Raw genomic sequence first — 900,781 nt, 5'->3', positions numbered from 1 at the left:
GCAAGATGGAAGGGCTGGGCGCCGGGGAAATCCTCCTCACCAGCATGGATCAGGATGGCGTGAAGAGCGGCTACGACCTGGGCGTGACCCGTGCCATCAGCGAAGCGGTACGCGTGCCGGTGATCGCCTCCGGTGGTGTCGGCAACCTGCAGCACCTGGCCGATGGCATCCTCGAAGGCAAGGCCGATGCCGTGCTGGCCGCGAGCATCTTCCATTTCGGCGAGTACACCGTGCCGGAAGCCAAGGCCTATCTGGCCAGCCGCGGCATCGTCGTACGCTGATTGCCGCCACGTCGACCTGCCCGCAGCGCAAAGCTGCGGGCGAGTCGACGGCAAAGTGCCAGCGATCCAGCTAGCATTAATCATCATCTCTAAAACCCTGCCTCTCTGCCCCTGGTGGAGGGTCACCCTTTGTCGAACATCTTCGACACGGAGTCTTCATGTTCCTTGTTCGATTCGTGACTATTTTCGTCCTGTCCTGTGGTCTCAGCCTTGCGCGTGCCGAGCCGCTGGTGCTGCTCACGGAAAACATGCCGCCCTTCAACATGTCGGTCTCCGGCACCAACTACGCCCGTGACGACGGGATCACGGGTATCAGCTCCGACATCCTGCGCGCGGTATGCGAGCGTGCCGAGGTCGAGTGCCAGCAGATCCTGCGTTTCCCTTGGCAGCGCGTGTACCAGCAGACACTGGACGATGCGGGTTACGGGGTGTTTTCCACCGCGCGTACCGCCGAGCGTGAGGGGCTGTTCAAATGGGTTGGGCCCATCTCCAGGTACGACTGGGTGCTGTTCGCCAAGGGCGATAGCCCGATCCAGCTGGCCAGCATCGAAGACGCGCGGCGTTATCGGATCGGTGGCTACAAGGGCGATGCCAAGACCCAGTTCCTGCTGGACAGGGGCCTGGAGGTCACGACCGCGCTGCGTGATGCGGAAAACGTCAGGAAGCTCGACAAAGGTCAGATCGATCTGTGGATCGCTTCCAGCCAGGCTGGGCCGCTTACCGCCCGTCAGGAAGGCGTCGAGAACCTCAAGGTGGTTCAGCACCTGAACTCGGTCGACCTCTATCTTGCGCTGAATCTGCAGACGCCGGACGAGCTGGTGCAGAAGTTGCAGAAGGCATTGGAGTCGCTGCGTGCGGAAGGTGCACTGAAGAGTATCGAAGCGCGCTATTGAGGCAATCGGCCAGTAATCGCTGGGCCGGGGAGGGCATGGCGGTTATCCTGATGCAGTCTGCCTTATTCACAGAAAGAGAAACGCCATGCTCAAACGCCTGCTGATCGCAATGGCCGGCACCCTTGTGGTGCTGTCTGGCGCTGCGCGCGCCGAAGTGGACCCCGACTACAGCGTGGTTCTGCTGACCGAGAACTTCCCGCCCTACAACATGGCCATCAATGGCAAGAACTTCGCCCAGGAAGACAATATCGACGGTATCGCCGTGGATATCATCAAGGAGATGTTCAAGCGTGCGGGCGTCAAGTACAGCCTGACGCTGCGCTTCCCCTGGGATCGGATCTACAACCTGGCGCTGGAAAAACCGGGCTACGGCGTGTTCGTCGCCGCCCGCCTGCCCGAGCGCGAGGAGCTGTTCAAGTGGGTGGGGCCGATCGGCCCGGACGATTGGGTCCTGCTGGCCAAGGGCGACAACCCGATCAGCCTGACCAGCCTGGACCAGGCCAAGAAGTACCGCATCGGCGCGTACAAGGGCGATGCCATCTCCGAGTACCTGACCGAGAAGGGCGTCGAGCACAGCACCTCGTTGCGTGATCAGGAAAATGCTCGCAAGCTGATGGCCGGACAGATCGACCTCTGGGCCACGGGTGATCCCGCCGGGCGCTACCTGGCCAAGCAGGAAGGTATCTCCGGTCTGAGGACTGTCCTGCGTTTCGACAGTGCCGAGCTGTATCTGGCGCTGAACAAGGATATCCCCGACGAGATCGTCAGCAAGCTGCAGGCTGCGCTGGAGCAGATGCGCGCCGAAGGCTTCGTCGACGACATTCTCAACAGTTACCTGTAAGCACCGAACATGCGTCCGGCCACGAACCGGGCGCTCGCCATGGATGGCAGAGCCACTGAGTGCCAATGACCGGGCTCGGTCCCATGCAAGGATGTCGCTAGCCATAACCAAAAATCATGCGAGCGGTACGTCTTATGCTGAAAACTCTGAAGAAAAGCCTGTTTGTCGCCCTGTTTCTCGCTTGCGGTTCCGTGCATGCGGAACTCCCGCAGGATTACAAGGTGGTGCTGCTGACCGAGAATTTCCCGCCCTTCAACATGGCGGTGGACGACAAGAACTTCGCCCGTGACGACGGCATCGACGGCATCAGTGCCGACATCGTGCGCGAGATGTTCAAGCGCGCCGGTATCGAGTACACCCTGACCCTGCGCTTCCCCTGGGATCGCCTCTACCGCCTGACCCTGGACAAGCCCAACTACGGCCTGTTCTCCACCACCTACACGCCCGAGCGTCAGCCGCTGTTCAAGTGGGTCGGCCCGATCGCCAAGACCGGCTGGGTACTGCTCGCCGCGCCGGGTAACGACATCAAGGTGTCGAGCCTCAAGGATGCCGCCAAGTACCGCGTCGGCGCGTACAAGAACGATGCGGTCAGCCAGCACCTGGAGAGCGAGGGCCTGCAGCCGATCAACGCCCTGCGTGATCAGGAGAACGTGAAGAAGCTGGTGCGCGGGCAGATCGACCTGTGGGCCACCACCGATCCGGTGGGCCGCTACCTGGCCAAGCAGGAAGATGTCAGCGGCCTCAACACCGTGCTGCGCTTCAACGATGCCGAGTTGTACCTGGCGCTGAACAAGGACACGCCCGACGAGGTCATCGAACGCTTGCAGAAGGCACTCGACGAACTGCGCAACGAAGGCTTCATCGACGATATCACCAACAGCTATCTGTAAGCCGGCCGGCTCGGGCGGTCGTGCGCACCGCCCGCTACCTGCGCCTGACGGTCGCTGTTTCCGGCAGCAATGAAAACGCCGCAGTTTCGCGAGAAACTGCGGCGTTCTTGCATCACGATCCGCTTCAGTCGCCGCGGGTGACGCTCAGCCCCTTGAGCAGGTTGAGTGCCTGGCTCAGCTGGTAGTCCTGATCCTGCGGGCGGTCCGTGCGCGCGGCCTGTGCGCCCCGGCTCGGGCGGTCCGCGCCGCCATTGCCGTTGCCCAGGTGGCCTTGCAGGTCGGCTTCCTTGACGCCTTCGTTGTCCTGCTCGCGGGTGAGCTTGGCGCGTGCCACCTCGATGTCCGGGATGATGCCCTGAGCCTGGATCGAGCGGCCGTTCGGGGTGAAGTACAGCGCGGTGGTGAGCTTCAGCGCGCGATCATTGTTCAGCGGCAGCACCGTCTGTACCGAGCCCTTGCCGAAGCTGTCGGTGCCCATCAGCACGGCACGCTTGTGGTCCTGCAGGGCGCCGGCGACGATTTCCGATGCCGAGGCGCTGCCGCCGTTGATCAGCACCACCAGCGGCACGCCCTCGCTGGCATCGGCCGGGTCGGCATTGAAGCGCAGTTCGGAGTTGGCCAGACGGCCCTCGGTGTAGACGATCAGCCCGTTCTTGAGGAAATGGTCGGCCACTTCCACGGCCGCCTGCAGCACGCCGCCGGGGTTGTTGCGCAGGTCCATGACCAGGCCGCGCAGCTTCTTGTTGCCGTTTTCCTTGCGCAGCTTGCTCAGGGCCTTGCCGACTTCCTCGCCGGTGTTGACCTGGAACTGCGAGATGCGCAGGTAGCCGTAGCCGTCCTCGAGCATCTGGCTCTTCACGCTGCGTACCTTGATCACGGCGCGGGTCAGGGTCAGATCGAACGGCCGGCCGCCGTCGCGTACCAGGGTCAGTTCGATCTTGCTGCCGGCCTTGCCGCGCATCTTCTCTACCGCTTCCATCATCGACAGGCCCTTGGTCGGCTGGCCGTCGATCTTGACGATCAGGTCGCCGGCCTCGATGCCGGCCGTGGACGCAGGGGTGTCGTCGATGGGCGAGACCACCTTGACGAAGCCGTCTTCCATGCCGACCTCGATGCCCAGGCCGCCGAATTCGCCGCTGGTGCTTTCCTGCAGCTCGGCGAATGCCTCGGGTTCGAGATAGGCCGAGTGCGGGTCGAGGTTGCTGAGCATGCCCTTGATGGCGTTCTCCAGCAGCGTCTTGTCGCTGACCGGCTCGACGTAGGCAGCCTTGATGCGGTCCATCACCTCGGCGAAGGTGCGCAGTTCATCCAGGGGCAGCGGCGCCTTGCTGCTCGCCGCCGCCGGCGCGGGGGCAGGCTCGGCAGCCTGCAGGGCTGGAACGCCGAGCAGCAGGCCAAGGGCCAGGGCCAGGCAGGTGGGGCGAAAGCGATGAGACATTAAGACAACTCCTAAATGGATGAAGCGCTTATCCCTGCGCGCGGCACCACTGTGCCGGATCACTCGGGCGACCGTTCTGGCGAATGGCGAAGTACAGCGCCGATGTTTCCTGGCCACCGCTCTTGCCAACGGTGGCGATGGGGTCGCCGGCCTTGACCACGTCCCCTGCATTCCTGAGCAGGCTCTGATTATGGCCGTACAGGCTCAGATAACCATTGCCGTGATCGAGAATGACCAACAGGCCGGCGCCACGCAACCAGTCGGCGAACACCACGCGGCCACCATGCACGGCGCGCACCTGGCTGCCGGCGGGTGCGCCGATCAGCACGCCGTCCCACTTAGTACGAGCGTCGCCGCCGCGTGGGGTTCCGTAGCGTGCTACCAAACGGCCATCGACGGGCCATGGCAGTTTGCCGCGAGCGCTGGAAAAGGGGCCGCCGTAGGTGGCGCCGGACGTGACCACGGGGCCGCTGACGGAGCTGTCCGACCGGGCCTGCTGAGCGACCAGGGCGCGCTTGCGTGCCTCTTCCGCTTCGCGGGCCTGGCGCGCCAGGGTTTCCTCGATGGTCTTGAGCACGCGGCCAAGCTCCGCCTGCTCCTGCTGACGGGCCTTGAGTCGCTGGTCGCGGTTGGCGAACTCGCTGTTGAGCTTGGCCAGCGCCTGCTGGCGCTGCTTGCGCACGTCGGCGAGCTTGGCGTGGCGCTCATCCAGGCCGGCTTTCTGCGTCTGCAGCTGAGCCTGGTGGCTGGCGATTTCCTGTTCGACGTTGGCCAGCTGGCGCAGGGTCTCGTTGAATGCCGAGAGCTGTTCGAGGCGGGCGTGGCTGAGGTAGTCGTAATAGGTCAGGGTGCGCGAGAACTTTTCCGGGTTCTGCTGGTTGAGCAGCAGCTTGACGTACTCCTGGCGCCCGCTCTGGTAGGCGGCCCGCGCCTGGATGGCAATCAGTCGCTGCTGCTCAGTGCGCGCGCTCTGGAGTTTTTTTTTCTCCTGATCCAGGCGCTGGATTTCCTGCTCGCTGTCCTTGAGCTCGTGCTGCAGGTCCTTGACCTGACCTTCCAGCTCGCCCATCTCGGTTTCGGTCTTCTTCAGCTGCTGCTGGACGCCGGATTTCTCCTGCTGCAGTTTTTCCAGCATCTTCTTCAGTTCGGCGACATCCTGGCGCGCGGCTTCCAGCTGGCGCTGGGTATCGGCGCGCTGATCGGCGAAGGCGGGTGCGATCAGGCTGCTGAGCAGGATCAGGGCAAGAATGCGAAGCATGGACGGGGCGGCACCGGAAGGTGAATTGAGGCTGAGGCCTAGTATGCCCGCGCCGCCGGGCAAAAAAAACGCCCCAGGCCTCATGGCGCGGGGCGTTTCTTGTTTTCTGTCGACCAGCGCCGCTTCACGCAGTCTGCGCCTGGCCGACGAGCGTGACGTGCAGCGGCCCGTGGCCTGCGTGCTAGTCGAGTTCGACGATGCTCTTGCCGGTCATCTCCGCCGGCTGCTCGAGGCCCATCAGCTTCAGCAGGGTGGGCGCCACGTCAGCCAGCACGCCGCCTTCGCGGATGCGCGCCGGGCGCTTGCCGACGTAGATGAACGGCACGGGCTCGCAGGTGTGGGCCGTGTGCGCCTGGCCGGTGCACTCGTCTTCCATCTGCTCGACGTTGCCGTGGTCGGCGGTGATCAGCGCTTCGCCGCCGACCTTCTCCAGCGCCTCGGCAATGCGGCCGACGCAGCTGTCCAGGGTCTCCACGGCCTTGACCGCAGCCTCGAACACGCCGGTATGGCCGACCATGTCGCCGTTGGCGTAGTTGACGATGATCACGTCGAAACGCTGATTCTCGATGGCGTCGACGATCCTGTCGGTCACTTCCGGCGCGCTCATTTCCGGCTTGAGGTCGTAAGTGGCGACGTCCGGGGAGGGGATGAGGATGCGCTCTTCGCCCTCGAACGGCTCTTCACGGCCGCCGGAGAAGAAGAAGGTGACGTGGGCGTATTTCTCGGTTTCGGCGATGCGCAGCTGGGTCTTGCCGTTCTTCGCCAGGTACTCGCCGAGCACGTTGGTCAGTGCTTCCGGCGCGAATGCCGCAGGCGCCGGGATGCTCGCCGCGTACTGGGTGAGCATGACGAAACCGACCTGTGGCGCGCGCTTGCGCTCGAATTCCTTGAAACCGGGCTCGACGAAGGCGCGGGTCAGCTCGCGCGCACGGTCGGCGCGGAAGTTCATGAACACCACGGCGTCGCCGTCTTCGACCTGTACCGCGTCGCCGATGGTGGTGGCCTTGACGAACTCGTCGCTCTCGCCCCGTGCGTAGGCAGCCTGCAGGCCTGCCACGGCATCGGCGGCGCTGAACTGGCCGGCACCGTCGACGATCAGCTTGTAGGCCTGCTCCACGCGGTCCCAGCGGTTGTCGCGGTCCATGGCGAAGTAGCGGCCCGTGAGGCTGGCGATGCGGCCCTTGCCGAGGCGGGCGAAGGCGGCGTCGAGCAGCTCGATGGACGGCTGCGCGCTCTTCGGCGGGGTGTCGCGACCGTCGAGGAAGGCGTGCAGGTAGATCTTCTCGGCGCCACGCTTGGCGGCCAGTTCGGCCATGGCGACGATGTGATCCTGATGGCTGTGCACGCCACCATCGGAGAGCAGGCCGAGGATGTGCACGGCCTTGCCGGCGGCAACGGCCTTGTCCACGGCCTGATTGATCGTGGCGTTGTCGAAGAACTCGCCGTCGCGGATGGCCTTGGTCACGCGGGTGAAGTCCTGGTACACCACGCGCCCGGCACCGAGGTTCATGTGGCCGACCTCGGAGTTGCCCATCTGCCCATCCGGCAGACCGACGTCCATGCCGCTGCCCGAGACCAGGCCGTGCGGGAAGGTGGCGCGCAGGCGATCGTAGACCGGCGTATTGGCAGCGTGGATGGCGTTGTACTCGGGGTTGTCGCTGTGACCGAAGCCGTCGAGGATGATCAGAACCAAGGGTTTGGGCGTGGCGCTCATAAAGCTGGCTCGCTCTGGGTCGATGGACGGGAAACAAGCCGGACATTCTACGGCCAAGCGCCTGGCGCGTCACTGCCGGACGGGGTTTGGCCGACCTGTGGGGCTGTGTATACTGGCCGGCATTTTACCGTCCTGGGCCCTATAGATGTTCGCCAACCTGATTGAATTCATCATTAACCACTATGTGCTGAGCGGATTGTTCGCCGTTCTGCTGGTGCTGCTGATCGTCACCGAAATGCGCAAGGGCGGTCAGAGCCTGTCGAGCCGCGAGCTGACCGCGCTGGTCAACTCCGACAAGGGCGTGGTGCTCGATGTGCGGGCCCAGAAGGAATTCTCCGCCGGGCATATCGTCGACGCGCTGCACATCCCCTACGACAAGGTGACTGCACGCATCGCCGAGCTGGAAAAACACAAGGCCAGGACCATCGTCGTCGTCGACGCTGCTGGCCAGCACGCCGGCACCATCGCCCGCGAGCTGCAGAAGGCCGGCTACACCGCTGCCAAGCTGTCCGGCGGCATCGCGACCTGGCGCGCCGACAACCTGCCGCTGGTGAAGTGACATGAGCACGGTGGTCATCTACTCCAGCGACTGGTGTCCCTACTGCATGCGGGCCAAGCAACTGCTGGCCAGCAAAGGGGTGGATTTCGAAGAGATTCGTGTCGACGGCCAGCCGGCCGTGCGCGCGGAGATGACCCGCAAGGCCGGACGCACCTCGGTGCCGCAAATCTGGATCGGCAGCACCCATGTCGGTGGCTGTGACGATCTCTATGCCCTGGAGCGCGCCGGCAAGCTCGACGCCCTGCTGCAGAGCCCCGTTTGAAACCGCAACGTTAAGGAAGGCAAACGCCATGACCGAGCAAGCCAACAGCGGCGCCGCCGCTGCCGAGTCGCAAAACCCGCAGTTCTCTCTGCAGCGCATCTACGTCAAGGATCTGTCCTTCGAAGCGCCGAAGAGCCCGGAAATCTTCCGCCAGGAGTGGACGCCGAGCATCGGCCTGGACCTGAACACGCGGCAGAAGGCCCTGGAAGGCGAATTCCACGAAGTGGTGCTGACCCTGTCGGTGACCGTCAAGAACGGTGAAGAAGTGGCCTTCATCGCCGAAGTGCAGCAGGCCGGTATCTTCCTGATCAAGGGCCTGGACGCCGCGTCCATGAGCCACACCCTCGGCGCCTTCTGCCCGAACATCCTGTTCCCTTACGCTCGCGAAGCGCTGGACAGCCTGGTGACCCGTGGTTCGTTCCCGGCACTGATGCTCTCTCCGGTCAACTTCGATGCCCTGTACGCCCAGGAACTGCAGCGCATGCAGCAGGAAGGCCAGGCCGAGACCACTGCCCACTGAGGCGAGCGGCTCGGATGAAAAAAGCGCCCTCAGGGGCGCTTTTTCTTTATCCGCTTCATTCGCTGTCGGCGAAGCCGTTCTGGCGCCAGGCCTCGTAGACGGTCACCGCCACGGTGTTGGACAGGTTCAGGCTGCGGCAGCCGGCGCGCATCGGCAGGCGCACGCGTCGCTCCACCGGCAGAACGTTACGCACCTCTTCCGGCAGGCCCCGGCTTTCCGGGCCGAACAGGAAGGCGTCGCCGGGCTGGTAGGCGACCTCGTGGAACGGCTGCGAGCCCTTGGTGGTAAAGGCGAACACGCGCGGCTGGCCGATGCTGTCCAGGCAGCTCTGCAGATCGGCGTGGCGTTCGAGCGTGGCGTATTCGTGGTAATCCAGCCCGGCGCGGCGCAGGCGCTTGTCGTCCAGCTCGAAACCCAGTGGTTCGATCAGGTGCAACCGACAGCCGCTGTTGGCGCACAGCCTGATAATGTTGCCGGTATTGGGCGGGATTTCCGGTTGAAAGAGGATGACGTGGAACATGCAGCACTCCGAGCACTGGGATGAGCGCCATTCTACGCCGCCTGAGGATCCACGGCCGCGTTTGCGCTGGCGTTTCATGGCCTCGGTGATGCTCATCGCCTTTCTCGTCGGCAGCATGATCGGCCGCGCGTTCGACCCGCCCCGCTTGCGTATCGAGCAGGTCGAGCCCTGGGAGCAGGGGGTGCAGCTCTGGTTCAACCGCGAGCCGCAGGCGCTGGCCGAGCACGCCGACGGTGCGCTGAGGTATCGCTTCGAGGATGCCTATGGACGTGTCCGCGAGGGGCGCCTGAGCTTGCCGCTGGGCTTGGTGAACTGGCGCGTGGAGCGCGACGGGCGGGACCTGCTGCTGGTACTGGTGTCGCCCCGTCCGCTGGACGGGGAGTGGCGCGGTGCGCAGGAGGATGGACGCTGGCGCGTGCAGCTTGCGCTGCGTCCCAGATAAAGAAGGGGATTCCCCGGCCTGCCTGTACCAAGGTCCCCGAAACGGGTAACGCCGTGCCCATGGATGAGCGGCGGCGGACTGCCATGACGCGGCGTTCGCGTCGAATAAAGAGGGGATTCCCCGGCCTGCCTGTACCAAGGTCCCCGAAACGGGTGACGCCGTGCCCGTGGATGAGCGGCGGCGTACTGCGGTGACGCGGCGTCCGCGTCGAATAAAGAAGGGGATTCCCCGGCCTGCCTGTACCAAGGCCCCCAAAACCTGGATTGCCTTAGCCTATGCAGGGCGTGTGCCAGTTTTCTTACATGGGCGTGAAGCCCTTGTTTCCTGGGGTTTGCGGCGCACTGGGGAGCGCAGAAGGGCGGTCTTTGCGGGTGCTGTGCACCAGCGTGCAGCGTGATGCACCGGTGGCGCACCACGCTGTGAGTGGGGCAGGCAGGCCCGGCTGCGCGGGGGAGGCTGGTCGTTGCGACGCAGCAGGCGCAGGCCGGGCGGTGCTCAGCGGGGCAGCAGCCTGAGCGTGCCCTGGCTGTTGGCCGTCATGTCCGCTTCGCTCAGGTGCTGCGGCCGGTAGACGCCCAGTACATGGCCGGCGGCCTGGTCGGCGTAGTGCGGGTCGAACGGCACGCCGCTCTGGCCCACGGGGTTGCTGCCGAGTGCCGTGCTGGCATCGGCCAGGTCGACCAGACGGCGGGTCGAGGGGCCGTAGACCACTTGCCAGGGGGCCGGACCGATCTTGTGCGAGAGGTTGTTCGGCACCTCGTGGCTGCCCGGGGCGGCATACGGGCCGGCATTCAGCAGCCAGGCCAGTGGCTGCTGCTGGCCCAGCGGGTGCGTGTGGGTCAGGGTATGGGCGCGTCCCCATTGCCAGGCGGCAGGATCATCACCGAACTGCTCGCGCAGGTGTGCCAGGCTGGCGCGCCAGGCGTCGGCGACGATCTGCGCACGGGTTTCCTCGCCGCTGCCACCCTGGCGATGCCACCAGGGCGACGTCGCATCGGCGGTCAGGCGCGGCAGGGCGACGTCGAGCACGCGGCTTTGCAGCAGGCTGTCGAAGAAGGCGTCGCCCAGCTCATCGGCCATGGCCTCGTGAGCCAGCTGATAGAGCAGCTGGTTGAACAGGGTGGCGCTCACCGAGTCCAGCGGATGCTCGCCGTTCCAGTCGGCGAGGGCCTGCACCATGGCCTGCTCCTGCTCGCCCTGGGCGGCGGCGCGCAGCTCGTCGAGGATCGGCGTCAGCACGCGCATGGGGTAGTCGGTGCCGGTATCGAGTTGCAGGGCCTGGCTGTTGTGCAGGTCCCACTTCACCGAGGCGTCGCTCAGCCGCTGATTGAGGCGCTGGCCGCGGTCGGGCAGGTTGTAGTACCCGGGAATCTCGATGCCGCTGGCCGGCACCGGCTGGTAGTTGGCCGAGACGATATAGCCGCGTGCCGGGTTCTCTTCCTGCGGGTTGGCGCTGAAGGGGTGGTAGTCGAGCTTGTCCGCCTCGGCGCTGGCACCGTCGAGAATGAAGGTCGGGTTGACCCCGGCCGGGCGCAGCGGCAGCTTGGCGGCCGCCCACCAGCCGATGTCACCGGCGGCATTGGCCCAGACCACGTTGAGGCCGGGCGCTTCGATCTTCTCGGCGGCGGCGCGGGCCTTGTCCAGGGTATTGGCACGGTTCAACTGGTAGAAGGCGTCGAGGATCGGGTTGTCGGTCTCCAGGAAGGCCCACCACATGGCGATTGGCGTGCTGCCGCTGGTCTGGCCCAGGGCATCGTTGATGATCGGTCCGTGCGGCGAGCGGCGCAGGGTGAGCTGCACGGGCGCAGCATTCTTGACCTGGATGGTTTCCGTGCGCTGCTCCAGGTCGACCCAGCGGCCCTGGTACCAGACCTGGTTGGGGTTGTCCGGGTTGACGCGCTCGGCGATCAGGTCGAGGTCGTCGTTCTGGAACATGGTCAGGCTCCAGGCGAAGTCCCGGTTGTGGCCGAGCATGGCACTGGGGATCAGCGCATGGTGGTAACCGTAGAGTTCGTAGCCGGGCGCCTGCAGATGCGCCTCGTACCACACCGCCGGCAGCGAGAAGCGAATGTGCGGATCGCCGGCCAGCAGGGGTTTGCCGCTGGCGGTGCGGCTGCCGGACACGGCCCAGGCGTTGCTGCCTTCGAACTGCGGCAGGCCGCTGTCGGCCAGGACCGTGTCGCTGAGCTGGGCGAGGGCGGAGAGGTCCTTCCAGTCGCCGGCGCTCAGGGTGCTGCCGACTACACCGTCCGGGTGCCAGTCGAGATCGAAGACCTTGAGGTAATCCGTGCCCAGGCTGTCGCGCACGTGGCTCATCAGGGGCTCGGTGCGCAGCGCAGCGGCGAAGCTGTAGGCCATGTAGCCGGCGACGCTCAGGGTGTCGGCGACGGTGAAGGGGCGCGGCTCGATGCCCAGCAGGTCGAATTCCACCGGTAGCGGGCGGCTGGCCTGGTACTGGTTGATGCCATCGAGGTAGTTCTGCAGGGCCTGCACGGACGGGCTGTCGGCGTCCAGGCGGGTGGCATAGGTATCGGCGTGGCGACCCAGCTCCAGGGAGCGGAACAGGCGGTCGGTAGGCACAAGCTTCTCACCCAGCACTTCGGCCAGTTCGCCACGGGCCAGACGCCGCAGCAGCTCCATCTGGAACAGGCGGTCCTGGGCGTGCACGTAGCCCAGGGCGCGATACAGGTCGGCCTCGTTCTCGGCACGGATGTGCGGGACACCCAGTTCGTCGTAGTTGACCGTGACCGGGGCGTGCAGCTCGCTGAGCACCAGCTCGCCATCGCGCTGCGGTTGCTTGTCGTGCAGGTACCAGGTCAGGCCGCCCGCTGCGGCGGCAACGAGCAGGGCAAGGGCGGTCAGGGAGCGTTTCATCGAGCGGTCCTTGTTGTTATGGGAGATGCGTCGGGCTGCATTCTGCGCAGAAGCCGTGGCGACAACATTGACCAGATGCTGCAGCGATGAAAGTCTATGGTCAATTCATGCCGAGGAGCCAGCATGGTCACCCACGAGTTCGTCGCCCTGACCCATTCGTCGACGTTGCGCCGCCTGCTCTACGAGGCCCTGACGGCACTTGGGCTCGATCCGACCCACACCTATCGGCAGGCATATGCCGGTGTGGCCCTGGCCGCGCCGCTGCTGGAAGCGCGTGAGGATCACGACAACGCGCCGCGCTTCTGGCAGGCGCTGGAGGGTATCACCGGCGATGCCGACATCGGCCTGCACCTGGGGGAAATGATGCAGCCACGGCCGATGGACGTGGTCGGCTACCTGCTCCTGGCCGCCCGTGATCTGCGCCAGGGGCTGCAGGCCTTCGTGCGTTTCCAGCACATCCTCTCCGGTGGTTTCGCCGCGCGGCTGGAGGAGGAGGGCGAGCAGGTGCGCCTGGTGATCGACCTCAACTACCGCGAGGTCGGCTCGTTGCGTCAGCAGATGGAATGCCTGGCGGTGTTGCTGATGAAGATGCTCGCCGCTGCCAGCGGTGAACTGCCGCTGCTCGGCGTCGACTTTCGTCACCGCGCGCCACGCAGGCTGGGCGAGCATCGGCGCCTGCTCGGCGTCGAACCGCGCTTCGCGCAGGTGCACGATGCGCTGATCCTGCCCCGTGCGCTGCTCGCGCGACCGTCGCGCAGCGCCAGCCCACGCTTGTTCGAGGTGCTCAGCGAGGAAGCCGAGAAGCAACTGGCCGGGTTGGTGGAGAACCAGCTGCTGGCACGGGTGCGCTACTGGCTGGAGCTCAATATCGGCGCCACGACCTGCACGCTGCAGGCGTGCGCGCAGGCCCTGGGCAGCAACCGCAGTGCCTTGCAGCGAGCGCTGAGCGAGCAGGGCAGCAGCTTTCGGCTGCTGCACGATGAAGTGCGGCGGTTGTGTGCGTTGCGCCTGCTGGATCAGGGCCTGAGCGTGCGAGAGGTCGCACGGGCCTGCGGCTTCGCCGAACTGTCACCGTTCTACCGGGCCTTCCGCCGCTGGCAGGGCGGCACACCACGCGGTCGAGGCTGATGACGGGCGCTTGAGGCGCTGATGCAAGCTGGCTTGCCGGTCGACGTTCTGGTGGCGGCGTAACCCAGCCTGCGGGTCAGTCTTTGTTTGCCTCGGCCCATTCGCAGAAGCACCCGACCGCCAGGGTGTTGCTGGCGTCGACCTTGCGCCCGGCCTCCAGGGCTTCGAGTATGGGCTCGATGAAGCTGTTGCTGGAGTTGCACACCAGCCCTTCGCTGTAGGGGCCGAAGTAGGCCAGCTGGCCCTCGCGGTCCCAGATCGCCACCGCCGGGCTGGCGGGCAGCTCGGCGCTGCCAGGCATCTCGTCGATCGGTTGCAGCGCCGCCAGTTCGGCGGGCAGGCGACCCTGGCTGCCGGGCTTCTGTACCACGTGGAACTGTACGCCTCTGGGGGCGTAGTGCTCGATCAGCTCGGCCAGGTGCTGCTGGTTGCCGACGTTGCAGGGGCAGGCCGGGTCCCAGAAGTGCACCAGGCGAATCTCGCCAGGGCCGGACAGCGCTGCGGGCAGTTGCAGTGCGGCGCCGGAGAACACCGCCGCGCGCTCGTCGAAGGTGCGCAGGTAGCGGGTCTCGAACCAGCGATAGGCCAGCAGCAGGCCGACCAGGCAGGCCAGGACGAACAGGGCGACGAGCAGGTTCTTGCGTGACAGGCGAGGCATGGTGCGGATCGCGACGAAAAAAGGGCGTGTAGCTTGCCACGATGCGCCGGGCAGCTGAATATCGCAGCATTCGAGGAGATGTCGACGGGATCGCCCCTGGCAACCTGCAACTTACGGAAAGCCTCATGTCTGAGCCGTTTCAACCCGAACAACTGCGCCCCCTGCTGCGACCCTTGGCCGCAGCGCGCCTGGACCTGCCGGCGCTGCAGGCCTACCGCAGCTTCTATGGCCTGGATCTGGGCGGTCGCTACGCCGGGCTGGACAGTCGGCTCGGCAGCTTCAATGCCGCCGGCTATCAGATTGCCGTGCAACTCTGGGCGCCGGCCGAGCCGCGTGCGACCGTACTGCTGTTGCATGGCTACTACGACCACATGGGGCTCTATCGCCATGTGATCGATTGGGCGCTGGCCATGAATTTCGCCGTGCTGGCCTGCGACCTGCCCGGTCATGGCCTGTCCAGCGGGGCGCGGGCCAGCATCGGCGACTTCGCCGAGTACCAGCAGGTGCTCGCCGGTCTGTTCGAGCAGGCCGCCGAACTGGACCTGCCGCAGCCCTGGCACCTGTGTGGGCAGAGCACGGGTGGGGCGATTGCGCTGGACTACCTGTTGGCCGACGGCAAGCGGCCGGAGCTGGGCCAGAGCATTCTGCTCGCACCGCTGGTGCGGCCGCGTGCCTGGGGCTGGTCGAAGCTCAGCTACCGTCTGCTCAGCCCGTTCGTGCGCGAGATTCCGCGGCGCTTCAGCGACAACTCCAGCGACGCGACCTTCATCGACTTCGTGCACAACCTCGACCCCTTGCAGCCGCGCAGCCTGCCGACCTCCTGGGTCGGCGCGCTCACCCAGTGGGTGCCGCGCATCGAGGCGGCCGGGCGCAGCCAGTACAGCCCGCTGATCGTGCAGGGCGAGCAGGACATGACGGTGGACTGGCACTACAACCTCGGGATTCTGCAGGACAAGTTCCAGCAGCCGAGCATCCTGCGCCTGCCCGAAGCGCGTCATCACCTGGCCAACGAGAGCGAGGCGTTGCGGAAACGCTACTTCGACTTTCTCCGCGAGCGCCTGGCCTAGATGCCCTGCGGCGCCGGCTCCAGGTCGGCGCTGCTCATGCCCACGGCAAGGCCGGCGCGCAGGGCCTTGAGGGCGGCCTGGTAGTAGGCCTTGCCCGCTGCCGACTGGGCGAACTCGACGAACTGCTCCAGTTCGGGATCGCTCAGGTCGCGATAGACGTGCAGCAGGGTGTTGTCCAGGTCCTGCTCGATCTGCCCCATCAGCCGTTCCCGCTGGCCGTTGAGCAGGCCTTGCGCCTGAGCGCCGCCGAGCAGGCCGGGGATCATCTGGCTGAGACTGTCGGCCGCCACGCCGGCGAGCGCCAGGCTGACCTCGGCTCCGGCTTCCTTGGCCGGCAGTGCCTGGGCCAGGTGGCGGATCAGCAGGCGGCGGGTGGCGTCGGCCTCGGTGCGCGGCAGGCCGTTGGCGTACTTGGCCAGCTGATCGCTGCGCGTGGCCAGTTGTTCGGCGGCGACGATCTTGCGCCCCAGTTCGCCCTGGAAGAAGGTCAGCGCCGGTTGCGGGTCGGCCAGCTCCATGCGCAGGGCATGCTGGGCGCGCTGATCGATGGCAGTGGCGGCGAAGCGGCGGTTGCTGTTGTCCACCAGCGCCTGATAGACCGCTGGCGGCAGGGTGCTGCGGTAGCGTTGCTGGGCGGCATCGAGGGCCTGGTTGAAGTGTTCACGCTGTTGCGGCCAGCCGGCGGCCTGGTACAGGCGCAGATGTTCATCGGCCAGGGCCGGCAGAGCCAGGCCGATCAGCAACAGGGCAAACAAAACGCGCATCGAGAAACTCCTTGGCAAACTATCCTGGCCGGCTGCATGGCCCTGCGGCCGGCTATTTTCGGTGGCTGGCGGGGGCTTGTCGAGCTATGTCTGGCGGGCCATCCGGCGCTGTACAATCGCCGCCATGAACGACATCGACCTGCAACACCGCTTTGCCAACCTCATCGACGACCTCGCCAGCCAGGGCTGGTCGTTGCGGGAGCTTTTCGCCCCTGAGGTTCTGACCCGCGAACTGGCCGCAGAGTGCCGTAAGCGTGAGCGCCGTGGTGAGCTGAGTGCTGCCAGCGTCGGTCGTGGTGACGCCCAGCAGGTGCAGGAAGGCATCCGCGGGGATCGTATCCAGTGGCTGGAGCCGGGGCAGAGCGCCGCGTGCGACCAGTATCTGCAACTGATGGACGAGCTGCGCCTGACCCTCAACCGGGAGTTGTTCCTCGGGCTCGAGGACTTCGAGTGCCACTTCGCCTGTTATGAACCGGGGGCTTTCTACCTGCGCCATCTCGACCGCTTCCGTGACGACGATCGGCGCACGGTGTCGGCGGCGTTCTACCTCAATGACGACTGGCAGGTCGAGCAGGGTGGCGCGCTGCGCCTGTACCTGCATGACGGCCGTGAGCATGACGTCATGCCGCAGGCCGGCACCCTGGCGCTGTTTCTGTCCGGTGACATGCCCCATGAGGTGCTGCCGGCCAGCCGTGAACGCCTGTCGCTGACCGGCTGGTTCAGGCGCCGCAGCACCGACGTGCTCTGAGTCGACGGGCCGCCAGGCGGGTCCCCTGGCGGGGCGCAGCGGCTTGCCGGGGCGTTCAGTGTCCCCAGACCTTGATGGTGCCGTTGATGTCGCGCAGGTCGCGCACGGCGACGTTGCCGATGCTGTTGTCGCCGATGTACAGGTCGCTGGCCACGCGGGCGCGGATCACCAGTTTGCCCAGCGGGCCGAGTTGCTGGTTGATCGCGGTCAGGTTGGGCAGCTTCAGCTGCAGCTGGCTCTGGCCGCCGCTGCCCTTGACCACATCCACTTCCAGGGTCGGCACCTCGATGCCCAGGGCCGGAATGCTGGCGCCAAGCTGGGCCGGGCCGAGGATGTAGCCGTCGCAATCGACAGGGGTGAGGCAGCCGTTGTCGATCTTCACGTTGCGCAGCGACAGGCTGCCGCCGTCGTCCTGCCAGCGTACTTCGTCGATGCGCGCCATCAGGTCGAGGCGGATGGTGATGCCGGCCTGGCCGCTGATCTGGCTCAGGCTCTCGTCCTCCAGTGCGCGCAGGTCGGCCTGGGCGAAAGGGGCAAACAATGCCGCGTGACACAGCAGCGGCAGGACAAGCGTACGAAGTGCGATGGACATGAACGGGAACCTCCCTGGTTGGCCGCGCAAGTCTGGTGTGGCGCCGCCTGCCGCGCCATGGGTGAGCGCCGTTTCCCGCCGAAGGATAGGCCCTTACGTCCTGTGGGCAGCGGCGTGCAGGCAGTTTGCCAGACGCCTCGGTCTGGGCTGACAAGGGTGTTACTGCTGGTTACTCTGGTGGCAGCAAAGGAGAGAGTCGATGCAGAAGATCCTGGTCAGTCGCTGCCTGCTCGGGCATCGCGTGCGCTATGACGGAGGTGCCCATGGCCCTTTCGATCAGTTGCAGCGATGGCTGGACGAGGGGCGGGTCGTGGCGTTGTGTCCGGAGGTGGCGGGTGGCCTGCCGACCCCGCGCGCACCGGCGGAAATCCGTGGCGGTCGAGGCGGTGCGGTGCTGGACGGTGAGCTGGCGGTGCTGACCGTCGAGGGCGAGGATGTCACCGCCGCGTTCGTCGACGGGGCCGAGCAGGCGCTGGCGCTGGTGCGTGAGCATGGCATCCGCCTGGCCCTGCTCAAGGCGCGGAGCCCGTCGTGCGGCAACCTGGAGAACTATGACGGCAGCTTCAGCGGCGTGCGGGTGGCGGGGGAAGGCGTCACGGCGGCCTTGCTGAAGCGCGCCGGGGTGAAGGTATTCAATGAAACGCAGCTGGACGAGGCGAGGGCCGAGCTGGTGCGGCTGGAGGCGTCCCGCTAGCCCGGGCCGGCGTGGCGTGCGCGCAATGAAAAAGGGAGGCCGAGGCCTCCCTTCTTGCTGGCTGCGGCGTGCTTAGAACAGTACGCGGCTGCGGATGGTGCCGTTGACGTGCTGCAGTTTTTCCAGCGCCAGGTCGGAGTACTCGGCGTCGACGTCGATCACCACGTAGCCGACCTTCTCGTTGGTCTGCAGGAACTGGCCGGAGATGTTGATGCCGTTGTCGGCGAACACCTTGTTGATTTCGCTCATCACGCCAGGGACGTTCTCGTGGATGTGCAGCAGGCGGTGCTTGCCCGGGTGTGCCGGCAGGGCCACTTCAGGGAAGTTGACCGAGGACACCGAGGTGCCGTTGTCGCTGTACTTGACCAGCTTCTCGGCGACTTCCAGGCCGATGTTGGCCTGCGCCTCGGCGGTGGAACCACCGATGTGCGGGGTCAGGATCACGCGGTCCAGGCCACGCAGCGGGCTGGCGAACTCCTCGTCGTTGGACTTGGGCTCGACCGGGAACACGTCGATGGCGGCGCCGATCAGGTGCTCGTCCTTGATGGCATTGGCCAGATGGTCCAGCTCGACCACGGTGCCGCGTGCCGCGTTGATCAGGATGCCGCCCTTCTTCATGGCGCGGATTTCCTTCTCGCCGATCATCCACTGGGTGGAAGGCAGTTCCGGCACGTGCAGCGAGACGATGTCGCACAGGCCCAGCAGCTCGTACAGATCGCCGATCTGCGTGGCGTTGCCCAGCGGCAGCTTGGTCACGGTGTCGTAGAAGAACACCTGCATGCCCAGTGCCTCGGCGAGGACCGAGAGCTGGGTGCCGATGGAGCCGTAGCCGACGATCCCCAGCTTCTTGCCACGGATTTCGAAGGAGTTGGCCGCCGACTTGATCCAGCCACCGCGATGGCAGGAGGCATTCTTCTCGGGGATGCCGCGCAGCAGCAGGATGGCCTCGGCCAGCACCAGTTCGGCGACCGAGCGGGTGTTGGAATAGGGGGCGTTGAACACGGCGATACCGCGCTCGCGGGCCGCGTCCAGGTCGACCTGGTTGGTGCCGATGCAGAAGCAGCCGACGGCGACCAGTTTCTTCGCACAGTCGAAGACCTCGGCGGTCAGCTGGGTGCGTGAACGGATCCCGATGAAGTGGGCGTCGGCGATCTTCTCTTTCAGCTCCTCACCCGACAGGGCCGTCTTGAGGTACTCGATGTTGGTGTAGCCGGCGGCCTTCAACGTGTCCACGGCGTTCTGGTGAACGCCTTCGAGAAGAAGGAACTTGATCTTGCTCTTGTCGAGAGAGGTCTTGCTCATCGGAGTACCTGTTGTCCCACGGGATGTTTTCAGGGAAGGGCTGAGAGGCTCAGCCAACGCCCGCGGATCGCTGCGTCGCTCGATTCACGGGGGACGTATGCTAGCATGTTCGCCATTTTCAATGCTCGGTTGCGACCTGAATGGTTCTCAGGGCGACCATGAATCCTTTGCGAGTTCACGTGATGACTACCGCGGCCCAGATCGAAGAACTGAAGACGCTGGTCGAGTCCGGCAAGGTGCTGACCGATGCCGACGCGCTGCAGACCTACGGCAAGGACTGGACCAAGCAGTACACCCCAGCCCCTTCGGCCATCGTGTTTCCCAAGACCACCGAGCAGGTCCAGGCCATCGTGCGCTGGGCCAATCAGCACAGGATTGCCCTGGTCCCGTCCGGTGGCCGTACCGGCCTGTCCGCCGCCGCCGTGGCCGCCCATGGCGAAGTGGTGGTGTCCTTCGACTACATGAACCGCATCGTCGAATTCAACGAGTACGACCGCACCGTGGTCTGCCAGCCGGGCGTGGTGACCAAGCAATTGCAGCTGTTCGCCGAGGAACAGGGCCTGTACTACCCGGTGGACTTCGCCTCCTCGGGTTCCAGCCAGATTGGCGGCAACATCGGCACCAATGCCGGCGGTATCAAGGTGATTCGCTACGGCATGACGCGCAACTGGGTCGCCGGCCTGAAGGTCGTCACCGGTAGCGGCGAGCTGCTCGAACTCAACCGTGACCTGATCAAGAACGCCACCGGTTACGACTTGCGCCAGCTGTTCATCGGCGCCGAGGGCACCCTGGGCTTCGTCGTCGAAGCCACCATGCGCCTGGAGCGCGCGCCGAAGAACCTCACCGCGATGGTCCTCGGCACATCCGACTTCGACTCGATCATGCCGGTGCTGCATGCCTTCCAGGGCAAGCTCGACCTGACCGCGTTCGAGTTCTTCTCCGACAAGTGTCTGGACAAGATCCTCGCCCGTGGCGACGTGCCGGCGCCGTTCGAGAGTCGCACGCCGTTCTATGCCCTGCTGGAGTTCGAGGCGCTCAACGAGGACGTGGCCAACGGGGCCCTGGCCACCTTCGAGCATTGCGTCGAGCAGGGCTGGGTCCTCGACGGCGTGATGAGCCAGAGCCAGCAGCAGCTGGAAAACCTGTGGAAGCTGCGCGAGTACATCTCCGAGACCATCAGCCACTTCACGCCGTACAAGAACGACATCTCCGTCACGGTCGGCCAGGTGCCGTCGTTCCTCAGGGACATCGACGACATCGTCTCGGCCAACTACCCGGACTTCGACGTGCTCTGGTACGGCCATATCGGCGACGGCAACCTGCACCTGAACATCCTCAAGCCCGAGGCGCTGGGCAAGGAAGACTTCTTCGCCAGGTGCGCGGTGGTCAACAAGTGGGTGTTCGAGATCGTCGAGAAGTACAACGGCTCGATCAGCGCCGAGCACGGCGTCGGCATGACCAAGCGCGATTACCTGCAGTACAGCCGTTCCGAGGCGGAAATCGCCTGCATGAAGGCGATCAAGGCGGTGTTCGATCCCAACGGGATCATGAACCCCGGCAAGATCTTCGCCTGACCCGAACGCCCATCCACACGATGGGCGTTTTCGTATGCCGTGCAGGCCGCCCCGAGCTTGGTTAATGTACGACCTCTGGCCACAAGCCAGGCATCCACGAACAACAACACACAGGAGTCGGTGATGAGCTATCAGCACCAGTACGTCGACGGAACCACCGTCCACTTTCCCCTTGGCAAGGTCGTCTGCATCGGCCGCAACTACGCGGAGCACGCCAGGGAGCTGAACAACCCGGTACCCAGCGAACCGCTGCTGTTCATCAAGCCGGGCTCCTGCGTGGTTCCTCTCGACGATGGCTTCAGCATCCCCGAGGAACGTGGTTCGGTGCACTATGAGGCGGAGATCGCCGTGCTGATCGGCAAGCCTCTGTCGAAGAAGCCGGATGCCGAGGAAGTGCGCGATGCGATCAGCGGTTTCGCCCCGGCACTGGACCTGACCCTGCGTGACGTCCAGGCCAAGCTCAAGGAGAAAGGTTACCCCTGGGAAATCGCCAAGAGCTTCGACGGTGCCTGCGTGCTGGCGCCGTTCGTGCCGGGCGACGCCCTTGAGGACCTGGCCGACATCGGCATTCGCCTGGAGATCAACGGCGAGACCCGTCAGGACGGCAACAGCCGTGACATGCTCAACCCCATTCTGTCGATGATCCAGCACATGGCCGGGCACTTCTCCCTGCAGCCGGGCGATGTGATCCTGACCGGTACGCCGGTTGGTGTCGGCGCGCTGAACAAGGGGGACGAGCTGGTGCTGGAGCTGGTCGGTCACAGTCGTTTCACCAGCCGCGTGCTATAAGGCTTCGGCACGCACTGTCGAGCCGGGTCCCGCTGCGGCCCGCTCGCCAGTGCGAGAGCAGGTTGCGCCCTGGCTGGTGCAACTTCTGGCGACAGTGGACGTCGTATCGTTCCCATGCAGTCGAGTAGTCGCCGATGTCCTCATCCTTCCCGCGTATTCGCCGCCAGGGCCTTTGCCTGGCGGCCCTGGCGTTCGTGGCGCTAGGCGCTCTGGTACTCACCCAGCATTGGGATGATCGTGCCCGGCTCTGGCTGCAGGAGCGCTCCACGCCCCTGGTCGATCGCCTGGCCAGCGTGTGGCTGCCGGGCTACCGCGCGGTGATCCAGGCCAAGGCCCTGAGCGGCCTGGACAAGGATGAGACCTCCGGGCTGACCTACAACCCGGTGACCAGGACCCTGTTCACCGTCACGGGCAAGCATCCCCTGCTGGTGGAGCTGTCGCTCCAGGGCGAGATTCTGCGGCGCATCGAGCTGAAAGGCTTCGCCAACCCGGAAGGCGTCGAGGTGATGGACAACGGCCTGATGGGCATCGTCGACGAACGTCGCCGCCAGCTCACCACCTTCACCCTGAAGGACGATGATCTGGCGCTCGATGCCGCCGGTCTTGCCGGCTTCGATCTGGGCTTCGCCGATGCCGGCAACAAGGGCTTCGAAGGGCTGGGCTGGGATTCGCGCAGCCACAGCGTGATCCTGGGCAAGGAGCGTGGGCCGCTGGGCCTGTTCAGCCTGCCGTTCCCGGGCGAGGACGGCAGCGTCGGGGCGCTGCAGCCCCTGGCGGCGCAACATCTCGGGCTGCGCGACATCTCCTCGCTGAGCGTCGACGGGCGGACCGGTCATCTGCTGGTGCTGTCCGACGAGTCGCGCATGCTGCTGGAAGTGGATCGTGCCGGCAGGCCGGTCAGCTTTCTCAGCCTCAATGGCGGCCTCAACGGGCTGGAGGACGGGATCGAGCAGGCCGAGGGCGTGGCCATGGACGAGGAAGGCAACATCTATATCGTCGCCGAACCCAACCTGTTCTACGTATTCAGCAAGCCCACCGCGAAGGCGGGCTGAGCGGGGTGGCGGATTAAGCTTGGCTTAAGCGCCGATTCAGTCTGGCTTCAGCTAGCGGCACTAGTCTGACCCCGTCACTTACGAACAACGAGGTTCACGCCATGAAACGTACCGCTCTCGCCCTGATGGTCCTGCCGCTGCTCAGCACTGCCGCTTTCGCCACTGGCTACACCGGCCCCGGCGCCACGCCGCAGGTCACTACCGTATCCGCCGCGCTGCAGGCTGCCGACGATACCCAGGTGGTGCTGGAAGGCCAGATCGTCAAGCGCCTGCAGGACGAGCTCTATGAATTCAAGGACGCCACCGGCACCATTCAGGTCGAGATCGACGACGAAGACTGGCCGGCCCAGAAGGTCTCGGAAACCGCCAAGGTGCGCCTGACCGGTGAAGTCGACAAGGACTTCAACAGCCGTGAGATCGACGTCGACCGGGTCGAGCTGATCAACTGATCGTGACGTTCTGCATGCCCGCCGCAGCAATGCTGTGGCGGGCTTTTCCGTGGTCGTAAGAGAAAACCGCCATGCGCCGCCTGCTTTCCATCAACCCCTGGCTCTACCTGCTGCTGTTCATCCTGCTGGGCGGTGCCGTGCTGGCCCAGCAGTACCGGCTGTTCGAGCGCGCCTGGTTCTCGGTGCAGGAATGGCAGCATGGCGCGCAGTGGCGCGAGCAGTCGCTGTGGCTCGGCGACTACCGGGTGGTGATCGAGGCCAGGCCCATCGCCGATATCCGCGACGTCTCGGCACTGACCTACGATCCGGACCGGAGCAGCCTGTTCAGCGTCACCAACAAGCCGGCCAGGGTGATCGAGCTGAACCTGCAGGGCGAGCTCCTGCGCACGATCGACCTAGAGGGGTTCGGCGATCCCGAGGCCATCGAGTACGTGGGGCCAGGCACCTACGTGATCGCCGACGAGCGCGAGCAGCGTCTGGTCAAGGTGCGGATCGACGATGACACCGCTGTGCTCGACGCCGCCGACTTCCAGCAGCTGTCACTGGGCATCGGGCGCAACGGCAACAAGGGCTTCGAGGGGCTGGCCTACGACGCGCAGGGCCAGCGTTTGCTGGTGGCCAAGGAGCGTGATCCGGTGCGGATCTTCGAAGTACTGGGTTTCCCGCACATCGACGAGAGCAAGCCGCTGGCGTTGCAGGTCAACACCGACCCGAAACGCGATGCGCGCCTGTTCGTCCGTGACCTGTCGAGCCTGGATTTCGATTCGGCCACCGGCCACCTGCTGGCCCTGTCCGACGAATCGCGGCTGGTGATCGAACTGAATGCGGCAGGTGAGCCGGTCAGCACCCTGTCGTTGCTGCGCGGCCAGCATGGCCTGCAGCACGGCGTGCCGCAGGCCGAGGGCATCGCTTCGGACCAGGCGGGCAATCTCTACCTGATCAGCGAGCCCAATCTCTTCTACCTGTTCAGGAAGCCGGCAGACTAGGCGCTCTGGTCGTCCGTCTCGGCGCCGGGTGCGTTGTTCTGCACGGACTCGATGCCGCCTTTGCAGGCCGAGGCGCTGCTGTACATCTGGCTTTGCCCGACGACCTGGCCGTTGGTGGCCTTGAGCACGAAATAGTGTTTGTCGTTACTCGAGATCTTGGTCTCGAACGCCCCTTCGCGCTGGGCATTCTTCTTGACCGAGTCGATGCCGTTGAGTGCCGAGTCCTTGGCCTTGTACATCTCGCTGCTGAGAATGACCTGGCCATTGCCGGCCAGCAGATTGAAATAGAACTGGCCGTCTTTGGCCTTCTTCAGTTCGAACTTTCCAGACATGCGTATCTTCCTCTGGGAACCGGTGACATACCGTGGGTGTTGCACTGTGCAGAGCAAGCCTAGCCCAGTTCCCGCGATATGCGCGGATCGCTCGCGGTCGACAGGCTCAGTGCGAGTGGCTCTTGCCCACGTGGGTGTGGCCGTCATCCGGCAGCGGCTGCACGCCGCCGCTGGCGTTGAGCTGGCGCAGGATGCCGCAGTCCTCGGCCTCCTGCGGGCCGTTGCAGCGGTCACGCAGCTCGCTCAACTGGTCGCGCAGCGCGAGCAGGCTGTTGATGCGCGCTTCGACGTGCTCGATGTGTTCGTCCACCAGGCTGTTGATGCCGGCGCAGCTCTCGTGGGGCAGGTCGCGCAGGGACAGCAGGCGCTGGATCTCGTCCAGCGTCATGTCCAGCGTACGGCAGTTGCGGATGAACACCAGGCGCTCGAGGTGTTCGCTGCCGTACAGGCGATAGTTGCCTTCGCTCCGCGCGGGTGCCGGCAACAGGCCCTCGCGCTCGTAGTAGCGGACCGTCTCGACCTGGCAGCCGGCCTTCTTCGCCAATTCGCCAATCTTCATGCGCAAGCCTCCTTTGGGGGTTGACCCTATAGTGACTACAGGGTGTGTACTCGGCAACACTCACTTGAAGGAGAGTTGCCATGAGTCGTTGTTGCGACCATTCGCCCGAACCGTCACCCGTTCGTCACGAGCACGAGCACGACCACGATCATGCCGGGCATGAGCACGGCGCCGCGCAGTCGTCGTTCACCGACGAGCCGCTGACCGGGGCGGTCAATACGCGCATCCGCATCGAGCAGATGGATTGCCCCACGGAAGAACGCCTGATCCGCGATGCGCTGGGGCGTCTGCCCGGTGTGGCGGGGCTGCAGTTCAACCTGCTGCAGCGGGTGCTGACCGTCAGTCATGACGACGGTGCGCTGGCCCAGGTGTTGCCGGCCATTCGCGGCCTGGGCTTCACCCCGCAGCTGGAAGAGGACGATGCCGCGCAGGCAGCGGCCGCCGAGCCCGTGAAGAAGTCCGCCTGGCCGCTGCTGCTGGCTGCTGTCGCGGCGACCGCCTCGGAGGGCGTGCACTTCGCGACGCTGGGGCCTGACTGGCTGGTGGCGCTGCTGGCCATCACCGCCATCGGCCTGTGTGGCCTGACCACCTACAAGAAGGGCTGGATCGCCCTGAAGAACCGCAACCTCAACATCAATGCGCTGATGAGCATCGCCGTGACCGGTGCGGTGCTCATCGGCCAATGGCCCGAGGCGGCAATGGTGATGGTGCTGTTCACCCTGGCCGAGCTGATCGAGGCGCGCTCGCTGGACCGGGCGCGCAACGCCATTCGCGGGTTGATGGACCTGGCCCCGCCACGCGCCACGGTCAGGCAGGCCGACGGTAGCTGGCAGGAGGTGGACGTGCAGGGCATCGCCGTGGATGCGCTGGTGCGCGTGCGCCCCGGCGAGCGCATCAGCCTCGACGGTGAGGTGGTCGGCGGCAGCTCGACGGTCAACCAGGCGCCGATCACCGGAGAAAGCCTGCCGGTGGAGAAGCGCGTGGGCGATCCGCTGTTCGCTGGCACCATCAACGAAGCCGGTTCGCTGGAGTTCCGCGTAACGGCGGCGGCGCGCGATACCACGCTGGCGCGCATCATCCATGCGGTGGAGGAGGCGCAGGGCTCGCGTGCACCGACCCAGCGCTTCGTCGACCAGTTCTCGCGCATCTACACCCCGGCGGTCTTCGTCTTCGCCCTGGCGGTCGCGGTGCTGCCGCCGCTGGTCATCGGCGGCGCCTGGCTCGACTGGATCTACCGCGCCCTGGTGTTGCTGGTGGTGGCCTGCCCCTGTGCGCTGGTGATCTCCACCCCGGTGACCATCGTCAGCGGTCTGGCCGCCGCCGCGCGCAAGGGCATCCTGGTCAAGGGCGGCGTGTACCTGGAGAACGGCCGTCATCTGGCCATGCTGGCGCTGGACAAGACCGGCACCCTGACCCACGGCAAGCCGGTGCAGACCGACAGCCTTCATCTCCTGGAGGCGGAGCAGCCGCTGCACGCCGTGTGGGCGGCGAGCCTGGCTGCACGTTCCGATCACCCGGTGTCGCGGGCGCTGGCCCTGCATGCCGAGGAGCAGGGGCGGGTGCTGCGCGAGGTCGAGGCGTTCGCGGCACTGCCGGGGCGGGGCACCCAGGGGGTGGTCGACGGTACCCTGCTGTACCTGGGCAATCACCGTCTGGTCGAAGACCTCGGGCTCTGCTCGGCGCAGCTGGAAGAGCGCCTGGAAACCCTGGAACGGCAGGGCAAGAGCGTGGTGGTGCTGTGCGACGAGCAGCGCGCGCTGATGCTCTTCGCCGTGGCCGATACCGTGCGCCAGAGCAGCCGCGAGGCGGTCGGTGAGCTGCACGAACTGGGCGTGCGTACCTGCATGCTCACCGGCGACAACGCCCATACGGCCGCCGCCATCGCCGAGCAGGTGGGTGTCGATGAGGCGCGTGGCGACCTGCTGCCGGCGGACAAGCTGGCCTGGGTCGAGGCGCGGCAGGCGCAGGGCAAGGTGGTCGGCATGGTCGGCGACGGCATCAACGACGCACCGGCGCTGGCCAGGGCGGAGATTGGCTTCGCCATGGGTGCCGCTGGAACCGATACCGCCATCGAGACGGCGGATGTCGCCCTGATGGACGACGATCTGCGCAAGATTCCCGCATTCGTCCGCCTGTCGCGGCAGACTCACGCGATCCTGCTGCAGAACATCGTGCTGGCGCTGGGTATCAAGGCGATCTTCCTGGGCATGACCCTGGCGGGCGAGGCGACCATGTGGATGGCGGTGTTCGCCGACATGGGGGTGAGCCTGATGGTGGTGTTCAACGGCCTGCGCCTGCTGCGCAAATGAGGGCATCGAGGATGAACGAGAACTGGCAACTGGCCGTCGACGAGGCCTTCGCCCAGGCCCTGGCCGCCCTGGCCGACGCGCGGGCTGCCGAGGCACTGCCCTGGCTGGAGCGTGCGCATGTCCTGACCCAGCGTTGTCCCTGGCTGCATGCCCGTGCGCACTGGCTGATGCTGCGCGCCGGTTGGCAGCTGGGTGATGTGCGCGAGGTGCTGGGGCAGCTGCCGCGTATCCTGGCGGCGTTGCTGTTCTCGCGCCTCTGGGTGCCGCTCGGCAACAGCGGGCGGGCGCGGGTAAGTGCCTTCAAGCCGATGCCTCTCAGCGAAGAGCTGCGCCGCCTGCTCGATCAGGCGACGCCGTAGCCCGGATGCAATCCGGGTGTTTCCGATGCGTCTGCCCCGGATGTCATGCGGGCCACGATTGACGCAACTGCTGGCGCCTCAGGGCTTGAGTGTCTTCACGCCTTCGGCCGTGCCGAGCAGCAGCAGGTCGGCCGGGCGGGCGGCGAACAGGCCATTGGTGACCACGCCGACGATGGCGTTGATATCGGCTTCCAGCTTCACCGGATCGGTGATCGACATGTTGTGCACGTCGAGGATGATGTTGCCGTTGTCGGTCAGCACGCCCTCGCGGTACACCGGGTCGCCGCCCAGCTTGACCAGCTCGCGGGCCACGTGGCTGCGCGCCATGGGGATGACTTCCACCGGCAGCGGGAAGGCGCCCAGCACCGGCACCAGCTTGCTGGCGTCGGCGATGCAGATGAAGGTCTTGGCCACGGCAGCGACGATCTTCTCGCGGGTCAGGGCGGCGCCACCGCCCTTGATCAGGTTGAGGTGCTCGTCGCTCTCGTCGGCGCCGTCGACGTAGAACTCCAGGTCACTGACGGCGTTGAGGTCGTAGACCGGGATGCCGTGACCCTTCAGGCGGGCAGCGGTGGCTTCCGAGCTGGCCACGGCGCCGTCGAAGTCCATCTTGTGCTTGGCCAGTGCGTCGATGAAGAAGTTGGCGGTGGAGCCGGTGCCGACGCCGACGATGCTCTTGCTGTCGAGGCGGGGAAGAATGTGGTCGACGGCGGCCTGGGCCACGGCCTGTTTCAGCTGATCCTGGTTCATCGCGGGTCTGTGCCTGGGAGTGAGGGAGACTTGAGGCGCGAATTATAGCCGCAAGTGCTGCGCCGACGGGGGCAAAACCCGCGTGTTTCGTATGGTCGCCCGGCGCGGCGCTGGGGTAGACTCGGCAGTCCCTTCCCAAGCCCGAACGCCTGCGAAATCGCCATGCTCGAACAGTACGTGAAGAAGACCCTCACCTCGCGCGTCTATGACGTCGCGGTGGAAACCCCGCTGCAACCCGCCCGTCAGCTCAGCGAGCGACTGGGCAGCCAGATTCTGCTCAAGCGCGAGGATCTGCAGCCGGTGTACTCGTTCAAGATTCGTGGCGCCTACAACAAGCTGGCGCAGCTGTCGCCGGAGGAGCTGGCACGCGGCGTGGTCACCGCCTCGGCAGGCAACCATGCGCAGGGCCTGGCCCTGGCCGCCAAGCACCTGGGCGTCAAGGCCACCATCGTCATGCCGCGCACCACGCCGGAACTGAAGGTGCAGGGTGTGCGCTCGCGGGGCGGCAAGGTGGTGCTGCACGGCGACGCCTTCCCCGAGGCGCTGGCACATTCGCTGAAGCTGGTGGAGGAGAAGGGCTACACCTATATCCATCCCTACGACGACCCGCTGGTGATTGCCGGGCAGGGCACCGTGGCCATGGAGGTGCTGCGTCAGCACCAGGGGCATATCGATGCCATCTTCGTACCGGTCGGCGGCGGCGGCCTGATCGCCGGTATCGCGGCCTACGTGAAGTACCTGCGCCCGGAGATCAAGGTGATCGGCGTCGAGCCGGACGACTCCAACTGCCTGCAGGCGGCGCTGGCTGCCGGCGAGCGCGTGGTGCTGCCGACGGTCGGGCTGTTCGCCGATGGTGTGGCGGTGGCGCAGATCGGCCAGCACACCTTCGACATCTGCAAGGATCACGTCGATGAGGTGATCACCGTCAGCACCGACGAGATCTGTGCGGCGATCAAGGACATCTACGACGATACCCGCTCGATCACCGAGCCTGCCGGTGCGCTGGCCGTGGCCGGGATCAAGAAGTACGTCGAGCGGGAGGGCGCCAAGGGGGCGGTGCTGGTGGGCATCGACTCCGGCGCCAACGTCAACTTCGACCGCCTGCGCCACGTCGCCGAGCGCGCCGAGCTGGGCGAGAAGCGCGAGGCGATCATCGCCGTGACCATCCCCGAGCAGCCGGGCAGTTTCAAGGCCTTCTGCGAGGCGGTGGGCAAGCGCCAGATCACCGAGTTCAACTACCGCTATCACACCGACCGCGAGGCGCACATCTTCGTCGGCGTGCAGACCCATCCGGAGAACGATCCGCGCCAGGCGCTGGTCGAGGGCCTGCGTGCGCAGGGCTTCCCGGTGCTGGACCTGACCGACAACGAACTGGCCAAGCTGCACATCCGCCACATGGTCGGCGGTCATTCGGCCGGGGTGAGCAACGAGATGGTGCTGCGCTTCGAGTTCCCCGAGCGGCCGGGCGCGCTGTTCAACTTCCTGCAGAAGCTGGGTGGGCGCTGGAACATCTCGATGTTCCACTATCGCAACCATGGCGCCGCCGACGGTCGCGTGGTGGCTGGCCTGCAGGTGCCTGACGATGAGCGGCACCTGGTTCCGGCAGCCCTGGACGCCATCGGCTATCCCTACTGGGACGAGAGCGAAAACCCCGCTTATCGCCTGTTTCTCGGCTGATACTTTCGAACCCGTAGGGCGGGGGTAACCCGCCGGAGCGCGTTGGCGGGTTGCACCCGCCCTACCTAAAAAGGAAGCCTCGATGGAGCACTATCTGCTGGTTCGTATTCTTCACAGCGCCCCTGGCGTGTTGCTGCTGCTCGGCCTGATCGCGCACGCGTTCATGCTGTTCAAGGCGCAGCGTGGCGCTGATGCCGCCGTGCTGGCGCGCAAGCTGCGCGTGACCCTGCTGTTCAGCCTGCCTGCCTTTGCCGTGCTGGCGCTGAGCCTGCCGCTCAGTGGCTACTGGCTGGTGGACACCGCCGGCTGGCCGCTGGGGCAGACCTGGCTGCTGCTGGGTAGCATCCTCTATGGCGTGATGATGCTGCTCGGCTTGCTGCTGGCCCGACGCCTGGCCGCCTGGCGCGCGCTGGGCGATGCGCCGGCGCCCACTTCGCTGAAGCGCCTGTGCCTGATCTATGCCGGGCTGATTCTCGTGCTGCTGATCGCCATCATGGCGCTGATGGGCGCCAAGCCCGTCTGAGCAGAGTGGCCCGGACTGCATCCGGGCTACACGACAGCGGCTGGCGATGGCCTGCGTAGGAGCGGCTGCAGCCGCGAAGCCAGCTTCAGCCCGTACTCAGCGCAGCGAGATCACCGGCCAGCCACGCTCGCTGGCGGTGGCGCGCAGCACGTCGTCCGGGTCCACGGCCACCGGGTTGGCCACGGCCTCCAGCAGCGGCAGGTCGTTGCGCGAATCGCTGTAGAAATAGGCGCCGTCCAGGCTGTGGCCCGTCTCGCTCAGCCAGGCGTTCAAGCGGGTCACCTTGCCGCCCTGGTAGCAGGGGGTGCCGGTGATCTGGCCGGTGTAGCGCCCGTCCTGCATGCCGCACTCGGTGGCGATCAGGGTGTCCACGCCCAGGCGCTCGGCGATGGGCGCGGTGACGAAGCGGTTGGTGGCGGTGATGATCACCAGCTTGTCACCGGCGGCGCGGTGTTCGGCCAGCAATGCCTCGCCCTTGGCCAGGATGATCGGCTCGATCACTTCGGCCATGAACTCGCGGTGCCATTGCGCCAGTTGTGCCATGTCGCTGCGCCCGAGAATCGCCTGGCTGAAGTTCTGGTAGGCCACCACGTCCAGCTTGCCGGCACAGTAGTCGGCATAGAACGCGTCGTTGCGTGCCAGGTACTCGGCTGCATCGACCAGGCCGCGCTGGCAGACGAATTCGCCCCAGCTATGGTCGCTGTCACCGGCCAGCAGGGTGTTGTCGAGATCGAAAAGGGCCAAACGCACGATTCTGTACCTGTTCTGCAAAGGGATTAGGGGCGTCTGCAGCCTGCGGCGCTCGTCCCGGTCGGGTCGGAACCTGGCGAAAAGTGTGCATGTACCGCTGGTACACAGCCTCTTTTCGACGGGCTTCGCCATGCCTGACGGCGCTCGCGGCCTCGCGAACACCCGCGTGGGGCGCGCCAGAATAGCCGCTTTGGCCGGGCTTTCCCACTGCCGCCAAACCCGCGTTGCTGCTGGACTCGGCTTTGTGGAACAATGCCGGAACTTGCGTGTACGAGGTTGCTTGCCGTGATCGACTCTGATGGTTTTCGCCCGAATGTCGGCATCATCCTGACCAATGATGTCGGCCAGGTGCTCTGGGCCAGGCGCATCAATCAGGATGCCTGGCAGTTTCCGCAAGGCGGCATCAATGATCGCGAATCGCCCGAAGAGGCGTTGTACCGCGAACTCAATGAAGAAGTCGGGCTCGAAGAGCAGGATGTGAAGATCCTCGCCTGCACCCGAGGCTGGTTGCGTTATCGTCTACCGCAGCGCCTGGTGCGCACGCACAGCCAGCCCCTGTGCATCGGGCAGAAGCAGAAGTGGTTCCTGCTGCGCCTGACCGGTGCCGAGGAGCGCGTACGCATGGACCTGACCGGCAAGCCCGAATTCGATGGCTGGCGCTGGGTCAGCTACTGGTACCCGCTGGGCCAGGTGGTCACATTCAAGCGCGAGGTCTATCGCCGCGCGCTCAAGGAACTCGCCCCGCGCCTGATCGTGCGCGACTGATACGGACCCCAATCGAGCATGCTCAATACGCTGCGCAAGATCGTCCAGGAAGTGAACGCCGCCAAGGATCTCAAGGCGGCGTTGTCGATCATCGTGCAGCGGGTCAAGGAAGCGATGGGCAGCCAGGTCTGCTCGGTCTATCTGCTCGACCCGGAAAGCAATCGCTTCGTCCTGATGTCCACCGAGGGCCTCAACAAGCGCTCCATCGGCAAGGTCAGCATGGCGCCCAACGAAGGCCTGGTCGGCCTCGTTGGTACCCGTGAGGAGCCGCTGAACCTCGAAGACGCCGCCAGCCACCCGCGTTATCGCTACTTCGCCGAAACCGGCGAGGAACGCTTCGCCTCCTTCCTCGGTGCGCCGATCATCCACCATCGCCGGGTCATGGGCGTACTGGTGGTGCAGCAGAAGGAGCGTCGCCAGTTCGACGAAGGCGAAGAAGCCTTCCTGGTGACCATGAGCGCCCAGCTCGCCGGCGTGATCGCCCACGCCGAGGCCACCGGCTCGATTCGCGGCCTGGGGCGCCAGGGCAAGGGCGTGCAGGAGGCCAAGTTCGTCGGCGTGCCGGGTGCGCCGGGGGCAGCGGTGGGGACCGCTGTCGTGGTGCTGCCCCCGGCCGATCTGAATGTGGTCCCGGACCGCAATGTCGATGACATCGACGCCGAACTGGCCTTGTTCGACAAGGCGCTGGGCTGGGTGCGCGAGGACATGCAGGAGCTGTCCGAGAAGCTCGCGACCCAGTTGCGCAAGGAAGAACGCGCGCTGTTCGATGTCTACCTGATGATGCTCGATGACGCCGCCCTGGGTAACGAGGTGCGCAAGGTCATCAAGAGTGGCCAGTGGGCGCAGGGCGCCCTGCGCCAGGTGGTGCTCGACCACGTCAAGCGCTTCGAGCTGATGGACGACGCCTACCTGCGTGAGCGCGCCTCCGACGTGCGCGATCTGGGCCGGCGTCTGCTCGCCTACCTGCAGGAAGAGCGCAAGACCTCGCTGGTCTACCCCGACAACACCATTCTGGTCAGCGAGGAGCTGTCGCCGGCGATGCTCGGCGAAGTGCCGGAAGGCAAGCTGGCTGGCCTGATCTCGGTGACCGGCTCTGGCAACTCCCATGTCGCCATCTTCGCTCGCGCCATGGGCATTCCCACGGTCATGGGCGTGGTCGACCTGCCGTATTCGAAGATCGACGGCATCAAGCTGATCGTCGATGGCTACCACGGTGAAGTCTTCACCAACCCCAGCGAGCTGCTGAGCAAGCAGTACGCCGATGTGGTCGAGGAGGAGCGTCAGCTCACCGAAGGGCTCGATGCCCTGCGCGCGCTGCCCTGCGAAACCCTCGACGGCCAGCGCATGCCGCTGTGGGTCAACACCGGCCTGCTCGCCGACGTCGCCCGTGCCCAGCAGCGCGGGGCCGAGGGTGTGGGCCTGTATCGCACCGAAGTGCCGTTCATGATCAACGAGCGCTTCCCCAGCGAGAAGGAGCAACTGGCCACTTACCGTGAGCAGTTGCAGGCCTTCCACCCGCTGCCGGTGACCATGCGCACCCTGGATATCGGCGGTGACAAGGCGCTGTCCTATTTCCCGATCAAGGAAGAGAACCCCTTCCTTGGCTGGCGTGGCATCCGCGTGACCCTCGACCACCCGGAAATCTTCCTGGTGCAGACGCGTGCCATGCTCAAGGCCAGCGAGGGGCTGAACAACCTGCGCATCCTGCTGCCGATGATCTCCGGCACGCAGGAGCTGGAAGAGGCCCTGCACCTGATCCACCGTGCCTGGGGCGAGGTCCGTGACGAGGGCACCGACGTGCCGTTGCCGCCCATCGGCCTGATGATCGAGATTCCCGCCGCCGTCTACCAGACGCGCGAGCTGGCGCGCCAGGTGGACTTCCTCTCGGTCGGCTCCAACGACCTGACCCAGTACCTGCTGGCGGTCGACCGCAACAACCCGCGGGTGGCCGATCTCTACGACTTCCTCCACCCGGCGGTGCTGCAGGCTTTGCAGAAGGTGGTCAACGATGCGCATACCGAGGGCAAGCCGGTGAGCATCTGCGGCGAGATGGCCGGTGACCCGGCAGCGGCGGTGCTGCTGCTGGCCATGGGCTTCGACTCGCTGTCGATGAACGCCACCAACCTGCCCAAGGTGAAATGGCTGCTGCGCCAGATCACCCAGAGCAAGGCCAGGGAACTGCTGGGCCAGGTGATGAGCATGGACAACCCGCACCTGATCTACAGCACCCTGCACCTGGCGCTGCGCAACCTCGGTCTGGGTCGGGTGATCAACCCGGCGTCCAACATCCAGGCCTGAGGTGTACCTGGCCGCTATCTGGGCCAAGCATGTCTACCGGAGCGGGAAAGTCCGCCTCTCCCGGCCCCTGCCAGCGTTTTAGAGCCTGTAGCGCCTGCTGCCACCCTTCAGCTCCCGCGACCATCAGGCCATCGAGGTGCGCCTGCAGCAAGCGGTCAACGTGCTGTAGCCTGGGGTGAGTTGATAGAGCCATCGCGCTGAGCCCAATAGAAGGACGCATCGCCGGTATGGCGTTGCACAAGCGGCACAATGGCTTCAGCGACAAGAGGTTCACAGTTCATGACAATGATCACAGGTGTAGTGGTATCTAGACTTACGAACGCGCGATGGCGGTTGCTGGCAGCTTCTCTCTGGCATGGCTGAGGGCAAACAGCCTAGGCAAAGCTGACAGAAAATCTCCTTGCTGTTACGCACTCAGGATTGGCTCTCTTCCACCAAAGTGTCCATCGCGTAGGCGTTGAAGATAAGTGTCCATTGCTCGCCGTCGTGGTAGGCCGCGCCATACACGCCAGCCATCAGCATGACGCCATCGCCCACAGAGAGGTGGCCGGCACACACCTTGATTTCAGCAGGCAGCTCGGCATTCTTGACCTTTCCGTCTTCGATGTACCACAGCCCGTAGTCACTGGTGCACCAGACCTTGCCGGCATGCCACACCATGTCATTAAAGGGGAGCGACATATGCCCGCGCTCCAGCATGGTCCACTGGTCCCCACGCCCTTTGAATACCGTGCCGGATTGTGCGCCGATATACACGAAGCCATCACCGGCACAGCAGATTGACTCTAATCTCATATTGGAAGGGAAGGGGATGGGGCGCCACTGCTTTCCATCGCAGTGCCACACACGCCCCTTACCGCCGATGATATAGATGTCGTCATGGGCGAAGCCGTCTATATCCGAAAGTGTCATCTCGAAGATAGCATCTAAATACTCATCCTCAGTTGGGTTAATGGGAATAGGAAGATTGAATCCGAGGGACTCCCACTGGTTGCGCCCGACTCGACGGCAAACAGAATGAAAACCTCCGACGACATACAGATAACCTTGGATTGTCCTGACTCGTGTAACCCCGCCTCGAAGTGGCCCCTCTTTGCTCTTGGGTATCATGTCTTGCATCTCGGCAACGCCACCGCCAATGGCATAAACATGCCCAGAGGCATCGACACCTATAAACTGTTCTGCAGGAATAAGAGTTGCACCTGCATGCACACGTGCAAAACCATTCAGTGTTGCATGGCTTGAGCGTTTGTCTTCAGGCTTGTTCAGCCAAAAAGTCAGGATTCTTTTCTCAACTGTCTCTTGCTGGGTCGGGCCTGCATTGACGCCTTGCTCTTCATTTCGCAGGGTTAAATAAAAGGCATTTCTGTTCCTTACTACACAGTCTGTAATTGTGTAGCCATACACGTTCTTGCTATATGACTCTTTATTTATGAACATTTCAGTAATCGCTTAGTCTGTGTCGGTTTCCGGGTCGGTAGTGGTTGCACCGCCTGGCGCTCTTTCAGCACCACTGGCACCAGAGACGGCAGGCATTTCAACTTTGCACTTGTCGTCATAGTAAGCGTCCAGCTGGGCCGGTAAACAATCAGGGTCGCACTTTGGCTCTGGGAATGTGCTTAGTGCTGATATCGCCATTGCGACCAATAAAAAACGCGGCATCCCCCGCGTGACGGGCAACGAGTGAAGGTATAACGGGCGTGTCCATGGACAGGGTTGAGTCAGGCATATCACTTTGCTTCCAGTCGGGAACCTTGCGCGGTGGCTATGAGCCCTGGCCTTCACTCTTTTCCAGGGCGATCAGTGTTTGCATGACACTGAAATGGACGATGGTCTGCCATTCGCCATTTTCCTTGAAGACGGCGCCGTAAAGACCTGCCAGTAGCAGCACGCCTTCACCGACGGAGAGGTTGCCTGCACAGGCCGATACCTCGTAGGGCACATCGGCGCGCCTGACCTGGCCATTGGTAATGGTCCACAAGCCATAATCGTTGGTGCACCAGACCTGATCTTCGTACCAGACCATATCCTTGATGGGCAGGTCAGTACCGATGCCGCCGATATTCTTCCAGTGGTTGTCGCGGCCCATGAAGATGCCGTTATAGGTGGCGATATAGACGTTGCCATCGCCACCACAACAGACAGCGCTGGTGGGGAAATTGCTGGGAAAGGGAATCTGCCGCCAATCCTGGCCGTTGAAGTGCCAGACATCGCCCAGGCCGCCGACGGCATAGATATCGTTTTCGCCCCAGCCGTCGAAGTCTTCAAAGCCCCGGCTGGTGCCTTTTTCATTGGGAATCATTTGGCTGAACGACTGCCATTGGCCTTTATCGATACGTTTTCCAATAGCCCGCCCTCCACCACAGGCATAGAGATAGCCATCCAACGCCTTTAGTCTGGCAATATGGCCGCGTTTGAAATTGCCGTCAGCCCCCTTTTTTTGTGAAAGACCAAACGAAGACAAGGGTTTATCCTCGTAAGCCGACCCACTGCCAATCACAAAACATTGGTTGTCAAGTGATGGAAAGGTAGAAAACTGCTCAATCATGACCGCTTGGCTCAAGGGTTTCTGGGCAGCACCAATTACCATGGGTTGCCAGTTTTGCATGTATCCGACGTCTCCCCCGATTTGAGTAGCGCCAAGCTTTAGAGTCCAATCCCAGTACCCAGGAGATTGGACATGAAGAAGCGCTTCACTGAAGAGCAAATCATTGGCTTCCTGCGCGAAGCCGAGGCCGGACTGCCGATCAAGGAGCTGTGTCGTCGGCACGGCTTTTCAGAGGCCAGCTACTACCTTTGGCGCAGCAAGTTCGGCGGGATGAGCGTGTCGGATGCCAAGCGCCTGAAGGAGTTGGAAAGCGAAAACGCCCGACTGAAGAAAATGCTCGCCGAATCGATGCTGGAAATCGAAGTTACCCGCGAGGCGTTGCGAAAAAAGTGGTGAGCGCACCCTCCCGTCGAGAGCTGGTGCGCCACATGACGGCACGTGGCTTGAGTGAGCGTCGGGCGCTTCAGGTGATCCGCATGAGCGCCAGTGCATTGCGCTACCAGCCGAGACCGGATCGCAACCAGAGCCTACGTGAGCGCATTGTGGCCCTAGCGCATCGGCATCGTCGCTATGGCGCCGCGATGATCTATTTAAAGCTGCGCCAGGCTGGCGAAGTGGTTAACCACAAGCGGGTGGAGCGGCTGTATGCCGAAGCCCGCTTGCAGGTGAAACGACGTAAGCGCAAGAAGATCCCGATTGCGGATCGACAACCGCTGGGACGGCCACGTGCAGCTAACCAGGTCTGGTCGATGGACTTTGTGTTTGACCGCACGGCTGAAGGGCGTGTCATCAAGAGCCTGACTGTAGTGGATGACGCCACCCATGAGGCTGTTGCCATCGTGCCGGAGCGAGCCATAGGCGGGCACTCGTTGACGCGCATTTTGGATCGCCTGGCCATGTCACGCGGGCTGCCCAAAGCCATCCGCACGAACAATGGCAAGGAGTTCTGTGGTCGCGCCATGCTGACCTGGGCTTATCAGCGTGGTGTGAAGTTGTTCCTGATTGAGCCAGGAAAACCCAATCAAAACGCCTACATCGAATCGTTTAATGGACGCTTTCGTGATGAGTGCTTGAACGAGCACTGGTTCACCAGCCTGCCGCACGCCAAGGTAGTGATTGAGTCCTGGCGACGGGAATACAACGAAGAGCGACCGAAGAAAGGACTTGGAGGATTAACCCCATCCACCTATGCCGAGCAACTGGCCTCAAAAGCCATTACATTGATTCAGGACTCTAACGCCAGCTGCTACTGAAGACGGGGAGACGTCGGCTGGTCTCGTCATCCAGCCAGGGGCGGCTGCGCTTGGGTTTGCTCGGGTCGAGGCGGTACTTGGCGATGCGCCGGCCGAAGGGGTCGTAGTCGTAGCCCCAGTGTTCGGTATGGGTGAAGCGGCCTTGGCGGCGGGTGAGGGTGGCCCGGCTCAGTTGGTGTTCGGCGTCCCACTGGAACTGTCGCTCGGTGTGCGGGCCGGACTTCTTCTCGATGCAGTTGCCCCAGGTGTCGTAGACGTAGCGATGCTCCTGCCAGACGCGCAGGCGGTTGGGTTTGTTTTCCCCCCAGGTGCTGGGGTCAGCCTGGGCCTCGGCGGGGCTGAGCAGCGGGTTGAAGTCGGGGTTGTCGAGGTTGGCCTGGACGTAGGCGGACCACTGTTCTTCGGTCCAGGTGGTCTGCTTGAGCCGGGCTTCCTGCTGCTGGGCCTGCTCGGGGGCCATCAGGTTGTGCGCCGGGTCGAAGGCGAACACTTCACTGGCCTGCGGTGCCTGGGCGCTGAGCAGGCGGCCGAGGGCATCGTAGCCGTAGCGGGTCGAGCCGTTGCGGCGGTCGTCGATGCCCAGCAGTTGTCCGGCCAGATCGTACTGGTAGCGACGGGCGATACGTTGGCCCTGGCTGGTCTGTTGGGCGCCGTGTCCGGTCAGCGGACTGGCGGGCTGTTGCAGCGGACGCTCAGTGAGACATGGTTGCTTTAAGAGGTTTTATATCTTCTCTCAAATTTTTCATAAATAGATTGGCTGTTGAGGATTTTTGCTGACCAGTTTTCAAGTGAAATTGCCTCATCATAATCAGAGGAAGATATAAATACAACAAAGTCACTTTCTGCGTTAGAGAAAAGTCCCTCGTTTCTTAGTTTGAGTAAAGAGTTGAGTAGGCACTGATGGGCACTTTTCTTAAAAGCTGAGTGAGTATCTGTTAGGCACGCTACTTCAGCGGCAGAGCTTAGTTCGTCACATATATCATCGAACAGCTCTCCCCTCCAAGCTTCATATGCCCACTCACCGATATACCATTTGTAGCCGGCCTTCTCTGATGGGGTGGTCACTGCTTCTCTAGAGATTTTTTCTTCATGTTTTTTTTGTGTGTTGGCGGTTGGTAGTACTGTATAGCAGTCTGCGTCTGTATAAATGGCGAAGGCATATATTTTTTCTTGAGATAAATTTTTTACTATATCTAGATAAGCGTCTTTCACTGCATTGCTAATTTTTTGTTCCAGGTTGTTCCAATTCATGGTTTGGGCCTTTGTGGTGAGGGTCTCGTTTTAAATGAATACTTCATTTCCAATTTTTTGTAGCTCTTCAAACATGCTTCCTTTGCCACAGTCACTTTTAGGGTCTATTCCTTTTGACTGAAGTATCTTGTGAGCTTCTTCAAGTTTCTTAGCAACGGCTTCAGCATTTTCAATCGAGTGGCCTTCGTTTGGTGCCCACATTAGTGCTCCAACATCATGAACAGGGTCAATGCCATACATGTCAACAATGGCGCGACTTCTCTCTAATGCAGCTTTCATTTTTGGGAGATGGTCAAAGTCACCTTTGAAAATAATATGATGGCCATGTGGTCGCACCATGCCGCTAGGTTTTGGGATACCTGCTTTGATTAGTAGGGTTCCCCAGCAGCTAAGTCCAAACGGATCCAGCCATCCTATTGGATTAGGCGCATACTGGTAGTTATTAACCCCACCCAGCAACCCAATCGGATCCTGGCTGACAAACCGCCCGCAATCCGGATCGTAATACCTGAAGCGGTTGTAGTGCAGCCCGGTTTCCCCGTCAAAGTACTGACCCTGAAAGCGCAGGTTTTGTTCGACGGGCTCGGCTTGTTCCGCCCAGTGCTGGCTGAGGGTATTGCCGTCTGCGCTGGCAACCAGGCGGGGAGGGTGCTCGATTTTCGTCGTGTTGCCCCAGGCCTTGTAGGTGGCAGCCCAGGCAATATGCCCGGAGCGGTCGGTCAGCTCTCTTGGCGTGCCGAGGTGGTCGGTGTGGTAGTAGAACATCTCCACCGGGCCGGTTGCGGGCCGAGGCGGCTGTTCGGCCTGGCAGATGGCGTTGGCGACCTTGCGCGGTAGCTTGTCGAGCGTGGCCTGCCAGTGTTCGGGGTATTGCTCCTTGAGCGCCAGGTACTCGGCCGGCAGGACGCTGGGCTCCTGGGGCGCGGGTACGGCGCTGCGCACCAGTGCCAGAGGCACGAAGCTGTTGGGTTCATAGACGTATAACTGCTGCTTGTTCCCCTGGCGCTCCAGTAGCAAGCGGTTGCCGTCCCAGGCGTAGTGGCTGGTCTCGTCATCCAGCCAGGGGCGGCTGCGCTTGGGTTTGCTCGGGTCGAGGCGGTACTTGGCGATGCGCCGGCCGAAGGGGTCGTAGTCGTAGCCCCAGTGTTCGGTATGGGTGAAGCGGCCCTGGCGGCGGGTGATGGTGGCCCGGCTCAGTTGGTGTTCGGCGTCCCACTGGAACTGTCGCTCGGTGTGCGGGCCGGACTTCTTCTCGATGCAGTTGCCCCAGTTGTCGTAGACGTAGCGATTCTCCTGCCAGACGCGCAGGCGGTTGGGTTTGTTTTCCCCCCAGGTGCTGGGGTCGGCCTGGGCCTCGGCGGGGCTGAGCAGCGGGTTGAACGTGGGCTTGTCTAGGTTGGCCTGGACGTAGGCGGACCACTGTTCTTCGGTCCAGGTGGTCTGCTTGAGCCGGGCTTCCTGCTGCTGGGCCTGCTCGGGGGCCATCAGGTTGTGCGCCGGGTCGAAGGCGAACACTTCACTGGCCTGCGGTGCCTGGGCGCTGAGCAGGCGGCCGAGGGCATCGTAGCCGTAGCGGGTCGAGCCGTTGCGGCGGTCGTCGATGCCCAGCAGTTGTCCGGCCAGATCGTACTGGTAGCGACGGGCGATACGTTGGCCCTGGCTGGTCTGTTGGGCGCCGTGACCGGCATGGGGGCTGGCGGCCTGCTCCTGCAACTGGCTCTGGCTGCGCAACAGCCGGCCCAGTGGGTCGAGCTCGTAGTGGCTGTATAGAACACCCTGGCTGCGGCCGATTTCACGGTGCAGGGCATCACGTTCGAAATCACAGATCACCTCGAAGTCGAGGTTGATCTGGTGCGCGTGACCACTGCCATAGGTCAGTGTGTTGAGCTGGCGGCCATCGGGCAGGGTGGTGGTTTCCCGGTTGCCGAGCAGGTCGTAGGCGTGGCGCAGCTCGCTGCGCTGGCCGCCCCGGCTGTAGAGGGTTTCGCGGGCCAGTTGGCCGCTCTGGTTGTAGAACAGCTCGATGCGTGCCTGGCGGTTGCGCGCGCGGGTCAGTTGCCCGGCGGCGTCGTACTGGTAGCGGCTGTGGGCCACCTGCGGCTTGCCGTCGGTACCGGGCTTGTAGCTGACCTTGTCCAGCAGGCGGCCCATGGCGTCGCGCTGGTAGCGCGTGCGCAGCAGCGGGCCGTTGCCTCGGCCCAGGTGAGGGCTGCCGAGGGGCACGCCGTCGGCGCTCTCGAGCAGGTGGCCGGCTGCGTCGTAGCGGTAATCGATACGGCGGCCATCGAATCCCTGTTCGGCCAACAGCTGGTCGAGCACGTCCCAGGCAAAGTGGTAGACCGCGTTGTTTTCGTTGTGCAGGCGAATCAGCCGGCCGTGCACGTCGTATTCGTAGCGCAGGCTATGGCCGAGGGCATCGATGCGCTGCAGCGGCCGGCCTTCGGCGTCGAGCTGGTAGCGGGTGACGCGGCCCAGCGGGTCATGGTGGGCAACAAGCCGGCCCAGCGGGTCGTAGGCGAAGCGTTCGGTGGCGCCATCGGCGTGGCGCACGCTGCTCAGGCGATCAAGGCGGTTGAGGCGGGTGTAACCGTACTGGGTGTTGTGGCCGAGGGCGTCGGTCACGCTGGCCAGGCGCCCATGGGCGTCATAGCTGTACTGGGTGCGGTTGCCGGAGCAGTCGGTGTAGGCCAGCAGGCGGCCCTGGGCGTCGTGCTCCAGGTACTTTTGCCCCCCTCGGGCGTCGATGACCGTGGTGGGTAATCCACGGGCGTCCAGCTTGTACTCGGTGAGCGCGCCGTTGGCGTCGCTGACGGCGGTCAGGTTGCCACGCGTGTCGTAGCGGTACTGGGTGGTGCGTCCGAGTGGGTCACTGATGGACAGGGGCTTGCGCCAGCGCTCGTCCCAGCGCAGCTGGTAGCGGGCGCCGTCGGGCTGGGTCACGGCGAGCAGGTTGCCCTGGGCGTCGTACTGATAGCGAGTGACCCGACCGCTTGGGTCGGTGTGGCTGAGCAGGTGGCCGTAGACATCGCGCTGGAAGCGGGTACTGCCCCCGGCGGCGTCGATCTGTTCGATCAGATGATGGTCGGCGTCGTACAGGTAGTGTTGTTCGCGGCCGCTGGCGTCGGTGACGCGGTTGCGCCTCGCCACGGGGTCGTAGGCGAAGTCCCAGCGCTCGCCCTGGTTGGTGGTATTGCGCAGCACACGCCCCTTGGGGCTGTACTGGTCCCACTCGTAGCGTGAAACCAGGCCGCCGGGCTCGGCATGCTCGACCATGATGTGGTTGCGCCAGGCGAAGGTACGGCCAGGCTGGCCATCCGCGTCGCGCACCTCGATCAGGTCGCCGTCCTGGCTGTAGCGGTACTCGACCAGCCAGCGCTGCCGGGCGCTAGGGTAGTGGCCGCTGGCTTCGGGCTCACCCAGCAGTTCTACGACATGGCTCAGGCGCGGTTGCCGTGGCCGGGTGTGATCGAAGATAAAGCCGATACGCCGGCCGCTGCTGGTGTCGAGGTGGCGGGGCAGGCCATCGTCGCTGTAGTGCAGGCGCAGGTGGTTGTGGTTGGGGTCGATCATCCCCAGCAGGCAGAGGCTGCGGGCTTGCGGCGGCTGCTCGCGCGGGTCGCTCGGGGTGCGTGCCGGCAGGGGGGGCTGGTCTTCGTGGCGGCTGTCCAGCAGGTGCTGCCAGGCCTTGGCCTCGCGCTGCTCACGCTGGGCCTCCTGCTCCTGGAGGGCCTGCAGGTTGGCCTGCTCGCGCGGGCCCAGGCCGAAGATCAGGCGCAGGCCGTCCGGGCCGATCAGCTCGTACTGGTTGCGCTGGTTGCGCTGCAGGGTGGTGTGTTCGTACTTGGAGAAGAAGCGCTCGCCCACCGCCAGGCTGGGAAAGCGGGTGCGCCGGCCCTGCAGATCGATGAACGCGAGGCCGTCGGGCAGGGTTTCGAGGCGAAAGGCAATCGGCAGGCTCCAGCCCTGGCCAAGCCAGCCGACGTGGGCATTGCTGGACACGTAGGTGCGTTGCCAGGCCAGGGGCAGAGGTGCTTCGAGTACGAAGTCCAGGTCGCTCGGGCCTTCGAGCAGCTTGACGCCATAGATGGCATTGACGGGTTTGCCTTCGAGTGAGCAACCAAGGCAGTTGGGGTGAGCCTTGCCGTCTTCCTTTCCGGTAAGGCCATCTTTTTTACTGCCGTTGCCGTCATTGCCATCATCATCCCCCGAGCCCTTTGTCGGCTTGGCTGGTGGAGTGGCGCCGTCCGGCTTGCCTTCGGGCTTGTCGTGGGCCGAAGGTGCCTTGGCTTCACGGCGCTTGGCGGCCCCGACCTTCAGGCGCTCGTAGAGGTCGCCGATGCGTTCGCTGGACTTGCCCAGCAGTTGGCCCATCTTGCTCGCGGCGCCCCCGGCCCCGCGAGTAACCAGCACGATGGCGGCGCTCTCGGCCACGTGAACCTTGGCGGCGCCGATGGCTTCGCCTATCTGGGCGGCCATGGGCTTAGGGTCGGCGAGCATGTTGCTCAGCACATCGCGGGCCGAGCAGGCCATGTCGTCCAGCTGTTCCATCAGCCAGTCTTTGATGATGGCCTTGATGTCCTCGAAGCCGAGGTCGCTCAGCTCAGCGATGGCCTCGAAGGCGTCGGTGGTCCAGGCAACGGCGCCGTCATAGGCATCCGTCGCGGCCTCCTTGGCATCTGTTGCGATGGTGCCTATGTCGTTTTCCGACAGGTAGTCCCAGGAGTCGCTGGCCCAGCCGCCTACGGCGCTTGCACCGCCTTTGATGCTTTCCCAGTAGCCGCTGCCCTTCTCTTTGATCATGTCGGCCATGGCCAGGTCGTGGGCGTTGCTGTAGTTCTGCAGAAAACTCAGTGGGCTGTTGGTGAACTCGCCGGCCAGGCGCTCGGCCAGGGCGTCGATCAGTCCGGCGAACTCGGCCGAGCACTCGGCGTTGGGGCCGGGTTGCACGCCGCAGTTGATGGCGCCGGTGCACGGGGTGATGGCCGGGCCGTTGATGGTGCCCAGGTGGCCGTGGCTGGTAGAGAAGCCACCTTCGACGGGGTTGTCGTTGAGGAACTCGACGGGGGTGAAGAACTTGCCGCTGTCGATGGCGACCGAGCGTTCGAGAAACAGGTTGGCCTGGTTGCCGTAGGTGCGTTCGGCCACCAGCTCGGAGACCGCGAAGCTGACCGCTGGCACGCTGGGCACCATGCGCTGGCCGAAAGGGGTGGCGGCCAGGGTCGGTGAGACGACGGCGGCAAAATGCTTGGGCGTACGTTCGGCCTTGAGCGGATCACCCATGGCGCACCTCCGTGGCCACGCCGTTGGTCGCAGCGCAATAGAGGTTGATGCGGGTCAGTCGCGGGTCGTAAGGCACGATGGTGTGAAAGCGCAGGGTCATGTGTCTGTGATCAAGGTCGAGCAACACCGTGTCCAGCGACATTGGCTGGGCCTGGCGCGAGCCGTCCTGGTAGCGGCAAACGGCAGTTGCCTCGTAGGGCGGGATGCTCAGTTCCAGTGGGCCGTCGGGCCGAATGCCGGCCAGGCGAATCGGGTCGCCGGCTTTGAGAAAACGTGCCGGCTGCTGGTCTGCCGGCGCGGTGTTCCAGTAGCGCAGGTCCATGTCGAGCGGGATGTTGGGGGCAACCTCCTGCTGCCAGCGTTCGTCATAGGTGCCGGCATATTGCAGGCGTGCCGGCACATGGGCTGGCAGGGGGCCGAACCCGTCGGGCCTGACCGGCTGCGCGAACTCGCGCAGGGGCGCGTCCCAGGCCTCTATCTGCGCGGCCCGGTAGCACTGTGCGGTGTCGGCCTTGCGGGCGTCGAGGAAGCCACAGCCCACGGGGTTATCGGGGAAGTACTGGCCTTCCGCATAGTGCGGCAGGTCGCCGATGCAGCCACCGAAGGCGTTCTCGTACAGCAGCGCCACGCCTTCGGTGGGCTCGGGTTCGCTCAGGCTCCAGCCACTTAGGGTGCGGTGTTGCCAGTGGCGCGGGCCATGGATGCGCAGGCGTTTTTCCAGTGTGCCGACCTGCAGCGAGGCATACCACATCGGCAGCGGGCCGTCTTGCGGCGGGCGCACGGTGCCCAGCACCAGCACGTCGGTGGTGGGCTTGTAGGGAATCAGGTCGCTCGGGTACAGCAGCGAGGAGCGCTCGGGCTGATCGCGCCAGATATCGTGCAGGCTCAGCGCTGGCTGCTGCTCCAGCGCCTCCAGGCGACCCTCGGTGTTCCAGGCCAACGTCACCTTGCTCGACAGGCAGTGGTAGCGATTGCCATGAAAGAAACGGTGCTCGAATCCCTGTGTGGGAAACGAGGACTGGCTGACTATGACCGTCATGCTATCCCTGCCTTAGTTGAGGTCGATCTTCTTGGCGTCTACGTCGACCAGTTCCGTGCCGTTGACCGCGATCTTCAAACCTTCGATGGTGATGGTGCCGTTGTCCTCCAGGACAATCTTGGACTTGCCCACCTGCAGCAGAATGCTCTTCTCGTCCATGACCAGGGTGCTGTTGCCGCCGGCGGTCTGGGTATAGACGTCGCCCACCGTGGCCGTATGGTTCTTCAGTGTGTTGTCGGTACGGCTGAGGCCCACGTTGCTGACCATCATCATGCCGACGTTGAGGTTGTAGGCCGCGCCGATGTTGACCATCTTGCCCAGTCCGACGTTCTGCAGGCTGGCCAGGCTGATGGTCTCGGTCTTGTTGCGTCCCACCTGGATCGACCAGCTCTTGCCGATCCTGTCGGTCTCGTTGCCGTCCACTGTCTTGGTACGGTTGCCGTGCACGCTGATCTTTTCGTTGCCATCGACCGTTTCGGTACGATTCTTGTGCACGGTGATGGTTTCGTGGCCATCCACCGTCTCGGTACGGTTCTTGTGGATGTCGATGGTCTCGTTGCCGTCGACTTCCTCCTTGCGGTTGCCGTGCACGGTGATGGTCTCGTCACGGTCGACCGTCTCGGTGCGGTCGCGCTTGATGTGACTGGTCTCGTCGCGGTCGATGGTCTTGCTGCGGTCGTTGCCGACCCAGTGCGTCTCGTCGTGCTCGACTTCGATGTCCTGGTTCTTCTCCGCGTGGATCCACAGCTGCTCTTCGCCCTTCTTGTCCTCGAAGCGCAGGGCGTTGGCGTTCTCGTAGCCGCCGCCGAGGCTCGAACGGGTCAGGAAGCCCGACTGCGTGGCGTTGCCCGGCAGCTGCCACGGCGGCATCTGGAAGGCGTTGTACAGCCGGCTGGTGATCACCGGGCGGTCGGGGTCGCCGTTGAGGTAGTCGACCAGCACTTCCTGGCCGATGCGCGGGATCTGGATACCGCCGAAGTTCGAGCCCGCCCAGGGCGAAGACACGCGAATCCAGCACGAGCTGTTCTCGTCCTTGCTGCAGTAGCGGTTCCACGGGAACGACACCTTCACCCGGGCGAACTCGTCGGTGTAGATTTCCTGGCCCTGCGGGCCGGTCACCGTGGCGGTGTCGGGGCCGCTGGTCTGCGGCTTGGGCGTCAGCCGCTGGGGGCGGAACGGCTGGTTCGAGGGATGGGTCTCGACCTGGATGCGCAGCTCCAGCTCGTCGGAGCTGTGGGTGGCTTCGTAGTCGTTGTCGGTGAACTGGTAGTGCGCCGCGACGATCAGGTATTCGCGGTTCTGCGCCGCGTCGGGGTGCTTCTCCAGGCTGAACAGGTAGCCCGGCGCCAGCCCGCGCGCAAAACCGGTGGCCTGGCCGCGCAGGTGGCTGCTCTGCAGCTCTTCGGTGCGCACCCGGGCATAGGCCTCGCCCTCGGACAGGTTGGTGTAGCCGCCGGGGTAGTCGAAGATCTCGTAGCTGCCGTGGGCATGCCCGGGCGACTGGTCGCGGCGGACCGCGAGGTCCGAGCGCGGCATGGTGAAGTTGTAGTCGTGGGTCATGTACTGGCCCGGCTTGAGCGCGCCCCCGGCGGACCAGACGTCCAGGTGGTCCTGGCCTGGGTAGGCCACGTCCGGGGTGAACGGCAGGCTGGCGTAACCCGGGTAGGGGTTGCACAGGCCGATGTCGTCGCTGATCACCATCACGTGTTCGCCGGCGCTGTGCTCGAACCAGAACCAGATGCCCTCGTTCTCCAGCATGCGCATGACGAAGTTGGCGTCGCTCTCGCGGTACTGCACGCAGTACTCCCAGAGGCGGTAGTTGCGCGTGAGCATGTAGCGGGTGGGGAAGGGGTACTGGCCGAGCACCTGCTTGACCATGTCCGGGGCGGTCATGTTCTGGAAGATGCGGTAGTCGCTGCGCCGCGTGCCGTACCACAGCCAGGGCTTGAGCAGAGCCTGGTAGAGGTAGTGGCGACCGTGCTTGCCGACCTGGGCGAACTGCATGCACTGGCCGTTCAGGTGGCGCCTGGCGCCGCCGGCCAGCTCCATCTCCAGGGTCACCGGCGTGCCCAGAATGGCCTGCGGGTCGAAGCTCTTCTGCTCGCTCTTGAGCAGCAGCGTCAGTTCGAACAGCCGGGAAATTTCCTCATGCCCGCGCAGCGAGGAAAAACGCAGCGCACTACCAAACACCGTGGTGACGTTGAACGCACGATTCACAATACGACTCCCTATGTGTACATATCCCTTTGATGCGTCACCCTCAGCCTTGGCTGAAACGCTGGCGGCCGACAGCGCGAACTCTGCCGGGCTTGGCTGGTGGGCGACAACTCGCCGGGTGGCTGAACAGGATTTGGCTCACAAATTGGCGGCGGTTTTTCCGTAATTCGAGAATCCTGTCTACAAGTCCGCAGCCTCCGCGGAACCCGGCGAGCCAGCGGCCGCCGGGCAGGGTTGCCGGGCGCTATGAACACGCACGGCTGCTGTGTTGTTTCAGGCACCTGCTGCGGGCGTCCGGACCTCGAAGTGGTAGGTGAACTCCTGTTGCTGTGCACCCAGTGCGATCAACGCCAGTTCGCTGTCCTCGGCCAGGCTCTGCAGGTAACGGCGGCTGATGACCGGGAGTACGTGCTGGGTGAGGATCGCATCGATCATGCGTCCTCCCGACTCGACTTCGGTGCAGCGGCGAATGATCAGCTCCACCGCGTCGTCGCTGTACTGGAAGGGGATGCCGTGCTGCTGCTCGATCCTGCGTTTGATGCGATCGAGTTGCAGGCGCACGATGCTGGCCATGTTGCCGTCGCTGAGCGGGTAGTAGGGGATGACGTTGAGGCGACCGAGGAAGGCCGGCGGGAACACCTTCAGCAGGGGCTCGCGCAGGGCGTTGGTCAGTGCCTCGGGCTCCGGCGAAAGCTCGGGGTCGCGGGTCAGGCTCATCACCAGGTCGGTGCCGACGTTGGACGTGAGCAGGATGACGGTATTGCGAAAGTCGATCTGGCGGCCTTCGCCGTCTTCCATCCAGCCTTTGTCGAAGACCTGGAAGAACAGTTCGTGCACGTCCGGGTGGGCTTTCTCGACCTCGTCGAGCAGCACGACCGAGTAGGGCTTGCGGCGCACGGCCTCGGTGAGGATGCCGCCCTCGCCATAGCCCACGTAGCCGGGCGGGGCACCCTTGAGGCTGGAGACGGTATGCGCCTCCTGGAACTCGCTCATGTTGATGGTGATCAGGTTCTGTTCGCCGCCATAAAGTGCTTCGGCCAGGGTCAGGGCGGTTTCCGTCTTGCCCACGCCGGAGGGGCCGACGAGCATGAACACGCCGATCGGTTTGTCCGGGTTGTCCAGGTGCGCGCGCGCGGTCTGGATGCGGCGGGCGATCAGCTCCAGGGCGTGCTGCTGGCCAATCACGCGGCGCTGCAGGGTGTCGGCCAGGCCGAGTACGGCGCTGATTTCGTCGCGCAGCATGCGTCCGACCGGAATCCCGGTCCAGTCGGCCACCACCGAGGCAATGGCGGCGTGGTCCACGGCCGGCAGGATCAGCGGGTTGTCACCCTGCAAGGCGGCCAGCTCGCTCTGCAGCTGGCGGTGTTCGTCGAGCAGCGCCTGGCGCTGGCTGTCGTCGAGGTCGCCATCGCGCAGCTGCGTGCGCACGTCGAGCAGGCGCTCGGCGGTGTGCCGTTCCTGCTCCCAGCGGCCTTGCAGCTGTTGCTGCAACTGCTGTTCATGTTGCAGGCGCTCGTGGCAGATGCGGCTGCGCTCGCCGATGTCCAGGCCCATGCTGCCTTCGCGGGCGATGATGGCCTGCTCGGTCTCGAGCATCTCGATGCGGCGCTGGCACTGTTCCAGTTCGGCCGGCACGGTGTGCTGGCTGATCGCCACGCGGGCGCAGGCGGTGTCGAGCAGGCTGATGGCCTTGTCGGGCAGTTGCCGCGCGGGGATGTAGCGATGCGATAGCTGCACGGCCGCCGCGAGGGCCTCGTCGAGCAGCAGTACCTGGTGGTGCTTCTCCAGGGCGCCGGCAATGCCGCGAACCATGGCGATGGCTTTGGCCTCGTCGGGTTCCTCGACCTGGATGACCTGGAAGCGGCGGGTGAGCGCGGGGTCTTTCTCGATGTACTTGCGGTACTCGCTCCAGGTGGTGGCGCCCAGGGTGCGCAGGGTGCCACGGGCCAGCGCCGGCTTGAGCAGGTTGGCCGCATCGCCGGTACCGGCGGCGCCGCCGGCACCGATCAGGGTGTGGATTTCGTCGATAAACAGGATGATCGGCTTGGGGCTGGCCTGGACTTCGTCTATGACCTGGCGCAGGCGTTGTTCGAACTCGCCTTTCATGCTGGCACCGGCCTGCAGCAGGCCGATGTCCAGCATCAGCAGCGCTACCTCGCGCAGTTGCGGCGGCACGTCGCCGCTGGCCAGGCGCAGGGCGAAGCCTTCGGCCACGGCAGTCTTGCCGACGCCGGCTTCACCGGTGAGCAGGGGGTTGTTCTGGCGGCGCCGGATCAGGATATCGATGACCTGGCGAATCTCGTCGTCGCGCCCGGTGACCGGGTCGATCTCGCCGTTGCGGGCGCGCTCGGTAAGGTCGACGGCGAAGCGCTTCAGGGCGTCCTGCCTGCCCTGGCTGGCCAGGGCGTTGCTGGCCTCGCCGGGCTCACCGGCCAGGTGGCTGCCATCGCTGCTGCTCAGGCCGTCTTCGGCCGAACCGCGCAGCAGGCGCGGCAGGTCTTCGCTCAGGGTATCGGCGCTGAGCCTGGCCAGTTCCGGTGAAATGGCGGTGAAGATGCTGCGCAGGTTGGGCGTCTTGAGGATGCCGAGCAGCAGTGCGCCACCGCGCACCTGGTTCTCTTGCAGCAACAAGGTGGCGTAGACCCAGCCGCGCTCCACGGCGTTTTCCACGTGCTCGGACAGGTCGCTGATGGAGGTGGCGCCGTTGGGCAGCCGGTCCAGAGCGCGTACGACGTCCGCTTCGAGGCGTGCCGGGTCGAGCTGGTAGTGCGCGATGATGCGCTGCAGGTCGCCATCGTTCAGCTGCAGCAGCTGGTGCAGCCAGTGCACCAGTTCGACGTACGGGTTACCCCGCAGCTTGCAGAACACTGTGGCGCCTTCGATGGCCTTGTACAGAACCGGGTTGAGCTTGCCGAACAGGGCGGCGCGGCTGATCTCGCTCATTGTGCGTTGGCCTCGACTTGGGGGGCGGCCGGCGGCGCGACGCGCAGAGCCGTGGAGGTGAAGGGGCGCTTGGCCTGGTCCTGGGCGTCGGTGACCGGCGTTGCCTGGATCGGGGTGATTTCCCAGGTTCCGGCCTCGCGGGTAAGGGCGTAGGCGAGCGGGTGGCCGTCTTGCATGACCGGCTCCAGGCCCTTGCGGTTGAGGGCGTAGAGGCTCACCTCATAGGCGCTCGGGTCCCCGACCGCATCGAGTTCGGAGGGCACCAGGCGCGCATAGTTGAGCGTCGGCGAGCCGGCCAGGCGACCCAGTACGCGCTCGCCCAGGTAGGCATCGGCTAGCAGCGGATAGTAGACCGGAGCCGACGGCGTGCTGACGTCGACCACGTGGAGGAAGCTGTAGCGCTGCCAGTCGGTGACCGAGAACAGTCCCTTGCCGGGGCCGCTGAACGCCAGATAGCGCTTCTTCGGCATACTCAGCTCGAGCAGTCGCGTATGTTCCATGTCCAGTCGTGGCAGGTCGCCCCAGAGGCTCTGGGTGGCGTTGAAGCGCTTGTAGCGGTACAGCACCGAGGCGGCCTCTTCGCCGTGTATCAGGTAGTCCGGCGTGTTGTGGGCAGACGCCCTGTAGGTCGTGCCGGACTTGGAGGTCTTGCTGCTGAAGGAGTCGCTGATCTGCGAAACCGAAGGCCGTTCGAGGTTCCAGATACTGTCGAGGGCGAAGGCCATGCTTCCGTCGACTTCCGCCTGGCTGGGAAGGGTGAAACCGAGTGCGGCCAGCGGGAGCAGGTAACGGGTCAGGATGCCGAAGCGCTTCATGGTTGGGGTCTCGTTGAGGTGGTGGGATGCGGCGCATGTCGTGCGGCGCGCCGGGGAGGGTTGAGTAACAGGTCGTCGCGGTCGCCGGCGGCGCCACCGTTGCCCAGCCAGGTGGTCTGGCCGAGCTGGCCGGCTGCGCCCAGGCGGGTGCTGGGGACATCCGTCGCGCGCAGCACGAGGCGGACATCCCAGGCAAATTCGATACCGATGTAGCTGTACAGCCAGTCGAGCAGCTGCGGGTAGTTGCGTCCTTCGGGCAGGAAGTGCCGGTAGTTCTCCAGGCTCATCGGCCCCAGGCGCAGGCGAAAGCTGTGCTGCTTGTCGAGCACGGCCTTGCCGGCGACGGTGTTGACGCCGAGCTGGGCCATGCTGTGTCGGTGCAACTGGGTGCGCTGGTCCCGTGGTAACGGCAACCAGTGCGGGGTGAACTCCTCGAGGCGCACGGCAACGCCGAAGTAGTTGCCGAGAATGCGTTCGAGGCTCTCGGTGTTGCGCACCTGGCGCGACAGGTGCCCGGCGTGGCTCCAGCGAGCGTGATCGTGCACGCTGTCGCGCTGGCGCTGGCCGGGCAGACCGTGATGTACCAGGCTGGCGACATAGCGGGTGAAGTCGTCGTTCTCGCGGTCGAGGCTGACGGTGGATTGCGCCGACGACCAGGCGCGATAGAACAGCTGGATCAGGCGATGGTGAAAGATGTCGGCGAAGGCCGCCAGGGTATCGTCGCCGTGATGGTTGGCTCGCTCCATGGCGTACTCGGTCATGCCCAGCGGCAGGGGGCCGTTGGGGCCGAACAGGCCGAAACTGAGAATGCGCAGCTTGGTCAGGGCCTGCCCGTTGTCCACATCGGCCAGGGTCGCGGGGGCGAAGGCCGTGGAGGGTGCCTGGCCGAGGCGAACCGGGTCCTGGCTGGGGCGACGCGAGCGTCCCAGGCGGGGTCGCTCCGGGTGCAGTGACTCGATCCGGCGCAAGGTGGCAAACAGGTCGAACGCATACGGTCGCTCGGCCAGCAGCTGCCAGAACTGCGCGGTCTCTTCGGTTCTGCTCATAGCGTGGGCCTTGTCCCGAAGCGTGGTGCCCAGTGGCCGATGCGTCCGCGCTGGGCGCTGTCCAGGCGGGTTTCGATAAAGCTGTTGAGGCTGACGTGACGGCTCAGGTAGCGCTCCAGGACCGCGCCGAACAAGTAGGAACTGCCGCCGGCGAACAGGGCTTCGTCGATGACCAGATCGATGGCCGCCCCACGGCCGTAGATCAGCGGCCCTGCGCCGGGCAGGCGACGGGTAACGGGGGTGACCCGGGAGCTGATCAGGCCCTTGACCTGTTGTGCGGTGGCCGGGTCGCCAAGCGCGGTATAGAGCATCAGCAGTTCGCGCAGCGCTTCGGCACCCTGCTGGGTATTGAGGTCGTTGAGCGACTGGTAGCCAAGGCTCAGCTGGCTGATCAGACGCCAGACCAGCTCGCCGTCGACGACTGCCGAGCGGGGTCTGGTCGGGCCCTTGAGGATGCGCACGGCCGAAACCGGCAGGGAGCCGAGCGGCAGCAGGTCGTAGGTGTTGCCGATTGACATCAGTAGCGGCAGGTCGCGGTTGGTCACTGTCATTTCCACGCCCAGCTGGCGCAGCGTGCCGGCGTAAGGCGCCTCGTGCTGGTCGACCAGGCTGAGGAACACTTCCGAGCCGATGTAGGTGCTGCGGGCACCTCGGCGCTGGGCGGTGTCCGATGGCAGGCGCGGTTCGCGTCGCAGCGAGAAGTAGGCACCGTGGCTGCTACGGTCTTGCGCCACGCAACTGTAGAACGGGCGGAACTCGGCCTCTCGGGCATTGTCCTGGCCAAAGCCCTCGGCGCGCGCGACGCTGTACACCTCGTAGTCCAGGGGGCGGGTGCGGTCGGCCACCACGTGGAATTCGCTGCGGTTGTCGGCAATCGGTACGCGGTCGGAACGCATGTCGATCAGATTGATCGCCGGGGTGCAGAACAGTGCGAAGTGCTCGGGGCCGACCAGGCTTTCGTACTCGCTGGCATCCTCGCCAAGCAGGATGGCCAGCTCGAAACCGTCGGCACCGGGGCGTTGCGCCAGGGCATTGCGCAGGCCGTCGATCGCGACGAAATGGTAGCGTGAGGGAAACGCGAAGTACTCGTGCAGCAGGCGATAGCCCTGAAAACCCCGGCTGTCGTAAGGCAGCAACGCTTCCTCATCGGTCATGCCCTGCGGTTGCAGGGCCGTGCCCGGTAGCACGCTCCAGCTGGTGGCGCCGTGCGGGCGTACGGCGACCGCCAGCGTGTGTTCGCAGAGCAGTTCGTAGAGATGCGAGGCGAGGTGGCCGGCGTCACGCAGGTGCAACGACAGTCGGTCCAGTCCGGCGATGCTGCTCTTCGTATTGCCGCCGACCTCGAAGCGCAGATGCAGCATCGATTTGACTGGCTTGCGGGCGGTCGAGCGGGGCATGCGGATGTCGCTGCTGGCGCCCTCGAAGCGGGCGGCGGCCAGGGTCAGGGGCCAGAGTTCGACCTGATGCGCGGTGCGGAACTCGCAGCGGGTCTTGCGCGTGTCCTGGCTGGGCTCCTGCAGGCGCGTGCCCCGGGAGACGACGAAGCCGTTTTCCTGGTTGGCGCTCATTTCGCCCGGCGTGAACTGCACGATGCACATCGCCGGGGTCGGTGCCAGGTAATTGGGGTAGATGACTTCCAGCAGGCGTTGGGAGAAGCGCGGGAACTCCGCGTCCATTTTCAGCTGAATGCGCGCGGTGAGAAAACAGAAGCCCTCGAGCAGCCGCTCCACGTAGGGGTCGGCGACCTCCATGTCGCGCATGCCCAGGCGTGCGGCGACCTTGGGATACTGTTGGGCGAACTCGGCCCCGAGCTCCTGCATGTAGGCCAGTTCGCCGTTGTAGTAGTCCAGCAGCCTGGGATCCATGGTCAACTCTCCGAGCGGTTTTCCAGAGAGACCTGGCCGCACTCCAGGTCCAGATGGGTGTGCAGCAGGAGCTCCAGCGGATAGGGCTCGCACCAGAGCTGGCCCTTGATCTCCAGCGACAGGCGATTGTGCGAGGCCTGGCCGGCTGCGTCCGGCAGGGCGCGGATGCGCAGCGAGTCTGGCAGTATCCGGGGCTCGAAAGTACTGATGGCGCGGTGCAACTCGCTTTCCAGATTCTGCCAGTCGGTGTTGTCCAGGTGCCGACCAGAGAGCGCCGGTACGCCGAAGTTGAGCACGGAATGCTGTGCTCGTTCGGCGCCCAGGAACTCGGTGTTCGACTCGATATTGATGGTGTTCAGCAGCCAGGACAGATCGCGCAGGACGCTCTTGCGATAGGCGCTCTTGCTGATGCTGCGTGCCTGTGGCGACTCGTCGCGGCGCAGCGGTTCCTGATCGGTCAGGCGATCGAGCAGGGCAGGCATCAGTGGCCGGCCACTGGCGGTCTTGTTCATGCCGTTGGCGCTCATGCTGCGCTGGCCCGAGTGGTGATCCGGCGCACGCCGAGCAGCGGGTGTTCGCCAGCCGAGCTGACCAGCATGCGCTGGCCCAGACCGGCCCAGAGGTCCTCTTCCAGCGCCTGCCACTCGGTCAGACTGGAAAGCGCCAAGGCATCGTTGCCCTGGGCGTGGCTCAACGGATAGCGGCTGGGAATGAGTACCGGGTGCTGGTCGCCGTTGACGAGTGTCAGGCGTGCCGGCGTCCAGACCAGGTCACGCAGGTCCGTGGGGGCGTCGAGTTCGAGTGTGCGGATATCCTCGAAGGCAATCCAGTAGTAGTGGCCGTTGAGGAACGCCTCGAGGACCGGGCCAAGGCGTGAGTCGGCGTCGGCGAGCCATTGCACCGGCTCGTCGTCGATGAGGAAAGGGGTCTCGGGCGCCTGTTCGAAGGCCTGGGCCTGCAGTGCAGCCGCCTGCGCCGAATCGCCCTGGGCGCGACTGGTCAGCGATTGCGACAACGTCTGCAGCCACGCTGCGGGCTCACCAATGGTGCTTGGGCTCAATTCGCCCTGCAGTACGCGCTCGCGAATGCGCTCGCAGCGGATCGCCTCGCGATAGGCCTGGGCCATGGCGATGGCTTCCGGGGTCAACTGGGCGGCGGTCTGCAGTTGGCCGACTGCCCGCTCCCACTCGCCCATGACCATGCACAACTGGGCATAGTGCACGCGTAGCCTGGCGTCGCCGGGGGCCTGGCGCAGCGTCTGGATCAGGCGGCTGGCCTGTTCGGCCAGGGGAACTCGGAACAGGTCGGGATCGGTCGATTGGTTCATGGGTTCACCTCCTCTTCGAGGCTCTGGGGCGGCAGCGTCGTGCGCTGGTCACTAAGGCAAATGTGGCCCTGGCCTGTGTGCGTCGTGCGGACGGCCAGGGCCAGGCTTGCGAATCCGTTCATGGGGCTGTGCCCCGCCGGAGGACGCTCGCTGCGCGGCGTTCTCCGGAGCCGCGAGGGGTCAGCCCTCTTTGTTGCCCTTGACGTCCCAGGCACCGGTAACCGATGCACCCATGGAACCGTCGGTGTTCTGCTCTTTGACCTCTACGGTGATCATGCCGTAGGAGATCGCGACGCTTTCGGTGATGCGCGCGTCATTGCTGGAGCCTGCCGGACCGGCATGAGTGATCAGGCACTCGGTCAGGGTGACGCGCATGTATTCCTGCGAGCCATCGCCGACCTTGCAGCAGGACAGCTCGACCTTCGGTATGTGCTTGCCCGCCGCGCAGTACTTCATCAGGTTCGGAGTGGCTTTATCCACGTAGTGGGTGAAGGTCAGCGGCGCGAAACTCGCCTTGCCCACGCCGCTACCTCCGCCTGTGAAGGCCGATGCAGCCTGGGTGATGCCATAATTCAGATCAATGACGTCGATCCAGCCGGAATGCTTGGAGTCCTTGGACTCACCGGGAATACCGTCGATTTTGATGTAGACATCTTGGCGTGAAGACATTTATGTAGTCCTTTTGGATTGTGCATCTGAGATGATCTGAAAAGACATATATCGAAGAGTGTGCCTCAATGGCTATGAATGTTTTCGAGAGACTCTTTTCATGCGTTTTAAACTATGTAGGGGCTCTATTGCTAACTAAGGATAGCGACTGCTATGGCTACGATTACTATCGTAAAACCCAGTGCTTTTACATAGTGGGGGTGTAAGACTAGCTGTCGGTCGGGGGCGAGTCTTATTAAAGGGTATGCACGGTAAAATGCACTGATTTTTTGGGCGCATTTTTCGGAGAATACGAATATTATTAAACCTAGGAATACTAGTAGTGCTACGACGATAATAAGCATGTTAGGCCCTCTCGTTAAAGTGCCCAGCGGGTTACGTTGTGTGAGACGCTGATATCCACGCCACCATAGTCTGTGCCGAAAAATGATGTAATCAATGGCCCGTTTGGGATCTTCATTCCTCCGCCAAGTTTTAAGCCGGCACCTGCTTCAAGTGACGCGCCACCGATATAGCCGTAGCCTTCGAAGTCGCGGCAGGTTATATCGCCGTCCATCATGAATGTAATGGGGCGAGAGGTGGCGCGAAAAGCGGGTAGTCCGACCCCAATACCCAGTACATATACAGTGTATAGTGCGGTTTCGTTGCTATCTATATCCTTGATGTAAATGTTAAATACCCCGCCGCCAACTATGACGTGGCCTACGGCTCCTCCCGTAGCTAAAGTGGCCTCAAAGGTTTTCATGTTCGTATCCTTGTGTGAGAAATGCACATCCTAATGATCTTGGGTGTAGTGCTCTAGTGTTTGTGGTTGGTGGAATGAAGTTTGGGGCCTCGGCCTTGGGGAGTTTTGTCGTTTGCTAAGTTGCTGGGGGCTGCTCTTAAATATATCGCTGAATGGATGTTCAGTTGTGCTCGGGGCGGTTGAGCCCTGTTGTTAGATGTGTCTGCCAGGCCCGTGGCCTCTGTAGGAGTGCCTATGGCTTATGCTTTGGTCGCTCCCTCTCTCTTGCAATTTGCGGCTGACCGAGAGTTGGAAGAGCCTGTGCTTGCCGGCCGCCTTTGCTGGCAGGCTTGTGCATGCCAAGGGCGGCTTTATGATCATCAGGCTCTGCCGTACGTCCTTCGACTTACTCTTTGTTTTGCTTGACGTCCCAGGTGCCAGTTACCGAGGCGCCCATGGAGCCGTCGGTGTTCTGCTCTTTGACCTCTACGGTGATCATGCCGTAGGAGATCGCGACGCTTTCGGTGATGCGCGCGTCATTGGTGGAGCCTGCCGGACCGGCATGAGTGATCAGGCACTCGGTCAGAGTGACGCGCATGTATTCCTGCGAGCCATCGCCGACCTTGCAGCAGGACAGCTCGACCTTCGGTACGTGCTTGCCCGCGGCGCAGTACTTCATCAGGTTCGGAGTGGCTTTATCCACGTAGTGGGTGAAGGTCAGCGGCGCGAAGTCCGCCTTGCCCACACCGCTACCGCCACCGGAGAAGGCGGAGGAGGATTGTGAAACGCCGTAGCCCAAATTAATTACATCGATCCAGCCGGAGTGCTTGGAATCCTTGGACTCACCGGGGATGCCGTCGATCTTGATGTAGATATCCTGTTTTGAAGCCATGAGTGTTACCTCTCAAGTTGTGGTGGTTGTTTACCTAAACTGCAGGTATGAGTTCCGGTCGTTGCGAGTGCCGCCAGAAATCTGTAGGCCATGCGTTGGCCAGTTTGATCATTACGACACGAAGAAATTGTGTGCATCTTAGTGTGTCGATCTGGAAGTGTCGGGGTGTTCTGTGGGACGCTCTGGGTTGCCAGAGATTGTCGTCCTGCAGTGAGCGTGTACATACATGGAGAGGCAGTTCACGTGATGATTGAATTTCTTCAGTCTCCAGAAGGCCTCTTGATACGCGCACTCTTCGCCTTGCGGACCAGCAGGGCCACCGTGATTAGCAGCATGATCAGAAAGGCATGATTTCCAAGTAACTGGAAGGTGCCCCAGGCCAACGCTGCCAGTGCGATACAGATAATCAGGAATGTCGCGTTTTTTAGCATCGTACGCACCTCTTGGCCTGAAGCCAGAAACTCCCAGTGAATAGATGTTCCTTGTGCAGTGCCTGCAGGCTGTTTGTATAAGATGAGGCAAGTCCCTCGAAATGCAGAATGCCTTGCTAGAACCTGTTGAAAAGATCGGAAATATGAGCGCCGCAGCAGAGTGAGCCCTCGCTGGCCACGGCAATATAGCCAATGGTTGAATCACTCTATACAGAGAAGACCAGGAGTGCCGGCCCGTAGGTCGTGGGGGCATGTGCCGGCGCGAGCGGGCCGGGCGGCAAACGTATTGCTTACTGATCGAGAGCGCAGGCATGGGATGATTCGCAGGTACCGGTTTTCAGGTTTCCAAGCAATCTATGATCAGTGCGAACAGCTGACAACGGCGTAGGTGAGCGGGTCAGGTCCCCGGCGTGCTGTAGTTCGATTCCCGAATGTTCCCTCGGGCAGGTTCTTGATGTGGACTGCGGTCCAATCACGTAGGTGAAAAGAGAAGCGACTGGTCGCCTGCGAAGAACCAGATGTGGTCCTCGTATGAATTGTTCCGGGTCGTTGCATTGGCATTGCTCAATTCCCTATGAGTTAAACTTCTTCTTCCATGAAGGCAACTTTCAAGCTGCCTAACGGCTAGCGTTCAGTTAGTAGCCCGTGTAACTTCTCACATTGCGAGTGGGCCGGGAGTTGAACGAGTCGGCACTTTTACATTCTTTCCGTGCTTCTGTCGTTATTGGCCCGTCACCGGAGATATCCCGATAACGGACCGACGTTCGGATCAGGCCGAGGCGTTCTTCACCGATGGCAGCTTCGAGACCAGGCGCAGCGACACGGTCAGGCCTTCGAGCTGGTAGTGCGGACGCAGGAAGAACTTGGAGGTGTAGTAGCCTGGGTTGTCCTGCACTTCCTCGACATGCACCTCGGCGGCTGCCAGCGGTTTGCGCGCCTTGGTCTCCTGCGAGGAGTTGGCAGGGTCGCCGTCGACGTAGTGCATGATCCAGTCGTTGAGCCAGCGCTGCATGTCTTCGCGTTCACGGAAGGAGCCGATCTTGTCGCGCACGATGCATTTGAGATAGTGAGCGAAGCGGCAGCAGGCGAACAGGTAGGGCAGGCGTGCCGCCAGGTTGGCGTTGGCCGTGGCGTCCGGATCGTAATACTCCGATGGCTTCTGCAGGGACTGCGCGCCGATGAAGGCGGCCATGTCCGAGTTCTTGCGGTGGATCAGTGGCATGAAGCCGTTCTTGGCCAGCTCGGCCTCGCGGCGGTCGGAGATGGCGATTTCCGTCGGGCATTTCATGTCGACGCCGCCATCATCGGCCGGGAAGGTATGGGTCGGCAGGCCGTCGACCGCGCCGCCGGATTCCACGCCACGGATGGAGGTGCACCAGCCGTAGTACTTGAAGGAGCGGTTGATGTTGACCGCCATGGCATAGGCCGAGTTGGCCCAGCAGTAGCCGCTGTGATCGGAGCCGTCGGTATCTTCCTCGAAGTCGAACTCGTCGACCGGGTTGGTGCGCACGCCATAGGGCAGGCGGGCGAGGAAGCGCGGCATGGCCAGGCCGATGTAGCGCGAGTCTTCGGAGGCGCGCAGGCTGCGCCAGCCGGCATACTCGGTGTTCTCGAAGATCTTGGTCAGGTCGCGCGGGTTGGCCAGTTCCTGCCAGGACTCCATCTGCATCACCGAGGGGGCCGCGCCGGCAATGAACGGGCAGTGTGAGGCCGCGGCGATCTTCGACATTTCCCCCAGCAGCTCGACGTCTGGCGGGGTGTGGTCGAAGTGGAAGTCGCCGACGATGCAGCCATAGGGCGAGCCGCCCAACTGGTCGTATTCCTGCTCGTAGATCTTCTTGAAGATGGGGCTTTGGTCCCAGCCGATGCCCTTGTGGCGACGCAGGGTGCGGTGCAGCTCCTTCTTGGTGATCGGCAGGACGCGGATCTTCAGCATCTCGTCCACCTCGGTGTTGTTCACCAGGTGGTGCAGGCCGCGCCAGGCGCTCTCGAGCTGCTGGAACTCGGCATGGTGGATGATGCTGTTGACCTGCTCGGAGAGCTTGCGGTCGATCTCGGCGATGATCGCCTCGATGGAGTTGTAGGCGTCGTTGCTGATGGTGACGGAGTTGGCCAGCGCCTGTTCGGCGAGGGTGCGCACGGCAACCTGGACAGCCTCCTTGGCTTCATCGCTCTTGGGCTTGAACTCTTTCTGCAGCAGCGCGGAGAACTCGTCTCCCTGCTGTTCCTGGATCGCCTGGGGGCTGGTGACTTGGGTGGCGCTCATGATCGACTCTCCCTGTTTCAGTCTTCGAGGCTGTCTTGGTTGGTGCTGACCGACTGGGTGCGCGGAGCGTTGGCAAGGCTCTTGAGCAGCTCCGGATTCTTCAGCGCCTTGCCGATCAGTTCCTCGGCACCGGTCTTGCCATCCATGTAGGTGAGCAGGTTGTTCAGTTGGGTGCGGGCCTCGAGCAGTTGTTTGAGCGGCTCGACTTTCTGCGCGATCGCGCCTGGGGAAAAGTCCTCCATGCTCTCGAAGGTGATGTCCACCGCAAGGTTGCCGTCGCCGGTCAGGGTGTTGGGGACGACGAAGGCCACGCGCGGCTGGATCGACTTCATGCGCTCATCGAAATTGTCGATGTCGATCTCCAGGAACTTGCGGTCACCGACGGCCGGCATCGAGTCTTTGGGGCGCCCGGCAAGATCGGCCAGCACGCCCATGACGAAGGGCAACTGGATCTTCTTGTCGGAGCCGTAGAGCTCCACGTCGTACTCGATCTGGACTCGGGGCGCGCGGTTGCGTGCAATGAATTTCTGGCTGCTGCTCTTGTTGCTCATCGTTCAATTCGCTCTGTGGTCATAAGGGGGCGTCTAGTTGTCCTTCGACAGGCCGGCGATGCGCTCTGCCTCCTGCAGGCCGGCCGGGGCGAGGTCACGCAGGATGGTCAGGAAGTCGGCGCCGATCATGTTGCGTGCTCGCCTGATCAGCAGTGGCGCGGGGTTGGCCGGTTCGCTGCGCTCGAGGTAGTCGCACACCGCATCGAGCATGGCGATGGCCTGCTCGCGGCTACCGGCGGCACCCGTGTCGGCAGTCGCCCATGGGCCCTTCGGCTCCTGAGGGGGGGCGCTCGACAGCGAGTCGGTTGTCGGGTCGTTCATGACAGCCCTGGGGCACAGCGGCTCGAGCAGTGCCAGCAGGGGCGAGAAGTCCGGGGCATGGGCGCTCCCCAGGCACTGCCCCAGCTGCTGTTGCAGCGAGATGATGCGCGCCTTGATCGACGGCAGTGCTGCGAGTGCTGCGTTGCCTGTGGTCAGTTCGTCCTGCAGGAACTTGGGCAGTTGTTCGCGCTTGAAGGGCTCCTTGCCATCCTCGCGCGCCTGGGCAATGCGCTCGAGGACGCCCAGTTTCAGTCGACCCAGCTGGCGACTGGGAACTTCCGTGTCGCGCAGGTCCCCCAGCAGGCCGCTGCCGGCCGCGAGGGCGGCCAGGGCGTTGCTGCGTGGAAGCAGGTCTTCCTCCCCGTCTTCGCTGAGTGACGGGTGGGCGCAGTGCCAGTAGCGCTCGAGCATCGCCTCGACCAGTTCGAGCCCCTGCAGGGTGCCCTGCGGACCGGCGATGTGGGTCAGGGCGCGGGTAATGGTCACCGCCAGGCGGAAGTCCTTGCTTCTGCCCAGCAGGTGTTGCGCGGCCTGGAGAGCCTTGGGCCAGTCGGGCTGCTGCGCGGGAATCAGCGTTTCGCCATATTGCTGCTCCGGCTGCCCCTCGAGGTCACGCTCGAGGGCGAGAAAGTCACCGTCATAGTCGAGAGCACTGCCTTGTGGCAGGTCGTCCGTGACCGGGGTGAGCAGGGCGTCGATATCTATCTGCATGTGACTGTACGTTGGTTGAGGTTGAGCGGATGTGTCACTGACCTTGGGCTTGGGTGAAGACCGGCCCCCATAGCGGATGACCCTGCTCGGCGCTGTCGAGCTGGAACGATGGGTCTATCTGCAGTGCTCGCTCGAAGGCGAACCTGCATTGCTTGGGGCGCTGCGTGACGCAATAGCTGAAAGCCAGGTACTTGAGTGACTGCAGCTGGATCGGCTGGTCGCCGGCCCATACTTCAGGGGTGAGAAACTGCTGCTCCGCCATGTAGTAGTGGCCGCCCTGATAGAGGCGAATGCCCTCCTCGAGCGTCTGCTGCGCACGCACCTGTTCAGGACTTGGCGGTGGCGGTGGCGGCGGTGGCTCCTTGGTGGCGCAGCCGCTCAGCAGAGTCAGCAGGAGCAGGTAGGGCAGTCTTGGGGCGATCGAGTTGGTCATTACTCATTCCATCTATAAGAAGAAACCAGCTACAGGCTCACTGGAAGCTGTGTTGCAGTGTCACGGACTGTCCTTCGGACAGACGAATTTGCCGGCGGTGGCTGGGGAATCCGGGGTTGCGAATTTCCACTGCATGGGTGCCGGCTGGCAGCTCCAGCCTGAGCAGTGGTGGTGTCACCCCCTTCTTCTTGCCGTCGATCCAGACCTCGCCCCAGGGCAGGATGGCAATCGACAGCGTGCCGCTGGCCGCGGTCTCCGGCTTGCTGTCACGGACAGGTTGCCGGGGGCGTTGCGCCTGGGTGCGTGTCGGTGCCTGTTCGCGCTCAATGCGTGGTGCTGCCGGCTCGGGGCGCTTCGCGGCGGGCTCGGCTGGCGGCGTGTAGCGCTCGACGTTGCTGGCGAGTGGCTCGGGCTGCAGCGCTGCCTGCACGGCTGGTCGCGGCGTATCCTGCAGGGCGGGCGGCGGCGTTTCGGTTGGCGTTTCGCGGGTGGCGAGAGGGCTTGGCGGTTGCGCCGGCTCTGGTTGCTCGCGGGTTGGTCGGGTTGTGCTGCTGCTGAGGCTGGCCGGTGCGTTGCTGGGGGCCTTCGCACTGTCCTCGGTGGCAGGCTGCCAAAGCAGCAGCGCAGCGCCTGCACAAACGGCGATGACGGCTGCGGCGATGCCTGCAATCAGCATGGGGCGGCGCCTGCCTTGCGACGGCTCGCTAGCGGCGGCGCTAGTGATCGGGGCAGGTTCCGGTTGTGAGGTGTTGGACGGCACGGAAATGGAGCCGCCGCTGCTGCGGGCGCTGGCGCCGCTGAGCAGGCCATCCAGTTCGGGCATCTTGCTGCGTGGTTGTGACGGGCTGTGGTTTTCCCTGGGCGCCGGCTCGCCGAAGGGGTCGGGTAGGCTCGGGGCACCGTGGCTGGGCAGTTGTTTGCGCAGCTTGAGCATCTCCTCGGCCGAAAGAATGACAGTCTTGGCGTCGTCGGCGCCGTGCCCGGCAGGAGCTGGCATGGCGGGCTGCAGGCCGGTGCTGGCCAGGCTTTGCGGACGGCTCTGTCCGTTGATGCCAAGGAGCGTGCGCAGTGCCTGTATCGACTGTGGACGGTCGCCGGGCTGCAGTGCCAGGGTCTGGTCGATAGCGCGCAGAAAGTCTTCGCTGTAACCGGCGAGTGGTTTTCCGGCCAGTGGCTCGAGGGTGTCTTTCATCAGGCGCGACACCGAGGCGGCAGGGGCGCTACCGGTGACGGCCAGGTACAGCAGCGCGCCCAGCGCGTAGGCGTCCGTCCAGGGGCCCTGCGGCGTGGCCGCGTTTTCGGCGTACTGTTCGATGGGGGTGTAGCCGGGCTTGACGATGACCGTCGGCGAGTTGTCGGTGCTGCCGAGCACGCGCCTGGCCGAGCCGAGGTCGAGCAGTACCGGCGAGCCGTCGGGGCGGACAATGATGTTGTCCGGGGCGACGTCGCGGTGATAGATGTCGTGCTGGTGCAGCATCTCCAGCACGTCGAGAATCGGGCTGATCATGTTGCGCAGCCAGTCCTCGCTGTACTGGCCGTGGTGCTCTCTGAGGATGTGCCGCAGTGTATGGCCCCCATACAGCGGCATGGCCATGTAGGCAGTGCCGTTGCCCTCCCAGAAGCGCAGGACCTCGACCAGTGAAGGGTGCTTGAAGCGAGCGAGCAAACGGGCTTCGTCGATGAAGCTGTGCAGGCCGGTGTCGAAGGCTGGACGGTGGCGCTCCGAGCGCAATTCGATGCGCGACTGGGTGCTGCGGCTGGCAAAGGCCGAGGGGATATATTCCTTGATTGCCACCGGGCGCTGCAGGCGCGTGTCGTGGGCGGCGTAGACGATACTGAAACCGCCTTCCCCGACGACCTCGGACAGCTCGAACTCGTGAAGTCGGGTTCCCCTGGGCAACGCCATCGCGGGAGCCGAGCGATTCGATGGCGCCGTGGGTGACAGAGTGGGGGAGGTGTTCGCCGTAGCGTCCATGCTAAGTCTTTCTCTACAAATCCAGTGGAGAGCGCTCGTTGCCACGACAAGCCAGAGGCAGTCGTTCAGCGGCCGGCCAATCCTAGGCGATGCTCAGGTGTGCGCAAGAGTCTCGCACTGGCTTTGGGTTTAGAAATGAGAGCTTGGTTCCCCTGCGTCGGAGGATTTTTCTTTTTTCGAGAAGCAGGTCTCGTTTTCGTGTGGCGGGTGTGGTGTGGGCAGGTGCGCGCAGACCGTTGCAGGCGGTAGAAGTTCGTCTCTTGATGCTGAAAAGTGAGAATTGATACCGGGTTGATTGTCCCGCAATGCTCGTTTTGAGAAGGGTGTCCCGCTGTTGTGTTGGTGGGGGCTTTCCTTGAAGCGCATTGCCCTATGATGCGCCGGCTTTAATATGCTGTTCGCGCTTTCAGTATGGATGCTGCTTCGCTGCTTGCCGTTGTGGAGAGAGTGGTTTTCATACGATTTTCACGATGGTTTGCTCGGGAGGAGCTGCGTCAAATGCGAGGGTCTGCGCTCGAACTTTATGTCTATTCCCAGGATGGCCAGGCTCCTGCTGTGCCGATGGAGCGAGTCGTCGAGCAAGGGCTAGAGGTGACGATCGGGCGTGGTCCGGGCAATCACTTGGTGCTGCAGGACCCCGAGCGACTGATTTCCCGTTTCCAGGCACGTGTGACCTGGGAACGCGATGACTCGGTCAGGGTCGAGAACGTCAGTGCAAGCAGCTTGATCATGGTAGACGAGCAGGTGTTGCCGCCGGGGCAGGTGGCCTCCATGCGCACCTCCCAGCGCGCGGTGTTCGGTCGTTTCGTCCTCGGCCTGCGTGCCGTCGAGGCGCAGACTGCACCGCTGCCACAACCCCTGGCGATTCCCGACGATTTCGATGTCTTCGCCTTGCCTGTGAAGCCGGATGCAGGAGCGGTGTCGGAAGGCGATGCGCTGGACGACCTGGTGGCCAGGGAGCGGGCAAGCATTATCGACGAGCTGCCGCTGAGTGGCGAGATTGCCATGCCGGCAGCAAAGGCCGCAGCCCTCCTGGATTCTGCTGCGGTCAAGGGGCAGCAGCCTGATGCCTGCCTCGACCCTCTGGCTTTGCTCGACGGCGTCGGCGCTGGTCAGACCTCGGGAGGCGCCGGCAGCCTGCCGCTGGATCATGGCCTGGAGGTCGATGGGCTGTTTCATCTGCCCGTGAGCGCAGAGCCGCATGCCACGCCGGCTACGAGCAACTCACTGCTCGAGGGGCTCGCCAGCGGCGTGGCGCCTGTGCCTGCCGAGCGTGCTCCCGAACCTGTTGCCCCTTCGTCGCGGGCCCCCGACATTCCTGCACCTGCACCTGCACCTGCACCTGCACCTGCACCTGCACCTGCACCTGCTGACATCTGGCCGGAACTGAACGCGCCTGTCGACGCCCCGCCGGTAGCGGCGGAGCCGGTGGCGACAATCATGCCCGCACCCGCACCCGCACCCGCACCCGCACCCGCACCCGCACCCGCACCAAGCGTCTTCGCGACTGGCGCTGACGAGGCACCGGCGTGTGCCTCGGGCGCGGCCCTGATGGCGGCCTTCGCTCGCGGTTGCGGTATCCCTGAGCAATCCCTGCCGCCGATGTCCGAAGCGTTCATGGAGAACCTCGGCAGTGTGTTCTTCGCCATGACCTCCGGGACAGTGCGCCTGGTTCAGGCGCGCTCGGCCGCCAAGCATGAGATGCGGGCGGGGGTGACGATTATTGCCACCGAGGGCAACAACCCACTGAAGTTCTCGCCCGATGGCCGCGCGGCCATTTCCCAGCTGCTGGGCAATCGTTTTCACGGTTTCATGGCGCCGGTTCGCGCCATCGAGGATGCATTCGACGACCTGGCTGCGCATCAGGTGGCGCTGCTGGCCGGGGCGCGCAGCGCGATGTATGACCTGGCTGGACGCTTCAGCCCGGAGCGGCTGGAGAAACGCTGCGGGCAGCCTGGCGCCCTGCAGACGATTCTGCCGGTACTGCGTCGCTCCAGCTTGTGGGAGGCCTATGCCAAGAGTTTCGCCGATATCGCCGGTGAGGCGCGCGAGGAGCTGGAAACCCTGCTCGAGGATGCCTTCGCCCGGGCCTACGAGCAGGAAATCGAGCGCATCTACTCCGGGAGGGCGTCGTGAGTATCTACGCGACGCCTCAGGGCAAGCGCATCGAATTCGCTACGTTGTCGCGGCGCGGCGCTCGCGAGCAGAACGAAGATGCCTGTGGCTACTGGACGTCCGAGCAGGGTGCTTGTTTCGTGGTGTCCGATGGAGCTGGCGGTCACGGCGGCGGCGAGATGGCCTCCGAGACCGCGGTGCGTACGGTGCTCAGTGCGTTCTCCAGTGCGCCGAGCCTTGCACCGGCGAGTATCGAAGGGGTAGTCGCCCAGGCCGATTCGGCGATTCGCTACGGTCAGCGCCTGGCGACGCCGCTGCGCAGCATGAGCGCGACCGTGACTGCGCTGTTCTTCGACGAGCGCGCCGTCTGGGCGCAGTGGGCTCATCTGGGCGATACCCGTCTGTACCTGTTTCGTCGGCGTGGCTGCCAGCAGCTGACCAAGGATCACAGCGTGGTTCAGAACCTGATCGATGCTGGCATGCTGGCACGCGAAGAAGCGCATGAGCACGCCGACCGCAACCTGCTGTTCGCTGCCCTTGGCGCTGGCGAGACGCTGTTGGCCAAGGCCCTGGAGACGCCGTTCGAAGTCAAAGAGGGCGATGCCTTCCTGATCTGTACCGACGGTTTCTGGGGTGGGCTGCCGGAGGCCAGCATGAGTGAGTCGCTGCTGCACGCCAATGCCGCCGAGGAGTGGCTGGTGCGTATGGAAAAACTCATTGTCGATCAGGAGCTGAGCGGCCAGGACAACTACAGCGCCCTGGCCGTGTGGATCGGCAATCCGAACGACGTAACCGCGTACTGGGAGGGCCACGATGCCGGTCTCTTGCAATAACCCGTTCCTGCGCGTCGGTCTTGCGGCTTGCGCAGCGCTGCTGCTGGTTGGCTGCTCATCGTCATCGCAGAAGGAAGACGAGGGGCTAGCGGTTCGCCTCGAACTGTCGGCGGTGGACGGGCTCAACCCGGACATCAACGGCCGTCCCTCACCAGTGCAGGTGCGTCTGTATCGCCTGCTGCGCACCGAGGCGTTCGCGGGGGCCGACTACTTCGCCCTGGCCGAGCGCGACAAGGCAGTACTCGGGCATGACCTGCTGCAACGCGAGTCCCTGATGATCGAGCCCGGCAAGACCGAGGTGCGCGAGTACGTGGTCGATGACGACGTTGTGGCCGTGGGAGTGACCGCGGCCTATCGCGACCTCGAGTCCAGCGTCTGGCGCCAGTTGATCGTGTTGCGCGAGAACGATAGCTCCTGGTTCAGCCTGCCGTCGTTTTTGCGCTGGTCAATGCCTTCGGCGGATTACTCGATACGCCTCGACGCCCAACGCGTCGAGCTTGTGGCACCGGGTGACAGGTAGTCGTCCGTAACGTCGTTTCCTCGCTCCAGGAGAGAGCTAGATGAATCCATTCCAGCGGGTTGTATGGGCAGAAGGGATGTTTCTGCGCCCGCAACACTTTCAGCAACAGGAACGTTACCTCGAGTTCTATTCGCACAGTCGGGGCATGGCCTGCGAGCCTTACTTCTGGGGTGTGCGCGTCCTCAAGTTCGACCTGGCGGCGCTGGCCGTCGGCAAGCTCGCGCTCACCGAGGCAGCGGGGCTGCTGCCCGACGGCACGCCGTTTGCGTTCCCCTTGCAGAGTCTGTGCCCCGAGCCGCTGGACTTCCCCGAGGGAGTGGTGGAGCAGGTGGTCTATCTGGCGCTGCCGCTACGTCGGCAGGGTACCGAGGAGGTGCTGTTCGAGGAGCGTCCGCGCTCGTTGGCGCGCTACCTGGTCAATGACGCGCTGGTGGCCGATGTGAACTCGGTGGCTGGCGAAGACGCCGAGTTGCAGTTGGGTGAGCCGCGACTGCGGCTGATGCTCGAGCGCGACATGACCGATGCTTGGCTGGGGGTCGGGGTGGCGCGGGTCATCGAACGTCGTGGTGATCGCCAGGTGGTGCTGGACAGAAGCTATATCCCGGCGATGGTATCGTGTCACGCCGATACGGGCGTGCTGTCGATGCTCAACGAGGCGCATGGGCTGGTCAGTCAGCGCGCCGATGCCCTGGCCCAGCGACTGATGCAGCCAGGACGCGGGGGCGTTTCGGAGGTCAGTGAGTTCCTCCTGCTGCAACTGCTCAACCGCGTCGAACCAGTGCTGGCCCACATGCGTGCGGTGCCAGGCACTCACCCCGAGCGTTTCTATCTGCTCCTGGCGCAGCTGGCCAGCGAGCTGGCGACGTTCATGGAGCGCAGCCGGCGTCCGGCGGACTGGCCGGTGTACGACCACGACAACCTGCAACTGTGTCTGCCGCCTCTGATGATGGCCATTCGCAGTGCGCTGTCCTCGGTGCTGGAGCAGAACGCTGTGCAAATCGAGCTGCTCGAACGCAGCCACGGCGTGCGGGTCGGCCAGATCGCCGACGGCGCGTTACTCAAGAATGCCCAGTTCGTGCTGGCTGTGCACTCGAGTCTGTCGGCTGACACCCTGCGCGCGAACTTCAAGACACAGGTCAAGATCGGCCCGGCCGACCGCATCCGCGACCTGGTCAACCTGCACCTGCCGGGCATTGCCTTGCAGGCGCTGCCGATCGCGCCGCGGCAGATTCCCTACAACGCCGGCTACCACTACTTCGAGATCGATACCGGAAGCGACCTGTGGAGCCAGTTGCAGGCCTCCAGGGCGCTGGCGTTGCACATCGCTGGCGACTTCCCCGATCTTCAACTCGAATGCTGGGCGATCCGTCGCTGAGTACCCCGATTCTCCTACGAAGCCGATGACTCATGGTCGAGCCTAACTCTTTCAACCCGCTGTCCGAGCAAGATCGGACGTTCGTGATGCCCAGCCCCGGTGGCGCTGCTCCGGGCGCTGCGGCCAATCCCGCCGGCGGCGTCGCGAGCTCTTTTCCCGCTGCGGAAATCCACAGCGGCGGCAACCCGCTGCTGGCGGCTGCCAACCCGCTGATCAACCTGATCTACCAGATCCGTACGCTGGTGCACAATGCCGAGCCTGCGCGCCTGCGCGATTTCCTGGTGCAGGAAATCCGCAACTTCGAGGCGCGTGCGCGGCACGAAGGCATCGCCAACGAAACGGTGCTGACGGCGCGCTACTGTCTGTGCACGGTACTCGACGAGACGGCCGCGCAGACGCCCTGGGGCGCCTCGGGCGTATGGTCGCGCAACAGCCTGCTGGTGTCCTTTCACAACGAGACCTGGGGTGGCGAGAAATTCTTCCAGCTGCTGGGGCGGCTAACCCAGTCGCCGCGACAATACTGCGACCTGCTGGAGTTGATGTATTACTGCATCTCGCTCGGTTTCCGCGGCCGTTTCAGCATCATCGAGAACGGCCAGACCCAGCTCGAGACCCTGCGCTGGCGCCTGGCGGAAATGATTCGCGAGGTGCGGGGCGAGCGCGACAAGCCGCTCTCGGTGCACTGGCGTGGTGTCAACCGCAAGCCGCCTGCGGTGTGGAAGGTGCTGCCGGTGTGGGTCTCGGCTCTGGGCGCGGTGCTTCTGGCCGCGCTGATCTACATGCTGATTTCCTTCTATTTGGCCGACCGCTCTGACCGTTCGTTCATCGCGATCAATGCGCTCAAGCTGCCACAGACCCCGGTGGTGGTACGCAGCACGCAGCCGCCGCTGCGCTTCTCGCACATTCTCGAGCCGGAAATCCGTGCGGGCCTGGTCTCCGTCCAGGAGACGCCGGACAAGAGCACGGTGTCGATTCTCGGCGACGGTCTGTTCGACTCCGGCAGCCCGAACATCCGCCCGCGTTTCAACGACATCCTGCGGCGTATCGCCGAGGCGCTGGATACCGTCAACGGCCGGGTAGAGGTGGTCGGTCATAGCGACAACGTGCCGATCCGGACCGTGCGCTTTCCCTCCAACTGGCACCTGTCGATGGCGCGTGCGGAAAACGTCGCCGAGATGCTCAAGAGCAACATCCGCCATACCGGGCGGGTCACGGCGCAGGGACGGGGCTCGGCCGAGCCGGTGATGCCCAACGACACGCCTGCCCACCGTGCACTCAACCGCAGGGTCGAGGTCACGGTATTTGCCTCCGCCGCTGACCTGCACCGAGAGATTCGATAATGATGCGCCGGCTGTTCCACCTTCTTTTCAATCGTTACGTGTTCGTGGCGCTGGGGCTGATTGCCCTGGTGCTGCTGATCTGGTTCATCGGCCCGCTGTTCGCCTTCGCCCAGTGGCGACCGCTAGAACCCGTGGAGGTGCGGCTCTGGGTGATCGGTGTGATCCTCGGGTTGCTTGCCTTGCGGCTGCTGATCGGTGTCTGGCGGCGCCAGCAGCTCAACGTGCGCCTGCTCAACGCCATTGCCAGTGCGCGCGAGAGCAAGAGTGGCGAACCGCAGCCCGGCGATGCGGCCTTGCAAGAGCTGCGCGGCAATTTCGAACAGGCCCTGGACCGACTCAAGCAGGTGCGCTTCAACGAGCAGAAGCCGGGCTGGTTCTCTGGCCTGCGGCGCACCTTTGTCTACCAGATTCCCTGGTACGTCTTCATCGGCGCACCGGGCTCGGGCAAGACCACCGCCCTGGTCAACAGCGGCCTGCGCTTCCCGCTGGCTGACGAGTTTGGCAAGGGCAGCATCAAGGGCGTCGGCGGGACCCGCAACTGTGACTGGTGGTTCTCCGACGAGGCTGTGCTGCTCGACACCGCTGGACGTTATGCCACCCATGAGAGCGACGCGCAGGCGGACAAGGCCGAGTGGGAAGGTTTCCTGGCGTTGCTGAAGAAGTTCCGCCCGCGTCAGCCGCTCAACGGTGCATTGCTGACCATCTCCGTGTCGGACCTGCTCAGCGAGAGTGAGGCTGATCGCCAGCGCCATGCGGCGCGGTTGCGCGCACGCCTGGCCGAGCTGCACGGTGTGCTGGGGATCGACTTCCCGGTGTACGTACTGGTGACCAAGGCCGACCTGCTCGGCGGTTTCAACGAATACTTCAATGCCATGGGCAAGGAAGAGCGTGCCCAGGTCTGGGGCGTGACGCTGCCCTACGCCACTGGCAGCAAGCCGCAGGGCGAGGCTCTGGGGCAGACGCTGCAGAACGAGCTGGAACTCCTCTCGCATCGTCTGTTCGACGGCCTGCCTGAGCAGCTGCTCAATGAACAGGACACCTCGCGCCGGGCCTGCGCCTATGCCTTACCGCAACATTTTCACGGACTTATTCCGGTGCTGCGGCAGATGCTTCAGGATGTCTTCAGCGAGAGCCGCTTCGCCCAGCACGCCATGTTGCGTGGTCTGTATTTCACCAGTGGGACGCAGGAGGGCACGCCGTTCGACCGTGTGCTCGGCGGACTGAGTCGCAGCCTGGGCTTCGATGCCCGGATCGCTCTGCATGCCACGCAAGGCGCGTCGGGCAAGAGTTACTTCCTGCAGGACCTGCTGCGTAAGGTGATCTTTCCCGAGGCCTACCTGGCCGGGCGCAACGAGCGGGCCGAGCGTCGCGAGCGCATGCTCGGCATCGCCGGGCACTGTGCGGTGCTGCTGGCGCTGGGCCTGGCCATCGGTGCCTGGGCCTTCAGCACGGGCAACAACACCCGCTACATCAACCTGGTGGACCAGCGCACCGAGAACATGGCCGAGCGGCTGCAGGTCATGGCCGTCTCTGAAGGCGAGAGCCTGCTCGAACTGGTACCGGTGCTGAGCGAGTTGAACGCCCTCGCCGCCGGCCCGGACTTCCCCGCCAGCGCGCCGCCGTTGTCCTACACCTATGGCCTCTACCAGGGCGACAAGCTCGACGCCGCGGTGCAGATCGCCTACCAGGCGGCGCTGGAGCGAGCACTGCTGCCGCGCATCGTGCGGCGTCTCGAAGCGCTGTTGCAGGACACCCCAGACGGCAACCTCGAACTGGGCTACGAGACGCTCAAGGCCTACCTGATGCTCAACGACCCCTCGCGCTATGACAGCGAGGCGCTGGAAGCCTTCGTGCGCACGGAGTGGCAGCACAGCCTGCCGGAGTCGGTGTCCAACGACCAGCGTGACCAGCTGTTCGCCCACCTGCACAACCTGCTCGCGGGCAAGACCGTTTCCTCGCCCTACCCGATGAACGAGGACCTGGTGCAGCGCAAGCGCGAGCAACTGGCTGCCTTCTCGCCGGCGCAGCGTGCCTACGGCCGGCTCAAGCTGCGTCTTATGAGCGACAGTGCCGGCGAGTTCAGCATCGCCGATGCGGGCGGGCCGCAGGCGACTCTGGTATTCGCCCGGGCGAGCGGCAAGCCGCTGACTCAGGGAATTCCTGCGCTCTTCACGCGTGATGGCTACCACAAGCGTTTTCTGCCCGAGGCGGCCACGGTGCTCAACCTGTTGGAGCGGGAAGAGGACTGGGTACTCGGCCGTCTGCAACGCTCGCTGGACGACCAGGCCACGGACCTGGTCAAGGGCGCCGCGATGCATGACGTCAAGCGCCTCTACCTGCACGAGTACGTGCGCCTGTGGGATGCCTACCTGGCCGACATTCGCCTGGTCGATACCCTGTCGATGAACCAGAGCATGGACGTGGCGCGCATCCTCTCCGCGCCGGATTCGCCCCTGGCGCAGTTCCTGCGCGCGGTATCACGGGAAACCACCCTGTTGAAGAAGGAGACCGCCACCAACCAGCAGTACTCGCTGGTCGGCCAGGCCTCCAATCGAGTCAAGGCTGCCGCCGCCGACCTCGAGCGGGTGTTCGGGCCTTCGGAAATCACCCGGCCGAATGCTGGCAACATCCAGCTCGAGCGCATCGTCGACGATCACTTCGAGCCGATCCGCCGCCTGGTCACCAGCGATGGTGGCAGTATGCCTATCCAGTCGGTGCTGCGCCTGTTCAACGAGATGTACATGAGCCTCTCGAGCACCGATGCGGCACTGCGCAACGGCGTGGTCGCCTCGGCCGGCATGGCGCAAGGCAGCGACGCCCTGACGCGCATCCGCGCCGAGGCCGCCTACCTGCCGATTCCGCTGCGCGGGATGATCGAAGAGCTGGCCGACTCCAGCAGTTCACAGTCCGGTGGCAGCTCCGCGCGTCTGCTGGCCGGGCAGATCGACAAGTCACTGGGGGCGTTCTGCCGCCAGGCCACCGGCGGGCGCTATCCATTCCGCCGTTCCTCGGCCGAGGACGTGACCCTGGCCGACTTCTCGCGGCTGTTCACCTACGGCGGCCTGTTCGATCGCTTCTTCCAGGACAACCTGGCAGCCAATACCGATATGTCCGGCAATACCTGGGTGCTGCGCCAGCCGGGCGGGGTGGAAACTCCGCTACCGGCGTTCCAGCGTGCCGCGCGGATTCGCGATGTGTTCTTCCCCTCCGGTACCCGCAACCCGGAGCTGTCGTTCTCGTTCCGGGTGCTGGAGATGGATGCCCGGATCAGCCGGCTGACGCTCGATTTCGACGGCCAGGTGTTCCATTACTCGCACGGCCCGCAGATACCGCAACAGGTGACCTGGCCAGGGCCGCGTGGCAGCAACCAGGTGCGCCTGGAGCTTAGCGGCCAGTCCGCACCGATCTACCTGGTGAAAAACGGTCCCTGGGCGGCCATGCGTCTGTTCGACGAGGGCGAGGTGCGCCAGGGTTCCGGGCCGGAGCGTTTCGTCGACACCCTGATGATCCAGGGCCACAAGGTGGTGCTCGAGGTGACCGCCAGCAGTGTGCAGAACCCGTTCCGCCTGCGTGAGCTGGCCAGCTTCTCCTGCCCGGGGCGTGCCGGATGACGGCGCTGGGCTTCTTCGGCAAGCTGCCGGCGGTGGGCGATTTCGTCAATCGGGGTATTGATCGGGCGCAGATGAAGGCCGTCGATGCCTGGCTGCAGCTGGGCCTGACCGAGCTGGCACAGCGTGATGCGCAGTGGCTCGATCATTATCTCATCGCGCCGGTGTGGTGCTTTGCCGTGCCGGCCGGCCAGTGGAGCGAGGCGGCGCACTATGGGGCGCTCATGGCCAGCGTCGACCGTGTCGGACGATATTTTCCGCTACTGGTGATCGGTGATCGCCGCGAGCTGCTGGCCGACCGCCAGGCCTTGCATGGGCACCTGCGGGCGCTGGCCGGAGCGATGCCCGAGGTGCTCTGGGAGCGGCTGACACCGGAGGTTTTTGTCGAGCGCCTGCAGCACTTGGCGGATCGCGAGCCTGGCGGTGTCCGGGCGTTGCCGTCGGCGCTGCAGCGTTTCAACCCCGAAGGCGAGTTGTCGGCCTGGTGGACAGAGGCTAGTCCGGAGCAGCCTGGACGCGAGCTCAGTCATGTTGGCAGGCCTGATGCCGGGCTGCTGCGTCAGCTGTTCTCGGCTGCCGAGTGAGCCGTCAGGCCCTGCCTGAGCGGGGCCGACGGCTCAGCGTGGTCGAACGAGGCGAGCGGGATGCTCGATAAGAGGCGCAAGGAGCACGCATAGGCACCCTTCGTGGTTCAGGCCCTCAGGGCGTCTCCGAACATGAAGCGATGCAGGTGCTGCCACGGGTGCCGGTGGCGTTGCCTCGATCCACAAAGCGCATGGTGGGCATAGGGCCGGGGCCGTCTGTATGGCCTGGGTACTTACAATCGGCTTATCACTCGTGGGAAAACTCACTGACGCGTTTGAGTCCTGGTTTTCTACGGCTATTTCGCGGTTGTCTCGACGTCGTGGACCTGACGTGACTTGAAACCGGACAGCAGCAGGCGCCGAGCGCAGTTGCCGTCGCCTGGCCGCGCTAAGGGTAACCGATCATGATGTGGGGCGCTGCAGGTGCACCTCGCCCTGCTGCACGCCCTGCGGGCCGAACGTGCGCTCGCTGATCTGCCAGTGGCCGTCGCGGGCCAGTTGCAGGACGGTGCTGGCCCGGGTGCCATAGGTCGCGCTGGTAATGAAGATGCTGGATAGCAGGCGTTCGGTCTCCAGGCCGACACCGGTTTGCGGCAGCAGGTGCTCGGGGGGCTGGCGAGCGTCGCCCAGCAGTTGCAGCAGTGCCTCGCGGTGAGGGTTGGCCAGGCGCTCACGCAGGGCTTCCCGCGCCCGCAGCAGCTTGGGCCAGGGCGTGTCGAGGCCAGCATTGCACAGGCCGTAGATACCTGGCTCCAGGCGCCTTGGTCGGCCCTCTTGCGAGTTCAGGTACCAGAGCTGGTCGAGCTCGCCCAGCAGCAGATTGAAGCCAGCGTAGTGGTGAGCCTGTTTGGCCACCTCCTGCAGATAGGCTTCGGGGGGAGACTGGCCGCGCAGGTAGTCGGCGGTCAGTTCGCCGCGTGAGCGCGGGCCGATCTTCTGGCCAGGGTCGCGGATATTGGTCAGGGCGGCGAAGCGGCCCTCGGCGGTGATGCCCAGCCAGGTCCCGCCGGCCTGCAGATCGCGCCCGGCGAATACGCCCGGGGCCTCCTGCCATTCACTCAGCGCGGCGCTGGGGCGCGCGTAGAATTCGTCGCGATTGGCTGCCAGGCGCAAGGGCATGGCGCCCTGCGGTTGCCAGGCGAAGACGATCAGGCACATGAGAATTCCTCTGATGGCAGAGCCTGGCAGGCTAGCGAGCCGGGGGGAAAGCGGCAACCGTTCCGTCGATCCGTGTGCCGCTGAGTGGGCATTTCCGCTACCATGCCGCTTTGTTTTCGGGGGTGTCGATGGAACTGCTGCTCTACCTGGTGCTCGGTGCAGCCGCCGGTGTGCTGGCCGGCCTGTTCGGCGTGGGCGGCGGCCTGATCATCGTGCCGGTACTGGTATTCAGCTTCAGTTCACAGGGCATGGCGCCGGAGATCCTCACCCACCTGGCGGTCGGCACGTCCCTGGCGACCATCGTCTTCACCTCGATCAACTCGCTGCTGGCGCATCACCGCATGGGTGCCGTGCGCTGGCCGCTGTTTCGCTGGCTGACCGGCGGCATTCTGCTGGGGGCGGCGCTGGGGGCCATGACCGCTGCGCTGATCCAGGGGCCGCTGCTGCAGAAGATCATCGGTACCTTCGCCATCGTCATCGCCGTGCAGATGGTGCTGGACCTGAAACCCAAGGCCAGCGGCGGTGTCCCAGGCAAGCCCACGCTGACGGTGGCGGGCGGGGTGATCGGCTGGGCTTCGGCGATCTTCGGTATCGGCGGTGGTTCGCTGACCGTGCCGTTCCTGGTCTGGCGCAGCGTGCCGATGCAGCAGGCCGTGGCGACTTCGGCGGCCTGTGGCCTGCCGATCGCCATCGCCGGGGCGCTGAGCTTCGTCTACACCGGCTGGAACGAAGCGGATCTGCCGCAGTGGAGCCTGGGCTTCGTCTATCTCCCGGCCTTGCTGGGGATCGCCGTGACCAGCATGTTCTTTGCCCGTATCGGCGCGCGCCTGGCTCATCGCCTGTCGCCGCGTCTGCTCAAGCGACTGTTTGCCCTGCTGCTGTTCAGCGTGGGCCTGAGTTTTCTCATCTAAGGAGTCCTGGATGCTGCCTTATCCGCAGATCGACCCGGTGGCCATCGCCCTCGGTCCCCTGAAAATCCACTGGTACGGCCTGATGTACCTGATCGGCATCGGTGGCGCCTGGTGGCTGGCCTCGCGTCGTCTGGCACGCTTCGACGCGAGCTGGAACAAGGACAAGCTGTCCGACCTGGTGTTCTGGGTGGCCATGGGGGTGATCCTCGGCGGACGCCTCGGCTACGTGCTGTTCTACGACCTGTCGGCCTACCTCGCCGAGCCGGCGAAGATCCTGCGGGTCTGGGAGGGTGGCATGTCCTTCCATGGCGGCCTGATCGGGGTGATGCTGGCGACCTGGTGGTTCGGCAAGCGCAACGGCAAGAGTTTCTTCGAGCTGATGGACTTCATCGCGCCGCTGGTGCCGATCGGCCTCGGTGCCGGGCGCATCGGCAACTTCATCAACGCCGAGCTGTGGGGCAAGGCCAGTGACGTGCCCTGGGCGATGATCTTCCCCACCGATCCGCAACAGTTGGCGCGCCACCCGTCGCAGCTGTACCAGTTCGCCCTGGAAGGCGTGGCGCTGTTCGTCATCCTCTGGTTCTACTCGCGCAAGCCGCGTCCTACCATGGCCGTATCCGGGATGTTCGCCGCCTGCTACGGGGTGTTCCGCTTCATCGTCGAGTTCGTCCGCGTGCCGGATGCCCAGCTCGGCTACCTGGCCTGGGGCTGGCTGACCATGGGCCAGATCCTCTGCCTGCCGATGATTCTCGGCGGCATCGGCCTGATCGCCTACGCCTACAAGCGCCAGCCCGTACAAGGAGCCGCCTGATGAAACAGTACCTCGACCTGATGCGCCACGTGCGTGAGCACGGCACCTTCAAGGAAGACCGTACCGGCACGGGCACCTACAGCGTGTTCGGCTACCAGATGCGTTTCGACCTGGCCGACGGCTTTCCCATCGTCACCACCAAGAAGTGCCACCTGCGCTCGATCATCCACGAGCTGTTGTGGTTCCTCCAGGGCGACACCAACATCAAGTACCTCAAGGACAACGGCGTCAGCATCTGGGACGAGTGGGCCGACGAGAACGGCAACCTCGGCCCGGTCTACGGCTACCAGTGGCGCAGCTGGCCGGCGCCCAATGGCGAGTCCATCGACCAGATCAGCAAGCTGGTCGAGATGATCCGCAGCAACCCGGACTCTCGCCGCCTGATCGTCTCGGCCTGGAACCCGGCGCTGGTCGAGCAGATGGCGCTGCCGCCCTGTCATGCGCTGTTCCAGTTCTACGTCGCCGACGGCAAGCTGTCCTGCCAGCTCTACCAGCGCTCGGCGGACATCTTCCTCGGCGTGCCCTTCAACATCGCCAGCTATGCCCTGCTGACGCTGATGGTGGCGCAGGTCTGCGGCCTGCAGCCGGGCGAGTTCATCTGGACCGGCGGTGACTGCCACCTGTACGCCAACCATATCGAACAGACCGACCTGCAGCTGACCCGTCAGCCGCTGCCGCTGCCGAGCATGAAGCTGAACCCCGAGGTCCGGGACCTGCTGGCGTTCAGGTTCGAGGACTTCGAACTGGTCGGTTATGAGGCCCATCCGCACATCAAGGCGCCGGTCGCGGTCTGAGGCAGGCCCGCAGGCGGGGGCAATTTGCTACCCTTTTCCCTCAACGAGTGAAAAGGGAGTCCCCCGTGAGCCGCATCGCACTGGCCCTGCTGCTGATCTGCAGTTGTTTGACGAGTCACGCCGAGACCACGCCGCTGCGGGTCGGCATCACCGAAGTGCCACCGTTCGTGATCAAGCACGACGACGGCAGCTGGAGTGGCATCAGCATCGACCTGTGGAATGCCATCGCCGAAAAGAACGGCTATGCCTTCCAGTACGAGGCGATGCCCTTCGATCGCCTGCTCGACAGTCTCGAGCAGAGCAAGGTCGATGTCGTGGTCGGGGCGATGACCATGACCCCCGAGCGCGAGGCGCGCTTCGACTTCACCCATCCGTTCTACTTCACCGGCCTCGCCATCGCGGTGCCGGCCACCGCCTCGGCGGGCTGGTGGACGACCTTCAAGCGCCTGTTCTCCTGGCGGTTCATCAGCGTGGTGCTGGGCCTGGCTGCCGTGCTGATGCTGGTGGGGGCGTTGATCTGGTTCTTCGAGCGCCGGCGCAACCGCGAGCAGTTCCCCGAGGAGCCGGTGCGCGGCCTGGGCGATGGCTTCTGGTGGGCTGCCGTGACCATGACCACCGTCGGTTACGGCGACAAGTCGCCGGTGACGCTGGGCGGCCGGCTGGTCGCGGTGGTGTGGATGTTCGCCGCACTGATCATGGTCTCGACCTTTACCGCCGCAATGACCACGGCCCTGACCGTGAGCAATCTGCAGGGCGCCATCCAGGGCCCTGGCGACCTGCAAGGCGCGCATGTCGCCAGCGTGCAGCGCACGGCCAGCTCGCACTGGCTGCAGGAGCAGCGCATTCGCCAGAGCGACTACCCGAGCCTGAGCAAGGCGCTGCAGGCCGTGCAGCAGGGCGAGGCCGACGCCATCGTCTACGACAAACCCATCCTGCAATACCGCAATCGCGAGCTGGTCGGTGCGCGCCTGCAAGTGCTGCCCGGCACCTTCGAGAACCAGAGCTACGGCTTTCTGGTGCGCAGCGGCAGCCCGCTGCGCGAGCCGATCAGCCGCGCGGTGCTGGGCATCATGGATGATCCGCAATGGCCGCGAACGGTGAGCGACTACCTGGGCGAGGAACTCTGAGGCGGCACCTCAGGCGTCGCCTGGGGTTCGGTCTGCAGCGGGAAGCGTCGCGCGATCTCGTCGATGATTTCGCGCGGTCCGCTGATCCTCCATTCCAGCCAGTTGTCCCACTCCAGCCTCAGCTCATCCAGGCCCCGGCGCAGGCGGTAGCTGTCGTAGTCGATGCCCTTGTCGAAGGCCAGCGGGCTGTACTGCGCCACCTGCCGCCAGCCCTCTGCCTTCAGGCTGTCGAGAATGCGGTCGCCGAGTTCGCTGTCGATCATCTCCACCGAGACGTGATCGGTCGTGTCCACCGGCGTGCGCTCGAGCCGTCTGCGCTGCAGCCAGCGACGCAGCGTGGTGAGGACGTTCAGGCTCTTCATGCCTCGGCCAGTTGCGCGGCCAGTCGCTGCACCTGCTCCTGGCGTTCGGCGTCCTCCAGGCGTGCGCCGGGGTTGAGCGACGACCATTGCGGGTGGGCGCGTGCGACGCTGAGCGGGGCGGGCAGCTTGCCCTGGCGCCAGAGGTTTTCCTGCGGGGCGCCGAGGGTGATGGCGTCCATGGCGGCGTGGCCGCGCCGGTCCAGCGCGGCCAGCAGCTGTTGCTGGCGCAGGGCGAGCAGGCGCAGCACGGCGTCGTCGACGGTCAGTTCGCGCTGGCCCTGCAACTTGCCTTTCAGGCGTTGCCCGTAGTTGCGCAGGGTCTGCGCACTGCCACCGATCAGCGCACCCAGTGCCGCCGCTGCGCCGAGGGTCAGGCCGCCGACCAGCAGGTCGACCCCGACCCCGGTCGCGGCGCCTGCGGCCATGCCGCCGCCGACCTTGATGCCGAGCTGCCTGAGGGTTTCCGGGTTGAACAGGTCGTCACCCCAGCGGCCGTCGAGCAGGGGCAGGTCCGCGGCCTTGGCATCGTCGCGGCGGAAGGCGTACAGGCGCAGCAGCGCCTCGACGCAGCGCTGCTCACGCTGGCGGATGGCGTCACGCAGTTCGGCGATGGCGCCTTGCTCCAGCAGCGGCTGGGCGGCAACGCTGCGCCGGCAGGCGGCGCAGTCGATCAGCAACTCGGCGACCACGCGCTTGCCGGCCTGGCGGCGGGCCTGGCGCTGTACCTGGTGATCCTCGATCAGGCGCTGCAGTTGCACCCGCGAACGCTCCAGCAGCAGGGCCAGGCTTTCGTACAGGCGGCGCTCGCCGTCTTCGGGGGGCGCCACGCTGTCGAAGGCCACCAGCGCATGCAGGCCGAGACGCGCCAGGGCCTCGCGCCACTCGCCTTCGCGGTGCTGGCTGCTGGCGACGAAATTGAGCACGGGCAGCAGCGGGCGCCCGCACATGGTCAGCACGGCCAGTTCGTCGCGGTACTTGGCCAGCACCGGCTCGCGCACATCGATCACGTACAGCCCGGCATCGCAGGCCATGAGCTGGCGCAGCACCTTGGCTTCCTGCTCGTAGCGCTGGCGCGCCTCGCTGCCCTCCAGGAAACGGCTCAGGCGCGCCGGGCCGTCGAGGCGTTCGCCAGGGCGATCGAGACGTTCCAGGTAGTCGAGCAGGGCGATGGCATCTTCCAGGCCTGGGGTGTCGTACAGCTCCAGCAGGGCCTGGCCGTCCACCGACAGGCGCGCGCCTTCGACGTGGCGCGTGGTGCTGGCGCATGGCGAGACCTCGCCGAAGTCGACGTCACGGGTCAGGGTGCGCAGCAGCGAGGTCTTGCCGACGTTGGTGTGGCCGACCAGGGCGAGTTTCAGCGGTGGGCTCATGGCGCGGCCTCGGTCGGGGATACGGACTGTAGGGTGGATGATGCTTCACCCATCCACCACGGCGATTGGTGGATGAAAAAAGCGTCATCCACCCTACGTCGAGCCTGTTCAATCATGCCCGCTCTCCAGCCAGTTCAGTGGAGCGCTGTCGCCATGCTGCAGGCCCAGTCTGTCGAGGGCCTGGTGCCAGTCGGCCAGGCGCGCGCTGTCCAGGCTCGCGCCGGGCGCGGGCGAGAGCAGCCAGATGCGCGTGGCGGCCGCGCAGCGCGCCAGTTCGCCGAGCAGCGCCAGGCTGCCGCGATCCGGTGAGCGCTGCGGGTCGCAGGCGATGACCAGGCGCTCGGGCGGGAAGCGGGTCAGCTGTTCGAGCAACTGGCGGCGCTGCTCGCGGCTGTCGATCACCCCGGCATCGGCGACGCCACTGGGCAGTTGCAGCGGCGGCCAGCTGCGCCGTTCATCCAGCTCCAGGCCCAGCAGCAACGCGCCACTGCCGGCTTGCGGGTTGGCGCCGGCTTGCGGCTGGTGCAGGGTGGCCGGCGCCAGGTCGCAGACGCCGAGGCGCTCGCTGTCCGGCTGCAGGCGTTGGCGCAGCAGGTCGTAGCCGGGCAGGTCGAGTGCCAGGCGCAGCGCTGCCTTGCCGCCGAGCCAGCGCCACAGGCACAGCAACGTCAGCAGCAGGCGTGGCAACAGGCCGTAGACCAGCAGCACGCCGATCAGCCAGCCGGCCCAGCTCTGTCGGGCGACCTCGCTGGCGATGGCAGCGTCGCCGCTGGCGCGAATCAGTGCGACGTCGGGCAGGCTGAAGCCGAGCAGGGCCGGCAGCGCGCCGATGGCCTGGGTCATGGCGATGAAGCTGTCGCCGCCGAGGATGGTGGTTTCCCAGACGAAGCCGTAGCGCCGTGTGGCGAGCAGCAGCAGTGCGCTGCCCAGGGCGGCGAGCATGGCCAGCGTCCACAGGCCGTTGCTCAGCAGGCCCAGGCCCCAGCGGGTCAGGCGCTGGCGCTGCAGCATCAGCAACAGGGCCGGCGCCAGGTGGGCGGCACTGGCATCGCGGGCCAGCTTGTCGCTGAGCCAGAGCCACAGGCGGCCGAGGGCGCCGGGGTGGTCGCGGGTCAGCAGCAGGCCGATCAGCCAGCCGAGCAGCATCAGCAGGTCGAGGCCGAGCAGGCTGCCCAGGGCCCAGAACACGTTGACCGGCTGGCGTCCGTCGCCCAGCGCCGCGAAGGCCAGGCCGGCTCCGCTGAACAGCGCCAGCAGCGCCAGCAGCAGGCCCGCCAGGCGTGCGCCCTGCAGCCAGTGCTGCAGGGCTTGCCACTGACCATCGCGACGGGCCAGGAGCAGGGCCCGCTGCTGGATACGCGTGGCCAGATCGCCGTGCTCGGCGCGGGCCAGGCGATTGGCCTCGGCATCTTCGAGCGGGCCGGCGTGTTCCTCGCGCAGGCGGATCGTCTCGCTGAGCCAGAGGCGTTGAAAGGCGGTGGGGGAGGAGGCGTCAGTCACGCGGCGTCTCGTCGTGCGGATCAGAGCTTGAGGATAACCCCTGATCCGCCCCCGTGCGAATCAGCGCTGTTCGCGCAGGCGTACGGCGATATCCGGTTGGTCGATGAACAGGCCATCGATGCCGGTGGCGAGGAAGGTGCGCAGCTCGGCGTCGATGTCGCCGCGTGCGGTCGGATCGCTGCCATTGCGCAGGTCTGCCGGCAGGAAGGCGTTCTCGGCGCGGAAGGTATAGGGGTGGACCTTGAGCCTGGCGGCATGGGCGTCGCTCACCAGGCTGGTCGGCGTGGTCAGGTTGCCGGCTGCATCACGCGGGATGATCATGCCTTTCTCCGGACCGATGCCGCTGGCGTAGCGGGCGATGGCTTTCAGGCCCTTGGGCGTGATCATCTGCGCATAGCTGAGGTCGGTGCCGAGTGCCTGCTGGTCGTAGGGCTGGCCGTCCGTCCACAGCAGCTGGATCAGGCGGATCGAGGTCATGCGGCTGAGGGTCTTGAGGTTCTCCACCTCGAAGGACTGGATGTACACCGGCGCCTTGGCGCTGGCGTAGCCGTTGCGCTTGAGCACGGCCAGCAGCGGTTTCTCCATGGCCAGGCCGAGTTGCTGGAAGTGGGTGGGGTGCTTGGTTTCCGGGTACAGGCCGATCACCCGTTGCTGGCTGAGCTGCAGGCTCTTCACCAGGTCGATGATTTCCTGCAGGGTCGGGATTTCGAACTGGCCGTCGAAGCGCGTATTGCCCGGACGGACCTGCGGGATGCGCTCGATGGCGCGCAGCGTCTTCAGCTCGGCCAGGGTGAAGTCCTCGCTGAACCAGCCTTCCAGGCTGACGCCGTCGACCGTCTGGGTGCGCTTGCGTGCCGCGAACTCGGGGCGCTGGGCGACATCGGTGGTCAGGCCCAGCTCATTGTCATGGCGCGCCACCAGTTGCCCGTCGCGGGTCATCACCAGGTCCGGCTCGACATAATCGGCGCCTTGCAGCACGGCCAGGGCGTAGGCGGCCAGGGTGTGTTCGGGCACGTAACCGCTGGCGCCACGGTGCGCGATCACCAGCGGCTTGCGCGCAGCATGCGCGTGCTGTGGCTGTGTGCCGGGTTGGCGCTGGGCCCAGTCGATGGCGTTCTGCACGGTGTCGGCCTGCACCGGCAGTGCAGCGCTCAGCAGTCCTGCGCACAGCAGTCCTGTGCGCAACAGGTTCGATATCATCGCGGCATCTCCTTGCTCGGGTGGGAGCGCAAAGCCTGGCGCATGGACGATGACGATTCGGCGACAAACCGATGGCCGGTTGCCCGGGCTGTGAGCTGCTCGTCACTTGGTCGCTCTGCTATGCTCGCCGTCATGAACAAGACACTCCCCCTTTCGCTGATCGCCGCCCTCGCGCACAACCGCGTCATCGGCCGCGACAACCAACTGCCCTGGCACCTGCCGGCGGACCTCAAGCACTTCAAGGCACTGACCCTGGGCAAGCCGATCATCATGGGCCGCAAGACCTGGGACTCGCTTGGCCGGCCCTTGCCGGGGCGCCTCAACATCGTCGTCAGTCGCCAGCCGGGCTTGCGTCTGGAAGGTGCCGAGGTGTTCGCCTCCCTGGAAGAGGCAATCGCCCGTGCCGACGCCTGGGCCCGTGAAGAGGATGCCGAAGAGTTGATGCTGATCGGCGGCGCGCAGCTCTACGAGCTGGGCCTGGCGCGGGCCGACCGCCTGTACCTGACGCGGGTCGGCCTCGATCCCGAGGGCGATGCCTTCTTCCCCGAGGTTGACCAGACGCACTGGCACATGAGCTCCAGCGTGGAGCACCCGGCCAGTGCCGAGACACCCTTCTACGCCTTCGAGGTGTGGGAACGTCGCGACACACAATAACGACACCGCCGGCCGTCCCTGCCACCCGCTTCCCGCGTGCGGCGCGACGGCCACCGCCTTGCCTCTGCCATCACCTCTTTCGTGCACCCTGATGCAGGTTTTTCGATGACTGAGCAATCGCCCGTCGATGAGCGCCCGAGCGCCGTCGCCGCACTCTTCGTTCGCCACCCGTTGTGGGAGGATGCCCTGGCGCTGCTGTTCGGCACCGCCCTGGTGGCCCTGGGGATCACCTTCTACGCCCATGCCGGTTTGCTGACCGGCGGGACGGTGGGCATCGCCTTCCTGGCCAACTACCAGGCCGGCTGGCCCTTCGGCCTGGTGTTCTGTCTGGTGAACCTGCCGTTCTACCTGCTGGGCATCTGGCGCATGGGCTGGGGCTTCACCCTGCGTACCGGCTGTGCGGTGCTGCTGGTTTCGCTGCTGGCGGAGCTGACCCCGCACTGGGTCGCCTTCGCCGCGCTCGATGCCATCTACGCCGCCCTGTTCGGTGGCGCCGCCATGGGCCTGGGCCTGCTCATGCTGTTCCGCCACCGCGCCAGCCTGGGCGGGGTGAACATCCTCGCGCTGTATCTGCAGGAGCGTTTCGGCCTGCGGGCAGGGGCGGTGCAGATGGGCATCGACGCCAGCATCGTGCTGGCGTCTATCTTCGTGGTCTCGCCGGACAAGGTGCTGCTGTCGGTGCTGGGCGCGGTGATGCTCAACCTGGTGCTGGCGATCAATCACCGTGCCGACCGCTACGTTGGCGTGAGTTGAGTGGCTCGACGAACGAGGGGCTGCCTCGCAGGAGGCAGCCCCTCGTCGGGCGTCGCGGGCGCGACGGTCACTGCACGTCGGTGAACTGGATGATTTCCACCCAGTAGCCGTCCGGGTCCTTGATGAAGGCGATGTCGCGCATGCGGCCGTCGGTCAGGCGTTTCTGGAAGTCCACGCCGAGCTCTTCGAAGCGCTGGCAGGCAGCCTTGATGTCCGGTACCGACACGCACAGGTGGCCGAAACCGCGCGGGTCGCTGTTGCCGCTGTGGTAGGCGAACTCCGGGTCCTGCTCGGTGCCGTGGTTGTAGGTCAGCTCCAGCACGCCGGGGATGGACTTGCGCCATTGGTGGCGCGCGGCCGGGTCGGCCGGGATCTGCGACTTGTCGGCAATCAGCGCGAGGAAGTACAGGCTGAACTCGGCTTCGGGGAAGTCCTTCTTCTCCAGCAGGGTGAAGCCCAGCACACGGGTGTAGAAGTCCAGCGACTTCTGCAGGTCCTTCACGCGGATCATGGTGTGGTTGTAGACGAAGTCGGCGGTGGCGACGTCGGGCTTGGCGGTCACGCCAGGGATGGCGTTGAGCTCGTCGAGGGTCATGAAAATCTCCATCGAGACATTGAAAAAGCGCTACCTGCCTAGATGGTCTCGGCAGCGGCGTTTTTCAAGGGGCCTTTGGGTGGTGGTGGTCGGTGGGACGGTGGACGGGTGAAGCGTCGTCCACCCTACGCCGGCATGCGGGGGTATCAGACCTGCAGGGTGATCAGCTCGGCCCTTACCCGGCCGCCTTCGATATGCAGGATGCCCACGCCAATGGGCAGCTTGAAACGCCGTGGTCCGGCGCTGCCCGGGTTGAGGTAGAGCACGCCGTCGCGCGTCTCCTGCAGGGGCTTGTGCGAGTGGCCGGCGATGACCACGTTGATGTCCTGCTCAGCCGGGTCGACATCCAGCTGCTTGAGGTCGTGCCGCATGTGCAGCCGGACACCACCGAAGTCCAGCGTCAGCTGATCGGCGATGGTGTCGGCCCAGGCGTCCTGGTCGTTGTTGCCGCGCACCACCGACAGCGGCGCGATGCGCTCCAGCTCGGCCAGGATGTGCGGCCCGCCGATATCGCCGGCGTGCAGCAGATGGTCGACACCCAGCAGCGCGGCCAGCGCCTCGGGGCGCAGCAGGTTGTGGGTGTCGGCGATCAGGCCGATGCGCATGGCGGGCTCCTGAGCAGGGTGCAGGCATCAGCTTGCTGGCGAACGAGCGCAGATGCAAAACCTTGGGCAAGAAAAAGCCCGGCAGCAAGGCCGTAGTGCTGTTCCTTTAAGAGTTGGTCGGACGCGATAGTCCCCTCGCCCCTTTGGGGAGAGGGTTAGGGCGGGCCGCGTTCGGAGAGGGGGAAACTGGCAGTTTTGCGGCATTTTCAGCCCTCTCCCCCAGCCCCTCTCCCATAAATGGGAGAGGGGAGCCAAACCTGTGCAACCTCAAATGAACAACGCTGCGCCAGGAAGGCCGGGCTTTTCATGTCGCAACGCGGGGTCAGCCGTCGAGCAGCGCCTTGTTGCGCACTGCGCCCTTGTCGGCGCTGGTGGCGAGCAGGGCGTAGGCCTTGAGGGCGGTGGTCACCTTGCGCGCACGGGGTGCGGCCGGCTTCCAGCCTTTCTGGTCCTGTTCGCTGCGGCGCTTGGCCAGCTCTTCATCGGATACCAGCAGGTTGATGCTGCGGTTGGGGATGTCGATGAGGATCTTGTCGCCGTCCTGCACCAGGCCGATGGCGCCGCCCGAAGCCGCTTCCGGCGAGGCGTGGCCGATGGACAGGCCGCTGGTGCCGCCGGAGAAACGGCCGTCGGTGAGCAGGGCACAGGCCTTGCCCAGGCCCTTGGACTTCAGGTAGCTGGTCGGGTACAGCATTTCCTGCATGCCCGGGCCACCTTTCGGGCCTTCGTAGCGGATGATGACGATGTCGCCGGCCTTCACCTCGTCGGCGAGGATGCCTTTCACCGCGCTGTCCTGGCTCTCGAACACCTTGGCGGTGCCTTCGAAGACATGGATCGACTCATCGACGCCGGCGGTCTTCACCACGCAGCCGTCGAGGGCGATGTTGCCGTACAGCACGGCCAGGCCGCCTTCCTGCGAGTAGGCGTGCTCGACACTGCGAATGCAGCCTTCGGCGCGGTCGTCGTCGAGGCTGTCCCAGCGGGTCGACTGGCTGAACGCGGTCTGGGTGGGGATGCCTGCCGGGCCCGCCTTGAAGAAGTGGTGCACCGCCTCGTCCTGGGTCTGGGTGATGTCCCACTGGGCGATGGCCTCGGCCATGTTCGGGCTGTGCACGGTGTGCACGTCGGTGTGCAGCAGGCCGCCACGGGCCAGCTCACCGAGGATGGAGAAGATGCCACCGGCACGGTGCACGTCTTCCATGTGGTACTTCTGGATGTTCGGCGCCACCTTGCACAGCTGCGGGACCTTGCGCGACAGACGGTCGATGTCGCGCAGGTCGAAGGCCACTTCGCCTTCCTGGGCGGCGGCCAGCAGGTGCAGGATGGTGTTGGTCGAACCGCCCATGGCGATGTCGAGCATCATGGCGTTCTCGAACGCCTTGAAGTTGGCGATGTTGCGCGGCAGCACCGACTCGTCGCCTTCGCCGTAGTAACGCTGGCACAGCTCGACGGCCAGGCGCCCGGCGCGCAGGAACAGCTGCTCGCGGTCGCTGTGGGTGGCCAGGGTGGAACCGTTGCCCGGCAGGGACAGGCCCAGGGCTTCGGTCAGGCAGTTCATCGAGTTGGCGGTGAACATGCCGGAGCAGCTGCCGCAGGTCGGGCAGGCGCTGCGTTCGTACTCGGCGACCTTCTCGTCGGATGCGCTGGAGTCGGCGGCGATGACCATGGCGTCGACCAGGTCCAGGCCGTGGCTGGCCAGCTTGGTCTTGCCGGCTTCCATCGGGCCGCCGGAGACGAACACCACCGGGATGTTCAGGCGCAGGGCGGCCATCAGCATGCCGGGGGTGATCTTGTCGCAGTTGCTGATGCAGACGATGGCGTCGGCGCAGTGGGCGTTGACCATGTACTCCACGGAGTCGGCGATGATCTCGCGGCTCGGCAGCGAATAGAGCATGCCGTCGTGGCCCATGGCGATGCCGTCGTCCACGGCGATGGTGTTGAATTCCTTGGCCACGCCGCCGGCTTTCTCGATCTCGCGGGCGACCAGCTGGCCGAGGTCCTTCAGGTGCACGTGGCCGGGCACGAACTGGGTGAAGGAGTTGGCGATGGCGATGATCGGTTTCTTGAAGTCTTCGTCCTTCATCCCGGTGGCGCGCCACAGGGCGCGGGCGCCGGCCATGTTGCGGCCGTGGGTGGAGGTCTTCGAGCGGTAATCAGGCATGGTCGGGTCCTGCGGCTAATTCGGAGGTGTGTGCGGTGAGCGTCGTCGGGCAGCTGATCGCCGCATGTAGGGGGGCTGCATGACGAGACGGGATCACCTCTCGCGCGGCCGGGGCTCACGGGCCCGCCGGTGATGCCGGCGAGCAATCGCTCGATTCTACGCCCGCCGAGGCAGACGGGCAAAGGCCGCTCAGCCGCGTTCGTTGCGCAGGATGCAGGCGGGAATCTGCTCCAGGGCCACTTCGCGGTCGACCGCCCCCAGTTTCCTGGCTTCCTTGGGCATGCCGTAGACCACGCAAGTGGCTTCGTCCTGGCCGTAGGTGATGGCGCCGGCCTCGTGCATCTCGCGCAGGCCGCGGGCGCCGTCGTCGCCCATGCCGGTCATGATGATGCCGGTGGCGTTGGCGCCGGCGGCGCGGGCGGTGGAGCGAAACAGCACGTCCACCGAGGGCTTGTGGCGGCTGACGGGCGGGCCGTCGACCACTTCGACCACGTACTGGGCGCCGCTGCGCTTGAGCAGCATGTGGCGCCCGCCGGGGGCGATCAGGGCGCGACCGGGCATGACCCGGTCGCCGTTGCGGGCTTCGCGGACCTCGATCTGGCACAGGCCGTTGAGGCGCTCGGCGAAGGCGGCGGTGAAGCGCTCGGGCATGTGCTGGACGATGACGATGCCGGGGCAGACCCGTGGCAGCGCCGTGAGCACGTGTTCCAGGGCCTGGGTGCCGCCGGTCGAGGTGCCGATGGCGATGATGCGCTCGGTGGTGCGGGTCATGGCGCCGCTGCTGGCGGCAGGCAGGATGGCATCGGCGTTGAGCTTGGGCTGCACCGCCGGCGCTGCCGGGCCGAGGCGCTTGAGGTGGGCCTGGGCCGCCGCACGGATGGCGCCGACCAGCTCTTCGGTGGCTTCGATGAGGAACTGGCGCAGCCCGGCCTGCGGCTTGGTGACGATGGCCACCGCCCCGGCGGCCATGGCCTCCATGGTGGTGGCGGCACCCTTCTCCGTCAGGGTGGAGCAGATCACCACCGGGGTCGGGCGCTCGGCCATCAGTTTCTTCAGGAAAGAGATGCCGTCCATGCGCGGCATCTCCACGTCCAGCACGATCACGTCGGGCCAGTTGCGCTGCATCTTGTCCATGGCGAACAGCGGGTCGGCGGCGGCACCGATGACTTCGATGCCCGTGTGTTCGGCAAGGCCGGCGCTCAGTACCTGGCGGACGACTGCGGAGTCGTCGACGATCAACACCTTGGTGTTCTTCATGGCGTGGGGGCCTCGTAGCGCCGGGTGGCGATCTGTTGGGACGTGGGGCAACGCAGTGCGATGTGCCCGCTGCAGACATCGAAAATCAGGTTGCGGTAGCCATCGCCACCAGCATGCCGTTCATGGCATTTCAGGCCGTGGGCGGCGAGCAGCTCCAGGCCGGCGCGCACGTTGCTCTGGCCGATGTTGCGCTGGCACAGCTCGCCGAACATGTTGCCGCCACCGAACAGGCTGATGCGGTAGTCCTGCGGCTGGCTGCCGCTGGCGCGGATCTTCTCCAGCAGCAGGTGCAGTGCCTCGTCGGCGTAGCGCCCATCGAGCCGGCTGCCGGGGTGGCGGCGGCTGGGCAGCATGTAGTGGCACATGCCGCCGATGCGTTCGCCGCGGTGCCACAGCACCAGCGACACACAGGAACCGAGCAGCGTGCGGATGCGCGTGCGACGGTCGCCGAAGTACAGGTCACCTGGCTGCAGGAGCACTTCGATGACGCCGTCCGGGTTATGCATGGGGTTTGCGATAGATCGAGGGGCGCAGCGACTGCAACTCGTCGCTGATGCCGTGCAGGCTTTCGGAGTGGCTGACGAAGAAGTAGCCACCGGGACGCAGCCGTGCGCAGAGACGTTGCACCACCTGGCGCTTGGTCGGCGGGTCGAAGTAGATCATCACGTTGCGCAGGAAGATTACATCGAACACACCGACATCCGGCAGGGCGTTGTTGAGGTTGATCTGGCGGAAGCCGATGCGCCGCTTCAATGCCGGCTCCAGGGTGAACATGCCGCTGTGGCTGCCGGTGCCGCGCAGGCAGTGGCGATGCAGCAGCTCGCGGGGGATGCCGCTGGCGTCCTCTTCCGGATAGATGCCGGTGCGTGCCTTGTCGAGGATGCGCGTGCTGATGTCCGACGCGAGGATCTCCCAGGGCCGCGACGGCAGGCAGTCGGCCAGCAGCAGGGCCAGGGTGTAGGGCTCCTCGCCGCTGGAGCAGGCGGCGCTCCAGACGCGCAGCGGCTGGCTGCTGCGCAGGTCGTCCTGCAGGCGCTCACGGAGGAATTCGAAGTGCTTCGGCTCGCGGAAGAAGTAGGTTTCGTTGGTGGTCAGCAGGTCGACTGCGGTTTGCAGCTCGGCCTTGTCCTTCATCAGCAGCTGGAAGTAGTCACCATAGCTGTTCAGTTCGAAATGGCGCAGGCGCTTGCTCAGGCGTCCGGCCACCAGCTGGCGCTTGGCGTCGCTCATGGCGATGCCGGCGATCTCGTGGATCATGTCGCGAAACTGCTGGAATTCGCGGTTGTTCAGGCTCAGGGCTGTCATGGCGCCGCTCCAGGGTCAGGCCGGTTCGGGTTGTGCGGCGGCAGTGGCGAGCTGGCGCAGGTCGGCGAGCGAGAGAATCCGGCCGATGTCCAGCAGCACCACCAGGCGCTCGTCGAGCTTGCCCATGCCGAGCAGGAAGTCGGTGGGGATATGGCTGCCGAAGCTGGGCGCGGGCTCGATGTCCTGCTCGGGAATCTCCAGCACCGCGTTGACCGCCTCGACGACGATGCCGATGACCTGCTGCATCTGCTCGCGCACCACCTCCAGGATGACAATGCAGCTGCGTCGTCCGATCTGGGTCTGCTGCTGACCGAAGCGCTGGCGCAGGTCCATGATCGGCACCACGCCGCCACGCAGGTTGATCACGCCGAGGATGCTCGCCGGCATCAGCGGCACCGGGGTCAGGCGGCCGTACTCGATGATCTCGCGGACGTTGCGCGTGCCGACGGCGAAGAGTTCCTCGCCGAGGCTGAAGGTCAGGTATTGCTGGGTGGTGTCTGGCGCCGTGGCCGGGTTGAAACTGGGCATGGGTCGCTCCTCGGGCACCCGCAGGTGCCCGGCTGGGGGCTAGGACTGGAAGCGAATGAAGCCGCTGGGGATCATCTGCTCGAGCAGCTCGCTACCGGCTTCGCTGGCGCTGCGGCTGCGCGCCGGCTGGCGAGGGGCGAGGAGCGGGGCGCGGGCGGCCGAGACCTTGAAGAAGTCCATCAGTTGCTGCAGCTGTTCGGCCTGGCCACTCATTTCCTCGGCGGTGGCGGCCAGTTCCTCGGCGGCGGAGGCGGATTGCTGGGTGATGTCGCTGAGCTGGGTCATCGCGCAGTTGATCTGGCCGACGCCGGCGCTCTGTTCCTCGGAGGCGGCGGCGATTTCCTGGACCAGGTCGGAGGTCTTGCCGATCGACGGCAGCATCTGGTCGAGCAGGCTACCGGCGCGTTCGGCCAGTGACACGCTGCTCTTGGCCACTTCGCTGATCTCCTGCGCGGCCACCTGGCTGCGCTCGGCCAGCTTGCGCACCTCGGCGGCGACCACCGCGAAGCCCTTGCCGTGCTCGCCGGCGCGGGCGGCCTCGATGGCGGCGTTGAGGGCCAGCAGGTTGGTCTGGTAGGCGATGTCGTCGACGATGCCGATCTTCTCGGCGATGGTCTTCATCGCCGCCACGGTGTCGCGCACGGCCTGGCCACCTTCGTCGGCCTCGCGCGCGGCCTTGCCGGCCATGCCATCGGTGACCCTGGCGTTCTCGGTGTTCTGCGCGATGGAGGCGGACATCTGCTCCATCGAGGCGCTGGTTTCCTCCACCGATGCGGCCTGTTCGGAAGCGCCCTGGCTCATGCTCTGGGCCGTGGCGGAAATCTGTTCGGAGGCACTGGTGAGGGCGTCGGCATTGCTGCGCACTTCGCCGATGATCTGCGCCAGTTTCTCGCTCATGCCCTTGATCGCGGCCAGCATGCTGCTGGTGTCGCCGTCCCGGGTGCTGACCTCGGTGTTGAGGTCGCCGGCGGCGATGCGGCTGACCACTTCCACCGCGTAGGCCGGTTCACCGCCGAGCTGACGCAGCAGGTTGCGGGTGATGAAACCACCGAACAGGCCGATGACCAGCAGGGTGGCCAGCGAGACGACGATGGCGATCCAGGTGGCGTGCTGCAGGCTGGCCTGGGCCTGTTGGCTACCGTCGTTGGCCATGGTGATGTTGTAGTCGCGGTGCTTGTCGATGGCGCTGCGCAGCGGGTCGATGACCGCGTGCTGCAATTCGAGCATGGATTCGCGCGCGGCCTCGTCCTTGTGCTGGCGCGACAGGGCCAGCGCCTTGTCGATGCCCTGGAGGAGGTTGTCGATGCCCTGATGCTCGGTGTCGAAGAGCTGCTGGTCCTGCTCGTCGCTGATGGTCGCAGCGTAGTCGTCGAGGGCGGCCTGGATGTCGCCACGGTTGCCGGCGATGAGCTTGTCCACGGCATCCATGGCCTGGTCGTCGGCGCTCAGTACATGTTCGTAGACCAGTTGCACCTGCATGTTCACCGCCGTGCCGAGCTTGGCCAGGGCGGTAATGGCGGGCACCGAGTTGACGTTGCCGAAGTTGGCGGCGTTGAACACCTGGTTCATCTGCTGGTAGGACACACCCGACAGCAGCAGGATGCCGAGCAGGGCCGAGAGAACCAGGAGAGTCATTTTCTTGCTGATGGTCATGGCAGGGCTCCTGCGCGTCAGCGCACGTCTGCAGCGGGGGAAAGGGATTCGTTGCGCAGGCCGGCCATGGCCGCGATCTGCTCGACCGAGAGCACCTGTTCCATGCGCAGCAGGGTGATGAAACGTTCGTCCAGGCGCGCCATGTCCTCGATGAACTCGCTGCGCACGCGGCTGCCGAAGGCCGGGGCCTGACGCAGGGCGTCGGCCTCGATCTCGACCACGGCGCTGACGGCATCGACCAGCGCGCCCATCAGGTGGGTCTCGTCCTCGTCGAGGATCTCCACGATGACGATGCAGGTGCGTGCGCCGAGCGGGCTCAGGCCATGGCCGAAGCGATCGGCGAGGTCGATGATCGGCACGATGGCGCCGCGCAGGTTGATCACGCCGCGCACCAGGCTGGGCATCATCGGCACCTGGGTGACCTGGTCGTACTCGAGAATCTCGCGCACGTAGCGGCTGGCCACCGCGTACATGTCCTGCTGTACGCGGAAGGTCAGGTACTGGCGCTGCTGTTGTGCGCAGCCGTCAGGCGTGTCCAGAGGCAGATCGACGAGGGCACCCATGGCTCAGCTCCCGTAGCGGACGAAGCCGCTCTCTTCGTCGTCCGCCACCACCGCTGCGCGCGTCGGCGCGGCACTCAGCGGGCGACCGAGTGTGGTCACCCCGGCGCTGGCGCGGCTGGCCAGGTGGAAGAACTGCATCAGTTGCTGCAGCTGGACGGACTGGCCGTTCATCTCCTCCGCCGTGGCGGCCAGCTCTTCCGAGGCGGCGGCGTTCTGCTGGGTGATGTCGCTGAGCTGGGTCATCGCCGAGGTGATCTGGTTGACCCCGGTGCTCTGCTCTTCGGAGGCGGCGGTGATTTCCTGGACCAGGTCGGAGGTCTTGGCGATCGATGGCAGCATCTGGTCGAGCAGGTTGCCGGCCTGTTCGGCCAGCGACACGCTGCTCTTGGCCACTTCGCTGATTTCCTGCGCGGCCACCTGGCTGCGCTCGGCCAGCTTGCGCACCTCGGCGGCGACCACCGCGAAGCCCTTGCCGTGTTCGCCGGCACGGGCGGCCTCGATGGCGGCGTTGAGGGCCAGCAGGTTGGTCTGGTAGGCGATGTCGTCGACGATGCCGATCTTCTCGGCGATGGTCTTCATCGCCGCCACGGTGTCACGTACCGCCTGGCCACCCTCGCTGGCTTCGCAGGAGGCCTTGCCGGCCATGCCGTCGGTGACCTTGGCGTTCTCGGTGTTCTGCGCGATGGAGGCGGACATCTGCTCCATCGCCGCGCTGGTTTCCTCGACCGAGGCGGCCTGGCTGGAGGCGGCGTGGCTGAGGGTCTGGGCGGTGGCGGAGATTTCCTCGGCGGCGCCGCTGAGGGTCGCGGTGGAGAGGTGCACCTGGCCGATGATGTCGCTGAGTTTCTCCACGGTGCTGTTGAGCGAATGCTGCAGGTCGTGCAGATGGCCCTGGAACTGGCCGTGCATGGTGCGGGTCAGGTCGCCTTCGGCGAGGCCGGCGATGACCTGCATGGCTTCGTTCAGCGGCACGATGATCGCTTCCAGCGTGCTGTTGATGCCGTCGACGATGCGGCGGAAGTCGCCCTGATGACGGCTGGCGTCGGCGCGGGTGTCGAGCTGGCCGTGCTGCGCCGCCTGGCTGAGCATCTGGGTGTCTTCGATCAGCGCCTGGACATTGGCGCGCAGGGTCTCGATGGTGTCGTTGATGAAGGCCTTCTTGCCGGGGAACTGCTCCAGCGGCGCGCTCAGGTCGCCTTCGCCGAAGGCCTTGATGCAGGCCATGGCCTTCTTCTTCACGCTGATGTGGCCGGCGACCATGGCGTTGATGCCCTGGGCGATCTCGGCGTAGCTGCCGGTGAAGCGTGTGGCGTCGATGACCACGTCGATGTCGCCCTTGTCGTGCTCGTCGGACATGTGCCGCATCTCGCTCATCAGGCCGGTGAGGTTGCCGCGCAGGGTCTCGATGGTGTCGTTGATGAAGGCCTTCTTGCCGGGGAATTGCTCCAGCGATGCGCTCAGATCGCCCTCGGCGAAGGCCTGGACGCAGGCCATGGCCTTCTTCTTCACGCTGATGTGGCCGGCGACCATGGCGTTGATGCCCTGGGCGATCTCGGCGTAGCTGCCGGTGAAGCGCGAGGCGTCGATGACCACGTCGATGTCGCCCTTGTCGTGCTCGTCGGACATGTGCCGCATCTCGCTCATCAGGCCGGTGAGGTTGCGCCGCAGGGTCTCGATGGTGTCGTTGATGAAGGCTTTCTTGCCGGGGAACTGCTCCAGCGGTGCGCGCAGGTCGCCCTCGGCGATGGCACGGACGCAGGTCATGGCCTTCTTCTTAACGTCGATATGGCTGGCGACCAGCGCGTTGATCGCCACGGCGATCTCGCGGTACACCCCCGGTCGCTGGCTGTCGAGGACGGCGTCGATGTCGCCGCGGGCATGCTCGTCGGTCACGCGGCTCAGCTCCGTGAGCAGCGCGGCGAGCTGTTCGCCGGTCTGCTGCTGGCTGTGCAGGAGCGAGCCACGCGCTGCCTGGGGCTGGTTCGTGCGGGGCAGTTCCCCCTGCGCCAGCTGCTCGGCGAGGTCATGCAGTGCACGCGGTTCGCCGCCGAGCTGCAGCTGCAGCGCACGGTTGAGCTGCCAGCCCTGGAACGCCAGGGCGGCGCCTGCGAGCAGGGCAATGCCCAGGGCCAGGTAGGCGTTCAGCGCTGGCAGGGCCAGCAGGGTCAGTGCGATCAGCGCTGTTGCGACTAGCGCCGCGATACGGGTTGCCAGGTTCATAGCACAGTACTCCTGAGGTTGCCGGAGGGGGAAAGGGTGCGGCTGCTGCCGCCTTGGCTGACTTGCGAGAGCAGGCCGGGGATATCGAGGATCAGCGCCACGGCGCCGCTGCCGAGGATGGTGAAACCGCTCAGCGCCGGGACCTGGCAGAACACCTTGCCCAGCGGCTTGATCACGGTCTGGAACTCGCCCAGCAACTGGTCCACCACCAGGCCGGCGCGAATCCCGGCGTAGCTGATCACCACCACGTTCTCGCGCCGGGGCGGCTGGCTCTGGTCCTCGAACAGCTGGCGCAGGCGGATGAAGGGCAGGACGTCGCCACGCAGGTCGAGGTGCTCCTGGCCGGCGAGCTGTTCGCTGGGCAGTTCGATGCATTCTTCGACCATGTCCAGCGGGATGACGTAGCTGGCCTGGCCGACACCGATGAGGAAGCCGTCGATGATCGCCAGGGTCAGCGGCAGGCGGATGCGCACGCAGGTGCCCTGGCCCAGGGCGCTGTCGAGCTCGACGCTGCCACGCAGGGCGGTGATGTTGCGCTTGACCACGTCCATGCCGACGCCGCGCCCGGAGAGGTTGCTGATCTGCTCGGCGGTGGAGAAGCCCGGCTCGAAGATCAGGTTGAAGATCTCCTTGTCGCTGAGCTGCTGGCCTTCGCCGATCAGGCCGCGTTGGCTGGCCTTGGCGAGAATCTTCTGCGGGTCGAGACCGCCGCCGTCGTCGGACACCTCGATGACGATGCCACCGGCCTCGTGGTAGGCATTCAGGCGCACCACGCCTTGCAGCGGCTTGCCGGCGGCCTGGCGCACCTCGGCCGGTTCGATACCGTGGTCCATGGCGTTGCGCACCAGGTGGGTGAGCGGGTCGCCGATCTTCTCGACCACGGTCTTGTCCAGCTCGGTGTCGCCGCCGCTGACCTGCAGGACGATGTCCTTGCCCAGTTCCCTGGAAACGTCGCGGACCACGCGCTGGAAGCGATTGAAGGTGGCGCCGATCTGCACCATGCGCAGGGTCAGCGTGCTGTCGCGCACTTCCTCGACCAGCCGCGACAACGTTTCGGCGGATTCGCACATGCCGGCCAGGCCACTGCGCTGGGCCAGCATGCGGGTGTTGGCGCCGGCGATGATCAGCTCGCCGACCAGGTTGATCAGTTGGTCCAGCTTGGCTGCGTCGACCCGGATCAGGTTGGTGTCACCGTTTGCGCGTGGGGCTTCCTTGCTGGCCACGGCGCGGCTTTCGCCGGCGCCGGACGCGGGAATGGCCGCTTGGTGCGTTGCCGGCGCCACGGCGCTGGAGCCATTGGCCTGCTCCAGCAGTGCAGCGTCAAAGCTTGTGCAACGCACCAGGCGTTCAACTTGCAGGGCGCCTTCGGCGGCGCGTAGTTCCAGCAGCTCTTGCAGCGCCGTCAGCGGCGCGCCGGGCGGCAGGATACGGATGCTGCCGTCTTCGCGGACGAAGTCGAAGGCACCCTCGATGGCTTGCGCCTCGGCGGCGCTGGAGAAGGCCAGTTCCAGGCCCAGGTAGCAGCTTTCCGGGTCCATCTCGTCCAGCACCGGCAGATGCTCGAGCACCGGCTCGACATGCACGATGTTGCCCAGGGTCTCCAGGTAGCGAACGAAGGCCAGCGGATCCATGCCGTTGCGCAGGGTGTCCTGGCCGAAGCGCAGCGACAGGTGCCAGTGGCCGTTGCCGCTGGCCTCCACGGTCTCCTGGGACTGCGCGGCGGCGGCGGGGGTCGTCTCGGCCTGGTTGTCGAGGTAGCGGCGCAGGGCCTGGACCAGTTCGGCCTCGCGGGCGTGGTGTGCCGCCGCCAGCTCGGCCAGGTCGCGGCCCTCGGCGAGGTGACCGATCAGCCCGGCCAGGTGGTCACCGACCTGCAGCATGAGGGCGATGAGTTCGCCGTCGAAGCGCACTTCGCCGGCGCGGACGCGGTCGAGGACGCTCTCGGCGACATGGGTGAAGGCGACGATGGAGTCGAAGCCGAACAGCCCCGAGGACCCCTTGATGGTATGCGCGGCGCGGAAGATGGCATTGATCAGTTCGGCGTCGTCCGGCGTCTGCTCGATCTGCAGCAGGGCATCTTCCATCTGCTGCAGCAGCTCCTGGCTTTCGGCGATGAAGGTGCCGATCACGCTGTCGAGGTTCATCAGTGGTTCTCCTCTGCGAGCAGCGTCGTGCCCAGGCCACTGAGCCGGAGCAGTTCCGAGATGGCCGGGCTGACGCCACGGAAGTGCAGGTCGATGTCCATGCGGCGTGCCTGCTCGCGGGTGGCCAGCAGCAGCTGCAGGCCGGCGCAGTCGAATTCCTCGACGCCGCTGAGGTCGATCTCCAGGGCGATGGCGCCCTGCAGGGCCGAGCTGAGACGGGGCTTGGTGTCGGCGGCGGTGTAGATGCTCAGGGCGCCGTCGAGTACCAGTTGGCGGGTGTCAGTGGCTGGGGACGTGGCGTGCATGGCACACCTCCTGACTCAGGGCAGGATCAGTTTGGAAACGGCGGTCAGCATCTGCGCCGGCTGGAAGGGCTTGACCACCCAGGCCTTGGCGCCGGCCGCCTGGCCTTCGCTCTTCTTGGCATCGCCGGCTTCGGTGGTGAGCATGATCACCGGGGTGAACTTGTAGCTGGCCAGCGTCTTGACGTTCTTCAGGAAGGTGATGCCGTCCATGTTCGGCATGTTCACGTCGCTGATGATCAGGTGCACCTTGCGCCCGTCGAGCTTGGTCAGCGCATCCTTGCCATCGACCCCTTCGATGATGTCGTAGCCGGCGTTCTTCAGGGTCATGCCGACCACCTGGCGGATCGAGGCGGAGTCGTCGACGATGAGAATGGTCTTGGCCATGGGGAAGTCCTCAGAAGAAGGTGATGTCGGAAGCGCTGGCGGCGGACGTGCCGTGACGGCCGCTGTGGATGGCGTGCTGTTCGGGCGTGGTGTAGGTGTGCGAGAGGTCGTCCAGCCAGCCGCTGGCGTCGACCTGGCCGCTTGCATCGACCAGGCGCAGGCCGAGTTTCTCGATGTCGTCGCGCATGTGGCCGAGCATCTGGCTGACGCGGTCCTGGAACTGCAGCGCGACCAGCACCTCGGAGATTTCCTCGCCGACCGCCTGGTTCTGGCTGTGCAGGGTGTTGCCGTGCTCGACCAGGCGCGTGGCGCCGTGGCGGAAATCCTCGATGACCTGGCGGATCAGCTGGCTGGCGCTTTCCAGGGTGCTGGCGTCGCGGCTGGCGTGTTCGTTGGAGACGTGCAGGGTGTGTTCGATGGCGGTGCTGACGTTCTCGATGGTCTCGCCGATGCGCTTGCCGGTTTCCTCCGAGAGGGTCGAGAGCTTGCGCACCTCGTCGGCGACCACGGCGAAGCCACGTCCGGCCTCGCCGGCGCGGGCGGCCTCGATGGCGGCGTTGAGGGCCAGCAGGTTGGTCTGCTTGGCGACGTCGCCGACTTCCTGGGCCATGGTGCGCAGCTGGGTGGTGTAGCCGCTGAGGCGGACCACTTCGGCGAGCAGGGTTTCCTTGCTGTCCAGGGCCTGGCGCAACTGGCTGACGATGTCTTCCAGTTCGTGTTCGCTGCCGGCCAGCAGCTTCAGCAGCGCTTCGTCGTCGCTCGGCGCATCTACGCCGACCACGGCGCTGATGCGCTGCGCCAGGTGGGTGAAGCGTTCGCTCAGGGCTTCGATGGCGGTCTGGGTGTGGAGGCGGGCGGCTTCGATCTGCTGCGACCAGATGGGCGCGATGTTGCGGCACAGCTCCGCCAGGCCATGCACGTGGCGTTCGGCTTCCCGGGCCTGGCCGACGGCGATGGCGCTCTCCTGGACCTCAGAGAGGGTCCGCGCCTGCGCGCTGGCCTGGCGGCGCAGGCTGACATGCACCACGACACCCGGTAGCAGGGCGGCGACCAGCCAGTAGTGGCTGGGTACTTGCGTCGCCAGCCAGACCAGCGACAGGCTGCAGAGGCTGACGAGGACGGTGGTAATCCAGCTGGCTTGGGTGGTGGTCTGAGCGTTCACGTTCACACTCCATCGAGCAACGGGAGCGGGTATTGGCTACCCGTTCATGGCTGTCAGGATGGTCTGTGAAGGGCTATCCGGGCATCGTCTGATTCCGGTGATGGCATAAGGCTATTCCGGTTTCTTGTAGGAATTTTCCTACCTCGACAGCTGCTCCGTCAGGGCGAAGCGGATGATGTCGGCATTGCAGCTGAAGCCCATCTTCTCCATCAGGCGGGTCTTGTGGGTGCTGACGGTCTTGTTGCTGATCGACAGGTGTTCGGCGATCTGGTTGACGCCCAGGCCATCGGCGAGCAGGCGCAGGATCTGGAATTCCCGGTCCGACAGGCTGTGCAGGCCACTGTTGCGCTCCTCGGCGTTGGCGAAGGCCAGCTGTTCGGCGATGCGCGGGTCGAGATAGCGCCCGCCGTTGGCCACCTTGTTGATGGCCGCGAGCAGGGTTTCGGCGTCGTGGTCCTTGGTCAGGTAGCCGCTGGCGCCCGCACGCAGGGCGCGCTGGGCGATCTGCGCTTCGTTGTGCATGCTCAGCACCAGGATCGGCAGCCTGGTGTAGTGCCCGTGGATCCGCGCGATGAGGTCTTCGCCGCTGATGCCGGGCATGCTCATGTCCAGCAGGACCAGGTCGACCTCGGTGCTGCGCAGGCGCTCGAGCACCTGGCCGCCGTTCTCCGCTTCCGCGACCACCTGCAGGCGGCTGTCGAATTCGATCAGCTGCTTGAGCCCGTTGCGCATGATGGTGTGGTCGTCCGCGATCATGATGCGGGTCATGAGTCCTCCTTGGCCGGCGTGATGGGCAGGCTGGCCTGTACCGTGGTGCCTTGTCCGGGATGGCTGAAGATCACCACTTCGCCGCCGAGGCTGGTGCCGCGTTCGCGCATGCCGGCGAGGCCCAGTGAGCGGGTGTTGACGGCCGACGGGTCGAAGCCGCGCCCGTTGTCGGTGATATCCAGCTGGTAGACGTCGTCGAGCCGTTCCAGACTCACCACCGCCCGGCTCGCGCCGGAATGGCGGGCGACGTTGTTCAGCGCTTCCTGCACGATGCGGAAGGCGGTGGTCGCCTGGTCATCGCTGAGGGCCGGTTCGTCGCTGTGCGTGGTCAGCTCGCACTCGATCCGGGTGTGCTGGCGGAATTCGCTGGTCAACCACTCCAGGGCCGGGTACAGGCCCATGTTGAGCACCGCCGGGCGCAGGCTGGTGGCGATGGAGCGCACCACCTGAATGGTTCGGTCACAGAGCTGCATCAGCCCGTCGACGGCATTGTCGAGACCGGGCGCCTTGGCGCCGAACTGCAGGTGCAGCATGGAAATGCCCATGCGCAAGGCCGTCAGGTGCTGGCCGAGTTCGTCATGGATTTCCTGGGCGATCAGCTTGCGTTCTTCCTCCCGGGCCGACTCCCGGCGGGTGGTCAGGTCGCGCAGCTGCTGGTTGCTCTGCGCCAGGCGCCGTTCGGCCTTGCGGATGTTGGTGATGTCCCTGGCCAGCGAGAGCACGCTGGTGATGGCGCCTGAAGCGTTGCGCTCGGGCACCAGTTGCACCAGGTAGTGGTGTTGCAGGTCGGCGGGGCCGTCGATGCCGTGAATCAGCTCCTCCTCGAGCGAGTCGCCGCTGAGGGCGACCTCGCGCACCAGGTCGGCCATGATGTCGACCTGGGAATTGTCACCGAAGGCATCGCGCGCGGGACGCCCGCGCGCCTCCACCAGCGGCAGCCGGCACAGGGCTTCGAGGGCCGGGTTGGCGTAGATCAGGCGGAAGTCCGGGGTCAGTCGGCCGACGGCGTCGTGGGTGTTCTCGATCAGCGCGCGGAACTGGCGTTCGTTGTGCAGCAGGGTGTCGGCCAGGCGCTGCTGTTCGGTGAGGTCATGCAGGAGTGCCAGGCAGTAGCCCCGGCGATCGTAGTAGAAACGGTTGAACCTCACCGAGACGTGGTAGCGCGTGCCATCCACGGGGTGGCTCAGCTCCAGCTGCACCGGGCCCTGGCCCTGCATCAGCTCGCGCAGCTCGTCATCCGAGTGCAGGGCCAGGGGCACCAGCGCCTGGCCGATGCTCTGTCCCATCAGGTACTCGCGGCGTTGGCCGAGCAGGCGAGTGGCGGCGTCGTTGAGGTAGCAGATGTTCAGGCCGTCATCGAGCAGCAGCGCACCGTCGGTGGTGTAGTCGAGGGCGAAGCTGAGCAGGTAGGCCTGCTCGGCACGCTCCTGCGTGGACCGCGTCGGGGTAAAGCGGACCAGGAAGTGATCGATGCCGCTGTCCGCCTGCGACACCCAGCAGACGCTGGTGTGCAGCCACTTGTAGGCGCCCTCCTGGCTGTGCAGGCGCAGCTCGCCGCAGGGGATGTCGAGCTGCTGGCGACGGGCACGCTCCAGTGCGTAGTCGAAGGTGTCGCGGTCCTGTGGATGCAGCCACTGCGTCAGCGGCTTGTTGCCGTGCTCGCCGATCAGTGCCTGCAACGCCGGGTTGCTGTACTGCAGGCAGCCACGGACATCGAGCAGACCCAGGCCGAGAGGGGCGGACTGCCAGGCCGCGCTGAGCAGGGACTCTTCCGAGTGCTTGTCCTTCAAGGCGTTCCTCCAATGAGCGACCTGTCCAGTATGGGTCAGTTTCTCGATGAAGGTGTGCCAGGCAGGGCCAGGCTGCGCGGCCGGGGCATTCAGCCCGGGATGTACGCAGCCTGGCGTGGCTCGCCGGGGCTCAATGCGGTATCTCGATGCCGCGCATGCGCTCCGCACGCCGGCGCAGCAGTTCGATGGTGACCAGCAGAGCGATGGAGACCAGGATCAGCAGGGTGGCGATGGCCAGGATGCTCGGGTTGATCTGCTCGCGCAGGCCGGAGAACATCTGCCGGGGGATGGTGCGCTGCTGCGGGCCGGCCATGAACAGGATCACCACCACTTCGTCGAAGGAGGTGATGAAGGCGAACAGCGCGCCACTGATCACGCCGGGGCGGATCAGCGGCATGATCACGTCGAAGAACACGCGCACGGGCCGGGCGCCCAGGTTCAGCGCCGCCCGCGCCAGGCTGTAGTCGAAGCCGGTGAGCGTGGCCGTCACGGTGATGATGACGAAGGGCGTGCCCAACGCCGCGTGCGCCAGGATCACGCCCAGGTAGCCGCCTGCCAGCCCCAGGTCGGAATAGAAGAAGAACATGCCGGCCGCGGTGATGATCAGCGGCACGATCATCGGCGACAGCAGCAGGGCAGTGACGAAGCGCCTGAAGGGCATCTCGTCACGCGCCAGGCCCACCGCCGCACAGGTGCCCAGCACCGTGGCGAGGAGGGTCGAGAAGATGCCGATGATGAAGCTGTTCTTGATCGCCAGCAGCCATTTCGGGTCGCTGAATATCTCCCGGTACCAGCGCAGCGAATAGGCCTCCGGGTCGAGGGTGAGCATGCCTTCGGTGAAGCTGAAGAACGGCTCGGCGTTGAACGACAGCGGCACGATCACCAGGATCGGCAGGATCAGGAACAGCAGCACCAGCCAGGAGCCGGCCTTGAGCAGCCAGGTGCCGAGGTGGTGCCAGAAGCCGTAGTAGGCGGGGGTCTTCATCGCGTCCTCATCCCAACTTGATATTGCTGGCGCCGACGAAACGGTCGTACACCCAGTACAGCAGCAGGATCAGCCCGAGCAGCAGCGAGCCGAGCGCGGCCGCCAGCTCCCAGTTGTTCGAGCGCTGCATGTGGAAGGCGATGATGTTGCTGATCATCTGCCCGTCGGTGCCGCCGACCAGGGCCGGGGTGATGTAGTAGCCCACCGAGATGATGAACACCAGCAACGCGCCTGCGCTGAGGCCGGGCAGGGTCATCGGGAAGTAGATGCGCACGAACGCGGGGATCGGCTTGTCGCCGAGGCTCAGGGCCGCGCGCAGGTAGCTGGGGTCGATGCCGCGCATGACGCTGTACAGCGGCAGGATCATGAACGGCAGCAGGATATGGGTCATCGCCACCACCGTGGCGAACGAGGTGTAGAGCATCTCGATGGGCTGGTCGACCAGACCGAGCCCCACGAGGAAGGAGTTGATCACGCCGTTGGTCTGCAGCAGGGCTATCCACGAGGTGGTGCGTACCAGCAGCGAGGTCCAGAACGGCAGCAGCACCAGCACCAGCAGCAGGTTGGCGCGGTTCGACGGCAGCCCCGCCAGGTAGTAGGCCAGCGGGTAGCCGAGCAGGGCGCAGAGCAGGGTGATCACCAGCGCCATGTTCAGGGTCTTGGAGTACAGCTGCAGGTAGATCTGCGTGTCCTGGCGCACCTGGATGCCCGTCTCCGGGTCCAGCTCCAGGTCGAGGGCCGTCAGGTAGTAGTCGTAGGTGTAGACTTTGCCGGCGCGCGCGATGGCGTACCACAGCTCGGGTTTGGCCCAGTTGCGATGGGCCTGCATCAGGGTCTTCACGCCCTGGCTCGGCAGCGCGTCGGCGTCGAGGCGCCCGACCCGGCGGGCACTGGATTTGACCACGCTGGACATGCCGGCGTAGGCGCGGTTGAACTCTTCGGCGAGCTTGCCCGACAGGCGCTGCTGGTTGAGCGCATGCAGTTCGCCGACGAAGACCTGCAGGGTCTGCTCGTCCGGCAGCTGCTGGTGATCGTCCCAGCGCTGCAGTTCGGTCAGGGTCTGTGGAATCAGTTCGGCCACGGTCGGGTGGTACACGCTGCGCCACAGCATGGTGCCGATCGGGGCGACGAAGGTGACGATGATGAACAGCAGCAGCGGCGCCACGAAGAGGAACGCGGTGAGGCGTTTCCGGCGACGGGCGCTGGCGGCTTGGCCGGCTTCGCTGGTGGTCAGGGATGACAAGGCATTACTCCGATTTCAGCATCTCTCCCGTTGCGGCGAGGCGCCGTGGCAAGGGCCCCAGCCGCGAGCGACGCGGCTGGAACCCTCCCACGAAAGCTCCGGGGAGAGCAGGGGCTGGCGCTTACTTCAGCAGCCACTCGTTGAACTTCTCGCCCAGCGACTCACCGTAGTCGGCCCAGAACTCGGAGCCGGCCTGGATGCCCTGATCCAGGTGCGCGGTCGGCAGGTGCGGCGCGGCGCTCTGGTCAGCCAGCGGCATGGACGACTTGCGGGTCGGGCCATAGGCCACGTCCGGCATGCCGGCCAGCGGCTTGGAACCGGTGGCGAACTTGATGAACTCCATGGCCAGGTCCTTCTTCTTCGAACCCTTGACGATGGCCCAGGCGTCGAGGTCGTAGACGTGGCCATCCCAGACGATCTCGAAGGGTTTCTTCTCCTGCACGATGGCGTCGTAGAAGCGGCCGTTGGCCGACTGCACCAGCACCGCGCCGCCGTCGTTGAGCAGTTGCGGCGCCTGCGACCAGGAATCGAACCAGACGATGTCCTTCTTGATGCTGTCGAGCTTGGCGAAGGCGCGTTGCTGGCCTTCCGGCGTCGCCAGCACTTCGTAGACGTCCTTCGGTGCCACGCCATCCGCCATCAGCGCCCACTCCATGTTCACCTGCGGGCGTTTGCGCATGGCGCGCTTGCCGGGAATCTTGCCGGTGTCGAAGAAGTCGCCGATGCTCGTGGCCTTGGTGCCACCGATGGTGTTGTCGTTGTAGGCGAACACCACCGACCAGACGATGTTGCCCACCGCGCACTCGCTGGCGAGGGCTTCCGGGATGAAGTCCTGGTCGGCCGGGGTGCCGTCGATGCCGGCCGGCAGCACGCTGTGGTCGACGGTCTCCAGCAGGCCTTCGGAGCAGGCGCGCTCGAGGTCGATCACCTCGAAGTCGACCACATCCCACTGGATGTTGCCGGACTCGACCTGAGCCTTGATCTCGGCGACACCGCCGGAGTAGTCCTCGAACAGTACCTTGACCCCGGACTCGGCCTGGTAGGGATCGATGACGTGCTTCTTCTGCGCCGCCCCGTAGGCACCGCCCCAGGACACCACGGTGAGGCTGTCCTGGGCGGTGGCGTTGCCGGCGGTGAGCCCCAGTGCCGCCACCAGGGCGAAGGTGGAAACGCTGGTAGTCAGTGATCTAGCCATTGCTGTGCTCCATTTGCTTCTACTAGTTGTGGGTGGGGACTGCAGATCGATCCAGCGCCTGGCTGTCTTCCGGCAGCCAGGTCAGGGCGACCTCTTCCTGAGTGCTCAGTTGCGGGGCTGAACTGTCGTTCAGGTTCTTCACCACCAGCTCGCTGCCGCTGGCGGTCTCGAAGTGGTAGCGAATGTATTCGCCGACGTAGTGGCGGGTGATGAAGCGCGCCTTGACCTGGTTACCACCGCCGCCGAGGCGGTCGATGAAACTGAGCTTCTCCGGGCGCACGGACACCGTGGTGGCCTGGCCGACCTCGCTGCAGTTGGCCTTGAGCGTGCTGACCAGGCCGCCGTCGTCGAGGCGCACCTGCACGCGATCGTCAGCGACCGCCTCGATCACCCCGGACAGTTTGTTGCTCTCGCCGATGAAGTCGGCGACGAACAGGTTGGCCGGGCGCTCGTACAGCACGTGGGGGGCTGCGCACTGCTGCACCACGCCGTTGTTGAACACGGCGATGCGGTCGCTCATGGTCAGTGCTTCGGTCTGGTCGTGGGTCACGTAGATCACGGTGAAACCGAGCTGCTCATGCAGGCGCTTGATCTCGTACTGCATCTGCTCGCGCAGCTTCTTGTCCAGCGCGCCGAGCGGCTCGTCCATCAGCACGATGTCCGGCGCGAAGATCAGCGCGCGGGCCAGTGCCACGCGCTGGCGCTGGCCGCCGGAGAGCTGGCCGGGATAGCGGCCGCCGAAGGCCTGCAGCTCGACCAGGGCCAGGTACTGCTCGACCTTGGCGCGAATCTCGTCCTTGGGCAGCTTGCGGATCTTCAGCGGGTAGGCGAGGTTCTCGCGGATGGTCATGTGCGGGAACAGCGCGTACTGCTGGAAGACCATGCCGATGTTGCGGTCGTAGGGCGCGATGCTGGTGACGTTGCGGCCGTTGATCAGGATCTCGCCGCTGGTCACGTCTTCGAAACCGGCGAGCATCATCAGGCAGGTGGTCTTGCCCGATCCGGAAGGGCCGAGCAGGGTGATGAACTCGCCCTTGGCCACGTTGAGGTTGAAGTCCTTGACCACCAGGGTCTTGTGATCGTAGGTCTTCTTGACGTTGGTGAATCGCAGGAACGCTTCGTTCCCAGCTTGCGCAGTCATAGTCCTCCCCATTGCCCGCAATATGGAGCCAGCTCGTGACCGAGGCTCCAACACCTGAGTCGATTCGTCCCTGTCGTGTGGGGCGATCGTTATGTCGATAACCAAAAGCAATAAGCAAGCCAGCCGATGAACGGTCATCTGCTAGCGCTCTGCCATGCAGGTTGAAGACTAGCTCAGGCAGCGCAACACGCGAGGAAGGTGTGGGGAGAGGTAACAGCGTGGGGAGGAGGGGGCACCTGCCGAAACGCACTCGGCAGGTGCAGGTTGCTCAACTGTTGGGCAGCAGGCGAACGGTCAGGCTCTTGATGTAGCGGGTCTCGGCGATGGCCAGGTGCACCGGGTGGTCGGGCCCCTGGGCGCCGCGCTCGAGCAGCTGGATATTGCGATCCAGGTGGCGTGCGCTGGTCAGCAGGATGTTCTGCAGGTGGTCTTCGTCGAGGTGCATCGAGCAACTGGCGCTGACCAGGATGCCGTCCTTGTTGAGCATGCGCATGGCCGTTTCGTTGAGGCGGCGATAGGCGGCCTCGCCGTTCTTGATGTCCTTCTTGCGCTTGATGAAGGCGGGCGGGTCGGCGATCACCACGTCGAAGCGTTCTTCGGCGGCCTTCAGTTCACGCAGGGCGGCGAAGGCATCGCCCTCGACGCAGGTGACGTTCTCGCCCACGCCGTTGAGTGCGGCGTTGCGCTCGACACCGTCGAGGGCGAACCCCGAGGCGTCGACGCAGAACACTTCGCTGGCGCCGAAGGCGGCGGCCTGCACGCCCCAGCCGCCGATGTAGCTGAACAGGTCGAGCACGCGCTTGCCCTTCACGTAGGGCGCCAGGCGCGCGCGGTTCATGCGGTGGTCGTAGAACCAGCCGGTTTTCTGCCCGTCGATCACCGGGGCTTCGAACTTCACCCCGTTCTCTTCCAGCGCGACCCACTCCGGCACCTCGCCGTAGACGGTCTCGACGTAGCGCTGCAGGCCTTCGGCGTCACGCGCGCTGGAGTCGTTCTTGAACAGGATGCCGCTGGGCTTGAGCACCTGGATCAGCGCGGCGACGACGTCGTCCTTGTGCGCTTCCATGGTCGCCGAGGCCAGTTGCACCACGAGGATGTCGAAGAAACGGTCGACCACCAGGCCCGGCAGCAGGTCGGAGTCGCCGTAGACCAGGCGGTAGCAGGGTTTGTCGAACAGGCGCTCGCGCAGGCTCAGGGCGACGTTGAGGCGATGCACCAGCAGCGACTTGTCCAGCACGTGCTTGACGTCGCGCGACAGCAGGCGGGCGCAGATCAGGTTGTTCGGGCTCATCGCGACGATGCCCAGCGGCTTGCCGCCGGCCGCTTCGAGGATGGCCTGGTCGCCGGCGGCGAACCCGTGCAGCGGGGTGGCGGCGACGTCGATCTCGTTGCTGTAGACCCACAGGTGGCCGGCGCGCAGGCGTCGGTCGGCGTTGGCTTTCAGGCGCAGGCTGGGCAGGGAGGGCATGAGTTCGGGCTCCGCAGATAAAAGAGCGGAATTATAGCGGGTTGCGCCTGCGCCCGCTGTTTACAAAAGTCTGCTGCTGGCCGAGTCGGGCTTTGGCTAAACTGTGGCGTACTTCTCACTTCGTACGTGCGTACCATGGCCTTCGAACTCTCCGCCGAACAGATCCAGCAAGCCCTGCAGGGCATCAGTGTGCCGCCGCAGCCGCAGATCATGGTGGATCTGCAGATGGAGCAGATCATGCCCAACCCCGATCTGCGCACCATCGCCAAGCTGATCAGCCAGGACCCGGGGCTGTCCGGTGCGCTGCTGAAGATCGTCAACTCGGCGCATTTCGGCCTGTCCAACCGCATCGCCTCGATCCAGCAGGCGGTCAACCTGCTCGGTTGCAACACGGTGATCAATCTGATCAACGCGCAATCGATCAAGGGCGAGCTGACCGATGAGGCGATTCTGGTGCTCAACCGCTTCTGGGACAGTGCCCAGGACGTGGCCATGACCTGCCTGACGCTGGCCAAGCGCCTCGGCTACCAGTCGCCCGACGAGGCCTACAGCCTGGGTCTGTTCCACGATTGCGGCATCCCGTTGATGCTCAAGCGCTTCCCCAACTACATGGAAGTGCTGGAGGAGGCCTACGCCAGTGCCAGCGACGAACGCCGGGTGGTGGATACCGAGAACCGCATGCTCACCACCAACCATGCCGTGGTGGGTTACTTCACCGCACGCTCCTGGCGCTTGCCGGAGCACCTCTGCGAAGTCATCGCCAACCACCACAACGCGCTGTCGATCTTCAGCGACGAATCCTCGCGCGATGCGCAGCTCAAGACGCTGCTGGGCATCCTCAAGATGGCCGAGCACATCTGCGAGTCGCACCGTGTGCTTGGCGGGCAGGCCGTCGACCTGGAGTGGCAGTACATCTCGCAGCCAATCCTGGAATACGTGGGCCTGTCCGAGTACGACTTCGAGAACCTGCGCGAGAGCATTCGCGACCTGGCGGTGATGTAGCCAGGCGCGCCATGGCGGGCGGGCAGCGCCGCTCGCCGTGGCGCGCTACCGTTCTGCCTGTCGCTCCTGCTAAGGTGGCGCACCGCCGTTGTCCTGTCCTGCTGCCATGCCCGAACTGCCAGAAGTCGAAACCACCCGTCGCGGCATTGCGCCGTACCTCGAAGGCCAGCGCGTCACGCGCGTCATCGTGCGCGAGCGCCGTCTGCGCTGGCCCATCCCCGAAGACCTGGACGTGCGGCTGTCCGGCCAGCGCATCGAGTGCGTCGAGCGGCGCGCCAAGTACCTGCTGATCAAGGCCGAAGTCGGCAGCCTGATCAGCCACCTGGGCATGTCAGGCAGCTTGCGCCTGGTCGAGTGCGGCCTGGCCGCGGCCAAGCACGAGCACGTGGATATCGAGCTGGAGTCGGGCCTGGCCCTGCGTTACACCGACCCGCGTCGTTTCGGCGCGCTGCTGTGGAGCGACGACCCGTTGCGCCACGAGCTGCTCAGCAAGCTCGGCCCCGAACCGCTGGGCGGTCTGTTCGACGGTGAGCGCCTGTTCCAGCTTTCACGCGGGCGCAGCATGGCGGTCAAGCCCTTCATCATGGACAACGCCGTGGTGGTCGGGGTGGGCAACATCTACGCCACCGAGGCCCTGTTCGCCGCCGGTATCGATCCACGGCGCGAGGCCGGGGCGATCTCGCGGGCGCGCTACCTGCGCCTGGCCGAGGAGATCAAGCGCATTCTCGCCCACGCCATCGAGCGTGGCGGCACCACCCTGCGTGACTTCGTCGGCGGCGACGGCCAGCCTGGCTACTTCCAGCAGGAGCTGTTCGCCTACGGGCGCGCTGGCGAGTTCTGCAAGGTCTGTGGCAGCACCCTGCGCGAGGTGAAACTGGGCCAGCGCGCCAGCGTGTACTGCCCCAAGTGTCAGCGCTGAGACGCTGACGGCGGCCCGCCGGATAGCCTGCGGCGGGTAGCCTGATACCCAGAACAAGAACAAGAGGTCGATCGATGTCCGCTAACTACCTGCCGCCCAACCCGGCTGCCGAATGGCTGGGACGCAGCGTGCTGAAACTCCTGGGCTGGCGTATCGAGGGGGCGCTGCCGAAACTCGACAAGTTCGTCGCCATCGGTGCCCACCACACGTCCAACTGGGACTTCGTGATCTTCATCGCACTGAAATTCGTGCTGCGCCTCAACGCCCGCTGGTTCGGCAAGCACAGCATCTTTCGCTGGCCGTTCGGTGGCCTGATGCGCGCCTGGGGCGGTATCGCCATCCGCCGCGAGCGCCAGCTGAACACCGTCGAGCAGGCCGTACAGGCCTTTCGCGAGCATGACGAGTTCATCCTGGTGCTCTCGCCCGAGGGCACGCGCAAGAAGGTCGAACGCTGGAAGATGGGCTTCTACCACATCGCCCAAGGGGCTGGCGTACCCATCGTCCTGGCGGCGCTGGATTACCAGCATCGCCGCGTGGTGATCGGCCCGACCTTTCAGCCCAGCGGCGACGAAAAGGCCGATCTGGCAGCCATGCTGGCGTTCTTCCGGCCTTATGTACCGAAAAAGCCGGAGTACGCGTTTCATGGCGATTGACGTCCGTCACGCTGACAATTGCCAATGGGCTGTTATAGTTACTGGCACTTTCCCGAAAAACCTGAAGGATCGATCCATGAAAGCGTTCCGCACAACCGCTGCTGTCCTGGCGCTGACCTCTGGCCTGCTGGCGCTGCCGGCGCAGGCGGAAGTGGTTCAGCAGAACGTCAGCGGCGACCCGATCTACTCCGTGGAAGCCCCGAAGGGCTATGCCATGGTCGGTGACCTGGTCATCGCCCGCCCGCTGCTGATCGGCGCCACCGCCATCGGCGCCGCGGCCTTCATCGTCAGCCTGCCGTTCACCGCACTGGGCGGCAACGTCGGTGAAGCCGCACAGTCCCTGGTGGTCGAGCCGGGCAAAGAGGCGTTCGTACGCTGCCTCGGCTGCACCAGCAGTGGCTACAAGCGCGACTGAACCGCTTTAGGCTCCTGTACGCGGCCCCTCGCCTCGGTTTCGAGGCGAGGGGCCGTTTGCGTTTGTACACCGCTAAAAGGATGGAACGGTGCCGATGAAGTACCTGCGCTGGGTGATGCTGTGTCTGCTGGTCGTGGGCTTGATCGCCTCGTTCTGGTTCAGCCAGGGGTGGTTGCAGTTGTGCGCCGGCCTGGCGGTGTTTCTGTTCGGCATGCAGTGCCTGGAGGAGGGCCTGCGCCAACTGGCCGGCAGCAAGCTGGAGCAGATCCTCGCGCGCAGCACCTCCACGTCTTTCAAGAGCCTGTTGTTCGGCATCGGTGGCACGCTGCTGCTGCAGTCCAGCACCCTGGTGTCGCTGCTCACCATCGCCTTCATCAGCACCGGGCTGATCCAGCTGGCCGGCGGCATCGCCATCCTGTTCGGCGCCAACCTGGGCGCCACCAGCGGCATCTGGCTGCTGGCGCTGGCCGGGCAGAACCTCAGCCTCAGTCCCCTGGCGCTGCCGCTGCTGGTCTTCGGCGTGCTGGCCGGTTTCTTCGGCACCCGGAGCAAGGCGGCAGGGCGCATCGTGCTGGGCATTGCCTTCATCTTCCTCGGTATCGACCAGATCAAGGACGGCTTCGCCAGTTTCGGTGACCTGGACATGACCGGCATGCAGGCGGGCGGGCTGGCAGGCGCACTGCTGTTCACGGCCATCGGCATGGCCATCACCGTGGTGCTGCAGTCCAGCCACGCGACCCTGATGCTGACACTGGCGGCCCTGGCCAGTGGTCAGCTGGAGCTGGGGCAGAGCCTGGCCATCGCCATCGGCTCGAATGTCGGCAGCAGCGTGACCACGGCGTTCGTCGGCTCCCTGGGCGGCAACCGCAGCGGCCAGCGCCTGGCCCTGGCCCATGTGCTGTTCAACATCACCACCGGGACACTGGCGTTCTGCCTGCTCGGGCCGTTGACCTGGTTGGTGCACGCTCTGGCCGAACCGCTGGGGCTGGGTGACAACAGCCTGATCCAGCTGGCGATGTTCCACACCCTCTTCAACGCCATGGGCGTCGCCCTGTTCTGGCCATTGCAGGAGCGCCTGGCGCGCGTCCTGATTCGCTGGTTGCCGGAACGCGCCGAGCCTCAGGTACTGATCACCGAGCTGCTGCCCGAGCAGGTCGTCGAGCCCCAGCGCACCCAGGCCCGCTACCTCAGCGAGCGCGCACTGGACTCGGTCGAGGCCGCTTCCGGGGCCGTGGTGCAGGAGCTGGGGCACCTCGGGCGCCTGAGCCTGGAGGTGATCTGCCACGCCCTCTACCTGCCCGTGGACCAGCTGGCGCGCTCGCGGGCCGACGAGCAGCTGCTGCAGGCCAAGCCCTCGCACGCCGGCTTCGATGCCGAACACCTCTACCAGTTTCATATCAAGGGCGTTTACGGCGACCTGCTGAGCTTCATGGGGCGCATGGAACTGCCGATGGACGAGGCGCACCAGCAGTTCTGGGTGAGCTGTCAGCTGGCCGCGTTGCAACTGGTGGATGCGGTCAAGGATGCCAAGCACCTGCAGAAGAACCTGGGGCACTACCTCGATGCGCCGCCATCGGCGGTGCGCGATGCCTACGTGGAACTGCGGCGCCACCTGCTGACGACCCTGCATGAGGTGCGCGAACTGGCGCGCAGCGATCTGCCCGAGGATGTCTGGCAGTCACGCCTGCGCTGGCTCGACGAGCAGGCGGCGGGTTTCGATGCGGGCTTCCGCCAGCGGCTGTTCGCCGATGTGCGCAGCGGACGCCTGGATGGCCTGCAGACCAGCTCGCTGATGAACGACCTGGGCTATGCCAGCCGCATCTTCCAGAGCCTGCGCAACGTGCTCATGCTTGGCAGCGAGCAGGCGCTGTTCCGCGAGCTGCGCCAGTTCGGCGACGAGCAGGAAAGCCTGATCAAGCTCTCGTAGCGGCCCGCCCCTCGCACAGCGCATGGGCTCCGTGCGAGGGGCTTCAGTCGCGCTGGCGCCTGCGCTTACTCGCTCGCCGGCACCAGCGCCTCACCGATCCCGCGCGGGTCGCTGGCCGCCTGGACGGCGCCACTCACCTTGTTCCAGAACAGCACTTGCTGGTTGCCGTACTGCCGGTCCAGGCGCTTGAGCTGGTAGCCGCGTTTCTGCAGCTCGGCGATCTGCTCGGCGCTGAAGGTGTCCGGCTCGTGCTCGATCACATCGGGCAGGAACTGGTGGTGGTAGCGGGCCACGGCCGGCCAGCGCTCGATGGGCTGATCGTCCAGGTACTCCAGCATCGACAGCAGCACCATGCTGGGGATGCGGCTGCCGCCGGGGGTGCCGAAGGCGGTGAATTCGTCGTTGCTCTCGAGGAAGCTCGGGCTCATCGAGGACAGCGGGCGCTTGCCGCCGGCGATCGCGTTGACCTCGCTGCCGGCCAGGCCATAGGCATTCGAGCCCTGCACGTCGGCGGCGAAATCGTCCATTTCATCGTTGAGCAACACGCCCGTGCCGGGCACGGTGAAGGCGGCGCCGAACGGCAGGTTGACCGACAGGGTGGCGGCAACCGAGTTGCCCTGTGCGTCGAGTACGGCGAAGTGCGTGGTGTGGTCGCCTTCATGCCAGGTGCCGGCCGGTGGCAGGGCGGAGCTCGGTGTGGCCTGCTCAGGGTCGATGCTGCCGGCCAGCACGGCGAGGTGGCCGGGCGAGAGCATCTCCTGCAGCGGGTTCTTGACGAAATCCGGGTCGCCCAGCAGGGCGCGATCACGGTACGCCCGGCGCAGGGCCTCGACCACGTAGTGCACGCGCTGCACCGGTTCGGCCTCCTGCCAGGGCAGTTGCTGGAGTATCGCCAGGCTCTGGGCCAGCGCCACGCCGCCTGCCGAGGGGGGCGGCGCGCTGATCAGCTCGTGGCCGTCCTCGAGGCGAAAGCGCAGCGGCTCGCGGCGCGCCACGCGGTACTCGCGCAGGTCGTCGAGCGTCCAGATACCGCCGGCCTGGCGTACGCCTGCGGCGAGGCGCTCGGCAATCGGGCCCTGGTAGAAACCGGCGCGGCCGTGATCGGCCAGGGCCTGGAGGGTGACGGCCAGGTCCGCCTGGCGCAGCAGCTGGCCTTCGGCGGGCACTTCGCCCTGGTCGAGGAACAGCTTCGCGCTTTCCGCATCGTCACGCAGCGCGGCCAGGCGCCAGGTGGCCCGTTCGCGGTAGACGCGGTCCACGGCAAAGCCTTCCCTGGCCAGGCGAATGGCCGGTGCCAGGCTGGTTTTCAGCGGCAGGCGCCCGTGATGCTCGGCCAGCTCCACCAGGGCGGCCGGCAAGCCGGGAATGGCGGCGGCCAGTGCGCCATTGAGCGACAGCTCGCGCTGCACCTTGCCGTCACGCACGTAGAGGTCCGCCTTGGCCTCCAGCGGCGCCCGTTCGCGTGCATCGATGAAGTCGTAGCGGGGCGTGTCGCCTGCGCTGCGCAGGAGGAAGAAACCACCGCCGCCCAGGCCGGAGCCGTAGGGTTCGACCACGGCCAGCGCAGCGCTGGCGGCGACGGCAGCATCGAAGGCGTTGCCGCCGGCGTCGAGTATCTGCTTGGCGGCCGCGGTGGCGGCCGGGTGAGCGGTGGCAATGGCGGGCTGGTGCGGTGCTGCCTGGGCCAGCAGGCTGGCGCCGAGCAGCAGGGTCGATAGCAGGAGGTTGCGCAACATGCGATCTACCGGGGCGGCTGAAGGAGGCTGCAAGCTTAGCAGCCCTGGCCTGGCGATGGGCGATGCGCAGCCGCCACGGACGGCCTGTCGCCTCCCGGGCGGGGAGGAGGGATCAGGCCTTGCCGGTGATGATGCGGTACTTCTGCATCAGCTCATCCTTGCTCTCGACGTTGTTCTCGTCGAGCGGGATGCAGTCGACCGGGCACACCTGCTGGCACTGGGGCTCGTCGTAGTGACCGACGCACTCGGTGCACAGGTTGGGATCGATCACGTAGATCTCCTCACCCTGGGAAATGGCGCCGTTGGGGCACTCGGGTTCGCAGACGTCGCAGTTGATGCAGTCGTCGGTGATGATCAGGGACATGAAAACAACTCCTGTCGAGGCGACGCCGCGACACTGGCAGACAACGATGAGGCGAATTGTGCCGGATCGCTGCGTCTTGTGCCATTAGCTCGGCCGGTTGGGCGCTTGGCGTCCCTCTTCCGTTTACAGGAGAGGGGCGGGGGAGAGGGTAGGGAACGTGGCGCCGCTTTGCCCCTCTCTCATGAATGGGAGAGGGGCATCCGACAGGCGTGAACGGCCGGCGCTTATTGCTTGCGGAAGCGCTCGTTCAGGGCGTCGGCGACGGCCGGATGGACGAACTTGCTGATGTCGCCACCGAGCGCGGCGATCTCGCGGACCAGGGTCGAGGAGATGAAGGAGTACTTTTCCGACGGGGTCAGGAACAGGCTCTCGACATCCGGCGCCAGTTGCCGGTTCATGTTGGCCAGCTGGAACTCATACTCGAAGTCCGACACGGCGCGCAGGCCGCGCAGGAACACGTTGGCACCCTGTTCCTTGACGAAGTGCGCAAGCAGGCTGGAGAAGCCCACGACTTCCACGTTGGGCAGGTGGCTGGTGACCTCGCGGGCCAGCTCCACGCGTTGTTCCAGCGGGAACAGCGGGTTCTTCTTGGGGCTGGCGGCGACGGCGATGATGACGTGATCGAACAGGCGCGCAGCGCGTTCGACCAGATCACCGTGGCCCTTGGTGATGGGGTCGAAGGTGCCGGGGTATAACACTCGATTCATCGGGACGTCCTGGCGGGTCGAAAAGGAGTCGGATGGTAGCGCAGCGCATCCCGGCGGCCAAGCCGCAGGGATGCGCCGTCTGTTCCTGACTCAGGGGCGGTGCGTCTAGCTCGGGCTTTTCAGGCGCTCGGCCAGGAGCGTCGCCAGTTTCGCCGTGAGCCCGTAGATCGACAGCTGCGGGTTGGCACCGATGCTGGTGGGGAACAGCGAGCCGTCATGGACCGACAGGTTGGCCAGCTGGTGGTGCCGGCCGAGGCTGTCCACCACCGCCGTCTGCGGGTCTTCACCCATGGCGCAGCCGCCCATCACGTGGGCGCTGCCCAGGCGCGTGCGGTACAGCGCCAGGTCGAGGTTTTCGATCATCTCCCGGGCCTCGCGCCAGGTGCTGACGAAGCGCGCATCGGCATGGGTCGGCATCACCGCCTTGGCGCCGGCGGCGAACTGGATCTCGGCCATGGTCAGGAAGGCCCGGCGCACACCGTCCCAGGTGTAGTCGGTCATCTGGTAGTCGAGCACCGGGCTGCCGTCGCCGCGCAGTTCCACGCGCCCTTCGGCGCTGTCCGGGTGGAAGCCGTCACGCAGCAGGGCGAGCATCACGTTGGTGTAGGGCAACTGCTCCATGCGCAGGGCATTCTCGCGGCCGAATTCGCCGAGCAGGGTGCTGGTCAACGCCGGTTGCAGCGGCGGCACTTCCAGTTTGTAGGACAGGCGCCCGGTGGTGCCGTCGTCCCACTGGAAGTGATCGGAATAGAGCGACTGGGGCGCGCCGTAGAAGGGGTTGATCACCTGCTCGAACTGCGCGGTGGAGAAGTTCACCAGGTGCAGGTAGGTACGGCGGCCGATGCGCTGGTGCGGGTCCGGCGCTGCGGAACGCAGCAGGATGCCGGGGGTGTTGATGCCGCCGCCGGCCAGCACGTAGTGCCGCGCCTTGACGCGGATGCGCTTGCCGTTGGGCGCCACGCAGCGCGCATCCATGCCCAGGCAGTCGAGGCCGACCACCTGATCGCCTTCGATCACCAGCTTGTCGGCGCGGGCCAGGTAGAGCAGCTCGCCGCCTGCCTCGAGGGTAGCGGGGATGGTGGTGACCAGCATCGACTGCTTGGCGTTGGTCGGGCAGCCCATGCCGCAGTAGCCGAGGTTCCAGCAGCCGCGCACGTTGCGCGGGATCACCGCCCAGTGATAGCCGAGCTTGTCGCAACCGGTGCGGATCACCTCGTTGTTGGCATTCGGCGGTACCACCCAGGGTGCTACCCCCAGGCGCTGCTCCATCTTCTCGAACCAGGGCGCCATCGACTCGACGTCATGGCCTTGCACGCCATGGGCTTCGGCCCAGTGCGCCAGGGTCTGCGCGGGCGTGCGGAAACTGCTGGTCCAGTTGATCAGCGTGGTGCCCCCGACGGCGCGGCCTTGCAGGATGGTGACGGCGCCATCCTTGCTCATGCGACCGATGCCCTCCTGATAGAGCGTCGGGTAGGCCTCGGCTTCCTGCATCTTGAAGTCATCGCTGGTCTTCAGCGGGCCTTCTTCGATCAGCAGCACCTTGTAGCCGGCGGCGCTGAGGATCTCCGCCGTGGTCCCGCCGCCGGCACCGCTGCCGACGATGGCGACATCCGCCTCCAGCGTCAGGTCGTTTTCCAGACGCGAGCCATCATGGGTTTTCCAGCCTTTGGCCAGGCCTTGCTTGAACAAATCGGGTACGGGCATCGTTTTTCCTCGGGGCACCGAAACCTGCTGTGCGATCCGCGTGCGGCGTCAGCTCCTCGCCCGTGACTTGGCGTACTTCAGTACGGCCTCGCCACGTGCTGCGAGCCTTCCTTGCACTCGAATCGCTCGCTGCGGTTTCAGAGGCATCATTCTGATAATGGCGGTTGGCTGAATTCAGACGGTGGGCGGGCCGGGATAGCCGCAGTGCACCCAGGACTCCGGCCGGCCATACCAGGCCATCATCACCAGTTGCAGCAGCGAGGCATGGCCCATGCGCAACAGGCTCAGGCTGCTGTTCTGCCAGCGTTCGAGGAAGTGCCGCACATCGTCGGCACTGGCGTTCTCCCAGCTGCCCCAGATCCCGGTCAGCGGGCCGCGGGTGATGGTCAGTGCCAGCACGTCGAACAGCTGCACGGTGAGCTTCTGCATCTCTGGGGAGAAGTGCGCCAGGCCGTTGTCGATGCTGCGCAAGGTGCCCTCGACGGCCTGCGGCATGCGTTCGCTGGCGACGGCGCCGTCGAGCATGACCGGGATCAGTGCCTTGAGAAACGGCAGGTCGCTGCTGCGCAGGATCAGGTAGCCGCTGGCCGGCGTGCCGGCCGAGCAACCGCTGAGCGTGGCGGTGAGTCCGGCCGTGCCGAGCAGCGCCGTGCCCATCAGGCCGACCTTGAGCAGGCTGCGCCGCGACAGCTGCGGCGCGTCTGGAGTGGTGTCGTTCATTGTTGTTATCACCAGGCGTAGAGCGGGCCGGGCCCGCGTTGATCAGCGCACGAACAGTTTGTAGACCAGCTTCTGGATCGACTTGCCATAGGGCGGGTAGATCAGGCGCGCCGCGTTGAAGCGTTGCTTGATGAACACCCCCTTGGCCTTGCTGAACGTCAGGAACCCTTCGTGGCCGTGGTAGTGGCCCATGCCCGACGGGCCGATGCCGCCGAACGGCATGTCGTCCTGGGCCACGTGCAGCAGGGTGTCGTTCAGGCACACGCCACCGGAATGGGTTTCGTGCAGCACGCGCTGCTGCTCGTGCTTGTCGTAGCCGAAGTAGTACAGCGCCAGCGGACGGGGCCGCGCGTTGACGTAGGCGAAGGCATCTTCCAGGCGGTCGTATGGCACCACCGGCAGCAGCGGGCCGAAGATCTCGTCCTGCATCAGCTTCATCTCGTCGTTGACGTCCAGTACCAGGCTCTGCGGCAGGCGCCGGCCCTGGGCTTCGGGGTAGAGCGGGACGATGCGTGCGCCCTTGGCCTCGGCGTCCTGCAGGTAGCCGTTGAGGCGTGCCAGCTGGCGCTCGTTGATGATCGCCGTGTAGTCCGGGTTGTCCTGCAGCTGCGGGTAGAAGCGCTGCACCACCTCGCGGTAGGCGCTGACGAAGCCTTCGATGCGGTCACGCGGTACCAGCACATAGTCCGGGGCCACGCAGGTCTGTCCGGCGTTGAGGGTCTTGCCGAAGGCGATGCGCTCGGCGGCGTCTGCCAGCGGCACCTCGGCCGATACGATGGCCGGCGACTTGCCGCCCAGCTCCAGGGTCACCGGGGTGAGGTTTTCCGCGGCAGCACGCATCACGTGCTTGCCGATGCTGGTGGCGCCGGTGAACAGCAGGTGGTCGAACGGCAACCTGGAGAAGGCCACGCCCACCTCGGCCTCGCCCAGGGCGACGCTGACCAGGTCCTCGGGGAAGATGCGCGCCAGCAGGTCCTTGATCAGTTGCGAGGTGGCCGGGGTGGACTCGCTCATCTTGATCATCACCCGGTTGCCGGCGGCCAGGGCGGCGGTCAACGGGCCGATGGCCAGGAACAGCGGGTAGTTCCACGGCACGATGATGCCGGCCACGCCCAGTGGCTGGTAGATGACCTTGGCCGAGGCCGGCAAGAACTGCATGCCGACGCTGCGGCGCGACGGCTTCATCCACTTGCGGATGCGCCGGGTCGCGTAGTCGATGCCATGCAGGCTCGGCATCAGCTCGGCGAGCAAGGTCTCGTCAGCGGAACGGTTGCTGAAGTCTTCGGAGATCGCCGCGACCAGGGCGTCCTGCTGCTGGACCAGCAGCTCGCGCAGGGTCTTGAGCCACTGGATGCGCTGCTCGGCTGACGGCATGGGGTTGGCGCCGAAGGCAGAGCGTTGCAGGGCAAAGGTGTTTTCCAGCTGGTTGATCTGCTGTTGGCTGTGCTGCAGGTAGGCGATGTCGGCGACCATGGGGATTCTCCTCGACGTTCCAGCTGGGCGTGGTTGCACGCTCCGATTCGACTGAACTGGATTTTTAGAGCAATTACTCTAATGTGTCAAATAGGATGCCGCGTGACGCTGTCCGCTGCACCCTAACCAAAGGTCAGCGAAAGCCTGCCGGTTGCACCGGGGGTAACACTTCGCCGGTTTCTGCCTGTACCTTTGCCTCTTTTCGACGTCGAGACCGAGCTGCGAGATGGCGCCACCCAAGACCCGCGATCGCATCGTTGCCGAGAGCCTGGCCCTGTTCAACAGCCAGGGCGAGCGCAATGTCACCACCAACCACATCGCCGCGCACCTGGGGATTTCGCCGGGCAATCTGTATTACCACTTTCGCAACAAGCAGGTGATCATCGCCGAGCTGTTCGCCCAGTACGAAGCCCAGGTCGACAGCTTTCTGCGCCTGCCCGAGCAGCGCGCGCTGACGGTGGACGACAAGACCTTCTATCTGGAGGCGCTGCTGGCGGCGATGTGGCACTACCGCTTCCTGCATCGCGACCTGGAGCACCTGCTGGAGTCCGACGCCGAGCTGGCCGAGCGTTACCGCGCCTTCGCCCGGCGTTGCCTGGTTGGCGCGCAGTCCATCTACCAGGGGTTCGTCGACGCCGGCATCCTGCTGATGACCCCGGCGCAGATCGAGGCGCTGACGCTCAACAGCTGGATCATCATGACCTCCTGGGTGCGCTTTCTCTGCACCGCTGGCGCCAACCCGGACAACCTCAGCCAGGACATGCTGCGCCGTGGCATCTATCAGGTGCTGGCGCTGGAAGGCGGCTACATAGCGCCCTCCGCACGCGAGGCGGTCGAGGCGCTGTACGGTCGTCTGCATGTGCCGCTGGAGCAGGTGCTGGGCTGATTGCCACTCGTCTCCGGTCTCGGCAGGAGGGGCTACGTCTGCGCATGCCGCGCAGGGGCGGCGCCGGTCGCGATCATTCGAGGCTCGCCAGCCACTGTGGGATACGCCGCTCCAGGTAATACACCGGCTTGCGCGGGCTGCCTTCGACGAAGCCGACATGGCCGCCCCTGGCGTGCAGTTCGAACTCGGTGCCGGGCGCCAGCTCGCTGGCTTCGGGCAGGCTGTGGCGGAAGATGAAAGGGTCGTCCGCGGCCTGGATCAGCAGGGCAGGGGTGCGGATCGCGCCGAGGTAGAAACGGCTCGACGCGCGGCGGTAGTAGTCGTGGGCGTCGGCGAAGCCATGCAGCGGCGCGGTGATACGGCCGTCGAAGTCCCAGAAGGTGCGCATGCCGTCCAGCGGTCCCAGCCGTTCCAGTACCGACAGGCGCTCGCCCTGGCCCTGCTCGGCGAACAGGCGCTGCTTGTTGTTCACGTAGGCGACCATCTCGCGCATGAAGTGCGCCTGGTACACCCGCGAGAAGCCCAGGCCGATGCGGTCCGCGCACTGGTCCAGGCGAAACGGCACGGACACCGCCACGGCGCCGCGCAACAGGCTCTGCGCGCCGCTTTCCCCCAGGTACTTGAGCAGCACGTTGCCACCCAGCGAGTAGCCGACCGCATACAGCGCTGCCATCGGCCGTTGCGCACGCAGATGGGCCACTGTCGCGGCCAGGTCCTCGCTGGCCCCGGAGTGGTAGCCGCGTGGCAGCAGGTTGGGTTCGCCTGAGCAGCCGCGCCAGTTCAGCGCCACGCTGGCCCAGCCGCGTGCAGCCAGGGTCTGCTGCAGGCCCAGCACGTACAGTGAGTCGGAGCTGCCGGTCAGGCCGTGCAGCACCAGTACCAGCGGCGCGTGGGCGTCGTGCGGGCCATGCCAGTCGAGGTCGAGGAAGTCGCCGTCGTCCAGCCACAGACGCTCACGCCGGCGCTGCAATTGCGGCGGCTTGCGGCAGAAGGGGTTCCACAGCGTCTGCAGGTGCGGGCCGGGGAGCCACCAGGCGGGCTGGAAGGGCGTCATGGAACTGTCCTGTCGGGGGATGGTGTTTTTACCCATATACCGCCGTGTTGGTGGATGTAAAAGGCAACATCCACCCTGCATGGCGTTCAGCGTGGCCTGGTCGGGTGGATGGCGCTTGCCTCGCCAGCACTCACACCAGGCAGGTCACTGTGCGCTGCGTTGCCACAGCGCATAGTGCACCTGGCCGGTGTGTTTCTCGCGGTGCAGGCGCCAATTGCCGGGCAGGCCCAGGGTCGAGGGCGCCGTCTCGCTTTCGGTATAGATCCAGGCGTCAGCGGCCAGCCAGCCCTGCGTTTCCAGCAGCGTGCAGGCAGCTTGCAGCAGGTCCTTGTGGAACGGCGGGTCGAGCAGGACGATGTCGAAGCATCGCGGGGCCGGGCGCGCCAGCAGCTGCAGGGCATCGCCCAGCTGGATCTCGCCGGCGCTGCACTGCAGGGTCGCCAGGTGTCCGCGCAGGGCGTTCACCGACGCCGGGTTGAGATCGCAGGCCAGGCCGCTGGCGGCGCCACGCGACAGCGCTTCGAGCAGCAGGGCGCCGCTGCCGGCGAAGGGGTCGAGCACGTGGGCGCCCTCGACATAGGGTGCCAGCCAGTTGAACAGGGTCTCGCGCACCCGGTCCGGGGTCGGGCGCAGGCCCGGCCCGTCGGGAAAGGCGAAGCGCCGCGAGCGCCACTCGCCGCCGATGATGCGCAACTGGCCCTGGCCGCCATGGGCATTGCCGGGCGCCTTCTGCGGGGTACGGCCGCGCATCAGTGCGGCACCGTGCTGGGCAGCTCGCTGGGGCGCTCGGTGGGCGGCGGCAGTTCCTTCTGCGGCACGCTCGGGCCGGCAGTGACCACCACCAGCGCGGCGGGGTCGAGGTGCCTGGCCATCGCGGCCTTCACCTGCTCGGTGGTCAGACCCTGCACGTCACGCATGAAGTCGTCCAGGTAGCTCAGCGGCAGGTCATAGAAGCCCATCGAGGCCAGTTGCCCGACGATGTCGGCGTTGCTCGCGGTGGACAGCGGGAAGCTGCCGGCCAGCTCGCGCTTGGCGTTGTCCAGTTCCTGCTGGGTCGGGCCCTCGCGCAGGTAGTCGGCGAGCAGCTGTTTGACCAGCGCCAGGGTGCCTTCGCTGAGTTCGGCGCGGGTCTGCAGGTTGATCATGAACGGCCCGCGCGCCTGCATGGCGCTGAAGCCGGAATAGACACCGTAGGTCAGGCCGCGTTTTTCGCGCACTTCGCTCATCAGGCGGGTGCCGAAGCCACCGCCGCCGAAGATCTGGTTGCCCAGGTACAGGGCGGCGTAGTCCGGATCGCGGCGGTCGATGCCGAGCTGGGCCAGCATCAGGTGCGTCTGGTTGGACGGGTACTCGATGTGGCTGCTGCCGGGCTTGGGCGTTTGCGGCTGGGCGATCGCGGCCAGCGCCGGACCCTGCGGCAGGGCGGCGGAGACCTGGCTGGCGATGGCTTCGGCCTCGCTGCGCGACAGGTCGCCGACCAGGGCGATCACCGCGTTGCCAGGGGTGTATGCGCGGGCGTGGAAGGCCTGCAGCTGCTGGCGGGTGATCGCCGGGATCGACTGCGGCGTGCCATCGCTCGGGTGTGCATAGGGATGCTTGCCGTACAGGTGCTCGAACAGTTCCAGGCTGGCCAGCTTGCCGGGGTTCTGCTTCTGGTACTCGAAGCCGGCGAGCAGCTGGTTCTTGATGCGCGCCAGCGAGTCGGCCGGGAAGGTCGGCTTGCCCAGCACCTGGCTGAACAGCGCCAGGGCCGGCTCGCGCTGCTCGCGGGCGCTGAGGCTGCGCAGGCTGGCCACGGCCATGTCGCGGTAGGAGCCGTTGCCGAAGTCGGCACCGAGGCCCTCGAAGCCGGCGGCGATGGCGCCGACATCCTTGCCTGGCACGCCCTCGTTGAGCATGGCATTGGTCAGGGCCGCCAGGCCCGGCACGTCGCCATCCTGGCTGCTGCCAGCGGCGAAGGTCAGGCGCAGGTCGAACATCGGTAGCTCATGGGCTTCGACGAACAGCACCTTGGCGCCTTGCGCGGTGTTCCAGGTCTGGATGTCCAGCGTGCGCCGGGTCGGTGCCTGGTTGTCGAGGGCCGCCAGTGATTGCAGCTTGGCGCCTTCGCCGGTGGCTGCCGGCGTGCCGACGACGCTGCAGGCACCCAGTGCCAGGGCGGTGGACAGGGCCAGGCCGAGCAGGCCCAGGCGGCGGTGCTCAGTCTTCATGACGGGACTCCTGGTTACGGGACGCTTCGGGCAGGACGTGGGCGACGCTCAGGCGGTCGTGGACGAAGAAGGTGCGGGCAGCCTGCTGGATGTCGGCCGGGGTCACGGCTTCCAGCTCGGCCAGTTCCTGGTCGATCAGCTTCCAGGACAGGCCGACGGTCTCCAGCTGGCCGATGCTGGTGGCCTGGCTGGTGATCGAATCGCGCTCATAGACCAGGCCGGCTATGACCTGGGCGCGCACCCGGGCCAGCTCGGCGGCGGATGGCGGCGTCTTCTTCAGTGCTTCCAGCTCGCGCCACAGGCCCGCTTCGGCCTGCTCCAGGGTCTTGCCTTTCTGCACGTTGGGCGTGGCCGTGAGGACGAACAGGCTGTCGCCACGGGTGAAGGCGTTGTACCAGGCGCTGGCGCCGGAGACGAGTTCCTCGCCACGTTCCAGGCGTGTGGACAGGCGTGCGCTGTAGCCGCCGTCGAGCAGGGCCGCCGCCAGGCGCAGGGCGTAGACCTGGCGCGGCGTCGCGGTGGTGGCCAGGCTGGGCACGTTGAAGCCCATCATCAGGTTCGGCAGTTGGGTCTTGAGGTAGAGCGTGGTGCGTCGTTCGCCGGCGGCCTGCAGCTCCAGCGGCAGCTTGGCCTTGGGCACCTCGCGGCGCGGGATGGCGGCGAAGTAGCGCTGGGCCAGGCTCTTCACCTGATCGACGCTGACGTCGCCGACCACCACCAGGGTGGCGTTGTTCGGCGCGTACCACTGGCGGTACCAGGCGCGCAGTTCGTCGATGTGCATGCGCTCCAGGTCTGCCATCCAGCCGATGGTGGGGATGCTGTAGCCGCTGGCCGGGTAGGCCATGGCCTTGAACAGCTCGAAGGCCTTGGACGAGGGACGGTCGTCGGTGCGCAGGCGGCGTTCCTCCTTGATCACCTCGATTTCCTTGTCGAACTCGTTGGCCGGCAGCTGCAGGCTGGCCAGACGGTCGGCCTCCAGCTCCAGCGCCACGCCCAGACGGTCGCTGGCCAGGACCTGGTAGTAGGCGGTGTAGTCGTCGCTGGTGAAGGCGTTCTCTTCCGCCCCCAGGTCGCGCAGCACCTGCGAGGCCTCGCCCGGGCCGAGCTTGGCGCTGCCCTTGAACATCATGTGCTCCAGGGCATGGGACAGGCCGGTGGAGCCAGGCGTCTCGTAGCTGGAACCGACCTTGTACCAGAGCTGGGAGACCACCACGGGGGCGCGGTGGTCTTCGCGCACGATGACCTTGAGGCCATTGTCGAGACTGAATTCGTGGGTGGGTTGAGCGGGTGAGGCGAAGGCCACCATTGGCGCGCAAAGGGCGCCGAACAGCAGGCCGAGGGAACGGCGGGCAATGGCATTCATCGAGAGTCTGACCTGTCGGATAGCCTGGGCGGTCGTACCGCCAGCGGGCGAAGAGGTGCTAGGATACCCCATCCTTTTCCGGGGCGGCGCAGCAAGGCTTTGCAGCCTGTGAGCGAACGCTCCCTTGAGATGCAAGCGACCCATGTTTGGTTCCAATGACGACAAGAAGTCGCCGGCCGATGCCGGCGCGCAGAACCCGCCTGTGACCGAAGAAAAGAAATCCCTGTTCAGCTGGTGGCGCAAGAAGCCCGCCGCGTCGACGCCTGAGTCGGCGCCCGAGCCTGTGCCGGGCGTGGCTGACGAGGCCGCGAATGTGCCTGCCGCCGGGGTGCAGGAGACGCCTGCGCCGCGCCTCGACACACTCCCCGAGCCGCAGCCCGAGGCCCCGGCGCCTGTCGTCGGAGCCGCGCCGGTGGTGCCGAGTCCTGCTCCGGCACCTGCCCCGGTTGTCGAGGCGGCGCCGAGCCCGGCTGCTGTCCCGGTCGCCGAGCCCGCGCCGAACTCGGCCATCGCGGCAGTGCCCGAGCCGGTCGCAGTCGCCGAACCGGCTGCAGCGGAAGTGCAGGCGCCCGCCGCGCCGGTTGCTGCCACCCAGGACAAGCCGGGCTTCTTCGCTCGCCTCAAACAGGGCCTGTCCAAGACCAGCGCCAGCCTGGGCGAGGGCATGGCCAGCCTGTTCCTTGGCAAGAAGGCCATCGACGACGACCTGCTCGACGACCTGGAAACCCGCCTGCTCACCGCCGACGTCGGCGTCGAGGCGACCACCGCGATCATCGGCAACCTGACCAAGCGCGTGGCGCGCAAGGAGCTGGCCGACAGCGGCGCGCTGTACAAGGCGCTGCAGGAAGAGCTGGTGACCCTGCTCAAGCCGGTCGAACAACCGCTACAGATCGACAGTGCCAAGCAGCCCTACGTGATCCTCGTGGTCGGCGTGAACGGCGTCGGCAAGACCACCACCATCGGCAAGCTGGCCAAGAAGCTGCAGCTCGACGGCAAGAAGGTCATGCTCGCCGCTGGCGATACCTTCCGCGCCGCTGCCGTGGAGCAGCTGCAGGTCTGGGGTGAGCGCAACAACATCGCGGTGATCGCCCAGCACACCGGTGCCGACTCGGCTTCGGTGATCTTCGACGCGGTCCAGGCGGCCAAGTCGCGTGGCGTCGACGTGCTGATCGCCGACACCGCCGGGCGCCTGCACACCAAGGACAACCTGATGGAAGAGCTGAAGAAGGTCCGTCGGGTGATCGGTAAGCTGGACGACACGGCGCCGCACGAAGTGCTGCTGGTGCTCGACGCCGGCACCGGACAGAACGCCATCAGCCAGGCCAAGCAGTTCAATCAGACTGTGAACCTCACCGGTCTGGCGTTGACCAAGCTCGACGGCACTGCCAAGGGCGGGGTCATCTTCGCCCTGGCCAAGCAGTTCGGCCTGCCGATCCGCTACATCGGCGTGGGTGAAGGCATCGACGACCTGCGCCCGTTCCAGGCCCAGGACTTCGTCCAGGCACTCTTCGAGGAGCGTGAACGCGGATGATCCGATTCGAGCAGGTCGCCAAGCGTTATCCCAATGGCCATGTCGGGCTGCACGAACTGACCTTCCGCGTTCGCCCCGGCGAGTTTCTCTTCGTCACCGGCCACTCCGGCGCCGGCAAGAGCACGCTGCTGCGCCTGCTGCTGGCGATGGAACGGCCCACCAGCGGCAAGCTGCTGCTGGCCGGGCAGGACCTGTCGACCATCACCAACGCGCAGATTCCCTTCCTGCGCCGACAGATCGGTGTGGTGTTCCAGAACCACCAGCTGCTGTTCGACCGCACGGTGTACGACAACGTCGCCCTGCCGCTGCAGATTCTCGGCTTGTCCAAGCCCGACATCGCCAGGCGCGTCGGCTCGGCGCTGGAGCGGGTCAGCCTCAGCGACAAGGCCGCCCAGGCACCGGGTGACCTGTCCACCGGTCAGCAGCAGCGCGTCGGCATCGCCCGCGCCATCGTCCATCGCCCGGCACTGCTGCTGGCGGACGAACCCACCGGCAACCTCGACCCGCGCCTGGCCGCCGAGATCATGGGCGTGTTCGAAGACATCAATCAGCTGGGCACCACGGTGCTGATCGCCAGCCACGACCTGGCGCTGATCGCGCGCATGCGCCAGCGCATGCTCACCCTGCAACGTGGCCGCCTGATCGGCGATGGGGAGGCAGCCTGATGAGCGCGTCGAAGATGCCCACGCCGCAACCGGCCGAACGCGTCGGCGCGGCGCCGCGCAACAAGGTGGCGGCCCGTCCGGCGGACGAGCCGGATTTCCGTACCCTGTTCCACGCCTGGCTGGAAAGCCACCGCGCCAGCATCGTCGACAGCCTGCGCCGCCTGGCGCGCCAGCCCATCGGCAGTTTCTTCACCTGCCTGGTGATGGCCGTGGCGCTGAGCATGCCCATGGGCTTGTCGCTGCTGCTGGACAACGTCGAGAAACTCGGCGGCTCCTGGCAGCGTGCGGCGCAGATTTCCCTGTTCCTCGAGCTGTCCGCCAGTGAGCGTGAAGGCGAGGCGCTGCGCGAGCAGATCACGGCGATGGACGATGTCGCCGACGTCGAGTGGATCAGTCGTGAGCAGGCGCTGGAAGAGTTCCAGCAGCTTTCCGGCCTCGGTCAGGCGCTCAAGGAGCTGCCGGAGAACCCGTTGCCGGGTGTGGTGCTGGTCACGCCCAAGGAGGTCGACAAGGCCAAGCTGGAAGCCCTGCGCCAGCGCCTGGCCGAACTGCCCAAGGTGGAACAGGCGCAGCTGGACCTGGTCTGGGTCGAACGCCTGACCGCGATTCTCAAGCTGGGCGACCGCTTCGTCTTCGGCCTCAGCGTGCTGCTGATCCTGGCGCTGCTGCTGGTGATCGGCAACACCATCCGCCTGCACATCGAGAACCGCCGCGCCGAGATCGAAGTGATCAAGCTGGTCGGCGGCACCGACGGTTACGTGCGTCGCCCCTTCCTCTACATGGGCGCGCTGTACGGTTTCGGTGCCGGTGTCTTCGCCTGGCTGCTGCTGGCCTTCGGGCTGGATTGGCTGAACGATGCTGTAGTACGTTTGGCCGGCCTTTACGGTAGCGATTTCGCGCTGGGTGGCGTACCTTCGGGCGACGGCTTTTCGCTGCTGCTGGGCGCCGTGCTGTTGGGCTATATTGGCGCCTGGCTGGCGGTAGCGCGGCATCTGAACGAGCTGGCACCGCGTTGATGGGCTTGCCCGGCAAGCTGAACGCCAGCTGACAAGTCATTGTTTTGGTTGATATTGACTATCTGTCAGGGAACTTATCCACAGGCCCTGCATCAGATAGCGCAGTGCTACACTGCACGAGTTTCGTGAATCGGAGGATTCGAATGTCCACTTCCTTGCAACCTGTTCATGCTCTGGTTCCAGGCGCCAACCTGGAAGCATACGTGCATGCGGTCAACAGCATTCCGCTGCTGACGCCCGAGCAGGAGCGTGAACTGGCCGAAAATCTCTACTACCAGCAGGATCTCGAGGCCGCCCGCCAGATGGTGCTGGCCCACCTGCGTTTCGTGGTGCACATCGCGCGCAGCTACTCCGGTTACGGTCTGGCCCAGGCCGACCTGATCCAGGAGGGCAACGTCGGCCTGATGAAGGCGGTCAAGCGCTTCAACCCGGAAATGGGCGTGCGCCTGGTGTCCTTCGCCGTGCACTGGATCCGTGCGGAAATCCACGAGTTCATCCTGAAGAACTGGCGCATCGTCAAAGTGGCCACCACCAAGGCCCAACGCAAGCTGTTCTTCAACCTGCGCAGCCAGAAGAAGCGTCTGGCCTGGCTGAACAACGATGAAGTGACCGCCGTGGCCGAGAGCCTGGGCGTCGAGCCGCACGAAGTGCGCGAGATGGAAAGCCGCCTGACCGGTCAGGACATGGCCTTCGATCCGGCCGCCGATGCCGACGACGACAGCGCCTACCAGTCGCCCGCGCACTATCTGGAAGACCATCGCTACGACCCGGCCCGCCAGCTCGAGGACGCCGACTGGAGCGACAGCTCCAGCAGCAACCTGCACGAAGCGCTGGAAAGCCTGGACGAGCGCAGCCGTGACATTCTCTACCAGCGCTGGCTGGCCGAGGAGAAGGCGACGCTGCATGACCTGGCCGCCAAGTACAATGTGTCGGCCGAGCGTATTCGCCAGCTGGAGAAGAACGCCATGAACAAGCTCAAGGGCTGTATCGCCGCCTGAGCCTGTCGAGCCAACGAGAAGCCGCACCTGGGTGCGGCTTTTTTCTGCCTGGAGCCATCGTGTGAACAAGCCACCCCTGAGAGCACAGCACGGGCTCCTGTTCATCGTCGTGGCCGTGCTGTTCTTCGCCTGGGGCGCCTGGCTGATGCGCAACACCGAGGTCCAGCCGGTTGCCAACCTGCAGACCTGGCGCGACGCGTTCCTGCAGCCTCTGGCGGACGATCATCTGCAACTGGCGGACCTGCAGCGTCTGGCCCCCGGCGAGCTGTGGCTGGAACCGCGCCTGGATGGTGCGCGTCTGAGCTACCGTGCCAGGCTTCAGGGAGAGGAGGGTGAATGGTCGCTGCAGGCCGTGCTGGCGTTGAGCGACAGCCAGCGTGACAGCCTGATGGCGGCGCAAGGGTTGCGCCCGGGCGACGCCGAGCAGGTATTGCCCGCTGTGCTCGTCGAGCAGATGGCGCGTTTCTCCATCGCCAGTCTGAACCTTGGCGCCCCGTCGTCACTGGCCAGCGAACGCCTGGCTGCCAGCCTGGGGCAGCCGCGTCTCAGCCTGGAGCTGGCAGAGGGACAAGCCTGGATCTACCCGCAGTGGGGGCTGACGGTGCACCTGCGTGGTGACGACATCGCGCTGCTGCATGCGCTGCCGCGCAAGGCCTTTCGCAGCCGCTAGGGCGCTTTACAGCCAGCCTGGCCACCAGTGCGGATACCTGGGCTTGAGCTGGTTGAGGTAGTGGCCGCCCCCCAGCTGGTTCATCTGCTGGCGGATCCAGGCGGAGCGACGCAGGATGTAGCCATCCGGGCGGCCCGCGCTCCAGCGCAGCGGGTTGGGCAGCACGGCGGCCAGTTGGCTGGCCTGCTGGCGATTAAGGTAGGGCGCGCCGACGCCGAAGTGCTGCTGCGCGGCGGCCTCGGCGCCGAAGACGCCGTCACCCCATTCCACGCTGTTGAGGTACACCTCGAGAATGCGCTCTTTCGACCAGAGCAGCTCGATCAGCGCGGTGAACCAGGCTTCCAGGCCCTTGCGCAGCCAGCTGCGGCCGGACCAGAGGAACAGATTCTTCGCCACCTGCTGACTCAGCGTGCTGGCGCCGCGCAACGAGCCGCCATTCTGGTTGTGCTGCAGGGCGGCCTGGATGGCGCCGAGATCGAAGCCCCAGTGGTTGGCGAACTTCTGGTCTTCCGCGGCGATCACCGCCATCTTCAGGCTGTCCGGCAGCTCGTTCCATGGCCGCCACTGGCGCTTGAGTTCGAGGGGCTGCTCGCTGCCCCAGGACTCGATCTTGCGTTCGATCATCAGGGCCGTGCCGGGTGGCGGCACCCAGCGCAGGGCGAGCACCAGCAGCACGCTGGCCAGGATCAGCCAGAGCAGGAGTTTCAGCAGGCGGCGGGTCAGTGCTCGGAGCATGAGGCTTCGCAGTTATGAAATCAGCCGCTATTAAAACAAAAAATCGCCGGGAGCGATTTTTGACGTCGCTCCGCGACGGCCCGAAGGGTCGCCGCCAGGGATGGCAGGCCACAAAAAATCGCCTGGAGCGATTTTTGACGTCGCCCCGCGACGGCCCGAAGGGTCGCCGCCAGGGATGGCAGGCAACAAAAAGCGCTGGAGGACCCCCAACGCGCACAGGATCAGCCGCGGGTGTGACAATAACAACCACTGCGCCCGCCGGCGCAGTGGTTAAACTGCGTCCACGTCGACCTCATCAGGAGTTTCCATGGCCCGCCTCTGGTTGCTGTTATCCGCTTTCGCCGGCTTTACCGGTGTCGCCCTGGGTGCCTTCGCGGCTCATGGCCTGAAACACAAGCTGACGCCCGACTACCTGGCGGTGTTCCAGACGGGGACGCATTACCAACTGGTGCATGCGCTGGCGCTGTTCGGTGTCGGCCTGCTGGCCCTGCATGTGCCGGGACGCCTGGTCAATCTGGCCGGCACGGCGTTCGCCGTGGGCATCGTGCTGTTCTCGGGCAGCCTCTACGGGCTCACCCTCAGTGGCATCGGCAAGCTGGGCATGATCACCCCGTTCGGTGGTGTGGCCTTCCTCGTCGGCTGGCTGTGTCTGGGGCTGAGCGCCTGGAAAATGACCTGACCCTGGCGTCAGATGGCAGGGTCTGTTGCCGTTTCGGCGCGAGCCGCGTTGCTGCGCCAAATTGCGCCAGGCTAGGCGCGGGATGCAGGCAATGGTTGTTCCCTTGGCAAATCCCGTAACGACGCATGGCGCAATTTGCCGCGCAACCCGAAGGGACGGGCCAGTTTTTGTGCGGCGCGTCGTTGCTCGACGACTCGCTTGGACGACCAAGCTTCGCGTCTCGCGCCTAGCTCCGCGCAAAAACTGGCTCCGTCGCGGCCGCGCGCGAAGCGGCAACAGACCCTATGACGAATGGCGCCTTTTAGCCTTGGTAGCGGCTGGCTATCGGGCTAGAATGCCGGCCCTCTTTCTAGTTATGACCGAGCCGTCATGCGCATTCAATTGAATGGTGAACCCTTCGAACTGCCGGAAAACCAGAGCGTCGCCGACCTGTTGGTTCGCCTCGATCTGACCGGCCGTCGCGTGGCGGTCGAGCTCAACCTGGACATCGTTCCACGCAGCCAGCACGACAGCACGCCGCTCGCCGAAGGCGACCAGGTGGAAGTGGTGCACGCCATCGGCGGCGGTTGATCCCTCTGAGGAGTTTCCCATGAGCCAAGTTCGCAGCGACAAGCCCTTCGTACTGGCCGGTCGTACCTTCCAGTCGCGTCTGCTGGTCGGCACCGGCAAGTACAAGGATATGGACGAAACCCGTGATGCCATCGCCGCTTCCGGCGCCGAGATCGTCACCGTGGCGGTGCGCCGTACCAACATCGGCCAGAATCCGGGTGAGCCGAACCTGCTCGACGTGATCAGCCCCGACAAGTACACCATCCTGCCCAATACCGCCGGCTGCTTTGATGCGGTCGAGGCCGTGCGCACCTGCCGCCTGGCGCGCGAGCTGCTCGATGGCCACAACCTGGTGAAGCTGGAAGTCCTGGCTGACCAGAAGACCCTGTTCCCCAATGTCATCGAAACCATCAAGGCCGCCGAAGTGCTGGTCAAGGACGGCTTCGACGTGATGGTGTACACCAGCGACGACCCGATCATCGCCCGCCAACTGGCCGAGATCGGCTGCATCGCGGTGATGCCGCTGGCCGGCCTGATCGGCTCTGGCCTGGGCATCTGCAACCCGTACAACCTGCGCATCATCCTCGAGGAGGCCAAGGTGCCGGTGCTGGTCGATGCCGGTGTGGGCACGGCCTCCGATGCCGCCATTGCCATGGAGCTGGGCTGCGAGGGCGTGCTGCTCAACAGCGCCATCGCTCACGCGCAGGACCCGATCCTCATGGCGCGCGCCATGCAGCATGCGGTCGAAGCCGGTCGTCTGGCCTACCTGGCCGGGCGCATGCCGAAGAAACTCTATGCCAGCGCCTCATCCCCGCTGGATGGCCTGATCAAGTAAGGACGATTGACTGCGCGTCGGCCCCGCCGCGTCAAAACAGGCTCGGAACGCCGCTTGCGGCTGACGCACTTTCCAGTGCGGCCGTGAAGCGAGTAACGCTCATGTGCTTCGGCACCGTCGTCCGCGACGCCGAGCGTTCCTTGCCTGTTCCGTCGAAGGCAGTGCAGGCCTTGCATGGCTCCGGCCCGCGAAATCGTAAAGCATTCTAGAAGAGCACAGCATGACTGACACCCAACAGCCCGAACTGACCGAAGACGGTCGCCAGCGCCGTACCATCAAGAGTTTCGTGATGCGTGCCGGGCGCATGACCGAAGGCCAGCAGCGCGGCCTGGACAAGGGCTGGCCGCTGTTCGGCCTGGAGCTGGAAGACGGCCTGCGCGATTTCGACCAGGTCTTCGGCCGCAGCGCGCCGCGCACCTTCGAGATCGGTTTCGGCATGGGCCACTCCACCCTGGAAATGGCTGCGGCTGCGCCGGAGCATGACTTCATCGGCGTCGAAGTGCACAAGCCGGGCGTGGGCGCACTGCTCAACGGGGTGATGACGCAGAACCTGAGCAACCTGCGCGTCTACAGCTGCGATGCCCTGGAAGTGCTGCGCGACTGCGTGGCCGATGCCAGCCTGGATCGCGTGCTGCTGTTCTTCCCCGACCCGTGGCACAAGGCCCGTCACCACAAGCGCCGCATCGTCCAGCCGGCCTTCGCCGAACTGGTCCGCAGCAAGTTGAAGGTCGGCGGGGTGCTGCACATGGCCACGGACTGGGAGAACTATGCTGAGCACATGCTCGAGGTGATGAACGCCGCGCCTGGTTATCGCAACCTGGCCGCCGATGGCACCTACGTGCCACGCCCCGAGGAGCGCCCGGTGACCAAGTTCGAGCGCCGCGGCGAGCGTCTCGGGCATGGCGTGTGGGACCTCAAGTTCCAGCGTCAGGAGTAAGACCACGCTGCTTGCGATTGACCGGCAGGATGCACGATTAGATCGGGACAACCCGACGGCCAGGATGGCGCCTCACCTCAGAACACAACAACGATAAGCACGCTCACAGAGGGCGTGCAGGTATTGGCGACGCCGCTGTCATGGTGTCGCGAGGAGAGCATTGTGTTGAGATCGGTTTCCCTTCTTCTGCTGACTGCCCTGGCATTTCAGGCGCAGGCCAAGATCGATGCCAGCCAGGCAGCCCGCCTGGGGCAGGACCTGACCCCGCTGGGTGGCGAGCGCGCAGGCAATGCCAGCGGCACCATCCCCGCCTGGACCGGTGGCCTGGCCACGCCGCCTGCGGGCTACCGGCCGGGCATGCATCACCCTGATCCCTATGCCGACGACAAACTGCTGTACCGCGTCGACAGCCAGAACCTGGCGCAATACGAGCAACTGCTGCCGGTTGGCCTGAAGACGCTGCTGCAGCAGAACCCCAGCTTCTACCTGCGGGTGTTCCCGACCCGTCGCAGCGCGGCGGCGCCCCAGCGGATCTACGACGCGACGCGTTTCAATGCGCTCAACGCCGAACTGATCTCCGGTGGCAACGGTGTGCAGGGCGCTGCGGCCGGCGTGCCCTTCCCGTTGCCGCAGAACGGCCAGGAAGCCATCTGGAACCACATCATGCGCTACCGTGGCGACCAGATCAGCATGGCCACCAACCAGGCCGCCGTGCTCGCCAATGGCAGCTACAACCTGCTCAAGCTCGAGCGTGACATCTACTTCCTCTATGGGCGCGATGGCGTTGCCCCGCAGGACCTGGACAACACCCTGTTCTACTACAAGTACAAGGTGGTGGCGCCGGCCAAGCTGGCCGGCTCTGCCCTGGTGGTGCAGGAGACCCTCGACCAGGTCCTGGCCATTCGCAAGGCCTGGCGTTTCAACCGTGGCGAGCGCCGCGTACGGCGCCTGCCGATGCTCGCCTACGACACCCTGCAGCCGGACACCAACGGCATGGCCACCGCCGACCAGGTGGACTCCTACAACGGTGCGCCGGATCGCTACGAATGGCAGCTGCTGGGCAAGCGCGAGATGCTGATGCCCTACAACAGCTATGCCGTGCACCAGCGCGGTATTCCCTACGCCGACATCCTGCAGTCCAAGCACGTCAACCCGGAGCTGCTGCGCTATGAGCTGCACCGCGTCTGGGTGGTGGAAGCCGAGCTGCGCAAGGGCTTCAGCCATCCCTACGGCAAGCGTCGTTTCTATCTGGACGAGGACAGCTGGCAGATTCTCGCCGTCGACCTGTATGACCGCAGTGGCGCGTTGATCGGCCTGCAGGAGGCGCACCCGATCAGCTACTACGACGTGCCGATGTTCGGCTCGACCCTGGAAACCATCTACGACCTCAAGGGTGGGCGCTACTTCGCCGACGGCCTCGACAACAACGAGCCGATGTACGACTTCAATGCCAAGTTGAGCCCGCGCGACTTCACCCCGCAGGCCCTGCGCCGCGAAGGCAACTGAAGCCGCCTCAGGGGCGCGACCAGGCCATCGTCAGCTGCGCCTGGCCGGTGTGCGGGTCGTGCCCCTGAGCGATCACCTCGAAGCCGGCGCGACGGTAGAAGGCGGTTGCCCGCCCGTTGGCCTGGTAGACATCCAGCTCGAGCCGCGTGCGCTCGGCCATGACGGCCTCCAGCAACTGCAGGCCCAGACCGCAGGCCTGCTGCTCCGGGCTGACGAACAGCGCCGCGAGGCGCCCTTCATGCACGGATGCAAAGGCCAGGGGCGTGCCGCCCTGTTCCAGCACCAGTGTTTCGGCCTGCGGCAGATAGTGCTCGCGCATCGCGCCGAGCTGATCGCGCCAGAATGCCTCGGGCACGAAGTCGTGGGCCTGTAGCGAGGCGCTCAGCCAGATGTCGAGCAGCGCGTCGCAGTCAGTGTTCAGGTAGGGGCGGATCATGATGACGTCCTTGTCGGGTCGAGTGCTGTGTATGGCGCCGCCGCCGGTGGTCGCTCACCGGCACTGGCGTGAGCCGGGCTAGTTGCGATCGGCGAGGATGCCGATGACCACGAAGATCAGAATCAGCACCGGTGCCAGGGTGAAGTTGTTGAAGTACGTCAGGCCCTTGGTCAGCCAGGGCGTGAGGAAGATGATCGCCAGGCCGTAGCCGACTGCGCAGAAGATCACGAACAGCAGGGTTCGCAGGACGAAATTGAGATTGCCGATGGTGCGCTGGACCCAGGCATTGATCAGCGGGCCGAACAGCACCAGCAGGGTGGCCATGATGGCCAGGGAGATGTCGCTGAGGTGGCTGCGACTCCAGCGTGACAGGGTGACGATCAGGTCCAGTAGCAGATCCATGCAGGCTCCTTGGTAACGGTCGGTGCAGCACTGCCGGTGGCTGCACGAGCGAAGCGCACAAGCCTACCGGATTGCGGCCCTGCAGTGGGTGATCTAGGCCAGGAACAGCTGCAGCAGGTCGTTGAGAAACAGCTGGCCCCTGGCCGTGGCGACCAGGCGCCTGTCGTCGGCCTGCAGCAGGCCCAGGCGTTCGCCCTCGCGCCGTGCGCCGTCGAGCTGTGCGAGTGGCAGGCCGGTGCGCTGGCTGAACAGCTCGACAGGCGCGCCCTCGGTCAGGCGCAGCACGTTCATCAGGAACTCGAACGGCAGCTCCTCGGCATCCAGCACGCGTTCGCCGGCCTGGTAGGCCTTGCTCGGGTCGAGGTAGTCCTTGGGCAGGCGCGTCTTCCAGGTTCGCAGGATGCGCCCGTCCGGTGTGCTCCGCTTGGCGTGGGCGCCGGCGCCGATGCCGAGAAAGTCACCGAAGGTCCAGTAGTTGAGGTTGTGCCGTGCCTGCCGCCCGGGACGGGCATAGGCGGAGACCTCGTACTGGGCGTAGTCCTCGGCGGCCAGCAGGGCCTGGCCGGCTTCCTGGATGTCCCACAGCAGGTCGTCCTCGGGCAGCTGCGGCGGCTGGCTCCAGAACACCGTGTTCGGCTCCATGGTCAGCTGGTACCAGGACAGGTGCGTCGGGGCCTGGGCGATGGCCGTGCGCAGGTCGAACAGGGCGTCCTCGATGCTTTGCTCGGGCAGGCCGTGCATCAGGTCGAGGTTGAAGTTGTCGAAGCCGGCGGCGCGCGCCATGTCGGCGGCGCGAATCGCCTCGTCGCCATTGTGGATACGGCCCAGTGCCTTGAGCTTGGCCTCCTGGAAACTCTGCACGCCGATCGACAGGCGATTGATACCGAGGCTGCGGTAGCCCTTGAACTTGGCCTGCTCGAAGGTGCCCGGATTGGCTTCCAGGGTGATCTCGATGTCGTCGGCGAAGGCGATGCGTCGCTCGACGCCCTCCAGCAAGCGCCCCAGCGCCCGGTCGGAGAACAGGCTGGGCGTGCCACCGCCGAAGAAGATCGAGGTCAGCGGTCGGCCATGGGCATGCTGCAGATCGCTGTCGAGATCGGCGAGCAGCGCGTCGACGTACTCCTCTTCCGGCAGGGTCGGCCCGGCCGCGTGGGAGTTGAAGTCGCAATAGGGACATTTGCGCACGCACCACGGGATGTGGATGTAGAGCGCCAGAGGCGGCAGCTCGAAGCCGCAAGCCGCAAGCTGCAAGCTGTCAGCGTTCTTGCTTGCGGCTTGTGGCTTGTCGCTTGCACCTTTCATAGCCCCAGGCGCTGCTTGAACAGTGCCATGGCGCGGGCGCGGTGGCTCAGGCGGTTCTTCTGTTCGGCTGGCAGTTCGGCGCTGGAGCAGCCGCTTTCCGGCACCCAGAACAGCGGGTCGTAGCCGAAGCCGTGTTCGCCGCGTGCCTCGTGCAGGATGCTGCCGTGCCACAGGCCTTCGCAGAGGATCGGCAGCGGGTCGTCGGCATGGCGCACCAGGGCCAGGGCGCAGACGAACTGCGCGCCGCGCTGGGCATCCGGCACGTCTTTCAGGGCGTCGAGCAGCTTGGCGTTGTTCGCCGCATCGCCCTTGCCATCGGCGTAGCGCGCGGAGTAGATGCCGGGCGCGCCCCCCAGGTAATCCACCGCCAGGCCGGAGTCGTCGGCCAGCGCCGGCAGGCCGGAGATGCGTGCGGCGTTGCGCGCCTTGAGGATGGCGTTCTCGACGAACGACAGGCCGGTTTCCTCCGGCTCGACCTGGCTGAATTCGCCGATCGAGCGCACGCGCACGGCGTCGCCGAGCATGGCCTGCAGCTCCTTGAGCTTGCCGGCGTTGTGACTGGCCAGTACCAGTTCCTTGAAGCCATTCACGGGGTCAGTCATCCGGGAACATTTCCTGGTTGAAGGTGATGCGGTGTGCGTCGTCGCCCTGACGCACGTTCAGGGTGAAGCTCAGCACTTCGCGCGTCTTGAACGGGAACTGCGCCAGGTAGTAGATGGCGTCGCCCTCGCTGACCTGACGGAAGCTCAGCGCGGTGCTCTTGCCCAGCAGGTCCTTCACCTCGCCGGCGACCACGGCGGTGCTGGCCTTGCCGGCCTTGAGCACGGCGACGTTGATCACGCCCTGGGTCTTGCTGCGGGTCAGGCCGGCGGCTGCGGCGATGTCCGGTTGGATGAAGCTGGAGTTGAAGACGCTGTAGTGGACGTCGAGATCGCCGAAGCTCTGCTTGCGTTCTGCGGCAGCCGGCAAGGCCAGGCACAGGGCGATCAGGAAGGGGATGATGCGGCGCATGGTGTTCTCCTCGTTCAGACCGCGACGCGGCGGGCGGCAGGCTCCGCACCGCTGATGCGATAGATGCCGATCTCGCCCAGCAGGTTGGGCCAGGCGCGGCTTGCAAGGCCATGGCGGTGTTCGCGGTCCACCGCCAGGCGTTCTTCCACACGTGCTCCTTGAGCATGGCACAGGCGCTCGAAGTCTTCGAAGGTGCAGAAGTGAATGTTCGGTGTGTTGTACCAGGTGTAGGGCAGGAAGTCCGAAACCGGCATGCGACCTTTTGTCGTCAGGTACCAGCGGCAGCGCCAGTGGCCGAAGTTGGGGAAGGTGATGATGCAGGTCTTGCCGACACGCAGCATCTCGGCCAGCACTTTGTCCGGGTAGTGCAGCGCCTGCAGCGACTGAGTCATCACCACCACGTCGAAGCTGTTGCTGGCGAAGTTGCCGAGCCCCAGGTCGAGGTTCTGCTCGATGACGTTGACGCCGCGCTCGATGCACAGGGCGATCTTGTCCGGGTCGATCTCCAGGCCGTAGCCGGAAACCTGCTTGTTGTCGCGCAGCCAGGCGAGCAGCTCGCCGTCGCCGCAGCCCAGGTCGAGCACGCGGCTGCCCGGGGCGATCCACTCCTGGATGATGTCCAGATCCGCTCGCATGCTCATACCTCGATTCGCTTCATGTAACTGCCGAACGCCTGCAGGTAGCGCGGGATCGGCATGAGGAAGGCGTCATGGCCTTGCGGGGCGTCGATCTCCAGGTAGCAGACGTTCTTCTTCGCCGCCGTCAGGGCGTCGACGATTTCCCGCGAGCGGGCGGGGGAGAAGCGCCAGTCGGTGGTGAAGGACATCAGGCAGAAATCCGCCTTGGCCACGGCCAGGGTCTGCGCCAGGTCGCCATCCTGGGCGGCGGCCGGGTCGAAGTAGTCCAGCGCCTTGGTCATCAGTAGGTAGGTGTTGGCGTCGAAGCGGCCGGAGAACTCCTCGCCCTGGTAGCGCAGGTAGCTCTCGACCTGGAACTCGACGCTGTGGAAGTCGTAGTTGAGCTTCTCGCTCTTCAGGCCACGGCCGAATTTCTCGCCCATGGCGTCATCGGACAGGTAGGTGATGTGGCCGACCATCCGTGCCAGCATCAGGCCGCGCTTGGGAATCACGCCCTGCTCCTGGAAATGGCCGCCATGGAACTCCGGGTCGGTGAGGATGGCCTGGCGCGCTACTTCGTTGAAGGCGATGTTCTGCGCCGACAGCTTGGGTGCCGAGGCGATGGCCAGGCAGTGACGCACGCGCTCCGGGTAGCTGATGGTCCACTGCATGGCCTGCATGCCACCGAGGCTGCCACCGATCACGGCGGCCCAGCGCTCGATGCCGAGCTGGTCGGCCAGGCGTGCCTGGCTGTGCACCCAGTCTTCCACGGTCATCACCGGGAAGTCGGCGCCGTAGGGTTTGCCGGTGGCCGGGTTGGCGCTGCCGGGGCCGGTGGAACCGTTGCAGCCGCCGAGGTTGTTGAGGCTGACGACGAAGAACTTGCGGGTGTCGATGGGCTTGCCGGGGCCGATGCAGCTGTCCCACCAGCCGGGTTTGCGGTCGTCCGGGCTGTGGTAGCCGGCGGCGTGATGGTGGCCGGACAGGGCATGGCAGATCAGCACGGCATTGCTGCGTGCGGCGTTGAGTTCGCCATAGGTTTCGACGACCAGTTCGTACTCGGTCAGGCTGCGGCCGCAGGCCAGGGCCAATGGTTCGCTGAACTTGAACACCTGGGGACTGACCAGGCCGACGGAATCTTCGGGAAAGGCAGTGGGCATGGAGTCGCTGCTAAGGAATCGGAGGAGGGCGCCAGTCTAAAGAGCGAGGCTGACAGCGGCAAGCGAGCGGGCACTCCAGCTGCGCGCCACGCCACGCCCAGGGGTGCGGCGCGGAGTGAACGGCCAGCGCGTGTCGTCGTGGCTTGCCGGGTCAGCGGCGTACCGCGGTTGGCAGGTTCACCACCTTGCCCTGGCGCTGCACGGGCGCCGGACGCCGCAGGATGCGCAGCATGTCGGCAGCCTGGGCCAGTTGCTGCTCCAGCTCGTCCTTGTAGCGCGCCAGTTGCTGGCTGCGCTTGCGCGTCTGCTGGGTTTCCTGGGCCAGTGCCTTGAGCCGCAGCATGTGGCTTTCCAGCATCTGCTTGTGTTCCAGCGTGTGCTGCATCAGCGGCATCAGGGCGTCGGCCGCCCAATGTTCGGCATCCCGGCGCAGGCGCTGGTGCAGGCCGATCACTTCCTGCGCCAGGGTGGCGAAGAAGCGGCGGGTGAGGCTGCGCTGCTCGGTCAGCAGCGTCTTGACGTGCAGGCGGAACTGGTCGCCCTTGGCCTGCAGCTTGTTCAGCTCGCGCAGGTAGCGCTGGATCTTGAACTGCGGCGCATCGACACCGTTCAGCGGGTTGTCTTCGTTGTGCCGGCGGTAGATGGCGGCGACCATCTTGTTGGCCATCTCGGCCTCGTGCTGCAGGTTGTGCAGGTCGTGCTCCACGCTGCGGAAGAAGTGCAGGATGGCCTGGTTGATGCCCAGGGTGGTCCAGCTGCCGGTGAGGTTGCGGCGCACCGCGCCGAGGTGCTCGTCCAGGCGTTCGCTGCGCGCGGCGTGGCGCAGCAGCTGGCCCTGGCGGTTGAGCAGGCGCTGGTTGGTCTTCAGACCGAGCAGGCGCTTGTGATGCAGGGTGTGGTCTTCCTTGGTCTTGGCGGTCAGCTCGAACAGCAGCTGGCCATTGTCCTGCTGGTGGTTGCCGAGCAGGGCGAGCTGTTCGCTGACCTTCTCCAGGCGCAGGTTGAGCACGTGCTGGCTGTTGTTCAGCAGGGCCAGGACCTGGCGTACCACATGGTCCTCGATCAGGCGCTCCTTCTGCGCCACGATGCGCTCGCAGAGCAGGGTCTCCAGCTGCGTCATCTGGCTGCGGGCCAGCAGCTCCTCGTCCTTGCGCACCTTGGCCAGCAGCGCCTGCTTGGCCGAGAGTGGCAGCACGTCCTGCTGGGCGATGCCCAGTTGCTTGGCGGTTGCGCTCTGGATCTGGCTGATGGCGTTCTGCACGAAGGCCTCGCCGGCCAGGTCGTCCCACAGCACGTCGATCTTGTTCAGGACGGCGAACAGGCAGGTCTGGGTGTCTTCATCGAGCTGGCGGATATGCTGCTGCCAGATGCTCATGTCGCTGGCCGTGACGCCGCTGTCGGCGGCCAGCAGGAAGATGATCGCCTGGGCGTTGGGCAGCATCGACAGGGTCAGTTCCGGCTCGCTGCCCAGGGCGTTCAGGCCGGGGGTGTCGAGAATGCGCAGGCCCTGGCGCAGCAGCGGGTGGTCGAAGTTGACCATGGCGTGACGCCAGGCCGGCACCAGCACCTGGCCGCGCTTGCCGGTGCCTTCGAGCATGTCCGGGTGGAAGCCGAGCTGGATCGCCTGTTCCACCGGCATGGGCTTGGTCTTGGCCACCTGGCTGAAGGCCAGGGCCATGTTGGCTGGGTCGCTGGTGTCCAGCGGGATGTTCACCCAGTGCCGGGGAATGCGCTTGAACTGCGCGACGCTGGCGGAGGCCGTGCGTGTTTCGATCGGCAGCAGGCGGATGTAGGGGCGTTCCGAACGGGGGTCGAAGAACAGCTCGGTGGGGCACATGGTGGTGCGCCCGGCGTGCGAGGGCAGCATGCGCTGGCCGTACTCGGAGAAGAACAGGCTGTTGATCAGCTCGGTCTTGCCGCGGGAGAACTCACCGACGAAGGCCAGGGTGATGTGATCGGTGCGCAGGATCTTCAGCGCGCGCTCGAGCTTGGCCTGAACGGCGTCGGAGTTGAGGCGGTTCTGTTCCAGCCAGCTGCGATAGCGTGTGATCTCGCGCATCAGCTCGCGCTTCCAGGCAACGTAGGCGTCGACCTGTTGGCTGAGACGTTCCATGCTCATCCTGGCTCTCCTGTCGCAAGGGCAGCGGCTTGCCGGTTAAGGGGTTGAGTGGCTACGCGCTCACCGTCGTCGTGACGGGGCGCGGGTTGGCCGCCAGGACGCACGGCATTCGCAAGAATATTCTGCATTATGCGAGACGCGAAGCTGGCGTCAATTGCCTGCCTGTCAGTCCCGCCTTATGGTCGGGTATGGGGGCTGAGCGGTCATTTTCAGGCGCGCTGCAGTCCCGGCAGGGGCGGCAGGCTTTTCGGGGCATGGATACGCAGGCGCTTCTGACGGTTGAGCTCGCCGCTTTCCAGGCTCACCTGGTTCTTGGCAACACCGAAGGCCTTGGCCAGGAACGCCTGCAGCTGCGCGTTGGCCTTGCCCTCCACCGGCGGCGCGGTCAGGCGGATCTTCAGCCGCTCACCATGCAGCCCGGCGAACTCGTCCTTGCTCGCCTTGGGCTGCAGGTGACAGTCGAGGATCAGGTCCTCGCCGTCCCAGCGGAAATAGCTCACCGCCTCAGAGGAACGGGCTGAGCATCGGCGGCAGGCCGGTGTAGGCTGCCAGGCTGCCGATGATGAAGCGGTCCGCGAGGTTGATCGCGATGAACGCGAAGATCGGCGAGATGTCCAGGCCGCCGAGGTTCGGCAGCAGGCGGCGGAAGGGCGCCAGCAGCGGCTCGCAGATCTGGTTCACCAGCTGGGCGCCGGGGTTGTAGCTGCCCGGTGCGACCCAGGAGAGGATCACGCTGACGATCAGGGCGAAGAAGAACACCTTGAGGAACAGCGAGGTCACGCCGATCACCGACCACACCAGCAGCTGCAGGATGAAGCCGCCGACGTTGTAGCCCATCAGGGTCAGGGTGACCACCATCAGGACCAGCTGGACCAGGATGGCCAGGACCAGCGAGGCCAGGTCCAGCCCGGAGAAGCCGGGGATGATCCGGCGCAGTGGCGTCAGCAGCGGCTGGGTGGCCTTGACCACGAACTGGCTCAGCGGGTTGTAGAAGTCGGCCCTGACCAGCTGCAGGATGAAACGCAGCAGCACGATCAGCAGGTACAGGCTGCCGAGGGTCTGGATGATGTAGATCAGCGCTTCGATGAGTCCGGACATGCTGTCTCCTTATTGACCGAGCTGTTCGGCCAGTTCGGCGGAACGGTGGGCGGCGGCATTGAGTGCCTGTTGCACCAGCGCTTCGAAGCCGCCGGCCTGGAAGGTTTTGATCGCCGCTTCGGTGGTGCCGTTCGGCGAGGTGACGCGGCGGCGCAGCTCGGCTGCGTCGACATCGCTCTCGCTGGCCATGCGCGCGGCGCCCAGTGCGGTCTGGATGCTCAGCTGCGCGGCGGTCTCGCGCGGCAGGCCGAGCTGCTCGCCGGCAGCGGTCATCGCCTCGATCAGCAGGAAGAAATAGGCCGGGCCGCTGCCGGAGACGGCAGTCACGGCGTCGAGCTGGCCTTCCTCGTCCAGCCACAGGGCCAGGCCCACGGCGCTCAGGACCTGCTCCGCCTGCGCCTTCTGCGCGCTGCTCACTCGGGGGTTGGCGAACAGGCCGGAAACGCCCTGGCGCAGCAGGGCCGGCGTATTGGGCATGCAGCGCACCAGCGGGCGTTCGCCCAGCCAGCCTTCCAGGCTGGCGCAACTGATGCCGGCGGCGATGGAGATGATCACCTGGTTGGGCGCGAGGTGTGGCGCCAGGTCCAGGCAGACCGCTTTCATGACCTGCGGCTTGACCGCCAGCACGATCAGGTCGGCGCCGGCGATGGCCTCGGCGTTGTTGCCGAAAGTGGCGATGCCGTGTGCCTGTTGCAGGCGCTCACGCTGCTCGGTGCCCGGTTCGCTGGCACGGATGGCGCTGGCCTCCACTCCCTGGGCGCGCAGGCCGCCAATCAGGCTGGCGGCCATGTTGCCGGCGCCGACGAAGGTGATGATCGGGTTGCTCATTGCAGGAATTCCTTCATTCAGTGAGTGGGCTGGCCGTAGTCGCGGGCGCCGAACAGGGCGGTGCCGATGCGTACCCAGGTGGCGCCTTCGGCGATGGCGGCCTCCAGGTCATGGCTCATGCCCATGGACAGGGTGTCGAGGTTCAGCGCCAGGTCGTCGCGCAACTGGCGCAGGCGAGCGAAGGCGGTGTGTTGCGCGGCGATATCGTCGGTGGCTTCGGGAATCGCCATCAGCCCGCGCAACCTGAGGTTGGGCAGGGCGCTGATGGCCCTGGCCAGCTCCGGCAGTTCCTCGGGGCTGCAGCCGGATTTGCTGGCCTCGAGGCTGACGTTGACCTGCAGGCAGATGTTCAGCGCGGGCAGGTGCGCCGGGCGCTGGTCGGACAGGCGTTGGGCGATTTTCAGGCGATCCACCGAATGTACCCAGTCGAAATGCTCGGCGATGGGCCGGGTCTTGTTCGACTGAATGGGGCCGATGAAGTGCCAGATCAAGGGCAGGTCGCTCAATGCGGCCTGTTTTTCCAGGGCTTCCTGCAGGTAGTTCTCGCCAAAATCGTGCAGGCCGGCGGCATGGGCCTCGCGAACGGCGTCCGCGGGCTTGGTCTTGCTCACCGCCAGCAGGCCGATATCCTGCAAATTGCGCTGCGAGGCTTGCGCCGCCTCACGGATGCGCGCACCGACCTTTGCAATATTCTCTGCTATCGTGGACATTACTTGCGCTCTATCAGCCCTGCCGTTCGAGAGGGTGTCTACACGTCGCTGTGCCCGGCCATGCCGCGCTGGAATCAGCCGAAAAATGCTCATGTACGGCTCGTACGTGCCACTTTTCGCCTGATTGCACCCCGCCTGACCGCTGCGTGCTGCCGTGTGAACACCGTCCAATGGGTCGCGGCATTCTACCTGCTTGCTTGTAATTGGGGAGTCCCATGGATATCACTGAGCTGCTTGCCTTCAGCGCCAAGCAAGGCGCGTCGGATTTGCACCTCTCGGCCGGTCTGCCGCCGATGATCCGCGTAGACGGCGATGTTCGCCGCATCAACCTGCCGCCGCTGGATCACAAGCAGGTGCATGCGCTGATCTACGACATCATGAATGACAAGCAGCGCAAGGATTTCGAAGAGTTCCTCGAGACCGACTTCTCCTTCGAAGTGCCTGGCGTCGCGCGTTTCCGGGTCAACGCCTTCAACCAGAACCGTGGCGCCGGCGCGGTGTTCCGTACCATTCCGTCCAAGGTCTTGACCATGGAAGACCTCGGCATGGGCGACGTGTTCCGCAAGATCACCGACGTGCCGCGCGGCCTGGTGCTGGTCACCGGCCCGACCGGTTCGGGCAAGTCGACCACCCTGGCGGCGATGCTCGACTACCTCAACAGCAACAAGTATCACCACATCCTCACCATCGAAGACCCGATCGAATTCGTTCACGAGTCGAAGAAGTGCCTGGTCAACCAGCGCGAGGTGCACCGCGATACCCACGGCTTCTCCGAAGCCCTGCGCTCGGCACTGCGGGAAGACCCGGACATCATCCTGGTCGGTGAGATGCGTGACCTGGAGACCATCCGCCTGGCGCTGACCGCCGCGGAAACCGGTCACCTGGTCTTCGGCACCCTGCACACCACCTCCGCCGCCAAGACCATCGACCGGGTGGTCGACGTGTTCCCGGCCGAGGAGAAGTCGATGGTTCGCTCGATGCTCTCCGAATCGCTGCAGGCGGTGATCTCGCAGACCCTGCTGAAGAAGATCGGCGGTGGTCGTGTGGCCGCTCACGAAATCATGATCGGTACGCCGGCCATCCGTAACCTGATCCGTGAGGACAAGGTCGCGCAGATGTACTCGGCGATCCAGACCGGTGGTGCGTTGGGCATGCAGACCCTCGATGCCTGCCTCAAGACCCTGGTCAGCAAGGGCTTGGTCAGCCGCGACAGTGCGCGGGAAAAGGCCAAGACCCCGGAAAACTTCTAAACCGTTCGGCCGGCGCGTGTGGAGCACGCCCGCATGCGCCGCTGAGTGCCGAACAGTGCGTGTGGATTTGCGAGAGCGACGATGGAATTCGAAAAACTGCTGCGCCTGATGGTCGAAAAAGGTGGTTCCGACCTGTTCATCACTGCCGGCGTGCCGCCGTCGATGAAGGTCAACGGCAAGATCATGCCCGTGACCAAGAACCCCATGTCGCCGGAGCAGACTCGCGAAACCGTGCTCGGCGTGATGAACGAGGCGCAACGCCGCGATTTCGCCGAGAACCACGAGTGCAACTTCGCCATCAGCGCGCGCGGCATCGGTCGTTTCCGCGTCAGTGCCTTCTACCAGCGCAACCTGGTGGGCATGGTGCTGCGTCGCATCGAGACCAACATCCCCACCATCGATGACCTCAAGCTGCCGGAAATCCTCAAGAAGCTGGCGCTGACCAAGCGCGGCCTGGTGCTGTTCGTCGGTGCGACCGGTACCGGTAAGTCCACCTCGCTGGCGGCGATGATCGGCTACCGCAACAAGAACAGCAGCGGCCACATCATCTCCATCGAAGACCCGATCGAGTACATCCACCAGCACCAGAACTGCATCGTCACCCAGCGCGAGGTCGGCATCGACACCGAGTCCTTCGAGGTGGCGCTGAAGAACACCCTGCGTCAGGCGCCGGACGTGATCCTCATCGGTGAGGTGCGTACCCGCGAGACCATGGACCACGCCGTGGCATTCGCCGAGACCGGCCACCTGTGCCTGGCGACCCTGCACGCCAACAACGCCAACCAGGCGCTGGACCGCATCATCAACTTCTTCCCGGCGGACCGGCAGAACCAGGTGTGGATGGACCTGTCGCTCAACCTCAAGGCCATCGTCGCCCAGCAGCTGGTGCCGACTCCGGATGGCAAGGGCCGCCGCGCGGTGATCGAGGTGCTGATCAACACCCCGCTGGCTGCCGACCTGATCCGCAAGGGTGAGGTGCACGAGCTCAAGGGCCTGATGAAACGCTCCACCGAGCAGGGCATGCAGACCTTCGACCAGGCGCTGTACAACCTCTACACCCAGGGCGAGATCACCTACGAGGATGCCTTGCTCTACGCCGACTCGGCGAACGACCTGCGCCTGATGATCAAGCTCGGTTCGGAGACCGATGGCGACCACCTCACCAGCATGGCCAAGGGCCTGGAGCTGGAGGTCAGCGAGGAAGATCCGGGGCGTCGCTTCCGCTGATGCCTGAGAGGGGACGCAAGGCGTCCCCTTCGTTCATCCGGGCAATGCGTTTGCCCTTCCTGCCGGCCAGCACCCGTGCCTGGCCATCGCGCTGGGCACCGGCGCGCGCCTCGCTCATCAACTGCGGGATCAGCGGGCCTTCGGGCAGGTTCTTCCAGAACCTCAGCGGCAAGTGCTGCTGCATGGCCGTGCGATTGAGCCGCGCCGGGTTGAAGGTGCTGCCGTAATAGGCGCGCCACAGCGCCTGACCACTGTCATCGGGTTGCTGCGCCCAATCCTGCCATTGGGCCGGACAGTGCCGCTCGTGCTGCAGGCGCTGGCCATCCCAGTACACGCCGTCACGTGGCGTCGCGATCAGCCAGCTGTGCTTGCCCAGGCGTTCGGCGAAATGGCCGCTGGCCGCGGCGAGGATGTCGTGAGCGGGCTCGAACCAGGCGACGAAGTCCGGCGCAGCGGGGGCCACGCATGGCTGGAAGCGCACGAAGGCATGCAGGTGATGGGCTTCGCGGCGCACGGCCTTGAGGCGACGGTGCAGCTCGCTGCCGTCGGGGTCGCCGGCCAGCACGGCGCTGCGCTCACCCTGGACGAAGCGCCAGAGTACGCGGTAGAGCAGGCTCCAGCGCTCATCGCCGCGATACTGCGCGGCGGTCTCCAGCAGTTCCAGCAGCTCGGGCGATACGCGCAGGCGTCCGCTGGGTTCCTGCGTCCGCTCGGCAGGCTGGTCGAACAGGCCGGGGGCCGCCTCGTCGTCCTGCCATTGCAGCTGATGCGGCGCCAGGCCTTGCAGCAGGGCACGGCGCGCCACCTGGCGCCAGGTGGCGAAGGTGCCGTCGAAGCGCAGGCAGTGCATCACCACAGCGCCATCTGCGCCGGGGTATCGCGCAGCTGCTGGCGCAGCACCACGGACTCGTGCTCGCCACGCGGCGGCCGGTAATCCTGGGTGACGATGAACGGCTTGGCCTTCTCCAGCACGCAGCGCAGGCGGGTCAGGTCTTCGAAGCGGATGCGTCGTTCCCGCCTCAGCGCCCCCAGGCGGCGCGCGCTCAGCACGCCGATGCCCGGGACGCGGGCGATCAGGGTTTCGTCGGCGCGGTTGAGGTCGACGGGAAACTGCTCGCGGTTGGCCAGTGCCCAGGCCAGCTTGGGGTCGATGTCCAGCGCCAGGTTGCCGGGGCCGTCGAGCAGCTCGGTGGCGCTGAAGCCGTAGCCGCGCATGAGGAAGTCGGCCTGGTACAGGCGGTGTTCGCGCAGCAGTGGCGGGGCTTCGAACGGCACGCTCCCGGGGCTCTGCGGAATCGGGCTGAAGGCCGAGTAGTAGACGCGGCGCAGGCGGTAGTCGTGGTACAGGCTCTGGGCGTTGTGCAGGATGGTGCTGTCATCGGTGGCGTCGGCGCCGACGATCATCTGCGTGCTCTGCCCGGCCGGGGCGAAGCGCGGTGCCCGCCGTTCTTCCCGTGCTTCGCGTTCGCCCTGGTGGATGTTGTGCATGGCCTGGTGAATGCTGCCGACGTTCTTCTCCGGGGCCAGGCGGACCAGGCTGGTTTCGGTGGGCAGCTCGATGTTGACGCTGAGGCGGTCGGCATACAGGCCGGCCTCGGCGATCAGCTCCGGCGCAGCGTCGGGAATGGTCTTGAGGTGGATGTAGCCACGGAACTGGTGCTGTTCGCGCAGCAGCCTGGCGACGCGGATCAGCTGCTCCATGGTGTAGTCGGCCGAGCGGATGATGCCGGAGCTGAGGAACAGGCCGCTGATGCAGTTGCGCTTGTAGAAGTCGAGGGTCAGGGTGACCACTTCCTCGGGGGTGAAGCGCGCACGTGGCACGTCGCTGGAGCGGCGATTGATGCAGTACTGGCAGTCGTACAGGCAGAAATTGGTCAGCAGGACCTTGAGCAGCGCCACGCAGCGGCCATCCGGCGTGTAGCTGTGGCAGATGCCCATGCCGTTGGTCGAGCCGATGCCGTCCTTGCCCCTGGAACTGCGCTTGGGTGCGCCGCTGCTGGCGCAGGAGGCGTCGTACTTGGCGGCGTCGGCGAGGATGGTGAGTTTTTCGATCAGTTGCATGGCGGGCGATATCGATACTGTTTTTTTATACAGTATATGGGCGCCGTACAGCTATCAAGCAGTTCGTCCTGTTGCCTTGTCGTGGCAGGCATGCAACCTTCGCCTGGCGCGCAGCGTCTGAATCGTATCTCGCACAAGGAGTTCCTCATGCAACGACAGGACACGCACAGCAAGCTGATCGGCTACCTGCTGTGGATCTTCGGTTTCCTCGGTTCGCACCGTTTCTACTACGGCAAGCCGGTCACCGGCACCATCTGGTTCTTCACCCTCGGCCTGTTCTTCATCGGCTGGATCATCGACCTGTTCCTGATCCCCTCGATGGACCGCGAGGCCGACCTGCGCTTCACCGCCGGCGACACCGACTACAACGTGGCCTGGATCCTGCTGACCTTCCTTGGTGTGTTCGGCGTGCATCGCATGTACCAGGGCAAGTGGATCACCGGGATCATCTACCTGTTCACCGGCGGTCTGTTCCTGATCGGCGTGCTCTACGATTTCTGGACGCTGAACACGCAGGTCTCGCTGAAGAACGCGCAGCGCGCTTGAGCGGCAGAGGCCGGCGCTATGCACGGTCTGCTCCCTCTCAAGCAAACGTCAGAGGGGAGACGGTTCCGTAGCCCGGATGCAATCCGGGGAAATGAAAAGGGCATCCTGTGGGATGCCCTTTTTTCGTGACTCGGCGGGATCAGTCGTCGCTGTCGTCGTCGTCCCCGCCGTCGACCTTCATGCCCAGCTCCTTGATCTTGCGGGTTAGGGTGTTGCGACCCCAGCCCAGCAGCAGTGCGGCATCCCGACGGCGGCCGGCGGTGTGCTTGAGGGCTGTCTCGATCATGATGCGCTCGAAGGCCGGTACCGCGGTGTCGAGCAGGTTGGACTGGCCACGGGCCAGGGCCTGGTCGGCCCACAGGCGCAGCGCCTGCTCCCAGTTGGTGACGGGCGCGGCATCCTGCGGTTGGGTCAGCAGCTCCGGCGGCAGGTCGTCGACATGCACCTCGCGGCCCGAGGCCATCACCGTGATCCAGCGGCAGGTGTTCTCCAGCTGGCGCACGTTGCCCGGCCAGGGCAGGTGCTTGAGGTAGTCCTCGGTTTCGCTCTTGAGCAGCTTGGGCTCCACTGCCAGTTCCTGCGCGGCGCGGGCGAGGAAGTGGTTGGCCAGGGTCGGGATGTCCTCGCGGCGGTCGGCCAGGCGCGGGATGTGGATGCGAATGACGTTGAGGCGGTGGAACAGGTCTTCACGGAACTTGCCGGCCTGCACCAGGGTTTCCAGGTTCTGGTGGGTCGCGGCGATGATGCGCACGTCCACCTTCACCGGGGTGTGGCCGCCGACGCGGTAGAACTCGCCATCGGCCAGTACGCGCAACAGGCGCGTCTGGGTGTCGGCCGGCATGTCGCCGATCTCGTCGAGGAACAGGGTGCCGCCGTCGGCCTGCTCGAAGCGTCCACGGCGCTGGTTGGCCGCACCGGTGAAGGCGCCTTTCTCGTGGCCGAACAGCTCGGACTCCATCAGGTCCTTGGGGATCGCCGCCATGTTCAGGGCGATGAAGGGCGCTGCGGCGCGCGGGCTGTGGCGGTGCAGGGCATGTGCGACCAGCTCCTTGCCGGTCCCGGACTCGCCGTTGATCAGCACGGTGATGTTGGAGTGGGACAGCCGGCCAATCGCACGGAACACCTCCTGCATCGCCGGCGCCTCGCCGATGATCTCGGGTGTGCGCGCCTGGGCGGCGGGGGCGGCCAGGCTCTGCTGTTCCTGGGCATGCTGGAAGGCGCGCTTGACCAGCGACACGGCCTCGTCGACGTCGAACGGCTTGGGCAGGTACTCGAAGGCGCCGCCCTGGTAGCTGGCCACCGCGCTGTCCAGGTCGGAGTGCGCGGTCATGATGATCACCGGCAGGCGTGGATACAGCTCGCGAATGCGCGCCAGCAGGTCGAGGCCACTGGCGCCGGGCATGCGGATGTCGGAGATGATCACGTCCGGCTGCTGGCGGGTCAGGCGGGCGAGGACACCGTCGGCACTGTCGAAACTCTGGGTGGTCATGCCTTCCTGTTGCAGGGCCTTTTCCAGTACCCAGCGGATGGAACGATCGTCGTCGACAATCCAGACGGTTTCACTGCGGCTCATGGCGTGGGCGCTCCTTGTTCCAGCGGCAGGAAGATCGAGAATACGGTGTGGCCGGGATAGCTCTCGCATTCGATCAGGCCTTGATGCTGGCTGATGATGTTCTGGGTGATGGCCAGGCCCAGGCCGGTGCCGTCGGCGCGGCCACTGACCATGGGATAGAAGATGGTTTCCTGCAGCTCCGGCGGAATGCCGGGGCCGTTGTCGATGATCTCCACCTTGACCACCAGGCGGTGGCGGGTGTGGCCGATGGTGAACTGGCGCAGGGTGCGGGTGCGCAGGCTGATGCGCCCAAGGCCCATGTCGTGCTTCTGCCCGGCGATCGCCTGCATGGCGTTGCGCACGATGTTGAGCACGGCCTGGATCATCTGCTCACGATCGATGAGCAGGTCGGGAATGCTCGGGTCGTAGTCGCGCACCAGGGTGATGCCGCCCTGGCTTTCCGCCTCGATCAGGTTGGCGACGCGCTCCAGCACCTCATGCACGTTGGTCATCGCCAGCGACGGCAGCTTGTTCGAGCCGAGCATGCGGTCGACCAGGTTACGCAGGCGGTCGGCCTCCTCGATGATGACGTTGGTGTAGTCCTTGAGGTCTTCGTTGGGCAGTTCGCGCGAGAGCAACTGAGCCGCGCCGCGAATGCCGCCGAGCGGGTTCTTGATCTCGTGAGCCAGGCCGCGTACCAGCAGCTTGGTGGTCTCCTGCTTGGACAGCTGCGCCTCTTCCTTGGTGATGCGCAGCAGGCGGTCGCGTGGGTGCACCTCCAGCAGCAGCAGGGTCTCGCCCTTGCTGAACAGCGGGGTCACCGCGTAGTCCACGGTCAGCGTCTGGCCGGTGACCGAGGTCAGCACGGCTTCGCGCTTGTTGAACGGATGCGCCTGTTCCACCGCCTGGCGCAGCGAAGTCAGCGCTTCAGGCGATTCAGTGAACAGGTCGCTGATGAACTGACCATGGCTGCGCTGGCCGCTGACGGCCAGGAGCATTTCCGCCGCCGGGTTCATGTACTCAAGGCACAGCTGGCTGTTGAGCAACAGGGTGGCGGTGGTCAGGTTGTCGAGTAGCAGGCGGTGCAGTGCGTCGTTGATGGTCATAGGCAGCGCGTTCCGGCAATGGGCAGGAAAATGCAAGAAGCAAACCAAGGCCCCGAAAAGACGCATTTTTTGTGCGGTCTGCCAGGTTTTGGTTGTGTGGCGGCGCGGCTGGGCGGGGAAAAACGACCCAAAACAGGGAGAGTTTAGGAGGTGGTGCGTCAGTGCGCACCATAAAGGTGCGCTCTGTCAGAAGAAGGGCAGGATGCTCACGTCTTCCTTGGGTTTGTCCTTGAGCGGGCACTCGGGACGTACGCCGTAGTCGTTCTTCTTGCAGGGGTTGACCTTGCGCTTCTGCGCCAGGCTCATCCGGTGCATGTGGAACGGTTGTGGCGGTGTGCGCTCGACGATGAGCCCGGCGGCGTCGATGATTTCCGCGGCCAGCTGATGGGTGCCACGGTCGACGTGCTGCAGCGAGAACACCGGGCTGCGGCTCGCCTCGCCCTGCAGCTCGCCATCGAGCAGCAGGCGATAGCTGTGCCCTGGCAGCAGGCCGGGTTCGCTGGTGAGGGTGACGATCATGTCGCCGGAGCCGTTGTGAATCGAGGCGTCGGGCTCGGGGACGAGGATGCGCAGGACCTGATAGTGCATGACCGGTTTAGTCACGGCGGGCGCCGGGGCCACGCGCACGGTCGGTGCCGGCGCGTTGAGCTGCGCGCTGTTGGACGGGGCGAGGATCACCCGTTCGGCGCTGCTGCTGCGCGGCTTGTCCGTGAACACGCGGTTACCCTCGGCGTCGATGTAGGTGTACACCTGGGCCAGGGCGGTCTGGGTCATGAGCAGCAGGCCGAGCAACAGCGTACGCATGGTGATGGGGTGCTTCACGGCGCGCCACGAGCCGGGCTGTTGACGCTGATGCGCTGCACGGTGAAGGTCTCCGTCGCGCTCTGCTGGACGATGCGATCACCGGCCATCACCGCGACGGCCAGGCTGTGCTCGCCACGGTCGAGGTTGGTCAGTTGCAGGCTCGGGACATTGCTCGCCTGGCCGTAGGGCTCGCCGTCGAGGATCAGGCGCAGGCGGTGGCCGGCTTGCAGGCGTGGCTGGATGTTCACGCTGACGATGAAGGTGCCGTTGTTGGCGCGCATTGCCTCTTCGTCAGGAATGCCCTGCAGGCTCAGCGCGGAGTAGGGCGCTGCGCTCTGGCTGGTGTCGCTGTCGTGCTTCTGGTCGGCCGGGACGTTCGGCGTCTTCATGTCGACCGTGTTGGTGCGCGGCAGGGTGACGCTCTCGCTGGGCGTGCCTTCCGGTGGCTGATTGGTGAACACCGTGTTGCCGTTGGCGTCGGTGTATTTGTAGATCTGCGCGCTGGCCGGCAGGGCCAGGGCGAGCAACAGGCAGGCGAGTAACGGGCGCATGGGCCGATCCTTCCGCGGATGATGCGCTAAGCCTTGCACTGCTGAGGATTCCTGGCAAGCGCAGGGCGTCGTGGCTGTGATGCCCGGCCCTAAATCAGCTGCGCCGCGTCTGCCTCTGAAATGAAAAAAGCCCCGCCTGGCAGGGCCGGGCGGGGCTTTCGAACGCGCCACCCGAAGGCGGCGCGGCACTGGCTTAGACGCTGTAGTACAGGTCGTATTCCAGCGGGTGTACGAAGGTACGTACCTTGATTTCTTCTTCGCTCTTCAGCTCGATGTAGGCATCGATGAAGTCGTCGGAGAACACGCCGCCCTTGGTCAGGAACGCGCGGCCCTTGTCCAGCTCTTCCAGGGCTTCTTTCAGGCTGCCGCAAACCTGCGGGATCAGCTTGCCTTCTTCCGGCGGCAGATCGTAGAGGTTCTTGTCAGCGGCATCGCCCGGGTGGATCTTGTTCTGGATGCCGTCCAGACCGGCCATCAGCAGAGCGGCGAAGGCCAGGTACGGGTTGGCAGCCGGGTCCGGGAAGCGCGCTTCGATGCGGCGGGCTTTCGGGCTGGCGACGTACGGGATACGGATCGAGGCGGAGCGGTTGCGAGCCGAGTAGGCCAGCATGACCGGTGCTTCGAAGCCCGGAACCAGGCGCTTGTAGGAGTTGGTCGACGGGTTGGTGAAGCCGTTCAGGGCCTTACCGTGCTTGATGATGCCGCCGATGAAGTACAGGGCGGTCTCGGACAGACCGGCATAGCCTTCACCGGAGAAGGTGTTCTTGCCGTCCTTGGAGATCGACATGTGCACGTGCATGCCCGAGCCGTTGTCGCCGTACAGCGGCTTCGGCATGAAGGTGGCGGTCTTGCCGTAGGCGTCGGCCACGTTGTGCACGCAGTACTTCAGGGTCTGAACTTCGTCAGCCTTGTTGACCAGGGTGTTGAACTTCACGCCGATTTCGTTCTGACCGGCAGTGGCCACTTCGTGGTGGTGCACTTCGACGACCAGGCCCATCTCTTCCATGGCGTTGCACATGGCGGTACGGATTTCGTGGTCGTGGTCGCACGGCGGAACCGGGAAGTAACCGCCCTTGACGGCCGGGCGGTGACCCTTGTTGCCGCCTTCGACGTCGCCGTCGGTCATCCAGGAACCTTGCTCGGAGTAGATCTTGAACATCGAGCCGGAGATGTCGGACTTGAACTTGACTTCGTCGAAGATGAAGAACTCGGGCTCCGGGCCGACGAATACGGTGTCGCCGATGCCGGTGGACTTCAGGAACTCTTCGGCGCGCTTGGCGATGGAACGCGGGTCGCGGTCATAGCCCTGCATGGTGCTCGGCTCGATGATGTCGCAGACCAGGATCAGGGTCGGTTCTTCGGTGAACGGATCCAGTACGGCGGTCTCGTCGACCGGCATCAGGATCATGTCGGAGGCTTCGATGCCTTTCCAGCCATGGATGGACGAGCCGTCGAACATCTTGCCGTGCTCGAAGAAATCTTCGTCCAGGGCGTCACGGGCCGGCATGGTCACGTGGTGCTGCTTGCCCTTGGTGTCGGTGAAGCGCAGGTCTACCCACTTCACGTCGTGTTCTTTGATCAGTTGAACAGCCTTAGACATGTTGTCCTCCAGGTGGAAAAGGCTCCTATCTATGAGCCTCGAATGTACGGTGAAGCCCGGCGGGATAGTCCGTCAGGGCGACCTGCCTCACAAGGGAGCAAATTGCATGCCAGTGCCCTGTATTGGGCAGAAGCCTGGAAACTCAGGCATGGCGCCGGCTGCGCGGAATTTCCCTGGAGATATTTGCACTGATATGGGGCTGTAAATTATGGCAATGCCCGATTTTGGTGCGCGTAGTGTTCGTTGCAGTATTTTTGGTCAAAGCTTGAGCAATTTCCGCTATAATCCGCGCCCCTGTTTTTTCGTCGCCTCGAGCGGGCGCCTTATCCATGAAACTGATCGTCAAAGTTTTCCCTGAAATCACCATCAAGAGTCGCCCGGTGCGCAAGCAGTTCATCCGCCAGTTGGGGAAGAACATCCGTGCCGTGCTGCGCGACCTCGACCCCGCACTGCGGGTGACCGGTGTGTGGGACAACCTGGAGGTCGAGACCGACCTGGACGATCCGCGCCTGCTCGCCGAGATGACCGAACGCCTGCGCAACACGCCGGGCATCGGTCTGTTCCTCGAAGTCAACGAGTACCCGCTGGGTGACCTCGACGAGATCACCGAGCACTGCAAGCGCCATTACGCCGACCAGTTGCCGGGCAAGATCTTCGCCGTGCGTTGCAAGCGCGGCGGCAAGCATGCGTTCAGCTCCATCGATGTCGAGCGCCATGTCGGCAGCCGACTGCGTCAGGAGTGCGCTGCCGCCGGTATCGACCTGAAGAAGCCGGAAGTCGAAGTGCGCATGGAGATCCGCGACCAGCGCCTGTTCGTGGTGCACCATCGCCACGAAGGCCTGGGCGGCTATCCGCTGGGCTCGCTGGAGCAGACCCTGGTGCTGATGAGTGGCGGCTTCGATTCCACCGTGGCGGCTTATCAGATGATGCGCCGCGGCCTAGTCAGCCACTTCTGCTTCTTCAACCTCGGCGGTCGTGCCCATGAGCTGGGCGTGATGGAGGTTGCGCACTATATCTGGCAGAAGTTCGGCCGCTCGCAGCGCGTGCTGTTCATCAGCGTGCCGTTCGAAGAGGTGGTCGGCGAGATTCTCTCCAAGGTCGACAACAGCCAGATGGGCGTGATCCTCAAGCGCATGATGCTGCGTGCCGCGACCCGCGTGGCCGAGCGCCTGGATATCGAGGCGCTGGTGACCGGCGAGGCGATCAGCCAGGTGTCCAGCCAGACGCTGACCAACCTGGCGGTGATCGACTCGGCCACCGACATGCTGGTGATGCGCCCGCTGATCGCCAGCCACAAGCAGGACATCATCGATACCGCCACGCAGATCGGCACCGCCGAGTTCGCCAAGAACATGCCCGAGTACTGCGGGGTGATCTCGGTCAACCCGACCACCAAGGCGCGTGGTTACCGCGTGGAGAAGGAAGAAGCGCAGTTCGACATGGCCATTCTCGAGCGTGCCCTGGAGCGCGCGACCCAGCTGCCGATCGATCGGGTGATCGACGAGCTGGGCAAGGATGTGCAGGTCGAGACCGTTTCCGAGGCGCTGGCCGGACAGATCGTCATCGACATCCGCCATCCCGATGCCGCCGAAGACGAGCCGCTCGAGGTGCCCGGCGTCGAAGTGCAGGCGCTGCCCTTCTATGCGCTGAACAACAAATTCAAGGAACTGGATGAGAATCGCCAGTACCTGCTGTATTGCGATAAGGGCGTGATGAGTCGCCTGCATGCCCACCACCTGCTGAGCGAGGGGCATGCCAATGTGCGCGTTTATCGTCCGGCATAGAACGCCGGGGCTCAATGGCGGGAGTATCCGCCATCGCCCTCCCGACCTCGGGCGCTGATCCCCTTTTCTTCATATTCGTCGTCCAGGCTGGGCGACACACCGAATCCTCTGATCGAGATACACACAGTGATCGAAAATCTGCGCAACATCGCCATCATCGCCCACGTTGACCATGGCAAAACCACCCTCGTCGACAAACTGCTGCGTCTGTCCGGCACCCTCGACCGCAAAGAAGCGGAAAACGAGCGCGTGATGGACTCCAACGACCAGGAGAAAGAGCGCGGCATCACCATTCTGGCGAAGAACACCGCACTGAAGTGGGGCGACTACAACATCAACATCGTCGACACCCCCGGACACGCCGACTTCGGCGGTGAAGTGGAGCGTGTGATGAGCATGGTCGACTCCGTGCTGCTGGTGGTCGACGCTCAGGACGGCCCGATGCCGCAGACCCGCTTCGTGACCCAGAAGGCGTTCAAGGCCGGTCTGCGTCCGATCGTCGTGGTCAACAAGATCGACCGTCCGGGCGCGCGTCCTGACTGGGTCATCGACCAGATCTTCGACCTGTTCGACAACCTCGGCGCCACCGACGAGCAGCTGGACTTCCCCATCGTCTACGCCTCGGCCCTGAACGGCATCGCTGGTATGGATCACGAGAACATGGACGACAACATGGACGCCCTGTTCCAGGCCATCGTCGACCACGTGCCGGCACCGGTCGTCGATGCCACCGGCCCGTTCCAGATGCAGATCTCCCAGCTGGACTACAACAGCTTCCTCGGCGTGATCGGTATCGGCCGCATCGCCCGCGGCACCATCAAGGCCAACAGCCCGGTGACCGCCATCGGCGCCGACGGCAAGAAGCGCAACGGCCGCATCCTGAAGATCATGGGTCACTCCGGTCTGCAGCGCGTCGAAGTGCAGGAAGCTACTGCGGGCGACATCGTCTGCGTATCGGGCATGGACGAGCTGTTCATCTCCGACACCCTGTGCGACCAGAACAACGTCGAGGCCCTGCCGCCGCTGACCGTCGACCAGCCGACCGTGAGCATGACCTTCCAGGTCAACGACTCGCCGTTCGCCGGCAAGGAAGGCAAGTTCGTCACCAGCCGCAACATCAAGGACCGTCTGGACAAGGAGCTGCTGCACAACGTGGCGCTGCGTGTCGAGCCGGGCGAGACTCCTGAGAAGTTCAAGGTCTCCGGCCGTGGCGAGCTGCACCTGTCGGTACTGATCGAAACCATGCGCCGTGAAGGCTTCGAACTGGCCGTTGGCCGTCCGGAAGTGGTGATCATCGAGAACGAGGCCGGCGACAAGCAGGAGCCGTACGAGAACGTCACCATCGACATCGAAGAGCAGCATCAGGGTTCGGTGATGGAGCAGATGGGCCTGCGCAAGGGCGATCTGACCAACATGATCCCCGACGGCAAGGGTCGTATCCGCCTGGAGTACACCATCCCGGCACGTGGCCTGATCGGCTTCCGTAACAACTTCCTGACCCTGACCTCGGGCAGCGGCATCCTGACCTCGACCTTCAGCCACTATGGCGCGATCAAGGCCGGTGAAGTGTCCAACCGTCAGAACGGTGTACTGGTCTCCATGGCCACCGGCACCGCGCTGACCTACTCGCTGGAAACCCTGCAGGCGCGCGGCAAGCTGTTCCTCGAGCCGGGCCAGGAAATCTACGAAGGCCAGCTGGCCGGTATCAACAGCCGTGACAACGACCTGGTGATCAACCCCACCAAGGGCAAGAAGCTCGACAACATGCGTGCTTCCGGCAAGGACGAAGTCATCGCCCTGGTGCCGCCGATCAAGTTCACCCTCGAGCAGGCGCTGGAATTCATCGCCGACGACGAGCTGGTGGAAGTGACGCCGAAGTCGATCCGTCTGCGCAAGAAGTACCTGAACGAGAACGACCGCAAGCGCTTCGAACGCGCCAAGGTCTGAGTCTCCCCAGGCTGAAATGAGAAGCCCCGCCAGAGCGATCTGGCGGGGTTTTTCATTGTGTGGTGCCCATCGGGCATCGCGCCCCGTTCGGCAAAAGAAAACCCCGGCCTCCATGCGGAGCCGGGGTTTTGCGTATCTGCCTCAGCCGCGCTGCGGTCGACAGGCCAGCAGCCCGTAGGCCGTCAGTCCGATCAACAGCAGCAGGCTGAGCGTCATCACTCGCCCGCCACCTGGCGCAGCGACTGTGCCGGGGTGTCGCCGAGGTTGTTGAGCATGCGCTCGCTGTACCAGTCGATGAAGTTGATCACGCCGAACTCGTAGGTCTTCGAGTAGGGGCCGGGCTGGTAGGCGGTGGAGTTGATGCCGCGCTGGTTTTCCTCGGCCAGGCGACGGTCCTGGTCGTTGGTGGCGTCCCATACCTGGCGCAGGCGGGCGACGTCATAGTCGACGCCTTCCACGGCATCCTTGTGCACCAGCCACTTGGTGGTGACCATGGTTTCCTGGGCGCTGATCGGCCACACGGTGAAGACGATCATGTGATCGCCCATGCAGTGGTTCCACGAATGCGGCAGGTGCAGGATGCGCATCGAGCCGAGGTCCGGGTCGGTGATGCGGCCCATCAGCTTCTTGCAGCCCTGCTTGCCATCCATGGTCATGGAGACGGTGCCCTTGAGCAGCGGCATGCGCACGATGCGGTTGCGCAGGCCGAAGCTGGCGTGAGCGTAGGGGATGTTGTCCTTGTCCCAGCGGGTGGTGCACTCGGCGACCTGATCCTTGAACGCCTGGCTGGCGCGCGGGTCGGTGACGTCGTCCCACTCCAGCAGGGTGTTGAGCAGTTCGGGGTGCGAGCCATTGCAGTGGTAGCACTCGCGGTTGTTCTCGAGCACCAGCTTCCAGTTGGCCTTCTCCATCAGGGTGGTCTGCACGGCCACCTTGGTGTTCTCCATGTCGTAGGGTTCCATGTAGTGCGTCAGGGTCGCGAGGAACTCGTCGATGGCCGGCGGGTTTTCCGCCAGGGAGATGAAGATGTAGCCACCGGCGGTCTTGCAGGCGACCGGCTTGAGGCTGTAGTCGGCAAGGTTGAAGCCTTCGCCCATCTCGGTGCCGGCGAACAGCAGGCGGCCGTCCAGTTCGTAGGTCCACTGGTGGTAGGGGCAGACCAGCTTGGCGACCTTGCCCTTGTCGCTGACGCACAGGCGCGAGCCGCGATGGCGGCAGACGTTGTGGAAGGCGTGCACCTGGCCGTCATTGCCGCGCAGGACGATGACCGGGTTGTCACCGATCTGCAGGGTGAGGAAGTTGCCCTTGGTCGGGATTTCGCTGGTCATGCCGGCGATCAGCCATTCCTTGTGGAAGATCTCCTGCATGTCGACCTGGAACAGGCGCTCGTCGTTGTAGAAGGGCTGCGGCAGCGAGAAGCTGTGGTCGCGCTCGTTGAGCATCTGTGCGGTCGCCTTGCGGACGGGCTCCAGCGGGTCGCCCAGGCTCAGGTTTTGGGTGCAGTCCATGATGACTCCTCATTGGCGGGTGCCTGGCACCTGCCGGAAATAGTGGCTGTTACGGTTGTGCCGCAAGGTGTCGAGCGGTCGCTGCTGCCTGCTCTGGGCACGCATGCTTGGTGAGGCGGAGTGTGGATCCGGCCCGCGCCGAATCCTTATCCATGGGCGACATGGCCGGATGCGTTTCCGACGCGCCGAGCCCCGTGCAATGGGGCAGGTCGCGATAAGCATGCGGATGTCGCTGGTGGATAAATGACGTCCGCCAGCCTTTCGCACAATCCGCTGCAATTAGGCCGATGTCCGGCCCTGTGGAGAGTCGTTCATGACCGCCAACGCCTTCCTCAATCCGGTGACTACCCAGACCTGGACCAATGGCCGCCACATGGTGCGCTGCGTCAAGGTCATTCAGGAAACCTGGGATGTGCGCACCTTCTGCTTCATGGCCGATCAGCCGGTGCTGTTCTTCTTCAAGCCCGGGCAGTTCGTCACCCTGGAACTGGAGATCGAGGGGCAGCCGATCATGCGCTCCTACACCATCTCCAGCTCGCCGTCGGTGCCCTACAGCTTCTCCATCACCATCAAGCGGGTGCCGGGCGGCCGGGTTTCCAACTGGCTGCACGACAACCTCAAGGAAGGCGACGAGGTGCCGGTGCACGGGCCGGTGGGGCTGTTCAACGCCATCGACTTCCCGGCGGACAAGGTGCTGTTCCTGTCCGGTGGGGTCGGCATCACGCCGGTGATGTCGATGGCGCGCTGGTTCTACGACACCAACGCCAATGTCGACATGGTGTTCGTGCACAGCGCGCGCTCGCCGAAGGACATCATCTACCAGCGCGAGCTGGAGCACATGGCCGCGCGGATCAACAACTTCAGCCTGCACGTGATTTGCGAGAAGCATGGCCTGGGCGAGTCCTGGGCGGGCTATCGCGGCTACCTGAACAAGGCGATGCTGGAGCTGATGGCGCCGGACTACCTGGAGCGGGAAATCTTCTGCTGCGGCCCGACCCCCTACATGGGTGCGGTCAAGCGCCTGCTCGAGGCGGCGGGCTACGACATGAGCCGCTACCACGAGGAGGCGTTCGGGCCGACGCCGCCGGAGATTCGTGCCGAGGTCAAGGAGCTGGCCGCCGAGGCGGCCGACGCGCCGGAAGTGCCGGTCGGCGAGCTCAATCAGGTGGAGTTCTCCAGTACCGGCAAGAGCATCCGGGTGGCGCCGGGGGAAACCGTGCATGCGGCGGCGGCCAAGCTCGGCCTGCACATTCCCAAGGCCTGCGGCATGGGGATCTGCGGCACCTGCAAGGTCATGAAGACCTCGGGCGAGGTGGAGATGGAGCACAATGGCGGCATCACCGACGAAGACGTCGCCGAGGGCTACATCCTGTCCTGCTGCAGCGTGCCGAAGGGCGACGTGGCGATCGATTACTGATCGCTACGCCCCCTTGTAGCCCGGATGCAATCCGGGTTGCAGCGGCCTGCCGCTGCAGGCGAGATCCACTCCCGTGCGTGCCGCTCAGGCCCCCATCACTTCGCGGATATCGGCGGCCAGCTGGCGCACGCGGGCTTCGTCGGTATCCCAGCTGCACATGAAGCGTGCGCCGCCGGCGCCGATGAAGGTGTAGAAGCGCCAGCCGCGGGCGGTCAGGGCTGCGATGGCGGGTTCCGACAGCTGCAGGAACACACCGTTGGCCTCCACCGGGAACATCAGGCTGACGCCCGGTACGTCGGAAACCAGCGTGGCCAGCAGTTGCGCGCAGTGGTTGGCGTGGTTGGCGTACTTCAGCCAGGCGTCGTCCTGCAGGATGCCGACCCAGGGCGCCGACAGGTAGCGCATCTTCGAGGCCAGCTGGCCAGCCTGCTTGCAGCGGTAGTCGAAGTCCTCGGCGAGGCCCTTGTCGAAGAAGATGATGGCTTCGCCCACGGCCATGCCGTTCTTGGTGCCGCCGAAGCACAGCACATCGACGCCGGCCTTCCAGGTCAGCTCCGCCGGGCTGCAGCCGAGGAAGGCGCAGGCGTTGGAGAAGCGGGCGCCGTCCATGTGCAGGTGCAGGCCGAGTTCCTCGCAGGTCTGGCTGATGGCGCGGACCTCTTCGGGGCGGTAAACGGTGCCGACCTCGGTGGCCTGGGTGAGGGTCACCACGCGCGGTTTCGGGTAGTGGATGTCCTGGCGCTTGAGTGCCACGTCGCGAATCGCCTGCGGGGTCAGCTTGCCGTTGTCGGTCCGGGCCAGCAGCAGCTTGGAGCCGTTGGAGAAGAACTCCGGCGCGCCGCATTCGTCGGTCTCGACGTGCGCGGTCTCCGAGCAGATCACGCTGTGGTAGCTCTGGCACAGCGAGGCCAGGGCCAGGGAGTTGGCCGCTGTGCCGTTGAAGGCGAAGAACACCTCGCAGTCGGTCTCGAACAGGCGGCGGAAGTGATCGGCGGCGCGCGCCGTCCACTCGTCATCGCCGTAGGCGCGCTGGTGGCCCAGGTTGGCTTCGGCCATGGCTGCCCAGGCTTCGGGACAGATGCCGGAATAGTTGTCGCTGGCGAATTGCTGGGCATTGTCGGGCATTGGCGCGTTCCTTCTGAGTCGCAGCCGGCGAGGGTGCCGGCAAAGCCACCACTTTACTCCGTGGCTGGTGGGATGGACGTCCGTGGCGGCGACGACTTGTTGTGTCGATGCGTACTGCCGGGTCGGATCCTGAATGACCGTTCGCCGCAGGGAGGGAACTCGGGTCGGCGGATGGTGTTCCCACTACAGAGGGCGGCATCTGGCCCGTCTTCCGCAATCAAGAGAAGGAGTTTCATATGACCTATCGTCACCTGCTCGCCATCGCGCTGCCACTGGTCGTGGCCGTACCCGCCTCCGCCGCCGAGTGGTCCGATAATGCCAAGACCGAGTTCGTGCAGCAGTGCATCGCGGGCGCCCCGGCAGGCTACGAGGAGCCACAGCTGAGGGCGTATTGCGACTGCGCCGCGACCAAGGTCAGTCAGGAATTCAGCGAGGCCGAGCTGCAAGCCATGAGCCGTCAGTCGCCGCCTGATCAGGCCATGCAGCAGCGTCTGGTGAATGCGTCCAGCAGCTGCAGCGGCAAGCTCAAGCCTTGAGTCGCATTGAGCAAATAGCACACGCTTGCGCCGGAGCCGCATCGGCTCTGGCCTGGCGCCGGTTTTCCACAGACAGCCCACAGCACTGCTCACAGTATTTGTGCACAAGCAGATGCTATCTCATTGATCCTGCTCGATTTTTGCTCTCGCCTCGGTAAGCCCCGCCAGCACTGGCCTGGGCCGTTAACCGAACAGTCTATGCACAGCTTCATCCACATAATCTGTGCATATCCCCAGCGTTCCTCCCCTTGTCGTCCCGGTCGCAGGTGGACAACTCCGCCCGCGCGCAGCCCTGAGTGGATATCGATCAGTTCAGCGTACGTCAGGCCCTGCGCGGCCCCTGGCCTGGTATGGACAGCTTTTCCACAGGCTGTTCCACCGCTTCTGTGTATGTCTCTGTCTGTTAACTTATTGATATTGCTCGGTAAATGACCTGATTTCGGGAGCCTGCGTGGTATCGGCCCTGCGCCCGCTTGTGCACCGCTTATCCACCGAACGATCCCCGTTTTCTGTGCGCAAGAGGCGTCGCCTGGTTGGTGCTTCCGTTTGCGACAGAGGCATGTCGCAAACGAATGCTCTCGCGGCGTTGGCAGGCATTTGAGGGGGCAGGGCCGGCCCTACCATCGCTGCAAATGGGCCTGCCGGCCCGCCCGACCAAGACCGCCGCCAGCAGGCGCGCAGGAGAATCGAGATGTTCAGCAAACAGGACCAGATCCAGGGTTACGACGACGCGTTGCTCGCCGCCATCAATCAGGAAGAGCGCCGTCAGGAAGAGCACATCGAGCTGATCGCTTCGGAGAACTACTGCAGCCAGCGTGTCATGGAGGCGCAGGGCAGCGGCCTGACCAACAAGTACGCCGAAGGCTATCCGGGCAAGCGCTACTACGGTGGCTGCGAGTACGTCGACAAGGTCGAGCAGCTCGCCATCGACCGTGCCAAGGAGCTGTTCGGCGCCGATTACGCCAACGTCCAGCCGCACTCCGGTTCCTCGGCCAACAGCGCCGTCTACCTGGCACTGCTGAATGCCGGTGACACCATCCTGGGCATGAGCCTGGCCCATGGCGGTCACCTGACCCACGGCGCCAAGGTGTCGTCCTCGGGCAAGCTGTACAACGCGGTGCAGTACGGCCTGAACCCGGCCACCGGCCTGATCGACTACGACGAGGTCGAGCGCCTGGCCGTGGAGCACAAGCCGAAGATCATCGTGGCCGGCTTCTCCGCCTACTCCAAGACCCTCGACTTCCCGCGCTTTCGCGCCATCGCCGACAAGGTCGGTGCCCTGCTGTTCGTCGACATGGCCCACGTCGCCGGCCTGGTCGCCGCCGGCCTGTACCCGAATCCGATTCCCTTCGCCGACGTGGTCACCACCACCACGCACAAGACCCTGCGCGGCCCGCGTGGCGGCCTGATCCTGGCCAAGGCCAACGAAGAGATCGAGAAGAAGCTCAACTCCGCCGTGTTCCCCGGCGCCCAGGGCGGCCCGCTGATGCACGTCATCGCGGCCAAGGCGGTGTGCTTCAAGGAGGCCATGGAGCCGAGCTTCAAGGCCTACCAGCAGCAGGTGATCGACAACGCCCAGGCCATGGCCGAAGTGTTCGTCGAGCGTGGCTACGAGGTGGTCTCCGGCGGTACCGACAACCACCTGTTCCTGCTCAGCCTGATCAAGCAGGGGTTGACCGGCAAGGAGGCCGATGCGGCCCTGGGCCGTGCCGGCATCACCGTGAACAAGAACGCCGTGCCGAACGACCCGCAGTCGCCGTTCGTCACTTCCGGCATCCGTATCGGCACGCCGGCCGTGACCACTCGTGGCTTCAAGGTCGCGCAGTGCCAGGCGCTGGCGGGCTGGATCTGCGACATCCTCGATCACCTCGGCGATGCCGACGTCGAGGCGCAGGTCGCCAAGCAGGTGGCCGCACTGTGCGCGGATTATCCGGTGTATCGGTAATTCGCAGGGTGGAAGGCGCTGTTTGCTTCCGCCCGCTATCGGTGGATCGATGAGGCGCGATCCACTTCAAGTGACCCTCTCCCCCGGCCCCTCTCCCGCAAGCGTGAGAGGGGAGTAAAAACTGGAGCATGCCCATGCAACGTTATTCCGGCTTCGGCCTGTTCAAGCACTCGTTCAGCCACCATGAGAACTGGCAGCGCATGTGGCGCAACCCGACGCCCAAGCCGGTGTACGACGTGGTCATCGTCGGCGGTGGCGGTCATGGCCTGGCCACCGCCTACTACCTGGCCAAGGAGTTCGGCGTGAAGAACGTCGCGGTGGTCGAGAAAGGCTGGCTCGGTGGCGGCAACACCGCGCGCAACACCACCATCGTGCGCTCCAACTACCTGTGGGACGAATCCGCGCATCTCTACGAGCATGCGATGAAACTGTGGGAAGGCCTGTCCCAGGACCTGAACTACAACGTCATGTTCTCCCAGCGCGGCGTCTACAACCTGTGCCATACCCTGCAGGACATGCGTGATGCCGAGCGTCGCGTCAGTGCCAACCGCCTCAACGGCGTGGATGGCGAGCTGCTCGACGCCAGGCAGGTCGAGGCGGAGATTCCCTACCTGGACTGCAGCAAGAACACCCGCTACCCGATCATGGGCTCCACCGTGCAGCGTCGCGGCGGCGTGGCCCGTCACGATGCCGTGGCCTGGGGCTATGCCCGTGCGGCCGATGCGGCCGGTGTCGACCTGATCCAGAACACCGAGGTGATCGGTTTCCGCAAGCAGAACGGCGCGGTGATCGGCGTGGAGACCAACAAGGGCTTCATCGGCGCCAAGCGCGTCGGCGTAGTCACTGCCGGTAACTCCGGGCACATGGCCGGGCTCGCCGGTTTCCGCCTGCCGCTGGAATCCCACCCGCTGCAGGCGCTGGTATCCGAGCCGATCAAGCCGATCATCGACAGCGTGATCATGTCCAACGCCGTGCACGGCTACATCAGCCAGTCGGACAAGGGCGACCTGGTCATCGGTGCCGGTATCGACGGCTACAACGGCTATGGCCAGCGTGGCTCCTACCCGACCATCGAACACACCCTGCAGGCCATCGTCGAGATGTTCCCGGTGCTTTCGCGGGTGCGCATGAACCGCCAGTGGGGCGGCATCGTGGACACCTGCCCGGACGCCTGTCCGATCATCTCCAAGACGCCGGTGGACAACCTGTTCTTCAACTGCGGCTGGGGTACCGGTGGCTTCAAGGCCACGCCGGGCTCGGGCCACGTGTTCGCCGCCAGCCTGGCCAAGGGGGAGATGCACCCGCTGGCCAAGCCGTTCTCCATCGATCGTTTCCACACCGGTGCACTGATCGACGAGCACGGCGCGGCTGCCGTGGCTCACTAAAACGCGCGTAGCGCAAAACCGATGACCCTCTCCCGCTTGCGGAAGAGGGTGGCCCGAAGGGCCGGGAGAGGGTGACGCGGCCAGCACCGCACGCCCTCTCCCCCGACCCCTCGCCCACGGGTGGGCGAGGGGAGACCAGATAAACCCCGTTGGCATCTGCGAGCGGGGAGCGTTTCAGGAGGCCACCATGCTGCACATCTTCTGCCCCTACTGTGGCGAACAGCGCTCCGAAGAGGAGTTCCATGCCAAGGGCCAGGCGCATATCGCCCGCCCGCTCGACCCCGATGCCTGCAGCGATGCCGAGTGGGGCGAGTACATGTTCTTCCGCGACAACCCGCGCGGTATCCACCATGAGCTGTGGGTACACGCGGCCGGTTGCCGCAAGTATTTCAACGTCACCCGCCACACCGTGACCTACGAGATCCTCGAGACCTACAAGGTCGGCGAGCAGCCCTCGGTCACCGCAGCCGGCGCCTCCGAGAAGAAAGCCGTGGCAGAAGGAGTAACGGCATGAGCCAGGTCAATCGTCTTGCCAAGGGTGGTCGCATCGACCGCAGCCAGCCGCTGAGCTTCAGCTTCAACGGCCAGAACTATCAGGGCTACGCGGGCGACAGCCTGGCGGCCGCACTGCTGGCCAACGGTGTCGACATAGTCGGTCGCAGCTTCAAGTATTCGCGTCCGCGGGGCATCGTCGCGGCCGGCAGCGAAGAGCCCAATGCCGTGCTGCAGATCGGTTCCCGCGAAGCCACGCAGATCCCCAACGTGCGCGCTACGCAGCAGGCCCTGTACGGCGGCCTGGTGGCCAGCAGCACCAACGGTTGGCCGAGCGTCAACACCGACCTGATGGGCATTCTCGGCAAGGTCGGCGGGGGCATGATGCCGCCCGGCTTCTACTACAAGACCTTCATGTACCCGCAGAACCTGTGGCTGACCTACGAGAAGTACATCCGCAAGGCGGCGGGCCTGGGTCGTTCGCCGACCGAGGTCGACCCGGACATCTACGACCAGCTGAACCAGCACTGCGACGTGCTGATCGTCGGCGCCGGCCCGGCCGGCCTGGCTGCCGCGCTGGCCGCCGGTCGCAGTGGTGCCCGTGTGATCCTCGCCGATGAGCAGGAAGAGTTCGGCGGCAGCCTGCTCGACACCCGCCAGACCCTCGATGGCAAGCCGGCCAGCGACTGGGTGGCCAAGGTGGTCGCCGAGCTGGAGAGCCTGCCGGAAGTGACCCTGCTGCCGCGTGCCACGGTCAACGGTTATCACGACCACAACTTCCTGACCATTCATCAGCGCCTCACCGATCACCTCGGCGAAGTCGCGCCCATGGGCCAGGCGCGCCAGCGCATGCACCGCGTGCGCGCCAAGCGCGTGGTCCTGGCCAGTGGTGCGCACGAGCGGCCGCTGGTGTACGCCAATAACGACGTGCCGGGCAACATGCTCGCCGGCGCGGTGTCGACCTACGTGCGCCGCTACGGCGTGGCGCCGGGCAAGGCCCTGGTGCTGTCGACCAACAACGATTACGCCTACCGCGTGGTGCTCGACTGGCTCGACGCCGGTCGCCAGGTGGTGGCCGTGGCCGACGCGCGCAGCAATCCGCGTGGTACCTGGGTCGAAGAGGCGCGCTCACGTGGCGTGCGCATCCTGACCGGCAGTGCGGTGATCGAGGCGCGCGGCAGCAAGCGTGTCACCGGCGCCCGTATCTGCGCCATCGACGTCAAGAGCCACAAGATCACCAGCCCCGGCGAAGTCGTGGACTGCGACCTTATCGTCAGTTCCGGCGGCTACAGCCCGGTGGTGCACCTGGCTTCCCACCTGGGCGGTCGTCCCGAGTGGCGCGAGGACATCCTCGGCTTCGTCCCCGGTGCGGGCAATGGCATCCAGCAGCGCATCGATGCCGGTGCGGTGAACGGCGTGTTCGGTCTCGGCGACGTGCTGGCCAACGGCTTCGAGGCCGGTGCCAAGGCCGCCGCGGATACCGGTTACAAGGCCGTCAGCGACAGCCTGCCGAAGGCCAGCATCCTCAACGAAGACCCGATGCTGGCGCTGTTCCAGGTCCCGCACGAGAAGAACACCGCGCGTGCGCCGAAGCAGTTCGTCGACCTGCAGAACGACGTCACCGCCGCCGGCATCGAGCTGGCCACCCGTGAAGGCTTCGAGTCGGTCGAGCACGTCAAGCGCTATACCGCGCTGGGCTTCGGTACCGACCAGGGCAAGCTGGGCAACATCAACGGTCTGGCCATCGCGGCCCGTTCCATGGGCATCAGCATCCCGCAGATGGGCACCACCATGTTCCGCCCGAACTACACCCCGGTGACCTTCGGCGCCGTGGCCGGCCGTCACTGTGGTGCGCTGTTCGATGCCAAGCGCTACACCGCGATGCAGGCCTGGCATGTCAGCCACGGCGCCGAGTTCGAGGACGTCGGCCAGTGGAAGCGTCCCTGGTACTTCCCGAAGACCGGTGAGGACCTGCACGCCGCCGTGGCCCGCGAGTGCCTGGCGGTGCGCAACAGCGTGGGCATTCTCGATGCCTCCACCCTGGGCAAGATCGACATCCAGGGCCCGGATGCGCGCGAGTTCCTCAACCGCGTCTACACCAATGCCTGGACCAAGCTGGACGTGGGCAAGGCCCGCTACGGCCTGATGTGCAAGGAAGACGGCATGGTCTTCGACGACGGCGTGACCGCCTGTCTGGCCGACAACCATTTCGTCATGACCACCACCACCGGCGGCGCGGCGCGCGTGCTCGAGTGGCTGGAGATCTACCACCAGACCGAGTGGCCGGAACTGAAGGTGTTCTTCACCTCGGTCACCGACCACTGGGCCACCATGACCCTGTCCGGCCCGAACAGCCGCAAGCTGCTGGCCAAGGTCACCGACATCGACCTGGACAAGGACGCCTTCCCGTTCATGAGCTGGAAGGAAGGCCTGGTCGGCGGCGTGCCGGCGCGGGTGTTCCGCATCTCCTTCACCGGCGAGCTGAGCTACGAGGTGAACGTGCAGGCCGACTACGCCCTGGGCGTGTGGGAGCAGATCATCGAGGCGGGCAAGGAGTTCGACCTGACCCCCTACGGCACCGAGACCATGCACGTGCTGCGCGCCGAGAAGGGTTTCATCATCGTTGGCCAGGATACCGATGCCTCGGTGACGCCGGACGACCTCAACATGGGCTGGTGCGTCGGCCGCACCAAGCCGTTCTCCTGGATCGGCAAGCGTGGCATGAACCGCGACGACTGCCTGCGCGAAGACCGCAAGCAACTGGTCGGGCTGAAACCGGTCGATCCGAACAAGGTGCTGCCGGAAGGTGCGCAACTGGTGTTCGACCCGAAACAGTCCATCCCGATGCAGATGGTCGGCCACGTCACCTCCAGCTACATGAGCGCGGCCATGGGTCACAGCTTCGCCATGGCCGTCGTCAAGGGCGGGCTCAAGCGCATGGGTGAGCGGGTGTTCGCCCCGCTGGTCGATGGCAGCGTGATCGAAGCCGAAATCTGCAGCTCCGTGTTCTATGACCCGAAAGGGGATCGCCAGAATGTCTAACGTCAACCTGTTCCAACAACGTCCCGCCGACATCGCCGGGCAATCCCCGCTGCATCACGCCGGCCTGCACGAGCTGGCCGGCAAGGGCAGCAAGAGCGCCGGCGTGAGCCTGCGCGAGAAGAAGCTGCGCGGCCATCTGGTGATCCGTGGCGACGCCAGGGACGCAGCGTTCTCCGGTGGCATCCACAAGGCCGTCGGCCTGGAGCTGCCGGTGGCGCTGACCCTGGTGGCCGATGGCGACACCTCGCTGCAGTGGCTCGGCCCTGACGAATGGTTGCTGATCGTGCCCGGCGGCACCGAGTTCGACGTCGAGCGCAAGCTGCGCGAGGCGCTGGACGGCCAGCTGTTCTCGGTGGTCAACGTCAGCGGCGGGCAGACCCTGCTGCAGCTCTCCGGGCCCAAGGTGCGCGAGATGCTGATGAAGTCCACGTCCTACGACGTGCACCCGAGCAACTTCCCGGTCGGCAAGGCGGTGGGCACCGTGTTCGCCAAGTCGCAGCTGGTGATTCGCCATGTCGGCGAGGACACCTGGGAGCTGGTGATCCGGCGCAGCTTCGCCGACTACTTCTGGCTGTGGCTGCAGGATGCCTGCGCCGAGTACGGGTTGGCGGTCGAGGCTTGATATCCAACGGCTCCCTCTGGGGAGGCGGGAAGGGCAGACCGCGTTGACTCGGATAGCCCTCTCCCCGACCCCTCTCTCATGAACGGGAGAGGGGTGAACAGCAACGGAGTTTGTCTCGGAGATTGTTATGGGCCGCACCCCCGATACCTGGATTCTCACCGCTCACTGCCCGAGCGTGCTCGGCACCGTGGACGCGGTGACGCGCTTTCTCTTCGAGCAGCACTGCTACGTCACCGAGCACCACAGCTTCGATGATCGGCTGTCGTCGCGCTTCTTCATCCGCGTGGAGTTTCGTCAGCCGGATGGCTTCGACGAGCAGGCCTTCCGCGACGGCCTGGCCGAGCGCCTGGCGCCGTTCCAGATGCAGGTCGAGCTGACCCCGCCGGGCTATCGCGCCAAGGTCGTGCTGATGGTCTCCAAGGCTGACCACTGCCTCAATGACCTGCTCTATCGCCAGCGCATCGGCCAACTGGCCATGGACGTGGTGGCGGTGGTCTCCAACCACCCGGACCTCGAGCCGCTGGCGCGCTGGCATGGCATTCCCTATCACCATTTCCCGCTCGATCCGGCCGACAAGCCGGCGCAGGAGCGCAAGGTGCTCAAGGTGATCGAGGATACCGGTGCCGAACTGGTGGTGCTCGCCCGCTACATGCAGGTGCTGTCGCCCGAGCTGTGCAAGAAGCTCGATGGCTGGGCGATCAATATCCATCACTCGCTGCTGCCCGGCTTCAAGGGCGCCAAGCCCTATCACCAGGCCTACCAGAAGGGGGTCAAGCTGGTCGGTGCCACGGCGCACTACATCAACAACGACCTCGATGAGGGGCCGATCATCGCTCAGGGCGTGGAGGCGGTGGATCACGCCCATTACCCCGAGGACCTGATCGCCAAGGGCCGTGACATCGAGTGCCTGACCCTGGCGCGTGCGGTCGGTCATCACATCGACCGCCGCGTGTTCCTCAACGCCAACCGCACGGTGGTGCTCAACGCCTGAGGACGGATCACCGGTAGCCCGGATGCAATCCGGGGAAATTCTCGCTCACCGCCCTGCCAGGTTTTACCGGCGGTGATCGGCAACAGACGAAAGAAGCTCCAGTGCAAGGCCGCGTGGCCCTTCGGTCGCGCCTTGTATCCACAAAAAGAAAGGAGAGTTACGCATGTCTGGTAATCGTGGTGTGGTTTATCTCGGTGCGGGCAAGGTCGAAGTGCAGAAGATCGACTACCCGAAGATGCAGGACCCGCGCGGCAAGAAGATCGAGCACGGCGTCATCCTGAAAGTCGTTTCCACCAACATCTGCGGCTCCGACCAGCACATGGTGCGCGGCCGTACCACCGCTCAGGTCGGCCTGGTGCTGGGCCACGAGATCACCGGCGAGGTGATCGAGAAGGGCCGCGACGTCGAGCGCCTGCAGATCGGTGATCTGGTTTCCGTTCCGTTCAACGTCGCCTGCGGCCGTTGCCGCTCCTGCAAGGAGCAGCACACCGGCGTCTGCCTGACCGTCAACCCGGCGCGTGCCGGTGGCGCCTACGGTTACGTCGACATGGGCGACTGGACCGGTGGCCAGGCCGAATACGTGCTGGTGCCCTACGCCGACTTCAACCTGCTCAAGCTGCCGGACCGCGACAAGGCCATGGAGAAGATCCGCGATCTGACCTGCCTGTCCGACATCCTGCCGACCGGCTACCACGGTGCCGTGACCGCCGGTGTCGGTCCGGGCAGCACCGTCTACGTCGCTGGCGCCGGCCCCGTCGGCCTGGCCGCGGCCGCCTCGGCGCGCCTGCTGGGTGCCGCCGTGGTCATCGTCGGCGACCTCAACCCGGCGCGTCTGGCGCATGCCAAGGCCCAGGGCTTCGAGATCGCCGACCTGTCCAAGGACACCCCGCTGCACGAGCAGATCGCCGACCTGCTGGGCGAGCCGGAAGTCGATTGCGCCATCGATTGCGTGGGCTTCGAGGCCCGTGGTCATGGCCACGAGGGGGCCAAGCACGAGGCACCGGCCACCGTGCTCAACTCGCTGATGCAGGTGACCCGCGTCGCCGGCAAGATCGGCATCCCCGGCCTGTACGTGACCGAAGATCCGGGCGCGGTCGATGCCGCCGCCAAGATCGGCAGCCTGAGCATTCGCTTCGGCCTCGGCTGGGCCAAGTCGCACAGCTTCCACACCGGCCAGACCCCGGTGATGAAATACAACCGTGCGCTGATGCAGGCCATCATGTGGGACCGCATCAACATCGCCGAAGTGGTGGGCGTGCAGGTGATCAACCTGGACGACGCGCCGCGTGGCTATGGCGAGTTCGATGCCGGGGTGCCGAAGAAATTCGTCATCGACCCGCACAAGACCTTCAGCGCAGCCTGAGTTTCACGGCCCTGGGCGCATTGGTCCGCGCCTTTTTCGGGAGCCTGCGGGCTCCCTTTTTTCCTTTGCAAGGTTCATGAGGCGTTGCGCGGCTGAAGTTGCACCTACAGGCCGTACTTCTTCACCTTGTCGAACAGCGTGGTCTTGGCCATGCCCAGCGTCTGCGCGGCCTGGCTGAGGTTGCCGGCGTGGCGTTCCAGTGCAGCGCTGAGCAGGCTGCGTTCGAAGGCTTCCACGGCCTCGTTGAAGCCCAGCGTGTTGTTGTCGGCCTGGCCGCTTTTCTTGAACACCGGCAGGCCGAGGGCGAAGCGCTCGGCGACGTTACGCAGTTCGCGCACGTTGCCTGGCCAGTCGTGGGCGCTGAGCGCGGCCAGGGTCTGGCGGTCCAGCTCCGGCACGGCGCGGTCGAAACGCAGCGCCGCCAACTGCAGGAAGTGCTCGAACAGCAGGGCGATGTCCTCGCGGCGCTCGCGCAGCGGCGGCAGTTCCAGGGTCACCACGTTCAGCCGGTAGTACAGGTCGCTGCGGAACTCGCCACGTTTGCCCAGTTCATCGAGGTCGGACTTGGTCGCGGCGATCACCCGGCAGTCGACGGCGACCGACTGGTTCGAGCCGAGGCGTTCCAGGCTGTGCTCCTGCAGGACGCGCAGCAGCTTGATCTGCAGGTTGAGCGGCATGCTCTCGATTTCGTCGAGGAACAGGCTGCCGCCGTCGGCGTGTTCGATCTTGCCGATGCGGCGTTTGCCGGCGCCGGTGAAGGCATGCGCCTCGTGGCCGAATATCTCGCTCTCGAACAGGCTTTCCGGCAGGCCGCCGCAATTGAGCGCGACGAACTGCTTGCTCTGCCGCCGGCTGAAGTCGTGGAGGCAGCGGGCGACCAGTTCCTTGCCGGTGCCGGTTTCGCCCTCGATCAGCACGTTGGCGTTGGTGTCGGCGACGTTGGCGATCAGCTCGCGCAACTGCTGCATGGCCGGCGAGCGGCCGATGATGCGCTGCTCCAGTGCCTGGCGCCCGGCCAGCTGGCGGCGCAGGGCGCTGACCTCGCGGGCCAGGGCGCGTTGCTCCAGGGCGCGGCGGGCGACGTCGACCAGGCGTTCCGGCGAGAATGGCTTCTCCATGAAGTCATAGGCGCCGTCGCGCATCGCCCCCACGGCCATGCCGATGTCGCCATGGCCGGTGATCAGTACCACCGGCAGGCTGGCATCGCGTTGCTTGAGGCGCGTCAGCAGCTCCAGGCCGTCGATGCCGGGCAGGCGGATATCGCTGACGACGATGCCGGCGAAGTCGCTGTCGACCTGGGCCAGGGCTTCCTCGGCGCTGCTCACGCCGATGCTGGGAATGTCTTCCAGGGCCAGGGCCTGCTGGCAGCCGAGCAGCACATGGGGGTCGTCTTCGACGATCAGGACGGTGAGGCGGTCGCTCATGCTTGTGGCTCTCGCGGATAGGGCAGGCTGAGGACGAAGGCGGTGCCGCCTTCCTCCGGGTGGCGCACGGTGAGGCTGCCACCGGCGGCGGCGGCGAGGCTGGCCGAGAGGGTCAGGCCGAGCCCCAGGCCCTGTTCGCCCGGCTTGGTGGTGAAGAAGGGTTCGAACAGATGGGCGCGGGTTTCCGGCGCGATGCCGGGACCGTTGTCGCGGATTTCCAGCAGGTAGTGCTCGGCTTCGGCGTTGCCGCTCAGCCAGATATGCCGGTCGCCTTGCGCTTGCAGCGCGTCGACGGCGTTGCTGATCAGGTTGACCAGGATCTGTTCCAGGCGAATCTGCTCGATGGCCAGGCGCGCCTCGACGAACTCCTGGTGAATCTTCACCCGGGTGCGCTGCAGGCGCGGATGCAGCAGCAACAGCGCGGCGTCCACCGCCTGCTGCAGCGAGGCCTCGCCCTGGTCGCCGGCGCGGCGGGCGAAGGCGCGCAGGCTGGCGGTGATCTTGCCCATGCGGTCGACCAGCTCGGCGATGTTCTGCAGGTTGCTGCTGGCGACATCCAGCGCGCCGCGCTGAAGAAAGCGCACGGTGTTGGCCGACAGCGTGCGCAGGGCCGCCAGTGGCTGGTTGAGCTCATGGGCGATGCTGGTGGACATCTGCCCGATCACGGCCAGCTTGCCGGCCTGGACCAGCTCGTCCTGGGCCTGGCGCAGGGTGGTTTCGGCCTGCTCGCGCTCGCTCACTTCCGCCAGCAGGCGCGCGTTGCTGGCCTGCAGGTCGGCGGTGCGCTCGGTGATCTTGCGTTCCAGTTCGTCGTTGGCCGCCTGCAGCGCTTCGCGTGCGGCCAGGCGGGTGGCGATGACCTTGCGCCGTTCGTTCCAGGCGATCAGCAGGAAGGCCAGCAACGCGCAGGCCACCGCCGCCAGCAGGGCATTGAGCAGGGCGGCGCTGCGCTGCTCCTGCAGCGGGCTGAGCAGCGTCAGGTGCCAGGGCGTGTCGACCAGCGGGCGAGTCTGCAGCAGGTAGCGGGTGATGCTGCCGTCGTGGTCGAGGCTGATCTGTTCCAGGCCGTCGCCGAGCGCTTCACGCCCGGCGAACTGCAGCTCCTCCAGCGCCGCCCAGTGATACTGCAGGCTGCGCGCCAGGCGTTCGCGGCTTGCGTCGTCCAGCGCCTGCACGGCCTTGAGCCGGCGCTCCGGCTTGCTGGAGAGGATGATGATGCCGTTCTCGTCGCTGACGTAGGCTTCCAGGTGGGCGCGCTGCCAGCGCTCTTCGAGGGTGTCCAGGCGCACCTTGACCACCGCCACGCCGATCACCTTGCCGTCTTCGCGCAACCCGTGAGACAGGTAGTAGCCCGCCTCGCCGGTGGTGCTGCCGATGCCGTAGAAACGGCCGGCCTTGCCCTGCACGGCATCCTGGTAGTAGGCACGGAACGACAGGTCCTCGCCGAGGTAGCTGTCGGCGCGGTCCCAGTTGCTGGTGGCGATGACCCGCCCGTCCAGGTCGAGCACGTAGATGGCCAGGCTGCCGCTGCGCTGATTCAGCCCGGCCAGGTACTGGTTGACGTGATGCCTGCGGTACGCCGTGGGGAACTGCAGCAGGCGCGAGACGTTGCCTTCCAGCTCCAGCAGGCTGGGCAGGTAGGTGTACTTGGTGATCTCGCTTTCCACCGCGCGGGCATTCAGTTCGAGCTGGCGCTCGCCGCTTTCGGCCAGCGTCTGGATACCGCTGCGGTCACTCAGCAGGTAGGCCGCATAGCCACTGCCAAGCACCAGCAGGAGGAGCAGGCAGGCCAGCGAGAGGTGGCGAAGCAGGCGCGTTTTCACGATCAGGTCGGCGTGAGTACTGGCGGGCAGGCATTGCATCATAGTCATCCCTGTCTGGCCAGATGAGCACCGCGCCGGGTGCGGCGTGCGCACCCGGCGGCGTCCGTGGGCGCTCAGTGCTGGAGGATCTTCGCCAGGAACTGCTGCGCGCGTTCGGAGCGGGCATTGATGTCGCCGAAGAACTCTTCCTTGGCGCAGTCCTCGACGATCTGCCCGCGGTCCATGAAGATCACCCGGTCGGCGACCTTGCGTGCGAAGCCCATCTCGTGGGTCACGCACATCATGGTCATGCCTTCCTGGGCCAGCTGCACCATCACGTCGAGCACCTCGTTGACCATCTCCGGGTCGAGCGCCGAGGTGGGTTCGTCGAACAGCATCACCACCGGGTCCATGGCCAGCGCACGGGCGATCGCCACACGCTGCTGCTGGCCGCCGGAGAGCTGGCCCGGGTGCTTGTGCGCGTGGGCGGCGAGGCCGACGCGGTCGAGCAGGGCCAGGCCCTTCTCGGTGGCCTCGTCCTTGCTGCGGCCGAGCACCTTGACCTGGGCGATGGTGAGGTTCTCGGTGATCGACAGGTGCGGGAACAGCTCGAAGTGCTGGAACACCATGCCGACGCGCGAGCGCAGCCTTGGCAGGTTGGTCTTCTTGTCGGCGATGGAGGTGCCGTCGACCACGATGTCACCCTGCTGGAAGGGCTCCAGCGCGTTGACGCACTTGATCAGGGTCGACTTGCCCGAACCCGACGGGCCACAGACCACGACCACTTCGCCCTTCTTCACTTCTGTGCTGCACTCGGTCAGCACCTGGAAGTCCCCGTACCACTTGTTGACGTTCTTGATGGCAATCATACGGCTAACCTTTTCTGCAGAAGCTTGACCAGTTGCGAGGCGGCGAAGCTGACGGTGAAGTAGACCAGGCCGGCGAAAATCAGAAACTCGTGGGGCTGGCCGATGATGTCGCCACGCGAGCGGGCGGCGTTGAGGAAGTCCATCAGGCCCACGGTGTACACCAGCGAGGTGTCCTGGAAGAGGATGATGCTCTGCTGCAGCAGCAGCGGGGTCATCTTGCGGAAGGCCTGCGGCAGGATGATCAGGCGCATGCTCTGCGCGTAGCTCATGCCCAGCGCCGAGGCGGCGCCCATCTGGCCCTTGGGGATGGCCTGGATGCCGGCGCGGACGATCTCGCAGAAGTAGGCGGCCTCGAACATCACGAAGGCCACCAGGCAGGAGCTGAACGCCCCGACCGGCGTGTCCTCGCCGGTGATCCAGCGCAGGATGAAGGGCACCGCGAAGTAGAACCAGGTGACCACCAGCAGCAGCGGGATCGAGCGGAAGTAGTTGACGTAGGTGGCGGCGATGTTCGCCAGCAGCCGGCTGTGCGACAGGCGCATCAGGGCCAGCAGGGTGCCCAGCACCACGCCGCCGAGCACGCCGAGGACCATCAGCTGCAGGGTGATCAGCATGCCTTCCCACAGCCCCGGCAGCGCCGGAACGATCTGGCTGAAGTCCATCACTTGCCTCCTACGGAAATCAGGCCCGGCACCGCGACCTTCTTCTCGATCAGGCGCATCAGCAGCATCAGGCTCATGTTCAGGGTGAAGTAGATCAGCGTGGCCAGGGTGAAGGCCTCGAACAGGTTGGCGCTGAACTCGGCGGTCTGCTTGGTCTGCGCCAGCAGTTCCATCAGGCCGATCAGCGAGGCCACCGAGGAGTTCTTGAAGATGTTGAGGAATTCACTGGTCAGCGGCGGGATGATGATGCGAAACGCCTGTGGCAGCAGCACGTCCCGGTAGATCTGCGGCAGGCGGAAACCCAGCGCGTAGCCGGCGGCCAGCTGGCCCCTGGGCAATGCCTGGATACCGGTGCGCACCTGTTCGCAGACCCGCGCCGCGGTGAACAGGCCGAGGCACACGACGACCGAGAGATAGGCCGAGGTGGCCGGGTTGAGGTCCTGCTTGAACCACAGCTCCAGGGGTTCCGGCAGCAGGTCCGGCACCAGGAAGTACCAGAGGAACAGCTGCACCAGCAGCGGCACGTTGCGGAAGATTTCCACGTAGGCGGTGGCCAGGCCGGACAGCCAGCGGTTCGGCAGGGTACGCATGACGCCGAGCAGCGCGCCGAGCGCCAGGGCGATCAGCCAGCCTGCCAGGGCGATGGCGATGGTCCAGCCCAGGCCGGTGACGAACCAGTCCAGGTAGGTCTCGCTGCCGATGCCGGTGGACTTGAAGTAGATGCCCCAGTCCCAGTTGTAATTCATTGCAACTTTCCCCTCTGCTGAGGAAACGATCTGCTGCGCGTCGGCTCTGCTGTGTCGAAGGCAGATGCTCGCTGGCGAGATCGTGAATACGTTGGCGAAGCGCGAAAGCGGGCGACAGTTCCCCGTATCCGCGTGGGCGGATGGTCTCGGCTTCGTCAGGAATTAGGTTGGGGAGGCCGCAGGCCTCCCCGGAGTCCCCGCGCCGTCACGCCTCGTGAGCGTGGCGGCGCATCACCGTCAAATCTGTTCTGCGGATTTGTCGGTCGGGTTGGCGATCAGCTGCTTCAGCTCGTCGCTCATGGGGAAATTCAGGTTCAGGCCCTTCGGTGGGACGGGCTGCTGGAACCACTTGGCGTAGATCTCGTTGATCTCGCCGGAAGCGAAGGTGTCGCTGATGGCCTTGTCGACCACCTTCTTGAAGGCCTCGTCGCCCTTGCGCAGCATGCAGCCGTAGACCTCGAAGGACTGCGGCGTGCCGACCACGCTCCAGTCGTCAGGCTTCTTGGCCTTGGCCATCTCGCCGGCGAGCAGGGCGTCGTCCATCATGAAGGCCACGGCGCGGTTGGACTCGAGCATCAGGAAGGACTCCCCGTGGTCCTTGGCCGAGATCACGTTCATGCCCATCTGCTTCTCGGCATTCATCGACTTGATCAGGCGCTCGGAGGTGGTACCGGCGGTGGTCACCACGTTCTTGCCCTTGAGGTCGCCGAAATCCTTGATGCCGCTGCTGTTCCTGGCCAGCAGGCGGGTGCCGACCTCGAAGATGCCGACCGAGAAGTCGACCTGCTGCTGGCGCTCGACGTTGTTGGTGGTGGAGCCGCATTCCAGGTCGACGGTGCCGTTCTGCACCAGGGGAATACGGGTCTGCGAAGTCACCAGGTTGTAGCGTACCTTGAGGTCAGGCAGGCCCAGTTCCTGTTTCAGCGCCTCGACCACTTTCAGTTGCAGATCGTGGGAGTAGCCGATGGGTTTGCGCGAGTTGTCGCCGAAGTAGGAGAAGGGGATGGAGGAGTCGCGGTGGCCCAGGGTGATGGTGCCGGTGTCCTTGATCTTCTTCAGGGTGCCGGTCAGCTCCTCTGCGATGGCCGGAGTGGAGAGAATGGCTGCAGCGACGGCCACGCTCAGTACACGGTGGAAGGTACGCATGAATCGAGTCCTCGGTATTGTTGTTGTGATGGCGTGCTCACGCCACTTTGCTCACGGAAGGTCTATCGCATTCCTGAGGGGGACTTGAGCAGGTTGCATGCCAGCGCTTTCGAGGACCTTGTATTTATTTCAAGTGATTGATTTTAAAGAAATTAAATTTATTGCCCGAGCGGGGCGAGATGCCTGTTCGTTCGACCTTCCGACCATCGCGCTGCGCGGCATTCGGAAAACCGAACGACAAGCCGGTCATGGCTGGGCGTCGTGGCGCAGGTCGGCGATGCGCGCGTCCTTGGCCTGCCACAGTGCGGACACCCAGTCCTGCATCTGCTGGCGGAAGGCGGGGTCGTTCTCGTAGTCGCCGCGGCACAGCGTGGGGTCGAGAGGCAGCGTGCGGATGTCGACGATGACCTTCGCGACCTGGCCGCTGAGCAGGTCCCAGAAGCCTGGCACCTGCTGGTCGGGGTAGACCAGGGTCACGTCCAGCACGGCGTCCAGCTGCTCGCCCAGAGCGGCGAGGACGAAGGCCACGCCACCCGCCTTGGGCTTGAGCAGATAGCGGTACGGCGACTGCTGCTGCGCCTGCTTGGCCGGGGTGAAACGGGTGCCTTCCAGGTAGTTGACCACGGTGACGGGCAGGCGCTTGAACTTCTCGCAGGCCGCCTTGGTGATCTCCAGGTCCTTGCCCTTCATGTGCGGGTTCTTCTCCAGGAACGCCCTGGAATAGCGCTTCATGAAGGGGTAATCCAGCGCCCAGAAGGCCAGGCCAAGGAACGGCACCCAGATCAGCTCCTGCTTGAGGAAGAACTTGAAGTAGGGCGTCTTGCGGTTGAACGCCTGGACCAGCGCGGGGATGTCGACCCAGGACTGATGGTTGCTGATCACCAGGTAGGAGCAGTCCTGGCGCAACTCGGCATTGCCGCGAATGTCCCAGCGGGTCGGGGTCAGCAGGGCGAAGATGCGCTTGCAGTTCTCGGCCCAGAACTCGGCGACCCACATCACGCCGCGCGAGCAGGCGTCGCGCGCGACCTGGCCGGGCAGCAGGAATTTGCCCAGCGCAATCAGCAGCAACGGACCGATCAGGATCAGGGTGTTGGCGAGTAGCAGAACGACGTTCGCAAGGCCGGTCAGCAGGGGGCGCATGTCGACTCCATGGCAGGCGGTGAACGGCCATCTTATGCAAGCGCGACGCTTTGCTCAAAGCGCTGCTGACTGGCCTATTGCCAGTTGAGAGGCTATATACCCATGAGCCTCATCGGAAGTAGCCTAGTCAGGGAAGGCATTCTCATCTTTCGGTACATGCCATGCTCAAACGGATCGCCGTCACCGATCTTCGTGTCGGAATGTTCATTCAGGAATTCTGTGGTTCGTGGATGGATCACCCCTTCTGGAAATCCAAGTTCGTCCTCAACTCCGAAAAGGATCTCGCACGCATTCGCGACAGCGCGATCAGCGAACTGTGGATCGACGTCAGCAAGGGGGCTGACGTCGCCGCCGGTGTGCAGGCCGCCACCGAGGCTGAGGTCGAATGCGAGGCACAGGCCCGCCTGCTGGCTGCCATCGAGCCACCCAAGGTCAGGAACCTGTCGATGGAACAGGAGCTGGAGCAGGCGGTCAAGCTGTGCGCGCGCTCCAAGCAGGCAGTGGTGGACATGTTCAGCGATGCACGCATGGGCCAGGCGCTGCAGTTCGATCAGGCCGAGTCGCTGGTGGAGGAGATCTCCCAGTCGGTGATGCGCCACCCCAATGCGCTGATCAGCCTGGCGCGGCTCAAGCACAGCAACGAATACACCTACATGCACTCGGTCGCGGTGTGTGCGCTGATGATCGCGCTGGCCCGTCAGCTCGGCCTGCCCGAGGCGGCCGTGCGCGAGGCGGGGCTGGCAGGCCTGCTGCACGACATCGGCAAGATGGCGGTGCCGCAGGACCTGCTGGACAAGCCCGGCAAGCTCACCGACGGCGAGTTCGCCGCCGTGCGCAAGCACCCGGAGGAGGGCGGCAACATCCTCATCGCCAGCAAGCAGGTCAGCGCGCTGGTGCTGGATGTCTGCCTGCACCACCACGAGAAGATCGACGGCAGTGGCTACCCCCATCGCCTGCAGGGCGAGCAGATCAGCCTGCTGGCGAAGATGGGCGCGGTGTGCGACGTGTACGACGCCATCACCTCGAACCGTCCGTACAAGGCGGGCTGGGACCCGGCGGAGTCGATCCGCAAGATGGCCGAGTGGAAGGGCCACTTCGACGAGCTGGTGTTCCAGGCCTTCGTCAAGACCGTCGGCATCTACCCGGTCGGCGCGCTGGTGCGCCTGCAGAGCGGCCGCCTGGCCGTGGTCATGGAGCAGAACCCCAAGGCGTTGCTGGCGCCCAGGGTCAAGGTGTTCTTCTCGGCCAAGTCGCGCGTGCCGCTGCCGCAGAGCGTCGTCGATCTGAGCAAGATCACCGATCAGGACCGTATCGTCGGGCGCGAGTCCGCCGAGGAGTGGGGCTTCGAGCGCCTCGACGAGCTGTGGACCGGGATGGAGCTGGAAGGCCGTGGGCGCTAGCTGTGTAAACCCAGTACGTTGTTCAGTGGAAGCGGTGCTCTGCTGATCGGGGGCAGGTATCCGAGGCTGGCGTGCAGTCGGTGCCAGTTGTAGTGATGCAGCCAGGGCAGCAGGTGCGCTGCTCGCTGCTGTGAAGTGTCGTAGCTACGGGCATAGGCCCATTCACGCAGGCTCGTTTGGATGAAGCGCTCGGCCTTACCGTTGGTGCGTGGCGTATAGGGCTTGGTACGGATGTGTTTCAGCCTGAGTCGAGCACACAACCGTTGAAACGCCCGGGACCGATAACAGGCGCCGTTGTCTGTCATGACGCGCCGAAAGCAGATGTTCAGCCCGCGGTAGTAGCGCAGTGCTTGCAGCAAGGCCCGGCAGGCGCTGCTGCCGCGCTCATCTGGATGCAGGCTGGTGAACGCCAGTCGGGACGCATCGTCGATAGCCACGTGCATGAACTCCCAGCCGGCGCCGTCGGAGCACTGCTGACGGTCGCCAGTGACTCGATGCCCGGGTTTCCAGAAGCGGCCAAGCTTCTTGATGTCCAAGTGCAGGAGATCGCCAGGATTGGCGTATTCATAACGCACCACCACAGGAGCGGGTTCCAGCTCAGCCAGCCGATGAAAGCCGGCCTGCTTGAGGCGGCGGGCCACGGTACTGACGGCCAGGCCGAGTATCTGAGCGATCTGCCGGTAAGTCTTGCGAGAGCGACGTAGCTCGATCAGTTGCTCGACCAGAGCGATTGCCGTGGCATGGGGGCATGAGTGCGGACGTGATGAACGATCCATCAGGCCAATCTCACCTTCCTCACGAAAGCGTTTGAGCCACTTGTAGGCTGTACGCACACTGACGCCAGCGGCTTGTGCCGCATCTTCGACTCGCAGACCGTTGAGCATGCGCTGCACGAGAAGGGCTCGACCTCGCGGGGTAAGACGGGCATGTTTATGCAGGTTCATCCGGGGCTCCTGGAAGGCTGTGTTGGTCGCGCTTCCAGAATTCCGGGAATGCCCCGGATGAACAACCTACTGAGAGATCACAGCTAGCGCCTGAGGATGTAGCATGCGGTAACGCTTGGCGGGGAACATGGCCCGGGCAGGGCAGTCGTAGATTCGGTCACCGCAAACGAGAGGACCGACCCTTGAAATATGCTCTGCTCCTGCTGGCCGCCGCCATCAGTCTGCCGGCCATGGCCAACCAGCAACCCGATCTCTACGGTCGCTACGAACTGATCAAGCTCCCGGACCTGGGCAAGACCCTCAAGGCCAAGATGGACACGGGCGCCATGACCGCCTCGCTGTCCGCCAAGGACATCGAACCCTTCACCCGCGACGGCCAGGACTGGGTGCGCTTCCGTCTGGCCGTGGACGGTGCCGACGACACCCTGTACGAACATCCGCTGGTGCGCATCGCCGAGATCAAGAAGCGCGCCGAGGAAGGCGGCGAAGCCGGTACGCAGGACGTCGCCTACTCGCAGCGACCGGTGATCGAGATGCCGATCTGCCTGGGCGACGAGGAGCACATCATCGAGATCAACCTGACCGATCGACGTACCTTCAGCTACCCGCTGCTGATCGGCGCCAGCGCCATGCGCGATCTTGGTGCAGCGGTGGACCCGGCCGAGCGATATACCCGCGACCGTCCCCAATGCTGAGTTAATTGTCGCATTTCGGCAAAGGCTGATTCCCATTGGCCATTACACTCATTCGGAGTGCCCTGTAACGACTTCCTCGCGCCAAGGGGCGCCAGGCCTGCTTCTTGCTACCTGCAATCGTTTGCCAGGCCTGTAGGCCCATTAGGTCACTGAGGTGTCGTTATGACGGGAGTACTCAAGCCGGGTGTTCGGCTGCTGCAGCGTTTCAGTTTTGCCCACAAGTTCCAGCTGGTGTTCCTGTTGTTCGCATTGCCGTTGGGCTATGCGCTCTGGGTGATCAGCAGCGATTCCCTCTCGCGCCTGGATTTCGTCGACCGCGAGGTCGAGGGCGCGCAGGCGCTCGAGCGCATGGCCAAGGTGCAGCAGGAACTGATCGCCCAGCGCACCCTGTTCGCCCGCTGGAAGGGTACCGAAGACGCCGCCGAAGGGCAGCTGCGCCAGCGTGAAGCGCAGCTCGATGCAGCGCTGGAGCAGGCGGCCGAGCCGCTGCAGAGCGCGTTGATCAGCGCCCAGGCGCGCGAGCACTTCCAGGCCCTGCAGGGCGAGCGCGACAGCCTGCGTGCGGAGGCGCTGAAAAAGGTGGCGCTGCCCGATGCGCTGGAGCGCTACCAGAAGACCCTGCTGCATCTGATCGCACTGCGCGAGCAGGTGGCGACCGACAGTGCCCTGATTCTCGATCCGAATCTCGACACCTACCTGATGATGGAGCAGATCACCTACATCATGCCGCGCCTGCTCGAGCAGCTCGGCACCTTCGCCGCGCAGGGGCATGGCGCCGTGGTCTCGCAGCATTTCACCCTGCAGAGCCGGGTGCTGATCCGCGACCTGCGCCGCAGTCTGGACGAGCAGCAGGCGCAGCTGGTCAAGGCGCAGACCACCCTGTCACGCGAGGCCCCGCAGGCCATGCGCCAGCTGAGCGGGCCCTTCGACGCCTCGCTCAAGGCCTTCGACGATTTTCTTGCCCAGATCGACCGCGACATGTTCGAGGCCAGCCCCATGGCGCTGACGCCCGAGCAGTTCATCCAGCGTGTCGAAACCCTGCAAGTGCAGCTGCAGGACTTGCAGCAGGCGATCTATCAGCAGTTCTCCGTCAGCCTCGGTGGCTATCGGCAACGGGCGCTGAACACGATGATCGAGGTGGTCGGTGCGTTCGTCCTGCTCACCCTGCTGGCGATGTACGTGATGCTGTGCCTGAACGCTTCGATTCGCATCAGCACCGGCAACATCATCGAAGCCGCGCGTGGCCTGCGTGACGGTGACCTGCGCGTGCGCATGGAAGTGAACGGACGCGACGATCTGGCGGCCATCGCCCAGGCATTGAACATTGCCGTCGAGCAGATGCGCGACTCGCTGCAAGGGGTCAACCGCGAGAGTCAGCAGCTCGACAGCACGGTGCAGCTGCTCGGTGGCCAGGCCCAGCACGCGCTGGACGCCGTCGAACAGCAACAGGCGCAGATGAGCCAGATCGCCACCGCCGCCACGCAGATGGCCGCCACCGCGCAGAGCGTGGCGCAAAGCTGCGAGCAGGCGGCCGTGGAAGCGCAGCAGACCCGCGAGGTGGCGCTGAGCAGCAACCAGCGCAGCGAGCGCACCAGCGCCAGCATGCGCCAGCTCAGCAGCCGCCTGGGCGACAGCGCCGCGGCGTTGCAGGAGCTGCGTGAGCAGACGCAGCAGATCAACCGGGTGGTCGAGGTGATCAAGGGCATCGCCGAACAGACCAACCTGCTGGCGCTCAACGCCGCCATCGAGGCCGCCCGCGCCGGCGAGGCGGGACGCGGGTTCGCCGTGGTCGCCGACGAGGTTCGCTCGTTGTCCAAGCGCACCCAGGACTCGACCCAGGAGATCGCCCAGACCGTGGACAACCTGCAACGCGTGGTCGGCCAGTCGGTCACGCTGATGGAGGACGCCTGCTCCCAGGCCGACGGCGATATCGGCAGCGTGCTGGCCATGGGTGACGAGCTGCAGAACATCGTCGATTCCGTGCAGCGGGTCAGCGACCGCCTGGCGCAGATCGCCACGGCGGCTGAGCAGCAGGCCGCCACGGCCGATGAGGTCAGCGGCAACATCCAGCAGGTCGATCAGGCCGCAGGGCAGTTGCTCGATGGCGCCCAGGCCGTCAGCAGCGCGGCCGAGCAGTTGCGCCGGGGCAGCGAAGGGCTGGCGCAGAATACCGGGCGTTTCAGCCTCGACTGAGGCGGCGCCGGAGCCGGGCCGGAGCGCCAGCCCGGCCCGTTCCTCGCCTGTTCTGGCCGGCCTGAACGGCATTCGGCGATCTTTCGTGTAGTTCCTGAGCTGACCTGGCTGGCCAACTCTGCTAAAAACAATGCAAACCACACGGAGCCCCAGCATGAAAACGGTCGCCGAAGTCCTCAGAACCAAGTCGAACGCCCTTCTTTACAGCATCGATGCCGACGACTCCCTGCTCGATGGCCTGCGCATCATGTCCGAGAAGGGCATCGGCGCCCTGGTGGTGCTGTCTGGCGGGCGGCTGGTGGGCATCGTCAGCGAGCGCGACTACGTGCGCAAGGTGGCCCTGGCCGAGCGCTCCATGCTGGCGGCCAAGGTCAGCGAAATCATGACCCGCGACGTGATCAGCGTCGGCCCGCGCGACAGCCTGCAGCACTGCATGGAGCTGATGACCGAGCGCCGCCTGCGCCACCTGCCGGTGCTGGCCGAGGGCGAGCTGATCGGCCTGCTCTCCATCGGTGACCTGGTCAAGGAAACCATCGCCGAACAGGCCGACCTGATTCGCCAGCTGGAACAGTACATTCGCGGCGAGCACTGAGCCTGCCCGAGCGCGTCGCGGTGCCCCCATCCCATGGCAGTTGCAGCCCGTCAACGGCGTCCCGGCGGGTTGCCCCCGCCTGCGCTTGACGCCCGCCGCCGCCCTCGGCAGTCTCCTGCCGTCGAACCCCAGGTGCAGGACGCCCGATGCCGCAGATACTCATAGTCGAAGACGAAGCCGCGATTGCCGACACCCTGGTCTATGCCCTGCAGGCCGAAGGCTTCACCACTCACTGGTCGAGCCTCGGCAGCGAGGCGCTGAGCCTGCTGGAGAGCGGTCGCTTCGACCTGGCCATCCTCGACGTCGGCCTGCCGGATATCAGCGGCTTCGAGGTGTGCAAACGCCTGCGGCGCTTTTCCGAGGTGCCGGTGATCTTCCTCACCGCGCGCAGTGAAGAGATCGATCGCGTGGTGGGCCTGGAGATCGGCGCCGACGACTATGTGGTCAAGCCCTTCAGCCCGCGCGAGGTGGCCGCCAGGGTCAAGGTCATCCTCAGGCGCATGGTGCCGCGCGAAACCACGGAGAGCGTCGCGCCAGGCGTTTTCCAGATCGACGACGCAGCCTTTCGCATCCACTACCACGGCCAGGCGCTGAGCCTGACCCGCCACGAGTTTCGCCTGTTGCGCACCTTGCTCGGCCAGCCGGGGCGAGTGTTCTCCCGCGAACAGCTGCTCGACGCGCTCGGCGTGCCCAGCGAGGCCGGTTACGAGCGCAACATCGACAGTCACATCAAGAGCCTGCGGGCCAAGCTGCGCAGCGTTGCCGCCACCGAGGAGCCGATCCAGACCCATCGTGGCCTGGGCTACAGTTTCGAGCCGGCGGCCTAGCGCCTTTCCTCGATCTGCCAGGCCCGGTCGAGCGGCGTTGCAGATGCCTTCGGAATGCTCGTTCACCCTTGTAAACTCCGCGTCCTCGGGCGTTTGCATCACCCTTTCCCTCCAGTTCGCGAGACCGTAGAGAGGCTCCTACCATGCCGTTGGGCGTTCGCATCTTCCTCGTCTACTTCCTCTTCGTCGGCCTGGCGGGCTGGTTCGTGCTCAGCACGGTGATGGACGAGATTCGTCCCGGCGTGCGCCAGAGCACCGAGGAGACCCTGGTCGATACCGCCAACCTGCTGGCGGAAATCCTGCGTGACGAGGTCAAGGCCGGTACCCTCGGCCAGGGCCGCCTGCCGGAGGCACTGGAGGCCTATGGCCGGCGCCAGCCGCAGGCGACCATCTGGGGACTGACCAAGGCCGAGGTCAACCACCGCATCTACGTCACCGACGGCCAGGGCATCGTCCTGCTCGACTCAGCGGGCCAGGCGGTCGGTCAGGACTATTCGCGCTGGAACGATGTGCTGCTGACCCTGCGCGGCCAGTACGGTGCCCGTTCCACCCGCGAAGACCCGAACGACCCCGATTCGTCGGTCATGTACGTGGCGGCGCCGATCAAGGATGGCGAGCGGATCATCGGCGTGGTCTCGGTGGCCAAGCCCAACCGCACCCTGCAACCCTACATCGAGCGCTCGCAGAACCGCCTGGCCTGGCTCGGCGCCGGCCTGATCGGCCTCGGTCTGCTGATTGGCGCGGCGCTGTCCTGGTGGCTCAGCGCCGCACTGGGTAAGCTGACGCGCTATGCCCAGGCGGTCAGCGAGGGGCAGCGCGCCGAGGCGCCGCAGGTGCGGGGTGGCGAACTGGGGCAACTGGCCGTGGCAGTCGAACGCATGCGCACCGAGCTGGAGGGCAAGGCCTACGTCGAGCGCTACGTGCACACCCTGACGCATGAGCTGAAGAGCCCGCTGGCCGCCATCCGGGGCGCCGCCGAACTGCTCGAGGGCGACATGCCGGTGGAGCAGCGCCAGCGCTTCGTGGCCAATATCCAGCAGGAAAGCGCACGTCTGCAGAACCTCATCGAACGCTTGCTGCATCTGGCCCAGGTGGAGCAGCGCCAGGGGCTGGAGGAGCGCGTGACGGTCGCGCTGGGGGCTCTGGTCGACGAGCTGCTGCAGGCACAGCAGGCACGTATCACCGCCGCCGGTCTGCGGGTCGAAGAGGCGCTGCCGGCGGGCCTCAGCCTGCGGGGCGAGCGCTTCCTGTTGCGTCAGGCGCTGGCCAACCTGCTGGACAATGCCCTGGACTTCACGCCACCCGGCGGGCGCATCCGTATCGCCGCCGAACGCCGGGGCGACGGTGTCGTGCTGCGCCTGTTCAACCAGGGCGAAGCCATCCCCGATTACGCGCTGGCACGCCTGACCGAACGCTTCTACTCCCTGCCGCGCCCCAATGGCGGGCGCAAGAGCACGGGGCTTGGCCTCAACTTCGTCCAGGAGGTGGCCGAACTGCATGGCGGCGAGCTGCAGGTCGGTAACGTCGAGGGGGGCGTAGAAGTACGCCTGACGCTGCCCACATAGGATGGGTAGCGCAACGCGAACCCCATCATCTGTTGGTTTCCAATTTTCGCTGCGCTCAAGCCAGGCAGGGTGGACAAGCTTCGCGTTGTCCACCCTACGCGACTGAAGCGTCTCCCACGGGACGGTGCCTGACAGCGCCCGCATGCAACCTGCTTCGCTACTGACGACATCCGGTCTGCCAGCGCTGCAGTGTCGCGCCCCTCGACCCCGGATGGCGCGTGGAGCGATTCGTTCAACGACCGATGACTGACGCGGTTCGCCGCTGATGTGTCCTGCTTGTTTGAATAAATATCTATTTATTCGATTCATTACTTCGTTTATTTGCGCTGTTCAATCGATTTCATGCGAGTAGCATAGGTTCCGTACTCACTTTCCAGCCTCATCCAGGAGCCTGATCATGAAAAAGCAAATCCTCGCCAGCCTCGTTATCGCCGCACTTTCCGCCAGCGCTTTCGCCGCGCCGCAGATTTCTGTTCAGTCCGTCGCTGCCCCTGTCGTCGCTGCAGACGGCGCTGACCGCGTGGGTGCGGACCGAGTGGCCGAAGGGGGCGCCGAGCGCACCCTCGAGCGCTTTCGTGTCGCCGAGGGCGGCGCCGAGCGCGTAGGCGTCAACCGCATTGCAGAAGGCGGGGCCGAACGTACTCTCGAGCGCTTCCGTGTCGCTGAAGATGGCGCTGATCGCGTCGGTGCTGATCGTGTCGCCGAGGGCGGTGCCGAGCGCGTAGGTGTCAATCGCATTGCAGAAGGCGGGGCCGAGCGCACTCTCGAGCGCTTTCGTGTCGCCGAAGATGGCGCTGATCGCGTCGGTGCCAATCGTGTCGCTGAGGGCGGTGCCGAGCGAGTGGGCGCCAGTCGCACTGCCTGATCGACGCTTCACTGCGCTTCGACTGAAGGCGCCCATCCGGGCGCCTTCGTCGTGTATCGATAGCGCCCACGTTCTGCGTGGGCGCTATCCAGGGTTTGCTGTAGTGCCATGGCCTCGCCTGCCGGTCCCTTCAGATGGCCTGGCCCAGCGCGAAAACGGGCAGGTACATCGCCAGGATCATGACGACGCTGGCCAGCGTCAGGCCGATGACGCCCGTCAGGCAGGCGGCCAATGGCCGGCGTTCGGCCTTGGGCCAGAACAGGAACGCCGCGATCACCAATATCGGCAGCACCCAGAGCCACAGGTGGTAACTCAGGGCGAGCTGCGTCATCAGCGGTAGTTGGGCCCCGAAACTGTCGAAGACCTGCTGAAACGAAGGGATGACCAGCATCGGTAGCGCTGCTGCAACAAAGGCACAGATCAGTCCCACGATCAGGCGGATGGCCATGGTGGCGCTGCCACCCTGATCCGACCCGCCTTCGAGGGTCGACTGAGGGGGTTGGTATGGATTGGTCATAGGGCCATGGTGTCTGGGGAGGGGGAGGGTTCGATGAGCGAAGCGACTCAGGTGTCAGGCGTTTCAACGCCGTTCGTCATTCAGGAGTCTTCCGCTTCGGGTGCTCGGAAAGCCTTGCTGTAGTAACCCGACTGATCGAAGCAGCAGACCCGTTTCTTGCCGGATGCCAGCATGTCGCAAGCATCGGCAATGCGCTTTTCGCGCGTCTTGAGCTGCTTGGCTGACGTGATCCAGTGTATCCAGTCTACGCGCGCGATGGTCGTCGTGGCGTTCCACACTTCACAGGCTCGAGGGATGGCTGCCAGTGCCACCTGCAGATCCGCCGGGATCTCGGGTTCGGGTTCACTGGCGACAGGTGCGAGCTCCAGTGTCACGACATCCCCGGCGGCTGCGCCTGCGGCTTCCTGCAGGGCGCTGCTGACCTGCAGCCAATGGCTCAGTTGGCCATCCGGCTCAAGGGTCGCCTGGAACGGGTGGCCATTGAGCCTGCCGGCAACGGTCGTCCTGCCGCGTCTTGGCAGCTGTTCGCTGGCTTCCCTCGGCAGTACCACGAACGTCCATGACCTGTCGTCGGCAGGCTTTGCCGGGCGCAGAAGCCTTGCTTCGAAGCGGCATTTCACATCGGCTGTCGTCACGGCAAACCCTCCGTTCAGTACGCCTGGCCATGGATGCACGCGCAACGGCGCACAGGCTGCGGGCGGTCTCGATGGATGACCTTCCGGGTCATGCTGGAAATCCTTCTCTGGTTCGCCGTCTGTGGCGAGGCGCTGGAGTGTCTGGAGGTTATACCGCATGTCGGATAGCTGTTGGGAGGCCATGATCCCGCGCTGAGCTTCCGCCCGCCGGAGCGCGCCGCCATGATCGCGGACGCATCCGCTGTTACGGATCGGCTTGCGGTTCCAGCGTATGGGCTTGTCGCGGCAAACGCAGCAGGTCGACCTGCCACCAGGTCGGCAGCAGGCGACGGACTTCCGGGCGGGCGAAGCGGTCGTCGATCAGGTAGAGCACGCCCTGGTCTTGCGGTGTGCGGATCACCCGGCCGGCGGCCTGCACCACCTTCTGCAAACCGGGGTAGAGGTAGGTGTAGTCGTAGCCGTTGCCGAACAGGGCGTCCATGCGCTGGCGGATTTCCTCGTTGATCGGGTTGAGCTGCGCCAGGCCGAGCGTGGCGACGAAGGCGCCGATCAGGCGTTCGCCGGGCAGATCCACCCCTTCGCCGAAGACGCCGCCGAGCACGGCGAAGCCGATACCGCGACCGCCGACCTGGAAGCGTTCGATGAAGCCCTGGCGCGCCGCTTCGTCCATCTGCCGTGACTGCGTCCACAGCGGAATCTGCGGGTGATCGCGGCGCAGTTGCTGCAGCACCTGCTCCAGGTACTGATAGCTGCTGAAGAAGGCCAGGTAGTTGCCGGGGCGTTCGCTGTACTGGCGCGCCATCAGCTGGCAGATCGGTGTCAGCGAGGCATCGCGGTGCTGGTAGCGGGTCGACAGGTTGCGCACCACCTGCACGTGCAGCTGTTCGGCGCTGAATGGCGAGGCGACGTCCAGGCACTGGGTCTCGATCGGCAGGCCGAGCAGGTCAAGGTAGTAGTGGCTGGGGCTGAGGGTGGCTGAGAACAGCGTGGCGCTGTGCGCCTCTTCGAAGCGCGGGCCGAGGAAGGGCGCCGGCAGGATATTGCGGATGCACAGCGTGGAATGGCTACGTCCGTTGCCGGCCTCTTCGCGGTTGATGTCGAACAGTGAGTGCGGGCCGAAGCTTTCCGCCAGGCGGCAGAACAGCATGGCGTCGAGGTAGAAGCTGAGCAGTTCACCGGCATTGCCTTCGGGCTGGTCGGTGAGCAGGTCGGTGATGGCGCTGACCGCCTTGCCCAGCGCGGCGAGCAGCAGGTCCGGCGCCAGCGGATAGACCTGGTAGGGGACCTGCTGTTCACGGTGCAGCTGGTCCCAGTGGCGGTCGACCCGTTCCAGCACGCTCCTCAGGCGTTTCGGTGCGTCGCGGCACATGGCCTTGAAGCGCGCCTGATCCAGTTCGGCGCTGTACATGCCGCGCCCGCGCTCGACCAGGTTGTGCGCCTCGTCCACCAGCAGGCAGACGCGCCACTGGTTGACCAGGGTGAGGCTGTGCAGCAGGGCGCCGAGGTCGAAGTAGTAGTTGTAGTCGCACACCACCACATCGCTCCAGCGGCACAGCTCCTGGCTCAGGTAGTAGGGGCAGACGCCATGGGCGATGGCGATGTTGCGCACCGCCTGCTGATCCAGCCAGCGCTCCTTGAGCGCCGCGTTGCGTGCTGCCGGCAGGCGGTCGTAGAAGCCCTTGGCCAATGGGCAGGAGTCGCCGTGGCAGGCCTTGCTCGGGTGCTCGCAGGCCTTGTCGCGGGCCACGTGTTCCAGCACGCGCAGTGGCGTGTCCGGCTCGCGCAGGCGCTGCAGGGCATCCAGCGCCAGGCGTCGGCCCGGTGTCTTCGCACTGAGGAAGAACAGGCGGTCGAGCTGCTGGCCGGGCATGGCCTTGAGCTGCGGGAACAGGGTGCCGAGGGTCTTGCCGATGCCGGTGGTGGCCTGGGCCAGCAGGTAGTGGCCGTCGCGTGCTGCGCGGTACACGGCCTCGGCCAGTTGCCGCTGGCCGTGGCGGAATTCGCCGTAGGGGAAACTCAAGGCCTCCAGCGCCTGGTTGCGCGCCTGCTGGTGGGCCTGTTCCTGCCGCGCCCAGGTAATGTAGCGGCGGCAGTGCAGGGCGAAGAATTCACCCAGCGACGCGGCGCTGTGGCGCTCGCGGAACACCGTCTCCTGCTGGGTGATGACGTTGAAGTAGACCACCGCCAGGTCCAGCTCGTCGCAGCCCAGCTCCTGGCACAACAGCCAGCCATAGATCTTCACCTGTGCCCAGTGCAGCAGGCGGTGGTTGGCGGGGATGCGCGAGATGTCGCCTCGGTGGGTCTTGATCTCCTCCAGCAGACGAAACTCGGGGTCGAAGCCGTCGGCGCGACCACTGACTGTCAGCCCTTCGAACTCGCCGATCAGTGGCAACTCGGACACGTAATCCGGGCTGCGCCGGGCCACCACCGTGGCGTGCCCGGCCATGCCCTCCTGGGCCGTCGGCGAGGGGGTGAAACGCAGGTCGAGATCACCTTCCTTGGCGGTGAACTCGCACAGCTCGCGCACGGCGACGCGCAGGTTCAATCGAGCCACTCCACGTAGCAGACGCTGACCGGCATGCCGTGCTCGGCGCAGAACGCCAGCCAGCGCTTCTGGTTGTCCTGCAGGCGGTCGCCGGGGCCCTTCACCTCGATCATCCGGTAGCGTCCCTCGCGGGGCCAGAACTGGATCAGGTCGGGCATGCCGGCGCGGTTCTCGCGAATATCGGCCAGCAGGCGGCGGAACCAGGCGGCCAGGTGCGCTGGCGGCAGGCAGGCCAGCGCCTGCTCCAGGCGCTCGGCATCGAGCAGCTCCCAGAACACGAACGGTGACTGGATGCCGAATTTCTCGGCATGGGTGCGGCGCATGGCGTCGCGATAGCTGCCGTCATCCAGGCGCGCCAGGCAGGCGGCGAACAGCTCGCTGCGCCGGGTGTGGAAGTCGGCGCGGTGCAGATCGACCGGGCCGGTATGGAAGGGATGGAAGAAGGCACCGGGCAGCGGGGCGAAGATCGCCTCCCAGCAGAGCAGGCCGAACAGCCCGCAGATCAGCGTGTTCTCCACGTAATGCACTGGTGCATCGGGCGCGGCCAGGTGCGCGGCCACGGCCAGCTCGACGCTGGCGGCGCGCGGCAGGCGCAGGTCGAGACGATCCTCAACGAGCTTCGCCGCCTTGGGCGCCGCCGGCAGGCCGAGGCGCTTGCGCAGGCGGGTGCGTGCGCGTTCGGCCAGTTGCGCTTCCTCGGCGTTGAGCGGCGCTTCGAGCACCTGCTCGACCAGGGCCAGCGCCTCGACATCCTGGCCCAGGCGTTCCAGCACGCGAATCTGCCGTTGCCGCGAGCCGAGTGCGCGGGTGTCGCGATACAGCGTCAGCGCCGAGTCCAGTTCGCCCGCGCGTTCCAGATGCTGCGCCAGTTGCAGCAGCAGGCGCTGGTGACGTTCGTTGATATGCGCGCTGTCGCTGACAAAGTCGCCGAGCTGCTGCAGCACCTCGGGCACCGTCACGCCTGCTTCGAAGGCCTCGCGGCAGAGGCGCAGGTGGAGGTAGTCGTCGACGTCCTGACGGCTGCGAAAACCGCGTGAGCCGGGGGTGATCGGCACCTGCTCGTACCGGAATATCCCCAGGTCGGCCAACACGAACTCCGACCAGTCCTGTGCCAGGTTGCCGAAGAACATCAGCCGCAGGCGGTCGCACAGCGGGCCGATGGCCAGGCTCAACAGGCGCTCGTCCAGCCGTGGGCACCAATCGGCCAGGCTGCGCGGTTCCGTGTGCAGCGCGCGCAGGTGTTCGAGCAATTCGCTCTTCCTCAGGCTGCCGCCGGGCAGGTCGTCGGCGAAGTGCGTGGCCAGCTCATCCTTGAGCAGCAGGGCGCCCAGCTCGTCGAAGGTCAGCGCTGCATGCTCGATCAGCCAGCCCGACGCCAGCAGCGCGCCAGCCGCAGTGGCGATGTCGCCGATCTCCGCATAGCGCAGCTTGCTGGCGCGAAAGTGCACGCCCTTGCGCATGACCAGGCGCACCAGCAGCGCCTGGGACGGCAGCGGCAGCTGGAGAAAGTTCGCGACGAAGGCCAGCTCGGCGTCGTCCATCAGGTCGCGATGATGGGTGTCGAGCCAGTCGAGGGCCTTGCGGAAGTTGGCCAGGTAATAGAGTTCGGGGGCGTCGAGGTTGAGCATGGTGCGAAGTCTTACTGGTTTTTTATACAGATGCCAGTGCCGTTCACCCGCTGCAGTGCCTGAGCAGACGGAAGGCGGGGCGCCTGAGTCGTGCCTAAGAGGTGAGCCTATCTAGCTGATCGGAAAGAGGTTTTTCAGCTATCGATGGCGTCGATTGTCACTATCCCGAGATGTCCCTTTTGCCGTTCCGGGGCGTGCGTAACATGACAACCGTACCCAGTTGCTCACCCCTTCTCAGGAGAACGAACATGAAAAAGCAGATCCTCGCCAGCCTTGTCCTCGCCGCCCTGTCCGCCAGTGCCTTCGCCCTGCCGCAGGTAACCGCCGCGCAATCCACCGCCCCTGTCGTCGCTGAAGATGGCGCCGATCGCGTCGGTGCGAACCGCGTTGCCGAAGGCGGTGCCGAACGTACGCTGGAGCGTTTCCGCGTAGCCGAAGATGGCGCCGATCGCGTTGGTGCGAACCGCGTTGCCGAAGGTGGTGCCGAGCGTACGCTGGAGCGTTTCCGCGTAGCCGAAGATGGTGCCGATCGCGTCGGTGCGAACCGCGTCGCCGAAGACGGTGCCGACCGCGTAGGTGCCAGCCGTATCAGCTGATCCGGTCATCCATCACGCGGGAGCAGTCTCATGCCGCACAGCCGTTAGCAAGGGCGCCCTCGACCGGCGCCCTTTCTGTTTCCCACATTCTCCACACAATCTCCACGCTCGCCCCATACCCCCGCCACCCAGGCTGCCCAGACTCTGCCGTACCTTCACTCGCTACGGAGAGCCGTACCATGAGCCGTACCCTGGGCTTCAAGCTGGGCGCCATCGCCCTGCTGATTCTGCTGTTGATGATTCCCCTGTTGATGATCGATGGCCTGGTCGACGAGCGCCAGGGCCTGCGCCATGACGTGTTGCAGGACATCGCGCGCAGCTCCAGCTATCGCCAGCAGGTCACCGGGCCGATTCTGGTCGTGCCTTACATCAAGACCACTCACGAGTGGAAAACCAACAAGACCACCGGCGAACGCTACACCGAGGAGCGTCAGCAACGCGGACGCCTGTACTTCCTGCCGGAGCGCTTCGTGCTCGAAGGGCAGGTCGGCACCGAGCTGCGGGCGCGGGGCATCTACCAGGCGCGCCTGTACCACAGCGACAGCCAGGTCAGTGGCCAGTTCCGCCTGCCGGCGCGCCTGGGCCTGGGCGACGACCTCGGCTTCTACCGCTTCGAGAAACCTTTCCTCTCGGTCGGCATCAGCGACATTCGCGGTATCAGCAATGACCTGCAGCTGCGCCTCAATGGCCAGACCCTGAGCTTCGCACCCGGCAGCGGCGACGACAGTTTCGGCGCGGGCGTGCATGCACCGATCCCCGCACTCGACCCGCAGGGTGGGCAGAGCCTGGAGTTCGCCTTCGACCTCAAGCTGCAGGGCACCGAGCAGTTGTCGATCGTGCCGGTCGGGCGTGACAGCCGGGTCAAGCTGAGCTCCGACTGGCCGCACCCGAGTTTCGTCGGCGAGTACCTGCCGAACCGTCGCAGCATCGACGCCAAGGGCTTCACGGCCGAATGGCAGACCAGCTTCTTCGCCACCAACCTGGAGGAGGCGCTGCGTGACTGCGTGGTGGGCGAGCGCTGCCAGGCGCTGTTCGGCCGCCACTTCGGCGTCAGCTTCGTCGACCCCGTCGACCAGTACCTGAAGACCGACCGGGCGATCAAATACGCGCTGCTGTTCATTGCCCTGACCTTCGCGGCGTTCTTCCTCTTCGAAGTGCTCAAGCGCCTCGCCGTGCACCCGGTGCAGTACGCCCTGGTGGGGCTGTCGCTGGCGCTGTTCTACCTGTTGCTGCTGTCGCTCTCCGAGCACCTGCCTTTCGCACTGGCCTATGGCCTTTCCGCCACGGCCTGCGTCGGCCTGATCGGCTTCTACGTCAGCCACGTGCTGCACAGCTGGCAACGTGGCATGGGCTTTGGTGCCCTGCTGGCGGCGCTCTACGGGATGCTCTACGGCCTGCTCAGCGCCGAGGATTACGCCCTGCTGATGGGCTCGCTGCTGGTCTTTGGCGTGCTCGGCAGCGTGATGGTACTGACCCGCAAACTGGACTGGTATGGCGTCGGCCGCGCGGCCCCACAAGCCTGAATCATATGGCGCGGCAGTGGCCGCGCCGCTTCTCTGGAGGTGATCCCATGCGTCTTCTCATGCAGTTTTCCGCGTGCCTGGGCCTTGGCCTGGTGGTGGCCGTGATGATTCTGATCGGTCTGATGTTCGTTGGCTGGTTCGACGTCATCGATGGTCTGCTGATGACTGGCAAGCCCCTCGCCAGCCTGAGCCTGATAGTGTTACCGGAGGGCTTCTGGAGTTCGTTGACGGGGGTGCAGGACGCCGCGAACAACAGCTCGCTGCGTTCCTTTCTGGCGCTGTGTGCCGCCCTGGGCCAGGTCGGCCTGATCCTGGCGCTGGGTTTCATGCGCCTGTGGTACCGCGCATGAGCGGGCATATCGGTTTGCGTGAGGAGGCGCGTGCCGGGCATCTGCTGGCACGACGCATCGCCTGGCTGTTTCGCGATGCCCGTCATGGGCGGTGGTGCTGCGCTGACGTAGACTCGCGGCGGGATGAACAGGAGGTGTTCAGGGATGACATTCAGACTCGCCGTGGGCCTGGCCGGCCTGCTGACCGCCAGCGTGGCGCTGGCCGATGACTGCTCGGCGCAACTGCCTGGCTGGCTGGAACAGGCGCACCCGGGCCAGGCTGGCGGAATCTGGCTGCAGGATGAGCGCGGGGCCTATCGGGTGGATGCCCAGCAGAGCATCTGCAAGGTCTGGCCGGCGCGGCCGCACCTGACCCTGGTCGCCGTGCCGCTGCTGCGCGAGGAGCATGACGACCATGGCCAGAGCGACCTCGAAGTCCTGCTGCTCGATAGTGCCAGGCAAGATGTCGTGGCGCGCCTGATCGAACCCAACCGGCTGGATTGGGATGCGATATTCGTCGATGGCATCGAGTTCGACACCGCCCCTTATCGTCTGCGTGCGCAGGACCTGGCCTTCGGTGTCCGCATCAAGCGGCGCAACGGATCAGCCCCCAATCCCTTCCACGAAACCGAACTCAACCTGTACGAGCTGGATGGACAGCACCTCAGGTCGGTGTTGAGCGAGCTGGTGGTGCAGCGCTCGGGAGGGGAGTGGGATACCCACTGCGCCGGAGAGTTCAGCGAATCCACGGGCGTGGTGATCATCACCGAGCGCGTCGGGCATGCCGGCTATCGTGACCTGCAGCTCAGGATGAGCGCTATCCACAGCCGCTCCGCGGAGGTCGCCGGCGACTGTCAGACGGTCGAGCGCAGCACCCAGCGCTCCCGATACACCATCGAATACGGTGACGAGCGCTATCTGCTGCCGATCGAGCTGTCGCCGCTCTGAGCGGCCACCCCACTCTCGCACGATCTGCGCGAGGTTTTGCAAAACAGCGCCCGCATGCCGCACATGGACGGGCAGTCATGACGATCTTCGGCTAATACCAATGTCTAGCTGTCGGCTTTTGCTGGCCAGCTGCTAGTTTGAAGGTGCATCAGAATAACAATAACCGGAGGCGTCTATGACTTCTGAACAAGCAAATGCCGCGGCCTACTGGAAGGCCAATGTGCGGCTCATCACCTGGAGCCTGATCATCTGGGCGCTGGTTTCCTACGGATTCGCCATGATTCTGCGCCCCATGGTCGCGGGTATCTCGGTAGGCGGTTCCGACCTCGGATTCTGGTTCGCGCAGCAGGGCTCCATCCTCTTCTTCATCGGGCTGATCTTTCACTACGCGTGGAGACTGAACAAGCTCGATAAAGAATTCGGCGTCGAGGAGTAGGTCATGAGCCAGTTCGTAATCAACATGCTGTTCGTGGGGGCGTCCTTCGCGCTCTACATCGGTATCGCCATCTGGGCGCGCGCCGGTTCCACCAAGGAATTCTACGTCGCGGGCGGTGGCGTCCATCCGGTCACCAACGGCATGGCGACGGCTGCTGACTGGATGTCCGCAGCCTCGTTCATTTCCATGGCGGGCCTGATCGCCGCCGGTGGTTATGCCAACTCCACCTTCCTCATGGGCTGGACCGGTGGCTACGTGCTGCTGGCGATGCTGCTCGCGCCCTACCTGCGCAAGTTCGGCAAGTTCACTGTGCCGGATTTCATCGGTGATCGCTTCTACAGCCGCGGTGCGCGTCTGACTGCGGTGATCTGCCTGGTAATCATCTCCGTCACCTACGTGATCGGCCAGATGGCCGGTGCCGGTGTCGCGTTCTCGCGCTTCCTCGAAGTGAGCAACTCGACCGGTATCTGGATCGCCGCAGCGGTGGTGTTCGCCTACGCCGTATTCGGCGGCATGAAAGGCATCACCTACACCCAGGTGGCGCAGTACGTGGTGCTGATCATCGCCTACACCATTCCGGCGATCTTCATCTCCCTGCAGCTGACCGGTAACCCGGTGCCGCCGCTGGGCCTGTTCGGTGACCATGCCGAGTCCGGCCTGCCGCTGCTGCAGAAGCTCGATGCCGTGGTCCGTGACCTGGGCTTCGCCGCCTACACCGCTGACGTCGACAACAAGCTGAACATGGTGCTGTTCACCATGTCGCTGATGATCGGTACTGCCGGTCTGCCGCACGTGATCATCCGCTTCTTCACCGTACCGCGCGTGGCCGATGCCCGCTGGTCCGCTGGCTGGACGCTGATCTTCATCGCGCTGCTGTACCTCACCGCTCCGGCCGTGGCCTCCATGGCGCGCCTGAACCTGATGACCACCATCTACCCGGAAGGCACCTCGGCGCCTGCGCTGTCCTATGAAGAGCGTCCGGAGTGGGTCAAGACCTGGGAAACCACCGGTCTGATCAAGTGGGAAGACAAGAACGGCGACGGCCGCATCCAGATGTACAACGATGCCGCACCGGCCTTCACCGCTACCGCTCAGGAGCGTGGCTGGAACGGCAACGAGCTGACAGTCAACAACGACATCCTGGTTCTCGCCAACCCGGAAATCGCCAACCTGCCGGGTTGGGTCGTGGGTCTGATCGCGGCGGGGGCCATCGCGGCTGCACTGTCCACCGCGGCAGGGCTGTTGCTGGCGATCTCCTCGGCGATCAGTCATGACCTGATCAAGACCCTGATCAATCCGAAGATCAGCGAGAAGAACGAGATGCTCGCCGCGCGGATCTCCATGGCCTGCGCGATCCTTCTGGCGACCTATCTGGGGCTCAATCCGCCTGGGTTCGCCGCGCAGGTGGTGGCGTTGGCCTTCGGTATCGCGGCAGCCTCGCTGTTCCCGGTGCTGATGATGGGGATCTTCTCCAAGCGCATGAACGACAAGGGCGCGATCTGCGGCATGGTTGCCGGCCTGGCCATCACCCTGGTGTACATCTTCACCTACCTGGGCTGGTTCTTCATTCCGGGCACCAACATGCTGGCCAATACCCCGGACAACTGGTTCATGGGCATCTCCCCGGCTTCCTTCGGTTCCGTCGGTGCGCTGATCAACTTCGCCGTTGCCTACGCCGTGTCGATGGTCACCGCCGAGCCGCCGCAGGAAATCCAGGATCTGGTGGAAAGCGTGCGTACCCCCAAAGGTGCTGGTGCCGCTCTGAGCCACTGAGCATAATCCTGGCCTGACGCCATCGTTCGATGGTCCAGGGTCTGACAGACGGGCCTCCACGGAGGCCCGTCTTTTTTCGGGAACAGTCGTATGTTGTGGACTTTGCTTGCCATCGTGGTTTCGGGGCTCGGCGCTGCCGGTATTGCCTTGCTGCTGCGCAAACTGACGCGCAACAGGTTGCCCAGGTGGATCATTCCGCTGTTCGGTGGCCTGGGCATGCTGGGTTACCAGGTGTCCTACGAGTACGCCTGGTTCGAGCACCAGCAGCAGCGCCAACCGAAGGAGTCGGTCGTGGTCGCGACCGAGCAGGGGCATGTGTTCTGGCGTCCCTGGAGCTACTTCGTACCCATCACCACGGCCTTCACCGTGCTCGACAGCAAGAGCGTCGTGCGCCAGCAGGTCGCGGATGCGCGGGTGGCGGAATTCATGCTCTATCGCTTCGAGAAGCAGCATGTCGACCATGTCTCGCACCAGGCGCACCTGCTCAACTGCGAAACGGCCGAGCTGCTGCCGCTGGATGAGCAGAAACAGCCGCAGCTGTCCCAGCTCAAGCGCATCGACAAGAGTGACACCCTCTACCGCCTGACCTGTCAGTAGGTCAGCGCGTGACCTGCCTCGCCGATCTCGCGACGGGGCACGGGTCTTTCTGCCGGCGCATAGACCCAGGTCAATGCCCGCGCAGTGCATCTGCATAGAATCGCCAGCCCCTGATTTTTCGAGCGCGCGGTCATGCCCCGTTTTCCCGAATTGCTGTCGCCGGCCGGCACCCTGAAGAACATGCGCTACGCCTTCGCCTACGGCGCCGATGCGGTGTATGCCGGGCAGCCACGTTACAGCCTGCGCGTGCGCAACAACGAATTCGATCACGCCAATCTGGCGCTGGGCATCGCTGAGGCGCACGCACAGGGCAAGCAGTTCTACGTGGTGGTCAACATCGCCCCGCACAACGCCAAGCTCAAGACCTTCCTCAAGGACCTGGCGCCGGTGATCGAGATGGCGCCCGACGCGCTGATCATGTCCGACCCCGGCCTGATCATGCTGGTGCGCCAGCACTATCCGCAGATGCCGATCCATCTGTCGGTGCAGGCCAACGCGGTGAACTGGGCCAGCGTCGAGTTCTGGCGGCAGCAGGGGCTGACGCGGGTGATCCTGTCGCGCGAGCTGTCGCTGGAGGAGATCGGGGAAATCCGCACCCAGGTGCCGGGCATGGAGCTGGAGGTATTCGTCCACGGCGCGCTGTGCATGGCCTATTCCGGGCGCTGCCTGCTGTCGGGCTACATCAATCGTCGCGATCCCAACCAGGGCACCTGTACCAATGCCTGTCGCTGGCAGTACCAGGCCACGCCGGCAGCCGAGAACGAACTGGGCGAGATCGTGCGTGTGGTCGACCCGACCCTGGGCCAGGGGGCGCCGACCTCTCAGGCCTTCGTGCTGCAGGAAGCGGGGCGCCCGGAGGAGGAAATGAGCGCCTTAGAGGACGAGCACGGCACCTACATCATGAACTCCAAGGACCTGCGTGCGGTGCAGCACGTCGAGCGCCTGGTGCGCATGGGCGTGCATTCGCTGAAGATCGAGGGCCGCACCAAGAGCCACTTCTACGTGGCGCGCACTGCCCAGGTCTATCGCCGCGCCATCGACGATGCGCTGGCCGGCAAGCCCTTCGATCCGAGCCTGCTGGGCAGCCTCGAATCGCTGGCCCACCGTGGCTATACGGAGGGCTTTCTGCGCCGCCACGTGCACGACGAATACCAGAACTACGAGCGCGGCAGCTCGGTTTCCGAGCGTCAGCAGTTCGTTGGCGAGCTGACCGGCGAGCGCCGTGGCGAGCTGGTCGAAGTGCGGGTGAAGAACCGCTTCGCGGTGGGTGATGGCCTGGAACTGATGACGCCACAGGGCAACCTGCGCTTCACCCTGGAGCAGCTGCAGAACGCACAAGGCCAGGCGCAGTCGGTAGCACCTGGCGACGGCCACGTCCTCTACCTGCCGCTGCCGGCGCAGGTGCAGCTGGAGTACGGCCTGCTGATGCGCGATCTGTAGGGCACGAGGGCGGAGGGATAGCGTTTTCGGTGGATGGGTGAAGCGTCATCCACCCTACGGGGTTGTAGGGGCAGGGGTGGATCGCCGGCAAGCCGGCTCCTACGGATCGCGTCAGCCGATACATCTGGCGATTCGCTTCAGTCGCGATGTGGTCGAGCAGGGTGTAGGAGCCCGCTTGCGGGCGATGCGGGCGATGCGCAGGGCGCCGCTACATCGCCTGCTGGCGGCGGCGTCGGCTGGCCAGCTGGCGTTCCAGTTCGCAGAGGCTGTCGATGCCCTGGCGGCGTGCCTTGCTGAACAGCATCAGCGCCAGCTCGGCGGTGACCAGCGCGTCGGCACTGGCGTTGTGGCGCTGTTGCACCTGCAGGCCGAACTCGGCGACCCACTCATCCAGTCCGCCCTGACGCACGCGTGCCTGCGGGCAGAGCAGGGGGGCGATCTCGGCGACGTCGAAGAAGTTGTGCTGCAGGCGATAGTCCAGGCTCTGGCGCAGGGCACGCCCCAGCATGCGCTGGTCGAAACCGGCATGGAAGGCCAGCAGCGGGCTGCTGCCGACGAACTCCATGAAGTCCAGCAAGGCCTCGGCCGGGTCGACGCCGCGTGCCACCTCGCTGGGAGCGATGCCATGGATCAGGGTGCTGGCGCTGGCCTGGTGGTCGGGACGGCGCAGGGTGCACTCGAACTGTTCGGCGAAGTCGATGGCACCGTGGTCGATCACCACCGCGCCAATCGCCAGCACCAGGTCGCGGCGCATGTTCAGGCCGGTGGTCTCCAGGTCCAGCACGACGATGCGCTGCTGGTGCAGCGGCCGCTCATCGAGCGGCGCGGGTGCACTCAGGGCCTGGCGACGTTGCAACTGCTGCTGGGTCAGGGCCGGGCCACGGCCGGTGAACCAGGTGAACTTGCTCATAGCTGATACCTCATGGCCAGGCTGCTCTGCAGTCGCTGAGCCTGGCGGAAGGACTCGCGCAGGATACGCCGGTCCAGGTGATTCAGGTGATCGGGGTCGACCCGATTGGAGTAGGGCAGTTCGTCGCGCGCCTGCAGCTGGTGCTGCTGCATGCGGGTTTGCTGGATGAAATGATAGGCCTCCTCGTAGGCCGCGCCATCCAGCGCATCGATCACGCCCTTGGCGACCAGCGCGCGCAGGCGCTCCAGGGTGCCGACCGAGCTGATGCCGTTGGCCAGTGCCAGCAGGCGGGCGCCATCGACGAAGGGCGTCAGGCCCTGCACCTTGAGATCGAGGGTGTCCTTGTCGGCGCCGGAGCGCGCCACCACGAAGTCGCGGAAGCGGCCCACCGGCGGACGCTGGCGCAGGGCGTTCTCGGCCAGCATCTTCTGGAACAGGCTGTTGCTGGCGACGCGTTCGAGCAAGGCGGCGCGCAGCTGTTCGCAGCCGGTATCCGGGCCCCAGATGGTGCGCAGGTCGAAGTAGATCGACGAGCCCAGCAGGTTCTCCGGCGTAGCTTCGTCCACGAAACCGGCGAAGCGCCGCGACCACTCCTGCCGCGACAGGCACAGCTCCGGGTTGCCGGCCATGATGTTGCCCTTGCACAGGGTGAAGCCGCATTGCGCCAAACGCTGGTTGATCTCGACGGCCAGCGGCAGCAGGCGGCCACGGATGGCGGCGGCCTCGGCAGCGTCGGCGGCCTCGAAGAGAATGCCGTTGTCCTGGTCGGTGTGCAGGGTCTGCTCGCGGCGGCCTTCGCTGCCGAAGCACAGCCAGGTGAATGCGATGCCCGGGTCGCCCATGTCCTCGAGGGTCAGCTCGATCACCCGGCACACGGTGTGGTCGTTGAGCAGGGTGACGATGTGGGTGATCTGCGTCGAGCTGGCGCCGTGGGCGAGCATGCGATCGACCAGCAGGCGAATGTCGCTGCGCAGCCCGGCCAGGGTCTCGACCTTGCCGGCGTGGCGAATGGTACGGGCCAGGTGGACCAGGTCGACCCGCTGCAGGCTGAACAGGTCTCGCTCGGAAATGACCCCGCAGAGCTTCTCGTTCTGCACCAGGCAGACGTGGGCGATATGCCGCTCGGTCATGGCGATGGCGGCGTCGAAGGCACTGGCGTCCGGTTGCAGATGGAAGGGGTTGGGGGTCATCAGCCGGTCGATCGGCTGCGCCAGGTCGACGCCGTCGGCGACCACCCGGCGCAGGTCGCGCAGGGTGAAGATGCCCAGGGGCCGTTCGCTCGGGTCCACCACCACGATGCTGCCCACGTGCTGCTCGTGCATCAGCCGCACGGCCTCGCGCAGGGGCGTGTGCGGCGCGCAACCGATGGGTTGGCGCATGGCCAGTTCACCCAGGCGGGTATCCAGCGAGTACTGCGCGCCGAGGGTTTCCACGGCGCGCAACTGCACCTGCTGGTTGACCTGGTCGAGCAGGCTGCTGACGCCGCGCAGGGCGAAGTCGCGCAACGGGTTGGAGACGGCGAACAGCTTGATGAAGGCGTGCTTGGCCAGCAGCAGGCAGAAGGTGTCCTCGGCGGCCAGGTGTTCGGTGCGGGTGGCGCGCTCGCCGATCAGTGCGGCCAGCGGAAAGCATTCGCCTGCGGTGATCTCGAAGGTGGTCTCGGTGCCGCGGCGTGCGCTGTGCGGGCGCTCACCATGCACACGCCCCTGCTTGACGATGTAGAAGTGCTCGACCACGCCATCGGCGGGTTTGATGATCGAGTCGCCCTCGGCATAGAAGCGCAGCTGGCAATGCTCGACCAGAAACGCCAGATGGGCGGTGTCCATCTGGTTGAAGGGGGGGAACTTCTGCAGGAACTCCATGGTGCCGTGGATGTTCTGCAGCACCGCGGTCTTGCCCGCATCGGCCATCGCGTCGGCCTTGCTCATGGGCTTGCGCCTCGCACGTTCGGGATGCTTGCAGTGTGGCCCCGGCACGGCGTTTTGCCCATTGCACCTAAGTAGGGGGCAGCGGCAACGCGCGCCGCACGGGGTTTTGACGAAATTTTTACGTCCCCCCGGGCAGACTTCGCCAGCCCTCGTGTTCCGCAACCAGCAGGCCTTTCCATGCAGCCATCCGTACCCGCCGCCCGAGCCCCGGCTCAGGTCAGCATCGCCAGCCATCTGGCATTCATCCTGAGCAGCGCACTGTGCATGCTGCTGCTGTTCGCGCTGGCGCGCCTGGGCCTGCTGGCCTACAACCATGCGCTGATCGCCGATACGCCGGCCAGCACCTTCGCCGAGGCCTTCTTCAACGGCGCGCAGTTCGACCTGCGCCTGATCGTCTACCTGTGCATCCCGCTGACCCTGGCGCTGCTCAGCGTGCGGGCGATGCGTGCGCGCCACCTGCAGGTGGCCTGGCTGACCCTCGCCACCAGCCTGTGCCTGTTCTTCGCCGTGGTCGAACTGAACTTCTACCGCGAATTCCATCAGCGCCTGAACAGTCTGGTGTTCCAGTACATGCAGGAAGACCTGGGCACCGTGGCCAGCATGATCTGGAACGGCTTCCCGGTGCTGCGCCTGCTGCTGGTCTGGGCCCTGGCCAGCGTGCTGCTGGCCTGGCTGTTCCGCCGCATCGAACGCGCCACCCGTGCACGCGCGAACGCCAGCGCGCCGCACTGGGCGGTCCGCAGTGCGGTGTTCGTGATGTTCCTGCTGGTCTGCGTCGTGGCCGCGCGTGGCACCCTGCGCTCCGGTCCGCCGCTGCGCTGGGGCGACGCCTATACCACCGATTCGATGTTCGCCAACCACCTGGGCCTCAACGGCACCCTGACCCTGGCCAATGCCGCCAGCAACTACTTCTCCGATCACCGTGACAACAGCTGGAAGGCGACCCTGCCGGCGGACGAGGCCAGGCAGGTGACCCGCGACCTGCTGCTGACCCCGCGTGACCGCCTGATCGATGCCGACCAGGCGGCCGTGCGCCGCATCTACACGCCGCCGCCCGAAGGCCAGCTGCCGCAGGTGCGCAACGTGGTGGTGATCCTCATGGAAAGCATGGCGGGGCGCTACATCGGCGCGATGGGCAACCAGGACGGCATCACGCCGAACTTCGATGCGCTGGCCAAGCAAGGGCTGCTGTTCCAGCACGTGTTCTCCAACGGTACCCACACCCACCAGGGCATGTTCGCCACCATGGCCTGCTTCCCCAACCTGCCGGCGTTCGAGTACCTGATGCGCATGCCCGAGGGTAGCCACCAGTTCTCCGGGCTGCCGCAGCTGCTCAGTGCCCGTGGCTACGATGACGTCTACGTCTACAATGGCAGTTTCGCCTGGGACAACCAGTCCGGCTTCTTCGCCAACCAGGGCATGCGCAATTTCGTCGGCCGCGAGGACTTCGTCGACCCGGTGTTCATCGACCCGACCTGGGGTGTCTCCGACCAGGACATGTTCAGCCGTGGTGCCGACGAGCTGGCCAGGCTGGGGCGCCAGGGCAAGCCCTTCTATGCGCTGCTGCAGACGCTCTCCAACCACACCCCTTACGCCTTGCCGGAAAACCTGCCGGTCGAGCGCGTCACCGGCCACGGTTCGCTCGACGAGCACCTGACCGCCATGCGCTACGCCGACTGGGCGCTGGGGCAGTTCTTCGCCAAGGCGCGTCAGGAGCCCTACTTCAAGGACACCCTGTTCGTGGTGCTGGGCGATCACGGCTTCGGCAACGATGAACAGATCACCGAGATGGACCTGTCGCGCTTCAGCATCCCGCTGCTGATGATCGGTCCGGGCGTGCAGGAGACCTTCGGCAGCAGCCGCGATACCGTCGGCAGCCAGATCGACGTGGTGCCGACCATCGTCGGGCGCCTGGGCCTGCCGGTGCAGGCGCAGTGCTGGGGACGCGACCTGCTGGCGCTGCCGCCGGGTGATGCGGGGGTGGCGGTGATCAAGCCGTCCGGCAGTGACCAGACCGTGGGCCTGGTGAGCGGTGACCGCATCCTGGTCAAACCACGTGACCGTGACGCGCGCCTGTATCGCTACCAGCTGGGCCACGACGCAGGTGCCGAGGTGATCGATGACGCCCAGGCGCGTACGGACCTGGAGCGCAAGCTGTCGGCCTTCGTCCAGACCGCGACCGCCAGCCTGCTGGGCAATACCACCGGCGTCTCGCTGGACAAGACGGCGCAGGCCAAGCGCTAGCTGCACAGGCCTGCTTCTGCGGAAGGGGCTTGAGCCGCGACCGTCCAATAAAAAACCGCCCCGAGGGGCGGTTTTTTCATACCTGCTGCGCGGGTATCACAGGCCGTTCTTGGCCTTGTACTCGCGGCGACGGCGGTGCAGGACCGGCTCGGTGTAGCCGTTGGGCTGCTTGCAGCCTTCGACGACCAGCTCCAGCGCGGCCTGGAAGGCGACGTTGCTGTCGAAGTCCGGGGCCATCGGGCGATACAGCGGGTCGGCCGCGTTCTGGCGGTCGACCACCGGTGCCATGCGCTTGAGGCTCTCGACCACCTGCGCCTCGCTGACGATGCCGTGGCGCAGCCAGTTGGCCAGCAGCTGGCTGGAGATACGCAGGGTGGCGCGGTCTTCCATCAGGCCGACATCGTTGATGTCTGGCACCTTGGAGCAGCCGACGCCCTGGTCGATCCAGCGCACCACGTAGCCGAGGATGCCTTGCGCGTTATTGTCCAGCTCGTTGCGGATTTCTTCCGCTGACCAGTTGGTGTCCTTGGCCAGCGGGATGGTCAGGATGTCATCCACCGACGCCGGGGTGCGCTTGGCCAGCTCGGCCTGACGGGCGAACACGTCGACCTTGTGGTAGTGCAGGGCGTGCAGGGTGGCGGCGGTCGGCGACGGGACCCAGGCGGTGTTGGCGCCGGACAGCGGGTGCGCGACTTTCTGCTCGAGCATGGCGGCCATCAGGTCCGGCATCGCCCACATGCCCTTGCCGATCTGCGCACGGCCCTGCAGGCCGGTGGCCAGGCCGACGTCGACGTTGTTGTTCTCGTAGGCACCGATCCAGGCTTCGCTCTTCATGGCGGCCTTGCGCACGACCGCGCCCGCTTCCATGGAGGTGTGGATCTCGTCACCGGTACGGTCGAGGAAGCCGGTGTTGATGAACACCACGCGCTCGCTGGCGGCCTTGATGCAGGCCTTGAGGTTGACGGTGGTGCGGCGCTCTTCGTCCATGATGCCGACTTTCAGGGTGTTGCGGGCCAGGCCCAGCACATCCTCGACGCGGGCGAAGATCTCGCTGGTGAAGGCGACTTCTTCCGGGCCGTGCATCTTCGGTTTGACGATGTAGACGCTGCCGGTGCGGGTGTTCTTGCGGCTGGTGTTGCCGTTCAGGTTGTGCACCGCGATCAGGCTGGTGAACAGCGCGTCCTGGATGCCTTCCGGAATCTCGTTGCCCTCGGCATCGAGGATGGCCGGGTTGGTCATCAGGTGACCGACGTTGCGCACGAACAGCAGCGAACGGCCGTGCAGGGTCAGTTCGCCACCGTCGACCTTGGTGTAGACGCGGTCCGGGTTCATGGTGCGGGTGAAGGTGCTGCCGCCCTTGGACACTTCCTCGGCCAGGTCGCCCTTCATCAGGCCCAGCCAGTTCTTGTAGACCACGACCTTGTCGTCGGCATCGACGGCGGCGACGGAGTCTTCGCAGTCCATGATGGTGGTCAGCGCTGCTTCCATCAGCACGTCTTTCACGCCGGCGGCGTCGGTGCTGCCGATGGGGCTGCTGGCATCGATCTGGATTTCGAAGTGCAGGCCATTGTGCTTGAGCAGAACCGCGACCGGTGCGCTGGCGTCACCCTGGAAGCCGACCAGTTGCGCGTCGTCGCGCAGGCCGGTGTTGCTGCCGCCCTTGAGGCCGACGACCAGCTTGCCGTCGACGATCTTGTAGGCGCTGGAATCGACATGCGAGCCGGCGGCCAGCGGAGCGGCCTCGTCGAGGAAGGCGCGAGCGAAGGCGATGACCTTGTCGCCACGGACCTTGTTGTAGCCCTTGCCCTTCTCGGCGCCACCTTCTTCGTTGATCACGTCGGTGCCGTACAGTGCGTCGTACAGCGAACCCCAGCGGGCGTTCGAGGCGTTGAGGGCGAAGCGGGCGTTCATGACCGGCACGACCAGCTGCGGGCCGGCCAGGCGGGCGATCTCTTCGTCGACGTTCTGCGTGGTGGCCTGGAAGTCCTGCGGCTCCGGCAGCAGGTAGCCGATCTCCTGCAGGAAGGCCTTGTAGGCAGCGGCGTCATGAGCCTGACCCTGGCGCGCCTGGTGCCAGGCATCGATCTGCGCCTGCAGCTCGTCACGCTTGGCCAGCAGGGCACGGTTCTTCGGTGCCAGGTCCTTGATGACCGCGGCGGCGCCAGCCCAGAAGCTGTCGGCAGCGATGCCGGTACCGGGGATGGCTTCGTTGTTCACGAAGTCGTACAGGGCTTTGGCGACCTGCAGGCCACCGACTTGAACGCGTTCAGTCATCACTTGCCTCACTCTCTCTGAGCTCTACTCAAAAGCCACTTCGGGCCCCTCTGAAACTACCTGCGTTGCCATCGACTACGCCTTTGAAGAGGCTCGTCGGAGACGGCCTTGCCGTCTTGTAGTCCAAGGCGCGGCATACTACATCAAGATTCGGGGGAAATGCAGTGGGGATACGTCAGTCCGCGACCGAAAAGGTCTTTTTGGTCATTATCGATACGCTGTGTGTGCAAAAAAGAGTGTCATTGTTTCATAAAAATCGTAAAAACGTACACGATTAATTGCTCTGGCTACTGACAAGCACGCGAATATGGCCTACGCCGCCTCGCCTATACTGCCTGTCATGCATTCTGGAGTGCCTCATGACGGTATCTGCTGCTAGTGCCAATGACCTGGTCGATCTCGTGCGTCTGTTCGCCGGCTACCTGCGTTTCTACCAGGTGCCGAGGGCAGAGTCGGATATCGCGGATTTCCTCGGCGAGCGCCTGCAACGCGGCGACGCGCAGCTGTTCATCGCCCGCGACGCGCAGGGCGTTGCCCAGGGGTTCGTCCAGCTCTATCCGTTGTTCTCCTCGCTGGCGCTGGAACCGGCTTGGCTGCTCAGCGATCTGTATGTGGACGAAGCGTCCCGCCGCGCAGGTGTCGGCGAGGCGCTGATGAACGCGGCCCGTGCCCACGCCGAGGCCACGGGTGCCTGTGGCCTGCAGCTGGAGACGGCGAAGAGCAACCTGGCCGGGCAGCGTCTCTACGAGCGTCTCGGCTATGTGCGTGACGAACAGTTCCTTACCTATTGGCTGGCGCTGAAGCGCTGACCCTGTGGCTATGACATGAGAGAGGGGCAGTAGATGGATCATCTGGTATTGACGGTGATTGCCGCGGATCAACCCGGCCTGGTCGAGCGCCTGGCTGGCTGCGTCGCGGCCCACGGCGGCAACTGGCTGGAGAGCCGCATGGCGCGCATGGCCGGGCAGTTCGCCGGGATCGTGCGGGTGGACGTGCCGGGCGAGGCGCATGGCGCGCTGATCCGGGAGCTCGAAGCCCTGAGCGCACAGGGGATTCGCGTGCAACTGGCGGCCAGTGGCAGCGAGCCCGGCGGACGCTTCACCTCGATTCGCCTGGAACTGGTGGGTAACGACCGTCCGGGTATCGTCCGCGACATCACCCGTGTGCTTGCCGAGCAGGGCGTCAACCTGGAAAACCTGCTGACGGAAGTGGCGCCGGCGCCCATGAGCGGCGAGCTGCTGTTCACCGCCGAAGCCATGTTGGCGGTGCCCGAGTCGCTGGAACTGGAGCAGTTGCAGGCACGCCTGGAGACCCTGGCCGATGACCTGATGGTCGAGCTGAACCTGCGTGCCGAGGACTGATATCCACGGCCTGCGTGGATCAGCCTGTGGATAAACTGGGGAGCCCCGACGCACCACCTAGTGCGCCGGGGCTTTTCGTTATCTGGCTAAAAAATCAGCAGGATCAATGGCTTGTGCACAAATGCCGGGGATGGATCTGTGGATAAGCCTGGGGTGAACGAGGCGGCGCCAGGAGCGACGCGGCCTGCAGCCCGCTGAGCGTTTTCTGTGCAGCGAGCACGGCGCGCAACGCCTCGGCGCCGCCTCCTGCTGCCTATCGAACGGGCGAACGCTTGCGCAGGCTCAGCCAGATATCGATGCTGTATACAATCAGCGCAGCCCAGATGCAGGCAAAGGCGAGCAGGGTGCTCGGCGAGAAATGCTCGTCGAACAGCAGGATGGCCTGCAGCAGCACCAGCGTGGGCGCCAGGTACTGCAGAAAGCCCAGCGTGGTGTAGGGCAGGTGCCGCGCCGCCGCATTGAAGCACACCAGCGGCACCAGGGTGATCGGGCCTGCCGCCGCCAGCCAGAGGGCCTCGCTGCTGGTCCAGAAGCTTGCCTGGCTGCTCGTGGCCGCCGGGTGCAGGAGCAGCCAGCCCAGTGCCAACGGCAGCAGCAGCCAGGTTTCCACCACCAGGCCGGGCAGGGCCGCCACTGGCGCCTGCTTGCGAATCAGCCCGTAGAAACCGAAGGTCAGGGCCAGCACCAGTGAGACCCAGGGCAGGCTGCCGACCTGCCAGAGCTGCTGCAGCACGCCCAGCGCGGCCAGCGCGACGGCCAGCCACTGCAGGCGGCGCAGGCGTTCGCCGAGGATCAGCAGGCCGAGCAGAACGTTGATCAGCGGGTTGATGTAGTAGCCCAGGCTGGCCTCGATCATGCGCCCGTTGTTCACCGCCCAGACGTACACCAGCCAGTTGGTGGCGATCAGCAGGCCGCAGCCGGCGAGCACCGCCAGGCGCCTGGGGTTGTCACGCAGCTCGCGCCACCAGCCAGGGTGCTTCCAGACGAACAGCAGCAAGCCGCCGAACAGCGCCGACCAGAGCACGCGATGAACGATGATTTCCATCGCGGGTACGCTTTGCAGGGCTTTGAAGTAGAGGGGGAACAGGCCCCAGATGATGTAGGCGGTAAGGCCCAGAATGTACCCGCGCTGCGGGTTGGCGGTGGCCATCGATGATCCTTGCTGGGGCGGCTTGAGGGGCCGGCAAATTCTAGTCTTCTGGCCCCGGACTTGTCTGTCCGTTCAGTTTCCCTGGCTGCCCAGGCCTGGGGGAAAGTCGTAAGGCAAACTTTACGCGGTGCGCGCAACTGTATCGGTATGCGGGGCCGGCGCAGCCGCTGGGTAGCCCGGATGCGATCCGGGGCCGCGGGATGGAACGGCAAGCATCGCGGCTGAAGCCGCTCCTACGGCACAGGCGAACACCGGTAGGAGCGGCTTCAGCCGCGAAGGCTCCATCTCCCGTATAGCCGCAATGACCTCACGCCAGGGCGTGGCTCGGATTCACGCCGGGCGCGCAGCCAGGCCAGGTTTCAGAACAGCCGCAACGGCTCCTCATCCAGCGCAGCCAGCTGCTCGCGCAGGGCGAGAATCTGGTCGCCCCAGTAGCGCTCGCCGGCGAACCAGGGAAAGGCCAGGGGGAAGGCCGGGTCGTCCCAGCGCCGTGCGATCCAGGCGCTGTGGTGCATCAGGCGCAGAGCGCGCAGGCCCTCGATCAGCGGCAGTTCGCGGGCGGCGAAATCATGGAATTCCTGATAGCCATCGACCAGTTCTGCAAGCTGACCGAGGCGCTCATGGCGTTCGCCGGCCAGCATCATCCACAGGTCCTGCACGGCCGGGCCCATGCGGCAGTCATCCAGGTCGACCATATGGAAGCTGTCATCGCGGCACAGCAGGTTGCCGGGGTGGCAGTCACCATGCAGGCGGATGGCCTGGTAGCGCACGCGGGAGAACAGCTCGTCGAGGCGCGCCAGCAGGTCGCGGGCGACCGACTCGTAGGCCGGCAGCAGGCTTTTCGGAACGAAACCGCCGTCGAGCAGCGCGCCCAGGGCGGCATGGCCGAAGTTGTCCTCCGCCAGGGTCTCGCGGTGGGCGAACGGACGACTGGCGCCGATGGCGTGCATGCGCCCGAGCAACTGGCCGAGGCGATACAGCTGGTCGAGATTGCCGGGCTCCGGGGCGCGGCCACCACGGCGCGGGAACAGGGCGAAGCGAAAACCGCCATGCGCGAACAGCGTCTCGCCGTTGCGTGACAGCGGCGCCACCACCGGCACCTCATGCTCGGCCAGCTCGGCGCTGAAGGCATGCTCTTCACGGATCGCCGCGTCGCTCCAGCGATCAGGGCGGTAGAACTTGGCGATCAGCGGCGTCTCGCCCTCGATGCCGACCTGATAGACGCGGTTCTCGTAGCTGTTCAGCGCCAGCACGCGAGCGTCGCTGAGGTAGCCGAGGCTTTCCACAGCGTCGAGCACCAGGTCCGGGGTGAGGGTCGAAAAAGGATGGCTCATGAACGGCTCCGCACAAGTGGGCGCCCAGTCTACCGGCTTGCGCGAGGCACCGGGGGCTGGTTGTCGCCGGTGCGCTACAGCTGGGTGCCGAGCAGCACCTGACTGGCGGCGAACTGGGCACGGACCGGGTCGTCGCGGTTCAGGCCCAGTGCGGTCAGCTGCTCGGCGGCGATCAAGGCGCACAGGGTCTGGCCGCTGGCCAGGCCGATGCGTACTTCGCTGGGGCCGTCGAGCGCCGGAATGATCTGTTCGATGCGCCCTTCGAGGGCATTGCGCTGTTCGTCGCGGGGCGCGTGCAGCGGGTGCAGTTCCAGCCAGCCGGCTTTGATCAGGGCGACGACGTTGCTGCCCGGCTGCAGGTGCAGGTTGTCCGTGCTGTCATGGGTGATCTGCGCCTGCAGCCGCTCACCGCCCGGCAGCTCGATATCGATCAGGTCGTTGTGCCCGCAAGGATGAATCGCACGCACGCGACCGGCGAGCTGGTTGCGCGCGCTGGTGCGCAGCATCAGGCGGCCGAGCAGTTGCAGGTCGGCGTCGTCCTCGGCGGCCAGCAGCAACTGGGCCTGCAGCGCCTGCACGCGCTGGTGCAGGGCCAGCAGGCGCTCGCCGGCTGGCGTCAGGCGTGCGCCGCCACCGCCCTTGCCGCCGACGCTGCGGCTGACCAGCGGCTGCTCGGAAAGATTGTTCAGCTCGTCGATGGCGTCCCAGGCCGCCTTGTAGCTCAGCCCGGCGGCCTTGGCGGCGCGGGTGATGGAGCCCAGCTCGGCAATCCGTTCCAGCAGGGCCAGGCGTTTGGGGCGACGGCTGAGTAGTTGCGCGAGAGGGTCGAGCTGAGACATGGCGGACGGGCAGGCGAGAAGAATGTCGGGCACGGTGCGTGACTGCGCCCGGCACGTCAAGTCAGCCGTCACCCGGTGCTGGCGTGCGGGCCAGGCAGTAAACGTCGATGCGTGACGCCCCGGCGCGGTGCAGCAGCTGGGCGATGCTGCTGGCGGTCGCGCCCGTGGTCAGCACGTCATCGACCAGCGCCAGATGAGCGCCGCGGAGCTGGGCCTGCGGCTCCAGGGCGAATGCCTGGCGCAGGTTGCGCTTGCGCGTGGCGGCGTTCAGCCCCTGCTGCGCAGGGGTATCGAGCGGGCGCCGCAACCAGTCGCCGTGAACCGGCAACTGCAGGCTGGCGCCCAGCCAGTCGGCGAGCATCTGCGCCTGGTTGAAGCCACGCTGCCGTTGCCGCCGCTGAGCCAGTGGCACCGGCAGCAAGGCCTGTGGCCTGGGCAGGCCCTCGGCATAGGCGTGGCGCAGGTGCTCGGCCAGCAACTCGGCGAGCAGGCGACCGTGCGGCCACTGGCCCTGGTGCTTGAAGCGGGTGATCAGGCTGTCTACCGGGAAGGCATAGCGCCACGGCGCTTCCACGTGGGTGAAGCCTGGCGCCTTCTTCTGGCAGGCGCCGCAGGTCAGACCTTGCGCGAGCAAGGGTACGGCGCAGACCAGGCAATGCGCGCCCAGCCAGGGCAGCTCGGCTTCACAGGCCGTGCAGATGCCGTGCGTGGGGTGGTCGTTGGCGTCGTCGCACAGTTGGCAGTGGCGCCGCAGGCGCAACCAGCCGAGGCGTTGCAGCGAACGCAGGTCGAATCCGGGCATGACGGCTCATCCTTGAGCGACGGAGCCCCGAGCCTAGCAGGTCTCAGCGAATCAACCAGCCCATCACCACCAGGCCGAGGAACAGCCAGATGACCCCGCCGATGATCGAGCGTCTCAGCAGCGCACGCACGCCGTTGTAGAGAAACAGCAGGCCGATGAACAGCAGGATGATGCTGAAGATCGAGACGTCCATGCCGATGGCGCTGGCCAGGCCGCGGAGGAAATCGTCGAACGCATCGGCAACGGCTCCCAGCGCACCGGACAGCACGTCCACGACGAAACGGATGGCGCGACCCAGTACCTGGCCGAGTCCTTCGAAGAAACCTTCTACCTGCATGCAAGCGTCCTGTATTGGCGATAGGCATTGGGCAAGATGCCATGATGGAAGTTCGATCGATCAATATGTGATCAGTGGTAAACCTGTGCCTTTCTTGCGGTTGACAGCATCCAACTGCCACTTATGATGGCCTGAGCCTGAATGCCCCCTCAAACAGATGCCACCAAGCGTCGAAGGATTTCCCAGATGAGCGCAACCGCAGCAACCACCGCCCGCCACGATTGGTCCCTCGCCGAAGTTCGCGCGCTGTTCGAGCAGCCCTTCAACGATCTGCTGTTCCAGGCGCAGACGGTACACCGCGCGCACTTCGATCCCAACCGCGTGCAGGTCTCGACCCTGCTGTCGATCAAGACCGGTGCCTGCCCGGAGGACTGCAAGTACTGCCCGCAGTCCGGCCACTACAACACGGGCCTGGACAAGGAAAAGCTGATGGAGGTGCAGAAGGTGCTGGAGGCGGCGGCCGAGGCCAAGGCCATCGGCTCGACGCGCTTCTGCATGGGCGCGGCGTGGAAGCATCCGTCGGCCAAGGACATGCCCTACGTGCTGGAAATGGTCAAAGGCGTGAAGAAGCTCGGCCTGGAAACCTGCATGACCCTCGGTCGTCTGGACCAGGAACAGACCCAGGCGCTGGCCGATGCGGGGTTGGACTACTACAACCACAACCTCGACACCTCGCCGGAGTTCTACGGCAACATCATCACCACGCGCACCTACGGCGAGCGCCTGCAGACCCTGGCCTACGTGCGCGAGGCGGGCATGAAGATCTGCTCCGGCGGCATTCTCGGCATGGGCGAGTCGGTGGACGACCGCGCCGGGCTGCTGATCCAGCTGGCCAACCTGCCCGAGCACCCGGAAAGCGTACCGATCAACATGCTGGTCAAGGTCAAGGGCACGCCGCTGGCCGAAGAGAAGGACGTCGATCCGTTCGACTTCATCCGCACCCTGGCGGTGGCGCGCATCATGATGCCGCAGTCCCATGTGCGCCTGTCCGCCGGTCGCGAGCAGATGAACGAGCAGATGCAGGCCCTGGCCTTCATGGCCGGTGCCAACTCGATCTTCTACGGCGAGAAGCTGCTGACCACCGCCAACCCGCAGGCCGACAAGGACATGGCCCTGTTCAAGCGCCTCGGCATCAAGCCGGAAGAGCGCGAGGAACATGCCGACGAGGTGCACCAGGCAGCCATCGAGCAGGCCCTGGTCGAGCAACGCGATTCCCAGCTGTTCTACAACGCGGCCTCGGCCTGATATCTCCCAGGTGGATGAATGAAGCGTCATCCGCCCTGCGCAGCCCGAGGTCATGCGCAGGGTGGCTGACCCGCTTGCGGTTATCCACCGTTCTCCGGTGCCTGCCATGTCTTTCGATCTTGCTGCCCGCCTGGCCGAGCGCCAGGCAGCCGACCTGTTCCGCAGCCGTCCTCTGCTGCAGACCCCGCAGGGTCCACAGGTGCGTGCTGATGACCAGGAGCTGCTGGCGTTCTGCTCCAACGATTACCTGGGCCTGGCCAACCACCCCGAGGTGATTCGCGCGCTGCAGCAGGGCGCGGAGCAATGGGGCGTCGGTGGCGGCGCGTCGCACCTGGTGATCGGCCACAGCACGCCTCACCATGAGTTGGAAGAGGCGCTCGCCGCGTTCACCGGACGCCCGCGCGCGCTGCTGTTCTCCACGGGCTACATGGCCAACCTCGCCGTCGTCACCGCGCTGCTCGGCCAGGGTGACAGCGTGCTGGAGGATCGCCTCAACCACGCGTCGCTGCTCGACGCCGGCCTGCTGTCCGGCGCGCGCTTCTCGCGCTACCTGCACAACGATGCGGTCAGCCTGGCCAATCGCCTGCGCAAGGCCAGCGGCAACTGCCTGGTGGTCACCGATGGGGTGTTCAGCATGGATGGCGACCTGGCCGACCTGCCGGCGCTGTGCGCCGAGGCGCGGCTCAAGGATGCCTGGGTGATGGTCGACGACGCCCATGGCTTTGGCCCGTTGGGGGCGACCGGCGCTGGCATCGTCGAACATTTCGGCCTGGGCCAGGATGACGTGCAGGTGCTGGTCGGCACCCTGGGCAAGGCCTTTGGTACCGCCGGTGCCTTCGTCGCTGGCAGCGAAGAGCTGATCGAGACGCTGATCCAGTTCGCCCGCCCCTATATCTACACCACCAGCCAGCCGCCCGCCGTGGCCTGCGCCACGCTGAAGAGCCTGGAGCTGCTGCGTACCGAGAGCTGGCGCCGCGAACACCTGGCCGGGCTGATTGCCCGCTTCCGTCAGGGCGCCAGCGAGATCGGCCTGGACCTGATGGACAGCCCGACGCCGATTCAGCCGATCCTGGTGGGTGACAGCGCCCGTGCCCTGAAGCTTTCTGCGTTGCTCAAGGCGCGCGGCATGCTGGTCGGCGCCATCCGTCCGCCGACCGTGCCGGCCGGCAGCGCGCGCCTGCGCGTGACCCTCTCCGCCGCCCATAGCGCAGCGCAGCTCGAACTGCTGCTCGAAGCCTTGGCCGAATGCTGGCCCCAGGTGCACACCGATGACTGAGAAACTGATTCTGCTGCCCGGCTGGGGCTTCGATGCGGCCGTGCTGCAACCCCTCGCGGATGCACTGGGTGGCGAGTGCCAGGTGCAGGTCGCCGCACTGCCCAGGCTGGCCTCCGCGTCTGCCGGGGACTGGCTCGACGAGCTGGATGCGCGTCTGGCCGATGGTTGCTGGCTGGCCGGCTGGTCGCTGGGCGGCATGCTCGCCGCTGCCCTGGCGGCGCGGCGCGGCGCGCGTTGCCGCGGCCTGATTACCCTGGCCAGCAATGCCTGCTTCGTGGCCAGCGAGCGCTGGCCGCAGGCGCTGGCCGAGGACACCTACAACGCGTTCTACCAGGGCTGCCAGGCAAATGCCGGCGCGACCCTGAAACGCTTCGCCATGCTCTGTGCCCAGGGCGCTGCAGATGCGCGCGGCCTGTCGCGGCAGCTGCAGGCCCACCTGCTCGCGGGTGACGAGGCGGCACTGCTCGCCGGCCTGCGGGTTCTGGCGAGCCTCGACAATCGTGCGCCGCTGGCGGCCTTCGGCGGGGCGCAGCTGCATCTGCTGGCCGAGCTGGACGCCCTGGTCCCGGCTGCGGCGGGCGACGCGCTGCTGGCGCTGTTGCCGGCGGGCGAGGTGGATGTGCTGGAGGGTTGTGGTCATGCCTTCGTGCACGAGCAGGCTGACAGCGTGGCGGCGCTGATGCTGGATTTCATCCGTGAGTCCGACGATGGCTGAGCGTTCCGAACGCGCGCAGGGCTCCGACGCCGAGGTGAGCACGGCGGCCCTGCCGGACAAGCGCCAGGTGGCGGCGTCGTTCTCGCGAGCGGCGGCGAGCTACGATGCCGTGGCCGAGCTGCAGCGCCATGTCGGCACGCAACTGCTGGCGCGTCTGCCGGTTTCGCTGCAGCCGCATCGCTGGCTGGACCTGGGCAGCGGCACCGGTTATTTCACCCGCGCCCTTGGCGAGCGCTACGGGCAGGGGACGGGGTTGGCCTTGGACATTGCCGAAGGCATGCTGCGTCATGCCAGGCCCCAGGGGGGCGCCGCGCACTTCATCGCCGGTGATGCCGAGGCCCTGCCGCTGCAGGCGGCCAGCGTCGACCTGCTGTTCTCCAGCCTGGCGCTGCAGTGGTGCGCCGATTTCCCGCGCGTGCTGAGCGAAGCGCAGTGGGTGTTGCGCCCCGGCGGCGCGCTCGCGTTCTCCAGCCTGTGCGTCGGCACCCTGCAGGAGTTGCGCGACAGCTGGCAGGCGGTCGACGGCTTCGTCCACGTCAATCGCTTCCGCCGGTTCGAGGACTACCAGCAGTGTTGCGCCGCCAGTGGCATGCAGGTGCTGAGCCTGCAGCGCCAGGCGCAAACGCTGCATTTCCCCGACCTGCGCAGCCTGACCACTTCGCTCAAGGACCTCGGCGCGCACAACCTCAACCCTGGCCGGCCGGGCGGCCTGACCGGGCGTGCGCGCATTCGCGCGCTGGTCGAGGCCTACGAACGCTTGCGTCAACCCGCCGGGCTGCCTGCCACCTATCAGGTGGTCTACGGCGTGTTGCAGAAACTTCCGGGCGACGTTGCTGGCGTCGCCTAGCGGCGGCCCGCAATCGCCCGCCAGAAAGACACCTTCGGATAGCAGCGACGGGAGACATCGTCATGACGCACGCCTACTTCGTCACGGGGACGGATACCGAGATCGGCAAGACCACCATCGCTGCCGGCCTGCTGCATGCTGCCCGCCTGCGTGGGTTGAGTACTGCGGCGGCCAAGCCGGTCGCCTCCGGTTGCCAGCGAACGCCGCACGGGTTGCGCAATGACGATGCACTGGCCCTGCTGGCGCAGTGTTCGCTGCCGCTGCGCTACGAGGAGGTCAACCCGCTGGCGTTCGAACCGGCGATCGCGCCGCACCTGGCGGCGCGCGAGGTCGGCGTCGAGTTGACTGTCGCCAGCCTGGCCAGCCCGGTACGCGCGATCCTGGCAAGGAACGCCGACTTCTCCCTGGTCGAAGGTGCCGGTGGCTGGCGTGTACCCCTGGCCGGGCGCGAGAGTCTGTCGGATCTGGCCCAGGCGCTGGCGATACCGGTGATCCTGGTCGTGGGTGTACGTCTGGGCTGCATCAACCACGCGGTCCTGACGGCCGAGGCCATCGAACGTGACGGGCTCGAGCTTGCCGGCTGGGTCGCCAATATCGTCGACCCGCAGACCTCGCGCCTGGAAGAGAACCTGGCGACCCTGGGCGAGCGATTGCCCGCCCCGTGCCTGGGCCGGCTGCCGTACCTGGCAGATGCGAGCGCCGCAGCGGTGGCGCAGCACTTGGCGCTGGAACGTCTGGCCGACTGGGAATAAACAGCCGGCGGACCATAGCCTTTTGTCTGTACATTTTTTAGCCGACTTCTGCTTCAATACGTAGCATCAGGTTTTATTTCCCCTTGGGAGCTGCCGATGGAAATCTCCAGCAATGCATTCAGTTCGGGCTTGAACGGCATCCAGGCCGGGCAACGCCGTGTCGAGCAGGCGGCCAGCGACATCGCCAGCAACGCGGTGACCGAGCCGCAGCAGCCCAGCCAGACGCCACCGCAGAACCAGGTGAACCCCACGCCACAGTCTGCCGAGCAGACGCGCCCCGACCTGGCGGAAAGCCTGGTCGCCTTGCGCGTTGGCGAGAACGAGGTGCGGGCCAGCTCACGTGTCGTGGAAACCGCCGATGAGGTGCTGGGTACGCTCATCGACACGCGTGCGTAAGTAGTTCCACCCCGGCCGTGGATGCGGCCTGCAACGGGGTAGGAGGGAGCACATGCAGATCGGCAACAGCGTGCCACCTTTCGTCCCTGCGCCGTCCTTCTCTTCGGCTCGGCCCCTCTCGTCCGACGTTTCCCCCGATATCGCCCGTGCCGACCAGGCACCCGTGACCGCGCCGCAGGAGCAGCAGGCGAATTCCAGCGCCTCCGGGCGCGAAGAGGCTGACCGTGCCTCCACCGATACGACGGACGACAGCGCCGAAGCCAGCCCCCGGGAGCAGCGCCAGCAGCAGCTGGAGATCGCCGATCTGGTTCAGCGCGATCGCGAAGTGCGCACCCACGAACAGGCCCATGCGGCTGTCGGCGGGCAGTACGCCGGTTCACCGACCTACAGCTTCAAGCGTGGCCCTGACGGCCAGCGCTATGCCGTCTCCGGCGAGGTCGGCATCGACACGGCCGCTGTTCCCAATGACCCCGAAGCCACCTTGCGCAAGATGGAAGTCGTGCTGCGTGCCGCCCTCGCACCCGCCGAGCCCTCCGCGCAGGATCTGCGCGTGGCCGCCCAGGCCCAGGCCAAGGCGGCGCAGGCGCGGGTGGAGCTGGCCGAGCTGCGCCGCGACGAAGCCGCCAGCGCCAGCGAGGAGAGCAAGGGGCGTGACGACGAACGGCAAGCCCAGGAGGCGTCTGACGAGCAGGGCCAGCAGGCCGTGCCGCCCGCACCTGACCTTGACCTGTACCGGCGCCTGGGCGAGTTGCCGTCGTCGGAGCCCGGCATCGATCTGGTCGCGTGACGGGGCGATTGGCAGCGCTTGACAAGGGGTTGGCGTAAACGTATGTTTCAAACGCCTGTTTGATTGCTTCGGCCGCAGCCTCGTGGCCGGGCAGCCGGGAGTGATCCCGAGAGCGACCGCCAAGACGGTCACCCCAACTACTAGGAATCCACCGCAGAGGTTTACCGCTATGCCTGACTACAAGGCCCCCTTGCGTGACATTCGTTTCGTTCGTGACGAGCTGCTGGGCTACGAAGCGCACTACCAGAGCCTGCCAGGTTGCCAGGACGCCACTCCGGACATGGTCGACGCCATCCTCGAGGAAGGCGCGAAGTTCTGCGAGCAGGTCCTGTCGCCGCTGAACCGCGTGGGTGACACCGAAGGCTGCACCTGGAGCGAGTCCGGTGTGAAAACCCCGACGGGCTTCAAGGAGGCCTATCAGCAGTTCGTCGAAGGCGGCTGGCCGAGCCTGGCCCATGACGTCGAGCACGGCGGTCAGGGTCTGCCGGAGTCGCTGGGTCTGGCGATCAGCGAAATGGTCGGTTCGGCCAACTGGTCGTGGGGCATGTACCCGGGCCTCTCCCACGGTGCGATGAACACCCTGAGCGCCCACGGTACCGACGAGCAGAAGCACACCTACCTGACCAAGCTGGTATCCGGCGAGTGGACCGGCACCATGTGCCTGACCGAGCCGCATTGCGGTACCGACCTGGGCATGCTGCGCACCAAGGCCGAACCGCAGGCCGACGGCAGCTACAAGGTCACCGGCACCAAGATCTTCATCTCTGCGGGTGAGCACGACATGGCCGGCAACATCGTCCATATCGTCCTGGCCCGCCTGCCCGATGCACCGGCCGGTACCAAGGGTATCTCGCTGTTCATCGTGCCGAAGTTCATGCCCAACGCCGATGGCGGCGTAGGCGAGCGCAATGCCGTTTCCTGTGGCTCCATCGAGCACAAGATGGGCATCCACGGCAACGCCACCTGCGTGATGAACTTCGACGGCGCCACCGGCTTCCTGATCGGCCCGGCCAACAAGGGCCTGAACTGCATGTTCACCTTCATGAACACCGCTCGTCTGGGTACCGCGCTGCAAGGCCTGGCCCACGCCGAAGTCGGCTTCCAGGGTGGCATCAAGTACGCCCGTGAGCGTCTGCAGATGCGTTCGCTGACTGGCCCGAAAGCGCCGGAAAAAGCCGCTGACCCGATCATCGTGCATCCGGATGTGCGCCGCATGCTGCTGACCATGAAGGCCTTCGCCGAAGGCAACCGTGCCATGGTCTACTTCACCGCCAAGCAGGTGGACATCGTTCAGCACAGCGACAACGAAGAAGAGAAGAAGGTCGCCGACGAGCTGCTGGCGTTCCTGACGCCGATCGCCAAGGCCTTCATGACCGAAGTGGGCTTCGAGTCCGCTTCCCACGGCATGCAGATCTACGGTGGCCATGGCTTCATCAGCGAGTGGGGCATGGAGCAGAACCTGCGTGACTGCCGCATCTCCATGATGTACGAAGGCACCACCGGCGTTCAGGCGCTCGACCTGCTGGGCCGCAAGGTGCTGATGACTCAGGGCGGCGCGCTGAAGAACTTCACCAAGATCGTGCACAAGTTCTGCCAGGCCAACGAGGGCAACGACGCCGTCAAGGAATTCGTCGAGCCGCTGGCCAAGCTGAACAAGGAGTGGGGCGACATCACCATGAAGATCGGCATGGCGGCGATGAAGGATCGCGAGGAAGTCGGTGCCGCTTCGGTGGACTACCTGATGTACTCCGGTTACGCCTGCCTGGCCTACTTCTGGGCCGACATGGCGCGCCTGGCTGCCGAGAAACTGGCTGCCGGTGCGGGTGACGAGGCCTTCTACAAGGCCAAGCTGCAGACTGCCCGCTTCTACTTCGCGCGCATCCTGCCGCGCACTCGCGCGCACGTCGAGACCATGCTGTCCGGCGCCAGCAACCTGATGGACATGGACGAAGAGCACTTCGCGCTCGGCTTCTGATTCCGTCACGGTTGATCGCAAACGCCGCCCTTCGGGGCGGCGTTTGCGTTTTTGCGCGTCGTACTGAAGGGAATGTCGCATCCTGTCGCTGTTTTCAATCATCGAAGCAGGCAGAATGCCTTCATCTCTTGCTCAGGGTGTCCGCGTGATCCGTCCGGCCAATCTGCGCCTCAGCCATTTCCTCTCCTCGCTGCCGTTGCTGGTCGGCGCGTTCGTGGCTGCCCGGCTGCCGGTGCTCAGCGAATTCTTCATCTCCCTGTTCAATGTCCTGCCGACCCTGCTGTTGCTGCTCGGCGGCGCCTTCTGTCTGGCCTATGGCCGCCAGCGCGAGGTCTTCCTGCTGCTGGTGCTGTACGTCGGCTACTTCATGCTCGATATCCAGGTCGATCACTTCCGTGACAACGGCCAGGTCAGGGACGACGCCGTCCTGGTCTTTCACCTGATCTGCCTGCTGTTGCCGATGCTCTACGCCCTCTACGGCTGCTGGGAGGAGCGTTCGCACCTGGCCCAGGACATGCTGGCGCGGGCGCTGGTCCTGCTGGCGGTCAGTGCGGTGGCCTTCGCGCTCGGACGCCGTTATCCACAGGGCATCGCCGACTGGCTGGCGCAGATTCACTGGCCGGCGTTGCACGGCGCCTGGATGAGCCTCGCGCAGCTGACCTACCTGGTGTTCCTGGTCGCTTTCGTCGCGCTGCTGGTGCAGTACCTGCGACGCCCGCGGCCCTTGCACGCGGCGCAACTGGTCGGGCTTGTCGGCCTGCTGTGGATGCTGCCGCAGGTGTTCATCATGGCCCATGCGCTGCAGGTGATGAGCAGCATGGTCATGCTCATGCTGGTGGCGGCGGTGGCGCACGAGGCCTACCAGATGGCCTTCCGTGACGAGCTGACCGGCCTGCCCGGACGGCGTGCGCTCAACGAGCGTCTGCAGCGCCTCGGGCGTGACTATGTGATCGCCATGGTCGATGTCGATCACTTCAAGAAATTCAACGATACCCATGGCCATGACGTCGGCGACCAGGTGTTGCGCCTGGTCGCCAGCCAGCTGCGCAAGGTCGGCGGTGGCGGCAAGGCCTACCGCTATGGCGGCGAGGAATTCACCCTGCTGTTTCCCGGCAAGAGCGTGGAGCAATGCGTGCCGCACATGGAGGCCGTGCGCCTGGCCATCGAGCAGTACCGCATGCAGCTGCGCGACAAGCAGAGCCGTCCGCGTGATGATCGCGAGGGCAAGCAGCGCCGTGCCGGCAAAGCGGCCAGCGAGGTTTCGGTGACGGTCAGCATGGGCGTGGCCGAGCGCCAGGCCGAGCAGCGCACACCGCAGGAAGTGATCAAGGAAGCGGACAAGGCGCTGTACAGCGCCAAGGCCGCCGGGCGTAACTGCATTCGCAGCGCCGGGCAGCGACGTGGTGCAGTGAAGGTCAGCGCCCCGGCCGACTGAGCCGGCTTATGGCGGCGCATTCAGGCGGCCAACGATCATTGTTGCCGTTCCATTCGCGGCAGTAGCGTGGGGCACCTGACCGCTACCCGAATGGAGAACGACCATGCCCGAGTACAAGGCCCCGCTGCGCGACATGCGCTTTCTGATCGACGATGTCTTTGCCTTTCCCGCCCACTACGCCAGCCTGGGGGCCGACGATGCGAGCCCGGATATGGTCGCGGCGATTCTCGAGGAGGGCGCCAAGTTCTGCGAGCAGGTGCTGGCCCCGCTGAACCGCAGCGGTGACGAGGAGGGCTGCCATTTCGACAACGGCGTGGTGACCACGCCCAAGGGCTTCAAGGAGGCCTTCGCGCAGTATGCCGAGGGTGGCTGGATGGGGCTGGCCGCCGACCCGCTGCATGGCGGGCAGGGCCTGCCCGAGTCACTCGGCCTGATCGTCGCCGAGATGGTCGCCTCGGCCAACCAGTCCTGGGCCATGTACCCGGGGCTGACCCATGGCGCCATGTCCGCGATCCACGCCCATGGCAGCGAAGAGCAGAAGCAGACCTACCTGACGCGCCTCACCGAAGGCCGCTGGACCGGCACCATGTGCCTGACCGAGCCGCATTGCGGCACCGACCTGGGCATCATCAAGACGCGCGCCGTGCCGCAGGCCGATGGCAGCCATGCGATCTCCGGGACGAAGATCTTCATCTCCGCGGGCGAGCACGACATGAGCGAGAACATCGTGCACCTGGTGCTGGCCAAGCTGCCCGACGCGCCTGCCGGCACCCGGGGCATTTCCCTGTTCATCGTGCCCAAGTTCCTGCCCCAGGGCGACGGCGTCGGCGCGCGCAATGCGGTGAGCTGCGGCTCCATCGAGCACAAGATGGGCATCAAGGCCTCGGCAACCTGCGTGATCAACTTCGACGCGGCGACCGGTTACCTGATCGGCGAGGCCAACAAGGGCCTCGCCTGCATGTTCACCATGATGAACCATGCCCGCCTGGGCACCGGTATGCAGGGCCTCTGCCTGGGCGAGGCCAGCTATCAGGGCGCCCTGCGTTACGCCAGGGAGCGCCTGCAGATGCGCGCGCTGACGGGGCCGAAGGCGCCGGACAAGGCGGCCGATCCGATCATCGTGCACCCCGATGTCCGCCGCATGTTGCTGACCATGAAAGCGTTCAACGAGGGCAACCGCGCGCTGGCCTACTTCACTGCGCAGCTGATCGATGTCGCGCACCGCGCCGAGACGGCCGAAGCGCGCCAGGAGGCCGAGGACCTGCTGGCCTTGCTCACGCCGATCTGCAAGGCCTTCATGACCGAGACCGGGCTCGAGGCCACCAACCACGGCATGCAGGTTTTCGGCGGGCATGGCTACATCCGTGAGTGGGGCATGGAGCAACTGGTGCGCGATTGCCGCATCGCGCCGATCTATGAAGGCACCAATGGCATCCAGGCCCTCGACCTGCTCGGGCGCAAGGTGCTGGGCAGCCAGGGCAAATTGCTGCGCGGTTTCACCCGTGTCCTGCACAAGTTCTGCGAGGCCCAGCAGGAGCATCCGCAACTGGCCCCGCAGGTGGCGCAGCTGGCGGCGTTGAACCGGCAGTGGGGGGAGCTGACGCAGAGCATCGGCATGGCCGCGATGAAGAATCCGGACGAGGTCGGCGCGGCGTCGGTCGATTACCTGATGTATTCGGGCTATGTCACCCTGGCCTACTTCTGGTTGCGCATGGCTGTGGTCGCCCAGGAAAAGCTTGCGCAAGGGGATGACGATGGCTTCCATCAGGCCAAGCTGGTGACGTGCGGCTTCTACTTCCAGCGCATCCTGCCGCGCACCGAGGCGCATCGTCTGGCGATGTCGGCGGGCAGCGTCAGCACCATGCAGCTGGCGGAAGAACACTTCGCCTTCTGACCGCTGGTCGAGGCAATTCGGCCCGCCTTCTGGCGGGCCTTTTCATTTCATGGACATATGAGCGGTGACTGAATATCTGGTCACAACATGACCCTATGTGTCTGAAAAGTTGTTGGATTAAACTCGGTCCACATACGTAAGTCCGCTTTTCGAGGATGTGTCATGGCCGATTACAAAGCCCCCCTGCGCGACATGCGCTTCGTGCTCAATGAAGTATTCGATGTCTCCAAGCTCTGGGCCGAGTTGCCGGCCCTGGCCGAAGTGGTCGATGCCGATACCGCCAGCGCCATTCTGGAGGAGGCCGGCAAGGTCACCGCAGGCAGCATCGCGCCGCTGAACCGCAGTGGCGATGAAGAAGGCTGCTCCTGGGACGACGGTGCGGTGAAAACGCCGGCAGGCTTCCCCGAGGCCTACCAGACCTACGCCGAAGGCGGCTGGGTGGGGGTCGGTGGCTCGCCGGAGTTCGGCGGCATGGGCATGCCCAAGGTGATCGGCGCTCAGGTCGAGGAAATGGTCAACTCGGCCAACCTGTCCTTCGGCCTCTACCCGATGCTGACCGCCGGTGCCTGCCTGTCGATTCTCAACCACGCCAGCGAAGAGCTGAAGGCGCAGTACCTGCCGAACATGTATGCCGGCGTCTGGGCCGGCTCCATGTGCCTGACCGAGCCGCATGCCGGCACCGACCTGGGCATCATCCGCACCAAGGCCGAGCCCCAGGCCGATGGCAGCTACAAGGTCACCGGCACCAAGATCTTCATCACCGGTGGTGAGCACGACCTGACCGAGAACATCATCCACCTGGTGCTGGCCAAGCTGCCGGATGCGCCGGCTGGCCCGAAAGGCATTTCGCTGTTCATCGTGCCCAAGGTCATGGTCAATGCCGACGGCTCGCTGGGTGAGAAGAACGCCCTGGGCTGCGGCTCCATCGAGCACAAGATGGGCATCAAGGCCTCGGCCACCTGCGTGATGAACTTCGATGGCGCCACCGGCTACCTGGTCGGCGAAGTGAACAAGGGTCTCAACGCCATGTTCACCATGATGAACTACGAGCGTCTGGGCGTTGGCATCCAGGGCCTGGCACTGGGTGAGCGCAGCTACCAGAGCGCCGTCGAGTATGCGCGCGAGCGCATCCAGAGCCGTGCCCCGACCGGCCCGCAGGCAAAAGACAAAGCAGCCGACCCGATCATCGTGCACCCGGACGTGCGTCGCATGCTGCTGACCATGAAGGCGCTGAACGAGGGCGGCCGTGCCTTTTCCAGCTACGTCGCCATGCAGCTGGACACCGCCAAGTACAGCGAGGACAAGGACACCGCCAGGCGCGCCGACGAACTGGTCGCCCTGCTGACGCCGGTGGCCAAGGCCTTCCTCACCGACATGGCGCTGGAAACCACCGTGCATGGCCAGCAGATCTTCGGCGGCCATGGCTTCATCCGTGAGTGGGGCCAGGAGCAGCTGGTGCGCGACTGCCGCATCACCCAGATCTACGAAGGCACCAACGGCATCCAGTCGCTGGACCTGATGGGGCGCAAGATCGTGGGTAGCGGTGGCAGCTTCTACAAGCACCTGTCCGACGAGATCAAGGCGTTCGTCGCCGCGGCCGATGCCGGCCTCGCCGAGTTCACCCAGCCGCTGACCGCGGCGGTGCAGAACCTCGATGAGCTGACCGCCTGGGTCCTGGATCGTGCCAAGAGCAACCCCAACGAAATCGGCGCGGCGTCGGTGGAGTACCTGCACGTGTTCGGCTACACCGCCTACGCCTACATGTGGGCGTTGATGGCGCGCGCGGCGCTGGGCAAGGAAGCTCAGGACGAGTTCTACGCCAGCAAGCTGGGCACGGCGCGCTTCTACTTCGCCCGCCTGTTGCCGCGCGTTCACTCCTTGAGCGCCTCGGTCAAGGCCGGCAGCGAATCGCTGTACCTGCTGGATGCCGCGCAGTTCTGAGTCCTGCTGCGTGGTGGATGAGCCCCGGCCCCTGTGCCGGGGTTTTTCATTTCAGCGGCAGCGCGCCTTCAGCCTGCCCAGGTAGAGCAGGGCAGGGCGCTGCGACTGCAGGTGCAGCGGCCCCGGCTCGTTCTCCACGAGCAGGCCGTTGCCCGCCGCGATGTCGTGCAGCACACCGCCTGCATCGACCCTGACGGCGGTCTGCGCCGCGTTCCACAACAGCAGTACCTCGGCATCGTTCTCCACGAGCTGTTCGCCCTGCAGCCTCAGCGCCTGCAGGTCATGCGTCCAGGCGCCGCGTCGCGTCATCAGGTTGAGGTCGGTGATGGGGCCGTCCTGCAGCTGCGCGCTGATCGCCTCCTCACCGCCGAACACTGCGATGGTGCCGTCGCCTGACAGCGTCTCGCGCCGGCCGTTTTCCCGCTGCAGGTGCAAGCCCTTGCCGGCCAGCACGACCAGGCTGCGGTCGATGCCGGGGAAGCGGGAGAAGGCACCGCTGGAGGCGACGCTCGCGCTGCTGATGCGCCAGTCGAAGTCGTCCAGGCTGGCACCTGTCGGGCAGATGGCCAGTTCCAGCGTCGAGCCGCCGCCGTTCTTCCAGGGCATGGCGATGGCGCTGCTGGGGTCGAGCAGGGTGTAGGGCATGGTCTTCTCTAATGTATATACATATTGGGCGAATCGCCGGTATGGCGACCGCTTGCCTCGTCACTCCCCGCGTGTCGCGGAGGTGGCTGCAATCATAACGTATCACTGCAACGGTCAAGCGACAGGCGGATGATCTTGGCATGCGTCGCCGGCTTGACGTCGATTCGATTCGTTTCTATTGTATATACAAATAAAGCGCAAAGAGCACCAGGCCGATGCATTCCAATTCGAAACAGCTGTGGCGCGACGTTCAGGTCTTCGATGGCCAGGCGCTGCTGGACGAGGCGATGACCGTGCGCGTCGACGACGGTCGCGTGGCCGGCATGTGGCCGTCGCGGGCGTTCGCCGAAGCGGACGCCCTGGGCGCCGTCGAAGCGGGACAGGGTGGGGTGATGACGCCGGGCCTGGTCGACTGTCACACGCACCTGGTTTACGCCGGCGACCGCGCCGGTGAATTCGAGCAGCGCCTGGAAGGGGTCAGCTACGCCGAGATCGCCAAGGCCGGCGGCGGCATCCTCAGCACCGTGCGCGCGACTCGCGAAGCCAGCGAGGAGGCGCTGCTCGCCGCCAGCCTGCCGCGTCTCGACGCGCTGCTCGCCGATGGCGTGACCACCGTGGAGATCAAGTCCGGCTACGGCCTGACCCTGAGCGACGAATTGAAGATGCTGCGTGTCGCCCGTCGTCTCGGCGAGCTGCGCCCGGTGCGCGTCACCACCACGCTGCTGGGTGCCCATGCGCTGCCTCCGGAATACGCCGGACGCGCCGATGATTACGTGAGCCTGGTCTGCGACGAGATGATCCCGGCCGCCGCTGGCGAAGGGCTGGCCGACGCGGTGGATGTGTTCTGCGAAGGCATCGGTTTTTCCCCGGCGCAGTGCGAGCGCATCTACCAGGCCGCCCAGGCGCACGGCCTGGCGATCAAGGCGCATGCCGAGCAGCTGTCCAACCTCGGTGGCAGCGCCCTGGCCGCGCGCTACGGCGCGTTGTCGGCCGACCATATCGAATACCTCGACGAGGCCGGCGTGCGGGCCATGGCCGAGGCCGGCACCGTTGCCGTGCTGCTGCCCGGCGCCTTCCACGTGTTGCGCGAAACGCAGTTGCCGCCCATCGACCTGCTGCGCCAGTACCAGGTGCCGATGGCCGTCGCCAGCGACGCCAACCCCGGCACCTCGCCGATCTGCATGCCGAGTCTGATGGCCAACCTGGCCTGCACCCTGTTCCGCCTGACCCCGCGTGAAGCCCTGGCCGGCATGACCGCCCATGCTGCCCGCGCCCTCGGCCTGCCCGAGCTGGGACGGATCGCCGTCGGCGCAGCGGCGGACCTGTGCCTGTGGGACATCCAGCACCCGGCCGAACTGGCCTACGCGGTGCAGAGCGGGCGCCTGCGCCAGCGCATTTTCAACGGAGTCATCACCCATGCTCGCTGATCGTTTCTCCCTCGACGCCTGGACCGGCCGTATCGACCCCGAGCCGGACAGCCCGCGCTGGCACCAGCGCATCCAGCCGCTGGCCGAGGCCCGCGAGCCAGGCCTGGCCCTGCTCGGCTTCGCCTGTGACGAGGGCGTGCGGCGCAACCATGGCCGTGTCGGCGCCGCCGGCGGGCCGCTGGCCCTGCGCAAGGCACTGGCCAACCTGGCCTGGCACCGTGAAGCGCCGGCCTTCGACGCCGGCGACGTGATCTGCGAGGACGGTGACCTGGCCGCCGCCCAGGCGCGCCTGGCGCGTGGCGTCTGTGCGCTGCTGGAGGCGGGGCACCTGCCGCTGGTGCTCGGTGGCGGCCATGAGGTGGCCTTCGGCAGCTGGTCCGGCCTGGCCGAGCATTTCGCCGGACGGAAGACGGCGCCGAAGATCGGCATCGTCAACTTCGACGCGCATTTCGACCTGCGCGATCCGGCTCACGTGCAGTCCTCGGGTACGCCCTTCGCGCAGATCGCCGAGCAGTGCCAGGCCCGTGGCTGGCCGTTCCACTACGCCTGCCTGGGCGTCAGCCGAGCCAGCAATACCCGCGCGCTGTTCTCCCGCGCTGCCGAGCTGAACGTGCTGGTGCGCGAGGACCACGAGATGCGCGAGGCCGGCCTGGCCGCCATCGCGGCTGAGCTGGAGGCCTTCCTCGCCGACTGCGACGCCTTGTACCTGACCATCGATATCGACGTGCTGCCCGCCTGCGAGGCGCCGGGCGTCAGCGCACCGGCCGCGCGCGGGGTGCCGCTGGCGCTGCTCGAGCCGCTGCTCGAAGGCCTCAAGCGCAGCGGCAAGCTGCGTCTGGTGGATTTCGCCGAGCTCAACCCGAACCACGACATCGACAACCGCACCGCCAAGGCGGCGGCGCGGCTGATCCACCTGCTCAGTCTCTGAGCAGGCGCCAACCCGACGCTTTCTCGCACAACAACAACTACGAGGAACCTCCCATGTACGTCATCGCCCGCCGCAGCGGCCAGGAGCCGCGCCATGTCTGAACCCCTGTCACTGAGCGGCAGCGTGTCGCGCCCGCGTGCCCTGGCGCGCCTGCTGGGTTACAGCCTGATCGGCCTGCTGCTGTTCTTCGTACCGTTCGACATCGGCGGGCGCTCGACCATCCTCCTCGACCACGCCGCCAGCGCCCTGCAACTGCACGCGCGTCCGCTGGTGATCGGCCTGGCCCTGCTGTTCATGCTCTACGGCGCGCTGGCGCCCTGGCTCGACGGCAGCTGGCGCAGGAGCCTGACCCACACCGCGTTCAGCGTCCTCAAGGTATTCGGCCTGCTGATCGGACTGGCCTACCTGTTGCAGCTCGGGCCGCAGGCGCTGTACCAGCCGGGCATGCTGCCGTTTCTGTTCGACAAGCTGGTGCTCAGCCTGGCGCTGATCGTGCCGCTGGGTTCGCTGGCCCTGGTGTTCCTCATCGGCTTCGGCCTGCTCGAGCTGATCGGCGTGCTGATGCAACCGGTGATGCGACCGATCTGGCGGACACCCGGCAAGTCGGCCATCGATGCCGTGGCGTCGTTCGTCGGCAGCTACTCGGTGGGCCTGCTGATCACCGACCGCATGTATCAGCAGGGGCACTACAGCGTGCGTGAGGCGGCGATCATCGCCACCGGTTTCTCCACCGTGTCCGCACCGTTCATGGTGATCATCGCCAAGACCCTTGGCCTGATGGGGCAGTGGAACCTGTATTTCTGGGGAGCCATGGCCGTGACCTTCAGCGTGACTGCGGTCAGCGCGCGCATCTACCCACTCTCGCGGCTGCCGTCCGAGGCCATCCCCGAGGCGCAGCTGCAGGCCGGAGAAAGCCGCCTGGGCAGCGCCTGGCGGGCCGGCCTGGAGCAGGCGGGCAGCGCGCCATCGTTGCGCTGCGCGCTGCGCGAGACTTTCGTCGACGGCCTGCGCATGACCGCCGCGATCCTGCCGAGCATTCTCGCCGTCGGCCTGCTCGGGCTGCTCGCGGCCAAGTACACGCCGCTGTTCGATGCCCTCGGCGTGCTGCTCTACCCGCTGACCTGGCTGTTCGGTCTGGACGAGCCGATGCAGGTGGCCCGCGCCCTGTCCTCCGGCCTCGCGGAAATGTTCCTGCCGGCGATGCTGCTCAAGGACGCCGATGTGCTGGTCAAGTTCGTCACCGCCATCGTCTCGGTGAGCAGCGTGCTGTTCCTCTCCGCCTCGATTCCCTGCGTGTTGGCCACGCGGATTCCCCTGAGCCTGGGGCAACTGCTGCTGATCTGGCTGCAGCGCACCCTGCTCAGCCTGCTGTTCGCCATCCCCCTGGCGTACCTCGCACAATTTCTGGGCTGGCTCTGACCGCCCGTGACTAACCCGTTCTCCCCAGGAGCCCGCAACATGACCAAGTTCCGCGACACCGAAATCCGCGCTCCGCGCGGTACCCAGCTGAATGCCAAGAGCTGGCTGACCGAAGCGCCGCTGCGCATGCTGATGAACAACCTCGACCCGGACGTGGCCGAGAATCCCAGGGAGCTGGTGGTGTACGGCGGCATCGGTCGTGCCGCGCGCAACTGGGAATGCTTCGACAAGATCGTCGAAACCCTGAAGGAGCTGAACGACGACGAAACCCTGCTGGTGCAGTCGGGCAAGCCGGTCGGCGTGTTCCGCACCCACAAGGACGCGCCGCGCGTGCTGATCGCCAACTCCAACCTGGTGCCGCACTGGGCCAACTGGGAACACTTCAACGAGCTGGATGCCAAGGGCCTGGCCATGTACGGCCAGATGACCGCCGGCAGCTGGATCTACATCGGCAGCCAGGGCATCGTCCAGGGCACCTTCGAGACCTTCGTCGAGGCCGGTCGCCAGCACTACGACGGCAACCTCAAGGGCCGCTGGGTACTCACCGCCGGTCTCGGTGGCATGGGCGGCGCCCAGCCGCTGGCCGCGACTCTGGCCGGTGCCTGCTCGCTGAACATCGAGTGCCAGCAGTCGAGCATCGACTTCCGCCTGCGCAGCCGCTACGTCGACGAGCAGGCCAGCGATCTCGATGACGCCCTGGCGCGCATCGCCCAGTACACGGCCGAAGGCAAGGCCATCTCCGTCGCGCTGCTGGGCAACGCCGCCGAGATCCTGCCGGAGCTGGTCAAGCGTGGCGTGCGCCCGGACATGGTCACCGACCAGACCAGCGCCCACGATCCGCTCAATGGCTACCTGCCGATCGGCTGGACCTGGGAGCAGTACAAGGACCGCGCCGCCACCGACCCGGCCGCAGTGGTCAAGGCGGCCAAGCAGTCGATGGCCGTGCACGTGCAGGCCATGCTCGACTTCCAGAAGATGGGCGTGCCGACCTTCGACTACGGCAACAACATCCGCCAGATGGCCAAGGAAGAGGGCGTGGCCAACGCCTTCGACTTCCCGGGCTTCGTGCCGGCCTACATCCGTCCGCTGTTCTGCCGTGGTGTCGGCCCGTTCCGCTGGGCGGCGCTGTCCGGCAACCCCGAGGACATCTACAAGACCGACGCCAAGGTCAAGGAACTGATCCCGGACGACGAGCACCTGCACCGCTGGCTGGACATGGCCCGCGAGCGCATCAGCTTCCAGGGCCTGCCGGCGCGCATCTGCTGGGTCGGCCTGGGCCTGCGTGCCAAGCTCGGCCTGGCGTTCAACGAAATGGTCCGCAGTGGCGAGCTGTCCGCGCCGGTGGTGATCGGCCGCGACCACCTCGACTCCGGTTCGGTGGCCAGCCCCAACCGCGAGACCGAGGCGATGGCCGATGGCTCCGATGCCGTGTCCGACTGGCCGCTGCTCAATGCCCTGCTCAACACCGCCAGCGGTGCCACCTGGGTGTCGCTGCACCACGGTGGCGGCGTGGGCATGGGCTTTTCCCAGCACTCCGGCGTGGTGATCGTCTGTGACGGTACCGACGAGGCCGCCGCCCGTATCGCCCGTGTGCTGACCAACGACCCCGGTACTGGTGTAATGCGTCACGCCGATGCCGGTTACCAGATCGCCATCGATTGTGCCCGCGAGCAGGGTATGAACCTGCCGATGATCGGCAAAGGAGAATGAACGTGACTGCCCTGAACCTGAATCCTGGCCAGCTGACCCTGGCCGACCTGCGCACCGTCTACCAGGCTCCGGTGCGCCTGACCCTGGACCCGAGCGCCCATCAGGCGATCGACGCCAGCGTCGCCTGCGTCGAAAGCATCATCGCCGAGGGCCGCACCGCCTATGGCATCAACACTGGCTTCGGTCTGCTGGCCTCGACCCGCATCGCCAGCCATGACCTGGAAAAACTGCAGCGCTCGCTGGTGCTGTCGCACGCGGCCGGTATCGGCGAGCCGCTCAGCGACGCCATGGTGCGCCTGATCATGGTGCTGAAGATCAACAGCCTGGCGCGCGGATTCTCCGGCATCCGGCGCAAGGTGATCGACGCGCTGATCGCCCTGGTCAACGCCGAGGTCTACCCGCACATTCCGCTCAAGGGCTCGGTAGGCGCCTCCGGCGACCTGGCGCCGCTGGCGCACATGTCCCTGGTGCTGCTCGGCGAGAGCCAGGCACGGCACAAGGGCGAGTGGCTGTCGGCCACCGAGGCGCTGGCCGTGGCCGGCCTGGAGCCGATGACCCTGGCCGCCAAGGAGGGCCTGGCCCTGCTCAATGGCACCCAGGTGTCCACCGCCTACGCCCTGCGCGGGCTGTTCGAGGGTGAAGACCTGTACGCCGCTGCCAGCGTCTGCGGCGCGCTCAGCGTCGAGGCACTGCTCGGTTCGCGTTCGCCGTTCGACGCACGCATTCACGCTGCCCGTGGCCAGCGCGGACAGATCGATGCCGCCGTGGCCTACCGTCACCTGCTCGGCGACAGCAGCGAGATCGGCCGCTCCCACGAGGCCTGCGACAAGGTGCAGGACCCGTATTCGCTGCGCTGCCAGCCGCAGGTCATGGGCGCCTGCCTGACCCAGCTGCGCCAGGCGGCCGAGGTGCTGGGCGTCGAGGCCAACGCGGTATCGGACAACCCGCTGGTGTTCGCCGCCGAAGGCGAAGTCATCTCCGGTGGCAACTTCCACGCCGAGCCGGTGGCCATGGCCGCCGACAACATCGCCCTGGCCATCGCCGAAATCGGTTCGCTGTCCGAGCGTCGTATCTCGCTGATGATGGACAAGCACATGTCGCAGCTGCCGCCGTTCCTGGTGGCCAATGGCGGGGTCAACTCCGGCTTCATGATCGCCCAGGTCACCGCCGCGGCGCTGGCCAGCGACAACAAGGCCCTGGCCCACCCGCACAGCGTCGACAGCCTGCCGACCTCGGCCAACCAGGAAGACCATGTGTCGATGGCGCCCGGCGCCGGCAAGCGCCTGTGGGAAATGGCCGCCAACACCCGTGGTGTGCTCGCCGTCGAGTGGCTGGGCGCCTGCCAGGGCCTGGACTTCCGCGAAGGCCTGAAGAGCACTCCGGCGCTGGAGCAGGCGCGGGAAATCCTGCGCGGCGAGGTACCGTACTACGTCGAGGATCGCTTCTTCGCGCCGGACATCGCCGCGGCCAACGAGCTGCTGGCCGAGCGGGTGCTGACGCCCCTGCTGCCGGCCGGGATGCTGCCTTCCGTGGGTTGATCCAGGCCCTGTAGGAGCCCGCTCGCAGGCGATCAGGCCCACACGCCTGGCGCCGGCGAGCCGGCTCCTACAGCGAACGGCGGTTGTCGCGTTATCATCCGCGCAGCCGGATTCACCAAGGAGCTTTCGTGACCACCACCCCGCGCTACAAGGCCATCGAGGATTTTCTGCTCGAACGCATTCACGGCGGTGCTTATCCGGTCAATCACCAGATTCCGCCGGAAGAGCAGCTGGCCCGCGATTTCTCCGTCAGCCGCATGACCGCCAACAAGGCGATCCAGAATCTGGTGCAGAAGGGCTACCTGGTACGCCAGGCCGGCCTGGGCACCTTCGTCACCGACCGCAAGGCCGAATCGCCGCTGCACGAGGTGATGAACATCGCCAGTGAAGTGCGTGGTCGCGGCCATGCCTATTCCAACCAGGTGCTGCGCTGCGAGGCCATCGCGGCAGACGACGAGGTCGCCTTGCGCCTGGGCGTGCGCCTGGGGGCCGAGGTGTTTCACAGCGTGCTGGTGCACCTGCAGGATGGCCTGCCGATCCAGCTGGAGGATCGCTTCGTCAATCCGCGCTGGGTGCCGGACTACCTGCAGACCGACTTCAGCCAGCGCACGCCCAACGAGGTGCTGGTGGCGAGTAGCCCGATGTCCGATGTCGAGCATGTGGTCGAGGCCGTGCTGGTGGATGCGCGTACCGCCGAGCAGTTGCAGATCGACCCCGCCATGCCCTGCCTGAGCGTCATCCGGCGGACCTGGTCGGGTGACCATCTGATCAGCTATGCGCGCCTGATCCATCCGGGCGAGCGCTACAAGCTGCGTTCGCTGCACAAGCGCAGGAGCTAGGCGATCCGCAGCCGTCCTGCCGCGCTCAAGGCGCTTGCCGCTGCGTCGGCTCAGTCGCCGATCAACTGATCCACCAGGTCCGGGTCGTCGATGAAGCGGTTGCGCGTGCCTTGCAGCACCTCGATCCTGTCATTGCGCGCCCTCTCGTCGGCATCGGGCGGGTCCAGGCGGTGCCAGGCCTTGAACATCGGTATCAGGCCGACGATGGGCAGGTCGTATTCCACGTGCATGTAGAAGATCGCCCGGGCGATATTGCCCTTGGCTTCGTCGCGCGGCTCGACCAGCTGGAAGCTGTTCTTCATGTCGCAGCCGATATCGGCGAACTTGCTCGATACATCGTCACCCAGCTCGCCGAACTGCGCATTGCGTCTGACCAGCTCCACCCGGGTCAGGGCCGGGTAGTGGTTGTGCAGGTCGGCAGCGATGTAGGGATAGCGCGGGTTCATGATCGTGCATTGACGATCGGTCACGCAGCGCATGGCGCTCTTGAGCTGCTTGCTGCTGTAGATCGGGCTGGCGGTGAGTGCGCCGCCGCCACTCTCGAACGCCTTGCCGCAATACAGCGTGGTACCGCCATTGCCATAGAGGCTCTGCCAGAACGCCTGGTCGATGGCTTGCTTGACGTTGCCCAACTGACTTTGCCCGCTGCCCAGAGCGGAAACGCTGACACAGGTTGCCAGGCAACCCAGAAACAGGATGACCGTACGCATGCTTTGGCTGCCATTGTCGGGGGGGGGGCTTGTAGGACAAAGTGAAGTCTAGCAAGACGTGCGTCACAAAAGCACGAGGCATTGCGCCAGCACTTGCAAGGTGCGCAACGGACCCTGAGGCGCGTGGCAACGGGCGCCGCAGCGTGGCCTCAACTGCGGGGTGAAAGCGTGTAAGTCATGGCTTACATGATGTCCCGATTATCACCACTGTCGGTGTTTCAGGTACGGGCGTACTCTTCTTTCCATGGATTCAGCGCAGGAAGCGCACAAACGAACAGGGACACACTGGACAGCCACCAGGACGGTGAGCAGATCAAGGATGTCAGGACAACAGTCTGCAAGGCCCCGCAATCGCGGGGTTTTCTTTTTTCCGGCTTTCGAATTTCCGCAACGGCAATCGTCACACGCTGATGCAGCGACGGCGCCGTCGCGTGGCGCTCACGCCGCCTGCCGCTCGGCCTGCAATTGCTCGAACCAGTCCAGCGTCTCGTCCCACAGGCGCTGCGCGGCCGGACGGAAGTAGCCCATGTGACCGACATTGCCCAGCCCCTCGGCCTGGGAATCGAGCGTGCGCGCCTGGTACGGCGCATTGACGTAGGCGGCCATGAAGGCGTCGCGCGAGGCCGGTGGTGCCCACAGGTCATCGAGCGTATTGAGCGCCGTCACGGGGGTGACGACCTGGGCGAAGCGTTCGGCCAGGCCCGGCATCTGCGGGTCGTCGAAGAAATAGCGCGGGTAGCGGCACCAGCGTTTCCACTGCCGGTAGACGCCCATTGGCAGGTCTTCACCCATGCCCAGCTTGCTCCAGGCCAGGTAGCCCTTGTAGCGCGTCATCAGCGGGCCGATCAGCCGCCACATGGCCAGTACACGCACCTGCTCGGCCCTGGGCATCCAGCCATGCCAGCCGGCGCCGGTGCCGAAGGTGTAGAAGCCGGCGACCTGATCATGGTTGGGCAGCAGGCCGAAGGCGTGCCCGCCGAACGAGTGGCCGATCATGTACAGCGGCCGTTCGGCATGCCGGTGCTGGTCGACTGCCGCAGCCAGGTCGAGGTGCGCCCAGTCCAGATAATCCATTTCGAAACCGCGCAGGGTGGCGGGCCTGGATTGGCCGACGCCACGGTAGTCCAGGGTCAGGGTATTGAAGCCGCGGCGCGCGGCATGCTCGGCGAAGCGCCGGTAGAAACCCTGCGGCACGCCGGTGGCACCGGCGATCAGCAGTTGCGCGTGCGGCTGTTCGGCGTGGTAGCGCGTCGCCGTCAACGGGTAGTCGTCGAGGGCGAGCAGGGACAGGGTTTCACTGCGAATGGATGCGGTCATGCTGGCTGGCCTCCGTGTGCTGCTGGCGGGTCAGGTGGAGCAGGGTGGTAGCGGCCTGTTTCAGTGGTTCGCTGCTGTCGGCGGCGCGTGCTTGCAGCAGGCCGCCTTCGTAGAGTGCGACGAACAGGGCGGAGAGCCCCTCCGGCTGTGGGTAGCCGTGGCGTTGCAACTGCTGCTGCAGGGCTTGGCGAATGGCGCTGAAGGCGTTGGCCAGGGCTGCACGAATCTCGCTGTCGGCCGGGCCGCTTTCCAGGGCCACGGCGGCCAGCGGGCAGCCACTCTCGAAAGCGCTGCCCTGCAACTGGTCGAGGGCGCCGTGCAGCCAGGTGGCCAGGGCATCGAGCGGGTCGGGCTGGCGCTCGAAGAGCGTGGCGAAGGCCTTCTCCGCGCGCTGGCCGACGCGTTCGATGGCGGCGACCGCCAGTTCGCTCTTGCCGCCCGGAAAGTGGTGGTAGAGGCTGCCCTTGGGAGCGCCGGCGCTGGCCAGCAGTTCGCTCAGGCCGACACCATGCAGGCCCTTGCGCTGCAGGGCGTCGATCATGGCGTCGATCAGCTTGTCACGTGTGCTCATGTTCATGGCTGAATTATGTAGACCGGTCGGTCTAGTGGCGAGTGTCATTCAGGCCGTGGGTGAGGGCATATCGGCAATCACGCTTGAGGTCAGGGTGTTTCCCAGGCGCCGTCCAGTGCGCTGCGCAGCAGGTCGATCATCGCCTGCTGGCGCTGTGCGTCGCGGTAGACCAGGCCCACCTGCAGGGGAATGCGCGGCTCGCTGAGGGGCTTCCAGAGCAGCCCGTGATGAGCGTGCATCTGCCGCGCGCGGCCTGGCAGCACGCTGGCCAGCGTGGTGTGTGGCAGGCTGTCGAGGATGCCGTTCATGTGGTTCAGCTCGGCCTGTACCTGGGGCCGGCGGCCGAGCAGGGCGAGCTGTTCCTGCCAGATCTGGCGTACGCGAAACTCTTCACCGAGCAGCAGCATCGGCAGTTCCGCCGCCTGGCTCAGCGAAACCTTGCGGAAGTCGCGCAGCGGATGATCGTCCTGCACCACCAGCTGCAGTTCGTCCTCGTACAGCGCCAGGCTGTGCAGGCCCGGCTGGCGCGGCGGCAGGAAGCCGATGCCGATGTCCAGACCGCCGCTGAGCAGGCGCCGTTCGATGTCCACGCCGGACAGCTCGAAGAGTTTCACCACCAGCTGTGGCTGCGCCTGCTGCAGGCGCTCCAGCAGCAGCGGCACCAGGCTGGCATTGACCGTCTGCAACACGCCGATGGACAGGCTGCGCGGCCCCGGCCCACGAAAGCTGCGCAGCGCCTCGCGGGCCCGCTCCATGCCGTCCAGCAGCGGCACCGCGTGGTTGTACAGCGTATGCGCGGCGAGCGTCGGCAGCAGGCGTCGGCCATTGCGCTGGAACAGGCCGACATCCAGATCGCCCTCCAGCTGGCGGATCTGCTGCGACAGCGCCGGTTGAGAAATGCTCAGGCGCTCGGCGGCACGGCCGACGTGACCTTCCTCGTAGAGCGCGACGAAATAGCGGAGTTGGCGAAAATCCATAAGTTCTGATTATGAATCAAGCAGGGAAATCGAAATGTCAAAATGGCCCGATGCTCCCTAGTCTAGCCGCATGATCAACAGCCGATAAGGCCGGAGCGGTCGGTGAAGCAGGTCGAGATCCTGGGTGTATTCATAGGTAAAGCTGAAGATATTGGCGGTGGCCTCAGTGCCGCGCGCTGCAAGCAGCGGGCTGAGCACCGTCTGTGGCTGTGGCCCCAGGGGCTGGGCCAGGACGAACAGGGCGACGCACGCTTCCATGGCGGGCCGGAGCGCGCCTTGCACCACTTGCCGAGCGAGCACTATGCCTACTGGCGCTCGCATCACCCCGAGCTGCAGTGGCCGCTGTCGAGCTTCGGGGAAAACCTTTCCAGTCGCGGACTGAGCGAGGAGCAGGTGTGCATCGGCGATATCTTCCGCTGGGGGAACGTGCTGTTGCAGGTGAGCCAGCCGCGCTCGCCCTGCTATCGCCTCAACCGCCCGGGAGCCAACCCGGAACTGGCCAGGGCGGTACAGGACAGTGGCCGCTGCGGCTGGTTCTACCGCGTGCTCAGGCCAGGGTTCGTCAGTGCCGAGATGCCCTTCGAGCTGGTCCAGCGCAGCTACCCGAGCCTCAGCGTGGCGCAGGCGCTGCAGCATTTCTACCACTTCCCCATGGAACGCGCCGGCCTGCAGCAGCTGCAGCTGTGCCCGGCACTCTCCGCACGCTGGCGCGAGATCTCGGCGCAGCGCCTGCGCAGCGGGCGCCTGGAGGACTGGTCGGCACGCCTGCAGGGTGTGCCGCTGGAGGGTGTGGTGGCCGAGGGTGGGCGTCGTTATGCGTGACAGCATGGCGCGCCTGCAGTTGATGGGTGAACGTGCCGCGCCAGTGTTCGTGCGCGGCCAGGGTTCCTGGCTGTGGGATGCCGAAGGCAGGGCCTATCTGGATTTCGAGCAGGGCATGGGCGGCAACAGCCTGGGGCACAGCCCGACGTTGCTGCTCGATGCACTGCGGCGGCAGGCCGAGTTGCTGGTCAGCCCCGGTCGCCAGTACTGCAGCCGTGGTCAGCTCAAGCTGGCGGCGCGCCTGTGCGAGGCGACCGGCAGCGAACGCGTGGCGTTCTGCAGCGGCCCGGTCGAAGCCAACGGGCTGGCGGTGCGCCTGGCGCTGCAATGGGCGGCGGAACAGAACCCCGCCGCCGACACCCTGGTAGTGCTCGACGGCAGCCACGTCGAACTGCCCGCGCAACTCGGGGCGACGCGTGTGCTGCGCGTCCCCTTCAATGACCTCGAGGCTCTGGCGGCGGTGGTCGATCTGCGCTGCGCCGCGGTGCTGATCGAGCCGCTGCAGCTCGCCAGGGGCGTGGTGCCGGCGACACTGGAATACCTGCAAGGCGCGCAGCGGCTATGCCGCGAGCAGGGCGCCGTACTGATCCTCGATGAAAGCAGCAGTGGTATGGGACGTTGTGGCGCACTGCTGGCCGAGGAGCTGTACGGCGTGCGCGCCGACCTATTCACGCTGGGCAGTGCCCTGGCGGGCGGCCTGCCGCTGGCGGCCGTGCTGGCGCGTGGGCGGATCGCCAACGCGGCTGCCGATGCACTGCCGCAGGCCTGTCCGGGCGAGGCATTGCTGACGGTGGCCGGTGTCGCGGTGCTGGGTGCCGTGCTCGATGGCAGCTTCTTCGCGCAGACACGTGAGGTGGCCGAACACCTGCGCGAGGGGCTGGCCCATCTGGCGCGGCGTCATGCTCATGGGCCGCTGCGGGGGCACGGGTTGATGCTCGGCCTGCCATTGATCGGACAGCGTGCGCGCGTCGTGCAGCGGGCGGCCCGGGAGCAGGGGCTGCTGCTGGGGGTGGCGGGCGACGAGTGCCTGCGCCTGTCGCCGGCCCTGACGGTGAGCCATGGCAATGTCGAGGAAATGCTCAGGCGTCTGGGCCGGGCATTGCGACGAGTCGAACAGCGCTGTGAGGAGGTCGCCTGATGCGTATCGCGCTGCTGCAACACACGCCCAGTGCCGGCCCTGCGGCGCTGGACCGCTGGCTGGACGGGCACCAGGTCAGCTGGCACCGGCTGTACGCTGGCGCCCCGCTGCCGGGGCTGGATGAGTTCGACCTGCTGATGCTGCTCGACGGTGCGCTGAGCGTGCACGACGAGCGCCATCACCTGTGGATGTCCGCCGAGAAGCGCCTGATCCACCGTGCCTTGCTGGCGCGCAAGCGGGTCTTCGGCAGTGGTCTGGGAGCCCTGCTGTTGGCTGAAGCGCTGGGCGCACGTATCCAGCATGCCGATACGGACGTGCAGGTTGGCTGGTGGCAGCTGGAGAAATGTGCGTCGTCACGCCAGTCACCGCTTGGGCGCATGCTGCCGCCGCGTTTGCTGGCGCTGCACTGGCAGCGCGAGACCTGCAGCCTGCCGCACGGCGCCATCGCCTTGTACGGCTCGCCCGTCGCCGAGCTGCAGGGCTTCGTCTGGCAGGAGCGGGCCATCGGTTTGCTGTGTCAGCTGGAGTGCGACGGCGCCAGCCTGGACGAGCGCCTGCAGCAGGACGCGGCCGAACCGGGGCGCTCCAGTACACAGGACATCGCCGCCATTCGTGACGGCGCGCCACACGCCGCCTCGGCCAACGCCACGCTGTTTCGCGTGCTCGATTATCTCTCGGGTGCTCATGCCCACATGACCTGAACACCCTTTTGCGAGTCTGTCGCGACGCCCCGTTCTACCGCCGGGGCGTGTTTTCTTCTGCCGTCAGCCGACCTGTTTCGCGACCCAGGCCGCGTAGGCGTCTATGAACTTCTGCAGGAACGGCTTGATGCCGTCGCTGAGGTTGCCGTTGTCATCGAAGAAGCTGCCGGCGCCACCAAGGTAGGCCTCCGGCTGCTGCAGCACATGGACGTCGAGGAACACCAGGCACTGGCGCAGATGATGGTTGGCGCCGAAGCCGCCAATGGCACCGGGCGAGGCGCTGAGCACGGCGCCGGGCTTGCCGCTGAAACTGCTCTGGCCGTAGGGGCGCGAACCGACATCGATGGCGTTCTTCATCGCACCGGGGATCGAGCGGTTGTACTCGGGGGTGACGAACAGCACCGCGTCGGCTGCCTTCAGCTTGCTGCGAAAAGGCGCATAGGTAGCGGGTGCGCTGTCGCCATCGGCGTCTTCGTTGTACAGCGGCAGGTCGCCGATCTCGACGATCTCCAGGTTCAGCGAGGCGGGTGCCAGGTCGGCCAGGGCCAGGGCCAGTTTGCGGTTGATGGAGGCCTTGCGCAGGCTACCGACCAGCACGGCGACGTTGTAAGTCTTGCTCATGTGTACTCCAGAAGGCGTGGTGAGGAAGGAATCACCACTATAGACCCCGGATGTTTCAGGCGGTGCCGGGGGCGTGCGGGGTCATTCGGAGAAGCCGTGCAACAGGTCTTCAGCGAAGGCCTTTTGCGCCTCGCTGGCGGTATGGCCACGGTGGCTCGCCAGGCGAAAGCACACGCTGAAATCCCAGTCGCCGGGGAGTGCGCGCAGGCTACCACGGGCTACCCAGGGGGTTGCGATGTGCTCGGGCAGGTAGCCCAGGTGAGCCCCCGAGAGGATGAACGCGAGGCTCCCTTCCACCTGTTCGCAGCGTGCGCTGCTGGTGCCGCCCTGCCAGGGCTCGTCGGCGGCGATGAAACGGTAGGGGTGCACCACGCGGTCGCAGCCCCGAAGGTCATCGACGCTCAGCGTCTGCCGTTCGAACAGCGGGTGCTGGCGGCCGCAGTACAGACGCTGGCGTTCGGCGAACAGCGGCTGGTAGTCCAGTGCCGTCTGGCTGCCGGAGAAATAGCCGATGGCCAGTTGCAGCTGGTCCTGCAGCAGGCGCCGCTCCAGCTCGGCGGGCATGGCGCTGAGCAGTTCGATCTGCACCGCCTGGTTGCGCTGGCGAAAGCGTCCGATGGCCTCAGCGATACGCTCCAGCACCTCGTCCGAGAGGGCTTCGGAGAGGCCGATGCGCAGCTCACCGAGCAGCATGTCGGCCATGCCCTGGGCCTCGCCCTTGAACGTCTCGATGGCGGCGAACAGTTTGCGTGTGGCGGCCAGCACCTGTTCACCCTTGGGGGTCAGGCGAAACCCCGCCTTGCCACGTTCGCACAGGCGAAAGCCGAGGCGTGTCTCCAGCTTGGCCATCTGTGTGCTGATGGTCGACTGGCCAACGCCCAGTTCACCCTGCGCGGCGCTGAAGCCGCCGCTTTCCACCACGGTGACGAACAGCCGCAGCAGCTGCAGGTCGAGGTCGCGCAGCTGGTTGAGCATGGCGTCTCCATACATTGATGACGGTCGATGTTGGAGTAGAACACTTCGTATTTATCCGAAGCAACGCTGCGCGCAGGATGCAGACATCCCAGCCTCCACCAGAGAGGTACGGCCAACCGACTCTGCCCGAGGATAGAACCATGCGTCTTGCTGCAAGCCTGTTGCTCCTGGTCGTCGCCATGCCCCTGATGGCGGAGCCCCGGCAGCTCAATCTGTACAACTGGGCCGACTACGTGGCACCGCAGGCGCTCCAGCGCTTCCAGGCCGAGACCGGCATTCGCGTCAAATACGACACCTTCGACAGCACCGATGTGCTGGAAAGCAAGCTGATGACCGGGGGCAGTGGCTACGATGTCGTGTTCCCCGCATCCAGCGGTCTGTCGCGCGCCATCCAGGCCAGGGCGCTGCAGCCGGTCGGGACGCTGCAGAACGCCGTCAACCTCGACCCCGAACTGCTGGCCAAGCTGGCCAGTGTCGATCCCGGTAACCAGTACGGCGTGCCCTACACCTGGGGCACGGTCGGGCTGGCCATCAACAGGCAGGCCGTGGAGCAGCGCCTGCCCGGTGTGGCGCTGGACAGCCTCGACCTGCTGTTCAAGCCCGAATACGCCACTGCGCTCAGGGATTGCGGCATCTCCGTGCTCGACTCGCCGCAGGAGGTGATCGCCGTTGCCCTCAACTACCTGGGCAAGTCGCCCTACAGCGCTCGGGCCGAAGACCTGGAGGCCGTCAGCGCCTTGCTCGCCGCGCTGCAACCCAACCTGCGCTACGTCGGCAGTGCCCGGCAGATCGATGACCTGGCCAGAGGCGAAACCTGCCTGGCGCTGACCTACACCGGCGATGCCGGCATGGCTGCCGCACGCGCCGCCGAGGCCGGGCAGCCCTTCGAGGTGCTCTACCGCATTCCGCGCGAAGGCACGCTGATCTGGTTCGACACCATGGCCATCCCGGCGGACGCGCCACACCCGCAGAACGCCCGCGCCTTCATCGACTTCATGTTGCAGCCGGCGGCAATCGCCGAGCTGACCAACGAACTGTTCTTCGCCAATGCCAACCGTGCCGCCACCCCATTGCTCGACGATGCGGTGCGTAGCGACCCGGATATCTACCCGCCCGAGGCGGTGCGCGAGCGCCTGTTCGCCGAGCAGGTGCTGAGTCTGCGCGAGCAGCGCCGGCGCACCCGCCTGTGGACGGCGTTCCGCAGCCAGTACTGAGTACTTACCCGAGAGAGCGAGAGCCACCATGGACCAAGCCTTCGACAACGACCAGGCCATCACCCGCGACAGTCTCTACGGGACTGCCGCCGAACCCACCTACGCCGGCATCACCAGCTTCATGCGCCGGCGCTACAGCCGCGATCTCGCGGGTGTGGACCTGGCCATCAGCGGTGTGCCCTTCGACACCGCCACCACCAACCGTCCCGGTAGCCGCTTCGGCCCGAGGGCGATCCGTGCCGCTTCGATCCAGTCGGCCTGGGCGCGGCATTTTCCCTGGGAGTTCGACCCGTTCGACCTGCTTGCCTGTGTCGACTACGGCGACTGCTACTTCGACCATGGCACGCCGCAGGACACCCCGGCGGCGATCGAGGCGCACGCAGCGCGCATCCTCGACGCGGGTAGTGCGCTGCTGACCCTGGGGGGCGATCACTTCATCAGCTATCCACTGCTCAAGGCGCATGCGAAGAAACACGGCACGCTGGCGCTGATTCACTTCGATGCGCACAGCGATACCTGGCCAGACGAGGAGGGCCAGCGCATCGACCACGGCACCATGTTCTATCACGCCGCGCGTGAGGGCCTTGTCGACCCCGCGCGTTCGGTACAGGTCGGCCTGCGTACCACCAACGATGACGTCATGGGCTTCCAGGTGCTCGATGCCCGCGAAGTGCACCGCAGCACGCCGGAGCAGATCGCCGAGCTCATTCGTGCACGGGTGGGCGAGCACCCGGTCTATCTGACGTTCGATATCGATTGTCTCGATCCGGCCTTCGCCCCTGGCACCGGCACACCGGTCTGCGGAGGGCTTTCCAGTCATCAGGCGCTGGAGATCCTGCGTGGCCTGCGCGGTATCAACCTGGTCGGCATGGATGTGGTCGAGGTGGCGCCACCCTACGACAACGCCGAGGTCACCGCGCTGGCCGCAGCCACTCTGGCGATGGAGATGATCTGCCTGTACGCCGCGCGGCATAAGCTGGGTGAAGAGACCTAGGGTGGAGCGGTGAGGCGGGGGCCGTCCTGCAAGGCGCGCTGGGTCCGGGCAAAAAAACGGGCCCGTTCAGGCCCGCAAGTTCACGCTCAAAGAGTGCCCAGTGAGTGGGCCAGCCCGAGGGGATCGGGCCTGAACAGTCGTGCATCCATCAGTCTGGGCTGGTTCACGATGGGGGCGAAGTCCATGCGCGCGAGGATGTCGCGGTCGATGTCCACGCCCGGTGCCACCTCGATCAGTTCCAGGCCCGCACGGGTCAGGCGCAGCACGCAGCGCTCGGTGACGTAGAGCACCGGCTGGCCACGTTCGGCAGCCAGCTGGCCGGCGAAGGTGCGGTGTTCCACTTCGCCGACGAACTTGCGCACGTCGCCATCCTCGACGATGCGCAGCTGGCCATCCTCGATGCGGATGTCCTGTTTGCCGGCGCTGAAGGTGCCGACGAACACCACCTGCTTGGCGTTCTGGCTGATGTTGATGAAGCCACCGGCACCGGCCAGGCGCGAACCGAACTTGGACACGTTGAGGTTGCCCGCCGCGTCGGCCTGGGCCAGGCCGAGGAAGGCGATGTCCAGGCCGCCGCCGTCGTAGAAGTCGAACTGGTAGGGCTGGTCGAGCAGCGCGCTGTGGTTGCTGGCGGCGCCGAAATCCAGGCCCGAAGCCGGCACGCCACCGATCACACCGGGTTCGGCGGTGAGCGTCAGGCGTTCGATCACACCTTCTTCGGCGGCCACCGCGGCGACGCCCTCGGGCATGCCGATGCCGAGATTGACCACCGCCCCGGCCTGCAGCTCCAGCGCCGCACGGCGGGCGATCAGCTTGCGCACGTCCAGCGGCATGGGCGCCAGGCTGTTCACCGGTACCCGGGTTTCTGCGGCAAAGGCCGGGTTGTAGGCGGTGGCGAACGTCTGCTGGTGGTTGGCGGGTTCGGCCACCACCACGCAGTCCACCAGGATGCCGGGAATCTTCACCTGGCGCGGGTTGAGCGAGCCACGTTCGACCACGCGCTCGACCTGGGCGATGACCAGGCCGCCGCTGTTGCGCGCGGCCATGGCGATGGCCAGGCTCTCGATGGTCAGCGCCTCGCGCTCGAAGCTGAGGTTGCCGTCGGCATCGGCACTGGTGGCGCGGACCACGCCGACATGCACCGGAAAGCTGGGGTAGAACAGGTAGTCCTCGCCGTCGATGGGCATCAGCCGCACCAGGTCGGTGGTGGTGCGCGCGTTGAGCTTGCCGCCACCATGCCGCGGGTCGACGTAGGTGCCCAGGCCAACACGCGACAGCTGCCCCGGCTTGCCGGCGGCGATGTCGCGGAACAGCTGGGAGATCACCCCCTGCGGCAGGTTGTAGGCCTCGATGCGGTTGTCCACGGCCAGCTTCTGCAGCCCCGGCACCAGACCCCAGTGGCCACCGATCACACGGCGCACCAGGCCCTCGTGGGCCAGGTGGTTGAGGCCGCGACCCTTGCCGTCGCCTTGCCCGGCGGCGTACACCAGGGTCAGGTCGCGCGGCGCCTGCTCGGCGAGAAAGCGCTGCTCCAGAGCGATGGCGATCTGCTCGGCGAAGCCGATGCCGACGAAACCACCGGTGGCCAGGTTGGCGTTGTCCGGGATGCGCGCCACGGCGGCGGCGGCGGTCATGATCTTGCTCATGGCAGGTACTCGAAAAACGATTGAACACATTGCGCTACGGGGAGCTGCCTGCGCCCAGGCGGGGAGGGCTGCGTACCGCTGTACGTCAACCCTCCGTGCCTGAGTGCAGGCTTCACCTGCCTCGTCAGAAACTGCCGAACAGGGTGCCCAGGGTGATCACCACGGCCAGGGCCATCATCGGGAAGGCCACGGTGTTGACGAAGATGAACTTGTACGACTCGCGGTGCGTGAGCTTGCAGATCGCCAGCAGCGAGATCACCGCGCCGTTGTGCGGCAGGGTGTCCATGCAGCCGGAGGCCATGGCGGCGACGCGATGCAGCAGCTCGGGGCTGATGCCGGCGGCGGTGGCCAGGGTCAGGTATTGCTCGCCGAGGGTCTTCAGCGCGATGGACATGCCGCCGGACGCCGAGCCGGTGATGCCGGCGAGGATGTTCACCGCCACCGCTTCGGAGATCAGCGGGTTGCTCGAGACGCCCAGCACCAGGTCACGGATGACGACGAAGCCGGCCAGCGATGCGATCACCGTGCCGTAGCCCACCTCGGCGGCGGTGTTGAGGATCGGCAGCATGGAGCCGAAGGCGCCGTCGTTGACGCTCTTCTTCAGGTCCATCCAGCGCTTCCAGTGCAGGCCGATGAGCAGCACGATGGCCACGCCGAGGGCGACGATGATCGACCAGATGCCGATCAGCGACCTGGCATCCTGCAGACCGCCGAACTCCGGTTTGGCCAGGTAGCTGGTGTCCACCGCCGGGAGAATCTGCTTGGCCATCAGGAAGTTCAGGCCGATCACCACGAAGATCGGCAGCAGCGCCAGCCAGAAGCCGGGAATGTCGCGGCGCTCTTCGACGACCGGATCGTCACGGTGTTCGCCGTAGCCTTCGCCTGCCGCCATCAGCTTGCGCGACTGTGCGGTGAGCCACCAGGTGCCGAGGCCGAACATGATCAGCCCGGCAATCACGCCCAGGCCCGGCGCGGCGAAAGCGTCGGTACCGAAGAAGGGATTGGGGATGGCGTTCTGGATCGCCGGCGTACCGGGCAGCGCGGTCATGGTGAAGGTGAACGAGCCGAGGGCGATGGCACCGGGGATCAGGCGCTTGGGAATGCCCGCTTCACGGAACAGCGCGGCGCCGATCGGGTACACGGCGAAGGCCACCACGAACAGCGACACGCCGCCGTAGGTGAGGATGCCGCAGGCCAGCACGATGGCCAGGATGGCGCGCTCGCTGCCGACCTTGGCGACGATGCCGTGGGCGATGGCGCGCGCCGAACCTGAGTCATCCATCAGCTTGCCGAACAGGGCGCCCAGCAGGAACAACGGGAAGAACTGGATCACGTAGCCGCCCATGGCCTTCATGAACACCTGGGTGTAGGTGGGCAGCAGCAGGCCGATGTCGCCAGCGAACAGCAGTGCCAGCAGGGCCAGGAGCGGGGCAAGGATGAGGACGTTGATGCCGCGATAGGCGAGGTACATCAACAATGCGAGCGACAGCAGAATACCGAGGGTACCCATGGGTGATTCCTTTTGTTGTTGTTCTAGCGGCGCTGGGCCGTTGTATGAGCAGGCGCGTATGCGGCAGTGCGCCCTTGACGGCTATAGAGCCAGAGTCGTGCCAGTCTCGGGTGAGACTTTGGTCGAAAGGGCGCAAAGGCCTGTGGCTGGGGATTTCAGGCGGGTGTGGCAGGCATCGGCGTGGTGGATGTTGGTGAATGAGTGTCCAGATTCATGGATTTAGTCCAGATTCATGGACTTGTGCGAGTAGGTATTCCAGAAATCTGGATACTTGGTGGCGCCGTAGCCCGGATGTAATCCGGGGCCATCGCGGTGCCTGCTCCCGGATTTCATCCGGGCTACGTACCTGTGGGGCGCAACGATCTCTGTAGGAGCGGCTTCAGCCGCGAAGGGGTGGCGAAAGAGCATCGCGGCTGAAGCCGCTCCTACGGTGACTGTGTAGGGCGAATGCATACGACGAATGCGTAGGGCTGGTGTAACCCGCCAGTTACCGATTCTCTGAAGCGCCGTAGCCCGGATGCAATCCGGGGCCATTGTGGCGCCTGCTCCCCGGATTTCATCCGGGCTACGTAGCTGTGGTTGGCAATGATCTCTGTAGGAGCGGCTTCAGCCGCGAAGGGCTGTGAAAGAGCATCGCGGCTGAAGCCGCTCCTACGGTGACTGTGTCGGGCGGGTGCATACGCCAAATGCGTAGGGCGGGTGCAACCCGCCAGTGACCGCTCCCACAACTGGCCCGCTCAGCCCCTGCGTCCGAGGCCATGCTGCGCCAGCTTGGCGTAGAACCCGGCGCGGGATATTCCCAGGCGTTCGGCGGCCTGCTGGCGATTGCCGGCGGCGGCCGTGAGTGCCGCCTGCAGCGCCTGGCGTTCGACCTGCGCCAGCTGTTCGGCCAGCGTCCTCGCCGGGCTCGCCATCACCGGCGCAACGGGCCCCGGCTCGCTCGGCGCTACCGGGTCCACCAGCAGGCCACGCAGGGTTTCACCATCCAGGCGGCCATCCAGCGCCAGTTGAGCCCGCTCCAGCAGGTTGCGCAGTTCTCGCACGTTGCCGCGCCAGGGCTGGGCGCAGAGCAGCGCCAGTGCGTCGTCTGTCAGTTCCAGCGGCGCTAGGCCGGAACGGTTGGCCAGGTCATCGAGCAGGTGTTCGATCAGTGCGGGGATGTCACTGGCCCGTTCGCGCAGCGGTGGCACGCGCAGGGCCAGCACGTTGAGGCGGTAGTAGAGATCGTCGCGGAACTGCCCGGCGGCGACCTTGGCCTCCAGGTCGATATGGGTGGCGGCGATCACCCGCACGTTCAGCGGTTTGACCTGGTTGGAACCGAGCGGCTCGACCTCCTGTTCCTGCAGCACACGCAGCAGCTTGGCCTGCAACGGCAGCGGCAGGTCGCCGATCTCGTCGAGGAACAGCGTGCCGCCGTTGGCCACCTCGAACTTGCCGATGCGCCCCTTGCGCTCGGCGCCGGTGAAGGCGCCCGGCGCGGTGCCGAACAGCTCGGCCTCGACCAGGGTTTCCGGAATCGCGGCGACGTTGACCGCGACGAAGGGGCCGTTGGCCCGTGGCGACAGGTTGTGGATGCCCTGGGCCAGCAGCTCCTTGCCGGTGCCGGTCTCACCGCGGATCAGCACCGTGGCGTCCAGTTGCGCGGCGCGCCGGGCCTGGCGCTTGACCTCGCTGGCCGCGGCGCTGGCGCCGATGAACCCGGCGATGGTGTAGCGCGCCCGACGGGCCTTGGCCAGTTCGTGCTGGGTGGCGAGCAACTGGCTCTGCAGGTTGTTGTACTTGGCCATCAGCGGCTTGAGATGGCGGGCGCGGTCGAACAGGACGAAACCCAGCGCACCGACCAGGGTGCCGTCCTCGTCGCGCAGCGGGATGCGGGTGACCACGAAGTGTTCGCTGCCGAAGGCCATCAGGTCGAGCATGCTCGGCTGGCCGCTCTCGACCACCTCGCGCAGGCGGCTGGCCGGCAGCACTTCCTCGATCTCCTTGCCCAGCGCGGTGCGCGGATCGGCGATGCCGACCTTCTGCGCGTATTTGTCGTTGATCCAGACGATACGTGCCTGGCGATTGACCGCGATGGTGCCCTCGCACTGGGCGTTCAGGTGGTCGAACAGCAGCGGCATGGCCACCGCGCGAAAACGCTCGGGCGACACACCGATGATCAGGCCGTGCTGGTCGAGGTCGTCGCGAGAGATGGCCATGGGCGAATATCCGAAGTCACAAGCCGCTGATTATGGTTGGCGGCGCTGCCAGCGGGCAACGTCGACGGACATCGGACAATGGCATTCGGCGCGCGCTTCTGGAATAGTTAGGCGGCTATGCGTAACCCGCTGGCACCTGCCGATCGCCCACAAGGCCTGCCCGGCAGTCGTGACACCTGCCGTGTCCCTCTCGCGTGCCAACCTGGCGCGCCAGGCGAGCCATCCGCTCGCCGCTGGATCCGCACCCTTGCCCGGTGCCACAACGACAACGACCAAGATCCATACAAGGACGCCCCGATGAAACTCAAGCGACTCTTTTCCGCGCTCGCCGCCGGCGCTGCGCTGACTGCCCTGTGCGCCACCGCGCAGGCACGCGAATACTCCGTGTCCACGGTCCTGTCGGATGCCTTCCCCTGGGGCCAGGCCGCACAGAAGTGGGCCGACCTGGTCAACGAACGCTCCGAAGGGCGCATCACCCTGCGCGTGTACCCCAATGCGCAACTGGTGGCTGGCGATCAGACCAAGGAGTTCTCCGCCATGCGCTCCGGCCTGATCGACATGGCCGTGGGTTCGACCATCAACTGGTCGCCGCAGGTCCCGGAACTCAACCTGTTCTCCCTGCCGTTCCTGATGCAGAACGACGCCGACCTCGACGCCATCACCCAGGGTGAAGGCGGCAAGCTGGCCTTCGCCGCCATCGAGCAGCGCGGCATTGTGCCGCTGGCCTGGGGCGAGAACGGCTTTCGTCAGCTGTCGAACTCGGCCAAGCCGGTACGCAGCCCGGCCGACCTGGCGGGCCTGAAGATCCGTGTGGTCGGCTCGCCGCTGTTCCAGGACACCTTCACCGCCCTCGGCGCCAACCCCACGCAGATGAGCTGGGCCGACGCCAAGCCGGCGCTGACCACCGGTGCGGTGGACGGCCAGGAAAACCCGCTGTCGGTGTTCGACGTGGCGCGGATCGACCAGGTCGGCCAGAAGTACCTGACCCTGTGGAACTACATGGCCGACCCGCTGATCTTCGCGGTCAACCAGCGCGTCTGGAAAGCCATGCCGGAAGCCGACCGCGAGCTGCTCAGCCAGGCCGCGCGCGATGCCGGCAAGTGGGAGATCGAGCTGTCGCGCAATGCCCAGGCCCAGCGTCTGGCAGACATCCGCGAGCGTGGCGTAGAGGTGATCGAACTGAGCGAGGCCGAGCGTGCCGCGTTCGTCGAGGCCACTGCCAGCGTGCAAGAGAAATGGGCACCGCGTATCGGCGATGCGCTGATGGACGCCGCGCGCAAGGCCGTGGCCCAGCCCTGATCCGTTTCATCTGACCGCAAGCCCAAGGGCTTTGCGGCGTGCTGCTGCGGGGCTGCCGTGCGATACCGATCCGCTCCCCTCTCTCGTTCATGGGAGAGGGGCTGGGGGAGAGGGCCGCCCTTCCGCTGAATCACGCCGAGCCGGTCGTTCGAGGTTCTTATGAGCAAGCAAGTCGACGCGCCACTGGAGCGCGCGCTCGCCACCCTGGCCCTGGTGATCATCAGTCTGATCAGCCTGGCCAACGTCGTGGTGCGTTATTTCACCGATGCTTCTTTCGCGTTCACCGAGGAAATCTCGGTGTTCCTGCTGGTGGTGCTGACCTTCGCCGGCGCCAGCGTGGCCATGCGCAGCAACCGGCACATCCGTATCGGCCTGCTCGAGCGCCTGTTCCCGCGCCTGCGCACGCCGCTGATCCTGCTGCAGTGGCTGGCCGGCGTGCTGGTACTGGGGCTGGTGTGCTGGTTCGGTGGCCAGTTCGCCTGGGAGGAATACCAGTGGGAGTCGCAGTCGCCGGGGCTCGGCCTGCCCAACTGGTGGTACGTGGTGTGGCTGCCGATCCTGGCGCTGCTGGTGTTCGTGCGCCTGAGCCAGATGACCCTGGATCGTTTGCGCGGGAGGATCAGCGATGAGCCCTGATCTCTGGTTGATCCTCAGCTTCGTCGTGCTGCTGGCGCTCGGTGTGCCGGTGGCCTTTGCCCTGGGGCTGTCCGGCGCCATCGGCATCATCGCCGGCCTGTCGCCGGACATGCTCGCCACCCTGGGTACCAACACCTACAACGGCGTGGCCAAGTACCCGCTGATCGCCATTCCGCTGTTCATCCTCACCGGCCTGGTGTTCGAGAAGGCCGGCGTGGCCTTGCGCCTGGTGCGCTTCGCCCAGGCGCTGATCGGCCCGCGTCATGGCGGCCTGGCACTGGTGGCGGTGCTGGTGTGCCTGATCATGGGCGGCATGAGCGGCTCCGGTCCGGCGGATGCCGCTGCGGTGGCCATGGTGATGCTGCCGAGCATGACCCGGGCAGGCTATCCCAAGCCGTTCTCGGCCACCCTGATCGCAGCCTCGGCGTCCACGGCGATCCTGATCCCGCCGTCGATCGCGCTGATCCTCTACTCCATCGTGGTGCCCGGCGTGGACCTGCGCGCGCTGTTCGCCGCCGGTCTGTTCCCCGGCATCATCGCCGGCCTGGTGCTGCTGCTGCCGGCCTGGCTGCTGTCGCGCCGCTACGGCTGGGAGTCCCCGGAGCAGGGCGAGCGCCCGGCACTGGGGGAAAGCTTCAAGCAGGCGTTGCCGGCGCTGTTCGCTCCGGTGCTGATCCTCGGCGGGCTGCGCAGCGGCCTGTTCACCCCGACCGAAGCGGCGGTGGCCGGTGTCACCTACGGCGTGCTGGTCGGCCTGTTCCTCACCCGCGAGCTGGACTGGCGCGGCCTCTGGCGCCTGTGTGGCGAGGCGGCGGTGATCTCGGGGGTGGTCATGCTGATCATCGCCCTGGCCGGCATCTTCGCCTGGGCCGGCACCATGCTCGGCACCTTCCGCCACCTGGCCGAATGGCTGATCTCGCTGTCGGACAACGGCTGGGTGTTGCTGGCACTGGTGATGCTCGCCGTGCTGCTGGCGGGCATGCTGCTCGATGCGATTTCCATCTACCTGATCCTGATGCCGATCCTCATCCCGGTGATGCAGCACTTCGGCTGGAATCCGGTGTGGTTCGGCATCCTGCTGGCGATGAACATCGCCATCGGCCAGTTCACCCCTCCGGTGGCGATCAACCTGATGGTCACGGCCGAGGTCGCCAAGATCCGCCTCGAACAGACCGTGGGCTGGGCCGCGTTGTTCGTGGTGGTGATGTCCAGTGCCCTGCTGCTGGTGGCGATCTTCCCGGAAATCGCCCTGTGGTTGCCGCGAGTGCTGGGTTACGCGGTGTAAAAGGCGCGACAGCGTCTATAGTTGGCAGATGGTGCGCAGCGGGGGGCTGCGCACCACTGAGGGCGGTACCGCTGGGCAAGAACATGGGCGATGGTGACTATAACGAGCACAGGGATGTAGGCACGGAGCACTGCGAAGGGCTGCGTGAGTCGGGCAAGCGTGCGCTGATGCGCACCATCCTGCTGGCAACGGGGCTGACCCTGGGTGGCTTTTCCGTGCTGCAGGCGTTGGCCGGCAACTACCCGTTCGCCATCCTCGAAGTGCTGTGCACCGCGTTGCTGCTGTTCGGCGCCAGCCGCATCGGGCGGGCGCGCCACCTCAACCTGTGGATCTACCTGTACCTGGTCCCGACCTTCTGTTTCATCCTCTACATCATCGTCATGCCGGATGCCTCAGCGGCGGCGTTCGTCTGGCTGTACATGATCCCGCTGTTGGCCTACCTGCTGCTGGGCAAGCAGCGCGCCTTCCTGCTGACCGCGCCGTTCATGCTCGCCGGCCTGTTGCTGTACTTCGCCGACAACCGCCTGAACCTGGATACCCGTGGCCTGATCGACCTGGGCAATGCGGCCCTGTGCGGTGTCCTCATCCTGGTCTTCGTGCATATCTACGATGGCTTGCGCATGCAGGCCCATCAGGAGCTGGAGCGCCTGGCGCAGACCGATTCGCTGACCGGCGTGGCCAGCCGTGGCAGCTTCCAGCATGCCTTGCAGCGCAGCATCCAGGAGGTCGAGCGCAGCAACGGGCATCTGGTGCTGGCGCTGCTCGACGTCGACCACTTCAAGCAGGTCAACGACCAGTGGGGGCACGAGGCGGGCGACATGGCCCTGCAGCACATCTGCCAGATACTCCAGCAACGCCTGCGCGTGACCGATTTCCTCGGGCGCCTGGGCGGCGAGGAGTTCGGCCTGTTGCTGCGGCACACCGACAGTGCGGGTGCCGAGCCGCTGGTGGAGCTGCTCCGCGAGCAGGTCGCCGAGCAGCCGCTGGAGTACGACGGCCAGCTGATCGCGCTGTCGGCCACCTTCGGCCTGGCCGCCTGGCCAGCGGATGGACGCAGCGCCGCCGAGCTCTACCGCAGCGCCGACCGCCGCCTGTACCGGGGCAAGCAGCGCGGGCGCAATCAACTGGTCAGCGCGGACGTTCCTGGGGAACTGCTGCTGGACAAGTTCGACGTGCGCCTGTGAGCGAGCGCATCGCCAGTACACGTGCATTACCCCGCTTCAGCTTTCCCAGCAGTGTCCGTGATTCCAGGCAGGGGCAGGCCGGCACTAGTGCAGTTGTACTAGTGCCCGGGTGTTTGCCTGGCAGCGCCTTGCACCGCCCGATGGCTACGGCCTAAGGTGCCGGAACAACGACAAGCGCTGCAATCAGCAGGGAGTGCCAGCATGCCCAGGACGGTTTCCTACGACACCGAGCGCGCCCAGGCCGGGGTGCGCCTGATCTTCGTGGTGGTTGCCTCCTGCTACTTCGTGGGGCTGTACCGGTTCGGGCTGATCGAGCCGCAGCTGGTCTGGAAGGTCTTTGCCTTCATCGCCTTCTTCTGGAGCGTGTCGATGCTCCTCTGGCTCGACATCGGTCGGCGTCCTGGCCACTATCGAGTCCGCCGGCTGATCACCATGCTCACCGACTACGGCGGTATCACGCTGGTCATGGCCGCTGGCGAAGAAGCCATGCTGCCGCTCTATGCGACGCTGATCTGGAGCACCATCGGCTACGGCCTGCGCTATGGCTCCGGCTACCTGCTGCTGGCCACCTTCATGGCGTTGCTGTCGTTGCTGGGGATCGCGTTGCTGACCGGCTACTGGCATTCGCAACCTTATCTGCTGATCACCTTGCTGCTCACCACGATCATGGTCCCCGGCTACATGCACGCCCTGCTCAAACGCTCACGCGAGGCTGCCGAGGCCGAACAGGCGGCGAACCGGGCCAAGTCGCAGTTCCTCGCGCAGGCCAGTCATGACCTGCGGCAACCGGTTCACTCCATCAGCCTGTTCACCGCCTGCCTGCGCGACAGCAACCTGGGTGCCGAGCAGCGGCGCCTGGTGGAGAACATCGACAAGTCGCTGCACAGCGTCGCGCGCCTGTTCCGCTCGATTCTCGACATGTACTCGCTGGACAGCGGCAAGGTAGTGCCGCGAATGGAGACGCTGGAGCTGCGTCCTCTGCTGCAGCAGCTCATCCAGCAGAATGCCGAGGCGACGCGCTGGGCCGGGGTCGAAATCCGTCTGCACTGCCCGCCACTGCATGTGCGTGCAGATCCGGCGCTGCTCACCACCATGCTGCAGAACCTGCTGTCCAACGCGCTGAAATACGCGCCGGGCAAGCCGGTGCTGATCGCCTGCCGGTGTCGCGGCCAGGGCCTTGCCATCGAGGTCTACGACCGGGGCCGGGGCATCGCGGTCGGCCACCTCGACAGCATCTTCAACGAGTTCTATCGCGTGCGTCAGGAGCGCGACCGCGACGTCGACGGCATGGGCCTGGGCCTCGCCATCGTCAGGCGCCTGGGCACGCTGATGGACCTGCGGGTGAGCATGCGCTCTGTCGAGGGCCGAGGCACGCGGGCGATGATCGACGGCTTGCAGCGGGTCGAGGCACCGAGCGAAGGCCGCTCGATCCACGCGGGCAGCGCCCAGGCGCCGAGGATGCTGGATGGCTTGCGCGTGTGCCTGATCGAGGACGATCAGAACGTGCTGCTGGCGACCGCGACCCTGCTGCGCAAGTGGGGCTGCGAGGTGGCGACCTTCGATGCGTTGCCCGATGCGTCGATGCACTTCGACCTGGTGGTGACCGACTTCGACCTCGGCACCGAAGTCTCCGGCGCCGACTGCATTCGTCACCTGCGCCGGCACAGCGGACGCGAGGTGCCGGCAATCATCATGACCGGGCACGACGTACGCCGTGTGCAGGAGCAGGTGGGCGATGGCGACACGCCGATCCTGTCGAAGCCGGTGCAGCCTGCTGAACTGCGTTCGCTGCTGGTGGCGCTGAAGCTGAAACTCAAGGCCGCCTGAGCGCCACACCCTGATCAGCGCGTTGCGCTGGTTGGCGCGGGCGCTACGCAGGGTTGCTGGTTGGCGCCGGCCAGTTTCTCGACGTTGTTCAGCACGTTCTGCCCCTGGTTGACCCGCTGGGCGTTCTCCGCGACCTGCATGCGCTGGGTGTAGGTGGCGGAGTTGCCGTTGAAACTCTGCTGCGTCTCGAGCACGGTGTTGGCCATGTCCAGCAGGCTGCGACCGGTTTCGATCAGGCTGCTGGTTGCGCTCGGGGCGCATGGGTCATTGGCCATCTGGGCATTCTGCAGGCCCTGGCTCTGCGTGTTCTGTGGCAGGCAGCCGGTCAGCGCCGTCAGCACGGCAGCACCTAGGACCAAGCCCAGGCTTCCATTGATATTCATCGGACATTCCCTTCGATCACCAGGCCTCGGCCCAGTGCCGAAGCGTTATCCGCGATTCTAGGAAGGGGCTGACAGGCCAGGAATAGTACGGGTGTACTAGTGGCCGCCCGCAGTCCTTGCGGCGCTCGCTGCCCAGGGCCTAAGGTGTCGGGGTAACGACGAAAGCTGTTTCAGCAGGGAGTGTCAGCATGCCCAGGAAGGGTCTCGTTTCCTACGACACCGAGCTCGCCCAGGCCGGAGTACGGCTGATTTTCGTGGCGATCGTCAGCAGCTATACCGTGGTGCTCTACCGCTGTTCGCTGATGGAGCCTGGCACGGTCTGGAAGGCGCTGGCGCTGTACGCAGCGTTGCTGGTGTCGGCGATGATCATCCGTTGCGACGTCATGCGCCGTCCTGGGAAATACCCGCGGCGGCGCATGCTTACGATGCTCCATGACTACACAGGGATCACGCTGACGCTGATCAACGGTGGTCAGTTTATGCTGCCGATCTATGCGATTCTGGTCTGGGTCACGATCGGCTACGGGTTGCGCTACGGCTTCGGCTACCTGCTGCGGGCGACGCTGATGGCGTTGCTGTCCCTGATCCTGACCGCTTGCATGTCGGAGTACTGGCAGTCGCAGCCTTACCTGGTGGCGACGCTGCTGCTGACGGCCCTGATGGCGCCGGCCTACCTGCACACCTTGCTCAAGCGCGCCCGTGAAGCCGCCGAGGCCGAACAGGCGGCGAACCGGGCCAAGTCGCAGTTCCTCGCGCAGGCCAGTCATGACCTGCGGCAACCGGTTCACTCCATCAGCCTGTTCACCGCCTGCCTGCGCGACAGCGACCTGGGTGCCGAGCAGCGGCGCCTGGTGGAGAACATCGACAAGTCGCTGCACAGCGTCGCGCGCCTGTTCCGCTCGATTCTCGACATGTACTCGCTGGACAGCGGCAAGGTAGTGCCGCGAATGGAGACGCTGGAGCTGCGCCCTCTGCTGCAGCAACTCATCCAGCAGAATGCCGAGGCGACGCGCTGGGCCGGGGTCGAGGTCCGCCTGCATTGCCCGCCACTGCATGTGCGCGCTGACCCGGCGCTGCTCACCACCATGCTGCAGAATCTGCTGTCCAACGCGCTGAAATACGCGCCGGGCAAGCCGGTGCTGATCGCCTGCCGGCGTCGCGGCCAGGGCCTCGCCATCGAGGTCTACGACCGGGGGCGGGGCATCGCGGTCGGCCATCTCGACAGCATCTTCAACGAGTTCTATCGCGTGCGTCAGGAGCGCGACCGTGACGTCGACGGCATGGGCCTGGGCCTCGCCATCGTCAGGCGCCTGGGCACGCTGATGGACCTGCGCGTGAGCATGCGCTCCGTCGAGGGCCGAGGCACGCGGGCGATGATCGACGGCTTGTTGCGGGTCGAGGCACCGAGCGAAGGCCGCTCGACCCACGCGGGCAGCGCCCAGGCGCCGAGGATGCTGGATGGCTTGCGCGTGTGCCTGATCGAGGACGACCAGAACGTGCTGCTGGCGACCGCGACCCTGTTGCGCAAGTGGGGTTGCGAGGTGGCGACCTTCGATGCGCTGCCCGATGCGTCGATGCACTTCGACCTGGTGGTGACCGACTTCGACCTTGGCACCGAAGTCTCCGGCGCCGACTGCATTCGCCACCTGCGCCGGCACAGCGGACGTGAAGTGCCGGCGATCATCATGACCGGGCACGACGTACGCCGTGTGCAGGAGCAGGTGGGCGATGGCAACACGCCGATCCTGTCGAAGCCGGTGCAGCCCGCCGAGCTGCGTTCGCTGCTGGTGGCGCTGAAGCTCAAGCTCAAGGCTGCCTGAGCGCTACACCAGCCCGGCCTTGGCGCCGATACCCGCCGCTGCCGCACGGGTGCTGACGTCCAGCGTGCGCAGCAGCGAGGAGACATGGATGCGGACGGTGAACGGGGAGATATCCAGCTCGCGGGCGATTTCCTTGTTCGACAGCCCGCGCACCACCAGGCGCAACACATCCTGCTGGCGCGGCGTCAGCTGTTCCAGCAGGTGGCGGTTCTCGGCAAAGTCCGGTACGCCGGATGGTCCCAGCGCCATGACGAACTCCCCGGCGCAGACGGCCAGCAGTGACTCGGCGATCTCCTCGGGAGGAGTCGCCTTGCCGATGAAGCCGTCAGCACCTGAGGCCATGACCTCATCGATCAGCTCGCGGTTATCGACCATCGACACGATCACGATGGAGCTGCGCTGGAATTCCTGGCGCAGGGCACTGATGGCATGCGGGGACTGACCGGGGAACAGCAGGTCGAGCATGAACAGGTGCGGGGCCTTGCCGTCGCGTGCGAGGCTCAACACTTCGTCCATGTCGCCCGCCTCGAGGATCTCCGCCTGGGGGAAGACTCGCTGGGCGATACGGCACAGGCCATCCCGGAAAACAGGATGGTCGTCGGCCACGATTATGCGTTCTTGTTGTGAGGGTTCGGACATGGTGGGCGCTTCCGTCTGGCCCTCAGACTAAAGTCATATGCCGGTCGGCGCCAGCGGATGTTTTCTCCAGCCATGCCGCCGAACTGAACCGCAGGGTGCCGCGCCGGGTCTGTGTGAGTACACCTCATGGAATGCCAAGGAGTCGTACATGGACCTTATCCGCATCCTCATCGCCATTCTGCTGCCGCCGCTGGGCGTGTTTCTCCAGGTCGGTTTCGGCGGTGCGTTCTGGCTGAACATCCTGCTCACCCTGCTGGGCTACATCCCCGGCATCGTGCATGCGGTGTACATCATCGCCAAGCGCTGAGGGGCTGTTCCCGCCCGCAGCGATGCAAAGAACGGAGCCCCTCTCTCGCCAGCGGGAGAGGGCAGACGATCACGCCGCAGTTCCCCCAGCCCGCTCTCCGAAGTGGCTCGTCATTCGTTGCTTCACTCCCGCCGCAAGAAGTGCACGCTGAACAGCTGCGCCGGGTCGCGCCACATCGCCGCCGAGGCGAAGCCACAGCTGCCGGCCAGATCGCGAAACCCGCTCGGCGTGTACTTGTAGGAGTTCTCCGTGTGCAGGGTCTCGCCGGCGGCGAAGTCGAACACCCGGTCCTCGATCCTGACCTGCTGCGCCTGCCGGCTGATCAGGTGCATCTCGATGCGCGACTCGGCCTCGTTGTAGAACGCTCGGTGCTGGAAACTGCGCGGGTCGATGTCGCTGTCCAACTCGTTGCGGATGCGCTCGACCAGGTTGAGGTTGAACAGCGCGGTGACCCCGGCATGGTCGTTGTAGGCGCGCTCCAGCACCTGACGGTCCTTGACCAGATCCACGCCGATCAGCAGACCACTGCCGGCCGGCAGCGCCTGGTGCAGATTGCGCAGGAAGGCGCGCGCCTCGTCCGGGTCGAAGTTGCCGATGCTGGAGCCCGGGAAGAAGGCCAGCGGGCGTTGCCCCAGTGCATCGCCGGGGAGCTTCAGCGGCCGGCTGAAGTCGGCGCACAGGGCATGCACGTCGAGCCAGCGATAGTCTGCGGCCAGGCGGCGGGTGCTGGCCTGCAGGAACTCGCGGGAGATATCGATGCCCAGGTAGCGCGCCGGGCGCAGTGCTTCGAGCAACAGGCGGATCTTGCGGCTGGCGCCACTGCCCAGTTCGACGAGGCTGGCGTTGCGCCCGGCCAGCGCGGCGATGTCCTGCGCGGCCAGGCGCAGGATGGTCTCCTCGGTGCGCGTCGGGTAGTACTCCGGCTGCTGGCAGATCAGCTCGAACAGCTGCGAGCCACGGTGATCGTAGAAGAACTTCGGCGACATCGTTTTCGGCCAGGCCGCGAAGCCGCGCAATGCCTCGTCGCGCAACGCCTCCTGTTCCGGGCTCAGGGATCGGTCGTTGCTACGCAGTGCCAGTGCCATGCTCAAAGCTCCTTGGCCAGGCGCAGGCCGGAGAACTGCCAGCGCATCGTGGGGTAGAAGAAATTGCGATAGGTGGGGCGAACGTGGTCTTCGGGGGTGGCGCAGCTGCCGCCGCGCAACACCATCTGCCCGGACATGAACTTGCCGTTGTACTCACCCAGGCTGCCGCCCAGCGGACGAAAGCCGGGGTAGGGCCGGTAGGCGCTGGCGGTCCATTCCCAGACATCGCCGTACAGCTGCCGCAGGCCTTCGCCCGCGCCAGCGGCCACCGGCTGCAGGTGATCGTTTTCGACGAAGTTGCCCCACAGCGGCTCGTCCTGCGCGGCGACTTCCCATTCCTCTTCACGTGGCAGGCGCGCCTGCGCCCAGGTGGCGAAGGCCTCGGCCTCGAAGTAACTCAGGTGACAGACCGGTGCGGCGAGGTCCAGCTCGCGCAGGCCGCCCAGGGTCAGCTCCAGCCAGTCGTCACCCTCGCGCAGCCAGTACAGCGGTGCCTGCCAGCCGGCTCGCTGGATATGGTCCCAGCCATCCGCCAGCCACAGCGCGGTGCTGCGATACCCGCCGGCGCGGATGAACTCGAGGTACTCGCCATTGCTCACCGGCCGGCTGGCCAGTTGGAAGTCGTCGACGAACACCCGATGGCGCGGCCGCTCGCAATCGAAGGCGAAACCCTCGCCGGCATGCCCGACATGCCGCAGCCCGGCGGGAAAGCGCAGCCACTGCAGCTCGCCCGCTGTGGCAGCGCCGGACTTGAGGTCGTCACGATAAACCGGGCGCAGCGGGTTCTGCGCCAGGATGTGCTTGATGTCCATCAGCAGCAGCTCCTGATGCTGCTGCTCGTGCTCCAGCCCCAGCTCGATACGCTGCAGAATCTCGTCGGCCAGCTCGCCGCTCTGCCGGGTCAGCAACTGCGCCATGGCCAGGTCGACATGGCTGCGATAGGCATACACCTCGCTCACCGTCGGCCGCGACAACAGCCCGCGCCGCGCGCGTTCGAAGGGCGTGCCGTGGGTCCGGTAGTAGGAATTGAACAGGTGGTCGTAGCGCTCATCCAGCGGACGATAGCTAGGCAGGAAGGGTCGCAGCACGAAGGCCTCGAAGAACCAGGTGACATGCGCCAGATGCCACTTCGGCGGGCTGACGTCCGGCATGCTCTGGATCACGTAGTCCTCGCGCTCCAGCGGCTCGCAGAGTCGCTCGCTGGCGGCGCGTACCCGCTGATAACGCTGCCATAGTCGTTCGAGGTGAAGGTGTGCAGCGTCGATCCTGCTGGCGCGGTTTGGCATGTCGCGCGTCCTTTGCTGGCGTCGCGGAGGCGACGGTTCTTAGAGCCGACCGGGCGAACAGGGCAAAGGTTCCGGCAAAAGCATGACGTTCGGATGACAGGTCGCCGAGGCTAGTGGGTATTGGCCTTGCGAGAGTCTGGAGGCAGCGCCAATCAAGTCAGTGAGCGAAGCGGCTGTGGCCGCCCTATGGAGGCGAAAGCCAAGCAGTGCGCGGCTATGAAGACGGCAGATCCACGCAGACTCGGATCGTGGAGCAAAGGATTATGAGTTGCCTATAAACGCTGCGAGCCCAGTAAAACCGTGAGCGGCTTAGCGCAAGTGAAATAAGCTGAAAGTAGCGTGGTTACTGGGCTTGAGCGAAATTCTACGAAAGTGGCAGAAGCTAGGAACTGTACCGCCAGTGTACTGTTTTATGACCTCTACGCTTAGCCTATACCACTGTATCCGCGAGCAGGTATAAGCTTTCAAGCGTGTGACCATAGATCTGACCTGCTAGTGCAGCGTGCTAAAACTTCAATCGAAGACGGCAAGTTCCTCCACATTTTCGCTTCCAAATAGACTTTTTATCCCTTTTAAAGCGGTATCCGACATGCTCTGTGTAGCAAGGACGGCGAGTCGTATCATTGGTCGCGAGATAGACACATAAAAGAGGTTGCGAGCGCGATAGAAGCCCTTCGTGTTCTTTGCATTCAGCGCATTTGTCTCAATGAGCTCTAGTAGTTGTGGCCAGTTGTAGTGGTTCCAGCCGCCTCCCAGTACTACAAGAACGTTCTCGAACTCGGCACCCTTGACACTATGTTGCGTGGCAAAGGGGGTCTGCTTTTCGATGAATTTGACAACCTCAACAACCTCTCCGTAAGTAATGTCCCGCAGCTTGCTGTACCGCTTAAGTGCGGATGCATCCTCAGGTATGGGGGCGCCGTTTAGTGCTCTGAGCTCTTCGTCGAGCCGCAATACGCGGTCTGGTGGCGGTGGGCGTCTCGTTGTCTTCAGGTGATCAATGACCTGTCCGACTGTACCTTCTGCGCGCAGCTCCCGGAGGGCGTCCATTTCGCGACGCCAGCAGGCTTTGTCTTCATGCTTGGTTATCGCAGGAACGGAGCCGAGCGTCTTGAACATATCGCCGTAGCGAGATGCGCCGTACGCTGCACATACGGGTTCAACGACTTCTGCAAAGAACTTGATCGCCGGGTCTTCCTTTTTGGCGAACAGATCGTTGCGGCCGCTGTATATCTCGGCGAGCTTGGGGTAGCCCTGTTCAGCAGCTAGTGCGTTGTGGGTGAGCATCAGTACCTTCGTTTTGCTCAGATCCCACCCCTCGGATTTCAGCCGTTGCATCAAGTTTTCCCGAGTGTGCCGGGCCACATCAGGTGGTAGATCCTCTTTGGAGTGCCTGTCATTTGTCCGTTGACCCGTGTAGGCGTTGGTGTGAAAGAAGCGCGCCTCGCCCTTTGCCTCGGGGTCATGAACGGCTTGGCATAGTTCAGGGCGCAGCTTGTTCAGAACATCTACGACTGCGGGTACCGATCGAAAGTTGGAGCCTTTGGCAATCTCTTTGATTGGATACTCCGCAAGCTCGTATTCACTTCGATAAATGGTTTGCCAGTGGTCTCCAAATAGACCAACGAGGGGGCCGGTGGCCGACTTCAAGAAGTGCTCGGTAATCGCTTCCATGAATTGTCGATGGGTATCTTGATACTCGTCGATAAAAATCACTGGAAACTGCTGGCTCAAGATGCGCCGAAACTTTTCATTCTGCAGAAGCTTGGCCATCATCTCCGGGATGTCGTCGTGACTCAGCGTGACTCTGTCCATTTCGACGCCAAAGAATCCTAGGTCGTAGTCTACGGGCTTTGAGCCGACACCTCCGCCTTGTTCGACTTTCTCTTTTCGATCCTCCATTTCCCCCACGAGGTCACGCAGCGCCTTCTGAAACTGGCGTAGGAATGCCCACGAGAAGCCGTGGATAGTACTGACCAGAATGGCGGGATGATCCTCAATCTCCTGGGCAATCTCATTACGGGCAACCTCGGTGTAGGTAATGCAGGCTACCTTTTGCCCTGCTTGAACCAAGGCGGGGCCTCGCTCTGAAATTAATCGCTTCAGTGCGGCGACCAGGGAATACGTCTTGCCTGCGCCGGCACCAGCTTCAAGGCGAAAGCTGTGACCCGCATCAAGGGCCTCATTAATCTTTCTTTGGGCCTCTTGTGCAGCGATGAGTGCGGGATTCTTGGCAGTCTCAGTCATACTGCCTCCTCCTTGGTTGGCGCTTCCACGTTCTGTGCGGGTGGAATAGGGGGCTTGGAAAGCCATTCGAGGCCTTCCTGGATATAGCGGGGTACCACCCATTCCTTCTCGCGAATGGCGAACCGCAGAGCCGTGTCCGCTTTCGCGAGTCCTTGAGCGATCTCCCAAGCTTCAGTGGCCTCGTCCTGTTCTTTTGGCCACTCAAATCGATCCGGGTTTGCTAGGACGAGGGCGTCTTCATAGCTGCGGGCGCACACTTTTGTGCCAGGTTTCTCCGCAATCTGATAGGCAATGCGACGGTAACCGCTTTGCTTCTCATCGTCAGTCTTGGCAACAAGCTCGGCAGGAGTGATCTGCCAGTCATCCCTTCCCTTGGCATCTTCGGTGCGAAACCATTCTTTGATAGCGGCGTTCGACGTCCGCTCGCCTTCAGCTACAGGGCACTTGTCCCAAGTCGTAATCGTTGTTCCTTTCTTGTTCTGCTTTTCCACCGGTTTGGTTGAATCTAGGTCGGTGACGACCAAGGTCTTGAGCTCGAGAAAGTCGAGGAGTGGATAGAAGATGTGCGCATAGGCTCCGCCGACCTCGACGCAGGTCACGTACTGTCTGGCTAGCTTGTGTTTGTCGTCGAGCGACTTATCAACCAATTCGCATAGCCGAGGCATCAGCAGCCGCTCCGTTGTCCCTTCCACCATAATGGCCTTGTCCGCAAAATACAGATCACACTTGGTCAGCGTCATGTACTGATGCAGGAAGTTTTGGTCATCGGGAGAGATGCTGCTCATGCCCTTCTTGAAGTCTTTGACCTTGGTCTGACGAGCATTCGCCTGGGTCGGCGATTCATTTAGGAAATACCTTACAGCTTCAAACGATGCGGCATTTGCAACATGTGGAGAATGTGTCGTGATGACGAACTGAACGTTCCACGCTGCCTCTTCGGGGTAGCTCGCCGACAGCCTTCCAATGGCGGAATTCAGTTGGCCGATGAAAACTTCTTGCATCTGCGGATGCAAATGAGCCTCAGGTTCTTCGATGAAGATTAGATGTGTGGCTGGGCGCGTTGACTTGGCTCGGTATGTCTTGTGGTAGCTTTCGAGCTGCAACAACATGTAGATCAGATTGCGAGTGCCGAGGCCGTTGTAGCCCTCCGGGAGATGGACACCGTCTGTGCCGGTATAAACCACCTTTGTGTGGTCCGACAGAAGGGCCTCAACATTCAATGAGGTCTCGGGCCGAAGCTCGGTATCGTTGAGGCTTGGAAAGCCCAATACTTCCATGGCCGGCAGCAGCTTCTTCAGCATTTCATCGAAGTTACCTTGAATGCTGCGTTCGATGTCTTCGACGGACGCCTTCAGCTTTGCCGCCAGCTCCTGATCTCCTGCCGCAGCAGTTGTTGCGGAAGCAGTCTTGAATAGCGTACTGAGCAGTTTGCCAATGACATCGGCGTCGCCATGCTTCGCATGGTCGAGAGTTCTTTGTGCGCGAACGAAATTGCACTGCAGTAAAGCCGTTAGTGCGGCAGTACCCTCAAAATAACGTCGATTGGTATCGTCCGCAGGGTCGATGGCGAACACATGGATCTTGTATGCCTTTGGCAACGTGTCACGCAATGAGCGGAAGAAGTGTGTTCTTAGTTCAAGACCTTCCGGCGCGGGGGGGACATCGAGCAGGGTGTGGAGGTTTGCCAGCGTCGCTTTGTACTCGACGCGCACAATGGCTGTGGTGGAGTCTATGTCTAGGTCAATGACAAAAGGCGAAAGAGGCCCTAAATTCGGGGAGGCGCTGTCATAGCGAAGGGTTAATGTAAGGGCGAGCGTCGGGAGCGCTGCGAGTACGTCTTCCGGTCTTGCCTTCTTCTCTCTCAGAGTTTTCGCATTGAAGAATTGCTCGCGTTGGGCGACAGAGAAGTCTTCTAGGCGAAAACGCGCTCCGGTCTCTCCGGTGAAACGATCAAAAATATCAGTGAACGATGTCTTGCCACTGTTGTTGCGTCCAACGATTACTGTGGAATTGCCTTCCAGCATAATCTCAACATCTTGAAGGAGCCGAAATCCCTCGACCCGAACTTTCTCGATTCGCATACATACTCCTGATCATATGATCCAAGTGACCTCCTGCTACCGAAAACGCAAGCTCTTACATCGATGCTATGAGCTATGGGGCAGGCTAGGATTTCCAGCCATCCCTTGCATTTCAAAGACTTTGCATCGTTCTACATTTCGGAAATCCCGAGCATCCCCAAAACTGTTGCCCCACTTTCGGGCCTGTCTTCACGGTGCGAATCATTAAAGCGCTGCCGCACTTAGGGCATTGCCGCTCTGCTGTCGGATCACTCCGGCGCTTGAGGTTTTGTACATGCTCGCGGTGCGTAGCGAGCGTCGGCGCGCGGCGGCCGCTTTGCAGGGCGTGCAGCATGGCGTCGACTTCAGCCTCGCTGAATACCGGCTGCTGGAATGACTGGATATAGCGGATAAAGCCAATGCCCTGGGTTACGTTGGCCGGCACTTCTGTTTTGAAGGTGCTGCCACCGACGAAGGTGATGACCGAGTGCAGGTGTTCGGGGTTAACGCCAAGGGTGGCTTCCAGGGCTCTGAGGTGCTTGTAGTTCTGCCGTAGCGGGTTCTGGAATTTGAAGGTGCGCTTGTAGAGCTTCTGCGTCCACTGCGCCTGCTTTTCGCTGCCGAAGATCCAACCGCTCATGTTCTTCGTTTCCAGCACGAAGATGCCGTAGGGCGAGAGGAATACGTGGTCGATCTGCGTGGTGCCATCCGGGGTGTTCAGGGTGACGTTGTGCAGGCGGCGGTAGGTATGCTTGTCCAACTGCCAATGGGCGAACAGGCGCACCAGCAGTTCACCGATCTGCCCCTTGACCCAAGGCGATTTGAGCATGCCTATCAGCAGGGCTGCCGGGATAAACCAGGTGAGCATGCCCCAGACCTGGGCGACTATCGGGCTGTAATCCATTTTCTTCCTTGAGCCGAGCTGCTTAATAGAGAGGCGAGCAGGTGTGCCGAAATCCAGATGCCTGGCACTGAGCCGATAATGGCCAATTGCTTTCGAGTGCTCAAGGGGATCGCGACCATTGTCCTATGGCGCGATGACGCATCAAGGGCTGATGAGCCCGTTGCAGGCGCTCAGCGTGCTATCTGATAACGGGTGCTGCGCCCGCCACCGGGTAGTCGCTCGATGCAGCCCTTTTCCAGCAGGTCGCTCAGATGACGGGTTGCGGTGGCTTTGGAAACCTTGGCCACAGCTTGGTATTGCGCCGCACTGATGCCGTCCTCGAACCCCCTTTCGCCGCCATCGAGCAGGCGATTCAGCACTTTGATCTGCTCCTCGGATAGCGTTTGGCTGCGGTGTGCCTGCCAGAAGCGCGCCTTGACCAGCACGCGGTCGATGCGAGCGAGGGCCCGCTCCAGGCTGTTGAGTAAGGTTGCGAGAAACCATTGCAGCCAGCTGGTGATATCCAGTCCACCCTTCTGACTGAGTTCAAGGATGCGGTAGTAACCGGCGCGGTCCTCGAGGATGCTCGCTGACATGGCGTAGAAGCGGATGGATTGCTGCTCGCCCTGGGCCAATGCCAAATCGGTGATAGCGCGCGTGAGGCGACCGTTGCCGTCGTCGAAGGGGTGCAGGGTTACGAACCAGAAATGTGCAATACCGGCGCGCAGAAAGGGATCTAGGCTGGCATCGCTGCGGCTGCTCTCGAACCAGGCGAGAAAGTCCGCCAGTTGCGCTTCCAACCCTGCGCGGGGAGGTGCTTCGAAATGTACTGTAGGGCGGTCTATCCGACCCGAAACTACCTGCATGGGCTCTTCGCCGCGCAGTGCGCCGATGTGTAGTGGTCGAGCCAGAAGTTGGTCATCGGTGGGGAATAACCAACGGTGCCAGGTGAACAGTCGCTGTTCGTCTAGCGGCTCTTGATGTGCGTGGGTGGCATCGAGCAGCAGTTCGGCCAGGCCCTCGGAGCGGGACGTGGTGCGGCCTTCTTCGCTTAGCCCCAAGCGCCGCGCCAGCGATGAACGCACCGAACCGACATTCAGCTGCTCACCCTCTATGGCAGAAGAGGTGACGATGTTCTGCAGCATGGCATCCAGGCTGCTCTGCACCTCGGTGTCATTCCCCACTGCGCCGAGCATTCCCAACAAACGCCCCTGAGCCTGGCTGCAGGCACGTAGCAGCGGAGCAAGCGCTTCGCCTTGCCAACTGAAATGCGGCCAGTCGGGCTGCTGCCAGATCCAGAGCGGGTCATTCATAAGGGTTGTTCATCTGTGAGCCGATTAACGAGCCTATTCGGCTCATACAGTGAGCCGATAATGCCGACTATTCGGCTCACTGTCTAATTCTCAAGCCGGGCTTGCTAGGTTGATGAACGCGTGTGATCAGCGTTTTTGCGCACACGCTTTTTCAGCGTTTCAGAAACATCGTCGAAAGAAGTCATTTGTAGCTCTTGGGCTACAAAATGGCGCAGCCCGAGCTGTCTTGTAGCTCAAGGGCTACAAGCTTCCAGGCATGACTCTGTGTCTGCATCGGTTTCCGGTTGTAGGTTCGGTTACCGATGCCTGTTCCAAGCTGACCGCAATGAGGAGTGTTAGGCACGCGCCAAAGCCAGAACTAGCAGGCGTTTGCGCTGTGCACAGCACGCCTATGCATGCCTTGGGTGCCGTCTCCAACCCCCGTGCAGACTGCTTTTCAGGCCAACGAAGTGCCGCCACCTTTTATCTTGCCCTCCACCTTTTCCGTGCACTCTGAACCGCTGGGCTGAGTAAGTAGGTAGAGAGAGTGGGTACTTCGACGCCGTTGGGTGGTGGGCGAGGGCAGGTCAGCGCTACTCGAGCGCACACGCCATCGACCGCTATTCCGACGCAAGAATGGGCGGTTTATTGACAGGATTCTGACCACAAGGGCTGTGCCCAAGCGATCACCGCGTCGACGGACTCCAGGCTGAGCAAGCGTCAGTTGAACAACTCCGGGTTGTTGCTGACCTGGAACAACTTATCGTCAACCAAGTACCGACAGATATGCCAACGCGGCAGCGCCGGTAACGGGCTGGAGTCGGCCCAGACCGTGTAAAAACGCAGCAAGTGATGGCAATCAACTGCCGGTGGATTTTCTCAGCGTTCAGAAGGCCGCCGGATGCCCAATCAGGCGCATTCGGTGATTCTGGTTGCTATGGCATTTTAGGCTTCGGCACGACTGATGGAGGACGGTAGGACTCGTAAAACAGGCCTCAGGCCTTCATAGCTGCCATCAGGGCGCCGCTGCCCAGCAAGTTCAACACGCGTTTGAAGTTGTAGGCGAGCACATGCAGGCTCATCTCGGTGTTCACCCGGTCGAGCGTTCGGGTGAGGAAATGAGTAGCGCCCATCCAGGCCTTCAACGTGCCGAACGGATGCTCCACCGTCTGACGGCGGATGCGCATCATCTCCGGTGCCTGATCCAGGCGAGTCTGCATCGCATCGAGCACCGACTCATGCTCCCAGCGACTCACCCGGCGCTGTGCGCTCGGTGTGCACTGATCTTTCAACGCACACCTTTGGCAGTTCGAACTCCAGTAACGGTGCAGCTTGGCAATGGTGAAGTTGCGGTCACGATTGTTTACCGCCTTGAACTTGCTGCCGTCGATGGCCACCAGCGCCTCGGCGAACAGACCGAGCTGCTGACACAGCACGACGAACTGCCGACAGACGCCGCGGATTGCCTTGCCGTTATCCTTGCGGAAGTTGGCGATGGTCTTGAAGTCCGGCATCAAACGTCCGGTCAACCACATCAGCTCAACGTTGCGCTGGGTCTCTCGCTCAAGGCGGCGACTGGACTGGATGCGATTGAGGTAGCCGTAGATGTAGATCTTCAGCAGGACGGCAGGATGGTAAGCAGGCCTACCAGTTTCTGCGGGGACAACACCCGCGAACCCGCCCTGCAACGCGAAACCGATCTCATTTCTCAATAAGAACAGTCGTTCTTTTGCGATACCTGTCGTCTTCACGCGTACAGGCGCTTGTCGCCCCCTCCGGCGTAGCGGCACAGTGCCGCCTTGGCAAGCGCTCCGGCAATCGGGCGCCCGCCAAAGGGATGGAATTACAAGGGAACTGTATTGTGAATCGTGCGTTCAACGTCACCACGGTGTTTGGTAGTGCGCTGCGTTTTTCCTCGCTGCGCGGGCATGAGGAAATTTCCCGGCTGTTCGAACTGACGCTGCTGCTCAAGAGCGAGCAGAAGAGCTTCGACCCGCAGGCCATTCTGGGCACGCCGGTGACCCTGGAGATGGAGCTGGCCGGCGGCGCCAGGCGCCACCTGAACGGCCAGTGCATGCAGTTCGCCCAGGTCGGCAAGCACGGTCGCCACTACCTCTACCAGGCTCTGCTCAAGCCCTGGCTGTGGTACGGCACGCGGCGCAGCGACTACCGCATCTTCCAGAACATGACCGCCCCGGACATGGTCAAGCAGGTGCTCGGCCAGTACCCCTTCCCCACCCGCTACATGCTCACGCGCAACTACCGCCTCTGGGAGTACTGCGTGCAGTACCGCGAGAGCGACGCCAACTTCGTCATGCGCATGCTGGAGAACGAGGGCATCTGGTTCTGGTTCGAGCACAGCGCCGGCGAACACGTGATGGTGATCAGCGACGACATCGGTCTGTGCAACCCCTACCCGGGTTACGCCAGCCTGCCGTTCACCCCGGACGTGGCCTACCCCGGCCAGGACCACCTGGACGTCTGGTCCGCCGGGGGCGCGCTCAAGCCGGGCCAGTACATGACCCACGACTACAACTTCACCATGCCGCGCTCGGACCTCGCGGTCCGCCGCGACCAGTCGCCCGGGCATGCCCACGGCAGCTACGAGATCTTCGACTACCCCGGCGGCTACACCAACCTGTCCGAGGGCGAGGCCTATGCCCGGGTGCGTACCGAAGAGCTGCAGAGCAGCCACCTGCGCGGCCAGGCCACCGGTTTTGCGCGCGGGCTGGCGCCGGGCTACCTGTTCAGCCTGGAGAAGCACCCCGACGCGGCGCAGAACCGCGAATACCTGATCGTCGCGGCGCACTACCAGTTCACCGACAACGACTACGAAGCCACCCACAGCTCCGACGAGCTGGAGCTGCGCATCCAGGTCGAGACCCATCCCTCGAACCAGCCGTTCCGCCCCCAGCGGCTGACGCCCAAGCCGCAGACCAGCGGCCCCGACACCGCCACGGTGACCGGCCCGCAGGGCCAGGAAATCTACACCGACGAATTCGCCCGGGTGAAGGTGTCGTTCCCGTGGAACCGCTACTGCAGCAAGGACGAGAACAGCTCGTGCTGGATTCGCGTGTCTTCGCCCTGGGCGGGCTCGAACTTCGGCGGCATCCAGATCCCGCGCATCGGCCAGGAAGTGCTGGTCGACTACCTCAACGGCGACCCGGACCGCCCGGTGATCACCAGCCGGCTGTACAACGCCTTCCAGATGCCGCCGTGGCAGCTGCCGGGCAACGCCACGCAGTCGGGCTTCCTGACCCGTTCGAGTCTCGGCGGCGGCTACGAGAACGCCAACGCCCTGCGCTTCGAGGACAAGAAGGGCGAAGAGCAGCTGTGGATCCACGCGGAGAAGAACCAGGACATCGAGGTCGAGCACGACGAGACGCACTGGGTCGGCAACGACCGCAGCAAGACCATCGACCGCGACGAGACCAGCCACATCAAGCGCGACCGCACCGAGACGGTCGACCGTGACGAGACCATCACGGTGCACGGCAACCGCAAGGAGGAAGTCGACGGCAACGAGACCATCGACATCCACAAGAACCGTACCGAGACGGTGGATGGCCACGAAACCATCACCGTGCACAAGAACCGCACCGAAACGGTCGATGGCAACGAAAAGATCAGCGTGCACGGCAACCGTACCAAGACAGTGGACGGCAACGAGACCGACAGGATCGGCAAGAGCTGGTCGATCCAGGTGGGACGCAACAAGACCGAGACCATCAGCCTGGCCAGCCTGCAGAACGTCGGATTGGGCAAGATGGTCAACATCGGCGCGGCCTACAACCTCAACGTCGGCATGATGATGGTCAGCAACGTGGGCCTCAGCCGTACCGACCATATCGGCCAGAGCCACAACGCGTCGGTCGGCAAGTCCTACAGCCTGACCGTGGGCGGTGGCGGCTCGGGCGGCGGCAGCCCCGCTCCGGGCGTGGGGCCCAAGCACATCGTGGCGCCGTCCGGGCAGAGCGCGGCCGCCGATGGCAGCAGCGGCAGCGGCGGTAGCTCGCTGAACCTCGACGGCAGCAGCATCAAGTTGAGCAGCGACACCATCGACCTGCGGGCGGACAGCGAGATCACCCTGCGCTGTGGGCAGAGCATCATCCGCATCACACCGAGCGAAATCGAAATCCTGTCGCCCAAAGTCGACATCAACTGCTGAACCAAGGAGGGTCCAGATGACGGAGTCCGCAGGTCTTCCCGTATCCCATATTGGCCACGAAGTGGTCGAGGCCGTGATCGTCACCGGCTCGCCAAACGTATTCGTCGGCAGCACGGCGGTGGGCATGGCCGACCAGCCGACGGCCTGCGCGCCGAGCGTGGGTCAGCCGGTCAACCCGATCCTGGGGGCCAAGCTGCTGCCGGCGGAGACCGACTTCGCCCTGCCGGCGCCGATGCCGCTGGTCTTCGCCCGTGGCTACCTGTCGCGCAACGCGCGCATCGGTGCGCTGGGCCAGGGCTGGAGCCTGCCGGGCGACGGCCTGGAGCTGGAACTGACGGCGGCGGCGGCCACGCTGATCGACGCCCAGGGCCGGCGCATCGGCTTTCCGCCGCTGGAGCCGGGCAGCCTGTACTACTCCGGCAGCGAGCAACTGTGGATTCGCCGGGGTGGCGGGGCGCAGGCCAGTTGGGGGCGGCGCTGGTACGGCGTGCCGGCGGCGCTGCAGCACGACGAGCAGTCGGTGCTGCTTCTATCCGGACAAGGCTTCCTGCACTTTCGCCAAGGCGCGCAGGGGCGCTGGCGGCTGTGCGCCATTTTTGACCGCAACGGCTACCGCAACGAATTCGAATGGGGTGAGCACGGGGTACTGTCGAGCATCCGCGACAGTGCCGGGCGCAGCTACGCGCTGATCTACCAGCGGCTGTTCGACGCCCGCGCGGCCGACCACGGGCTGCGCCTGCTGGGCGTGGTACTGGCCAATGTGGCCGGGCCGATCCCGGCCGGCTTCGATCCGGCCCACCCGGACAACGACTGGCTGGTGCGCTACGACTTCACCGCAGAGGGCGACCTGAGTCAGGTGCGCAACCGGGTGGGCGAGGTGGTACGGACCTTCACCTGGCGTGAGCACCTGATGACCGGGCACGGCCAGCCCGGCGGGCTCGAGATGCGCTACGAATGGGACCAGCACACGGCGCAGGGCAAGGTCCTGCGGCAGATCGAGGCGGACGGCCTGAGCCACAGCTACCACTACCACGACGACCACACCGAAGTCACCGACAGCCTGGGCCGCAGCCAGCGCTTCGAATTCACCGGCGAAGGCGGGTTGCAGCGCTGGAGCGCCCATGTGCGCGCCGACGGCAGCCGCCTCGAGTTCGAGTACGATCTGTTCGGCCGGCAGGTGGCGGTGAAAGACCCCCTGGGCCGGACGAGCCGGCGCTACCTGGACGGCGAGGGCCGCCTGCTGGAAGAACAGAGCCCCGGTGGCGCCTCGCAGCGCTACAGCCTTGATCCCGAGACCGGCTGGCCGCTCGGCCTGCAGGACAGCGCAGGCCGGCAATGGACGCTGACCCGCGACACGCGCGGCAACCTCCTCAGCGTGCTCGACCCGCTGGGCGGGCTGACCCGCTACGAATACGCCGACCCGCAGCTGCCGGATCGCCCGACGCGCATTCTCGACGCCAAGGGCGGAGCCAAGACCCTGACCTGGAACCGCTGCGGCCAACTGCTCAGCTACACCGACTGCTCGGGTCACACCACCCACCACGAGTACGATGACCAAGGCCGGCTCGTCGCCAGCCGCGACCCACTGGGCCAGCGGGTGACCCGACACTACGACCGCCTCGGCCAGCTCACCCGCCTGGGCCTGGCCGACGGCTCGCACGAGCACTACGCCTACGACCGGCTCGGGCGCCTGCTCAGCCTGACCGACGCCCAGGGGCGGGTGACCCGCCTGGCCTGGGACCGCGCCGGGCGCCTGAGCCAGCGCCTCGACCCGGCAGGGCTGAGCCAGGCCTGCCGCTACGACCCGGCCGGGCGACTGCTGAGCCTGAGCAACGAAAACCAGGCCCAGACCCACTTCGGCTACGACCTGCTCGACCGCCTGATCGAAGAACGTGGTTTCGACGGCCGTTGCCAGCACTACCACTACAACGCCGCCGGCGAACTGATCGAGCGCCACGAAGCCGACGGCCGCATCACCCGCTACGACTACGACCGTGACGGTCGCCTGCTGGCCCGGCACCTGCCGGCCACCGAGCGGGTCGAGGCCTTCAGCGAACATTTCCAGTGGAGCCCCGGCGGGCAACTGCTGGCGGTCCAGACTCCCCACAGCGAGATCCTGCTGCGCTACGACGGCGCCGGCCGGCTGGCGATGGAAACCCAGCGTCACCGCGACGGCTGGCACTACAGCCTGACCCACCAGTACGACGAACTGGGTCAGCGTCAGCGCAGCCAGTACGGCGACGCCCCGGCCGTAAGCTGGCTGACCTACGGCCCGGGGCACCTGCACGGCGTGCTGGTCGGCGGGCTGGAGCTGGCCTTCGAGCGCGACGGCCTGCACCGGGAAATCAACCGCGACGCCCGCCTGACCCAGGGCGGCGAATGCCTCTTCAGCCAGCGCCGGGACTACGACAGCCTGGGGCGACTGCGCGACAGCCAGCTCGAGCCGCTGACCGGGCAAGCCTGGCGACGCCATTACGATTACGACCCCAGTGGCCAGCTGAGCGCCATCCACGACAACCAGCTGGCCGACATCGCCTACCGCTACGACCTCAGCGGGCGCCTGAGCGGCAGCCGGCATGGCGAGCACGAACAGCGCTACCGCTTCGACCCGGCGGGCAACCGGCTGCAACTGGACGCAACCCGGGCCGCCCCCGTGGGCGACTGGTCGCAGCGGGTCCAGGCCAACCTCGACAACCCCGACTTCGACCTGCTGGGCGAACCCCAGGCCGTGGCCGACGACCCGCAGCGCATCTGGCCAAGCAACCGCATCAGCGAACTGCACGGTACCGTCTACCGCCACGACGCCGCCGGCAACCTGATCGAACGCCGCCGCGCGGATGGTCAGGTGCTGACCCTCGCCTACGACGGCGCTCACCGCCTGAGCCACCTGCACCGGCACGACCCCGACGGGCAACAGCTGGAAGCGCACTACCAATACGACGGCCTCTCCAGGCGGATCCTCAAGCAGGTCCGGCAGAACGGCCAGGAAACCACCACCTGGTACGGCTGGGATGGCGACCGACAGTGCGCCGAAGCCAACGCGCAGCGCTTGCGCACCACCGTCTACGAACCGGGACGCTTCGTCCCGCTGCTGCGGCTGGAGCAACAGCGCCAGGCACCCGACCCGCTGCTGGAGGAACTGCGCCAACTGATGGCCGGCGAAGGCCATGCCCTGCCGCAAGCCTTTTGCCCAGAGGTTGAAGACCTGCACCTGGCTTGCTTCCACACCGACCACCTGGGCACCCCGCTGAGGCTCACCGGCGAGCGCGGCCAGACCCTCTGGCAAGGCGAGCCCGACGACTGGGCCGCCATCGGCCAGGAACAGGGCGAAACCGACCAGCCGATCCGCTTTCAGGGGCAGTACCATGATGAAGAAAGTGGGCTGTACTACAACCGCTATCGCTACTACGCACCGGAGTTGGGACGGTATGTGACGCAGGATCCGATTGGGTTGGATGGCGGCATTAACCCGTATCTTTACGCCGAGGCAAATCCAATTAATTGGACAGACCAACTCGGCCTCAAAACCATGCAGTGCACGAAGCCGCTCAACGCTCTTGGGCCGAAGTGGGGGCCAGTGGGTTACAAGTACGGACCACTGCTCTACCACCAATATTCGTGCGTAGTCGACAAAAATGGGAAAGTGACATGTGGCGGTCAGGATCGTGGAGAGAACGGCGAAGGTAAGCCCAGTAACGATGTTCTGGACCCGCCTGGAGGTCAATGCAAGGAGACTCAGCCCGACAACAATTGTTTTGAGCAGTGCTTGATCACAGAGTGGGCCAAGCCTCGCCCGAAGTACGGCATACCTTTTGGCACGGACTGCCAAGAGTACGACGATGACGTAAATGCGCGTTGCCGGAAGCAGTGCAATATCAAGAAATAGAGGGGGCGGAAATGATGGCAAATATCGTCAAAGCTATTTGGGGCGGTGTCTCGCTCTTCGTGCTCGTTGTGACGCTTTCTTCATACGATGGCAAGCAATTGAGTGACATCTGGATATTCTTGACTTGGTTGATGCTTATCATCTCTTTCCCAGCGGGGTTGGCAGTTTCTGCGGCGCATTACGTGTTGGGCGCCGCTTTTTCGATAACAGTTGAAACGTCGTATCTTTCGCTCGCGCTGGAGTGGTTTGTGTACTTTGTCCTCGGCTACGTGCAGTGGTTTGTGCTGTTGCCGTGGCTGTGGCGCAAATGGAAGGCAAGGCGAGCGGGCGGTGCCGCTCCCTCTGTCTAAGGTGCGCGGGTCACTGCATCTCAACAGCAAAATCAACCGCCCGGGCGTGCTGCCGTGCGCTTACGCGCACAGCAGCACGCCCGGCTCACGGGAATTAAGCGAAAAAGTGCATTGGGGGCTGTGACTGGTTAAAGTGCGGCCTTGTTGCGCTGTGCCGGCTTGGAAGCCGCGCCGGGCTTGGGCTGTGTGAGTTTGTAGCTACGACGCCGTGTAGGCGGACGATACGTCATGAGGTTTATGACGAAGGCGCGCAGATAATAAATGTCACTCTAGAAGGGTGAATAGCCCCTTTTCCTGTAGACACCTGATGACCGCTATTGGCCGTTCTCGGCCTGTATCTGGCCTCTGTACTGTGGGGTTCGTCCCAGTAGTTTGCTGGCATATTTATGGTTAGCGTAAGCCGGCAAGGCCGGCTCACGTACGTCTGCTTTACAGCTCCAAGGAAAGGGGGCTGGCCGATGGACCACAGCATCTGTGTGAGCATATGCGCTGATGTAGTCGGCTGAGGAAGCCCACTTCGAATGCTCTCCGTTCTATTGCGCGTGGCAGTAAGTCGCGCTCGGCGATCATCACTGCCCAGAGCCAGCCGCTGCGAGCATTGTCAAGCCAACTCTGGGCCAGCCTGGCGCCCTGGTTGAATGCCTCTCTACAGTCGGCGGCCCAGATGATCTCCACGCCTGGATGGCCGTCCTGCGATGGAAGGCAGGTCATTACGCCTTTGCTCATCTCGCACCTCCTCGCGCCTCGGATAGGGCTCGGCGATAGAGCACGACCATTTCATCGAGCAGATCCAGAGCTGAGTAAGCAGCGATCCGCACACGCAGATCTTCCGGCTGCAGCCCGTCTGGCTCTGCCAGTTGATCCAGCAGGTTACCGAGCATGACACCGCGCAGTTCAGCTGCAGCTTCGGAGGGTAGGGGAGAGCGTTCGGATTCATGCAGCGGACTTCGCTGCAGCGGGAAAGGTACAACGCAGGATTCGAACTCAGCCATGGCGCACCTCCAGATCAGAGGTGGACAGCAAGACCTGAAGCCCAAGGCGGAGCTCTCGGGTAAAAAGGGGGTAGCGCATTTTCCTTATGCTCCTCGGTTTGATTAAGGAGCTGCCACCCACCGTTCTGACGCAGTATGGTGGCAGACCGTACGGGGGTCAGAAACCGGTAACCGAGGGAACCGGCCAGGCAAAAGCCTGCCCCGCACGGCCTGCCATAGAAAAGCGATAGCAAACACTGGAGTATTTGCTGCTTCGCCATGACGCAACCGCGCCCTCGATTAATCGGGTTCTGACGCCCGGTCGTGGGATTTACCACGACGGGCGCACTCTAGCCCGAGGGTTTCACGATGGCAACCTACTGTGGCGTAGGGGAAATTTGGAGTGCTGCGCTCAGTGCGGGTGTTAGGTCATGCAGCCAGCGTTTACCGACACACATGACGAATCGCGATGGGGAAATGCGGTGACGTACTTCGTCAGCTTCACGCTGTCCTTTCAGCCGCAGTCCTGGGCGGTTTGGTGGGTGAGGTGACTCCCCCAGCGTTCCACAGAGGGGCTGACTCCACGGCGACTAAAGGTCTTCTGGGCAATGCGCTGGGCGTCCTCAGGCGATATTCCGCCTTGAACCAGACGTTTCACATAGTCCGCTTCAGACAGGTCTGGTGGATTCTGCTGATGCGTGTGGCTCCCTGTCCGTCGGATGACGGCTTTCAACCAGCGTGATGGGGAACTACGGATGGCTCCCTTGGCCAGCGCGTTCAATAGTTGTGAGGTGATCGCTTCCTGTTGATCAGCAGGAGCGGAGCTGATCAGCAGGGCGACCTGTTGGCTCTCCGGTGCGCTCAGCCGCGTCAGTTTTGTCGTGCGGCTTACTGATGATTCATATGGGGGTTCATATGGTGGTTCTAGGGGTGACATAGCTATGTCACCCTCCCCCTGACATAGCTGTGTCACCCCGGGGGTGACAGTGGTGTCACCCTCCCTGGCGATATCATCGGCCGGGGGTGACAATTTGTCGGGGTAGGTCAAAGCGAGTGTGTAGCCGTTAGAAACCTGCCGGCCGCTGGCATTGAATCGAGCGTCCTTCTTGAGCAGACCGGCAGCCAGCAGGGTTTTGATAGTGCGTTGGACGGTGCGCTCCGAAGTACTGCACTTCGCTGCAATCGTCTTCATCTTCGGCCAGCAGTAGCCGTGATCATCTGCGTTATCAGCGAGCGCCATGAGAACTAGCTTCGGCACAGGCGGGAGCGGCTGCTCCCATGCCCAGTTCATGGCTTTGATGCTCATAGCGGTCAGGCTTCTTCTATGACGCGAGCGACTGCAGAGGTTTTGAAATAGATCCGTCGGCCGATCTTGACCTTGCACGAGCGCAGCTTCGCAGACAGCTCGTTGTCGCCGCTCAGGGAGATCCTCAGGCCGTTTTTGCTGCGATGTAGCACCTCTGCGAGCTGCTCGAGGGAAAGCAGTGGTGATCCTCCGTAGCGGTTGAGCAGGGTTTCTTCGACTGTCATCTTGCGACTCCTTGTATGGCTTGCGATACACTGCGCTCATTACGCGAAAAAGGCGTAAGAGTCCTAAAAAAATACTAAATGTCCATATTTTAGATATTTAGTCCTTTTTATGATCGAAGGCTTACGATGTCAAGCACGATTGAAGACCGCGTCATTCTGATTCTGAAGGAGCAGATGTCTCCGGCTGACCTTGAGAGCCTGAAGGGGCACGAAGGGCCGTTCTCAGCGCTGCTCAGCCTGTGGAGTCAGCCGCCGTACGCTGGTCGCGGCTTCTGGGAAAAGCTCTCCCAGCTCACAGGTATTCCATCCGCCCGGTGGCGTAGTGCGTTCTCGCGCAAGCAGAAACCGACCTCCGCCATGATCGAGTCGATTGCTCACCTGTGGCCGAAATATGCGTTCTGGCTGGTTACTGGCGTGACCGATGCGGCCAATGGTCATGTGGCGCCATTAACGGCGTTGACCTTCCCTGAGTTTCTTCATGCGGAGCAGCCTGGTGCGGATGCGTATTTCAGTAAGGCCATTGCCCTGGCAAAGCGACTGTATGAAGAGGGTGAGGTCGATCTGGAGAGCGATGAAGCGCGCCTTGCGGCAGTTGAGAGGACGCTTCCCTTGGCGCATTGGGTTGGAAGCGATCTAGTTGACGTGGCTTATCGACTGGCAACCAGCGATGAGTATCAGGAGCTTGTCAGAGCTTGGGAGGGCCGAGAAGAGTCTCGTGCTGAGCATCTTGGGCGGGTGCTAGGCACTGACCGGCCCTGGGAGCGGCAGTTGGAGGAGGGAAAGTCCCTCGGCCTCAAACTGACTCCGATCCCAGGACAAGACCCTCGCGTTACGCACCAGAGCAGCTGGGATCTTTTCTACAAGCCAGACAGCGAAGATGCCTGAGCGCTGGTGACTGAAGTAGGGTCAGTTTCATGCCCTCAATGAGCTTGCTGAAAAATACCCCGGCTGCATGGCTGTAGATCAGTTGTCAGCCGTTTGCTTACTGCGTTTGGTAGTTTTCCTCTCCAACTTATCCAGCTTGCCGACAAGGTCTTCAGCACGCAGATGCGTGTAGCGCTTGAGCATCTGCATCGACTTGTGGCCGCTGATGGCTGAGACCTCCTGATCAGAGAGGCCGCCCTCGACCAAACGGCTGACCGCCTCATGACGTAGATCGTGGAAGCGCAGGTCGGGCATCCCGAGCTTCTTCTTCAGCAGCCCCCAGGTCTTGGTGAAGGCATAGGGGCGACGTTTATCGTCCCTACCCGGTTCACCGAAGAACACCAGATTGCAGTCTTTGGGGCGAACGGGGTTCTCCAGGGCGGCCCTGAATGTTTCGGTGGCCAACTTGGTGAGAGGGACGGTGCGAGCGCTATCGTTCTTGGTATCTGCGAGCCGCACCACGCGCTTTTTCAGGTCTACCTGATGACAACGTAGGCCGGTTATCTCCGACGACCTCATGCCCGTTTCCAGGGCGATTCGGACGATCCAGCCCAGCATGGGGTTGCTGTGGCTGTTCACCGCAGCGAGCAGACGCTTTTCTTCGTCAGCGGACAGTCGGCGGTCGCGACCGTCTCCAGGGCTCGGCTTGCGGATATTCAACACCGGGTTGAAGGTAAGGCCCAGGCCCCATTCCTGGATAGCAACCGTGAAAAGGTGGCTGAGCAGGGCCAGTTCAAGCCGCACGGTATTGTTGCTGGTGGGAAGACCGCGCTTGCTCAGGGTGCCGAGCCTTGTGTCGCGGTATTTGGCGATGACCTCAGCGGAGAGGGCGGCCATGGAGTATTTGCCCAGGTGCTGGATCAACTGCTTGGCCTTGGTGGCTTCGGCTTTGCGCGTAGTGGGCTTCTTGCTGGGCGTCACCTCGGACAGGTAGCGCTCTAGAGCTTTCTCCAGCGTCATGCGCTCGGAGCCGCTGCGCTGGATGTACACGCCGCGCACCATTTCGTCTTCGGTGCGGCGTGCCCAGTCTTCGGCGTCGCGCTTGGTGCGGAAGGTTTTGGCGTTGGTCGGCCAGCCCGTTTTTCGGACTACGGCTTTCCATGTGCCGGCAGGGGTTTTGACGATTGTTGCCATCAGATAAGGACTCCAAAGGCAGACTGGCTAACCAGTACTGTACCGATTTTGTACCTTTGGACCATAGGCTGATCCAGATGCCACAACCCTGAAAAGCTTAAAGCCGCGCAATGCGCGGCTTTGAAGGTGGTGGGCCCACACGGACTCGAACCGTGGACCAAAGGATTATGAGTCCTCTGCTCTAACCAACTGAGCTATAGGCCCCCAGAAGGCCGGCGGATTATACCGGCGCGCTCTCGTCGGCGCCAACCGCTTGACCAGGCGAGAGAAATTTCCGGGTGAAGGCTTCGGAGGAGAGCGGGCGGCTGACCACGTAGCCCTGAATCTGCAGGCAACCTTCGGCGGCCAGGCAGAGTTCCTGCGCCTTGGTTTCCACGCCTTCGGCGATCACCGTCAGTTGCATGCTGTTGCCCAGGGCGATGATGGCGCGGGTAATGGCCAGGTCGTGCGGGTCGTCCGGCAGGCCGCGAATGAATGACTGGTCGATCTTCAGTACGTCCAGCGGCAGGCGCTTGAGGTAGCTGAGCGAGGAGTAGCCGGTGCCGAAGTCGTCGATGGCCAGCTGCACGCCGAGGTCCTTGAGGCGATGGAGGATGTCCAGCGCTTCGCCGGACTGGCTCATGATGAAGTTCTCGGTGATCTCCAGCTGCAGCAGCTCCGGCTGCAGGTCGTGGCGCTGCAGCAGCTCGCTGATGCGCGGCAACAGGCTCGGCTGGTGCAGCTGCGCGCCGGCCAGGTTGACCGAGAGGGGGCCGAAGACGTGGCCGTTGTCCTGCCATTCCTGCAACTGGCGGCAGGCTTCCGCCAGCACCCAGTCGCCCAGCGGCAGGATCAGCCCGCTCTCTTCGGCCACCGGGATGAAGCGATCCGGCGGGATGTCGCCGAACACCGGGTGCGGCCAGCGCACCAGCGCTTCGGCGCCCACCAGGGCCTGGCTGCGCAGGCAGTACTTGGGCTGGTAGAACAGGCACAGTTCGTCGCGCTCCAGGGCGCGGCGCAGCTCCTGCTCCATGGCCATGCGTTCGTTGACCTGGAAGGTCAGCGAGCGGGTGTAGAACTCGCAGCGGTTGCGACCCTTGGCCTTGGACTGGTACATGGCCGCGTCGGCGTTCTTGATCAGCGTGGCGACATCGATGCCGTCCTTCGGGTAGAGGCTGATGCCGATGCTGGCGCTGATGAAGAACTCGTGGTGATCCAGGGCGAAGGGCGCGCGGAAACATTCCAGCAGTTTCTGCGCGACCTGCTCGGCGTCCTGCTCCTGGTGCAGGCCGGGCAGCAGGATGATGAACTCGTCACCGCCGAGACGCGCCACGGTGTCGACATCGCGCAGCTGCTGTTTCAGGCGTGCGGCGATGGCCTTGAGCAGCTGGTCGCCGACCGGGTGGCCGAGGCTGTCGTTGATCTGCTTGAAGCGGTCGAGGTCGAGGAACAGCACGGCGCCCAGCTGGTCGTTGGCGCGCGAGCCGTCCAGCGCGCTGCGCAGGCGATTCTCGAACAGCAGACGGTTGGGCAGGCCGGTCAGCGGGTCGTGATGGGCCTGGTGGTCGAGTCGCGCCTGGGCATGCTTGAGGCTGGAAATGTCGGCGAATACGCCAACGAAGTGGGTGATCTGGTTGTCGGCGTTGCGCACGGCGCTGATGGTCAGCCACTCGGGGTAGAGCTCGCCATTCTTGCGCTGGTTCCAGATCTCACCCTGCCAGTGGCCGTTGGCGGCAAGGCTGTGCCACATGGCGGCGTAGAAGGCGTTGTCGTGCTGCCCGGAGGACAGCAGGCTGGGGCGCTGGCCCAGGGCTTCCGCCTCGCTGTAGCCGGTGATCTGGGTGAAGGCGCGGTTGACGGCGGTGATGCGCTGTTCGAGGTCGGTGATCATGACGCCTTCGGCGGTGCTCTCGAAGACGGTGGCGGCCTGCTGCAGTTCTTCCTGCATCTGCTGGCGTTCGGTGATGTCGCGGGCGATGGTCAGCAGACACTCGTCACCGCCAATGGGCAGTGGTTGTGCGGAGAGTTCGCAGAGGCGCAGCTGACCGTTCTTGTTGCGCACCGGGGCGATCATCTCGCGCACGCTGCCCTGTTCGCGAATCTGCCGGACCAGGCGTTCGCGGTCCTGCGGGTTGGCCCAGATGCCCAGGCTGAGGGTGCTGTGCTTGCCTATCTCGTCGAAGCTGTAGCCGGTGATGCGGCTGAAGCCCTCGTTGGCTTCCACCAGCAGGCCGTCCCGCAGGCGGGTGATCAGCAGGCCGTCGGGCGAGGCATGGAAGGCCTTGGCGAACTTCTCTTCGGATATCTGCAACTGTTGCTGGGTGCTCTTCAGCTGGCTGATGTCGCGCACCACGACCACCAGCGCCGGGGTGTTGTCGAGTACGAAGGAGCTGGCCGAGATGAGCCCGGTGAAGAGGCTGCCGTCGGCCCGGCGAAAGGGCATCTCCAGGTTGCGCACGCTGTTTTCCTGCAGGCGCAGCAGCAGGCTCGGGCCGATTCCCGGCGTGCCCCAGAGGTCGAGTTCTGTAGCGGTCTTGCCGATGGCCTGCTCGATGCCGATACCGGTCTGTTCGGTGAACGCGGTGTTGACCTCGAGCAGCACGCCATCGACGCGGCGGGCGATGATCAGGGCGTCCGGGCACTGCTGGAAGACCGAGGCGAACTTCTGTTCGGAGAGGCGCAGAGCATGCTCGGTCTGCTTGGCTTCGCTGATGTCGACCATCAGCCCGCGCACCACCTGGCGGTCGTCGCGCTGCAGCAGGGTGACGATGTCACGCACCCAGACGGTTCGTCCGTCGGCGGCGATCAGGCGGTACTCCAGGGCATGATCCTGGCCGGCGGCACATTGCTCGAGGCAGCTGCGCAGGGCACGCTGATGATCGTCGGGGTGCAGGTGGCGTTGCCAGAAACCGGGTTCGAGCCATTCGTGCAGCGGGTAGCCGAGCAGCGTCTCCGCGTGGGGCGAGACGTAGGTGTAGTTCAGCCCGCTCGCCTCGGTCTCCCAGGTGATGGCCGAGAGGCTTTCGACCATGTCGCGAAAGTGCTGCTCGCTGCTGAGCAGTTCCTGCTCCAGCGCCTCGCGGTTGCGCATCTCCTGCTTCAGGCGATGGTTGATGCGCAGGATGATGGCGATGACGGCCAGCAGCGCGAGCAGGGCGGGCAGGCCGTAGAGCAGGGCCTGATGCCAGAATGCGCGGCGGTCGAGCACGCTGCCGACCCAGGGCTCCTGCAGCGCCTCGATTTCGTCGGCGCTGAGTTCGGCGAACAGCTTGTCGAGGATGCCGACCAGCATGCTCTGACCACGCGGAGCGGCCATGGCCAGCTGGTAGCGGTAGGGCGTTTCGCCGCTGATGTACAGGCCGTCCAGCTTGAGCTGGCGCAGGCTCCAGACGCTGGATGCGAGGTCGCCGACCATGGCGTCGGCCTGATTGGTGGCCAGCGCCTGCAGGGCCGCGGCTACGCTGGGTAGCGGGAGCAGGTTGAGGTCGGGGTGGCGCTGGCGCAGCAGTTCGTGGGGGGCGTAGTTGGCGACCACGGCGACTTTCAGGCCATACAGGTCGTCGAGTTTCTGCGGTTGCGGGCCGCCGTTGCGGGCCAGGATGATGATGGGGAAGTCCAGGTACGGACGGGTGAAGGTAAGGTACTCCTGGCGCTCGGGGGTGGACATGACACCGGGCAGCAGGTCGACCTGGCCGCTGCGCGCCTGTTGCAGCACCGCGCTCCAGTCGCTCGGCTCGATGGGTTCGAGCTTCACGCCAAGGCGGCTTTCGATGAGGCGGACATAGTCGGCGGTGAGGCCCAGGTAGTTGCCCTGGGCGTCGCGAAATTCGAAGGGTGGCCAGGACGCGTCGACGCCCAGGCGCAGCTCCGGGTTGGCTGCCAGCCAGGCGCGCTCGTCCTCGTCGAGTGTCAGGGCGTGGGCCGGGGTCATCCAATACGCCAGGCACAACAGCACAATGGCCGGCAAGCGGAACATAACGGCCTCGTTTCGGGATCAATAAGGTCGCAGTGTAGACCGCCGGCGTCGAGATGGCAGTTTGATTGCGCAGTCGGCGTGTGATTGGAAGAAGGCGGGGCAGGTGCCCGGAAAGCAAAACCCCCGGCCTGGGCCGGGGGTTCTGGTATCACTCGTCGAGGAAGGAACGCAGATGCTCGCTTCGCGTCGGGTGGCGCAGCTTGCGCAGTGCCTTGGCTTCGATCTGACGAATACGCTCGCGGGTTACATCGAACTGCTTGCCGACTTCCTCGAGGGTGTGGTCGGTGTTCATGTCGATGCCGAAGCGCATGCGCAGGACCTTGGCTTCACGGGCGGTGAGGCCGGCCAGTACTTCGCGCGTGGCTTCCTTGAGGCTTTCGACCGTGGCTACGTCGATCGGGGACTGCATGGTGCTGTCCTCGATGAAGTCGCCCAGGTGCGAATCTTCGTCGTCGCCGATCGGGGTTTCCATGGAGATCGGCTCTTTGGCGATCTTCAATACCTTGCGGATCTTGTCCTCGGGCATTTCCATGCGCTCACCCAGCTCTTCCGGAGTGGGCTCGCGACCCATTTCCTGAAGCATCTGACGGGAGATGCGGTTGAGCTTGTTGATGGTCTCGATCATGTGCACCGGGATACGGATGGTACGCGCCTGGTCGGCGATCGAGCGGGTGATCGCCTGGCGAATCCACCAGGTGGCGTAGGTCGAGAACTTGTAGCCGCGACGGTATTCGAACTTGTCCACCGCCTTCATCAGGCCGATGTTGCCTTCCTGGATCAGGTCGAGGAACTGCAGGCCGCGGTTGGTGTACTTCTTGGCGATGGAGATCACCAGACGCAGGTTCGCCTCGACCATTTCCTTCTTGGCGCGGCGGGCCTTGGCCTCACCGATGGACATGCGACGGTTGATGTCCTTGATCTCGGCCAGGCTCAGGCTGCACTCGGCTTCCAGGTCGGCGAGCTTCTGCTGGCAGCGCTGGATGTCGGCCTGCAGGTTGCCCAGGGCTTCGGCGTACTTGGCCTTGCCCTTGGCCAGGTCGGCGGACCAGTCCATGTCGACTTCGTTGCCCGGGAACAGGCGCAGGAAGTCGGCACGCGGCATGCGCGCATCACGTACGCACAGCTGCATGATGGCGCGCTCTTGCGCACGCAGACGGTCGAGGGCGCTGCGCACCTGGATGACCAGGGCGTCGTACTGCTTGGGCACCAGCTTGATCGGCATGAACAGCTCGGCCAGGGCAGCCAGCTCGTCGGTGACCTGCTTGCTGCCACGGCCATGCTTCTTCAGGGCCTTCTGGACCTTGTCCTGCTGCTCGGCCACGGCGCTGAAACGGCGAGCCGCTTCTTCCGGGTCCGGGCCGCCATCGCCTTCTTCTTCTTCCTCGTCGTCGCCGTCTTCTTCCTCGTCTTCGTCGTCGCTTTCTTCAGCGGCGGCGCCTTCCTTGACGGGAACGGGGGCGGCGGCTTCGTCGGGCACGCTGCCGTCATCCGGGTCGATGTAGCCACTGAGGACTTCGGCCAGGCGGCCGCCTTCGGTGGTGACGCGGTTGTACTCGGCGAGGATGCCGTCGACGGTGCCGGGGAAGTGAGCGATGGCGCTCATGACTTCGCGGATGCCTTCCTCGATGCGCTTGGCGATCTCGATCTCGCCTTCGCGGGTCAGCAGTTCCACGGTACCCATTTCACGCATGTACATGCGCACCGGGTCAGTGGTACGGCCGATATCGGTCTCAACGGCAGCGAGGGCGGCAGCGGCTTCTTCGGCAGCGGCTTCGTCGGTGTCGGCTTCGGCCAACAACAGGGCGTCCGCATCCGGAGCACTCTCGAATACGTTGATCCCCATGTCGTTGATCATGCGGATGATGTCTTCCACCTGTTCCGGATCGGAAATGTCTTCCGGCAGGTGGTCATTGACCTCCGCGTACGTCAGGTAACCCTGCTCGCGACCACGGCTGATCAATTCTTTCAAACGAGATTGCTGTTGCGCTTTTACGGACATAACACCCTATCCACTGAAGGTCTTGGCGGGCTGAAAACAAGCCGAGGATTATACCTCAGTTCAGGCTTTAGGCGCCAGTTGGGGACTTGCTGCTCTGCGAGGAGGTCAGGCTGTAGTGCTCTCTGAGCAAGGTCTTCTCCTCGTCGGTGAGCTCGCTGGGGCTTTTCTGCATGATGCTGCGGAGCGCCTTTTCACGCCGCCTCTGCGATTGGTTGTGTGCAAGTGTAGTAATGGTGTCGAAAAACTGCTGTTCAAGGTTGTCGCCTTTGATCAGCCATTCTTTCTCCGCCAGTGCCCGCAGCAGGCGGCCCTGTTCGGTGCCGTGCCAGCGGGCGATCAGCTGCAGCGAACGCAGGTTGGGCGTCTTCTGCAGGGCGCCGACCAGCGCCACCAGCAACTGGGCGTAGGTGTCGTCTTCGTCGGCGAAGTGGCTGACATCCTCGACCTTCTGTGCCAGCTGCGGATGGTGCAGCAGGGTGCGCAGGGCGATCAGATGCGGTGATTCGACGCTGACGGCGGTGCGTGGGGCACGCGGCGCGAAGTCACCCTTGCCTTTCTTGTTCCACTTGCCGCCGTCCTTCTTCCAGTTGCCCTTGCCGCCTTCGTTGCTGCGTTCGTAGTACTGCTGTTGCGGCGGCGCCGGCTGCTCGTAGCCGCCGACGTCCGGCAGGCTGTCGTAGTAGGCGCTGTCGGGGATGTCGCCGTAGTCCGGGTAGTCGCTGCCGGGCGCTGGGCTGGCCGGGCTGGGCGCCGGGCTGCGCGGGCTGCTGGCGACCTGGCTGAGGGCTTCGCCGGACAGGCCGGTGATCTCGCTCAGGCGCTGACGCATCAGGGCGCGCAGGTTGTTGCCGGGAATCTTGTCGATCAGCGGCGCGGCCAGGGTCACCAGGTGCGCCTTGCCTTCCAGCGAGCGCGGGTCGGCTTCCTCGCTCAGTTGCTGGAAGAAGTAGTCGGCCAGCGGTTGTGCGTGCTGGTTGATGCGGGCGCGGAAGGCGTCGGTGCCTTCGGCGCGCACCAGGGTGTCCGGGTCTTCGCCGTCGGGCAGGAACAGGAAGCGCGCGCGGCGGCCGTCCTGCAGGCTCGACAGGGTCGACTCCAGTGCGCGCCAGGCGGCGTTGCGCCCGGCGGCATCGCCATCGAAGCAGAACAGCACGCTGGGCACGATGCGGAACAGGCGCTTGAGGTGCTCCTCGCTGGTCGCGGTGCCCAGGGTCGCCACGGCATTGCGCAGGCCCTGCTGGGCCAGGGCGATGACGTCCATGTAGCCCTCGACCACCATGATCTCGTCGAGGTCGCGGTTGTGCTTGCGCGCCTCGTACAGGCCGTAGAGCTCCTGGCCCTTGTGGAATACCGGGGTTTCCGGCGAGTTGAGGTACTTGGGCTTGTCGTCGCCCAGTACCCGGCCGCCGAAGGCGATCACCCGTCCGCGGCTGTCGCGGATGGGGAACATGATGCGGTCGCGGAAGCGGTCGTAGCGCCGGCCGTTCTCGGCGTTCTCGATCAGCAGGCCGGCGTCGATCATGACCTTCTGCTGCAGGGCGTCGCCGCCCAGCTGCTTGAGCAGGTTGTCCCAGCCGGGTGGGGCGAAGCCGAGGCCGAAGTCGCGGGCGATTTCGCCGGTCAGGCCGCGACCCTTGAGGTACTCCACGGCGTACTTGCGCTGCGGATGGCTCTTCAGCGCCTGGCGATAGTGCTCGGCGGCGGCGTTGAGCAGCGGGTAGAGTGGCGAGTCGACCGGTTGCCGGGGCTTGTGTCCGCGACCGCTTTCCTCGCGTGGCACGTCCATGCCGGCGCGCTTGGCCAGTTCCTCGATCGCCTGGGGGAATTCCAGTTGATCGTGGTCCATGACGAAGCCGAGGGCATTGCCGCCGGCGCCGCAGCCGAAGCAGTAGTAGAACTGCTTGTCCGGGCTGACGGTGAAGGAGGGGGTCTTCTCCTTGTGGAACGGGCAGCAGGCGCTGTAGTTCTTGCCGGTCTTCTTCAGCTGGATGCGCGAACTCACCACATCGACGATGTCGGTGCGGTTGAGCAGGTCATCGATGAAGGATTGCGGGATCAGGCCGGCCATGGGTGCTCAGCATACTGTCCGGCGCGGGCGCGGAACAGCGGTGGGTAGAAATGCAAAAAACTCCGGCCATTCGCCAGTTGGCGAAGCGGAGTTCTGTAAATGCAATGCCCGGCCGAAGCCGGGCATTCGAGCGTGGCGTGTACGGTATTAGTACAGGCGAACGCTGCGGCGCTGCTCGCGCTGCACTTTCTTGGCGTGACGCTTAACAGCGGCAGCGGCCTTGCGCTTACGCTCAGCGGTCGGCTTTTCGTAGAATTCGCGGCTACGGACTTCAGCCAGTACACCGGCTTTTTCGCAGGAGCGCTTGAAACGACGCAGGGCTACGTCGAAGGGTTCGTTCTCTTTAACTTTGACGGCTGGCATCCAGGTCGTACCTATCTTTAATTACCGGGTTAACGCGTACCCGGCAATGTGGCTCGGGGTGCGTCGGTTTTTAAGGGTTGCGGATGTTACCGTCTCGGGCCGAGGAATGCAAAGCCCTCTGATCGAAAAGCGCTGGCCGCTCCGCCGGGCGGCGCTTATCATGCGCGCCTTTGTTCCACGCGGCAAACCAAGGCTCAAGCTCCATGCTCGTACTGGGATTGGAAACCTCCTGCGATGAAACCGGCGTCGCGCTCTATGACAGTGAGCGCGGCCTGCTGGCCGACGCATTGTTCAGTCAGATCGATCTGCACCGTGTATATGGCGGCGTGGTGCCTGAGTTGGCCTCGCGCGACCACGTCAAGCGCATGCTGCCGCTGATTCGCCAGGTGCTCGACGAGGCCGGCCGCGCGCCGGGCGATATCGACGCGCTGGCGTACACCGCCGGGCCCGGCCTGGTCGGTGCGCTGCTGGTGGGCGCCTCCTGTGCGCAGGCGCTGGCCTTCGCCTGGGGCATCCCGGCGGTCGGTGTACACCATATGGAAGGTCACCTGCTGGCGCCGATGCTCGAAGAGCAGCCGCCGGCATTTCCGTTCGTCGCCTTGCTGGTGTCGGGCGGCCACACGCAGCTGGTGCGCGTCGATGGCATCGGCCAGTACCAGCTGCTCGGCGAGTCGCTGGATGACGCGGCAGGTGAAGCCTTCGACAAGACGGCCAAGCTGATGGGGCTGAATTACCCCGGCGGCCCGGAGATCGCCAAGCTGGCCGAGCAGGGTACGCCGGGGCGTTTCGTCTTCCCGCGGCCGATGACCGATCGCCCGGGCCTGGACTTCAGTTTCAGCGGCCTCAAGACCTTCGCCCTGAATACCTGGCAGCAGTGCCGTGACGGCGATGACGACCTCGATCAAGCCCGTCGCGACATCGCGCTGGCCTTCCAGCAGGCAGTCGTCGAGACTCTGACCATCAAGTGCAAGCGTGCGCTCAAGCAGACGGGGCTGAAGAGCCTGGTGATCGCCGGTGGGGTGAGCGCGAACAAGGCTCTGCGTGAGCATCTGGAACGCATGCTGGGCGAGCTGAAGGGCAAGGTGTTCTATGCTCGCCCGCGCTTCTGTACCGATAACGGCGCGATGATCGCCTACGCCGGTTGCCAGCGTCTGCTGGCCGGGCAGCACGAGGATCTGGCGATCAAGGTGCAGGCGCGTTGGCCGATGGAGTCGCTGCCGGCGATCTGACCGTGCGGGAGCGGCTTCAGCCGCGAACTCTTTCCTGCAGGTCGTTCAGAAACGGCGCTCGCGCCCGGCGAACAGATCGCGCAGGTTGTTGCGATGGCGCCAGACGATCAGGCCGGTCAGTACGCAGGCGGGCAGCAGGGCGGCGGGTTGTTGCCAGGCCAGCAGGGGCAGCGTCAGCGGTGTGGCGATCAGCGAGGCCAGCGAGCTGGTGCGGGTCAGCAGGAACACCAGGGCCCAGGCCGCCAGGGCGAGCAGTGCCGCGGGTGGATAGAGCCCGAGTAACATGCCGGCGGCAGTGGCCACGCCCTTGCCGCCGCGAAAGCGGAAGTACAGCGGGTACAGGTGGCCGACCACCGCAGCCAGGCCGATCCAGGCTTGCTGGTGCAGGCCGAGGCCCAGCAGCTTGGCGATCAGGATCGGCAGCAGGCCCTTGAGCAGGTCGCCGATCAGGGTCATGACGGCGAGCTTCTTGCCGGCCACCCGCAACATGTTGGTGGCGCCGGGGTTGCCCGAGCCGCTGGCGCGCGGGTCAGGGCCGCCTGCGAGGCGACTGAGCAGGATGGCGAAGGACAACGAGCCGAGCAGATAGGCGAGGATCGCCAGAAGCCAGAACATGGTGGCCATTCCAGGGCATGGGGTGGGCCGATTCTAACGAGGTACGGCGCCCTTGTCGTGGCGCGGAGAGTGTGGGTGGACAGAGTATTTATCGAGGGGCTGGAGGTCGACACGGTGATCGGCGCCTACGATTGGGAGCGCGAGATTCGCCAGTGCCTGCTGCTGGATCTGCACATGGCCTGGGACAACCGCCCGGCTGCGGCCGGTGACGACCTCAACCTGGCGCTCGACTACGCCAGCGTTTCCGCGCGTATCCAGGCGTTCGCCGCCGAGTCGCAGTTCATCCTGGTGGAAACCTTCGCCGAACGCCTGGTGCAGACCCTGATGGCCGAGTTCGACATTCCCTGGATACGCCTGAAACTGACCAAGCCCGGCGCCGTGCCGGCGGCGCGTGGTGGCGTGGGCGTGGAGATCGAGCGCGGATGTCTCTGACTCGGGTCTTTCTCGGTCTCGGTAGCAATATCGAGCGCGAGACGCATCTCGTCGCCGGGCTCGAGGCGCTGGCCGCAATGCTCGGCAACATGCGCTGCTCGCCCGTGTTCGAGAGCCATGCCGTGGGCATCAAGAGCGGCAATTTCTTCAACCTGGTGGTGGTCGGGGACACCGAGCTGCCGCTGCTGGAACTGGACCGCCGGCTGAAGTTCATCGAAGCCGACAACGGTCGCTATGCCCCGGACCGCAAGGGCTTGCCGCTGGATATCGACGTGCTGCTGTATGGCGAGCAGGTGGGCAACTTCAACGGCCTGATCCTGCCGCGTGCCGAGATTCTCAAGAATGCCTTCGTGCTCTGGCCGCTGGCGCTGCTGGCTCCCGAGACCTGCCACCCGCTCGACGGCCGCTCGTTCGCCGAGCTCTGGGGCTCGGCGCAGATCGACCAGCAGCTCTGGCCGGCCGCCTTCCAGTGGCGTGACAGCGCGCTGACACCGGCCGAACTGCTGGCGTCCGCGTAGCACCGAGCCCGGCTGCAAGTGCCTGGAGACGCCGTGCCTTGAGGCTACGGCGGGCGTTCGGTTGCAGCCAGGTGGAATCCGCGACCTGCGCGCATGCCGCCCCGGATTGCATCCGGGCTAGGCTTGCTCGCGTTCCTTGTAGGCCTTGAGTGCGTTCAGGCGTTCGCGATTGAGCGCTTCACCCAGTTCCGCACCCTTGTAGCCCTTCTCCAGCAACGGCTTCACCGCTACCTGGCGCGCGACTTCGGCAGCGCCCAGCAGGTAGGCGGCCTGCGGATAGTCGCGTTGCTCCAGGCCCAGGCGCCCGCGTGCGTCCATCTCGCAGGCCGCGACGAATTCGGCGAAACGTTGCGGGCGACGGAACACATCGAAGCGTTGCAGCAGCTCCAGCAGTGTCGAGGCGCGCAGTTCCCGCGCACGGTGGCCATGGGTATGGAACTCGCCAACCAGCAAGGCCAGCTCGGCGCAGTCGCGCGGCACCTTGCAGCGTTCGTTGATCGCCTGGATCAGGTTCAGCCCCAGGTGCTCATGGGCAATGTGCCGTGGCCATTGCTCGGCCGGCGTCAGCCCCTTGCCGACATCGTGCAGCAGGCTGGCCCAGCGCACGCTCAGCGGCTGCTCGTGCTCGGCACACTGTTGCAGCACGCTGAGCACGTGCACGCCGGTGTCGATCTCCGGGTGGTGCGCGGCTGGTTGCGGCACGCCGAACAGGGCGTCGACCTCAGGCAGCAGGGCCGCGAGGGCGCCGCAGTCACGCAGTACCTGGACGAACACATCCGGGCGCGGCTCCATCAGGGCGCGGGAAATTTCCTTCCAGCTGCGCTCGGCGGTGAGGTGCGCCAGTTCGCCGGATTCGGCCAGCTGGCGCATCAGGGCCAGGGTCTCCTCCGCCACGCTGAAGCCCAGTGGCGCATAGCGTGCGGCGAAACGGGCGACGCGCAGGACCCGCAGTGGATCTTCGGCGAAGGCCGGGGAAACGTGGCGCAGTACGCGCGCGGCAAGATCCCGCTGACCGCCGTAGGGGTCGAACAGCGTACCCTGATCGTCCTCGGCCATGGCGTTGATGGTCAGGTCGCGGCGGATCAGGTCCTCTTCCAGGGTGACGTCGGGGCTGGCATGAAAGGTGAAGCCGCCGTAGCCGCGCCCGCTCTTGCGCTCGGTGCGGGCCAGGGCATATTCCTCCCCGCTCTGCGGGTGGAGGAATACCGGGAAGTCCTCGCCGACCGGCCGATAGCCGAGCGCGAGCATCTGCTCGGCATCGGCGCCGACCACCACCCGGTCGATATCGGTGACCGGTCGCCCGAGCAGGCGGTCGCGCACGGCGCCGCCGACTTTGTAGATCTGCATGTCTGATCCTCCACTGAGCGCAGAGGATATCGAAGATTGGCCCGGGCTGCGTGAGCCCGAGTCGATTGTCTGCTGCTTGCGGCGCTGCCTATGGCGTGGCCAGGGGGATCTGCTCGGTCAGCGCCTGGGTGGCGCGCTCCAGCAGCTCGGCGCTGTCGTGCGCCGGGCTCAGCCCGGTGCTGATCACGCCTTCCCAGAGGATGTCACCGTCCAGGTCGGTCAGGCGCAGGCGCAGCACGCCGGTCTCGTCCCGCAGGCGATGCATGGCCTGGTATGGGCCCAGAGGGTTGGGCGCGGGTGTGTCGACCTTGAACGTCAGCGGGCTGTCCTGCACAGCCAGCCAGTAGTAGACGCGCAGCTGCGGCGGTCGGCTCTGGTGATAGCCGCGGGCGGACAGGCCGTGACGCAGCAGCTGAGGTAACTGGCGATAGCGCTCGGGAAAGGGAGGCTCACCCTCCAGGCTGCGCTGTGGGTCGATCAGTTCGTAGCTGTGTTGCCCGGCGAGCGAGGCATCGGCCGGGCTGAGGATGCGCGCCTGCGGCACGTGGCTGGCGCAGGTGGCCAGCCCCAGGCACAACAGGAGCACCAGAAAGATTCGCATGCGCTGTCTCTAGCGGAGTCTGCCTGCGATGCTGGTATCTGCTGCGATCTTCGGCAACCGATCAAATGGGTGGTATCACCAGGTCCAGACGTGGGTACTCGCTGTCCCCCTCGGCGCTGCCGCGTGGCGGCACGTGCTGGGTGGTGATCAGCTGGTCGCCCTGGCAGACCTCCAGGTGGATATCGAAGCCCCACAGCCTGTGCAGGTGCTTGAGCACTTCCTCGGTGGAATCGCCCAGTGGCTTGCGGTCGTGCTGCTGGTGGCGCAGGGTCAGCGAGCGGTCGCCGCGTCGGTCGATGTTCCAGATCTGCACGTTGGGCTCGCGGTTGCCCAGGTTGTACTGCGCGGCGAGCAGTTCGCGGATGGTGCGGTAGCCGGACTCGTCGTGAATGGCCGGCACCAGCAACTCGTCCTTCTGGTCGTCGTCGAGGATGCCGAACAGCTTGAAGTCGCGGATCACCTTGGGCGAGAGGAACTGCAGGATGAAGCTCTCGTCCTTGAAGCTGGTCATGGCGAACTTGAGGGTGGTCAGCCAGTCGCTGCCGGCGATGTCGGGGAACCAGTGCTTGTCCTCGTCGGTGGGCTCCTCGCAGATGCGGCGGATGTCACGGTACATGGCGAAGCCCAGGGCATAGGGGTTGATGCCACTGTAGTAGGGGCTGTCGAATGGCGGCTGGTAGACCACGCTGGTGTGCGACTGCAGGAACTCCATCATGAAGCCGTCGGTGACCAGGCCCTCGTCGTACAGGTCGTTCATCAGCGTGTAGTGCCAGAAGGTGGCCCAGCCTTCGTTCATCACCTGAGTCTGGCGTTGCGGGTAGAAGTACTGGGCGATCTTGCGCACGATGCGGATCACCTCGCGCTGCCAGGGCTCCAGCAGCGGCGCGTGTTTCTCCAGGAAGTAGAGGATGTTTTCCTGCGGTTCGGCCGGGAAGCGCTTGCTGTCCTTCTCGCCGCCTTTGTCGGCGCTGCGCGGGATGGTGCGCCAGAGGTCGTTGATCTGTTTCTGCAGGTGCTCTTCGCGGTCCTTCTGGCGCTTGCGCTCCTCCTCGGCGGAGATCGGATAGGGCCGCTTGTAGCGGTCGACGCCGTAGTTCATCAGGGCATGGCAGGAGTCGAGCAGCTCCTCCACCGCGTCGATGCCGTAGCGCTCCTCGCACTGCATGATGTACTGCTTGGCGAACACCAGGTAATCGATGATCGAGCTGGCATCGGTCCAGGTGCGGAACAGGTAGTTGCCCTTGAAGAAGCTGTTGTGGCCGTAGCAGGCATGGGCGATCACCAGCGCCTGCATGCAGATGGTGTTCTCCTCCATCAGGTAGGCGATGCACGGGTCGGAGTTGATCACGATCTCGTAGGCCAGGCCCATCTGCCCGCGCTTGTAGCCTTTCTCGGTGGCGAGGAAGTGCTTGCCGTAGGACCAGTGGTGGTAGCCCAGCGGCATGCCGACCGAGGCGTAGGCATCCATCATCTGTTCGGCGGTGATGACTTCGATCTGGTTCGGGTAGGTGTCCAGCGCATAGCGTTCGGCGATGCGCGAGATTTCGCGGTCATAGGCGCGAATCAGCTCGAAGGTCCATTCCGAACCGGTGGACAGCGGTTCACGTTTCTTGGCAGTGGCACTCATGACTCGGCCCTCAGCTCACCAGACGACGCTGGAAGAGTTCGCGGAACACCGGGTAGATGTCCGCTGCGGAAACCAGTTGCTGCTGGGCGAAGCTGTCGGCGAACGCCTCGGCCACTTGCTCGTACTCGAACCACAGCGCCTGGTGCTCGCGTGGGGTGATCTCGACGTAGGTGAAGTACTGCACGAACGGCATGATCTGATTGATCAATATATCCCGGCAGATCGGCGAATCATCGTTCCAGTTGTCGCCGTCCGACGCCTGGGCGGCGTAGATGTTCCACTCGTTGATCGGGTAGCGCTCGGCCATCACTTCCTGCATCAGTTTCAGGGCACTGGAGACGATGGTGCCGCCTGTCTCGCGGGAATAGAAGAACTCCTCCTCGTCCACTTCCTTGGCACTGGTGTGGTGGCGGATGAACACCACGTCGATCTTGTCGTAGTTGCGCTTGAGGAACAGGTACAGAAGGATGAAGAAGCGCTTGGCGATGTCCTTGGTGGCCTGGGTCATGGAGCCGGACACGTCCATCAGGCAGAACATCACGGCCTTGGAGCTGGGGTTGGGCTGCTTGGTCAGCAGGTTGTACTTGAGGTCGAAGGTGTCGAGGAAGGGCACGCGGTGGATGCGCGCGCTGAGGCGCTCTATCTCCGCCTCCACTTCCTGGATGTCGCCGAAGTTGTCCGGTTCTTCGCGGCGCAGGCGCTCCAGTTCGGCCTTGGCCTCGCGCAGCTTGGCGCGGCTTGAGCCGGATAGCGCGATGCGCCGGGCGTGGGCCGAGCGCAGGGTACGCACGATGTTGATGCGCGACGGGTTGCCTTCGTTGCTGATGCCGGCGCGGACGGTCTTGAAGGTTTCGGCCCCGGTGAGGTGGCGCTTGACCAGATTGGGCAGTTCCAGGTCCTCGAACATGAAGTCGAGAAACTCCTCCTGGGTGATCTGGAAGACGAACTCGTCCATGCCCTCGCCGGAGTTGCTCGCCTTGCCGCTGCCACGGCCACCACCACCGCCCTGCGGCCGGGGGATGCGTTCGCCGGTGGTGAATTCCTTGTTGCCGGGGTGGACGATGGTCTGCTTGCCACCGCGCCCATGGTGCAGCACCGGCTCGTCGATGTCGCGGCCGGGAATGCTGATCTGCTCGCCATGCTCCATGTCGGTGATGGAGCGCCGGCTGACGGCTTCCTCCACCGCCTTCTTGATGTGCTCACGGTAACGCCGCAGGAAACGCTGGCGGTTCACCGTGCTCTTGTTCTTGCCATTCAGGCGCCGGTCGATCACATAGCTCATAGGCCCCTCCGGGGCTGCTTCAAGCTGCAAGCCACAAGCTGCAAGCAAGCGCCGGGCGACCAGCGCTTGCGTTCGTTCCGCCAGCTCGAAGCCTGGCGCTTGCCGCTGCCGTTATTGCGATTTGCGAACCCGCAGGTACCACTCCGACAGCAGGCGCACCTGCTTCTCGGTGTAGCCACGCTCGACCATGCGTTTGACGAAGTCGTTGTGCTTCTGCTGTTCCTCCTTGCTGCCCTTGGCGTTGAAGCTGATGACCGGGAGCAGGTCCTCGGTGTTGGAGAACATCTTCTTCTCGATGACCACACGCAGCTTCTCGTAGCTGAGCCAGGTGGGGTTCTTTCCGTTGTTGTTGGCGCGGGCGCGCAGCACGAAGTTGACGATCTCGTTGCGGAAATCCTTCGGATTGCTGATGCCCGCCGGCTTCTCGATTTTCTCCAGCTCCTCGTTGAGGGCCACGCGATTGAGGATTTCGCCGGTTTCCGGATCGCGGTACTCCTGGTCCTGAATCCAGAAGTCGGCGTACAGCACGTAACGGTCGAAGATGTTCTGCCCGTACTCGCTGTAGGACTCCAGGTAGGCGGTCTGGATCTCCTTGCCGATGAACTCGATATAGCGCGGCGCCAGGTACTCCTTGATGTAGCGCAGGTAGCGCTCGCGCACTTCGGCCGGGAACTGTTCCTGCTCGATCTGCTGCTCCAGCACGTAGAGCAGGTGCACCGGGTTGGCGGCCACCTCGTGCGGGTCGAAGTTGAACACCTTGGAGAGAATCTTGAAGGCGAAGCGCGTCGACAGGCCGTTCATGCCCTCGTCGACGCCGGCGGCGTCGCGGTATTCCTGGATCGACTTGGCTTTCGGGTCGGTGTCCTTGAGGTTCTCGCCGTCGTAGACGCGCATCTTCGAGTAGATGTTGGAGTTTTCCGGCTCCTTCAGGCGGCTGAGCACGGAGAACTGGGCCAGCATCTTCAGGGTGTCCGGCGCGCAATGGGCCTTGGCCAGCGAGCTGTTGATCAGCAGTTTGTCGTAGATGCGCACCTCATCGCTGACGCGCAGGCAGTACGGCACCTTGACGATATAGATGCGGTCGATGAAGGCCTCGTTGTTCTTGTTGTTGCGGAAGCTGTGCCACTCGGACTCGTTGGAGTGGGCCAGCAGGATGCCGCTGTAGGGAATGGCGCCGAGGCCCTCGGTGCTGTTGTAGTTGCCCTCCTGGGTGGCGGTGAGCAGCGGGTGCAGCACCTTGATCGGTGCCTTGAACATCTCGACGAACTCCATCAGGCCCTGGTTGGCCCGGCACAGCGCGCCCGAGTAGCTGTAGGCGTCGGCGTCGTTCTGCGGGAAGTCCTCCAGCTTGCGGATGTCCACCTTGCCGACCAGCGCGGAGATGTCCTGGTTGTTCTCGTCGCCCGGCTCGGTCTTGGCCACGGCGATCTGGTTGAGGATCGACGGGTAGAGCTTGACCACGCGGAACTGGCTGATGTCGCCGCCGAATTCCTGCAGGCGCTTGGTCGCCCAGGGCGACATGATCGAGCTGAGGTAGCGGTGCGGGATGCCGTAGTCCTCCTCGAGGATCGCGCCGTCCTCGGTGGCATTGAACAGCCCCAGGGGCGATTCGAATACCGGTGAGCCTTTGATGGCGTAGAAGGGCACCTTCTCCATCAGTTGCTTGAGCTTTTCGGCCAGCGACGACTTGCCGCCGCCCACCGGGCCCAGCAGATAGAGGATCTGTTTCTTCTCTTCCAGGCCCTGCGCCGCATGGCGGAAGTAGGAGACGATCTGGTCGATGCACTCTTCCATGCCGTGGAAGTCGGCGAAGGCCGGGTAACGACGGATGACCTTGTTGGAAAAGATTCTGGACAGTCGCGAGTTGCTCGAGGTGTCGAGCAGCTCGGGTTCGCCGATGGCCATCAGCAGGCGCTCGGCCGCAGTGGCGTAGGCGCTGCGATCCTGCTTGCACAGTTCGAGGTACTCCTGCAGCGAGTACTCCTCCTGGCGGGTCGCCTCGAAACGCTGTTGGAAGTGACTGAAAATACTCATGACTTCACCTCGCTCGATGCTGAAAGCTGGCTCGGGATCGGTCGTGCGTACAGGTGCTGGGTAACCCCGGCTCAGAGACAAGTCGGGAAGAATCCCCCAAAACCTAAAAGTCGTTACCGATGGCCCGATGCCGGTTGACCGGCTCTACCTTCAGTGGGATGGCCTGAGTAACAGGATAGTTCGTTCTGCGAATGGTCAAGGGCGGGACAACGATAACTGAATGTTACCGTGCCTCGGGAAGTGGCGGCAGGCCAGAGCGGGCGGGGCTTGCCGCTGGGCGAAATTTATTCTTCGACGCTTTGCGCGGTTTCGTCCGGGTAGGTGGCGCGCCACAGCTCGAAACCACCGTCGAGGCTGTAGACGTCGGAGAAGCCCTGGCCGACCAGATAGGCGGCGGCGCCCTGGCTGGAGTTGCCGTGGTAGCAGGAGACGATCAGCGGTGCATCCAGGTCTGCATGGGTGATGAAGTCATGCAGCGAGTGGTTGTCCAGGTGACGCGAGCCGCTGATGTGGCCGTTGGCGAAGCTGTGCGGGTCGCGGATGTCGACCACCACGGCGCCCTGGGCGCGCAGTTCTTGTGCCTGTTGCGGGGAGATTCGCTTGAATTCGCTCATGTTCGGGGCCTTTGCGTGATTCGTGGGAGCGCTGCTGGCGCTCATGCCTTGGGGCAGGTGCAGCGATGGAGTTCGCCGCTGTCGACGTCGAGCAGGGTCATCGCACCGCCCCAGACGCAGCCGGTGTCGAGGGCATGCAGGCCGGGTTCCCGGCAGTTGCCTTCCAGTGCGGCCCAGTGGCCGAAGATGATCTTCTCGCCGCGCATCTTGCGCTGTGGATGGCTGAACCAGGGGGCGAAGCCGGGGGGCGCATTGCCGATGCCTTCCTTGGTCTTCAGGTCCAGGGTGCCGTCGGCGGTGCAGAAGCGCATGCGGGTGAAGTAGTTGGTGATCACCCGCAGGCGCGTCACGCCACTCAGCTCCCGGTTCCACTTTGCCGGCTCGTTGCCGTACATGCCGTCGAGAAACAGCGGCAGGCGCGCGTCATCGCGCAGGACTTCCTCGACCTCGGCCGCGCGGCGCAGGGCCTTGCTCAGGGTCCATTGCGGCGGAATGCCGGCATGCACCAGGGTGACCTGGCGTTCGGCGTCGTGGTGTACCAGTTTCTGCAGGCGCAGCCAGTCGAGCAGGTCGGCGCGGTCCGGGGCGTCGAGGATCTCGCGCAGGGTGTCGCCCTTCTTCAGGCGCTCGATATTGTGCGCCACGGCCAGCAGGTGCAGGTCATGGTTGCCTAGGACGCAGGTCACGGCCTGGCGGATGCTATAGAGGAAACGCAGGGTCTCCAGCGACTGCGGGCCACGGTTGACCAGGTCGCCGACCAGCCAGAGGCGGTCCCTGGTCGGGTCGAAGGCGACTCGTTCGAGCAGGCATTGCAGCGGTTTCAGGCAGCCCTGCAGATCACCCACGGCATACACGGCCATCAGTGCAGGGCTCCCGGCATTGCCAGGCGGAAGGGGGCGATGATGGCGTCGAAGCGTTTGCCGTCCTCGGCGAGCATCTGGTAGCTGCCCTGCATGGTACCCACCTGCGTGGCCATGACCGTGCCACTGCTGTAGGTGTGGCTGGCGCCCGGCGCGATGTGCGGCTGCTGGCCGATGACGCCGGCGCCGCGCACTTCCTGCACGCGGCCGTCGCCGTCGGTGATGATCCAGTGGCGCGACAGCAGCTGCGCCGGCAACTCGCCGTTATTGACGATGGTCACCTTGTAGGAGAACGCGTACCGGCTCTGCTCCGGCTGCGATTGCGCGGGCAGGTAGCGAGTGGTGACGCTGACGTCGATCTGATAACGAGGGTCGGACATGCAGGAAACCCGTTGAGCGTGATTGCAGTTTAGTCCTGAGCCGCGCCGGGCTGCAGGGCCAGCTGGTCGGCCAGGCGGACGAAGGCGGCCAGGTCCAGCTGTTCGGGGCGCAGGCTGCCGTCCACCCCGGCGGCCTCGATGGCCTCGGCCGGCAGCAGCTGCTTGAGCGTGTTGCGCAGGGTCTTGCGGCGCTGGTTGAAGGCCTCGCGGACGACGCGCTCCAGCAGGCGATGGTCCTTGGCCGGGTGCGGCAAGGTCTCATGCGGGACCAGGCGCACGATGGCCGAGTCGACCTTCGGCGGCGGATTGAAGGCGCCGGGGCCGACGTTGAACAGATGCTCCACGCGGCAGTGGTACTGCACCATGATCGACAGGCGGCCCCAGTCACCGCCGCCAGGACCGGCGGCCATGCGCTCGACCACTTCCTTCTGCAGCATGAAGTGCATGTCGCGAATCAGTGGCGCGTTGTCCAGCAGGTGGAAAATCAGCGGCGTGGAGATGTTGTAGGGCAGGTTGCCGACCACGCGCAGGCTGTGCGGCGCGGCCTCGAGGCGGGAAAAGTCGAACTTCAGCGCATCGCCCTGATTCAGGCGAAAGCGCGGGTTGTCGCCGAACTTGTTCTGCAGGATGGGAATCAGGTCGAGGTCCAGCTCGATCACATCGAGTTGCGCGCCGCTGCCCAGCAGGCCTTCGGTCAGGGCGCCCTGGCCCGGGCCGATCTCCAGCAGGCGCTCGCCTTCCTTGGCGCGGATGGCGCGCAGGATACGGTCGATCACGCCGGCATCATGCAGGAAGTTCTGGCCGAAGCGCTTGCGCGCGCGGTGTTGGTATTCGGACATGGAGCAGCTCCAGGCTTCAAGCTGCAAGCGTCAAGCAAGAGCGTAAAGCGAAAAGGTAAAGAGGAGAAGCTTATCAGCTGGGGCCGCCCCCGGCATCCATGCGGACGGCTTGAGCCTTCAACTTGCAGCTTGTGGCTTGCCGCCCCTGGCTGCTGCCATCTGGTAGGCAGTTTGCAGGGCGACCTGCAGGCTGCCGATGTCCACCTTGCCAGTGCCGGCCAGGTCGAGCGCGGTGCCATGGTCCACCGAGGTGCGGATGATCGGCAGCCCCAGGGTGACGTTCAGCGCGGCGCCGAAGCCCTTGAACTTGAGCACCGGCAGGCCCTGATCGTGATACATGGCCAGCACCGCGTCGGCCTGGTCCAGGTACTTGGGGGTAAACAGGGTGTCGGCTGGCAACGGGCCGATGAGGTTCATGCCCTCGGCACGCAGGCGCTGCAGCGTCGGCTCGATGATGTCGATCTCCTCGCGGCCCAGGTGGCCGCCTTCGCCGGCGTGCGGATTGAGCCCGCAGACCAGGATGCGCGGCGCGGCGATGCCGAACTTGCTGCACAGGTCGGCGTGCAGGATGCGGGTGACACGCTCCAGGCGCTCCGCGGTGATCGCGGCCGCGACATCCTTGAGCGGCAGGTGGGTGGTGACCAGGGCCACGCGCAGGCCGTGGGTCGCCAGCATCATCACCACCTGCGAGGTCTGGGTGAGGTCGGCGAGAAACTCGGTGTGGCCGGAGAAGGCGATGCCCGCCTCGTTGATCACGCCCTTGTGCACGGGGGCCGTGATCATCCCGGCGAAGGTGCCATCCAGGCAGCCCTGGGCTGCGCGGGTGAGGGTCTGCAGGACATAGCTGGCGTTGGCAGGTGCCAGCTTGCCCGGTTCTGCGGCGACGGCCAGGGGCGTGTCCCAGACATACAGGCTGCCCGCCGCTGCGGGAGCGTCCGGCCATCGCTGCGGCTCGACCGCCAGCAGCTCGATGGACAGGCCCAGCTGCCTGGCGCGCTCGGCCAGCAGTTCACGGCTGGCGATCGCCACCAGTGGCGCCGGTTGCGCCTCGCGTGCCAGCAGCAGGCAGAGGTCGGGGCCGATGCCGGCTGGCTCACCTGGGGTGAGGGCAAAGCGGGGGAGCGTCATGGCGGATCTCTGTGCGGGCGACGGGGCGTCAGTGTACGCCGCCGGGCCGATAACGAAAAAGCCCGGCACAGGGCCGGGCTCGTTCAGACAGCGTCGCTGTTACAGCTTGGTCTCGACGTAGGCTTCGTCGCGGATCTGGCGCAGCCAGGCCTGCAGCTCTTCGTCGTACTTGCGGTTGCGCAGCAGGTTGGCGGCCTGTTGCTCACGGAACTGCTCGCTGGTGTCGGTAGCGCGACGGCCCAGCACCTGCAGCACGTGCCAGCCGTAGGGGCTCTTGAACGGCTTGGACAGTTCGCCGCTCGGCGTGTCATTCATGACCTTGCGGAACTCGGGCACCAGCGCGTTCGGGTCGATCCAGTTGAGATCGCCACCGTTGAGGGCGGAACCCGGATCTTCCGAGAAGTTCTTCGCCAGGTCGGCGAAGTCTTCCCCTGCGAGGATGCGCTGATAGAGGCGCTCGACCAGGCGACGGGTCTCGGCTTCGCTACGGATTTCGCTCGGCTTGATCAGGATGTGGCGCACATGTACTTCGTCACGTACCTGGGTGTCACCGCCACGCTTTTCGGTCAGCTTGAGAATGATGAAGCCGCCGGGCGTACGTACCGGCTCGGTCACTTCGCCCGGGCTGAGGGCGCTGACCATGCTGTCGAACGGCGGTGGCAGCTGGCCGGCCTTGCGCCAGCCCATCTCGCCGCCTTCCAGGGCGTTCTCGCTGGCCGAGCGAGCCACGGCCAGCTGGGCGAAGTCCGCACCCTGTTGCAGTTGCTGATACAGCTCCTGCGCCTGGCGGTCGGCAGCCTGGATCTCGCTGGACGATGCGCCTTCGGATACCGGAATGAGGATGTTGGCCAGGCGGAATTCTTCCGACAGCTGCATCTTGCCCAGGTCGGAGGCGAGGAAGTTCTGCACTTCCTGGTCGGTGACCTGGATGCGCTCGGCGACGCGACGCTGGCGTACACGGCTGATGATCATCTCGCGGCGCACCTGGTCACGGGCGTCGTCGTAGGACAGGCCGTCACGCGCCAGTGCCTGGCGGAACTGCTCCAGGGACATGCCGTTGCGCTGGGCGATGGTGCCCATGGCCTGGTTCAGCTCCTCGTCGGTGATGCGAATGCCGGAGCGTTCGCCGATCTGCAGCTGAATGTTCTCGATGATCAGGCGCTCGAGCACCTGCTGGCTGAGCACGTGCTCGGGCGGCAGGGTGCCGCCACGCTTGTCGATGGTCTGCTGGACTTCGTGCAGACGCGCGTCGAGCTGGCTCTGCATGACCACGTCGTTGTCGACGATGGCCACGACGCGATCCAGCGGGCGAACCTGGGCCTGAGCCGTTGCCGCCAGCAGTGCTGCGCCCAACAGCAGGGGGCGCAGGCAATCAGAAAGCTTGGTCTTCACGTTCACGGTAACCTTGAATGCCTTGGTCGAGGAAAGATTCCACCTTGTTGCCTACGACACCGCCGAGGCCCTTGAGGACGATCTGCAGGAAGATGCCGCGGTCCGCCTCGTCGTTGCGCGAGGGGTCGAGGCTGACTTCGTCGTAGTCGATCCAGTAGCGGTTGATCAGGCGCAGCTTCCAGCAGCAACTGTCGTACTCGAAACCACCGAAGGCTTCGAGGGTGCGGTTGCGGCCGTAGTCGTACTGCCAGCGCGAGATCAGGCTCCACTGCGGAGCCAGCGGCCAGATGACGGAGAAGTCATGCTGGTCGATCTTGTAGTAGTCCTTGATGTAGTTCGGGTTCGGCGTGCCATCGGCAAGGGTCGGGTTGCCGTAGTCCGGGTTGGTGGTCCAGGTGCCGCTGTCACGGTCGTAGCGCACGGTGTCGTTACGATAGCGGTAGCCGAAGTTGACCACCTTGTTCGGGTTGGCTTCCGGCTGGTAGTGGAACATCGCGCTGCCCGAGCGGGTAGCGTGCTGGTCCGGGTCCCAGTTGAAGGTCGAGGAAAAGCGCCAGTCGCGGTTGAAGCGATACAGGTACTCCAGGGCGTACGGCGACACGTCGGCGCTCGACTCGGCGCGGGCGCGGTAATCGATACCGGCCAGCTGTACCTTGCGGTCTTCGAAGTAGAAGGCCTGGCCGATGCTGACGCGCTGGCGCTCGAAGCCGTTCGGCTCGATCCAGCTACTGGTCAGGCCCAGCGACAGCTTGTTCTCGTCACCGATGCGATCCTTGCCGCTGAAGCGGTTTTCGCGCCACAGCGAGGCGTAGCTGAAGGTCGGTTCGCCGGTGTCGAAGGTCGGGATGTCGGTCTGGTCTTCTTCCGGTACGTAGAGGTAGAACGCACGCGGTTCGAGGGTCTGACGGAAGTCCTTGCCGAACAGCTGGGTGTTGCGGTCGAAGTACAGGCCACTGTCTACGCTGAACAGACCGACACCGCGGCTTTGTGTGCCCTTGTATTCCTGCTCGGCCAGCAACGTATTCTTACCCTGCTGATCCAGGCTGATGTCGTAGTTGGTCTGGAAGTACTTGACCTGCGGCTTGAGGAAGCCCCAGGACCAGTTCAACGGCAAGCTGACGCCCGGCTCCAGATGCAGGCGCTCACCGGTAGCGCGTTCGAGGCCCTGGATGCGGGTGTCATACCAGCTTTGTTCAGCAACGCCGTCCTTGTTGATGAAGGTGCCAGAGCGCAGATTGCGATCAAAGCGCACGTATTCGGCGCCATAGGTGAAATCCAGGCCACCCGGATTGAAGGGCAGTTTGCCGTCCAGGGTGATCTGCGGCAGGCGATCATACGGCGTCACGTCAGTGATGTTGGCCAGCTCGTAGGCATGCAGGTTCAGGCGCGCGGTGTAGCTGTCGCCACGATAGCTCAGCGTGCCGCGCTGATTGACGTAGGTCTGCTTGTCGATACCCAGGTCGGTATCCAGGTCCTGGAAGTAGTAGGGGTCGCTGATATCGGTGTAGTCGACTTCAGCCAGCAAGCGCGAATTCAGGCCCTGCTTGTGCTGCCAGCTGTACATCCAGCGCTGGTCTTCGTACTCGGACTGCAGCTTGCGCTCGTCTTCGCTGTCGTTCAGCCAGGCGCCGCCGACCTGACCCTCGCTGCTTTCCGTCAGATAGCGGAACTCGCCTTCCATCAACAGGCCACGCTTGGCCATGTAGGTGGGGTAGAGGGTGGCGTCGTAGTTCGGCGCGAGGTTGAAATAATAGGGTGTCTGCAGCGAGAAACCATTGTCGCTCGAGGTGCCGAAGCTGGGCGGCAGGAAGCCGGACTGGCGACGGTCGTCGATCGGGAAGTAGATGTACGGCGTGTAGAACACCGGAATGTCCTTGACCCGCAGCGTCACGTTGGTCGCGGTGCCGAAGCCGGTCGCCGGGTTCAGGGTGACGTTGTTGCCTTTCAGGTGCCAGGCATTGTCACCCGGCTCGCAGCGGGTGTAAGTGCCGTCCTTGAGGCGGATGATCGCGGTTTCTTCGCGTTTGGCGTAGAGCGCGCTGCCGCGTACGCGGGCCTGGTGCATGACGTACTCGGCGTTGTCGATCTTGGCTTCGCCGTTATCGAGCTGCAGCTCGGCGCGGTCGCCGACGACCAGCGTACCCTTGTCGCGCAGGCGTACGTTGCCGACCAGTTCGCCGCGATTTTCCGTCTGGTGCAGGCTGGCCTCGTCGGCTTCGACCTGCAGGCCGGACTGACGCAACACCACGTCGCCAGCGAGGGTGGCGATCTGCTTTTCCTGCTCGAAACGCGAAGCCTTGGCCGACACGTACATCGGCGCCTCTCTCAGCGGCGTGGTGTCATCCATGCCTGGACGCAAGGGCTCGACATAGGCGCCTGCGCAGTACGGACCGGTTTCGGCCAGCTGCGCGGCGGTCAACTTGTCACGCGGGACCCAGTCCAGGTGGCTGTAGTCGGCACTGCGCGAGGCAAGTGCACGGCCCGCGCTTTCGGTGACCAGCACCGCGGCGGCGTCCTGCTTGGCGACGGCCTCGCTGGTCGTACCTGCGGTCGTGCCGGCAGTCGCGCTGACCGCGTTGCGGCTGTGCTGCGGGCGAGGTGGCAGGGCACTGGCGGCTGTCTTCGGCGCACAAGCCCAGCCGCCCGTGGGCGACACCTGGCAATCGTATTGCTCGGCGGCAAAGGACTGTAGGCTGAACACGGGCTGTAGGGCCAGAAAGCTGCCGGTAACCAGCAGTGGAAATTTCTTGCGGAACGCGGGGTGTTTTACTGCCATCTTGTTAGTCCGGGCTTCCTGCGCGCTATCGGCCCGGGGGCCGCACGCCTCTCGATGGGCTGAAAAAGATGCTGGATAATAAAGCATGACCCGCGCAACGGCTAGCGCCGTCGGAGACCCCTTGATGTCTGAACACGATGTACGTCTGCAACAACTGCACGCCTGGCTCGCCGGGCAACTGCCAAAGCTGTTCGCCGAGCGCGGCTGGGGAGCGGTACCGCCCGCCGAACTGAGCCCCGCCAGCAGCGACGCCAGCTTCCGGCGTTACTTCCGCTGGCAAGCGGGCGAGCGCAGCCTGATCCTGATGGATGCGCCGCCCCCTCAGGAGAACTGCACGCCCTTCGTGCGTATCGCCGGATTGCTGGCCAGCGCCGGCGTCCATGTGCCGCAGGTACTGGCGGCCGATATCGAGCAGGGCTTTCTGGTTCTCGATGATCTGGGGCGGCAGACCTATCTGGATGTGATCGATCCGGACAACGCCGATGCGCTGTTCGACGATGCCATCGAGGCGCTGCTGCTGCAGCAGCGCCTGCCGCTCGACCAGGACCTGCCGCATTACGACGAGGTCTTGTTGCGCCGGGAACTGCAGCTGTTTCCCGAGTGGTACGTGCAGCGGCAGTTGGGGCGTGAGTTCACGGCCGAGCAGGAGGCTGCCTGGCAGCGCATCAGCCGCTGCCTGATCGACAGTGCCCTGGCGCAGCCCAAGGTGCTGGTGCACCGCGACTTCATGCCGCGCAACCTGATGCAGAGCAGTCCCAACCCTGGGGTCCTGGATTTTCAGGATGCGGTCTACGGTCCGGTGACCTACGACATCACCTGCCTGTTCAAGGATGCCTTCCTCAGTTGGCCTGAGGCGCGTGTGCAGGGCTGGCTGGAGGGCTACTGGGAGCGGGCGCGGGCGGCCGGCATTCCGGTGCAGGCGTCGCTGGAGGATTTCCTGCGTGCCAGTGACCTGATGGGGGTGCAGCGTCACCTCAAGGTCATCGGTATCTTCGCGCGCATCTGCCACCGCGACGGCAAACCCAAGTACCTCGCCGATGTGCCGCGCTTCTTCGCTTATATCCAGGCGGTGCTGGCACGCCGGCCGGAGCTGGCCGAACTCGGCGAGCTGTTCGCCAGCCTGGAGTCGGTGGAGGCCGTGGGCGCATGAAGGCGATGATTCTGGCCGCAGGCAAGGGCGAGCGACTGCGCCCGTTGACGCTGCACACGCCGAAGCCGCTGGTGCGTGCGGCCGGCGTGCCGTTGATCGAGTATCACCTGCGTGCGCTGGCGGCTGCCGGTTTCGGCGAGCTGGTGATCAACCACGCCTGGCTCGGCCAGCAGATCGAGGACCATCTCGGCGACGGCTCGCGCTTTGGCGTGAGCATCCGCTATTCGCCGGAAGGCGAGCCGCTGGAGACCGGCGGCGGTATCTTCAAGGCCTTGCCCTTGCTGGGGGATGAGCCGTTCTTGGTGGTTAATGGCGATATCTTCACCGACTACGCCTTCGCCCAGTTGCGCAAGCCGCTGGCCGGGCTGGCTCATCTGGTGCTGGTGGACAATCCCGAACACCACCTGCAGGGCGACTTCCTCCTGGCTGACGGACAGGTCTCCGACGGCCAGGGGGCTGGCGAACGTCTCACCTACAGTGGGCTGGCGGTGCTCAGTCCACAGCTGTTCGAGGGCTGTGAGCCGGGGGCGTTCAAGTTGGCACCGTTGCTGCGCCAGGCGATGGCGCGAGGGCTGGTCAGTGGCGAGCGACATGCGGGGCGCTGGATCGATGTCGGCACGCATGAGCGTCTGGCCGACGTCGAGCGCGTGCTGCAGGAGTCGCCCTAGTGCTGTGGCCGGCCACTCTGCTTGGTGCGGCAGCGGGGCTTGCCCTCGCCAGCATCCCCGGCGCATTGCTGGGTGGCCTGCTTGGTCAGGTGCTGGACCGGCGTTTGCGTCTGCAGGGGTGGGACAACCTGCGTGAGCGCCTTGGCCGGGCTACGCCTGGCGACGACCAGCTGTTGTTTCTGATGCTCGGGCGCCTGGCCAAGAGTGACGGGCGGGTGGTGCAGAGCCACATCCAGCAGGCCCGTTCGGAAATGCAGCGCCTGGGCCTGGACGAGGCGGGCCAGCGCCGCGCCATCGAGTCCTTCGCGCGCGGCAAGACCGGGCGTGACAACCTGCGCACGCCGCTGCAGCGTCAGCGCGAGCGGGCCGATGCGCTGTTGCGGGCCTGCTGGCGCATGGCCTGGGTCGACGGGCGGGTGTCGCCCAGCGAGCACGAGCTGATCCTGCTGTGGGGCAAGTGGCTCGGCTGGGACAGTGCACGCCTGGAGCGCCTGGGCGAGGAGTATGCGCCGCGCCGCAGCCAGCAGCCGGCCCCGGCGGGTGGCAGCTACCAGGAGGCGCTGCGCCTGCTCGGGGTCAGCGAGAGCAGCGAGCCCGAGCAGATCAAGCGCGCCTATCGTCGTCTGCTCAGTCGCCATCACCCGGACAAACTGGCCGGTTCCGGCGCCTCGCCAGAGCGGATTCGCGAAGCGACCGAGACCACGCGCCAGCTGCATCAGGCCTATGCGCTGATTCGTCAGCGCCGGGACCTGCGCTAGCCGCCGCTGGCACGGATGTGCAGTTGCAGCCAGCCGCGCAGGCGGCGGTACAGCTGTTCGTCCTGCACGGCCAGGTTGCCCGGCAGGGCCTTCATCGCCACCTGTATATAGGTGGGCAGCTTGGCGCGCTTGCTGGCCTGCAGGCGTTTCAGGGCGGCGCTGCGTTCGCTGGCCCGGTCCTTGTAGTAGAAGTCGCCGGTGGCCACGGGCAGCTCCGGCACCAGTTCATCCAGTGGCGGTGCGAACCCGGCGGGTAGCTCGGCTGCCACCATCAGCAGGTTGTGCACGTTGGCCGGCTTGCGCTCGTTGAGATAGCGCGCTGCCCAGTACGCCCCGCTGCCATGACCGAGCAGCACGATCTCCTTGGCCTGGCGTTGTTCGGCGAAGGCGATCGCGGCATCGATGCGCGCCATGACGCGCTCGACATGCTTCTGCCGTCGTTGCTCCGGGCTGATCTCGCGGGCTGCCGCACCTTCTGCCGGCTGGACGCTGTCGGGAGTGGCCGGCTCGGTGCTCGGCGACGTTTCCGTGCCGTCTGCCGCCGGTGGGGTCGTTTCTGTGGCTTCATCGCGCAGGGGAACGGGGTCGCCATCCGGGTCCGGCAGGGTGAGGCTCAGGCTGTGCCAGCCCGCATCGGGGAACTTGCGCCGCAACGGGCCGACGGCGGCCGCGCCGTCGGCGTTTTCCACGTCACCGGGCACCAGGATCACGACGCCACTGGGCTCTCCGACGTTGGCCGGGAGCCACAGCGCCAGGAAGCTTTCGTCGCCGGCCTGCAGCATCTGCTGCTCGCGCTTGTCCAGGCGTTGTTCCAGGGCCAGTGCTTCGCTGACGCTGCGCTCCGGCAGGGCCGGGCGCTCGTTGCCGGGCCCGGCGCCATCGGGATTTTCGCTTGCCGCTGCATCGGTGGTTTCCTGTGCCCAGATCGCGGGGCTGCAAGACAGGCAGAGTCCGAGCAGAAAGAGAGAGAGGGGACGCATCGTTCGAGCTCCTGATGATCTGCTACAGAGCCTAATGCCGGGCTCCGCTTTTGTCAGGCGACGGCTGCAAGACTGGAGTAAGGTAGGGGATCGCGTCATCGGATCGTCCCCTCGCATGAAGTCCGCTCTCTCCTCCCTCTGCCTGCTGCTGATGCTGTGCGCCTCGACCACCTGGGCAGATGCGACGCGCCTGCCGTTGCGGCCGGCCTACGCTGCCGAACAGCGCGCCTGGCTGAAGGCGCATCCGGTGTTGCGGGTGGGGCTGATCCAGCAGGCACCCTGGGTCCAGCGTGTGCAGAACCGGCAACTGGTCGGCGCCAACATCGACCTGATGAAGCGCCTGCTCGAAGGCATGGGCGTCACGCCCGACTGGCACCTGTACCCGGATTTGCCTGCGCTGGAGCGGGCGGCCGCAGCAGGTGAGGTGGACCTCGCTCCCGGACTGCAGCAGACCCCGGCGGGGCTGCGCATCTGGCACTACTCCATGCCCTATCTGCGGGTGCCGCACCTGGTCGTCGGCGAACGCAGCGGCAGTGGCTCGGTGGACCTCGATCAGCTGCCGCTGGAGCAGATCGTGGCGGTGCGCGTGCCGAGCCAGGCGGCCGAATACCTGGAGCGTACCTATACCAACCTGCGCCTGAAGCCCACCAGCAGCGAACGCGCCGCGCTGCTGCAGGTGCTGAACCAGGAAGTCAGCTACGCGGTGCTCGACGAGGCCAGCCTGAGCCTGCAACTGCGCGAATCGCGCTTCACCAACCTGAGCATCGTCGGTGATATCGGGCTGCCGCAGCTGTTGCGTCTGGCCACGCGCCGCGACCAGCCGCTGCTGTCGGACATCGTCGACCGTACCCTGCAGGCGCTCCCGGCTCGCGAACTGGAGGAGCTGCGTGACACCTGGCTGCCGCTGCGCTACCCGCAGTCCACGGATTTCGTCGGTTTCTGGAAGACCCTCACGCTGTTCCTCTTTCTGCTGCTGACCCTGGTGGCGACCGCGCTGTACCGGCAACGCCAGCAGACCCGCCTGCTGGAGCGCGGCCTGCTCGGCGCGCGGGCGCAGCTCGACTCGCATCAGCAGGCCGCCGAGGCGCTGCGCCTGAGCCAGTTCTCCATCGACAACAGCACGGTCGGCATCCTCTGGGTCAACTGGGACAGCCACTTGCGCTATGCCAACGGCGCAGCCGAACGCATGCTCGGCTATCGCCCCGGCGAGTTGGTGGACAGGCCGCTGAGCCAGGTGGAACCGAGCCTCGACATGGATCGCTGGCTGCGCCTGTGGAAGCGCGTACGCGAGCAGGAAGACGGATCGTCGAGTTTCGAGATCGACTGCCTGCGCGCCGATGGCAGCCGCATGCCGGCGGATGTGTCGTTGAGCTTTCTGCGCTATCGCCAGGCCGAGTACCTGGTGGTCTTCCTCAGCGACGTGACCGAGCGCCGCCGCGCGCGGGCTGCCCTGGAGGAGAGCGAGGCGCGCTTCAAGGGCATCGCCGGCAACGTGCCGGGCCTGGTGTTCCGCCTGGAGCGTGCGGCCCCGGGGCAGGTGGTCAACTTCGCCTATATCAGCGAGGCCAGCCAGGAGATGGTCGGCTGGCCGGCCCGTGAACTGCAGCGTGAGGAGCGTGGCATTCGCAGCCTGGTGCATCCGCAGGACCTGGCCAGTTACCTGAACAGCCAGACGCTGGCACTGGAAGGCGAGAGCGACTGGTATTGGCAGGGGCGCATCCTGACCCGCGACGACGAGGTGCTCTGGGCCGACATTCGCACCACCGCGCGGCCTTTGGGCGGCGGGCGCATGGTCTGGGACGGGATTCTCTGGGACATCACCGAGAACAAGCTGGCGGAGCTGGCCCTGGCCGATTCGCGGGCACGCCTGCGGGAACTGTCGGCGCATCTGGAGAGCGTGCGCGAAGAGGAAAAGGCGCGCATCGCCCGCGAGGTGCATGACGAGCTGGGCCAGGTGCTGACCGTGCTCAAGCTGGAAACGGCGATGTGCGAGCTGGCCTGTGCCGGGCAGATACCGGCGCTGGACGAACGCCTGGCCAGCATGAAGCGCCTGATCGCACAGCTGTTCCAGCTGGTGCGCGACGTGGCCACGGCGTTGCGTCCGCCGATTCTCGACGCCGGAATCGCCTCGGCCATCGAATGGCAGGTACGTCGTTTCGAGGAGCGGACGCAGATCCCCTGCCTGGTCGAGGTGCCGGAGCATCTCATGCAACTGCCGGATGCCCAGGCCATCGGCCTGTTCCGCATCCTGCAGGAGGCCCTGACCAACGTGATGCGTCATGCCGGCGCGCACAGCGTCGAGGTGCACCTGTGGCAGGAGGACGACAGCTTGTGCCTGTCGGTGGCCGACGATGGCAAGGGCTTCGATCCGGCGCAGCGCAAGCCGGGACAGTCCTTCGGCCTGGTCGGCATGCAGGAGCGCATGCTCATGCTCGGCGGGCAGTTGCAGATTGACAGCAGGCCCGGCGAGGGCACTACCCTTTATGCGCGCATAACTTTGGATGAGGAGGTCACGGCGTGATCCGGGTACTCGTGGCCGAAGACCACACCATCGTACGGGAAGGCATCAAGCAACTGATCGGCATGGCCCGCGACCTCGAGGTAGCGGGGGAGGCGAGCAACGGTGAGCAGCTGCTCGAAGTGCTGCGACGCACGCCCTGCGATGTGGTCCTGCTGGATATCTCCATGCCTGGCGTCAACGGCCTGGAGGCCATCCCGCGGATTCGCGCGCTCAGCGCGTCCCCGGCCATCCTGGTGCTGTCGATGCATGACGAAGCGCAGATGGCCGCCCGCGCCCTCAAGGCCGGCGCCGCCGGCTACGCCACCAAGGACAGCGACCCGGCACTGCTGATCACCGCCATCCGCAAGGTGGCTTCGGGTGGACGCTACATCGACCCGGCGCTGGCCGACCGCATGGTCTTCGAGGTCGGCCTGACCGATTCGCGCCCGCCCCATGCGCAACTGTCCGAACGCGAGTTCTCGGTGTTCGAGCGCCTGGTGCGTGGCGAGGGCGTCAACGACATCGCCCTGCACCTGGCGGTGAGCAACAAGACCGTGAGCACACACAAGGCGCGCCTGATGCAGAAGCTGGGCGCGCATTCGGTGGCCGACCTGGTGCGCTATGCCATGGAGCACCGCCTGGTCTGAGCGATCAGCGGTGCCGGAGCAGGGTGGATGACGCTCTTTTCATCCACCGTTTCGAGATCGACGCGCTCGCATCGGTGGACATGAAAGGCGCTGTCCACCCTACCTGTGGATCACCTGTTGGTACGCACTGCTGCTCGCGGATGCAGGAGCAACGCGCGTCTTCGATAGCCGAGGCAATCACTCGGAATTTGTAGGGCTATCCCTACACGAGATTCTCTCCGCGCCTGATATCAGCTTGTCATCCCGCCCGATTTTTCGCCCTTTCTCGCCGCCCTACTCTGTGGTCATCGGCCTGAGACAAGAACAAGGGTGTGGTGTGATGGCAAACGATGTACTGGTGAGCTTCCGCGGCGTGCAGAAGAGCTACGACGGCGAAACGCTGATCGTCAAAGACCTCAACCTGGATATCCGCAAGGGCGAGTTTCTGACCCTGCTCGGCCCGTCCGGTTCCGGCAAGACCACCAGCCTGATGATGCTGGCCGGTTTCGAAACGCCGACCGCCGGCGAGATCCTCCTCGATGGCCGCTCGCTGAACAAACTGCCGCCACACAAGCGCGACATCGGCATGGTGTTCCAGAACTATGCGCTGTTCCCGCACATGACCGTGGCGGAGAACCTGGCCTTCCCGCTGAGCGTGCGCGGCATGTCGCGCACCGACATCAGCGAGCGGGTCAAGCGGGCACTATCGATGGTGCAGCTCGACAGCTTCCGCAACCGTTATCCGGGACAGCTTTCCGGTGGCCAGCAGCAGCGTGTGGCGCTGGCCCGCGCGCTGGTGTTCGAGCCGCAGCTGGTGCTGATGGACGAACCGCTCGGCGCGCTGGACAAGCAGCTGCGCGAGCACATGCAGATGGAGATCAAGCACCTGCACCAGCGCCTGGGCGTGACCGTGGTCTACGTGACCCACGACCAGGGCGAGGCGCTGACCATGTCCGACCGCGTGGCGGTGTTCCACCAGGGCGAGATCCAGCAGATCGCCCCGCCGCGCGAACTCTACGAAACCCCGCAGAATACCTTTGTCGCCCAGTTCATCGGTGAGAACAACCGCCTCGCCGGGCAACTGGTCAGCCGCGACGGCGAGCAGTGCGTGGTGCGCCTGGCGCGCGGCGAACAGGTGAAGGCCACGGCGGTGAACGTCGGCGCCGTCGGCGAGCCGGTGAGCCTGTCGATCCGCCCGGAGCGTATCCGTCTCAACGGCCACAGCGAGGCCTGCCCGAACCGGTTCTCCGGGCGCATCGCCGAGTTCATCTACCTGGGCGACCACGTGCGCATCCGCATGGAGGTCTGCGGCCAATCCGATTTCTACGTCAAGCAACCCGTGGCCGAGCTCGATCCGGGCCTGGAGGTTGGTGACCTGGTTCCGCTCGGCTGGTCTGTCGAGCATGTCCGCGCGCTCGACCCACTCCTGGCTGAGTGAACGTTGCGCGCAGTGCTTCACCTTACCCCGTAACACAGAGGAGCTGATAAGAATGACGAAATCCCTGAAGCTCGCGGCATTGGCCCTGGGCGTGAGCTGTGCCATGCCGGCGCTGGCGGTGGATCTGACCGCGGTGTCCTTCGGCGGCGCGAACAAGGCGGCGCAGGTCAAGGCCTTCTACGAACCCTTCGAGAAGGACACCGGCAACAAGGTACTGGGCGGCGAATACAACGGTGAGATGGCCAAGGTCAAGGCCATGGTCGACACCCGCAGCGTGAGCTGGGACCTGGTCGAGGTGGAGTCCCCGGAACTGGCGCGCGGCTGTGACGAAGGCCTGTTCGAGGAGCTCGATCCGGCGCAGTTCGGCAGTGCCGACAATTTCATCGACGGCGCCATCCAGCCCTGCGGCGTGGGCTTCTTCGTCTGGTCGACGGTGCTAGCCTACAACGCCGACAAGCTGAGCAGCGCACCGACCAGCTGGGCCGATTTCTGGGACGTGCAGAAATTCCCGGGCAAGCGCGGCCTGCGCAAGGGCGCCAAGTACACCCTGGAATTCGCCCTGATGGCCGATGGTGTGCCGGTCAAGGACGTGTACAAGGTGCTGGCCACCAAGGATGGCCAGGATCGTGCGTTCAAGAAGCTCGATGAGCTCAAGCCGAACATCCAGTGGTGGGAAGCAGGTGCCCAGCCGCCGCAGTACCTCGCCTCCGGCGACGTGGTGATGAGCTCCGCGTACAACGGCCGCATCGCTGCCGTGCAGGCCGAGAGCAACCTGCAGGTGGTGTGGAACGGCGGTATCTACGACTTCGACTCCTGGGCGATTCCGCGTGGCGCGAAGAACGCCGAAGTGGCCAAGCAGTTCATTACCTACGCGGTCAAACCCGAAGCGCAGAAGACCTACTCGGAAAACATCGCCTACGGCCCGGCCAACAAGCAGGCCATCGAGCTGCTGGCGCCGGAGCGTCTGAACCTGATGCCGACCACGCCGGAAAACATCGCCAACCAGGTGGCCATCGACGTGACCTTCTGGGCTGACTACGGCGAGCAGCTGGAGCAGCGTTTCAACGCCTGGGCCGCGCGTTAAGTCGCCTATCCGGCCCCGCCCGCTGGCGGGGCCGTCTGAATTCTCTTCCTGCTTGCGGAGTTGTCCATGGCCGCCGTACTGCCTGCCACCGATATGCCAGGGCCCAGCCTGAAACAGCGTCTGGCCCGTGCCGAGCGTTTCAATCGCCTGAAGTCGAAGGCGCTGATCCTGCCGCTGTTGCTGTTTCTCCTGCTGACCTTCCTGTTGCCCATCGGCGCCCTGCTGCTGCGCAGTGTCGACAACCCGGAAGTGGTCGGCAGCCTGCCGCGTACCGTCGAGGCACTCGCCTCCTGGGATGGCCGTGGCCTGCCCGCCGAGCCGGCCTATCGGGCGATCGCCGAGGACCTTGCCGAGGCACGTCGCAATCAGCAGCTGGGTGACCTGTCCAAGCGCCTGAACATGGAGCTGGCAGGCTTCCGTAGCCTGGTCAGCAGCACCGCACGCAAGCTGCCGCTACGTGAGGAGCCGGCCTCCTATCAGACGGCCTTCCTCGACCTCGACGAGCGTTGGGGTGACCCCGCCTACTGGCAGGTGATCCGCCGCAACGCGTCTTCGGCCACCCCCTACTACCTGCTGGCCGCGCTCGATCACCGCATCGACGACCTCGGTGAGCTGGCCAAGGCCACGCCGGACCAGGCCATCTACCTGGACATCTTCGCCCGTACCTTCTGGATGAGCCTGGTGATCACCGCCATCTGCCTGGTGCTGGCGTACCCGCTGGCGTACCTGCTGGCCAACCTGCCGACCCGTTCCGGCAACCTGCTGATGATCCTGGTGCTGTTGCCGTTCTGGACCTCGATCCTGGTGCGGGTCGCGGCCTGGATCGTGCTGCTGCAGTCGGGCGGCCTGATCAACAGTGCGCTGATCTCGCTGGGCATCATCGAGCAGCCGCTGCAACTGGTGTTCAACCGCAGCGGCGTGTACGTGGCGATGGTGCACATCATGCTGCCGTTCATGATCCTGCCGATCTACAGCGTGATGAAGGGCATCTCGCCCAGCTACATGCGCGCGGCGGTGTCGCTCGGCTGCCACCCGTTCGCCAGTTTCTGGCGGGTGTACTTCCCGCAGACCCTGGCCGGCGTCGGCGCAGGCTGCCTGCTGGTGTTCATTCTGTCGATCGGCTACTACATCACCCCGGCGCTGCTGGGCAGCCCGAACGACCAGATGATCAGCTACTTCGTCGCCTTCTACACCAACACCACCATCAACTGGGGCATGGCCACGGCTCTTGGCGGCCTGCTGCTGGCGGCGACCCTGGTGCTCTACGTGGTGTACAGCTGGCTGGTCGGCGCGAGCAAGCTGCGGCTTGGCTGAAAGCGGTCTGCGTAGCAGGCCATCCGATGACCCTCGCCCATTCATGGGCGAGGGTGCCCGAAGGGCGGGAGAGGGTGCTTGTGTCGGCACCGCTGCTCTACGTCTCTGATGTTCACCAGACCCTCTCCCGCCAGCGGGAGAGGGGAGCTAAACGCTAAATGGAGTCACAGCCATGCTCAGCCCCTACATGTCACCCGTCGAGCGCCTCTGGTACTACGGCCTGCGCATTCTCTGCGGCCTGGTGCTGCTGTTCCTGATCCTGCCGGTGCTGGTGATCGTGCCGCTGTCGTTCAACTCCGGCACCTTTCTCGTCTACCCGCTGCAGGGGGTCTCGCTGCGCTGGTACGAGGACTTCTTCATGTCCGCCGACTGGATGCGCTCGCTGAAGAACAGCCTGATCATCGCCCCGGCGGCGACGATGCTGGCGATGGGCTTCGGCACCCTGGCGGCCATTGGCCTGACCCGTGGCGAGTTTCGCGGCAAGGCGCTGGTCATGAGCCTGCTGATCTCCCCGATGATCGTCCCGGTGGTGATCATCGGCGTGGCCAGCTACCTGTTCTTCGCGCCCCTGGGCCTGGGTAACAGCTACCTGTCGCTGATCCTGGTGCATGCGGTGCTCGGCGTGCCGTTCGTCATCATCACCGTGTCGGCGACCCTGCAGGGTTTCAACCACAACCTGGTGCGCGCCGCGGCCAGCCTCGGTGCCTCGCCGATCACCACCTTCCGCCGCGTGACGCTGCCGCTGATCGCGCCTGGCGTCATTTCCGGTGCGCTGTTCGCCTTCGCCACCTCGTTCGATGAAGTGGTGGTGACGCTGTTCCTCGCCGGCCCCGAGCAGGCGACTCTGCCCCGGCAGATGTTCAGCGGCATTCGCGAGAACCTGTCGCCGACCATCGCGGCTGCTGCCACTTTGCTGATCGGCTTTTCCGTGCTGCTCCTGCTGACCCTGGAGTGGCTGCGCGGCCGCAGCGAGCGCCTGCGTACCCAGCAAGTGGAGTGAGTTCACCCGTGCGGCGCAAGGGGCCGCATGCCTGAGTCATCATTAGCGAATGCGTGCCGGCATGGCCCGTGAGGCTGCGCCGGCCGTTCACAGGGAGAATCAAGGATGCTGTGGAAACGTAATTGGCCCTGGGCGCTCGCCCTGTGCTGCGTGGCTTCGATCGATGTGGCTCAGGCCGCATCGCAGTTGCGGGTCGTTTCATTCGGTGGCTCGGTGCGCGATGCCCAGCGTGAAGCCTTCTATCGCCCGTTCCGCGAAGCCTCCGATGTCGTGGTGGTGAGCGGCTCCTACAACGGCGACTTCGGCAAGCTGCGCAAGATGCAGGCGATGCAGCACGTCAGCTGGGACGTGATCGAGGTCGAGGCGCCCGAGCTGGTGCGGGGTTGCGAGGAAGGGCTGTTCCAGCCGATCAATGCCAGTGCGCTGGGCGATACCTCCAGCTATCTGCCGGGGGCGATACGGCCCTGCGGCGTGGGCATCTTCGTCTGGTCCATGGCGCTGGCCTACGACAGCAAACGCTTCGGCCAGGCACCGACCGGCTGGGCCGATTTCTGGGACGTGCAGAAATTCCCGGGCAAACGCGGTCTGCGCAAGGGTGCCAAGTACAACCTTGAATTCGCTCTGCTGGCCGATGGTGTGCCGGCGCAGCAGATCTATGCGCGCCTGGCCAGCGAGGCCGGTGTGCGCCAGGCCTTCGCCAAGCTCGAGCAGATCAAGGCCGATATCCACTGGTGGGAAGCCGGGGAGGAGCCGGTACGGCGCCTGCGCGATGGTTCCGTGGCGATGAGTGCGGCCTACAGCGGACGTATCGCCACGGCGCAGGATCAGGGCGACCCGCTGCAGCTGATCTGGGCCGGCAGCGTCTATGACTTCGATTACTGGGCGATTCCCAAGGGCAGCTTCAACACGCCGCAGGCGCAGGCGTTCATCCGCTTCGCCAGCCAGGCCGACGCCCAGCGTGCCTTCTCCGAGCAGATTCCCTATGGGCCGATCCGCCAGGACGCCCAGGCCGGGCTCGACGCGCAGCGCCTGGCCAGGCTGCCGACCGCGCCGCAGAACCTCGAGCAGGCACTGCCGATGGGGGTGGAATTCTGGATCGAACACGGTGCCGATCTGGAAGCGCGCTTCGAGCAGTGGGCATCACGCTGAGGCAGGCGGCGGCAGGCAGCGATAGAATTCGTGCTTTAAGCCAGCCGAGGATGCCTGATGGATTTCGATGCCCCGGGGTTTCGCGAACTGCTCGATGCCCTGCATGACGGTGTCTACATCACCGATGCCGACGGCATTACCCTCAAGGTCAACAGCGCCTACGAACGCCTGACCGGACTGCGCAGCGAGGACGTGGTCGGCCAGCACATGCAGGCGCTGGTGGAGCAGGGGGTGATCTCGCAATCGGTTTCCCTGCGCGTGCTCAAGGAGGGCAAGGCGCTGTCGCTGATGCAGAGCGTCAGCCAGGGCAAGCGCCTGCTGGTCAGCGGTACGCCGATCTTCGCCGAGGACGGGCGCGTGCGTTATGTGGTCAGCACCGTGCGTGACATGACCGAACTGCTGCGCATGAAGCACGAGCGCGACGAGCTGCAGCAACTGCGCAAGCTGCGCAGCAGCACCGCCAGGCTGCATGCCGGCCAGCGCGATGACCTGCTCGACACCTCGCCCGTGGCCAACCTGCCGGCCTCGGGCAGGGTCTTCGCCCTGGCCCGTCAGGTCGCCGCCAGCGACGTGAAGGTGCTGCTGCAGGGAGAAACCGGTGTGGGCAAGACGCTCATCGCGCAGTACATCCACAAGAGCAGCCCGCGGGCGGCACAGCCGTTTCTGGCGCTCAACTGTGGCGCGCTCCCCGAGAACCTGATCGAGGCCGAACTGTTCGGCTATGTCGCCGGGGCCTTCACCGGCGCCGGCAGCAAGGGCAAGCGCGGCCTGCTGGAGCTGGCGCACCAGGGCACGGTGTTCCTCGACGAAATCGGCGACCTGCCGCTGGCGCTGCAGGTGAAGCTGCTCAAGGTGATCGAGGAGAGCCGCTTCATTCCGGTCGGCGGGCTGGAACTCAAGGAGGTGGACGTGCGCATCGTCACCGCCACGCACCACGACCTGCGCGCGATGGTCAGCGAAGGGCGTTTTCGCGCCGACCTCTATTACCGCCTCAACGTGGTGCCGATTCACGTGCCGGCGCTGCGTGAGCGGCGCGAGGAGATCCAGCCGCTGCTGGATTTCTACCTGGCCGAGTTCAACCAGCGCTACGGCCGCGAGCTGAGCTGGGGGCTGGAGGCCCTCGATGCGCTCACCGACTACGACTGGCCCGGCAACATTCGCGAGCTGATCAACCTGGTCGAACGCCTGGTGGTCACCTGCAGCGCCGGGAGCGTGGAGCTGTTCGACCTGCCCGAGGAGATGCGTGCCGCCCGTGGCGCGCGTGACGATGAGCACCTGCTGCCGCTGCGCAAGCAGGTCGAGCAGCTGGAGCGCCGCCTGATCCGCCAGGCGCTGGTGCAGCACAAGACCACGCGAGAGGCTGCCAGGGTGCTGGGCCTGAGCCAGGCGACCCTGGTGCAGAAGATGAAGCGCTGGGAACAGGGTTGATTGGAAAATGGATCGTAAGGCAGCTTTTTGATTGGTTTTCCGATCAATGCTGCCTTGAAAAACACTGTGGCAAATCGACGCAAGCCCTCTGCGGCGGTGCTTTGCGCGAAGTGGCACAGGAATCGCTATTGCAGCGCCCGACCCCGTTTCGCAAAACAACGCATAAAGGGCCTGCTGATGAGTATTGCTGCATTCAAGATCGCCAATAAGCTGCTGACCGGCCAGGGTGCCGTCGAACAGCTGGCGAGCGAACTGCCCCGCCTGAAGATCAGCAATCCGCTGATCGTGACCGACACCATCCTGATCAAGTCCGGTACGGTCGAGCACGTCCTCGGGCAGCTGGGGGAAATGGCCTACGGCATCTTCGATGGTGTCGAGCCGGAGCCGGAGATCGCCATCGTCGAGGCCTGTGCCAAGGCCTATCGCGAGGGTGGCCACGACGGCCTGATCGGCGTGGGCGGTGGCAGCGCCATCGATATCGCCAAGGCCGTGGCCGGCTATGTGGGCCATGACGGTGCGCTGGAAGAGCTGTTCGGCGTCGACCAGGTCAAGCGCAAGGGCCCGCCGCTGATCGCCATCCCGACCACCGCCGGCACCGGCTCGGAAGTGACCAATGTGTCGATCCTGTCCGACAAGCAGGCGCAGCTGAAGAAGGGCATCGTCAGCGACTACCTGCTGCCCGACGTGGCGCTGGTCAGCCCGGTGATGACCCTGACCTGTCCGCGCGGCGTCACTGCGGCCAGCGGTGTCGACGCACTGGTGCATGCGGTGGAGTCGTACCTGTCGGTCAATGCCTCGCCGATCACCGACGCGCTGGCCATCGGCGCCATCAAGCTGATCGCCAGGGCCCTGCCCAAGGCCTACGCCAACCCCGCCGACCTGGCCGCGCGCGAGGACATGGCCACCGCCAGCCTGATGGCCGGCATGGCCTTCGGCAATGCGGGGGTCGGTGCGGTGCACGCCCTGGCCTATCCGCTGGGTGGGCGTTTCAACATCGCCCACGGGGTCAGCAATGCCTTGCTGCTGCCTTACGTGATGGCCTGGAACAAGTTGGCCTGCGTCGAACGCATGGCGGAAATCGCCACCGCCCTGGGTGTGCAGACCCACGGCCTGAGCGACAAGGCGGCCGCCGATCTGGCGGTCGAGGCCATGGCCGAGCTGTGCGCCAGCGTCGACATTCCCAAGGGCATGCGCAGCTTCGGTGTGCCCGAAGACGCCATCCCGGCCATGGCCGAAGAGGCCAGCCGGATCGACCGCCTGATGCGCAACAACCCGCGTCGCCTGACTGCCGGCGACATCGAGCAGATCTACCGCGCCGCCTACTGAGCGCTGCGCGACAACCGCTGAAAGGCCCCAGCCTGCTGGGGCCGGCTGACTACAACTCTAATAAGGCTGGGTGACTCACATGTCCGAACTGCATCAATCCGAACTGGGCGCGGAAGCTCCTTACTGGCCGCTGGGGCCATTCAAGGTGCGTCTGCCGTTCATTCATTACCGCTTCGAAGCCTCCGACTACATGCAGGGCCTGCTCATGTGTGCGGTGGACCTGGCGGCGATCCCGCTGATGACCGAATTCCTCGGCATGCCGTTCGAGGTCGCACTGGCGGTGGTCATGCTCAATGGCTTGCTCTATCTCGTGCACCACCTGCTCGGTGATCCGGTGGTGCCAGGCTGGATCACCCCGGCGATTCCCCTGCTGATGGCCTATTGCAGCCAGTTCCCGGAGGGGCCGGAGCGGGTTCACGCGTTGATCGCCTTCCAGTTGATGCTGGGGGTGTTCTCCATCGGCCTGGGGATGACGGGCATGGCGCGCAAGGTGGTGTCGCTGGTGCCCTCGGCGCTCAAGGCCGGCATCATCATGGGCGCCGGCCTGAGTGCGGTGGTCACGGTGTTCAAGGAAGGCGGCCGCTTCGACAGCTTCCCCTGGACCATCTCCATCGCGGTGGGCATCGCCTTCTACCTGGTGTTCTCCATGCACTTCCAGGAGCTGAAGAAGCGCAGCCGCTTCTGGTGGAACTTCGCCAAGCTGGGCATCTTCCCGATCATCCTGCTGGCGGTGTTCGTGGCGCCGATCTTCGGCGAGGCACCGTGGCCGAAGATCGAGTGGGGCATCAGCCAGCCGGACTTCGCCACGCTGTGGCGCGAGTACACCGTGTTCGGCCTCGGCATGCCGCCGCTGATGATGTTCGTCACTGCCATCCCCACCGTGCTGGCCGCCTACCTGGTGGTGTTCGGCGACGTGCTGGGGGCCAGGGCGATCCTCTCCGAGGCCGACCATGTGCGCCGTGACGAGAAGGTCGATTTCAACCCCGACCGCTCGCACCTGATCTTCGGCGGGCGCAACGCCTTCATGAGCATCTTTGGCCCGGACGTGGCCATGTGCGGCCCGCAGTGGTCGGCGATGCAGGTGGTGATCACCGAGCGCTTCAAGGGCGGCGCCAAGGCCATGAAATCCATCTACGGTGGCGTCGGCTGGTTCCGCTGGGGCACCAACACCGGCTTGCTGCTGCTGCCGGTGGTGACCCTGTTGCAACCGATTCTCGGTGTGGCGCTCGCGCTGACCCTGCTGATCCAGGGCTACGTCAGCGTACGCCTGGGCATCATGGAGGCCCGCAGCCAGCGTGACCTGGGGATCGCCGGGGTGATCGGCGCGGTGCTGGCGATCAAGGGCGCCGGCTGGGCCTTCGCCATCGGCGTCGGCCTCTGCGCGCTGATCTACGGTGCGCGGATGTTCCGTGGCGAGAACGACCAGACCTTCACCAAGGATCTGCCACCGGCCGAGTGATTCCTTCCTAACCGACCTGCCGGAGGCCGTGCGCCTCCGGCTGCAGGAGCCATGCATGAAACTGATCGATGCTGATTTGCTGCGTCACCAGGCCTACGTCGATGGCCAGTGGTGCGATGCCGACGAGGGCGCGACCACGGAAATCTTCAATCCCGCCAACGGCGCGTCGCTGGGCCGTGTGCCCAACATGGGCGCGGGCGAGACCCGTCGCGCCATCGACGCGGCGCAGGTCGCGCAGGTGGCCTGGCGCGCACTGACCGCCAAGGAACGCGCGGCGCGTTTGCGCGCCTGGTACGAGCTGATGCTGGCCAACCAGGAAGACCTGGCGCAGATCATGACCGCCGAGCAGGGCAAGCCGCTGAGCGAGGCGCGGGGCGAGGTGCTGTATGCCGCGTCCTTCATCGAATGGTTCGCCGAGGAGGCCAAGCGTGTCTATGGCGACACCATCCCCGGCCACCAGCCGGACAAGCGCCTGATCGTGACCAAGGAGCCGGTCGGCGTGGCGGCGGCGATCACCCCCTGGAACTTCCCGGCGGCGATGATCACCCGCAAGGCCGGGCCGGCACTGGCCGCCGGTTGCGCCATGGTGCTCAAACCGGCGCCGCAGACCCCCTTCAGTGCCCTGGCCCTGGCCGTGCTGGCCGAGCGCGCGGGTATCCCGGCGGGCCTGTTCAGCGTGCTGCCGGCCGATGCCGAGCGCTCCCGCGAGGTCGGTGGCGAGCTGTGCGCCAACCCGGTCGTGCGCAAGCTGTCGTTCACCGGCTCGACCGGCGTCGGCATCAAGCTGATGGAGCAATGCGCGCCGACGTTGAAGAAGCTGTCGCTGGAGCTGGGGGGCAACGCGCCGTTCATCGTCTTCGACGATGCCGACCTGGATGCGGCGGTCGAGGGGGCCATGGTCGCCAAGTACCGCAATGCCGGGCAGACCTGCGTCTGTGCCAACCGCATCTACGTGCAGGACGCCGTGTATGACGCCTTCGCCGAGAAGCTGGCGGCGGCGGTGGCCAGGCTCAAGGTCGGACAGGGCGTCGAGGCAGGGGTGACCACCGGGCCGCTGATCGATGGCAACGCCGTGGCCAAGGTGCAGAGCCACCTGGCGGATGCGCTGGAGAAGGGCGCCAGGGTGGTGCAGGGCGGCAAGGCGCTGGGTGGCAACTTCTTCGAGCCGACCGTGCTGGTCGACGTGACGCCGCAGATGCGCGTGGCGCGCGAGGAAACCTTCGGTCCGCTGGCGCCGCTGTTCCGCTTCAGCGACGAAGCCGAGGTGGTGCGTCAGGCCAACGACACCGAGTTCGGCCTGGCCGGTTACTTCTATACCCGCGATCTGGGCCGCGCTTTCCGCGTGGGTGAGGCGCTGGAGTACGGCATGGTCGGCATCAACACCGGACTGATCTCCAACGAGGTGGCGCCGTTCGGTGGCATGAAGGCCTCCGGGCTGGGCCGCGAAGGCTCCAGGTACGGGCTGGATGAGTACCTGGAAATCAAATACCTCTGCCTCGGCGGTATCTGAGTCGGGGCGTGCATGTGGGAGGGGCTTCGGCCGCGGCGGCTACCGGCCCGAACGTCCAGCGCTCGCCGCTGAAGCGCCTCCCGGCGTGCAGTGCTTGTGACTATCTGGCAGCGCCGTCCTCGGGCGGCGCTGCCAGATGAGGCTCGAGCCGCTACAATGCCCGCCACCGTGATCAAGCACTCAGAGGTGCGCCATGCAACCCTTCGCCATCGCCCCGTCGATCCTGTCCGCCGACTTCGCCCGCCTGGGCGAGGAAGTGGATAACGTGCTCGCCGCCGGGGCGGACATCGTCCACTTCGATGTCATGGACAATCACTACGTACCCAACCTGACCATCGGCCCGATGGTCTGCTCGGCGCTGCGCAAGTACGGCATCACTGCGCCGATCGACGCCCACCTGATGGTCAAGCCGGTGGATCGCATCATCGGTGACTTCATCGAGGCCGGCGCCTCGTACATCACCTTCCACCCGGAAGCCAGCGAGCACATCGACCGCTCGCTGCAACTGATCAAGTCCGGTGGCGCCAAGGCCGGCCTGGTGTTCAACCCGGCCACGCCGCTGGACGTGCTCAAGTACGTGATGGACAAGGTCGACATGATCCTGCTGATGAGCGTCAACCCGGGCTTCGGCGGGCAGAAGTTCATCCCCGGTACCCTCGACAAGCTGCGCGAGGCGCGCGCGCTGATCGACGCCAGCGGTCGTGAGATCCGCCTGGAGATCGACGGCGGCGTCAACGTGCAGAACATTCGCGAAATCGCCGAGGCGGGCGCCGATACCTTCGTCGCCGGCTCGGCGATCTTCAACCAGCCGGACTACAAGGCCGTGATCGATGCCATGCGTGCCGAGCTGGCCCAGGTGCGTGGATGAAACCGCTGCGCGAGCTGTGCGGCGGCGAGCTGCCGCGGCTGGTGATGTTCGACCTGGACGGCACCTTGATCGACTCGGTGCCGGACCTGGCCGCCGCCGTCGACCGCATGCTGGTCGAGCAGGGACGTGCCCCGGCGGGTATCGAGAAGGTTCGTGACTGGGTCGGCAACGGTGCCCGGGTGCTGGTGCGACGCGCCCTGGCCGATGGCCTGGAGCATGCGGCGGTGACAGAGGCCGCGACGGAAGAGGCGCTGGCGCGCTTTCTCGAGATCTACGCCGATTGCCATGCGCTGACGGCGCTCTATCCCGGTGTGCACGAGCTGCTCGAGGCCCTGAGCACGGCTGCCGTGGAGCTGGCGGTGGTGACCAACAAGCCGGAGCGCTTCGTTGCACCGCTGCTGGAGCAGGTCGGTCTGGGGGGGTACTTCCGCTGGATCATCGGTGGCGACACCCTGCCGCAGCAGAAGCCCGACCCGGCCGCGCTGCTGCAGGTGATGCACCTGGCGGGCGTCGACGCCGGGCAGTCGTTGTTCGTCGGGGATTCGCGCAGCGACGTGCTGGCCGCGCGTGCTGCCAGCGTGCCGTGCGTGGCGGTGAGCTACGGCTACAACCACGGGCGCCCCATCGACGAGGAGCAGCCGAGCCTGGTCGTGGATAGCCTCGCCGAACTGCTGTAGGGGGCGCCGCATCGATCCTCTGCGGTGAGCTTGTCGGTGGGCGGTCGGGCCGTGGCGGGTGAGGCGGCTGTTCGGCTGGCGCAGGCGCGGATTCATCGCTGATTCCGTGGAGGTATCCGCTCCTGCAACGCTATCGCCTTGCCCGGCTTGCAGCCTGTAGTGTGTAGCTGCTACCTTGGCCGCTCTCATTATTCCCCCGCCTGTCGAGATCGCACCGTGGTGGTTAGCTGCAAACTCTGGATGAAAGTCATCAAGGCTCTGGCCCGCTGGCGCTGGCGCGCCTGATTTTTTCCTGCCGCTGCGCGCGGCCCGTTTGCACCCGACCGTTTTCCCCGAGCCATGAGGCTGATCATGACCCATGAAGAATTCCTGCGTTTAGCCGGCGAAGGCTACAACCGCATTCCCCTGGCCTGCGAAACCCTGGTGGATTTCGACACGCCCCTGTCCATCTACCTGAAGCTGGCCGACGCGCCGAACTCCTACCTGCTCGAATCGGTGCAGGGCGGCGAGAAGTGGGGGCGTTATTCGATCATCGGCCTGCCGGCGCGCACCGTGTTGCGCGTGCACGGCCATGACGTCGTGGTGAGCACCGATGGCGTCGAGGTCGAGCGTCAGCAGAGTGCCGACCCGTTGGCGTTCGTCGAGCAGTTCAAGGCGCGCTACAAGGTGCCGACCATCGCCGGCCTGCCGCGTTTCAACGGTGGTCTGGTGGGCTACTTCGGCTACGACAGCGTGCGCTATGTCGAGCAGAAGCTGGCCAGCTGCCCGAATCCGGACCCGCTGGGTACGCCGGATATCCTGCTGATGGTGTCCGACGCCGTGGTGGTGTTCGACAACCTGGCGGGCAAGATGCACGCCATCGTCCTGGCCGACCCCGATGAGGCGGATGCCTTCGAACAGGGCCATGCGCGCCTGCGCGAGATCCTGCACAAGCTGCGTCAGCCGATCACCCCGCGCCTCGGCGTGGACCTCGCTGCGCCACTGGGCGAGGAGCCGGCGTTCCGCTCCAGCTACAGCAAGGGCGACTACGAATCGGCGGTCAGTGCGATCAAGGAATACATCCTGGCCGGCGACTGCATGCAGGTGGTGATCTCCCAGCGCATGACCATCGGCTTCCAGGCCGCGCCCATCGATCTGTATCGCGCGCTGCGTTGCATAAACCCGACGCCGTACATGTACTTCTTCAACTTCGGCGACTTCCACGTGGTCGGCAGCTCGCCGGAAGTGCTGGTGCGGGTCGAGGATGGCCTGGTCACCGTGCGCCCGATCGCCGGTACCCGGCCGCGTGGTGCCACCGAAGAAGCCGACCTGGCGCTGGAGCAGGACCTGCTCGGCGATGCCAAGGAGGTCGCCGAGCACCTGATGCTGATCGACCTGGGTCGCAACGATACCGGCCGCGTGTCGCAGATCGGCTCGGTCAAGCTCACCGAGAAGATGGTCATCGAACGTTATTCCAACGTCATGCACATCGTCTCCAACGTCACCGGCCAGCTCAAGCCCGAGCTGTCGGCGATGGATGCGCTGCGCGCGATCCTGCCGGCGGGCACCCTGTCCGGGGCGCCGAAGATCCGCGCCATGGAAATCATCGACGAGCTGGAGCCGGTCAAGCGCGGCGTCTACGGCGGTGCGGTCGGTTACTACGCCTGGAACGGCAACATGGACACTGCCATCGCCATCCGCACCGCGGTGATCAAGGATGGCGAGCTGCATGTACAGGCAGGCGCCGGTATCGTCGCCGATTCGGTGCCTGCCCTGGAGTGGGAAGAAACCCTGAACAAGCGCCGCGCGATGTTCCGCGCCGTTGCGCTGGCTGAACAGACCGCTCCCCAGGCACAGGAATAAGAGGCGCCGCACCATGCTTTTGATGATCGACAACTACGACTCCTTTACCTACAACGTCGTGCAGTACCTGGGTGAACTGGGCGCCGACGTGCATGTGATTCGCAACGACGAACTCAGCGTGGCCGAGATCGAGGCGCTCAAGCCCGAGCGCATCGTGGTCTCGCCGGGGCCGTGCACGCCCAGCGAAGCGGGGGTGTCCATCGAGGCCATCCTGCATTTCGCCGGCAAGCTGCCGATCCTGGGCGTGTGCCTGGGTCACCAGAGCATCGGCCAGGCCTATGGCGGCGACGTGGTGCGTGCGCGCCAGGTGATGCACGGCAAGACCAGCCCGGTGTTCCACGAGGACAAGGGGGTGTTCGCCGGCCTCAACAAGCCGCTCACCGTGACCCGCTATCATTCCCTGGTGGTCAAGCGCGAGACCTTGCCTGACTGCCTGGAAATCACCGCCTGGACCCAGCACGACGACGGCTCGGTCGACGAGATCATGGGCCTGCGCCACAAGACCCTGAACATCGAAGGCGTACAGTTCCACCCCGAGTCCATCCTGACCGAGCAGGGCCACGAACTGTTCGCCAACTTCCTCAAGCAGACCGGAGGCGTGCGCGCATGAATATCAAGGAAGCCCTCAACCGGATCGTCGCCCAGCTCGATCTGACCACCGAGGAAATGCAGGCGGTGATGCGTGAGATCATGACCGGCCAGTGCACCGACGCCCAGATCGGCGCCTTCCTCATGGGCATGCGCATGAAGAGCGAGACCATCGACGAGATCGTCGGCGCCGCCAGTGTGATGCGTGAGCTGGCCTCCCCGGTGGTGATCGACGCCGAGCGCATGGTCGATACCTGCGGCACCGGCGGCGACGGCATGAACGTGTTCAACGTCTCCACCGCCGCGGCATTCGTCGTCGCGGCTGCCGGTGGCAAGGTGGCCAAGCATGGCAACCGCGCGGTGTCCGGCAAGAGCGGCAGTGCCGATCTGCTCGAGGCCGCCGGTGTCTACCTGGGGCTCAAGCCCGAACAGGTGGCGCGTTGCGTGGAAAGCGTCGGGGTCGGCTTCATGTTCGCCCCTGCCCATCACGGGGCGATGAAGCACGCCATCGGTCCCCGTCGCGAACTGGGGCTGCGGACCATCTTCAACATGCTCGGCCCGATGACCAACCCGGCGGGGGCCCGGCATCAGGTGATCGGCGTGTTCAGCCAGGCGCTGTGCCGGCCGATGGCCGAGGTGCTGCAGCGTCTGGGCAGCCAGCACGTACTGGTGGTGCATGCGCAGGACGGCCTGGACGAGATCAGCCTGGCCGCACCGACCTTCGTTGCCGAGCTGAAGGATGGGGCGGTCAGCGAGTACCGCATCCAGCCGGAGGATTTCGGCATCAAGAGCCAGAGCCTGATCGGCCTGACCGTCGACAACGCCGAGCAGTCGCTGGAGCTGATTCGCGACGCGCTGGGCCGACGCAAGACCGAGAACGGACAGAAGGCGGCCGACATGATCGTCCTCAATGCCGGCGCGGCGCTGTACGCCGCCGACCATGCCAGTACCCTGAACGAAGGCATGCAGCTCGCGCATGACGCCCTGCACACCGGGCTGGCGCGCGAGAAGCTGGAGGAGCTGGTGTCCTTTACCGCGGTATTCAGACAGGAGAACGAAGGGTGAGCGTACCAACCGTACTGGAGAAGATCGTTGCCCGTAAGTTCGAGGAAGTGGCGGCGCGCCGCGCGCAGGTCAGCCTCGCCGAACTCGAGGTCGCGGCCCGCAGCGCCGACGCACCGCGCGGTTTCGCCCGCGCACTGCTGGAGCAGGCTGCGCGCAAGCAGCCGGCAGTGATCGCCGAGGTGAAGAAGGCATCGCCGAGCAAGGGCATCCTGCGCGAGGACTTCATCCCGGCCGACATCGCCCGCAGCTACGAGGCCGGCGGCGCCACCTGCCTGTCGGTGCTGACTGATATCGATTTCTTCCAGGGGGCCGACCAGTACCTGCAGCAGGCCCGTGCGGCCTGCACGCTGCCGGTGATCCGCAAGGACTTCATGGTCGACCCCTATCAGATCGTCGAGGCCCGCGCCCTGGGCGCCGACTGCGTACTGCTGATCGTTTCCTGCCTGGATGACGTGCGCATGGCCGAACTGGCCTCGGTGGCCAAGGACGTCGGTCTCGATGTGCTGGTGGAAGTGCATGACGGCGACGAACTCGAGCGCGCCCTGAGCACCCTCGATACGCCCCTGGTCGGTATCAACAACCGCAACCTGCACACCTTCGAGGTTAGCCTGGAAACCACGCTCGACCTGCTGCCGCGCATCCCAAGGGATCGCCTGGTGGTGACCGAGAGCGGCATCCTCAACCGGGCCGATGTCGAGCTGATGGAGATCAGCGAGGTGTACGCCTTCCTGGTCGGCGAAGCCTTCATGCGCGCGCAGGAGCCGGGCGTGGAGCTGCAGCGCCTGTTCTTTCCCGAGCGCGGACGGGCCACGGTGATCGGCAAGGATCCCGACTAGGACGCAATGAAAAAAGCCGGCTCAGAGCCGGCTTTTTTCATTGCGTGGCGCGTCAGCGAGTGCCGAACACCACCATGGTCTTGCCCTTGACGTGCACCAGCCCCTGTTCTTCCAGGGACTTGAGCACGCGACCGACCATCTCGCGGGAGCAGCCGACGATGCGGCCGATTTCCTGGCGGGTGATCTTGATCTGCATGCCGTCCGGGTGGGTCATGGCGTCCGGCTGCTTGCACAGGTCGAGCAGGGTGCGCGCGACACGGCCGGTCACGTCGAGGAAGGCCAGGTCGCCAACCTTGCGCGTGGTGTTGCGCAGGCGTTCGGCCATCTGGCTGCCGAGGGCGAAGAGAATGTCCGGGTCTTGCTGGGTCAGTTCGCGGAACTTGGTGTAGCTGATTTCCGCGACCTCGCATTCGGTCTTGGCGCGTACCCAGGCACTGCGCTCCTTCTCCGTGCCTTCTTTCTCGAACAGGCCCATTTCACCGAAGAAGTCGCCGGCATTGAGGTAGGCGATGATCATCTCGCGGCCGTCGTCGTCCTCGATGAGGATGGTGACCGAACCTTTGACGATGAAGAACAGGGTTTCGCAACGATCACCTGCGTAGATGATGGTGCTTTTCGCGGTATAGCGACGGCGATGACAGTGCGCGAGCAACTTGTCCAGATGTTTGACTTTTGGTGTAAGGGTAATAGCGACCATGCCCGAGTCCCGAATATAGAAAAGTAGGCCTTTGTCCAACAGGCAATTTCTTATTAGTTATCCGGCCAAGTGTGCCAGCAATCCGACGCCAGCTTAACAGACGCACAAAGTGAAGGGCGTTTTTTGTGACCTGTCTAACGCAGCCTAGTGGAACTTTGACGCTTGGCGCGTGCATCAGGATGTCGCGGGGCTGTGCTAACCTGCGTGCCTTTGCAAAGCAACGGAGCCTGGATAGATGAAAGCGCGCGTGCAGTGGGCCGGCGAAGCCTTGTTTCTCGGGGAATCCGGTAGTGGCCATGCCGTGGTCATGGACGGCCCGCCCGAGGCCGGAGGTCGCAACCTGGGCATCCGTCCGATGGAGATGCTGCTGATTGGCCTGGGTGGCTGCAGCAACTTCGATGTCGTCAGCATCCTGCGCAAGGGGCGCCAGCCGGTGGAGAGCTGCGAGGTGTTCCTCGATGCCGAGCGTGCAGGCGAGGAGCCCAAGGTCTTCACCAGGATTCACCTGCACTTCGTGGTCAAGGGGCGTGGCTTGAAGGAGGCTCAGGTCAAGCGTGCCGTGGAGCTGTCGGCGGAGAAATACTGCTCGGCTTCGATCATGCTGGGCCGTGCCGGTGTCGACATCAGCCACGACTACGAAATCGTCGAGTTGGGCTGAGCGGGGTTCGCGTGATACGACGAGGGCGCCCATGGGCGCCCTCGTTCATTCAGATGCGGTAGGTGCTCTTGGTCATGACCTTCGATAGCAGGGTCATGCCGAACTTGACCGGCGCCGGGAAGCGTACACCGCCGGCTGCGAGCGCGCTGTTGGCGTGCTGCTGCTCGTCGATGCGCATCTGCTCGAGAATGGCGCGCGACTTGGCGTCATGTTCGGGAATCTGCTCCAGGTGTTCGTCCAGGTGCTTGCAGACCTGATCCTCGGTGGCGGCGACGAAGCCCAGGCTGACCCGGTCGCTGACCAGGCCGGCAACGGCGCCCACGCCGAAGGACAGCCCGTAGAACAGCGGGTTGAGCACGCTCGGGTGGCTACCCAGCTCGCGGATACGCTGCTCGCACCAGGCCAGGTGGTCGATTTCCTCATCGGCCGCATGCTCCATGGCGCTGCGCACCTCCGGCAGCTTGGCCGTCAGCGATTGTCCCTGATACAGCGCCTGGGCGCAGACTTCACCGGTGTGGTTGATGCGCATCAGCCCGGCGACGTGGCGCGACTCCTCGCTGCTCAGCTCCGCCTCGTTCTGCACCACGGCGGGTGAGGGGCGAGCCGATGCGCCGCTGAAGGGCAGCAGGGTGCGCAGGGCGGCATCGGCCTGCAGCAGCAGGCGATCGACGGGGGAATACTGGCGTTCGCTGGCCATGGGGCACCTCCAGAAGGAACAACGCGCCTAGTCTACTGCAAAAAAGTGGCCGGGGCGTCCGGGGTCAGGGCAACTCGCGCAGGACGCGAAAGCCCAGGGCATAGTCGCGGTGGTGCGGCTGCTTGAGGTCGCGCATGCTGCTGCGCAGGTAGCTCGGGCCGCTGTTCCAGGCACCGCCGCGCACCACGCGCGGGCTGTCGTCGAGCAGGCTGGCACTCTGCGTTTCGCTGCCGTCGAAGCGCTGGGTGAAGCGCGATGCGGTCCATTCCCAGACATTGCCCGCCGTGTCGCTCAGGCCGAAGCCGTTGGCGGGGAACTGGCCCACGGCGGCGGTCTTGTTGCGCAACAGGCGTGATGTCGCGCAGCCACGGCAGTGGGCGCGCGGCGCGTGCTCGCTGCTGTCCAGTTCATCGCCCCACCAGTAGTAGCTCGGGCTACCGCCGCGAGCGGCATATTCCCATTCCGCCTCGGTCGGCAGGCGGTAGCGGGCGCCGCTCTGGCGCGACAGCCATTGCGTATAAGCATGCGCGTCGCGCCAGGACACTTGGATCACCGGGCGCCGTGCGGAGAGGCCCCAGCCCTCGTTGTCGGGCATGGGCAGGTTGGCGGCTTCGGCATAGCGCTGCCAGTCGGCGAAGGTGACCTCGTAGCGGCCGATGGCGAAGGGCGCGGTGAAGGTCACCGTGCGTGGCGGGCGCTCGTTGTCGTTGCCCCGGCCGCTGCCATCGCCCAGCTGGAACTGCCCGGCGGGGATGACCACCAGTTCGGGCCCCGTGCCGCCGCTGGCCAGCGCGTCGCTGATCGGCTCGCTGGCGAAGGCCGGCAGGGCCAGCAGCGCCAGGCCGGTGAGGCCGAGGGATAGCTGCCGTGTCACAGCGCGTGCGATCAGCACTTGCATGGCAGGTTGCCTGCGGCGACGATCTGCGTGTTTAGACGGTCCATGCGGCGAGCTCCCGATTCTGCCAAATCGAGGATGTTAACCTTGCTCGCCGGGCAGACCCAACCTCACAAGGAGCAGGTGTTGAAGAACGATATTCACGATCTGGGGCTGGTGCTGGACTCGAAGGTCAAGCTGATCGTCATCGAGTCCTGGGACGAGCTGCGCGTTCTGGAGACCCTGACAGGGCTGGCGATCAAGCGCGGCCTGGGCTTGCACACCTGGTCGGTGACCGAAGGCCTGCAGCGCCTCGGCTTCGGTGGCGCGGCGGTGGACGAGTCGCCCACGCTGGAGCCGGATGCCGCGTTGCGCCTGATCAAGGTCGATCCGCAGCCCAACCTGTACGTGATGTGCGATCTGCACCCGTTCCTCGATGACAACCCCCGTCTGGTGCGCCTGCTCAAGGAGATCGCCATGAGCGAGGGGGCGCACAAGCCGACGCTGGTACTGGTGTCGCACGCGCTCAAGCTGCCGGCCGAGGTGCAGCGTTATGCCGCGCGCTTCAGCCTGGCGCTGCCTTCCGAGGACGAACTGCTCGGCATCGTGCGTGACGAGGCGACGCGCTGGAGCGAAGGGAACCGCGGGGCGCGGGTGCGCACCGACAATCGTACGCTGCAGCAGGTGGTCAAGAACCTGCGCGGCCTCAGCCATGCCGAGGCGCGTGCGCTGGCGCGCAACGTGATCTGCGACGACGGGGCGATCACTCAGGAAGATATCCCCGAGCTGAACAAGACCAAGTTCCAACTGCTCGATCTGGAAGGCGTGCTCAGCTTCGAGTACGACACCGCACGCTTCGCGGAAGTCGGTGGCCTGGTCAACCTCAAGCGCTGGCTGGCGGAGCGGCAGGCCGGTTTCCTCGAGGGCAAGCAGCTCGACGCGCCCAAGGGGGTGATGCTGGTCGGTGTGCAGGGCGGCGGCAAGAGCCTCGCGGCCAAGGCGGTGGCCGGCCTCTGGGGGCTGCCGTTGCTGCGCCTGGACTTCGCCTGCCTGTACAACAAGTTCTTCGGCGAGACCGAGCGCAACCTGCGTGAGGCGCTGCGCCTGGCTGAACAGATGGCCCCCTGCGTGCTGTGGATGGACGAGGTGGAGAAGGGTCTGGCCAGTGGTGACCATGATGGTGGGGTCAGCCAGCGGGTGCTCGGCACCCTGCTGACCTGGATGTCCGAGCGCAAGGCGCCGGTATTCGTCGTGGCCACGGCCAACGCCATCGACCGCCTGCCGCCCGAGCTGGTGCGCAAGGGGCGTTTCGACGAGCTGTTCTTCGTCGACCTGCCGAGTGCCGAGGTCCGCGCCGAGATCTTCCGCATCCACCTGCAGCGCCGCGAGCTGGATCCTGCCGGCTTCGACCTGGCACAACTGGCGGCGGCCAGCGAGGGCTACTCCGGGGCGGAGATCGAGCAGGCGGTGGTCAGTGCGCTGTACGCCGGTCAGGCGCAACAGCAGTCGGTCGACCAGGCGCTGGTGGTGCGTGTGCTGCAGGGCACCGCGCCGCTGTCGGTGGTGATGGCCGAGCGGCTGGCAGCGCTGCGTGACTGGGCGGACGGCAGAACGGTCAACGCGGGCTGACGTCGGGCTGTCGCGAACGGCTCAGGCGCCAGTGAAGGGGCGGGTCAGGCGTGCGCTGATCTTGCGCACCAGCCAGCGCGGCGCCAGGCGCGGGCTCATTGCCAGCAGGCGGTTGCGCCAGCCGGGAATGATCAGGGCGCGGCCCTTCTGCAGGGCGCGCACGGTGATGAGCGCCACTTCCTCGGCGCTCATCATCAGCCTGCTGCCGGCGAGGCGGCTGACGTCCATCCGCGCCGAGCGGAAGAATGCACTGTGCGTCGGCCCGGGGCAGAGGACGGAGACCCGGACGCCACGCGCGCGCAACTCCTCGCGCAGGCCTTCGGAGAAGTGCAGGACATAGGCCTTGCTGGCGTAGTAGCTGCTCATCCACGGGCCCGGCTGGAACGCCGCGAGCGATGCCACGTTGAGAATCTGTCCGCCGCCCTGTTCGGCCATGCGCTGACCGAGGGCATGGCAGAGGCGGGTCAAGGCCAGGACGTTGACTTCCAGCTGCTCCTGCTCGCGGCCCCAGTCCTGTTCGAGGAACGGGCCGGCGCAGCCCAGGCCGGCGTTGTTCACCAGCAGGTCGATGTGCCACTGGCCCTGTTCCAGTTCGATCAGCAGCCCGGACAGCTGCAGGGGCTCGCTCAGGTCGCAGAGCCGGAACAGCACCTCGACGCCGAAGCGCTGTGCCAGCTCGCAGGCGATGCTTTCCAGGGTTTCACGCCGGCGCGCCACCAGGATCAGGTTGCGCCCACGACGCGCCAGGGCTTCGGCCATGGCCAGGCCGATGCCGCTGGATGCGCCGGTAACCAATGCATAGCTGCGCATGATGGGGCGTCAACGATCCCGTCTGTAGGCCGGCACTAGCCGAGGTAGCCCTGGTAGGCAGGCAGGGCGATGGCCGCGACGATGCCCGCGATTGGTACCAGCAGGAACAGCCAGGCCAGGACCTTGACCCCGGTGCTGTTGGGCGGTGGCGGCGGACCGTAGCGGTTGACGCCCTGAGTACCCGGAATGATCAGCATGAGCAGGGCAAACACGCTGCCGACGACGGGGACGAAGTTGAGCAGCCAGAGCCAGCCCGACCAGCCCATGTCATGCAGGCGCTGCACGCCAATGAACACGCTGATCACGATCATGGCAATGACCGCGATACCCAGCAGCGGCCCGCCAAGAGTGCTGGAAATGGCCGATGCGCCCGCGAACAGCGCCATCAGCGGCAGGGAGCAGAGCAGCATGGCCATGGTCCAGGCGAGGTAGCGCACGCGGCCGATACGGCCGTTGACGCTGAATACCTTGAGTTCGGAATACTCGGGCAGTGCCTCCGCGACATTGGCCTGCGGCGGTGCGTAAGGGGAGGCGCCAGCGGCGTCTGCGACCTGCGCCGGGGCGGCTTCGGCCAGCTGGGCCTGGCGAGCGAGGTACTTCTCGATGATGATGCCGCAGGCGGAGCATTCGCTGGCCTTGGCCTGCTCATGCCCGCACTTGGGGCAGGTCATGCGATTGGTATCCGTCGGTGCGGGCTCGGTGTGTTCCTCGGTCGGAACCAGGCTCAGGCTGGCGCTCTGATCCAGCTCCTTGCGCACGTTGGCGCCGGCCTTCTGCAGGGCATTGAGGTACTGGTTCGCCTCGTGTTCCTCGAGGTCGCGCTTGAGTGCCACCGGGGTGCCGCTGAACAGGCTGTCGATGCGGGTCGCATCGCTCTTGAACAGGCGGGCCAGATTGTCCTTGACCGTTTCCAGTGTGGTCTCCGGCATCAGTTGGCCATCGAACACTATCTTGTAGCGCGGTTGGTTCATGCGAGCTTCCTTGTCTGCTGGAAGATAGAAGTGGGCTAAGCCTAGAGGGACGCGAGGCCAATATACAAGCGGCCTGAGCTGCGAGCGATGGGCAATGTTCAGGCGTGGCCTATTGTGCTCCAGCGGCCCACCAGCTGGCCGCGGCGTAGTAGACGTATTTCGCTGAAATCGGCCAGCAGGCCCTCGCTGACGGCGGGGCGTAGGAACGCCCAGTCCCCGCTGCGCAGTTGCGTGCCTGCGCTGCCGATCAGGCGTTCCTGGTTGGCACTGCGGCCATACAGGGGGTCGTAGTCGAGGCCTTGTGGCGAAACGGGTTGCGCTGGCCAGCGGCCACCGTACAGGTAGTAGGCGCGCTGCCGGTTCGGGTTCCAGGCGCTGATCGCTGGCTGCAGCGGCTGCAGGTAGGGCAGGGCGCCGTCAACCGCCTTGAGTACCGGCGCAGCGATCCACAAGGCCGGCTGGTGCGCCTGTAGCAGCGCGGTATCGAAGTCCGCAGGCTTGAGCAGGGCGGAGCCGACGGCGACTTCATTGAGCACACTGGCCTGCTGGCTGTGCAGGGGGTAGGTCAGGCTGCCGCCGCCGTTGAGCAGGAGCTGCGCCGGCCACCGCTTGTCGAGCGAGCGTACGCTGTCGATGAACGCGCGATAGCGCGCATCGCTGTCGGCGAAGGCTTGCTGCTGGCGTACCCAGGGCGGGCTGTGGGCAACATGGGCGTCGTAGCCCATCAGGCCGCGGCACTGCAGCAGCGGGTAGCGGACAAGCTGCTGCACAGCCTGGTTCAGTGCCAGCGGGCTGGCGAAGCCGCCACGCTGCAGGCTGACATCGATTTCCAGCGCGATGCGCAACGGCTGGTTCAGCGCCTTGGCCAGCTCGGCGTACTGCAGCAGGCGCTGTTCGCTGTCGATCAGCCAGGTCACCTGGCGCGCCGCGTCGAAAGTCAGGTGCTGTGGCAACTGGCGGTGGAAGTTCAGGGCCGCCTCGACGGGCAGCGGCTTGCCCAGCAGCAGGTCAGCCTGGGGGAAACTCCTGGCCAGACGATTCAGCTGAGGTTGCTGAAAGACCATGAAACGCTGGGTCTGCAGGCGTTTGCCCAGGTACTCCAGCAGGCCACTGCTGGCCAGCGACTTGGTCACCAGGCGTAACGCGAGGCGTTCCGGCAGGCGCGCGGCGAGCAGGTCGGCATTGGCGTCCAGCCGGTCGAGGTCGAGCAGCAGGGTGGGCAGGCCATCGCCATCCTGTTGCAGCTGCCGATTCAGCGCGGCGAAATAGGCGTCATGCACCTGCCCCCGGTCATGCGGGCGCAGCGCCCAGCCGCCGAGCAGGCCCAGCGCTCCCAGGCCGAGCAGGTGACGGCGTTTCATCGTGGCCAGCGTTGCCCCAGTTGCTGGCTGCGGACCACTGCCGCGCGGTACTCGCTGTCGAGTCGTGCGACCAGCTCCTGTACCGATGGCAGGTCATCGATGGCGCCAACCCCCTGGCCGGCCGACCATACGGTTTTCCACGCCTTGGCCTCGTCATCCATCGGCTTGAGTTTCTCGCCGTAGTTGATGCTGGCCTTGTTTTGCAGCTGATTCAGGTCGTAACCCGCCTGTTCCAGGCTCTGGCGCATGAAGCTGGCCGGCACGCCGGAGACGGCGGGTGTGTGGATGATGTCGGCGGCGCGGGCGCCGAGGATCATGTCCCGGTAGGCGGCAGGGGCGTCGTTCTGCGTGGTGGCGATGAAGCGTGTGCCCATGTAGGCCAGGTCCGCGCCCAGCAACTGGGCGGCGAGAATCTCGTGGCCGTGGTTGAGGCAGCCAGACAGCAGCACGGTCTTGTCGAAGAACTGACGGATCTCGGCCAGCAGCGCGAAAGGGCTCCAGGTGCCCGCATGGCCACCAGCGCCCGCAGCCACCGCGATCAGCCCGTCGACACCGGCATCTGCGGCCTTCTCGGCGTGACGGCGGGTGGTCACGTCATGGAACACCAGGCCGCCATAGCCATGCACGGCGTCGACCACTTCCTTCACCGCGCCCAGGCTGGTGATGACGATCGGCACGCGGCGCTCGACGCAGATGGCCAGGTCGGCCTGCAGTCGCGGGTTGCTCTGGTGCACGATCAGGTTGACGGCGAAGGGCGCGGCGTCGGGCTGCAGGCTGGCGTTAATCTCGTCGAGCCAGGCGGAGAAGCCGCTGCTTTCACGCTGGTTGAGCGCTGGAAAGCTGCCGACGATGCCGCTGTTGCAGCAGGCGCTGACCAGTGCCGGGTTGGATACCAGAAACATCGGAGCGGCTACCAGGGGCAGACGCAGGCGTTGCTCGAGCAGAGTAGGCAGAGACATGGCGGTTTCCTCAGAAGGGGCGGACGACGACCAGAATGACGATGCCCAGCAGAGCCAGCACCGGCGCTTCGTTGAACCAGCGATAGAACACATGGCTGCGGCTGTTCTCACCCCGCGCGAAGCGCTTCAGCTGAGCGCCGCACAGGTGGTGATAGATGACCAGGGCGACCACCAGTGTCAGCTTGGCGTGCATCCAGCCCTGGGAGAAATAGTAGGAAGGGTTGAGGCTCAGCAGCCAGATGCCCAGGCCCAGTGTCGCGATCATCGACGGCAGCATGATGCCGCGGTAGAGCTTGCGCTCCATCACGCAGAAACGTTCATGGCTGGCGCTGTCGTCGCTCATCGCGTGATAGACGAACAGGCGCGGCAGATAGAACAGGCCGGCGAACCAGCAGACCACGGCGATGATGTGCAGGGCCTTGAGCCAGAGATAGAGCATTTGCGTGTCTCATGCTGAAAATTGCCCCGATAGTAGAGGCAGGCAACGCTTTACGTCACCTCCGCGGTTGGAGCTTGGCCGATGCGGCTTTATCATCGGCAACTTTCCAATGGCTTTTGTGAAGGGGCATGTGATGATCAAGGTCGGTATCGTCGGCGGCACGGGTTACACCGGTGTCGAACTGCTGCGTCTGCTGGCGCAACACCCGCAGGCTGAAGTGACCGTCATCACTTCCCGTTCCGAAGCCGGCCTGCGTGTCGACGAGATGTACCCCAACCTGCGCGGCCACTACCCGGACCTCGCATTCAGCGTGCCGGACGTCGCCACCCTGGGCGCCTGCGATGTGGTGTTCTTCGCCACGCCTCACGGTGTGGCCCATGCCCTGGCCGGCGAACTGCTGGCTGCCGGCACGCGAGTGATCGACCTGTCCGCCGACTTCCGTCTGCAGGATGCCGAGGAGTGGGCCAAGTGGTACGGCCAGCCGCACGGCGCACCGGAGCTGCTGAGCGAGGCGGTGTATGGCTTGCCCGAGGTCAACCGTGAGGCGATCAAGGCGGCGCGTCTGATCGCCGTGCCGGGTTGCTACCCGACGGCCACCCAGCTTGGCCTGATCCCGTTGCTGGAGGCCGGGCTGGCAGACACCGGCAGTCTGATTGCCGACTGCAAGAGTGGCGTCAGCGGCGCCGGGCGTGGCGCCAGCGTCGGCTCGCTGTTCTGCGAGGCCGGCGAAAGCATGAAAGCCTACTCGGTCAAAGGCCATCGCCACCTGCCGGAAATCCGCCAGGGGCTGCGCCTGGCCGCGGGCAGCGACGTCGGCCTGACCTTCGTCCCGCACCTGACACCGATGATCCGTGGTATTCACGCCACCCTGTATGCGCGCGTGGCCGATACCTCGGTGGATCTGCAGGCACTGTTCGAGAAGCGCTATGCGGGCGAGCCGTTCGTCGACGTGATGCCGGCCGGCAGCCACCCGGAAACCCGCAGCGTGCGCGGCGGCAATGTCTGCCGGATCGCGCTGCATCGACCTCAGGGCGGTGACCTGGTGGTGGTGCTGTCGGTCATCGACAACCTGGTCAAGGGGGCGTCCGGCCAGGCAGTGCAGAACATGAACATCCTCTTCGGCCTCGACGAGCGCCTCGGTCTGTCGCACGCGGCTCTGTTGCCGTGACAGCGGGTTGGGAAGTTCGCCTCAGCGATCCGCGCCGTGATCGTCGCCGTCGTTGGTCGCTGTTGCTGCTGGTGCTCGCGCTGCCAGCGGCATTCGCCCTGGGCTGGTACTGGCCGCAGGCTGCGCCGCAGCAGAGCCCGGAGCAAAGGCAGGCGCTGCTGACGCGCCTGGCCGAGCAGGACCAGGAACTGGAGCTGCTGCGCCAACGCCTGGCTGTGGTGGGCAGCAGCGACAAGGTGAGTCAGCAGGCGATCGAACAGAACCGCCTGACCATCAAGCTGCTCGAGGAGCAGATCTTCAAACAGCAGCAGGACCTGGCCTTCTACAAGGGCGTGCTGGCGCCTGCCAGTCGCCGCGAAGGCCTGCGCATTCGCACGTTTGAGCTGCAAGCCACGGACGTACCTCGGCGTTTCCGCTACAAATTGCTGATGAGCCGAGTCGGCGCCAGTGACGAGGCGCTGCAGGGGAAAATGCGTGTCATCGTCGAAGGTCGGCAGGGGGGTAAAACCGCCTCTCTGGCGCTGTCGACGTTGTCCGATGACGTGAGTGAAAACCCCATCCCATTTTCCTTCAAGCATTTCCAGTCCTTTCCCGAGGCTGGCCGCTTCGGTGAATTGCAGCTGCCTGAAGGCTTCGAGCCGCTTCAGGTCAAGGTTCAGGCGGAAGTCGAAGGCGACAAGCCGCTGAACCGTACGTTCGAATGGATCAAATCAGGAGTTATGACCCCCCATGTGGAGTAAAGACAAGGCCAAACCCGACCTGCAGCGTTTCAGCGGCAAGACCAGCCTGATTGCTGCCGGTGCCGAGCTGGTGGGCGACATGCGCTTTCAGGGCGCGGTGCAGGTGGACGGCAAGGTCACCGGAAACCTGCTGGCCACCGAAGGGCTGGTTCGCGTCAGTGTGGGTGGGCTGGTTGAAGGAGAGGTGCGCGCCCCCCATATCGTCATCGACGGCGAAGTGATCGGTGACGTGTTCGCCAGCGGCCATCTCGAACTGGGCGCGCGTTCGCGTGTGCGCGGCAATCTGCACTATGCCCTGATGGAAATGGCCATGGGGGCGCAGATCGAAGGTCGCCTTCACCATCTCAAGGACGGCGACAAGCCGCTTGAGCTGCCAGCCTTGGTAGATGCCGAGCAATAGTTGACCGATTTTGTAGGGCAAGCGGATAATGCATGCCCAACGCAGTATGGCGCATGGCGCCGGGAGTTCAGCATGAGCGTCGAAACCTTCACCCCTGCCCCTTTGCACTTCACCCAGGGTGCGGCCAGCAAGGTGAAGACCCTGGTCGATGAAGAAGGCAATCCGCGTCTGAAGTTGCGCGTGTTCGTCACGGGCGGTGGCTGCTCGGGCTTTCAGTACGGCTTCACCTTCGATGAAGACGTCGCCGAGGATGACACCATCGTCGAGCGCGAGGGTGTCAGCCTGGTGGTCGATGCCATGAGCTTCCAGTATCTGGTCGGCTCCGAGGTCGATTACCAGGAAGGGCTCGAGGGTTCGCGCTTCGTGATCAAGAACCCCAATGCCACCACGACCTGTGGCTGTGGTTCGTCCTTCTCGATCTGAGCACCTTGCCAGATGAAAAACGCCGCGCTCGATGCGCGGCGTTTTCGTTCAGGCGGGATAGATCGCGCCGAGGATGCGCAGCCCAGCGGCTCCGGTAACGCTCGGCCGGTTACCCGGAATCCTCTCCAGGGTGCAGTGGGCGAGCCAGGCGAAGGCCATGGCCTCGACCCAGTCCGGGTCGATACCCTGCGCAGCCGTGCTCCGCACGTCGGCTCCTTGCATCAGCGCGCTCAGGCGCTGCATGAGGCAGGTGTTGTGCGCGCCGCCGCCGCATACCAGCAGGACATCGGTACGTGCCTGCGCAGTGCGCAAGGCACTGGTGATGCTGCGGGCAGTGAGTTCGACCAGCGTCGCCTGAACATCCTCGCCCGCTATCGCAGGCAAGGCCTGCAGGTGGCCGAGCAGCCAGTCGAGGTTGAACAGCTCGCGGCCGGTACTCTTGGGGCCGGCCGTCGCGAAGAACGGATCGCTCAGCAGTCGGCTCAGCAGGCCGGGGTGCACGGTGCCAGTGGCAGCCCAGGCACCGTCGCGGTCATAGTTGAGCCCCTGGCAGTGATGAATCCAGGCATCGAGCAGGACGTTGCCGGGGCCGCTGTCGAAGCCCAGCACCTCTCCATCCGGGGCCAGCAGGCTGAGATTGCTGAAGCCGCCGACGTTGAGCACGGCCACCTGACGCTGGCCATCAGCAAACAGACTCTGATGGAAGGCGGGCACCAAGGGCGCGCCCTGGCCACCCGCCGCAACATCACGGCGGCGGAAGTCCGCGACCACGCAGATGCCGGTCAGCTCGGCGAGTAGCGCGGGGTTGCCGATCTGGATGGTGAAACCACGGGCAGGTTCATGGCGCACGGTCTGGCCATGGCTGCCAATGGCGCGAATCTGTTGTGCGGTCAGGTTCTGCTGTTTCAGCAGCTCGTCGATGCCCTGTGCGGCGAGCTCGACCCAGCGCTGTTCGGCAATGGCGGCGCGAGCCAGCTCATTCTCGCCAGGTGCGCAGAGTGCCAGCAGATCGCTGCGCAGTGTCTCGGGCATTGGCCGGTAGAGGGTCGCGAGGAGGCGAGGGGAGTGGTCTTGCTCGATCAGTGCGATGTCCAGGCCGTCCAGGCTGGTACCGGACATCACACCCACATAAAGAGACATGGATTACTGCTTGTTGCTGGCCAGCATGGTGGCCTTTTCCTGATCCATGCGTGCCATCAGCGGCTTGCTCAGTTGCATGAAGCGTTGCTTCTCGCTCGCAGCAATCGGGTCGGCCATTGGCAGCTTCTGGCTCAGCGGGTCGACGTGCACACCATTGACCTGGAACTCGTAGTGCAGGTGCGGGCCGGTCGACAGGCCGGTGGTGCCGATATAGCCGATGATCTGCCCTTGCTTGACGTTGACGCCGTTGCGAATGCCCTTGGCGAAGCCCTGCATGTGCGCATAGAGCGTCCGGTAGCGCTGTCCGTGCTGGATGATCACCGTATTGCCATAACCGCCATTACGACCGGCCAGGGCGATCTTGCCGTCGCCGGCCGCCTTGATCGGTGTGCCGCGTGGCGCTGCGTAGTCGACACCCTTGTGCGCGCGAATCTTGTTCAGGATCGGGTGCTTGCGTCCGGTGGAGAAGCGCGAGCTGATGCGGGCAAAGTCCACCGGCGTGCGGATGAATGCCTTGCGCATGCTTTCGCCGTTGGCGCTGTAGTAGCTGGTCGCGCCCTGCTTGTTGGTGTAGCGCACGGCGGTGTAGGTCTTGCCGCGGTTGGTGAAGCGTGCGGACAGGATGTCGCCGGTGCCGACGCGCTTGCCGTTGACCACCTTCTCCTCGTAGATCACCTCGAACTCGTCGCCTTCGCGAATGTCCATGGCGAAATCGATGTCGTAACCGAAGACGTTGGCCAGGTCCATGGTCAAGCCATGAGACAGACCTGCACGCTTGGCCGAGAGGAACAGAGAGCTGTTGATCACGCCATGGCTGTAGGCCGTCACGACTTCCGGCTTGACCTGGTCACGCTGGAAATCGAAGCTATCGGCGTCACGGCTCAGGCGAATGGTTTCCAGTTCACTGAGCTTGCTCTGCAGGCTTTTCAGCTTGCCGTCGTCACCCAGTTGGAAGTCGAGTACCTGGCCGACCTTGAGGCGGCTGAATTGCTTGGCTTCCTTGCTGCTGTTGAGCGCCTCGTGCAGGTCGTTCGCGTTCAGCCCAACCTTGGCAAAGACCGTGGACAGCGTATCGCCGTTGCTGACGGTGACGCTGTGCTGGTTGGGATCGGAAGGAGTGGTGTCGGCTGTTGCTGGATTCTTTTCATCAGCGCCATCTCCGACGCTGTTTTCGGCGCTATCTGCGCTCGGTCCGATCTTGGCGAACGGCGAGGCAGCGCCAGAGGCTGGCTGTCCCGCTCGGAGGTCGTCCTTTTCCTGCAGCACCAACTCGGCTTCGCTGCCGAGGTCCAGATCGAGAAAGGTCTTCTGCGCTTCGACTTCACGCGAAGGAAACACCAGCAGAGCCAGGCTCAGCAGCGCAGCTACACCACTCGCAGCCAGGATATGGCTCTTGGGGTAGGGCGGGGCTTTAGGGATATTTTGCGTCATGGCGTGAGGCGTTTTCTTGGAATGTGCATTAACTGTATAAAATATAACCAAAATCGGCTCGGGGCAACCCTTGAGATGCCCTGTCTGCGACCGCCGGGCCAACCATGGGCAAAACTTGTAATTAGTTTGCGATCTTGTATGGTTGGTTCCCTTTCAATTTCCAGTGGTTGCGGGTTCTGTCATGAAGTCGGTCGAAGAGCAGCTGGCGCTGATCAAGCGCGGTGCGGAAGAGGTTCTGGTTGAAGCGGAGCTGGTCGAAAAGCTCAAGCGTGGTCAGCCGCTGCGGATCAAGGCGGGTTTCGACCCTACCGCGCCGGATCTGCACCTCGGTCATACCGTGCTTATTAATAAGCTGCGTCAGTTCCAGGAGCTGGGGCATCAGGTGATCTTCCTGATCGGTGACTTCACCGGAATGATTGGTGATCCCAGCGGCAAGAGCGCTACTCGTCCGCCGCTGACCCGCGAGCAGGTACTGGACAACGCCGAGACCTACAAGCAGCAGGTGTTCAAGATCCTCGATCCGGCCAAGACCGAAGTGGCGTTCAACTCCACCTGGATGGATCAGCTCACACCGGCCGACTTCATTCGCCTGGCGTCGCAGTACACCGTTGCGCGGATGCTCGAGCGCGATGACTTCGACAAGCGCTACAGCAGCAACCAGCCGATTGCCATTCACGAGTTCCTCTACCCGCTGGTGCAGGGGTACGACTCCGTTGCGCTCAAGGCGGATGTGGAACTTGGCGGTACCGACCAGAAGTTCAACCTGCTGATGGGGCGCGAACTGCAGCGTGCCTACGGTCAGGAGTCGCAGTGCATCGTCACCATGCCTCTGCTCGAAGGGCTCGATGGCGTGAAGAAGATGTCCAAGTCCCTGGGCAACTACGTGGGTATCCAGGAAGCGCCTGGCGTGATGTACAACAAGCTGGTGTCCATGCCGGATGCATTGATGTGGCGCTACTTCGAGCTACTCAGCTTCCGCTCCATGGAGGAGATCGAGCAGTTCAGGCGCGATGTCGAGCAGGGTGCCAACCCGCGTGACATCAAGATCAAGCTGGCCGAGGAACTGGTTGCGCGTTTCCATGGTGAAGAGGCAGCTGCCAATGCGCATCGCTCGGCCGGTAACCGCATGAAGGATGGCGAGCTGCCGGACGACCTGCCCGAGGTCGAGCTGGTTTCGGCTGAAGATATGCCGATCTCGTCCGTCCTTAATAAGGCAGGCCTGGTGAAGAACGCTGCGGTAGCGCGTGATCTGCTGGGCTCCGGCGGTGTGCGGGTCGATGGCGAGGTGGTCGATCGTTCCTTCCTGTTCAAGGTGGGCGAGGCCCATGTCTGCCAGGCGGGCAAGAAAGCCTTCGCGCGGGTCGTGCTCAAGGCCGAGTAATAAAATTGCAATTTAAGCTTGACGCGCGTTCTGTGGGTTGTAGAATGCGCGCCACTTCAGCGATGAAGCTCTTCGAAAACTTCTTGTTAATCAATAAGTTAAGTTTAAAAGAGGGGTTGCAAAGCTGGGTCAGGCGTGTAGAATTCGCGCCGGTCGACAGGGTGGTGGTTGAGTCCTGTTGGTGATTCGGTCGAGTGGATCGAAAGCGGTAGAAAAGAGGTGGTTGACAGCGGTTTTGAATGCTGTAGAATGCGCCTCCCGCTGGAGAGAAGAAGCTCTGATCGAAAGCGCAAGTGGTTGAGTAGAAAGAAAAAATTCTTCGAAAAACAGCTTGACAGAAACAAAGGCTGCTGTAGAATGCGCGGCCTCGGTTGAGACGAAAGACTTAACCAACTGTTCTTTAACAACTGAATCAAGCAATTCGTGTGGGTGCTTGTGAGGTAAGACTGGTAGTCAACTGATTATCAGCATCACAAGTAACACTCGTGAATTCGAGAGTTTATTTGCGATTGCTGAGCCAAGTTTAGGGTTTTCTCAAAACCCAAGCAGTATTGAACTGAAGAGTTTGATCATGGCTCAGATTGAACGCTGGCGGCAGGCCTAACACATGCAAGTCGAGCGGATGAGGGGAGCTTGCTCCTGGATTCAGCGGCGGACGGGTGAGTAATGCCTAGGAATCTGCCTGGTAGTGGGGGATAACGTTCCGAAAGGAACGCTAATACCGCGTACGTCCTACGGGAGAAAGCAGGGGACCTTCGGGCCTTGCGCTATCAGATGAGCCTAGGTCGGATTAGCTAGTTGGTGAGGTAATGGCTCACCAAGGCGACGATCCGTAACTGGTCTGAGAGGATGATCAGTCACACTGGAACTGAGACACGGTCCAGACTCCTACGGGAGGCAGCAGTGGGGAATATTGGACAATGGGCGAAAGCCTGATCCAGCCATGCCGCGTGTGTGAAGAAGGTCTTCGGATTGTAAAGCACTTTAAGTTGGGAGGAAGGGCTGTAGGCTAATATCCTGCGGTTTTGACGTTACCAACAGAATAAGCACCGGCTAACTTCGTGCCAGCAGCCGCGGTAATACGAAGGGTGCAAGCGTTAATCGGAATTACTGGGCGTAAAGCGCGCGTAGGTGGTTCGTTAAGTTGGATGTGAAAGCCCCGGGCTCAACCTGGGAACTGCATCCAAAACTGGCGAGCTAGAGTACGGTAGAGGGTAGTGGAATTTCCTGTGTAGCGGTGAAATGCGTAGATATAGGAAGGAACACCAGTGGCGAAGGCGACTACCTGGACTGATACTGACACTGAGGTGCGAAAGCGTGGGGAGCAAACAGGATTAGATACCCTGGTAGTCCACGCCGTAAACGATGTCAACTAGCCGTTGGAATCCTTGAGATTTTAGTGGCGCAGCTAACGCATTAAGTTGACCGCCTGGGGAGTACGGCCGCAAGGTTAAAACTCAAATGAATTGACGGGGGCCCGCACAAGCGGTGGAGCATGTGGTTTAATTCGAAGCAACGCGAAGAACCTTACCTGGCCTTGACATGCTGAGAACTTTCCAGAGATGGATTGGTGCCTTCGGGAACTCAGACACAGGTGCTGCATGGCTGTCGTCAGCTCGTGTCGTGAGATGTTGGGTTAAGTCCCGTAACGAGCGCAACCCTTGTCCTTAGTTACCAGCACGTTATGGTGGGCACTCTAAGGAGACTGCCGGTGACAAACCGGAGGAAGGTGGGGATGACGTCAAGTCATCATGGCCCTTACGGCCAGGGCTACACACGTGCTACAATGGTCGGTACAAAGGGTTGCCAAGCCGCGAGGTGGAGCTAATCCCATAAAACCGATCGTAGTCCGGATCGCAGTCTGCAACTCGACTGCGTGAAGTCGGAATCGCTAGTAATCGTGAATCAGAATGTCACGGTGAATACGTTCCCGGGCCTTGTACACACCGCCCGTCACACCATGGGAGTGGGTTGCTCCAGAAGTAGCTAGTCTAACCTTCGGGGGGACGGTTACCACGGAGTGATTCATGACTGGGGTGAAGTCGTAACAAGGTAGCCGTAGGGGAACCTGCGGCTGGATCACCTCCTTAATCGAAGACTTCAGCTTTCTCATAAGCTCCCACACGAATTGCTTGATTCACTGTAGAAGACGATGCTGTAACGCGGCGACCCTGTGATAGGTCTGTAGCTCAGTTGGTTAGAGCGCACCCCTGATAAGGGTGAGGTCGGCAGTTCAAATCTGCCCAGACCTACCAATTCAGGTGCAGATGCTTACGGGGCCATAGCTCAGCTGGGAGAGCGCCTGCTTTGCACGCAGGAGGTCAGCGGTTCGATCCCGCTTGGCTCCACCATTACAGCATGATCGTAGAGAGTTCAGAAATGAGCGCTTCAGGTGATGACCTGTTGAGTGCTGATTTCTGGTCTTTTGACCGGTACAAATCGTTCTTTAAAAATTTGGATATGTGATAGAAGTGACTAACGATGTGTTTCACTGCACATTGTTAATCAAGGCAAAATTTGTAGTTCTCAAGACGCAAATTTTCGGCGATGTCGTCTTCACGATTGAGACAGTAACCAGATTGCTTGGGGTTATATGGTCAAGTGAAGAAGCGCATACGGTGGATGCCTTGGCAGTCAGAGGCGATGAAAGACGTGGTAGCCTGCGAAAAGCTTTGGGGAGTCGGCAAACAGACTGTGATCCAGAGATCTCTGAATGGGGGAACCCACCCGGCATAAGCCGGGTATCTTGTACTGAATCCATAGGTGCAAGAGGCGAACCAGGGGAACTGAAACATCTAAGTACCCTGAGGAAAAGAAATCAACCGAGATTCCCTAAGTAGTGGCGAGCGAACGGGGACTAGCCCTTAAGTTGATTTGAGTGTAGTGGAAGGCTCTGGAAAGTGCCGCCGTAGTGGGTGATAGCCCCGTACACGAAACGCTCTTATCAATGAAATCGAGTAGGACGGGGCACGAGAAACCTTGTCTGAACATGGGGGGACCATCCTCCAAGGCTAAATACTACTGACTGACCGATAGTGAACCAGTACCGTGAGGGAAAGGCGAAAAGAACCCCGGAGAGGGGAGTGAAATAGAACCTGAAACCGTATGCGTACAAGCAGTGGGAGCCTACTTTGTTGGGTGACTGCGTACCTTTTGTATAATGGGTCAGCGACTTATATTCAGTGGCGAGCTTAACCGAATAGGGGAGGCGTAGCGAAAGCGAGTCTTAATAGGGCGCTTTAGTCGCTGGGTATAGACCCGAAACCGGGCGATCTATCCATGGGCAGGTTGAAGGTTAGGTAACACTGACTGGAGGACCGAACCGACTACCGTTGAAAAGTTAGCGGATGACCTGTGGATCGGAGTGAAAGGCTAATCAAGCTCGGAGATAGCTGGTTCTCCTCGAAAGCTATTTAGGTAGCGCCTCGTGTATCACTGCTGGGGGTAGAGCACTGTTTCGGCTAGGGGGTCATCCCGACTTACCAAACCGATGCAAACTCCGAATACCAGCAAGTGTCAGCACGGGAGACACACGGCGGGTGCTAACGTCCGTCGTGAAAAGGGAAACAACCCAGACCGTCAGCTAAGGTCCCAAAGTTATGGTTAAGTGGGAAACGATGTGGGAAGGCTTAGACAGCTAGGAGGTTGGCTTAGAAGCAGCCATCCTTTAAAGAAAGCGTAATAGCTCACTAGTCGAGTCGGCCTGCGCGGAAGATGTAACGGGGCTCAAACCATACACCGAAGCTACGGGTTCATCCTTTGGATGAGCGGTAGAGGAGCGTTCTGTAAGCCTGTGAAGGTGAGTTGAGAAGCTTGCTGGAGGTATCAGAAGTGCGAATGCTGACATGAGTAACGACAATGCGAGTGAAAAACTCGCACGCCGAAAGACCAAGGTTTCCTGCGCAACGTTAATCGACGCAGGGTTAGTCGGCCCCTAAGGCGAGGCAGAAATGCGTAGTCGATGGGAAACGGGTTAATATTCCCGTACTTCTAGTTACTGCGATGGAGGGACGGAGAAGGCTAGGCCAGCACGGCGTTGGTTGTCCGTGTTTAAGGTTGTAGGCTGGTTTCTTAGGTAAATCCGGGAGATCAAGGCCGAGAACTGATGACGAGCGTTCTTTTAGAATGCGAAGTGGTTGATGCCATGCTTCCAGGAAAAGCTTCTAAGCTTCAGGTAACTAGGAACCGTACCCCAAACCGACACAGGTGGTTAGGTAGAGAATACCAAGGCGCTTGAGAGAACTCGGGTGAAGGAACTAGGCAAAATGGCACCGTAACTTCGGGAGAAGGTGCGCCGGTGAGGGTGAAGTATTTACTACGTAAGCCCATGCCGGTCGAAGATACCAGGCCGCTGCGACTGTTTATTAAAAACACAGCACTCTGCAAACACGAAAGTGGACGTATAGGGTGTGACGCCTGCCCGGTGCCGGAAGGTTAATTGATGGGGTTAGCGCAAGCGAAGCTCTTGATCGAAGCCCCGGTAAACGGCGGCCGTAACTATAACGGTCCTAAGGTAGCGAAATTCCTTGTCGGGTAAGTTCCGACCTGCACGAATGGCGTAACGATGGCGGCGCTGTCTCCACCCGAGACTCAGTGAAATTGAAATCGCTGTGAAGATGCAGTGTATCCGCGGCTAGACGGAAAGACCCCGTGAACCTTTACTATAGCTTTGCACTGGACTTTGAGCTTGCTTGTGTAGGATAGGTGGGAGGCTTTGAAGTGGGGACGCCAGTTCTCATGGAGCCATCCTTGAAATACCACCCTGGCAACCTTGAGGTTCTAACTCTGGTCCGTTATCCGGATCGAGGACAGTGTATGGTGGGTAGTTTGACTGGGGCGGTCTCCTCCCAAAGAGTAACGGAGGAGTACGAAGGTGCGCTCAGACCGGTCGGAAATCGGTCGTAGAGTATAAAGGCAAAAGCGCGCTTGACTGCGAGACAGACACGTCGAGCAGGTACGAAAGTAGGTCTTAGTGATCCGGTGGTTCTGTATGGAAGGGCCATCGCTCAACGGATAAAAGGTACTCCGGGGATAACAGGCTGATACCGCCCAAGAGTTCATATCGACGGCGGTGTTTGGCACCTCGATGTCGGCTCATCACATCCTGGGGCTGAAGCCGGTCCCAAGGGTATGGCTGTTCGCCATTTAAAGTGGTACGCGAGCTGGGTTTAGAACGTCGTGAGACAGTTCGGTCCCTATCTGCCGTGGACGTTTGAGATTTGAGAGGGGCTGACCTTAGTACGAGAGGACCGGGTTGGACGAACCTCTGGTGTTCCGGTTGTCACGCCAGTGGCATTGCCGGGTAGCTATGTTCGGAAAAGATAACCGCTGAAAGCATCTAAGCGGGAAACTTGCCTCAAGATGAGATCTCACTGGGAACTTGATTCCCCTAAAGGGCCGTCGAAGACTACGACGTTGATAGGCAGGGTGTGTAAGCGCTGTGAGGCGTTGAGCTAACCTGTACTAATTGCCCGTGAGGCTTGACCATATAACACCCAAACAATCTGCTCTGACAGCAGAGGGTGTCGATGGTGAAGTCGACAGAAAGCCGAAAATTTGCGAGAGCTACAAGCCTCTATCACGTATCCAAGGGATCGCGCCTTACCGCGAGATCCCAACCGAATTGCTTGACGACCATAGAGCGTTGGAACCACCTGATCCCATCCCGAACTCAGTAGTGAAACGACGCATCGCCGATGGTAGTGTGGTGCTTCACCATGTGAGAGTAGGTCATCGTCAAGCTCCTATACGAAACCCCAGATCTCTAACGAGGTCTGGGGTTTCTTCTTTGCGCGGCAGAAAGTCGGGTGCGGACAGAGCCGGTCTGCGGCGGGGTTGGCGGGGTAACCTGCAGGACCCGTGATCGCCGGCAAGCCGGCTCCTACGGGAACTTCGCCAGGCCGCGTCCTGTAGGAGCCCGCTTGCGGGCGAGGCGTTGGTCGGCCGCACCTGGGTGGCCGGGGCGTTCGCGGGTGAGGATGTTCCTGTGCAGCGCTTTCGGGGTGTTTGCCGACGCGGTGCAATGCTTGGAGCTTCTCCCCCGGATCGGCGGTGGAACACTGCGTTTTCTATGCAAGTACAAGCCTCGTCGTTATCATGCCAGCCTTGTTCATAGCGGGGCCTCGCATGCTGGAATTGTTGAAACTTCTGCAGGATGGTCGCTTCCATTCCGGTGAAGCCCTTGGGGCTCGGCTCGGGATCAGTCGGAGTGCCATCTGGAAGCAGTTGCAGGGCCTGGAGGCTGAACTGGGGGTCGAGGTGTTCAGGGTCCCAGGTAAAGGCTATCGGCTTTCTTCGCCCCTGGTCCTGCTCGATGCCGAGCGGATTTCACAGGCGGCGGGAGAGGTGGACTGGCCCATCGCTGTCGAGTCCAGCCTGGATTCGACGAATGCGGAGATCTTCCGCCGCCTCGATGCCGGCGCTCGTCCGCCTTTCGTGTTGCTTGCCGAGCGTCAGACCGCGGGTCGCGGACGGCGAGGTCGGGTGTGGGCGAGTCCATTTGCCGAGAACCTCTATTGCAGTCTTGTCCTGCGCGTTGATGGTGGAATGAGTCAGGTCGAGGCCCTGAGTCTGACCGTCGGCCTGGCGGTGGCGAAAGCGCTGCGGGCGTGTGGCGTGACTGCGGCCGGGCTGAAGTGGCCGAATGACGTGTTGGTCGACGGGCGCAAGATATCCGGAATACTGCTCGAGCTTGCCGGGGATCCTGCCGATGTCTGCCATGTCGTGATCGGTATCGGTATCAATGTGAACATGCTGGTCGATACGCCTGCGTTGATCGATCAGCCCTGGACGTCGGTGCGGCAGTGTCTCGGCCACGCGCTCGATCGCAATCAGTTGGCGGCTGAACTCCTGAAGCAGTTGCGTGTGCACCTCTCCACGCATTGGCAGCAGGGCTTTGCCGGCTTGCGAGAAGAGTGGGAGGCGTTGCACGTGTGGCGAGGCCGCTCCGTCGCGTTGACCGCGGGAAGCAACGCAATCCTGGGTGTGGTGCAGGGCGTCGATGAACGAGGGACGATTCGGCTGAGTGTCGATGGTGTCGATCAAACCTTCAGCGGTGGCGAGTTGAGCCTGAGGTTGCTGCATGATTCTTGAGCTCGACTGCGGTAACAGCTTCATCAAATGGCGAGTGATCTCCATCGACGCTGCTCAGCGTATTGCCGCTGGCGTGGTCAACGACGATGCCGGCCTGTTCGAGGCGCTGTCGGCTGTCCCCGATCTGCAGGTGGAGCATTGCCGCATGGTCAGTGTACGCAGCGATGCCGAGACCGAGCAGTTGGTCGCCCGTCTGCGTGCGTCTCTGGGCGTGGAGGCGGTTTGCGCTCAGTCCGCCAGTCAGGTCGGCGCGGTACGCAATGGCTATGCTGACTTCCAGCGCCTGGGCCTGGACCGCTGGCTGGCCGTGCTCGGGGCTTACCATCTTGGTCAGCGCGCCTGTCTGGTGGTGGATCTGGGGACGGCCGTCACCGCCGATTTCATCTCTGCCGACGGTGCGCATCTGGGAGGCTTCATCTGCCCGGGGCTGCCGTTGATGCGCGATCAGCTGAGCACGCATACCCGGCGCATTCGTTACGACCGCCAGGTGGCGCTCGCGGCATTGCAGGAGCTGGATCCTGGGCGTTCCACGGCGGAGGCGGTCGAGCGTGGCTGCGTGCTGATGCTGCGTGGGTTCGTCGCCGAGCAGTTGGCACAGGCGACGGCGCGTTTTCCGGATGGCTTCGAGGTGTTCCTGACGGGTGGGGACGCGGACCTGGTGCGTGATGTCGTGCCGGGCGCTCAGGTCGTCGCGGATCTGGTATTTGTCGGGTTGGCGATCGCCTGCCCCCTGAATTGAGGCAAGGCATGCGCTGGTTCCTGCTACTGCTGCTACTTCTTAACGCGTTCTACTACGTCTGGCATCAACAGCAGGCGCCGTTGCGGGCCAAGGAGGTGGCGCCGGCCAGTTCCTATCAGGGGGCGCGCAAGGACATACGGCTGCTCAGCGAGGCCGAGTCGCCTCGTCTGCCCGCAAGGCAGCCGGAGGTCGAGCCACAGGCGGCTGCCTCCGAGGCGGCGGTGTGTCTTTTCCTGGGGAGCTTCGAGGAAGAGTCTCGCGCCCGGGTCGTCGAGCAGCGCCTGCTGAGCCTGGACATACAGGCCGAGGTGCACAGCATCGATGCGGCTGCGGGCGTGGAGTACTGGGTGTACCTGCCTCCGCTGGCGTCCCGGCAGGCGTCGTTGCGTCAGTTGCGAGAGCTGCAGGCGCGGCGCATCGACAGTTACATCATCACCCAGGGCGAGTTGGCGAACGGCATCTCCCTGGGCATCTTCCCGCGCAGCGATTCGGCCGACAGCGTCATGCAGCGCCTTCGCGAGGTGGGTTACGAGCCGCAGATGCGCGAGCTGTCGCGTGCCCATCGCAGTTTCTGGGTGCGGGTGGCCCCGCAAAGCAGGCGCCTGGCCGACGAATTTCTGCTGGGGCAGCTGGCTGGAGACTTCGCGGGTTTGCAACATCAATTAATGCCGTGCGAGGGCGTTGCATTGCTCCAATAGTTTGCATAGAATGGCGCCCGCTTCGCAGGGTGGTCAAAGTTGGTTCCCGACGAAGATGTTGTCAAAGTAGCTAACCTCAAGATTTTAATGAGAAAAAGCTTGACAGCAGGGTGGCAGATCTAGAAAATGCCGCCTCACTTTGGAGGGGTTCCCGAGCGGCCAAAGGGATCAGACTGTAAATCTGACGTCATCGACTTCGAAGGTTCGAATCCTTCCCCCTCCACCAGATTCAGCGTGAGCTGCAGGCTCCGCGGGCATAGTTCAGTGGTAGAACCTCAGCCTTCCAAGCTGATGATGCGGGTTCGATTCCCGCTGCCCGCTCCAGTTTGTGGTTGGCGCAATAGAGTTTGGCTCATGTAGCTCAGTTGGTAGAGCACACCCTTGGTAAGGGTGAGGTCAGCGGTTCAAATCCGCTCATGAGCTCCATCTAATGAAGGCAGATATGAAAGTATCTGCCTTTGTTTTAATGGCAGCATGGCTTGCTCAATTCTTCGTTGGGAGACGGTCAAGATGGCTAAAGAGAAATTCGAACGTAACAAACCGCACGTCAACGTCGGCACCATCGGTCACGTTGACCACGGTAAGACCACTCTGACCGCTGCTCTGACCCGTGTCTGCTCCGAGGTTTTCGGTTCGGCCAAGGTCGACTTCGACAAGATCGACAGCGCTCCGGAAGAAAAAGCTCGTGGTATCACCATCAACACCGCGCACGTAGAGTACGACTCCAACATTCGTCACTACGCGCACGTTGACTGCCCGGGCCACGCCGACTACGTGAAGAACATGATCACCGGTGCTGCCCAGATGGACGGCGCGATCCTGGTCTGCTCGGCTGCCGACGGCCCGATGCCGCAAACTCGCGAGCACATCCTGCTGTCCCGTCAGGTTGGCGTACCGTACATCGTCGTGTTCCTGAACAAGGCCGACATGGTTGACGACGCTGAGCTGCTGGAACTGGTCGAGATGGAAGTTCGCGACCTGCTGAGTACCTACGATTTCCCGGGTGACGACACTCCGATCATCATCGGCTCCGCGCTGATGGCTCTGAACGGCGAAGACACCAACGAAATGGGCACCAGCGCTGTTAAGAAGCTGGTCGAGACTCTGGACAGCTACATTCCTGAGCCGGTTCGTGCCATCGACCGTCCGTTCCTGATGCCGATCGAAGACGTATTCTCGATCTCCGGCCGCGGTACTGTTGTTACCGGTCGTGTAGAGCGCGGTATCGTCAAGATCCAGGAAGAAATCGAAATCGTTGGTCTGCGTCCGACCACCAAGACCACCTGCACCGGCGTTGAGATGTTCCGCAAGCTGCTGGACGAAGGTCGTGCTGGTGAGAACTGCGGCGTGCTGCTGCGCGGCACCAAGCGTGATGAAGTTGAGCGTGGTCAGGTTCTGGCCAAGCCGGGCACCATCAAGCCGCACACCAAGTTCGAAGCTGAAGTGTACGTTCTGTCCAAGGAAGAAGGTGGTCGTCACACCCCGTTCTTCAAGGGCTACCGTCCGCAGTTCTACTTCCGTACCACTGACGTGACCGGTTCGTGCGAACTGCCGGAAGGCGTTGAGATGGTAATGCCGGGCGACAACATCAAGATGGTTGTCACCCTGATCAAGCCGATCGCCATGGAAGACGGCCTGCGCTTCGCGATCCGCGAAGGCGGTCGTACCGTCGGCGCCGGCGTGGTTGCCAAGATCGTCGAGTAATCGGTTGATCTGTTCCTCCCAGGCCGGCATAATGGTCGGCCTGATTTTGCTTTAGGTCAGTAGCTCAATTGGCAGAGCGGCGGTCTCCAAAACCGCAGGTTGGGGGTTCGATTCCCTCCTGACCTGCCATTTTCTAACGAATCTGGCGTGTCTTTCACAGGATCTTCTCGAATGAATGTTAAGGCTGAAGCCAAAGACTCTCGCTTTGATCTGGTCAAGTGGCTGGTCGTCGCTGCCCTGGTTGTTGTGGGTGTCGTAGGTAATCAGTACTTCTCTGCTGAGCCGGTTCTGTATCGTGTTCTGGGTCTGGTTGCTCTGGGTGCTGTTGCTGCCTTCGTGGCGTTTCAGACTGCTCGTGGCCAGGCGTTCGCGGTTCTGCTGAAAGAAGCTCGCGTCGAGATTCGTAAAGTTGTTTGGCCGACCCGTCAGGAAACCACGCAGACCACGTTGATCGTGGTCGCGGTTGTCCTGGTAATGGCGCTGCTGTTGTGGGGGCTCGATTCCCTGCTCGGTTGGCTTGTTTCCCTGATTGTTGGTTAAGGGTGTCTCGTGGCTAAGCGTTGGTACGTCGTGCATGCCTACTCGGGTTACGAGAAGCATGTGATGCGCTCGCTGATCGAGCGCGTGAAACTCGCTGGAATGGAAGATGAATTCGGCGAAATTCTCGTGCCCACTGAAGAAGTGGTCGAGATGCGCAACGGTCAGAAGCGCAAGAGTGAGCGCAAGTTCTTCCCTGGCTATGTTCTGGTCCAGATGGAAATGAACGAGGCGACTTGGCACTTGATCAAGGATACGCCGCGCGTCATGGGCTTCATTGGTGGTACTGCCGACAAGCCGGCGCCGATCACCGAGAAAGAAGCTGAAGCCATTCTCCGTCGTGTTGCCGATAACGGCGACAAGCCCAAGCCGAAGACGCTGTTCGAGCCGGGCGAGATGGTTCGTGTTGTCGATGGCCCGTTCGCCGATTTCGGTGGCGTGGTCGAAGAAGTGAATTACGAGAAGAGCCGTATCCAGGTTGCAGTGACCATCTTCGGTCGCTCTACCCCGGTCGAGCTGGAGTTCAGTCAGGTCGAGAAGGCATAACTGACATAAGCATCCCACACCCCGCAGCCTTAGGCTGCGGGGTTTTGTCGTCACTGGGATAAATGCGTAAGTAACCTCGGGGAGCCGTCAGGCGTTCGAACCCGAAATTGGAGTAGCTAATGGCTAAGAAAATTCAGGCTTATATCAAGCTGCAGGTTAAAGCCGGTCAGGCAAACCCGTCGCCACCCGTTGGTCCGGCTCTGGGTCAGCACGGTGTCAACATCATGGAATTCTGCAAGGCGTTCAACGCCAAGACTCAGGGCATGGAACCTGGTCTGCCGACTCCTGTGATCATCACCGTTTACAGCGACCGTAGCTTCACCTTTGAAACCAAGAGCACCCCGGCATCGGTACTGCTGAAGAAGGCCGCTGGCCTGAGCAGCGGCTCCGCTCGCCCGAACACCGTCAAAGTAGGCACCGTTACCCGTGCTCAGCTGGAAGAGATCGCCAAGACCAAGCAGGCCGATCTGACTGCCGCTGACCTGGATGCGGCCGTGCGCACCATCGCCGGCTCCGCTCGTAGCATGGGCCTGAACGTGGAGGGTGTGTAATGGCTAAGTTGACCAAGCGCCAAAAGGCCATTGCGGCCAAGGTTGAAGCCGGCAAGGCCTACACCTTCGAAGAAGCTGCCGGCCTGCTGGCCGAGCTGTCTGCTGTCAAGTTCACCGAGTCCTTCGACGTCGCCGTGAACCTGGGCGTAGACCCGCGTAAATCCGACCAGGTCGTTCGTGGCGCCACCGTTCTGCCGAACGGCACCGGTAAAAGCGTTCGCGTTGCCGTGTTCACCCAGGGTCCGGGCGCTGAAGCCGCTCTGGCTGCTGGTGCCGACAAGGTAGGTATGGACGATCTGGCTGCCGAAATGAAAGCCGGCGACCTGAACTACGACGTCGTCATCGCTTCCCCGGACGCCATGCGCGTTGTCGGCCAGCTGGGTCAGGTTCTCGGCCCGCGCGGCCTGATGCCGAACCCGAAAGTCGGCACCGTGACTCCGGACGTCGCTACTGCGGTCAAGAATGCCAAGGCTGGTCAGGTGCGTTTCCGTACCGACAAGAACGGCATCATCCACACCTCCGTTGGCAAGGTCGGCTTCGAAGCCACCGCGCTGAAGCAGAACGTGGAAGCCCTGCTGGCTGACCTGAAGCGTCTGAAGCCGTCGACTTCGAAAGGCATCTACGTCAAGCGTGTGACCCTGAGCACCACCATGGGTCCTGGTCTGATCATCGATCAGGCTTCGCTCGACGCGTAAGTGATTGAGCCGGCAGCCTTGTGCTGCCGGCTTTGAAAAAATTGGGGTCCCTGCCTGGCGGGGGCTATCCAAGACCGTAGGTGGCGCAAGCTTTAAAGCAGAGAGAGCGATCTCCCTGAGCCTACGCAGATGGTGCTCCCGATTCATACCGAATCAGACACCAAAACGCCGTCCGGCCCATGTCGGACGAAACGGTAACATCCAGGAGTAAACCCGTGGCAATTAAACTCGAAGACAAGAAGGCCATCGTCGCTGAAGTCAACGAGGCTGCCAAAGCCGGTCTGTCCGCTGTCGTGGCTGATGCCCGTGGCGTGACCGTCGGCGCAATGACCGGACTCCGTAAAGAGGCCCGAGCGGCTGGTGTGTACGTGAAAGTCGTACGTAACACCCTGCTCAAGCGCGCTGTTGAAGGCACTCAGTTCGACGTGCTCAACGACGTGTTCAAAGGCCCGACCCTGATCGCGTTCTCCAACGAACATCCGGGCGCTGCTGCCCGTATCTTCAAGGATTTCGCCAAGGGTCAGGACAAGTTCGAGATCAAGGCAGCTGCGTTCGAGGGCCAGTTCCTCGCAGCAAACCAGATCGACGTACTGGCAAGCCTGCCGACCCGCGAAGAGGGCATTGCCCAGCTGATGAGCGTGATTCAAGGCGCCACCAGCAAACTCGCTCGCACGCTGGCAGCTATTCGCGACCAGAAAGAAGCTGCTGCTGCCTAAGGCCGCGTAAGCACTTTCGAAATCACATGTTTAATTTGATGGTCGCGTAAGGCCGTCACCCCAATACAGGAATTGATAGTCATGTCCCTGACTAACGAGCAAATCATCGAAGCTATCGGCCAGAAATCCGTTATGGAAATCGTTGAGCTGATCAAAGCGATGGAAGAAACCTTCGGCGTTACCGCTGCTGCTGCTGTTGCTGCCGGTCCGGCTGCTGCTGCTCCGGCTGCTGAAGAGCAAACCGAGTTCACCATCGTTCTGGCTGAAGCTGGCGACAAGAAAGTGAACGTGATCAAGGCTGTTCGCGAGCTGACCGGTCTGGGCCTGAAAGAAGCCAAGGCTGTCGTTGACGGCGCCCCGGGCGTGGTCAAGGAAGGCGCTTCGAAAGAAGAAGCCGAAGCTGCCAAGAAAGCCCTGGAAGAAGCAGGCGCCAAGGTCGAGCTCAAGTAAGTTCGCACCTTGCGTCTACAGCCCGAGCGACTCGCACAAGGCTGATGGCTGGTGGCTTTTGCCACCGGCCTTTTTCCGTTCTAGGTTGGCTGTTCGTCAGTCAGCCTGGAATCGGGAAGATCCCGCCCGAGAGGCGGCCGCAAACCGAGGGTTTGCACGATTTTCTGGTCATCGCCGCCGGCGCTGGCCAAATAAGCAGGTGACCAAGCTGGGGAACGCTGATGGCTTACTCATACACTGAGAAAAAACGTATCCGCAAGGACTTTAGCAAGTTGCCGGATGTCATGGATGTGCCTTACCTCCTGGCCATCCAGCTGGATTCCTATCGCGAATTCCTGCAGCAAGGGGCGAGCAAGGAACAGTTCCGTGACATCGGCCTGCATGCGGCCTTCAAATCGGTATTCCCGATCATCAGCTACTCCGGCAACGCCGCTCTGGAGTACGTCGGCTATCGCCTGGGCGATCCGGCGTTCGACGTCAAGGAGTGCGTCCTGCGTGGCGTGACCTTCGCCGTGCCGCTGCGCGTGAAGGTGCGTCTGATCATTTTCGACAAAGAATCGTCGAACAAAGCGATCAAGGACATCAAAGAGCAGGAAGTGTACATGGGCGAAATCCCGCTCATGACCGAGAACGGTACCTTCGTCATCAACGGTACCGAGCGTGTGATCGTTTCCCAGCTGCACCGCTCGCCGGGCGTGTTCTTCGACCACGACCGTGGCAAGACCCACAGCTCGGGCAAGCTGCTGTACTCCGCTCGCATCATCCCTTACCGCGGTTCCTGGCTGGACTTCGAGTTCGACCCGAAGGATGCGGTATTCGTGCGTATCGACCGTCGCCGCAAACTGCCGGCGTCCGTCCTGCTGCGCGCGCTCGGCTACAGCACCGAGGAAGTGCTGGATGCCTTCTACGACACCAACGTCTACCACGTTAAGAGCGAAGGCCTGAGCCTGGAGCTCGTGCCTCAGCGCCTGCGCGGTGAAGTCGCGGTCCTGGACATCAAGGACGGCAGCGGCAAGGTGATCGTGGAGCAGGGCCGTCGTATCACTGCCCGCCACATCAACCAGCTGGACAAGGCTGGCATCAAAGAGCTGGACGTTCCGCTCGAGTACGTCATTGGCCGCACCACTGCCAAGGCCGTCGTGCATCCGGCCACCGGCGAAATCATCGCCGAGTGCAACACCGAGCTGACCGCCGACCTGCTGGTCAAGATGTCCAAGGCACAGGTTGTCCGCTTCGAGACCCTGTACACCAACGATATCGACTGTGGTCCGTTCATCAGCGACACCCTGAAGATCGACAGCACCACCAATCAGCTGGAAGCGCTGGTCGAGATCTACCGCATGATGCGTCCGGGCGAGCCGCCAACCAAGGACGCAGCCGAGACCCTGTTCAACAACCTGTTCTTCAGCGCCGAGCGTTACGACCTGTCCGCCGTCGGCCGCATGAAGTTCAACCGTCGTATCGGTCGTACCGAGATCGAAGGTTCGGGCGTGCTGAGCAAGGAAGACATCGTTGCCGTACTGAAGACCCTGGTCGACATCCGTAACGGCAAAGGCATCGTCGATGACATCGACCACCTGGGTAACCGTCGCGTACGTTGCGTCGGCGAGATGGCCGAGAACCAGTTCCGCGTGGGCCTGGTGCGTGTCGAGCGCGCGGTCAAGGAACGTCTGTCGATGGCCGAAAGCGAAGGCCTGATGCCGCAGGACCTGATCAACGCCAAGCCGGTTGCGGCGGCGGTGAAGGAGTTCTTCGGTTCCAGCCAGCTTTCCCAGTTCATGGACCAGAACAACCCGCTCTCCGAGATCACCCACAAGCGCCGCGTATCCGCACTCGGCCCAGGTGGTCTGACCCGTGAGCGCGCCGGCTTCGAAGTCCGCGACGTACACCCGACCCACTACGGCCGTGTGTGCCCGATCGAGACGCCTGAAGGTCCGAACATCGGTCTGATCAACTCGCTGGCTGCCTATGCCCGCACCAACCAGTACGGCTTCCTGGAAAGCCCGTACCGCGTGGTCAAGGAAGGCAAGGTCACCAACGACATCGTGTTCCTGTCGGCCATCGAAGAAGCCGATCACGTGATCGCCCAGGCCTCCGCCACCCTGAACGACAAGGGTGAGCTGGTCGACGAGCTGGTTGCCGTACGTCACCTGAACGAATTCACCGTGAAGGCGCCGGAAGACGTCACCCTGATGGACGTTTCGCCGAAGCAGGTTGTTTCCGTCGCTGCCTCGCTGATTCCGTTCCTCGAGCACGACGACGCCAACCGTGCACTCATGGGGTCGAACATGCAGCGTCAGGCTGTACCGACCCTGCGCGCCGACAAGCCGCTGGTAGGTACCGGCATGGAGCGCAACGTCGCCCGTGACTCCGGTGTCTGCGTCGTGGCCCGTCGCGGTGGTGTGATCGACTCGGTCGACGCCAGCCGTATCGTGGTTCGCGTCAATGATGACGAAGTCGAAACTGGCGAAGCCGGTGTCGACATCTACAACCTGACCAAGTACACCCGCTCCAACCAGAACACCTGCATCAACCAGCGTCCGCTGGTGAGCAAGGGTGATCAGGTTGCGCGTGGCGACATCATGGCTGACGGCCCGTCCACCGACATGGGTGAACTGGCGCTGGGTCAGAACATGCGCGTTGCGTTCATGCCGTGGAACGGCTTCAACTTCGAAGACTCCATCTGCCTGTCCGAGCGCGTGGTTCAGGAAGACCGCTTCACCACTATCCACATCCAGGAACTGACCTGTGTGGCGCGTGACACCAAGCTCGGCCCAGAGGAAATCTCCTCGGATATCCCGAACGTTGGTGAAGCCGCACTGAACAAGCTGGACGAAGCCGGTATCGTCTACGTCGGCGCCGAAGTCGGCCCGGGCGACATCCTGGTCGGCAAGGTCACCCCGAAAGGCGAGACCCAGCTGACTCCGGAAGAGAAGCTGCTGCGTGCGATCTTCGGTGAGAAGGCGTCCGACGTGAAGGACACCTCCCTGCGTGTGCCGACTGGCACCAAGGGTACCGTCATCGACGTACAGGTCTTCACCCGTGATGGTGTCGAGCGCGACAGCCGTGCCCTGGCCATCGAGAAAGAGCAGCTCGACGAGATCCGCAAGGATCTGAACGAAGAGTTCCGCATCGTCGAAGGTGCGACCTTCGAGCGTCTGCGTTCCGCTCTGGTGGGTGCCATCGCCGAAGGCGGCGCCGGCCTGAAGAAAGGCAGCGCGGTCACCGACGAGTTCCTCGACGGCCTCGAGCGTGGTCAGTGGTTCAAGCTGCGCATGGCCGACGACGCGCTGAACGAGCAGCTGGAGAAGGCCCAGGCCTACATCTCCGACCGCCGTCAGCTGCTCGACGACAAGTTCGAAGACAAGAAGCGCAAGCTGCAGCAGGGCGATGACCTGGCTCCGGGCGTACTGAAGATCGTCAAGGTCTACCTGGCCATCCGCCGTCGCATCCAGCCGGGTGACAAGATGGCCGGTCGTCACGGTAACAAGGGTGTGGTCTCGGTGATCATGCCGGTCGAAGACATGCCGCACGACGCCAACGGTACGCCGGTCGACATCGTCCTCAACCCGCTGGGCGTACCGTCGCGTATGAACGTCGGTCAGATCCTCGAAACCCACCTGGGCCTGGCGGCCAAGGGCCTGGGCGAGAAGATCAACCGCATGCTCGAAGAGCAGCGCAAGATCGCTGAGCTGCGCAAGTTCCTCGCCGAGATCTACAACGAGATCGGCGGTCGTCAGGAAAACCTCGACGAGTTCTCCGACAACGAGATCCTCGAGCTGGCGAAGAACCTGAAAGGCGGCGTGCCGATGGCGACTGCCGTGTTCGACGGTGCCAAGGAAACCGAGATCAAGGCCATGCTGAAGCTGGCTGATCTGCCGGAAAGCGGCCAGATGCGTCTGTTCGACGGTCGTACTGGTAACCAGTTCGAGCGCCCGACCACCGTCGGCTACATGTACATGCTCAAACTGAACCACCTGGTGGACGACAAGATGCACGCGCGTTCCACTGGTTCCTACAGCCTGGTTACCCAGCAGCCGCTGGGTGGTAAGGCGCAGTTCGGTGGTCAGCGTTTCGGGGAGATGGAGGTCTGGGCGCTGGAAGCCTACGGTGCCGCCTACACCCTGCAGGAAATGCTGACCGTGAAGTCGGACGACGTGAACGGCCGTACCAAGATGTACAAGAACATCGTGGATGGCGATCACCGCATGGAGCCGGGCATGCCCGAGTCCTTCAACGTGCTGATCAAAGAGATCCGTTCGCTCGGCATCGACATCGATCTGGAAACCGAATAACACGCGACGTGAGGAGAGCGGGGCGGTTAGCCCGCTCTCCGCTCCGCCAGGAGGAAAGGCCTTGAAAGACCTACTGAATTTGCTGAAAAACCAGGGTCAGATCGAAGAGTTCGACGCCATCCGCATCGGGTTGGCCTCGCCTGAGATGATCCGTTCGTGGTCGTTCGGTGAAGTTAAAAAGCCGGAAACCATCAACTACCGTACCTTCAAGCCAGAGCGCGACGGCCTGTTCTGCGCCAAGATCTTTGGCCCGGTCAAGGACTACGAGTGCCTGTGCGGCAAGTACAAGCGCCTCAAGCACCGCGGTGTGATCTGCGAGAAGTGCGGCGTTGAAGTCGCGCTGGCCAAGGTTCGTCGTGAGCGCATGGCGCACATCGAACTGGCCTCGCCGGTCGCCCACATCTGGTTCCTGAAGTCGCTGCCGTCCCGTATCGGCCTGCTGATGGACATGACCCTGCGTGACATCGAGCGCGTGCTCTACTTCGAGAGCTACGTGGTGATCGATCCGGGCATGACCACCCTCGAGAAGGGTCAGCTGCTGAACGACGAGCAATACTTCGAAGCCCTCGAAGAGTTCGGTGACGACTTCGACGCGCGCATGGGCGCCGAAGCCGTGCGCGAGCTGCTGCACGCCATCGACCTGGATCACGAGATCGGCCGCCTGCGTGAAGAGATTCCGCAGACCAACTCCGAGACCAAGATCAAGAAGCTGTCCAAGCGCCTGAAGCTGATGGAAGCCTTCAAGGACTCCGGCAACCTGCCGGAGTGGATGGTCCTGACCGTTCTGCCGGTTCTGCCGCCGGACCTGCGTCCGCTGGTGCCGCTGGATGGTGGCCGCTTCGCGACTTCGGATCTGAACGATCTGTATCGCCGCGTGATCAACCGTAACAACCGTCTGAAGCGCCTGCTCGATCTGTCGGCGCCGGACATCATCGTGCGCAACGAAAAGCGCATGCTGCAGGAAGCGGTCGACGCCCTGCTCGACAACGGCCGTCGCGGTCGCGCCATCACTGGCTCGAACAAGCGTCCGCTGAAGTCGCTGGCCGACATGATCAAAGGTAAGCAAGGTCGCTTCCGTCAGAACCTGCTCGGTAAGCGCGTGGACTACTCCGGTCGTTCCGTTATTACCGTGGGCCCGACCCTGCGCCTGCACCAGTGCGGTCTGCCGAAGAAGATGGCTCTGGAACTGTTCAAGCCGTTCATCTTCGGCAAGCTGGAAGCCCGTGGTCTGGCGACCACCATCAAGGCGGCCAAGAAGATGGTCGAGCGCGAACTGCCCGAGGTCTGGGACGTTCTCGCCGAAGTCATCCGCGAACATCCCGTGCTGCTCAACCGTGCACCGACCCTGCACCGTCTCGGTATCCAGGCGTTCGAGCCGGTTCTGATCGAAGGCAAGGCCATCCAGCTGCACCCGCTGGTCTGCGCCGCGTACAACGCCGACTTCGACGGTGACCAGATGGCCGTGCACGTGCCGCTGACCCTCGAGGCCCAGCTGGAAGCGCGCGCGCTGATGATGTCGACCAACAACATCCTCTCGCCCGCCAACGGCGAGCCGATCATCGTACCGTCGCAGGACGTGGTTCTGGGTCTGTACTACATGACCCGTGAAGCGGTGAACGCCAAGGGTGAAGGTCGCGTATTCGCCGACCTGCAGGAAGTCGACCGCGTGTTCCGCGCCGGCGAAGCTTCCCTGCACGCCCGTGTGAAAGTGCGTATCAACGAAACCGTCAAAGAGAAAGACGGTTCGATCAGCAAGAACACCCGCATCGTCGACACCACTGTCGGCCGCGCGCTGCTGTTCCAGGTGGTACCGGCCGGCCTGTCCTACGACGTGGTCAACCAGCCGATGAAGAAGAAGGCGATCTCCAAGCTGATCAACCAGTGCTACCGCACCGTGGGTCTGAAGGACACCGTCATCTTCGCCGACCAGCTGATGTACACCGGTTTCGCCTACTCGACCATCTCCGGTGTGTCGATCGGCGTGAACGACTTCGTCATCCCGGATGAAAAGGCGCGCATCATCGATGCCGCCACCGAGGAAGTGAAGGAAATCGAATCGCAGTACGCCTCCGGCCTGGTTACCCAGGGCGAGAAGTACAACAAGGTGATCGACCTGTGGTCGAAGGCCAACGACGAAGTCTCCAAGGCGATGATGGCCAACCTCTCGAAAGAGCCGGTGGTCGATCGCGAAGGCAAGACCGTCGAGCAGGAGTCCTTCAACTCCATGTACATGATGGCCGACTCCGGTGCGCGGGGTTCCGCCGCCCAGATTCGTCAGCTGGCCGGTATGCGTGGTCTGATGGCCAAGCCGGACGGTTCCATCATCGAAACGCCGATCACGGCGAACTTCCGTGAAGGTCTGTCGGTTCTGCAGTACTTCATCTCCACCCACGGTGCTCGTAAAGGTCTGGCGGATACCGCACTGAAGACCGCGAACTCCGGTTACCTGACCCGTCGTCTGGTCGACGTGGCCCAGGATCTGGTGGTGACCGAGGTCGACTGCGGCACCGAGCATGGTCTGCTGATGACTCCGCACATCGAAGGCGGCGACGTGGTCGAGCCGCTCGGTGAGCGCGTTCTGGGTCGTGTCATCGCCAAGGACGTGCCGAAGCCGGGCAGCGACGAGATCATCGTGCCGGCCGGTACCCTGATCGACGAGCAGTGGGTCGAGTTCATCGAGCTGAACAGCGTCGACGAAGTGGTCGTGCGTTCGCCGATCACCTGCGAAACCCGCTACGGCATCTGCTCCGCGTGCTACGGCCGCGATCTGGCCCGTGGTCACCAGGTCAACATCGGTGAGGCGGTCGGCGTTATCGCTGCCCAGTCGATCGGTGAGCCGGGTACCCAGCTGACCATGCGTACCTTCCACATCGGTGGTGCTGCAAGCCGTACCTCGGCTGCCGACAGCGTCCAGGTGAAGAACGGTGGTGCGATCCGTCTGCACAACCTGAAGCACGTCGAGCGTGTCGACGGCAACCTGGTAGCGGTTTCCCGTTCCGGTGAGCTGGCCGTGGCCGACGAGTTCGGTCGTGAGCGCGAGCGCTACAAGCTGCCGTACGGTGCCGTGATTTCCGTGAAGGAAGGCGACAAGGTCGACGCTGGCGCCATCGTCGCCAAGTGGGACCCGCACACCCACCCGATCGTGACCGAAATGAAGGGTATCGTGACCTTCGTCGGCATGGAGGAGGGCATCACCATCAAGCGCCAGACCGACGAACTGACCGGTCTGACCAACATCGAGGTGATGGATCCGAAGGATCGTCCGGCTGCTGGCAAGGACATTCGTCCGGCCATCAAGATGGTCGACGCCAACGGCAAGGAACTGCTGCTGCCGGGTACCGACGTACCGGCTCAGTACTTCCTGCCTGCCAACGCCCTGGTCGGCGTGGCGGATGGTGCGCAGATCGCGGTCGGTGACGTTATCGCCCGTATCCCGCAGGAAACCTCGAAGACCCGCGACATCACCGGTGGTCTGCCGCGCGTTGCCGACCTGTTCGAAGCCCGTCGTCCGAAGGAAGCTTCGATCCTGGCGGAGATCAGCGGCACCATCTCGTTCGGCAAGGAGACCAAGGGCAAGCGCCGTCTGGTCATCACTCCGACCGATGGCAGCGATCCGTACGAGGAGCTGATTCCGAAGTGGCGTCACCTGAACGTGTTCGAAGGTGAACAGGTCAACAAGGGTGAAGTCATCTCCGACGGTCCGAGCGATCCGCACGACATCCTGCGTCTGCTGGGCGTCAGCGCGCTGGCCAAGTACATCGTCAACGAGATCCAGGACGTTTACCGTCTGCAGGGCGTGAAGATCAACGACAAGCACATCGAGACCATCCTGCGTCAGATGCTGCGCAAGGTCGAAGTCAGCGAGTCCGGCGATTCGTCCTTCATCAAGGGCGACCAGATGGAGCTCACCCAGGTTCTGGGCGAGAACGAGCGTCTGGCCGAGGAAGACAAGTTCATCGCCAAGTACACCCGCGTACTGCTGGGTATCACCAAGGCGTCGCTGTCCACCGAGTCGTTCATCTCGGCGGCTTCCTTCCAGGAAACCACCCGCGTCCTCACCGAGGCGGCGGTTACTGGCAAGCGCGACTACCTGCGTGGCCTGAAAGAGAACGTGGTCGTGGGTCGTCTGATCCCGGCTGGTACCGGCCTGGCCTATCACAGCGAGCGCAAGCGCAAGCGTGATGCCGACAAGCCGGTCCGCGTCAGCGCCAGTGAGGTCGAAGCCGCACTGACCGAAGCGCTGAACTCCAGCGGAAATTGAGTCGAAGCCCTGTCAGTTCGCTGGCGGGGCTTTGCCTTGACTGGGGGCGTGAGTCTCTTTAGACTCATGCACCCCTAAATTTGGCAGGGCGTTTGGCTCTGCCATCTTTATTTGTGAGCGTCGAAAGACAACAGTGGAGCTAGTAGATGGCAACTATCAACCAGCTGGTACGTCAGCCGCGTAAGCGCATCGTCGAGAAATCCGACGTGCCTGCGCTGCAGAACTGCCCGCAGCGTCGTGGCGTGTGCACCCGCGTGTACACCACCACGCCGAAGAAACCTAACTCGGCACTGCGTAAAGTATGCCGCGTGCGTCTGACCAACGGCTACGAAGTGTCTTCGTACATCGGCGGTGAAGGCCACAACCTGCAAGAGCACAGCGTCGTGCTGATCCGTGGCGGTCGTGTAAAAGACCTTCCGGGTGTGCGCTACCACACCGTGCGTGGTTCGCTGGATACCTCCGGCGTCAAAGACCGTAAGCAGGGTCGTTCCAAGTACGGTACCAAGCGTCCGAAATAAGGCCGCTTGATCCTTTTTATTTAGTTGAGTCGATAAGAGTAAGGTCGGGCGCGGCGTTCGCCGTTGGTCCCGAGCTAACCTGAAGACCGTTTGAGGGCTTATCAATGCCAAGACGTCGTGTAGCAGCCAAGCGTGAGATCCTGGACGATCCGAAATACGGAAGCCAGATCCTCGCCAAATTCATGAACCACGTGATGGAAAGCGGCAAGAAGGCCGTGGCCGAGCGCATCGTTTACGGTGCTCTGGACACTGTCAAAGCACGTAAGAACAGCGATCCCCTGGAGATCTTCGAGAAAGCTCTCGACGCCATCGCTCCGCTGGTCGAAGTCAAGTCCCGCCGTGTAGGCGGTGCTACCTACCAGGTTCCGGTCGAAGTTCGTCCGTCCCGTCGTAACGCTCTGGCCATGCGCTGGCTGGTGGACTACGCGCGCAAGCGTGGTGAGAAGTCCATGGCTCTGCGTCTGGCTGGTGAGTTGCTGGATGCTGCTGAAGGCAAAGGCGCTGCTGTCAAGAAGCGTGAAGACGTGCACCGTATGGCTGAAGCCAACAAGGCTTTCTCGCACTACCGCTTCTAATTCCGGCTCCACTAACCTTGCGAGGGCTTTATGGCTCGTAATACAGCAATTAACCGCTACCGTAACATCGGTATCTGTGCCCACGTTGACGCGGGCAAGACCACCACTACCGAGCGGATCCTGTTCTACACAGGCCTGAGCCACAAGATGGGCGAGGTGCATGATGGCGCCGCGACCACCGACTGGATGGTTCAGGAGCAGGAGCGTGGTATTACCATTACTTCTGCTGCGATCACCACCTTCTGGGAAGGTTCTCGTCGTCAGTACGACAAGTACCGCGTAAACGTCATCGATACCCCCGGTCACGTTGACTTCACCATCGAAGTAGAGCGCTCCCTGCGCGTACTCGACGGTGCCGTCGTCGTGTTCTGCGGTACTTCGGGCGTTGAGCCGCAGTCCGAAACCGTATGGCGTCAGGCCAACAAGTACGGTGTTCCGCGTATCGTCTACGTGAACAAGATGGACCGTGCCGGTGCCAACTTCCTGCGCGTCGTCGGTCAGATCAAGAACCGTCTGGGTCACACCCCGGTTCCAATCCAGATCGCCATCGGTGCCGAGGACAACTTCCAGGGTCAGGTCGACCTGATCAAGATGAAAGCCATCTACTGGAACGATGACGACAAGGGCACTACCTATCGCGAGGAAGAGATTCCTGCGGAGCTGGTGGACCTGGCCAACGAATGGCGCTCCAACATGGTCGAGGCTGCTGCCGAGGCCAACGAAGAGCTGATGAACAAGTACCTCGAAGAAGGTGACCTGTCCGTCGACGACATCAAGGCTGGTCTGCGCGCCCGTACTCTGGCGAGCGAGATCGTTCCTGCTGTCTGCGGTTCTTCGTTCAAGAACAAGGGCGTTCCCCTGGTTCTGGACGCCGTCATCGACTTCCTGCCTGCTCCGACCGAGATCCCGGCGATCAAGGGTATCCACCCGGATCTGGCCGAGAAGCCGAAAGAGCAGATGGAAGAGTCGGACTACGACGAGCGTCACGCGGATGACAACGAGCCGTTCTCGGCTCTGGCGTTCAAGATCGCGACCGACCCGTTCGTCGGTACCCTGACCTTCGTTCGCGTCTACTCGGGCGTTCTGGAGTCTGGCCAGTCGGTCATCAACTCCGTGAAGGGCAAGAAAGAGCGCGTTGGTCGTATGGTGCAGATGCACGCCAACCAGCGTGAAGAGATCAAAGAAGTACGCGCTGGTGACATCGCTGCTCTGATCGGCATGAAGGACGTCACCACTGGTGAAACCCTGTGCGATCCCGAGAAGCAGATCATCCTCGAGCGTATGGACTTCCCGGAGCCGGTGATTTCGGTAGCTGTAGAGCCGAAAACCAAGGCTGACCAGGAGAAGATGGGTATCGCTCTGGGCAAGCTCGCTCAGGAAGACCCGTCGTTCCGCGTCAAGACTGACGAGGAAACCGGTCAGACCATCATCTCCGGTATGGGTGAGCTGCACCTGGACATTCTCGTTGACCGCATGAAGCGCGAGTTCAACGTTGAAGCCAACATCGGTAAGCCGCAGGTTTCCTATCGTGAAACCATCACCAAGGACGCTGTCGAGATCGAAGGCAAGTTCGTTCGTCAGTCCGGTGGTCGCGGTCAGTTCGGTCACTGCTGGATTCGCTTCTCGACTCCGGACGTGGACGACAAGGGCAACATCACTGAAGGCCTGGTGTTCACTAACGAGGTCGTTGGTGGTGTGGTACCGAAGGAATACATCCCGGCTATCCAGAAGGGTATCGAAGAGCAGATGAAGAACGGCGTCGTCGCCGGCTATCCGCTGATCGGCCTGAAGGCTACCGTGTTCGATGGTTCCTACCACGACGTCGACTCCAACGAGATGGCGTTCAAGATCGCTGCCTCCATGGCGACCAAGCAGCTGGCCCAGAAGGGTGGCGGCAAGGTGCTCGAGCCGATCATGAAAGTGGAAGTGGTGACTCCTGAGGATTACATGGGTGACGTGATGGGTGACCTGAACCGTCGTCGTGGTCTGATCCAGGGTATGGAAGATTCGGTCTCCGGCAAGGTCATCCGTGCCGAAGTTCCGCTGGGCGAGATGTTTGGTTACGCTACCGACGTTCGTTCCATGTCCCAGGGTCGCGCCAGCTACTCCATGGAATTCTCCAAGTACGCAGAGGCTCCGGCGAACATCGTCGAAGCACTGGTTAAAAAACAAGGCTAATCCCGCCCTTTAAGTAAGAGGTTTACTGTCGTGGCTAAGGAAAAATTCGAACGTAACAAACCGCACGTCAACGTCGGCACCATCGGTCACGTTGACCACGGTAAGACCACTCTGACCGCTGCTCTGACCCGTGTCTGCTCCGAAGTTTTCGGTTCGGCCAAGGTCGACTTCGACAAGATCGACAGCGCTCCGGAAGAAAAAGCTCGTGGTATCACCATCAACACTGCGCACGTAGAGTACGACTCCAACATTCGTCACTACGCGCACGTTGACTGCCCGGGTCACGCCGACTACGTGAAGAACATGATCACCGGTGCTGCCCAGATGGACGGCGCGATCCTGGTCTGCTCGGCTGCCGACGGCCCGATGCCGCAAACCCGTGAGCACATCCTGCTGTCCCGTCAGGTTGGCGTACCGTACATCGTCGTGTTCCTGAACAAGGCCGACATGGTTGACGACGCTGAGCTGCTGGAACTGGTCGAGATGGAAGTTCGCGACCTGCTGAGCACCTACGATTTCCCGGGTGACGACACTCCGATCATCATCGGCTCCGCGCTGATGGCTCTGAACGGCGAAGACACCAACGAAATGGGCACCAGCGCTGTTAAGAAGCTGGTCGAGACTCTGGACAGCTACATTCCTGAGCCGGTTCGTGCCATCGACCGTCCGTTCCTGATGCCGATCGAAGACGTATTCTCGATCTCCGGCCGCGGTACTGTTGTTACCGGTCGTGTAGAGCGCGGTATCGTCAAGATCCAGGAAGAAATCGAAATCGTTGGTCTGCGTCCGACCACCAAGACCACCTGCACCGGCGTTGAGATGTTCCGCAAGCTGCTGGACGAAGGTCGTGCTGGTGAGAACTGCGGCGTGCTGCTGCGCGGCACCAAGCGTGATGAAGTTGAGCGTGGTCAGGTTCTGGCCAAGCCGGGCACCATCAAGCCGCACACCAAGTTCGAAGCTGAAGTGTACGTTCTGTCCAAGGAAGAAGGTGGTCGTCACACCCCGTTCTTCAAGGGCTACCGTCCGCAGTTCTACTTCCGTACCACTGACGTGACCGGTTCGTGCGAACTGCCGGAAGGCGTTGAGATGGTAATGCCGGGCGACAACATCAAGATGGTTGTCACCCTGATCAAGCCGATCGCCATGGAAGACGGCCTGCGCTTCGCGATCCGCGAAGGCGGTCGTACCGTCGGCGCTGGCGTGGTTGCCAAGATCGTCGAGTAATCAACGATCCGCTTGAAAGAAAGGGGCCCTTCGGGGCCCTTTTCTTTTGAACTGGTTAAAAGTTGACACCCCTGGGGGGCATCCGTACAATTGCGCCTCCCTCGAACGGGCGTAGTCCGTCTGTGGGGATTAGCAGCTTGGAATCTGAGGTCAAAATGCAAAACCAACAAATCCGTATTCGGTTGAAGGCTTTTGACCATCGCCTGATCGATCAATCTACCCAGGAAATCGTGGAAACCGCGAAACGTACTGGTGCTCAGGTGCGTGGTCCGATTCCTCTGCCTACTCGTAAGGAGCGGTATACCGTTCTGATTTCCCCGCACGTCAACAAAGACGCGCGTGATCAGTACGAAATCCGCACTCATAAGCGTGTTCTGGACATCGTCCAGCCGACGGATAAAACCGTTGATGCGCTGATGAAGCTCGACCTTGCGGCAGGCGTGGAAGTGCAGATCAGCCTCGGCTAAAACCTGGCGGTTTTAGTCGTGTAACGCTCTGAAATGGGCGGCCATAGCGGGTGAAAGCCCCGTACACTCATGAGGTTTACAACATGACTATTGGTGTAGTCGGTCGTAAGTGCGGTATGACCCGCATTTTCACCGAAGAAGGTGTCTCCATTCCGGTCACGGTCATCGAGATCGAACCGAATCGCGTCACCCAGTTCAAAAACGAGGAGTCCGATGGCTATCGTGCAGTGCAGGTCACTGTCGGTGAGCGTCGTGCCTCGCGTGTTAGCAAGGCTCAAGCTGGCCACTTCGCCAAGGCGAACGTCGCGGCAGGTCGTACCGTTCTGGAATTCCGTCTTGAAGAAGGCGACTACCAGGCTGGCGATCTGATCAACGCTGAAATTTTCCAAGCTGGTCAACTGGTCGACGTGACCGGTCAGTCCAAAGGTAAAGGCTTCGCCGGTACCATCAAGCGTTGGAACTTCCGCGGCCAGGACAACACTCACGGTAACTCCGTTTCGCACCGTGTACCGGGTTCCATCGGTCAGTGCCAGACCCCGGGTCGTGTATTCAAGGGCAAGAAGATGTCCGGTCATATGGGCGCCGAGCGCGTGACCGTGCAGTCCCTGGAAGTTGTTCGCGTAGACGCCGAGCGTAATCTGCTGCTGGTCAAGGGTGCCGTTCCGGGCGCTACTGGCGGCGACGTTATCGTTCGTCCGGCTGTCAAGGCGTAAGGGGAGAATCTGAGATGCAATTGAATGTAAATGGCGCTCAGGCGATCGAAGTGTCCGAAGCGACCTTCGGTGGCGAGTTCAACGAGACCCTGGTTCACCAAGCAGTCGTGGCCTACATGGCCGGCGGCCGTCAGGGCACCAAAGGCCAGAAGTCCCGTTCCGACGTTTCCGGTGGCGGTAAGCGCCCGTGGCGTCAGAAGGGTACCGGTCGTGCTCGTGCGGGTACCACCCGTGGTCCGATCTGGCGTGGCGGTGGTGTGACCTTCGCAGCGTCCACCCGTAACCATGATCAGAAGCTGAACAAGAAGATGTACCGCGCAGCCCTGCGCTCCATCCTTGCTGAGCTGGTTCGTACCGACCGTCTGGTAGTGGTTGAAGACTTCGCTGTCGAAGCGCCGAAAACCAAGGCTCTGCTGAGCAAGCTGAACGGCCTGGGTCTGAACGATGTGCTGATCGTATCCGACGCGGTCGATCAGAACCTGTACCTGGCTGCCCGCAACCTGCCGCACGTCGATGTACGTGACGTCCAGGGTTCCGATCCGGTCAGCCTGATCGCGTACGAAAAAGTGCTGGTCACTGTTTCGGCCGTGAAGAAATTCGAGGAGCTGCTGGGATGAACCAGGAACGCGTATTCAAAGTGCTGCTTGGCCCGCACATCTCCGAGAAGGCCACGGTTCTGGCTGACAAGCAAGGTCAGTTCGTTTTCAAAGTCGCTACCGATGCGACCAAGCTGGAAATCAAGAAGGCCGTCGAAAGCCTGTTCAGCGTGAAGGTTGAGCGCGTTACTACCCAGAACGTTCTGGGCAAGAGCAAGCGCACCGCTCGCGGTCTGGGCAAGCGTAACGACTGGAAGAAGGCAGTTATCTCCCTTCAGCCGGGCCAAGATCTCGATTTCACCAGCAGTGCTGAGTAAGGAAGGGGTGCATCATGGCAATCGTTAAATGCAAACCGACTTCCGCTGGCCGCCGTTTTGTGGTCAAGGTGGTCAATCAGGAGCTGCACAAAGGCGCTCCGTACGCTCCGCTGCTCGAGAAGAAGTCGAAGTCCGGTGGTCGTAACAACAACGGCCGTATCACCACGCGTCACGTTGGTGGTGGTCACAAGCAGCATTACCGTCTGGTCGACTTCCGTCGCAACGACAAAGATGGCATCCCTGCCACTGTCGAGCGCGTGGAATACGATCCGAACCGTACTGCTCACATCGCTCTGCTGAAGTACGCCGACGGTGAGCGTCGCTACATCATTGCCCCGAAAGGCGTTGTAGCTGGCGACCAACTGATCGCGGGCATCATGGCTCCGATCAAGGCCGGTAACAGCCTGCAGCTGCGCAACATTCCGGTGGGTTCGACCGTTCACGGTATCGAGCTGAAGCCGGGTAAAGGCGCGCAGATCGCTCGTTCCGCTGGTGCTTCCGCTCAGCTGATCGCGCGTGAAGGTGCTTATGTGACTCTGCGTCTGCGCTCCGGCGAAATGCGCAAAGTCCTGGCTGAGTGCCGTGCGACCCTGGGCGAAGTCTCGAACTCCGAGCACAGCCTGCGTTCGCTGGGTAAGGCTGGCGCCAAGCGCTGGCGTGGTGTTCGTCCGACCGTTCGTGGTGTTGCCATGAACCCGGTTGATCACCCGCACGGTGGTGGTGAAGGTCGTACCTCCGGTGGTCGTCATCCGGTGTCGCCATGGGGCTTCCCGACCAAGGGCGCGAAGACCCGTGCTAACAAGCGCACCGACAACATGATCGTCCGTCGTCGCAAGTAAATAGAGGGATACGACAGTGCCACGTTCTCTGAAAAAAGGTCCTTTTATCGATCTTCACCTACTGAAGAAGGTCGAAGCGGCGGTGGAAAAGAATGATCGCAAGCCGGTTAAAACCTGGTCGCGTCGTTCGATGATCCTGCCGCAGATGGTCGGTTTGACCATCGCCGTGCATAACGGTCGTCAGCATGTCCCGGTTCTCGTGAACGAAGACATGGTCGGCCACAAACTGGGCGAATTTGCCGGCACTCGTACCTATCGTGGTCACGTTGCCGACAAGAAAGGCAAGCGTTAAGGGGTTTGGAAATGGAAGTAGCCGCTAAGTTGTCGGGCGCTCGCATCTCCGCCCAGAAAGCTCGCCTGGTCGCCGACCAGATCCGCGGGAAGAAGGTGGGCGAAGCGCTCAACCTGCTGGCTTTCAGCAGCAAGAAAGCCGCCGAGATCATGAAGAAAGTGCTGGAGTCGGCCGTTGCCAACGCCGAGCACAACGAAGGCGCAGACGTTGATGACCTGAAGGTCAGCACCGTTTTCGTCAACGAAGGGCGTTCGCTTAAGCGCATCATGCCGCGTGCCAAAGGCCGTGCTGATCGCATCGTCAAGCGGTCTTGCCATATCACTGTCAAGGTTGCGGACAAGTAACGGAGTCGATCAGATGGGTCAGAAAGTACATCCCGTTGGCATCCGCCTGGGAATCGTCAAGGATCACACCTCGGTCTGGTATGCAGACGGTCGCAATTACGCCGACTATCTGAATGCCGACCTGAAGGTTCGTGCATACCTGCAAGACAAACTAAAAAGCGCGTCCGTTAGCCGTATCGACATCGCTCGTCCGGCTCAAACCGCACGCATCACCATCCACACCGCTCGTCCCGGCATCGTGATCGGCAAGAAAGGTGAAGATGTTGAGAAGCTGCGTCAGGACCTGACCAAGCAAATGGGTGTGCCGGTGCACATCAACATCGAAGAGATCCGCAAGCCGGAGCTCGACGGTATGCTGGTTGCGCAGAGCGTAGCTCAGCAGCTGGAGCGTCGCGTTATGTTCCGTCGCGCCATGAAGCGCGCTGTACAGAACGCCATGCGCATTGGTGCCAAGGGCATCAAGATCCAGGTGAGTGGTCGTCTCGGCGGCGCTGAAATCGCTCGTACCGAGTGGTATCGCGAAGGTCGTGTGCCCCTGCACACCCTGCGTGCCGACATCGATTACGCCACCTACGAAGCGCACACCACTTACGGTGTGATCGGCGTCAAGGTTTGGATCTTCAAGGGTGAGGTCATTGGTGGCCGCACTGAAGAGCTGAAGCCGCAAGCGCCCGCTCCTCGTAAAGCTGCTAAGAAATAAGGAGTACGCATCATGTTGCAACCAAAGCGTACGAAGTTCCGCAAGCAGATGACCGGCCACAACCGTGGTCTGGCTCAGCGCGGTAGCAAAGTCAGCTTCGGCGAGTTCGCGCTGAAGTCTGTCGCCCGCGGTCGTCTCACCGCTCGTCAGATCGAGTCCGCTCGTCGTGCTCTGACTCGTCACGTAAAACGTGGCGGCAAGATCTGGATCCGCGTCTTCCCGGACAAGCCGGTTACCAAGAAGCCTCTCGAAGTGCGTATGGGTAAAGGTAAGGGTGGCGTTGAATACTGGGTAGCCCAGATCCAGCCAGGCAAAGTCCTGTACGAGATCGAAGGCGTATCCGAAGAGCTGGCGCGCGAGGCCTTCGCCCTGGCTGCTGCAAAGCTGCCGCTCGCCACCACCTTTGTTAAGCGGACGGTGATGTGATGAAAGCGACCGAACTTCGTGAAAAAAGCGCACAGCAGCTGAACGAGCAACTGCTCGAGCTGCTGCGCGACCAGTTCAATCTGCGTATGCAGAAGGCAACTGGCCAGCTGGGGCAGTCGCACCTGCTCTCGCAAGTGAAGCGCGACATCGCTCGCGTCAAGACTGTCCTCAGCCAGCAGGCAGGTAAGTGATCATGGCCGAAGTTGAAAAAACAGTCCGTACGCTGACCGGCCGTGTTGTCAGCGACAAGATGGACAAGACCATCACCGTTCTGATCGAGCGTCGCGTCAAGCACCCGATCTACGGTAAATACGTCAAGCGTTCGACCAAGCTGCACGCTCACGACGAATCCAACCAGTGCAAGATCGGCGACAAGGTTTCCATCCGTGAAACCCGCCCGCAGTCCAAGACCAAGTCCTGGGCGCTGGTTGAAGTCGTTGAACGCGCCGTAGAAGTCTAAGAGCTAAGGGTCGGAGAAATTTTATGATTCAGACTCAATCCATGCTCGATGTGGCTGACAACAGTGGTGCACGTCGCGTCATGTGCATCAAGGTGCTGGGCGGCTCGCATCGTCGCTACGCCGGCATCGGCGACATCATCAAGGTCACCGTCAAGGAAGCAATTCCGCGCGGCAAAGTGAAGAAAGGTCAGGTCATGACCGCAGTGGTCGTTCGTACCCGTCACGGCGTTCGCCGTGCTGACGGTTCGATCATCCGCTTCGACGGCAACGCTGCTGTTCTGCTGAACAACAAGCAAGAGCCGATCGGTACCCGTATTTTCGGGCCAGTGACCCGTGAACTTCGTTCCGAGAAGTTCATGAAGATCGTCTCGCTCGCCCCTGAAGTGCTTTAAGGAGATCCGACATGCAAAAGATTCGTCGTGACGACGAGATCATCGTGATCGCCGGCAAAGACAAAGGTAAGCGTGGCAAGGTGCTCAAGGTTCTCGCTGACGACCGTCTGGTCGTTGGCGGCATCAACCTGGTGAAGCGCCACACCAAGCCGAACCCGATGTCGGGCGTTCAAGGCGGTATCGTCGAGAAAGAAGCGCCGCTGCACGCTTCCAACGTTGCCATCTTCAACTCTGAAACCAACAAGGCTGATCGCGTTGGCTTCAAGGTCGAAGACGGCAAGAAAATTCGTGTCTTCAAGTCCACCCAAAAGCCGGTTGGCGCTTGAGAATCATAGGTAGAACACCATGGCACGACTGAAAGAGATTTACCGGAAGGAAATCGCGCCCAAGCTGAAGGAAGAACTGAAGCTGGCCAACGTGATGGAAGTTCCGCGCATCACCAAAATCACCCTGAACATGGGCCTGGGCGAAGCGATCGGTGACAAGAAAGTCATCGAGAACGCCGTTGCCGACCTCGAGAAGATCACCGGTCAGAAAGTCGTCGTGACTCATGCCCGCAAGTCGATCGCAGGTTTCAAGGTTCGTGAAGGCTGGCCGATTGGCGTCAAGGTCACTCTGCGTCGCGAGCGTATGTACGAGTTCCTGGATCGTCTGCTGTCCATCTCCCTGCCGCGCGTGCGTGACTTCCGCGGCCTGAATGCCAAGTCCTTCGACGGCCGCGGCAACTACAGCATGGGCGTGAAAGAGCAGATCATCTTCCCGGAAATCGATTACGACAAGATCGATGCGCTGCGTGGTCTGGACATCACCCTGACTACCACTGCCCGTAACGATGATGAAGGCCGCGCTCTGCTGCGTGCTTTCAACTTCCCGTTCCGCAACTGATCGGAGTCTGGAAAATGGCCAAAATGAGCATGAAGAACCGTGAGCTGAAGCGTCAGCAAACGGTTGCCAAGTACGCCAAGAAGCGTGCCGAGCTGAAAGCGATCATCGTTAACCCGAACTCCACTCCGGAAGCTCGTTGGGAAGCGCAGGTCGCCCTGCAGAAGCAGCCACGTGACGCCAGCGCCTCGCGCCTGCGTAACCGTTGCCGCATCACCGGCCGTCCGCACGGCGTTTACCGCAAGTTCGGTCTGTCGCGTAACAAGCTGCGCGAAGCCGCCATGCGCGGTGACGTACCGGGCCTGGTGAAAGCCAGCTGGTAATCAGCGGTAGCTGAAAGCAGAGCCGGCCTTGTGCCGGCTTTGCCTTTTATTGAACAAGCCCCTTTTGGGGCTTGCTTCATTTTTGATCGGTCTCTAGAATGTCCGGCTCTCCTGAGCCTGGTATTTCCGTGCCGAGCTTTTGGATGATCCCACAGCCCTCGGGCTGTTCTTTTTGTATCAGGAGCGTCTAGCCCATGAGTATGCAGGACCCGTTAGCGGACATGCTAACTCGTATCCGTAATGCCCAGATGGCTGAAAAGTCCGTCGTAAGCATGCCGTCTTCCACTCTGAAGGTGGCTGTAGCCAAAGTTCTGAAGGACGAGGGTTACATTGCGGGTTACGAAGTAAATGGCGAAGCCAAGCCACAACTGTCCATCGAGCTGAAGTACTTCGAAGGCCGTCCGGTCATCGAGGAAGTCAAGCGCGTGAGCCGTCCTGGCCTTCGTCAATACAAATCCGTCGATGACCTGCCGAAGGTTCGTGGCGGTCTCGGTGTTTCCATCGTCTCCACCAACAAAGGTGTGATGACGGATCGCGCTGCGCGCGCTGCCGGTGTCGGCGGCGAAGTGCTCTGCACCGTGTTCTAAGGGGGGATAAGCATGTCTCGCGTTGCTAAGAACCCCGTCGCGCTGCCAGCTGGTGTCGAGATCAAACTCGCCGGTCAGCAGCTCTCGGTGAAGGGTGCCAAGGGCACTCTGGAACTGAACGTTCATTCGTCCGTGGAAGTGATCCAGGAAGGTAGCGAGCTGCGTTTCGCTGCTCGTAACGGCGACCAGCAGAACCGTGCCATGGCCGGTACTACTCGCGCTCTGGTGAACAACATGGTCATCGGTGTCAGCCAAGGCTTCGAGCGTAAGCTGCAACTGGTAGGTGTGGGCTACAAAGCTCAAGCCAAAGGCCAGGTGCTGAACCTTGCTCTGGGCTTCTCCCACCCGATCGACTACGAACTGCCGGAAGGCGTCGTGGCCGAAACCCCGAACCAGACCGAAATCCTGATCAAGGGTATCGACAAGCAACTGGTGGGTCAGGTGGCTGCGGAGATCCGTGACTTCCGTCGTCCTGAGCCGTACAAGGGCAAAGGCGTTCGTTACGCGGATGAAGTTGTCCGTCGTAAAGAAGCCAAGAAGAAGTAAGGGGCTGAGAAATGACCGACAAAAAAGTTACTCGTCTGCGTCGCGCTCGCAAAGCACGCCTGAAAATGCACGAGCTCGAAGCCGTGCGTCTGTGCGTGTATCGCTCTTCGCAGCACATCTATGCCCAGGTCATCTCGGCCGACGGCAGCAAGGTTCTGGCCAGCGCCTCTACCTTGGACAAAGCTCTGCGTGATGGCGCCACCGGCAACGTCGACGCAGCCAAGAAAGTTGGTGCGCTGGTTGCTGAGCGTGCGAAAGCCGCTGGTGTGACTCAAGTGGCATTCGACCGTTCTGGCTTCAAGTACCACGGCCGCGTCAAGGCGCTGGCTGATGCTGCTCGTGAAGGCGGGCTGGAGTTCTAAGTTATGGCAAATAACGACCAAAAGCGCGACGAAGGCTACATCGAGAAGCTGGTTCAGGTTAACCGCGTTGCCAAGACCGTCAAAGGTGGCCGTATCTTCACCTTCACCGCACTGACCGTAGTGGGTGATGGCAAGGGTCGCGTCGGTTTCGGCCGTGGCAAGTCCCGTGAAGTACCGGCTGCCATCCAGAAGGCGATGGAAGCTGCGCGTCGCAACATGATCCAGGTGGATCTGAACGGCACCACTCTGCAGTACCCGATCAAGTCCGCTCACGGCGCCTCCAAGGTGTTCATGCAGCCGGCTTCCGAAGGTACCGGTATCATCGCCGGCGGCGCCATGCGTGCCGTGCTGGAAGTGGCTGGTGTGCAGAACGTTCTGGCCAAGTGCTACGGCTCGACCAACCCGGTGAACGTGGTTCATGCCACTTTCGAAGGTCTGAAGACCATGCAGTCTCCGGAATCCGTTGCGGCCAAGCGTGGCAAGAGCGTCGAGGAGATTCTCTAACCATGGCTAACACCGTCAAAGTGACTCTGATCAAGAGCACCAATGGCCGTCTGGCCAATCACAAAGCTTGCGTCAAGGGCCTGGGCCTGCGTCGCATCGGTCACACCGTAGAGGTTCTGGATACTCCGGAAAACCGCGGCATGATCAACAAGGCTTACTACCTGCTGAAGGTGGAGGGTTAATCATGCAACTGAACGATCTGCGTTCCGCGCCGGGTGCCCGTCGCGAAAAGCACCGTCCGGGCCGTGGTATCGGTAGCGGTCTGGGCAAGACTGGTGGCCGTGGTCACAAAGGTCAGACCTCCCGCTCCGGTGGCTCCATCGCTCCGGGCTTCGAGGGTGGTCAGCAGCCGCTGCACCGCCGTCTGCCGAAGTTCGGCTTCGTTTCCCTGAAGGCTATGGATCGCGCTGAACTGCGTACCTCCGAGCTGAACAAGGTTGAAGGCGATGTCGTTACTCTGCAGGCTCTGAAGGATGCCAACCTGGTAGGCCAACACGTACAGCGCGTCAAAGTCATGCTGTCCGGTGAGGTTACCCGTGCGGTCACCCTGAAAGGTATCGCCGCCACCAAGGGTGCGCGTGCGGCTATCGAAGCAGCTGGCGGTAAGTTCGAGGACTAAATGGCTAAGCAAGGTGCTCTCTCAGCGCTGGCAGGTGGCGGGTTGTCCGAACTCTGGGCTCGACTGCGCTTCCTGTTCCTGGCGATCATCGTCTACCGGATAGGTGCGCACATCCCGGTTCCTGGCATCAACCCAGACCGACTGGCGGATCTGTTCCGGCAGAATGAGGGGACCATTCTTAGCTTGTTCAACATGTTTTCCGGCGGCGCGCTGGAGCGGATGAGCATCTTTGCACTGGGGATCATGCCGTACATCTCGGCATCGATCATCATGCAGCTGATGACCGCCGTCAGCCCGCAGCTGGAGCAGTTGAAGAAGGAAGGTGAAGCTGGCCGTCGCAAGATCAGCCAGTACACCCGCTACGGCACACTCGCCCTGGCATTCGTCCAGGCCATCGGCATGTCCGTTGGTCTGGCCAGTCAGGGCGTAGCGTTCTCGGTCGATTTCGGCTTCCACTTCGTGGCGGTCACCACTTTTGTGGCGGGCGCGATGTTCATGATGTGGCTGGGCGAGCAGATCACCGAGCGCGGTGTCGGCAACGGTATCTCGATGCTGATTTTTGCTGGCATCGTGGCCGGTCTGCCGGCGGCAATCGGGCAGTCTTTCGAGTCTGCCCGTCAAGGCGATATCAACATCTTCGCCCTGATTGCCATCGGCCTGCTGGCAGTAGCGATCATCGGTTTCGTGGTGTTCATCGAGCGTGGTCAGCGTCGCATTGCGGTGCACTACGCCAAGCGTCAGCAGGGCCGCAAGGTCTTCGCTGCGCAGACCAGCCACTTGCCGTTGAAGGTGAACATGGCGGGCGTGATCCCGGCCATTTTCGCCAGCAGCCTTCTGCTGTTCCCGGCCTCGCTGGGGTCTTGGTTCGGTCAGTCCGAAGGTCTGGGCTGGCTGCAGGACATTTCGCAGGCTATCGCTCCTGGTCAGCCGTTGAACATTCTGCTGTTTAGTGCAGGGATCATTTTCTTCTGCTTCTTCTACACAGCGCTGATGTTCAACCCGAAAGACGTAGCGGAAAACCTGAAGAAGTCCGGTGCCTTTATTCCGGGCATCCGTCCGGGCGAGCAGTCGGCACGCTATATCGATGGCGTACTGACCCGCTTGACCATGTTCGGTGCTCTGTACATGACGGCCGTGTGCCTGTTGCCCCAGTTCCTGGTGGTGGCGGCCAACGTTCCGTTCTACCTTGGCGGGACCTCGTTGCTGATCGTGGTCGTGGTTGTCATGGACTTCATGTCCCAAGTGCAATCTCACCTCGTGTCTCACCAGTACGATTCCCTGATGAAGAAAGCCAACCTGAAGGGTTATGGCAGCGGCATGCTCCGCTGATCCACCCGTAAGGTTCGAGGAGTTGGTAATGAAAGTTCGTGCATCGGTGAAAAAGCTGTGCCGTAACTGCAAAATTATCCGTCGCGAAGGTGTCGTGCGGGTGATCTGCAGCGCAGAGCCGCGTCACAAGCAGCGCCAAGGCTGAGTGTGAACCACGCGTGATAAGCCCGGCAGCTAGTGCGCTGCCGGGTTGATTATTTGTTTTTACAGCGTTAATATCTCGCGCCCTATTTCTTGGCTTCCGGGGCGTAGGTAGCTGTCAATTGGAGTTCCACTGAATGGCCCGTATTGCAGGCGTTAACATTCCGGATAACAAGCACACTGTTATCTCGCTGACCTACATCTTCGGTGTTGGTCGCACCACTGCACAGAAAATCTGTGCCGCTACCGGCGTAAATCCGGCTGCGAAAATCAAGGATCTGACTGACGAGCAGATCGAACAGCTGCGTGGCGAAGTAGCCAAGGTGAATACCGAAGGCGACCTGCGTCGTGAAGTGAATATGAAGATCAAGCGCTTGATGGATCTGGGTTGCTACCGCGGCCTGCGTCATCGTAAAGGTCTGCCGGTTCGCGGTCAGCGTACCAAGACCAACGCTCGCACCCGTAAGGGCCCGCGTAAGCCGATCCGCAAGTAATCGCATTCGCGAATCGACAGGAATTTAGTCATGGCAAAACCTGCTGCTCGTACTCGTAAAAAAGTCAAAAAGACAGTGGTTGATGGCATCGCCCACATCCACGCGTCTTTCAACAACACTATCGTGACCATCACCGACCGTCAGGGCAACGCCCTGTCCTGGGCTACCTCCGGTGGTTCGGGCTTCCGCGGCTCGCGTAAGTCCACTCCGTTCGCCGCCCAGATCGCCGCCGAGCGCGCTGGTCAGGCTGCACTGGAGTACGGTCTGAAGAACCTCGACGTGAACGTCAAGGGTCCAGGCCCAGGTCGCGAATCCGCTGTGCGTGCTCTGAACGCCTGCGGCTACAAAATCGCCAGCATCACCGACGTGACGCCTATCCCGCACAACGGGTGCCGTCCGCCGAAGAAGCGTCGCGTGTAAACAGGAGACAGTGAGAAATGGCTCGTTACATTGGTCCCAAGTGCAAACTGTCTCGTCGTGAAGGCACCGATCTCTTCCTGAAGAGTGGTGTTCGCGCGCTTGAATCTAAGTGCAACATCGAAGCAGCTCCCGGTATTCACGGTCAGCGCCGTGGTCGTCAATCCGACTACGGTACCCAGCTGCGTGAGAAGCAGAAAGTCCGTCGTATCTACGGCGTTCTGGAGCGTCAGTTCAGCGGTTACTACAAGCAAGCTGCCAGCCAGAAGGGCGCCACCGGCGAAAACCTGCTGCAACTGCTGGAGTGCCGTCTGGATAACGTGGTTTACCGTATGGGCTTTGGCGCTACCCGTGCCGAATCCCGTCAGCTGGTTTCGCACAAAGCAATCAGCGTCAACGGTCAGACCGTAAACGTACCGTCCTACCAGGTTAAAGCTGGCGACGTAGTTGCTGTTCGCGAGAAATCGAAGAACCAGCTGCGCATCGCTCAGGCTCTTGAGCTCTGCGCCCAGCGCGGCCGCGTTGAGTGGGTAGAAGTAGACGCCGAGAAGAAGTCTGGTGTGTTCAAGAACGTACCGGCTCGTGGCGATCTCTCCGCTGACATCAACGAGAGCCTGATTGTCGAGCTCTACTCCAAGTAAGGGCTAGAAAATAGGTGCATCCATGCAGATTTCGGTAAATGAGTTCCTGACCCCCCGTCACATCGATGTGCAGGAGGTCAGTCCGACCCGCGCCAAGATCACCCTCGAGCCTCTCGAGCGTGGTTTCGGCCATACCCTGGGCAACGCGCTGCGTCGCATCCTGTTGTCCTCCATGCCTGGCTGTGCAGTAGTCGAGGCCGAGATCGACGGCGTACTCCACGAGTACTCCGCGATCGAAGGTGTGCAGGAAGACGTCATCGAGATCCTGCTCAACCTGAAAGGTCTGGCTATCAAGCTGCACGGCCGTGACGAAGTGACCCTGACTCTGTCCAAGAAGGGCCCGGGCGTCGTTACCGCTGCCGATATTCAGCTGGATCACGATGTCGAAATCGTCAACGGCGACCACGTAATCGCCAACCTGGCCTCCAATGGCTCGCTGAACATGAAGCTCACCGTAGCTCGTGGTCGCGGCTATGAGCCAGCCGACGCTCGCCAGAGCGACGAAGATGAAAGCCGCAGCATTGGTCGCTTGCAGCTGGATGCTTCGTTCAGCCCGGTACGTCGTGTTGCCTACGTGGTGGAAAACGCTCGTGTCGAGCAGCGCACCAACCTGGACAAACTGGTTATCGACCTGGAAACCAACGGTACCCTGGATCCTGAAGAGGCCATCCGTCGTGCCGCGACCATCCTGCAGCAGCAGCTGGCCGCGTTCGTCGACCTCAAGGGTGACAGTGAGCCGGTTGTGGTCGAGCAGGAAGACGAGATCGATCCGATCCTGCTGCGTCCTGTCGATGACCTGGAACTGACCGTACGTTCGGCCAACTGCCTCAAGGCAGAGAACATCTACTACATCGGCGACCTGATTCAGCGTACCGAAGTAGAGCTGCTCAAAACCCCGAACCTGGGCAAGAAATCCCTGACCGAAATCAAGGATGTTCTGGCTTCTCGCGGTCTGTCCCTCGGTATGCGCCTCGACAACTGGCCGCCGGCAAGTCTGAAGAAAGACGATAAGGCCACTGCCTGATCGTCATCATCACCGAACGAAACAGTTTGGTAAGGAATTGAACCATGCGTCATCGTAAAAGTGGCCGTCACCTCAGCCGCACCAGCGCTCACCGCAAGGCCATGTTCCAGAACATGGCGGTCTCGCTGTTTGAGCACGAGCTGATCAAAACTACCCTGCCGAAAGCCAAGGAACTGCGTCGCGTTGCCGAGCCGCTGATCACCCTGGCCAAGGAAGACAGCGTTGCCAACCGTCGTCTGGCCTTCGACCGTACCCGTTCGAAAGCCATCGTTGGCAAACTGTTCAACGATCTGGGCAAGCGCTACGCCACCCGTAACGGCGGCTACCTGCGCATCCTCAAGTGCGGTTTCCGCGCTGGCGACAACGCCCCGATGGCTTACGTCGAACTGGTTGACCGTCCGGTCGCCGGCTCGGTAGAAGCTGCCGAGTAAGTCGTTTGCTGTACGAGAAACCGGGCCTAGTGCCCGGTTTTTTGTTGCCTGTCATTTCTGCCAGGCCCTCCCGACGTTCTGCGGCCCCACGGCGGGTGGTGCTGCCGCTCGCTCGGCATTCACGGCCTCCTTAGACGAAAGAAAATAGCTATCGGCTCGTTACACTTCATGAATTGGTTCGCCTGACAAAGCGGGTCTAGGCTTGTCCCATTGTTGATTGCACAGGCTGCAATCGACCCGATGAGGAGAAGGAGAGAAGCATGTCGAACCAAGGTAAATGTCCGTTCAACCACGTTGCAGGTGGCGGCACGACCAATCGAGATTGGTGGCCGAATCAGCTTCGTGTGGACTTGCTGAACCAGCATTCCGACCGATCCAACCCGCTCGGCGAGACGTTCAATTACGCCGAAGCGTTCAAGAAGCTCGATTACAAGGCGCTCAAGGCCGACCTGGTCAGGCTGATGACCGACAGCCAGGACTGGTGGCCGGCGGACTTCGGTCACTATGGTCCGCAGTTCATCCGCATGGCCTGGCACTCGGCCGGTACCTATCGCACCACCGATGGCCGTGGCGGCGGTGGTCGTGGCCAGCAACGCTTCGCTCCGCTGAACTCCTGGCCGGACAACGTCAATATCGACAAGTCGCGCCGCCTGCTGTGGCCGATCAAGCAGAAGTATGGCCAGGCGATTTCCTGGGCCGACCTCTACATCCTCGCCGGTAACGTGGCGCTCGAGTCCATGGGCTTCCGTACCTTCGGCTTTGCCGGTGGTCGCGAGGACGTCTGGGAACCGGATCAGGACGTCAACTGGGGCGCCGAGATCGCCTGGCTGGGTGTCGATCCCAAGCGCGTCAACGACGAGCGCGAGCTGGCCGCACCGTTCGGTGCCACCCACATGGGCCTGATCTACGTGAACCCGGAAGGTCCGAACGCCAGTGGTGACTACCTGGAGGCAGCCAAGGACATCCGCGCTACCTTCAACCGCATGGCCATGGACGACGAAGAGATCGTCGCGCTGATCGCGGGTGGTCACACCTTCGGCAAGTGCCACGGTGCAGCCCCTGAGTCGCACAAGGGACCGGAGCCGGAAGCCGCACCCATCGAGGCCCAGGGCCTTGGCTGGACCAGCGACTTCGGCACTGGCCATGGCAAGGACACCGTGTCCAGCGGCCTCGAGGTTACCTGGACGAAGACCCCGGCGCTGTGGAGCAACAACTTCTTCGAGAACCTGTTCAAGTTCGAATGGGAGCTGACCAAGTCGCCGGCTGGTGCCAAGCAGTGGGTGGCCAAGGATGCACCGGAGATCATTCCCGATGCGCACGTGCCCGGTAAATTCCACAAGCCGACCATGCTGACCACTGACCTCAGCCTGCGTTTCGACCCTGGGTTCGGCAAGATCTCCAAGCACTTCTACGAAGATCCGCAGGCGTTCGCCGATGCCTTCGCCCGTGCCTGGTACAAGCTGACGCACCGCGACATGGGGCCGAAAGCGCGCTACCTCGGCCCGGAAGTGCCGAAGGAAGACCTGATCTGGCAAGACCCGTTGCCAGCCGCCACGCACAACCCGAGCGCCGCCGATATCGCCGACCTGAAGGCGAAGATCGCGGCCTCCGGTCTGTCGGTCGGTGACCTGGTGTCCGTGGCCTGGGCTTCGGCCTCGACCTTCCGCGGTGGTGACAAGCGCGGTGGCGCCAATGGTGCGCGTCTGGCCCTGGCGCCGCAGAAGGATTGGGCGGTCAACCAGCGTGCGCTCAAGGTGTTGCCGAAGCTGGTGGAGATCCAGCAGGCCTCCGGCAAGGCGTCGTTGGCGGATGTGATCGTGCTCGCCGGTAACGTGGGCGTGGAGCTGGCTGCCAAGGCTGCTGGCGTCACGGCTGAGGTGCCGTTCGCTGCTGGCCGTGTCGATGCACGTCAGGACCAGACCGATGTCGAGTCGTTCGATGTGCTGGAGCCGGCAGCCGATGGCTTCCGCAACTACAGCAAGGGCAATCTGGGTGTGCCGACCGAAGCGATGCTGGTCGACAAGGCGCAGATGCTGACCCTGACAGCGCCCGAGCTGACGGCGCTGGTGGGTGGCCTGCGTGTACTGGGTGCCAACCATGACGGCAGCCAGCATGGCGTGTTCACCGACAAGGTCGGCGTGCTGTCCAACGACTTCTTCGTCAACCTGCTGGACATGGGCACTGAGTGGAAGGCCACCGACAGCAGCAGCGAGGTGTTCGAAGGGCGGGCTCGCAAGGATGGCCAGGTGAAGTACACCGCCACCCGTAACGACCTGGTGTTCGGCTCCAACTCGGTACTGCGTGCCTACGCCGAGGTCTATGCCAGTGGCGACGGCAAGGAGAAGCTGGTCAAGGACTTCATCGCCGCCTGGACCAAGGTGATGAACCTGGATCGTTTCGACCTGGCCTGAGCCTGAAGGACGCACAGCCGTGCGTCAGTAGACCGCAACGCCTCCCCCGTGGAGGCGTTGTGCTTTTGCTTGACCGAATCAGGTGTGAGGCGGAGCATTGCACTCTGCCAACGAACGCTACAAGGATTGCCCGGCATGAAAGGCCACACCGAAGTCATCGACTACCTCAAGCACCTGCTCAAGGGTGAGCTGGCCGCCCGCGACCAGTACTTCATCCATTCGCGGCTGTATGAGGACTGGGGCTTCAGCAAGCTCTACGAGCGCATCAACCACGAGATGGAAGAGGAAACCCAGCACGCTGATGCCCTGCTCAAGCGCATCATCTTCCTGGAGGGCGTGCCGGACATGGCGCCGAACCCCTTCACCTACGGGCAGACGGTGCCCGAGGCGCTGAAGCTGGACCTGGCCCTGGAGTACGAAGTGCGTGCGGCCCTCAGCAAGGGCATCGAGCTGTGCGAGCAGCATCAGGATTACCCGAGCCGCGACATCCTGCTGGCGCAGCTCAAGGACACCGAGGAAGATCATGCCTACTGGCTGGAAATCCAGCTGCAGCTGATCGACAAGCTGGGGCTCGAGAAGTACCTGCAAAGCCAGATGTGAGCGGCAAGCTACAAGCTGCAAGCCACAAGAAAAAGCCAGAGCTAATGCTCTGGCTTTTTTTTGCCGCTCTGGCTTGCCGCTTGCGACCTATCGCTTGTCGCTGTCTCTTTCCAGCAGTGGCTTGAGGAAGTGCCCGGTATGCGATGCCGGGTTCGCCGCCACCTCTTCGGGCGTACCGGTCGCGATGATCATGCCGCCCTTGGAGCCACCCTCCGGACCGAGATCGACCAGCCAGTCGGCGGTCTTGATCACGTCCAGGTTGTGTTCGATCACCACCACGGTGTTGCCGTGGTCGCGCAGGCGGTGCAGCACGTCCAGCAGTTGCTGGATATCGGCGAAGTGCAAGCCGGTGGTCGGCTCGTCGAGGATGTACAGGGTCTTGCCCGTGTCGCGCTTGGACAGCTCGCGGCTCAGCTTGACCCGCTGCGCCTCGCCGCCGGACAACGTGGTCGCGCTCTGGCCCAGCTTGATGTACGAGAGGCCCACGTCCATCAGGGTTTGCAGCTTGCGGGCGATCGCCGGCACGGCGTCGAAGAAGGCGCGGGCATCCTCGATGGTCATGTCGAGCACTTCGGTGATGCTCTTGCCCTTGTACTTCACTTCCAGGGTTTCGCGGTTGTAGCGCTTGCCCTTGCACACGTCGCACGGCACGTAGATATCCGGCAGGAAGTGCATCTCCACCTTGATCACGCCGTCGCCCTGGCAGGCTTCGCAGCGCCCGCCCTTGACGTTGAAGGAGAAGCGCCCCGGCCCGTAGCCGCGCGAGCGCGACTCCGGCACGCCGGCGAAGAGTTCGCGGATCGGCGTGAACAGGCCGGTATAGGTCGCCGGGTTGGAGCGTGGCGTGCGGCCGATCGGGCTCTGGTCGATGTCCACCACCTTGTCCAGGTGCTGCAGGCCGTCGAACGAGTCATGCGGCGCGGCTTCCAGGCTGGTGGCGCCATTCAGCGCGGTAGCGGTGATCGGGAACAGGGTGTTGTTGATCAGCGTCGACTTGCCCGAGCCGGAGACACCGGTGACGCAGGTGAGCAGGCCGACCGGAATCTCCAGGTCGACCTTGCGCAGGTTGTTGCCGCGCGCCCCCTTGAGTTTCAGCGACTTCTTCTTGTCGCGCGGGGTGCGGGTCGCCGGGTACTGGATCTTCTTGCGCCCGGACAGGTAGCTGCCGGTCAGCGACTCGGGGTCGGCCATCACCTGGTCCGGTGTGCCCTGGGAGACGATCCGCCCACCGTGCACGCCGGCGCCCGGGCCGATGTCCACCACGTAGTCGGCCAGGCGAATGGCGTCCTCGTCGTGTTCGACCACGATCACCGTGTTGCCCAGGTTGCGCAGGTGGGTGAGGGTGGCCAGCAGGCGCTCGTTGTCGCGCTGGTGCAGGCCGATGGACGGCTCGTCGAGGATGTACATGACGCCGACCAGGCCGGCGCCGATCTGGCTGGCCAGGCGGATGCGCTGCGCCTCGCCGCCGGAGAGGGTGTCGGCGCTGCGGTCGAGGGTCAGGTAGTCGAGGCCGACATTGACCAGGAACTGCAGGCGCTCGCGAATCTCCTTGAGGATCTTCTCGGCGATCTCGCCGCGTCGTCCGCTCAGGTGCAGCTCGCCGAAGTAGTCGCAGGCATCGCCCACCGGCAGGCCGGTGACCGCCGGCAGGGTCTTCTCGCCGACCCAGACGTGGCGTGCCTCGCGGCGCAGGCGGGTGCCGCGGCAATCCGGGCAGGGCTGGGTGCTGAGGAACTTGGCCAGCTCTTCGCGCACGCTGGCCGACTCGGTTTCGCGGTAGCGGCGCTCGAGGTTGGGGATGATGCCCTCGAAGGGGTGCGAGCGCTTGACGATGTCGCCACGGTCGTTGAGGTACTTGAAGTCGACGCTCTGCGTGCCGCTGCCGAACAGGATCACCTTCTGGTGCTCGGCCGCCAGTTCGTCGAACGGCTCTTCCAGGCTGAAGCCGTAGTGGCTCGAGAGCGAGCCGAGCATCTGGAAGTAGTAGACGTTGCGGCGGTCCCAGCCGCGAATGGCGCCTTCGGCGAGGGTCAGCTCGCCGTTGACCAGGCGCTTGGTGTCGAAGAACTGCTTCACCCCCAGGCCGTCGCAGGTGGGGCAGGCGCCAGCGGGGTTGTTGAAGGAGAACAGCTTGGGTTCCAGCTCGCTGATCGAGTGGCCGCAGTGCGGGCAGGCGAAGCGTGCGGAGAAGATGATCTCGTCGCCTTCCTCGCCCTGCTCTTTGTCGCCTTCGGCTGGGAGGGGCGCCACCAGGGCGATGCCGTCGGCCAGGCCGAGGGCGGTCTCGAAGGACTCCGCCAGGCGCTGCTGCAGGTCTTCGCGCACCTTGAAGCGGTCGACCACCACGTCGATGGAGTGCTTCTTCTGCTTGTCCAGCTTGGGCAACTCGTCCAGCTCATGCAGCTTGCCGTTGATCCGGGCGCGGACGAAACCCTGCGCGCGCAGCTCCTCGAACACCGAGAGGTGCTCGCCCTTGCGTTCGCGGATCACCGGGGCCAGCAGCATCAGCTTGCGCCCTTCCGGCAGGGCCAGCACCTGATCGACCATCTGGCTGACGGTCTGCGCCTCCAGCGGCACGTCATGGTCCGGACAGCGTGGGGTGCCGACGCGGGCGTAGAGCAGGCGCAGGTAGTCGTAGATCTCGGTGATGGTGCCGACGGTCGAACGCGGGTTGTGCGAGGTGGATTTCTGCTCGATGGAAATCGCCGGGGACAACCCCTCGATGGTGTCGACGTCAGGCTTCTCCATCATCGACAGGAACTGCCGGGCATAGGCCGACAGCGACTCGACGTAGCGGCGCTGGCCCTCGGCGTAGAGCGTGTCGAACGCCAGGGAGGACTTGCCGGAGCCGGACAGGCCGGTGATCACGATCAGCTTGTCGCGCGGCAGGGTCAGGTCGATATTCTTCAGATTGTGGGTGCGGGCCCCACGGATCAGGATTTTGTCCACTTACAACGGCCTCGCTGGGCGGGCGGAAAACGGTCGAGTATAGGGCTTGCGCCTAGCCTGCGGCAAAGTGTGTGCCTGTGCCGAAACGGCGGCGGCTGCTAGAATCGCCGGCTGATTTCCTCGGGATTGATTCGATGCACGATCCGCACAGCGAGCGCATGAGCAGTAGCGAGACCCGCGCGGCCGGTGGCCTGGCGATGGTCTTCGCGTTTCGTATGCTGGGCATGTTCATGGTGTTGCCGGTGCTGGCCACCTACGGCATGGATCTGGCCGGCAGTACACCGGCACTCATCGGGCTGGCGATTGGTGCCTATGGTCTGACCCAGGCCGTGCTGCAGATTCCGTTCGGCATCATCAGCGACCGCATCGGGCGGCGCCCGGTGATCTATGTGGGTCTGCTGATCTTCGTCGCCGGCAGCCTGGTGGCGGCCAACGCCGATTCCATCTGGGGCGTGATCGCCGGGCGCGTGCTGCAGGGCGCGGGCGCCATTTCGGCGGCGGTGATGGCGCTGCTGTCCGACCTGACCCGCGAGCAGCACCGCACCAAGGCCATGGCCATGATCGGCATGAGCATCGGCCTGTCGTTCGCCGTGGCCATGGTGGTCGGCCCACTGCTGACCCGCGCGTTCGGTCTGTCCGGCCTGTTCTGGGCGACGGCGGGCATGGCGCTGCTGGGCATCCTGATCGTCGCCGGCGTGGTGCCCAGGGACGCCGGGCCGCTGCAGCATCGCGAGTCCGGCGTGGCCGCCCAGGCGCTATGGCCGACCCTGAAGCATGGCGACCTGCTGCGCCTGGACTTCGCCATCCTGGCGCTGCATGCGGTGCTCATGGCCAGTTTCGTCGCGCTGCCGCTGGCGCTGGTGGAAGAGGGCGGGCTGGTCAAGGAAGAGCACTGGTGGGTCTACCTGACCGCGCTGCTGATCGGCTTCTTCGGCATGGTGCCGTTCATCATCTATGGCGAGAAGAAACGCCAGATGAAGCGCGTGCTGCTCGGCGCCGTCAGCGTCCTGCTGGCCTGCGAGCTCTATTTCGCCCTGTTCGGCCACAGCCTGCGTGCGCTGGTGCTGGGCATCGTGGTGTTCTTCACCGCGTTCAACCTGCTCGAGGCGTCGCTGCCGTCGCTGGTCAGCAAGGTGGCGCCGGCCGGTGGCAAGGGGACGGCGATGGGGGTCTATTCCACCAGCCAGTTCCTCGGCGCGGCGCTGGGCGGCATTCTCGGTGGCTGGCTGTACCAGCATGTCGGCCTGGGCGGGGTGTTCATCGGCTGTGCAGTGCTCTGTGCGATTTGGCTGGCCATTGCTGTTACTATGCGCGAACCGCCGTACGTGACCAGTTTGCGCCTGCCGCTCGATGCCGCGGCACTGGCCGATGTCGAACTGGTCGAACGCCTCAAGGCGACGCCGGGAGTGGCGGACGCCGTGGTGGTGGCCGATGAAGCGGCCATCTATATCAAAGTCGATACCCAACAAGTGGATCGCACGTCTCTGGAGCGCCTGATCGCATCGGCACCAGTGGCGTGCCGAGTCTAGGAGAACGTTATGGCCCGTGGGGTTAACAAAGTCATTCTGGTCGGCACCTGCGGCCAGGACCCGGAAACACGCTACCTGCCCAGCGGCAATGCGGTCACCAACCTGAGCCTGGCCACCAGCGAGCAGTGGACCGACAAGCAGACCGGTCAGAAGGTCGAGAAGACCGAGTGGCACCGCGTTGCCCTGTTCGGCAAGGTCGCCGAGATCGCCGGCGAATACCTGCGCAAGGGTTCGCAGGTGTATATCGAGGGCAAGCTGCAGACCCGCGAGTGGGAAAAGGACGGTATCAAGCGTTACACCACCGAAATCATCGTCGACATGCAGGGCACCATGCAGCTGCTCGGCGGTCGTCCGAGCGGTGACGACAGCGGCGCACCGCGCCAGTCGCGCCCGGCGCCTCAGCGTGAGCCGCAGCAGGCCCCGCGTCAGGAGCGTCCGGCTCCGCAGCAGGCCCAGCCGGCGCCTGACTACGACAGCTTCGACGACGATATCCCGTTCTAAGCGGAGCGGGCTCTAGCCTATGCGAATGCGCCTGATGCTGCTGGGCGGCGGCAGTGCCCTGGGGCAAGCGCTGATCCGTCTGGGTGCCGAGGAGGACATTGGCTTCCTCGCGCCCAGGCCGCCGGAGAACGGTTGGGATGCCGCGAGCCTGACCGACTTGCTCGACGATACGCGTCCTGACGCGCTGATCAACCTGGCGTACTACTTCGACTGGTTCCAGGCCGAGTCGGTCGCCGAGTCGCGCCTGGCGACCCAGGAGCGTGCGGTGGAGCGTCTGGCCGAGCTGTGCCAGCACCATTCCATCGTGCTCTTGCAACCTTCCAGCTACCGGGTGTTCGACGGCTCGCGGGTGACGGCCTACAGCGAGAAGGAAGAACCCATCCCCCTCGGCGTGCGCGGCCAGGCCCTGTGGCGCCTGGAGCAGAGTGTGCGGGCGATCTGCCCGCGACATGTGCTGCTGCGCTTCGGCTGGCTGCTCGATGACAGTCGCGAGGGCCGCCTGGGGCGTTTTCTGCTGCGTGCCGAGCGTGACGACGCCTTGTTCCTGGCCGATGATCGGCGCGGCAACCCGACGCCGGTAGACGACGCCGCGCGGGTGATTCTCGCGGTGCTCAAGCAGCTCGATTGCGAGTCACCGCTGTGGGGTACCTACCACTATGGCGGGCATGAGGCGAGCACGTCGCTGAGCCTGGGTCAGGCGGTGCTGACGGAGGCGCGCAACTACCGCAGCAACCTGGTCGAGGACGTGTCGGCGCAAGCCCATGCCGCTCGCCCGGATGCCGCCGATGAACCGCAGCATGCGGTACTGGCCTGCAAGAAGATTCTTCACACTTTCGGTATCAAGCCGCGCGCCTGGCGTGCGGGTCTGTCCAACCTACTGGATCGCTACTATCGCCATGGCTGAATTTCTCGTAACGGGCGGGGCCGGCTTCATCGGCTCGAATCTGGTCGACGCACTGCTTGCGGCCGGTCATGACGTGCGCGTGCTGGACAACCTGTCCATGGGCAAGCGCAGCAACCTGCCGCTGGACAACCCGCACCTGCGCTTCATCGAGGGTGACGTGGCCGACGCGCAGATCGTCGCCGAAGCTGTAGCCGGCTGTGCAGGGGTCGCGCACCTGGCGGCGGTGGCCTCGGTACAGGCCTCGGTGGATGACCCTGTCGCGACGCACCAGAGCAATTTCATCGGTACCCTGAACGTCTGCGAGGCCATGCGCCAGCAGGGCGTGCGGCGTGTCGTCTACGCCTCCAGCGCGGCCATCTACGGCAACAATGGCGAGGGCGTGGCGATCGACGAAGCCACCGCCAAGGCGCCGTTGACGCCCTATGCCTCGGACAAGCTGGCCGGCGAGCATTACCTCGATTTCTATCGTCGCCAGCATGGCCTGGAGCCGGCGGTGTTTCGGTTCTTCAATATCTTCGGGCCGCGCCAGGATCCGTCCTCGCCGTATTCCGGGGTGATCAGCATCTTTACCCAGCGTGCGCAGCAGGGCCTGCCGATCAGCGTCTTCGGCGATGGCGAGCAGACGCGCGATTTCTTCTATGTCGGCGATCTGGTCGCGTTGCTGATGCAGGGCCTGCTCAACCAGCAGGCAGTGCTCGAACCGGTCAACGTCGGCTGGAGCCAGGCGGTCAGCCTCAACCAGCTGCTGGCCGAGATCGGCACGCTGTACGGCGGCCTGCCACAGGTGACGCACCTGCCGGCACGGGCTGGCGATATCCGCCATTCGCGGGCCGACAATTCGCGCCTGCAGGCGCACTACGTGATGCCGGAACAGACGCCCTTGCGCGAAGGGCTGCGACTGTTGCTCGGGCTCTGAGCAGGAGGAAAAGAAAAAGCCGGCGAAAGCCGGCTTTTTCTTTTGCCCGGGGTTATCAGAACTTGTAACCCAGACCCACCATGTAGACGAAGGGGTCGACGTCCACGTCCACCTTGACCTTGTCGCCGGCCAGGTAGGTGGTGCCGGTGGTGTCGATATCGATATAGCGCACCTGGGCGTTGAGCATCAGGTTGTCGCTCAGCATGTAGTCCATGCCGATCTGCCCGGCCAGACCCCAGGAGTCCTTCATGTCCAGGCCGCTGAAGCCCTTGCCTTCGGCTTCGCTGCTCAGCTCGGTATCGAAGAACCAGGTGTAGTTGATGCCGACGCCGACATACGGCTGGAAGGCAGAGCTCTTGTCCAGCGGGTAGTAGATGGCGCTGATGGTCGGCGGCAGGTGCTTGAGGCTGCCCAGCTTGCCATTCAGACCGGCGAAGGCACCCGGCATGCCTTTCACGCCGACGTCATGGCTGAACGGGGTGGCAGCCAGCAGTTCGATACCGAAATTGTCGGTGACCATGTAGGCGAAGTTCAGGCCCAGCTGGGTGTCGCTGTTCAGCGTAGCGCCGCTGCCGGCGACCTTGCCCAGAACGGCGTGATCGATGTTGCCGCTGTCTTCGTGCGGATCAACGGTGATGGCACCGGCACGAACGATGATGTCGCCAGCCTGGTGGGCCTGAGCGACGGGGGCAGCGATGGCGAGGGCCAGCAGTGAGGCAGTGAACAGTGACTTGTACATAGCGAGCTCCAGTTCGAGTCGGTTGTGTCTTTGGCTGGAATCAATGCTAAGCCAAGCAACAATTCGCTTTTTGACCTGGCTCAATAGATCGGTGGGCTCTGCCACGGAGCTTTGTCCCATTGCTTAGAATGCATCTCTAGATGATAATGTTTCTCTTTTTGAAGCAAGCCTGTCTGTCGAGGACCCCCTGCGCATGAATCGCTTCCCCCTCCGTTCCCTGGCCGTCGCCCTGCTGTTGGCGAGCGGCTCGCTGGCTGCTGCGCCGCTGGATGCCGCGCTGGACGAAAGCCAGCGTCTGGCCGCCGAGGCCAAGGCCTCCCAGGGCCGCGTCGAGCAGCTGGATGATGCCAGCCGCGAGATGCTCAATGAGTACCGCAATGCCTTGCAGCAGGCTGAAGCTTTGAAAGGTTATAACAGTCAGCTGCGCGACCTGGTCGACGCCCAGCGCCAGGAGCTGGCCAGCTACCAGAAGCAGCTCGACGGCATCGAACGTACCCAGGAGGCGGTGAGCCCGCAGATGGTCCGGATGGTCGAGGTGCTGGGCGAGTTCATCGCCGCCGACCTGCCGTTCCTGCCGGAGGAGCGTGAGGATCGCCTGGCCCAGCTCAAGGACTTGCTGCCGCGTGCCGACGTCAGCCTGGCCGACAAGTACCGCCGCATCCTCGAGGCCTATCAGATCGAAAGTGACTATGGCCGCACCCTGGAAGCCTGGCGCGGCGAGCTGAGCCAGGCCGACGGCAGCTCGCGCAGCGTCGAGTTCCTGCGTCTTGGCCGCAGCATGCTGTATTACCAGACCCTGGATGCGCACGAGAGCGGCTGGTGGAACCCGCAGGCCAAGGCCTGGCAGGTGCTCGACGGCGGTGCTCGACGTCCGCTGACCCAGGCCATCGCCATCGCCCGCCAGCAGCAGGCGCCCGCCGTGCTGTCCCTGCCGATCAAGACCCTGGCCGAGGAGGCCGCACAATGAGTCGTCGTGTTGTAGCCGTACTGGCGCTCAGCCTGTTGCCGGCATTGGCCGCCGTGGCCGAAACCCTGAGTCCCGATCAACTGCTGCAGCGCATTCGCAGCGAGCGTGCGGCCGAAGCCAGCGCCATGCAGCAGCGCGAGCAGGCCTTTCTGGCCAAGCGCAGCGAGCAGGCGCAACTGCTCGCGAGCGCTCGTTCCGCGCTGAATGCGCAGAAGGCCGAGAGCGAACGCCTGAAGGCCGAATTCGACCGCCAGGAGGCCGAACTGGCCGAGCAGGAAAAACTGCTGGCCCAGCGTGTCGGCCACCTGGGTGAATTGTTCGGCGTGGTGCGTCAGAGCGCCGGGGATGTTGCCGGTCAATGGCAGGACAGCCTGCTCAATGCGCAGTACCCGGAGCGCCTGAAGCGTCTCAAGGCACTGGCCGAGAGCCGTTCGCTGCCGTCCGCCGATGACCTCGACAGCTACTGGATGCTATTGCTCGAAGACCTGGCCGCCAGTGGCCGCATCGAGCGCGTGACGCTGCCGGTGGTCAATGCCGATGGCTCGCGCCAGGAGCAGCAGGTGCTGCGTGTCGGCACCTTCGGCGCTTATGGCGAGGATGCCTTCCTGCGTTACGACGCCGACGCCGGGCAACTGGTCGCTCCGCCGCGCCAGCCGTCGGGCCTGGGACAGGTCGAGGATTATCTGAGCAGCACCGAGGCGCTGGCGACCCTGCCTGTCGACCCGAGCCGTGGCAGCCTGCTGGCGCAGCTGCAGCAGCAGCCGACGTTGTGGGATCGCCTGCAACAGGGCGGCCTGGTCGGTTGGGTGATCGTCGTGCTGGGCGGCCTGGGCCTGTTGCTGGCGTTGTGGCGGATGGTCTATCTGGCTCGCGTGGGCAGTGGCGTCAAGGCGCAGATGCATGACCTCAGCGCGCCGCGTGACGACAATCCGCTCGGGCGGGTGATCGGCGTGCTGGGCGCCAAGCCGCAGCTGGCCGACCTGGAAACCCTGGAGCTGAAACTGGACGAGGCGATCCTCCAGGAAACGCCGCCGCTGGAGAAAGGCCAGGGCCTGCTCAAGCTACTGGCCGCCGTCGCCCCGCTGCTGGGGCTGCTGGGTACCGTGACTGGCATGATCGTGACCTTCCAGGCCATCACCCAGAGTGGTGGCGGGGACTCGCGCCTGATGGCCGATGGTATTTCCCAGGCGCTGGTGACCACCGTGCTGGGCCTGGTGGTGGCGATCCCGCTGCTGTTCCTGCACAGCCTGCTGGCCAGCCGCAGCAAGGGGCTGATCCAGGTTCTGGAGCAGCAGAGCGCGGGCCTGATCGCCCTGCACCTGTCGGGAGCGTCGCGCCGTGACTGATCTGTTCGCCTTCTGGCTGCGTGCGGTCGACAGCGCCTATGCGCTGCTCGACTTCATGAGCGCCGGTGGCGTGGTGATGTGGGCGCTGGCGGTGCTCTGCATCCTGTTCTGGACCCTGGTGTTCGAGCGCTTCTGGTACATGCGCAGGATCTTCCCGCTCTGGGTCCACGAGCGCCGCGAGGCTTGGCAGCAGGTGCTGGCGGACGACAACGGCAACTGGCAGCGCGCCGTGCGCCTGGCCTGGCTGGCGCAGGCGCGCCAGCAGCTGGCGGCGCCATTGCGCCTGGGCAAGACCCTGGTGGCGTTGTATCCGCTGCTGGGCCTGCTCGGCACCGTGCTGGGCATGATCGCGGTGTTCGATGTGCTTGCCCTCAACGGCACCGGTAACCCGCGCGGCATGGCCGCAGGCGTCTGGCAGGCGACCCTGCCGACCATGGCCGGCATGGTCCTGGCCATTCCCGGATTGTTCAGCCTGGCGCGCCTCGAGCGCGAAGCCAGCCAGGCCATCGAGCGGCTGGCCGACCAGCTGCGTCACGACTGAGATCGCCCAACATGAGAATGCGTCGCCACCACCAGCAGGACGAAGACACCGGCATCGACCTTACGCCGATGCTCGACGTGGTCTTCATCATGCTGATCTTCTTCATCGTCACCAGCTCCTTCATTCGTGAGTCCGGGGTCGAGGTCCAGCGCCCGCAGGCGGAAACCGCCAGCCCGCAGGACAAGGGCAACATCCTCATCGCCGTCACGGCCGACGGGCAGATCTGGATGGACAAGCAACCCGTGGACATCCGCAGCGTGCGTGCGCACGTCGAGCGCATGCGCGTCGACCAGCCGGATGGCGCGGTGGTGGTGCAGGCCGACCAGGACGCACGCACCGGCCTGGTGGTCCAGGTGATGGATCAGGCGCGTCTGGCCGGTGTGCAGGACGTCGCCCTGGCTGCCGGTAGCGGAGTCAACTGATGCGCCTGCCGCTGTCGTTTCTCGGTGCCTGCCTGATGGCCCTGGGGCTGTTCGCCCTGATGCTCTACATGGTTGCACCGCCCAGCGCGAAGGTCAGCCAGGACCCGGTCAGCGTGGCCAACTTCGTGCGCATGGATGGCAATGCCAGCGAGACGGCCAGCCGCACTCGCCAGCAGGCGCCCCAGCCACCGCAACCGCAGACCCCGCAACCGCCCACGCCGCCGACCCCGCAGACGGCCACGCCGAATGCCAACCTGCCGGCACTGGACATCCAGCTGCCCAGCCTGGCCAGCGGCATCGCCGTCAACAGCGCGCCGGCGCCGAGCCTGTCCGGGCTGGCTCCGGGCGCGCCGGCACCGACCCCGCCGAGCAATGCCAGCGAGTCGGGCGGGCAGATGGGCGGTATGGAAAGCGAGGTCATGCCGCTCAACGACGTGCGTCCCAAGTACCCGGATCACGCCCTGCGCCGTGGCATCGAAGGTTTCGTCAAACTGGCTTTCACCATCAATCGCGCCGGCAGCGTGGAGAACATCCGCGTGCTGGAAGCCAGCCCCCGTAACGTGTTCGAGCGCGAAGCGCGTCGGGCTGCGGCACGCTGGCGCTTCGCACCTCGGACCGAGGGCGGTCTCGCGGTGGATCGCGAAGCGGTGAAAACCCTCTACTTCCGACTGGAAAGGAGCTGACCATGTACCGTTGGTTGTTGCTCGTGATGCTCAGTGCTACGGCCGTGCCCGGCATGGCCCAGCAAACCGTCGACCCGGCCGTGTTCCGTGCCCTGAACAGCGCGCAGGTCGCGCAGCAGAAAGGCGATTACGCGGCGGCCCGCAAGGCACTGGACGCGGTCAAGGCGTCTGGCGGCAGCCTCGAGGAGGCGCTGATCTGGCGCAGCAAGGCCTATGTGGCCTGGTCGGCGGGCAACAACGCGCAGGCCATCGACTGGCTGGACAAGGCGGTACGCAGCGGTAAGCTGGACGACGAGATGCTGGTCGTCGAACGCCTCAACCTGGCCAAGCTCAACCTGGGCGAGCGGCGCTACGCCAAGGTCGTCGAGCTGCTGGCGCCGGGCCAGGGCAGTGCCTCCGAGGAAGTGCTGCAGATGCTGGTGCAGGCCTATCAGGGCATGAACCAGCCAGCCAAGGCGCTGCCGCTGGCCGAACGCTACGTGCAGGCCAACCCGCGTGCTGCGGATATCTGGCTGCAGTTCCTGGTGGGCGCCAATGCCGATCTGAAGCGCTATGCCCAGGCCGAGCGCTGGCAGCGCCAGTTGCTGGCGCGCAAACCGGACGATGCCAAGGGCTGGCGCCAGCTGGCCGGTCTGCAGCAGATGGCTGGCAGCAACGACAAGGCCCTGGCCACCCTGCGTGCAGCGCACAGCAAGGGCCTGCGTTTCAGCGAGTCGGAACTGGACAACCTGGTGCTGCTGGCAGGCGCTGCCGACCAGCCCTGGCAGGGCGCGAAGCTGCTCAAGGGCATGCTCGACAGTGGCCTGCTGGCCAACACGGCTGCCCGTCAGGAGCGCCTGGGGCTGTTCTGGTGGCAGGCGCGTGACCGCGTCGCCGCCGTGCGTGTGCTGCGGCCGCTGGCCGAGCGCAGCGGCAACGGCAAGCACTGGCTGTACGTGGCGCAGCTGGAACTGGAGCAGTCGCGCTGGCAGGCCGGCCTGGAGGCGCTGGCGCGTGCCGAGCGCAACGGCGCCGAGCGGTCCAAGGTGCGCTCCTGGCGGCAATGGGCGGAAAGCGAGCTGCGCTTCGAGCGAGACAATCGCGTCGCCAGTCGTGGCTGATGCTGACGGACATGAAAAAGCCAGACGTGATGTCTGGCTTTTTCATGTCTGGGATCTGTTCGTCGTTCATTTCGCGGCTGAAGCCGCTCCTACAACCGCTCCTACAGCCGATCCGGATCAACTGTCGGGCAGTTCGTAGGCGTAGATCTTGTCCGCTTCCATCTGGTAACCGACCTCGGCCAGTTCGCTGGTGATGTGCTCCACCTTCATCGGTCCCTCGACCCAGAACGGCTGGTACAGCGCATCGAGCAGCACGCCGAGCTCACTGGTGACATGCACGATCTGGTTCGACGGCGGTGGCGGTACGTGGATGCAGGCGCCGAAGTAAGGCACCAGCAGGAATTCCACGACCCGCCCTTCATCGGTGACGTCGAGCGGCACGATGTAGCCTGGCAACTTGACCTTCTGCCCGTTGAGCTCCTTCACCACCGGTGCTGCCGGCGCCTGCTGCGTGGCGGCCGGGCCCGACTCGGACAGGGCATCCGCCAGCTGCGAGAGGTCGTGGATGGGCGCCGGGTCGACAATCTGCGGCGGGGCGTTGGGCGGAATCAGTTCGGACCAGGTGAGTTCGCGCACCTCGGCAGCGGCCAGTGGCAGTGCCAGGGTCAGCAGCAGGGTGGCGAGCAGGGGACGGGACATGAAGAACCTCGTTTCAGGGGCGCCCGCGCAGTGTACGCCAGACGCCCCCTGTTTGGCCTCAGAGCCTGATCGACAGGCCGTCGGCCAGTGACTGCCGGTAGGCGCGCCAGGCGGGCACGCTGCCCATCAGCAGGGCGGCGAGGAGGATGCTCCCGAGCAATTTCCACTCGTAGCCCGTTGGAGCACTGAGTGCCAGGTACAGGCCGTAGTTGGCCTGCACATGGCCCTGAGCGAGGGCGATGCCCAGGTACAGCAGGGCGAGACCGAACAGCACGCCGGCGAGGGCCAGGGCGAAGGCCTCCAGCACCAGCAGGCTGGCGATATGCCAGGGGCGGGCGCCGACCGAGCGCAGAATGGCCATCTCCCGGCGACGTTCGTTGAGGCTGGTGAGAATCGCCGTGAGCATGCCGATCAGGCCGGTCAGCACGACGAACAGCGACACCACGAACAGTGCCTGCTCGGCGGTGCCCATCAGGCTCCACAGTTCTTGCAGCGCCACCCCGGGCAGGATCGCCAGCATCGGCTCGCCACGGAATTCGTTGATCTCGCGTTGCAGGCTGAAGGTGGCGATCTTGCTGTTGAGGCCGAGCATGAAGGCGGTGATCTGCTTGGGTTGCAGGTCCATGGCGCGTGCCTGATCGGCACTCACCCGCGCATCGCCACGGGCCGGCATGCCGCTCTGCCAGTCGACGTGCAAGGCCTCCATGCCCGCCAGCGAGATGTGCAGGGTGCGGTCGACGGGAGTGCCGGTCCGCTCGAGGATGCCGACCACGGTGAAGGGCTTGTCATCGTGCTTGACCAGGCTGATGGTGGCGACGCCATGGGCCAGCACGATCTTCTCGCCGAGGCCGTAGCCCAGCGCTTGTGCGACTTCGGCGCCCAGTACCACCTCGAACGGATCGTCGGCGAAGGCGCGGCCCTGGGCCAGCCGCAACGACTGGCTGCGGGCATAGCGGTAGTGGTCGAAATAGGCACCGCTGGTGCCCATTACCCGGTAGCCGCGGTGTGAGTCGCCGAGGGAAATGGGGATGGCCCATTTCACCTGGCGATGATTGGCGAAGTGCTCGAAGCTGTCCCAGCGGATGTTGTTGGTGGCGTTGCCGATGCGGAACACCGAGTACAGCAGCAGGTTCACGCTGCCGGAACGGGCGCCGACGATCAGGTCGGTACCGCTGATGGTGCTGGCGAAGCTGGCGCGGGCCTCGGTGCGTACGCGCTCGACAGCCAGCAGCAGGCAGACCGACAGGGCGATGGCGAACACCGTGAGCAGGGCGGTGAAGCGGCGGTTGGCCAGGCTGGCCAGGGCGATACGGATCAGATGCATCTCAGACCTCGACGGGCTTGGCGGCGCGGTTCAGCTCGCTCAGCGAGACATTGCGGTCGAACAGCGCGGCCAGGCTCTGGTCATGGCTGACGAACAGCAGGCTGGCGCCTGCGGCGCGGCATTCGGCGAACAGCAGCTGGAGAAAGGCTTCGCGGGCGTCGAAGTCCAGGGCCGAAGTGGGTTCATCGGCGATGACCAGTTCCGGCTGGCCGATCAGGGCACGGGCCGCCGCGACGCGTTGCTGCTGGCCGATCGACAGCTCGTCAGCACGACGCTCGAGCAGCTCGGCGCGCAGGCCCAGGTGTTCGAGCAGTGCCGTGGCGGCCGCATCGATGCTGCCGTGGCGCTGTTGCGCGCGTTCGGCGCGCTGGCGCGAGAAGCGGCAGGGCAGCTCGACATTTTCGCGTACCGAAAGAAACGGCAGCAGGTTGAACTGCTGGAAGATGTAGCCGGTGTGGTCGACGCGGAAACGGTCGCGCGCGGCGGCGGAGAGCTGTGCGAGGTCCTGTCCCAGCAGGCGGATGTGGCCGCTCTGGGCGCGCTGCACGCCGCCGAGCAGGCCGAGCAGCGTGGTCTTGCCGCTGCCGCTCGGGCCTTTGAGGAACAGGGTTTCACCGCGCGCCAGGGTGAAGTTGGGGATGTCCAGCAACTGCGCCTGTCCGGGCCAGGCGAAGCCGAGGTTGGCGAGTTCGATCAGAGGTTGGGTCATGGTCTGCTGCGTGTCGGGAAAATGCGCTCAGCGAGGAGCGAGCCGTGCGCTCGAACGGGCCAATGGCAACGGCGCGGCGAACAGGGCTCGCTCCTGCAACGGGACGTGGCGTCAGAAACTCAGGCGCGGTTGTGCCGGTGTCAGTTGCATCCCTTGCTGGCCGTTCGGGCCGATCAGTTGTACCTGAATCTTCTCGGTCGCGGGGAAACGCTTGAACAGTTCGCTGAGATCCAGTTGCTGCAATTTGGCGCTGTTGGCGCATTCGAAGCGATAGAAGGCCTGGATATCGCTGTGCTCGCCTTCATGCTCATGATGCTCGTGCTCGTGCTCGTGCTCGTGCTCGTGCTCGTGCTCGTGGTCCGCGTCGCCGAACAACGGGCTTTCCAGCTCCACCTCGCGGGTCTTGCAGTCACCGCTGGCCAGGGCGAACAGGCCGATGGGCTGTTCCAGCTCACGCCTCGTTGCCGCGACCTTGGCTTTGTCGGCCTCGCTCTTGGCGGCATGCTCGAAACCGACCAGGTTCATGGCCGGGCTTTCCAGCTGCAGCTCCAGCAGGTTGCCGTCCAGTGCCACGTTCAGGCTGGCGACACCATGTTCATGGGCGCCCAGGCTGTCATGGGCGTGTTCGTCATGGTCATGGTCATGCTCGTGGGCCTGGGCGGCGACCAGGGGCAGCAGAGCGAAGGGCAGGGCGAGCAACAGGTGGCGCATGGGAGTCTCCGGCGTGAGGGCAATAAATTTGTTACGTTATAACAACTTTATTGCTCGGCTGGCCAGCCTGTCGTCGTCATGGGAGCATGGCGGCTTCGAATGGGAGGGTGAGTATGGTGCGTATCCGTGGGCGGATCGGGGATTGGCCAGTGGACCTGACGCTGGAGCTGGATGCCGAGGACTGGGCGCAGCTGGCGCAGCGTGTCGCCGTCGCGCCCGTCGCCGCTGAGGGGCCGTCAGCCGCCCCGGTCGAAGCGGCGGACGCCCTGTGGCAGACCGCATTGCAACTGGTGCGCGATGCCGGGCAGGTCGAAGGACCGAGGTTGCTGGCACAGTTGGCGGCGCTGGCAGGGGGCGAGGCCGCGGGCAAGCGCTTGCTGGTACGCCTGCGCCACTGCGAGCAGATTCGCATGGAGACCGGTGCGGATGCGCCGATCTATCACTGGCAAGAGCAGCGGTAAGCTACAAGCTGTAGGAAGACGTATGGCTCCTGATTCCGCTTGCAGCTTGAGACTTGCCGCTTGCAGCTGCTCTCAGTAGATCGCCTGGTACAGCTTGCGGCGGTAGGCGGTGACCAGCGGATGGTCGCCGCCGAGCAGGTCGAACACCTGTAGCAGGGTCTTGTGCGGCAGGCCGTCCTGGTAGCTGCGGTTGCGCACGAACAGCCTGAGCAGGGCGTCCAGCGCGGCCTCGTACTGCTGGCGGGCCAGTTGCTGCACCGCCAGCTGGTACACCGCTTCGTCATCCTCCGCGTTCTGTGCCAGGCGGCTCTTCAGGGTGGCCACTTCCGGCAGGTCGGCAGCCTGGCGCAGGAAGGTCAGCTGGGCCTTGGCGCCAGCCAGAGCCTGCTTGTGCTCGTCGCCTTTCACGGCGTTGAGCACGGCTTCGGCTTCACCCAGCTCACCGCGTTCGGCCAGGCAACGGGCGTAGAGAATCAGGGCGGCAGCATGCTCGTTGTCCTCGGTCAGCACCTGCTTGAGCAGGGCCTCGGCCTCGGCGAAACGGCCCTCGCTGAACAGCGCCTGGGCGGCCTCCATGGGGTCGGCGGCGGCGGGCGCCGGCTCGGCCACGTGCGGCTTGAGCATTTCCCGAATCGCCGCTTCCGGCTGGGCACCGGCGAAGCCGTCCACCGGCTGGCCGTCCTTGAACAGCACCACGGTCGGCAGGCTGCGGATACCGAAGCGCATGACGATGTCCTGCTCGATATCGCAGTTGACCTTGGCCAGCAGCAACTCGCCGGCATATTCCTCGGTGATCTTCGCCAGCATCGGCATCAGCGCCTTGCAGGGCGCGCACCACTCGGCCCAGAAGTCCACCAGCACCGGTTTGTGGAAGGAGTTCTCGATGACCAGTTGCTCGAAGCTGGCAGCGCCGGAAATGTCGAAGATGTAAGGGGAGTCGCTCATGTTCGGTCTCGCAAGGGCAGGCAATGCTCTATTAATGCGGGCGGTGAGGCCCGGTTACAAGGGGCGGGTCGCGTGGTACAGGCTGACCTCACGGAACTCGGCGGGCTCGGCCAGATCCGGCCAGGTACAGCCATCGAGCAGCGCCAGGCGTCGATAGAGCGGGTGCTGGAAGTCCTTGACCCGTGAATCGGCCACCAGGGCCTGGCGCCCGCGATTGAGGAAATGATCGAGCAGTGGCAGGTTGGCGCGGTCGTAGAGTACGTCGGCGACCAGGATCAGGTCGAAGCGATCCGCTTCGGCGAAGAAGTCCGCCGAGTAGCTGAGCGTCACCCCGTTGAGCGCGGCGTTGGCGCGGCAGGCGGCCAGCGCCAGCGAGTCGAGGTCGCAGGCCACCACCTCCGCAGCCCCGGCCTTGGCCGCCGCGATGGCGGCGACGCCTGAGCCGGCGCCAAAGTCCAGCACGCGCTTGCCGCGCACCCACTCGGGACGTTCGGCCAGCCAGCGCGCCAGCACCAGGCCGCTGGCCCAGCAGAAGCACCAGTAGGGCGGTTCCTCGAGGATGCGCCGGGTCTCTTCGGCGTTGAAGGCTCGGTCCATGTTGCTGGCATCGATCAGCCACAGGGCGATCTCGCTGCCGGGCAGCGTTTTGGCGACCAGGCGGGCGTCGCCGAGCAGTTCGCCGAGGGCCTGTTGCAAAGCCTGTGGGGCGTTCATGGTGCCGGTACCAGGTGCAGGGGGCCGAGGTCCTGGTCGTGCAGGTGGGTGATGGCGCGTGCCGGCAGGCGCTGCACCAGGCGCCCGGCCTGGCTGACGCGGCCACGCAGTTCCACGCGCTGCGTCTGGCTGGGCGGCACGACGTTCAGCGGCAGGTGGAACGGCAGCGCCTGGCCGTCGCCCCGCAGGTGCGTCTGCCCGAGCAGTGCGCTCGGCCGCCCGCTGAGGTCGATGGCCAGCAGCGCCAGCTCCACATCGGCACCCTGAGCGACGCCCAGCAGTTGCCCGCGCAGGCCGGGTGTTGGCGTGGCGACGCTGGCGGGAGGCGCGTCCGTCTCGGGGGCGGGGACCGGCACTGCCGGATGCTCGCTGGCGCAAGCGACCAGCAGGCCGCTCAGGGCCAGAACTAAGGGGTTGCGGTAGCGGGTCATCACATCCTCGATATCTCGTACGGGCGCCCCTATAGCTTAATTTGTCTTGCTGCCTCTATGCGCTACCATGGCGCCTTTGCCGCCATCAGCCCGCGCCTGCCATGCACTGTCCGTTCTGTGATGCCAACGACACCAAGGTCATCGATTCCCGTCTGGTCGCCGAGGGCGACCAGGTTCGCCGCCGTCGCGAATGCGTGGCCTGCGGTGAGCGCTTTACCACCTTCGAAACCGCCGAACTGGTGATGCCGCGCCTGATCAAGCAGGACGGCAGCCGGCAGCCGTTCGACGAGGAAAAGCTGCGTGCCGGCATGCAGCGTGCGCTGGAGAAGCGTCCGGTCAGCGTCGAGCGGCTGGAAGAGGCCATCGCCCGTATCAAGCAGCAACTGCGTGCCACCGGCGAGCGTGAAGTGAAGTCGCTGGTGCTCGGCGAGCTGGTGATGAGCGAGCTGAGCAAGCTCGACGAGGTGGCCTACATCCGCTTCGCGTCGGTCTATCGACGCTTCCAGGACCTCAACGAGTTCCGCGAAGAAATCGAGCGCCTGGCTCGTGAGCCGTCGAAAAGCTGATGAGCGAGCGCGATCATCTGTTCATGGCGCGGGCACTGAAGCTGGCGCGCAAGGGGCTTTACTCCACTCATCCCAACCCACGGGTCGGCTGTGTCATCGTGCAGGACGGGCGGATCGTCGGCGAGGGCTGGCATGCCCGTGCCGGCGAGCCTCACGCCGAGGTGCACGCGTTGCGCCAGGCCGGCGACAAGGCGCGCGGTGCCACGGCCTACGTCACGCTGGAACCCTGCAGCCACCATGGGCGCACGCCGCCCTGCGCCGACGGGCTGATCGCCGCTGGCGTCGGCCGGGTCGTGGCGGCCATGCAGGACCCCAACCCGCAAGTGGCAGGCAACGGTCTGCGGCGTCTGGCCGAGGCGGGTATCGCGGTCAGTTGCGGTGTGCTGGAGAGCGAGGCGCGGGCGCTGAATGCCGGCTTCATCAAACGCATGGAGCAGGGCTTGCCGTTCGTTCGGGTCAAGCTGGCGATGAGTCTGGACGGGCGCACGGCCATGGCCAGTGGCGAGAGCCAGTGGATCACCGGACCGTCGGCGCGCGCCGAGGTGCAGCGCCTGCGCGCGCAGGCCAGCGTGGTGCTGAGCGGCGCCGATACGCTGCTGGCCGATGACGCGCGGCTGACCGTACGCGCCGACGAACTGGGCCTGGGCGCGGAGCTGACGGCGCTGGCGCAGCGTCGTCCGCCGCTGCGCGTGCTGGTCGACGGGCGTCTGCGGGTGCCGCTGAGCAAGGCATTCTTCCAGGTCGGCCCGGCGCTGGTGGCGACCTGCGCCGCCGCCACCGCGCGCGATCGTTATCTCGCCGAAGGGCATGAGCTGCTGGCCGTGCCCGGCAGCAATGGTCATGTCGACCTGCGCAAGCTGTTGCTGGAGCTGGCGGCGCGCGGTGTCAACGAGGTCCTGGTCGAGGCCGGGCCGCGTCTCGCCGGCGCCTTCGCGCGGGCCGGGCTGGTGGATGAGTACCGCATCTTCATGGCCCCCAAACTGCTGGGCTCCAGCGCGCGCCCGCTGCTCGAACTGCCGCTCAACCGCATGGCCGAGGCGCCGCAGTTGAAGATCCTGGATATCCGTGCGGTGGGCGACGACTGGCAAGTCACGGCCGTTCCCGAGCGCCAGCCTTAGGCGGCGAGCCCGTTCCACGCCTGGCTGGAATGCGCGCTCGGCGCCTGTGCGGGGCCTGCCTGGGCAGCACGTGGGCGTCCACGAGCGGGCGCTCTGTAGCCGGCAGCGGCTTCGTTATGGTAAAACGCCACGCGGCCATTCGCTTGGCCGCAACGTTCTCAGGGCGGGGCGCAATTCCCCACCGGCGGTAATGGTTCGCAGAACCTAGCCCGCGAGCGCTCGCCACGGCACCTGCCGTGCGAGGTCCAGCAGACCCGGTGCGATTCCGGGGCCGACGGTATAGTCCGGATAAAGAGAGAGCGGGATTCCCTCCACGGGCGCCTCGTGCGTGTCCGCGAAATCCCTATCGATCGGCATTGCCCTGTTTTTGACCAAAACAGGAGTTCGTCCATGCTGTTCAGCACCACCTTCAACGTGAAACCGGAGGGCGCATGTTCACCGGCATAATCGAAGCCATCGGCAGCATCCGCGCCATGACGCCCAAGGGCGGCGACGTGCGCGTTTACGTGGCCACCGGCAAGCTCGACCTCGGCGACGTCAAGCTCGGCGACAGCATCGCCGTCAACGGCGTCTGTCTGACCGCCGTGGAACTCCCTGGCGACGGCTTCTGGGCCGACGTCAGCCGCGAGACCCTGGCGCGTACCGCCTTCGTCGACCTGAAGCCCGGCAGCGCCGTCAACCTGGAAAAGGCGCTGACGCCTACCAGCCGCCTTGGCGGGCATCTGGTCAGCGGTCATGTCGACGGTGTCGGCGAGATCGTCGCCCGCGCCGATAACGCCCGCGCCGTGCAGTTCAAGGTGCGCGCGCCGCGCGAGCTGGCCAAGTACATCGCGCACAAGGGCTCGATCACCGTCGACGGCACCAGCCTGACCGTCAACGCGGTCGACGGCGCCGAGTTCGAGCTGACCATCGTCCCGCATACCCTGGCCGAGACCATCATGGTCGACTACCAGGCCGGGCGTAAGGTCAACCTCGAGGTGGACCTGCTGGCGCGTTACCTGGAGCGCCTGCTGCTCGGCGACAAGGCCGCCGAACCCAAGGCCTCGGGCCTGACCGAAAGCTTTCTCGCCGAACACGGCTACCTGAACAAGTGAGATGCGCCATCATGGCCCTGAATACCGCTGAAGAACTGATCGAAGACATCCGCGCCGGCAAGATGGTCATCCTCATGGATGACGAGGACCGCGAGAACGAAGGCGACATCATCATCGCCTCCGAGTGCGTCACGGCCGAGCACATCAACTTCATGGCCCGCTTCGCCCGTGGCCTGATCTGCATGCCGATGACCCGCGAGCGCTGCGAGTTGCTCAACCTGCCGCTGATGGCACCGCGCAACGGTTCCGGTTTCGGCACCAAGTTCACCGTCTCCATCGAGGCCGCCGAAGGCGTGACCACCGGCATCTCCGCAGCCGACCGCGCTCGTACCGTGCAGGCCGCGGTGGCCCGCAGCGCCGTGGCCGAGGACATCGTCAGCCCCGGTCACATCTTCCCGCTGATGGCGCAGCCCGGTGGGGTGCTGGCGCGTGCCGGCCACACCGAGGCGGCCTGCGACCTGGCGCGCATGGGCGGGTTCGAACCGAGCGGCGTGATCTGCGAGATCATGAACGAAGACGGCACCATGGCGCGTCGTCCGGAACTGGAGAAGTTCGCCGAGGAGCACGCTCTCAAGATCGGCACCATCGCCGACCTGATCCACTATCGCCTGATCCACGAGCGCACCGTCGAGCGCATCAGCGAGCAACCGCTGGACACCGAGCTGGGCCAGTTCAACCTGGTGACCTACCGCGATGGCGTGGAGAACACGGCGCACATGGCGCTGACCCTGGGCACCATCTGTGCCGAGGAACCGACCCTGGTGCGGGTGCACAACATGGACCCGCTGCGTGACCTGTTCATGGTCAATCAGCCGGGGCGCTGGAGCATGCGTGCGGCCATGGCCGAGGTCGCCAAGGCTGGTAGCGGTGTGGTGCTGCTGCTGGGCAACCCGATGACCGGGCCGGAACTGCTGGCGCTGATCAGTCGCCAGCAGCCTGCCAATCCGGCGACCTACAGCACCGTCGGTGCCGGTTCGCAGATCCTGCGTGATCTCGGCGTGCGCAAGATGCGCCTGATGAGCTCACCGATGAAGTTCAACGCGATATCCGGCTTCGATCTCGAGGTTGTAGAATACCTGCCGGCTAAATAAGAAGCGGCTCGACAGAGCCGCATCCGATGACCCTCTCCCTCTGGGGGAGGGTGCCCGCAGGGCGGGAGAGGGCTGCACCGCATGCCCTCTCCCACAGCCCCTCTCCCATGAATGGAAAGGGGAGCTAAGACTGGTAGCCCGGATGCAATCCGGGGACATCGGCACACTGGCTCCGGATGGCATCCGGGCTACGCTGATCAACGAATTCGTTTTCGGAGCGCACGACGCTCCGGCTCTTTAACCCATGTGAGACCTGTCATGACCCTGAAGACCATCGAAGGTACCTTCATCGCCCCCAAGGGCAAATACGCCCTGGTGGTAGGCCGTTTCAACAGCTTCGTCGTCGAGAGCCTGGTTAGCGGCGCCATCGATGCCCTGGTCCGCCACGGCGTGAGCGAGAGCGACATCACCATCATCCGCGCACCGGGTGCCTTCGAGATCCCGCTGGTCACCCAGAAGGTCGCCCAGCGTGGCGAGTACGCGGCCATCATCGCCCTTGGCGCGGTGATCCGTGGCGGTACTCCGCACTTCGAATACGTTGCCGGCGAGTGCACCAAGGGTCTGGCCCAGGTTTCCATGGAATACGGCGTGCCGGTCGCCTTTGGCGTGCTGACCGTCGACTCCATCGAACAAGCCATCGAACGTTCCGGCACCAAAGCGGGTAACAAGGGTGCCGAAGCTGCGCTGTCTGCCCTGGAAATGGTCAGCCTGCTGGCGCAGTTGGAGGCCAAGTGAGCAATTCCGCTAACGGCCAGCCGGCCAAGAAGGGTCCGAGCGGCAAGATCCTCGCGCGTCGCGAGGCTCGTACCCTGGCCATGCAGGCCCTGTACTCCTGGCATATCGCCGGGCAGCCGCTGAACGAGATCGAAGCGCAGTTTCGCGTCGACAACGACTTCAGCAAGGTCGATGGCGCCTACTTCCACGAGATCCTGCACGGCGTGCCGCGGCAGAAGACCGAACTGGACGAGGCCTTCACGCCGCTGCTCGACCGCCCGCTGGAAGAGATCGATCCGGTCGAACTGGCCATCCTGCGGCTGTCCACCTACGAGCTGAAGAACCGCGTTGACGTCCCCTACAAGGTGGTGATCAACGAGGGGATCGAGCTGGCCAAGGTGTTCGGTGCCACCGACGGGCACAAGTTCGTCAACGGCATCCTCGACAAGCTCGCACCCAAGCTGCGTGCCGCCGAAGTCAACGCCAACAAGCGCTGATCATGACGCTGGCAGTGGCTCGGGCGCGCCCATGGGGAATGCACTGTGGGTGAGTTCGAGCTGATCCGCCGCTACTTCGCCAGCGCCCTGTGTGCCCGACAGGGTGATGGCGTGGTGCGCGGCATCGGTGATGACTGCGCGCTGCTGAGCGTGCCTGCTGGCGAACAGCTGGCGATCTCCACCGACACGCTGGTTGCCGGGGTGCACTTCCCCGAGGCCTGCGATGCCTTCCTGCTCGGCCAGCGCGCGCTGGCCGTGTCTGCCAGTGACCTGGCCGCCATGGGCGCTACGCCACTGGCGTTCACCCTCGCCATCACCCTGCCGGATGCCAGCGATGCCTGGCTGGCCGACTTCGCCCGTGGCCTGCAGGCCATGGCGCAGGACTGCGCGCTGGCGCTGGTCGGTGGCGACACCACGCGCGGCCCGCTGAGCCTGACACTGACCGTGTTCGGTCGTGTGCCGGCCGGGCAGGCGCTGCTGCGCAGTGGCGCACAGGTCGGCGACCTGCTCTGCGTGGGCGGTGAACTGGGCGATGCCGCCGGTGCCTTGCCGCTGGTGCTCGGGCAGCGCGAGGCGGAGGACGACAGTGGCGCAGCGTTGCTGGCCCGCTACTGGTCACCGCAGCCGCAGCTGGCCCTCGGTCAGGCGCTGCGCGGGCGTGCCACGGCGGCGCTGGATATCTCCGATGGCTTGCTCGCCGATTGCGGACACATCGCCAGCGCGTCGCAGGTCGCCTTGCAGATCGAGCTGGAGCGGCTGCCATTGTCGGCGCCGCTGCGTGCTTTCGCCGGCGAGCAGCAGGCGCGGGTCTGCGCGCTCAGTGGTGGCGACGACTACCGCCTGGCCTTTACCCTACCGCCAGCCTTGTTCGACGAGCTGCAGGCAGACTGGCCCGAGGTACGGGCCATCGGCCGCGTGCTGGCGGGCAGTGGCGTGCAGTTGCTGGATGCGAACGGCCAGCCCATCGAGTCGCCACGCGGCGGCTACCAACATTTCTGACAGGACGGAGTGCGCGTGACCGATCACCCCAACCAGGTTCCCGCCGAATACGTGCCGCCCTCGGTATGGCGCAATCCCTGGCATTTCATCGCCTTCGGCTTCGGCTCCGGAACCCTGCCCAAGGCGCCCGGAACCTGGGGCTCGCTGGTGGCGCTGCCGTTCGTGCCGCTGTGGCAGATGCTGCCCGACTGGGGCTACTGGCTGATGCTCGGGGTGACCATGCTGTTCGGCTTCTGGCTGTGCGGCAAGGTCGCCGACGACCTGCGTGTGCATGACCACGAGGGCATCGTCTGGGACGAAATGGTCGGCATGTGGATCACCCTCTGGCTGGTGCCCGAGGGTTGGCTCTGGTTGCTGCTAGGCTTTCTCATGTTCCGCCTGTTCGACATCGTCAAACCCTGGCCGATCCGCTGGATCGACCGCCACGTGCACGGTGGTGTGGGCATCATGCTCGACGACATCATCGCCGGGGTGTTCGCCTGGCTGGCCATGCAGGGGCTGGTCTGGGGCTGGGACAGGTATGGGGCCGTGCTGGGTTTCTGAGGGGCTGCGATGCGGATTAGACACGGATGGCTGTGCCTGCTGCTGATGCTGGGCAGCATGACCTGCGCCCAGGCTCGGGATGATCTGCCGCACGAGATACGTCTGGCCAGCGAGGTCTGGGAGGCGTACACCGAGGCGGATGGTACGGGCCTGGGCTGGGACATCATGCGCAAGGTCTTCGAGCCGGAGGGCGTGAGCCTGGCCATCCACAGCGTGCCCTACACCCGTTCGGTGGGGCTGGTGCAACGCAACGAGGCGGATGCCTGGGTCGGCTCCTACCGCGATGAGGTCGAGGACAGGGTGTTCTACCCCAAGCACCATTACGACACCGACCGTATCGTCGCGCTGAGCCTCGAGGACAAGCCGGTGCCGACGCTGGAGAGCCTCGGCCAGTACCGGCTGGTCTGGGTGCGTGGCTACGAATATCAGGAATATCTGCCGAATGTGCACGATTACCGGGAAGTGCAGCGGCGTGGCGGTATTCTCGGCATGCTCGACCTCGGGCATGCGGACTTCTACATCGATGCGCGTCCCGAGGCCGAGTACGTGCTCAAGGCTGCCAGCCATCCGGAGCGTTATCGCCTGACCGAGCTGACCCGCCTGCCGTTGTTCCTCGGCTTTGCCGACACGCCGCGTGGTCACGCCCTGGCCGAGCTGTATGACCGGCGCATGGCCGCGCTGATCGCCAGTGGCGAGCTGCGGCCGATCTTCACGCACTGGCATCAACCTTACCCATTCGACTGAGCCGGGAGACCACTGCTCATGCTGCTACGCCACTGTCTTGTCGCCCTCGTGCTGTCGTGCTCGGGCCTTGCCTGGGCTGCTTCGCAGGTGCAGGTGGTCGGCCTGTTTCCGGGGGCGGCGGTGCTCAACGTCGATGGTCAGCGCAAGATGGTGCGCGTCGGGCAGACCGGCCCGGGCGGCGTCCAGGTGGTCAACGTCGACAAGCAGGGTGCGCTGCTGCGCGTGGACGGGGTCGAACGCGTGTATCCGCTCAGTCGTGAATACAGCGCCGGGTTCGCCGAGCCGCTGCGCAAGCGCCTGAGCATCGCCAAGGGCATTGGCGGTCACTACTGGGTCGCAGGGTCGGTCAACGGCCAGACGATGCAGTTCCTGGTCGATACCGGTGCCACCAGCGTCGCGCTCAATGACGCGCATGCCAGGCGCCTGGGAATCGACTACCGGGTCTCCGGGCGCCCCCTGCAGGTCAGCACCGCCAGCGGCGTCACCCGTGGCTGGCGGGTGACGCTCGACCGGGTCAAGGTCGGCGATCTCGAGGTGCTTGGCGTCGAGGCCGTGGTGCTCGAGGGCAGCGCGCCCAGCGATGCCCTGCTGGGCATGAGCTTCCTCGGGCGGGTTGGCTGGCGCGAGGAGCAGGGCATGCTGGTGCTGGAGTCGAAGCACTGAGCCCTGCGCCGGGATAGTCGATCATTTCTCTCGATACTGATGATCGGCAATTCTGACTGACCTGCCAGCGGGGGCTGCTGATACAATGCCGGCCCTGTTTCGTACTCATTGCTAGGAGTATCCGGTGTCCGTCGTGTTTGTCGCCGCCTCCCAACTGCCCACCCCCTTCGGTGTGTTCACCATGCACGGCTTCCTCGATGAAGCGACCGGCAAGGAGCACGTCGCCCTGACCTTCGGCGAAGTGGCCGGCGGCGCACCGGTGCTGGGGCGGCTGCATTCCGAATGCCTGACCGGTGACGCCCTGTTCAGCCTGCGCTGCGACTGCGGGGCTCAGCTGCAGGCGGCATTGCAGGCCATCGCCAACGAAGGCCGTGGCGTGCTGCTCTATCTGCGTCAGGAAGGCCGTGGCATCGGCCTGCTGAACAAGATTCGCGCCTATGAGCTGCAGGACGGTGGCGCCGATACCGTTGAGGCCAACGAGCGCCTGGGCTTCGGTGCCGACCAGCGCGACTACGCGATCTGCCTGCCGATGCTCGAACACCTGGGCATCCAGAGCCTCAAGCTGATGACCAACAACCCGCGCAAGGTGAAAGCCCTGGGCGACATGGGCATCGCCGTGGATCACCGTGTGCCGCTGCAGATCGCGCACAACCCCTACAACAAGCGTTATCTCGCCACCAAGGCCGGCAAGCTCGGCCACATGCTGGGCAACCAGCACCAGGGCGAGACCGAGGAAAGCCTGTGACCCGAGGCCAGGTGAAGCGCCGCCTGGCGCTGGCCTGGTGGCGTCAGCTGGGCGTCGCACTGGCGCCGCTTGTCGTGTTCAACCTGCTGTTCGGCGGTGGGAGCACCACGGTGCTGACCATGCCGCTGTTCGTCGCCGGCCTGGCTTCGATGTTCGTCAGCCTGCCGCTGTTCGCCGCCTACAAGCGCGCCCTGGTGGCCACCGAGAAGGCCCTCGACAGCGATGACGAAGCGGCTGCCTGGCTGGAGCTGGATCGTGTGCGCCTGCGCGCGCTGCTCGCTGCCGCGTTGCCCGCCTGGATCGCGGCGCTGGCGGTACTCGCCGGGCTCGAGGCGATTCCCCTGATGCTGCTGGCGCTGTCGTCCATCGTGCTGCACTGTCTCTATCGCATTCCCCGCCAACTGGGCTGATGCGCGCGCTGCTGCTGACCCTGTGCGTGCTGGCGCTACCACTGCCGGCTGCCGAGCGGGTGATCAGCCTGGCGCCTTCGCTCAGCGAAATCATGCTCGACCTGGGCGCTGGCGACCGCCTGGTAGGTGTGCTCGAAGGGGAACAGCAGCCCGCCGGCGTGGCCCATCTGCCGACGGTCGGCCGTTATGGTCAGCTCGAATTCGAGCGCCTGCTGCAGCTCGCCCCCGACCTGATCCTGATCGCCCCGGGCAGCGTGCCGCCAGCACAGCAGGCGCAGTTGCAGCGTTTCGACATCCCGCTGCTGGTGATCGAACCGGCCCGTCTCGACCTGCTGGGTGATGCCTTCGTGCAGATTGGCCAGCGAGTAGGCCGGGCGGAGCAGGGCGAGCGCCTGGCCGCCGAGTTTCGCGAGCGGCTGGCGGCGCTGCGTCAGCGCTATCGGCGCGAACGACCGCTGGCGGTGTTCTATCAGATCTGGCATCAGCCGCTGTACACCATCGGTGGCGAACAGTTGATCGGCGATGCGCTGCAGGTGTGCGGCGCACGGAACCTCTTCGCCGAGCTGCCGCAGCCTGCGCCACAGGTCAGCGTGGAGGCCGTGCTGGCGCGCGATCCGGACATCATCCTGGGCGGCAGCAATGCCGAACTGAGCGCCTGGCAGGCCTGGCCGCAGCTGCATGCCGTGCGCCAGGGCCAGGTATGGACGGTGCCGGACAAGGGCCTGGAACGGCCCAGTCTGCAGATGCTCGGGGCGATCGAGCAGTTGTGCGAGCGGATGGCCGGGGCGCGTTAGTGCCACGGGACGTGCAGTGCTTTCGCAGGCAGGCTTGGCCGCCTGTGGATGTTGCTGGCGTGGGTTGCGCTCGATGTGGCGCTAACCCACCACCGCTGCCATGCGTTCCATCGCTGGTGGGTTACGCGGCGCTCCCGTTCATCGGCGCTTGCCAGATAGGCGTTCGGCGCCGCTAACCCACCCTACGCGAGCAGTGCATCGACATCAGATCTGCGGCGTCCAGGTTACGGCGAACAGTGCGGTGCGTCCGGCACTGTTGTAGCCGAAGCGCCCGTTGGGCGTGCTGTACGTGGCTTCTGCGTAGTCCCGGTCCAGCAGGTTATCCAGCTTCAGGCTCAGCCCCAGTTCCTGGGTGGCCTGCCAGGCTGCGCGCAGGCTGAGCAGGCCGTAGCCGCTCATCCTGATCTGGTTCTCGGCATCGTCGTAACGACCACTGAGCGCACGCCAGCCAGCGCCAATCGACACGTCACCGAAGCGGCGGTCGATATCCAGCGTCAGCGTGCGTTTGGCGCGACGTTGCAGGGTATGACCGCTGTCGCGATCGCGCGGGTCGATCAGGGCCAGGGCCAGGTTGCCTTGCCAGCCGAACAGTTCCTGCTGCACTGCGGCCTCGAAACCATTGATCCGGGCAGTCTGGACGTTCTGCGGAATGAAGTTCTCGTCCAGAACGATGGCATCTTCGATCTCGGTTCGGTAAACGGAGGCCTGCAGCGAGCCTGTGTCGCTGTACCGGCTGCGCCATTGCAGTTCGTAGCTCCTGGAGCGTTCCGGGGTGAGCTCGGGGTTAGCGCTGGGGAAACACATGCTGCCGAAGCAGAAGTCCGGGTAATACAGGTCATTGAAGGTTGGCGCGCGGAAGCCTTCGCTATACGACAGAATCAGATCGTGGGCGTTGCCCAGCGGCAGAGTCAGTGCCGCATTCCAGGTGTTTTCGTCGCCGAACTGCTGGTTGTCGTCATGGCGCAAGCCGATCTCGGTGGAAAAGTTTTCCCCGCTATAACGATGCTGGATGAAGGCTGCGCGGTTCCAGCGCGAATCCTCGACGAAGTCCGTGGTGCCCTGGGCTCGATCCTCGTACCAGTCCAAGCCCAGCAGCAACTGATGGTTCTCGGTGAGTGTCAGCGTGTTCAGCCAGTTGGCGGCGTCACGGTATGTGTTGAACTGGCTGACTGAACCACCCGGTTGATCATTGCCGCTATCGCGTTTGTCTTCGCTGTGGCCCAGCTCCAGGCGACTGCTCCAGCTATCGCTGAGCTGTGCGTCGATGAAGCCGGAAGCACTGCTGAGCAGGTAGTCGGTAGTCGGCAGCGAGCCGCTGAAGACATCGTCGTACTCCACCTGGCCACGCTGGTCGAGCAGGTTGAAACCGATCTGCAGGCTGTCATCGAAGCGGTGCGACAGACTCAGGCTCAGTGAGCGGTTGCGGTAGGCATCGTCGTCGCCATTGGCGCCGAAACCGTCGCGGGTCGCGTCGATACCGGCCGTCTCGTCCAGTGCAGCGCCCAGGTGAAAGCGGGTGCGCTCATCGCCACCGGAAAGACCAAGGCTGCGCTGGTAGGTACTGTCGCTGCCGGCTGCCAGGCGCACGTAAGGGGCGAGCCCCTGGTCATCGCCCTTGCGCGTGAAAATCTGTATCACCCCACCGATGGCATCGGAGCCGTAGAGTGCCGAACGGGCGCCACGCACGACCTCGATACGCTCGATCTGCTCGGGGGCGAGAAATTCCAGGCTGCTGGTACCACTGGATGCCGCGGCGATGCGTTGGCCATCGACCAGCACCAGCGTTTGTGCCGTGCTGGTGCCGCGCAGAAACACGCCCGTCTGGCTGCCAGTACCGCCAGTGCGGACGACGCTAAGACCGGGAACGCGCTGCAGCAGCTCTGCAACGCTGCTGACCTGCAAACGCTCGATATCCGCTCGCTCGAACACGGTGCTGGCCGCCGTGGCCTGGGCTTGTGGTTCGGGCATGCGGCCCGAGGTGATGACCAGGGGCTCGGCCACGTAGGGTTCGCTGGCCAGTGACAGGCCAGGCAGGACGGCAATGGCCAGGGCCAGGCGAGACGCTCTCATGATGATTTCCTCAAGGTCGGCAGACTTTCGAGGAGGACAGCAGCCAGCGCGTGGGCGGCGCTTGACCGTGCTGCCCTCCGCAACACCAGTCGATCCGCCTTGGCCGGTCTCCGGGCTCTCGACCCCTATCCGCCTTCCCGGGGGCTCCCAGTGGCGGTTGGATAGGGACAAGCGTGATGCTTGCAGTCGATTACCGTTGCGGGGGCAGCGTCGGGATTGCTCATGGAGAGCGCACCGACTTCCCGTTCAGCAGACCGTTGAAAACTACCTGCGTTGGCGTTTTTTCAACGGCTTGCTGACGCCGCTTGCGCAGCGCACCCTGGCGGAACATGAAGTGCGCGCACCTTAGTGCGCGCGCAGCGGCATGACAAGCAAGCCCGGCTCATGCGGCGATGAGCGGGGCTCATGCTCAGAGCAGGTTCAGGCGTTCGCGCACCGCGCGTTCGATGCCGGCATCGTCCAGGCCGCACTCGGCGAGCATCTGGCTGGGCTTGGCATGCTCGACGTAGTAGTCCGGCAGGCCGAGGTGCAGCATCGACACCTGGCGGTTCTCGGCGGCGAAGAATTCGCTGACCGCGCTGCCGGCACCGCCCATCACGGCGTTTTCCTCGAGGGTCACCAGCAGCTCATGGCTGTCGGCCAGCTCACGCAGCAGGGCTTCGTCCAGCGGTTTGACGAAGCGCATGTCGACCACGCTGGCGTCCAGCGTCTCGCCAACCCGCAGGGCTTCGGCCAGTTGCACGCCGAAGGCCAGCAGGGCGACGCGCTTGCCCTGGCGACGGACCACGGCCTTGCCGATTTCCAGCGGTTCGAGGCCCGCATCGAGCGGGGCGTTGGGGCCGGTGCCACGCGGGTAGCGCACGGCTGCCGGGCCGTCGAACAGGTGGCCGGTGGTGAGCATGCGGCGCATCTCGTTCTCGTCGCTCGGCGTCATCACCAGCATGCCGGGGATGCAGCGCAGGTACGACAGGTCGAAGCTACCGGCATGGGTCGGGCCGTCTTCGCCGACCAGGCCGGCGCGGTCGATGGCGAACAGCACGTCGAGGTGTTGCACGGCCACGTCATGGATCAGCTGGTCATAGGCGCGCTGGAGGAAGGTGGAGTAGATCGCCACCACCGGCTTGGCGCCCTCGCAGGCCATGCCGGCCGCCAGGGTCACGGCATGCTGTTCGGCGATGGCGACATCGAAGTAGCGCTCGGGGAAACGCTCGCTGAAGGCCACCAGGTCGGAGCCTTCCTTCATCGCCGGGGTAATGCCGACCAGGCGCTCATCGGCCTCGGCCATGTCGCACAGCCACTGGCCGAACACGTTGGAGTACTTCGGGCCGCTCGGCCGCTTCGGGCTGGAGAGTGCTGCGGCCGGCGGCGTCACCGGCTCCAGCTTGGTGATGGCGTGATAGCCGATCGGGTCGGCCTCGGCCGGCGCGAAGCCCTTGCCCTTCTTGGTCACCACGTGGAGGAACTGCGGGCCGTCCAGGTCGCGCATGTTGCGCAGGGTGGCCAGCAGGGTCGGCAGGTCGTGGCCGTCGATGGGGCCGACGTAGTTCCAGCCCAGCTCCTCGAACAGGGTGCCGGGCACCAGCATGCCCTTGGCGTGCTCCTCGACCTTGCGCGCGATTTCCCAGGCACCGGGCAGGCGCGAGAGCATCTTCTTGCTGCCTTCGCGCATGCTGGCGTAGGTGCGGCTGGAGATGATCTTGGCCAGGTAGTTGGACAGGCCGCCGACGTTCTTGGAGATCGACATGTCGTTGTCGTTGAGGATCACCAGCATGTTGGCGCCGACGTCGGTGGCATGGTTGAGCGCTTCGAAGGCCATGCCGGCGGTCAGGGCGCCATCGCCGATCACCGCCACGCTCTTGCGCTTCTCGCCCTTCAGGCGGGCGGCGATGGCCATGCCGAGGGCGGCGCTGATGCTGGTGCTGGAGTGGCCGACGCCGAAGGTGTCGTACTCGCTCTCGCTGCGACGCGGGAAGGCGGCCAGGCCGTCACGCTGGCGCAGCGTGCCCATGCGCTCACGGCGACCAGTGAGGATCTTGTGCGGATAGGCCTGATGGCCGACGTCCCACACCAGGCGGTCGTCGGGCGTATCGAAGACGTAGTGCAGGGCGATGGTCAGTTCGATCACGCCGAGGCCGGCACCGAAGTGACCGCCACTCTGGCCGACGCTGTAGAGCAGGTACTGGCGCAGCTCGTCGGCGAGGGTTTCCAGGTCCGCTTCGGCCAGGCGACGCAGTTCGTCCGGCGTATTGGCGCTGTCCAGCAAGGGCGTCAGCGGGCGCTCGCGGGGGATCTCGTGGAAAGTGGTCGGCATCAGGCGAATCGTTATAGGTGTAAAAGATGCGGCAGTTTACCTGATGCCAGGAAAACAGCCCAATCCGCTGACCAGATCGCCGTCAGCGGTAGTGCCGCGCGAGAAACGCCAGCAGCAGTTCGCTCACCCGCTCGCCGCACTCGGCCTGCAGCCAGTGGCCGGCGCCCGGCAGGTCGTGGCGCTCCAGGTGCGGCACCTTGTCGCCCATGCGCTTGAGCGTCGGTGCCTCGAAACGGCCGACCGGGTCGTGCTCGCCGAGCAGGAACAGCGTTGGCTGCGTCACCTGAAGTGCGGCCAGATGCTCGGTGCGTTGCCAGTTGCGCTCGAAGTTGCGGTACCAGTTCAGCGCGCCGCGAAAGCCGTGGCGTTCGAAGGTGCGCAGGTAGTGGGCGAACGTCGCCTCGCTGCACCAGGGCGGCAGCGGGATGTCGGCCGGCATGCCGTCGAACAGCCGCGCATCGGCCGGTTTGTCCGTTGCCAGCAGGGCATCGCCCAGGCCGCCGAGCAGCAGGCGCAGGCTGCGGCCGATGTCCGCGTCCAGTTCGGCCTCGGCCAGCCCCGGCTGCTGGAAGTAGAGGATGTAGTGGAAGCGTCCGGCGTAGGCCTCGCGCATCATCTCGATGGCCGGGCGTTTCGGCCGGCCGCCGAAGGGCACCGACAGTGCGCCCAGGGCCCTGACCCGTTGCGGCTCGAGCAGGGCCAGATGCCAGGCCACCGGCGCGCCCCAGTCATGGCCGACCACAGCGACCTCGCGCTGGCCGAGCCGGTCCATGGCCGCCTGGATGTCGCCGCACAGGCTGAGCAGGTCGTAGGCTGCGGTATCGCTCGGCGCGCTGCTGGCGCCATAGCCGCGCATCTCCGGGGCGAACACGCGATAGCCGGCGCTGGCCAGCGCCTCGATCTGCGGGTGCCAGGCGTACCAGCATTCGGGAAAACCGTGCAGCAGCCACACCGGCCGGCCGTGCTCGGGACCGGCGCTGTACAGGCTGAGTTCGATGCCGTTCACGGCGAGCAGACGATGTTCGATGTGCATGGGTGTTTACCAGGTGTCGATGAAGGGACGCTTCTTGCCCTCACGCCGGGGTGGGCGCGGCGCCGCATTGAGGCCACGCAGCAGCCAGGCGCGGCTGTCGGCCGGATCGATCACGGCATCGATCTCCAGGTAGCTGGCCATGTTCAGGGCCTTGCCGTTGTCGTAGGCCTTGGCCACCAGCTTGTCGAACAGGGCCTGGCGTGCGGCCTCGTCCGGCTGGGCGGCCAGCTCCTTGGCGAAACCCAGGCGCACGGCACCCTCCAGACCCATGGCGCCGAACTCGGCACTGGGCCAGGCGGCGGTGAACAGCGGCGAGTGGAAGCTGCCGGCCGCCATGGCCTGGGCGCCGAGGCCGTAGCCCTTGCGCAGCACCAGGGTGAAGAAGGGCACCGTGAGGCTGGCGGCGCTGACGAACAGGCGCGAGACATGGCGTACCGTGGCCTGCTTCTCCGCTTCCGGGCCGACCATGAAACCGGGGGTGTCGCACAGCGATACCACGGGCAGGTCATGCGCCTCGCACAGCTGCAGGAAGCGCGCGGCCTTGTCGCCGGCCACGGCGTCGATGGCGCCGCCCAGGTGTGCGGGGTTGTTGGCGATCAGGCCGAAGGGCTTGCCCTCGATGCGGATCAGCGCGGTGATCAGCCCGGGGGCGAACTGGCGGCGCAGTTCCAGCACGCTGTGCTGGTCGGCGAGCCGTTCGATGACCTGGCGCATGTCGTACACGCGCAGGCGGTTTTCCGGGATCACGTGGCGCAGTTCGCGGTTATCGCTGGCGTGCCAGTCGCTCAGCGCTCCCTGGAAGTAGCCCAGGTACTGTCTGGCCACGGCGACCGCCTCGGCTTCGTCTTCCACCAGCACGTCGATCACCCCGTTGGGACCCTGCACGCTGCTCGGGCCGACCTGCTCGGGTTTGAAACTGCCCAGGCCGCCGCCTTCGATCATCGCCGGGCCGGCCATGCCGATGCTGGCATTGCGCGTCGCGATGATCACGTCGCAGCAGCCGAGCAACGCGGCGTTGCCGGCGAAGCAGCGCCCGGACACGACCCCTACCGTCGGCACCAGGCCGGAGAGCTTGGCCATGGCGACGAAGGTGTGGCAGTCCAGCCCGGCCACGCCGACGAAATCGGTATCGCCCGGGCGGCCGCCGCCGCCTTCGGCGAACAGCACCACGGGCAGGCGCCATTGTTCGGCCAGCGCCAGCATGCGGTCGGTCTTCTTGTGATTCATCACCCCCTGGGTGCCGGCGAACACCGTGTAGTCGTAGGCGATGGCCATGCAGCGTGCGGCCTCGCTGCCGAAGCGTTCTGCGCCCACGGTGCCGATGCCGGCAACCAGGCCGTCGGCCGGGCTCAGTTCCAGCAGCTCTTCGGGCGAACGCCGGCGGCGCTGGGCGGCGAGGGCCATGGCGCCGTATTCGATGAAGCTGTCGGCGTCGAGCAGGTCCGCCAGGTTCTCGCGCACGGTGCGCTGGCCGGTCCTGCGGCGCTTGGCCACGGCCTCGGGGCGGCGGGCGTCGGTCAGACGGGCATGGCGCTCGAGCACTTCGGCCAGGTCGGCGCGGACGTGAGCCAGGTCGATGGCCTGCTCGCCGTGCAGCGCGCCGCCATCGACCTCGGCCGGTTCGACGAACAGCAACGTCTGGCCCTCGCTCACCGCGCTGCCCTCTGTCACGGCCAGTGCGCGGACGATGCCGCTGTGCTCGGCCTTGACCTCGAATTCCATCTTCATCGCCTCCAGCACGGCGATGTTCTGGCCCACCGCGATGGCATCGCCGGCGCGTACCGAGAGGCTGACCAGCACGCCGGCACTGGCCGCATGCAGCGCCAGGGTGCCGGGCGGGGCATCGACCTCCGGTTGCCTATCGCTGGCGGCCTGGGCGCCGGCGAAGTAGCGATGCGGATGGGCCTGCTCGCGGGCCGCCAGCAGCGTCTCCAGATGACGTTCGACATAGGTGGTGTCGACCTGATTGGCGCGTACCTCGTCGCGTTGCAGCAGGTTCTGCAGCAGGTGCAGGTTGCTCGCCACGCCTTCCAGGCGGAACTCGCAGAGCCCGCGATAGGCGCGGCGCAGGGCGCTTGGGTAGTCGCTGGCGCTGGCAATCAGCTTGGCCACCAGCGAGTCGTAGGCCGGGCTCACGGCATAGCCGGCATAGCCGCAGCTGTCGATGCGCAGGCCGGGACCGGACGGCGGCTGGTAGGCGCTGAGCACGCCGGCAGCCGGGCGTGCGCTGCCATCGGCATGCAGCGACTCCAGGTTCAGGCGCACCTGCACGGCATAGCCGTTGGTTGCTGGCGGTGCGAGCAGGCCCAGGTCGGCCAGGCTTGCGCCAGCGGCCAGGTGCAGTTGGCTGTGCAGCAGGTCGATGCCGGTGACCTGTTCGGTGACGGTGTGCTCCACCTGCACGCGCGGGTTGGCTTCCATGAAGTAGAAGCGCCCCGGCTGGTCGAGGTCGAGGAGGAACTCGAAGGTGCCGATGCCCTGATAGCGCACTTCGGCAGCCAGGCGCAGGGCGCTGGCGATGATGGCGTCGCGGGTGCTGGTCTCCAGGTCCGGGCTGGGAGCGATTTCCACCAGCTTCTGGTGGCGCCGCTGCAGGCTGCAGTCGCGCTCCCACAGGTGGCTGACCGCGCCGCTGCCATCCCCGAGCACCTGCACCTCGATATGCCGGGCGTGGCACACGCGTTTTTCCACGTACAACGCGCCGCTGCCGAAGGCGCCCAGGGCTTCCGACGCGCAGCGGGCGAAGGCGTCGGCCAGCTGCGTCGGATCATCCACTGCGCGCATGCCACGTCCGCCGCCACCGGCCAGGGCCTTGAGCATCACGCTGCCGTGCTCGCGCAAGAAGGCTTCGGCCTGCTCCAGGGTAACGGCGTGGTTGAGGCCGGGCACCAGCGCCACGTTGCAGCGCTGGGCGAGCGCGCGGGCCGCCGCCTTGTCGCCGAACAGCTGCAGGGTCTCCGCCGTCGGGCCGATGAAGGTCAGGCCTGCCGCCTGACAGCGCCGGGCGAACTCGGCGTTCTCGGCGAGAAAACCATAGCCGGGGTGGATCGCCGTGCAGCCTTGCGCCACGGCGCTGGCGATCAGCTGGTCCATGTCCAGGTAAGCGGCCACCCCGCGTCCCTCGAGTGCCACGGCGAGGTCGGCCTTGCGCGTATGCAGCCCGGCCGCGTCGTCCTCGGCGAACACCGCCACCGAGCGGATGCCGAGATCGGCACAGGCCTGGGCAATACGGATGGCGATCTCGCCACGGTTGGCGATGAGCAGGGCGGGGAAGGGCATGGCGGCTCCAGACGTCTTGTCGTTATGGAGCCATCTTAGGAGGCTGGGCGCAGGGGTAAAGCAAGCCTCATGCGGCGATCATGTGGTCATAGATGACAATGATGGTGCGATCGCGGCGGCAGCCGCCTTCACGAGAGCGGCCTAGCTGCGCCGCTCGACGATGTAGCGCGCCAGCTCGCGCAGCGGTTCGGCGCTGTTGCCGAAGGCGCGCAGCACGTGCAGCGCCTGGTCGCGCAGCTCCAGGGCATAGTCCTTGGCGGCGTCGAGGCCGAGCAGGGCCGGGTAGGTGGGCTTGTCGTGGGCCTCGTCCTTGCCCTGGGTCTTGCCCAGGGTGGCGGTGTCGCTCTCCACGTCGAGGATGTCGTCCTGCACCTGGAAGGCCAGGCCGATGGCGCGGGCATATTGCAGCAGGGCCTTGAGGCTGAGGTCGTCGGCCTTGCCGCTGGACAGGGCCCCCAGCAGCACGCTGGCTTCGATCAGGGCGCCGGTCTTGTGTCGGTGCATGGTTTCCAGCGCCTCGCGGTCGAGTTTCTGTCCGACCGAACCGAGGTCGATGGCCTGGCCGCCGACCATGCCGGCTGGCCCGGCGGCACCGCCCAGGGCGCTGAGCATCTGCAGGCGCACCTCGGGGTCCTGCGGGTTGCGGCGGCGGTCGGCGAGGACCTCGAAGGCCAGGCTCTGCAGGCCGTCGCCCGCGAGGATGGCGGTCGCCTCGTCGAAGGCCTTGTGGGTGGTCGGCTGGCCGCGACGCAGGTCGTCATCGTCCATGGCCGGCAGGTCGTCGTGGACCAGCGAATAGGCGTGGATCAGCTCCACCGCACAGGCGGCGCCATCGGCTCGTTCGATATCGCCTTGCAGGGCTTCGCAGGCGGCATAGACCAGCAGTGGGCGCACGCGCTTGCCGCCGTTCATGACGCTGTAGCGCATGGCCTGGTAGAGGCGTTCGAGTTCGTCGCGCGGGGCCTGGAACAGTTCATCCAGCGCTGCGTCGACGCGGCTCTGGCAGCGCTTCTGGTAGCTCGTGATCATGCCTGTTCGTCCGTGTCGAACGGCGCGGCCTGCAATTCACCGTCGCGTTCGAGGAGGATCTGCACCTTCTGCTCGGCCTGGGCCAGCGAAGCCTGGCATTCGCGGGTCAGGCCAATGCCCTGCTCGAACGCAGTCAGCGAATCCTCCAGCGACAGCTCGCCGCTCTCCAGGCGCTCGACCAGCGTCTGCAGTTCGGCAAGGGAGTGTTCGAAGTCGGGAGCGGCTTTCTTGCGGGCCATGGCGCGGGTTCTCGCTGATTCTGGAACGGGCGCGACACTAGCAGAGCCGCGCCTCTCGGGCAAATCAGCGGGGCTGATCGATAGGCGCTTGGAGGAGCGGCTGGGCGGCATTCCGTTTTGTCCGCGATGCTGTCCAGGCACCCACCGGCCATCGCGGCTGAAGCCGCTCCTACAAAGAAGTCGCTTCATCACGCGGAGAAGTAGGTGCTCCAGAAGTAATAGAGGGTCATGCCGCTGCCCACCAGGATCACGAAGCTGCGCAGCAGCGCGGGCGGCAGTTTCTCGCCCAGTGCGCCGCCTGCGTAGCCACCCAGGGTGGCGCCGGTGAGCAGGATGACCAGCTCGTACCAGCTGACGCGGCCGGCGATGACGAAGGTCAGGGTGGCGACGCTGTAGATCACGGCCGAAATCAGATTCTTCAGCGCGTTGGCACGGGCCAGCGGATGCCCCTCGATGGAGAAGGCCGCCAGTTGCAGGATACCCATGCCGGCGCCGAAGTAGCCGCCATAGATCGACACGCCGATATGCGCCCCCAGCGACAGCGGTGTGTGGGGCGGATGCTCGGCCTCCTTGCGCCGCGCCGCCAGTGCGCGCCCCAGCCAGGGGCTGGCGGCGAACAGTGCGGTGGCGGCCAGCAGCAGCCAGGGGATCAGCACGCGGAATACATCGTCGCCGCCGGCCAGCAGCAACAGGCCGCCGAGCAGGCCCCCGGCCAGGCCTGCACCCAGCAACGGCAGCAGGTAGCGGCCCAGCGGGCGCAGCGAGGCACGCGCGGCCCAGGCGCCGGCCAGGCTGGCGGGCCACAGCGCCACCGCGTTGGTCGCGTTGGCGGTCACCGGTGGCAGCCCGGCGGCGAGCAGTGCGGGGAAGGAGAAGAACGTACCACCGCCCGCCAGGGCGTTCATGCCGCCGGCGGCGAAACCGGCGAGGGCCAACAGCAGCAGATCGAACAGGGACATCGGGCAGGCTCGCACAAAAAGAGTGCAGCATAGGGCTGACCGTACGGTCAGCCAAGTACGACCAAGGTCCGCTCGCAAAGTGGCGCCGGGGCGGACAGGTGCTCGACGGTGCTGGCCGGGGACCTTCATCAGGCCTATAGTTAGTTGCCTTGCTAATCATTTGCGGCGCGCCGCGCGTCGAGTATCCAATGACCTCCCTTCCGCTATCCGGCGCCAATCACCCCTTCAAGGGGATCGCGCTCATGGTCGTGGCGACGTTCATGTTCGCCAGCCACGATGCCATGTCCAAGTACCTCTCGGGGTTCTACCCGATCATTCTGATCGTCTGGGCGCGCTATCTGGTGCATACGTTGCTGATGGCGGGCATCTTCCTGCCGCAGTCTGGGCTGCGCGTGCTGCGCACCAAGCGCCCCGGCCTGCAGGTGCTCAGGGCGCTGTGCCTGCTGGGCGTCAGCCTGCTGTTCACCTCGGGGCTGATGTTCATCCCCCTGGCGGAAGCGACGTCGGTGATTTTCCTGGCGCCGTTGCTGGTCACCGCGCTGTCGGTGCCGCTGCTCGGTGAGCGCGTCAGTCTGGGCCAGTGGCTGGCGGTCAGCGTCGGCTTCGTCGGCGTGCTGGTCATCGTCCATCCGGGGGGCAACCTGTTCACTCCCGCCGTCCTGCTGCCGTTCAGCGCTGCCTTCTGTTTCAGCCTCTATCAGCTGCTGACACGGCGCCTGAGCGAAGTGGACAGCGCCACCACCAGCAACTTTCTCGCCGGGCTGGTCAACACCCTGGTGATGAGTGCGCTGGTGCCGTTCTTCTGGCACGTCCCTAGTCTTACCCATGGGCTGATGATGCTGGCGCTGGGCGGTTTCGGCATGGGGGCGCACCTGCTGCTGACCCATGCGTTCCGGCATGCGGCGCCTGCATTGCTGGCTCCTTTCGGCTACGCGCAGATCATCTTTGCCGGCCTGCTGGGCATGCTGGTGTTCGGTCACACGCCCGACAGCACCACCCTGATCGGCATTCTGATCATCTGCCTGAGCGGTCTGGCGGCGGCCTGGCAGACCCGCCGCCGCTGAGGCCTCAGCGCTCAGTCGTTTCGCTCGCCTGCGCCACCTGGTTGCGACCGCTGTGCTTGGCCAGATACAGGCCTTCGTCCGCCTTGATCACCAGGCTCAGCGGGGCGCGCTCCGCCGAGGGGCGAATGGTGGCGACGCCGATGCTGATGCTGATCGACGAGCCGGCCTTGGGCAGGTCGTGGGGGATGCCCAGGGCCTCGACGGCACGGCGGATCTTCTCCGCCTGCAGACGGGCGCCACCCATGGCGGTGCCCGGCATGATCACGGCGAACTCCTCACCACCGTAGCGCGCGGCCAGGTCGCTGGCGCGAGTGCAACTGCTGCGCAGGGTCTCGCCGACCTGGCGCAGCACTTCGTCGCCGGCCACGTGGCCGTGCTGGTCGTTGTAGGCCTTGAAGTAGTCGACGTCGATCATCAGCAGCGACAGCTCGCTCTGGTCGCGCTGCGCGCGGCTCCACTCGATCTCCAGGTACTCGTCGAAGTAGCGGCGGTTGGCCAGGGCGGTGAGGCCGTCGGACTTGATCAGGCGTTGCAGCACCAGGTTGGTGTCGAGCAGCTGCTGCTGGCTCTCGCGCAGGGCGCGGTAGGCTTCGTCGCGTTGCAGCAGGGTCAGGTAGGAGCGCGAGTGATAGCGAATGCGCGCCAGCAGTTCGATGACGTCCGGCAACTTGACCAGGTAATCGTTGGCGCCGGCGGCGAAGGCGGCGCTCTTGACCTTGGGGTCTTCCTTGGTCGACAGGACGATGATCGGCACGTCGCGCAGGCCCGCAGCGGTGCGGTACTGGGAGAGCAGTTCGAGGCCGTCGACGCCAGGCATGATCAGGTCCTGCAGGATCACCGTCGGCCTGATCTGCTGAGCCACGCTCAGGGCCTGCTGCGGGTCGGAGCAGAAGTGGAAGTCGATATCGCTCTCTTCGCTCAACGCACGCCGCACGGCCTCGCCGATCATGGCCTGGTCATCGACCAGCAGCACCATCATCGAATAGTCGGGCAGGCCATGATGGTGAATCGGATTGTCTTGAGGCCCTTGCATAAATGCGTCTCCGCCGGTGTGTTCGTTAAGGGGGCGGCGACTCTGGCCGCCAATTGGCATTCTCAGCCCAGGCACTCGACCAGGCGTGCCGCGATCCGTTTCAGGGGCAGCACTTCCGTTGCTGCGTCGAGTGCCACGGCGGCCTTGGGCATGCCATAGACGGCGCTGCTGGCCTGGTCCTGGGCGATGGTGTGAAAGCCGCGTTCGCGCATCTGCTTCAGACCCCTGGCGCCGTCACGACCCATGCCGGTCAGCAGCACGCCGATGGCCTCGCCGCGCCAGTGGCTGGCCACGCTCTCGAAGAATACATCGATAGAGGGCCGATAGACCTGATCGACCGGCTCCGGTCGATAGAGCAGGTGCCCTTCCGGGGCCAGGTACAGGTGATTGTTGGTGCCGGCCAGCAGCACGGCGCCCGGTTGCAGGACCTCGCCCTCCCGGGCCAGGCGTACCGGCATGTGCGCCTCGCTGGCGAGCCACTGGGCCATGCCCGCGGCGAACACCTCGTCAACGTGCTGGACCAGCACGATGCTGGCGGGGAAGTCGGCGGGAATCTGTTGCAGCAGCTCCACCAGCGACGCCGGCCCACCCGCCGAGGCGCCGATGGCGACCAGGCGCTTGCCACGGTTGTCGCTCTTGCGCACGACGCTCGGCTTGACCGTGCGCGAGGCCTTGTGCCCGATCATCCAGGCGATGTTGTGGATCTTGCGCCGGACGCTGGCGGCGTCGAGCACCAGTTGCGGGCCGAGTGACGGGGCGGCGACCACATCGAGTGCGCCGACGCCCATGGCGTCGAACACCCGCGCCATGTTGCGCTCGACATCGGAGGTGACGATGAGAATGGCGCAGGGCGTGTCCTGCATGATTCGCCGGGTCGCTTCCACGCCGTCCATGCCCGGCATCAGCATGTCCATCAGCAGCAGGTCCGGCAGGTCGTCGTGGCAGCGGCGCACGGCTTCCTCGCCGTCACTGGCGACCCAGATCAGCTCGTACTCCGGTTCCGCAGCCAGGGCGCGGCGCAGGGCCTCGACGGCCAGTGGCATGTCGTTGGCGATGGCAATCCTCATTCGCGGGCTCCACCGATCAGGGTCTGCACGGCGTCCAGCAGGGCTTCGTCGTGGAAGCTCGCCTTGGCCAGGTAGTAATCGGCGCCGGCCTCCAGGCCGCGGCGGCGATCCTCTTCGCGGTCCTTGTAGGACACCACCATCACCGGCAGGGTGCGCAGGCGGGGGTCCTGGCGGACCTGGGTGACCAGCTCGATGCCGTCCATGCGTGGCATGTCGATATCGGTGATCAGCAGGTCGAAGTGCTCGGCGCGCAACGCGTTCCAGCCGTCCATGCCGTCGACCGCCACCGAGACCTGGTAGCCGCGACTGAGCAGCAGCTTGCGCTCCAGCTCGCGCACGGTCAGCGAATCGTCCACCACCAGCACGCGCTTGCTCACCGTCTGGCGGGCGTTGCTGGCATGGTCGACGCGCTCCAGATGGCCGGTGCCGAGCAGCTTGCCCACGGAGTTGAGCAGGTCATCGACATCGAGGATCAGCACCGGCGTGCCGTCGTGCAGCAGCGCGCCGGCGGCCACGTCACGCACCTTGCCCAGGCGCGCATCCAGCGGCATCAGCACCAGGGTGAACTCACCGAGGAAGGCTTCCACCGCCAGGCCGTGGTACTGCTCGCGATCGCGAATCAGGACGATGGGAATGCTGTCGTCATCGTCCTGTTTCTCCTGGCGTTGCAGCAACTGCGCCGCCGAGATCAGGCCGACGTGCTCGTCCTCCAGCCAGAAGTGCTGGCGACCCTCGAGCTGGACGATGGCGCTGCGCGGCAGGCGCAGCATGCGTTCGATCTGGGCCAGCGGGAAGGCGTAGGCCTCGCCGCCGATGGTCACCACCAGGGCGCGCACCACCGACAGCGTCAGTGGCAGCTCGAGGTGGAACAGGCAGCCCTGGTCCGGCTGCTGCAGCAGGCGCACGTTGCCACGCATGCGGCGAATCTCATGCTGCACCACGTCGAGGCCGACACCGCGACCGGACACTTCGGTGACCTGCTGGCTCATGCTGAACCCAGGCAGGAAGAGGAAGGCCAGCAACTCTTCCTCGGTCATCTGTTCGACCTGCTCGGCGGAGGCGAAGCGGCGCTTGACCACGGCCTCGGCGACGCGCTGCAGGTCGATGCCGGCGCCGTCATCGCTGACCTCCAGCACCAGCATGCCAGCATGGTGACGTGCGCGCAGCTGCACAACGCCCTCTGCCGGCTTGCCTTTGCGCGAGCGCAGGGCAGGCGGCTCGATGCCATGGTCGACGGCGTTGCGCAGCAGGTGGGTCAGTGGCGCCTCCAGGCGCTCCAGCACGTCGCGGTCGACCTGGGTGTTCTCGCCCTCGATCTCCAGGCGGATCTGTTTGCCCAGCGTGCGGCCCAGGTCACGCAGCATGCGCGTCTGTCCGGTCAGCACGTCGGAGAAGGGGCGCATGCGCGACGCCAGCGCCAGGTCGTACAGCTGCTGGGTACGCTGGCCGCCGTGCCAGACGAAGTCGTCGAACAGTTCCTGGTGACCCTGCAACTGCTGCTGGCACTCGATCAGCAGGTTGCGGCTCTCGTTGAACAGCGCCTGGGCGGTGGCGTCCAGGTCACTGCCCAGCAGGTGCTCGCGCAGGGTTTCCAGGGTGCGCCGGGCCGACTCCTGCTGGCGCTTGAGGCGGTGCAGCGACTCGCTCAGCGGCTTGGTGCGCTGGAACTCCACCAGCGACTTGCCGGAGAGGTCGATGAGGTGGTCGAAGCGCTCGGCCGAGACCCGCAGCACGCGGCTGGTGCGCTCCTCCGGGACGGCGGGTTCGAGCATGGCGCTGGCCGGTGCGCTGGCGGGCTCGGCGGCGTCGCTCGCCTCGGCAGGCGTTTCCTGCGCCTCGGGGCTGGTGGCCGGCAGGCGCAGCGTCGGCACGGCGTTGCCAAGCAACACCTGCAAGCGGCTGGTGACGGTTTCGACGCGCGCCTCCAGGTCGGCATCCTGCTGCGCCTGGCCGATACGCAGGAGCAGGTCGGACCCCTGCAGCAGGGCGTCGATATGCTCTGGCAGCAACCGCAGCAGGCCTTCCTGGGCGGCGACCAGCAGGTCCTCCATCGCATGCGCGACCTGCACACCGTGATCCAGGCCGACGATGCGTGCGGCGCCCTTGAGCGAGTGCGCAGCCCGCATGCAGGCTTCCAGCTGGCCAGCGTTGCTCGGCTCGCGTTCGAGAATCAGCAGGCCGGTATCGAGTACCTGCTTCTGCGCCTCGGCCTCCAGCCGGAACAGGTCGAGCAGCGATGCATCCCTCATCTGGTCCGGTGTCACGCGAGGCTCCCGATCATGTTCTGCAGCAACTGCTCGTCGTTCAGCAGGGTGATGCTCTGTCCCCGCCATTGCAGGACGCCGGCAGTGAAGCGGCTGATGGTTCGCTTGTCATCCTGCTTGGCATTGCTGATGCGTGCCAGCGGGATTTTCTGGATACCGCTGACTTCGTCGACCGGCACGACCAGCGGGCCGCTGCCGCTTTCCAGGATCAGCATGCGCGGGATGACGCGCTGGCCGTTCTGTCGGCTGTCGTCCGTTTCGAGATCGAGCAGCTCGCTCAGCGACAGGCAGGCGACCAGCGTGCCGCGCACGTTGGTCACGCCCAGCAGGCCGGTGCTCTTGCGGTGCGGCAGGCTGTGGATCGGCGACACCGGCATCACCTCGGCCAGGCAGCGGGTGGCGATGGCCAGCCATTGTTCGCCGAGGCGGAAAATCAGCAGTGAGCGTTGTTCGCCAACGGGTTCCTGCGCCTCGCCCTGGCCGTAGTCGTCATCGTCGCGCTCCAGGCTGCTGCCGTAGCGGTCGAGCAGGGCGATGGCGGCGGCCCCGTAGACCTCGCAGTTACGGCAGTGGATGTGGCGCTCCAGGCGCTCGCAGCGCTTGTCGCCAAACACGCCGATACGGTTCCAGCAGTCGTCGACGGCGGGTTGGCTCTGGAGCAGGTCGTGGTCAGTCACGTTCGCCTACCTCGGGGTTCTGGGCGCGTCGGTACAGGCGCTGTGCGCCGGCCAGATCACCCTGGGATTCCAGGTGCGCGGCCAGGTGCGTCAGGGCTTCGCGGTGCTGCGGTTCGAGATAGATCGCCTTGCGGTAGTAGGCGCATGCCTGGTCGCTGCGGCCTGCCGAATCGCTCAGCAGGCCCAGCCAGTAATAGGCGGTGGCGCTGGGGCCGCTCTGTTGCAGGTGCTGCTCGCTGCGCTGGCGCGCTTCGTCGGTGCGCCCGGCATTGGCCAGGCTGGCGACTTCGGCCCAGATGTCCACGGCAGCGATCTGGGGCGCGGCTGCGACCACGGCCTTGGGCGTGGCGCGGGGCCTGGCCGGCGGCTGCGGGCGGATCGGTGGCGCCGGGAGCGGGCGCGCGCGGCTGACGGTGCCCCGGCCGGGCACGCTCCTGGCGGGCTTGGCCGGGGCCAGGCGGAAGGCGAAGGTCTGTTGCCGTCCCAGCGCCTGCAGGCCGTTCTGGCTGGCCAGGCTGGCTTCGGCAGGGCCGATGAACAGCATGCCGTCGCCCTGCAGCTGGCGCTTGAGCAGCTCCAGCACGCGCACCTGGGTGGGACGGTCGAAATAGATCAGCAGGTTGCGGCAGAAAATGAAGTCATAGGCCGGCTCGCCCGCGAACAGGTTGCTGTCGAGCAGGTTACCGGTGCGCAGCCTGATGCAGTTGCGCACCCGCTCATCGAGGAGGAAACCGCCACCCGGCTGCTCGCGGAAGTAGCGCTGGCGAAAGTCCAGGGCGTCGCCGCGGAATGAATTGCGCCCGTAGAGGCCGGTACGGGCCTGCTCCAGCACCTTGTCACTGACGTCCAGGGCGTCGATCTGGAATTGCTGGGGCATGAGGCCGCTGTCGAGCAGCGTCATGGCGATCGAGCAGGGTTCTTCGCCGCTGGAACAGGGCAGGCTGATCAGGCGCAACGGACGTGCGCCGTGCAGTTGCGCATGGCGCTCCAGGGCCAGGCTGGCGAGTGCGTTGAACGACTCCGGATAGCGGAAGAACCAGGTCTCCGGCACCACCACGGCCTCGACCAGGGCCTGCTGCTCGCGCGGCGAGCCGCCGAGCGTGGTCCAGTAGCCTTCCAGGTCGTCCTGGCCGAGCTGATTCATGCGCTGGCGCACGGCACGTTCGATCACGCTGCGCCCCACCGATTCGGCGTCCAGGCCGATGCGGCTCTTCAGCAGGCGTTCGATATGCTCGATCATGGCCTCAGCCCTGTGCCGGCGGCTGGAACAGCAGGGCGCGCATCTCGTCGTCGAGCAGGCCGCCGACTTCGATGCGCTGGATCATGCCGCGGGCGTCGCGTTGCAGCGGGCCCAGGTAACCGGGCTGGCTGGCTTCCAGGCCGCTGGCCTTGAAGGCCTCGGCCGGCAGGCGCAGGGTATCGGTGGCCTGCTCCAGTATCAGCCCGAGCACCGGGGAGCGCTCACCCAGCTGCGGATCGAAGCGCACCAGCACCACGCGTGTGCTGCTGCGGGGCAGGGCGGGGCGGCCCAGCACCCGGCGACTGAGGTCGATCACCGGGGTGACCCGGCCGCGATGCTCGAACACCCCGGCTACCCAGGCCGGCGCCTCGGGCACCTGCTTCAGGCGCCGCAGCGGCAGCACTTCGACCACCTCCTGCGCCGGGAGGGCATAACGGTCGTCGCCGAGCTGGAACTGCAGGTGCAGTTCGCCGGCCTGGGCCTTGCTGGAAACCGGCATGTTCAGACCTTGAAGCGACTGACGCCAACACGCAGGTTGTTGGCCACCTGGTTGAGCTCGTCGATGGCGGCACCGGCCTGGCGCAGCGAGTCGACGGTCTGGCTGCTGGCCTCGCTGAGCTGCACCAGCGCCTGGTTGATCTGCTCGGCCCCGGTGGACTGCGCCTGCATGCCTTCGTTGACCATCTGGATGCGCGGTGCCAGGGCCTGGACCTGCTGGATGATCTGGCTGAGCTGATCACCCATCTGGGTCATCTCGCCTATGCCACGGCGCACTTCCTCGGAGAACTTGTCCATGCCCATGACCCCGGCCGAGACGGCGGACTGGATCTCGCGCACCATCTGCTCGATGTCATAGGTGGCCACTGCCGTCTGGTCCGCCAGGCGGCGTACCTCGATGGCCACCACGGCGAAGCCCTTGCCGTACTCGCCGGCCTTCTCCGCTTCGATGGCGGCATTCAGCGAGAGCAGGTTGGTCTGGTCGGCCACCTTGACGATGGTGGTGACCACCTGGGTGATGTTGCCGGCCTTCTCGTTGAGGATCGACAGCTTGCCGTTGACCACGTCGGCCGCGCCCATCACCTGGTGCATGATTTCCTCCATGCGCGCCAGGCCCAGCTGGCCGGTGCCGGCGAGGATCGAGGTCTGCTCCGCGTTGTCGGACACCTCGCCCATGGTCCGCACCAGGTCGCGCGAGGTGGCGGCGATCTCGCGTGAGGTGGCGCCGATCTCGGTGGTGGTGGCGGCGGTCTCGGTGGCGGTTGCCTGCTGCTGACGCGAGGTGGCGGCGATCTCGGTGACCGAGGTGGTCATCTGCACCGCCGAGCGCTGGGCGCTGCCGACCAGGGTCTTCAGTTCGCCCACCATGCTGTTGAAACCCAGCTCGATGGCATTGAACTCGTCGCGTCGATGCAGCTCCAGCTTCATCGACAGGTCGCCGCTTTCCAGCGCCTTCAGGCCGTTGACGATCAGGTCGACCGGGCGGGTGATGGCGCGCACCAGCAGCCAGCCACAGACTGCCGAGGCGATGATCGCCAGCAGCACGGCCAGCAGCAGGTCGATCTTCAGGCCGAGCACTTCATCGCGGATCGAGCGCGCGGCGTGGTCCGACTGCACGCGATTGTTCTCGACCAGCTCGTCGAGCACCTGCTGCGCCTGGTCCCAGGCCGGGAAGACATTCTGGATGCTGAACTGGCTGGCCTCCTGTGGCGTGGCCTGCTGCAGCATTTCCCGCAGCTGCGCATGCTGGCGCAGGTACTGCTGGGCCTGCTGCTCGAAGCGTTCGATGAGGGCGCGGTCGCTGGCCATGCGCACCGTCTGCTGGTACTGCTTGAGCAGTTCCACCAGGCTGCTTTCGATTCTGGCGAACTCCTCCTGGTGGGCGGTCATTACCATCGAGTCCGAGCGCGTTACCAGGTCGACCAGGGTGCGGCGGGTTTCCAGCATGTGCCGCGCCCACTCGTTCTGCGTCTTGTTGATGTAGTAGGCACCCGGAACGGAGTCATCGAGCATGCTCTGCGTGCCTTTCTCGATCTGCGCCAGGCGCAGATACGAGGCGCCTGCCAGCAGGGCCAGAATGGCGATGATCAGCAGGAAGCTGCCAATGATTCGATTGCGTACGGTCAGGTTCATCATGTCCCTTGGGCCTGGCGGGTCAGGTGTGGTGATCGATTACAGCATACCGGCGCATGGCCGTTTTGCCTGAAAGTAGCGAATTTGTACCGTCGGCCTGAAGCGAAAGGCAATAAAAAAGCCGGCTTGTGGCCGGCTTTTCGGAGGTGGTCAGGGCTTATTTTTGATAAGCCGCGACTGCCTTGTTGATCAGGCCGCGGGCTTCTTCAGCGCCGCCCCAGCCTTCTACCTTGACCCACTTGCCCTTCTCGAGATCCTTGTAGTTCTCGAAGAAGTGCTTGATCTGTTCGATCAGCAGCGCGGGCAGGTCGGTGTATTCCTGAACGTCCTTGTACAGAACGGTCAGTTTGTCGTGCGGTACGGCAACCAGCTTGGCGTCGCCGCCGGCTTCGTCGCTCATGTGCAGTACGCCGACCGGACGCGCGCGGATCACCGAACCCGGAGCGACCGGGTAGGGGGTCACGACCAGCACGTCGAGGGGGTCGCCGTCGTCAGCCAGGGTGTGCGGGATGAAACCGTAGTTGGCCGGGTAGAACATCGGGGTGGCCATGAAACGGTCGACCATCAGGCAATCGGTGTCGTGGTCGATTTCGTATTTGATCGGCGCGTGATTGGCCGGGATCTCGATGGCGACGTAGATGTCGTTCGGCAGGTCTTTGCCAGCCGGGATCTTGCTGTAGCTCATGGGGGAACTCCCAGGGAGGGCCAAAAAAGTGGGGCGCATTATAGGCGTATTCGCATGGCGTTACTACGTTGGCCTACTCAGCCATTGGTCGCGTTTTCGACCTCCCTGTAGTCGGGGTGTTCCGCCTGCAGGCGCTGCAGCCTGGCCAGGGTGTCCTGGCGGTAGAACAGTGACAGCTGCCGGTAGACCTCGGGAAAGGCCGCTGCCAGCAGGTCCGGGGCGGTGAAGAAGTATTCGCTGGTCACGGCGAAGAACTCCGCCGGGTCTTCGGCGGCATAGGGGTCGATGGCCGTGTGGGCCTCGGGGTCGGCATCCAGTTCGGCATTCATCCGTTCATAGGCCGTCTGCATGGCATTGGCCCAATCGAGCACGCGCATGTCCCGGTGCAGGGGCGGCAGGCCGTTGGCGGTGCCATCGAGCATGTCCAGCTTGTGCGCCAGCTCGTGGATGACCAGGTTGTAGCCCTCCCAGCCGCCGCTGGCCACGACGCCGGGCCAGGCCAGGATCACCGGACCCTGTTGCCAGGCCTCGCCGCTGCGGGCGTCATCCCACTCGTGCTCGATGCCGCTGGCGTCGCGATGGCGCTGCGGGCTGAGGAAATCATCCGGGTACAGCACGATTTCGTGAAAGCCGCGGTACCACTCCAGTTCGCCCAGGTGCAGCAACGGCAGCTGCGCCTGCACGGCCAGCAGCAGGCGCTCGACCGGACCGAGCGCGAGGCCGGACAGCGTGGTCAGGTGCTTGTCGTGCAGGAACAGTACGGCGCGTTCGCGCAGCAGTTGCTCTTCCTCTTCATCGAGGCCGTCGAGAATGGGCAGGTGCCTGCGCACCTCGGCCCACTGGGCGGGATCGACGGGGTTGTGTTCGAGGGTGCGGCGGCGGCGCCAGGCCTTGAAGGACCACATGCAGACAGGCTCATGGAAAAGACCCGTTCACCATAAGTGCGGGCGGCCTTTGCCACAAGTCGGCACAAAGGCTGCAACGCTGGCAGTGACATCGCTGCTACAGGAGGGCGGGGCATGGCGTTGCAACTGCTCGAACATCCCGGCGTCAGTCTGGCGTCCGGCGCGGGACTGGACTTGCCGCAGCAGGCTGCGCGCACGCGGGCCATGTGGCTGGCGGGCCGGCAGCAGCGCCCGCCGCTGCTGCTGGTGATGCTCCTTTGGGCGCGCCACTGCCCCGATGTGGTGCAGTACCTGGAGCGCCACCTCGATGCCTTGTTCGCCGATTTCCGCTGCACCCCGCAAAGCTGGAGCGAGACCCAGGCCGCGCGCCAGGTGCTGGCGGCGTTGAACCTGCAGCTGTTCCGCCGGCGCCAGAGCGGGCAGGGCGTGGCCGAGCTGCATGCCGGCATGCTGTTGATCCAGGGCGAGGAACTGCAGTTTCTGCAGGCGGGCAGCGTCGGCCTGACGCGGGTTCGCTGCGGCGCGCCGAGCACCCTGGTCGGGCGTGACGGTCAGACCCTCGGCGGGCAGGCGGAGCTGGCCCTGGTGCAGCACAGTCTGCTGCTGCAGCGTGACGAGCGGGTGTTGCTGGCGCCGCAGCCGTTGCTCGACGTCAGCGATCTGCAGGCATTGTGCGGTCGGCTCGACGCGTCCCCGGGCGAGCTGCTCCAGCCCCTGCTGCAGGCCCCTGGCGCGGCGGTGCTGCTGCGTGCCGGAGCGGGCGACGAGTGGCCGGTGCTGGCACCCGTGGCGAGCTGCCCGGCATTGGCCGAGGTAGCGTGCGGTCAGCGGATCGACGGTTGGACGCTGCGCCGCGACTGCGCCTATGGGCCTGCCGGGCGGATGTTCCTCGCCCGTGACGAGGCGGGAAGAGACGCGCTGCTGTGGTTTGCCGAAGAGGCAGCCGACGAGGCGTTCTGGCAGCGTGAGTGGGTGTTGCGGCGCAGCACGCACCAGGCGCTGCCGCAGGTGCTGTCGTCACTGCGTGCCCGCACGCGGGCCTACCTGGTGCTGGCCGCGCCGCCCCGTGGCATGCGCAATCTGGTCGACTGGGTGGCCGCTCAGGGGGCGCCCGATGCGCAAACGCTGCTGAGTGTGCTGGCGCAACTGATCGGCGCCGTGCGCTCGTTGCAGCGCCGGGGCATGCAGGGGCTGTGGCTCAACCCGAGGCAGATCCTGCTGGGCGATGACGGCCGGGTGCTGTTGCTGCCCGGCGCCGCAGCGATTCTGCCCACCGTGGCGCGGCAGCCGTTGCCCGAGCATGCGCTGCCGCTGGCGCCGGAACTGCGCAGCGGGCGTGCCCTGGATGGCCGCGCCGACCAGTTCGCGCTGGCGGCGCTGGCGTACTGGCTGTTGTGCGGGCAATGGCCCGAGGCGGCGCGAGCGGATGTCGGTCCCGGACATTGCTACGTGCCCCTGGCCAACTTTGCCGTGCGCGCCCCCCAGGGCTGGGATGGCGTGCTGGCGCGGGCACTGGCCCCGCAGCCGCAGGCGCGCTTCGAGGCGCTGTCGGAGTTTCAACTGGCCTTGCAACAGCCGTTGCAGCAGCGCCGCAGCCGGGCCTTGCAACGGCCTTCGCTGCAGCCTGCGCGGTTGCTGACCCTGGCTGCGCTCGTGCTGCCGCTGTTGCTGGGCCTGCTGCTGAGCCTGGGCGGGTGAGGCTCAGTCGCTGTTGATCGGCAGCACGTAGTTCTTGAACTGCTCGTCTTCGACGAAGCCGATGGACTCGTAGACCTTCTGCGCGACTTCATTGTCACGGCTGGTGGCCACGCGCATGCGCACCGCGTGGGTGTCCTTGGCCATCTGCTTGGCGGTATGCAGCAGGCGGTCGGCTACCAGCTGGCGGCGAGCGTCTTCGGCGACATAGATGTCGTTGAGGATCCACACGCGTTTGAGCGACAGCGAGGAGTAGCTGGGGTACAGCTGGCAGAAGCCGAGCAGCTTGTCTTCTTCGTCGGCCAGGGCGAGGTAGATCACCGACTCCTTGCGGCGCAGGCGTTTTTCGAGAAACTTGCGCGAGGACTCCGGGTACGGCAGTTCGTTATAGAACTCGCGGTATTTGACGAACAGCGGGTTCAACAGGTCCAGGTGCTCCAGGGTGGCTTGGACGATGCGCATGGTGGGCCTCGGCTTCTGTCTGTGATGGGGCAGGCGTGACGATGCAGCTGTTGTGCCAGTCGCCCGAACGATGCTGCCTCAAAGCCAGTTGAAAGCGCAATCCAAGCAAGCGTTTGATTCTGTTCGGCTGCGCAACTAGCGTCGGATTCGTGCCGTGGTCCTGCTTGCCAACCTGCCGGCGAAGGCGGCGTGCAGGTCGGTGGTGGGCGGCGGGATGAAGCGCAGGCGGGCGAACAGGTTGCGCAGGTGATGCTCCATCAGGGTTTCAGCACCGGCCTTGTCACCTTCGGCCAGCCGCTCGATCAGTCGCTGCTGCTCATCGCAGGCGCTTGCATCGTAGGGCTGGGTGCGGCTGAGCGCGACATGCAGGGCGGTCTGGCGCAGGAGCCTGGCGAGAAAATCCCGGAGCCAGGGGTTGTCCGCCAGCGTTGCCAGCTGAAGGTGCACGCCGTTCACGGCTTCGATCAGGCCCGCGTGGTCGCGTCGTTGCAGGCAGTCACGCTGGCGTTGTACCTGCCCGCAGAGGCTTCCGAGTTCGGCCTGTTCCAGGCGGGCAGGGAGCAACCTGAGGATCTGCATCTCGAGTGACAGGCGGGCCTGCAGCAACTTGCCGGCGCGTTTTGCGCAGGGGCGCGTCACCCGTGCAGGTTGGTTGGCTGGCAGTTCCACGGCGCCATCCTGCGCCAGACGTTGCAGCGCTCGCTGCACGGCGTTGCTGCTCAGGCCGAACAATTGGCCGAGCGTCGCCTTGTCCAGCGCTGCCGCCGGTGCCAGGCGGCGTTGCAGTATGGCGCCCTGCAGTGCCTCGTAGAGCGTCTGTTCCGGCGGTCTGCTCATGCCTTGTGGAGGCTGCTGCTGCGCGGGCGTTGGGCCGGGGGTGATGACTCGCATCGCTGAGGATCTCCGAGGGCACGAGCCGCGTTCAGGTTTCTGGCAGTTGCAGCTGCAGGTCGAGACGGCTGCCTTCGTTGAGGATGTGCTGGCGCATGGCGCGGCTGGCCAGTTCGCTGTCACGGCGGCGAATGGCGCGCAGGATGGTTTCGTGCTCTTCGAGAACCTGCTCGGCGTGTTCAGGCTCGCGCAGGGTCGGGCCGTCGCTTTGCTCCAGTGCGCCAGCGGTCTGCTGGGACACGCTGAGGAAGATCGGATTGGAGGTGATTGCCACCAGCTTGCGATGGAAGGCCGAGTAGGCCGTGCCCAGCGCCTGCGGATTGCGTTCCTCCACCGCTTCGCGCATGTCCAGAACGAGCAGGCGCAGCTGGCTCAGCGCGCTGTCGTCGATCGACTGCGCCACCAGACCGGCGATGAATGGCTCCAGGGCATAGCGCAGCTGCAGCACGTTCTCCAGGGTGGCCGAGCGCGGAATCGCTTGCCGGGCCGCGCCGTCGCGTCGCTGCGGCGAGCTGTCCAGCACCTGCACGCCCTTGCCCGGCAGGGAGCGCAGGACGCCCAGCGTTTCCAGCACGGTGATGGCTTCACGCAGGCTGGGGCGGCTGATCTGGAGTTGCTCGGCCAGCTCTCGTTGTCCTGGCAGCATCTGGCCCACGGCCCATTGTCCGCGCTCTATGGGCTCAAGGAGCTTCTGCACGATCGAATCGACTCGTTTGGATGAGGCGAACATTGAGCCTTCCCCTATGGTTGAAATCGTCTGTGGGCCGCCGTCATCCCTCAGGCGTCTGTCTTGCCGGGGCGAGCCAGTGGCGTCTGTGGGCTGCCGGAGGGCTCGGCGTTGCGCGCTTGTGCATGCTCGGCGATGCAGTGCTGGGCCCGAGTGAGGTCCATGTCGTTCTCCCAGCGGGCGATGGCGACGGTCGCGACGCAGTTGCCGGTGAGGTTGGTCAACGCCCGGCCGATGCCCATGAACCAGTCGACCGAGAGTACCAGCACCAGCCCGGCTGCGGGGATGGCGGGAACGGCCGTCAGGGTGGCTGCGAGGATCACCAGGGCCGAGCCGGGAATGCCATGGGCGCCCTTGGAGGTGACCAGCGACACCAGCAGAATGGTCAGCAGATCACCTGCCGAGAGCGCGGTACCCGTGGCATGGGCGATGAACACCACGGCCAGCGTGAGATAGATCGAGAAACCGTCCAGGTTGAAGGAGTAGCCCGTGGGGATCACCAGGCCGACGGTGGAGCTGCGAATGCCCATGCGTTCCAGCTTGCGCATCACCTGAGGCAGCACGGCATCGGAGGAGGCGGTGCCGAAGACGATCACCAGTTCTTCACGGAAGTAACGCAGAAACGGCAGCAGCGGCAGGCCGCAGACACGCAGGACGCTACCGAGCACCAGCACCACGAAGAGGATGCAGGTGAGGTAGAAGACGGCGACCAGGGCGCCCAGGTGGCTCAGGGACTCCAGGCCGTAGCGGCTGGTGGTGAAGGCCACCGCGCCGAACACCCCGATGGGGGCCAGGCGCACGATCATGCCCATGATGCGGAAGATCACGTGGCTGACCTCGCCGATCAGTTTCGACACCCCGGCCGCCTGCTCGCCCACCAGGTTCAGGGCGCTGCCGAACAGCACGGCGAACAGCAGCACCTGGAGGATGTTGTTTTCGGCGAAGGCACTGAATACCGAGGTGGGAATCAGGCCGAGGATGAACTCCACCGGGCCGTGCAGGTGGGTTCCCGAGCTGAGGGCCGCTGCCTCGTTGCCGGACAGGCTGGCCAGGTCGATGTTGGCGCCCGAGCCAAGACCCAGGCCGTAGGCGACGCTCAGGCCGATGACCAGGGCGACCGTGGTCAGTACCTCGAAGTAGATCACCGATTTCAGGCCGATACGGCCGACCTTCTTCAGGTCGCCCGCACCGGAAATGCCGTTGACCACGACGCAGAAGACGATCAGCGCGATGAGCATCTTGATCAGTTTGATGAAGCCATCGCCGAGTGGCTTGAGTTGCGCCGACAGCTCCGGCAGCGCAACGCCGGCGAGGATGCCGAGAATCAGGCCGATGATGACTTGCAGAAATATCGAGCGGGAGCAGAGCTTGAGTAGCATGGCGGGGGTCTCCGTTCGGCGCGCTCGCGGTGCCTCTGGCGGCATGGGTGGCGAGCGCTATTCATTATTGTGGTATTACCGGTCAGACCAGTTGAGCCTACTGCCAAGGCTTGCCGGTTGGCAAGCGCCGTTTGTCCTGCGTGCCGTGCGCAGAATTCTGCGAGGTGCCGTGATCTTTTCCGCGCGCGCGGGTCAAACGGCTGCTGCGTCGGGCATGGGGTTGGCCTGGGCGCTGTGCTAACCTGCGGCAAGCTTTCCGGGCTGAAGCGGCCCGTTCTTGAGGTCATCCATGCATATCCACGTTCTCGGCATCTGCGGCACCTTCATGGGGTCGCTGGCCGTCCTGGCCAAGGAACTTGGCCACCGCGTCACCGGCTCCGACGCCAATGTCTATCCGCCCATGAGCACCCAGCTCGAAGCCCAGGGCATCGAGTTGCTGCAGGGCTACGATCCGGCGCACCTGCAGCCGGCACCCGATCTGGTGGTGGTGGGCAACGCCATGAGCCGGGGCAACCCCGCCGTCGAGTACGTGCTGAACCAGGGCCTGCCTTACGTCTCCGGCCCGCAGTGGCTGGCTGACCACGTGCTGCAGGGGCGCTGGGTGCTGGCGGTGGCGGGCACCCACGGCAAGACCAGCAGTTCGAGCATGCTGGCCTGGGTACTGGAGCATGCCGGCATGAGCCCGGGCTTCCTGATCGGTGGCGTGCCGCAGAATTTCGGCATCTCCGCGCGCCTGGGCGGGACGCCGTTCTTCGTGGTCGAGGCCGACGAGTACGACAGCGCCTTCTTCGACAAGCGCAGCAAGTTCGTGCATTACCGCCCGCGCACGGCGATCCTCAACAACCTGGAGTTCGACCACGCGGATATCTTCCCGGACCTGGCGGCCATCGAGCGGCAGTTCCATCATCTGGTGCGTACCGTGCCGGGTGAGGGGCTGGTGATCCATCCGGCCAGTGAAACGGCGCTGGCGCGGGTGATCGAGATGGGCTGCTGGACGCCCGTGCAGACCACCGGGGAGGGCGGCCAGTGGCAGGCGCGGCTGCTCGCTGCCGACGGTTCGCGCTTCGAGGTGAGCTTTGCGGGCAAGGTCGAAGGCACCGTGGAGTGGAACCTGACCGGCCAGCACAACGTTGCCAATGCCTTGGCCGTCCTGGCAGCGGCGCGCCATGTTGGCGTGGTGCCGGCCCTCGGCATCGAGGCGCTGGGCCGTTTCGTCAATGCCAAGCGGCGCATGGAAAAGGTCGCCGAGGTGAACGGCGTCACCGTCTTCGACGATTTCGCCCATCACCCGACGGCCATCGCCACCACCCTGGATGGTCTGCGCAAGCGCGTGGGTGACGACACGCAGGTGATCGCGGTGATCGAGCCACGCTCCAATTCCATGAAGCTCGGCGCGCACCGTGATGGCCTGGCCGAATCGGCGGTGCAGGCAGACGCGGTGTTCTGGTATGCGCCGGCGAACCTCGGCTGGGACCTGGCCGCCACCGTTGCCGGGGCGAGCAACCCGACCCGCGTGTGCGATTCGCTGGAGGCGATCATCGATGGGGTGAAGGCGCTGGCGCGACCGGGCACCCAGGTGGTGATCATGAGTAATGGCGGTTTTGGCGGCCTGCACGGCAAGCTGGCGCAGGCCCTGGCCTGAGACGCATAACCCGGTGACAGGGCGGGGCAGCCCGCCACCCAGATGAACCGGCGGGGCACACCCGCCCAGTGGAGCATCCATGAGCGGTCCTGAACGCATTACCCTGGCCATGACCGGCGCTTCGGGCGCGCAGTACGGCCTGCGCCTGCTCGACTGCCTGGTGCAGGAAGATCGTGAAGTGCACTTCCTGATCTCCAAGGCGGCGCAGCTGGTGATGGCGACCGAAACCGACGTCGCGCTGCCAAGCAAGCCGCAGGCCATGGCGCAGTTTCTCACCGAGTACACCGGTGCTGCGCCGGGGCAGGTGCGGGTCTACGGCAAGGAGGACTGGATGGCGCCGGCGGCATCCGGTTCGGGGGCGCCGACCGCCATGGTGGTGGTGCCGTGCAGCACCGGAACCCTGTCGGCGATTGCCAGCGGTGCCTGCAACAACCTGATCGAACGCGCCGCCGACGTGGCGCTGAAGGAGCGCCGCCAGTTGATCCTGGTGCCGCGCGAGGCGCCCTATTCGAGCATCCACCTGGAGAACATGCTCAAGCTGTCGAACCTGGGGGTGACCATCCTGCCGGCCTCGCCGGGCTTCTATCACCAGCCGCAGACGCTGGATGACCTGGTGGACTTCGTCGTCGCGCGCATCCTCAACTGCCTGGGCATTCCCCAGGACATGCTGCCGCGCTGGGGCGAACATCACATGGTCTCGGACGACTGACGTGCGCCTCGCCGCCCTGGCGCTGCTGATCCTGGCCATGCAAGGCTGCGCCACGCTGCGTACGCTGGATGCGGCCAAGGCCGACGCGCCGGTGGTGTACGCGGGGACGCGGTTGGACTGGTATGCGCTGAACGGAGGCTGTTGCCCGCTGGAACGCTTCGGCACCGAGGCGCCACGCTATCCGGGGCTGGATCTGCCGGGCAGTGCGCTGCTCGACACCCTGCTGCTGCCGTTCTCCCTGGCCGCTGCGCTGGGCGTGAGCCTGGGTGTCAGCGGCGGCCTCTAGCTTCGTTCAGCAGGCTTCGGTTTCCACCGCCTGGCAGACATCGACCCATTCGGCATCGACCAGCTCGGCCATGCGCCGCGGTGCGATGCGCACCGCGCTGTGGGTAGCGCCGGCCGCCGGCAGCACTTCATCGAAGGCCAGCAGCGAGCGGTCGCAATAGACGCTCAGTGGCGTGGCCAGGCCGAACGGGCAGACGCCGCCGACCGGATGGCTGGTCAGCTCGATCACGGTCTGTGCGTCGAGCATCTTGGCCTTGGCGCCGAAGCACTCCTTCATCTTGCGGTTGTCGATACGCGCATCGCCACGGGCGACGATCAGCAGGTCGCGTTCGGCGATGCGGAAGGCCAGAGTCTTGGCGATCTGTCCCGGCGATACACCATGGGCTTCGGCGGCCAGGGCCACGGTGGCGGTACTGGACTGCAGCTCGATGATCGAAATGTCGGGCGCCTTGGCGGCGAAGAAGGCGCGTACAGAGGCCAGGCTCATGAAGCGGTTCCCCAGGGCTGTCGAGGTGGACACGGCACCACGGCCAGTCTTCCGCTGACCAGGCGCGAACCCCTCCCTGGGGCGCCGGTGTGGTTGCGACCACGGCTGAAAAACAAGCGGCCATGCTCGCGCTGCATGACCGCTACGTCAAGGCCCGGTGGCGTCAGTTTGCCAGCAGATGCGCCGTTTTTACCGCCTCATCGAGACCATAACGGCCTTTTTCATCGCGGCTTACCCGGCCCATGGCGGTGTCCGGGTCATGGGTGAACACCAGCCGGCCGCCACGGCCGAACAGGTCGGCGAGCAGGGCTTCCTTCTCTTCGATCAGGCCTTCGGGAAAGCGGTCGTAGCCCATGGTGATCGGCAGGTGAACCCAGGGCGCGCCGGGAATCAGGTCGCCGGGGAACACCACCGGCCCACCCGGCATGGCCACCTCCGGCAGCAGCTGGCCCGGGGTGTGGCCATCGCTCCAGTGCAGGCGCCAGTCGGCGCCGAGCAGGTCGCAGTGGGTCGCGCCTGCGTCGATCAGTTGCAGGCGGCCACTGGCTTCGAGCAGGTCCAGCAGCTCCGGGATGTACGACGCACGATCACGCGCATGGGGCTGGCGCGCACGCTGCCATTGCTGGCGGCCGGTGACGAACTGTGCATGAGGGAACAGCAGGCGCGGCGGCTGGTCGTCCTGCCAGGCGGCGAGCAGGCCGCCGGCGTGATCGAAGTGCAGGTGGGTGAGCACCACGATGTCGATGTCGGCGTCGCTCAGGCCCAGCGCGGCCAGGCTGTCGAGCAGCACGTGGCGATCTTCCTGCACGCCGAAGCGCTGTTTCAGCTCCGGGCTGAAGAAGGCGCCGATGCCGGTTTCCACCAGGATGTTGCGCTCCTCTTCCTGCACCAGCAGGGCGCGGCAGCCGAGGTCGATGCGATTCAGTTCGTCGGCGGGCATCCAGCGTTGCCAGAGGGCCTTGGGGGCGTTGCCGAACATGGCTCCACCGTCGAGTTTCTGGCTGTTACCGATCAGGGTCGTCAGGGTTCGCATGGGGTTCTCTTGTTCTTGTCCGGGATTGCAGGGTGGGGCGGTGCTGCCTGAGCCACCCTGCGAGCGATGCAGACGCAGGGTGGATGGCGCTTTTTACCGCCACCGGCTCCTTTGTTCTAGCGTTCGAGAGCCAGGGCCACGCCCTGGCCGCCGCCGATGCACAGGGTGGCCAGGCCACGGCGTGCCTCGCGGCGCTGCATCTCGTGGACCAGGCTGACTAGGATGCGGCAACCCGAGGCGCCGATGGGGTGGCCGAGGGCGATGGCGCCGCCGTTGACGTTGACCTTGGCGCTGTCCCAGTGCAGCTCGCGGCCCACGGCGATGGCCTGGGCGGCGAAGGCTTCGTTGGCCTCGATCAGGTCGAGCTGCTCCAGGCTCCAGCCGGCGCGCTCCAGCGCCTTGCAGCTGGCGAACACCGGGCCGATGCCCATCACGGCCGGGTCGACCCCGGCGCTGGCGTGGGCGGCGATGCGCGCCAGCACCGGCAGGCGCAGTTCGGCGGCCTTCTCGGCACTCATCAGCAGTACCGCAGCGGCGCCGTCGTTGAGGGTCGAGGCATTACCGGCGGTCACCGTGCCGTCGCTCTTGAACGCCGCCCGCAATTTGCCCAGGCCCTCCAGGCTGGCGTCGGCGCGTGGCTGCTCGTCACGCTCGACGATCAGTGCTTCGGCACCACGGCGGGGTACGGCGACCGGGACGATCTCGGCGCTGAAGCGCCCGGCCTGGATGGCCGCCTGCGCGCGTTGCTGCGAGCGCAGGGCGAAGGCGTCCTGTTCGGCGCGGCTGATGCCGTACTGCTCGGCCAGGTTCTCGGCGGTGATGCCCATGTGATAGTCGTTGAACGCGTCCCACAGGCCATCCTGGATCATGGTGTCGAGCAGTTGCGCATGCCCCATGCGCAGGCCCGTGCGGGCGCCGGGCATGACGTAGGGGGCCAGGCTCATGTTCTCCTGGCCGCCAGCGACGATGATCTCGGCGTCGCCACCGCGAATGGCCTGGGCACCGAGGATCACCGCCTTGAGGCCGGAGCCGCAGACCTTGTTCAGGGTCATGGCCGGCACCGTGTGTGGCAGACCGGCGAGCAGGGCGCTCTGCCGCGCGGGGTTCTGCCCGCTGCCGGCAGTGAGCACCTGGCCCAGGATGACCTCGTCCACCTGGGCCTCGTCCACGCCGCTGCGGGCCAGCAGCTCGCGGATCACCATCGCACCCAGCTCCGGGGCCGGGATGCGGCTAAGCGCCCCCTGGAAACTGCCGATGGCGGTACGGCAGGCGGCGACTATCACGACTTCACGCATAAGGGGTCCTCGGCGGAGGCCTGTGCTGCCTCCGCTGCTGAATAAAAAAGCGCGGCGCAAGGCCGCGCAACACGCTCAACCTTCAGAATTGCTCGGCGGCCAGGCCGTACAGCGGCTGGCTGCCGGCTCGAATGCTCGCTTCCAGACTCAGGGTGCGCGGCAGCAGGCGGCTGAAGAATAACTCGGCAGTGGCCAGCTTGGCGCTGCAGAAGGCTTCGTCCTCGGCCTGCTTGCGCTGCGCCACGGCGGCCATGCGCGCCCACATGTAGGCGTAGGCGACGTAGCCGAACAGGTGCAGATACTCCACCGAGGCGGCGCCCACCGAGTTGGGGTCGGCCTTGGCCTGCTCCAGCACCCAGCCACTGACCGCCTCCAGGCGCTCCAGTGCTTCGACCAGGCGCTCGCCATGGGACGACGCGTTGGCGTGGGCGAAAGCACGCACTTCACTGGCGAACAGGCGCAGTGCGGCGCCGCCGTTGGCCACCACCTTGCGCCCGAGCAGATCGAGGGCCTGGATGCCGTTGGTGCCTTCGTAGATCTGCGCGATACGCACGTCGCGCACCAGCTGTTCCTGGCCCCACTCGCGGATGTAACCGTGGCCGCCGAACACCTGCTGGCCATGCACGCAGCTTTCCAGGCCGGTGTCGGTGAAGAAGGCCTTGGCCACCGGTGTGAGCAGCGCGACCAGGGCTTCGGCGTTCTGCCGCTCGCCGGCATCCTCGGCGTACTTGGCCAGGTCCAGCTGCTGGCCGACGTAACAGGCAAAGGCGCGGCCGCCTTCGTTGAGCGCCTTCATGGTCAGCAGCATGCGGCGCACGTCGGCATGCACGATGATCGGGTCGGCGACCTTGTCCTGATTGACCGGGCCGGTGGCGGCGCGGCTCTGGATGCGCTCGCGGGCATAGCCGACCGCCGACTGGTAGGAGGCCTCGGCGCAGCCGATGCCCTGGATACCGATGGACAGGCGTTCGTAGTTCATCATGGTGAACATCGCCGCCAGGCCCTTGTTGACCTCGCCGATCAGGTAGCCGGTGGCGCCGTCGAAGTTCATCACGCAGGTGGCCGAGGCCTTGATACCCATCTTGTGCTCGATGGAGCCGCAGCTCACCGCATTGCGCGCGCCCAGGCTGCCGTCGGCGTTGACCAGCACCTTGGGCACCAGCAGCAGCGAGATGCCTTTCGGGCCCGCGGGTGCATCCGGCAGCTTGGCCAGCACCAGATGGATGATGTTCTCGGTCAGGTCCTGCTCGCCGCCGGTGATGAAGATCTTGCTGCCGGTGACCTTGTAGCTGCCATCGGCCTGGGGTTCGGCGCGGGTGCGGATGATGCCCAGGTCGGTACCGGCATGGGCCTCGGTCAGGCACATGGAGCCGGCCCAGCGACCCTCGTACATCGGTGGCAGGTAGGTGCTCTTCAGTTCCTTGCTGGCGTGGGCGTCGATGGCCAGGCAGGCGCCGGAGCTCAGCGCCGAGTACAGGGCGAAGCTGGAACCGGCGGCGTAGAGCATTTCCTCGAAGGCCACGGCGAGCATCTTGGGCATGCCCATGCCGCCGTACTCGGGGTTGCCAGAGAGGCCGACCCAGCCGCCCTCGGTGTAGGTGGCATAGGCTTCGCGAAAGCCTGCCGGGGTGCGTACCTCGCCCGCTTGCCACTGCGCGCCTTCCTCGTCGCCACTGCGGTTGAGCGGGGCGATCAGGGTGCCGGTGACCTTGGCCGCCTCTTCGAGGATGGCGTCGGCGGTGTCGGCGTCGACGGTTTCCGCCAGGGCCGGCAGGCGCGCCCACAGGCTCGGCGCCTGGAACACGTCATGAAGGACGAAGCGCATGTCGCGCAGCGGGGCGTTGAATTCGGGCATGGTGCAACCTCGACAGCAGGGGCGCCGCGACGAGCGCGGCGCGTGTGGAACGAAAAAGCGTCAGTCGGCTTCAGCGGTCTCGCTCGGCTTATCCTTGACGCTGGTGAATTTAAGCAGATGGGTGCGCTCGACCAGAATGTACAGCGCAGCGCCTGCGGCCAGGCCCCAGCCCGCGCCGTAGACGGCGAGCACCACACCCATGGTGCCGGCGACACCGCGTTCGGTGTTGTTGTTCAACTGCTCGAAACCGACCATCAGGCAGATGTAGCCGGTGAGGATCAGCGTCAGCGACAGGGCGATCGGCAGCACCGGCTGGAAGAAGCTGACCAGCGGCAGCATGAACAGCGCGGCGAAGCCGGTGATCCAGAAGGTGCCGGCGCCGCTGTAGATCGAGTCCATCGCCTTGCGTCCGTACTTGTAGCGCTCGGCCATGGTCGCCGCCACCGCCGTCCACAACGGCCCGGCGAGGCCAGGGTAGGGCGCGAAGAAGGCGTGCAGGGCGTTGCGGATGGCGGTCACCAGGTGCACGCGGTCGACGTTGTTTTCGATCACTTCATCGGTACGCAGTTCATCGGCGCGCTGCATCAGCGACTGGCCGACGATGATGTCGCCGAAGGCGATCACGTAGGCGATCACTGCGGTGGGAACGGCCAGCATGAACACGTCCAGGCCGGGGAAGCCGACGCTGAACGGCAGGTAGTTCCACATCTCGCCGAAGGCCGGCGCGGTGATGCCCCACCTGACGTCCGGCATCTTGTACTCGCCCACGGCGATGCCGATGAAGATGGCTATCAGCATCCCGGGCACCATGCCGTAGTTGACCACCTTGCGCGCCAGCGGCAGGCGCTCGGTCAGGCCCTTGAACGATACCGAGAACATCAGGTACAGGCAGATCAGGCTGCCGAGCACCAGCGAGATCGGCGTATTGGCCAGGCGTCCGCCGGCACTGATCTCGCCCATCAGGGCGGCGATGCCGGCGCCGATGATGATGCCGCCCTTCATCGAGTTGGGGATCAGCCGCACCAGTGTGCTGCCCAGGCGCGTGACGCCGAGGAAGAGGAAGATCACGAACACCAGGAACTGCAGGGCGAACAGCGCCCGGATGGCCTCCGGGCCCGGTTCGTAGTTGCCGAGAAACAGCAGCACCACGGGGATGCCGGGGGTGATCCAGCCGGGCACGAAGGGCACGCCGAGCAGCGCCGGCAGCATGAAGCCGATGCCGCATACCACCACGTAGGCCAGCGCCACATCGTAGGGCAGGCCGAGGTACTTTTCCAGCAGCGGGATCATCGCCAGGCTGACCACGAACATGATCAGCGCCTGCAGCATCTCGGCGGTTTCCCAGCGGTAGTGGACGAAAGGCAGGCGCACCTTGAACGGGCCGACAGGCCAGTGCGGTTGCTCGTCGCCGTCACGGCGCTTGAAGATTTGCATGAGGGTTCTCCGTCGGCCGCCAGGGCCGGTTCTTGTTGTTGTGAAAACGGTAGGCTGCGGTCTGTGGGAGGTGCTCGCGGCTGAAGCCCCTCCCACACAGGGTCAGAGCGCCTTGGCCATGTCGCGCAGGACGAACTTCTGGATCTTCCCGGTGCTGGTCTTCGGCAGTGCCGTGAAGACCACGGTCTTCGGCACCTTGAAGCCGGCCAGGTGCTCGCGGCAGAAGGCCATGATGTCGCTGTCGCTGGCCTGCTGGCCGGTCTTGAGGGTGATGAAGGCACAGGGCGTCTCGCCCCATTTCTCGTCCGGGCGGGCGACCACGGCGGCCTCCAGCACGGCAGGGTGGCGATAGAGCACGCCCTCGACCTCGATGGTGGAGATGTTCTCGCCGCCGGAGATGATGATGTCCTTGAGGCGGTCGCGGATTTCCACGTAGCCATCGGCGTGGCACACGCCCAGGTCGCCGGTGTGGAACCAGCCGCCCTCGAAGGCTTCGCTGGTGGCGCTGGGGTTCTTCAGGTAGCCCTTCATCACGGTGTTGCCGCGCATGAAGATCTCGCCGATGGTCTGGCCGTCACGCGGGACCGGCTCGAGGGTTTTCGGGTCGGCGACCATGACGCCTTCCAGGGTCGGGTAGCGCACGCCCTGACGCGCCTTGATGGTGGCGCGCTCCTCCAGCGGCAGGTCGTCCCACTCGGCGTGCCAGGCGCACAGGGTCACCGGGCCGTAGACCTCGGTCAGGCCATAGACGTGGGTCACGGAGATGCCCATCTCTTCCACCGCGCCGATCACCTTGGCCGGTGGCGCGGCGCCGGCGACCATGGCCTTGACCGGATGATCGATGGCCGCCTTGGCCTCCGCCGGCATGTTCACCAGCGCGTTGAGCACGATGGGCGCGCCGCACAGGTGGCTGACCTGCTCGTCGCGGATCAGGGTGAGGATCTTCGCCGGGTCGACGCGGCGCAGGAACACGTGCACGCCCGCCAGCGCGGTGATGGTCCAGGGGTAGCACCAGCCGTTGCAGTGGAACATCGGCAGGGTCCACAGGTAGACCGGGTGGTTGCCCATGTTCCAGGTCATCTGGTTGCCCATGGCGTTGAGGAACGCGCCGCGGTGGTGGTAAACCACGCCCTTGGGGTTGCCGGTGGTGCCGGAGGTGTAGTTGAGGCTGATAGCCTGCCACTCGTCCGTCGGCCATTGCCAGGCGAACTCCGGGTCGCCCTCGGCGAGAAAGGCTTCGTAGTCCAGGTCGCTGACCGCCTGGCCTTCGCCGTACTCGGGGTCGTCGACATCGATCACCAGCGGCGGATGGTCGAGCATGCCGATGGCCGCGTGGATCACATCGAAGAACTCGCGGTCGGCGATCACCACCTTGGCTTCGCCATGCTGCAGCATGAAGGAGATGGCTTCGGCATCCAGGCGCACGTTGAGGGTGTTGAGCACCGCGCCGATCATCGGCACGCCGAAGTGCGCCTCGAGCATCGCCGGGATGTTCGGCAGCATCACCGCCACCGTGTCGCCCTTGCCGATTCCGCGTCCGGCCAGTGCCGAGGCCAGGCGCCGGCAGCGCGCGTAGGTCTCGGCCCAGTCACGTCGAATCGAGCCATGCACCACGGCCGGGTAGTGCGGGTATACCGCCGCCGTACGTTCGATGAAGCTCAGGGGGCTGAGGGCGACGTGGTTGACGGCGGCGCGGCCGAGGCCCTGTTCGTAGATCGACATGGCGGATACACCTTTGGCTGATTGTTAGCTCTGGTTATTCCGGTAATGATGCAGGCATTACCGAATCTTTCTGGCGGTAATTTATAGGGCATTTCTAATTTATATGGAAGTTGTACCAAGGTTTTATAGAATAATTACTATATGAGTCTTTCGAGCGATCAGGCGGCCGTGCCGCTGCAGGCCTGGCTACGCATTCAGCGCGAGGCGCCGTCCCTCAACGAACGGGCGGCGGCTCTGCGCCGCGCCGTGCTGGGTTGCCCGCAGGTGCGCCAGGCCTGGTACCTGGCCTGGCAGCCGGCCAGCGGGACCTATGCGCAGGAGGGCGGCGGCCCGCGCCTGCCGCCGGGGCAAGGCGACCCCCTGGCTGCTGGCGACCAGGTGCTGTTCGAGGCGCTGCTGGCGCAGCCGAGCATGAGCCTGGACGCATTGCGCCAGCTGCCGTGCTGGCTGGCCGGACGCTTGCGCCGCGCCGCCATCCACCATGGCCAGGCGCTGGCGCTGAGCCTGGAGGACGGTAGTGCGGGGCTGTTGCTGCTGCAGGTGGAGGAAGGCGCCGGGCTGGAGTGGTTGCCCTGGCTGCGTCAGTTGCTGGTGCAGCTGGTTGGCCTGGCCGGCGGCATGAGTCGCAGTGCGCCGTTGCTCTCGGCCGATCCGCAGCCGGCGCTGCTGCTCGACGAACGAGCGCAGCCGCTGGAGTTCAACCAGGCCTTGCAGGCGCTGCTTGGCGAGCGCTCGCTGGCGCAGGTCGAGGCCTTGCTGCCGGTCAACCACCTGCCACTGGTGCGTGCCTGCCTGGAGCAGCGCAGGGCCATCGAGGCGGTCGAGGCGCAGGATGGCGAGCGCATCCTGATCTGGAGTTTCATCCCCGACCTGGCGGAGCGGCAGGTGCTGGCGCGCTGCCGCGAGGCGACCCAGGAGGTGCGTGATCAGCGGGAAGCCGCGCGTGCGCGTCGCCTGTACCGGCTGATCACCGAGAACACCACGGACCTGATTTCCCGCCACACGCCCGAAGGCGTGTTCCTCGATGCCTCGCCCGCCAGCTGGACCCTGCTCGGCTACTGGCCGGAAGAGCTGCGCGGGCGCAGCGTGGACAGCCTGCTGCATCCGCTGGACCAGACCCAGCAGGCGCGCCAGGCCTATGAGGCGCTGGAGCAGGATGGCTATCACACCATGACCTACCGGATTCGCCATCGGGACGGCCATTACCTGTGGTTCGAGACCGCCAGCCGCGCCATTCGCGAGACCTACACCGGCGCGGTGGTGGAGGTGGTCAGTGTCTCGCGCGACATCACCGCACGCACTCAGGCCGAAGAGAACAAGCGGCGTCTGGCCGAGGTCGTCGAGGCCAATACCGATCTGGTGCTGTTCATCGAACCGGGCGGACGCCTGACCCACCTCAACCCCTCGGCACGCCGGGCGCTGGGCATCGCCGCCGAACAGCCGCTGCCGACCTTGCCGCAACTGCTGGCCGAGGCCGATCTGGCGCTGCTCGAACGCGAGGGCTGGGCCCGCGCCGATGCCGGCGGTGTGTGGAGCTGCGAGGCGCGCCTGCTGCCGCTGGCAGGGGGCTCGCTGCCGGTGTCGCTGGTGTTGCTGGCGCATCGTGGCGCCGGTGATGAGCGCTACTACTCGCTGGTGGCGCGGGACATGACCGAGCGCGAACTGCGCGAGGCCCAGCAGCGTCGCCACCAGGACGAGCTGGCGCACACCGCGCGCCTGGTCACCCTGGGCGAGCTGGCCTCGGGCATCGCCCATGAGATCAACCAGCCGCTGGCGGCGGTGGTCAACTACGCCGGCGCCAGCCAGCGCTACCTGCAGGGCGTCGGCGGCGACCCGGCGGCGACGGACAAGGTGGCCCAGGGCCTGGCGCGCATCACCGAGCACGCCAACCATGCCTCGGAGGTGATCAAGCGCCTGCGTGCCTTCCTGCGCAAGGGCCAGCGGCGCATGCAGGCGCTCGATCTGGCCGAGGTGGCGCGCGAGGCGGTGCGCCTCTGTCACTGGGAAGCCGGTGCCGCGCAGGTGGCGGTGTGCGACGCCTTGCCGGACAATCTGCCGCCGGTGTTCGCCGACCGGGTACTGCTCGAACAGGTGCTGCTCAACCTGCTGCGCAATGCCATCGAGGCCAATCGTGAAGTGCATGCCGGCGCGGCTTCGCAGATTCGTCTGGAGGCCTGCGAGCAGGACGGCAGCCTGGCGATCCGTGTGCTCGACCAGGGGCCGGGGGTCAGTGACGAGCAACTGGTCAAGCTGTTCACGCCGTTCTACACCAGCAAGGCGGAGGGCCTGGGTCTCGGCCTGTCGATGAGTCGCAGCATCGTCGAGGGCTTCGGCGGTGCGCTGGAGGCGTTCCCGCTGGAGGGCGGCCTGTGCCTGGAGTGCCGCTTGCCGCTGGGCAGGGACGACGAGTCGTTGTCGAACAGTCGCGGCTAGGGCCCCTCCCACGAAGCCTGCACGCTGTGGGAGGGGCTTCTAGCCGCGAGCGATGAAATGCATAACAACAAAAGGAGCTGCACGCGGATGCAACAACTGGTTTATGTGGTCGATGACGACCAGGGCATGCTCGATTCGACGCTCTGGCTGCTGGAATCGGTGGGCCTGAAAGGCGTGCCCTTCACCAGTGGCCGTGCCTTTCTCGAAGCCTGCGAGGCGAACGCCAATGCCTGCGTGCTGCTGGATGTGCGCATGCCGGGGATGGGCGGGCTGAACGTGCAGGACGAGATGCGTGCGCGCGGCATCGAGCTGCCGGTGATCTTCGTCAGTGGCCATGCCGATGTTCCCATCGTGGTGCGTGCGTTCAAGGCCGGCGCGGTGGATTTCATCGAGAAGCCCTACAACGAGCAGCTGCTGCTCGACAGCGTGCAGCAGGCGCTGGAGCGTCGTGCGCCGGTACCGCGCCGCGATTCACGTCTGGCCGAGGTGCAGGCGCGTCTGGAGCAGCTCACCCCGCGCGAGCGTGACGTGCTGCTGCCGCTGGTGCGCGGCTACACCAACCGTGAGGTGGCCGAGCAGCTGCATATCAGCGTGAAGACCGTCGACCTGTACCGCTCGCGGGTGATGAAGCGCATGCAGGCCGAGACCCTGCCGGAGCTGGTGGGCATGGCCATCGCTGCGGGGCTGGTGGATGCGCTGGCGCTGCGGGGCTAGTGGGCCTGCTCGTCGCCGACGCGCTCCAGCCGATAGCCATAGCCGTAGATGGTGAGCAACTGCCAGCCATGTTCGGGCGACAGGCCCAGCTTGTTGCGCAAACGGTAGATGTGGGTATCCAGCGGGCGCGAGGAATGCACTTCTTCATGGGGCCAGAAGCGCTCGTAGAAGTACTCGCGTGATAGCGGGCGGCCTAGGTTGTTGAACAGATAACGCGCAATGCGGTACTCGCGCTCGGTCAGCGTCACCGGCTGGCCGGCGCGGCTGACGCAGAGCTCGGCGTCGTCGAACAGCAGGTCGCCGAACTGACTGCGTTCGGCCTCTGCCGGGCGGACTCCGCCCCGACGGCGCATCACCGCGAGGATGCGCGCCCGCAGCTCGTGCGGGCGAAAGGGCTTGCAGATGTAGTCGTCGGCACCGGCGTTGAGGGCTCGCACCACGTCCTGCTCGCTGTCGCGGCTGGTGATCATGATCACCGGTGGCGAATCTTCCAGGTGCTCACGGCTCCACTTGAGAATCTGCAGGCCACTGATGTCCGGCACCTGCCAGTCGAGGATGAGCAGGTCGTAGCGCTCGCGCTTGAGCCGCCGGAGCATCTCTTCACCGCGACAGAAACAGTGCGTGAGCCAGGGCGCGCGCTGCGACTCGTCCATGCTCTGCAGGGTCTGCTCGAGGCGCTGCAGTTCAGCCGTCTCATCGTCCAGTATCGCCACGCGCATGGCCTGTCCTCCGTTACTTCGCTGCTCTGATCGCCTGGCTGGCGATGAATTCTCGCTGATTCTGAAGAAATGTGACGGATCCCTCAAATCCCGCGGGGTGCTTGCTAGAGTCCGCGTCAAAGGGAGGGGCCCCGGTGTTGTCTGCGGGGCCTGCATCAGGCCGCCAGGGAGAGGGCGGATGTCTGGAGGCAAAGGGGCGTTGATGCGTACAGGAGTCGTGTTGGCATTGGGGTGCTTGGCTCTGTTGTCGGTCACGCCCACGCGTACTCGGGTGTTCGTCGAGGCAGAAGCGGCGTTGCCACGCCAGCCGGTAGGCCATCTCGAGCAGAGGGTCTGGTCCCGTCCTGCGGTGCCGGAACATCTGCTGCTGATCGGCGACGACTACCCGCTGGAGGTGGTGAGGCCGCGCTGGGTCTTCTGAAGACCCTTTCCAGGGACGGTTTGGGTACCCGGCTTGGGTGTCCGGGCAGGGAGCCCGCATCGAACCGGTCCGGGATGGACCTTGCCTCGTGGCTCAGGGACTGGCCGTCGGGGTTCCTGGCGGTGGACGGCGTGCCATGGAGGCTGCCGTCGGCTGGCCAGAGGGGCGCAGGGAGGCGCTGCCCCTCGTTCATGTCGTGTGTGCTGGAGTGATGATGATGAATAAATACGCTACCGAACTGCTTGGTACGTTCTGGCTGGTGATGGGGGGCTGCGGTACGGCCATCCTGTCGGGGTTCGGTGTGGGCCTGCTGGGTATCTCCCTGGCGTTCGGCCTGAGCGTGCTGACCATGGCCTATGCGGTGGGGCATGTCTCCGGTGCGCACTTCAATCCGGCGGTGACGCTGGGTGTGTGGGCCGCCGGGCGTTTCCCCTCGAGGGATGTGCTGCCCTACATGCTGGCGCAGGTGGCTGGCGGCCTGTTGGCCGGGGGCGCGCTGTACCTGATCGCCGCCGCCAGCTCGGACTTCGATCTGGTCGGCTCCGGCTTCGCCGCCAATGGCTATGGCGAGCACTCTCCCGGCGACTACCCGCTGCTGGCGGCGCTGATCTGCGAAGTGCTGATGACCGCGATGTTCCTGCTGATCATCCTGGGCGTCACCTCCGGGCGAGCGCCCACCGGCTTTGCGCCGCTGGCCATCGGCCTCGCGCTGACGCTGATTCACCTGATCAGCATTCCGGTGACCAACACCTCGGTGAACCCGGCGCGCAGTACCGCCGTGGCCGTCTATGTCGGTGGCTGGGCCATCGAGCAACTCTGGCTGTTCTGGCTCGCGCCGTTGCTGGGCGCGGTCCTGGGTGCCGGATGTCACCGCCTGATCGGGCGTGAATGAATTCGCAACGGAGGTGGGCGATGGCAACTATCACATCGATCCATGGTGCGGACGTATCACCTCCGCATGGGCTGACGCATGCCCGGTTGCGCCAGTTGCTGGAGGCGCTGCATGCCCAGCAGCACACCGAGCAGATCATGCAGGCGCGCATCGTCAGCCTGCAGGTCGAACTCGATGGATACCGCAAGCGCCTGCAGCGCCTCAACGGGCTGGCTCACCAGCAACAGCGCCAGGCGCTGACCGATGTGCTGACGAAGCTGCCGAATCGCCGGGCCTGGGAACTGCGCCTGAACGAAGCGCTGGCCTGTCACCGGCGCCACGGCGGCGACCTGCAACTGGCATTCCTGGATGTGGATCACTTCAAACGCATCAACGATGACTTCGGTCATCCGGCGGGCGACAAGGCCTTGCGCCTGATCGCCCGGTTGCTGGCGTCGCGTTTGCGCGACAGCGACTTTCTGGCGCGATATGGTGGCGAGGAGTTCGCTATCCTGTTGCCCAATACCGGCCGGGAAGCCGGCTACGCGGTGCTCTCGGAACTGTGCAAGAGCATCGAGTCGGCGCCCTTTCATGTGCGTGGCCGGCGCCTGCGTATCACCTGTTCGGCTGGTCTGGCGTCGTTCTCGGCTGGTGAGTCGGGCGTGGATACCCTGCGCCGGGCCGATCAGGCCCTGTACAGAGCCAAGAGAAATGGCCGCAATCGCCTGGAGTTGGACTGAGTGACAAGGGAAATGGGGATGCTGGGGTTGCGTGGTGCCTTGAGCGCTGGCGCGTGGTTCTGCAGGGCATTGCTGGTCGTGGGGGCGTGCGCCAGCGTGGACGCATTGGCCGAGCCTGTCGAGGACGGCGAGCTGGCCGGCCCGCTGGCTCCGCAGTTGCCCGTCTATGTCCAGTACCTGGAAGGGCGGGCGTGGATAGTCGATGCGCGCGGCGCGGAAACGGCGTTGCGCGAAGGCATGCTGGTCGATGACAAGGAAGGTATTCGCACCGAGGACTCCACGTTCGTCAGCCTGGTCAGTGGCGACGGTTCGCGCATCGTCTTGCCGTCCAGCTCCCAGGTCGAACTGCACTGGGAAGAGGAGCACGAACGCCTGCAGATCATGCTGCGCCAGGGCCAGGTCGAATCCTACGTGCGCAAGCAGGCGGAGGACGACGAGCACTATCAGGTGCTGACCCCGGTCGGGGTGCTTGGCGTGCGTGGTACCCACTTCCGCGTGCGCATTGCGGAGGGGGAAACGCGCAGTCTGTCCGAGGTGCTCGAAGGGGGTGTCGCGGCGCGGCGCGTCGATGACGAGCAGTCTGCGGTGCTGGTCGGTGCCCGTCAGGGGCTGAACCTGCTGCCACAGGGCGAGCTGCGTCCGGTCGAGCTGCTACCGGCGCCGCGTCTGCTGGGGCAGGGCGGTCGCGACATGAGTTCGGGCAACTGGACACTGCTGCTGCAGCCGCTGCCCGGCGCCACCCGCTATCGCGTGCAGCTGGCCAGCGACGAACAGTTCCTGCGCATTCGCCAGGAGCGTTTTTCCGAGACGCCCAGCGTCAACTTCAGCGGGCTGCCGGTCGACACCTACCACGTGCGCCTGTCCGCCTTCGATGACAATGGCCTGGAAGGCATGACCTCGGTCTACCAGATCCTCTATCTGCCGGCCTGGCGTCGCAATGCCCCATGAGCCGGGGCGCTCGGGCGCCTTCTCGATGTCCGGGCGGCTGTTCCGGCGCATCGTCCGTGAATGGGCGTTGCTGGCGCTGATCCTGCTGCCGCTGGTCGCCTTTCTCGCGCAGGGGCGACTGAGCACGCTCGACAACCTGATCTACGACCGCTTGCTCGGCTGGACCGCAGTGCCGCAGGACTCGCGCTTGCTGCTGGTGGAGATCGATGACCGCAGCCTGGCGGCCATCGGTCGCTGGCCCTGGCCCAGAGGCGTGCATGCCGACCTGATCGAGCGTCTGCACCAGGCGGGGGCCGAACTGGTGTTGTTCGACGTGATCTTCACCGAATCGGCCCGTCCTGAAGAGGATGAGCCGCTGGCCAGGGCAGTCTGTCGCTCAGGCAATCTGCTCCTGCCGCTGCTGCGTGACGGCAGGACCCGGCAGGGCCAGGCCCCGGGTGAGATCCTGCCCTTTTCATCGCTGCGCGAGTGCGCGCTCGGCCTCGGTCACATCAATGTCGAGGCGGATGGCGACGGCGTGGTGCGCTCCGTCTACTTGCACGAGGGCCCGCCGGGGCGAACGCGCCCCCTTCTCGCGCTGCAGGCCTTCGCCCATCTGCAGCCGGATGCCGCCGCCGAGTTGCCGGGGCGCCCGGACGGGGAGCTGCTGGCCGGCTGGCAGCGGCAGAACAGGATCCGTATTCCGTTCTCGCGGCAGTTCCCCGTCGTGCCCTATCTGAGCGTGCTGCGCGGGGAAGTGCCGGACAGCCTGTTGCGCGGTCGCGTGGTACTGGTCGGCGCCAGCGCGCCGGGTCTGGGCGACCGCTACGTCACTCCCGTGGCCGGTAGTGCGGGCGTGACGCCGGGGGTGGCGATCCAGGCCAGCATTCTCAACGGTTTGCTGCAACGGCGCAGCATCGTCGAGCCCGCCGCCTGGGTCACGGCGCTGATGGCCTGCCTGCCGGTGGCGTTGCTGCTGATCGCCTTCCTGCTGGCGCGCTTGCGTCACGCCCTGGCGCTGACACTGCTGATGGCCGCCGCGAGCCTGGCGCTGTCCTGGGGGCTGCTGTCCAGCGGCTGGTGGTGGTCGCCCGCGGCGAGTCTGCTGGGGCTGCTGCTGACCTACCTGCTATGGCACTGGCGGCGGCAGAGTGCGGTCCTGGCCTACTTCGGCTGGGAGCTGGCCCGCCTGGACGCCGAACCCCGCGTGCTACCCGAGCAGGACGTGGCGGCCGCCCCCGAGGGGGATGTGCTGCAGCAACGTATCATGGCGCTGGAGCGCGCGCTGGCGCGGGTTCGCGACACCCGCCGCTTCATGACTGAGGGGCTGGAGCAACTGCCCGTGGCGACACTGGTGTGCGATCCGCAGGGGCTGATCCTGCTGAGCAGCGCAAGGGCCCGGCGCATCGTCGGCGATGCCCGTCTGGGCGGGCAGGTGAACGAGTTGCTGGTCGAGCTTGGCTATCCGCCGGGCCTCGCGGGTGACCTGCGTGACATGGGTGGCGTGGAGTTCCGCAGCCCGTCCGGTCTGCACCTGCGCCTGGAAGTGGCAGCGATGCGCTCTGCCAGCGGAGCGCTGGCACTGGGCTGGCTGGTGGCCCTGCTCGACCTGAGCGCCGAGCGCGAGGCGCAGGCGCAGCGCAGCACCATGCTGCGCTTTCTGTCGCATGACCTGCGGGCGCCGCACTCGGCGATTCTCGCCCTGCTCGAGCTGCAGAAGCGCGTGGCGCCGGGTGACGACAGCGTGCTGCAACAGATCGAGGGGCAGGTCCGGCGGGCGCTGGGCCTGACCGAGGATTTCGTTCAACTGACGCGTGCCGAGTCCGAGGACTATCGCTTCGAACCGACCCTGATCGGGACGATCGCGCTGGACGCCTTCGAGCAGGCCTGGCCGCTGGGGCGCGCCAAAGGCATCGAGCTGGTGCACCGGCTGGACGACGACGAGACGCTGGTCAGCGCCGACCACGGGCTGTTGTGCCGCGCGCTGTTCAACCTGCTGGAAAATGCCATCAAGTACAGCCCGTCCGGAACGCGCGTCGAGCTGGCGCTGCGGCTCGAAGGCGACTGGATCTGCTGCAGCGTCATCGACCAGGGGCGTGGTATCGCGGCCGCGGACCTGTCCCAGCTGGCCCTGCCATACCGGCGGCTGGGCGATGTCGAGGCGAGCGAGGGGCTTGGCCTGGGGCTGACCATGGTGCGGGCCGTGGTCGAGCGGCATGCCGGGCATCTGGTCTGCGAGAGCGAGGTCGGTACGGGCAGCCGTTTCAGTATCGTCCTGCCGCGTCTGGAGAGCTGAGCGCTCAGTCTGCCCAGCCGCGATAGACGTGGGTCATGGGCCGTGGACCCTTGAGGTAGCCGCTGTCCAACTGGCGGATGTGAAAACCACCGGCCTGGATCAGCGCCGGTATGTCACGGTCCAGGTGGCAGCCGCCGGCCAGGGGTTTCCACACCGGCGTGAGGCGTCGCTGCCAGCGCACCACTGGCTGATCGGGTGCCAGGCCGTGTTCGCAGAACAGCAGGCGACCTTCCGGCTTGAGCACGCGGCGCATCTCCCTGAGCGCGGCGACGGCGTCGGGAATGGTGCAGAGGGTGAAGGTACAGACGATGTCGTCGAAGCTGGCATCCGCCGCCTGGATCTGCCCCAGCTCCAGGGCGATCATCTCCACCGCGACAGGGCAGCGCGCGGCCCGTTCGCGGGCCAGGCGCTGCATGTCGGCGGAGGGGTCGACCCCGACCACGACCTCGACCCGCTGCGGATCGTAGAACGCCAGATTGAGACCGCTGCCGATGCCGATCTCCAGCACCCGGCCCCGTGCCAGTGGCACGATCTGCGAGCGGGCTTTCATCACCGCCCCCATGCCGCAGGCGAAGTCGATCAGCTGCGGCAGCACATGACGGTCGTAGAAGCCCATGGCCTAGGCTTCGTCCTCATCGTCATCGTTGTCACCGCGAAAGGCGGCGAAGCACTTGAGGTCATGGCTGACGCCGTCACTCTCGAGGTGCCAGCTGTCGTCCTCTTCGCTGTGGCGTGCGGCCTGGACCGAGGCCAGGGAAAACTTCCACAGGCGCCGTTCGCGGCCATCGATGCAGTGCACCTGCAGCAGGGGCTTGGCCGAACTGTCGCTGCCGGCCGTGCCCGCGCTGATCTGTGCCAGCAATTCGGTGTCGAGGTCGAACTGCCAGGCGTACAGGCCGTCGATCTCCAGCATGTCGGCGTCTTGCAGGGCTTCGATCAGGCTCGTCGGTTTCATCGTTTCATCCACGGCATCAGCGCCCCAGACGGCGCAGGTCGGCAGACTCTATCACGCGGATACCGTCCTCTTCCTCCAGCGCCAGGCGCCACAAGGCACGGGCCAGGGCGCAGGCGTCGATGCCGCGGTACTTGCCTGGCAGCCAGCGCAGCAGGGGGGCCGCGAGGCGCTCGCCAAGGCGGAATTCATGGCGCGCCCCGAGCAGCAGCGACGGGCGGGCGATGGTCAGTTGCGGCCAGCTCATGGCCTTCAGCGCCTCTTCGGTCTCGCCCTTGACGCGGTTGTAGAACACCGACGATTTCGGGTTGGCGCCGAGTGCGCTGATCACCACCAGGTGCCGCGCACCCAGCTCGCGAGCCCGGCGGGCGAAGGCCAGGATCAGGTCATGGTCGATGGCGCGAAAGGCTTCCTGCGAGCCTGCCTGCTTGATGGTGCTGCCCAGGCAGCAGAACGCGGTATCGACCTGGCCGGACAGTTGCGGCAGCAGACCCTGCAGTTCGCCAACCGGGTTTTCCAGGTGTGGGTGGGCTGCCAGGGGGCGACGGGTTGGCGCCAGCACGCGGGCTACCGTCGGTTCGCTGAGCAGGCGATCGAGCAGGTGTTCGCCCGTGAGCCCGGTGGCTCCGGCGATGAGGATGTGCTGCGGAGTCAGATACATGCATTTGTCTCTTGTTCGTTACAACTGAGCTTAGTCGTTCGCTGCAGGGCTGGCCACGGCACTGAGTGCGCGTTCGGCCTGGCTCTGGCGCAGGTTGCGCCAGTGCTGGAGTACACCACGCGGCGCCCAGATCTGCGGTTCGGAGGGTTCGAAACCGTCGCTCTGCTCACGTTCGGCAACTCTTTCCTTGGCCAGTTCAAACGCTCGTTCGAGATTGTCGGTCTCGCCCAGTGCCTCGGCGAACAGGGCGCGGCCGAAATAGGTGAAGTCGTTCTCTTCGCTGCAGCCGAAGGACACCCGGTCGGCCCGTGCCGCGGTCATTACCAGGGTCTTCTCGTCCTTCAGCGGTGGGATGAAGCCGCCGGAGTAGCAGGCGGAGATCACCACCACCTTGTTGCGCTGCTTGAGCGGCGCCAGCAGCGCGGCGAGCTCGCTGGCCGGCAGGTCGGCCAGCTGCAGGCGTGGCTGGTCGAGGCTGAGTTCGTGACGGCGCGAGCCGTGGCTGGTCAGGTAGATGAAGATCAGGTCTTCCTCGCCAGTGCGCTCGGCCAGCGTCCGCACCACCCGGGTCAGGTTCTCGCGGGTGGCCAGCGGGCGGTCGGCGAGGTGGTCGCGGTGGTTGACCAGGGTGGTGCTGGAGAAGGCGCCGAAGCGTTCGCGCATCAGGCTGCTGACGTAGTCGGCCTCGCGCATGAACACGCTCTGCTTGCCGTCACCGGCCAGGCTCAGGGCGTACAGCTCGCGCGCCGGCGTGGATGCCGGGATGGCGGCGATGGTCTCGTCGAGCAGACGTCCCTGCAGCAGCAGGCCCAGTTCGAGGCTGTCCGGCAGCGCCTTGCCCTGTTCGTCGCGGATCAACCGGCCGCGCTGCCAGGTGCCGACCAGACGGCTGCCATCGGCCTGGGTCAGGGTGCCCTTGCCATTGTATTCCCCGGCGGCGAAGCGCCCCTGGTAGACACTGCCGTCGGCCAGGGTCAGCAGGCCTTCACCGGCGTATTGCCAGTCCTCGAAGTCGCCGAGGTAGCGGGTGCCGTCACCATCGTTGTATTCCCCGGAGCCCTGCATCACGCCGTCGATGAACTCGCCGGCCCAGACTGCGCCGCTGGCGCTCTGGTAGCGGCCCTTGCCGTTGAAGTCGCCGTTGTGGAAGCCACCGCTGTAGGTGTCGCCGTCGGCGCTGCGATAGCTGCCCTGGCCATTGAGCTGCCCCTGGCTGAACACGCCGCTGTACTGGTCGCCATAGGCATCGTCGCGCACGCCCTGACCCTCGGGCTGGCCGTCGACGAATTGCCCCTGGAAGCTGCTGCCGTCGGCCATCTCCAGTTTGCCCAGGCCATGGAACTGGTCGTTGCGGAACTCGCCCTGGTAGCGCTGCCCGTGCTGTTCGAACACGCCTTCGCCGCTGAAGCGGTTGCGCTCGAACTGGCCCTGATAGCGACTGCCGTCGCTGTAGGTGAGGGTGCCCTGGCCATGGAACATGCCCTGGTGGAACTCGCCCTGGTAGTGCTCGCCACCCGGTCCCTGCCATTCGCCGTCGCCTTCGAGCATGCCGTCCTGGAACTGGCCGACGAACCAGCTGCCGTTGCGGTAGTCCAGGCGCCCGGGGCCCTGCAGCAGGCCATCGACGATTTCACCACGGTACTGGCCGCCATCCGGCAGGGTGGCGTTGGCGGGCAGCAGCGGACGCGCTTCGTCGCAACCGGCGAGGAGCAGGGCCAGACAGAGAGGGAGCAGGCGCAGGGCAGGGGGATTCATCGCGGACATCCAAGTCGGTACGTTGCGAGCAGTATGCCGCAAGCCCGGATGCTTGCGCTGCTGCACTGCACGCTTTGCCGTCGCAAGGTTGCCGCTTCCGGCGGCGAACGCCGGAAGCGACAACGACTCGGTATGCCCGGGGGGCTCAGACGAAGCAGAGGGTCAGCGGTTCGGCGATGTAGGCAGGTTTCTCCTGGCCTTCGATCTCCAGTACGGCGCGTGCCTTGAGCAGCCACTGGCCGGGGTTCTTCTCGTTGGCGTCGGTCAGCGTCACCACCAGGCGCACCCTGGAGTCGACCTTGACCGGCTGGATGAAGCGTACGCTGTCGAGGCCGTAGTTCACCGCCATCTTCAGGCCTTGCGGCATGATCATGATCTTTTCCATCAGCATCGGTACCAGCGACAACGAGAGGAAGCCGTGGGCGATGGTGGTGCCGAAGGGCGTCAGCTTGGCCTTTTCCGGATCGACGTGGATGAACTGGTGATCGCCGGTGCACTCGGCGAACTGGTTGATGCGCTCTTGATCAATGGTCAGCCACTCGGATTTGCCGAGTTCCTTGCCAACCTGGTCCTTGAGCTCTGCTACGGGTACGAACGGCATAGTTCCTCCTTGAGGACGCGGGTGTTTTTCTTGTGTGCGTGAATCCGTTGCGGCCTAGATCATCATGAGGGCAGCAGTCGGTCAAGCCTGCCTTGGCGCACTGAATGACGCGGCATAGGCCAGCCTGACGAAGCAATACGGAGGCCAGTGACGGCGTATCACGCCTATAATGGCCGACATGCCTCAAAGGATGCCCGGAATCCCCTCGTTCAGTCGGGGGTGATGGTCATCGCTCGTCTTCTGGAGACCTCAACCATGCTGCTTCGCGGCCTCTCCTGGCTGGTGCTCTGTCAACTGCTCGGCACCGCCCTCAACGTTCTGCTGCTGCCGATGCTGCCCGGCCCGATCATCGGCATGCTGCTGTTGTTCGTCTTTCTCCTGCTGCGCGGCGAAGTGGGTGAACCGCTCAGCGTCGCCTCCAGCAGCCTGCTGAAGTACCTGCCGCTGATCCTGGTGCCGCCGGCCGTTGGCGTGATGGCTTATGCCAGCGATATCGCTGCGGATTTCTGGGCGGTGGTCGGCGCGCTGCTGCTGTCGTTGTTGCTGTCGGTGGCGTTTGCCGGCTGGCTGATGCAGAAGCTGATCGAGCGCCAGCAGCGCCGGGAGGACGCATGAGTCCGGACTGGCAGGGCGCCTGGCAGGCGCTGACGCATCACCCGCTGTTCGGCATCGGCATCACCCTGGGCGCCTACCAGCTGGCGATGGCGGCCTACGAACGTACCCGCTGGGTGTTCCTGCAGCCGGTGCTGGTGTCCATGCTCACGGTGATCGGCATTCTCCTGCTCTGCGGCCTGAGCTTCGCCGAGTACAGGAACAGCGTGGCCGCGCTGACCCTGCTGCTCGGCCCGGCCACCGTGGCTCTGGCGGTGCCGCTGTATCTCAACCTGCGGCGGATTCGCCAGCTGTTCTGGCCGATCGTCCTGACCCTGCTGCTCGCCGGAACCGTCGCCACCGTGCTCGGTGCGGGGCTGGCCTGGCTGTTCGGTGCCGAGCACCTGATGCTGATGAGCATGGCGCCGAAGTCGGTGACCTCGCCGATCGCCATGCTGGTGGCCGACCAGATCGGCGGTATCGCGGCGCTGGCCGCGGTGTTCGTGATGATCACCGGGGTCATCGGCGCCATCGTCGGGCCGTCGATCCTGCGCCTGTGCCGGGTCCACCATCCGGCGGCGCAGGGCATGGCGCTGGGCATCACCGCGCATGCGGTGGGGACGGCGCGGGCGCTGCAGGACAGCGATGAGAGCGGTGCCTTCGCGGCCCTGGCCATGAGCCTGATGGGGGTGATCACGGCGGTGCTGTTGCCGCTGGCGATTGCCCTGTTCCTGTGAGAGCCTGCCCCACGACCGACCACACGTCGCCTGCGCGGCGTCGAAAACAGGCTGTGAAACCATGAATCTCCCGCTGTTTCCGCTGAACACCGTGCTGTTTCCGGGCTGCGTGCTCGACCTGCAGGTATTCGAGGCGCGCTACCTGGACATGATCAGCCGCTGCATGAAGCAGGGCAGCGGTTTTGGCGTGGTCTGCATCGTCGAGGGCGAGGAGGTGGGCGAGGCCGCCAGCCGTTTCGCCGCCATCGGCTGCGAGGCGCTGGTGCGCGACTTTCAGCAGCGCACCAATGGCTTGCTGGGGATTCGGGTCGAGGGCGGGCGGCGCTTTCGTGTCGAGCGGGCGCAGGTCCTGCCCGATCAGCTGACCGTCGCCGAGGTGCACTGGCTGGAGGAACAGCCGGACAGTCCGCTGCACGGCGAGCATGCCGACCTCGCCGCCCTGCATGCGGCACTGGCCGAGCATCCGCTGGTCGCCGGGCTGGAGATGGCGGGGGTGGTCAGCGGCCAGCAGCAACTGGCCAACCAGCTGGCCTACCTGCTGCCGCTGGAGCCGGGGCAGAAGCTGCAACTGCTGCAGCTGGACGATCCCGGCCTGCGCCTGGAGCAGCTGCACGCCATGCTGGAGCTGCTTCAGGGCGATGCCTGAGCCTCAGTAGGCGTAGCGCAGCAACGCCGTCGACAGTTGCCAGGTGGCCATGCCACCGAGTACCGCCAGGCAGGCTGGCAGCACGATCCACCACAGGCGCGCCGGGAGTGCCGGCAGCGGCTGCTGGCGCTGGCACAGGGCCAGGCTGAGGCCGCAGACGGTCGAGGCCAGCAGGGCGCCGGCGATGATGTCGCTGGGCCAATGCACACCCAGGTAGACCCGCGACAAGGCGATCGCCACGGCCGGCAGGCTGGCCACCACCAGCCAGGCGAGCCGCAGGCGCGCCGATTGGCCGCGCCCGGCCAGCACGCCGAGCACCAGGAAGAAGGCGAAGGCCGCCGAACTATGGCCGCTGGGGAAGCTGAAACTGGTCAGGGGTTCGCTCAGCACGTCGGGGCGGGCCCGGGCGAAACCATGCTTGAGCGCCGTGTTGCTCAGCGCCGTCAGCAGCAGGGTGGAGCCGGCGAACAGCAGGTGACGCCAGCGCCGCGCCAGCAACAGCAGGGCGCACAACACAATGGCGGCCGCCAGCTGGGTATGGAAGTCCCCCAGCCGTGTCAGGGTGCCGATCCACTTGTCCAGGTGCGCCTGGCGCTGTTCCTGGACCAGGCTCATCAAGCCCTGGTCCAGGGCATCCAGATGCGGCCAGCCGATGACCATGGCCAGCAGCAACAGCAGACTGAGGCAGCCGCCCAGCAGGCTGGCGCGTGGTTTCTCCGCCAGGCTGGCTTGAATCGTCGCCAGCAGGACCACGCCGATGCCAGCCAGCAGCAACGCGGCTTCGCTCCAGAAACCCTCGGCCATCGGCAGGCGCAGCGCGGCGCCGGTCGCCCAGCCCGGCAGCAGGTAGGCCACGGCCCAGCCAGCGGCGGCGACGAGGCTGACCAGCACGAAGCGCAGCAGCGGCATGTCGAGCATGCCGGCCACCATCGGCAACATCGGCCGCAGCGGGCCGATGAAGCGACCGACCAGCAGGCTGGCCACGCCATAGCGCTGGAAGTACAGCTCCGCGTGGAGGACCCATTGCGGGTGGCGGCGCAGGATCGGCAGGCGCCCGATGTTGTGCTTGAAGTGCCGGCCCAGCGTGTACGACAGCAGGTCGCCGCACACTGCGCCGGCATAGGCCAGCGCCAGCGTCTGCCACAGGCCGAGGACGCCGCTGCCCGCGAGCAGGGCGACGCTGAACAGCAGGACCACGCCGGGCAGGAGGATGCCGACCAGGGCCAGGCACTCGAGCAGGGCAATGAGGAAGATCGCCAGCCCCAGCCACTGCGGGTGGCCGCCCAGCCAGGTGGTCAGGTTGTCCAGCCAGGCGCTCATCGCTGCCCTTCCTCGGCGTTCAGCAGTCGATAGTCGCGGCCTTCGACCTGGCCCCGGCGCAACGGGTTGCGTGTGCAGTGGCGGGCAAAGGCGGCATCGACGAAGCGGTAGGGCAGGTGCTCGTCACGCCCCAGGGGGATGCCCAGGCGTGCGCACTGGATGATCGCCTGCGGACGTTCGCCGACATCCTCGACGAACAGCCGCAGGGGATCGAAACGCTGCGCATCCCACTCCGGCACCTTGAGGCCGAGCGTCTTGCACAGCAGGGTCTGTCCGGCGCAGAGGCGTTCGGGCGGGCGTGGCTGGCCGAGGCGGTCGGGGTTGTTGCGCTGCATGGTGGCGAGCGTCTGTGCGTCGCTGATGGCGTCGAACCAGGGGTGTGCGGACTTGATCAGCACGGCATTGCCAGGGCCGCAGGCGCTGAAGTTCAGCGAGTCGCCGCCACGGGCGTAGTACATGTAGATGTGCCCGCCGCCTTCGAACAGCGCCTTGCGCTTCTCGGTGTAGCCGAGCGAGGCGTGGCTGCCCTTGTCGACCAGGTAGTAGGCCTCGGTCTCGATGATGCGCGCACTCAGCCACTGCTCGCCGACGCGGTGACGGATCACCTTGCCGAGCAGTTCGCGAGCCAGCAACTGGGCGTCGCGGTCGAAGAAGGCAGCGGGCAGTGGCCGGGCGCCAGGCCAGGGCAAACTTAGGGTGGGTTCGGCGGGCATGATCTGTCGCAGGGACTCGTGGCGTTCTACTCTGGGGCCGCGAGCATAACAACAAGAGCCTTAAAAATGCCTGAACGTGTCCGCGCCAGCAGCGCCCATATCAGTCCCTCGGCGCATTACACCGGATACGTCTGGTATCGCCATCGCCTGGCCGATCCGGCCTTCGTCACGCCATTCGGGCGTTTCGTGCACAAGCTGCTGTGGCCGGTGACCTGGGGCGCGCGAGCCGGCTTCGGGCTGGATATCGAGGCCTTTCTGTTGCAGCGCCATCTGCAGATCGATGCACAGCTGACCGAGGCGATAGAGCGGCGGGGCGTGCGTCAGGTGGTGGAGATCGCCTGCGGACTTTCACCGCGTGGCCGGCGCTTCTGCTCGCGTTACCCAGAGTTGCAGTACCTCGAGGCGGACCTGCCGGCGATGGCGGCGCGCAAGCGCCTGTTGCTGCACGGTGAGGGCTGGCTGGATGGCCGGCATCAGGTGCGTGCGGTGGACATCCTGGCCGAGCGCGGCAGTCAGTCCCTGGCGGCGCTGCTAGCCAGTCTCGATCGCAGTCAGCCGGTGGTGGTGATCACCGAGGGTCTGGTCAACTACTTCCCGCTGGAGCTGATCGAAGGCTTCTGGAGCCGCCTGGCGACAGGGCTGAGCGATTTCCCCGAGGCCACCTATCTCACCGAGCTCTACCCGGACCTGCGTGAGCATCCGCGCTATCGCCAGTTGCGCTGGGGCGTCGAGCTGATCGGCCGGCTCACCCGGGGCAGCTACCCGCTGCATTACCGCGATCACGCCGAGATCGTCACGGGCTTCCAGCGCTGCGGCTTCGCCCGGGTACAGGTGCTCGATCCCAGTGCCGATGCCGGCAGCCTCGGCCTGCCGGCGGCACGCTTGCCAGGGCTGGTGCGGGTGATCCAGGCACAGGTGTAGGGAGGGCGCCTGCGCGAGTCAGGCGCAGGCGGCAGCAGGCTGTGGTGCGGGGTGGAAGCGTTCGGCCAGCGCCTGGCTGGCCGCGGCATCGCTATGCGCGAACACGAAAGCCAGGCCCTGCTCGTCGTGGCGCAGCGGTATCAGGTGCTGTTCAGGCAGGTCGCCGTGGCTCAGTCGCCAGCCCCGCTGCGGCAGGTCGACGGGCAGGTCGCCCTGCAGGCGGCCGCCGAAGAAGCCCAGTTCGCTCAGCTCGATCGCCCAGCGCGGGCCATCGGCATGCTGCAGCTCCGCGTGCTGCTGGCGTGGCGTGCGGCGCGGCTCGCAGCGCTTCTCCAGGTTCAGCAGCTGGCCCGCGTGCAGGCGCGTGCTGCCGGGGCTGCGTGCCGGCAGCGGGCGTTCGCAGAGGAAGGGGCGATACAGGGCGGCGCAGGCTTCACGCCGTTCGAACTGGGCCAGGTGGTCGGCCTGGTGAATCACGGCGCACTCGGCCATGCCGCAGGCCGCAGCGAAGTGGGCGTGCTCCCAGGGCTGGGTGAAATGGTCATGCTCGCCGGCAAGCACCAGTGTCGGGCATTGCGGATGGCTGTCGAAGCCGCTGAAGGCCAGCAGGCGCAGGCTGTTCTGCCGATAACGCTCGACCTCCAGAGGCGAGAGGCGCTGGATCTGCCGCAGCAGCGCCTTGCGAAAGACCGGTGAAACACCGGTTTCCTGCAGGTGCAGAGGATTGAGCAGACCGGTCAGGGCGCCCTGGGCGAATTCGCCCAGGCGACCCTCTTCGAGCAGGGCCAGGCCTTCCTCCAGCATCCGCCGTGCACCCGGACGGCCGAAAGCGGTGATGCCGGCCAGCAACAGGCGGGCGCAACGCCGAGGGTGGCGGGCGGCGAACAGCGCGGCCAGCGCCGAGCCATAGGACAGGCCAACGGGCATCAAGGCCGGCAGTTGCAGCTGTTCGGCGAAAGCGGCGATTAGGTCGGCCAGCTGTTCCAGCTCCAGCTCGGGGGCCAGCTGCAGGTTGCCGCCCTGGCTGGGCAGGTCGAGCAGTATCACGGGATGTTCGCCGAGCAGCTCGTCCACCTCCGCGGCGAAGGAGCGAAAGCTCTGGAAGGCGCCACCCAGCAGGAGCACCGGCGCTCGCGTGTCGCGCTGGCGGGTCGAATAGGCCTGGTAGTGCAGGCGCCAGCCCGCGATCTCGATGACGTCGGGCGGGCTGGCCAGCAGGGTGGCGCTGTAGTCGGTGCGATAACGCAGCATGGGGGCACTCCAGTGGCTCTTGTTGTTCTTCTGGGGCGGCACTCGCGCCGCCTCGCCTGGGCTGGCAAACCTCGATTGCAAGGTAAACATCGGGGGGCGATTTGTTTACCCAACCTTCGGGCGGCGCCGTCTGCCGGGTGTCACCGTTGCACCGCCGGCACCCGTGCCCTGCGCTTGCGGGCGTTACCGCCGGGGCTGCGCGGACGAGCTGTCTACCGCTTGCCAGACGCCGCTGGGCGTGGCCTCGCGAGCCCGCTATAATCAGCCCCTTTTTCCAACTGCCAGACCTCCGCCGCCATGACCGAGTCCGTGCACGCTTACATGACCCGCCTGGGCCAGGCCGCCCGCCAGGCATCCAGGGTGCTTGCCCGTGCCAGCACCGCGCAGAAGAATCGCGCGCTGCAGGCTGCCGCCAATGCCCTCGACGCCGCCCGCGCCGAACTGACCGCTGCCAACGAACTGGACCTGGCCGCCGCCCGTGCCAGTGGCCTGGAGCCGGCGATGGTCGATCGCCTGGCGCTCACCCCGAAGGTGATCGACAGCATGATCGAGGGCCTGCGCCAGGTCGCCACGCTGCCGGACCCGATCGGCGAGATCCAGGGTATGCGCTACCTGCCGTCGGGCATTCAGGTGGGCAAGATGCGCGTGCCGCTGGGCGTGATCGGCATCATCTACGAATCGCGGCCGAACGTGACCATCGATGCCGCCAGCCTGTGCCTGAAGTCCGGCAACGCCACCATCCTGCGCGGCGGCTCCGAGGCGATTCACTCCAACCAGGCGATTGCCCGCTGCATCCAGCAGGGCCTGGCCGAGGCCGAGCTGCCGGCGGCGGCCGTGCAGGTGGTGGAGACCACCGACCGTGCGGCGGTGGGTGAGCTGATCACCATGCCGGCGTTCGTCGACGTGATCGTGCCGCGTGGTGGCAAGGGCCTGATCGAGCGCATCAGCCGCGACGCCAAGGTGCCGGTGATCAAGCATCTGGACGGTGTCTGCCACGTCTATGTCGACATCGCCGCCGATCTCGACAAGGCCATCCGCGTCTGCGACAACGCCAAGACCCAGCGCTACTCGCCGTGCAACGCCATGGAGACCCTGCTGGTGCACGAGGGCATTGCTGCCCGTGTGCTGCCGCCGCTGGCCGCCATCTACCGCGACAAGGGCGTGGAGCTGCGTGGCGATGCCGCGACGCGTGCGCTGCTTGGCAGCGACGTGCTGGAGGCCAGCGAGGACGACTGGTTCGCCGAGTACAACGCGCCGATCCTGGCGATTCGCATCGTCGACTCGCTGGACGCCGCGATCGAGCACATCAATCACTATGGCTCGCAGCACACCGACTCGATCATCACCGAGAACTTCAGCGATGCGCGGCGCTTCCTCACCGAGGTGGACTCCGCCTCGGTGATGATCAACGCCTCCACGCGTTTCGCCGATGGCTTCGAGTACGGCCTCGGTGCGGAGATCGGCATCTCCACCGACAAACTGCACGCCCGTGGCCCGGTCGGCCTGGAAGGCCTGACCAGCGAGAAGTACGTGGTCTTCGGCGACGGACACATTCGCACATAAATGAACGGACTCGGCGCCCGACGTATCGGCCTGCTCGGCGGTACCTTCAACCCGGTGCACATCGGGCATCTGCGTGCGGCGCTGGAAGTGGCCGAATTCATGGCGCTGGACGAGCTGCGCTTGATTCCCAGTGCCAGGCCGCCGCATCGTGATACGCCACAGGCGACGGCGGAGCAGCGCCTGGCCATGGTCGAACTGGCGGTGGCCGGCGAGACGCGGCTCAAGGTCGATGATCGCGAGCTGAAGCGCGACAAGCCGTCGTACACGGTGGACACGCTGGAGTCGGTACGGGCCGAGCTGGCGCCGAGCGATCAGCTGTTTCTGCTGCTGGGCTGGGACGCCTTCTGCAGCCTGCCCAGCTGGCACCGCTGGGAGGAGTTGCTGCTGCACAGCCACCTGCTGGTGCTGCAGCGCCCCGATGCCGACAGCGAGGCGCCGGAGGCGCTGCGCGATCTGCTGGCGGCGCGCAGTGTCAGCGACCCGCTGAGCCTGGAGGGCGCAGGCGGGCAAATCAGTTTCATCTGGCAGACTCCGCTGGCGATTTCCGCCACGCAGATCCGCCACTTGTTGGCAACCGGCCGTTCCGCGCGTTTTCTCTTGCCGGATGCGGTACTGGCCTATATCCAGGCGCACGATCTGTACCGTGCGCCGCATGCTTGATACGCCGTGCACCTGCGCAGGCGTCCATTACACGAGGCAAACGAGTCATTTATGAGCAAGCAGAACATGCCCAGCGACGAGCTGGTCAAGATCGCCGTGGCGGCGCTGGAAGAGATCAAGGCGACCGACATCACCGTGATCGACGTCAAGGAAAAGACCAGCATCACCGATTTCATGGTGATCGCCAGCGGTAGCTCCAGCCGTCAGGTCAAGTCGCTGGTGGAGAACGTGCTGGAGAAGGTCAAGGAGAAGGGCGTGCGCCCGATCGGCAGCGAGGGTCTGGATGGCGGCGAGTGGGCGCTGCTCGACCTGGGCGACATCGTCGTTCACGTCATGCTGCCGACCGCGCGTCAGTTCTACGATCTGGAGCGCCTGTGGCAGGGTGCCGAGCAGAGCCGCGCGCAGCATAGCGCCGAGTAATGCGGATCAAGCTGATCGCCGTCGGTTCGCGCATGCCGCGCTGGGTCGAGGAGGGCTGGCAGGAGTACGTCAAGCGCCTGCCGGCCGAATTGCCGCTGGAACTGGTGGAGATTCCGCTCAACACCCGTGGCAAGAACGCCGACGTCGCGCGCCTGATCCGTCAGGAAGGCGAGGCCATGCTGAGCAAGGTGCAGCCCGGCGAACGTATCGTCACGCTCGAGGTCCATGGCAAGCCGTGGAGCACCGAACAGCTGGCGGCGGAGCTGGATCGCTGGCGCCTCGATGCGCGCAACGTCAACCTCATGGTCGGTGGCCCCGAGGGCCTCGCCCCCGAGGTCTGCGCGCGCAGCGAGCAGCGCTGGTCGCTGTCGCCGTTGACCCTGCCGCATCCGCTGGTGCGTATCCTGCTCGGCGAGCAGATCTATCGGGCCTGGACCGTGCTGTCCGGCCACCCCTATCACAAATAGTCAGCCGTAACCGATGCCGCAGCCGATTCGCCTCAAGGATCACGAAAAGGACGCTCGCCTGGTCAAGCGCCGCGTGCTCGTCGGTGGTGCGGTCATCATCCTCCTGACCTGCGTGCTGGTCATGCGCATGTACTACCTGCAGGTCGTGCAGTACGAGCATCACAGCACCCTGGCGGAAAACAACCGCATCCACGTTCAGCCCATTCCGCCGACCCGTGGCCTGATCTATGACCGCAACGGCGTGATCATCGCCGACAACCGGCCCAGCTTCAGCCTGACGGTGACCCGCGAGCGCGCTGGCGACTGGCTGCAGGTGCTGGATACGGTGGTCGAGGTGCTCGAGCTGAGCGACGAGGACCGCGCGCTGTTCGAGCGTCGTGTGCGCCAGGGGCGGCGGCCGTTCGAGCCGGTGCCGATCCTGTTCGAGCTGAGCGAGGAGCAGATCGCGCGCGTGGCGGTCAACCAGTTCCGCCTGCCCGGGGTCGAGGTCGCCGCGCAGCTGGTGCGCCACTACCCCCTGCAGGAGCACTTCGCCCACTCGGTGGGGTACGTGGGGCGGATCAACGAGCAGGAGCTCAAGCGCCTGGACCCGACCGAATATGCCGGTACCCACCATATCGGCAAGACCGGTATCGAGCGCTTCTACGAAGAGGAGCTGCACGGCGAGGTCGGCTACGAAGAGGTCGAGACCAATGCCCGTGGCCGCGTGCTGCGGGTGCTCAACCGTATCGACCCGAAGCCGGGCAAGGACATCGTCCTGAGCCTCGACTCGCGCCTGCAGGAAGCTGCCGAGAATGCCCTCGGCGGGCGTCGCGGGGCGGTGGTCGCGATCCAGCCGAAGACCGGCGAGGTCCTGGCGATGGTCAGCCAGCCGAGCTTCGACCCCAATCCCTTCGTCACCGGGATCAGCTTCAAGGCCTACGGCGAGTTGCGCGACTCCATCGACCAGCCGCTGTACAACCGGGTGTTGCGCGGCCTCTATCCGCCGGGCTCGACCATCAAGCCGATGGTCGCGGTGTCGGGACTGGATGCCGGCGTGATCACGCCGACCACGCGGGTGTTCGACCCGGGCTTCTACCAGTTGCCCAACAACAGCCACAAGTACCGCAACTGGAACCGCAATGGCGACGGCTGGATCGATCTCAACCTGGCCATCGCCCGCTCCAACGACACCTACTTCTACGACCTGGCGCACAAGATGGGCATCGACCGTCTGCATGACTACATGAGCCGCTTCGGTATCGGTCAGCGTGTGGCGCTGGACATGTTCGAGGAAACCGCTGGCCTGATGCCGTCGCGCGACTGGAAGCGTGCGCGCTTCCGCCAGCCCTGGTATCCCGGCGAGACGCTGATCCTCGGCATCGGCCAGGGCTACATGCAGACCACGCCGCTGCAGCTGGCCCAGGCCACCACGCTGATGGCCACGCGTGGCAAGTGGATTCGCCCGCACCTGGCCAAGAGCATCGATGGACGGCAGCCGCTGGACCCCAATCCGATGCCGGATATCCAGCTGCGTGATCCCAAGTTCTGGGACTACAGCATCCATGGCATGGAAGAGGTGCTGCACGGCGCCCGGGGGACCGCGCGCAAGGTCGGCGACAGTGCCGTCTACCGCATCGCCGGCAAGAGCGGTACGGCGCAGGTGGTGGCGATCAAGCAGGGCGAGCGCTACGACCGCAACAAGATCCAGGAGCGCCATCGCGACCACGCCCTGTTCATCGGCTTCGCGCCGGTGGAGAACCCGCAGATCGCCGTCGCGGTGATGGTGGAGAACGGTGAGTCGGGTTCCGGCGTGGCCGCCCCCGTGCTCAAGCAGGTCATGGATGCCTGGTTGCTGGACCCGCAGACCGGCCAGCTCAAGGCCGAATTCGCATCGCCGCAGAGTGCTGAGGTCACAGTCAACGATGATCGGTAACTTCGACCGTACGCTTTCCGACGAGGACGTGCTGCGCCGGCGCGCCAGCTTGCTGCAGCGCCTGCATATCGATGGCTGGCTGTTGCTGTTGCTGCTGATCCTCGGTACCGGCAGCCTGTTCATCCTCTATTCGGCCAGCGGCAAGAACATCGACCTGCTGATCAAGCAGGCGTCCTCGTTCGGCATCGGCATGCTCGCCGTGGTGGTCATCGCCCAGTTCGACCCGCGCTTCATGGCGCGCTGGGTACCGCTGGCCTACGTGGTGGGCGTCGGCCTGCTGCTGGTGGTGGAACTGATGGGGCATACCGCGATGGGGGCCACGCGCTGGATCAACATCCCCGGGGTGATTCGCTTCCAGCCGTCGGAGCTGATGAAGATCATCATGCCGATGACCATCGCCTGGTACCTGGCGCGTCACAACCTGCCGCCGCGCTTCAAGCATCTGCTCGTCAGCCTGGCGATGATCGGCGTGCCGGTGGTTCTGATCGCCAAGCAGCCCGACCTCGGCACCTCGCTGCTGATCCTGGCCTCGGGTGCCTTCGTGGTGTTCATGGCCGGTCTGCAATGGCGCTGGATCATCGGCGCGGCAGCGGCGGTGGTGCCGATCGCGGTAGGCATGTGGTTCTTCTTCATGCACGACTACCAGAAGCGCCGCGTGCTGACCTTCCTCAATCCGGAGAGCGACCCGCTGGGCTCGGGCTGGAACATCATCCAGTCCAAGGCCGCCATCGGTTCCGGTGGCGTGCTGGGCAAGGGCTGGCTGCTGGGCACCCAGTCGCACTTGGATTTTTTGCCGGAAAGTCACACGGACTTTATCATTGCCGTGCTTGCCGAAGAGTTCGGCCTGGTGGGCGTCTGCATCCTGCTGCTGTTGTATCTGCTGCTGCTCGCGCGCGGCCTGGTGATCACCGCCCAGGCGCAGACGCTGTTCGGCAAGCTGCTGGCGGGGGCGCTGACCATGACCTTCTTCGTCTACGTATTCGTCAACATCGGCATGGTCAGTGGCTTGCTGCCGGTGGTTGGGGTGCCGCTGCCCTTCATTAGCTACGGCGGAACCCATCTGGTCACCTTGTTGTCAGGCTTCGGGATATTGATGGCGATTCACACGCATCGAAAGTGGATCGCTCAGGTTTGATTGGGAGTTTGGATTCAATGCATTCACTGCGCAGTTGGGCAGCTCGGACGTTCATCGGGGCCGGTATGGTAGGTCTGCTCGGCGCGACGTCCCAGGTGCTCGCGGCCGATTACGACGGCTCGCCCCAGGTGGCCGAGTTCATCGAGGAAATGACCCGCGATTATGGCTTCGCCGGGGAGCAACTGGTGAGCCTGTTCGCCGAGGTCGAGCGCAAGCAGGCGATCCTCGACGCGATCTCGCGGCCCGCCGAGAAGGTCAAGCCGTGGAAGGAATACCGGCCGATCTTCATCACCGACAAGCGCATCGCCCAGGGCGTGGCCTTCTGGAAGCAGAACCAGGCCGCGCTGGAGAAAGCCGAGGCCGAGTACGGGGTGCCGGCGCAGTTCATCGTCGCCATCATCGGTGTGGAAACCTTCTATGGCGGCAACACCGGCAACTGGCGGGTGATGGACGCGCTGTCGACCCTGGCCTTCGATTACCCGCCGCGTGCGCCGTTCTTCCGCAAGGAGCTGCGCGAGTTCCTCATGCTGACCCGCGAGGAGCAGGTCGATCCGATCTCGCTGAAAGGTTCCTATGCCGGCGCCATGGGCCTGCCGCAGTTCATGCCGAGCAGCTTCCGCGCCTACGCGGTGGATTTCGACGGCGACGGCCATATCAATATCTGGAGTAATCCGACCGATGCCATCGGCAGCGTTGCCAGCTACTTCAAGCGCCATGGCTGGCAGGCCGGTGGCCAGGTGGCCAGCCGCGTCGAAGTCTCGGGCGAGCGCGTCGAGGAGGGCATGACCCAGGGGCTCGATCCGGTGAAGAACGTCGCCGAGCTGCGCGAGCTGGGCTGGACCAGCCAGGACGCGCTTGCCGAGGACGTACCGGTCACCGCATTTCGTCTGGAAGGCGCCGCAGGCGACGAATACTGGTTCGGTTTGCCCAACTTCTACACCATCACCCGCTACAATCGCAGCGTGATGTACGCCATGGCGGTCAACCAACTGGCCGAGTTGCTGGTCGAAGCGCGGGGTAACTGATGAATCTGTCCAAACTGCTGCCACTGGCTGCGTGCATGAGCGCAGCCCTGTTGTTGGCCAGCTGTTCCTCCAATCGAGCGCCGCAGCCAGGCACCGCGCCGGGGCAATCGGCCGGCCTGTCCGGGCCGGACGACTTCAACCGTCCGCACAAGGACGGCGCGCCCTGGTGGGACGTCGACGTCTCGCGTATTCCCGATGCGATCCCGATGCCGCACTACGGCCCGGTCAAGGCGGCGCCCTATACGGTGTTCGGCAAGCAGTACTACCCGATCCAGGACGCGCGCCGCTACCAGGCCGTCGGCCCGGCCTCCTGGTACGGCACCAAGTTCCATGGGCAGGCCACCGCCAACGGCGAGACCTACGACCTGTACGGCATGACCGCCGCGCACAAGACCCTGCCGCTGCCGAGCTACGTGCGCGTCACCAACCTGGAGAATGGCAAGAGCGTGATCCTGCGGGTCAACGACCGTGGACCGTTCTACTCCGACCGCATCATCGACCTGTCCTTTGCCGCGGCGAAGAAGCTCGGTTATGCCGAGAAAGGCACGGCGCGGGTCAAGGTCGAGGGGATCGACCCGCACGAATGGTGGGCGCAGCAGGGCCGTCCGGTGCCGATGGTGCTGGCCAACAACCAGCCGGCCAAGGCCGCCGTCGCGCCGCCGCTGGCCAAGCCCGCTCCGGTCGTCGAACAGTACGCACCGCCTCCTGCGCAGCACGCAGCGGCCGTGGTGCCCGTGCAGATCGACGCAAAAAAAAACGATTCACTCGGAGCCTCTGGCCTGTATCTCCAGGTTGGAGCCTTCGCCAATCCGGACGCTGCGGAGCTGCTCAAGGACAAGCTGAGCCAGACCACCAGTGTGCCGGTGTTCATCAGCTCAGTGGTGCGCGACCAGCAGATTCTGCACCGGGTTCGTCTGGGGCCGATCAGCAACCAGGGCGAGGCTGAGCAGCTGCAGAGCAGCGTCCGGGTCGCCAACCTCGGCCAACCGACGCTGGTACGCGGCGACTAATTCGACCCCGCAGGGCCTCGGCAGGCGCAAGCGCAATTCTTTCCGGGCCCAGGGGCACTAAACCGGCATTGGCCGGACTAACCCACGTGCTGTCATGATTGGCGGCCGGGGAAAGGCCCCTTCGGGGGCTGTTTCACAATCCACGCAACGATTTTCGAGAGACGGATGAACATCACCAGCTTCGCGCAACGTGCCTTTCTCCTCATGACCCTGTTGGTTTCGCCACTGGTCTGGGCCAGCCCGCAGGTCGTACCTGCACCGCCGCAACTGGCGGCCAGCGCCTATGTGCTGATGGATGCCGCCACCGGCCAGGTACTGGTGGGCGAGAACGGTGACCAGCGCCTGCCGCCCGCCAGCCTGACCAAACTGATGACCGCCTACATCGCCACCCTGGAAATTCGCAACGGCAAGATCGGCGAGAAGGACATGGTCACCATCAGCGAACACGCCTGGCGTACCGGCGGTGCCGGTTCGGGCGGTTCGACCATGTTCCTGCCGGTCAACAGCCAGGCCAGTGTCGACGACCTGCTGCACGGCATCATCATCCAGTCCGGCAACGACGCCAGCATCGCCCTGGCCGAGTACATCGCCGGCAGCGAAGATGCCTTCGCCGACATGATGAACGCCACCGCCGAGCGCCTCGGCATGAAGAACAGCCACTTCATGAACGCCACCGGCTTGCCGGACCCGCAGCACTACTCCAGTGCCCACGACATGGCGATCCTGGCCCGCGCGATCATCAACGAGGACGCCGACCACTATGCGATCTACTCGCAGAAGGAATTCCTCTGGAACAACATCAAGCAGCCCAACCGCAACCTGCTGCTGTGGCGCGACAAGACCGTCGACGGCCTGAAGACCGGCCACACCAACGAGGCCGGCTACTGCCTGGTGTCCTCCGCCGTGCGTGACGGTGCGCGCATGATCACCTCCGTGTTCGGCACCACCAGCGAGCAGGCGCGTGCCGCCGAAACCCAGAAGCTGCTGACCTATGGTTTCCGCTTCTTCGAGAGCCGCACCTTCTACCAGAAGGGCGCCGAGTTGGCCCAGGCCACCGTCTGGAAAGGCCAGGCCAGTCAGGTCAAGGCCGGTCTTGCCCAGGACCTGGCGCTGACCATGCCCAAGGGCCAGCTGGAGAAACTGCAAGCCAGCATGACCCTCAACCCGCAGCTGATCGCCCCGATCCAGCAGGGCGACGTGATCGGCAAGGTGGAGGTCAAGCTGGGTGACGAGGTCGTGCACAGCGCCGACCTGGTGGCTCTGCAGTCGGTCGAGGAGGCTGGCCTGTTCGGTCGCCTGTGGGACAGCATCCGCCTGTTCTTCTTCGGCCTGTTCAACTGATAGCTCCGGCCGCCCCCATGGGCGGCCCTTTTCTGGACGGGCCGCAAGCCCGCTGATGCCATGACCGATACCGACGTTCAACCGCCAAAAATCGAATTCCCCTGCGAGCGCTACCCGATCAAGGTGATCGGCACCGCAGGCGATGGTTTCGCCGATCTGGTGATCGAGGTCATCCAGCGCCATGCCCCGGACCTGGATGCGTCCACCCTGGTGATGCGCGACAGCCGCAACGGCAATTTCCTCTCCGTGCAGGTGCTGATCACCGCGACCAGCGTCGAGCAGTTGCAGGCGATCCATGTCGATCTGCGTGCGACCGGCCGTGTGCACATGGTGCTCTGACCTCCATGCCTGAACTCGTAGTGCGTCACCTGGGGCTGGTCGAGTATCAGCCGACGCTGGAGGCCATGCGCCAGTTGACCCGTGAGCGCGATGAGCACACGGCGGATGAGATCTGGCTGCTGCAACATCCCCAGGTGTTCACCCAGGGCCAGGCCGGCAAGGCCGAGCATCTGCTGGCACCGGGGGATATCCCGGTGGTGCAGGTCGAGCGCGGCGGGCAGGTGACCTACCATGGCCCGGGGCAGCTGGTCGCCTACCTGATGCTCGACCTGCGCCGTCTCGATCTGGGCGTGCGCGAGCTGGTCACGGCGATGGAGCAGAGCCTGGTCGAGCTGCTGGCCAGCTACGCCATCGAGGCCGCGCCCAAGGCCGATGCCCCGGGTGTCTACGTCGCCGGTGACAAGATCGCCTCACTGGGCCTGCGGGTCAGTCGTGGTTGTTCGTTCCACGGCCTGGCGCTGAACGTCGACATGGACATGACGCCGTTCCTGCGCATCAACCCCTGTGGTTATGCCGGGTTGAAGATGGTGCAGATGCGCGATCTGCTGGCCACCCCGCCGGCGTTCGACGAGGTCGCGCAGCGACTGGAACAGGTGCTGCGCAAGCGCCTGGGCTACGCCGCGTAGCGCTCGGCCAGGCATGAAAAAGGGACGCCGCGGCGTCCCTTTTTCTTTCGTGTGGATCGCTCAGTTCAGATTGAGCGCCGGAATCAGGCTGCTGTCGACTTGCTGACCCGGTACCGGAACGGGAGCGGCCAGGCCCAGGTTGTTCTTCTCGAACACCCGGTCGGCGCGGTAGCTGGAGCGCACCAGCGGGCCGGCGGCGACTTCCATGAAGCCCTTCTCCAGGCCGATGTCGCGCAGGCGATTGAACTCATCCGGGCTGACCCAGCGCTGCACCTTGAGGTGGTTGCGGGTCGGCTGCAGGTACTGGCCGAGGGTGAGGATGTCCACGCCGATGGCGCGCAGGTCGTCCATGGTTTCCAGCACTTCCTCGTCGGTCTCGCCCAGGCCGAGCATCAGGCTGGTCTTGGTCAGTACGTCCGGGCGGTGCTTCTTGGCGTGCTCGAGGACCTTGAGGGTCTTCTCGTAGCCGGCGCGCGGGTCACGCACCACGTGCGTCAGGCGTTTGACCGTCTCGACGTTCTGCGCGAACACTTCCAGGCCGGAATCCACGACGCGTTCGATCGCCTGGTGATCGCCATCGAAATCCGGCGTCAGGGCTTCGACCACCACCTGCGGGGTATTGGCCTTGATTGCCCGCACGCAGGCCGCGTAGTGACCGGCGCCGCCATCGTCGAGGTCGTCACGGTCCACCGACGTCAGGACGATGTAGCGCAGTGCCATGAGCTCGACCGACTTGGCCGTGTTCTGGGGTTCTTCCAGATCCAGCCAGCCGTTGGGGTTACCGGTATCCACCGCACAGAAGCGGCAGGCACGGGTGCACACCGAGCCCATCAGCATGATGGTGGCGGTGCCGTTGGACCAGCACTCGCCCATGTTCGGGCAGTGCGATTCCTGGCACACGGTGCTCAGGCGATGTTCGCCGACGTTGCGCTTGACCGCCTCGAAGCGGCTGCCGCCCGGTGCCTTGACCCGCAGCCACTTGGGCTTGGGCTCGAAAACCTGGGGTTCGGCCGAGGCACGGCGCTTCTGACCATCCTTGATCGCGGTGATGCCTTGGGCAGTGCGGAATTTTTCGCCGCTGGCGACGGATTTGGGCGAGGAGGTATCGGACATCGGAAATCTGGGCTCCGGTAGAGGCTCCGTGGGGCGGGTGGCTTTTGGCCGCCCGCCAGTCTATCACAGAAGCTGTATGCAGACGCCGGGGCCGTCTGTCGACAAAGTGCCCTGTCGCGCCACGGCTGGCGCTGCGCTCAGCGTGCGCGCAGCTGTTGCAGCAGCTGGGTGTTGGGATAGCCGTCGGCCGGCCATTTCAGCTGCAGTTGCAGGGCACGGATCGCCTTGCGCGTGTTGGCGCCGATGATGCCGTCCGCCGGCCCCGGATCGAAACCGGCCTTGGCCAGCAGTTCCTGCAGCTCGATGCGTTCGCTGCGGCCGAGCTGGCGTTCGCCTCGGGGCCACTGTCCCTGGACGTCGCTGGGGCGCAGCAGGTTGTCCGCGAGCAGGCCGATGGCCAGGGCATAGGAGGTGGAGTTGTTGTACTTGAGAATGCTGCGGAAGTTATCCAGCAGGAGGAACGCCGGGCCGCTGTGGCCGGCCGGCAGTTGCAGGCTGGCACGCGCGTTGGCGGCGGCACCGGTGGCCGACAGCGGGCGTACGCCCAGCTCGGCCCATTCGGTGAGGGTGCGGCGCTGCTCCGGATCGGCCAGGGCATAGTCGAAGCCGGCCGGCAGGTTGACCTCGAACCCCCAGGGCTGCCCGCGCTGCCAGCCGGAGGCCTGCAGGTAATGTGCGGCCGAGGCCAAGGCATCGGTCGAGGAGTTCCACAGGTCGCGCTTGCCGTCCTTGTCGAAGTCCACGGCGTGCTGGTTGTAGGTCGTCGGCATGAACTGGGTCTGGCCCATGGCGCCGGCCCAGGAGCCGATCATGCGCTCGCCGGAGATGTCGCCGTTCTGCAGGATCTGCAGGGCGGCCAGCAACTGGACGCGCCAGAAGCCCTGGCGTCGCCCGTCATAGGCCAGTGTCGCCAGGGAGCGGATCACGCTGTGGCTGCCGATATTGTTGCCGAAGTTGCTTTCCAGGCCCCAGATGGCCACCAGTATCCGCGCGTCGACACCGTACTGTTGCTCGATGCGCTGCAGGACCAGGTTGTGTTGCGCCAGCAGGACGCGGCCGCGACCGATGCGGCTCGAGGACACGGCGCCATCGAGATACTCCCACACCGGGCGGGTGAACTCCGGCTGGCTGCTGTCGGCCTTGAGTACCGCCGGGTCGGGGGTGATGTCCGCGAACACCCGGTCGAACAAGGCCGCATCGATGCCGGCGGCCAGTGCTTCGCTACGCAGTGGCTGGCGCCAGTCGGCGAAGCTCGGAACCAGGCTTTCGCTGCGGGTCTGAGCGGTGCTCGGGGTGAGGGCGGTCGGGAGATTTTCGGCTGGAGCCTGGGCGCAGGCGGCCAGTAGCAGGAGAGGAAGCAGGGCCAGGGCGCGACGTGGAAACTGGTGTGGCATGTCTATCTCAGGGCATATAGGCAGGCCGTTACCTTAGCATGCTCGGGCCGCAGGCTGGGCTATCCATGAGCTGAACAACCCCATAAAGCAAGAAGCCTCCCAATTCTGGGAGGCTTCGCGGCGGTAACTGCCTTTGCCCTTCAGCGGTCGCTCCTGACGGGAGCGGAACAGGGGCTGGGCGACGATGGATTTGGCCTTGTTCGGCCGTTTGCCGTTCTTCTTGCTCATCCTGTATTTCTCCTGACTCGTCTGCGCCGATGCAGACGGCGCGGACTATGCGCCGCTGTACAGAGAATGTCCAGATGAGGAGGGCGGTATCCCGGGTTACAGGCTCAGGCGCTGGCCAGCCAGTTGCAGGCTCAGCAGCGCCAGGTTGCTCCAGGGATCACCGGGCGCCTGGCCCTTGATCTGCGCGTCGATCTGCTGGGCCTGTTGCAGCAGCAGGCCCCAGCGCTTGCTGCTGTGGCGCTGCAGGGCCTTGGAAACCAGTGGGCGGCGCTTGTCCCAGACCGGTGGGCGGGCGCTGGAGAAGGCCTTGTCCAGGGGAATGCCCTGGCTGTGCTGGTGGGCGATGCCGGCGAGCACGCGTATCTCGCGAGCTAGCGCCCAGAGGATCACCGGGGGCTCGACGCCTTCGCCGCGCAGCCCTTCGAGCACGCGCAGGGCATGCGCGGCGTCACCGGCGAGTGCGCAGTCGATCAGGCCGAAGACGTCGAAGCGCGCGCTGTCGGCGACGGCGGCCTGGACGGTTTCGGCGTCCACCTGGTTGCCTTCGGCAAGCAGTTTGAGCTTCTCGACTTCCTGTGCAGCCGCCAGCAGGTTGCCTTCCACCCGCGCGGCGATCATTTCCACCGCGTCGGCACTGGCGCTCAGCCCGGCCTGAGCCAGACGCTGGCGCACCCACTGCGGTAGCTGGTTGGCATCCACCGGCCAGATCTGGATGAACTGGCAGGCCTGGCCGTCGATCAGCGCCTTGGCCCATTTGCTTTTCTGCGTGCTGCCATCGAGCTTGGGCAGGCTCAGCAGCAGCACGGTATCTTCCGGTGGGCGGGCGAGGTATTCGAGCAGGGCTGAGGCGCCCTTGTCGCCGGGCTTGCCCGAGGGCAGGCGCAGCTCCAGCAGGCGCTTCTCCGCGAACAGGGACAGGCTGGCGCCAGCCTGCAGCAGGTTGCCCCAGTCGAAGTTGGCTTCGGCGTTGAACACCTGGCGTTCGCCAAAACCCTGCTGACGGCAAGCCTGGCGGATGGCGTCAGCAGCCTCCTGGCAGAGCAGCGGCTCGTCGCCACTGATCACGTAGACAGGGGCGAGTGAACCCTGCAGGTGTTTGCCGAGTTGGGCGGGGGCAAGCTTCATTGCACTGAGGTCATCGAGGCAGGAGGGCAGGGGGCTGCAGGCGCAGCCCCGCGGCCGTTACTGGGCCGGCAGTTCGATGGGCGATTGCTGCGGCGCGACCTGGCTTTCGCGGGCATTGCGCGCGGCTTCCAGCGCCTCGGCTTCTGCCTGGGCGCGGGCTTCGGCGGCCTGCTGCAGCTGCTCCAGCTGAGCCGGAGTGATCTGCTGCAGACGCAGGCTGAGCTGCTGGATCAGCTCGCGGCGCAGCTCGTTGCGCAGTTGCAGGGCTTCCTGGTCCGAACCGGTCAGGTTGTTGTCATCCTGCATGTAGTAGTTCTGCACTTCGACCTGATCGTTGCTCAGCAGCAGGTTGCGGGCACCACGGATCTCATAGTCCAGTTTCATGGTCAGCTCGTACTCGGCGCTGCGGGCGCCGCCACTGAAGCTGGCCGTGCGACGATTCTCGGACTCGTTGACGAGAATCAGCTTGTAGGGTGCGCCCGGATGGACGTTGACGTCATTGTTATCCAGAAGCTCGCGCAGTTCCTGCACGGTCTGGCCATAGGCGTTGCGCGCGCTGACGTCGAGTTCCTTGAGGGCGAACTGAACGTCGCCAGTGCCGCGCAGCTGGAAGCCACATGCGCTGAGCAGGCCGGCCAGGCCGATGATCAGCAGATTCCGTTTCATCATTCTCATATCCCCTTGGCGGATCAGGGCGCCAGCCGAAGTCTGGCGCCGAGCTTAATCAGTTGGCGACGATGTTGACCAGCTTGCCCGGTACCACGATGACCTTGCGGATGCTCAGGCCTTCGGTGAAGCGCAGCACGTTCTCGTTGGCACGTGCGGCGGCCTCTACCTCCTCGCGGCTGGCGCTGGCCGGTACCTCGATCTGCCCGCGCAGCTTGCCGTTGACCTGCACCACCAGAGTCAGGCTGTCCTGCACCAGGGCAGCCTCGTCGACCTGCGGCCACTGGGCATCGATCACCGCGTCGCCGTGACCGAGACGCTGCCACAGCTCGTGGCTGATATGCGGGGTGATCGGCGCCAGCAGCAGGGTGACGACCTGCAGGCCTTCCTGCACCAGGGCACGATCCTGCTCGGTCGCGGTGGCAGCCTTTTCCAGCACGTTCATCAGGGTCATCACCTGGGCGACGGCGGTGTTGAACTTGTGGTGCTGGCCGATATCGTTGCTGGCCTGCTTGACCGCCAGGTGAATGGCGCGGCGCACGGCCTTCTGCTCGTCGCTCAGGGCGCTGATATCCAGCTGGCCCGGCAAACCGGCACTGACGTGGGCCTGGGCCAGGCGCCAGACGCGGCGCAGGAAGCGGTTGGCACCCTCGACACCGGCGTCCGACCACTCGCAGCTCTGGTCGGGCGGCGAGGCGAACATCATGAACAGGCGGCAGGTGTCGGCGCCGTACTGGTCGATCATGTCCTGCGGGTCGACACCGTTGTTCTTCGACTTGGACATCTTCTCGGTGCCGCCGATTTCCACCGGCAGGCCGTCGCTCTTCAGCTTGGCGCCGATGACCTTGGCCTTGGCGTCACGCTCGACCTCGACATCGGCCGGGTTGAACCAGTCCTTGCCGCCGTTCTCCAGGGTGCGGTAGTAAGTCTCGGCGACCACCATGCCCTGGGTTAGCAGGTTCTTGAACGGCTCGTTGGAGCTGACCAGGCCTTCGTCGCGCATCAGCTTGTGGAAGAAGCGCGCGTACAGCAGGTGGAGGATGGCGTGTTCGATACCGCCGATGTACTGATCCACCGGCAGCCAGTGATTGGCCGCGGCCGGGTCGACCATGCCGCCCTCGTAGTTCGGGCTGGCGTAGCGGGCGAAGTACCAGGAACTTTCCACGAAGGTGTCCATGGTGTCGGTTTCGCGCTTGGCCGGCGCACCGCATTTCGGGCAGGTGCAGCTGTAGAACTCGGGCATCTTCGCCAGGGGCGAACCGGCGCCGTCCGGCACCACGTCTTCGGGCAGTACGACCGGCAGCTGGTCTTCCGGCACCGGTACGTCACCGCAGGCGTTGCAGTGGATGATCGGGATCGGGCAGCCCCAGTAGCGCTGGCGGCTGATGCCCCAGTCGCGCAGGCGGAACTGGGTCTTGCGCGCGCCGTGCGCGCTGGCTTCCAGGTCGCCGACGATGGCGTCGAAGGCGGCGCTGAAGTCCTTGCCGTCGTACTTGCCGGAGTTGATGGTGGTCAGGCCGGCCTTGTCGCCGTACCAGTCCTGCCAGGTGCTGGCGTCGTAGTCCTTGCCTTCGTCGGCGTACACCTGACGGATCGGCAGGTCGTACTTGTTGGCGAATTCGAAGTCGCGCTCGTCATGTGCCGGCACGGCCATGACCGCGCCTTCGCCATAGCCCCACAGCACGTAATTGGCGACGAACACCGGCAGCTTGTCGCCGGTCAGCGGGTGGATGACGAACTGGCCGGTGGCCAGGCCCTTCTTCTCCATGGTGGCCATGTCGGCCTCGGCCACGGAGCCGGCCTTGCACTCGGCGATGAAGGCCTGCAGCTCGGCACTGTTCTCGGCGGCGCGCTGCGCCAGCGGGTGCTCGGCGGCCACGGCCACGTAGGTGGCGCCCATCAGGGTGTCGGGGCGGGTCGAGTAGACTTTCAGCTGGCCAGCGCTGCCGATGCTGTCGACGTCGTAGTCGAAGGCGATGTCGGCACCGAAGCTCTTGCCGATCCAGTTGCGCTGCATGGTCTTGACCTGCTCGGGCCAGCCATCGAGCTCATCCAGGCTGCTCAGCAGCTCTTCGGCGTAAGCGGTGATCTTGAAGTAGTACATCGGGATTTCGCGCTTCTCGATCAGCGCGCCCGAACGCCAGCCGCGGCCGTCGATGACCTGCTCGTTGGCCAGCACGGTCTGGTCGACCGGGTCCCAGTTGACGGTGCCGTTCTTGCGGTAGATCACGCCCTTCTCGAACAGGCGGGTGAACAGCCACTGCTCCCAGCGGTAGTAGTCCGGCTTGCAGGTGGTGACTTCGCGCGTCCAGTCGATGGCCAGGCCCAGCGACTTGAGCTGGGACTTCATGTAGGCGATGTTCTCGTAGGTCCATTTGGCCGGCGCCACCTGGTTCTTCATCGCGGCGTTTTCCGCTGGCATGCCGAAGGCGTCCCAGCCCATCGGCTGCAGCACGTTCTTGCCCTGCATGCGCTGGTAGCGGGCGATCACGTCACCGATGGTGTAGTTGCGCACGTGACCCATGTGTAGCTTGCCGCTGGGGTAAGGGAACATCGACAGGCAGTAGAAGGTGTCCTTGCCGGGCTGTTCGCTGACGACGAAGGAATTCTGCGCGTCCCAGTGGGACTGCGCGGCGGCTTCTATTTCACGGGGCGAGTACTGTTCGTGCATGGCTCTGGCGCTGAAGGAAAGGGACTTTCGGAAAACGTCGTAGCATACATGAGCGCCGTCTATCGAGGGAAACCCAGATTGTCCCGTGCTCGCCGTTTGTCGCGGCACCGCGCCGCTTGCATGGCCTTCGCTAAGCTTTGTTAAAGGCCCGCAATCGGTGGGGCTCGCGAGGTGTTCGATGGCTGATGCACGGCAAACGGAGCGGGGCGCCGGTCTCTATGAACGGTTGCTGCAGCGTCTCGCCCTGGCGCTGGAGGAGGCCGACACGGCCAGTCGTCTGCATGCCGAGCCGATGCGCGAGCTGGAACTCGATGGCCTCAGTCCGGCCGAACTGGAATTGATCCGTGCCTACCTCAACCGTGACCTGCACTGGCTGCGTGGCTGGCATGCGGCGGCCGAGGAACTGGCCCTGATCCAGCGGCAACCCATGCGCAGCGCCAAGTCCGCAGGCGGCAGGCCGCTGGGCAGGCTCAAGCCCATGGCGAAACGCCGTCAGGCACTGTGCTGCGCGCTCTGCGGTGCGCCGGTGAGCTGGCATCGGGGGCAGGATGCGCAGGCGTGTCAGGCCTGTGGCTCGAAGCTGTTTCGTAGCGGCAACCCCCGCTAGCAGATGCCTGGGCGCGACCGCGCAAGCGCTGTGCGTCTCACTCGGCATCTCAGTGACCTGCTAGGCTTGGGCGCCCCGGAGGTGCCTGATGCCGATTCGCTACATCCTCAAACAATTGCTGATGCCGCCAGGCGTGCTGCTGCTGGCGATCCTGCTCGCCTGGTGGCTGCGCCGCAGGTTCCCGCGCCTGGCGACGCTGTGCTTCCTGTTCGGCTTTGGCGGGCTCTGGCTGATGAGCCTGCCCGCCGTCATGCAGTGGGGCGCCAGCCTGCTCGAACGTGAGCCCGTGCTGGCCGAGGCACAGTGGCCAGGCTTGGCGCAGCGCGCCGATGCCATCGTCATCCTGGGCGCCGGGCGCGAGCAGAACGATCCCGGCTGGGGCGGTACCGACCAGCCGGGATTGATGGCGCTGGAGCGCCTGCGTTATGCCGCGCGCCTTGCCCGGGCCTCCGGCTTGCCGCTGGCCGCGAGCGGTGGCCTGCACTATGGCCAGCCGCCCAGCGAGGCGGCGTTGATGGCCGATTCGATGGCGCGGGATTACGGGCTGACCATCCGCTGGCTGGAGGAGGAAAGTCGTACCACCTGGGAGAATGCGCTGTTCAGTGCGCAGCTAATGCAGCCGCAGGGCGTCCGCCGGGTCGTGCTGGTGACCCAGGCCTGGCACATGCCACGGGCGCGCTGGTGTTTCGAGCAGGCCGGCTTCGAGGTGATCACTGCGCCCATGGGCTATCTCAGCGCGGGTTACGCCCGGCCAATGGGCGGCTGGTTGCCCGAGTCACGCGTGATCTCGCAGAGCAGTCAGCTGCTCAACGAGGCCATCGGCCTGTTCGCCTATCCGCTGGCTCATGGTCGTGATTGAGTGATGCGCGATCTTGCCGGCGCCGGCTTGCCAGCGATCTTGCGAGCACCTCGGCCGCACTGATCGCCGCAAGCGGGCTCCTGCGAGGTGTCTCTACAGCGTTTTGGCCATGCGGCTGGCCAGCAGCGCCCAGCCGAGCAGCAGGGCGCAGAGAATGGCCAGCGGCCAGATGCGCCATTGCAGGTACGGGGTCAGCCCGCGCATCGGCAGGACCTCGCCGTACAGCACGCCGCGCTCGAACTGCGGCAGGCTGAACTGGATGCGGCCCTGCGGGTCGATCACCACGGTCATGCCGTTGTTGGTGGCGCGGATCATCCAGCGCCCGGCCTCCAGCGCCCGCATCTGTGCCATCTGCAGGTGCTGCAGCGGGCCGATGGAGGTGCCGAACCAGGCATCGTTGCTCACCGTCAGCAGGATGTCGCTGTCCGCCGCCAGTGCCGCCGCGAATTCCGGGTAGACCACTTCGTAGCAGATGAACGGTGCGATGCTGTACCCCTTGGCCAGCAGCGGCGGCTGCTCGGCCGGCCCGCGGGCGAAGTCGGACATGGGCAGGTCGAAGAATGCGATCAGCCCGCGCAGCAGATCCTGCAGCGGCACGTATTCGCCGAACGGCACCAGTTTCTGTTTCAGGTAGGTGCCCTGGGCGTCGCCCAGGCTGGTGATCGCGTTGTAGTAGCGCTGTTCGCCACGTTCGTTGGACTGGCGCACCGGCACGCCGGTGATCAGCGCGCTCTGGCGGTCACGGGCGAAGCGATCCATCACGCCGATGTAGCCCTGGGCCAGGTCCTTGAGGACCGGGATGGCGGTTTCCGGCCAGACCAGCAGGTCCACCTGCTCCGCGCTGAAGCTGAGGTCGCGATACAGCGCCAGCTGTGCATTGAGCTGGGCGGGGTCCCACTTCATGTTCTGCTCGACGTTGCCCTGCACGGCCGCCACGCTGAGGCTGTTGCCGGAGGGGTAGGTCCAGCTGTGCCCCTGCAGTGACAGACCGGCCACCCAGGGCGCGATGAGCAGCGCCAGGGCGGCGATGTAGCGTGGCTTGTGCGGGCGCAGTCGCTCGAGGTTGACGATCAGGGCGGCGGAGAGCGCGATCAGGAAGGACGCCAGCCACACCCCGCCGACCGGGACCAGGCCGTTCAGCGGGCCGTCGAGCTGGCTGTAGCCTGCGTAGAGCCAGGGGAAGCCGGTGAGGAACCAGCCGCGAAACACTTCCTGAAGGACCCACAGTGCCGCGAATGCCAGGGCATCGGCCAGTGGCGCCTCGCTGCGCCGTAGCCAACGTGCCCAGAGTACGGCGGTCAGGGCGAAGAACAGGCCCAGGCCGGCGACGAAACCCAGGGTGAGGATGCCCGCCAGGGCAGGCGAGGCGGCGCCGTAGTCATGGATGCTGACGTACACCCAGCTGGTGCCGGAGGCGAACAGACCGAAGCCGTAGGCCCAGCCGCGCAGCGCCGCCTGCTTCGGGCTCAGCTGGCGCAGCCCCAGGTAGAACAGGGCGATGGACAGCACGGCCAGCGGCCAGAGATCGAAGGGCGCCAGAGCCAGGGTGGTCAGGGCGCCGGCGCCACAGGCGAGCAGGTGGCCGGGCCAGCCCGGAAGGGTGATCCATTGCAACATGAGCAGATCCTTGGATGCGGGGTGGCGCAAGGGTAGAGCGGAATCGAGGCGGGGGAAAGCGTTCGCCCTCTCCCGGCGGAGAGGGCGAGGGGTCAGCGACTGACCGGGGTCAGGCGCAGCAGGTGGATGCGCCGGCTGTCGGCGTTGAGCACACGGAAGCGGAACTCGCCGATCTCGGTCACTTCGTTGCGCTTGGGCAGGTGGCCGAAGGCGTTCATCACCAGGCCGCCGACGGTGTCGTACTCGTCGTCGGAGAACTCGCTGTCGAAGGTTTCGTTGAAACTGTCGATGGGCGTCAGGGCCTTGATCAGGTAATCGCCGGACGGCAGCGGCTTGATGTAGCCGTCCTCTTCGACGTCATGCTCGTCCTCGATGTCGCCGACGATCTGTTCCAGTACGTCCTCGATGGTCACCAGGCCGGCGACGCCGCCGTATTCGTCGATCACCACGGCCATGTGGTTGTGGTTGGCGCGGAACTCGCGCAGCAGCACGTTGAGGCGCTTGGACTCGGGCACGAAGGTGGCCGGGCGCAGCAGGTCCTTGATGTTGAAGCTGGGCTGCTCGCCCTGCAGGATCAGCGGCAGCAGGTCCTTGGCCAGCAGGATGCCGATGACGTCGTCGAGGCTTTCGCCGATCACCGGGTAGCGCGAGTGCGCGGCGTCGATGATGGCGGGGAGGAATTCGCGGGGAGTCTGGCTGGCCTTGATGCTGATCATCTGCGAGCGCGGCACCATGATGTCGCGTACCTGCAGGTCGGCGACCTGAATGGCGCCTTCGACGATGGTCAGCGCCTCGCTGTCGAGCAATTTGTTCTGGTGGGCATCGCGCAGGACTTCCAGCAGTTCCTGGCGGTTTCTCGGCTCATGAGCAAAAGCCTGGGTCAGCTTGTTGAACCAGGACTTCTGCTCGTTGCTCGATCGGTCTTCGCTCATGGCGTTTTACTCGGGATCCTTATCAATAGGAGATTCGTCGTCCGCATACGGGTCGGCATGACCCAGTTCGGCGAGCAATTGTCGTTCCAGATCTTCCATCTCGAGGGCTTCATCTTCCTCGATGTGGTCATAGCCCAGCAGGTGCAGGCAGCCGTGGATCACCAGGTGGGCCCAGTGTGCCTCCGGCGTCTTGCCCTGTTCGGCCGCTTCGCGCTCGACCACCGGTACGCAGATCACCAGGTCGCCCAGCAGCGGGATGTCGAGAATGCCTTCCGGCACGTCGGCGGGGAAGGACAATACGTTGGTGGCGTAGTCCTTGTGTCGCCAGGTGTGGTTGAGTTCGCGGCCCTCGGCCTCGTCGACCAGGCGGATGGTCAGCTCGGAATCGGCCGTGCGCTGGCGCAGCGCCAGTTCGCACCACTGTCGCAGCAGGGCCGCGTCAGGATGCTGGCCGTCTGTGGCCAGCTGCAGATCCAGCTCAAGCATCCTTGCCCTCGGCCTTGCTCTGCTGGCGGGCATCGTGGCGCTCGTAGGCCTCGACGATGCGCTGCACCAGCGGGTGGCGGACCACGTCCTTGGGCAGGAAGTGGGTGAAGCTGATGCCGGGGACGTCGCGCAGCACCTCGATCACGTGCGCCAGGCCGCTCCTGGTGCCGCGTGGCAGATCGACCTGGGTGATGTCGCCGGTGATCACGGCAGTGGAGCCGAAACCGATACGGGTGAGGAACATCTTCATCTGCTCGACGGTGGTGTTCTGACTTTCGTCGAGAATGATGAAGCTATTGTTGAGCGTGCGCCCGCGCATGTAGGCCAGCGGGGCTATCTCGATCACCTGCTTTTCGATCAGCTTGGCCACGTGGTCGAAGCCGAGCATCTCGTACAGGGCGTCGTACAGCGGGCGCAGGTAGGGGTCGATCTTCTGCGCCAGATCGCCGGGCAGGAAGCCGAGCTTCTCGCCGGCTTCCACCGCCGGGCGTACCAGCAGGATGCGCCGCACCTGCTCGCGCTCCAGCGCGTCCACCGCGCAGGCCACGGCCAGGTAGGTCTTGCCGGTACCGGCGGGGCCGATGCCGAAGTTGATGTCGTTGTCGAGGATCGCCTTGACGTAGCGCTGCTGGTTGGCGCCGCGTGGCTTGATCACGCCCTTGCGCGTGCGCAGGGTCACCTGCGGGGTGTTGCTCGGGTTGACCAGCTCCTCGACCCCGGACTCCTGCAGGTACAGGTGCACCAGGTCCGGCGACAGTTCGGTGGCCTTGGTTTCGCGGTAAAGCTTGCGCAGCAGGGTTTCGGCGGCCAGGGTCTTGTCGGCGCTGCCGAGCATTTCGAACTGGTTGCCACGGTTGCGGATTTCCAGGCCGAGGCGTTCCTCGATCAGGCGCAGGTGCTCGTCGAACTGGCCGCAGAGATTGGCGAAACGGCGGGCCTCGAAGGGTTCGAGGGTGAAGCGATGGGGTTCTAGGGAGGCGTTCAAGGTGATGTCGTGATCGTCACTTGGCTGGGTAGTTGAAGGCAGCATAACGCTGGCTGCCCACAACGCAAAGTGTGGGCGAGCGCGACGTTAGTGGAGGGTCTCGGCGTCCAGCAGGGTGCCACGCAGCGAGTGCGGCAGGGCATCGTCGATGTGCACGTCGACGAACTGGCCGATCAGGCGCGGATTGTCGCAACGGAAATTGACGATACGATTCTGCTCGGTGCGGCCCTGGAGCATGCCCGGGTCCTTCTTCGAGTAGTCGCTGACCAGGATGCGCTGCACCGTGCCGACCATGCGCCGGCTGTTCTCGAAACCGTTCTGGCTGATGCGGTGCTGGAGCAGGGCCAGGCGCTGTTTCTTCACCTCGTCCGGGGTGTCGTCCAGCAGGTCGGCGGCCGGCGTGCCGGGGCGCGAGCTGTAGATGAAGGAGAAGGAGAAGTCGAAGCCGACGTCATCGATCAGCTTCATGGTCTGCTCGAAATCCTTCTCGGTCTCGCCGGGGAAGCCGACGATGAAGTCCGAGCTGATCAGGATGTCCGGCACCGCTGCGCGCAGCTTGCGGATGCGCGACTTGTACTCCAGCGCGGTGTGGTTGCGCTTCATCGCCGCGAGGATGCGGTCGGAGCCGGACTGCACCGGCAGGTGCAGGTATTTGACCAGCTGCGGAATCTCGGCGTGGGCCTGGATGATCGCGTCGGAGAACTCCAGCGGGTGGCTGGTGGTGTAGCGGATGCGCTCGATGCCGTCGAGTGCGCCCACGGCGTGCAGCAGTTCGGCGAAGTCGGCGATACGACCATCCGGCGTCTCGCCACGGTAGCCGTTGACGTTCTGCCCGAGCAGGGTGACTTCCTTGACGCCCTTGTCGGTGAGCTGGGTGATCTCCAGCAGCACGTCGGCCAGTGGCCGGCTGACTTCCTCGCCACGGGTGTAGGGCACCACGCAGAAGGTGCAGTACTTGCTGCAGCCTTCCATCACCGAGACGAACGCGCTGGGGCCGTCGACGCGCGGCTCGGGCAGGCGGTCGAACTTCTCGATCTCGGGGAAGCTGATGTCCACCTGGGCGGTCTTGGTCACGCGCGCGGCATCGATCATTTCCGGCAGACGGTGCAGGGTCTGCGGGCCGAACACCACGTCGACATAGGGCGCGCGGTCGCGAATGGCGGCGCCTTCCTGGCTGGCGACGCAGCCGCCGACACCGATCACCAGGTCCGGGTTGGCCTGCTTCAGTTCGCGCCAGCGGCCGAGCTGGGAGAACACCTTGTCCTGGGCCCTCTCACGGATCGAGCAGGTATTGAGCAGGATCACGTCGGCTTCTTCGGGCTTTTCCGTAACCTCCAGGGCCTGATGCTCGCCCAGCAGGTCGACCATGCGCGAGCTGTCGTACTCGTTCATCTGGCAACCGTGGGTTTCGATATAGAGCTTCTTGGTCATGGCACTGTCTGAGGTGGTTAAAAAATGACCGCGCATTATAGGGGAGAGGCAGGCAACAGGCTACAAGCGGCGAATGGCTCCCGAGGCTCAGGTAGCCCGGATGCAATCCGGGGCGGGATGTCCTGAGGCACTGCATTCACGGATTGCATCCGGGCTACGCTAGCTTGCAGCTTTCGGCCTTGTGCTATCCTGCGCGCCCCGTTTTTCCTGACTTCGAGTCTCCATGAGCAAGCGTGACCCTATCTACAAGGTGATTTTCCTCAACCAGGGCCAGGTGTACGAGATGTATGCCAAGCAGATCTTTCAGAGCGATCTGTGGGGCTTTCTGGAGGTGGAGGAGTTCGTCTTCGGCGAGCGTAGCCAACTGGTGGTCGACCCCAGCGAGGAGAAGCTCAAGGCGCAGTTCGAGGGCGTGGTGCGCAGCTTCGTGCCGATGCACGCGATCATCCGCATCGACGAGGTGGAACGCCTGGGCACGGCGAAGATCAGCGAAGCCAAGGGTGGCGGCAACGTGATGCCGTTCCCCATGCCGATGCCGGACAAGTAACGGCAAGAAGGCAGCAAGCCATAAGCTGCAAGTGGGTTCGGTGTAGGCGTGGCTGTTACCTGAGACTTGCCGCTTGCGGCTGCGTTTCTAGGGCAGTGGCGAGAAGGGCGAGCGACCTTCGGCGGTCTGCAGTTCCAGCAGGTAGCTACGGAAGATCTGCCCCAGCACCTGGCTGGCGATTTCCAGCTCGTCGCGACGCATCTGCGCCGATACCAGGTCGGCGCTGTCCATGGCTTCGTCCGAGCCATTGACCGACGCCATCTTCAGGACGATATAGGCCTGCACGTTGTTGGCCGGTACGCCTTCGCCACGGAAGAACATGGTGCCCAGGCGCAGTTGCGCTTCGGCGTGGCCCTGCAGTGACGCTCGCTCGAACCAGGTCAGCGCCTGCTTGAGGTCACGCGGGGTGCGCTTGCCATCGTAGTAGTACTCGCCGAGCTCGAAGGCCGCCTGCATATCGCCGCCACGCGCCATCTCCTGGCAGCTCGCCAGGGCATCGGGCATATCGTCGGGGGTGGCGCTCAGGGCGCAACTGCCGGTTGCGGGAATCAACAGGGAGTTGCCGCCTGCGGATGCAAACAGCGGGAGGAAAAGCAACAGGCAGCCCAGTGACAGGGTGCGGCCGGTGCGGTTCATCTGGATAACGGGACCTCGGCAGTTCAGGGCGGGAGACATGCCCGGTCGACGCGATGCGTGTCGACCGGCGCATTATGGAATAAACCGCCCGCTTGTTACAAAGCCTGTTTCGTCGCACTTCCCGGCAGACTCAGCAGCAACCAGGCCAGCAGCGGATAGGCCAGTGCGAGGAGCACGTGGAACAGGTCCACGCGCAGCAGCGGGCCGATCTTGCCCGTGCTGCCCACTCCGATGCCGGCGAGCAGGAACAGGCCCACGACACCGACGGCGGCGAACAGTGCGCGGCGCTGCGGCCATTGCATGGCGCCCGCATACAGAATCAGCACCAGGGTGAGCAGATTCAGCGCCAGGCGGTAGTCCTCGAGGTAGCCGAGCTGGCGGAACAGCTCGAAGAAGGCGCACAGCCCGAGCAGGATGCGTCCCCAGTTCGGTCGGCTCCAGGCCCAGCCACGGCCCAGCGCCAGTGCAGCAGCGCCCAGCAGTGGCAGGCCGAGGAAGGCGCTGGCCTGGCTCAGCCACAGGTGTGCGCCTTGCCAGCTCGGGTCGAAGCCGTAGCGCACCACGCCGACGCTGGCGGCTGCCGCCGGCAACAGGAAGCCCAGCAGTGCACAGAACAGTGCCGGCTGATCGCCTTCGCCATGACGCCCACGGGCCCGGCCGATGAGCCAGGCGCACGTGGCGCAGGCGATGGCCAGCAGGGCATCGCTGCAGGCGGTGCTGTACTGCATCAGGCTTTTTTCAGTTCGGCGAAGGCGCGTTCGGCCGCAGCGAAGGTGATCTCCAGTTCCTTGTCGCCATGGGCGATCGAGGTGAAGCCGGCTTCGAAGGCGCTTGGCGCCAGGTACACGCCACCCTCGAGCATGAGGTGGAAGAAGCGGTTGAAGCGCGCGCTGTCGCTGGCCATCACGTCGGCGAAGGTGACGATGTCGTCGGCGCCGCTGAAGTACAGGCCGAACATGGCGCCTGCCTGCGTGGTGACGAACGGAATGCCGGCGGCATCGGCGCGCTCCTGCAGGCCGGCGAGCATGCGCGAGGTGTAGTCGCTCAGATCGGCGTGGAAGCCCGGGCGGCTGATCAGCTTGAGGGTGGTCAGGCCGGCGGCCATGGCCAGCGGGTTACCCGACAGTGTGCCAGCCTGGTAGACCGGGCCGAGCGGGGCGATGCATTCCATGATCGCGCGCTTGCCGCCGAAGCAGCCGACCGGCATGCCGCCGCCGATGATCTTGCCGAAGGTGGTCAGGTCGGGATTGACGCCGTAGTGCGCCTGGGCGCCGCCGAGGGCGACGCGGAAGCCGGTCATCACTTCGTCGAAGATCAGCACCACGCCGTGCTTGTCGCACTGCTCGCGCAGGCCCTGGAGGAAGCCCGGCGCCGGCGGTACGCAGTTCATGTTGCCGGCCACCGGCTCGACGATGATGCACGCCACTTCGTTGCCGACCTGGGCCAGGTACTCGGCCACGGCGTCGATGTCGTTGAAGGGCAGGGTCAGGGTGTGCTTGGCGAAGGCCGCCGGTACACCGGCGGAGTTCGGCACGCCCTGGGTCAGGGCGCCGGAGCCGGCCTTGACCAGCAGGCTGTCGGAGTGACCGTGGTAGCAACCCTCGAACTTGATGATGCTGTCGCGGCCGGTGTAGCCACGGGCCAGGCGGATGGCGCTCATGGTCGCCTCGGTGCCGGAGCTGACCATGCGCACCATCTCCATCGACGGCACCAGGCCGCAGACCAGCTCGGCCATCTCGGTCTCGAGCGCGGTCGGTGCGCCGTAGGAGAGGCCGTGGTCGAGCTGGCGACGGACCGAGTCGAGCACCTCAGGGTGGCTGTGGCCGAGGATCATCGGGCCCCAGGAGCCGACGTAGTCGACGTAGCGCTTGTCGTCTTCATCGACCACGTACGCGCCTTCGGCATGCTTGAAGAACAGCGGGGTGCCGCCGACGCTGCGGAAGGCGCGTACCGGCGAATTGACGCCACCGGGGATGTGCTTCTGGGCGTTGGCGAAGAGGATCTCGGAGCGGGACATGACGGGTTCTCTCTGCAAAAGGGTCAATCGAACAGCGCCGCGAAGGCGCGGGCGCGGTGTTCCACCTCGGAGGCGGAGTCCGCAGCGAACAGGGCGTGGATCACGGCGACCATGCTGGCGCCACGGGCGATCAGGCCAGGGGCGGTGTCCAGGCTCACGCCGCCAATGGCGACGATGGGCCGGTCGAAGCGCGCACGGGCCTGATCCAGCAGCTCCACGGTGGCGGCAGGGGCACCGGGTTTGGTGTTGGAGTTGAAGAAACGTCCGAAGGCGATGTAGCTGGCGCCCTCGGCTACGGCGCGCTCGGCCAGTTCCAGCTGGGCATGGCAGGTGCCGCCGATCACGCAGTCGCCGCCCAGGCGGGCACGGGCCGCGGCCAGCGAACCGTCGCCCTGTCCCAGGTGCAGGCCCACGCCCAGGCGTGCGGCCAGCTCCAGGTCGTCGTTGATGATCAGCATGGCGTCGTGGTGCCGGCACAGCTCGGCCAGCGCCTGGGCCTCATCGAAACGGCGGGCGTCGTCACCGGACTTGTCGCGGTACTGCAGCAGGCGCGCGCCACCGCGCAAGGCCGCCTCGGCGTAGGGCAGCAGCCTGCCGCCGGCCAGCAACGGGGTGTCGGTGATGGCGTAAAGGCCGCGCAAGGTCATGCGCCGAAGTCCAGGGGCAGGCGGCGTGGCACGTACTGGCCGTGGCCCGGTTGTTCGGCGTCGCGCAGGGTGCGCCAGGTGTAGTCGAGGGCGCTGCGCACGGCGCTGACCAGTTCCTCGCCCAGGGCCAGGCGGCCCGCGAGCGTGCTGGCCAGGGTGCAGCCGGAACCGTGGTAGCTGCCGGGCAGGCGGGCGCAGGTGAAGGTATGGCGGCTGCCATCGCGGCTGTACAGGCGGTTGTGCACCTCGGCTTCATCGCCGTGGCCGCCGGTGATCAGCAGGTGTTCGATGAAGGGCAACAGCTTGTCGGCGCACGCGTCGGCGCTGCCGTCTGGCAGTTCGGCGAGGATACGGGCTTCCGGCAGGTTCGGTGTGGCGATGGTGGACACGGCGAACAGCCGCTCGCGCATGGCGTAGCCGACGTCGTCCCTGCCCAGCGAACCGCCGCCGCCGGCACGCAGCACCGGGTCGCAGACCAGCGGTACGCCGGGCAGCTGGCTCATCACCTCGAGCACGGTATCGACCATCTCCACCGAACCGAGCATGCCCAGCTTGACCGCCGCGACCGGCAGGTCGGCGATCACGGCGCGGGCCTGGGCCAGCACCCAGTCGCGGTCGAGCACGCGGAAGTCGCTGACATTGACCGTGTCCTGCACGGTCAGCGCGGTTACCGTCGGGGCGGCGTGGCAACCCTGGGCGAGCAGGGCTTCGATATCGGCCTGCAGGCCGGCACCACCGCTGGGGTCGTGGCCGGACATGCAGAGCACTACGGGGCGGGAGTTTGGCGTTTTCATGGTGCGCGAGCTTATCACTAACCAGGCTCAGGCGGCTGCACGGCATGCCTGGCGTTAGCCTTTCTGATTCTCGTCTGTATTGGCGTTCGCCTGCCTGGAAGTGGCATCATGCGCGGTCCTGCCGCCTTGCCCGATTGTTGCCGATGCCTCTGCGTACCTGCCTGATCATGATGACCGCCCTGGCGGTGATCACCGATAACCTGATCATCCCGTTCTACCCACAGTATTTCGCCGAGCGCTTCGGCAATCCGCCGGAACAGTACGTCGGCCTCTACCTGGCCGTGGTCAGCCTGGTGGTGATGGCGGTGTTTCCGCTCTGGGCCCGCCTGGCCAAGCGCGTGCACCCGGTGCGGATCCTGATCAGCGCGCAGTTCATGGCAGGCAGCCTCACCGCTGCCTGCTACTTCATCGACTCGCTGCCGCTGTTCTGGGTGGTGTCGCTGGTGATGGTGCTGTTCAAGGGCAGCTACCTGCTGATGTACCCCTACGTGATGAGCCTGCAACAGCAGGACAACCACACGCAGACCATCGGCACGCTGTCGGTGGTGGTGCACTTCGGCGCCATTCTCGGTGCCGCGCTGGGTGGCCTGGTCCTGCAGGTCATGAACATCGGCGACGTGTTCCTGGTGATGGCGGCCGGCGATTTCATCCAGATGGCCATCTGCATGCACCTGGTGCGCGGCTACCTGCCCGCGCCCGGCGAGCAGCCTGCGAGCGACGAGGCACCGGTGCGCAACACGGCGCGCAGCCTGCCGGCCATCTACCGGCTGTGCGTGGTGATGCTGCTGTTCTACTGCGTGGGTTACATCACCCGACCGTTCTTCGCCGTCTACTGGCAGCAGGTGGCGCACTGGAACAGCGAGATGGCCGCTGGCTTCGTCTATTCGCTGCCGGGAGCGGTGGCCGTGCTGGCACTGTGGTGGGGACGTCGTGCGACCCGGCAGGGCAACACCCGTGACGGCATCCTCGCCGGCCTGCTGCTGGGCGCCGTCGCCACCTTCATCCAGGGCTTCGCCGACCAGTGGCTGATCCTGCTCGGGCGGGTGCTGTTCGGCTGGGCGCTGTATCAGGTCACGGTGCGCCTCGATGCGCTGCTGTTCGAGCTGAGCTCGCCGGAGCACTACGCGGTGGATTTCAGCAAGATCAACATCTTCCAGTGCCTGGGCAACATGGGCTCGGCCTACGGTGCCGGCCTGCTGGTCAGTCATTACGGCCAGGTCGTGCCGTTCTGGGTGGGGGCGGCCGGCCTGGTGCTGACGGCTGCGCTGTTCCCCTTGCTGGTGCGCAAGCCCGGCACGGCGTGAGACTTCAGTGGCGAATGATAATTTGATGCATATGCGTATCGATGATTAAATTCGCCCCTCTTTATCTCATGTCGCCCGGATTCGTCGCGATGCCCGACCTTCATCCCCTGTTCGATGTGACCGTGCGCAGCCTGGCGGGGACCTCGTCGTGCTGAAGCTGCGTGATATCGAAGTCCGCCGTGGCGAGCGGGTGACCCTGGCCCTGGACGAGCTGCACCTCGAGGGTGATCGCTTTACCGTGATCCTCGGCCACAACGGCTCGGGCAAATCCACCCTGATGAACCTGCTGGCGCGTCAGCTGGAGCCGACGCGTGGCAGCCTGCAGCTCGATGATCAGCCCCTGGCGCGTTTCTCCGCCCGTGACTTCGCCCGGCGCGTGGCGTTCCTGCCGCAACACCTGCCGGACGTCGCCGGGCTGACCGTACGCGAGCTGGTGCGCCTGGGACGCTTCCCCTGGCGCGGCCTGCTCGGCCGCTGGCGCGCCGAGGACCATGCGGCGGTCGATCAGGCACTGGCGCAGACCGATGTCGCCCACTACGCCGAGCAGCTGGCCGACGGCCTGTCCGGTGGCGAGCGGCAGCGGGCCTGGATCGCCATGCTGCTGGCCCAGCATTCGCCGCTGCTGCTGCTCGACGAGCCGACCTCGGCGCTGGACCTGGCCCACCAGTACGAGCTGATGGGCCTGCTGCGCCAGCTCAACCGCGACAGCGGTCGTGGCATCGTCGCCATCCTGCATGACATCAATCTCACCGCACGGCATGCCGACCGGGTGATCGCGCTGAAACAGGGGCGCATCTTCTTCGATGGCAGCCCGGACGAGCTGCTCGACGGGCCGCTGCTCAGCCAGCTCTACGACATCGACATCGAACTGATCGAGCAGCCCGGCGGCGCCCGCAAGATTGCCGTGGTGGCCTGAACGTGGCGGCAGTTTCGGCGCCGGCACGCCACGTTCTGACACTGCTCGCGCTGCTGCCGCTGATGCTGGTGCACCTGTGGCTGGCGGCCGAGGTCGCGCCGCTGGAGCTGTGGGCGCTGCTGGGCGCGCCGGCGCAGAGCTTCGCGTTCCTCCAGTTGCAGCTGTCGGCGTTGCCCAGGCTGAGCATGGCGTTGCTGACGGGCGCCGCGCTGGGCCTGTCCGGCAGCCTGTTGCAGCAGATCACGCAGAATCGCCTGGTGTCGCCGATGACCATTGGCGCTTCGTCCGGCGCCTGGCTGGGGCTGGTCCTGGCCACGCTGCTGCTGCCCGCCTTCGCCGCCGAGCAGGGGCAGTGGGCGGCCCTCGGCGGTGCCCTGGTGGCCGTCGGCCTGGTGCTGCTGATCGCCGGTCGCAGCGGTATCGGCGGCCTGCCGCTGGTGCTCGGCGGCATGGCGATGAACCTGCTGCTGGGGGCGCTGGCGGCGGGGCTGGTGCTGATCAACAACCAGTACACCCAGGGCCTGTTCGTCTGGGGCGCGGGTGACTTGGCGCAGATCGACTGGCACTGGGTGCAATGGCTGTGGCCCAAGTTGTTGCTGGCGCTGCCCGTGCTGGTCCTGGCGCCGCGTCCGCTGAGCCTGCTGCAGCTGGGTGGCGACGCCGCCCAGGCGCGCGGTCTGGCGCTGTGGCCGGTGATGCTGGTGCTGTTCCTGGCGGCGCTGTGGCTGTGCTCGGTGTCGATCACGGCGGTCGGCCTGATCGGCTTCATCGGCCTGCTCACGCCCAACCTGGCGCGCCTGCTCGGCGCCCGCAGTGCGCGCGACGAACTGCTCTACAGCACCTTGCTCGGCGCCTTGTTGCTGCTCGCCACCGACGCACTGGCGCTGCTGGCCAATCATATCGGCGGCCAACTGGTGCCCAGTGGTGCGGCTGCTGCGCTGATCGGGGCGCCGGTGCTGCTGTGGATGGCCCGTAGGCACCTGGCGGCCGAAGACCCGCATGGCCTGCAGTTGCCGGCCGGGGCCGAGCGCTTCGGCTGGCGCAGCGCGCTGTGGGTGGCGGCGTTCGCCCTGCTGGCGCTGACGCTGGCATTGGGGCTGGCTCGCGGCCTGGACGGCTGGCGTCTGCAGTGGCCGTCGGCGCTGGTCTGGTCGCTGCGCTGGCCGCGTGTGCTGACCGCCGCGTCGGCGGGGGCGGGCCTGGCGATATCCGGCCTGCTGCTGCAGCGCCTGCTGCGCAACCCGCTGGCCAGCCCGGACATCCTCGGTCTGTCGGCCGGCGCCACCCTGGCAGTGATGGTGGCGCTGATGCTGTTCGGCGGCGGTGTGCTCGGCGCCGTGGCCCCGCTGGCGGCCTTCCTCGGCAGCCTGGCGGTGCTGATCGTGCTGATGCTGCTCGGCCGACGGCATCGCTACTCCCCGGCGTTGATGGCGCTGCTGGGCATCTCTCTCGGTGCGCTGCTCAATGCCGCGCTGCAGTTCGTGCTGGCCAAGGGCTCGGGGGACTCCTTCGCGCTGCTGGGCTGGCTGGCCGGCTCCACCTACCGCTCCACGCCCGCGCAGGCGCTGTGGCTGAGCGCCGGTGTGCTGTTGCTGGGCGGCCTGGCCGCAGTGTTCCAGCGTGCCTTGACGCTGATCGGGATCGGCGATGGCGTGGCGGCCAGCCGTGGCCTGGACGTGCCGCGCCTGCGTCTGGCGCTGCTGGTCCTGGTGGCGCTGCTCTGCGCGCTGGTCACCAGCCTGCTCGGGCCGGTGGCCTTTCTCGGCCTGCTGGCGCCGCACATCGCCGTACTGCTCGGGGCGCGGCGGGTGCTGCCGCAACTGCTGCTGGCGGCGGCGCTGGGCGCGGTGCTGATGCTGCTGGCGGACTGGGCCGGGCGCACGCTGATCTTCCCGTTGCAGATTCCGGTGGGCATCGTCGCCTCGGTACTGTGCGGCGCCTACTTCGTGTACCTGCTGATTCGCGGGAGGCTGGCATGAGAGCCGGGTTGTTCGGCCTGCTGCTGCTCTGGCTGACGCCCCTGTGGGCCCAGGATGCGCCGCGGGTCGCGGCGCTGAGCTGGGAGGCGGCGGAGCACCTGCTGATGCTCGACGTCACGCCGGTGACCGTCGCCGATGCCGGCGACTATCGCACCTGGGTGGTACGGCCGACTCTGCCGGATGGCGTGCCGTCGGCCGGCTCGCGTCTGGAACCGAATCTCGAGTTGCTGGCCGAGCTGCAGCCACAGCTGATCGTCATCGCGCCCCAGCTCGAAGATATCCGTCCGTTGCTCGAACGTATCGCGCCAGTGCAGCTGTACCCGGGCTTCGGCCAGCAGCACGACAACCTGCAGGCGCAGCGCGAAGCATTCCTCGATCTGGCGCGTGCTCTTGGGCGTGAGGCGCTGGCCAGGCGTCGCCTGCAGGCGATGGATGCCGAACTGGTGCAGCTGCGTGAGCGGCTGCAGACACATTTCGCGGGGCAGCTGCCGGCGGTGACGGTGATTCGCTTCTCCTCGCCGACAGCCGCCTTCATCAACGGTCCCAATTCCATGCCGCAGCATGCGCTGACGCTGCTCGGCCTGCAGCCGGCGCTGCAGCTGGAGCCCAGCCCCTGGGGCATCACCCAGGTGCCCATCACCACGCTGGGGCATATCGAGCGCGGCGTGGTCCTGCACATCGAGCCCTTCGCCCAGGAGGCGCAACTGTTCGCGTCGCCGCTGTGGCAGGCGATGCCTTTCGTGCGCGACGGACGCTTCGCCGCGATGCCCTCGACCTGGACCTACGGCGGGGTGTTTTCCCTGCAGTACCTGGCCGAATCCATCAGTGGGACATTGCTTAAACTGCCTGCCGAATCTGGCAAATAGCCTCGACAGTCCCTAGAGTAGGGCGATTCGAATATAAGTCTGCCCTGCGTGGCGATATCGATCATGGGCTGATGGGAGTCCGATATCGTTCGACAGGTGTTAGTGGAGTCGTATGTCCCGGCTGCTCGCGCTCGTCATGAGCCTCGTTTTTTCCTCGCTCGTGGGCGCTGTCACCTTCGACGAACAGGTGCGTGCCCTGCCGCTGGGGCAGAGCATGTACGTCTTCGAAGACGTGCGCGGTGATGCCAGCATCGACGACGTTTCCTCGCAGGCGGTGCAGGGCAGTTTTCGCCTGCATGACAAGCCCGTGCTCAATGCAGGCTATTCGCGCTCGGTGTTCTGGTTGCGCCTGGACCTGCAGTACCTGCCCCGGCAGGAGCAGGGCGCGCGCAGCTGGCTGCTGGAACTGGCCTACCCGCCGCTCGACCATCTGGAACTCTACCTGCCCGATGACAGCGGCAGTTTCGCCCTGGCCCAGCGCACCGGTGACGCACTGCCGTTCGACAGCCGGCAGATTCGCCAGAACAACTACCTGTTCGAGCTGAGCCTCGAACCGGGGCAGACCAAGCGCATTTACCTGCGCCTGGAGAGCCAGGGCTCGATCCAGGCACCGCTGACCCTGTGGTCGCCCAATGCCTACCTGGAAGAGCAGCCCGGGCGCATCTACGTGCTCGGCATCATCTACGGCGTGCTGCTGGTGATGCTGGTGTACAACCTGTTCATCTTCCTCAGCGTGCGCGACACCAGCTACCTCTACTACATCCTCTACATCGCCTCGTTCGGCCTGTACCAGATCTCGGTCAACGGTGCCGGCATCGAGTACTTCTGGCCCGACAGTCCCTGGTGGGCGAATGCCGCGACGCCATTTCTGATCGGCTCCGCCGCGCTGTTCGGCTGTCAGTTCGCCCGCAGTTTCCTGCACACCGTCGAGCACAGTCCGTGGGTCGACCGCCTGCTGCTGGTGCTCATGGCCAGTGGTGCCGCAGTCATGATCCTGGCGCTGTGCATCAGCTACGCCACGGCCCTGCGCCTGGCCACCTACCTGGCCCTGCTGTTCACCGTGGTGATCTTCGCTGCCGGCATCCTGGCCTGGCTGCGCGGCATGCGTGTGGCGCGCTACTTCATCTTCGCCTGGACCGCCTTCCTCGTCGGCGGCATCGTCAACACCCTGATGGTGCTGGGCTATGTGCCCAACGTCTTTCTCACCATGTACGCCAGCCAGATCGGCTCTGCGCTGGAGGTCGGCCTGTTGTCGCTGGCGCTGGCCGACCGCATCAACGCGATGAAGGAAGAGCGCACGCGCATCCTGCAGGAGGCCGGGCGCAAGCTGGAGGCGCTGAACCAGGAGCTGGCGGACAGCAACCGCTTCAAGGACGAATTCCTCGCCACCGTCACCCATGAGCTGCGTACGCCGATGAATGGCGTGATCGGCTCGCTGGAGCTGATGCAGACGGTGAAGATGGACGTCGAACTGGAGCAGTACCAGAAGACGGCTGCCGCCTCGGCGCGCGACATGATGCGCATGGTCAACGACATCCTCGCCCTCACCGAGCTGCAGGCCGGCAAGCTCTACCCCCGGCGCGACGCCTTCAGCCTGCGCGGGCTGCTCGACGGGCTGTGCGCCCAGTACGCCCCCCGCGCCGAGGACAAGGGGCTGAGTTTCACCCTGGAGCTGGATGACAGCCTGCCGGACACCCTCGAAGGGGACGCCGCCAAGCTGGCGCAGGCGCTGGGCTACCTGCTGGACAACGCCATCAAGTTCACCAGCGAGGGCGGCGTGACCCTGGAAGTCGGTCGGGCCGGCAGCATTGGCAGCAACCTGCCGCTCAGCGTGGTGGTCAGCGACAGCGGGATCGGCTTCGCCCATGTCGAGGGGGACCTCTACCAGCGTTTCCACCAGCTCGACGGCTCCATGACCCGCAAATATGGCGGACTCGGCATTGGCCTGGCGATCTGCCGGCACCTGGTCGACCTGCTCGGCGGCAGCCTCAGCCACGAGTCGCAACCCGGCGTTGGCAGCCGCTTTCGCCTCAACGTGCCGCTGACCTTGCCCGAGCAGCCTGTCACGCCGGTCGCCCGTTCGCCGCGCCAGTCGAGTGGTACGGTGCAGCGCCAGGCGCAGCAATGCACGGTGCTGATCGTCGAGGACAACGCGATCAACCAACTGGTGACACGCGGCATGCTGCTCAAGCTCGGCTACCGCGTGCGCACGGCCGACAACGGCGCGGAGGCTTTGACGCTGCTGCGCGAAGAGTCCGTGGATGCCGTGCTGCTGGATTGCCAGATGCCGGTCATGGACGGCTTCGCCACCTGCCGGGCGATCCGCGCCCTGCCTGGCTGCGCCGAGGTGCCGGTGCTGGCGATCACCGCGCACAGCCACAGCGGCGATCGCGAACGCTGCCTGGCCGCCGGCATGAGCGACTACCTGGCCAAGCCGGTCAAGTTCGAGGAACTGCGCGTGCTGCTGCACGACTGGGTGCTGTGCCGCCCGGCGGCAGTTTCCGGCGGCTCCGCGCCGCTCTGAGGGACACTCGGGTGCCGTCCTGACCCGCGCCCGTCCTGTCCGGCGCCGCCTGGTGAGGCGGGTGCTCCCGCTCTGTTCCTCTCCTCGCGGCAGGCGCTGCTGTCTGCCGGGCTGACGAGCTGCCACTTGCTTCCCGGTTCGTCCGCAGATTTGGCCGGATCGCCCCTTTAGCCATGGTCTGAATCCTGATTCACTGGCAACAAGTGAATCAGGATTCAGACCATGGCCTATCGCACCACCGAAGCCCGACTGGACCGCGACCAGGCGCAGCGCCAGCTCATCCTCGCCTGTGCCCTGCAGCGGGTCAGCGCCGGTGGTTTTGCCGCGCTGACCATGCAGGCGCTGGCCGAGGATGTCGGTATCGCCACCGGCAGCCTGTACCGCCATTTCCGCAGCAAGGGCGAGCTGGCCGCGGAAGTCTTCGCCAGCGCCAGCCAGCGCGAGGTCGATGCCCTGGCCAGCGCCCTGCGCGGCACGGGTAGCGCGACGCAGCGTCTGCGCCTCGGCCTCGAGCAGTTCGCTGCCCGTGCCTGGCACAGCCGGCGCCTGGCCTTTGCCCTGATCGCCGAACCGGTCGACCCGGAAGTCGACGAGCAGCGCCTGCTCTACCGCGAGGCCTATGCCGAGCTGTTCATCGAGCTGCTCGAAGAGGGCGTTCGCGTCGGCGAGTTTCGCGTCGAACGGATCGGCCTGGTGGCAGCCTGCCTGGTTGGCGCCATCGCCGAAGCTCTGGTCGGACCACTGTCCCCGCCAGCCCGCGCCGCCCGCGAAGCCGGACAACCCACACTGGAACTGGCGCAGGTCAGCGCCGGCCTTGCCACCTTCTGTCTGCGCGCCGTCGGCGCCGAGGAACCCACGCGATGAAACCCAGCCTGCACGCGGAAACCCACGAGGTGTTCAACCAGGTACCGAGCCTGGACGGCGCCAATCTCTACCGCCTCGACCTGCCGCTGCAGGAGTGGATTCGGCGCTATGACGGCGGCTGGGCGGACGAGCGCCTGAGTGCCTACGGCGCCCTGGCCGGTGGCGCGCTGATGCAGGCGGGCTTCCTCGCCAACGAGAACAAGCCGGTGTTCAAGAGCCATGACCGCTATGGCAACCGCATCGACCTGGTCGAGTTCCACCCGGCCTATCACGAGCTGATGCGCACAGCCATCGAGCATGGCCTGCCGTCGCTGCCCTGGACCGATCCCCGGGCTGGTGCCCATGTCGCCCGTGCCGGTCTCACCTACCTGCACAGCCAGGCCGAGGCCGCCAGCGGTTGCCCGCTGACCATGACCTTCGCCGCCGTGCCGGCCATCAGCCTGCAGGCCAACGTCGCCGAGCAGTGGCTGCCGAAGATCCTCGCGACCGAGTACGACCCGCGCAACCTGCCGATGGAGCAGAAGAGCGGCGTCACCATCGGCATGGCCATGACCGAGAAGCAGGGCGGCACCGACGTGCGTGCCAACACCACGCGCGCCTATCCCATCGGCCTCGGCGGGCCGGGGCAGGGCTACGAGCTGGTCGGCCACAAGTGGTTCTGCTCGGCGCCGATGTGCGACGCCTTCCTGACCCTGGCCTACACCGACCGTGGCCTGTCCTGCTTCCTCCTGCCGCGCCATCGCCCGGATGGCTCGCGCAACGCGTTCTACGTCCAGCGCCTGAAGAACAAGCTGGGTAACTGGGCCAACGCCTCCAGCGAGGTGGAATACCGTGGCGCCTTCGCCTGGATGCTGGGTGAGGAGGGGCGCGGCGTGCCGACCATCATCGAGATGGTGGCCATGACCCGCTTCGACTGCATGGTCGGCTCCAGCAGCCTGATGCGCCAGGCCCTGACCCATGCGGCGCACCACTGCGCGCATCGCCAGGTCGGCGGCAAGCTGCTCGCCGAGCAGCCGTTGATGCAGAACGTGCTGGCCGACCTGGCACTGGAAAGCGAGGCGGCGCTGGCGCTGTGCATGCGCATGGGCCGGGCGCTCGACCATCAGCATGACGAGCAGGAGGACAAGTTCGCTCGCCTGGTCACCGCCGTGGGCAAGTACTGGATCTGCAAGCGCGCCCCGGAAATGATCTACGAGGCCAGCGAATGCATGGGCGGTGCCGGCTACGTCGAGGAAACCATCATGCCGCGCCTGTACCGCGAAGCGCCGGTCAACTCGATCTGGGAAGGTTCGGGCAACGTGCAATGCCTGGACGTGCTGCGCGCGCTGTCCAAGGAGCCCGGCGTGCTCGACGCGCTGTTCGCCGAGCTGGGTGATGGCCATGGTGATGCGCGCCTCAAGGCGCATATCCAGCGCCTGCAGGCGGACTTCCGTGACACCGCCGACATCCAGTACCGCGCACGCCAGCTCACCGAGGACATGGCCGTGGCACTGCAGGCCAAGTTGCTGCTCGAGGCGGGCAACAGCCTGGTGAGCGATGCCTTCATCGCCAGCCGTCTGGAAGGGCGAGGGCGGGTCTACGGGACCTTGCCGCGCGGCGTCGATGTCGAGGCACTGCTGGCGCGCAGCACGCCACACCTGGCCTGAGGTTCAGGCATCGATCGCCTGATGCGCTGTTTTTTGGCGCAACAGGCGAGTAATCTGGCGGCCGATGGTTCTGCGTGCGCACGCGTCACGCGGATGAAAAGGGAACAGGGTGCGGCGACTCTCGCCAAGGCCCTGGCTGCCCCCGCAACTGTAAGCGGCGAACGACACCCCTTGTGCCACTGACGATGGTCGGGAAGGCGGGTGAAGTGGCAAGCCGTGAGCCAGGAGACCTGCCATCGCTCACGGGCGTATTGCCCTTTCTTCCATCCGAATCGTCGCGCGGTGGGCGCGGCCAAGGAACCCCAATGCATATCGAACCCGGTGTCGTCGAAGGCGCCAAGATCCTGCTCAGCTACGCAACCGCCGTCAGCGCTCTCGGCCTCACCGCCAAGCTCGCCCTGGACAGCATCCGCAACAACGGCGGCGTCGCCGCACTGGCACTGCGCAGCCTGCTGACCACTGCGCTGGTGTTCTGCTTCTTCGAGGTCTTCCCGCACCACGCCGTGGGCGTGTCCGAGGTGCACCTGATCCTCGGCTCGACCCTGTTGCTGCTGTTCGGCGCCGGCGCCGCCGGCATCGGCCTGGCCGCCGGCCTGCTGCTGCAAGGGCTGTTTTTCGCGCCCTTCGACCTGCCGCAGTACGGGATGAACGTCACCACGCTGCTGGTACCGCTGTGGGGCATCAGCCTGCTGGCCAAGCGCATCGTCGCGCCGGGCACCGCATACGTGGAACTCTCCTACAAGCAGGCGCTGGCGCTGTCGACTGCCTACCAGGGTGGCATCGTCGCCTGGGTGGCATTCTGGGCCGTCTATGGCCATGGTTTCTCCGCCGAAAACCTGGCGGCGGTGGGCAGCTTCGGCCTGGCCTACATGAGCGTGATCCTGGTCGAGCCGCTGATCGACCTGGGCGTGCTGGCAGCCGCCAAGACGCTGTCGCGTTTCAGCCAGGGGCCACTGTTCAACGTGCGCCTGCACCAGGCGGCCTGATTCCGCTGATCAGCGGCGGCGCTGCCAGATCATCTGGCCGCTATTGCTCTCGGTGACCAGGTACTGGTCACTGAAGCGGTAGTAGGCCGCCGGGCGATAGTCGGGCGCGCCGCTCAGACGCACCATCAGCAGGCCGTCCTGACTGCGCCAGTGACCGCTGTACTGCACCTCGCCCGGGCTGTCGTAGGTCCACTCGGCGCCACCTGCGGCGGAGCGGCTCCATTGCGTGACGCTGCCGTCCGGGTTCAGTTGCAGCGTCATCACGCTGTTGAACGAGGCGAAGCTGGCGCCGCCGCTGTTGACGATCTTCTCGTGCACCCAGGTGCCGATCAGTGCCGGGTCGTGAATGACAGCGACGACAGGCGCCTGCTCGGCCTGCGCCGCTTCGCGCTGGAACAGGGCCTGGCGCTCCAGCACCTGCCCGTTGCGCGGGTCGCGTGCGGCGATCGAGGCGTTGAGCATCGCGTTGGCGTAGGTGGCATTCATGTTCGCCAGCAGCAGGCCGGAGCGTGGATCGCTGATCTCGGCGCGCAGCAGCTGGCGTCGTAGCGGCCCCTGAGGGTCAGGCGCAGGCTGCGGTTCTCCACATATTGCCCCTCCACCTGATCACCCTGCTGCTGCAGGATCAGCTCGGCGGGCTGACCGTCGAGCGTCGTCCGGTAGTGGCCATCGAGTTCGCCGGCGCGGGCGCCGAGACACACGGCGACGGCCAGCAGCAGGCAGAGTGCTCGAAGCATGGGGATGACCTCTGGGCAATTGCTGCAAGCCTAGCTGCTGGCATCGTGCCGCGAGCGTCGTCGCGCTATGTTTTCGTCGGCGTATGCAGGCAAGATAGGGATGTCCGTTCAGTCAGGAAGATGCATCGTGAAAGCCTGCTCAGATGATTTCATCGTTGTTCACACCCCCGAGGAGGCGGTGGACCGTCTCGCCGCCCTGCACCAGGAGGCCACTGGTGCGTTGAGCCAGGCGCTCAAGCGTTATCTCAAGGAGCGCATCCGTCCGGACGCCAGCGAGCACTGCCTGTTCCGCTACCCCGAGCTGCGCCTGACCTATTTGTGCCAGGGCGAGGTGCCGACCACCGTGCGCGCCTACGCCAAGGTGCAGGTGCCGGGCACCTACGCCATCACCGTGACCCAGCCGGCAGCGTTCCGCAAATACCTGCTGGAGCAGCTGCGCCCGCTGATGAACGATTTCACCCTGCGCGTGGAAGTCGGCCGCAGCCAGCAGAACATCCCCTATCCCTACGTGGTCGAGGGCGGCGATGAGCTGGCCGGCAGTGGCGTGACCGCCGCCGAACTGGCGCGGGTGTTCCCCAGCACCGATCTGTCCGCCGCCACCGATGGCACGGCCGACGGCCTGTACGACTGGGAAAACATCGACCCGCTGCCGTTGGCGCTGTTCGATGCGGCGCGCACCGACTTTTCCCTCAAGCGCATCCAGCACTACACCGGCAGCGACTGGCGCCATGTGCAGCCGTGGATTCTGCTGACCAACTATCACCGCTACGTCGATCAGTTCATCCGCCATGGCCTGGACATGCTGGTGGGCAACTCGCGCTTCAGCCGCATGGTGCTGCCGGGCAACGTGGTGATCAGTCGCGGTATGACCGAAGGCGAGATGCAGGCGATCATCGAGAACGTGGTCTGGCACCGCTACCAGATGCCGGCCTATCACCTGCAGGCCGAGGATGGCCACGGCGTGACCCTGGTCAACATCGGCGTCGGCCCGTCCAACGCCAAGAACATCACCGATCACCTCGCCGTGCTGCGTCCGCACTGCTGGCTGATGATCGGCCACTGCGGCGGCCTGCGTCAGTCGCAGACCATCGGCGACTACGTGCTGGCGCACGCCTACATGCGCCGCGACGGCATTCTCGATCGCGTGCTGCCGCCGCATATCCCGCTGCCGGCGCTGGCCGAGGTGCAGCAGGCGCTGCAGGAGGCGGCCAAGCTGGTGACCGGTGAGCAGGGTGACGAGCTGAAGAAGCGCCTGCGCACCGGCACCGTGCTGACCTACGACGACCGCAACTGGGAGCTGCGCTGGGCCCAGGAACGACCGCTGATCAACCTGTCGCGCGCGGTGGCGGTGGACATGGAAAGCGGCACCATCGCCGCGCAAGGCTACCGCCTGCGGGTGCCCTACGGCACGCTGCTGTGCGTATCGGACAAGCCCCTGCACAGCGAGATCAAGCTGCCCGGTGCGGCTGGCGCCTTCTACGAGCGCGCGGTGACCCAGCACTTGCACATCGGCATCGCCGCGCTGGAGCTGATGCGCAGCCAGCTCGACTCGCTGCATTCGCGCAAGCTGCGCAGCTTCGACGAGCCGCCGTTCCGCTGACGAGTACCTGCGTGGCCTGGCGCACAGTCCGGCCACGCAGTGGCGACGCCGCATCGCGCTTTGCCTTAGACTGACGCGCATCATGGATGAACGAGGCAATACGCATGGAACAGGCGCGTCTGCTGCTCACCGCGTTGTGGGAGCCCTTCAGTTTTCTCAGTCTTTTCCTCTACACCGGCCTGGCCTTGTTGCTCGGCGCGGGCGCCGGCCTGCTGCTGGCGTTCAAGCTGCAGCGCCTGGGCTGGCTGGCACGCAACAAGCGCTGGCACCACTGGCTGCTCAAGCTCTATTTCCTGCTGTTGCCGCTGGCCGGTGGCTTCCTCGGTTTCCAGGGCGGGATGCTGTACGGCAGCCAGCAGCAGATCTACCGCCATCTCGACAGTTATGCGCCGCTGGTGCAGACGCTCGCCGACGAGGTCTGGAGCGACTTCCAGGCTTATGTCGAAACCCAGGACGAGCAGGGCCAACTGGCGGTGCGTGATGTCAGCGTGCAGGCGCTGCTCGATCAACTGGCGATGGACTACCTGCGCAGCGAGCGCCAGGCGGAGGCGGCGCAGCGTGCCGACGCGTCGACCGCCGAGCGGATTGCTCTGGACCTGCTCGACCGTCTGCGCGCCAGCCTGCTGGGCAAGGCCATTGGCGAGCTGGCCGTGGAGAAGACGGCCCGTTACAGCGGGCTCGACGAGAAGGTGCTGACGCAGGTGCTGGATGCGCGTATCGGGCAACTGTTCCAGGCCGACTTCCTGCTCGGCCTGCTCAAGCGGCAGATCGGCCATGTCTTCAAGCCGTTCTACATCGCCCTGCTGATCCAGTTTGGCCTGTTGCTGGCGCTGGTCGCGGCGGAGTGGGGCGTCTCCCGCTGGCTGCGTCAGTTGCCTGCGCGCCAGCCGGTCGAGCCGCTGGCGCAGCTCTGATCTCAGGCTGCGGCGGCCTCGTCGCAGAGCAGCTCCGCGAGCACCGCCCGGTCGATGTTGGCGCCGCTGAGCACCACGGCCACGCGCTGCCCGGCGTTGCGCTCGCGCTCCTGCATCAGCGCGGCCAGGGCGGCGGCACCAGCGCCTTCGGCGAGGTTGTGGGTGTCTTCGTGGTAGCTGCGGATGGCGTCGCGGATCTCGTTGTCGTCGACCCGCACGATGCGCGCTGCGCCGGCACGAATCATGTCCAGCGCCAGCTGCTGCGGTTGGCGACAGGCCATGCCGTCGGCCAGCGTGTCGGCGCGTTCGGTCTGCACCAGACAGCCCTGTTCGAAGCTCTGCGCGTAGGCATCGGCGCCACTGGCGACCACGCCGACGATCTCGGTGTCGAGGCCGAGCAGGTCGCGGGTGCGGATCATCCCGCAGATGCCCGAGCCGAGGCCGATGGGTACGTAGACCCGACGCAGGTTCGGCACCGCCTCCAGCAATTCCAGGGCGTAGGTGGCGACGCCGCGCACCAGGTCCTCGTGCAGTGACGGCACCCAGTGCAGGCCGTCGCGCTCGGCAAGGCGTGCCGCCTCGGCGCGTGCCTCATCGAAGTCGCGGCCATGCTCGATCACCTCTGCGCCAAGGGCGCGCATCGCGGCGTTCTTCTCGCGGGCATTGCCGTGCGGCACCAGGATGCGGATCGCCAGTCCCGCCGCGCGTGCAGCAAGTGCCAGGCTCTGGCCATGGTTGCCGCGAGTGGCGGTGACCAGGCCACGGACCTGCGGCTCGCGGCGCAGCAGCGCGTCGATGTAGACCAGGCCGCCGCGTACCTTGAAGGCCGCGGTCGGTGCATGGTTCTCGTGCTTGACCCACACCTCGCAACCGCTGCGCTCGCACAGCAGCGGCCAGCTCAGCTGCGGCGTGGGCGTCATGTGACGGTGGACCAGTTGGGCGCTCTGGCGCAGTTGGGTGAGGTCGAACATGGCAGGGGCTCCGGGTGACGTTGACTCGGATGCTAGTGCGGCACATTGTATGGGTAAATATTTATATTGCATGGCAAGCAATGTGGCTCCCTGATCTGCAAGACAGCGCCTTACCCACCTACCTGGCATTGGTCGAGGCCATCGCCACGGCGATCGGTCGTGGCGAACTCAAGCCTGGCGAGCGTCTGCCGCCGCAGCGCCGCCTGGCCTGGACGCTGGGCATCAACCCGAGCACGGTGATGCTCGCTTACCGCGAGGCGGCCCGGCGCCACCTGGTTTCCGGCGAGGTCGGCCGTGGCACCTACGTGCTCACCGGCAGTCGCGAGGCCAGCCTGTTCCGTCTCAAGCAGCCGACCGCCGCCGGGGACCTGATCGACCTGTCGACCAACGTCCCGGTGCACGACCCGGACAACCGCGACCTTTCCACCAGCCTCGCGGCGCTGGCGGCCCGTGGCGAGCTGGATATGCTGCAGGCCTACCCCTCGGCGGCACTGGTCGAACGCGCGCACCTGGCGGGCGCCAGCTGGCTGCGTCGACGTGGTCTGGAACTGGCACCCGGTGGCCTGCTGCTGTGTGCCGGTGCCCAGCAGGGGGTGTCGGCCGCCCTGCTGGCACTCTGCGAGGCGGGTGAGCCGATTCTGGTGGAGCGCTACACCGCGCCTGGGATCAAGGCTGCCGCCCGCCAGCTGCGCCTGCCGCTGCACGGTGTGGCGATGGACCGGTACGGCGTCCTGCCCGACGACCTCGACCGCCAGGCGCGTGCCACGGGGGCGCGCGTGGTGGTGCTCACCCCTTGCCTGCAGAATCCCACCGGTGCCAGCCTGGATGGCGAGCGCCGCGCCGCCATCGCCGAGGTGGCCAGGCAGCGTGGGCTGTGGCTCGTCGAGGATGATGTCTACGGCGTGCTGGGCAATGAGGCACCCCTGGCGGTGCAACTGCCCGAACGCTGCCTGCTGATCAGCAGCCTGTCCAAGAGCGTGGCGCCGGGCCTGCGTCTGGGCTTCATCGCCGGAGCGCCGCAGTTGCTCGAGCGTATCGATCGCGAAGCCCAGGCCACGCGCTGGGCGGTGGCGCCGCTGAGCCTGGCGCTGGCCTGTGAATGGATCGAGAGCGGCCTCGCCGAACAGCGTCTGGCCTGGCAGATCGACGAGATGCAGCAGCGCTGGCGCCTGGCCGCGCGTGTGCTGGGGGCGCGCATGCCGCAGGGCAGGGCGGTGGCACCGCACCTGTGGCTGGACGTCGAGCCGCCCGTTGCGCTGGCCGAGGCCTGTCGGCAGAAGGGAGTGGAGGTGGTGCCCGCCGAGGTGTTCGCGGTCGAGGCCAATCCGGGGCACGCCGTACGCGTGAGCCTTGCCGCTGCGCTCAGCCGGGCGCAGCTCAAGCAGGCGCTGGAGGGGATCTCGGCCGCCTGGCCTATCGGCTGAGGGCCATGTGCAGGATCGGGAACGGCCTGCCGCCGCCATCCAGGCGCGAGCGATCCGTGACCACGAATCCCAGGTGCTGATAGAAGCCAACGGCCTGCGGATTCTGCTCGTTGACGTCGACCCGGGTCGCACCCAGCTCGTCGATGGCATGCTGCATCAGGCGTCTGCCCACGCCCTGGCCGTGGCTGTGCGGATCGACGAAGAGCATCTCCACCCTGTCCTCGGCATGACCGAGGAAGCCGAGTATCCGCCCGGCCTCATCGCGGGCACAGGTCAGCTGTACGGCGGGGAAATACTGCTCGCGCAGCAGCGGCTTGATCACCTGCAGATCGCTTTCCGGGAGAAAGTGATGGGTGGCACGTACCGCCGCTTCCCAGATCTCCACCAGGGTGGGCAGGTCATCGGGCGTGGGGGTGTCGAGAGTCAGGGGCATGGCGATCGCCGCTCACGGAAAAACAGGGCGCAGAGCATGCCAGCTCTGCGCCCGTGCTGTCACCGGCTGGCGTCCAGTACCACGCGGTAGCGCGCCTTGCCGCTGCGCAGGTGATCGATGGCGGCGTTCACCTGGCTCATGGGGAAGTGCTCGACCTGCGGCAGGATCTGATGGCGGGCGCAGAACTCGAGCATGCTCGCCATGCTCGATGGCGAGCCCACCGGCGAGCCGGACAGGCTCTTCTGTTGCGGGATCAGGTTGAACACATGCACCGGGATCGCGCTCGGCACGATGCCAACGAAGTGCAGGCGGCCCTTGCCGCGCAGGGTGCCGAGCAGGGCGATCCAGTCGAGGTCGGCGCTGGCCGTGACCAGGAGAAAGTCCAGGCTGCCGGCAATCGCCTTCATCGCCGCGCTGTCGGTCGAGGCCACCACCTTGTGAGCGCCCAGGCGCTTGGCCTCGTCCTGCTTGTTCAGCGACGAGGTGAAGGCCGTCACTTCGCAACCCCAGGCATTGAGGAAACGCAGCGCCAGGTGGCCAAGGCCGCCGATGCCAACGACGCCGACGCGATCGGTGGGCTTGATGTCGAACTCCAGCAGCGGGCTGAACACCGTGGAGCCGGCGCAGAACAGCGGCCCGACCAGCGCCGGGTCGAGTCCGGCGGGCAGCGGCACCGCCCAGGCCCAGTGCGCACGCAGGCGGTCGGCGAAGCCGCCGTGGCTGCCGACGATGGTCGGCTTCACCGAGCGGCAGAGCTGGTGCGAACCCTCCATGCAGGAGCCGCAGTGCATGCAGCTGCCCTTGTACCAGCCGATGCCGACGCGCTGACCCAGTTCGAGGCTGCGGACCTGCTCGCCGAGGCGCACGATGCGGCCGACCACTTCATGGCCGGGGATGAAGGGGTAGCGGGCATTGCCCCATTCGTTGTCGATCATCGACTGGTCGGAGTGGCAGATGCCGCAGTACTCCACTGCGACCTCGACCTCTTCGGCGCCGAGTGGCCCGGGGTCGTAGCTCAGGCGCTCCAGCGGCGCCTTTGGGGCGGTGGCGGCCCAGCCGGTGAAGGTGGCGAGTTCGGCGCTGCTGCTCATGGACGGCTCCTGAGTGCTGAAGGTGAATCAGCAGCTTAGTCGCTGTGTCGAGCTGTGGAAGCACCATCAGCGCCGCTTATCGTGGGTTACACTGCACGACCCTGTTCCGCTGAAGCCCGTTGCATGTCGCGCCCTCGTCTCCCTGCCAAGTCTCGTCCTGCTGCGCCACGCCGTGTGGCCAAGGCGCCGCCCGCGCAACCGCGCCTGCTGCTGCTGAACAAGCCGTTCGACGTGCTTACCCAGTTCAACGACGACCAGGGTCGCGCCACGCTGAAGGATTTCGTCGACCTGCCCGGCGTGTATCCGGCCGGGCGCCTGGATCGAGACAGCGAGGGCCTGCTGCTGCTGACCAATGACGGTCGCCTGCAGGCGCGCATCGCCGATCCCAGGCACAAGCTGCCGAAGACCTACTGGGTGCAGGTGGAGGGTGAACCGAGTGACGAGCAGCTGCAGCAGCTGCGCAGCGGCGTGACGCTCAACGATGGCCCGACGCTGCCGGCCGAGGCCCGCCGTCTGGCCGAGCCCGAGCTGTGGCCGCGCAACCCGCCGGTACGCTTTCGCAAGAGCGTGCCGACCGCCTGGCTGGAGTTGGTGATTCGCGAGGGGCGCAATCGCCAGGTGCGACGCATGACTGCCGCTGTCGGCCTGCCCACCCTGCGCCTGGTGCGCGTGGCCATCGGCCCCTGGCGTCTGGAAGGGCTGCAGCCTGGCCAGTGGCGCGAGGTCGCGGCCAGGCTGGAGTGACACTCAGGCGTTTTGTCGCAGCGCCCGGGTGCCGGCGAACATGATCTGAGTCAATAACCGGCCTTGATCACGGCGATACCTTTGTTCAGCACTTCACGCCAGGCCTGACGCACATCGGCGTCGCATTCCTTGTCGTGTTCGCTGATGGTCAACAGCAATGCGTCGAGCCACAGGTCGTAGAGTTCGGGGCGGATGTCCAGATGCTGGCGCGAGTGCGACTCGCCGAGGGCGCGCAACTTGGTGTCGGGCATGCCACGGGCGTGCATCACCAGGTTGAGGATGCCCTGGCGCAGCAGCTGCTTCTGCGCGGTCATGTCGGTGTCGACGAACTTCTCGCGGATCAGTGGTGAACTCGCAAGGAAATGGCGGTAGAAGCTGTCGAAGAAATCTGGGCTGGCGCAGCAGCGTCCATAGCTTTGCATCACCAGATTGGCGGCGCTCATGTGAACTCCTTGTTAACAACGGGCCGTTTCTGCTGACGGCTTGGGGTCGGTGAGAAATTGTGTGGGGCGGGCGCCGGCGTCAGCCGTGGATGCCGCGCGCGGTCTCGATGATGTAGGTGATGATCGGCTTGGCCAGGAAGGCGAACAGGCACAGTCCCAGGCCGAGGAACAGGATGGCGGTACCCAGGCGGCCGGCCTTGGACTTCTTGGCCAGGTCCCAGATGATGAAGAACATGAACAGGATCAGTCCGCCCACCAGGACGTACATCATCAGCGCTTCGAATTGTTCGGTTTCCATGGAGCCTCGTGATTCGGATGGAAAACGCGGGGCTGGCATTATACGCGCCCTGATCCAGAGCGCGTCGTGATCCTGTACTCCCTGCGACCTTCAGTCGCGCAGGTGTTGCAGCGGCAGCTGAGTGCTGGAAAGGATCTGCTGCAGCACGAAGCTCGAGCGCACGCTGGACACCCCGTCGATGCGGGTCAGCGTACCTAGTAGCAGCTTCTGATAGTGATCCATGTCCGGCACCACTACCTTGAGCTGGTAGTCGGCATCCATCCCGGTGACCAGGCAGCACTCCAGCACCTCGGGGCACTTGCGGATCTCCTCCTGGAAATGCTCGAAGCGCTCTGGCGTATGCCGGTCCATGCCGATCAGCACGTAGGCGGTCAGGCTCAGGCCGAGTTTCTTGCGATCCAGCAGCGCGACCTGGCCGGTGATGTAGCCATCATCTTCCAGCTGCTTGACCCGGCGCGAGCAGGGGGAGGGCGACAGGCCGATGCGTTCGGCGAGTTCCTGGTTGGACAGGGCAGCGTTGCGCTGCAATTCGGCGAGAATGTTCAGGTCGTAACGGTCTAGTTTGTCCATTTTTCTACTGGCTCATTATTGGATTGCGATAAATAGTGCTCCTTTAGCTGTAAATTGCGCAATCGATAAGTTTGTAAGCAATCTTAGCAATCTTATTTCGGCGCCATGGGCGTAAGCTTTCTCTCAGTTTCACGGCCCGGACGATAAGTCCTACCGGCATCGCCCAACCAGGTGAGTCGGCGCCGACGGTCCTACCGGATCGCACCGGCACCCGGGTCCGCACTGCCCAACCAGGCGGGCGACGAAAGCGGCGACAACACCGCCAGCACCGGACAGATTTCCCGAGGGGGCCGCGAGGCCCCTTTTTTATGGTTCATCGCGCTTTCCCGGGGAAGGCGGCCTTGATTTTCAGGAAGAAGTAGTCAGAGTCCCGGAAGCCATAGGCCATCCGCTTGATCACCTTGATGCGGTTGTTCACGCCTTCCAGGACGCTGGTGTGCAGGGGGAAGCGGGCGCTTGCGAGGATGCCACGGGCGTATTTGCGCAGATTCCGGGCAAAGCGTTGGAGCGGCGCCAGACCGCTGTCCCGAGCATGCCGCAGCCAACTTCGCCAGCGCCGCCAACCCTCCCGCACAGTGGGGGCGTACCAGACTTCCTTTAACGCATCCTTGAGCACGTAGACCGTGGCCAATGGCTGGTTGGCGGCGAGCAACTCCTGCAACTGCACGGCTTGGCCGTCCTTCAGGTTTTCGCGATTGCGCAGCAACAGCCAGCGGCTCTGCTTGACCACCTTGCGTGCCGGTTTGTCATCGCGCAGGAGATTGGCCTGGTCGACGCGGATACGGTCGATCACCTCACGCCCGTAGCGCGCCACCACATGGAACAGGTCGTACACCACTTCGGCTTGAGGGCAGTGCCGCTTCACCTCCAAATCGAAGGCGGTGTTCATGTCCATCGCCACCGCTTCGATCCGTTGGCAGCGCTCGCCCAGTAACTCAAAGAATGGGCGGATCGCCTCGCGGCTGTTGCCATGACCGACCCATAGCACCCGCGTGCGCTCGGCATCCATGATCACCGTGGCGTAGCGATGGCCTTTGTGCAGGGCGAACTCGTCCATCACCAGGCAACGCACATCACCCGGCTCGAAGGTGCCGACGGCGGCATCCAGCCGACGTTTGTCGAGTTGCTTGAGCGTGTGCCAGTGTATGCCGGTGAGGCGGCTGACGTGGCTGATCGGCAGCAGTTGCAGCAAAGCCTCGAGCCAGGCCTGCAAGCGCCGCGTCAGACGTGACGCCGGCTCCAGCCAGGCGATCCGCTCGGTCACCCGCCCACAGCGCAGGCAGTCAACGCGGCGCACAGGCACCTGGAGCAGAACGCGCTGATCCAACAAATCCCGATCGCGTATCCGACGCAGTCGGCGCTCGTGGATCAGCGGACAAGCTTGGCCGCAGCGCCCACATTCGGGGATGGCGTCGGCTTGAGGCTTGAGTTCGATCAACAGGATGTTGTCGGCAGAGGGGCGACAGGCGACGACTGCGTAGCCTGGCCAGAACTGGGCAAGATCAATAGGATGCACGGTGGCAGCAGGGCGTGGGGGTTGGTTCGTTTGGCGACTGCCAATTTACCCACTTCCCTGACTGTCAACGCGCTCTTCCCCCAGACTCCGCGAAGAACCTTTTTTATTGCCCGCTGTCTGGCAGGGGCTGGTGGGGGATCAGTGCTTGACCACTTCCTGCGGGTCGGCATGCACCAGCACTTCGGCACGCGGGTAGCGCTCGTGGATGGCCTTCTCCACGGCTTCGCAATGCTCATGCGCCTGCGACAGGCTCATCTCGCCGGGAAGCTCCAGGTGCAGCTGGACGAACCAGCGCGTGCCGGAAACGCGGGTGCGCAGGTCATGCGCGCCGAGTACGCCGGGGACGGCGCATGCCAGTTCGTACATCTGCGTGCTGACGTCGGCGGGCAGCTCCTCGTCCATCAGCACGGCCACCGCGCCGCGAACGATGCTGATGGCGCTCCAGAAGATGTAGAGGGCGATGCCGATGGCGAAGAGGGCGTCCATCTGCAGCCAGCCGAAGCGGGTCAGGAGCAGGGCGACGAGGATGCTGCCGTTGAGCAGGATGTCGGAGCGGTAGTGCAGGGAGTCGGCGTGGATCGCCGTGGAGCCGGTTTCGCGCACCACCTTGCGCTGGAAGGCCAGCAGGCCGATGGTCAGCGCCAGGGCCAGCAGCATCACGGCGATGCCGGCTCCTTCGGCTTCCAGTGGTTGCGGCGCCTGCAGGCGCTCGAGGCCCTGCATGCCGATGAGGATGGCGCTGACGCCGATGAACAGCGCCTGGCCGAGCCCGGCCAGTGCCTCGGCCTTGCCGTGACCGTAGCGATGGTCCTCGTCGGCAGGGCGCAGGGCGAAATGCACGGCGACCAGGTTGATCAGCGAGGCGGCGCTGTCGAGCAGCGAGTCGGTGAGGCCGGCCAGCAGGCTGACCGAGCCACTCAGCCACCAGGCGACGGCCTTGGCCAGCACCAGAGTCAGCGCCACCGCGAGCGCCGCCCGGGTGGCCAGGCGCATCAGCCTGGCATGCTGCGGATCGTGCATGGACTCAGGCCGCCGGGCGCAGGCCGTAGGCGGCCAGCTGTTCGCTGCTGCCGCTGTGCTGGATCAGGCGCGGGTCGTCCAGCGGCAGCTGGTGGCCGGTGCTGGTTTCGATCAGCGCCTTGAGCGCCAGCGGGTCGACCTGGCCGTCAGCGCCGACCAGTTGCTTGAGCTGTTGCGGGTCGACCTGAGCGGTCTGCCCTTCCGGCAGGTAGATGGCGCCGGTGGCGAAGTCCACGGCGAAGGCGATCAGCCCGGGGATGACGTAGAACAGGATGCCAATGGCGTTGGCGCCGGCGATCACGGGGTCGATCCTGCCCTCGATCTGGCCGCGACGATCCGGGTAGAAGATCGAGCCGCAGGCCGTCAGTTGAGCCAGCAGGGTCGCGGCGACGACGCCAGCGATGACACGGGATTTCGTGCGCATGAGCACCTCCAGAAAAAGTGGCGCAACTATAGCAGTTCGCCATTGCAAAACCGCGACGTGCACGCGGTTGCCAATGAGACCGGTCAGGGCGCCGGCGGTTCGCCATGCCGAGCTGCTCTATAATCGCCGGCTCGCTGTGGAGATATGATGAACACCCTGCCTATCGACGTCCTGTTACCTACCTTGCGCGCGGCCCTGAGCGAACGCCACGAAGTGGTGCTGGAGGCCCCGCCCGGCGCCGGCAAGACCACCCGCGTACCCCTGGCCCTGCTCGATGCACCCTGGTTGGCCGGGCAGACCATCGTCATGCTCGAACCGCGTCGCCTGGCCGCGCGGGCGGCTGCCGAGCGTCTGGCCAGCGAGCTGGGCGAGCGCGTTGGCGAGACGGTGGGCTATCGCATCCGCCTGGACAGCAAGGTGGGGCCGAACACCCGTATCGAGGTGGTCACCGAAGGTATTCTCGCCCGGCGTCTGCAGGACGATCCGGCGCTGGAAGGCGTCGGCCTGGTGATCTTCGACGAGTTCCACGAACGCAGCCTGGATGCCGATCTGGCTCTGGCGCTGACGCTCAACGGCCGCGCCATGTTCCGTGCGCAAGACAGCGGCGAGGCGCCGCTCAAGGTGCTGCTGATGTCCGCCACGCTGGAGGGCGAGCGCCTGGCCAGCCTGCTGGGAGATGCCCCGGTGCTGCGCAGCGAAGGCCGCATGTTCCCGGTGGATATCCGCTGGGGGGCGCCGTTCCAGGCTGGCGAGTGGATCGAACCCCGGGTGCTGCAGACCGTCCAGCAGGCACTGGCCGACGAGCCCGGCAGCCTGCTGGTGTTCCTGCCCGGGCAGGCGGAGATTCGCCGGGTGGCCGAGCAACTGGGCGAGGTCCTGGCGGGGCGCGACGACATCCTGCTCTGCCCGCTGCATGGCGAGCTGGACCTCGACGCCCAGCGTGCGGCCATCGACCCGGCGCCTGCCGGCAAGCGCAAGGTGGTGCTGGCCACCAACATCGCCGAAACCAGCCTGACCATCGACGGTGTGCGTGTGGTGGTGGACGCCGGTCTGGCGCGCGTCCCGCGCTTCGACCCCGCCAGCGGCATGACCCGCCTCGACACCCAGCGCATTTCCCGTGCCTCCGCCACCCAGCGTGCGGGGCGCGCAGGGCGCTTGCAGTCCGGCGTGTGCTACCGGCTGTGGTCGCAGAGCCAGCACGAACAGCTCAGCGCCTATTCCACGGCGGAAATCCTCCAGGCCGATCTCGCCGGCCTGGCCCTGCAACTGCTGCGCTGGGGCGTGACGCCACAGGAGCTGAGCTGGCTCGACATACCGCCACAGGCCACCTATGCCCAGGCGCTCGATCTGCTTGGACGGCTCGGCGCCCTGGATGCGCGCGGCGTCTTGAATGCTCACGGGCAGGCCATGGCCGAGTTGCCCAGCCACCCGCGAATCGCCCATCTGCTGCTGCGTGGCCAGGCCTTGGGGCTGGGCGCATTGGCCTGTGACCTGGCGGCGCTGCTGGCGGAACGCGACATCCTGCGCGGTGGCGGCGCCGACCTGCACAGCCGCCTGGCCCTGCTCGGCGGGGAAGGCCGCGTCGCACGTAACGCACAGGGCGCCGTGCAGCGCGCCCGGCAACTGGCCCGGCAGTTCCGCGGGCAGCTCAAGGGGAAGCCGGTGACGCAGGCGGTGAGCGACCCCGATCAGCCGCGCTGGCTTGGCTGCCTGCTGGCGTTCGCCTACCCCGATCGCATCGCCCAGCAGCGGCGTGCCGGTGGCGCCGACTACCGTCTGGCCAATGGCCGCGCCGCGCAGTTCGGCGAGGCCGATGCCCTGATGAAGCACGAATGGCTGGTGGTGGCCGACCTCGGCAGCCGCCAGGGGCAGCGCGAGGAACGCATCTACCTGGCGGCCGATCTCGACCCGGCGCTGTTCGCCGGCGAGCTGGCCGAGCAGGTCGAGGAGCAGGAGGTGCTCGACTGGGACGAGCGCGAAGGTGCGCTACGTGCCGAGCGCCAGCGCAAGGTCGGCGAGCTGGTGCTGGAGCGCCAGGCCCTGGCCTCGCTCGATGAGTCGGCGCGCTGTCGGGCGCTGGTTGGCCTGGTGCGGCGCAAGGGCCTGGAGCTGCTGCCCTGGACGCCCGAGCTGCGCCAATGGCAGGCGCGCGTGGCGCTGCTGCGCGAGCTGGACCTGCAGGCGCAGGGGCAGAGCGAATGGCCGGATCTGGCCGATGCGGCGTTGCTGGCCAGTCTCGATCAGTGGCTGACGCCGTTCCTGGGCAAGGTCAACCGACTCAGCCACTTCGCCAGCCTCGACCTGCCGGCGATCCTGCAGACGCTGCTGCCCTGGCCGCTGCCGCAGCGCCTCGAAGAGCTGGCGCCGCGCGCGCTGAGCGTGCCGTCCGGTTCGCGCATCGCCATCGATTACACGGAAAACCCGCCGGTACTCGCGGTGCGCCTGCAGGAGCTGTTCGGCCTGGCGGCCACGCCGCGCATCGCAGGCGGTCGCCTGGGCCTCAAGTTGCACCTGCTGTCGCCGGCGCGCCGGCCGGTACAGGTGACCCAGGACCTGGCCAGCTTCTGGGCCAATACCTACCTGGACGTGAAGAAGGACCTGAAGGGGCGCTACCCGAAGCACTACTGGCCGGACGATCCGCTGATCGCCGAACCCACGGCACGTGCCAAGCCGCGCAAGTAAGAGCGCGTCGCTCAGCCGCCTTCGTTGCGCAGCCGGGCCGCGAGGCACACCTCCAGGCCATCGGCATGGGCGATGAACTGCAGGCTGCAGCCGCAGCGTTCGGCGATGGCCTGGACGATGGACAGGCCCAGGCCGCTACCGTCGCTGTCGGCGCTGCGCCAGAAGCGCTCGGTGACGCGTTGCAGGCGCTCGGGGGTGATGCCCGGGCCTTGGTCGCGGATGCTGAAGCGCACGCGACCCTGGCCGTCGCGTGCGATGTGCAGGTCTACCTGGGTGCCTGGCCTCGTGTGCCGGCGGGCGTTCTCCAGCAGGTTGCGCAAGGCAGCGATGGCCAGGGCCGGGGGCATGGCCAGGCACTGCTCGGACAGGTCGTCGGCAACACTCAGTTCTATGGCCGCACCCGGCTTGTGCGTCGCATCGGCGATGGCCTGCTGCGCGATTTCCAGCGGGCGGCATGGCAGGCCTTCATCGAAGGGCAGGTTGCCTTCGACCCGTGCGAGCATCAGTAGCTGTTCGAGTATGCGCTGCAGGTGATCGGCGCCCTGTTCCGCCATGGCGATGGCGATCCGTGCCGGCTCACCCTCGGTCATGGCCGCGACCTGCAGGTGGGTTTTTACCGCAGTCAGCGGGCTGCGCAGTTCGTGGGCGGCATCGTCGGTCAGGCGCCGCTCGCGCTCCAGGGTGGCGCCGATGCGCTGGAACAGCTGGTTCTGTGCCTCCACCAGCGGCGCCAGCTCGGCGGGCAGGTCGGTCAACGGCAGCGGTTCGCTGGCGTTGGCGCTGCGTCCGGCGAGCGCCGCCCGGATTCGCTCCAGCGGCGCCAGGCCCCGCCCCAGGCCGACCCAGAGCAGGGCGAGGCTGCCGAGCAGGGCGACCGCCACCGGCACCGCAGCGGCCAGCAGGATCGAGCGTTGCAGCGTGGCCCGTTCATCCAGGCGGTCGGCGGTGGTGATGCGCAGGTCATCCTGGATCAGGGTGAAGCTGCGCCACAGCTGGTCACCGATGACCTGATCGTGGAAGCCCTGCTGGCTGGCATCGAGCATGTTCTCCGGCGTCGAGTGGCTGCGTGCCAGCACCTCGCCGCGCAGCGAGCTGATCTGGCAGGCCAGGCCATTGGGAATGCCCAGCTGCTCCGCACTCAGGCGGGTGCTGCCGTCCTGGCTGGTGCGCGCCTGCGGCAATTGCACCAGCAGGCCGGCGACCATGCGGGCCGAGGCGGCCAGGCGTTCGTCGAGCGACTGCAGCAACTGGCTGCGCAGGTCGTAGAGCATCCAGGTGGCGGCCAGTGACCAGAGCAGCACGAAGGCGGCACCGAGGCCGAGGGTCAGACGCAGGCGCAGGCTCATCGGGGCTGCTCCTCGTGGCCGGCGGTGCCGAGCCGGTAGCCCAGGCCGCGCACGGTCTCGACGATGCCGTTGCCGAGCTTGCGGCGCAGGTGATGGATGTGCACGTTGAGGGCATTGCTCTCGACGTCATCGTCCAGGCCGTACACCGAGTCCTTGAGGTGCTCGCTGCTGAGAATCCGCCCCGGGTTCTGCAGCAGCGCCTGCAACAGCGCCTGCTCGCGCCGCGACAGGTCGACGGGGACGCCGGCGAGGCTGACGGTGCAGCGGGTCGGGTCGTACTGCAGCGGGCCGTGTTCGATCAGGTGCGTGGTCCTGCCGGCTGCGCGGCGCAGCAGGGCATGCAGGCGTGCGGCCAGCTCGCGCAGGTCGAAGGGCTTGGTCAGGTAGTCGTCGGCACCCGCCTGCAGGCCGGCGACACGCTCGGCCACGGCGTCGCGCGCGGTGAGGACCAGCACCGGCAGGGCCAGGCCGTCACGGCGCAGGCGGCGCAGCAGGTTCAGGCCGTCTTCGTCGGGCAGGCCGAGATCGAGGATCAGCAGGTCGAAGTGACTGTGCTGCAACAGGCTTTGCGTCGCCGCCGCGCTGGCCGTGTGGGCGACGGTGAAGCCCTGTGCCTGCAGGCCTGCGATCAGGCCACTGGCGATCAGCGAGTTGTCTTCGGTGAGGAGCACGTGCATGTTCGAAAGGGCGCGAGAAGGGCGAGTCGACAGTATCGCTCATCCCGATTAAGACAGGATTATCGGCGCTGCCCCGGGCACTGTTAATCGCCTGTTAATTGCCCTCTGGCATGCTCGACGCATCCTGGATTTCAAGGTGCCCGCATGCGTGTCGTCATCCTCCTGCTGAGCCTGTTCTGCGCCTCCGTGTTCGCCGCACTGCCGTTCGACGGCCCGCGCGCGGACGAGGAATTCCTGCCTGTCGATCAGGCGTTCGTGTTCGATGTGCAGCAGCAGGATGGGGGCGCAACGACACTGAGCTGGGACATCGCGCCGGGCTATTACCTGTATCGGCAGCGCCTGAAGTTCATCGGCCTGGCGGACGCGCATGCCCCTGAACTGCCCACGGGGCTGGCGCATGAGGACGAGTACTTCGGCGCCTCGCAGATCTACCGTGAGCGTCTGCAACTGAGCCTGCCGGCCGAGGCCCGTGGGCGTATCGAGGTGCAGTGGCAGGGCTGTGCCGATGCCGGCCTGTGCTACCCGCCGCAGAGCCGCACCCTCGACCTTGGCGGTGGTGCCATCAACGTCGCCCAGGCCGACGACCTGGCCCTGCTCGACGGCCTGCAGCAGCAGGCGCTGTGGCTGAGCATGGCGGTGTTCTTCGGCCTTGGCCTGTTGCTGGCGTTCACCCCCTGTTCGTTGCCGATGCTGCCGATTCTGGCCGGCATCGTGGTGGGCAGCCGGGCTTCGCCGGCGCGTGGTTTCGCCCTGGCAGGCAGCTATGCGCTGAGCATGGCGCTGGTCTACGCCCTGCTCGGCGTCGTCGCCGCGCTGCTCGGGGCGAACCTGCAGAGCCTGTTGCAACAGCCCTGGCTGATCGCCTCGTTCGCGGCGCTGTTCGTGGTGCTGGCGTTGCCGATGTTCGGCTTCTTCGAGCTGCAGCTGCCTGCCGCGCTGCGTGACCGCCTGGAGCGGGCCGGGCGTGGGCGCGAGGGCGGCAGCCTGCTTGGCGCCGGGTTGCTCGGGGTGCTTTCCGGGCTGCTGGTCGGGCCGTGCATGACCGCGCCACTGGCGGCTGCGCTGCTGTTCATCGGGCAGAGCGGTGATCTGCTGCAGGGCGGCCTGGTGCTGTTCGCCCTCGGCCTGGGTATCGGTACGCCTCTGGTGTTGCTGGTGACGCTCGGCCAGCGTTTCCTGCCCCGTCCCGGGCCGTGGATGGAGCGGGTCAAGGCGGTGTTCGGGTTTCTCTTCCTGGGCACCGCGCTGTACCTGCTGCAACCGCTGCTGGGCGAATCCACCTGGCTGGCGCTGAGTGGTGCCTGGCTGGTGCTGGCGGCCAGCAGCCTGTTGCACCTGGCAGGGCAGCTGCAGCGGCAGCGTGCGCTGGCCCACGCCGGCGCCGCGCTGCTGGGCCTGTGGGGCGTGGCGATGGTGCTCGGGGCGGCGGGTGGTGGGCATGACCCGATGCGACCGCTGGGGGTGTTCAGCGCCGTGGCGGCGCCGCAGACCGAGGCGCGCAGCGCGGGTTTCGTCGATGTGCGCGAGCCCGAGCATCTGCAGCGTGAACTGGAGGCGGCGAAGGCCAGTGGGCAGTGGGTGCTGGTGGACTACTACGCCGACTGGTGCGTGTCGTGCAAGGTCATGGAGCGCGAGGTCTTCGGCAATGCCGAGGTTCAGGCGCGCCTGGCGCAGGCGCGTAAACTGCGACTGGACGTCACCGCGCCGGGCGCCGCGAGCAATCAGCTGCTCGGCCGCTATCGCGTGCTGGGGCCGCCGACGCTGCTGCTGATCGGCCCGGACGGCGCGGAGCGACGCCAGCAGCGCATCACCGGCGAGGTCGATGCCCGGCAGTTCATCCAGGTATGGGACAGTGCGATGGAGCGTGGCTGATGTTGACGATGGATGTAGGGCCGCTGGCGCTCGGCGTCGGCCATGTGTTGCTGCTGGTCAGCCTGCTGCTGGCCACGCTGGTCGGCTGGTGGCTGGGGCGCAAGCGCCAGGTCAACCCGGAGGCGCTGATCTTCCGTTTGTTGCTGGCGGCCCTGCTGGGCGCACGCCTGGCGTTCGTCGCCTTGTATGCCGGGCACTACCGGGATGCGCCCTGGCGGGTGATCGATATCCGCGACGGCGGCTTCATCGCCTGGGGCGGTCTGCTGGCCGCCGTCCTGCTCGGGGGCTGGTACCTGTGGCGCCGGCCCGAGCTGCGCACCGCGCTGGGCGCCGGCATGGCCACCGGGCTGCTGGTGTGGGGCATGGGCAGCCTGGTGCTGCATACCCTGGAGCGTGGCACCCGTCTGCCGGACCTGGCCCTGCGTGATGTCCAGGGCCGCTCGGTGATGCTGCGCGAGCATCTGGGGCAGCCAATGGTGATCAATCTCTGGGCCACCTGGTGCCCGCCCTGCCGCCGCGAGATGCCGGTGCTGGCCGAAGCGCAGCGCCTGTATCCGCAGGTGACCTTCGTGTTCGCCAACCAGGGCGAGGGTGCTGGCGAGGTCCGCACCTTCCTCGCCAGCCAGACGCTGCAACTGGACAACGTGCTGCTCGACAGCGGCGGGCGCCTGGGGCAACTGGTCGGTTCGCGAGCGTTGCCCACCACCCTGTTCTACGACGCCGAGGGCCGCCAGGTCGGCAGCCACCTTGGCGAACTGTCCAGCGCCAGCCTGGCGCGGGCACTGGAAACCCTGAAAACGGACGAATGATCATGCAACCAATCAAGTCTCTAGTTCTGCTCGCCACGCTGCTGGCGCCGTTGGCGCAGGCCGCCGAGCTGCCCGCCGCGATCAAGGCCGTCGAAGGCCGTGGGGCCAAGGTGGTCGGCACCTTCGAGGCCCCCGGCGGGCTGCAGGGCTATGCCGCCCGCTACAACGGTCAGGGGCTGGCGCTGTACCTGACGCCGGATGGCGAACACGTGCTGATCGGCACGCTGCTCGATGCCAAGGGTACCGACCTGACGGCGGAGCCGCTGGAACGCCTGGTCTACAAGCCGCTGGGCGAGGAAATGTGGCAGCGCTTGCAGAGCAGCACCTGGATCGCCGATGGCGACGACAAGGCCGGCCGGGTGGTCTACGTGTTCTCCGACCCCAACTGCCCGTACTGCAACCTGTTCTGGCGCCAGGCGCGGCCCTGGGTCGAGGCCGGGCGGGTGCAGTTGCGCCATGTCATGGTCGGCATGCTGCGTGCCGACAGTCCGGGCAAGGCCGCGGCGCTGCTCGCGGCGCAGGATCCGCGTCAGGCGCTCGGCGAGCATGAGGCGGCCGGGCGCGAGAGCAAGCTGCAGGCATTGGCGAAGATTCCCGGCGCGATCGCGGCCCAGCTCGACGCCAACCTGGCGCTGATGGGCGAGATGGGCGGCGAGGCGACGCCGGCCATCTACTACCTCGACGAGCGGGGTCGCCTGCAGCAGCACAAGGGGGCACCACGCCCGGACAGCCTGGAAGCCATCATGGGCTCGGCGAAACCCTGAGGCGCGGGCGCAGTGGCCGCTGTCAACGGCACAGCAGGCCACCCAGCTCGCTCGGCACGCGGCCGGTCCAGCGCTTGAACGAGCGGCGGAAGTTGGTGATGTCGTTGAAGCCCAGGCGCTGCGCCACCTCGTCGTTGCTGCAGCCCTTGACCTGGTAGAGGTACAGCGCCAGTTCGCAGCGGGCCCGGTCGAGGCGCTCCTGGAAATGACTGCCGTGCTTGCTCAGCTTGCGCTTGAGGGTCGCCGGGCTGGTGGCGAAGGCCTCGGCGACTCGCTCCAGGCTCAGCGGCTGGTGGATATGGGCGCTGAGGTGGGCGTGTAGCTCGTCGAGCAGGCTGCCCTGCCAGCCCCATTGCGCGAGCTGCTGGTCGCACTGCTGGCGGGCGATGTGCGCGCCGGTGGCACCAGCGTGCGGCCAGGGGCGCAGCAGGTATTCGCGGGGCAGGCTCATGACCGTCGATGGGCGATCGAAGCTCAGCTCGTCGCTGAGATGCACCCAGTACTGCTCGACATGGCGTGGCTCGGCGTAGGCGAACTGCAGGCGCCAGGGCAGGCGTTCGTGTTGCTGGCGGCGGGCCAGGGCGACCACCGCGGTCATGCTCGCCTCCAGCAGAAAGGGCAGCTGCTCGGCGGCGCCGCAGCTGTCGCGCCAGTACAGGTGCAGGTACTGCTCGTCGAGGTGCAGCACCGGCGTCAGCAGGGGCGAGAGCAGGGCACGGTAGCGGCCGAGGTCCTGCAGCGCCTGCAGCAGGTTGTCGGCCTGCTCCAGCAACTGGCTGGCGGCGCCATAGTGGCCGGGCCACAGGCGCTGGCCGAACAGGAAGCTGCTGTCCGGCGCGTCCAGCAGGCGCCTGGCGTTGGCGATCAGGCGCAGGAACTGCGCGGGGCTGACCCGTGCCCGGCCGGTGACGATGTCCTCGTAGAACAGCTCGCAGCCCCGCAGCAGGTGATGGGTATCGATGCCCCGTGAACGTGCCAGGTCGATCAGCACGGCGGGCAGATCATGAGCGGCGATGAAGCGACTGTCGCACTCGTAGCCCATGGCGCTCACGCACTGTGTGCCAGACGCGGCTTGGCCCGCGCCAGCGTCAGGTTGAGGCGCTTGAGCAGCTGCTCCTCGTCATCGTCGAGGGCCATGACCGCGGCCACGGTGGCCCGCAGTTGCAGGCGTTCGCCATGGCGCTGGCTGCGATGGGCGAGGCTGGCGATGCTCTGGCGCAACTCGGCGGCGATGCTCAGTGCCTGCTGTTCGCCGGTGTTCGGCAGTACGGCGACGAAACGGTCGCCGGCCAGGCGGCAGAGCATGTCCTGCTGGCGCAGGTTGAACAGCAGCAACTGGGCCACCACCTGCAGCACCTGGTCGCCTTCGGCCTGGCCGTAGCGCTGGTTGACCAGGCTGAAGTCGTCGAGGTCGATGGCCACCAGCGACAGCGGCTGATGCTCCGCGCGCGCCTGTTGCAGCGCCTGCTGCAGATGCTGGCGCAGGTACTGGGCGCCGGACAGCGGGGTGAGCTTGTCGAACAGGCGATGGTCGCGCTGCAGGTGTTCGCGCTTGCGCATCTGCGCGCTGATGGCGCGCTGTTCCTGCTGCAGGTGGTACATGCCGAGTGTCAGCAGCAGCATGCCGAGCGGCATCGGCGCGGTCTCCAGCCAGTTGTCCCAGACCGTCTCCTGCGGCAGGCGGATGAACTCGTCGAGGCTGTCCATCCACATCGAGAAGGCGATGCAGCACAGGCCCAGCGACAGCAGGCGGGTGACCCAGCCGGCCGGGCGGCCACTCAGCAGCATGATCAGCCAGCCGCAGAGGATCAGGCAGGTGCCGCCTTCGCCGGCCACGTCCATCCAGTTGATCTCGGCCCAGGACTTGATCTCGCCCGCACCGAGGTAGAGCAGCAGCCCGGCGTTGGCCGCCAGCAGCAGGCCGGCCAGGGTCAGGCCATGCAGTTTCAGCAGTGCTTTCATGGTCGATTCTCCCGGCAATGCTCGTCCGTGGCCGAGCATGCCGGAGGCAGGTCTCATTTCGATGACAGTCATTTGTCCCTCGCGCTGCAGGGCAGGCCGTCCGGGCCGGCGTTCCGGGTGCAGTAGCGCTCGGCCGGGGTAGCCAGGTCGGGCTCGTGCAGGGTCTTGTTGCCGCTGGCGTCGCGCTGGATGTCGAAGGCGTCGTAGAGCCGGTCGTCGGCGCTGTAGGCCCTGACGCTGAGGCGGTTCTGCGCCACGCTGATGGTCTGGTACAGCTGGGTGTCCTCGGCGCTGCGGTCCGGCTGGCTGTGGGCGCGATCGTTGAGGCCGTACATCTTCGAGCCGGTCACCGAGACCATGTACACCGGGCCGATGGCCTGCTGGCTGCGCAGGGCCTGGCGCGTGGCGGCGCGGCCGGCGACATGGGTCAGGCGGCTGTAGCAGTGGTCGTGGCCCTGCAGCACCAGATCGACGCCATGGCGCTCGAACAGGGGTTGCCAGGCGGCCTTGAGTGGTTCGCTGTCCTCGGGGCGGGCGCAGGTGTAGATCGGTTGGTGCATGACCACGATGTTCCAGCGCGCCTGGCTGCTCTGCAGTGCGTTCTCCAGCCAGCGGGTCTGGGCCTCCAGGGTGCCGAGGTCGAGTGCCGAGGTGCCGTCCAGCACCACGAAGCGTACGCCCTGGTAGTCGCTGACGTAGCTGGTCTCGGCCACGCCCTCGGCGCCGTTGCGTGGCAGAGCGAACTGGGCGGGAAAGTGCGTGCCGAGCGTGCGACTCTCGCTGCCGTCGGGCAGCAGGTCGTCGAGGTATTCGTGATTGCCGACGGCGACCAGTTGCGGGATGGCGGCGTAGGCCCAAGCGCCCGCCTGGTTCCACTCGCCCCATTCGTCGTCATGGGCGAGGTCGTCGCGCGAGGCCACCAGGTCACCGGCATGCACCACCAGCGCCGGGCGGGCGACGCTGCGCAGGGCCTGGCGAATGCTGCGCGAGGCGACCTCGAGGATGCCGTTCTGGGTATCGCCCAGGTAGATGAAGCTGAAGGGAGCGAAGGTGCGGCTGGCGGTGCGGAACTGATGCCACTCGCTCCAGCCCGCGCTGCCTTGCACCCGGTAGGCATAGGCGGTATCCGGGCTGAGGCCGTCCAGGCGTACCTGATGGTAGAGGGACGGGCCGTTCTCGGCGTCCAGGCGGCGACTGCTGCCACTGAGCTGGCGGGCCTTGGCCACCACCTGCGGGCCGGCCAGGGCCGGACCGAACTCCAGCACGGCTCTGTCCTGGCGCAGGTCGGTACGAAAGCTCACGGCCATCTGCGTGGCGGCGTCGGCGCCGGGCGTCAGCACGATGCGGTCCGCCAGGTTGCCGGCGGCATAGGGTTGGCCTGGCGAGCGTGGCAGCGGCGGCTCGGCATGGGTCAGGGGGCTGCTCAGGGCGGTGGCCAGCAGCGTGGCCAGCAGCAGGGGGCGATGCATGTGCGGTTTCCTTGGCTGATCCGGAAGTGCGTTCGGCGCCAAGGAAACAAAGGCGCATGACGGTTCGGTTACCGCGCCGGGGGTCGATTCGGCTCAGGTGAAAGGTGCCGTGCAGGGCGATTTTTTCAGCCTGGATTAAGCCGGTGCGGGGTCGTGGGCGCAGTGGCGCCGCTGTCCACCCGGCGCTGGCCGCTCCGATGCCCGCGCAGAGCCTCGGTCAACGCGGCATGGCCGGGTCATTTCAGCTCAGAACCCCTGTGAAACCGCCACGAAACAGGCTTTCAGGGCCCGCTCCGGCAGCGGCTGTCACGCAAGTGCCACAAAGCATTCCTAGCTTTCGCTGCCATCGCCTGGTGTCGCCAGGGGCCATTGAAACGAGGGATTCAAGGTGGCAAAGCCATTTCGTCATATCCGCACAGCGGGATTCAACGTCAGCCTGCTGGCCATCGCCATCAGCGCCGCACCGGTCTGGGCCGAGGAGGCGGTCGAGCGCGTCGAGGTGATCGGCCAGGCGGCGAGCATCGACAAGGCGCTGCAGGAGCAGAAGAGCGCCGACAGCATCAAGAGCGTGGTGCATGCTGACGGCGTCGGCCAGTTGCCCGACGACAACGCGGCCGAGGCCCTGCAACGTATTCCGGGGCTGTCGGTGGAGCGCGATCAGGGCGAGGGGCGTTTCGTCAGCGTGCGCGGCATCGCCCCGGACCTCAACAGCGTGACCATCAACGGCACCCTGGTGCCGGCCCCGGAGGGCGACCGCCGTGCGGTGGCGCTGGACGTGCTGCCGGCGGAGCTGGTGCAGTCGTTGTCGGTGGTCAAGAGCCTGACGCCGGACATGGACGCCAACTCCCTGGGCGGCACCATCGAGGTGGAGAGCCTCTCGGCCTTCGACCATGACGGCCTGTTCTACACCCTCTCCGGCGAGGCCAGCCACGACACCAACGTGGACAAGACCAGCCCCAAGTTCTCCGGCGCCATCAGCGATCGTTTCAGCCTGGGTGAGGGCACCGACAACTTTGGCGTGGCCGCGGCATTCAGCTGGCAGAAGCGCAAGTTCGGTTCGGAGAACGTGGAGACCGGCGGCGCCTGGGATTTCGACGATGGTGCGCGGCTGGAGGAGGTCGAGCAGCGTGACTACCAGATCACCCGTGAGCGTACCGGCTTCGGCCTGAACTTCGACTATCAGCCGGACGACTATTCCAACTATTACCTGCGCACCCTGTACAGCAAGTTCAAGGACACCGAGACGCGCAATGCCGCCGGCATCGAGTTCGACGACGCGCAGCTGTCCGGTGAGCGTGGCGATGGCGAAGGCTGGCGCGAGCTGAAGTCGCGTGAAGACACCCAGGAAATCCAGTCCTACGTGTTCGGTGGCGAGCGCATGATCGATCTGTGGACCATCAGCGGCCAGGCCGGTTACAGCCAATCCACCGAGAAGGACCCGGGCGGCATCGCCGGCGCCAAGTTCGTCGGCGACTTCACCGGCATCGGTTTCGATGGCACGCGCAAGCCGCACCTCGTTGCCGGAGACGCGTTCTACGATCCGACCGCCTTCGAACTCGACGAGGTGGAGTGGGAGAAGGTCAGCGGCAAGGACAAGGAAAAGAACATCCGCCTCGACCTGGCCCGTGACTACGACCTGGCCGGCAACGCCGCGCAGGTGAAGTTCGGCGGCAAGCTCAGCCGGCGCGACAAGACCAGCGATACCGAGGTCTGGGTCTACGACGATTTCACCGGCGTCGGGCTCGACGGCTTGCAGAGCGGCAGCGTCGACTACTCGCTGGGCCGCTTTGGCAACGGCATCAGCGCCGGCGCCATCAAGAACCTGATCGGCGGGCTGGATCGCAGCCAGTTCTACGACGAGGAGAACTCGCGCATCAACGACTTCGACATGCGCGAGGACATCAACGCGGCCTACCTGATGAACACCCTGGATGTGGACGACTGGCGCTTCATCGCCGGCCTGCGCTACGAGGGCACCGAGTTCGAGGCCAAGGGCACCGGCCTGCGCGATGGTGTGTACGAGGACAGCCAGAGCCGCAACCGCTACGACCACTGGCTGCCGGGCCTGCATGCGCGCTACCAGCTGTCGCCGTCCACCGCGATCCGCGCCGCCTGGACCAACAGCGTGGTGCGCCCGACCTTCGGCCAGCTGGCGCCGGGCTTCGCCATCGACGGTGCGGACGCCTCCTTCGGCAACCCCGATCTCAAGCCGCTGGAGTCGATGAACCTCGACCTCGGCATCGAGCATTACATGGGCCGTGCCGGTGTGGTCTCGGGCTTCCTGTTCTACAAGGACATCGACAACTTCATCTACAACACCGACCTGGCCGGCAGCGGCGAGTGGATCGGCTTCGACGAGGCGCTGACCTTCGACAACGGCAGCAGCGCCAAGCTGTATGGCGTCGAACTGGCCTACTCGCAGAAGTTCGACTGGCTGCCGGCGCCGTGGAACGGCCTGCTGCTGGGCGCCAACCTGACCCTCAGCCAGTCCGACGCGAGCATCGAAGGCCAGGGCGCCAAGCGCTCCATCGACCTGCCCAACCAGTCCGACACCGTCGGCAACTTCATGCTCGGCTGGGAGGACGAGCGCTTCAACCTGCGCCTGGCCGCCAACTACAAGTCCAGCTACCTGTACGAGATCGGTGCGGTGGAGGACAAGCGCCATGACCTGTACGTCGACGATCAGGTGTTCGTCGACATCAAGGCCGGCTACTTCATCACCCCCGAACTGCAGCTGACGCTCGAGGCGCAGAACATCACCGACGAGTCCTACTACGTCTACACCGGCAGCCGCCGCTACAACGCGCAGTACGAGGAGTACGGCCCGACCTACAAGATCGGCCTGACCCTGACCCATTTCTGAGCGCTGCGTGTTTCAGGGTGGACAACGCGTTCTCGTCCACCGGAAGGCGCTCGCCACACCGACATCTTCAATGGCCTGGCCCGTCGCCACTCGGCGGCAGCGGGCCGGGCCACCGTTACCAGGAACTCTTCATGCGTTTTTCCAACCTGTCCCTGCTGGGGCTCTGCATCACCCTGGCCGCTTGCCAGAGCCATGAGCCGCAAGAGGCCGTCTCGGCCGCGCCGAACGTCGTGCTCAGCGACGCGCTGATCGCCAGCGAAAACACCCAGTGGCTGGCGCCGCTGCCCTTTCTGCCGGGGGCCGAGCGCCTGCAGGTCGGCGCCCGCAGCCTGCAGGTCGTCGACGCCGACGGCCAGGTGCTGAGCGAGCTGGCGGGGCGTTTCGCTACCCTCGACCAGCGTGCCGACGAGCGTGGCGTGCTGGTTGCCACGCTCGACAAGCGGCGTCAGCAGGCCCTGCTGGCGCGCCTCGACGACGCGCAGCAGTGGAGCGCGCCGCACTACCTGCCGAAGACCCGCTTCGCCATCGAAGGGCTGTGCCTGTATCGCGACGAAGCGCGCAACGACTTCCTCTTCCTGGTCGGCGAGGAGGGCATCGGCGAACAGTGGCTGGTGGCCGAGCACGGCCGACCGCTGGCGCAGGCACAGCGGGTGCGGGCGCTGAGCCTGCCGCCGCAGAGCAGCTTCTGCCAGGTCGATGACAGCTCCGCCAGCCTCTACGTCAACGAGGAAGGCGTGGGCCTGTGGCGCTACGCCGCTGCTGCCGAGGCGCCGCTGCTGCGTGAGCCGGTGGAGCTGGTCGCGCCCTTCGGCGAGCTGCAGGACGCCGGCGGCATGGCAGTGCTGCCCGATGCCCTGCTGCTGCTGGATCCGGCCGCCGCCAACCTGCACCTGTTCCAGAGCCACGCCGCACAGTGGCAGCGTGCCGCTGTACTGAACCTGGCCGGGCTGGACGAGCCGGAGCAGGTCAGTGCCCGGCGCACGGCGCAGGGGCTCGAGCTGCTGCTGGTGGCCGACGATGGCGCCCGTCGCGCCGCGCTGAACTGGCAGCCCGAGAGCGCTGAAGCGCCGCCGGCGGTGCCGGTGGTCACCCCCCTGGTGCAGAGCGAGGTCGCGCCGAGCCTGGGCGATGCGGCGGACGACCCGGCGATCTGGGTCAATCGCGCGCAGCCCGAGCGCAGCCGCGTGCTGGGCACCGACAAGCAGGGCGGTCTGCTGGTCTATGACCTGGCCGGCAGGCAACTGCAGGACCTGCGCGTCGGCCGGCTGAACAACGTCGACGTGCGCAACGGCTTCCAGCTGGGCGCGCGCCGGGTCGACCTGGCGGTGGCCAGCAACCGCGATCACAACAGCCTGCAGCTGTTCGCCATCGACCCCGCCAGCGGTGAGCTCGGCGAGATTGGCCAGATCCCCACGCCACTGCGGGAGATCTATGGCCTGTGTCTGTTCAAGGATCGCCAGGAGACCATTCACGCCATCGTCAACGACAAGGACGGCAGCTTCCTGCAGTACCGCCTGAGCGGTGCCGGCGGCAAGGCCAGCGGCCAGCTGGTGCGCCGCTTCCGCACCGCGACCCAGCCGGAAGGCTGCGTGGCGGACGACCGCAACCAGCGCCTGTACATCGGCGAGGAGGACGTGGCGGTGTGGACGCTCGATGCCCGTGCCGACGCCCCGGCCGAGCTGGAGCAGGTCATCGCCGTGGGCGGCCCGCTCGAAGACGACATCGAGGGCTTGGCCCTCTATCAGGGGCGGCAGCGTGACTACCTGCTGATCTCCAGCCAGGGCAACGACAGCTATGTGGTGGTCGAGGCGCAGGCGCCCTACAGGCTGCGCGGCAGCCTGCGCATCGGCCTGAACGCCGAACGCGGCATCGACGGGGCTTCGGAGACCGATGGCCTGGAGGTGACTTCAGCCAACCTCGGTGGCCCCTGGAGCGCTGGCCTGCTGGTGGTGCAGGACGGCCGCAAGCGCATGCCCGAGGGTAACCAGAACTACAAGTACGTGCCCTGGACGGCGATCGCCGCCGCGCTGGGCCTGGAATGAGACGGCTGGCGTCACGCCTGTCATCCCGGTGTAACGCCAGTGTCTTGAAATGTGAGCCATGGGGCTCGAGCCATTGAAGGAAAGCATGATGCAAAACCAAGCCCATCTCGAACACATGACCGTCTGGGGGCTGGTCAGCGAGGCCAGTCTCGTCGTGCAGGCGGTGATGCTCTGCCTGGTGCTGGCCTCGCTGATCAGCTGGTACCTGATCGTCCAGCGTGGCGGCGTGCTGCGCCGCACCGAGGCGCTGGCGAAAGACTTCCTCAAGCGCTTTCGCAGCGATGAAACAGGCGCCCTGTACCGCGCAGGCGTGCAGCAGGAGCTGCCCGCCGATGCCGCCTTGCAGCGTATCTTCCTGGCGGGTTATCAGAGCTTCAGCCAGCTGCAGGCGCATGCCGGCAACAGCACGGAGACCGTGCTCGACGGCGTCGAGCGCAGCCTGGCGGTGGCGATTGCCGAACAGGAGGAACGCCTGGAGAAGGGCCTGCCGTTCCTCGCCACGGTGGGGTCGGTGAGCCCCTACATCGGTCTGTTCGGCACCGTGTGGGGGATCATGAATTCCTTCCTCGGCCTGTCCCAGGTGCAGCAGGCCACGCTGTCGACGGTGGCGCCGGGCATTGCCGAAGCGCTGATCGCCACGGCCATCGGCCTGTTCGCGGCGATTCCGGCGGTGATGGCCTACAACCGCTTCTCGGCGCGCAGCCAGACCCTGATCGCGCGTTACTACGCTTTCGCCAACGAGCTGCAGGGCCGTCTGCACCGTCGCCTCAATGGCGTTGGTGCGGGCATGGCCGCTGCCGCTTGAGGAGGATGACGCGATGCTGGTTCGACCGACGCACAAGCATGGCCTGAAGGCCGAAATGAACGTGGTGCCCTATATCGACGTGATGCTGGTGCTGCTGGTGATCTTCATGGTGACCGCACCGATGCTGGTGCAGGGCGTGCAGATCGAACTGCCCAAGGTGGCGGCCGAAGCGCTGCCGGCACCGGGCGAGCAGCGCATCGTCACCCTGTCGGTGAAGGACGACGGCAGCTTCCATTGGAACCTGGGCAGCGAAGTGGATATCGAGTCGCAGACCGACAGTGCGCCGAGCAAGGAGGCGATGCGCGAGAAGATCGCCGCCATCGTCGCCGCCAACCCGCAGACCCAGGTCTACGTGCGCGCCGACCAGCATGCCGACTATGCCTCGGTGGTCGCCGGCATCGCCGAGTTGCAGCGTGGCGGTGTCAGCCGCCTGGGCCTGATCACCGAGGCGCCCTGACATGAGCAGCATGACCCTGGAAATGCCCGCGCCGCGTCTGGCCTGGCCGGCCTGGCGCGAGCATGGCCTCGCCATTGGCGTCGCCATCGCCCTGCATGCCGGCCTGGCCTATGTGCTGCTGCATCTGGCTCACCAGGCGCCGCTGCCGACACCGCTTGCCACGGTACTCACCACCGAACTGATCAGCCTGCCGGCTCCCGTGATTCAACCGCCGGCGCCCGTCGTCGCCGAACCGGCAGTGGCGCCGCCGCCGGCGGAAGCGACGGTCGAGGCGCCAGCACCCGAACAGGCGGACCTGGCCTTCAAAAGGGCCGAGCAGGCGCGTGAGGAACAGGCGCTGCGCTTGCAGCGTGAACGTCAGCAGCGGCGTGCCGAGGCGCAGCGCCAGGAGCGTCTGGCCCGCGAAGAGGCGGCGCGTCAGGCGCAGCTGGAAGCTCAGCAGTTGGCCGAGGCCCGCCGGCTCGAAGCCGAGCGCGTGGCGGCGGCGAATGCCGCAGCCGCTGCGGCGCGCGCCGAGGCGCAGGCGGCCAGCCGCCAGTACCTGCCCATCGCCAAGCAGGCGCCGGACTATCCGGCCAAGGCGCTGGAACGCAAGATCGAGGGCGAATGCACGGTGGCCTATACGGTGAACGCTGCCGGGCGTGTGGAAGACCCGCAGGTGGTCGGCAATTGCCATCCGTTCTTCGTCAAACCGTCACTGGCCGCGGCCAGGACCTTTCGCTACCAGCCGCGCGTGGTCAACGGCCAGGCGGTGGCGGTGGCCAACGTGAAGAACACCTTCAGCTACCGCATCGAATAGGGGCCGGACGACTCAGGGCAGTTGCAGGTCTTCGCCCCTGGCCTGCAGGCGCTGGTAGGCATGGTCGAGCGCGTCGCGCAGTTGTACGGCATCCGCCGCGTGGCGGGAGACGATCAGCTTGAGCTGCAGGCGCTGCACCTCGACGAACGGCAGGTCGCCGATGCCGAGGCTGCGCCGGGCCTGCTCCACCGGCATCTGGTAGTCGAGGAGGAGGTCACCACGTCGGCGCAGCAGCATCTCCAGCGCCGCGGTGTGCCGCGAGGTGCGATGCAGGGTGATGTGCCGCGCCGGGTCTTGCAGCCACTGGTTGATGCCCTGCCAGTAGCTGTAGCCGGTGATCAGGATCACGCCACGGCCCTGCAGGTCGTCGGGCAACCTGGGCGGCGCGGTGCCTGGGCGGTAGTACAGGTTGAGGGCGATCTGCCCGAGCAGGTAGCGGCTCTCCAGGGTGTGCTCGGCCAGTTCGGGCTTGCCCGGGGCGCCGAACCAGAGCGCGATGCTGCCGTCGATCAGGCCGTTGTACAGGCGTGCGCCGGGGTAGGCGCGGAACTCCGCCTGGTAGCCGGCCTCGTCGAGCAGGCGCGCGGTCAGTTCGAGGCCGACGCCACTGGGGTGGCCCTGGTCGTCGGTGTAGGAGTAGGGCGGGAATTCGTAGTAGCCGACATGAATGCGTCGCTCGCTGCCGGCCGCACAGGCGACCGGCAACCACAGCAGGGCGATGAGTATCAGGCAGAAGCGTCTTGGCATCGAGGTGTCGCGGCTGTTTGCCGTCTTGTCATTCTTGGGGCGGTGCCGGTCGAGCATGGACAACAGGCGGTGGCGTTGTCCAGCCCTGTCGTGCCTATTCCTGGCTGGGGATGAAGAAACGTCCGATCACCGGCAGGTGGTCGGAGATGGCCAGCGTGTCGTCCTGGCGCACCTGGCTGGCCAGCGGCGTCAGGCGCGGGCTGTAGAACAGGTAGTCGAGGGTGCGATCCGGGCCGCTGGCGGCGGGGTCGTTGGGGTAGTGGGTGTACCACCGTGCCTGGTCCGCGCCGCTGGCCTGCAGCAGGCTGGGGATCATCGGGTAGCGCCTGGCCAGGTCCTGCAGCTCGCTGTCGGCGGCATACCAGCTGCGCTGGTCGTCGGGCAGGTGCTCGAACTGACCGGGCGGCAGCAGGTTGAGGTCGCCACCCAGGACCCATGGCTGGCCGGCCTGCTGCAGTTGGCGCAACAGGCCATCGGTCATCTCGACCTGGCGTTGCATGGTGTCCTCGCCCTGGGCGAACGCATCGAAATGGGTGTTGATCGCCGCCAGCTCGCCGCCACCGCGGATCGGCAGGTAGCTGACCAGCAGGGCGCGCTTGAGCTGGAAGGGGCGGCTCAGCAGGTTGCTGGCCAGCATCGGCAGTTGCAGGCGCTCGGCGCGGGCGATCTGGAAGCGGCTGAGGGTGCCCAGCTTCATGCCGACGCTGCCGAGAATGCGCGGGTGCGGCACGAAGGCGGACTTCCAGTAGAACGCCTGGCTGCTGCACGGGTAGAGGTCTGCCAGACGCGCCTGCAGCAGTGCCAGCTGGTCCTGGTAGTCGGTGGCCTTGGCGTTGTCGTGCAGCTCCTGCAGCAGCACGACGTCCGGTTGCTCATCGCGCAGGATGCGCACCACCTCGTCCAGCGTCCGCACCAGGTCGGCGCTGCTCGGGCGTTCGTCCGGGCCGTCGCCGCCAGGCAGGTCGTACCAGAACACGTGGCGCTTGCCGGCCAGGTACTGCACGTTCCAGGTCATGACCTTCAGCGCCTGCCCTGGCTGCAGCTGTGCCACCTGGCCCGTGCAGGACACGTCCGCCTCCTCGCGCGCAGCGGGGTTCCAGGCCAGGACATGGACCAGGGCCAGCAGAATGACGGGCAGCAGGGCGACGAGCAGCAGCAGGCGAAGCGGGCGGGGCAGAGACATGGCGGCATGAGCGACTATGCTGGAAGGAGGCGAGGATACCCGAGTGCACCGGATCGGCCCAGGCATTGCTGGGCGATTGTCGAGTATCTGCCGAGTTCGCACGGTCGTTCGGCCCCAGGGACAGATGGCATGAGCTGCAGTAGCATGCGAAAGACTGTTGTGTGGGTCGCCCTGGCGAAGGGCGGCAGTTGATATCGGTGAGGGTGGATTCCGGGAGCCGCACATGTATCGCAAGGTGTTCGCCAACAAGGTTTTCGATCGCAAGGTGGTGCTGATCACCGGCGGTTGCGCCGGCATCGGCCGCGCCCTGGCCGTGCGCCTGGCGCAGGCTGGCGCGCGCCTGGTGATTCTCGACCTGCACCAGGCGGCGCTGGATGGCCTGGTGCAGCACCTGGCCGACCATCACAACGCCGAGGCGCTGGGCCTGGTGTGTGACGTCGCCGATGCCGATGCGGTGCAGCGTGCCGTGGCCCTTGCCTGCGAGCGCTTCGGCGGCATCGACGTGCTGGTCAACAATGCCGGCATCACCCACCGCAGCACGTTCGCCGAGACCAGCCTGGACGTGTTCCAGCGGGTCATGGCGGTGAACTACTTCGGCGCGTTGCACTGTACCCAGGCCGCGCTGCCCAGCCTGATCGCCCGGCGCGGGCAGATCATCGTGCTCAGCTCGCTGTCGGGCATCGCGCCGTTGCTCTATCGCAGTGCCTACAACGCCAGCAAGCATGCCCTGCACGGCCTGTTCGAGACCCTGCGTTTCGAACTCAAGGGTTCGGGCGTCAACGTCATGCTGGTATGCCCGGGCTTCACCGCGACCGACCTGCGCAAGAACGCGCTGGTCGGAGACGGCTCGGTGGCGGCGCAGCCACCGCTGGCAATGGGCAAGGTCGCTTCGCCGCAGGATGTCGCCGAGGCCATTTATCACGGTGCGCTCAAGCGCCGGCGGCTGTTGGTACTGTCCAACGTCGACTGGCGGGCGCGGGTGCTGGCGCGTTTCTTCCCGCGGCTGTTCGAGCGTGTGCTGTTGCCACGGCTTTCCGGCTTGAAGCCGCGAAGCTAGGAGGTGTCCGATGCGTGCCTGGCTGCTGCTCATCCTGCTGCTGGCCACTGCGGTGTGCCGGGCCGAAGAGCCCCGTGCGCTGCAGGTGATGACCGATCTCTGGCCGCCGTTTCGCATGCTCAAGGAGGATGGGCAGCTGCAGGGGCTGGATATCGATCTGCTCGACGAGCTGTCACGTCGCACCGGACTGCGCTTCGAGGTGCATCGCGCGCCCTGGGCGAGGGGCCTGGCGGCGCTCGAACAGGGCACGGCGGACATGATGACCGGCCTGGCCAGAACGCCGGAGCGCGAACGCTACATCCAGTACCTGGATGCGCCTTACTACGCCTGCTCGCCGCGCTTCTACGCCAGCCCGGCGCTGGCCATGCGCCTCAAGGACTATGCGGCGCTGCACGAGCTGCGCATCGGCTACGTGCTGGAGTCGGTGTACTTTCAGCCATTCGACGATGACCAGGGGCTGAAGAAGGTCGGGGTCAGCAATGAAAGCCAGTTGCTGGGGATGCTGACCCGTGGCCGTATCGACGCATTGGTCGGTACCGACTGCCAGGTCGACTATGCGCTGCTCGACCCCAGGTTGGCCGGCCGCATCGTCAAGGCGGCCTATCAGCCCGAGGCGCGTACCGAACTCTACATCGGCTTCTCGCGCCAGCGCCTGGAGCGCATGCCGCAGCTGGCGGCTGCGCTCGAGAGCCTGTTGCGCGAGGGGTGGGTCGCCAATGCCGCCCTGCGCTATCAGCCGGTGGTCGCGCACCAGTAGCAGGGTATGTCGTCAGCCATGCTCGTGCTGCGCGCCGCTCGCCAGCATCAGCGCCATGTCCCAGAAGGCCGCCTCGATCTTGTGGCCGTCGAGATCCCTGATGAAACAACCGTAGTACGGCTCGCCATAGTCCGGGCGTGGCCCGGGCTGGCCTTCGTCGCGACCACCGGCCTCCAGCGCCGCCTGGTGAAAGGCGTGCACCGAGGCCTTGTCCGGGGCGACGAAGCCGAAGTGGCTGCCGTTGCCGAGCGTGGCCGGCTGGCCGTTGATCGGTGTCTGCACCCAGAACTCCGGGTATTCGCGCCCGAAGGCCACCGCCCCCGGGTGGCGCATGATCTCGCGGCAGCCCAGGGTCGCCAGCACCTTGGCGTAGAAGGCGCTGGCGGCGTCGAAGTCGTTGGTACCGATGGATATGTGGGACAGGATGCTCGGGTTGCTGTCGCTCATGGCGTGCTCCTCTTGGGCAAAGCAGCAAGCCTAGTCGTTGTTCTGCGATGCTGCCGGTTGCCTGGGGTCGAGCAGCATGAACAGGCGGAACAGCACCACGATGGCGAACAGCTGGAGGAAGCCGTTGCCCGCCTGGTGCAGCACCCAGAGCAGGGTGTCGCCCTGGCTCGGCTGCGTCCACCAGTCGAGCAGCCACAGCGGGAGCAGGACGTTGGCCAGGCAGGCGAATACCGGCCAGAAGCGCCCCTCGGTCATGCTGAAGCTGCTCTGCAGGGCGCGCAATGGCGGCTCCTGGCGCAGCACCAGGATCAGCTCGGAGAAGGCCAGGCGCATCATGATCCAGATGCCCGGCACGATGAACAGCGACAGGCCGAGCATGATCGCCAGCGTGCTCAGACCGGTCATCAGGGCGAAGCTCGGCCAGAGCTGCAGGCCGGCGGCGAACAGCTGGGCGTTGCCCGGCGTCTGCCCGTTGCTGCGTGCATGCAGGAAGAGGATCAGCGGCGCGGCATACAGCGGATAGAAGAGGATGCCGAGCAGGACCCCGTAGGCCGGGTTGGCGTCTTCGCCGAGCTGCGCGGCCAGCACGGCCTGGGCGATGGCCTCGAGCACCAGCAGGGGCAGGGTCAGCCGGGCGATGGCCGCCAGGTTGTGGCTGGAGAAGAACCAGGCATCGCGGAGCACGGAAAGTGGATTCATCGGCAGGCTACCAGATGTAGGGGGCTGTTGAGGTTACATCGCGCGCCGCGTTCGGCCACGCCACGCCGGCGCTTGGCCGCAGAGGATTCAAGGGTACTCCAGTTGCGCATTGGGCAGCGCGGCGAGCAGACGCGGCAGCTCGCTGCCTGGCACCTCCAGGGTCAGCTCGGGCGGGCCGGGCGAGTACAGCAGAAAGTCGCAGGCGAGCACGGCGCGGTCGATCAGCAGGGTGATGCCAGCGTCGTGGCCGAACGGGCAGGCACACATCGGCACGCAGCCGGTAAGCGCGGTCAGTTCCTCGTCGCTGGCGATACGCGGGCGGCTGCCGAGCAGCGCCTTGAGCCGTGCCCAGTCGGCACGCGCCCCTTCGACGCTGACCAGCATGGCATGCCGCTGACTGGCGACGCGCAGGAACAGGCTCTTGCTCTCCACCCCGCGCAGCGCGAAACGCTGGCGCACGGCGTGGGCGGTGGGGTAGTCGAGAACGGCTTCGTGCTCGACCAGGCGATGAGCAATGTCCAGGCGTCGCAGCAGGTCGAGGTTGCGTTGGCAGAGGCTTTCTAGCGGTGTCATGCGTCAAGGATAGGGGCAGGAGCGGTGCTCCGGCCAGTCCCCGGCGCGTCGGGCGGTCGGCTCTGGCATACTGGCGCCTTCGTTGCCCGTACGAGGACTCCCGGTGAAGAAGATCGCCGTATTCGCCGATGTGCAGAACCTCTATTACACGGTGCGCCAGGTGTACGGCTGCCATTTCGACTACAGCGTGCTGTGGGCCGAGGTCAGCCGCCGTGGCGTGATCGTCGAGGCCTATGCCTATGCCATCGACCGTGGCGATGCCAAGCAGCAGCAGTTTCAGCAGATCCTGCGCAAGCTCGGTTTCACCGTGAAGCTCAAGCCCTACATCCAGCGCAGCGACGGCTCGGCCAAGGGCGACTGGGACGTGGGCATCACCATCGATGTGCTCGACGCCGCCTCGCGGGTCGACGAAGTGGTCCTGGCCTCGGGGGACGGCGACTTCGACCTGCTGCTCGAACGCGTGCGCAGCCAGGGCGTCGCTGCCATCGCCTTCGGCGTCCCGGGGCTGACCGCGCAATCGCTGATCCGAGCGGCCAGCCTGTACGTGCCCATCGAGGGCGATCTGTTGTTGCGCAATCACTGAGGTCTCACGTTGGAATCCATTGCCGTCATCGACTTCGAAACCACCGGGGTTTCACCTGCCCAGGCGCGTGCCACCGAGATCGGCGTGGCGATCATCGAGGACGGGCGCATCGTCGAGCGCTATCAGAGCCTGATGTACAGCGGCGCCTGGGTGCCGCCCTTCATCGAGCAGCTCACCGGCATCAGCAATGCCATGCTGCGCCAGGCGCCGCCTTCCGAGCAGGTGATGAACGAGGTGGCCGACTTCATCGGCGAGCGGCCGCTGCTGGCGCACAACGCGGCCTTCGACCAGAAGTTCTGGGATGCCGAACTGGCCCGCGTGAGCCGGCGGCGCGCGCAGCCGTTCGCCTGTTCGCTGCTGCTTTCGCGGCGCCTGCTGCCGGAGGCGCCGAGCCACAAGCTGGGCAACCTCAACAGCTGGGCCGGCCTGCCGGATACCGGACGTGCCCACCGGGCCCTGGCCGATGCCGAGATGGCCGCCAACCTGACCCTGCACCTGTTCGACCTGCTGCGTGACCGGCATGGCCGGCACCAGGCCGATCATGCCTTCCTCTGCCAGCTGCAGAGCCTGTCGGCAGCCAAGGTGCGCACGCTGCTGGCGACTGCCAGCTGAGCTTGCCTCGTATCTGCAGGAGCGGCTTCAGCCGCGAGCGCTTGTCGCGGCTAAAGCCCCTCCCACGGAGGCCCTGGCTTCATTGCTGAGTGCTACGCCGAAGGAATTTCGCGACTGAAGCCGCCCTTGCGGGCTACGTGAGGGCGTACCCTCTGCATCCATGCGTGTCGTCACGGCGAACGGACACCCTTGCCACTGCCTGCGGCGCGGCTGGGCGCTGCAGCGGCGAGCTTTTTCATGGCGGAGAGCGCTCCACGGGTGGGGGACAGGGTAAACTGCGCGCCTGTTCCCATTGCCTCGCTGGTTGCCCCATGACCTTCGCCTCCCTCGGTTTGATCGAGCCGCTGCTGCGTACCCTCACCGAACTCGACTACCAGACCCCGACGCCGGTGCAGAGCCAGGCCATTCCCGCCGTGCTCAAGGGGCGCGACCTGATGGCGGCGGCGCAGACCGGCACCGGCAAGACCGCCGGCTTCGCCCTGCCGTTGCTGCAGCGCCTGACCCTGGAGGGCCCGCAGGTGGCCAGCAACTCGGTGCGCGCACTGGTGCTGACGCCGACCCGCGAGCTGGCCGAGCAGGTGCTGCAGAGCTTCCAGGCCTACGGCCAGCATCTGCCGCTGAGCAGCTATGCGGTGTACGGCGGGGTCAGCATCAACCCGCAGATGATGAAGCTGCGCAAGGGCGTCGATGTGCTGGTGGCCACGCCGGGGCGACTGCTCGACCTGTACCGGCAGAACGCGCTGAAATTCACCCAGTTGCAGACCCTGGTGCTGGATGAGGCCGACCGCATGCTCGACCTCGGCTTCGCCCGCGAGCTGGACGAGCTGTTCAGCGCGCTGCCGAAGAAGCGCCAGACCTTGCTGTTCTCCGCCACCTTCTCCGACGCCATCCGGCAGATGGCCGGCGAGCTGCTGCGCGACCCGCTGTCGGTGGAAGTCAGCCCGCGCAACGCCGCGGCCAAGAGCGTCAAGCAGTGGTTGATCCCGGTGGACAAGAAGCGCAAGAGCGAGCTGTTCCTGCACCTGCTCGAGCAGAAGCGCTGGGGCCAGGTGCTGGTGTTCGCCAAGACCCGCAAGGGGGTCGATCAGCTGGAGCAGGAGCTGCTGGCCATGGGCGTGGCGGCCGACTCGATCCATGGTGACAAGCCGCAACCGAGCCGCCTGCGCGCACTGGAGCGCTTCAAGGCCGGCGAGGTGCAGATTCTGGTGGCCACCGACGTGGCCGCACGGGGCCTGGATATCGATGACCTGCCGCTGGTGGTCAACCTCGACCTGCCGATCAACGCCGAGGATTACGTGCACCGCATCGGCCGTACCGGCCGCGCCGGCAGCAGCGGCGAAGCCATTTCCCTGGTCTGCGCCGACGAGGTGGAGCTGCTCGCCGCCATCGAACGGCTGATCCGTCAGGTGCTGCCGCGTCGCGAGGAGGCGGATTTCATCCCCGACCACCGGGTGCCGCAGACCACCATCGATGGCCAGGTGCTGAAGAAGCCGAAGAAGCCCAAGCAGAAGCTGATCCCCGGTGCGGGCGGCGCGGCCAAGAGCGGCGGCAAGGGCAATATCCACCTCGGCCGCTGGTTCGAGGAAGAAGACGCCAAGCCGAAGGCCAAGGCCGTGCGCAAGGTGCCGAGCTTCGGCAGCAAGCCCAAAGGCGGCAAGAAGTAGCGCTCGACGTAGCCCGGCTGACATCCGCGAGACGCGCTCGCGGCCAAAGCGCAATGGCGCTCAGATGTTCTGGCCGATGCGCCAGAGCACGCCGCTGGGGTCGAAGAGCATGAACTCGCGGATGCCCCAGGGCTGGTCCTGCGGCGCAATCAGCCGCGTGTCGAAACGCGTGTCCAGGCGCGCGGCCTGGATCTGCTGCCACCAGGCATCGACGTCCTCCACCAGCAGGTGCATGACGAAATTCTCCGCCTGTTCCTTCACGTAGAAGTTCTGCAGCAGGAAGGCACAGTGATCGCCATGGCTGAAGTAGGCCATCTGCTCATCCGACCAGGCCAGCCGAAAGCCCAGGGCCTGGTAGAAGTCCAGGCTGAGGGCGAAGTCCCGTGCCGGGACGAAGGTCTTCAGTTCGACGCTGCGTAGCATGCCAGTCTCTTCGCGTGGGTGAGGGGCGGGCGAGGCGAAGCCTGTGCGCCGCTGGCGGGCCAGGCCCGGCTGCATTCTACCCGGGCTGGGCAGGGCTGGCTTGCGCCTGGGCCGCCACTGCCGCTGCGGTCATGTCGTAGATCACCAGGCACACATGCTCCACCGGCTGTCCGGCCAACGGCAGCACGGTGACGTTCTGGTACATGAAGTCGGCCTGGCCGGTGATCGGCTGGTAGCTCTTGAAGCGCATCAGGTAGGGGCGTTGCTGCCACAGGCTGAAGGCGCGGGTGCCGAGCTGCACCACGCTTTCCACCTTGCGTTCCAGCCAGGCGCGGTCGATGTCGGGGAACAGCTCGAACAGCGAGCGCCCCTGCACCTGGTCCGGCCCCAGCCCGGAGTGGTTCTCCATGAAGGCGTTCCACACCTCCACATGGTACTGGCGGTCGAGCACCACCACGCCGACGTCGATGCACTGCACGATGTCGAGCAGCCAGTGAACTTCCTTGATATCGATCTGCGCAGGCATCGCTTCACTCCATCAGGTAGCCGATCTTGCCGGTCAGGCGTTTGATCGAGTCTTCGGTGAACAACAGCAGCAGGTCGAAATGGATGGCATGGCCCTCCAGGCTGTAGCTGATTTCCACGGCCAGGGTCTTGCGCCAGCGCTGGCGGTTGATCTGGATGAGCTGGTCGAGGCTGGCGTGCTGGCCGAGCAGTTGCGGATGGCCCTGGGAGAAGCGCAGGTCGAGCTGTTCGGCGATGCCGGCGAGGCAGGCACCGGTCAGGATGCTGGCCAGGTCCAGCAGCATCTCCGAGGTCTGCGCCTCGTTCTCCGGCTGCCAGCCGAGCAGGCGCGCCATGTCGTCCACTTCCGAATCATGGAACAGCAGCAGCGCCTCGCCGGCGATCGCCTCGCCGATGAAGCCCTGGCAGATGGCGCTGAAGCGTTCGCCGCGCTGGGCGTCGAGCAGGGTCATGTGCAGTTCGCTGACCTCGAAGATGTTCACCTGCGGCACTGGCAGCTGCACGAACACCCCGAGCACCTTGGCCAGCAGGGCCGCGGCGCGGCCCATGGCGACGTTGTTCACCTCGCGCAGGGCGTCGCGGAAGCTGACTTTCAGCTCCGACAGGGCCGCCGCCTGGGCCTGCGCCGTCGCACTGCCGCGAGGGTCGAACAGGCCCAGCTCGATCAGCGTCTGGCGCAGGATCGCGGGGTCGGCAGGCTTCTTGATGAAGGCCAGGGCGCCCAGCTCGCGGACGCGGCGCAGCGCCTCTTCCTGCACGTCGCCGGACACCACGATGACCTGGCTGCTCAGGCCTTCGGCCCGCAGCGCCGCCAGCGTCTGGTAGCCATCGAGCACGGGCATGGTCAGGTCGAGCAGCATGACCTGCCCCTGGCCCTGACGGATCAGCGCCAGGGCTTCCTCGCCATTGGCGGCCTGGCTGAGGGTGACCGGCCATTCCGCCGGCAGGGCGCGGATCAGCTGCTTGCGCGCCATGTTGGAGTCGTCGCAGACCAGCAAAGGGATCACGGCGGGGGATTACCTGTGTGGGGAGCGCTGACACTCAGCATAGACGCATGCCGTTGCGCATGCCCCGGCGTTGCCAGCTTGACGGGCGAATTCGTTCGCCGGCGTGCGTAGGGCGGGTGCAACCCGCCGCCCGGCAGGGACCCGCCCTAGGGTTTCAGCCAGTTCAGCAGGCCGTGCGCGGCCACCCGGCCGCTGGCGAAGCAGGCGGTGAGCAGGTAGCCGCCGGTGGGGGCTTCCCAGTCGAGCATTTCACCGGCGCAGAACACGCCGGGCAGGGCCTTGAGCATCAGGCCGGCGTCCAGTGCCTCGAACGGCACGCCACCGGCGCTGCTGATCGCCTCGTCCAGCGGCCGGGTGCGCAGCAGGGTGATCGGCAGCGCCTTGATCCACGGCGCCAGCGCGGCGGGCTCCGCGAAGGCTGCGGCGGGCGCCAGCTCACGCAGCAGCGCGGCCTTGACGCCATCCAGCCCGGCCTGGCGGTGCAGGTGCTTGGCCATGGAATGCTTGCCGCGGGGCTTGCCCAGCGCCTGTTGCAGCCTGGCCAGGGGCATCTGCGGCAGCAGGTCGAGGTGGACCACGGCCTGGCCGTCGGTTTCGATGGCGCGGCGGATCGCGGCGGAGAAGGCATACACCAGGCTGCCCTCGATGCCACCGGCGGTGAGCACGAACTCACCGATGCGCGCGTCTTCGCCGCTCAGGCCGAGGGCGACGTTCTTCAGCGGCGCGCCGGCGAAGCGGGTCCGCAGGTGCTCGCTCCAGGCCGCGACCTCGAAACCGCAATTGCTCGGCTTGAGTGCCGCCACGTCTATGCCGCGCGCCTGCAGCAGGTGGGTCCAGGCGCCGTCGGAACCCAGGCGTGCCCAGCTGCCGCCGCCGAGGGCGAGCAGGCAGGCATCGGCGGCCAGCGCGCGCTCGCCATCCGTCCCGGCGATGCGCAGGCTGCCATCGTCGTTCCAGCCCAGCCAGCGGCTGCGCGTATGGATGCTCACGCCCAGCTCGCGCAGGCGGCGCAGCCAGGCGCGCAGCAGCGGCGCCGCCTTCATGTCGCAGGGGAACACGCGGCCGGAGGTGCCGACGAAGGTGTCGATGCCCAGGCCGTGAATCCACTCGCGCAGGGTGTCGGCGTCGAAGTCGGCGAGCAGCGTCGCGACCTCGGCCTGGCGCTCGCCGTAACGGCCGATGAAGGCGTCCCTGGGCTCGGAATGGGTGATGTTCATGCCACCAACGCCGGCCAGGAGGAACTTGCGCCCCACCGAGGGCATGGCGTCGAACAGCTCCACGCGCACGCCGCCCTGGGCCAGCACTTCGGCGGCCATCAGCCCGGCAGGGCCGCCGCCGATGATGGCGACGTGGTGAGCGGTGGGAGCAATGGCGGTGGTCATGGCACAAGGACGATCGGCAGGTGGCTGCGCATTCTACCCGAGAGCTCCCCGGCCTTGTCATTTGCCCGGGCTTAGGGCAGGTTCTGCTCGAACCTTTTCGGCTGGAGTCCGTTATGTCCCATATCTGCCCCGACATCGATCCCGATGGCCTGATCGAATATTCGGTGGTCTACACCGACCGCTCGCTGAACCACATGTCGCAGTCGTTCCAGGGCGTGATGCGCGACATCTCCAGCACCCTGAAGCAGGTCTACAACGCGCATGCGGTGGCGGTGGTGCCCGGCAGTGGCACCTTCGGCATGGAGGCCGTGGCGCGGCAGCTGGCGACGGAACAGAAGTGCCTGGTGCTGCGCAATGGCTGGTTCAGCTACCGCTGGACGCAGATCTTCGACATGGGCCGCATTCCCGCCGAGGCGCTGGTGCTCAAGGCGCGCCCGGTTGCCGACGGCCCGCAGGCCGCCTTCGCCCCGGCGCCGCTGGACGAGGTGCTGGCGACCATCGCTGCGGAGAAACCGCAGGTGGTGTTCGCTCCGCACGTGGAAACCTCTTCGGGGATGATCCTGCCGGACGACTACCTGCGCGCGGTGAGTGACGCCGTGCACGCCGTCGGCGGCCTGTTCGTGCTCGACTGCATCGCCTCCGGCACCCTCTGGGTGGACATGCAGGCCTGCGGCATCGACGTGCTGATCAGTGCTCCGCAGAAGGGCTGGAGCGCGTCGCCGTGCTGCGCCCTGGTGATGCTCAGCGAGGCCGCCCAGGCGCGCGTCGAGGCCACCCAGAGCACGAGTTTCGCCTGTGACCTGAAGAAGTGGCTGCAGATCATGCAGGCCTACGAGCAGGGCGGCCACGCCTACCACGCCACCATGCCCAGCGATGCCCTGGCGCGCTTCCGTGATGCCATGCTGGAGGCCAAGGCCATCGGTTTCGCCAGCGTGCGCGAGCAGCAACAGGCACTCGGTGACCGTGTGCGCGCCATGCTCGCCGGGCGTGGTTTCAAGAGTGTCGCGGCCAAGGGCTTCGAGGCGCCCGGCGTGGTGGTCTGCTACACCGACGACGCGCAGATCAAGAACGGCGCCAAGTTCGCTGCCGTCGGCCTGCAGATCGCCGCGGGCGTGCCGCTGCAATGCGACGAGCCGGCGGACTTCCAGACCTTCCGCCTCGGCCTGTTCGGGCTGGACAAGCTGGGCAACGTCGAGCGCAGCGTGGCAACCCTGGAACAGGCGCTGGACAAGGTACTGGCGCCCTGATGCACGCGGGAGGACAGCGCGCTCAGGGGCGCTTCACCGCCTGCAGCGTGTAGCTCATCGGCAGGCGCTCCGGCCGCGTCTGCAGGCGCCACTCACCGTCGGCGCCGCGCACCATCTGCCCTGGCAGCGCCTCCCAGGGCACACTGTCGTGCTCTTGCAGTGCGCTCAGCTGCATGCCGTGGCGCAGCAGGGCCGAGATGATCTCGCCCAGGCCATGGTTCCACTCGTGGGTCACGGTCGCCATCAGCGGCGCCGTGGTCTGCACATAAGTCTGCGTGTCGTCCCAGACCAGCGGCTCGCGGTGTTCGAAGTACGGATGAACGATGCGCAACTCACCTTCGCAGGTCTCGTCGAGGCTCAGCAGAACGGGGTGCGCCTCGCGCAGGAAGAGTCGCCCACCCGGCTTGAGCAGCGCGGCCACGTTGGCGGCCCAGTCGTCGATGCGTGGCAGCCAGTTGAGCGCGCCGATGCCCGTGTAGACCAGATCGTAGCGCTGCTCGCCGAGCACCTGCGCAGCGTCGTAGACCGGGGCCTCGACGAAGCGGATAGGTTGGTTGCAGGCACTGGCCAGCTGCCGCGCCTGCGCCAGCGACGCATCGGAAAAGTCCAGGCCGGTAAGCTCGGCGCCCAGGCGCGCCAGTGACAGGGTGTCGGTGCCGATGTGGCATTGCAGGTGAACCGCCTGCAGCCCGCTGATATCGCCGAGGCGAGGACGGTCGAAGCGCACCACGTCGGACAGGTGCTCGGCCGTGTCGATGAACTGCTGCGCCTGGTACTCGGGGGAGGCCGCATGCAGGGCGGCGCGGTCGTTCCAGTTGGCCTTGTTCAGCGCGAATGAATCTTCCATGAGGTGTTCTCCTTGAGGGCAACGGCGGATTATGCCGATGCCATGGCCGAATCGATAGCGCTGTTCGCGTTTGTCGCTCAGCCCAGCCCGCGCGCGGCCCACACGCGCGCCGCGCTGTGGTGGAGGACGCCATGGCGGCGGGCGAGGGCGGGCAGGTCCTTCGAGTAGCCGCCGCCGATCACCCCCAGCACCGGGATATCACGGCCCAGGCAATGATCCAGCACGGCTTCGTCACGGGCCGCCAGGCCGGCGTCGGTGAGGTGCAGGTAGCCCAGGGCGTCGTCCTTGTGCACGTCGACACCGGCGTCGTAGAGCACCAGGTCCGGCTGGTAGATCGGCAGCAGGTAGTTGAGCGTGTCGTCGACCACCTTGAGGTAGTCGGCGTCGCCCATGCCGCGCGGCAGGGGGATGTCCCAGTCGCTGCGTGCCTTGCGCGTCGGGAAGTTCTGCTCGCAGTGCAGGGACACGGTGATCGCCTCCGGCTCGTCTTCCAGCAGGCGCGCGGTGCCGTCGCCCTGATGCACGTCGCAGTCGAAGATCAGCACCCGCTGCACGCGTCCTGCCGCGAGCAGGTAGCGGGCGATCACCGCCAGGTCGTTGAAGATGCAGAAGCCCGAGGGGAAGTCGTAGTGCGCGTGGTGCGTGCCACCGGCCAGGTGGCAGGCCAGGCCATGCCGCAGCGCCAGTTCGGCGGTCAGCAGCGAGCCGCCCACGGCGCGCACGGTACGCCGCGCCAGGGCGTCGCTCCAGGGCAGGCCGAGGCGGCGCTGATCCTCCGGCGCCAGCTCGCCGGCCATGTAGCGGGCGATGTAGTCCGGGCAGTGCACCAGGGCCAGGATCTCCGCCGGGCACAGCTCGGGGCGCAGCAGCTCGGCATCCGTGGTCAGGCCGCTGGCGACCAGGTGATCGCGCAGCAGGCGGAATTTCTCCATGGGGAAACGGTGCCCGGCCGGGAAGGGCGGGCTGTAGTCCTCGTGGTAGACCAGCGGCAGCGGCATAGGCTCAGTGCTCGTCGAATCGATGGCATATGGTCGCAGCCAATCGAGGCAATCGCCATGCCCCCGTTTCGACAGCGGCTGCGGATGACCGCTGCCAGGGCATGGATGATGCGGCGGCTTATTTCCCCGGCCACACGCGCATCACGCGATACGGCGGTTTGCCGCTATCGCTGCCACCGGTGAAGGCCGGGGTTCTGTACAGCTGATTGACCGAGATGTACAGCCAGCCGTCGTGACCCACATGCACGCTGTCCGGCCAGTCCAGTCGCGCGTCGCGCACCAGTGGCTCAAGCGTGCCATCGCTATCGAGCCGGTCGATGCCGTTGTCGTTGAGGTTGGTGAAGAAGTGCCGGCCCTTGGCGTCGCTAGCGGCGCCATCGGAAACGGGCTTGGCACCGACACGCTGGATGGCCGCCGCGATCTGCTCGTCGCTGGCGCCGTCACGCAGCAGCTCGCTGGGCAGCGAGTACCAGGTCTTGCCGTTCATGGCGCCGAAGTACAGGGTGGCGTGGTCGGCCGACAGGGTGATCGGGTTGACCGCCACGTTGGCGGGCTTGCCCTGGAACTGGATCGGCACGCCGCCGATGACCATCCTGGCGTCGGGCTCGGCCTGCAGCGCGGCATGGCCGCTGAAGCGCCGCGCCTTGCCGCTGCTGATTTCGACGGCGATCAGGCCGGGGTTGGCGATGTCCGCCAGGTAGATCCAGCCAGCGTCGTCGTCGACGGCCAGGTCCTGGATGAAGCTGCCTTTGGGGGCGACATCGGCGGGCAGTTCGATGCGATACAGCTCGCTGCCCGTGGCGACATCGAAGCCCCACAGACGTGTCTTGCCCAGGTTCAGGCCCATGTCCGTTATCCACAGGCGGTTCTTGCCATCGATGGCGATGCCCAGCGGCGTATCGATCTGCGCATCGTTGGCAGCGGCGGTACCGCGTTGCAGCGTGCTGCTGGGCCAGGGCTTGTAGCTGTCGCGGCCGGTGATTTCGATCAGTTGAGCGGCAGCCGGCGCGCCCAGGGGATGGACCGTGGCAAACACCCGGTCGTCCGCGCTGGGGGCGACGTTGCCGGGGCGGATCGGCAGTTCGGCGACCACTTCCAGATCGCCGACCTGGGCGGCAAGGGCCGAGTTGACGAAGGCTATGGAAAGGGCCAGCAGGGAGGCGCTGGCGGCCCGGCGGATGGGGCGAGAAAGAGAGGTCATTACAGGTTTCCTGTGGTGCGCTGGGACAGGCGAATGCGCTACACGAGCGTTATCCGTCGTTGCGGCTGCCCCGCTGATCGATGGCGACGAATGTGCGCCCTGAAGCCGGCAGGCAGTGAGGCCCAGTCTGACTTTATCGGTAAAGGCGAAAAAGACGGGCCGCGTTGAACCTCTTTCAATCTGTGCGAGAAAGTCGTCACGCCACGCAGAACCGCATCGCCACGATATGCAGCAGGTGCGGCGGCCGCAGGGCGAGGGACTGCGCTGGGGACTGTCGGCGACGCTGCCGCCAGGCGATCACGCCGGCGGCATTTCTCCATGGGCAGACGATGCCTGGCGCGAAGGGCGTGATCCAGGCGGCATACAATGAGTGTCCAGCGAGTCGACGTTATCTGCTCGCCGCCAATCGAGAAACTGTCATGCCCCTGATCGAAACCGCTACCGAACGCCTGTTGCTGCGCGCCTGGCGCGACAGTGACCTGCCGGCGCTGGCCGCGCTCAATGCCGATGCCGAGGTGATGCGCCATTTCCCTTCGCCGCTGGATGCCGAGCAGAGCGCCCAGATGCTGGCGCGCATGCGTGAGCACCTCGATGAGCATGGGTTCGGCTTCTGGGCGCTGCAGCGGCGTGACAGCGGGGAGCTGATCGGCGTCACCGGCCTGGCGCGGGTCAGCTTCGCCGCGCCGTTCGTGCCAGCCGTCGAGATCGGCTGGCGCCTGGCGCGGGCGCACTGGCGCCAGGGTTATGCCCGCGAGGCGGCCTGTGCCGCGCTGGCCGTGGCCTTCGAACAGCTGGGGCTGGACCAGGTGGTGAGCTTTACCGTGCCGGCCAATCTGCCGTCGCAGGCGGTGATGCGCACGATCGGCATGCAGCGTGACGAGGCCGGTGACTTCCTCCATCCGAAGCTGCCGGATGGCCACCCGCTGCAGCCCCATGTGCTCTATCGCATCCGCCGTGCGCAGTGGGAGGCGCAGCGATGAACGATGTGCTCGCCTATCACCAGCTCAGCAAGCATGCCCCGGAGCGTTTCGCTCCCGGCCCGGGACAGCTGGACTGGGCCACCCAGCCGGCGCCGTTTCGCCGCTATGACGGTGCCCGGCTGATCGCGCTGTACCACCGTCCGCTGGAGGAGAGCCCGGCGTACGACCTGGCATTCGCCGGCGTGCAGGCGCCGCCCGCGCCGCTGGATCGCGCCAGCGTCTCGCAGCTGCTGTACGACAGCCTGGCCATTTCCGCCTGGAAGGAGGCCGGCGGCAATCGCTGGGCGCTGCGGGTCAACCCGTCATCCGGCAACCTGCACCCGACCGAGGCCTACCTGCTGCTGCCGGCCGGTGCCGTCGATGCGCACGCTGTGCTGGCGCACTACGCGCCCGACCAGCACGCGCTGGAGGTGCGCAGCGAGCTGCCTGCGGCCGTTGCCGAGCAACTGGCCGGCAGCCTGCCGGCAGGCGGCTTGCTCCTCGGCCTGAGCAGCATCGCCTGGCGCGAGGCCTGGAAGTATGGCGAGCGCGCCTATCGCTACTGCCAGCATGATCTCGGCCATGCCCTGGCCGCGCTGGCCATCGCCGCCAGCGTGCAGGGCTGGCAGGTGCGCCTGCTGCATGGCGTGGCCGAAGCGCACCTGGATGCGCTGCTGGGGCTGGATGACGAAGGCTTTCACGAGGCCGAGCACGGCGATTGCCTGTTGTGGATCGGCCCGGCGCAGACGCGGGAGTTCGCCCTGCCCGAGGCCTTGCTGAGCGCGCTGGCGCACCTGCAGCGTTGTGGCACGCCCAACCGCCTGTCACGCGACTACCGCCACTGGCCCGAATTGCAGCGGGTGCAGGGACTCTGCCGGGCACCGGCGCGTCCGCGCGCCTCGTGGCACACGGCGCCGGCCAGTGTGCATGGCGAGAATCCGGGGCTGCCTCTGCGGCCGATCCTGCACCGTCGGCGCAGTGCGCAGAGCATGGATGGGCGCAGCGGCATCCAGGCCGGGTTGCTGCTGGCCTGGCTGCGCCGCCTGATGCCTGCGCGATCGCCGGTGCCGTTCGCCGTGACCGGCGAGCCGAGCGAGGTCGACCTGCTGCTGTTCGTCCATCGCGTGCAGGGGCTGGCCCCCGGTCTGTACTGGCTGGATCGCAGCGGCAGCGGGGCGCAGCCGCTGCGCGAGGACTACCTGTGGCAGCGGGTCGATGACGAACTGCCGCTGTACCGCCTGCTCGAAGGCGACGCCCGTGGTCTGGCGGGCTTTCTCAGTTGCGGCCAGGACATCGCAGCCGACGGCTGCGTGGCCTTGGCCATGCTGGCGCGGGTGGAGCGCGCCGTTGCCAATGGCAACTGGCGTTATCCCAGGCTCTACTGGGAATGTGGCCTGATCGGCCAGTTGCTCTATCTGGAGGCCGAGGCGGCGGGGCTTTCCGGGACGGGGATTGGCTGCTATTTCGACGACGCTCTTCGCGAATTGCTCGGAGATGCCGACAACGGCTGGCAAAGCCTTTACCATTTCACCCTCGGCCGCGCCGTGTGGGATGAACGCCTGACGTCCCTGCCGGCCTATTCTCAACCGCGACTAGCAGACCATTGAGAAACCTGGGCAAGACAAGGCAGAAACGGCTGGAAAGCGCAGTTTGGTTGGACTGAACGAGCATTTTCTGGGTGTTTTCAACGCCGTATTGCCAACGCAGGTAGTTTTGCAACGGTCCGTAACCCCCCTGCATGAGGAGACACTCCATGACCCAGGTGCTCGACGATCTGGTCGCGCTGCTCAGCCTGGAGCAGATCGAGGAAAACCTGTTCCGTGGCCGCAGCCAGGACCTGGGATTCCGCCAGCTGTTCGGTGGCCAGGTGCTCGGCCAGTGCATTTCCGCTGCCAGCCAGACGGTCGAGGAAGCGCGTCACGTGCATTCCATGCACGGCTATTTCCTGCGCCCCGGGGATGCCAGCCTGCCGGTGGTCTACCAGGTCGAACGCACCCGTGACGGCGGCAGCTTCAGCACCCGGCGCGTGGTGGCGGTGCAGAAGGGCAAGCCGATCTTCTTCTGCAGTGCCTCCTTCCAGTACGACGAGGAAGGCTTTCACCACCAGAGCCAGATGCCCGATGTGCCGGGCCCGGAAGACCTGAAGTCGGAGACCGAACTGGCGCGCATGGTGGCCTCGATGATTCCCGAGCGCCTGCGTGAACGGGCGATCAGCGACAAACCCATCGAGATTCGCCCGGTCACCCTGATCAACCCCTTTGCCCCGCAGCCCTGCGAACCGGTCAAGTACGTGTGGTTCCGCGCCGCTGGCGAATTGCCGGCCGACCCGCAGTTGCACAAGTACCTGCTGTCCTACGCCAGCGACTTCAACCTGCTCACCACGTCCATGCAGCCCCACGGCGTATCGGTGTTCCAGAAGTTCATGCAGGTGGCCAGCCTCGACCATTCGCTGTGGTTCCATCGCGACCTGCGCATGGACGACTGGCTGCTGTACGCCATGGACAGCCCCTGGGCCGGCAATGCGCGCGGTTTCTCCCGCGCCAGCATCTACAACCGCCAGGGCGAGCTGGTGGCCTCGGCCGCGCAGGAAGGCCTGACCCGCGTGCGCGAGGACTGGAAATGAGCCAGGAGATCCGCTCGTGAAGGCACTGCGCGAGGCCCGCTACTGGGTATTCGACATGGACGGCACCCTGACCCTGGCGGTGCATGATTTCCCCGCGATCAAGCGGGCGCTGGGCATTCCCGAGGGGGACGACATCCTCCATCACCTGGCGGCCCTGCCGGCGGATGAGGCGGCGGCCAAGCATGCCTGGCTGCTCGAGCACGAGCGTGAGCTGGCCGTGGCGTCACGACCGGCGCCGGGTGCCATCGAACTGGTGCGTGAGTTGAGCGAGCGGGGTTGCCAGCTGGGTATCCTCACCCGCAATGCCCATGAGCTGGCCTTGCTGACGCTGCAGGCCATCGGTCTCGATGACTGCTTTGCCAGGGCGGACATTCTCGGCCGTGACGAAGCCCCGCCCAAGCCGCACCCGGGTGGCCTGCTGCACCTGGCGCAGCGCTGGGCCGTGGCCGCGCAGGACCTGGTGATGGTGGGGGATTACCGCTTCGACCTGGAGTGCGCCCAGGCTGCAGGTGCTCGCGGTGTGCTGGTCAACCTGCCGGACAACCCCTGGCCGGAGCTGACCGAGCTGCATGCGCAGGATTGCGCGCAGCTGCTGGCGCAGTTGCGCTGAGCCCCAAGCGCTTCGGCAAAAAAACGCCCCCGCAAAGACTGCGGGGGCGGCGCGTTGGATAAGGTCGTCCTTGATGCGGGTGACGCGCGATCAATCTTGTGCGGCGGGGCTCCAGCCACCACCCAGGGCCTTGTACAGCTCCACTTCGCTGCTCAGCTGGGCCAGGCGGTCACCGATCAGCTGCTGGCGCACGGCGAACAGTTGGCGCTGGGCGTCGAGCAGGGTCAGGTAGCTGTCCACACCGGTGCGGTAGCGACGTTCGGCCAGTTCGTAGTAGGTCTCGGTGGTTTCCAGCAGGGCGCGCTGGGCGTCCAGTTGCTGGCGGTAGGTGGTCCGCGCCGCCAGGCGGTCGGCGACCTCCTGGAAGGCCACCTGGATGGCTTTCTCGTACTGCGCGACGCTGATGTCGCTCTGCAGCTCGGCGTAGTCGAGGTTGGCGCGCAGACGGCCGGCGTTGAAGATCGGCAGGCTGATCTGCGGCTGGAACAGCCAGGTGCCCGAACCACCGTCGAACAGGCCGGACAGCTGGCTGCTGGCCGTGCCGGCGTTGGCGGTCAGGCTGATGCTCGGGAAGAACGCCGCACGCGCCGCGCCGATGTTGGCATTGGCGGCCTTGAGCTGGTATTCGGCCTGCAGCAGGTCGGGGCGACGCTGCAGCAGGTCGGCAGGCAGGCCCGCAGGCACCTGCTCCAGCAGATCGGCGTCCAGCGCCAGCCCTTGTGGCAGCTCCTCAGGCAGGCCGGTGCCGAGCAGCTGGGTCAGGGCGTTGCGGTCCTGGGCGACCAGGCGCTGGTACTGCGCCAGGCTGACGCGGGCGCTGTCCACCGCGCTGCGTGCCTGGCTCAGGGCCAGGGCGTCGGCGACACCGACGTCGAAGCTGCGCTGCGTCAGGCGGTAGCTGTCTTCGTAGGTCTTCAGGGTGTCCTGGGTCAGCTGCAGCAGGGCCTGGTCGGCCTGCCACTGCAGGTAGGCGGTGGCGACGCTGGCGACCAGGCTGATCTGCGTGCTGCGTGCGGCCTGCTCGGTGGCCAGGTACTGCTGCAGGGCCTGTTCGCTGAGGCTGCGGATACGCCCGAAGAAGTCCAGTTCCCAGGCATTGACGCCCAGTGTCGCGCTGTATTGCCCGGAGGTGCGGGCCTCGCCGGTCTGGCTCAGGTCACCCGGCAGGCGCTGGCGCGTGCCGCTGCCGTCGGCGGACACCGAGGGCAGCAGGTCGGCGCGCTGGATGCGATACAGCGCGCGGTAGGCTTCGACGTTCAGCGCCGCGACACGCAGATCACGATTGTTCTCCAGTGCCAGTTGCACCAGCCGCTGCAGGGCCGGGTCACGGAAGAACTCGCGCCACTGCAGGTCGGCGGCGGCGCGGCTGCCTTCGCTGGCCGCGCTGCCGTAGGCCTCGCCCTGCGGCCAGTCGGCCGCGACCGGGGCATCCGGGCGCTCATAGTCGGGAATCAGGCTGCAGCCACTGAGCAGGGCAGTGGCGACGGCCAGGGACAACAGGGACTGCCTCATTGCAGTACCTCCTTCTCGTTGTTATCGGCCGGCTGCTTTTTCTTCTCGAACAGCGAGCAGACCACGACGTAGAACAGCGGAATCCAGAAGATCGCCAGCACCAGGGCGCTGATCATCCCGCCGATCACCCCGGTACCGATGGCGTGCTTGCTGCCGGCACCGGCGCCACTGGCGATGGCCAGCGGCAGACAGCCGAGGATGAACGCCAGTGAGGTCATCACGATCGGGCGCAGACGCATCCGGCAGGCTTCGATGGCCGCCTCGGCGAGGCCCATGCCCTGCTCGTACTGCGCCTTGGCGAACTCGACGATGAGGATCGCGTTACGCGCCGACAGACCGATGGTGGTGAGCAGGCCGACCTTGAAGAACACGTCGTTGGACAGGTCGCGCAGCTCGGTGAACAGCAGCGCACCGATGATCCCCAGCGGCACCACCAGCATCACCGAGAACGGGATCGACCAGCTCTCGTACAGCGCGGCCAGACAGAGGAACACCACGATCGCCGAAATCACGAACAGCGCGGTGGTCTGCGAACCGGCCAGGCGCTCCTCGTAGGACAGGCCGGTCCAGGCGAAGCCGACACCTTCCGGCAGTTGCGAGGCGATTTCCTCGACCGCAGCCATGGCGTCACCGGTGCTGAAGCCGGGGGCCGGCGCACCGAGAATCTCCACTGCGGAAACACCGTTGTAGCGCGACAGCTTGGGTGGGCCGTAGGTCCACTCGCCACTGGCGAACGCGCTGAACGGCACCATCTGCCCCTGATCGTTGCGGATGTACCATTTGTTCAGGTCTTCCGGGCTCATGCGCGACTCGGCGGTGCCCTGCAGGTACACCTTCTTCACGCGACCGCGGTCGATGAAGTCATTGACGTAGCTGGCGCCCCAGGCAATCGACAGGGTGCTGTTGATGTCTGCCAGCGACAGACCCAGCGCGCTGGCGCGTTCGTCGTCGATCAGCAACTGGTACTGCGGCTCGTCACGCAGGCCGTTGGCCCGCACGCTGCTGAGCACCGGATGCTTGTTGGCCAGCTGGATGAACTTGTCACGGGCCTGGTTGAGCACCTCATGGCCGACGCCCGCCTGATCCTGAAGGAACAGGTTGAAGCCGGTGGCGTTACCCATCTCCATCACCGCCGGTGGGGCGAAGGCGAACACCAGGGCATCGCGGAAGCTGAAGAAGTGCATCTGCGCGCGATGCGCCAGGGCGGCGACGCCATTCTCCGCGCCGGGACGTTCGCCCCAGGGCTTGAGCATGATGAAGGCCATACCCGAGCTCTGGCCACGGCCGGCGAAGTTGAAGCCGGTCACGGTGAACACCGATTTGACCACGGCGTCTTCGTCCTCGAGCAGGTATTTGCGCATGTCATCGACCACCACCTGGGTGCGCTCGGCACTGGAACCGGCCGGGGTCTGCACCTGGGCGAACAGCACGCCCTGGTCTTCTTCCGGAAGGAAGGCGGTGGGGATGCGCGAGAACATCCACGCCATGATGGCGACGATCACCAGATACAGCAGCAGGTACGGCAGCTTGCGCTTGAGCATCGCCGCCACGCCGCGCTGGTAGGTCTCGGTGCCGCGCTCGAAGGTACGGTTGAACCAGCCGAAGAAGCCGCCCTTGGCCTCGTGGTGATCACCGTCGATGGGCTTGAGCAGGGTGGCGCACAGCGCCGGGGTGAAGATCAGCGCCACCAGCACCGACAGGGTCATGGCCGAGACGATGGTGATGGAGAACTGCCGGTAGATCACCCCGGTGGAGCCGCCGAAGAAGGCCATCGGCAGGAACACCGCCGACAGCACCAGGGCAATACCGACCAGCGCGCCCTGGATCTGCCCCATGGATTTGCGCGTGGCGTCCCGGGCCGACAGGCCGTCCTCGCGCATCACCCGCTCGACGTTCTCCACCACCACGATGGCGTCGTCCACCAGCAGGCCGATGGCCAGGACCATGGCGAACATGGTCAGGGTGTTGATCGAGAAGCCGAATGCCGCCAGCACACCGAAGGTACCCAGCAGGACCACCGGCACCGCCATGGTCGGGATGATCGTCGCCCGCAGGTTCTGCAGGAACAGGAACATCACCAGGAACACCAGCACGATGGCTTCGAACAGGGTCTGCACCACCCCTTCGATGGAGGCCGAGATCACCGGCGTGGTGTCGTAGGGGAACACCACTTCCATGCCGGTCGGGAAGAACGGCTTGAGGTTGTCGATGGTCTCGCGCACCGCCTTGGCGGTATCCAGGGCGTTGGCCCCGGTGGCCAGCTTGATTGCCAGACCTGAGGCCGGCAGGCCGTTGTACTGGGCGTTGATGGCGTAGTTCTCGCCGCCGAGCTCGACCTTGGCCACGTCACCCAGGCGTACCTGAGAACCATCGGTCTGCACCTTGAGCAGAATGTTGCGGAACTCTTCCGGGGTCTGCAGACGGGTCTTGCCGATGATGGTGGCGTTGAGCTGATTGCCCGGTGCGGCGGGCAGGCCGCCGAACTGGCCGGAGGATATCTGCACGTTCTGCGCCTGGATGGCGCTGCGCACGTCGACCGGTGTCAGCTGGAAGCTGTTGAGCTTGGCCGGGTCGAGCCAGATACGCATGGCGTACTGGGCACCGAACACCTGGAAGTCGCCGACGCCCTTGGTCCGCGAGATCGGGTCCTGCAGGTTGGAAACGATGTAGTCGGAGAGGTCTTCGCGGGTCATGCTGCCGTTGGTGGATACCACCCCGATCACCATGAGGAAGTTCTTCACCGCCTTGGTCACGCGGATACCCTGCTGCTGCACTTCCTGCGGCAGCAGTGGCGTGGCCAGCTGCAGCTTGTTCTGCACCTGAACCTGGGCGATGTCAGGGTTGACCCCCTGTTCGAAGGTCACGACGATTTCCATGCTGCCGTCGGAGTTGCTCGCCGAGCTGACGTAGCGCAGGCCGTCGATGCCGTTTAGCTGTTGCTCGATGACCTGCACCACGGTGTCCTGCACCGTCTGCGCCGAGGCGCCCGGGTAGCTGACCGAGATCGACACCGCAGGCGGGGCGATGCTCGGGTACTGGTTGATCGGCAGCTTGAGGATGGACAGGCCACCGGCGAGCATGATCACCAGGGCGATCACCCAGGCGAAGATGGGCCGGTCGATGAAGAATTTGGACATTCAGTAGTTCTCCGTTCAGCCCTGGCCGTTGCCTGGCTTGGCATCGTCTGCCTTCTGCTCGGTCGTGACGTTGCCCGCCGGTACGGCCTTGACCTCGATACCAGGCTGCACGAACTGCAGGCCCTCGGTGATCAGGCGGTCGCCTTCGTCGAGGCCATCCTCGACCAGCCAGGCGCTGCCGACGGTGCGGCTGGCCTTGAGTACGCGCTGCTCGACCTTGTTCTCGGCGTTGACCACCAGGGCGGTCGGTTCGCCGCGCTGGTTACGGGTGATGCCTTGCTGCGGTGCGAGAATCGCCTGTTGCTTGATCCCTGCTTGCAGCTCGGCGTGCACGAACATGCCCGGCAGCAGCAGGTGGTCGGGGTTGGGGAACACTGCGCGCAGGGTCACCGAGCCGGTGCCTTCGTCGACGGCCACTTCGGAAAACTCCAGGGTACCTTCGTGGGCGTAGTGGCTGCCGTCTTCCAGCACCAGCTGCACCTTGGCCGAGTTGTCGCCGGCTTTCTGCAGGCGGCCCGCGGCGAGGTCGGCGCGTAGGCGGAGCAATTCCTTGCTCGACTGGGTGACGTCGACGTAGATCGGGTCGAGTTGCTGGATGGTGGCCATGGCCATGGTCTGGCCACTGGTGACCAGCGCGCCCTCGGTCACGCCGGAGCGGCCGATGCGGCCGCTGATCGGTGCCAGTACCTTGGTGTAGCGCAGGTCGATGCGTGCCTGTTCCAGCGCGGCGTCGGCCTGCAGGCCGGCGGCGCGAGCCTCGTCATAGGCCTGCTGGCTGACGGCCTTGTCGGCGACCAGCAGCTTGTAGCGATCGGCCAGCGACTTGGCGGAAATCTGCGTGGCCTGGGCGCTCTTGTACGCGGCCTCGTACATGGCCGGGTCGATCTGGTACAGCTGCTGGCCGGCCTTGACTTCACTGCCTTCGGTGAACAGGCGTTTCTGGATGATGCCGTTGACCTGCGGACGGACTTCGGCGATGCGATAGGCCGAGGTGCGGCCCGGCACTTCGGTGGTCAGCGCAAAAGGTTGAGGTTGCAGGGTAACCACACCGACCTGAGGGGCTTGTTGAGCTTGTGGTGCGCTGTCTTCCTGGCAGCCGGTGAGGCTGAGCAGAGCCAAAGCGACGGCGGAAACCAAGGCGGCGAAGGCTGGCTTCGTGTGCATCTGAAGAAACCTCGTTTTAATTGAAATCAGTACCCGGAGGGCAAAGAGGGGCGAAGGCAAGGGGGTAGGTCGAGAATATACTTACATACGTGAATGTTTGTAAATGCCTAAACCTGCCTGCATACTCTCGTTTGTCCTCCCTGAGTCGGGGGTAACGGCAACAGAAATGCAGGTAGACAGATGGCCAGAAGAACCAAAGAGGAAGCGCAGGCGACACGCGTCCAGATACTCGACGCGGCCGAGCGGGTGTTCCATGCCCAGGGCGTTTCCCGTGCGTCCCTGGCGGAGGTGGCCAAGGAGGCTGGAGTCAGTCGTGGCGCCATCTACTGGCACTTCGAGAACAAGATAGACCTGTTTCAGGCCATGCTCGAGCGCCTGCGTCTACCGCTCGAGGAATTGGCTCGCGCCACCGAGAGCGAGGACGAACCGGACCCCCTCGGATGCATGCGCGAACTGCTGATAAAGGCCCTTACCCGCCTGGCCGAGGATGAGCAGACACGCCGTGCCCATGACATCCTGCGTTACAAATGCGAGTACACCGGAGAGCTGGTCGACCTGCGCGAACGCTTGCAGGCGCTCAGCATCGAATGCGACCAGCGCATCGCCAAGGCCCTGAGCAATGCCGTGAACAAGGGCCAGCTACCGGAGGACCTGGACTGCGAACGTGCGGCCGTTTGCCTGCATGCCTATATGGAAGGCATCGAGGCCAACTGGCTGCTGGTCCCCAACTTCGACCTGGTCGTGCAGGCCCCTGCGCTGATCGACACGCTGATGCACATGCTGCTCAGCCCGGCCCTGCGGCGCAGCTGAGGCTCAGCTCGCCTGGCGGTATGCGGGCAGGTCCGGCAGCTTGTGCGGTGCGCGCAGCCGGGCTTCCAGCTTGGCGACGAACTGGCGCGCTTCCTCTTCACTGCGAAAACTCACGCAATGCTGGTCCAAGCGTACCTGCCAGAGGCAGGCGCCGCCTTGAGCGTGCGGTTGAACGAGAATGTTCATGCTGACCATCTCCTGAGCTGAGGCTTGTGGCAGGAGAGGTCATGCTAGTCCCATCACATGACTGTTTGCTGACGTGGATCAAGGCTTGGCCGTGCCCGGCTGAATAACCGCTGCCCGGTCGCACCAGGCGCACCGGGGCGGTTGTCTGGCGTCGCTCAGAAACCTTCGAGGACGATCTTGCCCCTGGCCTTGCCACTCTCCAGCAGGGCATGGGCGCGGCGCAGGTTGGCGGCGTCGATGCGACCGAAGTGCTCGCCCAGGGTGGTGCGCAGCACGCCACTGTCGACCAGGCTGGACACGCGCTCCAGCAGGCGGTGCTGCTCGATCATGTCCTCGGTCTGGTACAGCGAGCGGGTGAACATCAGCTCCCAGTGCAGCGACAGGCTCTTGCGCTTGAGCTTCATCACGTCCAGCGGCTGCACGGGGTCGTCGATCAGCGCCAGGCGACCCTGGGGCTCCAGCGCCTCGATCAGTTGCTCGTAGTGCTGCTCGGTCTGGGTCAGGCTGGCGACATGGGTCACCTGGCCGACGCCGATGCGCGCCAGTTCCTCGCTCAGCGGCTTGCTGTGGTCGATCACGTGATGGGCACCCAGTTCGCGCACCCAGGCCTGGGTCTGCGCGCGCGATGCGGTGCCGATCACGGTCAGGCCGGTCAGGCGGCGAGCCAGCTGGGTGAGGATCGAGCCGACGCCTCCGGCGGCACCGACGATCAGCAGGGTCTGGTTCTGGTTGGCCGAGCCTTCGCTGATCTGCAGGCGTTCGAACAGCAGTTCCCAGGCGGTGATCGCGGTCAACGGCAGGGCCGCCGCGTCGGCGAAGGACAGGCTGCTGGGCATATGACCGACGATACGCTCGTCGACCACATGCAGCTCGCTGTTGGCGCCGGCCCGGTCGATGGCGCCGGCATAGAACACCCGGTCGCCCGGCTGGAACAGGCTGACCTCGCTGCCCACGGCCTTGACCACGCCGCTGGCGTCCCAGCCGAGCACCTTGGCGGCGCCGTCCGCTGGCGTGACGCCCTGACGGATCTTGGTGTCGACCGGGTTGACCGAAATGGCGCGGACCTCGACCAGCAGGTCGCGCGGGCCGGGTACCGGCTCGGCCAGTTGCACGTCCTGCAGGGCTTCGGGGTGTTCGGCGGGGAGGGGTTGATAGTAGGCGACGGCTTTCATGAGGGGGCCTCTCGGTGGTTCAGGCGAGACGCTGCAGGGGCAGCAGCTCGATGCTGGCGAGCCGTGCAGCGAAGGTCTGGGTGAAATGCTGGAAGTGCGGCGCATTGCGGTGCAGCTCGAGGGCGGCGTCATCGCGCCATTGTTCGAGCATCACGAACTGCTGCGGGTTGGACGGGTTGGTGTGCAGCTCATAGCGCTGGCAGCCGGCTTCGGCGTTGCTAGCGACGACCAGCGCCTGCAGGCCGGCGGCCACGGCCTCGGCGTGGCCCGGCAGGCTGTTGATCGTGGCGATGAGGGTGACTGGGGTCGGCATCTGGGCGCTCCGTTGGCGGTACAGGTGCATGCTCGTTTATTCGTGTGGCGAGAAAAAGAAGCTGCTAGTAGAGTCTCTTTCATTATTTTTTTTGAAAGTTGGGCTGCCATGCTGCGTCTCGATGATCTGCACCTGTTCGTTCGCACTGCCGAGGCCGGCAGCCTGTCCGCCGCCGCCCGTGTGCTGGACGTATCGCCGGCGGTCGCCAGCGCCGCGCTGAAACGCCTGGAGCAGCAACTGCAGGTGCGTCTGCTGGCGCGCTCCACACGCAGCCTGCGCCTGACGCCCGAGGGCGAGCTGTACCTGGTGCATGCGCGCCTGGCGCTGCAGAGCCTGGAGGAGGGGCGCCAGCAGCTGGCCGGCAGCCAGGAGGGCATTCGCGGTGTGCTGCAGCTGTCGGCGCCGTCCGACCTCGGGCGCAACACGTTGCTGCCCTGGCTCGACGAGTTCCAGGGCGAGCACCCGCAGCTGCAACTGCGTCTGCTGCTGGCCGACCGAGTGGCCGACCTGTTTCGCGAGCCCGTGGACATCGCCCTGCGCTATGGCGCGCCGGAAGACTCCAGCCTGGTGGCGCTGCCCGTGGCCCCCGACAACCGCCGGGTGCTCTGCGCCTCACCGGCCTATCTAGCCCGTCACGGGGCGCCACGGACGGTGGAGGAGCTGCATCAGCACAACTGCCTGCTGTATATGCTGCACGGCCGTGTGCACGACCGCTGGCGCTTTCACGACGGCAAGCGCGAAAGCGTCCTGCACGTCAGCGGCGACCGGGTCTGCGACGATGCCGATGTCACCCGCCGCTGGGCCATTGCCGGGCAGGGCGTGGTGTACAAGTCCTGGCTGGACGTCGCCGAGGATGTGCGCGAGGGCCGGCTGCAGGTGCTGCTGCCAGGCTGGCTCGGCGAGGCGACGCCGCTGTATCTCGTGTGTGCCCATCGCGCACAGCTGAGCAAGGCCGTGCACCTGCTGCGCGAGTTCGTGCAGTTGCGTTGCCGGCGGTTGCTGGACGCAGCGCCCTGGCAAGCGTGTTGAGGACGCGCGCGATAGTCGCGGTGGCCTCTGCTAGACTCCCGCAGCAAATGCCTGCGGCAACGCACCGCAGTGTCGTGCTGACATCCTCTGTTTAGAGTCGCGCCCCATGAAACTGGCTCGCAAAGACCGCTCACTGACCGCCTGGGTGCTGTACTTCAGCATTCTGTTCGGTGCGTTCGTCTGCGCGATCAGTCACGGTCAGATGGCCGGCATGCAGCTCAGTGGCCTGGATGGCCAGTACTGCTCCTTCGATGGCAACTTCGGTGCGGGCGCCGACCTCGACGGCTCCGGCATCGTCCCGCCGAACCCCGCGACCGGCACGGGCTGTGCACTGGGCAGCCTGTTCACGGCGATCATTCTCGCCGCCTTCTTCGGCTTGCTGGGGCTGCTCGCCAGCGACCGCGCAAGGCCGCTGCTGACACTGCACATCCCCCGCACCATCCGCTACCTCTGGCCATCGGCCAACCCCCGCGCCTCACCCCTTTCCTGATCCGCGCCACTCCTGCGTTGCATGCGCTGCGGCCTTGTCTGGCCGGCGCTGTCGTTCTGGTTTTCAGGAAAACAACAGGCTATGTCCAGGTCGTTCTCCCGCGCATCGAGCGCGGTATTGTTGTGCACGTGTTCCCCCATGCTGTGGGCCGAGCAGGCCGTCACGCTCCCCGACACCGAGGTCCGTGCCGCCGCCGCGCCCGCCTCGGCGCTTTCCCTCGACGTAGCGGCCGAGAGTGCCTCGCGTCTCGGCCTCACACCGCGGGAGACGCCGGCTTCGGTCAGCGTGGTGACCCGCGAGCAGATCGAGCGGCGCGGCGCCGAGAACACGCAGCAGATGCTCATGGGCGTGCCGGGTGTGGTTGCCGCGGCTCCACCTGGCTTTGCGGGGGCGGTTTCCTGGCGTGGCTTCAGCGGAAGCCAGGTGACGCAGATGTTCAATGGCATCACCGTGCAGTACGACGCGATTGCCGCGCGTCCCGTGGATGGCTGGATCTATGAGCGTGTCGAAGCTGTGGGTGGTGCGTCCGGCTTTCTCAATGGCGCTGGCGCGGTGGGTGGCTCGCTCAACTACGTGACCAAGCTGACCAGCCGTGACGACGCCTTCAGCGAGGGGCGAATCCGCTATGGCTCGTTCGACAGCAACGAGCTGGCCTACGGCTTCAATCAGCCGCTGGGCGACTACAACCACGTGCGTCTGGATGTCAGCCGCAGCGCCAGCAACGGCTACGTCGACCGGGAACAGCGGGAGGCCTGGACCAGTGCGTTCTCGCTGCTGACGGATTTCACCGAGCAGCTGTCTCACACCCTGGCGCTGGAATACCAGGAGGAGAAAGTCGACAGCCCGTACTGGGGCAGCCCGGTGCTGAAGGGGCGCACGGGCGATCTCAAGGTGGACGAGAGTCGGCGTTTCGAGAACTACAACGTGGAGGACGGGCGCTACGAGCAGCGCGTGCGCTGGTTGCGCTCCATGACCGAGTACCGCTTCAGCGACGCGACCCGCGTGCTCAATACGCTGTACCACTACAACGCCCGGCGTGAGTACCGCAACCTCGAGACATACGCCTATACCGATGCCAGCAACAGCCAGGTGCAGCGCAGCAATGCCCTGCTGCAACGTCATGATCAGGAGCTCAACGGCAACCGCCTGGAACTGCGCCATCAGCACGGGCTGTTCGGGCTGTCGAGCGAATGGGCGGTGGGTGTCGACTACAGCCACAATGTGCAGACACGCTACCCCCGCTCGGTGTCCGGCCCCTTCGGCGTGGTCGATGCCGAGCACTTCACTCCGGGGAATTTCTTCGACCTGCCGGGGATGAGCCCCGGTTATGCCCGGCAGCGCACCAATGAGGTCGATACCTGGGCACTGTTCGTCGAGAACCGCCTGCAACTAACGGAGCGCCTGTCGCTGCTCACCGGGCTGCGTCACGACCGCATCGATCTGGAGGTCACCAACCACCAGGCCGCCACGGCGAGCAACCCGGCGTTCTTCTCCCGCGAATACGAGCCGACCACCGGACGAGTGGGCTTGATCTACGCGCTCACCCCGGCGGCCAACGTCTACGTGCAATACAGCACGGCGGCCGACCCGCCCGCTGGCATCCTGACCACGGCGAGCCTCAGCCAGGTGCAGGATTTCGACCTGACCAAAGGGCGGCAGCTGGAGGTGGGCAGCAAGTTCGACTTTCTCGCCGGACGAGGGTCGGCAACGCTGGCGGCCTACCGGATCGAGCGGGAGAACCTGGCCACGCGCGACCCCGCGAACCCCGGGCAGACGCTGGCGGTCGGCAAGCAGTCGACCCTCGGGCTGGAAATCTCCGCGGCGCTGCGGATCACCCCGCGCCTGCTGGCCGAGGCCAACCTGGCCTGGCTCGATGCCCAGTACGACGCGTTCAACGAGAACGTCGCCGGCCAGTCGGTATCACGCAAGGGCAATACGCCGACCAACGTGCCGGACCAGGTGGCCAACCTGTGGCTGACCTATGACCTGGCGCCACGCTGGCAGGTCGGCGTCGACAGCCGCTACGTCGCCTCCGTGTATGCCGATGCGGCGAACCAGTTGAAGGCGCCTGCCTATACCTTGTACGGCGCCTTCGTCAGCTATCGGGTCGACGCCGACAGCCGCCTGACGCTGCGCGCGCGCAACCTCACCGATGAGGTGTACGCCAGCTGGGCCAGCAGCGACATGCTGTTCCTCGGGGCGCCGCGCTCGTTCGAGCTGGCCTTGCAGTCGCGGTTCTGACGAGAGCAGCCATGAAACGCTACCTCTACCTGTGGCATCGCTGGCTGGGCATCGGTCTGTGCCTGCTGATGGCGCTGTGGTTCGTCTCCGGGCTGGTGATGATGTACGTGGGCTATCCCAAGCTGACCCCGCGCGAGCACCTGGCGCAGCTGCCGGCGTTGTCCGCCGAGGACTGCTGCGTGCCCCTGGCGCAGGTGCTGGCAGCCGCCGATGAACGGCAGGCACCGGCGGCCGTGCGCCTGACCACCGTCGCTGGCCAGCCCCGTTACCTGCTGCGCTATGGCCAGCGCGTGCTGGCTGTCGATGCGCGCAGCGGCCAGCGCCTGGCGGGCGTCGACGAACAGGCTGCACGGGCTGCCGCCCGGCAGTTCGCCCCCGGACGTGGAGCCTCCTACCAGGGGCTGGTGGACGAGGACGCCTGGACCCACTCCCGGGCGCTGGATGCGGACCGCCCATTGCATCGTGTCGAACTGGACGATGGCACGCTGCTCTACGTTTCCAGCCACAGTGGTGAGGTGGTGCGTGATGCGACGGCCAGCGAACGCAGCTGGAACTGGCTGGGCGCCTGGCTGCACTGGCTGTATCCGCTACGTGGCGGGACGCTGGATCGTTGGTGGGGCGACATCGTCATCTACCTGTCGCTGGCAGCCATGCTGATGACCCTGCTGGGCATCGTCGTGGGCCTGCTGCGCTGGCGTTTCGCCAAGCCCTATCGCAGTGGCGCACGCAGCCCCTATCGGGGGCTGGCCCGTTGGCACCATATTGGCGGCCTGGCGTTCGGCGCGCTGGTGCTGACCTGGATATTCAGTGGCCTGATGTCCATGAACCCCTGGCGCCTGTTCACGACGCCCATGCCGCTCGACATGGCCGCTTACCAGGGCGCAGAGCTGCGTGCCGAGGCGTTCCCGCTACCTGCGCAGCAGGCCATCGCGCGCCTGCGCGAGGCGGGGCTGAACGCACGTGAGCTGCACTGGCGTCTGGTCGGTGGGCGCGCCTACCTGCAGGGTGACGATGCCAGTGGCGCCACGGCGCTGCTGCCGGCGGAGGGCGACGGCACGCTGCTGCACGGCCTGACGGACGCGGAACTGCTGCGCGCCGCGCAGGCGATCCGCCCGCAGGCGCGGTTGCAGGTCGAGCGCCTGAACGCCTACGACTTCTACTACTACGCCCGCGCCGAGCACAGCATGCTCGGTCATCTGGAGCGACCGTTGCCGGTCCTGCGGGTACGTTTCGACGACCCGGCACAGACCTGGCTACACCTCGATCCGCGCACGGGATCGGTAGTGGGCCGGCTCGACGCAGATCAGCGCACGTCGCGCTGGTTGTTCGCCCTGTTGCACAGCTGGGACTGGTTGCCGCTGTTGCAGAACCGGCCGCTGTGGGATGGCTGGATGTGGCTGGCGAGCCTGGGCGGCCTGCTCATCTGTCTCAGCGGCACGCTGCTGGGCTGGCGTCGCCTGCGTCGTCGTCCGCGACCGTCGCCGAGCAGGGCTCGGCCTGCGCGCAGCGCTGGCCGCCGTGACACGTTGTACCCTTGACCCATGATTCGATTTCAAACCCGGAGGTAATACCATGACCCTGAAGAAAACCCTGCTCGGCCTGACGCTGTTGCTGCCGGCGCTGTTCGCTCAAGCTCACGAGTACGAGGTCGGCCAACTGCATATCGACCACCCCTGGTCGCGCGAAATGCCGCCGGTGGCACCGACCGCCGCGGCGTACTTCGTGGTGCACAACAAGGGCAGCGAAGCCGACCGCCTGATCCGCGTCAGCACCCCGGTCGCCGGCAAGGCCGAGCTGCATGAACACCTGCATGCCGATGGCGTGATGAAGATGCAGCAGGTGCAGGACGTGGCCATCCCCGCCGGTGGCGAGGTGAAGTTCGAGCCCATGGGCTACCACGTCATGCTGTTCAACCTGCAGCAGCAGGCCAAGGACGGTGAACGCTTCCCGCTGACCCTGACCTTCGAGAAGGCCGGCGATGTCGAAGTCGAAGTCGCGGTGCAGAAGGATGCACCGGCCGCCCATGACCACGCTGCGGGTCATGGCGAAGGCGAACACCAGCACTGATGCTGTTCACGGCACGCAGACGAAACCTCGCCGCCCGGCTCGGGCTGCTGGCGTTCGTCCTCATCGTTCTGGCGCCCGTGGCGTCGCAACTGCGTGCCGAGCCGGCCGACTGGCGCTGGCTGAACGAACTCGCCTGTCATGACGGAGCCGGCAGCGCGCCGGCGACCGTCGATGCTCATCGGCCCGTCCTGCAGGCCGATGCCTGTGGCTACTGTTCGCTGTTCTCGCACTGTCCGGTGCTGGCCGATGGCGCCTGGCCGCTGCTCGGGCGATTGCCGCTGGCGCAACCGGCCACCGTCAAGTGGCCGGCTCCGCCACGGGCCAGTGCGCACTTCCCTGATGCGTTGTCACGCGCGCCGCCGATGCTGATCTGAGGTCATCCATTGGCTATCGAGACCCTTGCCGGGTCTCTTCGCAAACCGACTTTCAGGTATCCGCATGTCCGCTTCCTTCGTTTCGGGCGCCGCCTCCGTGCGCGTTCGTTTTCCCCTGTCCGCCCTGGCCATCGCCTGTGGCCTGTGTTCCATCGCTGCCGCTCATGCCGAGGAGGCTGTGCATGAACTGCCGCCCAGCGTGATCACGGCGATCCAGCAAAGCTCGCCTCTCACCGTGGTGGCCGATCCCAAGGACCCGCGCCAGCCGGTGCCGGCCAGCGATGCCGCCGACTATCTCAAGACCATTCCCGGTTTCTCCGCCATCCGCAGCGGCGGCAGCAACAGTGATCCGGTGCTGCGCGGGCTGTTCGGTTCGCGTCTGCTGCTGCTCACCGACGGTGGGCAGATGATCGGAGCCTGTCCGGGGCGGATGGATGCACCCAGTTCCTACATCGCCCCGGAAACCTTCGACCTGCTGACCGTGACCAAGGGCCCGCAGACCGTGATCTGGGGCCCTGGTGCGTCGGCGGGCGTGGTGCGTTTCGACCGTGAGCCGGAGCGTTTCGGCGAGCTGGGCGCGCGCCTGCATGCCAGCGTGCTGGCCGGCTCCAACGGTCGTTTCGACCAGGCGCTCGACGGCGCCGTCGGTGGCGCACAGGGCTACCTGCGGTTCACCGGCAACCGCTCGCATTCGGACGATTACGACAACGGCAATGGCGACACCGTCCCCTCGCGCTGGGACAAGTGGAACGGCGATGTGGCACTGGGCTGGACGCCGGATGACGACAGCCTGATCGAACTCACTGCCGGGCGTGGCGATGGCGAGGCGCGCTACGCCGGGCGTGGCATGGATGGCACCCAGTTCAAGCGCGAAAGCCTCGGCCTGCGTATCGAACGCAGCAACCTCGGTGACGTGCTGGATAAGGTGGAGGCCAAGGTCTACTACAACTATACCGACCACATCATGGACAACTTTCGCCTGCGCGTGTCGGACCCGAGCAGCATGATGGCCATGCCGATGGCCTCGCAGGTCGATCGCCGCACCCTCGGTGCGCGCCTGGCTGCCACCTGGCGCTGGGATGAGCTCGAGCTGATCACCGGTGTCGACGCCCAGCGCAGCGAGCACCGTGCGCGTCTTTCCAGCTACAGCATGATGAGCGGTTACACCGATGCCGATCGCTACCCGTGGAACAAGGATGCGCTGATGCACAACTACGGCGTGTTCGCGGAAGCCACCTGGAGCCTGGCCGAGCGTGATCGGCTGATCTCCGGCGCCCGCCTCGACCGCGCCTCGGCGAAGGATTTCCGCCAGCGCTTCAGCAGCATGATGGGCATCAGCACGGCCAACCCGACGGCGGGGGAGACCCGGGCCGACACCCTGCCCAGCGGCTTCGTGCGGTACGAGCATGACCTGGCCGGTTCGCCGACCACCGTCTATGCCGGCATCGGCCACGTGCAGCGTTTCCCCGATTACTGGGAACTGTTCTCCGCCGGGCTCAATGGTCCGGCCGGCGCGGACAACGCCTTCGATGGCATCAAGCCGGAGAAGACCACCCAGCTGGATGTCGGCATCCAGTACCAGAACGACGCGCTGCAAGCCTGGGCCTCGGCCTATGCCGGGCAGGTTCGCGACTACATCCTGTTCGACTACCGGGGCATGAACACCCGTGCCGACAACGTCGATGCACGCATCATGGGTGGCGAGCTGGGCGTGGCCTACAGCTTCGCGAGCAACTGGAAGGCTGACGCGACCCTGGCCTATGCCTGGGGCAAGAACAGCAGTGACGACGAGGCGCTGCCGCAGATGCCGCCGCTGGAGGCGCGCCTGGGATTGAGCTACCAGCGCGACGACTGGAGCGTCGGCGCACTGTGGCGCGTGGTCGATGGCCAGGGGCGCATCGCCGAGGGGCGGGGCAATGTGGTGGGGCAGGACCTCGACGAGAGCGCCGGCTTCGGCGTGTTCTCGCTCAACGGCGCCTATCGCCTGACCTCCGAGGTCAAGCTCAGTGCCGGCGTCGACAACCTGTTCGACAAACGCTACGCCGAGCACCTCAACCTGGCTGGCAACGCCGGATTCGGCTTCCCCGGCGACACCCGTATCGACGAGCCGGGGCGTACCTTCTGGGCCAAGGTCGATTACGACTTCTGAGCCATCCCTTGTGCAGGGACTTGAGTGCTGTAGTCCGGATGCAACCCGGGGCCATCGAGCAGGTCCCGGATTGCATCCGCGCCAAGATTTTCTGCGCGCTAAGAGAGCCTTAAGGTTCAGGTGTGATAGTGCCTCCCCGCAGCAAACAACTTTCCACTGCTTCGAGGACGACACGATGAACCAGATGTTTCTGCTTTCCCTGCTGCTGGCCGCCCCGGCAAGCTTTGCCGCCACGCAATGCACCAACGTTGACCAGGCGCAGTGGCAGGACCAGGACAAGTTCCAGAGCGAGCTGAAGGCCGAGGGCTACCAGATCAAGAAATTCAAGGTCACCAGCGGCAACTGCTACGAGATCTATGGCTTCGACAAGGCCGGCAAGAAGGTCGAAATCTACTTCGACCCGGTCAGCGGCAAGCCGGTCAAGAGCAACGTGGAAGGCTGATGAACCGCGCGACCGTGCGCCTGTGGGACCCGCTGGTGCGCCTGTTTCACTGGTCCCTGGCCGGCGCGTTCCTGGCCAACTACTTCTTCACCGAGGAAGGCGAGAACTGGCACCGCTGGTTCGGTTACTACGCCGTGGCCTGGCTGGCGATCCGTCTGGTGTGGGGCTTCGTCGGTACGCCGGCGGCGCGCTGGGCGGATTTCTGGCCAACCCCTGCGCGTTTGGGCGAGCACCTGCGGGCGCTGCTGTCCGGGCGAGCGTATCACCGCCTGGGGCATTCGCCGCTGGGGGCGCTGGTGATGATCCTGATGATGGCGCTGATGCTCGGCCTGGGTGTGACCGGCTTTCTGATGGAGGAGGTCGACTACTTCTGGGGCGCCGACCTGCCGCTGGAAATCCACGAATTCTGTGCCAATGCCCTGATGGCACTGGTTGGATTGCATGTCGTCGCCGCGCTGTTCGAGAGCTACCGGTTGCGCGACAACCTGCCGTTGTCGATGGTGACCGGCAGGCGCCGCAAGCTGGACGAGCACTGAACCTATGGTCGCGGCTAAAGCCCCTCCCACGGTTGTGGGAGGGGCTTCAGCGGCGACGCTCTTGCTCAGGCCAGGCGCGCATCCAGGCTGTTCTGCGCCAGGCGCTGGGCCTGCGCTTCGGTCATGCCCAGGTGTTCATGCAGGGCGGCGAAGTTCTCGCCGACATAGCCGCCGAAATAGGCGGGATCATCCGAGTTGACCGTCACCTTCACGCCGCGCTCGAGCATCTCGAGAATGTTGTGCTGGCGCATGTGCTCGAACACGCACAGCTTGATGTTGGACAGCGGGCACACGGTCAGCGGGATCTGCTCGTCGATGATGCGCTGCATCAGGCGTTCGTCCTCGATGGCGCGTACGCCGTGGTCGATTCGCTTGATCTTGAGCAGGTCCAGGGCCTCCCAGATGTACTCGGGCGGCCCTTCCTCGCCGGCATGTGCCACCGCATGCAGGCCCTCGCTGCGTGCCTTGGCGAACACCCGCTCGAACAGGCGCGGCGGGAAGCCCTTTTCCGAACTGTCGAGGCCGACGCCGATGAAGGCGTCGCGGAACGGCATCGCCTGTTCCAGGGTCTTGAACGCTTCGTCCTCGGGCAGGTGGCGCAGGAAACTGAGGATCAGGCCGTGGCTGATGCCCAGTTGCTGCTCGCCGTCGCGCAGCGCCTGCTGGATGCCGCGCAACACCACTTCGAAGGGAATGCCCCGGTCGGTGTGGGTCTGCGGATCGAAGAAGGGTTCGACGTGGATGACGTTCTGCGCCTTGCAGCGTTGCAGGTAGGCCCAGGTCAGGTCGTAGAAGTCCTGCTCGGTACGCAGGACGTTGGCGCCGGCGTAATACAGATCGAGAAACTCCTGCAGGTTGTTGAACGCGTAGGCCGCACGCAGGGCCTCGACATCGCTCCAGGGCAGGGCGATCTGGTTGCGTTCGGCCAGGGCGAACAGCAGTTCCGGCTCCAGCGAGCCCTCCAGGTGCAGGTGCAGTTCGGCCTTGGGCAGGGCATTGAGCCATTCGGGCATGGTCGGATCTCGTGGTCAGGCTTGAGGTAGTCGTAAAGTTTAACCGCAGGGACAGGAATTTGCTGTGTGGAGGGCCGGGCGGCGATCCGCTTTAGCCGCGACAGACCGGCCGCCGGCTGTCGCGGCTAAAGCCCCTCCCACAGGCCATCCATACGCAGGGTGGACATCGCTCTGCATGTCCACCGATGCGCAGGTTCCGCTGCCGAAACGGTGGATGAGAAGAGCGTCATCCACCCTGCGCAGTCATGCCGCCAGAGTATTTGTTCGCGGGCGCCGAGTCGGTAGCCATCGCGAATGAATTCGCTTTGCAGGTCATCCATACGCAGTGTGGACATCGCTCTGCATGTCCGCCGATGCGCAGGTTCCGCTGCCGCAACGGTGGATGAGAAGAACGTCATCTACCCGGCGAGGCAACCAGCCCTATGCCTCTTCCCGTCGGTACGCATAGGTATCGGCGAAGCGCGACAGCAGGTATTCGGCGCTGGTCACCGGCGAATACCTGGGCGGGTTGTCCGCGCTGGAGCAGTTCGGCAGGCAGTCGATCAGTGTGTCGGGATGCGGTTCGGCGAAGAACGGCATGGAGTAGCGGTCCACTCCCCGCGGGCTGATCACGCGATGTGGCGTCGAGGTGTAACGGTCGTTGCTCCAGCGCGCCATCATGTCGCCGATGTTGACCACGAAGCTGCCGGCGAGCGGCGGGGCGTCGATCCACTCGCCATCGCGTGCGCGGACCTGCAGGCCGCCGGCATCGTCCTGGTAGAGCAGGGTGATGCAGCCGTAGTCGGTGTGCGCGCCGGCACCTTGCTGATCGGCACTGGTGGCGGTGTGGCGCGGTGGGTAGTGGATCATGCGCAGTACGCTGATCGGCTCGTGGAAACGCGCATCGAAGAAGTCCCGGTCGATGTCCAGCGCCATGGCCATGGCGCGCAGCAGGGTTCTGGCCAGGTCCTGCATGTCCTCGTAGTGTTGTTCCAGCAGTGCGGCCCAGCCCGGCAGATCCGGGTGACGGTTCGGCCCGCGTAGCGGTTTGCCGGCCAGCACCTCGGGGTGGTCGGCAGGCATGTGGAAGCCCATGTCGAAGGTTTCCTTCAGGTCGCTCGGCTGGTTCGGGTCGAGCTGTTCCGTGGCGATCGCGCCGTAGCCACGGTGATGAGCGGTCTGGGTGATGTCGATCCTGAGTTTCTCTTCGGCAGGCAGGGCAAAGAAGGTCTTCGCCGCACTCAGCAGGGCGTCGATGCGCGTGCCGCCGATGGGGTGCCCGACGATGTAGAAGAAGCCCCGGTCGCGGCAGGCGCGGTCGATGGCCTCGGCCACGGCGGGCCAGGCGGATGCGTCGTCGCTGTACAGGGGGGCGATATCGATGATGGGCAGGCTGTTCATAAAAGCTCCGGGGAGTTGCTGCGAGTCTTCTCGTACCCAGGGCAGCGAAAAAGGACCTCGTACGAGATCCCCTGGATGCGGTTCTGCCGAAGATCGGCAGGGACGGCATCGGTGGTGGTCGAGTCGTCGTGGCTGAGGTGTCTGCCTCGGCCGCGATGCCTGCGGCGGGTGCCGCAGGCCGTGGCGAGTGCTTACTTGGGCAGTTCGGCCTTCACGTTTTCCACGTAGTAGTTCATCGAGGCCAGCTCGGCGTTGCTTGCACTCACGCCTTCGGCGATGCGCACCGCGCCGCTCTGGTCCTTGATCGGGCCGGTGAAGGGGTGGAACGCGCCGCTGCGGATGTCGGCGATGATCTGCTCGGCTTCGCTCTTCACGTCGGCCGGCACCAGGTCACTGATAGGAAGCTCGATGGTGTCCTCGGCCAGGCCGCCCCAGAAGTCCTGGGGTTGCCAGGTGCCGTCGATCACCGCCTGGGCGGATTTCACGTAGTGCGGGCCCCAGTCGTTGACGATGGAGGTGAGCACGGCCTTGGGTCCGAAGTGAGCCATGTCCGAGGCGTAGCCCACGGAGTAGACCCCACGGCGCTCGGCGGTCTGGATCGGCGCCGGGCTGTCGGTGTGCTGGAACAGCACGTCCACGCCCTGATCGATCAGCGCGTTGGCGGCATCGGATTCCTTGCCCGGATCGAACCAGGTGTTGACCCACACCACCTTGATCTCGGTGCCCGGGTTGTACTTGTCCAGGGCCAGCTGGATGGCGTTGATGTCGCGGATCACCTCGGGAATCGGGAAGGAGGCGATATAGCCGACCTTCTTGGTCTTGGTCATCTTCGCCGCGAGGAAGCCGCCGACGTAGCGGCCTTCATAGGAGCGCGACAGGTAGGTGCCGACGTTCTTGTCCTGCTTGTAGCCCGTGGCGTGTTCGAAGGTCACCTTGGGGAATTGCTTGGCCACCTTGATCGTCGGGTTCATGTAGCCGAAGGAGGTGGTGAAGATCAGGTCGAAGCCACCCTTGGCCATGTTGCGAATCACGCGTTCGGCGTCGGCGCCTTCCGGCACGTTCTCGACGAAGCTGGTGGTGACCTTGTCGCCGAGTTCCTTGATCAGCATCTGCCGGCCCTGCTCGTGCTGATAGGTCCAGCCATGGTCGCCGATGGGGCCGATGTAGACGAAGCCGACCTTCAGCGGATCGGCGGCGGAAGCACTGAGCATGGCGCCAAAGCCGAGGGCGGCGACGAGGGTGCGCAGCAGCGGTTTCTTGCTCTTCTCGAACATGGTGGGTGGAGCTCCAGTCTTGGTATTGGGATGGCCGTTGGTTGGCTGATCCCATGACTGCAAAAAGCTGACCAACAGGACAAATAGCGGAGGTGGTGGCGTTTCCCCTGCGCGCCAGGCCCGACGCCGGAGCCGTATTGGTGCGTGGCAGGCGTGCATGTCGTGTTGTGGTGCGTCGCGCCAGCCCTCGCATGGAGGACACGATGGTCGTGGCGAACGCCCCTCCCACAGGGTGGCGCTGTTCTTGTGGGAAGGGCCGCGTGGGAGGGGCTTCAGCCGTGACTGGCCCTATGGCCTGAGGGCTTGGTATCGCTGGCTGCGATCCCGCCTGTGAAGACGAGGTCAGCCGGCGATCAGCTCGCGCGCCGCCTGGCGGTGGTCGGCGATCAGTTGCGCCACGTCCAGGCCTTCGATCTGCCCGTCGACGACCCGCCAGGTGCCGCCGATCATCATCCGGTCGGCGCAGTCGGCGCCGCACAGCAGCAGGGCGGAGAGCGGGTCATGGCTGCCGGAGAAGCGCAGCTCGTCGAGCTTGAACAGCGCCAGGTCGGCCTGCTTGCCCACTGCCAGCTCGCCGATGTCGCTGCGTCCCAGCAGTTGCGCCGAGCCCTTGCTGGCCCAGCCGAGCACGCGCTGCGGGGTGATCTGCTCGGCCCCGTAGCGCAGGCGCTGGATATACAGCGCCTGGCGCGCTTCGAGGATCATGTTCGAGGCATCGTTGGAGGCCGAGCCGTCGACGCCCAGGCCCAGTGGCGCGCCGGCGGCCTCCAGTTCCACGCTGGGGCAGATGCCCGAGGCCAGGCGCATGTTGGAGCTGGGGCAATGGCAGATACCGGTGCCAGCGGCGCCGAGGCGGGCGATCTCGTCCGGGTTGAAGTGGATGCCATGGGCCAGCCAGGTACGCGGGCCGAGCCAGCCGACGCTGTCCAGGTAGTCCACGGTGCGCAGGCCGAAGCGCTGCAGGCAGAAGTCTTCCTCGTCGAGGGTTTCCGCCAGGTGGGTGTGCAGGCGTACGTCCAGCTCATCGGCGAGCTGGGCGCTCTGGCGCATGATGTCCTGGGTCACCGAGAAGGGCGAGCAGGGCGCTAGGGCAATCTGGATCTGCGCGCCATCGCCGCGCTCGTGGTACTGGCCGATCAGGCGCTGGCTGTCCGCCAGGATCACCTCGCCCTGCTGCACCGTCTGCTGCGGCGGCAGGCCGCCATCGGCCTCGCCCAGGCTCATCGAACCACGGGTGAGCATGGCGCGCATGCCCAGCTCGCACACGGCTTCGACCTGCACGTCGATGGCGTTCTCCAGGCCACCGGGGAACAGGTAGTGGTGATCGGCCGCCGTGCTGCAGCCCGACAGCAGCAGTTCGGCCAGGGCCACCTTGCTGGCCAGGGCGAGCTTCTTCGGGGTGAGGCGGGCCCACACCGGGTAGAGCGTCTTCAGCCAGGGAAACAGCGGCTGGTTGACCACCGGCGCCCAGGCGCGGGTGAGGGTCTGGTAGAAGTGATGGTGGGTGTTGACCAGGCCGGGCAGCACGACGTGCTCGCGCGCATCGAACACCTGCTGGCAGGGTGCTGCGGGCTGCTGGCCGGCGCCGAGCAGTTCGACGATGCGACCGTCTTCGACCACCAGGCCGCCACTGGCGTCCAGGTCGTTGGCGGTGAAGATGGCGAGGGGAGTCTTGATCCAGATACGGGTAGCAGCCATTGAGTGGCTCCTCTGAGGTTGATTTCAGGTAAGCCAGCTCAGTGTTGACCCTGTCTGCTGATCCAGGTGCGTCGCGCGCGACGTGTGGTGACGATAGCTGACTTTCGGGTCAGCATGCAATGCGTCCCGCCTGTCAGCGGCGCAACGGGCAGGTGGTGGCCAGGCGCTGCTGGAGCTCGCCGCGCAGGTGCTGCAACTCCTCGATGCGCTGCTCGATCAGCGCCAGCTTGTCCTGCAGCAGCCGGGTGACGGCCTGGTCCGGGTCACTGGCCTGCCACAGCTCGCCGATGTGGCTGCCGATCTCGCCGAGGCTGAATCCCAGGCGCTGGGCCGTGCGGATATAGGTGACCAGCTGCGCCGTTTCGGCCGGGTAGTCGCGGTAACCGTTGTCATTGCGGCGTGCGGCGATCAGCCCGCGCTGTTCGTAGAAACGCAGCGTGTCACGGCTCACTTCGCAGGCTGCGGCCAATTCTCCGATACGCATGCTCGGCACTCGGTGGGGGTTGACCTTGGAGCATACTCCAGGCTTTAGCCTGAGTGCTCCCTGAATGATTGGAGCATTACCCATGTGGACGCCCGAAAACTATCGCCGGCTGGTACGCGCCGGTGGCTGGTACGACCTGCTGGTGACCGCCGCCTTCGTCACGCCCTGGAGCTTCATGGCCCTGCACGGCCTGCTGCAGACCCTGCACCAGGGCCTTGGCCTGCCTGGCGCGCTGCCGCCGTTCGAGCCGATGCACCTGTTGCTGGCCAACCTCATGGGCTCGATCGTCTGCGTCTGGTCGGTGCTGCGCATCCGTGATCCGCAGGCGGTGTTCGGCCGCTACGACGGGGCGGGTCGCGTGCTGTTCTCCACCTGGCAGATCTACGCGCTGATGCACGGCGCTACGCCACTGATCGCGATCTTCCTGTTCTTCGAGCTGGCCTGGGCGGTCGCACAGCTGTGGCCGGTCAGGTCGCAGCAGGCCTGATGAGGCGGCTTGTCGATTACCCGCCATGGGGCGCGGTGTGGCTGTGAGCGCATCGCGGCTGAAGCCGCTCCTACAGGCATGCGCTGTTCGTGTAGGAGCGGCTTCAGCCGCGATTCATCGGTTTCAATGCCCAGCTTCCGGGGCCGGAGCGACGATACCGTTGCTACCGCAGGAGCCTGGACGCGGTACGAATGGAGCGCGGCAGGGTGGGCAAGCCTGATGAGGCGGCTTGTCGATTACCCGCCATGGGGCGCGGTGTGGCTGTGAGCGCATCGCGGCTGAAGCCGCTCCTACAGACATGCGCTGTTCGTGTAGGAGCGGCTTCAGCCGCGATCGATGATTGCTGCTATACAGAGTCGGTCAAGCTCAGGAGGCAAGGGAATGCTTCTTTCAGGCAAACCGCATGCGGATGCACTGCGCCGTGGGCGATTCTCCGAACCGGCTCGCATCTACTTGCTGACGAGCGTGCTGCTGGGGCGCGAAGCCCTGTTCAAGGATCTTACCCTTGGGCGGCTGCTGGTCGCTGAACTGCGTGAGGCTCATGAACTCGGTCTGGTGCATTCACTGGCCTGGGTCGTGATGCCTGATCACCTGCACTGGCTGGTGCAACTCGAGCGCACGCCACTGAATGAGCTGATGCGTCGGGTTAAAGGCCGCAGCGCGCGGCAGATCAATCAGCGTCTGTCGCGAAGCGGCGCCCTGTGGCAGCACGGTTTCCATGATCGGGCTCTGCGGCAAGAAGAGGATGTACGGGCGGTTGCGCGTTATGTGATTGCCAATCCTATCCGGGCCGGACTGGTGAGGCGGGTGGCTGATTACCCGCTCTGGGACGCGGTGTGGCTGTGAGCGCATCGCGGCTGAAGCCGCTCCTACAGAGGCATGCGTTGTTCGTGTAGGAGCGGCTTCAGCCGCGATTCATCGGTTTCAATGTCCCGGCTGCCAGGGCTGGCCCAGCGATACCGGTGCGTACAGCCGGGTCTTGATCGCATCGCGCGAGAGCAGCACCAGCACCACGATGGTGGCGACGTAGGGCAGCATGGCCAGCAGGTTGGAGGGGATCGACAGGCCGATGCCCTGTGCCACCAGGTGGAGGATGCTGGCCAGGCCGAACAGGTAGGCGCCGAGCAGCACGCGCAGGACCCGCCAGCTGGCGAACACCACCAGCGCCAGGGCGATCCAGCCACGGCCGGCGGTCATGTTCTCCGCCCACATCGGCGTGTAGGCCAACGACAGGTAGCCGCCCGCCAGGCCGGCCATGGCGCCGCCGAACAGCACCGCCAGGGTACGCACGCGCAGCACCGGCAGGCCCATGGCACTGGCGGCGTCCGGGTTTTCGCCGACAGCCTGGATGATCAGGCCGATGCGGCTTTTCAGCAGCACCCAGGTGACCAGGGCGAAGAGGGCGAACGACAGGTAGATCAGCACGTCCTGGGCGAACAGCATGCGCCCGACCAGCGGAATGTCCGCCAACAGCGGAATGACGATGGGCTCGAAACCGGACAGCGGCTTGCCGACCCAGGCGGCGCCGACGAAGGTGGACAGGCCGACACCGAAGATGGTCAGCGCCAGGCCGGTGGCCACCTGGTTGGCGTTGAAGCCCAGCGCCACGGCGGCGAACAGCAGTGACAGCAGCATGCCGGCGGCGATCGCCAGCAGCACGCCCAGCCACAGGCTGCCGGTGCTCAGCGCGACGATGAAACCGATCACCGCGCCGAACAGCATCATGCCTTCCTGGCCGAGGTTGAGCACGCCGCTCTTCTCGCACACCAGCTCGCCCAGGGCCACCAGCAGCAGCGGCGTGCCGGTGCGCACCATGGCGTAGAAGATATTGGTCAACAGATCGAGATCCATATGCGTCACGCCTCAAGCTGCAAGCGGCAAGAAAAAGAAGGATGGAGGTAGGTCACGCGGCGGACTCCTGCTTGCGGCTTGTGGCCTGCAGCCTGAAGCGCCATGCGAAGCGTGGCTTGTAGAGAATCAGCACGTCGCAGGCCAGCAGGTAGAACAGCATCATCCCCTGGAACAGCTGGGTGATCGCCTGCGGCAGGTTGAGGTTCATCTGCGCGTTCTCGCCGCCCAGGTAGAGCAGCGCCATCAGCAGGCTGGCGACGACGATGCCGAGTGGGTTGAGGCGGCCGAGAAAGGCCACGGTGATCGCCGCATAGCCGTAGCCGGGGGAAACCTGCGGCACCAGCTGGCCGATGGGGCCGGCCACTTCACCGACGCCAGCCACACCGGCCAGCGCGCCGCTGACCAGCAGGGCGAACCACACCAGGCGTTTCTCGCGAAAGCCGACGAAGCCGGCGGCGCGGCTGTCGAGGCCGAGCACCTTGATCTGGAAGCCGAGAAAGCTCCTGTGCAGCAGCACCCACACCGCCACCAGGGCCAGCAGCGCCAGGTACAGGCCGCCGTGCAGGCGGCCGTCCTCGCTGAGCAGCGGCAGGCGGCTGGCATCGCCGAACATGGCCGACTCGGGAAAGTTGAACCCGGCCGGTTCCTTCAGCGGGCCGTGGACGAAGAACAGCAGCAGGTTCAACGCAATGTAGTTGAGCATGATGCTGGTGAGGATCTCGTTGGCGTTGAACTGCGTGCGCAGCCACGCGGTGAGTCCGGCCCAGGCCGCGCCGGCGCAGGTGCCGGCGAGCACCACCCAGGCCAGGGCCCAGCGGCTGTCCCAGTCGATCAGTTGCAGGGCCATGGCGCTGCCGGCCAGTGCGCCCATCAGCAGTTGGCCTTCGGCGCCGATGTTCCAGATACGGGCCTGATAGGCCACGGCCAGGCCGAGGGCGCAGAGCAGGATCGGCAGCGCCTTGACCAGCAGCTCGGACACGCCATACCAGTCGCTGAGCGGGGCGATCAGCAGGGTGTGCAGGGTCTCCAGCGGGTCATGCCCGAGCAGGGTGAACAGCAGCACGCCGCTGAGCAGGGTCAGCACGGCGGCGAGCAGGGGCGACAGCCAGAGCATGAGGCGCGACGCCTGGCCGCGGGGTTGCAGGGATAACAGCATGACGGCTCCGTCAGCAGGCCGCGGCAGCGGCGGGTTGATCGAATTCACCGGCCATCCAGCGGCCGACTTCCACGGTACTGACCTGCGCGGTCTCGCTCAGCGGCGACAGGCGCCCGCTGCACAGCGCACCGATGCGGTCGCTGATCTGGAACAGCTCGTCGAGGTCTTCGGAGATCACCAGGATCGCCGCGCCGGCATCGCGCAGGGCAATCAGCGCGCGGTGGATGGCGGCGGCCGCGCCGACGTCCACGCCCCAGGTCGGGTGCGCGGCGATCAGCAGCCTGGGCTGTTGCAGGATTTCCCGGCCAAGGATGAACTTCTGCAGGTTGCCACCGGACAGGCTGCGCGCGGCCGTGTCGGCATCCGGGGTCTTCACCGCGAAGCGGCGGATGATCTCCTCGGCCAGTGCACGCACCTTGCCCCGCTGCACCAGGCCGGCCTTGACCAGACCCTGGCCGAAGGCGGTGAGCAGCGCGTTGTCGACCAGGCTCATCTCCGGCACCGCGCCGTGGCCGAGGCGTTCGGCGGGGACGAAGGCCTGGCCCAGCTGGCGCCGTGCGTCCGGGTACAGGTTGGCCACAGGCGCCGCATCGAGGCTGATGCGTTCGCGCTCGGCACGGGGCAGGCGGCTTTCACCGCTGAGCAGGGCGAGCAGCTCGTCCTGGCCATTGCCAGCCACCCCGGCGATACCGACGATCTCGCCACAGCGTACCTCCAGGCGAATGTTCTGCAGCGAGCAGCCGAACGGGTCGGGGTTGTGCCAGCTGAGGTCATCCACGCGCAGGCGTGGCAGGCCGCCGCTGACTTTCGGGTAGCTGCTTTCCAGGCCCTCGGCGTCGCCGACCATCAGCCGTGCCAACTGCAGATCGCTGCACTCGGCCGGTACGCAATGACCGGATACGCGCCCGCCACGCAGCACCGTGGCGCTCTGGCACAGCGCGCGCACCTCGCCGAGCTTGTGGCTGATGAAGAGGATGCTGCAGCCTTCGGCGGCCAGGCGGCGCAGGGTGACGAACAGCTCGTCGGCTTCCTGTGGGGTGAGCACCGACGTCGGCTCATCGAGGATCAGCAGCTTGATGTCCTGCATCAGGCAACGGACGATCTCCACCCGCTGGCGCTCACCGATGGACAGGCTGTGGACCAGGCGCGTCGGTTCCAGCGCCATGCCGTAGCGCTGCGATACCTCGCGAATCCTTGGTTCCAGCTGTTTCGGCGTAGCGGCGTCCGCGCCCATCGCCAGGGCGATGTTCTCGGCGACGCTCAGGGTCTCGAACAGCGAGAAGTGCTGGAACACCATGCCGATGCCCAGGCGGCGCGCCATGGCCGGGTCGCGCATGGTCAAGGCGTCACCCTGCCAGCGGATCTCGCCACTGCTGGGCTGGGTGACGCCGTAGATGATCTTCATCAGGGTGCTCTTGCCGGCACCATTCTCGCCGAGCAGGGCGCGTATCTCGCCGGGGGCGATGCTCAGGTCGACGCGGTCGTTGGCCAGGCAGCCGGGGTACTGCTTGCTGATGGACGTCAGCTGCAGACGCGGGAAATCGGGTGAGGCGGACATGGAAAGCGCTCATGGAAGTAACTGAGCGGGGCTAAAGCAAAAACTTGGCCAGAGAGTCAGAAAAGCCTGGCAGGGGGCTTGCCGCCTGGAGTGACGGATGCCCATGCCCGGCATTGGTGCGCGCCGATCCATCGTGGGCATCCCGCGCACCGTATTTGCGCGTGCCTCGGCAGGCGTCACGATGCTTGTCACGAATCCGTGGGACAGGCCTTGGCCGCGACTGCGACTTGCTGGCAGTCTGGGTTGCATGTCCGGCATCTGCCCTCGCTCAGGAGACTGGCGCCTGTACATGAAGGCCAGGGCCCTGTTCGAGGGGGTGTTTGCCGCGTTCTTCGGCTGCGCCGCGTTCGAGCTGCTGGTCAGCGAGATCAGGGCGTAGGGTGGATAGCGCGAAGCCTGTCCACCCTGGGGCGGGTTCGGTGCGAGCGTGACGCTGCCCGACCGGCAACGCTTCGAGTTCAGAGAAAAACGCCAACCAGTACGAGCATCCAGAGCAGAGCCCCGGGGATGATGAACAGCAGGTTGTAGCCGCTGATTCGGGCGTTGCTCTTCCCGGTGTCATCGCCGCTGGCCTGGTTGGCGTGCTGCTGGATCTGCGCCAGGGGAAGGGCGGGGACCGCCACGCAGCCGATCAACAGCAGCAGGTCGAGAACACCGTTCTGCATCTCCACGCGGAACAAGCCATTGTTGGCCACGGCCAGGGCGACGTAGAGCCAGGCGGTGCCCGAGTAATCCCACGACGCCAGGCCCTGGCGCTGCTTGTGTTCACTGATCAGACGGCACAGCGAGTGGGTGAAAAAAATCTGAAAGATCGAGCGTGCTGCCGGCGCGATCTTCCTGGGCAGCATCGCGGCGCGTTGGCTGTCCCACTGCTTGTAGAACCAGTAGATGGCGTACAGGCCGAAGGTGGCGAAATACAGCAGATGGAGCTTGTCCCTGGAGGTGACGAAGAAGGCGCTACGGGAAGGGGATTGTTCGTCCAGCAGTTCGGCTTTCGGGGGCTGATACAGGTTGTCCATTTACCTAGACCCAGGTCGTGGTTGGGGAGGCTCGCATCCTGCGAGTGTGTTCAAGGCCGGTAAGGTACAACGATCACGCGCCCCGGGTTGTGCGCTCGGGCGCGAAAGTGCTTCGTTCGGCTAAAAGACCGGGGCGGGCAGGCGTTGCCCGCCCCTGATGCTGCACGCGCGAAGGGGAGGCGTTACCAGGGCAGCGGGTTGCCCTCGTAGTCCTGGTAGCGCAGCCCGGCCTGGCCTACGGCGGCGCTGACCTGCGCGACCATGCCCTTGCAACTGCTGGCGATATCCAGCGGGGCATCGGCGCCGCCCATGTCGGTGCGCACCCAGCCCGGATGCATCAGCAGGACCCCGAGGCCGGGGTTGTCCTGAGTCCGCACGAAGCACTGCGCAAGGTGGTTGAGCGCAGCCTTGCTGGCGCCGTACAGCGGCATGCCGAGACCCGCACCGGCCTCGATGCTGCCGAGGATCGAACTCATCAGCACTATCAGCCCGTGCCCGCTGGCCAGGTTCGCCAGCAGGCGCTCGGCCACGCGCAGCGGGGCGACGGCGTTGGTCAGGAACAGCTGGCCCATTTCCTCGGAGCTGGCCTGTGCGGTGCTGTGGTGCGACGGGCCGGCGACCCCGGCGTTGACGAAGATGACGTCGAACTGCTGACCACTCAGGCGCTGGGCCAGCTGTTCGAGGCTGGCCGGGTCGGTCATCTCCAGCTGCTCCACACGCACGCCGGGCAGTGCCAGCAGCGGCGCCTGCTGTGCGGCGCTGCGCACGGTGGCGGTAACGGCCCAGCCCTGGGCGACGAATTCACTGGCCAGGCCGAGGCCGAGGCCGCGTGAGGCTCCGATGATCAGGATGGATCGGGGCGCGGTCATATCAGGCTCCATGAGGGATGAGAGGGACGGCTCAGCATAGCGCAGTTACTCCGCCAGCCAGGCACCCTGGCTGCGACCATGGCCGGTGTCGCGGTCGTAGCCACGCTCCCGTTCGACATACCGTTGCAGCACGGCATTGGCGCGCTGGTTGGCGTGCCGTTGCAGCTCGCTGCAGCTGGGGGACTCAGCCGTGGCCAGCAGCGCGGCATCGATGTCGGCGGCGGCCGCCTGACCGATGCGGTAGTGCCCCAGCTCATGTTCGCGCAGCGCCTGCAGGTAGTGCGCGAAGCGCTGGCGTTGCCGGGCGTCGCCACCGCCAAGGCGCGGCAGGGTCACCTGTGCGCTCAGCCGGGTGCGGCTCAGCGTCAGGCGGCAGCGTCCGTCGCGCGCCTCCTGCCACCAGTAGTTCCACGTCACGCCCCAGCGCGTATAGGCATGGTAGACCTGCCCGTTCTGGCGAATCGTCGAGGCCTGGCTGAGTGCCTGGCGCAAGGACTCGCCGGCGGCGATGGTCACGTCGTAGTACTGGTACTGCAGCTGTTCTTCCACCTGCGCCTGTGCGCTCAGGCTCATGCCCAGCAGCAGGAGCGGACGCAGGCGCTTCATGGTTTGTGCAACTGCTCGCGGCCACGGCTGATGTCGGCCAGCAGGCGGGCCAGGGCGTCCTGGCGTTCGGCCGGGACGGCCAGTTGCAGGCGCGCACCACTGGCATCGTACTCTTCGCTGGCGAGTTGGGCGTCGAACTCGCCCAAGCGTGCCTTGAACAGCGGCAGCTCGGCGAACTGCAGGTGACAGCTGAGCGCCAGGCGCGTCACCAGTTCCTCGCGCTCGCCCAGCTGCAGGCATCTGGCCGCGCTGCCGCCGTAGGCCCGTGCGAGGCCACCGGTGCCGAGCTGGATGCCGCCGTACCAGCGGATCACCAGCACGGCCACCTGGTCGCAGTCCTGTCCTTCGATGGCGGCAAGGATCGGCCGGCCGGCGGTGCCGCCGGGTTCGCCGTCGTCGTTGAAGCGGTACTGGTTGCCGACCTTCCACGCCCAGCAGTTGTGCGAGGCGGCCAGGTCACTGTGGCGGTCGATGAAGGCCTGGGCCTCGGCGGCGCTGGCGACCGGCGCCGCGAGCGCGAGAAAGCGGCTCTTGCGGATCTCCTCGCGGTATTCGCTGGGGCCGAGCAGGGTACTGGGCATATCGGTTGGCCGGACAATGAAAAACGCCCGCCAGTATAAGCCTGGCGGGCGTCATGCTGCGCGGCCTGGCGTCAGGCGCCGATCACGCCGCCGTCCTCGCGGCGGATCACCACCACCGTGGAGCGTGGGCGCATGCCGTCGCGGTGGTCAGGGAAGCTCGACTGGCCATCTTCGCCGGGATGCTGCACGCCGACGAACAGGGCGCGCTGGTCCGGGGCGAAGGCCACGCCGGTGATCTCGCAGCCGCGCGGGCCGACCAGGAAGCGGCGGATCTCGCCGCTGAGCGGCTCGGCGCAGAGCATCTGGTTGTTGCCCATGCCGGCGAAGTCACCCGCGTCGCTGTAGTTGCCGTCGGTCTGGATCCACAGCCGGCCGTCCTTGTCGAAGGCGAGGCCATCGGGGCTGTTGAACATGTTGCCGGCATTGACGTTGGCCGAGCCGGCATTGGCGCTGCCGGGATGTGCCTGCGGATTGCCAGCGACCACGAACAGGTCCCACTCGAAACGCTCGGCGGCCGCATCACCACCGGCTTCACGCCAGCGCAGGATCTGCCCGTAGACGTTGTTGGCGCGTGGGTTGGCCGCGTCCACCGGCTGGCCTTCCGTGCCGCGCTGGACGTTGTTGGTCAGGGTGCAGTAGACCTGGCCGTCTTTCGGGCTGACGGCGATCCACTCCGGGCGGTCCATGCGCGTGGCGCCGACCTGGCTGCCGGCGGCACGGGCGCGGATCAGCACGTCGCCATGGTCGCTGAAGCCGTTCTCGCGGGTCAGGCCGTTGTGACCGAAGGCCAGCTTGAGCCACTGGCCGCTGCCGCGCTGCTCGCCTTCCTGGCCGCCGAGACGTGCGACATACAGGTCGCCGTGGTCCAGCAGGTGGCGGTTGGCGGCAGGGTCTTCGGCCTTGAAGCGATCACGGCTGACGAACTTGTAGATGAACTCGCCGCGCTCGTCGTCGCCCATGTACACCACCACGTGGCCGTCGCGGCTGGTGGTGATCGCGGCGTTTTCGTGCTTGAAGCGGCCCAGCGCGGTGCGCTTGATCGGCCTGGACTGCGGATCGAACGGATCGATCTCGGTGACCCAGCCGTGGCGGTTCACTTCGTTGGGATGACGGCTGATGTCGAAGCGCTCGTCGTACAGGTGCCAGCGGTTGTCGCTGGCGCCTTCGAGCTTGACGCTGTAGCGCTTCTGCGCGGGCGTCAGGGCCAGCGTGGCGTCGCTGCTGCCGAAGCAGTCGGTGAAGTTTTCCTCGCAGGTCAGGTAGGTGCCCCACGGGGTCATGCCGCTGGAGCAGTTCTGGAAGGTGCCGTGCGGGGCGATACCCGCCGGGTCGGCAGCGGTCTTCAGCAGGTCGTGGCCACGCGCCGGGCCCGCGAACTCCATCGGCAGGTTGGCGTGGATACGGCGGTTGTAGGGCGAGCCCTGGACGAACTGCCAGGCGCCGGCGGCGTCACGACGCACCTCGATGATGGTGACGCCCACGGCCGCCTGGGCCTTGCGCACGTCCGCCAGCGACTGCGGCGGCTTGCCGTGCTGCAGCAGGTACTGGTAGTTGCAGTATTCGTTGTTGATGGCCATCAGCGCGCGGTCGCTGTCGCCTGGCCAGGGGAAGAAGCTCATGCCGTCGTTGTTCTCGCCGAACTGACCGAGCTGCTCGGCGGCGCTGTGGCTGCCGTCACCGCGGTAGGCGGCGGAGTCGTCATGCAGCGGCTGGCCCCAGCTGATCAGCGGATCGAAGCGATAGCCGGCCGGCAGGGTGATGGTGTCGGCACGGGTGGCGGCCAGGTTGGCGAAGCCGAACGTCGAGTTGGCTTCGGCGATGCCGGCAGCCAGGGCGCTGCGGCCCAGCGGGCTGCCGGCGAGAAACAGTGCGGCGCCGGCCAGGGCGCCGGTGCCGATGAAGCGACGGCGGCTGATCGCCAGGCGCTGCAGGTCGGTCGATTCGTTGTCGTGCATGTTTGGCCACTCTTCGTCAGTTGGTGGCCGGCAGACTAGAGCGGGTTTGTGACGACGAGGTTACCGTGGCGTGGCTTGCAGGCCGCAGCCCTTGAGGATGATCTGCACCAGCTGGTCCGAAGCTTCCTCGAAGTCCTGCTTGGTCAGGCGCGAACACTGCTTCACCCGGCAGATCTGCGAGGCGAAGTCGGCATAGTGCTGGGTGCTGCTCCAGAGCAGGAAAATCAGGTTGATCGGCTCGACCGGGTCCATCTTGCCGGCGGCGATCCAGGCTTCGAACACGGCGGCACGACCCCGGAACCACTCCAGGTAGTTCTGGTTGAAGTACTGCGACAGGCAGTCGCCGCCGCTGATGACTTCCATGGCGAAGATGCGCGAGGCCTTCGGGTGGCGGCGGGAGAACTCCATCTTGGCGCGGATGTAGCGATCCAGGGCCTCGGCCGGGTCGTCGTCCACGGTCAGGTGGTTGAAGGTGCTGTCCCACAGTTCGAGGATGTTGCTCAGCACCGCCAGGTACAGGCCCAGCTTGTTGCTGAAGTAGTAGTGCAGGTTGGCCTTGGGCAGGCCGACGTTCTGCGCGATGGTGTTCATGCTGGTGCCCTTGAAGCCATGGCGGGCGAACTCTTCCTCGGCGGCTTTGATGATGGCTTCTTCGTTCTTCTGGCGGATGCGCCCGGCGGGTTTGCCGTTACTGCTATGGGCGGGGACTTCGAAGGTCATGGGCAATTCCGAACTGAATCAGGGAGCGGAGCGATTGCACTGATACCCCAGCGCTGGCTGGGTGACAAGCTCCATGGCCAGAAAAGTTGCCTGTAGCGCCCCGGTCCGCCATGCGCTGCACGGAGAGGGTGCGCCGCGCACCAGAATGGCGCGGCGCAGGGTGCCGGAGTGGCCAGCTCGCCGCACGTCGCGCGGCTTGCGATCAGTCCGTGCAGGTCAGCCCGTCGACCTGCGTGCGTCAGTCCTGTGTCTGAGGCGCTTCCAGTGGCAGCAGCAGGTTCATCAGGATCGCCGTCAGGCCACCGCTGGTGATCGCCGAGCCGAACACGTTCTGCACCAGCCTGGGCATCTGGCTCAGCAGGTCCGGCTGGCTCGACACGCCGAGGCCGATGCCGAAGCTGGTGGCCATGATCAGCAGGCTGCGGCGGTCCAGCGGGGCTTGCGCGAGGATGCGGACACCGGCTGCGGCGACGGTGCCGAACATCACCAGCGTGGCGCCACCCAGCACCGGCTTGGGAATCTGCTGGAGGATCGCGCCAAGCACGGGGAACAGACCCAGCACGATGAGCAGCGCGCCGATGTAGTAGCCGACGTGCCGGCTGGCGACGCCGGAGAGCTGGATGACGCCGTTGTTCTGGCTGAAGGTGGTGTTGGGAAAGGTGTTGAACACGGCGGCGATCAGCGAGCTGACGCCATCGCCGAACACGCCGCCCTTGATGCGTTGCAGGTACTGCGGGCCCTTGATCGGCTGGCGCGAGATCATGCAGTTGGCGGTCAGGTCGCCGGTGGTCTCGATGGCCGTGATCAGGTAGATCAGCGCGACCGGAATGAAGGCCATCCAGTCGAAGTCGAAGCCGTAGCGGAAGGGCAGCGGCAGGCTGACCAGGGGCAGTGCCGGCAGCGCCTTGGGCACCAGCACGCCGGTGAACCAGGCGGCCAGCGAACCGATCAGCAGGCCGATGATGATCGCCGACAGGCGCAGCCAGGGATTGCTCAGGCGGTTGAGGACAATGATGGTCAGCAGCACCAGGGCGCCGAGGGCCAGGTTGATCGGCGCGCCGAAGTTCTCCGCCTTCACGCCGCCGCCGACGTCGGTGATGCCGACCTTGATCAGGCTGATGCCGATGATGGTGATGACGATGCCGGTGACCAGTGGCGTGACGATGCGCTGCAGGCGGCCGATGAAGCGGCTCAGCACCATCTCGATGAAGGCGCCGAAGAAACACACGCCGAAGATCATCGCGAGAATCTCGTCCGGGCTGCCGCCGCGCGCCTTGACCATCAGGCCGGCAGCCAGCACGGCGCTGAGAAAGGCGAAGCTGGTGCCCTGCACGCAGATCATCCCGGCGCCGATGCCGAAGGGGCGGCGGGCCTGGATCAGGGTGCCGACACCGGACACCATCAGGCCCATGCTGATCAGGTAGGGCAGTTGTTCGTGCAGGCCGAGTACGCCGCCGATGATCAGCGTCGGCGTGACGATGCCGACGAAGCAGGCCAGGACATGCTGCAGCGCGGCGAAGAAGGCCGGCAGGGGCGCGGGGCGGTCGTCCAGGGCGTAGATCAGGTCGGACGAAGAGGGCGATTCAGTGGTCATGAGCGTTCTCGTGGCAAGTCGGAATCAGGCGGCAGGAACCGACCCTCGGTGCGGGTCGGTGAGGCGCATCAGAAGTGAACTTTCAGCAGCAGGCTGGCGGTGTTCTGCGTGGTGGTGAAGGCGGCGCTGTCCTGGATACCGAACTTGTCCTTCCAGTAGCTGTACTCCACGCCGACGTAGACCTGCTTGTCGCCCCAGTCCATGGCCTTGCCCAGGTCGTACTTGATCTGCGGATTGATGTGGTAGTTGCTGTGGTAGCTGGCGTCGTTGTCCACCACCCAGTCGATGTAGCCGTCGATGAGCAGGTCCGACTTGCCCAGCGGCAGGGTGTAGGACCAGGCCGGGGTCACCTGCCAGACGCCACTGCCATCCGGCTTGCCATCGCCGTTGCGGTCGACGCGGTCGCCATCGGGCTGGCGGTAGTAGAAGTTGAGCTTGAAGAAGTTGAAGCCCGGAACGTCCAGGTCGAAGCCGGGGCCGAGCAGGTAGGCTTCGGTCTCGTCCTCGCCGAATTCGTAGGTGGCCGCCAGCAGCACGTCCTTGACTGGGCCGAACGACAGATCCTTGCCCAGCAGCTTGCCGAACGACAGGCGTGGGCTGAACTCGCCATAGAAGCTGCGTGTATCCCCCGCACCGTTCTCCGCGCCGTTGAAGAACTTCTGGTCGACGAACAGGAACAGGTCGCCCCAGTTCCAGCCGCTGGCATGTTCGAAGGTGATCGTCTGCTGAATGGCCGGCTCTACCTTGAAGTTCTTGCCGTACAGGTAGGTGAGGCTGTTGTTCTGCCACAGCAGCGGGCTATCGGCGTGTGCCTGGGTGGTCAGCAGCAGGCCGCAGGCGGCGAGCATCATGGTGCGACTGGCGTTCATCTTGGCTCCTGAGGACCATCGTTATTCTTTTTTCCTGTCCATCTGGTCAGGTGAGCGCCCTGTTGCAAAAAGCTGTCCAACTGATCAGCTTGCTGGTGAATTGTGTGCAGTGTTGCGGAAAGCCTTGTTCCATCAACTGCATACGAATATTCCTGACTTGGTATTCAGTTTTCGATTCTGCGGCCGAGCGCGTACGCGCCCCGCGATGGGGCGTGCTGCACTCAAGTGGAGCTTAGGGCAGGCGTGGCTCAGCTGCTGGCCAGGGCTTCGAGAAAGCTCTCCAGCACCAGGTGCGCGCGGCGGCCTTTGCGCGTGACCGCCGCCAGGTTGATGTCGTAGAAGCGACTGTCGGGCTTGAGCGCGCGCAGCCGGCCCTGCTGCACCCAGGCCTGGGCATAGTGGTCGGGCAGGTAGCCGATGTAGCGCCCGGTGAGGATGAGAAAGGCCATGCCCTCGCGGTCCGAGGCGCTGGCCGTGCAGTTGAGGGCCTGGTAGTGGCTCTGCACCTCGGGGGGCACGCGGAAGGTCGGGGCGATGGCCTCCTGGGTGTTGAGCCGCTGGTCTTCGAGCTGCTGGTCGTCGACGTAGAACAACGGGTGGCCGACCGCGCAGTAGAGCAGCGAGCGCTCGTCGTACAGCGGCTGGTACTCCAGGCCGGAGAGGGCACTGACCTGTGGCACCACGCCGATGTGCAGGCGCCCGTCGAGCACGCCCTGTTCCACCTCCGAGGGCGGCGTCATGCGGATGTGGATGCGCACGTCCGGCCCCTGCACCTTGAGGCGCGCCAGGGCGTGGGTGATGCGCATGTGCGAGATGGTCACCAGGTTGTCGGTCAGGCCGATGTTCAGTTCACCCCGCAGATGCCGGTGCAGGCCGTTGACCTCGGTGCGAAAGCTCTCCAGCGCGGCGAGCAGCTGCAAGGTGCTCTGGTACACCTCGCGGCCTTCCTCGGTCAGGGCGAAGCCGGCGCGGCCGCGCTGGCACAGGCGCAGGCCCAGGCGCTGCTCGAGGTCGCTCATCTGCTGGCTGATGGCCGAGCGGCCGATGCCCAGGGCACTTTCCGCAGCGGAAAAGCCGCCGCATTCCACCACGCTGCGAAACAGTTTGAGCAGGCGAATTTCAAAGTCGCTGACCTGGGCCAGCGGATCGGGACGACGACTGCTCATATGTTTAGTAGGCCTTGAACTGAAGTTGCAAAGAGTGTTGTTTTACTGACTCTATGCTCATGGCACATTCACTGGCAACTACCCTGCAGGAGCCGGCTCGTCGGCGCTGATCGCCCGCAAGCGGACTCCTGCGTTCAATTGCCTGCCGAGTGAGGCTACGCCGATGAACATGCCGCAGACCGAAACCCCGTCCCTGGCCAGCCAGCTCAAGCTGGATGCTCACTGGATGCCGTTTTCCGCCAACCGCAACTTCCAGCGTGACCCGCGCCTGATCGTCGGTGCCGAGGGCAGCTGGCTGGTCGATGACCAGGGGCGCAAGGTGTACGACAGCCTTTCCGGCCTGTGGACCTGCGGCGCCGGTCACTCGCGCAAGGAAATCCAGGAAGCCGTGGCCAAGCAGCTCGGCACCCTCGACTACTCCCCGGGCTTCCAGTACGGCCATCCGCTGTCGTTCAAGCTGGCCGAGCAGGTCGCCGACCTGATGCCGGGCGACCTCAATCACGTGTTCTTCACCGGCTCGGGCTCCGAGTGTGCCGACACCGCGGTGAAGATGGCCAAGGCCTACTGGCGTCTGAAAGGCCAGGCGAGCAAGACCCGCTTCATCGGTCGTGCCCGTGGCTACCACGGCGTCAACATCGCCGGTACCGCACTGGGCGGCATCGGTGGCAACCGCAAGATGTACGGCCAACTGATGGACGCCGACCACCTGCCGCACACCCTGCAGCCGGGCATGGCCTTCACCCGTGGCATGGCCGAAACCGGCGGGGTCGAGCTGGCCAACGAACTGCTCAAGCTGATCGAACTGCACGACGCGTCCAACATCGCGGCGGTGATCGTCGAGCCGATGTCCGGCTCGGCCGGTGCCATCGTGCCGCCGGTCGGCTACCTGCAGCGTCTGCGCGAGATCTGCACGCAGCACAACATCCTGCTGATCTTCGACGAAGTGATCACCGGTTTCGGCCGCATGGGCAAGTGGAGCGGTGCGGAGTTCTTCGGCGTCACCCCGGACCTGATGAACGTCGCCAAGCAGATCACCAACGGCGCCATCCCGCTGGGCGCGGTGATCGCCTCCAGCGAGATCTACAACACCTTCATGCAGCAGCCGTCGCCGGAGCACATGATCGAGTTCACCCACGGCTACACCTACTCGGCGCATCCGGTCGCCTGTGCGGCCGGTCTGGCCACCCTGGACCTGCTCAAGCGCGAGAACCTGATCCAGCAGTCCGCCGAGCTGGCGCCGAAGTTCGAAGCGGCCCTGCATGGCCTGAAAGGTACCAAGCACATCGTCGATATCCGCAACTGCGGCCTGGCCGGCGCCCTGCAGATTGCCCCGCGTGACGGCGATGCGGTGATCCGCCCGTTCGAGGCCGGCATGGCCCTGTGGAAAGCCGGTTTCTACGTACGCTTCGGTGGCGATACCCTGCAGTTCGGCCCGACCTTCAACGCCAAGATGGAAGACCTCGACCGCGTGTTCAACGCCGTCGGCGACGTGCTGAACCAGCTGGACTAAGCGAATACCGACAACCGTAGGGTGGATGACGCCTTTTTCATCCACCAGATTTCCGAATCTGCCACGGTGGATGAGAAGAGCATCATCCACCCTACACAAGATTTCTACTGAGGAGTCCCCATGAGCCATATCCCTCACCTGATCAACGGCGAGCGCGTTGCCGGCAACGGTCGCAGTGCCCCGGTGTTCAACCCCTCCACTGGCGATTCCACCAGCCAGGTCGGCCTGGCCGATCGCGCCACCATGCAACTGGCCATCGATGCGGCCAAGGCCGCCTATCCGGCCTGGCGCAACACGCCGCCGGCCAAGCGCGCGCAGATCATGTTCCGCTTCAAGCAACTGCTGGAGCAGAACGAGCAGCAGATCGCCGCGCTGATCAGCGCCGAGCACGGCAAGACCATCGAAGACGCCGTGGGTGAGCTCAAGCGCGGCATTGAGAACGTCGAGTTCGCCTGCGCCGCCCCGGAAATCCTCAAGGGCGAATACAGCCGCAACGTCGGCCCGAACATCGACGCCTGGACCGACCTGCAGCCCGTCGGCGTGGTCGCGGGCATCACCCCGTTCAACTTCCCGGCCATGGTGCCGCTGTGGATGTACCCGCTGGCCATCGTCTGCGGCAACTGCTTCATCCTCAAGCCGTCCGAGCGCGACCCGAGCTCCACCCTGTTCATCGCCGAGCTGCTGAACCAGGCCGGCCTGCCCAAGGGCGTGCTCAACGTGGTCAACGGTGACAAGGATGCCGTCGACGCGCTGATCGAGGCTCCCGAGGTCAAGGCCCTGAGCTTCGTCGGCTCGACCCCGATCGCCGAGTACATCTACAGCGAAGGCACCAAGCGCGGCAAGCGCGTGCAGGCCCTCGGCGGCGCCAAGAACCACGCCGTGCTGATGCCCGATGCCGACCTCGACAACGCTGTCAGCGCACTGATGGGCGCGGCCTACGGCTCCTGTGGCGAGCGCTGCATGGCCATCTCGGTGGCGGTGTGCGTGGGCGACCAGATCGCCGACGCGCTGGTCGACAAGATCGTCCCGCAGATCCAGGCGCTGAAGATCGGTGCCGGCACCTCCTGCGGCCTGGACATGGGCCCGCTGGTCACTGCGGCTGCGCGTGACAAGGTCAAGGGCTATATCGATGCGGGCGTCGAGCAGGGCGCCAAGCTGGTGGTCGATGGCCGTGATCTGGTGGTCGCGGGCAACGAGAATGGCTACTTCGTCGGTGGCACCCTGTTCGACAAGGTGACCCCGGAGATGACCATCTACACCGACGAAATCTTCGGCCCGGTGCTGTGCATCGTCCGCGTCGGCAGCCTGGAAGAAGCCATGCAACTGATCAACGATCACGAGTACGGCAACGGTACCTGCATCTTCACCCGTGACGGTGAAGCCGCGCGTCTGTTCTGCGACGAAATCGAAGTGGGCATGGTCGGCGTCAACGTGCCGCTGCCGGTGCCGGTGAGCTACCACAGCTTCGGCGGCTGGAAGCGTTCGCTGTTCGGCGACCTGCACGCCTATGGTCCGGACGGTGTGCGCTTCTACACCCGCAAGAAGGCCATCACCCAGCGCTGGCTGGCGCGCAAGAGCCACGAGGCTGCGCAGTTCGCCTTCCCCAGCAATGGCTGAGTGAGCATCGGGCGATAAACAGAAAGGCCGGTCTTGTGACCGGCCTTTCTGTTTCCGGGTATCGCGTGACTGCCTAGCGCGCAGCGAGGCAGCATTCACTGCGCCTGATCGATGGCCTGTTCCAGGCGCTGGTTGTTCAGCGCATTGGCCTGATCGATCTGCTGCTTGAGCTGCTCCATCTGCTGCTGTGCCTGCTTGGCCTGCTCTGCCTGCAGCGTGGCCGTGGTGGCTGTTTCGCCGGCGCCACAGCCACCGAGGCAGAGCAGCAGGGCCAGGGAGCAGAAAAGAGGCAGACGCATGATGAAGTCCTCGGGCGAGCGGGTGGGATGGCAACAGCTTGGCGCATTTTGGCCGTCTTGTATGTGCCGGCCGCCGCAAACCATACCCACTGCCCCGTCGCAGGTTCCTGCAGGAGCGGCTTCAGCTACAGCAGAGTGGACACCATCAGTTCCCTCTGCGGGGGAGGAGGCTGCACGCGAAACCCGCGAGGGTGGACGAGCTTGGCGTTGCCCACTCTGCTCACTGCCCGCTTGGGGCTGGCTGGCGCAAATCGATCAGGGTGATTCGTATATCGCCCGTTCCGCTTCTCTGCTACAAACCGTCCACCGGACGACGAGGACGATGCGCGATGAGCGAACCCTTCATGCTGGACCTGCAACGGTACCTGGAGCGCCTGGGCTATGCCTCGGCGCCGGCAGCGACCCTCGACAATCTGCGCGAGCTGCAGAGGCGGCACACCACCGAGTTCGCCTTCGAAACGCTGTCGACCATGCTGCGTGTGCCGGTGGAGGTCGAGCCCGCTGCGATCCAGGACAAGCTGCTGCATCAGGGGCGTGGGGGTTACTGCTTCGAACTCAATCGCCTGTTCCTGCTGCTGTTGCAGGCGCTGGGCTTCGACGCGCGCGGCCTGACCGGGCGCGTGGTGATGGGCGGTCCGGAAGACGCCCTGCCGGCGCGTACCCACATGCTGGTGCTGGTGACGCTGGAGGGCGTGCGTTACATCACCGACGTCGGTTTCGGCGGCATGGTGCCGACCGGTCCCTTGCTGCTCGACAGCGAGGCCGAACAGGCCACGCCGCATGAGGCCTATCGACTGTCGCACGTGGATGGCACCTACACCCTGCGCGCGCGGGTGGCCGACAGTTGGCGGGCGATGTACGTGTTCGATCTGCAGGCGGTGGCGGATATCGACTACGTGGTGGGCAACTGGTACGTGTGCACCCACCCGGACTCACCATTTCTCGGCCAGATGATCGCCGCGCGCACCGGTCCGGGCCTGCGCAAGACACTCAACAACGGCAGCTTCGCGATCCACCGCCTGGGCCAGGCGAGCGAGCGGGTGCAGTTGGACAGTGTCGACGAGGTGCTGAGGGTGCTGCGCGACGAATTCCGGATTCGACCGCCCGAACATCCTGAGCTTCGGCAAATCATCGGAGGCCTGATCGCGGGAGCGTGAAGGCAAGGCCGCTGGTATCGCCACGCTCCTGTAGGAGCGGCTTCAGCCGCGATAACCCTGGGATGTCAGCTGATCTCAGCGACAAACTGCGATTCGCTTGCGTATACCAGCGCAAGCTGGAGTGGCGAAGCAAAAAGGATGCGCCATGCACCGCCGCTCTATCACCTCAGCACCACATATCGTCCTGGCAGGAAGTCCCCATCCCAACCTGGCGCATGCGTCTGATCATTTGCTCTGCTTTCGATTTCTCACGGCAAGAGATTGGCCACCCGTAGTGGTTGCACCCAGGACCTGCAGTTCGAAGCGTCCATTCTGCGCCTTGATCAGATCGCTCAGCTTCTTGAAACCGTACATCCGCGAGTCGAAGTCCGAGCGCAGCTTGCTGATATTCGAACCGAGCAGACCCAAGTGGCACCAACCATCCTCATCGGAGTTGTCGTCGATCACTTTGGCAATGAAGTCCACTGGCACTTTCAGCGGTTTGACCTTGCTTGGTGCCGGCTGCGCTGCAGGTTTGCTTTCCGGTGTGGTGGCTGACGGTGATGGCGCCGCCGACACATCGTTGGTGGGGGCTTCCGATTCTGCCGAGGGGGCGTCGTTACGCAGCAATTCGGTGTAGATGAACTTGTCGCAGGCCGAGACGAAAGGCTTGGGCGTCTTCTGCTCACCGAAGCCAATCACTTCCAGTCCTTCTTCGCGTATCCGTGCTGCCAGACGGGTGAAGTCACTGTCACTGGATACCAGGCAGAAGCCTTCGAAGCGCCGAGTGTAGAGAAGGTCCATTGCATCGATGATCAGCGAGCTGTCAGTGGCGTTTTTGCCCTTGGTGTAGGCGAACTGCTGGATCGGCTGGATGGAATGGTCAAGCAGCACTTTCTTCCAGCTGCCCAGGTTGGGTTGTGTCCAGTCGCCATAGATGCGCTTGACGCTGGCGACACCGTACTTGGCGATCTCTTCGAAGAGGCCTTCGACAATGGCGGCGGGGGCGTTGTCGGCGTCGATCAGTACGGCGAAGTGCTTGTGCTGGCGGGAGGTGCTGGGCTTGCTGGCCATGGTGCGTCCTGGCTGGGCGATGGGCCGACCTTACTGCGAATGAAGGCATCGCACCATAGTCCATCCGTCCATCCATTGACCTGGCTCACCCGAGGGCACGAGTGAGCCACGGAGCGGTCAGGCCAGCGCCGTGCGCTGCCGGCCCTCGACCCGGCGTTTCAGTGCCGCCCCTTCGACTATCTCCAGCCCGCCGCCCTGGGCGCGGGCGGAGCGGTCCCAGTCCTGCAGCAGTTCCATGCAGGCGTGGTCGATGTAGCTGACGCGCGCCAGGCTCAGGTGCAGGCGGGTGCCGGGTTCGATACGGGCGAGGTGTTCGGCCAGTAGGGGGACGCGGAGGAAGGTGGCGGCGCCGCGCATGCGCAGTTCCGCCTCGCCGGGGGCGGTTTCGACGAGCCGGATGCGCAGCCGGGAGGCGCTCCACAGCAGCTTGGCCAGGGTCAGGGCAAAGCCCAGCAGTACGCCGCTCAGCAGGTCGGTGAAGACGATGCACAGCGCCGTGGCGGCGTAGATGACTACCGGGATGCGCCCGTACTGGCCGAGGTTGCGCATGGCCCTGGGGTCGACCAGCTTGCAGCCGGTGTACACCAGCACCGCGCCGAGGCTGGCCACCGGGATGCTCTGCAGCAGGCCAGGGAGGAGGGCGACCAGGGCCAGCAGCCAGGCCCCGTGGAGGATGGTCGAGGCGCGGCTGCGGGCGCCGGCCTGGACGTTGGCCGAGCTGCGTACGATCACCCCGGTCATCGGCAAGGCACCGACAGCGCCGCAGAGCATGTTGCCGATGCCCTGGGCGGACAGTTCGCGGTTGAAGCGGGCGCGCGGGCCATCGTGCATGCGGTCTACCGCTGCGGCGGAGAGCAGGGTCTCGGCGCTGGCGATGAAGGCCATCGCCAGGGCGGCGATCAGCAGCTGCGGATCGGCCAGGCTGGCGAGCGCCTGCGGAGTGATCCAGTCGATGGCTTCGCCGAGATTGGCCGGCAGTTCCACGCGTTTGACCGGCAAGGCCAGCCACAGGCTGACCAGTGTGGCGAAGGTCACGCCGACCAGGGCGCCAGGCAGAAAACGCAGGGACGCTGGGCGGTAGCGCTCCCACAGCGCCATGCTGGCGAGGGTGCCGAGGCCGACTGTACCGGCGATCATCGCGTTGCCACCGAGCAGACTCAGTGCATCGCCCAGGGCGTCGGGGAAGGCCAGCAGGTTGTCCAGGCCGGAGGCCCTGGGCGCGGCATCGATCATCACGTGCACCTGCGACAGCACGATGAGGATGCCGATACCGGCGAGCATGCCGTAGACCACGGCGGGGGCCGTTACACGAAACCAGCCGCCCAGACGCCACGAGCCGGCGACCAGCTGGATCAGGCCGGCGAGCAGCAGTACCGGGCCGAGCGCGGCCATGCCCTGGGTGCGCACCAGCTCGAACACGAGGACGGCGAGCCCCGCCGCCGGGCCACTGACCTGCAGCGGCGCGCCCGCGAGAAAACCCACCACCAGGCCACCGATGATGCCGGTGATCAGGCCCTTGGCCGGCGGCATGCCGGAGGCGATGGCGATGCCCATGCACAGCGGCAGGGCAACGAGAAAGACCACCACGGATGCCAGTGCGTCCCGTGGCAGTGCGCGAAGTGCATTCATCGGGCACCCTCCTTGCCCGTGTCGCGGGTAGGGCTGGCCATGCCCGTGTCATCGATGGCGCGGGCCACTGGGCGTGGCGTCCGGTTGGCGGGGGTGGTGCGGAGCATGCGGACCTCTCCTGGTCTGGCGTGACTGGATCGCTCGTTGCGAGCAAGGGCGTGACCCGGTGGTCACGCTTCGCCCAGACGATAGGGAGGCTGACTTAAGTGAAGCTGAATGACTCCGTCCGAAGTGCCATTACTCGACGATCGAGTAGCGATATAGCCAGGTAATGCCGGGATATTCGGCGAATGCGCGAGGGAACAGGTATTCGCCGTGAAACACCGGCAGGTCCAGCCGTTGCCACTGCGGATCGAACCTGGGGTGCTGCATGCGGATCGCATCGGCGAGCAGGGTGGTGCAATAGCGATGCGCCAGGTTGCGTGGCTCCAGGAGGAACGGCTGGCCGACCTCGTCACGCACGGCGGCGCTGACCTGCAGGCGTTGCTCGGCATCGAGAAAGTCCGGCCGGGCGATGGCGAAGGCGCGCGCGTGGCGTGGGTCGACGAACTCGGTCAGCGGGCTGAGCAGGACCTGGTCGGGGCGTTCGGGATCGTCATCGGTGGTGGCGTGTGCCACCAGCGCTTGGGGCGAGGTGCTCACGATCATGCCGATGTGCGAGTAGTCGCCACCGCCGACCTGCTGGATCAGGCGGCTTTCGCGCGAAGGGCCGAGGCGGAACACCCAGTCGCCGTTCTGCACGGGCGGCAGGCTGCGTACTGGGGCGCTGACGGAGGGTTGTGGCTGGAGGCTGGCCAGCGCCACGGTGGCGCCGGCCAGCAGCAGGCTCAGGCACAGCCCGAGACGCAGGCGGCTCAGATCTTGATCTTCCAGTCGCCGTCGACCTTGTTCAGGCGCAGTCGCTCGGTCTTGGGCTTGGCATCGCTGTTGTTGAAGTGAACGATGGCCTCGATGCGGGCCTGGCTGTCGTTGTCCGACAGGGTTGGCGCCTGCACTTCGATGCGATCCAGGCCACCCTGGCTTTCGGTGTACTTCTCGGTGCGGGCCAACTGGGCGCTGAGCTTGCCGCGAACCAGCGCGACTTCTTCGTCGCCGGTGCCTTCGGGAACGTCGATGTACTTGAACAGTGCGTCGACGTCGTTGTCGTAGGCCGCCTGCAGGAAGGCTTCGGCGATGCCTTCGGGGGTGTTGTCCGGGCCGCCGCAGCCAGTGAGCAGCAATGTGGTGGCGAGTGCGTAGATCCAGCGCTTGAGCATGGTGACTTCCTTGTGAGTCGCTTCCGTTGGGGCGGCGATGATAGCTCCAGGCTCAGGCTGGATCAGTGATGCAGCGAACATTTGCACAAGCGGCTGCGCGGGTCTCCCGGTGACGGGATGATGGGGCTATTGTTCGCCTTTCATCGCGCCGCTCAGGCCGAACATCAATACCAGCAGGTTGGCATCCGGTTTCACGGCAGGTTGCACGTGCTTGCGCAACGGGGCGGTGGGGCAGGGGGCCTGGGCCGTGCAGTCGTGCGCGTCCAACACGCGCGGACCGGGTTCCTGCCAGGCAGCGGCAGCGAGCGCCGTTACGCTGAGGGCGAGGCCAAGGAACAAACCTCGAGCTACTTCTAATTTCATTTTGCTAACCCCTTGATAGCGCTGCCAAACGCTGTTCGCTAAACCTAGATCACCCACCGCCTCGTCGTCGATCTGCGCGACGAGCGGTCACTGCGTATGGCTGGCACCCTCCAGGGGCTGAGCTGAGACATGCTCCGCCGCGGATGGTTCAATCCTGTGCTGGGTAACGCTTGGGCGTAACCTTTGGTGCCCGTACTGGGCGCCTGTAACAGCCGGCCCTGGCAGTTGGTGTCTTGGCGATGCCTGTCACTACCTGGCGCAAAGGTGCGAGGTAGAGCCACGTCCTAGTGGGGGAGTTGCAGGTGAAGCGGGTTGCAGCCAAAGCGAGACTGCCGGCACGGGCCGGCAGCCGGATGGTTACGCAAGAGGTGTGCCGAGACCCCGTGCGCCCTCGGCGAAGATCTCACGGTAGCCGCTCAGCACCAGCTGCCAGTCCGCATCGGACCAGGGACTGTGGCGGCGCAGTTGCGGCAGGTCGTGCTGGGCGGCCTGGACCCGAGTCAGGCGGCGACGGCTCTTTTCCAGGTCCAGCAGGGCGACTTGCGGCGTTTCGCCGTCGATACGGACGAAGATGTGCTTGGCATACAGGCAACCGTGCTGCCAGCGCCCCAGGTGCATGCGCGCCAGGGTTGCACCAACAAGTTGCAGCAGCTCGGCATGCACCGCCTCGCCGCAGGCCTCGCGGCCGCCATTCTCGTACCACGCTTCGATGTTCTCGAAGCCTTCCAGCTCTTCGGTTACCAGCAGGCCGCACCAGCCTTGCTGGGCGTCGTAGTTGATGCCGCAGTAGATCATCTTCGGCACCAGCACTCCCAGGGCGGGGAGTGCCTGCAGGGCTCTGCGCTCGCGCAGTACGGTAGGACGTCCCTGCGGATACAGCAGGCTGCGGTAGATGTGGCCCACCTGCTTCTTGGCGTAGAGCACGCCGCTCTGATCCAGCAGGCGCTGTACGCCACTCTCTCCACCGCGCCGAACGTTGGGTTCTTCTACCCAGTCACCGTTTTTCTGCCACCAGTGTTGGAAGGCCTGCTGGGAAGGTTCAGTCGTGCTGCATAGAGGCATGTTGTTCTTCTTCTGTTGGAGGTTTGCGCAGCGTCCGCCTCGTGAACGGTTACTACGTCGTTCAGGGTTGTAACGAAACATAAGCAAACAGCGTTCCCAGGTCCACGATAAATGACCCTATGTCGCATTTTCGTCTTAGAACGACGGGGAAGCTTTTTTCGGGCAATAAAAAACCCCGCGACTGGCGCGGGGTTCCTGGTACAGCTGAGGGCCGGCTGGCTTACATCATGCCGCCCATGCCTCCCATGCCGCCCATGCCGCCCATGTCAGGCATGGCCGGAGCCTTGTCGTCAGCCGATTCGGCGACCATGGCTTCGGTGGTGATCATCAGGCCGCCGATGGACGCAGCAGCTTGCAGCGCCGAACGGGTGACCTTGGCCGGGTCGAGAATACCCATCTCGATCATGTCGCCGTAGGTGTCGGTCGCGGCGTTGAAGCCGAAGTTGCCCGAACCCTGCTTGACCTTGTCGACCACGACGCTCGGCTCGCCACCGGCGTTGGAAACGATCTGACGCAGCGGTGCTTCGACAGCGCGACGCAGCAGAGCGATACCGACGTTCTGGTCTTCGTTGTCGCCTTTCAGACCTTCGATGGCCAGCAGAGCGCGCACCAGGGCAACGCCACCGCCAGGCACCACGCCTTCTTCCACTGCAGCGCGGGTGGCGTGCAGGGCGTCTTCAACGCGGGCTTTCTTCTCTTTCATCTCGACTTCGGTGGCAGCGCCAACCTTGATCACGGCAACACCGCCAGCCAGTTTGGCCAGACGCTCTTGCAGCTTCTCTTTGTCGTAGTCGGAAGAGGTTTCTTCGACCTGCTTGCGGATCTGCGCAACGCGGGCTTCGATGTCGACCTGAGCACCAGCACCGTCGATGATGGTGGTGTTGTCCTTGTTCAGGACGACGCGCTTGGCGTTACCCAGGTGCTCCAGAGTGGCGCCTTCCAGGGACAGGCCGACTTCCTCGGAGATCACGGTGCCGCCGGTCAGGATGGCGATGTCCTGCAGCATGGCCTTGCGGCGGTCGCCGAAGCCCGGAGCCTTGACGGCAGCAACCTTGACGATGCCGCGCATGTTGTTGACCACCAGAGTGGCCAGGGCTTCGCCTTCCACGTCTTCGGCAACGATCAGCAGCGGACGGCCAGCCTTGGCAACGGCTTCCAGAACCGGCAGCAGTTCGCGGATGTTGCTGATCTTCTTGTCGACCAGCAGCAGCAGCGGGCTTTCCAGCTCGGCAACCATGGTGTCCGGCTTGTTGATGAAGTAGGGGGACAGGTAGCCACGGTCGAACTGCATGCCTTCCACGACGGACAGTTCGTTTTCCAGGCCCGAGCCTTCTTCAACGGTGATGACGCCTTCTTTGCCGACCTTGTCCATGGCTTCGGCGATGATGTCACCGATGGAGTTGTCGGAGTTGGCGGAGATGGTGCCTACCTGAGCGATGGCCTTGGAGTCGGCGCACGGCTTGGCCAGGTCTTTCAGCTGAGCAACGATGGCCGCGGTGGCCTTGTCGATGCCGCGCTTCAGGTCCATCGGGTTCATGCCGGCAGCGACGGACTTCAGGCCTTCGTTGACGATGGCTTGAGCCAGAACGGTAGCGGTGGTGGTGCCGTCACCGGCAGCGTCGTTGGCCTTGGACGCAACGTCCTTGACCAGCTGGGCGCCCATGTTCTCGAAGGCGTCCTTCAGTTCGATTTCCTTGGCAACCGAAACACCGTCTTTGGTGATGGTCGGGGCGCCGAAGGATTTGGCCAGAACCACGTTACGACCTTTCGGGCCGAGGGTGGCTTTGACGGCGTCGGCCAGTACGTTGACGCCAACGAGCATTTTCTTGCGGGCGGAATCGCCAAACTTGACTTCTTTAGCAGCCATCTTGATCAGTCCTCAAATTCTTGAAGGTTAAACGGAGATTCGTCGGAATCAGGCTTCGACGACAGCGAGGATTTCGCTCTCGCCCATCACCAGCAGGTCTTCGCCGTCGACTTTGACGGTGTTGCTGCCGGAGTAAGGGCCGAATACCACCTTGTCACCAACCTTGACGGCCAGCGGACGGACTTCGCCGTTATCCAGAACCTTGCCGGTACCGACGGCAACGACTTCACCCTGGTTCGGCTTCTCGGCGGCCGAGCCCGGCAGCACGATGCCGCCTGCGGTTTTGGTCTCTTCTTCGCTGCGACGGATCACGACGCGGTCATGCAGAGGACGAAGCTTCATTGTCGATCTCTCCTAACAATTGAATGGCCAACTTGCCGACTCTTGTCTGGTCGGCGGGTTTGTAAAATCCGGCGGGGCCGGGTGCGGCGCGCTGTGCGCACCGCGAAAGTCGGACTGCCTCGTAGGGCAGGCACCTTGCGGTGACTGCTACATGTGGGCGGGCGGAGGCATTTCAAGGGGCGCTGGTGATTTTTTTTGCGTGCGCAGTCGGCGTTATCTGGGGAGGGCCGAGGATTGGCGGCCGATGCGCTTGTCGCAGCAGCCTGCTGCGCTCAACAGCAGGTCTGCCGGGGGATCGCCGCAGGCGAGTGCCTGTGGTGTGAATCAGTCGCGGCGTTCGTATTCGCCTTCGAGCACATTGGGGTGCGTCTTGCCGGCGCGGGCGGCGGCATCGTCGAAGAACGCACGTTGGCGCAGGGCCTGCTCCTCGGCACGGCGACGGATCTTGCCGACCAGCAGGCGGCGGGTGAAGGGAAGCAGGCAGAGCACGCCGAAGATATCGCTGATGAAGCCCGGCAGCAGCAGCAGGCCACCGCCGACCGCGATCAGCAGGCCTTGGAGCATTTCCTGCTCGGGCATCTCGCCGCGCGCCAGTTTCTCACGGGCGCGCCAGGCCGTGGCGACACCGGCCACGCGCAGCAGGACGCTGCCAAGAATGGCGGTACCGATCACCAGCAGGACCGTCGGCAGCACGCCAATGGCACCGCCGACCTTGATCAGGACGGCCAGCTCGATGATCGGAAACAGCAGGAACAGAAACAGAAACGCACGCATGATCGAAGAATCCTTGGCGGAAGCGAACTTCCAGTAGGGAGTAAGTATGGGGCTTTGGCCTGAATTCAAGCTTAAGCGACGCCAGGCTCGGGCCATTTGTCGGCGCGGGCCAGCGCCACCAGGGCGGCGCGCACCTGTCCGGGGTTGTTGCAGGATGTCGGGAAGGGCAGCCAGTGCAGGCTCTGGCCGATGCGCAGGTGGAAGCCTTCGCTGTCGACACCGGCCATCTGCGCCGGTTCATGCTGCGGCAGCTCGGCCAGTTCGACGTAGCGGGCAATGGCCGTGGCATGGTCCTCGTTCATGTGCTCGACCATGCTCGCTTCGCTGCCGTCCGTCGTGAAGGGGTTGGCCAGCGCGACCTGGTCGAGCCAGTGAATGGCGCCGAAACCGCCGATGAAGCGCCAGCGCACCGGCTCCAGCCGCCAGAAATCGAAGTCATGCGCCCGATGGTAGTCGCGCGACTGGGGGAAAAAGCGGTAATAACGCTGGGCGGCTGCCTCTATTTCGTCTTCGTCATGCAACTGTCGTGCTTCGGCGAGCAAAGTAAGGCGACCGACCGCCTGCACATCCTCTGCGCCGCGCTCGCCGACCAATAGCGAGCACTTGGCGTCCTGCCCGAGGTTATGGGTGTGCTGGGCGATGCGGCTGATCAGGATCAGTGGCCGGCCCTCGGCGTCCAGGCAGTAGGGCACTACCGATCCGAAAGGGAAGCCCGGCATGGCCTTGGAGTGGGTGCTGAGCACGCCACGGTATTCCTTGAGCAGCAATTCTCGTGCATGCTTGCCGGCTTTCACGCTCACCTTATGACTCCTCGCAAAGAATCCGTCATCAACGGACAGACGCCCTAGCATAGCGCTTCAAGGGCATCAGCGGGGTCGGTAAATGCTGCACCTTGAGGGGATAAAGCGATGCAACTGAAAGACAAAGTCATCATCATCACTGGCGGTTGCCAGGGACTGGGCCGCGCCATGGGTGAGTACCTGGCGGCCAGGGGCGCCAAGCTGGCGCTGGTCGATCTGAACCAGCAAAAACTCGACGAAGCCGTGGCGGCCTGCAAGGCGGCCGGTGGCGATGCGCGTGCCTACCTGTGCAACGTCGCCGATGAAGAGCAGGTCACCCACATGGTCGCCCAGGTCGCCGACGACTTCGGCGCCATCAATGGCCTGGTCAACAATGCCGGTATCCTGCGCGATGGTCTGACCATCCGTGTGAAGGATGGCGAAATGACCAAGATGAGCCTGGCGCAGTGGCAGGCGGTGATCGACGTCAACCTGACCGGCGTGTTCCTCTGCACCCGTGAAGTGGCGGCGAAGATGATCGAGCTGAAGAACGAGGGGGCGATCGTCAACATCTCCTCGATCTCCCGTGCCGGCAACATGGGCCAGGCCAACTACTCCGCCGCCAAGGCCGGTGTCGCTGCCGATACCGTGGTCTGGGCCAAGGAGCTGGCGCGCTACGGCATTCGTGTCGCGGGCGTGGCGCCGGGCTTCATCGAAACCGAGATGACCGGCAGCATGAAGCCGGAAGCCCTGGAGAAGATGACGGCGGGCATCCCGCTCAAGCGCATGGGCAAACCGGCCGAGATCGCTCACTCGGTGGCCTATATCCTGGAGAACGACTACTACACCGGTCGTATCCTGGAGCTGGATGGCGGCCTGCGTCTGTAATTCGCGCCGCGATAACGAAAACGCCCCGACTGGTTCGGGGCGTTTTTGTTTGCGCCTGGATCCTGTAGCCCGGATGCAATCCGGGGAATGGCCAGGTGCAGAGAATCCCGGATTGCATCCGGGCTACGGGCGACTAGGGTGCGATATGGTCAGTGGGTGCGCGCCACGGCGAAGCGGCTCAGCTCGATCAGGGCGTCGCGGTATTCACCCTGCGGCAGGACTTCCAGGCAGGCGATGGCGCGCTCGGCGTAGTCGCGCGCGAGCCTGGCGGTGTAGTCCAGGGCGCCGGCAGCGTCCACGGCGGCGCGGATGCTCTCCAGGTCCTCGATGCCACCCTTCTGGATCGCACGGCGTACCAGGGCAGCCTGCTCTTCGGTGCCTTCGCGCATGGTGTAGATCAGCGGCAGGGTCGGCTTGCCCTCGGCCAGGTCGTCACCGACGTTCTTGCCCAGGCTGGCGGCGTCGCCCTTGTAGTCGAGCAGGTCGTCGACCAGCTGGAAGGCGATGCCCAGGTGATCACCGAAGGTGCGCAGGGCCTCGCGCTGCGTCTCGTCGGCATTGGCCAGGGCGGCTGCGGCATGGGTGGAAGCCTCGAAGAGCATCGCGGTCTTGCCGCGGATGACCTCCATGTAGGTCTCTTCCGTGGTGCTGGCGTCACGGACCTTGGACAACTGCAGCACTTCACCCTCGGCGATCACGCGGGTGGCGTGGGAGAGGATCTTCATCACCGGCATGGAGCCGAGTTCGACCATCATTTCGAAGGAGCGGGAATAAAGGAAGTCGCCCACCAGCACGCTTGGCGCGTTGCCCCACTGGGCGTTGGCGGTGCTGCGGCCTCGGCGCATGTCGGACATGTCGACGACGTCGTCATGCAGCAGTGTCGCGGTGTGCAGGAACTCGATGGTCGCGGCCAGCAGGCGCAGGTCGTCGGCCTGGTAACCCAGCGCACGACCGCTGAGCAGGACCAGTAGCGGGCGCAGGCGTTTGCCACCGGCAGAGATGATATAGTCGCCGATCTTTTCCACCAGCGGCACGCGAGAAACCACCTGTTGGCGGATGATGCCGTCGACGGCGGTGAAATCGTCCGCCACCACGCGGTAGAAAGCCTGGGGTTGCATCGACAAAGGGCGCTCCTTCTAAACTGCGCGGCATGCTAGGTGGCAGGGTAGGGGCTGTCAAGAAAGCAGCCCCAAGCGTCAGGCCACAAGCTTCAAGAAAAGCCGGGGCGGTGCTTGACCGGCTGTTGGCATCTCCGCACCCTGGGCAGCTTGCAGCTTGCAGCTTGCAGCTTGCAGCTTGCAGCTTGCAGCTTGCAGCTTGCAGCTTGCAGCTTGCAGCTTGCAGCTTGCAGCTTGCAGCTTGCTTGCGTACAATCGCGCACCCTGAACTTCCCCCTGGGCATTTCCCTGCCTTACGCAATTGCAAGGGTGTCACTTCCGGCCCCGAGCAGCCATGCCAGCCAACAACGACTTTTCTAAAGCGCTGGGTGAGCAGGATCAACGGAGATTTACCATGTACGCAGTAATTGTTACTGGTGGCAAGCAATACAAAGTCACCGAAGGCGAATTCCTAAAGATCGAGAAACTCGAGCTCGCCACTGGCGACGCCGTGACTTTCGATCGCGTTCTGCTGATCGGCAATGGCGACGACGTTAAAATCGGCGCCCCGGTCGTAGACGGTGCCAAAGTGGTTGCCGAAGTCGTTTCGCAAGGCCGTCACGACAAAGTGCGCATCATCAAGTTCCGCCGTCGTAAGCACCACATGAAGCGTCAGGGCCACCGTCAGTGGTTCACTGAGATCAAAATCACCGGTATCCAGGCCTGATTCGTCGGCCCCGATCCCTTTATAGGAGTATTGACTCATGGCACACAAAAAAGCTGGCGGTTCTACCCGTAACGGCCGCGATTCCGAAAGTAAACGCCTTGGCGTGAAAATGTACGGTGGCCAGGTCATCAAGGCCGGCAACATCATCGTGCGTCAGCGCGGCACCCAGTTCCACCCCGGTTTCGGCGTGGGCATCGGCAAGGACCACACCCTCTTCGCTAAAGTCGAAGGCGTGGTCAAGTTCGAAGTGAAGGGCGCTTTCGGCCGTCGCTACGTGAGCGTTGTTCAGGCCTAATCGCCTACGCGCTGGAAAAGCCCTGTCCGTAGGACGGGGCTTTTTTGTTTGTGTATCTTTGGTGCGCTTGCCCAATCCGCTAGTCCTGGATGATTTGGCAAGCGTTCCCCCAGCCCGCAGATGAAGCGGGAGGCAGACTGATGAAATTCGTCGACGAAGTATCGATATTTGTAAAAGCCGGTGACGGCGGTAACGGCATGATGAGCTTCCGCCGCGAGAAGTTCATCGAGAAGGGTGGCCCCAACGGGGGTGACGGTGGTGACGGTGGCTCGGTATTCCTCCAGGCCGACGAGAACCTCAACACCCTGATCGATTACCGCTACACGCGCAAATTCCACGCCCAGAACGGCGAGAAGGGTGGCAGCACCGACTGCACCGGCGCCAAGGGCGAGGACCTGATCCTGCCGGTGCCGGTCGGCACCACGGTGATCGACGTGGCGACGCAGGAAGTGATCGGCGACCTGGTCAAGGCCGGCCAGCGTCTGATGGTCGCTCAGGGTGGCTGGCATGGCCTGGGCAACACGCGCTTCAAGTCCAGCACCAACCGTGCGCCGCGCCAGACCACACCGGGCAAGCCGGGCGATTCGCGCGATCTCAAGCTGGAGCTGAAGGTCCTCGCGGACGTCGGCCTGCTGGGCCTGCCCAATGCCGGCAAGAGCACCTTCATCCGCGCCGTTTCCGCCGCGAAGCCGAAGGTCGCCGACTATCCCTTCACCACCCTGGTGCCGAACCTGGGGGTGGTCAGTGTCGACCGCTTCAAGAGCTTCGTCGTCGCCGATATTCCGGGGCTGATCGAAGGCGCGTCGGAAGGCGCCGGCCTGGGGATTCGCTTCCTCAAGCACCTGGCGCGTACCCGCCTGCTGCTGCACCTGGTGGACATGGCGCCGCTGGACGAGAGCGATCCGGCCGAGGCGGCGCAGGTGATCATCGACGAACTGGGCCGCTTCAGCCCGGCGCTGGCCGAGCGTGACCGCTGGCTGGTGCTGAACAAGATGGACCAGATCCCGGAAGAAGAGCGCGAAGCGCGCAAGGCCGACATCGTTGCCCGCCTCAACTGGCAGGGCCCGGTCTACGTGGTTTCCGCCATCAGCCGCGACGGCACCGAGCGCATCAGTCGCGACATCATGCATTACCTGGAAGTCCGCGGTGAGCGCATCGCCGAGGACCCGGTGTTCGCCGAAGAGGTGGCCGAGCTGGATCAGCGCATCGAGGACGAGGCGCGTGCCCGTCTGCAGGCGCTGGATGACCAGCGTGCGCTGCGCAAGGCTGGGGTACGCAGTGTCGATGATATCGACGAAGACGATGACTTCTTCGACGATGAAGACGACGACGGCCCGGAAATCATCTACGTCCGGGATTAAGCAAATTTTCCAACGCCGCTTAATTGCGGCGTTTTTGTAGGTGGGCTGGAACCCATCGTGTCTGACTAAGGCTGGAAGATCATGCGTGACAAGGTGACCGGCGCGAAGCGCTGGGTGGTGAAGATCGGCAGTGCGTTGCTGACCGCCGACGGGCGTGGCCTGGATCGTGCGGCCATGGCGGTATGGGTCAAGCAGATGGTCGCGCTGCGTGAGCAGGGCGTGGAACTGGTGCTGGTGTCTTCCGGCGCCGTGGCAGCCGGCATGAGCCGCCTGGGCTGGACCAGTCGACCGAGTGCGATGCACGAGCTGCAGGCCGCCGCCGCCATCGGCCAGATGGCGCTGGTGCAGGCCTGGGAGTCGAGCTTTGCCGAGCACAACCGACGCACCGCGCAGATCCTGCTGACCCACGACGATCTTTCCGACCGCAAGCGCTACCTCAACGCACGCAGCACCCTGCGTACGCTGGTGGGTCTGGATGTGGTGCCGGTGATCAACGAGAACGACACGGTGGTCACCGACGAGATCCGCTTCGGCGACAACGACACCCTGGCCGCGCTGGTGGCCAACCTGGTGGAGGCCGATCTGCTGGTGATCCTCACTGACCGCGACGGCATGTACAACGCCGATCCCCGCCACAACCCCGATGCCGAGCTGATTTCCGAAGCGCGTGCCGACGACCCGGCGCTGGACGCCGTGGCCGGTGGCGTGGGCGGCGCGCTGGGGCGTGGCGGCATGCAGACCAAGCTGCGTGCCTCGCGCCTGGCGGCACGCTCCGGCGCGCATACCGTGATCGTCGGTGGCGCCATCGAGCAGGTACTGGCCCGCCTGCAGGCTGGCGAGCGCCTGGGCACCCTGCTGGCTCCCGAGCGCGGCCTGCTGGCGGCGCGCAAGCAGTGGCTGGCCGGGCATCTGCAGACACGCGGTACCCTGGTGCTCGATGCCGGCGCGGTCAAGGCGCTCAAGCAGGACCACAAGAGCCTGCTGCCCGTGGGTGTGAAGGCGGTGCAGGGGAGTTTCCGCCGCGGTGAGATGGTGGTCTGCGTGGCACCTGATGGTCGCGAGATTGCCCGTGGCCTGGTCAACTACAGCGCGCTGGAAGCGCAGAAGATCATTGGCCAGCCCACCGACGCCATCGAAAAGCTGCTGGGTTACGTCGATGAACCCGAGTTGGTGCACCGGGACAACCTGATCCTGGTCTAGTGAAAGAGGGAGCGAGGCATGCGTCTGTTCAAGGGAATTGCGTTGAGTGTCATGTTGCTGCCGGGGTTGGCACTGGCCGAGACCATCGGCGAGGTGTCCACGGTGTTCAAGTGGCTCGGCCCGAATGACAAGATCGTCGTCGAGGCGTTCGATGATCCCAAGGTCGAGGGCGTGACCTGCTACCTGTCGCGGGCCAAGACCGGCGGCGTGAAGGGCGGGCTCGGGCTGGCCGAGGACCGTGCCGAGGCGTCCCTGGCCTGCCGTCAGGTCGGGCCGATCACCTTCAAGGGCAAGCTCGAGGACGGCGAGGAGGTGTTCAAGGAACGTACCTCGCTTGTGTTCAAGACCATGCAGGTGGTGCGTTTCTTCGACGAGCAGCGCAATACCCTGGTGTACCTGGTCTACAGCGACCGGGTGATCGAGGGCAGCCCGCAGAATGCGGTGACCGCCATCCCTATCCTGCCCTGGGGCAAGCCCTGAGGGATCGCGCCGGCATTGCACCGACGCGTTGCCGCAAGCCATGAAAAAACCGCCCCGAGGGGCGGTTTTTTTGTCGGGCGGATCAGGCGCTGGGCTGGTCCAGCTGCAGGCGCTGATTCGACTGCGCCTGCACTTCGCGGTAGCGCTCGGCGTCCTTGGCCAGGACGTCGGCCATGGCCGGGAAGATCTCGTCCAGCTTGCTGCGCCATTCGGCGCTGTCAGCCTGCTCGGGGAAGCAGCGACGGATCAGGTCGAGCATGATCGACACGGTCACCGAGGCGCCCGGGGAGGCGCCGAGCAGGGCGGCGATGGTGCCGTCCTCTGCAGCCACCAGCTCGGTGCCGAACTGCAGGATGCCGCCGTTCTTGGCGTCCTTCTTGATGATCTGCACGCGCTGGCCGGCCACTTCCAGGCGCCAGTCCTCGGGCTTGGCTTCCGGGTAGAAACCACGCAGGGTCTCCAGGCGCTGCGCCTCGGACTGCATCACTTCCTTGATCAGGTAGCGGGTCAGGTCCATGTTGTCGCGCGCCACCGCCAGCATCGGGCCGATGTTGTTGGGGCGTACCGACAGCGGCAGGTCGAGGAACGAACCGTGCTTGAGGAACTTGGTGGTGAAGCCGGCGTACGGGCCGAACAGCAGGGATTTCTTGCCGTCCACCACGCGGGTGTCCAGGTGCGGCACGGACATGGGCGGCGAGCCCACGGCGGCCTGGCTGTAGACCTTGGCCTGGTGCTGCTTGACGATCTCGGGGTTGTCGCAGCGCAGCCACTGGCCGCTGACCGGGAAGCCGCCGAAGCCTTTGCCTTCGGGAATGCCGGAGAGTTGCAGCAGCGGGAGTGCGCCACCACCGGCACCGAGGAAGACGAACTTGCTCTTGAGCTTGCGCGTGGCGCCCGAGCGGGTGTCCTTGATGTCCACCAGCCAGCCTTCGCCATCACGCTGGAGGTCGGTGACCTTCTGGTTGCAGGTGACCGTGGCGTTCGGCTGCGTGGTCAGGTAGCCGAGCATCTGTTCGGTGACCGCACCGAAGTTGACGTCGGTACCGGCCTGCACGCGGGTCATCGCCAGCGGCTCGTTGCTGTCACGGCCGGGGATCAGCAGCGGCGCCCATTCGGCGATGGTGGCGCGGTCCTCGGTGTACTCCATGTCGGTGAAGGCATGATGCTGGCGCAGCGCCTCGAAGCGCTTCTTGAGGAAGGCCTTGCCGGTATCGCCGCGCACGAAGCTCATGTGCGGGACGGGATTGATGAACGTCTTCGGCGACTGGATCGCGCCCTTGCCGATCAGGTAGGCCCAGAATTGCTTGGACTCCTCGAACTGGGCATTGATGCTCACCGACTTCTTGATGTCGATGCTGCCGTCCGCGCCTTCCGGGGTGTAGTTCAGTTCGCACAGTGCGGCATGGCCGGTACCGGCGTTGTTCCAGGGGTTGGAGCTTTCCACTGCGCCAGACTCGCGCAGCTCTACCACTTCCAGCGTGATGCCGGGGTTGAGTTCCTTGAGCAGCACGCCCAGGGTCGCGCTCATGATGCCGGCACCCACCAGCACCACATCCACGCTTTGGTAATCGTTATGCGCCATTAACCTCTCTCCAGGAAAATCTGCACCAGATGGACGGCCATGCGGCCTTTCAGTGCGATACCGACAGACTCAGACGTAAGGCCATGCCGTTCGGCGGGGAGGGTCAAGGCTGGGAATTGCGGACGCAAAACTGTTCATCTGTTCGCCACACTCTTGTGAAGTTTGTAAAAACCGTTCTTTTCACGCTCTTTTGGAGCTGTGAACCTCAAAAGCTCGACTGCCTCGGCGCGCTTTTACCCGTGCACGTCATGCAATGCATGGCTGCCATCGGCTCTGCATATGGGCGAAAAGCGGCTGGCCGGATACGGCAGCTCGAAGTGGGCGACTCTCTGGGGCGGGGCGATGACGTTGCATCGGCGAGGTCGTGCGGCCCGATCAGGAGACGTCCTTATAATCGGGGCGCGATTATAACGGTGAATGAGGGGAAATTGATCGGTCTTGCGTGACTTTTATTCTTCCGCCGGTCAGGCCGCCAACGGGCGGGCCGCTCGCGTATGGCTGACGACCGGCATGACCCTGGCGCCGGCAGGCAGGGGGGCGCCCAGCCACGAGGCGTTGGGTTCACTGACTTCCACCCAGCCGGGTTGGCTCGGGTGCTCCTGCACCTGTCGCAGTGCACGGCAGCAGCCCTGCGCATCGAGCAGGGCGAAGTGGCGCATCGGGCGGGAACGGCCGAACAGGCGGTGCAAAAGCATGGCGAAGGCTCCAGCGTGGTGACTGCAGCCTTTATGCCCTGACGCGGTGACAGCCTGATGACAGGAACCCCGGCGCCGCCGCTCGGGTCTCAGTACTGTTGGCCGCTGGCCGCGCTGAGTATACTGCTGGCCACTTTTACCTCACTCGGAGAGATGAGCATGCTGCACCGTGCGTTGATCGCCCTGCTTGCTGCCACCAGCCTGACGCTGGCGGGTTGCGCCCTCAGCCCTCAGCAACTCACCCCGCAACCCAAGCTCACCAGCTCGCTGACCCCGGTGGGCCAGGGTCAGCCGGTGGTCGTGCGTGTGGTCGATGGCCGGTCCTCGCCGGTACTGGGCACGCGCGGTGGCCTGTACCCGGAGACCAGCGCCATCAGCGTCAGCGGCGAGAACCTGTTGCCCAAGCTGCAGGCCGAGGCAGAGGCGGCGGTGCGCCTGCTCGGTTTCACCCCATCCGCCAACGCCTACAACGCGCCGCAGCTGACCATCACCCTGGCGGACCTGAAGTACCAGTCGCCGAAGGAAGGCATGTACGTGACCGAGGCAGACATCTCCGCCTCCATCCGTGCCGATGTGCAAGGCGGCAGCCGTCGCTACACCGGCCGTTATGGCGCTTCGCTGAACCAGCGCTTCGGCACCGCGCCGAACCAGCAGACCAACACCAAGCTGGTCGGCGATGTGCTCAGCGATGCGCTGACGCGGGCCTTCAAGGACCCGACCATCGGCCAGGTGCTGCTGCAGTAAGCACGGCCCCTGCAACGAAAACGCCCCGCATTGCGGGGCGTTTTCATTTGTCCTGGGCGTTCATGCCGCCTGGTCGTAAAGCTCCGGCAGGCTCATGCCGGTACGATTGTCGATGTCCGGCAGGTCGTAATGCTCGTGACCGCCAAGGGCGCAGTAAACCAGCCAGTGCTGGTCCTGTACGTTGAAGGAAAGTTCGTCGACCACGGCATCCACTTCATCCAGCGAGTCGATCAGATAATCGCGATCCAGCGGTTGGGGATTGAGCATGACAGGTCCTCCTAGGACGTGGGGTAGTCTCCAAGAACAGCTGTGACTGTTTGGTCATCTTGAGAGATACAAACCTTAGGCCAGGCGGATGACAGTTTTCAGACGATTTCGGGATAGCACGCTACGTTCGTCGGAAACGAACCTTATAAAAGCGCGAGTTCAGTACACTGCGCGACGATTTTGATTGGCTGGAATGCGCCCGTGCTCAGCCGCGAATCCCCATTCTGGTGCGGTGGCGGGGTTGCTGCACCATGCTGAACTCGAGGTGTTGCATGTCGCTGCAGGTGTTGTGGTCGCTGTTTCTCGCTCATCCGGCCGGGGCGGTGAATTCGCTGGCGTTGTTCTTTGCCGTGGCGGGCGCCTGGTTGTGCCTGGTGACGCGCGTACGTGAGCAGCGGGGGCTGGCGCGTGTGCTCGCCGACGGCGAACTGGATGTCCAGGATCAGGATGAGCGCACGCTGCGCATCAACCGCTTCTTCTATCGCTTCGGGGCAGCCTGCCTGGGCTCGGCCCTGCTGCTGTCCTGGTTCAGCACGCGTCTCTGAGGGGCATGCGATAGACGCGAACGGCAGCCATCGGGCTGCCGTTTGCATTTCTGCAGGCCTAGAGCGGCAGGCCGGCCTTGATCCGGTACTGGTTCCGCACCGGGTTGGCGTATTGCAGGATGAGGTAGGGTTTTTCCTCCTCGCTGCAGCCGGCAAGGCGCCTGTTCCACTCGGCTTCGGCCTTGGCCAGGTCGGCGCTGGCAAACAGCTCGCTGGCTGACGGCACGTTCAGCTCGGCTTCGCGGCCTTCCCACATGGCGTATGCCAGGTAGTGCACCGGGAACAGGCGATACTGGCCGAGGATGTGGCGGTCCAGCGCCTGGGCCAGTTGCTTGGTGTCCTCCAGGCCGCCGACCGGCGGGCCGAAGTGCAGGTGCACCCGCCCCTTGTACCCGGTGATGCCCAGCGCGATGCTGCTGTCATCTTCGCCGGGGGCCTTGGTGTAGCTGCCGGTGGCTGCACGAATACTCAGCTCGCGGGCCTTGGCCTGATCGCAGGGGTCGTACTCGTAGCTGATCGAGACCGGGATCAGGTTGAGCGAGTCGATCACCTCGGCGAACGGCTCGTCCTTGCGGCTCATGTGGAACATCTTGAGGATCGCCGAATCGGTGCGGTCGTCACCGTCCTTGGCGCGCCCCTCGGCCTGGGCGATCCAGATCGACTCGCCATCCTCGCGGATCGAGTGGTTGATGTAGGCCGAGAGCAGTTGATACGCCGCCAGCTTCTCGCGGCGTCCGCTGATCGAGCGATGCACGATGAAGCTCTTGTTCAGGCGCATCAGGTCGCTGACGAAGGGCCGCTGCAGCAGGTTGTCGCCGATGGCGATACGCGGCGTCTGCAGGCCGGCATGGTAGACGGCGTAGTTGACGAACGCCGGGTCCATGACGATGTCGCGATGGTTGGCCAGGTACAGGTAGGGCTTGCCGGACTGCAGGTGCTCCAGGCCGGAGTAGCTGATACCGTCGCTGGCATGTTCAATGGTGCGATCGATGTAGGGTTCGATCTTCTCCTGAAGCCTGGCCACCGAGTCGACGCTGGCGAATTCGCTGCGCAGGCGCGCGGCGATCAGCGGCTTGAGCAGCCAGCCGAGTGGACCGGCCAATCGCGGAAAGCGAAAGCGGGTGAGGGTGCCGAGAAACGCCGGGTCGGCGAGCAGGCGCGCCAGTACGGGGCGCACTTCTGTGTCGGCATAAGGTCGGATGGCATCGAATGCGCCCATCATGCTCTCTTGATCTAGAACGACTAAGGTTAAAAGCGACAGCCTGTCTGGCAGGCTCAGCAATAGACCGGTGATTATACCGCCAAGTCACAAGGAGGCCGCGATGCTGGAAACCGAGGCCTATATCTGCCCCTATTGCGGGGAGCCGGTGGAAGCCGTGCTCGACCTGTCGGCGGGGGACCAGTCCTATATCGAGGATTGTCCGGTGTGTTGCCGGCCCATCGAGTTCGAGCTGCGCACCGATGGCGAAGACTGGCAGCTGGATGTGCGGGGAGAAAACGACTGATGCAGCGAATCTACGAACCGGAGAACATGCTGGAAGGCCAGTTGCTGGTGGACATGCTGGCCAGCGAGGGCATCGGCGCGCATCTGCAGGGGCAGCACCTGGTGGGGGCGGTGGGTGAGCTGCCGGCGTGCGGTCTGCTCGGGCTGATGGTCGGCAACGAGGATGCCGAGCAGGCGCGGGTGCTGATCGCCGAGTACAATGCGGCGCAACCCGTGCCCGGTGACGAACCGGAGTCCTTCCAGGGCGAATTGCTGTGTTGAGTCGCCCGTTGCCTGTCGAGCCGTTTCATGTGTGGACGTTATGCCCTGTTTCGCTGGTCGCCCGCTTTTGCGGCGCTGCCAGGTTTTCCCGCTGATCAGCAGCCGCACTGGAACTTCGCGCCAAACGCTCAGGTGCTGCTGATGCATGCCGGCGAGGGCGGCCGGGTGCTGGCGCCGGCGCGTTGGGGGCTGACGCCGGCCTGGCTCAAGGACCTGTCGAAGACGCCGGCGCATGCGCGGGCCGAAACCCTGACCGAGCAACCGATGTTCCGCGAGCCCTTTCGTCAGCGTCGCGGCCTGCTGCCGGCCAATGGCTTCTTCGAGTGGCGTGGTGCGGCGCGCAAGCGCCCGTACTGGATGACCAATGGCGAGCCGCTGATGTATTTCGCGGCGCTGTGGGAAATCTACCCGGTGGGCGGGCACGAGTACCTGAGCGTGGCGCTGGTGACCCAGGCCGCAGCCTCGTTGCGGCGCCCGCTGATTCTCGATGAACACGAGCAGGCCCTGTGGTTGAGCGACGAGGCCTCGCCCGAGCAGTTGGCCGCGCTGCTGGCCAAATCCCCGGTGGCGTTGCGAGAGCGTCCGCTGGCGACGCTGGTCAACGACCCGCAGCTGGATGCACCGGAGTGCCTGACGCCAGCCTGAGGTGTCACCTCGGCAGGGGGGCACGCGCCCCTGCCGATAATCTCGACTAGACCCTGAACTGATTGATCAGGCGGCGCTGTTGCTCGGCCAGCCTGGTCAGCTGGGCGCTGGCCTGGCTGGCTTCGTCGGCCCCGCCGGCGACTTCGTTGGCGACCTGACCGATATTGGTGACGTTGCGGTTGATGTCCTCGGCGACGGCGCTCTGTTCTTCGGCGGCGCTGGCGATCTGAGTGTTCATGTCGTTGATCACCGAGACCGCCTGGGTGATGTCTTCCAGCGAGCTGGCCGCCTGGTTGGCGTGTTCCACGCTGTCGTCGGTCTTGCTCTGGCTCTGCTCCATCACCTTGACCACTTCGCGGGTGCCCTGCTGCAACTGCTGGATCATGGTCTGGATTTCTTCGGTGGCCTGCTGGGTCTTCTGCGCCAGGTTGCGCACCTCATCGGCGACCACGGCGAAGCCACGACCCTGCTCGCCTGCGCGGGCGGCCTCGATGGCGGCGTTGAGCGCGAGCAGGTTGGTCTGTTCGGCAATGCCACGGATGGCGACCAGGATGGCGTTGATGTTCTCGCTGTCCTTGGCCAGGTTCTGCACCACGCCCACGGCGCGACCGATTTCGCTGGCCAGCGCGGCGATGGCGGCCGAGGTTTCCTGCACGACCTGCTTGCCCTGGTTGGCCGCGCGGTCGGCATGGTTGGCCGCTTCGGCGGCGTGGGTGGCATTGCGTGCGACGTCCTGCGCGGTGGCGGTCATCTCGTGCACGGCGGTGGCCACGAGCTCGATTTCGGCGAGCTGCTTCTGCACACCTTGGTTGGTGCGGATGGCGATATCGGCGGTGTGCTCGGAGGAGTCGCTGACCTGCTGCACCGAGGTCACCACGGAGGCGATCATCGCCTGCAGCTTGGTCAGGAAGGCGTTGAAGCCCTGGGCGATCTGGCCGAGTTCGTCGGTACGCTCCACCTGCAGGCGTACCGTCAGGTCGCCGTCGCCCTTGGCCATATCGTCCAGCATGCCGACCATCTGCCGCAGCGGACGGGCAATGCCGTAGCCCACGAACCAGATGACCAGCAGGCCGAGGCCGGCGATCAGCAGGCCCACCAGGGTCATGCCCAAGGTGTCGCTGTCGCGCTGGCTCGCCAGATCGTCCTGCAGTTGATAGAGGTCGGCCATGACCGCTTTCAGCGGCAGCACCACCATCATCACCCAGCGCGCATCGCTCTGGCCGATGTTGAAACTGAGGAACAGCTCGATATGGCTGTGGTCCGGGTCGTCCTTGGCGTCGATGGCGTAGAGCGGCTGACCGGGTTGCAGCTTGCCCAGGTTGCTGACCTCGTTGGCATCGAGCAGCGCGGTGGCCGGCTCGCCGAGTTTGTCCGGCGCCTTGGTCGAGGCGACCAGACGGCCGTTGCTGGCGATCAGTGCCATGTCCCCGGCGCCGTCATAGAGCTGCGAGTCGGCCTTGACCAGCAGTTCCTGAATGAAGTTTACGGCCAGGTCGGCACCGGCAATGCCGCGAAACTCGCCATTGACCAGGATCGGCGCGGTGAACGAGGCAAGCATGGTCATCTTGCCGCCCACGTCGTAGGGGGCCGGATCGATCACGCAGGGACGCTTGCGCTCCTTGGGGCAGAGGTAGTACTCGCCGGCTCGCACGCCGGTGGGCAGGAGTTCTTCGCTCTCGGTCGAGCCGATGGCATCGACGCCGAGGCTGCCGTCGGCGTTGCGGTACCACCAGGGCAGGAAGCGTCCGCTGCCGTCGTAGCCGTTCTCCTTGCTGCCGGCGTAGAGGTCGTCGCTGGCATCGAAGGCGTTCGGTTCCCAGCCGATGTAGCTGCCCAGCAGCTTCGGATTGGCGGCAGTGGTCTCATGCACCAGGCTGGCCAGCTCCTCGCGGCTGATGCTGAGCAGGGGGCTGCCATTGCTGTCGGTCATGCCAAGCATGGCGTTGACCCGCGCCAGGTCGGCGGTGATCTGCAGGGGCACTTCCAGTTCGCGCTGAATCTCACTGACCTGCGCTTGCGCCAGGGCGCCAAGGCGCTGTTCGATGACGCGTTCGAGCAGGGTCTGGGTGCGCTGCTGGACCAGCGTCTGGGTCCGGTCACCGGCGAACAGGGCATAGAGCACCAGGGCCACGACGACCGCCAGCACGCTGGTGCCGGCCAGAAAGGCGACGGAAAACTGGATCGACTTGAACTTCATGAGAGCTCCCGAGCGCAATGTGCGGCTGTCACGTTGTATCGGCCGTGACAGGGCAAAACCTTAGTGACCTGGCATGATCCTTTGCGTCAGTGCTGCATTCAGCAAAGATTGCCCTTGGCCATCACGCAAGTGCGGCGGTTGCCCGAGTATCCGGGGCGGCCTAGCATAGGCGGCCCATGCAAGGAGATGGCTCGATGAGCAAGGTTCTTCACCTGAGTGGCCTGGCAGCCGCGTTGCTGATTTCCGCTTGCCAGGCGGTCAATACCACCAGCGCGGGTGCCGTCGGCGTCGAGCGCAAGCAATACATGTTCAGCATGCTGTCAGCTGATGAAGTCAATCAGATGTATGCGCAGTCCTATCAGCAGACGCTGAGCGAAGCTTCGAGCAAGGGCGCGCTGGACAAGAGCAGCGCCAATGCCCGGCGCCTGCAGACCATCGCCAACCGCCTGATTCCGCAAGCGCCGCGTTTTCGCCCGGATGCGGCCAACTGGCAGTGGGAGGTCAACCTGATCAAGAGCCCCGAGCTCAACGCCAACTGCGGGCCGGGCGGCAAGATCATCTTCTACAGCGGCATCATCGAGCAGCTCAAGCTGAGCGACGACGAGATCGCCGCGATCATGGGTCACGAGATGGCGCACGCGCTGCGCGAACACAGCCGCGAAGCCATGTCCAAGGCCTACGGTATCGAACTGGCCAAGCAGGGCGCCGGCGCTCTGCTGGGGCTGGGGGAAAGTAGCCTGGCGATGGCCGATACGGTGGTGCAGTACAGCCTCACCCTGCCCAACAGTCGGGGCAACGAGAACGAGGCCGACCTGATCGGGCTGGAGCTGGCTGCGCGTGCGGGCTATGATCCGAATGCCGCTATCAGCCTGTGGCAGAAGATGGCGGCTGCCGGCGGTGGTGCGCCCCCCGAGTTCATGAGCACGCACCCGTCGTCCAGTAGCCGTATCGCGTCGCTGCAGGCGGCCATTCCCAAGGTGATGCCGCTGTACGAACAGGCTCGGGCCAAGCGCTGACAGGGCTGCTGCGGCGTGCATGGTACGCCGCAGGTCTTCTCAGGGGAGGGCTTTTTCGGCGAAGGAGCGGGTCTGCAGGCCCAGTTGGGAGCGGAAGCTTTCCATGTCGAACATGGTGCAGATTTCCTGGATTTCGTTGCCTGGGCTCAGGGTCCAGAACGCCATGGCCGAGATGCTCAGTACCTTGTCGCTGGGCGGGTAACCCAGTGCCGGTTTCTGGATGGTGCCGATCAGCGTGCTCCAGGTCACCACCTTGCAGCCCTCGGCGATGCATTCCTCGATGACCACCTGCAGGTCCGGCATGGCGTGGCGAATGTCCTGCACCATCTGGATGAAGCCGGCGCTGTCGAGTGGATGACCGACGAACGAACTCTTGTAGAGAAAGTCGCGCGAGTGCAGTTGCTCGGCCAGCGCCAGGCGGCCTCTGTTCCAGACCAGGTCGATGTGCTGGCACACCACCTTCTTGCGATCATCCAATGACATGGTGCCCTCCCGGCTGCTGAACAGGTGAGCGTGGCACCGATGGCGGCTCCGTACCTGGCGTGCGCCGGTCGTTCAGCGGCCTGCTGCTTCACGTGACGTGGTGCGCACTCTAGCAGCAGGCCAGGGGGCGATGGGATTGGCCGAAATGCCGGTTCGTTGGCGTCATGGAAGCGTCAGATCAGCCCGCTGAGCTTCAGGGCCTGGTAGCCGGCATAGATGGCCAGGGCGGCGAACGCGCAGGCTGCCAGGCGACGGATGAGCGTCAGAGGCAGGCGCTCGGCGGCGAAGTTGCCGGCCAGCACCACGGGCACGTTGGCCAGCAGCATGCCCAGGGTCGTGCCGGCGACCACCAGGATGAAGTGCGGATATTGTGCCGCCAGCATCACCGTGGCGACCTGGGTCTTGTCCCCCATTTCGGCGAGGAAGAAGGCGATCAGGGTGGTGAGGAAGGGGCCGTACTTCTTCAGGCCGGATTCTTCGTCGTCGTCCAGCTTGTCCGGAACCAGCGTCCAGGCCGCCACCGCGACGAAGCTCGCAGCAAGGATCCAGCTCAGGGTTGCCGGGGAGAAGAAGCTGGCGACCCAGTTGCCGATGGCGCCCGCCGCGAAGTGATTGGCCAGGGTGGCGACGACGATGCCCCAGATGATCGGCCAGGGTTTGCGAAAGCGTGCCGCCAGCAGCAAGGCGAGCAGCTGCGTCTTGTCGCCGATTTCGGCGAGGGCAACGATCAGGGTGGGTACGAACAGGGATTCCAGCATCAGGTTTCCTAAAGGGGCGGGTCAACACGGCTTATGACACGAACGACCTTCCCGCCCCCGGGTGAGGTTGTACGTGTCATAGGTCTTGTCAAACCGCAGGTCTGTCTGAGCAGACCTTGGGTCGCATGCGCCATGCTCTGTGGAGCAAGTGTGTTGACGCATACCGGGCGAGCAGGGCGCTCGCGGGAGACTACTCCCCTAGGACGGGCGCCATTGTGCCCGTGCGCCGCGTTCGAAGCAACTCCGTTCAGCGGCGTGCGCTGTAGATGCGGAAACCATCGGCCTCGGCCAGGGTGCGGCAGGGACCGAGGTGGCGCTCGATCAACGGCGGATACTTGAGAAAGCTGTTGGCGACCAGGCGCAGCTCTCCACCCTCGACGAGGTGACGGCCGGCCTGGACCAGCAGGTTCTCGCTGGCCTGGTAATCGGTGTGCACGCCCTGATGGAAAGGCGGGTTGCTGATGATGGCGCTCAGTGCCTCGGGGGCGGACTCGATCCCGCTGCCGGCAATGACCTCGGCCTCGAGACCGTTGTGCGCCAGCGTCAGCCGGCTGCTGGCCAGGGCGAAGGCGTCGACGTCGAGCAGGGTCACCTGGCTCGATGGGTAGCGGCGCTTGAGTGCAGCGCCCAGCACGCCCGCGCCACAACCGAAGTCCAGCAGGTGGCCGCTGGGCAGGTCCTGCAGGTGCTCCAGCAGCAGGGCGCTGCCGCGGTCGAGGCGACCGTGGGCGAAGACCCCCGGCAGGGTGACGATCTCCAGGGTGCCGTCGCTCAGTTGCAACGGGTAACGCTGTGCCAGCGCCTGCAGGTCTGGCTGCTGCGGCGCCTGTTCGACAGTGGCGCACCACAGCTGGCAGTGCCGGGCGCTGTCGAGCTTGCGCGGCTTGCCGAAGACGGCCAGCTGTTTCGCGGCGCGTTCGATGCCGCCGCGTTTCTCTCCCACCAGGTACAGCGGTTTGCCGGCCAGCCGTGCGGCCAGGGCCTGCAGCAGGTAGTCCGCGAGCTCTCGCGATTTCGGCAGGAACAGCACCGCGGCGCGGTAGTCACCCGCCGGCATCTGCGTGTCGAACTGGCTGCGCCCCGGAAAGCGTGCAGCGAGCAGCGCCTGGTCACCGGCGTGCCAGTTCCAGCCACGGGCCTGCGGCAGTGCGCCAAGCAGGTCATCGGCCGGCAGGCCTGCCAGCAGTACCTGGCCATCGAACAGCTCGGCCTGGCGCAGGAGAACTTCGCTTCGCGGATCCATGGGGGCACCTGCCTGAAAAAGCTGCGCAGCTTACCAGTTCGTTGAAAAACTACCTACGTTGGTACTGCTGCGTTGACATCAGCCTCATAGCCAGAGGCCGAACCGGCATCAGCGCAGCCCGGAAGGGGCGAACGAAGCGCGCCCAATGCTCCTCACTCTCTACGTTCGCCCTTCGGGCCAGCCCGTGGCGGCTAACCCGCTGCGCCGTGTTTCGGCCGCTTTTGCGGGGCTGCCATGGGCCTTGTCTTGTCGTCTCGCCTGCGTTTTCAGCGGCCTGTTACCCGACGACTCGCAGCGGCGCACCGGCGAAGAAGCCGGCGGCGTTCTCCACCACCTGGCCGACGATGCGCTGGCGTGCTTCCTGGCTGCCCCAGGCACTGTGCGGGGTGATGATCAGGCGGGGAATGTCAGTGGCCAGCAGCGGGTTGCCGTCCTTCGGCGGTTCCTGCAGCAGGACATCGGTCGCCGCGCCGCCCAGGTGGCCGCGTCGCAGTGCGTCGGCCAGTGCCTGTTCATCCACCAGGCCGCCGCGTGCGGTGTTGACCAGGAAGGCGCGCGGTTTCATCAGCGCCAGTTCGGCTGCACCGATCAGGTTGCGTGTCTGTTCGTTGAGGGGGCAGTGCAGGGTCAGTGCATCGACCTGTGGCAGCAGTTCGTGCAGCGGCAGGCGGTCGGCGCGCGGAGGGCGACCGGGCAGTTGGCCGAGTACCACACGCATGCCGAAGGCTTCGGCCAGGCGGGCGACCGCGCCCCCCAGTTCGCCGTGGCCAAGCATGCCCAGGGTCTTGCCTTCGAGTTCGACGATGGGGTGATCCAGCAGGCAGAACTGGCTGGCCTGCTGCCAGCGACCTGCCGCGATATCACGCTGGTAGTCGGGCAGGCGCGTGGCCAGTGCCAGGAGCAGCATCAGCGTGTGCTGGGCCACCGAGGGGGTGCCGTAGCCCTGGCAGTTGCAGACGGTCACGCCATGGGCCTTGGCGGCGTTCAGGTCGATGTTGTTGGTACCGGTGGCGGTGACCAGGACCAGTCGCAGATCCGGGCAGGCGTCGAATGTGGCGGCGTCCAGCGGCACCTTGTTGCTGATGGCGACCTGTGCACCTTGCAGGCGTTCGGCGACCTGATCCGGCGCCGTATGGGCATGCAGGGTCAGCTCGGCGAAGGCCTGTTGCATCGGCTGCATGTCGAGGTCGCCGAGGTCGAGGGAAGCATGGTCGAGGAAGACGGCGCGTGGGCTGTTGCTCATCAGCTGTACCTTTTCGCAGGAGGGTCGCAAGAGTAGATTGGCGAGCCTACCAGACCTTCATCACCGATGCGGAGCCGCCATGTACTGGAGTGAATTTCTCACCGTCGCCCTGATCCACCTGCTGGCGGTGGCCAGCCCGGGCCCCGATTTCGCCATCGTGGTGCGCGAGAGCGTCGGCTATGGTCGCCGTGCCGGGCTGTTCACGGCATTTGGCGTGGGCACCGGCATTCTGGTGCACGTGACCTATTCGCTGCTCGGCATCGGCCTGATCGTGTCGCAGTCCATCGTTCTGTTCAACGCGCTGAAGTGGCTGGCGGCGGCCTACCTGCTGTACATCGGGGTCAAGGCTCTGCGTGCCCGCCCGGCTGAACCGGGCAGTGCCGAACTGAACCTGGCCGCCGGCGAGCGCAGCGGGCGCGGTGCGTTCGTCACCGGCTTCGTCACCAACGGGCTCAACCCCAAGGCGACGCTGTTCTTCCTCTCGCTGTTCACCGTGGTGATCAACCCGCATACCCCGATCGCCGTGCAGGCGGGCTATGGCCTCTACCTGGCGCTGGCGACCGCATTCTGGTTCTGCCTGGTGGCCTGGCTGTTCAGTCAGCAGCGGGTGCGCGCGGGATTTGCACGCATGGGCCACTGGTTCGATCGACTGATGGGCGCGGTGCTGGTCGGTATCGGCGTGAAGCTGGCGTTCACCGAGATGCGCTGAACGAAAAAGCCCCGCAGTTGCGGGGCTTTTTCTTGAGGGGCGGGGTTACAGCAGTTCGATGGCGACGGCTGTGGCCTCGCCGCCGCCGATGCACAGCGAGGCGACGCCGCGCTTGCCGCCCTTCGCCTGCAGGGCGTTGATCAGGGTGAGGATGATGCGCGAGCCGGTCGAGCCGACGGGGTGTCCCTGGGCGCAGGCACCGCCGAAGACGTTGACCTTGGCGTGATCCAGGCCGTGTTCGCGCATCGCCAGCATGGTCACCATGGCGAAGGCTTCGTTGATCTCGAACAGATCGATTTCGTCCTTGTTCCAGCCGGTCTTCTTCAGCAGGTTGCTCATCGCACCGATAGGGGCCAGGGTGAACTCGCTCGGGTCCTGGCTCTGGGTGGCGTGGGCCACGACCCTGGCCAGCGGCTTGAGGCCGCGTCTAGCCGCTTCTTCGGCAGTCATCAGCAGCAGCGCGCTGGCGCCGTCGGAGATCGAGCTGGCGTTGGCCGCGGTGATGGTGCCGTCCTTCTTGAAGGCGGGCTTCAGCGCGGGGATCTTGTCCAGGTTGGCGGTCAGCGGCTGTTCGTCGTCCTTCACGATCACCTCGCCTTTGCGCGAGGTCACGGTGACCGGTACGATCTCGTTCGCCAGCGAACCGTCGTGGATCGCGGCCTGGGCACGGCGCAGCGATTCGATGGCGTAGGCGTCCATCTCCTCGCGGGTGATGCCGTACTGGTCTGCGGTCTCCTGGGCGAAGGAGCCCATCAGGCGGCCGGTACGGGCGTCCTCCAGGCCATCGAGGAACATGTGATCCTTGATCTCGCCATGGCCCATGCGCAGGCCGGTGCGGGCCTTCTCCAGGACATACGGCGCGTTGGACATGCTCTCCATGCCACCGGCGATCATCACCTGGTTGCTGCCGGCCTTCAGCGAGTCGAACGCCATCATCACGGCCTTCATGCCCGAGCCACACAGCTTGTTGATGGTGGTGCAGCCGGTGGCCGCCGGCAGGCCGGCATTGAGCGACGCCTGGCGCGCCGGGCCCTGCTTGAGACCGGCAGGCAGGACGCAACCCATGATCACTTCCTGCACGTCGGCCGCCTCGATCCCGGCGCGCTTGACCGCTTCGCGAATGGCGGCCGCGCCCAGGTCGACGGCTGCTACGCTGGCCAGGCTGCCTTGGAAACCGCCCATTGGGGTGCGGGCGCCGCTGACGATGACGATATCGGACATGGTGTTACCTCGAACGAAGATGGGGCTTGGTAAAGTCTGTTTTGATACGTTTGCGTGGCGTCGATTCTAACTCGTGACCAGGATTCTAAATAGGGTCACGCGGCAAATCATTCTTTGGGCTGATTTCCCTGTACAGGCACCGTTCTAGAGTCGCTGCATACCAAACCCTAGCGTGCCTCAAGGTGACTTCATGCTGCAGACTCGACTGATCCCTCCCGCTGAAAACGCTCACGCCTATCCGCTGCTGATCAAGCGCCTGCTGCTGTCCGGCAGCCGCTACGAGAAAACCCGCGAGATCGTCTATCGCGACAAGCTGCGCTACAGCTACGCGACCTTCAACGAGCGGGTCGCGCGTCTGGCCAACGTGCTCAGCGAGGCAGGGGTCAAGCCCGGTGACACCGTGGCGGTGATGGACTGGGACAGCCACCGTTACCTGGAATGCATGTTTGCCATCCCCATGCTCGGTGCGGTGCTGCACACCATCAATATCCGCCTGTCGCCGGACCAGATCCTCTACACCATGAACCATGCCGAAGACCGCTTCGTGCTGGTCAACAGCGAATTCGTCGCCCTCTACAACGGCATTGCCGGGCAGCTGACCACCGTCGAGAAGACCTTGCTGCTGACCGATGGCGATGAGCGCAATGCCGAGCTGCCAGGGCTCGTCGGCGAGTACGAAAGCCTGCTGTCCGCCGCCAGCCCCCGCTACGACTTCGCCGACTTCGACGAGAACTCGGTGGCCACGACCTTCTACACCACCGGCACCACCGGCAACCCCAAGGGGGTGTACTTCACCCACCGCCAACTGGTGCTGCACACCCTGTCCATGGCCGCCACCATGGGTGGCCTGGACAGCATCCGCCTGCTGGGCAATGACGACGTCTACATGCCGATCACGCCGATGTTCCACGTGCATGCCTGGGGTGTGCCCTACGTGGCGACCATGCTCGGGGTCAAGCAGGTGTACCCCGGCCGCTACGAGCCGGACATGCTCTGCCGCCTGATCAAGGAGGAGAAGGTCAGCTTCTCCCACTGCGTGCCGACCATCCTGCAGATGGTGCTGGGTGCACCGGGGGCGCAAGGGCACGACTTCGGTGGCATGAAGATGATCATCGGTGGCAGTGCGCTCAACCGTTCGCTGTACGAGGCGGCCAAGGCGCGCGGCATCCAGCTGACGGCCGCCTATGGCATGTCGGAGACCTGCCCGCTGATCTCCTGCGCCTATCTCAACGAGGAGCTGCGTGCGGGCAGCGAGGACGAGCGCACGGCGTACCGCATCAAGGCCGGTATCCCGGTGCCGCTGGTGGAAGCCGCGATCATGGACGATGAGGGCAAGCTGTTGCCGAGCGACGGCGAGGCGCAGGGTGAGCTGGTGCTGCGTGCGCCGTGGCTGACCCAGGGGTACTTCCGCGAGCCGGAGAAAGGCGAGGAGCTCTGGGCCCACGGCTGGCTGCACACGGGGGATGTGGCGACCATCGATGGCATGGGTTTCATCGAGATTCGCGACCGCATCAAGGACGTGATCAAGACCGGTGGCGAGTGGATTTCCTCGCTCGAGCTGGAAGACCTGATCAGCCGTCACGCTGCCGTGCGCGAAGTGGCGGTGGTGGGCGTGCCCGATCCGCAATGGGGCGAGCGGCCGTTCGCCCTGCTGGTGGTGCGTGAAGGCGAGGCGCTGGATGCCAAGGGGCTGAAGGAGCACCTCAAGCCTTTCGTCGAGCAGGGGCACATCAACAAGTGGGCCATTCCTTCGCAGATCGCCCTTGTTACCGAAATTCCCAAGACCAGCGTCGGCAAACTGGACAAGAAGCGTATTCGCGTCGAAATCGCCCAGTGGCAGGAGGCGGGCAGCGCATTTCTCTCCACGCTGTGAACGGCGCACTGGCTGGGTGGTGAAAGTGACCGCCCGGTCAAACAAGCGTTTGGCTTGCTAATTGCTGTTTCGCGTCCATGCTTGGCTAGGCGCAGGACGTGAAACCTGCGAGCCAGAGTGCCTGGGGACTGCAAATCACACTTTCGAGGGATCAAGCAGTACTACCCGCTGGCTATAGTCCAAGCATCCATAACAAAAAACACATGGAGTAGCGTCGATGACAACAAGAACAAAACCCTACTGGCGTTTGGCGAAACTTCCGCTGGCCGTCAGCCTCGCTTCCACCCTTGCCGCTCCGGCATTCGGCGTCACTTTCAATATCGGTGAGATCGAAGGTCAGTTCGATTCGTCGCTGTCTGTGGGTGCCAGCTGGTCCACCGAGAAAGCGGACAAGGACCTGATCGGGGTGAACAACGGTGGTCGTGGCCTGTCACAGACCTCCGATGATGGTCATCTGAACTTCAAGCGTGGCGAGACCTTCTCCAAGATCTTCAAGGGTATCCATGATCTTGAGCTTCGCTATGGCGATACCGGCTTGTTCGTGCGTGGTAAGTACTGGTACGACTTCGAGCTGAAGGACGAGAGTCGTCCGTTCAAGGACATCAGCGATAGCAACCGCAAGGAAGGCGCTCAGGCTTCCGGCGCAGAAATTCTCGACGCTTTCATCTATCACAATTACGCCATTGGCGACATGCCCGGCAGCGTGCGCCTTGGTAAGCAGGTCGTTAACTGGGGGGAGAGCACGTTCATCGGTGGTGGTATCAACGCCATCAACCCGATCGACGTGTCTGCATTTCGCCGCCCGGGTGCCGAAATCAAGGAAGGCCTGATCCCGGTCAACATGTTCTACGTGGCGCAAAGCCTGACCGACAACCTGTCGATGGAGGCGTTCTACCAGATCGAATGGGATCAGACCGTAGTCGACAACTGCGGCACTTTCTTCTCCCAGCCGGATGTGATTGCGGATGGCTGTGACGACAATCTGTCCGTACTGCGCACCGAGGTCGGTCTTTCCCGGGCGCTCGCTGGCCTGGGGCCGCTGGCTCCTGGAGTGGTTGATCTGCTGAAGGACAATGGTGTCTCCTGGGCCAGTCCTGACGAAGGGGTCAAGGTTGCCAGAGGTGGCGACCGCGATGCGCGTGATAGCGGTCAGTGGGGGGTAGCTTTCCGCTATATGTTCGAGCCGATCGATACTGAGTTCGGTTTCTATGCGATGAACTACCACAGCCGCTTGCCCATATTCAGTGCCTCTGCTGCCGATCCCTCTGTGTATGCGCTGTTCAGTCCGGCGAATCCTGCAGGCCTGGGGCCGCAGCTCGGCGGATTGGGCGTTCCAGGGGCCGCCATCCCAGGCTTGGTTGGTCAGCTGGCGCCACTGGTAGTTGCGGGGAACTCCAAGTATTTCGTCGAGTATCCCGAAGACATTCGGCTATACGGGTTGAGCTTCTCCACCACGCTGCCGACCGGAACGGCGTGGAGCGGCGAGATCAGCTACCGGCCCAATGCGCCGGTGCAGTTGAACACCACGGATATCCTGTTTGCGGGAATCACGCCGTTGAACCCCAATGTCTCGGTGCTTCAGGGACGACCGGGTACCGACCTCCATGGTTATCGTCGAAAAGAGATTACCCAGCTGCAAACCACCTTCACCCATTTCATCGATCAGGTAATGGGGGCCAGTCGCCTGACGTTGGTGGGTGAGGTAGGTTGGACCCACGTCGGTGGTCTGGAAAGCAACAATGAGGCGCGCTACGGTCGCGACCCCGTGTTCGGGCCAGGCCCCCTGCCGAATGGCACATGCCAGAGCCTGAATGCCGGTACCCTGGGCAGCACTACTGCCGAGAATGTCAGTCGCTACTGCGAGAACGATGGTTTCACCACATCTAACTCCTGGGGTTATCGCGCTCGTGCGATCTGGGACTACCCCAATGCCATCGCGGGCGTGAACCTGCGTCCCAGCGTGGCTTGGTCGCACGACGTAAAAGGCTACTCACCGGGCCCGGGTGCCAACTTCGAAGAAGGCCGCAAGGCTGTGAGCCTTGGCCTCAACGCCGAGTACCAGAACACCTATACCGCTGATCTGTCGTATACCAGCTTCTTCGGCGGCGGAAAGTACAACACCCAGCGTGACCGTGACTTCGTCGCGCTCAGCTTCGGTATGAACTTCTAAGCGGCCAGGAATTTCGAGGAATGAAGATGCAAACGAAAACAACAAAAAAACTGTGGCAAAGCGGCATCCTGACCCTGTCTCTGCTGGCCACCAGCGTGATGGCGGCGGTGTCGCCGGACGAAGCGGCGAAGCTGGGTAACACGCTGACCCCGGTTGGCGCCGAGATGGCCGGTAATGCCGATGGCTCGATTCCGGCCTGGACCGGCGGCCTGCCGGCCAATGCCGGCAGCGTCGACGGCAAGGGCTTCCTGTCCGACCCGTTCGCCAACGAGCAGCCGCTGTTCACCATCACCGCGCAGAACGTCGACCAGTACAAGGACAAGCTGACGCCTGGCCAGCTGGCCATGTTCAAGCGCTACCCCGACAGCTACAAGATGCCGGTCTACCCGAGCCACCGTTCGGCGAGCCTGCCGCCAGCGGTGATCGAGGCGGCCAAGCAGAATGCGGTCAACACCAAGATGGTCGAGGGTGGCAACGGCCTGGAGAACTTCCAGACCGCCAACCCCTTCCCGATTCCGCAGAACGGCCTGGAAGCGATCTGGAACCACATCACCCGCTACCGCGGTGGCAGCGTGCGCCGTCTGGTCACTCAGGCGACTCCGCAGGCCAACGGTTCCTACTCGCTAGTCTACTTCCAGGACGAGTTCACCTTCCGTGATGCGCTGACCGACTTCGACCCGAGCAAGGAAAGCAACGTCCTGTTCTACTTCAAGCAGCGCGTGACCGCACCGTCGCGCCTGGCGGGTAACGTGCTGCTGGTGCACGAAACCCTCAACCAGGTGAAGGAGCCGCGTCTGGCGTGGCTGTACAACGCCGGTCAGCGTCGTGTGCGTCGTGCCCCGCAGGTGTCCTACGATGGTCCGGGTACTGCGGCTGACGGCCTGCGTACCTCCGACAACTTCGACATGTACAACGGCGCGCCGGACCGTTACGACTGGAAGCTCGAAGGCAAGAAGGAGATCTACATCCCCTACAACGCCTACAAGCTGGACTCGCCGAGCCTGAAGTACGAAGACATCATCAAGGCTGGCCACATCAACCAGGACCTGACTCGCTACGAGCTGCACCGCGTATGGCATGTGACCGCGACCCTCAAGCAGGGTGAGCGCCACATCTATGCCAAGCGCGACTTCTACCTCGACGAGGATACCTGGCAAGCGGCGCTGATCGACCACTACGACGGTCGTGGCACCCTGTGGCGCGTGGCCGAGGCGCATGCCCAGTACTACTACGACAAGCAAGTGCCGTGGTACACGCTGGAAGCGCTGTACGACCTGCTGTCCGGTCGCTACCTGGCCCTGGGTATGAAGAACGAGGAGAAACAGGCCTACGACTTCAACTACAAGGCCTCCAGCAGCGACTACACGCCAGCGGCCCTGCGCCAGGCGGGCGTTCGCTGATAGTTGCACGCACCACGAAAAAGCCGGCCTTGTGCCGGCTTTTTCGTTACGGACTGTAGCAAGCGCTTCTAAAGGCCACTGCAAGTCGCTAGGCTGAGCTCAGATCGAGCCCCAGACAGAAGACTTCCAAGAATCGGCCGATGACAGACCTTTCCCGCTCCCCAGCTTTCCCCTATGCACCGGCTACGCCGGCGGAGGCGCGTTTCTATCGGCCACCGCTGCCGGCCGGGCACATGCCCAGGCCCAGGCTGTGCGAGCGCCTCGAGGAAGGGCTGCAAGGACGCCTCCTGCTGGTCAGCGCGCCTGCCGGCTTTGGCAAGAGCTCGCTGGCGATCGAATTCTGCGAACGCCTGCCGAATCACTGGCGCAGCCTCTGGCTGGGCCTGAGCGAGCGGGATCGTGATCCCGGGCGCTTCCTCGAACGGTTGTTGCAAGGCCTGCAGCAGTCGTACCCGGGCCTGGGCGAGGACGCCCTTGGCCTGCTGAAAATGCGTCAGCGCCATCAGCCCTTCGCCTTCGAGCAGTGGCTCGACGGCCTGCTCGATGAGCTGACTCGGCAACTGGACGATGGCCAGCCGCTGCTGTTGGTGCTGGACGATTACCACCTGGCGCAAGGGCCGGTTCTCGATCGCTGCCTGCAGTTTTTCCTCAATCACCTGCCACCCGGTGTGCTGCTGCTGGTCACCAGTCGTCAGCGACCCGACTGGCACCTGGCGCGTCTGCGCCTGTCGCGGCAGTTGCTCGAACTCAACGAGCAGGATCTGCGCCTGACCGCCGTGGAGCTGGATGCACTGTTGGCGAGCCAGGGCACGCGCCTGGAGCGGCAGCAGGTCGCCGGTATCCTGCAGCGCAGCGAGGGCTGGATCGCCGGCCTGCGCCTCTGGCTGCTGGCTTCCGAGGAGCTGGGGGCGGGAGCCTGTCTGCAGCTGCACGGCGGTGAGGGGCTGATCCGCGAATACCTGCTCGAAGAGGTGATCGAGCGCCAACCCGCCGAGGTGCAGCAGTTCCTTTACGACACCGCGTGCCTCGAGCGCTTCTGCGCCGATCTGTGCGATGCGGTGCGTGACAGCCACGACAGCGCTGCGATCATCCGCCAGTTGCAGGCCAATCAGGTCTTCCTGGTGCCGCTCGACGAGCAGGGCAACTGGTTTCGCTACCACCACCTGTTCTCCGACCTGCTCAATGCGCGTGCCGCGGATGGCTCGAATGCTTCGCGTGGCGGTGCGCATCTGCGTGCCTGCCGCTGGTTCGCCGCGCAGGGCATGCTGGACTCTGCCATCGAGCAGGCCCTGGTGGCCGGACAGGCCGATGTGGCGGCCAGCCTGGTGCAGAATCTGTCGGAAGAGAAGATGCTCGCCGAGCAGAACGTCGCCATGCTGCTGCGCTGGAAAACCAACCTGCCGGACGACCTGCTGGCCAGTACCCCACGACTGATCATGCTCTATGGCTGGGCCCTGGCGCTGGCCTGTCAGCTGGATGCGGCGCAGGAGTTGCTCGAGCAGCTCGGGCGATTCCTGCCCGCAGCCGATGCGGCCAGCCAGTGCAGCCTGCTGGCGCAGTGGCAGGCCCTCGATGGGGTGATCGCCCGTGGCCGTGGCGATGGGGCACGGGCCGAGCGGCAGTGCAGCGAAGCCCTGGCCTGTCTGCCTGGCGAACGCTACGGTCCGCATTTTCTGTGCCTGTCGGCGCTGTCCAACCTGGCCATGGTGCACGGCGACCTGTGGCGTGCGCGGGGACTGAATCGCGATGCGCTGGAGCTGGCGCAGCGTATCGGCAACCCGTTGTTCGAGGCTCTCGCGCATTACGAGCGTGCCCGCGTACTGCAGGCCCGTGGTGAGGTGTTGCGAGCGCAGGACGAAGTGCATCAGGGCTTGCTGCTGGTGCAGCGGCTGCCGACCCAGCGCAGCTATTCCGTGCGTGCGCGGCTGACCCTGTACGAGGGCTATCTGCTCAGCCTGCGTCTGGATGCACGGGCGGCCGAGCATCTGCGTGCGGGCATCGCCGAGGCCCGTGCCTGTCGCGATGTCGGCGTGCTGATCGGCTATTGCGTGCTGGCCTGCCTGGAAGGGCGCGAGGAACGTCCTGCCGAGGCATTTGCCCTGCTCGGCGAGGCCGAGCGTCTGATGCATGTCTGGGATGTGCCTGCGATCTACTACCTGGCGATGATCACGCTGATCAAGTGCGAGCTGTGGCTGCGTCAGGGTCAGGTCGAACTGGCCGCAGCCTGGCTGCCGCAGCTGGCGGAAACCTACGGCGATCAGGGGCGGGCGTTGGCGCCGGAGTTCCACCCGCAACTCGCCATGCACATCGACCTGCAGCACGCCGCGCTGGAGCGTCTGCAGGGCGCCGTGGACAACGCCGAGCGGCGCTTGCGAGCGTTGCCGCAGCGTGCCCAGGGGCTGGGCGGGCAACTGGTTGGCCTGATGGCGCAGGCGCAGCTGGCGCAACTGTTGAAGCAGACCGGGCGTGAGCGCGAGGCGCAGCAACAGCTCGATAGCTGCCTGGATGCCGCTCAGGGCGGGGCGTTGCTGCCGTTCGTCGAGCTACTGCAGCATCAGCCGCACTGGTTGCGCGAGCGCTTGCTGGCGCGTCCGTCCAGCCCGCTGCGTGACGAGCTGCTGGCCCAGTTGCCGGCGGCGGCGCAGTTCGTCGTCGAGCCCGAGCTGGAGCAGGAGCCGTTGGCGGAAAAGCTCAGCAGCCGCGAGCTGGCCGTGCTGCAGCTGATCGCGCGTGGTTGCTCGAACCAGGAAATCAGCGAGCGGCTGTTCATCTCCCTGCACACCGTCAAGACGCACGCCCGCCACATCAACAGCAAGCTCGGGGTCGAGCGGCGTACCCAGGCGGTCGCCCGCGCCAAGGGCCTTGGCCTACTGCACTGAGTCCGGCGCCGACAGGTCCAGGCTGGGCGCCTTCTTCGCCGGTTTTGCCGGTTGCGCCAGCTGGGTCTGCACGTCCTGGTGGATCATCTGCAGGACCGGTAGCAAGGTGCTCATGTCCTGCCGCACCTGCGGGTAGCGATGCCCGCTGGCCAGGCCTTCGAGGCGGGCCAGCAGTTGTGCCTGCACCTCGACCGGCAGATGCACGAACAGCTCGGGTAGCTGCTGGCTCAGCTCGGCGCTGTACAGCAACAGCTCGTCGCGGCCGAAGGCCTGGGTCAGCTCCAGGTAGTCCAGGGCGCTGCCGCCGAGCATGGCCGCTGCGGCCTTGGTTTCCTGCAGGCCCTGCAGGCGCACCGGGTTGCTTTGCTCGCCCTGCGACAGGGTCATCCAGAACTCGGTGGTGAGGGTGAAGAGAATGGCCTGCTGGCGCAGCGAGTAGGTCATCAGCCCCAGCGCTTCGGCGGCGTAGGGTTGTTGCCGGGCGCGGAAGTCGAAGTACAGGCGCATCAGCTCCTTGAGTTCGAACAGCACCTCGCGTGCCTCGTTCTGGCGCAGCTCCAGGGGCGCGTAGATGTTCAGCTGCGGGCGAAAATTCTCCGGGGAAACCATGCGCTGGTAGATCGGCCCGGTGAATTCGCCACTGCGACGCGGCAAGGCATTGGCCTGCGTCCCGTCGATCTTCTCCAGCGCCTCGCGCAGTTGCCGGTAGTCGCCACTGCGCCAGGGGGTGTGGATATCCGGGATGCGCTGGCCGAGGTAGAACAGCTCGGCCGCCGTAACCGGCGACAACCAGACCAGCAAAAGGATGGCCAGCGGCCAGGACAGGCGACGTGCTAGGGTCGGGGACACATTCGATTTCCGCGGTTGAAGGCGGCTCCAGAGTACTCAGCTGGCGCGGTCACGTCACCCGCGCCTTGGTTGGGACGGGGCATGGACGAGTTGGCCGAGCATGGTGCGATACGGGCGGTATTCGAGGACCTGGGCGGTTACGGCGCGCTAGCCTCGCAACAGGGCGAAGGCGGCGAGGGGCCGCTGGTCGGCCATCTGCAACGTACCAACATCCAGCTGGCGGCCATCGGCGTGTTCGCCCGCAAGGGGGTGGAGCAGGCGACGGTCAACGACCTGCTGGACGCTGCGCAGGTGTCGCGTCGAACCTTCTACAAGTACTTCGCCAACAAGGCACAGGTGCTCGAAGGTATCTACCAGACTTCGGTGCAGCTGTTGCTCGCGCGTTTTCGCGAGATGCAGCAGGTCGCCGGGAGCCCGCAGGAGTGGTTGCGGGCGATGGTCGGGCGCTTCTTCGACTATCACCTGGCGGTCGGGCCGATCATTCGCCTGATGCAGGAGGAAGCCTTGCGTGCGCAGTCACCGCTGGCGGTCCATCGCCAGCGAGCGCACCAGGAGATGCTGCGACTGCTGGTCGAGCGTCTGGAGCCCGAACTCGCACCGCGCGATCCGCTGGTTTACCAGGCGCTGATCTGGGTGCTCGAGGCGGCCTCCCTCGACCTGCTCGGGCGCAACGCCAGCCGCGTGGAGATCGAACAGGCCAAGACCGTCCTGGGGGACTTGCTGATCGCGTCGCTGTGCCCATGCTGAGCGGGAACAGTCCCAAGGTTGGGCACTAACGCAGCGCGACTCATGCTCTGATGCACGTTACCTACAACAAGATCGAGGTACCGTGCATGACCGCCAACAGCCTGTCCCTGCAACCGCCGCTCGCTGCCGGTTTCGCCCGCCTGGGCTTCGGCGCCTTGCCCCTGGAGCGCCTCAAGGAGCGTTACGGCAATGCGCAGCAGGGCTCACGCTACATCGAACTCGACGGCTTCAACATCCATTACCGGGACGAGGGCAGTCGTGGCAAACCGGCGCTGGTGATGATCCATGGCGTGGTCGCCTCGCTGCATACCTGGGATGCTTGGGTGCAGGCATTTGCGCCCGACTACCGCATCATCCGCTTCGACGTGCCGGGCTTCGGCCTGACCGGCCCCGCGCGTGATGGCCGCTACTCGGCCGAGCGCATGATCCACGTGCTCGGTCTGTTGCTCGATTACCTGCAGGTGGAGAAGGCCGATATCGCCGGCAACTCCCTGGGCGGCTACATCGCCTGGAACTTCGCCCTGGCCCAGCCGCAGCGTGTGGGCAAGCTGGTGCTCATCGATCCGGCCGGCTACCCCATGCGCAAGGTGCCCTGGATGATTGCCGCCGCGGCGTTGCCTGGCGCCACCCTGGCCATGCCGATGTGGATGCCGCGCGCGCTGATCGCCCAGGGCATCAAGGAGGTCTATGGCGAGCCGGGGCGTATCAAGCCCGGTGTGGTCGATCGCTACTACGACCTGTCACGCAGGCCGGGCAATCGCCGCGGCATGATGGATATCTTCCGTGTGCTGCTGAAGGTCAACAAGGAGGAGCTGCACGCGACGCCCGAGCGGGTCGCGCAGATCCAGGCACCTACCTTGCTGATGTGGGGCGAACGCGACCGCTGGATTTCGCCCCGTCACGTGCCGCTGTGGCAGCGTGATCTGCCGGGGATCGAGGTCAAGGTCTATGCCGGCGTCGGGCATATCCCCATGGAGGAAATCCCCGAGCAGAGCGCCGCCGATGCGATGAGGTTCCTCAAGGGCTGAACGCGCACTGGACATGAAAAAGCCCGGCCAGAGCCGGGCTTTTTCATGCATCACTTGGCTGGGGCAGCGCCTCAGGCGGCGCTGGCCTGGACCTGCGGGCTGCCGTCGAACTCTTCGCGGGTGGCGTGCAGCAGGTCGAGATTGTCATGCTCCCAGGGGTGGAAACCGTCCTTGAAGAAGTCCAGATAGGTGCCGATCAACGGGCGGAAAACACCTTCCTTGCCCCACATCCAGCGGATGCCGTCGCGCCATACGCGCCAGTTCCACAGCAGACCGTCGACCTTGAGCATGTGCGCCAGGCCACGGGTGGTATCGAGCACGAAGAAGAAGGTGCCCATGAGCATTGCCCGGCGCAGCAGCTTGCGACTGCCACACACCTGGTTGTAGACGTCGAAGGCGACTGCCTTGTGCTCGGTCTCCTCCAACGCATGCCAGCGCCAGAGACGGGCCAGGGTCGGATGCGCGTCGGCCATCTGCGCGTCGTTTCTCAGCAGGCCGTCGGCCATGATCGCGGTGATGTGTTCCAGTGCGGCGGTCGCCGCCAGTTGCCGCTGCGGCGAGAACTTCTTCTGCGTGTAGCGGATGCGCGCGCGGGCACGCTTCTCGATGCGCTCGACGTTGTAACCCAGGTCACGCAGGCGCTGGCTGTACTCGAGGTGCTCGCGGCTGTGATGGCCTTCCTGGCCGATGAAGCCGCGAATCTGCTCCTTGAGCACCGGGTCGTCGATGCGGTCGCGGAAGTGGCGCACCGAATCGATGAAGAAGCGTTCGCCGTCGGGAAACAACACCGACATGGCATCGAACAGGTGGGTCTTGAAGGCGTCGCCGCCGTTCCAGTGGCGCGGCAGCGGGTTGGGCAGATCGAAGTCCATGTGTCTGGGGCGAATCTGCAATCCTTCCGGTGTGGTGCTGGCCATGAGGGCTCCATTGCGCTGTTTGACTGGCGTCCACTATGAGCGCCATGCGCGGCTTGTCACAGGTTCGTAACAGCCAAGGTGGCAGTCATATCTGGCCAGTGCGTTTTTCCAGCAGAAAGTTAGGGGGGCAGTGCGACCGCGAACAGCGATGTGCTGGGTTAAGGTCTGCGTTCAGGACGGTCATTTACGGCCAGTCGCCGGAACAACCCCTCAATGAAGCACGCCCTCAACCTCACAGCCGAACTGGTGCCCGTGGCCTACGCCGAGGCATTGCTGGCGCTGGCCGAAGAACTGGGCCAGGCACGCGGCGAGCTGTTCGCCGCCGCACGGGTCCGTCCCGAAGTGCTGGGCAGCCCCAATGGCCGCCTGTCCTTCCTCGATTTCCACCTGCTCACCCAGGCCGCACTGGAGTGTTGTGGTGAGCCGGCGCTCGGCCTGGTGCTGGGGCAGCGGCTCAACGTTTCCACCCATGGCATCCTCGGCTATGCCGTGCTGTCCAGCGCGGATCTGGGCAAGGCGCTGCAGTTCGCCTTGAAGTATTACCGCGTGCTGGGCCTGGCCTTCGACCTCGAGCTGGTGGAGCAGGGCGATGCCATGGAGCTGCGTGCGGTCGAGTCGTTCCCCATGGGGCCGCAGTCGCGTTTTGCCGCCGAGGGGCTGCTGACCAGCATCCACACCATCGCGCGTTTTCTCCTGGGCGAAGCGCTGCAGGGCCTTGCGGTCGGCTTCGCCCATGCCGCACCGGACTATGCCGGGCGTTATGCCGAGGTGTTCGGCGTCGCTGCGCAGTTCGAGCAGCCCTGCCACTGGCTGCGTCTGCCACGGCACTACCTGCAGCGCCCGATGGCTCTGGCCAACCCGGCCACGGTGCAGATGTGCGAGCAGCAGTGCGAGGCGCTGCTGGCCAGCCTCGATGTGCAGGATGGCCTGCTCACGCGCGTGCGCCGGTTGTTGCTCGCTCGCCCTGGCGACTTTCCCGATCTGGACAGCGCGGCAAGCGCCCTGCACACCAGCGGCCGCAGCCTGCGCCGGCACCTGGCGCAGATGGGCACCAGCTATCAGCAGGTGCTGGATGACGTGCGCAGGCGCCTGGCGCTGCAGTATCTGACCACCACGCACCTGCCGCTGTATGAAATCGCGCAGCTGCTGGGCTTCAGTGACCCGTCCAACTTCCGTCGTGCATTCCGCAAGTGGACCGGTAAACTGCCCGTCGACTACCGCAACGAGGCCCCCTGATGAGCACCGCCGAACGCCCAGCCCTGATCCGCGAAACCTTCCCCGTCGGCCCGCTGCAGTGCAACTGCACCATCATCGGTGACCCGCTGACGAAGAAGGCCATCGTGGTCGATCCGGGTGGCAACCCCGATCTGATCATGGCGCGCCTGGACGCCCACGGGCTCAAGGTCGTGAGCATCATCCACACCCATGCCCACCTCGATCACTTCCTCGCATCCGGGCAGATGAAGGAGAAGACCGGAGCGACGCTGCACCTGCACAAGGAGGATCAGTTCCTCTGGGACAATCTGGAGATGCAGTGCAGCATGTTCGGCGTGCCCTACACGCCGGTGCCGGCGCCGGACCAGTGGCTGGATGACGACGAGGAGCTGGCCTGCGGCTGTGGCGTGGCCCTGCATACACCCGGGCACACGCCCGGCTCGATGAGCTTCTGGTTCGAGGGGGCCAAGTTGCTGATCGCAGGGGACACGCTGTTCCGCCGGGGCATCGGGCGTACCGACCTGTGGGGCGGTGACTACGCCACCATCGAGCGCTCGATCAAACAGCGGCTGTACCGCCTGGATGAAGAGGCCACGGTGGTGACCGGCCACGGTCCCGACACACGACTGGGCGACGAGATGCGCGAGAACCCCTTTATTCGCGCCTGACGGGGCACTAATCGAGCGAATGCCGATCAAAAGGCCATCATCCCCCGTTCATGGAGATGCCTTCATGTTCCGCTCGACACTGATTGCCCTGTGTTCCTCCGCGCTGCTGCTGGGCGGCTGCGCTTCGCAGAATCCCTATGACCAGAGCGCCCCCAGCTCCAACCGGGCCGCCACCTATGGCGGTATCGGGGCGCTTGCGGGCGCCGCTGCCGGCGCCTTGATCAACCACGACAACCGCGGCAAGGGTGCGCTGATCGGCGCTGCCGTCGCCGGTGCCGCTGCGGCGGGCTACGGCTACTACGCCGACAAGCAGGAAGAAGAGCTGCGCCGCAGCATGCAGGGCACTGGTGTGGAGGTGCAGCGCCAGGGCGATGTGATCCAGCTGGTCATGCCCGGCAACATCACCTTCGCTACCGACTCGGCACAGATATCCAGCAGTTTCTATCAGCCGCTGAACAACCTGGCCAACTCGTTTCGCCAGTACAACCAGAACAGTATCGAGATCGTCGGCCACACCGACAGCACGGGTTCGCACGCCTACAACATGGACCTGTCGCAGCGCCGGGCGCAGAGCGTCGCGGACTACCTGCTGGCGCAGGGCGTCGATCCGGGTCGCCTGAGCACCCGGGGCATGGGGCCGGACCAACCGCTGGCAAGCAATGCCACGGCCGAGGGCCGGGCGCAGAACCGGCGTGTCGAAGTGACCCTGCGGCCGCTGCCGGGCGTGCAGTGACTCCTGCGCAACGACTGGCCGGATTGGCCCTGTGTCGCAGTTCTGGCATGCGCCGGCTGCTAAGCTAGGGTTGAACTTCGCGGCCCTCGAGGCGCTCGAAGACTGCGGCATGTCTGCCCGATACCAGAAGAAATCTCAAAGGAAACCTTATGAAAACTAGGCGTAATCTGATCGCAGCCACTGCGCTCATGGCCATGTTGGCTGGCTGCACCACCAATCCCTACACCGGTGAGCAGCAGGCTGGTAAAGCCGGTATCTATGGCGGTGTCGGCGCGGTGACCGGCGCGGTGATCGGTGCGGCGACCTCGAGCAAGAAGGATCGTGCCAAGGGCGCGCTGATCGGCGCAGCCGTCGGTGGCGCGGCCGGCGGTGGCTACGGCTACTACGTCGACACCCAGGAAGCCAAGCTGCGCCAGACCCTGCAGGGCACCGGCGTGCAGGTCCAGCGCAACGGCGACGACCTGAAGCTGATCATGCCGGGCAACATCACCTTCGCCAGCAATTCCGCCGACATCTCCAGCGGCTTCTACCCGACGCTCAACTCGCTGGTGCTGGTGTTCAAGGAGTTCGACAAGAACGGGGTGAACATCGTTGGCCACACCGACAGCACCGGTTCCCAGGAACTGAACCAGAGCCTGTCGCAGCGTCGCGCGCAGAGCGTGGCCAACTACCTGACGGCCAACGGCGTGCCGGGCCAGCGCATCTCCGCTTACGGCGCCGGCCCGAGCCAGCCGATCGCGAGCAACGCCAGCGAGGCGGGGCGTGCGCAGAACCGCCGTGTCGAGATCAACCTGCGCCCGCTCTGAGGCGCCGCCAGGCTGACGAAAGCCCCCGTTCCGGGGGCTTTTTTGTGGCCGCGGCTGCAGAGCGTTCGCCGCCGGGCTGGCGCCATCTTCGCGTTTTCTGACCGCCTGTCGTATCTCCCCTGGCAAAAGGCCAGTCATTCAAAACCTGACTAGAATGCTTTTTATGGTTCTGTAAAACCCACGGACAGCTCGGCTGTCGGTGTTGGTTCTGGATGACCGAAGGAGTGTGAATGGACGACAGAGCTGTCAAGCGGCCGCCATGGCCCTGGACACCGTTGTTGGTGGCGCTTGGCCTCATGCTGGGGCTGAGTGGCCTGATCTTCTGGCAGTGGAACACCCTGCAGGAGCGTGCGCGGGAGGAGAGCCAGAGGGGCTTCCAGCAGGAGGCCCAGGACATCGGCCAGCGTGTGCTGGCGCGCATGCAGGCCTACGAGATGGTGCTGCGGGGTATCGCAGGCCTGATGATCGGCAGTGACCAGGTCACGCTCGCGGAGTGGGAGCGAGCCGTGGACCAGCTGCAACTGCAGGACCGCTATCCCGGTATCCAGGCTGTCGCCTGGTCACGCTACCTGACGCCCGAGCAACTGGCTGACTTCGCCGCGGAGGTGAAGGGCGACGGCCGCTTCGATTACCAGATATTCCCGAGTGGCGATCGCGAGCACTATCTGCCGATCGACTACGTCAGCCCGCTGGATTGGCGCAACAGGCGCGTGCTCGGCTACGACATGCTCAGCGAGACGGTTCGCCGCACGGCGGTCGAGCGCAGTGTCGATACGGGTGAGGCGAGCCTGAGCGGGCCGCTGGTGCTGCGTCAGGAGGTGGATGTCAACGTCCAGTCCGGCGTGCTGCTCTATCTGCCCGTGTATCGTCCGGGCGTGCCGGTCAACTCCGCCGAACAGCGCCGGGCCGCCTTGCTGGGGCTCGTCCACGGTGCATTTCGCAGCCACGACCTCATCGAGGGGATTCTCGGACGGCAGACGCGGCTGTTCGACATCCAGCTCAAGGACCCCGGGGCCACCGATCTGCAGCTGCTCAGCCAGGAGGTCGGCGTCAACGACTGGTCGCCGCTGTTCAGCTATCAGCAGGAGCTGTCGTTGTATGGCCGTACCTGGCAGCTGGAGGTATTCGGCACGCCGGAGTACGAGCGCAGCCTGATCGATCGAACCGGCACACTGGGGCTCTGGGCGGGTCTGGTCGCCGCTCTGATGCTGTCGCTGCTGTTCGGCGGCTTCCTCTATCAGCGTGAACGCAAGCTGAACATCAGCGAGATGGCGGGGCAGGCCCTGCAGGAGCGCGAGGAACGCTTCCGCCTGCTGGTCGAGCGCCTGCCGGTCGCCACGCTGCTCTGCGACGCCGAGGGGCGGATCGAGATGGCCAACCGCAGCGCCGCGGAGCTGTTCGACTGCCCGCTGAACGCGCTGCCCGGCGAATCGGTGCTGCGCATGCTGGCCAATATCGAATCGCCCAAGGACCTGCAGCAACAGCTGGCCGAGAGCGACGAACGCACGGTGCGTACCCTGCGTGGCGAGTCGATTCCGGTCAGCATCAGCCTGAACCCGTTGCACGAGGGCAGCAGCTACCTGATCAACCTGGTCGATCTGCGTGCGCGCAAGGTGGCGGAGGAGCGCTTCCGCCTGGTGGTGGAGGCATCGCCCAACGCCATCCTGCTGGTCGACGGGCTCGGTCGTATCGCCATGGTCAACCGCCAGACCGAGCTGCTGTTCGGCTACGAGCGGCAGATGCTGCTGGGTGAGCCGGTCGAGATGCTGTTGCCGGCGGCACAGCGCGGCAGCCATGTGGCTATGCGCCGTGGCTACCAGGCCATGCCCGAACAACGGCGCATGGGCGGTAATCGCGAGCTGTTCGGCCTGCATCGCGAGGGGCGGATGATCCCCCTGGAGGTGGGCCTTTCGCCCATTCGCAGTGGCGACGAGAGCCTGGTGCAGGCGGTGATCATCGACATCAGCGAGCGCAAGGCCGCCGAACAGAAACTGCGCGAGCAGGCCGAGCAACTGCTGCTGGCCAACCGCTACAAGTCCGAGTTCCTCGCCAACATGTCGCATGAGCTGCGCACGCCGCTCAACAGCATTCTGATCCTCAGCGACCAGTTGCGGCAGAACCTGGCGGGCAACCTGACGGAGAAACAGAGCAAGCATGCCGACATCGTGCACCGTGCCGGCAGCGACCTGTTGCAGCTGATCAACGATGTGCTCGACCTGGCCAAGGTCGAATCCGGGCGCATGCAGCTCAAGCTCGAGCCGATCAACATGCAGGACGTGCTGGTGGAACTGGATGCCAGCCTGCGGCCGATGGCCGAACTCAAGGGGCTGCGTCTGCATACGCAGCTCGACGCCGGTGTGCCGCGCGTGATCCATACCGACCGCGTGCGCCTGCACCAGATCCTGCGCAACCTGCTGTCCAACGCGTTGAAGTTCACCGATCACGGCGAGGTCACCCTGACCGTCAGCAGCGAGGGACGCCAGGACGACGAGCGCGAGCTGCTGTGCTTCAGCGTGCGGGACAGCGGGATCGGCATCGATCCGGCGCAGCACGAGCAGATCTTCCAGGCCTTCCAGCAGATCGACGGTTCCACCAGCCGCCGTTTCGGCGGTACCGGCCTGGGGCTGGCGATCACCCGCCAGCTGGTCCTGGCGCTGGATGGCGACATCAGCCTGCAGAGCGCGCCGGGGCAAGGTTCCACCTTCACCGTCAGGTTGCCGGTGCAGGTCGCGCCGATGAATGTCGAGGCGCCTGTCGAAGGGCCGCAACGCGCCGGCGAGGGGCCGCCGTTGCTGATCGTCGAGGATGACGCCAATTTCGCCGCAGTGATCGCCGAGGAAGCCCATGCCCACGGCTTCTCCAGCGTCCACTGCCGCACCGGCCTGCAGGCGCTGGGGGTGCTGCAGCAGGAGTCGTTCAATGCGGTGATCCTCGACATCCTCCTGCCGGATCTCAGTGGCTGGCAGCTGTTCCGGCGACTGCGTGCCCAGCCGACGCATCGTCATACACCTGTACACATTATCTCCTGCGTACCGCAGCCGGCGGGCTGGAACGACGACGGCACGCGCTACCTGGTCAAGCCGATCGGCACCGACGAGCTGGAACAGGTCTTCATCGAACTGCAGCATGGTGCGGCGCAGGAGGCGGCGCTGCTGCTGGTCGAGGACGTGGATGTGGAGCGCGAGCACTACCGCGAGCAACTGACCGCGCTGGGGTTCAAGGTCTGTGCGTGCGCCGACGGCGAGCAGGCGCGCCTGGCGTATGCGCAGGGGCAGTTCTGCGCGCTGGTGATCGACCTGGACCTGCCCGACCAGGACGGCTTCGCCCTGCTCGACAGCCTCAACCAGATGCGCTCGCTGCAGGGGACGCGCATCGTCATCAATACCGGGGTGGACGTGACCCAGCAGACCCTGCAGCGACTGCGCCGCTACAGTGCCGTGGTGGTACGCAAGCATGGCGACGATACCCAGGCGCTGTGCCAGGCGGTGCAGGGCTTCCTGGGCGACGTGCGGGCGCCGCAGCAGGCCGATCCCCAGGCCGGCAGCCTGCAGGGGCGACGCATTCTGCTGGTCGATGACGACGTGCGTAACGTCTACGCGCTGACCGCGCTGCTCGACGAGGCCGGGTTGCAGGTCAGCTCGGCCACCGATGGGGTCGAGGCCATCGCCAGCTACCAGCGTGAGCCCTTTGACCTGATCCTGATGGACATGGCGATGCCCAACATGGATGGCTACACCGCGACACGCCTGCTCAAGCAGGAGCATGGCTGCGTGATCCCGATCATCGCCCTCACCGCGCACGCCATGAAGGGCGATCGCGAGAAGTGCATCACCGCGGGCGCCGACGACTACATGGCCAAGCCGGTCAAGCGCGATGAGCTGCTGGCCATGCTGGAGCACTGGCTGGGCATATCTGCCGTGCCATCGACCGGCAATGATCTACCCTGATCTCAGGAGCAACTGATGCAAGGGCGAAGGATAGAGGAGTAGTGATGGCCCAGGCGCAGAGCAAGACCGCTGCCATACCCGCCAAACAGACGCTGCTGGTGGTGGACGACCGTATAGAGAACCTCGAGGCCATGCAGGCGCTGCTCGAGGATGGCGAGTGGCAGCTGCGCTGTGCCAAGTCGGGCGAGGAGGCCCTGCGCTACCTGCTCGAGGACGACGTCGGCCTGGTCCTGCTGGATGTGCAGATGCCGGGCATGGACGGCTTCGAGGTCGCCCGCCTGATGCGCGGCAATCCGCGCACCCGGCTGACGCCGATCATCTTCGTCTCGGCCATCGCCCAGACCCATGAAGCGGTGCTGCGCGGGTACAGCACCGGTGCCGTGGACTTCGTCCTCAAACCCTTCGATCCCAGCGTGTTGCGGCACAAGATCCAGAGCCTGCTGGAGCACGAAAGCAACCGTATGGAGCTGCAACAGCTGTCGCTGCAGCTCGACCGTGCTCGCGCCTTCAATGCGTCGGTCCTGGCCAATGCCGCCGAAGGCATCCTGGTGGTCGGGGAGGACGGGCGCATCCAGTTCGCCAACCCGGCCATGGCGCAGATGCTCGGCGGCGAGGTGGGGGATCTGGAGGGCGTCGACCTGCTGTCGTTTCTCAAGAATCCTGCCTGCGAGGGCGGCTGGCAGCAGTCCGAGTTCTATCTGCACTTCAAGCGCGAGGCGACCTACCGCGTGCACGAGGCGATGATGCGCACGCTCGATGGCGGTTGCCTGCCGGTGGCGCTGTCCTGTTCGCCGCTGCCCAGGCTGCAACGGGCCATGGTGGTCATTGCCCTGGACATGTCGGTGGTGCGCAATCTTCACGCACAGCTGGAATCGCAGGCGGTGACCGACTCCCTGACCGGCCTGCTCAATCGGCGCGGTTTTCACCAGGCCCTGGAGTCGTCGCTGGCGCGCATCGAGCGCAGTGGCCAGCGGCTTGCGGTGCTCTATCTGGATCTGGACGGCTTCAAGCGCATCAACGATTCGCTCGGCCATGATGTCGGCGACCAGTTGCTGCGCCGGGTCGGCGAGCAGCTCAAGGCCTGCCTGCGGCCTTACGACAGCCTGGCGCGTATCGGTGGCGACGAGTTCACCGCGTTGCTGGACAACCTCGGCCACCCGGAAGACGCCGCCCGGGTGGCGGAGAAGCTGATCGAGCTGGTGTCGGTGCGCCACACCCTCGACGGTGTCGATGTCACCCTGGGCGCCAGCGTCGGCATCGCCTGTTTCCCCGAATGCGGGCAGAACGTCGAGGGCCTGCTGCGTTCCGCCGACATGGCGATGTACGAGGCCAAGCGTGCCGGGCGCCAGCAGTACCGCTTCTTCTCGCCGGAGATGAACGGCCGCGCGCGTTCTCGGCTGATGCTCGAGGAAAGCCTGCGCCATGCCATCGAGAACGACGATTTCGTGCTGGTCTACCAGCCGCAGTTCGAACTGGCGAGCGGACGCCTGCGCGGCTTCGAGGCCTTGCTGCGCTGGCAGCATCGGGTTGCCGGAACGGTGGCGCCCAACGTGTTCATCCCCTTGCTGGAGGAAACGCGGCTGATCAATCGCCTGGGCGAGTGGATCTTCCGGGAAGGGGCCAGGCAGCTGGCGATCTTCAAGCGCCAGTTCGGCGAGGACATGGTGCTGAGCCTGAATGTCAGCCCGGTGCAGTTCGGCATGCCGCAGCTGGTCACCGACCTGCAGCGTGTCCTCGACTCCCATGGCCTCAAGCCCAGCCAGCTGGAGGTCGAGGTGACCGAGAGCGCCCTGATGCAGGATCTGGAGCTGACCCAGGCGCAGCTGCGTCACCTGCGGGAACTGGGGGTGAAGATCGCCATCGACGATTTCGGCACCGGCTACTCGTCGCTGGCCTATCTGCGCCACTTCGAACTGGATACGCTGAAGATCGACCGCCTGTTCATCGCCAACATGCTCGATTCACCGCGCGATGCCGCAGTGGTCAGCACCATCATCGATCTCGGCCGCCATCTGGGCCTGGAGGTGATTGCCGAAGGGGTCGAGACCCAGGCCCAGCGCGAGTGGCTGGTGCAGCATCACTGCAACTTCATGCAGGGCTTTCTGGTGGCGCCGGGGGTGCCGGCCGGCACTGCCTTGCGGGTGCCGGCCCAGCTGGACTGGAGTACGTTGCCGCTGCCGCGCGAGGACTGATCCCGGCAGCGTCGCTCAGGCCTGCTGGTGCAGGCTGGCGAGCTCCGCGTCCTTCTCTTCCCACAGACGGTTGACCCACTGCTGGAAGGTCCGGCGGTAGTCCTCGTCCTGGTCGTAGTTGCGGCCGATGAATTCACGCGGGATGTCGACCTGCCGGAAACGCACCTGGACGGCGTCCAGGCGACCGCAGAGCAGGTCCCAGAAGCCCGGCACGCCGTGCGGGTAGTGAATGGTGACGTTGACGATGGCGTGCAGTTGCTCGCCCATGGCATCCAGCACGAAGGCGATGCCGCCAGCCTTGGGCTTGAGCAGATGCCTGAACGGCGATTGCTGCTGGGCGTGCTTGGCCGGGGTCAGGCGGGTGCCTTCGAGGAAGTTGAACACCGCCACCGGGTTGGTCTTGTAGCGGGCGCATGCCTTGCGAGTGGTGGCCAGGTCCTGGCCGCGTTTCTCCGGGTACTTGGCCAGGTACTCCTTGCTGAAGCGCTTCATGAACGGAAACTCCAGCGCCCACCAGCACAGGCCGATCACCGGGACCCAGATCAGCTCCTGCTTGAGGAAGAACTTCAGCAGCGGCATGCGCCGGTTGAGCAGGTACTGCAGCACGAGGATGTCGACCCAGCTCTGGTGGTTGCTGGTCACCAGGTAGGAGTGCCGGGTATCGAAGCGCTCCAGGCCCTGGACGTTCCATTCGATGGTGCCGACCAGGCGCATCCAGAACTTGTTGACGCCGATCCAGCTTTCCGCGATGCCGTGCATGACGAAGCGCAGCGCGCGCTGGATGGGGGCGACCGGCAGCAGCAGTTTCAGCAGGGCGACGATGAACAGCGGCCAGCACCAGAACAGCGTGTTGAGTGCCAGCAGCAGCCCGGCGATCAGGCCGCGCAGTGGCGCAGGGAGAAAGTGCAGCATCGGGCGAACGCCTCCGTAGGCAGGCTGCACGCCCGGCGGGCAGCCTGAGAATGGGGCTTTCGCTGAGCCCCGTTGCGGTTGAAAGAGCTGCGGCATTGCGTGCGGCGAGCTGGTTCGGCGCCAAGGTTAACGGCTGTGCACTGACCTGCAAGTGCCAGCCATGACCAGGGGGTTTCGCCAGCCTCGGGCTTGCGCCATGCACGCCGGCCGTCGGTGCGCCCGGTTCGTTGCGGGACATGGCGCATTCCCGGGGTCAGCTCGGCAGGTCCGCCGCCTGAATCGCCGTCAGCGCGATGGTATAGACGATGTCATCGACCAGCGCACCGCGCGACAGGTCGTTCACCGGCTTGCGCAGGCCCTGCAGCATGGGGCCGACGCTGATGCAGTCGGCGCTGCGCTGCACGGCCTTGTAGGTGGTGTTGCCGGTGTTCAGGTCGGGGAACACGAACACCGTGGCACGCCCGGCGACCGGGCTGTTCGGCGCCTTCTGCCGGCCGACGCTGTCGATGGCGGCGGCATCGTACTGCAGCGGGCCGTCGAGTGGCAGTTCCGGGCGTTTCTCGCGAGCCAGGCGGGTCGCTGCGCGGACCTTTTCCACTTCCTCGCCACTGCCGGAGTCGCCGGTGGAGTAGCTGAGCATCGCCACTCTCGGCGCGATGCCGAAGGCCTGCGCGGAGGCGGCGCTCTGCAGGGCGATCTCGGCCAGTTGCTCGGCGTTCGGGTCGGGGTTCACCGCGCAGTCGCCATAGACCAGCACCTGGTCCGGCAGCAGCATGAAGAACACCGAGGACACCAGGTTGTAGCCGGGAGCGGTCTTGATCAGCTGCAGGGCCGGGCGAATGGTGTTGGCGGTGGTGTGGATGGCGCCGGACACCAGGCCGTCGACCTCATCCAGCGCCAGCATCATGGTGCCCAGCACCACGGTGTCTTCCAGTTGTGCCTCGGCCATCGGCGCATTCAGGCCCTTGCCCTTGCGCAGTTCGACCATCGGCTCGACATAGCGACCGCGAATCAGGTCCGGGTCGAGGATTTCCAGGCCGTCCGGCAGTTCGATGCCCTGCGCACGCGCCACGGCCTGCACGTCTTCCGGCTTGGCCAGCAACACGCAGCGGGCGATGCCACGCGCCTGGCAGATGGCGGCAGCCTGTACGGTACGCGGTTCGCTGCCCTCGGGCAGGACGATCCGCTTGGCAGCGGCCTTGGCCCGCTGCACCAGCTGATAGCGGAATGCCGGTGGCGACATGCGCAGTTCGCGCGGCGTGCCGCAGCGGGTGCGCAGCCAGTCATGGTCGATGTGCCCGGCGACGAAGTCGGAGACCTTCTCCGAGCGCTCGCGGTCATCCAGCGGGATTTCCTTGTTCAGGCGGTTGAGATGGGTGGCGGTGTCATAGGAACCGGTGCTTACCGTCATCACCGGCAGGCCGCTGGCCAGGGCTCCCTGGCACAGCTCCATGATGCGCGGGTCGGGGGCGAAATCGCTGCACAGCAGCAGGCCGGCCAGCGGCACGCCGTTCATCGCGGCCAGGCAGGCCGAGAGGATGATGTCGTCACGGTCGCCGGGCGTCACCACCAGGGTGCCGGGCTTGAGCAGCTGCACGCTGTTGGCCACGGCGCGGGCGCAGAGCACGATCTTCATCATGCGCCGCTGCTCGTAGTCACCGGCATTGAGGATGCGGGCGCCGAGCAGTTCGGCGACGTCCTTGGTGCGCGGCGCGTTCAGTTCGTCCTGCCAGGGGATGCAGCCGAGCAGGCGGAAGTCGCCGCTCTTGAGCAGCGGCGACAGGTCTTCCAGGCGCTCGGCGAAGGCATCGATGCCGTCCTCGCTGCGTACCTTGTTGAGGATCACCCCGAGTACCTTCGGGTCTTTCGGCCCACCGAACAGCTGGGCCTGGATCTCGACGCGGTCGGACAGTTCGGTGAGGCTCTCGTCCTCCGGGGCGCTGACCAGAATCACGTCGGCGTCCAGGCTCTTGGCCAGGTGGAAGTTGACGCGCGCGGCGTAGCTGGCGTGGCGTGTCGGCACCATGCCTTCGACGATGACCACGTCCTTGCCGGCGGCTGCCTGCTGATAGAGGCTGATGATCTCTTCCAGCAGCTCGTCCAGCTGGCCGTCGCCGAGCATGCGCTCGACATGGCTGAGTGGCAGCGGCTTGGGCGAGTTCAGGCCATGGGTGCGGGCGATCAGTTCAGTGGAGCGCTCCGGCCCGAGGTCACCGGCATGCGGCTGGGCGATGGGCTTGAAGAAGCCGACCTTCAGGCCGCTGCGCTCCAGGGCACCGACCAGGCCGAGGCTGATGGACGTGAGACCGACACCGAAACCGGTGGGGGCGATGAAGAATGTGTGCATGAAAAAGCCTCAGTCGAGCAGGGCAAGGGTGTCGAGGGCGATCTGCCGCTCTTCATTGGTGGGCACCACCAGCACGCGCGGGTGGCCTGGCGCATGAATCGCGCCGGCGATGCCGCGTATGCAGCCGGCATTGGCCTGCTCGTCGAGCTTCAGCCCGAGCAGGCCGAGATGGTCGAGGGTCTTGCGCCGGATCAGCGCCGAGTTCTCGCCGATGCCGCCGGTGAAGACCACGCCGTCGAGACGCTGCAGGGCGCAGCTCATGGCGGCCAGTGACTTGGCCAGGCGGTAGCAGAACACCTCGATGGCCAGGGTGGCGCCGGGGTGGCCCTCCTCGCGCGCCAGCTCCAGCGTGCGCATGTCGTTGGACAGCCCGGAAAGGCCGAGCAGGCCGCTGTCGTGGTTGAGCATGGCGTCGATCTGTTCCAGGCTCCAGCCCAGGGTTCGCGCCAGGTGGCTGTGCAGGTTGGGGTCGACGTCACCGCTGCGTGTGCCCATCACCAGGCCTTCCAGCGGAGTCAGCCCCATGCTGGTGTCACGGCTGAGGCCGTTCTCCACGGCGCAGGTGGAGCTGCCGTTGCCCAGGTGGGCTACCAGCCAGCTGCTGGCCTCGACCGCCAGGCCGCTCATCTGCGCGGCCTTCTGGCTGACGTAGCGGTGGCTGGTGCCGTGGAAACCGTAGCGGCGCACGCCATGTTCGGCGTACAGCGCCTGCGGGACGGCGTAGCGGAAGGCGTGTTCGGGCAGGGTCTGGTGGAAGGCAGTGTCGAAGACCGCCACCTGGATCAGGTCCGGGAACAGTTTCATCGCCGCTTCGATGCCCTGCAGATTGGCGGGGTTGTGCAGCGGCGCCAGTGGTGCGATCTGGCGGATGCTGTGCAGGCTGGAGGCATCCAGGCGGCTGGCGCCGGAGAAGTGTTCACCGCCGTGCACCACGCGGTGGCCAATGCCGTGCAGGGCGCCGGCTGCGGCCTGCTGCACGATCGGCAGCAGATGGGACAGGGCCTGACGATGGTCCGCGCCTGGCAGCGCCAGGCTGTCCTTGTGTTCACCCAGGCGCCAGTGCAGGACCGCCTCGGGGCTGCCCAGGCGCTCGGCCAGGCCGCTGAGGATGAAGGTTTCTTGTGCCTCGTTGACCAGCGCGAACTTGATCGACGAACTGCCGCAGTTGATCACCAGAATGTTGCGTGCCGACATTTAAGCTTCCTTGGAGGGTTCGTGCGACCGATCCCTGGCGCACCAGCCACAGGCGAATGGGCTGCCCAGCCTGGCCTGGCGCTGTTCGGGATCGAGTACCCAGGGCCGATTCTGCCAGGGCGGTCGGTGGCGTACATGCTGAGTATGACCACAAGACAAGACTGCCAGCCAATCGCCATGTTCGTCCTGACGAAAATCAACGATCCATGCGGCCCGTTTGTCCGGGGTCGGGTCGCAATCGCGGCCAGCCTTGGTTAGACTTGACCGTTCATTTCTCTTTCGCAAAAGGTCTCCACATGCTGATTGCCGCCAACAAGGCCGTCTCCATCGACTATACCCTGACCAACGATGCCGGCGAGGTGATCGACAGCTCCGCTGGCGGCGCGCCGCTGGTGTACCTGCATGGCGCCGGCAACATCATCGTCGGCCTGGAGAAGGCCCTGGTGGGCAAGCAGGCGGGCGACGAAGTCGAAGTCTCCGTCGAGCCGGAAGAAGCCTACGGCGAGTACAGCGCCGAGCTGGTCGCGACCCTGAGCCGCGCCATGTTCGAAGGCGTCGACACCCTGGAAGTGGGCATGCAGTTCCACGCGTCCGGCCCGGACGGCAGCATGCAGATCGTCACCATCCGTGATATCGACGGCGACGACGTGACCGTCGACGGCAACCACCCGCTGGCTGGCCAGCGCCTGAACTTCAAGGTCAAGGTCGTCGACGTGCGTGAAGCCAGCGCCGAAGAAGTGGCCCACGGTCACATCCATGGCGAAGGTGGTCACCACCACTGAGTTGCCTGTCGGGCGACTTGCGGTCGTTCCCCTTGGCGGAACCACTGCTAAGCTGAAGTTTGCGATAAAGGCGCCTCAGGGCGCCTTTTTCATGCATGCCCGTTGGTCTTCGGGCCAGCCGTTTCAGGGCCACGCGCCCGCTGCACTGAATTCGCTGAGGAAGTTCGTCATGAGTGCCTTTCACGATCTCAATCTACGCGCGCTGGACGGCCAGGAACTGCCGCTGGCGCCCTACAAGGGCCAGGTGGTGCTGGTGGTCAACGTCGCCTCCAAGTGCGGCCTGACCCCTCAGTACGCCGGGCTGGAGAAGCTCTACCAGCAGTACAAGGGCAATGGCTTCACCGTGCTCGGTGTGCCCTGCAACCAGTTCGCCGGCCAGGAACCTGGCAGCGAGGAGGAAATCCGTGAGTTCTGCAGCCTCAACTACGGGGTGAGCTTTCCGCTGGGCAGCAAGCTGGAGGTCAACGGCCCTGGGCGCCATCCGTTGTATCGCCTGCTCGCCGGTGAGGGCGCCGAGTTTCCGGGCGACATCACCTGGAACTTCGAGAAGTTCCTGGTTGGCCAGGACGGTCGCGTGCTGGCGCGTTTCTCCCCACGCACCACGCCGGACGACCCGGCGCTCATCCAGGCCGTCGAGAAAGCGCTCGGCCTCTGAGCCGTGGGCCTGCCTGCTCGAACGAGCCGGCAGGCGTGGCGAATCGGCCAAAACCACGGCCATTTCCTCATGCACCCTTGTTCATGCGGTCGTCCGCTTGCTTAATCGGACGACTTGCCGAGGAGTGCAACCATGACCAGCTTTCCCAACGAGCAATTGCCTGCCATGGCATCGCCGGCCGAGTTGCGTGCGCTGATCGAAGGGCGCCGTGCCGTGCGCCGCTTCACGCCCGAAGCGGTGGCGGAGGAGGTGATCCGCGACTGCCTGGAGCTGGCCGTGCTGGCGCCGAACTCCTGCAACCTGCAGCCCTGGAGCTTCCAGGTCATTCGCGACCCGGGCCTGCTGGCCCGCCTGCACCCGGTCTGCATGGGCCAGAACGCTGCACGTGCGCCACTGATCATCGCCGTGCTGGCCCGTCCGGACACCTGGCGTCAGGCGTGCCGCAACGTTATCGACTACTGGCCGGAAGCCGAGGTGCCGGCGCGCATCCGCAGCTTCTACAGCAAGACCGCGCCGTTTCAGTACAACCAGGGGCCGCTGGGACTGCTCGGGCTGTTCAAGCGCCAGCTGGTACGCCTGCTGGGGCTGCGCAAGGCCCTGATGCGAACGCCCAACAGCCGGGCGGACATGCGCCTGTGGGCGGTGAAGTCCACTGCGCTGGCGGCCGAGAACCTGATGCTGGCCTTCCACAGCCACGGTTACGCGACCTGCCCGATGGAAGGCTTCGATGAAGTGCGCCTGCGCCGCGTGCTGGAGATTCCGCGCCAGGCCATACCGATCATGCTCCTGGCCGTTGGCCGCCAGGGCGAGAAGGGCGTGTACAACCCGCGCTTGCGCTTCCCGCTGGAGCAACAGGTCACCTGGCTGTAGCCGCGCTTGACCTGGATCAAATCGCCTGATCTTGAATACGGCGTAATCGTCCTTATCTAGTCTTCATCTCGGCGGGTATCGGTTTTCGGGGATGTTGTCCCGGCCCGCTCTTCTGGAGGAAGGACATTTATGCGTATCGATCGTTTGACCAGCAAGCTGCAACTTGCACTCTCCGACGCCCAATCCCTGGCCGTGGGCATGGATCACGCGGCCATCGAACCGCTGCACCTGATGCAGGCCCTGCTCGAGCAGCAGGGCGGTTCGATCAAGCCCCTGCTGATGCAGGTGGGCTTCGACATCAACAGCCTGCGCCAGGGCCTGACCCGCGAGCTGGACCAGCTCGGCAAGCTGCAGAACCCCACTGGCGACATCAATCTGTCGCAGGACCTGGCACGCCTGCTCAACCAGGCCGACCGCCTGGCCCAGCAGAAGGGCGACCAATTCATTTCCAGCGAGCTGGTGCTGCTCGCCGCCATGGACGAGAACACCAGGCTCGGCAAGCTGCTGCTTGGCCAGGGCGTATCGAAGAAGGCCCTGGAAAATGCCATCGCCAACCTGCGTGGCGGCCAGGCCGTCAACGACCCCAATGTCGAGGAGTCGCGCCAGGCGCTGGACAAGTACACCGTCGACCTGACCAAGCGTGCCGAGGACGGCAAGCTCGACCCGGTGATCGGGCGTGACGACGAGATCCGCCGCACCATCCAGGTCCTGCAGCGGCGTACCAAGAACAACCCGGTGCTGATCGGTGAACCCGGTGTCGGCAAGACCGCCATCGCCGAGGGGCTGGCGCAGCGCATCATCAACGGTGAGGTGCCCGATGGCCTGAAGGACAAGCGCCTGCTGTCGCTGGACATGGGCTCGCTGATCGCCGGCGCCAAGTTCCGTGGCGAGTTCGAGGAGCGCCTCAAGGCGGTGCTCAACGAGCTGGCCAAGCAGGAAGGCCGGGTGATCCTGTTCATCGACGAACTGCATACCATGGTTGGCGCCGGCAAGGCCGAAGGCGCGATGGACGCTGGCAACATGCTCAAGCCGGCGCTGGCGCGGGGCGAGCTGCATTGCGTTGGCGCCACCACGCTGGACGAATACCGCCAGTTCATCGAGAAGGACGCCGCGCTGGAGCGCCGCTTCCAGAAGGTGCTGGTGGACGAGCCGAGTGAGGAGGACACCATCGCCATCCTCCGTGGCCTGAAAGAGCGTTATGAGGTGCATCACGGGGTGACCATCACCGATGGCGCGATCATCGCCGCGGCCAAGCTCAGCCATCGCTACATCACCGACCGTCAGCTGCCGGACAAGGCCATCGACCTGATCGACGAGGCCGCCAGCCGCATTCGCATGGAGATCGACTCCAAGCCCGAGGAGCTGGATCGCCTGGATCGCCGCCTGATCCAGCTGAAGATCGAGCGCGAGGCGCTGAAGAAGGAAGACGACGAGGCGACCAAGAAACGCTTGATCAAGCTCGAAGACGACATCGCAAAGCTGGAGAAGGAGTACGCCGACCTCGACGAAATCTGGAAGTCGGAGAAGGCCGAGGTGCAGGGTTCGGCGCAGATCCAGCAGAAGATCGAACAGGCCAAGACCGAGCTGGAGGCCGCACGGCGCAAGGGTGACCTCAACCGCATGGCCGAGCTGCAGTACGGCGTGATCCCCGATCTGGAACGCAGCCTGCAGATGGTCGACCAGCACGGCAAGAGCGAGAACCAGCTGCTGCGCAACAAGGTCACCGACGAGGAGATCGCCGAGGTCGTTTCCAAGTGGACCGGCATCCCGGTGAGCAAGATGCTCGAGGGTGAGCGCGAGAAGCTGCTGAAGATGGAAGGCCTGCTGCACCAGCGGGTGATCGGCCAGGACGAAGCGGTGGTCGCCGTGGCCAACGCCGTGCGCCGTTCGCGCGCTGGGCTGGCGGACCCGAACCGACCGAGTGGCTCGTTCCTCTTCCTCGGCCCGACCGGGGTGGGCAAGACCGAGCTGTGCAAGGCGCTGGCCGAGTTCCTCTTCGACACCGAGGAGGCGCTGGTGCGCATCGACATGTCCGAGTTCATGGAGAAGCACAGCGTGGCGCGCCTGATCGGTGCGCCGCCCGGTTACGTCGGCTACGAGGAGGGCGGTTACCTGACCGAGGCGGTACGCCGCAAACCCTACTCGGTGGTGCTGATGGACGAAGTCGAGAAAGCGCACCCGGATGTGTTCAACGTGCTGCTGCAGGTGCTCGAGGACGGCCGGCTGACCGACAGCCACGGGCGTACCGTGGACTTCAAGAACACCGTGATCGTGATGACCTCCAACCTGGGCTCGGCGCAAATCCAGGAACTGGTCGGCGACAGGGAAGCGCAGCGCGCGGCGGTGATGGACGCGGTGGGCAGCCACTTCCGCCCCGAGTTCATCAACCGGATCGACGAGGTGGTGGTATTCGAGCCGCTGGGCCGCGAGCAGATCGCCGGCATCGCCGAGATTCAGCTGCAGCGCCTGCGTGGCCGCCTGGCCGAGCGTGAGCTGAGCCTGGAGCTGACGCCGGAGGCGCTCGACAAGCTGATCGCCGTCGGTTACGACCCGGTGTATGGCGCGCGCCCGCTCAAGCGTGCGATCCAGCGCTGGATCGAGAACCCGCTGGCGCAGCGCATCCTGGCAGGCGACTTCGCCCCGGGTGTGCAGGTCAAGGCCAAGGTGGAGGGCGACGAGATCGTCTTCGCCTGATCGGTCGCAGCGGCAAACGACAAGGCCCGCCAATTGGCGGGCCTTTGTTTTTTGTAGCCGGATGAAATCCGCAAAATGGCAGTCAGGTTGCCCCTGTCAGGTTGCCCCGGATTGCATCCGGGCTACAGGGTCAGCCCCGGACTGTATCCGCCTGTGTGCTAATCCGTAGGAGCGGCTTCAGCCGCGAAGTTCGTGCTCGGTTCGCGGCTGAAGCCGCTCCTACGTAACGTTTCAGCAGGGCGCAGGGCGGATGTCGCCTTTTACATCCGCCGCCAGGGTGGATCGATAACGCGTGATCCACGCCTACACCTGACGGCTCAGCAGCAGTCGCCCCAGTGCTTCTTCTTCGAGGTATGGCCGATACCGGGGTTGAAGCTGTTGGTCGGGTCGAGTTCGCGATAGAAGCCCGCCAGCGCCGGCTTGGCCACGTACAGGTGGCCGACGTTGTGCTCGGCCGGATATTCGGCGCGGCGCTCGTCGAGCAGTGCCCACATGCGGTGTTCCATCGCGATCGGGTCGTTGCCCTTCTTGACGATATAGTCCTGGTGAAACACGTGGCAGAAGAAGTGCCCGTAGTAGAGCTTGTGGATGATCTGCTCCTCCATCTCGTCCGGCAGTGTCTCGACCCAGTCGCGGTCGTTGCGGCGCAGGGCGATGTCCAGGGCGAGGATGTCCTCGACGCTGCTGCGGTGCGCCTCGCGGTAGCGGATCGCGGCACCGGCGACGGCGAAGCGATGCAGGAACGCCTTGCGGCCTTCCTCGGCGTCGCATTCGAAGTAGGCGCCGCTGTCGCTGCCAGCGAAGAACTCGGCGAGGAAGGCGCGGGTCTGCTCCAGGGTGTCGTTGGATACCCGCACCAGCAGGTGATGCTCGAAGCGGTCGCGGTACTCACGCATGCGCGCGGGCAGGTGGCTGGGCAGCAGGTTCATCAGCGCCTGGATCACTTTATCGGTCACGCCACGCAGGCCGAAGCGCTCGAAGAACCCGTCGACCCGGCTCTTCATGGCGAAGGCCGCCGGCACCCTGGAGGTGCCGAATTTGTCGATCACCAGAAAGGTGTCCTTGCCGTACTTCTCGCCGATGTCGAAGGCGGTGCGGTGGATGTATTCCCCCGCGATCGGCAGGCGAGGCAGCCTGGCCAGCAGGTGGCGGCGCACCTCGGTCAGGTCGTGCGGGTCGTTGCTGCCGATGTAGAACACCGTGCTCGGTTCCTTCGGGAAGGTGTCCAGGCGCACCGCGAACAGGCACAGCTTGCCGGCCGAACCGGAGGCCTCGAACAGGCGTGACGGGTCGGCATTGAAGCGCGCCGGGGTGTCGGCGTCGACATCGCGCACGTGCTCGCCATAGCGTGCGTCGGAGGCCTTGGCGGTGGCCTCGTTGCGTACCTGTTGCGGGCTGTAGTCGCCCTGCTGCAGGCGGGTGAGGATTTCCTCGGGGCTGTCGCCCAGCTCGATCCCCAGGTGATTGACCAGTTCCAGCGAGCCGTCGTCCTTCACCTGCGCGTACAGCGCCAGTTCGGTGTAGGCCGGGCCACGGCGTACCAGGGCGCCGCCGGAGTTGTTGCAGATGCCGCCGAGCACCGAGGCGCCGATGCACGAGGAGCCGATCACCGAGTGCGGTTCGCGATTCAGCGGTGCCAGCGCCTGTTCCAGGCGGTCGAGGGTGGCGCCGGGCAGGCACACCACCTGCTGGCCATCGTTGATCAGTTGCACGCCGCTGACGCGCAGGGTGCTGATCAGCACGATCTCACGGTCGTAGTCGTCGCCGTCGGGGGTGGAACCGCCGGTGAGGCCGGTGTTGGCGGCCTGCATGATGACGATGCGATCAGCCGCGACCGCCGCCTGGAGAATGCGCCATTGCTCCAGCAGGGAGCCCGGGCGCACCACCGCCAGGACGTTGCCCTCGCCGGTACGGTGGCCCTTGCGGAAGCGCCGCGTGCCTTGCTCGTCGGTCAGCACATGGCTGGCACCGACGATCTGGCGCATCTGCGCCAGCAGGTCTTCACGGCTCGGGGTGGTGGCGGCAGCGGTCATCGACTCAGCGCTCCTTTACCAGCAGGTCCGAGGAGATCTCGGCGATGGACTTGGCGCCCGTCAGCACCATGGCCACGCGCATCTCCTTCTCGATCAGGTCGAGCAGGTTGCTCACGCCGGCGCCACCGGCGGCAGCCAGGGCGTAGATGAAGGCGCGACCGAGCAGCACGGTATCGGCGCCGAGGGCGAGCATGCGCACCACGTCCAGGCCGGTGCGGATGCCGGAATCGGCGAGAATCTTCAGGTCACCCTTGACCGCGTCGGCGATGGCCGGCAGGGCACGGGCGCTGGACAGCACGCCGTCGAGCTGACGACCGCCGTGGTTGGAGACGATGATGCCGTCGGCACCGAAGCTGACGGCGTCGCGGGCGTCTTCCGGGTCGAGGATGCCCTTGATGACCATCGGGCCGTCCCAGAAGTCGCGGATCCACTCCAGGTCCTTCCAGGAGATCGACGGGTCGAAGTTGGCGCCCAGCCAGCCGATGTAGTCGGCCAGACCCGTGGGGTTGCCACGGTAGGCGGAGATGTTGCCCAGGTCATGCGGCTTGCCCAGCAGACCGACGTCCCAGGCCCACTGCGGGTGGGTCATGGCCTGCAGCACGCGACGCATGGCTGCGTTCGGGCCGCTCATGCCGGAATGGGCGTCGCGGTAGCGGGCGCCGGGCACGGGCATGTCCACGGTGAACACCAGGGTCGAGCAGCCGGCGGCCTTGGCCCGCTCCAGGGCGTTCTTCATGAAGCCGCGGTCCTTCAGCACGTAAAGCTGGAACCACATGGGCCGGTCGATCGCCGGCGCCACTTCCTCGATCGGGCACACCGACACGGTGGACAGGGTGAAGGGCAGGCCCTTGGCCGCCGCCGCCTTGGCCGCCTGCACTTCGCCGCGGCGGGCGAACATGCCGGTGAGGCCGACCGGCGCCAGGCCGACCGGCATCGACATCTTCTCGCCGAACAGCTCGGTGGACAGGTCCAGCTCGGACATGTTCTTCAGCACCCGCTGCCGCAGCTCGATGTCCGACAGGTCGGCGACGTTGCGGCGCAGGGTGTGCTCGGCATAGGCACCACCATCGACGTAGTGGAACAGGAAGGGCGGCAGCTTGCGCTGAGCGGCGGCGCGATAGTCGGTAGAGGCAGAAATGATCATGGGCTCATCCTGTTGCTGAAAAAGGGGAAGCGTAGCCTGACGGCAAGAGCCCCGGCATGGCCGGGGCGCAGTGGAACCTTGTGCTCAGCGGGCGACCAGCGGGTCGCTGATGCCCAGTACGTAGATCGCGACCAGCGCGATGATGCCGGTGAACAGCACGTAGTACAGCGTCGGCCAGATGGTCTTGCGCAGGGTACTGCCTTCGCGGCCCAGCAGGCCAACGGTGGCCGATGCGGCGACCACGTTGTGGATCGCCACCATGTTGCCGGCGGCGGCGCCCACGGCCTGCACCGCGACGATCAGCGCGCTGGAGATGCCCAGGCTGCTGGCCACGCCGAACTGGAACTGGCTGAACATCATGTTGCTGACGGTGTTGGAACCGGCGATGAACGCGCCCAGGGCGCCGATGCTCGGTGCCAGCAGCGGGTAGATGCCGCCGACGCTGTCAGCGACCCAGCGCGCCATCAGGATCGGCATGCTGGCCAGCTCGGCACCGTTGACGCCGGAGTTGATCAGGATGCGCACCATCGGCACGGTGAACAGCAGCACGAAGCCGGCGCTGAGCAGCACGCTGGAGGATTCCTTGACGGCCTTGCCCAGGTCACGCGCCTTCATGCCGTGCAGGAAGAAAGTGGCCAGTACCACGGCGACCAGAATGCCGCCTGGCAGGTACAGCGGCTGGAAGCTGGCGCTGACGCCGGCTTCGCCGAGCAGGTCGGGGAAGTTCACCACCACGGCTTTCAGGGCGTTGCCCACCTGCGGGAACACGCGGCTGATCACCAGCAGGGCGCCGACCAGCACGTAGGGCAGCCAGGCGCGCAGTGCGCTCATCGGCTTGGCGGTCAGCTCGTCCAGTTTCATCTCGACGCTGCCCAGCCATTCGCTCGGCCACTTGTCCGCCGGGGCGAAGTCCCAGGTCTGCTTCGGTACCAGGAAGCCGACGCGTGCGGCGCTGGTGACGATGGCCAGGCCGATCAGGCCGCCCAGCAGGGAGGGGAATTCCGGGCCGAGGAACACGCCGGTGAAGACATAGGGGATGACGAAGGCGAAACCGGCGAAGATGGCGAACGGCAGGACTGCCAGGCCGGCTTTCCAGCTTTTCTCGGCACCGAAGAAACGGGTCAGCATCATCGCCATGATGGTGGGCATCAGGACGCCGACGGTGGCGTGGATGATCGCCACTTCACTGGTGATCAGTTGCAGGAACTGCGCCCAGGAGGAACCTTGCTCCACCAGGTGGGCGCCGATGGTCGCGGTATCCAGGCCGGTGTTGACGCCGACGATGATGGGCGTGCCGACCGCGCCGAAGGACACCGGCGTGCTCTGTACCAGCATGCCCATCAGCACTGCGGCCATGGCCGGGAAGCCGATGGCCACCAGCAGCGGGGCGGCGATGGCGGCCGGGGTACCGAAACCCGAGGCGCCCTCGATGAAGCAGCCGAACAGCCAGGCGATGATGATGGCCTGGATGCGACGGTCAGGGCTGATGGTGGTGAAACCGGCACGGATGGCGGTGATGCCGCCGGAATGCTTGAGGGTGTTCAGCAGCAGGATCGCGCCGAAGATGATCCACAGCAGGCCGAGGGTGATCAGCAGGCCTTGCAGGGTGGAGGCCAGCACGCGGTTGAGGCTCATGTCCCAGGCGAACAGGCCGACGGCGGCGGTGACCAGATAGACCAGCGGCATGGCGCGCTTGGCCGGCCAGCGCAGGCCGATCAGCAGGATGGCGGCGAGCAGGATCGGCGAGAACGCCAGCAGGGCGAGAATTCCGTTGGACATGGGGCTTACTCCGCGGCAAGGCGCACGCGGCGCAGTAGCAGGGGGGATGCGGTATTCGGCAGACGTGCAGCGCTATGGGGCTTCATGGCGTGACCTCGACGACTCGTTCTTGTTATTGAATCGGGTTAATTGGTAAGACCAATTTACAAAACAGCCGGCTCAGGTTAAAAGTCGATCAATGCGCTGTCAAATCGCAGGGCTAAGACTTTGGTCGTAGAATGCTGTCTTGTTCGTCGCGGGACGGCGCTATAGGCTTGCGCCATGCTGCATATGGCCTGGTCAAACCAATGGAGAAGCGCGCAATGGAAGTAGGTCTGGTGCGACAGCGTCGTCTCTCGGACGACATCGTCGCGCAACTGGAAACCATGATTCTCGAAGGCACCCTGCGTGCCGGCGAGCGGCTGCCTGCCGAGCGCGCACTGGCCGAGCAGTTCGGCGTGTCACGTCCGTCCCTGCGCGAGGCGATTCAGAAACTGGTGGCCAAGGGGTTGCTGGTCAGCCGTCAGGGTGGCGGCAACTATGTGGCCGAATCACTGGGCTCGACCTTCAGCGACCCGCTGTTGCACCTGCTGGAGAGCAAGGAGGATGCCCAGCGCGACCTGCTGGAATTCCGCCATACGCTGGAAGGTTCCTGTGCCTACTACGCGGCCCGGCGAGCCACCGATATCGACCGGCAACGGCTGAGCGAGGCGTTCGAGGCGTTGCAGGACTGCTACTCGCGCGCTGGCAAGGTCACGCGGGCCGAGGAGGGCGCGGCCGATGCGCGCTTCCATCTGGCGATTGCCGAAGCCAGCCACAATGCCGTGCTGCTGCACACCATCCGCGGCCTGTTCGATCTGCTCAAGCGCAACGTGGTGACCAACATCGGTGGCATGTACGCCCAGCGCGAAGAAACCCGCGACATGCTGATCAGCCAGCACCGGGCGCTGTTCGAGGCGATCATCGAAGGGCGTGCGGAGGACGCGCGCGACCTGTCCAACCGGCACATCGACTATGTGCAGGAAGTGCTGGCGGAAGTTCAGCTGGAGGCTCGGCGCGTGGCGCGAGCGCAGCGTCGGCAGGGACTATAGGCGGCTACAAGCTACAAGCTGGAGCCAGAGTCGCTGTGAAAGCGCTCATGGCTCGCAGCCGCTGTCAGTCGTCCTTGCCCTTGCTGCGCATGGCGCGCTGGACTTCACGGTTGGCGTCACGCTCTTTCTCGACGTGACGCTTGTCGAAGTCCTTCTTGCCCTTGGCCAGGGCGATCTCGCATTTGACCAGGTGCTGTTTCCAGTACAGCGACAGGGCGACGCAGGTGTAGCCCTTCTGCTGCACGGCACCGAACAGCTTGTCCAGCTCGCGCTTGTTCAGCAGCAGCTTGCGCGTGCGGATCGGGTCGGCGATGACGTGGGTGCTGGCGGTTTTCAACGGGGTGATATGCGCCCCCATCAGCCAGGCTTCGTCGTCCTTGAGCAGTACGTAGCTGTCCACCAGCTGGGCCTTGCCGGCGCGCAGGCTCTTCACTTCCCAGCCAGCCAGGGCGACGCCCGCCTCGAACTTCTGTTCGACGAAATAATCGTGCAGCGCCTTTTTGTTCAGCGCGATGGTGCCTTGTGGATGTTTCTTTTGCTTAGCCATAGGGCGCGCATTATAGGGAGTCGCCCGCGCCTGCGCCATGGGGCTTTACCGAGCCAAGCTTGAGCCTGTCCGGCTAATCTTCGACAATGCGCGATCTTTTTCCCGTAGTGATGGGGTGTTGGCCGTAATGGCGAGCGACAACGTTTCGATTCATGGCGCCTGGGCCAGTCGTTGGGTATTCATTCTGGCGGCCACCGGCTCGGCAGTAGGCCTCGGCAATATCTGGAAGTTCCCCTACATGACAGGGGTCTATGGCGGCGGTGCATTCGTCGTCATGTACCTGTTCTGCATCGCCCTGGTGGGCGTGCCGATCATGCTGGCGGAAACCCTGATCGGCCGGCGTGGCCGGCAGAGCCCGGTCAATTCGATGAAGAGCCTCGCCATCGAGGCGGGCGCCTCGAAAGGCTGGTCGCTGGCGGCGCTGGGCGGCATGGTCGCGGCCCTGCTGATCCTGTCCTTCTATAGCGTGGTGGCCGGCTGGTCGCTGGACTACATCCTCAGCATGGGGCGTGGCGACTTCACTGGCATCACCGCCGAAGGCGCCGGTGCGGCGTTCGGCGGGCTGACTGCGGACCCCTGGCGGCTGACCCTGTGGCACAGCCTGTTCATGCTGATCACTGCGTTCGTCATCGCCAAGGGCGTGGTCGCGGGGCTGGAGCGCAGCCTGCGCATCATGATGCCGCTGCTGTTCGTGCTGCTCCTGGTGCTGCTGGGCTACAGCTTTACCACCGGGCACTTCCGTGAAGGCTTCGATTTCCTCTTCCATTTTGACGCCAGCAAGGTGCAGGGTGGCATTCTCGCCGCCATGGGGCATGCCTTCTTCACCCTGAGCGTCGGGGTCGGCTCGATCATGGTGTACGGCGCCTACATGCCGAAGAAGGCATCGATCGGCGCCACCGTGCTGACCGTCGGCCTGCTCGATACCCTGGTCGCGCTGACCGCTGGTCTGGCCCTGTTTCCCATCGTCTTCGCCGCCGGCCTGGAGCCGGGCGGTGGTCCTGGGCTGATGTTCGTCACCCTGCCGATCGCCTTTGGCAACATCGCCTTCGGTCAGGTGATGGGGCTGATCTTCTTCGTCCTGGTGGCCGTGGCGGCGTGGAGTTCGTCGATCTCCATGCTCGAGCCGGCAGTCGCCTACTTCGTCGAGAAGAGCGGACGCAGCCGTGCCCTGGTCACGGCGGTGCTGGCGCTGCTGTGCTGGCTGGTCGGTATGGGCACCGTGCTGTCGTTCAACGTCTGGGCCGAGGCCAAGTTCTTCGTCTTTGCCGAGGATGGCTTCCACCTGCTGCAGTGGGGCGCCGAGGGCGGCAAGACCTTCTTCGACAGCATCGACTACCTGACCAGCCGCATCCTGCTGCCACTGGGTGGCCTGGCGTTCGCCCTGTTCGCCGGTTGGGTGCTCAGCCGTGATTCGGTGCGTGACGAGTTGGCGATCAAGAGCCCGTTGCTGTTCAATCTCGCCCTCTGGCTGATTCGCGTCGTGGCGCCGATCGGCGTTCTGATCGTTTTCATCGCGGAGCTGAGCAAGTAAATGACTACTCGAATCCAGCGCTCGGCGTTGCTGCCTTATCCGGCGCAGGCGCTGTTTGACCTCGTCAACGATGTCGCCAGCTACCCGCAGTTCCTGCCGTGGTGCCGCGCCAGTGAAGTGCTGGAGGTCAGCGAGACGCACATGCTGGCTAGTCTCGAGGTGGCCAAGGGCAGCATCAGCCAGCGTTTCGTCACGCGCAATGTGCTGCAGCCCGGGCAGCGCATCGAGATGAACCTGCAGGAAGGACCGTTCACCAGCCTGAACGGTGTCTGGGAGTTCAAGGCGCTGGGCGACAAGGCCTGCAAGATCAGCCTCGATCTGACCTTCGACTACGCCGGGCCGCTGGTGCGCGCTACCCTCGGACCCCTGTTCAACCAGGCGACCAACACCATGGTCGATGCCTTCTGTCAGCGAGCCAAGCAACTCTATGGATAAGCCGAGCATTGCGATCGAAGTGGTCTACGCGCTGGCCGAGCGGCAGAAGCTGCTGCGCCTGTCGGTGCCGGTCGGCACCACGGTGCGCGAGGCGGCGCTGCGCTCCGGCATGCAGCAGTTCTTTCCCGAACTGGATCTGCAGCAGGCGCCGCTGGGCATCTTCGGCAAGGCGGTCGGCAAGCCGGAGGAACGCGAGCTGGTCGAGGGGGAGCGAGTGGAGATCTACCGCCCGCTGATCGCCGACCCGAAAGAGGTGCGCAAGCAGCGTGCGGCCAAGGCCAAGGCCCGGGAAGAGGGCGACGAGTCGGCCTGAGGCACAGCGCTTGCTGCCACGTGGCGAGCAGACATGAAAAAGCCCGGAGCGAGTCCGGGCTTTTTCATGTCTGGGTGTTACTGCGGTTCGGTGTCCAGCGGCTCCGGCGTCGGTACCGGCACGGTTTCCACCTGGTCGACTTCGCGCTGGATCTGCTCGAGCAGCGAGCCAGGTGCTGGCGGCGTGTCGTCCTGTGGCTTGGCCTGCGGCTGCGTACTGGTGGTATCGCTGTCCTGGCCAAGGATGGCCTGGTCGCGGCTTACGCCGGGCATGAAGTCGCCGGCCAGGCCGACCAGCTGGTCGCTACCGTCGAAGACCAGGCTGACGCGTTCCTGCAGGCGCTGACCGCCGCCTGGCTGGATGCTGTAGAGATAATCCCAGCGATCGGCATGGAAGGTGTCGGTGATCAGCGGGTTGCCCATGATAAACCGCACTTGGCGTCGGGTCATTCCGGGACGCAGCTGGTCTATCATGTCCTGTGTCACGACATTGCCCTGTTGAATGTCGATCTTGTAAACCCCGGGGAATGAACAACCGGCGAGTGCGAAGAGCCCGGTCAGCGACAGGCTGGTCAGCAAGAGCTTGGTTTTTTGCATCGGAGGGTGACTTCCACTATCTTGGGCAACTTGAACCCCGGATCATACCCGTATTGAAGGGTGCTGCGAAACAGCATCCATGAGAAAGCAGACCATGGTTGAAAATAACGAACTGCGCAAAGCTGGACTGAAGGTGACTCTGCCACGGGTCAAGATCCTGCAGATGCTCGACAACGCCGAGCACCGTCACATGAGTGCGGAAGATGTCTACAAGGCACTGATGGAGGCAGGCGAGGACGTCGGCCTGGCGACCGTCTACCGCGTACTGACCCAGTTCGAGGCGGCGGGCCTGGTGGTTCGCCACAACTTCGACGGTGGCCATGCGGTATTCGAACTGGCCGACAGCGGCCATCACGACCATATGGTCTGTGTGGATTCCGGTGAGGTGATCGAGTTCTTCGACGCCGAGATCGAGAAGCGCCAGAAGGAAATCGTGCGTGAGCATGGCTTCGAACTGGTCGATCACAACCTGGTGTTGTACGTACGCAAGAAGAGCTGATGCTTCTGCTGCGATGAAAAAGGCGACCCTCGGGTCGCCTTTTTATTTATTGGGCTCGGGAGCCGTGCCCGGTTGCCGGTCGTGACGCCGGGCCTGCTTCACCCGGGCTGCGGCGACGGCCTGTCTCAGGCGGCCTGGGCGCTGGTGACCATCTTGCGCGCGTGCGCCAGGGATTCTTCGGTCAGGTCGACGCCGCCGAGCATGCGCGCGATTTCCTCGACGCGGCCGTTCTCGTCCAGTCTGCTCACGGCCGTGGACGTGGCCTCTTCGCCGCGGCGCTTGTGGACGAACAGGTGCTGATGGCCCTGGGCAGCCACCTGGGGCAGGTGGGTCACGCAGAGGACCTGGCCGCGCTCGCCCAGGCGGCGCAGCAGTTGCCCGACGACCTCGGCGGTCGGGCCGCCAATGCCGACGTCCACTTCGTCGAAGACCAACGTCGGGACGCGCGAGGTCTGTGCGGTGATCACCTGGATTGCCAGGCTGATACGTGACAGCTCGCCACCCGAGGCCACCTTGGCCAGGCCGCGCAACGGTTGGCCGGGGTTGGCGCTGACCAGGAATTCCACGGTTTCCAGGCCATTGGCCTGTGGCTCTTCGCTGTTCATGCTCTGCAGCTGGATGCTGAAACGCCCGCCGGGCATGCCCAGTGCCTGCATTTCCTGCTCGACGGCTGCGGCCAGGCGCTCAGCGGCGCTGCCGCGCAGCGCGCTGAGTTCGGCGGCCTTCTCCTGGTAATGACGGGCGTAGGCGGCCAGTTCCTCGGCCAGGCGTTCGCTGGCCTGGTCGTCGGCATTGAGGCTCTCCAGTTCCTCGAACAGTCGTTGCTGCAGGGCGGCCAGCTCGGTGGGCTGGATGCGGTGCTTGCGGGCGAGGGTGTAGATGGTGTCCAGGCGTTCTTCGAGGTACTGCTGGCGTTGCGGGTCGGCGTCGAAGTGATCGACGAAGCGGTTCAGTTCGCCCACGGCCTCCTCGACCTGGATCTGCGCGCTGGCCAGCAGGTTGCTCGCTTCGCCCAGCGCGCCGCCCTGGCCGCCAAAGGCGCCAAGCCGGTTGAGGCTGGCGGTCAGCGCCGACAGCACGTTGCCGGCATCGCTTTCGCTGCACAGCTCGAGTACCTGGCGACAGGCACCGAGCAGCGCTTCGGCATTGCTCAGAGCCTTGTGTTCGCGCTCCAGCTCGTCCAGTTCGTTCTCGCCCAGGGCCAGGTTTTCCATTTCTTCCAGCTGGTAGCTGAGCAGCTGGTGGCGGGCGCGCTGCTCGTCACCCTGGCTGGAAATGCGCTGCAGGTCGTTGCGCGTCTGCTTCCAGCGCTGTGCGGCCAGCTGCACCTGGCGCGCCAGCTCCTGGCTGCCGGCGTACTCGTCGAGCAGGCGGCGGTGGGTGTCGCTCTTGAGCAGCGACTGGTGTTCATGTTGGCTGTGGATGTCGATGATCAGCTCGCCGAGCGCCTTGAGGTCGGCTTGCGGGCAGGGGCTGCCGTTGATGTAGCCGCGCGAGCGGCCCTCGGCGGTGATCACCCGGCGCAGGATGCACGGGCCGTCGCTGTCCAGGTCGCGCTCGGCGAGCCAGCTGCGGGCTTCGGGGATCTCCGCCAGGTCGAAGCTGGCGAGGATGTCGGCCTTGTCCGCGCCGGGGCGCACCACGCCGCTGTCGGCACGGTCGCCCAGGCACAGACCGAGGGCATCGAGCATGATCGACTTGCCGGCACCGGTCTCGCCGCTGATGGCGCTCATGCCGGCATCCAGCTCGAGGTCCAGGTGGTCGACGATGGCGTAGTTGTGTATGGACAGGTGCACCAGCATGGCGAACGCTCCCGAATTTGATGTCTGGTTATTTATACAGTGTTTTTTCTTTCCCTGACAATCCTCCTCTATCGCCCCTTGAAAGCTGTGGATTTGACTCCATATAGGCGGGCAGGTGCGCGGGCCGGACTCGCGCCGATTCATTCGAGAGGAGATAGGCATGGCTGACGAACAGAACCTGGATACGCAGAACCCCGAGGCTCAGGCGGCCGAGAATGTCGCGCCGAGCGATGACCTGGCGGCTCGCGTGCAGGCACTGGAAGAGCAGCTGGCTGCAGCGCAGGACCAGTCGCTGCGCATGGCGGCCGAGCTGCAGAACGTGCGTCGTCGCGCCGAGCAGGACGTGGAGAAGGCGCACAAGTTCGCCCTGGAAAAATTCGCCAACGACCTGCTGCCGGTCGTCGACAGCCTGGAACGTGGTCTGGAGCTGTCCAGCCCGGACGACGAGGCGATCAAGGGCGTGCGCGAGGGCATGCAACTGACCCTCAAGCTGTTCATCGACACCCTGGCGCGTCATCAGTTGGAAACGCTGGACCCGCATGGCGCTCCGTTCAACCCGGAGCATCACCAGGCCATGGCGATGGAAGAGAGTGTCAACGTCGAGCCGAACTCGGTGCTCAAGGTGTTCCAGAAGGGCTACCTGCTCAACGGCCGCCTGCTGCGCCCGGCCATGGTCGTGGTGAGCAAGGCGCCGACCACGCCGCCGCCGTCCATCGACGAGCAGGCTTGAAATTTTCGGGGGCGACCCCATTTCTGAGTCAAGCGTTTTAGTGCTACCGGCGCCTGCGAAGCGAGGCGACGGAAAAATCAAAGTTTCGGGAGAATTTTCATGGGCAAAATCATCGGTATCGACCTGGGGACCACCAACTCCTGCGTCTCCATTCTGGAAAACGGCAACGTCAAGGTGCTGGAGAACGCCGAAGGCGCTCGCACCACGCCGTCCATCATCGCTTACGCCAACGACGGCGAAACCCTGGTTGGCCAGTCGGCCAAGCGCCAGGCCGTGACCAATCCGCACAACACCCTGTATGCGGTGAAGCGTCTGATCGGTCGTCGTTTCGACGAGGATGTCGTGCAGAAAGACATCCAGATGGTTCCGTACAAGATCGTCAAGGCTGACAACAACGACGCCTGGGTCGAGGTCAACGGCCAGAAGATGGCCCCGCCGCAGATCAGCGCCGAAGTGCTGAAGAAGATGAAGAAGACCGCTGAGGACTACCTTGGCGAGCCGGTCACCGAAGCGGTGATCACCGTTCCGGCCTACTTCAACGACAGCCAGCGTCAGGCCACCAAGGATGCCGGTCGCATCGCCGGTCTGGACGTCAAGCGCATCATCAACGAGCCGACCGCGGCTGCGCTGGCCTATGGCATGGACAAGGCCAAGGGCGACCACACCGTGATCGTCTATGACCTGGGTGGCGGTACCTTCGACGTGTCGGTGATCGAGATCGCCGAGGTCGACGGTGAGCACCAGTTCGAAGTGCTGGCCACCAACGGTGACACCTTCCTCGGTGGCGAGGACTTCGACATTCGCCTGATCGACTACCTCGTCGACGAGTTCAAGAAAGAAACCGGCATGAACCTCAAGGGCGACCCGCTGGCGATGCAGCGTCTGAAGGAAGCTGCCGAGAAGGCCAAGATCGAGCTGTCCTCGAGCCAGCAGACCGACGTCAACCTGCCGTACATCACTGCAGACGCCAGCGGTCCGAAGCACCTGAACGTGAAGATCTCCCGCTCCAAGCTGGAGTCGCTGGTCGAGGACCTGGTGCAGCGCACCATCGAGCCGTGCCGCACCGCGCTGAAGGATGCCGGCATCGACGTCAGCAAGATCGACGACGTGATCCTGGTCGGTGGTCAGACCCGCATGCCGCTGGTGCAGAAGACCGTTGCCGAGTTCTTCGGCAAGGAGCCGCGCAAGGACGTCAACCCGGACGAAGCCGTGGCCATGGGCGCTGCCATTCAGGGCGCGGTACTGGCCGGTGACGTCAAGGACGTGCTGCTGCTGGACGTTTCCCCGCTGACCCTGGGTATCGAAACCATGGGCGGCGTGATGACCGCGCTGATCGAGAAGAACACCACCATCCCGACCAAGAAGTCGCAGGTGTTCTCCACCGCCGACGACAACCAGAGCGCCGTGACCATTCACGTGCTGCAGGGCGAGCGCAAGCAGGCGGCGCAGAACAAGTCCCTCGGCAAGTTCGACCTGGCCGAGATTCCGCCGGCTCCGCGTGGCGTGCCGCAGATCGAAGTGACCTTCGATATCGATGCCAACGGCATCCTGCACGTGTCCGCCAAGGACAAGGCCACTGGCAAGCAGCAGTCCATCGTGATCAAGGCCAACTCCGGTCTGTCCGAGGAAGAGATCGAGCAGATGGTGCGTGACGCCGAGGCCAACGCCGAGGAAGACCGCAAGTTCGAAGAGCTGGCCACTGCGCGCAACCAGGGCGACCAGCTAGTGCACGCCACCCGCAAGATGCTCACCGAGGCGGGCGACAAGGCGACTGCCGAGGAGAAGGCCGCCATCGAGAAAGCCATCGGCGAACTGGAAGTCGCACTGAAGGGCGACGACAAGGAAGCCATCGAGGCCAAGATGAACGCCCTGTCCGAGGCCACCACGCCGCTGGCGCAGAAGATGTACGCCGAGCAGCCGCAAGCCGGTGCCGCCCAGGCGGACGCCGGTGACGCCAAGGATGCCGGTGACGACGTGGTCGACGCTGAGTTCGAAGAGGTCAAGGAGAACAAGTAAGGGATGCGCGCACGCCTTTCGCCCCTCCGGGAGCGAAGGGCGTGTCGCCCTCTGCTTTTCGCTCCGCCGTCGCATCTGGCGGTCAGGATACGCCGCGCGGGAGCCTTCTCCCGCGTCGGCGTATCTGGAGCTCACGAATCTGAGAGTGCAGCACAACTATGGCAAAACGAGACTATTACGAGGTTCTGGGGGTCGAGCGCGGCGCCAGTGAGGCCGAGCTGAAGAAGGCCTATCGGCGCCTGGCGATGAAGTTCCACCCGGACCGCAACCCGGACGACAAGGAAGCGGAGGAGAAATTCAAGGAGGCCAACGAGGCCTACGAGGTGCTCTCCGACGCCAGCAAGCGCTCGGCCTATGACCAGTACGGGCATGCCGGGGTCGATCCGCAGATGGGCGGTGGCGCCGGCGCCGGTTTCGGCGGCGCCAACTTCTCCGACATCTTCGGCGACGTGTTCAGCGATTTCTTCGGTGGTGGCGGTCGCGGCGGTTCGCGCGGCGGCGCCCAGCGTGGCAGTGACCTGCGCTATACCTTGGAGCTGGACCTGGAAGAAGCCGTGCGCGGCACCACCGTGACCATTCGCGTGCCGACCCTGGTGGGTTGCAAGACCTGCGATGGCTCCGGCGCCAAGAAGGGCACCAGCCCGGTGACCTGTACCACCTGCGGTGGTATCGGTCAGGTACGCATGCAGCAGGGCTTCTTCTCCGTGCAGCAGACCTGCCCGCGTTGCCACGGCAGCGGCAAGATGATCACCGACCCCTGTGGTAGCTGCCATGGCCAGGGGCGCGTGGAAGAGAGCAAGACGCTGTCGGTCAAGGTGCCGCCAGGTGTCGATACCGGTGATCGCATCCGCCTGTCCGGCGAAGGCGAGGCCGGCGCCCATGGCGGCCCGGCTGGTGACCTCTATGTGGTGGTCAACGTCCGTGAGCATGCGATCTTCCAGCGCGATGGTAAGCATCTGTACTGCGAAGTGCCGATCAGCTTCGCCGACGCGGCGCTGGGTGGCGAGCTGGAAGTGCCGACCCTCGACGGCCGGGTCAAGCTGAAGATTCCGGAAGGCACCCAGACCGGCAAGCTGTTCCGTCTGCGCGGCAAGGGCGTGGCCCCGGTGCGCGGTGGTGCGGCCGGTGACCTGATGTGCCGTGTCGCGGTGGAGACGCCGGTCAACCTGACCAAGCGTCAGCGCGAGCTGCTCGAGGAGTTCCGCAAGTCGCTGCAGGGCGACGACTCCCACTCGCCCAAGGCCAGTGGCTGGTTCGAAGGCGTCAAGCGCTTCTTCGGCGACGTTTAATTGAGCGGCAAGCCACAGGCGACAGGCTGCAAGAGACTCTTGCGCTTGGCCTGTGGCTTGAAGCCTGCAGCTTGGAGCTGATGTTATGCAACGTATTGCAGTGATGGGCGCCGCCGGGCGCATGGGCAAGACCCTGATCGAAGCCGTGAGCCAGGCCGAGGGCGCGAAGCTCAGCGCGGCCATCGACCGTGCCGACAGCAGCCTGATCGGTGCCGACGCGGGCGAGCTGGTCGGGCTGGGCAAGATCGGTGTGACGCTGGCCGGTGAGCTGGCGGCGGTGGTCGATGATTTCGACGTGCTGATCGACTTCACCCATCCCTCGGTAACGCTGAAGAACCTGGAAGTCTGCCGTCAGGCCGGCAAGGCCATGGTCATCGGCACCACCGGCTTCACCCCGGAGGAGAAGCAGCTGCTGAGCGAGGCGGCCAGGCAGATTCCCATCGTCTTCGCCGCCAACTTCAGCGTCGGCGTCAACCTGTGCCTGAAGCTGCTCGATACCGCCGCGCGCGTGCTGGGTGACGATGTGGACATCGAGATCATCGAAGCCCATCACCGCCACAAGGTCGATGCCCCGTCGGGCACGGCGCTGCGCATGGGCGAGGTGGTCGCGGATGCCCTGGGGCGTGATCTGCAGAAGGTCGCCGTGTATGGCCGTGAAGGGCAGACCGGGGCGCGTGAGCGCGAGACCATCGGTTTCGCCACCGTGCGCGCCGGCGATGTGGTCGGCGATCACACCGTGCTGTTCGCTGCCGAGGGCGAGCGCGTGGAGATCACCCACAAGGCCTCCAGCCGCATGACCTTCGCCAAGGGCGCAGTGCGTTCGGCGCTCTGGCTGCAGTCGCGTTCGCCAGCGCTGTACGACATGCAGGATGTGCTGGGGCTGCGTTGAGAAATGTGTGACGGAAGCGTCCTGGCGGGTGGACCGAAAAAGGGTTTTCCTGTAAGCTTCCTGTTTTAGTGTGTCCACTAAAAGTTACGCAGAATGGCTCAAATAAAAAAGCGGGATGACCTTCACACGTCATCCCGCTTTTTTACAACCTGCGTTTGCTTCAAGCCTTGATCGTGACGGAGGTCTTCTTGACTAAGCCAGCCCCCAAACCTGCCATTTTAGCCCTTGCTGACGGCAGTATTTTTCGCGGCGAATCTATCGGGGCCGATGGCCAGACCATCGGAGAGGTGGTGTTCAACACCGCCATGACCGGCTATCAGGAAATCCTTACCGATCCATCCTACGCCCAGCAGATCGTTACCCTGACCTACCCGCACATCGGCAACACCGGCACCACGCCGGAAGATGCCGAGTCCAACCGTGTATGGGCCGCCGGCCTGATCATTCGCGACCTGCCGCTGATCTCCAGCAACTGGCGCGACAAGCAGCCGCTGGACGAGTACCTGAAAGAGAACGGTACGGTCGCCATCGCCGGTATCGATACCCGTCGCCTGACCCGCATCCTGCGCGAGAAAGGCTCGCAGAACGGCTGCATCCTGGTTGGCGCTGACGCCACCGAAGAGAAGGCGCTGGAGCTGGCACGCAGCTTCCCGGGCCTCAAGGGCATGGACCTGGCCAAGGAAGTTACCTGCGACAAGCCCTACGAGTGGCGCTCCAGCGTGTGGAACCTGGAGAGCGACAGCCATCCGCAGATCGCCGCTGCCGACCTGCCGTATCACGTGGTCGCCTACGACTACGGGGTCAAGCTGAACATCCTGCGCATGCTGGTCGCGCGCGGCTGCCGCCTCACCGTGGTGCCGGCCCAGACCCCGGCCAGCGAAGTGCTGGCGCTCAATCCCGACGGCGTGTTCCTGTCCAACGGCCCAGGCGACCCCGAGCCCTGCGACTACGCGATCAAGGCGATCAAGGACGTGCTGGAAACCGATATTCCGGTATTCGGCATCTGCCTCGGTCACCAGCTGCTGGCGCTGGCCTCCGGCGCCAAGACCCTGAAGATGGGCCACGGCCACCACGGTGCCAACCACCCGGTACAGGACCTCGACAGCGGCGTGGTGATGATCACCAGCCAGAACCACGGTTTCGCCGTGGACGAGAGCAGCCTGCCGGGCAATGTGCGCCCGATCCACAAGTCGCTGTTCGACGGCACCCTGCAGGGCATCGAGCGTACCGACAAGGACGCCTTCAGCTTCCAGGGTCACCCCGAGGCGAGCCCGGGTCCGCACGACGTGGCCCCGCTGTTCGACCGCTTCATCGAAGCCATGGCCAAGCGCCGCTAAGCCCCGCCGACTGACCTAAGGATTCGAGTAACGATCATGCCAAAACGTACAGACATCAAAAGCATCCTGATCCTCGGTGCCGGCCCCATCGTCATCGGCCAGGCCTGCGAGTTCGACTACTCCGGCGCCCAGGCGTGCAAGGCGCTGAAGGAAGAAGGCTTCCGCGTCATTCTGGTGAACTCCAACCCGGCCACCATCATGACCGACCCGGCCATGGCCGACGCCACCTACATCGAGCCGATCAAGTGGGCCACCGTGGCCAAGATCATCGAGAAGGAGCGTCCTGACGCGCTGCTGCCGACCATGGGTGGCCAGACCGCGCTGAACTGCGCGCTGGATCTGGAGCGCCACGGCGTGCTGGAAAAGTTCGGTGTCGAGATGATCGGTGCCAACGCCGACACCATCGACAAGGCCGAAGACCGTTCGCGCTTCGACAAGGCGATGAAGGACATCGGCCTGGCCTGCCCGCGCTCGGGTATCGCCCACAGCATGGAAGAAGCCTACGGCGTGCTGGAGATGGTGGGTTTCCCCTGCATCATCCGCCCGAGCTTCACCATGGGCGGCACCGGCGGCGGCATCGCCTACAACCGTGAGGAATTCGAGGAAATCTGCGCCCGTGGTCTGGACCTGTCGCCGACCAACGAGCTGCTGATCGACGAATCGCTGATCGGTTGGAAGGAATACGAGATGGAGGTGGTCCGCGACAAGAAGGACAACTGCATCATCGTCTGCTCCATCGAGAACTTCGATCCGATGGGCGTGCACACCGGCGACTCGATCACCGTCGCGCCGGCGCAGACCCTGACCGACAAGGAATACCAGATCATGCGCAACGCCTCGCTGGCGGTGCTGCGTGAAATCGGCGTGGAAACCGGTGGCTCCAACGTGCAGTTCGGCATCTGCCCGAACACCGGGCGCATGGTCGTGATCGAGATGAACCCGCGCGTATCGCGTTCCTCGGCGCTGGCCTCCAAGGCCACCGGCTTCCCGATCGCCAAGATCGCCGCCAAGCTGGCCGTCGGCTACACCCTGGACGAGCTGCAGAACGACATCACCGGCGGGCGTACCCCGGCCTCGTTCGAGCCGTCGATCGACTACGTGGTGACCAAGGTTCCGCGCTTCGCCTTCGAGAAATTCCCCAAGGCCGACGCCCGCCTGACCACCCAGATGAAATCCGTGGGCGAGGTCATGGCCATCGGCCGCACCTTCCAGGAGTCGGTGCAGAAAGCCCTGCGCGGCCTGGAAGTCGGCGTCGCCGGTTTCGATCCGAAGCTCGACCTGAACGACCCGGAAGCCGAGAGCACCCTGCGTCGCGAGCTGACCGTGCCCAGCGCCGACCGCATCTGGTACGTGGCCGATGCCTTCCGCGCCGGCAAGAGCGTCGCCGAGGTGTTCGACCTGACCCGTATCGACGAGTGGTTCCTGGTGCAGATCGAGGATCTGATCAAGGACGAAGCCACCGTGCAGACCCTGGGTCTGTCGGCCATCGACTACGACCTGATGTTCAAGCTCAAGCGCAAGGGTTTCTCCGATGCGCGCCTGGCCAAGCTGCTCGGCGTTTCCGAGAAGAGCCTGCGTGCCCATCGCCACAAGCTGAAAGTGCTGCCGGTGTACAAGCGCGTGGACACCTGCGCTGCCGAGTTCGCCACCGACACCGCCTACATGTACTCCACCTACGAGGAAGAGTGCGAGGCCAAGCCGAGCGGCCGCGACAAGATCATGATCCTCGGCGGCGGTCCCAACCGTATCGGCCAGGGCATCGAGTTCGACTACTGCTGCGTGCATGCGGCGCTGGCCATGCGTGAAGACGGTTACGAGACCATCATGGTCAACTGCAACCCGGAAACCGTCTCCACCGACTACGACACCTCCGACCGCCTGTACTTCGAACCGGTGACCCTGGAAGACGTGCTGGAAATCGTCCGTGTCGAGCAGCCCAAGGGCGTCATCGTCCAGTACGGCGGCCAGACTCCGCTGAAGATCTGCCGCGCCCTGGAAGAGGCCGGTGTACCGATCATCGGCACCAGCCCCGAGGCCATCGACCGTGCCGAAGACCGTGAGCGCTTCCAGCAGATGGTGCAGCGCCTGAACCTGCGTCAGCCGGCCAACGCCACCGCGCGCAGCGAAGACGAGGCCCTGGCCCTGTCGAAGAACATCGGCTACCCGATGGTGGTGCGTCCGTCCTACGTACTGGGCGGCCGGGCGATGGAAATCGTCTACCAGGAAGAAGAGCTCAAGCGCTACATGCGCGAAGCGGTGAAGGTCTCCAACGACAGCCCGGTGCTGCTGGATCGCTTCCTCAACTGCGCCATCGAGGTGGACGTGGATGCGGTCAGCGACGGCGAGACCGTGGTCATCGGCGCGATCATGCAGCACATCGAACAGGCCGGCGTGCACTCCGGTGACTCCGCCTGCTCGCTGCCGCCGTACTCGCTGCCGGCACACATCCAGGACGAGATCCGCGAGCAGGTCAAGAAAATGGCCCTGGAACTCGGCGTGGTCGGTCTGATGAACGTGCAGATGGCCGTACAGGGCGAAGACATCTACGTCATCGAAGTGAACCCGCGCGCCTCGCGTACCGTGCCGTTCGTCTCCAAGTGCGTCGGCGAGTCGCTGGCCAAGGTGGCGGCGCGCGTCATGGCGGGCAAGAGCCTGGCCGAGGTGGGCTACACCAAGGAAATCATTCCGCCGTTCTTCAGCGTCAAGGAAGCGGTGTTCCCCTTCGCCAAGTTCCCGGGTGTCGACCCGATCCTCGGCCCGGAGATGAAATCCACCGGTGAGGTGATGGGTGTCGGCGACAGCTTCGGCGAAGCCTTCGCCAAGGCCCAGGTCGGTGCCAGCGAAATCCTGCCGAACACCGGCTGTGCCTTCATCAGCGTGCGCGAGGATGACAAGGCCGAGGCCGTGCAGGTCGCTCGCGACCTGGTCAGCCTGGGCTTCGAAGTCGTCGCCACTGCCGGTACCGCCAAGGTGATCGAGGCCGCCGGCCTGCCGGTGCGCCGTGTGAACAAGGTGACCGAAGGTCGTCCGCACGTGGTCGACATGATCAAGAACGACGAGGTCACCCTGATCATCAATACCACCGAGGGGCGTCAGTCCATCGCTGACTCCTACTCGATCCGTCGTAACGCCCTGCAGCACAAGATCTACTGCACCACCACCATTGCGGCGGGTCAGGCGGTCTGTGAGGCGCTCAAGTTCGGTCCGGAGAAGACCGTGCGTCGGCTGCAGGATCTGCATGCAGGAATCAAGGCATGAACAAGTACCCCATGACCGTCCAGGGCGCTCGCGCCCTGGAAGAAGAACTGGCGCACCTGACCAAGGTGCGTCGTCCGGCCCTGAGCCAGGCGATCGCCGAGGCGCGTGAGCTGGGTGATCTCAAGGAGAACGCCGAATACCATGCCGCCCGCGAGGAGCAGGGCATGGTCGAGGCGCGCGTGCGTGATATCGAAGGTCGCTTGCAGAATGCGGTGATCATCGATGTCACCACCATCGAGCACACCGGCAAGGTGATCTTCGGTTCCACCGTGGAAATCGCCAACGTCGAGACCGACGAGAGCGTGACCTATCGGATCGTCGGGGAAGACGAAGCCGACATCAAGCAGGGCAAGATCTCCGTTGCATCCCCCATCGCGCGCGCCCTGGTGGGCAAGAGCGAAGGCGATGTCGTCGGCGTGCAGACCCCCAGTGGCCTGGTCGAGTACGAGATTGTCGAAGTCCGCCACGTATAAGCCGCGCCAGCCGTCACGGGCCTCCGCTGTCAGCTGGCAGCTGGCCCAGACCCTCTGGGTCGGCGGCATCTGGGTGTTGCAGTTCATCGTCCTGCCGGCCATCGAACAGGCCGGCCTGGCGCCTTTGCTGGTGCAGGAGATCGCGGCGCGCCTGATGCCGCTGCTGGTGGGCCTGGCGGCAGTGGGCGTTGCCCTGCAGGCACTGGCGCTGCTGCGTGTCGAAGGGCTGGCCAGCTTGCTGCGGGATGTGCGCGGGCAGCTGCTGCTGACCGTCGCGGCGATGGCGCTGAGTCATTTCGCCGCGCTGCACTACTGGCCTGGGGCCGAGTACTGGCTACGCTTCAGCTATCTGGTCATGGCATTCTGCGGGTTGCTGCTGGTGCTGCAACCCGTGCCGGGGAAAGAGCGGCCATAAGCCGCAAGCGACAAGCCTCGAGTAAAAGCGGCGCGAAGCGCCTGGCGTACTTGAGTGGCAGGACGTTTATCCTGATTTGCTTGCAGCTTGCAGCTTGCAGCTTGCAGCTTGCAGCTTGCAGCTGGTTCAGCCCTGGTAGCGAATCACGTTGGACAGGTTGCGATTCGGCTTGGGGTTCTTGCGATAGAGCAGGGCGACCTTGCCGATCGACTGGACCAGTTCGGCGCGGCCGCTCTCGCACAGGGCCACGATGGCGGCCTGGCGGTCCTCGCGTTCGGCGAGGCGCAGCTGTACCTTGATCAGCTCGTGATCGTTCAGGGCACGGTCCAGCTCTGCCAGCACGCCCTCGGTCAAACCATTGTCGGCCACGATCAATACAGGTTTCAGGTGGTGGCCGATAGATTTGAATTGTTTCTTCTGCTCTTGAGTGAGCGGCATAATCGTTAGTACCTAATTCGGTCTGGAAAACGGCGCCTATCTTACCCGAGCCCGCGCAGTTATTCATGACCCGTTGAGTCCGAGGTTTCAGTGGCACGTTCCAAGACCAGCCAGCGTTGGCTGAAAGAACATTTCGACGATCCTTACGTGAAGATGGCGCAGAAGGACGGCTATCGTTCCCGCGCCAGCTACAAGCTGCTGGAAATCCAGGAGAAGGATCGCATCCTGCGTCCCGGCATGACCGTGGTCGACCTCGGCGCCGCGCCGGGTGGCTGGTCGCAGGTCACCAGCCGGGTGATCGGTGACAAGGGGCGTCTGATCGCCTCCGACATCCTGGAGATGGACAGCATTCCGGATGTGACCTTCATCCAGGGCGACTTCACCGATGATGCCGTGTTCGAGCAGATCCTCGCCGCCATCGGGGAAAACCCGGTTGACCTTGTTATTTCCGATATGGCCCCCAATATGAGTGGGGTGAGGACGGCGGATCAGGCGCGCGCGATGTATCTGTGCGAGCTGGCGCTGGACCTGGCCGGACGCGTGCTGCGTCCGGGCGGGGACTTCCTGATCAAGATTTTCCAAGGTGAGGGGTTCGATACCTATCACCGGCAGGTGCGCGACACCTTCGACAAGGTGCAGATGCGCAAGCCGTTGTCGTCGCGCGATCGCTCTCGTGAACAGTACCTGCTGGCGCGGGGCTTTCGCGGGTTGTGAGTTGCAACGACGGCCCGACCTGCTGGTCTCAGGTAGTACAACCCTCATAAAGGGTTACAGACGGTGCCTGCGGGATGTGGGCGTTTGGTGTAAGTTAGGCCGGTATATCATTGGTCGTCATGGGAAGCGCGCTTCGCCACGAGGCCTGCTTCAGAGGGTAGCTAATTGAACGACATGGCAAAGAATCTCATCCTGTGGCTGATCATCGCGGCGGTGCTGGTCACCGTGATGAACAATTTCTCCAGCCCGAGCGAGCCGCAGACCCTGAGCTACTCGCAGTTCATCGAGCAGGTCAAGGAAGGGCGCGTCGAGCGCGTGACCGTCGACGGCTACGTGATCACCGGCAAGCGCACCGACGGCGAAGGCTTCAAGACCATTCGTCCGGCGATCCAGGACGGCGGCCTGATTGGTGACCTGATCGACAACAACGTGGTCATCGAAGGCAAGCAGCCTGAGCAGCAGAGCATCTGGACCCAGTTGCTGGTGGCGAGCTTCCCGATCCTGGTAATCATCGCCGTGTTCATGTTCTTCATGCGCCAGATGCAGGGCGGTGCGGGCGGCAAGGGCGGGCCGATGAGCTTCGGCAAGTCCAAGGCGCGCCTGCTCTCCGAAGACCAGGTCAAGACCACCTTCGCCGATGTCGCCGGTTGCGATGAGGCCAAGGAAGAAGTCAGCGAGCTGGTGGAGTTCCTGCGTGACCCGGGCAAGTTCCAGCGTCTCGGTGGGCGCATCCCGCGTGGCGTGCTGATGGTCGGTTCCCCGGGTACTGGTAAGACGCTGCTGGCCAAGGCCGTAGCGGGCGAGGCCAAGGTGCCGTTCTTCACCATCTCCGGTTCCGATTTCGTGGAAATGTTCGTCGGTGTCGGCGCTTCCCGTGTCCGCGACATGTTCGACCAGGCCAAGAAACACGCGCCGTGCATCATCTTCATCGACGAGATCGACGCCGTGGGTCGCCACCGTGGCGCCGGCATGGGCGGCGGTCATGACGAGCGCGAGCAGACGCTCAACCAGCTGCTGGTGGAGATGGATGGCTTCGAGATGAACGATGGCATCATCGTCATCGCGGCCACCAACCGCCCCGACGTGCTCGACCCGGCGCTGCTGCGCCCCGGTCGCTTCGATCGTCAGGTGGTGGTGGGCCTGCCCGACATCCGTGGTCGCGAACAGATTCTGAAAGTGCACATGCGCAAGGTGCCGATGGGCGACGACGTCAATGCGGCAGTCATCGCGCGGGGTACCCCGGGCTTCTCCGGTGCCGACCTGGCCAACCTGGTCAACGAGGCGTCCCTGTTCGCTGCCCGTGCAGGCAAGCGTCTGGTGGAAATGAAGGAGTTCGAGCTGGCCAAGGACAAGATCATGATGGGCGCCGAGCGCAAGACCATGGTCATGTCCGACAAGGAGAAGCTCAACACGGCCTACCACGAGGCGGGTCACGCCATCGTCGGTCGTCTGGTGCCCGAGCATGATCCGGTCTACAAGGTGTCCATCATTCCGCGCGGTCGTGCCCTGGGCGTGACCATGTTCCTGCCGGAAGAGGATCGTTACAGCCTGAGCAAGCGCGCCCTGATCAGTCAGATCTGCTCGCTGTTCGGCGGCCGTATCGCCGAGGAAATGACCCTGGGTTTCGATGGCGTCACCACCGGTGCCTCCAACGACATCATGCGCGCCACTCAGCTGGCCAAGAACATGGTCACCAAGTGGGGCCTGTCCGAGAAGCTGGGGCCGCTGATGTATGCCGAGGAAGAAGGCGAAGTGTTCCTGGGGCGCAGCATGGGCAGCCAGCACAGCAACGTGTCCGGTGAAACCGCCAAGCTGATCGACGAGGAAGTGCGTCGCATCATCGACGAGTGCTACGACACGGCCAAGCGCCTGCTGGTGGAAAACCGCGACAAGCTCGACGCCATGGCCGAAGCGCTGATGAAGTACGAAACCATCGACTCCGAGCAGATCGACGACATCATGAATGGCCGCGAACCTCGCGAGCCGCGTGGTTGGGATGGTGGTGGCGACTCCGGTGCGCCGCAGGCCAAGGTCGATGAGCCCAGTCGTCCCGAGAAGCCAATCGGCGGTCCTGCTGCCGAGCACTAAGGTCGCCTATGTCCTTTGCGCAACACCCGAGCCGGCTGCCCAGTGGCAGCCGGCTTCTTGATTTGTCCCGTCCGCACGTGATGGGCATCCTCAATGTCACGCCTGACTCATTCTCCGACGGTGGCCGCTATACCGCGCGCGACGCCGCCTTGCGCCACGCCGAGGCGATGGTCGCTGCCGGTGCGACCCTGATCGATGTCGGCGGTGAATCCACCCGTCCTGGCGCCCGGGCCGTGTCGCCGACCGAGGAACTGGAGCGAGTCGCGCCGGTGGTCGAGGCCATCGCGCGTGAGCTGGACGTCATCATTTCGGTCGACACCTCGACGCCCGCGGTGATGCGCGAGAGTGCGAGGCTGGGGGCGGGGTTGATCAATGACGTGCGCTCGCTGCAGCGCGATGGCGCGCTGGACGCCGCCGCCGACAGCGGCCTGCCGGTGTGCCTGATGCACATGCGCGGCGAGCCGGGCAACATGCAGGACAACCCGCAGTACCCGGACATCGTCGCCGAAGTGCGGGGCTTTCTCGTCGAGCGCATGGCGGCATGCGCGGCCGCCGGTATCCCCGCTGAGCGGATCGTGCTCGATCCGGGCTTCGGTTTTGCCAAGACGCTGGAGCATAATCTGGCCTTGTTCAGGCACATGGGCGAGCTCTCCGAGCTGGGCCGGCCGCTGCTGGTGGGCGTCTCGCGCAAGAGCATGATCGGCAAGGTGCTTGGCCACGAGGTTGGCGGGCGGCTCTACGGCAGCCTGGCGCTGGCTGCCCTGGCGCTGACCAAGGGCGCACATATTCTGCGTGTGCACGATGTCGCCGAAACGGTGGACGTGGTGCGCATGGTCGCTGCGGTTGAAGCAGCGCAATAACAAGGAAAGACTGATGGCTAGAAAATACTTCGGCACCGATGGCATCCGTGGCCATGTCGGGCAGTTTCCGATCACCCCTGACTTCATGCTCAAGCTCGGCTGGGCTGCGGGCATGGCATTTCGCAAGCAGGGCAAGTGCCGCATCCTGATCGGCAAGGACACGCGTATCTCCGGCTACATGTTCGAGTCCGCCCTCGAGGCAGGTCTGGCGGCTGCCGGTGCCGACGTGCAGCTGCTCGGTCCGATGCCGACGCCAGCCATCGCTTACCTCACGCGGACCTTCCAGGCTGATGCCGGTATCGTCATCAGCGCCTCGCACAATCCGCATGACGACAATGGCATCAAGTTCTTCTCCAGCGAAGGCACCAAGCTGCCGGACGATGTCGAGATGATGATCGAGGAGTTGCTCGATCAGCCTATGACCGTGGTCGAGTCTGCCGGCATCGGCAAGGCTTCGCGGATCAACGACGCCTCGGGTCGCTACATCGAGTTCTGCAAGGGCAGCGTGCCCAGCGGCACCAGCTTCAAGGGCCTGAAGATTGTCATCGATTGCGCCCATGGCGCTGCCTACAAGGTGGCGCCCAGCGTGTTCCGCGAGCTGGGTGCCGAAGTGCGGGTCATCTCGGCGCAGCCCGATGGCCTCAACATCAACGATGGCTGTGGTTCCACTCATATCGCGGCGTTGCAGGCCGAGGTCGTGGCGCAGCAGGCCGATCTCGGCATCGCCTTCGACGGTGATGCCGACCGCGTGCTGATGGTCGATCAATATGGTGCGGTCGTCGACGGCGACGAACTGCTGTTCATCATCGCGCGCGACATGCAGGAGCGCGGGCGTCTGCGCGGTGGCGTGGTCGGTACGCTGATGAGCAACCTGGGCCTCGAACTGGCGCTCGAGCAACTGAACATTCCTTTCGTGCGCGCCAAGGTGGGGGATCGCTACGTGATCGCCGAGCTGCTGGAGCGCAACTGGCTGCTGGGTGGCGAGAACTCGGGGCACCTGGTCTGCTTCCAGCACACCACCACGGGTGACGCCATCATCGCCGCCCTGCAGGTCCTCATGGCCCTGAAGCGACGCCAGCAGACCCTGGTCGAGGCGCACAGCGACCTGAAGAAGTGCCCGCAGGTGCTGGTCAACGTGCGCCTTTCGGGGGCTGTCGATCCGCTGGAGCACCCGTCGGTGAAGGATGCGTGTGCCCGTGTGACCGAGCAGATGGGCGGTCGCGGTCGCGTGTTGCTGCGCAAGTCCGGTACCGAGCCGCTGGTGCGGGTGATGGTCGAGGGCGACGAGGAAAGCAGCGTCCGTGGCTATGCTGATGAATTAGCTAAGATTGTTGCCGAAGTCTGTGCTTGATTGAGCTTGCTACCTAGGGTGCTCTTGGGTAACATCTGCGCCCTCTTTGATCGACGAGGTAAAACATGCGTCGCCCCTTGGTCGCCGGTAACTGGAAAATGCACGGTACCCGCGCCAGCGTCGCAGAGCTGATCGAAGGGCTTTGCCGGCAGGAGTTGCCTGTCGGGATTGATGTCGCGGTGTTTCCCTCCAGTCTGCATATCGCCCAGGTCGTTCACGGTCTGGCGGATGGTGCAGTGAAGGTTGGAGCGCAGGATTGCGCGGCGCAGCTGGAGCAGGGTGCCCTGACCGGTGAGTTGGCGACGAGCCAGCTGGTCGATGGCGGTTGCGAGCTTGTGCTGGTGGGCCATTCCGAGCGTCGTCTGATTCTGGGCGAGAGCGATGAGGTGGTGGTCGGCAAGTTTGCGGCCGTGCAGAAAGCGGGCTTGATTCCCGTGCTCTGCCTCGGTGAGACCCGTGAGCAGCGTGAAGCGAATGCAACGCTGGGTGTGGTGGGAGGCCAGTTGGCCGCAGTGATCGATGCCCTGGGTGTCGAGTCCCTGAAGTGGGCCGTGGTGGCTTATGAGCCTGTATGGGCCATCGGCACCGGCTTGACCGCTACGCCTGAGCAGGCTCAGGAAGTGCACGCAGCGATCCGCGCGCAGGTTGCGCAGCTGGATGCTGAGGTGGCGAGCGGGCTGAGAATTCTTTATGGCGGCAGTGTCAAGGCCGCCAGTGCAGCCGAGTTGTTCGGCATGCAGGATATCGATGGGGGGCTCGTGGGTGGAGCCTCTCTGAATGCGGATGAATTCGGTGCGATCTGTCGCGCTGCAGGAAACTGAAGAATGCTGGAAACAGTCATTGTTGTTCTGCACCTGCTGGGTGCGATCGGGATTGTGGTGCTGGTGTTGTTGCAGCAGGGTAAAGGTGCTGACGCCGGTGCGTCGTTCGGTTCGGGTGCTTCGGCAACTGTATTCGGAAGCCAAGGTTCCTCTACCTTTCTGAGTAGGTTTACTGGTATACTCGCCGCAGCTTTTTTCATTACCAGCTTGGGTTTAGCGTACTTTGCTAAAGAAAAAGCTGATGCACTGACACAGGTTGGCCTTCCTGATCCAGCGGTTCTGGAAGTTCAACAAAAGCCGGCGGTCGAAGACGTGCCGGTGCTCGAAGAGCAAGCCCCAGCATCCGAATCTTCGGATGTGCCGGAGGCTCCAGAGCAGTAACCGTTTTGCCGAGGTGGTGGAATTGGTAGACACGCTACCTTGAGGTGGTAGTGGCCATAGGCTGTAGGGGTTCGAGTCCCCTCCTCGGTACCATACTCAAGAAAGCCCGCTGTCAGCGGGCTTTCTTGTTGCTGGAGTGTTGGTTGACCCTCGCCAGGGGGTGGCCGTATAATTTCGGCCCAGCTTTGACGCGGGGTGGAGCAGTCTGGTAGCTCGTCGGGCTCATAACCCGAAGGTCGTTGGTTCAAATCCAGCCCCCGCAACCAGTTTCAGCAGGCCCCTTTTCAGGGGCTTTTTGTTAGCTGAAAGACAGTGTCCGCAGCGATTCATGCGGATTGAAGGGATGGGCGTTTCGCCCATTTTTTATTTGCACAGCATGCACGAGGGCCGTTAAGTGTCGAGCAAGCTAGAACAGTTGCAGGCCTTGTTGGCCCCGGTAATCGAGGCGCTCGGTTATCAGTGTTGGGGCATCGAGTTCCTGTCGCAGGGGCGTCATTCGCTGCTGCGTGTCTATATCGATAAGGCAGATGGCATCCTGATCGACGATTGCGAGATCGTCAGCCGTCAGCTCAGTGGTGTGCTCGACGTCGAGGACCCGATTTCCTCGGAGTACACGCTGGAAGTTTCTTCTCCTGGCATGGATCGCCCGTTGTTCACCCTTGAACAGTTCGCGACTCATGTCGGTGAGCAGGTGAAGATCAAGCTGCGCTCGCCTTTCGATGGGCGGCGCAACTTCCAGGGCCTTCTCCGTGGTGTGGAGGAGCAGGACGTGGTGGTGCAGGTGGATGACCACGAGTACCTGTTGCCGATCGACTTGATCGACAAGGCCAATATCATCCCCCGATTTGATTGAGACGCGCTGTCTGCGTCGTTGCCGTGCTCCGCGATGGTTGGCGCGGCACGGGGCGCAGATGACGTGAAGGTAGCGCAGCCGTGCACGAATGTAGCGCCAGTGGCGTGAACGTGACGCAGATTGCGCAGAACCAATGGATTGCGAGAGGCGAGGCGTACGATGAGCAAAGAAGTACTGCTGGTTGTTGAGTCGGTATCCAACGAAAAGGGTGTACCGGCCGGCGTGATTTTCGAGGCGCTGGAGCTGGCTCTGGCGACCGCCACCAAGAAACGTTTCGAAGACGAAGTCGATCTGCGCGTGTCGATCAACCGGCACAATGGCAGCTACGAGACGTTCCGTCGCTGGACGGTGGTCGACGAGTCCGAGTTCGAGGACCCGGCCTACCAGTTGACCGACGACATGCCGCAGGCAGTCGAGGCCAATGCCAAGATCGGTGACGTGCTCGAAGAGAAGGTCGATTCCATCGAGTTCGGTCGTATCGCCGCGCAAACCGCCAAGCAGGTCATCGTGCAGAAAGTGCGCGAAGCCGAACGTGCGCAAGTGGTCGATGCCTATCGCGAGCGTCTGGGCGAGATCATCTCCGGTACCGTGAAGAAGGTCACTCGCGACAACGTCATCGTCGACCTCGGCAGCAATGCCGAGGCGCTGCTGGCTCGTGAAGACATCATCCCGCGCGAAACCTTCCGCGTCGGTGTGCGTCTGCGTGCCCTGCTCAAGGAAATCCGTACCGAGAACCGCGGCCCGCAGCTGATCCTGTCGCGTACCGCGCCGGAAATGCTGATCGAGCTGTTCCGTATCGAGGTGCCGGAGATCGCCGAAGGGCTGATCGACGTCAAGGCCGCCTCCCGTGATCCGGGTTCGCGCGCCAAGATCGCCGTGCGCTCCAAGGACAAGCGTATCGACCCGCAGGGCGCCTGCATCGGCATGCGCGGTTCGCGCGTGCAGGCGGTGTCCGGCGAGCTGGGTGGCGAGCGTGTGGATATCGTGCTGTGGGATGACAATCCGGCGCAGTTCGTGATCAACGCCATGTCGCCGGCCGAAGTGGCAGCGATCATCGTCGATGAAGATGCCCATGCCATGGACATCGCCGTTGGCGAGGACAACCTGGCTCAGGCCATCGGTCGTGGCGGCCAGAACGTGCGCCTGGCCAGTCAGCTGACCGGCTGGACGCTGAACGTGATGACCGAAGCGGACATCCAGGCCAAGCAGCAGGCGGAAACCGGCGACATCATGCAGTCCTTCATCGACGAGCTGGAAGTCGACGAAGAACTGGCTCAAGTCCTGGTCGAAGAGGGTTTCACCAGTCTCGAAGAGATTGCCTACGTACCCATGGAAGAAATGCTCAGCATCGATGGCTTTGACGAGGACATCGTCAACGAGCTGCGTGCACGGGCCAAGGATCGTCTGCTGACCAAGGCGATCGCCAACGAGGAGAAGTTGGCAGATGCCCATCCGGCAGATGATTTGCTGGAACTGGAAGGCATGGACAAGGCGCTGGCTCTGGAGCTTGCGCTGCGCGGCGTGATTACCCGTGAAGACCTGGCCGAGCAGTCGATTGACGACCTGCTCGACATCGACGGCATCGACGAAGAACGTGCCGGCAAGCTGATCATGGCCGCTCGAGCCCACTGGTTCGAATAAGCGGTTGCGGCCTGAGGAGAAAGATGCATGACGCAAGTCACGGTGAAAGAACTGGCCAAAGTGGTCGACACCCCGGTAGAGCGCCTGCTTCAGCAGATGCGTGAAGCCGGTCTGTCCCACAGCAGCGCCGAACAAGTAGTGACCGACAGTGAGAAGCAGGCCCTGCTGGCTCACCTCAAGGGCAGTCACGGCGACAAGGTCGAGGAGCCGCGCAAGATTACCTTGCAGCGCAAGACCACCAGCACGCTCAAGGTTGCTGGTAGCAAGACCATCAGTGTTGAAGTGCGCAAGAAGAAGACCTTCGTCAAGCGCAGCCCGGAGGAGCTCGAAGCCGAGAAGCAGCGCGAGCTGGAAGCTCAGCAGGCCGCTGCCGAGGCCGAGCGCCTGAAAGCCGAGGAAGAAGCCAAGCGCAAGGCCGAAGAAGAGGCCAAGCGCCAGGCGGTCACTGCCAGCGAACCCGCTGCGGCGCCTGCTGCGGTCGCCGCGCCGGCACCTGCCAGCGAGCCGGCTGCTGCGGCTCCGGTCGTCGAGGTCGAGCGCAAGAAAGAAGAAGTGCGCCGTCCCGAGAAGGCGCGCGATGAAGACGAGCGTCGTGATCGCAAGCACGCCCAGCATCGCCCGACCGTCAAGGAGAAGGCACCTGCTCCGCGCGTCGCTCCCCGTAGCGTCGACGAGGAAAGTGATGGCTTCCGCCGTGGCGGCCGTGGCAAGGCCAAGATGAAGAAGCGCAACCAGCATGGCTTCCAGAGCCCGACAGGTCCGATCGTGCGCGACGTTTCCATTGGCGAGACCATTACCGTTTCCGATCTGGCCCAGCAAATGGCCATCAAGGGCGCGGAAATCGTCAAGTTCATGTTCAAGATGGGCACGCCGGTGACCATCAACCAGGTGCTGGATCAGGAAACTGCCCAGTTGGTCGCCGAAGAGTTCGGCCACAAGGTCAAGCTGGTCAGCGACAACGCCCTGGAAGATTCCCTGGCCGAATCGCTGAAGTTCGAAGGCGAGGCGCTGTCCCGTGCACCGGTCGTGACCGTCATGGGTCACGTCGACCACGGCAAGACCTCCCTGCTCGACTACATCCGTCGTGCCAAGGTCGCCTCCGGCGAAGCGGGTGGCATCACCCAGCACATCGGTGCCTACCACGTGGAAACCGAGCGTGGCATGGTCACCTTCCTCGACACCCCGGGTCACGCCGCGTTCACCCAGATGCGTGCCCGTGGCGCCAAGGCCACCGACATCGTCATCCTCGTCGTCGCTGCTGACGACGGCGTGATGCCGCAGACCCAGGAAGCCGTGCAGCACGCGAAAGCCGCTGGCGTGCCGATCGTGGTCGCGGTGAACAAGATGGACAAGCCGGAAGCCAACCCGGACAACATCAAGAACGGCCTGGCCGCGCTGGATGTGATCCCGGAAGAGTGGGGCGGCGACGCACCCTACGTACCGGTTTCCGCCAAGGCCGGTACCGGTATCGACGAGCTGCTCGAAGCCGTACTGCTGCAGGCTGAAGTACTCGAGCTGAAAGCCACTCCGACCGCTCCGGGTCGTGGTGTGGTGGTCGAGTCGCGTCTGGACAAGGGCCGTGGCCCGGTGGCTACCGTGCTGGTTCAGGACGGTACCCTGCGCCAGGGCGACATGGTCCTGGTCGGCGTCAACTACGGTCGTGTGCGTGCCATGCTCGACGAGAACGGCAAGCCGATCAAGGAAGCCGGTCCGTCGATTCCGGTCGAGATCCTCGGCCTGGACGGTACGCCGGATGCCGGTGACGAGATGATGGTGGTGGCCGACGAGAAGAAGGCCCGCGAAGTTGCACTGTTCCGTCAGGGCAAGTTCCGCGAAGTCAAGCTGGCCCGCGCCCACGCCGGCAAGTTGGAAAACATCTTCGAGAACATGGGCCAGGAAGAGAAGAAGACCCTCAACATCGTCCTCAAGGCCGATGTGCGTGGTTCTCTGGAAGCCCTGCAAGGCTCGCTCAGCACCCTCGGCAACGACGAAGTGCAAGTGCGTGTGGTCGGTGGCGGCGTCGGTGGTATCACCGAATCCGATGCCAACCTGGCGCTGGCTTCCAATGCCGTGCTGTTCGGCTTCAACGTCCGTGCTGACGCCGGTGCGCGCAAGATCGTCGAGTCCGAAGGCCTCGACATGCGCTACTACAACGTCATCTACGACATCATCGAAGACGTCAAGAAGGCGCTCACCGGTATGCTCGGCAGCGATGTTCGCGAGAACATCCTGGGCACCGCGGAAGTGCGTGATGTGTTCCGTTCGCCGAAGTTCGGCGCCGTCGCGGGCTGCATGGTCATCGAAGGTACCGTGTTCCGTAACCGTCCGATCCGCGTACTGCGCGAGGACGTGGTGATCTTCGAAGGCGAGCTGGAATCGCTGCGTCGCTTCAAGGACGACGTCGCCGAAGTGCGTAATGGCATGGAGTGCGGTATCGGCGTGAAGAGCTACAACGACGTCAAGGTCGGCGACAAGATCGAAGTGTTCGAGAAGGTCCAGGTCGCGCGCAGTCTGTAAGCGCAACCCCTTGATCATGCAACGCCCGGCCCCGCTCATGCGCGGCCGGGCGTTTGCCGCTTTTACGTCCGGTGCCGGCGAGGCGCCAGGACGAAGGAAAGGTAAGTAAGAAATGGCGAAAGATTACAGCCGTACCCAGCGTATCGGCGACCAGATGCAGCGTGAGCTGGCCGTGTTGATCCAGCGTGAGATCAAGGACCCGCGTCTGGGCCTGGTCACCATCACCGCCGTGGACGTCAGCCGCGACCTGTCCCATTCCAAAGTGTTCATCACCGTGATGGGCAAGGACGACGATGCCGAGCAGATCAAGCTCAACCTGGAGATCCTCTCCGAGGCAGCTGGCTATCTGCGCATGTTGCTGGGCAAGTCGATGAAGGTGCGCACCGTCCCGCAACTGCACTTCCAGTACGACGCCAGCATCCGTCGCGGTGCCGAGCTGTCGGCGCTGATCGAGCGTGCCGTGGCGGAAGACCGCAAGCACCAGGACGGCGGCGAGGAATAAGCGTGGCCCAGGTCAAACGTATTCGTCGCAAGGTCGACGGCATCATCCTGCTGGACAAGCCACGCGGCTTCACCTCCAACGCGGCCCTGCAGAAGGTGCGCTGGTTGCTCAATGCCGAGAAGGCCGGGCACACCGGCAGCCTCGACCCGCTGGCCACCGGCGTGCTGCCGCTGTGCTTCGGCGAGGCGACCAAGTTTTCCCAGTACCTGCTCGATGCCGATAAGGGCTACGAGACGGTCGCCCAGCTTGGCGTCACCACCACCACCGGCGATGCCGAAGGTGAGGTGATCGCGCGCCTCCCGGTGACCGTTGGTCGCAGCGAAATCGAAGCACTGCTGCCGCGTTTTCGCGGAGAAATCAAACAGATACCTCCGATGTACTCGGCCCTGAAGAAGGACGGCCAGCCGCTTTACAAGCTGGCGCGCGCAGGTGAAGTAGTGGAGCGCGAGGCGCGTTCTGTTACTATTGCGCGCCTGGAATTGCTGGCCCTCGAGGGTGAGCAGGCGCGTTTGTCGGTGGACTGCAGCAAGGGCACCTATATTCGGACCCTGGTCGAGGATCTTGGCCAACTGCTCGGTTGCGGCGCACACGTCGCCGAACTGCGGCGTACCAAGGCCGGCCCGTTCGACCTGTCACGCACCGTGACCCTGGAAGAGCTGGAAGCGGCGCATGCCGAAGGCGGCAATGCAGCGCTCGATCGCTTCCTGCAGCCGGTCGACAGCGGTCTGCAGGACTGGCCGCTGCTGCAGTTCTCCGAGCACAGTGCGTTCTACTGGTTGCAAGGGCAGCCGGTGCGGGCGCCGGAAGCGCCGAAGTTCGGTATGGTCCGCGTGCAGGATCACAACGGTCGCTTCATCGGCATCGGTGAGGTGAGCGACGACGGGCGCATCGCGCCGCGTCGACTGATTTACACCGGTGCGTAGCACGGGTGCAGGCTCGGGCCTCAGGGGCCGGGCTGAGATATAGCGGTGCATGGCACCGAATGGTTCGGCCGCGAGGTCGAAGCCGGGGTGATAGCGAAGCTGTCATCCGGTACTGCGAGGGTGGCTGTCAGTAGGCACGGTCATACCTCTTTTTAAAACACGGGGAGCGATTCCCGGCCTATTGAGACTGCTTCGGCAGTTTCCAGATGAGAGGAAGCCAACATGGCACTCAGCGTTGAAGAAAAAGCCCAGATCGTTAACGACTACAAGCAAGCTGAAGGCGATACCGGTAGCCCGGAAGTGCAGGTAGCCCTGCTGACCGCCAACATCAACAAGCTGCAAGGTCACTTCAAGGCCAACGGCAAGGATCACCACAGCCGTCGTGGTCTGATCCGTATGGTCAACCAGCGTCGTAAGCTGCTGGACTACCTGAAGGCCAAGGACACCAGTCGTTACAGCGCCCTGATCGGTCGCCTGGGCCTGCGTCGTTAATAGACGCGAGCTGCACAAGTTGGAAGCTGGGAGTTCGGAGCGGCAAGTCGGGGCATGATCCCCGACCTGCGGCTCCGGGCTTCCAGCTTTTGGCTTTTCGAAGGATGCATCGGGTCCGACTCCCGTGCCGCTTTCAGATTTCCCCCAAGGCAACAGAGAGAAGGAAAACACCGTGAACCCGGTAATCAAGCAATTCAAGTTCGGTCAGTCGACCGTAACCCTCGAGACTGGCCGTATTGCCCGTCAAGCCAGCGGTGCCGTGCTGGTGACCGTCGACAACGACGTGACCGTGCTGGTGACCGTCGTGGGTGCCAAGAGCGCCGACCCGAGCAAAGGCTTCTTCCCGCTGTCCGTGCACTACCAGGAGAAGACCTACGCAGCCGGCAAGATTCCTGGCGGCTTCTTCAAGCGTGAAGGCCGTCCGAGCGAGAAGGAAACCCTGACCTCGCGCCTGATCGACCGTCCGATCCGTCCGCTGTTCCCCGAAGGCTTCATGAACGAAGTGCAGGTCGTCTGCACCGTCGTTTCCACCAGCAAGAAGACCGATCCGGACGTTGCCGCCATGATCGGTACCTCCGCTGCCCTGGCCGTTTCCGGCATTCCGTTCAACGGCCCGATTGGTGCCGCGCGCGTAGCCTTCCACCCGGATACCGGCTACCTGCTGAACCCCAACTACGAGCAGCTCAAGGCGTCCAGCCTGGACATGGTCGTGGCCGGTACCGAAACCGCCGTACTGATGGTCGAGTCGGAAGCCCAGGAGCTGACCGAAGACCAGATGCTCGGTGCCGTACTGTTCGCCCACCAGGAATTCCAGGCCGTGATCCAGGCCGTCAAGGAATTCGCTGCCGAAGCTGGCAAGCCGACCTGGAACTGGCAGGCTCCGGCCGCCAACACTCCGCTGCTGGACGCCATCCGCAGCCAGTTCGGCGCCGCCATCAGCCAGGCCTACACCATCACCATCAAGCAGGACCGCTACAACCGTCTGGGCGAGCTGCGTGATGAAGTCGTTGCGGCCCTGGCCGGCGAGGGCGAAGGTCAGTTCCCGGCTGACGAAGTCAAAGCCGCTTTCGGCGAGATCGAATACCGCACCGTTCGCCAGAACATCGTCGATGGCAAGCCGCGTATCGACGGTCGCGACACCCGCACCGTGCGTCCGCTGAAGATCGAAGTCGGCGTGCTGGACAAGACCCACGGTTCGGCGCTGTTCACCCGTGGTGAAACTCAGGCGCTGGTCGTCGCCACCCTGGGCACCGCCCGCGACGCACAGCTGCTGGATACCCTGGAAGGCGAGAAGAAAGACCCCTTCATGCTGCACTACAACTTCCCGCCGTTCTCGGTCGGTGAGTGTGGTCGCATGGGTGGCGCTGGCCGCCGCGAAATCGGTCACGGCCGCCTGGCCCGTCGTGGCGTCGCTGCCATGCTGCCGAAGGACGACGAGTTCCCGTACACCATCCGTGTGGTATCGGAAATCACCGAGTCCAACGGTTCGTCCTCCATGGCTTCGGTCTGCGGCGCTTCCCTGGCGCTGATGGACGCCGGTGTGCCGATGAAGGCGCCGGTTGCCGGTATCGCCATGGGTCTGGTGCTGGAAGGCGAGAAGTTCGCCGTTCTGACCGACATCCTCGGTGACGAAGACCACCTGGGCGACATGGACTTCAAGGTAGCCGGTACCGCCAAGGGCGTCACCGCGCTGCAGATGGACATCAAGATCCAGGGCATCACCGAAGAGATCATGGAGCAGGCGCTGGAGCAGGCGCTGGAAGCCCGTCTGAACATCCTCGGCCAGATGAACCAGGTCATCGCCCAGTCGCGTACCGAGCTGTCGGCCAACGCCCCGACCATGCTGGCGATGAAGATCGACCAGGACAAGATCCGCGACGTGATCGGCAAGGGTGGCGCCACCATCCGTGGTATCTGCGAAGAGACCAAGGCTTCGATCGACATCGAAGATGACGGCTCGATCAAGATCTTCGGCGAAACCAAGGAAGCGGCCGAGGCTGCCAAGCAGCGCGTTCTGGCCATCACCGCGGAAGCCGAGATCGGCAAGATCTACGTCGGCAAGGTCGAGCGCATCGTCGACTTCGGTGCCTTCGTCAACATCCTGCCGGGCAAGGACGGTCTGGTGCACATCTCCATGCTGAGCGATCAGCGCGTGGAGAAGGTCACCGACGTACTGAAGGAAGGCCAGGAAGTGAAGGTACTGGTTCTGGACGTGGACAACCGCGGCCGTATCAAGCTGTCGATCAAGGACGTAGCGGCCGCCGAGGCCTCCGGCGTCTAAGCGATCCTTCGCTGGCTTGAACAGAAGGGCTCCTGCGGGGGCCCTTTTTTATTGCCTGCGATTCCTCGCGACAGCCCGGTGGGCCGTCGCCAGGCGACTGCAGCAAGCGCTCCCGGCAATTTCCTGTGCCCATCGTCCGGGCTTCTAGCGGGCCTCGCCGGGAGCCTGTACCAGCGTTACGCGGGTCGGCTGCGTGGCTGTGTGCGTGTTCGCCTTTGCCTTGCCAGAGATCATGCAAATTGCCCGAGGGTTTTTTCCTGACTCGGCGAAATGCAATTCGCGTCGTATCGACGACTTTAATTAACTTGTTGTTATTAAAGGGTTTTTGTTTTCTGAAAAGCTGGCACAGCGCTTGCGATAGTACTGGTGAACCTGCAGCCAGGAGTTGGTTTGCAGATTGTCTGGAATGTACAGGAGTCAACCATGAAACAGCCAATCACCCGTTTTGCCGCCGCCACCCTGACCGCCGCTGCGCTGAGCCTGCCGCTCGCCTCGGCAGCCTTCGCTCAGCCGACCATGCTGGCGGCCAACGACACCGTGGACAAAGCCGAGCAGGCGGTATCCGACACCTGGATCACCAGCAAGGTCAAATCCACCTTCGTCGCCGACAAGGACCTGAGCGCGCTGGACATCAAGGTCGAGACCAACCAGGGCGTGGTTTCCCTTTCCGGTGTAGTGGCCACCGATGCCGAACGTGATCTGGCCATCGCCAAGACCAAGGAAATCGAGGGTGTGCGTGATGTGTCCGCCGATGCCCTGAAGACCGCCGACTGATACCCGAGCCGGCCGGGTCCACACCCGGCCCCCTCTTGAGTTCTGGGAGAACCACCATGAATAGCGACATCATCAAAGGCAAATGGAAGCAGCTCAACGGTCGCATCAAGGAGCGTTGGGGCAACCTGACCGATGACGACGTGGACGTCGCCGAGGGCCACAGCGAATACCTGGCCGGCAAGCTGCAGGAGCGATACGGCTGGACCAAGGAAAAGGCCCAGCAGGAGCTGCGCGATTTCAGCGACAAGCTCTAGGCAGGGATAGCCGTGGGCAAGGATGCCGGGTCGCACGGATAGCGACGGGCACGGATGTCGAAAGGCCTCGCCGGTGAATCTGGCGGGGCCTTTCCGTATCCGGGATTCACCCGCTCGCCCGGCGGGGCGGCGGTATCAACCTCCGCGCTTGCTGCGGATATCGGTCAGGCGACCGCCCTCGAAACGCAGGAAGTGGTACATGCCGTTCCTGGGGCCGTAGATCCACTCTTCCACGTTCACCTCGTTGCGAAAGCCGTAGGCATCGGTGACTTCCTTGTAGCCGAGAAAGTCCCGGCTGACGGGCTCGCCGCACTTGTGCTGGACCTCGCTGGTCGGCGCATCCTTGCTCACCAGCGCGCTGCCGCAGCGGTAGGTGGAAGACGCCTGCGCCAGGACGGGCAGCAGCAGTAGCCAGAGCAGATGGTTGCGTTTGGGCACGGTGAACTCCTTGTCAGTGCTCTCGGCGGCGTTCGATTTCCACCAGGCGGTTGCCCTCGAAACGCAGGATGCTGAGCATGCCGTTGGTGGGGCCGTACACCCACTCCTCGATCCGGTACTCGCGCCTGTCGTAGCTGCCCAGCGTATAGCCTATGGGGTCACGGTACACTGGCGTCCCGCACTTGCGCTCCACCTCGAAGGCGCGATCTCCCAGGCTGACCAGCTGACTGCCGCAGCGCATCGTCTCCGCATGCACGAGAGGGCTGCCGATGCTCGCCAGCAGCGTTGCCAGTACCAGCAGTCGAGGATGTTTCATCATGCGCTATCCAGGTGCAGGGGCGTCAGTACACGTCCATTGGACTCGGGTTCTCCCAGATTGACATCAATCAGGTAGACCCGTTCGTCGTCCAGTTTCCCTTGCTCGACCAGATAGGCCTTGATCGCCGCCGCCCGTTGCTGCGCCAGCTGGCGCAGCAACAGCTTGCTCTGGGCCCAGGAGTCCAGCACGGCCTGGCGCATGTTCTGGGTGCGTTGTTGCGCATCCAGCTCGGCCCACTCGGCGGGCGGCTGCTGTTTCAGGCGGGTGCGGTAGATACCTTCGAGCAGCGCCGCCTGTTCGTCCTCGCCCACCTCGAGCTCATCGGCACTCGCCGGGACCTTGTCACCGCGGCGTTGCAGCACCTTGTACCAGGTGTCCTGGAATTCGCGTTGCAGGCGCTGCTCGGCCAGGAGCGGGCCATCCGCTTTCGCCGCGCTCTGGCCTTCGACTTCCAGGCGCAGCGCCGGACGTTCCTGCAGGGCCTTGGCGAGGGTATCCAGTGCCTGGCGGGCGTCCGCGTCGAGGTCGGCGGAGCCGGCGTCGAAGGGCACCGTGCTCAGGTCGGTATCGCCGCCGCCACTGACCAGCCCGGCAACGAACTTGAACGGTGCCTGGGCGGCGCGCAGCACCAGATTGCGCAGGGTCTGCCAGACGATGGGCATGACGCTGAACTGCGGGTTGTTGAGGTCGCCCTGGACCGGCAGCTCGATGGCGATGCGGCCCTGGGTGTCCTTGAGCAGCGCGACCGCCAGGCGAATCGGCAGGTCCACGGCATCCGGGCTGTCGACCTTTTCGCCCAGCTGCAGGTTTTCCACCAGCACCTTGTTCTCGGCATTGAGCTGGCCCTGCTCGATGCGGTAGTGCAGGTCGAGGTTGAGGCGGCCCTTGCGGATGCGATAACCGGCGAACTTGCCGGAGTAGGGGGTGATGGTGGTCAGCTCGACGTTCTTGAAGCTGGTGGCGATATCCAGGCTGTTGAGTGGATCGAACGGCGTCAGCTTGCCCTTGATGCTCATCGGCGCGTAGCGATCGACCTTGCCCTTGATATCGACGCTGGCGGCCTGCGGTTTCTGGTTGTCGAGCACGCCGATGCGGCCATTCATCTGCTGGATGGCGGTGGCGAAGCTCGGGGTCAGGCTGAAGTCGGCGAAGTTGGCCGAGCCGTCGTTGATGGCCACGCCACCGATATGGATCGCCAGCGGCTTGCCATCCTCGACCTTGTCCCCGGCCGCCGCCGGTTGCGGCACGATCAGCTCACTGACGTTGGTGCTCAGGTTCTCGTTGATCACGAAGCGCGCGTAGGGCTGGTCCAGTTCGACCCGCTCGATGGCCAGGCTTTCGCCATGACGATAGTCGAGGCCATTGACCCGCACCTGCTTCCAGCGCACGAAGTCGCGCTCGCGCAGGGTGTCGAGGGTGTGCAGCTGGTCGATCCTGGCGTTGCCGGTCACGCTGAGGGCCAGCGGCTCGGTGCTCTTGAGCTGCACGTCGAGGTCGCTGCCGAGCATCCCGCTGCGCAGTTCCAGGCGGATGAAGGGGCTCAGGTAGGCTTGGGCGAGGCGCAGGTCGATGTCTTCAGTGGTGACCTTGAGGCGAGCGCTGGTGGGGCTCAGTTGCACATCACCCGACGCCTGCAGCTTGCCTTGCTTGCCCAGGCCGGTATCGAGGCGGAGGTCGAAGGGCTTGTCGCCCAGGCTGTCGAAGTTCTTCAGGTCGAGGTTCAGCGGCCCGACCTCGACGGCGACGTCCTGCTCGGGAACGCGATCCGCCAGATGAGCCTTGTAGTCACGCAGTTGCACATCCTGCAGCAGCACCTGCCAGGGCTTGCCCTCGTCGCTGCCCTCGGGCTCAGCCTGTTCGGCGGCTGCAGGTTGCGCGGATGCCGGTTTGGCGAACAGCTTCTGCCAGTCCAGTTGGCCGTCGGCTTCGCGCGCCGCCCAGGCTTCCAGGCCCTGGCTGCGCACCTGGCCGATCACCACCTGCTGCTTGGCCAGGTCCAGCGTGCTGTCGTCGACGTCCAGGCGCTGCAGCCTGACCAGCGGTTTGCCGGCGGGGTCGTCGATGGCGAAAGGGGCCAGCTGCAGCTTGAGCTTGCTCAGCTGCAACTCGGTGCCGTCGGAGAGGTCGAGGTGGTAGTCAGCGCTGACGTCGACCTGGCCGTCCTTGAGCACCAGCGGTACGGCGTCACGGACGTAGGGCCAGAAGGTGCTCAGGTGGCCGTCGCTGACGCTCAGGCTGCCGCTGGAAGTGATCGGCGTCAGGCTGATCTGCCCGCGCCAGTCGATCTGTGCCCCGTTCGGGCCGCTGGCAGCGAGCGTCATCTGCGCGTTGTCACCGGCCAGCGTGCTGAGGTTGTGCAGCTCGAGGTCGAGCTTGTCGTAGGCGAACTCCACCGGTTCGCTGGGGCGCAGGTCCTGGAAGCGCAGAGCATTCTCGCGCAGGCGGATGCCGTCGATGCGCAGCGGGAACGGTTCGCTGCTGGCGGACTCCGGCTGCGGCTCGCTTGCCGGCAGCTTGAACAGTTGGGTCAGGTTCAGTGTGCCGTCCTTCGCGAACAGGACCTCGGTGCGCGCGCCATCGAGTTCCACCTCGCTCAGGTGCAGCGCCCCCGTCCACAGGCTGTCACTCTGCAGGTTGGCGTAAAGGCGCCGGAAGCTCAGCTGTTCCTCGCCGCTGTCGCCGATACGCAGTCCCCAGAGGCTGAGTTCGAGGCTGAACGGGTTGAGCTGCACGCGCTCCAGCGTGGCGGGCACGCTGGCATAGTTGGCCAATTGCTGGTTGACGACGCGCAGGGCGATGCCCGGCACGATCAGGAAACCGATCAGGCTGTAGAGGAATACGGTGATCACGAGTGCGCTCAGCGCGCGCTTCTGTCCTTTGGGCATGGCTTGGCGACATTTATTCCAGACAGGGGAACGATTTGGAGTATGGCATGGCGGTTCAGTTCCGATGCTGCCCGTGTCCCGTTGGTCGAGCGTGGCAGATGGTCAGAGATGCAGGATCAGCGTTTTCAGCGGTGGCTTGCCGTCATGCGAGGGGAAGTCGCCCGCCGGTGCGATCACCTGGCACTCGCGCACCGGGCGGCCGAGTTTCTCGGCGCAGCGCAGCACCTGCTGGCGCCAATCGTCCATTTCCACCTTCGCCAGGTTGTTGCAGCACACCAGGGTGCCGCCGTCTGCGGTGGCCAGCAGCGCCGGCTTGAGCAGGCTCTGGTAGTCGCGCAGCAGGTCGACGGTGCCGAAGGCGCTCTTGGCCCAGGCTGGTGGGTCGAGAAACACCAGGTCGAACTGGCGCGGTTGCAGGCGCGGATAGCTCGGCAGTTTCTGTCCGCGACGACTGCTGATCGGCAGGCCGGCGAACTGGCGAATCGCCGGGAAGTAGTCGGACTGGATGAAGTGCATGCCTGGCAGCTCTGGGTTGAGGGCACCGTTCTCGCGGCCCACGGCGAGGTTGCCCTGGGCGAAGTCGAGGTTGGTCACGTCCCGGGCGCCGCCGGCCGCCGCGCTCAGGCCGACCCCGCAGGTGTAGGCGAAAAGGTTGAGCACGGACTTGCCGGCGCTGTTGGCCTTGATCCAGCCACGTGCGTTGCGCAGGTCGAGGAACAGCAGTGGGTCCTGCCCCGCGTGACGGCCGCGGACCCGGTAGTTGAGCCCCCATTCCTGGCCGAGCAGATCTTCCAGCGCCGCCTCCGTGGGCTGGAACAGCGTGGGGTCGCGGTCGATGCGCGAGTTGCCTCTGCTGCGGTCGTTGTAGACCAGCAGCAGGGGCTGGCCCAGGTGACGCTCGACGATGTCGGCGAGGCGCTGCAGGTCATCTGCCGGCAACGGCTGGTGGAAGCTCTGTACCAGCAGCTGTGGGCCGTAGCGGTCGACGGTCAGCCCCGGAGCCCCTTCCTGGCTGCCATGGAACAGGCGGTAACAGTTGGTGCCCTGGGCGTGCAGTTCGGGCAGAAGGTGTTCGCGGGCGGCGAGGGCGGCGCGCAGCGCCTGGTCAAGAGCGGACATGCGCGGCATCTCGGGACGGTGAAAGGGCGGCAGTCTAGCAAGAAATCCGCCTGGCTTCCGCGCAGGGTCGTGCCGCTGCGGCTCAGGGGCGTTACGTCAGGCGCCGTCGGGCACGTTGCGCCGCGCTGTTGCTCACCGCCCAGCGCAGTAGCGTGGCGGTACGCCTCACGCTGGCGCGAATCAGCGGGCGGCGCCAGTCGGGCTGCCGCTCGCCAAGCAGGTCGCTGGCCCAGTCCGGCAACAGGTCGACGCCGGCCTGCATCATCAGCTTGCCGAAGGGCTTGGCGAGCATGCTGGGTACCGGGGCGGCGTACAGCAGCCGCACCACTTCCCGGGTGCGTTCATCGCAGAGCAGTTGCGGGCGCATGCGTTCGAGGTAGTCGGCGATCGCCTGGCGGGACGTGGGAACGTCCTGCGCCCCCAGGCGTTCGGCGGTCAATGCCACTTCGCGGTAGTAACGGTCCTGCTCGGCCAGCGGCAGCTGCGGGTCGACGTAGCGCAGATAGCCCTCGAGAAACTGACTGACCTCGGACACATGCACCCAGGTCAGCAACTGCGGGTCGCTGGCGGCATAGGGGCGGCCATCCGGCGCGTTGCCGACCACTTGCAGATGAATGGTGCGGACCTTTTCGATCAGCTGCTCGGCATCCTGGCGGCCGCCGTAGGTGGTGCCGGCGATGAACAGGCTGGTGCGGCGCAGGCGCCCGATCATGTCCTGGCGGAAGGTGGAGTGGTCCCAGACGCCAGCCAGGGCCAGCGGGTGCAGCATCTGCAGGAGCAGGGCGGAGACGCCGCCGACCATCATCGAAGTGAAGTCGGCGTGCACCTCCCAGACCATCGACTGCGGGCCGAACAGGCCGACGTCGCCGCGTGGCTGGTCGAGGTCGAGCACCCCCAGGGCGGCGCCGGTGAGGCTGTGTACCTGTTTTTCGATCTGACGACGTAGGCTATCCATGGCGCGCATTCTCGGCGCTTGGCCGGCCCACGGCAAGATCAGCCCGGCCCTTTCGGGCCGGGCTCGGGGTCAACGGTTCAGCCGTTGCTCGGTGAGGCTGTCGACGACGCTGGGGTCGGCCAGGGTGGAGGTGTCACCCATGTTCTCCAGCTCGTTGCAGGCGATCTTGCGCAGGATGCGGCGCATGATCTTGCCCGAGCGGGTCTTGGGCAGGCCTGGCGCCCACTGGATCAGCTCCGGCTTGGCGAAGCTGCCGATCTCCTTGCCGACCAGGGTCAGCAGGTCCTTCTTCAAGTCCTCGGACGGCTCCTGGCCACTCATCAGGGTGACGTAGGCATAGATGCCCTGACCCTTCACGTCGTGCGGGTAACCGACCACGGCGGCCTCGGCGACGGCGTCGTGCAGCACCAGGGCGCTTTCCACCTCGGCGGTACCGATGCGATGGCCGGAGACGTTGATCACGTCATCGACACGACCGGTGATCCAGTAGTAGCCATCCTCGTCACGGCGCGCACCGTCGCCGGTGAAGTAGTAGCCGGGGTAGGGTTTGAAATACGTGTCGATCATGCGCTGGTGGTCGCCGTAGACACTGCGGATCTGGCTCGGCCAACTGGCCCTGATGGCCAGCACGCCCGCGCCGGGGCCGTCGATTTCCTTGCCTTGCTCGTCGAGCAGCACCGGCTGCACGCCGAAGAACGGACGGGTCGCCGATCCCGGCTTGAGGTCGGTGGCGCCCGGCAGCGGCGTGATCAGGATCGAGCCGGTCTCGGTCTGCCACCAGGTGTCGACGATGGGGCAGCGGGTGTCGCCGACCACGTGGAAGTACCATTCCCAGGCTTCCGGGTTGATCGGTTCGCCGACGCTGCCAAGCAGGCGCAGGCTTTCCCGTGAGGTCGCCTTCACCGGGGCTTCGCCTTCGCGCATCAGCGCGCGCAGGGCGGTGGGCGCGGTGTAGAAGGTGTTGACCCGGTGCTTGTCGATCACCTGCCAGAAACGCGAGGCGTCCGGGTAGTTGGGCACGCCTTCGAATATCAGCGTGGTGGCGGCGTTGGCCAGCGGGCCGTAGACGATATAGCTGTGCCCGGTCACCCAGCCGACATCGGCGGTGCACCAGTAGATGTCGCCTTCGTGGTAGTCGAACACGTACTTGTGGGTCATCGCCGCGCCGAGCAGATAGCCGCCGGTGGTGTGCAGCACACCCTTGGGTTTGCCGGTGGAGCCCGAGGTGTAGAGGATGAACAGCGGGTCTTCGGCATCCATCGGCTCGGCCGGGCAGTCCGCACTGACGTCCTTGAGTGCCTGGTGATACCAGATGTCGCGGCCTTCCACCCAGGCCACGTCGCCCTGGGTACGCTCGACCACCACCACGCTGGAGACGTTCGGGCAACTCTGCAGGGCCTTGTCGACGTTGCTCTTCAGCGGCACGTACTTGCCGCCGCGCACGCCTTCGTCGGCGGTGATCACGGTACGGCAGTCGGCATCGAGGATACGGTCACGCAACGCGTCGGGGGAGAAGCCGCCGAACACCACCGAATGCACGGCGCCGATGCGCGTGCAGGCGAGCATGGCGTAGGCCGCCTCGGGAATCATCGGCATGTAGATGCACACCCGGTCGCCTTTCTTCACGCCACGGCTCTTCAGCACGTTGGCCAGGCGGCTGACCTGCTGGTGCAGCTTGTTGTAGGTAATGTGCGCGGATTCGCTGGGGTTGTCGCCTTCCCAGATGATGGCGACCTGTTCGCCACGTTGTTCCAGGTGGCGGTCGATGCAGTTGTAGGCGACGTTGAGCTGGCCACCCTTGAACCATTCGGCACGGCCCTGTTGCAGGTCGCTGTCGTGGACCTTGTCCCAGGGTTTGAACCAGGCCAGGAAGGCCTTGGCCTGCTCGGCCCAGAAGGTGTCGGGCTGCTCGACGGACTGCCGGTACAGGCGCAGGTAGGCGTCGTTGTCCAGGTGTGCACGCTGGCGCACCGCGTCGGCCACGGGGTGACGGGTGATTTCGAACATGGCGGGGTCCTTGTAATTGTTTGTCCGCAACAGGCACAAGGGTGCACCCAAGCGGGCGCCGGCTTCAAGGGGCGATGTTCATGGCGCAGCGCTTGCGCGGTGGAGCCCGGCCCGGCAGGCGTGCCGGACCGGGTTGGTGGAGGGTCAGCCGCGATGACGCTCGCGGAAGTGGGCGATCAGGCCCTGGGTCGAGGCGTCCGAGGCGTTGTTGTCGAGCTGGCCGGTCAGGCGCTGGTAGACGTCCTTGCCCATTTCCTTGCCCAGCTCCACGCCCCACTGGTCGAAGGCGTTGATGCCCCAGATCGCGCTCTGCACGAACACCTTGTGCTCGTACAGGGCGACCAGCGCGCCGAGCTCGAACGGCGCGATGCGGTTCATCACCAGAATGTTGCTCGGGCGGTTGCCGGGGATGACCTTGTGCGGCGCCAGGCGCTGAACCTCGTCTTCCGCCAGGCCCTTGCCGCGCAGTTCGGCCTCGGCCTCTTCGCGGGTCTTGCCCTGCATCAGCGCCTGGGCCTGCGACAGGCAGTTGGCGAACAGCCACTGATGGTGGTCGGACAGCGGGTTGTAGCTGTTGACCGGAACGATGAAGTCCGCCGGTACCAGCAGGCGGCCCTGGTGCAGCAACTGATGGTAGGCGTGCTGGCCGTTGCAGCCGACCCCGCCCCAGATGACGGGCCCGGTGCTGATGTCCAGGGCGCTGCCGTCCTGGCGCACGCTCTTGCCGTTGGACTCCATGTCGAGCTGCTGCAGGTGCTTGGTGAAGTTACGCAGGTAGTGGTCGTAGGGCAGGATCGCGTGGCTCTGTGCGCCCCAGAAGTTGCTGTACCAGATGCCCAGCAGGGCCATCAGCACCGGCATGTTCTCGGCCAGGGGCGCCTGGGTGAAGTGCTGATCCATGGCGTAGGCCCCGGCCAGCAGTTCCTTGAAGTTGGACACGCCGATGGCCAGGGCGATGGGCAGGCCGATGGCCGACCACAGCGAGTAGCGCCCGCCGACCCAGTCCCACATGGGGAAGATGTTCTCCTCGCCGATACCGAACTCGATGGCCGCCTCACGGTTGCTGGTCACGGCGATGAAGTGGCGGTGCAGCTCTTCTTCCGGGCCGCCCATGGCCAGGTACCAGTCACGGGCTGCCAGGGTGTTCTTCAGGGTCTCCAGGGTGCCGAAGGACTTGCTGGACACGATGAACAGGGTGGTTTCCGGGTCGAGGCGGGCGGTCAGCTCGCGGAACTCGCTGCCATCGATATTGGCCAGGTAGTGGCAGCGTACGCCGCGCTGGGTGAACGGGCGCAGCGCCTCGGAGACCAGTTGCGGACCGAGGAACGAGCCGCCGATGCCGATGTTGACCACTTCCTTGATCGGCTTCTCGCTGTAGCCGCGCCACAGGCCGCTGTGAATGCGGCTGACCAGTTCGGTGACCTGGTTCAGCACCCGATGCACCTCGGGGATGATGTCAGTGCCGTCCACCACCAGGCGGTGGCCGACCGGGCTGCGCAGCGCCGTATGCAGGGCGGCGCGTCCCTCGGAGGCGTTGACGTGCTCGCCACCGAACAGCGCCGTGATGGCTTCGTGCAGGCCGGCCTGCTCGGCCAGTTGCATCAGCAGCTCGAGGCTGTGTTCGTCGATCAGGTTCTTCGAGTAGTCCAGCAGCAGGCCACAGGCATCCAGCGAGAAGCGCTGGAAGCGCCTTGTATCGGCAGTGAAGGCCTCGCGCATGCTGAAACCGGCCATCTCGGCACGGTGCTGCTGCAGGGCCTGCCAGGCGGGCAGGGTTGTGACGTCGTGGGGCTGCTGGTAGTAGGCCATCGGGGCTCCTGATCCGCAAAAGCAAAAGGCCCGGACGTGATCCGGGCCTTTCAGAGTGTAACCGGCTGCCTTCGCAGGCAGCTACTGCGCAGGCAGTTCCACCAGCAGATTGTCGATCAGGCGGGTGCTGCCCAGGTGCGCGGCGGTGAGCACCACCAGGTGGCGGTCGTCGACCTGCGCAGGGCGCAGGGTCAGCGCGTTGCGGATCTCCAGGTAGTCGGGGGCGAAGCCCGCCTCGCGTTGCCGGGCCTGGGCCTCGTCGATCAGCCGCGCATAGTCGCGGGCGCCGCGTTGCAACTGCTCGGCGACCGCTTGCAGGCCGCGATACAGCGCGGGAGCGACATTGCGCTGCTCGGTACTGAGGTAACCGTTGCGCGAGGACAGGGCCAGGCCGTCGTCGGCACGGCGAGTCGGCGCGCCGATGATCTGGATCGGCATGTTCAGGTCCTGCACCAGCGCGCGGATCACCGCCAGCTGCTGGTAGTCCTTCTCGCCGAACACGGCCAGGTCCGGCTGGACCATGTTGAACAGCTTGGTCACCACGGTGGCGACCCCTTCGAAGTGGCCCGGACGGCTGGCGCCGCAGAGACCTTCGGAAACCCCGGGCACGCTGACCCGCGTCTGGTCGCCCATGCCGTGCGGATAGACCTCCGTCACGTCAGGGTGAAACAGCAGGTGACAGCCGGCGGCCAGCAGCTTCTCCTGATCGGCGAGCAGGGTACGCGGGTAGGTGTCCAGGTCTTCGCCCGCACCGAACTGCAGCGGGTTGACGAAGATGCTGGCCACCACGAAGTCGGCGCGCTGGGCAGCGGTTTCCACCAGCGAGACATGGCCGGCGTGCAGGTTTCCCATGGTCGGCACGAAACCGATCTGCTTGCCATCGGCCCGCGCCTGGGCGATGACCGCGCGCAGCTCGCGCAGCGTCTTGACCGTGTTCATGCGGAGAAACCATGCTCGGCAGCGGGGAAACTGCCGTCCTTGACCGCCTGCACGTAGGCGCCGAATGCGCCCTGAATGCTGCTCTGGCCCTCCATGAAGTTACGCACGAACTTGGGGGCGCGACCCGACAGCGACAGCCCGAGCATGTCGTGCAGGACCAGCACCTGGCCGTCGGTCGCCGCGCCGGCACCGATGCCGATCACCGGAATCTTCACGGCCTGGGCGATTTCCGCAGCCAGTTCGCTGGGCACGCATTCGAGCAGCAGCATGGCGGCACCCGCCTGCTCCAGCGCCATGGCGTCGGCGCGCATCTGCCGGGCCTGCGCTTCTTGGCGGCCCTGAACCTTGTAGCCGCCAAGGATGTTCACCGCCTGCGGGGTCAGGCCCAGGTGGGCACAGACCGGCACGCCACGCTCGGCCAGCAGGCGAATCGGCTCGGCCAGCCAGCCGGCGCCCTCCAGCTTGACCATATGCGCGCCGGCTTGCATCAGTTTGGCGCTGTTGAGCAGGGCCTGTTCGGTGGTGGCGTAGGCCATGAACGGCAGATCGGTGACGATCAGTGCGCCCTGGTTGCCGCGTTTGACGCAGGCGGTGTGATAGGCCATTTCCTCGACGCTGACCGGCAGGGTGCTGTCGTGGCCCTGCAGAACCATGCCCAGGGAGTCGCCGACCAGCAGCACGTCCACGCCAGCCTGGCAGGCCGCGTGGGCAAAGGTGGCGTCATAGCAGGTCAGCATGGCGATCTTCTCGCCGTTCTGCTTGCAGCTTTGCAGTGTGGTCAGGGTAACGTCAGGCATTTCAAAGGTCCTCGCTCAGGCTCGGTATACCGCTTCTATCTGGCTGCAATCCGGCCTGGATTGGCATCAAAGGTGCGCCCGGCGCGGGGCGACGGGACGCCTATAGTCCTGATGGGGGGGCATGAAGTCAATTGCAGGTGTTACCGCTCTGTTACTGGCGTTACTGCCAATCCGAGCGGCAGAGGGCTGGGCCAGAGGCGATGCGGGCTTGCGGCGGGTAACAGGGCGTGTGCCGGGAAGGGACGGCGCGCGCCATTGTGCGCTACTCCGGCAGGCGTTCCAGGCCGGCGAAGGGGCAGGCATCGAGCAGCGCGGCGAGGCTGCGTCCGTCCGGCAACTGCAACTCGGCGGCCAGCTCGGCCAGCGGGTAGAGCACGAACGGGCGGGCATGCATGTGGTAGTGCGGAACGGTGAGGCGCTCGTCATCGATCAGGCGGTCGCCGAACAGCAGCACATCCAGGTCCAGGGTGCGCGGCCCCCAGCGTTCTTCCTTGCGTACGCGGCCCTGCTCCTGCTCGATGCGCTGCAGGCCATCGAGCAGTGCCCAGGGCTGCAGCTCGGTATCCAGCGCCGCCACCGCGTTGACGTAGCGTGGCTGGTCGGCCGGGCCGAGCGGGTCGCTGACATAGAACGAAGAACGCGCCACCAGCGTGCTGTGCGGCAACTGGGCGATGGCGTTCAGCGCTGCGCGCAGTTGTTGCAGCGGTTCGGCCAGGTTGCTGCCCAGGCCGATATAGACCCGCTCCATCACTCGCCGCTGCCTTCGTTACCGCGCTTGCGCCGGTTGTTGTTGCGGCGGCGCTTGCGCGGCGCGGCGCTGGCGGTGCTTTCGCCCTTGCCTGCAAGGTCGCGGATCATCTGCCGGCGCTCGCTGTCGTTGGCGTCCTGGTAATCCGTCCACCACTCACCCAGGCCGCCGGTGTTTTCGCCGGCCAGTTCACGCAGCAGGAGGAAATCGTAACCGGCACGGAAGCGCGGGTTCTCCAGCAGCAGGTCGGCACGCTTGCCGCTGCGGCGCGGCAGGCGCTCCTGCATGTCCCAGATCTCGCGAATCGGGATGGTAAAGCGCTTGGGCACGGCGATGCGCTGGCACTGCTCGGCGATCAGCGTGTGAGCGGCTTCCTGCATCGCCGGAATCGGCGGCATGCCTTTGTCCTGCAGCTGCAGGACACGGGCTGGCAGCGCCGGCCAGAGCAGGGCGGCGAAGAGGAATGCCGGGGTGACCGACTTGCCGTCATGGATGCGCTCGTCGGTGTTGATCAGCGCCTGGCGGATCAGCTTCTCGGTGTATTCGGGGTTGCGCTTGAGCGCCTCGCCACTGGCCGGGAAGAGCTGGGCGAACAGGTCATGCTCCAGCAGCAGGTCGAAGGTGTATTCGGCGTAGCCGGCGAGGAACAGCTTGAGGACCTCGTCGAACAGGCGGGCGGCTGGAATGTCGCGCAGCATTGGCGCCAGCCGGCGGATCGGCGCGGCGCTGTGCTTCTCGATGTCGAAGTCGAGCTTGGCGGCGAAGCGCACCGCTCGCAGCATGCGCACCGGGTCCTCCAGGTAGCGTTGCTCGGGATCGCCGATCAGACGCACCAGGTGGTTGCGCACATCGTGCATGCCTCGGGCGTAGTCGAGGATGTGCTCCTGGGTCGGGTCGTAGTACAGCGCGTTGATGGTGAAGTCACGGCGCTGGGCGTCGTCTTCCAGGGTGCCGTAGACGTTGTCGCGCAGGATGCGACCGCTCTCGTGGCGCGCGGCGAGGTTGCTGTTTTCCTCTTCCTCGCCTTGCGGGTGATTGGCGCGGAAGGTCGCGACCTCGATGATCTCGCGACCGAAGTGCACGTGTACCAGCTTGAAGCGACGGCCGATCACCCGGGCGTTACGGAACTCCGCACGCACCTGTTCGGGGGTGGCGCTGGTCGCTACGTCGAAATCCTTGGGGTCGATATCCAGCAGCAGGTCGCGCACGCAACCACCGACCAGGTAGGCCTGGTAGCCGGCGCGCTGCAGGCGCTCGACCACGCTGATGGCGTGCCGACTGATCTCGTTGCGCTTGAGTGGATGTTGGCTACTGCTCAGCACTTCGGGCGTGCTGCGTGGGCGTGGCACACGGCGCAGAGGTGAGCGGAAAGACTTGAACAGCTTTTTCAGCATGGGAGGCACTGTTTGGATAAGTGACCGGCCAGCCCCGCATGCTGTTGAAGAACGACCTGCTCAGGCTTGGTGGCGTTAAAGGCAGCCTGCCTCGGCAAGGTTTTCAACGGTATGCGAAACGATGACCGCATGATTGCTGCGGATTCTAGCATCGTGTCGGAAGAAGGTGTGTAGAAGGGCGGCAGGCGGGGATCCGGGAACCGGAAGCTACTGGGGGAGCCGAAGCTCCCCCCCAAGTTGGTGCGTGCTCTGTTTTTATTGTTATTGAGGGCCTGTTGTTTTTGTTGTCGACCCTTCCCGGCTCGCCGTGGCTTACCGGGTGCTCCCTAGAATGGGGAGTCAATAGCAAACGGATTTCTTTGGACGCTGATGTTGCCTTGATCAACCAGTTCGGGCGCTGTCTCGAGACAGTTTTGTTGTTCTCGGTCTGGTCGCTGGGGCGAACCCCTTGCGGCAACTCCTCTCCAAAAGAATCAGTTAGCTGCGCCTCCGTACCTTATTGTTTTTGTTGTTCTGGAGTCGTTACGTCTTGTTCTTATTGTGTAGGGCATTGCTTGTTATTGTTGTTGTGCCAGAGATAAAGCAGATGCCGTGCCAGTTTTTGATAATCCTTTAAGATCAATGGCTTGAGGCAAATGAGGCGGTCCGGTGGGGGACAAAAAAGCCGGGTTTTCGTTACCGATAGACCCGGCCTTTGTTACGAGATATTGAAACGGTAACAACCTGTGGAACCTGTGTGCGGGGTGGTTGTCACCGTCGTCGCGCTGTCAAGGGCTGCTGGTCACGCCGGATTTGCGCCGTGGGATGCCCAGGCGCTGACGACGCTCCCACAGGCATTTGCGGCTGATACCCAGCTTGCGGGCCAGCTCGGTTTCGGTCATGTGGTCCTGGTGTTCGAGAACGAAGTGCTGGAAATAGTCTTCCAGCGACAGGTCCTCGGTCGGTTCATGGCTGCCGCTACTGCTCTGGCTGCTGCCAGGCAGGCCGAAGTCGTCGTCTTCCAGGTCGTCCAGCTCGATGTCGATGCCCAGCAGGTCGGCGGATATTTCCGCACCCTCGCAGAGGATCACCGCACGCTCGATGGCGTTCTCCAGTTCGCGCACGTTACCGGGCCAGGGGTAATGGCGAATCGCCTGCTCGGCGTCGTGGGCAAAGCGCAACGGCTCGCGCCCCATGCGGCTGTACTGACGAACCAGGAAGGCCTGGGCGATCTCGAGCACATCGTTGCCGCGTTCGCGCAGCGCCGGCAGTTTGAGGGCGATGACGTGCAGGCGGTAATAGAGGTCTTCGCGGAACTGGCCGGTCTTGGCCAGGGTCTTCAGGTCGCGGTGGGTCGCCGCGATCAGACGCACGTCGACCTTCTGCGATTGCACCGAGCCGACCCGGCGAATCTCGCCTTCCTGGAGGACGCGCAGCAGTCGTGCCTGGGCTTCCAGTGGCAGCTCGCCGATCTCGTCGAGGAACAGCGTGCCGCCGTCCGCCGCTTCGACCAGGCCGGCGCGCCCGGCGCTGGCGCCGGTGAAGGCGCCTTTCTCATGGCCGAACAGCTCGGACTCGATCAGGGTCTCCGGAATGGCCGCGCAGTTCACCGAGATCAGGGGCGCCTTGGCACGCCTGGACAGGTTGTGCAGGGCGCGTGCGACCAGTTCCTTGCCGGTGCCGGACTCGCCCTGGACCAGTACATTGGAATCGGTGGGCGCGACCTTGCGAATCTTGCTGTAGAGGTCCTGCATGGCGGCGCAGGAGCCGATGATGCCGATCTCGCCGTTGGCGCTTTCCGCGGTTTTCTCCGCGCCACCACCCCGCACGCTGCTTGCGGCAGCGGTTGCCGGGGCATTGCGGGCTTCCTGGCGGTCCCGCAGGATGCGGGCGACGGCCTGCAGCATCTCGTCGTGGTCGAAGGGCTTGGCGATGTAGTCGACCGCACCCATCTTCATCGAGTCCACCGCCGAGCGCAGGCTGGCGTAGCTGGTCATGATCAGCACCGGGGTGCCTTCGGCCAGTTTGATCAGTTCAGTACCCGGTGCTCCGGGCAGGCGCAGGTCGCTGACGATCAGGTCGAAGCCGGGAATGCTGTAGCGTTCCTGGGCTTCCTGTACCGAGCCCGCTTCGCTGACCTGGTACTGGTTACGTTCGAGCAGACGGCGCAAGGCAGAGCGGATAATGGTTTCGTCTTCGACGATAAGAATATGTGGCATCAATTCGTTCTCTCGGCGGTCACGGAGGTGCGGTTGGCACCTGCTGTCGCTGTTTACATCGCTACGGACGTCGCCTCGACATGCCTTGGCAGGGTGACCCGAATTCGAGTGCCCAACTGGCGCTCGGGGTCGGCCGGGCTGTCGATTGTTATCTGTCCATAATGCTCTTCCACGATCGAATAGACCAGCGCGAGGCCCAGACCGGTCCCTTCGCCGGGGTCCTTGGTGGTGAAAAACGGTTCGAACAGGCGGTCGATGATGGCTTTGGGAATGCCGCTGCCTTCATCCTCGACGATCAGGTCGACGGTATGTTCGCTGGCTTCGCTGCGCACGCGGATCGCGCCGCCCGGAGGGGAGGCGTCACGGGCGTTGGACAGCAGGTTGATCAGCACCTGGGCCAGGCGTTGTGGGTCACCCTCGGCCCAGTGCTCCGGGTTGCAGAGGTTGTAGAACTGGATGTCGAAGTTGCGCTTGTTCAGTGACAGCAGGCCGATGGCGTCCTGCGCCACATCGGCCAGGCACACCGGTTCGTCGCTGCGCTGATGGCTGCCGGAGTGGGCGAAGCTCATCAGCGACTGGACGATGCGTGACACGCGCTTGGTCTGTTCGAGAATCTGCCCGCTGATCTCCGTCAGTTCGCCATCGTTCTCGCGCTCCTCGCGCAGGTTCTGCGCCAGGCAGGCGATACCGGTGATCGGGTTGCCGATCTCGTGGGCGACACCCGCCGCCAGGCGGCCGATGGAGGCCAGGCGCTCGGAGTGCACCAGCTTGTCTTCCAGCAACTGGGTTTCGGTCTGGTCCTCGACCAGCAGCACCAGGCCACTGTTGCCCGGTGCCAGCGGCTCGTCGATGGCGGCCTTGTGCAGGTTCAGCCAGCGGATCTGCCCGTCCAGGGCCAGGTGCTGCTTGTGCAGGTGCTGGTCGGGGCGTTCGATGAAGTCCTGCAGCAGGCTCTGCCAGGGTTCGGCCAGGGCGCTGAGGCGCGAGCCGACGATGCGCTGGGCGGGAATCTCGGTGAGCTCCTCCATGGCGCGGTTCCACATCAGGATTTCCTGGTCCTTGGCCAGCGAGCAGACGCCCATGGGCAGTTCCTGCAGGGTCTGCCGGTGGTAGCGGCGCAGGGCGTCGAGTTCGGCGGCCAGGCCGGTGAGACGCGACTGGTAGTCCTCCAGGCGGCTCTCGATGAAGTGGATATCCTCGGTGACGTAACCTTCGCTGCCGGACTTGTACGGCAGGAAGGTCTCGACGATGTCCTGCGCGACGCTGGGGCCCATCAGGCCGGACAGGTTGGCTTCGATGCGGTCGCGCAGGCGGCGCAGGGCATAGGGGCGGCCTTCGTCGAAGGGCAGGTGCAGGTCGCGCAGCGCTTGTTCCACCTCACGCTGGGCCGTCTTGGCGCCCAGCGGCTTGGCCAGCTGCGCGGCGAATTCCTGCGGGGTCGCGGCGACCAGTTCGCGTCGTTGCGGGCGGCGCACGTTGTCCACCGCGCAGGCCTCGGCGGCGCTCTTCTCCTCGGGGCTGGCTTCGGTGAACAGCGACACTAGGGTGAACACCAGCACGTTGGCGGCCAGCGAGGCGATGGCCGCCAGGTGCCAGCTGGCATCGTCGAGCACGTAGATGACGTTGAACAGCGGCAGGTAGAAGCCGTCCAGGTTGCCCAGCAGCGGCAGCAGCATGGTCAGGGCCCAGACGCAGATACCGGCCAGCAAGCCGGCGAGGAAGCCGCGACGGTTGGCGGTCTGCCAGTACAGCACCGAGAGCACGCCCGGGAGGAACTGCAGGGTGGCGACGAAGGCGACGATGCCGAGGTTGGCCAGGTCCTGCTGTGCGCCGAGCAGCAGATAGAAGCCATAGCCGGCCATGATGATGAAGGCGATCAGCGCGCGGCGTGTCCACTTCAGCCAGCGATAGATGTTGCCCTCGGCCGGTGGCTGGTACAGCGGCAGCACCAGGTGGTTGAGCGCCATGCCCGACAGGGCCAGGGTGGAGACGATGATCAGCCCGCTGGAGGCCGACAGGCCGCCGACGTAGGCGAGCAGGGCCAGCGCCTCGCTGTTCACCGCGATACCCAGGCCGAGGGTGAAGTATTCCGGGTTGGTGGTCGCTCCCAGCTTGAGGCCGGCCCAGAGGATCAGCGGCACCGCCAGGCTCATCAGCAGCAGGAACAGCGGCAGGCCCCAGCTGGCGCTGACCATCGCGCGCGGGTTGAGGTTCTCGGTGAAGGTCATGTGGTACATGTGCGGCATGACGATGGCCGAGGCGAAGAACACCAGCAGCAGGGTGCGCCAGGGACCTTCCTGCAGCGGCGTGTGCAGCGTGGACAGCGCCGCCTGGTTCTGCACCAGCCACAGTTCCAGCTCGTGGGGGCCGCCGAACACCCGGTAGAGCGCGTACCAGCCGATCACCCCCAGCGCCACCAGCTTGACCAGCGATTCGAAGGCGATGGCGAACACCAGGCCCTCGTGCTTTTCTCGGGTGGCGATATGCCGGGCGCCGAACAGGATGGTGAAGAGGATGATCAGGCCGCAGTAGCTCAGCGCCACCTTTTCCTGCAGCGGCTCGCGGCTGAGGATGCCGATGGAGTCGGCCACCGCCTGGATCTGCAGGGCCAGCAGTGGCAGCAGGCCGATCAGCATGAACAGGGTGGTCAGCACGCCGGCCCAGGTGCTGCGGAAGCGGAAGGCGAACAGGTCGGCCAGCGATGACAGCTGGTAGGTGCGGGTGATGCGCAGGATCGGATAGAGCAGCACCGGGGCGAGCAGGAAGGCACCGGAGACGCCCAGGTAACTGGCGAGGAAGCCGTAGCCGTACTGATAGGCCAGCCCGACCGTGCCGTAGAAGGCCCAGGCGCTGGCATAGACGCCCAGGGACAGGGTGTAGGTCAGCGGATGGCGGATGATCCAGCGTGGGATCAGGCCGTGTTCGCTGACCCAGGCAACCCCGAACAGCACCAGCAGATAGCCGGCGCTGATCAGGATCAGTTCGCTCAGGCTAAAGCTCGTCAGCATCGCGTTGGCTCTGGAGAATGAAGGTCACGACGATCAGGATCAGCCACAGCAGGTAGGGGCGATACCAGGCACCATTGGGGTCGATCCACCAGTCCATGATGGCCGGTGAGAACAGGTAGATCCCTACAACCAGGATCAGGACCAGTCGGTAGATATACATGTGGCATCTCGTCGAAAGATGCCGCGATGGTAAAGGAAGCGGCGCGTTTCAGGCCACCTGCTTGAGGGCTGGTAGTGGTGGCGCCGGTGTGACGCGGATTGCGCCCGTCAGCGCAGCTGCGCTTCGGCCAGGGTGCGGCTGCGTGGGATACGTGTGGCGTCCCAGTGGGCGATGCCCCATTCCAGCAACTGCCGGGGGGCGGCGCCCCGCAGCTCGGCGGGTGCCGGCTGGCCGAGCGCGCGCAGGGCGCGCAGCAGCAGTGGCCCGGCCTGGTCGGCTGGCAGTGGTGGTGAGCGATAGCTCTTGCCCAGCTTGTGGCCGTCCGGCTGGATGATCAGCGGCACGTGCAGGTAGCGCGGTTGTGGCAGCCCCAGCAGTTCCTGCAGGTAGAGCTGGCGCGGTGTCGAGTCGAGCAGGTCGGCACCGCGTACCACATCGGTGATGCCTTGCCAGGCGTCGTCCAGCACCACCGCGAGCTGATAGGCGAACAGGCCGTCGCGGCGACGAATGACGAAGTCACCGACTTCGCGGCCCAGGTGCTGATGGAACTCGCCTTGCACGCGGTCGATGAAGTGGTAGTCCAGCTCCGGTACGCGTATGCGGATGGCCGCATTCTGTTCGGCATGGCAGGCATTGCGGCAGAAGCCGGGATAGACCCCGGCATAACCTTCCAGCTGCTTGCGCGAGCAGATGCAGGCGTAGGCCAGGCCCTGACTGAGCAGGCGCTCGGTCACCGCCGCGTACTGCGCGTGTTGCTCGCTCTGGCGCTCCAGCTCGCCATCCCATTCGAAGCCATAGGTTTCCAGGGTGCGCAGGATCGCGTCCTGGGCGCCCGGGACTTCACGGGGCGGGTCGAGATCTTCCATGCGCAGCAGCCAGCGGCCGCCAACGGCGCGCGCATCGAGGTAGGAGGCGAGGGCAGCGACCAGCGAACCGAAATGCAGGTAGCCACTGGGCGTGGGGGCAAAGCGCCCGACGTAGGAGCTGTTCATCGAGGCGAGGCTGGGTCGAAGGGGTTGTTTTCTCCCCTCTCCCATTCATGGGTAAGGGGCCGGGGGAGAGGGCATGCGCTGAATCACCCTCTCCCCAGAAATGCAACGGGGCGCCTGAGCGCCCCGTCGTCGGATCAGGAACCGATCTGCTTTTCCTTGATTTCCGCCAGCGTCTTGCAATCGATGCACAGGGTCGCGGTGGGGCGGGCTTCCAGTCGGCGAATGCCGATCTCGACGCCGCAGGAGTCACACCAGCCGTAATCGTTGTCTTCGATCAGCTGCAGGGTCTCGTCGATCTTCTTGATCAGTTTGCGCTCGCGATCACGGGCACGCAGCTCCAGGCTGAACTCTTCTTCCTGGCTGGCGCGATCCGCCGGATCGGGGAAGTTGGCCGCTTCGTCCTGCATGTGGTGCACGGTGCGGTCGACTTCCTGCATCAGCTCCAGCTTCCACTTATTGAGGATGCTGGTGAAGTGAGCGCGCATCGGCTCGCTCATGTATTCCTCGCCCTTCTTCTCTTGATAGGGCTCGAAACCACGAATCAGCTGGCTGGTGCTTTGGGCTTTTTCTTTTGTGGGCATGGATGACGCCTCTCACTCTTTCGAATCCATCGCGCAGGTTATTCCATTGCCAGACGGTTTTCCGGCCCTGCGACTGCAAGCCGGCGAACTTACCAGATCGAATCGGGGCGCGCTACTCCCGGTTGTCTCTGCCCCTCCGGGGGGTGAATGAAATCTGCATGGGCCTGATCGGCAAGTGTAGCGGTGCCCGGCGTCCTTGCCGCTTGCCCGAGCAGCCCTGCTAGAATCCGCCGCTCGCAACCGTGAAGGCAGGCCCATGGCTCAGCTCTACAGTGGGCGCAGTCGCGCCATCGAACCCTTTCATGTGATGGCCCTGCTGGCGCGGGCCAACGAGCTGCAGGCAGCCGGTCACGACGTCATCCACCTGGAGATCGGCGAGCCGGATTTCACCACCGCCGAGCCGATCATCCGCGCGGGCCAGGCCGCCCTGGCAGCCGGGCATACCCGTTACACCGCCGCGCGGGGCTTGCCGCAGCTGCGCGAGGCGATCGCCGCGTTCTACGCCGAGCGTTATCGGCTGAACGTCGACCCGCAGCGCATCCTGATCACGCCGGGCGGCTCCGGCGCCCTGCTGCTGGCCGCCAGCCTACTGGTCGATCCCGGCAAGCACTGGCTGTTGGCCGACCCCGGCTATCCGTGCAACCGCCACTTCCTGCGCCTGGTCGAAGGGGCTGCGCAACTGGTGCCGGTTGGCCCGGACGTGCGCTACCAGCTGACTCCGCAGCTGGTCGAGCGGCACTGGGACTCCGCCAGCGTCGGCGCCCTGGTCGCCTCGCCGGCCAACCCTACCGGTACCCTGCTGCACAAGGACGAGCTGGCGGCCCTGGCGACGAGCATCAAGCAGCGCGGCGGCCATCTGGTGGTGGACGAGATCTACCACGGGCTGACCTATGGTTGCGATGCGAGCAGCGTGCTGGAGGTGGATGACGAGGCCTTCGTGCTCAATAGTTTCTCCAAATATTTCGGCATGACCGGCTGGCGCCTGGGCTGGCTGGTCGCGCCCGAGGCGGCGGTGCCGGAGCTGGAGAAGCTGGCGCAGAACCTCTACATCAGTGCGCCGAGCATGGCTCAGCACGCTGCGCTGGCCTGTTTCGAGGCCGATACCCTGGCCATCCTCGAAGAACGCCGCCACGAGTTCCAGCGCCGCCGCGACTACTTGCTGCCGGCGCTGCGCGAGCTGGGCTTCGGCATCGCCGCCACGCCTGAAGGCGCCTTCTATTTATATGCGGACATCAGCGCCTTCGGTGGCGATGCCTTCGCCTTCTGCCGCCACTTCATCGAAACCGAGCACGTGGCGTTCACCCCGGGGCTGGATTTCGGCCGTTATCAGGCCGGGCATCATGTGCGTTTCGCCTATACGCAGAACGTCGAGCGCCTGCAGCAGGCAGTCGAACGCATCGCCCGTGGCCTGAAGAGCTGGGATCCCGATGCGCTTTGATCCGCCCCTCGAAGAAGGGCGCCTGCTGCGTCGCTACAAGCGCTTTCTGGCCGATATCGAGACGGCCAGCGGCGAGGCGCTGACCATCCACTGCGCCAATACCGGGTCGATGCTCAACTGTATGAGCGAAGGCTGCCGCGTGTGGTTCAGCCGCAGCAACGATCCCAAGCGCAAGCTGCCGGGGAGCTGGGAAATCAGCGAGACGCCGCAAGGCCGCCTGGCCTGCATCAATACGGCGCGGGCCAATGCACTGGTGGAGGAGGCGTTGCGCGCTGGGCTGATCAGCGAACTGAACGGTTTCACCGCGCTCAAGCGTGAGGTGCCCTACGGAGTGGAGAACAGCCGCGCCGATTTTCGCCTGGATTTCCCCCGGGGGCCGACCTTCGTCGAGGTCAAGAGTGTCACCCTGGGCTTCGACGGCAGCGATGTCGCGGCCTTTCCCGATGCGGTGACGCAGCGCGGCGCCAAGCACCTGCGTGAGCTGGCAGCGCTGGCACGTGCCGGCGTGCGCACGGTGCAGCTGTATTGCGTGAATCTCTCCGGTATCGCCGCCGTGCGCGCCGCCGAGGAAATCGACCCGGTCTACGCGGCGGGGCTGCGCGAGGCCAAGGCGGCCGGGGTCGAAGTGCTGGCCTACGGCGCCGAGCTCAGCCCCGAGGGTATCTCGCTGGTTCGTCGTCTGGACGTGCTGGCCTAGGGCACGATCCAGACTCCGTCGGCGTCTTCCCGGCATTCCAGCGCTTGCAGCGCCTGTCCCTCGCAGGGGCCGGCCACGCATTCGCCGCTCTCGATCAGGAACAGCGCGCCATGGGTGGCGCAGCGGATCAGGCTGCCGCTGTCATCGAGAAATCCGTCCTTCTGCCATTCCAGGGCAACGCCGCGATGTGGGCAGCGGTTGAGGTAGGCGTGCACCTGGCCGTCGCGGCGTACGGCGAACAGGTTCAGTTGCTCAATCAGAAAGCCCCGGCTCTGACCTTCGGTCAGTTCCTGTGGGCTGCATAAGCGGATCATCGTGTTCTCTCGTGTATGCCCTTCTGCCATGGGTAGAAGGTGGCGCGTGGCGCCGTCAGCGAGGCCGATTATCCCGCAGGAAGGAGGAGGGCGCATCCATGCGCCAAGTGGAACTCAGAATTGCCAGGAGGCCGATACGCGGAACGTGCGGCCTGGCTCGCTGTAGTAGTCGACCGGCTGAGGCGTGCTGCGGCCGGCGGCACTGGGCACGTTGAGCGCATTCCAATACTTCCTGTCGAACAGGTTGAACAGGCCGGCCTGCAGCTTGACGCCGTCCAGGGCTGCGGGCTGCCAGTAGCCCGTCAGGTCGACCACCGCATAGCCCGGGGCCTTGAAGTCACTGTCATTCTCGACCTTGTCGCGACGGCGCGCGGCGGTCAGCATCAGGTCCGCGCCATGGCGCTGGCGGGTGTAGCTCAGGCCCAGGGTGCCGGTCAGCGGCGCGACCGAGTTCAGGTGCTGCCTGGTTTCGCGGTCCTTGCCCACGGCCCAGGCGATCGAGGACCAGAGCTGCCAGGACGGCATGACCTGCCAGTGCGCGCTGCCTTCGGCGCCGTAGATGCGCACTTTGTCGCGGTTGGCCATGACTTCGAAGAAGGTGGGGAATTCGCCCGCCTGGAAACCATAGTCCTCTTCGTCGGCGCTGATGCTGTCGATGAAGTTCTTGTAGTGGTTGTCGAACAGGCTGACCGAGCCCCCCAGCCGGCTGTCGCCGAGGCGGGCGCCGACTTCGTAGCCGGTGCTTTCCTCGGGCTTGAGGTTGGGGTTGCCTACCCGTGCGTAGCCCATGCCGGCGTTGGTGAAGGTGCTGTACAGCTCGTTGACGTCCGGCGCCTTGAAGCCCTGCGCCCATTGCGCATAGAGGATCGCCAGCTCGTGGGCCTGCCAGGTCAGGAGCAGGCTGCCGGACCACTTGGCGTCCTTGTTCTCGCTGAGCATCACGCTGTCGCCGGCGAGCACGTAGCCGCTGGTGGAACTGCTCGGCTTGTACGCGTAGTGGTCATAGCGCACGCCCGGCGTCAGGGTCAGGGTGTCGCTGAGGGCAATCTCATCCTTCAGGTAGAGGCCCTGCAGCGTACCGGGCGTCTTCGGCATTTCGGCCTGGTTGGTGTGCAGGTTGACGCAGGAGAAGTAGATGCCGGCTGGCGTGCTGCCCGGTTGCGGCGGGAAGGGAGGCACCAGCACGCTGGGGCAGGCATCGTAGCCGCTGCTGTACTGCTCGGCTTCCAGGCGGCTCCACTCCATGCCCAGGGTCAGGTCGTGGCGGCCCAGTTGTTTGCCCAGGCTGCTGCTGATGCCGTACTGGCTCTTCTCGATCTCGTTGGCGCGGCCGAAGGGGCCGGCCAGCGTCCCGGCGCGGGTGGCGTCGACTTCGTCCTCGCGATAGAGCTTCTGCCAGTAGACCACCGTGTCGGCCCAGTCCAGCAGGTTGTCGCTGCCTGCGGCGCGGTACTGATGGTCGAACGAGAGTCGCTTGCGCTCGTTGGTCTCGCGGGTGTCGTAGTGCCGGGGGTAGTTGGCCGTACCCTGGTTGATGCGGCTGTCCATGTCCTCGACGCGTTCGAACAGCTCGGCCGTCATGCCGATGCGGTGGCCTGCGGCGAGCTTCTGCTGGATCTTGAGTAGCAGGCTCTGCTGTTCGCTATCGCTGGGGTTGGCGGCGGTGCGCTGCGTGCCGAGCAGGTTGTCGTTGCCCTGGCTGTCGAGCTCGTGGCCCTGGCGGCCGCCGGCCTGGAGCAGCCAGGCCGTGTCGTTGATCCGACCGGCCAGGGCCGCATTCAACCCCCAGCTGCGGTCGGCACTGTCGTAGTCGCTCTTCACCAGGCCGGCGAAGCTGTCGTCGTTACCCAGCAGGTCATCCGGACTCAGGGTCCGCAGTTGCAGGGCGCCGCCAAGGGCCCCCGAGCCGAGCTGGCTGGAGTTGGCACCGCGAACCACGTCGATCGATGACAGGCTCTGGAAGTCGATGCTGTCCAGGCCGCCGTTGACTTCGCGCACCGCGTCGTTCAGCCAGGGCATGCGGATGCCGTCGATGGTGGTCAGCACGCGATCGCGATCCAGGCCGCGGATGTTGATGCTGTTGTTGCTGCGGTTGTAGTTCACCCCCGGTTCGGCGCGTCGCGACAAGTCATCGAAACTGCGTATCTGACGACGCTCGAGGGTCTCGGCATCGGTCCGGGTGGTGGTCGGCAACGGCTGCTCGGCCGCACTGGCGGTGACTTCGACATCGGGGAGCTCGGCCGGTGTATCGGCCAGGGCGAGGGAGGGGCACAGCATCAGTAACGCCAGCCATGGGCGGCGGGCATAGGGCGGGTGAAGGGGCATGGCAATGGCTCCGTGCGTGCTGGGCAGTTCTGCGACTGCCTGGTTGGCGACGACGCAAGACGGTAACCAGATTATTTATCTGATGCAAATAATTCTCATATAGATTATCGTTTGTAGATTGCCGTCGCTGTGCAGGAACAGCGGGCACGTCTTGCCGTGAGAGGAGTTGTCCTGATGAATAGTGTGAATCCCGCCGCCTTGCCGGCCATCGATCTGTACCGGGCCTGGCAGGCCCTGCGTCTCGAACAGCCCTGTCTGCGGGCCCGTGATGCGGCTGCCGTACTGGGTGTCAGCGAGGCCGAGCTGACCGCCAGTCGCCTCGGCGTGGATGCCGTGCGCCTGCGCTGTGACTGGCCCGAGTTGCTGCCTGCGCTGGGGACGCTGGGTTACATCATGGCGCTGACCCGCAACGAGCACTGCGTGCACGAGCGCAAGGGGCACTACCGCGAGGTTTCCGTCAGTGCCAACGGGGCGATGGGGCTGGTGGTCTCCGCCGACATCGACCTGCGCCTGTTCATGGCGCAGTGGGCCAGCGTGTTCGCCGTCGCCGAGAACGGCGAGCGTGGCGTGCAGCGCAGCATCCAGATCTTCGACCGCCAGGGGCTTGCGGTACACAAGGTCTACCTGACCGACAGGAGCGACGACGCGGCCTGGGCGCCGCTGGTCGAACGCTTCCGGGCCGAGGTGCAGAGTGCCGAGCTGGAGCTGCTGCCGCCGGCCGAGCGCAAGGCGCCGCGTGGCGACGATCAGGTCGATGTGGGGGCACTGCGTGCCGACTGGGCCGCGCTGAAGGACACGCATCACTTCTTCGCCATGCTCAAGCGCCATGATCTGGCCCGTACTCAGGCCCTGCGCCTGGCCGGTCATGAGTGGGCCGAGCCGCTGGCCAGCGCCGAACTGCCCAGGCTGATCGAGGCGGCGGCAGCGCGTGAGGTGCCGATCATGGTGTTCGTCGGTAACCGTCACTGCATCCAGATTCACACGGGGCCGGTGCGCAATCTGCGTTGGCTGGATAACTGGTTCAACGTGCTCGATGCCGAGTTCAACCTGCACCTGAGAACCCCTGGCGTGGTCGAACTCTGGCGCGTGCGCAAACCCAGCGTGGATGGCGTGATCACCAGCCTGGAGGCCTATGACGAAGAGGGTGAACTGGTGGTCCAGCTGTTCGGGGCCCGCAAGCCGGGCATGGCCGAGCGTGACGACTGGCGCGAACTGGCCGAGTCCATCGCGGCACTGGAGGTCTGACATGCGCTTGAGTGGAACCTTGGCGCTGTGCAGCGTCCTGCTGTTTGCTCCCCTGGCCGGTGCGGGCGAGCTGCCGCAACGCTGGGTCAGCTCCGGTGGCTCGCTCAGCGAGTGGGTAGTGCGCCTGGGGGGCGAGAGCAAGCTGGTCGGCGTCGATACCACCAGCCTGCATCCACAATCGCTGCAGCAGTTGCCGAGCGTCGGCTATCAGCGGGCCTTGTCGGCGGAGGGGGTGCTGTCGCTGCACCCGGACGTGCTGATCGGTAGCGAAGAAATGGGGCCGCCTCCGGTGCTCGCGCAGATCAAGGCCGCCGGCATTCGTATCGAGAGCCTGTCGGCCAGGCCCGATCTGGATGCGCTCGAAAGCAATGTGCTGCGTCTGGGTGAACTGCTCGGCAGGCCGCAGCAGGCGCATGAAGAGATCGCGGCCTATCGCCAGGCTCTGCAGCATCAGGCGGCCTGGGTCGCCAAGGCGCGCGAGCGCCAGCCGGCACCGCGTGTGCTGATGTTGCTCGGTCATGCTGGCAGCAACCTCATGGCGGCCGGCAAGGACAGCCTGGCGGTGTGGCTGATCGAGCGGGCCGGTGGCGAGAGTCGCACCGAGCACAGCGGCTACAAGCCGATCTGCAGCGAGGCCTTGCTGGCGATGGACCCACAGGTGCTGATCGTTGCCGACCGCAGTCTGCAGGGGGAAGAGGCGCGTCAGGCGGTGCTGCGGCAGAATCCGCTGCTGGCGCAGACCAGCGCCGTGCGTGACGGCCGTGTGCTGAGCCTCGATCCGACGCTGCTGGTGGGCGGGCTCGGTCCGCGCCTGCCCGAGGGGCTGGTCGAGTTGTCGGCGGCGTTCTATCCTTCCGAGCCAGCTCTGACGGCCGAACTCGACCGATGAATCCTGTTTTTCGTCCCCGCCCATTGCTGCTGGCGATGGGCGTCCTCCTGCTGCTTTCGTTCTGGCTGTCGCTGGCCCTGGGGCCGGTCAGCCTGCCGCTGGGCGATACCCTGCTGGCCGCGCTGCGCTTGCTGGGCCTGCCCATCGACGGGGAGGGCCTGCAGCAGGCCGAGCTGATCCTCGGTCAGATACGCCTGCCGCGCAGCCTGCTGGGGCTGTGCGTGGGTATCGTGCTGGCGCTGTCCGGCGTGGCCATGCAGGGGCTGTTCCGCAACCCGCTGGCTGACCCCGGCCTGGTCGGGGTCGCCGGTGGTGCCGCGTTGGGTGCGGCTGTCGCCATCGTCGGTGGCAGCATGATCGGCGGTCTGCCGTCAGCCATCGCGCCTTATCTGCTGTCGCTCTGCGCGTTCAGCGGCGGTCTCATCGTGACCGCCGTGGTGTATCGCTTCGGGCGTCGCGACGGGCAGACCCACGTCGCCACCATGCTCCTGGCCGGGGTCGCGCTGACCGCGATGTCCGGCGCCGGTGTCGGCCTGTTCACCTACCTGGCCGATGACGCCACCCTGCGTAGCCTGACCTTCTGGAATCTGGGCAGCCTCAACGGCGCCAGCTATCCACGGCTGTGGCCGTTGCTGCTGGTGACCCTGGCCATCGCCTTGTGGCTGCCGCGCCGCGCCGCGGCGCTCAACGCGCTGCTGCTGGGCGAGTCCGAAGCGCGTCATCTGGGATTCGATGTCGAGCGGATCAAGCTGGAGCTGGTGCTGTGCACGGCGCTGGGCGTCGGCGCTGCGGTGGCAGCGGCCGGCCTGATCGGTTTCATCGGCCTGGTGGTCCCGCACCTGATGCGTCTGCTGGTCGGCCCCGATCACCGGGTGCTGCTGCCGGCATCGCTGCTGGCCGGCGCCAGTCTGCTGCTGCTGGCCGATCTGCTGGCGCGCCTGCTGCTGGCGCCGGCGGAATTGCCGATCGGCATCGTCACGGCGTTGATCGGAGCGCCGTTCTTCCTTTATCTGCTGGTGCGGGGGCGAACCTGATGTTGCGCGCAGAACAGCTGAGCGTGCGCCGGGGCGGCAAAACCGTCCTGGGGGATATCGACCTGAGGTTGCAGCCTGGCGACGTGCTGGGCGTGCTCGGCCCCAATGGTGCCGGCAAGAGCACCCTGCTGGGGGCCCTGTGCGGGGAGTTCGAGGCGAGCGCCGGACGGGTGACCCTGGATGCACGCGCCCTGAGTGACTGGGACGGACGTCAGCGGGCCCGGCGGCTGGCGGTGTTGCCACAGAGTTCGACGCTGAGCTTCGCCTTCCCGGTGGAAGAGGTGGTCGGCATGGGGCGTCTGCCGCATGCCAGCGGGCGTGTGCGTGACGCCGAGATCGTCGCCATGGCGCTGCGCGCAGCCGATGCTGAGCACCTGCGTGGGCGCAGTTACCTGGCGCTGTCCGGTGGCGAGCGCCAGCGTGTGCACCTGGCGCGCGTGCTGGCGCAGCTCTGGCCGGGCGGAGAGGGGCAGGTGTTGCTGCTCGACGAGCCGACCTCGGCGCTCGATCCGCTGCACCAGCACACCACGTTGCAGGCGGTACGTGACTTCGCCAGCCAGGGTGCCGCGGTGCTGGTGATCCTGCATGACCTGAACCTGGCGGCGCGATACTGCGACCGTATCCTCCTGCTCCAGGCGGGACGCCCCCACGCCTTGGGCAGCCCCGACGAGGTGCTGCGGGCCGAGCCCCTGCGTGCGGTGTTCGGTCTGGACGTGCTGATACAGCGACACCCGGAGCGCGGCCATCCACTGATCGTGGCGCGTTGACTCGATGCTGGAGCTTGCCATGCGAATACTGTTGCTGTGTTGCCTGTCCCTGCTGGTCGCCTGCCAGTCCCGAGGCGTACTGCCACCGCCGTCTCCTATCGCCAGCGAGGGGCGCGACCACGCCGACCTGGGGGTGATACTCGACCTGCGCAGCGGTGAACGCATCACGCCGCAGCGACTGGTCGAGCGCCTGGCGCGGGCATCGCGGGTCGTGGTCGGCGAGCAGCACGACAACCCGGATCACCACGCCCTGCAACTGTGGCTGTCGCGTGAGCTGGCGGCCCAGCGTCCGCAGGGCAGTGTGCTGCTGGAAATGCTCAACCCGAGCCAGCAGGCCAGGGTCGATCAGGTCCGAGCCGAGACGCGTGCGGGGCGCCCTCCGCTCGACGCCATCCGGGCCCTGGCCTGGCAGCCCGGATGGGACTGGGCGATGTACGGTGCGCTGGTGCGTTACCAGCTGCGCCAGCCCTATCCATTGCTGGCGGCCAATCTGGACCGGGAAGAGATCATGCGCATCTACCAGCAGCGTCCGGCGTTGCAGGGGCAGGCCTCTACCGCTGCGGCGGTGCAGCAGCGGCTGCAGCGCGATATCCGCGAGTCGCACTGCGGCCTGCTCCCGGAGAGCCAGGTGCCGGCGATGCTGGCCGTGCAGCAGCAGCGTGATCGGCGCATGGCCGAGGCATTGCTGGCAGCGCCGCGACCGAGCCTGCTGCTGGCAGGTGCCTTTCATGCGCGCAAGGACCTGGGGGTGCCGTTGCACCTGGCAGACCTCGGAGCGGGGCAGGGCAATGCCGTGCTGATGCTGGCCGAAGTCGGGCGTCAGGTGGATGCATCGATGGCGGACTACGTCTGGTTCACCGCGGCGCAGCCGGAGCAGGACCACTGCGCCAAACTGCGACCCTAGCCGCCTTTCCCGGGATGGCTGCGGGGTATCCTCGGCGCTTTGCCGATCTGGAGCCTGCGCCATGCCCGCCGCTGTTCGCGACCTGCTGCACCGTTACTTCAATGCACTCAACGACCGCGATGTCCGTGCCTGTCTGGCGCTGGTCAGCGATGACCTGATCCTGGAGCCCAACCAGGGGGTCGCCGAGCATGGCCGCGCAGCCTTCGCGGACTACCTCGAGCGGCACATGCAGTGTTACCGCGAAACCCTCGAACGACTGGTGATCCTGACCGATCCGCAGGGCGCCCATGCGGCCTGCGAGTACCACGTCGCCGGGGAGTACCTGGCAACCGACGATGGGCTGCCGGAGGCGTGCGGGCAACGCTACGCGCTGCGGGTAGGGGCGTTCTTCGAGATTCGCGAGGGGCTGATCAGCCGTATCAGCCTGCATTTCAATCTGCCGGACTGGCTGGCGCAGGTCGACGACTGAAGCGGCCGCAGCGTGTTTCGTGCGGGCAAAAAAAGACCCGGCAAAGAGCCGGGTCAATAACCGTGATTAGCCTGATGAGGAGATAATCTGAAGAGTCCGACTGAATGGTCTCTTTAGCTTATCGACTGATCTCGCGATCAGATGGGGTAATAATAACAATTATCATTTATCGGTCAACGCCTTTTTGAGAATTTTTCTCATGAAACGCTGGTGGTGGAGAATCCTGCCGCGCAGGCAAAAAAAGACCCGGCAAAGAGCCGGGTCAATAACCGTGATTAGCCTGATGAGGAGATAATCTGAAGAGTCCGACTGAATGGTCTCTTTAGCTTATCGGCTGATCTCGCGACCAGTTGAGGCAATAATAACAATTCTCATTTTCATGTCAACGCCTTTTGAGAATTTTCTCGAAAACGGACGGCGGCCGCGATGAGCCTGCCCATAAACGCAAAACCCCGGCATCTGGCCGGGGTTTTCTGTCGGGAGGCGATGATCAGGATTCGCCAGGCTGGCGCAGCTGGGTGATTTCCTTGTTCAGCAGGTCGATGCGGCGGGCCATGCTCTCGATCAGGCTATGGGCGATGCGCGGGTTGCTCTGCATCAGGCTGAGGAACTGCTCCTTGGGGATCACCATCACCGTGCAGGGTTCGCTGGCGATGACCGTGGCGCTGCGTTTCTCGCGGGTGAACACCGCCATGGCTCCGAATATCTCGTCCTTCTGCACGTCGCCGACCCGCTGGCCGTCGACATAGGCTTCGGCGTGGCCTTCGATGATGATGAACACGTGGTCGGCTTCATCGCCCTGATGGATCAGTTCCTCGCCAGCGGCAAAGTGCTGGAAGCCGGTGGCCGGACGGATTTCCGGCTGCTTGAGACGCGCCAGGGCGTCGGACAGCAGCGCCGTGTGACCGATCAGGTAGTGGATGAACTGCTCCTGGCGTTGCTCGTCGGCGTGAATGTGCTGGAACACTTCGCTGCGCGAGAAGGGAATCAGGCTGATGGGCTCCTCGCTGCTGTAGCGGCAGCTGGGCAGGTCGATCCCCTGGCGCAGGCCGACCAGATCGCCTTCCTGCAGGTAGAACAGCGGACGCTCGTCGACCACCGCGTGGAGCAGGCCGCTCTCGATGATGAACAGCTGGTTGCCCGGCAGCTCCCGCGCCAGATCGTCGACTCGCTCCAGGCGAAGCGCTTCGCCTGCGGGTTGCAGCCCTTCCAGCAAGTGAGTGGGGATACTCTGCAGGCGATTGATCAACTGATCGGCGTAGGCCGGTTGCTCCCCGAGTAAATACATAACCGTAATTCCTTGAACTGGCTGGGCTGGCTGACCACACGAAGGTCCCTGAAACAATAGGCTGCGGCAGCGTTCGAGTAAATCACCTTGCGCTCGTGTTGTGAGCTAGCTCTTGTTGCAGGTCTGGGCTTCGTCCAGCTTGCCGTTCAGTTCTGCCTTGTGCGCAGGCGGAAGTTCATTCCAGTGCACGTCGAGCAGGGCGCCCTCGATGGCGTAGAGCAGCACCTTGGAGGCACGAAACCCACGGGCCCGCACGGCCCGATAGGCCCCGACGGCACCGTAGCGACGCAGGTCGTTGGCGCTGTGGATGCCCACGGCGTGAAGCCATTGCGCCGAGGTCTTGCCCAGGTTCTTCAGGTGTTGCAGTTCGTCGTTCATCAGGCCTCCATGCGTGCGGCTGAAAATCACGTTGGCATGCCTGCTACTCAGTGTAGCGGCCAATTGCCTTGGTGCTTGTTGCGTCGCTACATCTGCGCAGTCACTTCGTGCGATAGCGCAAGCGTGTGCCGAAGTTCACCGACATGAGGATCTCGTCCGCAGTCAGTTCGACGGGAAAGTAGGCGCCGGAAATCTGCGCGTGCGCCAGGCTCGCGCCTTCTATCCTGGCGTTGCGCAAGTCCAGGCCGCGCAGGTCGGCGCCACGGAAGTAGGCGTCGGTGAAGTTGATGCTTTCGGTGTCCAGATTGCGCAGGTCCAGGCCACGAAAGTCGCCGCCGGACAGGTCGACCTCGACGCCCTTGGGCTTCTGCGCATTGAAGCCTTGCACGTCGTCGTTATGCAGGAGGTGATAGAGCGGATGATCGAGCTGGCGTGGCTGACTCATGGCAGATACCGGTAGTGGTGTCACCGGCAGTATAGAAGCCCTGCCAGGCTTTGCCCGGCAGGGTGTGGCCAACCTCTGATGGGCTCAGATGCCGGGCAGGCGCTGGCGAATCTGCTCGACCAGGCCGTCGAGGCTGGCGCTGTCATGCGTGTCGACGCGCTTGCTGTGGCTCAGCTCTTCGCTGCTGAGCGCTTCGCGACCGGCCTGCTGGGCCTTGATGACGTCCAGGGTCGCATCGGAAGGGTCCGTGCCCTCGCTTTGCCGTTGCTCCAGCCAGCCGGCGATCACCGCCTCGGGTGCATGGCAGTCGAGAATCAGGAACGGCGCGCCAAGCTCCTCGGCAACTTCGCTGGCTGCCTCGCGCTGCGCCGCCTTGAGGTAGGTGGCATCGATCACCACCGGGAAGCCGGCCTGCAGGATCTGGCGGGCCAGCTGGTGCAGGCGGGTGTAGGTCGCCTGGCTGGCGTCCTCGCTGTAGATGCCGGCAGCCAGCTTGTCCTTGGCTGCGGCGTTCTGCTCGCCGAACAGGCGCTTGCGCTCGACGTCGGAACGCAGGCGAATGGTGCCCAGCGCTTCGACCAGGCGCATGGCCACGTGGCTCTTGCCGACGGCCGACACGCCGTGGGTGATGGCCAGGAATGGCGAGGGGATGGCGCTGTAGCTCTCGGCCAGGGCGGCATAGCCGCGGTACTGGCGGAGAATGACGGCGCGCTGCACCGGGTCCTGCTCCTGGCCCAGACGGAACAGGGCAACCTTGCCACGCACCATGGCGCGATAGGCCTTGTAGAAATTCAGCAGGTGCAGGGCAGCGTAGTCACCCGTGTGTTCCAGCCAGCCACTGATGAAGCGGCGTGCCAGGCACTTGAGGCCACGGTCCTCGAGGTCCATCGCCAGGAAGCCGATGTCCGCGGTGACGTCGGTCATGCGGAAGGGTTCGTTGAATTCGATGCAGTCGAACAGCACCACGCGGCCATCGATCTGTGCCGCGTTGCCCAGGTGGATGTCGCCATGGCACTCACGGATGAAACCCTGTGCCTTGCGCTCCGCCAGCAGCGGTTGCAGGCGATCGTAGCTCGACTGCGCCCAGGCCTCGAGTGCGTCGAGTTGCTGCAGGTCGTTCGCATCGCTGAGCATCGGGCGAATCTGCTCGAAGTTCTGCTGCACCGGTGCCATCACCGCCTCGGCGCTGCCCAGTGGGTGATCCTGAGGCACGACGGGGGCGTCCATGTGGAATCTGGCGATCTGCTCGGCAAGGACGTCGATGTGGGCGTCGCCCAGCTCGCCGCGTGCCTGGATGGCGCTGAGCAGTTGCTCCTGGGGGAACTGGCGCATCTTCAGCGCGTATTCGATGGCCGGTGTGCTGCCGTCGAGGCTGGGAGCGTCTTCGCTGCCACCGATGGCCACGACTTCCAGGTACAGGTCCTGGGTCAGGCGCTGGTTGAGGCGCAGCTCTTCTTCACAGAAATGTCGACGTGCGTCGAGCTCGGTGAAGTCGAGAAAACCGAAGTTGACCGGCTTTTTGATCTTGTAGGCATGCTTGCCAGTGAGCAAAACCCAGGAAATGTGGGTCTCAATCACCTGAAACCCTTCCACGGGATGCGGATACAGGGCCGGGTTCTGCAATGCGGCAATCAGGGCTTGGCTCACGTTCGATCCTTGTTCTAGACGCTGTTCGAGCTGGGCATTATGGCCGCTGTGAGCTGCTCTGCAAACTGTCCGGGCGACGCTGCTGGCCCCTATCTAAAGTGCGTATAATTCCGCCATGACTCGAAAACGTTCTCCCCGCTCAAAGAAAAAGTCCCGCTCATCCGCTCTGCGTCCCTGGTTCGCCTGGGGCGTCAAGCTCGGCTTGGTCGGTCTGGTCATCCTGGCCGGTTTTGCCGTCTATCTCGATGCCGTCGTGCAGGAGAAGTTCTCCGGCAAGCGCTGGACGGTGCCGGCGAAGGTCTATGCCCGACCGCTGGAACTGTTCGTCGGGCAGAAACTGGCCAAGAACGACTTCCTGCGCGAACTCGATGCGCTGGGCTATCGCCGTGAAAGCGTGGTCAACGGTCCGGGGGCGGTGTCGGTCGCCGGCAACAACATCGAACTGCACAGCCGCGGTTTTCAGTTCTACGAAGGCGCCGAGCCGTCGCAACGAGTCCGGGTACGCTTCTCCGGGGACTACGTCGCCGGCCTGAACAAGGGCGATGGCGGCGATCTGGCCGTGGCGCGGCTCGAGCCGCTGCTGATCGGCGGTCTGTACCCGGCGCATCAGGAGGATCGCATCCTGATCAAGCTGGATCAGGTTCCGGCCTATCTGATCGACGCGCTGGTGGCGGTGGAAGACCGCGACTACTTCGATCACTTCGGTGTTTCCCCCAAGGGGATCGCCCGTGCGCTGTGGATCAACGCCACCTCCGGGCGCCTGGTGCAGGGCGGTAGTACCCTGACCCAGCAGCTGGTGAAGAACTTCTACCTGAACAACGAGCGTACCCTGGCGCGCAAGGCCACCGAAGCCATGATGGCGGTGCTGCTCGAGCTGCATTACGACAAGCGCGAGATCCTCGAAGCCTACATGAACGAGGTGTTTCTCGGTCAGGATGGCCAGCGCGCCGTACACGGTTTCGGCCTGGCCAGTCAGTACTTCTTCAGCCAGCCGATTTCCGAGCTGAAGCTGGAGCAGGTGGCGTTGCTGGTGGGCATGGTCAAGGGGCCGACCTACTACAACCCCCGGCGCAACCCCGAGCGTGCGATGACCCGGCGCAACCTGGTGCTCGACCTGCTGGCCGAGCAGGGCACGATCACCGCCGAGGAAGCCGCCGCCGCCAAGCAGAAGCCGCTGGGCGTTACCACCCGTGGCAGCATGGCCGACAGCTCGTTCCCGGCCTTCCTCGACCTGGTCAAACGCCAGCTGCGCGAGGATTACCGGGAGCAGGACCTGACCGAAGAGGGCCTACGCATCTTCACCAGCTTCGACCCGATCCTGCAGCTCAAGGCCGAAGAGGCGCTGGCCGAAACGCTGAAGCGCCTGGCCGGGCGCAAGGGGGTCGACCAGGTGCAGGCCGGCATGGTGGTGACCAATCCCGAGACGGGTGAGGTGCAGGCGCTGATCGGCAGCCGCCAGCCACGCTTCGCCGGGTTCAACCGGGCTATGGATGCCGTGCGCCCCATCGGCTCGCTGATCAAACCCGCCATCTACCTGTCCGCGCTGGAGCGTCCCAGCCAGTACACGCTGACCAGCTGGCTGGAGGACGAGCCGTTCTCCATCAAGGGCCAGGATGGTCAGGTCTGGACGCCGCAGAACTACGACCGCAAGGCGCACGGCACGATCTACCTGTACCAGGGGCTGGCGCATTCCTACAACCTGTCCACGGCCAAGCTCGGCCTGGAGATCGGTGTGCCGAACGTGCTCAAGACCCTGGAGCGACTGGGTGTCGAGCGCAAGTGGCCGGCTTATCCTTCGATGCTCCTCGGGGCCGGAGCGCTGACGCCGATGGAAGTCGCGGGGATGTATCAGACCCTGGCCAACGGTGGCTTCAACACCCCGTTGCGCGGTATCCGCAGCGTGCTCACCGCCGAAGGCGAGCCGCTCGGTCGTTACCCGTTCAAGATCCAGCAGCGCTTCGATCCGGGGGCCATCTACCTGGTGCAGAACGCCATGCAGCGCACCATGCGCGAGGGCACGGGGCGCTCGGTGTACAGCCAGCTGCCCCGCTCGTTGAACCTGGCCGGCAAGACCGGTACCAGCAACGACTCGCGTGACAGCTGGTTCGCCGGCTTCAGTCAGGACCTGCTCTCTGTCGTCTGGCTGGGGCGCGATGACAACGGTCCCACCCCGCTGACCGGTGCAACCGGTGCGCTGCAGGTCTGGACGGGATTCATGCGCAAGGCCGATCCGTTGCCGCTGGACATGCCCATGCCGGATAACGTCACCCTGGCCTGGGTGGATCGCCAGACCGGTCTCGGCTCGGCGTCGGGCTGCCCGGATGCGGTGCAGATGCCTTATATTCGCGGCAGCGAACCCAGTCCTGGCTCCGCCTGCGGTATTCAGGCGCCCGTGGAGTCGGTGATGGACTGGGTGCGGGGCTGGTTGGATTGACGGCCGGGGTGCGTTCCCCGGCGTGAGCTGAAGAGGATTGGATGTGAACAAGAAGTGGCTTGTGGCCTTGCTGGCAACGACGACCCTGGCAGGCTGTAGTACGGTGCCGCGTGGCTCGATTCCTGTCGTCGATGCGGGCACGCCGCTGTCGGCTGGCCGTGTCTCCGGTAACGCCGCCTCCGCGCCTGCCGGTGCGCAGTCGCAGCCGTTCGAAGAGGACTCCGGCGTGGTGGTGATGGTGCCTCAGGGCGCCGCTTCCGCGCCGTTGCAGACCGGGCCGCAGGGTGCTCCCGCCAACGGTGGGCTGACCTTCGACGAGCCGCCGGTGAGCATGGGGCAGGGCGGTTTCGACTCGTCCTCCGTGCCGAGTGCGCCCAGCGGCATTCCCAGTGGTGGTGGCCTGGCGGCCGACGAGCAGCTGGATGGGCCGGTCCTGGCGCTGCTGACCACCGCGCAGCAGCAACAGGGCGGTGGTGATCTTAATGGCGCCGCCTCGAGTCTCGAGCGCGCCCAGCGTATCGCGCCGCGTGAGCCGCAGGTGCTCTACCGCCTGGCCGAGGTGCGCCTGGCGCAGGGCGATGCGGCTCAGGCCGAACAGTTCGCCCGTCGCGGCCTGACCTATGCCAGTGGCCGTCCTGCCCTGCAGGCCAGTTTGTGGAACCTGATTGCCCAGGCGCGTGAGCGGCAGGGCGACTCCGCTGGCGCGGCGCAGGCCCGTGAGCGCGCGCGGGTGAGCCTCTGATGGATGCACGAGAGAATGAGCTGGCCGAGCATCTGCTGCTCATCGAGCGTGAGTTGCGCGTACTGGGCTGGTGGCAGGAGCAGGCGCCCAGCGCAGAAGCGCTGGCCAGCCAGGAGCCGTTCTGTGTTGACACCCTGACCTTCGAGCAGTGGTTGCAGTGGATCTTCCTGCCGCGGATGAAACAGTTGCTGGAGGCGGATGCGGCCTTGCCATCGGTGTCGGGAATCCAGCCGATGGCCGAGATGGTGTACCGCGAGCAGTCGGGTGTCACCCGTCGCTTGCTGGAGCTGCTGGGTGAGTTCGATCGCCTGTTGACGCGCACGTCCTGAGGACGCGCGCGTTCGGTGTCACTTGCAGGTTTCGGTGATGGACTTCTTCAGTTCGGTGATGCGTTCCTGACGTTCGTCCTCGCCGATGCGGCGCAATTCGCCTTCTTCCTCGACTCGTACGCGCGGGTTGTTTTCCAGCTGAGCCAGGTTGGTGCGGGCATTTTCACAGTACCTCTTGCGTTCGGCTTCCTGCTTCGCCACGTCTTGCTTGACCTTGTTATCGATGGCCGCCTGCTCGGGGTCGGCTTGCTCGACGGCCGGTGCCGGCGCGCTGGGCGCCGGGCGCGGTGGTGGTGCAGAGGTGTTGATGGTGGTGGACTGCTGGCCCTGAGGCGGTTGTGCGCCGAAGTGGGTCACGCCGTTGTCGTCCACCCACTTGTAGACCTGGCTGGCCATTGCGGTTGCGCTCAGGGCGAGCATCAGACTGCCCGTTAGAATCATGTGGCGCATGCTGTTTCCTTTGTCGAGAGCTGCGGTACTGCTGGTTACTATAACCAAAAGCCAGGGATCTTCATCCTGCGCTGCGTCACAGCCGCACTTCGAATAATAGGTCAAGCATCTCTTGACTTGCCTTCGTTGAACCCGAACAATCCAGCCTTCCCCGTAGTGGAGTCCGCCGCAAGCGTCCTCCAGCTCGGGGGAAAGAGGCGCTACCCGCGCCGAACCGTGACACCCGCAACGCGTTACCTCGCGCTGGGAGGGCCAGCCCCGCAAGACCATGGGCTGCTCCGTTACTCGTCAAGCTGATGTTCCGAATCCACGATCACCGTCGTGCGTGTCCGCTGACAGTAAGAACCTACTTAGGGCTACCCGTTGGCGGGTGGCATACTGGCGTTCAAGAGGTGAACAACGTGGAGCTTTTATCCGGCGCTGAAATGGTCGTCCGCTTCCTGCGTGACGAAGGCGTTAAGCACATCTATGGGTACCCTGGCGGTGCTCTCCTGCATATCTACGATGCCCTGTTCAAAGAACCGGAAGTGACCCATATCCTGGTGCGTCACGAACAGGCTGCGACCCACATGGCTGACGGCTATGCCCGTGCCACCGGCAAGGCCGGCGTGGTGCTGGTGACTTCCGGCCCGGGCGCGACCAATGCGATTACCGGCATTGCCACTGCCTACATGGACTCCATCCCGATGGTGGTGATTTCCGGCCAGGTGCCGAGCGCCATGGTCGGCACCGATGCCTTCCAGGAAACCGACATGGTCGGTATTTCCCGTCCGATCGTGAAGCACAGCTTCATCATCAAGCACCCGTCGGAAATCCCCGAGGTGCTGAAGAAGGCTTTCTATCTCGCCGAGTCCGGTCGTCCGGGGCCGGTGGTGGTGGACATCCCCAAAGACATGGGCGATCCCACCCAGAAGTTCGAATACGTGTACCCGAAGAAGGTCAAGCTGCGTTCGTACAGCCCGGCCGTTCGCGGTCACTCCGGGCAGATCCGCAAGGCAGCCGAGATGCTGCTGGCGGCCAAGCGCCCGGTGATGTACTCCGGTGGTGGCGTGATCATGGGTGGCGCCTCCGCGCCGCTGACCGAGCTGGCGCAGATGCTCAACCTGCCGGTGACCAATACCCTGATGGGCCTGGGCGGCTATCCGGGCACCGACCGCCAGTTCCTCGGCATGCTCGGCATGCACGGCAGCTACACCGCCAACCTGGCCATGCACCACGCCGACGTGATCCTCGCCGTGGGTGCACGCTTCGATGACCGCGTGATCAACGGCGCGGCCAAGTTCTGCCCGAACGCCAAGATCATCCATATCGATATCGACCCGGCTTCGATCTCCAAGACCATCAAGGCCGACATTCCTATCGTGGGCCCGGTGGACAGCGTGCTGACCGAGATGGTCGCCATCCTCAAGGAAATCGGTGAGACCCCGAACAAGGACACCGTGGCCAGCTGGTGGAAGCAGATCGACGAGTGGCGCGGTAGCGGCCGCCTGTTCCCCTACAACGAGGGCGACGGCTCGATCATCAAGCCGCAGAGCGTGATCGAAACCCTGTGCGAAGTGACCCGTGGCGATGCCTACGTCACCTCCGATGTCGGTCAGCACCAGATGTTCGCGGCGCAGTACTACCGCTTCAACAAGCCCAATCGCTGGATCAACTCCGGTGGCCTGGGCACCATGGGCTTCGGTTTCCCTGCCGCCATGGGCATCAAGCTGAACTTCCCGGACGCCGACGTGGCGTGCGTGACCGGCGAAGGCAGCATCCAGATGAACATTCAGGAGCTGTCGACCTGCCTGCAGTACGACCTGCCGGTGAAGATCGTCAACCTGAACAACGGTGCGCTGGGCATGGTCCGCCAATGGCAGGACATGCAGTACAACAGCCGTTATTCGCACTCCTACATGGAGTCGCTGCCCGACTTCGTCAAGCTGGCCGAGGCCTATGGCCACGTCGGCATGCGCATCACCCAGCTCAAGGACCTCAAGTCCGGTCTGGAAGAAGCCTTCGCCATGAAGGATCGCCTGGTGTTCCTCGACATTGCCGTGGACGACAGCGAGCACGTCTATCCGATGCAGATCAGAGACGGTGCGATGCGTGACATGTGGCTGAGCAAGACGGAGCGGACCTAAGATGCGACATATCATTTCCCTGTTGCTGGAAAACGAACCGGGCGCACTGTCCCGCGTGGTCGGTCTGTTCTCGCAGCGCAACTACAACATCGAAAGCCTTACCGTGGCGCCCACCGAGGATCCGACGCTGTCGCGCCTGACCCTGACCACCGTGGGGCATGACGAGGTCATCGAGCAGATCACCAAGAACCTCAACAAGCTGGTCGAGGTAGTGAAGCTGGTCAACCTGTCGGAGAGCGCCCATATCGAGCGCGAACTGATGCTGGTCAAGATCAAGGCCACCGGCGCCCAGCGCGCCGAGGTCAAGCGCACCACCGACATCTTCCGCGGCCAGATCGTGGATGTGACCAGCAGCGTCTACACCGTGCAGCTGACCGGCACCAGCGACAAGCTGGACAGCTTCATCCAGGCCATCGGCACCGCGTCGATCCTGGAGACGGTACGCAGTGGCGTCACAGGTATCTCGCGTGGCGACAAGGTACTGAGTATCTGAAGTAGCCTGAGTGTCCTGCTGAACAGAAGCCCCGCCTCGTGCGGGGCTTTTTCATGGTCAAAGGTGTGGCCGCCAGTGACATGCCCGGCAGGGCGTCTGCCCGAATTCAGCGCTGGCGGTTCCAGAACGCGGCGATCAACGGGTCCTTGAGGCGCTTCTCCAGGGCGAACAGGCCGATGTCATAAGCGGCCAGCGGCGGCTGAATATCGTAGATGCGGATGCGTGCGGTCAGCGGGCTGTTGTCGAGCACGATCTGTGGCACCACGCCGATGCCGAAGCCCAGGCTGACCATGCTGACGATGGCCTCGTTGCCGCTCACCTGGGCATAGATGCGCGGCTTGATGTTATGGCTTTTCAGCCAGCGATCCGTGCGCGTACGGGCCAGGCCTTCCTCCGAGAGAATCATCGGCACGTCCTTCCAGCTGTCCGCCGTGGGCTGTCTGAGTTGCTCGTCGCTCAGCAATTGCGGGGATTGCGGGCCGATGAAGCGCAGTTCCGAGCGGGTGATCGACTGGAAGTCGACCCCCGCCGGCAGGTTGTTCGGGCGTGCGCCGATGGCGAGGTCCTCGAGCCCTTGTTGCACCCGTTCCACGGCTTTCGCCGGATCGCCGGTGTGCAGTTTCATCTCGATGCGAGGGTAGTCCTGACGGAAGCTGCTGAGAATGTCGTAGAGAAAGCTGTAGCTCGCAGTGACCGAGCAGTACAGGGACAACTCGCCGTGCAGGCTCTGCTGGTCCTGCATGAAGGTCTGGCGGATGGCCTGCCAGCCATTCATGACATCGCTGGCGTACTCGCGAAACTGTTGCCCTTCGCGTGTCAGGCGCACGGAGCGGTTGTCGCGCACGAACAGCGTCGCGCCCAGTTCTTCCTCCAGCTGCTTGATGCTGCGGCTGAGCGCGGACGGACTGACGTGCTGTTCACGGCTGGTCTTGCCGAAGTGCAGGTTGTCGGCCAGGGAAAGAAAGAGCCTGAGGGAGTGACTGTCCATGTGTGTTTCAGATATCGGCACGTTGTGTTGCAAATATATCATTTTACGCAACGGGATAGATCACATAAGGTTTCTCTGTCGCGGTGCTTGCACCCCATCCCTTTCGATTCAGAAGAGCCAAGAACATGAAAGTTTATTACGACAAAGATTGCGACCTCTCCATCATCCAGGGCAAGAAAGTCGCCATCATCGGTTACGGCTCCCAGGGCCACGCTCAGGCCTGCAACCTGAAGGACTCCGGTGTCGACGTCACCATCGGTCTGCGCAAAGGCTCCGCGACCGTGGCCAAGGCCGAAGCTCACGGCCTGAAAGTGACCGACGTCGCCAGCGCCGTTGCCGCTGCCGATCTGGTCATGATCCTGACCCCGGACGAGTTCCAGGGCCAGCTGTACAAGAACGAGATCGAGCCGAACATCAAGCAGGGCGCTACCCTGGCCTTCTCCCACGGCTTCGCCATCCACTACAACCAGGTCGTACCGCGTGCCGACCTCGACGTGATCATGATCGCGCCGAAGGCTCCGGGCCACACCGTACGCACCGAGTTCGTCAAGGGCGGCGGCATCCCTGACCTGATCGCCGTTTACCAGGATGCTTCCGGCAACGCCAAGAATGTTGCCCTGTCCTACGCTTCGGGCGTTGGTGGCGGCCGTACCGGCATCATCGAAACCACCTTCAAGGACGAGACCGAAACCGACCTGTTCGGTGAGCAGGCCGTTCTCTGTGGTGGCACCGTCGAACTGGTCAAGGCCGGTTTCGAAACTCTGGTCGAAGCCGGTTATGCGCCGGAAATGGCCTACTTCGAGTGCCTGCACGAACTGAAGCTGATCGTTGACCTCATGTACGAAGGCGGCATCGCCAACATGAACTACTCGATCTCCAACAACGCCGAGTACGGCGAGTACGTCACCGGTCCGGAAGTGATCAACGCCGAGTCCCGCCAGGCCATGCGCAACGCCCTGAAGCGCATCCAGGACGGCGAGTACGCCAAGATGTTCATCAGCGAAGGTGCCACTGGCTACCCGTCGATGACTGCCAAGCGTCGTAACAACGCTGCGCACGGCATCGAAGTGATCGGTGAGCAACTGCGCGGCATGATGCCGTGGATCGCGGCCAACAAGATCGTCGACAAGACCAAGAACTAAGGTCTGCGATGTGCGAAAGAACGCGGCTTTATGCCGCGTTTTTTCGTTCTGCGGCGAGGCTTCTGGTATAAAGCCTGCTCGCTTGGTGGCGAACTGAGTCCAGTCGCCCCGGTTGAAATTCGTCAAACCCGTTGCAAGGTGCTGTTCATGAGTGAAGGTCCCGAGGATCAAAAGCCGGCCGGCGACAATCTGGAAAGCCTGCTGCCGATCGACGAGCACATAGAGGAAGGGCAGGACGCCGAAGGGCGCAAAGTTCGTCACCGCGGCATCTACCTGCTGCCCAATCTGTTCACCACGGCAAACCTGTTCGCCGGTTTCTACTCCATCATCAACGCGATGAACGGCAACTTCTACGTCGCTGCCGCCACGGTGTTCGTCGCCATGGTGCTCGACAGCCTGGATGGCCGAGTCGCACGACTGACCAACACGCAGAGCGCCTTCGGCGCCGAGTACGACTCGCTCTCGGACATGGTCGCCTTCGGCGTCGCTCCCGCACTGCTGGCGTTCGAGTGGGCCCTGGGCAGCATGGGCAAGGTCGGCTGGATGGTCGCCTTCATCTATGTCGCCGGTGCGGCGCTGCGCCTGGCGCGCTTCAACACGCAGATCGGCAGCGTCGACAAGCGCTACTTCATCGGCCTGGCCAGTCCGGCTGCGGCGGGTGTGGTTGCCGGCACCGTCTGGGCCTTCAGCGATTTCGGCATCAAGGGCTCGAACATGTCCTTCGCCGTCGCGCTGCTGGTGGCTGCCGCCGGCTGCCTGATGGTCAGCAATATCAAGTACTACAGCTTCAAGGACCTCGACCTGAAAGGGCGTGTGCCGTTCGTGGCCATCCTGGCGGTGGTCCTGGTGTTCGCCGTGGTGTTCAGCGACCCGCCGCGTATCCTGCTGCTGATCTTCCTCGCCTATGCGGTGTCCGGGCCGATCCAGTACCTGTTGCAGTTGCGTCGTCGCAAATCCGTCTGACGGTGTAATTTCTCATCTACTCCGTGGTCTACAGTTCGTTTCTCGAACTGTAGTCGCGGGGTTGCCATGCTCATCCGAGTTCCTTCTTCCTCTCGGGCTCTCGAGTCCGAAGTCACGCCCGAGTCCGTTTACCTGTCCCGTCGCAAGCTGATGCAGGGCTCGCTGGCGCTGGCGGCCATGGCTGCGATGCCGGGCTGGGCAAGCGCCGAGTCGCAGGGTGTCTATGCCGATGTCGAGCCGGCGAAGGCGCCCGGCTGGTTCGACGAGAAACTGTCGGCCGCGCGCTGGCAGGCGATGACCGTCGAAGGGGAGAGCATCACGCCCTTCAGGGATGCGACCCACTACAACAACTTCTACGAGTTCGGGACCGGCAAGGGCGACCCTGCTGCCAGGGCCGGCTCGCTGCAGGTCGAGCCCTGGACCGTGACGGTCGATGGCGAGGTGGGCAAGCCGGGGCGCTATGCCATCGAAGACCTGGTCAAGCCTCATGCATTCGAAGAGCGCATCTACCGGCTGCGCTGTGTCGAGGCCTGGTCCATGGTCATTCCCTGGCTGGGTTTCCCCCTGGCTGATCTGCTCAAGCAGGTCGAGCCGACCTCCTCGGCGCGTTACGTGCGTTTCGAAACGCTGGTGGACCATGAGCACATGCCGGGGCAGCGCTCGGGCTTTTCTCTGATCGACTGGCCTTATGTAGAAGGCTTGCGCATGGACGAGGCCATGCACCCGCTGGCCTTCATGGCCGTCGGCATGTATGGGCGGGTACTGCCCCATCAGAACGGTGCGCCGTTGCGTCTGGTGGTGCCCTGGAAATATGGCTTCAAGAGCATCAAGTCGATCGTGCGCATCAGCCTGGTGGCCGAGGCGCCCGCGACCACCTGGGAGCGCATCGCGCCGAACGAATACGGCTTCTATGCCAACGTCAATCCGCAGGTGGATCACCCGCGCTGGTCGCAGGCCACCGAGCGCAGGCTGCCCAGTGGGCTGTTCAGTCCGAACGTGATCGATACCCGGATGTTCAACGGCTATGACGAGGTGGCCGGGCTGTATGCCGGGATGGACCTGGCGAGGTACTACTGATGCGCTATCGACTCTGGCGCGTCGGTGTGTTCCTGGCCGCCTCGGCACCGCCGCTGTACTGGTTGTATCTGGCGCTGTTCGGCCTGCTCGGGCCTGATCCCGGCAAGACCCTGGTGGACAACCTGGGGCTGGGTGCTCTGATTCTGCTGCTGATCACACTGGCCATGACTCCTCTGCAGCAGCTCAGCCGCTGGGGGGGATGGATCGCCGTGCGCCGCCAGCTCGGGTTGTGGTGCTTCACTTATGTCACCCTGCATCTTTCGGGGTACGTGTTGTTCATTGCCGGGCTGCGTCTGGATCTGGTGCTGCGCGATCTTTACGAGCGCCCATACATCATTGTCGGTGCGCTGGCGTTTCTTGGCTTGCTGGCACTGGCTGTGACCTCCAACCGTTTCAGCATCAGAAAGCTGGGGCGCAAGTGGAAGGCACTGCATCGTCTGGTCTACGGCATTCTGCTGCTGGCGCTGTTGCATATGCTCTGGGTCGTCCGGGCGGACCTGGGAGAGTGGCTGGCCTATGCCCTCATCGGTGGGGCGCTGTTGGCGATGCGCTTCAGTGTCGTGGCGAAGGCATTGCAGCGTGCAGGGACCGGTCTGCGTGAAAATCCGAAGAAAGTTGCAATTTAAGCTTGACGCGCGTTCTGTGGGTTGTAGAATGCGCGCCACTTCAGCGATGAAGCTCTTCGAAAACTTCTTGTTAATCAATAAGTTAAGTTTAAAAGAGGGGTTGCAAAGCTGGGTCAGGCGTGTAGAATTCGCGCCGGTCGACAGGGTGGTGGTTGAGTCCTGTTGGTGATTCGGTCGAGTGGATCGAAAGCGGTAGAAAAGAGGTGGTTGACAGCGGTTTTGAATGCTGTAGAATGCGCCTCCCGCTGGAGAGAAGAAGCTCTGATCGAAAGCGCAAGTGGTTGAGTAGAAAGAAAAAATTCTTCGAAAAACAGCTTGACAGAAACAAAGGCTGCTGTAGAATGCGCGGCCTCGGTTGAGACGAAAGACTTAACCAACTGTTCTTTAACAACTGAATCAAGCAATTCGTGTGGGTGCTTGTGAGGTAAGACTGGTAGTCAACTGATTATCAGCATCACAAGTAACACTCGTGAATTCGAGAGTTTATTTGCGATTGCTGAGCCAAGTTTAGGGTTTTCTCAAAACCCAAGCAGTATTGAACTGAAGAGTTTGATCATGGCTCAGATTGAACGCTGGCGGCAGGCCTAACACATGCAAGTCGAGCGGATGAGGGGAGCTTGCTCCTGGATTCAGCGGCGGACGGGTGAGTAATGCCTAGGAATCTGCCTGGTAGTGGGGGATAACGTTCCGAAAGGAACGCTAATACCGCGTACGTCCTACGGGAGAAAGCAGGGGACCTTCGGGCCTTGCGCTATCAGATGAGCCTAGGTCGGATTAGCTAGTTGGTGAGGTAATGGCTCACCAAGGCGACGATCCGTAACTGGTCTGAGAGGATGATCAGTCACACTGGAACTGAGACACGGTCCAGACTCCTACGGGAGGCAGCAGTGGGGAATATTGGACAATGGGCGAAAGCCTGATCCAGCCATGCCGCGTGTGTGAAGAAGGTCTTCGGATTGTAAAGCACTTTAAGTTGGGAGGAAGGGCTGTAGGCTAATATCCTGCGGTTTTGACGTTACCAACAGAATAAGCACCGGCTAACTTCGTGCCAGCAGCCGCGGTAATACGAAGGGTGCAAGCGTTAATCGGAATTACTGGGCGTAAAGCGCGCGTAGGTGGTTCGTTAAGTTGGATGTGAAAGCCCCGGGCTCAACCTGGGAACTGCATCCAAAACTGGCGAGCTAGAGTACGGTAGAGGGTAGTGGAATTTCCTGTGTAGCGGTGAAATGCGTAGATATAGGAAGGAACACCAGTGGCGAAGGCGACTACCTGGACTGATACTGACACTGAGGTGCGAAAGCGTGGGGAGCAAACAGGATTAGATACCCTGGTAGTCCACGCCGTAAACGATGTCAACTAGCCGTTGGAATCCTTGAGATTTTAGTGGCGCAGCTAACGCATTAAGTTGACCGCCTGGGGAGTACGGCCGCAAGGTTAAAACTCAAATGAATTGACGGGGGCCCGCACAAGCGGTGGAGCATGTGGTTTAATTCGAAGCAACGCGAAGAACCTTACCTGGCCTTGACATGCTGAGAACTTTCCAGAGATGGATTGGTGCCTTCGGGAACTCAGACACAGGTGCTGCATGGCTGTCGTCAGCTCGTGTCGTGAGATGTTGGGTTAAGTCCCGTAACGAGCGCAACCCTTGTCCTTAGTTACCAGCACGTTATGGTGGGCACTCTAAGGAGACTGCCGGTGACAAACCGGAGGAAGGTGGGGATGACGTCAAGTCATCATGGCCCTTACGGCCAGGGCTACACACGTGCTACAATGGTCGGTACAAAGGGTTGCCAAGCCGCGAGGTGGAGCTAATCCCATAAAACCGATCGTAGTCCGGATCGCAGTCTGCAACTCGACTGCGTGAAGTCGGAATCGCTAGTAATCGTGAATCAGAATGTCACGGTGAATACGTTCCCGGGCCTTGTACACACCGCCCGTCACACCATGGGAGTGGGTTGCTCCAGAAGTAGCTAGTCTAACCTTCGGGGGGACGGTTACCACGGAGTGATTCATGACTGGGGTGAAGTCGTAACAAGGTAGCCGTAGGGGAACCTGCGGCTGGATCACCTCCTTAATCGAAGACTTCAGCTTTCTCATAAGCTCCCACACGAATTGCTTGATTCACTGTAGAAGACGATGCTGTAACGCGGCGACCCTGTGATAGGTCTGTAGCTCAGTTGGTTAGAGCGCACCCCTGATAAGGGTGAGGTCGGCAGTTCAAATCTGCCCAGACCTACCAATTCAGGTGCAGATGCTTACGGGGCCATAGCTCAGCTGGGAGAGCGCCTGCTTTGCACGCAGGAGGTCAGCGGTTCGATCCCGCTTGGCTCCACCATTACAGCATGATCGTAGAGAGTTCAGAAATGAGCGCTTCAGGTGATGACCTGTTGAGTGCTGATTTCTGGTCTTTTGACCGGTACAAATCGTTCTTTAAAAATTTGGATATGTGATAGAAGTGACTAACGATGTGTTTCACTGCACATTGTTAATCAAGGCAAAATTTGTAGTTCTCAAGACGCAAATTTTCGGCGATGTCGTCTTCACGATTGAGACAGTAACCAGATTGCTTGGGGTTATATGGTCAAGTGAAGAAGCGCATACGGTGGATGCCTTGGCAGTCAGAGGCGATGAAAGACGTGGTAGCCTGCGAAAAGCTTTGGGGAGTCGGCAAACAGACTGTGATCCAGAGATCTCTGAATGGGGGAACCCACCCGGCATAAGCCGGGTATCTTGTACTGAATCCATAGGTGCAAGAGGCGAACCAGGGGAACTGAAACATCTAAGTACCCTGAGGAAAAGAAATCAACCGAGATTCCCTAAGTAGTGGCGAGCGAACGGGGACTAGCCCTTAAGTTGATTTGAGTGTAGTGGAAGGCTCTGGAAAGTGCCGCCGTAGTGGGTGATAGCCCCGTACACGAAACGCTCTTATCAATGAAATCGAGTAGGACGGGGCACGAGAAACCTTGTCTGAACATGGGGGGACCATCCTCCAAGGCTAAATACTACTGACTGACCGATAGTGAACCAGTACCGTGAGGGAAAGGCGAAAAGAACCCCGGAGAGGGGAGTGAAATAGAACCTGAAACCGTATGCGTACAAGCAGTGGGAGCCTACTTTGTTGGGTGACTGCGTACCTTTTGTATAATGGGTCAGCGACTTATATTCAGTGGCGAGCTTAACCGAATAGGGGAGGCGTAGCGAAAGCGAGTCTTAATAGGGCGCTTTAGTCGCTGGGTATAGACCCGAAACCGGGCGATCTATCCATGGGCAGGTTGAAGGTTAGGTAACACTGACTGGAGGACCGAACCGACTACCGTTGAAAAGTTAGCGGATGACCTGTGGATCGGAGTGAAAGGCTAATCAAGCTCGGAGATAGCTGGTTCTCCTCGAAAGCTATTTAGGTAGCGCCTCGTGTATCACTGCTGGGGGTAGAGCACTGTTTCGGCTAGGGGGTCATCCCGACTTACCAAACCGATGCAAACTCCGAATACCAGCAAGTGTCAGCACGGGAGACACACGGCGGGTGCTAACGTCCGTCGTGAAAAGGGAAACAACCCAGACCGTCAGCTAAGGTCCCAAAGTTATGGTTAAGTGGGAAACGATGTGGGAAGGCTTAGACAGCTAGGAGGTTGGCTTAGAAGCAGCCATCCTTTAAAGAAAGCGTAATAGCTCACTAGTCGAGTCGGCCTGCGCGGAAGATGTAACGGGGCTCAAACCATACACCGAAGCTACGGGTTCATCCTTTGGATGAGCGGTAGAGGAGCGTTCTGTAAGCCTGTGAAGGTGAGTTGAGAAGCTTGCTGGAGGTATCAGAAGTGCGAATGCTGACATGAGTAACGACAATGCGAGTGAAAAACTCGCACGCCGAAAGACCAAGGTTTCCTGCGCAACGTTAATCGACGCAGGGTTAGTCGGCCCCTAAGGCGAGGCAGAAATGCGTAGTCGATGGGAAACGGGTTAATATTCCCGTACTTCTAGTTACTGCGATGGAGGGACGGAGAAGGCTAGGCCAGCACGGCGTTGGTTGTCCGTGTTTAAGGTTGTAGGCTGGTTTCTTAGGTAAATCCGGGAGATCAAGGCCGAGAACTGATGACGAGCGTTCTTTTAGAATGCGAAGTGGTTGATGCCATGCTTCCAGGAAAAGCTTCTAAGCTTCAGGTAACTAGGAACCGTACCCCAAACCGACACAGGTGGTTAGGTAGAGAATACCAAGGCGCTTGAGAGAACTCGGGTGAAGGAACTAGGCAAAATGGCACCGTAACTTCGGGAGAAGGTGCGCCGGTGAGGGTGAAGTATTTACTACGTAAGCCCATGCCGGTCGAAGATACCAGGCCGCTGCGACTGTTTATTAAAAACACAGCACTCTGCAAACACGAAAGTGGACGTATAGGGTGTGACGCCTGCCCGGTGCCGGAAGGTTAATTGATGGGGTTAGCGCAAGCGAAGCTCTTGATCGAAGCCCCGGTAAACGGCGGCCGTAACTATAACGGTCCTAAGGTAGCGAAATTCCTTGTCGGGTAAGTTCCGACCTGCACGAATGGCGTAACGATGGCGGCGCTGTCTCCACCCGAGACTCAGTGAAATTGAAATCGCTGTGAAGATGCAGTGTATCCGCGGCTAGACGGAAAGACCCCGTGAACCTTTACTATAGCTTTGCACTGGACTTTGAGCTTGCTTGTGTAGGATAGGTGGGAGGCTTTGAAGTGGGGACGCCAGTTCTCATGGAGCCATCCTTGAAATACCACCCTGGCAACCTTGAGGTTCTAACTCTGGTCCGTTATCCGGATCGAGGACAGTGTATGGTGGGTAGTTTGACTGGGGCGGTCTCCTCCCAAAGAGTAACGGAGGAGTACGAAGGTGCGCTCAGACCGGTCGGAAATCGGTCGTAGAGTATAAAGGCAAAAGCGCGCTTGACTGCGAGACAGACACGTCGAGCAGGTACGAAAGTAGGTCTTAGTGATCCGGTGGTTCTGTATGGAAGGGCCATCGCTCAACGGATAAAAGGTACTCCGGGGATAACAGGCTGATACCGCCCAAGAGTTCATATCGACGGCGGTGTTTGGCACCTCGATGTCGGCTCATCACATCCTGGGGCTGAAGCCGGTCCCAAGGGTATGGCTGTTCGCCATTTAAAGTGGTACGCGAGCTGGGTTTAGAACGTCGTGAGACAGTTCGGTCCCTATCTGCCGTGGACGTTTGAGATTTGAGAGGGGCTGACCTTAGTACGAGAGGACCGGGTTGGACGAACCTCTGGTGTTCCGGTTGTCACGCCAGTGGCATTGCCGGGTAGCTATGTTCGGAAAAGATAACCGCTGAAAGCATCTAAGCGGGAAACTTGCCTCAAGATGAGATCTCACTGGGAACTTGATTCCCCTAAAGGGCCGTCGAAGACTACGACGTTGATAGGCAGGGTGTGTAAGCGCTGTGAGGCGTTGAGCTAACCTGTACTAATTGCCCGTGAGGCTTGACCATATAACACCCAAACAATCTGCTCTGACAGCAGAGGGTGTCGATGGTGAAGTCGACAGAAAGCCGAAAATTTGCGAGAGCTACAAGCCTCTATCACGTATCCAAGGGATCGCGCCCTACCGCGAGATCCCAACCGAATTGCTTGACGACCATAGAGCGTTGGAACCACCTGATCCCATCCCGAACTCAGTAGTGAAACGACGCATCGCCGATGGTAGTGTGGTGCTTCACCATGTGAGAGTAGGTCATCGTCAAGCTCCTATACGAAACCCCAGATCTCTAACGAGGTCTGGGGTTTCTTCTTTGCGCGGCAGAAAGTGCGGCGTGGGCAGCGCCGCCTGGCGGGGTAACCTGCAGGACGTGATCGCCGGCAAGCCGGCTCCTACGTGGCGGCGCCTAGGTCTGAGCGCCACGAAATTCCCGTAGGAGCCCGCTTGCGGGCGATGCGGTAGTCGCCGGCTAGCTGTGATCTCTCAGTAGGTTGTTCATCCGGGGCATTCCCGGAATTCTGGAAGCGCGACCAACACAGCCTTCCAGGAGCCCCGGATGAACCTGCATAAACATGCCCGTCTTACCCCGCGAGGTCGAGCCCTTCTCGTGCAGCGCATGCTCAACGGTCTGCGAGTCGAAGATGCGGCACAAGCCGCTGGCGTCAGTGTGCGTACAGCCTACAAGTGGCTCAAACGCTTTCGTGAGGAAGGTGAGATTGGCCTGATGGATCGTTCATCACGTCCGCACTCATGCCCCCATGCCACGGCAATCGCTCTGGTCGAGCAACTGATCGAGCTACGTCGCTCTCGCAAGACTTACCGGCAGATCGCTCAGATACTCGGCCTGGCCGTCAGTACCGTGGCCCGCCGCCTCAAGCAGGCCGGCTTTCATCGGCTGGCTGAGCTGGAACCCGCTCCTGTGGTGGTGCGTTATGAATACGCCAATCCTGGCGATCTCCTGCACTTGGACATCAAGAAGCTTGGCCGCTTCTGGAAACCCGGGCATCGAGTCACTGGCGACCGTCAGCAGTGCTCCGACGGCGCCGGCTGGGAGTTCATGCACGTGGCTATCGACGATGCGCCCCGACTGGCGTTCACCAGCCTGCATCCAGATGAGCGCGGCAGCAGCGCCTGCCGGGCCTTGCTGCAAGCACTGCGCTACTACCGCGGGCTGAACATCTGCTTTCGGCGCGTCATGACAGACAACGGCGCCTGTTATCGGTCCCGGGCGTTTCAACGGTTGTGTGCTCGACTCAGGCTGAAACACATCCGTACCAAGCCCTATACGCCACGCACCAACGGTAAGGCCGAGCGCTTCATCCAAACGAGCCTGCGTGAATGGGCCTATGCCCGTAGCTACTACACTTCACAGCAGCGAGCAGCGCACCTGCTGCCCTGGCTGCATCACTACAACTGGCACCGACTGCACGCCAGCCTCGGATACCTGCCCCCGATCAGCAGAGCACCGCTTCCACTGAACAACGTACTGGGTTTACACAGCTAGCCAGCTCCTACGGGGGCGGAAAGTTACAACCTTGCCGGATACGGACGAAATGGCTCGGTTAGAATGCGCGCATGCATTCAGGGGACCTTCATGTCTGCTCCGTTATCCTCCTTGCCTGTGCATGAGCTGGTTGCCTGCCATGAGTGCGACCTGCTCATGCGCAAGCCACAGCTTGCCGATGGCGAGAGCGCTCAATGCCCGCGCTGCGGCTACGAGCTGTTCAGTCACCGCCATCAGGTAGTGCGCCGCAGCCTGGCTCTGGTGATGGCGGCGTTGCTGCTGTACATCCCGGCGAATTTCCTGCCGATCATGCAGCTCAACCTGCTGGGCCAGACCTCTCAGGATACGGTCTGGAGCGGCGTGCTCGGGCTGTACGACAGTGGCATGCAGGCGATCGCCGTGGTGGTGTTTCTTTGCAGCATGGCGGTGCCGCTGCTCAAGCTGCTGTGCCAGTTGCTGGTGTTGCTGAGCATTCGCCTGGACTTCGGACGCAGCTATGGCCTGCTGCTGTATCGGATTTACCACCACCTGCGCGAGTGGGGCATGCTCGAGGTCTACCTGATGGGCATCCTGGTGGCGATGGTCAAGCTGATGGACCTGGCAGATCTCAGCCTGGGCCTGGGCCTGTTCTGCTTCATTGCGCTCCTGTTGATACAGATCTGGCTGGAGGTGACGATGTCGCCACAGCAGATCTGGCAGGCGCTGTCCGGGGAAGACGTTCATGCGTGCGATTGATGCCGGTCTGCTGGTCTGCCACGAGTGTCACCAGCTCAATCCGATCGAGCCCGAGGTCGAGCACCAGCACTGCAGCCGCTGTGGTGGTTTGGTGCATGCGCGCAGGCCCAACAGCCTGGTTCGGACCTGGGCGCTGCTGCTGACCTCGGCGTTGCTGTACATCCCGGCCAACGTGCTGCCGATCATGACGATCAACAGCTTGGGCAAGGGCGCACCGGCGACGATCATGGAAGGGGTGGTCGAGCTGCTCCAGCACGGCATGCTGCCGATCGCTGCCGTGGTCTTCATCGCCAGCATTCTGGTGCCGACCTTCAAGCTGGTCGGTATTGCCTTGCTGCTGTATTCGGTGCAACGGCACCAGCCGATGTCGGCCCGGCAGCGTATTCTGATGTATCGCTTCATCGAGTGGATCGGGCGCTGGTCGATGCTCGACATCTTTGTCATCGCCATCCTCGTGGCTCTGGTCAACTTCGGCAGCCTGGCCAGTATCGAGGCCGGTGCCGGTGCGGCTGCCTTCGCCAGTGTGGTGATCCTCACCATGCTGGCTGCACTTACTTTCGATCCCCGCCTCATCTGGGACAACACGGAAACCAACCATGACTGATCTTCCTATGGCCAAGACGCGTCCTGCTTCCAACTGGTCGGCCATCTGGGTCTTGCCCCTCATCGCCCTGCTGATCGGCGGTTGGCTGGCCTGGCGCGCCTACAGCGAGGCCGGCATCCAGGTCGAGCTGATCTTTGTCAGCGGCGAAGGCATCCAGGCTGGCAAGACCGAGTTGATGTACAAGGGCATGGTCGTGGGCAAGGTGGTCTCGATCAGTCTCGATCAGACCGGCAAGAATCGTGGCGTGGTGGCGCAGCTCGAGGTCAACAAGGATCTGGAGCAGTACCTGCGCAAGGGCACGAGCTTCTGGCTGGTCAAACCCAATGTCAGCCTGGCCGGGATCAGTGGGCTGGAGACGCTGGTGTCGGGCAACTACATCACCTTCAACCCGGGTGACGGCGAGGCGAGCCATACCTTCACCGCGCTGACGCAAGAACCGCCGATGGGCGACGACGTGCCGGGCTTGCACCTGACCCTGAAGGCCGATCGGCTGGGGTCGCTCAACCGTGACAGCCCGGTGTTCTACAAGCAGATTCAGGTCGGCCGGGTGAAGAGCTACACCCTGGGTGACGATGAGAGCACCGTCGAGGTCAAGGTCTTCATCGAGCCCGAGTACGCCAGCCTGGTACGCAAGCACACGCGCTTCTGGAACGCCAGCGGCATCAGCATCGATGCCGACCTGTCCGGCTTCAAGCTGCGCAGCGAGTCGCTTGCCAGTATCGTCGCCGGTGGCATCGCCTTCGCCACGCCGGAACATCGCAAGGACAGTCCGCCGACCGATCCGTCGCTGCCTTTCCGCCTGTACGAGAGCTACGACGCCGCACAGGCCGGCATCAAGGTGGTGGTCAAGCTCACCGACTTCGATGGTCTGCAGGAAGGCAGAACGCCGGTCATGTACAAGGGGATCGAGGTCGGCACCCTGAAGACCATGAAGATCGACCGCGACCTCGCCAGCGCCACTGCCGAGCTGACCATCAACCCCTTGGCCGAGGACTATCTGGTCGAAGGCTCCGAGTTCTGGGTGGTCAAGCCTTCCATCTCGCTGGCGGGCATCACCGGGCTGGAGGCACTGGTCAAGGGTAACTACATCGCGGTAAGGCCGGGTGAGAAGGGCAGCCCGCCCGCTCGCAGCTTCGTCGCGCGGAGCAAGGCGCCGCCCCTGGACCTCGGCGCACCGGGGCTGCATCTGGTGCTGTTCAGCGATCAGCTGGGCTCCATCGAGGTTGGCAGCCCGGTGCTCTATCGCCAGATCAAGGTGGGCTCGGTACAGAGCTATCAGCTGTCCAGGGACAATAGCCAGGTGGTGCTCGGCGTGCATATCGAGCCGGACTACGTGCATCTGGTCAACACCTCGACACGCTTCTGGAACGCCAGTGGCATCACCCTCAAGGGCGGGCTTTCCGGGGTGGAGGTGAAGAGCGAATCCCTGCAGACGCTGTTGGCTGGCGGTATCGCCTTCGAGACCCCGAACCCCGAGGCCCCCGCTTCGGGGCGCCAGGTGCAGCGCTTTGCGCTGCATGCGGATCGGAACAGTGCCCTGCAGCCCGGCACGCAGATTCGCATCCGGGTGAACGATGGCGATGGCCTGCAGCCGGGGACCCTGATCCGCTACAAGGGGCTGGAAGTCGGCAAGGTGGAAAGCCTGGCCCTGACCGATGACCTGCAGGCGGTGATGCTCGATGTGCGCCTCACCCAGGCGGCAGGGCAGATCGCCCGCGAAGGCTCGCGCTTCTGGGTGGTCAAGCCCGAACTGAGTCTGACCCGCGCCGCCAACCTCGGCACGCTGGTCAGTGGCCAGTACCTGGAGGTGCTGCCGGCGTTGCAGGGCGGTAATCAGCGCCTGCAGTTCACTGCACTGGATGGCCCGCCCAACCAGGCTGTACGCGAGCAGGGGCTGCGTCTGGTGCTGAGCGCGCCACGACGCGGCTCGATCAAGCCAGGGGTGGTGGTCAGCTACCGTGAGGTGCCGGTGGGCAAGGTGGTGGATTTCGAGCTGGGGCCGACCTCGGATCGGGTGTTGATCCACGTGCTGATCGAACCGCGCTATGCGCCGCTGGTGCGTACGGGCAGCCGCTTCTGGAACGCCAGCGGAATCGGTGTGGATGCGGGGCTGTTCAAGGGCGTGAAGGTGCGTACCGAGTCGCTGGAGGCGCTGATCGAAGGCGGTATCGCCTTCGCCACGCCGAACAATCCGGAGATGGGCGGTCCGGCGCAGCCGGGGCAGACCTTCGCGCTGTTCGATGAGCCGCAGGACGCCTGGATGCAGTGGGCGCCGAAGATCGTCCTGGAGTAGGACGGGGTGCGCGACGGCTGCCGGGAGCGATGTAAGAACGACATCCTCCCTGCGCAGTAACGAGAAGGGCCGCATTGTGCGGCCCTTTCTCTTGGGGGGATCTGAACAGTGGCATCCAGCCGGCTGGTAGAGACAAGCTCGCGGCTGAAGCCGCTCCTACGCTCATGTCCCGAGCCGTGGGAGCTGCTTCGGCCGCGACGAGTCAGGCCGGCTCGGCGGTTTCTGTCTGCTCGGGCGCCTGCGCCTTGGCATTCTCGCGGGGCTTGATGAACTTCCAGTCCGCCTCGTCGATGTAGATACCGTTGGGGCCGCTGCCGCCTTCCAGGTCGATGGCCACATGGGCCGAGACCTGCGGCTTGACCGAGGCCAGGATGGGCACGAAGCCCAGCTGCAGGCTGGTCTCGATCAGCGCCTGCTGGTTGCGTTCATCGATGTCCGCCGCCTCGTCGAGGTAGTAGGGCAGGCGCACGCGCCCGGCCTGCTCGCGATCCATCAGGTGCAGCAGCAGGTACATGTTGGTCAGCGCCTTGATGGTCATGGTGGTGCCGTTGCTGGCTGCGCCATCGATGTCGGTGTGAATCACCGGCTGGCCATGCACCTTGGTGATCTCGAAGGCCAGTTCGAACAGGTCCTTCAGGCCCAGCTGGTTGCCGTTGGCGGCCACCAGGCGCGACAGGTAATCCTTGGCTTCTTCGTTCCTGGCGTCCTGCTCGGCCGACTGCGACAGGTCGAACACCGACAGGGTCTCGCCTTCCTCGTACTGGCCGGCGCTGTGGATGATCTGGTCGATGTGGCGCAGGGCTTCCTTGTTCGGCGCGAGGACGATGCGGAAGCTCTGCAGGTTGGAGACCTGGCGCTTGTTGATCTCGCGGTTGAACAGGGCCAGCTGGTGTTCCAGGTTGTCGTAGTCGCTGCGGATATTGCGCAGGGTACGGGCGATATCGGTGACCGCTGCGCGTCTGGCCTTGGCCAGCGTGAGGGCTTCGTCCTGGCGGTGGGCGTAGGCGTTGACCAGCAGTTGCAGACGGCGCTCGACGTCGTCTTCGCTGTCGAACTTGGCCACGCCCTTGAGGCGAACCTGGGCGTACAGCGCCTCGATCTGGCCGTCGATGCGTTGCAGCGCCTGCCAGGTGTCCTGGTAGTCGTTGAGCAGCGGCAGCAGGTTGTCCAGCGAGTCGTCCACCGGTTCCATGAACGGCGTGCCGAACGGCAGATCGGCCGGCAGCAGCTGGCGACGGCGCAGGGCGTCCTCCAGGGTGCGTTCCTTGGCTTCCAGATCGGCCAGTTGGCGACCGATCAGCTGCAGCTTGGCGGAGAGCTGCTGCACCCGCTCGGCGAAGGCGTCGCTGGCGCGCTTGAGTTCGTCCTGGGCGCCTTCCAGTTCGGCCAGACGTTCCAGCTTCTGCGGCTCCTCGGCGGCCAGGGTCTGGCTCTTGCGGAAGTCTTCCAGGGCTTTCTGCGCGTCCAGCACGGCCTGGTACAGGGTTTCGGCCTGGGCCTTGCTGGCGGCGCGGTCGGCGGCGACCGACTGCTGGGTCTTGAGCTGCTTCAGCTCGCGCTCCAGGCGATCCTTCTGGTCGCGCAGGGCGGCGCGGTCAGCCAGCGCCTGCAGGGCCGGCGGCTCGATATGGCTGAGGTCGATGGACAGGCCGGGCACGGCGAAGGTGTCGCCCTTGAAACGGTCGAGCACGGCTTCGACCGCCTTGACCCAATCGTCGCCGTCGGCCTGGATGCCTTTCTCGCCCAGCGGCAGGCTGAACAGCTGGCCGTTGAACAGGCGCATCAGGCGGTCGACGTCGGCCTGGCTGAATTCCTCGCGCAGGCGCGAGTAGCTGTTGTTGTCGGCGTGGTCGAGCTGCTGCCGGACCGACTTGAGGCGTTTTTCCAGATCGCGCAGACGCTCGTCGAGGTCCTCGCTGGAGAACTGCCGCGACTGCGCCAGGGCGCCAGCCAGCTCGTCGTGGGTGTCCTTGGCGGCGAGCAGTTGCTCTTCCAGCACCTTGGCGTCTTCGACCAGGGCGAAGCGGTTCTTCAGCACCGCCAGTTCGCCCAGCCAGCGTTGGATTTCGCTGATCTCGCGCTCCAGGCGCATCAGCTCGCTGGTGCCGCCGCGCTGTTCGTTCTGCAGGCCGTCCTGCTCGTTGCGGTAATGCTCGGCCTGGATCACCAGCTCTTCCTTGCGCGCATCGGCGTAGTCGTGCCAGGTGCCCAGCAGGTTGTCGAGCAATGGCGACAGGCGATGCAGCTTGCCGCGCAGGATCTCGCGCTGGCCGACGCCGGTGGCCAGCGCTTCGATCAGCGGGCCGGCAGTGACCAGTGCCTGGTAGTCCTGCTCCATGCGGCGCACGTCGCGGAAGGCTTCCTCGGTGGCGGCGATGTAGTCGACGCTGCCCGAGCGCAGGCTGTGCTCGAAGGCATCGAGGAACAGCTGCTTGAGCTTGGCCGCAGTGATTTCGCGCATGTGCAGCAGGTTGATGAACAGCGCGCGGAAGGTCTTCAGGCTCTGTTCGCTGGTCGAGCGCAGCGGGATCAGGGTCAAGTCCAGCGGGATGCTGGTGTGCCCACCCACCAGCAGGCGGCGCAGTTCGTCGGGCTTCAGCTCGTAGGCGGTGATGCCGGCCTGGCCGAGGTTCTTGAACAGTTCGCGCTGACGCAGGCAGGTGCCGTTCTGCTGGTAGTGCTCCAGGTCCAGCTCGCCGGCGTAGGCGAAGAACTGGTGGCCGAAGCCGCCGCCCGGGCCGCGTCCGGCCACGCCGATGACGTGCGGGCCGTGGGGCAGGGCAACTTCGACGAGGATGTAGCTGGTGTCGCTGGCGAAGTAGAACTTGCGCGAGGCTTCCAGGCTGTACTTGCCGAAGCTCATGTCCGACATGCGCGCCAGGATGGGGAACTGCAGGGCGTTGATCGAAGCGGACTTGCCCAGGTTGTTGGCGCCGTACACCGACAGCGGGTTTTCCAGCGGGAACAGGCCGAGGCTGTAGCCGGCGGTGTTCAGCAGGGCGAAGCGGCGGATGCCGTAGCGTTCCTGGCTCATGCGTCCATCTCCTGTGCAGCGCGTTCTTCTGCCATGGCGCGGGCCAGGGCGTCTTCCTCGGATTCCTCGGTGTCGCTGGCCTCGGCCACTGCGGCATCACCGTCATCGTCCAGCAGCACCGGTGCCGGCAGCGGCAGGTCGCTGCTGTGCAGGCTGGCGGCCAGGTCACGGTCGTGCTGCACCGACAGGCAGACGTCGAGGAAACGGTGCATCGGCGGCAGGAAACGGTACACGCCGTTGCTGTCCTCGGCGAAGCCGAGCTGGGTCAGGCGGCGGATGATCTTGTCTTCCAGCTCCTCGAAGGTGGTCACCTCGGCCTGCAGGAACAGGTCGCGGTACTTCTCCAGCAGAGCCGGCAGTTCGTCACGGCCTATGCTGCCGCCGTCGAGCACGGAGAGCGGGTCGCGGCCCTGGTCGGCCAGGTGCTCGACCAGGATGAAGGTGAACAGCGCCAGGCGCTGGGCGGTCTTGTTCACCTGCGGTGCGACCTGCTCGGGGACGAAGTAGTAGAAGCCGCGCGGGTCGCAGACCAGCTCGAAACCGAGGGCGCGGAACAGGGCGCGGTACTGGTCCTGCATGCTCGACAGCTGGGCGTAGCACTCCGGCTCGCTGCGGGAGATGTGGTAGCCCTTGAACAGGTCGCGGAACGCGGCTGCCAGCTGGGTCATTTCTTTCAGGTCGATATTCATAGACGGTGCTCACGGGCAAGCATTGGGTCGAGTGCGCCTGGGCGCGCTCCACCTGAGAGTTCGGGGTGGCCGATGGCGGGCAGGCGCAGGGCGGACGACGCTTGATGCCTCCACGGCCCGGCCAGCAGCGAGATGGACAAGCAGAGCGTTGTCCACCCTACGAGGTGCTCATGCATCGGGGCGACCCACCAGGGCGTAGGAGCTGATGCTGATTTCATGCTCGCGGGTCAGGTAGGTCTGGCGCTGCAGGCGGTCACGCTGGAAGCGCGATTCGCGCGACAGGCGCGAGAACCAGTAGAGCAGTTCGTCGGTGGCGCCTTCCGGTTCCTGCTCCAGCAGCCAGGTCATCAGGTCCGGCAGCGGCAGGGCCTGTTCGCAGCGTTCGATCATCTCCCGCGCGGTCTTAGGCGCCTTGGGCGCGCCGCCCTTGCGGCTGCTGCTGGCCTTGGGGAAGTGCGCCGGCTTGGCTTCGAAGCGGGCCAGGGCGTAGACATAGGCCTCGACCTGGCTGGCCGAGCCCAGGAAGTTGCTCTGCGGTCGGGTGAACAGTGGCATGGCGGCCTGGGGCACGGCGTCGATGCCCTTCTTGCGGATCACCGACAGGGCCAGCGCCGCGCCACGGGTCACGGCGTTGTGCCGGCGCGCTTCCTCGCGCAGTGGCAGCAGCAGTTCGCGGGCCTTGCGCAGGGTCAGCTGGGCGGTGGTCTGCATTTCCAGGATGCGCGCGTGGGTACGCAGCAGCAGGTCGTCGTCGACCAGTTGGCCGAGGCGCTGCTGGTCGCCGAGCAGGCGCAGCAGCACCTGTTCGACCCGGCGTACCCCTTGCTCGAAGGCGCCATCGGCGGCGACCAGCTGGATCATCGGCTCGACGTATTCGTCCCAGGTCGCCAGTACCTCGGCGTAACGCTGGCGCAGGGGAATCTGCCGGTCGCTGGTCTTGGCCCGGTCGGCCACGCCGACCAGCGCCTGTTCGTCGTTGCCGAGTTTCTTCAGCACGTCGCGCACGCGCATGTCGAGCAGGCGCAGCTGGCGTGCCAGGTCGTTGGCGTCGCGTACCTCGAAGGCGTCCTGGATATAACCGGCCAGGCGCTCCAGATGGCGCAGGTAGGCCTCGATCTCCAGGCACAGGCCCAGACGGTGCTCGCGGCGCAGGTAGGCAAGGAAGTCGTGGATCTGCGCGTTGAGCTCGAAACGGTTGGGGCTCTTCGCCACCGGCACCAGGATGTCCAGGCGAATCCAGGTGTCGAGCAGGGCGGTGGTGTCACTGGGCGTCGCGTCGGGCAGCTGGGCCGCGAGCTGGCCGCGCAGCTCGACCAGGCTCAGGGTGCCCGCGTCGAAACGCTCGCACAGCGGTTCGAGCAACGTCCAGTGTTCGGCGAGGGCGCGCAATACGCGCTTGGGTTCGATCATCGTGGGAGACGGTCCCGGCCAGGAAAAAGGGGGACGATTGTACTGCATGAGGGGGGTGACGAATCAGTCCGAAGCGATCAAAGGATCGCGTGCCGCACCCGGTCAGGCGTGGCGGAAGAGTCCGATCAGGTGGTCAGCGATGGCGGCCTTGATGGTGTTGACCTCCAACTGCGACAGGTGGCCCAGGTGCGTGGTGTCGACGCGGTGCAGGTGCAGCGACGGCATGCGCGCCTCGTACTCGCGCAGGTCACCCTTGGCCAGCCCCGGCAGGAAGTGGTCGTGCTTGGCCCGGTAGCGCTGGATCAGCAGTTTCAGCCCCTTCTGGAAGGGCTCCCTCACGGGAGGCAGCCAGGCGATGCTCACCGGGGAAGATGGTGGCGCTGCCGTGGGCCTCCTCCGGCACCACGAAGCTGTAGTTGCTGGAGAGCTTCTCCACGTAGCTGGAATAGGCGCACAGACGGTTCTCGAAGTGCAGACGGAAGTCGATGGCCTGCTGGCGGTTGGTGATCGCGTCGAGATCCCAGGCCAGGTCGCTCTGGTTCTTCAATTCGTCCCCGCGGGCATCGGCGTAATCCGGGTCTGTAGTCATGAGATAGAGGCGGGCGGCCATGGCAGGGAAAGATCAGAAAATATGCCAGGCCGTGAAGGTACGGCCTGGCATGGCCCTGGGGCGATTCTACGCCCCCGCTCCCCCCTCCTGCGCCAGTCGCAAACTGACGCGGTGCGTCACTAGGGCGATCAGGGCACCAGCGTCACCTGAACCGAAGCGCCGTTGGGGTAGGTGCTGTTGAAGGATTCGAAGGTGGTGCAGAAGGCGTGCTGCTGCTGGTAATACAACTGACTCTCGGCCTGAGAGTAGCCGGTTGGCACGATCACGCTGTAGGTCTTCTCGCTGGCGCTTGCGTCGTATGCGAAGGAGAGCGGTAGGTTGACCCCATCGATGACCACAGCCTGAACCAGTGTCTGGCTGGTGACGGACAAGTTGCAGATCAATCCCTGTTCAGGCGTTGCAGCGTTGCTGTTTGGTTTGGCCATTCTTGCAAACAGAATGTTGCTGATCGGGTCCAGCTCGGTGGTTGCAGAGCCAAAAACAGGGCTGGATGAAGAGAAACCCATGAACACGATGTTCAGCGTGCTGTAGTCCGTGGGGGTTCCGTTGTAGGGCGCGTAGTTGACCAGATCGTAGGTGATCACTTTTCCAATGCTGATGTTCCCGCTTCGAGCGTTGGCCGATTCGGCAAGGCGGCCAAACAGCCTGGGTCGCCGTTTAGGCACCTCAAGGGATTTCGTGGCGCCCTCCATGAAGTGGAGCTGGCGTTCGATCGGACTTCCGGTTTCTGCAGTGGCCATTAGCGGAAACATAATCATGGCTGTAGCGATAGAGCGGATGTAGAGCATCTGCATGGCAACGACTCCTTGTTGAAAGGGCTGCAGTTCACCAGTGCATGACCTCATCGCCTACCTAACCAAGGTCGGGATTGGGGAGTGTGGCGTTGGGTAACAACCGCAACCGCAGGTCGGCATGGGGCGCGCGCAATTCCGCTCTTTTCCCGCCTATGGGTCGGGCCGCTCTGGCGCTGCTGTCCTTATAGTGGCCATAAAGGATTCGAGCCGGAGTGCTCGACGTCACTACAAGAACAGGGGTTTCGCCATGCGCCAGTCCTTTCGCTTCGCCAAACATGCTCTGGCATTGGTATGCGCCGCGGCCTTGAGCGGCCCGGTCCAGGCCAACATGGTCGAGCTGGAGGACAGCGAGCTGTCGGCCATCACCGGGCAGGCGTTCATCAACCTCAGCACCGATGCCGCTGGATCACTCAATTACACCCGGATCAATTTTGGCCTCAAGGTGGACACTCAACTCAACATCAAGAAGTTGGAGCTGGGTGGTTACGCGCGCGCGGGTGAAACGCGGGCTTCGGACATTCTGATCAACAACTTTGCCCTGGGCACAGTGGGTGCCAACGACAGCATCAACCCCTTTCAGATCGTGGACCCGTACCTGGAACTGGCATACGAGGGGAATCAGGTCGTTGGTGTGCGTATTGGTTTCGGTGAAGCCAAGGGTGTGCTGTCGGGCGACATTTCTCATCTGACCGGCAAGATCGCAGTGGATCTCCAGGGTAAGGCCAAACCGCTGCTCGACGAAGCCAACTTCTTTCAGCGTTTGCTGCTCAGTGCGACGGTGAACGGGAACTCGACCATTCGTTCCGAGGCCGAGTTGGTGAACAACGGCACGCCGGATTCCGTACGGGCCAACCAGGCCGGGCTGAAGGATGGTTCGGTCGTGCAGTGTGTCGCCAACTGCAATCTACTCGGTGGGTTGCTGAGCGCGTTTCCCTCTCAAGGTTGTCAGATCATCGGCATTTCCACTTGCTTCAACCTCAGCCAGTTCCGGTCGCTGAACATCGGTAACGTCAGCGCGCCTGGTATGGATCAGGCTGCCAAGGGGGTCTTCATCTCGCTGCAATTAAAGGATCTGCAATGGCGAGATATGGATACTTCCGAACTGATCAATACCGTCGCAGGTGCGTTTCTCAATATTCCCAAATACCGCGATGCCAACGGCAACCTTGTGGCGGGGATAAAATTCGACTTCAACCAGGCGCTTAACGGTATCCCGCGCCAAGACACCTGCCTTGGCAGCGCCGTCTCGGGGTGCTGACCATGGATATTCGCGCACTCCACTTGCTGCTTGGCGTAATGCTCGGCGCTTCGGCCCAGGCGATGGAGCCGCTGAGTGACGCGGAAATGTCCGACGTGCAGGGCGCCGGCCTGGGCTTCGTGCTGGATCAGGTGCTGCTGGATGGTTCCGGTGCGCAGATCGTGATCAACGACATCACCGACGGTCAGGGGCGCAACGTGCCCATCTCCCTGAATAACCTCTATCTGGGGGCCGCCGGCAGTGACAAGGGCAGCAATCTCAATCCGGTGACCATCGGCAGCCTGGACCATCCCTTCGAGCTGGAGCTGGCCAAGGGGGAGGAGCTGCGCAGCCTGCGTGACGACGGGCAGTGGGTGCAGACCACACCGAACAACATCACCGTGCTGTCACTGAAGTTCCCTGAGCGTCTCGTTTCGGGCGGCAATCCCTGCATCGCCGGCTATGCCGGTGCCGGCTCCAACTGCTCGACCGGCCCCAGCGGGCGTGCTGACCTGGGCATGCGTTTCGATTTTCAGGTATCGGCCGGACGTACCGAGATGCTCGCGCTGGACATCCACCAGTTGGTGATGGACGGCTCCTACCTGCGGCTGTGGGGTGACCCAGGGCAGAATGGCAATGGCGAGCTGGTCGGCGAGGCGCGGATCAACATCTTCGCCAAGACCCTGGAGGTGATGTCCTGCGCCCAGGCCAACTGCGATACCGCCGGCGAAACCGCTGCGCAGCGCGGCGCGCGCACCCTCTATATCACCAACGGTTACGCCAACATTGCCCTGGGCTACGGCAAGTCGCAGCCGCTGCGGTTGCGGGCGAGCGCTGACGGCCAGTTCGTGCTGGAGTTGCAGAACCCGACGGCGACCGGCACCACGGCGGCACAGCGCCAGGCCCTGGCCAGCGACTTCTATGCCAATGCGCCGCGGACCAACCTGGTGTTCGAGAACCTCACCATGGGCGGCACGCGCAGCAGCCCCACGGCGGTTCCCACCGGCGGCTACAACTTTGGCCGCAACGAGATCTCCGGGTTGAGCTTCAACTACCTGAAGGTGAGCAGCTATGACCTGCGTTAGCCGAGCGATTGCCGTGCTGGCGCTGCTGCCAAGCCTGGCGCTGGCGGAAATGCAGGCTCTGGATGACGACACCCTGAGCGAGCTGAGCGGCCAGGGTGGTGTCTACCTCTCCGGCGAATTCAGCATCAACAAGAACGGTGGCGTGCTCTGGGATACGCCCGCCAGCAACAACCCCGCGCAGTGGACGGCCAACCAGCGCAGCTGTGCCCTGGTCGGTGCCAGCAGCCCGGAGAGTTGCGGCATGCGGGTGGCAGTGCGCTCCGGTGCCAATGCCGGCTGGTATGTGCTGGACAACATCAAGGGCATCTTCAGTTTCGAGGGCCTGACCCTGGATACCCGTACCCTCACCAGTGCTGGCGGTGAGCGTGAGGTGCTGGCGTTGGGGCTGCCCAACGAGATTCGCTTCAAGGACGGCAACTTCGCCTTTGCCGTGGCCAGCCAGGGCGGTTGGAAGAACAAGGCGCTGAGCGCCGCCAATGGCGGTGACCCGAGCTACCAGCAGACCACGATCTTCTCCGCCAAGATCGATGGCAGCATCCGCATGCAAGGCAGCGTGCTGATCTTCCCCACACCCTGAGGAGGCCTGATGTCGCACTACGGATTGCTTTGCCTGTGCCTGCTCGGCTCACCCCTGATGGCCATGCAGATGCTCGACGACGAAAGCCTGGCCGGCGTCAGCGGCCAAGGTGGGATCAGTGTCGAGATCAGTGGTGGCGGCTGGGCCGCACAGAGCGTGGATTACAACCAGGACGGCCAGATCCTGCGCATGGAGGCGTTGAGCAATCGTCCAGTGGACCCCGCCAGCAGCTCGCTGACTACCCTGGATGTAGTCGACGAGCAGCTGCATATCGTTCACCAGGGCCGTGCCAGCGAGCTCAACGTTGGCGCGTTCGGCTTTGCCGGCAGCGATAACAGTTTTGGCGCTCTGCGACTGTTCTACACCCTGGGCGCCAGCCTGCTTGTCCGCGGCGGCGGGGCCGTCGGTGACAGCGGACTGGGGCTCAACGACAGCCAGCTGTCGCTGCAGGCGATGACCCTGTACTACCGCGACAATGGTTTCGACCTGATCGTGCGCGACGCTTCCCTGGAAGCCTACGTCGACCAGGCCGCCCTCGACGTGATCGGTGGCGACGGCCATGATTCGGTGCTGCGCCTGGGGTTCGGCAACAGTCGCCTGGTTGCACATATCGGTGCCATCAACTTGGACCTGGCCCAGGGCGACCCGGAGGGCGTGGAGCTGGTCACGCCCGACAACCCTGACACCCGCTATGCCGACTTCCCTCGCAGCTTCGGCCAGTTCGACATGGATATGCGCCTGGGCGGCAGCATTGACATCGTCGCCGGCGGTGCCACTGGTGAGGGCCTGAGGTTTATCCCGGACGTGACCATCAGCGACAGCCTGTTCCAGTACAAGGACGACGGCCTGCTACGCGCCGAGAACCTCAGTGGCCTGCTGCGTAGCCAGAGCGGCGTCACTCTGGACCTTGATGAGGACGGACGTGGGCGCTATGTGCAACTGGCCTTCCAGGACCTCAAGCTGAACGCCAGCCTTGGCGGGTTGATCATCGGTAACCCGAGCAATCAGAAGATCGGCAGCCTGGCCCTGGACCTAAACTTCCAGGATCAGGGTGCGCGGCAGAACTGGTTCAAGCTGCGTCCCGGCGGTGACCCCAATTCCGGCTTGCAGGGCATCACCGCCGATGTGTCGTGGAACATGGTCAGCAGCTCGGTCTCGCTCACCGATAACGGTAACAGCATGTGGTTCAGCGGCCTGCGCACCCATGGTGTCGGTCAGCTCACGCTCGATCTAACCCGTAGCTGTGCCGGCGGCGTCAGCACCGGCTGCTACGCCGGCAGTGTCGACACGCAGCCCGGCAGTGGCGGCTATGACGGACATTTCGACGGCCTGCGCCTGGGACTGAAGAACGTCAGCGGTGGCTACAGTTTCGATGGTCTGCGGGTCGGCGGGGCCGACGCACCGTTGCAGGGTGGCACCGAACTGCTGGTCCTGCTGGAGATCTTCCCGGCCTACGATTTCACCCTCAACGGCCAGCTTACGCTGCGTCCCGGTGGCGCCAGTGGCGACGGTGTGCGCTACAACGCCGACTTCTTCGTCACCGATGCCAACGCGGCGATCACCGTCGATGAGACCGGTCGCGGTCTGTGGCTGGCGGGCACACGCTACGACATGCACTTTCGCGATGGGTCGCTGGACGTGACCCAGGCCGGTGTACAATTGAGCAAGGGCACCTACTGGTCGACCCTGGATGTGCACGATGTACGCTGGGGCGACCGAGCCGCTGGACAGAGTCTCGGCCGCATCGTGCTGCGCCGCTACGAGCAGGGCTCCACTCTCAGCCTCAGCTCCGGTGGCGCCGGCGCGCTGTGCGTCGGCGGCAGTGGCAGCAACGCTTCGGCGTGTGCCGCCAGCGGCGGGCGCTGGGAGGATCGCGGCAACGAAGGCCTCACCGCCGGGCTGAAGAACGTCTTCGTCCGCGATGCTTCGGGCAACCCGGCGGGGAGCGTGTCGAACAGCGAGAAGCGCAACCAGCTGATCATCGAGACGGACCGGGTGAACGGCGTCGACGGCACCGGCGCGCAACTGGTGGTGGACAACTTCTACACCTCCGATGCCAACCCCGGCGATGCCAGTGCCAACAGCTATGGGGTACGGGTCGACCTCAACCTGGACGTGGCGCCGACCAGCGTCTGCAACAAGAGCACCAGCGGCTGCCCACCGGTGTCGCCGGATCCGTTGGGCTTCGCCGTCAACGGGCGGGTGCATTTCAAGGAGATCAACATCGACCGTATCCAGAACGTTCACCCGAGCGGCGGGGCGGTCACCTCCATGTACGGCATCAAGCTGCAGAACGCCGATATCCGCGCCAACCTCACCGCCACCCCCATGAACTGAAGCGGAGCCTGCAACGCATGGCCCCTGGCGCCATGCGCTCGTCGCGGCCGAAGCCACTCGCACGGGGCAACCGGGCGCCCCGTCATACCGCTGTAACCGCGCTGTCCTAGCGTGCTCCTCCAGGCGGGCCAGCTTCCGGTCATCACCGGTTGTACAAAAAATCTCCAATGCCCTTTCGATATGCGCCGGTTATCGGCACAATTCGCGTCCACTTTTTTCCGGGGGGCAGAATGTCCCTCACTGGCTGACCTTGCTGGGGCGACGAGATGATCCAGACGCCGTACTACCTCATCGACAAACAGAAGCTGCTGGTCAACCTGGAGAAGATCGCCTACGTGCGCGAAAACTCCGGTGCCAAGGCGCTGCTGGCGCTGAAATGCTTCGCCACCTGGTCGGTCTTCGACCTGATGCAGCAGTACATGGACGGCACCACGTCGTCTTCGCTGTACGAGCTGAAACTGGGGCGGCAGAAGTTCGCGGGCGAGACCCATGCCTACAGCGTCGCCTGGGCTGACGACGAGATCGAAGAGATGGTCGCCAACTGCGACAAGATCATCTTCAACTCCATTGGCCAGCTGGAGCGTTTCGCCGAGCGGACCTCGGGCACCATCCGTGGCCTGCGCGTCAATCCGCAGGTGAGCAGCTCCGACTATCTGCTGGCCGACCCGGCGCGTCCGTTCAGCCGCCTGGGCGAGTGGGACCCGGCCAAGATCGAGACGGTCATGGGGCAGATTTCCGGCTTCATGTTCCACAACAACTGCGAGAACGGCAGTTTCGAGCTGTTCGACAAGATGCTGGGCACCATCGAGGAGCGCTTCGGTCATCTGCTCGCGCAGGTGGAGTGGGTCAGCCTCGGTGGCGGCATCCACTTCACCGGCGAGGGCTACCCGATCGATGCCTTCTGTGCGCGACTGAAGGCCTTCTCCGAGAATTACGGCGTGCAGGTCTACCTGGAGCCGGGCGAAGCGGCGATCACCCTCAGCGCCTCGCTGGAAGTGACCGTGCTCGACACGCTGTACAACGGCAAGAACCTCGCAGTGGTCGACAGCTCCATCGAGGCGCACATGCTCGATCTGCTGATCTACCGCCTCAACGCCAAGATGGCGCCCAACGATGGCGAACACACCTACATGGTGTGCGGCAAGTCCTGCCTGGCTGGCGACATCTTCGGCGAATACCAGTTCGACAAGCCGCCGCAGATCGGTGATCGCCTGTCGTTCATCGACGCCGCCGGTTACACCATGGTCAAGAAGAACTGGTTCAACGGCCTGAAAATGCCGTCCATCGTGGTGAAACAACTCGACGGTAGCGTCGAGGTGGCTCGCCAGTTCGAGTTCGACGACTACCTGTCCAGCCTGTCGTGATATCCCCTGGGGTGGATGAGGCTTTGCTCGTCCACCCTGGTGCGGCGCTGAGGTGGACGCTGAAGCGTCGTCCACCCAACGGCTCGCACTTCCCTTGCAACGCAATACCTATCTAGAAACGCAGTACTCAGGAGGTGAAACAATTGAAGAAGAACGTTCTTATCATTGGTGCAGGAGGTGTCGCCAAGGTGGTGGCCCACAAGTGCGCGCAGCATAACGACGAGCTGGGTCGTATTGCCATCGCGTCACGGAACATCTCCAAATGCCAGGCCATCATCGACAGCGTACAGGCCAAGGGCAGCCTCAAGCAGCCCGGCGAGATCAAGGCCTATGCACTGAACGCCCTGGACGTGGAAGCGACCAAGGCGCTGATTCGTGAAACCGAGTCGCAGATCGTCATCAACGTGGGCTCAGCCTTCCTCAACATGTCCGTGCTGCGCGCCTGTATCGATACCGGCGTGGCCTATCTGGACACCGCGATCCACGAAGACCCGAGCAAGATCTGTGAAACCCCGCCGTGGTATGGCAACTACGAGTGGAAGCACCTGGCCGAATGCCAGGACAAGGGCGTGACCGCCATCCTCGGTGTCGGCTTCGACCCGGGCGTGGTCAATTCCTATGCCGCACTGGCGCAACAGCAGTACTTCGACAAGATCGAGTCGATCGATATCCTCGACGTCAACGCCGGCTCGCACGGCAAGTACTTCGCCACAAATTTCGACCCGGAAATCAATTTCCGCGAATTCACTGGCACGGTCTACAGCTGGCAGAACAGCCAATGGACCAGCAACAGCATGTTCGAAGTCAAACGCACCGACGATCTGCCGGTGGTTGGCGTGCAGAACCTGTACCTGACCGGCCATGACGAGGTGCACTCGCTGTCCAAGCACCTCGACGTGCCGAACGTCCGCTTCTGGATGAGCTTCGGCGACCACTACATCAACGTCTTCACCGTGCTGAAGAACCTCGGCCTGCTCTCCGAGCAACCGGTCAAGACTGCCGAAGGTCTTGAAGTGGTACCGCTGAAGGTGGTCAAGGCCGTGCTGCCGGATCCGTCTTCGCTGGCGCCGGGCTACAGCGGCAAGACCTGCATCGGCGACCTGGTCAAGGGCACCAAGGATGGCCAGCCGCGCGAGCTGTTCATCTACAACGTGGCCGACCACAAGGAAGCCTACGTCGAGACCGACAGCCAGGGCATTTCCTACACCGCCGGTGTACCGCCGGTTGCCGCCGCCCTGCTGGTGGCGCGTGGCGAGTGGGACGTGTCGCGCATGGTCAACGTCGAAGAGCTGCCGGCCGAGCCGTTCCTCAAGCTCCTGGATGTGATGGGCCTGCCCACCCGCATCAAGGACGAGCACGGCGATCGTCCGTGGGACCAGGCCATCTGAGCCCGTCCCCAGCATGAAAAAAGGATCGCCTCGGCGATCCTTTTTCGTTTCAGGCCGGGCTCAGAGCGTGACCACGCCCAGCAGCACGGCGGCGGCCAGCATCACCAGGCTGATTCCCCACGCCCACAGCAGGGTGTAGCGAATGTGCCGGTACAGTTCGACCCCCGCCAGGCCGATGGCCAGGTACACGCTGGGCACCACCGGGCTGATGCCGAAGCCGGTGTTCTCGCCGATCAGCAGGGCCTTGGCCACCGCAGCCGGGTCGACCCCGGCCGCCACGGCGACGTCGCGGATCACCGGCAGCAGGGCGAAGTAGTAAGCGTCCGGGGAGAACAGCATGCCCAGCGGTACGCCGAAGGCGCCGATGATCAGGTGCAGCCAGTTCGCCGAGCCGTCGGGCAGGATGTTGATCATCCAGTGCGCCATGCCGTCGGACATCCCGGCGCCGGCCAGCACGCCGAGCAGAATGCCGGCCGCGAGCATCACCAGGGCCATCTGCATGGCGTCGCTGGCGTGACGCAGCACGGCCTGGTTCTGCTCTGCCAGGCTCGGGTAGTTGAGCAGCAGCGCGACACCGAGGCCGACCATGAAGCAGGCGAACAGGGGGAAGGCGCCGGTGAACAGGCAGGCGAGGATGATCAGGGTCAGCGCCAGGTTGGCCCAGTAGCGCCAGTGGCCGAGACTCAGCTGGCGGCTGTCGTCGGGCTGTTGCGCGGTCTCCGGCAGCGGCCCGCCGGCCACCCGGCTATCGCCGCTAATGCTGCGTTGGGCTCGCAGGCCGAGAAACGCCGCCAGCGCCAGTACCAGGGCCAGACCCACCGCTTGTACCGGAATCAGCGCGATCCACAGCTGCGAGGCGTCGATGCCGGTCACCGCCGAGGCGCGTGCAGTGGTGCCGCCCCAGGGCACCATGTTCATCACCCCGGCGCTGAGCACGACCAGGCACAGGAGCATCTCGCGCGGCATGCCCAGGCGCAGGTACAGCGGCAGCAAGGCGGGAATCACCAGCAGGAAGGTGGCGGCGCCGATGCCATCGAGGTGGGTCACTGCCGTCACCGCGACGGTGACCAGTGCCACGGCCAGCGGCTTGCCGCCCGTGCTGCGCAGCAGGAAGTTGACCAGCGGGGCGAACAGGCCACGCTCGCGCATGACCCCGAAGTAGAGGATGGCGAAGATGAACAGGGTGGCCGTGGGCGCCACGGCCTTGAGCCCGTCGGTGGCGAACTTGCCGATCTCGCTCGGGGTGAAACCGGCCATGGCGCAGGCGATCACCGGCAGGGTGACGAAAGCCACCAGTGGGCTGACGCGGCGCAGCAGAATCAGGGTGACGATGAGGAACATCAGGCCGAAGCCCAGGGCGGTGATCATGATGATCTCTCCGGTGTTGTTATTGTTGGAGACAGGGTGAGAGTGCGCGCTCAGTCGGGAGGCGGCAGCCTCAGGCCGAGCAGGGCGTAACTCAGGCTCTTGCCGTGACGGTCCAGGCCGGGACTGGCATTGACGCCACCTTCCAGGGCGTTCTCCACGACGAAGTTGAAGCCGCCCAGGTTGGGCAGTGCGTAGCGTGTCACCGCGCCGATGGCGCGATGGCCCAGGCAGGCCGCCACGCGCTCGCAGGTCAGCTCGCGCTCCAGCCAGGCGTAGTGCTCGGCGGCGAAGGCGAATACCGCCACGCTGAGGGTGTTGCCCTTGTCGCCCGCGCGGGCATGGGCGTAGTCGCACAGCAGGACGTCGATCATCAGAACCACTCCAGTCGTTGTTGCACCGCTGTGCGTTCGATAAGGAAGCTGGCCGTAGCGAGCGATTCGCCGATATGCCGGCGTACCCCGCCACCGCCGGCAGGGCCGTTGGTGTAGAGCGATTCGGCATCGAGCAGCAGGCGCTCCAGCAGCGCCTTGTCGTGATCCAGGAAGCTGATGCGCAGGCGCGCGTCCTGGCAGTCGGATGCCTGTGCCAGGCGCTGCTGCAGCCACTGGCCGGCGGCATCGTTGAACAGGCTGGCGACACCGATGACATCGATCCATGGCGTGAGCCGAGGGGCCAGCCTGGCGCAGCGTTGCAGCAGGATGTCGCGTGCCAGTGCGGCGCGGGCTGCCGCGCCTGGGCCGGCGTAGGAAATCTCCGCCTCGGCGAACCACTTGCCGCGCAGGCCGATCAGCCCCTTGAGCTGCGTGGGGCGTGGTTTGCCCTGCACGCCGCTCACCTCGACCTGGTCGATGGCGACCTGGCGCACGCGCACCTGGCTCAGGTCCATGACCACGTCCGGCGTCAGGTAGGCGGCCGGATCATGCACTTCGTAGAGCAACTGTTCCTTGACCGTGCGCTCGGTGACGCAGCCGCCGGTACCGGCCGCCTTGCCGATGACCACGCGGCCATCGGCCGCGACCGTGGCGATGGGGCAGCCGACGTTGGCCAGGTCCGGCACGTCCTTCACGCCCGGATGGGCGAAGTAGCCGCCGCTGACCTGGGTGCAGCATTCGAGTAGATGGCCGACCGCAGTGGCCTGGGCGATGCGTTGCCAGTCATCGGCCGCCCAGCCGAAGGCATGGCGCAGCGGGCCGACCGCCAGGCTGGGGTCGGCGACACGGCCGCAGAGCACGATGTCGGCCCCCTGGTCCAGTGCGTCGGTGATGCCATCGGCCCCGCTGTAGACGTTGACCGAGACCACCTCGCCATCGAGCGACGCGGGCAGCCAGCGTTGCAGCTCGATGCCGGCATCCAGCAGGTCGTCACCCAGTACGCAGGCGATGCGTGCCGCTGCGTGGCGCGTGGTGTCCAGGCGCTGGCGCAGGCGGCGGGCTGCGGCAACCGGGTTGGCGGCGCCGCCGTTGGTGATGATGGGGATGCCGGCGTCCAGGCAGGTCTCCAGCACCGGCTCGAGGAAGTCGAACAGGCGCAGGGCGTAGCCGCTCTGGGCGTCGTTGAGGCGGCGCAGCTGGGATTCGGCCAGGGTGCGTTCGGCCAGCAGCTCGAAGAACAGAAAGCGCCGGCCAGCGCGAGCGGCGAGGTCGTTGGCCAGGGCCAGCGCGGCATCGGGACGGTCGTTGGCGAAGCCCGCCCCGCACCCGATATGGACTGTTGTGGTCATTGTCGATCCATTTAACGGTCAGGTCTGGGGCAAGGTTGACCTGTGGCGATTTAGTTGTGAATTCGAAATGTGATATGAATTAATAAGCATGTTTTATAAGTTGCCTCGTCATGGATATCAGCTTCCGTCAGCTTCAGGCGTTCGTCCTGATCGCCGAACAGCGCAGCTTCAGCCGCGCCGCCGAACAGATTCACCTGTCGCAACCCGCGTTGAGCTACAGCCTGCGCAAGCTCGAGGACGCCCTCGGCCTGTCGCTGCTGGCGCGCAACACGCGCAGCGTCGAGCTGACCGATGCCGGCCTGCGTTTTCTCGAGCAGGCGCGGCGCCTGCTGCGCGACATGGACAACGCCGTGCACGATGCCCGCGAGCAGTTGCATCTCGAGAGTGGCTCGCTGCGCATCGCCGTGTTGCCGTCGGTGGCGATCGAGCCGTTGCCACGGGTGTTGCAGGAGTACCGACGGCGCTATCCCGGCATCGACATCAGCCTGTGTGATGGCCGTGCCGGAGAGATCCGCCAATGGGTGAGCGCCGCCGAGGTGGATTTCGCCATCACCTCGGCGGCGGACGATCTCGGGGCGCTGGATTTTCGGCCGCTGTACGACGACAGCCTGGTGCTGCTGGTACGTGGTTCGGCTCGCCTGCACGGCAAGGCCCTGCTGGCTGCACTGCGCGAGCAGGACTACATCGCTACCACCCGTGACACCAGCCTGCGCGGCATGGCCGATGCCACGTTGCAGCGCATGGGCCTGCTGCGCGAGCCGGCGTGGGAGGTGGCCTACATGAGCAGCGCCGCGGCGCTGGCCCGCTCCGGGCTGGGCTATGCGCTGCTGCCGGCGAGTGTCGCCGATACCTTCAACGGCGATGGCAGCCTCGCCGTGCACGTTCTGGCCGAGGCGCCCGTGCGCAGCATCGGCCTGCTGCAGCGCAAGCCCTGCTACCTGAGTCCACCGGCGCAGGCCTTCGTCACGCTGCTGCAGCAACTGACGCGGGGTGCTCAGGGACTATCCGCAGGCGTCGATTCACGCGACAATCCCACCTCTTTCAACTGACTGCACTGGATACCGCTGGTTTGAACACCGAGCTGCGCCGTCGCGCCTACCTCGATGCCATGCAGGTGGCCACCTGGCTGCCGCGTACCGAGCTGCCTTTCGCCGCGCCGTCGCGTCAGGAGCTGCTCGCGCCGCCGCCCGCTGAAGAACCGCAGCCGGCGCAGGCCGAGGCGCCGCTGGCGGCCGTCGAAGCGGTACGCGAGGCGCCTGCCGAGCGCCCCAGGATCGAGATTCCACGACCAGCTGCTCAGCCGCGTCAGGCGGCTGTCGAGACGCCCGTCGCCGCGCCGGAGCCGGTCGAGGAGAAGCCGGTGCGGGTCAACGTCCCGCCGCCGCGCTTCGCCCTGCAGCTGCTGCGTGCCGGCGACTGCGCGCTGCTGGTGGAGCTGCCCACTGGCGAGCCCTTCCAGAGCCGTGACCCGGCCTACATTCTGCTCAAGGACCTGCTGCGTGCCGCCGGCCTGCCGGACAGCCCGCAGCTGCTGGGCGAGCCGGTGCGCTGGCCGCTGCTGGTGCGCGGCAACATGGACCAGGGCCCGCAGGCGGCGCTGGAGTTCGTGCAGAGCTTCGTCGCTGCACGCCTGGAAGAGCAGCCAAGCACCTGCCTCTGGCTGGTCGGCCTGCCGGCCATTCGCTTCGCCGGTGAAGCTGACGAGCACAGCTACAACCGCGAGTTGCAGATCGATGGCCTTGGCGCCTGCTGGGCGTTGCCGGGCCTGGAGCTGCTGATGGAAGAGCCCACGCGCAAGCGCGAACTGTGGCAGGCCATGCGGCGTGTCCGGCAGCGCTGGCTGGCACCTGCTCGTTCCTGAGAATCCCACCCTTGCGCCCGAGTGACGCCCCATGAGCGATGCGATTTCCTTCCGCCCGATGACCGAGGCGGATCTCGATGCCGTGCTGAAAGTGGAGTACGCCGCCTTCAGCCACCCGTGGACGCGCGGCATCTTCAGCGACGCGCTGAAGTCCTACAACTGCTGGCTGATGTTCGAAGGCGGGCAGCAGGTCGGGCATGGCGTGATCAACCTGATCCTCGATGAAGCGCACCTGCTCAACATCACCGTCAAGCCCGAGAGCCAGGGCCGTGGCCTTGGCCTGTGCCTGCTCGAGCACCTGATGAAGGAAGCCCACGAGCTGGGCGGGCGCGAGTGCTTCCTCGAAGTGCGCGCCAGCAACCAGGGGGCCTACCGCCTGTACGAGCGTTTCGGCTTCAACGAAGTGGGGCGCCGGCGCGACTACTACCCGGCCGTGGGTGGTCGCGAAGACGCCCTGGTGATGGCCTGCACCCTGGTCGAGTGAGACGTTTCGGCGTTGCCGTTCAGCCGGGATGCCCGTCCAGCCGCGCCCGGCACAGCATGGGCGCGTAGTTCAGGCTGAACAGGGCGAACGCCATCCCCCAGCACAGCGCCGCCAGCCACAGCCAGTCTCCGCCGGCTGCGACCCGGAGCAGTGCACCCAGGTTGATCAGGGCGAAGGCCCAGGCCATGGCCCTGGGAGGCTGCAGCGGACGCCCGGTATGACCGAGGCTGACCCGCGCCATCATCGCCAGGATCAACCCACCCATCGCCCCCACTGCCAGTGCGTGGCTGGCCAGGCTGGCCTGGGGCAGCCAGCCCAGGTGCCAGGCTGCCATGCCGAGGGCGGCCAGCAGCAGCCAGGCATAGGCCAGGTGCAGCGACCAGAGCAAGGGCACGCGCCAGATGCCGGGCAGGTACCAGCGCCACAGGCGCAGGCCGTGCAGCGTGGCCAGGCCGACGAACAGCGTGGCCAGCCAGGGCTGCGCCTGCAGCCCGTATCCGCTGGCATTCAGCGCGGCGGCCAGCACGCCGCCGAGCAGCAGCGCGCGGTCCTGCCAGGGATGGGGGGCGAAGGCCTCGCTGCGGCCCAGGCCGCGCTGGGTGAAGAAGGGGATCACCCGCCCGCCGATCAGGCTCAGCAGCACAGCGATCAGCCACAGGGCGGCCAGTGCCCCGCGACGTTGCAGGTCGTCGTCGCCCTGCGCCAGGCCGGCGAGGGTCAGTGACTGGCACAGGGCGAGCAGGGCCAGCACCAGCAGGATCGGGTAGTTGTTGCGCTGCCTGGCGCTGATCAGCTGGCGCGCCATCTGCGCGATGAACAGGCCGACGAAGGCCAGTTGCAGGCCGATCAGGACACCCGGCGGCACGGGCACGAACCAGGCCAGGCGTGCAGCCAGCCACAGCCCGAACAGGGCGATCAGTGGCCGTCCGCTGAGGCCGGGGCGTCCCGTCCAGTTCTGTACGGCCGTGAGCAGGAAGCCGGCGATGATCGCCAGGGCGAAGCCGAACGGCATCTCGTGGCGGTGCCAGGCCAGCATGCCGCCGGGCACCGCCACGAGGCTCACCGCACCCTGCAAGGCCAGGGCCCAGAGGGCGATGGCGAGCAGGGCGAAGACGGCTCCGGCGAGGAAGAAGGCGCGAAAGCCCAGGCGCCAGAGCGGCAGTACCGCCAGCGCCTGTTTGCGATCAAGCAACTGCATGCGTACCCGCTCCTTCTGCCAGCCGCGCCTGGGCGATCAGGCGCAGCACGTAGCCGATCTTCAGCACGCTCGGGCCGATCAGCGTCAGGCTGTGTGCCAGTACCAGCGCGGCCAGGCTCAGCTGCTTGTCCAGGCCGTAGGCCGCGACCAGGCCCAGGATCAGAAGCAGCAGGCCGGCCCAGAGCAGGCGGGTGGACAGCAGCAGGATCTGTACGGGTGGAAGATTGAGCGGGTACATGATTCACCTCCTGATCGATCAGCTGTCCAGTGCCGAAGCCGGGCCGAAGAACTCGTAGCGGCTCTGTTCATCCGGGACGCCCAGTGCCTGCAGATGGCGCTTGACCTGAGCCATGAAGGGTTTGGGACCGAGGAAATAGGCGTCCAGGTCGCGTTCGGCGGGCAGCCACTGCGCGAGCAACTCCTGGCTGAGGTAGCCGGTGGCATCGGCCTGGTCAGCGGCGCCTGGCTCGCTGTAGCAGACGTAGTGGCGGATCTGCGGGTGCTCGGCGACCTGTGCGTCGACCCAGTCGCGGAAGGCGTGCACGTCCGCATTGCGCGCGCAGTGGATGAAATGGATGGGCCGCCCGGAGTGGCGCGCCGCGTCGAGCATCGCCAGCGCCGGCGTGATGCCCACGCCGGCAGTGATCAGCGCCAGCGGTTTGTCCGACTCGCTCAGGGAGAAGTCGCCGGCAGGTGGGAACAGGTCCAGCTCATCGCCTTCCCGGACGTTGTCGTGCAGGTGGTTGGAGACGCGCCCGCCCACTTCGCGCTTGACGCTGATGCGGTACTCGCGGCCGTTGGCCAGGGCCGACAGCGAATAGTTGCGGCGGACCTCCTCGCCGTCCAGCAGCAGGCGCATGCCGATGTACTGGCCCGGCAGGTAGTCGAGCAGGGGCCCGCCATCGACCGGTATCAGGTGGAAGGAGGTGATCTCGTCGCTCTCGCCGACCTTGCGAGCCACCCGGAAACGGCGCGCACCACGCCAGCCGCCGGGGGCTGCGGCGTTCTGCTGGTACAGCTGTTCCTCGGCGCCGATGAAGATGTCGGCCAGTTGCTGGTAGGCCACGGCCCAGGCGTCGATCACCGCATCGGTGGCGACTTCGGCGCCCAGCACTTCGCGGATGGCGCGCAGCAGGCAGCCACCGACGATAGGGTAGTGCTCCGGCAGGATCTGCAGGGCGACGTGCTTGTTCACCACCTGCTTGACCAGCGGTCCCAGGGCCTCGAGGCGGTCGATGTGACGGGCGTACATGAGCACGCCGTTGGCCAGGGCGCGGGGCTGATCGCCGCTGGCCTGGTGGGCCTGATTGAACAGCGGGCGCACCTGCGGAAACTCGCTGAGCATCATCCGGTAGAAGTGAGTGGTCAGCGCTTCGCCGCCGCTTTCCAGAAGTGGGACGGTGGCTTTGATCAGGTCGCGTTGGGTGGTGGTGAGCATGGGGAGGGTCTCCGCAAGGCAAATAAAGGCGCCGGGGTGGCTCGTCTGGCCATTGCCGACGTGCTAGCGTTAGCGCTCTATTCATTCCATTAAGCGTGCCATTTATTTTGTTGTTTAAAATCAATGGCTTATATTTTTTGCGGTATTTATGACAGCAACTCTTCTTGTGTCATAAAGACTTCTGGCAGTCGATATGACCACTAATCCCTTGCTCGAAACGCTGATCCCCCTGGTCGCCGACCTGTCCCGCGAACTGGACGATGGCGAGCGCTACCGGCGCTTGCTGGCCGCATTGCGCCGGCTGTTCCCCTGCGATGCAGTGGCGCTGCTCAAGTTCGATGGCGAACTGCTGTTGCCGGTGGCGGTGGAGGGGCTGAGTGCCGATACCCTGGGGCGGCGTTTCAGGATCAGTGAACATCCCCGCCTGGCGGCACTGGTGGAGCATCGTGGCCCGACCCGTTTCGCCGCCGACTGTGGCTTGCCCGACCCCTACGATGGGCTGGTCGACGGCCTGCACGGTCACCTGGAGGTGCACGACTGCCTGGGCTGTCCGCTGTACCTGGATGATCAGCTGTGGGGCCTGCTGACGCTGGACGCGCTCGACCCTTCGAGCTTCGCGCACGTCGACCTGGACAGCCTGGATGCGTTCGCCAGCCTGGCGGCCGCCACGGTCAAGGCCAGCGAGCGCATCAGCGGCCTGGCCCAGCGCGTCGAGACCGAGCGCCAGCTCACCGAGCTGTACAAGCAGGCACGCCAGCAACCGCGCGAGCTGGTGGGGCAGAGTGCGGCGTTACGCAAGCTGCAGGATGAGATTCGCCTGGTGGGCGACAGCCCGCTCACCGTGCTGATCACCGGCGAAACCGGCGTCGGCAAGGAGCTGGTGGCCGAGGCCATTCATGCCGCGTCACCGCGTGCGCGGCGGCCGCTGGTCAGCCTCAACTGCGCTGCGCTGCCTGATTCGCTGGTGGAAAGCGAGTTGTTCGGCCACGTGCGTGGCGCCTTCTCCGGCGCGGTGAACGAGCGCAGTGGCAAGTTCGAGCTGGCCGACGGCGGCAGCCTGTTCCTCGACGAGGTCGGCGAGCTGCCACTGGCGGTGCAGGCCAAGCTGCTGCGCGTGTTGCAGAGCGGGCAGCTGCAGCGGGTCGGCTCGGACCGCGAGCATCGTGTCGACGTGCGGGTGATCGCCGCCACCAACCGTGACCTCGCCGCCGAGGTACGCGCCGGGCGTTTCCGCGCCGATCTGTACCACCGCCTGAGTGTCTACCCGCTGCCTGTGCCACCGCTGCGTGAGCGCGGCCGTGACGTGCTGCTGCTGGCGGGGTATTTCCTCGAAGAGAATCGCGCGCGTCTCGGCTTGCGCAGCCTGCGCCTGGCGGCCGAGGCGCAGAAGGCGCTGCTGGCGCATGACTGGCCGGGCAACGTGCGCGAGCTGGAGCATCTGGTGGGCCGCGCCGCGATCAAGGCGCTGGCGCGGCATGACGAGCGGCCGCGCATTCTCAGCCTGGAGGTGCAGGACCTGGACCTGCCGACGGGGGCTGCGAACAGCGCCGTGGAGGCGACGCTGGCCAGTGCAGAGCCGGTGCCGGCAGGCCTGGAGCTGCGCACGGCGGTGGACGCCTTCCAGCGCCAGCTGATCGAACAGTGCCTGGCGCGTCATCACGGCAAGTGGGCCGATGCGGCGCGTGAGCTGGGGGTGGATCGAGCCAACCTCAGCCGCCTGGCCAAGCGCCTGGGCATTCGCTAGGTCGGATTGAGCCTGGCTACAGCTCGAACACCAGTGCCTTCAGGCCGCTTTCCGGCGAGATGTCGGGAAACTCCGGCGGGTTGTCCAGGCGCTCGACGAAACGCAGCTGTGGCGCCTCGGCGGCCATGCCGGCGATGAGGAAGTCCGGGCCGGTGTCCGGGTCATTGACGCAGGCCAGTACCGTACCCCGTTCGCCGAGCAGCTCCGGCAGGCGACGGAGGATGCGGGCGTAGTCCTGGGTGAGGGCGAAGCTGCCTTTCTGGAAGCTCGGCGGGTCGATGATGATCAGGTCGTAAGGCCCGCTCTTGCGCACCTTGCCCCAGGACTTGAACAACTCGTGGCCGAGAAACTCCACCTGGCTCAGGTCGTGCTGGTTGAGGCGGTGATTGTCGCGTCCACGGGTCAGGGCGGCACGCGCCATGTCCAGGTTGACCACCCGCGTCGCTCCACCGGCAATGGCTGCCACGGAGAAGCCGCAGGTGTAGGCGAACAGGTTGAGCACGCGCTTGCCGGCCGCCTGCTGGCGCACCCACTGGCGGCCCAGGCGCATGTCGAGGAACAGGCCGCTGTTCTGCTTGCTGCCCAGGTCGAGCAGGTAGCGCAGGCCGTCCTCGCGGATCGTCCACTGCGCCTGCTCCTCGCCGGCCAGCCATTCGCTCTCGCTGCCGTGCACGTAGCGATGCTGCAGCAGCAGGCCGCGGGCGCCGCTGGCCTGCCACTCTGGCGTGTCCAGCAGTTCCAGCAGCAACGGGCGCAGGGCGGCATCCGGCTCGCGGAACAGCATGACCAGGACGATGCCCGACAGCCAGTCGACGGTGATCTGCTCCAACCCCGGCCAGCAACGGCCACGGCCATGGAACAGCCGCCGGGTCTCGTCGCCGGGCGGGTTGTGCAGCGCCTGCAACAGGTGCTGGCGCAGGGTGGCGAGGGGCGCGTCAGTCATCGCGGGTCAGCACTTCCAGCAGTTCGATCTCGAAGGTCAGGTCGGCGTTGGCAGGGATCGAGCCGACGCTGCGATCGCCGTAACCCAGGTGCGCCGGTACCTGCAGCTTGCGCTTGCCGCCGACCTGCATGCCCATCAGGCCCTGGTCCCAGCCCTTGATCACCCGCCCGGTGCCGATCACGCACTGGAACGGCTTGCCGCGCGAGAAGGACGAGTCGAACTCGCTGCCGTCGGCCAGCCAGCCACGGTACTGGGTGGTGATCAGGGCGCCCTTGACCACGGCCTTGCCGTCGCCGGGTTGCAGGTCTTCGATGATCAGTTCGTTGCTCATGTCGGGGTTTCCTTGCGGTGACGATTCTGACTGGCCTGCACCGAGCGTTCGGCAGGCACGCGCAGTTGCCTCAGCAGGTAGTCGGCGAATGCCGGCGCATAGCCCTGCAGGGCGATGGCGCCGGCCATGCAGCTCAGCCAGCTCTCGGCCAGGGCCTGGTCGATTGGCCACTGCGAATGGAAGGCCGGGATGCTGATGCTGCCGTATTTCTCGGCGAACAGGCGCGGCCCGCCCAGCCAGCCGCTGAGAAAGCACGCCAGCTTGTCCCGCGACGCGCTCAGGTCGGCCGGATGCAGGGCGCGCAGGGCAGCGGCCTCGGGACGTTCGTCCATCAGCCGGTAGAAGTCGTCGACCAGCCGGCGCAGGCCATCGATACCGCCGGCAGCCTGGTAGGACGCGTCGAGAGTGCCGTAGGGCAGGGTGTCGCTCATCGCGTCCCTCCTGAAAAAGGCGCCATTGTAACCGCTGGCGTAGAATGGCCGGCCATTTGAAGTGCACGCCCTGTGGGAGGCGCTTTAGCGGCGACGGTCGCGGCTCAAGCCCCTCCCACACGTAGCACGTAAGCACCGAGTTTGAATCCGCAGCCCATTCCCGATGACCCAACTCCAGCAAGGCTTCGTGCTCAGCCGCCATTGGCGCGATACGCCGCAAGGCACCGAGGTGGCCTTCTGGCTGGCCACCGATGCCGGCCCGCTACAGGTGCGCCTGCCGTTGCAGGAGTCGGTGGCGTTCATTCCGCTCGAGCAGCGCGCCTGGGCCGAGCCGTTGCTGCGCAATGAACAGGGCGCCGAGTTGCGCGAGCTGGCCCTGCGTGATTTCCGCCAGCGCCCGGTGCTGGGCCTGTATTGCCGTCAGTACCGCCAGTTGCTGCAACTGGAGAAGAAGCTGCGCCAGGTCGGCGTGGATGTCTACGAGGCCGATATCCGTCCGCCGGAGCGTTACCTGATGGAACGCTTCATCACCGCCAGCGTCGCCTTCGAGGGTGTCGAACAGGCGGACGGCAGCCTGCTGTGCAAGTCGCTCAGGCCGGCCGCCGACTACCGCCCGCGCCTGAGCCTGGTCTCGCTGGATATCGAGACCAGCGCCCGTGGCGAGCTGTACTCCATCGCCCTGGAGGGCTGTGGCCAGCGTCAGGTCTACATGCTCGGCCCGGCCAACGGTGACGCCAGCGGCGTCGACTTCGACCTCGCCTACTGCGACAGCCGCAAGGCGCTGCTCGAGTGCCTGAATGCCTGGCTGGAGCAGCATGACCCCGACGCCATCATCGGCTGGAACCTGGTGCAGTTCGACCTGCGCGTGCTGCGTGAGCACGCCGAGCAGTTCAAGGTGCCGCTGCGCCTGGGGCGTGGTGGCGACGTGCTCGGCTGGCGTCAGCACAACAGCAGCCAGCACTACTTCGCCGAGGCGGCCGGGCGGCTGATCATCGATGGTATCGAAGCCTTGCGCTCGGCCACCTGGAGCTTCCCTTCGTTCAGCCTGGAGTCGGTGGCGCAGACCCTGCTGGGCGAAGGCAAGGCGATCGACACGCCCTATGCACGCATGGACGAGATCCAGCGCATGTTCGACGAGGACAGGCCGGCGCTGGCGCACTACAACCTCAAGGACTGCGAGCTGGTCACACGCATCTTCGCCCACACCGAGCTGCTCGCCTTCCTGCTGGAGCGCTCCAGCGTCACCGGCCTGGCCGCCGATCGCAGTGGTGGCTCGGTCGCGGCGTTCACCCATCTGTACCTGCCGCCGATGCATCGCCTCGGCTTCGTCGCGCCCAACCTCGGTGACATCCGCGGCGAGAACAGCCCGGGCGGTTTCGTCATGGATTCGCGTCCGGGGCTCTACGACTCGGTGCTGGTGCTGGACTACAAGAGCCTGTATCCGTCGATCATCCGCAGCTTCCTGATCGATCCGGTGGGGCTGGTCGAAGGCCTGCAGCGCCCGGACGACGCGCATTCGGTGGAAGGCTTTCGCGGCGCGCGCTTCTCGCGCACGCAGCACTGCCTGCCGAGCATCGTCGAGCGCGTGTGGCAGGGGCGCGAGACGGCCAAGCGCGACGGCAATGCGGCGCTGTCGCAGGCGCTGAAGATCATCATGAACGCCTTCTACGGTGTGCTTGGCTCCAGCGGCTGCCGCTTCTTCGACCCGCGCCTGGCGTCGTCCATCACCCTGCGCGGGCACCAGATCATGAAACGCACCCGCGAGCTGATCGAGGCCGAGGGGCACGCGGTGATCTATGGCGATACCGACTCCACCTTCGTCTGGCTCGGTCGGGCGCATGACGAGGACGAGGCGGCGCGCATCGGCCGCGCGCTGGTGGCTCGCGTGAATGCCTGGTGGCGCGAGCACCTGCAGCACACGTACGGGCTGGACAGTGCGCTGGAGCTGCAGTTCGAGACCCACTACCGGCGCTTTCTGATGCCCACCATCCGTGGCACCGAAGAGGGCAGCAAGAAACGCTATGCCGGCCTGGTGCGCGACGCCGCTGGCGCCGAGCGCATGGTGTTCAAGGGCCTGGAAACGGTGCGCACCGACTGGTCGCCGCTGGCGCAGCGCTTCCAGCAGGAGCTGTACCGGCTGGTCTTCGCCGGCGAGCCCTACGAGGCGTACGTGCGCGACTACGTCGAGCGCACCCTGGGCGGTGAGCTGGATGAACTGCTGGTCTATCGCAAGCGCCTGCGCCGGCGCCTCGACGATTACCAGCGCAACGTGCCGCCACACGTGCGCGCCGCGCGCCTGGCCGACGAGCACAACCAGCACCTGGGCAGGCCGCTGCAGTACCAGCGCGGCGGCTGGATCAGCTACCTGATCACCAGGGGCGGGCCGCAGCCGCTGGAGCGCCTGCTGTCACCCGTCGACTACGAGCATTACATCAGCCGCCAGCTGAAGCCGGTGGCCGATGCCATCCTGCCGTTCGTCGGTGGCGACTTCGAGCGCCTGCTGGACGGGCAGTACAGGCTGTTCTGAGTGCTGCTGGCGGGCGCTCTGGCGGGCGTCTCCCGCGCGTGAGGCGGATGCCGCTGGCAGGAAATAATTTGCAAAGCTCGTCCCGTTGAGCGGCGTTCACGGCCTGAATATATTGGCGCCCGTGATGCCGGGCCCCTCTGGCGGTTAACACCGCGATGTCGGAATCACAGTCTGTTCAATCTGACTGTAGGAGGGGCTCATGACTGCCCTCGAACCGTTCCTCTTCGCCGACTTCCTCGGTACGGCCACCTGGTTGTGGCTGGTCTTCATCGCTGTCGTCATCTCCCTGCTGGCCTTCGACCTTGGCGTGCTGCATCGCGACAATCGCGAGATCGGCGTGCGCGAGAGCCTGTTGCTGTCCGCCGGCTACATCAGCGCCGGCCTGCTGTTCGGCGTCTGGGTGTTCTTCCAGAAGGGCGGCGACGCCAGCATGGATTACCTCACCGGCTTCCTGATCGAAAAATCGTTGTCGATGGACAACGTGTTCCTCATGGCCATGATCTTCAGCTTCCTGGCGATCCCGCGGCAGTATCAGCACAAGGTGCTGTTCTGGGGAATCATGGGGGTGCTGGTGCTGCGCGCGATCATGATCGGCCTGGGGGCGGCGCTGATCCATGAATTCAGCTGGGTGCTCTACCTGTTCGGTGCGTTCCTGTTCTTCACCGGAGTGAAGATGCTGTTCTCCAGGCTGGACGACGCACCGGACCTGCAGAACAACCTGCTGGTCAGGTTCCTGCGCAAGCACCTGCGCGTGACCGACGGCCTGCACGGCCAGCGCTTCTTCGTGCGCCAGGACGATGGCAACGGACGCCGCGTGCTGTGGGTGACGCCGCTGTTCCTCGCGCTGATCCTGATCGAGTGTGCCGACCTGGTGTTCGCCATCGACAGCGTGCCGGCGATCTTCGCCATCACCCAGGATCCGTTCATCGTCTACACCTCGAACATCTTCGCCATCCTCGGCCTGCGCGCCCTGTACTTCGCCCTGGCCGCGCTGATCCACCGCTTTGCCTATCTCAAGTACGCACTGGCCCTGGTGCTGGTGTTCATCGGCACGAAGATCTTCCTGGTGGGCATCATCGGCAAGATCCCGGCGGCCGTATCCCTGAGCGTGACCCTCGGCCTGCTGGTCGGTGGCGTGGCGCTGTCGCTGTACAAGACCCGTGGCCAATCGCAGCCACACGAACATTGATGCTCGCCCCGGCCACGCCGCTGGCGTGGTCGGAGGCAGCCCGAAACTGGAGAATCACTGATGAATAGTTGCCGCAAACGCCCCCTGGCATTCGCTGCCTTGGGCGCCATTGTGTTCACCCTGGCCGGCTGCGAGGCCGCCGAGCAGTCGGCGCAGAAACTGGCCGACGAGGCGAAGAAGGAAGCGCAGGCGTTGATCGAGGGCTCGGTCGGAGAGGTGGTGGACGAGGTCAACCGCCAGGTGGACGCCTTGCAGGACTCCACCAACCGCGCCCTGGGCAACGCTGAGGCCGAGGAGGAGGGCAGCGACAGGCCGCACGACGAACCATCCGCCGAACGTCCCGTCGACTGATGAGGCGTCAGCCGAGCAGCCGCTGCGGGCTGAGCATGGCGGCGGTCAGGCCGGCGGCGATCAGCTGTTCCGGCAGCGGCTGCTTGCGGATCAGCGCGGCGCAGGCCTGGCCCATGGCCGCGCTGGTCTGGATGCCGTAGCCGCCCTGTGCGGCGACCCAGAAGAAGCCCGCCGCCTGCGCATCGAAGCCGCCGACCAGGTCGCCGTCGGCAACGAAGCTGCGCAGGCCGGCCCAGGTGTGCTCCGGGCGGCGAATCTGCAGGCTGGTATGGGTTTCGATCTGGTGGATGCCGAGGGCGATGTCCAGCTCTTCCGGCTGCACGTCATGGGCCGCCACCGGGTCGGCATTGGCCGGTGAACCCAGCAGCAGACCGGCATCGGGCTTGAAGTAGAAGGATTCGTCCAGGCTGACCAGCGCCGGCCAGTTCTGGCAGTCGATGCCCGCGCCGGCTTGGAAGGTGAAGGCGGCGCGTCGTTTGGGTTGCAGGCCGATACCGGGCAGCCCGGCCAGCTGGGCGATCTGGTCGCACCAGGCGCCGGCGGCGTTGATCAGCAGCGTGGCGCTGTAGCGTTGCCCCGCGCAATCCACCTGCCAGCCCGCGGCGCTGCGGCTGATCGCCAGCACCTCGCGGTCGCAGTGTATTTCGCCACCCAGCTGGCGGATGCCGCGCAGGTAGCCCTGGTGCAGGGCGGCGGTATCGATGTCGGCGGCGCTGGGGTCGTACAGCGCCCCCCGGACCCGTTCGCGACGCAGCACCGGCACCATGGCGCAGGCCTGCTCGGCGCTGAGCAGGCGAGCCTCGGCGACCTGTTGGCGCGCCTGCTCGAACTGGCGCTGCAGTTCGGCCGCATCGCCGCTGAAATCCACCACCAGTTCGCCACGCGGGGTGAGCAGCGGGTGGTCGCAGAAGCCTGCGGGTGGCGCATCGTAGAAGGCGCGGCTGGCGGCGGTCAGTGCGCGCACCTGAGGCGTGCCGTAGGCCACGGTGTAGAGCGCGGCCGAGCGACCGGTGGAGTGGTAGCCCGGTTGCGCCTCGCGCTCCAGGACGATGGTCTTGCCGTGGCCGGCGAGAAAGTAGCCGGTGGAGGCGCCGGCGATACCGCCGCCGATGATGAGGTAGTCGCAGTGCTGCATGTCGTGTCGTTCGATGGGGTCAAATGAAAAAGGCGAAGCCACAGGCTTCGCCTTTGTTCGCTCGCCGTCGCTTCAGTGCTTGCGCGGCACGGCCTTGAGCAGCTCGTCCGGCGGCATCTCGCACTGGATCTTGCGCCCGATCAGTTCTTCGATCGGCGGCAGGGCGAAGGCGTCGTCCTCGCCGGCGAAGCTGATCGAGGTGCCGCTGGTGCCGGCGCGGCCGGTACGACCGATGCGGTGCACGTAGTCGTCCGGGTCTTCCGGCAGGGTGAAGTTGATCACGTGGCTGATGCCGTCGACGTGGATGCCGCGACCGGCCACGTCAGTGGCGACCAGTACGCGGATGTGTCCGGCACGGAAGCCTTCGAGCACCTTGATGCGCTTGTGCTGCGGCACGTCACCGGACATCTGCGCGGCGCTGACGCCGTCACGGGTCAGGCGTTCCTCGATGCGGCGCACTTCGTCCTTGCGGTTGGCGAAGACCATCACCCGGTCCCAGGCGTTCTGCGTGACCAGGTTGTACAGCAGCTTGTACTTGTCGCTGGAGGCGACGGCGTAGACGTGCTGCTCGACGGTGTCGCTGGCGACGTTCTCCGGCTCGATCTCGACGATGGCCGGGTTGACCGTCCACTGCTTGGCCAGGTTCATCACGTCTTCGGTGAAGGTGGCGGAGAACAGCAGGGTCTGGCGGTCACCCTTCATCGGCGTCTGGCGGATGATCTGGCGCACCTGCGGGATGAAGCCCATGTCGAGCATGCGGTCGGCTTCGTCGAGGACCATCACCTCGACCATGTCCAGGTGCACCTCGCCGCGCTGGTTGAAGTCCAGCAGACGGCCCGGGGTGGCCACGAGGATGTCGCAGAAGCGCGACTCCAGCTGCTTGAGCTGCTTGTCGAAGTCCATGCCGCCGACGAAGCTCATGACGTTGAGCCCGGTGTACTTGGTCAGCTCGGCGGCGTCCTTGGCGATCTGTACCACCAGCTCACGGGTCGGCGCGATGATCAGCGCGCGCGGCTCGCCCATGTAGCGCTCTTTCGGCGCCGGGGTCTGCAGCAGCTGGGTGATGATCGAGATGAGGAACGCGGCGGTCTTGCCGGTGCCGGTCTGGGCGCGGCCGATGGCATCCTGGCCCTTGAGGGTGTAACCGAGGACGCCGGCCTGGATCGGTGTGCAGTAGGGGAAGCCCAGGTCATGGATGGCATGCATCAGCTCGGGCGCGAGCCTGAAATCATGGAAGCGCACCTTGCCTTCGGCGGGCTCGACCACGAAGTCTTCCAGTTTCCAGGTGGCCACCGGCTTGGCCGGGCGTTCGCGACGGGGCTTGTCGGCCTTGGCGGGGCGTGGTTGCTGCTGCGGGCTGGGCGTGCCGGCGTTGTCGCTGGCGGCACGGGCGGGTTTGTTCTTGCGGGAGCGCTGGTCGTCTGTGCCGCGGGCCGGGCTGGGCGCTGCTACGGGGGACGCTTGTGGCTGCTCGTCTTCGGCCTTGCCGAACATTTTCTTGAGTGCTTTGAGCACGGGCTTCTCATCGACTGGTTAAGGAGTGAACGCTCGCCAGTGTAATGCAAGACGCGAGCGTGGCGAAGTGCTTCGCTCGCGTCTGTCAAGGGGACCGAGTGGTCAGCGCCTCATTGCTCCGGCAGGCTGGCCAGCAGCAGGCGCTGCACGTTGCCGCCCATGATCGCGGCGATGGCGCTGTCGTCGAAGCCGGCCTGCTGCAGGCCTTCGGTGATCTGCGCCAGGCCGGTCACGTCGAACGGCGTATGCACGGTGCCGTTGAAGTCCGAGCCGAGGGCGACATGCTCGACCCCGACCTGGTCGACGGTGTAGCGGATGGCCTTGACGATGGCCGCGACCGAGGTGTCGCACACGGCGGTGCTCCAGTAGCCGATGCCGATGACCCCGCCTTTGGCGGCAATGGCCTGGATATGCTTGTCGCTGAGGTTGCGGGTGCCGGGGCAGGTGCCTTCGACCCCCGTATGCGACACCAGCACCGGGCGCGTGGCCATGGCCAGCACCTCATCGATCAGCGGGCGCGAGGCGTGGGCCAGGTCCACCAGCATGGCCTTTTCTTCCAGGCGTGCGATCACCTGACGCCCCAGCGGCGTCAGGCCGCCCTTGTTCAGGCCATGGGCCGAGCCGCCGACTTCATTGTCGAAGAAGTGCGTGAGGCCGGCGATGCGAAAGCCGGCGTCGTACAGCACGTCGATGTTCTCCAGCTTGCCCTCGATGGGTTGCAGGCCCTCGGTGGCCAGCAGCCCGGCGACGCGGCGAGGGTCCTGCTGCCAGGCGGCGATGAAGCCGGCGAGGTCCTCGCGGCTGCGGATCAGCACCAGGCGTCCGTCGCTGCCGGCCGCGGCATCGCGCAGTTTCTGCGCCTGGTACAAGGCGCGCTGCAGCAGGCTGCTCCAGGTTTCCCGTGGCCAGCGCTGGGCCATCGCCAGCAGGGTGATGTTGTCGCTGTCGGCGCCATTGCTCTCCATGTTCAGCCCGCGTGGGGTCTTGGTCACGGTGGAGAACACCTGCAGGCCGAGACGCCCCTCGAGCATGCGCGGCAGGTCCGAGTGCCCGTAGTCGTAGCGCTTGAGCAGGTCGCGCTCCCAGAGCAGGGCGTCGTCGTGCAGGTCGGCGACGAACAGGCCCTGGTGCAGTTTCTGCGCGCTGGCGCTGGTGCTGTAGGGCGGCGGGCTGGCGACGCTGTTCATCTTCGCGTCGAGCAGCGACGGCAGGCCGAGAACGGCCAGGGCGCAGAGGGGAACGAGGAGCAACAGGGCGAGCAGGAGTTTGCGCATGAGTGGCCATCCAGGCGTGTTGTTATGCCGGGCACTCTAGCAGGGAAGTTCTACTGCGGGCGTGTGCGGGGGCGATTCAGCCGCAGAGGCAGTTGCGCCCCTGCTGCTTGGCCTGGTATAGCGCGGCGTCGGCGCGGGCAATCAGTCCCGACAGGCTGTCGCTGTGCTGCATCTGCGCCAGGCCGATGGAGATGGTGACGCCCGGCAGCACGCCGACCGGCGAGTAGAACGAGTCGATCTGCTCCAGGCTGGCACGCAGTCGCTCGCCGATGGTGCGGGCATCCTGATCGGCGATCTCCGGCAGCAGGATGACGAATTCCTCGCCGCCGAAGCGTATCAGGCTGTCCTTGGGGCGGAGCTGGTTGCGCAGGGTGTGGGCGACCAGGCACAGGGCGTAGTCGCCGGCGAGGTGGCCATGCTGGTCGTTGTAGGCCTTGAAGTGGTCGACATCCAGCATCAGCAGCGACATCGGCTCGTCGTTGAAGGCGCAGCGGGTGCTCTCGCGCTCGAATACATGCTCCAGCCAGCGCCTGTTGAAGCAGCCGGTGAGGGTGTCGACATTGGCATTCTGCTCGCTGTCGAGAATCTGCCGGTTGCCCTGGCGAACCCGTTCGCAGAGCAGCTCCAGCAGGTTCTGCATCAGCTGCGGCGATTGCTGGAACAGGGCGATCAGCGACTCACGGTGCAGGCGCAGGACGACCGAGGGACGCTCGGCCACCACATAGGCGGAAGGGTGCTCGTTGTCGATGAAGCTGATCTCGCCTGCGCAGTCGCCCACTTCCAGGGTGCTCACGGCCTGGTTGTCCAGTGAGCCGAGGTAGACGCGCAACTGGCCTGAAATCAGCAGGTAGAGGTGTTGGTTGCGATTGAAGGGGGAGAGCAGGACTTCGCCTGCTTCCAGCTCACAGGCACGAAACTCCCGCAGCAGCTGATCGAGGCTGCTGGCCGCGACGTTGTGAAATAGCCGCAGTTGCTGAACTTGCTGCAGGTCTGCCTGCCAGTGCGCCGATTTCATCGCGATCTCGTCGTGCCAGACCGGGCAAAAACGCCGGAAGGCAAAACCAACGCTCCCTGTCATGTCCACGAATAATCTCTGACATTATTCTTGGGCCGCAGGCCTGGCAATGCTCGGGCAAAGCCTCACCGACCAATGGTTGTACCTCGGTGCGAAGCTGTTAACTGATGCCTGTTCGTGTGTGCTCGAGATCACGGCGCGAAATGAATGCGGTGGCCGACGGCGTAGCCGGCCAGACGCTCGCCGATGGCCGATGCCAGCGCCTCGTCCTGGTTCGGCACATGGACATGGGCCAGCTGCCCGGCCTGGTCATCGCTCAGCACCTCGACGCGGATGGCGGGATGCAGCGCGGCGAGGTCACTCTGGTAGACACGGGCGATGGCGTCGAAGCGCAGTGCCGGCTTGAACGTCTTGCCCACCGCGGTCAACGGGATGGCGTCGACGATCCAGGCGTTCTTGGGGATGGCCGCGCGCTCGGGGATGTGCGCCGCCGCGTGCTCCAGCAGCTCCGCCTCGCTGGCCTGGTTGCCGGGTTTCAGTTGCACGTAGACCACCGGCAGCTCGCCGGCTTTCTCGTCCGGTTTGCCGACGGCTGCGGCCATGGCTACGGCAGGGTGCTTGTGCAGCGCTTCCTCGATCATCTGCGGGTCGATGTTGTGCCCGCCACGGATGATCAGGTCCTTGCTGCGGCCGGTCAGCCAGATGTAACCATCGGCATCGACGCGGCCGAGGTCGCCAGTGTTGAACCAGTCACCGTCGACCCAGATGCCGGCATTCTTGCTCGTCTGCAGGTAACCCTTGAACACCGTCGCGCCACGGATGCACAGGTTGCCGATCTCGTTCTGCGCGGCGTCACGCAGGTAGCGGCCCTGGTCGTCGAGGACCTTGATGCTCACCTCGCAGTAGGGCATGCGCAGGCCGATGGAGCCCGGGCGCCGTTCTCCGGCCGGCGGGTTGGCGCAGCTGCCGCAGGTGCCTTCGGTCAGGCCGTAGCCTTCGATCAGGGTCAGGCCGGTCTTGGCCTCGAACTGACGGATCAGCTCGACCGGCATCGGCGCCGCACCGCACAGCGCGTACTTCAGCGAGGACAGGTCATGGCCTTCGCTGGGCACCTGCAGCAGCCCGGCATAGATGGTCGGTACGCCACTGAAGAAGCTGACCCGGTGACGCTCGATGACTTTCCAGAAATTGCCGATCAGCGTGGTGTTGCGATAGCCCTGTGGCGTCGCCAGCAGCACCTCGGCACCGCCGATGAAGGCAGCCAGGCCGGTGACCACCACGCCGTTGACGTGGAACAGCGGCAGGCCGCAGAGCGTCACGTCGCCCGGACCGAAGCGGGTGACCAGGTTCATGCTGTAGGCCATCGCCACTTCGTTGCCATGGCTGTGCGGGGCGAGCTTGGGCGTGCCGGTGGTGCCACCGGTGTGGAAGTAGCTGGCGACGTCGTTCGCGGCGATGACGCGGCCGCTTTCCAGGTGGTCGTTCGGGCAGGCGGCGATGGTCTCGTCGAAGTCCAGCACGCCTTCCGGCCATGCGCCGCGCTGGGCCTTGAGCGCACTGCGTTGCGGCTCGGGCAGCAGGTTGGCCATGTCCACGCAGAGAATCGCCTTCAGCTCGGGCAGTTGCCCGCGCAGGGCCTGCACCTTGTCCCACAGGTCGGTACCGGGGAAGGGGGCGAGGGTCACCAGCAGTTCGGAGTCCGAGGCGTGGATCAGCTCGGCGATATGCTCGGGATCGAGCAGCGGGTTGATCGCGTTGACGATCCCGGCCGCTTCGCCGCCCCAGATGGTGTAGTGGGTCTGCGGCAGGTTCGGCAGGAGGAACGACACGGCCTTCCCCGGGCGCAGGCCCAGGCGGTGGAAGGCGTTGGCGGTCTGGGTGACCTTGCCCAGCAGCTCGGCGTAGCTCAGGCGCAGCGGGGTTTCCTCGCCACTGCCCTGGAGAATGAACGACAGCGCCGGGGCATCGGGTCGCGCACTGGCCGTCCGGCGGATCAGCTCGAAGGTGCTCGGCGGCAGGTCGCGTTCGCTCAGTGCGACGGCCTCGATCTGCTCGATGTCCTGCAGGGTGCGAATCAGGGGCGCTGTGCTCATTTATTGTGCGTCTCTTCGGTTCGGTCAGCCGGCTTGCAGCTGGCTCAACCAGTCGGCGATATCGCGAATCTCCTCCGGCAGTACCTCATGCGCCATCGGATAGTCGCGCCATTGCACCGGCACTCCGCAGGCGTGCAGGCGATCATGCGCGGCGCGTCCCATGTCGGGCGTCACCACGTCATCGAATTTGCCATGCAAACACAGCACCGGCAGTTGTCTTTTTGTATCCGTCAGCTGCATTTCATCGCTGAAGGTCGGGGCGTAGGTCGACAGCGCCAGCACGCCGCCGAGCGTTTCGGCGTAGCGCAGGAAGGCGGTATGCAGCACCACCGCTCCGCCCTGGGAGAAGCCGGCCAGGACGATGCGTTCGGCGGCGATGCCGCTGTCCCGCTCGGCTTCGATCAGGGCGATGACCTGGTCGGCGGAGGCCTCCAGTTGCGCCTGGTCGATGGCGCGGGCCGGGCTCATGGCGAGGATGTCGTACCAGCTGGGCATGCTCCAGCCGCCATTGATGGTCACCGGGCGTGTGGGGGCCTGCGGCAGGATGAAACGGGTGGTTGCCAGCCGCTCCTGCAGCATCTCCGCGACCGGCAGGAAATCGTAGCGATCGGCCCCCAGCCCGTGCAGCCAGATCACACTGGCATCGGCGGTTTGTGGGGGTTGCAGAATCATGGGTGCGGTCATTGGTAGCTCCAGTGTGGTGCGAGTGCCCGATGTTGGGGCGGCGCTATGTGCCAGTCTCGACTAATCTGTGAATAAGTTGTCGCAAGGGTGAACATTTTGCTCTTGACCCTTGTTCATCCTGCATTTTGCAGGCTGCTGGTACGGGGCTTGCTAAGGCAGATGTGGACTGACGATGCAGTGCGGCAAAGGTAACACTGTGCCATTGCCGACTGCTCAACAGGCAGGAATCTGCTGTGTGGGGTTCCTTAGTAGACCGTCCGGGCGGCACGCCGCCCAGGCGGATGACGATCCGTCTCTGGCCCGTTCAACCAATGGGCAGGGCAGGGGCAGTTGGCCAGCAGAGGGCATTGCCGACTAGACTCCCGCCTGACGTCCGATTTTCTCGCCGACCTCGTTGCTGCCAGCGGGGCGTGCACCTCAAAAGGGTTGGGAAGCCGGACTGAGACTCCAACACAACAAGAGCAACTGGAGGTTTTTGATGAAGATGGTGAAATCCACCCTGGCTATGCTGACCACCGCTGCGGTGCTTGGCGTCAGTGGCTTCGCTCAGGCGGGCGCCACTCTGGACGCCGTGCAGAAGAAAGGCTTCGTGCAGTGCGGTATCAGCGACGGTCTGCCGGGCTTCTCCTATGCAGATGAGAAAGGCAACTACCTGGGTCTGGACGTCGACGTCTGCCGCGCTGTTGCTGCCGCGGTCTTCGGTGATGCCAGCAAGGTCAAGTACAGCCCGCTGACCGCCAAGGAGCGCTTCACCGCGCTGCAGTCCGGCGAGGTCGACATCCTGTCGCGCAACACCACCTGGACCAGCTCGCGCGATGCGGCACTGGGCCTGAACTTTACCGGCGTGACCTACTATGATGGCCAGGGCTTCCTGGTGAACAAGAAGCTGGGCGTTTCCAGCGCCAAGGAGCTGGACGGCGCTACCGTCTGCATCCAGGCCGGTACCACCACCGAACTGAACCTCTCCGACTACTTCCGTGCCAACGGCATGAAGTACACCCCCATCACCTACGATACCTCCGACGAGAGCGCCAAGTCGGTCGAGGCCGGCCGCTGCGACGTGCTGACCTCCGACCAGTCGCAGCTGTACGCGCAGCGCATCAAGCTGGCCAACCCGAACGAGTACGTGGTGCTGCCGGAAGTCATCTCCAAGGAACCGCTGGGCCCGTCCGTCCGTCAGGGTGACGAGGAGTGGTTCGACATCGTGCGCTGGACCCTGTTCGCCATGCTCAACGCCGAAGAACTGGGCGTGACCTCGGCCAACGTCGAAGAAACCGCCAAGACCACCAAGAACCCAGACGTCGCTCGTCTGCTGGGTGCCGAGGGTGAGTTCGGCAAGGACCTCAAGCTGCCGAAAGACTGGGCCGTGCAGATCGTCAAGCAGGTCGGTAACTACGGCGAGTCCTTCGACCGCAACGTGGGTGCCGGTAGCGAGCTGAAGATCGAGCGTGGTCTCAATGCCCTTTGGAACAAGGGTGGTCTGCAGTACGCACCGCCGGTGCGTTGACCGTCCACAGCGGCAGGCGGGAATCTGTTCATAGGCTCGTGCGCGCCTATGGACCGGTTCTCGGAGTCTGCCGCTGTCGTTTCCGCTGATGTGAACTCCGGCCGGCTTGCGTGCGGCCGGGGCTTCCAAGAGGGTTGTTATGCAAACGACTGCTAATGCCCCGCGCCCGCGAGGATCGTTCCTGAACGATCCGCAGGTGCGCGCGTGGCTGTTCCAGATCATCGCCGTTGTCGCTGTCGTGGCGCTCGGCTGGTTTCTCTTCCAGAACACCCAGGCCAACCTGGAGAAGCGCGGGATCATTTCCGGCTTCGCTTTCCTCAACAACAGTGCCGGCTTCGGCATCGCCCAGCACCTGATCGATTACACCGAGAGCGACAGCTACGTCCGCGTCTTCGTGATCGGGCTGCTCAATACCCTGCTGGTATCGGTCATCGGTATCGTGCTGGCCTCCATCCTCGGCTTCCTGCTCGGCGTGGCGCGCCTGTCGCCGAACTGGCTGATCAACAAGCTGGCCACCGTCTACATCGAGATCTTCCGCAACATCCCGCCGTTGCTGCAGATCCTCTTCTGGTATTTCGCCGTGTTCCTCGCCCTGCCTGGTCCCCGGCAGAGCCTGGATGTGGGTGAAACCTTCTTTCTCAACAGCCGCGGCCTCTACCTGCCTGCGCCGAGCCCGTCGGAGAACTTCGGGCTGTTCGCCGTGGTGCTGCTGGCGACCATCGTCGGCATCGTCGCCCTCGGGCGCTGGGCCAAGAAGCGGCGTGAGGCCACCGGCCAGATATTCCCGCTGCTGTGGACCTCGCTGGCGCTGATCGTGGTGCTTCCCGGCCTGGCCGTGCTCGTCGGCGGCAACCCGCTGCAATGGAGCGTGCCGCAGCTGGCCGGTTTCAACTTCCGCGGCGGCTGGGTGATGATCCCCGAGCTGATGGCGCTGACCCTGGCCCTGACCATCTACACCGCCGCCTTCATCGCCGAGAACGTGCGCTCCGGGATCATGGCCGTCAGCCATGGCCAGACCGAGGCCGCCCGCTCGCTGGGGCTGCGTCCGGGCATCACCCTGCGCCTGGTGATCATCCCGCAGGCCCTGCGGGTGATCGTTCCGCCGCTGACCAGTCAGTACCTGAACCTGGCGAAGAACTCGTCGCTGGCCGCCGGCATCGGCTATCCGGACATGGTCTCGCTGTTCGCCGGCACGGTGCTCAACCAGACCGGCCAGGCCATCGAGGTGATCGCCATCACCATGAGCGTCTACCTCGCCATCAGCATCAGCATTTCCCTGCTGATGAACTGGTACAACAAGCGCATTGCGCTGACCGAGCGGTAAGGAGCAGCCATGCAATCCCATACTTTTAAACCGGACCTGCCGCCGCCGCGCATGAGCGTTGGCGTGCTGGGCTGGCTCAAGGCGAACCTGTTCTCCAACTGGTTCAACAGCCTGTTGACCGTCTTCGCGATCTACCTGATCTGGCTGGTGGTGCCGCCGCTGCTGCAGTGGGCGATCATCGATGCCAACTGGGTCGGCAGCACCCGCGCCGACTGCACCCAGGAGGGCGCCTGCTGGGTGTTCATCCAGCAGCGCTTCGGCCAGTTCATGTACGGCTTCTACCCCAGCGAACTGCGCTGGCGCGTGGACACCACCCTGTGGCTGGCAATCGTCGGCGCGGCGCCGCTGTTCGTCCCGCAGATGCCGCGCAAGGCGCTGTACGGCCTGGCGTTCCTGGTGCTCTATCCGCTCATCGCCTGGAGCCTGCTGCATGGCGGCGTGTTCGGCCTGAGCGTGGTCGCCACCAGTCAGTGGGGCGGCCTGATGCTGACGCTGGTGATCGCCTCCGTCGGCATCAGCGGGGCATTGCCGCTGGGCATCCTGCTGGCGCTGGGGCGACGCTCCAACCTGCCGGCGATCAAGGTCCTCTGCGTCACCTTCATCGAGTTCTGGCGTGGTGTGCCGCTGATCACCGTGCTGTTCATGTCCTCGGTGATGCTGCCGCTGTTCCTGCCCGAGGGCATGCACTTCGACAAGCTGATGCGCGCACTGATCGGGGTGATCCTGTTCCAGTCCGCCTACATCGCCGAAGTGGTGCGTGGCGGTCTGCAGGCCATTCCCAAGGGCCAGTACGAGGCCGCTGCGGCCATGGGCCTGGGCTACTGGCGGATGATGGGCCTGGTGATTCTGCCGCAGGCGCTCAAGCTGGTGATTCCGGGCATCGTCAACGTGTTCATCGCCCTGTTCAAGGACACCAGCCTGGTGATCATCATCGGCCTGTTCGACCTGCTCAACAGCATCAAGCAGGCGACCACCGATCCGGCCTGGCTGGGCATGGCCACCGAAGGCTATGTGTTCGCCGCACTGATTTTCTGGATTTTCTGTTTCGGCATGTCCCGCTACTCCCAGCGACTGGAGAGGAAGCTGGATACCGGCCACAAGCGTTAGGAGCTGATCAGTATCTGCTGCGCGTCGGTCAGGCGGCGTTGAAAACGGTCCCGGAATGCTCAGGTACACCAGTACGCTGCGCATCCTCACCTGTTTTCGCCTTGCCTGGCTGCAGCGCCAGATCCTGAATCGGTCCCACGAGAGGAGTGAATTATGAGTGAAGCAGTCAAGCAACCCAGCGCCGAGCCGATGATCCTGCTGCAGGGCGTGAACAAGTGGTACGGCCAGTTCCACGTGCTCAAGGACATCAACCTGAGCGTGCAGGCGGGTGAGCGTATCGTGCTGTGCGGGCCTTCCGGCTCGGGCAAGTCGACCACCATCCGCTGCATCAACCGCCTGGAGGAGCACCAGCAGGGGCGCATCGTGGTCGATGGCACCGAGCTGACCGGTGACCTCAAGCACATCGAGGCGATTCGTCGCGAGGTGGGCATGGTGTTCCAGCACTTCAACCTGTTCCCGCACCTGACCGTGCTGCAGAACTGCACCCTGGCGCCGATGTGGGTGCGCAAGATGCCCAAGCGCCAGGCCGAGGAAATCGCCATGCACTTCCTCGAGCGCGTGCGCATCCCCGAGCAGGCGGGCAAGTACCCGGGACAGCTCTCCGGTGGCCAGCAGCAGCGTGTGGCGATCGCCCGTGCGCTGTGCATGAAGCCGAAGATCATGCTGTTCGACGAACCCACCTCGGCACTGGACCCGGAAATGGTCAAGGAAGTGCTCGACACCATGATCGGTCTGGCCGAGGACGGCATGACCATGCTCTGCGTGACCCACGAGATGGGCTTCGCCCGTACCGTGGCCAACCGGGTGATCTTCATGGACAAGGGCGAGATCGTCGAACAGGCCGATCCGGATACCTTCTTCACCAACCCGCAGAACGAGCGTACACAGCTGTTCCTCAGCCAGATCCTGCACTGAGCCAGCGCCACGCGATTCATCAGGGAGCCTGCGGGCTCCCTTTTTCGTGGTCGCCCGGCGGGCGGGTCAGCTGCTGCGTCGCATGCGTTTGCGGAACGCGCCGGGCGTTTCGCCGCACAGTTGCTTGAAGCGCTTGGCGAAGGTCGCGCGATCACTGAAACCGACCTGGCAGGCGACCTGCTCCAGCGACTGCGTCGACTCGGCCAGCGCCTGCTGCGCCTGGCTGATGCGCAGGCGTTGCAGGTATTCGCCCGGAGTCATCCCGGTGGCCAGGCGGAAGCGGCGCAGCAGGGTGCGCGAGGAGCAATGCGCCTGCCGGGCGAGACGGGGCAGGTCGAGTGCCTCGGCATGGTGTTCGCGCAGCCACTGCAGCAGCGGCGCCAGCGTTCGGTCTTCGCTGTGCGGCAGCAGCGGGGCGAAGCGGGTCTGCGTGCCGCGCTGGCGTTCGATCACCATGGCGGCGGCCACCTGCTGGGCCAGCCATTCACCGGCGTGCAGGGCGATCAGGTGCAGGCACAGGTCGAGTCCCGCCTGGGCGCCGCCCGAGCAGAACAGCGGGCCATCCTCGGTCAGCAGCAGGTCGCTGCGCAGGTGCACCTGGGGGTAGTGTCTGGCGAAGGCATCCGCCAGCGCCCAGTGCGTGGTCGCCTGACGCCCGTCGAGCAGGCCGGCGGCGGCCAGCAGGAAGGCGCTGCTGCACAGGCTGGCGACTTGCTGGCGGTCGCGGTGTGCCAGCCAGGGCAGCAGCCCGGCGTTGCTTTCCAGGGTCAGGCCGACCGCGCTGCCGGTGGCCGGTACGATCAGCAGGTCGGCCTGTTCCGCCAGCTCCAGTCCGCCATCGACCTGGATCTGGGCGAATTCCAGCTGCACGGGACGGGCATCGAGGCTGAAGCGCTGGAGCCTGAAGCAGGGCGCGGCTGCCAGGCGGTTGGCCAGGGCGAAGGCGTCCTGCGCCATGCTCAGGCTGGAGCAGATGGTCTGGGGGCAGACGTACAGCGCGATGCGCAGCATAGCGGTATCCGGTGAAAAGGTTGGCGATTATTGACACAAAGTTGTCCTGATCGCCAATCGTCTTCAGAGCGGGCGACGCGCAGACTAGGCTGCATTCATCAGCGATTCGCAGGAACGCCCATGAGCCACCCCAATGCCGAACTGATCCAGCGCTTCTACAGCGCCTTCCAGCGTCTCGACGCCGAGAGCATGGCCGGCTGCTACGCCGAGGACGTGCACTTCTCCGACCCCGTGTTCACCGATCTGCGAGGTGCGCAGGCGGGGGACATGTGGCGCATGCTGTGCAGCCGAGCCGAGGGCTTCTCGCTGACCTTCGACGGGGTGGAGGCCGACGAGCATGGTGGCCGCGCGCGCTGGGTGGCCAGCTACCGCTTCAGCGCCACGGGGCGACAGGTGGTCAACCGTATCCAGGCGCGCTTCGTGTTCCGCGATGGCCTGATCGTCGAGCACCACGACCACTTCGATCTCTGGCGCTGGTCGCGTCAGGCGCTCGGCCTCAAGGGCCTGCTGCTGGGCTGGGCGGCGCCGGTCCAGGCTGCCATCAGACGACAGGCGGCACGTGGTCTGGAGCAGTTTCGCGCGTCGCGCTGAGGCGGGCGAAGGAACGCAGTGGTAGGCTAGCCGGTCTCAATTGCTAATAAAGCGTGCGCACACGGTGTGCTGCACCACCACTGCCCCATCGAGACCTGCCGTGACCGAACTGATCGTTGCCGTTAAACAGGCCAAGGCCTGGGGGGTTCATGCCGTCACTGCCAGTGGCGTGATCCTCGCCCTGCTGGCCCTGCTCTCCGTACTCGATGGCCAGCCCAAGCAATGCCTGTTGTGGCTGGGCCTGGCCCTGCTGGTCGACGGCCTGGATGGTTCGCTGGCGCGGCGTTATGACGTCAAGAGCGTACTGCCGCACTTCGATGGTTCGACCCTGGACCTGGTGATCGACTACCTGACGTACGTGTTCATCCCGGCGATCTTCCTCTACCGCTTCATCCCGTTGCCCGACTACACCCCGTTGTTCGCGGTCGGGCTGATCCTGCTGTCGTCGCTGTTCTGTTTCTGCAACCTGAACATGAAGAGCCAGGACAACTACTTCGTGGGGTTCCCGGCGGCCTGGAACGTGGTGGTGCTGTACTTCTACATCCTCGATGTGCACCCCTGGATCACCCTGGGCATGATCGTGCTGCTGGCCGCGCTGACCCTGACCAAGATGAAGTTCCTGCACCCCTTCCGGGTGCGCCAGTTCATGCCGCTGAACATCTTCGTGACCTTCGTCTGGATGCTCTCCAGCGCGCTGCTGATCCTGCAGTACCCGCACAACTCGGTGTGGGTGCTGGGCCTGTGGTTCGCCGCCTCGACCTATTTCGTCGGCATGTGCCTGTGGCGCTCGGCGCGCGAATGGTTGCCGCGGCGCGCATGAGTGCCGCGCCGGACAAGGCCTGGTTCGTCTACCTGGTACGCGCCGCCAACGGTGCCCTGTACTGCGGCATCAGCGATGACCCGCAGCGGCGTTTCGCCCAGCATCAGGCCGGCAAGGGCGCGCGTTTCTTCCATACCAGCCCGGCGCTGGCGCTGGCCTACGTCGAGGCCTGTGCCGGCAAGGGCGATGCCCTGCGTCGCGAGCGGGCGATCAAACGCCTGAGCAAGGCAGCCAAGGAATCGCTCATTCTGGCCATTGATGGCGACGCATCAGCCCAAGGCGGTGTGCGCGACCCCCTGGCGCGGGTAAGCTGACGGCTTGGAGTCTTTTCAACGTCTGCGAGGCTGAGTCGCTGCCCGCGTCACATGGCTGAGAGAGCGCAGACCTTGAACGGGCATTCGGACCTGATACGGAGCGCCTCATGCACGAGTTGATTCTTCACCATTACCCCACTTCGCCGTTCGCCGAGAAAGCCCGCCTGATGCTGGGCTTCAAACAGCTGTCCTGGCGCTCGGTGATGATCCCTCCGCTGATGCCCAAGCCCGATCTCACCGCGCTGACCGGCGGCTACCGCAAGACCCCGGTGCTGCAGGTCGGTGCCGACATCTACTGCGATACCGCGCTGATCGCCCGTCGCCTCGAGGCCGAGAAAGCCGCGCCGGCGCTGTTTCCCGAAGGGCAGGAGTTCAATGTCGGCCTGCTGGCCCAGTGGGCCGACTCGGTCCTGTTCCAGCATGCCGTGGCGCTGGTGTTCCAGCCCGAGTCCATGGCCCTGCGTTTCGCCAAGGTGCCGCCGGAATTCGCCAAGGCCTTCGCGGCCGACCGCAGCGCGCTGTTCTCCGGTGGCACGGCCACCCGCGTGCCGCTGGAGCAGGCCAGGCACCAGTGGCCGGCCCTGATGGGGCTGTTGCAGCAACAGCTGCAGCGCGAACAGGGCGATTTCCTCTTCGGCGAACCCTCGCATGCCGACTTCGCCGTGGCCCACTGTCTGTGGTTCCTGCGTGGTACCCCGGTGACCTCGCCGCTGGTCGATGACTACCCGGAAGTCGCCGCCTGGCTCGGCCGTGTGCTGGGCTTCGGGCATGGTTCGTTGAGCGAGATGAGCAGCGAGCAGGCCATCGCCATCGCCAGCGAGGCGAGCCCGGCGGCGCTGCCGGACGAGGCGTTCAGCGACCCCAACGGCTTCGTGCCCGGTCAGGCGGTGAGCATCGCGGCGGTGGACTATGGCGTCGATCCGGTGCAGGGCGAGCTGGTCTTCGCCGGGCGCGACGAACTGATCCTGCGTCGTGAGGACGAGCGCGCAGGCACCGTTCATGTGCATTTCCCGCGCCTTGGCTTCCGTATCGAAGCACGCTGATCGCTCGCAAGGATCGCGGCTAAGCCGCTCCCAGAAAAGCCCCTGCCACTACTGTGGGAGGGGCTTTAGCCGCGACAGCTGCAGTCCTCGCCCACCCCACGGCGGCCAGCAGTGCGCAGGGTTCATCCTGCACCCTGTTCGCGGTACGCGGTGAGCGACCGCCTCAGCGCTGATCGGGCAGCAGGAAGTTGCCCGGCCCGCTGTCTTCGAGCGTCGGCACCTCGGCCTCGTCCTTGAGGTCGACCCCCGAGAGCTGGCGCCGGCAGGCTTCGCGCATCAGGTACATCAGGCGGAAGGTGGCCATGCCGTAGCTCAGGCCCTCCAGGCGCACGTTGGAGATGCAGTTGCGGTAGGCGTCGTTGAGGCCGACTTTCGGCCCGTAGGTGAAGTACAGCCCCAGGCTGTCCGGGGAGCTCAGCCCCGGCCGTTCGCCGATGAGGATCACCGTCATCTTCGCCCCGAGGCGTTCGCCGATCTCGTCCGCCACTGCGACCCGGCCCTGTTCGACCAGGGTGATCGGCGCCAGCGACCAGCCTTCTTCCAGTACCTGCTCCAGCAGACGATCGAGAAACGGCAGGCTGTGCCGCTGCACCGCCAGCGACGACAGGCCGTCGGCGATGACGATGGCCAGGTCGTAGCCCCTGCCGTGCTCTTCGGCATAGTCGACCAGCAGCTGGGCCGCGTCTTCGTGCAGGCGCCTGCCGAGGTCCGGGCGCTGCAGGTAGGTGTGGCGGTCGGCGGCGGCGCTGTGCAGCAGCAGGGTCGGCAGCTGGCGGTCGTGCAGCGCTTCGCGCAGGGCCGTGTGGTCGAACGGCAGGTGCACGGCGTCACGCGCCTGGGCGTGGGCGAACTGGAAATCCAGCTGGGCGCTGGTCGGCAGGCTGGTGCCGGCCCGGCCCAGGGCAATGCGCGCCGGTGTCAGCTGGCGCAGCTGCTGCCAGGGGTTTTCGGTAGCGGGGGACTTTTCGCTCATGACAACCTCGAATGATCAGGCCAGCTGGGCCAGGGCCTTGCGGAACGCCGGGGGCAATTCGTCGCCCATGCGCAGCTGTCCGCCCTGTTGCTGGAAGATGCCCATGCGTGCCAGCCACGCCTCGAACTCCGGCGCGGCGTGCAGGCCGAGGACCTTGCGCGCGTAGAGCGCGTCGTGGAACGAGGTGGTCTGGTAGTTGAGCATCACGTCGTCGGATCCGGGAATGCCCATGATGAAGTTGATGCCAGCCGCGCCGAGCAGGGTCAGCAGCATGTCCATGTCGTCCTGGTCGGCCTCGGCATGGTTGGTGTAGCAGATGTCGCAACCCATTGGCACGCCGAGCAGCTTGCCGCAGAAGTGATCTTCCAGCCCGGCGCGGATGATCTGTTTGCCGTTGTACAGGTACTCCGGGCCGATGAAGCCGACCACGGTGTTGACCAGGAACGGATTGAAGTGACGGGCCACCGCATAGGCGCGGGTCTCGCAGGTCTGCTGGTCGACGCCATGGTTGGCGTTGGCCGACAGCGCGCTGCCCTGACCGGTCTCGAAGTACATCAGGTTGTTGCCCAGGGTGCCGCGCTTGAGGCTCAGGCCGGCTTCGTAGCCTTCCTGCAGCACCTTGAGGCTGACGCCGAAGCTGGCGTTGGCCGCCTCGGTGCCGGCGATGGACTGGAATACCAGGTCCAGCGGCGCACCGCGCTCGATGGCGGCGATGGAGCTGGTGACGTGGGTCAGCACGCAGGACTGGGTGGGAATCTCGTAGCGCTGGATGACCGCGTCGAGCATCTCCAGCAGGGTGCACACCGCGCTCATGCTGTCGGTGGCCGGGTTGATGCCGATCATGGCATCGCCGTTGCCGTAGAGCAGGCCGTCGACCACGCTGGCGGCGATGCCGGCCGGGTCGTCGGTCGGGTGGTTGGGCTGCAGGCGCGTGGACATGCGCCCGCGCAGCCCCTGGGTGTTGCGAAAGCGGGTGACCACGCGGGTCTTCTGCGCCACCAGCACCAGGTCCTGCACGCGCATGATCTTCGATACCGCGGCGACCATCTCCGGCGTCAGCCCTGCTGCCAGGGCGGTGAGGGCGGCTTCGTCGGCGGCGTCGCTGAGCAGCCAGTCGCGCAGACCGCCGACCGTGAGGTGGCTGACCGGGGCAAAGGCTGCGCTGTCGTGGCTGTCGATGATCAGCCGGGTGACCTCGTCCTGCTCGTAGGGAATCAGCGCCTCCTGCAGGAAGTGCTTGAGCGGCACCTCGGCCAGGGTCATCTGTGCGGCGGCGCGCTCGGCGTCGCTGCTGGCGGCGACGCCGGCCAGGTAGTCGCCGGAGCGCGCCGGGGTGGCCTTGGCCATCAGCTCGCGCAGGCTGTCGAAGCTCCAGGTCATGCTGGCGATGGTATGGGTGAAGCGGGCCATGCAAATCCTCCTGTCGCGGCCGCCCGTGGGCGGCCGCTTGAGCCTGTCAGCGCAGCGAACGTTCGGCGGCCTGGATGGCGGCGAACTCTTCCTCCGGTGTGCCGGACACCAGATGATGACGGCTGTACAAGGCGAAATAGGCGATGAACAGAGCGTAGATGACTGCCGCACCGATCACGACCCGTGGATCGACCAGGAAACCGGCGACCAGTGCCACCGCCGCCAGTACCAGCGCGACCGATGAAGTCAGCACTCCACCGGGCGTACGGTACGGACGCGGCATGTCCGGGCGGCGGATGCGCAGGGTGATGTGCGCCGCCATCATCAGCACGTAGGAGATGGTCGCGCCGAACACCGCTACCAGGATCAGCAGGTCGCCCTGGCCGCTCAATGACAAACCAAAGCCGATAATCCCAGGCACGATCAGTGCCAACACCGGCGCCTTGTTGCGGTTGGTCAGCGACAGGCTGCGTGGCAGGTAGCCGGCGCGGGAGAGGGCGAAGATCTGCCGCGAGTAGGCGTAGATGATCGAGAAGAAGCTGGCGACCAACCCGGCCAGGCCGACCAGGTTGACGAACTGGCTCATCCAGGTGGAACCGCCGTAGACCTTCTCCAGCGCCTCGACCAGCGGGTTGCCCGAGGCCATCAGCGCCTGGGCACCAGCGCCGCCCGGACCGACCAGCAGGATCAGGCCGGCGAAGGCCAGCAGCACCAACATGGCGCCGATCAGGCCACGCGGCAGGTCGCGTTTCGGGTTCTTGGTTTCCTCGGCGGCCAGCGGCACGCCCTCGACCGCGAGGAAGAACCAGATGGCGTAGGGCAGGGCGGCCCAGATGCCCAGGTAGCCGAACGGCAGGAAGGTGCTGGCGCCGGTCGCTTCGGTGGCGGGGATGTCGAACAGGTTGGCCAGCTGGAAGTGCGGCACCATGGCGACGATGAACACTCCCAGGGCGATGGCCGCCACGGCGGTGATGACGAACATCAGCTTCAGCGCCTCGCCGGCCCCGAGCACATGGATGCCGATGAAGACCACGTAGAAGGCCAGGTAGACCACCCAGCCGCCGATGCCGAACAGCGACTCGCAGTAGGCACCGATGAAGCAGGCGATGGCAGCGGGGGCGATGGCGTACTCGATGAGAATCGCCGTGCCGGTGAGAAAGCCGCCCCAGGGACCGAACGCGGTACGGGTGAAGCCGTAGCCGCCGCCGGCCGTGGGGATCATCGACGACAGTTCGGCCAGTGAGAAGCACATGCACAGGTACATGGTCGCCATCAGCAGCGTGGCGACGAACATGCCGCCCCAGCCGCCCTGGGCCAGGCCGAAGTTCCAGCCGGCATAGTCGCCGGAGATCACGTAGGCCACGCCCAGGCCGATCAGCAGGATCCAGCCGGCGGCGCCCTGTTTCAACTGGCGGCTGGCGAAGTAGTCGGCGCTGACCGCTTCCGTTTCCACGCCGCCTGCCGAGGCAGGCGTGGCAAGGGTTTCTTTGCTCATTGAGGTAACTCCTTGGCACCCCGTGACGAGGTCACGGGGTGAGGTTGTCGGGGGAATGGCAGATCAGAAGAACCCCAGCGGATTGATGTCGTAGCTGACCAGCAGGTTCTTGGTCTGCTGGTAGTGGTCGAGCATCATCTTGTGGGTCTCACGCCCGACCCCGGACTTCTTGTAGCCGCCGAAGGCAGCATGCGCCGGGTACAGGTGGTAGCAGTTGGTCCATACGCGGCCCGCCTTGATCGCGCGACCCATGCGGTAGGCGACGTTCATGTCACGGCTCCACACGCCGGCGCCCAGGCCGAACTCGGTGTCGTTGGCGATGGCCAGCGCCTCGGCCTCGTCCTTGAAGGTGGTCACGCCGATCACCGGGCCGAAGATCTCCTCCTGGAACACGCGCATCTCGTTGCTGCCCTTGAGCAGCGTCGGCTGGATGTAATAGCCGCTGGCCAGGTCGCCCTCCAGGCGCTCGGCCGCCCCGCCGGTGAGCACCTGGGCGCCTTCCTGCTGGGCGATCTCCAGGTAGCTGAGGATCTTGTCGAACTGCTGCTGAGAGGCCTGGGCGCCGACCATGGTGTCGGTGTCCAGCGGGTTGCCGCGCTTGATCTGCTTGACCTTCTTCATCACCTCGGCCATGAACGGCTCGTAGATCGACTCCTGCACCAGCGCGCGCGACGGGCAGGTGCACACCTCGCCCTGGTTGAAGAAGCCCAGCACCAGGCCCTCGGCGGCCTTCTCGATGAAGGCCGGCTCGGCGTTCATGATGTCGGCGAAGAAGATGTTCGGCGACTTGCCGCCCAGCTCGACAGTGGACGGGATGATGTTCTCGGCCGCGCACTTGAGGATGTGCGAGCCGACCGGGGTGGAGCCGGTGAAGGCGATCTTGGCGATGCGCTTGCTGGTGGCCAGCGCTTCACCGGCCTCGCGGCCGAAGCCCTGGACGATGTTGAGCACGCCGGGCGGCAGCAGGTCGCCGACGAGCTCGGCCAGCAGGGTGATCGACAGCGGGGTCTGTTCGGCCGGCTTGAGCACGATGGCGTTGCCGGCGGCCAGGGCCGGCGCCAGCTTCCAGGCGGCCATCAGCAGCGGGAAGTTCCACGGGATGATCTGCCCGACCACGCCCAGCGGTTCGTGGAAGTGATAGGCCACGGTGCCGTCGTTGATCTCGGCTGTGCTGCCTTCCTGGGCGCGGATGCAGCCGGCGAAGTAGCGGAAGTGGTCGGCGGCCAGCGGCACGTCGGCGTTGAGGGTTTCGCGCACGGCCTTGCCGTTGTCCCAGGTCTCGGCCACGGCCAGCAGTTCGAGGTTGGCTTCGATGCGGTCGGCGATCTTCAGCAGGATGTGCGAACGCTCCTGCACGCTGGTGCGGCCCCAGGCGTCGGCGGCGGCATGGGCGGCGTCCAGCGCCTTGTCGATGTCGGCGGCATTGGAACGGGGGAACTCGGCGATCACCGAGCCGTCGACCGGGCTGGTGTTGCTGAAGTACTGGCCGCTGAGCGGGGCGACGAATTCACCACCGATGTAGTTGCCGTAGCGCGGCTTGAGGGTGACGACGGCGCCTGGGGTACCGGGTTTGGCATAGAGCATGAGCGTTCTCCGAAACGATGTTGTTCTAGTTGTGCGTAGCAGGTGAGCTGGGATGTCCAGCCAGGGGTGCGGCTCGGATCGAGCGACAGCGAACCCTGGGGCTCGGACCGATCATGAGCCGATTTCATCTGCGCAACTTGACCGCAAGGGCGAGGTGCTGTCGTGCAAAGTCAACTTCGTCTGCCGCTGGCGGGGCGTGTCGCAATGGGTCAACTCGCCTGCCTTGTTTTGGTGCGAGTGTTTCAAAACGACTCACTCGCCAGGCATGGCGCTGCCCTTTGATGTCGCGTCGAGGCTGGAAACGCCTGGCTGGCTGCATCAGGGTGGTGCGGCGTGTTTCTTGCTTTCGAACAGCCATTGTCACGAAGGAGGACCTGATGAGTTCTTTTCTCTCTCAGGCCGGCGCTACGCTCGGTGCCTCGCTCCTGTCCGGTGCCCCGGCCAATGCCGGTGTGCTGGCAGCGGCGGCGAGCGGCCTGTGTGGATTCATCGAAAAGCACGGCGGTGATCCGGATCGCATTCTCGGCGTATCCGGCATCGACCCCGAGTGCCTGCGCCACCCGACCCTGAGCCTGGCGCTGCCCAACTACTGCCAGGTGCTGGAGGAGGCCGCGCACCAGTCCGGCTGCGACAACTTCGGTCTGTACTACGGTCAGCAGTTCAAGCCCCAGGCTCTCGGCCTGCTGGGCTACATCGGGCTGTGCTCGGCCACGCTCGAACAGGCGCTGATCAACTTCGCGCGGGCCTTCCCGTTGCATCAGCGCAACAGCCTGATTCGCCTGGTCGACGAGGGCGAGTGCTACCGTTTCGACTATCAGGTGCGCCATGGCGCCATTCTCAGTCGGCGGCAGGACGCCGAGTTGACCCTGGGCATGGTGCTCAACCTGGTGCGTCATGTGCTCGGCAGCCAATGGGCGCCGCGCGCCGTGCATTTCGAGCACCCGCGACCGGAATGCTGGCACGAGCACTGTAAGGTGTTCGATGCGCCGGTGTACTTCGAGCAGCCATTCAACTCGCTGCTGATTCCCAAGCGCGGCCTGAACCGTGCCATGCCGGACAGCGATTCCGTGCTGCTGATGGTGATGCAGGATTCGCTGAACCAGATCAGCAGCCTGTGCGGCCGTGGCGAGCGGGACATGGTCAACGATGTGCGCGAGCAGATCCGTCAGCGCCTGTTGTACGGCGAGCCGGCGCTGGAGGAGGTGGCCGAGCTGCTGGGCATGACCAGCTGGTCCCTGCAGCGGCGCCTGCGCGAGCAGGGCCTGAGCTTCTCGCAACTGGTGGACAACGTGCGCCGCGAACTGGCCAACCGCTACCTGCGTGAGCCGCAGCTGCCGATCTCGCAGCTGGCCCTGTTGCTCGGCTATTCGGAAACCAGCGCGTTCTCGCGGGCCTTCCGCCGCTGGTTCGGCATCAGCCCGCGGCAGTGGCGGCGTGAAGGTGTCTGAGGCTCAGTAGGCCGCGCGGATGGCGCGCACGTCGTAGCCGTGGATGACCTGCCCGCGCATGTCGATCACCGGCACGCCGCGTCCGCCCAGGGCCTGGTAGGTGGCGCGGCCGGCGCTGTCCTTCTCGATATCCACTTCGCGATAGGCGATGCCATCGGCGGCGAACAGTTCGCGGGTCTTGGCGCAGTAGCCGCACCAGCTGGTGGCATAGAGCACGATCTCGCCGCTGGCGGTGCTGGCCTGTGGCGGATTGAGCCAGCGCTCGAGCTTGTCCCAGTGCTGGAACAGGGCCAGAGCGGCGAGAATCAGCAGGATCTTCTTCATCGGGACACGTCCTTGTGCGGGGTGGCGGCTTGCAATTGCGCCAGAGTAAAGGGTGGCGGGCGATCCGGCCACTGCAATTGCAGGCGCTCCAGCTCACGCGCCAGCAGGCTGGCCAGCAGCAGGTCGCGTAGCCAGCGCTTGTGCGCGGGGATCACGTACCAGGGCGCATCAGCGCTGTGGCTGGCACTGAGCAGGTCGCTCCAGCGGCGCTGGCGCTCTGCGAACTGGCGATGCGACTGCAGGTCGCTGCGCTTGAGCTTCCAGCGCTTCTCCGGCTTTTCCAGGCGTTGGCGCAGGCGCTGGTACTGCTCGTCCGCGTCGATCTGCAGGTAGCACTTGAGCACATGGATGCCGCGGGCAGGCAGCTGGCGCTCGAACGCCAGCAACTCGGCCAGACGCGTGGGCAGCTCGTCCTCGCCGCACAAGCCGTCGAGCGGGTCGCAGATCAGCGCTTCGTAGTGGCTGCGGTTGAACACCCCGAGCATGCCCGGTGCCGGCAGGCGCTGGCGATAGCGTTCGAGGAAGTGTGCCTGGCGCTCCTGCGCGCTCGGCGCCTGGAAGCCGTGAATGCTCAGGCCCTGTGGGTTGCAGGCGCTCAGGACCCGGCGAATCACGCCGTCCTTGCCACTGCAGTCAGGCCCTTGCAGCACCAGCAGCAGCGCCTGGCGGCGATTGGCCCACAGGCGTGTCTGCTGGTCCTGCAGCCAGGGCCGGAGTCGTGCCAGGCGGGCCTTGGCCGCGTGCTTGTCGAGGCCGAAGGTACGCGCCGGGTCGCCTGCCAGCGGCGCCGCAACCTGGCAGCGGCAGCTCGCCAGTAGCGCGTCGCCGAGGCGCAGGTCCATCTCAGTCCTGGCGGCGCTTGAGCTGATCCTTCAGCTGGGTCGGCAGCTGGCGGATGATCAGCATGTCGCGGCCTTCGTCGTACTCCACCTTCGAGCCCAGCAGGTGCGCCTCGAAGCTGATCGACAGGCCTTCGGCGCGGCCGGTGAAGCGCTGGAACTGGCTGAGGGTGCGCTTGTCCACCGGAAACTCCGGGGCCATGCCGTAATCCTTGTTGCGGATGTGCTCGTAGAAGGCCTTGGGACGCTCTTCATCGATCAGCCCGGAGAGCTCTTCCAGGGTGATCGGCTCGCCCATCTTGGCCTGGCCGCTGGCGTAGCCGACCAGTGTCTTGGTCTTCTCGCGGGCCTGCTCTTCGGGCAGGTCCTCGCTTTCCACGTAGTCGCTGAAGGCCTTGAGCAGGGTGCGCGTCTCGCCGGGGCCGTCGACGCCTTCCTGGCAGCCGATGAAGTCGCGGAAGTAGTCCGAGACCTTCTTGCCGTTCTTGCCCTTGATGAACGAGATGTACTGCTTGGACTGCTTGTTGTTCTGCCACTCGCTGATGTTGATGCGCGCGGCCAGGTGCAGCTGGCCGAGGTCCAGGTGCTTGGCCGGGGTCACGTCCAGCGCGTCGGTGACGGCCACGCCTTCGCTGTGATGCAGCAGGGCGATGGCCAGGTAGTCGGTCATGCCCTGCTGGTAATGGGCGAACAGCACGTGGCCGCCGGTGGACAGGTTGGACTCTTCCATCAGCTTCTGCAGCTGTTCCACGGCCTGGCGGCTGAAGGCGGTGAAGTCCTGCTCGCCATCGAGGTAGGCCTTGAGCCAGCCGCTGAAGGGGTAGGCGCCGGATTCCTCGTGGAACAGGCCCCAGGCCTTGCCCTGCTTGGCGTTGTAGCTCTCGTTGAGGTCGGCCAGGAGGTTCTCCATGGCTTGCGACGTGGCCAGCTCGCTGTCGCGGGCATGCAGCGCGGCGGGGCTGCCGTCGGGCTTCTTGTCGATCAGGTGGACGATGCAGTGACGGATCGGCATGGCGGTCTCGATGGGCAAATGAAACAGGGGCGCAGTTTACCCGAAGCGGGTGACGGATTCTGGTGCGGATGCATCGGTGCACGGTGCCGCCGCGTAGGGTGGATGTCGCTTTTTACATCCACCGCAGGGCGAGTCGACGCGGTGGATGCCGGGCTGTTCACCCGGCGTTGCCGGGCATGGTGGATCGATGGAGCGTGATCCACCCTACGGTTGGCGTAGGGTGGATGTCGCCTTTTACATCCACCATGGGTGAGTCGACGCGGTGGATGCCGGGCTGTTCGCCCGGCGTTGCCGGGCATGCTGGATCGATGAAGCGTGACCCACCCTACGGTCGGCGTAGGGTGGATGTCGCTTTTTACATCCACCGCAGGGTGAGTCGTCGCGGTGGATGCCGGGCTGTTCGCCCGGCGTTGCCGGGCATGGTGGATCGATGGAGCGTGATCCACTCTACGGTTGGCGGCGTTGTTGCAGGGTCTTCAGGCGCTCGACCACGTAGCGCACGTGCAGGTGCAGCTCGTACAGCTGGTTGGAGTAGGACAGCGGCACTTCCACCGCCGCCAGCTCGTCCTCCAGCTTCTCCAGGCGTTCGATCTCGCTGTCCAGCTCGTCCGGCAGCGAGCCGGCGTGGAGCTTGCGGTCGATCTCGCGCAGGTACTTGTACCAGCGATAGATGCGCGCCCGGATACGCCACTGGTAGATCGGCCCGACGGCCTTGAACAGAGGGATCATCACCACGATCAGCGGGATCAGCAGGATGATGTAGCGGTCGGCCAGCGAGGCGATGCGAAACGGCAGGTAGCGCTGCAGGATCGGCAGGCCCTTGGCGTAGTAGTGTTCGGCATCCTTGTGCAGTTCGAAGGTGCGCGGTTCGGCGCTGGGATAGGCGCCGGCGGTATCGAGCAGGGTGCCGTTCCTCATCACTTCGCGGCTGGCCTCGAGAAACAGCGGCACCAGCCCGGGGTTGAAGTCGTCGTTGACCACCAGGGTGGCCACCGGGGCCAGGGTGACGATGTCGCGGTCCGGTGCGTTGCTGGCCAGGTCGAGCAGGCCCTCGCCGACCGTCACCTGGTTGAAGAACGGCAGGCGCGCCTCGTAGGCCGCTGCGCGACGAAAGTGCGCCAGAGCGATATCGGGGTTGGCGGCCAGTTGCTGCACCAGGGCATTCTCCGCCGGGCCGACGAAGAACGCCGCGTCCAGCTCGCCGGCCAGCAGTGCGCGTGCGGCCTTGCCGCCGCCGATGTTCTGCCAGGTGTCGGGATACTGCTCGGGCAGGATCGCGTTGGCGCCGAGGATGGCGTCGCTGGCAGCGCGGGTGCCGCTGCCTTCGCCACCCAGGCCGAGCTTCAGCGGCAACAGGTCGGCGATGCGGTCCAGGCCGGTTTCACGGCGATAGAACAGCCAGAGCGGCTCCTGATAGATCGCCCCCAGGCTCTGCAGGCGCGTCTGCTCGTCCGGCGACAGTTGCCGCTCCAGGCCGCTTTGCACCAGGCCGATCTGCACGGCCGGGTCATCGGCCAGCAGGCGTTGCAGGTTGTCGCGCGAGCCCGAGGTCGGCACCAGGCTGAGTTCGAAGCCCTCCTTGGCCAGTTCTTCCTTGAGGCGTTCGGCGAACTGCTGGTAGGCCCCGCCCTGGGTGCCGGTGGCCATGCTGGCGCTCATCGGCGGTGGCGGCGCGACGAACTGGAACAACGCCCAGACCAGGCCGGCCACCACCGGGACGATCCACAGGTTGGCCAGGATCATGATCTTCAGGTCGTTGAGTACGCGGCGCATGGGGCTTCCTTGGGGCTGGGTTCAGGGTAAGGATAGAACCCCATGCGCCCCGAGGTCATCTGTAGCGCCGCTGGCCGGTAGCAATGCGGCTGACGGGCGTAGGGTGGACGACGCTTCACCCGTCCACCGACAGCGCCTTGCGCGAAAAGAGCGTCATCCACCCTGCGCCAGCGCCTTGTGCCTGTCGCGCAGGTGGCTCAACAGCAGCAAGGCGGCAAACAGCGCCACGGCATACAGGGCGTCGCTGCCGAGCATCACCAGCACCGCGCTGCACAGCACTGCGCTGAGCCCGGCCAGCAGGCGCCAGATGCCATGCAGCAGGCTCCAGCCTGCGGCCATGCTGAGCAGATAAATCAGCACGAAGTTGCCGTTGGCGTAGCGGATCAGGTCATCCACCGACAGTTGCAGCACGGCCGAGAGCAGCGCGCACAGCGCGCAACTGATCACGACCAGCAGCAAGGCCCGGCCGGGAACGCCATGGGCGTTGCGCACGGCCAGCCGGGCAGGCAGGCGGCCCTCGTCGGCCAGGCTCCAGATCAGGCGGGCGAAGCCCTGGATGTACACGTTCATCGAGGCGAAGCAGGCCAGGTAGCCGAGCACCGCCACCAGCACGCGGGCGCGCTCGCCGAGCAGCTGCTCGAACAGCCGGGGCAGGGCGGTGGTGTCACTGTGCACGTCGCCGTAGGTGGCGAAGCTCAGGACTGCCACCGAACAGGCCCAGTACACCAGGCCGGCGAGCAGCACGCCGAGCAGCAAGGCCAGCGGGAAGTCCCGCTGCGGGTGCTTGAACTCCTCGCCCAGATGGGTGAAGGCCTCGATGCCGACGAAGCACCAGAACATCACTCCCAGCGCCGTCGGCAGCAGGTGCCACTGGCCGTCCAGCGCCGGCAACAGCGGCTGGTCGGCATGGGGCAGGTCGCCCATCCACCAGATCAGCGCCACGCTGGCGACGATGGCCACGGCGATCAGCCCCTGCAGCAGGCCCGAGGCCCTGGGTGGGCGCTGGCCGAGCAGGAGGATGGCGCCCAGGGTCGCCAGCTCGATGATCAGCAGGTCGCTGCGGTCGAGGTCGAACAGGGCCAGCCAGAAGCCACTGGCGATATGCAGGGCCGCCGGCAGGCCCACGGGCAGCACGGCGAGAAACAGCAGGGCGCTGACGCTCTCCATGCGCAGGCCGAAGGCGCGGCCGATCAAGTGCGGTGCCCCGCCCGCGTGGGGGAAGCGCTTGCCCAGCTGGGCGAAGGTGAATGCCACCGGCAGCACCAGGGCGATGAGCATCAGCCAGGCCCACAGCGACGCCTCGCCAGCGGCGGTGGCCGCCAGTGCCGGCACCACGAAGATGCCGGTGCCGAGCAGCGATGTGCTGAGCAGGGCGATGCCCTGCAGCAGGCCCAGTTCCTTGTTGAGTCGACTCATGGGGTATGCTCACGCCTTTGCAGATCCCGCTATGGTAGGCCGCCGCCTGATTACAGGCTGCCGCCTTTCACCGACGAAATGGCGGTTCTTCCCGTCAACCTGATTGCCGCTCGAGAAACACCGTGGACAAGTTCGATCGCCAGATCCTCGCTCTGCTGCGCAGCGACGCGCGTACCTCCGTCAGCCAGATCGCCCGCGAGGTCAGTCTTTCCCGCTCGGCTGTCAGCGAGCGCATTCGCCACCTGGAACAGAGCGGCGTCATTCGCGGCTATCACGCCCAGGTCGCGGCGCCGGGTGAGGGTGGGGTCAAGGCCTTCCTCGAACTGTTCTACCAGAACGCCCGTTGCCAGGATTACGTCGAGCGCATGCGTGAATACCCGGAAATTCGCCACTGCAGCGGCATCAGCGGGGAAACCGACATGCTGGTGCTGGTCGAGGCGCCGAGCATGGCGCGCCTGAGCGAGGTCCGCGCGGCCATCGAGGCCTTCCCGCAGATGCAGCGGGTCAAGACCCACATCGTCGTGCAGGACTGGCCGCTATGAGCCTGCGCGTGCTGCACAGCTCCGACTGGCACCTGGGCCAGCACTTCATGGGCAAGACCCGCCAGGCCGAGCACCAGGCCTTCTGCGCCTGGCTGCTGGAGCAGGTGCGGGCGCATGCCGTGGATGTGCTGCTGATCGCCGGTGACGTATTCGACACTGGTGCGCCGCCCAGCTACGCCCGCGAGCAGTACTACCGCCTGGTGGTCGAGCTGCGCGACGCCGGCTGCGCGCTGGTGGTCCTGGGTGGCAACCACGATTCGCCGGCCATGCTTGGCGAAAGCCGCAGCCTGCTGGCGCAGCTGGGCACCCAGGTGGTGCCGGCGGTGGGCCTCGACCTGGCCGAGCAGGTGCTGGTGCTGAACGATCGCAGCGGCCAGCCGGGCGCCATCCTCTGCGCCACCCCCTTCATTCGTCCGCGCGACGTGCTGGCCAGCCAGGCCGGGCAGAGCGCACAGGACAAGCAGCAGTCACTGCAACAGGCCATTGCCGCGCACTACCAGGCCCTGCACGCGCTGGCGCTGGAGCGGCGCAACCAGATCGGGCAGCCCCTGCCGATCATCGCCAGCGGCCACCTGACCACGGTCGGCGCCAGCGCCAGTGAGTCGGTGCGCGAGATCTACGTCGGCAGCCTGGAGGCCTTTCCCACCAGTGCTTTCCCGCCCGCCGACTACATCGCCCTGGGTCACATCCATCGGCCGCAGAAGGTCGGTGGCCTGGAGTATGTGCGCTACAGCGGTTCGCCGATCGCCCTGTCGTTCGATGAAACGCGCCAGCAGAAGGAAGTGCTGCTGCTGGAATTCGGCGAGGCCAGCCTGCAGTCGATCACGCCGCTGGCCGTGCCGGTGTTTCAGCCCATGGCCAGCCTGCGTGGCTCGCTCAAGGAACTGGCCGGCGCCATCGCCGAGGTCGCTGCCCAGGGCACGGGCGAGCGGCCGGTGTGGCTGGAGGTGCAGGTCAGCAGCGACGACTACCTCAGCGACCTGCAAGGCCGCATCAGCGCCCTCTGCGAGGGGCATGCCGTGGAGGTGCTGCGCATCCGTCGCGAGCGTGGCAACGCCAGTGCCAGCCTGGCCAACGCCGCACGGGAGACGCTGGACGAATTGTCCGTCGAGGATGTCTTCGCCAGGCGCCTGCAACAGGAGGTACTGGACGAGGCGGACAGCCAGCGCCTGCTCGAGCGGTATCGCCAGGTGCTGGAGGCCGTGCAGGAACGTCAGGAGCGCTAGGCGCGTGGCGCGGCATTTTGCCCGACAGCGCTGGCCGCACCGGGCAAAGTCGCTATAGTGCACGCTCTTTCGATCTACCCGTGCTGCGAGGGTGGTGCCGAATGCGGGCGCAGGCTCGCTGGCCGCTGTCCTGCCGTAGCCGCCGCAACTGAAGGATCAGTGTGTGAAGTGTCTGGTGGTATTCGCCCATCCGCTGCAGGACAGCCTCTGTCGCCACCTGTGCGATGAAACCGTCGCGCACCTGGCGGGCAAGGGCTACGACATCGAGTTGCTGGACCTCTACGCCAGCGTATTCGACCCACGGCTCAGCGAGGCCGAGCGGCAGAGCTACTACGCCGGCGCGTTCGACGCCGGGCAACTGCAGGCCCAGCTGCGTCAGTTGCAGGCGGCGCAGTCGCTGGTGCTGGTCTTCCCCACCTGGTGGTTCGGCTTCCCGGCCATTCTCAAGGGCTGGTTCGACCGCGTCTGGGCGCCGGGCCATGCCTACCAGCATGCCGCCGATCTCGGTGCGATCACCCCGGGCCTGTTGCAGTTGCAGGAGGTGCGGGTGGTCACCACGCTGGGCTCGCCCTGGTGGGTCGACCTGTTCGTCTTGCGCCGGCCCGTCAGGCGGGTGCTCAAGCTCGCCCTGCTGGGCGCCTGTACCCGGGGCTGCAGCTTCCGGATGTTGTCGTTCTACCGCAGTGAGAAGGCCGACCGTGCGCGCGTCGACGCCTTCGTGAGGAAGATCAGGGCGCGTTTCTGAGCGCGCGGACATGATGCGCCGGCCGTGATGCCGGCGCCTGGCAAGGAGAGTCGTGATGTTGCTACAGGCCAATGGGTTCTTGCTGCTGGGGGCGCTGCTGACGGCGCTGGCCGGCGTGCTGCACTTTGCCTGCATCTTCTGGGGGGCGCGAGGTTTCCAGGTGCTTGGCGCCGGTGAACAGCTGGTGGCGATGGCCGCACGGCGCCACTGGTATCCGCCGGTGGTGGCCTGCGCCATTGGCTGCGTGCTGTTGCTGTGGGCGCTGCTGACGCTGTCTGCCGCCGGCCTCGGCCCGCAACTGGCGCTGGCGAAATGGGCGGTGCTGCTGATCACCCTGGTCTACCTCGGCCGGGCCTTGGCCTTTCCCTGGCTCAAGCGGGTGATCATCGGCAACAGCGAGCGCTTTTGGCACCTGAGTTCATTGCTGTGCCTGGGGCTGGCGGTGCTGCACGGCGTCGGCCTGGCCCAGGTCTGGCAGGCCGCCTAGGCACTTCGACAGAGCGACGAGCGGCGGGCATGTAGCGTTCGCCAAACCACAAGGAATACAGAGGTCGAGCATGCAACTGACGGAATATCGCGTCGTCACGGCGCACACCAGTGAGTACCCCGAGCCGATCCAGTTCGAGGCCGGCGCCCCGCTGACGCTGGGGGAAGTCTACGAGGGACCGGAGGACTGGCAGGACTGGCGTTTCTGCCACACGCCGGGCCAGGCCGGCGGCTGGGTCCCGCAGCAGATCATCGAGGTGATCGCCGGCGACCGGGGCCGCGCGCGCGAGGACTATAGCGCCCGCGAGCTGGACGTCGTGGTGGGCGAGCGGGTGCTGGCCGGGCGACAACTGAATGGCTGGGCCTGGTGCCGGCGTAGCAGTGGCGACGCGTCGGGCTGGGTGCCGTTGGAAAACCTGCAGGCCGAGGGCGCCGCGCGATGAGCTGCCGACTGTCATCGACCGCGTTGTCCGTCGCAGGGCAGCGCCTGCATGAGCTGCCGTCATGAGCCATGCCTTGATCGCGCCGATGCTGGCCCATGTCGGTCTGGCCGGCTTTCTCTATGTGCTCCTGACCCTGGCGCGTGCGCCCAGTATCTGGGGCATCGGGCGGCGCGCCGATGGCTCGAACCCCTGGGCCGAGGTCGAGCCGCGCATCAGCGCCAACCTGTCCAACCAGTTCGAATGGCCGCTGCTGTTCTACGTCGCCTGCCTGCTGCTGATCCAGGCCGGCGTGCAGTCGCCGCTCGCGACCTGGCTGGCGTGGGGTTTCATCGGCGGGCGCCTGGCACACAGCCTGGTACAGATCGGCACCGGCAACGTGCGCCTGCGCGGCCTGGTGTTCACCCTCAACTTCCTGGCCGCGCTCGGGCTCTGGGCGTTGGTGCTGCAGCGCTATCTGCATGGCTAGCAACGAATCTCGCGGCCGACACTGGAGTCTGGACTGCGCGTGACGACGCCGATCCGGCAATAGCGATCTATGCTGTCGATGATGGCAAATGGACAGGGGGGCTAGGGTGCTGACGACACTGGCCCGGTTGCTGGACCCGCTGCATGGGGTGCCGGATGCGACCCGACAGCGTTTCGAGGACTGGTATCGCCAGGCGGCGATTCCACAGATTCGCTATGTCGCCTTCCTGACCATGGGGCTGTACCTGATCTACGCCGCCATCGAGCAGAATGTCGAAACCGATCAGCCCTTCGCACGCTTCATCGTGCATGCGCTGATGGTGCCGGGGGCCCTGCTGGCCACCGGGCTGCTCAGCTTTCGACCCGGCCGGCAGACGCTGATGCTCGGCCTGCTGTCATGCGCGCCCATCGTGTCGGTGCTGTCGAATCTCTACTTCAACTTCGGCTCGTCACGCTTCGCGCTCTACGCGCCGGAAATCTACCTGAACCTGATGTGGACGTTCGCCATCTCGGGCCTGACCCTGAAGCGCGCGATGGCCACGGCACTGGTCTCGCTGTCGGCGATTCTCCTGGTCACCCTCGAACACTCACTCACCCCGGGGCCGCAGCGCCTGCACCTGATCTGGATTCTCGCCTCGTTCTCCTTCGGGCTGCTCAGCGCCTTCCTGCTGGAGAAGGCGCACAAACGCATGTTCCTGCAGCAGGACAGCCTGGAACTGAGCGCCAGCCTCGACGGCCTGACCGGGCTGTGGAACCGCTCGCGCACCGAGGCGTTCCTCGCCGACGAGCAGGCCAGGGCCAACCGCTATGGCACGCCGTTCTCGGTGGTGCTGATCGACATCGACCATTTCAAGCACGTCAACGACACCTTCGGCCATGCGGTGGGCGACAGCGTGCTGCGCCAGTTCGCCACGCTGCTGCGCGAGAACGTGCGCGCGGTGGACAAGGTCGGCCGCTTCGGGGGCGAGGAGTTTCTCATCGTCCTGCCGGAGATCGGCTCGCATCAGGCCGTGGCAGCCGTGCAGGCGCTGCGGCGGCGTATCCAGGCGTTCGCCTTCGACACCGTCGAGCGCAAGACCGCCAGCTTCGGTATCGCCGAATACCGCCCAGGCGAAACCCTGGAGGCACTGATGGCCCGGGCCGACAAGGCGATGTATCGGGCCAAGGCCAGCGGCCGCGACCGCGTCGAGGCGCTGTAGCGGCATTCGGGCCTGCAGCGCGCGGCGGAGAATGCCAGAATGGCCGCCTCCAACGGCTTTCGACCTGTGCATGAAAATCCTCAGCCTGCGCCTCAAGAACCTCAACTCCCTGAAGGGGGAGTGGAAGATTGACTTCGCCGCCGAGCCCTTCGCCGACAGCGGCCTGTTCGCCATCACCGGGCCGACCGGCGCCGGCAAGACCACCTTGCTCGATGCCATCTGCCTCGCGCTCTATCACCGCACGCCGCGCATGAGCACGCTGTCGGCCAGCGGCAACGAGCTGATGACCCGGCACACCGCCGACTGCCTGGCCGAAGTCGAGTTCGAGGTCAGGGGGCAGGGCTACCGTGCGTTCTGGAGCCAGCGCCGAGCGCGGGACAAGGTCGACGGCGCGTTGCAGGCGCCCAAGGTGGAACTGGCGCGCATCGAGGGTGGCGAAATCCTCACCGACAAGATCCGCGAGAAGGAGAGCCTGACCGCCGAACTGACCGGCCTGGACTTCGAGCGCTTCACCAAATCCATGCTGCTGGCCCAGGGCGGTTTCGCCGCGTTCCTCGAGGCCAACGCCAACCAGCGTGCCGAACTGCTGGAAGAACTGACCGGCACCGAGGTCTACGGGCGGATTTCCCAGCAGGTCTACGAACGCACCAAGGCTGCCGAGCAGGCGCTGGGCCTGCTGAAAAGCCGCGCCCAGGGCATGGAACTGCTGGATGAAGCGCAGCGCACGGAGCTGCAGGACGAAGCCGAGCGCCTGGCGCAGGAACAGGCGCCGCTGCTCGCCGAGCAACAGGCGCTGCAAGGGCAGCAGCGCTGGCGAGAAGCCCTGCAGCGTGCCGAGCAGCAGGCCGCCGAGGCGGCGCACGCCGTGCAACAGGCCCGGCAGCGCCAGGCCGACGCGGGTGATGAGCTGCAGCGCCTGGCTGCCAGCGAGCCGGCCTCGCGCCTGCTGCCCCTGCACCAGGCCTGGCAGCAGGCGCGGCAGGAGCACGAGCGGGCCGAGCACGACCTGCTCGCGCTGCGCGAACGGATGCAGGCCTGCGCCGAACGTGAGCGGCTGGCGCTGTGGCAGGCCAGCCGTTATGCCGCGCACGGCTGTGCCCAGCGTCAGGCCGCGCTGACGCAGCTGCAGCAGCAGTATGCCGAGGTGCAGGCCTGGCTGGGCGAGCGTAGCCAGCATGCGCGTCTGGGCGAGCTGCTCAGCGGCTGGGACGAGCGCTTCACTCAGCGCTCCAGGGGCGAGCAGGGCGTGCAGGCGGCGCAGGTGCGGCTGAGCGAATCCGCCACACAGCTCGCCGCGCTGCAGCGCCAGCGTGAGGCGCAGGGGGCGCGTCTGACCACGCTGCAACAGCAGCTGGAGCAGGCGCGCGCTGCCGAGGCGCAGCAGCAGGCCAGCGTGCAGGACCTGCTGGGCGCGGCGGGAGAGGCGGGCCTGTGGCAGGAGGTGCAGGGCCAGCAGGCGCGCAGCCGTGTGTTCGACCGCTTGCAGCAACTGGCGCAGCGCCGTGAGGCGCTGGGCGGGCAACTCGCCGGGCTGCCGCCGCGCCTGGCCGAACTGCAGCGTCTGCAGACGGACAGGAATGCCGAGATCGGCGCGCTGCGCGAGCGCTACAAGGCGCTCAAACAGCAGTGCGCCGACAAGGAAAAGCTGCTGGAGCAGGAACAGCGCATCCGCGACCTGGAGGCCCATCGCGCCCGCCTGCAGCCGGGCGAGGCCTGCCCGTTGTGCGGCTCGCATGAGCACCCGGCGATCGAGCAGTATCAGGCGCTGAATGTCTCCGCCACCGAACAGGCGTTGGCGCAGTGCCGCAGCGACCTGGGCGAGCTGGAGAGCCAGGGGGCCAGCCTGCGTGACGAGCTGACCCGTCTGGCCGCGCAGATCGAGCAGCTGCACGCGCAGCAGGCCGAGGCCCAGGCGCAGTTGCAGCCGCTGGATCAGCAATGGCAGCAGCAACTGAGCGAGCATGACATCCGCCTGCACGATGCGGCCGAGCTCGGCCCCATGCAACAGCAGCACGAGCAGGCGCTGGCGGCGCTGCAGGCGCGTCTGCAGACCGTGCAACAGCAGCAGGCCGAACTGCAGCGTCTGCGCGAGCTGCGCGAGACGGCCGAGCGTGAGCAGAGCGAAGCACAGCGGCAGCAGGCCCTGCTCGAACGCGATCTGGACAACACCCAGGCGCGTCTGGCCGAGCAACAGGCCGACCTGAACGATCTGCAGGCCGGGCAGGCGCAGCAGGCCGAGGCATTGCTGGCCAGCCTGGAGGGTTTCGCCAGCGAACTGCCGGCCGACGGCGAGGGTTGGTTGGCGCAGCAGAAGGCCGCCTGGCAGGCCTGGCGCGACATGCAGGCACGCGAGCAGCAGTTGCTCGAGCAGAAGCACGAGGCGCAGCGGCAGCTGGACGAGGACCAGGCGCAGGCTGCGCAGTGGTTGCAGCGCTGGCAGGCCGCAGGCGTGGCTGACCTGGCCGAGCCTACAGCCGTGAGCGATTCACGGCAGGCCTGGCGCGAGGCCGCTGAGCGCTTGGCCGCCGCGCAGCGTGAACGCGATGGCCTGGCCGGCAGCGAGCAGGCCCAGGTGGCGTTGCAGGCACGCCTGCAGGCGCGCCTGGATGACTGCCAGCAGGCCTGGCAGCAGGCGTTGGCCGGCAGCCCGTTCGCCGACCAGGCGGCGTTCGAAGCGGCGCTGCTGGGCGATGATGAACGTCAGCGCCTGCTGCAGCTGAAGGCCGATCTGGAGCGCGCGCACACCCAGGCGGCAACCTTGCAGGCGGCGGCGCAGGCCGAGGTACAGCGCCTCCAGGGCGAGGCGCAGAGCGCCCTGAGCCTGGCCGAGCTGGGCGAACAGATCCAGGCGCTGCAGGATCGCCTGCGTGCATTGAGCGAGCGCCAGGGTGAGGTGCGGGCCCAGCTTCAGGCCGACGCGGCACGGCGCAGCAGCCAGCAGGCGCTGTTCGCCGAAATCGCCGCACAGGAGGGCGAGCATGCCCTCTGGCAGCAACTCAACGGCCTGATCGGTTCGGCCGATGGCGCCAAGTTCCGCAAGTTCGCCCAGGGCCTGACCCTCGATCACCTGATCCACCTGGCGAACCGCCAGTTGACCCGTCTGCACGGCCGCTACCAGCTGGCGCGCAAGAGCAGCGGCGAGCTGGAGCTGGAGGTGCGTGACACCTGGCAGGCCGACGTGGCCCGTGATTGCCGCACGCTGTCCGGCGGCGAGAGTTTCCTGGTCAGCCTGGCCCTGGCCCTGGCGCTGTCCGATCTGGTCAGCCACAAGACCAGTATCGATTCGCTGTTCCTCGATGAAGGCTTCGGCACGCTGGATGGCGAGACCCTGGAGGTGGCGCTGGACGCCCTGGACAACCTCAACGCCAGCGGCAAGACCATCGGCGTGATCAGTCACGTCGAGGCGATGAAGGAGCGTGTTCCCGTGCAGCTGCGGGTACACAAGGGCGTCGGCCTCGGCTACAGCCGGCTCGATGCGCGTTTCGCGGTGAAGGAAGGAGCGTAGCGATGTTGATGCGAGCGAAGGATTCCACCCTGCTGGTGATCGACCTGCAGGCACGTCTGTTGCCAGCCATCGACGCGGGCGCGGCGCTGGTCGAGCAGGCCGCCTGGCTGGTAGGTGTGGCGCAGCGCCTCGACGTGCCGGTGATCGCCACCGAGCAGTACCCCAGGGGGCTGGGGGCAACCGACCCCGGCCTGCGCGAACTGCTGCCGGCGCACGGGCTGCGCGAGAAGATCCATTTCTCCGCCACGGCGGGCGCCGGGCTGTTCGACCTGCCGGGAGGCGAGCGCCGCCAGTTCGTGGTGTGCGGTGCGGAGACCCATGTCTGCGTGCTGCAGACGGTACTCGGCCTGCTGGCCGCCGGGCGCGAGGTGTTCGTGGTCGACGAGGCGGTGGGTTCGCGCCGCCCGCGTGACAAGGCATTGGGCCTGGCGCGCATGGAGCGCGCCGGTGCGCTGATCGTCTCGCGCGAGATGGTCGCCTTCGAATGGCTGGAGCAGGCCGGCACCGAGCAGTTCCGCGAGATCAGCCGCACCTTCATTCGCTGACGCGCGCCTGCCCCCGCAGGCTGGGGTGGCCAACTGCGCCTATGCTTAGGCACGGGATCATCAGTCGGTCATTCGCCACGGCCTGCCTGCCGGGCGGTGACACGTTGGAGTGCGGTCATTGTTCAGAACGCTGCAGTGTTGCGTGTTGGGGTTGCTGCTGGGGGCCAGCGTTGCCGCCGAGTCAGCGCTACGGTTCTGCCATGAGGACCAGGATTCATACCCCTGGGTCATGAGCGATGGCAGCGGCCTCAACAAGGAACTGCTCGATCTCGTCCAGCAGCAGCTCGGCCTGCAGTTCACCTATGTGGCGGTGCCCTGGAAGCGCTGCCTGGCCGGCTTGCAGCATGGGCTGTATGACGGCGCTTTCGCCGCCAGTTTCAAGCCCGAACGCCAGCGGATGGGGCGTTATCCCCTCGATGCGGAGGGCCGGCCGGATACCCTCAGGCGCCTGCATTCGTCGCGCTACACCCTCTATCGGCGCGCCGGCAGCGCGGTGTCCTGGGACGGCCGGCGCTTCAGCCATCTGAACGGCCGCGTGGGCTCGCTCAGCGGCTTTTCCATTCGCGACCTGCTGCTGGCCCATGGCCTGGAGGTGGACGAGTCCAGCCGTGACCCGCTGGCGCTGTTGCAGATGCTCGAGCATGGCCGTATCGAGGCCGCTGCCTTGCAGACCCAGCGCGGTGATTTCGTGCTGCAGGCCAATCCCCAGCTCGCGCAGTCGATCGAGAAGCTGCCGCAGCTGCTCGAGGAAAAACCCTACTACCTGATGCTGTCCAATGCGCTGCTGGCGCACGAGCCGGATCTGGCCGAGCGGATCTGGGCCGAGGTGCAGCGCCAGCGTGAGTCGGCCGCCTACCAGGAGCGGAGAGACGCCTACCTGGCGAAGCCCTAGCGCCAGCGGTTCTGGCTCCAGGCCTCGCGCTGGGCGGCGTCCTTGAACGTCCAGGCCACCAGACGGCTCTGCTTCTGCCCCTGGGACATGCCGAGAATGCGCACTTCGCTGGCGCCGGCCCTGGCCAGCCAACCCTGCAGCAGTTCCACGTTGCCGCCCTTGGACACCAGGCTGCTGAACCACAGCACCTGCTCGGCGACCTGCGCGCTCTCGCTGGCCATGCGCTTGAGGAACGCCGCCTCGCCACCGGGGCACCACAGTTCGGCAGCCTGGCCGCCGAAGTTGAGCACCGGCAGCTTGCGTTTCGGGTCGAGTTTGCCGAGGTTGCGCCATTTGCGCGTGCTGCCACGGGTGGCGTCCTCGGCGCTGGCGTGGAAGGGTGGGTTGCACAGGGTCAGGTCGATGCGCTCGTCCGCTTGCAGCAGGCCGACAAAGACATGCGCCGCATCGCTTTGCTGGCGCAGTTCGATGGCACCCTGCAGCGCGCGGTTGGCCTGCACGATGGCGCGTGCTGAGGCCAGTGCCGCCGGCGCGATATCGGCGCCGATGAAGTGCCAGCCGTATTCGCAGTGGCCGATCAGCGGGTAGATGGCGTTGGCGCCCACGCCGACGTCCAGCGCCTGAATCGCCGCGCCACGGGGAATCTGCCCCGCGTTGTCGGTCGCCAGCAGGTCGGCGAGGTTGTGCAGGTAGTCGGCGCGGCCGGGAATCGGCGGGCACAGGTAACCATCGGGAATGTCCCAGTGGCGGATGCCGTAGTACTGCGCCAGCAGCGCACGGTTGAAGACCTTCACCGCCTGCGGATTGGCGAAGTCGATGCTCGGCTTGCCATAGGGGTTGCTGATGACGAACTGGCCGAGTTCCGGGCTGGCCTTGATCAGCGCCGGGAAGTCGTAATGTCCCTGGTGGCGATTGCGCGGATGCAGTTCGCCCTTGCTCGGCGTCGTCTTCACGGCGGCGGGGGCGAGCTTGCGTGGGCGTTTCGGTGGCTGTGGCATGGACGAGCTTCGGGCTGGCGGGCGGCGATTTTCCCACAGTCGGGCTGGCCGTGCAGCCGGGGCATCGCCTAGTGGCTGCCGCAGGGCGCCTCTGGAAACCCGGACGAGGCGGTCAGCACCAGGCAGGAACGAGCGAAGAACGCTCGGAGTCGCGCCCGACTTCACCTGCGCTGAATGAGCCGTTCGGGCGCAGCAGTTTCCAGCGCTTGCCTACAGCGGGAAGATCAGCGGCACCAGCGCCACGCTGACGATCATCACCAGCAGGGTGAAGGGCACGCCGATGCGCACGAAATCGCCGAAGCGGTATTGCCCGGGGCCCAGTACCAGGGTGTTCACCGGCGAGGAGATCGGTGTCATGAACGCGGCCGAGGCGGCCAGGGCCACGGTCATGGCGAACGGCAGGGGCGAGGCATCGAGCGCCTGCGCGGTGGCGATCGCCACGGGCGCCATCAGCACCGCCGTGGCGGTATTGGAGATGAACAGGCCGATGACGGCGGTCAGCACGAACAGGCTGGCCAGGATCAGGCGCGGCCCGGCATCGCCCAGGCCACCCACCAGCCCCTGTACCGCCAGTTCGACGCCACCGGTCTGTTGCAGCGCCTGGGCGAAGGGCAGCATGCCGACGATGAGGATCAGCGTCGGCCAGTGGATCGCGCGGTAGGCGCTGTCCAGATCGATGCAGCGAAACGCGCCGAGCAACAGGCAGGCAATCAGCGCGGCCTGCACGTTGGGCACCAGGCCGCTGACCATCAGCAGCACCATCACCGCCAGGCTGAGCAGGGCATAGGGCGCCTTGCGCGCCGCCGGTGCCACCTCGGCGACCTCGGCTGGCAGGCTGAGCACCAGAAAATCGCGGCTCAGCCCCTGCAGGCGGTGGATATCGCGCCAGGCGCCCGCCACCAGCAGGGTATCGGAGGCCTTGAGCTTCTCATCGACCAGCAGCCCCTCCAGGGCGCCACCCTGGCGACGCAGGCCGACCACGTTGAGCTTGTGCCGCGAGCGAAAGCCCAGCTCCTGGATGGTCTTGCCCGGTAGCTGCGACTCCGGCGGCAGCGCCACCTCGGCCAGGCCCAGCTCATGCGCGTGCAGGCTGAAATACGAGTGCGGCAGCGGCATGGGCTCCAGGCCGAGGGCCTGGTAGCTGCCGAGCAGGCCGATGGCCGGGCTGGCGATATCCACCAGCAACACATCGCCGGGCTCCAGCAGGGTGTTGCCGCTGGCCATCAGCAGCAGGGTACGCAGGCGTTGCCGGCGCTCGATGGCGATGACGTTGATGCCGTGCTCGCGGCGCAGTTGCAGTTCGTTGAGCACCTGGTTGGCCAGCGGCGAGTCCGCCCGCACACGCAGGCGCCGCTCGCGCTCGCCGAGGCGATAGCGCTCGGCCAGGTCGGCCAGGGTCAGGCGCGGCGGTTCGGCATTGCCGCCGGCCTCGGTGCGCACCAGCCAGCGGCGGGCCAGCAGCATGTAGCCGATGCCGAGCAGGAGGATGGCCAGGCCGATCGGGGTGAAGGTGAAGAAGTCGAAGCCCACGAGGCCGGCGCGTCGCAGTTCGGCGTGCACCACCAGGTTCGGCGGCGTCGCCACCAGGGTCAGCATGCCGCTGATCAGCCCGGCGAAGGCCAGCGGCATCATCAGGCGCCCCGGTGCCAGGCGCAGGCGAGCGGCGACGCCGAGCACCACGGGAATGAAGATGGCGACCACGCCGGTGGAACTCATCACCGAACCCAGGCCGGCCACGGCCAGCATCAGCAGGATCAGCAGGCGCGTCTCGCTGCTGCCGGCCCTGGCCACCAGCCAGTCACCGAGGCGATAGGCGATGCCGGTACGCACCAGGCCGTCGCCGATGACGAACAGCGCGGCGATGAGGATCACGTTGGCATCGCTGAAACCGGCCAGGGTCTGCTGCAGGTCGAGTACACCGGTCAGCGGCAGGGCGACCAGCACCAGCAGGGCGACCACGTCCATGCGTGGCTTGCCGATGACGAACAGGGAAATGGCGCCGGCCAGCAGGCCGAGCACCCAGAGAAGATCGGGATTCATCGCAGCTCCAGAAAGCACGGAGCGATTGTTTCAGGGATAACCGAGCGTGGTCTTGATCTGCTGCAGGTTGCCGGCGATCCAGCGCTTGTCGATCGGCCCCCAGTCGCGGATCAGGTACTGCCCGGCATTGTTGCGCTCGCCCTGGCCCTGGGCGAACTGGCAGTCGATGTCCAGCTCGATCAGCGCCGAGAGGGTGTCCTGCGCCGTGCGTCGCGGCATGCCGGTGGCCTCCATCAGCGCCGGCACGCTGGTCGCGGCGCCGCTGTCGATCAGCCAGGCGACGTAGAGGCGGCGGTAGAAACTGGTCTTGGTCTTGCTCACGTCCATGCGCTGGGTGTCCACGTCGGGCCGGGATTGATCGGGGGACTATATCAGCGTGGCGCTGCTCGTGGCACAGAGGGTGGCAGGTGGATTCCTCATGGGAATGCACTGGATGATAAATATGAATTTTTATTATTGCTCGTCTCGCCCTAGGCTGACGCCACCCACAGAGGAGAGCCGGGATGGAGCAGAGCCGCATGCCGGGCGCGGACAAGTTCGACGCGTCCCGGGCCGAGGAATATGCCCGCCAGAGCAGAATCGCCCTGGCCGGTTACGACGCCTGCCATGAGCTGGGCGCCTGTGTGCTGGCGACGTGCCTGGAGCAAACGGCGCAGCCGCGGGTGCTGGTCACCGGGGTTGGCGGCGGCGCGCAGGAGATCATCACCCTTGCCGGCTTGCTCCCCGCCTGCCGCTTCGTCGCGGTCGACCCCTCCGCGCCGATGCTGGCGCTGGCCCGCGAGCAACTGAGTGCCAGGGGGCTGCTGGGCTGTTGCGAGTTGCTGCCGGGGACGGTCGATGAGCTGCCCGCCGCCGCGCGCTTCGATGCCGCCACCCTGATCGGCGTGCTGCATCACGTGCCGGGGGATCGGGCCAAGCGGCAACTGCTCGCCTCGATCGCCACGCGGCTCGAGCCCGGCGCGCCTCTGGTGCTGGCGGGCAACCATCAGGCGTATGCCGAGCAGCCCTTCCTGCTCAAGGTCTGGGCGCAGCGCTGGCGACAGCAGGGGGCCACGCCGGAGGAGGTGAAGGTCAAGCTGGGCACGATCCTGCAGGGGGCCGATCCACCCCGCAGCGAGGCACAGGTGCAGCAGTTGCTCGACGACAGCGGCTTCGGCCCGGCGCAGCGGTTCTTCTCCAGCCTGTTCTGGGGCGCCTGGGTCACCTCGCGGCGTGCCGACTAGCGTGTGGCGCTCTGCTCCAGCAGCCAGGCCTGGAACAGCGCCAGCGCAGGCGGTGACTCGGCATTGGGGCGGGTGACCAGCACGTAGCGCTCGGCCAGTTCCGCCAGCACCGGCCAGGGCGCGCTGAGGCGCCCATCGGCCAGGTCCTGCTCGACATAGCGGCGCGGCACCAGGGCCATGCCGATGCCCGCCTTGGCGGCCTCGATGAGCAGGGCATAGCGGTCGTACACCGGCCCCTGGTCCGTGTGGGCCAGCGCCAAGGCGCTTAGCTCGGTATAGCGTGCCCAGCCGAAGGGGCTCTCGTGCTTGTGCAGCAGCGGCATCTGCCCGGCCGGCCGGGCCGCCAGCTGCGGGTGGCAGACGGCGATCAGCGGTTCCTCGAACAGGGCCTGGACCTGCATCCCCGGCCAGTCGAGATGGGCATGATGGATCGCTGCGTGCAGCTCGCTGTCCGCCAGGGAAAACGGCTGCGTGCGCTCGCGCAGGTTGATCTGGATATCCGGGTGCAACTGGCGAAAGTGCACCAGGCGCGGGATCAGCCAGCGGCTGGCCAGCGTCGGCAGGACACCGATCTCCAGGGCACTGTCGGCGCTGGCGCGCTGGGTCAGTTGCCGGGTGTGGCGCTCGATGTCGGCCAGCAGCGTGCGCATCTGCGTGGCGTAGCCGGCACCGGCAGTGGACAGCTCGACGCGGTTGCCGACGCGGTGGAACAGGCGCACGCCGAGGAAGTCTTCCAGCTTGGCGATCTGCCGGCTGATCGCGCCTTCGCTCAGCGACAGTTCCTGGGCGGCGCGGGCGAAGCTCTGGTGGCGAGCGGCGGCTTCCAGGGCCAGTAGTGCGGCGGTGCTGGGTAGGCGTCTGCTCATTCTGGCCGTCCGTGTGCGAGGCGCGACAGGATGACGCATGTGCAAGCTGCCTTGCAAAAAAATCGGTAACGCCCGCGCCCTGGCCTGCCTAGCATGTCGCCGGGTTGCCACCGTTGCCGGTGGCGCTGTCATCGACGGAGTGAAGGAGCGTGTCGTGCTGAAGACGAGTGATCGGGTGTTGCTGGGCAGTGGTGTGCTGATTCCTTGCTGGCTGTTGCTCGGCGTGGCGCTGACGGCGCTGGCCTACCCCGGCTACAGCCACCTGCAGCAGGCCATGAGCGAGCTGGGCGCGCAGGGGGCACCGACCCATGGTTTTTCCGCCTGGGTCAACAACCTGCCGCTGGGGCTGCTGTTCATTCTCTTCGGCCTGGGCGTGGCGCGCCGCTTTCCTGGTTCGAAGCTGGCGTTGCTCAGTGCGCTGCTGATCGGCCTGCATGGCCTGGGCAGCCTGGGCACCGGCTATTTCGCCTGCGACCAGGGCTGTGCGCCGGCGCAACCGTCGCTGTCGCAGCAGTTGCACAACCTGGCGGGGCTGCTGATGTTTGTCTCGCTGACGCTGGCCTGCGCCCTGTGGATCGTGCTGGCGCGGCGGCTGTTGCAGTCGCCCGGGCTGGCGCTGTTCTCGGCCCTGTGCCTGGTGCTGGCGATCGTCACGGCGTGGCTGATGGCCACGGCGGTTGCCAGTGGCCAGCTGTTTGGCCTGTACCAGCGCCTGAACTACGGGATATCGGTGCTCTGGGTCGCGGCGCTGGCATTGCAGATTCTGCGTGCCAGCGCGGGACGCTCCGCTCAGCCGAGCACGGCGGCGAGCGCCATGTAGGTGGCCGCGCCGGCCAGGTAGCCGATGAACGCCAGGCCGCTGATCTTCTTCAGGTACCAGATGAAGTTGATCTTCTCCATGCCCATGGCTGCCACGCCGGCGGCGGAACCGATGATCAGGCAGCTGCCGCCGGTGCCGGCGCAGTAGGCGAGCATTTCCCAGAAGTTGCCGTTGACCACGAAATTGCTCAGCCACGGCAGCTCCTCGGCGGCGGCGGTGGCGAGCATCTCCGGGCTGACCAGCGGGTACATCTTCATCGCCCCGGCGACCATCGGCACGTTGTCCACGACGGCCGACAGGATGCCGATGGAGATGGCGATGCTGTAGACGTTGCCGAGGCCGTCCTTGAGCAGGGTGGCGACCTGGATCAGGTGGCCGGCACTGGACAGCGCGGAGACCGCCAGGAGGATGCCGAGGAAGAACAGCACGCTGGTGATGTCGATGCGACGCAGGACGCCGACCACGGACAGCGGGTCCTTCTCTTCGCTGTTCTTGCTGCGGTGGATGATCTCGGTGGTGATCCACAGCAGGCTGAGGCCGAAGAGGATGCCCATGTACGGCGGCAGGTGAGTGATGGTCTTGAAGATCGGCACGAAGATCAGCGCGCCGAGGCCCAGGCCGAAGACCAGGTTGCGCTCGAACGGCGTGGTCGGGTCGCGGCGGCTCTCGGCGCTTTCCTTGATGCGCGGCTCGGAGACTTCGCCCTTGAGGACGAAGCTCATGATCAGCAGCGGAGCCAGCAGGCAGACCAGGCTGGGCAGGAACAGCTTGGCGATGATGCCGGTGGCGGTGACCTGGTCACCGATCCACAGCATGGTGGTGGTGACGTCGCCAATCGGCGACCAGGCGCCCCCGGCGTTGGCCGCGATGACCACGATACCGGCGTAGAACCAGCGCTCGTGCCGGTCGGCGATCAGCTTGCGCAGCAGCGAGATCATCACGATGGTGGTGGCCAGGTTGTCCAGGGCGGCGGAGAGGAAGAAGGTGATCAGCCCCACCAGCCACAGCAGGTGGACGCGCTTGGTGGTGCGGATGCGGTCGGTGATGACCTTGAAGCCTTCGTGGGCGTCGATCAGCTCGACGATGGTCATCGCCCCCATCAGGAAGAACAGGATCTCGGAAATTTCCCCCAGGTGATGGCGCAGCTCTTCGACGACATGATGGGTATTGGTGCTGGAGCCCGCGGTGCCGGTGCCGAGCAGCGGCAGGATGCTGTCCGCGCCGAGGACCAGGAGGGTCCAGGCGATCACGGCGGTGAGCAGGGCGGAGGCTGCCTTGTCGATCTTTAACGGGTGCTCGAGTGCGATGCACAGGTAACCGAGGACAAATACGAGGGCCATCAACGCATACATGGAGGGTCCGCCTGTTTTCTTCTGTTGATATTGAAGGTCGGTAGGCGGGGGAAGATGCCTGAAACAACTTGCAAAAGGAAAGGACTTAATGCCGCAGCGGCGCTGCGAGGGCGATCCATGCCGCTCGCGCGCAGGTAATCAGGCGTTACTGCAGCGCCGCAGCGGTGCGGCGTGGCGGCAGCAGGTAGGCCAGGGCGATGGCCAGCACCGGCATGATCAGGTTGAAGAAACAGTACGGCAGGTAGCTCAGAGTGGCCACGCCGAGCGTGGCGGCCATGTAGGCACCGCAGGTGTTCCAGGGCACCAGCACCGAGGTCAGGGTGCCGCCGTCTTCCAGGGCGCGGGACAGGCTGGTTGGCGGCAGGTCGCGGGCCTCGTACTCGGCGCGGTACATGCGCCCCGGCAGCACCAGGGCGATGTACTGGTCGGCGGTGATGACGTTGGTGCCGATGGTGGTGGTGATGGTGCTGGCGACCAGGCCGCTGTCGCTGCGCACCAGGCGCAGGGCGCTCTGCAGCAGGCGTTGCAGCAGGCCGAGGCGCTCGAGCACGCCACCGAAGCACATGGCGCAGATGATCAGCCACACCGTGGTGAGCATGCTGGCCATGCCACCCTTGGACAGCAGGCCATCGAGTTCGGCATTGCCGCTGGCCGACTCGTAGCCGGCGAACAGCGCGTTCCAGACCGTCTTCAACGGCGCCAGGGCCCCGGCCGAGGGATCGGCCAGGCGCGCCATCACGTCGGGCTGGAAGGCGATGGCGAACAGCGCACCGACCAGCGCGGCGAGGAACACGGCAGGAAAGGCCGCCCACTGACGCACCGCGAGCAGCAGCAGGAAGGCCACCGGCAGCAGCAGGTGCCAGCCCAGGCGGAACTGGGCTTCCAGCGCGGCGAGGACCTCGCTGATGCGCCCCGTGTCATGTTCGGCGCTGGCCTGCTGGCCGAGGGTGAAGAAGATCGCCAGGGCAATCAGCAGCGCCGGCACCGTGGTACGCAGCATGTTGCGGATATGCGCGAACAGGTCGGCACCGGCGGCGGCTGGCGCCAGGTTGGTGGTGTCGGACAGCGGCGACAGCTTGTCGCCGAAGTAGGCGCCGGAAATGATCGCCCCGGCCGTGATCGCCGGGTCCAGGCCGAGGCCGGCCGCCACGCCCATCAGACCGATGCCGAGGGTGCCGGCCACCGTCCATGAGCTGCCGATGGACAGCGCGGTGAGCGCGCAGATCAGGCAGCTGGTGACGTAGAAGTACTCGGCGCTGATCAGCTTCAGGCCAAACCAGATCATGGTCGGCACGGTGCCGGCGAGAATCCAGGTGCCGATCAGCGCGCCGACGGCCAGCAGGATCAGGTTGGCCTTCATGGCCATGTGAATGCCGGCGAGTATGCCTTCCTCGATCTCGCTCCAGCGCAGGCCGTTCTTCAGCCCGACCAGGCCGGCGACGAAGGCGGCGCTCATCAGGGCGATCTGGTTCGGGCCGCTGGAGGAACCGTCACCGAACAGGTAGACGGAGAGGCTGAGGAGAACGACGAGCACGCCGATAGGCAGCAGTGCATCGAGCAGGGAAGGGGAACGGGCTGTCATGGGTATACCGGAAAATCAGATGAACCTTGGGGCGGGCTGGTGGCCGCGACTGCGCTGTCAGGGCTCGTGGCTGTGACTGCATGGAGGCAGGCACTGGAGCGCAGCGGAATGTCAGGGCCGAAAGCCCCTCCTGGAAAAAACAGGCCCGCGCCGGTTAGGGCGCGGGCCTGTGGGTGTTGCCGGGGGATCAGAGTGCGGCGATCTTGCCGCGCTGCTCGACCATCTTGGCCAGGGCCTGCTCGGCCTCGGCCAGTTTGGCGCGTTCCTTCTCCAGCACTTCGGCAGGGGCCTTGGCGACGAAGCCTTCGTTGCTCAGCTTGCCGCCGACACGTTTGACTTCACCTTCCAGGCGGCCGATCTCCTTGTCCAGGCGCGCCAGTTCGGCGTCCTTGTCGATCAGCCCGGCCATCGGCACCAGCACTTCCATTTCGCCGACCAGGGTGGTGGCGGACATCGGCGCTTCTTCACCGGCAGCCAGTACGCGTACCGATTCCAGCTTGGCCAGCTTGTTCAGCAGCGGCTCGAAATCGGCCAGGCGGCGCTGATCCTCGGCGCTGGCGTTGGCCACGATGATGTCGATGCGCTTGGCCATGGAGATCTTCATCTCGCCACGGATCTGGCGCACGCCGAGCATCAACTGCTTGACCCACTCGATATCGCCTTCGGCGGCGGCGTCGATGCGGGTCTCGTTGGCCACCGGCCAGGGCTGCAGCATCAGGGTGTCGCCCTGCACAGCGGCCTGGCCCTTGATGCGCTGCCAGATTTCTTCGGTGATGAACGGCATGAACGGGTGAGCCAGGCGCAGGATGACTTCCAGCACGCGCACCAGGGTGCGGCGGGTGCCGCGCTGACGCTCGAGCGGCGCGTTCTCGTCCCACAGCACCGGCTTGACCAGCTCCAGGTACCAGGCGCAGTACTGGTCCCAGACGAACTCGTAGAGCGCCTGGGTGGCCAGGTCGAAGCGGAAGGCATCGAGCTGGCGGGTGACTTCGGCTTCGGTGCGCTGCAGCTGGCTGATGATCCAGCGGTCGACCGAGGACAGTTCGACCTCTTCGCCATTCACGCCGGTGTCCTGGCCATCGGTGTTCTCGATGACGAAGTTGGCGGCGTTCCACAGCTTGTTGCAGAAGTTGCGGTAGCCCTCGACGCGGCCCATGTCGAACTTCACGTCGCGGCCGGTGGTGGCCAGCGAGCAGAAGGTGAAGCGCAGGGCGTCGGTGCCGTAGCTGGCAATGCCTTCGGGGAACTCGGCCCTGGTCTGCTTGGCGATCTTCTCGGCCAGCTTGGGCTGCATCATGCCGCTGGTGCGTTTTTCCAGCAGTTCGTCGAGGGTGATGCCATCGACGATGTCCAGCGGGTCGAGGACGTTGCCCTTGGACTTGGACATCTTCTGCCCCTGGCCGTCGCGCACCAGGCCGTGCACGTAGACGGTCTTGAACGGAATCTGCCCGGTCAGGTGGGTCGACAGCATGATCATCCGGGCGACCCAGAAGAAGATGATGTCGAAGCCGGTGACCAGCACGTCGGTGGGGTGGAAGGTCTTGAGGAAGTCGGTCTGCTCGGGCCAGCCGAGTGTGGAGAAGGTCCACAGGCCGGAGCTGAACCAGGTGTCCAGCACGTCTTCGTCCTGGCGCAGGGTGGCGCCTTCGAGCTTGTACTTGGCGCGTACTTCCGCCTCGTCGCGACCGACGTAGACGTTGCCGGCTTCGTCGTACCAGGCCGGGATGCGGTGGCCCCACCACAACTGACGGCTGATGCACCAGTCCTGGATGTCACGCATCCAGCTGAAGTACATGTTCTCGTACTGCTTGGGCACGAACTGGATCTCGCCACTCTCGACCACCGCGATGGCTTTTTCCGCCAGCGGCTTGGTGGAGACGTACCACTGGTCGGTCAGCCACGGCTCGATGACGGTGCCGGAGCGGTCGCCCTTCGGTACTTTCAGCGCGTGGTCTTCGATCTTCTCCAGCAGGCCGGCTGCCTCGAAGGCTGCGAGGATCTGCTTGCGCGCCTCGAAGCGGTCGAGGCCGGCGAACTGCGCCGGGATGCCCGCGTCGACCTGTTCGTTGACGCTGCCGTCGAGGTTGAACACCTGGGCGGTGGCCAGCACGGCGGCGTTCTTGTCGAAGATGTTGATCAGCGGCAGGTTGTGGCGCTTGCCCACTTCATAGTCGTTGAAGTCGTGTGCCGGGGTGATCTTCACGCAGCCGGTACCGAACTCGGGGTCGCAGTAGTCGTCGGCGATGATCGGGATGCGGCGGCCCACCAGCGGCAGGTCGACATAGCTGCCGATCAGCGCCTTGTAGCGTTCGTCTTCCGGGTGCACGGCCACGGCGCTGTCGCCGAGCATGGTTTCCGGACGGGTGGTGGCGACGATCAGGTAGTCATTGCCTTCGGCGGTCTTCTTGCCGTCGGCCAGCGGGTAGCGCAGGTTCCACAGCGAGCCTTTCTCGTCGTGGTTTTCCACTTCCAGGTCGGAGATGGCGGTGTGGAACTTGGTGTCCCAGTTGACCAGACGCTTGCCACGGTAGATCAGGCCATCGTCGTGCAGGCGGACGAAGGCTTCCTTGACCGCTTCGGACAGGCCGTCGTCCATGGTGAAGCGCTCGCGCGACCAGTCGACCGACGAGCCCAGGCGGCGAATCTGCCGGGTGATGGTGCCGCCGGACTGGTTCTTCCACTCCCAGACCTTCTCCAGGAACTTCTCGCGGCCCAGGTCGTGGCGGCCGATGCCATCGGCGGCCAGCTGGCGCTCCACCACCATCTGGGTGGCGATACCGGCGTGGTCGGTGCCCGGCTGCCACAGGGTGTTGCGGCCCTGCATGCGGCGGAAGCGGATCAGCGCATCCATGATGGCGTTGTTGAAGCCGTGCCCCATGTGCAGGCTGCCGGTGACGTTCGGCGGCGGGATCATGATGGTGTACGGCTCACCGCTACCTTGTGGGGCGAAGTAGTCGTTCTGCTCCCAGGTCTGGTACCAGTTGGATTCGATGGCGTGCGGCTGGTAGGTCTTGTCCATGCGCGGCGGGACCCTTGTGACGGCTGATCGGAAAAGCCGACAAGTATAACGGGGATCGAGTGGGCGGCGTAAGGGCGGCGCGTCGGTCGGCGCAACGCTGCAGTCGCAGGGCCGGGGAACCCGCCAGCCGGCAGCCTGGCGGGTAGCGCCCGCCAGGCATGGGGCGCGTCAGGGTTTGCGCGGGGGCAGCAGGCGCGGCAGGCGGGCTTCGAGGCGACGCTTGAGTTCGGCTTCGATCTGCGGCACGAAGTCGTCGATCACATCCTGCAGAATCAGTTGCGCTGCGGCGCGCAGCTCGCCATTGAGGTGCTGCAGGTCGCGGGCGCTGTCGTGCAGGCGCGGCTCCAGGCGTTCGCGTATCGGGCTGGGCGCCGCTTCGCTGGGCAGCGCCGCCTGCGCTGCCGGTTTCGCCTGGGCGGCCGGCGCGGCGTGGAACGGCGGAGGCGGGCCGGGCGGGGCGCTGACGATGTCGGACAGCACGGGGATGCTGTCCGGATCGAGCGAGTCGATCAGCAGCGGTGGTACGTGGCTGTCATCACCCAGGAGCTCGCGGATCGACTCCAGATCATGCAGCAACTGAACGGGTTTTTGCGGAGGCTTGGGGGTGTCCATGACGGTCAGCGCAGCGATAGGAAAAGGCAGTGTGACAAAGGGTGTGAGCGTTGCCGGACCCTAAAGTTCGACACGTTGCGGATCATACCCGCGCTGGCGGTAGGCGCGGAAATTCTCGCGACAGGCGTTCAGCAGTTCCGGTTGCTGGTTGACGATCTCGATGATGCGGGCAAAGCGCTCGACATGCGGCGACAGGCTGCTGCCGAGGTTGATCAGCACGCCCTGCTCGGCGCTGGGGACCTCGTCGGTGCCCAGCACCACAGGCGACAGCGGCGCATCGCGGTGCAGGTTGTGTGGCACGAAGCGCTCGGCCTTGAACTGCCAGAGCAGGTCATCGAGCTCGCCACACTGCGCCTCGTCGCTGCCGCGCAGGAACACCGGCAGGCCGGCGCTCCAGGCCTTCAGTGCCAGCTGGCAGGCGGCCCGCAGGCGCCCGGGGGCGTCGCTGGAGGAAAGGACGTAGAACTCGATTCTGGGCATGGTGGGCAAGTCTCAAGCTTCAAGCGGCAAGCTGCAAGAAAAAGCAGGGGCACGTCGATGTTCCGACGTGCCCCGATGGTTGGGTTGCAGGGCTGTTACTTGTCGCTTGCGGCTTGCGGCTTGCGGCTGCTGTCGCTGCGATCCAGCAGGTACTGGGTCAGCATCGGGACCGGTCGGCCGGTGCCGCCCTTGTCCTTGCCGCCACTGATCCAGGCGGTGCCGGCGATGTCCAGGTGCGCCCAGTGGAAGTTCTTGGCGAAGCGCGACAGGAAGCAGCCGGCGGTGATGGTACCGGCCTTCGGCCCGCCGATGTTGGCGATGTCGGCGAACGGGCTGTCGAGCTGCTCCTGGTACTCGTCGTGCAGCGGCAGTTGCCAGGCGCGGTCGTCGGCGCTTTCGCCGGCCTTGAGGATCTGCCTGATCAGGGCGTCATTGTTGCCCATCAGGCCGGAGACGTTGCTGCCCAGGGCGACGATGCAGGCGCCGGTGAGGGTGGCGATGTCGATCACCGCCTGCGGCTTGAAGCGCTCGGCGTAGGTCAGGGTATCGCACAGCACCAGGCGGCCTTCCGCGTCGGTGTTGAGGATTTCCACGGTCTGCCCGCTCATGGTGGTGACGATGTCGCCAGGGCGGGTGGCGCGGCCGCTGGGCATGTTCTCGGCGCAGGCCAGCAGGCACACCAGGTTGATCGGCAGCTGCAGTTCCAGCACGGCTTTCAGGGTGCCGAACACGCTGGCGGCGCCGCACATGTCGTACTTCATCTCATCCATGCCGGCGGCCGGCTTGATGCTGATGCCGCCGGTGTCGAAGGTGATGCCCTTGCCGACCAGGGCGAAGGGTTTCTCGTCCTTCTTGCCGCCCTGGTAGTGCATGACGATCATCCGCGGCGGCTGCTCGCTGCCCTGGGCCACGGCGAGGAAGGCGCCGGCGCCGAGTTCCTTGAGCTTCTTCTCGTCGAGGATTTCCACCTTGAGGTTCTTGTACGCCTTGCCCAGGGCCTTGGCCTCTTCGGCCAGGTAGCTGGGGTGGCAGAGGTTCGGCGGCAGGTTGCCCAGGTCCTTGGTGAAGGCCACGCCGGCGGCGATGGCGCGGGCGTGCTGCAGGGCGCGCTCGGCATCCGCCAGCTCGGCCTTGTCGACGGCCAGGGTGACTTTCTTCAGTGCGCGAGGATCGGCTTTCTTGCTCTTGAACTGCTCGAACAGGTAGCTGCCGTCGGCCAGGGTCTCCACGATCAGGCGCGCCTTGCCGTAGGCATCACGGCCCTTGACCTTGAGTTCGCCGAGGGCGAGCAGGGCGTCGCTGCCGCCCAGGCCCTTGAGCACGCCGTGCACGCTGGCAATCAGCTTGCGCAGCTGACGGTCGGACAGATCGCCCTTGCCGCAGCCCACCAGCAGCACGCGCTCGGCCTTGAGGCCCGGCAGGCTGTGCAGCAGCAGGGTCTGCCCCGGTTTGCCGGTGATGTCGCCACGCTTGAGCACGGCGCTCAGTGCGCCTTTGCTGGCCAGGTCCACCGCCTTGGCGGTTTCACTCAGTTTGCGGCCTTCGCCGATGGCGACGACCAGGGTAGCGGTCTTCAGGGTTTCCGGGCGTGTACTTTTGACGAGGAATTCCATAGTGAGCTGTCCCCAAGACAAAGAGTCAGGTTTGACGGATAATGTCCGCCATTTTTCGAGGGCTCACCCTGCGGTGGGCCGGCAAGTAGGTGCGGCTAGTTTGAGCGCTCGCGCCTGAGCCTGACAACCCTGGAGCGTCCGGTTTGATCGTCTTCCGTTATCTATCCCGCGAAGTGCTGGTAACTCTCAGTGCGGTAAGTGCCGTACTGCTGGTGATCATCATGAGTGGTCGTTTCATCAAATACCTGGCCCAGGCAGCGCAGGGGGTTCTCGACCCCGGCGTGCTGTTCATGATCATGGGCTACCGGATACCGGGCTTCCTCCAGCTGATTCTGCCGCTGGGCCTGTTCCTCGGTTTTCTGCTGGCTTACGGTCGCCTGTACCTGGACAGCGAGATGACGGTGCTGTCCGCCACCGGTGTCAGCCAGCAGCGTCTGACGGCCTACAGCCTGGCGCCGGCCCTGATCGTCGCCCTGCTGGTGGGCTGGCTCAGCCTCGGCCTGGCGCCGCAAGGCGTTGCCGGCGTGGCGCGAATTCTCAACCAGCAGGATGCCCTGACCGAACTCGACACCCTGGTACCGGGGCGCTTCCAGTCGATCCGCGACGGCTCGCGGGTGACCTATTCGCAGGAACTCTCCGCCGACCGCAGCGAGCTGCGTGGTGTGTTCATGTCGGAGAAGCGCTTCTCCACCGACGGCACCTCCGAGCGCGGCATCACCGTGCTGGTGGCTGAGAGCGGGCGCCAGGAAATCCAGGACGATGGCAGCCGCTACCTGATTCTGGAGAACGGCTACCGCTACGACGGCGAACCGGGTGAGGCCGACTACCGCGCCATCCAGTACGACACCTACGGCGTGCTGCTGCCCAAGCCCGAGGTCGCCATCGAGGCCAACGAGCGCGAGGCGATTCCGACCCGCGATCTGTTCGGCAGCGACGACCCGGTGCTGCAGGCCGAGCTGCAGTGGCGCCTGTCCCTGCCGCTGCTGGTGTTCGTGGTCACCCTGCTGGCCGTGCCGCTGTCGAAGGTCAACCCGCGCCAGGGGCGCTTCCTCAAGCTGCTGCCGGCGATCTTCCTCTATATGGCGTACCTGGGGCTGCTGATCGCCGCCCGTGGCGCGCTGGACAAGGGCCGCCTGCCAACGGGGCTCGGGCTGTGGTGGGTGCATGGCATCTTCCTGGCCATCGGTTTGTTGTTGCTGTACTGGGAGCGTCTGAGTCTGTGGTGGGCCAGCCGTCGTGCGGCGGTGTCGGAGGTGGCCCATGGCTAAGCTGGATCGTTACATCGGGGCGCAGGTATTCATCGCCATTCTCGCGGTGCTGGGCATCATTCTCGGCCTCGCGCTGCTGTTCGCCTTCATCGATGAGCTGGGTGACCTGAACAAGGGCGACTACGGTCTCGGCCAGGCCCTCTGGTACGTGCTGCTGACCGCGCCGCGCCGCGCCTACGAGATGCTGCCGATGGCCGCGCTGATCGGCTGTCTGATCGGCCTCGGTACGCTGGCCAGCAACAGCGAACTGACCATCATGCGTGCCGCAGGCGTGTCCATCGGGCGCATCGTCTGGGCCGTGATGAAGCCCATGCTGGCACTGATGCTGGTCGGCATTCTGATCGGCGAGTACGTCGCGCCACTCACCGAGAACCAGGCCCAGGCCGATCGTGCCCTGGCCCAGGGCGGCGGCGCTGCGCAGAGTTCCAAGCGCGGCATGTGGCATCGCCAGGGGCAGGAGTACGTGCACATCAACGCCGTGCAGCCCAATGGCGTCCTGCTCGGGGTGACCCGTTATCGCTTCGATGACGAGCGCCGGTTGCTGTCGGCCAGCTTCGCCCGTCGTGCCGAGTATCGCGACAGCCACTGGATGCTGCGCAACGTGCAGACCACTCTGTTGCACGAGGACCGCTCCGAAGTGGTCAAGCAGGACCAGGAGCGCTGGGATATCGAGCTCAATCCGGAACTGCTGAACACCGTGGTGATGCAGCCCGAGTCGCTGTCGGTCACCGGCCTGTGGCAGTACATCCACTACCTGGCGGAGCAGGGCCTGAACAATGCGCGTTACTGGCTGGCCTTCTGGACCAAGCTGCTGCAGCCGCTGGTGACCGGGGCGCTGGTGCTGATGGCCATCTCGTTCATCTTCGGCCCGCTGCGTTCGGTGACCCTGGGGCAGCGCGTGTTCACCGGCGTGCTGGTGGGGTTCGTGTTCCGTATCGCCCAGGACCTGCTCGGCCCATCCAGCCTGGTGTTCGGCTTCTCGCCGTTGCTGGCGGTGTTGGTGCCTGCCGGTGTCTGTGCGCTGGCCGGCGTCTGGTTGTTGCGGCGCGCAGGCTGAGTCAGATCCACAAAAAAAGCCGGTTCATTGAACCGGCTTTTTCATGTGTGCCATTGGTTATTTCTTGTGGACGTTCTTGGGTAGCTGGACGACGCGGCTGCCCGAGTAGATGTCGTGCCAGGTACGGCCCTGCTTGTCCCACAGCAGCCAGAGAAAGCCGAGCCCGGCGAACAGCCAGGAGCCGATCGCGACCACGAAGCGCAGCAGGGCCTGCCACAGGTCGATGGCACTGCCATCGGCATTCTGGATGCGCAGGCCCCAGGCCTGCATGCCCAGGGTCTGGCCATTGTGGGTCCAGAACTTGGCGAAGAAGGCGAACAGCGACAGCAGTGCCAGGCTGGCGAGCACCGGGTCATGGTCCAGCGCGCCGGCTTCGGCCATGGCTCTCAGCGTATCGCCGCCGTGGATCATGCGCAGGATGCCCTGCTGGTAGGCCAGGGTCACGACCATGACCAGGGCGACGCAAAGCAGGAAGTCGTAGAAGATGGCCGCCAGGCGACGAATCAGCCCGGCAGTGGGGAAGTTTCCCTGCGGGCGTAGCGTGTGTTTCGGCATGATGGGCTCGCTGTGACGAAAGTGCGCGCCATTCTAACCGCGAGCGGGCGGAGGGGATAAACAAGCGTTTCGCTGATCTGTTACCTGGCGCTGCAGGGCGCGGGCCCGAACGACAGGCATAAAAAACCCCTGATGAAGATCAGGGGTTTTTCAAAGCTGCGGCAATCAGCCCAGGATCTGAACCTGGTCGGCCTGCATGCCTTTTTGACCTTGCACAGCGACGAAGCTGACTTTCTGGCCTTCTTTCAGGCTCTTGAAGCCGTTGCCTTCGATCGCGCGGAAGTGCACGAACAGATCCGGACCGCTCTCGGGAGTGATAAAACCAAAACCTTTCTCGTCGTTAAACCACTTGACGGTACCGTTCTGACGATTCGACATGTCTTTTTCCTTGAAACTAGAGTTGATGACAGCCTCCGAGTATAGAGGGCTGAGACTGGTTGCAAGGAGTAATAGAAGTCGAGCGGGATGTAGCGGATCTAGATGATCTGCTGCACCAGAGTCACGATTCACAGCGACCCATGCAAACAGTTCGATCACTCTACGCTAACTTTTGCGCAATTGCCAACCCCTGCCAGGTACGTCGTCAGCCAGGTTTTACGGGGCCTGCCGAGGCGCTGGGAAAGTGCAGCGACAGCAGGATTGCAACAATTGCATGGATTGTTCGTGCAGAAATGAAAAAGCCCGCAAGACCAATGTCTTGCGGGCCATGTCGTGGTGCCCCGGGGGAGACTCGAACTCCCACTCCTTTCGAAAACGGATTTTGAATCCGCCGCGTCTACCGATTCCGCCACCGGGGCACGATGGCGGCGCAGTATAGGGACGCGTCTTGCGCTGGTCAATCGGCGCAGCTGTCGTGGCAACGCTATGGTTGGGACACTGTGTAGCAGCGCTGCATCTGACTTTTTATTGCGTCGGTGCTTAGAATCACGTCTGTCATCAAGCGCACCGAGGTGAGTGCTTATATAGGTGGCTTTGGGCAGTCCGGTCATGGAGGGGGAGTGTGGTCAGAGTCTTGTGCCGGGCAATTCTGCTGTGGCTGGCGCTCGTGCCCGTGGCGCGGGCGGAGGTGCTGGTCTATGCCGTCACCGATGAGAGCTGGGCGCCGTACTGGATTGTCGACGGCGAGCGGATCAGCGGCATCCTGCACGATTTCATGATCGCGCTGGATGCGCGCCTGCCGGACGACCTGCAGGCCAGCCACCCGCTGCCGCCGCTGCGCACGCAGAAGCTGTTCCGCGAGGGGCAGGTGCAGATCGAATGTTGCGTGAGCAAGAGCTGGCGGCGCGCTGCCGGGCAGGCCGAGGTTTCGCTCTGGAGCATGCCGGTGCTGGACGCCGAAGAGATGCTGCTCTTCGCGCCGGGCAAGGGTTTTCCCTTCCGGCGCCTCGAAGACCTGCGTGGCCGCTCCATCGCCACGGTGCGGGGCTACGGCTATGCGGGCAGCGAGTATTTCCAGCGCAACGATGGTGCCGATGCCCATGCGCTGATCTTCCGGGTCGCCCAGGGACGCAGTGAGGCCGGTATTCTCGACCGGCTGGAGTGGCGCTACCTGAGAAGCCGCGATCCTCAATTGCGGGCGCCGAGCTGGCAGGTGGAGGAGGGCGCCGTGATCAATCGCTCGCAGTTGCGTCTGCGCCTGCATCGTGACCACGCTGGGCACCTGACGGCGATCAACGAGGCGATAAGGGCCCTGCAGGAGGACGGTACCCTGGCGCGTATCGTTGCAGAGTACGCGCCGCAGGCTCACGTGGCCGGACAAGGGGAAATCCGGTAAGCTTTGCGGCCCTGCTGAAATACCCCGCCGAATCATGCGTGTTGCCGATTTTCACTTCGATCTCCCCGAGTCGCTGATCGCCCGCCATCCTCTGGCCGAGCGTCGCGCCAGCCGTTTGCTGCAGCTCGATGGCCCGAGTGGCGAGCTGCGTCATGGCCAGTTCACCGATGTGCTGGAGCAGTTGCGCCCCGGCGATCTCATGGTGTTCAACAACACCCGTGTGATCCCTGCGCGCCTGTTCGGCCAGAAGGCCTCCGGCGGCAAGCTGGAGGTGCTGGTGGAGCGTGTGCTCGATCAGTATCGCGTGCTGGCGCACGTTCGTTCGAGCAAGTCGCCCAAGCCTGGCTCGCAGATTCTCATCGATGGCGGTGGCGAGGCCGAGATGGTCGCGCGCCACGACGCCCTGTTCGAGCTGCGCTTCGCCGAGCCGGTGCTGCCGCTGCTCGAGCGCGTCGGACACATGCCGTTGCCGCCCTATATCGACCGCCCGGATGATGAGGCGGATCGCGAGCGCTATCAGACCGTCTATGCGCAGAAGGCCGGAGCGGTGGCGGCGCCGACCGCCGGGCTGCATTTCGATGACGAGCTGCTGGCGGCCGTTCGTGGCAAGGGCGTGGAGACGGCCTTCGTGACCCTGCATGTGGGCGCGGGCACCTTCCAGCCGGTGCGCGTCGAGCGTATCGAGGACCATCACATGCACAGCGAGTGGCTGGAGGTCGGCCAGGATGTGGTCGATGCGGTCACCGCCTGCCGCGCGCGCGGCGGTCGTGTCGTGGCGGTGGGCACCACCAGCGTGCGTTCCCTGGAAACCGCTGCCCGCGATGGCGAGTTGAAGCCCTTCAGCGGTGACACCGACATCTTCATCTACCCCGGCCGGCCGTTCCATGTGGTCGACGCCCTGGTGACCAACTTCCACCTGCCCGAGTCGACGCTGCTGATGCTGGTGTCGGCGTTCGCCGGTTATGCCGAGACCATGGCGGCCTATCGCGAGGCCGTGGCGCAGGGTTATCGCTTCTTCAGTTATGGTGATGCCATGTTCATCACCCGCAATCCCGCCGCGCGCGGGCCCGAGGTTTGAGTATGTCGCGCACCTGTCGCATGTCCTTCGAGTTGCTGGCCACCGACGGCAAGGCCCGTCGTGGTCGCCTGACCTTCCCGCGTGGCGTGGTCGAGACCCCGGCCTTCATGCCGGTGGGTACCTATGGCACGGTCAAGGGCATGCTGCCGCGTGACGTCGAGGGGATCGGCGCGCAGATCATTCTCGGCAACACCTTCCACCTGTGGCTGCGCCCGGGGATGGAGGTGATCAAGAAACATGGCGACCTGCACGACTTCATGCAGTGGCAGGGGCCGATCCTCACCGATTCCGGTGGCTTCCAGGTGTTCAGCCTGGGCGCCATGCGCAAGATCAAGGAAGAGGGGGTGTACTTCGCCTCGCCCGTCGATGGCGCCAAGGTGTTCATGGGGCCGGAAGAGTCGATGCAGGTGCAGCGTGACCTCGGTTCGGACATCGTGATGATCTTCGACGAGTGCACGCCGTATCCGGCCGAGTTCGACGTGGCCAAGCGCTCCATGGAGCTGTCGCTGCGTTGGGCCAAGCGCTCCAAGGACGCGCATGGCGAGAACACGGCGGCGCTGTTCGGCATCGTCCAGGGCGGCATGCACGAGGAGCTGCGCAAGCGCTCGCTCGACGGCCTCTGCGAAATCGGCTTCGACGGCCTGGCCATTGGCGGCCTGTCGGTGGGTGAGCCGAAGGAGGAGATGATCCGCGTGCTCGACTACCTGCCGCCGCAGATGCCGGCCGACAAGCCGCGCTACCTGATGGGCGTCGGCAAGCCCGAGGATCTGGTCGAGGGCGTGCGTCGCGGCGTCGACATGTTCGACTGCGTGATGCCGACGCGCAACGCCCGCAACGGTCACCTGTTCGTCGATACCGGCGTGGTGAAGATCCGCAATGCGGTGCACAAGCACGACGATTCGCCGCTGGACCCGACCTGCGACTGTTACACCTGCACAAACTTCTCCCGCGCCTACCTGCATCATCTGGACAAATGCGGCGAAATGCTCGGCAGCATGCTCAATACCATCCATAACTTGCGGCATTATCAGCGGGTTATGGCTGGTTTGCGCGAGGCTATCGGACAGGGTACATTGGCCGCCTTTGTCGAAACCTTCTATGCCAAGCGCGGCCTGCCTGTGCCGCCGCTGGACTGATTCCCGAACGATTCAAGATCCTTTCCATTAGGAGTGCTACATGAGCTTTTTCATTCCCGCCGCCTACGCTGACACCGCGGCTGCTGCCCCAGCAGGGAGCGGTTTCGAGTGGGTCTTCCTGATCGGCTTCCTGGTCATCTTCTATCTGATGATCTGGCGCCCGCAGGCCAAGCGCGCCAAAGAGCACAAGAACCTGCTCGGCGGTCTGCAGAAGGGCGACGAAGTGGTCACCAGCGGCGGCATCGCCGGCAAGGTCTCCAAGGTCACCGATGATTTCGTGGTGATCGAGGTGTCCGACACCGTCGAGCTGAAGTTCCAGAAGCAGGCCATTGCCGCCACCCTGCCCAAGGGCACGCTGAAAGCCATCTGATTCGGTTCATAGTTTCCATTCGACGGGGCGCTATTAAGCGCCCCGCGTCATAAGCGGGTGGCTCGTTCATGCTCAATAAATACCCTCTGTGGAAGTACCTGCTGATCCTGGCCGTGCTGGCGATCGGTCTGGTCTACTCCATCCCCAACCTCTATCCGGACGATCCTGCGATCCAGGTCAGTGGCGCCAGTTCGGCGCTGGCCATCGAGCAGGCGGATGTCGACCGTGCCAGCAAGGCGCTGCAGGATGCGGGCATCCAGGTCAAGGCCGCCAGCATCGACGAGCGTGGTCGCGGTGGCCTGATCCGTCTGGCCAAGCAGGATGACCAGTTGCCGGCCAAGGACATCGTCCGCCGTGCGCTGGGAGATGACTACGTGGTGGCGCTGAACCTGGCGCAGACCACACCCGACTGGCTGCGCAGCCTGGGCGCGAGCCCGATGAAGCTCGGCCTGGACCTCTCCGGCGGTGTGCACTTCCTGCTGGAAGTCGACATGGACAAGGCGCTGGATGTGCGTCGCAAGGTCTATGAAGGCGAGATCAAGAGCCTGCTGCGCAAGGAGCGCGTGCGCTACCGCAGCATGCCGGAAAGCAATGGCCGCATTCAGCTGGGCTTTGCCGACAGCGAGACGCTGGACAATGCCGAGCGCCTGATCCGCAAGGACTACAAGGACTTCGAACTGACCAGCGTCGAGCGTGGTGGTCAGCAGGTCCTGCAACTGGCACTGACCCAGGCCAAGATCGCCGAGATTCGCGAGTACTCGATCAAGCAGAACCTCACCACCGTGCGCAACCGGGTCAACGAGCTGGGCGTCGCCGAGCCGCTGGTCCAGCGCCAGGGTGCCAACCGCATCGTGGTCGAGCTGCCGGGCGTGCAGGACACTGCCGAGGCCAAGCGTATTCTCGGCAAGACCGCCAACCTGGAGTTCCGTCTGCAGGCCGAGATGGACGCGCCGCGTGGTGCGACCGAGGACTTCGAATTCCGCGAGGCCGGTCGTCCGCCGGTACAGCTCGAGCGTGAGCTGATCATCACCGGTGACCAGGTCACCGACGCGCAGGCCAGCTTCGACGAGAACGGTCGCCCGCAGGTGAACATTCGTCTCGATGGCCATGGCGGCGACCTGATGAACCGCGCCACCCGCAACAACGTCGGGCGCAGCATGGCGGTGATCTTCATCGAACAGAAGCCGGTCACCCGCTACGTGCGTCAGACCGTCGACGGTGTCGAGCAGGAGGTCGCCGTGCCGACCTTCGTCGAAGAGAAGAAGATCATCAGCCTGGCGACCATCCAGTCGGCGCTGGGTAGCCAGTTCCGCATCACCGGTCTGAACGGCCAGGGCGAGTCTTCCGAGCTTGCGCTGCTGCTGCGCGCCGGTGGCCTGGCTGCACCGATGTACTTCGCTGAAGAACGCACCATCGGCCCGAGCCTGGGTGCGGAGAACATCGCCAAGGGTATCGAGTCCACCGAATGGGCGATGATCTTCGTGGCGCTGTTCATCATCGCCATCTATCGCTTCTTCGGTGTGCTGGCGACCGTGGCGCTGGCGTTCAACCTGGTGCTGCTGGTCGGTCTGATGTCGGCGATCGGCGCGACCCTGACCCTGCCGGGTATCGCCGGTATCGTGCTGACCCTGGGTATGGCGGTGGACGCCAACGTGCTGATCTTCTCGCGCATACGCGAGGAGCTGGCCAAGGGGCTGCATGTGCAGCGGGCGATTCATGAAGGTTTCGATCGTGCCTACTCGGCGATTCTCGACAGTAACCTGACCACCCTGCTGGTGGGTGGCATCCTGTTCGCGATGGGCACCGGCCCGGTCAAGGGCTTCGCGGTGACGCTGTCGCTGGGGATCGTCACCTCGATGTTCACAGCCATCATGTTCACCCGAGGTCTGGTCAACCTGATCTTCGGTGGTCGCAACGTCAAGAAGCTGTGGATCTGAGGTGCAGCCATGATCAAGTCAACCATTCGTTTCATGGCGATCCGCAACATCGCCTTCGCAATGACCGTCGTGCTGACCATCGTCGGCCTGGGTGCGCTGTTCACCAAGGGCCTGAACTTCGGTCTGGACTTCACTGGCGGTACCCTGATCGAGCTGCAGTACGAGCAGCCGGCCGACCTGGATCTGATCAAGAACGAACTGGGCCAGGCAGGCTACGTCGATGCCGTGGTGCAGAGCTTCGGCGCCAGCACCGATGTGCTGGTGCGCCTCGCCGGTGACGACGCGGACCTGGGCAACCAGGTCGCGGCGGCGCTGCGCAAGGTGGACGCGGCGACGCAGTTCGAGGTCAAGCGTGTCGAGTTCGTCGGTCCGCAGGTGGGTGAAGAACTGCGCGACCAGGGCGGCATCGCCATGCTCCTGGCCCTGGGCGGCATCCTGCTGTACCTGGCATTCCGCTTCCAGTGGAAGTTCGGCGTCGGTGCCATCGCCTCGCTGGTGCACGACGTGGTCATCACCCTGGGGGTGCTGGCGTTCTTCCAGATCCCCTTCGATCTGACCGTGCTGGCTGCGGTGCTGGCGATGATCGGTTACTCGCTCAACGACACCATCATCATCTATGACCGTATCCGCGAGAACTTCCGCGTGCTGCGCAAGACGTCGCTGATCGAGAACGTCGACATCTCGATCACCCAGACCCTGCTGCGTACCATCGCTACCTCGTTGTCCACGGCACTGGCGCTGCTGGCGCTGCTGTTCTTCGGTGGTGACGTGCTGGCGGCCTTCGCGCTGACCCTGCTGGTCGGCGTGGTGGTGGGTACCTACTCGTCGGTCTATATCGGCGCCACGGTGCTGGTGTGGCTGAAGCTCAGCGTCGAGGACCTGATTCCTCCGGCGGTCGATGCAGAGGCCGACGACGGGCGTCCCTGATGTTGTGACGGACGTCTAGAAAGTCAGCGAAAGCCGCGGCAAGTCGAACTTGCCGCGGCTTTTTGCTGTCCTAGGCAAGGAGAGAGGCGCGAGTCGCCGAGCCTGGGAGACACATAAAATGAACAAGTCAATGTTGGTAGGTGCCGTACTGGGTGCTGTGGGTGTGACCGCTGGTGGTGCCGTGGCCACCTACAGTCTGGTTGATCGTGGCCCGGACTATGCCGAGGTGCTGGCTGTCACGCCGGTCAATGAAACCGTGAAGACCCCGAGGGAAGTGTGCAAGGACGTGACCGTCACGCGTCAGCGTCCGGTGCAGGATCAGCACCAGATCGCCGGTACCGCCATTGGCGCCATCGCCGGCGGCCTGCTGGGCAACCAGATCGGTGGCGGCAACGGCAAGAAGATCGCCACGGTGGCGGGTGCGGTTGGCGGCGGCTACGCCGGCAACAAGATTCAGGAAGGCATGCAGCAGCGTGACACCTACACCACCACAGAAACGCGCTGCAATACCGTGACCGATACCAGCCAGAAGCTGGTGGGTTACGACGTGAAGTACCAGCTGGGCGAGAAGGTCGGCAGCGTGCGCATGGATCGTGATCCTGGCAGTCGCATTCCGCTCAACGACAGGGGTGAGCTGGTTCTGGTGCAGCAGACCCAGTGAGAAAAGGCCGCCAATAAAAAACGCCCCTCGGGGCGTTTTTTATGGTTCATCGCGCTTTCCCGGGGAAGGCGGCCTTGATTTTCAGGAAGAAGTAGTCAGAGTCCCGGAAGCCATAGGCCATCCGCTTGATCACCTTGATGCGGTTGTTCACGCCTTCCAGGACGCTGGTGTGCAGGGGGAAGCGGGCGCTTGCGAGGATGCCACGGGCGTATTTGCGCAGATTCCGGGCAAAGCGTTGGAGCGGCGCCAGACCGCTGTCCCGAGCATGCCGCAGCCAACTTCGCCAGCGCCGCCAGCCCTCCCGCACATTGGGGGCGTACCAGACTTCCTTTAACGCATCCTTGAGCACGTAGACCGTGGCCAATGGCTGGTTGGCGGCGAGCAACTCCTGCAACTGCACGGCTTGGCCGTCCTTCAGGTTTTCGCGATTGCGCAGCAACAGCCAGCGGCTCTGCTTGACCACCTTGCGTGCCGGTTTGTCATCGCGCAGGAGATTGGCCTGGTCGACGCGGATACGGTCGATCACCTCACGCCCGTAGCGCGCCACCACATGGAACAGGTCGTACACCACTTCGGCTTGAGGGCAGTGCCGCTTCACCTCCAAATCGAAGGCGGTGTTCATGTCCATCGCCACCGCTTCGATCCGTTGGCAGCGCTCGCCCAGTAACTCAAAGAATGGGCGGATCGCCTCGCGGCTGTTGCCATGACCGACCCATAGCACCCGCGTGCGCTCGGCATCCATGATCACCGTGGCGTAGCGATGGCCTTTGTGCAGGGCGAACTCGTCCATCACCAGGCAACGCACATCACCCGGCTCGAAGGTGCCGACGGCGGCATCCAGCCGACGTTTGTCGAGTTGCTTGAGCGTGTGCCAGTGTATGCCGGTGAGGCGGCTGACGTGGCTGATCGGCAGCAGTTGCAGCAAAGCCTCGAGCCAGGCCTGCAAGCGCCGCGTCAGACGTGACGCCGGCTCCAGCCAGGCGATCCGCTCGGTCACCCGCCCACAGCGCAGGCAGTCAACGCGGCGCACAGGCACCTGGAGCAGAACGCGCTGATCCAACAAATCCCGATCGCGTATCCGACGCAGTCGGCGCTCGTGGATCAGCGGACAAGCTTGGCCGCAGCGCCCACATTCGGGGATGGCGTCGGCTTGAGGCTTGAGTTCGATCAACAGGATGTTGTCGGCAGAGGGGCGACAGGCGACGACTGCGTAGCCTGGCCAGAACTGGGCAAGATCAATAGGATGCACGGTGGCAGCAGGGCGTGGGGGTTGGTTCGTTTGGCGACTGCCAATTTACCCACTTCCCTGACTGTCAATGCGCTCTTCCCCCAGACTCCGCGAAGAACCTTTTTTATTGCGCAGCTGAAACTCAGCGCTTCATCGAGGGCGCCAGGTGCGGCTGAATGGCGGTCAGCACGGCCTTGAAGCACTTGGTGTTGCCGGCGACGATCTGGCCCTTCTCGAGGAAGTCGTGGCCGCCGCTGAAGTCGCTGACCAGGCCGCCTGCTTCCTGGATCAGCAGGGCGCCTGCAGCCATGTCCCACTCGGACAGGCCGAATTCCCAGAAGGCATCGAAGCGGCCGGCGGCGACGTAGGCCAGGTCCAGGCTGGCGGCGCCGGCGCGGCGGATGCCGGCGGTCTGGCCGGTCAGGCTGCGGAACATGTTCAGGTAGTTGTCCAGGTGGTCCAGCTGGCCATCGCGGAACGGGAAGCCGGTGCCGAGCAGGGCGCCGTCGAGGCTCTTGCGGTTGCTGACGCGCAGGCGGCGGCCGTTGAGGGCGGCGCCACGGCCACGGCTGGCGGTGAATTCTTCCTGGCGTACCGGGTCGAGGACGATGGCGTGCTCGAGGCGGCCGCGGTATTTGCAGGCAATGCTGATGGCGAAGTGCGGCACGCCACGGATGAAGTTGGTGGTGCCGTCCAGCGGGTCGATGATCCACTGATAGTCGGCGCCTTCGCCGCTACCTTCCAGCACGCCGCCTTCCTCGCCCAGGAAGCTGTGGGTCGGGTAGGCCTTGCGAATGGCCTGAACGATCATCAGTTCAGCGGCCTTGTCGACCTCGGTGACGTAATCCTTGGCATCCTTCTCGTCGACCGAGATGACATCCAGGCGCTCGATGGAGCGAAAGATCATTTCACCGGCGCTGCGAGCGGCGCGCAGGGCGATATTCAGCATGGGCTGCATGGGAGGTTCACCTGGGGCGTTAAAGAAAGCCGGCCATGTTAGCAGAAAACCTTTGTCGATGAAGCGCCGTCTGTATGCTGCATGGCATTAATCTGAGGGCTTGGGTAAGATCGTTGCCCCCTTGTCTTCACTGAGAGTGCCTGCGTTGCTGGAAAATATTCGCGTGGTTTTGGTCAATACCAGTCATCCGGGCAACATCGGCGGCGCTGCGCGGGCGATGAAAAACATGGGCCTGTCGCGTCTGGTGCTGGTCGATCCCGTGGATTTCCCCAGTGGTGATGCGGTCGCGCGAGCCTCCGGTGCCACCGATGTGCTCGATGCCGCGCAGGTGGTCGGTACGCTGGAAGAGGCGCTGGTTGGCTGCAGCCTGGTGATCGGCACCAGTGCGCGTGATCGGCGCATTCCCTGGCCGCTGCTTGATCCTCGCGAGTGCGGTGTGACCAGTTGCGAGCAGGCCGCAGGCGGCGGCGAAGTCGCGTTGGTGTTCGGTCGCGAATATGCCGGGCTGACCAACGAAGAACTGCAGCGATGTCAATATCACGTGCATATCCCGTCGAACCCGGAGTTCAGCTCGCTGAACCTGGCGGCGGCGGTTCAGGTGCTGGTCTACGAAGTGCGGATGGCCTGGCTCACGGCGCAGAATCTGCCGACCAAGGTGGAGAAGCTGGAGACCACGGCGGTGCTCAACTCCCAGGCGGCGACTGCGGATGAACTGGAGTCCTTCTACGGTCATCTGCGTCGCGTGCTGGTGATGATCGGCTTCCTCGATCCGCAGAAGCCCCGGCACCTGATGACTCGCCTGCGTCGCCTCTATGGGCGCAGTGCGGTGAGCAAGTTGGAAATGAATATCCTGCGCGGCATTCTCACCGAGACCGAGAAAGCCGTGCGCGGAGAGCCTCACAAGCAGGGGAAATCTGATGTTTGAACGCATGCGAGAAGATATCCAGAGCGTATTCCACCGTGATCCGGCCGCGCGCAATACCTTCGAGGTCGTGACCTGCTACCCCGGGCTGCATGCCGTCTGGCTGCATCGTGCCGCGCATTCGCTCTGGCGTTCGGGGTGGAAGTGGCTGGCGCGCGTGGTGTCCAACTTTGGGCGCTGGTTGACCGGCATCGAGATTCATCCCGGGGCCAGGATCGGTCGGCGCTTCTTCATCGATCACGGCATGGGCATCGTCATTGGCGAGACTGCCGAGATCGGTAACGACGTGACGCTGTATCAGGGTGTGACCCTGGGTGGCACCAGCTGGAACAAGGGCAAGCGCCATCCGACCCTGGAAGATGGTGTCGTGGTCGGTGCGGGGGCCAAGGTGCTCGGCCCGTTCACTGTCGGTGCCGGTGCCAAGATCGGCTCCAACGCGGTGGTGACCAAGGCGGTGCCTGCCGGTGCCACGGCGGTCGGCATTCCGGGCAAGATCATCGTCAAGTCCGACGGCGAGCAGGAGGCCAAGCGCCAGGCCATGGCCGAGAAGATCGGCTTCGATGCCTACGGTGTGGGGCAGGACATGCCGGACCCGGTGGCACGTGCCATCGGCCAGCTGCTCGATCACCTGCACGCCGTCGACGGGCGTCTCGAGGGCATGTGCAAGGCCCTGACGGCGCTTGGCAGCGATTACTGCGGCAAGGACCTGCCGACGCTGCGCGATGAAGACTTCGCCGACGTCTGCAAGGACCAGCAGGCAAGCGACAAGCCCGCTGCGTGATGCACGAGGGGGCGGCATTTGCTATCATGCCGCCTCTTTTTGCGGTCAATCCCGAGTAAATCAATAGGTCTTATAGTTGACTTAAATACTCGGGAATCGCATACTCCGCTGCAATTCAGTGATTCGTGGTAGAGCCATGCGACTGACCACCAAAGGCCGTTACGCCGTTACCGCCATGCTTGATCTGGCGTTGCACGCACAGCACGGTCCCGTTTCCCTGGCCGACATCTCCGAGCGGCAGGGCATCTCCCTGTCCTATCTCGAGCAACTGTTCGCCAAGCTGCGCCGTGGCAGTCTGGTGTCCAGCGTGCGCGGGCCGGGTGGCGGCTACCAGCTGTCGCGCGACATGCGTGGCATCCAGGTGGCGCAGGTGATCGACGCGGTCAACGAGTCCGTCGACGCGACGCGTTGCCAGGGGCAGGGCGACTGCCACGCCGGCGATACCTGCCTGACTCACCATCTGTGGTGCGATCTCAGTCAGCAGATTCACGAATTCCTCAGCGGCATCAGCCTGGCTGATCTGGTCGCACGCCATGAGGTGCAGGAAGTCGCGTTGCGTCAGGATCAGCGTCGCTGCTCCGGCAGAGGCACTGCACCGCATCTGGATAAGATTGAAGCGTCTGCCATCGAGTGAGCAGGGCGTTTGCCTGATAGGAGAAACCCAATGAAATTGCCGATCTACCTCGATTATTCCGCTACTACGCCGGTCGATCCGCGCGTTGCGCAGAAGATGAGCGAGTGTCTGCTGGTCGACGGTAACTTCGGTAACCCGGCTTCGCGCTCTCACGTGTTCGGCTGGAAAGCCGAGGAAGCCGTGGAAAACGCTCGTCGCCAGGTCGCCGAGCTGGTCAATGCCGACCCGCGCGAGATCGTCTGGACCAGTGGTGCCACCGAGTCCGACAACCTTGCCATCAAGGGCGTCGCGCACTTCTACAGCAGCAAGGGCAAGCACATCATCACCTCGAAGATCGAGCACAAGGCGGTGCTGGACACCACCCGCCAGCTCGAGCGCGAAGGTTTCGAAGTGACCTACCTGGAGCCGGGCGAAGACGGCCTGATCACGCCGGCGATGGTCGAGGCCGTGCTGCGTGAGGACACCACCCTGGTTTCCCTGATGCACGTCAACAACGAGATCGGCACCATCAACGACATCGCGGCCATCGGCGAGCTGACCCGCTCCCGTGGCGTGCTGCTGCACGTCGATGCGGCGCAGTCCACCGGCAAGGTGGACATCGATCTGGAGAAGATGAAGGTCGACCTGATGTCCTTCTCCGCGCACAAGACCTACGGCCCGAAAGGCGTCGGTGCCCTGTACGTGCGCCGCAAGCCGCGTGTGCGTCTGGAAGCGCAGACCCATGGCGGTGGCCACGAGCGCGGCATGCGCTCCGGCACCCTGGCCACGCACCAGTGCGTCGGCATGGGCGAAGCCTTCCGTATCGCCAAACAGGAGATGGCTGCCGAGAACCAGCGCATCACCGCCTTGCGCGACCGCTTCTACAGCCAGCTCGAAGACATGGAAGAGCTGTACGTCAACGGCAGCCTGACCGAGCGCGTGCCGCACAACCTGAACCTGAGTTTCAACTACGTCGAGGGCGAGTCGCTGATCATGGCGCTCAAGGACCTGGCCGTATCGTCCGGCTCGGCCTGCACTTCGGCTTCGCTGGAGCCTTCCTACGTGCTGCGTGCCCTGGGTCGTAACGACGAGCTGGCGCACAGCTCGATTCGCTTCACCTTCGGCCGTTTCACGACCGAGGAAGAGGTCGACTATGCCGCCGCCAAGGTCCGCGAAGCCGTGGACAAGCTGCGCGAGCTGTCGCCCCTGTGGGATATGTTCAAAGAAGGTGTCGACCTTTCCTCCGTGGAATGGGCAGCACACTGATAGCTGCCGAGGCGGATCGTTCGCTGAGCGCTCCGCCGGAGAGCGGTACCTGATGAGAGAGGAAGTACAACATGGCATACAGTGACAAGGTCATCGACCACTACGAAAACCCGCGCAACGTCGGCAAGCTGAATGCCGAGGACCCGGACGTCGGCACCGGCATGGTCGGTGCGCCGGCCTGCGGCGACGTGATGCGCCTGCAGATCAAGGTCAGCGAGAGCGGCGTCATCGAAGACGCCAAGTTCAAGACCTACGGCTGCGGCTCGGCGATCGCTTCCAGCTCCCTCGCCACCGAGTGGATGAAGGGCAAGACCCTCGACGAAGCGGAAAGCATCAAGAATACCCAGCTGGCCGAAGAACTGGCGCTGCCGCCGGTGAAGATCCACTGCTCCGTGCTCGCCGAGGACGCCATCAAGGCGGCCGTGCGCGATTACAAGCAGAAGAAAGGCTTGCTCTGATACGAGGTTTGCAATGGCCATCACCATGTCTGAAGCAGCTGCCCGCCACGTGCAGCGCTCCCTGGATGGGCGCGGCAAGGGCGAGGGCATTCGCCTCGGTGTGCGCACTACCGGGTGTTCCGGCCTGGCCTATGTTCTCGAGTTCGTCGATGAGCTGGCGGCCGAGGACCAGGTTTTCGAGAGTCACGGCGTCAAGGTGATCATCGACCCCAAGAGCCTGGTCTATCTCGACGGCACCGAACTGGATTTCGTCAAGGAAGGCCTCAACGAGGGCTTCAAGTTCAACAACCCCAACGTGCGCGGCGAGTGTGGCTGCGGCGAGAGCTTCAACGTTTGAGGCGCTCGCGTGGGTAATCCTTGTCATTTCGCCCTGTTCGACCTGCAGCCGAGCTTTCGCCTCGACCTGGAGCAGCTGGCTGCGCGTTACCGCGAGCTGGCGCGCCAGGTGCATCCCGATCGATTCGCCGACGCTGGCGAGCGTGAGCAGCGCCTGGCGCTTGAGCGTTCCGCCTGCCTCAACGAGGCCTATCAGGTCCTCAAGACGCCCTCGCAGCGTGCGCGCTACCTGCTGGCCATGCGCGGCCCCGAGCTGCCGCTGGAAGTGACGGTGCAGGATCCGGACTTCCTGCTGCAGCAGATGCAGCTGCGCGAAGAGCTGGAGGAGTTGCAGGACGACGCCGACCTTGCCGGTGTCGCCGTCTTCAAGCGGCGCCTGAAAACTGCGCAGGAGCAGCTCAACGAGCGCTTCGCCGAATGCTGGGACGATGAGGCTCGCCGCGAGGAAGCCGAGCGCCTGATGCGCCGGATGCAGTTTCTCGACAAGCTCTCTCATGAAGTGCGCCAACTAGAAGAGCGCCTCGACGATTAACCTGTGGGTTGCCTCGGCAATCCGCCTGATGATTTCAAGAAGACCATGGCCTTATTGCAGATCGCCGAGCCAGGACAGAGCCCGCAACCGCACCAGCGCAGGCTGGCGGTGGGCATCGACCTGGGCACCACCAATTCGCTGGTCGCCGCTGTACGCAGTGGTCTGGCCGAGCCTCTGGCGGACGATGAGGGCAGGGTCATCCTGCCTTCGGCGGTGCGCTACCACCCGGATCATGTCGAGGTGGGCGAATCAGCCAAGCAGGCGGCTGCCAGTGACCCCTTCAATACCGTGCTGTCGGTCAAGCGCCTGATGGGGCGCGGCGTCGCCGATGTGCACCAGCTCGGCGAGCAGCTGCCATACCGCTTCGCTGCGGGCGAGTCGCACATGCCCTTCATCGAGACGGTGCAGGGTGCGAAGAGCCCCGTCGAAGTCTCGGCCGAAATTCTCAAGACCCTGCGCCTGCGCGCCGAGCAGACCCTGGGTGGCGAACTGGTCGGCGCGGTGATCACCGTGCCGGCCTATTTCGATGATGCCCAGCGTCAGGCGACCAAGGATGCGGCGCGAGTCGCCGGTCTCAACGTCCTGCGCCTGCTCAACGAGCCCACGGCCGCTGCGGTTGCCTACGGCCTGGATCAGAAGGCCGAGGGCGTGGTCGCCATCTATGACCTGGGTGGCGGCACGTTCGATGTGTCGATTCTGCGCCTCACCGGTGGGGTGTTCGAGGTGCTGGCCACGGGCGGCGACAGTGCCCTGGGCGGCGATGATTTCGACCACGCCCTGGCTGACTGGATCATCCAGCAGGCCGGGCTGTCCAGTGACCTTGACCCGGCCACGCAGCGAGGTCTGCTGCAGGCCGCCTGTGCCGCGAAAGAGGCGCTGACCGACGCCGAGACGGTCGAGCTGAGTTTCGCCGAATGGCGTGGCTCGCTGTCGCGGGCGCAGTTCGAGGCGCTGATCGAGCCCATGGTCGCGCGCAGCCTCAAGGCCTGCCGGCGTGCGCTGCGTGATTCCGGCGTCGAGCTGGAGGGCGTCAGTGCGGTGGTGATGGTCGGTGGCTCCACCCGTGTGCCGTGGGTGCGCGAAGCAGTTGGCGAGCTGTTCGGGCGCACGCCGCTGACCAATATCGATCCGGATCAGGTGGTGGCCATCGGTGCCGCCATACAGGCCGACACGTTGGCCGGCAATCAGCGTGGCGATGGCGAGGAGCTGCTGCTGCTCGATGTGATTCCGCTGTCGCTCGGTCTAGAGACCATGGGCGGCCTGATGGAGAAACTGATTCCGCGCAACACCACCATTCCGGTGGCGCGGGCGCAGGACTTCACCACCTACAAGGATGGCCAGACGGCCATGATGATTCACGTGCTGCAGGGTGAGCGCGAGCTGATCGCCGATTGCCGCTCCCTGGCGCGTTTCGAGTTGCGTGGCATCCCGCCGATGGTGGCCGGGGCGGCCAAGATCCGCGTGACCTTCCAGGTCGATGCCGATGGTCTGCTCAGTGTCGCGGCGCGTGAGCTGGGCTCGGGCGTCGAGGCGAGCATTCAGGTCAAGCCGTCCTATGGCCTGACCGATGGCGAGATCGCACGCATGCTGCAGGATTCCTTCCAGAATGCCGGGGGTGACAAGGCTGCGCGTGCGCTGCGCGAGCAGCAGGTTGACGCCCAGCGCCTGATCGAGGCCGTGGAAGCTGCGCTGGAGGCCGACGGCGAGCGTCTGCTGGATGCCGAGGAGCGCGAGGTCATCGAGTTGCAAGTGCAGGAGCTGCGCGATCTGCTCGCGGGTAGCGATGGTCCGGCCATCGAGCGGCAGACCAAGCGCCTGTCGCAGGTCACGGATGCGTTTGCCGCGCGGCGCCTGGATTCAACGGTTAAAGCCGCGCTGGCCGGGCGCAATTTGAATGAGATCGAGGAATAACTGATGCCGCAGGTGATTTTTCTGCCCCATGAAAGGTTCTGCCCGGATGGCCTGGTGGTCGAGGCCGAGCCTGGCGTCTCCATCCTCGAGCTGGCCCATGAGCACTATATCGAAATGGAAAGCGCCTGTGGCGGCGTGTGTGCCTGCACCACCTGCCACTGCATCGTGCGCGAGGGTTTCGACTCGCTGAACGAGGCTGACGAGTTGGAAGAGGATTACCTGGACAAGGCCTGGGGGCTCGAGGCGCAGTCGCGTCTGGCCTGTCAGGCCATCGTCGGCGAGGAAGACCTCACCGTCGAGATTCCCAAGTATTCGCTGAACCACGCGGCCGAAGCGCCGCATTGACCCAGGAAACATGAGCATGAGTCTGAAATGGGTTGATGTGCTGGATATCGCCATCGAGCTGAGCGAGCAGAAGCCGGATGTCGATCCGCGTTACGTGAACTTCGTCGATCTGCACCGCTGGGTCGTGGAGTTGCCGCAGTTCTCCGATGATCCGCAGCGGGGCGGCGAGAAGGTCCTCGAGGCGATCCAGGCTGCCTGGATCGAAGAGGCCGAGTAGCGCGACGCCGCTCGCCTGCGGGGCGTGAAACCGCAGTTCCCGGTCGTCTGCCGGTCGCGGAGCTTCATCTCGTAGCGTTTACTTGCAGCTGGAGGCGAGTCGCCTGTGGCTGCCATCTCAGAACCCGCGTATAATTCGCGGGTTTAATTTTTCGCTTTAACCCTAAAGTTTCTGGAGCTTCACATGGCTGTTCAACGTACTTTCTCCATCATCAAGCCTGACGCCGTTGCCAAGAACGTCATCGGTGAGATCACCACCCGTTTCGAAAAGGCCGGCCTGCGCGTTGTCGCTTCGAAGATGGTGCAACTGTCCGAGCGCGAAGCTGCCGGTTTCTACGCTGAGCACAGCGAGCGCGGCTTCTTCAAGGATCTGGTTGCCTTCATGACCTCCGGTCCGGTCATCGTCCAGGTTCTGGAAGGCGAAGACGCCGTCCTGAAGAACCGCGAGCTGATGGGCGCCACCAACCCGAAAGAAGCGGCTGCCGGCACCATCCGTGCTGACTTCGCCGTTTCCATCGACGAGAACGCTGTTCACGGTTCGGATTCCGAAGCTTCTGCCGCTCGCGAGATCGCTTACTTCTTCTCCGCTACCGAGCAGTGCGCGCGCATTCGCTGATCGAAGCGAATGATGCGAGGGTGAAGCCATGACCAATACCACCGGCAAGATCAACCTGCTGGGCCTGACCCAGCCGGAAATGGAACAGTTCTTCGAGTCCATCGGCGAGAAGCGCTTTCGTGCCGGCCAGGTGATGAAGTGGATTCACCACTTTGGCGTCGATGATTTCGCCGCCATGACCAATGTCGGCAAGGCCTTGCGCGAAAAGCTCGAGGCCTCTGCCGAGATTCGCGGCCCTGAAGTGGTCAGCGAAAACATTTCCGCCGATGGCACGCGCAAGTGGGTGGTGCGTGTGGCGTCGGGCAGCTGCGTGGAAACCGTGTACATCCCGCAGAATGGCCGCGGCACCCTGTGCGTGTCGTCGCAGGCCGGCTGTGCCCTGGATTGCAGCTTCTGCTCCACCGGCAAGCAAGGTTTCAACAGCGACCTGACCAGCGCCGAGATCATCGGCCAGGTGTGGATCGCCAGCAAATCCTTCGGCAGCGTGCCGGCCAAGATCGACCGTGCCATCACCAACGTGGTGATGATGGGCATGGGCGAGCCGCTGCTGAACTTCGACAACGTCGTCTCCGCCATGCAGATCATGATGGATGACCTCGGCTACGGCATTTCCAAGCGCAAGGTGACGCTGTCTACCTCCGGCGTGGTGCCGATGATCGACAAGCTGGCCGAAGTGATCGACGTGTCGCTGGCGCTGTCGCTGCATGCGCCGAACGACGAGCTGCGCAACCAGCTGGTGCCGATCAACAAGAAGTATCCCCTGGAGATGCTGCTGGCCGCGTGCAAGCGTTATATCTCCAAACTGGGCGAGAAGCGCGTGCTGACCATCGAGTACACCCTGCTCAAGGGTGTCAACGATCAGCCCGAGCATGCTGAGCAGATGATCGCACTTCTTGCCGATGTCCCTTGCAAGATCAACCTGATTCCGTTTAATCCCTTCCCCTTCTCGGGGTACGAGCGGCCGAGCAATAACGCCATTCGCCGCTTCCAGGACCTGTTGCACAAGGCTGGCCATAACGTCACGGTACGCACCACCCGTGGTGACGATATCGATGCCGCCTGCGGCCAGCTGGTGGGCCAGGTCATGGACCGTACTCGGCGCAGCGAGCGTTACATCGCCGTGCGCCAGCTGGGCAGCGAGGCTCAAGAGCCGCGCAATGCCGCCAATCGAAATTGAAGAGAGGATGTCCATGACCTTGCGCCCTGCGCTGTTGTTGCTAGTCGTCAGTCTGCTGGGTGGTTGCGTGACCACCGGCCACGTTGACCCCATGAGTACGACAAAAGGGCGTGAAGAGGCGCGAGCCGCCTATGTGCAGCTGGGGGTCGCCTATATCCAGCAGGGTGATACCCAGCTGGCCAAGGTGCCGTTGAAGAGCGCACTGGAACTAAACCCGTCGGATGCCGATGCGCATGCGGCGCTGGGCATGGCGTTCCAGCTGGAAATGGAACCCAAGCTGGCGGACGAGCACTATCGCAAGGCGCTGTCCCAGCGTCCGGCAGACGCTCGCCTGTTGAACAACTACGGTGGTTTCCTGTTCGAGCAGAAGCGTTACCAGGAAGCCATGGACACCTATCTCAAGGCCACCGAGGACAATCTCTACCCGGAACGCTCCAGGGTCTTCGAGAACCTCGGCCTGACCGCCTTGCAACTGGGGCAGCGAGAGGCGGCCAAGAAATACTTCCAGCGTTCGTTGCGCCTGAGCAGCCGTCAGCCACGTGCGTTGCTGGAGATGGCGGCGATGTCCTACGAGGACAAGGAGTATGTCCCGGCCCGTAGCTACTACGACAGCTACAGCGCAATGGCGCCGCAGAATGCGCGGAGCCTGCTGCTCGGTGCTCGTCTGGCCGAAGTGTTCGAGGACCGCGACCGGGCCGCCAGCCTGGGCCTGCAGTTGCGCCGCCTGTATCCGGCGTCCAAGGAATACCAGCAATATGTTTCGGGGCAACGATGAAAGCGGCCCATAGCGAAGTGACCCAGTCCATGTCGAACAATCCGGGCGAAAGCCTGCGCCAGGCCCGTGAAGTCAAGGGCTGGAGCGTTGCCGAGGTGGCGTCCCAGCTCAACCTGACCCAGCAGCGTCTCGCCCAGATCGAAGCGGGTGCCTTCGACAAGCTGCCCGGCACCACGTTTGCCCGTGGTTACATTCGTGCCTACGCCAAGCTGCTGGAACTCGACCAGAACCGTCTGGTGCTCGAGTTCGACCAGTTCACCGGAACCGATGCCACGGGCAGCAGCGTGCATGCCCTGGGGCGTATCGAGGAACCGGTGCGTTATTCGCAGAGCATCCTGCGCCTGGTGAGCTTCCTGCTGCTGCTGGCGCTGATCGGCGCCGGTTTCCTCTGGTGGCAGGATCAGGGGCGTCCGGTCGCCAGCCTGGCTGACGTCGGCATCGAGCATGTCGAGGTGGAGGGGGCCGATGGCACCACCCAGGTGCATTCTCTGGCCGAGCCGGAAGACCAGGCCGTGATCCTGGCCCAGGGCGACCAGCAGAGCAGCCCGCTGCTGTTGCCGGTCGAGCCGGGCGATGAGCCGGAAAGCGCCGGTGCGACTGATCAATCCACCAACGAGACAGGCGCGGCGAGCGCGGTCGTCGCCGAAACACCGAGCGCTGCAGGCGCGGGCGACGCGCCGCTGGCGAGCAGCGAGGCGCAGGCGCCTGCCGCCGTTGAACCCGCTGCTCCGATTGCCGTATCCGCCGGGCAGGGTGCGCTCAACGTGCGCTTCACCGCCGACTGCTGGGCGCAGGTGACCGATGCCGACGGCAAGGTGCTGGTCAGCGCGCTGAAGCGCAGCGGCGAGCGCATCGAACTGACCGGCAAGGCTCCGATGGAGCTGCGTCTGGGTTTCGCTCGCGGAGCCCAGGTGACCTACAACGGCGAAAGCGTGGACGTTGCGCCGCACATGACTGGCGAAACCGCGCGCCTGAAACTGGGGTTGTAAAGCATGCATTGCGAATCGCCGATCAAGCGTCGTCTGTCACGCAAGATCTGGGTGGGCTCGGTACCGGTGGGCGGCGATGCGCCGATCGCGGTGCAGAGCATGACCAATACCGACACCAATGATGTCGCCGCCACCGTGGCGCAGATTCGTCGCCTGGAAGATGCCGGCGCCGACATCGTGCGGGTTTCCGTGCCTGACATGGACGCTGCCGAGGCCTTCGGCCTGATCAAGCAGCAGGTGCGCGTACCGCTGGTGGCCGACATTCACTTCGACTACCAGATCGCCCTGCGCGTGGCCGAGCTGGGCGTCGACTGCTTGCGTATCAATCCCGGCAACATCGGCCGGGAGGACCGCGTCAGGGCGGTGGTCGAGGCGGCGCGCGACAAGGGCATTCCGATCCGCATCGGCGTCAACGCCGGTTCGCTGGAAAAGGACCTGCAGAAGAAGTACGGCGAGCCGACCCCGGAAGCGCTGGTCGAGTCGGCGCTGCGCCATGTCGAACACCTGGACCGCCTCAACTTCCCCGACTTCAAGGTCAGCGTGAAGGCGTCCGACGTGTTCATGGCGGTGGAGGCCTATCGCTTGCTGGCCAAGCAGATCGAGCAGCCGCTGCACCTGGGCATCACCGAAGCCGGTGGCCTGCGCTCCGGTACCGTGAAGTCGGCCGTCGGCCTGGGCATGCTGCTGGCCGATGGCATTGGCGATACCATCCGCATTTCTCTGGCCGCCGATCCGGTGGAAGAGATCAAGGTCGGTTTCGATATCCTCAAGTCCCTGCGCCTGCGTTCGCGTGGCATCAACTTCATCGCCTGCCCGAGCTGCTCGCGGCAGAACTTCGATGTGGTCAAGACCATGAACGAGCTGGAAAGCCGCGTCGAGGACCTGCTGGTGCCGCTCGACGTCGCCGTGATCGGTTGCGTGGTCAATGGTCCAGGCGAAGCCAAGGAGGCGCATATCGGCCTCACCGGTGGCAGCCCGAACAACCTGGTCTACATCGACGGCAAGCCGGCGTCGAAGCTGACCAACGAGAATCTGGTGGATGAGCTGGAAAAGCTCATCCGCGACAAGGCGGCCGAGAAGGTCGCCGCCGATGCTGCCGTGATCGTTCGCGGCTGAAACCGGCCAGCCTGCGCGTCGAGCACATCGCGAGCGCGGGCCAGGCAAGGAAAATACGGGCGAAGAAGCGCAGTTTACGACTGTAAATGAGCATTTTGAGCCTGTTTTTGACGCTGCATCAGCAAGCGCAGCAGTGTCGAGAGCAGGTTTAAGGATTATTTGTGAGCAAATCTCTGCAAGCCATTCGTGGCATGAACGACATCCTGCCGGAGCAGACGCCTGCCTGGCGCTACCTGGAGAACACCCTGGTCGACCTGCTCGACGGCTACGGCTACAAGGAAATTCGCCTGCCCATCGTCGAGTACACCGAGCTGTTCGCGCGCGGTATCGGCGAGGGCACCGATGTGGTCGACAAGGAGATGTACACCTTCCGCGACCGCAACGAGGAGTCCCTGACCCTGCGTCCGGAGGGCACTGCCGGTTGCGTGCGTGCCGTGCTCGAGCATGGTCTGTCCGGTGGTGGCCAGGTGCAGAAGCTGTGGTACGCCGGCCCGATGTTCCGTTACGAGAAACCGCAGAAGGGCCGTTATCGCCAGTTCCACCAGGTTGGCGTAGAGGCCTTCAACCTGCCGGGGCCGGACGTCGATGCCGAACTGATCGTGCTGACCTGGCGCCTGTGGAAGAAACTCGGCCTGGCCGATGCGGTGACCCTGCAGCTCAACAGCCTGGGTTCCAGCGAGGCGCGTGCGGCCTACCGCGATGCGCTGGTCGCTTACCTGCAGGAGCGTTTCGAGCAACTGGACGAAGACAGCCAGCGCCGTCTGACCACCAACCCGCTGCGCATCCTCGACAGCAAGAACGAGGCGACCCAGGCCGTTCTGGTCGGTGCGCCGACCCTGGGCGACTACCTCGACGAGGAGTCGCGCCTGCACTTCGACGGCGTCAGGGCGCGCCTGGATGCCGCCGGCATCCGCTACGAGATCAATCACAAGCTGGTCCGCGGCCTGGATTACTACAACCGCACCGTGTTCGAGTGGGTGACCGACAAGCTCGGTGCCCAGGGCACGGTGTGCGCCGGTGGTCGTTATGACGGCCTGGTTTCCCAATTGGGTGGCAAGGCGACGCCGGGGGTCGGCTTCGCCATGGGCGTCGAGCGCCTGGTGCTGCTGCTGGAAACCCTCGAGTTGTTGCCGGCCGAGCTGAACCGTGCCGCCGACGTCTACGTCTGCGCCTTTGGCGAGGCGGCCGAGCTGGCTGCACTGACCCTGGTCGAGCGCCTGCGCGATGAATTGCCGGCGCTGCGCCTGCTGCTCAACAGTGGCGGCGGCAGCTTCAAGAGCCAGTTCAAGAAGGCTGACAAGAGTGGCGCACGCTATGCGCTGATTCTGGGGGACGACGAATTGGCAAGGCGCGTGGTAGGTTGCAAGCCGCTGCGCGACGACAGTGAACAACAAAGCGTTGCCTGGGATGCTCTGGCCGAGCATCTGGCTGCCTGCCAGCAACAGGCCTGAGCAGGCTCTCGATTAGGAGTACGGGGTTAGACATGCAGACCGAAGACGAACAGATCGCGCAAATCAAGGACTGGTGGAATCGCAACGGCAAACCGTTGCTGACCGGCGGCGTACTCGCGCTGGTAGCCGTGCTCGGCTGGCAGGGTTGGCAGAAGTACCAGACCAACCAGGCGCAGAGTGCCTCCGCGCTGTATCAGCAACTGCTGGAAACCGCGCTGGATCCGGCCGGCAAGCCTGATGCAGGCAAGGTGGCCGAACTGTCCGGCAAGCTCGACAGCGAGTTCGGCGGTAGCCATTACGCGCAGTACGGCAGCCTGTTCGTCGCCAAGGTCGCGGTCGAGGCCGATCGTCTCGATGACGCCGCCGTTGCCCTGCAACGCGTGCTCGACAAGCCGGCCGACGCCACCCTCGACGAGCTGGCGCGTCAGCGCATGGCACGCGTTCTGGCTGCCCAGGACAAGGTCGACGAGGCGCTGAAGCTGCTCGACGCCAAGGTCGACGAGGCGTTCCTGGCCAGCCGCGAGGAGCTCAAGGGTGATCTGCTGGTCCAGCTGGGCCGCAGCGATGACGCGCACGCGGCCTACCAGAAGGCCAAGGATGCGCTGGCCGAGGACGCCGCCGTTGGCGGTCTGCAGATGAAGCTGGACGACCTGGCAAAAGGGGATGCGTGACGTGATGCGTTGGAAGAATGCCGCACTGCTGGCTCTGGCCGTTCTGGCCGTGGGTTGCAGCAGCAATAGCAAGAAGGAACTGCCACCCGCCGAGCTGACCAAGTTCGATACCGAGGTCGAACTGCGTACCGAATGGAGCCGCTCCGTCGGTGACGGCCAGGGCGAAACCTTCAACATGCTGGTACCGGCCATCGATGGCGACGTGATCTACGCGGCCGACGTCGAAGGCCTGGTCATGGCCATGGACCGCACCAGTGGCAAGGTCATCTGGCGCAAGAAGCTGGACATCCCGGTCTCCGGTGCCATAGGTGCCGGTTATGGCCAGGTGCTGCTGGGCACGCTCAAGGGTGAGGTGATCGCCCTGGACTCCAGCGATGGCGAGGAGCAGTGGCGCTCGCGTGTGACCAGCGAAGTGCTGGCCGCCCCGGCGAGCAACGGCGATATCGTCGTGGTGCAGACCCAGGATGACCGCCTGATCGCGTTCGATGCCAGCACTGGCAATCAGCGCTGGATCGTCGAGAACACCCCGGCGGTGCTGACGCTGCGTGGCACCGGCGCGCCGCTGGTGACCAACCGCCTGGTGGTCGCGGGTCTGTCCAGCGGCAAGGTGGTGGCGGTCGACGCCCAGCGTGGCCTGCCCGTTTGGGAGCAGCGCGTGGCCATCCCGCAAGGTCGTTCCGAGCTGGAGCGCGTGGTGGATATCGACGGCGGCCTGCTGCTGTCCGGTGGCACCGTGTACGCGGTGAGCTACCAGGGCCGCGTCGCGGCGATGGACCTGGATTCCGGCCGTGTGCTGTGGCAGCGCGAGGCCTCCAGTTCGGTCGGCGTCGCCCAGGGCTTCGGCAACGTCTACGTCAGCCTGGCCAACGGCACCGTCGAAGGCATCGACGAGCGCAGTGCCTCGGCGCTGTGGAGCAACGATTCCCTGGCACGTCGCGAGCTGTCCGCACCGCAGGTGTTTTCCAGCTACGTGGCCGTGGGCGATTTCGAAGGCTATCTGCACCTGCTGAGCCAGGTCGATGGTCGCTTCGTGGGTCGTACCCGTATCGACAGCGACGGTCTGCGCACGCGTCCGCTGGTGGTGGGTGACTGGCTGTATGTCTTCGGCAACAGCGGCAAATTGGTGGCGCTGACCATCAAGTGACCAACTATGCTGCATCCAGGCCCGGGCCTGGATGCAGCAGCGCAAAATATTCCGGCCGCTGCCCGTGCAGCGGCCTTTGCATTTTCTGAAATAACGTAGTGGAGAGCCTGATGGTTCCCGTAATTGCCCTGGTGGGCCGGCCCAATGTCGGCAAGTCCACACTCTTCAACCGCCTGACCCGCAGTCGCGACGCCATCGTCGGCGACCTGTCCGGTCTGACCCGCGACCGCCAGTACGGCGAGGCGAAGTGGCAGGGGCGCACCTATATCGTGATCGATACCGGCGGTATCTCCGGCGACGAGGAAGGCATCGACGCGAAGATGGCCGAGCAGTCGCTGCAGGCGATCGAAGAAGCCGATGCCGTGCTGTTCCTGGTGGACGCGCGCGCCGGCATGACCGCCTCCGACCAGATGATCGGCGAGCACCTGCGCCGGCGTAACAAGCAGAGCTTCCTGGTGGTGAACAAGGTCGACAACCTCGACGTCGACCTGGCCCGCGCCGAGTTCAGTCCCATGGGCCTGGGCGAGCCGCTGGCGATCGCCGGTGCCCATGGCCGTGGCATCACCCAGATGCTGGAAGTGGTGCTCGGTGCCTTCCCCAAGGATGCCGGCGAGCCGGAAGAGGGCGCCGAAGAAGAGGAAGAAGTGCTGGAAGGCCAGGAAGCCAAGCGCATTCCCGGCCCGAGCGAGAAGGACGGCATCAAGCTGGCCATCATCGGTCGCCCCAACGTCGGCAAGTCGACCCTGGTCAACCGCATGCTCGGCGAAGAGCGGGTCATCGTCTATGACCAGGCCGGCACCACGCGTGACAGCATCTACATCCCCTTCGAGCGTGACGACGAGAAGTACACGCTGATCGACACCGCCGGCGTGCGTCGTCGCGGCAAGATCTTCGAGGCCGTGGAGAAGTTCTCCGTGGTCAAGACCCTGCAGGCGATCCAGGACTCCAACGTCGTGGTCTTCGTCATGGACGCCCGCGAAGGGGTGGTCGACCACGACCTCAACCTGCTCGGCTTCGTGCTGGAGAGCGGTCGTGCGCTGGTCATCGCCCTGAACAAATGGGACGGCATGGACCAGGGCCAGAAGGACTACGTGAAGACCGAGCTGGAGCGCCGGCTGTTCTTCGTCGACTTCGCCGACATTCACTTCATTTCCGCACTGCACGGCACTGGCGTCGGCCACCTGTACAAGTCGGTGCAGGCCTCGTTCAAGTCGGCCATCACCCGCTGGCCGACCAGCCGCCTGACGCAGATCCTCGAGGATGCCGTCAGCGACCACGCACCGCCCCTGGTCAACGGTCGCCGGATCAAGCTGCGCTATGCCCACCTGGGTGGTGCCAACCCACCGCTGATCGTCATCCACGGTAACCAGGTCGACGCGGTCCCGCGCGCCTACTCCCGTTACCTGGAGAACACCTTCCGCCGCGTGCTCAAGCTGGTCGGCACGCCGATCCGTATCGAGTACAAGGGCGGCGACAACCCGTACGAAGGCAACAAGAACAAGCTCACCGACCGCCAGGTGAACAAGAAGCGGCGCCTGATGAGCCACCACAAGAAGGCCGAGAAGAAGCGCAAGGACAAGAGACGATAGTCATAAGCGGCAAGCCTCAAGCTACAAGAGGAGCCGAGCCGCTTTTGCTTGCGGCTCGAAGCTTGTAGCTTGCAGCTTTCCCCGAGGAAGTCGCGATGCTCGCCAGCAAACTGCCCAACGTCGGCACCACCATCTTCACGCGCATGTCTCAGCTCGCTCTGGATACCGGGGCGATCAACCTGTCCCAGGGCTTTCCCGATTTCGACGGGCCGCAGGCGCTGCGCGAAGCAGTGGCGCGCCATGTCCTGGAAGGGCGCAATCAGTATTCGCCGATGACCGGTCTGCCCGCCCTGCGCCAGCAGGTGGCAGCGAAGATTGCGCGCAGCTACGGCGTGCAACGGGACGCCGACAGCGAGATCACCATCACCCCCGGTGCCACCGAGGCGATCTTCTGCGCGGTGCAGGCGCTGATCCGTCCGGGCGACGAGGCCATCGTCCTCGATCCCTGCTATGACAGCTATGAGCCCTCCGTGGAGCTGGCGGGCGGCCGCTGCGTGCACGTGCCGCTGGCCCTGGCGGATTTCGCCGTGGACTGGCAGCGCCTGGCCGATGCGATCACCCCGCGTACCCGGCTGATCTTCCTCAACTCGCCGCACAATCCCAGCGGCGCGCTGCTGTCGCGCGGCGACCTGGACCGCTTGGCCGCGCTGATCCGCGAGCGCGATATCCATGTGATCAGCGACGAAGTCTATGAGCACCTGATCTTCGACGGCGTGCAGCACGCCAGCGTGCTGGCGCACGACGAGCTGTACGCGCGCGCCTTCGTGGTCAGCTCGTTCGGCAAGACCTACCACGTCACCGGCTGGAAGACCGGCTACGTGGTGGCGCCGCCTGCGTTGACCACCGAGCTGCGCAAGATCCACCAGTACGTGAATTTCTGTGGCGTCACGCCGTTGCAGCATGGCCTTGCCGATTTCATGGCCAGTCACCCCGAGCACGTCGAGGAGCTGCCTGCGTTCTACCAGGCCAAGCGCGACCTGTTCTGCGACCTGCTGGCCGGCTCGCGTTTCACCTTCACCCGCGCACCGGGCACCTACTTCCAGCTGGCCGACTACCGGGCGATCCGCCCGGATCTGGACGACGTCGCCATGGCCGAGTGGCTGACCCGTGAGCATGGCGTGGCGGCGATCCCGGTCTCGGTGTTCTACCAGTCGGCACCGCAGGATCTGCGTCTGGTGCGCTTCTGCTTCGCCAAGCGCGAGGACACCCTGCGCCAGGCGGCGGAGAAACTCTGCGCGGTGTGATGCAGGCTGATCACCGCGACGCGTGATCCAGCAAGGCGGGGTGGGTGTGAAACGCGACATCCGCCCTGCGCGCTACCGATTTCCCCGAGGCCTTGATATGACCGACAAAACCGATCTCGAACTGGCGCTGATCCAGACCTCCCTGGCCTGGCACGATCCGGCCGCCAACCGCGAGCACTTTCAGACCCTGCTGGAGCAGGCGCGCGGCGCTGATCTGGTGATCCTGCCGGAGATGTTCACCACCGGCTTCTCGATGGAGTCGGCAGCGCTGGCCGAACCGGAGGATGGCCCCAGCAGCACATGGCTGCGCGAGCAGGCGCAGCGTCTCGATACGGTGATCTGCGGCAGCCTGATCATCCAGGCCGACGACGGCAGCTATCGCAATCGCCTGCTCTGGGCGCGTGCGGATGGTTCGCTGGCGCATTACGACAAGCGCCACCTGTTCCGCATGGCCGGCGAGCACAAGCATTTCCAGGCCGGAGACGAGCAGGTCGTGCTCGAGCTCAAGGGCTGGCGTGTCCGCCCGCTGGTCTGTTATGACCTGCGCTTCCCGGTCTGGAGCCGCGACGCGGGTGGCACCGACCTGCTGCTCTACACCGCCAACTGGCCCGCTGCCCGCCGCCAACACTGGAACCGCCTGTTGCCGGCGCGGGCCATCGAAAACCTGTGCTATGTCGCGGCTGTGAACCGGATCGGCGAGGACGGCAAGGGGCATGGATATACTGGTGACTCCCAGGTGCTGGACTTCCAGGGCGAGCCGCTGCTGCAGGCGAACGCCGCCGATGGCGTGTTCCGCCAGCGCCTGGCGGCCGAGCCGCTGGCGGCCTATCGCGAGCGTTTTCCGGCGCATCTGGATGCCGACGCTTTCACCATGAACTGAATCAGGAGCGACACGACATGGACGTACAGCAGGACAACCCTTTCCAGACCCCGCAGGCGGACCTGCAGCAGGCTTCTGCCTCGACGCTGCCGCTGTACAGGATTGCCGCGGTGGGGCTGGGCACCTTTCTCGGCACACCACTGGCCGGTGCCTGGATGCTCGCGCACAACCTGCAGCTGCTGGGCAAGGCCGACCGTGTCGCGATGGTCTGGGGCGTTGCCGTGTGCCTGCTGGCGCTGACCCTGGCCCTGGCCTTCGTCTTGCCGGAAGAAGTACCCACGCTGCCGTTCGCCATCGGGCAACTGCTGGGCATGGTGATGCTGGCCAAGCACCTGATCGAGGCCGATATCCAGCAGCACGCCGCCGCTGGTGGCACCTTTCTCTCCAACTGGCGGGCGGCAGGCATTGCCGTGCTCTTCTCGATCGCCGTGATGGCGCTGCTGTTCGCCGTGCTGATGATCCTGGACGTCTGATCCGTGTCCGCCCCGTGCCGTGCGGGGCGTTCGCCTCTGCAGCATGCGGATCGATCGCGGATGGCGGCGATTCGCCAATAAATTCCGGACGGCCGCTCGCTTTTGCCTCTAGCATTGCTGGCGCAGGGACGCGTGGATGGAAGTGGGCACAGGCTTGGCCCTGATAGCTCTGTCGCTCCCTGCCCAACATGAACGCAAGGAGCGAAAACAATGCACAAGACACTCATGGCGCTGGGCACCTGCCTGGCGATGAGCCCGCTGATGGCAGCCACGTACTGCGACAGCCGGGGTAACAGTGGCAGTGAATGGATCGCCGGAGTCAGCGTCAATGGCGCGAGCCAGACGTCCGGCAGCGATGGCGGTTACCTGAACGCCACGGGTCAGCCTCCCTTCCAGCTGACGGGGCAAGGTGACCGGCTGGAGCTCCGTCCCGGTTTCCGCAACACCCAGTACGTCGAGAACTGGGGGGGCTGGATCGACTTCGACCAGAACGGCAGTTTCGAGGCGAGCGAGAAGGTGCTGGCCGCTCAGGGCAGCACCGTCGTCTCCGCACCCATCGCGGTGCCTTCCGGCAGCGCCGGTACCACCCGCATGCGGGTACAGATGCGCTGGGGTGCTACCGCGCAGCCCTGCGGGGCCTATGGCTACGGCGAAACCGAGGATTACCTGGTCAAGCTGCCAGACGGCGCAGGACAACCGACGCTGCCCTACAGCCTCACGCTGGAACCCGGTTTCTGGGTGTCCCGCAGCGGCGATCTGGGCGACAAGCTGACGCTGGTGGTCGAAGAGGACGGCAAGCGCGTCCTTGGGCGCAACGCGGCCGGCAACCTGCGTGATCACTATTGGAACAATGCTGCCGGCAAACACTACCGGATCTGGCTGGAGAGCTTCATCGACGGCGGCTACAAGACCGTCTCGAATGTCGTGGCCTATCAGCCCGGCGTCACTGACCGTGTTGCGCTGAGCCGCAATGCCGATCAGGGCAGCATCAGTTCGTCGGCGGCGTTCCAGGGCAACTGGGTGATCGCCGCACAGGGCGGCGAGACGCTGCGTCAGCCGGCGCAGGCCGGTGTTCCGCTGCAGTTCGCCTTCAGCCATGGCGAGCGTTACCAGGTCTGGGCCGAAGCCAGCGTGAACGGCAAGGACGAGGCCATCTCGGTTCCGCTCGCCTTCCGCGAGGGTTCTCCCGCTCGCTACATCGATCTGGAGGTCGAGGCGGACTTCCAGCTGCGGCATGACGGTCCTGCCGACAAGCCCCTGAACTGGGTCATTCGCGAGGACGGTGTCGAGGTGCTGCGCCAGCCCACCGGCGGTGCTGCGGAACTGCGCTACCCGTTCCAGCAGGGCCGTGCCTACAAGGTCTGGATCGAGCAGGCCGTTGGCGGCGAGCTGGTGCAGGTCTCCGATGCCGAGTACTTCTCGCCGGGGCTGACGGACCTCTATCAGCTGAGCATCGGCGACAATCGCCAGGTCAGCCGCAGCGGCAACATCGGTGATGCCCTGACCTGGGTGATCGAGGAGGAGGGCAATATCGTTCTGGAGCGTAACGCGGCCAACGAGCTGGCCTACACCTACTACCGCTTCGATCCCGCCAAACGCTACCGCGTATGGCTGAAGCGCTTCCAGAATGGCTACTACCAGCGGGTGTCCAACGTGGTGCGTTATGGCCGGGCCGCCGAGGACTACCTGCCGCTCTACCAGCTGACTGTGGATGCCAACCAGACCCTGACGCGCACCGGGGGCGTACACGCCATGCTGACCTGGGTGATCGAGCAGGATGGCAGCATCGTGCTGCAGCGCCTGGCGGAGAACGAACAGAGCTATCGCTACTTCGCCTACAGCGCGGGCAAACGCTACCGCTCCTGGCTGAAGGCCTATATCGACGGCCGCTACCAGCGCGTCTCGCCGGTGGTCAGCTACTGAGCCCCTGCTGAAACGAAGAACCCCGCCGAGCGGCGGGGTTCTTTCTTCAGCCTGCTGCCTTTCAGGCCGCTTCGGTCTTCAGTTCAGCCTGCTTGACCGCGCGGTTGAGTGCGCTGAACAGTGCACGGAAGCTGGCAGTGGTGATGTTCTCGTCGATGCCGATGCCATGCAGCGGGCGCTGGCCGTCCAGGCGAATCTCGATGTACGAGGCCGCCTTGGCACTGGCTCCGGCGCCGATGGCGTGCTCGTGGTAATCCATGATTTCCACGGACAGCGGCAGGCTCGACACCAGGGCTTCCAGCGGGCCCTTGCCCGAGCCGCTCCAGCGCTGCTCCTGGCCGTCGACCTGGACCTTCAGCTCGACGCTGCTGTCGCCATTCTCTTCCTGCAGGCGATGCCCCTTGAGCTCGTAGGGCGACGTCGCCTTGAGGTACTCGCTCTCGAGCAACTGGTGGATCTGCGAAGCGGTCATTTCCAGGCCCAGGCGATCGGTCTCGCGCTGTACCACCTGGCTGAATTCGATCTGCATGCGGCGCGGCAGGTTGATGCCGTATTCCTGCTCCAGCAGGAAGGTGATGCCACCCTTGCCGGACTGACTGTTGACGCGAATCACCGCCTCGTAGTCGCGGCCGATGTCGGCCGGGTCGATCGGCAGGTACGGCACTTCCCAGACGGCTTCCGGGTCCTGCTGGGCGAAGCCCTTGCGAATGGCGTCCTGGTGCGAGCCGGAGAACGCGGTGTGCACCAGGTCGCCGACGTACGGATGACGCGGATGCACCGGAATCTGGTTGCAGTCTTCCACCACCTTGCGCACGGCGTCGATGTCGGAGAAGTCCAGCTCAGGGTCGATGCCCTGGGTGTAGAGGTTCAGGGCCAGGGTCACCAGGCAGACGTTGCCGGTCCGCTCGCCGTTGCCGAACAGGCAGCCTTCGACGCGGTCGGCGCCGGCCATGACGGCCAGCTCCGAGGCGGCGACGCCGGTGCCACGGTCATTGTGCGTGTGTACGCTGATCAGCACGCTGTCGCGGCGGTCGACGTGGCGGCCGAACCACTCGATCTGGTCGGCGTAGTTGTTCGGCGTGGCGCACTCGATGGTGGCCGGCAGGTTGAGGATCAGCTTGTTCGCCGGGGTCGGCTGGAACACACCGATCACCGCGTTGCACACCTCGACGGCGAAGTCGATCTCGGTGCTGCTGAACACCTCCGGCGAGTACTCGAAGCCCCACTGGGTTTCCGGCGCGGCGTCGGCCAGGCGCTTGATGGTGCTGCCGGCTGCGACGGCGATGGCTTTCACCCCCGCCTTGTCCTGGTTGAAGACGATCTTGCGGAAGCTCGGCGCGCAGGCGTTGTAGTAGTGGACGATGGCCTTCTTGGCGCCTTTGAGCGACTCGAAGGTGCGTTCGATGAGGTCGTCACGGGCCTGGGTCAGTACCTGGATGGTGACGTCATCGGGAATGTGGCCGCCTTCGATCAGCTCGCGGACGAAGTCGAAGTCGGTTTGCGAGGCGGACGGGAAGCCCACTTCGATTTCCTTCAGGCCCACGGCGACCAGGCACTTGAAGAAACGCATCTTCTTCTCGGCGTCCATCGGCTCGATCAGCGACTGGTTGCCATCACGCAGGTCGGTCGACAGCCAGATCGGTGCCTTGTCGATGATCTGGTCCGGCCAGGTGCGGTCCGGGATCTGGATCTGGGTGAACGGGCGGTACTTCTTCGATGGATCTTTGAGCATGGTCATGAGGCTAATCCTTGGTTCGGCGCTGGGCCGGGGGCAACACGGAGGCTTGGGGGCGAGACGAGGATTCAGCCACGCAGTCGCGGGCTGACCAGGCGCAGGCAGCGGTGTTGCCGCATCAGAATGAGGGTATGTGCAGTGTTCATGTCGCTAACCCTACGTTCGGTAGGGAATGATGGCAATACTTACGGAAAAAACGCCTGAAAATTTCGCGCTGTCCTGTATGCGGGCGATTAATTGCGCTTCTTGGCGCAAGGCTTGCGACGGATTGCGCAGGGCTCAGGCCAGCAGCTCGAGTACCGCCTGCGGGCGCTGGTTGGCCTGGGCGAGGATGCTCTGCGCGGCTTGCTGGATGATCTGCCGCGAGGCGAGGTTGGCGGTCTCGTTGGCGAAGTCGGTGTCGAGGATGCGCGAGCGACTGGCTGCGGTGTTCTCGGCGATGTTCTGCAGGTTGCTGATCGTCGACTCCAGGCGATTCTGCACCGCGCCCATGTAGCCTCGCTGGCGGTCGATGTAGGCCAGGGCGTCGTCGATGTCCATCACCGCCAGGCCGGGGGTGTCCTGCAGGCTGAGGCGGCCGAGCGCCAGGGTGTCGACATTGAACGCGCCCAGGCCGATCTGAATGGTTTCGTAGGCCTCGGCGCCGACCTGGAACTGCGTCAGGGCGCTGCCGCCGACCGCCGTGTCGTTGAACAGGGTCGGTTCGACGAGGCGGAAGCCCTGCGAGCCGGGGACCCCGGTACCCTGATTGAGCAGCACGTTCTCGGCCGTCAGCGTCGGCCCGCCGTCCGCGTCCAGGCCGCCGATGGCGCCGGTGTCGGCGTTGCTCAGGTCGAGGCCCGCCACGTAGGCAGCCGCGTCGCTGCTGAACTGGCTCTGGAAGTCTGCGAGCCCGGTGAAGGCGCCATGGCTGGCATTGCTCAGCGCCTGGTCCAGCGTGGAGCCGGGATTGCTGTTCAGGTAGCCCATGATGTCCTTGATGCCCTTGCCACCCTCGGCCTTGATGCTGGCATGCATGTAGCGCACCGCCGCATAGCCGCCGGAGTAGCCTGCGGAGCCGCTGACGTCGTCGGCATTGAAGGCGCTGACGATCGCCGTGGTATTGGTACCGCCGGCGGTGTCGGCGGCCAGGCGCTCGTCCGCACCCTGTACGGCTTCTGCGGCGCCCTCGATGAACCAGGCGGGCAGGCCGGCGGCGAAGTTCATGGTGCGACCCATCACCGCATGGGTCATCTCGTGGGCAATCACGCGGTCGGTGTACTGCGGGTAACTGCCGCCGTCGGGCAGCGAGCTGGCGTCGAAGTACGCGAGGTTGACGTTGAGCACCTGATTGAGCACGCGACCGTTGCCATCCGCGCCGCTGGAGGAGACCGACGCCAGAGCCTGGCTGCTGCTGTCGTTGCTGAAGGTGATTTTCAGCTCGGCGCCGTCGGCGCGCAGACCGAAGGCGTCGAAGACGCGCTGTTCTCCTTCGCTGATCCAGAAGCCCTTGAGCGAGTTGAGCACGGCGCGCTGGTCCAGGTCGCCGAGGGCAGAGGACTGGCCCTGGGCGAAGACCTTGCGGCCGGCGAAGGTGGTGGTCTCGTTGACCCGGTCGATCTCCTGCAGCAGCTGCTGCGCTTCCTGGTCGAGTGCCTGGCGCTCGCTGGCGCCGTTGGAGCCATTCATTGCCTGCAGGCCGAGCGAACGGATGCGCTGCAGGGCGTCGGTCACGCTTTGTAGCGCGCCCTCTGCGACCTGCAGCAGCGAAATACCGTCGTTGGCGTTACGTATCGCCACGCCCAGCCCGCGTGCCTGCGAGTTGAGGCGGTTGGAGATCTGCAGCCCGGCAGCGTCATCCTTGGCACTGTTGATGCGCTGCCCGGTGGACAGGCGCTGCAACGAGATGTCGAGGCCGGTGTTGTTGCTCTCCAGTTGGCGACGCGTGAACGACGAGGCGATGTTGGTATTGACCGTCAGCATCATCGGCTCACTGGTAGCCGCCGGGCGATTACCCGGCTCTACCGAGAGATCGGCGCGATGCTGCTGGACTTAAGCCATTTCGCTGTTGAGGCGACGAGCGGCGGGGGCTTTCTCCCGCAGCGCCTGGAAGTCGGCCCCGCTCGGATGCTGGAACACGCGCAGGCCGAACTCCGGGAGGATGGCCAGCAGATGGTCGAAGATGTCCGACTGGATGCCCTCGTAGGCATTCCAGGCCGTGGTGTTGGTGAAGCAGTAGATCTCCAGCGGCAGGCCATCGGCAGTCGGGCTGAGCTGGCGCACCAGCAGGGTCATGTGCTGGTGGATGTGCGGGTTATGCCGCAGGTAATGCTCGACGTAGGCACGGAAGCTGCCGATGTTGGTGATGCGGCGGGTGTTGACCGCTTCCTTGCTGTGTTCGGCCAGCCTGGTGTTCCAGTCGAGCAGCTCCTGGTCCTTGTGGTCGAGGTATTCGTCGAGCAGCATGAAGCGGCGCAGGCGGGCGATTTCCTCGTTGCTCAGGAAGTGCACGCTGGTCTGGTCGAGGTAGAGTGCGCGTTTGATCCGTCGGCCGCCGGATTCCTGCATGCCACGCCAGTTCTTGAACGGGTCGGTGATGAAGCGGCGGGTCGGGATGGTGGTGATGGTCTTGTCCCAGTTCTGCACCTTGACCGTGTGCAGGGCGATGTCGATCACGTCGCCATCGGCGTTCAGGTTGGGCATCTCCACCCAGTCACCGACGCGAATGATGTCGCTCGACGAGATCTGCACGCTGGCCACCAGCGACAGCAGGGTGTCCTGGAAGATCAACATCAGCACGGCGGCCATGGCGCCAAGGCCGGACAGCAGGATCAGCGGGGAGCGGTCGATCAGCGCGGCCACCATGAGGATCGCGGCAATCGCGTAGATGGCGATCTTGATCACCTGCAGGTAGCCCTTGATCGGCTTCAGGTGGGCATTCGGGCGCCGCTGGTAGAGGGTGTTGAGGATGTCCAGAAAGGCGCCGATGGCCATGGCGATGGTCAGCACGATGAAGGCGCTGCAGACGTTGCGCGTCACCTCGACCACGGCCTCGGGCATGTCCGGTACCAGCATCACGCCGCTGGACAGCACCAGCGCCGGCACGACGTTGGAGAGCCGCTTGATGATGCCGCTTTCCTTGATCTGGCCATGGCGACCCACGGTCGTGGCGCCGATCACACGATAGATGGCGCGCACCAGGATGTGCTTGACCACCCAGTTCGACAGCCAGGCCGCCGCGATCAGGGCGAGTGTGGCGCTGAGGGTCAGCAGTTCCGGCTGTTGCTTCAGCCAGTCCATCCAGGTGTTGAGCTCATTCGGCATATCCGGCTCCGCTGCGGGCATGAGGCAGGCCGGCCTTGCGGGGCCGACCGTTTGAGCCGCCGTACCCTAGCAAAAATCGGCGCGCCAACCCAGCGCTCAGGTGTTGCAGGCTGCGTCCAGTTCAGGGTTTGAACGCGCCGATGAAGATCGCCGGGTCGACCCGTGCATCGTTGAGGCTGACGTTCCAGTGCAGGTGCGGCCCGGTGGCGCGCCCGGTGGCGCCGACCTTGCCGAGATGACCGCCGCGAGGGATCTCGTCGCCGAGTTTCACGTCGATCGCCGACAGGTGGCAGAACATGCTGATCAGGCCCTGGCCATGGTCGAGGAATACCGTCCTGCCATTGAAGAAGTAGTCGCCGACCAGGATCACCTTGCCGGCAGCCGGCGCCTTGATCGAGGTGCCACGGCTGGCGGCGAAGTCCAGGCCCGAATGCGGGTTGCGTTCCTCGCCGTTGAAGAAGCGGCGCAGGCCGAAGGGGCTGGAGAGCGGGCCGTCGACGGGTTTGTCGAACAGCAGGTTGCTCGGCTGGCGGGCGCTGAACTGGCGGTAGGCGCGGGTCTGTTCGGCCAGCTCGCGCTCGATGCGGGCGAGGTTCTTGGCGTTGGGGTTGACCTGCTGCTGATTCTTGAGGGTGATGCGCTGCTCGGTGTAGTGCTTGGCGCCGACTTCGAAGGCGAGCGACTGGCCTCCCTCGATCTGCACCTGTTGCGTGCCCGGCTTGACGCTTAGCGGGATGCCGACGATGGCGATCCAGCGCTGCCCGTCCTCACGAATGGTCAGCACCGGCTTGCCCTGGTAGCGAACCTTCGGCGCCTGGGCCTGGCCACCCAGATCGAGCACGGCCACGCCGCCGGGTACCGGCTTGTTCAGCAGGCGGGTGATGAAACCCTCGGCGTGGGCCGGCGCGGCGAGGCTCAGCGCGAGCAGCAGAAATGTGGTGAGCAGTGGCAGGGGACGGGGCATGCGAGGCGGTCCGGGCGAGGGCTGGGGGGCCTATGCTGGCGTAAATGCCGGCATCGGGAAAGCCTGTGGCAGCGCCTCAGCGGCCGTTCAGGCCGAGTTGCTGTTCGAGCTGCTGGCGCCAGAGGCTGTCGAGGGTCTGCAACTGCACGGGGCCGTACAGCGCTTGAGGCTCGCCCTGGTGCCAGGCCCACAGCTGGTCGCCGTAGTCGTAGTGCCACCACTCGCTGGGCAGGTTGCTGAAGCCCTGGGCGAGCATGGCGTTGTACAGCGTGCGCCGGTTGGCGCGTACCTGCTGGCCCGCCGCTTCACCGTCGGGGCCTTCGAAGTGGGCGCTGGCCGAGCGCGGGCTGGCCTCGTCGAAGGCGGTGCCCATGTCCAGCCAGTGGCCGTCATCGTCGCACAGGGTGACATCGACGGCGCCACCGGTCAGGTGCGGGCTGGGATTGCCACGGCTGCTGTTGGGCGGCGAGACGAACTGGCGCGTCAGATGCTCCAGGTGCGCCTCGTCAGCGTCGGGGTAGTACTCCTTGAGCGCGTCGTAGAGGCTGTCGTAGAGGTATTGCTGCACGGCGAACGGACGCCAGGCGTCGAGCACCACCAGATGCAGGCCTGCCGGCAGGCTTTTGGCCACCTGCAGCAGGCGTTCGAACACCGCGCTGCGCGAGTGGCATTCAGCCATGGCGTGGCACACGCCCATGCGGGCGTATGCCGGGTACACGCGCAGCGTGCGGCTCAGGCTCAGCGGGTGCAGCGGCTCATCGCACTCGACGATGGGGATCGCCGCGACCGCCTGCCAGTCGGGTTCTGCTCGGTAGGGGATGGGGGTGGTCAGGTCGGTCATGGCATCAGCTCAGCAGGCGCGGCAACCAGAGGGTCAGCGAGGGGAACAGGATCAGCAGGTAGAGTACGCCCAGGGCGGTCAGGACGAATGGCCAGATACCCTTGAACATCTCCATGATGTTCAGCTTGCTGACGGCGGCGACGATGAACAGGCAGGCGCCCATGGGCGGCGTGATCATCGCGATGGTGATGTTCAGGGTGAAGATCAGCCCCAGGTGCACCGGGTCGACGCCGGCCGCCAGCGCCACCGGGACGATGATGGGCGTCAGCAGCATCAGCACCGAGACCTCTTCCATGACCATGCCGCAGATGAAGATGATCGCGCTGATCACTAGCAGGATCAGCGTCGGCGAGTCGCTGAACGGCCCCAGCAGTTCGGCGAACGCCGCCGCCACCTGGGTGTAATTGAGCAGCCAGTTGACCACCGAGGCCGCCGCGATGATCGCGTAGATGCTGCCGGTCAGGCGCACGGTGTCGCGCAGCCCGTCCCACAATCCGCGCAGCGACAGCTGTCCCTGCAGCATGCCGATCACGGCCACGTAGAGCACGATCAGCGCGCCTGATTCGGTTGGCGTGACCAGGCCCATGACGATGCCGGCGACGATCAGCACCGGAGCGACCAGTGCGGTGGCCGCGCCGGAAAAGGCAGCCAGCACCTCGCCCCAGCTCGGAGCCTGGTGCCGCGCCTGCAGACCGGCCTTGCGCGCATACAGGGCGTTCATGCCCATGAACGCCAGCGCCAGCAGCAAGCCGGGCACCACGCCGGCCAGGAACAGTTCGCCGATCGAAGTATTGGTCAGCGACGAGTACAGGATCATGAAGATGCTTGGCGGAATGATCGGGCCGATCAGCGAGCTGCCGGCAGTCAGGCCTGCGGCGAACTTGCGTGAGTAGCCTTCTTTTTCCATGGCCGGCACCAGCAGCGAGCTGAGTGCCGAGGCGTCGGCAGCGGCCGAGCCGTTGACCCCGGCGAAGAACACGCCGGCGACCACGTTGACGTGGCCGAGGCCGCCGCGCAGGTGGCCGACCATGGCATTGGCCAGGCGGATCAGGCGCGGGGTCATGCCCGAGTTGTTCATCAGGTTGCCGGCCAGGATGAACAGCGGGATGGCCATCAGCGAGAAAATGTCCATGCCGCCGAAGAAGCGCTGCGGCAGGATGTTGACGAACAGCCCGATGTCGACGAACAGGAAGCCGACCATCGCGGTGAGCAGCAGGCAGAAGAACAGCGGCAGACCCAGCACCAGGTTGACGGCGAAGGTCAGCAGCATGGCCAGACCCATCATGGCTGCACCTCCGCCTGTTGCGAGTTCGGCCAGGGACCGCGCAGCAGCACCATCAGCACCAGCAGGCCAAAGCCCAGCGGCAGCGCCAGCAGCGGCCACGTGCGGCTGATGCCCAGGCCCAGGCTGCGAAAGCGTCCGGCCTCGAGTGCATAGCGCAGGCTGACCCAGGTGGCGAAGGTGAAGAAGGCGCAGGCCGCCAGCCACTGGTACAGCTGCAGCCAGCGCGCCAGGCGTGCCGGCAGGCGCTGTTCGAGCAGGTTGATGCGCATGTGCCCGCCCTCGCTCCACAGTGCGCCGAGCAGCAGCATCACACTGCCGATGATCAGGTAGCGGGCCATTTCGTCCATCCAGATCGGCGAGCTGCCGATCAGGTAGCGGGCGAACACCCCGTAGATGAGTAGCAACAGGTCCAGCAACAGCAGCGCCGCGCCCAGGTTGAGCACCACGGCGCGCAGGCGCTCGATAAAGGAGGACATAAGGACTCCGGGCAAGAGAAGCAGCGCCCTGTCAGCCAGGGCGCTAGGGGTCAGGCGGGGACTATTGGGCGGGTTTCAGACCGACATCCTGCAGGGCCGTTTCGACCCATTGCGCATCGATGTCCTGCTCGCCCAGCCACTTCAGGTAGGCCGGCTGGCCCTGGCTGCGGAAGGCCTGCAGGTCCTCGGCGGAGGGGCGGATGATCTGCATGCCCTTGTCCAGCAGGAATGCCAGCTCCTTCTCCTGCTGGGTGGCGATGGCTTCGCGGTTGAGCAGCGTGGCCTCGCGGGCGGCATCGAGCAGAGCCTGGCGCGCTTCGGCCGGCAGCGATTCGAGCAGCTCGGCGTTGGCCACCAGGAACTGGTCGGAGTACTGGATGTTGGCCAGGGTCAGGTACTTCTGCACCTGGTACAGGCTGCCGAGGATGATGTACGAGGTGGGGTTCATCTGGCCGTCGGCCACGCCCGAGCGCAGGCCCATGTACAGCTCGGTCCAGGGGATCGGCGTGCCGGAAGCGCCGAACGATTCGTAGAGCGCTACCTGGCTGGGGTCCATCGCGCGAAAGCGCAGGCCCTGGAAGTCCTGTGGCGACTTGATCGGCTTCTTGTTGTTGGTGAAGTTGAGAAAGCCACCTTCCTCGACCACCGCCAGCATCTCGGTGCCGGTGCGCGAGCGGAATTCCTCCCGCGCGGCCTGCCAGTAGCGGCCGTCGTCGAAGAAGCGGTGGGCGGCCTTGGCGTCCTCGAACATGAAGGGGATGGCGCTGACGTAGATCTCCGGGAACAGCGGGGCGATGCCGGCGAAGGAGGCGATGTTCAGCCCCGGGCCGCTGATGACCTGCTCCATGCGCTGCTCTTCTTCACCGAGCATGCTGTTGGGGTAGAGCTTGATCTGCAGCTCGCCGCCGCTCTTCTGCTCCGCCAGGCGCTTGAAGTTGCTGGCGAACAGGTGCACCGGGTTCTTTTCCAGGTCGGCCGCGCCGTTGTAGCTCATGTTGATGCTGGTAGCGGCCTGGCTCAGCGATGCGCCCAGGCCCATGGCACTGACCAGCAGCGCCGCACAGAAACGGCGGCCGAACTGACCGAACAGAGTCGATTGCATATTGTTTTCCTTATGGCAGAACGATGGTGGGAAAGCCGCGCGGATGCTGTTGTTGTTCGAACCTAGAGCGCGTCAGCAACGGTACGCTAGCTGTTGTTGTGTTGACTGTTCAAGAAGGCTTGTGATGCAAAAAATGCAACGCGAGTGGGCTCGGCTCAGCGTGTGCGCGACAGGCTCGGCGCGTCGCCGCTGAAGAAGCGCATGCTCTGGCGCAGGTGCTGCAGACAGGCCTGCCCGGCAACCGTGAGTTCGCGGCCCTTGTGGCTGAGGATGCGCGCGCGGGCATCGTGCAGGGCCAGGTTGGCCAGGGGCAGACGGCGGATGCTGCCGGCCTTGAGCTCGTCGCTGACCGTCAGCTCGGGCATGAAGGCCACGCCGATGCCGGATTTGACGAAGTTGGTGAGCACCGCCACCGAGTTGGTGCGCAGCTTCGGGCGCAGTTCGACGTGTTCCAGCTGGGCGACCATCACCGCCAGCTGGCCCATGCCCGTGCTGCTGTGGATCAGTGCCAGAGCCTCGCCGCGCAGGGCGGTCATGGGGATCGGCCCCGGGTGTTCGAGCAGTGGATGGTGCGGCGGGGTGATCAGGTCCAGTGGCTGGCGTGTGTCGACGTGAACCTGCAGTGCCTCGTCCTCGACAGGGGCATAGACCAGCGCCAGATCCACGGCATCTTCCTTGAGCAGGCCGAGCGCCTCGTTGGCGCCGGCCATGCGCACCTCCAGGTCGATGCCGGGGTAGCGCAGGATGAAACTCTGCAGCGGCTGGGCGATCAGGTCGGTGATGAAACCCTCGCCGACCGCGATACGCACGCTGCCCTGGCGCAGGCCCTGAAGGTCGCTCAGGCGCGACAGCACGCCCTGTTCGTTGGCCCGCTGCTGGCGGTAGTGGGCGACCAGCATGTCGCCGGCCTCGGTCGGGCTGACGCCCTGCGAGGTGCGTTCCAGCAGACGGATCTGCAGCTCTTCCTCCAGTGCGCTGAGCTGGCGGCTGATGGCCGAGGGGTCGACGTTCAGGTGCTGCGCGGCCTTGCGCAGCGAGCGAAAGTGGATGACCTCGTTGAGGTAAGCCAGGGCGCGCGGGTTCAGGCGGGACATCGGCGGGCTCAGTCCAGCAGCGACAGGGTCGCGGGTTGGATGTGGTTGTCTTCGACGCGTACATCCAGTTCGCCCTCGCTCAGGCGTGCCTTGAGGCGCTGGCCCGGCTGCGTCTGGACGGCGCTGCGCACCGCCTGGCCGCGTTCGTCGAGGAGGATGCTGTAGCCGCGACCAAGGGTGGCCAGCGGGCTGACGATCTGCAGTTGCC

824 protein-coding genes, 12 tRNA genes, 6 rRNA genes, 3 pseudogenes and 4 riboswitches (2 of these 849 running past the window's edge) are annotated in these 900,781 nt (G+C 65.1%); of the genes and pseudogenes, 454 read left to right on the top strand and 391 right to left on the bottom strand.

Going from position 1 to position 900,781, the window contains the following annotated elements; genetic code table 11:
• The 4 genes from hisF to JLK41_RS23320 all read left to right on the top strand — a co-directional run.
• On the top strand, positions 1 to 281 hold the 3' end of the coding sequence (gene hisF, locus JLK41_RS23335; RefSeq protein ID WP_037055302.1) for an imidazole glycerol phosphate synthase subunit HisF. It extends 490 nt beyond the left edge of the window; only the last 281 of its 771 coding nucleotides appear in the window; the start codon falls outside the window, past its left edge; its stop codon occupies positions 279 to 281.
• Between the two features lie 158 nt (positions 282 to 439).
• On the top strand, positions 440 to 1,174 hold the full coding sequence (locus tag JLK41_RS23330; protein WP_175254165.1) for a substrate-binding periplasmic protein: 735 nt from the start codon (positions 440 to 442) through the stop codon (positions 1,172 to 1,174).
• Positions 1,175 to 1,259: 85 nt separating this feature from the next.
• Positions 1,260 to 2,015 carry a substrate-binding periplasmic protein gene (locus JLK41_RS23325; protein WP_210389946.1) on the top strand — a complete coding sequence of 252 codons (756 nt, stop codon included), beginning with the start codon at positions 1,260 to 1,262 and terminating at the stop codon, positions 2,013 to 2,015.
• A 134-nt stretch (positions 2,016 to 2,149) separates the two neighbouring features.
• Positions 2,150 to 2,905 carry a substrate-binding periplasmic protein gene (locus tag JLK41_RS23320; RefSeq protein WP_047586539.1) on the top strand — a complete coding sequence of 252 codons (756 nt, stop codon included), beginning with the start codon at positions 2,150 to 2,152 and terminating at the stop codon, positions 2,903 to 2,905.
• A 124-nt stretch (positions 2,906 to 3,029) separates the two neighbouring features.
• Here JLK41_RS23320 and JLK41_RS23315 read toward each other — a convergent pair whose 3' ends face one another.
• From JLK41_RS23315 to gpmI, 3 genes are all read right to left on the bottom strand, one after another.
• Complete coding sequence (locus JLK41_RS23315) at positions 3,030 to 4,343, bottom strand: S41 family peptidase (RefSeq protein WP_047586537.1); 1,314 nt, start codon at positions 4,341 to 4,343, stop codon at positions 3,030 to 3,032.
• 28 nt (positions 4,344 to 4,371) lie between these two features.
• A complete protein-coding gene (locus JLK41_RS23310; RefSeq protein ID WP_047586535.1) occupies positions 4,372 to 5,601 on the bottom strand; it encodes a murein hydrolase activator EnvC family protein in 1,230 nt (409 codons plus the stop codon).
• Between the two features lie 181 nt (positions 5,602 to 5,782).
• The gene (gene gpmI / locus JLK41_RS23305) at positions 5,783 to 7,315 is read right to left on the bottom strand and encodes a 2,3-bisphosphoglycerate-independent phosphoglycerate mutase (RefSeq protein WP_179555115.1); all 1,533 of its coding nucleotides are present in this window, start codon (positions 7,313 to 7,315) and stop codon (positions 5,783 to 5,785) included.
• A gap of 145 nt (positions 7,316 to 7,460) precedes the next feature.
• On the opposite strand from gpmI, the gene JLK41_RS23300 reads away from it, so the two are divergent.
• The 3 genes from JLK41_RS23300 to secB are packed head-to-tail and all read left to right on the top strand — an operon-like array spanning position 7,461 to position 8,656.
• Positions 7,461 to 7,874, top strand: coding sequence for a rhodanese-like domain-containing protein (locus JLK41_RS23300; RefSeq protein ID WP_037055285.1), 414 nt, complete (start codon positions 7,461 to 7,463; stop codon positions 7,872 to 7,874).
• Position 7,875: 1 nt separating this feature from the next.
• Complete coding sequence (gene grxC, locus JLK41_RS23295; RefSeq protein ID WP_047586531.1) at positions 7,876 to 8,136, top strand: glutaredoxin 3; 261 nt, start codon at positions 7,876 to 7,878, stop codon at positions 8,134 to 8,136.
• A gap of 28 nt (positions 8,137 to 8,164) precedes the next feature.
• Positions 8,165 to 8,656, top strand: a complete 492-nt coding sequence (gene secB, locus JLK41_RS23290) for a protein-export chaperone SecB (protein WP_047586529.1) — start codon at positions 8,165 to 8,167, stop codon at positions 8,654 to 8,656.
• A 55-nt stretch (positions 8,657 to 8,711) separates the two neighbouring features.
• Here secB and trmL read toward each other — a convergent pair whose 3' ends face one another.
• A complete protein-coding gene (trmL, locus tag JLK41_RS23285; RefSeq protein ID WP_210389945.1) occupies positions 8,712 to 9,176 on the bottom strand; it encodes a tRNA (uridine(34)/cytosine(34)/5-carboxymethylaminomethyluridine(34)-2'-O)-methyltransferase TrmL in 465 nt (154 codons plus the stop codon).
• Here trmL and JLK41_RS23280 point away from each other — a divergent pair.
• Positions 9,175 to 9,618 carry a hypothetical protein gene (locus JLK41_RS23280; protein ID WP_047586524.1) on the top strand — a complete coding sequence of 148 codons (444 nt, stop codon included), beginning with the start codon at positions 9,175 to 9,177 and terminating at the stop codon, positions 9,616 to 9,618. The genes trmL and JLK41_RS23280 overlap by 2 nt on opposite strands.
• 495 nt (positions 9,619 to 10,113) lie before the next feature.
• On the opposite strand, the gene JLK41_RS23275 is transcribed toward JLK41_RS23280, so the two are convergent.
• A complete protein-coding gene (locus JLK41_RS23275; RefSeq protein WP_210389944.1) occupies positions 10,114 to 12,492 on the bottom strand; it encodes a penicillin acylase family protein in 2,379 nt (792 codons plus the stop codon).
• A gap of 123 nt (positions 12,493 to 12,615) precedes the next feature.
• On the opposite strand from JLK41_RS23275, the gene JLK41_RS23270 reads away from it, so the two are divergent.
• A complete protein-coding gene (locus JLK41_RS23270) occupies positions 12,616 to 13,620 on the top strand; it encodes an AraC family transcriptional regulator (RefSeq protein ID WP_037055271.1) in 1,005 nt (334 codons plus the stop codon).
• Between the two features lie 76 nt (positions 13,621 to 13,696).
• Here the strand turns inward: JLK41_RS23270 and JLK41_RS23265 are convergent, their stop codons facing one another.
• On the bottom strand, positions 13,697 to 14,278 hold the full coding sequence (locus tag JLK41_RS23265; RefSeq protein ID WP_210389943.1) for a DUF6436 domain-containing protein: 582 nt from the start codon (positions 14,276 to 14,278) through the stop codon (positions 13,697 to 13,699).
• A gap of 125 nt (positions 14,279 to 14,403) precedes the next feature.
• On the opposite strand from JLK41_RS23265, the gene bipL reads away from it, so the two are divergent.
• Entirely contained in the window at positions 14,404 to 15,345 is a 942-nt protein-coding gene (bipL, locus tag JLK41_RS23260) for a phospholipase BipL (protein WP_210389942.1), read from the top strand.
• On the opposite strand, the gene JLK41_RS23255 is transcribed toward bipL, so the two are convergent.
• Complete coding sequence (locus tag JLK41_RS23255) at positions 15,342 to 16,109, bottom strand: hypothetical protein (protein ID WP_134676378.1); 768 nt, start codon at positions 16,107 to 16,109, stop codon at positions 15,342 to 15,344. The genes bipL and JLK41_RS23255 overlap by 4 nt on opposite strands.
• 124 nt (positions 16,110 to 16,233) lie before the next feature.
• Here JLK41_RS23255 and JLK41_RS23250 point away from each other — a divergent pair, with 124 nt between their 5' ends.
• Positions 16,234 to 16,857: a 2OG-Fe(II) oxygenase gene (locus JLK41_RS23250; RefSeq protein WP_037055264.1), complete on the top strand. Its 624-nt coding sequence runs from the start codon at positions 16,234 to 16,236 to the stop codon at positions 16,855 to 16,857.
• 55 nt (positions 16,858 to 16,912) lie between these two features.
• On the opposite strand, the gene JLK41_RS23245 is transcribed toward JLK41_RS23250, so the two are convergent.
• A complete protein-coding gene (locus JLK41_RS23245) occupies positions 16,913 to 17,449 on the bottom strand; it encodes a DUF6160 family protein (RefSeq protein WP_037055262.1) in 537 nt (178 codons plus the stop codon).
• 199 nt (positions 17,450 to 17,648) lie between these two features.
• Between JLK41_RS23245 and JLK41_RS23240 the strand changes: the two genes are divergently transcribed.
• On the top strand, positions 17,649 to 18,143 hold the full coding sequence (locus tag JLK41_RS23240) for a 2-thiouracil desulfurase family protein (protein ID WP_134676380.1): 495 nt from the start codon (positions 17,649 to 17,651) through the stop codon (positions 18,141 to 18,143).
• 72 nt (positions 18,144 to 18,215) lie between these two features.
• Here JLK41_RS23240 and serA read toward each other — a convergent pair whose 3' ends face one another.
• Positions 18,216 to 19,445, bottom strand: a complete 1,230-nt coding sequence (gene serA, locus JLK41_RS23235; RefSeq protein ID WP_037055255.1) for a phosphoglycerate dehydrogenase — start codon at positions 19,443 to 19,445, stop codon at positions 18,216 to 18,218.
• A 182-nt stretch (positions 19,446 to 19,627) separates the two neighbouring features.
• Here serA and JLK41_RS23230 point away from each other — a divergent pair, with 182 nt between their 5' ends.
• From JLK41_RS23230 to JLK41_RS23210, 5 genes are all read left to right on the top strand, one after another.
• Positions 19,628 to 21,019, top strand: a complete 1,392-nt coding sequence (locus JLK41_RS23230) for an FAD-binding oxidoreductase (RefSeq protein ID WP_210389941.1) — start codon at positions 19,628 to 19,630, stop codon at positions 21,017 to 21,019.
• Between the two features lie 123 nt (positions 21,020 to 21,142).
• The gene (locus JLK41_RS23225; protein ID WP_210389940.1) at positions 21,143 to 21,808 is read left to right on the top strand and encodes a fumarylacetoacetate hydrolase family protein; all 666 of its coding nucleotides are present in this window, start codon (positions 21,143 to 21,145) and stop codon (positions 21,806 to 21,808) included.
• Positions 21,809 to 21,942: 134 nt separating this feature from the next.
• On the top strand, positions 21,943 to 22,860 hold the full coding sequence (locus tag JLK41_RS23220; protein WP_047584787.1) for an SdiA-regulated domain-containing protein: 918 nt from the start codon (positions 21,943 to 21,945) through the stop codon (positions 22,858 to 22,860).
• A 101-nt stretch (positions 22,861 to 22,961) separates the two neighbouring features.
• Complete coding sequence (locus tag JLK41_RS23215; protein WP_047584788.1) at positions 22,962 to 23,309, top strand: NirD/YgiW/YdeI family stress tolerance protein; 348 nt, start codon at positions 22,962 to 22,964, stop codon at positions 23,307 to 23,309.
• A gap of 71 nt (positions 23,310 to 23,380) precedes the next feature.
• A complete protein-coding gene (locus JLK41_RS23210; protein ID WP_210389939.1) occupies positions 23,381 to 24,295 on the top strand; it encodes an SdiA-regulated domain-containing protein in 915 nt (304 codons plus the stop codon).
• On the opposite strand, the gene JLK41_RS23205 is transcribed toward JLK41_RS23210, so the two are convergent.
• Positions 24,292 to 24,627, bottom strand: coding sequence for a YegP family protein (locus JLK41_RS23205; protein ID WP_037055242.1), 336 nt, complete (start codon positions 24,625 to 24,627; stop codon positions 24,292 to 24,294). The two genes, JLK41_RS23210 and JLK41_RS23205, sit on opposite strands and share 4 nt — an antisense overlap.
• 106 nt (positions 24,628 to 24,733) lie before the next feature.
• A complete protein-coding gene (gene cadR, locus JLK41_RS23200; RefSeq protein WP_037055241.1) occupies positions 24,734 to 25,186 on the bottom strand; it encodes a Cd(II)/Pb(II)-responsive transcriptional regulator in 453 nt (150 codons plus the stop codon).
• An 80-nt stretch (positions 25,187 to 25,266) separates the two neighbouring features.
• Here cadR and JLK41_RS23195 point away from each other — a divergent pair, with 80 nt between their 5' ends.
• Both JLK41_RS23195 and JLK41_RS23190 read left to right on the top strand, forming a co-directional pair.
• A complete protein-coding gene (locus JLK41_RS23195) occupies positions 25,267 to 27,495 on the top strand; it encodes a heavy metal translocating P-type ATPase (protein ID WP_210389938.1) in 2,229 nt (742 codons plus the stop codon).
• Between the two features lie 11 nt (positions 27,496 to 27,506).
• On the top strand, positions 27,507 to 27,854 hold the full coding sequence (locus JLK41_RS23190; protein ID WP_037055233.1) for a DUF3703 domain-containing protein: 348 nt from the start codon (positions 27,507 to 27,509) through the stop codon (positions 27,852 to 27,854).
• A 78-nt stretch (positions 27,855 to 27,932) separates the two neighbouring features.
• On the opposite strand, the gene rpiA is transcribed toward JLK41_RS23190, so the two are convergent.
• Positions 27,933 to 28,604: a ribose-5-phosphate isomerase RpiA gene (gene rpiA / locus JLK41_RS23185; RefSeq protein ID WP_037055230.1), complete on the bottom strand. Its 672-nt coding sequence runs from the start codon at positions 28,602 to 28,604 to the stop codon at positions 27,933 to 27,935.
• A 162-nt stretch (positions 28,605 to 28,766) separates the two neighbouring features.
• Here rpiA and ilvA point away from each other — a divergent pair, with 162 nt between their 5' ends.
• Positions 28,767 to 30,281, top strand: a complete 1,515-nt coding sequence (gene ilvA, locus JLK41_RS23180; protein ID WP_037055227.1) for a threonine ammonia-lyase, biosynthetic — start codon at positions 28,767 to 28,769, stop codon at positions 30,279 to 30,281.
• Between the two features lie 82 nt (positions 30,282 to 30,363).
• A complete protein-coding gene (locus JLK41_RS23175; protein ID WP_210389937.1) occupies positions 30,364 to 30,804 on the top strand; it encodes a DUF2269 domain-containing protein in 441 nt (146 codons plus the stop codon).
• A 96-nt stretch (positions 30,805 to 30,900) separates the two neighbouring features.
• On the opposite strand, the gene JLK41_RS23170 is transcribed toward JLK41_RS23175, so the two are convergent.
• Positions 30,901 to 31,554, bottom strand: coding sequence for a histidinol-phosphatase (locus tag JLK41_RS23170; protein WP_037055220.1), 654 nt, complete (start codon positions 31,552 to 31,554; stop codon positions 30,901 to 30,903).
• 285 nt (positions 31,555 to 31,839) lie between these two features.
• On the opposite strand from JLK41_RS23170, the gene JLK41_RS23165 reads away from it, so the two are divergent.
• The gene (locus JLK41_RS23165) at positions 31,840 to 32,319 is read left to right on the top strand and encodes an RNA pyrophosphohydrolase (protein ID WP_021445072.1); all 480 of its coding nucleotides are present in this window, start codon (positions 31,840 to 31,842) and stop codon (positions 32,317 to 32,319) included.
• A gap of 18 nt (positions 32,320 to 32,337) precedes the next feature.
• Positions 32,338 to 34,617: a phosphoenolpyruvate--protein phosphotransferase gene (gene ptsP / locus JLK41_RS23160; protein WP_037055218.1), complete on the top strand. Its 2,280-nt coding sequence runs from the start codon at positions 32,338 to 32,340 to the stop codon at positions 34,615 to 34,617.
• A 414-nt stretch (positions 34,618 to 35,031) separates the two neighbouring features.
• Here the strand turns inward: ptsP and JLK41_RS23155 are convergent, their stop codons facing one another.
• On the bottom strand, positions 35,032 to 36,057 hold the full coding sequence (locus JLK41_RS23155) for a WD40/YVTN/BNR-like repeat-containing protein (protein WP_210389936.1): 1,026 nt from the start codon (positions 36,055 to 36,057) through the stop codon (positions 35,032 to 35,034).
• Between the two features lie 325 nt (positions 36,058 to 36,382).
• On the bottom strand, positions 36,383 to 37,225 hold the full coding sequence (locus JLK41_RS23150; protein ID WP_210389935.1) for a hypothetical protein: 843 nt from the start codon (positions 37,223 to 37,225) through the stop codon (positions 36,383 to 36,385).
• 72 nt (positions 37,226 to 37,297) lie between these two features.
• Between JLK41_RS23150 and JLK41_RS23145 the strand changes: the two genes are divergently transcribed.
• Positions 37,298 to 38,418 (top strand): IS3 family transposase gene (locus tag JLK41_RS23145; RefSeq protein ID WP_210389934.1). Its coding sequence is split into 2 segments (ribosomal slippage): positions 37,298 to 37,556 and positions 37,556 to 38,418, totalling 1,122 coding nucleotides; the frame shifts between segments, so codons are not numbered across the junction.
• On the opposite strand, the gene JLK41_RS23140 is transcribed toward JLK41_RS23145, so the two are convergent.
• The 19 genes from JLK41_RS23140 to JLK41_RS23050 all read right to left on the bottom strand — a co-directional run bounded on the left by JLK41_RS23140 (position 38,399) and on the right by JLK41_RS23050 (position 65,105).
• The gene (locus JLK41_RS23140) at positions 38,399 to 38,908 is read right to left on the bottom strand and encodes a hypothetical protein (RefSeq protein WP_244976450.1); all 510 of its coding nucleotides are present in this window, start codon (positions 38,906 to 38,908) and stop codon (positions 38,399 to 38,401) included. The genes JLK41_RS23145 and JLK41_RS23140 overlap by 20 nt on opposite strands.
• A gap of 221 nt (positions 38,909 to 39,129) precedes the next feature.
• Complete coding sequence (locus JLK41_RS23135) at positions 39,130 to 39,669, bottom strand: DUF4303 domain-containing protein (RefSeq protein WP_210389933.1); 540 nt, start codon at positions 39,667 to 39,669, stop codon at positions 39,130 to 39,132.
• A 30-nt stretch (positions 39,670 to 39,699) separates the two neighbouring features.
• Positions 39,700 to 44,949: an RHS repeat-associated core domain-containing protein gene (locus JLK41_RS23130; protein WP_210389932.1), complete on the bottom strand. Its 5,250-nt coding sequence runs from the start codon at positions 44,947 to 44,949 to the stop codon at positions 39,700 to 39,702.
• Positions 44,942 to 45,988 carry a DUF2169 family type VI secretion system accessory protein gene (locus JLK41_RS23125; RefSeq protein WP_047584444.1) on the bottom strand — a complete coding sequence of 349 codons (1,047 nt, stop codon included), beginning with the start codon at positions 45,986 to 45,988 and terminating at the stop codon, positions 44,942 to 44,944. The genes JLK41_RS23130 and JLK41_RS23125 overlap by 8 nt, the downstream gene beginning before the upstream one ends.
• A 12-nt stretch (positions 45,989 to 46,000) precedes the next feature.
• Positions 46,001 to 48,205 (bottom strand): type VI secretion system Vgr family protein, encoded by a 2,205-nt coding sequence (locus tag JLK41_RS23120; RefSeq protein ID WP_210389931.1) that lies wholly within the window; start codon positions 48,203 to 48,205, stop codon positions 46,001 to 46,003.
• Positions 48,206 to 48,478: 273 nt separating this feature from the next.
• Positions 48,479 to 51,148 (bottom strand): type VI secretion system ATPase TssH, encoded by a 2,670-nt coding sequence (gene tssH, locus JLK41_RS23115; protein WP_047592643.1) that lies wholly within the window; start codon positions 51,146 to 51,148, stop codon positions 48,479 to 48,481.
• Positions 51,145 to 51,963: a hypothetical protein gene (locus JLK41_RS23110; protein WP_210389930.1), complete on the bottom strand. Its 819-nt coding sequence runs from the start codon at positions 51,961 to 51,963 to the stop codon at positions 51,145 to 51,147. The genes tssH and JLK41_RS23110 overlap by 4 nt, the downstream gene beginning before the upstream one ends.
• Entirely contained in the window at positions 51,960 to 53,009 is a 1,050-nt protein-coding gene (tssG, locus tag JLK41_RS23105) for a type VI secretion system baseplate subunit TssG (protein ID WP_080757128.1), read from the bottom strand. Before tssG ends, JLK41_RS23110 begins: the two co-directional genes overlap by 4 nt.
• Entirely contained in the window at positions 53,006 to 54,874 is a 1,869-nt protein-coding gene (gene tssF, locus JLK41_RS23100; RefSeq protein WP_210389929.1) for a type VI secretion system baseplate subunit TssF, read from the bottom strand. Before tssF ends, tssG begins: the two co-directional genes overlap by 4 nt.
• A 2-nt stretch (positions 54,875 to 54,876) precedes the next feature.
• A complete protein-coding gene (gene tssE, locus JLK41_RS23095; protein ID WP_210389928.1) occupies positions 54,877 to 55,386 on the bottom strand; it encodes a type VI secretion system baseplate subunit TssE in 510 nt (169 codons plus the stop codon).
• A gap of 11 nt (positions 55,387 to 55,397) precedes the next feature.
• Positions 55,398 to 56,201 carry a type VI secretion system accessory protein TagJ gene (locus tag JLK41_RS23090; protein ID WP_047592652.1) on the bottom strand — a complete coding sequence of 268 codons (804 nt, stop codon included), beginning with the start codon at positions 56,199 to 56,201 and terminating at the stop codon, positions 55,398 to 55,400.
• 180 nt (positions 56,202 to 56,381) lie between these two features.
• A complete protein-coding gene (locus JLK41_RS23085) occupies positions 56,382 to 56,870 on the bottom strand; it encodes an Hcp family type VI secretion system effector (RefSeq protein WP_210389927.1) in 489 nt (162 codons plus the stop codon).
• A gap of 358 nt (positions 56,871 to 57,228) precedes the next feature.
• Positions 57,229 to 57,615, bottom strand: coding sequence for a hypothetical protein (locus JLK41_RS23080; RefSeq protein ID WP_210389926.1), 387 nt, complete (start codon positions 57,613 to 57,615; stop codon positions 57,229 to 57,231).
• 385 nt (positions 57,616 to 58,000) lie between these two features.
• Positions 58,001 to 58,486, bottom strand: a complete 486-nt coding sequence (locus tag JLK41_RS23075) for an Hcp family type VI secretion system effector (RefSeq protein ID WP_179555087.1) — start codon at positions 58,484 to 58,486, stop codon at positions 58,001 to 58,003.
• A gap of 1,200 nt (positions 58,487 to 59,686) precedes the next feature.
• Positions 59,687 to 61,183 (bottom strand): type VI secretion system contractile sheath large subunit, encoded by a 1,497-nt coding sequence (tssC, locus tag JLK41_RS23070; RefSeq protein WP_155294608.1) that lies wholly within the window; start codon positions 61,181 to 61,183, stop codon positions 59,687 to 59,689.
• 17 nt (positions 61,184 to 61,200) lie between these two features.
• Entirely contained in the window at positions 61,201 to 61,734 is a 534-nt protein-coding gene (gene tssB, locus JLK41_RS23065) for a type VI secretion system contractile sheath small subunit (protein ID WP_047588934.1), read from the bottom strand.
• Positions 61,735 to 61,767: 33 nt separating this feature from the next.
• Positions 61,768 to 62,766, bottom strand: coding sequence for a type VI secretion system protein TssA (gene tssA, locus JLK41_RS23060; protein ID WP_210389925.1), 999 nt, complete (start codon positions 62,764 to 62,766; stop codon positions 61,768 to 61,770).
• A 34-nt stretch (positions 62,767 to 62,800) separates the two neighbouring features.
• Complete coding sequence (locus JLK41_RS23055; protein WP_052178312.1) at positions 62,801 to 63,199, bottom strand: TssQ family T6SS-associated lipoprotein; 399 nt, start codon at positions 63,197 to 63,199, stop codon at positions 62,801 to 62,803.
• 37 nt (positions 63,200 to 63,236) lie between these two features.
• Positions 63,237 to 65,105: a serine/threonine-protein kinase gene (locus JLK41_RS23050; protein WP_210389924.1), complete on the bottom strand. Its 1,869-nt coding sequence runs from the start codon at positions 65,103 to 65,105 to the stop codon at positions 63,237 to 63,239.
• Between the two features lie 480 nt (positions 65,106 to 65,585).
• Here JLK41_RS23050 and tagH point away from each other — a divergent pair, with 480 nt between their 5' ends.
• The 7 genes from tagH to tagF are packed head-to-tail and all read left to right on the top strand — an operon-like array spanning position 65,586 to position 75,549.
• A complete protein-coding gene (gene tagH, locus JLK41_RS23045; RefSeq protein ID WP_210389923.1) occupies positions 65,586 to 67,310 on the top strand; it encodes a type VI secretion system-associated FHA domain protein TagH in 1,725 nt (574 codons plus the stop codon).
• Positions 67,307 to 68,122: a PP2C family protein-serine/threonine phosphatase gene (locus tag JLK41_RS23040; protein WP_052178418.1), complete on the top strand. Its 816-nt coding sequence runs from the start codon at positions 67,307 to 67,309 to the stop codon at positions 68,120 to 68,122. Before tagH ends, JLK41_RS23040 begins: the two co-directional genes overlap by 4 nt.
• On the top strand, positions 68,103 to 68,642 hold the full coding sequence (gene tssJ, locus JLK41_RS23035; RefSeq protein ID WP_080757141.1) for a type VI secretion system lipoprotein TssJ: 540 nt from the start codon (positions 68,103 to 68,105) through the stop codon (positions 68,640 to 68,642). Before JLK41_RS23040 ends, tssJ begins: the two co-directional genes overlap by 20 nt.
• Positions 68,643 to 68,682: 40 nt before the next feature.
• Entirely contained in the window at positions 68,683 to 70,017 is a 1,335-nt protein-coding gene (gene tssK, locus JLK41_RS23030) for a type VI secretion system baseplate subunit TssK (protein ID WP_047592907.1), read from the top strand.
• Positions 70,018 to 70,049: 32 nt separating this feature from the next.
• Entirely contained in the window at positions 70,050 to 71,357 is a 1,308-nt protein-coding gene (locus tag JLK41_RS23025) for a DotU family type VI secretion system protein (RefSeq protein ID WP_080757140.1), read from the top strand.
• A complete protein-coding gene (gene tssM / locus JLK41_RS23020; RefSeq protein WP_210389922.1) occupies positions 71,357 to 74,968 on the top strand; it encodes a type VI secretion system membrane subunit TssM in 3,612 nt (1,203 codons plus the stop codon). The genes JLK41_RS23025 and tssM overlap by 1 nt, the downstream gene beginning before the upstream one ends.
• The gene (tagF, locus tag JLK41_RS23015) at positions 74,965 to 75,549 is read left to right on the top strand and encodes a type VI secretion system-associated protein TagF (protein ID WP_210389921.1); all 585 of its coding nucleotides are present in this window, start codon (positions 74,965 to 74,967) and stop codon (positions 75,547 to 75,549) included. Before tssM ends, tagF begins: the two co-directional genes overlap by 4 nt.
• Before the next feature lie 402 nt (positions 75,550 to 75,951).
• Here the strand turns inward: tagF and JLK41_RS23010 are convergent, their stop codons facing one another.
• Entirely contained in the window at positions 75,952 to 76,707 is a 756-nt protein-coding gene (locus JLK41_RS23010) for an NRDE family protein (RefSeq protein WP_210389920.1), read from the bottom strand.
• A 128-nt stretch (positions 76,708 to 76,835) separates the two neighbouring features.
• On the opposite strand from JLK41_RS23010, the gene JLK41_RS23005 reads away from it, so the two are divergent.
• The 4 genes from JLK41_RS23005 (at position 76,836) to JLK41_RS22990 (ending at position 80,350) form a co-directional block, all read left to right on the top strand.
• Positions 76,836 to 77,618 (top strand): sulfite exporter TauE/SafE family protein, encoded by a 783-nt coding sequence (locus JLK41_RS23005; RefSeq protein WP_037055213.1) that lies wholly within the window; start codon positions 76,836 to 76,838, stop codon positions 77,616 to 77,618.
• 10 nt (positions 77,619 to 77,628) lie between these two features.
• Entirely contained in the window at positions 77,629 to 78,429 is an 801-nt protein-coding gene (gene lgt, locus JLK41_RS23000) for a prolipoprotein diacylglyceryl transferase (protein ID WP_037055211.1), read from the top strand.
• Positions 78,429 to 79,223, top strand: coding sequence for a thymidylate synthase (locus JLK41_RS22995; RefSeq protein ID WP_037055209.1), 795 nt, complete (start codon positions 78,429 to 78,431; stop codon positions 79,221 to 79,223). Before lgt ends, JLK41_RS22995 begins: the two co-directional genes overlap by 1 nt.
• A gap of 65 nt (positions 79,224 to 79,288) precedes the next feature.
• On the top strand, positions 79,289 to 80,350 hold the full coding sequence (locus JLK41_RS22990; protein WP_280527674.1) for a transporter substrate-binding domain-containing protein: 1,062 nt from the start codon (positions 79,289 to 79,291) through the stop codon (positions 80,348 to 80,350).
• Here JLK41_RS22990 and JLK41_RS22985 read toward each other — a convergent pair.
• From JLK41_RS22985 to JLK41_RS22970, 4 genes are all read right to left on the bottom strand, one after another.
• Positions 80,329 to 80,712, bottom strand: coding sequence for a hypothetical protein (locus JLK41_RS22985; protein WP_134676388.1), 384 nt, complete (start codon positions 80,710 to 80,712; stop codon positions 80,329 to 80,331). The two genes, JLK41_RS22990 and JLK41_RS22985, sit on opposite strands and share 22 nt — an antisense overlap.
• Positions 80,709 to 82,082, bottom strand: coding sequence for a GTPase/DUF3482 domain-containing protein (locus tag JLK41_RS22980; RefSeq protein WP_210389919.1), 1,374 nt, complete (start codon positions 82,080 to 82,082; stop codon positions 80,709 to 80,711). Before JLK41_RS22980 ends, JLK41_RS22985 begins: the two co-directional genes overlap by 4 nt.
• A 108-nt stretch (positions 82,083 to 82,190) precedes the next feature.
• Positions 82,191 to 83,582, bottom strand: coding sequence for a DUF2868 domain-containing protein (locus tag JLK41_RS22975; RefSeq protein ID WP_210389918.1), 1,392 nt, complete (start codon positions 83,580 to 83,582; stop codon positions 82,191 to 82,193).
• 60 nt (positions 83,583 to 83,642) lie between these two features.
• Positions 83,643 to 84,782, bottom strand: coding sequence for a glycerophosphodiester phosphodiesterase (locus JLK41_RS22970; RefSeq protein ID WP_037055198.1), 1,140 nt, complete (start codon positions 84,780 to 84,782; stop codon positions 83,643 to 83,645).
• A gap of 132 nt (positions 84,783 to 84,914) precedes the next feature.
• Here JLK41_RS22970 and JLK41_RS22965 point away from each other — a divergent pair, with 132 nt between their 5' ends.
• Positions 84,915 to 85,436, top strand: a complete 522-nt coding sequence (locus tag JLK41_RS22965) for a dihydrofolate reductase (RefSeq protein WP_244976449.1) — start codon at positions 84,915 to 84,917, stop codon at positions 85,434 to 85,436.
• A 105-nt stretch (positions 85,437 to 85,541) separates the two neighbouring features.
• Entirely contained in the window at positions 85,542 to 86,189 is a 648-nt protein-coding gene (locus JLK41_RS22960) for a YitT family protein (protein WP_150606917.1), read from the top strand.
• Positions 86,190 to 86,256: 67 nt separating this feature from the next.
• Here the strand turns inward: JLK41_RS22960 and gloA are convergent, their stop codons facing one another.
• The 21 genes from gloA to JLK41_RS22855 all read right to left on the bottom strand — a co-directional run bounded on the left by gloA (position 86,257) and on the right by JLK41_RS22855 (position 109,661).
• On the bottom strand, positions 86,257 to 86,784 hold the full coding sequence (gloA, locus tag JLK41_RS22955; RefSeq protein ID WP_037055189.1) for a lactoylglutathione lyase: 528 nt from the start codon (positions 86,782 to 86,784) through the stop codon (positions 86,257 to 86,259).
• Between the two features lie 146 nt (positions 86,785 to 86,930).
• Positions 86,931 to 87,389: a metallophosphoesterase family protein gene (locus tag JLK41_RS22950; protein WP_210389915.1), complete on the bottom strand. Its 459-nt coding sequence runs from the start codon at positions 87,387 to 87,389 to the stop codon at positions 86,931 to 86,933.
• A 322-nt stretch (positions 87,390 to 87,711) separates the two neighbouring features.
• The gene (gene ilvD / locus JLK41_RS22945; RefSeq protein WP_037055187.1) at positions 87,712 to 89,550 is read right to left on the bottom strand and encodes a dihydroxy-acid dehydratase; all 1,839 of its coding nucleotides are present in this window, start codon (positions 89,548 to 89,550) and stop codon (positions 87,712 to 87,714) included.
• Between the two features lie 189 nt (positions 89,551 to 89,739).
• Positions 89,740 to 90,807, bottom strand: a complete 1,068-nt coding sequence (locus JLK41_RS22940; protein ID WP_210389914.1) for a protein-glutamate methylesterase/protein-glutamine glutaminase — start codon at positions 90,805 to 90,807, stop codon at positions 89,740 to 89,742.
• On the bottom strand, positions 90,804 to 91,313 hold the full coding sequence (locus JLK41_RS22935) for a chemotaxis protein CheD (RefSeq protein ID WP_175254186.1): 510 nt from the start codon (positions 91,311 to 91,313) through the stop codon (positions 90,804 to 90,806). Before JLK41_RS22935 ends, JLK41_RS22940 begins: the two co-directional genes overlap by 4 nt.
• Positions 91,306 to 92,112 carry a CheR family methyltransferase gene (locus JLK41_RS22930; protein ID WP_037055182.1) on the bottom strand — a complete coding sequence of 269 codons (807 nt, stop codon included), beginning with the start codon at positions 92,110 to 92,112 and terminating at the stop codon, positions 91,306 to 91,308. The genes JLK41_RS22935 and JLK41_RS22930 overlap by 8 nt, the downstream gene beginning before the upstream one ends.
• Positions 92,113 to 92,127: 15 nt before the next feature.
• On the bottom strand, positions 92,128 to 92,640 hold the full coding sequence (locus JLK41_RS22925) for a chemotaxis protein CheW (RefSeq protein WP_037055181.1): 513 nt from the start codon (positions 92,638 to 92,640) through the stop codon (positions 92,128 to 92,130).
• A 39-nt stretch (positions 92,641 to 92,679) separates the two neighbouring features.
• Positions 92,680 to 94,293, bottom strand: a complete 1,614-nt coding sequence (locus JLK41_RS22920) for a methyl-accepting chemotaxis protein (RefSeq protein WP_210389912.1) — start codon at positions 94,291 to 94,293, stop codon at positions 92,680 to 92,682.
• Between the two features lie 17 nt (positions 94,294 to 94,310).
• A complete protein-coding gene (locus JLK41_RS22915) occupies positions 94,311 to 94,856 on the bottom strand; it encodes a chemotaxis protein CheW (protein ID WP_150606901.1) in 546 nt (181 codons plus the stop codon).
• 3 nt (positions 94,857 to 94,859) lie between these two features.
• On the bottom strand, positions 94,860 to 97,076 hold the full coding sequence (locus tag JLK41_RS22910) for a methyl-accepting chemotaxis protein (protein ID WP_210389910.1): 2,217 nt from the start codon (positions 97,074 to 97,076) through the stop codon (positions 94,860 to 94,862).
• Positions 97,073 to 99,220 (bottom strand): chemotaxis protein CheA, encoded by a 2,148-nt coding sequence (locus tag JLK41_RS22905; RefSeq protein WP_210389908.1) that lies wholly within the window; start codon positions 99,218 to 99,220, stop codon positions 97,073 to 97,075. The genes JLK41_RS22910 and JLK41_RS22905 overlap by 4 nt, the downstream gene beginning before the upstream one ends.
• Positions 99,220 to 99,525, bottom strand: a complete 306-nt coding sequence (locus tag JLK41_RS22900) for an STAS domain-containing protein (RefSeq protein ID WP_037056486.1) — start codon at positions 99,523 to 99,525, stop codon at positions 99,220 to 99,222. The genes JLK41_RS22905 and JLK41_RS22900 overlap by 1 nt, the downstream gene beginning before the upstream one ends.
• A gap of 15 nt (positions 99,526 to 99,540) precedes the next feature.
• Positions 99,541 to 99,909: a response regulator gene (locus tag JLK41_RS22895; RefSeq protein ID WP_037056485.1), complete on the bottom strand. Its 369-nt coding sequence runs from the start codon at positions 99,907 to 99,909 to the stop codon at positions 99,541 to 99,543.
• A gap of 10 nt (positions 99,910 to 99,919) precedes the next feature.
• Positions 99,920 to 101,071, bottom strand: coding sequence for a methyl-accepting chemotaxis protein (locus JLK41_RS22890; RefSeq protein WP_280527673.1), 1,152 nt, complete (start codon positions 101,069 to 101,071; stop codon positions 99,920 to 99,922).
• A 138-nt stretch (positions 101,072 to 101,209) separates the two neighbouring features.
• A complete protein-coding gene (locus JLK41_RS22885) occupies positions 101,210 to 101,839 on the bottom strand; it encodes a response regulator (RefSeq protein ID WP_047588915.1) in 630 nt (209 codons plus the stop codon).
• Positions 101,836 to 103,629 (bottom strand): PAS domain-containing sensor histidine kinase, encoded by a 1,794-nt coding sequence (locus JLK41_RS22880; RefSeq protein ID WP_210389906.1) that lies wholly within the window; start codon positions 103,627 to 103,629, stop codon positions 101,836 to 101,838. The genes JLK41_RS22885 and JLK41_RS22880 overlap by 4 nt, the downstream gene beginning before the upstream one ends.
• A 130-nt stretch (positions 103,630 to 103,759) precedes the next feature.
• The gene (locus JLK41_RS22875) at positions 103,760 to 104,614 is read right to left on the bottom strand and encodes an ABC transporter permease (RefSeq protein ID WP_037056483.1); all 855 of its coding nucleotides are present in this window, start codon (positions 104,612 to 104,614) and stop codon (positions 103,760 to 103,762) included.
• 7 nt (positions 104,615 to 104,621) lie between these two features.
• A complete protein-coding gene (locus JLK41_RS22870) occupies positions 104,622 to 105,857 on the bottom strand; it encodes an ABC transporter permease (RefSeq protein ID WP_152489823.1) in 1,236 nt (411 codons plus the stop codon).
• Positions 105,858 to 105,978: 121 nt separating this feature from the next.
• The gene (locus JLK41_RS22865; protein ID WP_210389905.1) at positions 105,979 to 107,052 is read right to left on the bottom strand and encodes an ABC transporter substrate-binding protein; all 1,074 of its coding nucleotides are present in this window, start codon (positions 107,050 to 107,052) and stop codon (positions 105,979 to 105,981) included.
• A gap of 22 nt (positions 107,053 to 107,074) precedes the next feature.
• Entirely contained in the window at positions 107,075 to 108,193 is a 1,119-nt protein-coding gene (locus JLK41_RS22860; RefSeq protein ID WP_047591973.1) for an ABC transporter ATP-binding protein, read from the bottom strand.
• Positions 108,194 to 108,461: 268 nt separating this feature from the next.
• Entirely contained in the window at positions 108,462 to 109,661 is a 1,200-nt protein-coding gene (locus tag JLK41_RS22855; protein WP_037056478.1) for a class I SAM-dependent rRNA methyltransferase, read from the bottom strand.
• Positions 109,662 to 109,796: 135 nt separating this feature from the next.
• On the opposite strand from JLK41_RS22855, the gene JLK41_RS22850 reads away from it, so the two are divergent.
• The 5 genes from JLK41_RS22850 to JLK41_RS22830 all read left to right on the top strand — a co-directional run bounded on the left by JLK41_RS22850 (position 109,797) and on the right by JLK41_RS22830 (position 114,577).
• Entirely contained in the window at positions 109,797 to 110,663 is an 867-nt protein-coding gene (locus tag JLK41_RS22850) for an HDOD domain-containing protein (protein ID WP_037056477.1), read from the top strand.
• A gap of 106 nt (positions 110,664 to 110,769) precedes the next feature.
• A complete protein-coding gene (mutM, locus tag JLK41_RS22845; protein WP_037056476.1) occupies positions 110,770 to 111,582 on the top strand; it encodes a bifunctional DNA-formamidopyrimidine glycosylase/DNA-(apurinic or apyrimidinic site) lyase in 813 nt (270 codons plus the stop codon).
• A gap of 74 nt (positions 111,583 to 111,656) precedes the next feature.
• Positions 111,657 to 112,235, top strand: a complete 579-nt coding sequence (locus JLK41_RS22840; RefSeq protein WP_037056475.1) for a lysophospholipid acyltransferase family protein — start codon at positions 111,657 to 111,659, stop codon at positions 112,233 to 112,235.
• A 76-nt stretch (positions 112,236 to 112,311) separates the two neighbouring features.
• Positions 112,312 to 112,650 carry a hypothetical protein gene (locus tag JLK41_RS22835; RefSeq protein ID WP_047584968.1) on the top strand — a complete coding sequence of 113 codons (339 nt, stop codon included), beginning with the start codon at positions 112,312 to 112,314 and terminating at the stop codon, positions 112,648 to 112,650.
• Between the two features lie 94 nt (positions 112,651 to 112,744).
• Positions 112,745 to 114,577, top strand: coding sequence for a Na/Pi cotransporter family protein (locus JLK41_RS22830; RefSeq protein ID WP_152489821.1), 1,833 nt, complete (start codon positions 112,745 to 112,747; stop codon positions 114,575 to 114,577).
• A 65-nt stretch (positions 114,578 to 114,642) separates the two neighbouring features.
• Here the strand turns inward: JLK41_RS22830 and ggt are convergent, their stop codons facing one another.
• The 6 genes from ggt to JLK41_RS22800 form a co-directional block, all read right to left on the bottom strand.
• Positions 114,643 to 116,313, bottom strand: coding sequence for a gamma-glutamyltransferase (gene ggt / locus JLK41_RS22825; RefSeq protein WP_210389903.1), 1,671 nt, complete (start codon positions 116,311 to 116,313; stop codon positions 114,643 to 114,645).
• Positions 116,314 to 116,425: 112 nt separating this feature from the next.
• Positions 116,426 to 116,677: a YfhL family 4Fe-4S dicluster ferredoxin gene (locus JLK41_RS22820; RefSeq protein ID WP_004373873.1), complete on the bottom strand. Its 252-nt coding sequence runs from the start codon at positions 116,675 to 116,677 to the stop codon at positions 116,426 to 116,428.
• A gap of 224 nt (positions 116,678 to 116,901) precedes the next feature.
• A complete protein-coding gene (gene coaD, locus JLK41_RS22815) occupies positions 116,902 to 117,384 on the bottom strand; it encodes a pantetheine-phosphate adenylyltransferase (protein WP_134676409.1) in 483 nt (160 codons plus the stop codon).
• Positions 117,385 to 117,489: 105 nt separating this feature from the next.
• Positions 117,490 to 119,088, bottom strand: a complete 1,599-nt coding sequence (locus tag JLK41_RS22810) for a GMC family oxidoreductase (RefSeq protein ID WP_210389901.1) — start codon at positions 119,086 to 119,088, stop codon at positions 117,490 to 117,492.
• Between the two features lie 174 nt (positions 119,089 to 119,262).
• A complete protein-coding gene (locus JLK41_RS22805; protein ID WP_210389899.1) occupies positions 119,263 to 119,808 on the bottom strand; it encodes a twin-arginine translocation pathway signal protein in 546 nt (181 codons plus the stop codon).
• 42 nt (positions 119,809 to 119,850) lie between these two features.
• A complete protein-coding gene (locus JLK41_RS22800) occupies positions 119,851 to 121,281 on the bottom strand; it encodes a coniferyl aldehyde dehydrogenase (RefSeq protein WP_037056468.1) in 1,431 nt (476 codons plus the stop codon).
• Positions 121,282 to 121,507: 226 nt separating this feature from the next.
• Here JLK41_RS22800 and JLK41_RS22795 point away from each other — a divergent pair, with 226 nt between their 5' ends.
• Positions 121,508 to 122,167: a TetR/AcrR family transcriptional regulator gene (locus tag JLK41_RS22795; RefSeq protein ID WP_037056465.1), complete on the top strand. Its 660-nt coding sequence runs from the start codon at positions 121,508 to 121,510 to the stop codon at positions 122,165 to 122,167.
• Between the two features lie 73 nt (positions 122,168 to 122,240).
• On the opposite strand, the gene JLK41_RS22790 is transcribed toward JLK41_RS22795, so the two are convergent.
• The 4 genes from JLK41_RS22790 to JLK41_RS22775 form a co-directional block, all read right to left on the bottom strand.
• Complete coding sequence (locus tag JLK41_RS22790; protein WP_175252693.1) at positions 122,241 to 123,221, bottom strand: hydrolase; 981 nt, start codon at positions 123,219 to 123,221, stop codon at positions 122,241 to 122,243.
• A 144-nt stretch (positions 123,222 to 123,365) separates the two neighbouring features.
• Positions 123,366 to 123,971, bottom strand: a complete 606-nt coding sequence (gene rsmD / locus JLK41_RS22785; RefSeq protein WP_210389897.1) for a 16S rRNA (guanine(966)-N(2))-methyltransferase RsmD — start codon at positions 123,969 to 123,971, stop codon at positions 123,366 to 123,368.
• Complete coding sequence (locus JLK41_RS22780) at positions 123,971 to 125,431, bottom strand: M16 family metallopeptidase (protein WP_210389895.1); 1,461 nt, start codon at positions 125,429 to 125,431, stop codon at positions 123,971 to 123,973. The genes rsmD and JLK41_RS22780 overlap by 1 nt, the downstream gene beginning before the upstream one ends.
• Entirely contained in the window at positions 125,421 to 126,794 is a 1,374-nt protein-coding gene (locus JLK41_RS22775) for a M16 family metallopeptidase (RefSeq protein WP_210389894.1), read from the bottom strand. Before JLK41_RS22775 ends, JLK41_RS22780 begins: the two co-directional genes overlap by 11 nt.
• Before the next feature lie 142 nt (positions 126,795 to 126,936).
• Here JLK41_RS22775 and ftsY point away from each other — a divergent pair, with 142 nt between their 5' ends.
• The 5 genes from ftsY (at position 126,937) to JLK41_RS22750 (ending at position 131,674) form a co-directional block, all read left to right on the top strand.
• Complete coding sequence (gene ftsY / locus JLK41_RS22770; RefSeq protein ID WP_210389892.1) at positions 126,937 to 128,325, top strand: signal recognition particle-docking protein FtsY; 1,389 nt, start codon at positions 126,937 to 126,939, stop codon at positions 128,323 to 128,325.
• Entirely contained in the window at positions 128,322 to 128,990 is a 669-nt protein-coding gene (ftsE, locus tag JLK41_RS22765; protein WP_037056449.1) for a cell division ATP-binding protein FtsE, read from the top strand. Before ftsY ends, ftsE begins: the two co-directional genes overlap by 4 nt.
• Entirely contained in the window at positions 128,990 to 130,006 is a 1,017-nt protein-coding gene (gene ftsX, locus JLK41_RS22760; RefSeq protein WP_037056447.1) for a permease-like cell division protein FtsX, read from the top strand. Before ftsE ends, ftsX begins: the two co-directional genes overlap by 1 nt.
• Positions 130,007 to 130,149: 143 nt before the next feature.
• A complete protein-coding gene (gene rpoH / locus JLK41_RS22755; RefSeq protein WP_037056445.1) occupies positions 130,150 to 131,004 on the top strand; it encodes an RNA polymerase sigma factor RpoH in 855 nt (284 codons plus the stop codon).
• Between the two features lie 61 nt (positions 131,005 to 131,065).
• A complete protein-coding gene (locus JLK41_RS22750) occupies positions 131,066 to 131,674 on the top strand; it encodes a hypothetical protein (RefSeq protein WP_210389890.1) in 609 nt (202 codons plus the stop codon).
• 6 nt (positions 131,675 to 131,680) lie between these two features.
• Here the strand turns inward: JLK41_RS22750 and mtgA are convergent, their stop codons facing one another.
• Positions 131,681 to 132,409, bottom strand: a complete 729-nt coding sequence (gene mtgA, locus JLK41_RS22745; protein WP_210389888.1) for a monofunctional biosynthetic peptidoglycan transglycosylase — start codon at positions 132,407 to 132,409, stop codon at positions 131,681 to 131,683.
• 307 nt (positions 132,410 to 132,716) lie between these two features.
• Between mtgA and JLK41_RS22740 the strand changes: the two genes are divergently transcribed.
• The 5 genes from JLK41_RS22740 to JLK41_RS22720 all read left to right on the top strand — a co-directional run bounded on the left by JLK41_RS22740 (position 132,717) and on the right by JLK41_RS22720 (position 136,915).
• On the top strand, positions 132,717 to 133,088 hold the full coding sequence (locus JLK41_RS22740; protein ID WP_037056587.1) for a DUF423 domain-containing protein: 372 nt from the start codon (positions 132,717 to 132,719) through the stop codon (positions 133,086 to 133,088).
• A gap of 369 nt (positions 133,089 to 133,457) precedes the next feature.
• Positions 133,458 to 133,658 carry a sulfur carrier protein ThiS gene (gene thiS, locus JLK41_RS22735; protein WP_037056584.1) on the top strand — a complete coding sequence of 67 codons (201 nt, stop codon included), beginning with the start codon at positions 133,458 to 133,460 and terminating at the stop codon, positions 133,656 to 133,658.
• Positions 133,659 to 133,677: 19 nt separating this feature from the next.
• Positions 133,678 to 134,472 (top strand): thiazole synthase, encoded by a 795-nt coding sequence (locus JLK41_RS22730; protein WP_037056582.1) that lies wholly within the window; start codon positions 133,678 to 133,680, stop codon positions 134,470 to 134,472.
• Between the two features lie 220 nt (positions 134,473 to 134,692).
• Positions 134,693 to 135,409 carry a tRNA (guanosine(46)-N7)-methyltransferase TrmB gene (gene trmB, locus JLK41_RS22725; protein ID WP_047585838.1) on the top strand — a complete coding sequence of 239 codons (717 nt, stop codon included), beginning with the start codon at positions 134,693 to 134,695 and terminating at the stop codon, positions 135,407 to 135,409.
• 162 nt (positions 135,410 to 135,571) lie between these two features.
• Positions 135,572 to 136,915 carry a DUF1329 domain-containing protein gene (locus JLK41_RS22720; RefSeq protein WP_175252699.1) on the top strand — a complete coding sequence of 448 codons (1,344 nt, stop codon included), beginning with the start codon at positions 135,572 to 135,574 and terminating at the stop codon, positions 136,913 to 136,915.
• Positions 136,916 to 136,922: 7 nt separating this feature from the next.
• Here the strand turns inward: JLK41_RS22720 and JLK41_RS22715 are convergent, their stop codons facing one another.
• The 12 genes from JLK41_RS22715 to JLK41_RS22660 all read right to left on the bottom strand — a co-directional run bounded on the left by JLK41_RS22715 (position 136,923) and on the right by JLK41_RS22660 (position 146,598).
• Complete coding sequence (locus JLK41_RS22715; RefSeq protein ID WP_210389886.1) at positions 136,923 to 137,351, bottom strand: GNAT family N-acetyltransferase; 429 nt, start codon at positions 137,349 to 137,351, stop codon at positions 136,923 to 136,925.
• Between the two features lie 78 nt (positions 137,352 to 137,429).
• Complete coding sequence (locus JLK41_RS22710) at positions 137,430 to 137,753, bottom strand: DUF3392 domain-containing protein (protein ID WP_037056572.1); 324 nt, start codon at positions 137,751 to 137,753, stop codon at positions 137,430 to 137,432.
• A 93-nt stretch (positions 137,754 to 137,846) separates the two neighbouring features.
• Complete coding sequence (gene hemW / locus JLK41_RS22705; protein WP_244976448.1) at positions 137,847 to 139,055, bottom strand: radical SAM family heme chaperone HemW; 1,209 nt, start codon at positions 139,053 to 139,055, stop codon at positions 137,847 to 137,849.
• Positions 139,052 to 139,657: an RdgB/HAM1 family non-canonical purine NTP pyrophosphatase gene (gene rdgB / locus JLK41_RS22700; RefSeq protein ID WP_047585834.1), complete on the bottom strand. Its 606-nt coding sequence runs from the start codon at positions 139,655 to 139,657 to the stop codon at positions 139,052 to 139,054. The genes hemW and rdgB overlap by 4 nt, the downstream gene beginning before the upstream one ends.
• Entirely contained in the window at positions 139,650 to 140,066 is a 417-nt protein-coding gene (locus JLK41_RS22695) for a DUF4426 domain-containing protein (protein ID WP_037056556.1), read from the bottom strand. The genes rdgB and JLK41_RS22695 overlap by 8 nt, the downstream gene beginning before the upstream one ends.
• Before the next feature lie 14 nt (positions 140,067 to 140,080).
• Complete coding sequence (gene metW / locus JLK41_RS22690) at positions 140,081 to 140,701, bottom strand: methionine biosynthesis protein MetW (protein ID WP_037056553.1); 621 nt, start codon at positions 140,699 to 140,701, stop codon at positions 140,081 to 140,083.
• 2 nt (positions 140,702 to 140,703) lie between these two features.
• Complete coding sequence (gene metX, locus JLK41_RS22685; RefSeq protein ID WP_037056551.1) at positions 140,704 to 141,843, bottom strand: homoserine O-succinyltransferase MetX; 1,140 nt, start codon at positions 141,841 to 141,843, stop codon at positions 140,704 to 140,706.
• Between the two features lie 151 nt (positions 141,844 to 141,994).
• On the bottom strand, positions 141,995 to 143,962 hold the full coding sequence (locus tag JLK41_RS22680; RefSeq protein WP_037056548.1) for a dynamin-like GTPase family protein: 1,968 nt from the start codon (positions 143,960 to 143,962) through the stop codon (positions 141,995 to 141,997).
• 209 nt (positions 143,963 to 144,171) lie between these two features.
• Positions 144,172 to 144,462: a DUF167 domain-containing protein gene (locus JLK41_RS22675; RefSeq protein ID WP_047585828.1), complete on the bottom strand. Its 291-nt coding sequence runs from the start codon at positions 144,460 to 144,462 to the stop codon at positions 144,172 to 144,174.
• 4 nt (positions 144,463 to 144,466) lie between these two features.
• Positions 144,467 to 145,060 (bottom strand): YggT family protein, encoded by a 594-nt coding sequence (locus JLK41_RS22670; protein ID WP_037056544.1) that lies wholly within the window; start codon positions 145,058 to 145,060, stop codon positions 144,467 to 144,469.
• Between the two features lie 9 nt (positions 145,061 to 145,069).
• Complete coding sequence (gene proC, locus JLK41_RS22665; RefSeq protein WP_210389884.1) at positions 145,070 to 145,888, bottom strand: pyrroline-5-carboxylate reductase; 819 nt, start codon at positions 145,886 to 145,888, stop codon at positions 145,070 to 145,072.
• A 17-nt stretch (positions 145,889 to 145,905) separates the two neighbouring features.
• The gene (locus JLK41_RS22660) at positions 145,906 to 146,598 is read right to left on the bottom strand and encodes a YggS family pyridoxal phosphate-dependent enzyme (RefSeq protein WP_210389882.1); all 693 of its coding nucleotides are present in this window, start codon (positions 146,596 to 146,598) and stop codon (positions 145,906 to 145,908) included.
• A gap of 215 nt (positions 146,599 to 146,813) precedes the next feature.
• Here JLK41_RS22660 and JLK41_RS22655 point away from each other — a divergent pair, with 215 nt between their 5' ends.
• Together JLK41_RS22655 and JLK41_RS22650 are read left to right on the top strand one after the other, a co-directional pair.
• Entirely contained in the window at positions 146,814 to 147,848 is a 1,035-nt protein-coding gene (locus JLK41_RS22655) for a type IV pilus twitching motility protein PilT (protein WP_037056538.1), read from the top strand.
• A gap of 81 nt (positions 147,849 to 147,929) precedes the next feature.
• Entirely contained in the window at positions 147,930 to 149,075 is a 1,146-nt protein-coding gene (locus tag JLK41_RS22650) for a PilT/PilU family type 4a pilus ATPase (protein ID WP_037056536.1), read from the top strand.
• Here JLK41_RS22650 and JLK41_RS22645 read toward each other — a convergent pair.
• Both JLK41_RS22645 and JLK41_RS22640 read right to left on the bottom strand, forming a co-directional pair.
• Positions 149,041 to 149,925: a TIGR03915 family putative DNA repair protein gene (locus tag JLK41_RS22645; protein ID WP_210389880.1), complete on the bottom strand. Its 885-nt coding sequence runs from the start codon at positions 149,923 to 149,925 to the stop codon at positions 149,041 to 149,043. The two genes, JLK41_RS22650 and JLK41_RS22645, sit on opposite strands and share 35 nt — an antisense overlap.
• Entirely contained in the window at positions 149,925 to 151,136 is a 1,212-nt protein-coding gene (locus JLK41_RS22640) for a putative DNA modification/repair radical SAM protein (RefSeq protein WP_134676428.1), read from the bottom strand. The genes JLK41_RS22645 and JLK41_RS22640 overlap by 1 nt, the downstream gene beginning before the upstream one ends.
• A gap of 147 nt (positions 151,137 to 151,283) precedes the next feature.
• On the opposite strand from JLK41_RS22640, the gene JLK41_RS22635 reads away from it, so the two are divergent.
• Complete coding sequence (locus JLK41_RS22635; RefSeq protein WP_037056528.1) at positions 151,284 to 151,682, top strand: NINE protein; 399 nt, start codon at positions 151,284 to 151,286, stop codon at positions 151,680 to 151,682.
• A 139-nt stretch (positions 151,683 to 151,821) separates the two neighbouring features.
• On the opposite strand, the gene ntrC is transcribed toward JLK41_RS22635, so the two are convergent.
• From ntrC to glnA, 5 genes are all read right to left on the bottom strand, one after another.
• Complete coding sequence (gene ntrC, locus JLK41_RS22630) at positions 151,822 to 153,255, bottom strand: nitrogen regulation protein NR(I) (RefSeq protein WP_037056525.1); 1,434 nt, start codon at positions 153,253 to 153,255, stop codon at positions 151,822 to 151,824.
• Positions 153,252 to 154,340, bottom strand: coding sequence for a nitrogen regulation protein NR(II) (glnL, locus tag JLK41_RS22625; protein WP_037056523.1), 1,089 nt, complete (start codon positions 154,338 to 154,340; stop codon positions 153,252 to 153,254). The genes ntrC and glnL overlap by 4 nt, the downstream gene beginning before the upstream one ends.
• Positions 154,341 to 154,526: 186 nt before the next feature.
• Positions 154,527 to 155,144 (bottom strand): DUF4124 domain-containing protein, encoded by a 618-nt coding sequence (locus tag JLK41_RS22620; protein WP_134676521.1) that lies wholly within the window; start codon positions 155,142 to 155,144, stop codon positions 154,527 to 154,529.
• Between the two features lie 14 nt (positions 155,145 to 155,158).
• On the bottom strand, positions 155,159 to 155,695 hold the full coding sequence (locus tag JLK41_RS22615) for a DUF4124 domain-containing protein (RefSeq protein WP_134676429.1): 537 nt from the start codon (positions 155,693 to 155,695) through the stop codon (positions 155,159 to 155,161).
• Between the two features lie 193 nt (positions 155,696 to 155,888).
• Positions 155,889 to 157,295 carry a glutamate--ammonia ligase gene (gene glnA / locus JLK41_RS22610; protein ID WP_037056518.1) on the bottom strand — a complete coding sequence of 469 codons (1,407 nt, stop codon included), beginning with the start codon at positions 157,293 to 157,295 and terminating at the stop codon, positions 155,889 to 155,891.
• A gap of 329 nt (positions 157,296 to 157,624) precedes the next feature.
• Between glnA and thiI the strand changes: the two genes are divergently transcribed.
• Together thiI and typA are read left to right on the top strand one after the other, a co-directional pair.
• Positions 157,625 to 159,079 (top strand): tRNA uracil 4-sulfurtransferase ThiI, encoded by a 1,455-nt coding sequence (gene thiI, locus JLK41_RS22605; RefSeq protein ID WP_175252706.1) that lies wholly within the window; start codon positions 157,625 to 157,627, stop codon positions 159,077 to 159,079.
• 126 nt (positions 159,080 to 159,205) lie between these two features.
• Entirely contained in the window at positions 159,206 to 161,026 is a 1,821-nt protein-coding gene (gene typA, locus JLK41_RS22600) for a translational GTPase TypA (RefSeq protein WP_037056512.1), read from the top strand.
• A 215-nt stretch (positions 161,027 to 161,241) separates the two neighbouring features.
• On the opposite strand, the gene gbcA is transcribed toward typA, so the two are convergent.
• A complete protein-coding gene (gene gbcA, locus JLK41_RS22595) occupies positions 161,242 to 162,534 on the bottom strand; it encodes a glycine-betaine demethylase subunit GbcA (protein WP_047585812.1) in 1,293 nt (430 codons plus the stop codon).
• A gap of 313 nt (positions 162,535 to 162,847) precedes the next feature.
• Here gbcA and gbcB point away from each other — a divergent pair, with 313 nt between their 5' ends.
• A complete protein-coding gene (gbcB, locus tag JLK41_RS22590) occupies positions 162,848 to 163,951 on the top strand; it encodes a glycine-betaine demethylase subunit GbcB (RefSeq protein ID WP_037056505.1) in 1,104 nt (367 codons plus the stop codon).
• Positions 163,952 to 164,035: 84 nt separating this feature from the next.
• On the opposite strand, the gene JLK41_RS22585 is transcribed toward gbcB, so the two are convergent.
• Positions 164,036 to 165,076, bottom strand: coding sequence for a threonine aldolase family protein (locus JLK41_RS22585; RefSeq protein ID WP_150606857.1), 1,041 nt, complete (start codon positions 165,074 to 165,076; stop codon positions 164,036 to 164,038).
• Positions 165,077 to 165,312: 236 nt separating this feature from the next.
• On the opposite strand from JLK41_RS22585, the gene JLK41_RS22580 reads away from it, so the two are divergent.
• The 8 genes from JLK41_RS22580 to fdhA all read left to right on the top strand — a co-directional run bounded on the left by JLK41_RS22580 (position 165,313) and on the right by fdhA (position 175,452).
• The gene (locus tag JLK41_RS22580; RefSeq protein WP_037056501.1) at positions 165,313 to 165,612 is read left to right on the top strand and encodes a hypothetical protein; all 300 of its coding nucleotides are present in this window, start codon (positions 165,313 to 165,315) and stop codon (positions 165,610 to 165,612) included.
• Positions 165,613 to 166,303: 691 nt separating this feature from the next.
• Positions 166,304 to 167,557, top strand: a complete 1,254-nt coding sequence (gene glyA, locus JLK41_RS22575) for a serine hydroxymethyltransferase (protein WP_134676433.1) — start codon at positions 166,304 to 166,306, stop codon at positions 167,555 to 167,557.
• A 134-nt stretch (positions 167,558 to 167,691) separates the two neighbouring features.
• Entirely contained in the window at positions 167,692 to 168,942 is a 1,251-nt protein-coding gene (locus JLK41_RS22570; RefSeq protein WP_037056274.1) for a sarcosine oxidase subunit beta family protein, read from the top strand.
• Between the two features lie 187 nt (positions 168,943 to 169,129).
• Positions 169,130 to 169,456: a sarcosine oxidase subunit delta gene (locus JLK41_RS22565; RefSeq protein ID WP_037056275.1), complete on the top strand. Its 327-nt coding sequence runs from the start codon at positions 169,130 to 169,132 to the stop codon at positions 169,454 to 169,456.
• A complete protein-coding gene (locus tag JLK41_RS22560) occupies positions 169,453 to 172,476 on the top strand; it encodes a sarcosine oxidase subunit alpha (protein WP_210389878.1) in 3,024 nt (1,007 codons plus the stop codon). Before JLK41_RS22565 ends, JLK41_RS22560 begins: the two co-directional genes overlap by 4 nt.
• Positions 172,469 to 173,098, top strand: a complete 630-nt coding sequence (locus tag JLK41_RS22555; protein ID WP_210389877.1) for a sarcosine oxidase subunit gamma — start codon at positions 172,469 to 172,471, stop codon at positions 173,096 to 173,098. Before JLK41_RS22560 ends, JLK41_RS22555 begins: the two co-directional genes overlap by 8 nt.
• A 127-nt stretch (positions 173,099 to 173,225) precedes the next feature.
• Entirely contained in the window at positions 173,226 to 174,089 is an 864-nt protein-coding gene (gene purU / locus JLK41_RS22550; RefSeq protein ID WP_047592001.1) for a formyltetrahydrofolate deformylase, read from the top strand.
• Positions 174,090 to 174,252: 163 nt separating this feature from the next.
• Positions 174,253 to 175,452 carry a formaldehyde dehydrogenase, glutathione-independent gene (gene fdhA, locus JLK41_RS22545; protein ID WP_037056281.1) on the top strand — a complete coding sequence of 400 codons (1,200 nt, stop codon included), beginning with the start codon at positions 174,253 to 174,255 and terminating at the stop codon, positions 175,450 to 175,452.
• A gap of 104 nt (positions 175,453 to 175,556) precedes the next feature.
• Here fdhA and aauR read toward each other — a convergent pair whose 3' ends face one another.
• From aauR to JLK41_RS22510, 7 genes are all read right to left on the bottom strand, one after another.
• Positions 175,557 to 176,876: a two-component response regulator AauR gene (gene aauR / locus JLK41_RS22540; RefSeq protein WP_037056283.1), complete on the bottom strand. Its 1,320-nt coding sequence runs from the start codon at positions 176,874 to 176,876 to the stop codon at positions 175,557 to 175,559.
• The gene (locus tag JLK41_RS22535; RefSeq protein ID WP_333985021.1) at positions 176,873 to 178,738 is read right to left on the bottom strand and encodes a sensor histidine kinase; all 1,866 of its coding nucleotides are present in this window, start codon (positions 178,736 to 178,738) and stop codon (positions 176,873 to 176,875) included. The genes aauR and JLK41_RS22535 overlap by 4 nt, the downstream gene beginning before the upstream one ends.
• A gap of 74 nt (positions 178,739 to 178,812) precedes the next feature.
• Entirely contained in the window at positions 178,813 to 179,547 is a 735-nt protein-coding gene (locus JLK41_RS22530; protein ID WP_037056288.1) for an amino acid ABC transporter ATP-binding protein, read from the bottom strand.
• Positions 179,544 to 180,212 (bottom strand): amino acid ABC transporter permease, encoded by a 669-nt coding sequence (locus tag JLK41_RS22525; RefSeq protein ID WP_175252709.1) that lies wholly within the window; start codon positions 180,210 to 180,212, stop codon positions 179,544 to 179,546. The genes JLK41_RS22530 and JLK41_RS22525 overlap by 4 nt, the downstream gene beginning before the upstream one ends.
• Complete coding sequence (locus JLK41_RS22520) at positions 180,209 to 180,955, bottom strand: amino acid ABC transporter permease (protein WP_037056294.1); 747 nt, start codon at positions 180,953 to 180,955, stop codon at positions 180,209 to 180,211. The genes JLK41_RS22525 and JLK41_RS22520 overlap by 4 nt, the downstream gene beginning before the upstream one ends.
• A gap of 237 nt (positions 180,956 to 181,192) precedes the next feature.
• The gene (locus JLK41_RS22515) at positions 181,193 to 182,101 is read right to left on the bottom strand and encodes a glutamate/aspartate ABC transporter substrate-binding protein (protein ID WP_152489794.1); all 909 of its coding nucleotides are present in this window, start codon (positions 182,099 to 182,101) and stop codon (positions 181,193 to 181,195) included.
• Between the two features lie 246 nt (positions 182,102 to 182,347).
• A complete protein-coding gene (locus JLK41_RS22510) occupies positions 182,348 to 183,241 on the bottom strand; it encodes an acyltransferase (RefSeq protein WP_047591848.1) in 894 nt (297 codons plus the stop codon).
• 161 nt (positions 183,242 to 183,402) lie between these two features.
• Between JLK41_RS22510 and JLK41_RS22505 the strand changes: the two genes are divergently transcribed.
• A complete protein-coding gene (locus tag JLK41_RS22505) occupies positions 183,403 to 184,641 on the top strand; it encodes an HD-GYP domain-containing protein (protein ID WP_037056302.1) in 1,239 nt (412 codons plus the stop codon).
• Here the strand turns inward: JLK41_RS22505 and JLK41_RS22500 are convergent.
• On the bottom strand, positions 184,638 to 185,585 hold the full coding sequence (locus JLK41_RS22500) for an IS481 family transposase (protein WP_210389071.1): 948 nt from the start codon (positions 185,583 to 185,585) through the stop codon (positions 184,638 to 184,640). The two genes, JLK41_RS22505 and JLK41_RS22500, sit on opposite strands and share 4 nt — an antisense overlap.
• 182 nt (positions 185,586 to 185,767) lie before the next feature.
• Here JLK41_RS22500 and rloA2 point away from each other — a divergent pair, with 182 nt between their 5' ends.
• The 5 genes from rloA2 (at position 185,768) to creC (ending at position 191,457) form a co-directional block, all read left to right on the top strand.
• Positions 185,768 to 186,280: a retropepsin-like aspartic peptidase RloA2 gene (gene rloA2, locus JLK41_RS22495; protein WP_047591850.1), complete on the top strand. Its 513-nt coding sequence runs from the start codon at positions 185,768 to 185,770 to the stop codon at positions 186,278 to 186,280.
• A gap of 162 nt (positions 186,281 to 186,442) precedes the next feature.
• On the top strand, positions 186,443 to 188,473 hold the full coding sequence (locus JLK41_RS22490; RefSeq protein WP_210389875.1) for a methyl-accepting chemotaxis protein: 2,031 nt from the start codon (positions 186,443 to 186,445) through the stop codon (positions 188,471 to 188,473).
• A 154-nt stretch (positions 188,474 to 188,627) separates the two neighbouring features.
• A complete protein-coding gene (locus JLK41_RS22485; RefSeq protein WP_037056309.1) occupies positions 188,628 to 189,065 on the top strand; it encodes a CBS domain-containing protein in 438 nt (145 codons plus the stop codon).
• A 146-nt stretch (positions 189,066 to 189,211) separates the two neighbouring features.
• The gene (creB, locus tag JLK41_RS22480) at positions 189,212 to 189,892 is read left to right on the top strand and encodes a two-component system response regulator CreB (protein WP_037056312.1); all 681 of its coding nucleotides are present in this window, start codon (positions 189,212 to 189,214) and stop codon (positions 189,890 to 189,892) included.
• A gap of 143 nt (positions 189,893 to 190,035) precedes the next feature.
• Positions 190,036 to 191,457 carry a two-component system sensor histidine kinase CreC gene (gene creC, locus JLK41_RS22475; RefSeq protein WP_210389873.1) on the top strand — a complete coding sequence of 474 codons (1,422 nt, stop codon included), beginning with the start codon at positions 190,036 to 190,038 and terminating at the stop codon, positions 191,455 to 191,457.
• Between the two features lie 379 nt (positions 191,458 to 191,836).
• On the opposite strand, the gene JLK41_RS25590 is transcribed toward creC, so the two are convergent.
• From JLK41_RS25590 to JLK41_RS22450, 5 genes are all read right to left on the bottom strand, one after another.
• Complete coding sequence (locus JLK41_RS25590) at positions 191,837 to 192,358, bottom strand: hypothetical protein (RefSeq protein WP_210389871.1); 522 nt, start codon at positions 192,356 to 192,358, stop codon at positions 191,837 to 191,839.
• Between the two features lie 94 nt (positions 192,359 to 192,452).
• Positions 192,453 to 192,770, bottom strand: a complete 318-nt coding sequence (locus tag JLK41_RS22465) for a hypothetical protein (RefSeq protein ID WP_210389869.1) — start codon at positions 192,768 to 192,770, stop codon at positions 192,453 to 192,455.
• A gap of 149 nt (positions 192,771 to 192,919) precedes the next feature.
• Positions 192,920 to 193,474, bottom strand: a complete 555-nt coding sequence (locus JLK41_RS22460) for a YdeI/OmpD-associated family protein (RefSeq protein ID WP_210389867.1) — start codon at positions 193,472 to 193,474, stop codon at positions 192,920 to 192,922.
• A gap of 244 nt (positions 193,475 to 193,718) precedes the next feature.
• Positions 193,719 to 196,019, bottom strand: coding sequence for an ATP-dependent DNA helicase (locus JLK41_RS22455; RefSeq protein WP_210389865.1), 2,301 nt, complete (start codon positions 196,017 to 196,019; stop codon positions 193,719 to 193,721).
• Entirely contained in the window at positions 196,016 to 197,647 is a 1,632-nt protein-coding gene (locus JLK41_RS22450; protein WP_210389864.1) for a VRR-NUC domain-containing protein, read from the bottom strand. The genes JLK41_RS22455 and JLK41_RS22450 overlap by 4 nt, the downstream gene beginning before the upstream one ends.
• A 248-nt stretch (positions 197,648 to 197,895) precedes the next feature.
• Here JLK41_RS22450 and JLK41_RS22445 point away from each other — a divergent pair, with 248 nt between their 5' ends.
• The 8 genes from JLK41_RS22445 to trhP all read left to right on the top strand — a co-directional run bounded on the left by JLK41_RS22445 (position 197,896) and on the right by trhP (position 205,289).
• A complete protein-coding gene (locus tag JLK41_RS22445) occupies positions 197,896 to 198,243 on the top strand; it encodes a phage infection protein (RefSeq protein WP_210389862.1) in 348 nt (115 codons plus the stop codon).
• A 179-nt stretch (positions 198,244 to 198,422) separates the two neighbouring features.
• Positions 198,423 to 199,766, top strand: coding sequence for a cell envelope integrity protein CreD (gene creD, locus JLK41_RS22440; protein WP_047591870.1), 1,344 nt, complete (start codon positions 198,423 to 198,425; stop codon positions 199,764 to 199,766).
• Positions 199,767 to 199,813: 47 nt separating this feature from the next.
• Positions 199,814 to 200,116, top strand: coding sequence for a hypothetical protein (locus JLK41_RS22435; protein WP_210389861.1), 303 nt, complete (start codon positions 199,814 to 199,816; stop codon positions 200,114 to 200,116).
• A 144-nt stretch (positions 200,117 to 200,260) separates the two neighbouring features.
• Entirely contained in the window at positions 200,261 to 201,043 is a 783-nt protein-coding gene (locus JLK41_RS22430) for a PA3715 family protein (RefSeq protein WP_210389859.1), read from the top strand.
• A 175-nt stretch (positions 201,044 to 201,218) separates the two neighbouring features.
• A complete protein-coding gene (locus JLK41_RS22425; protein WP_037056334.1) occupies positions 201,219 to 201,479 on the top strand; it encodes a DUF4212 domain-containing protein in 261 nt (86 codons plus the stop codon).
• A 3-nt stretch (positions 201,480 to 201,482) separates the two neighbouring features.
• Positions 201,483 to 203,252, top strand: coding sequence for a sodium:solute symporter family protein (locus JLK41_RS22420; protein ID WP_150606839.1), 1,770 nt, complete (start codon positions 201,483 to 201,485; stop codon positions 203,250 to 203,252).
• A gap of 90 nt (positions 203,253 to 203,342) precedes the next feature.
• On the top strand, positions 203,343 to 203,849 hold the full coding sequence (locus tag JLK41_RS22415; protein ID WP_037056343.1) for a hypothetical protein: 507 nt from the start codon (positions 203,343 to 203,345) through the stop codon (positions 203,847 to 203,849).
• Between the two features lie 132 nt (positions 203,850 to 203,981).
• Positions 203,982 to 205,289, top strand: coding sequence for a prephenate-dependent tRNA uridine(34) hydroxylase TrhP (trhP, locus tag JLK41_RS22410; protein WP_210389857.1), 1,308 nt, complete (start codon positions 203,982 to 203,984; stop codon positions 205,287 to 205,289).
• Between the two features lie 208 nt (positions 205,290 to 205,497).
• On the opposite strand, the gene JLK41_RS22405 is transcribed toward trhP, so the two are convergent.
• Both JLK41_RS22405 and JLK41_RS22400 read right to left on the bottom strand, forming a co-directional pair.
• Positions 205,498 to 206,199: a 3'-5' exonuclease gene (locus JLK41_RS22405; RefSeq protein ID WP_037056347.1), complete on the bottom strand. Its 702-nt coding sequence runs from the start codon at positions 206,197 to 206,199 to the stop codon at positions 205,498 to 205,500.
• Positions 206,196 to 208,127, bottom strand: a complete 1,932-nt coding sequence (locus tag JLK41_RS22400) for a putative nucleotidyltransferase substrate binding domain-containing protein (RefSeq protein WP_047591877.1) — start codon at positions 208,125 to 208,127, stop codon at positions 206,196 to 206,198. Before JLK41_RS22400 ends, JLK41_RS22405 begins: the two co-directional genes overlap by 4 nt.
• A gap of 177 nt (positions 208,128 to 208,304) precedes the next feature.
• Between JLK41_RS22400 and JLK41_RS22395 the strand changes: the two genes are divergently transcribed.
• Complete coding sequence (locus JLK41_RS22395) at positions 208,305 to 210,371, top strand: LTA synthase family protein (protein ID WP_210389856.1); 2,067 nt, start codon at positions 208,305 to 208,307, stop codon at positions 210,369 to 210,371.
• A 96-nt stretch (positions 210,372 to 210,467) separates the two neighbouring features.
• Here JLK41_RS22395 and JLK41_RS22390 read toward each other — a convergent pair whose 3' ends face one another.
• Positions 210,468 to 212,645 (bottom strand): malate synthase G, encoded by a 2,178-nt coding sequence (locus JLK41_RS22390; RefSeq protein WP_210389853.1) that lies wholly within the window; start codon positions 212,643 to 212,645, stop codon positions 210,468 to 210,470.
• Between the two features lie 359 nt (positions 212,646 to 213,004).
• Between JLK41_RS22390 and JLK41_RS22385 the strand changes: the two genes are divergently transcribed.
• Both JLK41_RS22385 and JLK41_RS22380 read left to right on the top strand, forming a co-directional pair.
• Positions 213,005 to 213,454 carry a GNAT family N-acetyltransferase gene (locus JLK41_RS22385; protein ID WP_037056087.1) on the top strand — a complete coding sequence of 150 codons (450 nt, stop codon included), beginning with the start codon at positions 213,005 to 213,007 and terminating at the stop codon, positions 213,452 to 213,454.
• A 33-nt stretch (positions 213,455 to 213,487) separates the two neighbouring features.
• On the top strand, positions 213,488 to 214,006 hold the full coding sequence (locus tag JLK41_RS22380) for a glycine cleavage system transcriptional repressor (RefSeq protein ID WP_037056085.1): 519 nt from the start codon (positions 213,488 to 213,490) through the stop codon (positions 214,004 to 214,006).
• A gap of 253 nt (positions 214,007 to 214,259) precedes the next feature.
• Here the strand turns inward: JLK41_RS22380 and rarD are convergent, their stop codons facing one another.
• The 5 genes from rarD to JLK41_RS22355 form a co-directional block, all read right to left on the bottom strand.
• Complete coding sequence (rarD, locus tag JLK41_RS22375; RefSeq protein ID WP_210389851.1) at positions 214,260 to 215,156, bottom strand: EamA family transporter RarD; 897 nt, start codon at positions 215,154 to 215,156, stop codon at positions 214,260 to 214,262.
• Between the two features lie 359 nt (positions 215,157 to 215,515).
• The gene (locus tag JLK41_RS22370) at positions 215,516 to 216,490 is read right to left on the bottom strand and encodes a serine/threonine protein kinase (RefSeq protein ID WP_210389849.1); all 975 of its coding nucleotides are present in this window, start codon (positions 216,488 to 216,490) and stop codon (positions 215,516 to 215,518) included.
• A 74-nt stretch (positions 216,491 to 216,564) separates the two neighbouring features.
• Positions 216,565 to 217,329, bottom strand: coding sequence for a TOBE domain-containing protein (locus tag JLK41_RS22365; protein ID WP_134676523.1), 765 nt, complete (start codon positions 217,327 to 217,329; stop codon positions 216,565 to 216,567).
• Positions 217,330 to 217,390: 61 nt separating this feature from the next.
• Positions 217,391 to 218,131, bottom strand: coding sequence for a ComFC family protein (locus JLK41_RS22360; RefSeq protein WP_210389843.1), 741 nt, complete (start codon positions 218,129 to 218,131; stop codon positions 217,391 to 217,393).
• A 43-nt stretch (positions 218,132 to 218,174) separates the two neighbouring features.
• Entirely contained in the window at positions 218,175 to 218,468 is a 294-nt protein-coding gene (locus tag JLK41_RS22355) for a hypothetical protein (RefSeq protein WP_210389841.1), read from the bottom strand.
• Positions 218,469 to 218,654: 186 nt separating this feature from the next.
• On the opposite strand from JLK41_RS22355, the gene bioB reads away from it, so the two are divergent.
• The 11 genes from bioB (at position 218,655) to JLK41_RS22300 (ending at position 231,731) form a co-directional block, all read left to right on the top strand.
• Positions 218,655 to 219,713, top strand: coding sequence for a biotin synthase BioB (gene bioB, locus JLK41_RS22350; protein WP_037056076.1), 1,059 nt, complete (start codon positions 218,655 to 218,657; stop codon positions 219,711 to 219,713).
• 106 nt (positions 219,714 to 219,819) lie between these two features.
• Complete coding sequence (bioF, locus tag JLK41_RS22345; RefSeq protein WP_037056074.1) at positions 219,820 to 220,989, top strand: 8-amino-7-oxononanoate synthase; 1,170 nt, start codon at positions 219,820 to 219,822, stop codon at positions 220,987 to 220,989.
• Positions 220,982 to 221,704, top strand: a complete 723-nt coding sequence (locus tag JLK41_RS22340) for an alpha/beta fold hydrolase (RefSeq protein ID WP_134676458.1) — start codon at positions 220,982 to 220,984, stop codon at positions 221,702 to 221,704. Before bioF ends, JLK41_RS22340 begins: the two co-directional genes overlap by 8 nt.
• Positions 221,697 to 222,551: a malonyl-ACP O-methyltransferase BioC gene (gene bioC, locus JLK41_RS22335; protein ID WP_210389840.1), complete on the top strand. Its 855-nt coding sequence runs from the start codon at positions 221,697 to 221,699 to the stop codon at positions 222,549 to 222,551. Before JLK41_RS22340 ends, bioC begins: the two co-directional genes overlap by 8 nt.
• A gap of 62 nt (positions 222,552 to 222,613) precedes the next feature.
• Positions 222,614 to 223,303, top strand: coding sequence for a dethiobiotin synthase (gene bioD / locus JLK41_RS22330; protein ID WP_210389838.1), 690 nt, complete (start codon positions 222,614 to 222,616; stop codon positions 223,301 to 223,303).
• A gap of 96 nt (positions 223,304 to 223,399) precedes the next feature.
• Positions 223,400 to 223,699 (top strand): hypothetical protein, encoded by a 300-nt coding sequence (locus tag JLK41_RS22325; RefSeq protein ID WP_047592815.1) that lies wholly within the window; start codon positions 223,400 to 223,402, stop codon positions 223,697 to 223,699.
• Positions 223,700 to 223,751: 52 nt separating this feature from the next.
• The gene (locus tag JLK41_RS22320; RefSeq protein WP_210389836.1) at positions 223,752 to 224,486 is read left to right on the top strand and encodes a putative metalloprotease CJM1_0395 family protein; all 735 of its coding nucleotides are present in this window, start codon (positions 223,752 to 223,754) and stop codon (positions 224,484 to 224,486) included.
• Positions 224,487 to 224,655: 169 nt separating this feature from the next.
• Positions 224,656 to 226,461 carry a phenylacyl-CoA dehydrogenase gene (locus JLK41_RS22315; protein ID WP_134676460.1) on the top strand — a complete coding sequence of 602 codons (1,806 nt, stop codon included), beginning with the start codon at positions 224,656 to 224,658 and terminating at the stop codon, positions 226,459 to 226,461.
• A 115-nt stretch (positions 226,462 to 226,576) separates the two neighbouring features.
• Positions 226,577 to 227,896, top strand: a complete 1,320-nt coding sequence (locus JLK41_RS22310) for a GGDEF domain-containing protein (protein ID WP_416359287.1) — start codon at positions 226,577 to 226,579, stop codon at positions 227,894 to 227,896.
• Between the two features lie 103 nt (positions 227,897 to 227,999).
• Positions 228,000 to 229,790, top strand: coding sequence for an acyl-CoA dehydrogenase C-terminal domain-containing protein (locus tag JLK41_RS22305; RefSeq protein ID WP_210389834.1), 1,791 nt, complete (start codon positions 228,000 to 228,002; stop codon positions 229,788 to 229,790).
• 162 nt (positions 229,791 to 229,952) lie between these two features.
• Complete coding sequence (locus JLK41_RS22300) at positions 229,953 to 231,731, top strand: acyl-CoA dehydrogenase C-terminal domain-containing protein (protein WP_175252728.1); 1,779 nt, start codon at positions 229,953 to 229,955, stop codon at positions 231,729 to 231,731.
• A gap of 51 nt (positions 231,732 to 231,782) precedes the next feature.
• Here the strand turns inward: JLK41_RS22300 and JLK41_RS22295 are convergent, their stop codons facing one another.
• Positions 231,783 to 232,376, bottom strand: coding sequence for a HutD/Ves family protein (locus JLK41_RS22295; RefSeq protein ID WP_210389832.1), 594 nt, complete (start codon positions 232,374 to 232,376; stop codon positions 231,783 to 231,785).
• A 215-nt stretch (positions 232,377 to 232,591) separates the two neighbouring features.
• On the opposite strand from JLK41_RS22295, the gene hutI reads away from it, so the two are divergent.
• From hutI to hutC, 6 genes are all read left to right on the top strand, one after another.
• A complete protein-coding gene (gene hutI, locus JLK41_RS22290) occupies positions 232,592 to 233,803 on the top strand; it encodes an imidazolonepropionase (protein ID WP_210389831.1) in 1,212 nt (403 codons plus the stop codon).
• A complete protein-coding gene (gene hutG / locus JLK41_RS22285; RefSeq protein ID WP_175252731.1) occupies positions 233,793 to 234,731 on the top strand; it encodes a formimidoylglutamase in 939 nt (312 codons plus the stop codon). Before hutI ends, hutG begins: the two co-directional genes overlap by 11 nt.
• Positions 234,732 to 234,824: 93 nt before the next feature.
• Positions 234,825 to 236,150: a YjiH family protein gene (locus tag JLK41_RS22280; protein ID WP_175252732.1), complete on the top strand. Its 1,326-nt coding sequence runs from the start codon at positions 234,825 to 234,827 to the stop codon at positions 236,148 to 236,150.
• Between the two features lie 39 nt (positions 236,151 to 236,189).
• Positions 236,190 to 237,860, top strand: a complete 1,671-nt coding sequence (gene hutU, locus JLK41_RS22275) for a urocanate hydratase (RefSeq protein WP_210389830.1) — start codon at positions 236,190 to 236,192, stop codon at positions 237,858 to 237,860.
• A complete protein-coding gene (gene hutH, locus JLK41_RS22270) occupies positions 237,857 to 239,398 on the top strand; it encodes a histidine ammonia-lyase (protein WP_037056054.1) in 1,542 nt (513 codons plus the stop codon). Before hutU ends, hutH begins: the two co-directional genes overlap by 4 nt.
• A 128-nt stretch (positions 239,399 to 239,526) precedes the next feature.
• Entirely contained in the window at positions 239,527 to 240,237 is a 711-nt protein-coding gene (gene hutC / locus JLK41_RS22265; protein WP_037056053.1) for a histidine utilization transcriptional repressor HutC, read from the top strand.
• Positions 240,238 to 240,287: 50 nt separating this feature from the next.
• Here the strand turns inward: hutC and JLK41_RS22260 are convergent, their stop codons facing one another.
• From JLK41_RS22260 to JLK41_RS22245, 4 genes are all read right to left on the bottom strand, one after another.
• Complete coding sequence (locus JLK41_RS22260) at positions 240,288 to 240,947, bottom strand: endonuclease (protein ID WP_037056052.1); 660 nt, start codon at positions 240,945 to 240,947, stop codon at positions 240,288 to 240,290.
• A 438-nt stretch (positions 240,948 to 241,385) separates the two neighbouring features.
• On the bottom strand, positions 241,386 to 242,264 hold the full coding sequence (locus JLK41_RS22255) for an alpha/beta hydrolase family protein (protein WP_037056051.1): 879 nt from the start codon (positions 242,262 to 242,264) through the stop codon (positions 241,386 to 241,388).
• Complete coding sequence (locus JLK41_RS22250) at positions 242,242 to 242,835, bottom strand: TetR/AcrR family transcriptional regulator (RefSeq protein WP_244976446.1); 594 nt, start codon at positions 242,833 to 242,835, stop codon at positions 242,242 to 242,244. Before JLK41_RS22250 ends, JLK41_RS22255 begins: the two co-directional genes overlap by 23 nt.
• Before the next feature lie 89 nt (positions 242,836 to 242,924).
• Positions 242,925 to 243,812, bottom strand: a complete 888-nt coding sequence (locus tag JLK41_RS22245; RefSeq protein WP_037056049.1) for a LysR family transcriptional regulator — start codon at positions 243,810 to 243,812, stop codon at positions 242,925 to 242,927.
• Positions 243,813 to 243,914: 102 nt separating this feature from the next.
• On the opposite strand from JLK41_RS22245, the gene JLK41_RS22240 reads away from it, so the two are divergent.
• The 3 genes from JLK41_RS22240 to JLK41_RS22230 are packed head-to-tail and all read left to right on the top strand — an operon-like array spanning position 243,915 to position 246,473.
• Positions 243,915 to 244,634 (top strand): MOSC domain-containing protein, encoded by a 720-nt coding sequence (locus JLK41_RS22240; protein ID WP_210389828.1) that lies wholly within the window; start codon positions 243,915 to 243,917, stop codon positions 244,632 to 244,634.
• Positions 244,627 to 245,772 carry an aspartate aminotransferase family protein gene (locus tag JLK41_RS22235; RefSeq protein ID WP_210389827.1) on the top strand — a complete coding sequence of 382 codons (1,146 nt, stop codon included), beginning with the start codon at positions 244,627 to 244,629 and terminating at the stop codon, positions 245,770 to 245,772. Before JLK41_RS22240 ends, JLK41_RS22235 begins: the two co-directional genes overlap by 8 nt.
• Positions 245,772 to 246,473 (top strand): type 1 glutamine amidotransferase family protein, encoded by a 702-nt coding sequence (locus JLK41_RS22230; RefSeq protein ID WP_175252735.1) that lies wholly within the window; start codon positions 245,772 to 245,774, stop codon positions 246,471 to 246,473. Before JLK41_RS22235 ends, JLK41_RS22230 begins: the two co-directional genes overlap by 1 nt.
• 63 nt (positions 246,474 to 246,536) lie before the next feature.
• Here the strand turns inward: JLK41_RS22230 and JLK41_RS22225 are convergent, their stop codons facing one another.
• Both JLK41_RS22225 and JLK41_RS22220 read right to left on the bottom strand, forming a co-directional pair.
• Positions 246,537 to 247,094 (bottom strand): NADPH-dependent FMN reductase, encoded by a 558-nt coding sequence (locus tag JLK41_RS22225; RefSeq protein ID WP_047589086.1) that lies wholly within the window; start codon positions 247,092 to 247,094, stop codon positions 246,537 to 246,539.
• Positions 247,095 to 247,175: 81 nt separating this feature from the next.
• Positions 247,176 to 248,069, bottom strand: coding sequence for a LysR family transcriptional regulator (locus tag JLK41_RS22220; RefSeq protein WP_210389826.1), 894 nt, complete (start codon positions 248,067 to 248,069; stop codon positions 247,176 to 247,178).
• 140 nt (positions 248,070 to 248,209) lie between these two features.
• On the opposite strand from JLK41_RS22220, the gene JLK41_RS22215 reads away from it, so the two are divergent.
• Together JLK41_RS22215 and speB are read left to right on the top strand one after the other, a co-directional pair.
• On the top strand, positions 248,210 to 249,283 hold the full coding sequence (locus JLK41_RS22215; protein WP_210389825.1) for a polyamine ABC transporter substrate-binding protein: 1,074 nt from the start codon (positions 248,210 to 248,212) through the stop codon (positions 249,281 to 249,283).
• 28 nt (positions 249,284 to 249,311) lie between these two features.
• Positions 249,312 to 250,277 (top strand): agmatinase, encoded by a 966-nt coding sequence (speB, locus tag JLK41_RS22210; protein ID WP_210389824.1) that lies wholly within the window; start codon positions 249,312 to 249,314, stop codon positions 250,275 to 250,277.
• Positions 250,278 to 250,363: 86 nt separating this feature from the next.
• On the opposite strand, the gene JLK41_RS22205 is transcribed toward speB, so the two are convergent.
• The 3 genes from JLK41_RS22205 to JLK41_RS22195 form a co-directional block, all read right to left on the bottom strand.
• Positions 250,364 to 251,923 (bottom strand): acyl CoA:acetate/3-ketoacid CoA transferase, encoded by a 1,560-nt coding sequence (locus JLK41_RS22205; protein ID WP_210389823.1) that lies wholly within the window; start codon positions 251,921 to 251,923, stop codon positions 250,364 to 250,366.
• Positions 251,924 to 252,047: 124 nt separating this feature from the next.
• A complete protein-coding gene (locus tag JLK41_RS22200) occupies positions 252,048 to 253,433 on the bottom strand; it encodes a GntP family permease (RefSeq protein ID WP_037056042.1) in 1,386 nt (461 codons plus the stop codon).
• 737 nt (positions 253,434 to 254,170) lie between these two features.
• Complete coding sequence (locus JLK41_RS22195; protein ID WP_210389822.1) at positions 254,171 to 255,631, bottom strand: sigma-54 interaction domain-containing protein; 1,461 nt, start codon at positions 255,629 to 255,631, stop codon at positions 254,171 to 254,173.
• 297 nt (positions 255,632 to 255,928) lie between these two features.
• Between JLK41_RS22195 and JLK41_RS22190 the strand changes: the two genes are divergently transcribed.
• From JLK41_RS22190 to JLK41_RS22170, 5 genes are all read left to right on the top strand, one after another.
• Positions 255,929 to 256,930 (top strand): DctP family TRAP transporter solute-binding subunit, encoded by a 1,002-nt coding sequence (locus JLK41_RS22190; RefSeq protein WP_175254558.1) that lies wholly within the window; start codon positions 255,929 to 255,931, stop codon positions 256,928 to 256,930.
• A 159-nt stretch (positions 256,931 to 257,089) separates the two neighbouring features.
• A complete protein-coding gene (locus JLK41_RS22185; RefSeq protein ID WP_037056038.1) occupies positions 257,090 to 257,566 on the top strand; it encodes a TRAP transporter small permease in 477 nt (158 codons plus the stop codon).
• Positions 257,556 to 258,851, top strand: a complete 1,296-nt coding sequence (locus JLK41_RS22180) for a TRAP transporter large permease (protein ID WP_037056035.1) — start codon at positions 257,556 to 257,558, stop codon at positions 258,849 to 258,851. Before JLK41_RS22185 ends, JLK41_RS22180 begins: the two co-directional genes overlap by 11 nt.
• An 83-nt stretch (positions 258,852 to 258,934) precedes the next feature.
• On the top strand, positions 258,935 to 260,035 hold the full coding sequence (locus JLK41_RS22175; RefSeq protein WP_037056033.1) for a GGDEF domain-containing protein: 1,101 nt from the start codon (positions 258,935 to 258,937) through the stop codon (positions 260,033 to 260,035).
• A gap of 201 nt (positions 260,036 to 260,236) precedes the next feature.
• On the top strand, positions 260,237 to 261,862 hold the full coding sequence (locus JLK41_RS22170) for a hybrid sensor histidine kinase/response regulator (protein ID WP_210389821.1): 1,626 nt from the start codon (positions 260,237 to 260,239) through the stop codon (positions 261,860 to 261,862).
• Between the two features lie 14 nt (positions 261,863 to 261,876).
• Here JLK41_RS22170 and JLK41_RS22165 read toward each other — a convergent pair whose 3' ends face one another.
• Positions 261,877 to 262,245 (bottom strand): hypothetical protein, encoded by a 369-nt coding sequence (locus JLK41_RS22165; protein ID WP_134676475.1) that lies wholly within the window; start codon positions 262,243 to 262,245, stop codon positions 261,877 to 261,879.
• A 188-nt stretch (positions 262,246 to 262,433) separates the two neighbouring features.
• On the opposite strand from JLK41_RS22165, the gene JLK41_RS22160 reads away from it, so the two are divergent.
• Positions 262,434 to 264,065, top strand: a complete 1,632-nt coding sequence (locus tag JLK41_RS22160; RefSeq protein ID WP_210389820.1) for a hybrid sensor histidine kinase/response regulator — start codon at positions 262,434 to 262,436, stop codon at positions 264,063 to 264,065.
• Between the two features lie 3 nt (positions 264,066 to 264,068).
• On the opposite strand, the gene JLK41_RS22155 is transcribed toward JLK41_RS22160, so the two are convergent.
• Complete coding sequence (locus JLK41_RS22155) at positions 264,069 to 264,704, bottom strand: LuxR C-terminal-related transcriptional regulator (protein WP_150606797.1); 636 nt, start codon at positions 264,702 to 264,704, stop codon at positions 264,069 to 264,071.
• A gap of 148 nt (positions 264,705 to 264,852) precedes the next feature.
• Here JLK41_RS22155 and JLK41_RS22150 point away from each other — a divergent pair, with 148 nt between their 5' ends.
• Positions 264,853 to 265,011 (top strand): YqaE/Pmp3 family membrane protein, encoded by a 159-nt coding sequence (locus JLK41_RS22150; RefSeq protein WP_003084988.1) that lies wholly within the window; start codon positions 264,853 to 264,855, stop codon positions 265,009 to 265,011.
• 122 nt (positions 265,012 to 265,133) lie between these two features.
• On the opposite strand, the gene egtD is transcribed toward JLK41_RS22150, so the two are convergent.
• The 7 genes and pseudogenes from egtD to JLK41_RS22115 form a co-directional block, all read right to left on the bottom strand.
• On the bottom strand, positions 265,134 to 266,096 hold the full coding sequence (gene egtD / locus JLK41_RS22145) for an L-histidine N(alpha)-methyltransferase (RefSeq protein WP_210389819.1): 963 nt from the start codon (positions 266,094 to 266,096) through the stop codon (positions 265,134 to 265,136).
• Between the two features lie 2 nt (positions 266,097 to 266,098).
• The gene (gene egtB / locus JLK41_RS22140) at positions 266,099 to 267,382 is read right to left on the bottom strand and encodes an ergothioneine biosynthesis protein EgtB (RefSeq protein WP_210389818.1); all 1,284 of its coding nucleotides are present in this window, start codon (positions 267,380 to 267,382) and stop codon (positions 266,099 to 266,101) included.
• A 513-nt stretch (positions 267,383 to 267,895) separates the two neighbouring features.
• Positions 267,896 to 269,629 (bottom strand): UvrD-helicase domain-containing protein, encoded by a 1,734-nt coding sequence (locus JLK41_RS22135; RefSeq protein ID WP_210389817.1) that lies wholly within the window; start codon positions 269,627 to 269,629, stop codon positions 267,896 to 267,898.
• Positions 269,626 to 271,710: an ATP-dependent nuclease gene (locus JLK41_RS22130; RefSeq protein WP_210389816.1), complete on the bottom strand. Its 2,085-nt coding sequence runs from the start codon at positions 271,708 to 271,710 to the stop codon at positions 269,626 to 269,628. The genes JLK41_RS22135 and JLK41_RS22130 overlap by 4 nt, the downstream gene beginning before the upstream one ends.
• 112 nt (positions 271,711 to 271,822) lie before the next feature.
• Positions 271,823 to 272,593: a nuclease-related domain-containing protein gene (locus JLK41_RS22125; protein WP_210389815.1), complete on the bottom strand. Its 771-nt coding sequence runs from the start codon at positions 272,591 to 272,593 to the stop codon at positions 271,823 to 271,825.
• A 170-nt stretch (positions 272,594 to 272,763) separates the two neighbouring features.
• Positions 272,764 to 273,885, bottom strand: coding sequence for a Fic family protein (locus JLK41_RS22120; RefSeq protein ID WP_210389814.1), 1,122 nt, complete (start codon positions 273,883 to 273,885; stop codon positions 272,764 to 272,766).
• Positions 273,886 to 274,859: 974 nt separating this feature from the next.
• A pseudogene (locus JLK41_RS22115) lies at positions 274,860 to 275,543 on the bottom strand (transposase); the annotation flags it as partial.
• Positions 275,544 to 275,725: 182 nt separating this feature from the next.
• Here JLK41_RS22115 and JLK41_RS22110 point away from each other — a divergent pair.
• From JLK41_RS22110 to JLK41_RS22100, 3 genes are read left to right on the top strand one after another with little or no spacing between them, the layout of a single operon-like run.
• Positions 275,726 to 278,032 (top strand): type VI secretion system Vgr family protein, encoded by a 2,307-nt coding sequence (locus JLK41_RS22110; protein WP_210389813.1) that lies wholly within the window; start codon positions 275,726 to 275,728, stop codon positions 278,030 to 278,032.
• 16 nt (positions 278,033 to 278,048) lie between these two features.
• Positions 278,049 to 281,918 (top strand): RHS repeat-associated core domain-containing protein, encoded by a 3,870-nt coding sequence (locus JLK41_RS22105; protein ID WP_210389812.1) that lies wholly within the window; start codon positions 278,049 to 278,051, stop codon positions 281,916 to 281,918.
• A gap of 11 nt (positions 281,919 to 281,929) precedes the next feature.
• The gene (locus JLK41_RS22100; protein ID WP_210389811.1) at positions 281,930 to 282,268 is read left to right on the top strand and encodes a hypothetical protein; all 339 of its coding nucleotides are present in this window, start codon (positions 281,930 to 281,932) and stop codon (positions 282,266 to 282,268) included.
• A gap of 429 nt (positions 282,269 to 282,697) precedes the next feature.
• Here the strand turns inward: JLK41_RS22100 and JLK41_RS22095 are convergent, their stop codons facing one another.
• The 4 genes from JLK41_RS22095 to JLK41_RS22080 form a co-directional block, all read right to left on the bottom strand.
• Positions 282,698 to 282,994 carry a LasR-specific antiactivator QslA gene (locus tag JLK41_RS22095; protein ID WP_210389810.1) on the bottom strand — a complete coding sequence of 99 codons (297 nt, stop codon included), beginning with the start codon at positions 282,992 to 282,994 and terminating at the stop codon, positions 282,698 to 282,700.
• On the bottom strand, positions 282,991 to 283,260 hold the full coding sequence (locus tag JLK41_RS22090; protein ID WP_055985363.1) for a hypothetical protein: 270 nt from the start codon (positions 283,258 to 283,260) through the stop codon (positions 282,991 to 282,993). Before JLK41_RS22090 ends, JLK41_RS22095 begins: the two co-directional genes overlap by 4 nt.
• A gap of 493 nt (positions 283,261 to 283,753) precedes the next feature.
• Positions 283,754 to 284,545: a helix-turn-helix domain-containing protein gene (locus JLK41_RS22085; protein WP_210389809.1), complete on the bottom strand. Its 792-nt coding sequence runs from the start codon at positions 284,543 to 284,545 to the stop codon at positions 283,754 to 283,756.
• Positions 284,546 to 284,550: 5 nt separating this feature from the next.
• Positions 284,551 to 284,769, bottom strand: a complete 219-nt coding sequence (locus JLK41_RS22080; RefSeq protein ID WP_096825472.1) for a plasmid-related protein — start codon at positions 284,767 to 284,769, stop codon at positions 284,551 to 284,553.
• A 126-nt stretch (positions 284,770 to 284,895) separates the two neighbouring features.
• Here JLK41_RS22080 and JLK41_RS22075 point away from each other — a divergent pair, with 126 nt between their 5' ends.
• Complete coding sequence (locus JLK41_RS22075; protein WP_206596452.1) at positions 284,896 to 285,654, top strand: hypothetical protein; 759 nt, start codon at positions 284,896 to 284,898, stop codon at positions 285,652 to 285,654.
• A gap of 78 nt (positions 285,655 to 285,732) precedes the next feature.
• Here JLK41_RS22075 and JLK41_RS22070 read toward each other — a convergent pair whose 3' ends face one another.
• The 6 genes from JLK41_RS22070 to rpsU form a co-directional block, all read right to left on the bottom strand.
• On the bottom strand, positions 285,733 to 286,827 hold the full coding sequence (locus JLK41_RS22070; RefSeq protein ID WP_210389808.1) for a tyrosine-type recombinase/integrase: 1,095 nt from the start codon (positions 286,825 to 286,827) through the stop codon (positions 285,733 to 285,735).
• A gap of 127 nt (positions 286,828 to 286,954) precedes the next feature.
• Positions 286,955 to 287,031 (bottom strand) — tRNA-Ile (locus tag JLK41_RS22065).
• Between the two features lie 16 nt (positions 287,032 to 287,047).
• Entirely contained in the window at positions 287,048 to 290,782 is a 3,735-nt protein-coding gene (locus JLK41_RS22060) for a bifunctional diguanylate cyclase/phosphodiesterase (RefSeq protein WP_210389807.1), read from the bottom strand.
• 148 nt (positions 290,783 to 290,930) lie between these two features.
• Positions 290,931 to 292,781 carry an RNA polymerase sigma factor RpoD gene (rpoD, locus tag JLK41_RS22055; RefSeq protein ID WP_210389806.1) on the bottom strand — a complete coding sequence of 617 codons (1,851 nt, stop codon included), beginning with the start codon at positions 292,779 to 292,781 and terminating at the stop codon, positions 290,931 to 290,933.
• Positions 292,782 to 292,848: 67 nt separating this feature from the next.
• Positions 292,849 to 294,849, bottom strand: a complete 2,001-nt coding sequence (gene dnaG / locus JLK41_RS22050; RefSeq protein ID WP_037055042.1) for a DNA primase — start codon at positions 294,847 to 294,849, stop codon at positions 292,849 to 292,851.
• A gap of 147 nt (positions 294,850 to 294,996) precedes the next feature.
• Positions 294,997 to 295,212 (bottom strand): 30S ribosomal protein S21, encoded by a 216-nt coding sequence (rpsU, locus tag JLK41_RS22045; protein WP_003290642.1) that lies wholly within the window; start codon positions 295,210 to 295,212, stop codon positions 294,997 to 294,999.
• Positions 295,213 to 295,415: 203 nt separating this feature from the next.
• On the opposite strand from rpsU, the gene tsaD reads away from it, so the two are divergent.
• On the top strand, positions 295,416 to 296,441 hold the full coding sequence (tsaD, locus tag JLK41_RS22040) for a tRNA (adenosine(37)-N6)-threonylcarbamoyltransferase complex transferase subunit TsaD (protein ID WP_150606777.1): 1,026 nt from the start codon (positions 295,416 to 295,418) through the stop codon (positions 296,439 to 296,441).
• Positions 296,442 to 296,486: 45 nt separating this feature from the next.
• On the opposite strand, the gene plsY is transcribed toward tsaD, so the two are convergent.
• Positions 296,487 to 297,056: a glycerol-3-phosphate 1-O-acyltransferase PlsY gene (plsY, locus tag JLK41_RS22035; protein ID WP_134676488.1), complete on the bottom strand. Its 570-nt coding sequence runs from the start codon at positions 297,054 to 297,056 to the stop codon at positions 296,487 to 296,489.
• Between the two features lie 75 nt (positions 297,057 to 297,131).
• On the opposite strand from plsY, the gene folB reads away from it, so the two are divergent.
• Both folB and folK (JLK41_RS22025) read left to right on the top strand, forming a co-directional pair.
• Positions 297,132 to 297,488: a dihydroneopterin aldolase gene (folB, locus tag JLK41_RS22030; protein WP_152489739.1), complete on the top strand. Its 357-nt coding sequence runs from the start codon at positions 297,132 to 297,134 to the stop codon at positions 297,486 to 297,488.
• On the top strand, positions 297,479 to 298,006 hold the full coding sequence (gene folK, locus JLK41_RS22025) for a 2-amino-4-hydroxy-6-hydroxymethyldihydropteridine diphosphokinase (protein ID WP_150606775.1): 528 nt from the start codon (positions 297,479 to 297,481) through the stop codon (positions 298,004 to 298,006). Before folB ends, folK (JLK41_RS22025) begins: the two co-directional genes overlap by 10 nt.
• A gap of 117 nt (positions 298,007 to 298,123) precedes the next feature.
• Here the strand turns inward: folK (JLK41_RS22025) and JLK41_RS22020 are convergent, their stop codons facing one another.
• The 12 genes from JLK41_RS22020 to JLK41_RS21965 form a co-directional block, all read right to left on the bottom strand.
• Positions 298,124 to 299,353, bottom strand: coding sequence for a multifunctional CCA addition/repair protein (locus JLK41_RS22020; RefSeq protein WP_175254208.1), 1,230 nt, complete (start codon positions 299,351 to 299,353; stop codon positions 298,124 to 298,126).
• Between the two features lie 88 nt (positions 299,354 to 299,441).
• Positions 299,442 to 299,954 (bottom strand): DUF4136 domain-containing protein, encoded by a 513-nt coding sequence (locus JLK41_RS22015; protein ID WP_134676491.1) that lies wholly within the window; start codon positions 299,952 to 299,954, stop codon positions 299,442 to 299,444.
• Positions 299,955 to 300,015: 61 nt separating this feature from the next.
• Entirely contained in the window at positions 300,016 to 301,581 is a 1,566-nt protein-coding gene (locus JLK41_RS22010; protein WP_150606771.1) for a SpoVR family protein, read from the bottom strand.
• A 10-nt stretch (positions 301,582 to 301,591) separates the two neighbouring features.
• Positions 301,592 to 302,863, bottom strand: a complete 1,272-nt coding sequence (locus tag JLK41_RS22005) for a YeaH/YhbH family protein (protein ID WP_037055025.1) — start codon at positions 302,861 to 302,863, stop codon at positions 301,592 to 301,594.
• 111 nt (positions 302,864 to 302,974) lie between these two features.
• Entirely contained in the window at positions 302,975 to 304,897 is a 1,923-nt protein-coding gene (locus JLK41_RS22000; RefSeq protein ID WP_037055023.1) for a PrkA family serine protein kinase, read from the bottom strand.
• A 284-nt stretch (positions 304,898 to 305,181) separates the two neighbouring features.
• A complete protein-coding gene (gene glpE, locus JLK41_RS21995) occupies positions 305,182 to 305,511 on the bottom strand; it encodes a thiosulfate sulfurtransferase GlpE (RefSeq protein ID WP_037055022.1) in 330 nt (109 codons plus the stop codon).
• A gap of 41 nt (positions 305,512 to 305,552) precedes the next feature.
• Positions 305,553 to 306,371, bottom strand: coding sequence for a symmetrical bis(5'-nucleosyl)-tetraphosphatase (locus tag JLK41_RS21990; RefSeq protein ID WP_175254206.1), 819 nt, complete (start codon positions 306,369 to 306,371; stop codon positions 305,553 to 305,555).
• Positions 306,371 to 306,751, bottom strand: coding sequence for a Co2+/Mg2+ efflux protein ApaG (gene apaG, locus JLK41_RS21985; RefSeq protein WP_037055019.1), 381 nt, complete (start codon positions 306,749 to 306,751; stop codon positions 306,371 to 306,373). The genes JLK41_RS21990 and apaG overlap by 1 nt, the downstream gene beginning before the upstream one ends.
• Positions 306,752 to 306,780: 29 nt before the next feature.
• Positions 306,781 to 307,590: a 16S rRNA (adenine(1518)-N(6)/adenine(1519)-N(6))-dimethyltransferase RsmA gene (gene rsmA / locus JLK41_RS21980; protein WP_152489734.1), complete on the bottom strand. Its 810-nt coding sequence runs from the start codon at positions 307,588 to 307,590 to the stop codon at positions 306,781 to 306,783.
• 117 nt (positions 307,591 to 307,707) lie between these two features.
• Positions 307,708 to 308,718, bottom strand: a complete 1,011-nt coding sequence (gene pdxA, locus JLK41_RS21975; protein WP_210389805.1) for a 4-hydroxythreonine-4-phosphate dehydrogenase PdxA — start codon at positions 308,716 to 308,718, stop codon at positions 307,708 to 307,710.
• Positions 308,719 to 308,817: 99 nt separating this feature from the next.
• Positions 308,818 to 310,110, bottom strand: a complete 1,293-nt coding sequence (locus JLK41_RS21970; RefSeq protein ID WP_210389804.1) for a peptidylprolyl isomerase — start codon at positions 310,108 to 310,110, stop codon at positions 308,818 to 308,820.
• A complete protein-coding gene (locus tag JLK41_RS21965) occupies positions 310,091 to 312,886 on the bottom strand; it encodes an LPS-assembly protein LptD (RefSeq protein WP_210389803.1) in 2,796 nt (931 codons plus the stop codon). The genes JLK41_RS21970 and JLK41_RS21965 overlap by 20 nt, the downstream gene beginning before the upstream one ends.
• A 124-nt stretch (positions 312,887 to 313,010) precedes the next feature.
• Between JLK41_RS21965 and JLK41_RS21960 the strand changes: the two genes are divergently transcribed.
• Genes JLK41_RS21960 through JLK41_RS21950 form a run of 3 tightly spaced genes read left to right on the top strand, consistent with a single transcriptional unit; the run spans position 313,011 to position 315,462 of the window.
• Positions 313,011 to 314,036 carry an aminoglycoside phosphotransferase family protein gene (locus tag JLK41_RS21960; RefSeq protein ID WP_210389802.1) on the top strand — a complete coding sequence of 342 codons (1,026 nt, stop codon included), beginning with the start codon at positions 313,011 to 313,013 and terminating at the stop codon, positions 314,034 to 314,036.
• Positions 314,033 to 314,704, top strand: coding sequence for an N-acetylmuramate alpha-1-phosphate uridylyltransferase MurU (murU, locus tag JLK41_RS21955; protein ID WP_210389801.1), 672 nt, complete (start codon positions 314,033 to 314,035; stop codon positions 314,702 to 314,704). Before JLK41_RS21960 ends, murU begins: the two co-directional genes overlap by 4 nt.
• Complete coding sequence (locus JLK41_RS21950; RefSeq protein ID WP_037055004.1) at positions 314,704 to 315,462, top strand: DnaJ domain-containing protein; 759 nt, start codon at positions 314,704 to 314,706, stop codon at positions 315,460 to 315,462. The genes murU and JLK41_RS21950 overlap by 1 nt, the downstream gene beginning before the upstream one ends.
• On the opposite strand, the gene JLK41_RS21945 is transcribed toward JLK41_RS21950, so the two are convergent.
• Positions 315,459 to 316,442, bottom strand: coding sequence for an alpha/beta hydrolase family protein (locus JLK41_RS21945; RefSeq protein ID WP_210389800.1), 984 nt, complete (start codon positions 316,440 to 316,442; stop codon positions 315,459 to 315,461). The two genes, JLK41_RS21950 and JLK41_RS21945, sit on opposite strands and share 4 nt — an antisense overlap.
• 115 nt (positions 316,443 to 316,557) lie before the next feature.
• Here JLK41_RS21945 and JLK41_RS21940 point away from each other — a divergent pair, with 115 nt between their 5' ends.
• From JLK41_RS21940 to trpC, 17 genes are all read left to right on the top strand, one after another.
• Complete coding sequence (locus tag JLK41_RS21940; protein ID WP_210389799.1) at positions 316,558 to 318,963, top strand: PAS domain-containing sensor histidine kinase; 2,406 nt, start codon at positions 316,558 to 316,560, stop codon at positions 318,961 to 318,963.
• On the top strand, positions 318,960 to 319,589 hold the full coding sequence (locus tag JLK41_RS21935; RefSeq protein ID WP_047589111.1) for a response regulator: 630 nt from the start codon (positions 318,960 to 318,962) through the stop codon (positions 319,587 to 319,589). The genes JLK41_RS21940 and JLK41_RS21935 overlap by 4 nt, the downstream gene beginning before the upstream one ends.
• Positions 319,590 to 319,908: 319 nt before the next feature.
• Entirely contained in the window at positions 319,909 to 321,006 is a 1,098-nt protein-coding gene (locus JLK41_RS21930) for an ABC transporter ATP-binding protein (RefSeq protein WP_037054998.1), read from the top strand.
• 52 nt (positions 321,007 to 321,058) lie between these two features.
• Positions 321,059 to 322,090 carry an ABC transporter substrate-binding protein gene (locus JLK41_RS21925; RefSeq protein ID WP_210389798.1) on the top strand — a complete coding sequence of 344 codons (1,032 nt, stop codon included), beginning with the start codon at positions 321,059 to 321,061 and terminating at the stop codon, positions 322,088 to 322,090.
• A gap of 66 nt (positions 322,091 to 322,156) precedes the next feature.
• Positions 322,157 to 323,404, top strand: a complete 1,248-nt coding sequence (locus JLK41_RS21920) for an ABC transporter permease (protein ID WP_037054993.1) — start codon at positions 322,157 to 322,159, stop codon at positions 323,402 to 323,404.
• A 172-nt stretch (positions 323,405 to 323,576) separates the two neighbouring features.
• A complete protein-coding gene (locus JLK41_RS21915) occupies positions 323,577 to 324,404 on the top strand; it encodes an ABC transporter permease (RefSeq protein ID WP_210389797.1) in 828 nt (275 codons plus the stop codon).
• 105 nt (positions 324,405 to 324,509) lie between these two features.
• Positions 324,510 to 325,553, top strand: coding sequence for an ABC transporter substrate-binding protein (locus tag JLK41_RS21910; RefSeq protein WP_210389796.1), 1,044 nt, complete (start codon positions 324,510 to 324,512; stop codon positions 325,551 to 325,553).
• Positions 325,554 to 325,610: 57 nt separating this feature from the next.
• Positions 325,611 to 326,981, top strand: a complete 1,371-nt coding sequence (locus JLK41_RS21905; RefSeq protein ID WP_210389795.1) for a sigma-54 interaction domain-containing protein — start codon at positions 325,611 to 325,613, stop codon at positions 326,979 to 326,981.
• 177 nt (positions 326,982 to 327,158) lie between these two features.
• A complete protein-coding gene (locus JLK41_RS21900) occupies positions 327,159 to 328,307 on the top strand; it encodes an iron-containing alcohol dehydrogenase (protein WP_047589104.1) in 1,149 nt (382 codons plus the stop codon).
• A gap of 79 nt (positions 328,308 to 328,386) precedes the next feature.
• Positions 328,387 to 329,766 (top strand): membrane protein, encoded by a 1,380-nt coding sequence (locus JLK41_RS21895; RefSeq protein WP_047589098.1) that lies wholly within the window; start codon positions 328,387 to 328,389, stop codon positions 329,764 to 329,766.
• A gap of 55 nt (positions 329,767 to 329,821) precedes the next feature.
• Positions 329,822 to 331,276 carry an NADP-dependent succinate-semialdehyde dehydrogenase gene (gene gabD / locus JLK41_RS21890; RefSeq protein WP_047589096.1) on the top strand — a complete coding sequence of 485 codons (1,455 nt, stop codon included), beginning with the start codon at positions 329,822 to 329,824 and terminating at the stop codon, positions 331,274 to 331,276.
• 193 nt (positions 331,277 to 331,469) lie between these two features.
• Complete coding sequence (rpe, locus tag JLK41_RS21885; RefSeq protein ID WP_004373490.1) at positions 331,470 to 332,144, top strand: ribulose-phosphate 3-epimerase; 675 nt, start codon at positions 331,470 to 331,472, stop codon at positions 332,142 to 332,144.
• The gene (locus tag JLK41_RS21880; protein ID WP_037054983.1) at positions 332,141 to 332,821 is read left to right on the top strand and encodes a phosphoglycolate phosphatase; all 681 of its coding nucleotides are present in this window, start codon (positions 332,141 to 332,143) and stop codon (positions 332,819 to 332,821) included. Before rpe ends, JLK41_RS21880 begins: the two co-directional genes overlap by 4 nt.
• Before the next feature lie 351 nt (positions 332,822 to 333,172).
• Positions 333,173 to 334,663 carry an anthranilate synthase component I gene (gene trpE / locus JLK41_RS21870; protein ID WP_037054981.1) on the top strand — a complete coding sequence of 497 codons (1,491 nt, stop codon included), beginning with the start codon at positions 333,173 to 333,175 and terminating at the stop codon, positions 334,661 to 334,663.
• Between the two features lie 13 nt (positions 334,664 to 334,676).
• On the top strand, positions 334,677 to 335,273 hold the full coding sequence (locus JLK41_RS21865; protein ID WP_037054979.1) for an aminodeoxychorismate/anthranilate synthase component II: 597 nt from the start codon (positions 334,677 to 334,679) through the stop codon (positions 335,271 to 335,273).
• Entirely contained in the window at positions 335,270 to 336,316 is a 1,047-nt protein-coding gene (gene trpD / locus JLK41_RS21860) for an anthranilate phosphoribosyltransferase (protein WP_037054977.1), read from the top strand. The genes JLK41_RS21865 and trpD overlap by 4 nt, the downstream gene beginning before the upstream one ends.
• Positions 336,313 to 337,152 carry an indole-3-glycerol phosphate synthase TrpC gene (trpC, locus tag JLK41_RS21855; RefSeq protein WP_037054975.1) on the top strand — a complete coding sequence of 280 codons (840 nt, stop codon included), beginning with the start codon at positions 336,313 to 336,315 and terminating at the stop codon, positions 337,150 to 337,152. Before trpD ends, trpC begins: the two co-directional genes overlap by 4 nt.
• Positions 337,153 to 337,204: 52 nt before the next feature.
• Here trpC and crp read toward each other — a convergent pair whose 3' ends face one another.
• On the bottom strand, positions 337,205 to 337,849 hold the full coding sequence (gene crp / locus JLK41_RS21850) for a cAMP-activated global transcriptional regulator CRP (protein ID WP_047586830.1): 645 nt from the start codon (positions 337,847 to 337,849) through the stop codon (positions 337,205 to 337,207).
• Between the two features lie 235 nt (positions 337,850 to 338,084).
• Between crp and JLK41_RS21845 the strand changes: the two genes are divergently transcribed.
• Positions 338,085 to 338,507 carry an OsmC family protein gene (locus JLK41_RS21845; RefSeq protein WP_037054973.1) on the top strand — a complete coding sequence of 141 codons (423 nt, stop codon included), beginning with the start codon at positions 338,085 to 338,087 and terminating at the stop codon, positions 338,505 to 338,507.
• 49 nt (positions 338,508 to 338,556) lie between these two features.
• Here the strand turns inward: JLK41_RS21845 and coq7 are convergent, their stop codons facing one another.
• Together coq7 and JLK41_RS21835 are read right to left on the bottom strand one after the other, a co-directional pair.
• Positions 338,557 to 339,204 carry a 2-polyprenyl-3-methyl-6-methoxy-1,4-benzoquinone monooxygenase gene (gene coq7 / locus JLK41_RS21840; protein ID WP_037054971.1) on the bottom strand — a complete coding sequence of 216 codons (648 nt, stop codon included), beginning with the start codon at positions 339,202 to 339,204 and terminating at the stop codon, positions 338,557 to 338,559.
• Between the two features lie 64 nt (positions 339,205 to 339,268).
• Positions 339,269 to 340,102, bottom strand: a complete 834-nt coding sequence (locus JLK41_RS21835) for a formylglycine-generating enzyme family protein (protein ID WP_210389794.1) — start codon at positions 340,100 to 340,102, stop codon at positions 339,269 to 339,271.
• Between the two features lie 123 nt (positions 340,103 to 340,225).
• Between JLK41_RS21835 and JLK41_RS21830 the strand changes: the two genes are divergently transcribed.
• The gene (locus tag JLK41_RS21830) at positions 340,226 to 341,707 is read left to right on the top strand and encodes an AAA family ATPase (RefSeq protein WP_037054968.1); all 1,482 of its coding nucleotides are present in this window, start codon (positions 340,226 to 340,228) and stop codon (positions 341,705 to 341,707) included.
• Between the two features lie 21 nt (positions 341,708 to 341,728).
• On the opposite strand, the gene JLK41_RS21825 is transcribed toward JLK41_RS21830, so the two are convergent.
• The 5 genes from JLK41_RS21825 to hemJ form a co-directional block, all read right to left on the bottom strand.
• The gene (locus JLK41_RS21825) at positions 341,729 to 342,517 is read right to left on the bottom strand and encodes an SDR family NAD(P)-dependent oxidoreductase (protein ID WP_210389793.1); all 789 of its coding nucleotides are present in this window, start codon (positions 342,515 to 342,517) and stop codon (positions 341,729 to 341,731) included.
• Positions 342,518 to 342,552: 35 nt separating this feature from the next.
• Positions 342,553 to 343,488 carry a DUF805 domain-containing protein gene (locus JLK41_RS21820; RefSeq protein WP_210389792.1) on the bottom strand — a complete coding sequence of 312 codons (936 nt, stop codon included), beginning with the start codon at positions 343,486 to 343,488 and terminating at the stop codon, positions 342,553 to 342,555.
• A 98-nt stretch (positions 343,489 to 343,586) separates the two neighbouring features.
• On the bottom strand, positions 343,587 to 344,849 hold the full coding sequence (locus JLK41_RS21815) for an alanine racemase (protein ID WP_210389791.1): 1,263 nt from the start codon (positions 344,847 to 344,849) through the stop codon (positions 343,587 to 343,589).
• Positions 344,846 to 345,808, bottom strand: a complete 963-nt coding sequence (locus tag JLK41_RS21810) for an NAD(P)H-dependent flavin oxidoreductase (RefSeq protein ID WP_210389790.1) — start codon at positions 345,806 to 345,808, stop codon at positions 344,846 to 344,848. The genes JLK41_RS21815 and JLK41_RS21810 overlap by 4 nt, the downstream gene beginning before the upstream one ends.
• Before the next feature lie 10 nt (positions 345,809 to 345,818).
• Positions 345,819 to 346,247, bottom strand: a complete 429-nt coding sequence (hemJ, locus tag JLK41_RS21805; RefSeq protein WP_047586843.1) for a protoporphyrinogen oxidase HemJ — start codon at positions 346,245 to 346,247, stop codon at positions 345,819 to 345,821.
• A 133-nt stretch (positions 346,248 to 346,380) separates the two neighbouring features.
• Between hemJ and argC the strand changes: the two genes are divergently transcribed.
• The 4 genes from argC to erpA all read left to right on the top strand — a co-directional run bounded on the left by argC (position 346,381) and on the right by erpA (position 348,978).
• Positions 346,381 to 347,415 carry an N-acetyl-gamma-glutamyl-phosphate reductase gene (gene argC / locus JLK41_RS21800; RefSeq protein WP_037054957.1) on the top strand — a complete coding sequence of 345 codons (1,035 nt, stop codon included), beginning with the start codon at positions 346,381 to 346,383 and terminating at the stop codon, positions 347,413 to 347,415.
• Positions 347,412 to 348,155 (top strand): DUF6776 family protein, encoded by a 744-nt coding sequence (locus JLK41_RS21795; RefSeq protein ID WP_244976445.1) that lies wholly within the window; start codon positions 347,412 to 347,414, stop codon positions 348,153 to 348,155. Before argC ends, JLK41_RS21795 begins: the two co-directional genes overlap by 4 nt.
• Entirely contained in the window at positions 348,145 to 348,555 is a 411-nt protein-coding gene (locus JLK41_RS21790; RefSeq protein ID WP_037054952.1) for a bactofilin family protein, read from the top strand. Before JLK41_RS21795 ends, JLK41_RS21790 begins: the two co-directional genes overlap by 11 nt.
• A 72-nt stretch (positions 348,556 to 348,627) precedes the next feature.
• Positions 348,628 to 348,978: an iron-sulfur cluster insertion protein ErpA gene (erpA, locus tag JLK41_RS21785; RefSeq protein ID WP_004373465.1), complete on the top strand. Its 351-nt coding sequence runs from the start codon at positions 348,628 to 348,630 to the stop codon at positions 348,976 to 348,978.
• A gap of 48 nt (positions 348,979 to 349,026) precedes the next feature.
• Here erpA and JLK41_RS21780 read toward each other — a convergent pair whose 3' ends face one another.
• Positions 349,027 to 350,118, bottom strand: a complete 1,092-nt coding sequence (locus tag JLK41_RS21780; protein ID WP_210389789.1) for an anhydro-N-acetylmuramic acid kinase — start codon at positions 350,116 to 350,118, stop codon at positions 349,027 to 349,029.
• A gap of 3 nt (positions 350,119 to 350,121) precedes the next feature.
• Positions 350,122 to 351,549, bottom strand: a complete 1,428-nt coding sequence (locus tag JLK41_RS21775) for a peptidoglycan DD-metalloendopeptidase family protein (protein ID WP_210389788.1) — start codon at positions 351,547 to 351,549, stop codon at positions 350,122 to 350,124.
• A 181-nt stretch (positions 351,550 to 351,730) separates the two neighbouring features.
• Between JLK41_RS21775 and tyrS the strand changes: the two genes are divergently transcribed.
• The 56 genes from tyrS (at position 351,731) to bfr (ending at position 396,566) form a co-directional block, all read left to right on the top strand.
• Positions 351,731 to 352,930 carry a tyrosine--tRNA ligase gene (gene tyrS, locus JLK41_RS21770; protein WP_152489710.1) on the top strand — a complete coding sequence of 400 codons (1,200 nt, stop codon included), beginning with the start codon at positions 351,731 to 351,733 and terminating at the stop codon, positions 352,928 to 352,930.
• 553 nt (positions 352,931 to 353,483) lie between these two features.
• Positions 353,484 to 355,020: ribosomal RNA gene (locus JLK41_RS21765) — 16S ribosomal RNA — on the top strand.
• Between the two features lie 88 nt (positions 355,021 to 355,108).
• Positions 355,109 to 355,185 (top strand) — tRNA-Ile (locus JLK41_RS21760).
• Between the two features lie 20 nt (positions 355,186 to 355,205).
• Positions 355,206 to 355,281, top strand: a tRNA-Ala gene (locus JLK41_RS21755).
• 244 nt (positions 355,282 to 355,525) lie between these two features.
• Positions 355,526 to 358,418 (top strand): 23S ribosomal RNA (locus JLK41_RS21750).
• A gap of 138 nt (positions 358,419 to 358,556) precedes the next feature.
• Positions 358,557 to 358,672: ribosomal RNA gene (rrf, locus tag JLK41_RS21745) — 5S ribosomal RNA — on the top strand.
• The 16S, 23S and 5S rRNA genes sit together here with 2 tRNA genes alongside, the layout of an rRNA operon.
• A 384-nt stretch (positions 358,673 to 359,056) precedes the next feature.
• Positions 359,057 to 360,022 (top strand): bifunctional biotin--[acetyl-CoA-carboxylase] ligase/biotin operon repressor BirA, encoded by a 966-nt coding sequence (gene birA, locus JLK41_RS21740; RefSeq protein WP_210389787.1) that lies wholly within the window; start codon positions 359,057 to 359,059, stop codon positions 360,020 to 360,022.
• Positions 360,012 to 360,761, top strand: coding sequence for a pantothenate kinase (locus JLK41_RS21735; RefSeq protein WP_037057530.1), 750 nt, complete (start codon positions 360,012 to 360,014; stop codon positions 360,759 to 360,761). Before birA ends, JLK41_RS21735 begins: the two co-directional genes overlap by 11 nt.
• Before the next feature lie 8 nt (positions 360,762 to 360,769).
• Positions 360,770 to 361,459 carry an SPOR domain-containing protein gene (locus tag JLK41_RS21730; protein WP_037057529.1) on the top strand — a complete coding sequence of 230 codons (690 nt, stop codon included), beginning with the start codon at positions 360,770 to 360,772 and terminating at the stop codon, positions 361,457 to 361,459.
• A 141-nt stretch (positions 361,460 to 361,600) separates the two neighbouring features.
• Positions 361,601 to 361,685 (top strand) — tRNA-Tyr (locus JLK41_RS21725).
• A 24-nt stretch (positions 361,686 to 361,709) separates the two neighbouring features.
• Positions 361,710 to 361,783 (top strand) — tRNA-Gly (locus JLK41_RS21720).
• A 26-nt stretch (positions 361,784 to 361,809) separates the two neighbouring features.
• Positions 361,810 to 361,885: transfer RNA gene (locus JLK41_RS21715), tRNA-Thr, on the top strand.
• 84 nt (positions 361,886 to 361,969) lie between these two features.
• Positions 361,970 to 363,163: an elongation factor Tu gene (gene tuf / locus JLK41_RS21710; RefSeq protein ID WP_134675806.1), complete on the top strand. Its 1,194-nt coding sequence runs from the start codon at positions 361,970 to 361,972 to the stop codon at positions 363,161 to 363,163.
• A gap of 53 nt (positions 363,164 to 363,216) precedes the next feature.
• A tRNA-Trp gene (locus JLK41_RS21705) sits at positions 363,217 to 363,292 on the top strand.
• A 42-nt stretch (positions 363,293 to 363,334) separates the two neighbouring features.
• Positions 363,335 to 363,703 carry a preprotein translocase subunit SecE gene (gene secE / locus JLK41_RS21700; RefSeq protein WP_037057257.1) on the top strand — a complete coding sequence of 123 codons (369 nt, stop codon included), beginning with the start codon at positions 363,335 to 363,337 and terminating at the stop codon, positions 363,701 to 363,703.
• A 9-nt stretch (positions 363,704 to 363,712) separates the two neighbouring features.
• A complete protein-coding gene (gene nusG / locus JLK41_RS21695; RefSeq protein WP_037057253.1) occupies positions 363,713 to 364,246 on the top strand; it encodes a transcription termination/antitermination protein NusG in 534 nt (177 codons plus the stop codon).
• 119 nt (positions 364,247 to 364,365) lie between these two features.
• Entirely contained in the window at positions 364,366 to 364,797 is a 432-nt protein-coding gene (rplK, locus tag JLK41_RS21690) for a 50S ribosomal protein L11 (protein WP_021488823.1), read from the top strand.
• The gene (gene rplA, locus JLK41_RS21685) at positions 364,797 to 365,492 is read left to right on the top strand and encodes a 50S ribosomal protein L1 (protein ID WP_037057251.1); all 696 of its coding nucleotides are present in this window, start codon (positions 364,797 to 364,799) and stop codon (positions 365,490 to 365,492) included. The genes rplK and rplA overlap by 1 nt, the downstream gene beginning before the upstream one ends.
• A gap of 215 nt (positions 365,493 to 365,707) precedes the next feature.
• Positions 365,708 to 366,208 carry a 50S ribosomal protein L10 gene (gene rplJ / locus JLK41_RS21680; RefSeq protein ID WP_037057248.1) on the top strand — a complete coding sequence of 167 codons (501 nt, stop codon included), beginning with the start codon at positions 365,708 to 365,710 and terminating at the stop codon, positions 366,206 to 366,208.
• An 81-nt stretch (positions 366,209 to 366,289) separates the two neighbouring features.
• On the top strand, positions 366,290 to 366,658 hold the full coding sequence (gene rplL / locus JLK41_RS21675; protein ID WP_037057245.1) for a 50S ribosomal protein L7/L12: 369 nt from the start codon (positions 366,290 to 366,292) through the stop codon (positions 366,656 to 366,658).
• A 221-nt stretch (positions 366,659 to 366,879) separates the two neighbouring features.
• Positions 366,880 to 370,953, top strand: coding sequence for a DNA-directed RNA polymerase subunit beta (gene rpoB, locus JLK41_RS21670; RefSeq protein WP_037057242.1), 4,074 nt, complete (start codon positions 366,880 to 366,882; stop codon positions 370,951 to 370,953).
• A gap of 61 nt (positions 370,954 to 371,014) precedes the next feature.
• Positions 371,015 to 375,214 (top strand): DNA-directed RNA polymerase subunit beta', encoded by a 4,200-nt coding sequence (gene rpoC, locus JLK41_RS21665; protein ID WP_037057238.1) that lies wholly within the window; start codon positions 371,015 to 371,017, stop codon positions 375,212 to 375,214.
• Positions 375,215 to 375,360: 146 nt separating this feature from the next.
• The gene (gene rpsL, locus JLK41_RS21660) at positions 375,361 to 375,732 is read left to right on the top strand and encodes a 30S ribosomal protein S12 (RefSeq protein ID WP_004373429.1); all 372 of its coding nucleotides are present in this window, start codon (positions 375,361 to 375,363) and stop codon (positions 375,730 to 375,732) included.
• Between the two features lie 104 nt (positions 375,733 to 375,836).
• Entirely contained in the window at positions 375,837 to 376,307 is a 471-nt protein-coding gene (gene rpsG / locus JLK41_RS21655) for a 30S ribosomal protein S7 (protein WP_003246741.1), read from the top strand.
• A 30-nt stretch (positions 376,308 to 376,337) separates the two neighbouring features.
• The gene (fusA, locus tag JLK41_RS21650) at positions 376,338 to 378,485 is read left to right on the top strand and encodes an elongation factor G (protein ID WP_037057235.1); all 2,148 of its coding nucleotides are present in this window, start codon (positions 376,338 to 376,340) and stop codon (positions 378,483 to 378,485) included.
• Positions 378,486 to 378,515: 30 nt separating this feature from the next.
• Complete coding sequence (gene tuf, locus JLK41_RS21645) at positions 378,516 to 379,709, top strand: elongation factor Tu (RefSeq protein ID WP_134675806.1); 1,194 nt, start codon at positions 378,516 to 378,518, stop codon at positions 379,707 to 379,709.
• A 155-nt stretch (positions 379,710 to 379,864) separates the two neighbouring features.
• Positions 379,865 to 380,176 (top strand): 30S ribosomal protein S10, encoded by a 312-nt coding sequence (gene rpsJ, locus JLK41_RS21640; RefSeq protein ID WP_003243886.1) that lies wholly within the window; start codon positions 379,865 to 379,867, stop codon positions 380,174 to 380,176.
• A gap of 83 nt (positions 380,177 to 380,259) precedes the next feature.
• Positions 380,260 to 380,889: a 50S ribosomal protein L3 gene (gene rplC / locus JLK41_RS21635; RefSeq protein WP_013717347.1), complete on the top strand. Its 630-nt coding sequence runs from the start codon at positions 380,260 to 380,262 to the stop codon at positions 380,887 to 380,889.
• Positions 380,890 to 380,903: 14 nt separating this feature from the next.
• Complete coding sequence (gene rplD / locus JLK41_RS21630) at positions 380,904 to 381,506, top strand: 50S ribosomal protein L4 (protein ID WP_037055711.1); 603 nt, start codon at positions 380,904 to 380,906, stop codon at positions 381,504 to 381,506.
• Complete coding sequence (rplW, locus tag JLK41_RS21625) at positions 381,503 to 381,802, top strand: 50S ribosomal protein L23 (RefSeq protein WP_021444331.1); 300 nt, start codon at positions 381,503 to 381,505, stop codon at positions 381,800 to 381,802. The genes rplD and rplW overlap by 4 nt, the downstream gene beginning before the upstream one ends.
• 14 nt (positions 381,803 to 381,816) lie before the next feature.
• On the top strand, positions 381,817 to 382,641 hold the full coding sequence (rplB, locus tag JLK41_RS21620; RefSeq protein ID WP_037055713.1) for a 50S ribosomal protein L2: 825 nt from the start codon (positions 381,817 to 381,819) through the stop codon (positions 382,639 to 382,641).
• 16 nt (positions 382,642 to 382,657) lie between these two features.
• Entirely contained in the window at positions 382,658 to 382,933 is a 276-nt protein-coding gene (gene rpsS, locus JLK41_RS21615; protein WP_003243896.1) for a 30S ribosomal protein S19, read from the top strand.
• 11 nt (positions 382,934 to 382,944) lie between these two features.
• Positions 382,945 to 383,277 (top strand): 50S ribosomal protein L22, encoded by a 333-nt coding sequence (rplV, locus tag JLK41_RS21610; protein ID WP_003103908.1) that lies wholly within the window; start codon positions 382,945 to 382,947, stop codon positions 383,275 to 383,277.
• A 13-nt stretch (positions 383,278 to 383,290) separates the two neighbouring features.
• On the top strand, positions 383,291 to 383,977 hold the full coding sequence (gene rpsC, locus JLK41_RS21605) for a 30S ribosomal protein S3 (protein WP_003243898.1): 687 nt from the start codon (positions 383,291 to 383,293) through the stop codon (positions 383,975 to 383,977).
• Positions 383,978 to 383,989: 12 nt separating this feature from the next.
• Positions 383,990 to 384,403 carry a 50S ribosomal protein L16 gene (gene rplP / locus JLK41_RS21600; protein ID WP_003243901.1) on the top strand — a complete coding sequence of 138 codons (414 nt, stop codon included), beginning with the start codon at positions 383,990 to 383,992 and terminating at the stop codon, positions 384,401 to 384,403.
• Positions 384,403 to 384,594, top strand: a complete 192-nt coding sequence (gene rpmC / locus JLK41_RS21595; protein WP_003243902.1) for a 50S ribosomal protein L29 — start codon at positions 384,403 to 384,405, stop codon at positions 384,592 to 384,594. Before rplP ends, rpmC begins: the two co-directional genes overlap by 1 nt.
• Positions 384,595 to 384,596: 2 nt before the next feature.
• Positions 384,597 to 384,863, top strand: a complete 267-nt coding sequence (gene rpsQ, locus JLK41_RS21590) for a 30S ribosomal protein S17 (protein ID WP_003243904.1) — start codon at positions 384,597 to 384,599, stop codon at positions 384,861 to 384,863.
• Positions 384,864 to 384,886: 23 nt separating this feature from the next.
• Complete coding sequence (rplN, locus tag JLK41_RS21585) at positions 384,887 to 385,255, top strand: 50S ribosomal protein L14 (protein WP_003243907.1); 369 nt, start codon at positions 384,887 to 384,889, stop codon at positions 385,253 to 385,255.
• An 11-nt stretch (positions 385,256 to 385,266) separates the two neighbouring features.
• Positions 385,267 to 385,581, top strand: a complete 315-nt coding sequence (gene rplX, locus JLK41_RS21580; RefSeq protein ID WP_003463290.1) for a 50S ribosomal protein L24 — start codon at positions 385,267 to 385,269, stop codon at positions 385,579 to 385,581.
• Between the two features lie 19 nt (positions 385,582 to 385,600).
• Positions 385,601 to 386,140, top strand: a complete 540-nt coding sequence (gene rplE, locus JLK41_RS21575; protein WP_003243911.1) for a 50S ribosomal protein L5 — start codon at positions 385,601 to 385,603, stop codon at positions 386,138 to 386,140.
• Positions 386,141 to 386,154: 14 nt separating this feature from the next.
• Positions 386,155 to 386,460, top strand: a complete 306-nt coding sequence (gene rpsN / locus JLK41_RS21570) for a 30S ribosomal protein S14 (RefSeq protein ID WP_037055718.1) — start codon at positions 386,155 to 386,157, stop codon at positions 386,458 to 386,460.
• A 194-nt stretch (positions 386,461 to 386,654) separates the two neighbouring features.
• A complete protein-coding gene (gene rpsH, locus JLK41_RS21565; protein WP_003243915.1) occupies positions 386,655 to 387,047 on the top strand; it encodes a 30S ribosomal protein S8 in 393 nt (130 codons plus the stop codon).
• A gap of 12 nt (positions 387,048 to 387,059) precedes the next feature.
• Positions 387,060 to 387,593, top strand: coding sequence for a 50S ribosomal protein L6 (rplF, locus tag JLK41_RS21560; protein WP_037055721.1), 534 nt, complete (start codon positions 387,060 to 387,062; stop codon positions 387,591 to 387,593).
• Between the two features lie 11 nt (positions 387,594 to 387,604).
• Positions 387,605 to 387,955, top strand: a complete 351-nt coding sequence (rplR, locus tag JLK41_RS21555; protein WP_017675612.1) for a 50S ribosomal protein L18 — start codon at positions 387,605 to 387,607, stop codon at positions 387,953 to 387,955.
• Between the two features lie 3 nt (positions 387,956 to 387,958).
• Positions 387,959 to 388,459 carry a 30S ribosomal protein S5 gene (gene rpsE, locus JLK41_RS21550; RefSeq protein WP_037055724.1) on the top strand — a complete coding sequence of 167 codons (501 nt, stop codon included), beginning with the start codon at positions 387,959 to 387,961 and terminating at the stop codon, positions 388,457 to 388,459.
• A gap of 2 nt (positions 388,460 to 388,461) precedes the next feature.
• The gene (rpmD, locus tag JLK41_RS21545) at positions 388,462 to 388,641 is read left to right on the top strand and encodes a 50S ribosomal protein L30 (protein WP_003243922.1); all 180 of its coding nucleotides are present in this window, start codon (positions 388,462 to 388,464) and stop codon (positions 388,639 to 388,641) included.
• A gap of 2 nt (positions 388,642 to 388,643) precedes the next feature.
• Positions 388,644 to 389,078: a 50S ribosomal protein L15 gene (gene rplO, locus JLK41_RS21540; RefSeq protein ID WP_037055727.1), complete on the top strand. Its 435-nt coding sequence runs from the start codon at positions 388,644 to 388,646 to the stop codon at positions 389,076 to 389,078.
• On the top strand, positions 389,079 to 390,407 hold the full coding sequence (gene secY, locus JLK41_RS21535; RefSeq protein WP_037055730.1) for a preprotein translocase subunit SecY: 1,329 nt from the start codon (positions 389,079 to 389,081) through the stop codon (positions 390,405 to 390,407).
• A 28-nt stretch (positions 390,408 to 390,435) separates the two neighbouring features.
• The gene (rpmJ, locus tag JLK41_RS21530) at positions 390,436 to 390,552 is read left to right on the top strand and encodes a 50S ribosomal protein L36 (RefSeq protein WP_002555468.1); all 117 of its coding nucleotides are present in this window, start codon (positions 390,436 to 390,438) and stop codon (positions 390,550 to 390,552) included.
• 133 nt (positions 390,553 to 390,685) lie between these two features.
• On the top strand, positions 390,686 to 391,042 hold the full coding sequence (gene rpsM, locus JLK41_RS21525) for a 30S ribosomal protein S13 (RefSeq protein WP_003463275.1): 357 nt from the start codon (positions 390,686 to 390,688) through the stop codon (positions 391,040 to 391,042).
• A 30-nt stretch (positions 391,043 to 391,072) separates the two neighbouring features.
• A complete protein-coding gene (gene rpsK, locus JLK41_RS21520; protein ID WP_003243933.1) occupies positions 391,073 to 391,462 on the top strand; it encodes a 30S ribosomal protein S11 in 390 nt (129 codons plus the stop codon).
• A 17-nt stretch (positions 391,463 to 391,479) separates the two neighbouring features.
• Positions 391,480 to 392,100: a 30S ribosomal protein S4 gene (rpsD, locus tag JLK41_RS21515; RefSeq protein ID WP_003243935.1), complete on the top strand. Its 621-nt coding sequence runs from the start codon at positions 391,480 to 391,482 to the stop codon at positions 392,098 to 392,100.
• 22 nt (positions 392,101 to 392,122) lie between these two features.
• Positions 392,123 to 393,124 carry a DNA-directed RNA polymerase subunit alpha gene (locus JLK41_RS21510; RefSeq protein ID WP_037055733.1) on the top strand — a complete coding sequence of 334 codons (1,002 nt, stop codon included), beginning with the start codon at positions 392,123 to 392,125 and terminating at the stop codon, positions 393,122 to 393,124.
• Positions 393,125 to 393,168: 44 nt separating this feature from the next.
• Positions 393,169 to 393,555, top strand: a complete 387-nt coding sequence (gene rplQ, locus JLK41_RS21505; RefSeq protein WP_037055738.1) for a 50S ribosomal protein L17 — start codon at positions 393,169 to 393,171, stop codon at positions 393,553 to 393,555.
• Between the two features lie 260 nt (positions 393,556 to 393,815).
• Positions 393,816 to 395,966, top strand: coding sequence for a catalase/peroxidase HPI (gene katG, locus JLK41_RS21500; RefSeq protein ID WP_210389786.1), 2,151 nt, complete (start codon positions 393,816 to 393,818; stop codon positions 395,964 to 395,966).
• Positions 395,967 to 396,101: 135 nt separating this feature from the next.
• Entirely contained in the window at positions 396,102 to 396,566 is a 465-nt protein-coding gene (gene bfr / locus JLK41_RS21495) for a bacterioferritin (RefSeq protein WP_047587342.1), read from the top strand.
• Positions 396,567 to 396,653: 87 nt separating this feature from the next.
• Here the strand turns inward: bfr and uvrA are convergent, their stop codons facing one another.
• Positions 396,654 to 399,515 (bottom strand): excinuclease ABC subunit UvrA, encoded by a 2,862-nt coding sequence (gene uvrA, locus JLK41_RS21490; RefSeq protein ID WP_037055746.1) that lies wholly within the window; start codon positions 399,513 to 399,515, stop codon positions 396,654 to 396,656.
• Positions 399,516 to 399,649: 134 nt separating this feature from the next.
• On the opposite strand from uvrA, the gene JLK41_RS21485 reads away from it, so the two are divergent.
• The 4 genes from JLK41_RS21485 to JLK41_RS21470 are packed head-to-tail and all read left to right on the top strand — an operon-like array spanning position 399,650 to position 403,365.
• Complete coding sequence (locus JLK41_RS21485) at positions 399,650 to 401,044, top strand: MFS transporter (protein WP_037055747.1); 1,395 nt, start codon at positions 399,650 to 399,652, stop codon at positions 401,042 to 401,044.
• A gap of 9 nt (positions 401,045 to 401,053) precedes the next feature.
• Complete coding sequence (locus JLK41_RS21480; protein WP_037055750.1) at positions 401,054 to 401,545, top strand: single-stranded DNA-binding protein; 492 nt, start codon at positions 401,054 to 401,056, stop codon at positions 401,543 to 401,545.
• Between the two features lie 19 nt (positions 401,546 to 401,564).
• On the top strand, positions 401,565 to 402,449 hold the full coding sequence (locus JLK41_RS21475; protein WP_134675805.1) for a sugar nucleotide-binding protein: 885 nt from the start codon (positions 401,565 to 401,567) through the stop codon (positions 402,447 to 402,449).
• Positions 402,442 to 403,365, top strand: a complete 924-nt coding sequence (locus JLK41_RS21470; RefSeq protein WP_210389785.1) for an NAD-dependent epimerase/dehydratase family protein — start codon at positions 402,442 to 402,444, stop codon at positions 403,363 to 403,365. The genes JLK41_RS21475 and JLK41_RS21470 overlap by 8 nt, the downstream gene beginning before the upstream one ends.
• A 55-nt stretch (positions 403,366 to 403,420) precedes the next feature.
• On the opposite strand, the gene JLK41_RS21465 is transcribed toward JLK41_RS21470, so the two are convergent.
• Entirely contained in the window at positions 403,421 to 404,104 is a 684-nt protein-coding gene (locus JLK41_RS21465) for an OmpW family outer membrane protein (RefSeq protein WP_179554971.1), read from the bottom strand.
• Positions 404,105 to 404,297: 193 nt separating this feature from the next.
• Here JLK41_RS21465 and JLK41_RS21460 point away from each other — a divergent pair, with 193 nt between their 5' ends.
• From JLK41_RS21460 to JLK41_RS21435, 6 genes are read left to right on the top strand one after another with little or no spacing between them, the layout of a single operon-like run.
• A complete protein-coding gene (locus JLK41_RS21460) occupies positions 404,298 to 405,071 on the top strand; it encodes a DUF3450 domain-containing protein (RefSeq protein ID WP_047584896.1) in 774 nt (257 codons plus the stop codon).
• Positions 405,068 to 406,417, top strand: coding sequence for a MotA/TolQ/ExbB proton channel family protein (locus JLK41_RS21455; RefSeq protein ID WP_037055759.1), 1,350 nt, complete (start codon positions 405,068 to 405,070; stop codon positions 406,415 to 406,417). Before JLK41_RS21460 ends, JLK41_RS21455 begins: the two co-directional genes overlap by 4 nt.
• On the top strand, positions 406,410 to 406,958 hold the full coding sequence (locus JLK41_RS21450; protein WP_037055760.1) for a MotA/TolQ/ExbB proton channel family protein: 549 nt from the start codon (positions 406,410 to 406,412) through the stop codon (positions 406,956 to 406,958). Before JLK41_RS21455 ends, JLK41_RS21450 begins: the two co-directional genes overlap by 8 nt.
• An 11-nt stretch (positions 406,959 to 406,969) precedes the next feature.
• Positions 406,970 to 407,380: an ExbD/TolR family protein gene (locus JLK41_RS21445; protein WP_003463247.1), complete on the top strand. Its 411-nt coding sequence runs from the start codon at positions 406,970 to 406,972 to the stop codon at positions 407,378 to 407,380.
• Positions 407,380 to 408,063, top strand: coding sequence for an energy transducer TonB (locus JLK41_RS21440; RefSeq protein ID WP_037055761.1), 684 nt, complete (start codon positions 407,380 to 407,382; stop codon positions 408,061 to 408,063). The genes JLK41_RS21445 and JLK41_RS21440 overlap by 1 nt, the downstream gene beginning before the upstream one ends.
• Before the next feature lie 2 nt (positions 408,064 to 408,065).
• Positions 408,066 to 409,163 carry a tetratricopeptide repeat protein gene (locus JLK41_RS21435; RefSeq protein WP_037055762.1) on the top strand — a complete coding sequence of 366 codons (1,098 nt, stop codon included), beginning with the start codon at positions 408,066 to 408,068 and terminating at the stop codon, positions 409,161 to 409,163.
• Between the two features lie 117 nt (positions 409,164 to 409,280).
• Here the strand turns inward: JLK41_RS21435 and JLK41_RS21430 are convergent, their stop codons facing one another.
• The 4 genes from JLK41_RS21430 to JLK41_RS21415 all read right to left on the bottom strand — a co-directional run bounded on the left by JLK41_RS21430 (position 409,281) and on the right by JLK41_RS21415 (position 412,546).
• Positions 409,281 to 409,802: a DUF3299 domain-containing protein gene (locus tag JLK41_RS21430; RefSeq protein WP_210389784.1), complete on the bottom strand. Its 522-nt coding sequence runs from the start codon at positions 409,800 to 409,802 to the stop codon at positions 409,281 to 409,283.
• Positions 409,803 to 409,860: 58 nt separating this feature from the next.
• Positions 409,861 to 411,126 carry an ABC transporter permease gene (locus tag JLK41_RS21425; protein WP_210389783.1) on the bottom strand — a complete coding sequence of 422 codons (1,266 nt, stop codon included), beginning with the start codon at positions 411,124 to 411,126 and terminating at the stop codon, positions 409,861 to 409,863.
• Between the two features lies 1 nt (position 411,127).
• Entirely contained in the window at positions 411,128 to 411,835 is a 708-nt protein-coding gene (locus JLK41_RS21420) for an ABC transporter ATP-binding protein (RefSeq protein WP_210389782.1), read from the bottom strand.
• Between the two features lie 111 nt (positions 411,836 to 411,946).
• Complete coding sequence (locus JLK41_RS21415; protein WP_210389781.1) at positions 411,947 to 412,546, bottom strand: DUF2796 domain-containing protein; 600 nt, start codon at positions 412,544 to 412,546, stop codon at positions 411,947 to 411,949.
• 113 nt (positions 412,547 to 412,659) lie between these two features.
• On the opposite strand from JLK41_RS21415, the gene JLK41_RS21410 reads away from it, so the two are divergent.
• Positions 412,660 to 413,007, top strand: coding sequence for a hypothetical protein (locus JLK41_RS21410; protein ID WP_047584876.1), 348 nt, complete (start codon positions 412,660 to 412,662; stop codon positions 413,005 to 413,007).
• Positions 413,008 to 413,079: 72 nt separating this feature from the next.
• Here the strand turns inward: JLK41_RS21410 and trxA are convergent, their stop codons facing one another.
• From trxA to JLK41_RS21395, 3 genes are read right to left on the bottom strand one after another with little or no spacing between them, the layout of a single operon-like run.
• On the bottom strand, positions 413,080 to 413,952 hold the full coding sequence (trxA, locus tag JLK41_RS21405) for a thioredoxin (protein WP_047584874.1): 873 nt from the start codon (positions 413,950 to 413,952) through the stop codon (positions 413,080 to 413,082).
• A 54-nt stretch (positions 413,953 to 414,006) separates the two neighbouring features.
• Positions 414,007 to 414,666, bottom strand: coding sequence for a class I SAM-dependent methyltransferase (locus JLK41_RS21400; protein ID WP_210389780.1), 660 nt, complete (start codon positions 414,664 to 414,666; stop codon positions 414,007 to 414,009).
• Complete coding sequence (locus JLK41_RS21395) at positions 414,663 to 415,097, bottom strand: hypothetical protein (RefSeq protein WP_210389779.1); 435 nt, start codon at positions 415,095 to 415,097, stop codon at positions 414,663 to 414,665. The genes JLK41_RS21400 and JLK41_RS21395 overlap by 4 nt, the downstream gene beginning before the upstream one ends.
• Before the next feature lie 101 nt (positions 415,098 to 415,198).
• Here JLK41_RS21395 and nrdR point away from each other — a divergent pair, with 101 nt between their 5' ends.
• From nrdR to JLK41_RS21330, 13 genes are all read left to right on the top strand, one after another.
• Complete coding sequence (nrdR, locus tag JLK41_RS21390) at positions 415,199 to 415,663, top strand: transcriptional regulator NrdR (protein ID WP_037055795.1); 465 nt, start codon at positions 415,199 to 415,201, stop codon at positions 415,661 to 415,663.
• Complete coding sequence (gene ribD, locus JLK41_RS21385) at positions 415,663 to 416,781, top strand: bifunctional diaminohydroxyphosphoribosylaminopyrimidine deaminase/5-amino-6-(5-phosphoribosylamino)uracil reductase RibD (RefSeq protein WP_150606701.1); 1,119 nt, start codon at positions 415,663 to 415,665, stop codon at positions 416,779 to 416,781. Before nrdR ends, ribD begins: the two co-directional genes overlap by 1 nt.
• A gap of 150 nt (positions 416,782 to 416,931) precedes the next feature.
• Positions 416,932 to 417,086, top strand: a riboswitch (FMN riboswitch).
• Positions 417,087 to 417,212: 126 nt separating this feature from the next.
• Positions 417,213 to 417,875 (top strand): riboflavin synthase, encoded by a 663-nt coding sequence (locus JLK41_RS21380; protein WP_037055799.1) that lies wholly within the window; start codon positions 417,213 to 417,215, stop codon positions 417,873 to 417,875.
• 11 nt (positions 417,876 to 417,886) lie between these two features.
• The gene (gene ribBA / locus JLK41_RS21375; RefSeq protein ID WP_134675796.1) at positions 417,887 to 418,966 is read left to right on the top strand and encodes a bifunctional 3,4-dihydroxy-2-butanone-4-phosphate synthase/GTP cyclohydrolase II; all 1,080 of its coding nucleotides are present in this window, start codon (positions 417,887 to 417,889) and stop codon (positions 418,964 to 418,966) included.
• A gap of 258 nt (positions 418,967 to 419,224) precedes the next feature.
• Positions 419,225 to 419,701, top strand: coding sequence for a 6,7-dimethyl-8-ribityllumazine synthase (gene ribH / locus JLK41_RS21370; protein WP_012019761.1), 477 nt, complete (start codon positions 419,225 to 419,227; stop codon positions 419,699 to 419,701).
• Positions 419,698 to 420,177 carry a transcription antitermination factor NusB gene (gene nusB, locus JLK41_RS21365; RefSeq protein WP_037055802.1) on the top strand — a complete coding sequence of 160 codons (480 nt, stop codon included), beginning with the start codon at positions 419,698 to 419,700 and terminating at the stop codon, positions 420,175 to 420,177. The genes ribH and nusB overlap by 4 nt, the downstream gene beginning before the upstream one ends.
• Positions 420,178 to 420,222: 45 nt before the next feature.
• Positions 420,223 to 421,176 (top strand): thiamine-phosphate kinase, encoded by a 954-nt coding sequence (gene thiL, locus JLK41_RS21360; RefSeq protein WP_037055804.1) that lies wholly within the window; start codon positions 420,223 to 420,225, stop codon positions 421,174 to 421,176.
• 15 nt (positions 421,177 to 421,191) lie between these two features.
• Positions 421,192 to 421,719, top strand: coding sequence for a phosphatidylglycerophosphatase A family protein (locus JLK41_RS21355; RefSeq protein ID WP_037055806.1), 528 nt, complete (start codon positions 421,192 to 421,194; stop codon positions 421,717 to 421,719).
• Positions 421,720 to 421,728: 9 nt separating this feature from the next.
• Complete coding sequence (locus JLK41_RS21350) at positions 421,729 to 422,463, top strand: substrate-binding periplasmic protein (RefSeq protein ID WP_037055809.1); 735 nt, start codon at positions 421,729 to 421,731, stop codon at positions 422,461 to 422,463.
• 18 nt (positions 422,464 to 422,481) lie between these two features.
• Positions 422,482 to 423,126: a retropepsin-like aspartic protease family protein gene (locus tag JLK41_RS21345; RefSeq protein WP_179554963.1), complete on the top strand. Its 645-nt coding sequence runs from the start codon at positions 422,482 to 422,484 to the stop codon at positions 423,124 to 423,126.
• Positions 423,127 to 423,250: 124 nt separating this feature from the next.
• On the top strand, positions 423,251 to 423,871 hold the full coding sequence (gene ribA, locus JLK41_RS21340; RefSeq protein ID WP_210389778.1) for a GTP cyclohydrolase II: 621 nt from the start codon (positions 423,251 to 423,253) through the stop codon (positions 423,869 to 423,871).
• Positions 423,868 to 424,281, top strand: coding sequence for an MFS transporter (locus JLK41_RS21335; protein ID WP_152489688.1), 414 nt, complete (start codon positions 423,868 to 423,870; stop codon positions 424,279 to 424,281). The genes ribA and JLK41_RS21335 overlap by 4 nt, the downstream gene beginning before the upstream one ends.
• Positions 424,281 to 425,075, top strand: a complete 795-nt coding sequence (locus JLK41_RS21330; protein ID WP_134675793.1) for a cobalamin-binding protein — start codon at positions 424,281 to 424,283, stop codon at positions 425,073 to 425,075. Before JLK41_RS21335 ends, JLK41_RS21330 begins: the two co-directional genes overlap by 1 nt.
• A 204-nt stretch (positions 425,076 to 425,279) precedes the next feature.
• Here JLK41_RS21330 and JLK41_RS21325 read toward each other — a convergent pair whose 3' ends face one another.
• From JLK41_RS21325 to JLK41_RS21295, 7 genes are all read right to left on the bottom strand, one after another.
• Positions 425,280 to 427,145: a TonB-dependent receptor domain-containing protein gene (locus JLK41_RS21325; RefSeq protein WP_210389777.1), complete on the bottom strand. Its 1,866-nt coding sequence runs from the start codon at positions 427,143 to 427,145 to the stop codon at positions 425,280 to 425,282.
• Positions 427,146 to 427,229: 84 nt separating this feature from the next.
• Positions 427,230 to 427,432, bottom strand: a riboswitch (cobalamin riboswitch).
• A 122-nt stretch (positions 427,433 to 427,554) separates the two neighbouring features.
• Positions 427,555 to 429,456, bottom strand: a complete 1,902-nt coding sequence (gene dxs / locus JLK41_RS21320) for a 1-deoxy-D-xylulose-5-phosphate synthase (RefSeq protein WP_037055825.1) — start codon at positions 429,454 to 429,456, stop codon at positions 427,555 to 427,557.
• 82 nt (positions 429,457 to 429,538) lie between these two features.
• On the bottom strand, positions 429,539 to 430,489 hold the full coding sequence (locus JLK41_RS21315; RefSeq protein ID WP_150606685.1) for an alpha/beta fold hydrolase: 951 nt from the start codon (positions 430,487 to 430,489) through the stop codon (positions 429,539 to 429,541).
• A gap of 6 nt (positions 430,490 to 430,495) precedes the next feature.
• Positions 430,496 to 433,768, bottom strand: a complete 3,273-nt coding sequence (locus tag JLK41_RS21310) for an acetyl-CoA carboxylase family protein (protein ID WP_210389776.1) — start codon at positions 433,766 to 433,768, stop codon at positions 430,496 to 430,498.
• A gap of 141 nt (positions 433,769 to 433,909) precedes the next feature.
• Positions 433,910 to 434,797, bottom strand: coding sequence for a polyprenyl synthetase family protein (locus tag JLK41_RS21305; protein WP_210389775.1), 888 nt, complete (start codon positions 434,795 to 434,797; stop codon positions 433,910 to 433,912).
• A complete protein-coding gene (locus tag JLK41_RS21300) occupies positions 434,794 to 435,036 on the bottom strand; it encodes an exodeoxyribonuclease VII small subunit (RefSeq protein ID WP_037055831.1) in 243 nt (80 codons plus the stop codon). The genes JLK41_RS21305 and JLK41_RS21300 overlap by 4 nt, the downstream gene beginning before the upstream one ends.
• 188 nt (positions 435,037 to 435,224) lie before the next feature.
• Positions 435,225 to 435,995: a sulfite exporter TauE/SafE family protein gene (locus JLK41_RS21295; protein ID WP_037055832.1), complete on the bottom strand. Its 771-nt coding sequence runs from the start codon at positions 435,993 to 435,995 to the stop codon at positions 435,225 to 435,227.
• A gap of 188 nt (positions 435,996 to 436,183) precedes the next feature.
• On the opposite strand from JLK41_RS21295, the gene JLK41_RS21290 reads away from it, so the two are divergent.
• On the top strand, positions 436,184 to 437,059 hold the full coding sequence (locus JLK41_RS21290; protein WP_134675787.1) for a DMT family transporter: 876 nt from the start codon (positions 436,184 to 436,186) through the stop codon (positions 437,057 to 437,059).
• A 4-nt stretch (positions 437,060 to 437,063) separates the two neighbouring features.
• Here the strand turns inward: JLK41_RS21290 and JLK41_RS21285 are convergent, their stop codons facing one another.
• The 9 genes from JLK41_RS21285 to JLK41_RS21245 form a co-directional block, all read right to left on the bottom strand.
• Positions 437,064 to 438,092, bottom strand: coding sequence for a response regulator (locus tag JLK41_RS21285; protein ID WP_051800648.1), 1,029 nt, complete (start codon positions 438,090 to 438,092; stop codon positions 437,064 to 437,066).
• Between the two features lie 62 nt (positions 438,093 to 438,154).
• The gene (gene cheB, locus JLK41_RS21280; protein WP_210389774.1) at positions 438,155 to 439,159 is read right to left on the bottom strand and encodes a chemotaxis response regulator protein-glutamate methylesterase; all 1,005 of its coding nucleotides are present in this window, start codon (positions 439,157 to 439,159) and stop codon (positions 438,155 to 438,157) included.
• On the bottom strand, positions 439,156 to 441,423 hold the full coding sequence (locus JLK41_RS21275; RefSeq protein WP_210389773.1) for a hybrid sensor histidine kinase/response regulator: 2,268 nt from the start codon (positions 441,421 to 441,423) through the stop codon (positions 439,156 to 439,158). Before JLK41_RS21275 ends, cheB begins: the two co-directional genes overlap by 4 nt.
• Positions 441,420 to 442,100: a chemotaxis protein CheW gene (locus JLK41_RS21270; RefSeq protein ID WP_210389772.1), complete on the bottom strand. Its 681-nt coding sequence runs from the start codon at positions 442,098 to 442,100 to the stop codon at positions 441,420 to 441,422. Before JLK41_RS21270 ends, JLK41_RS21275 begins: the two co-directional genes overlap by 4 nt.
• A complete protein-coding gene (locus JLK41_RS21265; RefSeq protein WP_210389771.1) occupies positions 442,093 to 443,340 on the bottom strand; it encodes a CheR family methyltransferase in 1,248 nt (415 codons plus the stop codon). The genes JLK41_RS21270 and JLK41_RS21265 overlap by 8 nt, the downstream gene beginning before the upstream one ends.
• A 4-nt stretch (positions 443,341 to 443,344) precedes the next feature.
• A complete protein-coding gene (locus JLK41_RS21260; protein WP_179554955.1) occupies positions 443,345 to 443,839 on the bottom strand; it encodes a chemotaxis protein CheW in 495 nt (164 codons plus the stop codon).
• A 2-nt stretch (positions 443,840 to 443,841) separates the two neighbouring features.
• Positions 443,842 to 445,473 carry a methyl-accepting chemotaxis protein gene (locus tag JLK41_RS21255; protein WP_175252559.1) on the bottom strand — a complete coding sequence of 544 codons (1,632 nt, stop codon included), beginning with the start codon at positions 445,471 to 445,473 and terminating at the stop codon, positions 443,842 to 443,844.
• Positions 445,474 to 445,627: 154 nt separating this feature from the next.
• Complete coding sequence (gene ppa, locus JLK41_RS21250) at positions 445,628 to 446,155, bottom strand: inorganic diphosphatase (protein ID WP_013717208.1); 528 nt, start codon at positions 446,153 to 446,155, stop codon at positions 445,628 to 445,630.
• A gap of 77 nt (positions 446,156 to 446,232) precedes the next feature.
• A complete protein-coding gene (locus JLK41_RS21245) occupies positions 446,233 to 447,060 on the bottom strand; it encodes a M90 family metallopeptidase (protein WP_134675779.1) in 828 nt (275 codons plus the stop codon).
• 114 nt (positions 447,061 to 447,174) lie between these two features.
• On the opposite strand from JLK41_RS21245, the gene JLK41_RS21240 reads away from it, so the two are divergent.
• On the top strand, positions 447,175 to 448,758 hold the full coding sequence (locus tag JLK41_RS21240; RefSeq protein WP_210389770.1) for a serine/threonine-protein kinase: 1,584 nt from the start codon (positions 447,175 to 447,177) through the stop codon (positions 448,756 to 448,758).
• A 3-nt stretch (positions 448,759 to 448,761) separates the two neighbouring features.
• On the opposite strand, the gene JLK41_RS21235 is transcribed toward JLK41_RS21240, so the two are convergent.
• The 4 genes from JLK41_RS21235 to JLK41_RS21220 form a co-directional block, all read right to left on the bottom strand.
• On the bottom strand, positions 448,762 to 449,217 hold the full coding sequence (locus JLK41_RS21235; protein WP_037051491.1) for a GNAT family N-acetyltransferase: 456 nt from the start codon (positions 449,215 to 449,217) through the stop codon (positions 448,762 to 448,764).
• Between the two features lie 135 nt (positions 449,218 to 449,352).
• Positions 449,353 to 450,054: a GntR family transcriptional regulator gene (locus JLK41_RS21230; protein ID WP_244976444.1), complete on the bottom strand. Its 702-nt coding sequence runs from the start codon at positions 450,052 to 450,054 to the stop codon at positions 449,353 to 449,355.
• 85 nt (positions 450,055 to 450,139) lie between these two features.
• The gene (locus JLK41_RS21225; protein WP_037051497.1) at positions 450,140 to 450,838 is read right to left on the bottom strand and encodes a FadR/GntR family transcriptional regulator; all 699 of its coding nucleotides are present in this window, start codon (positions 450,836 to 450,838) and stop codon (positions 450,140 to 450,142) included.
• Positions 450,839 to 450,885: 47 nt separating this feature from the next.
• Entirely contained in the window at positions 450,886 to 452,259 is a 1,374-nt protein-coding gene (locus tag JLK41_RS21220) for a C4-dicarboxylate transporter DctA (protein ID WP_197035101.1), read from the bottom strand.
• A gap of 244 nt (positions 452,260 to 452,503) precedes the next feature.
• Between JLK41_RS21220 and mpl the strand changes: the two genes are divergently transcribed.
• From mpl to JLK41_RS21205, 3 genes are all read left to right on the top strand, one after another.
• Positions 452,504 to 453,856: a UDP-N-acetylmuramate:L-alanyl-gamma-D-glutamyl-meso-diaminopimelate ligase gene (mpl, locus tag JLK41_RS21215; RefSeq protein WP_210389768.1), complete on the top strand. Its 1,353-nt coding sequence runs from the start codon at positions 452,504 to 452,506 to the stop codon at positions 453,854 to 453,856.
• Positions 453,857 to 453,935: 79 nt separating this feature from the next.
• Entirely contained in the window at positions 453,936 to 454,565 is a 630-nt protein-coding gene (gene ubiX, locus JLK41_RS21210) for a flavin prenyltransferase UbiX (protein ID WP_037051506.1), read from the top strand.
• A gap of 37 nt (positions 454,566 to 454,602) precedes the next feature.
• Positions 454,603 to 454,851, top strand: coding sequence for a YceK/YidQ family lipoprotein (locus JLK41_RS21205; protein WP_052178375.1), 249 nt, complete (start codon positions 454,603 to 454,605; stop codon positions 454,849 to 454,851).
• Between the two features lie 6 nt (positions 454,852 to 454,857).
• On the opposite strand, the gene JLK41_RS21200 is transcribed toward JLK41_RS21205, so the two are convergent.
• The 6 genes from JLK41_RS21200 to JLK41_RS21175 form a co-directional block, all read right to left on the bottom strand.
• Positions 454,858 to 455,337 carry a YbaK/EbsC family protein gene (locus JLK41_RS21200; RefSeq protein ID WP_037051508.1) on the bottom strand — a complete coding sequence of 160 codons (480 nt, stop codon included), beginning with the start codon at positions 455,335 to 455,337 and terminating at the stop codon, positions 454,858 to 454,860.
• A 163-nt stretch (positions 455,338 to 455,500) separates the two neighbouring features.
• Positions 455,501 to 456,370 (bottom strand): MBL fold metallo-hydrolase, encoded by an 870-nt coding sequence (locus JLK41_RS21195; RefSeq protein WP_037051510.1) that lies wholly within the window; start codon positions 456,368 to 456,370, stop codon positions 455,501 to 455,503.
• Between the two features lie 116 nt (positions 456,371 to 456,486).
• The gene (locus tag JLK41_RS21190) at positions 456,487 to 457,665 is read right to left on the bottom strand and encodes an acetyl-CoA C-acetyltransferase (RefSeq protein ID WP_037051512.1); all 1,179 of its coding nucleotides are present in this window, start codon (positions 457,663 to 457,665) and stop codon (positions 456,487 to 456,489) included.
• An 82-nt stretch (positions 457,666 to 457,747) separates the two neighbouring features.
• Entirely contained in the window at positions 457,748 to 459,520 is a 1,773-nt protein-coding gene (locus tag JLK41_RS21185) for an acyl-CoA dehydrogenase C-terminal domain-containing protein (RefSeq protein ID WP_210389767.1), read from the bottom strand.
• Between the two features lie 60 nt (positions 459,521 to 459,580).
• Positions 459,581 to 460,954, bottom strand: coding sequence for a solute carrier family 23 protein (locus JLK41_RS21180; RefSeq protein WP_210389766.1), 1,374 nt, complete (start codon positions 460,952 to 460,954; stop codon positions 459,581 to 459,583).
• 102 nt (positions 460,955 to 461,056) lie between these two features.
• Positions 461,057 to 462,676, bottom strand: a complete 1,620-nt coding sequence (locus JLK41_RS21175; protein ID WP_047591075.1) for an acyl-CoA synthetase — start codon at positions 462,674 to 462,676, stop codon at positions 461,057 to 461,059.
• A 141-nt stretch (positions 462,677 to 462,817) separates the two neighbouring features.
• Here JLK41_RS21175 and JLK41_RS21170 point away from each other — a divergent pair, with 141 nt between their 5' ends.
• Both JLK41_RS21170 and JLK41_RS21165 read left to right on the top strand, forming a co-directional pair.
• Positions 462,818 to 465,109, top strand: a complete 2,292-nt coding sequence (locus JLK41_RS21170; protein ID WP_210389765.1) for a PAS domain-containing sensor histidine kinase — start codon at positions 462,818 to 462,820, stop codon at positions 465,107 to 465,109.
• A gap of 87 nt (positions 465,110 to 465,196) precedes the next feature.
• Entirely contained in the window at positions 465,197 to 465,823 is a 627-nt protein-coding gene (locus JLK41_RS21165) for a response regulator transcription factor (protein WP_037051523.1), read from the top strand.
• On the opposite strand, the gene JLK41_RS21160 is transcribed toward JLK41_RS21165, so the two are convergent.
• Positions 465,820 to 466,542, bottom strand: coding sequence for a response regulator transcription factor (locus JLK41_RS21160; RefSeq protein ID WP_134675766.1), 723 nt, complete (start codon positions 466,540 to 466,542; stop codon positions 465,820 to 465,822). The two genes, JLK41_RS21165 and JLK41_RS21160, sit on opposite strands and share 4 nt — an antisense overlap.
• A gap of 235 nt (positions 466,543 to 466,777) precedes the next feature.
• Between JLK41_RS21160 and JLK41_RS21155 the strand changes: the two genes are divergently transcribed.
• The 5 genes from JLK41_RS21155 (at position 466,778) to JLK41_RS21135 (ending at position 471,797) form a co-directional block, all read left to right on the top strand.
• A complete protein-coding gene (locus tag JLK41_RS21155) occupies positions 466,778 to 466,963 on the top strand; it encodes a hypothetical protein (RefSeq protein ID WP_150606650.1) in 186 nt (61 codons plus the stop codon).
• 217 nt (positions 466,964 to 467,180) lie between these two features.
• Positions 467,181 to 467,855, top strand: a complete 675-nt coding sequence (gene aqpZ / locus JLK41_RS21150; RefSeq protein WP_210389764.1) for an aquaporin Z — start codon at positions 467,181 to 467,183, stop codon at positions 467,853 to 467,855.
• Between the two features lie 20 nt (positions 467,856 to 467,875).
• The gene (locus JLK41_RS21145; RefSeq protein WP_231499309.1) at positions 467,876 to 468,574 is read left to right on the top strand and encodes a GGDEF domain-containing protein; all 699 of its coding nucleotides are present in this window, start codon (positions 467,876 to 467,878) and stop codon (positions 468,572 to 468,574) included.
• A 96-nt stretch (positions 468,575 to 468,670) separates the two neighbouring features.
• Positions 468,671 to 469,522 carry a FecR family protein gene (locus tag JLK41_RS21140; RefSeq protein ID WP_373921496.1) on the top strand — a complete coding sequence of 284 codons (852 nt, stop codon included), beginning with the start codon at positions 468,671 to 468,673 and terminating at the stop codon, positions 469,520 to 469,522.
• Entirely contained in the window at positions 469,512 to 471,797 is a 2,286-nt protein-coding gene (locus JLK41_RS21135; protein WP_210389763.1) for a CHASE2 domain-containing protein, read from the top strand. Before JLK41_RS21140 ends, JLK41_RS21135 begins: the two co-directional genes overlap by 11 nt.
• A 4-nt stretch (positions 471,798 to 471,801) precedes the next feature.
• On the opposite strand, the gene JLK41_RS21130 is transcribed toward JLK41_RS21135, so the two are convergent.
• From JLK41_RS21130 to JLK41_RS21110, 5 genes are all read right to left on the bottom strand, one after another.
• Positions 471,802 to 472,413: a class I SAM-dependent methyltransferase gene (locus JLK41_RS21130; RefSeq protein WP_037051534.1), complete on the bottom strand. Its 612-nt coding sequence runs from the start codon at positions 472,411 to 472,413 to the stop codon at positions 471,802 to 471,804.
• A 3-nt stretch (positions 472,414 to 472,416) separates the two neighbouring features.
• Entirely contained in the window at positions 472,417 to 472,752 is a 336-nt protein-coding gene (locus tag JLK41_RS21125) for a DUF5629 family protein (RefSeq protein WP_037051535.1), read from the bottom strand.
• 16 nt (positions 472,753 to 472,768) lie between these two features.
• Positions 472,769 to 473,410, bottom strand: a complete 642-nt coding sequence (locus tag JLK41_RS21120) for an oxidoreductase (RefSeq protein ID WP_210389762.1) — start codon at positions 473,408 to 473,410, stop codon at positions 472,769 to 472,771.
• A 30-nt stretch (positions 473,411 to 473,440) separates the two neighbouring features.
• Complete coding sequence (locus JLK41_RS21115) at positions 473,441 to 475,165, bottom strand: C13 family peptidase (RefSeq protein WP_210389761.1); 1,725 nt, start codon at positions 475,163 to 475,165, stop codon at positions 473,441 to 473,443.
• 145 nt (positions 475,166 to 475,310) lie between these two features.
• Positions 475,311 to 475,766 (bottom strand): MaoC family dehydratase, encoded by a 456-nt coding sequence (locus tag JLK41_RS21110; protein ID WP_037051543.1) that lies wholly within the window; start codon positions 475,764 to 475,766, stop codon positions 475,311 to 475,313.
• Positions 475,767 to 476,021: 255 nt separating this feature from the next.
• Between JLK41_RS21110 and JLK41_RS21105 the strand changes: the two genes are divergently transcribed.
• The 3 genes from JLK41_RS21105 (at position 476,022) to JLK41_RS21095 (ending at position 477,740) form a co-directional block, all read left to right on the top strand.
• A complete protein-coding gene (locus JLK41_RS21105; protein WP_037051546.1) occupies positions 476,022 to 476,381 on the top strand; it encodes a CidA/LrgA family protein in 360 nt (119 codons plus the stop codon).
• Positions 476,378 to 477,094 carry an LrgB family protein gene (locus JLK41_RS21100; protein ID WP_037051549.1) on the top strand — a complete coding sequence of 239 codons (717 nt, stop codon included), beginning with the start codon at positions 476,378 to 476,380 and terminating at the stop codon, positions 477,092 to 477,094. Before JLK41_RS21105 ends, JLK41_RS21100 begins: the two co-directional genes overlap by 4 nt.
• 61 nt (positions 477,095 to 477,155) lie before the next feature.
• Complete coding sequence (locus JLK41_RS21095; protein ID WP_037051551.1) at positions 477,156 to 477,740, top strand: LON peptidase substrate-binding domain-containing protein; 585 nt, start codon at positions 477,156 to 477,158, stop codon at positions 477,738 to 477,740.
• 3 nt (positions 477,741 to 477,743) lie between these two features.
• Here JLK41_RS21095 and JLK41_RS21090 read toward each other — a convergent pair whose 3' ends face one another.
• Together JLK41_RS21090 and JLK41_RS21085 are read right to left on the bottom strand one after the other, a co-directional pair.
• Positions 477,744 to 479,060, bottom strand: coding sequence for a bifunctional DedA family/phosphatase PAP2 family protein (locus JLK41_RS21090; protein ID WP_210389760.1), 1,317 nt, complete (start codon positions 479,058 to 479,060; stop codon positions 477,744 to 477,746).
• Positions 479,057 to 479,773, bottom strand: a complete 717-nt coding sequence (locus JLK41_RS21085) for a DNA-3-methyladenine glycosylase (protein WP_134675756.1) — start codon at positions 479,771 to 479,773, stop codon at positions 479,057 to 479,059. The genes JLK41_RS21090 and JLK41_RS21085 overlap by 4 nt, the downstream gene beginning before the upstream one ends.
• 66 nt (positions 479,774 to 479,839) lie before the next feature.
• On the opposite strand from JLK41_RS21085, the gene JLK41_RS21080 reads away from it, so the two are divergent.
• Positions 479,840 to 480,694, top strand: coding sequence for a class I SAM-dependent methyltransferase (locus JLK41_RS21080; RefSeq protein WP_134675755.1), 855 nt, complete (start codon positions 479,840 to 479,842; stop codon positions 480,692 to 480,694).
• 18 nt (positions 480,695 to 480,712) lie between these two features.
• Here JLK41_RS21080 and JLK41_RS21075 read toward each other — a convergent pair whose 3' ends face one another.
• A complete protein-coding gene (locus JLK41_RS21075; protein ID WP_134675813.1) occupies positions 480,713 to 481,942 on the bottom strand; it encodes an alpha/beta fold hydrolase in 1,230 nt (409 codons plus the stop codon).
• A 300-nt stretch (positions 481,943 to 482,242) separates the two neighbouring features.
• Here JLK41_RS21075 and JLK41_RS21070 point away from each other — a divergent pair, with 300 nt between their 5' ends.
• From JLK41_RS21070 to lipB, 11 genes are all read left to right on the top strand, one after another.
• Positions 482,243 to 483,508, top strand: coding sequence for a glutamate-5-semialdehyde dehydrogenase (locus JLK41_RS21070; protein WP_037051564.1), 1,266 nt, complete (start codon positions 482,243 to 482,245; stop codon positions 483,506 to 483,508).
• Entirely contained in the window at positions 483,509 to 484,168 is a 660-nt protein-coding gene (gene nadD / locus JLK41_RS21065) for a nicotinate-nucleotide adenylyltransferase (protein WP_037051567.1), read from the top strand.
• A gap of 66 nt (positions 484,169 to 484,234) precedes the next feature.
• A complete protein-coding gene (gene rsfS, locus JLK41_RS21060; RefSeq protein WP_179555354.1) occupies positions 484,235 to 484,588 on the top strand; it encodes a ribosome silencing factor in 354 nt (117 codons plus the stop codon).
• Positions 484,588 to 485,055, top strand: coding sequence for a 23S rRNA (pseudouridine(1915)-N(3))-methyltransferase RlmH (gene rlmH, locus JLK41_RS21055; RefSeq protein WP_013717179.1), 468 nt, complete (start codon positions 484,588 to 484,590; stop codon positions 485,053 to 485,055). The genes rsfS and rlmH overlap by 1 nt, the downstream gene beginning before the upstream one ends.
• Before the next feature lie 13 nt (positions 485,056 to 485,068).
• On the top strand, positions 485,069 to 486,970 hold the full coding sequence (gene mrdA / locus JLK41_RS21050; protein ID WP_175252575.1) for a penicillin-binding protein 2: 1,902 nt from the start codon (positions 485,069 to 485,071) through the stop codon (positions 486,968 to 486,970).
• Positions 486,960 to 488,105 (top strand): rod shape-determining protein RodA, encoded by a 1,146-nt coding sequence (rodA, locus tag JLK41_RS21045; RefSeq protein ID WP_037051572.1) that lies wholly within the window; start codon positions 486,960 to 486,962, stop codon positions 488,103 to 488,105. The genes mrdA and rodA overlap by 11 nt, the downstream gene beginning before the upstream one ends.
• 17 nt (positions 488,106 to 488,122) lie before the next feature.
• A complete protein-coding gene (gene mltB / locus JLK41_RS21040) occupies positions 488,123 to 489,130 on the top strand; it encodes a lytic murein transglycosylase B (RefSeq protein WP_134675751.1) in 1,008 nt (335 codons plus the stop codon).
• Positions 489,130 to 490,140: a septal ring lytic transglycosylase RlpA family protein gene (locus JLK41_RS21035; protein ID WP_175252576.1), complete on the top strand. Its 1,011-nt coding sequence runs from the start codon at positions 489,130 to 489,132 to the stop codon at positions 490,138 to 490,140. The genes mltB and JLK41_RS21035 overlap by 1 nt, the downstream gene beginning before the upstream one ends.
• A gap of 165 nt (positions 490,141 to 490,305) precedes the next feature.
• Complete coding sequence (locus JLK41_RS21030) at positions 490,306 to 491,481, top strand: D-alanyl-D-alanine carboxypeptidase family protein (RefSeq protein ID WP_037051576.1); 1,176 nt, start codon at positions 490,306 to 490,308, stop codon at positions 491,479 to 491,481.
• Positions 491,482 to 491,541: 60 nt separating this feature from the next.
• Positions 491,542 to 491,820 (top strand): DUF493 domain-containing protein, encoded by a 279-nt coding sequence (locus JLK41_RS21025; RefSeq protein ID WP_047584670.1) that lies wholly within the window; start codon positions 491,542 to 491,544, stop codon positions 491,818 to 491,820.
• A 5-nt stretch (positions 491,821 to 491,825) separates the two neighbouring features.
• Positions 491,826 to 492,446, top strand: coding sequence for a lipoyl(octanoyl) transferase LipB (lipB, locus tag JLK41_RS21020; protein ID WP_210389759.1), 621 nt, complete (start codon positions 491,826 to 491,828; stop codon positions 492,444 to 492,446).
• Between the two features lie 60 nt (positions 492,447 to 492,506).
• On the opposite strand, the gene lipA is transcribed toward lipB, so the two are convergent.
• The 6 genes and pseudogenes from lipA to leuS form a co-directional block, all read right to left on the bottom strand.
• On the bottom strand, positions 492,507 to 493,559 hold the full coding sequence (gene lipA, locus JLK41_RS21015) for a lipoyl synthase (protein WP_210389758.1): 1,053 nt from the start codon (positions 493,557 to 493,559) through the stop codon (positions 492,507 to 492,509).
• Positions 493,560 to 493,696: 137 nt separating this feature from the next.
• Positions 493,697 to 494,953: a lytic murein transglycosylase gene (locus JLK41_RS21010; RefSeq protein WP_210389757.1), complete on the bottom strand. Its 1,257-nt coding sequence runs from the start codon at positions 494,951 to 494,953 to the stop codon at positions 493,697 to 493,699.
• 81 nt (positions 494,954 to 495,034) lie between these two features.
• Positions 495,035 to 495,181, bottom strand: a pseudogene (gene arfA, locus JLK41_RS21005) (alternative ribosome rescue factor ArfA); the annotation flags it as partial.
• A gap of 96 nt (positions 495,182 to 495,277) precedes the next feature.
• Positions 495,278 to 496,306, bottom strand: coding sequence for a DNA polymerase III subunit delta (holA, locus tag JLK41_RS21000; RefSeq protein ID WP_210389756.1), 1,029 nt, complete (start codon positions 496,304 to 496,306; stop codon positions 495,278 to 495,280).
• A gap of 57 nt (positions 496,307 to 496,363) precedes the next feature.
• A complete protein-coding gene (locus tag JLK41_RS20995; RefSeq protein WP_210389755.1) occupies positions 496,364 to 496,975 on the bottom strand; it encodes an LPS-assembly lipoprotein LptE in 612 nt (203 codons plus the stop codon).
• Between the two features lie 55 nt (positions 496,976 to 497,030).
• Positions 497,031 to 499,643: a leucine--tRNA ligase gene (gene leuS, locus JLK41_RS20990; protein ID WP_210389754.1), complete on the bottom strand. Its 2,613-nt coding sequence runs from the start codon at positions 499,641 to 499,643 to the stop codon at positions 497,031 to 497,033.
• Positions 499,644 to 499,821: 178 nt separating this feature from the next.
• On the opposite strand from leuS, the gene JLK41_RS20985 reads away from it, so the two are divergent.
• Both JLK41_RS20985 and JLK41_RS20980 read left to right on the top strand, forming a co-directional pair.
• Positions 499,822 to 500,250 carry a hypothetical protein gene (locus tag JLK41_RS20985; RefSeq protein WP_037051595.1) on the top strand — a complete coding sequence of 143 codons (429 nt, stop codon included), beginning with the start codon at positions 499,822 to 499,824 and terminating at the stop codon, positions 500,248 to 500,250.
• An 88-nt stretch (positions 500,251 to 500,338) separates the two neighbouring features.
• Positions 500,339 to 501,109 (top strand): YdcF family protein, encoded by a 771-nt coding sequence (locus JLK41_RS20980; RefSeq protein WP_210389753.1) that lies wholly within the window; start codon positions 500,339 to 500,341, stop codon positions 501,107 to 501,109.
• 93 nt (positions 501,110 to 501,202) lie between these two features.
• Here JLK41_RS20980 and lnt read toward each other — a convergent pair whose 3' ends face one another.
• The 5 genes from lnt to miaB form a co-directional block, all read right to left on the bottom strand.
• Positions 501,203 to 502,726, bottom strand: coding sequence for an apolipoprotein N-acyltransferase (gene lnt, locus JLK41_RS20975; protein ID WP_210389752.1), 1,524 nt, complete (start codon positions 502,724 to 502,726; stop codon positions 501,203 to 501,205).
• Positions 502,727 to 502,818: 92 nt separating this feature from the next.
• Entirely contained in the window at positions 502,819 to 503,658 is an 840-nt protein-coding gene (locus JLK41_RS20970; protein WP_047584688.1) for a CorC family transporter, read from the bottom strand.
• A 6-nt stretch (positions 503,659 to 503,664) separates the two neighbouring features.
• On the bottom strand, positions 503,665 to 504,144 hold the full coding sequence (gene ybeY, locus JLK41_RS20965) for an rRNA maturation RNase YbeY (RefSeq protein WP_037051603.1): 480 nt from the start codon (positions 504,142 to 504,144) through the stop codon (positions 503,665 to 503,667).
• The gene (locus JLK41_RS20960; RefSeq protein ID WP_037051606.1) at positions 504,137 to 505,129 is read right to left on the bottom strand and encodes a PhoH family protein; all 993 of its coding nucleotides are present in this window, start codon (positions 505,127 to 505,129) and stop codon (positions 504,137 to 504,139) included. Before JLK41_RS20960 ends, ybeY begins: the two co-directional genes overlap by 8 nt.
• 87 nt (positions 505,130 to 505,216) lie before the next feature.
• Positions 505,217 to 506,560: a tRNA (N6-isopentenyl adenosine(37)-C2)-methylthiotransferase MiaB gene (miaB, locus tag JLK41_RS20955; RefSeq protein ID WP_210389751.1), complete on the bottom strand. Its 1,344-nt coding sequence runs from the start codon at positions 506,558 to 506,560 to the stop codon at positions 505,217 to 505,219.
• A gap of 223 nt (positions 506,561 to 506,783) precedes the next feature.
• On the opposite strand from miaB, the gene JLK41_RS20950 reads away from it, so the two are divergent.
• Positions 506,784 to 507,107: a DUF1820 family protein gene (locus JLK41_RS20950; protein ID WP_004424773.1), complete on the top strand. Its 324-nt coding sequence runs from the start codon at positions 506,784 to 506,786 to the stop codon at positions 507,105 to 507,107.
• 87 nt (positions 507,108 to 507,194) lie between these two features.
• Here JLK41_RS20950 and JLK41_RS20945 read toward each other — a convergent pair whose 3' ends face one another.
• The 5 genes from JLK41_RS20945 to JLK41_RS20925 form a co-directional block, all read right to left on the bottom strand.
• Positions 507,195 to 507,743: a tetratricopeptide repeat protein gene (locus tag JLK41_RS20945; protein ID WP_179555353.1), complete on the bottom strand. Its 549-nt coding sequence runs from the start codon at positions 507,741 to 507,743 to the stop codon at positions 507,195 to 507,197.
• Positions 507,744 to 507,838: 95 nt separating this feature from the next.
• The gene (locus JLK41_RS20940; RefSeq protein ID WP_179554937.1) at positions 507,839 to 508,471 is read right to left on the bottom strand and encodes a DUF6962 family protein; all 633 of its coding nucleotides are present in this window, start codon (positions 508,469 to 508,471) and stop codon (positions 507,839 to 507,841) included.
• Entirely contained in the window at positions 508,471 to 509,760 is a 1,290-nt protein-coding gene (gene hemL / locus JLK41_RS20935) for a glutamate-1-semialdehyde 2,1-aminomutase (RefSeq protein WP_210389750.1), read from the bottom strand. The genes JLK41_RS20940 and hemL overlap by 1 nt, the downstream gene beginning before the upstream one ends.
• Positions 509,761 to 509,783: 23 nt before the next feature.
• Positions 509,784 to 510,407, bottom strand: coding sequence for a thiamine phosphate synthase (gene thiE / locus JLK41_RS20930; protein ID WP_210389749.1), 624 nt, complete (start codon positions 510,405 to 510,407; stop codon positions 509,784 to 509,786).
• Positions 510,404 to 511,201: a hydroxymethylpyrimidine/phosphomethylpyrimidine kinase gene (locus tag JLK41_RS20925; protein ID WP_037051623.1), complete on the bottom strand. Its 798-nt coding sequence runs from the start codon at positions 511,199 to 511,201 to the stop codon at positions 510,404 to 510,406. Before JLK41_RS20925 ends, thiE begins: the two co-directional genes overlap by 4 nt.
• A gap of 143 nt (positions 511,202 to 511,344) precedes the next feature.
• Here JLK41_RS20925 and JLK41_RS20920 point away from each other — a divergent pair, with 143 nt between their 5' ends.
• From JLK41_RS20920 to JLK41_RS20885, 8 genes are all read left to right on the top strand, one after another.
• Positions 511,345 to 512,505 (top strand): MFS transporter, encoded by a 1,161-nt coding sequence (locus JLK41_RS20920; RefSeq protein WP_037051786.1) that lies wholly within the window; start codon positions 511,345 to 511,347, stop codon positions 512,503 to 512,505.
• 148 nt (positions 512,506 to 512,653) lie between these two features.
• Positions 512,654 to 513,421 carry an ABC transporter ATP-binding protein gene (locus tag JLK41_RS20915; protein WP_037051625.1) on the top strand — a complete coding sequence of 256 codons (768 nt, stop codon included), beginning with the start codon at positions 512,654 to 512,656 and terminating at the stop codon, positions 513,419 to 513,421.
• A gap of 2 nt (positions 513,422 to 513,423) precedes the next feature.
• Complete coding sequence (fhuB, locus tag JLK41_RS20910) at positions 513,424 to 515,400, top strand: Fe(3+)-hydroxamate ABC transporter permease FhuB (RefSeq protein ID WP_210389748.1); 1,977 nt, start codon at positions 513,424 to 513,426, stop codon at positions 515,398 to 515,400.
• A complete protein-coding gene (locus JLK41_RS20905) occupies positions 515,397 to 516,266 on the top strand; it encodes an ABC transporter substrate-binding protein (RefSeq protein ID WP_210389747.1) in 870 nt (289 codons plus the stop codon). Before fhuB ends, JLK41_RS20905 begins: the two co-directional genes overlap by 4 nt.
• 136 nt (positions 516,267 to 516,402) lie before the next feature.
• Positions 516,403 to 518,790 carry a hybrid sensor histidine kinase/response regulator gene (locus JLK41_RS20900; RefSeq protein WP_210389746.1) on the top strand — a complete coding sequence of 796 codons (2,388 nt, stop codon included), beginning with the start codon at positions 516,403 to 516,405 and terminating at the stop codon, positions 518,788 to 518,790.
• Positions 518,791 to 519,012: 222 nt separating this feature from the next.
• A complete protein-coding gene (locus JLK41_RS20895; protein ID WP_047591531.1) occupies positions 519,013 to 519,654 on the top strand; it encodes a TetR/AcrR family transcriptional regulator in 642 nt (213 codons plus the stop codon).
• Positions 519,651 to 521,300 carry an acyl-CoA dehydrogenase family protein gene (locus tag JLK41_RS20890; RefSeq protein ID WP_210389745.1) on the top strand — a complete coding sequence of 550 codons (1,650 nt, stop codon included), beginning with the start codon at positions 519,651 to 519,653 and terminating at the stop codon, positions 521,298 to 521,300. Before JLK41_RS20895 ends, JLK41_RS20890 begins: the two co-directional genes overlap by 4 nt.
• A 48-nt stretch (positions 521,301 to 521,348) precedes the next feature.
• Positions 521,349 to 521,552: riboswitch (cobalamin riboswitch) on the top strand.
• 53 nt (positions 521,553 to 521,605) lie between these two features.
• Complete coding sequence (locus JLK41_RS20885; RefSeq protein WP_210389744.1) at positions 521,606 to 522,286, top strand: energy-coupling factor ABC transporter permease; 681 nt, start codon at positions 521,606 to 521,608, stop codon at positions 522,284 to 522,286.
• A gap of 9 nt (positions 522,287 to 522,295) precedes the next feature.
• On the opposite strand, the gene JLK41_RS20880 is transcribed toward JLK41_RS20885, so the two are convergent.
• Together JLK41_RS20880 and JLK41_RS25410 are read right to left on the bottom strand one after the other, a co-directional pair.
• Positions 522,296 to 522,772 carry a hypothetical protein gene (locus JLK41_RS20880; RefSeq protein ID WP_244976443.1) on the bottom strand — a complete coding sequence of 159 codons (477 nt, stop codon included), beginning with the start codon at positions 522,770 to 522,772 and terminating at the stop codon, positions 522,296 to 522,298.
• Positions 522,769 to 523,023, bottom strand: a complete 255-nt coding sequence (locus JLK41_RS25410) for a hypothetical protein (RefSeq protein WP_244976442.1) — start codon at positions 523,021 to 523,023, stop codon at positions 522,769 to 522,771. The genes JLK41_RS20880 and JLK41_RS25410 overlap by 4 nt, the downstream gene beginning before the upstream one ends.
• Before the next feature lie 127 nt (positions 523,024 to 523,150).
• Here JLK41_RS25410 and amn point away from each other — a divergent pair, with 127 nt between their 5' ends.
• Both amn and JLK41_RS20870 read left to right on the top strand, forming a co-directional pair.
• Positions 523,151 to 524,623 carry an AMP nucleosidase gene (gene amn, locus JLK41_RS20875; RefSeq protein ID WP_047591523.1) on the top strand — a complete coding sequence of 491 codons (1,473 nt, stop codon included), beginning with the start codon at positions 523,151 to 523,153 and terminating at the stop codon, positions 524,621 to 524,623.
• A gap of 104 nt (positions 524,624 to 524,727) precedes the next feature.
• Positions 524,728 to 525,537, top strand: coding sequence for a hypothetical protein (locus JLK41_RS20870; RefSeq protein WP_210389743.1), 810 nt, complete (start codon positions 524,728 to 524,730; stop codon positions 525,535 to 525,537).
• 2 nt (positions 525,538 to 525,539) lie between these two features.
• Here the strand turns inward: JLK41_RS20870 and JLK41_RS20865 are convergent, their stop codons facing one another.
• Positions 525,540 to 526,508 carry a threonine dehydratase gene (locus tag JLK41_RS20865; RefSeq protein WP_210389742.1) on the bottom strand — a complete coding sequence of 323 codons (969 nt, stop codon included), beginning with the start codon at positions 526,506 to 526,508 and terminating at the stop codon, positions 525,540 to 525,542.
• A gap of 80 nt (positions 526,509 to 526,588) precedes the next feature.
• On the opposite strand from JLK41_RS20865, the gene JLK41_RS20860 reads away from it, so the two are divergent.
• Positions 526,589 to 527,932 carry an aminotransferase-like domain-containing protein gene (locus JLK41_RS20860; RefSeq protein WP_210389741.1) on the top strand — a complete coding sequence of 448 codons (1,344 nt, stop codon included), beginning with the start codon at positions 526,589 to 526,591 and terminating at the stop codon, positions 527,930 to 527,932.
• Here the strand turns inward: JLK41_RS20860 and JLK41_RS20855 are convergent.
• The gene (locus JLK41_RS20855) at positions 527,922 to 528,365 is read right to left on the bottom strand and encodes an acetyltransferase (RefSeq protein WP_047592193.1); all 444 of its coding nucleotides are present in this window, start codon (positions 528,363 to 528,365) and stop codon (positions 527,922 to 527,924) included. The two genes, JLK41_RS20860 and JLK41_RS20855, sit on opposite strands and share 11 nt — an antisense overlap.
• A gap of 59 nt (positions 528,366 to 528,424) precedes the next feature.
• Positions 528,425 to 529,456 carry an NADPH-dependent aldehyde reductase Ahr gene (gene ahr, locus JLK41_RS20850; RefSeq protein ID WP_210389740.1) on the bottom strand — a complete coding sequence of 344 codons (1,032 nt, stop codon included), beginning with the start codon at positions 529,454 to 529,456 and terminating at the stop codon, positions 528,425 to 528,427.
• 123 nt (positions 529,457 to 529,579) lie between these two features.
• Between ahr and JLK41_RS20845 the strand changes: the two genes are divergently transcribed.
• On the top strand, positions 529,580 to 530,200 hold the full coding sequence (locus tag JLK41_RS20845) for a pseudouridine synthase (protein WP_425321829.1): 621 nt from the start codon (positions 529,580 to 529,582) through the stop codon (positions 530,198 to 530,200).
• Between the two features lie 50 nt (positions 530,201 to 530,250).
• Here the strand turns inward: JLK41_RS20845 and JLK41_RS20840 are convergent, their stop codons facing one another.
• The 6 genes from JLK41_RS20840 to JLK41_RS20815 all read right to left on the bottom strand — a co-directional run bounded on the left by JLK41_RS20840 (position 530,251) and on the right by JLK41_RS20815 (position 534,471).
• Positions 530,251 to 530,643, bottom strand: coding sequence for a globin (locus JLK41_RS20840; protein WP_037051667.1), 393 nt, complete (start codon positions 530,641 to 530,643; stop codon positions 530,251 to 530,253).
• Positions 530,644 to 530,722: 79 nt separating this feature from the next.
• Positions 530,723 to 530,941 (bottom strand): DUF2788 domain-containing protein, encoded by a 219-nt coding sequence (locus JLK41_RS20835; RefSeq protein ID WP_037051671.1) that lies wholly within the window; start codon positions 530,939 to 530,941, stop codon positions 530,723 to 530,725.
• 90 nt (positions 530,942 to 531,031) lie between these two features.
• Positions 531,032 to 531,511, bottom strand: coding sequence for an Lrp/AsnC family transcriptional regulator (locus JLK41_RS20830; protein WP_037051675.1), 480 nt, complete (start codon positions 531,509 to 531,511; stop codon positions 531,032 to 531,034).
• Positions 531,512 to 531,824: 313 nt separating this feature from the next.
• Positions 531,825 to 533,027 (bottom strand): ISL3 family transposase, encoded by a 1,203-nt coding sequence (locus tag JLK41_RS20825; RefSeq protein ID WP_150605811.1) that lies wholly within the window; start codon positions 533,025 to 533,027, stop codon positions 531,825 to 531,827.
• Positions 533,028 to 533,165: 138 nt separating this feature from the next.
• Complete coding sequence (locus JLK41_RS20820) at positions 533,166 to 534,047, bottom strand: cation diffusion facilitator family transporter (protein WP_210389739.1); 882 nt, start codon at positions 534,045 to 534,047, stop codon at positions 533,166 to 533,168.
• A 4-nt stretch (positions 534,048 to 534,051) separates the two neighbouring features.
• Complete coding sequence (locus JLK41_RS20815; RefSeq protein WP_047592185.1) at positions 534,052 to 534,471, bottom strand: hypothetical protein; 420 nt, start codon at positions 534,469 to 534,471, stop codon at positions 534,052 to 534,054.
• 147 nt (positions 534,472 to 534,618) lie between these two features.
• Between JLK41_RS20815 and hrpB the strand changes: the two genes are divergently transcribed.
• Positions 534,619 to 537,153 carry an ATP-dependent helicase HrpB gene (gene hrpB, locus JLK41_RS20810; RefSeq protein WP_210389738.1) on the top strand — a complete coding sequence of 845 codons (2,535 nt, stop codon included), beginning with the start codon at positions 534,619 to 534,621 and terminating at the stop codon, positions 537,151 to 537,153.
• Between the two features lie 11 nt (positions 537,154 to 537,164).
• Here hrpB and JLK41_RS20805 read toward each other — a convergent pair whose 3' ends face one another.
• Entirely contained in the window at positions 537,165 to 538,499 is a 1,335-nt protein-coding gene (locus tag JLK41_RS20805; protein ID WP_210389737.1) for an ATP-binding protein, read from the bottom strand.
• Complete coding sequence (locus tag JLK41_RS20800; RefSeq protein WP_047592179.1) at positions 538,496 to 539,176, bottom strand: response regulator; 681 nt, start codon at positions 539,174 to 539,176, stop codon at positions 538,496 to 538,498. The genes JLK41_RS20805 and JLK41_RS20800 overlap by 4 nt, the downstream gene beginning before the upstream one ends.
• 144 nt (positions 539,177 to 539,320) lie before the next feature.
• On the opposite strand from JLK41_RS20800, the gene dsbD reads away from it, so the two are divergent.
• Genes dsbD through dsbG form a run of 3 tightly spaced genes read left to right on the top strand, consistent with a single transcriptional unit; the run spans position 539,321 to position 542,621 of the window.
• A complete protein-coding gene (gene dsbD / locus JLK41_RS20795) occupies positions 539,321 to 541,048 on the top strand; it encodes a protein-disulfide reductase DsbD (protein WP_210389736.1) in 1,728 nt (575 codons plus the stop codon).
• Entirely contained in the window at positions 541,048 to 541,857 is an 810-nt protein-coding gene (locus tag JLK41_RS20790; RefSeq protein WP_210389735.1) for a TlpA family protein disulfide reductase, read from the top strand. The genes dsbD and JLK41_RS20790 overlap by 1 nt, the downstream gene beginning before the upstream one ends.
• Positions 541,858 to 541,859: 2 nt before the next feature.
• Positions 541,860 to 542,621: a thiol:disulfide interchange protein DsbG gene (gene dsbG / locus JLK41_RS20785; RefSeq protein ID WP_425321828.1), complete on the top strand. Its 762-nt coding sequence runs from the start codon at positions 541,860 to 541,862 to the stop codon at positions 542,619 to 542,621.
• A gap of 22 nt (positions 542,622 to 542,643) precedes the next feature.
• On the opposite strand, the gene JLK41_RS20780 is transcribed toward dsbG, so the two are convergent.
• The 3 genes from JLK41_RS20780 to JLK41_RS20770 all read right to left on the bottom strand — a co-directional run bounded on the left by JLK41_RS20780 (position 542,644) and on the right by JLK41_RS20770 (position 546,052).
• Positions 542,644 to 543,663: an AraC family transcriptional regulator ligand-binding domain-containing protein gene (locus JLK41_RS20780; protein ID WP_037051690.1), complete on the bottom strand. Its 1,020-nt coding sequence runs from the start codon at positions 543,661 to 543,663 to the stop codon at positions 542,644 to 542,646.
• 5 nt (positions 543,664 to 543,668) lie between these two features.
• A complete protein-coding gene (locus tag JLK41_RS20775) occupies positions 543,669 to 544,583 on the bottom strand; it encodes a GGDEF domain-containing protein (protein ID WP_037051692.1) in 915 nt (304 codons plus the stop codon).
• A 68-nt stretch (positions 544,584 to 544,651) separates the two neighbouring features.
• On the bottom strand, positions 544,652 to 546,052 hold the full coding sequence (locus tag JLK41_RS20770; protein WP_210389733.1) for a purple acid phosphatase family protein: 1,401 nt from the start codon (positions 546,050 to 546,052) through the stop codon (positions 544,652 to 544,654).
• 388 nt (positions 546,053 to 546,440) lie between these two features.
• Here JLK41_RS20770 and JLK41_RS20765 point away from each other — a divergent pair, with 388 nt between their 5' ends.
• From JLK41_RS20765 to JLK41_RS20745, 5 genes are all read left to right on the top strand, one after another.
• Positions 546,441 to 548,915, top strand: coding sequence for a TonB-dependent receptor (locus JLK41_RS20765; protein WP_150606589.1), 2,475 nt, complete (start codon positions 546,441 to 546,443; stop codon positions 548,913 to 548,915).
• 131 nt (positions 548,916 to 549,046) lie between these two features.
• Positions 549,047 to 550,957, top strand: a complete 1,911-nt coding sequence (locus JLK41_RS20760) for a phytase (RefSeq protein ID WP_210389732.1) — start codon at positions 549,047 to 549,049, stop codon at positions 550,955 to 550,957.
• A gap of 88 nt (positions 550,958 to 551,045) precedes the next feature.
• Positions 551,046 to 551,762, top strand: a complete 717-nt coding sequence (gene tolQ / locus JLK41_RS20755; protein WP_037051699.1) for a protein TolQ — start codon at positions 551,046 to 551,048, stop codon at positions 551,760 to 551,762.
• Positions 551,763 to 551,775: 13 nt separating this feature from the next.
• Positions 551,776 to 552,219 carry a protein TolR gene (tolR, locus tag JLK41_RS20750; protein WP_210389731.1) on the top strand — a complete coding sequence of 148 codons (444 nt, stop codon included), beginning with the start codon at positions 551,776 to 551,778 and terminating at the stop codon, positions 552,217 to 552,219.
• Position 552,220: 1 nt separating this feature from the next.
• Positions 552,221 to 553,018: an energy transducer TonB gene (locus tag JLK41_RS20745; RefSeq protein WP_210389730.1), complete on the top strand. Its 798-nt coding sequence runs from the start codon at positions 552,221 to 552,223 to the stop codon at positions 553,016 to 553,018.
• Positions 553,019 to 553,030: 12 nt separating this feature from the next.
• On the opposite strand, the gene JLK41_RS20740 is transcribed toward JLK41_RS20745, so the two are convergent.
• Together JLK41_RS20740 and JLK41_RS20735 are read right to left on the bottom strand one after the other, a co-directional pair.
• On the bottom strand, positions 553,031 to 553,765 hold the full coding sequence (locus tag JLK41_RS20740) for a substrate-binding periplasmic protein (protein WP_210389729.1): 735 nt from the start codon (positions 553,763 to 553,765) through the stop codon (positions 553,031 to 553,033).
• A gap of 94 nt (positions 553,766 to 553,859) precedes the next feature.
• Positions 553,860 to 554,948 carry an endonuclease/exonuclease/phosphatase family protein gene (locus JLK41_RS20735; protein WP_210389728.1) on the bottom strand — a complete coding sequence of 363 codons (1,089 nt, stop codon included), beginning with the start codon at positions 554,946 to 554,948 and terminating at the stop codon, positions 553,860 to 553,862.
• 223 nt (positions 554,949 to 555,171) lie between these two features.
• Between JLK41_RS20735 and JLK41_RS20730 the strand changes: the two genes are divergently transcribed.
• Both JLK41_RS20730 and JLK41_RS20725 read left to right on the top strand, forming a co-directional pair.
• The gene (locus JLK41_RS20730; protein ID WP_037051716.1) at positions 555,172 to 556,005 is read left to right on the top strand and encodes an SDR family oxidoreductase; all 834 of its coding nucleotides are present in this window, start codon (positions 555,172 to 555,174) and stop codon (positions 556,003 to 556,005) included.
• A gap of 10 nt (positions 556,006 to 556,015) precedes the next feature.
• On the top strand, positions 556,016 to 556,762 hold the full coding sequence (locus JLK41_RS20725) for a substrate-binding periplasmic protein (RefSeq protein WP_210389727.1): 747 nt from the start codon (positions 556,016 to 556,018) through the stop codon (positions 556,760 to 556,762).
• A gap of 12 nt (positions 556,763 to 556,774) precedes the next feature.
• Here the strand turns inward: JLK41_RS20725 and JLK41_RS20720 are convergent, their stop codons facing one another.
• The 3 genes from JLK41_RS20720 to JLK41_RS20710 form a co-directional block, all read right to left on the bottom strand.
• Entirely contained in the window at positions 556,775 to 557,209 is a 435-nt protein-coding gene (locus JLK41_RS20720; RefSeq protein ID WP_047588400.1) for a VOC family protein, read from the bottom strand.
• A 30-nt stretch (positions 557,210 to 557,239) separates the two neighbouring features.
• Positions 557,240 to 557,908 (bottom strand): YciC family protein, encoded by a 669-nt coding sequence (locus JLK41_RS20715; protein WP_134675712.1) that lies wholly within the window; start codon positions 557,906 to 557,908, stop codon positions 557,240 to 557,242.
• Between the two features lie 87 nt (positions 557,909 to 557,995).
• Positions 557,996 to 558,481, bottom strand: coding sequence for a YbaK/EbsC family protein (locus tag JLK41_RS20710; RefSeq protein ID WP_134675711.1), 486 nt, complete (start codon positions 558,479 to 558,481; stop codon positions 557,996 to 557,998).
• Between the two features lie 103 nt (positions 558,482 to 558,584).
• Here JLK41_RS20710 and JLK41_RS20705 point away from each other — a divergent pair, with 103 nt between their 5' ends.
• The 3 genes from JLK41_RS20705 (at position 558,585) to rhlE1 (ending at position 561,340) form a co-directional block, all read left to right on the top strand.
• The gene (locus JLK41_RS20705) at positions 558,585 to 559,064 is read left to right on the top strand and encodes a LabA-like NYN domain-containing protein (protein ID WP_037051733.1); all 480 of its coding nucleotides are present in this window, start codon (positions 558,585 to 558,587) and stop codon (positions 559,062 to 559,064) included.
• Between the two features lie 9 nt (positions 559,065 to 559,073).
• On the top strand, positions 559,074 to 559,676 hold the full coding sequence (locus JLK41_RS20700) for a 3'-5' exonuclease (protein WP_210389726.1): 603 nt from the start codon (positions 559,074 to 559,076) through the stop codon (positions 559,674 to 559,676).
• Between the two features lie 311 nt (positions 559,677 to 559,987).
• A complete protein-coding gene (gene rhlE1 / locus JLK41_RS20695) occupies positions 559,988 to 561,340 on the top strand; it encodes an RNA helicase RhlE1 (protein ID WP_037051738.1) in 1,353 nt (450 codons plus the stop codon).
• Between the two features lie 60 nt (positions 561,341 to 561,400).
• On the opposite strand, the gene JLK41_RS20690 is transcribed toward rhlE1, so the two are convergent.
• The 4 genes from JLK41_RS20690 to JLK41_RS20675 form a co-directional block, all read right to left on the bottom strand.
• Positions 561,401 to 561,763: a VOC family protein gene (locus JLK41_RS20690; protein ID WP_037051740.1), complete on the bottom strand. Its 363-nt coding sequence runs from the start codon at positions 561,761 to 561,763 to the stop codon at positions 561,401 to 561,403.
• Between the two features lie 76 nt (positions 561,764 to 561,839).
• On the bottom strand, positions 561,840 to 562,289 hold the full coding sequence (locus JLK41_RS20685) for a PAS domain-containing protein (protein WP_037051742.1): 450 nt from the start codon (positions 562,287 to 562,289) through the stop codon (positions 561,840 to 561,842).
• 4 nt (positions 562,290 to 562,293) lie between these two features.
• Positions 562,294 to 563,295, bottom strand: a complete 1,002-nt coding sequence (locus JLK41_RS20680) for a response regulator (protein WP_210389725.1) — start codon at positions 563,293 to 563,295, stop codon at positions 562,294 to 562,296.
• 146 nt (positions 563,296 to 563,441) lie between these two features.
• The gene (locus JLK41_RS20675; protein ID WP_210389724.1) at positions 563,442 to 564,677 is read right to left on the bottom strand and encodes a TIGR03862 family flavoprotein; all 1,236 of its coding nucleotides are present in this window, start codon (positions 564,675 to 564,677) and stop codon (positions 563,442 to 563,444) included.
• A 113-nt stretch (positions 564,678 to 564,790) separates the two neighbouring features.
• Between JLK41_RS20675 and JLK41_RS20670 the strand changes: the two genes are divergently transcribed.
• Complete coding sequence (locus JLK41_RS20670; protein ID WP_037051748.1) at positions 564,791 to 565,924, top strand: aminotransferase class V-fold PLP-dependent enzyme; 1,134 nt, start codon at positions 564,791 to 564,793, stop codon at positions 565,922 to 565,924.
• A gap of 22 nt (positions 565,925 to 565,946) precedes the next feature.
• Here the strand turns inward: JLK41_RS20670 and JLK41_RS20665 are convergent, their stop codons facing one another.
• The 3 genes from JLK41_RS20665 to JLK41_RS20655 all read right to left on the bottom strand — a co-directional run bounded on the left by JLK41_RS20665 (position 565,947) and on the right by JLK41_RS20655 (position 568,970).
• Positions 565,947 to 566,771 (bottom strand): class I SAM-dependent methyltransferase, encoded by an 825-nt coding sequence (locus JLK41_RS20665; protein ID WP_210389723.1) that lies wholly within the window; start codon positions 566,769 to 566,771, stop codon positions 565,947 to 565,949.
• Positions 566,772 to 566,848: 77 nt separating this feature from the next.
• Positions 566,849 to 567,769 carry a histone deacetylase family protein gene (locus JLK41_RS20660; RefSeq protein WP_210389722.1) on the bottom strand — a complete coding sequence of 307 codons (921 nt, stop codon included), beginning with the start codon at positions 567,767 to 567,769 and terminating at the stop codon, positions 566,849 to 566,851.
• Positions 567,770 to 567,887: 118 nt separating this feature from the next.
• A complete protein-coding gene (locus tag JLK41_RS20655) occupies positions 567,888 to 568,970 on the bottom strand; it encodes an L-dopachrome tautomerase-related protein (protein ID WP_210389721.1) in 1,083 nt (360 codons plus the stop codon).
• 419 nt (positions 568,971 to 569,389) lie between these two features.
• Between JLK41_RS20655 and JLK41_RS20650 the strand changes: the two genes are divergently transcribed.
• The 4 genes from JLK41_RS20650 to JLK41_RS20635 all read left to right on the top strand — a co-directional run bounded on the left by JLK41_RS20650 (position 569,390) and on the right by JLK41_RS20635 (position 573,162).
• A complete protein-coding gene (locus JLK41_RS20650; RefSeq protein ID WP_175252635.1) occupies positions 569,390 to 569,950 on the top strand; it encodes a GNAT family N-acetyltransferase in 561 nt (186 codons plus the stop codon).
• The gene (locus JLK41_RS20645) at positions 569,947 to 571,536 is read left to right on the top strand and encodes a SagB/ThcOx family dehydrogenase (RefSeq protein WP_210389720.1); all 1,590 of its coding nucleotides are present in this window, start codon (positions 569,947 to 569,949) and stop codon (positions 571,534 to 571,536) included. Before JLK41_RS20650 ends, JLK41_RS20645 begins: the two co-directional genes overlap by 4 nt.
• A 146-nt stretch (positions 571,537 to 571,682) precedes the next feature.
• Complete coding sequence (gene tesB / locus JLK41_RS20640; protein ID WP_047591382.1) at positions 571,683 to 572,552, top strand: acyl-CoA thioesterase II; 870 nt, start codon at positions 571,683 to 571,685, stop codon at positions 572,550 to 572,552.
• Positions 572,553 to 572,568: 16 nt separating this feature from the next.
• Positions 572,569 to 573,162: an HAD family hydrolase gene (locus JLK41_RS20635; protein WP_210389719.1), complete on the top strand. Its 594-nt coding sequence runs from the start codon at positions 572,569 to 572,571 to the stop codon at positions 573,160 to 573,162.
• Between the two features lie 90 nt (positions 573,163 to 573,252).
• Here the strand turns inward: JLK41_RS20635 and adeC are convergent, their stop codons facing one another.
• The 3 genes from adeC to JLK41_RS20620 are packed head-to-tail and all read right to left on the bottom strand — an operon-like array spanning position 573,253 to position 578,975.
• The gene (gene adeC, locus JLK41_RS20630) at positions 573,253 to 574,674 is read right to left on the bottom strand and encodes an AdeC/AdeK/OprM family multidrug efflux complex outer membrane factor (protein WP_037051767.1); all 1,422 of its coding nucleotides are present in this window, start codon (positions 574,672 to 574,674) and stop codon (positions 573,253 to 573,255) included.
• Positions 574,671 to 577,811: an efflux RND transporter permease subunit gene (locus JLK41_RS20625; protein WP_210389718.1), complete on the bottom strand. Its 3,141-nt coding sequence runs from the start codon at positions 577,809 to 577,811 to the stop codon at positions 574,671 to 574,673. The genes adeC and JLK41_RS20625 overlap by 4 nt, the downstream gene beginning before the upstream one ends.
• A gap of 15 nt (positions 577,812 to 577,826) precedes the next feature.
• Positions 577,827 to 578,975: an efflux RND transporter periplasmic adaptor subunit gene (locus tag JLK41_RS20620; protein WP_037051050.1), complete on the bottom strand. Its 1,149-nt coding sequence runs from the start codon at positions 578,973 to 578,975 to the stop codon at positions 577,827 to 577,829.
• A 180-nt stretch (positions 578,976 to 579,155) separates the two neighbouring features.
• Here JLK41_RS20620 and JLK41_RS20615 point away from each other — a divergent pair, with 180 nt between their 5' ends.
• Complete coding sequence (locus JLK41_RS20615) at positions 579,156 to 579,785, top strand: TetR family transcriptional regulator (RefSeq protein WP_037051049.1); 630 nt, start codon at positions 579,156 to 579,158, stop codon at positions 579,783 to 579,785.
• Positions 579,786 to 579,788: 3 nt separating this feature from the next.
• Here JLK41_RS20615 and JLK41_RS20610 read toward each other — a convergent pair whose 3' ends face one another.
• From JLK41_RS20610 to JLK41_RS20600, 3 genes are all read right to left on the bottom strand, one after another.
• Positions 579,789 to 579,971 carry a hypothetical protein gene (locus JLK41_RS20610; protein ID WP_037051060.1) on the bottom strand — a complete coding sequence of 61 codons (183 nt, stop codon included), beginning with the start codon at positions 579,969 to 579,971 and terminating at the stop codon, positions 579,789 to 579,791.
• Positions 579,972 to 580,126: 155 nt separating this feature from the next.
• Complete coding sequence (locus JLK41_RS20605) at positions 580,127 to 581,143, bottom strand: zinc-binding alcohol dehydrogenase family protein (RefSeq protein WP_037051048.1); 1,017 nt, start codon at positions 581,141 to 581,143, stop codon at positions 580,127 to 580,129.
• Between the two features lie 19 nt (positions 581,144 to 581,162).
• Positions 581,163 to 581,456, bottom strand: a complete 294-nt coding sequence (locus JLK41_RS20600; RefSeq protein WP_210389717.1) for a putative quinol monooxygenase — start codon at positions 581,454 to 581,456, stop codon at positions 581,163 to 581,165.
• A gap of 108 nt (positions 581,457 to 581,564) precedes the next feature.
• On the opposite strand from JLK41_RS20600, the gene JLK41_RS20595 reads away from it, so the two are divergent.
• From JLK41_RS20595 to JLK41_RS20555, 9 genes are all read left to right on the top strand, one after another.
• Positions 581,565 to 582,485, top strand: coding sequence for a LysR family transcriptional regulator (locus JLK41_RS20595; protein WP_210389716.1), 921 nt, complete (start codon positions 581,565 to 581,567; stop codon positions 582,483 to 582,485).
• Positions 582,486 to 582,591: 106 nt separating this feature from the next.
• On the top strand, positions 582,592 to 582,975 hold the full coding sequence (locus tag JLK41_RS20590) for a DUF2946 domain-containing protein (protein WP_037051042.1): 384 nt from the start codon (positions 582,592 to 582,594) through the stop codon (positions 582,973 to 582,975).
• Positions 582,976 to 583,056: 81 nt separating this feature from the next.
• Positions 583,057 to 585,216 carry a TonB-dependent receptor gene (locus JLK41_RS20585; protein ID WP_210389715.1) on the top strand — a complete coding sequence of 720 codons (2,160 nt, stop codon included), beginning with the start codon at positions 583,057 to 583,059 and terminating at the stop codon, positions 585,214 to 585,216.
• Positions 585,217 to 585,227: 11 nt separating this feature from the next.
• Positions 585,228 to 586,754, top strand: coding sequence for a PepSY domain-containing protein (locus JLK41_RS20580; protein ID WP_210389714.1), 1,527 nt, complete (start codon positions 585,228 to 585,230; stop codon positions 586,752 to 586,754).
• 34 nt (positions 586,755 to 586,788) lie between these two features.
• Complete coding sequence (locus tag JLK41_RS20575; protein ID WP_037051032.1) at positions 586,789 to 587,283, top strand: copper chaperone PCu(A)C; 495 nt, start codon at positions 586,789 to 586,791, stop codon at positions 587,281 to 587,283.
• A complete protein-coding gene (locus JLK41_RS20570) occupies positions 587,283 to 587,657 on the top strand; it encodes a DUF2946 domain-containing protein (protein ID WP_210389713.1) in 375 nt (124 codons plus the stop codon). The genes JLK41_RS20575 and JLK41_RS20570 overlap by 1 nt, the downstream gene beginning before the upstream one ends.
• Before the next feature lie 64 nt (positions 587,658 to 587,721).
• Complete coding sequence (locus JLK41_RS20565) at positions 587,722 to 589,806, top strand: TonB-dependent copper receptor (protein ID WP_210389712.1); 2,085 nt, start codon at positions 587,722 to 587,724, stop codon at positions 589,804 to 589,806.
• A 175-nt stretch (positions 589,807 to 589,981) separates the two neighbouring features.
• Positions 589,982 to 590,248, top strand: a complete 267-nt coding sequence (locus tag JLK41_RS20560) for a PepSY domain-containing protein (protein ID WP_037051020.1) — start codon at positions 589,982 to 589,984, stop codon at positions 590,246 to 590,248.
• Positions 590,248 to 590,784, top strand: a complete 537-nt coding sequence (locus JLK41_RS20555; RefSeq protein WP_210389711.1) for a cytochrome b/b6 domain-containing protein — start codon at positions 590,248 to 590,250, stop codon at positions 590,782 to 590,784. The genes JLK41_RS20560 and JLK41_RS20555 overlap by 1 nt, the downstream gene beginning before the upstream one ends.
• 65 nt (positions 590,785 to 590,849) lie before the next feature.
• On the opposite strand, the gene JLK41_RS20550 is transcribed toward JLK41_RS20555, so the two are convergent.
• The 5 genes from JLK41_RS20550 to JLK41_RS20530 all read right to left on the bottom strand — a co-directional run bounded on the left by JLK41_RS20550 (position 590,850) and on the right by JLK41_RS20530 (position 596,633).
• Positions 590,850 to 591,797: an adenosine deaminase gene (locus JLK41_RS20550; protein ID WP_210389710.1), complete on the bottom strand. Its 948-nt coding sequence runs from the start codon at positions 591,795 to 591,797 to the stop codon at positions 590,850 to 590,852.
• A 420-nt stretch (positions 591,798 to 592,217) separates the two neighbouring features.
• A complete protein-coding gene (locus JLK41_RS20545) occupies positions 592,218 to 593,177 on the bottom strand; it encodes a 2-oxoglutarate and iron-dependent oxygenase domain-containing protein (protein WP_210389709.1) in 960 nt (319 codons plus the stop codon).
• A 191-nt stretch (positions 593,178 to 593,368) separates the two neighbouring features.
• Positions 593,369 to 594,451 (bottom strand): BMP family ABC transporter substrate-binding protein, encoded by a 1,083-nt coding sequence (locus JLK41_RS20540; protein ID WP_047584278.1) that lies wholly within the window; start codon positions 594,449 to 594,451, stop codon positions 593,369 to 593,371.
• A gap of 342 nt (positions 594,452 to 594,793) precedes the next feature.
• Positions 594,794 to 596,149 (bottom strand): 8-oxoguanine deaminase, encoded by a 1,356-nt coding sequence (locus tag JLK41_RS20535; protein ID WP_210389708.1) that lies wholly within the window; start codon positions 596,147 to 596,149, stop codon positions 594,794 to 594,796.
• Between the two features lie 133 nt (positions 596,150 to 596,282).
• A complete protein-coding gene (locus JLK41_RS20530) occupies positions 596,283 to 596,633 on the bottom strand; it encodes a MerR family transcriptional regulator (protein ID WP_037051010.1) in 351 nt (116 codons plus the stop codon).
• An 82-nt stretch (positions 596,634 to 596,715) separates the two neighbouring features.
• Here JLK41_RS20530 and JLK41_RS20525 point away from each other — a divergent pair, with 82 nt between their 5' ends.
• Positions 596,716 to 597,120 (top strand): hypothetical protein, encoded by a 405-nt coding sequence (locus JLK41_RS20525; RefSeq protein ID WP_037051009.1) that lies wholly within the window; start codon positions 596,716 to 596,718, stop codon positions 597,118 to 597,120.
• A 381-nt stretch (positions 597,121 to 597,501) separates the two neighbouring features.
• On the top strand, positions 597,502 to 597,966 hold the full coding sequence (locus tag JLK41_RS20520; protein ID WP_210389707.1) for an REP-associated tyrosine transposase: 465 nt from the start codon (positions 597,502 to 597,504) through the stop codon (positions 597,964 to 597,966).
• 78 nt (positions 597,967 to 598,044) lie between these two features.
• On the opposite strand, the gene JLK41_RS20515 is transcribed toward JLK41_RS20520, so the two are convergent.
• From JLK41_RS20515 to JLK41_RS20505, 3 genes are read right to left on the bottom strand one after another with little or no spacing between them, the layout of a single operon-like run.
• Complete coding sequence (locus JLK41_RS20515) at positions 598,045 to 598,971, bottom strand: ABC transporter permease (RefSeq protein ID WP_037051002.1); 927 nt, start codon at positions 598,969 to 598,971, stop codon at positions 598,045 to 598,047.
• A gap of 52 nt (positions 598,972 to 599,023) precedes the next feature.
• Positions 599,024 to 600,127 (bottom strand): ABC transporter permease, encoded by a 1,104-nt coding sequence (locus tag JLK41_RS20510; RefSeq protein WP_210389706.1) that lies wholly within the window; start codon positions 600,125 to 600,127, stop codon positions 599,024 to 599,026.
• 10 nt (positions 600,128 to 600,137) lie between these two features.
• A complete protein-coding gene (locus JLK41_RS20505) occupies positions 600,138 to 601,685 on the bottom strand; it encodes an ABC transporter ATP-binding protein (RefSeq protein WP_210389705.1) in 1,548 nt (515 codons plus the stop codon).
• Between the two features lie 97 nt (positions 601,686 to 601,782).
• On the opposite strand from JLK41_RS20505, the gene JLK41_RS20500 reads away from it, so the two are divergent.
• Positions 601,783 to 602,064 (top strand): hypothetical protein, encoded by a 282-nt coding sequence (locus tag JLK41_RS20500; RefSeq protein WP_210389704.1) that lies wholly within the window; start codon positions 601,783 to 601,785, stop codon positions 602,062 to 602,064.
• Between the two features lie 79 nt (positions 602,065 to 602,143).
• Here JLK41_RS20500 and JLK41_RS20495 read toward each other — a convergent pair whose 3' ends face one another.
• From JLK41_RS20495 to JLK41_RS20455, 9 genes are all read right to left on the bottom strand, one after another.
• Positions 602,144 to 602,704: an MFS transporter permease gene (locus tag JLK41_RS20495; protein ID WP_037050998.1), complete on the bottom strand. Its 561-nt coding sequence runs from the start codon at positions 602,702 to 602,704 to the stop codon at positions 602,144 to 602,146.
• A 182-nt stretch (positions 602,705 to 602,886) separates the two neighbouring features.
• Positions 602,887 to 603,573: an SDR family oxidoreductase gene (locus JLK41_RS20490; RefSeq protein WP_210389703.1), complete on the bottom strand. Its 687-nt coding sequence runs from the start codon at positions 603,571 to 603,573 to the stop codon at positions 602,887 to 602,889.
• A 45-nt stretch (positions 603,574 to 603,618) separates the two neighbouring features.
• Positions 603,619 to 604,179 carry a DUF922 domain-containing protein gene (locus JLK41_RS20485; RefSeq protein WP_210389702.1) on the bottom strand — a complete coding sequence of 187 codons (561 nt, stop codon included), beginning with the start codon at positions 604,177 to 604,179 and terminating at the stop codon, positions 603,619 to 603,621.
• Positions 604,176 to 604,760: an IMPACT family protein gene (locus JLK41_RS20480; protein WP_210389701.1), complete on the bottom strand. Its 585-nt coding sequence runs from the start codon at positions 604,758 to 604,760 to the stop codon at positions 604,176 to 604,178. The genes JLK41_RS20485 and JLK41_RS20480 overlap by 4 nt, the downstream gene beginning before the upstream one ends.
• 71 nt (positions 604,761 to 604,831) lie before the next feature.
• On the bottom strand, positions 604,832 to 606,715 hold the full coding sequence (locus tag JLK41_RS20475) for a PhoX family protein (RefSeq protein WP_210389700.1): 1,884 nt from the start codon (positions 606,713 to 606,715) through the stop codon (positions 604,832 to 604,834).
• Positions 606,716 to 606,775: 60 nt separating this feature from the next.
• Entirely contained in the window at positions 606,776 to 607,435 is a 660-nt protein-coding gene (locus tag JLK41_RS20470) for a TetR/AcrR family transcriptional regulator (protein WP_037050989.1), read from the bottom strand.
• Between the two features lie 238 nt (positions 607,436 to 607,673).
• A complete protein-coding gene (locus JLK41_RS20465; RefSeq protein ID WP_210389699.1) occupies positions 607,674 to 609,029 on the bottom strand; it encodes a uracil-xanthine permease family protein in 1,356 nt (451 codons plus the stop codon).
• Between the two features lie 68 nt (positions 609,030 to 609,097).
• On the bottom strand, positions 609,098 to 609,898 hold the full coding sequence (locus JLK41_RS20460; protein WP_037050985.1) for an outer membrane protein OmpK: 801 nt from the start codon (positions 609,896 to 609,898) through the stop codon (positions 609,098 to 609,100).
• Between the two features lie 248 nt (positions 609,899 to 610,146).
• Positions 610,147 to 611,064 carry a LysR family transcriptional regulator gene (locus tag JLK41_RS20455; RefSeq protein ID WP_037050983.1) on the bottom strand — a complete coding sequence of 306 codons (918 nt, stop codon included), beginning with the start codon at positions 611,062 to 611,064 and terminating at the stop codon, positions 610,147 to 610,149.
• Positions 611,065 to 611,227: 163 nt separating this feature from the next.
• Here JLK41_RS20455 and aptA point away from each other — a divergent pair, with 163 nt between their 5' ends.
• Together aptA and JLK41_RS20445 are read left to right on the top strand one after the other, a co-directional pair.
• Complete coding sequence (gene aptA / locus JLK41_RS20450; RefSeq protein WP_150606531.1) at positions 611,228 to 612,574, top strand: omega-aminotransferase AptA; 1,347 nt, start codon at positions 611,228 to 611,230, stop codon at positions 612,572 to 612,574.
• 120 nt (positions 612,575 to 612,694) lie between these two features.
• Positions 612,695 to 614,191: a CoA-acylating methylmalonate-semialdehyde dehydrogenase gene (locus JLK41_RS20445; RefSeq protein ID WP_210389698.1), complete on the top strand. Its 1,497-nt coding sequence runs from the start codon at positions 612,695 to 612,697 to the stop codon at positions 614,189 to 614,191.
• A gap of 95 nt (positions 614,192 to 614,286) precedes the next feature.
• On the opposite strand, the gene JLK41_RS20440 is transcribed toward JLK41_RS20445, so the two are convergent.
• Positions 614,287 to 614,490 (bottom strand): hypothetical protein, encoded by a 204-nt coding sequence (locus tag JLK41_RS20440; protein ID WP_172979181.1) that lies wholly within the window; start codon positions 614,488 to 614,490, stop codon positions 614,287 to 614,289.
• Positions 614,491 to 614,819: 329 nt separating this feature from the next.
• Between JLK41_RS20440 and JLK41_RS20435 the strand changes: the two genes are divergently transcribed.
• Entirely contained in the window at positions 614,820 to 615,647 is an 828-nt protein-coding gene (locus JLK41_RS20435; RefSeq protein ID WP_210389697.1) for an arylamine N-acetyltransferase family protein, read from the top strand.
• A gap of 225 nt (positions 615,648 to 615,872) precedes the next feature.
• Here JLK41_RS20435 and JLK41_RS20430 read toward each other — a convergent pair whose 3' ends face one another.
• The 10 genes from JLK41_RS20430 to JLK41_RS20385 form a co-directional block, all read right to left on the bottom strand.
• A complete protein-coding gene (locus JLK41_RS20430) occupies positions 615,873 to 616,700 on the bottom strand; it encodes an NYN domain-containing protein (protein WP_152489568.1) in 828 nt (275 codons plus the stop codon).
• 117 nt (positions 616,701 to 616,817) lie between these two features.
• A complete protein-coding gene (locus JLK41_RS20425) occupies positions 616,818 to 618,329 on the bottom strand; it encodes a SulP family inorganic anion transporter (protein ID WP_210389696.1) in 1,512 nt (503 codons plus the stop codon).
• 237 nt (positions 618,330 to 618,566) lie between these two features.
• Entirely contained in the window at positions 618,567 to 619,133 is a 567-nt protein-coding gene (locus JLK41_RS20420) for a C40 family peptidase (protein ID WP_210389695.1), read from the bottom strand.
• A 50-nt stretch (positions 619,134 to 619,183) separates the two neighbouring features.
• Positions 619,184 to 619,585, bottom strand: coding sequence for a DUF4878 domain-containing protein (locus tag JLK41_RS20415; protein ID WP_210389694.1), 402 nt, complete (start codon positions 619,583 to 619,585; stop codon positions 619,184 to 619,186).
• 126 nt (positions 619,586 to 619,711) lie between these two features.
• Positions 619,712 to 619,948, bottom strand: a complete 237-nt coding sequence (locus JLK41_RS20410; protein WP_037050973.1) for a hypothetical protein — start codon at positions 619,946 to 619,948, stop codon at positions 619,712 to 619,714.
• 357 nt (positions 619,949 to 620,305) lie between these two features.
• A complete protein-coding gene (locus tag JLK41_RS20405) occupies positions 620,306 to 621,010 on the bottom strand; it encodes a lipopolysaccharide kinase InaA family protein (protein ID WP_210389693.1) in 705 nt (234 codons plus the stop codon).
• Positions 621,011 to 621,230: 220 nt separating this feature from the next.
• Positions 621,231 to 622,877 (bottom strand): chaperonin GroEL, encoded by a 1,647-nt coding sequence (gene groL / locus JLK41_RS20400; RefSeq protein WP_152489563.1) that lies wholly within the window; start codon positions 622,875 to 622,877, stop codon positions 621,231 to 621,233.
• A 48-nt stretch (positions 622,878 to 622,925) separates the two neighbouring features.
• The gene (locus JLK41_RS20395; RefSeq protein WP_037050970.1) at positions 622,926 to 623,219 is read right to left on the bottom strand and encodes a co-chaperone GroES; all 294 of its coding nucleotides are present in this window, start codon (positions 623,217 to 623,219) and stop codon (positions 622,926 to 622,928) included.
• A 324-nt stretch (positions 623,220 to 623,543) separates the two neighbouring features.
• Complete coding sequence (locus JLK41_RS20390; RefSeq protein WP_210389692.1) at positions 623,544 to 623,993, bottom strand: FxsA family protein; 450 nt, start codon at positions 623,991 to 623,993, stop codon at positions 623,544 to 623,546.
• 71 nt (positions 623,994 to 624,064) lie between these two features.
• Positions 624,065 to 624,793: a HugZ family pyridoxamine 5'-phosphate oxidase gene (locus JLK41_RS20385; protein ID WP_134675677.1), complete on the bottom strand. Its 729-nt coding sequence runs from the start codon at positions 624,791 to 624,793 to the stop codon at positions 624,065 to 624,067.
• A 108-nt stretch (positions 624,794 to 624,901) separates the two neighbouring features.
• Here JLK41_RS20385 and JLK41_RS20380 point away from each other — a divergent pair, with 108 nt between their 5' ends.
• Positions 624,902 to 625,660 (top strand): SDR family oxidoreductase, encoded by a 759-nt coding sequence (locus JLK41_RS20380; RefSeq protein WP_210389691.1) that lies wholly within the window; start codon positions 624,902 to 624,904, stop codon positions 625,658 to 625,660.
• 149 nt (positions 625,661 to 625,809) lie between these two features.
• Here the strand turns inward: JLK41_RS20380 and JLK41_RS20375 are convergent, their stop codons facing one another.
• Complete coding sequence (locus tag JLK41_RS20375) at positions 625,810 to 626,778, bottom strand: polyprenyl synthetase family protein (RefSeq protein WP_210389690.1); 969 nt, start codon at positions 626,776 to 626,778, stop codon at positions 625,810 to 625,812.
• 394 nt (positions 626,779 to 627,172) lie between these two features.
• On the opposite strand from JLK41_RS20375, the gene rplU reads away from it, so the two are divergent.
• From rplU to JLK41_RS20350, 5 genes are all read left to right on the top strand, one after another.
• The gene (rplU, locus tag JLK41_RS20370) at positions 627,173 to 627,484 is read left to right on the top strand and encodes a 50S ribosomal protein L21 (RefSeq protein ID WP_037050963.1); all 312 of its coding nucleotides are present in this window, start codon (positions 627,173 to 627,175) and stop codon (positions 627,482 to 627,484) included.
• A 37-nt stretch (positions 627,485 to 627,521) separates the two neighbouring features.
• On the top strand, positions 627,522 to 627,779 hold the full coding sequence (gene rpmA / locus JLK41_RS20365; protein WP_031303584.1) for a 50S ribosomal protein L27: 258 nt from the start codon (positions 627,522 to 627,524) through the stop codon (positions 627,777 to 627,779).
• A 140-nt stretch (positions 627,780 to 627,919) separates the two neighbouring features.
• Complete coding sequence (gene cgtA / locus JLK41_RS20360; RefSeq protein WP_037050962.1) at positions 627,920 to 629,140, top strand: Obg family GTPase CgtA; 1,221 nt, start codon at positions 627,920 to 627,922, stop codon at positions 629,138 to 629,140.
• Positions 629,141 to 629,221: 81 nt separating this feature from the next.
• Positions 629,222 to 630,340: a glutamate 5-kinase gene (gene proB / locus JLK41_RS20355; RefSeq protein ID WP_037050961.1), complete on the top strand. Its 1,119-nt coding sequence runs from the start codon at positions 629,222 to 629,224 to the stop codon at positions 630,338 to 630,340.
• An 18-nt stretch (positions 630,341 to 630,358) separates the two neighbouring features.
• Positions 630,359 to 630,820, top strand: coding sequence for a CreA family protein (locus JLK41_RS20350; protein WP_037050960.1), 462 nt, complete (start codon positions 630,359 to 630,361; stop codon positions 630,818 to 630,820).
• A gap of 82 nt (positions 630,821 to 630,902) precedes the next feature.
• Here JLK41_RS20350 and mqo read toward each other — a convergent pair whose 3' ends face one another.
• Positions 630,903 to 632,402 (bottom strand): malate dehydrogenase (quinone), encoded by a 1,500-nt coding sequence (gene mqo, locus JLK41_RS20345; RefSeq protein WP_037050955.1) that lies wholly within the window; start codon positions 632,400 to 632,402, stop codon positions 630,903 to 630,905.
• A gap of 464 nt (positions 632,403 to 632,866) precedes the next feature.
• Entirely contained in the window at positions 632,867 to 633,097 is a 231-nt protein-coding gene (locus JLK41_RS20340; protein WP_037050953.1) for a hypothetical protein, read from the bottom strand.
• A gap of 159 nt (positions 633,098 to 633,256) precedes the next feature.
• Between JLK41_RS20340 and JLK41_RS20335 the strand changes: the two genes are divergently transcribed.
• The gene (locus JLK41_RS20335; protein ID WP_037050950.1) at positions 633,257 to 633,841 is read left to right on the top strand and encodes a YajG family lipoprotein; all 585 of its coding nucleotides are present in this window, start codon (positions 633,257 to 633,259) and stop codon (positions 633,839 to 633,841) included.
• Between the two features lie 60 nt (positions 633,842 to 633,901).
• On the opposite strand, the gene JLK41_RS20330 is transcribed toward JLK41_RS20335, so the two are convergent.
• On the bottom strand, positions 633,902 to 634,108 hold the full coding sequence (locus tag JLK41_RS20330) for a hypothetical protein (protein WP_037050948.1): 207 nt from the start codon (positions 634,106 to 634,108) through the stop codon (positions 633,902 to 633,904).
• Between the two features lie 272 nt (positions 634,109 to 634,380).
• Between JLK41_RS20330 and JLK41_RS20325 the strand changes: the two genes are divergently transcribed.
• Positions 634,381 to 634,653, top strand: a complete 273-nt coding sequence (locus JLK41_RS20325) for a hypothetical protein (RefSeq protein ID WP_037050946.1) — start codon at positions 634,381 to 634,383, stop codon at positions 634,651 to 634,653.
• A gap of 58 nt (positions 634,654 to 634,711) precedes the next feature.
• Here JLK41_RS20325 and JLK41_RS20320 read toward each other — a convergent pair whose 3' ends face one another.
• Positions 634,712 to 635,875, bottom strand: a complete 1,164-nt coding sequence (locus tag JLK41_RS20320; RefSeq protein ID WP_134675674.1) for a 1-acyl-sn-glycerol-3-phosphate acyltransferase — start codon at positions 635,873 to 635,875, stop codon at positions 634,712 to 634,714.
• Between the two features lie 100 nt (positions 635,876 to 635,975).
• Between JLK41_RS20320 and JLK41_RS20315 the strand changes: the two genes are divergently transcribed.
• From JLK41_RS20315 to JLK41_RS20305, 3 genes are read left to right on the top strand one after another with little or no spacing between them, the layout of a single operon-like run.
• Positions 635,976 to 636,158, top strand: a complete 183-nt coding sequence (locus JLK41_RS20315) for a CPXCG motif-containing cysteine-rich protein (RefSeq protein ID WP_037050941.1) — start codon at positions 635,976 to 635,978, stop codon at positions 636,156 to 636,158.
• Complete coding sequence (locus tag JLK41_RS20310; RefSeq protein ID WP_150606515.1) at positions 636,158 to 636,418, top strand: putative signal transducing protein; 261 nt, start codon at positions 636,158 to 636,160, stop codon at positions 636,416 to 636,418. The genes JLK41_RS20315 and JLK41_RS20310 overlap by 1 nt, the downstream gene beginning before the upstream one ends.
• Before the next feature lie 27 nt (positions 636,419 to 636,445).
• The gene (locus JLK41_RS20305) at positions 636,446 to 637,063 is read left to right on the top strand and encodes an SOS response-associated peptidase (protein ID WP_210389689.1); all 618 of its coding nucleotides are present in this window, start codon (positions 636,446 to 636,448) and stop codon (positions 637,061 to 637,063) included.
• A 46-nt stretch (positions 637,064 to 637,109) separates the two neighbouring features.
• Here the strand turns inward: JLK41_RS20305 and JLK41_RS20300 are convergent, their stop codons facing one another.
• Positions 637,110 to 639,260: a methyl-accepting chemotaxis protein gene (locus JLK41_RS20300; protein ID WP_210389688.1), complete on the bottom strand. Its 2,151-nt coding sequence runs from the start codon at positions 639,258 to 639,260 to the stop codon at positions 637,110 to 637,112.
• Between the two features lie 194 nt (positions 639,261 to 639,454).
• Between JLK41_RS20300 and JLK41_RS20295 the strand changes: the two genes are divergently transcribed.
• Positions 639,455 to 640,276 carry a M48 family metallopeptidase gene (locus JLK41_RS20295; RefSeq protein WP_134675671.1) on the top strand — a complete coding sequence of 274 codons (822 nt, stop codon included), beginning with the start codon at positions 639,455 to 639,457 and terminating at the stop codon, positions 640,274 to 640,276.
• Between the two features lie 39 nt (positions 640,277 to 640,315).
• On the opposite strand, the gene JLK41_RS20290 is transcribed toward JLK41_RS20295, so the two are convergent.
• From JLK41_RS20290 to JLK41_RS20275, 4 genes are all read right to left on the bottom strand, one after another.
• Positions 640,316 to 640,759, bottom strand: a complete 444-nt coding sequence (locus JLK41_RS20290; protein WP_037051056.1) for an ester cyclase — start codon at positions 640,757 to 640,759, stop codon at positions 640,316 to 640,318.
• A 173-nt stretch (positions 640,760 to 640,932) separates the two neighbouring features.
• Positions 640,933 to 641,517, bottom strand: coding sequence for a TMEM165/GDT1 family protein (locus JLK41_RS20285; protein ID WP_037050928.1), 585 nt, complete (start codon positions 641,515 to 641,517; stop codon positions 640,933 to 640,935).
• Between the two features lie 23 nt (positions 641,518 to 641,540).
• Positions 641,541 to 641,728: riboswitch (yybP-ykoY riboswitch) on the bottom strand.
• Positions 641,729 to 641,764: 36 nt separating this feature from the next.
• Positions 641,765 to 642,760 (bottom strand): methyltransferase, encoded by a 996-nt coding sequence (locus tag JLK41_RS20280; protein ID WP_210389687.1) that lies wholly within the window; start codon positions 642,758 to 642,760, stop codon positions 641,765 to 641,767.
• 277 nt (positions 642,761 to 643,037) lie between these two features.
• Positions 643,038 to 644,003: a 2-hydroxyacid dehydrogenase gene (locus JLK41_RS20275; protein ID WP_210389686.1), complete on the bottom strand. Its 966-nt coding sequence runs from the start codon at positions 644,001 to 644,003 to the stop codon at positions 643,038 to 643,040.
• A gap of 79 nt (positions 644,004 to 644,082) precedes the next feature.
• On the opposite strand from JLK41_RS20275, the gene JLK41_RS20270 reads away from it, so the two are divergent.
• Entirely contained in the window at positions 644,083 to 644,712 is a 630-nt protein-coding gene (locus JLK41_RS20270; RefSeq protein ID WP_037050923.1) for a LysE family translocator, read from the top strand.
• 45 nt (positions 644,713 to 644,757) lie between these two features.
• Here JLK41_RS20270 and JLK41_RS20265 read toward each other — a convergent pair whose 3' ends face one another.
• Positions 644,758 to 645,933, bottom strand: a complete 1,176-nt coding sequence (locus tag JLK41_RS20265) for a thiolase family protein (RefSeq protein WP_047588054.1) — start codon at positions 645,931 to 645,933, stop codon at positions 644,758 to 644,760.
• Positions 645,934 to 646,123: 190 nt separating this feature from the next.
• On the opposite strand from JLK41_RS20265, the gene JLK41_RS20260 reads away from it, so the two are divergent.
• From JLK41_RS20260 to JLK41_RS20245, 4 genes are all read left to right on the top strand, one after another.
• Positions 646,124 to 647,806, top strand: coding sequence for a fatty acid--CoA ligase (locus JLK41_RS20260; RefSeq protein WP_210389685.1), 1,683 nt, complete (start codon positions 646,124 to 646,126; stop codon positions 647,804 to 647,806).
• Between the two features lie 217 nt (positions 647,807 to 648,023).
• Positions 648,024 to 649,976, top strand: a complete 1,953-nt coding sequence (locus JLK41_RS20255; protein WP_047588058.1) for a DUF1302 domain-containing protein — start codon at positions 648,024 to 648,026, stop codon at positions 649,974 to 649,976.
• A 26-nt stretch (positions 649,977 to 650,002) separates the two neighbouring features.
• Positions 650,003 to 651,376 (top strand): DUF1329 domain-containing protein, encoded by a 1,374-nt coding sequence (locus tag JLK41_RS20250; RefSeq protein ID WP_210389684.1) that lies wholly within the window; start codon positions 650,003 to 650,005, stop codon positions 651,374 to 651,376.
• A gap of 140 nt (positions 651,377 to 651,516) precedes the next feature.
• A complete protein-coding gene (locus JLK41_RS20245) occupies positions 651,517 to 654,255 on the top strand; it encodes a winged helix-turn-helix domain-containing protein (RefSeq protein WP_210389683.1) in 2,739 nt (912 codons plus the stop codon).
• Here the strand turns inward: JLK41_RS20245 and JLK41_RS20240 are convergent.
• The gene (locus JLK41_RS20240; protein WP_134675665.1) at positions 654,244 to 655,104 is read right to left on the bottom strand and encodes a hypothetical protein; all 861 of its coding nucleotides are present in this window, start codon (positions 655,102 to 655,104) and stop codon (positions 654,244 to 654,246) included. The genes JLK41_RS20245 and JLK41_RS20240 overlap by 12 nt on opposite strands.
• Positions 655,105 to 655,185: 81 nt before the next feature.
• Between JLK41_RS20240 and JLK41_RS20235 the strand changes: the two genes are divergently transcribed.
• Together JLK41_RS20235 and JLK41_RS20230 are read left to right on the top strand one after the other, a co-directional pair.
• A complete protein-coding gene (locus JLK41_RS20235) occupies positions 655,186 to 655,851 on the top strand; it encodes a TetR/AcrR family transcriptional regulator (protein WP_210389682.1) in 666 nt (221 codons plus the stop codon).
• Positions 655,852 to 655,937: 86 nt separating this feature from the next.
• Complete coding sequence (locus JLK41_RS20230; protein WP_047592289.1) at positions 655,938 to 656,879, top strand: alpha/beta fold hydrolase; 942 nt, start codon at positions 655,938 to 655,940, stop codon at positions 656,877 to 656,879.
• 71 nt (positions 656,880 to 656,950) lie between these two features.
• Here JLK41_RS20230 and JLK41_RS20225 read toward each other — a convergent pair whose 3' ends face one another.
• The gene (locus JLK41_RS20225) at positions 656,951 to 657,796 is read right to left on the bottom strand and encodes a metal-dependent hydrolase (protein ID WP_037050909.1); all 846 of its coding nucleotides are present in this window, start codon (positions 657,794 to 657,796) and stop codon (positions 656,951 to 656,953) included.
• A 213-nt stretch (positions 657,797 to 658,009) separates the two neighbouring features.
• On the opposite strand from JLK41_RS20225, the gene JLK41_RS20220 reads away from it, so the two are divergent.
• The 6 genes from JLK41_RS20220 (at position 658,010) to JLK41_RS20195 (ending at position 667,357) form a co-directional block, all read left to right on the top strand.
• A complete protein-coding gene (locus JLK41_RS20220) occupies positions 658,010 to 659,032 on the top strand; it encodes an AraC family transcriptional regulator (RefSeq protein WP_210389681.1) in 1,023 nt (340 codons plus the stop codon).
• On the top strand, positions 659,032 to 659,679 hold the full coding sequence (locus JLK41_RS20215; protein WP_210389680.1) for an MBL fold metallo-hydrolase: 648 nt from the start codon (positions 659,032 to 659,034) through the stop codon (positions 659,677 to 659,679). The genes JLK41_RS20220 and JLK41_RS20215 overlap by 1 nt, the downstream gene beginning before the upstream one ends.
• Positions 659,680 to 659,743: 64 nt before the next feature.
• On the top strand, positions 659,744 to 660,412 hold the full coding sequence (locus JLK41_RS20210; RefSeq protein WP_037050903.1) for a YiaD family glycine zipper/OmpA-like lipoprotein: 669 nt from the start codon (positions 659,744 to 659,746) through the stop codon (positions 660,410 to 660,412).
• A gap of 149 nt (positions 660,413 to 660,561) precedes the next feature.
• Complete coding sequence (locus JLK41_RS20205) at positions 660,562 to 661,218, top strand: YiaD family glycine zipper/OmpA-like lipoprotein (RefSeq protein ID WP_037050901.1); 657 nt, start codon at positions 660,562 to 660,564, stop codon at positions 661,216 to 661,218.
• 230 nt (positions 661,219 to 661,448) lie between these two features.
• Positions 661,449 to 665,165, top strand: coding sequence for a response regulator (locus JLK41_RS20200; RefSeq protein WP_210389679.1), 3,717 nt, complete (start codon positions 661,449 to 661,451; stop codon positions 665,163 to 665,165).
• A 44-nt stretch (positions 665,166 to 665,209) separates the two neighbouring features.
• Entirely contained in the window at positions 665,210 to 667,357 is a 2,148-nt protein-coding gene (locus JLK41_RS20195; protein ID WP_210389678.1) for a putative bifunctional diguanylate cyclase/phosphodiesterase, read from the top strand.
• 15 nt (positions 667,358 to 667,372) lie between these two features.
• Here JLK41_RS20195 and JLK41_RS20190 read toward each other — a convergent pair whose 3' ends face one another.
• From JLK41_RS20190 to JLK41_RS20175, 4 genes are all read right to left on the bottom strand, one after another.
• On the bottom strand, positions 667,373 to 668,269 hold the full coding sequence (locus JLK41_RS20190) for an acyltransferase (protein ID WP_210389677.1): 897 nt from the start codon (positions 668,267 to 668,269) through the stop codon (positions 667,373 to 667,375).
• A gap of 253 nt (positions 668,270 to 668,522) precedes the next feature.
• The gene (pta, locus tag JLK41_RS20185) at positions 668,523 to 670,616 is read right to left on the bottom strand and encodes a phosphate acetyltransferase (RefSeq protein WP_210389676.1); all 2,094 of its coding nucleotides are present in this window, start codon (positions 670,614 to 670,616) and stop codon (positions 668,523 to 668,525) included.
• Positions 670,617 to 670,625: 9 nt separating this feature from the next.
• The gene (locus JLK41_RS20180) at positions 670,626 to 671,810 is read right to left on the bottom strand and encodes an acetate kinase (RefSeq protein ID WP_210389675.1); all 1,185 of its coding nucleotides are present in this window, start codon (positions 671,808 to 671,810) and stop codon (positions 670,626 to 670,628) included.
• Complete coding sequence (locus tag JLK41_RS20175) at positions 671,811 to 672,095, bottom strand: DUF3565 domain-containing protein (RefSeq protein WP_081876458.1); 285 nt, start codon at positions 672,093 to 672,095, stop codon at positions 671,811 to 671,813. It lies immediately after the preceding gene.
• 11 nt (positions 672,096 to 672,106) lie between these two features.
• Here JLK41_RS20175 and JLK41_RS20170 point away from each other — a divergent pair, with 11 nt between their 5' ends.
• The 4 genes from JLK41_RS20170 to clpB all read left to right on the top strand — a co-directional run bounded on the left by JLK41_RS20170 (position 672,107) and on the right by clpB (position 676,811).
• The gene (locus JLK41_RS20170) at positions 672,107 to 672,592 is read left to right on the top strand and encodes an FKBP-type peptidyl-prolyl cis-trans isomerase (RefSeq protein ID WP_037050891.1); all 486 of its coding nucleotides are present in this window, start codon (positions 672,107 to 672,109) and stop codon (positions 672,590 to 672,592) included.
• Positions 672,593 to 672,761: 169 nt separating this feature from the next.
• On the top strand, positions 672,762 to 673,247 hold the full coding sequence (locus JLK41_RS20165) for a glutathione peroxidase (protein WP_037050890.1): 486 nt from the start codon (positions 672,762 to 672,764) through the stop codon (positions 673,245 to 673,247).
• A 132-nt stretch (positions 673,248 to 673,379) separates the two neighbouring features.
• A complete protein-coding gene (locus JLK41_RS20160; protein WP_175252664.1) occupies positions 673,380 to 674,117 on the top strand; it encodes a nitroreductase family protein in 738 nt (245 codons plus the stop codon).
• Positions 674,118 to 674,246: 129 nt separating this feature from the next.
• Positions 674,247 to 676,811, top strand: coding sequence for an ATP-dependent chaperone ClpB (clpB, locus tag JLK41_RS20155; protein WP_037050888.1), 2,565 nt, complete (start codon positions 674,247 to 674,249; stop codon positions 676,809 to 676,811).
• Between the two features lie 317 nt (positions 676,812 to 677,128).
• On the opposite strand, the gene dld is transcribed toward clpB, so the two are convergent.
• The 3 genes from dld to JLK41_RS20140 all read right to left on the bottom strand — a co-directional run bounded on the left by dld (position 677,129) and on the right by JLK41_RS20140 (position 681,767).
• A complete protein-coding gene (dld, locus tag JLK41_RS20150; RefSeq protein WP_175252665.1) occupies positions 677,129 to 678,844 on the bottom strand; it encodes a D-lactate dehydrogenase in 1,716 nt (571 codons plus the stop codon).
• Positions 678,845 to 678,848: 4 nt separating this feature from the next.
• Positions 678,849 to 679,988: an FMN-dependent L-lactate dehydrogenase LldD gene (gene lldD, locus JLK41_RS20145; protein ID WP_037050879.1), complete on the bottom strand. Its 1,140-nt coding sequence runs from the start codon at positions 679,986 to 679,988 to the stop codon at positions 678,849 to 678,851.
• Between the two features lie 84 nt (positions 679,989 to 680,072).
• A complete protein-coding gene (locus tag JLK41_RS20140; protein ID WP_037050877.1) occupies positions 680,073 to 681,767 on the bottom strand; it encodes an L-lactate permease in 1,695 nt (564 codons plus the stop codon).
• Between the two features lie 302 nt (positions 681,768 to 682,069).
• Here JLK41_RS20140 and JLK41_RS20135 point away from each other — a divergent pair, with 302 nt between their 5' ends.
• On the top strand, positions 682,070 to 682,837 hold the full coding sequence (locus JLK41_RS20135; RefSeq protein WP_210389674.1) for an FCD domain-containing protein: 768 nt from the start codon (positions 682,070 to 682,072) through the stop codon (positions 682,835 to 682,837).
• Positions 682,838 to 682,901: 64 nt separating this feature from the next.
• Here JLK41_RS20135 and smpB read toward each other — a convergent pair whose 3' ends face one another.
• Positions 682,902 to 683,384, bottom strand: coding sequence for an SsrA-binding protein SmpB (smpB, locus tag JLK41_RS20130; protein WP_037050873.1), 483 nt, complete (start codon positions 683,382 to 683,384; stop codon positions 682,902 to 682,904).
• A gap of 127 nt (positions 683,385 to 683,511) precedes the next feature.
• Between smpB and JLK41_RS20125 the strand changes: the two genes are divergently transcribed.
• From JLK41_RS20125 to JLK41_RS20115, 3 genes are read left to right on the top strand one after another with little or no spacing between them, the layout of a single operon-like run.
• Positions 683,512 to 684,915, top strand: a complete 1,404-nt coding sequence (locus JLK41_RS20125; protein WP_037050868.1) for a sodium-dependent transporter — start codon at positions 683,512 to 683,514, stop codon at positions 684,913 to 684,915.
• Positions 684,916 to 685,350 (top strand): type II toxin-antitoxin system RatA family toxin, encoded by a 435-nt coding sequence (locus JLK41_RS20120; protein ID WP_037050863.1) that lies wholly within the window; start codon positions 684,916 to 684,918, stop codon positions 685,348 to 685,350.
• The gene (locus tag JLK41_RS20115) at positions 685,343 to 685,663 is read left to right on the top strand and encodes an RnfH family protein (protein WP_150606482.1); all 321 of its coding nucleotides are present in this window, start codon (positions 685,343 to 685,345) and stop codon (positions 685,661 to 685,663) included. Before JLK41_RS20120 ends, JLK41_RS20115 begins: the two co-directional genes overlap by 8 nt.
• A gap of 77 nt (positions 685,664 to 685,740) precedes the next feature.
• Here the strand turns inward: JLK41_RS20115 and JLK41_RS20110 are convergent, their stop codons facing one another.
• Positions 685,741 to 686,259 (bottom strand): outer membrane protein assembly factor BamE, encoded by a 519-nt coding sequence (locus JLK41_RS20110; protein WP_037050859.1) that lies wholly within the window; start codon positions 686,257 to 686,259, stop codon positions 685,741 to 685,743.
• Between the two features lie 94 nt (positions 686,260 to 686,353).
• Here JLK41_RS20110 and fur point away from each other — a divergent pair, with 94 nt between their 5' ends.
• Positions 686,354 to 686,758, top strand: coding sequence for a ferric iron uptake transcriptional regulator (gene fur, locus JLK41_RS20105; protein WP_037001567.1), 405 nt, complete (start codon positions 686,354 to 686,356; stop codon positions 686,756 to 686,758).
• Positions 686,759 to 686,883: 125 nt separating this feature from the next.
• On the opposite strand, the gene recN is transcribed toward fur, so the two are convergent.
• On the bottom strand, positions 686,884 to 688,560 hold the full coding sequence (gene recN / locus JLK41_RS20100) for a DNA repair protein RecN (protein WP_210389673.1): 1,677 nt from the start codon (positions 688,558 to 688,560) through the stop codon (positions 686,884 to 686,886).
• A 160-nt stretch (positions 688,561 to 688,720) separates the two neighbouring features.
• Here recN and grpE point away from each other — a divergent pair, with 160 nt between their 5' ends.
• The 8 genes from grpE (at position 688,721) to JLK41_RS20060 (ending at position 698,967) form a co-directional block, all read left to right on the top strand.
• Positions 688,721 to 689,290 (top strand): nucleotide exchange factor GrpE, encoded by a 570-nt coding sequence (gene grpE / locus JLK41_RS20095; protein WP_037050856.1) that lies wholly within the window; start codon positions 688,721 to 688,723, stop codon positions 689,288 to 689,290.
• 99 nt (positions 689,291 to 689,389) lie between these two features.
• Positions 689,390 to 691,306 (top strand): molecular chaperone DnaK, encoded by a 1,917-nt coding sequence (gene dnaK / locus JLK41_RS20090; protein WP_037050854.1) that lies wholly within the window; start codon positions 689,390 to 689,392, stop codon positions 691,304 to 691,306.
• 158 nt (positions 691,307 to 691,464) lie between these two features.
• Entirely contained in the window at positions 691,465 to 692,595 is a 1,131-nt protein-coding gene (gene dnaJ / locus JLK41_RS20085; RefSeq protein WP_037050852.1) for a molecular chaperone DnaJ, read from the top strand.
• Between the two features lie 85 nt (positions 692,596 to 692,680).
• Positions 692,681 to 693,484 carry a 4-hydroxy-tetrahydrodipicolinate reductase gene (gene dapB / locus JLK41_RS20080; protein ID WP_037050849.1) on the top strand — a complete coding sequence of 268 codons (804 nt, stop codon included), beginning with the start codon at positions 692,681 to 692,683 and terminating at the stop codon, positions 693,482 to 693,484.
• Between the two features lie 188 nt (positions 693,485 to 693,672).
• On the top strand, positions 693,673 to 694,821 hold the full coding sequence (gene carA / locus JLK41_RS20075; protein ID WP_134675648.1) for a glutamine-hydrolyzing carbamoyl-phosphate synthase small subunit: 1,149 nt from the start codon (positions 693,673 to 693,675) through the stop codon (positions 694,819 to 694,821).
• A 36-nt stretch (positions 694,822 to 694,857) separates the two neighbouring features.
• Positions 694,858 to 698,079 carry a carbamoyl-phosphate synthase large subunit gene (gene carB, locus JLK41_RS20070; protein ID WP_037050844.1) on the top strand — a complete coding sequence of 1,074 codons (3,222 nt, stop codon included), beginning with the start codon at positions 694,858 to 694,860 and terminating at the stop codon, positions 698,077 to 698,079.
• The gene (gene greA, locus JLK41_RS20065) at positions 698,076 to 698,552 is read left to right on the top strand and encodes a transcription elongation factor GreA (RefSeq protein ID WP_037050841.1); all 477 of its coding nucleotides are present in this window, start codon (positions 698,076 to 698,078) and stop codon (positions 698,550 to 698,552) included. Before carB ends, greA begins: the two co-directional genes overlap by 4 nt.
• Complete coding sequence (locus JLK41_RS20060; RefSeq protein ID WP_175252669.1) at positions 698,530 to 698,967, top strand: DUF4149 domain-containing protein; 438 nt, start codon at positions 698,530 to 698,532, stop codon at positions 698,965 to 698,967. Before greA ends, JLK41_RS20060 begins: the two co-directional genes overlap by 23 nt.
• Before the next feature lie 126 nt (positions 698,968 to 699,093).
• Here JLK41_RS20060 and yhbY read toward each other — a convergent pair whose 3' ends face one another.
• Entirely contained in the window at positions 699,094 to 699,405 is a 312-nt protein-coding gene (yhbY, locus tag JLK41_RS20055) for a ribosome assembly RNA-binding protein YhbY (RefSeq protein WP_037050836.1), read from the bottom strand.
• A 90-nt stretch (positions 699,406 to 699,495) separates the two neighbouring features.
• Between yhbY and rlmE the strand changes: the two genes are divergently transcribed.
• From rlmE to JLK41_RS19970, 17 genes are all read left to right on the top strand, one after another.
• The gene (gene rlmE / locus JLK41_RS20050) at positions 699,496 to 700,119 is read left to right on the top strand and encodes a 23S rRNA (uridine(2552)-2'-O)-methyltransferase RlmE (RefSeq protein ID WP_037050834.1); all 624 of its coding nucleotides are present in this window, start codon (positions 699,496 to 699,498) and stop codon (positions 700,117 to 700,119) included.
• 174 nt (positions 700,120 to 700,293) lie between these two features.
• Positions 700,294 to 702,207, top strand: coding sequence for an ATP-dependent zinc metalloprotease FtsH (gene ftsH / locus JLK41_RS20045; RefSeq protein ID WP_037050830.1), 1,914 nt, complete (start codon positions 700,294 to 700,296; stop codon positions 702,205 to 702,207).
• 8 nt (positions 702,208 to 702,215) lie between these two features.
• Positions 702,216 to 703,067 carry a dihydropteroate synthase gene (folP, locus tag JLK41_RS20040; RefSeq protein WP_210389672.1) on the top strand — a complete coding sequence of 284 codons (852 nt, stop codon included), beginning with the start codon at positions 702,216 to 702,218 and terminating at the stop codon, positions 703,065 to 703,067.
• A gap of 13 nt (positions 703,068 to 703,080) precedes the next feature.
• Positions 703,081 to 704,418, top strand: a complete 1,338-nt coding sequence (gene glmM, locus JLK41_RS20035; RefSeq protein ID WP_210389671.1) for a phosphoglucosamine mutase — start codon at positions 703,081 to 703,083, stop codon at positions 704,416 to 704,418.
• Positions 704,419 to 704,483: 65 nt separating this feature from the next.
• Positions 704,484 to 705,239, top strand: a complete 756-nt coding sequence (tpiA, locus tag JLK41_RS20030; protein ID WP_210389670.1) for a triose-phosphate isomerase — start codon at positions 704,484 to 704,486, stop codon at positions 705,237 to 705,239.
• 3 nt (positions 705,240 to 705,242) lie between these two features.
• Complete coding sequence (gene secG / locus JLK41_RS20025; protein ID WP_210389669.1) at positions 705,243 to 705,620, top strand: preprotein translocase subunit SecG; 378 nt, start codon at positions 705,243 to 705,245, stop codon at positions 705,618 to 705,620.
• A gap of 7 nt (positions 705,621 to 705,627) precedes the next feature.
• Positions 705,628 to 705,713, top strand: a tRNA-Leu gene (locus JLK41_RS20020).
• Between the two features lie 96 nt (positions 705,714 to 705,809).
• Positions 705,810 to 705,886: transfer RNA gene (locus JLK41_RS20015), tRNA-Met, on the top strand.
• A gap of 128 nt (positions 705,887 to 706,014) precedes the next feature.
• Positions 706,015 to 706,473 (top strand): ribosome maturation factor RimP, encoded by a 459-nt coding sequence (gene rimP / locus JLK41_RS20010; protein ID WP_037050820.1) that lies wholly within the window; start codon positions 706,015 to 706,017, stop codon positions 706,471 to 706,473.
• Positions 706,474 to 706,632: 159 nt separating this feature from the next.
• The gene (nusA, locus tag JLK41_RS20005) at positions 706,633 to 708,114 is read left to right on the top strand and encodes a transcription termination factor NusA (protein WP_210389668.1); all 1,482 of its coding nucleotides are present in this window, start codon (positions 706,633 to 706,635) and stop codon (positions 708,112 to 708,114) included.
• Between the two features lie 27 nt (positions 708,115 to 708,141).
• On the top strand, positions 708,142 to 710,631 hold the full coding sequence (gene infB, locus JLK41_RS20000; protein WP_037050811.1) for a translation initiation factor IF-2: 2,490 nt from the start codon (positions 708,142 to 708,144) through the stop codon (positions 710,629 to 710,631).
• Between the two features lie 112 nt (positions 710,632 to 710,743).
• Positions 710,744 to 711,133, top strand: a complete 390-nt coding sequence (gene rbfA / locus JLK41_RS19995) for a 30S ribosome-binding factor RbfA (protein WP_037050808.1) — start codon at positions 710,744 to 710,746, stop codon at positions 711,131 to 711,133.
• 2 nt (positions 711,134 to 711,135) lie between these two features.
• A complete protein-coding gene (gene truB / locus JLK41_RS19990; RefSeq protein ID WP_037050805.1) occupies positions 711,136 to 712,056 on the top strand; it encodes a tRNA pseudouridine(55) synthase TruB in 921 nt (306 codons plus the stop codon).
• A gap of 222 nt (positions 712,057 to 712,278) precedes the next feature.
• Positions 712,279 to 712,548 carry a 30S ribosomal protein S15 gene (rpsO, locus tag JLK41_RS19985; protein WP_047590392.1) on the top strand — a complete coding sequence of 90 codons (270 nt, stop codon included), beginning with the start codon at positions 712,279 to 712,281 and terminating at the stop codon, positions 712,546 to 712,548.
• Between the two features lie 172 nt (positions 712,549 to 712,720).
• A complete protein-coding gene (gene pnp / locus JLK41_RS19980) occupies positions 712,721 to 714,829 on the top strand; it encodes a polyribonucleotide nucleotidyltransferase (RefSeq protein ID WP_037050803.1) in 2,109 nt (702 codons plus the stop codon).
• Between the two features lie 423 nt (positions 714,830 to 715,252).
• A complete protein-coding gene (locus tag JLK41_RS19975; RefSeq protein ID WP_037050801.1) occupies positions 715,253 to 715,603 on the top strand; it encodes a BON domain-containing protein in 351 nt (116 codons plus the stop codon).
• 56 nt (positions 715,604 to 715,659) lie between these two features.
• Positions 715,660 to 715,857 carry a CsbD family protein gene (locus tag JLK41_RS19970; RefSeq protein WP_047588204.1) on the top strand — a complete coding sequence of 66 codons (198 nt, stop codon included), beginning with the start codon at positions 715,660 to 715,662 and terminating at the stop codon, positions 715,855 to 715,857.
• 135 nt (positions 715,858 to 715,992) lie between these two features.
• Here the strand turns inward: JLK41_RS19970 and JLK41_RS19965 are convergent, their stop codons facing one another.
• From JLK41_RS19965 to dksA, 16 genes are all read right to left on the bottom strand, one after another.
• Complete coding sequence (locus JLK41_RS19965; RefSeq protein WP_037050795.1) at positions 715,993 to 716,295, bottom strand: DUF2845 domain-containing protein; 303 nt, start codon at positions 716,293 to 716,295, stop codon at positions 715,993 to 715,995.
• Positions 716,296 to 716,308: 13 nt separating this feature from the next.
• Positions 716,309 to 716,611, bottom strand: a complete 303-nt coding sequence (locus tag JLK41_RS19960) for a DUF2845 domain-containing protein (protein ID WP_080757029.1) — start codon at positions 716,609 to 716,611, stop codon at positions 716,309 to 716,311.
• Positions 716,611 to 719,499 (bottom strand): DUF748 domain-containing protein, encoded by a 2,889-nt coding sequence (locus tag JLK41_RS19955; RefSeq protein ID WP_210389667.1) that lies wholly within the window; start codon positions 719,497 to 719,499, stop codon positions 716,611 to 716,613. Before JLK41_RS19955 ends, JLK41_RS19960 begins: the two co-directional genes overlap by 1 nt.
• Positions 719,500 to 719,601: 102 nt before the next feature.
• A complete protein-coding gene (locus tag JLK41_RS19950; RefSeq protein WP_210389666.1) occupies positions 719,602 to 720,618 on the bottom strand; it encodes a class I SAM-dependent rRNA methyltransferase in 1,017 nt (338 codons plus the stop codon).
• Positions 720,619 to 720,709: 91 nt separating this feature from the next.
• The gene (locus JLK41_RS19945; RefSeq protein ID WP_037050786.1) at positions 720,710 to 721,573 is read right to left on the bottom strand and encodes an oxygenase MpaB family protein; all 864 of its coding nucleotides are present in this window, start codon (positions 721,571 to 721,573) and stop codon (positions 720,710 to 720,712) included.
• A 69-nt stretch (positions 721,574 to 721,642) separates the two neighbouring features.
• Positions 721,643 to 723,580, bottom strand: coding sequence for an acetate--CoA ligase (gene acs / locus JLK41_RS19940; protein ID WP_210389665.1), 1,938 nt, complete (start codon positions 723,578 to 723,580; stop codon positions 721,643 to 721,645).
• Between the two features lie 144 nt (positions 723,581 to 723,724).
• Entirely contained in the window at positions 723,725 to 725,389 is a 1,665-nt protein-coding gene (pgi, locus tag JLK41_RS19935; RefSeq protein WP_037050784.1) for a glucose-6-phosphate isomerase, read from the bottom strand.
• 81 nt (positions 725,390 to 725,470) lie between these two features.
• Entirely contained in the window at positions 725,471 to 726,328 is an 858-nt protein-coding gene (gene panC / locus JLK41_RS19930) for a pantoate--beta-alanine ligase (RefSeq protein ID WP_210389664.1), read from the bottom strand.
• The gene (panB, locus tag JLK41_RS19925; protein WP_134675640.1) at positions 726,325 to 727,125 is read right to left on the bottom strand and encodes a 3-methyl-2-oxobutanoate hydroxymethyltransferase; all 801 of its coding nucleotides are present in this window, start codon (positions 727,123 to 727,125) and stop codon (positions 726,325 to 726,327) included. Before panB ends, panC begins: the two co-directional genes overlap by 4 nt.
• 262 nt (positions 727,126 to 727,387) lie before the next feature.
• On the bottom strand, positions 727,388 to 727,873 hold the full coding sequence (gene folK, locus JLK41_RS19920) for a 2-amino-4-hydroxy-6-hydroxymethyldihydropteridine diphosphokinase (RefSeq protein WP_197035097.1): 486 nt from the start codon (positions 727,871 to 727,873) through the stop codon (positions 727,388 to 727,390).
• Complete coding sequence (locus JLK41_RS19915) at positions 727,873 to 729,267, bottom strand: polynucleotide adenylyltransferase PcnB (protein WP_175252678.1); 1,395 nt, start codon at positions 729,265 to 729,267, stop codon at positions 727,873 to 727,875. Before JLK41_RS19915 ends, folK (JLK41_RS19920) begins: the two co-directional genes overlap by 1 nt.
• 767 nt (positions 729,268 to 730,034) lie before the next feature.
• Entirely contained in the window at positions 730,035 to 731,465 is a 1,431-nt protein-coding gene (locus JLK41_RS19910) for a sigma-54-dependent transcriptional regulator (RefSeq protein ID WP_037050773.1), read from the bottom strand.
• 53 nt (positions 731,466 to 731,518) lie between these two features.
• Complete coding sequence (locus JLK41_RS19905; RefSeq protein WP_037050768.1) at positions 731,519 to 734,473, bottom strand: sensor histidine kinase; 2,955 nt, start codon at positions 734,471 to 734,473, stop codon at positions 731,519 to 731,521.
• Positions 734,457 to 734,633 (bottom strand): hypothetical protein, encoded by a 177-nt coding sequence (locus JLK41_RS19900; protein ID WP_003244646.1) that lies wholly within the window; start codon positions 734,631 to 734,633, stop codon positions 734,457 to 734,459. The genes JLK41_RS19905 and JLK41_RS19900 overlap by 17 nt, the downstream gene beginning before the upstream one ends.
• Before the next feature lie 107 nt (positions 734,634 to 734,740).
• Positions 734,741 to 735,625, bottom strand: a complete 885-nt coding sequence (gene gluQRS, locus JLK41_RS19895) for a tRNA glutamyl-Q(34) synthetase GluQRS (RefSeq protein ID WP_210389663.1) — start codon at positions 735,623 to 735,625, stop codon at positions 734,741 to 734,743.
• A gap of 134 nt (positions 735,626 to 735,759) precedes the next feature.
• Positions 735,760 to 736,206 carry an RNA polymerase-binding protein DksA gene (dksA, locus tag JLK41_RS19890; RefSeq protein ID WP_047591187.1) on the bottom strand — a complete coding sequence of 149 codons (447 nt, stop codon included), beginning with the start codon at positions 736,204 to 736,206 and terminating at the stop codon, positions 735,760 to 735,762.
• A 256-nt stretch (positions 736,207 to 736,462) separates the two neighbouring features.
• Here dksA and JLK41_RS19885 point away from each other — a divergent pair, with 256 nt between their 5' ends.
• Positions 736,463 to 737,644: a pyridoxal phosphate-dependent aminotransferase gene (locus tag JLK41_RS19885; RefSeq protein ID WP_210389662.1), complete on the top strand. Its 1,182-nt coding sequence runs from the start codon at positions 736,463 to 736,465 to the stop codon at positions 737,642 to 737,644.
• Entirely contained in the window at positions 737,634 to 738,341 is a 708-nt protein-coding gene (gene sfsA / locus JLK41_RS19880) for a DNA/RNA nuclease SfsA (RefSeq protein WP_210389661.1), read from the top strand. The genes JLK41_RS19885 and sfsA overlap by 11 nt, the downstream gene beginning before the upstream one ends.
• Here sfsA and JLK41_RS19875 read toward each other — a convergent pair.
• Positions 738,338 to 738,655, bottom strand: a complete 318-nt coding sequence (locus JLK41_RS19875) for a Rieske (2Fe-2S) protein (protein ID WP_210389660.1) — start codon at positions 738,653 to 738,655, stop codon at positions 738,338 to 738,340. The two genes, sfsA and JLK41_RS19875, sit on opposite strands and share 4 nt — an antisense overlap.
• A 114-nt stretch (positions 738,656 to 738,769) precedes the next feature.
• Entirely contained in the window at positions 738,770 to 740,980 is a 2,211-nt protein-coding gene (locus tag JLK41_RS19870; RefSeq protein WP_210389659.1) for a TonB-dependent hemoglobin/transferrin/lactoferrin family receptor, read from the bottom strand.
• Positions 740,981 to 741,154: 174 nt separating this feature from the next.
• Between JLK41_RS19870 and JLK41_RS19865 the strand changes: the two genes are divergently transcribed.
• The 6 genes from JLK41_RS19865 to JLK41_RS19840 all read left to right on the top strand — a co-directional run bounded on the left by JLK41_RS19865 (position 741,155) and on the right by JLK41_RS19840 (position 746,288).
• Complete coding sequence (locus JLK41_RS19865; RefSeq protein WP_210389658.1) at positions 741,155 to 742,225, top strand: hemin-degrading factor; 1,071 nt, start codon at positions 741,155 to 741,157, stop codon at positions 742,223 to 742,225.
• A gap of 1 nt (position 742,226) precedes the next feature.
• Positions 742,227 to 743,114: a heme/hemin ABC transporter substrate-binding protein gene (locus JLK41_RS19860; protein ID WP_210389657.1), complete on the top strand. Its 888-nt coding sequence runs from the start codon at positions 742,227 to 742,229 to the stop codon at positions 743,112 to 743,114.
• The gene (locus JLK41_RS19855; RefSeq protein WP_037050749.1) at positions 743,111 to 744,148 is read left to right on the top strand and encodes a FecCD family ABC transporter permease; all 1,038 of its coding nucleotides are present in this window, start codon (positions 743,111 to 743,113) and stop codon (positions 744,146 to 744,148) included. The genes JLK41_RS19860 and JLK41_RS19855 overlap by 4 nt, the downstream gene beginning before the upstream one ends.
• The gene (locus JLK41_RS19850; RefSeq protein WP_134675630.1) at positions 744,148 to 744,915 is read left to right on the top strand and encodes a heme ABC transporter ATP-binding protein; all 768 of its coding nucleotides are present in this window, start codon (positions 744,148 to 744,150) and stop codon (positions 744,913 to 744,915) included. Before JLK41_RS19855 ends, JLK41_RS19850 begins: the two co-directional genes overlap by 1 nt.
• 19 nt (positions 744,916 to 744,934) lie before the next feature.
• On the top strand, positions 744,935 to 745,819 hold the full coding sequence (locus JLK41_RS19845) for a ChaN family lipoprotein (protein WP_210389656.1): 885 nt from the start codon (positions 744,935 to 744,937) through the stop codon (positions 745,817 to 745,819).
• Between the two features lie 61 nt (positions 745,820 to 745,880).
• Entirely contained in the window at positions 745,881 to 746,288 is a 408-nt protein-coding gene (locus tag JLK41_RS19840) for a nuclear transport factor 2 family protein (RefSeq protein WP_210389655.1), read from the top strand.
• A gap of 490 nt (positions 746,289 to 746,778) precedes the next feature.
• On the opposite strand, the gene JLK41_RS19835 is transcribed toward JLK41_RS19840, so the two are convergent.
• The 4 genes from JLK41_RS19835 to JLK41_RS19820 all read right to left on the bottom strand — a co-directional run bounded on the left by JLK41_RS19835 (position 746,779) and on the right by JLK41_RS19820 (position 750,046).
• Positions 746,779 to 747,576 (bottom strand): Crp/Fnr family transcriptional regulator, encoded by a 798-nt coding sequence (locus JLK41_RS19835; RefSeq protein ID WP_037057290.1) that lies wholly within the window; start codon positions 747,574 to 747,576, stop codon positions 746,779 to 746,781.
• A gap of 105 nt (positions 747,577 to 747,681) precedes the next feature.
• A complete protein-coding gene (locus tag JLK41_RS19830; RefSeq protein ID WP_037057288.1) occupies positions 747,682 to 747,954 on the bottom strand; it encodes a TfoX/Sxy family protein in 273 nt (90 codons plus the stop codon).
• A gap of 100 nt (positions 747,955 to 748,054) precedes the next feature.
• Entirely contained in the window at positions 748,055 to 748,399 is a 345-nt protein-coding gene (locus tag JLK41_RS19825) for a pentapeptide repeat-containing protein (protein WP_037057286.1), read from the bottom strand.
• An 84-nt stretch (positions 748,400 to 748,483) separates the two neighbouring features.
• Positions 748,484 to 750,046 carry a bifunctional aminoglycoside phosphotransferase/ATP-binding protein gene (locus tag JLK41_RS19820; protein WP_210389654.1) on the bottom strand — a complete coding sequence of 521 codons (1,563 nt, stop codon included), beginning with the start codon at positions 750,044 to 750,046 and terminating at the stop codon, positions 748,484 to 748,486.
• A 115-nt stretch (positions 750,047 to 750,161) separates the two neighbouring features.
• On the opposite strand from JLK41_RS19820, the gene mrcB reads away from it, so the two are divergent.
• From mrcB to JLK41_RS19805, 3 genes are read left to right on the top strand one after another with little or no spacing between them, the layout of a single operon-like run.
• Positions 750,162 to 752,480, top strand: a complete 2,319-nt coding sequence (mrcB, locus tag JLK41_RS19815) for a penicillin-binding protein 1B (protein ID WP_134675626.1) — start codon at positions 750,162 to 750,164, stop codon at positions 752,478 to 752,480.
• Between the two features lie 43 nt (positions 752,481 to 752,523).
• Positions 752,524 to 753,222 (top strand): tetratricopeptide repeat protein, encoded by a 699-nt coding sequence (locus JLK41_RS19810; RefSeq protein WP_210389653.1) that lies wholly within the window; start codon positions 752,524 to 752,526, stop codon positions 753,220 to 753,222.
• Positions 753,222 to 753,551 carry a YqcC family protein gene (locus tag JLK41_RS19805; protein ID WP_210389652.1) on the top strand — a complete coding sequence of 110 codons (330 nt, stop codon included), beginning with the start codon at positions 753,222 to 753,224 and terminating at the stop codon, positions 753,549 to 753,551. Before JLK41_RS19810 ends, JLK41_RS19805 begins: the two co-directional genes overlap by 1 nt.
• 18 nt (positions 753,552 to 753,569) lie before the next feature.
• Here the strand turns inward: JLK41_RS19805 and JLK41_RS19800 are convergent, their stop codons facing one another.
• On the bottom strand, positions 753,570 to 754,001 hold the full coding sequence (locus JLK41_RS19800) for a DUF4124 domain-containing protein (protein ID WP_210389651.1): 432 nt from the start codon (positions 753,999 to 754,001) through the stop codon (positions 753,570 to 753,572).
• A 401-nt stretch (positions 754,002 to 754,402) separates the two neighbouring features.
• Here JLK41_RS19800 and JLK41_RS19795 point away from each other — a divergent pair, with 401 nt between their 5' ends.
• Both JLK41_RS19795 and ilvN read left to right on the top strand, forming a co-directional pair.
• Positions 754,403 to 756,127, top strand: a complete 1,725-nt coding sequence (locus JLK41_RS19795; protein WP_037057293.1) for an acetolactate synthase 3 large subunit — start codon at positions 754,403 to 754,405, stop codon at positions 756,125 to 756,127.
• A 1-nt stretch (position 756,128) separates the two neighbouring features.
• Positions 756,129 to 756,620 (top strand): acetolactate synthase small subunit, encoded by a 492-nt coding sequence (ilvN, locus tag JLK41_RS19790; RefSeq protein WP_037057275.1) that lies wholly within the window; start codon positions 756,129 to 756,131, stop codon positions 756,618 to 756,620.
• A 106-nt stretch (positions 756,621 to 756,726) separates the two neighbouring features.
• Here ilvN and ilvY read toward each other — a convergent pair whose 3' ends face one another.
• Entirely contained in the window at positions 756,727 to 757,608 is an 882-nt protein-coding gene (ilvY, locus tag JLK41_RS19785; protein WP_134675623.1) for an HTH-type transcriptional activator IlvY, read from the bottom strand.
• A gap of 125 nt (positions 757,609 to 757,733) precedes the next feature.
• On the opposite strand from ilvY, the gene ilvC reads away from it, so the two are divergent.
• From ilvC to JLK41_RS19720, 13 genes are all read left to right on the top strand, one after another.
• Entirely contained in the window at positions 757,734 to 758,750 is a 1,017-nt protein-coding gene (ilvC, locus tag JLK41_RS19780; protein WP_037057270.1) for a ketol-acid reductoisomerase, read from the top strand.
• A gap of 147 nt (positions 758,751 to 758,897) precedes the next feature.
• Complete coding sequence (pssA, locus tag JLK41_RS19775) at positions 758,898 to 759,713, top strand: CDP-diacylglycerol--serine O-phosphatidyltransferase (RefSeq protein ID WP_037057267.1); 816 nt, start codon at positions 758,898 to 758,900, stop codon at positions 759,711 to 759,713.
• A 66-nt stretch (positions 759,714 to 759,779) separates the two neighbouring features.
• Positions 759,780 to 760,790, top strand: coding sequence for a protein-methionine-sulfoxide reductase catalytic subunit MsrP (gene msrP, locus JLK41_RS19770; RefSeq protein ID WP_210389650.1), 1,011 nt, complete (start codon positions 759,780 to 759,782; stop codon positions 760,788 to 760,790).
• The gene (gene msrQ, locus JLK41_RS19765) at positions 760,790 to 761,416 is read left to right on the top strand and encodes a protein-methionine-sulfoxide reductase heme-binding subunit MsrQ (RefSeq protein WP_134675621.1); all 627 of its coding nucleotides are present in this window, start codon (positions 760,790 to 760,792) and stop codon (positions 761,414 to 761,416) included. Before msrP ends, msrQ begins: the two co-directional genes overlap by 1 nt.
• A 537-nt stretch (positions 761,417 to 761,953) precedes the next feature.
• Positions 761,954 to 763,490 (top strand): 16S ribosomal RNA (locus JLK41_RS19760).
• Positions 763,491 to 763,578: 88 nt separating this feature from the next.
• Positions 763,579 to 763,655: transfer RNA gene (locus tag JLK41_RS19755), tRNA-Ile, on the top strand.
• 20 nt (positions 763,656 to 763,675) lie between these two features.
• Positions 763,676 to 763,751, top strand: a tRNA-Ala gene (locus tag JLK41_RS19750).
• A 244-nt stretch (positions 763,752 to 763,995) separates the two neighbouring features.
• Positions 763,996 to 766,888 (top strand): 23S ribosomal RNA (locus JLK41_RS19745).
• A gap of 138 nt (positions 766,889 to 767,026) precedes the next feature.
• Positions 767,027 to 767,142 (top strand): 5S ribosomal RNA (rrf, locus tag JLK41_RS19740).
• Between the two features lie 289 nt (positions 767,143 to 767,431).
• The gene (locus JLK41_RS19735; protein ID WP_210389549.1) at positions 767,432 to 768,379 is read left to right on the top strand and encodes an IS481 family transposase; all 948 of its coding nucleotides are present in this window, start codon (positions 767,432 to 767,434) and stop codon (positions 768,377 to 768,379) included.
• Between the two features lie 90 nt (positions 768,380 to 768,469).
• A complete protein-coding gene (locus JLK41_RS19730; RefSeq protein ID WP_037056020.1) occupies positions 768,470 to 769,114 on the top strand; it encodes a paraquat-inducible protein A in 645 nt (214 codons plus the stop codon).
• The gene (locus JLK41_RS19725; protein ID WP_037055940.1) at positions 769,101 to 769,718 is read left to right on the top strand and encodes a paraquat-inducible protein A; all 618 of its coding nucleotides are present in this window, start codon (positions 769,101 to 769,103) and stop codon (positions 769,716 to 769,718) included. The genes JLK41_RS19730 and JLK41_RS19725 overlap by 14 nt, the downstream gene beginning before the upstream one ends.
• A complete protein-coding gene (locus tag JLK41_RS19720) occupies positions 769,711 to 772,011 on the top strand; it encodes a PqiB family protein (RefSeq protein WP_210389649.1) in 2,301 nt (766 codons plus the stop codon). Before JLK41_RS19725 ends, JLK41_RS19720 begins: the two co-directional genes overlap by 8 nt.
• 202 nt (positions 772,012 to 772,213) lie before the next feature.
• Here JLK41_RS19720 and mksF read toward each other — a convergent pair whose 3' ends face one another.
• The 5 genes and pseudogenes from mksF to JLK41_RS19695 form a co-directional block, all read right to left on the bottom strand.
• On the bottom strand, positions 772,214 to 775,045 hold the full coding sequence (gene mksF, locus JLK41_RS19715; protein WP_210389648.1) for an Mks condensin complex protein MksF: 2,832 nt from the start codon (positions 775,043 to 775,045) through the stop codon (positions 772,214 to 772,216).
• On the bottom strand, positions 775,042 to 775,734 hold the full coding sequence (gene mksE / locus JLK41_RS19710) for an Mks condensin complex protein MksE (RefSeq protein ID WP_037055946.1): 693 nt from the start codon (positions 775,732 to 775,734) through the stop codon (positions 775,042 to 775,044). Before mksE ends, mksF begins: the two co-directional genes overlap by 4 nt.
• Positions 775,735 to 775,902: 168 nt before the next feature.
• On the bottom strand, positions 775,903 to 777,144 hold the full coding sequence (gene mksB, locus JLK41_RS19705; protein ID WP_210389647.1) for an Mks condensin complex protein MksB: 1,242 nt from the start codon (positions 777,142 to 777,144) through the stop codon (positions 775,903 to 775,905).
• Between the two features lie 102 nt (positions 777,145 to 777,246).
• Positions 777,247 to 777,733, bottom strand: a pseudogene (locus JLK41_RS19700) (hypothetical protein).
• A 149-nt stretch (positions 777,734 to 777,882) separates the two neighbouring features.
• A complete protein-coding gene (locus JLK41_RS19695) occupies positions 777,883 to 778,548 on the bottom strand; it encodes a hypothetical protein (protein WP_210389646.1) in 666 nt (221 codons plus the stop codon).
• Positions 778,549 to 778,795: 247 nt separating this feature from the next.
• Here JLK41_RS19695 and JLK41_RS19690 point away from each other — a divergent pair, with 247 nt between their 5' ends.
• The 6 genes from JLK41_RS19690 to JLK41_RS19665 all read left to right on the top strand — a co-directional run bounded on the left by JLK41_RS19690 (position 778,796) and on the right by JLK41_RS19665 (position 786,536).
• Entirely contained in the window at positions 778,796 to 779,806 is a 1,011-nt protein-coding gene (locus JLK41_RS19690) for a DUF6160 family protein (RefSeq protein ID WP_210389645.1), read from the top strand.
• Positions 779,807 to 779,808: 2 nt separating this feature from the next.
• Complete coding sequence (locus JLK41_RS19685) at positions 779,809 to 780,870, top strand: hypothetical protein (protein ID WP_210389644.1); 1,062 nt, start codon at positions 779,809 to 779,811, stop codon at positions 780,868 to 780,870.
• Positions 780,857 to 781,447 (top strand): DUF6160 family protein, encoded by a 591-nt coding sequence (locus JLK41_RS19680; RefSeq protein WP_210389643.1) that lies wholly within the window; start codon positions 780,857 to 780,859, stop codon positions 781,445 to 781,447. The genes JLK41_RS19685 and JLK41_RS19680 overlap by 14 nt, the downstream gene beginning before the upstream one ends.
• A gap of 9 nt (positions 781,448 to 781,456) precedes the next feature.
• Complete coding sequence (locus tag JLK41_RS19675; RefSeq protein ID WP_210389642.1) at positions 781,457 to 783,784, top strand: hypothetical protein; 2,328 nt, start codon at positions 781,457 to 781,459, stop codon at positions 783,782 to 783,784.
• 266 nt (positions 783,785 to 784,050) lie between these two features.
• The gene (locus JLK41_RS19670; protein ID WP_210389641.1) at positions 784,051 to 785,148 is read left to right on the top strand and encodes a carboxynorspermidine decarboxylase; all 1,098 of its coding nucleotides are present in this window, start codon (positions 784,051 to 784,053) and stop codon (positions 785,146 to 785,148) included.
• A gap of 143 nt (positions 785,149 to 785,291) precedes the next feature.
• The gene (locus JLK41_RS19665; RefSeq protein ID WP_037055960.1) at positions 785,292 to 786,536 is read left to right on the top strand and encodes a saccharopine dehydrogenase family protein; all 1,245 of its coding nucleotides are present in this window, start codon (positions 785,292 to 785,294) and stop codon (positions 786,534 to 786,536) included.
• Between the two features lie 60 nt (positions 786,537 to 786,596).
• Here JLK41_RS19665 and JLK41_RS19660 read toward each other — a convergent pair whose 3' ends face one another.
• From JLK41_RS19660 to JLK41_RS19650, 3 genes are read right to left on the bottom strand one after another with little or no spacing between them, the layout of a single operon-like run.
• Positions 786,597 to 787,904: a CitMHS family transporter gene (locus JLK41_RS19660; RefSeq protein ID WP_210389640.1), complete on the bottom strand. Its 1,308-nt coding sequence runs from the start codon at positions 787,902 to 787,904 to the stop codon at positions 786,597 to 786,599.
• Positions 787,905 to 787,954: 50 nt separating this feature from the next.
• Complete coding sequence (locus JLK41_RS19655; protein WP_175253872.1) at positions 787,955 to 788,275, bottom strand: AtuA-related protein; 321 nt, start codon at positions 788,273 to 788,275, stop codon at positions 787,955 to 787,957.
• Positions 788,275 to 789,624: an acyclic terpene utilization AtuA family protein gene (locus JLK41_RS19650; RefSeq protein ID WP_210389639.1), complete on the bottom strand. Its 1,350-nt coding sequence runs from the start codon at positions 789,622 to 789,624 to the stop codon at positions 788,275 to 788,277. Before JLK41_RS19650 ends, JLK41_RS19655 begins: the two co-directional genes overlap by 1 nt.
• Positions 789,625 to 789,734: 110 nt before the next feature.
• On the opposite strand from JLK41_RS19650, the gene JLK41_RS19645 reads away from it, so the two are divergent.
• The 3 genes from JLK41_RS19645 to rimI are packed head-to-tail and all read left to right on the top strand — an operon-like array spanning position 789,735 to position 791,969.
• Positions 789,735 to 790,673, top strand: coding sequence for a LysR family transcriptional regulator (locus tag JLK41_RS19645; protein WP_037055965.1), 939 nt, complete (start codon positions 789,735 to 789,737; stop codon positions 790,671 to 790,673).
• Positions 790,674 to 790,693: 20 nt separating this feature from the next.
• Positions 790,694 to 791,485, top strand: a complete 792-nt coding sequence (locus JLK41_RS19640; RefSeq protein WP_210389638.1) for an energy transducer TonB — start codon at positions 790,694 to 790,696, stop codon at positions 791,483 to 791,485.
• A 31-nt stretch (positions 791,486 to 791,516) separates the two neighbouring features.
• Entirely contained in the window at positions 791,517 to 791,969 is a 453-nt protein-coding gene (gene rimI, locus JLK41_RS19635) for a ribosomal protein S18-alanine N-acetyltransferase (RefSeq protein ID WP_037055967.1), read from the top strand.
• 19 nt (positions 791,970 to 791,988) lie between these two features.
• Here the strand turns inward: rimI and JLK41_RS19630 are convergent, their stop codons facing one another.
• The 3 genes from JLK41_RS19630 to hmpA are packed head-to-tail and all read right to left on the bottom strand — an operon-like array spanning position 791,989 to position 794,605.
• Positions 791,989 to 793,167 (bottom strand): NnrS family protein, encoded by a 1,179-nt coding sequence (locus JLK41_RS19630; protein WP_210389637.1) that lies wholly within the window; start codon positions 793,165 to 793,167, stop codon positions 791,989 to 791,991.
• A complete protein-coding gene (locus JLK41_RS19625) occupies positions 793,154 to 793,405 on the bottom strand; it encodes a hypothetical protein (protein WP_037055969.1) in 252 nt (83 codons plus the stop codon). Before JLK41_RS19625 ends, JLK41_RS19630 begins: the two co-directional genes overlap by 14 nt.
• An 18-nt stretch (positions 793,406 to 793,423) precedes the next feature.
• Positions 793,424 to 794,605, bottom strand: a complete 1,182-nt coding sequence (gene hmpA / locus JLK41_RS19620; protein ID WP_210389636.1) for an NO-inducible flavohemoprotein — start codon at positions 794,603 to 794,605, stop codon at positions 793,424 to 793,426.
• 193 nt (positions 794,606 to 794,798) lie between these two features.
• Here hmpA and norR point away from each other — a divergent pair, with 193 nt between their 5' ends.
• Positions 794,799 to 796,349: a nitric oxide reductase transcriptional regulator NorR gene (gene norR, locus JLK41_RS19615; protein ID WP_210389635.1), complete on the top strand. Its 1,551-nt coding sequence runs from the start codon at positions 794,799 to 794,801 to the stop codon at positions 796,347 to 796,349.
• A gap of 16 nt (positions 796,350 to 796,365) precedes the next feature.
• On the opposite strand, the gene JLK41_RS19610 is transcribed toward norR, so the two are convergent.
• Genes JLK41_RS19610 through JLK41_RS19600 form a run of 3 tightly spaced genes read right to left on the bottom strand, consistent with a single transcriptional unit; the run spans position 796,366 to position 798,054 of the window.
• Positions 796,366 to 797,292, bottom strand: coding sequence for a class I SAM-dependent methyltransferase (locus JLK41_RS19610; RefSeq protein WP_179554814.1), 927 nt, complete (start codon positions 797,290 to 797,292; stop codon positions 796,366 to 796,368).
• A complete protein-coding gene (locus JLK41_RS19605) occupies positions 797,285 to 797,623 on the bottom strand; it encodes an FKBP-type peptidyl-prolyl cis-trans isomerase (protein ID WP_210389634.1) in 339 nt (112 codons plus the stop codon). The genes JLK41_RS19610 and JLK41_RS19605 overlap by 8 nt, the downstream gene beginning before the upstream one ends.
• The gene (locus JLK41_RS19600; RefSeq protein ID WP_134678224.1) at positions 797,620 to 798,054 is read right to left on the bottom strand and encodes a group II truncated hemoglobin; all 435 of its coding nucleotides are present in this window, start codon (positions 798,052 to 798,054) and stop codon (positions 797,620 to 797,622) included. The genes JLK41_RS19605 and JLK41_RS19600 overlap by 4 nt, the downstream gene beginning before the upstream one ends.
• Positions 798,055 to 798,217: 163 nt before the next feature.
• Here JLK41_RS19600 and JLK41_RS19595 point away from each other — a divergent pair, with 163 nt between their 5' ends.
• From JLK41_RS19595 to JLK41_RS19585, 3 genes are all read left to right on the top strand, one after another.
• A complete protein-coding gene (locus JLK41_RS19595; RefSeq protein ID WP_210389633.1) occupies positions 798,218 to 800,581 on the top strand; it encodes a DNA polymerase II in 2,364 nt (787 codons plus the stop codon).
• Positions 800,582 to 800,780: 199 nt separating this feature from the next.
• On the top strand, positions 800,781 to 801,770 hold the full coding sequence (locus tag JLK41_RS19590; RefSeq protein ID WP_037055982.1) for a TerC family protein: 990 nt from the start codon (positions 800,781 to 800,783) through the stop codon (positions 801,768 to 801,770).
• Positions 801,771 to 801,830: 60 nt separating this feature from the next.
• Positions 801,831 to 802,121 carry a hypothetical protein gene (locus JLK41_RS19585; RefSeq protein WP_210389632.1) on the top strand — a complete coding sequence of 97 codons (291 nt, stop codon included), beginning with the start codon at positions 801,831 to 801,833 and terminating at the stop codon, positions 802,119 to 802,121.
• A gap of 7 nt (positions 802,122 to 802,128) precedes the next feature.
• Here the strand turns inward: JLK41_RS19585 and JLK41_RS19580 are convergent, their stop codons facing one another.
• The 6 genes from JLK41_RS19580 to JLK41_RS19555 all read right to left on the bottom strand — a co-directional run bounded on the left by JLK41_RS19580 (position 802,129) and on the right by JLK41_RS19555 (position 809,837).
• Complete coding sequence (locus JLK41_RS19580) at positions 802,129 to 803,256, bottom strand: NAD(P)/FAD-dependent oxidoreductase (protein WP_210389631.1); 1,128 nt, start codon at positions 803,254 to 803,256, stop codon at positions 802,129 to 802,131.
• A 72-nt stretch (positions 803,257 to 803,328) separates the two neighbouring features.
• Entirely contained in the window at positions 803,329 to 804,771 is a 1,443-nt protein-coding gene (rhlB, locus tag JLK41_RS19575; protein ID WP_210389630.1) for an ATP-dependent RNA helicase RhlB, read from the bottom strand.
• A gap of 110 nt (positions 804,772 to 804,881) precedes the next feature.
• Positions 804,882 to 806,045 carry a dipeptidase gene (locus JLK41_RS19570; RefSeq protein ID WP_210389629.1) on the bottom strand — a complete coding sequence of 388 codons (1,164 nt, stop codon included), beginning with the start codon at positions 806,043 to 806,045 and terminating at the stop codon, positions 804,882 to 804,884.
• A gap of 76 nt (positions 806,046 to 806,121) precedes the next feature.
• Complete coding sequence (locus JLK41_RS19565) at positions 806,122 to 807,060, bottom strand: GGDEF domain-containing protein (RefSeq protein ID WP_037055992.1); 939 nt, start codon at positions 807,058 to 807,060, stop codon at positions 806,122 to 806,124.
• A 191-nt stretch (positions 807,061 to 807,251) separates the two neighbouring features.
• Positions 807,252 to 809,153, bottom strand: a complete 1,902-nt coding sequence (locus JLK41_RS19560) for an acyl-CoA synthetase (RefSeq protein ID WP_210389628.1) — start codon at positions 809,151 to 809,153, stop codon at positions 807,252 to 807,254.
• A gap of 24 nt (positions 809,154 to 809,177) precedes the next feature.
• Entirely contained in the window at positions 809,178 to 809,837 is a 660-nt protein-coding gene (locus JLK41_RS19555; protein ID WP_037055996.1) for an alpha/beta hydrolase, read from the bottom strand.
• A 478-nt stretch (positions 809,838 to 810,315) separates the two neighbouring features.
• Here JLK41_RS19555 and JLK41_RS19550 point away from each other — a divergent pair, with 478 nt between their 5' ends.
• The 4 genes from JLK41_RS19550 (at position 810,316) to JLK41_RS19535 (ending at position 814,690) form a co-directional block, all read left to right on the top strand.
• Positions 810,316 to 811,344: an amino acid ABC transporter substrate-binding protein gene (locus JLK41_RS19550; RefSeq protein WP_037055998.1), complete on the top strand. Its 1,029-nt coding sequence runs from the start codon at positions 810,316 to 810,318 to the stop codon at positions 811,342 to 811,344.
• Positions 811,345 to 811,483: 139 nt separating this feature from the next.
• Positions 811,484 to 812,668: an amino acid ABC transporter permease gene (locus tag JLK41_RS19545; protein WP_037056000.1), complete on the top strand. Its 1,185-nt coding sequence runs from the start codon at positions 811,484 to 811,486 to the stop codon at positions 812,666 to 812,668.
• Positions 812,669 to 812,677: 9 nt separating this feature from the next.
• Complete coding sequence (locus JLK41_RS19540) at positions 812,678 to 813,775, top strand: amino acid ABC transporter permease (protein WP_037056002.1); 1,098 nt, start codon at positions 812,678 to 812,680, stop codon at positions 813,773 to 813,775.
• 153 nt (positions 813,776 to 813,928) lie between these two features.
• A complete protein-coding gene (locus JLK41_RS19535; protein WP_037056004.1) occupies positions 813,929 to 814,690 on the top strand; it encodes an amino acid ABC transporter ATP-binding protein in 762 nt (253 codons plus the stop codon).
• Between the two features lie 66 nt (positions 814,691 to 814,756).
• On the opposite strand, the gene JLK41_RS19530 is transcribed toward JLK41_RS19535, so the two are convergent.
• Positions 814,757 to 815,701 (bottom strand): GlxA family transcriptional regulator, encoded by a 945-nt coding sequence (locus JLK41_RS19530; protein WP_150606393.1) that lies wholly within the window; start codon positions 815,699 to 815,701, stop codon positions 814,757 to 814,759.
• Between the two features lie 120 nt (positions 815,702 to 815,821).
• On the opposite strand from JLK41_RS19530, the gene JLK41_RS19525 reads away from it, so the two are divergent.
• The 4 genes from JLK41_RS19525 to JLK41_RS19510 all read left to right on the top strand — a co-directional run bounded on the left by JLK41_RS19525 (position 815,822) and on the right by JLK41_RS19510 (position 818,469).
• Positions 815,822 to 816,292, top strand: coding sequence for a nuclear transport factor 2 family protein (locus JLK41_RS19525; protein WP_134678232.1), 471 nt, complete (start codon positions 815,822 to 815,824; stop codon positions 816,290 to 816,292).
• Positions 816,293 to 816,392: 100 nt separating this feature from the next.
• Positions 816,393 to 817,112 (top strand): phosphatidylcholine synthase, encoded by a 720-nt coding sequence (gene pcsA, locus JLK41_RS19520; RefSeq protein WP_152489473.1) that lies wholly within the window; start codon positions 816,393 to 816,395, stop codon positions 817,110 to 817,112.
• Positions 817,109 to 817,426: a GIY-YIG nuclease family protein gene (locus JLK41_RS19515; protein ID WP_037056025.1), complete on the top strand. Its 318-nt coding sequence runs from the start codon at positions 817,109 to 817,111 to the stop codon at positions 817,424 to 817,426. Before pcsA ends, JLK41_RS19515 begins: the two co-directional genes overlap by 4 nt.
• Before the next feature lie 107 nt (positions 817,427 to 817,533).
• A complete protein-coding gene (locus JLK41_RS19510; RefSeq protein ID WP_047585067.1) occupies positions 817,534 to 818,469 on the top strand; it encodes a glutathione S-transferase family protein in 936 nt (311 codons plus the stop codon).
• A 163-nt stretch (positions 818,470 to 818,632) separates the two neighbouring features.
• Here JLK41_RS19510 and eutC read toward each other — a convergent pair whose 3' ends face one another.
• The 4 genes from eutC to exaC all read right to left on the bottom strand — a co-directional run bounded on the left by eutC (position 818,633) and on the right by exaC (position 823,931).
• Complete coding sequence (gene eutC, locus JLK41_RS19505) at positions 818,633 to 819,442, bottom strand: ethanolamine ammonia-lyase subunit EutC (protein WP_037056013.1); 810 nt, start codon at positions 819,440 to 819,442, stop codon at positions 818,633 to 818,635.
• A gap of 15 nt (positions 819,443 to 819,457) precedes the next feature.
• Positions 819,458 to 820,852, bottom strand: coding sequence for an ethanolamine ammonia-lyase subunit EutB (locus JLK41_RS19500; RefSeq protein WP_150606387.1), 1,395 nt, complete (start codon positions 820,850 to 820,852; stop codon positions 819,458 to 819,460).
• Between the two features lie 46 nt (positions 820,853 to 820,898).
• The gene (gene eat, locus JLK41_RS19495) at positions 820,899 to 822,347 is read right to left on the bottom strand and encodes an ethanolamine permease (protein ID WP_037056018.1); all 1,449 of its coding nucleotides are present in this window, start codon (positions 822,345 to 822,347) and stop codon (positions 820,899 to 820,901) included.
• A gap of 63 nt (positions 822,348 to 822,410) precedes the next feature.
• Positions 822,411 to 823,931: an acetaldehyde dehydrogenase ExaC gene (exaC, locus tag JLK41_RS19490; RefSeq protein WP_150606385.1), complete on the bottom strand. Its 1,521-nt coding sequence runs from the start codon at positions 823,929 to 823,931 to the stop codon at positions 822,411 to 822,413.
• Between the two features lie 377 nt (positions 823,932 to 824,308).
• On the opposite strand from exaC, the gene qhpR reads away from it, so the two are divergent.
• Entirely contained in the window at positions 824,309 to 825,379 is a 1,071-nt protein-coding gene (gene qhpR, locus JLK41_RS19485) for an AraC-like transcriptional regulator QhpR (protein ID WP_037049772.1), read from the top strand.
• Between the two features lie 3 nt (positions 825,380 to 825,382).
• On the opposite strand, the gene JLK41_RS19480 is transcribed toward qhpR, so the two are convergent.
• From JLK41_RS19480 to yjeH, 5 genes are all read right to left on the bottom strand, one after another.
• Positions 825,383 to 825,703: a glutaredoxin family protein gene (locus tag JLK41_RS19480; RefSeq protein ID WP_037049770.1), complete on the bottom strand. Its 321-nt coding sequence runs from the start codon at positions 825,701 to 825,703 to the stop codon at positions 825,383 to 825,385.
• Positions 825,700 to 826,545, bottom strand: coding sequence for a polyphosphate kinase 2 family protein (locus JLK41_RS19475; RefSeq protein ID WP_134676961.1), 846 nt, complete (start codon positions 826,543 to 826,545; stop codon positions 825,700 to 825,702). The genes JLK41_RS19480 and JLK41_RS19475 overlap by 4 nt, the downstream gene beginning before the upstream one ends.
• 1 nt (position 826,546) lies before the next feature.
• The gene (gene yejK / locus JLK41_RS19470) at positions 826,547 to 827,554 is read right to left on the bottom strand and encodes a nucleoid-associated protein YejK (RefSeq protein ID WP_210389627.1); all 1,008 of its coding nucleotides are present in this window, start codon (positions 827,552 to 827,554) and stop codon (positions 826,547 to 826,549) included.
• Between the two features lie 447 nt (positions 827,555 to 828,001).
• Positions 828,002 to 829,327 (bottom strand): TAXI family TRAP transporter solute-binding subunit, encoded by a 1,326-nt coding sequence (locus tag JLK41_RS19465; protein WP_134676962.1) that lies wholly within the window; start codon positions 829,325 to 829,327, stop codon positions 828,002 to 828,004.
• A gap of 153 nt (positions 829,328 to 829,480) precedes the next feature.
• Positions 829,481 to 830,743 (bottom strand): L-methionine/branched-chain amino acid transporter, encoded by a 1,263-nt coding sequence (gene yjeH / locus JLK41_RS19460; RefSeq protein ID WP_037049684.1) that lies wholly within the window; start codon positions 830,741 to 830,743, stop codon positions 829,481 to 829,483.
• Between the two features lie 122 nt (positions 830,744 to 830,865).
• Here yjeH and JLK41_RS19455 point away from each other — a divergent pair, with 122 nt between their 5' ends.
• The 10 genes from JLK41_RS19455 to JLK41_RS19410 all read left to right on the top strand — a co-directional run bounded on the left by JLK41_RS19455 (position 830,866) and on the right by JLK41_RS19410 (position 840,791).
• Positions 830,866 to 831,285, top strand: a complete 420-nt coding sequence (locus JLK41_RS19455; protein ID WP_037049681.1) for an Lrp/AsnC family transcriptional regulator — start codon at positions 830,866 to 830,868, stop codon at positions 831,283 to 831,285.
• Positions 831,282 to 832,511 (top strand): exonuclease subunit SbcD, encoded by a 1,230-nt coding sequence (sbcD, locus tag JLK41_RS19450; RefSeq protein ID WP_210389626.1) that lies wholly within the window; start codon positions 831,282 to 831,284, stop codon positions 832,509 to 832,511. The genes JLK41_RS19455 and sbcD overlap by 4 nt, the downstream gene beginning before the upstream one ends.
• Positions 832,512 to 832,674: 163 nt before the next feature.
• The gene (locus JLK41_RS19445; protein ID WP_037049676.1) at positions 832,675 to 833,256 is read left to right on the top strand and encodes an NAD(P)H-dependent oxidoreductase; all 582 of its coding nucleotides are present in this window, start codon (positions 832,675 to 832,677) and stop codon (positions 833,254 to 833,256) included.
• Positions 833,257 to 833,311: 55 nt separating this feature from the next.
• Complete coding sequence (locus JLK41_RS19440; protein ID WP_037049674.1) at positions 833,312 to 833,743, top strand: hypothetical protein; 432 nt, start codon at positions 833,312 to 833,314, stop codon at positions 833,741 to 833,743.
• A gap of 70 nt (positions 833,744 to 833,813) precedes the next feature.
• Complete coding sequence (locus tag JLK41_RS19435; protein WP_037049669.1) at positions 833,814 to 834,185, top strand: SH3 domain-containing protein; 372 nt, start codon at positions 833,814 to 833,816, stop codon at positions 834,183 to 834,185.
• A 61-nt stretch (positions 834,186 to 834,246) separates the two neighbouring features.
• The gene (locus JLK41_RS19430) at positions 834,247 to 834,651 is read left to right on the top strand and encodes an MAPEG family protein (protein ID WP_037049667.1); all 405 of its coding nucleotides are present in this window, start codon (positions 834,247 to 834,249) and stop codon (positions 834,649 to 834,651) included.
• Positions 834,652 to 834,757: 106 nt separating this feature from the next.
• Positions 834,758 to 835,849: a GGDEF domain-containing protein gene (locus JLK41_RS19425; RefSeq protein ID WP_230622805.1), complete on the top strand. Its 1,092-nt coding sequence runs from the start codon at positions 834,758 to 834,760 to the stop codon at positions 835,847 to 835,849.
• Positions 835,850 to 835,919: 70 nt separating this feature from the next.
• The gene (locus JLK41_RS19420) at positions 835,920 to 839,354 is read left to right on the top strand and encodes an AAA family ATPase (protein WP_210389625.1); all 3,435 of its coding nucleotides are present in this window, start codon (positions 835,920 to 835,922) and stop codon (positions 839,352 to 839,354) included.
• 2 nt (positions 839,355 to 839,356) lie between these two features.
• Entirely contained in the window at positions 839,357 to 839,899 is a 543-nt protein-coding gene (locus tag JLK41_RS19415; protein ID WP_210389624.1) for an isochorismatase family protein, read from the top strand.
• A gap of 118 nt (positions 839,900 to 840,017) precedes the next feature.
• Positions 840,018 to 840,791, top strand: a complete 774-nt coding sequence (locus JLK41_RS19410) for a substrate-binding periplasmic protein (RefSeq protein WP_197738849.1) — start codon at positions 840,018 to 840,020, stop codon at positions 840,789 to 840,791.
• On the opposite strand, the gene rlmF is transcribed toward JLK41_RS19410, so the two are convergent.
• The 3 genes from rlmF to JLK41_RS19395 form a co-directional block, all read right to left on the bottom strand.
• Positions 840,788 to 841,789 carry a 23S rRNA (adenine(1618)-N(6))-methyltransferase RlmF gene (gene rlmF / locus JLK41_RS19405; protein ID WP_210389623.1) on the bottom strand — a complete coding sequence of 334 codons (1,002 nt, stop codon included), beginning with the start codon at positions 841,787 to 841,789 and terminating at the stop codon, positions 840,788 to 840,790. The two genes, JLK41_RS19410 and rlmF, sit on opposite strands and share 4 nt — an antisense overlap.
• Positions 841,790 to 841,999: 210 nt before the next feature.
• Entirely contained in the window at positions 842,000 to 843,829 is a 1,830-nt protein-coding gene (locus tag JLK41_RS19400) for an SLC13 family permease (protein WP_210389622.1), read from the bottom strand.
• Between the two features lie 30 nt (positions 843,830 to 843,859).
• A complete protein-coding gene (locus JLK41_RS19395; protein ID WP_037049650.1) occupies positions 843,860 to 844,156 on the bottom strand; it encodes a winged helix-turn-helix domain-containing protein in 297 nt (98 codons plus the stop codon).
• Between the two features lie 176 nt (positions 844,157 to 844,332).
• Here JLK41_RS19395 and JLK41_RS19390 point away from each other — a divergent pair, with 176 nt between their 5' ends.
• Positions 844,333 to 845,052 carry a class I SAM-dependent methyltransferase gene (locus tag JLK41_RS19390; protein ID WP_210389621.1) on the top strand — a complete coding sequence of 240 codons (720 nt, stop codon included), beginning with the start codon at positions 844,333 to 844,335 and terminating at the stop codon, positions 845,050 to 845,052.
• Here JLK41_RS19390 and JLK41_RS19385 read toward each other — a convergent pair.
• Positions 845,049 to 845,918: a LysR substrate-binding domain-containing protein gene (locus JLK41_RS19385; protein WP_210389620.1), complete on the bottom strand. Its 870-nt coding sequence runs from the start codon at positions 845,916 to 845,918 to the stop codon at positions 845,049 to 845,051. The genes JLK41_RS19390 and JLK41_RS19385 overlap by 4 nt on opposite strands.
• A gap of 157 nt (positions 845,919 to 846,075) precedes the next feature.
• On the opposite strand from JLK41_RS19385, the gene JLK41_RS19380 reads away from it, so the two are divergent.
• Positions 846,076 to 846,738 carry a DUF998 domain-containing protein gene (locus JLK41_RS19380; protein ID WP_175252840.1) on the top strand — a complete coding sequence of 221 codons (663 nt, stop codon included), beginning with the start codon at positions 846,076 to 846,078 and terminating at the stop codon, positions 846,736 to 846,738.
• Here the strand turns inward: JLK41_RS19380 and nhaD are convergent.
• The 6 genes from nhaD to JLK41_RS19350 all read right to left on the bottom strand — a co-directional run bounded on the left by nhaD (position 846,708) and on the right by JLK41_RS19350 (position 855,396).
• A complete protein-coding gene (nhaD, locus tag JLK41_RS19375) occupies positions 846,708 to 848,090 on the bottom strand; it encodes a sodium:proton antiporter NhaD (RefSeq protein WP_037049647.1) in 1,383 nt (460 codons plus the stop codon). The genes JLK41_RS19380 and nhaD overlap by 31 nt on opposite strands.
• 145 nt (positions 848,091 to 848,235) lie before the next feature.
• A complete protein-coding gene (gene nhaC, locus JLK41_RS19370; protein ID WP_210389619.1) occupies positions 848,236 to 849,672 on the bottom strand; it encodes a Na+/H+ antiporter NhaC in 1,437 nt (478 codons plus the stop codon).
• A gap of 187 nt (positions 849,673 to 849,859) precedes the next feature.
• Positions 849,860 to 852,691, bottom strand: a complete 2,832-nt coding sequence (locus tag JLK41_RS19365) for a valine--tRNA ligase (protein WP_210389618.1) — start codon at positions 852,689 to 852,691, stop codon at positions 849,860 to 849,862.
• Between the two features lie 168 nt (positions 852,692 to 852,859).
• The gene (locus tag JLK41_RS19360) at positions 852,860 to 853,303 is read right to left on the bottom strand and encodes a DNA polymerase III subunit chi (protein WP_210389617.1); all 444 of its coding nucleotides are present in this window, start codon (positions 853,301 to 853,303) and stop codon (positions 852,860 to 852,862) included.
• Positions 853,304 to 853,363: 60 nt separating this feature from the next.
• Positions 853,364 to 853,783, bottom strand: a complete 420-nt coding sequence (locus JLK41_RS19355) for a DNA polymerase III subunit chi (protein WP_210389616.1) — start codon at positions 853,781 to 853,783, stop codon at positions 853,364 to 853,366.
• A 95-nt stretch (positions 853,784 to 853,878) separates the two neighbouring features.
• Positions 853,879 to 855,396, bottom strand: coding sequence for a leucyl aminopeptidase (locus JLK41_RS19350; RefSeq protein ID WP_210389615.1), 1,518 nt, complete (start codon positions 855,394 to 855,396; stop codon positions 853,879 to 853,881).
• 143 nt (positions 855,397 to 855,539) lie between these two features.
• Between JLK41_RS19350 and lptF the strand changes: the two genes are divergently transcribed.
• Complete coding sequence (gene lptF, locus JLK41_RS19345) at positions 855,540 to 856,664, top strand: LPS export ABC transporter permease LptF (protein ID WP_037049636.1); 1,125 nt, start codon at positions 855,540 to 855,542, stop codon at positions 856,662 to 856,664.
• Entirely contained in the window at positions 856,657 to 857,721 is a 1,065-nt protein-coding gene (gene lptG / locus JLK41_RS19340) for an LPS export ABC transporter permease LptG (RefSeq protein ID WP_134676976.1), read from the top strand. Before lptF ends, lptG begins: the two co-directional genes overlap by 8 nt.
• Positions 857,722 to 857,778: 57 nt before the next feature.
• Here the strand turns inward: lptG and JLK41_RS19335 are convergent, their stop codons facing one another.
• The 3 genes from JLK41_RS19335 to JLK41_RS19325 all read right to left on the bottom strand — a co-directional run bounded on the left by JLK41_RS19335 (position 857,779) and on the right by JLK41_RS19325 (position 859,073).
• Positions 857,779 to 858,276, bottom strand: coding sequence for an RDD family protein (locus JLK41_RS19335; RefSeq protein ID WP_210389614.1), 498 nt, complete (start codon positions 858,274 to 858,276; stop codon positions 857,779 to 857,781).
• Between the two features lie 165 nt (positions 858,277 to 858,441).
• A complete protein-coding gene (locus JLK41_RS19330) occupies positions 858,442 to 858,654 on the bottom strand; it encodes a cold-shock protein (protein ID WP_003298189.1) in 213 nt (70 codons plus the stop codon).
• A gap of 334 nt (positions 858,655 to 858,988) precedes the next feature.
• Positions 858,989 to 859,073 (bottom strand) — tRNA-Leu (locus JLK41_RS19325).
• A 203-nt stretch (positions 859,074 to 859,276) separates the two neighbouring features.
• On the opposite strand from JLK41_RS19325, the gene JLK41_RS19320 reads away from it, so the two are divergent.
• The 7 genes from JLK41_RS19320 (at position 859,277) to JLK41_RS19290 (ending at position 866,159) form a co-directional block, all read left to right on the top strand.
• Positions 859,277 to 860,050, top strand: coding sequence for a substrate-binding periplasmic protein (locus tag JLK41_RS19320; RefSeq protein ID WP_210389613.1), 774 nt, complete (start codon positions 859,277 to 859,279; stop codon positions 860,048 to 860,050).
• A gap of 34 nt (positions 860,051 to 860,084) precedes the next feature.
• Positions 860,085 to 861,128: a tRNA preQ1(34) S-adenosylmethionine ribosyltransferase-isomerase QueA gene (gene queA / locus JLK41_RS19315; RefSeq protein ID WP_210389612.1), complete on the top strand. Its 1,044-nt coding sequence runs from the start codon at positions 860,085 to 860,087 to the stop codon at positions 861,126 to 861,128.
• 20 nt (positions 861,129 to 861,148) lie between these two features.
• Positions 861,149 to 862,264 carry a tRNA guanosine(34) transglycosylase Tgt gene (gene tgt, locus JLK41_RS19310; RefSeq protein WP_172979227.1) on the top strand — a complete coding sequence of 372 codons (1,116 nt, stop codon included), beginning with the start codon at positions 861,149 to 861,151 and terminating at the stop codon, positions 862,262 to 862,264.
• A gap of 40 nt (positions 862,265 to 862,304) precedes the next feature.
• Positions 862,305 to 862,634: a preprotein translocase subunit YajC gene (gene yajC, locus JLK41_RS19305; RefSeq protein WP_037049627.1), complete on the top strand. Its 330-nt coding sequence runs from the start codon at positions 862,305 to 862,307 to the stop codon at positions 862,632 to 862,634.
• Between the two features lie 68 nt (positions 862,635 to 862,702).
• Positions 862,703 to 864,571, top strand: a complete 1,869-nt coding sequence (secD, locus tag JLK41_RS19300) for a protein translocase subunit SecD (RefSeq protein WP_037049625.1) — start codon at positions 862,703 to 862,705, stop codon at positions 864,569 to 864,571.
• Between the two features lie 9 nt (positions 864,572 to 864,580).
• Complete coding sequence (secF, locus tag JLK41_RS19295; RefSeq protein WP_047587610.1) at positions 864,581 to 865,498, top strand: protein translocase subunit SecF; 918 nt, start codon at positions 864,581 to 864,583, stop codon at positions 865,496 to 865,498.
• A 118-nt stretch (positions 865,499 to 865,616) separates the two neighbouring features.
• Complete coding sequence (locus JLK41_RS19290) at positions 865,617 to 866,159, top strand: glycine zipper 2TM domain-containing protein (RefSeq protein ID WP_210389611.1); 543 nt, start codon at positions 865,617 to 865,619, stop codon at positions 866,157 to 866,159.
• 46 nt (positions 866,160 to 866,205) lie between these two features.
• Here JLK41_RS19290 and JLK41_RS19285 read toward each other — a convergent pair whose 3' ends face one another.
• Positions 866,206 to 867,408 (bottom strand): ISL3 family transposase, encoded by a 1,203-nt coding sequence (locus tag JLK41_RS19285; protein WP_179553486.1) that lies wholly within the window; start codon positions 867,406 to 867,408, stop codon positions 866,206 to 866,208.
• A gap of 121 nt (positions 867,409 to 867,529) precedes the next feature.
• On the bottom strand, positions 867,530 to 868,345 hold the full coding sequence (suhB, locus tag JLK41_RS19280; RefSeq protein WP_047587606.1) for a type III secretion system regulator SuhB: 816 nt from the start codon (positions 868,343 to 868,345) through the stop codon (positions 867,530 to 867,532).
• A 136-nt stretch (positions 868,346 to 868,481) separates the two neighbouring features.
• Here suhB and trmJ point away from each other — a divergent pair, with 136 nt between their 5' ends.
• From trmJ to JLK41_RS19165, 23 genes are all read left to right on the top strand, one after another.
• Positions 868,482 to 869,270, top strand: a complete 789-nt coding sequence (gene trmJ, locus JLK41_RS19275; RefSeq protein ID WP_080757017.1) for a tRNA (cytosine(32)/uridine(32)-2'-O)-methyltransferase TrmJ — start codon at positions 868,482 to 868,484, stop codon at positions 869,268 to 869,270.
• Positions 869,263 to 870,048 (top strand): serine O-acetyltransferase, encoded by a 786-nt coding sequence (cysE, locus tag JLK41_RS19270; protein WP_210389610.1) that lies wholly within the window; start codon positions 869,263 to 869,265, stop codon positions 870,046 to 870,048. Before trmJ ends, cysE begins: the two co-directional genes overlap by 8 nt.
• Positions 870,049 to 870,184: 136 nt before the next feature.
• Positions 870,185 to 870,682: a Fe-S cluster assembly transcriptional regulator IscR gene (gene iscR, locus JLK41_RS19265; RefSeq protein ID WP_037049610.1), complete on the top strand. Its 498-nt coding sequence runs from the start codon at positions 870,185 to 870,187 to the stop codon at positions 870,680 to 870,682.
• 30 nt (positions 870,683 to 870,712) lie between these two features.
• Positions 870,713 to 871,927: an IscS subfamily cysteine desulfurase gene (locus JLK41_RS19260; RefSeq protein WP_047587601.1), complete on the top strand. Its 1,215-nt coding sequence runs from the start codon at positions 870,713 to 870,715 to the stop codon at positions 871,925 to 871,927.
• Between the two features lie 71 nt (positions 871,928 to 871,998).
• Positions 871,999 to 872,385 carry a Fe-S cluster assembly scaffold IscU gene (gene iscU / locus JLK41_RS19255; RefSeq protein WP_017362576.1) on the top strand — a complete coding sequence of 129 codons (387 nt, stop codon included), beginning with the start codon at positions 871,999 to 872,001 and terminating at the stop codon, positions 872,383 to 872,385.
• 13 nt (positions 872,386 to 872,398) lie between these two features.
• Positions 872,399 to 872,722 carry an iron-sulfur cluster assembly protein IscA gene (iscA, locus tag JLK41_RS19250; protein WP_021442761.1) on the top strand — a complete coding sequence of 108 codons (324 nt, stop codon included), beginning with the start codon at positions 872,399 to 872,401 and terminating at the stop codon, positions 872,720 to 872,722.
• A 9-nt stretch (positions 872,723 to 872,731) separates the two neighbouring features.
• Positions 872,732 to 873,253 carry a co-chaperone HscB gene (hscB, locus tag JLK41_RS19245; protein ID WP_037049605.1) on the top strand — a complete coding sequence of 174 codons (522 nt, stop codon included), beginning with the start codon at positions 872,732 to 872,734 and terminating at the stop codon, positions 873,251 to 873,253.
• Between the two features lie 45 nt (positions 873,254 to 873,298).
• Positions 873,299 to 875,164, top strand: coding sequence for a Fe-S protein assembly chaperone HscA (gene hscA / locus JLK41_RS19240; RefSeq protein WP_210389609.1), 1,866 nt, complete (start codon positions 873,299 to 873,301; stop codon positions 875,162 to 875,164).
• Between the two features lie 3 nt (positions 875,165 to 875,167).
• Complete coding sequence (fdx, locus tag JLK41_RS19235) at positions 875,168 to 875,509, top strand: ISC system 2Fe-2S type ferredoxin (protein WP_210389608.1); 342 nt, start codon at positions 875,168 to 875,170, stop codon at positions 875,507 to 875,509.
• Between the two features lie 16 nt (positions 875,510 to 875,525).
• Entirely contained in the window at positions 875,526 to 875,726 is a 201-nt protein-coding gene (iscX, locus tag JLK41_RS19230; RefSeq protein WP_037049599.1) for a Fe-S cluster assembly protein IscX, read from the top strand.
• A gap of 183 nt (positions 875,727 to 875,909) precedes the next feature.
• Positions 875,910 to 876,341: a nucleoside-diphosphate kinase gene (gene ndk, locus JLK41_RS19225; RefSeq protein ID WP_037049596.1), complete on the top strand. Its 432-nt coding sequence runs from the start codon at positions 875,910 to 875,912 to the stop codon at positions 876,339 to 876,341.
• 28 nt (positions 876,342 to 876,369) lie between these two features.
• Positions 876,370 to 877,518 (top strand): dual-specificity RNA methyltransferase RlmN, encoded by a 1,149-nt coding sequence (gene rlmN, locus JLK41_RS19220; RefSeq protein ID WP_037049593.1) that lies wholly within the window; start codon positions 876,370 to 876,372, stop codon positions 877,516 to 877,518.
• A 13-nt stretch (positions 877,519 to 877,531) separates the two neighbouring features.
• The gene (gene pilW / locus JLK41_RS19215) at positions 877,532 to 878,293 is read left to right on the top strand and encodes a type IV pilus biogenesis/stability protein PilW (RefSeq protein WP_037049726.1); all 762 of its coding nucleotides are present in this window, start codon (positions 877,532 to 877,534) and stop codon (positions 878,291 to 878,293) included.
• On the top strand, positions 878,290 to 879,282 hold the full coding sequence (locus tag JLK41_RS19210) for a RodZ domain-containing protein (RefSeq protein ID WP_037049591.1): 993 nt from the start codon (positions 878,290 to 878,292) through the stop codon (positions 879,280 to 879,282). The genes pilW and JLK41_RS19210 overlap by 4 nt, the downstream gene beginning before the upstream one ends.
• Positions 879,283 to 879,285: 3 nt before the next feature.
• Positions 879,286 to 880,398 carry a flavodoxin-dependent (E)-4-hydroxy-3-methylbut-2-enyl-diphosphate synthase gene (ispG, locus tag JLK41_RS19205; RefSeq protein ID WP_037049588.1) on the top strand — a complete coding sequence of 371 codons (1,113 nt, stop codon included), beginning with the start codon at positions 879,286 to 879,288 and terminating at the stop codon, positions 880,396 to 880,398.
• 161 nt (positions 880,399 to 880,559) lie between these two features.
• The gene (gene hisS / locus JLK41_RS19200; RefSeq protein ID WP_175252757.1) at positions 880,560 to 881,849 is read left to right on the top strand and encodes a histidine--tRNA ligase; all 1,290 of its coding nucleotides are present in this window, start codon (positions 880,560 to 880,562) and stop codon (positions 881,847 to 881,849) included.
• A gap of 32 nt (positions 881,850 to 881,881) precedes the next feature.
• Complete coding sequence (locus JLK41_RS19195) at positions 881,882 to 882,520, top strand: tetratricopeptide repeat protein (RefSeq protein ID WP_037049583.1); 639 nt, start codon at positions 881,882 to 881,884, stop codon at positions 882,518 to 882,520.
• Positions 882,513 to 883,664: an outer membrane protein assembly factor BamB gene (gene bamB / locus JLK41_RS19190; RefSeq protein WP_037049581.1), complete on the top strand. Its 1,152-nt coding sequence runs from the start codon at positions 882,513 to 882,515 to the stop codon at positions 883,662 to 883,664. The genes JLK41_RS19195 and bamB overlap by 8 nt, the downstream gene beginning before the upstream one ends.
• 110 nt (positions 883,665 to 883,774) lie before the next feature.
• Positions 883,775 to 885,253, top strand: coding sequence for a ribosome biogenesis GTPase Der (der, locus tag JLK41_RS19185; RefSeq protein WP_037049579.1), 1,479 nt, complete (start codon positions 883,775 to 883,777; stop codon positions 885,251 to 885,253).
• A gap of 95 nt (positions 885,254 to 885,348) precedes the next feature.
• Positions 885,349 to 886,497, top strand: a complete 1,149-nt coding sequence (locus JLK41_RS19180) for a pyridoxal phosphate-dependent aminotransferase (RefSeq protein WP_134677037.1) — start codon at positions 885,349 to 885,351, stop codon at positions 886,495 to 886,497.
• A gap of 97 nt (positions 886,498 to 886,594) precedes the next feature.
• Positions 886,595 to 887,377 carry an amidohydrolase gene (locus JLK41_RS19175; RefSeq protein WP_134677038.1) on the top strand — a complete coding sequence of 261 codons (783 nt, stop codon included), beginning with the start codon at positions 886,595 to 886,597 and terminating at the stop codon, positions 887,375 to 887,377.
• Positions 887,378 to 887,394: 17 nt separating this feature from the next.
• Positions 887,395 to 887,850, top strand: a complete 456-nt coding sequence (locus tag JLK41_RS19170) for a hypothetical protein (protein WP_134677039.1) — start codon at positions 887,395 to 887,397, stop codon at positions 887,848 to 887,850.
• A gap of 210 nt (positions 887,851 to 888,060) precedes the next feature.
• Entirely contained in the window at positions 888,061 to 889,773 is a 1,713-nt protein-coding gene (locus JLK41_RS19165; protein WP_210389607.1) for a GEVED domain-containing protein, read from the top strand.
• Positions 889,774 to 889,834: 61 nt separating this feature from the next.
• Here the strand turns inward: JLK41_RS19165 and leuA are convergent, their stop codons facing one another.
• The 10 genes from leuA to xseA form a co-directional block, all read right to left on the bottom strand.
• Entirely contained in the window at positions 889,835 to 891,511 is a 1,677-nt protein-coding gene (gene leuA, locus JLK41_RS19160; RefSeq protein ID WP_152489422.1) for a 2-isopropylmalate synthase, read from the bottom strand.
• A 276-nt stretch (positions 891,512 to 891,787) separates the two neighbouring features.
• Positions 891,788 to 893,473 (bottom strand): flagellinolysin, encoded by a 1,686-nt coding sequence (locus JLK41_RS19155; RefSeq protein ID WP_244976441.1) that lies wholly within the window; start codon positions 893,471 to 893,473, stop codon positions 891,788 to 891,790.
• A 66-nt stretch (positions 893,474 to 893,539) separates the two neighbouring features.
• On the bottom strand, positions 893,540 to 894,811 hold the full coding sequence (locus JLK41_RS19150) for a mechanosensitive ion channel family protein (protein ID WP_134677041.1): 1,272 nt from the start codon (positions 894,809 to 894,811) through the stop codon (positions 893,540 to 893,542).
• Positions 894,812 to 894,932: 121 nt separating this feature from the next.
• Positions 894,933 to 895,775: a peptidoglycan DD-metalloendopeptidase family protein gene (locus JLK41_RS19145; protein WP_210389606.1), complete on the bottom strand. Its 843-nt coding sequence runs from the start codon at positions 895,773 to 895,775 to the stop codon at positions 894,933 to 894,935.
• A 76-nt stretch (positions 895,776 to 895,851) separates the two neighbouring features.
• The gene (locus tag JLK41_RS19140; protein ID WP_037049555.1) at positions 895,852 to 896,616 is read right to left on the bottom strand and encodes a M15 family metallopeptidase; all 765 of its coding nucleotides are present in this window, start codon (positions 896,614 to 896,616) and stop codon (positions 895,852 to 895,854) included.
• Positions 896,617 to 896,620: 4 nt separating this feature from the next.
• Complete coding sequence (locus JLK41_RS19135; RefSeq protein ID WP_080757016.1) at positions 896,621 to 897,901, bottom strand: TRAP transporter large permease; 1,281 nt, start codon at positions 897,899 to 897,901, stop codon at positions 896,621 to 896,623.
• A complete protein-coding gene (locus JLK41_RS19130) occupies positions 897,898 to 898,377 on the bottom strand; it encodes a TRAP transporter small permease (protein WP_037049552.1) in 480 nt (159 codons plus the stop codon). Before JLK41_RS19130 ends, JLK41_RS19135 begins: the two co-directional genes overlap by 4 nt.
• Positions 898,378 to 898,438: 61 nt before the next feature.
• Positions 898,439 to 899,479, bottom strand: coding sequence for a TRAP transporter substrate-binding protein (locus tag JLK41_RS19125; protein ID WP_210389605.1), 1,041 nt, complete (start codon positions 899,477 to 899,479; stop codon positions 898,439 to 898,441).
• 155 nt (positions 899,480 to 899,634) lie between these two features.
• Positions 899,635 to 900,573 (bottom strand): LysR family transcriptional regulator, encoded by a 939-nt coding sequence (locus JLK41_RS19120; protein ID WP_037049545.1) that lies wholly within the window; start codon positions 900,571 to 900,573, stop codon positions 899,635 to 899,637.
• An 8-nt stretch (positions 900,574 to 900,581) separates the two neighbouring features.
• Positions 900,582 to 900,781, bottom strand: the end of a protein-coding gene (gene xseA / locus JLK41_RS19115; protein ID WP_210389604.1) for an exodeoxyribonuclease VII large subunit. Its footprint extends 1,180 nt past the window's final position; 200 of the gene's 1,380 nt are visible here — the last part of the coding sequence; its start codon lies beyond the right edge, outside the window; it ends in the stop codon at positions 900,582 to 900,584.

The sequence above is a fragment of the Ectopseudomonas khazarica genome, from assembly GCF_017915135.1.
GTDB classification, from domain to species: Bacteria; Pseudomonadota; Gammaproteobacteria; order Pseudomonadales; family Pseudomonadaceae; genus Aquipseudomonas; species Aquipseudomonas khazarica.
This window is presented reverse-complemented; position numbering and strand designations above follow the sequence as displayed.

Coding starts and splice junctions, on each gene's coding strand:
- JLK41_RS20735 (WP_210389728.1), bottom strand. CDS start 554,948: ATGTCTCTGCCCCGCCCGCTTCGCCTGCTGCTGCTCGTCGCCCTGCTG.
- dsbG (WP_425321828.1), top strand. CDS start 541,860: ATGCAACCAATCAAGTCTCTAGTTCTGCTCGCCACGCTGCTGGCGCCG.
- JLK41_RS21130 (WP_037051534.1), bottom strand. CDS start 472,413: ATGGGCTTCTACGACCGTCATGTGCTGCCGCAGCTGATCGACTTCGCC.
- JLK41_RS19870 (WP_210389659.1), bottom strand. CDS start 740,980: ATGCCCCTTCACCCGCCCTATGCCCGCCGCCCATGGCTGGCGTTACTG.
- aqpZ (WP_210389764.1), top strand. CDS start 467,181: ATGAATAAATACGCTACCGAACTGCTTGGTACGTTCTGGCTGGTGATG.
- JLK41_RS20165 (WP_037050890.1), top strand. CDS start 672,762: ATGAGTGCCTTTCACGATCTCAATCTACGCGCGCTGGACGGCCAGGAA.
- rpsO (WP_047590392.1), top strand. CDS start 712,279: ATGGCACTCAGCGTTGAAGAAAAAGCCCAGATCGTTAACGACTACAAG.
- JLK41_RS23090 (WP_047592652.1), bottom strand. CDS start 56,201: ATGAACCAATCGACCGATCCCGACCTGTTCCGAGTTCCCCTGGCCGAA.
- JLK41_RS20790 (WP_210389735.1), top strand. CDS start 541,048: ATGTTGACGATGGATGTAGGGCCGCTGGCGCTCGGCGTCGGCCATGTG.
- JLK41_RS22280 (WP_175252732.1), top strand. CDS start 234,825: ATGTCTGAACCCCTGTCACTGAGCGGCAGCGTGTCGCGCCCGCGTGCC.
- JLK41_RS20650 (WP_175252635.1), top strand. CDS start 569,390: ATGCCCCTGATCGAAACCGCTACCGAACGCCTGTTGCTGCGCGCCTGG.
- JLK41_RS19385 (WP_210389620.1), bottom strand. CDS start 845,918: ATGAGCAGACGCCTACCCAGCACCGCCGCACTACTGGCCCTGGAAGCC.
- glpE (WP_037055022.1), bottom strand. CDS start 305,511: ATGAGCGAATTCAAGCGAATCTCCCCGCAACAGGCACAAGAACTGCGC.
- JLK41_RS20110 (WP_037050859.1), bottom strand. CDS start 686,259: ATGCAAAAAACCAAGCTCTTGCTGACCAGCCTGTCGCTGACCGGGCTC.
- JLK41_RS22535 (WP_333985021.1), bottom strand. CDS start 178,738: ATGCAATGCCTGCCCGCCAGTACTCACGCCGACCTGATCGTGAAAACG.
- JLK41_RS22565 (WP_037056275.1), top strand. CDS start 169,130: ATGCTGCACATCTTCTGCCCCTACTGTGGCGAACAGCGCTCCGAAGAG.
- JLK41_RS20595 (WP_210389716.1), top strand. CDS start 581,565: ATGCTGCGTCTCGATGATCTGCACCTGTTCGTTCGCACTGCCGAGGCC.
- JLK41_RS19400 (WP_210389622.1), bottom strand. CDS start 843,829: ATGAATCCCGATCTTCTCTGGGTGCTCGGCCTGCTGGCCGGCGCCATT.
- JLK41_RS21165 (WP_037051523.1), top strand. CDS start 465,197: ATGCAACAACTGGTTTATGTGGTCGATGACGACCAGGGCATGCTCGAT.
- JLK41_RS19195 (WP_037049583.1), top strand. CDS start 881,882: ATGCAGACCGAAGACGAACAGATCGCGCAAATCAAGGACTGGTGGAAT.
- JLK41_RS20515 (WP_037051002.1), bottom strand. CDS start 598,971: ATGGATCTCGATCTGTTGACCAATATCTTCTACGCCATGGTGCGCACC.
- rhlE1 (WP_037051738.1), top strand. CDS start 559,988: ATGACCTTCGCCTCCCTCGGTTTGATCGAGCCGCTGCTGCGTACCCTC.
- apaG (WP_037055019.1), bottom strand. CDS start 306,751: ATGTCCGACCCTCGTTATCAGATCGACGTCAGCGTCACCACTCGCTAC.
- rsmA (WP_152489734.1), bottom strand. CDS start 307,590: ATGTCCGAATACCAACACCGCGCGCGCAAGCGCTTCGGCCAGAACTTC.
- rpsE (WP_037055724.1), top strand. CDS start 387,959: ATGGCAAATAACGACCAAAAGCGCGACGAAGGCTACATCGAGAAGCTG.
- tsaD (WP_150606777.1), top strand. CDS start 295,416: ATGCTCGTACTGGGATTGGAAACCTCCTGCGATGAAACCGGCGTCGCG.
- JLK41_RS19855 (WP_037050749.1), top strand. CDS start 743,111: ATGAATCCTGTTTTTCGTCCCCGCCCATTGCTGCTGGCGATGGGCGTC.
- trpE (WP_037054981.1), top strand. CDS start 333,173: ATGACCCATGAAGAATTCCTGCGTTTAGCCGGCGAAGGCTACAACCGC.
- JLK41_RS22695 (WP_037056556.1), bottom strand. CDS start 140,066: ATGCGCCGCATCATCCCCTTCCTGATCGCCCTGTGCCTGGCCTTGCCG.
- fur (WP_037001567.1), top strand. CDS start 686,354: ATGGTTGAAAATAACGAACTGCGCAAAGCTGGACTGAAGGTGACTCTG.
- dapB (WP_037050849.1), top strand. CDS start 692,681: ATGCAACGTATTGCAGTGATGGGCGCCGCCGGGCGCATGGGCAAGACC.
- dxs (WP_037055825.1), bottom strand. CDS start 429,456: ATGCCGACCACTTTCCACGAGATCCCCCGCGAGCGCCCGCTGACGCCC.
- rplV (WP_003103908.1), top strand. CDS start 382,945: ATGGAAGTAGCCGCTAAGTTGTCGGGCGCTCGCATCTCCGCCCAGAAA.
- JLK41_RS22170 (WP_210389821.1), top strand. CDS start 260,237: ATGCCCAGGACGGTTTCCTACGACACCGAGCGCGCCCAGGCCGGGGTG.
- hrpB (WP_210389738.1), top strand. CDS start 534,619: ATGAACACCCTGCCTATCGACGTCCTGTTACCTACCTTGCGCGCGGCC.
- JLK41_RS21510 (WP_037055733.1), top strand. CDS start 392,123: ATGCAGATTTCGGTAAATGAGTTCCTGACCCCCCGTCACATCGATGTG.
- iscX (WP_037049599.1), top strand. CDS start 875,526: ATGAGTCTGAAATGGGTTGATGTGCTGGATATCGCCATCGAGCTGAGC.
- secG (WP_210389669.1), top strand. CDS start 705,243: ATGCTGGAAACAGTCATTGTTGTTCTGCACCTGCTGGGTGCGATCGGG.
- leuS (WP_210389754.1), bottom strand. CDS start 499,643: ATGCACGAACAGTACTCGCCCCGTGAAATAGAAGCCGCCGCGCAGTCC.
- JLK41_RS19645 (WP_037055965.1), top strand. CDS start 789,735: ATGGATATCAGCTTCCGTCAGCTTCAGGCGTTCGTCCTGATCGCCGAA.
- JLK41_RS22070 (WP_210389808.1), bottom strand. CDS start 286,827: ATGGCAACAATCGTCAAAACCCCTGCCGGCACATGGAAAGCCGTAGTC.
- JLK41_RS21380 (WP_037055799.1), top strand. CDS start 417,213: ATGTTCACCGGCATAATCGAAGCCATCGGCAGCATCCGCGCCATGACG.
- JLK41_RS22230 (WP_175252735.1), top strand. CDS start 245,772: ATGCGTATCGCGCTGCTGCAACACACGCCCAGTGCCGGCCCTGCGGCG.
- rpe (WP_004373490.1), top strand. CDS start 331,470: ATGCAACCCTTCGCCATCGCCCCGTCGATCCTGTCCGCCGACTTCGCC.
- JLK41_RS21260 (WP_179554955.1), bottom strand. CDS start 443,839: ATGCCGGTTTCCAGCAAGGCCCAGGCCGGCGAACTGCACCTGCAGTTC.
- glmM (WP_210389671.1), top strand. CDS start 703,081: ATGGCTAGAAAATACTTCGGCACCGATGGCATCCGTGGCCATGTCGGG.
- trpD (WP_037054977.1), top strand. CDS start 335,270: ATGAATATCAAGGAAGCCCTCAACCGGATCGTCGCCCAGCTCGATCTG.
- fdx (WP_210389608.1), top strand. CDS start 875,168: ATGCCGCAGGTGATTTTTCTGCCCCATGAAAGGTTCTGCCCGGATGGC.
- rpmJ (WP_002555468.1), top strand. CDS start 390,436: ATGAAAGTTCGTGCATCGGTGAAAAAGCTGTGCCGTAACTGCAAAATT.
- rsmD (WP_210389897.1), bottom strand. CDS start 123,971: ATGCGCGGCCGTACCCCGCAGAAGGCGCCCGGCAATGCCCATGGCGGC.
- JLK41_RS19530 (WP_150606393.1), bottom strand. CDS start 815,701: ATGCTGCGCATCGCGCTGTACGTCTGCCCCCAGACCATCTGCTCCAGC.
- trxA (WP_047584874.1), bottom strand. CDS start 413,952: ATGAGCGACTCCCCTTACATCTTCGACATTTCCGGCGCTGCCAGCTTC.
- JLK41_RS21775 (WP_210389788.1), bottom strand. CDS start 351,549: ATGACGCAAAATATCCCTAAAGCCCCGCCCTACCCCAAGAGCCATATC.
- JLK41_RS20710 (WP_134675711.1), bottom strand. CDS start 558,481: ATGACACCGCTAGAAAGCCTCTGCCAACGCAACCTCGACCTGCTGCGA.
- tesB (WP_047591382.1), top strand. CDS start 571,683: ATGACCCAGGTGCTCGACGATCTGGTCGCGCTGCTCAGCCTGGAGCAG.
- nusA (WP_210389668.1), top strand. CDS start 706,633: ATGAGCAAAGAAGTACTGCTGGTTGTTGAGTCGGTATCCAACGAAAAG.
- JLK41_RS20610 (WP_037051060.1), bottom strand. CDS start 579,971: ATGAACATTCTCGTTCAACCGCACGCTCAAGGCGGCGCCTGCCTCTGG.
- JLK41_RS22175 (WP_037056033.1), top strand. CDS start 258,935: ATGGGCGATGGTGACTATAACGAGCACAGGGATGTAGGCACGGAGCAC.
- gloA (WP_037055189.1), bottom strand. CDS start 86,784: ATGACCCTCGACGAGCTCAACGCCATCCCTGGCGTGACCGCCAAGCCC.
- JLK41_RS21880 (WP_037054983.1), top strand. CDS start 332,141: ATGAAACCGCTGCGCGAGCTGTGCGGCGGCGAGCTGCCGCGGCTGGTG.
- JLK41_RS21475 (WP_134675805.1), top strand. CDS start 401,565: ATGCGAATGCGCCTGATGCTGCTGGGCGGCGGCAGTGCCCTGGGGCAA.
- secF (WP_047587610.1), top strand. CDS start 864,581: ATGATCAAGTCAACCATTCGTTTCATGGCGATCCGCAACATCGCCTTC.
- tolQ (WP_037051699.1), top strand. CDS start 551,046: ATGCAAAACCAAGCCCATCTCGAACACATGACCGTCTGGGGGCTGGTC.
- JLK41_RS22580 (WP_037056501.1), top strand. CDS start 165,313: ATGACCTATCGTCACCTGCTCGCCATCGCGCTGCCACTGGTCGTGGCC.
- JLK41_RS19150 (WP_134677041.1), bottom strand. CDS start 894,811: ATGCCGAATGAGCTCAACACCTGGATGGACTGGCTGAAGCAACAGCCG.
- der (WP_037049579.1), top strand. CDS start 883,775: ATGGTTCCCGTAATTGCCCTGGTGGGCCGGCCCAATGTCGGCAAGTCC.
- JLK41_RS20890 (WP_210389745.1), top strand. CDS start 519,651: ATGAAACCCAGCCTGCACGCGGAAACCCACGAGGTGTTCAACCAGGTA.
- bioD (WP_210389838.1), top strand. CDS start 222,614: ATGACGCACGCCTACTTCGTCACGGGGACGGATACCGAGATCGGCAAG.
- JLK41_RS19945 (WP_037050786.1), bottom strand. CDS start 721,573: ATGGATAGCCTACGTCGTCAGATCGAAAAACAGGTACACAGCCTCACC.
- JLK41_RS20620 (WP_037051050.1), bottom strand. CDS start 578,975: ATGCACACGAAGCCAGCCTTCGCCGCCTTGGTTTCCGCCGTCGCTTTG.
- JLK41_RS20985 (WP_037051595.1), top strand. CDS start 499,822: ATGGCTGATGCACGGCAAACGGAGCGGGGCGCCGGTCTCTATGAACGG.
- JLK41_RS20845 (WP_425321829.1), top strand. CDS start 529,580: ATGTCGCGCCCTCGTCTCCCTGCCAAGTCTCGTCCTGCTGCGCCACGC.
- JLK41_RS19430 (WP_037049667.1), top strand. CDS start 834,247: ATGAGCCATGCCTTGATCGCGCCGATGCTGGCCCATGTCGGTCTGGCC.
- qhpR (WP_037049772.1), top strand. CDS start 824,309: ATGAGTTCTTTTCTCTCTCAGGCCGGCGCTACGCTCGGTGCCTCGCTC.
- JLK41_RS22360 (WP_210389843.1), bottom strand. CDS start 218,131: ATGCCCGGATTCGACCTGCGTTCGCTGCAACGCCTCGGCTGGTTGCGC.
- JLK41_RS21945 (WP_210389800.1), bottom strand. CDS start 316,442: ATGCGTCCCCTCTCTCTCTTTCTGCTCGGACTCTGCCTGTCTTGCAGC.
- JLK41_RS20885 (WP_210389744.1), top strand. CDS start 521,606: ATGCATATCGAACCCGGTGTCGTCGAAGGCGCCAAGATCCTGCTCAGC.
- bipL (WP_210389942.1), top strand. CDS start 14,404: ATGTCTGAGCCGTTTCAACCCGAACAACTGCGCCCCCTGCTGCGACCC.
- JLK41_RS21485 (WP_037055747.1), top strand. CDS start 399,650: ATGCACGATCCGCACAGCGAGCGCATGAGCAGTAGCGAGACCCGCGCG.
- JLK41_RS21160 (WP_134675766.1), bottom strand. CDS start 466,542: ATGCGCGTGGCGATACTGGACGATGAGACGGCTGAACTGCAGCGCCTC.
- JLK41_RS20435 (WP_210389697.1), top strand. CDS start 614,820: ATGAGCGAACCCTTCATGCTGGACCTGCAACGGTACCTGGAGCGCCTG.
- ftsE (WP_037056449.1), top strand. CDS start 128,322: ATGATCCGATTCGAGCAGGTCGCCAAGCGTTATCCCAATGGCCATGTC.
- JLK41_RS21100 (WP_037051549.1), top strand. CDS start 476,378: ATGAGTCCGGACTGGCAGGGCGCCTGGCAGGCGCTGACGCATCACCCG.
- JLK41_RS23130 (WP_210389932.1), bottom strand. CDS start 44,949: ATGGGTGATCCGCTCAAGGCCGAACGTACGCCCAAGCATTTTGCCGCC.
- JLK41_RS21435 (WP_037055762.1), top strand. CDS start 408,066: ATGTACCGTTGGTTGTTGCTCGTGATGCTCAGTGCTACGGCCGTGCCC.
- JLK41_RS21255 (WP_175252559.1), bottom strand. CDS start 445,473: ATGATGAACCTGACCGTACGCAATCGAATCATTGGCAGCTTCCTGCTG.
- JLK41_RS22185 (WP_037056038.1), top strand. CDS start 257,090: ATGAGCAAGCAAGTCGACGCGCCACTGGAGCGCGCGCTCGCCACCCTG.
- carB (WP_037050844.1), top strand. CDS start 694,858: ATGCCAAAACGTACAGACATCAAAAGCATCCTGATCCTCGGTGCCGGC.
- JLK41_RS20865 (WP_210389742.1), bottom strand. CDS start 526,508: ATGTTCGACCTCACCCAACTGCGCCAGAGCGCCCAACTGGTCCACCGT.
- JLK41_RS19570 (WP_210389629.1), bottom strand. CDS start 806,045: ATGCGCAAACTCCTGCTCGCCCTGTTGCTCCTCGTTCCCCTCTGCGCC.
- JLK41_RS19500 (WP_150606387.1), bottom strand. CDS start 820,852: ATGGCCCGCTTCACCCATACCATCGCCAGCATGACCTGGAGCTTCGAC.
- JLK41_RS22710 (WP_037056572.1), bottom strand. CDS start 137,753: ATGGATCTGCTACTGGACCTGATCGTCACCCTGTCACGCTGGAGTCGC.
- mksF (WP_210389648.1), bottom strand. CDS start 775,045: ATGAGCCAGGAACGCTACGGCATCCGCCGCTTCGCCCTGCTGAACACC.
- JLK41_RS22920 (WP_210389912.1), bottom strand. CDS start 94,293: ATGACCATCAGCAAGAAAATGACTCTCCTGGTTCTCTCGGCCCTGCTC.
- JLK41_RS20195 (WP_210389678.1), top strand. CDS start 665,210: ATGGCCCAGGCGCAGAGCAAGACCGCTGCCATACCCGCCAAACAGACG.
- lipA (WP_210389758.1), bottom strand. CDS start 493,559: ATGTCCGATACCTCCTCGCCCAAATCCGTCGCCAGCGGCGAAAAATTC.
- JLK41_RS19515 (WP_037056025.1), top strand. CDS start 817,109: ATGAGTGCCGCGCCGGACAAGGCCTGGTTCGTCTACCTGGTACGCGCC.
- cysE (WP_210389610.1), top strand. CDS start 869,263: ATGTTTGAACGCATGCGAGAAGATATCCAGAGCGTATTCCACCGTGAT.
- JLK41_RS22885 (WP_047588915.1), bottom strand. CDS start 101,839: ATGACCCGCATCATGATCGCGGACGACCACACCATCATGCGCAACGGG.
- JLK41_RS21415 (WP_210389781.1), bottom strand. CDS start 412,546: ATGCGCCACCTGTTGCTCGCCCTGCCCTTCGCTCTGCTGCCCCTGGTC.
- JLK41_RS22680 (WP_037056548.1), bottom strand. CDS start 143,962: ATGAGCATGGAACGTCTCAGCCAACAGGTCGACGCCTACGTTGCCTGG.
- JLK41_RS20980 (WP_210389753.1), top strand. CDS start 500,339: ATGCCGATTCGCTACATCCTCAAACAATTGCTGATGCCGCCAGGCGTG.
- holA (WP_210389756.1), bottom strand. CDS start 496,306: ATGAAGCTTGCCCCCGCCCAACTCGGCAAACACCTGCAGGGTTCACTC.
- JLK41_RS22445 (WP_210389862.1), top strand. CDS start 197,896: ATGAAAAAGCAGATCCTCGCCAGCCTTGTCCTCGCCGCCCTGTCCGCC.
- JLK41_RS20470 (WP_037050989.1), bottom strand. CDS start 607,435: ATGACCTTCGAAGTCCCCGCCCATAGCAGTAACGGCAAACCCGCCGGG.
- rpoB (WP_037057242.1), top strand. CDS start 366,880: ATGGCTTACTCATACACTGAGAAAAAACGTATCCGCAAGGACTTTAGC.
- JLK41_RS22800 (WP_037056468.1), bottom strand. CDS start 121,281: ATGGTCGCCGACATCGCCTACCTGCAGCACAGCCAACAGCAGATCAAC.
- JLK41_RS19480 (WP_037049770.1), bottom strand. CDS start 825,703: ATGAAGAAGATCCTGCTGATTCTCGCCGCTCTGGCCCTGTTCCAGCAC.
- JLK41_RS23135 (WP_210389933.1), bottom strand. CDS start 39,669: ATGAATTGGAACAACCTGGAACAAAAAATTAGCAATGCAGTGAAAGAC.
- JLK41_RS22090 (WP_055985363.1), bottom strand. CDS start 283,260: ATGGCTGAGTTCGAATCCTGCGTTGTACCTTTCCCGCTGCAGCGAAGT.
- JLK41_RS22820 (WP_004373873.1), bottom strand. CDS start 116,677: ATGTCCCTGATCATCACCGACGACTGCATCAACTGCGACGTCTGCGAA.
- JLK41_RS21465 (WP_179554971.1), bottom strand. CDS start 404,104: ATGTACAAGTCACTGTTCACTGCCTCACTGCTGGCCCTCGCCATCGCT.
- ribH (WP_012019761.1), top strand. CDS start 419,225: ATGACCCTGAAGACCATCGAAGGTACCTTCATCGCCCCCAAGGGCAAA.
- rpsU (WP_003290642.1), bottom strand. CDS start 295,212: ATGCCAGCCGTCAAAGTTAAAGAGAACGAACCCTTCGACGTAGCCCTG.
- JLK41_RS19875 (WP_210389660.1), bottom strand. CDS start 738,655: ATGATCCGCTTATGCAGCCCACAGGAACTGACCGAAGGTCAGAGCCGG.
- JLK41_RS21810 (WP_210389790.1), bottom strand. CDS start 345,808: ATGTCTCTGCCTACTCTGCTCGAGCAACGCCTGCGTCTGCCCCTGGTA.
- panB (WP_134675640.1), bottom strand. CDS start 727,125: ATGCCTGACGTTACCCTGACCACACTGCAAAGCTGCAAGCAGAACGGC.
- grxC (WP_047586531.1), top strand. CDS start 7,876: ATGAGCACGGTGGTCATCTACTCCAGCGACTGGTGTCCCTACTGCATG.
- folP (WP_210389672.1), top strand. CDS start 702,216: ATGTCCTTTGCGCAACACCCGAGCCGGCTGCCCAGTGGCAGCCGGCTT.
- mrdA (WP_175252575.1), top strand. CDS start 485,069: ATGCCGCAGCCGATTCGCCTCAAGGATCACGAAAAGGACGCTCGCCTG.
- JLK41_RS20170 (WP_037050891.1), top strand. CDS start 672,107: ATGCTGATTGCCGCCAACAAGGCCGTCTCCATCGACTATACCCTGACC.
- JLK41_RS23150 (WP_210389935.1), bottom strand. CDS start 37,225: ATGCAAAACTGGCAACCCATGGTAATTGGTGCTGCCCAGAAACCCTTG.
- JLK41_RS23265 (WP_210389943.1), bottom strand. CDS start 14,278: ATGCCTCGCCTGTCACGCAAGAACCTGCTCGTCGCCCTGTTCGTCCTG.
- JLK41_RS19145 (WP_210389606.1), bottom strand. CDS start 895,775: ATGCCCCGTCCCCTGCCACTGCTCACCACATTTCTGCTGCTCGCGCTG.
- JLK41_RS20800 (WP_047592179.1), bottom strand. CDS start 539,176: ATGCACGTGCTCCTCACCGAAGACAACTCGCTGATCGCCAGTGGCCTG.
- glnA (WP_037056518.1), bottom strand. CDS start 157,295: ATGTCTAAGGCTGTTCAACTGATCAAAGAACACGACGTGAAGTGGGTA.
- JLK41_RS19720 (WP_210389649.1), top strand. CDS start 769,711: ATGACTGATCTTCCTATGGCCAAGACGCGTCCTGCTTCCAACTGGTCG.
- JLK41_RS19350 (WP_210389615.1), bottom strand. CDS start 855,396: ATGGAATTCCTCGTCAAAAGTACACGCCCGGAAACCCTGAAGACCGCT.
- JLK41_RS20760 (WP_210389732.1), top strand. CDS start 549,047: ATGCGTTTTTCCAACCTGTCCCTGCTGGGGCTCTGCATCACCCTGGCC.
- JLK41_RS22905 (WP_210389908.1), bottom strand. CDS start 99,220: ATGAACCTCGACAGCGTGATCGGCACCTTCATCGCCGAAAGCCAGGAG.
- eat (WP_037056018.1), bottom strand. CDS start 822,347: ATGAGCAAAGAAACCCTTGCCACGCCTGCCTCGGCAGGCGGCGTGGAA.
- grpE (WP_037050856.1), top strand. CDS start 688,721: ATGGCTGACGAACAGAACCTGGATACGCAGAACCCCGAGGCTCAGGCG.
- thiS (WP_037056584.1), top strand. CDS start 133,458: ATGCGCATTCAATTGAATGGTGAACCCTTCGAACTGCCGGAAAACCAG.
- rpsD (WP_003243935.1), top strand. CDS start 391,480: ATGGCTCGTTACATTGGTCCCAAGTGCAAACTGTCTCGTCGTGAAGGC.
- JLK41_RS20480 (WP_210389701.1), bottom strand. CDS start 604,760: ATGCCCAGTACCCTGCTCGGCCCCAGCGAATACCGCGAGGAGATCCGC.
- JLK41_RS19800 (WP_210389651.1), bottom strand. CDS start 754,001: ATGCGCCACATGATTCTAACGGGCAGTCTGATGCTCGCCCTGAGCGCA.
- JLK41_RS21205 (WP_052178375.1), top strand. CDS start 454,603: ATGCAAGGCTGCGCCACGCTGCGTACGCTGGATGCGGCCAAGGCCGAC.
- JLK41_RS19580 (WP_210389631.1), bottom strand. CDS start 803,256: ATGCAGCACTGCGACTACCTCATCATCGGCGGCGGTATCGCCGGCGCC.
- JLK41_RS22120 (WP_210389814.1), bottom strand. CDS start 273,885: ATGAATGACCCGCTCTGGATCTGGCAGCAGCCCGACTGGCCGCATTTC.
- JLK41_RS19970 (WP_047588204.1), top strand. CDS start 715,660: ATGAATAGCGACATCATCAAAGGCAAATGGAAGCAGCTCAACGGTCGC.
- iscR (WP_037049610.1), top strand. CDS start 870,185: ATGCGACTGACCACCAAAGGCCGTTACGCCGTTACCGCCATGCTTGAT.
- JLK41_RS23300 (WP_037055285.1), top strand. CDS start 7,461: ATGTTCGCCAACCTGATTGAATTCATCATTAACCACTATGTGCTGAGC.
- JLK41_RS20460 (WP_037050985.1), bottom strand. CDS start 609,898: ATGAACGCCAGTCGCACCATGATGCTCGCCGCCTGCGGCCTGCTGCTG.
- JLK41_RS22105 (WP_210389812.1), top strand. CDS start 278,049: ATGACGGAGTCCGCAGGTCTTCCCGTATCCCATATTGGCCACGAAGTG.
- JLK41_RS19435 (WP_037049669.1), top strand. CDS start 833,814: ATGCAACTGACGGAATATCGCGTCGTCACGGCGCACACCAGTGAGTAC.
- JLK41_RS20255 (WP_047588058.1), top strand. CDS start 648,024: ATGACAACAAGAACAAAACCCTACTGGCGTTTGGCGAAACTTCCGCTG.
- JLK41_RS21290 (WP_134675787.1), top strand. CDS start 436,184: ATGACCTCCCTTCCGCTATCCGGCGCCAATCACCCCTTCAAGGGGATC.
- ftsH (WP_037050830.1), top strand. CDS start 700,294: ATGGCAAAGAATCTCATCCTGTGGCTGATCATCGCGGCGGTGCTGGTC.
- JLK41_RS21070 (WP_037051564.1), top strand. CDS start 482,243: ATGACCGAGTCCGTGCACGCTTACATGACCCGCCTGGGCCAGGCCGCC.
- JLK41_RS20840 (WP_037051667.1), bottom strand. CDS start 530,643: ATGAGCGCCGCCAATCTGGTGATGCAAAGCTATGGACGCTGCTGCGCC.
- JLK41_RS22875 (WP_037056483.1), bottom strand. CDS start 104,614: ATGAAGACCCCCGCCTACTACGGCTTCTGGCACCACCTCGGCACCTGG.
- gluQRS (WP_210389663.1), bottom strand. CDS start 735,625: ATGAACAGCTCCTACGTCGGGCGCTTTGCCCCCACGCCCAGTGGCTAC.
- JLK41_RS23055 (WP_052178312.1), bottom strand. CDS start 63,199: ATGACCAACTCGATCGCCCCAAGACTGCCCTACCTGCTCCTGCTGACT.
- JLK41_RS22125 (WP_210389815.1), bottom strand. CDS start 272,593: ATGGATTACAGCCCGATAGTCGCCCAGGTCTGGGGCATGCTCACCTGG.
- JLK41_RS22485 (WP_037056309.1), top strand. CDS start 188,628: ATGAAAACGGTCGCCGAAGTCCTCAGAACCAAGTCGAACGCCCTTCTT.
- msrP (WP_210389650.1), top strand. CDS start 759,780: ATGCTCATCCGAGTTCCTTCTTCCTCTCGGGCTCTCGAGTCCGAAGTC.
- rpoH (WP_037056445.1), top strand. CDS start 130,150: ATGTCCACTTCCTTGCAACCTGTTCATGCTCTGGTTCCAGGCGCCAAC.
- hutI (WP_210389831.1), top strand. CDS start 232,592: ATGCATTCCAATTCGAAACAGCTGTGGCGCGACGTTCAGGTCTTCGAT.
- JLK41_RS23315 (WP_047586537.1), bottom strand. CDS start 4,343: ATGTCTCATCGCTTTCGCCCCACCTGCCTGGCCCTGGCCCTTGGCCTG.
- JLK41_RS20310 (WP_150606515.1), top strand. CDS start 636,158: ATGCAGCGAATCTACGAACCGGAGAACATGCTGGAAGGCCAGTTGCTG.
- trhP (WP_210389857.1), top strand. CDS start 203,982: ATGCCCCGTTTTCCCGAATTGCTGTCGCCGGCCGGCACCCTGAAGAAC.
- JLK41_RS21090 (WP_210389760.1), bottom strand. CDS start 479,060: ATGAGCGCCTGGCTGGACAACCTGACCACCTGGCTGGGCGGCCACCCG.
- miaB (WP_210389751.1), bottom strand. CDS start 506,560: ATGACCAAGAAGCTCTATATCGAAACCCACGGTTGCCAGATGAACGAG.
- JLK41_RS20925 (WP_037051623.1), bottom strand. CDS start 511,201: ATGAAAACGCCAAACTCCCGCCCCGTAGTGCTCTGCATGTCCGGCCAC.
- aptA (WP_150606531.1), top strand. CDS start 611,228: ATGAACATGCCGCAGACCGAAACCCCGTCCCTGGCCAGCCAGCTCAAG.
- JLK41_RS20945 (WP_179555353.1), bottom strand. CDS start 507,743: ATGAACCGCACCGGCCGCACCCTGTCACTGGGCTGCCTGTTGCTTTTC.
- JLK41_RS22420 (WP_150606839.1), top strand. CDS start 201,483: ATGAGCCAGTTCGTAATCAACATGCTGTTCGTGGGGGCGTCCTTCGCG.
- egtD (WP_210389819.1), bottom strand. CDS start 266,096: ATGGCACTGGCACTGCGTAGCAACGACCGATCCCTGAGCCCGGAACAG.
- JLK41_RS21175 (WP_047591075.1), bottom strand. CDS start 462,676: ATGTCGATCTACGAACAGGGCCTCGGCCGCGCCGCCGTCAACCACGTC.
- JLK41_RS20115 (WP_150606482.1), top strand. CDS start 685,343: ATGGATAAGCCGAGCATTGCGATCGAAGTGGTCTACGCGCTGGCCGAG.
- JLK41_RS21285 (WP_051800648.1), bottom strand. CDS start 438,092: ATGCAAGGGCCTCAAGACAATCCGATTCACCATCATGGCCTGCCCGAC.
- recN (WP_210389673.1), bottom strand. CDS start 688,560: ATGCTGGTGCACCTGTCCATACACAACTACGCCATCGTCGACCACCTG.
- mrcB (WP_134675626.1), top strand. CDS start 750,162: ATGACTCGAAAACGTTCTCCCCGCTCAAAGAAAAAGTCCCGCTCATCC.
- coaD (WP_134676409.1), bottom strand. CDS start 117,384: ATGAATCGAGTGTTATACCCCGGCACCTTCGACCCCATCACCAAGGGC.
- JLK41_RS19850 (WP_134675630.1), top strand. CDS start 744,148: ATGTTGCGCGCAGAACAGCTGAGCGTGCGCCGGGGCGGCAAAACCGTC.
- ilvY (WP_134675623.1), bottom strand. CDS start 757,608: ATGGACAGTCACTCCCTCAGGCTCTTTCTTTCCCTGGCCGACAACCTG.
- JLK41_RS22405 (WP_037056347.1), bottom strand. CDS start 206,199: ATGAGCAAGTTCACCTGGTTCACCGGCCGTGGCCCGGCCCTGACCCAG.
- rplA (WP_037057251.1), top strand. CDS start 364,797: ATGGCTAAGTTGACCAAGCGCCAAAAGGCCATTGCGGCCAAGGTTGAA.
- yejK (WP_210389627.1), bottom strand. CDS start 827,554: ATGCCGATCCGTCACTGCATCGTCCACCTGATCGACAAGAAGCCCGAC.
- ptsP (WP_037055218.1), top strand. CDS start 32,338: ATGCTCAATACGCTGCGCAAGATCGTCCAGGAAGTGAACGCCGCCAAG.
- JLK41_RS25410 (WP_244976442.1), bottom strand. CDS start 523,023: ATGCTTCGAGCACTCTGCCTGCTGCTGGCCGTCGCCGTGTGTCTCGGC.
- secB (WP_047586529.1), top strand. CDS start 8,165: ATGACCGAGCAAGCCAACAGCGGCGCCGCCGCTGCCGAGTCGCAAAAC.
- ahr (WP_210389740.1), bottom strand. CDS start 529,456: ATGAGCAGCAGCGCCGAACTCGCCACCTTCACCGGCTGGGCCGCCACC.
- JLK41_RS19625 (WP_037055969.1), bottom strand. CDS start 793,405: ATGTACCCGCTCAATCTTCCACCCGTACAGATCCTGCTGCTGTCCACC.
- pilW (WP_037049726.1), top strand. CDS start 877,532: ATGACCTTGCGCCCTGCGCTGTTGTTGCTAGTCGTCAGTCTGCTGGGT.
- JLK41_RS21455 (WP_037055759.1), top strand. CDS start 405,068: ATGAGTCGTCGTGTTGTAGCCGTACTGGCGCTCAGCCTGTTGCCGGCA.
- JLK41_RS19535 (WP_037056004.1), top strand. CDS start 813,929: ATGAGTGAAGCAGTCAAGCAACCCAGCGCCGAGCCGATGATCCTGCTG.
- JLK41_RS21185 (WP_210389767.1), bottom strand. CDS start 459,520: ATGCCCGAATTCAACGCCCCGCTGCGCGACATGCGCTTCGTCCTTCAT.
- JLK41_RS20475 (WP_210389700.1), bottom strand. CDS start 606,715: ATGCACGACAACGAATCGACCGACCTGCAGCGCCTGGCGATCAGCCGC.
- JLK41_RS22935 (WP_175254186.1), bottom strand. CDS start 91,313: ATGCATAACCCGGACGGCGTCATCGAAGTGCTCCTGCAGCCAGGTGAC.
- ispG (WP_037049588.1), top strand. CDS start 879,286: ATGCATTGCGAATCGCCGATCAAGCGTCGTCTGTCACGCAAGATCTGG.
- JLK41_RS20295 (WP_134675671.1), top strand. CDS start 639,455: ATGAGCAAGGTTCTTCACCTGAGTGGCCTGGCAGCCGCGTTGCTGATT.
- ndk (WP_037049596.1), top strand. CDS start 875,910: ATGGCTGTTCAACGTACTTTCTCCATCATCAAGCCTGACGCCGTTGCC.
- JLK41_RS22925 (WP_037055181.1), bottom strand. CDS start 92,640: ATGCCCAGTTTCAACCCGGCCACGGCGCCAGACACCACCCAGCAATAC.
- JLK41_RS20230 (WP_047592289.1), top strand. CDS start 655,938: ATGACCGCCAACAGCCTGTCCCTGCAACCGCCGCTCGCTGCCGGTTTC.
- JLK41_RS20530 (WP_037051010.1), bottom strand. CDS start 596,633: ATGCGTATCGGAGAATTGGCCGCAGCCTGCGAAGTGAGCCGTGACACG.
- JLK41_RS20940 (WP_179554937.1), bottom strand. CDS start 508,471: ATGCAGTACAGCACCGCCTGCAGCGATGCCCTGCTGGCCATCGCCTGC.
- dnaG (WP_037055042.1), bottom strand. CDS start 294,849: ATGGCCGGCCTGATCCCGCAATCCTTCATCGATGACCTGCTCAACCGC.
- JLK41_RS19950 (WP_210389666.1), bottom strand. CDS start 720,618: ATGTCCGCTCTTGACCAGGCGCTGCGCGCCGCCCTCGCCGCCCGCGAA.
- JLK41_RS20665 (WP_210389723.1), bottom strand. CDS start 566,771: ATGGAAGATTCATTCGCGCTGAACAAGGCCAACTGGAACGACCGCGCC.
- JLK41_RS20375 (WP_210389690.1), bottom strand. CDS start 626,778: ATGCAACCCCAGGCTTTCTACCGCGTGGTGGCGGACGATTTCACCGCC.
- JLK41_RS22520 (WP_037056294.1), bottom strand. CDS start 180,955: ATGAATTACAACTGGGACTGGGGCATCTACTTCAAGTCCACCGGCATC.
- JLK41_RS22135 (WP_210389817.1), bottom strand. CDS start 269,629: ATGACTGAGACTGCCAAGAATCCCGCACTCATCGCTGCACAAGAGGCC.
- mqo (WP_037050955.1), bottom strand. CDS start 632,402: ATGGCGCATAACGATTACCAAAGCGTGGATGTGGTGCTGGTGGGTGCC.
- rplE (WP_003243911.1), top strand. CDS start 385,601: ATGGCACGACTGAAAGAGATTTACCGGAAGGAAATCGCGCCCAAGCTG.
- katG (WP_210389786.1), top strand. CDS start 393,816: ATGTCGAACCAAGGTAAATGTCCGTTCAACCACGTTGCAGGTGGCGGC.
- JLK41_RS21460 (WP_047584896.1), top strand. CDS start 404,298: ATGAATCGCTTCCCCCTCCGTTCCCTGGCCGTCGCCCTGCTGTTGGCG.
- JLK41_RS20405 (WP_210389693.1), bottom strand. CDS start 621,010: ATGCCTCTATGCAGCACGACTGAACCTTCCCAGCAGGCCTTCCAACAC.
- JLK41_RS19260 (WP_047587601.1), top strand. CDS start 870,713: ATGAAATTGCCGATCTACCTCGATTATTCCGCTACTACGCCGGTCGAT.
- rpsN (WP_037055718.1), top strand. CDS start 386,155: ATGGCCAAAATGAGCATGAAGAACCGTGAGCTGAAGCGTCAGCAAACG.
- JLK41_RS22400 (WP_047591877.1), bottom strand. CDS start 208,127: ATGAGCAAGGCCGACGCGATGGCCGATGCGGGCAAGACCGCGGTGCTG.
- rimI (WP_037055967.1), top strand. CDS start 791,517: ATGAGCGATGCGATTTCCTTCCGCCCGATGACCGAGGCGGATCTCGAT.
- JLK41_RS20210 (WP_037050903.1), top strand. CDS start 659,744: ATGTTCCGCTCGACACTGATTGCCCTGTGTTCCTCCGCGCTGCTGCTG.
- JLK41_RS20330 (WP_037050948.1), bottom strand. CDS start 634,108: ATGCTCAATCCCCAACCGCTGGATCGCGATTATCTGATCGACTCGCTG.
- JLK41_RS22715 (WP_210389886.1), bottom strand. CDS start 137,351: ATGATCCGCCCCTACCTGAACACTGACTGCGACGCGCTGCTCGACATC.
- JLK41_RS21105 (WP_037051546.1), top strand. CDS start 476,022: ATGCTGCTTCGCGGCCTCTCCTGGCTGGTGCTCTGTCAACTGCTCGGC.
- JLK41_RS20995 (WP_210389755.1), bottom strand. CDS start 496,975: ATGATGAAACGGAATCTGCTGATCATCGGCCTGGCCGGCCTGCTCAGC.
- JLK41_RS25590 (WP_210389871.1), bottom strand. CDS start 192,358: ATGGGCGCCTTCAGTCGAAGCGCAGTGAAGCGTCGATCAGGCAGTGCG.
- bamB (WP_037049581.1), top strand. CDS start 882,513: ATGCGTGACGTGATGCGTTGGAAGAATGCCGCACTGCTGGCTCTGGCC.
- argC (WP_037054957.1), top strand. CDS start 346,381: ATGATCAAGGTCGGTATCGTCGGCGGCACGGGTTACACCGGTGTCGAA.
- JLK41_RS20410 (WP_037050973.1), bottom strand. CDS start 619,948: ATGAAATTAGAAGTAGCTCGAGGTTTGTTCCTTGGCCTCGCCCTCAGC.
- rodA (WP_037051572.1), top strand. CDS start 486,960: ATGATCGGTAACTTCGACCGTACGCTTTCCGACGAGGACGTGCTGCGC.
- JLK41_RS22660 (WP_210389882.1), bottom strand. CDS start 146,598: ATGTCCACGATAGCAGAGAATATTGCAAAGGTCGGTGCGCGCATCCGT.
- iscU (WP_017362576.1), top strand. CDS start 871,999: ATGGCATACAGTGACAAGGTCATCGACCACTACGAAAACCCGCGCAAC.
- JLK41_RS20215 (WP_210389680.1), top strand. CDS start 659,032: ATGAGCACCGCCGAACGCCCAGCCCTGATCCGCGAAACCTTCCCCGTC.
- JLK41_RS22805 (WP_210389899.1), bottom strand. CDS start 119,808: ATGAACGACACCACTCCAGACGCGCCGCAGCTGTCGCGGCGCAGCCTG.
- JLK41_RS19730 (WP_037056020.1), top strand. CDS start 768,470: ATGTCTGCTCCGTTATCCTCCTTGCCTGTGCATGAGCTGGTTGCCTGC.
- pdxA (WP_210389805.1), bottom strand. CDS start 308,718: ATGACGCTCCCCCGCTTTGCCCTCACCCCAGGTGAGCCAGCCGGCATC.
- JLK41_RS20830 (WP_037051675.1), bottom strand. CDS start 531,511: ATGGACAAACTAGACCGTTACGACCTGAACATTCTCGCCGAATTGCAG.
- JLK41_RS19140 (WP_037049555.1), bottom strand. CDS start 896,616: ATGACCGACCTGACCACCCCCATCCCCTACCGAGCAGAACCCGACTGG.
- JLK41_RS19685 (WP_210389644.1), top strand. CDS start 779,809: ATGGATATTCGCGCACTCCACTTGCTGCTTGGCGTAATGCTCGGCGCT.
- tyrS (WP_152489710.1), top strand. CDS start 351,731: ATGAAGTCGGTCGAAGAGCAGCTGGCGCTGATCAAGCGCGGTGCGGAA.
- JLK41_RS20425 (WP_210389696.1), bottom strand. CDS start 618,329: ATGAATGCACTTCGCGCACTGCCACGGGACGCACTGGCATCCGTGGTG.
- JLK41_RS19900 (WP_003244646.1), bottom strand. CDS start 734,633: ATGTATATCTACCGACTGGTCCTGATCCTGGTTGTAGGGATCTACCTG.
- rlmN (WP_037049593.1), top strand. CDS start 876,370: ATGACCAATACCACCGGCAAGATCAACCTGCTGGGCCTGACCCAGCCG.
- JLK41_RS19180 (WP_134677037.1), top strand. CDS start 885,349: ATGCTCGCCAGCAAACTGCCCAACGTCGGCACCACCATCTTCACGCGC.
- JLK41_RS21965 (WP_210389803.1), bottom strand. CDS start 312,886: ATGGCAGTAAAACACCCCGCGTTCCGCAAGAAATTTCCACTGCTGGTT.
- JLK41_RS23215 (WP_047584788.1), top strand. CDS start 22,962: ATGAAACGTACCGCTCTCGCCCTGATGGTCCTGCCGCTGCTCAGCACT.
- JLK41_RS22915 (WP_150606901.1), bottom strand. CDS start 94,856: ATGGGTGCCCTCGTCGATCTGCCTCTGGACACGCCTGACGGCTGCGCA.
- rpsQ (WP_003243904.1), top strand. CDS start 384,597: ATGGCCGAAGTTGAAAAAACAGTCCGTACGCTGACCGGCCGTGTTGTC.
- proC (WP_210389884.1), bottom strand. CDS start 145,888: ATGAGCAACCCGATCATCACCTTCGTCGGCGCCGGCAACATGGCCGCC.
- secY (WP_037055730.1), top strand. CDS start 389,079: ATGGCTAAGCAAGGTGCTCTCTCAGCGCTGGCAGGTGGCGGGTTGTCC.
- JLK41_RS20135 (WP_210389674.1), top strand. CDS start 682,070: ATGGAAGTAGGTCTGGTGCGACAGCGTCGTCTCTCGGACGACATCGTC.
- trmB (WP_047585838.1), top strand. CDS start 134,693: ATGACTGACACCCAACAGCCCGAACTGACCGAAGACGGTCGCCAGCGC.
- JLK41_RS22370 (WP_210389849.1), bottom strand. CDS start 216,490: ATGAGCCATCCTTTTTCGACCCTCACCCCGGACCTGGTGCTCGACGCT.
- JLK41_RS21115 (WP_210389761.1), bottom strand. CDS start 475,165: ATGAATCCCCCTGCCCTGCGCCTGCTCCCTCTCTGTCTGGCCCTGCTC.
- JLK41_RS22235 (WP_210389827.1), top strand. CDS start 244,627: ATGCGTGACAGCATGGCGCGCCTGCAGTTGATGGGTGAACGTGCCGCG.
- tolR (WP_210389731.1), top strand. CDS start 551,776: ATGCTGGTTCGACCGACGCACAAGCATGGCCTGAAGGCCGAAATGAAC.
- JLK41_RS22775 (WP_210389894.1), bottom strand. CDS start 126,794: ATGAATGCCATTGCCCGCCGTTCCCTCGGCCTGCTGTTCGGCGCCCTT.
- JLK41_RS20645 (WP_210389720.1), top strand. CDS start 569,947: ATGAACGATGTGCTCGCCTATCACCAGCTCAGCAAGCATGCCCCGGAG.
- nhaC (WP_210389619.1), bottom strand. CDS start 849,672: ATGACAGCCCGTTCCCCTTCCCTGCTCGATGCACTGCTGCCTATCGGC.
- JLK41_RS19390 (WP_210389621.1), top strand. CDS start 844,333: ATGGAGCAGAGCCGCATGCCGGGCGCGGACAAGTTCGACGCGTCCCGG.
- metX (WP_037056551.1), bottom strand. CDS start 141,843: ATGCCCACTGCCTTTCCCGAAGATTCCGTCGGCCTGGTCAGTCCCCAG.
- JLK41_RS22355 (WP_210389841.1), bottom strand. CDS start 218,468: ATGCAGGTAGAAGGTTTCTTCGAAGGACTCGGCCAGGTACTGGGTCGC.
- JLK41_RS21790 (WP_037054952.1), top strand. CDS start 348,145: ATGTGGAGTAAAGACAAGGCCAAACCCGACCTGCAGCGTTTCAGCGGC.
- rpmC (WP_003243902.1), top strand. CDS start 384,403: ATGAAAGCGACCGAACTTCGTGAAAAAAGCGCACAGCAGCTGAACGAG.
- JLK41_RS20455 (WP_037050983.1), bottom strand. CDS start 611,064: ATGAGCAGTCGTCGTCCCGATCCGCTGGCCCAGGTCAGCGACTTTGAA.
- ribD (WP_150606701.1), top strand. CDS start 415,663: ATGAGCGAGCGCGATCATCTGTTCATGGCGCGGGCACTGAAGCTGGCG.
- JLK41_RS22670 (WP_037056544.1), bottom strand. CDS start 145,060: ATGTCCGGACTCATCGAAGCGCTGATCTACATCATCCAGACCCTCGGC.
- JLK41_RS22000 (WP_037055023.1), bottom strand. CDS start 304,897: ATGAGTATTTTCAGTCACTTCCAACAGCGTTTCGAGGCGACCCGCCAG.
- JLK41_RS23320 (WP_047586539.1), top strand. CDS start 2,150: ATGCTGAAAACTCTGAAGAAAAGCCTGTTTGTCGCCCTGTTTCTCGCT.
- JLK41_RS19210 (WP_037049591.1), top strand. CDS start 878,290: ATGAAAGCGGCCCATAGCGAAGTGACCCAGTCCATGTCGAACAATCCG.
- tssF (WP_210389929.1), bottom strand. CDS start 54,874: ATGGATCCCAGGCTGCTGGACTACTACAACGGCGAACTGGCCTACATG.
- rplC (WP_013717347.1), top strand. CDS start 380,260: ATGACTATTGGTGTAGTCGGTCGTAAGTGCGGTATGACCCGCATTTTC.
- murU (WP_210389801.1), top strand. CDS start 314,033: ATGAAGGCGATGATTCTGGCCGCAGGCAAGGGCGAGCGACTGCGCCCG.
- JLK41_RS21145 (WP_231499309.1), top strand. CDS start 467,876: ATGGCAACTATCACATCGATCCATGGTGCGGACGTATCACCTCCGCAT.
- JLK41_RS23190 (WP_037055233.1), top strand. CDS start 27,507: ATGAACGAGAACTGGCAACTGGCCGTCGACGAGGCCTTCGCCCAGGCC.
- tssK (WP_047592907.1), top strand. CDS start 68,683: ATGAATCCATTCCAGCGGGTTGTATGGGCAGAAGGGATGTTTCTGCGC.
- JLK41_RS20660 (WP_210389722.1), bottom strand. CDS start 567,769: ATGCCGCTGCCGCTGGTCTACCACGAGGACTACAGCCCGCCCTTCCCG.
- creB (WP_037056312.1), top strand. CDS start 189,212: ATGCCGCAGATACTCATAGTCGAAGACGAAGCCGCGATTGCCGACACC.
- JLK41_RS20465 (WP_210389699.1), bottom strand. CDS start 609,029: ATGACCACTGAATCGCCCTCTTCGTCCGACCTGATCTACGCCCTGGAC.
- JLK41_RS20510 (WP_210389706.1), bottom strand. CDS start 600,127: ATGCTGTTATCCCTGCAACCCCGCGGCCAGGCGTCGCGCCTCATGCTC.
- JLK41_RS19465 (WP_134676962.1), bottom strand. CDS start 829,327: ATGCGCCGCGTACTCAACGACCTGAAGATCATGATCCTGGCCAACCTG.
- JLK41_RS19825 (WP_037057286.1), bottom strand. CDS start 748,399: ATGAGTCAGCCACGCCAGCTCGATCATCCGCTCTATCACCTCCTGCAT.
- JLK41_RS20280 (WP_210389687.1), bottom strand. CDS start 642,760: ATGGATCCGCGAAGCGAAGTTCTCCTGCGCCAGGCCGAGCTGTTCGAT.
- rplD (WP_037055711.1), top strand. CDS start 380,904: ATGCAATTGAATGTAAATGGCGCTCAGGCGATCGAAGTGTCCGAAGCG.
- JLK41_RS22005 (WP_037055025.1), bottom strand. CDS start 302,863: ATGAGCTATGTGATCGACCGGCGCCTGAATGGCAAGAACAAGAGCACG.
- JLK41_RS21815 (WP_210389791.1), bottom strand. CDS start 344,849: ATGAAACGCCGTCACCTGCTCGGCCTGGGAGCGCTGGGCCTGCTCGGC.
- JLK41_RS22620 (WP_134676521.1), bottom strand. CDS start 155,144: ATGCGTACGCTGTTGCTCGGCCTGCTGCTCATGACCCAGACCGCCCTG.
- JLK41_RS20720 (WP_047588400.1), bottom strand. CDS start 557,209: ATGAGCGACAGCAACCCGAGCATCCTGTCCCACATATCCATCGGTACC.
- JLK41_RS19905 (WP_037050768.1), bottom strand. CDS start 734,473: ATGCTGACGAGCTTTAGCCTGAGCGAACTGATCCTGATCAGCGCCGGC.
- JLK41_RS21190 (WP_037051512.1), bottom strand. CDS start 457,665: ATGCGTGAAGTCGTGATAGTCGCCGCCTGCCGTACCGCCATCGGCAGT.
- JLK41_RS19605 (WP_210389634.1), bottom strand. CDS start 797,623: ATGAGCAACGAACTGATCATCGAAGACCTGCAACCCGGCGACGGCAAG.
- rarD (WP_210389851.1), bottom strand. CDS start 215,156: ATGGCCACCGCCAACCCGCAGCGCGGGTACATTCTGGGCCTTACCGCC.
- lnt (WP_210389752.1), bottom strand. CDS start 502,726: ATGTTGCAATGGATCACCCTTCCGGGCTGGCCCGGCCACCTGCTCGCC.
- dsbD (WP_210389736.1), top strand. CDS start 539,321: ATGCGTGTCGTCATCCTCCTGCTGAGCCTGTTCTGCGCCTCCGTGTTC.
- JLK41_RS21350 (WP_037055809.1), top strand. CDS start 421,729: ATGCGGATTAGACACGGATGGCTGTGCCTGCTGCTGATGCTGGGCAGC.
- tagF (WP_210389921.1), top strand. CDS start 74,965: ATGACGGCGCTGGGCTTCTTCGGCAAGCTGCCGGCGGTGGGCGATTTC.
- JLK41_RS21085 (WP_134675756.1), bottom strand. CDS start 479,773: ATGCCCGCCGAACCCACCCTAAGTTTGCCCTGGCCTGGCGCCCGGCCA.
- JLK41_RS22840 (WP_037056475.1), top strand. CDS start 111,657: ATGTCCGCTAACTACCTGCCGCCCAACCCGGCTGCCGAATGGCTGGGA.
- JLK41_RS21960 (WP_210389802.1), top strand. CDS start 313,011: ATGTCTGAACACGATGTACGTCTGCAACAACTGCACGCCTGGCTCGCC.
- JLK41_RS19330 (WP_003298189.1), bottom strand. CDS start 858,654: ATGTCGAATCGTCAGAACGGTACCGTCAAGTGGTTTAACGACGAGAAA.
- JLK41_RS20775 (WP_037051692.1), bottom strand. CDS start 544,583: ATGAAAGCACTGCTGAAACTGCATGGCCTGACCCTGGCCGGCCTGCTG.
- JLK41_RS21125 (WP_037051535.1), bottom strand. CDS start 472,752: ATGAAACCGACGAGCCTGATCGAAGCCCTGCAAGACGCCGACATGCTG.
- JLK41_RS19675 (WP_210389642.1), top strand. CDS start 781,457: ATGTCGCACTACGGATTGCTTTGCCTGTGCCTGCTCGGCTCACCCCTG.
- JLK41_RS19670 (WP_210389641.1), top strand. CDS start 784,051: ATGATCCAGACGCCGTACTACCTCATCGACAAACAGAAGCTGCTGGTC.
- iscA (WP_021442761.1), top strand. CDS start 872,399: ATGGCCATCACCATGTCTGAAGCAGCTGCCCGCCACGTGCAGCGCTCC.
- JLK41_RS22435 (WP_210389861.1), top strand. CDS start 199,814: ATGCGTCTTCTCATGCAGTTTTCCGCGTGCCTGGGCCTTGGCCTGGTG.
- JLK41_RS21030 (WP_037051576.1), top strand. CDS start 490,306: ATGAACATCACCAGCTTCGCGCAACGTGCCTTTCTCCTCATGACCCTG.
- mtgA (WP_210389888.1), bottom strand. CDS start 132,409: ATGCTCCGAGCACTGACCCGCCGCCTGCTGAAACTCCTGCTCTGGCTG.
- JLK41_RS22995 (WP_037055209.1), top strand. CDS start 78,429: ATGAAACAGTACCTCGACCTGATGCGCCACGTGCGTGAGCACGGCACC.
- JLK41_RS20920 (WP_037051786.1), top strand. CDS start 511,345: ATGCCTCTGCGTACCTGCCTGATCATGATGACCGCCCTGGCGGTGATC.
- JLK41_RS21345 (WP_179554963.1), top strand. CDS start 422,482: ATGCTGCTACGCCACTGTCTTGTCGCCCTCGTGCTGTCGTGCTCGGGC.
- JLK41_RS23310 (WP_047586535.1), bottom strand. CDS start 5,601: ATGCTTCGCATTCTTGCCCTGATCCTGCTCAGCAGCCTGATCGCACCC.
- tssM (WP_210389922.1), top strand. CDS start 71,357: ATGATGCGCCGGCTGTTCCACCTTCTTTTCAATCGTTACGTGTTCGTG.
- JLK41_RS22195 (WP_210389822.1), bottom strand. CDS start 255,631: ATGGCCATCTCTCGCGACGACCTCGACCAGCACGGCCTGATCATCGGT.
- mutM (WP_037056476.1), top strand. CDS start 110,770: ATGCCCGAACTGCCAGAAGTCGAAACCACCCGTCGCGGCATTGCGCCG.
- JLK41_RS19475 (WP_134676961.1), bottom strand. CDS start 826,545: ATGGACCTGCGCCTCGGCGACGCGCTACTGGCGAGCTGCCGCTGCCAG.
- JLK41_RS19525 (WP_134678232.1), top strand. CDS start 815,822: ATGAGCCACCCCAATGCCGAACTGATCCAGCGCTTCTACAGCGCCTTC.
- tgt (WP_172979227.1), top strand. CDS start 861,149: ATGTCCTTCGAGTTGCTGGCCACCGACGGCAAGGCCCGTCGTGGTCGC.
- JLK41_RS22515 (WP_152489794.1), bottom strand. CDS start 182,101: ATGCGTACCTTCCACCGTGTACTGAGCGTGGCCGTCGCTGCAGCCATT.
- JLK41_RS21925 (WP_210389798.1), top strand. CDS start 321,059: ATGACGAAATCCCTGAAGCTCGCGGCATTGGCCCTGGGCGTGAGCTGT.
- JLK41_RS21445 (WP_003463247.1), top strand. CDS start 406,970: ATGAGAATGCGTCGCCACCACCAGCAGGACGAAGACACCGGCATCGAC.
- egtB (WP_210389818.1), bottom strand. CDS start 267,382: ATGCCAAACCGCGCCAGCAGGATCGACGCTGCACACCTTCACCTCGAA.
- JLK41_RS21195 (WP_037051510.1), bottom strand. CDS start 456,370: ATGCGAACCCTGACGACCCTGATCGGTAACAGCCAGAAACTCGACGGT.
- rplB (WP_037055713.1), top strand. CDS start 381,817: ATGGCAATCGTTAAATGCAAACCGACTTCCGCTGGCCGCCGTTTTGTG.
- JLK41_RS21300 (WP_037055831.1), bottom strand. CDS start 435,036: ATGGCCCGCAAGAAAGCCGCTCCCGACTTCGAACACTCCCTTGCCGAA.
- mpl (WP_210389768.1), top strand. CDS start 452,504: ATGCATATCCACGTTCTCGGCATCTGCGGCACCTTCATGGGGTCGCTG.
- JLK41_RS21420 (WP_210389782.1), bottom strand. CDS start 411,835: ATGACCCAACCTCTGATCGAACTCGCCAACCTCGGCTTCGCCTGGCCC.
- JLK41_RS21135 (WP_210389763.1), top strand. CDS start 469,512: ATGCCCCATGAGCCGGGGCGCTCGGGCGCCTTCTCGATGTCCGGGCGG.
- bioC (WP_210389840.1), top strand. CDS start 221,697: ATGGCTGAGCGTTCCGAACGCGCGCAGGGCTCCGACGCCGAGGTGAGC.
- JLK41_RS21180 (WP_210389766.1), bottom strand. CDS start 460,954: ATGCAAATCTTCAAGCGCCGTGACGGCGACGAGCAACCGCACTGGCCT.
- JLK41_RS20860 (WP_210389741.1), top strand. CDS start 526,589: ATGTGGCTCCCTGATCTGCAAGACAGCGCCTTACCCACCTACCTGGCA.
- JLK41_RS22080 (WP_096825472.1), bottom strand. CDS start 284,769: ATGACAGTCGAAGAAACCCTGCTCAACCGCTACGGAGGATCACCACTG.
- JLK41_RS20560 (WP_037051020.1), top strand. CDS start 589,982: ATGAACCAGATGTTTCTGCTTTCCCTGCTGCTGGCCGCCCCGGCAAGC.
- hemL (WP_210389750.1), bottom strand. CDS start 509,760: ATGTCCCGCTCCGAGATCCTCTTCGCCAACGCCCAGAAGCACATCCCC.
- JLK41_RS21735 (WP_037057530.1), top strand. CDS start 360,012: ATGATTCTTGAGCTCGACTGCGGTAACAGCTTCATCAAATGGCGAGTG.
- serA (WP_037055255.1), bottom strand. CDS start 19,445: ATGAGCAAGACCTCTCTCGACAAGAGCAAGATCAAGTTCCTTCTTCTC.
- JLK41_RS22225 (WP_047589086.1), bottom strand. CDS start 247,094: ATGAGCAAGACTTACAACGTCGCCGTGCTGGTCGGTAGCCTGCGCAAG.
- JLK41_RS19955 (WP_210389667.1), bottom strand. CDS start 719,499: ATGCCCAAAGGACAGAAGCGCGCGCTGAGCGCACTCGTGATCACCGTA.
- JLK41_RS20545 (WP_210389709.1), bottom strand. CDS start 593,177: ATGAACAGCCTGCCCATCATCGATATCGCCCCCCTGTACAGCGACGAC.
- folK (WP_150606775.1), top strand. CDS start 297,479: ATGTCTCTGACTCGGGTCTTTCTCGGTCTCGGTAGCAATATCGAGCGC.
- JLK41_RS19175 (WP_134677038.1), top strand. CDS start 886,595: ATGACCGACAAAACCGATCTCGAACTGGCGCTGATCCAGACCTCCCTG.
- rlmF (WP_210389623.1), bottom strand. CDS start 841,789: ATGCCACAGCCACCGAAACGCCCACGCAAGCTCGCCCCCGCCGCCGTG.
- JLK41_RS19845 (WP_210389656.1), top strand. CDS start 744,935: ATGCGAATACTGTTGCTGTGTTGCCTGTCCCTGCTGGTCGCCTGCCAG.
- JLK41_RS19440 (WP_037049674.1), top strand. CDS start 833,312: ATGTTGCTACAGGCCAATGGGTTCTTGCTGCTGGGGGCGCTGCTGACG.
- rplW (WP_021444331.1), top strand. CDS start 381,503: ATGAACCAGGAACGCGTATTCAAAGTGCTGCTTGGCCCGCACATCTCC.
- JLK41_RS19555 (WP_037055996.1), bottom strand. CDS start 809,837: ATGACCGCACCCATGATTCTGCAACCCCCACAAACCGCCGATGCCAGT.
- JLK41_RS22190 (WP_175254558.1), top strand. CDS start 255,929: ATGAAACTCAAGCGACTCTTTTCCGCGCTCGCCGCCGGCGCTGCGCTG.
- coq7 (WP_037054971.1), bottom strand. CDS start 339,204: ATGGCCAGCGAACGCCAGTATTCCCCCGTCGATCGCCTGCTGCTGCAG.
- JLK41_RS21730 (WP_037057529.1), top strand. CDS start 360,770: ATGCGCTGGTTCCTGCTACTGCTGCTACTTCTTAACGCGTTCTACTAC.
- clpB (WP_037050888.1), top strand. CDS start 674,247: ATGCGTATCGATCGTTTGACCAGCAAGCTGCAACTTGCACTCTCCGAC.
- JLK41_RS20205 (WP_037050901.1), top strand. CDS start 660,562: ATGAAAACTAGGCGTAATCTGATCGCAGCCACTGCGCTCATGGCCATG.
- plsY (WP_134676488.1), bottom strand. CDS start 297,056: ATGTTCTGGCTTCTGGCGATCCTCGCCTATCTGCTCGGCTCGTTGTCC.
- JLK41_RS22155 (WP_150606797.1), bottom strand. CDS start 264,704: ATGTCCGAACCCTCACAACAAGAACGCATAATCGTGGCCGACGACCAT.
- JLK41_RS23325 (WP_210389946.1), top strand. CDS start 1,260: ATGCTCAAACGCCTGCTGATCGCAATGGCCGGCACCCTTGTGGTGCTG.
- JLK41_RS22645 (WP_210389880.1), bottom strand. CDS start 149,925: ATGCACTGCCTGCGCTTCGACGGCACCTTCGCCACCTGGCGCCAGGTG.
- JLK41_RS22640 (WP_134676428.1), bottom strand. CDS start 151,136: ATGCAACTGATCGAAAAACTCACCATCCTCGCCGACGCCGCCAAGTAC.
- norR (WP_210389635.1), top strand. CDS start 794,799: ATGACCACTAATCCCTTGCTCGAAACGCTGATCCCCCTGGTCGCCGAC.
- dld (WP_175252665.1), bottom strand. CDS start 678,844: ATGACCGCTGCCGCCACCACCCCGAGCCGTGAAGACCTGCTGGCGCAG.
- JLK41_RS20180 (WP_210389675.1), bottom strand. CDS start 671,810: ATGTCGGCACGCAACATTCTGGTGATCAACTGCGGCAGTTCGTCGATC.
- rplU (WP_037050963.1), top strand. CDS start 627,173: ATGTACGCAGTAATTGTTACTGGTGGCAAGCAATACAAAGTCACCGAA.
- JLK41_RS22015 (WP_134676491.1), bottom strand. CDS start 299,954: ATGCGAATCTTTCTGGTGCTCCTGTTGTGCCTGGGGCTGGCCACCTGC.
- JLK41_RS22340 (WP_134676458.1), top strand. CDS start 220,982: ATGACTGAGAAACTGATTCTGCTGCCCGGCTGGGGCTTCGATGCGGCC.
- JLK41_RS21295 (WP_037055832.1), bottom strand. CDS start 435,995: ATGTCCCTGTTCGATCTGCTGCTGTTGGCCCTCGCCGGTTTCGCCGCC.
- JLK41_RS23195 (WP_210389938.1), top strand. CDS start 25,267: ATGAGTCGTTGTTGCGACCATTCGCCCGAACCGTCACCCGTTCGTCAC.
- JLK41_RS22780 (WP_210389895.1), bottom strand. CDS start 125,431: ATGAAGACTGAGCACCGCCGCCTGGGCCTGCTCGGCCTGGCCCTGTCC.
- JLK41_RS23085 (WP_210389927.1), bottom strand. CDS start 56,870: ATGTCTTCACGCCAAGATGTCTACATCAAAATCGACGGTATTCCCGGT.
- JLK41_RS22730 (WP_037056582.1), top strand. CDS start 133,678: ATGAGCCAAGTTCGCAGCGACAAGCCCTTCGTACTGGCCGGTCGTACC.
- purU (WP_047592001.1), top strand. CDS start 173,226: ATGGGCCGCACCCCCGATACCTGGATTCTCACCGCTCACTGCCCGAGC.
- JLK41_RS21430 (WP_210389784.1), bottom strand. CDS start 409,802: ATGTCCCGTCCCCTGCTCGCCACCCTGCTGCTGACCCTGGCACTGCCA.
- dnaK (WP_037050854.1), top strand. CDS start 689,390: ATGGGCAAAATCATCGGTATCGACCTGGGGACCACCAACTCCTGCGTC.
- JLK41_RS20550 (WP_210389710.1), bottom strand. CDS start 591,797: ATGCCCGAATGGCTCAATGCCCTGCCCAAGGCCGAACTGCACCTGCAC.
- ftsX (WP_037056447.1), top strand. CDS start 128,990: ATGAGCGCGTCGAAGATGCCCACGCCGCAACCGGCCGAACGCGTCGGC.
- metW (WP_037056553.1), bottom strand. CDS start 140,701: ATGCGAGCGGATCTGGACATCATCCAGGAGTGGATCGCCCCGGGCAGC.
- JLK41_RS19630 (WP_210389637.1), bottom strand. CDS start 793,167: ATGCAGTTGCTTGATCGCAAACAGGCGCTGGCGGTACTGCCGCTCTGG.
- JLK41_RS19660 (WP_210389640.1), bottom strand. CDS start 787,904: ATGATCACCGCCCTGGGCTTCGGCCTGATGTTCCTCATCGTCACCCTG.
- JLK41_RS22130 (WP_210389816.1), bottom strand. CDS start 271,710: ATGCGAATCGAGAAAGTTCGGGTCGAGGGATTTCGGCTCCTTCAAGAT.
- sfsA (WP_210389661.1), top strand. CDS start 737,634: ATGCGCTTTGATCCGCCCCTCGAAGAAGGGCGCCTGCTGCGTCGCTAC.
- JLK41_RS23050 (WP_210389924.1), bottom strand. CDS start 65,105: ATGGCGTTGCCCAGGGGAACCCGACTTCACGAGTTCGAGCTGTCCGAG.
- JLK41_RS22465 (WP_210389869.1), bottom strand. CDS start 192,770: ATGGCCATCCGCCTGATCGTGGGACTGATCTGTGCCTTTGTTGCAGCA.
- JLK41_RS20725 (WP_210389727.1), top strand. CDS start 556,016: ATGCGTGCCTGGCTGCTGCTCATCCTGCTGCTGGCCACTGCGGTGTGC.
- JLK41_RS22855 (WP_037056478.1), bottom strand. CDS start 109,661: ATGCCCTCCCTGCCCAGCCTGCGCCTGAAAGCCAACGCCGACCGACGC.
- JLK41_RS22260 (WP_037056052.1), bottom strand. CDS start 240,947: ATGCGTACGGTCATCCTGTTTCTGGGTTGCCTGGCAACCTGTGTCAGC.
- JLK41_RS21235 (WP_037051491.1), bottom strand. CDS start 449,217: ATGCGCATCGTCCAAGCCACCCTGGAGCACCTGGACCTGTTGAACCCG.
- JLK41_RS23255 (WP_134676378.1), bottom strand. CDS start 16,109: ATGCGCGTTTTGTTTGCCCTGTTGCTGATCGGCCTGGCTCTGCCGGCC.
- JLK41_RS22490 (WP_210389875.1), top strand. CDS start 186,443: ATGACGGGAGTACTCAAGCCGGGTGTTCGGCTGCTGCAGCGTTTCAGT.
- JLK41_RS22180 (WP_037056035.1), top strand. CDS start 257,556: ATGAGCCCTGATCTCTGGTTGATCCTCAGCTTCGTCGTGCTGCTGGCG.
- ybeY (WP_037051603.1), bottom strand. CDS start 504,144: ATGCTTGAGCTGGATCTGCAGCTGGCCACAGACGGCCAGCATCCTGAC.
- JLK41_RS20350 (WP_037050960.1), top strand. CDS start 630,359: ATGCGTCTGTTCAAGGGAATTGCGTTGAGTGTCATGTTGCTGCCGGGG.
- JLK41_RS19860 (WP_210389657.1), top strand. CDS start 742,227: ATGCGCTTGAGTGGAACCTTGGCGCTGTGCAGCGTCCTGCTGTTTGCT.
- JLK41_RS20685 (WP_037051742.1), bottom strand. CDS start 562,289: ATGCCTGCGCAGATCGATATCAAGGAAGTTCACTGGCTGCTCGACATC.
- JLK41_RS23125 (WP_047584444.1), bottom strand. CDS start 45,988: ATGACGGTCATAGTCAGCCAGTCCTCGTTTCCCACACAGGGATTCGAG.
- JLK41_RS22900 (WP_037056486.1), bottom strand. CDS start 99,525: ATGCACGCCACGTCCCCAGCCACTGACACCCGCCAACTGGTACTCGAC.
- JLK41_RS22060 (WP_210389807.1), bottom strand. CDS start 290,782: ATGTTCCGCTTGCCGGCCATTGTGCTGTTGTGCCTGGCGTATTGGATG.
- hutH (WP_037056054.1), top strand. CDS start 237,857: ATGAACGTGACTGCCCTGAACCTGAATCCTGGCCAGCTGACCCTGGCC.
- JLK41_RS19120 (WP_037049545.1), bottom strand. CDS start 900,573: ATGTCCCGCCTGAACCCGCGCGCCCTGGCTTACCTCAACGAGGTCATC.
- JLK41_RS19655 (WP_175253872.1), bottom strand. CDS start 788,275: ATGATCGACGTCCTGCTGTGCGACTACGCCCATGCCCGCGCGGGCGAC.
- JLK41_RS22585 (WP_150606857.1), bottom strand. CDS start 165,076: ATGCCCGACAATGCCCAGCAATTCGCCAGCGACAACTATTCCGGCATC.
- JLK41_RS22985 (WP_134676388.1), bottom strand. CDS start 80,712: ATGAAGAGCCTGAACGTCCTCACCACGCTGCGTCGCTGGCTGCAGCGC.
- JLK41_RS20525 (WP_037051009.1), top strand. CDS start 596,716: ATGTGGACGCCCGAAAACTATCGCCGGCTGGTACGCGCCGGTGGCTGG.
- JLK41_RS20745 (WP_210389730.1), top strand. CDS start 552,221: ATGAGCAGCATGACCCTGGAAATGCCCGCGCCGCGTCTGGCCTGGCCG.
- JLK41_RS20290 (WP_037051056.1), bottom strand. CDS start 640,759: ATGTCATTGGATGATCGCAAGAAGGTGGTGTGCCAGCACATCGACCTG.
- queA (WP_210389612.1), top strand. CDS start 860,085: ATGCGTGTTGCCGATTTTCACTTCGATCTCCCCGAGTCGCTGATCGCC.
- JLK41_RS21230 (WP_244976444.1), bottom strand. CDS start 450,054: ATGAGCAGACCGCCGGAACAGACGCTCTACGAGGCACTGCAGGGCGCC.
- JLK41_RS19830 (WP_037057288.1), bottom strand. CDS start 747,954: ATGAACGACGAACTGCAACACCTGAAGAACCTGGGCAAGACCTCGGCG.
- JLK41_RS20555 (WP_210389711.1), top strand. CDS start 590,248: ATGAACCGCGCGACCGTGCGCCTGTGGGACCCGCTGGTGCGCCTGTTT.
- JLK41_RS21245 (WP_134675779.1), bottom strand. CDS start 447,060: ATGTGGTCCTTCAAGGCCTGGCGCCGCCGCCGCACCCTCGAACACAAC.
- hmpA (WP_210389636.1), bottom strand. CDS start 794,605: ATGCTCACCACCACCCAACGCGACCTGATCAAAGCCACCGTCCCACTT.
- rsfS (WP_179555354.1), top strand. CDS start 484,235: ATGCCCAGCGACGAGCTGGTCAAGATCGCCGTGGCGGCGCTGGAAGAG.
- JLK41_RS20590 (WP_037051042.1), top strand. CDS start 582,592: ATGAAACTGGCTCGCAAAGACCGCTCACTGACCGCCTGGGTGCTGTAC.
- JLK41_RS19975 (WP_037050801.1), top strand. CDS start 715,253: ATGAAACAGCCAATCACCCGTTTTGCCGCCGCCACCCTGACCGCCGCT.
- JLK41_RS20835 (WP_037051671.1), bottom strand. CDS start 530,941: ATGGAAACCGAACAATTCGAAGCGCTGATGATGTACGTCCTGGTGGGC.
- rplP (WP_003243901.1), top strand. CDS start 383,990: ATGTTGCAACCAAAGCGTACGAAGTTCCGCAAGCAGATGACCGGCCAC.
- JLK41_RS20895 (WP_047591531.1), top strand. CDS start 519,013: ATGGCCTATCGCACCACCGAAGCCCGACTGGACCGCGACCAGGCGCAG.
- JLK41_RS23175 (WP_210389937.1), top strand. CDS start 30,364: ATGGAGCACTATCTGCTGGTTCGTATTCTTCACAGCGCCCCTGGCGTG.
- bioF (WP_037056074.1), top strand. CDS start 219,820: ATGTCTTTCGATCTTGCTGCCCGCCTGGCCGAGCGCCAGGCAGCCGAC.
- JLK41_RS22635 (WP_037056528.1), top strand. CDS start 151,284: ATGCAACGACAGGACACGCACAGCAAGCTGATCGGCTACCTGCTGTGG.
- JLK41_RS22095 (WP_210389810.1), bottom strand. CDS start 282,994: ATGAGCAAAGGCGTAATGACCTGCCTTCCATCGCAGGACGGCCATCCA.
- JLK41_RS20260 (WP_210389685.1), top strand. CDS start 646,124: ATGCTGCAGACTCGACTGATCCCTCCCGCTGAAAACGCTCACGCCTAT.
- rbfA (WP_037050808.1), top strand. CDS start 710,744: ATGGCGAAAGATTACAGCCGTACCCAGCGTATCGGCGACCAGATGCAG.
- JLK41_RS20270 (WP_037050923.1), top strand. CDS start 644,083: ATGTACTGGAGTGAATTTCTCACCGTCGCCCTGATCCACCTGCTGGCG.
- rplL (WP_037057245.1), top strand. CDS start 366,290: ATGTCCCTGACTAACGAGCAAATCATCGAAGCTATCGGCCAGAAATCC.
- JLK41_RS22305 (WP_210389834.1), top strand. CDS start 228,000: ATGCCCGAGTACAAGGCCCCGCTGCGCGACATGCGCTTTCTGATCGAC.
- JLK41_RS22250 (WP_244976446.1), bottom strand. CDS start 242,835: ATGAGCACACGTGACAAGCTGATCGACGCCATGATCGACGCCCTGCAG.
- JLK41_RS22315 (WP_134676460.1), top strand. CDS start 224,656: ATGCCTGACTACAAGGCCCCCTTGCGTGACATTCGTTTCGTTCGTGAC.
- JLK41_RS22150 (WP_003084988.1), top strand. CDS start 264,853: ATGGACCTTATCCGCATCCTCATCGCCATTCTGCTGCCGCCGCTGGGC.
- rplK (WP_021488823.1), top strand. CDS start 364,366: ATGGCTAAGAAAATTCAGGCTTATATCAAGCTGCAGGTTAAAGCCGGT.
- rpsC (WP_003243898.1), top strand. CDS start 383,291: ATGGGTCAGAAAGTACATCCCGTTGGCATCCGCCTGGGAATCGTCAAG.
- birA (WP_210389787.1), top strand. CDS start 359,057: ATGCTGGAATTGTTGAAACTTCTGCAGGATGGTCGCTTCCATTCCGGT.
- panC (WP_210389664.1), bottom strand. CDS start 726,328: ATGAACACGGTCAAGACGCTGCGCGAGCTGCGCGCGGTCATCGCCCAG.
- JLK41_RS23230 (WP_210389941.1), top strand. CDS start 19,628: ATGACTACCGCGGCCCAGATCGAAGAACTGAAGACGCTGGTCGAGTCC.
- rdgB (WP_047585834.1), bottom strand. CDS start 139,657: ATGACTGACCCCGTGAATGGCTTCAAGGAACTGGTACTGGCCAGTCAC.
- JLK41_RS23005 (WP_037055213.1), top strand. CDS start 76,836: ATGGAACTGCTGCTCTACCTGGTGCTCGGTGCAGCCGCCGGTGTGCTG.
- JLK41_RS21865 (WP_037054979.1), top strand. CDS start 334,677: ATGCTTTTGATGATCGACAACTACGACTCCTTTACCTACAACGTCGTG.
- JLK41_RS22075 (WP_206596452.1), top strand. CDS start 284,896: ATGTCAAGCACGATTGAAGACCGCGTCATTCTGATTCTGAAGGAGCAG.
- JLK41_RS23250 (WP_037055264.1), top strand. CDS start 16,234: ATGAACGACATCGACCTGCAACACCGCTTTGCCAACCTCATCGACGAC.
- JLK41_RS22615 (WP_134676429.1), bottom strand. CDS start 155,695: ATGCGCCCGTTACTCGCCTGCCTGTTGCTCGCCCTGGCCCTGCCGGCC.
- rpsG (WP_003246741.1), top strand. CDS start 375,837: ATGCCAAGACGTCGTGTAGCAGCCAAGCGTGAGATCCTGGACGATCCG.
- JLK41_RS23155 (WP_210389936.1), bottom strand. CDS start 36,057: ATGTTCATAAATAAAGAGTCATATAGCAAGAACGTGTATGGCTACACA.
- mksE (WP_037055946.1), bottom strand. CDS start 775,734: ATGAATATCGACCTGAAAGAAATGACCCAGCTGGCAGCCGCGTTCCGC.
- JLK41_RS20950 (WP_004424773.1), top strand. CDS start 506,784: ATGAGCAAGCGTGACCCTATCTACAAGGTGATTTTCCTCAACCAGGGC.
- hscA (WP_210389609.1), top strand. CDS start 873,299: ATGGCCTTATTGCAGATCGCCGAGCCAGGACAGAGCCCGCAACCGCAC.
- JLK41_RS19130 (WP_037049552.1), bottom strand. CDS start 898,377: ATGTCCTCCTTTATCGAGCGCCTGCGCGCCGTGGTGCTCAACCTGGGC.
- JLK41_RS22160 (WP_210389820.1), top strand. CDS start 262,434: ATGCCCAGGAAGGGTCTCGTTTCCTACGACACCGAGCTCGCCCAGGCC.
- JLK41_RS20495 (WP_037050998.1), bottom strand. CDS start 602,704: ATGGACAACCTGTATCAGCCCCCGAAAGCCGAACTGCTGGACGAACAA.
- JLK41_RS20625 (WP_210389718.1), bottom strand. CDS start 577,811: ATGTCCAAATTCTTCATCGACCGGCCCATCTTCGCCTGGGTGATCGCC.
- JLK41_RS20505 (WP_210389705.1), bottom strand. CDS start 601,685: ATGTCCGCCTCACCCGATTTCCCGCGTCTGCAGCTGACGTCCATCAGC.
- JLK41_RS22020 (WP_175254208.1), bottom strand. CDS start 299,353: ATGCAGATCTACAAAGTCGGCGGCGCCGTGCGCGACCGCCTGCTCGGG.
- JLK41_RS20445 (WP_210389698.1), top strand. CDS start 612,695: ATGAGCCATATCCCTCACCTGATCAACGGCGAGCGCGTTGCCGGCAAC.
- JLK41_RS22415 (WP_037056343.1), top strand. CDS start 203,343: ATGTTGTGGACTTTGCTTGCCATCGTGGTTTCGGGGCTCGGCGCTGCC.
- JLK41_RS22930 (WP_037055182.1), bottom strand. CDS start 92,112: ATGACAGCCCTGAGCCTGAACAACCGCGAATTCCAGCAGTTTCGCGAC.
- fdhA (WP_037056281.1), top strand. CDS start 174,253: ATGTCTGGTAATCGTGGTGTGGTTTATCTCGGTGCGGGCAAGGTCGAA.
- JLK41_RS21330 (WP_134675793.1), top strand. CDS start 424,281: ATGCGCGCGCTGCTGCTGACCCTGTGCGTGCTGGCGCTACCACTGCCG.
- JLK41_RS21095 (WP_037051551.1), top strand. CDS start 477,156: ATGAATCTCCCGCTGTTTCCGCTGAACACCGTGCTGTTTCCGGGCTGC.
- JLK41_RS19695 (WP_210389646.1), bottom strand. CDS start 778,548: ATGCAGATGCTCTACATCCGCTCTATCGCTACAGCCATGATTATGTTT.
- JLK41_RS20265 (WP_047588054.1), bottom strand. CDS start 645,933: ATGTCCGATATCGTCATCGTCAGCGGCGCCCGCACCCCAATGGGCGGT.
- rplX (WP_003463290.1), top strand. CDS start 385,267: ATGCAAAAGATTCGTCGTGACGACGAGATCATCGTGATCGCCGGCAAA.
- rplN (WP_003243907.1), top strand. CDS start 384,887: ATGATTCAGACTCAATCCATGCTCGATGTGGCTGACAACAGTGGTGCA.
- JLK41_RS23330 (WP_175254165.1), top strand. CDS start 440: ATGTTCCTTGTTCGATTCGTGACTATTTTCGTCCTGTCCTGTGGTCTC.
- tssA (WP_210389925.1), bottom strand. CDS start 62,766: ATGCAGATAGATATCGACGCCCTGCTCACCCCGGTCACGGACGACCTG.
- JLK41_RS21910 (WP_210389796.1), top strand. CDS start 324,510: ATGCTGTGGAAACGTAATTGGCCCTGGGCGCTCGCCCTGTGCTGCGTG.
- JLK41_RS22510 (WP_047591848.1), bottom strand. CDS start 183,241: ATGCGCCCCCTGCTGACCGGCCTTGCGAACGTCGTTCTGCTACTCGCC.
- JLK41_RS21990 (WP_175254206.1), bottom strand. CDS start 306,371: ATGGCCGTGTATGCCGTGGGTGATCTGCAGGGCTGCCTGAAACCGCTG.
- ftsY (WP_210389892.1), top strand. CDS start 126,937: ATGTTTGGTTCCAATGACGACAAGAAGTCGCCGGCCGATGCCGGCGCG.
- JLK41_RS19805 (WP_210389652.1), top strand. CDS start 753,222: ATGGATGCACGAGAGAATGAGCTGGCCGAGCATCTGCTGCTCATCGAG.
- JLK41_RS19960 (WP_080757029.1), bottom strand. CDS start 716,611: ATGAAACATCCTCGACTGCTGGTACTGGCAACGCTGCTGGCGAGCATC.
- yhbY (WP_037050836.1), bottom strand. CDS start 699,405: ATGCCGCTCACTCAAGAGCAGAAGAAACAATTCAAATCTATCGGCCAC.
- JLK41_RS19680 (WP_210389643.1), top strand. CDS start 780,857: ATGACCTGCGTTAGCCGAGCGATTGCCGTGCTGGCGCTGCTGCCAAGC.
- JLK41_RS20880 (WP_244976443.1), bottom strand. CDS start 522,772: ATGAATGCCACCTACGCCAACGCGATGCTCAACGCCTCGATCGCCGCA.
- JLK41_RS21110 (WP_037051543.1), bottom strand. CDS start 475,766: ATGCCGTTCGTACCCGTAGCAGAGCTCAAGGACCAGGTTGGCAAGGAA.
- JLK41_RS22200 (WP_037056042.1), bottom strand. CDS start 253,433: ATGGGTACCCTCGGTATTCTGCTGTCGCTCGCATTGTTGATGTACCTC.
- rpsJ (WP_003243886.1), top strand. CDS start 379,865: ATGCAAAACCAACAAATCCGTATTCGGTTGAAGGCTTTTGACCATCGC.
- JLK41_RS21120 (WP_210389762.1), bottom strand. CDS start 473,410: ATGTATCTGACTCCGCAGCACATCCTCATCGCCGGAGCCACCGGGCTC.
- rlmH (WP_013717179.1), top strand. CDS start 484,588: ATGCGGATCAAGCTGATCGCCGTCGGTTCGCGCATGCCGCGCTGGGTC.
- JLK41_RS19865 (WP_210389658.1), top strand. CDS start 741,155: ATGAATAGTGTGAATCCCGCCGCCTTGCCGGCCATCGATCTGTACCGG.
- JLK41_RS21900 (WP_047589104.1), top strand. CDS start 327,159: ATGAGTATTGCTGCATTCAAGATCGCCAATAAGCTGCTGACCGGCCAG.
- JLK41_RS22895 (WP_037056485.1), bottom strand. CDS start 99,909: ATGGCCAAGACCATTCTCATCGTCGACGACTCCGCCTCGATCCGCCAG.
- JLK41_RS19600 (WP_134678224.1), bottom strand. CDS start 798,054: ATGAGCGACACCCTGCCCTACGGCACTCTCGACGCGTCCTACCAGGCT.
- JLK41_RS22980 (WP_210389919.1), bottom strand. CDS start 82,082: ATGAGCCCACCGCTGAAACTCGCCCTGGTCGGCCACACCAACGTCGGC.
- rplO (WP_037055727.1), top strand. CDS start 388,644: ATGCAACTGAACGATCTGCGTTCCGCGCCGGGTGCCCGTCGCGAAAAG.
- JLK41_RS21820 (WP_210389792.1), bottom strand. CDS start 343,488: ATGAACCAACCGCGCTACAAGATAGTGTTCGATGGCCAACTGATGCCG.
- hutU (WP_210389830.1), top strand. CDS start 236,190: ATGACCAAGTTCCGCGACACCGAAATCCGCGCTCCGCGCGGTACCCAG.
- JLK41_RS22790 (WP_175252693.1), bottom strand. CDS start 123,221: ATGACGCCCTTCCAGCCCGCCTGGTGGCTCCCCGGCCCGCACCTGCAG.
- JLK41_RS22220 (WP_210389826.1), bottom strand. CDS start 248,069: ATGCTCAACCAGCTGCGCGACCTCGACCTGCAGCTGCTGCGGCTGTTC.
- JLK41_RS19610 (WP_179554814.1), bottom strand. CDS start 797,292: ATGACTGACGCGCCCCTCGCCACCCTGCGCCAGCACCTGTTGCAGGCG.
- JLK41_RS23225 (WP_210389940.1), top strand. CDS start 21,143: ATGAGCTATCAGCACCAGTACGTCGACGGAACCACCGTCCACTTTCCC.
- JLK41_RS20970 (WP_047584688.1), bottom strand. CDS start 503,658: ATGAGCGAAGACCGATCGAGCAACGAGCAGAAGTCCTGGTTCAACAAG.
- JLK41_RS22910 (WP_210389910.1), bottom strand. CDS start 97,076: ATGAACCTGGCAACCCGTATCGCGGCGCTAGTCGCAACAGCGCTGATC.
- JLK41_RS22085 (WP_210389809.1), bottom strand. CDS start 284,545: ATGAGCATCAAAGCCATGAACTGGGCATGGGAGCAGCCGCTCCCGCCT.
- JLK41_RS21940 (WP_210389799.1), top strand. CDS start 316,558: ATGAAGTCCGCTCTCTCCTCCCTCTGCCTGCTGCTGATGCTGTGCGCC.
- JLK41_RS22655 (WP_037056538.1), top strand. CDS start 146,814: ATGGATATCACTGAGCTGCTTGCCTTCAGCGCCAAGCAAGGCGCGTCG.
- lipB (WP_210389759.1), top strand. CDS start 491,826: ATGCCTGAACTCGTAGTGCGTCACCTGGGGCTGGTCGAGTATCAGCCG.
- erpA (WP_004373465.1), top strand. CDS start 348,628: ATGAGCGTCGAAACCTTCACCCCTGCCCCTTTGCACTTCACCCAGGGT.
- JLK41_RS22970 (WP_037055198.1), bottom strand. CDS start 84,782: ATGATATCGAACCTGTTGCGCACAGGACTGCTGTGCGCAGGACTGCTG.
- JLK41_RS19125 (WP_210389605.1), bottom strand. CDS start 899,479: ATGCAATCGACTCTGTTCGGTCAGTTCGGCCGCCGTTTCTGTGCGGCG.
- JLK41_RS20315 (WP_037050941.1), top strand. CDS start 635,976: ATGCTGGAAACCGAGGCCTATATCTGCCCCTATTGCGGGGAGCCGGTG.
- JLK41_RS20245 (WP_210389683.1), top strand. CDS start 651,517: ATGACAGACCTTTCCCGCTCCCCAGCTTTCCCCTATGCACCGGCTACG.
- ilvN (WP_037057275.1), top strand. CDS start 756,129: ATGCGACATATCATTTCCCTGTTGCTGGAAAACGAACCGGGCGCACTG.
- tssH (WP_047592643.1), bottom strand. CDS start 51,148: ATGAGCGAGATCAGCCGCGCCGCCCTGTTCGGCAAGCTCAACCCGGTT.
- JLK41_RS19165 (WP_210389607.1), top strand. CDS start 888,061: ATGCACAAGACACTCATGGCGCTGGGCACCTGCCTGGCGATGAGCCCG.
- thiI (WP_175252706.1), top strand. CDS start 157,625: ATGAAACTGATCGTCAAAGTTTTCCCTGAAATCACCATCAAGAGTCGC.
- tssB (WP_047588934.1), bottom strand. CDS start 61,734: ATGAGCAACAAGAGCAGCAGCCAGAAATTCATTGCACGCAACCGCGCG.
- JLK41_RS21010 (WP_210389757.1), bottom strand. CDS start 494,953: ATGCCACACCAGTTTCCACGTCGCGCCCTGGCCCTGCTTCCTCTCCTG.
- JLK41_RS22325 (WP_047592815.1), top strand. CDS start 223,400: ATGGAAATCTCCAGCAATGCATTCAGTTCGGGCTTGAACGGCATCCAG.
- JLK41_RS22100 (WP_210389811.1), top strand. CDS start 281,930: ATGATGGCAAATATCGTCAAAGCTATTTGGGGCGGTGTCTCGCTCTTC.
- dnaJ (WP_037050852.1), top strand. CDS start 691,465: ATGGCAAAACGAGACTATTACGAGGTTCTGGGGGTCGAGCGCGGCGCC.
- JLK41_RS20770 (WP_210389733.1), bottom strand. CDS start 546,052: ATGCATCGCCCCCTGCTGCTGGCCACGCTGCTGGCCACCGCCCTGAGC.
- JLK41_RS22010 (WP_150606771.1), bottom strand. CDS start 301,581: ATGAGTGCCACTGCCAAGAAACGTGAACCGCTGTCCACCGGTTCGGAA.
- trmL (WP_210389945.1), bottom strand. CDS start 9,176: ATGTTCCACGTCATCCTCTTTCAACCGGAAATCCCGCCCAATACCGGC.
- JLK41_RS21025 (WP_047584670.1), top strand. CDS start 491,542: ATGACCGATACCGACGTTCAACCGCCAAAAATCGAATTCCCCTGCGAG.
- JLK41_RS20500 (WP_210389704.1), top strand. CDS start 601,783: ATGCCCATGCCCGGCATTGGTGCGCGCCGATCCATCGTGGGCATCCCG.
- secE (WP_037057257.1), top strand. CDS start 363,335: ATGAATGTTAAGGCTGAAGCCAAAGACTCTCGCTTTGATCTGGTCAAG.
- ppa (WP_013717208.1), bottom strand. CDS start 446,155: ATGAGCTACAGCAAGATCCCGGCTGGCAAAGACCTGCCGAACGACATC.
- JLK41_RS19395 (WP_037049650.1), bottom strand. CDS start 844,156: ATGGACGTGAGCAAGACCAAGACCAGTTTCTACCGCCGCCTCTACGTC.
- adeC (WP_037051767.1), bottom strand. CDS start 574,674: ATGAGGCAGTCCCTGTTGTCCCTGGCCGTCGCCACTGCCCTGCTCAGT.
- JLK41_RS22950 (WP_210389915.1), bottom strand. CDS start 87,389: ATGCGCATCGGCCTGATCGCCGACACCCACAACCTGCTGCGCCCCGAG.
- JLK41_RS20900 (WP_210389746.1), top strand. CDS start 516,403: ATGAGCCTCGTTTTTTCCTCGCTCGTGGGCGCTGTCACCTTCGACGAA.
- tssC (WP_155294608.1), bottom strand. CDS start 61,183: ATGAGCGCCACCCAAGTCACCAGCCCCCAGGCGATCCAGGAACAGCAG.
- JLK41_RS23075 (WP_179555087.1), bottom strand. CDS start 58,486: ATGGCTTCAAAACAGGATATCTACATCAAGATCGACGGCATCCCCGGT.
- JLK41_RS22865 (WP_210389905.1), bottom strand. CDS start 107,052: ATGGCTAGATCACTGACTACCAGCGTTTCCACCTTCGCCCTGGTGGCG.
- JLK41_RS22850 (WP_037056477.1), top strand. CDS start 109,797: ATGGCCTTCGAACTCTCCGCCGAACAGATCCAGCAAGCCCTGCAGGGC.
- JLK41_RS22425 (WP_037056334.1), top strand. CDS start 201,219: ATGACTTCTGAACAAGCAAATGCCGCGGCCTACTGGAAGGCCAATGTG.
- gabD (WP_047589096.1), top strand. CDS start 329,822: ATGAAACTGATCGATGCTGATTTGCTGCGTCACCAGGCCTACGTCGAT.
- JLK41_RS21035 (WP_175252576.1), top strand. CDS start 489,130: ATGAATCTGTCCAAACTGCTGCCACTGGCTGCGTGCATGAGCGCAGCC.
- JLK41_RS23220 (WP_047584787.1), top strand. CDS start 21,943: ATGTCCTCATCCTTCCCGCGTATTCGCCGCCAGGGCCTTTGCCTGGCG.
- JLK41_RS21905 (WP_210389795.1), top strand. CDS start 325,611: ATGGATTTCGATGCCCCGGGGTTTCGCGAACTGCTCGATGCCCTGCAT.
- JLK41_RS20485 (WP_210389702.1), bottom strand. CDS start 604,179: ATGAAGCGCCTGCGTCCGCTCCTGCTGCTGGGCATGAGCCTGAGCGCA.
- JLK41_RS22860 (WP_047591973.1), bottom strand. CDS start 108,193: ATGACTGCGCAAGCTGGGAACGAAGCGTTCCTGCGATTCACCAACGTC.
- JLK41_RS21315 (WP_150606685.1), bottom strand. CDS start 430,489: ATGCACATCGAACATCGTCTGCTCGCCGTGAACGGCATCGAACTCAGC.
- JLK41_RS19650 (WP_210389639.1), bottom strand. CDS start 789,624: ATGACCACAACAGTCCATATCGGGTGCGGGGCGGGCTTCGCCAACGAC.
- JLK41_RS20815 (WP_047592185.1), bottom strand. CDS start 534,471: ATGCGCACGAAATCCCGTGTCATCGCTGGCGTCGTCGCCGCGACCCTG.
- JLK41_RS19910 (WP_037050773.1), bottom strand. CDS start 731,465: ATGCCACATATTCTTATCGTCGAAGACGAAACCATTATCCGCTCTGCC.
- ilvD (WP_037055187.1), bottom strand. CDS start 89,550: ATGCCTGATTACCGCTCGAAGACCTCCACCCACGGCCGCAACATGGCC.
- tssG (WP_080757128.1), bottom strand. CDS start 53,009: ATGAGCAGAACCGAAGAGACCGCGCAGTTCTGGCAGCTGCTGGCCGAG.
- JLK41_RS22450 (WP_210389864.1), bottom strand. CDS start 197,647: ATGCTCAACCTCGACGCCCCCGAACTCTATTACCTGGCCAACTTCCGC.
- JLK41_RS20575 (WP_037051032.1), top strand. CDS start 586,789: ATGACCCTGAAGAAAACCCTGCTCGGCCTGACGCTGTTGCTGCCGGCG.
- JLK41_RS22560 (WP_210389878.1), top strand. CDS start 169,453: ATGAGCCAGGTCAATCGTCTTGCCAAGGGTGGTCGCATCGACCGCAGC.
- JLK41_RS20335 (WP_037050950.1), top strand. CDS start 633,257: ATGCTGCACCGTGCGTTGATCGCCCTGCTTGCTGCCACCAGCCTGACG.
- JLK41_RS20780 (WP_037051690.1), bottom strand. CDS start 543,663: ATGGGCTACGAGTGCGACAGTCGCTTCATCGCCGCTCATGATCTGCCC.
- bioB (WP_037056076.1), top strand. CDS start 218,655: ATGAGCGCAACCGCAGCAACCACCGCCCGCCACGATTGGTCCCTCGCC.
- JLK41_RS19355 (WP_210389616.1), bottom strand. CDS start 853,783: ATGCCCAGAATCGAGTTCTACGTCCTTTCCTCCAGCGACGCCCCCGGG.
- mltB (WP_134675751.1), top strand. CDS start 488,123: ATGCATTCACTGCGCAGTTGGGCAGCTCGGACGTTCATCGGGGCCGGT.
- JLK41_RS19540 (WP_037056002.1), top strand. CDS start 812,678: ATGCAATCCCATACTTTTAAACCGGACCTGCCGCCGCCGCGCATGAGC.
- JLK41_RS20125 (WP_037050868.1), top strand. CDS start 683,512: ATGGCGAGCGACAACGTTTCGATTCATGGCGCCTGGGCCAGTCGTTGG.
- JLK41_RS20190 (WP_210389677.1), bottom strand. CDS start 668,269: ATGCTGCACTTTCTCCCTGCGCCACTGCGCGGCCTGATCGCCGGGCTG.
- JLK41_RS20675 (WP_210389724.1), bottom strand. CDS start 564,677: ATGACCACCGCCATTGCTCCCACCGCTCACCACGTCGCCATCATCGGC.
- mksB (WP_210389647.1), bottom strand. CDS start 777,144: ATGATCGAACCCAAGCGCGTATTGCGCGCCCTCGCCGAACACTGGACG.
- JLK41_RS22310 (WP_416359287.1), top strand. CDS start 226,577: ATGCCTTCATCTCTTGCTCAGGGTGTCCGCGTGATCCGTCCGGCCAAT.
- JLK41_RS21920 (WP_037054993.1), top strand. CDS start 322,157: ATGGCCGCCGTACTGCCTGCCACCGATATGCCAGGGCCCAGCCTGAAA.
- JLK41_RS20655 (WP_210389721.1), bottom strand. CDS start 568,970: ATGACCTCTCTTTCTCGCCCCATCCGCCGGGCCGCCAGCGCCTCCCTG.
- eutC (WP_037056013.1), bottom strand. CDS start 819,442: ATGAGCGAAAAGTCCCCCGCTACCGAAAACCCCTGGCAGCAGCTGCGC.
- JLK41_RS20715 (WP_134675712.1), bottom strand. CDS start 557,908: ATGAATCCACTTTCCGTGCTCCGCGATGCCTGGTTCTTCTCCAGCCAC.
- rplQ (WP_037055738.1), top strand. CDS start 393,169: ATGCGTCATCGTAAAAGTGGCCGTCACCTCAGCCGCACCAGCGCTCAC.
- JLK41_RS20820 (WP_210389739.1), bottom strand. CDS start 534,047: ATGCACGATCCGCAGCATGCCAGGCTGATGCGCCTGGCCACCCGGGCG.
- JLK41_RS20300 (WP_210389688.1), bottom strand. CDS start 639,260: ATGAAGTTCAAGTCGATCCAGTTTTCCGTCGCCTTTCTGGCCGGCACC.
- speB (WP_210389824.1), top strand. CDS start 249,312: ATGGACCAAGCCTTCGACAACGACCAGGCCATCACCCGCGACAGTCTC.
- yjeH (WP_037049684.1), bottom strand. CDS start 830,743: ATGAGTCGACTCAACAAGGAACTGGGCCTGCTGCAGGGCATCGCCCTG.
- JLK41_RS19590 (WP_037055982.1), top strand. CDS start 800,781: ATGACTGCCCTCGAACCGTTCCTCTTCGCCGACTTCCTCGGTACGGCC.
- JLK41_RS21915 (WP_210389797.1), top strand. CDS start 323,577: ATGCTCAGCCCCTACATGTCACCCGTCGAGCGCCTCTGGTACTACGGC.
- JLK41_RS20540 (WP_047584278.1), bottom strand. CDS start 594,451: ATGTTCGAGAAGAGCAAGAAACCGCTGCTGCGCACCCTCGTCGCCGCC.
- JLK41_RS23275 (WP_210389944.1), bottom strand. CDS start 12,492: ATGAAACGCTCCCTGACCGCCCTTGCCCTGCTCGTTGCCGCCGCAGCG.
- JLK41_RS20235 (WP_210389682.1), top strand. CDS start 655,186: ATGGACGAGTTGGCCGAGCATGGTGCGATACGGGCGGTATTCGAGGAC.
- folK (WP_197035097.1), bottom strand. CDS start 727,873: ATGGAGCGGGTCTATATCGGCCTGGGCAGCAACCTGGCCGAACCGCTG.
- gbcA (WP_047585812.1), bottom strand. CDS start 162,534: ATGGACTGCACCCAAAACCTGAGCCTGGGCGACCCGCTGGAGCCCGTC.
- JLK41_RS22385 (WP_037056087.1), top strand. CDS start 213,005: ATGACGGTATCTGCTGCTAGTGCCAATGACCTGGTCGATCTCGTGCGT.
- JLK41_RS20520 (WP_210389707.1), top strand. CDS start 597,502: ATGCTTCTTTCAGGCAAACCGCATGCGGATGCACTGCGCCGTGGGCGA.
- JLK41_RS21310 (WP_210389776.1), bottom strand. CDS start 433,768: ATGCCCTTCCCCGCCCTGCTCATCGCCAACCGTGGCGAGATCGCCATC.
- acs (WP_210389665.1), bottom strand. CDS start 723,580: ATGTTCGAAATCACCCGTCACCCCGTGGCCGACGCGGTGCGCCAGCGT.
- JLK41_RS19585 (WP_210389632.1), top strand. CDS start 801,831: ATGAATAGTTGCCGCAAACGCCCCCTGGCATTCGCTGCCTTGGGCGCC.
- JLK41_RS21325 (WP_210389777.1), bottom strand. CDS start 427,145: ATGAGAGCGTCTCGCCTGGCCCTGGCCATTGCCGTCCTGCCTGGCCTG.
- JLK41_RS20690 (WP_037051740.1), bottom strand. CDS start 561,763: ATGCTACGCAGCGTCGAACTGAAGACCTTCGTCCCGGCACGGGACTTC.
- JLK41_RS22940 (WP_210389914.1), bottom strand. CDS start 90,807: ATGAAGAACACCAAGGTGTTGATCGTCGACGACTCCGCAGTCGTCCGC.
- JLK41_RS23080 (WP_210389926.1), bottom strand. CDS start 57,615: ATGAAAACCTTTGAGGCCACTTTAGCTACGGGAGGAGCCGTAGGCCAC.
- lgt (WP_037055211.1), top strand. CDS start 77,629: ATGCTGCCTTATCCGCAGATCGACCCGGTGGCCATCGCCCTCGGTCCC.
- glyA (WP_134676433.1), top strand. CDS start 166,304: ATGTTCAGCAAACAGGACCAGATCCAGGGTTACGACGACGCGTTGCTC.
- JLK41_RS21470 (WP_210389785.1), top strand. CDS start 402,442: ATGGCTGAATTTCTCGTAACGGGCGGGGCCGGCTTCATCGGCTCGAAT.
- cgtA (WP_037050962.1), top strand. CDS start 627,920: ATGAAATTCGTCGACGAAGTATCGATATTTGTAAAAGCCGGTGACGGC.
- JLK41_RS22255 (WP_037056051.1), bottom strand. CDS start 242,264: ATGACCGCATCCATTCGCAGTGAAACCCTGTCCCTGCTCGCCCTCGAC.
- JLK41_RS20570 (WP_210389713.1), top strand. CDS start 587,283: ATGCTGTTCACGGCACGCAGACGAAACCTCGCCGCCCGGCTCGGGCTG.
- JLK41_RS20220 (WP_210389681.1), top strand. CDS start 658,010: ATGAAGCACGCCCTCAACCTCACAGCCGAACTGGTGCCCGTGGCCTAC.
- bfr (WP_047587342.1), top strand. CDS start 396,102: ATGAAAGGCCACACCGAAGTCATCGACTACCTCAAGCACCTGCTCAAG.
- JLK41_RS22505 (WP_037056302.1), top strand. CDS start 183,403: ATGCTCAAACGGATCGCCGTCACCGATCTTCGTGTCGGAATGTTCATT.
- JLK41_RS23205 (WP_037055242.1), bottom strand. CDS start 24,627: ATGTCTGGAAAGTTCGAACTGAAGAAGGCCAAAGACGGCCAGTTCTAT.
- JLK41_RS21480 (WP_037055750.1), top strand. CDS start 401,054: ATGGCCCGTGGGGTTAACAAAGTCATTCTGGTCGGCACCTGCGGCCAG.
- JLK41_RS19545 (WP_037056000.1), top strand. CDS start 811,484: ATGCAAACGACTGCTAATGCCCCGCGCCCGCGAGGATCGTTCCTGAAC.
- JLK41_RS19420 (WP_210389625.1), top strand. CDS start 835,920: ATGAAAATCCTCAGCCTGCGCCTCAAGAACCTCAACTCCCTGAAGGGG.
- hutG (WP_175252731.1), top strand. CDS start 233,793: ATGCTCGCTGATCGTTTCTCCCTCGACGCCTGGACCGGCCGTATCGAC.
- lldD (WP_037050879.1), bottom strand. CDS start 679,988: ATGATCATTTCTGCCTCTACCGACTATCGCGCCGCCGCTCAGCGCAAG.
- JLK41_RS19335 (WP_210389614.1), bottom strand. CDS start 858,276: ATGCCGAAACACACGCTACGCCCGCAGGGAAACTTCCCCACTGCCGGG.
- JLK41_RS23280 (WP_047586524.1), top strand. CDS start 9,175: ATGCAGCACTCCGAGCACTGGGATGAGCGCCATTCTACGCCGCCTGAG.
- JLK41_RS19735 (WP_210389549.1), top strand. CDS start 767,432: ATGAACCTGCATAAACATGCCCGTCTTACCCCGCGAGGTCGAGCCCTT.
- JLK41_RS22245 (WP_037056049.1), bottom strand. CDS start 243,812: ATGGATTTTCGCCAACTCCGCTATTTCGTCGCGCTCTACGAGGAAGGT.
- JLK41_RS23210 (WP_210389939.1), top strand. CDS start 23,381: ATGCGCCGCCTGCTTTCCATCAACCCCTGGCTCTACCTGCTGCTGTTC.
- nrdR (WP_037055795.1), top strand. CDS start 415,199: ATGCACTGTCCGTTCTGTGATGCCAACGACACCAAGGTCATCGATTCC.
- JLK41_RS20565 (WP_210389712.1), top strand. CDS start 587,722: ATGTCCGCTTCCTTCGTTTCGGGCGCCGCCTCCGTGCGCGTTCGTTTT.
- creD (WP_047591870.1), top strand. CDS start 198,423: ATGAGCCGTACCCTGGGCTTCAAGCTGGGCGCCATCGCCCTGCTGATT.
- nhaD (WP_037049647.1), bottom strand. CDS start 848,090: ATGTATGCGTTGATGGCCCTCGTATTTGTCCTCGGTTACCTGTGCATC.
- smpB (WP_037050873.1), bottom strand. CDS start 683,384: ATGGCTAAGCAAAAGAAACATCCACAAGGCACCATCGCGCTGAACAAA.
- dksA (WP_047591187.1), bottom strand. CDS start 736,206: ATGCCCACAAAAGAAAAAGCCCAAAGCACCAGCCAGCTGATTCGTGGT.
- JLK41_RS22555 (WP_210389877.1), top strand. CDS start 172,469: ATGTCTAACGTCAACCTGTTCCAACAACGTCCCGCCGACATCGCCGGG.
- JLK41_RS22295 (WP_210389832.1), bottom strand. CDS start 232,376: ATGCCCTACACCCTGCTCGACCCCAGCAGCGCCATCGCCATGCCCTGG.
- JLK41_RS19415 (WP_210389624.1), top strand. CDS start 839,357: ATGTTGATGCGAGCGAAGGATTCCACCCTGCTGGTGATCGACCTGCAG.
- cadR (WP_037055241.1), bottom strand. CDS start 25,186: ATGAAGATTGGCGAATTGGCGAAGAAGGCCGGCTGCCAGGTCGAGACG.
- JLK41_RS20285 (WP_037050928.1), bottom strand. CDS start 641,517: ATGCTGGAATCCCTGTTCGTACCCACCCTGATCGTTGCCCTCGCCGAA.
- JLK41_RS20140 (WP_037050877.1), bottom strand. CDS start 681,767: ATGTCCAACGGAATTCTCGCCCTGCTGGCGTTCTCGCCGATCCTGCTC.
- ilvA (WP_037055227.1), top strand. CDS start 28,767: ATGCTCGAACAGTACGTGAAGAAGACCCTCACCTCGCGCGTCTATGAC.
- JLK41_RS20340 (WP_037050953.1), bottom strand. CDS start 633,097: ATGCTTTTGCACCGCCTGTTCGGCCGTTCCCGCCCGATGCGCCACTTC.
- JLK41_RS20730 (WP_037051716.1), top strand. CDS start 555,172: ATGTATCGCAAGGTGTTCGCCAACAAGGTTTTCGATCGCAAGGTGGTG.
- fusA (WP_037057235.1), top strand. CDS start 376,338: ATGGCTCGTAATACAGCAATTAACCGCTACCGTAACATCGGTATCTGT.
- JLK41_RS21240 (WP_210389770.1), top strand. CDS start 447,175: ATGGCGTTGCAACTGCTCGAACATCCCGGCGTCAGTCTGGCGTCCGGC.
- JLK41_RS20580 (WP_210389714.1), top strand. CDS start 585,228: ATGAAACGCTACCTCTACCTGTGGCATCGCTGGCTGGGCATCGGTCTG.
- JLK41_RS22215 (WP_210389825.1), top strand. CDS start 248,210: ATGCGTCTTGCTGCAAGCCTGTTGCTCCTGGTCGTCGCCATGCCCCTG.
- JLK41_RS21835 (WP_210389794.1), bottom strand. CDS start 340,102: ATGCAAGTGCTGATCGCACGCGCTGTGACACGGCAGCTATCCCTCGGC.
- ntrC (WP_037056525.1), bottom strand. CDS start 153,255: ATGAGCCGCAGTGAAACCGTCTGGATTGTCGACGACGATCGTTCCATC.
- exaC (WP_150606385.1), bottom strand. CDS start 823,931: ATGCTCTATGCCAAACCCGGTACCCCAGGCGCCGTCGTCACCCTCAAG.
- JLK41_RS22650 (WP_037056536.1), top strand. CDS start 147,930: ATGGAATTCGAAAAACTGCTGCGCCTGATGGTCGAAAAAGGTGGTTCC.
- ilvC (WP_037057270.1), top strand. CDS start 757,734: ATGAAAGTTTATTACGACAAAGATTGCGACCTCTCCATCATCCAGGGC.
- tagH (WP_210389923.1), top strand. CDS start 65,586: ATGGATGCTGCTTCGCTGCTTGCCGTTGTGGAGAGAGTGGTTTTCATA.
- tssJ (WP_080757141.1), top strand. CDS start 68,103: ATGCCGGTCTCTTGCAATAACCCGTTCCTGCGCGTCGGTCTTGCGGCT.
- JLK41_RS19360 (WP_210389617.1), bottom strand. CDS start 853,303: ATGGACACCCCCAAGCCTCCGCAAAAACCCGTTCAGTTGCTGCATGAT.
- suhB (WP_047587606.1), bottom strand. CDS start 868,345: ATGCAGCCCATGCTGAATATCGCCCTGCGCGCCGCTCGCAGCGCCGGT.
- tuf (WP_134675806.1), top strand. CDS start 361,970: ATGGCTAAAGAGAAATTCGAACGTAACAAACCGCACGTCAACGTCGGC.
- JLK41_RS20160 (WP_175252664.1), top strand. CDS start 673,380: ATGACCAGCTTTCCCAACGAGCAATTGCCTGCCATGGCATCGCCGGCC.
- rplR (WP_017675612.1), top strand. CDS start 387,605: ATGACCGACAAAAAAGTTACTCGTCTGCGTCGCGCTCGCAAAGCACGC.
- tssE (WP_210389928.1), bottom strand. CDS start 55,386: ATGAACAAGACCGCCAGTGGCCGGCCACTGATGCCTGCCCTGCTCGAT.
- JLK41_RS21400 (WP_210389780.1), bottom strand. CDS start 414,666: ATGAACGCCCCACAGGCTTTGCAACAGGCCCTCGGCGAACTGCTCGGC.
- glnL (WP_037056523.1), bottom strand. CDS start 154,340: ATGACCATCAACGACGCACTGCACCGCCTGCTACTCGACAACCTGACC.
- JLK41_RS23110 (WP_210389930.1), bottom strand. CDS start 51,963: ATGAAGCGCTTCGGCATCCTGACCCGTTACCTGCTCCCGCTGGCCGCA.
- JLK41_RS19565 (WP_037055992.1), bottom strand. CDS start 807,060: ATGAAATCGGCGCACTGGCAGGCAGACCTGCAGCAAGTTCAGCAACTG.
- JLK41_RS19155 (WP_244976441.1), bottom strand. CDS start 893,473: ATGATGCTGACGGTCAATACCAACATCGCCTCGTCGTTCACGCGTCGC.
- JLK41_RS20415 (WP_210389694.1), bottom strand. CDS start 619,585: ATGCTCAAGCGCTGGATCTACGCACTCGCCACCACATTGCTGCTCACT.
- JLK41_RS19835 (WP_037057290.1), bottom strand. CDS start 747,576: ATGTATTTACTCGGGGAGCAACCGGCCTACGCCGATCAGTTGATCAAT.
- JLK41_RS19725 (WP_037055940.1), top strand. CDS start 769,101: ATGCGTGCGATTGATGCCGGTCTGCTGGTCTGCCACGAGTGTCACCAG.
- JLK41_RS21225 (WP_037051497.1), bottom strand. CDS start 450,838: ATGTTCGCCTCATCCAAACGAGTCGATTCGATCGTGCAGAAGCTCCTT.
- JLK41_RS20600 (WP_210389717.1), bottom strand. CDS start 581,456: ATGCCGACCCCAGTCACCCTCATCGCCACGATCAACAGCCTGCCGGGC.
- JLK41_RS21220 (WP_197035101.1), bottom strand. CDS start 452,259: ATGCCGCCAGAGGCACCGCGAGCGCGCCGAACGGAGACCCCCGCCATG.
- secD (WP_037049625.1), top strand. CDS start 862,703: ATGCTCAATAAATACCCTCTGTGGAAGTACCTGCTGATCCTGGCCGTG.
- infB (WP_037050811.1), top strand. CDS start 708,142: ATGACGCAAGTCACGGTGAAAGAACTGGCCAAAGTGGTCGACACCCCG.
- hemJ (WP_047586843.1), bottom strand. CDS start 346,247: ATGCTCTATCTCTGGCTCAAGGCCCTGCACATCATCGCCGTGGTCTGC.
- JLK41_RS20390 (WP_210389692.1), bottom strand. CDS start 623,993: ATGCGTGCGTTTCTGTTTCTGTTCCTGCTGTTTCCGATCATCGAGCTG.
- JLK41_RS19290 (WP_210389611.1), top strand. CDS start 865,617: ATGAACAAGTCAATGTTGGTAGGTGCCGTACTGGGTGCTGTGGGTGTG.
- JLK41_RS23240 (WP_134676380.1), top strand. CDS start 17,649: ATGCAGAAGATCCTGGTCAGTCGCTGCCTGCTCGGGCATCGCGTGCGC.
- tpiA (WP_210389670.1), top strand. CDS start 704,484: ATGCGTCGCCCCTTGGTCGCCGGTAACTGGAAAATGCACGGTACCCGC.
- JLK41_RS19885 (WP_210389662.1), top strand. CDS start 736,463: ATGGCTCAGCTCTACAGTGGGCGCAGTCGCGCCATCGAACCCTTTCAT.
- rpsL (WP_004373429.1), top strand. CDS start 375,361: ATGGCAACTATCAACCAGCTGGTACGTCAGCCGCGTAAGCGCATCGTC.
- gbcB (WP_037056505.1), top strand. CDS start 162,848: ATGACCGCCAACGCCTTCCTCAATCCGGTGACTACCCAGACCTGGACC.
- rpsK (WP_003243933.1), top strand. CDS start 391,073: ATGGCAAAACCTGCTGCTCGTACTCGTAAAAAAGTCAAAAAGACAGTG.
- JLK41_RS21265 (WP_210389771.1), bottom strand. CDS start 443,340: ATGATCGAGCATATCGAACGCCTGCTGAAGAGCCGCATCGGCCTGGAC.
- aauR (WP_037056283.1), bottom strand. CDS start 176,876: ATGAGCGACCGCCTCACCGTCCTGATCGTCGAAGACGACCCCCATGTG.
- JLK41_RS19690 (WP_210389645.1), top strand. CDS start 778,796: ATGCGCCAGTCCTTTCGCTTCGCCAAACATGCTCTGGCATTGGTATGC.
- JLK41_RS22365 (WP_134676523.1), bottom strand. CDS start 217,329: ATGTCTCAGCTCGACCCTCTCGCGCAACTACTCAGCCGTCGCCCCAAA.
- msrQ (WP_134675621.1), top strand. CDS start 760,790: ATGCGCTATCGACTCTGGCGCGTCGGTGTGTTCCTGGCCGCCTCGGCA.
- JLK41_RS22395 (WP_210389856.1), top strand. CDS start 208,305: ATGCAGCCATCCGTACCCGCCGCCCGAGCCCCGGCTCAGGTCAGCATC.
- JLK41_RS20275 (WP_210389686.1), bottom strand. CDS start 644,003: ATGAGCAACAGCCCACGCGCCGTCTTCCTCGACCATGCTTCCCTCGAC.
- JLK41_RS19915 (WP_175252678.1), bottom strand. CDS start 729,267: ATGCTGAAAAAGCTGTTCAAGTCTTTCCGCTCACCTCTGCGCCGTGTG.
- JLK41_RS20805 (WP_210389737.1), bottom strand. CDS start 538,499: ATGAGCCTGCGCCTGCGTCTGACCCTCGGCCTCGGTGCCGCCTTCGTG.
- pssA (WP_037057267.1), top strand. CDS start 758,898: ATGAGTGAAGGTCCCGAGGATCAAAAGCCGGCCGGCGACAATCTGGAA.
- JLK41_RS22500 (WP_210389071.1), bottom strand. CDS start 185,585: ATGAACCTGCATAAACATGCCCGTCTTACCCCGCGAGGTCGAGCCCTT.
- JLK41_RS20305 (WP_210389689.1), top strand. CDS start 636,446: ATGTGTGGACGTTATGCCCTGTTTCGCTGGTCGCCCGCTTTTGCGGCG.
- JLK41_RS20120 (WP_037050863.1), top strand. CDS start 684,916: ATGACTACTCGAATCCAGCGCTCGGCGTTGCTGCCTTATCCGGCGCAG.
- JLK41_RS21845 (WP_037054973.1), top strand. CDS start 338,085: ATGAAAGCGCGCGTGCAGTGGGCCGGCGAAGCCTTGTTTCTCGGGGAA.
- JLK41_RS20225 (WP_037050909.1), bottom strand. CDS start 657,796: ATGGCCAGCACCACACCGGAAGGATTGCAGATTCGCCCCAGACACATG.
- JLK41_RS20870 (WP_210389743.1), top strand. CDS start 524,728: ATGGAACAGGCGCGTCTGCTGCTCACCGCGTTGTGGGAGCCCTTCAGT.
- JLK41_RS23010 (WP_210389920.1), bottom strand. CDS start 76,707: ATGTGCCTGATCGTCTTCGCCTGGCAACCGCAGGGCGCCATGCCCTTG.
- ggt (WP_210389903.1), bottom strand. CDS start 116,313: ATGTTGCGCAACCTCCTGCTATCGACCCTGCTGCTCGGCGCCAGCCTG.
- JLK41_RS20250 (WP_210389684.1), top strand. CDS start 650,003: ATGCAAACGAAAACAACAAAAAAACTGTGGCAAAGCGGCATCCTGACC.
- greA (WP_037050841.1), top strand. CDS start 698,076: ATGAACAAGTACCCCATGACCGTCCAGGGCGCTCGCGCCCTGGAAGAA.
- JLK41_RS22835 (WP_047584968.1), top strand. CDS start 112,312: ATGAAAGCGTTCCGCACAACCGCTGCTGTCCTGGCGCTGACCTCTGGC.
- rplF (WP_037055721.1), top strand. CDS start 387,060: ATGTCTCGCGTTGCTAAGAACCCCGTCGCGCTGCCAGCTGGTGTCGAG.
- JLK41_RS22960 (WP_150606917.1), top strand. CDS start 85,542: ATGACTGAGCAATCGCCCGTCGATGAGCGCCCGAGCGCCGTCGCCGCA.
- JLK41_RS21440 (WP_037055761.1), top strand. CDS start 407,380: ATGCGCCTGCCGCTGTCGTTTCTCGGTGCCTGCCTGATGGCCCTGGGG.
- JLK41_RS21425 (WP_210389783.1), bottom strand. CDS start 411,126: ATGCATCTGATCCGTATCGCCCTGGCCAGCCTGGCCAACCGCCGCTTC.
- JLK41_RS22165 (WP_134676475.1), bottom strand. CDS start 262,245: ATGAATATCAATGGAAGCCTGGGCTTGGTCCTAGGTGCTGCCGTGCTG.
- JLK41_RS20430 (WP_152489568.1), bottom strand. CDS start 616,700: ATGGCCAGCAAGCCCAGCACCTCCCGCCAGCACAAGCACTTCGCCGTA.
- thiE (WP_210389749.1), bottom strand. CDS start 510,407: ATGACCTTGCGCGGCCTTTACGCCATCACCGACACCCCGTTGCTGGCC.
- ribBA (WP_134675796.1), top strand. CDS start 417,887: ATGGCCCTGAATACCGCTGAAGAACTGATCGAAGACATCCGCGCCGGC.
- rpmD (WP_003243922.1), top strand. CDS start 388,462: ATGGCTAACACCGTCAAAGTGACTCTGATCAAGAGCACCAATGGCCGT.
- rpmA (WP_031303584.1), top strand. CDS start 627,522: ATGGCACACAAAAAAGCTGGCGGTTCTACCCGTAACGGCCGCGATTCC.
- hemW (WP_244976448.1), bottom strand. CDS start 139,055: ATGAAAGGTGCAAGCGACAAGCCACAAGCCGCAAGCAAGAACGCTGAC.
- rpiA (WP_037055230.1), bottom strand. CDS start 28,604: ATGAACCAGGATCAGCTGAAACAGGCCGTGGCCCAGGCCGCCGTCGAC.
- crp (WP_047586830.1), bottom strand. CDS start 337,849: ATGGTCGCTATTACCCTTACACCAAAAGTCAAACATCTGGACAAGTTG.
- rpoD (WP_210389806.1), bottom strand. CDS start 292,781: ATGTCCGTAAAAGCGCAACAGCAATCTCGTTTGAAAGAATTGATCAGC.
- JLK41_RS21895 (WP_047589098.1), top strand. CDS start 328,387: ATGTCCGAACTGCATCAATCCGAACTGGGCGCGGAAGCTCCTTACTGG.
- JLK41_RS23245 (WP_037055262.1), bottom strand. CDS start 17,449: ATGTCCATCGCACTTCGTACGCTTGTCCTGCCGCTGCTGTGTCACGCG.
- JLK41_RS22570 (WP_037056274.1), top strand. CDS start 167,692: ATGCAACGTTATTCCGGCTTCGGCCTGTTCAAGCACTCGTTCAGCCAC.
- JLK41_RS23025 (WP_080757140.1), top strand. CDS start 70,050: ATGGTCGAGCCTAACTCTTTCAACCCGCTGTCCGAGCAAGATCGGACG.
- JLK41_RS22205 (WP_210389823.1), bottom strand. CDS start 251,923: ATGAGCAAGATCATGACCGCCGCCGCCGCCGTGGCGCGCATCCCGGAC.
- JLK41_RS20200 (WP_210389679.1), top strand. CDS start 661,449: ATGGACGACAGAGCTGTCAAGCGGCCGCCATGGCCCTGGACACCGTTG.
- JLK41_RS22390 (WP_210389853.1), bottom strand. CDS start 212,645: ATGACTGAACGCGTTCAAGTCGGTGGCCTGCAGGTCGCCAAAGCCCTG.
- JLK41_RS21780 (WP_210389789.1), bottom strand. CDS start 350,118: ATGTCTCTTTATGTGGGTGTGATGTCCGGTACCAGCCTGGACGGCCTG.
- JLK41_RS21395 (WP_210389779.1), bottom strand. CDS start 415,097: ATGACCCGCTACCGCAACCCCTTAGTTCTGGCCCTGAGCGGCCTGCTG.
- leuA (WP_152489422.1), bottom strand. CDS start 891,511: ATGACCATGCTCAAAGATCCATCGAAGAAGTACCGCCCGTTCACCCAG.
- yajC (WP_037049627.1), top strand. CDS start 862,305: ATGAGCTTTTTCATTCCCGCCGCCTACGCTGACACCGCGGCTGCTGCC.
- gpmI (WP_179555115.1), bottom strand. CDS start 7,315: ATGAGCGCCACGCCCAAACCCTTGGTTCTGATCATCCTCGACGGCTTC.
- JLK41_RS20380 (WP_210389691.1), top strand. CDS start 624,902: ATGCAACTGAAAGACAAAGTCATCATCATCACTGGCGGTTGCCAGGGA.
- pta (WP_210389676.1), bottom strand. CDS start 670,616: ATGCACACATTCTTCATCGCCCCCACCGGTTTCGGTGTCGGTCTCACG.
- JLK41_RS23270 (WP_037055271.1), top strand. CDS start 12,616: ATGGTCACCCACGAGTTCGTCGCCCTGACCCATTCGTCGACGTTGCGC.
- JLK41_RS20740 (WP_210389729.1), bottom strand. CDS start 553,765: ATGCCAAGACGCTTCTGCCTGATACTCATCGCCCTGCTGTGGTTGCCG.
- JLK41_RS21930 (WP_037054998.1), top strand. CDS start 319,909: ATGGCAAACGATGTACTGGTGAGCTTCCGCGGCGTGCAGAAGAGCTAC.
- JLK41_RS22740 (WP_037056587.1), top strand. CDS start 132,717: ATGGCCCGCCTCTGGTTGCTGTTATCCGCTTTCGCCGGCTTTACCGGT.
- pgi (WP_037050784.1), bottom strand. CDS start 725,389: ATGGCCTACTACCAGCAGCCCCACGACGTCACAACCCTGCCCGCCTGG.
- JLK41_RS20605 (WP_037051048.1), bottom strand. CDS start 581,143: ATGAAAGCCGTCGCCTACTATCAACCCCTCCCCGCCGAACACCCCGAA.
- JLK41_RS20905 (WP_210389747.1), top strand. CDS start 515,397: ATGAGAGCCGGGTTGTTCGGCCTGCTGCTGCTCTGGCTGACGCCCCTG.
- JLK41_RS19510 (WP_047585067.1), top strand. CDS start 817,534: ATGCACGAGTTGATTCTTCACCATTACCCCACTTCGCCGTTCGCCGAG.
- JLK41_RS22380 (WP_037056085.1), top strand. CDS start 213,488: ATGGATCATCTGGTATTGACGGTGATTGCCGCGGATCAACCCGGCCTG.
- JLK41_RS21305 (WP_210389775.1), bottom strand. CDS start 434,797: ATGATCACGAGCTACCAGAAGCGCTGCCAGAGCCGCGTCGACGCAGCG.
- JLK41_RS19135 (WP_080757016.1), bottom strand. CDS start 897,901: ATGATGGGTCTGGCCATGCTGCTGACCTTCGCCGTCAACCTGGTGCTG.
- JLK41_RS22300 (WP_175252728.1), top strand. CDS start 229,953: ATGGCCGATTACAAAGCCCCCCTGCGCGACATGCGCTTCGTGCTCAAT.
- sbcD (WP_210389626.1), top strand. CDS start 831,282: ATGAGCCTGCGCGTGCTGCACAGCTCCGACTGGCACCTGGGCCAGCAC.
- JLK41_RS21170 (WP_210389765.1), top strand. CDS start 462,818: ATGAGTCTTTCGAGCGATCAGGCGGCCGTGCCGCTGCAGGCCTGGCTA.
- rpsM (WP_003463275.1), top strand. CDS start 390,686: ATGGCCCGTATTGCAGGCGTTAACATTCCGGATAACAAGCACACTGTT.
- JLK41_RS22530 (WP_037056288.1), bottom strand. CDS start 179,547: ATGATTGCCATCAAGAACGTCAACAAGTGGTACGGGGACTTCCAGGTG.
- JLK41_RS22320 (WP_210389836.1), top strand. CDS start 223,752: ATGCAGATCGGCAACAGCGTGCCACCTTTCGTCCCTGCGCCGTCCTTC.
- JLK41_RS20535 (WP_210389708.1), bottom strand. CDS start 596,149: ATGGCTGCTACCCGTATCTGGATCAAGACTCCCCTCGCCATCTTCACC.
- JLK41_RS19170 (WP_134677039.1), top strand. CDS start 887,395: ATGGACGTACAGCAGGACAACCCTTTCCAGACCCCGCAGGCGGACCTG.
- JLK41_RS22810 (WP_210389901.1), bottom strand. CDS start 119,088: ATGCCCGTACCCGATTTGTTCAAGCAAGGCCTGGCCAAAGGCTGGAAA.
- proB (WP_037050961.1), top strand. CDS start 629,222: ATGCGTGACAAGGTGACCGGCGCGAAGCGCTGGGTGGTGAAGATCGGC.
- rpsH (WP_003243915.1), top strand. CDS start 386,655: ATGAGTATGCAGGACCCGTTAGCGGACATGCTAACTCGTATCCGTAAT.
- ubiX (WP_037051506.1), top strand. CDS start 453,936: ATGAGCGGTCCTGAACGCATTACCCTGGCCATGACCGGCGCTTCGGGC.
- cheB (WP_210389774.1), bottom strand. CDS start 439,159: ATGAGGATTGCCATCGCCAACGACATGCCACTGGCCGTCGAGGCCCTG.
- JLK41_RS20325 (WP_037050946.1), top strand. CDS start 634,381: ATGTCGCTGCAGGTGTTGTGGTCGCTGTTTCTCGCTCATCCGGCCGGG.
- JLK41_RS20320 (WP_134675674.1), bottom strand. CDS start 635,875: ATGATGGGCGCATTCGATGCCATCCGACCTTATGCCGACACAGAAGTG.
- JLK41_RS21825 (WP_210389793.1), bottom strand. CDS start 342,517: ATGCGCAGCTATGCATTGGTTACCGGCGCATCCAGCGGCATCGGCCTG.
- JLK41_RS21080 (WP_134675755.1), top strand. CDS start 479,840: ATGCCTGAACGTGTCCGCGCCAGCAGCGCCCATATCAGTCCCTCGGCG.
- JLK41_RS19560 (WP_210389628.1), bottom strand. CDS start 809,153: ATGAGCACAGCGCCCCTGATTCGCACCCTGCAGGACATCGAGCAGATC.
- JLK41_RS22430 (WP_210389859.1), top strand. CDS start 200,261: ATGACATTCAGACTCGCCGTGGGCCTGGCCGGCCTGCTGACCGCCAGC.
- groL (WP_152489563.1), bottom strand. CDS start 622,877: ATGGCTGCTAAAGAAGTCAAGTTTGGCGATTCCGCCCGCAAGAAAATG.
- creC (WP_210389873.1), top strand. CDS start 190,036: ATGCCGTTGGGCGTTCGCATCTTCCTCGTCTACTTCCTCTTCGTCGGC.
- JLK41_RS21410 (WP_047584876.1), top strand. CDS start 412,660: ATGGTGCGTATCCGTGGGCGGATCGGGGATTGGCCAGTGGACCTGACG.
- lptG (WP_134676976.1), top strand. CDS start 856,657: ATGGCTAAGCTGGATCGTTACATCGGGGCGCAGGTATTCATCGCCATT.
- JLK41_RS20670 (WP_037051748.1), top strand. CDS start 564,791: ATGTCCCATATCTGCCCCGACATCGATCCCGATGGCCTGATCGAATAT.
- JLK41_RS19550 (WP_037055998.1), top strand. CDS start 810,316: ATGAAGATGGTGAAATCCACCCTGGCTATGCTGACCACCGCTGCGGTG.
- JLK41_RS19365 (WP_210389618.1), bottom strand. CDS start 852,691: ATGGACAAGACCTACCAGCCGCACGCCATCGAATCCAACTGGTACCAG.
- JLK41_RS22830 (WP_152489821.1), top strand. CDS start 112,745: ATGAAGTACCTGCGCTGGGTGATGCTGTGTCTGCTGGTCGTGGGCTTG.
- JLK41_RS22965 (WP_244976449.1), top strand. CDS start 84,915: ATGAACAAGACACTCCCCCTTTCGCTGATCGCCGCCCTCGCGCACAAC.
- JLK41_RS20395 (WP_037050970.1), bottom strand. CDS start 623,219: ATGAAGCTTCGTCCTCTGCATGACCGCGTCGTGATCCGTCGCAGCGAA.
- JLK41_RS20585 (WP_210389715.1), top strand. CDS start 583,057: ATGTCCAGGTCGTTCTCCCGCGCATCGAGCGCGGTATTGTTGTGCACG.
- nadD (WP_037051567.1), top strand. CDS start 483,509: ATGAACGGACTCGGCGCCCGACGTATCGGCCTGCTCGGCGGTACCTTC.
- JLK41_RS20855 (WP_047592193.1), bottom strand. CDS start 528,365: ATGCCCCTGACTCTCGACACCCCCACGCCCGATGACCTGCCCACCCTG.
- JLK41_RS20490 (WP_210389703.1), bottom strand. CDS start 603,573: ATGACCGCGCCCCGATCCATCCTGATCATCGGAGCCTCACGCGGCCTC.
- JLK41_RS20440 (WP_172979181.1), bottom strand. CDS start 614,490: ATGCGTCTGCCTCTTTTCTGCTCCCTGGCCCTGCTGCTCTGCCTCGGT.
- JLK41_RS19595 (WP_210389633.1), top strand. CDS start 798,218: ATGACCCAACTCCAGCAAGGCTTCGTGCTCAGCCGCCATTGGCGCGAT.
- JLK41_RS19840 (WP_210389655.1), top strand. CDS start 745,881: ATGCCCGCCGCTGTTCGCGACCTGCTGCACCGTTACTTCAATGCACTC.
- JLK41_RS20615 (WP_037051049.1), top strand. CDS start 579,156: ATGGCCAGAAGAACCAAAGAGGAAGCGCAGGCGACACGCGTCCAGATA.
- JLK41_RS22795 (WP_037056465.1), top strand. CDS start 121,508: ATGGCGCCACCCAAGACCCGCGATCGCATCGTTGCCGAGAGCCTGGCC.
- JLK41_RS21200 (WP_037051508.1), bottom strand. CDS start 455,337: ATGAGCCTGGCCTCTGTACGCGCCTTCTTCGCCGCCAAGGCGCCCGAC.